We start from the raw sequence: 922,746 nt of genomic DNA, 5'->3' as shown, positions 1-922,746 counted from the left end.
ACCTGTTCAGCGCCCGCCTCGACATGATGATCGACGGCGACCGCAACTCCGTCGAGGAGGTGCAGACCAAGCGGGTGAAGATGGGCCCCGGGAACCTGCACGGAAACGCGTTCACCCTCGAGCGCACCCCGCTGACGAAGGAATCCGAGGCGCAGCGCCTCGCGGACAACAGCGTCGGACGCGTGTGGCACATCAGCAACCCGAACAAGCTGAACCGTCTGGGCAAGCCGGTGGCGTACGCACTCCACCCGGAGGGTCAGCCGATCCTGCTGGCCGACGACGACTCCTCGATCGCGGCCCGGGCGACGTTCGCCACCAAGCACCTCTGGGTCACCCGGTTCGACGAGAAGGAGCGTTACGCGGCAGGGGATTTCGTGAACCAGCACGCGGGCGGCGCCGGACTGCCCAGCTTCGTCGCCGGCGACCGTGATCTGGAGAACGAGGACCTCGTCGTCTGGCACACGTTCGGGCTCACCCACTTCCCGCGACCGGAGGACTGGCCGATCATGCCCGTCGACTACACCGGATTCACGTTGAAGCCCAACGGCTTCTTCGACCGCAACCCCTCTCTCGACGTTCCGCGCACCGTGTCGAAGCACTGCGCGACCGGAGGCGGCAGCTGCCATTCGGACGGGGGATCAGATGTCTGACACCACCACGGGTTCGGGAGCCGGCAAGTTACGCGGATCCATCGGCGTCGTCGGGATCGTCTTCCTCGTCATCGCCGCGGCGGCGCCCCTCACCGCGATCGGCGGCGCTCTGCCCGTCATGATCGCTATCGGCAACGGCGCGGGCGCCCCGACCGCGTATCTCATTGCCGCGCTGGTCCTGCTCGTGTTCAGCGTCGGATACGCGGCCATGAGCAGCCACATGGTCGACACCGGCGCCTTCTATGCTTACGTCGCCAAGGGTCTGGGCGAATCCTGCGGACTCGGGGCCGCCGGCCTCGCGCTGCTGACCTACACCGCCATCCAGGCCGCCGTGTACGGCCTGGCCGCCGCGACGATTCAGGGCCTCGTGGTCCAGTACGGCGGACCCGACCTGCCGTGGTGGATGTGGGCGCTGGTGCTCATCGCTCTCGTGGCGGTGCTCGGATACCGCAGCATCGACCTCGGTGCCAAGGTCCTCGGGGTGCTCCTCGTGCTCGAGATCGGCATCATCCTGGCGCTGTCGTTCGGCGTCCTGGTGCGCGGCGGCGCTGCCGGTATCGACTTCGCGTCCTTCACCCCGACGTCGTTCTTCAGCGGATCCCCCGGTGTCGCATTGATGTTCGCGATCGCGTCGTTCATCGGCTTCGAGGCGACCGCGATCTACGGCGAGGAGGCCCGCAACCCCCGCCGCACGATTCCGATCGCAACGTACGCCGCCGTCATCGTCATCGGACTGGTATATGCGCTGGCGAGCTGGGCCGTGGTGCTCGCGTTCGGCAGCGACAACGTCTCCGCCGCAGCCGCCGCCGACCCTGCCGGGCTGACGTTCGCCGCCGCCGCGCACTTCCTGGGCGGTCCCGCGGCCGACGTCATGGCGATCATGCTCGTCACGAGCCTGTTCGCCGCGCTCCTTGCCTTCCACAACGCCATCTCCCGGTACGTGTTCGCCCTGGCCCGCAAGGGTGCGGCACCGCGCGCACTGTCCCGCACCCACGCCAAACACGGTTCCCCGCATGTCGGCTCGGTCGCCCAGACGATCTCCGCGACGGTGGTCGTGGGGGTGTTCGCACTCGTCGGCGCGGACCCGGTGCTGGAACTGTTCACCTGGATGGCGGGTCTGGCCACCGTGAGCATCCTGGTGCTGATGGTCCTCACCAGCGTCGCGATCATCGCGTTCTTCGCCCGCACCCGGCTGGACACCCGGATCTGGCACACCCGCATCGCTCCCGTCCTGGGTTGCGTGGGTCTGGTGGCAGTCACCGGATTGGTGCTCGACAACTTCACCACGCTGATCGGCGGGTCTGCACTGCTCGCCGACATCCTGCTGGCCGTCATCGCACTGTTCTTCGTCGCCGGACTGGTCGTCGCCCGGGTCACCAGACAGAACCGGGCCGGCGTCGAGCGTGACCGCGAACTCACACCCACGATCTGAGTCCACGATGTTCGAGATCCCGGCCGTGCACGCGGCGATGTTGGTCGGAGCCGTCGGCGCCGTCATGCCGATGTGGCGGGCGCACGGCACCGACTGCAGGGTCCGGATCGCGCACGGCGCGATGGCGGTGTCCATGGTGGCCATGATGATTCCCGGTGCGCCGGCATGGATTCATCTGCTGGAGGGGGGTGTGCTCATCGCCCTCGCCCTGTTCGTCACCGGCGAGACGATGCACCGCCGGACCGCCGTCCCCTGCGCGGTGGATCTCACGGCCATGGGAGTGCTGCTACTGCTCGCTCCGACGGCGGCACCGATGCCCGCGGCGTCGGCTTCGGTGCCGCCTGGCCACCATCACGGCGGCGCCGGAATCTCGACGGGCTGGCTGCCCGTGGTCGTCCTCGTGTGCTGGGCCCTGGTGGCAATGCACCTCTTTCGATCCACCCCACCCCGCGAACGCCGGTCCGGCGTCAGGACCGCGGCGGCGGGATCCGCACTGATGATCCTCGGCATGGCCCCGATGGCCGTCTGACTGCACTCCCCGACAGCAACCTGGAGGAACCGATGAGTTACGCCGATGCCGTCTACGTCCACGGCAAGGTCTTCACCGTCGACGAGGACTTCACGATCACCACCGCCCTCGCGGTGCGTGACGGACTCGTCCACGCGGTGGGCAGCGATGCGGAGATCGAGCCGCTGATCGGACCGGACACCGTGGTCACCGACCTGGGCGGGAAGACGATCCTCCCGGGAATCAACGATTCGCACCTGCACGCGATCGCCTACGGGCTCGACACCCCGCCGCTGTCCCTCGACGTGTCGTTCCCGACGGTCCGGTCGATCGCCGACGTCCGCGAACTCGTGCGTGAGGCCGCCGCAGCGGCCGAGGACGGTGCGTGGATCATCGGAACCGGCTGGGACGACGGCTATCTCGACGAGTGTCTCGCCGAAGACGGACGGACACCGACCCGCTGGGACCTCGACGAGGTGTCGCCGAACAATCCCGTGTTCCTGCAGGACTTCTCGCGGCACACGTCGTGGGTGAACAGCGCGGCGATGGCGCTCGCCGGGGTGGACGAAACGACCCCGTTGCCGCCCGGCAGCCGCATGCCGGTCGGCGAGGACGGCGTGCTGACCGGCATCGTCATGGAGGGTGCGCAGGCACTCGTCCAGCGTGTGCTTCCGGCCCTCACCCGGGAGCGCCGGGAGGAGGCACTTCGCTCGGCGATCTCGATCCTGCAGAGCGAGGGGATCACCAGTTTCACCGATCCGGCGATCGGACCCGGCGGCGAGGCCCTCGCCGGCGGGGCGATGGGCGCCGAGGGTCTCGCGGTGTATGCCGACCTCGCCCGCCGCGACGAGCTCGGTGCGCGCGTCAACCTTCTCCTCCTGCCCACCGGAATGTCCGGATCGGCTGACGATTTCGGGCGGAACCTCACCGAGATCGAGGTTCCGGAAACGGTGGACCCACGGATGTTCCGGGTTCTCGGGGTCAAGGTGTTCGCCGACGGCATCCCGCCGAGCAAGACGGCGTGGATGCACGAGGAGTACGTCGGCGGCGGCTGCGGCTCCCTCTGCGTCGGCGGCGACACCGACGAACGTCAGGTGTTCGAGGTGACCGAGATGGTCCGCATCGGCCACGAGGCCGGCTACCAGATCGGGGTGCACGTCACCGGTGACCGTGCCATCGACACCGTCGCCGACGCGATCATCGCCGCGCAGAATGCGCACCCCCGAGAGGATGCCCGGCACTACCTGATCCACGGCGACTTCATCAGCGAAGCCACCCTGAAGCGTCTGGCCGAGAACGGCATCGGCGTCAATATGAACCCGACGATCAAGTGGACGATCGCCGACCTGGAGGTCGGGGTTGTCGGAACCGAACGTGCCGCCTACGAATGGCCCTATCGCAGCGCCGTCGAATCCGGGGTGCACTTGATGAGCAGTTCCGATGCGCCGGTCACACCGCCCGATTGGCGCCAGGGCATCTCGACGATGATCCTGCGCGAGAGCAAGGCCAGCGGCGCGGTGAGCGGACCCGACCAGCGCATCGGCCTCGCCGACGCCGTCCGCACCTACACGATCAACGCGGCCTGGCAGGACTTCGCCGAAGACTGGAAGGGATCGCTCGAGGTCGGCAAGGTGGCCGACCTGTGCATCCTCGACGGCGACCTCGAGACCGCCGACCCGCACGACATCCCGGCAATGCAGGTCGTCTCCACCGTGCTGGGTGGGAAGGTCGTGTTCCAGCGCGTCACAGAGAGTGTCGCGTAAGCCCGGTACCGATACGTCGGAACAGCCGGTTCGCCGCTTGGTCGGCGAACCGGCTGTTGGGCGTCTACCCGATCCGCCGGTTCACTGAGCCCATGCCGCCTCCGCGATCCAGTACTCGCTTCCGTCGGCGCTGATTCCGCGGTGCCATTCGGTGGTCCGTCTCAGGTTCGGCTCGACGCGCGCGGTGGCCGCGTCGGCTCCGTCCGGTCCGTCCTCCCGCACCTGCCAGTGCACCCAGTTCACTTCGTTGCCGTCCTCGTCGTGCACGAAGAGGTCGACGTGATGCCAGCCGTAGCGGTGGGTGTCGGCGTAACAGGTCAGGAATGTCCTGTGATGATGCGAGTAGTCCACGAGGTACCTCCGGCCGCGGTGGTGTTTCCCACCACGCTAGAACCGGATCGTGCCCAACGGAATCCAAGAAACCTTTACCTGCGCGAGGTCCCGCTTCTCAGTGGTTCGGATCGGCAGGCAACGTGAACGTGAAGACCGCTCCGTGTGGATCGTTCTCACGCGCGGTGAGGGTCCCGCCCTGGCGGGTGATGATGCGGTGGCTCAACGCGAGCCCGATTCCGTGACCCGTGGACTTCGAGGTGAACGCGCCGTCGAAGATTCGGCCGTCAGGGATGTGCGAGAGACCCTTGCCGTGGTCTTCGACGCTCACGACGCCCTCCGTCTCGGTGATGTCGGTGCGTACCGTCACGATGCGGTCGGCTGCCGGCCATTCCGACATCTCGTCGATCGCGTTGAAACACAGGTTCAGGATGACCTGCCCGGTGAGCACACGCTCGCACACAACGGCAACCGTGTCGTGCGCACGGAGGTACTCGACGTGAACGCCCTTCTGCCGCGCCCGGATGTCGATGAAGTACGCGCATTCGTCCACGATGTCGTTGAGATCGACGATCTGCTGGGACTCCTCGAGTTGCGTCACGTACTCACGCAGACTCCGGACGATCTGATTGGCCCGGTCGATCTGCTTACGCGCCTCCTTCAGGCCCCAGCTCACCTCGTCGTGATCGCTCCGGCCGTCGTCGAGGCGGCTCTGCGTTCCGGCGATGAAATTGGTGGCGGCCGCGAGCGGCTGGGCCAACTCGTGGGCGATGGCCATCGCCATGTCGCCCATCGCGTTGTAGCGGGCCAGGTAGTTGAGGTACTGCGAATCCCGTTCGTGCTCCTGCTCGGTGCGGACGTGTTCGGTGACGTCGTGGAAGAGCAGCAGGTGGCCGCTCAGATCGTTCTCGATACCGATGTGCTGGCAGCTCCCCGCATGCCACCGGCGCTCCTCGGCGGTCAGTTCCACCTCGTAGCGCAGACTCTGGGAACCCCCGTCGACGGTCGTGAGTTCCAACGCGCGGCGCACGCTCTCCCGTGACTGCCCCGCCCGGCAGAACTCCGTGAAGCGTTCGCCGACGAGAGATGCCACCGGAACCTTCAGGAGCTGCGACGCCGCCTCGCTCGCATATGTGATTCGGCTGTCGTCGTCCAGGACGAGGATTCCTTCGGCCATGTTCCGCAGGAAGGCGGCCAGGCGGGCCTCGGTACGGGTGAGATCGGCCTCGGTGCGGGTGAGGTCGCGACGCATCGACGTTTCCTGCTCGATGTCGCGGAACTGCACCATCACCACGGTCCGGGCGCTCAACTCGACCCGTATCGCGATCGCCTCCGTCAGGACTTCTCGCCCGCTCTTCGCGCGGTACGCCCATTCGATGACCGCCGCCCCGTTGTCGACGGCCTCCTGCAGCCACCGCCGTCCCACCGACCGGCGGTACCGCTTCGCCGGGGAACTCATATCGGGCGCCTTGAGCGGTTTGAGCTCTTCGACCGTGAATTCGAGCAGTTCCGACGCAGCCCTGTTCGCCCAGAGGATGTCCTTGGTCGCCGCATCGTGGACCAGGACGCAGTAGCGAAGGGACTCGACGAGTCGTTCGTAGTCGGACGGCGCGAGATCGGACAATGCGGCCTCCTTCGGCTCATCTCGAGTCTACTGAGCGGACGGACCACGGACACGATAGGGAAATCCTTTACTCCGAGACGACATCTCTGCATGTCCGCGGGAGGAAGCACCGATTGAGTGATGCCCACCACCGCAATAGCCTGACTTCGACACGAAACACGCCACACCCCTTCCTTCTTCGCGTCGATCGGAGTATTTGATGACCAACGCACCGACCCTCGAAACGACGGACGCCGCCGCGAACGGGACGCTGTCGTTCGAGGACGTTCTCGAGCACGTCGCATTGCGGCGGGAAGAGTTCGCGCGCCAGAAGTTCGTGCCTCGCGACATGATCGACGAGTTCAAGCAGATCGGCATCTACCGGGCGGCGACACCCCGCCAATTCGGCGGCGACGCACTGCCCCCGAGCGAGTTTCTGCGGATGATCGAACGAATCTCCGCGGTGGACGCGTCGGCGGGCTGGGTCGCCAGCTTCGGCTCCGCGCTCGTGTACCTGGCGGCACTGCCACTCGCGACGCAGGCGGAGTTGTACAAGGACAGCCCCGACCTCGTCTTCGCCGGCGGGCTGTTCCCGGTGCAACCCGCCGAGCAGGTTCCCGGCGGTCTGAAGATCACCGGGCAGTGGAAATTCGCCAGCGGATGCAAGGGCGCCGACATCCTCGGCGTCGGGATTCGCGGCGGCGACTCCACCGCGGGGAAGCCGCGCACCGCCCTGCTGTGGCCGAAGGACGTCGAGATCGTCGAGAACTGGGACGTGGTCGGACTGTCGGGCACCGGAAGCCACGAACTGAAGGTCGACGGCGTCGTCGTACCCGAGGACTGGACGTTCATCCGGGGCGGAACCCCCACTGTCGACGAACCCCTGTACCGGTATCCCTCCATCGCCTACGCCGCCCAGGTTCTGGCCGTCGTCAATCTCGGTGTGGGGCGCGCCGCGCTCGACTATGCGATCAAGGTGGGTGCGGGACGCACGGGAATCACCGGGGCGCCCAAGCTCGCCGATCGCGCCTACTATCGCATCGACCTGGCCAAGGCGGAGGCGACACTGAGATCGGCCCGCGCCTTCTTCTACGAGGTCACCGACGAGGCGTACGCCACGGTGGTCGCCGGCGATCCCGTCCCGGACAAGCTTGCGGCACTTCTCCGCCTGTCCTCGACGCACGTGGCCAAGGCCGGCGCTTCCGCCGTGCACACCGCGTTCCAGTTGTCGGGCACCGGCGCGATCTACGACGGCAACGCGATGCAGCGGTACATGCGCGAGGCCCTGGTCCCGCCGCAGCACGCCTTCCTCGGCGACGGCATCTACGACAGCGCCGGTGCGGTGCTGATGGACATCCCGCCGTTCCCCGGCTTCATCTGACCACCCGTTCGAATCGAGGAGATCATCGTGAGTGACACCAAGACCGCACCGCTGCGAGTGCTGTTCTGCATCGGCATCAACCAGAACTTCTTCGACCTCCCGACCGGCCAGGGCGGGCTGGTGTGGAAGGCGTTCTCCGGGATGATGGATGCGGTGGCCGAGACACCCGGCGTCCGCGTGATCGGGGACATCGACGACGACAGCCACATGGTCGGACCGTCGGACGGCTGGCCCTGGACGTGCTACATCCTCGCCGACGTCGACACCCAGGAGACCGTCAAGGCGGTCTGCAACCTCTTCCGCACCACCCAGGTCGGCGAGTACACGTTGTGGCGATACGCGAAGATCGAGGCCCGCATCGGCCGTGCGCTCACCGTCCGCGAAGACGTCGACCTCGGCGTGTGAGCGGAATGCACTCCGCGGCCGCAGTCGAGCGCATCGAGAGCCGCGAGGCCGTTCACCGCGTGATGTGTCGGTACATGGAACTGTGCGATGTTCCCTCCGTCCAGTTTTCGGTCGAGGAACTCGCCTCGCTGTTCACGTCCGACGCGGTGTGGGAAGGCATCGGCGCCGAGTACGCACGTAAGTTCGGCAGGCGTCGGGGCCGGCCGGAGATCGTCGGAATGCTCGCCGCGTACCTTCCACCGAACTCCCATTTCCGGGCAAATGTGCATGTGCTCGGCAGTGAGCAGATCGAGGTGGACGGCCCCGCGGCGCAGGGGCGGTGGATCATGCAGCAGCTGTCGCGATACGAGGACGGATCGGCCGAACTGCTCGTCGCCCGCATCACCGCCGACTGTGAACTCGTCGACGGTACCGCCCGAATCAAGCACTTCACGACCGAGAAGCTGTTCGTCACTCGCCTCGACGAGGCGACACGACTGCTCGAATCGAATTGAAAGAGAACGTGATGACCACTTCGCTGGATCCCACCACCCCGGACACCACATTCGCGGACACCAACTTCGCGGACCTCGTCACGGACGACCGCGTGGACGGATCGCTGTACACCGATCCCGACATGTTCGAGGCGGAGCTCGAGAGGATCTTCTACCGCACGTGGGTATGGGTTGCCCACGAGAGCGAGATCCCCGAGGCGGGAAGCTACAAGATGGCGACCATCGGCCGGCAACCGGTGATCGTCAACCGCGACCGCAAGGGGAGCTTCAATGTCCTGCTGAACCGGTGCCGCCACCGCGGAGCCAGCGTCTGCGAGGTCCCCAAGGGCAAGGCGAACGGGTTCACCTGCCCGTATCACAGCTGGTCGTATGCCCTCGACGGTCGTCTGCGGGGAATCCCGTACCCCGACGGCTACGACGAGGACCTCGACAAGAAGGACCTCCCCCTGCAGAGCCTGCGGGTGGAGTCGTACGCCGGGATGATCTTCGCCAGCTTCAACCCCGACGTCGAACCCCTCGACGACTTCCTCGGCGACGCGAAGGCATGGATCGACCTGTTCATGAAGCAGGGCGCCGGGTACCCCATCAAGACGCAGGGCGAACACTGCTTCCGCTTCCGCGGGAACTGGAAGATCCAGTTGGAGAACACCACCGACGGATACCACTTCCCGATCGTGCACCGGTCCTGGATGTCCTCCGTCGACGCCGAGACGGCCGACATGCTCTCCTTCATGACCGATGACAACGCCGTGACCCACGCGCTCGGGAACGGCCACAGCGTCGCCATCATGGTCCCGGAACACGTCGACCTGGACTACGACGACGGCACAGAGAAGATTCAGGCCCGTTTCGACCACATCGTCGAAGAACTGTCGAAGACGATGCCCGCCGACAAGGTCCGCCGCATCGTCCGATCCATGCACGGCGCCGGGTTCAACCTCAACATCTTCCCCAACGTCGCGATGTCGATGTCGTTCTTCCGGGTACTGCGCCCGATCTCCGTCGACGAGACCGAGATCCGGCACATCGCCCTCGGCATGGACGGCGGACCCGAGATCGTCAACCGCGAACGCCTCCGCATTCACGAACATTTCCAGGGCCCGTTCGGGTTCGGCAGCCCCGACGATTCCGAGGCCTGGGACCGGGTTCAACGCGGGTCCCGCGGCGCACCCGGAATGCCGATCATGGTGAACCGCGGTCTCAATCGTGAAGCGCTCGACAGAGACGGACACCGCACCTCGCACGTCACCGACGAGACCGGCATGCGCGAGGCCTACGCAATGTGGAAGAGGATGATGACCGATGAGCACTGATCTGATGACCGCCCAACTCGCCGACACCCAGGTACTGCAGGCGATCGAACTCATCTGGCACGAGGCGGCCCTCCTCGACGCCAAGGACTACCAGGCGTGGGACGCCCTCTGGACCGACGCAGGCCGGTACGTCATTCCCATCGATCCGGACACCGACGACTTCGACGGATCGCTGAACATGGTCAACGACGACACTCGCATGCGGCGCATGCGTATCGAACGCCTGACCTCCGGCTACTCGATGTCCGCGCTCGCCGCCGCCCGGACGGTCCGCACCGTCTCGCGCTTCACGGTCGAGGAACGGACCGAGGAGTCGATCACGGTGAGGTCCGCACAGATCCTCGTGGGGTTCAAGCGCGACGATCAGCAGACACTCGCCGCCGACGTCACGCACCGCATTCGCTACACCGAGAGCGGGCCACGGTTGGACCTCAAGGTCATCCGGCTCGTCAACTCGCAGGCCGCGGTCAACGCCTCCGGCTACCTGCTCTGACGAGCACCTTCCGAACGATATCGACCGAACAGGAGCTCGACGTGGATTCTGTCGCAGTAGTCACCGGCGGCGGACGCGGCCTCGGTGCCGCGATCGCACACCAATTGCACGACCGCGGATACCGCGTCGCGGTCGCGGACATCGACAGCGGTGCCGCGAAAGAGACCGCGGCGGAGCTGGATCCGGACGGCAACTCGGCCATCGGCGTGGAGCTGGACGTTCGGAAGAGGACGAGTTTCGAAGCCGTACGCGACCGGGTGATCCAGGAATGGGGTGGCATCGACGTCCTCGTCAACAACGCCGGCCGATCGCAGACGGGCTCGCTGATGGACATCGCGCCGCAGGAATTCTCCGACATCGTCGAGATCAATCTCAACGGCGCCTTTCTCGGCTGCCAGGTCTTCGGAAGCTACTTCGCCGAAAGGCGATACGGCAGAATCGTCAACATCGCGTCGCTGGCGGGACAGAACGGCGGCACGGCGACCGGCGCGCACTACGCCGCGGCCAAGGGCGGCGTCGGCACACTGACCAAGGTTTTCGCACGCGAACTCGCCCCGTCGGGTGTCACGGTCAACGCGGTCTCCCCCGGGCCGCTGGATCTGCCGGTCGTGCGTGAGACGGTGCCCGCGGACAAGCTGGCCGCCATCCTCACGACCATTCCGGTGGGCACCCTGGGCTCGCCCGACTTCATTGCCGAGACCGTTGCCCTGCTCGCATCGCCGACGGCCGCGTCGGTCACGGGGGCCTGCTGGGACGTCAACGGCGGCCTGTACATGCGGTAACCCGTCCGCGCGACGAGAAGGATCATCATGAGCTTGTTCACTGTCACGGTTGCGGACATTGTCGAGGAAACGCCTGATATCAAGTCGTTCCGGCTGGTTCGGACAGACGGGTCACCGTTCGACCCGTACCCTGCCGGCGCCCACATCGACATCCTCGGTCCCACCGAGGTCCTCACCCAGTACTCGCTGTGCAGTCCGCCGCACGAGTCCGACTCGTACGTGGTCGCCGTCAAACGCGAGACCGGCCCGCGCGGTGGATCGGCCGCCTTGCACGATCGTGTGACGATCGGCAGTGAGTTGCAGATCAGCCGGCCGCGCACACTGCTCACGCTCGCCGAGTGCGCCGATCGGCACATCCTCGTCGCGGCGGGGATCGGCCTGACCCCGATGCTGAGTCTGGCGTTCGCGTTGCATCGGCGGGGACAGCAGTTCGACCTGCACTACTTCGCGCGGACGAGGGCGCAGGCCGCGTTCGCCGACCTGCTGGAGAGTGCGGATTTCCGCCGGGACGTGCACCTGCACTTCGGCCTGACCAGGGACGACCAGCTCTCCGCCCTCGAGAAGATCCTGGCGGACGCGTCGGCCGCGACCCACGTCTACACCTGCGGCCCCGAGGGTTTCATGGATCGGGTGCGCGGACTGGCGGAACCCGCGGTCGGTGAGGACGCGGTCCATTTCGAACACTTCGAGGCGGCGACACCTGTCGCGACCGGGTCGGACACGGCGTTCGAGTTGGAACTCGATACGGGCGAGGTGTTCGACGTGCCTGCCGGAAAATCCATCGCGGACGTACTCGAAGAGAACGACATCGAGATCGACACGTCGTGCCGGGAAGGTATCTGCGGCACGTGCGTCCTGGATGTGCTGGAGGGCGAACCCGACCACCGCGACAATTGCCTCACCAAGAGTGAGAGAAGGGCGGGAGACAGAATTGCCGCGTGTGTGTCGCGCGCGAAATCCGGGCGGCTCGTCGTCGAACTTCCCTGAGAATCCGAATCATTTCAGGTCACGGCAATTCCGGCCTGCAGAATGTCGCGAACGAGAACCGCGATGCTCTCTGCTCCGGTCTTTTCCTTGATACGGGTGCGATGCACGTCGACCGTCTTCACGCTGATCCCCAACTCCTTGGCGATGTTCTTGCTCGGCAATCCGTCGAGGACGAGTGCGAGAATTTCCTTTTCCCGCACCGTCAGCGTGTCTATCCGGCCCTGCAATTCCGTCCTGTTGCGTCGCTCGCCGAATCGTTGACGCGCGACCCGGAGCGCATCCTGAATCACGTCGAGCATGTGCTGCGGATCGTAGGGCTTCTCGATGAACGTCAGCGCACCCCTCTGCAGCGCCCGCACCGACATCTTGATGTCACCGTGTGCCGACACGAAGATGATCGGGATCGGGGATTCGTCGGCGAGGAGTGCCTCCTGGAGTTGGAATCCGCCGACTTCCGGCATCCGGACATCCAGCACGAGGCAGGCCGGGATGTCGCGGCGGTACTCGTCCAGGAACGACTGCACCGAGAAGTAGTACTCCGACGTGATGTTGACCGAATCGAGTAGCCACGCAAGCGATGCGCACAACTCCTCGTCGTCGTCGACGATGTAAACCCGTGTTTCCTGCTGATCCATCGAATCCCGCCTCGCACAAATGGCCTGTTACCACGTCCAGTGAACACCGACCGTATCGGAAGCGATAGGCAACTGAAGAAATCCCCTACCCGGGTACGCGACTTACTACACGAAAGTAGCGTCGCCGCCACTGTTCTCACGCAGGCGATTCGTCCTATTCTTCTCTGGGGAACGCGGCGCAACGCGAAGACACGACTTCCTGTTCCAACTCATGGAGACTGAAAATGCCCGAACTCACGACCATGCAATCGAGCTTCCGCACCGCCATGGCGAACCTGCCCGCTGCGGTCAACATCGTGACGACCGATGGCCCTGCCGGACGCTGCGGAATGACGGTCACCGCCGTCTGCTCGGTCACCGACTCCCCGCCCACCGCCCTGGTGTGCGTGAATCAGAACAGTGCGATGCACAGCGTATTCCGGAAGAACGGCCGAGTCGGCATCAACGTTCTCTCCGGCGACGACGAAGAGCTGGCCATGCATTTTGCGGGCGCAACGAAAGTCGCGATGGCGGATCGCTTCCACTGGGACATCTGGGAGGAAGACACCGGAGACGGTGTTCCGATCCTGCGCGCCGCTCACGTGGTTCTCGCCGGCCGGATCGCGGACAGCAAGACCGTGGGATCACATTCGGTGATGTTCATCGAACTGGACCGCGTGCAGACCCGCGAACACGGCGACAGCCTCGTCTACTTCCAACGCAAGTTCCACCGTTTGTCGGTTCCGGTCGAGTCCCCCGACTGGCTGTTCTACGACGAATGGTCCGACCCGATCACCGTGACGCCCGCTCTCGTTCCCGCCGCAGCCGGAGGTAAATAGCCATGGTCACCTCGTCACCGCCCGAACAAGTCCCACCGAATTCCGACCTGCAGGCGCTCGCAGACACGCGTGCCGCCTTGACCTTTCGTCTCAGCGCCCTGGTCCTCGCACTGTTCCTGCCCCTGCCGATCCTCGGTGGGTTCACCTCGCTGCTGGACGGCGTCGTCTTCAGCGGTGTCACCGTGGCGTGGCTCTACGCGGTCGCGCAATTCGTCGTCGCCATCGTCGTGGCCCGGTACTACATGGCGCGGGCAGCCGAACTCGACTCCCGGTCCGCCTCGCGGGCGAAAGGATAACCGCCATGAACCTCGTCTCTGCATCGCTCTTCGCGGCCCTCGTCGCGGTCACCCTGATGATCACCGCGTGGGCGTCCAAGAGGAACAAGTCCGCCGCCGATCACTACGTCGCGGGCGGCAGCCTCACCGGCAGGCAGAACGGTGTCGCCATTGCAGGCGACTTCATCTCCGCTGCCTCGTTTCTCGGTGTCACCGGCGCGATCGCCCTGACCGGCTTCAACGGCTTCTATCTCGCGGTCTTCGTGCCCGTGGCGTTCGTCCTCGCGATGCTGCTGATCGCCGAGCCCCTGCGCAACCTCGGCCGCTTCACCCTGGCGGATGTGCTCGCCACCCGCTTCCCCGGCAAGGATGTGCGGTCGATGATGGCCGTCAGCACCGTCGTGATCAGCGTGGTCTATCTCGTGTCGCAGCTGGTCGGTGCTGCACTTCTGGTGTCGTTGCTGTTCGACCTCGACTACGCCGTGGCCGTGTTGATCATCGGGACACTCACCACCGCGTACACCCTGGTGGGTGGAATGCTCGCCACCAGCTGGATCCAGATTATCAAGACCGGTCTCCTCATGGTCTGCGCCGTGGTGCTGTTCGTTCTCGTGCTGGTGCGGTTCGATTTCAATCCCTTCGGCCCGTTCAGCACGGCGCTGGCCGAGTTCGGGCAATCGTTCGTCGCGCCGCAGCGCACGTCCGGTGCGGCGTCGTTCGATCAGTTGTCGCAGACCGTCGGACTGGTCCTCGGCGTGCTCGGCCTGCCGCACGTGATGATCCGATTCCTCACCGTCCCGGACGCGAAGCAGGCGAGAACGTCCGCCTACACGGCGATCTGGATCTTCTTCGCCTTCTACCTGCTGGTTCCCGTGCTCGGTTACGGCGCCGCCAAGCTGGTCGGTGTCGAGGTGATCAAGTCCGAGAATCGCGGCGGCAACCTCGCGGTCGCGCAGCTCGCCGAGACGGTCGGCGGCGGAGTCCTGCTGGCGTTCGTCGCGGCCGTCGCGTTCGTGACCATTCTGGCCGCACTGTCCGGCCTGGTGATCGCCACCTCGGGTGCGATCGCACACGACCTGTACGGGCAGGTGATCAGGAACGGATCGGTGTCGGCGAAGGCTCAGCACCGCGCGGCCCGGGTCGCGACGGTGGCGACCTGCGTCATCGGTGTCGCCATCGCCTTCGCGGCGCAGAAGCAGAACGTCGCGTTCCTCGCGTCCCTGGGCATGTCCATCGCAGCGTGCGCGAACCTGCCTGCACTGCTGCTGACCATGTACTGGAAGCGGATGACGGCGCGCGCCGTCATCTCCGGCATCGTGGTCGGGCTCGTCCTGTCGGTCACCGTCATCCTGCTCAGCCCGGTGGTGCAGGGACCGGACTCCATCCTCGGATTCTCGAACCCGGCACTCGCCGTGGCACCCCTCTCGCTGGCGGTGTCCGTCATCGTCGCGCTGGTGTCGGCGCCGTCCGGGGAGACGAAAGCACGAGCCGATCGCCTCTTCTCGGTGATGCGCACCCGAGCGCTCACCGGGCAGACCGAGGCGACGAACGACGACACGATGGTGGCGATGCAATGACGACGGAACTACGGTCACCGAGCCCACTCCGGGACCTGGTCGAGCAGCTGGCGACGGGCGGGACAACGCCGATCGACGTGGCGGAGACGGCACTCGCGCGGATCGCAGACCTGGATCCGGAAATCCACGCCTGGGCTCACCTCGATGCCGACGCGGTGCGGTCCGCGGCCGCCCGGATCCAGGACGGCGGCCGGGGCGGCGCGCTCTGGGGCGTGCCCGTCGGCGTCAAGGATCTCATCGACGTCGCCGGTGTGCCGACGCGCTGTGGCAGTGGACTGCGGAGCACGGAACCGGCGACGACGGACGCCGACTGTGTGGCCCGTGCGCGCGCACTCGGCGCGCTCCCGTTCGGCAAGACCGTGACCACCGAGTTCGGGTATTTCACGCCCGGCCCGACCCGCAATCCCCGCGCCCTGGGTCACACCCCCGGCGGGTCGTCGAGCGGCTCGGCGGCAGCGGTGGCCGCGGGTATGGTGCCGCTGGCCTTCGGCACGCAGACCGCGGGATCGCTGACGAGGCCGGCGTCGTTCTGCGGAGTCGCGGGTTTCGTCACCGCCCACGGCGAACTCCCCACCGACGGCATCACCGGATTGAGTCCCAGTCTCGACACCGTCGGGCTGCTGGCACGAACCGTGCCCGATCTCCACTTCGCGTGGACAGCGCTGCGCGACGGCGCACGGGCACCCGTTCTCGAGCCGGTCGCGCCGCGCCGGCTCCGCCTGTGGAGTGGGTTCGAGCTCGGCGAGGTGTCCCGGGAGATGACGTCGGCGCTCAGAACGACCGCCGATTCCGCCGAGTCGGCGGGCGTTCGGTGCCGTGACGTCGATGCCGCCGCGACAATCGTGGCGCTGACGGAACACCACCACACGGTGATGGCGTACGAGGCGGCCAGGGAACGCGCCGCAGAGGCCGCGCAGACCGACAAGATCAGCGCACCCCTCGCCGAACTGTTCGCCGCAGGGGCAGCGACCACCGAGTCGGACTACCGCGCCGCCCTCGCCGGAATCCGCGAGACCCGGCAGTGGCTGCTCGCGGCGTTGGACGAGGACGAAGCAGTCCTCGGGCCCGCGGCTCTCGGCGCCGCTCCACCCGGCCACCACGCGACAGGGACGCCTGTATTGAGCCGACCGTGGCAGGCCATGGGCCTGCCGGTGGTCACCATCCCCGGGAAGCGTGACAGCGCAGGGCTTCCCCTCGGATTGCAACTGATCGGACGTCCCGGCGGCGAGCAACGTCTGTTCGAGACAGCCGCGTGGCTGGAATCCGTGCTCTGACAACGACAGACGGGCGTCAGTTGACGAAGATCGACGGTTGGCGATGCTTCCACGGCGCCGCCTGCTCCAACTGCGCGGCCACCTGCAGTAGCAGATCCTCTCTGCCGGTGGCCGCGACGAGGTGGATCCCAATGGGGAGGCCCTCCCGGCTCAGCGCGAGCGGCAGGCTGATCGCGGGATTCCCGGACACGTTGAACGGTGCGGTGAACGGCCCGAACTCGAAGATGCGGCGTAGCCACGAGCGCACGCTGTGCCGGGGATCGTCGTAGTCGAGGGTGCGGTGCGGCACCGGAAGCCAGGCGACGGTGGGTGTCACCAGCAGATCGAATCGGGTGAAGAACAGTCCGATGGACCGGGTCACCCGGTGCTGCGCGTCGAGTGCTGCCGCGACGTCGAGCGCGGTGAACGCCTGGGTCTCCCGCAGCACCGTCCGCGAGACCGCCTCGAGCAGAGCGGGATCGGGTCTGCGTGGAGCGCGGAGGATCGCCGCGCCGGCGGCGATCGCAGTGAGGGTCGACGCCTCGACGACGTCCTCCGCGTCGAATTGCGGGCTGTCCTCGGTCATGGTGTGGCCGATCCATTCGAGGATCGTGCCGGCGGCGACCGTCGCCGCCGATACCTGCATGTCGACGGAACTCCCGCCCCACGGCTCGGTGGTCAGGGCCACCCGCAGACGGCCGGGATCGGCGTGCACCGCGTCGGCGTAAAGGCCGGACGGCGCCGGGGCGGCGTACTTTTCACCGACCGGCGGGGCGGCAACGGCGTCCAGCAGGTGGGCCGTGTCGCGGACCGTTCGGGTGAGGGCGAACTCGTAGATGTGCCCGAACCCGGCCTCGCCGACCAGTGGGCCGCAGGGGATTCGGCCGCGGCCCGGTTTCAGGCCGACGAGCCCGCAGCACGAGGCCGGCACCCGGAGCGAACCGGCGCCGTCGTTGCCGTGCGCCAGCGGAACCGCCCCGGCGGCGACGAGTGCAGCGGAGCCGCCGCTCGACCCGCCGGTGCCGCGATCGAGCGCCCACGGATTGCGTGTCGGCCCGTACCTCCGCGGTTCCGTCGCGAAGTTCAGCCCGAACTCCGGCGCTGTCGTCTGCCCCAGGGCCACCAGTCCGGCAGACCGGAACCTCGACATGAGTTCGTGATCCACCCCGGCGACCGCGCCGCGGATGCTGCGGCTGCCGAGTGTGAACGGCATGCCTTTCGCGAACGGGCCACTGTCCTTGATGAGGAACGGCACCCCTGCCAGTGGACCGTCGGACCGGTGATCGAGAGCCGGGTCGAACAGCGGCAGGGTCAGTGCGCCGAGGTCGGCATCGGCCCGCGCGATCGCCGCGCGCGCAACGGATTCGACCTCCGTTGCCGTCACCTCACCCGACCGGATCAGCTCACTCAGACCGACGGCGTCGAGCTTGGTGTACTCGTGCAGTTCCAGCGGTCCACTCCTCAGGTCGCGACGATCGTTCCAGTCTGACCGGGAGGGCGGTGCTGCGCGAGCGAATTTCTGCCACCGTCACGCGGTGATCGACAGCAGTTCCTGTTCGCGGAAGGCTCGCGGCGACACCCCGTACGTCTCCTTGAACAGCCGCGAGAAATGCGAGGAGTTGACGAGGCCGTATCGGGCACAGACGGTTCCGATGCTGTCACCACGGAATCGGACGTCCTTGAGATCGCGGCGGCACTTCTCGAGCCTGCGATGCCGGATCCATCCGGCCACCGTGTGTCCGTCCGCCTCGAACATCTTCTGCAGGTGCCGCGTCGACACGTGGTGATGGGACGCCACCGTGGCGGTGTCGAGCGTGGGGTCGTGCAGCTGTGCGTCGATGAACGACTTCACACGCAGCAGCAGCGATGCGCCGGGCGCGATCGCGTCGGCGGGCGCCTCCGATTGCACCGCGGCACTGAGCAGGTCGAGCACGGCGTCCTCGACGAGGGGGGTCGTCGGCATGGTGCCGGTCACGACGGAGTGATGGAGGTTCGTCAGGAAGGGTGAGACGAGAGCGCCCATGCCGGTGCTGCCGTGGATGCGGCGCGCCGACACGGTGCCCAGTTCCCGCGAGGCGATGCGCAGTAGTTCGCGGGGAAACATCAGCACGAACATGCTGAAGTCACCCGCGAAGTGCAGGTCGTACGGCTTACTGGTGTCGTAGACGGCGAAGTCGCCGGGCCCGAGCACGGCCTCTCGATCGTCCTGGACGATGACGCCGCTGCCCGACAGTTGCAGGCCCACCTTCACCAGGCCGGGGTCGGACCGCTTGATCGACGTGCGGGTCCGGCGCACGTCGATCGCGTGTCCCCCGACCTCGCTGAGTTGCAGCCCGCCGAGCGCGGTGGTGCGCAGGGTCCCGGTGAAGTGTCCCGGTCCGTCCTCCGCCGTGGACACCACGGCGAGTGGGACGAACGCTGTGGAGACGGCCTGACGCCAGTGCTCGAACTGCCCGTCGTCACGCGCGGGCCCACCACCGAGACGCACCTTCGATCACCTCACAGAGCGGAGCGGTTGTCGATCAGTCGACGTGCCTTACCGAGTGAGCGTTCGAGGTCGCCGGGAGCGACGACATCGACCTTCACGCTCACGCCGATCCTATTCTTCACCAGCTTCTGCAGTTCACCCGCGGCCCGCGCGTGGTCGTCGATCGCGGAGTCCGGGCGCGATTCCACCCGCACGGTCAGCTCGTCCATGCGGCCCGGGCGGTCCAGGATGCACTGGAACTGCGGGGCCAGCGCCGGCACCGCCAGGATCAGTTCCTCGATCTGGGTGGGGAACAGATTCACTCCGCGCAGGATGATCATGTCGTCGGTGCGTCCGGTGACCTTCTGCATCCGCCGCACCGACCGCGCCGTCCCCGGCAGCAGCCGGGTGAGGTCGCGGGTGCGGTACCGGATGATCGGCATGGCCTCCTTGGTCAGGGACGTGAAGACGAGCTCGCCCTCCTCACCGTCGGGCAGCACCTCCCCGGTGACCGGGTCGATGATCTCCGGGTAGAAGTGGTCCTCCCAGATGTGCAGGCCGTCCTTCGTCTCGACGCATTCCATCGCGACACCCGGGCCCATCACCTCGGACAGGCCGTAGATGTCGACGGCGTCCATGTTCAGCTGCTTCTCGAGTTCGGTGCGCATCTCCTCGGTCCACGGCTCCGCACCGAACACACCGGTCCGCAGCGACGTCTTCGACGGATCCATGCCCTTCTTGATCATCGCGTCGACGATCGTGAGCATGTACGACGGGGTCACCATGATCGCGTCCGGCTCGAAGTCCTCGATCAGCTGGATCTGGCGGTCCGTCATGCCGCCGGACATCGGGATCACCGTGCAGCCCAGCCGCTCGGCACCGTAGTGCGCGCCGAGACCACCGGTGAACAGGCCGTACCCGTACGCGACGTGCACCTTGTCCGTCGGCTTCACCCCACCCGCCCGCAGGCTCCGCGCGACCAGGTCGGCCCAGTTGTTCAGGTCGCCGGTGGTGTACCCGACGACCGTCGGTCGCCCGGTGGTCCCGGACGACGCGTGGATGCGCGAGACCTTCTCCTGCGGCACCGCGAACATCCCGAACGGGTAGTTCGCCCGCAGGTCAGCCTTCGCCGTGAACGGGAACTTCGCCAGATCCGACAGGTCCTTCAGGTCGCTCGGGTGCACACCGGCGTCGTCGAACGCCTTCCGATAATGCGGAACGTTGGTGTACGCGTGGAGAAGTGACCACTGCAGGCGTTCGAGTTGCAGCGATGAGATCCGGTCGCGCGTGGCGAACTCGATGTCCTGCGAGGGGGTGGCGATACTGGTCATTCTAGTCTCCGGGGTGTGCGGGCTGGGTATGGTCAGGCGTCGAAATCGACGGTCACGTCGTCGCTGACCGGGAAGGTCTGGCACGTGAGCACGAAGCCGGAGTCGACCTCGTAGTCCTCGAGCGCGTAGTTGCGGCGCATGTCCACGTCACCGCACGTGATCTTGGCGCGGCACGTTCCGCAGACGCCGCCCTTGCAGGCGAACGGAAGGTCCGAGCGGTACTTCTCGGCGGCATCGAGGATCGACTCGTCCCGCGGCAACGTCGCGGTGGTCGAGCGACCGTCCAGGACGAGGGTCACCTCGCTGCTCGGCCCGGTGACACCGGGTTCGCGGTGGGTTTCCATCGGCGGGGGGACGTCGTCGACGAAGAACAGTTCGTGGTGCACGCGGCTCTTGTCGATCTGCAGCTCACCGAGAACCGTCTCGGCGTCGGTGACCATCCCGAACGGGCCGCAGAGCCAGAAGTGGTCGATGTCGGCGAGCGGCACGATGGACGTGAAGAGGGCACGCAACCGGTCGGCGTCGAGTCGCCCGGTGAACAGCTCGACCTCGCGGGGTTCGCGGGACAGCACGTGCACCACGTCGAAACGCGACCCGTACGTGTCCTTGAGGTCGGCGATCTCCTCGGCGAACATCACCGAGCGGGTGCGCCGGTTGCCGTACAGGAGAACGACTTCGGCCTCGGGATTCGCGAGCATCGATGCAGCGATCGACAGCATCGGCGTGATGCCCGAGCCGGCGGCGATCAGCACGTGGCGACCGCCGGCCGCCGGGTCGGCGACGAACGTTCCGCTCGGGCCCTGCACCTCGATCCGGTCGCCGGGGCGGACGTCGCGCACGAGCCACGTCGAGAACAGACCGTCGGACACCTCGCGCACACCGACCCGCGGCGCGGAACCGGCAGGCGCGCAGATCGAGTACGAGCGCCGGTGTTCGACGCCGTCGATCGTCCGCCGCAGCGTGAGCGACTGTCCGGGACCGAACGCGAACTCGTCGGCGAGCTCGGCCGGAACGTCGAACGTGACCGCGACCGCGTCGTCGCACAGGGATTCGACGTCGGCGACGGTCAGGGTGTGGAATGCCCTGTTGCGCAACGCCGCACCGGGTTTCGGGGAGATCGCTGTGGTCATGGTCAGATTTCCTTCACGTGATCGAAGGGTTCGAGGCAGTCGAGGCACCGGTAGAGCGCCTTGCACAGCGTCGCCCCGAATTCCGAGTCGAGCCGGGTGTTCGCCGAGTGACACTTGGGGCATGCCACGGCTCGCGGCTTGACGATGAGCGTCAACGGCACCGGACCCGAGGTGCGTCGCGGCGCGGGACCGGGTGTCGAGTAGCCGTTCTCGCGGAGCTTGCGCCTGCCGTTCTCGCTGATCCAGTCCGTGCTCCACGGCGGCGACAGGACGGTCCGGACCTCGACGCTGCCGAACCCCGCGTCCTGCAGGGTGTGCTCGATGTCGTCCCGCATGGTGGCCATGGCGGGGCAACCGGAATAGGTGGGGGTGATGGTCACGACCACCGAGCCGTCGGCGAGTTCCTCGACGTCGCGCAGGACACCGAGATCGGCGAGCGTGAGCATCGGCATCTCGGGGTCGAGGACCGATTCGGCGAGGCGGCGGGCGTCGCTGCGCACTGCCGTGGTCATGTCACCACACCCCTTCGGGATGTGCGCGGGCCACGCTCTGCATCTCGGCGAGCAGCAGTCCGAGCGTCTCGGTGTGCAGCCCCTGCCGGCCTGCCCGGCCGCCGACGGTGCCGACGGTCCGGCCGGTCGGTGCGGTGAGCTCGGCGGCATGCAGCACCTGCTCGAGCACGGAATCGAACTCCTCGCGCACGTCCCGCGGGTCGACCCCCACACCCACCTGTGCGAGCGCGAGCTCCTCGGTGGTCGGGGCGAACAGTTCCTCGACGTACGGCCACACCCGGGCGAGGGCGTCGACCATCCGCGACTTCGACTCCTCCGTGCCGCAGCCGAGCGTCACAACCCAGCGGGCCGCGTAGTCGCGGTGGTAGGTGAGTTCCTTGACGCCCTTCACCGCGACCGCGGCGAGCACCGGATCCCGGGACGTGCGGAGACGATCGAACAGCGCGAGACGCCACGTCGAGAACACCAGCAGTCGCGTGATCGACTGGGCGAAGTCGCCGTTGTCGAGTTCGGCCAGCCGGGTGTTGCGGAACCGGTTCTCGTCCCGGAAGAACGCGAGCGCGTCCTCGGCGGGAATCGGGCTCGTGTCCGAGATGAACGGCACGACCGACGCATCCGCCGCGGCCGCACGGGCGAGCAGCAGTCGCGCCTGACCGAGCAGGTCGAGTCCGACATTCGCGAGCGCGACCTCCTCCTCGAGTTCCGGTGCGCGCGTGCTCCACTCGGCGAGACGCTGCGAGCTGATCAGCGCATCGTCACCGAGCATCAGGCAGTAGCCGGCCAGCGCGGAGAGGTCGACGTCCTCCGGAACCGTGGTGTCGACGCCGGCGAGCGGGTCGTCGAAGCTGGTGCCGAACGCCCACTGGCCGTGGCTGTCTTCGTCGACGAGGCCTTCGTAAGCATTGTCGTGGTCGGTCATCGTCAGCCTCACATGTGGGGAACGTTGTCGGGGATCTCGTAGAACGTGGGGTGCCGGTACACCTTGTCGCCGCTGGGCGCGAAGTAGGGATCCTTCTCCGACGGGCTGGACGCCACGATCGAACTGGACCGCACCACCCAGATGCTCACGCCCTCGTTGCGGCGGGTGTAGACGTCCCGGGCGTGCCGGACGGCCATCTCGTCGTCCGCGGCGTGCAGGGATCCGACGTGGACGTGGTTGAGTCCGCGCTTGCCGCGCAGGAACACCTCGTACAGGGGCCAGTCCGCGCGCACTGCATTGTCGTCCGTGCTCATCGTGCGTTCTCCTTGCTGCTCTCGCGGCGGGCGAAGGCAGTCGCGGCCTCCCGCACCCACGCCCCGTTCTCGTGTGCTGCCCGCCGGTTGGCGACGCGCTCGACGCTCGACGCGCCGTTGCCCTTGATCACCTGCATGAACTCGCTCCAGTCGGGCTCACCGAAGTCGTGAGCGCCGCGCTCGGCGTTCCACTTCAGGTCCGGATCCGGGAACGTCACGCCGAGCACCTCGGCCTGCGGGATGGACATGTCGACGAACCGCTGACGGAGTTCGTCGTTGGTGTGCCGCTTGATGCGCCACTTCATGGACTGCTCGGAATTGGGCGACTGATCGTCCGGCGGTCCGAACATCATCAGCGCCGGCCACCACCAGCGGTTCACCGACTCCTGCACCATCTCGCGCTGGGCGTCGGTGCCGCGCATCATCGTCATCAGCAGTTCGAAGCCCTGACGCTGGTGGAACGACTCCTCCTTGCACACCCGGATCATCGCCCGCGCGTACGGCCCGAAGGAGCTGCGGCACAACGGGACCTGGTTGCAGATCGCGGCGCCGTCGACGAGCCAGCCGATCACGCCGACATCGGCGTAGGTGAGCGTCGGATAGTTGAAGATCGACGAGTACTTCTGCTTGCCTTCGATCAGCTTCTCGGTGAGGTCGGCGCGATCGGCGCCGAGCGTCTCGGCCGCCGAGTACAGATACAGGCCGTGCCCGGCCTCGTCCTGGACCTTCGCCATGAGGATGGCCTTGCGACGCAGCGACGGCGCGCGGGTGAGCCAGTTGCCCTCCGGCTGCATGCCGATGATCTCCGAATGCGCGTGCTGCGCGATCTGCCGGATCAGCGTCTTGCGGTAGCCGTCGGGCATCCAGTCCCTCGGCTCGACCCTCTGGTCGGCTGCGATGGTGTCATCGAAGAGCTCTTGCAGCTCATCGGGAGCGTGTGACGTGGTCATATGTCCTACCTCTATTACCGAATGATCGGTTGGTATCAAGTATGCATGTCAGCCCCCGCCCACACAAGGGCGGGAGCCGAATTACGTCAGTGGCCTTCGAAGGTCGGCGCGCGCTTGGCGAGGAACGCGTCGACCGCGCTGCGGTGATCCTTCGACCGGCCGAGCTGCTCCGCGGCCTCGCGCTCCCGCTCGAGCGCCTCCGACAGCCCGCTCGACGCCGCCGAGACCAGCGCCTTGACCTGCGCATACGCGGCCGTCGGGCCGTCCGCGAGCTTCCGCGCCAGCGCGGCGGCCGCGTCCCCGAGTTCGGCGTCGGGCACCACCCGGTGCACCAGGCCCCAGTCCAGCGCCTGCGCCGCCGTGAACCGGTCGCCGAGCATCATCAGCCCGGTCGCCCGGCTCGCTCCGAGCGCCTGCACCAGGGTGTGACTCAGCCCGGAGTCACCGGCCAGCGCGATCCCCGTGAACGCCGTGGCGAACTTGGCGCCCTCCCCGGCGATCCGGATGTCGGCGGCCAGGGCGATGCCCAGCCCCGCCCCGACACAGGCACCGCCGACTGCGACGACGACCGGGACGCGAACCCCGGCCAGCGCCCGGACCAGCGGGTTGTAGTGCTCGGCGACGGTGTCCATCGCGTGCGCGGCGTCCGCCTCGAGCCCGGCGACGTGCTCGGCCAGGTCCTGGCCGACACAAAAGTTCTTCCCCTCCGCCTGCAGCAGCAGGGCACGCACGCTGTCGTCGGCGGCGACCTTCTCCACCGCCGCCAGCAACTGTTCCTTCACCGCACGGTCCAGGGCGTTGGACGCGCCTGCGCGGCGCAGGGTGATGGTGGCCAGTCCCGCATCCACGGAAAGTCCGACCACGTCGTCAGTGCTCATGAGAATGTGCCTCCTGCTGGTTGTGGTGTGCGTGGCCCGTCAGGACCAGGTGAAGAACCCCTGGCCCGTCTTCCGGCCGAGTTCCCCGTTGGCGACCTTCTCGCGCAGCAGCGCGGGCGGTGCGAACCGGTCGCCGAGCGTCTTCGCGAGGTGCTCGGCGATCGCGAGCCGGACGTCCAGTCCGACCAGATCGGTGGACCGCAGCGGCCCCATCGGGTGGCGGTAGCCCAGTTCCATGGCCCGGTCGATGGACTCGGCCTCGGCGACGCCTTCCTCGAGCATCCGGATCGCCTCGAGCCCGAGGCACACGCCGAGTCGGCTGGTCGCGAAGCCCGGGGAATCGTTGACCAGCACCTCGGTCTTGCCGAGCTGGGCGACCCATTCCCGGACCCGGTCGACGGCACCGGCGTCGGTTGCGGGGGCGCGGACGATCTCGACGAGCGTCGACGCCGGAACCGGATTGAAGAAGTGCATGCCGATCAGCCGCGCCGGGTCGTTCAGCGCCGCCCCGAGGCCGGCGATGGAGATCGAGCTGGTGTTGCTGGCGATCACCGTCGACGGGTCGACCGTCTTCTCGACGAGCGAGAGCACGGACAGCTTGAGGTCCACCAGTTCGGGCACCGCCTCGACCACCAGATCCAGGGCCGGCGGAAGCGCATCGGGGGCGGCCACCGTCGACACCCGTGCGAGGATCGTCGCGGGATCGACGTCGCCGAGTTTGCCGCGTTCGTGCGCGCGGTCGAGTCCGTCGGACACCCGCTTCAGGGCCGCCTGCCGGTCGCCGCTCTCGGCGATGGTGACCGTGGATCCGAGGGTGGCGAAGACCTGCGCGATGCCCGCGCCCATCCGGCCGCCGCCGACCACGCCGACGTTCTTCGGTGCTGTGCTCGTCATCTCTTCTTCTCCAGAAACGCGGTCATGCGGTCGTGTTTGTCGCGGCTCTCGAACAGCACCGCCTGGGCGATGTCGTCGGCGAACGGGTGCGAGCCCGGTGCGTCGACGATCATCTTCGTGAGCTTGAGCGCCAGCGGCGCCGAACGTGTGATGCGGTCGATGACCTTGTGCGCAGCATCGATGTGCTCGCCGGGTGCGACGACACTCATGACGAGCCCGCTGCGCAGCGCGTCCTGCGCGTCGAGGTTCCGGCCGCCGAGGAGGACCTGCTTGGCGACGGACTTGCCGACCAGTTCCGGCAACCGGTAACTGGCCCCGGCCGCGGCCATGATGCCCAGCCCCGGCTCCGGATTCCCGAAGACCGCGGTCTCGGTGGCGATGCGGATGTCGCAGGCGTAGGACAGTTCGGCGCCGCCGCCGAGCGCGTACCCGCTCACCGCGGCCACGGTGGGCAGCGGCAGCTTCGCGATACGGTCGAACAGGTTGCGGTTGATGCCGGCGAACGCCTCGTCGCGGCCGCGCTCGCGCAGTTCGGCGATGTCGGCGCCGCCGGCGAAGTGGTCGCCCTCGCCGGTCAGCAGCATCGGCTTCGGCGTCGCCTCCAGCGACGCGCACACCTCGTGCAGTTCGGCGATCATCTCCGCGTTGATCGCATTGCGCTGCGCGGGACGGTGCAGCGTGACCACCATGCGGTCGTCGCGGTCCTCGATCTTCAGTGTGTTCACGGCGCCTCGATCAGCATCGCGACGCCCTGGCCGACGCCCACGCACAGCGTGGCCAGTCCGCGGCGGGCGCCTTCGCGTTCCATCCGGCCGAGCAGCGTCAGCAGGATGCGCGCACCCGAGCAGCCCAGTGGGTGGCCGAGTGCGATCGCGCCACCGTCCGCGTTGACGATCGACTCGTCGAGCTTCAACTGCCGGATCACACCGAGCGACTGCGCCGCGAAGGCCTCGTTGAGTTCGGCGGCGCCGAGGTCGGAGATCGACCAGTTGGCGCGGGCGAGGGCCTTGCGGGTGGCCGGGACCGGGCCCAGACCCATGACGTTGGGGGCGATGCCCGCGCTGGCGCTGGTGACGATGCGGCCGCGGACGGTCAGGCCGTACTTCTCCACCGCCGCCTCGCTCGCGACGACCAGGGCCGCGGCGCCGTCCGAGAGCGACGACGACGAGCCGGCGGTCACGATGCCGTCCTTGCGGAACACCGGTTTCAGCGAACCCAGCTTCTCCAGCGTGGTTCCCCGCCGCGGGGTTTCGTCGGCGGTCAGCTCACCGTCGCGCACCGGCACGGGCACGATCTCGCGCTCGAACCGGCCGGCGTCGACCGCCGCGATCGCCCGCTCCTGGCTGCGGAGCGCGAAGGCGTCGCTCTCGGCGCGGGTGATGCCCTCGAGCGCGGCGACCTCCTCGGCCGTCTCGCCCATCGACAGCGTCACCTTGCGGACGTCCGGTCCTGCCCCGGCCGGAACGTCGCGGTCGGCGGCGGTGAACCGCGGGTTCGTGAAGCGCCAGCCCAGCGAGGTGTCGGCCACCTCTCCCGGGCGTGCCCACGGGGTGCCGGGCTTGGCCATCACCCAGGGTGCGCGGGTCATCGATTCGACGCCGCCGGCGATCACGATGTCGGCCTCGCCGCTGCGGATGGTGTGCGCGGCCGACGCGACGGCGGTCAGACCGCTCGCGCACAGCCGGTTCACCGTGTAGCCGGGAACGCTGTCGGGCAGGCCCGCGAGCAGCACGGCCATGCGGGCGACGTCGCGGTTGTCCTCGCCGGCCTGGTTGGCGGCACCGAGGATCACCTCGTCGACGGCGTCGCCCGGGATCCCGGCCCGGCGGGCGGCCTCGGCCACGACGAGACCGGCAAGGTCGTCGGGGCGCACTCCTGCGAGCGCTCCGCCGTACCGACCCTGCGGGGTACGGGCTCCGTCCACCAGAAACACTTCGGCCACAGTCTTCTCCTTCACGGGGGTGCCGTCTATTAATAACCGAATCTTCGGTCGGTACGCAAGAGGAGGTGGCGCACGAAAAGTTGCGATCCTCCCTTGACAACCAGCGGCAGAAGCGACGATTCTGTTAACCGACCGAACGTACGGTGAAATGGAGTTGTCGTGAGCAAGTTACTGGAAAGCTACGCCGCCGGACGCTGGTACACCGCGCCGGACGAGGGAACCCCGCTGCTGAGCGCGGTCGACGGCTCCGAGGTGGCGCGCATCTCCGCGACCGGACTCGACCTCGGCGAGATGGTGACCTACGCCCGCGAGGTGGGCGGACCGGCGCTCGCGAAGCTGACCTTCCACGAGCGCGCCGCCGCCCTCAAGACGCTCGCCCTCACCCTCATGGCCGGCAAGGACGAGTTCTACGCCCTCTCCACGGCCACCGGCGCCACCAAGCGCGACTCCGGCGTCGACATCGACGGCGGCTTCGGCACCCTCCTCAGCTACGCCAGCAAGGCCAGGCGGGAACTCCCCAACGACACCGTCTACCTCGACGGCGCGCTCGAGCAGCTGGGCAAGAAGGGAACGTTCCTCGGCCAGCACGTCTACACCTCCCGCCGCGGCGTGGCCGTCCAGATCAACGCGTTCAACTTCCCGGTGTGGGGCTTCCTCGAGAAGCTCGCCCCCGCGTTCATCGCCGGCGTCCCGTCGATCGTCAAGCCCGCGAGCCAGTCGGCCTACCTCACCGAGCTCGTGTTCCGTCGCATCATCGAGTCCGGGCTGCTGCCCGAGGGTTCGGTCCAGCTGCTGTCGGGGAGCGCGCGCGGGCTGCTCGACCACCTCGGCGGGCAGGACTCCGTGGCATTCACCGGATCCGCCGACACCGCGGCCACCCTGCGGGCGCATCCGAACGTCGTCGGTGAGGGGGTCCACTTCAACGCCGAGGCCGACTCGCTCAACGCATCGATCCTCGGCTCCGACGTCGAACCCGGCAGCGAAGAATTCGACCTCTACGTCAAACAGCTCGTCACCGAGATGACGGTGAAGGCCGGCCAGAAGTGCACCGCCATCCGGCGCGCCCTCGTGCCGTCCGCGTTGATGGACGACGTCATCGCTGCGGCAAAGGCCCAGCTGTCCCGTGTCGTGGTCGGCGACCCCGACGCCGAAGGCGTCACGATGGGCGCCCTCGCCAGCCTCGAGCAGCGCGACGAGGTCCTGAAATCGCTGCGCGGCCTGACCAAGTCGGCGCAGATCGTGGTCGGCGACCCGGAGAACTTCGAGGTCGTCGGCGCCGACAAGGCGACCGGCGCATTCCTGCCGCCGATCCTGCTGCGTTCCGACGACAAGGACGCCACCGAACCCCACGACATCGAGGCCTTCGGTCCCGTCAGCACCGTCATCGGATACGACAGCACCGACGAGGTCGTCGAACTCGCCGCCCGCGGCAAGGGCAGCCTCGTCGCCTCCCTCGTCACCCGCGATTCCGCACTCGCCCGCGACATCGTGCTCGGCCTCGCCCCGTTCCACGGCCGCGTCCTCGTCCTCAACCGCGACGACGCGAAGGAATCCACCGGCCACGGTTCACCCCTGCCCGTCCTCGTGCACGGCGGTCCCGGACGCGCAGGCGGCGGCGAGGAACTCGGCGGCATCCGCGGCATCCTGCACCACATGCAGCGCACCGCGGTCCAGGCCACCCCGGACATCCTGACCGCGGTCGGGAACAAGTGGGTCACCGGTTCGCAGCGCAATGACGACGGCATTCACCCGTTCCGGAAGAACCTCGCGCAGTTGCGGATCGGCGACACCATCGTCGGCGGCCCCCGCCAGGTCACCCTCGCCGACATCGACCACTTCGCCGAGTTCACCGGCGACACGTTCTACGCCCACACCGACCCCGAGGCCGCGGCCGCCAACCCGCTGTTCGGCGGCATCGTGGCCCACGGGTACCTCGTCGTCTCCCTCGCCGCCGGCCTGTTCGTCGAACCGAATCCCGGTCCCGTCCTCGCCAACTTCGGCGTCGACAACCTCCGGTTCCTCACCCCCGTCAAGGCCGACGACAGCCTCACCGTCACGCTGACCGCGAAGCTCATCACCCCGCGCAGCAGTGCGGACTACGGTGAAGTCCGTTGGGATGCAGTCGTCGTCAACCAGGACGGCGATCCCGTCGCAACGTACGACGTTCTCACCCTCGTCGCCAAAGGAGAAAACGCATGAGCTTCAAGGTCGCCGTCTGCTACGGCCACCCCGATGACCCCGAGGCGTTCGACGCCTACTACCGCGACACCCACATGCCGTTGGCCCGCAAAGTCCCCGGACTGTCCGACTTCACCTGGGGCAAGTGCAGCGCCCTCGACGGCGGGCAGCCGCCGTACTACGCGGTGGCGAGCCTCGTGTTCCCCGACGCCGACACCATGAAGTCCGGGTTGCAGTCCGAGGAGATGAAGCAGGCGGGCAAGGACGTCCGCAACTTCGCCACCGGCGGCGTCACCATGTACGTCCAAGAAGAAGAATCCGTCTACAACCAGTAGGAGAACCATGACTGTCGACGCATCCGCGGAATGCGGTGTCGCGCGGAAGATGTTCGAGGCCGACAATGCGTCCCAAGCGCTCGGCATCGAGATCCTCGAGCTCAGCCCCGGTCACGCGGTCGCGTCGATGGTCGTGGGTGAGACCATGGTCAACGGCCACGGCATCACCCACGGCGGGTTCGTGTTCACCCTCGCCGACACCGCCTTCGCGATGGCGTGCAACGGGTACGACGCTCCCGCCGTCGCCGCCCGCGCCGACATCCGGTTCCTGACTGCCACCCGCCTCGGCGACACCCTCGTCGCCGAGGCCGTGGAGCGGGCCCGCTACGGGCGCAACGGCATCTACGACGTCACCGTCCGGCGCGGCGACGACGTCATCGCGGAGTTCCGCGGAGACAGTCGTGCGCAGCCGCGCCCGTGAGTACTTATTAACCGCGGGACGTTAACAAGTACTCACGGGGTTCGCTGTCGGCGACGAGAGGTCGGGACCGTATGCGATCACGGCCGGGCCCGACCAGGCCCTGTGGCTGACGCTCGTCCACGCCGGACGGATCGCCCGCCTCACCGTCGGCGGCGAAGTCGCCACGTATCCGCTCGACACCGCGGAGTGCGGGCCCACGATCATCACGTCGGGCCCGGACGACGCCCTGTGGTTCACGCTCAACCAGGCGAACGCAATCGGACGTATCGACGTCGACGGCAACATCGTGGTGCATTCTCTGTCCACTCCCGCCGCCGGACCGGTGGGGATCACCCGCGGGACCGACGACGCGCTGCGGTTCGTCGAGATCGGCGCCGGGCAGATCGGCCGGATCTCCGTCCACGGCCGGATCGACGAGTTCGCACTCCCGGACCGCTCGGCCCGACCTCACGCCATCATCGCCGACCCCGACGGCAGTTGCTGGTTCATCGAATGGGGCGCAAACCGCATCGGGCACATCGGCTCGGGCGGCGCCATCACCGAATACGACTTGCCGACAACGTCTTCGGAACCACACGGGATCGCCGTGGGGCCGGACGGTGCGGTCTGGGTGGCGCTGGAGATCGGACGTGTTGCGCGCCTCGCGCCCGTGAGTACTTGTTAACCTGGATCCACCGATAGGGGCGGGTCGGGTGATGGGTTCGGTTGTGGCCGTTGATGGGCTGTCAGGGGTGTGGGTGATCGCCCGACCGATGTGTCGGGTTGTTCCACTGGGTCTTTCGGGTCGGGGCCGGGGGTGGCCGGGCGGATTAGGTGACCTGGGGTCTTCGATGTCGGGTGTGGGTGAAGAGTTGGTTCCATTCGGATTCCCAGGGCCAGCGCCGCGGCAGGTGCAGGGTGAGGCGGCGGGCCGAGGACGCGATCCGCGCCGGGACCGAGATCAGGGTCCGGCGGATGGTGGCGGTCGTCGCCTTGGCCAGGCGGGCCCCGGTGAGGGTGGCGGCGGCGCGGGTGAGATTGAACGCCATCACCGCAAGCACCAGCCAGGCACTGTTGGCGGCGAACCGCCCCGACGGCAGGTGCGCGAGCGCGGAGTTCTTCAGGTCGGCGTGGACCTGCTCGATGATCGCGTGCCCGCGGTGGATCTTGTCCGCGGCCACGGTGTCCAGGACGGCGGGGTCGGTGGTGGTGAAGAACGCGTGGAACCGCCAGGCGTCGAACAACGTGCCCTGACCATCGGTGTGTTCCCGCAGGTCGGGGATGCGGCGCACCACCAACCGGCCCGGTGTCCGCTCGGAGGCGAGGCGGGTGAACGCGGTGAAGTCGATCTCGGCGACCTCGGCGCGGGAGATCCACCGGCCGGCCTGTTCGTCGTAGACGGCGTCGGTGTATTCGATCGGGGTCCACGCATCCTCGTCGATGGCGGCGATCGCCGCCTTCACCGTCGCGGTCATCCGCACCGTGACCGAGACGTCGGCGCCGGAGCGCAGTGCCGCGGACACGGTCGGGTGCCCGTAGAAGGCCGAGTCGGCCCGCACCAGCACAGACCCCGGTGACAGCTGCGGGCGCAGGCGGCCGAGTGTGGCGAGGGCGTCGCTGACCATCCGGGATGCCCCGCGTGGGGATCCGCAGCCGCCGCGGCGCAGGCGTTGGCCGACGATCACCGGTGCCCGCCCGTCGGTGGTGGCGGTGGCGATCAGCGCGTTCAACCCCCGGACCCCCGTATATCCGTAGCCCGAACCCTGCTTGGCGTGCCCGTGCACCTCGACGATGGTGTCGTCGAGGTCGACGAGGATCCGCCCACCTGATTCGGGCCCACCGACCAGCGGTGTTCGTTCGGCCAGGCCTTGCAGGAATCGGGCGGCGACGGCGTCGAGTTGGCGGACGTGCCCGAAGGAGAACGTCCGCAGGAAGGAGCCCAGCGTCGACGGGGCGTACGGGCGGTCGAATACCGTGGGCATGGCGCCGTGCCGCAGTAGCGCCATGTCGTCGATGCTGTCGGCGCCGGCGACCATGCCCGCTACCAGTGCGGTCACCTTCCGGCCCGCGTGTGCGCCCTTGTCGGTGGGCAGCGTCAGATGCTCGTCTGCCAGGTCATCGAGGCCGCAGTCCTGAGCCAACCCCAGGACCGGGACCAGTCCGGCCGCGGCGAGGAGATTGCGGTCGTCGAACGCCGAGGCCGTCACCGGGTGGGTGTGGGATAGTTGCACCCTAGAGATGCCCTTCGTGTCGATCGAACTGGTTCTGTGAGAAGTCCAATTCTTTCAGCACGCAAGGGCATCTCGCCGTTTCGACTCACCTACCCCGACACCACATCGGTGGATCCAGGGTTAACCGCCCGCGGTTAACAAGTACTCACGGGTCAGGTGACGGGGGCCGCGTGCTTTCCGCGCTCGGACGCGGCAGCGGCGTCGCGCGCCGCCCGCTCGGTGGCGGCCGACTCGATGGCGATCGCGTGATCCACCGCGTGCGGCGCGATGCCCAGGTTGTCCAGCGTGTCCCACAGACTCGACAGGGCAGTCTTCGGGTCGAGGTAGTACTCCGACTCGCGGACGCGCCAGAACGTCCAGCCGCACCGTTTGAGTTCCTGCTCGCGTTCGAGGTCCGCGATCCGCTGTTCCGGGGTGGTCGAGAACGCGTCGCCGTCGCATTCGACGGCGAGTCTCATGGTGCCGCCGGTGACGACAAGGTCGATACGCCGATTATTCACCTCGACTTGGGAATTGACGTGATAGCCGCGTTCGGCGATGTCGTTGAACACCCGCTGCTCGAGCAGATTGTCGAACGGCGGGATCCGGACGTCGCGGTCGACATCCTGCGGCATGGGATCCGCCGGTGCCGGCGACGTCGACATCATGTAGCTGAGCAGGGAGTTACGCAGGTCGGCCCGCTTCAGTTCGTCGACGGTGACGGAGTGGAACAGCCACAGCTGATCCTGCGCCCGTGAGGCCGCGACGTTGAACCGTCGCTTGTACTGGTTCGCCGTCAACGGTGCGAAGTTCTGCTCGGGTCCCACGACCATCGACAGGAAGACGACGCTCCGTTCGTCGCCCTGGAAGTCGGGCGGCGTCCCGACCCGCAGTCGCCGCTGCTCCCACTGTTCGATGCCGATGCGTTTGACGAGCTCGGTCCGGATGGCGTCGACCTGGGACTGCCCCTGCAGCACGACGATTCCGAACGTCTTCCCGTCGTAGCGGGGGTCGACGAGGCATTCGATGAGCTGGTCGACGAGGGCGGCGGCCTCGACGTGGTTGGTCAGCGTCGAGTCCTTGCCCGACACGGTGGCGTCGGATACGTACGTATGTTTCAGCGGCGGAAGCCGGTCCGCGCCGAACTGCCGCACCGGGATCAGCGGCAGTTCGCCGTAGAACTGGGTGCTGGACCAGTTGATGATCTCGGGCATCGAGCGGAAGTGCTCGCGGAGCCGGACCACCTGCCCGAAGCTCGTGCGCAGGATCGAGAACAGGCTCGACCGCGGCGTGAGCGTGGCCTGGACGTACTCGGGAAGGTCCGGCAGGTAGGCGTCCAGCCGGGTGAATACGTCGTCGAGGGTGCCGGTGGTGGGGATGTCGGCGGGTGCGCACTGCTTGTCGTCGCCGACGACGATCACCCGCGGCGCCAGCCACAGCAGGAACAGGTTGGTGATGTCGGCCTGGCTCGCCTCGTCGACGATGACGACGTCGAAGCTGCCCGGCACGGGCGGGATGGACGCGAGCACCTGTTGCAGCGGCATCACCCACGCGGGGACGGCGCCCTGTGCCTCGCCCATCGCGGATCGTGCCGCGCTGCGGTACTTCTCGGCGTACTTCCCGGCACCTGCCCCGATGCTCGAGATGTGCTCGCGGTACGTCTGCAGGGCCCGGACCTGATCCGCCGTCAGATGTTCGAGGCAGTCGCGCCAGGCGGTGGCCGCCGCGAGCCGCGCCGTCAGGTGCGCGAGGTCCGCGTCGACGGCGTTGAGTTCGGCTTCCAGTTCCTGTTCGCGACCGGCACGGTGCTGCTCGGTGACCCATTGGCGGGCACGGCGCCACGCCCAGGCCTCCGCCATCTGCCAGCTCATCTCGTCCCACTCGGTGAGCGCCGCCGTCCTGCGCACCAATTCGTACAGTGCCGGGGCGACGGGTGAGAGTTTGTCGGACAGTTCGTCGAAGAGCCGCTGATCCTGCTGCTCGACGCGGGCGATCGCGTAGCGGCCGAGGGCATCCGAGAGTGCCGCGTTGTCGGCCTGATCGAGCGCCGCAACCAGGGCGGTGCCTTCCGGCGACGGTCCCGCGTCGACCTCGGTGGAGACGGCCGAGACGATGGCGTCGAGTTCCGCACGGGCACTGTCCACATCGGCGCGGGTGGTGATCGCCTCTGCGGCCCCGGCCACCGCGACGGCGTCCGCGAGGCTACGGATCCGCGGGGCGTTCGGGGACAGCGCGAACAGTTCGCGGGCCAGCGCGTCGCGGGCGACGAGCAGGGCGCGCACCCGGGCGACCCGGCCGACGATCATGTTGAGGCTGTCGACCTGGACGGCACGGGAACCGTTCATGTCCACCGGAATCCGAAGATCTGCCAGCAGGGTGGCGGCGGTCTGCGCCGCGTCGTGGGCGCGCAGGTGCTCGGTCACGAGCCGAACCGTGGCGGCGGTCGTGGCCGGTGCCCCGTCGACGGTGGCGTCGAGGCCGAGTTCCTCGACGGCCTTCTGTTCCTCGCTGCGACGGAAGCGCGCCTTCCACTCGACGGCGCCGGATTCCATCGCGACGGCGAGTGCACCCACCGCCTGCAGGGCGGGTCGGGTCATGACGGCGCACTTGACGTCGTGCGCACCGATGTAGCGGTCGGCGGCAGCGGCCGCCTCGACGATCGCGGGCAGAGCGTCCAGACGACCCCACAGGTGCGTCGCCCGGCCGGAGAGGACCGTGTCGGCGAGGCTCTGGAACTGACCGTCCAGGTCGAGGACGTCGTGAGCCCGGGCCTGCAGTTCCTTGCAGTGCCGGCGAACGGTGTACGCGGTCTCGGGGTCGACGCCACCGAGGACCTCGAGCAGATGCGCCGACTGCGGGGTGTCGATGGGGACGCTGGTCGAGGCCCGCGAGCAGAGCCGTTCGAGTTCGGCGCGGTTGGGCAGCAGGGGGTCGAGTGCGGGAAGCGTCTGCCGGGAGCGTTGCGCCCGCTCGGGGGACGCCGTCACGCACAGCCGGCGTAGCGTCTCGACCTCGGTGCCGGTGAGGGGCGGCTGCTCGGACAGCAGCGGACCGGGAAGCCACTCGAAAGCGTCCTGCAGGCCCATGACCTTGCGGACGATGGTGGCGGCGGTGCCCTCGTAACCGTCCGCGACGGCGTCGTGGAGGTAGGTCTCGGACTCGCGCAGCGCCTTCACCTGCTCGAGCACGACGGCCCGCTTCTGCACGGCCTCGTCCCGCTGCGCACGGAGGTCGGCGATCTTCTGGCCCTCGCTGTGCGGGTTGAACGACGACTTCCGTTCGGCGATCGTCGCGACGCTGCGGGTGAGCTCGTCGGAGCCGCCGCGGGACAGGTCGGTGATGGAGACGCACAGTTCCTGCATCTCGGGCGGGAGCTTGTCCCTCAGCACCCGGAGCGCCTGCGCCTTCTCGCTCGTGACGAGTACCCGCTGACCGCGCGCGAGCAGCGCCGACACCAGGTTGGCGATCGTGTGGGTCTTGCCCGTGCCGGGCGGGCCCTCGACCACCACTCCGCTGTCGCCGCCGAGCCGCTCGATGATCTGCGACTGCTCGGCGTTGGCCGGAAGCGGGAAGAGGGGGTCTTCGGCGAGCGTCGACGAGGTGGCGGCGCCGGTGCGCTCGAACCACGACAGCCGGTCTGCCGGTTCGATTGCCTCGACCAGCTGCGCCAGTCCCAGCGGAACGGTCGCGCCGTCGCGGTCGAGGTGGGAGATCATCTGCTCGTAATACTCGACCAGGGCGAACGCGCTGCGCTTCCGCAGCACCAGGGCCGGCGACAGTGTGAGGGTGCCGTCGGCGTCGGCGTCGGGCGGCCGGACGCCGTCCCGCACCGTGACGGGGGTCATCAGCGATTTCGGCGCCCACTCCGCGAGCAGTGTGCGCACGCCGTCGCTCAGCGGCGACGCGGCGGTGTCCTGCAGTTGTTTCTGCAGCGGCATCGCGTGCGCGCTGTCGTAGACGTCCAGTCCGGTGAACAGCTGGGAGTCCTCGAGCCGGGGCTGGGAGCCGGCGATCAGCCGCACCAGCAGGTCGCCGGTGCGGGGGTCGCGGTGGATGCTCGCGGACTGGGTGACCAGGTGGGTCTGGACGCCGCCGTCCGGACCGGCGCCCGCCAGGGTCAGCAGACCGGACGCGAGAACGAGTTCGATCGACTCGGGTCGGGCGTTCAGTTCCTGCAGCATCCGCTGCAACGACTGGTACAGATCGGCGTGCGGGCGACGCTCCCGGTCCGCCTTGGCCCACGCCTGCCAGCGCGGGACGTAGGCGTCGAAAGCCTGCCGGACGTCGTACGCGCGGCGCACGTCGTATTCCTCGTCGGAGTCCTCGGCGTAGGCGTCGGACGCGTTCAGTTCGAGATCGGAACGCGAACTGTCGGAGCGGGCCGACGCGTCCACCCAGCCGGCAAGGACCGTGGGCAGTTCCGGTGGATCCTCGACGCCGATGAGGGGCACGCGCAGGACGATGTCACCCTGCGCGGCGGCGGAATCGAGTTGGATCGTGCGGCCGTCCTGATGCAGCCATTCGGCCTGTTCGTGCTGGTCGACGCGGAGAACCGGCTTCGTGCGAGCCCTGACGATCTCACGCAGGAACTGCAGCAGGCGCTGGACGCGGCCTGCGAGCTCGGCGTCGTTTTCGGGACTCGACAATGTAAACCTCTGCGAATTCTCGGTGATCACGTGCGCTTGCCCCCGCCGTGCACACTATCGGGTCGAGGGGGTGAAGTTCGAGGCGTCGTCCCCTGGCAGAGTGACTGGACGGTCGCTCGAGGTGCCGATCGGACGCCAATCGGTACCGACCGGTCTCTACTATTCATCCATGAGGGAATCCCGTATCGCGATGATCGCGGCGGTGATCGCGACGGTCGCATCGACGGCGTTGGGAGGTGGTTCCGTGTCGGCTGCGGCTCCGGCGCCGGGAGCCCGGGTCACGGCCTCGTCCGACGGGTTCGCGCTCGACGGGCAGCCGTGGTGGCCGACCGGGTTCAACGCCTACCAGCTGGCCACCAACTGGTCGGTGAACTGGGGGTGCGGCGCCATGGTCGACCTCGACGCCTACTTCTCCTCGCTGCCGCCGCATTCGCTGACCCGGTTCGACCTCTTCCAGGCGCTCGCGATCAACCGGTTCACCGGACAATTGGACTTCGGGCCGATGGACGCCGTATTCGCTGCGGCCGAGGCACACGACCAGATGCTGATCCCGGTCCTCGCACCTCAGGACGGGGCGTGCGAGGACGGAGTGTTCAAGGGCAGGCAGTGGTATGTGGACGGCTGGAAGTCGATGACACCGGGCGCTCCCCGCACGCTGATGAGCTTCCAGGACTGGACGCGCACGGCGGTCGACCGGTTCAAGGGTTCGCCGTCGCTCGCGGCGTGGGAACTCGTCGGGGAGCCGGAGACCAGTACGTGCACGGACGCCGACTGCTCGTGGTGGACGCGCTCGTGCGAGCCGGGCGCGGCGCAGGTGCTGCGCGATTTCTTCGACGCCGCGAGCGCCGAGGTGCGCGCCCGTGATCCGCGCACCCTGATCACGGCGGGATTCACCGGTGGTGGCCAGTGCGGAACCCAGGGCGACGAGTACCAATTCGTCTCGGCCTCACCGTACGTCGACGTCGTGCAGTACCACGACTACGGTGCCGACGGCGTTCCACTGCCCGGCGATCAGTGGAACGGCCTCGCCCGGCGCCTCGATCAGGCTGCGGCACTGGGCAAACCGCTCCTGGTCGGCGAGATCGGCGAACTCGCCGGATCGTGCGCCACCCTCACGGACCGGGCGACGCACATCGCCGCCAAGCTCCAGGGGCAGCGGGATGCGGGTGCCGCGGGGGCGCTCCTGTGGGCGTTCGTGCCCGACCCCCGGCCCGCCGACTGCACGTACGACATCGGTCCCACCGACCCCCTGTGGGACGTGGTGGAGCAGTTCGGCAGCTGGAGGCCGGGCACCGCGCCCGCCGACACATAGGTGTGGATCGTCAAGCCCAGGAGACGGATTCCTCCGGGTCGAGTCTGGGCAGCCGGTCGAACCACGGGTTCTCGCCCGGGTGGCCGATGTTGACGACGAGGGTCGAGTGCCACTGTCCGTCGGGGAAGAACTCCTTGTCGAGCCCGTCGGCGTCGAATCCGGCCATCGGTCCGGCCGCCAGACCCAGCGACCGCACGGCGAGGATGAAGTAGCCGGCCTGGAGGGCGGCGTTGAAGTCCCCGGTCTGCTTGCGCATCGGCTCGTTCGCCTCGAACACGTCGCGGAGTTCGGGACGGAACGGCAGCAGCGCCGGGATGTGATCGTGGAAACGTGGGTCGACCGCGAGGACGGCGACGGCAGGCGCCGACGCGGTCTTCGCCTTGTTCCCCTCGTTCATGTGCTCCACCAGACGAGCGCGGCCCTCGTCGGTGCGCACGAACAGGACCCGGAGCGGCTGCGTGTTGGCCGCCGTGGGCGCCCAGCGCGCGAGTTCCCAGATCTGCGCGAGTTCCTCGTCGCTCACCGGAGTCGGAGCGAAGCTGTTGGCGGTGCGCGCCTCTGTGTAGAGCAGCGCCCGTGCTGCCTCGTCGAGCCCTGTACCTGCAGTGATTGCGTGAGTCATCGACTCCCTTTCTGCTTGTTACTTCGAAAATACTAGTTGCAGGGTCGATGCTAGCACCGTTGCTAGGGTGGAGGCATGGCTGACGACGGCGAAGTGACGCACGAACCCCGTGCCTGCGACGCGGCACTCGCACGCGCCTTCACGTTTCTCGGCAAGCGCTGGAACGGCGTGATCCTGGGCGTGCTGATGGAGGGACCGTCCACGTTCTCGGAGTTACGCCGCGGAGTGGGCGGAATCAGCGATTCGGTGCTGTCCGACCGGCTCGCCGAACTGGCCTCGGCCGGTCTCGTGCTGCGCTCGGTGGAGGAGGGCCCACCGGTCTCGGTCGCGTACGAACTCACGCCGGCGGGCCGGGCGCTCCTGCCGTCCCTGAACGCCCTGACGGCCTGGGCACGCGAGAATCTGCCCGCCTAGCCGGATTCAGGCGACGAAGACGCGGACGGTCAGCGTCCGCCGCGTCGCAGGGTCACGCGATAGGTGTAGTGCTCGGGCAGGAAGTAGCTGACCGCCAACTCGACGGTCCGTCCCTCCGAATCGGAATAGAGGCGGTCCACCCGCAGCATCGAATGACCCTCGGGGCAGCCGAGTTCGCGGGCCACGTCCGCGGGGGCGGGTGCGACCGTGATCGATTGCGCCGCCTCCACGATGGGGCTCCGCAGGTGCGGCTCCAGCAGACCGATGATCGTGTACGCGCTGACGGCGCCCTCGGACATCTCGGGCGCGTCGACGACGAGCCGGGCGATCTCGTCGGGAAGGTACACGGTGGTCAGCACGAACGGGGTGTCGTCGTGGCGTCGCCGGAACACGACCGTGTGGACGAGGTCGGTGTCGAGGCGGAGCCTGCTCGCCGCCTCGATGTCGACCCGGCGGCGCAGGGGGGAGACCACCTCCATGGTGGTGTCCGTGGACAGATTCATCAGATCCTCGATCGACCCCAGCTGACGCAGGTATCGGCCGTCGGACTCCGCTGCGAACGTCCCCCGGCCCGGGACCCGGTAGACGATGCCCTCGGCTACCAGGTCCTGGAATGCGCGTCGCACGGTCTGCCGGCTCACGCCGTGCTGTTCCGCGAGCTCGAATTCGGTGGGGAGCTTGATGCCACCGCGGTACTTGCCCGCGGCTATGTGTTCACGGAGCTGCTTCGACACCAGCTGGTACGCCGGCTCCGTCTCTCGTTCTCGTTCCCTACCGTTCATCGCGCACCGATCCTACGTGCAGGTCGCCGGACTACAGACCGCCCCGCGACACGAGTTGCGAGACGATGACGTTGCGCTGGATCTCGTTGGTGCCCTCGCCGACGATCATCAGCGGGGCGTCGCGGAAGTACCGCTCGACGTCGTACTCGGTGGAATAACCGTAGCCACCGTGGATCCGGACCGCGTTGAGCGCGATGTCCATCGCCACCTCGGACGCGTACAGCTTGGCCATCCCGGCCTCCATGTCACACCGGTCGCCGCTGTCGTACTGCTCGGCCGCGTGCCAGGTCAACTGCCGGGCGGCCGTCAACTTGGTCGCCATGTCCGCGAGATAGTTGCCGATCGACTGGTGCTTCCAGATCGGCTTCCCGAAACTCTCCCGCTGCTGCGCATACGCGAGGGAATCCTCGAGCGCCGCCGTCGCCACACCGAGGGCCCGGCAGGCCACCTGGATGCGTCCGGTCTCGAGGCCCTTCATCATCTGCGCGAACCCCTTGCCCGGGGTGCCGCCCAGGACCGCGTCCGACGAGATCCGGTAGTTGTCGAACGACAACTCACAGGTCTCGACGCCCTTGTAGCCGAGCTTGGGCAGATCCCGCGACACCGTCAGACCGGGACCGTGCTCGACCAGGACGATCGAGATGCCCTTGTGCTTGGGGCTCGCCTGCGGGTCGGTCTTGCACAGCAGCGCGATCAGGCCGGACCGCCGCGCGTTGGAGATCCACGTCTTCGAACCGGTGATCACCAGGTCGTCGCCGTCGGTCTTGGCATTGGTGGACATCGCCTGCAGATCCGACCCGCCGCCGGGCTCGGTCAACGCCATCGTGGCCCGGATCTCACCGGTCGCCATCTTCGGCAGGTACCGCTGCTTCTGCTCCTCGGTGCCGTACAGCGACAGCAGCTTCGCGACGACGGTGTGCCCGCCCATCGCCCCGGCCAGGCTCATCCACCCCCGGGCCAGTTCCTGGGTCACCTGCGCGTAACAGGGCATCGACACCGGCGATCCGCCGTACTCCTCCGGAACCGCCAGACCGTAGATCCCGATCTGCTTCATCTGCTCGATCCACTTCTCGGGGTACTCGTTGGCGTGTTCCACCGCCTGCACCGTCGGCTTCACGTCGCGGTCGATGAAGGCGCGCACCGTCTCGACCAGGTACGCCTCTTCCTCGTTCAGCTTGCCCATCACTCCACCTCGCACTCGCACAACATTTGTACGGCCATAATCCGATAATGTCTTCCTAAAGTCAACGATCGGTCTTGACATGATGGCTGCGCCGCTGCCAGCATCAGCAGCGCAGCCCTACCGGGCTGGCCGTACATATCAGCCCGACCCGGGCTCCCGGACGCTAGGAATGAAGCATCGTGCAGAACCTCACCCGCAGGCGCGCCGTTCTGGTGGCCCCCGGATCCGACCAACGCAAGGCCGTCAAGGCGCTCCGGTCGACCGCCGACGAGGTGGTCCTCGACCTCGAGGACGCCGTCGCCTCGGCCAGGAAGGCCGACGCCCGCGACCTCGTGCGCCGTCTCGTGCGCGAGTCCGACGGCTCCCGGGCCGTCTCGGTCCGCATCAACGCGCTGACCACGCCGTGGGCCGAGGACGACCTCGCCCTGTGCGCTTCCCTCGGCGACGCACTCACGAGCATCGTGGTTCCCAAGGTGGAGACAGCGCAGGATCTGGCGCACGCCGATCGGGCTCTCGCCGGTACCGACATCGGGTTGCAGGCTCTCGTCGAAACTCCGGTCGGGGTGCAGAACATCGGCGACATCACCCGGGCCGTCGCCCGGCTCGAGTCCGTCGTCATCGGCTACGCCGATCTCGGGGCGGCCCTCGGTCGTTCCCGCTCCGCCCTTCCCGAGCACTGGCTCGCCGTCCAGGACGGCGTCCTCGTCGCCGCCCGCGCCGCGGGCATCCAGGCGATCGACGGACCGTTCCTCGGTATCGCCGACGACGGCGCCTTCCGTCACTCGGCCGCATGGACGAGCGCGCTCGGGTTCGACGGGAAATGGGTCATCCATCCCGCCCAGGTCGATTCGGCTGCGTCGGCCTTCACCCCCACCGACTCCGCCGTCGAGGACGCACGCCGCGTGATCGACGCACTCGCCGCCGCCGAGGCCGCGGGCAGCGGGGCGGCGCAACTCGACGGGCAGATGCTCGACGAGGCCGTCGCGGTGGCCGCACGACGGGTCCTCGCCCAGGTAGGTGCACAGTGACGATCACGCAGACGTACGTCGGTGGACCGTACTTCGACGAACTCGAGGTGGGGCAGGTGTTCGACACCGCTCCCGCCGTCACCCTCACCAGCGGCCTCGCCGCCGCCCATCAAGCCATCCTCGGCGACCGTCTGCGGCTGCCCCTCGACGCGCACCTGTCCCGGGCCGTCACCGGATCCGGGGACGCCGTGGCGAATCCCGGCCTCGTCTGCGACGTGGCCATCGGACAGTCCACGCTCGCCACGCACCACGTGAAGGCCAACCTGTTCTACCGCGGCCTCCGCTTCCACCACTTCCCCCATCTCGGCGACACCCTGTACACCCGCACCGAAGTGGTGGGTCTGCGCGAGAATTCGGCGAAGCCCGGACGCAAACCCACCGGGCTGGCGGCACTGCGGATGACGTCGACGGATCAGGACGGCCGCACCGTCCTCGACTTCTACCGCTGCGCCATGCTCCCGCTGAGCGAGAGCCCCGACGAGGACCGCGTCCGCAAGTCCGACGACCTGTCCGCGATCGGTCCGCAGACGGAGCAGTCCTTCGCCGCACCCGAGGGCTGGGACCTCGACCGCTACCGCGACAAGGTTCCCGGACAGCACTTCTCGACCGACCTCGCCGGCGCGGTCCTGCGGAGCAGCGGCGACGTGGTCTCGAGCGCCCCCGAACTGGCGCGCCTCACCCTCAACATCGCGGCCACCCATCACGACGAGCGGGTCGGCGCGGACGGACGGCTCGTCTACGGCGGGCACACCATCGGCATCGCTCTCGGGCAGGCCACGCGCGCCCTGCCCAACCTCGTCACGGTCCTGGGCTGGAAGTCCTGCGACCACACCGGTCCCGTTCACGAGGGTGACACCCTCACCAGCGAACTCGAGATCGAGAGCGCCGAGGCGTTGCCCGACGGTGGCGGCGTTCTGCATCTGCGTTCACTCGTGTTCGCGCACAACGCCGCAGCGTCCGACGTTCCCGTCCTCGACTGGCGTTTCACCGCCCTCATGGCCTGACCTCCACCATCAAGGAGCTTCTCTCGTGACTGCCCACACTCCCCTTGCCGGACTTCGGATCGTCGAGGTCTCCAGCTTCATCGCGTCCCCCCTGTGCGGGCTGACACTGTCTCAGCTGGGGGCCGAGGTGATCCGGGTCGATCCCATCGGCGGCGCCGCCTGCTACAAACGCTGGCCGGTCACGAGTGACGGCGAGAGCATCTACTGGGCCGGCCTCAACCGCGGCAAGCGGTCCGTGGCCGTCGACATGCGCAGTCCCGAGGGGCAGCAGCTCGTACAGCAACTGGTCGCGGCCCCCGGTGCGGGTGGCGGAATTCTCGTCACCAACGCCGGTGGCCGTGACTGGCTCGATCACGACGCGCTCAGGGCGCTGCGCTCCGACGTCATCACCCTCGAAGTCCTCGGTGGCTCCGACGGTTCCCCCGCCGTCGACTACACCGTCAATGCGGGGCTCGGCTTCCCGTCCATCACCGGTCCCACCGATCACGCCGGCGTCGTCAACCACGTCCTGCCGGCGTGGGACGTGGTGTGTGGGCTGTACGCCGCGCTGGCCGTCGCCGCCGCCGTCCGGCACCGCGACGCCACCGGCGAGGGCACCCACATCCGCCTGCCGCTCGAGGACGTCGCGCTGGCCACCGCCGGCACCCTCGGCTACCTCACCGAAATCCAGATCAACGGCACCAGCAGGCCGGCGACCGGAAACTCCGTCTACGGCACGTACGGAACGGATTTCACCACCAGCGACGGCGAACGGTTCATGATCGTCGCTCTCACCCCGCGGCACTTTCGTGACCTGGTCGCCGTCACCGGAACCACGACCGCCGTGGAGGCACTCGCCACCGCACTCGACGTCGACTTCGCGCGCGACACCGATCGCTTCACCCACCGCGACGTCCTCACCGCCCTGTTCGCCCGCTGGTTCCGCGAACACACCGCGGCCGAAGTGGCGGAGGCACTCTCGAAGACGTCCGTCCTCGCCGAGCGCTACCGCACCTTCGAGGAGGTCGTGAAATCCGGGGAACTCGAGAACAACCCGATGTTCACCCCCCTCGACCAGCCGCGGATCGGCACCTACCTCGCCTCCGGGCATCCCGCATCGTTCGACGGCCACCACGCCACCGTGGCGCCCGCCTCCGCGGTCGGCGACGACACCGGGAGGGTGCTCCGGGACCTCCTCGGCAGCTCCGACTCCGACATCGCCAAACTCCTCGACAGCGGCATCGTCGGCGGGAAGTAAGCGTCGAGCAGACCGGGGCCTCGGCGCCCCGGTCTGCTGCGAATTCGGCTACACGGCGGCAGTGGTGGTGACCGCCGGACGGGGTACCGATTGGGTGTGGAGGTAGTCGAACAACTGGCGTAGTCCGAACGACCAGTCCGGCAAGAACGCGGTGTCGCCGACCTCGTTGATCAGTGAACCGAGATGTTTACTGCTGATGGTGACGACGTCGCCGGCCTTGTGCGTGAAGCCTTGCCCTAGCAGGTCGCGATCAACGGTCGGAGCGAAAAGGGTTCCTGTGTAGAGAGCGAAACCGTCGGGGTACTGATGGTGGTCACCGGTGGTGGCCGAGACCAGTTCCTCGAACGGGCGGCTGGGTCACCTTCGCGTCGCGGAGGCACCGCTCGACACTCGCCCGAGTCGCCACCAGCTCGAGCAGCTGGTCATGAATCGGCCGGGCCGTCCCCGATGTGGACGTGGGTGATCCGTGCCAGTGCTCCTCGCCGGGCGGGGTGTAGATGGTCTGGCCGGGGGGTGGCGCGAATCACGGTTCCGTCGCGGGTGCCGATCAGCGCGACACCATCGGTGATGTGGAGGGTTTGACCGCTCTCGTGGGAGTGCCAGGCGGTACGGGCACCGGGCGCGAACCGGACGCTGGCGACGACCATCCGCTGGCCCGGCTCCTGCGGGGTGGCGATCGGGTCGACCCACACGTCGCCGGTGAACTGCTCCGGAGGATTTTTACCTGTCGGGTTCTGGGCTAGACGGTATGAGGGCCTACGTTGTGGGGCCGAGGGCCTCGTTCTGCAAAGCCTCGTGGGTTGCCAGGTGAAAAATCACTGCTGGTAGAGCCACATTTGCAGGTCAGGAGGCCCCCGGTGAGAGTTCAGCGTACGAGTGTCGGCTTGGATGTGCACGCGTTGTCGGTCGTAGCGTGCGGGATCGACGAAGATACTGGCGAAGTGTTCAGAAGGCGGCTGAGTCCCGACTACGGCGAGGTCCTTGCCTGGCTACGAACGCTCCCGAGTCCGGTGAAGGTGGTGTACGAGGCTGGCCCGACAGGGTTCGGGCTGTGTCGGGCACTGACCGCGGCCGCTGTGGAGTGCGTGGTGGTGGCCCCGTCGAAGCTACAACGCCCTGCCGGAGACCGGATCAAGACCGATGCCCGTGACGCCCTGCATCTGGCTCGACTCCTGCGGTTGGGTGAGATCGTCGAAGTGAGCGTGCCCTCGGTGGAACAGGAAGCGGCCCGTGATCTCGTCCGCGCCCGTGAGGACGCCCGGGGGGACTTGATGCGGTGCCGGCATCGGTTGTCGAAACTACTGCTGCGGCAGGGCCTCGTCTATTCCGGTGGGGCGGCGTGGACCGCTGCTCACGACGTATGGCTGCGCGGACAAAGTTTCGACCAACCGGCACTTCAAGCGGCGTTCGACTCGGACTACGAGGCGATGATTTTGACACTCGCACGCCGTGACCGCCTGGATGCCGCGATCGCAGACATGGCCGAGGACAGCCCCTACACGCCGATGGTGCGCAGGCTCGGATGTCTACGAGGGGTGTCCACGCTGACTGCGTTCGGCCTCGCGGTCGAGATCGGGGACTGGCAACGATTCACCGGCAACACCATCGGCGCCTACGTCGGTCTCGTGCCCAGCGAGTACTCATCCGGGACCTCCCGCTCGCAGGGATCGATTACCAAGACCGGCAACGGCCACGCCCGGCGGTTACTGGTCGAGGCGGCCTGGCATCACCGCAAGACCTACCGCAACCCCGGCCAAGTAATGCACCGCCGCTGGGAGAAGGCGTCTCCCGCGGCGCGAGCACGCGGGCACGCAGGCAACCACCGACTCCACCACAAATGGGAACAGTTCACCGCCCGCAAAAAGCGTCCGGTGGTTGCAAATGTCGCCGTCGCGCGCGAGCTCGCCGGATGGTGCTGGTCCCTCGCCACGATCGACGACTGACTCTCAGTTCCCATAATCTGGTCGACGAGGCAACGGTGGCGAGACCGGCAGCGTGAGGAACGACCTGCGATACAGCTATGAGCAGCAACAGAATCCGAGAACCCACTGTTGCGACGCCCGACACTAGAGCAGCAGCACCGTTCCTGCCGAACAATCGTCCTGCGGTATCCAACCCGCGCATATCAGTCTGACCACGTGTCGCGAATATCGACATGCCGACCCCACTGCTGACACCGATCGTCGACCGAAACGGAGGCGGCCCCGGAAACCGAGGTTCCCGGGGCCGCCTCCACCTGCCACTTGACAAGACACGACCACATATCAGCTGTTTCATAGATTCGTCTCCTTCGGCGCAGCGGCCTGAGTCTTCTGTGGGTCGGTGTCTTCCTGTTGTTGTGCGGTGGCGGCCCAGCTCGCCAGGAGACTGAGTCGTTCCTGGCTCGCTGAAGCGGGTTCGGCGGTGTAGATGAGGAACGAGAGTCCGGGTTCGGCGGTCAGCTCCATGCCCTCGTAGGACAAGGTCAACTCGCCTACGACATGGTGTTGGAAGTTTTTGGTGCCCGAGCCGTGGCGGCGTACGTTGTGCGCGCCCCACCGGGTGCGGAACGCGTCACTGCGTGTGGAGAGCTCACCGATGAGATCGTGCAGTTGCTTATCGCGGGGGTCACGGCCAGCCTCGGTCCGGAGGATCGACACGGTGATGTCGGCGGCGGCTTCCCAGTCGGGGTAGAACTCCTTGGCGCGCTCGTCGAGGAAGCAGAACCGCGCGAGATTGCCCTGCCCCGTCCCGTCGAAGACGCGATCGTAGAACGCGCGACCCAGCGCGTTGGTGGCAAGGATGTCCATTCGGCCATTGCGTACGAACGCGGGCCCGTGAGTGATCACATCCAGTGCCCGCGTGAGGCTCTCCCTGGCTACCCACCTCTTCGGGTTGCGCTTACGCACCGGTTGGGCGGCACCGCCCGCGACGCGGGCCAAGTCGAAGAGGTGCTCGCGTTCGGCGTCGTCCAGTTGCAGTGCTCGCGCGACCGCTTCGAGGACGGAGTCGGAGACCCCGGCAAGGTTGCCGCGTTCGATCTTGGCGTAGTACTCGATGCTCACATCGGCGAGCATCGCGACTTCACTGCGTCTCAGTCCCGCCACACGCCGCTGCCCGGAGACGGTCAGACCTGCCTGCTCGGGGGTGAGGTTCGCGCGGCGGGACATGAGGAACTCTCGTGCTTCACTCCTGTTGTCCACGCTCCAAACGTTATGCCGACGCAGCCACGCAGGGGATGCTCTGGTGGTACACCCCTCATCAGAGACTCCCTCCGGGGACGTTTTGAAGCTGTCATAGAACTTGCAGAGATTCCCCGATGGTGACGATGGCGCCGAAACCACACTTCGCCTGACTTTTCATGGCGTCGATCAGTCTTTGGCGGTCGATGGCGTCTGTTCGCGTCCCTGCCGACCGTCGGCATCGGTGCTTTCCTCACCGATCGCGACGCAGCACAACGGCATGAAGTCGAAAGCAGTGCATGCGAGGAGTCGCAGCAGCAAACGAACTGAACAACGACGAGGCATCCCAGGATGCCGGATGAGAGGAAAGATGATGACATCTGAGAACACGGGTACTGGCTGGACCGGTGGACAGAACGCGTTCGGCGATTTCGCCCCCGGACTCGTCCACTACACCGACAAGGTGCTGTTCGACGAGGTATGGGAACGGTCCGGTCTGTCCAAGCGGGACCGCAGCCTGCTCACCGTCGCCGCACTCACCGCGACGGGTAAGACAGATCAGCTCACCTTCCATCTCGACTACGCCCGCCGCAACGGTGTCACCGAGGACGAGCTGAAGGAAGCGATCCTGCATTTGGCGTTCTACACCGGATGGCCCAACGGCATGAGCGCGATGACCGTCGCCAAGACATCTTCACCAAGGAGAACTGACCATGTACGGAGCCGTCATCCACGCCACTGGGGACGTCCGCTACGAACAGCGCGAGGACCCACAGATTCTCGCTCCGACCGACGCGATCATCCGTCTGGCCGCCTCCTGCGTGTGTGGGTCGGACCTGTGGGACTACCGCGGCATCAACCCCGTCGCCCAACCCACCCCGATGGGCCACGAATACGTCGGCGTCGTCGAACAGATCGGTGACGACGTCAACAACGTCAAGGTCGGTGACTTCGTCGTCGGATCGTTCTTCGCCTCCGACAACACCTGCGAGATCTGTCAGGCCGGTTACCAGTCCCGCTGCGAGCACGTCGAGTTCGCCGGCGCCGGTGGCGCGCAGGCGCATCTGCTGCGGGTCCCTCTCGCCGACGGAACCCTCGTCGCCACTCCCGGCATCCCCGACCCGGATCTAGTCCCGTCGTTGCTGGCCGCCTCCGACGTGCTCGGCACCGGCTGGTACGGCGCCGTCGCTGCCGAGGCCGGCCCCGGTAAGACTGTGGCTGTTGTTGGTGACGGCGCAGTGGGCTTGCTCGCCGTTCTTGCCGCCAAGCAACTCGGCGCCGACCGGATCATCGCCATGTCCCGCCACGAGCCTCGCCAACGCCTTGCCCTGGAGTTCGGTGCCACCGACATCGTCACCGAACGCGGCGACGAGGGCGTGGCCAAGATCAAGGAACTCACCGGCGGACTCGGCGCGCACTCCGTGATCGAAGCGGTCGGGACGCAGGAAGCGATGATGCAGGCCATCCGATCGACCCGCCCCGGTGGGCATCTCGGTTTCGTCGGCGTCTCACATGGCGTGAACCTGCCCGGCGAGGAACTGTTCTACGCCGAAATCCACCTGCACGGCGGTCCCGCCCCGGTGCGCCGGTTCCTTCCCGACCTGATCGACCGGATCTGGCGACGCGAGATCGACCCGGGCAAGGTCTTTGATCTCACCCTCCCGCTGAGCGAGGTCGCCGACGGATACAAGGCCATGGACGAGCGCCGCGCCATCAAGGTCCTCCTCCAACCCTGAGAGCCTCTTCCACGGCCGAGTTGTCGCTTCCCGTCCTTGGCACGGGCGGGAGGGAAGGCGTCTGATCCAACAGTGAGGCAGGCAGGCTGGAAGCCCTACCGCTGTCGGCTTTCCGCAATCCGCGCTTCCGCGATCGCGGTCATGACGCGCTCAGTCATCTCCGGCCACGGTGGTCGCCGTAGCACCGCGATGGTGCCGATCACCGCCGCCGCGAATCCTGTGCATACCCCGATCAACGCGTGCAGGCTGGTGTCGACGGCCGGGATCCACGCGGTATTTTCTGCGCTGACGGAGTAGATGCCGACCGGACGCTCGGGCCGTGAGCCCCACCCTTTACGTGAAACGGTGACAATCACGGTGCCGTTACTCGCCTCGTATGGCTCGCCGAAGACCAGCAAATCGAGTCCTCCTGTCGGGGGTCGTCGGTCCCACTGTGCCCGACGGAACGTCTTTATGTGACCGATCCCGACCATGTTCACGTGGTGGTTACCCAAATCCCCACCGCGGGCATCTACCGTGAGACACGCACGTCATTCGGTATCGCCGACGATCCCGGCCCCTCCCTCGCCGAGCACCTACCTGTGGAGCAGCCATGGAATTCCTGGCCATCATCGTCGCCCTGACCACCGCCATCCTCATCGTTCCCGGCGCCTATCTCCTCCTGTGCGCTGTGATACTCGTCGAACGATGTCGATGCGAAGCCGACCACGACCGGTAGTGGCCACCGCCGTCTCAGTCTCGGGCGTACACCTCCACTCCCCCGACAAACGTCGATTGGACGCCGATTTTCGAGATCTGGTCGTGCGGCACATCCAGCGGATCCTCGTCCAGCACCACGAAGTCGGCGAGCCGGCCCGCGGCGAGTGTGCCCTTGCGGTCTTCCTCGCCGGTGGCAACCGCTGATCCTGCCGTGTAGATCGCGAGGGCCTCGGCCGGCGAGACTCGTTGCGATGCCCCGACGAGGGCACCGTCCCACCCGGTTCGAGTGACCATGCTCTGCATCGCCAGGAGGGGTTCGACTGCCCCACAGGGGAAGTCGGAGGACCCCGCCACGGTGACTCCGGCATCGAGGAACGCCCGGTGTGCAAACATCCGCTCTACCCGTTGCTCGCCGTACCAGTCGATGAGATGGCCGCCATGCTGATGGACGTAGTTGCCGAAGGGGACCGCGATCGCGGAAAGCTCGTGCATGCGTCGCAAGATGTCCTCGTCCACCACACTGCAGTGTTCGATGCGGTGCCGCAGTCCGGGTCGCGGCATTTGCTTTTGCGCGGTTTCGAATTCGTCGAGGACGAGCCGGATGGCGCGGTCACCGTTGGCGTGGACGCAGACTCGGTTGCCGTCACCGTGCACCTTCTGGACCACCTCCGCGAGCTCCTCACGGGTGAGCACCTGGATGCCGTGATGCCCGGTGTCGTGGTCCGGTTCTTCCAGCAGGAGGGTTCGCCCGCCGACAGCGCCGTCGACGAGCGCCTTCACCCCGACAAAGCGCAGGTGGTCGTCGCCGAAACCCGAGCGTAGGCCGAGCCGGTGTACTGAGTCGTAGTGCTCGGCGGCGAGAAGGAATCCGACACGCATCGTCAGCAGGCCCTGCTCGCGAGCCGCCTCGAACAGACGAATATCGGCGGGCCCGGCAAAGGCGTCGCAGACCGAAGTCAAGCCTGCTGCGTGCCAGCGCCGAATCACGTTCCCCAGCGCTGTTATCCGTTCGTCGAGTCCCAACTCGGGTACGACCGTCCTCCCGTCCACATCGCCCTGGGCGTAGGCGAAATCGGTGAGAGCGCGCTCATAGAGAATGCCGTTGAGCCGACCAGTTCCGTCTCGTCCGAAGTCACCTCCGCTGGGCGGTTCCGAGTTGTCGGTGATGCCCCCCGCGGCGAGTGCTGCGGAGTTGACCACTCCCCAATGACAGGCGACATGGAGGACGATCGTGGGAACGTTCCCGGTGACGGTGTCCAGGTCCCAGCGGGTCAGAACGCGACCTTCGGGCATCTTTGCGTCGTCGTAGCCCACCGCGCGAACCCAGCCCTGTGCAGGATCGCCCTTGGCCGCGGCACCGACTTTGTCGAGTAGCTGCGTGAGCGTGGATGCCTGCGAGGGTGACACGTCGAGCTTCAGTTCGTTGTCGGCGGCCATCGCGAGGTGCAGGTGTGCGTCGTGAAATCCGGGTGAGATCACGGCGTCTCCCCGGTCGTCGATCCAGGCGGTGGGGAATTGTCGGAGCAGATCGTTGGTGTCGCCGAGCGCGACGATGCGGTCACCGATCATCGCGATCGCGTCGGCGGATTCCGCAGCGGAGGTGAGGATTCGACGTCCGCGAACGATGCGCGGTTGTTCCGGTGTGTCCATGAGATAGTCCTCGAGTCGTGGTGATGTTGGGGGTGTTCAGTCGACTTCGGCAGCGACGTGACGGTCGGCCGAGACGTTGAGGCTGATATCTGCGGGCTCCGATTGAGGGGCGGGCCGAGTTCGCGTTCGCCGGGCGAGCATGACCACACACGCCAAGGTGAGCAAGGTGAGGGCCACGTGGTACCCCGCCACCATGGCGATGCCGCTGCCGGCGAGGAGCCACTGAGCGATGAACGGCACCATTCCGCCGATCAACGTTGCAGACAACTGGTAAGCCAAAGAGATACCGGTATAGCGGATCCGGGCGTCGAACGCTTGCGCGAGGAAGCTGGCCAACACCGCAAAGTACGCCGGACTCGTCAGAGCACCGAGGGCGAGGCCGACGTAGATCAGACCAATCTCACCTGTGCTGACCAGCGCATAAACAAGCGGGGTCAAGATCACCGTGGCGACCAGCGCCGTCACCATGATTCGCGTCCCCCCGAAGCGATCCGCCAGGAGTGCGCCGATCGGTTGGACGAAGAACTGCACGACCGTTGCCAGCAGCAAGGCCGACAAGATCGTCGATCGGCTGACACCCAGGTCCGTGGTCGTCCACGCAACCATGAACGTGCCCATGAAATAGGCCCCGCCGACACCGATCGCCGCGGCTCCGATTCCGAGAAGGAGAGGGGCGGGAGCGGTTCGGATGGTTTCGAGTGCCGGCGCCTCGGAAATCTCCCCGTGTTCTTTCGCCGCAAGGAATTCCGGTGATTCCTCCACACCGATTCGAATGATCAACCCGACCAGAAGCAGTACCGCCGAGAAGAGGAAGGGGATCCGCCAGCCCCAGGCGGCGAAATCGTCAGCCGGGAGTGTGCTGACCCCCAGAAAGGCCAGGGTCGCCAAGATGTTGCCGACGGGCGATCCCTGTTGCGCGAAGGCGCCGAACAGCATCCGTCGGCCGGGCGGCGCGTGCTCGGCGGCGATCAGCACCGCACCACCCCACTCGCCGCCCAACGCGAGTCCTTGAACCATCCGGAGCAGGATGAGCAGAACGGGGGCGGCGAGGCCGATCGATGCATAGCCGGGCAAGAGTCCGATGGCCGTACTGGAAAGACCCATCAGGACGAGGGTGGTGATCAGCGTCTTCTTCCGGCCGATCCGATCGCCGAGATGGCCGAAGATCACACCCCCGAGGGGACGAGCCAGAAAACCCGACCAGAACGTCGCGAACGAGGCGAGCAGTCCCACGGTCGGCGATGCCGACGGGAAGAACACAGGCCCGAAAGCGAGTGCGGCTGCGGTACCGAAGATGAAGAAGTCGTACCACTCCACCGTGGTGCCGATCAGCGCGCCGAAGCCTGCTCTCCGCGCCCCTCGAAGGTTCGGGACGGCCTCGGAACCCGGGCCGGGTTTAGCGTTCATGCCTTCTCCTCGAAAGATCCGGAGCCATGAGCCGGCTCACAATCATCTGCGTGGAGATAAGTGTGAAGAGTGCTGCTATAACCGTCCAATATCCATTTCGCAGCAGCCCGATGCCTAGGAGGCATGGTGGAGATTCGTGTACTTCGATATTTCCTCGCCGTCGTCGACCATGGGTCGGTTACGGCGGCCGCCCGGGCGGTGCGAGTGGCGCAACCCTCGCTCTCCCGGCAACTCCACAATTTGCAGCAGAAGCTGGGTGTCGAGTTGTTTCGGCGCGGACCGGGCGCTTTGCGTCTGAGCGTCGCGGGCGAACGCTTCCTGCCACTCGCCCGCGACCTCGTGGCGCGGGCCGACCAGGCGAGCTCGGTACTCCGGCACCTCGCCCGCGGCGACGACATTCCGCTGACGATCGCAGCGCCGGCGACCACCATCGCCGACGTCCTCGGACCGTATCTCGCGGGCCGATACCTGCGGTCAGGCCTGAACGACATCATCGAGCGGGATACCCGCACCGTGTACGACGTGGTCCAGCGCGGAGATGCCGACATCGGGATCTCGACGTTCCCACCGCCCGGGTCGATGGAGACCCGGGTAATCGGCCGCGCCCCGGTGTGCGCGCTGACGGCACCCGAACATCCCCTGGCCGGACGGACCCACGTCTTCCTGGCCGACCTCGTTCGAGAGTCGCTCATCCTGATGCAGCGCAACAACGCCGCCCGACTCGCATTCGACACCGCAACCGCCGGCCAAGGCCTCGCCTACGTCGACCCCCGGGTCGTGTCGGTGACGTCTGTGGCCAGAGCACTCGCCGCATCGGGCCAGGGGGTTGCCGTACTGACCGACCAATCCCTCTTCAACCTCGTCCGTGTGCCGATCCGGATCCCCGAGGGCATTCTCGCCGTCACCCTCTATGCGGGCTGGGAGCCCGACCACTTCGCCGCGCCGGCAGTGTCGGCCCTCGTCGATTCGATCTCCGACTACCACCGAAACGTCCTGACGCCGACGGCGGAGATCACCATTACCGACCCGCTGCACACTCCCGACCGACAGTGACACCGGCGCTCACTGCGTGAGGAAGTCGGCGAGAGCCTGCGCCACGAGGTCGGGCTCGTCCTCGGTGAGAAAGTGCCCGGCTTCGGGAACGAACGTTGTTCGCGCCCCGGGGATGCGGCTCGCGAGATCGTCGGCGAACGAACGGTTCAGCCATTCGTCGTCCGCGCCCCACACGATCTGCACCGGCACCTTCACCGTGCCGAGTTCCTCGACGACCTCGGCGGTGTCGCGTTCGTCGAAATAGTGGACCTGGTCGAGGTAACGCTGCTGTCCGGTGGGGCCCGCGAAGGGACCGAGGTAGGCCTCCGCGACGGACGACGGCAGCCGACGACGCGTCGCGGTGTCGAGGTGCGCCTCGATGATGCGCTGGAAGATGTGCGTCGGCATCGTGCGGTACACGTCGAGGTTGCGTTGCATGTGCTGCGCTACCGGCGTCACCCACGGCGAGAGCACGGCCGCGTCGAGGAGGGCGATGCGCCGGACCGGGACTCCCTCGACGAGGTGCGCCCGGAGTACCGCCGCCGCACCGATGTCGTGGCCTACCAGCACAGGCCGGTCGAGTCCCCAGTGCTCGAGCAGCCGGGCGAGCACGCGAGCGTGCGTGCGGATCGCCACCGGCTCGCCGGGAACCGCGGGCGAGTCACCGTAGCCCGGGAGGTCCCAGACGTACACCGTGTTCTGCTCGGCGAGGCGGGGAATCACCGCGCGCCACAGATACGAGGACGAGGGTGTGCCGTGCACCAGGACGACGGGCGGGCCGTCGCCGAAGACTCCGGCCGCGACGGTGGCGCCGTCCACCGTCACCCGGTCGGGAAGGTGCCACCGGCCGGTGTCGGCCGTGTTGGAGATCTGCTGTCGAGTCATGATCATCCTCCGAGACGTAATGGTTAAACTGGTCCGGTAACCATTACGCTAGACGGAGGATGTAAGTGCTGCAACTGACTTTCACCGATTACACCTTCGGGGCATCGGTGGCGACGGCGCTCGTCCTCACCGCCCCGGAGGTGCTCGTCGCGACCGGTGACGCCCTCACCGACGGCGAGTCGCTGCACGCTTTCCTCACCGAGCACGGCATCGCCCCCGGAGACCGGCCTGCGACCGGCACCGATCTGGACGACGTCCGTGCGTTGCGGACACGCGTGCGCGACGTCGTGGCCGCGCCGAACGAGGAGGCGATCGTCGACGGAGCCAACCAACTCCTGCGCGTGGCCCGCACCGTCCCCTTCCTCGCGCGCCACGACGGCACATGGACGTGGCACCTCGAGACCGCACCCGAGTCGACTCTCGCCGACGACCTGGCCGTCGTCATCGGAACGGGCCTGCTCGGAACCGTGGCTTCACTGGGACCGAGCCGGTTCCGGTCGTGCGAATCCCCTTCGTGCAGCGGAATTTTCGTCGACACCAGCCGGGCGGGCCGGCGCCGGTTCTGCATGCCCCAGGTGTGCGGAAACCGCGTCAACGTGGCGAACTTTCGCGCCCGTCGTCGACGCGAACAGCAGGATCATCCCGGAACCGGCCCCGCAGACGCCGGGTGAGCACGTAACTCGGCGGCCACGGGTCCGGTGGGAGACGCTGGGAGCCGCTCAGACTCGGGCCGCCGGAGACGCGGCGAATCCGGCGCTGGGCGCGAACCGTGCGAGCACGTCCTCGGCCGGTTCCCCGGCCGCCGCGGCGATGAACGCGAGAACGTCCTCCCTGGTGTCGATACCGATCAGGGTGTCGGGTTCGGAGAGGAACCCGAACAGGGCCGCGGCGACGGGTTCGCTCACGGTTGCCGCCGGGAACAGCAATTCGGCGTGGACCGCGTACTTCGGGTCGCCGAGGAACAGCCGGGTGACCTCGGCGGCCGCGTGACCCCGTGTGTTCCAGTGCTTCTCGAACTGCTCGGACAGCCAGTCGGCGGTGAACTCGCCCTCGTGCCCGCGGACCGCCTCGACGAGCGCGGCCACCTGCACGGCGGTGTTCTGGGCCCCCTGTCCGGCGAGGGGATCGAACGCGATCGCGGTGTCACCGATCGCCGCGACCACGTGGCCGCTCGTGGTCGTTCCGACCGCGCGGCGCACCGTCGGGGTGACCGCCCCTGTCAGCCACGAGTGCGGGTCGGACTCGATGACCTGCAACCGCTCGATCTCGGGGGCGTCGTGCGGGAAGTAGTCGCGGTAGAAGTCGACGACGGTCTGCCGCGCGGAGTGCACGTCGGTGACCGCGGCGAACCGCTCCTCCCACGGGCTGCCCGGTTTCGCGAAGCCGAGGAAAACTCCACGTGGCACCGGCGTCCTTGTGCAGGTACGGGCCGAGCCAGGCCTCACCGAAATCGGTGTGCAGGTTGAAGAGATTGTGCGCGCCGCCCGCATCGGACCGGTAGCCGAAGGTGTCGGGGCCGTGTCCCAGGCCCTGCAACGTCACCAGCAGCAGTCGGCGCTGCGGTTCGCTGTACACGGTCCGTTCGGTGTCCACCGGGAACAGCGTGGACAGCCCGCCCTTTCCGGTCGCCACGAGCGTCAGATCGTGGTCGGCGGCGATCGCGTCGAGGTCGTCGAGGTTCACCGCCCGGACCTCGAAGCGGCCGCCGCGATCCAGGAACCGGCCGAGCCGGTCGTCGGCCCGCAGTCGCACGTCGACGCCCTGCGCGACGTACCGGAAGTCGGGGTCGAACTCGAGGACGTCGGCGCGGGTGTCACCCTCTCCCGTGTGCAGACGGGTGCTCATCCCGGTCGAGTGCGGACCGTCGGCGTAGAGGTCCTCGATGATGCGGGCGTCGGCCTCGCGGGACTTGCCGAAGTAGACGGCGGTGCCGGTGGCCGGGACGTCGTTGCGCAGGGCGTCGCGGTCGCGGTCACTGTAGAGGGTGACGGCGAAACCGGCGTCGACGAGGCCGAGCGCGGCGGTGGTGCCGGCCAGTCCGGCTCCGACGACGGCGGCGGTGCGGGGTGTGCTCATGGGTTCTCCCGGTGGTTGTGGTGGTCGTTCAGGTGTTCGTGTACGCGCGGTAGCGGTCGGTCCGCGTCGAGAGGTCGCCGCCGAGTCGGTACCGCGCCCCTCGGTGGTCGGTGGGAAGCAGATCGCCCTTCCCGAACAGCTTGTGGCGCAGGGTTCCGTCGGTGTAACCGGTCGGGTAGGCACCGCGGGCCTGCAGCGCCGGCACGACATGGGTGACGACGTCCTCGAACGATCCCGGCGTGATCGCGTACGCCAGGTTGAACCCGTCGACGTCGGTGTCGGCCACCCACTCCTGCAACTGCGTCGCAACGGTCTCGCCGGAGCCGACGAACCGCGGCCCGAGACCGCCGATGCTCGCCCACTCCGCGATGTCGCGGACGGTCCACTCGCGGCCGTCGTCGGCGGCCTCCTGGAATGCGGCCACGGCCGACTGGATGGCGTTGCTCTCGACGTTTCCGATCGGGTCGTCGAGGTCGTACCGCGACAGGTCGATCCCCATCCAGCCGGAGGTGAACACCAGGGCGCCCTCGAGGTCCGCGTATCGCCGGTACTCCTCCTGCTTCGCGGCCGCGGCCTCGTCGGTGCTGTCCGTGATGACGGTGGCCAGCGCGTAGATCCGCGCCGAATACGGGTCGCGGCCGGCGTCGACGAGGCCCGCCGGATCCGTGCGACGGTGTCCTTCAGCACCCGCTTCGACGGCGGCCCCACGAAGATCGCCTCGGCGTTCTCGGCGGCGAACCGCACACCGCGCGGCGACGCCCCCGCCTGGTAGATGACCGGCGACCGCTGCGGCGACGGTTCCGACAGGTGGATGCCCGGAACCGTGAAATGCGTTCCGCGGTGGCCGATGTGGTGCACCTTCTCCGGATCGACGTACACGCCGCGCTCGGTGTCGCGCACGACGGCGTCGTCCTCCCACGAGCCTTCCCACAGCTTGTAGAGCACCTCGAGGTACTCGTCGGCATGGTCGTACCGGGTGTCGTGGTCGAGTTGATCGGCGTCACCGAAGTTCCGGGCCGCGGACGGCAGGTAACCCGTCACGACGTTCCACCCGATCCGTCCCCGGGTGAGGTGGTCGAGGGTGGAGAGTCGGCGCGCGAACGGATACGGATGCTCGAATCCCGTCCCCGTGGTGACGCCGAAGCCGAGGTGCTCGGTGACCGCTGCCATGGCCGAGACCAGCAGCAACGGATCCGCGACCGGGATCTGGGCGCCCTGCCGCAGCGCGGCCTCATCGGTTCCGCCGTAGACGTCGTAGGTGCCGAGCACGTCCGCGATGAACAGGCCGTCGAACAGCCCGCGTTCGAGGAGCCGGGCGAGGTCGGTCCAGTAGCCGAGGTCGGTGTAGCGGTGCGACTGGTCCGCCGGGTGCCGCCACAGTCCCGGCGACTGGTGGGCGACGCAGTTCATGTCGAAGGCGTTGAAACGGATCTGCCGGGTCATGCCGGTGCGCCCGCGTCACGCACGCTCTGCCGCTGCCCGGCGCTCCAGGCGTACGGCAACGGATCACCGTTCAGGACGTACGCCCCCACCGACTGCTGCTTGTAGATCAGAGGGTTGTGCGCCGAAATCGTGCGTGCATTGCGCCAGTGCCGGTCGAGACCGAGTTCCGACGAGGTGACGGACGCACCCCCCACCTCGAACAACTGCGCGGTCGCGTCGAGGACGAGGCCGATCACCACGGACTGCGCGCGGGCTGCAGCCGCCTCGGCGCGGTCCAGGAGTTCAGGGTCCTCACCGCCGGCGTCGAGCAGGTGGTCGAGTTCGTCGGCGACGGCGAGCACGGTCGCGCGGGCGCCGTACGCGGCGGCGGACAGCTTGCCGATCACCTGCTGCACGAGCGGGTCGTGCCGGGGCAGGTCGGCGGCGACGTGGGTGAACGTGCGGGTACGGGCACGAACCCACTCCGCCGTGTCCGCCTCCGCACGACGGGCGATCCCGGCGAGGACGGCCAATTGCACGAGTTGTAGGTAGGACGTCGCGTAGGTGCGGCCGGGCGCACCGTATCCGGGCCCGAGGATCCGGCCCTCGGGCACCACGACACCCGAGAATGTGGTCGTACCGCTCGCGGTGAGCCGCTGTCCGAAACCGTCCCAGTCGTCGGTCTGTGTCACGCCCGGAGCGTCGGCGTCCACCAGCACCGACACCCGCTCGCCGTCGCGGTCGGCCGCGACGAGGATGTGATCGGCGTAGAGACTGCCCGTGCTGTAGTACTTCACGCCGTCCAGGACCCAGGTGCCGTCGTCGCGGCGGCGCAGCGTCGTCTGGTACCGGTCGGCGGCTCCCACACCGGGTTCGGTGATGGCGTTGCCGACCAGTGTTCCCTCCGCCGCCGCGCGCAGCCACCGCTCACGGGCGTCGGTCGGCTCGGCGAGACGCTGGTCCTCGACGAAGCTCCAGTGCACCCGAAGCGCTTGCGGCAAATTCGATTCCGCGGCAGCCAGATCGATCAGCAGACCGAACAGCTGTCGGACCGACGCACCGAACCCGCCGAACTCGACCGGGACGCGCAGGGCACCGAACCGCGCGTCGCGAAGCAGACCCACCTCGTCGAACGGCAACCTGCGATCCCGTTCCCGGCCCAGCGCGCCCTCGGCGATCCGGTCGAAGATCGGATGGAACCGATCTTCGAGTTCGCGGTCGGTCACTGCCTCGGCCTCGATCGTTGAACTGCTCACTGCCCTGCTCCTCGGTGCGTCGACGATGTCGACACCACGATGAAACGGACCGCGTGGGGGCACTACTTACGATCGCACAGAGTCGAACGCGCCCACGGTCGCGGCACGTAGACCAGGATGGGGCCCAGCCCTCCCCCGCAACCGACTTCTTGTTGCAGATGCCGCGAAAAGCGGGAGCGGAAGCTGCCTGGAGCGGCGTGTGCGCCGCATTCTGCGAATAGCGCAGGCCCAGCCACCTGCCTCACAGGCCGAATGACGTTGGCAGTACTCGTTATCGGGCGCGACAAGCGTCTCTTCTCACTTGCAGTTGCCAAGTAAGAGCGATCAATACTCGGCGTGAGCCGAGAATCCGGCGGCCAGAGGCGGATCACTATTTGTATGAGGTTTGAGTCTCGATAGTGCCCACAGCGCGTTGAGCCTGGCGCCATGGACGGCAACGTGAGGCCACACTCCTCACGCCGGGTTGATGTGGAGACGACTTGTGTCGCTCGCAGACCACGCTGCAAATGATGGATATTTGATGGCTTTTTCGTCTTGATTGAGGCATGGATCACAGCAAGACTGGCAGCATGAGTAAGAGCGATGCTTCACAGGCACGGGGTGCCCGGTCGTTCCCCTCGAGGGGACGGCGCCGACAGAGCCACCTCGATCGGTCGCGGCACACGCGTTGACCGGTTAACCGGGCGTCACCGACGCCCTTTCACACATGCCACGGCTGGTCCGGAACCGCCGATGTCACAAGATCTTTCGCTTGCAATCACATGCCACCCTCGGCACATGCGGGGGGTGACGACGAACTCGACGTATGGAGTCCTGACATGGATATGTTGCTCGCCGGTGAATGGCGCGGCGCCGCAGACGACCGCACGGAGACCGTCCGGTCACCGTTCGACGGTCATGCGGTGGATACGGTTCCGGTCGCCACAGCCGCCGACGCCGCCGCGGCCCTCGATCGCGCCGAGATCGGCGCACGAGTGTTGCGGTCGATGCCCGCGCACGAACGAGCCGCCGTTCTGATGCGTGCCGCGGATCTGGCCGATCAGCGCGCCGAGGACATCGCGCAGACCATCAGTGCGGAGACCGGCAAGCCGATCAGTGAAGCCCGCGGTGAGGCCGGCCGCTCGGGCAGCATCATCCGGCTGGCAGCCTTCGAGGGCAGCCAGCTCTACGGCTCGTCGTTGCCGCTCGACGCCAACCCCGGAACCGGGCTCGAGAAGATCGGCTTCACCCTGCGCCAGCCCTGCGGCATCGTCGTGGCGATCACCCCGTTCAACTACCCGGCACTGCTGGTGTTGCACAAGATCGCTCCCGCACTCGCCGCGGGTAATGCGGTGGTGCTCAAACCGGCCCGCACCACCCCGCTGACCGCACTGAAGCTGGCCGAGTGCTTCGTCGACGCCGGCCTCGCACCCGAGACGCTGTCGGTGCTGACCGGGCCGGGCTCCGTGCTCGGTGACGTCCTGGTCACCGACCCCCGGGTGCGCAAGGTGTCCTTCACCGGTTCCACGCAGACCGGCACCCGTCTGGCCTCCATCGCGGGAATCAAGAAGCTGTCCTTGGAGCTGGGCGCGTCCTGCCCGGTGATCGTGCTCCCCGACGCCGACATCGAACTCGCCGCCTCGGCGGTCGCTGCCGGCGGGTACATCAACGCGGGCCAGGTCTGCATCAGCGTGCAACGCGTGATCGTCGATGAACGCGTGGAGGCGGACTTCCTCGACGCCCTCGTCCCGAAGGTCGAAGACATCGTCGTCGGCGATCCCGCGAACGCCGACACCAAGCTCGGTTCGTTGATCTCGGAAACCGAAGCGACACGGGTGCATTCGGCCATCGCCGAGGCTGCCCTGGCCGGCGCGAAGGTCCTCACCGGCGGTGACCGGGACGGCGCCGTCGTCTCCCCGACCGTCGTTGCCGGCGTCGACCCGACCTCCCCCTTCAGCCGCGACGAGTTGTTCGGCCCCGCGGTCGCCGTCTCCTCCGCCCCCGACATCGAATCCGCGATCGCCCTCGCCAACGACAACGAGTACGGCCTCGGCGCCGGACTGTTCACTTCCGACGTCAGCGCGACGACTCGGGCGATGCGGCAGATCGACGCCGGCAACATCCACATCAACTGGACTCCGCTCTGGCGGGCCGACCTGATGCCGTACGGCGGTCTCAAGGGCAGCGGCATCGGCAAGGAAGGTGTCCGGTCCGCGGTCGAGGAAATGACCGAGGAGAAGACCATCATCCTGCACGGCCGACCCTGGTAACCGGTTCCCGCTCACTCACATTCGTGGCACTCACAGAAAACGACGACATGACACCACTGAGCACACACAAGACAGTTCGGCTGACCACGGCCCAGGCGGTCGTGAAATACCTCGCCGCGCAATACTCGGTCGCCGACGGCGACCGGCGCCGCCTGATCCCCGCCGCACTCGGCATCTTCGGTCACGGCAACGTCGCAGGCCTCGGACAGGCCCTCGACGAACTGTCCGACGACCTGCCTTTCATCCAGGGTCGGCACGAGCAGTACCTCGCGCACATCGCCACGGCCTATGCCAAGGCCAGCCGCCGCCGCGCCACCCTCGCCGTGACCGCGTCCATCGGACCGGGTGCGCTGAACCTGGTCACCGCTGCCGGGTTGGCGACGATCAACCGGCTTCCGTTGCTGCTGCTGCCCGGTGACACCTACGCCACCCGCCATCAGGGGCCGGTGCTCCAGCAACTCGAGCATGCCAGCGAAGCCGACCTCACCGTCAACGACACCTTCCGTCCGGTCGCCCGGTTCTTCGACCGCATCACCCGCCCGGAACAATTGCTGACCGCGCTCCCCCAGGCCATGCGGGTGCTGACCAGCCCCACCGACACCGGCGCCGTCGTACTCTCGTTGCCGCAGGACATCCAGTCCCACGCCTTCGACTTCCCGGTCGAGTTCTTCGAACCCCGCGACTGGAAGATCCGCCGCCCGCTGCCCGACCCCGCGGAGGTCGACGCGGTCGCCGCCCAGATCCGCGAGGCGGCGCGTCCGGTGATCATTGCCGGTGGCGGCGTGCACTACTCCGACGCCACCGCGGCACTGGAGGAGCTCGCCGAGCAGGCCGGTATCCCCGTCGTCGAATCGTTCGGCGGCAAGGGCGCGGTCAGCCGCGACGAGTGGTGGCAGCTCGGCGGTGTCGGACTCGAGGGCAACTTCGCCTCCAACATCCTGGTCAAGCAGGCCGACCTCGTGCTCAGCGTCGGGACCCGGCTGACCGACTTCGTCACCGGATCGCAGTCGATCTTCGAGAACGAGAACGTCCGGTTCGCGTCCCTCAACGTCGTCGACGGCGACACCCGCAAGCAGGGGGCCACCGGAATCCTCGCCGACGCCCGCCTCGGACTCGAGGCCTTGACCGCCGCGCTCGCCGGGCACACCACCAGCACGGCCTGGCAGGACACCGCGCGGACGGCGAAGGCGGACTGGGCCCCGATCCGGGCGGCCGCTCTCGACCCCGACACCGCGTTCGTCCCCGCCGAGCACCCGCACGCCCCGGTCACCGGTGCCGTGCTCACCCAGCCCCAGCTGATCGGGCTGCTGCAGGAACACGCCCGCGACGGCGACACGATCATTGCCGCGGCCGGTGGGCCGCCCGGCGACCTGCAGAAGGTGTGGGACGCGACCGGGAACCGGCACTGCCACCTCGAATTCGGGTTCTCCTGCATGGGGTACGAGATTCCCGCCGCGATGGGTGTGCGCCTCGCCGAGGGCAACCAGGGCCAGCGAATCGTCACCTTCATCGGCGACGGCACGTTCCTGATGGCACCCACCGAGCTGGTCACCGCCGCCCAGGAGGGCCTGGACGTGACCATCGTGGTGTCCGAGAACCACGGCTACCAGGTCATCCACCGGTTGCAGATGAACCGCAACGGCCGCGAATTCGGCAACGAGTTCCGCTACCGCACCGACGGTGACATCATCGCCGAGACCGGCGAGAAGGCGCGCCTCGAGGGCGACTACCTGAGGGTCGACCTGCGGCAGATCGCCGAAGGACTGGGCGCACGGGCCATCCGCGCCACCACCGCCGCCGAGTTGAGTACCGCCCTCGACGAGACCCGGACCGCGTCCGGCCCGGTCGTGATCGTGGTGCCGACGGTGCCGCACGTGGACCTGCCCGGCGGGGACGTGTGGTGGGACGTCGCACCCGCCGAGGTGTCCGATCAGGAATGGGTGCAGACCCTGCGCGCAGACTACGACAACGCCGTGGGACGGCAGAGGTGGTTCGGATGAGCAACAGTCCACTCGACAAGGGCACTCTCCGTCAGCGGTTGGCCGACGGCGAGACCACCGTCGGCACCTTCGTCGGCATGGCGTCCTCGACCGCAGCCGAGGTGTGCGCCGCCGCCGGCGCCGACTGGATCCTGATCGACCTCGAACACGGGTCCGGATCCGAGGACGTATTGCGCGACGGCATCCTCGCCGCCGGCAGTTACGGCATTCCGACCGTCGTGCGGATCGAATCCGGTGAACGGATCCGGATCGGCCGGGCCCTCGACCAGGGCGCGGCCGGGATCATGGTCCCGCGGCTGGACAAGCCCGACCAGGTCGCCGACGCGGTCACGCACCTGGCGTACCCGCCGCACGGAGACCGCGGGGTCGCCACCTACAACCGCTCCTGCCGGTGGGGCATGGACCGCTCTCCGCTGCTGACGGACGAGCAGTCCGCACTGGGCGTCATCCAGATCGAAACCCTCGCCGCCCTCGACTCGGTCGACGAGATCGCCGCGCAGGACGGGGTCGACGTGCTCTTCGTCGGACCGTTGGACCTGTCCTTCGCCCTCGGAGTGCCCCTGCAGTTCGACAGCCCGGTGTTCACCGCCGCGCTCGGCCGGGTCCTCGAGGCCGCCCACCAGCACGGCAAGACGGCAGGCATTCTCGCCGCGAACGCAGCGCTGGCCGCCGGCTACGTCGAACTGGGATTCCGCTTCGTGGCCGTCGGCTCCGACTCGACCATGCTCGCCGCCGCCCTGACCGAGGCCTTCGCCACGGCTCGGCCCGAGCAGACCGCCTAGCCCACCCGGGCAGAACCATCTAGCCCACTGGGGCAGAACCGAAAGAGGTAACACCGTGAGCACGACCGCACGCACCGTGGGAGTCGGCCTGATCAGCGTCGGCTGGATGGGACAGCTGCATTCGCGCGCCTACCGCGACGTCCCGATCGTCTACCCCGAACTCGGGATCACCCCGAAGCTCGTGATCGCCGCCGACACCGCACCCAGCCGCGTCGAATTCGCGCAGAACGTCCTCGGTTTCGCCGAGGGCACCACCGACTACCGTGAGGTCCTCGCGCACCCCGACGTCGAGGTCGTGTCCATCTGCGCGCCGAACTTCCTGCACGCCGAAATCGGAATCGCCGCGGCGAAGGCCGGCAAGCACTTCTGGATCGAAAAGCCGGTCGGGCGTAGCTATTCCGAGACCGCCGCGATCGAGGACGCCGCGACCGAGGCCGGAGTCATCACGTCGATCGGTTACAACTACCGGCACGCCCCCGCCGTCGAGCACGCCCGCACGCTGATCGCCGACGGTCGGCTCGGCCGCATCACCAACGTGCGCGCCTCCTTCTTCTCCGGCTACGCCAACGAGCCCAATGGTGCGTTGTCGTGGCGGTTCGACCGTGAGCTCGCCGGCTCCGGTGTGCTGGCGGACCTGTTCAGCCACGCCAGCGACCTGTGCCAGTACGTGGTCGGCCCGATCGCGGAGATCAATGCGCTCACCAGCACCGTCTACACCGAACGCCCGAAGCTGGAGATGGGATCGGGCACCCACTTCGCGGTCATCGAGAACGGGGACATGGGGCCGGTGGAGAACGAGGACTACGCCGCGGCGCTGGTGCGATTCGGATCCGAGGGCCCGGGATCGGGTGCGGTGGGCACCATCGAGGCGTCCCGGGTGATCGTGGGCCCCGAGTGCGGTTACCAGATCGAGGTTTACGGCACCGAAGGGTCCGTCAAGTGGGACTTCGAGCGGATGAACGAGCTGAAGGTGTGCCTGGGCCGCGCGAACGCCGAACAGGGCTACACCACGGTCAACGCCAGCCCGAAGCACGGCGACTACTCCCGCTTCCAGCCCGGCCCCGGCAATGCCCTCGGGTTCGACGACCTCAAGACCATCGAGGCCAAGAAGTTCCTTCTCGCGGTATCCGGTGGACCGCAAGAGAATTCGAACGTTCACGACGCCGTGTCGGCGGCCGCGATCGTCACCGCCGCTGAGGTGTCCGCCGCGAGCGGGCAATGGCAGAAACTCGACGAAATCGCCGGTACCACCGCCTCCCGCACGGCCTGACCGGTTCCCCGCCCACGACCTTTCGACACTGCAAGGATGCTGATGCCAACCACGACTTCGACCCAACTGTTCGTCGCGCTCGGCCCACTCGACCGGGAGCTCGTCGACCCGTATCTGGAGGCGCATCAGCAACTGATCCTCGACCCTACCGAGGAGCAGTTGGCTGTGGCCGAGGCGGCGATCGTGCGGGCGGCGTTTACCGTCGACGCCGCGCTGCTCGACCGCATGCCGGCGCTGAAGGTGCTCGCCCGCACCGGTGTCGGAACCGACCTCGTCGATGTGGAGGAAGCCGGACGCCGCGGAATCCCGGTGGTGATCACACCGGGCAGTAACACCGTGTCGGTCGCCGAAGGGGTGTTCGCGCACTTGCTGTCACTGGTCAAGAGACTTCCCACTCTGACCGGTCTGGTCCGGGGCGGGCGGTGGAACGACCGGGGTGCGGTCACGGTCGGTGACCTCGAAGGCGCCACCCTCGGCGTCGTCGGATTCGGGCGGATCGGCCGCAAGGTCGCCCAGATCGCCGAGGCGTTCGACCTACAGGTGCGGGCGTACGATCCGTTCGCCGAGATCCCCGAGGCGTACCGGTGTGCCACCGTGGACGAGGTCCTCCGCTCCAGCGACTTCGTCACCCTGCATGCGCCGCTGACCGCCGAGAACCACCACCTGATCAACGAGTCCCGGTTGGCCCGGATGCGACCGGGGTCGATCCTGGTCAACTGCAGTCGCGGCGCGCTGATCGACCTCGACGCCGCGCACGCGGCGATGCAGTCCGGGCACCTCGCCGGGCTCGGTCTCGACGTGTTCGATCCCGAACCGCCCGCGTATCACCCGGTGTTCGACCACGCCAATACCGTGTTGAGCCCGCACCTGATGGGGTTCACACAGCGGGCGATGGCATTGACGATCCGCGCCGCGGTCGAGGGCGCGATGGCCGTCCTCGACGGCCGCGATCCGGCCGCGGTGGCAGCGTCGTGAGCATTCGGGTGGGGGTGATCGGTGTCGGCGTGATGGGCGCCGATCACGCCCGGACCCTCGCTCGGTCGGTGTCGGGTGCGCAGGTGACGGTGGTGACCGATTACGACGCGGCCCGTGCGGACGCGGTCGCGCTGGAGGTGTCGGCGCGCACCGTCGCGACGGCGACAGAGTTGATCACCGCCCCGGACGTCGATGCGGTGGTGATCGCCTCCCACGACTCCGCCCACGCCGAGCAGGTGGCGCTGTGTCTCGATCACCGCAGGCCGGTGCTGTGCGAGAAGCCGCTGGCCCCGACGCTCGCCGAATGCGTCGACCTGGTCAGCCGCGAAGAGGCTCTGGCACTGGCGAATCCGCTCGTGTCGGTGGGCTTCATGCGACGGTTCCACGCCCCTTACCAGGCCATGGTGCAGGAGATTCGGTCCGGTTCCGTCGGAGCCCCGCTGCTGGTGCGTGCGTCCCACCGCAATGTGACGTCGTATCCGGGTGGCGACTCGGCAAGCACCGTCACCAATTCTGCGATCCATGAAATCGACATCACCCGTTGGCTTCTCGGGTCCGAGATCGTCGAACTCAGCTGGCATGCGCCGAAGCCCACCTCGCTGGACACCTCACGTCACGACCCGCAGATACTGATGCTGCGCACCGCCGACGGTGTGCTGACGGTGGTCGATGTGTTCGTCAATGCCCGATACGGCTACGACGTGCGCTGCGAAGTGGTCGGCGAAACCGGTGCGGTGAGTCTGGCACCGAGCCACGTTCTGACGGTCGACTCGTCGCTGCGTTCGGCGGCGACGTACCCGGAGGATTGGCGGCCGCTGTTCGCCGATGCCTACCGGCGCCAACTGCAGGCGTGGGTCGACGCCCTCACTGCCGAGGTGCCGTCCCCGCTCGCGTCGGCCCGTGACGGGTTGCGGGCCACGCAGGTGGCCGCGGCCCTGATCGACTCGATGAACAACGACGGTGCCACCATCAAGGTCGACTACCACTGATCGTGTTGTGGTCCCCTCTGTGATGCATCCCCCGAGCGACGCACCACCACTACATACATCTGCGTTCTACGATCGAGACGACCACTGAAGGGTACGAGGCATGAACAGCTCACCGGGGCCGGAACTTCTGGCCGCATGTTGGACTTCAGCCGGAGACGTGATGCCGGCGCGAGGGTCGGACCGTAGTCCGGTCCCGATCCGGGAGCGGATCGAAGCCGTCGCAGGAACCGGCTACACCGGCTTCGGTTTGACCCGGCCCGACCTCGTCGCCGCGCGCGAGACGATCGGCCTCGGCGAAGTCGCGAAAATGTTTGCCGACAACGGCATCACTCACGTGCAGTTGGAGTGGATCACGAACTGGTGGACCACCGGCGAGGCCCGCAAACTCTCGGACGAGGTCCGCCGGGACCTGTTCGAGGCCGCCCCCGTTCTCGGGGTCGACAACATCAAGGTCGGCGCCGACGACGATGGCGTCCCGGTCTCCCGGGACGTGCTGTGCGAGCAGTTCGACGCCCTGGCTTCCGACGGTGCCGCGGCAGGGGTGAAGATCGCGTTCGAGAACACACCGTTCTCGCACCACGTCAAGACCACCGAACAGGCTGCTCAGTTCGTCAAGGACGTCGACAATCCCAACGGCGGGCTCATCCTCGACATCTGGCATGCATTCCGGGGTGGGACGGATTACGACGTCCTCCCGGAGATCATTCCGTCGCGTTTCGTCTTCGGAGTCGAACTCGACGACGGCTGGACTGTTGTGCGGGGAACGGATCTGGAGGACACCTTCGACAACCGAGTTCCCTGCGGTGAGGGCGAATTCGACGTTCCGAAGTTCATCAACGCGGTTCGCCGCATCGGCTTCGACGGGCCGTGGGGTGTCGAGCACATGTCGCAGGAATCCCGGCAGCTGCCCGTCGCCGATGCCCTCATACGGGCGCGGGACGGGGTCCTGCAGTGCTTCGCGGTCGCCGACCGGGCCGCGAATCGGGACGACACCTGATCGCACCGGATCTTCACCACCCGTGACCCGCGTCGTTCTTCGGCGCGGGTCACGGGCGCGGAAGGACGATTCACCGCAAACCCTGTGCCGCCCAGCAGGATCGAGTGATCCTGGCAGACCGTGGCAGGATCGCCGCGCGAACACGAACCACCTTTTCGCGCAAAACGAAACCACCTCGAGGTGAAAATGATGGGAATACCGTATTGATTGAGGCGTACGTCACAGCAAGACTAGCAAGAGCACACGGACAACATCCGCTGACGCATTCGCGTCGCTTGCTGGAGAACCCGGCCCCGACGCGGACTGGCCGTGTGCAGCACCGACCCACCGGCACCAACGCCGGCCGGGACAGATCGAAAGGAATCCAGTGGCCACCCTGTTGAACGGGAAAGTCGTTCTGATCAGCGGAGGGACGCAAGGTGTCGGCGCCGGCGTCGTGCGGGCCGCAGCCCGCGAAGGCGCCCGCGTGGTCTTCACCGGGCGCCGCGCCGAAGCCGGCAAAGCGTTGGCCGCCGAGCTCGACGCATCCGGTGCGCAGGTGCGGTTCCTTCAGGCCGACATCACCGACCCGGTCGAAGCCCGCGAGACGGTGACCCGGACCATCGAGGAATTCGGCCGCATCGACGCACTGTGCAACGCGGCCGGCCTGACCACCCGCGGCACTCTCCTCGACACCACACCCGAGTTGTTCGACCAGCACATGGCGGTCAATCTGCGGGCCCCGTTCTTCACCATGCAGGCCGCAGTGGCGGACATGGTCGAACGCAAGGAGCCCGGGACGATCGTCAACATCCTCTCCATCGCGCAGCACGGCGGGCAGTCCTACCTGGCCCCGTACGTGGCGGCGAAGGCGGGGCTCGCGGGACTGACCCGCAACGCGGCCTACGCACACCGCTTCGACCGGATCCGGATCAACGGCCTCAACATCGGGTGGACCGAGACCGAAGGCGAGACCGCGATTCAGCAACGCTTCCACGGCGCCGATGACAACTGGGCCGCCGAAGCAGCCGCGAAGGTACCGATGGGCAAGCTCGGCCAGGTCGACGAGATCGCCGACATGGTGGTGTTCCTGCTCTCGGATCGCAGCGGCGTCGTCACCGGCTCGGTGATCGACTGGGACCAGACCGTCATTGGAGGACAAGACTGATGGGATCGACAATCGGCGTGATCGGCCTCGGCCGGATCGGCGCATTCCACACTGACACCCTCGCGCAGCTGCCCGGGGTGGACGGCCTCGTCGTCACCGACGAGCGCCCCGACGCCACCGCCGCCGTGGCCGCCAAGTTCGGCGCCAAAGCGGTCGATGACGCCGCCGCCGTCTTCGCCGCAGGCGTCGACGGGGTCGTGATCGCCGCGGCCACCCCGGCGCATGCGCCCCTGATCCTGGCGGCCGTCGAGGCCGGGATCCCCGTGTTCTGCGAGAAGCCCGTCGCGTTCACCGCCGACGAGAGCTACCAGGTCGTCGAGCGCCTGAAGACGACGACGGTGCCGGTACAGATCGGGTACAACCGGCGGTTCGATCCCGCATTCGTAGCGGCACGCAACGCCGTCGTCGGCGGGGAGCTCGGCTGGCTGCACACGGTCCGCTCGACCACCCTCGACCCGGCACCGCCACCGGCGGAGTACGTGGCCGCCTCGGGCGGGATCTTCCGCGACTGCAGCGTCCACGACTTCGACATCGTCCGCTGGGTCGTGGGCCAGGAAGTCGCCGAGGTGTATGCCGCCGGCACCAACCAGGGCGATTCGATCTTCGCCGACTGCGGCGACGTCGACACCGCAACCACCACACTGACTTTCGAGGGCGGCGCCCTCGGCGTCGTCTCCAACACCCGCTACAACGCCCGCGGCTACGACTGCAGGCTCGAGGTCCACGGCTCCCAGGACAGCGTCGTCGCCGGCTGGGACGCCAGCGCGCCGGTTCGCAACCTCGAACCCGGCATCGCGTTCCCCGACGGTCCGCCGCACCGGTTCTTCATGGACCGTTTCACCGCCGCCTACCGCGCCGAACTCGGCGCGTTCCTCGAGGTGATCGCCGGCACCGCACCCTCGCCGTGCACCGCCGCCGACGCCCTCGAGGTGGCCTGGATCGCCGAGGCGGCCGCTCTTTCCCTTTCCCAGCACCGACCCGTACAGATGAGTGAGGTTCGACGATGATTCGTATTGCAGGAGCGCCTATTTCGTGGGGTGTGTGCGAGGTCCCGGGCTGGGGTCACCAACTCGGCCCCGAGCGAGTGCTGTCGGAGATGCGCGACGCGGGTCTCGAGGCCGCCGAGATCGGTCCCGACGGATTCCTCCCCGCCGACCCGCAGGAACTGGCGGCGACGCTGGCCTCCTACGACCTGAAGGCGGTCGGCGGCTTCACCCCGGTGCTGCTGCACGACTCCGGTCACGACCCGGTTCCGGACATCACCGGCACCCTGGCCGCGTTCACGGCCGCCGGCGCCGAGGTGCTGGTACTGGCCGCGATCACCGGCACCGACGGCTACGACTCGCGTCCCGACCTCGACGACGCCGGCTGGAAAACCCTGTTGTCGAATCTGGACCGGCTGCACGACGTCGCCGCCGAACAGGGCATCCGCGCCGTGCTGCACCCGCACGTGGGCACCATGATCGAGAAGAACAGCGAGGTCCAGCGGGTCCTCGACGGCTCCTCGATTCCGCTGTGCCTGGACACCGGGCATCTGCTCATCGGCGGCACCGATCCCCTCGAGTTGGCGCGCGCCGCCGCGGACCGGATCACCCACACGCACCTGAAGGACGTCGACGCCGAGTTCGCCGCCCGCGTACAGGCCGGTGAGCTGAGCTACACGCAGGCCGTCGCCCAGGGCATGTACACCCCGCTCGGCACCGGTGACGTCGATGTCGCAGGCGTGGTCCGTCACCTCGTCGCGTCCGGTTTCGACGGCTGGTTCACGCTCGAGCAGGACACCATCCTCGCCGGCGAGCCCGAGGGCGAGGGACCGGTCGCGGACGTCAAGACCAGCGCCGCGTTTCTGCGGAGTCTGCAGCTGTGACCGAGCTGCGCATCGGCGTCCTCGGCGCCTCCCGGATCGCGGAGCCGGCGATCGTGAAGCCCGCCCAGATCCTGGGGCATCGGCTGGTTGCGGTCGCCGCCCGCGACCGCGGCCGCGCAGAGGCCTTCGCGCAGACGCACGGGGTCGAACGGGTCCTCGACTCGTACGCGGATCTGATCGCGGACCCCGAGGTCGACGTGGTGTACAACCCGCTCGCCAACGCCTTCCACGCCGAGTGGAATCTGAAGGCGATCGAGGCGGGCAAGGCGGTCCTGACCGAAAAGCCGTTCGCTCGCAACGCCGCCGAAGCGGAGCTGGTGCGGAACGCCGCACGCGAGCGGAATGTGCCGATCATGGAAGGGTTCCACTACCTGTTCCACCCGATCACCGGGCGGATGTTCGCCCTTCTCGGGGACGGCACCCTCGGAACGCTGCAGCGTGTCGAGGTGATCATGCGGATGCCCGAACCCAAGCCGGACGATCCGCGGTGGAGCTTCGACCTCGCGGGCGGCGCGGTGATGGACCTCGGCTGCTACGGCCTGCACGTGCACCGGCAGTTGGGCCGGTTCGCCGGCGGCGAACCCACTGTCGTTGCGGCCCGCGCCGTCGAACGCACCACAGGAGTCGACGAATCCATGGATATCGACCTCGTATTCCCCAACGGCGCAACGGGTTCGAGCATCAACTCGATGAACTCGGAACGATTCGAGATGACCCTGCGCCTGGTCGGCGATCGGGGCGAGGCCTTCGCGCACGATTACGCGCTGCAGTCCGGCGACGACCGGATCACCATCACCACCGACGCCGGGACCACGGTCGAACGCCTCGGAACCCGCTCGACGTACACCTACCAGCTCGACGTATTCGCTCAGCACCTCGCCGACGGGACCGCGTTCCCGATCGACGTCGCCGACGCGGTCACCACGATGGAGCTCATCGACTCCACGTACCGCGCCGCCGGCCTACCCGTGCGGTAACGCCACATTCACCCCGCCGGGCCGCGAGAACCGACTTCCACCGTCCGGCCCGGCGGGGGTTCCACCCACACCCCTCACCGTTTCCCCCTCGCTGCTCCTCCATGCCTGCATGGTTGCGGCTTCCGAAAGGCCAAGCACATGGATACACACGACGGCCGGTCCGTCCCGTTCACAGGCAAGCGCACTCGCCGGGTGACCACCCTGGCGTTGGGCATCACCACGGCAGTGCTCCTCGCGGGATGCTCGAGCACGGGCGGCAATCCCGAGGCATCCGGCAATGGCATGGCCTCGGGCACCGCGGACACCCCCCGCGCGACCATTGCGATGATCACACACGAGGTTCCTGGCGACACCTTCTGGGACCTGATCCGCAAGGGCGCCGAAACCGCGGCCGCGAAAGACAACATCGAACTGCGCTACTCCTCGGACCCTGAAGCACCGAACCAGGCCAACCTCGTGCAGAGCGCCCTCGACAGCCAGGTCGACGGTATCGCCCTCACCCTTGCCAAGCCGGACGCGATGACACCTGTGGTTCGGGCGGCCGTCGATGCAGGTACCCCGGTCGTCGCCTTCAACTCCGGTTTCGACCAGTACCAGGCCCAGGGTGTGGCCCAGTACTTCGGTCAGGACGAGAAGCTCGCCGGCATCGCGGCGGGGCAGCGTCTGACCGCTGACGGTGCCAAGAAGGCTTTGTGTGTCATCCAGGAGCAGGGCCAGGTCGCGCTCGAAGCACGCTGCGCCGGCGTGATCGAGGGGTTCAAGGGACAGACCGAGATCCTCAACGTCAACAGCAAGGACCTGCCGTCGGTCGAGGCGACGATCACCGCAAAACTGCAGCAGGATCCCGCGATCGATCACGTCGTCGCGCTGGGCGCGCCGATCGCTCTGACGGCAGTTCAATCCGTCACCAACGCCGCCAGCTCCGCGAAGATCGTCACCTTCGACACCAATGCAGCCCTCGTGGATGCGATCGAGGCCGGGGACGTGCAGTGGGCTGTGGATCAGCAGCCGTTCCTGCAGGGGTACCTCGCCGTGGACTCGCTGTGGCTGTACCTGAACAACCGCAACACCATCGGAGGTGGCGCGCCGACGCTGACCGGCCCCGCCTTCATCGACCAGTCCAACATCGACTCGATCGCCGAGTACGCCAAGGCCGGAACCCGCTGAGCACGGTGCCCGGCACACCGTTGCGTGTGCCGGGCACCGTCGGCGTAACGGAAGGAAAGTCATGTCCACACAGCAAGATCTGGACCTTGCCAGTCACAAGGTCGTCCACGACGAGAGGGTGAAGGAGCAGAAACGCCTGCAGCGTCTGCTGGTCCGCCCGGAGATCGGGTCCCTGTTCGGGGCGATCGCCATCTTCGTCTTCTTCATGGTCGTCGCACCCCCGTTCCGCAGCCCCGAAGCGTTGGCCACGGTGCTCTACGCCTCCTCCACGATCGGGATCATGGCGTGCGCGGTGGCGCTGTTGATGATCGGCGGCGAATTCGACCTCTCCGCCGGTGTCGCGGTCACCACCAGTTCCCTCGCGGCGTCGATGATCGCCTACAACCTGCACCTGAACCTGTGGGCCGGCGCCGCCCTCGCCCTGGTGGTGTCGCTGGCGGTCGGGTTCTTCAACGGGTACCTGGTGATGAAGACGAAGATCCCCAGCTTCCTGATCACGCTGAGCTCGTTCCTGATGCTCACCGGCATCAACCTGGCGGTCACCAAACTGATCACCGGGCAGGTCGCCACCCCCAGCGTGTCCGACATGGCCGGGTTCGACTCGGCGAAGAAGGTGTTCGCGTCCTCCTTCGAGGTCGGCGGGGTGTCGGTGCGGATCACCGTGCTCTGGTGGCTGCTGTTCACCGCGATCGCCACCTGGGTGCTGTTCAAGACCCGGATCGGGAACTGGATCTTCGCCGTCGGCGGCAACCAGGACTCCGCCCGCGCCATCGGTGTGCCGGTCACCAAGGTCAAGATCGGGTTGTTCATGACCGTCGGGTTCGCTGCCTGGTTCGTCGGCATGCACCTGCTGTTCTCGTTCAACACCGTCCAGTCCGGGCAGGGCATCGGCAACGAGTTCCTCTACATCATCGCCGCGGTCATCGGCGGCTGCCTGCTCACCGGCGGCTACGGCACCGCGATCGGCGCCGCGATCGGCGCGTTCATCTTCGGCATGACGAACCAGGGCATCGTCTACGCCGGCTGGAACCCGGACTGGTTCAAGTTCTTCCTCGGCGCGATGCTGCTGTTCGCGGTCATCGCCAACAATGCCTTCCGCAACTACGCCGCCAAGAGGTGACCGCATGAGTACCATCGAACAGATGCCCGTCGATACCGAACCCGGGGACGGCGGCAAGATCCCGCTGATCGAGCTCAAACACGTCGGCAAGCAGTACGGCAACATCATCGCCCTGCAGGACATCAACCTGCGGGTGCGGGCCGGGGAGGTCACCGGTGTCCTCGGCGACAACGGGGCCGGCAAGTCCACCCTGATCAAGATCATCGCCGGGCTGCACCAGCAGAGTGAGGGCGAGTTGCTCGTCGACGGCGAGGCCCTCACCTTCGGCTCCCCGAAGGAGGCCCTGTCCAAGGGCATCGCCACCGTCTACCAGGACCTGGCGGTGGTGTCGCTGATGCCGGTGTGGCGCAACTTCTTCCTCGGTCAGGAACTGCGGAAGGGACCGCTGAAGTCCCTCGACGCGAACGGGATGCGCGCCACCACGATGTCGGAGTTGTCGAAGATGGGCATCGAACTGCCCGACGTCGACGCCCCCATCGGCTCGCTGTCCGGTGGGCAACGCCAGTGCGTGGCGATCGCCCGGGCGATCTTCTTCGGCGCCCGCGTCCTGATCCTCGACGAGCCCACCGCCGCCCTGGGTGTCAAGCAGTCCGGGATGGTGCTGCGCTACATCTCCGCCGCCAAGGAACAGGGCTTCGGGGTCGTGTTCATCACCCACAACCCGCACCACGCCTACATGGTCGGCGACCACTTCGTCCTCCTCAACCGCGGACGCCAGAAACTGGACTGCACCTTCGACGAGATCAGCCTCGAAGAACTCACCCAGCAAATGGCAGGCGGCGACGAACTCGAAGCACTCACCCACGAACTGCGGCGCTGAACTCACGGATCCCAACCACACGACTGCACCGCCCCGGAATTCCGGGGCGGTGCAGTCGTGCGCCGATACTCCAGAACCACACCCTCAGGGCATGTTGTAGGGAGTGATGATCCGGATCGGTGACATCGCCGTGGTCACGTTCGATAGCCCGCCGCGCCCCTGAATCAGCATGCGGCAGGCCAGGTTCGCGTCCGACCGAAGATCGTGATCGAGGACCGCCGAGATCTTCTTGTCGCGAAGCAGTTGCTTGTTGTCCTGGTCGAGGTCGTGGCCGATGAACACGCGGTAGCTCCGGCCGAGCTTCTCGAAGGCACGCACGGTCGCCGTGTTGCCGCCGCCGATCGAATAGACCGCCTCGATCTCGGGGTTGCGTTCGAGGGCCTCGAGGACGAGGTGCTCGACGGTGGTGTCGAGGCCCTCACTTTCGGAGATGTCGATCAATGTGCGCTGAGATCCGATACCCCCGACGCTCCCCGAGCGGCGCAGCGCGCCGCGAAAACCCATCTCGCGCTCCTCTTCTCCACGAAACGCGTTGCTGCTCAGCGTGACCAGCACACTGGCCGAGGTGTCGTACAGCCATTGCTCGAGCAGATACGCGGCGGTCTCACCGGCGGCCCGGTTCTCGATACCGACGTAGCCGACCCGACTGCTGCTCGGCACGTCGGTGGCGTAGGTGACGACGGGGATCCCCGCCTCGGTGAGGCGGTCGATGGCGTCGGAGACCTCGGTGGTGTCGGGGGCCTTGACGATGACGCCCTGAGATGGCTGTTTGACGAGTTTGTCGAGTACCTCAACCATGGCAGGTACCGAGCCGGTCTCTCGAAAGTGGAATCGGGTACGAACCACGGCAGGTGCGAGTGAGGGTAGCTCGGCTTCCACCGCCTCGCGGAACGCTCCGGAAAATCGCGCCGGGGCCTGCATCACGACATCGAAGAGGTACTTTCGCCCCGCCAACCGCAGCTGGGATTGCTGTTTGTCGAGGTCGATGATCGCCTGCGCGACTTCTGCGCGGGTGCCTTCCCGAACCCCGGGTCGGTTGTGAAGCACGCGGTCGACCGTCGCCTCGCTGAGGCCCGCCTGCTGGGCGATCTCTCGAACCTTGTAACGACTGTGCGCCACAACTTCTCCCTTGAGGTGAAAATGATGGACAATGCCTGTTGATTGAGGCGCGTGTCACAGCAAGACTAACAGGGGCAAACGAAATACGCTCCCGGCAACCGGCTCGTGATCGACACGGCTTGCCGCGACCGGTGCCACTCAATGACCGTTGTTCCGCACTCCCCGGCTTCACGCTCACGGCTCGCACCGACCTCAACTCTGGAAATCCGCACGCACACTTCGGTGCCCGAACAGGGCACCGCGGAAAGGCTTTCACATGACCACGCCAGCGCACCAGAATCCCGAACGCCACCAGGTCGTGGTGATCGGCTCGGGATTCGGAGGGCTGTTCGCCACGCAAGGTCTGAAACGCGCCGATGTCGATGTGACGGTCATCGACCGCTCCACCACCCACCTTTTTCAGCCGCTGCTCTACCAGGTGGCGACGGGAATCCTGTCCGAGGGAGAGATCGCGCCGTCGACTCGGACGGTGCTGAAGGACCAGGACAATGCAAGGGTGCTGCTCGGATCGGTGATCGACATCGACCTCGCCGCCCGCACGGTCACCTCACAGTGCGACGATACGACGACCGTCACCCGCTACGACAGCTTGATCGTGTCCGCCGGCGCGCAGCAGTCGTACTTCGGCAACGACCACTTCGCTGAGCACGCACCCGGCCTCAAAACCGTCGACGACGCCCTCGAAGTTCGAGGCCGCATCCTGCATGCCTTCGAGAAGGCCGAGCTGACCGACGACCCGATCGAACGCATCCGTCAGCTCACCTTCGTTGTCGTCGGCGCCGGACCCACCGGGGTGGAGTTGGCCGGTCAGATCGCCGAGCTCGCGCACCGCACCCTCGACGGAACATTCCGATCGATCTCCCCCAAGGCGGCACGAATCGTGCTGCTCGATGCCGCACCGCAAGTGCTGCCGCCCTTCGGGGCCAAGCTCGGCAGTGCGGCGGCCCGCACCCTGCAGAGCAAGGGCGTCGAGGTCGAACTCGGATCGATCGTCACCGACGTCGACGCCCATGGTTTGACCATCAAGGATGCCGACGGAAATACGCGGCGAATCGAGGCGGCGTGCAAGGTGTGGTCTGCCGGAGTGGCGGCCAGCCCCCTGGCGAAACAGCTTGCCGAGCAGACCGGAGCACCACTCGACCGCGCCGGCCGCATCGGTGTCGGTGCCGATCTGACCCTGCCGGGACAGCCGAACGTCTTCGTCATCGGCGACATGATGAGCCGCGACCAACTTCCCGGTGTGGCCCAGACCGCCATCCAGGGTGGACGGTACGCCGCCGATCACATCGCCCGGGAAGTCGGTGAGACTTCTCCTCCGTCGGAGCGAGCACCCTTTCGCTACCGGGACAAGGGCAGTATGGCCACGGTCTGCCGTTTCAGTGCCGTCGCGCAGGTTGGACGGTTCGAGTTCAGTGGATTCGTCGCGTGGCTGCTCTGGCTCGCCGTCCACCTGGTCTACATCGTCGGCTTCCGCAGCCGCATCGTCACTCTGTTGTCCTGGACATCATCGTTCCTCGGTCGCGGCCGCGGCCAGCTGACCACGTCCGAACAGCAAATCCGCGCCCGCTCCGCCGTGACCGGCCAACACATCCAGTTCGGCAACCCCTTCCTGGCGCACAGGACAACTGGTGTCCAGAACCCGTCCAGCGGCACAACCGCGCGCGAAGCCGAACCGGCGATCCGCGCCTCCTAGACGGCAGCCCAACCCCGTTGTCCCCCAGTCGATCGGAAGACCCATGACAGAGAAACTTGGTGACGCCCTCATCGACTTCGCCCTGCGGTGGGCCCCGTTCGGCGGCCCGAACGACGACGACCTCCTCGTCGAATTCGGCATGACCTCGCGCACCTACTACAACCGACTCGCACGCGCGCTGCGGGTGCGGCCGCCCGCTGAGGTCGGAGAAGACATCCATCGCGCACTCCTGGCTCTGTGCTACCGCCCGCACACCACCTCGTACGAGTCCGAGCCCTCCCACATGACCTAGTCACAAGCTCCACGCATGAAAGGTTCACCGATGTCTGACGTCATCTCTCATTGGTTCGACAACAAGAGTTTCACCGGTACGAGCGGCAACACGGCCCCGGTCACCAACCCGGCGACCGGTGCCGTGACCGGTCAGGTCGCCCTGGCCAGCGTCGAGGACGCCCGCGCCGTCATCGACGCCGCCGCGGCCGCGTTCCCCGCCTGGCGCGACACCTCCCTCGCCAAGCGTTCCTCCATCGTGTTCAAGTTCCGGGAACTGCTCAACGCCCGCAAGGGCGAGTTGGCGGAGATCATCACCGCCGAGCACGGCAAGGTCGTCTCCGACGCACTCGGTGAGGTCTCCCGCGGCCAGGAAGTCGTCGAATTCGCCTGCGGCATGCCCCACCTGCTCAAGGGCGGCATGACCGAAAACGCCTCCACCAACATCGACGTCTCCTCCATCCGCCAACCCGTCGGCCCGGTCGGGATCATCTCCCCGTTCAACTTCCCCGCCATGGTCCCGATGTGGTTCTTCCCCATCGCCATCGCCGCCGGCAACACCGTCGTGTTGAAGCCGTCCGAGAAGGACCCGACCGCCGCGATCTGGATGGCCGAACTCTGGGCCGAAGCCGGACTCCCGGCCGGGGTGTTCAACGTCCTGCAGGGCGACAAGACCGCCGTCGACGAACTCCTCACCAACCCCGCCATCAAGGCCATCTCCTTCGTCGGCTCCACCCCCATCGCCCAGTACGTGTACGCCACCGGCACCGCCCACGGCAAACGCGTCCAGGCACTCGGCGGGGCGAAGAACCACGCCATCGTCCTCCCGGACGCCGACCTCGACCTCGCCGCCGACGCCATGGTCAACGCCGGCTTCGGCTCCGCCGGCGAACGCTGCATGGCCATCTCCGCCCTGGTCGCGGTCGGCGACATCGCCGACGAACTGGTCGCCAAGATCAAAGAGCGCACCGACACCCTCGAGATCGGCGACGGCACCCAGGACTCCGACATGGGACCGCTGGTGACGAAGGTGCACCGCGACAAGGTCGCCTCCTACATCGACGCCGGCGAACAGGACGGCGCCACCATCGTCGTCGACGGGCGCACCGTGCAGGCGAATGGCGGTGCGGACGGGTTCTGGCTCGGACCGACCCTGATCGACCACGTCACCACGGACATGAGTGTGTACACCGACGAAATCTTCGGACCCGTCCTGTCCGTGATCCGGGTCGAGTCCTACGACGAGGCCCTGGAACTGGTGAACGCCAGCCAGTTCGGCAACGGCACCGCCATCTTCACCAACGACGGCGGCGCCGCGCGCCGGTTCCAGAACGAGGTCGAGGTCGGCATGGTCGGCATCAACGTCCCCATCCCCGTCCCCATGGCCTACTACAGCTTCGGGGGCTGGAAGAACTCCCTGTTCGGCGACAGCCACGCGCACGGCACCGAAGGTGTGCACTTCTTCACCCGCGGCAAGGTCGTCACCACCCGCTGGCTCGACCCCAGCCACGGCGGCCTCAACCTCGGATTCCCCCAGAACAACTGACCTCCGGCGCCAGCCGGCACCCCGGCAAAGACTCGGCAAATGATCCCCCGGTTCGATACAAGAGTCTCTGCTTCAGCAGAATTCGCATCTCCTGTCATGGAGTGCAACGAGGAGAAGTTTCATGTTGACCGACTCTGGCCGCGAAACCCACGCCACATCCAGTCCCACTCGCAGCAACCGCCCCTCCAAGCGTCTCGGCCTCATCGCATTCATCGCAACGTTCGGCGGCCTGCTCTTCGGATACGACACCGGTGTCATCAACGGTGCCCTCGAACCACTCGAGGAAGACCTCGGGCTCACCGCGCTCACCGAGGGCTTCGTGGTCAGCATTCTCATCTTCGGCGCGGCATTCGGAGCACTGATCGGCGGCCGACTCTCCGACCGATACGGCCGTCGCCACAACATTTTGCTGCTCTCGGTCGTTTTCATGACGGGAACTCTCGGCTGCGTCCTCGCGCCGACATGGGAGGTACTGGCAGCCTTCCGCTTCGTCCTCGGCCTCGCCGTCGGTGGTGCATCAGCAACCGTCCCGGTGTATTTGGCCGAGATGTCCCCCGCGGAGCGACGCGGCAGCATCGTCTCGCGCAACGAGTTCATGATCGTGTCCGGTCAATTCCTCGCATTTGTCATCAATGCCGTCATCTTCAACCTCTGGGGGGAGCACGATTCGGTCTGGCGGTACATGCTGCTGGTCGCTGTGGCCCCGGCGATAGTGCTACTCCTCGGCATGCTTCGAATGCCCGAAAGCCCGCGGTGGCTGATCTCGCAGGGTCGTCACGACGACGCACTCATGGTCCTGAAGCAGGTCCGCACCCCCGAAGCCGCGCATGCCGAAATGGCGGAGGTCGAAGCCCTCGCCGAGGAAGAAGAACTCACCCAGGTCGGCGGCCCAATCGACCTGTCCGTGAAGTGGATACGACGCTTGATGCTGATCGGGATCGGACTCGGGGTATTCCAGCAGTTCACCGGCATCAACTCGGTGATGTACTACGGAACCCAGCTGCTCGCCGATGCTGGATTCTCCTCGAGCGCCGCCATCGTCGCGAACACCCTCAACGGTCTCGTCAGCGTACTCGGCATCACCATCGCGCTGAAGGTAATGAACAAAGTCAACCGACGCACCATGCTGTTCGTCGGTTTCGCTCTCATCACCATCTTCCACCTGCTCATCGGTCTCTCCGCAGTGCTGCTACCGGATGGCCCCGTCAAGGCGTATTGCATCCTCGTATTCGTCGTCCTGTTCGTGTTCTCCATGCAAGGCACAATCGGACCCCTCGCGTGGTTGATGCTCGCGGAAATCTTCCCGCTCAAGATCCGCAGCTTCGCCATCGGCGTCTGCATCTTCGTCCTCTGGATCGCCAACGCCCTGGTGGCGCTGTTCTTCCCTCCAGTCGTCGCAGCGATCGGCATCGCGATGACCTTCTTCATCTTCGCCGGCCTCGGCCTTCTCGCACTGATCTTCACCACCCAGGTGCCTGAAACCCGCGGACGTTCCCTCGAGGAGCTCGAAGACCATTTCCGCGAGAAGTACTCCTGATCACGCGTCTTACGAGAAGGACCCGATCATGACGGTGTCGGCCAGCGACTGATCCTGCACGCGCCCGTACCCGTCTCGGCCGTCGAGAACGAGTGACATGACGTCGGTCCACAGAGACCGCGCCGTTGCACACCCTCATGTGGTCGAACGAAGATGGAACGGTGATCATCGAACGCAGCTCGGTCGTCGGCGCACCGATCGGACAGGTGTGGGCCAGGGTCGTCGACCCGGAGGGGATCAACGACGAAATGCGTCCGTGGATGACGATGAGCATCCCGCGGGGTCGGGAGTCGATCACGATCGACACGGTCCCGGTCGGTGAACCGCTCGGGCGGGCGTGGCTGCGGTTGTTCGGGCTCGTCCCGTTCGACTACGACGATCTGACCATCGCCGAACTCGAACCGTACCGGCGGTTTCACGAGAAGTCGACGATGCTCAGCATGCGCCGGTGGGAGCACGAGCGGACGCTGCGGCCCTTCGATGACGGGAGCACCGGCGTCCACGACCGGATCACGTTCGAGCCGCGGCTTCCGCTGGTGCCGTTGACGCCGGTGCTCGCCCGCGTCCTCGGCGCGTTCTTCGCGCACCGGCATCGCCGTCTGGTGCGGCACTTCACCTGACGGCCGCGTCCAATGTCACACCGGTGCAGTTAGACTGAACCAATGCGACATTGGGCGCGGCCAACGAGTCAGTGCGCCGTGTACCCACCGTCGACGACGAGTTCGGTGCCGGTGGTGAAGCCGGATTCGTCCGAGGCGAGGTAGAGCACCCCGTACGCGATCTCGTCGGGCTCCCCCTGCCGCGGGAGGGGGTTGCCGGAGACGAGTTGACGGTAGTACTCCTCCGGTCCGATGGCGCTGCCCTCGGCCGACCGCTGGCTCATCGCCGTCCGCATCGACCCGGGGTGGATCGAGTTGACACGAATGCCGTGCGGACCGTACGTGACGGCGTCGGCCTTGCTGAGAAGTCGCACAGCACCTTTCGACGCGTGATACAGCGGTACGTTGGAGCCTCCGGTCAGCCCGTGGATCGACGAGAAGTTCACGATGCTGCCCTTCGTCCGGCCGATCATGTGCGGCACGACGTGCTTGGTCGTGAGCCAGACGCCCTTGACGTTGACGTCGAAGACCTGGTCGAACTCGGCGACCGACGCCTCGTGCGACGGCGCGGGCCTGCCGATGATGCCGGCACAGTTGACCAGGACGTCGGGGACGCCGACGGTCTCCACCACCGCTGCGACTGCCTCGGCGACGCTGGCCTCGTCGGTGACGTCGACGGCGAACGACGTGATCGACCCCGACTCCCATGGGGCAGCCGGCACTGTGAGGTCGAGGGCCGCGACGACCGCCCCCTCGCATGCGAGCATCCGCGCGGTCGCGCCGCCCAGATCACCGTTCGCCCCCGTGACGACGGCGACCTTCCCTGCCACACGACCCGTCATGACCTACCTCCCACTGCTGCGACGGCCCACGGGCCGATCATCGGAATCCACTCGGTGATGTCGTACGACGCGACGTACCCATGCGTCCGGAACGGGTCGCCCTCGACGACGTCGACGACGTCCTGCTTGCCCGCGGCCTCGTAGATCATCGCCGCACCGGGGTCTTCGCCTGCCGCGAACGGACCGGACCCGAGGATCAGTCCGCGGTCGGCGGCCGCCTGCAGGTAACTCTTGTGTTCGGGGCGGTGCTCGTCCCGGCCGGCCGTGTCACCGGTGTATGCGTAGCGGACGAGGAAGAACGGCATGTCAGACCTCTTCCAGAACGGTCGGCTCGACGGATTCGCTGCGCAGCGACGCGAGGATCTCGGCGTCCCGGCCGATGGTGTATCCGAAGACGAGGGCGGGACCGATGTTGGCGCCGTAACCCGGGTAGCCGCCGCCGAAGATGCTGACGGCCGCGGAACCGGCCGCGAACAGACCGGGGATCGGCTGGTTGTCGTCGTCGAGTACCTGGCTGTGCCGGTCGACGGCCAGGCCGGAATAGGCTCCGAGGTCTCCCATCTCGATCTTCGCGGCGTAGTACGGTCCCTTGTCGAGCGGCTCGAGGTTCGGGTTGGGCTGGTGTTCCATGTCGCCCTTGAAGTGGTGGAACCAGTTGGATCCGCGATTGAACTTCGGGTCCTCCCCCTTCGCGGCCCCAGCGTTGAACTCGGAGAGGGTCTTCGTCAGCCCGGCGGCGTCGACACCGATCTCGCGGGCGAGGTCCTCGACCGTGCCGGCCTTGTGGAGGAAGCCGGTCTTCTTGAAATAGCCCTGCGGGATCGGCCACGGCTTGGCGTACCCGATTCCGTACTTGTTCATGGCCTTCGAGTCGGCGATGATGTAGCCGAACGTCTCGTCCTGGCCTGCGTTCTCCTGAATCATCGCCATGCCGAAGTCGTGGTACGAGCTCGACTCGTTGGCGAAACGTTCGCCCTTGCGGTTCACCGCGATCAGTCCGGGGAGCCCGAACGCCCGCAGGTGCGGGAAGATCCGTCTCTGCCCGCGCAGACCGGTGAACACCGTCACCGGGGCCCAGGCGGCCGGCTCGTGGACGTCGGTGTCGACGTGCCCGCCGAGCGGCGCGGCCAGGCGCACGTTGTCGCCGTCGTGCCCGACCGTGGGAGTGAAGTGATTGTCGCCGTGCGGATCATGATCCCAGTACTCCGCCCGCAGCGCCGGATCCGAGGAGTATCCGCCGGCGGCGATGACGACGCCGAGCCGCGCCTCGACCGTTCCCGCGTGCACGCCCCCGAGTACCGCCCCGGTGACGACCCCGTTCTCCGACTGCAGAATCTTCGTCACCGGCGTCTCGGTCCACATCCGGATGCCGAGCTTCGCGGCGGACGACACCATCCGCACCATGAGCGAATTGCCGTTGGTCCGGTCGAACGATCGACGGCAGAGCACCGTCTCGAACCACGTCTTGAGGAGCTTCTTCGACACGTACACAAACGATTTCAACGACTGATTGGCGTGCAGGAACTGTGCGATGTCGGGTCCGACCTCCGGCATGTACCCGAATACGGTGTAGGTGTCGAGGTAGGGACGCAACCGCAGCCGGTTCTCGCCGAGCGTGCGCGCGTCGACGACCTTGCCCGAGATCGCGCGTCCCGACGGCTTCGCGCCCGGCGCATCCATCTGGTAGTCCGGAGCCATTTCCGGATAGACGAATTCGACGTCGGTGTCGCGCTCGAGCCAGTCGATCGCCTCGGGGACCTCGTCGAGGAACGTGTCGACCATCTCGGCCTTGTAGCAGTCCTTGGCGAGTGCGCGGATGTAGGTTTCGATCTCCAGGCGGGTGTCACCCTGCGCGACGCCCTGCTTGTTGCCCGGCACCCACGCCCAGCCGCCCGAGATCGCGGTGGTCCCGCCGAGCCACTGCGACTTCTCGGCGACGATGACGCTGTGCCCCTCGCTCGCCGCCTTGAGTGCGGCGGCCATGCCTGCGGCCCCGGATCCGATGACCAACAGGTCGCATTTGACAGTTTTCGAGCTCATGTTTGAACCTTCCCTGGAGAGTCGGCACACGATCGGACATGTACTGGTGTGCAGTACCTTTCGGCTCACGCTGTGCGATCGGTGACAGTGTGTTCGTGACAATCACTCTGACCGACCTGCGACCGGAGTCACAGCGCGACTCCAATGGATGGAAAAGGATTCTGTCAGGGCCGCGATCCGCGCGTCATCGCCCGGGTGATGCCGCGGGACGCCGTCGTCAGCGCCGCGACCACCGACTGAGGGTTGGCCTGATCGTGCGGTATGACGACGGACAGGGCGGCGATCACCCTGCCGCCGTCGGTGTCCCGCACGGGCACAGCGACTCCCGTCGCTCCCGGGGTGATGAGACCGGCGGCCACCGCGAAGTGCTGGTGCCGGACCTCGGCGAGCAGACGTCGCATCTGCTCCGGGTCGGTGACGGTGGCATCGGTGTAGCGCTCGAGCGGCTGCGCCAGCAACTGGTCCTGCACGTCGCGGGAGGCGTTCGCCATCAGGACCAGGCCGGACGAGCAGGCATGCACCGGAAGACGTCCGGCGATCTTGGTGACGTTGACGACGGACCCACGCGTGGAGAGCCGTTCGACGAACAGCACCTCGTTGCCGTCGAGGATGCCCAGCTGGGTGTGCTGCTTGATCGCGGCGTTCACGTCCTCCATGAACGGCATCGCGGCCTCGCGCAGGCTCAGGGTGTGCGAACCGCGGGACCCGAGTTCCCACATCCGCACGCCGATGCTGATGCGGGTGTCGTTGCGTTCGAGGAGGCGGTACTTCACGAGTTCCCCGACGATGCGGTGCGCCGTCGCGACGGGGAGGTCGGACCGACGTGCGATATCGGACACCGACAGGGACGGTGTGTCCGCGTCGAAGGAGGACAAGACCCTCACGACGCGGGCAGTGACCGATTCTCCAGTCGGTGTCCGTGACATCGTCCTATTGTCCTCCGGCTACTCCTGCGGGGTCGACGTACGTCCGAGTTCGGCCAGCGGTACCCGGTACGTCTCGCGGGCAGTGAAGGCGGCGACGGACGAGACCAGCATGCAGAGCGCCGTGAACACCGCGACGGGGACCCACGCGTTCACCCCGGTGCCCAGCAGCGCCCAGCCGATCGCCGGGGCGAAGCCGGCGATGAGGAAGCCGATCTGCGTACCGACCGCGAAGCCGGAGTAGCGCACGGGCGCGGCGAACATCTCGGTGAAGAAGCTGGGCCAGAGGCCGTTCACCATCGAATAGAACAGCGTCATCGTGAGCAGCGCGGCGAGGAAGATCAGTGGAATGGAGCCGACCGAGATGGCCCAGAAGTACCCGAAGATCGTCACGGCGCACCCGAGGGCACCGGTGATCCAGACCGGTCGGCGTCCGACGCGGTCCGACAGCTTGGCGAGCAGCGGGATCGCGACGATGGACCCCGCGATCGACACGGACGACGCCCACAGCATCGTGGTGCGGTCGATGCCGACGTCGGGTCCGGTGGCGTAGGCGAGCCCGAAGACCGTGAACACCGTCTGCCCGACCGCGAACAGCGAACACAGAGCGATCCGCAGGACGTCCCGCCACTGGGTGGTCACGACGGTGACGACGGGCAGCTTCTGCACTTCCGCGTGCTCGCGCGACTCCTCGAACACCGGGGTCTCGTCGAGCTTGGTGCGCACGAAGTAGGCCACCACGAGCATGACCGCGCTGCACCAGAACGGAATTCGCCAGCCCCAGCTGTCGAGTTGTTCTTTCGGCAGCGCGGCCACGGGGATGAAGACGAGGGTCGCGAGGACCATCCCGGCGGCATATCCGGTCATGGTGAAACTGGTGAAGAACGCCCGCCGCCCCTCGGGTGAGTGCTCGAGCGTGAGGGTGCTGGCGCCGGCGGCCTCACCGCCCGCGGAGAATCCCTGCGCGAGCCGGCACAGGACGAGGAGGATCGGGGCCGCGATGCCGATCTGCTCGTACGTGGGCAGGAATCCGATCGCGAGACTGGACAGGCCCATGATGAGCAGGGTCAGCAGCAGAATCTTCTTGCGTCCCAGCTTGTCTCCGAAGTGGCCGAGGACGATGCCGCCGACGGGCCTGGCCACGTAGCCGACGCCGAACGTCGCGAGCGCGGCGACCGTGCCGATCGCGTCGTTGCCTGCCGGGAAGAAGGTGTGCCCGAAGACGAGGGCGGCGGCGGATCCGTAGATGAAGAAGTCGTAGTACTCGAGCGCACTTCCGAGGAAGGACGCGAGCGCCGCCTTCTTCGGCGTCTTCGTGACCTCCGTGGGTGTCGCGGTCGTCGGGCTGTCGTGCGTGACGGCGGATACGTTCATCGACTCTCCTGCGATCGGGCCTGGCGTGGTGTGACACAACGTGCCAATCACGGCTACGCGTGCACAACGTCACATCCATCCATTGGAAAGCCGGCCTCGCGCCCCGGACGAACGGGACGGTCGTTGCGTCAGATCGAACGAGCGTCCCGTTCGTCCTGCAACGGCAACGGCTACGGATGCGCCGGGGACAACTCCCAGCCGGTGCTCATGTCGCGGGCGAGGTCGGGCACCCGCCGCAGCACCCGCTGGCTCTCGACGAAGTCGCGGAACGGGATGGCGAGCAGAGCCCGCAACTCTCCCGGACGTCCTTCGGCGAGCCGCTGGTAGGACGACGCGATGTCACTGACGATGTACTGCCAGCGCGGTTCGCGATCGGCCCAGTTGAAGCCGGGCATGGGCGTGCGGAGCCGGTAGGTCGAGCCGTTCACGTCGCCGTCGACCGACATCGGCGCAACCTGTCCCGGTGCGCGCGAACCGGGAACTGACGGTTGCGCCGCCAGGGTCGTTGCGTACGTGAGCGCGCGGCCGACGCCGTCGCGGGCCGCCGCGGTGACGTCCCACTGATCGGCGATGATCTGATTCTGCTCCCGCGACGCCATCCGGAACAGCGCGTCCACATACCCTTCGGGTGTGCCGGAGAAGATGCCGTTCCAGGCAATCTCGGCGTTCTCGTCGAGCAGTCCGGCGGCGGCCATCTCCTCGACAGCGGTCCGGCCCTCGTTCAGGTACGCCTCGTGCATCGGCACCATGTCGAAGTAGATGTGCTTCTGCATCATCAGCAGGCGCTTCTGGTACCAGTCCATGTCCTCGGCTGTCATCGCCGGGCCGAGGGTCGCGAGCGTTCTCGGGTCCGCGGGCAGGAGCGTCATCGCTCCGCCGGGCAACCCCCGGACCGTGGACGCGACGGCGTTGCCCAGGGCGTGGACGGCGTCGACTCCGAGCACGGTGCGGCCGAGGTCGAGGTCCCAGAAGCCGGCGGCAAACGAACCCCCCGCCAGCCCGGCCATCCCGGACCAGTAGAGCTCGGTGCGCTGAAGTTGGTACCGGCCGTAATTCTCGTAGACCCGGTCGACCACCGCAGCGTTGGCGATCAGCCCCGCGTTCGGATCCCACGCCGCCAGGTCGATGCCGGACGCCTCGGATCCTCGAGCGAGCCAATACTGTTGCAGAAGAGCGGAATAGCGTGTAGCAGCGACGCCGTCGGAGCGGGCGGCCGCGAGCGCGGCACCGAGAACGGCGGAGTCGGTGGGCAACCGGGGGTCGAGTCCGCCGATCGATTCCGCCGCCGCGTTCGCCGGCGTGATGTCGAGCAGGCCCTCGTAACCGGCGGCGTGCGCGACGATCGGCGGCGGCGCCGCGAGCCCGACGATCCCGAGCAGCGCGGCGAGCACCGCGCGGATCGTGGTGTTGCGGACCCACGGCGATTGGCAGTGCACAGCACCGGGCATGTCAGGTATTTAACAACATATATGTGATGGCGTCCGGGGTTTGCCGGGATTGCTGCCGGCACACGCAGTCCAGGTCAGCGCACGTGAGTGGCAAAGCGTGCGCCCGGACTCCGCGCCACTCACATGGGCGGGGTACCGAGTTGGCCCAGGACGGCCGAGAGGATGGTGTGCGCGCTGCCGATGACGGACTCGATCGGCTGCGGGTTCTCCGACAGCACCCATTGCTGGGCAATCATCAGGACGGCTCCCACCAGGCCGGTCGCGAGGGTGCGCAGGTGGAAGTCGGGGAATGCGGCCCGGTCGACGGCCGGACCGATGACGACGAGGACGGAGTCCACGAACGACAGGGTGACGCGTCGGTACGCGTGGTCGACCTCCGGACCGACGCCGAGAACCTCCTGGAATGCGATCCGCGGGATCCGCGGGTCGTCGGCGACGGTTCGGAAGAACGCGGTCAGTGCACCGCGAACCCGCGCGTCGAGATCGGCGCCGCCGTCTCCCGCGCCGCGCAGGACGCTGTCCCGCAGGCGGTCGGTCACGCTCGCGTACGCCGCCAGGAGCAGGGCCTCGCTGTCGTCGAAGGACTCGTAGAAGTAGCGCTTGGTGAGCCCGGCGGTCGCGCAGATCTTCTCCACCGTCGCGGACCGGTATCCGCTGGTCCCGAACACTTCGACGGCCGCGTCGACGAGGCGCACGCGCCGCTCTTCCTGACGCTGGCGCGGACCCGCACCGCGGTAGGTGCGGCCCGTTGCGTCGAGCTTGGGCGAACTCACGCCCCCATATTGACACCGCACAGTTCCAGATACAAACTGACACCGAACGGTGCCAGATCACACGCCAGGAGATCCCATGCCCACGCTCAGGAACAAAGTCGCGCTCGTCACCGGGGCCGCGCGTGGCATCGGTGCAGAGACGTCTCGCGCCCTCGCCCGCAAGGGCGTCAAACTGGTTCTGATCGATCTGGACGCCGAACCGCTGAAGGCGCTCGCCGCCGAACTCGGCGACGACGTCGCGATCGCCGCGGCCGCCGACGTGTGCGATCTGGCCGCCGTGCAAAAGGCCGTCGACGCCGGCATCGCGAAGTTCGGCGGCATCGACCTCGTACTCGCGAACGCCGGCATCGCCAGTTTCGGCTCGGTCCTGCACGTCGATCCGGCCACGTTCAAGCGGGTCATCGACATCAACATTCTCGGCGTCTTCCACACCGTCCGCGCTGCACTGCCCTCCGTGATCGAACGCAAGGGCTACATCCTCGTCGTCTCTTCGCTCGCCGCGTTCGCGCCCGTGGCCGGTCTGGCCGCCTACAACGCGAGCAAGGCCGGAATCGAACATTTCGCCAACGCCCTGCGTCTCGAAGTCGCACACCACGGCGTCACCGTGGGCTCCGCGCACATGTCGTGGATCGACACACCGCTCGTCCAGGACGCGAAAGCCGACCTCACCGCGTTCAACCAATTTCTCGCCACTCTGCCGGGACCGCTCGGCAAGACGACGTCGGTGGGCTCGTGCGTCGACGCGTTCGTGGTCGCCCTGACCAAGCGGAAGCGCCGGGTCTACGTGCCCCGGTGGGTCGGAATCTTCGCCTGGCTGAAGGCGGTGGTGACGTCGCGGATCGGGGATCGCACGCTACTACCCCCGGTCCCCCGGATCCTTCCGCTGATGGACGAGGAAGCCGCGAAGCTCGGCCGGTCCACCAGCGCACGTAATGTCGCTCTCGGCGACGTCGCCGTAGACCCGAAGTAACCACCCGTCCCCGCCAGCGAGAGAGTGTTCATGTCACACACCGATAGCGCCGTCGAAACCACCGGCGCGAAGGCTCCCGTCGAACACGTCGACGTGCTGATCATCGGGGCCGGACTGTCCGGGATCGGTGCGGCGTACCACCTGCAGGACAACTTCCCCCGACGGACCTACGCCATCCTGGAGAGCCGCGAATCGATCGGCGGCACCTGGGACCTGTTCCGCTACCCCGGTATTCGCTCGGACTCGGACATGCACACCCTCGGGTACCGGTTCAAGCCGTGGACGGGTGAGAAGTCCATCGCCGACGGGCCGTCGATCCTCGAGTACGTCAAGGCCACGGCGGCCGAGCACGGCATCGACCGGAACATCCGGTTCCAGCACAGGGTCGTTCGCGCCGAGTGGTCGACACCCGACGCCCAGTGGACGATCGACGCCGAGCGCTCCGATACCGGTGAAACGGTCCGGTTCACCGCGAACTTCCTGATGTCCTGCAGCGGTTACTACCGCTACGACGAGGGCTACACCCCCGAGTTCCCCGGGATCGACCGGTTCGCCGGGCAGGTTGTGCACCCGCAGAAGTGGCCGGAGGACCTCGACTACGCGGGTAAGCGTGTCGTCATCATCGGCAGCGGCGCCACCGCGGTGACGCTGGCGCCGTCGATGGCCGCCGACGCCGCACACGTGACCATGTTGCAGCGGTCGCCCACCTACATCATCTCGATGCCGGCGAAGGACAAGCTGGCCAACAAGTTGCGGCGCCACCTGCCCGCCAAGCTCGCCTACGCGCTGACTCGGCTGAAGAACGCCTCGGTCGCGACCGCGATCTATCAACTGTGCCAGCGCTATCCGGAATTCATGAAGGGGCGCATCCGGCAGATGCAGGAGAAGTGGCTGCCGCAGGGCTACGACATCGACACCCACTTCACGCCCCGGTACAACCCGTGGGATCAGCGACTGTGCCTCGTGCCCAACGGGGACCTGTTCCGTTCCATCCGGAACGACGAGGTGTCGATCGTGACCGATCACATCGACACCTTCACCGAGACCGGGATCACGCTGAAGTCCGGGGAGGAGCTGCACGCCGACGTCGTCGTCACTGCGACCGGCCTGAACCTGCTCGCGTTCGGCGGAACGACGCTCGCCGTCGACGGCCACGACATCGACCTCACCGACACCATGGCGTACAAGGGAATGATGCTCAGCGGGGTGCCCAACTTCGCGTTCGTCATCGGGTACACCAACGCGTCGTGGACGCTGAAGGCAGACCTGGTGTGCGAGTACGTCTGCCGTCTCCTCGCGCACATGGACGCGAACGGGTTCACGCAGTGCGCCCCGGAGCGCGACAGCTCGGTCGAGGAGGAGCCGTTCCTCGACTTCGCCGCCGGCTACGTGCTGCGGTCGGTGGAGTCGTTCCCGAAGCAGGGGTCGGAAGCGCCGTGGCGGCTGCGGATGAACTACTTCCGCGACCTGGTGACCTTGCGGCACGGCAAGATCGTGGACGACGCGATGGCGTTCCGCCAGTGAGTACTTGTTAACCGCCCGTGGTTAACAAGTACTCACGGGCCCGGAGGGCACTCACTCTCGCGTAGCGCCCTGCCCTCCTGCACGTACTGCTCGTACTTCTCGGCGTTCTTGTCGGAGGCCCGCGTATCGCGCGGCGGCAATTGCAGTTCGACCTCGGCCGGCATGCCGGCCTGCAGTTCCCGTCCGCGTTCGAGTTCGGCATCCAGTTCTGCGCCGAAGAGCAACGCCAGGTTGGTGATCCAGAGCCAGAGCAGGAACACGATCACGCCGGCCAGGGAGCCGTACGTCTTGTTGTAGCTGCCGAAGTTGGCGACGTACAGGCCGAACAGGACCGACGCGAGAATCCACGTCACGATGGCGAGGAACGCGCCGGCGCTGATCCAGCGGAACTTCGGTTGCTTCACGTTGGGCGTGACATAGTACAGGATGGCCACGGCTACCACGACGACGCCGAGGACGAACGGCCAGCGCGCGATGTTCCAGACGGTCAGGGCGGTGTCGCCGAATCCGATCGCGTCACCCACCGAGCACGCGACGGGACCGCTCAGGGCGAGCATCGCCGCAGCAGCGGCCACCAGAACCAGACCGACGATGGTGACGGCCAGCATCAGGGGCCGGAGCTTCCACACCGGACGCCCTTCCTCGACCTCGTACATGCGGTTCATGGCGCGTCCGAACGCCCCGATGTAGCCGGACGCCGACCACACCGCACCCAGCAGGCCGAGGACGAGGGCCATGCCCGCGGTCGGAGCCGCGACCAGTTGCGCGATGGGGTCACGCAACGTGTCCACGGCGGAGGACGGCCCGAGGTCGTCGACCATCTGCAGTACCGCATCGGTGGTGCGTTGCCCCTGACCGAACACCCCCAGCAGCGAGACCAGTGCCAGCAGCGCCGGGAACAGCGAGAGGACCGCGTAGTACGTCAGTGCGGCGGCCAGGTCGGTGCACTGATCGCGCGTGAACTCGTGCGCCGTCTTCCTGATGACGTACCACCAGGACGGTTTCGTCAGGTCCGCAGGCGAATCCGGCTTACTCGGATCGTCGGGGTCCGGTTCGGCGTGCTGATCGTCGTTCATCGGTCACGCCTACCCGGAACGCAGGTCGGGGAAACTGCGGCCTTATTCGCGGTCGGTGCCTGCGGTGAAGTTCGCGACGACCTCTGCCGCGATCTCCCGAAGTTTGACGTTGCGATTCTGCGAGTACGAGGCGAGCTTGTCGAAAGCGGTGTCGGCGTCGCACTGGAAGGCGGCCATGGTCAGCCCGACAGCTTGGCTGAGGGTTGTTCGCGTATCCAGCGCTTTGCGCAGTTGTTCCGTTTCGAGCTCACTGTCCGTGACCAAAGTTTCGCGAAGCCATGACATTTCGAGATGAACACGCACCCGCGCGACGAGTTCGCTCGGCTGAAAGGGCTTGACGATGTAGTCGTCGGCTCCGTGGTTCAGCCCGTCGATGGTCGACTCCGTTCCCGCGCGGGCCGTGAGCAGAATGACCGGCAGCCGTGCCGTCGACTGCTCCGATCGCAGCTCTCGGAGGAAGTCGATGCCGTCGCGACCGGGAAGCATGATGTCGCTGAGCACGAGATGCGGCGTGCGGGCGGCGACGTATTTCAGCGCGGACTCCGCGTCGGCGACGGCGTCGACGTCCCAGCCCTGCGCTCGCAGCAGTCGGGTGAGGTACGCCCGCAGGTCCGGGTGGTCTTCGACGACCAGGATGCGGCGGCGGTCCGCTCCGGATGCGTGCGATGCCGCGGCTTCGGCGGACGGTTCGCGCTGGTCGACGTCGCCGGAGGACGTCATCGCACCGATGGGTCGGTCGTGTGTGCGCGGGGTCACACCGTCCGGCGCCGGGATCCGCGGTACGCGGACGGTGAAGGTGCTGCCCCGGCCCGGTGCACTGTCGAGATCGACGGAACCGCCGAGCGCCGCGGCGAGATCGGCGACCAGGGAAAGCCCGATGCCGACGCCGCCACTGCCCGGCCCGCCCGCCTCGACGCGATGGAACCTGTGGAATACGCGTTCGCGTTCTTCGGCGGGAATTCCCACACCCGTGTCGGTCACGCTCAGCACCAGCCGGTCGGCGTCCTGACGGAGCGCGACGGACACGGATCCGGACCGGGTGTACTTGACCGCGTTCGACACGAGGTTCAGCACGATCTTCACCCACATCTCGCGGTCCAATTCGACCGGACCCGAGCCCTCGTCGATATCTGCCCGCAGTGCGAGGCCGGCCTGCACGGCGGCGGAATCGAACATGCTCACGCAGTCGGCCGTCAACCGGCCGACATCGGTCGGCTCCGCGCGGGGCCGAAGCTGACCGGCTTCCGCCTTGGACAGATCGAGCAGGTCGTCGACGAGCTGTTGCAGCCGGACCGCCGCCCGGTAGGCGGCCGCGATCGCGTCGCGCTGATCAGCGGGCGATTCATCGCCGGTCGGCTCGCGCAGTGTCTCGAGGGGTCCGAGCAACAGGGTCAGCGGGGTACGGAACTCGTGACTGACGTTCTGGAAGAACCGCGTCTTCGCCGCGTCGAGCTCCGCCAACGCAGCGGCGCGGTCCCGTTCGAATTCGTAGGCCAGAGCGTCCGAGATCAGGGTCGACACCTTCGCCGTGACCAACTCGGCGAAGCCCCGATACGCGTCGTCGAACGCGCGATACGGACTGATCCCGAGCACCAGCACGCCCACCGGCTCCGCGTGACCCGTCACGATCAACGGGCACAGCCGCACCTCCGTCACCGCCTTGGTCGCCACCGGCTGGGTGACGTCGGTCGCCGGGATCCGGGCGGGCCTGAACTCGCCGTCGTCGTCCACCCCGGCGGCACCGACGAGCACGAGGTCCTCGGCAGCGTCGTCCCCGGGACCGCCGACGACCTCGCGGCGGAGATAGATCGCCGCCAGCGGGACGTCTTGTCCGCTGGCGCCGAGTACCCGCACGACCGCACGGCAGGCATCGACCAGCGGATCGTCGCCGCCCGCGGTGGATACCGTGCCCAGTTGCCGCAGAGTCTCCAGTCGACGCTCCCCGAGCACGCTCGCGGTCACGTCGGTCGTCGCCACGAAGACCCCGGCGACGTTCCCGTCCTCGTCCTGCACCGGACTGTAGGAGAACGTCCAGTACGTCTCCTCGAGGTACCCGTGCCGCAGCATGTACAGCGGCTGATTCTCCGTGTAGGTGGATGCGCCGCCCGCCATCACCTGCTCGGCGAGCGGTCCCACCTCGTCCCAGATCTCCGCCCAGCACTGCGCCCCGGGTTCACCGATCGCGGCCGGGTACTTGGCGCCGAGGACCCGGGTGTACGCCTCGTTGAAGATCTGCACGAGCTCAGGCCCCCACCAGAGCAACATCGGGACCTCGGAGGGCAGCACGGTTCGCACTGCCGCCCGCAACTCGACAGACCACGTCTCGACGGGCCCCAGCGGCGTGGCCGCCCAATCGGTGCGGCGTAGCCGCTCCCGCGTCTCGCCCGGCCCGGCGAACAACCGTTCCGCCGGCCAGGAATTACCGAAACCCGAGCCAGTCACATCCATGGACCTTTCCGCCCACTGCCGGTCGCCCGGACCCTTCCAGTTGTCAACAGGGAAATGATGGCCCAGCACCGCGTCCGACCGCCACTTCTCGTATTCCGACATTCGGAAGCGAAGTTGGAAACGAGTGACCTGTCCGCCACGGTAGGTGAGTCGTGAGCCACATCACAGCCCACCTCTGAGGAAGAGCAGGTCCAGCGCATGCAATTCGACCTACGCGAACGCATCGACAGCAGCCCGATGACGCGTTACCAATGGGGCGCCATCGCCATCTGCGGTCTACTCAACGTGCTCGACGGCTTCGACGTCCTCGTCATGGCGTTCACCGCACAGTCGGTGTCGCAGGAGTGGGATCTGTCCGGGTCGGTCGTCGGCCTCCTGCTCAGCGCCGGACTGTTCGGCATGGCCGCGGGGTCGCTGTTCCTGGCGCCGTGGGCTGACACCATCGGCCGCCGCGCCATGATCCTGCTGTGCCTGGCACTCGCGTCGACGGGCATGCTGCTGTCCGCGGTCAGCCAGAACGCGATGCAACTCGGACTGCTCCGCGCCCTCACCGGCGTCGGCATCGGCGGAATCCTCGCCAGCAGCAACGTCATCGCCAGTGAGTACGCGTCGAACCGCTGGCGCGGGCTCGCGGTGAGCCTCAATTCCACCGGTTACGCCGTCGGCGCCACCCTCGGCGGAATCATTGCCGTCGTCCTGCAGAACTCGCTCGGCTGGCGCTCGGTGTTCCTGTTCGGCGGACTGTGCACGGCGGCGATCATCCCCGTCGTCTACGCCCGGCTCCCGGAATCGATCGACTTCCTGCTCGTCCGGCGACCGGCCAACGCCCTCGACCGGATCAACGCGTTCGCCCAGCGGGCCGGTCAGCCGCGACTCGACGAGCTGCCCGCACCGCGTGCCGCCGGCACCGCCGACGCCGGTTTCGCGATGCGCGTCCTGCTGTCCCCGCAGCGACGCCGCAGCACACTCCTGGTGTGGTTCGCGTTCTTCATGGCGATGTTCGGGTTCTACTTCGTCACCAGTTGGACCCCGAAACTGCTGGTCGAGGCGGGCATGTCCGCGAACCAGGGCGTCACCGGCGGAGTGCTCCTCAACCTCGGCGGCGTCTTCGGCGCCACCCTGCTCGGGGCGCTGTCCGCACGCTTCGCCCTGAAGCGCGTGCTCATCGCCTACATGGCGATCGCGGGTGTGCTGCTCGTCGTCTTCGTCCCTGCCACCGCGTCCATCGTCATCGCGTTCGGACTCGGCGCCCTGATCGGCGTCTTCGCCAACGGCTGCATCGCCGGGCTGTACGCGCTCACGCCGTCGGTCTACTCGCCTGCCGTCCGGGCCACCGGCGTCGGCTGGGGAATCGGCATCGGCCGCGTCGGCGCCATCGCGTCGCCGATCGTCGCGGGCGCCCTACTCGACCGCGACTGGTCGCCCACCCAGCTGTACATCCTCGTGGCCGCGTCCTTCGTTCTCGCCGGACTCGCCGTGTCGCGGTTGCGTTTCGAGAAGACCGGCGTGGTCGCCACCGCGGACGCACCGCTGACCACCCACTGAGGCGGCTCCGCCGCCCGTGAGTGGTTAACGAGTGCAGAGACTCGTCAACCACTCACGGGCCCGGAGGGCCTAGATCCCGACCTTCGACAGGATCGCCGTCATCGCCGCCCGGACGCCGGTGGACAGGGTGGGCTCCGCGACGGGCGCGAAGAACGGTGAGTGGTTCACCGGCACAGGCATTCCGCTCTCGAGCGTGTCGGTGGTGTGACCGCCGAACATCCAGAACACCGACGGCACGCCGATCACCTCGGCGAGCAGGCCGAAGTCTTCCGAACCCATCATCGGCGACGACGGCGTGACGTTGTTCTCGCCCAGCACCTTCCGCAGCTCGGCGACGAGATCGGCGGTGGCGTCGGGATCGTTGTAGTTGCGCGGGAACGTGTACAGCTCCTCGATCAGCGGCTTCGGTGCCCCGGACGCGTCGGCCTCGGCGTAGATGATGCGGCGCAGCGCGGCGTTGACCTGCTCACGGACCTCGGGGTCGAGGGTGCGCACGTTGATCGTGAACTCGGCCCGGTCCGCGATGATGTTCTCCTTCAGCCCGGCATGGAACGTCGCGACCGTGACGACCGCCGGCTTCAGGGGGTGCACTTCGCGGGACACGATGGTCTGGATTCGGTTGATCATGTTGACGCCCTGGATGATCGGGTCGATCGAATCCTGGGGCTGGGAGCCGTGTGAGCCCTGGCCGTAGACGGTGACCTTCAACGAATCGGCCATGGCCATCGCGTCGCCACTCGTGACGTGCACGGTGCCGGCCAGCATCGGCCCGACGTGCTGCCCGAAGACGATTTCCGGCTTGGGTGCCCGATCCCACAGGCCGTCCTCGATCATCGCCCTGGCGCCGGCCGCCGTTTCCTCGCCCGGTTGGAAGAGGAACACGATCGTTCCGGCCCAGGCCTCCCGCGCACCGGCGAGCAATTCGGCGACGGTGAGCAGGGTGGCGACGTGCGTGTCGTGACCGCAGCCGTGCATCACGGGCACCTCGGTGCCGTCGTCGAGGTGTCCGGTGGCCGTGCTGGCGTAGTCGACGCCGGTGTCCTCCGCGATCGGCAGCCCATCCGAATCGGCGCGGAACGCCACCGTGGGGCCCTCGCCGTTGGTCAGGACACCGACCACTCCGGTGCCGCCGCAGACGAACGTGTCGATCCCCAGGGCGACGAGGGAACTCTGGATCAGCTCGGCGGTCTTGTGTTCCTGCATCGACAGTTCCGGGTTCGCATGCAGGTGGCGGTAGAGGTCGTGCATCTTCGTCCGCAGCTCGTCGGTGAGCGCGATCGGCAGGTCGGTCATGGAGCCTACTTTCGAATCAGGTGAAGGTGACGTATCTCCGCGCATCGATTCTTACTCGATGGTCGCGAGCGCGGCAGGGCTCTGGTCGTTCTTGTTCCTGAGGAACCAGGCGAGGACCGCCGTCACGATCACCGCGATGGCGGTGGACGACAGCGCGAGGCTCGGCATCGCCGGAACCACGACGAACGTGATGATCGCGGCCACCAGCAGCGCGACCACCGTGGCCCGGGGCTGCTTCATCGACACGATCGCCTGCACGAGGACCGCCCCCAGGACCGAGGGAAGGATGTAGGAACGGGTGACGGTCACGATGTCGGCGGGAATCACACTGATCAGCCAGGTGCCGAGCAGCCCGACGAACACGGCCAGGGACACGAGGTGCACCATCGCGGCACCGCAGATCGCCAGGACCGCAGCCAGTTCGGCCCGCTTGGATCCGGGTTTGGCTCCGATGTTCGTCTGCGCGATCAGCGCGGCGGGCAACAGCTTGTTCGCGATGTTGCCGATCATGAACGCCTGGTACATCGCGGCCGGACCGAGGATGGGGAAATAGGTCAGGGGTTCGACCAGCCAGATGATGAAGAAGGTCCCGGCCACCGCGGCAAACGCGGTCCACAACTGGCCCGCCGTGACGTCCACCTCACCCGAGAACACCAGGTACAGAGGCGCACCGATCGACAGGAGCAACCCGGCGATCATCGTGATACGACCCCAGCGGGATGTCGTCTTGTCGAATTCGGCGAGTTCACGCGCGCCGGTGGACACTGTTACGGCTTCGTCGGTAGTCATCGAAAAGTCCTTTCCGTGCGAGTCGTGAATCAGGAGGTGACCAGGTAGGTGACGGTGAGGGCGACGAGGATCGAAATGCCCAGTCCCCATTCGCGGAGCCAGCTCTTGCCGAACGTGCGGGCGACGAAGAGGCAGATCCCCATCGCGACTGCGGAGGCGGCGAACGCGACGATGTGGTAGCTGGACTTCGTCAGTTCCTGAAAGCCCAGCGATGCGAACGCGCCGATCAGAGCGGCTGAGGGGACGACCGCCATCAACGCCGGATTCACCGTGCGGATCTTCGCGTCGCCCCGCTTGAGCAGTGGAGTGAGGATGAGCGCGGACAGCATCCACATCACGCCGCCGATGCTCATGGCGAAGAAGGCGACGACGAACACGTTCTGGGTGTACGTGTCGGCGCCGAGTTTCGCGCCCATGGAGTCGGCGGCGATGCTGGCCGCGGACACGTCGTACGCGGCGGAGCCGATCAAGCCGATGCGGGCCAGCACCGCGGGCGTGCCGAAGAGAGCGAGGAGGGCGATCGCGACGAGGCAGACCGCCAGGGACGGTCCGATCGCCGAGACGGCGCCGGAGCGGAACGAGACTTTCATGTCTTCCGGCGACATGTCCGCGACGGGTGCCACCTTGCGGACCGCGGTCATGTAGATCGCCGACTGCACGACGATGACGACGAAGATGCCGGCAACGGCCACCCAGAGAACAGGTGAGTTGGCGACAGCCATGATGTTCGTGGATGTCCCACTAGCAGTCACATTCATGGATCTCCCAGGGAGAGTGAGTAACCGGTGAACCGATTGCTCGAGCGATGTGAGGGTGATCCGGTGGATCACCTCGGCTGACACCCGCTCTGTTCCGTAACCTGAGAGTTTGGAGACACACTCGTGGGAGTGGTCATCGTGCCCCGTCGGTGAGCGTGCCGTTACAGGCGACACGCTGCTCTCCAGAGTTCCCGACCCTGACTGTCCTGGTGCCTGAGAGTTTGTGGGTACTTGCTCCTTCGGCGCCCGGGACGCGGTCCCGGAACTCTCCAGCCAGGTTCATAGGGAGAAACCATCGAGATGGTTCCGAATCGAACTGACTCGGGACGTACTGTTCCGCAGACGTATTACGAAAGCATGACTTCACCGTTCCGGCGTGTTAACTCGACAGTTCCTGGTCGGAAATCGCCAGTGCGCGTTCGCATGCCGAACACCCCATGTGAGTGGCAAAGCGTGCGCCAGCACACTTTGCCACTCACATGGGGGTCAGACGTGGACGTGGAGCGGTTTGCCGGCCACCGCCATCAGCGCCTCACCGAGCGCCTCGCCCTGTGTGGGGTGGGCGTGGACGAACTTCGCCGCCTGCGCGGCGTCGACCTGGAAGTTGTAGAGCAGCTGCGCCTCACCGATCAGCTCGCCGACTCGGTCGCCGACCATGTGCACGCCGACGACCACCCCGGTCGGCGCCACCACGAGCTTGACCGCCCCCGACGTCTTCAGGATCTGGCTCTTGCCGTTACCGGCGAGGTCGTAGGTGACGGTCTCGACCTTGTCGCCGAACTTCTCCCGGGCCGCGGTCTCGGTCAACCCGACGGACGCGACCTCGGGGTGGGAGTAGGTGACCCGCGGAATGCCGGTCTCGTCGATGGGGTCGGGGCGCTGCCCGGCGATCTCCTCGGCCACGAAGATGCCCTGCTGGAAGCCGCGGTGGGCCAGTTGGAGACCGGGGACGATGTCGCCGACCGCGAAGACGTTCGGGACCGTGGTGCGCAGTCGGTCACTGGTCACCACGAAGCCTTTGTCGAGCATCACACCGGTCTCCTCGTACCCCATGGATGCGGTGTTGGGTCCTCGCCCCACCGCGACCAGCACGACGTCGGCGTCGAGCACGTCGCCGGAGTCGAGCGTGACGGACACTGCATTCTCGTCCTGCGTCACCTCGGTCACCCGCACACCTGTCTTCGCGGTGATCTTGCGACGACGGAATGCGCGCTCGAGGTACTTGGAGATCGTCTCGTCCTCGTTCGGCACCAGCCGCGGCATCGCCTCGACGATCGTCACGGACGCACCGAACGACGACCAGACACTGGCGAATTCGACGCCGATGACACCGCCGCCCAGGATGATCGCCTTCTCGGGGACCGAGGGCAGCACGAGCGCCTGATCACTGGTGACGACCCGGCCGCCGATGCTGATGCCGGGCAGCGTCTTCGGCGACGACCCCGTTGCCAGGACGACGGCGCCGCCCGTGATCAACTCGCCGTCGACCTCCACTCCGTTGGGTCCGACCAACCGTCCACGGCCGTTGACGACGGTGATGCCGTACGCGTCGATGAGGCCCTGCAGTCCCTTGTGCAGTCGGGTGACGATGGTGTTCTTGTAGCTCAGCACCTTCTCGAGGTCGACACCGCCGAACGTGACGTCGACACCGAACTGCGAGGCGGTGCGGGCACTGTCCGCGACCTCGGCGGAGTGCAGCAGCGCCTTCGTCGGAATGCACCCCTGATGCAGGCACGTGCCGCCGAGTTCGTTCTCCTCGATGAGAATGACCGAACGGCCCAGTTCGGCCGAGCGGATGGCGGCCGCGTAGCCGCCGGAACCGCCGCCGAGGATGACGACATCTGCAGATCGGGTGGACATGGGAACTCCTTGCTGGAACGGACGAGAAAGGGGATTCAGTGAACGGCGTTCGCGGCGACGGCCTCCGCGTGCAGGCGGCCGGCCCGGTAGGAGGAGCGCACGAGCGGACCGGACAGGACGCCGAGGAATCCGATCTCACGGGCGATCTCGTCGAGCATGACGAACTCCTCCGGTTTCGCCCACCGCTCCACCGGGTGGTGCCGGGCCGACGGCCGCAGATACTGCGTGATCGTGATCAACTGGCAGCCGGCGGTGTGGAGGTCCCGAAGTGCCTCGATCACCTCGTCGGTGGTCTCCCCCATCCCGAGGATGAGGTTCGACTTGGTGATCAGGCCGTCCTCCCGAGCCCGCGCGATCACCTCGAGGGAACGCTCGTAGGTGAACGCAGGCCGGATACGACGGAATATCCGGGGAACGGTCTCCACATTGTGCGCCAGTACTTCCGGGCGGGTGCCGAACACCTCGCGTAGCTGCGCGGCGTCGGCAGTGAAATCGGGGATCAGCAGTTCGACGCCGGTACCCGGGCACAAGTCGTGAATTTGCCGCACCGTCTCGGCGTACAGCCAGGCGCCGCCGTCCGGCAGATCATCGCGGGCCACGCCCGTGACGGTGGCGTATCGAAGGCCCATGGTCTGTACCGACTCCGCGACCCTCCTGGGCTCTCCCCGATCGAGTGCGGCGGGACGGCCGGTGTCGATCTGGCAGAAGTCGCACCGCCGGGTGCACTGGCTTCCGCCGATGAGGAACGTCGCCTCACGGTCCTCCCAGCATTCGAAGATGTTGGGACACCCGGCCTCCTGGCACACGGTGTGCAGGTTCTCGCGTTCGACGAGGGCTGCGAGTTCCCGGTATTCGGGGCCCGTCCGCATCTGCACCTTCATCCACGACGGTTTGCGTTCGACCGGGGTCTTTGCGTTGCGGACTTCGAGGCGGAGCAGTCGGCGGCCGTCAGGGACTGCAGTCATGTGAACTCCTAGGACCGGTCGAAACCGGTCGGTATGCGACGTCGGGCCCGCGCGGTGGACAGCGCGGCACCGGGAAGGGTGAGCGGGGAGAGCGAGCACACATCGACAACCGTTGCGGCTGCAAGCATCTGGGCTCTGGTCGCCCGGCGTGTGCGGTCACGTCGGAGCGAAGATGCATCGAGGATGCCAAACGACGTGGACTTTTGGCAAGACCGTCGGTCCGAGGAGACAAACCCGGGGCTCCTGTGTACTGTTTGGCCAATCACAACTGAAGACGCCGTTGACGCGCAGCGGGAGAACCTCCGTCTCGGAGGCGCCGTAGGAGCAACTTCCTCCCCGGGAATCTCTCAGGCCCCAGTACCGCAGCGCAGAGGCAACTCTGGAGAAAGCGTCGGCCGTACGGCCGGAACTTACCGAAGGTGAAGAGCACGCCGCAGTTGCGGTGCGCCCAAACTCTCAGGTTTCAGGACAGAGCGGGGAGGTGCCCCCTTGTCGATGTCCGGTGCGGTCCGGACTCAACGAAACCGGAGTCACCTCGTGCCAGCAGAAACCCGCACCGCCACTCATGGCGTGCCCCTCACCAGCGACTTTCCCTCGCGCCACATCGGCCCGGACGCCGACGCGTCCCGGCGCATGCTCGGCACCCTCGGCTACGACACCCTGGCGAACCTGATCGACAGCGCGGTGCCGGAGCAGATCCGAAGCTCACAGCCCCTGAGTCTGCCCGCGGGGCGGTCCGAGCAGCAGGTGCTCGCCGATCTGCGGGCCCTGTCGGAGCGCAACGAGACCCGCGTCCAGATGATCGGTCTCGGATACTCCGACACCGTCACGCCCGCGGTGTTGCGGCGGAACATCCTGGAGTCCCCGGCCTGGTACACGGCCTACACCCCGTACCAGCCGGAGATCTCCCAGGGCCGGCTGGAGGCGCTGCTGACGTTCCAGACCGTCATCGAGGATCTCACCGCGCTTCCCCTGGCCGGCGCCTCGCTGCTCGACGAGGCAACCGCCGTGATGGAGGCGGTGCTGCTGATGCGGCGCGCGAACAAGCCGAAGGCCGCCACCAACCGCGTCGTCCTCGACGCGGACTGCCTGCCGCAGACCCTGGCCGTCGTCCGGGGACGAGCGAAGGCGGTGGGCATCGAGGTGGTGGTCGCGGACCTGTCCGGGGAACTGCCCGACGGTGACATGTTCGGGGTGGTCTTCCAGGCGCCCGGGGCGAGCGGCGCGGTGCGCGACCTGGCTGCGATGATCGCCGCGGCGAAGGCGCGTGGTGCGTTGACCACCGTCGCGGCGGATCTGCTGTCGCTGACGATCCTGACGCCGCCCGGCGAGCAGGGCGCAGACATCGCGGTCGGGTCGGCGCAGCGTTTCGGTGTGCCCCTGTTCTTCGGCGGACCGCACGCCGGCTACATGGCCGTGCGCGGCGGACTCGAGCGCATGCTGCCCGGCCGCCTCGTCGGAGTATCCGTCGACGTCGACGGGAAGACCGCCTACCGGCTGGCGCTGCAGACCCGCGAACAGCACATCCGGCGTGACAAGGCAACCAGCAACATCTGCACGGCGCAGGCATTGCTCGCCAACGTCGCCGCGATGTACGCCGCATACCACGGCCCGGAAGGGTTGCGCGCCATCGCGAACCAGGTGCACGCCCACGCGACGACCATCGCCGGCAGCCTCCGCGCCGCCGGTCACACGATCGTCCACGACACCTTCTTCGACACGGTTCTCGTGCGGGTCCCGGCGGGCGCCGAGACGATCGTGGCACTCGCCGATCGCGACGGGATCAACCTCCGTCTCGTCGACGCCGACCACGTCGCGATCGCCTGCGACGAGTGCACGACCGACGACATCGTGCGGCGGGTGGTCGCCGTGTTCGGCGCACTGCCGACGACCGTCGCGGTGCCCGAACTGCCGTCGGCACTTGCCCGGACGTCGGACTACCTGCAGCACGGCGTGTTCCACAGTCACCGGTCCGAGACGGCGATGCTGCGCTTCCTGCGCACCCTGTCGGACAAGGACCTCGCGCTCGACCGCACCATGATCCCGCTCGGATCGTGCACCATGAAACTGAACTCCGCCGTCGAGATGGAGCCGATCAGCTGGCCCGGCTTCGCGTCCATCCACCCGTACGCCCCGGCTGCACAGACGGCCGGCTACCTCGAACTCGTGGCCGACCTGGAACGGTGGCTCGGTGAGATCACCGGCTACGACCGGGTGTCGTTGCAGCCCAATGCCGGATCACAGGGTGAGCTGGCCGGTCTGCTCGCGATCCACGGCTATCACGAGTCCCGCGGCGAACTCGGCCGCAACGTCTGCCTCATCCCCCAATCCGCGCACGGAACCAACGCCGCGTCCGCGGTTCTCGCGGGCATGAAGGTCGTCGTCGTCGCGACCGCGGAGAACGGCAACATCGACTTGGGCGACCTGCGCGCGAAGATCGCGGCACACGAGGGTGCGGTGGCCGCCATCATGCTGACCTACCCGTCCACGCACGGCGTGTACGAGAACGACGTGCGGACGGTCTGCGATCTGGTGCACGAGGCCGGCGGGCAGGTGTACGTCGACGGCGCGAACCTCAATGCGCTGGTCGGTCTCGCGCAACCCGGCAAGTTCGGCGGCGACGTCTCACACCTGAACCTGCACAAGACGTTCTGCATCCCGCACGGCGGCGGCGGACCCGGTGTCGGGCCCGTCGCGGTGCGCGAGCATCTGGCGCCCTTCCTGCCGGGAAATCCGCTGGGCGGCGACGACCTCGGCACCCCGGTATCGGCGGCCAACTACGGATCGGCGGGCATCCTGCCCATCACCTGGGCCTATCTCGCACTGATGGGGCCGGACGGGCTGACGAGCGCCACCGAAACCGCGGTGCTCGCAGCCAATTACGTTGCCAGGTCACTGGACCCGCACTTCCCCGTGCTCTACACCGGACCGTCCGGCCTGGTGGCGCACGAGTGCATCCTCGACCTCCGGCCCGTCACCAAGGCGACCGGAGTCACCGCCGAGGACGTCGCAAAGAGGCTGATCGACTACGGCTTCCATGCACCCACCCTGTCGTTCCCCGTCAACGGCACGCTGATGGTGGAGCCGACCGAGTCCGAGGACCTGGCCGAACTCGACCGCTTCATCGAGGCGATGGTCTCCATCCGCCGCGAGATCGACCTGGTCGGTGACGGCGTGTGGCCACTCGAACGCAGCCCACTGCGACAGGCCCCGCACACCGCCGAACAGGTGACCGCCGACAACTGGGACCTGCCCTACCCGCGCCACCTCGCCGCCTACCCCGTCGCGTCGCTCCGCGCCGCCAAGTACTGGCCCCCGGTGCGCCGCATCGACGGCGTCCACGGCGACCGCAACCTCGTCTGCTCGTGCCCGGCGCCCGAGGCCTTCGAGAACACCACCGACATTGACACTTCGGCCATCGCCGAGACCCCCGAGGAGGCCTTCGCATGACCCTCACCACGACGCCCACCTCCCCGCTGCTCGGCGAGCACGGCGCCCTCGGCGCCCATTTCACCGATTTCGCCGGCTGGCAGATGCCGCTGAAGTACGACAGCGAACTCGCCGAACACCACGCAGTCCGGACCGCGGCGGGGCTGTTCGACCTCTCGCACATGGGCGAGATCGCCGTCACCGGACCCGAGTCCGGAGCGGTCCTGGATTACGCTCTGGCCGGCGAACTCTCGAAGATCGGTGTCGGCAGGGCCAAGTACTCCCTCCTGTGCAATGCGGACGGCGGAGTCATCGACGATCTCGTCGTCTACCGTCTCGCCAACGAGCATTTCCTCGTGGTCGCCAATGCGGCCAACGCGCCGACGGTGCACCGCGAACTGGCGGCACGCGTCGAGGGCTTCTCCGCGAACGTCGACGATCAATCCTCGGAGACCGCGCTGATCGCGGTGCAGGGCCCGGCCGCCCAGGACATCGTGCAGTCCCTGGTTCCCGCTCAGCAGGTCGAGGCGGTGGCGGAATTGAAGTACTACGCCGTCACGCGCGCGGTGGTCGCCGGCATCGACGTCCTCCTCGCCCGCACCGGGTACACCGGGGAGGACGGCTTCGAACTCTATGTTCCCAACGACCAGTCCGTGCAGTTGTGGCGCGCACTGCTCGACGCCACCACGGCCCGCGGGGGCGTCCCCGCCGGCCTCGCCTGCCGCGACACCCTCCGCCTCGAGGCCGGAATGGCGTTGTACGGCCACGAACTGACCCTCGACACGAATCCGTACGAGGCCGGGCTCGGCAAGGTGGTCCGGCTGAACAAGGACTTCGTCGGCCGCGATGCCCTGCAGACGTTGTCGGATCAGGCGCCGCAGCGGGTGCTGGTCGGCCTCGCGGGTACCGGCCGCCGGGCCGCCCGCGCCGACTACACCGTGTTGGACGCGGCCGGCGAGTCGGCGGTCGGCACCATCACGTCCGGGGCGTTGTCTCCGACGCTCGGCCATCCGATCGCGCTGGCGTTCGTGGACGTCGCGTTCCGCGAACCCGGTACCGAACTGACGGTGGACATTCGAGGCAAGAAGGAACCGTTCGTGGTCACCCCGTCGCCGTTCTACCGCCGCTCCTGAACCGTTCCCACTCAGCCCTGGAAGAGGTACCGCCATGTCTTCAGCAGCTTTCCCCGACGACCGCAGCTACACCGACGACCACGAGTGGGTCCTGATCGAGCCGGGCGCCACGCTCCCCGACGAGCCGGTCCGCGTCGGCATCACGTCGGTCGCCGTCAACTCGCTCGGCGAGCTCGTCTTCGTCGACCTGCCGGAGGTCGGGTCGACCATCGTCGCCGGTGAATCGTGTGGCGAGGTCGAATCCACGAAGACCGTGTCCGAGCTGTACCCACCGGTGAGCGGCCGGGTCACGCTGATCAACACCGCCGCCGTCGACGACCCGGGACTGGTCACCTCCGACCCCTACGGCGAGGGCTGGCTGTTCGCCGTCCAGCCGTCCGCCGCCGGCGAGCTCCTCACCGCGGCCGAGTACGCCGAGAAGAACGGCGTGCAGGCATGAGCGTCCTGAACCGCGACCTCGCGGATTTCGATCCGGACGTCGCCGCACTGATCGGCAAGGAGCTGGGGCGCCAGCGCACCGGCCTCGAGATGATCGCGTCGGAGAACCACGCACCCCTTTCGGTGATGCAGGCGCAGGGGTCCGTGCTCACCAACAAATACGCCGAGGGCTACCCCGGCAGGCGCTACTACGGCGGCTGCGAGCACGTCGACACCATCGAGCAGCTCGCCATCGACCGCGTCAAGGCACTGTTCGCCGCCGAATACGCCAACGTGCAACCGCATTCCGGTGCCACCGCGAATGCCTCGGTGATGCACGCGCTGATCAAACCCGGCGACACGATCCTCGGACTGTCCCTCGCCGACGGCGGTCACCTCACGCACGGCATGCGCCTCAACTTCTCCGGCAAGCTCTACAACGTCGCCGCCTACGGGGTGTCCGAGCAGGACTACCTCATCGACATGGACGAGGTGGCGAAGGCGGCGCGCGAGCACCGGCCACAACTGATCATCGCCGGCTGGTCGGCCTACCCGCGGCACCTGGACTTCGCCCGCTTCCGGGAAATCGCCGACGAGGTCGGCGCGTACCTGATGGTCGACATGGCTCACTTCGCGGGCCTGGTCGCCACCGGATTCCACCCGTCCCCCGTCCCGCACGCGCATGTCGTCACGTCGACGACGCACAAGACGCTCGGCGGACCCCGCGGCGGCATCATCCTGACCAACGACGCGGCCATCGCGAAGAAGATCAACTCCGCGGTGTTCCCCGGCCAGCAGGGCGGTCCGCTGGAACACGTGATCGCGGGCAAGGCAACGGCGTTCAAGATGGCGGCCGAACCCGAGTTCGCGGAGCGTCAGGAACGCTGCCTCGACGGCGCGAAGGTACTCGCCGAACGGCTCAGCCGACCCGACGTCAAGGAGTCCGGAATCAGCGTCCTCACCGGCGGCACGGACGTGCACCTCGTCCTCGTCGACCTGCGGGATGCCGCGATCGACGGGCAGCAGGCCGAGGACCGCCTCGACGCGATCGGAATCACCGTCAACCGCAACGCCGTTCCGTTCGATCCGCGGCCGCCGATGGTGACGTCCGGACTACGCATCGGCACCCCGGCACTCGCCGCCCGCGGCTTCGGCCGGGACGACTTCGCGACGGTCGCCGACCTGATCGCGCAGGCCCTCGTCGCGCCCGCCGACGCGGACACGTCCGGGTCGGCCGCCCAGGTCCGGGCACTCGCGGACAAGTACCCCCTCTATCCGGGTCTGTAAGTCGTGACGATCAGTGTGTTCGACCTGTTCTCGGTCGGTATCGGACCCTCGAGTTCGCATACGGTCGGGCCGATGCGGGCGGCGGGCACGTTCGTCGACGACCTCGACACACTCGGCCTCCTCGGGGACGTCGCCGGTGTCCGTGTCGATCTGTACGGATCGCTCGCGGCCACCGGCGCCGGGCACGGCACCATGTCGGCGATCCTCCTCGGCCTCGAGGGATATCGGCCGGAGACCATCGCCACCGAGGAGATGGAGACGCGGCTCGACGAGGTGCGGGCGAGTCGGCGGATCCGCCTCGACGGTGTAGTGGACATTCCGCTCGCCGAAGACGAGATGGTGCTGCACCCGTTGACGGTCCTGGACTTTCACCCCAACGGCATGACCCTCACCGCCACCGGCGTGCACGGCCGCAAACTGCATGCGCAGACGTACTTCTCGATCGGCGGCGGATTCGTCGTCACCGGCGCCGAACCGGAAGTCTCGGTCGGCGCAAGCTCGAATTCGCTGTCGTTCGGGTCCGCGCGCGAACTGCTCGACCTCAGCGAGCATTACGGTCTCTCGATCAGCGAGATCATGCTCGAGCACGAACGCACCCTCCGGCCCGAGCCGGAGGTCCGGGCGCGGCTACTGCACATCCGTGACGTGATGGTCGAGTGTCAGCAGCGCGGAATCGGCCGGGACGGGTACCTGCCCGGCAGTCTGCGGGTGCGCCGACGCGCCCGCGGCTGGTACGAGCGGCTGAACGTGGAGGATCCGGGTCGTGATCCCGCGTTTGCGGAGGACTGGGTGAACCTGGTGGCCCTCGCCGTCAACGAGGAGAATGCGTCCGGCGGACGGATCGTCACCGCCCCCACCAACGGCGCGGCCGGCATCATCCCGGCGGTGTTGCACTACGCGCTGCACTACACCCCCGCCGGGAAGGCGGATCCGGACGGCACGTCGGTGCGATTCCTGTTGGCGGCAGGCGCAATCGGATCCCTGTACAAGGAGCGGGCGTCGATCTCCGGGGCCGAGGTGGGCTGTCAGGGCGAGGTCGGGTCCGCGGCGTCCATGGCCGCCGCCGGACTCGCCGAGATCCTCGGCGGCACCCCCGAGCAGGTGGAGAACTCGGCGGAGATCGCGATGGAACACAGCCTCGGTCTCACGTGTGATCCCATCGGCGGCCTCGTGCAGATCCCGTGCATCGAGCGCAACGCCATCTCGGCGGGCAAGGCGATCAACGCCGCCCGGATGGCGCTGCGCGGCGACGGCACCCACCGTGTCAGTCTGGATCAGGTGATCGAGACGATGCGGGCCACCGGCGCCGACATGAGCTCGAAGTACAAGGAGACCTCCACCGGCGGTCTCGCCGTGAACGTGTCGGTCAACCTGGTCGAATGCTGACGTAAGTCTTTCGCGGACCAGGGGACGGGCGCGGTGCCGGGGATCCGATCGGGATCCCCGGCGCCGCGGTCACGCATGTGCGGGTTGCAACAGACCGATCCGGTCGAATCGCTCCGCACGGTCGGAGAGTCGTTGGGTGGTGTCGGCCGCATCGAGGACCGACAGCTCGCGGTGGAGCACCGCACCCACCCGGGTGCAGAACGCCGTGGATTCGTCTGCCGCATCGGGGAATTCGGGGATCACCTCGTCCACGATGCCGCTGGCGAGGAGATCGGACGACCGGATTCCCTGCCGGGCGGCCATGTCCGGAGCGTGCGCGATGTCGTGGTGCAGGATCGCGCTCGCGCCTTCGGGGGGCAGGGGTGACAGCCAGCCGTGCTGGGCCGCGAGCACCCGATCGGCCGGGATCAACGCGAGCGCGCCGCCGCCGGTGCCCTGCCCGAGCAGCAGGGAGATGGTGGGGACGTCGAGCGAGACCATGTCGGCGATGCAGCGCGCGATCTCGCCGGCGAGACCGCCTTCCTCCGCCTCCTTCGACAACGCCGCTCCCGCGGTGTCGATGACCGTCACCAACGGCAGGTTCAGTTCCGCCGCCAGCCGCATCCCCCGGCGTGCCTCCCGCAGCGCCCCCGGGCCGAGTGGCGACCGCGTGGTCTGCCCACGACGGTCCTGGCCGAGCAGGACGCACGGCATGTCACCGAACCGGACGAGGGCGAGGATGAGTCCCGGGTCGACCTCGCCCTGACCGGTTCCGTTGAGCGGAAGGACATCCGACGCGGAGTGGAACATCACCTCACGCACACCGGGCCGGTCCTCGCGGCGCGAGGCAACCACCGAATCCCACGCGGGGACGTCCGGCAGACTCGCGAGCACGGGGGTTTCGGCGAGCGGCGACCGGCAGGCACGGCTGGAGGTGATGATGCGCAGCGCGCGGTCGACGATCTCGGCGAGCTGGTCCGGTGGCCGCACCGCGTCGATGAGTCCGTGCGCGTGCAGATTCTCGGCGGTCTGGACACCCGCCGGGAACGGTGACTCGTACAGCGCCTCGAACACGCGCGGTCCGAGGAAGCCGACGAGCGCTCCCGGTTCCGCGATGGTGACGTGACCCAGCGATCCCCAGGACGCGAACACTCCGCCGGTCGTGGGGCTCCGGAGGTAGACGAGATACGGCAGATGGGCCTCCTTGTGTTTGATCACCGCCGCCGTGATCTTGACCATCTGCAGGAACGCGGTCGTCCCTTCCTGCATTCGCGTGCCACCCGACGTGGGCAGGGCGAGCAGCGGAAGGCGTTCGCGCGTGGCGCGGCGGATCGCGGCGACCAGACGCTCGCCCGCGGCCACACCGATGGAGCCGCCGAGAAAACCGAATTCGCAGACGAGGATTGCCGTTCGGCGGCCGCGGATGGTGGCCACCCCGGTCAGAACCGCCTCGTCGAGGCCGGTCTTCTCCTGTGCGCGAAGAAGTTCGTCGGCGTACTCGGTGTCCGCCGCGACCTGGATCGGGGGCGTGTCCCACGACTCCCAGGTGCCGGCGTCGACCACGAGGTCGAGCAGTTCGGGTGCGGTCAGGCGGGTCATCGGACCGACTCCCGCAGCAGCCATTCGGACACGGTGTCGTTGTCCGCGCCGAGCACCGGTGGTGCGGTGTGCTGGGTGCGGGTGACCTCGGTGCCGTCCGGTTCGAAGAACCGCAGCGGCGGGCCGGGCAGCGTGATGTTGCCGAGGGTGCGGTGGTCGACGTCGATCAGCAGCCCCTGGGACTTGGTCTGCTCCCATTCGTAGACTTCGGAGATCGTCCGGACGCGTCCCGCGGGCACCCCGATGCGGTCGAGTTCGACGAGAAGTTCGTCGCTGGTGTACGCACCGAACGCGTCCTCCACCAGTTCCAGGACCTGCTTGTGGTTCTCGACGCGCTCCGGGTTCGTGGCCATTCCGGGGGTGTCCGGATCGAGGTGGAAGCCCGCGCAGAACCTCTTCCACAGTCCCTCACTGCCGACCGAGATCTGGACGGCGCCGTCGGCGGTGCGAAACAGCCCGTACGGCGAGATCGACGGATGGTGGTTGCCCTGCGCCTCCCCGACCTCACCGGCGACGGTCCACTTCGTCCCCTGGAAGGCGTGCACCCCGACGACGCCGGCCAGCAACGACGTGCGCACGACGCGACCCCGACCGGTGCGCTCCCGTTCCTGCAGGGCGGCGACGACGCCGAACGCCCCGTACATGCCGGCGAGCAGATCCGCGATGGGCACGCCGACGCGCTGCACGTCGTCGGGATTGGGTCCCGTCAGCGACATCAGTCCGGCCTCGCCCTGCGCGATCTGGTCGTACCCCGCGCGTCCGCCCTCGGGTCCGTCGTGACCGAAACCGCTGATGGACAGGACCACCAGGCGCGGGTTCAGCTCCGCGAGACGTTCGGTGGTGAATCCCAGGCGGTCGAGGACGCCGGTGCGGAAGTTCTCCATGAGGACGTCGGCGCGCCGGACCAGGGCTTCGAGGGTGGCCCGTCCGTCGTCGGCCTTGAGGTCGAGGGTGATCGACTTCTTGTTCCGATTGGCGGACAGGAAGTACGTCGATTCCCGCTCCGCGTCAGCCGGGTTCACGAAGGGCGGCCCCCACCCGCGGGTGTCGTCGCCGCCGTGCGGGGTTTCGATCTTGATGACGTCCGCGCCGAGGTCGCCGAGCATCATCGCCGCGTGCGGGCCCGCGAGTGCGCGGGTCAGATCGACGACGACCAATCCTTGCAGCGGGCCTGTGCGCTCCATCGTTTTCGTGGACATGTGAAACCACCGTTACTTCCTGGCGAGAGCCGCGAGAGCTGGACTGTTGGTGCAGTGACCTAGTGGACTAGCCAATTAAATGAAACATCTGATCCGGCCGATGTCAAGAGTCGAAAATCGACGTGCCGGGGCGGGCGGCGGGCCGGGCGCCTACCCGTCGACCGTCAGAGCCAGCCGGGTACGACCAGAATCGCCCAGGCCGCGAGTGGACCGATGGCGACGACGAGCGCGCTGTACTCGAGGATCTGCTTGTAGAAGCGGTCTCGATCGACGTTCTGCGCGTTCGCGAGGACCAGCGCTCCGTTGGTCGAGAACGGGCTGACGTCCACGATGGTCGAGGAGATGGCGAGGGCGACGATGACTCCCACCGCGCCCACCTCACCGGCGAGAAGGAACGGGACTGCGAGCGGAATGGTCGCTCCCAGAATTGCCGTGGACGACGCGAACGCGGAGACGATGGCCCCGATGTAGCAGAGGAGAAGGGCGACGAGGAGAGGCATGCCCAGGCTTGCGACCGCGTTTCCGACGTACTCGACGGTGCCCGCCTCCTGCAGGACTCCCACGAAGGTGAGGACACCACCGATGAGCAGCACCGTCGACCAGCTGATCTGCGCGATCGCGCCCTTCTGCGCCTTCGGCGAGGCGAGCGCCAGGATGACGGCCACCGTCATCGAGATGAATCCCACGTCCAGGTCGAGGATCAGCGAGAACACGGCGAGCGCGGCGAGACCGACCAGAGTGAGCGCCTGATCGAATGTGACACGAGGCTCGGGCGAGCCGGCCAGGGTCTGCGTCGGGCGCACCTTGGTCGCCGTGGCCCCTCCCGACCGGGAGTCGCCTCCGGTCGCGGGCGCTCCTCCGCCCGAACCACCGGCGCCGCTTCCTCCGATGTCCTCGGCGGCGTCGTCGTGGACGCTGCGCCCGATCAGGTCCCGTCCACCCAGGAAGACGAACAGCAACACCCCGATCGCGGCATTGAACAGGAGGCTTCCGAGGAACAGCGTGAGCGGGCTGTTGGTCAATCCCGCCTTGGTCGCGATGTCGTTGACCGTGACGCCGTAGATGCTGATCGGCGAGAATCCGCCCGCCTGGGCCCCGTGCACGACCATCATGCCCATGAGCAGGGCGTTGATCTTGTACCGGGCAGCGAAGCCGAGAGCGATCGGCGCGACGATCGCGACGGCGGCGGGGCCGAGCGCACCGATCGAGGTGAGCACCGCGGTGATCCCGAACATCACCCAGGGGATCAGCGCGACACGACCGCGGACCAGCCGGACCGCCCCGCGGACCATGAGGTCGACGGTCCCGTTGTTCTGGGCGATCGCGAACAGGTAGGTGATGCCGACCAGCGTGAGAAACAGGCTGCTGGGGAATCCGGCGATGATGTCGTCGCTGCTCATGTGCAGTGACAGAGTTCCGACGAAGAATGCGGCAACGAAGCCGAGTGCGCCCATGTTCACGGGCAGCACGGTCGCCGCCAGGAACATGACGGCGAGCGCAAGTATGGGGATCAACTCGGTCGACATGAAAGTCTCCGGTTCTGTGGCAGTGGCATCTGGTCTCGACCGCCGCCGGCGAGCAAATTGACTCAGTGGCAGATTGGCCTAGCCACTTCATAAAAGCAGTGTCGTGGATCACTGTCAATAGGAACTATGGGTGCGGTTACATGCCTATGCGAGATACCGTGGAGTAGTTTCAGTGGAATGGAGAGTGGGTGGCCCAGTGGCTGAGCAACTGCGTCCGGTAGCACGACCGCGGCTATACGAGGTGATCGTCGAACAGCTCTGCGCCCATATCGCCGACCACGAGATGACGCCGGGCGACCGCCTCCCCGCCGAGCGTGAACTCGCAGCTCAACTCGGTGTGAGTCGCGCTTCCCTGAGTCAGGCGCTCGTCGCCCTCGAGGTGCAGGGTGTGGTGTCGGTCCGGCACGGCGACGGTGCCGTGCTCGTCCGTCGCCCCATCGAGGAACGAGCCGTCAAGGCGCTGCGCGAACACGCAGACCGTCTCCCCGAGGTGATCGAGGCCCGCGAGGCACTCGAGGTCAAACTTGCCGGGCTCGCCGCCGAGCGCCGGACCGACGCGGAGATGGCGGCGATCGATTCCGCCCTCGCGACGATGGAAACCGAGATCGCCGCGGGAGATCGCGGCGTCGTCGGCGACGAGCAGTTCCACGAGGCCATCACCGTCGCCGCGCACTCGTCACTGCTGGCCAAGCTGATGCACGAGATTTCCGGGCTGATCCGGGAGACCCGGATCGAATCCCTCTCCCAGGCCGAACGCCCGCGGGCCTCGCTCGAAGGGCACCGGCGCATTGCGACGGCGATTCGAGACCAGGACTCCGCGGGCGCTTCCCGTGCGATGGCCGATCACATCCGGATGGTGTCCGACGTCGCGCTGCTGCGCGAGGGCGGGTAACCGGGTCTACCCGCCGACCACCGACTGCGGCCGATGGGCAGCGAGGATCTCGTCGGTGTCGGCGCCCAGTACCGGCGGCGCGGACGTCAGGTGCGGGCGTTCGCCTGCGAAACTGACCGGAAACGCGATCTGCTGCAGGCTGCCGAGCGTCGGGTGGTCGACAGTGCCGATCATTCCGAGTGCCGCAGTGTGCGGGTCGGCGTAGATCTCGTCGAGGTGCCGGATCGGTGACACGGGCACGGCGTGCGCGGTGAGCGTGTCGCACCATTGCTCGACGGTGCCCGATGCGAAGGCCGCCGACAGTTCCCGGTCGAGATCGCCGCGATTCGCCACGCGGTCACGGTTGCGCGCGAATCGCGGGTCGACCGTCAGATCTTCGCGTGCGATCGCCGAGCACAGGCTCCCCCACTGGCTGTCGTTGCCCACCGCGACGACGAAGTATCCGTCGCTCGCGGGAAACGCTTGATAGGGAGCGAGATTCGGATGACCGGATCCCAGTGCGCCGGGACGCTCGCCGGTCGCGAAGTAATTGGTCGCCCAGTTCACATGCAGGGCGAGCTGGCACTCGAACAGCGACGTCGTCACGTACTGCCCTCGGCCGGTCCTCGACCGTTCCACGAGGGCGGCGAGCACGCCGATCAGCCCGAAGAGCGCCGCCCCCAGATCGCCCATCGCGAATCCGGCCTTCATCGGCGCCCCGCCCGGCTCACCGGTGAGTGACATCAGTCCGCCTGCGGCCTGCGCGATCATGTCGTAGCCCGGTTCGTCGCGCAGCGGACCCTGCTCCCCGAACGCGGAGATGTGCAGCACGACCAGATGCGGGTACCGCTCGGACAGCGTCCGGTAGTCGAAGATCCGCTGTAATCCACTGCCGGGCTTGAAGTTCTCGACGACGACGTCGGTCTCCTCCAAAATTCGGTGGATGACGTCTTGTCCCTCTTCCGATTTGAGGTCGACGGTCACCGACTTCTTGCCCCGGTTGATCGCGAGGTAGTACGTAGCGTCGGGGCCGACGAACGGCGGCCCCCACGACCGTGTCGGATCGCCGCCGTCGGGGTGTTCGACCTTGGTGACGTCGGCGCCGAGGTCCGCGAGCGACATGGTGGCGTACGGTCCGGCGAGGATCTTGGAGAGGTCCAGCACCCGGACACCCGCGAGGGGCGCCGGTCCGGTGTGGGTGGTGTTCACAGGAGAGCTCCTGTCGCAGAGTCGGATCGGGGTGCGGCGGCCTGCGCGGCGTCCGCGGTGACGTCGGTACCGTCGACGACGGCCGCGAGATGGTGGAGGGCAGCCCCCGGGAGGTGGCCGGTGTCGCCGGACAGGTAGGCGTTCGCGACGAGCAGCGACCGGTAGCCGCTGCCCGAGGTGATCGCGAAGTCGGCGAGGTCGTAGAGCAGGGTGGCCATCGCCGCGCGGGCAAGTTCGTTCGCGTAGCGTGCGCATCCGGCCTGCGCGGTGTCGTCGTCGCCGGCGACCAGCAGATCGCCTTCCTCGACGAGGTCGTCCCAGCGTCGACGGAGAACGTCGGCGCCGGCGCCGCAGTCGGGTCCCCATCCGGCGAGGATGCCGCGCATCGTTTCGGCCAGCCGGCGATGCGCACCGAGCTTGCGCATGCACCGCAGCACGTCCAGGGCGATGACGTTGCTCGACCCCTCCCAGATCGATCCCAGGTGGGCGTCGCGGACCAGCCGGGCGTGGGCCCATTCCTCGATGTAACCGTTGCCGCCCCGAACCTCCATGGCCTCGCCGGTGACCACCCGCGCCCGCTTGCAGATGTAGTGCTTCGCGAGCGGGGTGAGGACCCGGATCAGGGCACGCGCGGAGTCGTCGCCGCCGTCGGCGGCCTGCAGGCACTGCGCGCTGTACGCGACCAGGGCGAGCGCCGCCTCGGCGTCGAGCGCGAGCGGCAGCAGGGTGGCGCGCATCAGGGGCTGGTCGAACAGGGCCTTGCCGAACACGACCCGCTCCCGGGTGTGGTCGACGGCGTCGCGCACGGCTCGTCGCATCAGGGCGCTCGACCGCATCGCGTTCGACAACCGCGACGTGTTCACCATCTCGGCCATCTGCCGGAACCCGCGGTCGAGTTCGCCCACCTGCAGGGCGTACGCGCCGGTCAGCGACACCTCGCCGCTGGGCATCGATCGGGTGCCGAGCTTGTCCTTCAACCTGTCGATCGTGAAGCTGTTGCGCTCGCCGTTCGCCAGAACCTTGGGCACCATGAACATTCCGACGCCGCGGGTGGACTGGTCGTCGCCGCCGGGGAACCGGGCCAGGGTCACGATGACGTCGGCATCGGGATTGGACGCGAACCATTTTTTCCCGGTGAGCCGCCACGCGTCGCCGTCACGCTCGGCCCGGGTCTCCGTGCGGGCGATGTCGGTGCCGGCCTGAGGTTCGGTCATGAACATCGCGCCGGTCATCGCGCCCTCGGGGTCCGTCGACGTCAGCGCGTCGATCCACGGTCCGAACACGTCCGGGTCACCGAACATGCGCAGTGTGCGGGCGGCGGCATCGGTCATCGACACGGGGCACGCCAGCCCGAACTCGGCCTGCACGAACACGTACGACGCGAGGTACTTCACGAGGTGCGGCGGGACTGCGTCCCAGCCGTGCAGGCCGCCGCGGTGCGACAGTGCGGACAGTCCGTATTCGCTGTATGCGGCGCGGCACAGTTCCTGGTAGGAGGGGTGATACGCGATCCGGTCGATGCGTTCGCCGTCCCGGTCGAACTGCTGCAGCACCGGCGGATTCTTGTCGGCGGTGGCGGCGAGGGCGTCGAGTCGCCCGTCTGCGTCGGCGCCCAGCCGGTCGAGCAGGGTGTTCAGCCTGTCCCGGTCGGACGCTGTGGTCCACCGGTCGACGACGGCACGCAGGGCGGGATCGGTGTGTGCGAAATTCATGAGTGTGCAACATCTTTCCGGGTCGAGGTGTGTTCGGGACGGGGCTCGGCGTCGGTCCGGCCCGAGCGGGCTTTCCCGCGGCGGAGCAGCAGGGTCATGCAGGCGAGCGAGAGCACGACATAGCTGAGCCCGAGAGCGACGACCGGCCAGATCGAGTCGGTGTGGGTGAGCAGGAACTGGCAGAGCATCGGGGCTGTTCCGGCGAAGATCGCCGTCGACAGCTGATACGACAGCGAGATTCCGGTGTAACGGACGTTGGTCGGGAAGACCTGGGCGAGGATGCCGGCGAGCGCGGCGTAGTACATCGCGTGCGGCGCCGTGGCCAGCACCATGCCGAGCATGGCCAGGGGCACCGACCCCGTCTGGACGAGGAGGAACATCACCGGCAGCAACACGAGTTCGGGCAGCAGCATCCACCGGACCGCCCGCGACGGATCGATCTTCGTGGCCAGCACGGCGCCGAACGGCTGCACGAGCACCTGCGCGACGAGCGCGATCGTGATCACGAGCAGGAAGTCCCCGCGGTCGAATCCGAGATCGGCGGTGGCCCAGGCGAGTGCGAACGTGGTCTTCACATAGGTGATGGCGACACCCGCGACCACGGCACCGACGCCGAGGACGAGTTCGACGGGGTGCGAGCGCAGCACCTCGACGAGCGGCATCCGGGTGCGCTCCTGGGCGACGACGGCCTTCTTCATCTCCGGTGTCTCCGAGATCCGCAACCGGATGTACAGCGCGACGACGACGAGGGCGGCGGACGCGAGGAACGGCAGACGCCAGCCCCAGGACTCGAACACGCTGTCCGACAACAGCGTCAGTGCCAGGAACGCCAGGGTTGCGAGCAGATTGCCGACGGGCGATCCCTGCTGCGCGAATGCGCCGTACAGCACCTTCTTGTTCGGTGGTGCGAATTCGGTGGCGATGAGCACCGCGCCACCCCATTCGCCGCCCATGGCGATGCCCTGGACCACGCGGAGCGCGACGAGCAGTATGGGCGCCCAGATCCCGATCTGCGAGTAGGTGGGCAGACAGCCGACGCCGACCGTGCCGACCCCCATCAGAATCAGCGTGATGATCACGGCGTTCTTGCGTCCGAACTTGTCGCCGAAGTGACCGAACACGATCCCGCCGAGCGGGCGGGCCACGAACCCGATCGCGAACGTCGCGAAGGCGGCGAGGGTGCCCACCGCGGGCGAGGCGTCGGGGAAGAACAGCCGACCCAGCACGAGCGCGGAGGCGGTGCCGTAGATGTAGAAGTCGAACCACTCGATGGTGGTGCCGACGAAGGCGGTGACACCCGCCTTGCGGGCCTGCCGGGTGCTGTTTTCGGGTGGTGCGGCGTCGCGGCCGGGATTCGGATTCACGGTTCTCCCTGACTTTCGTGCTCGGAGGCATCACACCGAGGTGCGGGTGAGGTGTGAATCACTATGCTCGCGAATCCGTGTAGAGTCCAAGACTTAATTCAGCTTGTTTAGGTGATCCAGACACATAGTCGCGAGGAGGGGTCGTGGAACTCCGTCACCTGCACGCCTTTCTCGCGGTCGCGGAAGAACTGCACTTCGGGCGGGCCGCCGAGCGTCTCCACGTGGCGCAATCCCCGCTCAGCCAGACCGTGCGGGCCCTCGAACGCGAACTGGGCACCGACCTGTTCGTCCGCACCACCCGCTCCGTCCGGCTCACGGCCGCGGGCGAGGCGCTGGTGGGGCCGGCCCGGACCATCGAGGCGCAGGTCGGGATCGTGCGGGGCATCGCGCAGGCGGCGGCCGCCGGGGAGACCGGCCGCGTGACCGTCGGCTTCGGCGGCGCAGGCGGCTACACCGTGCTGTCCGTCCTCGCCCGCTCCCTCGCCGACGCCTACCCCGGCATCGAACTGGACCTCCGCCCGCAGATGTACTCCGGTGAGGTGCTCGACGCCCTCACCCGCGGAACCCTCGACATGGGCATCGTGGGACTGCCGGTCCCGCGGGGATTCGCCACCCACACCGTGCGCAAAGAGGCCCTGATGGTCGCAGTCCCGGCCGGGCACCGTCTCATCGACGCAGGTGCCGTCGTGCCGCAGGAACTGGCGAGCGAACGCTTCGTGATCTACCCCGCCGAACACGGATCCGTCGTCCGCGACGCCACGCTTGCACTGTGCGCGGCAGCAGGATTCGCCCCCGTCGTCGCGCACGAGGCGCCCGACCCGTATAGCCTCCTCGCGATGGTCGGCGCCGGGGTCGGAGTGGCCGTCGTGGTGGATTCGACGGCGCACCTCACCATGGACGGTGTCGAATACCTGCCCATCGCCGGCGACGCCCCCACCCTCCCCATCGCCATGGCCTGGCAGGACACCAACCCTTCGCCCGCAGTGCAGACGGTCACCCGGGTACTGCGCGACGTGATCGGGGATGTCGGGTAGCTGCGGCCGCCACCCCGCAGGGGTCGTTCAAGGCCTGCGGCCGTGGAAGGTGCGGCGCAGGTCGCTCACCCAGGCGTCGGGGTTCTCCCAGGGGATGAAGTGGCCGCCGTGGTCGTGGGCGTTGACGTTGACGTGGTTGAACCACTCGGCCTGCGGGCCGGTCTCGAACGCCCGGACACGCTCGTCGGCGGTGTGGATGCCGGGCGGGTTCTCGTATGTGACGAAGGTGAGGCCGACCGGGGCCTGCACGACCGGGGTGCGGTCGTGGGCGGGAGCCCAGGGGTAGCGGTTGGCGTTGGCGCAATAACGCATCGACGTGGCGATGGAGTTGTTCACCCAGTAGATCGTGGCGTGAGTGAGCAGGTCGTCCCTGGTGAAGACGGACTCGACGTCGCCGCCGTTGTCGCTCCAGGCGTTCCAGCGCTCCAGCGCTCCAGCAGCCAGGCGAGCAGTCCCGCGGGTGAGTCGCTCAGCCCGTGGGCCAGGGTGGCACCATCGAGCATGTGTACGGCGAGGTGGGACGCCGAGCGGTGGTCCAGCTCGATGATGCGGGCACGGACATCTGCGGGCTGGTCGTCGGCGAGGGGCCGATTCCGGGCGAAGTCCCAGGCGCGTGGGCCGGTGAAGAAGTCGAGCGGCAGCCCGGAGCCGATGTGGATGCCATACAGTTCGTCGGCGTACTTGTGGCCGAGCTGGCTGGAGACGATCCCGCCGATGTCGCAGCCCCCGGCAGCGTACTTCTCGTATCCCAGGGTCTCGGTCATCAGGGTGTGCCAGAGGTCGGAGACCTTCCAGAAGTTGACGTCCGAAAAGCCTGTGAGCGCGCCTGGGAAACCGAAGCCGGGCAGGGACGGCACGATGACATCGAACGCGTCGGCGGGGTCACCACCGAACGCGGCCGGGTCGGCGAGCGGGTCGATCACCTTCGACCAGTGCCAGAACGTCCACGGCCAGCCGTGGGTGAGGATCAACGGGATCGGGCGCGGGCCGAGGCCGGGCTTGCGCATGAAGTGCACCGGAACACCGGCGACGCTCACCTGGTAGTGCTCGTAGGCGTTGATGGCGGCCTCGGCCTCGCGCCAGTCGTAGCCGTCCCGCCAGTAGGCAACCAGCTCACGGAGATAACCGTCCGGGACACCGTAGAACCAGTCCCCGTTCCCCTCGTCCAGCGGCGGACGAGTCAGTGTGAGACGGGCGCGCAGGTCATCGAGGACCTCGTCGGACACATGGATCGGCGTGGGCTCCAGGGGAAAGGCGTGCGGGATGGTCACGGCTGCTTCCTTACTCGGTGAGAGACACGGTGCCGCCGGCCTGATGGCCGTGACTCGACCACCTTGACACCGGCGGGCGTGACATGCACCAGCACCGCCCGGCCGCCTCGCTCGACCCGGGGCGGCCTCTCATATTTGTGGAGAGCGGTGGTGTGGACCTCGACGATGCGCTCGCCGTTCCGACAAGCGGCGAGAACGAGGCCATCCCGCGGGATCCATCAGGGCGGTGTCGCACTCACGCGACCGGCATCTCTGCCTGTGCGTCATGGAAGGCTCGCTCGAGCTCAGCCGAGATCCGACCGCGGGAGGACACTTCGTGACCCGCCCCGATCGCCCACTCACGAATCTCCCTGGACGTCTTCTTCGCCGGAGCCGCACTCACCACTGACCTCTTCACCGGCAGCTTCACCGCGACCATCTTCTTCACGGCAGCCTTCTTCACGACTGTCTTCTTCTCAGCCGCCTTCGTCGCCGGCGCCTTTTTCGTCTGAGCCTTCGTCGCCTGAGCCTTCGTCGCCTGAGCGTCATGGAAGGCTCGCTCGAGCTCAGCCGGAATCCGACCACGGGAGGACACTTCGTGACCCGCCCCGATCGCCCACTCACGAATCTCCCTGGACGTCTTCTTCGCCGGAGCCGCACTCACCACTGACCTCTTCACCGGCGGCTTCACCGCGACCATCTTCTTCACGGCCTTCTTCTCCAAAGCCGCCTTCTCCGCGACTATCTTCTTCCCACCCTTCTTCTTCGCCGGATCCTTGCTCGCCGCCACCCTCTTGGCCGGAGCCGCCGCGGCCGTGTTCTTCGCGGCCGGCGTCTTCGCGGCCGTCTTCTTCGCGGGCGTCGTCTTCTTCGCGGCCGTCTTCTTCGCGGGCGTCGTCTTCGCGGGCGTCGTCTTCACAGCTGTCGTCTTCGCAGCCGTCTTCTTCACCCGCGCCGGCTCAACCTGAACCTTCTTCGCCTGAGCCTCGTCGAAAGCGAGCTCGATCTCGGCCGGAATCCTTCCGCGGGAGGACACTTCGCGACCCTCCCTGATCGCCCACTCACGAATCTCTCGCGTCGTCTTCTTCGCCGGAGCCTTGCTCGCCGCCACCCTCTTGGCCGGAGCCGCCGCCGCGGTCGTGTTCTTCGCAGCCGGCGTCTTCGCGGCCGTCGTCTTCGCGGCCGTCTTCTTCGCGGCCGTCTTCTTCGCAGCCGTCGTCTTCGCAGCCGTCTTCTTCACCGGCGCCGGCTCAACCTGAACCTTCTTCGCCTGAGCCTCGTCGAAAGCGTGCTCGATCTCGGCCGGAATCCTTCCACGGGAAGACACTTCGCGACCCTCCCTGATCGCCCACTCACGAATCTCTCGCGTCGTCTTCTTCGCCGGAGCCTTGCTCGCCGCCGCCCTCTTGACCGGAGCCGCCGCGGTCGTGTTCTTCGCAGCTGGCTTCTTCGCAGCCGTCTTCTTCGCGGCCGTCGTCTTCTTCGCAGCCGTCTTCTTCACCGGCGTCGGCTCAACCTGAACCTTCTTCGCCTGAGCCTCGTCGAAAGCGTGCACGATCTCGGCCGGAATCCTTCCGCGGGAAGACACTTCGCGACCCTCCCTGATCGCCCACTCACGAATCGCCTTGGTCGTCTTCTTCGGCAAACCTTCAAAACCCCTCGGTGATACCGCCATGTTGTCTCCTTCTTCGCCGGGCAATCGTCGAATGCACACAGTAACGGCTGCATCCCCTTCGTAATGAGGACGCTCACCCGAACAGACATTTCGACCTCGCACCAAGCAACATTTCAGGACCAGCGGGACTCACCCTGACAAGACGATTCCCGCGGTCCGAGACCGTGCGGCGGATCCAAGACACCCGCTCTGTAACGCTCGTCTCCAGTTGGCGTCCGACCGCTTCCAGGACCCTATTCCGGTTGCGGATCCGCGCGGTCCGCTTCGGCCTGCAGCCCTGGCCTCGTCCATCCGCTGAACCTGCGCAGCAGTGCCGCAGATTTCGCGACCACGAACGTGTTGCCGGCAGCCGAGTTCGGCGGCGATCACCGACACGGGTGTGAGCTCATCGGTCTTGCCGTCGCGCTCCAGCACTCACAGAACCTGACCCTCTTTGGTCCGCAACGGCTCCTCGACGACCGTCTCACGTTCCGCATCAGCCATAGGCTGGTGCGAAACGGTGGCGAACTGCCCAATGGTCGCGAACACCACACCAGTGCTGCGTACGGCACACCCGAGCTCGCCAGGTAGCCACACTTCGGTCGTTGCTTAGCCCTCCGGACGCGACGACTCCGGGACCAGCTCAGCGGAATCGCTACGAGGGCGATGCTGCCCTGCCTGGGCCAGGTGGCAGGCACGGGGTCCCCGGCAGTCTTCTTGGTTTTCGGATGTTCTCTCGGTCGTGCGCGACGAGACAGGTCGAGGTGGTTACGCTCGCATGATGGCTGCAATCCCCGATTCCACAGTGAGCACGAATACCGCCGTGGCTGGCCTCGAGAGCACCTTCGCCGACGAGCTGGGCGCCTTGACGGTGCCGTGGCAGGGTGCTCCTGCGCCTGACCCCACGTTGCTCGTGCTGAACGAGCAACTCGCGGCGTCGCTGCGGTTGGACGTCCAGGCACTGCGACGAGAGGACGGGGTCGGCGTCCTGTCCGGATCGACGGCACCGGCCGGGGCCAAGCCGGTGGCGATGGCGTATGCGGGCCACCAGTTCGGCGGATACGCACCGCTCCTCGGGGACGGTCGGGCGTTGCTGCTCGGCGAACTGACGAACAGTGATGGGCAACGGGTGGATCTGCATCTCAAGGGCTCGGGGCGCACGCCGTTCTCCCGGGGCGGCGACGGGTTCGCGGTGGTCGGCCCGATGCTGCGCGAATATCTGGTCAGCGAGGCCATGTACGCCCTCGGCATCCCCACTACGCGCGCGCTGTCGGTGGTCACGACGGGTCAGCACGTCCACCGACACGGTGCCGAGCCCGGTGCCGTGCTCGCTCGGGTCGCGGCCAGTCACCTGCGGGTGGGCACCTTTGAATACGCGGTGCGGCAGGGTGAGGTGTTGCAGCCGCTCGCCGATTACGCGATCGCCCGCCACTACCCGGAGCTGACCGAACTGCCGGCGGACGGTGACGGTAGTCGCTACCTGGCATTCTTCGAGGCGGTGGTGGAGGCGCAGGCGTCACTGGTGGCGAAATGGATGCTCACCGGTTTCGTGCATGGGGTGATGAACACCGACAACACGACCGTTTCGGGTGAGACCATCGACTACGGTCCGTGCGCGTTCCTCGACGCGTTCGACCCGGCCGCGGTGTTCAGTTCGATCGACCACGGCGGCCGCTATGCGTTCGGCAACCAGCCTGCTGTCCTGAAGTGGAATCTCGCGCGCTTCGCGGAAACTCTACTGACACTGATCGGTTCCACCCCGGATGACGCGATTGCCGCGGTGTCGGCAGTCCTCGATACCTTCGACGAGCGTTACGACGCCCACTATGCGGCCGGTATGGCGGCAAAGCTCGGGTTGGCCGGCAAAGCCATCGATCGGGCATTGGTCGACGACCTGCTGACGCTGCTGGAGGAATCCAGTATGGACTGGACGGGCAGCTTCCGTGCTCTCGCGGACGAGCTACGCGGCAATTCGACGCCTCTCGACGGTCTCGTACCGCGCGAGCGCATCGGGCCGTGGTTGGAACGCTGGCGCGGCGCACTGACGAAACATGGGCGCGGGGCAGCGGAGACCGCGGACGCGATGGACTGCGTCAACCCGCTGTACATCCCGCGCAATCATCAGCTCGATGCCGCTTTGCGCGCCGCGACCGACGGGGAGCTCGCTCCGTTCGAGAAACTATTGGAGGTCGTCACGCATCCGTTCGACCGCCGCGACGAGTGGTCCGACTACACCACACCCGCCCCACCGTCGTTCAGCAAGACCTTCCAAACCTTCTGCGGTACTTGACTTCCGGCCCGGAAACAGGGTGACGCCGGGTTCACGGTTCTTCCCGTCCCACGCCCATCCCTGGATGCGCAACGAAGGGTCCGGTGCCAGGCAGCACAAAGGGCACCCGACCACGCCGCGCGAGTCGGCTGGCGGCGGCGCGCCACCATTCGCGTCAAGGCGTGGGTAATCGGACGCTGTTTCGGGTAAGCGGACGTCGGTAGACCCCTCAGCGGCAACACGCCGTCCTGAACTTCCACCCGATATAGAGGCCTCATGAACGCCATCACCGCCCTCCCCCTGGCCATACTGCGCGTGCAGTACACGATCGTGCGCTACCCGCTCCATCTGATCGACGACCAGGTCATCGCACACCTGGCACCCGCGGCACCGGCCCGGCGGCTGTACCGGGGCAGCCTCAACCTGCTCGATTGTGCCGTCGGCACCGTTCTGGGTGACCAGGACCGTGCCCATCGTGGTGCCGACACCGAGCCCCGCATCACCCCGGTCTCCGGCAACGCAGCCGACACGGATGACGCCAGCGCATCGGATATCGCCGCCGCTGGCGCCGTGGCCGCCCCTCGGTCGGCGACCGTCGAGAACGCCGAGTTGAACGAGAAGGCAGCCCACCAACTCGACACCGATTCGCTCGCCGAGCACCTCGAAGACATCGAGGCGCAAGAACAAGTCGAGCACTCCGCGACCACCGACCCGGCGACCACCACCGTCATCACCCAACTCGCGGACGCCGCGAGCACCGAACCCGACACGACACTGACCGGAGAACTGGCCGACCGCGTAGCCGAACTCGCCCGCGCCGACACCCCACCACCGGGCGCCGGAACTACCCAGACCGGCAAACGCCACTGACGACCGCGCGATCACCGCAGCAACGTCCGCACATCATCGAGGGCCAAGGCCTGACGGAGACCAGTTCTGCACCGGCCCAGGCTCTGGTGATGGGCGTCCTCGCCGCCGCCCTCTCGGCAACCACATCGTCTTCGGGTCGACCGGATGCGTACCCGACGCTCGACTGCCTACTCGCAAGCTTCGGCCGCTCACCGAGACGTGCGCACCTGTCCGGACCCAGGACGACGAAACCGATACTCGGACATAAAGTCTCGAGTCGACTAACTCACACGGCATACCGACCAGGAAGCGCTCCTCCGAAGCGTGTCGCAACACCCCGCGCAGATCTAGCGGGCAGACCCGCCGTCGAAACAGTCGACCAGGACGGTCATATGTCCCACGGAACTTGTCCGATGGCCTGCCGGCCAAATGAGCTCCGCGGGCAGGCCGAGGGGTTTGCATAGCCCGGATCCGGGCCTGCCGGACCTGCGTCTCGAGGTGCTCGAAGGAAGTCGCGGACAGCCTTCTGTTCGGTCAATACATACGTACGTATGGTCAGGTGACTATGCCAACCGCACCCGCACAGGCACGGATTCCCACGACCGCAGCGTGTTGTTGAGGTGCCGCCGCACCGGTCCGGCGACCTCCAGTGATTCGACCCGGGATGCCAGTGCCGTCAGCAGCGCCTCCGATTCGAGCCGGGCGACGTGCTGGCCGACGCACTGGTGGAGTCCCATCCCGTACCCCACGTGCCCGGACGGGTTGCGGCCCAGATCGAACGCGTCCGGGTTGTCCCACCTGCGGGGGTCGCGGTTCGCGGCGCCGAGGAACATCAGGATCTTCTTCCCGTCCGGGATGATCGTGCCGCCGATCTCGGTGTCGCTGGTGGCGGTTCGGAAGAACGTCTGGACCGGCGACTCCCATCGGACCGCCTCGTCGAACGCCGTCCGGGCCAGCGTGCGGTTCTCTCGCAGCCTCGCCCACTGTTCCGGATGCGTCGCGAACGCGTAGAGCACGGCCGCGAGGCCGTTGACCGTGGTGTCGACCCCCGCCGTCAGCAGGGACCGCACGACGAGCGGCGCCTGCTCGTACGTGATGTCGCCGCGGTCCGCCGCCGCCCAGATCTGCGCGCCGAAGCCGTCACCGGTGAGCGCGTCGCGGGCGCATTGCGCGTTGACCCAGCCCATCAGTTCGGCCACCCGCGGTGCCCCATTCTCCACCAGGCTGTTGACCGGACCGAACGCGTTGAACGCGTGATCGCCGTACGGCAGAAGGTTCTCGCGTCCGGCGTCGGAAATGCCGACGGCATCCGGAAAGACCCGCAGCGGGAACGCGGCGGCGAGGTCGGTGACCGCATCGAATTCCGTTGCATTCGACAGCAACTGGTCGACGAGGATCTCCGCGTCCCGAATCCAGGACGCTCTGAGCTTCTGCAGCGCACGAGGACCCAGAATCTTGCTCAGCACCGCTCGTGGAGCGTCGTGGTGCGGCGGGTCGGCCTCGAGCAGGACGCTCGGCGGACGCCACGGGGTCTCGTCCCGGAAGTTGCTCAGCCCGACCCCGGCGGCGGATTGGAACGACTGCCAGTCGGTCAGCGCGGCGTGGACCTGCTCGTAGCGGCCCAGCGCGAAGACGTCGTATCGCCGCAGGTACACGACGGGGCCTGCGTCCCGCAGGTCGGCCTGGAACGGTAGCGGGTCCTGCAGGACGTCGAGGGCGAACGGGTCGGCGTCGCTGACGGGCAACGCGCGGGCGGGGGCGAACATCGTCACGGTGAATCCCTTCGAGTGGGTCGGTCAGAGGTCGAGCACGAGACGGTCGGAGCAGGACCGGGAAACGCAGATGAGCATGCAGTCGCCGACGGACCGCTCGTCGTCGTCGAGGACGGAATCGCGGTGGTCGGGGGCTCCGGCGAGGACGGTGGTCTCACAGGTCCCGCACGTGCCCTCGCGGCACGAGGACAGGACGTTGACCCCGGCCGCCTGCACGGCGTCGAGGACGCTGGCCCCGGGTGTCACCGTCACCGCGAGGCCGGAGCGTGCGAGTTCGACCTCGAACGGTTCGTCGCGCAGCGGCGCGCCGCGGTCCTTCGCGACGAAGCGTTCGGTCCTCAGCCTGCCGACGGGCCAGTCCGCGCAACAGTTTTCGACGGCCGCGAGCAGCGGTCCGGGTCCGCAGACGTAGACCTTCGCATCGGTCGCGGCGGCCGCGGCGAGATGCGCCGGCAGGTCGAGGTGGCCCTGCTCGTCCCGAGGCACGACGGACACTCGGTCACCGTAAGCGGCGAGTTCGTCCCGGAACGCCATGGACGTGCGGGTGCGGCCACCGTACAGAAGCTGCCAGTCGATGCCCATCAGTTCCGCCTGGCGAACCATCGGCAGCAGCGGGGTGATCCCGATACCGCCGGCGACGAACAGGTACCTCGGCGCGGGGACGAGCGGGAAGTTGTTGCGCGGTCCGCCGACCCCGACGAGATCCCCCTCCGCGAGTGCGTCGTGGACGAACGACGACCCGCCCCGGCCGGCGGGTTCCCGCAGCACCCCCACGCGGTAGCTGTACGCGTCCCACCGGTCGCCGCACAGCGAGTACTGCCGCGTCAGTCCATTGGGTAGCAGCAGGTCGATGTGAGCTCCCGGGGCCCAGTCCGGCAGTCGCCGCCCGTCGGGATGCCGCAGGGTCAGTGCGACAACACCTTCCGCGACAAGCTCTTTGGCCGCAACGCGTAGCGCTGCGTCGGCTGGCGTACCGGAAGAAACCGGGTTTTGTGGCATCTCGACTCCTCGATCTCGCGTTTGTTCGAGGATCTTCCGAGCCGGGGGTGAGCCGCCAGATCATTTTCAATAGTTGAAAGTCGAGATGTAACGGGGGTCACTCAACTGGGCAGGGGCGGTCCGCCCGCTCGCTCGAGTCCGTCGAGAATCAGATCGAGCCCGTATTCGTACTCGTCACCGAAGTCGTATCCGGGCGCCATGGCGTGCTGCGTCACGAACTCGGTGAGGTGGGGGTACTCGCCGGCAGGGACGCTGCCGAGTATCGATTCCGCCACGTCGGTGAGCTCGTCGGAGGAGCCGAACGGCAGGCTCGTCTCCTGCATCGCGAACCCGTAGACATAGCTGTCCAGGGCCGAAAATGCATGCGCGGCAAGCGCGATGGAGAATCCCGCTGCTCGCAGAATCCCCAGCACCGCGTCGTGGTGCCGGAGCGTCGCGGGGCCGGGGGTCGCCCGCGATTCCATCAGGACGGTGGCCCAGCGGTGCCGTGCGAGCACCTCCCGTGCGGAGATCGCCCGCCGTCGCATCGCGGACCTCCAGTCGGGACCGTGCGGCGGCAGGTCGATCTCGCCGAAGACGACGTCCACCATGCCGTCGAGGAGGTCGTCCTTGTTCTTCACGTGGCGGTACAGCGACATCGCCTCCACCCCGAGCGTCTGCGCGATCCGGCGCATCGTGAGCGCCTCGACGCCGCTGTCGTCGGCGAGTGCGACGGCGGCGCGCAGGACGCGCTCCCTGGTCAGGGGAACTCGGGGTTCCACCGTCGGGTCGGTCGCGGCCGTCATCGCACGTTCTCCACCAGTGCAGTTTACGTTGTAAGTCTTGACTTACAACGTAAGCTTACATCGTAAGTAAGTCGCTTCCAGAATCGGAGTCCGAGCATGGAGACACCATGAAGGCCGTCGTCCAGGACGTCTACGGTCCGCCCGAAATCCTCGAACTGCGGGACGTCGGGATGCCGGTTCCCGCCGACGACGAGGTCCTCGTCCGAGTACACGCGGCGGGTGTCGACCGCGGCGTCGCACACCTCGTGACCGGGCTCCCGTATCCGTTACGCCTCGCGGGCTACGGGATCCGCCGGCCCAAGGCCGCCGTTCCCGGGATGGATCTGGCCGGGCGCGTCGAAGCGGTCGGCCGCGCGGTCACGGGATTCCGTCCCGGCGACGACGTGTTCGGCATCGGCGCCGGGACGTTCGCGGAGTACGCGTGCGCACCCGCGGCCAAACTCGCGCACAAGCCTGCCGGTCTGACGTTCGTGCAGGCCGCGGCGATCGCGATCTCCGGGCTGACGGCGCTGCAGGCCGTGCGCGACCACGGCAGGGTCACGGCGGGGCAGGCGGTGCTGATCATCGGCGCGTCCGGCGGAGTCGGCACGTTCGCCGTGCAGGTGGCCAAGGCGTACGGAGCCGAAGTCACGGGCGTGTGCAGCACCGCGAAGGTCGACCTGGTCCGGTCGGTCGGGGCCGACCACGTCGTCGACTACACCCGCGAAGACTTCACCCGCCTCGGGCGGCGCTACGACGTCGTTCTCGACATCGGCGGCAACTCGTCCCTCTCCCGCCTGCGCCGGGTCCTCACACCGCGCGGCAGACTCGTCATCGTCGGTGGCGAAACCGACGGGCGGTGGCTCGGGGGAACCGATCGCCAGATCCGCGCACTCGCGTTGTCCCCGTTCGTGAGTCAAACACTGTGCGTGTTCGTCTCGAAGGAGGACGGTAAGGATCTGCTCGTTCTCCGCGACCTCGTCGAGTCCGGCGACCTCACGCCCGCAATCGACCGGACGTACTCGTTGAGCGAGGCCGCCACGGCACTCCGACGCCTCGTCGACGGTCAGGTTCGCGGAAAGCTCGTGATCGCCGTGACTGCGGACTGAACTGTCAGGTGTGTGCCCTTCGGCTGATGTCTTTGTCGACGGCGGTCGCGATGTCGTGGACGAGCCGGGAGTGCCAGAGTTTGTGTGCCTCGAGGTCCGCGGTGAGCGCGTGGCAGTCCGGGCATTCCCGGGGGCTGGGTTGCGAAGTGCTTTCCATGATGCTGCGCTTTCTGGGAGAAGTGGTTCCGATTCCACCGTGGCACGGGCGGGGCGGATAGTCCACCGCGCACAGCGTCCCAGACATTGGTCAGCCGCCCGCGCAATTGCGTCGGATTCCGGCAAATCCGTGGGCGTCTGCCACCCGGGCTCGCCTCATGTCGGTGCCGCCGCCATCACGCGGGTGATGCCCTTCGCGGCCGCCTGCAGCGCGGGGATCTGCGCGTACGCTTTCTCGTCGTTCGGCACGATGACCGACAGCGCGGCGACCACCCTGCCGCTGCCGTCCCGCACCGGAACCGCGACGCCCGTGGTGTCCGCGTAGAGGTGGCCGGCGCAGAGGATGTAGCCGTGCCGCCGCACGTCGGCCAGCACTCCCCGCAGCTGTCGTGCGGTGCGGATCGTCTTGTCGGTGTACACCTTCAACGGCTCGCTCAGGATGCGCTCCTGAAGCTCCGACGGGCCGTGCGCGAGCAGGACCAGCCCGGACGACGACACATGGAGCGGCATCCGGCCCGCGATGCGCGTGTAGTTGACCACGGCCCCCGGTGCGGTGAGCCGCTCGATGAACAACACCTCGTCACCTTCGAGGACACCGAGCTGAGTGTGCTGCCCGACGACGGCGTGCAGGTCTTCCATGAACGGCATCGCCGCTTCCCTGAGCCCGAGGGTCGGGGACGCCCGCGACGCGACCTCCCACAGGCGGACCCCGATCCGCACCTTCCGGTCCTCACGCTCGAGCCAGCCGCAGCCCACCAGTTCGTCGATCAACCGCGACGTCGTGGAGATGTGGAGACCGGACCGTCGCGCGATCTCGGACACCGTGAGCAGCGAATCGTCCGAACGGAACGATTCGACTATCCGCACCGCCCGGGCCAGGACGGACTCGCCGGTGTGCACACGCGCCATGCCTTCAGTGTGCACACCGGCGAGGCGCTCAGCGCAGGTCGCGTCGCCGGAACGCCGCCACACCCACCACGATCAGCACCACCGTGATCAGGAGCAGCCACACGATCGGTGTCGCCTCGAACTGCCCGCCCGGCAGCTTCGGGGCGTGGCTGAACGGCTCCAGATTCAGCACCGTCTGCGGGAACTGCGCGATCGACCCGACCATGAAGATCAGGAGGAACGCGACGAGCACGCCCCACGCCACCGGCGTGAACCTCGGGACGACACCGAACAGGAGGACCGTCACTCCGGCGAGCATCCAGATCGCGGGAAGCTGCACGAGCGCCGTCCCGATCACGTCGGGTAGGGCTCCCCCCACGTCGCCGATGGATGCACCGTACGTGAGTCCGGCGGCCACTCCGGCCACGATCATCGCGACCGCAGGTCCGAACAACGCGAACAGGATGTGGCTCGACGCCCACCGGACGCGGCCGACGGAACCGGCCGTCACGGGTTCGAGGCGCTGGGCATTCTCCTCGGAGTACAGCCGCAGCGACGCGGAGATCGCGTAGGCCGCGGCGGCGATCGCGAGCATGGTGAACGCGTAGCCGATGAACGATTCCTCCAGCGACTGCGACCCGCCCATCCGCGTGATGATGTCCCGGATCGTCTGGCTGTCGCCGACCTGGCCACCGATCCCCTTCGCGGCGCTGCCGATGAGCAGGCCGTAGAGTCCGAGCCCGGCGGTCCAGGCCGCGAGCGTGCCACGGTGCATCCGCCACGCCAGTCCCAGAGTTCCGGCGAGCGCCGGCGACGCATCGGTGGGACCGGGGCGTTCGGCGATCAGACCGGCACCCACATCGCGTCGGCGCAGGAGAGCGTATGCCGCCCAGGTGAGGACGACTGCCGTGACGAGGCTGGGAACGACGACCCACCAGCGTTCGTCGGCGTACGGACGGATCTGCAGGTCCCAGCCGAGCGGTGAGAACCACGACAGGGTGCCGGACCCGGCATCACCGACCGCGCGCAGCGCGAACGCGACCCCGAGCACCGTCAACGCGACACCGCGCGCGACGCGGGCGCCGGTACTCACCTGCGCCGCAACGGCTGCGACCGCCGTGAACACCAGACCGGAGCAGGCCAGCGACGTCCCGAACGCGACCGATCCACCCACCGGAAGGTCGCGGGCGAGCAGCGCTGCCGCACAGAGAATTCCGGTGACGACGGAGGCGCCGCCGGCGAGGAGCAGCGCCGCGGTCAGGCCCGAATACCGTCCGACGGAGGTGGAGTCGAGAAGCTCCGCCCGGCCGGTCTCCTCCTCGGCTCGGGTGTGCCGGATGACCGTCAGGATCACCACCAGCCCGATCAGCGTGTAGTAGATGCCGGCCTTCCAGACACCCACCGACCCGAGGCTGGAGTTGAAGATCGGCCCGTACATGGCGATCTGCGCGGGGCTGGCCGCCGTGGTGGCCGCGAACTCCGCCAGCTGGGCGTCGGAGGTGTAGATGTCGGCGATGCTCGCGACGTACAGCGCCGGCGCGAACGCGAAGATCAGGATCCACAGTGGCAGCGCGATCCGATCCCGGCGCAGGAACAACCGCAGAAAGTGCAGCGTCCCCTTGAAATCCGAGGATGATACCGGCGCCGGCTCCACGGGCCGGTACCGGGACACCGTTGCGGTACTCATGCCCGCACCTTCTCCACCGTGTCGGACGACGTCGTCGTGCCGTCGTCGATCTCGTAGTGCCGCAGGAAGAGTTCTTCGAGGGTCGGCGGCTGACTGACGAGGCTGCGAACCCCGGTGTCGCCGAGCACCCGGATGAGCTCGCCGAGATGTTCGCTGTCCACCTGGCAGTGCAGCGTCGACCCGTCGAACTGGATGTCCGCCACGCCGTCGATGCGGCTCAGATCACCGGGATCGCCGAGCAGTTCAGCGGTGATCGACGTACGACTGAGATGCCGCATCGACGCCAGTGTCCCGGATTCGACCGTGCGTCCCGACCGAATGATGGTGACCCGCTCGCACAGCGCCTCCACCTCGGACAGGATGTGACTGGACAGCAGCACCGTCACACCCCGCTCGCGGGCCTCGGCGACGCATTCACGGAATACCTGTTCCATCAACGGATCCAGGCCCGATGTCGGTTCGTCGAGCAGCAGCAGGCGAGCCTCGGACGAGAACGCCGACACCAATGCCACCTTCTGACGATTGCCCTTCGAATACGCCCGCCCCTTCTTCCTCGGGTCGAGGCCGAAGCGCTCGATCAGATCCTGCTTGCGGGTCTCGTGCAGTCCGCCGCGCATCCGCGCGAGGAGGTCGATGGTCTCGCCGCCGGACAGCGACGGCCACAGCGTCACGTCGCCGGGGACGTACGCCATGTCGAGATGCAGGGCCACGGCGTCGCGCCAGGGATCGCGGCCGAACACGGTGGCCTCACCGCTGTCGGAGTGCAGGCTGCCGAGGAGGACGCGGATGGTGGTGGATTTGCCGGCGCCGTTCGGCCCGAGGAACCCGTGCACCTCCCCCTCGCCGACCTCGAGGTCGAGTCCGTCCAACGCCCGGGTTCGTCCGAACGTCTTCACCAGGTTGCGCACTTCGATGATCGCACTCATAACTGCTCCTAGTTCGGGGAGTCGGTATGTTCTGCGGGAGCCGCGCCCGCCTGCGCGGCGCCGTCTTCGGTGGCCAGATATGCCTCGAGCGTCGACGAATCCGGCAGCAGGCCCTCGGTGTACATCTCGAGGGCGGGCAGCGTGACGTCGGTGGCGAGGTCGCGGATGGCCGTGGCGTAGTCGAGCGGAGCTTCCTTGTCGGCGCGCATCTGCAGGTAGAGCAGCATCGCGCCCACGTTGTAGAGAGTGAGGTAGCGCGCCCGCGCCTTCGGGTTGCGACTGGGCCGGACACGTCCGGCTGCCACTCCCAGCGCGAGATACTGCTCGGTGTCTTCCACCATGTGCTCGAAGAGGGATTCGCCGAGACCTCCGCCCGCCTGGAAACTCCGCACGATGTACGCGACGAGCGGGGCGTACTGCTCGATCTCGGCGAGGGCGTGCATTGTGCCCGCCGGCCCGGGGGTCGAAATCGCCTCCGCCTTCTGCTCCCGGATGATCCGCAGGACGTGCTCGTCGCATTCGGCGCGCAGCCCGTCCTTGGAACCGAAATGGTGGATCACCAGACCGGGTGACACTCCGGCTGCGGTGGCGATCGCCCGCACTCCGGTACTGAAGCCGTGATTGCCGAACACCGTGATGGCCGCGTCGCGCACTCGGGCGCGAGTGGTCATATCGGGTTGCGGGACCTCGGAACCGGCACTGGTTGAACGCATGTTTAATACGCTAAACGCGCGTTCAACCGCGCGCAAGGGGTGAGGGCGTCAAGATTTCGTCAAGGCGGGAAGTCCCGGCTCGACCGGGTGCCCGGTGAACACGACGCTCGGTCGGGGATACCGGTTGCGGGCGCAGGCCTCGTCCAGCGCCTCGTCGACGATCTCCCGCAGATCGACACCGTCGACGCCCTGCAGGACCAGTTCCGTCAGGATCACGCCGTAATCGCGCCGGACCTGTTCCATCAGCCCGATCGCTTCGTCGATCGCACCGGAACCGGCAGTGCAGCGGAAACCGATCAGCCGCAGCTGCGGTTGTTCCATCACCGCACGCAGCGCGTCTTCGATCCCCTGGCCGAGCACCGAAAGGTCGAGCACGATGTTCTGGCGTGGCTGCTCGTGTACGAACGGGTGGGGAAGGTGAAGCGTCATCGGAACCTCCTCGGGGATTCAGTTCCAGATCTACCCCCACCAGGCGAGGTCGCGGCCGTTCTTGACGGCACTATGACTCCGGTGGCCGCAATCCTGACGCGGTGTTGGCGCCGCGAGGGTCGCCTTCCCTATGCCGTTGCCTTCTCGACCGCGTCGCGAGTGAGACCGGCCAGCTTTTCGACATTCTCGGTGGTAGCCGGATAGCCGGCCGAGGTCACCCCGATGACGTACTCGCCTGCGAGCGCGCCGTACCCGATGTGCGTGTCGGCTCCCTGAGTCACGGAGCCGGCGAATGCCTTGTCGCCGACGTCGGCCGGCGCCGGTAGCGGTACGAACCCCTGGACGGTTTCGCTGTTGCCGATCGCTTGCTCGAATGCGCTCGCAGCTGCGTCGGCGCTGGGATACTGATCGACGGAGACGGTTACCCTTCTGCCGTCGCCCCCTTCGTAGATCACCATTCTCGTCGCGTCGGGGGAACCGGACGCAGTGGAGTTCTCACTCGTCGCCGTCTGTTGCTCTATCTCCGGAAAGTACTTCTGTACGACGTCCAACCCCACCAGAACCTCCTGAGGCAGCAGGTTCGTCCCGGATGTCGTCGCGTCCTGCTGCGATTCGGCGCCAGACTGCGTGTCCTGCCGCCCACACGCACCGGCGAACACGACTCCGGCCAGGATGATCGCGAGGATGGCGAGCGGTGCGCTACTGCCGGTCCTTCGCACGCGGTATCGCTCCGTCGGCTGCATCATGATCGATACCCCCTCTTGCTCGGGACAATGCCTCATCGTGTGGCCGGACCATGAGCTGACCGACCAGAGCTCACATGGCACCAATTCTCTCCGCTCCGAAAGCCCTTGGCAATCGTCGCGCTTCGTTCGGCCGTGCTCGAGTGCCAATTTCCCGATGATGCGCTGAGGTCATTGCCGAATACGACTGCGTGAGTGGCGGTCCAGTTCGCACGACCTGTAACAGATCCTGTCCCGCTTCCGAAATGGAATGGGGGGCGACGGACGTCTCAATTCTCGTGGTAACGAAGGAATGGAGCGCTCATGAATAAGCAGCTGGGACGACGGGTCTGTGCCGCGGCACTCACCGCTGTCGGACTGGGAACCGCTGTGGCGACCGGAGGAGGCGCTGTCGCAAGCGCTCAGCCCGCGCCACCGACATCGACGACCATGACGTGCTCGAGCGCGAATCCCCTCGTCTGGGCACCGCCGTTCACGTGGACCATCAACGCCGCGTCTGGGGAGTCGCTGCGACCGGGTGGATCCGCACTGGAGCCGGCAATTCTGCTGAGTGGCGGCAATGAACTGCCGACGCCGCCGGGTGGTCTCATCCCGAGCATCGGAGTCAACTGGTACGGCACGCGGGTGTCGGTCGACTGGCACAACACGACAACCGGCGCGACCGGACACAGCGTCAGCGACGAGGCTGCCTGGCAGCAGAAGCCTGGAATCCCGATCAACCGCACCTGGACGGGAACCGGAACGGTGTCATTCACCGTGACCGTCCAGACCGGCGCGGGATGGTGGTTCGTCAATTCTCAGAATGCCGTCTGCCAGGGAACGATCTCCGTCGTACCCGGACGGTGACTCGGGACCTCGGCTACGGTCAGGCCGGAGGCCTTGGGTCATTCGCCTCGGCGAGTTCGGCAAGCCTGTCGACAGAGGCCTGAAGCCTGTCCGACGTGGTGGCCCGGGCGCGCTCGAGGCGCTTCTCGTCGGTCAATCGCGACCAATCGTAGGTATGCGTGACGCGGACGCGCGCCTCGTCGACTCGGTCGAGTTCCCAGCGCCACAGATGACCCGGCGGTTGTTGGCCCTGCACCGAGGGCAGCCAGGCGATCAGGCGCTCCTCCTCGAACTCCACGACGTGGTTGTCGCGGATGCCGCCGTTGGTGAGCGTCATGGTGAACACGTCACCGGCGGCGCGTACCCGCTGGCCGGCGGCGGCCTCGGCCAGGTTGTCGTTGCCATCCCAACGCGGCTGTTGCGACGGGTCGGCAATCAGTTCGAAAACCGTCCGCGCCGGGGCGGCGATAATGCGGCCGGCGGTCACGACGGTGGGAATCCCGTTCTCCTCGGTCATAACTCGATCAAACCATGATGTGTCGGCAGAACTGCGCGACCGGCCGATGTCTGGATCGCGGATCCGGAGTCGAGCCCGTATGTTCTGAACAAATGTCCACCGAGGGATGGTGACCGTGACAACTGGAACACAGATCGACGAGGCACGCGATGCTCCCGCTCGCCCGTTCGAGCCCGACGACCGTTGGGTTCCGGTCGATCGGAGATGGTTCGGCCTGGACCGTGCCACGATCGCCCCAGCGCTGATCGTCCTCGCTGTCGCGTCGGTGATGGCACTGATTCTGCCGGCAATCAATCGGGCGGTGCCCTACGAAGACACGGTCGCCGCCGGTGACGTGCTCGAGGTCAACGGCGATGTCACCTTCAGCCCGGCCACCGGGTGGGGCATCACATCGGGAGTGCGGGTCGGCGACAGGCCGGTCTCGGGCGACTACCCCGACACCGCCACCGTCGTCGACGGCGACGTGGTGTTCTCCGTCCACACCGGCGAGTTCGACGGCGACGCCGAAGCCTTGCTCGCCCAGATCGCCGACACCACCGACGCCCTGCACGGCGCGCAGGGCTTTCACGTGACCGGGAGCCCCGAGACGATCGTCACCGACACCGGTGACCGGGGAGTGATCGCCGGGTTCTCCGGCACGCACTCCGACGGCGTGATTGCGGCCTTCGTCCTCGACGGCCGTGGGGTGGAAGTGGTGGCCACCGGCCCGGCCGAGGTCTCCGGCGACACCACCGTCACCATTGCCCGCATGATCACCAGCATCGGCCACCGCACCGGGGAGGGCTCGTGACCACACCGCGACTCGACGACCTCGACGCGGAGCGCGTCGCAGCCATCGACAACTCCGGGTGGGGAAAGTCGTTCACCTTCTTCCAGCCCCGCAACCTCGCGTTCTGGGCGTATCTGCTGCTCGTCGTCACGGGCCTGTTCTCCTTCGCCTCGATGCTGGCCGGTCAGTACGCCGCGTACGGGCAGGCGATCGTGGTGGCGGTGGTGCTGTTCGCCGTCTACGGTGCGATCTTCTGGTGGTTCACCCACCACATCGACCGTTACGCCCGCCAGCCCGCCGCGCTGGTCGTCGTGGCGTTCCTGTGGGGTGGCTTCGCCGCCACCTGGACCATGGCCGCGCACGCCAACGATGCGGTGCGCGCGTTGTACGCCAAGGCATTCGGCCAGGCCTGGGCGCTGGACTGGGGCGCGGGACTGGCGGCGCCGTTCGACGAGGAGATCGCGAAAGGCGTCGGGTTGCTCCTGCTGATCTCGTTGGCACCTCGCCTGATCCGTACCGCCTTCGACGGGTTCATCCTGGGCGCGTTCATCGGCCTGGGATTCCAAATCGTCGAAGACGTCGCGTACGCCCTGGGATCTGCGGGCTCGCAGTTCGGCGCCAATCAGGTCGAGTCGGCGATGTCGACGGTATGGATGCGGATGGCCACCGGTGTCAGCGCACACATTCTCTACAGCGCCGTCTTCTGCGCCGGGCTCGTCTATCTCGTCGGCCGGCCGGCCGAACGTCGCAAGGTCGGGCGGGGACTCGCGTTGATGGCAACCGCGATGCTGTTGCACGGGGTGTGGGACTCCATGGGTGCGCTCGTGCGAGGGCACACGGCGCTGCTCTTCGTGCTGATGCTCGCCGTCATCGTCATCGCCCTCGGAGTCGCCGTCAAGGTCTTCGCGATGACGGTCCCCACCGAACGACGGTTCTTGCGCGCGATCATGGCACCCGAAGTCGCCCGGGGCGGGCTGACCGCCGCCGAACTCGAGGCGATGTGCGGCGACCGCAAGGCGCGAAAGGCGTTCCGCAAGGCGGGAGTCGGACGAGCGAAGCGGACCCGCGCCGTACATATCCTCGACGCCGCCGACGAACTCGCCGACGCACTTGCCGCCGCCCGCGGCGCGGACACCGGCCGTGTCGCGTTTGCCCGGTCCGAACTCGCCCGCATCCGGGACGGCGCTCCGCCGCCTTCGAGGGACGCCGCCCTGACAAGGTGAGCGCACCAGTCGCGTACATATCGGGACAATCCGGACAACCGAGGAAAGGGCACATCCATGCGCAATTTTCGACGTACGGCAGTGGCGGGGACCATGATCGCGGGGCTGATGACTGCGGGGGCGGCAACGGCGTCCGCCGCCCCGTTCGGCTCTCTCGGCGACGGACCCGACCTCGTGATCACGCAGGCGAACGCCGAGGGTGTCAACGCGTGCGCCGTGCGTGTCACCAACGAGGGTGACGGGACCGCCACCGGAGTCACGGTCCACACTCCGCTCGTCTACGAGAGCCGGAACCTCGGCACGCTCGCCCCCGGCGAATCGAAGATCGCCGAATACTTCGATTGCGGATTCTCGGAGCGCATCTTCTACTTCGCGACGACGAGCGGCGAGACGAACTGGTCCGACAACTTCCTGTACATCGAACTCTGAGCGCCGGGGACGCCGGGAGCGCGGGCTCACAGCCTGGTCAGCTCCCGGAAACCATGGAACCAGGCGCCGCCCGCGGACTGGGAGCGTTCATGGCCCAGAACGCCACCGCCGTCGCGGAACCCGCGCAGTCGACGTCACCGTAAGTCGTGTCCCCTGAGTCCGGGGTCTCCCCGTAACCTGCCACCATCCTGGTCGAGCCCGGCGGCACAACCCCCTACGGTCCCGCCGCCGCAACCGTCAACTCCCAGCAGGTCGCCACCATCCACAGGTCAACTACCCCCTCGAGCCCGACGACGGAGTGATCTCCCACCCACTCGATCCGGTCTTTCACGTCTTTGGGGCGGTCGACGATGTTGGCCATTCCGGCTCTTGCGCTGGCCGACCTTCCGACTGGGTCGGCGCACCGTCGACGAAATGCTTGTCCAGACAATACGGCAAATGCCTTCTTCGATCGGTGGAGTAAGACCCCGTTCAGGGCGAGATTCGGGAACTATTCCGGATGCTGTCCAGGAAGCCGCTGAGGACGTTACGCAACGCCGCGGCGTCCGGTCACCGCGATTGTTCGTGACGCGGCGTTCCGTGACCGAGATACTGCGAGGAATCGGTGACTGTTCACTCAAAGGCTCCGATCAAGCGCGATATCCTTGGAGGACTCTGCAGAGGTGATTGAGGTGGCAGGGACGTTCCGGTGTTACGTGATGAATAAGCCGACGGAGTGAGCCATGCCGCCGGCTGAAAACGATCCGTTATCGACCCAACGCGACGAACTGCACGCCGTCGATACGGAGCTTCGAGACGCCGGATTCGACGACCCCCGAGAGATCGGCCGCGGCGGGTTCGGTGTCGTGTTCCGGTGCCGGCAGCGTTCCCTCGATCGCACGATTGCCGTGAAGGTCATGACCTCAGAGCTGGACGACGAGAACCGCGCCCGGTTTTTCCGGGAGCAGCGGGCGATGGGACGACTCACCGGCAACCCCAACATCGTAAACGTGCTGCAGGTGGGCACCACGGGAAGTGGGCGGCCGTACCTGGTGATGCAATTCCATGCCCAGGGCTCACTTCAAGCATGGATTAGCCGTCAGGGTTCACTTCCACTGGACGAAGCTCTCCGGATCGGGATACGTATCGCCGGAGCATTGGAGAGCGCCCATCGGCTCGGGATCATTCACCGCGACGTCAAACCTGCGAACATCCTGCTCACCGACTATGCCGAGCCCGCCTTAACCGATTTCGGAATCGCACACATACCTGGCGGATTCACCACCACCAAGCGTGTCATCACCGGATCGCCCGCCTTCACCGCACCTGAAGTGCTGCGGGGGGACGAGCCGAGCGCGGCGTCCGACATCTACGGTCTCGGCGCCACCGTATTCTGCGCCCTCACTGGTCATGCCGCCTTCGAACGTCGCAGCGGAGAGAACGTGATCGCTCAGTTTCTGCGGGTCACGACCGAACCGGTCCCCGACCCACGGATCGCCGGAATCCCCGATGACGTCAGCACCGTTATCGAACGTGCAATGGCTGCCGAGCCACACCAACGCCAGCCCACTGCTGCTGCGTTCGGTGACGAACTCAGGGGCATCCAGGCACGCTACGGATTTCCGATGGATGTGATGGCGGTCCGCGTCGAACCGGGAGGCGGGTCCGCCGGGTCGCACGCCGGCACGAGAGGGTATCGATCGCACTCCGTACCCCGTGTCGGCAAGTCCGCACAGGGTGATCTTCCTCTGGAGTTGACCAGCTTCGTCGGTCGTCGTCACGAACTCGCCCAGGCCCGACGACTGCTCGGGGTGTCGCGCCTTGTCACCCTCACCGGCATCGGTGGGGTCGGCAAGACTCGGCTGGCGCTGCGTGTGGCGGCGAAGGTACAGGCAGCGTTCACTGACGGTGTGCGGATCGTCAAGCTCGGCGCCGTCGAGGACGACTCCCTCGTCGTGGTCGTCGTCGCATCCGAACTCGGGCTACGCAATCAGACGGCGCGACCGCTCATCGCGATTCTGCAGGAGTTTCTAGGCTCGCAGAAGCTTCTTCTGGTGCTCGATAATTGTGAGCAAGTGCTGGAGAAAACGGCAGAAGTTGTCGACCAACTTCTGCACTTCTGCCCCAATCTCTACATCCTCGCCACCAGCCGCGAGCCACTGGGAATCAGCGGGGAAGCCGTTCTGCGCGTGCCACCACTCAGCGTCCCCAGCGACAGCCGCCCGACGACACCGGAAGGCCTTCCCCAGTTCGACGCCGTAAGGTTGTTCGCCGACCGGGCCGCTGCTGCCGTCCCCACCTTCGCTCTGACCGAAGCCAACACGAGCACGATCGCGCAGATCTGCCGGCAGCTGGACGGTCTGCCCCTGCCGATCGAGTTGGCGGCCGCACGATTGCGGGCGATGTCCCCCGAGCAGATTCGGGATCGGCTGAGGGACCGCTACGAAGTGTTGTCCCGCGGGCACTGGGCCGGACCGCCGAGACAGAGAACGATGCGATTGTGTATCGACTGGAGCTACGAGCTGTGCTCACCGCAGGAACGACTCGTGTGGTCCCGGTTGTCGGTGTTCGCGGGTCACTTCGAACTCACCGCGGCAGAGACTATCTGCGGCCGCGACATCTCGTCCGACGAGTTCTTGGACACGCTTACCTCTCTGGTGGACAAGTCGATCCTGATCCGGGAAGAGATCGGCCGGGATGTGCGATTCCGGATACTCGAGATCCTGCGCGTCTACGGCAAAGAGAAGGCGCAGGCGTCCGGCGAACTTCAGCAACTGCGCCGTGAGCATCGAGAATGGTGTCGGCAGCTGTCCGCTGGCGCGGCCGCCGATTGGATCAGCCCCCGTCAACTCGAGTGGATCACGCAACTGACCCGTGAGCAGTCGAACCTACGTGAGGCAATGGAGTTTTCCGTGGGCGATGCCCCCGAAAAAGGTCTCGATATCGCCTCTTCTCTATTCGCGTTCTGGTTCTCCCACAGCCTGTTCAACGAGGGCAGATACTGGCTCGGACGTCTACTGGCGTGCGAGGCAGGGCAGCATCCCGCCACCAGGATCAAAGCGCTCTACGCTGCGAGCTCGCTTGCCGCGGTACAGCGAGACTTCGACACTGCGTCGACCCTGATGGAGGAGGCACGCTCGCTGGCCGAGGAAACGACAAACCCCGTTGTCCACATTTTCCTCTCCCGCGCCGAAGGCGTGGTCGGAGTCTACAAGGGCGACCTCACTCCTGCGTGCGCCGAACTCGAAATGGCGCGCGCCGCATTGCCCACCGATCATGATCTCACGCAACATGTTTGGATCCTCGTGATGCTAGGTGTGGGTTACGATCTGCTCGGAGAGTCGAATCAGGCGATCGCGTGTTTCAACGATGCTCTTTCCATTACGGAAGCTCACGACGAGACCATGTACCGGTCGTACACACTGTGGGCGATGGGCGTGGCCATCATGCGCCGAGGCGAGTTGGAACGGGCGAGCAGGCTTCTGAAAGAAGCGTTGGTGCTGATTCGACGTGTGGACGACCGCTTGGCCGCGGCGGTGTGCCTCGAGGCGCTCGCGTGGACAGCGGGCGAGGAGCGACAGTTTCAACGATCCGCCACACTTTTGGGCGCCGCGGCGAACTTCGCGCATTCCGTCGGGAGTAGCCCGCTGCTGTTCACCGCCCTCAACGAGCAGCACGATCGATGTGTGACCGACGCCTCCCGCGAACTCGGCTCCAGCACCTTCAGCGCAGCTCGAAGCAAGGGAAGCCAGTTCGACACGGATGGCGCAATCACCTACGCGCTCGAGGGGGAGGCGGTGGAGTCCTCGCAACGACCGCACTCGTCGCAATCCGGCCAGCCGTCTGTCCGGTTGACCAACCGTGAACGCGAAGTCGCTGCGCTCGTCGCCGAAGGGCTAACCAATCGTCAGATCGCGACCAGACTGACCATATCGCCGCGGACCGCACAGGGTCATGTGGAACACCTCCTCACCAAACTCGGATTCAACACCCGCGCCCAGATCGCGGCATGGTTCGTAACCGAGAACGCGTGAGCGTGATGTAACGGTGAAGGTTCGGTCTCCGCCCTGGGGGAACGAACAGTGCTCACCGGCTGGCGGCTCAGTAATCAGCTTTCCCCCGGACGATCCGAGACCTGTCGAAGGCTCCCTGATCGACTTCCATCAGGCGCGCTGAACAGTACCGGAGCAGGAATGAACGCGTCGTGCTGGCGATCTGTTGGCGATCCCAACTCGCATCCAGGTGACGCGTTCATCTGCTCAGGCGAATGAATAGCTCTAGCGTGCCGTCAAGGCACTAAGCTGACCTCGGCAGCCGGTTCCTCGGATACGTCAGCCTGTTGTAGCCCTGCAGGTGCCCGGTCAGGATATGCGACCTCACCAATGACTGCGCGATCCAGTTTCGCCTCCAGGCCTTCATCGACTCGCCCGTCACGCAGCCCGATGGTCTTCTCGACCACGAAGACCACGAGAAGCGCCGACGCGAGACCGAGCACCAGGAAAACGATAACTCCGTACACTTGATGTCCGATGTTGATCGAGGCGTGCTGGAAGGCGTACTCACCCTGCGCAATTCCAAAGTAGCCACCCTGCTTGACGCCACCTGCCAACACCGCGGCCATCAAAGCGCTGTAGATTCCCGGGCCCAGCGTAAGTGGTACAACTTTGACGTCGTCCAGCCGGAGCCTGATCATCAGCTTGTAACCGCCGAGCAGGATAAAGGGCGCAAACACGGCGGTCAGACCTGCCTGCCAGGGCTTGACGACGTCGATCAGCCCCGACACCGAGATCCAGCCGGCCACCGGTGACACCAAGAAGAAGTACGGGTGTTTCGCTATCTTCCAGACCAGCAGGCCGCCGATCGCCGAGGCCGCGAAGGCCATCATGAGATTCGTGACAATCAGCCCCATGCCGCTCTCGTTGAGGGTGATCCCGAAGTATCCGGATCCGGGTACCAGGTAACCGTTGGTAAGCGCATAGCCGCAGATTCCGGCAAGGAAGAGGACCATTCCGACCACGACATACAACATGTTGTGCGGGATCGCAGGCTCGGTCGCGGTGCCGTCGAAAACACCCACCCTTGGCCTGGCTCGCCACACCAATACGAGCGCCCAACACCCAAGCAATATATAGAAGAATGCACCGCCGAAGTCGTGGGTACCGGCGTTGGACAGCGGCCCGACAGAGCCGTAGACCAGGTACCCAGCGACCGGGATGACTACAGCCCCGAAGAGTAATGCGATCAACGCCAAGGAACTTGTTTTGACCCGTTCGATCACAGACCCGGCCAACAGCGCCGCGAAGAAGGCGGCGAAGAGAATGAAGAGCGCGTAGAAGGCCTGGAAGGAGTCAGCATTCGGCACGACCGCTGGGTCGAGATCCTGGGGTAGGGTGTTGATGCCCGTTCCTCCGAGCCACCACGACTTGATCGCCTGGCCGAGCGGATTCGCAACACCGAAAGCCTGGTTGAACTGCGTGACCCAGATCGCGAATCCGATCAGTGACATACCCGCCGCAGCAACGAATGCGGCGACAAGCTTTTGCGTCAACGTGTGCATCACGTTTCCTGCGCGACTGAGGCCGGCGTCGAATAGAAGTATCCCGGCTATGGCCAGCAAGATGGCGATCAGCCCGATAATGTAGACCACCGTCGGAAACTGCGCCGCCATAGAAACTTGATCAAGGTACATTGGCATCCTTCTACCTGAGAGTGGAGTGGTAAGACGCGGTTGCCTCGTGATTCCATAAGAGATTCCTTGCCAAAGGAACCATCTATACGAATCAGGCCAGCCCCTGTACGGCGTGCCGCCGTCAAATTCCTCACGATGTGTGAGACGTTTCTGAGTCTGTTCCCCCACCGGATGCGCGGTGACCTTAAGTGCAAAGATTGCCGCGCAACTTCGTTTGATCTTTGATAGAGCGATTTTTCGAGTGAGTTTCGTCGTCGAGCCTAAAGATCTGTTTCGATGACGACTGCGGAGTTCATGCCGCGCTCCCACTGGTTCGCCGGATGGTGCTCACCATCGGGTAACGACCAGTTTCTGATCGGTGAAGAAATCCAACGGCGCAGCACCACACACATGCGAATCACCGTAGAACGAGGCACCGTACCCGCCCATCGTCACATTCGCCGGCGGCGCCGGAAACGCATTGACACCCACATTGCCGGCCCGGATACCCCGCTCGAACTCCGCCGCCACCGCACCAGAGCTGGTGAACACCGCTGCAGCGTTACCGAACTCGGTGTCATTCGACAACGCGATCGCCTCCGCGAGCGTATCCACCCGATGCACATTGATCACCGGACCGAACAACTCCCGACCCTCCACCCCGTGCCGCGGATCCAGATCGGCCACGACGGTCGGCCCGATGAAATAGCCGTTCTCCGACCCCACCCCACCCACCGGCTTCACGTTCCGACCATCGAGAACGAACGTCGCACCCAGATCCTCCGCCTCCCCCAGCGCCGCCAGGATCCGCACCTTGCTCTCGGCGCTGACGACCGGGCCCATCGTCACACCCTCGTCCATACCGTCACCGACCACCAACTGATCGGCCAACGCCACCACCCGGTCCATCAGATCGCCGTAGACATCACCAACCACCACCACCCGACTCCCCGCCAGGCACCGCTGACCCGCCATCCCATAGGACGAGGACACGATCCCGGCCGCCGCCCTATCGAGATCCGCATCCGCGGCCACCACGATCGGATTCTTCGCACCACCATTGGCCTGCACCCGCTTCCCGGCCGCTGCCGCCGCCCCGTAGATCGCCCGCGCCGTCGGCGACGACGTGATGCACGAGACCGCCACCACCGACGGGTGGGCGATCAGGTGCTTGACCACATCCGCCCGGCCGTGCACCAAGTTCAGCACCCCATCCGGCAGACCCGCCTGCTGCAGCAACCGAATCGCCGCGGTGGACGCGAGCGGATCCTGCTCGGACGCCTTGATGATCAACGCATTACCCGTGACCAGAGCCCACGCCGAGAACTGCACCGTGTTCATCACCGGGAAGTTCGACGGCGTCACCGCCACACACACCCCCAACGGCTCCCGCACCCGCCGCGCATCCACACCAGTGGTGACGTTCACGGCGTCGCTGTGATACAGCATCGGAGCGGCAATCGCCGTCTCCAAGAAATCGACCGCCCGCCCCACCTCACCGCGCGCCTCATCCAACGTCTTACCCTGATCGATCGTGATCGTGCGCGCCAACGACTCGACATTGTCCTCGAGGATCACCTTCATCCGATACAAAAACCGCACCCGCTCCGACAACGGCCGCGAACCCCAGTCGGCGAAGGCACGAGACGCAGCCACCACGGCCGCCTCCGCATCCTCGATCGTCGCCGGCACCAACTCCGTAATCACCCGCCCCGTCGCAGGATTGAACACATCGATCGCATCCACTCCCGACCCCGGCACCCACCGACCACCAATCAAACACGCAGCCGTCAAATCCACATCGGCGATTATCACTATTCAAACCCTCACTACTCGAAAATCGTTGGTAGGTGCCGCCGATGACCGCGCCCGGCAAGACCGACACATGCGGGTCCTCGGTCAGACGTGGGCGGATACGACCCCGCACCGGCGCCACCGACGACCATGGAGCCATATGTGCCCGTGGTCTACGACAGATCGACGACGACTGTCTTGAGCTCGAGATATTCGTCGAGACTCTCCTTGCAGGTCTCCCGACCCAACCCCGACTGCTTGTGCCCACCGAACGGCAACGCCGCATCCACCGTCTGATAGCAGTTCACCCACACCTGACCCGCTTCGATTCCCGCGGCAACGCGGTGCGCGCGGCCGAGGTCCCGGGTCCACACCCCCGCACCGAGTCCGTAGTGCGAATCGTTCGCCAGCGCCAGCACCTCGTCCTCGGTGTCGAACGGCACAATCGTCAGAACCGGACCGAAGATTTCCTCCCGCATGACTTTCGAGTCCGAGCCGACGTTCGCCAAGACGGTGGGCTCGACGAAATAGCCTTCGCTCCCCCACGCAGAGCCCCCGGTGACGATCTCGGCTCCCTCGCTGCGGGCGAGTTCGATGAAACCGAGCACCCGGTCCCGGTGCTCCGCGGAAATCAGCGGACCCATCTGCGACGCCGCATCCAAGCCGCGGCCCAACCGGATGCTGTCAGCCGCCTCGACCAGCCCGTTGACCACATCCTGGAACACTGAACGGTGCGCGTACAGACGCGACCCGGCGACACAACTCTCACCCTGGCAGGCGAAGATCGCCAGCGCGGCCGACGGAATCGCCTTCCCCAGATCGGCGTCGCCGAAGATGATATTCGGTGACTTCCCGCCCAGCTCGAGGGAGACGCGCTTGAGGTTGCCCGTGGCCGCCTTGATGATCGCCTTCCCTGTCGGACCCGAGCCGGTGAAACTGATCTTGTTCACGTCCGGGTGCTCGACCAAGGCGGCCCCCACCGTCTCTCCGTAACCGGTGACATAGTTGAAGACGCCCTCGGGGAAACCGGCCTCCAGCACCAACTCCCCCAGCAGTGCGATCGACAGCGGAGTCTGCTCGGCCGGCTTGACAACCACCGTATTTCCCGTCGCGAGCGCCGGCGCAATCTTCTTGACCGCCATCATCAACGGCAGATTCCACGGCACGATGCACCCCACCACACCGAGGGGCTCGCGTAGCGTGTACGAGTGATAGGGGCCGCCAAAGTTCGTCGGAAACGACACCGGGATCGTGTCCCCGGTGATCTTGGTCGGCCATCCCGCGTAATACCGCAACACATCGACCGAGAACGCCACATCGACGTATCTGGCCTCGCCGATCGTCATCCCCGCATCCAGCGACTCCAACTCTGCGAACTCCTGCGCACGGTCCTCGATCAGATCCGCCAGCTTCCACAGCAGTCGGCCACGTTCCTGCGGAGTCAGCCGGCGCCACGGTCCGCGGAATGCTGCGCACGCAGCCGAGACCGCGCGGTCGACATCCTGGGCGTTAGCGGCCGGGACAAGAGCGACGACCTCCCCGGTCGCGGGATCCTCCACCGCGATCGTTTCGGCAGTGGACGCGTCGACCCACTCGAAGCCGATCAGCATCCTCTCGGCCTTCTTGATGTTCGTCCTCAGTTCTTCACTGAGCAGCGTTGTGGACATGGTTCCATCCTCATCTTCATCGCATTAACAGGTTTTCGGCACTCTCACAACGGAAGGTGCCGCCCTGGGCCGCCACACAGCCTGGCCAGATCATGTGGCGGCCCGCATCTGGGAGCTCGAGGCGCGGGAAAACTCAGGCGTTCTGCAGTGCCTGCACCGCGGTAAAGTTCTTCATCAGTGGGAACACCTCACGCCCCATCCGCTTGATGTCCTCCACGTAGTCCGGGAAGATCAGCATGAATCCAGCGACGTCGAGTTCGGCCCACTCGTCGAGCTGGCGCGCGATACTCTCCGGGGAACCGGTGATGAAATCCGTCGAAAACTGCACAAATCCCTTGGCGTCGACCCCGGCGAGGATCTCTGAGGTGCCGCCCTTGGCGGAATCGGTGGATGCCTGCCCGATCATGTACTCCATCACGCCCCGATCCGGGCTGTCGATGTAGCTCTGCAGTTTTGCTTCCGCTTCCTCGTCGGTGTCAGCGAGGACAACACCCAGTGCCACAAACGGCCGGATGGTCCGCCCCGCGTTCTCCATCTGCTCGTTGAACCTGCCCACGACCTCCTCGAGGGCGTCCACGCCTCCCCAGGCCAGGCGGAACGAGTAGTCGGCGTACTTCGTGGTGAATGCAATGGCGTCGTCCGAGGCGCCGGCACACACGATGTTCACGTGATTGTCTGGCTTCGGGCCCATCCGCAGATCGTCATACTGGAAGTGCTTGCCCTTGAAGTTCGAGACGCCGTTCTCCCAGAGCTCGCGCACCACCTGGCAGTACTCACCCGCGTACTCCCAGCGGTAGTTGTTGTACTCATAGCCGGGCCACACATTCATGACCTCGAGCTCACGGGGGTGCCAGCCGCCGGGAACGATGTTGAGTGAGAAACGCCCGTCGCTGATCTGGTCGATCGTCACCGCCATCCGCGCCGCGATCGCCGGATGGATCGCCAGAATATTCACGGAGCCAATCAGCTTCATCGTCGTCGTGTCCCGGGCAAGGGCAGCCATCTGTGTCATCGACTCCAGTGCGTCGTCCCAAAACCCCGTCGTACCACCGTGCCCGCGCAGCGCCGACAACGACAGGGCAAAGGAGAACCCGTTTTCCTCACCCGCCTGGATGATCTCCCTCATGTGCGAGTACGTCGGCGAGTACTGTGGAGCAGCCTCAGAAATGATGTAACCATTCCGAGCACTGGGAATGAAAATACCGAACTCCATCGCAGGTGTTCCTCTCTTTAGCGACCCGCCTTCTCACGGATCGGTCGAATAATGCGCGGAGCCTCTGATTCGAGGGCAATCCGACTAGGACAAGACTTCGGATTCGGGCGTCCTGGGCAGGACGGTGTCAGTAGGGGCTGGGAGCTGTTGTCGCCGTCATGTCTGCGCCGTGGTCGTCGCAGAACCCTGTAGGAAGCATGATCAGCTTCAGCGTGCAGTTTGGGCACCGTGCTGACTTCGACGGCGGCCCTCATTCGGCGCGGGCGCTTCGTGTGCTTGTGCAGATTTTGTCTGTTCCGGTCGAGCGGTCTCACCGATGACTTCGGGGAAGAGTTGTGCCTCGGTCGACGACTTGTCGGTCGCACGGCCCGACATTTTCTCAGCGCGGTTCTACCGCTGGTTCCGTGGTCGGATCGCGAGGGCGTCGATCTCGACGCGGCAGTCGCCGGCGATGCCGACGACGAGCGTCGTGCGCGCCGGGTACGGGCCTTCGCCGACGACCTCGGTGTACGCGGTCCAGAACTCCTTGCGATACGAATCGTCGGCCAGGTAACACGTCGTCTTCACCACGTCCCCGAGCGTGCAGCCGACAGTCTCGAGGATCCCCTGGATCTCCTCCAGCGCGAGCTTCGTCTCGTTCGCGATGGTGTCGGCCTCCGGCTTACGCGCCAGCGTCTCCAGATCCAGCGCCATCTCGCCGCAGAACACGTAGTCCTTGGTCGCCACACCCGGATTCATTCCGAATCGAGGGTAGGGAAGGTTGCCCGGGTTGAGGTATTCCGCCATGAGTACTCCTTCCGTGAGGGCTTCGTCGATCACTGCGCAGCCGCGAGGGTGGAGTCGAGCTTGCGCACCTCGGGCATGACCTCGGCCGCGAACAACTCGAGGGAACGATCCACCTCGTCATGTGCCACACCGGGAAAGCCCATCTGCAGCAACCAATTCTGAATGCCATGCGATCTGGTCAGCCGCATCATCTTCTCGGTCACACTCGCCGCCGAGCCGATCATCAGGTGATCGCGCTCCATCAGCAGATCGAACGGATCCATCTCTTTGAACCGCGGATCTTCCGGATCCTCGTCGGCGTCGAGCCACACCCCGATGCCACGGACCCGGCATACGAACTCGAAGAACTCCACCACACTCGCCTCGGTGACCCGACGCGCCTGCTCATCGGTCTCGGCGACGTAGCACAGTCGCAGCACCCCGACATCCTCCCCCAGGTCCGGCGTCGCGCCGGTGACAGCCGCCTTCTCCGCCCGAAAGAGGTCGAGCAGATTGCGCAGCACCTGACCGGTCGGATACCAGGTAATCGGCTTGAGACCCTTCTGCGCCGCACCACGGAACCCCTCCACCGACTCGGTCACCGCGAACAGCGGCGGCATCGGCTGTTGGAACGGCTGCGGCGTCATCCCGAACGCCTTCAGATAGCCCTGCTCGTCGACCCAGCCCTCCGGCATCGGCGCCCCCGGCGAGTGAATGAACTTCGTCCGCGGCTCCGGGAACGTGTACCGCTCTCCCGACCAACTGAACAGATCCTCCGTCCAGATCCTGCGGACGATCTCCAGGTTCTCCTCGAAGATCGCCCGGCTGTTGTCCGAACCATTCCACCGATTCGCTGCAGGATTGAGGTTCATCACCTCGATCGGCAGGATCCCGCGACCGAACGCCACATCCAACCGGCCCTCGCTGAAATGATCAAGCAACGCAAGATCCTCCGCCACCCGCAACGGATGCCACAACGTCAACGACACCGCAGCCATCCCGAACCGGATCCGGTTCGTCCGAGCGGCCAGATCCGTCGCCAACATGATCGGATTCGGGCTCGCATCCGTCCCATCTGTGTCGAAATGATGCTCACCCAACCAAATCCGGTCAAACCCCAACTCGTCCGCCGTCACGGCATGACGCCGCGTCGCCTCCAGCACCTCATGCCAGGACAACTCGCCCGAACGATTCGTCAACGCATACAGCAGATCGATTTTCATTTCACTCCAAAGTTCATTGGTTCTCGCCCATATTTCGGACAAGGACCGCATTGCTGTCCAAGCCCGTACCCGAAGGCCGACCTTGGGGGTACAACCGTTCAGGTGATGCCCATCACATGAGAATCGCTGCAGCCACGCCTCGGTGCCAGCGGGAAATTACCTATTCGCTACCTATTGGCCGTACCCACGTACTACGTAGGTGGGCATGTGAGAGTGGGTGCCGTGGTATGCCCAGGTCGCCGGAAGCCGAGTGCTTTGACTGCTGGCTGGTTCAACGACTCGATGGGAAGCCCGGGCGGACCCTCGGGGCCACTCTCACGTCCTGCGCGGCCGGCTGACAACCCGCGCACCGGCACTTCGGACCAGCCACTTAGGTCACACACGGTGCGGACATGGTGCCGCTGTCAGCGCGTCGATTGGGATCACCAAAGACGCGCACTCGCCGTGCGGACGGTCCGTTCTCGGATCAGCCCCAGCTCGGACGAGAAGGTGGCTCAGCGGCCGGGTTTCTGTTCGTGGACCCACGCGGCAAGTTGCGTACGCGAGGTGAAGCCGAGTTTGACGAGGGAGTGCTCGACGTGACCTTCGACGGTGCGTTGGGAAATTACAAGCCGGTCGGCAATTGCCCTGTTACTCAGTCCTTCGGCGACCAGTTCAGCCACTTGTTGCTCGCGTCGGGTGAGGCTGAGGGCCTCGCCACTCGTCGCGGGCACCTCGGCCCGCGTTTCTTCACCCAAGGCGTAGGCAACCGCCTCGTCCGCGCTCAGTGCTGCGCCTCGATTCATTGCGGCCTCAAATGCTCTTTCACCGAGAGAGGTTCGAGCGTGCTGCCGCGACTTCTCGTGCAAAGTGGCAGTGTTTGTCAGAGCGGGTGCGCGACCACCGGTAGCGCTGAACAGTACGTCCGCAGCGCCCAGCAGCACCGTGGACCGTTCCGGCCTCTGTTCGACGTCGGTCCACGCAAATTGCTCGAGCGCCCAGGCGTAGCTCAGCTGACTTCCCACCATCCGGGACAACCGCAGACCATCCTCGAGGAGCGCGGTTCCACGCTCACGTTCTCCGTGCTGCCACATCGCGAAACCATAGTCACACAACGCCATTGCTCGCCATATTCTTTCCTCCCGCGACTCGGTAAGCGCGATGAGCTCCTCGTAGCTCTCTGTAGCTCGCTGGATGTCGCCGGTCATCTCGAAGGCGAGCGCCAGCCAGACCAGTGCCGGCACCAGCTGGTTGAGATCGCCTTCGGGACGGAAGACGTTGATCGCGTTCTCGAGGCTGGCGATACCTGTCCGAAGCTCTCCGTTGGAAACGGCGAGGCACCCCTCCGCGAAGGCGACCAACGCATCGAGGTCGGCATCCCCAACCCGGGCAGCCAGCAGTCGTGCCTGGTCCGTCGATACGGTGCCGGCGGCAACGTCGCCCTGCAACGCGGCCAGCATGCTGCTGGTGCACAAAGCCTCGATCCGGTCGAAGGGTTGCTGACCTTCCCGACTTGTGAGTGCACGATCGAGCCAGTGACGGCCTTCGCTGAACAATCCTCGCACGAACCAGAATTGATACATCGCGGTGACGATGCGCATGCCCGCTTCTGCCTCGCCGTCTTCGCTGAGGCAGAACTCCATGGCGTCGCGCAGATTCGGCTGCTCACGCTCCAGTCTGGCGATCCACTCCACCTGCAGCGGACCGATCCATTCGGTCTTCGCGCGGAGCACGAGTTGCTCGTACCAATCTCTATGCCTTTTTCGAAGCTCCCAGTATCCGCCGGCTTCGTATAATTTCTCTCGTCCGTATTCACGAATCGTGTCCAGCAGTCGATACCGCACCACCGACCCGACCTCTTCGCGGATCAAGACCGACTTATCGATCAGAGACGTGAGCAGATCGAGTAACTCTCCGTCAGGCGGGTCCGCGGCGAGGACCCCCTCGGCGGCGTCGAGCTCAAAACCGCCGGCGAACACCGCCAGCCGAGCCCATAACCACTGTTCCTGCGACGAGCACAGGTCATAGCTCCAGTCGATGCACAACCTCAAGGTCTGCTGCCTCGTCGGTGTTCCTCTGCCGCCTAGGGTGAGAAGTCGGAGTCTGTCGCCGAGGCGCTCCCTTATCTGCTCGACCGACATCGCCCGCAATCGTGCCGCCGCCAGTTCGATCGGCAAGGGCAGGCCTTCCAGACGCCGGCAGATTTCAGCCACCGCGCCCATGTTGTCCTCGGTGAGCCTGAAACCCGGCACTGCGGCGCCCGCACGCTGCTCGAACAGGGTCACCGCGTCATATCGGGAAATCTCGCGTAGCGTCGCCGTCGATCGCGTCAGCTCCGGCAGCGACAGCGGGGGTACTCGAACCACTACCTCCCCACGAATGTCGAGAGACGCACGGCTCGTGGCGAGGATGTGGACACCCGGGCACGTCCGCAGTACGACCTGTGCAACACCTGCAACTGCCTCGATTAGATGCTCGCAATTGTCCAGGACTAACAGGATCCGTTTTTCCGCCAGCTGTTCGGTGAGCACAGTCATGGGCGGCCGGACGGAGTGATCCTGTAAACCCAGCGCACCCGACACAGCCTGTCCGAGCAGGTCCCCGTCGTGTAGTTCACCCAGTTCGACGAACCAGACACCGTCGTCGTATGTCCTACGCGAAACGTCGCCGATCCGCAGGGCGAGCCGGGTCTTGCCCACGCCGCCGGCGCCGATGAGAGTTACCAGCCGCGATCCGGACAGCAGCTGGCGGGTGTCTGCCAGCTCGTGCCGACGGCCGACGAAGCTGGTCAGGTCCAGTGGAAGATTTCCGGATTTGCCTCGCCTCGACTTGGCATGCACGCCGATGTCCGCGGGGGGCTCACTTTCGGGCATGGTCGCATCCAATATCGAACCGGCACATTACGCAGGAGGCTGATTTGACGGGCGCGTCCGATGCGCCGAGCCGATCGGCCAATCCGAAAGAAGTCGGCCGTACAGTCATGCGCCACCTCTTGACAAATCGTGCCCGCTATACGATGTACGTTCTACAGCCTGGTGACGGCGAGTTCAACTCCCCTGGCCCGCTCGACTGCGGGCGTCACCGCGGTGATGGCCAGTCCCGCGAGATTCACGCTTCGACCCGGTCGTCGGATGCGGCGAGGGAGTTCCCTCGTGAACGGATTATCCGTTCCGATTCCAACGGTCGGCCAGCCGGGCTGTTGCTCAGCCGAAGGCGGTGATACCTCGCTCCCTCACGGGTGTCGCCGGGCACAGGTCGGGGAGGTCGTGGCCCATCCGGTCCCGTTTGGTCTGTAGGTAACCGAGATTGTGGTTGTTCGGCCGCGGCAGTAGGGGAACACGTGCTGCGACCTCGATGCCTGCATCCTGCAGACAGGTCACCTTCTGCGGATTGTTCGTCAGCAATCGCACCGACCCGATACCCAGATCTCGCACGATCTGCGCAGCCGTCCCGTAGTGCCGGGCATCAATCGGCAGACCGAGATCCAGATTTGCGTCGACGGTGTCCCGGCCGAAGTCCTGCAGACTGTAGGCCTGCAGCTTCGCCGCCAGTCCGATGCCGCGCCCTTCGTGCCCACGCAGGTAGATCACGACACCGCGGCCTTCACATCTGATCCGCTCCATCGCTTCGGTCAGTTGCGGCCCACAATCGCAGCGACACGATCCGAAGACGTCACCGGTCAGGCACTCCGAATGCACTCGTGTCAGCACCGGGGCGGCATCGGAGATGTCGCCGTGCACCAGCGCGATGTGCTCGGTGCCGTCGGTTTCCACGCGATATCCGAAGGCAGTGAAGTCGCCGTGCCGTGTCGGCAGCCGGGTCGCGGCGACCCTCTCCACGAGCAACTCGTGCCGGCGCCGGTATCCCACCACACTGTCGATGGAGATCATCGCCAGACCGTGGGTGTCAGCGAAGTCCCGCAGCTCAGGAGCCCGTTTCATGGTGCCGTCGTCGTTGACGACCTCCACCAGCACACCCGCCGGAGCCAACCCCGCCATCGTGGCCAGATCCACTGCGGCCTCGGTATGGCCGCGCCGCACCAACACCCCGCCCTCGCTGTAGCGAAGCGGGAAGACGTGACCGGGCCGCGTCAGATCCGACGGCACCGAACCCGCACCGGCAAGCACCCGAGCAGTCCGTGCACGATCGGCCGCAGAGATCCCCGTGCTCACACCGTCGGCCGCGTCCACTGACACCGTGTACGCCGTGCGCATCCGGTCCTGGTTGTGCGGGGTCATCAACGGAATGTCCAGCCGGTCGAGCATCTGAGGCGCCATCGGCACACAGATCACCCCACTGGAATACCGAATGGTGAACGCCATCAGCTCCGGTGTGGCCTTCTCCGCGGCGAAGATGATGTCACCTTCGTTCTCCCGGTCCTCGTCGTCGACCACCACGACCGCCTTACCGGCCGCGATGTCGGCGATTGCCCGCTCCACACTGTCCAGACGGACTCTGTCGCTCATGGGAGTGCTCCTGCCTTCTCAATGGGAGGTGCGGGACGCTCTGGGAAGGGCGTCCCGCACCCGTCAATCTCTTTCCAGAATGAGTGCGTTTGCCATGCCGCCCGCCTCGCATACCGTCTGCAACCCGCGTCGCTGGTCGGCGTCTTCCATCGCATGCAGCATCGTCGTCAGCAACCGGCAACCAGTCGCTCCGAGCGGATGACCGAGGGCGATCGCTCCCCCTCGCGGATTCAGGCGGTCGATGTCGACCTCGAGATCCGACTGCCACGCCAGCGGCACGGAGGCGAAGGCCTCGTTGACCTCGAAGTGATCGATCTGATCGATCGCCAGGCTGGTCCGGGCCAGGATCTCCCGTGTCGCCGCGATCGGCGCCGTCAGCATCATCAACGGATCGTCACCGCAGGCGTAGAAGGACCGGAGTCGGGCCCGGGGACGCCAGCCCATTCGCCTGGCCGCCCGTTCGCTGGCGATCAGCACCGCGCTGGCGCCGTCGGTCAATTGGGACGAGTTCGCCGGCGTGACGTGCCATCGCAATTCCGGGAACCGTTCGGCGTACTCCTCGGTGCGGAAGGACGGTGTCAGCGCCCCGATCGAGTCGAGGGTGGTACCGGGACGAATGGTCTCGTCCCGGTTCACCGTCTCCTCCGTGGCCGGCACGCGAATGGGCACGATCTCGCGCGCGAAAGCGTTGGCGGAGTCCGCCCGCGCCGCGAGTTGATGTGAACGCGCGGCGAACTCGTCGAGTTGTTTCCGGTCGAGATTCCACCGGTGCGCGATGAGTTCGGCTGCGACACCCTGGGGTAGCAGTCCCGGAGCGTACCGCTCGTTCACCGAGGGACCGTAGATGTCAGCACCCTGACGATTCGATCCCATCGGCACACGGCTCATCGACTCGACGCCGGCCGCGATCACGATGTCGTAGGACCCCGCCATCACGCCTTGCGCCGCAAACTGCAACGCCTGCTGACCGGAGCCGCACTTGCGCTCGATGGTCACGGACGGCACCTGCTCCGGCAGCCCCGCCGCCAGCCACGCCATCCGCCCGATGTTGCCGGACTGCTCGGAGGACTGCGTGACACACCCGACCAGTAGATCGTCGACCTCGCCGGGATCCACCGCCGTTCGCTCCACCAGCGCGGAAACCACCTGCGCCAGCAGCTCGACCGGATGAACACCGGCCAGTGCGCCAGCCGGGCGGGCTCGGCCCATCGGCGACCGGACCGCGTCGATGACGACCGCGGAGTTCATGCCGCGCTCCCACTGGTTCGCCGCATGGTGCTCACCATCGGGTAACGACCAGTTTCTGATCGGTGAAGAAATCCAACGGCGCAGCACCACACACATGCGAATCACCGTAGAACGAGGCACCGTACCCGCCCATCGTCACATTCGCCGGCGGCGCCGGAAACGCATTGACACCCACATTGCCGGCCCGGATACCCCGCTCGAACTCCGCCGCCACCGCACCAGAGCTGGTGAACACCGCTGCAGCGTTACCGAACTCGGTGTCATTCGACAACGCGATCGCCTCCGCCAGCGTATCCACCCGATGCACATTGATCACCGGACCGAACAACTCCCGACCCTCCACCCCGTGCCGCGGATCCAGATCGGCCACGACGGTCGGCCCGATGAAATAGCCGTTCTCCGACCCCACCCCACCCACCGGCTTCACGTTCCGACCATCGAGAACGAACGTCGCACCCAGATCCTCCGCCTCCCCCAGCGCCGCCAGGATCCGCACCTTGCTCTCGGCGCTGACGACCGGGCCCATCGTCACACCCTCGTCCATACCGTCACCGACCACCAACTGATCGGCCAACGCCACCACCCGGTCCATCAGATCGCCGTAGACATCACCAACCACCACCACCCGACTCCCCGCCAGGCACCGCTGACCCGCCATCCCATAGGACGAGGACACGATCCCGGCCGCCGCCCTATCGAGATCCGCATCCGCGGCCACCACGATCGGATTCTTCGCACCACCATTGGCCTGCACCCGCTTCCCGGCCGCTGCCGCCGCCCCGTAGATCGCCCGCGCCGTCGGCGACGACGTGATGCACGAGACCGCCACCACCGACGGGTGGGCGATCAGGTGCTTGACCACATCCGCCCGGCCGTGCACCAAGTTCAGCACCCCATCCGGCAGACCCGCCTGCTGCAGCAACCGAATCGCCGCGGTGGACGCGAGCGGATCCTGCTCGGACGCCTTGATGATCAAGGTATTACCCGTGACCAGAGCCCACGCCGAGAACTGCACCGTGTTCATCACCGGGAAGTTCGACGGCGTCACCGCCACACACACCCCCAACGGCTCCCGCACCCGCCGCGCATCCACACCAGTGGTGACGTTCACGGCGTCGCTGTGATACAGCATCGGAGCGGCAATCGCCGTCTCCAAGAAATCGACCGCCCGCCCCACCTCACCGCGCGCCTCATCCAACGTCTTACCCTGATCGATCGTGATCGTGCGCGCCAACGACTCGACACTGTCCTCGAGGATCACCTTCATCCGATACAAAAACCGCACCCGCTCCGACAACGGCCGCGAACCCCAGTCGGCGAAGGCACGAGACGCAGCCACCACGGCCGCCTCCGCATCCTCGATCGTCGCCGGCACCAACTCCGTAATCACCCGCCCCGTCGCAGGATTGAACACATCGATCGCATCCACTCCCGACCCCGGCACCCACCGACCACCAATCAAACACGCAGCCATCAAATCCACATCGGCGATTGTCACTATTCAAACCCTCACTACTCGAAAATCGTTGGTAGGTGCCGCCGACTCGACGAACACGTATGGACGGTTCGGCCCCGAGAAGCCGATGAGTTGCTATGACGTCGGCGTCAGTGTTCGGTCGACACCGTAGGTAACACCGAGTTCGCCGCCCACATCGTGGGCTTTGAGGCGCGGAAGCACCTCGGAGGCGAGCAGTTCGAAGTTTCGGGATGACACTTCGGGCGCCATGCCGCCGAAGGACGGTGCGATCAGGACCCCGCCCGCGTCCAGTCGATCGACATACTCGAGAATCCGGTCGACGACCTGATCCGGCGTTCCCCACACCTGGAGATCGGCGAGGAAGTCACAGAAGCCGTCGACTCCGTGCTTCTCGATGTTGCGGCTCAGCCCGGCGTAGTACTCGTAGCCTTCAATTTTCGCGAAGCCGACGTTGTCGAATTCGTAATGCTCGACGGTCGACTCGGCGTAGCGCCGGAGGTACACATCGCGCATCTGCCGGGCCTCGGCTTCTGTCTCTCCTACTCCGACGAAGACGCAGATGATCGGCTTTGCCGGCTCCTCGCCGTTGATCTCGAGGTAACGGGCACGGTAGTCGCGCATCTCGGCTTCGGCTTTGTCCCAAGGCTTCTGCGCGATGACCATCAGCCCGACCTGCAGGCTTGCCATGAGGTCGATTGATTGCGGAGACACCGCCGATGCGAAGGTGCGACCGCGGAACGACGCATACGGCGCGGGGCGCAGGTCCATGGCCGGCTGTTTGTACAGTTCGCCGTCGGCTTCGATGACGCCGGACTCGAGACCGTTCAGGATCGCTTCGGCATACTCCGCGAAGAGCCTGCGGGACTTGCCCATCTCCACCCGGAAGCCGTCGAACTCTACCCGGCCGAGCCCTCGGCCGATGCCGAGCATCGAGCGGCCACCCGAGAGATGGTCGAGCAGGATGAAGTTCTCGGCGGTCCGAACCGGGTCCTGCCAGGGAAGGACGGACACCATCGTCCCCAGTTTGACCGTGGATGTCTTGGCCGCAAGCCACGAGAGGAACTGCGGGACATCGGGTGTCATGCCGTAGGCAGTGAAGTGATGTTCTGGCGTCCATACCGAATCGAAGCCGGCGGACTCTGCCCGCAGCGCGAGATCCAGCTCGTTGCGGTAGGTCTCCGCGTCCGAGACGTTTCCGTCGATGTTCTGAAATACGAGAGTGATGCCGGTGTGCATCTCTCCTCCTTCGTCGAGTAGTGCAATCGGTCCTACCGACCGGTTGGTACGTAGTGTAGCGGCCGAAACCTCGGGGCGCCAGAGGCAAATCGCCGTCGAATCAGCTGATTCGTGGGACCGCGCCCGGAATCACCCAGCGGGTCTGCCGCACAGCAGATCGGCGGCCTTCTCACCGATCATCACGGTCGCAGCATTCGTGTTACACGAGACGATGCTCGGCATGACTGACGCATCTGCGACGCGCAACCCGTCGACGCCGCGCACCCGAAGGTGCGGATCGACCACCGCCGTCGCGTCAGTGCCCATGCGACAGGTTCCCGAAAGGTGAAAGAAGCTGCTGACACTGTCGTGGATCGCCTTCTCCAACTCCGGGCGGTCGAGGCGAAGTAGTGCGGAGGCGTCGGAAGTGCCACCCCATGCGTCGAATGCGCTCGTCTCGGCGAGTGTGTTCACCACCTCGATTCCGGCGATGAGCTGTTCGATGTCGTATGGGTCGCTGAGGTATTTCGGATCGATCAGCAGCGGCGCTTCCGGGTCGGAAGACGCCATGCGAATGCTTCCGCGGCTTCGCGGGCGCATGTGCCCGATCCCGAAGGTGTAACTGTTCTCGGCTGGCCGTTGCCACGGCGTGTGGTAGTCGACCTGGATCTGCACGATTTGCAGCTCCGGCCGGGTTTGAGACGGGTTCGTCTTCGCGAACAGCGTCGACTCGGCGTAGTTGCCACTCGGTGGGGGCAGCTGTCGATCCGCGCGCATCCGGACTCCCGCCAGCAAGATGTGGTCCTGCAGGTTCAGGCCGACCTCCGGCGACTCGATCACCGGTTGCACGCCGACCGACTCGAGGTCTCGGACCGGTCCGACGCCCGAATGCAGCAGCAGCCGCACGGAATCGACTGCACCGGCGCACAAGACAACGTCGCCGGCCGCCGCGGACCGGATCGAGTGACCGTCCCAGGTGTACTCCACCCCGCGACAGCGATCGCCCACGATGACGAGGCGTCGACAGATCGCCCCGGTGCGAACTGTCAGATTTGTCCGGCCGCGAGCCGGCCTGAGGTAGGCGCTCGCGGTGCTCTGTCGCCTGTTCCCGCTGATCAGCAGCTCATGGCACGCTGCCCCGAGTAACTCGCCACTGTTGAGGTCTGCTGCGACAGCGTGCTGCGCCTGCCGCGCGGCCTCGACGTGGGCGAGTGACAACGGGTGGGGCGAGTCGATCGGCCGCGGCGCCAGTGGTCCGCCCCGACCCCGGAATCGGGGGTCGCCGTCGGGGACGTCCTCGGAGCGCATGAAGTAGGGCAACACCGAGTCGTAGTCCCAACCCTCAGCGCCCTCCGCGGCCCACGAGTCGTAGTCGACTCGGTGTCCCCGCAGGTGCGCCATGACGTTGATCGAGCCCGAGCCGCCCAGGACCTTGCCGCGGGTCGCGGGGACCGTCCGCCCGAGAGCCTTCTGCGGAACGGTCGCGTAGTTCCAATCCAGCTCGCTGCCAGCCAAACTCGGCCAGGCACCTGGGTTCTCGATTTCTGGTCGTCGCTCGGAGCCGCCGGCCTCCAGGAGCAGGACACGGACCTCGGGATCCTCGGTGAGTCGCGCAGCAATGATGCACCCGGCGGTTCCGCCGCCGACGACGATGTAGTCGTAGGTGTCCACGATGCTCTACCGCCCGACCCCGACCGGCTGCACCGCGCCCGCCGTCACGGTATTCGCGTTCGGAACGTCACCGAGTAGTTCTGCTGGCATGATCGAATCCTCAATGTCGTACGGATAGAGTGGTTCTCATCGTTCTCGAGAACGGACACCGATCTCGGATATCTCGGGGAACGACCGCCCGGAGTCACTGATTCAGGCTGGAGCGCGTCCGGTGAGTGAGGCTTCTCGACAACAGAGGAACGCCTTCCAGCCAGGAAGCGTGCCGCCGGCTCAACAGATAAACGAAGTTCGTCTGCGCTTACATACTAACCGGGCGGTACGTAACGTTGTGAGATGACGTTACCGCACTACACGTCAGGGGGTCAAGAGATCGCGACGATACCGCTGGGACCGCGGTTCACCCGGATGCCGCGAACCCGCTGCGTCACGGTAGGCGCTAAACGAGCACGGCCTCCACGAAGGGGCATTCGTGGAGGCCGGGTGGTCGAAGAGTGCAGCTCAGGCGTCCGCCGGTCGCTCGATCAGTCCGTCGATGAGGATGTCGGCGTAGATGGTGCCGATTTCGCGGGGGGTTACCGAGCCCTTCAGGTCCAGCCAGACGTGTGTCCACGCCCCCATGCCGATGATCCCGAATGCCACCAGTCGTGCCGGGCCCTTCTGTCGGAACACACCCTCCTGCATGCCGCGCTCGATCACGTCGACGAAGAAGCGCTCGAACTCGTCACGCTTCTGCTGGATCTCGGCGAAGACATCAGTGGGCAAGAACTTCCGTTCCTGCATGAACACCGTGATCTCCGCCTTGTAGATCGACATCGGTTCGAGTAAAGCCTCGGTGATCAGTCGTCGCAGGATCTGATCCGGACTCTGTTCCTTGTCCGCCATGACGCTGCGCGCACGCCCGAGCTGATAGTTGATGAACTCGTCGTGCACCCGGTAGAGCAGGTCTTCTTTGCTCTGAAAATGGTGATAAAAGGCGCCCTTGGTCAGCTCCGCCGCATCGACGATGCTCTGGACAGACGTTGCCGCGTATCCGTTCCGCTCGAAAAGTTCGACCGCGTTCTCGAGCAGGGCACGCCGAGCTCCCTCGGGGTCGCGGACCCTACGGCCACTCGTCTTGCCACTCGAAACCTTCGGCCTCGCCACGAAACTTCCTCCCTGGCTGTTCAGCCCGCCGTCCATCTCGAACACTCTGTCCGGAGCGGGTAGGCGCGATGCTACGGCACGTCCAGTACACCCACGGCTCGTCGGCGTACCGATCAAGTATACATTCGTACCAGTCGGCATGCTATGCGCGCCCGGCCAACCTATGGAGAGGCTTCGGGGCCGGGGAGATCCCGAAGGATCTGGACTGCCGTCATCGCGGTGGGCCAGCCGGAGTAGAACGCGAGGTGAGTGGCGACTTCCACGAGTTCTTCGACTGTGAGGCCGTTGTCCAGTGCCCTCCGCAGATGGAAGGGCAGCTGCTCGGAGCGGTAGAGCGCGATCAAGGCAGCGACGGTGATGAGGCTTCGGTCTCGAGGTGTCAGTTCACGACGTTCCCAGATGTCGCCGAACAAGGTGTCGTCGGTGAGTTCGGCCAGCTTCGGAGCGAACGAACCGAGTGCCCGTCGGGCGGGGCCGGGCATATCGGGCATAATTGTTCCTTCGAGGTACTTGGGGCCGCGGTGTCGCCGGGTGTCCCGTGTTCATCTACGCCGGCGCAGTGCGCAGTGCGTTCGTCAGCGAGGCACCTTCCCTGGACAGCCAGGTGCTGACCGTGTCCGTGAGGTGGTCGAGTTCGGAGTCCACGACGTAGAGACTCCGAGTGGGCACGACGGCACCCAGTTCGACCAGCAGCGGTCGGAGGTGGACCTCGCCGGCCATGGCATGGTGTGGGGCACCGCCCACCATCACGGGCACCGCTACGACGCCGTCGAGTGAGACGAAGCCGAAACGGTCGAAGAAGGATTTGAGCAGGCCCGTGTAGGTCGCCTTGTAGGTCGGCGAGACCACGATGAGGGTGTCGACTCCGCTGACGAGCTCCATGTCCCGTTGCACCGTCGCGGAGTCGGGGTCCAGAACGTCCCCGCCGTGCATCGCCAGATCGACGACAGGACCGACCCTGCCTCCGACCGCATCGGCAACTTGACGGCCTACCTCCAGTGCGACGGTTGCCGTCCGCGATGCCGGCCGCGGGTTTCCGACCAGAACGCCGACTGTGATGTCGCTGTGCGCCATGGACTCTCCTCGATTGATCGTCAGCGAGTATCGGTTCATACCTGCGATCCGACGGCCGTGAAGAATTCCCGGCGTGCATAGGCCAACGCATGGCAATCCTCGCGCACTCCCCCGTCGACCACGGCACCGACCACGATCGTGTGATCGCCGGCCTCGACCATCTGCTCGACCCGGCACACTGCGAACGCCGCGGTGTTCTCCGCGAGCACCGGCCCGCCCAGTCCTCCGTCCGGGGCCGACCATGCATGTCCGTCGAACTTCGAGTCCGACTTGACCGCGAAGGCCAGCGCGACGCTCTCGTGGCCGTCGGCGATGTAGTTGACGGTGAAGGATCCCGACGAACGCACCGCCTGCAGGGTGTTCGACCCGTGGTCGAGGCATGCGAGGACGAGCGGGGGATCCAGCGAGACAGAGCACACCGCGGACATCGTCAGACCCTGGTGCCTGCCGTCGTCACCGGTGGCAGTGACGACTGTGGCGGGGCCTGGTGCATACGCCATGATGTCTTTGAACTTGCCCAAGTCGATCATTGTTCGTTTCTCCTAGCTCGATCGGGATGACGTGGTGCGGCCCGCGGCGCGAATCGCGTCCTGGACACCGGGGTTGTACGCACTGGCTGCCTGAGCCCAGGACTCGAATCCCACCGTCACGTCGAAGGAATTCTCGGCGGCGAGATTCACGGCTTGTTTCATGTCGCGAGCGAGCGACGGCTGCAGATCAGCGACCGAATGTGCGAGAGTCAAAGCTTCTCCGAGCGGGTCATCGGCGTAGACGTCTGCGAGTCCCTCGTCATGGGCCTGCACGCCGTCGAGTGTCCGGCCGAGGAGAACCGTGCGTAGTGCACGTCCCCGCCCCAGCTTCTGCGTCAGGAAATAGGTGCATCCGCCTCCCGGATGCAAGCCCATTTTCGCAAAGGTGGCGCCGAATCTGGCGTTCGGCCCCGCGATGGTGATGTCGCATGCCAACGCGAGATTCAACCCAGCACCGATCGCGTGACCGTTGACGGCGGAAACCGTGGGGTATGGGAGCTCCCGCAGCCACAGGAAGCTCTCGTAGTACGACAGTTGACGGGCCCGCATGCTCGACGGGGTCGCGCCGTTCACGCCGAAGATCGCCATGAGATCCGCCCCGGCACAGAAGGAGGTCCCGGATCCGGTCACCACCAGGCACCGCGTTTCAGTGTCGGTGGACAGCTGGTCCGCCGCTTCGAGTAGCTCGAGGCGCATGGCGGGGCCGATGGCGTTCCGCTTCTCCGGGTCGTCGAGTACGAGAACCCGGATGCCGTCGTCGTGGCGCTCGATGCGGATTTTATCGAATTCTGTCATTTCCCAGTCCTTCTGCGAGGTTCCGGTCGACACCGATGAACGTGGTCCGACCGTCGGCGTTCGTTACCGACTCAGGCTGCGTCGGGACGTACCGCGACGGCTTCGATCTGAACACGCAGGTTCGAGGCGATACCGAGGACGAACGTCGACCGTGCCGGGTATGGTCCCTCACCGAAAGCGCCCTTGTACGCATCGAGGAACTCGAAGCGATGTGCCTCGTCCTGCAGGTAGCAGGTGGTCTTGACGACGTCTCGCAGTGTGAGGCCTGCGTCCGCCAAGATCGTGGCGACGTTCTCGAGGCAGATCCGGGTCTCGTCGGCGATCGATTCCGCCTCCTTACGTCTCGCCATGGTCTCGGGGTCGATCGCCAGGCCCGCGGCATAGACGAACACGTCGGTCGCGGTACCGGACGACAGCCCCTGCGGGCTGAAATCTCCCAGGTCGGTTGGATTCAAGTAGTCGATCATTTCGACCTCGTCTTTCGTTTGTACGGTCTGGTTGCAGTCATCACGCATTGCGTAAATCGACGGTCCGGGTCTCACCGAGTGCGCTGACAGAAAGCGCGGCCACGATGCACAGCGCGGAGATCATCACGGAAACCGCGATGCTGCCCGGGCCTCCCGGCGCGATGAAGGTTGCAGCGAGGAGCGGGCCGAGGCCGCCACCGATCATGCCGGCAAATTGGTAGCACAGGGATACGCCCGTGTAGCGGGACGCCGTCGGGAACAGCTCCGCGAGCAGTGCGGGGACCGGGCCGTTCGCCGCCGCGTTGAGCACGGTCATGCTGATGACATACGAGAGCAGGATCAGTGGGAAGCTTCCCGACGTCACCAATGGGAACATCGCGAACGCGTGGATCGCCGTGAGCAGGGCTGCGGTGACGTAGACCGGTCGCCGGCCGTATCGGTCGGAGAGCCACGCGAACAACGGGACAGTGAGAAGCATGCCCGCCGTACCGATCATCATCGCGTTGAGCAGCGTCTGGCGCGGGATCCCGAAGTCCTTGTGCGCGTAAGTCACCAGCAGTGACGTCGCCACTGCGTACGCCATGAACGGTCCAGCGTAGACGCCGATTCCGAGCAGCACGCGACCCCGGCGTTCCCGAAGTAGCGCGAACAGCGGCGCGCGGCGCGGCTCCTCTTCGTTACGCTCCTTCTTCTCGGCCAGCAGGACGGGACTCTCGCGTACGCCGACCCGGATGTACATGCCGATTCCGACGAGGACGACCGTCACGAGGAAGGGTAGACGCCAACCCCAGGACAGGAACTGGTCCTCGGAGAGCCCGCCCAGCGCCGCGAACGCAACGAAGGACAGCAGGAGTCCGGCCGAGGCTCCCATCTGGGTTGCGCTGCCGTAGAAGCCGCGGGACTTCGTGTTCGCATGTTCGACAGCCATCAAGACGGCGCCGCCCCATTCACCGCCGACGGCGATTCCCTGTATGAGACGGAGGGCCACGAGCAGGGTCGGGGCGAGCACGCCGATCTTGTCGGGTGTCGGCAGCAATCCGATCGATACGGTTGCCACCCCCATGATGCTCAGGGTCCAGATGAGCGAGGATTTCCTGCCGAACCGGTCGCCGAAGTGGCCGAAGATGATTCCACCGAGCGGGCGGGCGAGGTATCCGACGGCGAGCGTGCCGAACGAGGCGATGAGCGCCACGGCCGGCGACGATCCCGCGAAGAACACCGGGGCGAACACCAGGCTTGCCGCGGTCGCGTAGATGAGGAAGTCGTAGTACTCGATCGTGCTGCCGATCGCGCTGGCGATATAGACGCGGCGCCGTTGGCGAACAAGATCGTCGTTGGGCCTGTCCGTAGTTGCCCTTGGGGAGGAAGTGCCGTCAAGAGTGCTCATTGCGGTCTCCGGATTCGGGGCGGGGGGTGGATCGCTGGTGATCACATCGGCCCGCTGAGTGGGGGCTATTTCGGGAGAATGATGTCGAGTGGCCGGTTGTAGAGGATGTCCTCGACCACGTCGTGTGGGATCGGGAGTGGCATGTCGAGTTCCGAGATCGCCAGGAACTGATCGGCGGACTCTTTCGGGCAGAATGACGGGAAGTCGGAGCCGAACACAAGGCGGTCGGTGACATGGCCCTCGATGGCGAGTCGGAGCCCGTTGTAGAGCTGCCAGGTCTTCACCGGTAGCGTCGATACGTCGGCGAAGACGTTGCGGTTCTTCATCATCAGCTCGACCGTCTCGTTCATCCACGGCTTCCCGAAGTGGGCAACGAGGATGTTCATATCCCGGAACTCGCGGGCGACCTTGTCCAGAAACATGGGGTACGCGTATTCGTTGCACCCGTCGGGCGCGAACACGCTCGCCTGGTGGAACATGAGGAAGATGCCGAGATCAGCGGCAGCGCGATAGACCTCGTAGGCCTCGTCGCAGTGCGGATGGAAACCCTGATACGGCGGTGAGAGTTTCACCCCGTGAAGGCCGTATTCGCGTACGGCGCGGCGGAGTTCGTCCGCCGCGCCGGGCTGGGTCGGGTCGACGCTGCCGACCCCGATCGCCCGTTCCCGGTTGGCGTCGAGGTACTCGCCGACATAGTCGTTCGGCACCTTCATTCCGATCCGGGCAACCTGCAGGCCGAGGACCAGGAACCTCTCGACACCGGACGCCGCCATCACCCGGGTGTGCTCGGCGAGGTCCGCGCGGCCGAAGCCTGGCCGCCCGACGAGCTCGGTTCCTCGGTCGGTCCATACCGGGCCCAGATGTTCGGGTAAGTAGATGTGTGTGTGCCAGTCGGTGAACGGACGGTCGGGCATCGCGGCTACCCCTGTCTCTTCGGCCGGAGCGCGACGGCGTCGATCTCGACGCGGCAGTCGCCGGCGATGCCGACGACGAGCGTCGTGCGCGCCGGGTACGGGCCTTCGCCGAAGACCTCGGTGTACGCGGTCCAGAACTCCTTGCGATACGAATCGTCGGCCAGGTAACACGTCGTCTTCACCACGTCCCCGAGCGTGCAGCCGACAGTCTCGAGGATCCCCTGGATCTCCTCCAGCGCTACCTTCGTCTCGTTCGCGATGGTGTCGGCCTCCGGCTTACGCGCCAGCGTCTCCAGATCCAGCGCCATCCCGCCGCAGAACACGTAGTCCTTGGTCGCCACACCCGGATTCATTCCGAATCGAGGGTAGGGAAGGTTGCCTGGGTTGAGGTATTCCGTCATGAGTATTCCTTCTGTGGGATCCGGTGGATCAGTTCGCGGCGACAGCCGTAGAATCGAGCGTGCGGAGTTCCGGCATGCACTCGCTGGCGAAGAGTTTCAGCGATCTGTCGATGTCGTCGTGTGCGATGCCCGGCACGCCCATCTGCAACAGCCAGTTCTGGATGCCGTGCGACTTCGTCATCCGCGTCATCTTCTCGAGCACGGTGTCCGGCGAACCGATGAAGAGGTGATCACGATCGAACATGAGATCCCAGGGGGCCATCGCCTTGTACTTGGGATCGTTCGGGTCCTCGTCGGCGTCGAGGAAGACCCCGATACCGCGAACCCGGCAGATAAGTTCGAAGAACTCCACCACCGCCGGCTCAGCGATGCGACGCGCCTCCTCGTCCGTGTCCGCGACGTATGCCATGCGCAGCACGGCCACATCCTCACCGAGTGCCGGGGTGACGCCGGTGACCTTGGCCCGCTCGTCGCGGTAGAGCTCGCAGAGGTTGTGGAGAATCCGACCGGTGGGGTACCAGGTGATCGGCTTCATACCTTTCTGAGCGGCGCGCCGGAAGCCCTCGACAGTCTCGGTGACCGCGAACAGCGGCGGCATCGGCTGCTGGTACGGCTGCGGAGTGATCCCGAACGCTTGAAGCATGCCGTCATCGCCGACCCAGCCTTCCGGATCGGGCGCACCGGGCGAGTGGATGAACTTCGTCCCCGGCTCCGGGAATGTGTAGCGCGGCCCCTTCCAACGGAACTGGCGGTCGGTCCAGATCCCCTTCACGATCGCGAGGTTTTCGTCGAAGATCCCGTAACTGTTCTCGCTGCCGTTCCAGCGGTTTGCCTCGGGATTGAGATTCATCACCTCGATCGGCAGAATTCCCCGACCGAACGCCACATCGAGGCGACCGTCACTGAAGTGGTCCAGGATGGCGAGATCCTCCGCCACCCTCAGCGGATGCCACAGGGTCAGCGATACCGCCGCCATCCCGAACCGGATGCGGCTCGTCCGAGCGGCCAGATCCGTCGCCAGCATGATCGGATTCGGGCTCGCATCGGTCCCGTCGACATCGAAGTGATGCTCCCCCAACCAAATACGGTCATATCCGAGCTCGTCCGCCATCACGGCATGTCGCCGCGTCGCCTCCAGCACCTCATGCCAGGACAACTCGCCCGAACGATTCGTCAACGCATACAGCAAATCCAGTTTCATACTTCACTCCAAGTCTCTGTGGCCGAACGCCGCTTCCCGACGAGAACGACCGTCGTTTCTTCAACCGGTTTTCGAGGGCCGACATCACACCGCACCCTTCCGTGACGACCATCACACGAGGGTCCCTGCGGACCAGCCCCGATGCCAGCGGGAAACTACCTATCCACTACCTGTGCACTACGTATCTGCCATGACCGCCTTCAGCCATGACTGCGACCTCCGCAGCACGGCAATACCTGTCCCGTGACATATGCCGCCTGGTCGGAGCCCAACCAAGCGACGGCTTCGGCGATATCGATGGGCCTGCCCGGGCGTTGCAGCGGAATGCGCGAGATGATGCGGTCACGCACCCTCGCGGGTACCGCGTCGGTCATGTCGGTGGCGATGAAGCCCGGTGCCACGGCGTTGACGCGCAAGCGCGGCGCGTGGCTCAACGCCAGTGACCGGGTCAGGCCGACTACGCCGCCCTTGGAGATGGCGTAGTTGAACTGGCCGACGTTGCCGAGGTATGCGCGTGAGCTGATATTGACCACCGCGCCACCATCGACGATCTCGTCGGCCAGTTCGGACGTCAACTCGAAGGTCGCGCCCAGGTTGATTCGATTGACGAGTCGGAAGTTCGGTTCGGTCATGTCGCCGATCAGAGCATCGCGCGTGATACCGGCATTGTTCACCAGCAAGGTCGGCTGCCCCTCTTCGGACCGTATTGCGGAGCGAATCTGCGCACGGCCCTCCGGATCGGCGATGTCGGCCTTCACTGGCGTGGCATCAATCGATGCTGCGCTGTCCCCGACCGTCGGATCCACGTCTACCAGGACCAGGCGGTAGCCGTCCTTCGTCAGGCGCCGGGCAATTTCGAAGCCGATACCCCGGGCCGCGCCTGTGACCACTGCAATCTTCATGGCAGAGCTGCTCCTAAATGTTCGTCGCCGAGTACGAAGGCTTGACCGTTGGCCCCGCGAGTGGCGACGAGGAGATCCACCGCGTCGGCAACCGACTTCGGTTCCACATCGTCGGCCACGGCGACGACCGTCGAGTAGCCGTTGTGTTTTCGGCGCTCGAGCGCGAGTGCGCGTGCACCGCTGAGTAGGCCGGCTGCGACAGCCGCGTCCAGCGGTTCGGTTCGTCCCAGCAGTGCGGCCGAGCGCACGACGTAGACCACTGCACCACCTGCCGCGACTGTCTCCCGGGTCATGTCGAACGCCTGAGCCAGTTCGTCCTCGGTCTCCGCCCATACACGAAGACCGGTCCGTGCGACGAATACGAGACCGTCACGGGGGTCTTTTCCCGCAGGGCCGGCGCCGGTCAACACCTCATTGAGTTGCGGGTCGTCCGCGCGGACCCTCATACCTTCGCCTCCCGCTTCACCAATGCCACCACTTCTCCTTCTTGTACGACGACATCGTGCTGGTTGAGAACCTGCACGTGCTGGACCATGACGCCACGGTCGGGTTTCGACGTGGGAGTCAGCTCCACGACCTCGTTGGCCGCGCGGATCGTGTCGCCGATGAGCACCGGACGCACGAAGCGCCAGCGACGGATCTCGGCGAACGCCACCAGGGTGTCGTCGAAGATTCCGAGCCGGCCCCGAAGGCCTGTCACGATCGACAGAACGAGCGCTCCGTGAGCGATCCGTTCGCCGAACTGACTCTCGCGCATAGTTTGCGCATCAGTGTGCAGCGTATGAAAATCACCGGACACTCCGGCGAAGTTGACCACGTCCGCCTCCGTCACAGTGCGACGCGGAGTCTCGAACGTCATTCCGATTTCCACGTCGTCGAACCACAGTCCGGCCATGGGACACCTTTCGAGAATTCATTTGCGGAACTCCGACTCGAAGCAGTTTGCCGAGCGGCTACCGTTCACGGAAACTTAGTACCGCCCGGTCGGTACGTCAAGCGTCAAGATGCACTCACGTGGCAGATCTCGGTACCTGCACCGAATTAGCCACCAGCATTGCGTATACCGCCCACTTTTGCCATAGTGCGTAATCAAGACATGCGGCGGTCAACATCGACCAACATTCCAACCGGTTTGCAGACGGACATGCAGGCACCGGGACCCAACGTCGACGCAACACCCGAAACCGACTCAGCCACAACCGAAGGGATTCTCCAATGAGAGATCCGCGACTGGTTCCGCCCATCGCGTCGGACCCACACGACATGGACGACTTACGCGCCGAAGTCCGGCAATTCGTCGACGCTCAGTTCGCTGATGGGCGCATCACTCCGCGGATCGACAGCTGGCTCACCGGCTGGCACGAGGACTTCTCGCGCGCACTCGCCGACCGGGGATGGGTCGGCATGACGATCCCAATCGAGTACGGTGGCCGCGGTTGCAGCCACCTCGAACGTTTCGTCGTCACCGAGGAACTCCTCGCTGCAGGCGCCCCGGTCGCCGCGCACTGGATCGCCGACCGCCAGATTGCACCGTCACTCCTTTTGTACGGCAACGAATTTCAAAAACGGAAGTATCTACCCGAGATCGCCCGTGGCGAGTGCTACTTCGCCATCGGCATGAGTGAACCCGACTCCGGATCCGACCTCGCCAGCGTCCGCACCAAAGCCAGCCGCGTCGACGACGGCTGGGTCCTCAGCGGCACCAAGGTCTGGACGTCCGGCGCCCACCATGCCCACGCATTCATCTGCCTCGCCCGCACGACCCCCGTCGACCCCGCACATCGGCACGACGGACTGAGCCAGTTCATCGTCGATCTGCGGTCCCCGCGCGTCGACATCCGACCCATCGTCTCGATGCACGGTGGGCACCATTTCAACGAAGTCATCCTCAACGACGTCTTCGTCGCCGACGACATGGTCTTCGGCACCATCGGCAGCGGCTGGCAGCAGGTCACCTCGGAACTGAGCTTCGAACGCAGCGGACCCGAACGCTTCCTGTCCACATTTCCTCTCCTCGCCGACACCGCCGAACAGATGCGGACAGGGGCAGTACCCCGACACCCCGACCTAGGCCGGTATCTCGCCCGAACAATGGGGCTGCACCAGATGTCCACCGCGGTCGCCGGAGCCCTCGGACGCCACGAACCCGCCGACGTCGCCGCGGCCGTCGTCAAAGTCCTCGGAACCACCACCGAAGGCGACATCGCCGATTTTGCCGACGTCATCACCGGTGACGCCGGTCCGACCCCCCGCCGCTACCGGGCAATGATCGATGACGCCGCCGCCCAACGCCCCGGATTCACCCTTCGTGGCGGCACCAACGAAGTTCTGCGCGGCGTGATCGCGCGGGGATTGGGAATGCGCTGATGACGACACCAACCACTGTCGACCCCGATCTTGTGGCAATGATGTCTGCGGTCTTCGTCGCTTACCGCGACCAGAAGGAACCTGACGCCGGTACCGCTACGTGGGACCCAATCCTCTGGTCCCACCTCACCGATCTCGGCCTAACCCGCCTCACCGGATCAGAGGAATCCGGCGGCAGCGGAGCCGGATGGCTCGAAGCCGCGGAACTGCTCCGCGCCGCGACAGCCAACGGCGTCCGAATCCCGCTGGCCGAACACGACCTGCTCGCCGGCTGGCTGCTCGATACCGCCGCGCTTCCCGCAGACGACGCCCGCCGCACCGTCTGCCTGCTCGATCACACCGGAACTGCCCACCGGGTGCCCTGGGCCGCCCAATCCGACAAGATCGTCACGGTCTGGCGCGACACCCACACGTACGTTGTCGCCGACATCGAGACGAACATGCTCACCATCACGCCTGACGCCAACATCGCCGGCGAACCCAGGGACACCGTCACCATCGACAGCGCCCACTCGGGCACTCCGGTAGCTGACGCGGTCGTCGACCAACTACTCCTGCGCGGCGCACTGATCCGAGCCGTGCAGACGAGCGCCGCCCTCGACCGCATCCTCGACCTCTCAATCACGCACACCACCGAACGCACCCAGTTCGGGCGACCGCTCGCGAAGTTTCAGGCCATACAAAACCTCGTCGCCGATATCGCCGCCGAAGCCGCACTCGCCCGGGCCGCCACCGAAGCCGCCCTGAACGAAGCCGTCCGCACCGACTGGTCCGCACCGAACCTCGACGTCCTTGTCGCCGTTGCCCGTTCCTGCGCCGGGCACGCCGCCTCCATCGTCGTCCGTAATGCCCACCAGGTGCACGGAGCGATCGGCACCACCCGCGAGCACCGCCTGCACGAGTTCACCCAACCTGCCCTCGCGTGGCGCTCCGAGTTCGGCTCCCTCCACCACTGGGACGACATGCTCACAACCGCGTCCATCACGGCAGGCCGACAGAACCTGTGGTCCGTTGTCACCGCATGAGCTCTGGGCGTGTGTGGCCGATGAATCAACGAGGGTGCAATGACACACTTTATTATGCAAGGAATTACGGCAGTCTTCCGCGTTCTCGCGCACACTCTCGCTCCCGCGCGGGAGCTCGAGTTCTGGGCTGAGATGACGAGTCCGGCGTCCTCGCCTGAGCCCAGCAGACCGGTCCACGCCCTTGACAGAATCGACATGAGAAACGCCGGCGGATACACAACGGGAGACGCACGATGAGTTGCGGTCAAGACCTACCTCGCGAAGCGCGCGAACTCATCACCCTCGCTCGGATGTGGATTCCCTACGGAGGAGTTCCTGCAGAGCTGGTCTTCCAGACTTTCGGAATCGCCGAGCACCAGTTCGTCGACAGGCTATGGGCGGCAGTCCAGGATGCGCGCTGCGACCCACACCTCGTCCGTGCGCTTTCGTCCGTCTATCCGCGCCGTCGGTCACCCTGGGCAGCACCCACAACGCGCGGTAGCTCACCGGTCTGAGCAGCAGACACCGCCCCACATACTGCCGATCCGCACTATTCGAGGCAACTGCAGCACCACGGGGTGCTTTGTCCACACGTTCTGCTCATCTCCACTAGCTGTTTCGACAAGACCGGGAGACGGGAGTGTTGCGCAGGTGGTTCTCGACTGCATCCGGCGATTTTCCGCCCGCTCGGTCAGGAGGTACGAACCATGCGTCGGCGTTGGGGCTATCGATAAGGGGGCTCGGACTTGGTGGGGTTCTCGGCCGCGGCGACGAACCCGAAGCGGTACAACGTGCCTTTCGCCAGGAACTGCAACCCGTGGGCTCGTCGGCATTCGTCCTGTTGGCATTCGCGCATGTGGCGGAAAGCGTGGTTGTGCTGTAGAACTACAAACAGCGAGACCGGTTTGTGACATGAACCACATCTAAACGTTACTTTGCGACACCACTACACAGACATGAACAACAGTTCCGGGGGGAGCGGATCCGCGCAGATGGATCCGGGTTCGGGAACGGTAAGGACACCACATGCTGTTGCCGATGGCACCGACCGATTCACTGTTTCTTCTCGGCGAGTCCCGCGAGCATCCGATGCACGTCGGCGGCCTGGCAGTGTTCACGCCACCCGAGGGGGCGTCGGCGGCCGATGTTCGTGCGATGTTCGATGCCGCGCTGGTCGGTGACCAGGTGGCGGCGCCGTTCCGCAAGCGGGCCCGCCGTTCGGTGACGTCACTCGGCCAGTGGGGCTGGGACACCCTCCCGCACCACGAGGTCGACCTGGAACATCACGTGCGCCGGGACGCCCTGCCTCAGCCGGGCGGGATGGCCGAACTGATGACCCTGGTGTCGAGGCTGCACGGCACCCTGCTCGACCGCAGCCGCCCCTTGTGGGAGATGCACCTGATCGAGGGACTCGCCGACGGCCGCTACGCGATCTACACCAAGATCCACCACGCGCTCGCCGACGGCGCATCCGCGATGAGGCTTCTCCGCGACAGCATGAGCGAGGACCCCCACCGCCGGAACATGCCCACCCCCTGGCAACCCCGCAACCCGCTGTCGGCCGTCCCGGACGTGGGCGTCGCGGTTTCGGGAGGGCTCGGCTCGGCACTGCCCGCGATGGCGTGGGACGCTGCCCGCGCCGCGGTCGGCGAGGTGGCCGGACTGCTGCCCGCAGCGGTCGGCACCGTGGATCGTGCCCTGCACGGCAAGGGTGGTGCGGTGTCGCTGACCGCACCGCATACCCTGTTCAACGTGCCGATCAGCGGAGCCCGGCACGTCGCCGCCCGGTCCTTCCCCCTCGAACGGATCCGCCTGCTGGCCAAGCACGCCGACGCCACCATCAACGACATCGTGCTCACGATGTGCGCGGGCACCCTCCGGGCCTACCTGCACACCCGCGACGCGTTGCCGGACAATCCCCTGATCGCGATGGTCCCCGTCTCCCTCCGCGCACCGAACACCGGGGCCGGCGGCAACCGGGTGGGAGTGCTCATGTGCAACCTGGCCACCCACCTCCCCGACCCCGCGCACCGCCTCGAGACCGTGCGCAACTGCATGAACGAGGGCAAGGCCGCCCTCCAGGCGATGAGTCCCGCCCAGGTGCTCGCGATGAGCGCTCTCGGCGCCGCCCCACTCGGAGTCGAGATGTTCCTCGGCCGGCGCGGCCCGCTGCGGCCCCCGTTCAACGTCGTCATCTCCAATGTTGCCGGCCCCCGAACCCCGTTGTACTGGAACGGGGCCCGACTCGAATCCCTCTACCCGCTCTCCATCCCCACCACCGGGCAGGCACTCAACATCACCTGCACCAGCAGCGACGACCAGATCGTCTTCGGCCTCACCGGCTGCCGCCGCACCGTCCCGGATCTGCACCCCATGCTCGATCAGCTCGACGCCGAACTCGATCTCCTCGAAACCGCTGTCGGACTGTGAGTCGGTAGGACATCTGCAGGGTCACACCGTCACCGTGCTCGCGGCGGCCACGCGCACCTGAAACTCGAGACGCGCCACGGCCTCCCGGGCAGAGTCGAGGGCCTGCTCGGCGGTGTCCCCGACGGCGCGGGCGTACGCGACACGCGAATCGGACGACTCCAGGACGGTGACCGCGCCGCCCGGGCGGACCAGGAGTTGCACGTCGGTCACGCCGTCGACCTTCCGGGCGTCGTCGACACCGCCCACGTCGACGAGGACGCCCGCGACCGGTGCGGCGGCGAACCAGATCGCGGAACAGCGGCCCGGCCGCTCCTCGGCGAGGACGGCCCGGATCCCGGGTAGGACCTTCTCCCCGACGGTCTGCCGCACGACGCATTCGGCGAGGTCCACACCGGTGGCATCGAGTGCCAGGGACGGAATCTCGTCGCCGCCCATCCGCACATGGGTTTCGATCACCCTGGGGCCGGTTGGGGTGAGCACGATCTCGGTGTGGGTTGCACCGAACTCCACGCCGACGGCGTCGAGCACCCTCGTCACGTACGTATGGATCCGTTCTTCCTGTTCCGCGGAGAGGGCGGCCGGTGCCACGTGCCCGAGTTCGACGAAGTTGGCGGGGTCGGAGAACTTGCGGGTGACGGCGACGATCTGGTGTTCGCCGCATTCCGACAGGGCCTCCACACTGAATTGCGGGCCCTCGTGGAACTGCTCCACCAGCACGCCGCTGTCGGTCAGTCCGTCGAAGTCGCCCCCGGCGCGCGCGAACGCCGCGACCAGTGCGCTGTGCTCCCGAACGATGGCCACCCCGGCACTGCCCGCGCCGCACACGGGTTTGACGACGCAGGGTAATCCGTGTTCGGACGCGAAGGCGCGCAACGCATCCACATCGGCGACGACCGCGGAGGCGGTGGCGTCGACACCCGACTCGCGAAGCGCGGCCCGCATGGCGTTCTTGTCGTGAACGGACGTCACCGTGCGGCGCGAGTGGGTGGCAAGGCCGAGGGCCTCCCCGATCGAGGCGCAGCGGTCCTGGTCGCGTTCGCCGAATGTGGCGATCCGGGTGAACGGCTGCTGCGCATGTGCGGCGGCGGCCAGCGCGATCCATTCCTCGTCCGGCGCATCGTGACGCACGGCGATGACCCGCGCATGCTCCGTCAGGCGGCGAAGCTTGGCGACGAATTCCAGTCGGCAGATCACCGAGGTCTGTGTGCCGGGGAGGGCGTCACGGACCCGGCCCGGGAGGTCGCGGCCGCTGCCGACGACGAGGACGTGTTCGGTCATTTCTTCACCTCGAGTGTCGAGAAGGGAGACAGTGCAGGAAGGTCGACGGCCGGGAGTTCCTTCGTTCGTGCGCGTTCCGCGAGACTGCGATGCGCCGCCGTCCGGGAGACCAGTGCCGCGGCCCCGAACGTCCCGGCCAGGACGGGCCAGGCCAGGATCCCGGCAGGCAACAGGACGACGACCAGAATTGTGGGGCCGAGCACCTTCTGGCCGGTCATGCCGAGGCTGAACGCGCCGAGGTAGCGGGCGACGGCCAGCTGCGGGGACAGCTCGGCCGACAGCTCCCAGGCGGCCACGGAGTGGATGTTCTCGGCGATCGACAGCGCCACGACTGCAACGACAACGGCGGCGATCGCCACTGTGGTGGCGGCCATCTGGCCGATCGCGAGTGCACCGCAGCAGAAGGCCATCAGTCCCCCGGTCCACGTCAGGAGCCGCACCGCCGCGGCCGCGCCCTCCGCGAACCGGGCGACGTAGACCTGCAGGACCACCGTGAGCACGGTGTTGACCGCCATGAGCACCGGCACCCACGCGAGCGGCACCGACGTGTACTCGATGACCCAGATCGGGAGCAGAACGATCAGCACGGTGTCGTACAGCGACAGGACACCGTTGCCGACGGTGAAGACCATGAACCACCGGTCGCGGAACGGTGAGCGCACCCCGGTTTCGGTCTGCTCGGGACCGTCGGGGCGAGGCGTGCGTTGCACGACCGTTCCCGTCCTCCGGAGTACGAGCCGCACGGCGAACGCGATGACCACGAAGGAGATTCCGTTGCCCAGGAACAGCGCCGTGAACGCGGCGGGGGTGCCGGTCACGAACACGACACCCGCCAGCAGGAACCCCGCGGTGAGACCGACGTTGCGGATGGCGCGGATCGTGGCCATCGTCCGGGTCCGGTCGCGGCCACCGATCACCGCCGTCACCACCGCCTGCTGGATCGGGCTGCTCGCCCGGTCGGCCGCGGTGAGCAGCACGGTGAGCACGAGGTAGGCGGTGAAATCGGGTACGAGCGCGAAGCATCCGTAGCCGATGCCGCGCACCAGCAGGAGTGCCACGTAGAACCGGCCGGGCCCCACCCGGTCGGCCAGCCTGCCCAGGGGTACCGGGGCGAGCAGCGCGAGCGCACCCGCGATCGTCGTCGCGAGGGCGATCTGGTTCGCGCTGAGGCCGACCACGCCGATGAAGTACAGAGCGAAGGACGCGAAGAACATCCCGGTGCCCAGCGAGTCGATGCCTGCGCCGACGGCGAGCGTGCGACCGGCCGGGCTGTCGGGGAGCAGCGCATCACCGAGCCGCCGGAGGCGGGTGTTCACGGGATGCTCCCCGGCGTCAGGAACGCGTGCACGAGATCGGCGGACCGCTGTACGTGGGTGGGTGTCGCCGCCTCGGGCGCCGGTCGCCGCAGGTGGTTCCAGGAGTACCGGCGGGCCGCGTTGACGAGTAGTTCGGTGGCCCTGGACGACTCGGCCGCGGCGGACTGCGCGACCAGCGCTGCCGCGATGAGGAGTCGGCTCATCCGGTCGACCAGAACACACCCGGCGGCGGCGACGGTCGCGGGGTCTGCACCGACCCATTCGTGGCGGGTGGTGCCCAGGGCTCCGAGCGCGTCGTCCACCATCTGCCAGGCCGCGAGCAACCTCCCCTGGGGAGCCACTCCGAGAAGCTCCCTGGCCCGATGGGCCGCCGCGTCGAAGTGTTCGCGAATCGTCAGCAGTTCCAACGCGTGGGTGGTCAGGGTCCAGCAGTCGGCCCGGGCGGTGCCGCTCCCGTCGGCGCGGACGGTGTCCGCTGCAACCGAGTACGCGATGCAGCGCCGGGCCACCCTCCGTGCGCGACCGTGCGACAGCTGCGGAAGGGCGTGCCAGGCCCGGACGGCCATCACGTCGACCACCCGGTCGGCGATCTCCTCGCGCCGCGCATTCGCCCACGCGCTGCCGTCGAGCAGGTCTGCCGCGCTCGCGAATCCGGTGACGGCGCCCTCCAGGATTCCGAGGCCCGCGGCGTCCCACACCGCGGCGACATGATCAGGGGCCGAGGGAAGCGAACGGGCGCTCATGCGAACTCCAGCCAGTGGCGGTAGGCGGGCTCCCGCCCGCGGACCACGTCGTGGAACACGTCGCGCAGCTGCTTGGTGATCGGGCCGCACCCACCCGCCGCCACCGGTCGGTCGTCGACGGACGCCACCGGGACGACTTCGGCGGCCGTGCCGGTGAGGAACGCCTCGTCGGCGACGTAGAGCTCGCTGCGGGTCAGGCTCTGCTCCCTGACCGTGATCCCCAGGTCGCGGGCGAGTGTGATCACGGTGTCCCGGGTCAGACCGGGCAGGATGTTGTCGCCGACCGGCGGCGTGATCAGCTCACCGTCGCGGACGGCAAAGATGTTCGCGGCGGAGGCTTCGGCGACGTGCCCGGTGGAGGTGAGCATCAGTGCGTCGTCGTATCCGGCGCGCAGCGCGCCGACCTTGGCCAGTGCCGAATTGACATAGGCACCGGTCGCTTTGGCCAACGGCGGGACCGCGTGCACTCCGTTGCGCTGCCAACTGCTGACGACGAGGCGGCAGCCCTCTTGGTCCGCGGTTTCGCCGAGGTAGGAACCCCACGGCCAGGCCGCGACGGCGACCCGGGCAGTGTCCAACGCGGGCGCGACACCCATCGAGCCGTAGCCGAGGTAGACGATCGGTCGCAGGTAGCCGGAGTCCAGGCCGGTGCGGCGCAGCAGTTCGAGCGAGATCTCGGTGAGCTCGTCCACCGACCACCCGGGGTCCAGCAGGTATACCCGCGCCGAGTCGTGCAGCCGACGCAGGTGGTCGCGCAGCCGGAACACGGCCGGACCTCGGTCCGTCGCGTAGGCCCGGATGCCCTCGTAGACACCCCATCCGTAGTGCAGACTCGGTGTCAACACGTGGACCTGCGCCTGGTCCCAGGCAACGAATTCACCGTCCATCCAGACGGTACTGGTCGGGATCAGTTCCATTGTTCTGCTTTCGGTTCGGTGGCGGCAGGCCGCCGGGAAGGGACAGGGAGTGCCGGTGCGCCGACCAGATCCAGCCGCCGCTCGATGCTGCGCGATTGCAGCGTCAGAGCCTCTCGATACTTGTCGGCGCCTTCGCCTCGGAAGGCGAACCAGCCCCAGCGGGGTCGCAGTCGGCATCCGCGGGCGATCTTGGCCTCGTAGGCGGCGAGGCCGTAGTGGACGCGACGGATGCCGTGCTCCACCGCCCACCGCGCCGTCTCGTGGTAGGTCAGCGTCAGGTAGCAGCCACGAACACCCGGGGCGAATCCGGCAGTCCTGGCGAACAACGTGTCGGGGGTGCGGAGGTAGAGCACGAAACCCATGAGCCGACCGTCGAGTTCGGCGCGGAGCACCACACAGGAGTCGCCCAATTCCTCACGGACGGCGTCGAAATCGCGTCGGACGCGGTCCTCGCCACCGGGTAGCCCGTACTTGGCCCGGTGAGCGACCTGGAGGGCGACGACCTCGTCGTCGATCGCCGCGGGACCCCAACGGACCACTGTGCGCAGACCGGCCTCGGTGTAGTCCGCGACCTCCTTGCGGAGCCGGACGCGACGACGCTTGCTCAGGCTCGCGACGTATTCCGCCCAGCTGTGTCCGCTCAGGTCCTGCACACCCTCGGCGCCCAGCAAGGCCGCCGTGTACCCGGCGCGGGTCGCGGAACCGTCCACGCCCTCGGCCTCCGCCTCTCCGACGTACAGCAATGCTTCACTGCGGCAGCCGAGTTCGTCACCGGCCTGATGGAGCAGGTCGGGCAGGGCCGCCATGACCGCGCGGCGCTGATCGTCGGAACGGCCGGGCGCGTGCGCGACACCGTGGTGGTTTCCGAACGTGGCGAGCGCCATCGACGGGTACTGATCCTCGCGGGCACCGGGCAGTGCCTCGGTCAGCTCGGCCCAGCGCAGCCGATCGGGGTGATCGAGCAACTCCGGTTCGGCCATCGGTCCTGCGGTTCCCGCCAGCCGGGGCGGGTCGTAGAAGAGCAGGCCCCCGGGCCGGGCCGTGAACAGCAGCGGCGCGACCGCGACGGTGCGGCCGCCCGCACGCACCTCGAGGTAGCGCACCTCGTGCAGGTCGGTGCGTTCGGTGAACCGCCACCACCGCGCGTCCTCCCAGATGATGTCCGGGTCGGCGATGCCCGCGAAGTCGGCGGCGGTGGGGCGGGCGCCGCGGGGCAGGACGTGGCCGGTGATCCCGTCCACATGGGTGGCGGTCATGCTGCGTCCTCGCTTTCGGCACGGTCCCAATCGAATCCGGCGCTCACCTGTTCCGCGGTGGCGATCAGCCGATGTCCCAGCGCCGTGAAGTCGGGGTCGGTCACCACCCAGTAGGCCAGGAAGTCCGCCGACTTGCGGTCGCGGTACCGGGCAGGGGTCCACTCGTCCCCGACGTGGGTGTTCAGCGTGAAGTCGTGCACGCCCGGCGGTGCGTCCGGCAGTCGCAGCACCCGGCCCTGGCGCGGCGGCACGCCGTAGAACGCCGCGTGCGGGGCGGCCGCCACTCGGTCCCGGACCGCGTCCAGGTCGGTCGGCAGCCCGCATTCCACCCGTGCCCAGAGATGCCGGGGGTCGATGCCCAGGACATGGCGCAGCATCGTCGGTATCGGCCCGCCGCCGATCCGTGCGGCCACTTCACAGAGCACGATGTCGCCGCCGGCGGTGACGAAGAACTCGGCGTGCACGCAGACGGTGGGCGGTGAGACGAGTGCATCGACGAGCCGCCAGGTCTCGTCCACGAGGCGCGCGCAGACCGGATCGGTGGTGTCGACCGACCGGGAGCCGAACGGGGCGTCGGTCCAGTGCTCGAGGCATCCTTGGCCGGTGTAGCGGGACGCGACGGCGGCCACGGGGGCTCCGGCCACGCGGAAGGCGTCCACATGATGCACCGCTCCCTCGACGAACTTCTCGACCTCGTACGGTGTCGCCGTGACGATGTCGGCGAGTCCGGTCGCCTGTGCCGGCGAGTCGAGCACGTACACGCCGGTGGAGCCGGAACCACTACGCGGTTTGACGACGACGCGGCCCGGATTCTCAACCATGAAGTCGACGATGTCCGCCGGGTGGCGCACCGGCGCGAAGGTCGGGACGAGAAGCCCCGCGGCCTGCGCCAATTCCTTCATCAGGATCTTGTCGCGGTAGGCGCCTGCCGTGGCGGAGTCCAGGCCGGGCAGGCCGAGTTCGCCGCGCAGTCTGGCGGCCCGTTCCACGTCGACCTCGGCCAGGGCGAACACAGCTTTCGGCCGGTGCCGTCCGGCGAGTTCCCGAGCGGCGCCGAGCACAGCGTCGTCGTCGTGATAGTCGGTGACCGTGACGATCTCGGCGAATCCCTCACCCGGGTCCGTTCCGGCGGCGCAAACCGCCACCAGCCGTCCACGTTTCTCCGGCAGCCACTGGGCGAAGGGCAACCCGGCGGCGCGCGGGCTGATCAGTACGAGAATCATCGAGAAGTTTCCTTCCTGGTCGCGGCGAATCCATCGAAGTTCGGTGCCACCGTCGCGAAGACTTCCGCGGTCCGGGCGTCCAGCGGTATGCCCCGCGCCCGCCGTTCGCGCTCGTGGGCGCGTTGCGGATCGCCCGGGGCCACCACCGGCGACCCGGTGGCGGATGTTGCCCCGCGGACGGTGCCCAGGAGGTCTGCCAACCCGGCCGCGAATTGCGTATGCCCACTGAATGCTCCGGGGTCCAGAGCGAGGATGAAGTGGCCGACCCCTCGGCTTCGACCGGGCGTTCCCTCACCGACTTGCTCGAGCTGCCAGTCGGGCGGCGACCCGGTCAACACGGCGCCCAGCAGAGTGACCGCCATTGCCAGGCCCTGTCCCTTGTATCCGCCGAGTGGTGACAGGGCGTAGGCCTCGTCGGGTTCCGCGGTGGGCCGCCCAGCACGGTCGGTGGCCCAGCCGCTGTTCAGTGGTCGTCCCTCGGCCCGGCGGTGCTTCACCTCGCCGAAACACACCTGGCTGGTGGCCATGTCGAGGGCGAGCCCGTCGTCCCCCGTACCCGCGGCCACGCTGATCGGGTTGGTGCCGAACAGCGGCTCGACCCCGCCGTACGGGGCCACCCGGGAGGCGGCGGACGTGACTGCGATACCGATCATCCCCTGCCCGGCCAGGTGCCGCGTGTAGACCGACGCCGCGCCGAAGTGGTTGGAATTGCGCACGCCCACCGCCGCGACGCCGAAAGCCTTGGCCCGGTCGGCTGCCAGGCGGGCGGCGGCGAGTCCGGCGAGCACGCCGAGTGCGCCGTCCGCATCCAGCAGCAGTCCGGCCCCACGGTCCCGGACCACGGTCGGACACGCCGCTGCATTCGCGACGCCCGTCGCGAGTTCGTCCAGGTATTGCGGCAGCAACCGCAGACCGTGGGTGTCGATGCCGCGCAAGGAGGTGTCGACGAGCGCGGCGGCCACCAGATCGGCGTCGTCCTCCGGCACTCCCGCCTCGACGAGTGCGATCGCGGCAAGCCAGCGGGCCTCCTGCTCGTCGAACAGCGAGTTGTTCGGCTGTGTCGGGTGGATCATGAAGCACTCCAATGCATGAAGACGTGTCGGCCGATGCCCGGGATGTCGAACTCCGGGCCCAGAATCCGGAAGCCCTGCTTGACGTAGAAGCCGGCGGCGGACGTGCGGGCGTTGCACCAGACCGCGCCTGCACCGGCCAGTACGGCGTTCGTGAGGACGGTGCGCAGAAGTGTTGTCCCGGCACCGGTACCGCGAACCTCCTCGAGGGTGGCCATACCTCGGAGGCGCCAACCGCGGCCGGGGAGAAGGCCTGGCACGGCGTGCGTTTCGGGTGGATCCTCGTGGTACAGCGAGGCCACGCCGACCGGACGTCCCGCGACGAGTGTGGCGAAGTGCCGGGTGCCGACGTGCGCGTCCTCGGGGTAGGCGCAGGTCTCGGGTGGTTGACCGGGCCGGAGCACCGTGTGGCGGATCGGCCGCACGTCGGCAGCGGATACCGGCCGAACATGCCAGCCGTGCGCGGTCGGATCGGGGAGGTAGCCGGAACCGGGACGATCTGGGAGGGTGACGCGGCCGGCGCCGTCGAGTGTCAGCCCGTGGCCGGTGTTCACCGCGAGGAGGTCGACTGCGTCGACATCCAGGTGGTCGGCCAGTCCCCCGAGGTGGGCGGTGGCCGACACCCCGGCCGCGGATTCGGGCATGCAGCCGAGCATGGTGATCAGGCCGCGTTCACGGGCCCGGCGCAGCAGCGCGAGGGACGGGGTGATGCCCCCGGCCTTCATCGGCTTGACGTTGATGCCGTCGAACGCGTCGGTGCAGGCGTCCAGATCACGCGGTGATGCGATGCTCTCGTCCGCGATCACCGGGATCGGGCTGCGCTCCTTCAGGATCCGGGCCTCTAGCCACGCCGAGCGCGGAAACGGCTGCTCGATCAACTGCACGCCGAGTTCCTGCAGGCCGGGCAGGACGGGGAGCAGTCGGGACAGCTCCCAGCCGCAGTTGCCGTCCACGGAGAACGGCGCGTTCGTATGGCAGCGGAGTTCCTTGACGACGGTGAGGTCGCCCGGATCGGCGAGCTTGATCTTGTACGCCGACCACCCGGGACGTTCGCGGAGTTTGTGGACCATCATCTCGGTCTCGTCGAGCCCGATACTGAAGCTGGAACGCAACTCCCGCGGTCGTTCCAGCCCGAGGGCCTGCCACAGCGGCACACCGAGCAGCCGTGCCCGCAGATCGTGCACCGCGGTGTCGAGGGCGGCCAGGACGAACGGCGAATCGGGCAACTCGGCGGACAACGCTCGCCACACCGCGACCGGGTCGTCGGGACCGAGGTCGATCAGCAACGGCGCAATCCGCCGCAGATCCGCGTGCATCCGGTCCAGGTCCGAATTGTAGTGGTCCGTCATGAACGCGGATGCCTCGCCGAATCCGGCCAGACCGTCCTGCTCCACCTCGACCACCAGTCCCCGCTGCACCGGAATCGCCTCTCGCGCAGAGCGCCACAGATGCCGTTGCGTCAAGCTGATCTCGTGCGCGGTGACCTTCACGCGTTGCCTCCGGCGCCGAAGAATTCGCGGTCACGCGGGCCGTGCGGGCGGAGGTCGTCCCACCACTGCGCGTGCTCGTCGTATTTCGCGAAGAACGGCTTGCCGACCAGGTCCGCCTGGCGTGCCTGCAGGAACCGCAGCGCGAACGCCCGTCCGCCGTCGAGATCGACGACGCCGTCGACCACGACCTTCCCCGGGGACGCCGACATCACCGGACCCCGCGCGGTCCGCCCGAGTCCGGAGACACGTTGCAGCGCTTCGCGGTAGATGTCGACCGCTCGCGCCAGTGGTAGACCGAAGTACGGTCGGGCACCGGTGTCCCGCTCGACGAACATGTAGTACGGCACGACCCGGTTGCGGACCTGTGCCTGCCAGAGGTCGGCCCACGTGCGCGGGTCGTCGTTGACGTGACGCACCACCGGGGCCTGAGCGCGGAGCACCGCGCCGGTCGACGCCAGCCGGGCCAGCGCCGTCCGGGCGGCATCGGTTTGCAGTTCCGCGACGTGCGACAGGTGCAGCATCATCGCGACGTGCTTGCCGGCGGCGGTCAGCCGCTCGAGCAGCCGCAGCAGGTCGTCGGCTTCCGGCCCGGCCAACAGCCGGTACGGCCAGAACGAGACGGCCTTCGTGCCGATCCGGATCGTCTCGACGTGTTCCCGCCCCGGTTCGAGCAGCGGCTCCAGATACGAGGCCAGCAACTCGGTCCGCATCACCAGCGGGTCGCCGCCGGTCAACAGCACGTCGGTGATGCCGGGGTGCAGGTCGAGGTACCGGGTCATCGCCTCCGGCCCGGACATGGCCATCTTCAGGTCCGGGGTGTCCACGAACTGGGCCCAGCGGAAGCAGTAGCCGCAATAACTGTGGCAGGTCTGCCCCTGGCGGGGGAACACCAGCAGGGTCTCGGAGTACTTGTGCTGCATGCCCGAACCGTCGATGTCGTCGTGCTGCGGAACGTTCATGCTCAGCTGGTCACCCGGGTGCGGGTTCAGTGCGGCCCGGACCGTGTCGACCGCCTGCCGGACGGTGCCCCGATCTCCCTGCGCCACGGCCTGCTCGATCAGCGCGAAGTGCTCGGGCTCGAGCATGTCGCGGTGTGGGAAGGTCAGCCGGTAGATCGGGTCGTCCGGCGCACGGCCCCAGTCGATCAGCTCGTCGATGACGTAGCTGCTGACCTTGAACGGCAGCACCTGGGACACCACGTGGGCCTCGTGCCCCAGGACCGGGTCGCCGGTTCGCTCGGCGACGAGCTTGCGGAGCCGGTCGCCGCTGATCGATCGCGGAGCGAGGGCCGCGCGGGTGTCGAGATCGAGCAGGGTCATTTGTCCGTCACCGCCAGACCCCAGTCGAAGTCGACGTCGCCCAGAACATTCATGTCCGACATCAGCGAGTACAGACCGCTGTAGTCGCGCACGAGCCGCGAACCGGATTTCTCGGCGCGCACGTCGGCGAGCATCTTCTCCCATCCGGTGACCTTCTCGATCCGGAAGATCGCTTCCCACGTCGAGTAGTCCGTGGCGACGAACGCCTCCAGCCCGGCGACCAGCATGTCCAGGAAGAAGCGGCGTTTGACGGGGTCCAGCACCTCGTACACCAGCTTCGCCATCTCGTCGGAAATCGATGCGTGGCAGTACTCGTCCCGGTTGTGCAGCTTTGCGGTGGTGGAATTGACCACCTGGATGTCGTGATCGTCGGCCAGCAGATCGAGATACGCGTTGATCGAGATCTCGGAGACCGTGGCGAAGGCCAGCGTGGTCAGGCTGCGCTGCCAGCGTTCGGCGGCATGGGCCCGCAGCCGACGGTGCGTCCGCGAGGTGTGCGATTCGGGTAAGGCGCTGTCGGGGAACAGGTTCTCCCGTTTACGTCTGGTCAGCGCGCTCGCGTTGATGTGCATCAGGGTGTGGTACTGCTCGTCGACCATGGCCTGGGCGAGGGCGATGTCCATGTCCTGGCCGCCGAGACCCGGGAATTCGCCGTCCATGACGAGTGCGAACGCCGGGTTGGCGACGCGCTGCTCGGCGAGCACCGTGTGCCGGTTGTACGCGATCCAGGCCCAGCTCAGCAGCCGCGACCGCAACGGGTCGGGCATCGCCTGCCACGTCGGATGGTCGCGGAACGGCACGATTGCCTCGGGGTAGTCGGCCCGGCCGGCGTCGAACAACTCGTCGAGGTCGGGCTCGTCACGCTTCACCGTCGACCGTCGGTGCCAGTTGCCGGCGAGGCGGCTGATGACGGCGTTCTCGGCTTCGTCGGCGGGGTCGAACGACGGCAGTCCGGGAAGGTGCACCAGCCCGTCGTCCTCCGAGCACTGCAGGTTGAATTCGTCGATGATCATGCGCGAGTCCGGTCGCCGGCCCAGAACCGAGTGAGGTGACGGGCGCGGTCGGCGTACTCCGAACGCGCGTGCAGCATGCGCTGGTTGTCCCAGATGAGCAGTGCGTTCTCGGGGATCAGCACGCGGGTGCGCAGTTCGTGGAACAGGTCGCTGACGCGATGCGCCAACCTGCGACCGGCCCGGCCGAGCGGCAGCCGAAAGTCGTCGACGTCGGAGTCGTGGTGCGGGTCGTAGTCGGCCGCGGTGAGCAGGTTGTAGCTGAAGCGCAGGGCGGTGCGGCCGGTGTCGTCCGCGCCCAGCATCGTGGTGCGTACACCCCCGTCCGGGCCCGGGAAGGTCAGTTCGGCGTCCGTCATCAGGGTGAGCTCGGCCGGTTCCAGGGCGTCGACGAGCCGCCGGATGTCGAGAAGATCGGTGTGGCCGCCGCCGCAGCGCGCCTGCCGGTGGCAGAACAGCGCCAGGTACGCCGGGCTGGGATTCCAGCCCGGGGCCTCGGTGTGCGCCAGAATCGTGTTCGCGCTCTGCGAGTACGCCCGATGATCGTTGCCGGGACGGTACGTCACCTCGTGAGTGAGGAGCCCGTTGTACTGCGGGACCAGATCACCCAGCGAGACAACCACTTCCGCCGCGGCGGCGCGGTCGGGCACGTCGTGGACGACGACGTAGCCGTCCTCCCCCAGCCGGGACCGGTCGAGACGACCTTCCACCGTTTTCCCACCTGCAGGGGCAGAAACCACATGACAATTCGGCGACATCCATTCCTCCATTCCGAAAACCCGACTGGGATACGCACCCCGTGATGCCGGTCGGTCGAGACCGGGATCGTCGTGATCGGTTTCAAGAATGTGGCCGTGCCGCCACGCACACCAGGCACCCTAGGGGAGCCAAAACGTCACCCGGACAGAACTGCCGGGGCTGTAACAACATCTTCAGGTGGCCGCACCGACTGATCACCCACCGCCGAGGCCGACCACTCCGATCATCAAGGGCAGGAAGACGATGATCAGAATCGCGCCGACGATGTCGAAGGTGATACCGCTTCGGATCATCGTGGTGATCCGGACGGCTCCGGAGCCGTAGACCACGGCGTTCTGCGGCGTCGAGACCGGCAGCATGAAGCCGAACGATGCGGCGAACGTGGCCGCGAGCGCAGGCACGAAGGGGTTGACGCCGGCCGCCACCGCCACCGGGATCACGATCGGCACCACGACCGCCGCCGATGCCGTGTTGCTCGTCGTCTCCGACACGGCGATGGCCAACAGCACCGCGAAGATCGTGATGGCGACGACGCTCGTCAGGCCCAGCGAGTCCGCGACGGATGTGCCGATCGTCTCGGCGAGTCCGGTGTCGGCGAGCAGTGCGCCGAAGATGATGCCGCTGCCGAACAGCACGATCGTGCCCCAGTCGATCTCTGCTGCGTCCCGCCAGGTCAGCGTGAATTCCCGATTCTCCCAGTCGGTCGGCAGAAGGTAGAGCAACGCCGCCCCGAAGACCGCGACCATGCCCTCGTCGAGTCGGTCGCTGATCGTGGCGTAGAGGTCCGAGTCGTTGCCGGCGATCACCGCGACGACGCCGGGCAGGATCCACAGCGTCACCGTGACTCCGAACGCGATGAGCGTGTTCTTCTCGGCACGCGACAGCGGACCCATTTCTGCGCGCTGTTCCGCCAGGTAGTCGGCGACGCCTTCGATGCGCCGGATCTCGGGCTTGTTGAGGCGCAGGAGGATGATGGCGAGCGCGATGAACATCAGCAGGCAGATCGGGATGGCCATCACCATCCACTGCCCGAAGCTGATCCGCTCCCCGGTGGCCTCCTCGATGAGCCCGCGTCCGATGAGGTTGGGTGGGCTCCCCACCGGCGTCAGCAAGCCGCCCACGCTGGCGCTGTACGCGAGCATCAGCATGATCGCGGCCCCCACCCGTAGGCGCAGCGGGTCGAAGTCCGGGGCGACGACGCCGCGGTGCTGCATGACCTTCGCGATGACGCCGAGAATTCCCAGTGCCGTGGGCAGCAGCATGGCCACGGTCGCGGTGTTCGATACGAACGCCGAGAGCCCGCACGTGATCGCGCCGAACGCGACGATCACGCCGGTGGTGGACTGGCCGACACGCGGCAGGGTCAGGATCCGAAACGCGAACCGCCGCGCCACGCCGTGCTTGAGCATCGCCTGGGCGAGGATGAACGCTCCGATGAACGTGAAGATCGTCGACGACCCGAACGCGGCGAGGACCTCGTCGGCCGGCGCCACCCCCAGAAATACGACGATCGCCACCCCGAGCAGCCCGGCGATCGGGATCGGCACCGCCTCGGTCACCCACAGCACGATGACGCCGAGCAGTACGCCGGCCAACGTCTGCTGGTTGGGCGGTATGTCGATCGGCAGGGCGAGGAAGCCGATCGTGATCAGCGGCGCGAGAAACAGCCCGATCGTGCGGCGGCCCTTCTCGAACCGCTCCTCGGCGGGTGAGAGCTGCTGTTCGCCGAGGCTGCGATAGGTGGTGTGCCCGAGCAGCGCCTTGTCGACGTCGGTGCGGTCGCCGTGGTTCTCGGCTGTCATGGTCCCTCCCCTGCGACACGGATCGGTACGGGAGTAGTACCCAGCAACGAACGTCCTAGTCGTTGCGACAGCATGTTTTCTCGCGGATGGGCACGAACGACGCCTAGGCCGTCACCTTGTTTCTGGGAACGATCAGCACCGGCACCGGTGCGTGACGCAGGATCTTCGAGGCTGCCGAGCCGAGGAATACGTGGGCCGCGGGTCCGGCTGCGCCCGACCCGAGCGCCAGCATGTCGCCGGCTTCCCAGGAGACGGCCTCCACCGCTTCGCGCCAGTCGTGGCCGCTGCCGACCACGACGTCTACGTCGGGTACCGGGATTCGGGCGCGAACTACGTTGAGCTGCTTGATGATGTCGTCGCGCGTCCGGCGCGCCCACTGTTGGACCACGAGGTCCTCCGTCGATCGCTCGATTGCGCCACCGAACATCGTCATCGGCCGCACCGTGAACGACACGATCCGCAGTTGCACCGGCCACTGCCTGGCCAGTTCGGCGGTGGCAGCAACGAGCCCGTTGACATCGGCCTCGCCTCCGTATGCGACGGTGATCCGGCGGATCGACTCGGGCACCGGCGGGTAGCCGCGCGGAGCGATCGCGACGGGCACCGCCGCGGTATGGACCAGCCGTTCGGTGACGCTGCCCAGCGTCACCCTGCCCAGCAACCCGGACGACGACGACCCGACCACGACGAAACGCGCGTCGTGGTCGGCAACGAGTTCGATCAAACCTGTTGGAATGGAATCGGATTGGTAGACGAGGCGGGGAATGTCCAGGCCCCCGGGCAGCTGGCCGACCACCCTGTCCAGTGCGTGCGAAGCCTGCTCGGTGACGTAGCCCAGGTATTCGCGTTCGATGGGGTCGTCTTTCGCAGGCCACGGCCGTTCCACGATCGCCGCGGCCACAACCTTGTCGCCGGTCCAGCGTGATATCTGCACCGCCAGGTTGAGGGGCGCGGTCCCCTGACGGCTCGAGCTGAAGCCGGCGATGATCGTCATCGGGGGGATCCCTCTGCGGCGACCGGGGTGACGACGACGTGTGTCACCGGCACAGAGTGCTCGGCGCGGGCGCGGTCCACGACGTCGAAGCGGTGCCACACCGACTCTTCGGGTGGCAGTGTCGAGATGACGATCTGATCCGGACGGAACGAGTCGACGGCCGCGGCCAGGGCCCGCAGCGGCCGGTAGTCGCCCAACTCACCGTCGGCTTCGAGGTTCTCCGCGCGGAGGGTCGCCAGCGTGTCGTCCAGCCGTTGCTGTGCGACCTCTCGGGTGGCTTCCGCGACGTCGAGTGGACCGTGGGTGGCGGCAGTTCCAGTCTCGATCGGGCTGGCCGGCACGACCACGAAGTAGGTGGCATCCCGATCCGCGTCGATGCGACGAAGCTCGTCGAGCATTTCCTTGGACTGGACGGTCTGGTTCGCCAGCACCAGCACACGGTGAGGTCGTGTCGTCGCCGCGACGCCTTCCACGACCGGCCGCCGACCCACGAACCACTTGTTGGCGAGGAACAGCAGGATGACGACTGCCCACGACACCAGACTCAACACCAGTTGCGACCGCACGTCGTCTTGCAGGCCCATCTGCACCAGGATCGCCACGATCGCGGCCGCGGTGATGATCGACAACACCGGGAACAGCCACATCTTGACCCGTAGCTCCGAGTCCGGGGTGCGGTACCGCAACACGATCTGGGAGACGGCGATGAGCAGGTACACGAACAGGATGACCGCACCGCTGGAGTTCAGCAGGAAGACGAAGACGGTGTCGGGTGAGACTGCCGCGGCGATGACACACAGAAAACCGACCACCGAGGAGGCGAGAATCGCGATGGCAGGCACCCCGCGACGGGTCACCCGGACCAGCTGCGCGGGCGCCTCCCGGCGAGCAGCGAGCACGAACAACATGCGGGATGCGGTGTACATGCCCGAGTTGAGACAGCTCAGCACCGCCGTCAACACCACGGCGTTCATGATGTGGTCGGCGTACGGAATACCCATTTCGGTGAACGCGGCGACGAAGGGGGACGCGGCCGCATCCTCGTCGTTCCACGGCAGGATCGTCGCCAGCAGGAACGTCGAGCCGACGAAGAACACGGCGATTCGCACGATCACCGAGTTGGCGGCCTTGGTCACCGCCCGCTCCGGATCCGACGACTCCGCAGCGGCGATCGTCGCGATTTCGGCGCCGACCATGGAAAAGATCACCGTGACCACACCGACGGTAATGGCCATGGCGCCGAACGGAAGGAACCCGTCATGGCTCCACAGGTTGGAGAAATCGAGTGATTTGGACGGCCACAAGCCGAGCACGAACAATGTGCCCAGCCCGATGAACACCACGATCGCGGCCACCTTGATCCCGGCGAACCAGAATTCGAACTCGCCGAAGGACGAGACGGAGAACAGATTCGTCGCCGTCATCAAGATCATCAGAACCAACGCCGCCAACCACAGCGGGACGTCGATCCAGTACTGGATGATCGTCGCACCGGCGATCGCCTCGAAACCGACGACGATCACCCAGAAGTACCAGTACAACCAGCCCACGGAGAAGCCGGCCCAGTTGCCCAACGCGGCGCGGGCATAATCGGCGAACGATCCGGTCGACGGATTGGCCACCGCCATCTCGGCCAGCATCCGCATGACCATGATGATCAGGACCCCGGCAAGCCCATAGGTAATGAAGGCCCCCGGCCCGGTGTCGCCGATGACCACACCCGAGCCGACGAACAGGCCCGCGCCGATCACCCCGCCGATCGCAATCATCGTCAGCTGCCGCTGGCTCAGCGCCTTCTTCAATGTGGGTGTTGCGCTCATGACGTCCCTCCGATACTCGACGCACCGGCTACTCGCTCTCTTGGCGAGACCGGCTGTCGGATTCCGTGGGATGTACTCGGCTGGGCACGCGACCAGAGGGAATGAGCCGCAAGGCTTACGTCTCAATCGTAAGCCGCACCGTCCGTCCACCGAGCGGGATCGGGCAGCTGGATCCGGTGCGCGCTGCGCGTGAGTGCGCCGGAACTTCCGCCCCGGGCAGGCGACAGCGCCCCCCGAAGTGCGCACAATAGAAGGGTGCAACCGGCGCGCCCTCTCCACGGAACGAGGTAGAGCGGCCGCAGAAGGAGTTCACGATGAATTCGAAGAAGACCGTGGCGGCAGCCGTGATCGCCGGTGCGCTGGGCTTCAGCGCACTTGGGCTCGGCACCGGCACGGCAAATGCTGATCCACGGCCACCGCCGATTCCCGGTATCTCGGTACCCGACGTGGTTCCACCGCCCGGACAGCTGGGGCAGCTGCCGTTCATCCCACCGCCGGGCCAGTTGGGACAGCTTCCGTTCGTGCCGCCCCCCGGCCACTGGGACAAGCCGTGGAAATGGCTTCGTTGAGCCGAGTCGGGTGTGCGCGGGCTTGACCAACTCAGACCGACTTGCCGCGCAGTCGATCAGCGGGCGAGGGCCTAATGGCGCGTCGTGGTGCCGTCCGCGTGGTTTCAGCCTGCCGTGCAGGGTGAGTACGTCGAGGTGGGCGCTGATCTCCATGACGGCGGACAGCCGGTGCTCGGGTGGCGTTCGTCGAGTTGCCGCCTTCGGTGAGTCCTTCGCATCGATTTCGCCACGTGGTAGGCCGTGGTCGCGCCGGCTGCGATGTGCTCACACGCTTCGTCGAGCCGCTCACGGTGGTGGTGGAGAAGTTCGTCGACTCGATCGCGGGTGCTGGCGGTGACGGGGGCCGTGAGAAGGCAGCAGTGCGGTGTCGGGAGACCTCGAACGAGTTCGAGGGAGCGGAGATAGGAACGCAACGGATTCGGTTCGGGTGCCCACTCGAAACCGATCGACGGCGTGATCCGCGGCAGAATATGGTCACCCGAGAACAGAATTCGGGTGTCGGTGTGTCGGAAGACGACGTGCCCTCGGGTGTGTCCCGGGGTGGCGATCACCTCGAGCGCCCCGTTGCGTGACGGAATCACGTCACCGTGGTCAGGCCAGCCGTCCGGTCGGCCGTGGGCGATGTCGGCCCCTTCCCCGGCTTCCTCATTTCGGGCGATACGCTCAGCGAGTTTTGTTGCCCCGCACCGTGTGAGCAACCGCGGATGATTCGGAAACCGTCCCACATCGGTCAGGAAACTGTCGATACTGTGGCTCTCTTCTCGGCCCGCGAACAGTGTGCAGCCCTGCGTCGTCCGCCACGCGAATGCCTGCGAGTAGTGATCTCCGTGGTGGTGTGTTGCCAGGCAGACCGTGATGTCGTCGAGTCGGTGGCCGAGTTGCCGTAGCGCGGCGCTATGGCCTGCTCGGTTTCCGGGCCGACCCAGCCGGGATCGATGACGAGCAGGCCGTCGGCACCCTCGAGCGCGTAGTAATTGACCGCAACCGGCCCGTCCAAGGGGAGGGGCAGGGGAATGCGGTGTACGCCCGGGGCGACGAATTGAGCACCGGGTTCGGTCCAGTCCTGCGGTTGCTGCATGGTGGGCACCGTGGTTGTCTCCTGTGGAACGTGGCCGGTTCGTTATGTCAGGCGTCGGCGAGGTGCTTGGTGAAGAACTCCGTCAGCTTTACCAACGCGGGGTGATGTACTCGTCCTTGTCGTAGAGGTCGACGTGGGTCGCGCCCTCGATCGTGAAGAGCTCGGCGGTCTCGCCGGCGTTCTTCACGGCCCGCTGGCTGTCGGGCAGTGTGACCGCTTGCGTGCCTGCGATCATCAGCAGCGGCCGTGGCGCGATCTTGGCGGCGTCGGCAAAGGAGTCGAACTGGTCGAGTTGGTCAGCGCTGCGCGCCACCCACTTGTTGGTCGCGCGCGGGTGATGGCCGCGTGGAGTTTTGTAGTAGTCGAAGAACTCCCGAACGGGACCGGGGGTGGAATCGTCGACAGAGTCCGGCAGCGCGTCCACGAGGGTCGCGGCCTTGCCTGCCGCTTCCTCGCTGCGCAGGCGGCCGGCCTGCTCGACCATCTTCGCGAAGCCGTCGGGGTCGCCGCCTCGGAAGAAGCCCGGCACGTCGGTTCCGCTGACGGCGGCCACGGCCTTCATCCGGTGGTCCGTCTGCGCGGCGTAGGGGGCGTAGCAGCCCGACCCGCAGATGCCGAGTATGCCGATCCGTTCGGGATCGACGTCGTCGCGGGTGGTCAGGTACGACACGGCGTTGCGGAAGTCCTCGGCCCGCTGAAACGGGTCTTCAAGGCCGTGTGGTTCGCCCTCGCTCTCACCCTGGTAGGCCGCGTCGAACGTCAGAGTGATGAAGCCCTCTTCCGTGAGGCGCGGGGCGTAAAGCGCCGGCGACTGCTCCTTCACCGCGGTCGTCTGGTGCCCAACCACAATGGCAGGTAGCCGTGCCGAGGTCGGGTGGTCGGGGGTGTAGAGGTGTCCTGCAAGCATCATGCCGCTGCTCGGGAACCGCACATCGGTCTTCATGGATTCGTTCTCCTTCGGCGAGTTGGATGTGGGTGCTCACTCGGTGTGAGTGTTACCCCTCTGATGGATGTGCGGAATCGGATGGGGAATCTTCTGGCCCGTGGGAATGCCGTCCAGGGTGTCGGTATTCCCGGAGACGATCTCGACGAGATACCCGTCGGGATCGGCGACCATGCAGATGTTCACGGCGCCCAGACTCAGCGGCTCGACCGCCAGGTCGAACCCGGCGTCGCGAATCTCCTTGCGGGCGGCGTCGATATCGTCGACATTCACCACCAGCGGAGCCCACCCGGGTGAGGCGGAAGGAACGGGCATGACGTCGCCGTGCAGGAGTACGAGACCCCTTGTTCCCGTTGCATCTTCGAGTAATGCCTCGGTCACGTCCGGATCGGCGAACTCGAGCCGTACCGCTTCCTTCAGGCCGAAGACGCTATAGAACGCGAGGGATCGATCGAGGTCGCTGACGACGAGTTTGAAATTGGTGATCTGTGCGCGCATGTGAGCACCTCCGTGTGAGTGACAAGTCCGATAGAGGGAGATGGGATGGGGTGTGGCGCCACCGCGCCGGGCACCCCATCCCATTTTCAGAGTGCCGTGGCGTCAGCCGGGCTTCTTGGCTGTAGTTCGCCGCTGCCGAGTGGCCTCGACGTCGACGTGGAGGCCCTCGGGGTCGAAGTGCGGGTCGCCGGTGATCACGACGCCGAAGTCGCGTTCGGCACCGGCGATGGTGACGTAGCCGTCGCGGACGTCGAGTTTGACGCGTTCGGGGTCGCGCTCGAGCGGGTCACCCCACCCACCGCCGCCGTTGGTCAGGTATCGCCAGGTCGCTCCGGGTTTCGTGGTCCAGATCGGGGTCTGCCCGAAGTAGAAATAGGAGCCGTCCACGTCGGGGACCTGCGTCTGCGGGTTCAGTGTGCCGGCGACGGCGACGGAATCGGTGTAGACGGAGTCGTCGGAGTCGACCAGGATGCCGGTGCCGCTGGTCGGCGCTCCGTCCTGGCCGAAGATCCACACTCCGCCGAGGGCGCCATCATGGCCGCCGTGCACGCCGATTCCGCTGGGCCGGCGGAACCGCAGCGGCATCGTCTGGTGCTGGGCCGCCTGGGTGTACTGGATGTCGCGGGCGATCGCGGCGCCGCCTCGGTTCAGGCCGGCTCCGGCCGTGTCGGGGATGTATTCGCGGCGCATGATCCGCAGCGGGAAGTCGACTTCGAGTGACTCGGTGGAGGGCGACATGATGTTGAGCAGGTAGTTGCAGGAGCAGCTGTCGCCGTCCCCCACCTGCGATGCACCCCAGGGTCCGTTCTCCCCTCCGGCCATCGCCGAGCAGAACCAGGGTGTGCCGTCCGGTCCGACGCCGTTGGCGTTGTGGACGTTGGTCGAGCCGAAGTCGCCGCCGATCGCGTTGGCACCCAGCACCGGCTCCAGCGCCCGGAGGAGCACCGTGAAGATCACCGCCTCGATTTCCCAGTAGCAGAAGATCGCACCGTCGGGCGGCAGGGCGCTGGTGATCGTTCCCGGGGGGATGACGAGGTCGATGTCCCGGAAGGTGCCGGAGGTGAAATCGCTGCCCGGTGCGAGCAGCATCTTCAATCCGACGCCGATCGCGGACTTGGCGTCGAGTGCGCCGGCGTTGATGGAGGTGCGGGCCTGCCTCGAGGAGCCACTGAAGTCGACTTCGACCTTCGTCCCGCGTTTGCGCAGCGCTACCTTGATCACGTACTCCTCGTCGGCGTCGACGCCGTCGGCGTCCACGGACCCAGCGCCCTCGTAGTCTCCGTCGGGGATCGAGGCGATGGCGTGGCGCATGCTCTCCGCGGAGGCGTCGCAGGCGTAGCGCAGGCTGCCGAGATAGGCCTCGATGCCGTAGCGTTCGATGGTTTCGTGGATCAGCTGCTCCCCCAACGTGCAGCAGCCCTGAATGGTCTTGAAGTCCGGCAGCAGGAGCTCGGGCATGCGCACGTTGTCGAAGATCATCGAGAACGTCTCCCGCACCGGTTCGCCCGCGTGATACAGCAGGCGCGGGCTGATCACGAGGCCGTTCTCGTAGACGTTGCGTTTGGTGCCGGAGAACCCTCCGGGTACGTCGCCGCCGATGTCGAGCTGGTGGGCGCGCAGCACCATGAACCCGGCGATCTTCTCGTCGTGGAACACCGGCCGGATGAAGCAGACGTCGTTCGGGTGGTTACCCATTCGGTACACGTCGTTGCAGATCAGCAGGTCCCCGGGTACGAGCCGCTCGGGTCCGTACTCCTCGACTGCCACCCGCACACCGTCGGACATGGTGCCGAGGAACACGGACAGGCCGCTGGTGACCGCGCTCATCGTGTAATCCTGCTCCGGCGGGGCACAGATGCAGGCTGCGAAGTCGTACGACAGCGCGATGATCGGAGAGAAGGCGCGGTGCAGGAGGCCAGTGACGACGTGCTGCACCGAGTAGCTCAGCCGGTTGGAGAGCACGGTCGCCGTGAAGCGGTCGCAGTCGTAGAGTTCCCGGAATTGCGCGTCGGTGAGGTCACGGAGCAGGATGTCGGCGCCGGCGACCGGGGCAGGGATCGTGGTGGTCATGGTTACTTCTCCTCGGAAACGCCGGTGCTGTCGGTTGCCCGGGTAATGACGATCTCGCCGACAGTGCCCACACGGGCCGTCTGGCCGGGCAGGACGAACGTGGTCGACAGTGGCTCCCGGATCACGGCGGGGCCGTCGATGACGTCATCGAGCATGAGAGCGTCGCGTTCGTATTCGGCCGCGGTGATGTCGTTCTCCTCGAGGTAACGCAGGCTGATCGTGCCGACCGGCTGGAGTCTCTCGCCCGCCGGGCGTCGGAGCGGTCGGGCGTATTCGACCTTGGTGGTCGGAACGATGGCGGTCAGACGGTAGGTAACCCCCTGAACCGGCATGCCCTCGAAGCGATTGCCCGAGCGCTTTTCGTAGCCGTCGTGGAAGTTGGCGATCATCTGCCCGACCGTCTCGGCGGTGATCGGACCGCCGGGGACCTCGATGAACGGGGTCTCCCACACCTGTCCCATCAGTTGACCGTCGAAAGTCCGGACGAACGTGACTCGGTCGGCGTCGTCGCCGAGCGTGCGCCGCATCGACGCTTCCATATCGGAGTAGATGCCGTTGATCTCGTCGGCGGCGTCCGGCGTCAGGACCAGGTACGAGGTGCGGCTGTCGGCGTGCACCTGATCGGCGCTGACCAGCCCGAGCGCCGAGAACAAGCCTGGGTGGGGTGGAACGATGACGCTCTTGAGATTGATCATGTCGAGCAGTGCCGGCAACATCATCGACCCCGCGGCGCCGAATGAAATCATCGCGTAGTCGCGAGGGTCGACTCCGTTCTTGACGACGACGTCGAAGACACCTTCGGCGACGTTGTTGACCGCCATCTTGTAGGCGAACCGGACCCGTTCGGCCAGACTTGCCTGAGTATCGAGTCGCTCGAACGCTTTTCGGGCCAACTCCGGGTCCAGTCGAGAGCGACCGGCCGCGAATCGCTTCGGGTCGAGGATGCCGATCATCAGGAAAGTGTCGGTGGTAGTCGGCTGCTCGCCGCCGCGCCCGTAGCACGCAGGTCCGGGATCGGCGCCTGCGCTTTCCGGTCCGACCTTCAGCTCGCCGGTCGGGGTGATGCTGACGATGCTGCCGCCGCCTGCCCCGACACTGATGATCTCGTTCGACAGCGTATTGACGATCAGGTCGTGCTCGAGCTCGAAAGTCGTATTGACGAAAGGGGTTCCGCCGGTGACGACGCTCATGTCGCTGGACGTACCGCCGATGTCGACGCACAGCAGGTTGGGTTCGTCGATCATCGCACCGAGGTGCGCGCACGCCACCGTTCCGGCGGCAGGCCCCGAGAAGACGATGCGCGAGGGCCGCTCCATCGCTACATCGACAGGCGCCAGAGTTGCTGCGCAGTCGGCGAAGTTGAGGTCACCGGTAAACCCGAGCTCGCTGAGACCGGCTTCGAGTCGCTTCGAATAGGGGCCGTAGATCTTCTTGCACAGCACGTCGACGACCGTCGTCGACGCGCGCGGGTACTCGCGCGCTAGCGGGGAAACCTCGCTCGAGATGGAACAGGCGACGTCGCCGACCTCCTCCCGCACGAGTTCACGCAACCGCCTCTCGTGGCGGCCGTCGACGTACGAGTTGAGCAGGCAGATCGCGACGCCCTCGACCTTGCAGCGGGCGAGCACCTTCAGCTCTTCGCGGGCCTGCTCCTCGTCCAGCTCGATCACGATCGAACCATCTGCGCCGATCCGCTCGCGGATTCCGCGGCGGAGATAGCGCGGAACGATCGGCGCGGTTGCGTCGCCGAAGCTGCGACGCCAGGTCGGATCGGTGTTCCCTTCGGCCGGCCGCCAGCCGCGCGCCATGTCGAGGATGTCCCGATGGCCCTCGGTGGTCAGGAAAGCGATCTTCGGTATCCGCCGAGTGATGATCGCGTTCAGACCGTGGGTGCTCGCATGGTTGAACACCGCCGCCGACTCGACACCGACCTCGGCCGCACCTTCGAGCACACCCTGGTAACTCTCGACGACGTTGGTGGCTACCTTGGTCGTCTCGATCCGGCCGTCCTTGATGGAGACGATGTCGGTGAAGGTACCGCCGACGTCGACCCCGATCATTTCCTTCATCTTTGCCACAGTCTTGCCCTTCACTGGGGCCACTCCTGCTCGTCAACCGTGGGAACACGGTCTGCATGACGCAGGGCAGCCTTTGGTCGTAGTCGAGGAGATTGACGCTCTCGCTGTCCGAACTCGATTCCGGTTCAAATCCGATCTGCCAGCAGTTCGATCGGTCCCAGTTTCGGCCCGGGGTTCCGGGCGACCGAATGCAGGCAGTGCGCGCACTTGACGACGTCGAACCAACCTCCCTCGGAGAGAAGCGGGTACGCCTGCAGCGCGCTTGCTCCGCATTGCGGGCAGTTTCCGTCAACGGGCGCTCGCTGCACCGACAGTGTCGGCTCACTCGGACGCGGATGCGCGATCGTCATCTGTTGCTCCTTTGCTGTCTTGTGCCGAATTTCGGCCAGATCCGGACTGGAATCCGGAGGCCGATTCGTGGCCATGTGTTGTGACGGTTCACGAGCGTTCGCCGGGGCCGCCCCGATCTCGACGGGGTGCACTCACTGTGGGACTCGGACTGGGGATCTAATCATCCATCGAAATTCCATCTCAGCGTCCTTGCAGCGAACTTGGCCTCTGAGGCATGTCCGGCTGGGTACGGATACGTTGGATTAATCTAACCGCTGCTCGAAAAAAACTATAACATAGCTCACACTCGCCGCAAGGGCTGATTCCTCACCGATCGGACGTCTACGGCAGCAAACTCCACCAGCGGGGGTATTCTGTTGGTGATTAGAATTCAGCTGCGCGGCTCGACGGCGGGTCGTGTGGGGCGATGTGGCAGATGCAGCACGAATCCGGAACCCTAGGCAGACGGGCGCAGAGGACTATGACTCAGACCAACACGAACGGATCGGCGCGCACTTCGAGGCTCTCGAAGTCGGCGGCGACGCGGCGGCGCGTGATAGAGGCAGCTGCCCGGGTGCTGGTGGAGCAGGGCTATGCGGGTACCCGACTCTCGGACATCGCCACCGAGGCGGGGCTGCAGGCGGGGAGCCTCTACTACTACTTCGAGTCCAAGGAGAACCTGGTCGAGGAGGTCCTGCGCTACGGTGTGCAGTTCACGCACACCCATGTGCGGGTGGCTGTCGAACAGCTGCCCGAGACAGCGACGCCGGGAGAACGCCTCTCGACCGCAGTCAGCGGATTCCTGGAAGCGACGCTCGAACTCGGCGACATGTCACCTGCGCACGTACGGACCTACCAGCAACTCCCGCCGGAGATACAGGAACGTCTGCGGCCCATGCGCCGGGCGTTCGGACGCTTCTGGGAGGAATTGATCGATGCGGCGATCGCGGCCGGAGATGTCCGGGACGATATCGATCCGTTGATCCTGCGTCTGTTCATCATCAATTCGCTCGAGCGGGTCGCCGAGTGGCCGCTCAAGACCCGGCGTTCCCCTCGCGATCTGTCGGACCTGATGCAGACCCTGATCTTCGATGGAGTCGGTCAGGGAGACCGTCATCGACGCAAGTAGGCCGTAGGAGGAGCTCCTTTACCCTCCACCACAACATATTCGGGGACGCCCGGCGACGCTGGAATTCCACTTGCGCCGGCAACCGTCACGTTCACGGGCACCAGTTCGCTGATCTCGTGCCACCGGTAGCCCATGACGGTACTCACCACTCGTGCGACGGTCGGACCGAGCGCGGATTGGACTGCGCGACGACCGCGGTAGTTCGATCTGCCGGCGACGTGACCGCGGACGATGTCCGTGCCGCGCCGGACCTGGCCACGCAATCGGGTCCCCCGCCACTCTTCGCCCCGGGCGGCCATGAATCACCTCACCTGAGGGTTGATCAGAAATCTAAGAGCGGTTAGACTATAGATCCTAACCGCTGTTAGAAGTTCGGAGCTGCTCCCGCAGTCATGGGAGGTCCAGTCCAGTTATCGATGCCGGGAAAAATTGATCTGCTCTTCGATTCCCGCTACATGGCGGGCCCGGGCCCCGAGGTTCCACCTCCGGTCAGCAGACATTCGTCCGATCGCTGCACTGACCGAGGTCGAGAGAAATGCGCATCGAACCGGTCGAAGCACAGGCAATTGAACGCCAGAGGAGTGCCGTCGAGTGAGTACAGTCAACAGTTGTGGCCGACCCGAGGTCGTCGTTGCCGGCGATCTGCGTGTACCGAGGCCGGACGCCCTCCTGATCGGTGGGGAGTGGCGCCCGTCGATCGGGGGTGAGGTGTCGAAAATCGTGTCGCCTGTGACCGAGTCGACCGTGGCAGAGGTCGCGATGCCGTCGGTCGAGGATGCCGACGCAGCGACTGCCGCGGCGGCGGAGGCTTGTCGCGGCGACTGGCCCCGGTGGTCGATTGCGCGGCGCAAAGAGGTGTGCGCCCGCTTCTGCTCGCGAGTCGAGGAGCGTCTCGACGAGATCGGTGAGGTCTGGGCGGTGGAGGCCGGCATTGCTGTGCGCTGGAGCCGCACCCTGCACCGCTTCGCGGCGAAGGCCGCGTGGCGTACCGCGCTCGAATCCGTCGAGCAGGCCCTGGCTCCGGAAGTGCGGCAGACATCGGTCGGACAGGTGCGGATCGAGCACGGGCCGGTCGGCCCCGTTCTCGCGGTGCTCCCCTACAACGGTCCGCTGGCGACCATCGGTTCGAAGGTTATCCCGGCACTGCTGGCCGGCACCGCGGTTATCGTCAAAGCGGCACCGGAGTCCGCGCTGATAATGCGGATCGTGTCGGAGTGTGCGCTCGATGCCGGCTTTCCGCCGGGCGTGTTCAGCATCCTGGCCGCCGACACCGAGGTCTCGCGGCATCTGGTGCGGGACCCGAGGATCGAGCTGATCTCCTTCACCGGGGGACCGCGGGCGGCGTCGGACATCCTGTGTCAGAGTGCGGAACGTCTGCCGCGCACCGTCTTCGAGCTCGGCGGCAAGTCTCCCGCCGTACTGCTCGAGGATGTCGACCTCGATCAGGCGATGCGATCCCTGGTTGCGGGAGCGATGAGTGGTTCGGGGCAGGTGTGTGCGACGTTGTCGCGGATCCTCGTTCCGGTGTCGCGGCACGACGAGGTCGTCGATGCACTCGCCGGCTCGTACCGCGCCTTGCGGATCGGCGACCCCCGCTCCCCCGACACCGATCACGGTCCGCTCGCCAACCAGGCGGCCTACGACCGCACAACGGGTTTCGTGGCAACGGCACGGCAGGAGGGTGCGGAGGTGGCGTGTGGTGGCCGCCGGCCCGAGGGCTTCGAAACAGGCTGGTTCTACGAGCCGACACTGCTTGTGGGGGCAGGGGAGAACGACTCCGTGGTCCAGGAAGAGGTATTCGGACCAGTCACCGTCGTCCAGCCCTACACGGACGTCGATGACGCGGTCCGAATCGCGAACGGGACGGACTACGGCCTGGCGGCGAGCGTGTACACGCGAGACCGCGAGCACGGCCTCGCCGTCGCGCGCCGAATCCGGGCAGGATCGGTTGCTCTCAACACTTTTGGGCCGACGATGGCTGCACCGTTCGGCGGCGTGAAGCGTTCCGGATGGGGCCGAGAATGCGGGCCCGAAGGAATCCTGGAGTTCACCGAAACCAAACAGATCCTGATGGGCTGACAGTACAGACGAGAAGCCGCGAGCAGCACCCGATGCTCTCGCAGGCAATACGAAAGGACAAGACATGGCTGATCAAGTGGCACTGGTGACCGGCGGAGCGAGCGGAATGGGACGAGCCACGGTGGCTCGGTTCCTCGACCGTGGATTCAGCGTCGTCATCGCCGACCTCAATCAGGACGTGGCAGAGAAGGCGATCGCGGAGATCGCGGAGCAGGGCGCGGGCGACCGCGTGACGTTCGTGCGCACCGATGTCAGCGCGGAAACCGACTTCGAGGAGGCCGTGGCGAAGACCGTCGAGACGTTCGGTCGCTTCGATGCCCTTGTGAACGCGGCCGGTGTCGGCGGAGCGTTCGGCCCGCTCACCGATATCGACGTCGAGGACTGGGATTACACGTTCGATGTCCTGCTGCGCAGCGTCTTCCTCGGCATCAAGCATGCGGGCCGGGTCATGCGGGCGCAGGGGACCGGCGGGTCCATCGTCAACTTCGGGTCGGTGGCCGCGCACGCCGGTGGGCTGGGGGTCCAGCCCTACTCGGTTGCCAAGGCCGCGGTTCTCCATCTGACACGGGTAGCCTCGGTCGAGTTCGCGGCCGATCGGATCCGGATCAACGCGGTGTCCCCGGGGATCATCCAGACACCGCTGATCGGCCTCGATGAAAAGGACCTGGCTCCGGTCCTCGGGACGGTCCAACCTCTCCCCTACGCCGGTGAGCCAGATTTCGTCGCCGGTGTCGTCTCGTTCCTGGCCAGCGACGACGCTCGCTTCATCACCGGCGAGAACATCACTGTCGACGGTGGAATGGTCGCTGCAGGACCGCAACTGGGCGACATGGTCAACAACAACCCGGCATTGCGCGGTCTCGTCGGTGTGAACCGGGGCAGCACTGGTGAGCGGTCGACGATCCGGCGCAAGGTCGAAGTGTCGGCCGGTGCCGTGGACGGCGCACGATGAGCGTTCCCACTGTCGCAACACCGGACGAGCGGCGGGCGGCGCTCGAACGAGCGTTCGCGCCGTGGCAAACGCGGACCTTCGACGAGCAGTTCGATCATGCCGTCGCAAAGTACGCGTCGCGTCCCTACGTGATCAGTGGGGACCGGGTCTTCACCTACGCCGATGTCCAAAGCCGTGCGCGCCGCTTTGCGGACGGATTGGCAGCCTTGGGGGTTCGCCCCGGTGACCACGTCGGTCTGATCATGGCCAACTATCCCGAGTACGCGCCGATCAAGCTGGCGATCGCCCGGGTGGGCGCCGTCGCCGTGCCGCTGAACTACCTGTACCGCACGCAGGAACTCGGGTACGTACTCGCGCAGTCGTGCTGCCGGGTGCTGATCACGATGACCTCGTTCCGGGACATGGACTACCAGTCGATGCTCGACGACCTCGCGCCCGGCTGGGAGCGCGACGGGAAGACAGCGCTGGGTGACCTCGAGTTCGTGATCACGTTCGCGCCGGACGGCGCGAACGAACGGCGCGAGGGCGCGCTCGATCTGACAGATCTGGAACGGATCGGCGCCGAATCCCCCGGCTCGGCACCCGGCGGTCTGCGGCGGCCCGACGACCCATCCGACATTCTCTACACCTCGGGTACCACCGGGCAGCCGAAGGGCGTGATGCTCAGCCACGACGGCCTCCACCGCGCCGCCTACGGCTCACTGCACTGTCGCGCGCTCCCCGACGGAAACCGGGTCGTCTTCGCGCTGCCCTGCTACCACCTGTTCGCCTACGGCCAGGCGGTACTCGCGTCGGTCTTCGTCGGCGGCGCAATGCTCCCCCAACCGAAGTTCGATCCCCTCGAGTACTTCACGGCCATCGAACGGCACCGCGTCACCGATGTTCTCGCGGTACCCACGATGAGCGTCGCCCTTGTCGAGCACCCAGAGCGGAACCGATTCGACCTCTCGTCGTTGCGGATGATGCTGTCCGCGGCGGCGGTGGCTCCGACCTGGCTGTGGCAGCGGATTCGGGACGAACTCGGCGTCGCCGAACTCGTCACCGCCTACGGCATGACCGAGATGAGCGGGACGATGACCATGACACGTCCCGAGGACCCGTTCGACGCAATCACCTCAACCGTCGGCCGCCCCTTGCCGAGCGGTGCTGCAGGACTGTCGCGGATGAACGGGGTGATCGCCGAGTACCGGGTGATCGACCCCGTAACGGGCAACGAGGTTCCCCGTGAAGAGGTCGGTGAACTCATCGCACGGGGCCCCACGACGATGAAGAGATACTGGAACCGGCCCGAGGACACCGCGGCCATGCTGCGCGATGGATGGATGCATTCCGGCGACCTCGTGCGCTTCCAGGCGGACGGCTCGATGGTCATCGCCGGGCGGACGAAGGATCTCATCAAGACCGGCGGAGAGTTGGTCATGCCCAAGGAGGTCGAGGACTTCCTCACCGGCCGGCCCGGCGTCAGTCAGGCGTACGTGGTCGGGATCCCCGACGAACGCTGGGGGGAGGTCGTCGGTGCCTTCATCGTCCCGGAGCCGAACGCGACAGTGAGTGTCGAGGACCTGAGTGCGGTGTGCCGGGCCGAACTCTCCCGCTTCAAAGTGCCCCGGCACATCTTTCTGATGGACTCCGGCCAGATCCCGCAGACCCCGACCGGCAAAGTGCAGAAATTCAAACTCGTTCCGACGGCCCAGCGGCTGATCGGTTCACACACCCCGCTCGGTATCACCGCTTCGAGCATCACCCAAGGAGAATGACGTGACCACCCTACGGACCCCGCTCTGCGACCTGCTCAACATCGACGTGCCGATCATGCAGGCCGGCATGGGCTTGATCGCCTACGCCGACCTCGCCGCCGCCGCTGCGAACGCCGGCGGGCTCGGCTGCCTCGGCGGCATCGACATGTCCGTCGCAGAGGTCGACAGCAACATCAAACGGTTCCGCGAACTGAGCGACAAGCCATTGGCCCTCGACCTCGGATTCCCCGAGAACGCGCCCTCCGCGCGAACCGACGTCGCACTGCCGAACCCGCTGCCCCAGCCCATCCGGCAACTCCGCGCCGAACTCGAGGAGATGGGAATCGCGGTCCGCGACGACGTCCCGGACCAGGCCATCAGCCGCGATGACAACCTCGAGAAGCTCGACATCGCCCTGGACCAGGGAGTCGAGATCATCGTATGCGGCCTCGGCACCCCCGTCGACGTCGTCGAGAAGTGCCACTCTCGGGGAGCGACGGTGATGAGCATCGTCGGCACCGCACGCGCCGCCCGGAAGGTGATCAACAACGGCACTGACGTGGTGATCATCCAGGGCACCGAGGGCGGTGGTCACTCCGGTGACGTCGGTACCCTCGTCCTGCTCGCCGAGGTACTCGACTTCGCCACCGTCCCCGTGGTCGCTGCCGGAGGCATCGCGACCGGATCGCAGATTGCCGGGGCCCTCGTCACCGGCGCCGACGGCGTGTGGATCGGAACCCGGTTCATCGCGACCGCCGAAGCGGGATGCCAGGACGTCTACAAGGAAGCTGTCGTCGAGGCTGGACCGAACTCGACGCTGCGCACCCCCCGATTCGACGGACTCCACGTCCGCCAGCTCCGTAACCGATTCACGGACGTCTGGGACGGACACGAGAACGAGATGCAGCCCTACCCCGTGCAGCGGATGCTCACCATCCCGATCCGCGACGCCGCGGCGAAGAACTCGGTGAAAAGCCACATGAACCTCGCCGCTGGGCAGGCCGTCGGACTGATCAACGACCTGCCCAGCGCCGGCGACGTCGTCCGACGCCTCACCGAGGACACCGTCACCGCACTCGAGCTCGCTGCCAAACGCATCCACACCTCCAACTGAGTTGAATTCGCGAAACCACCGATCCATCACTGAATTCGACGTCCCGGTCATTGAGGCCGGGCCGGACGATCTGTCGACGACGAAAGGACTCATGCCATGCCCGGTCTGTATTTCGAGGAGTTCGAACCCGGTGCGGTCATCGATCACCCGACCCGCCGCACTGTCACCGAGACCGACAACCTGCTGTTCAGCACGATGACGTTGAACCTGGCGCCGCTGCATCTCGATGCCGAGTACAGCAAGAACTCCATGTGGGGACAGCGGCTGGTCAACAGCCTGTTCATCCTCGGGCTGGTTTCCGGTATCTCCGTCCCGGAGACCACACAAGGAACCACACTCGGCAATCTGGGCTTCGAGGAAATCAAATTCCCCAAGCCCGTCTTCCACGGGGACACGATCCACGTGCGCACCGAGATCGTCGGCAAGCGGGAATCGAAGAGCCGCAACGATGCCGGGATCGTCTTCTTCCGCCACTTCGGCATCAACCAGCGCGACGAGATCGTCTGCGACGCATGCCGAACCGGCCTGATGTTCAAGCGGTCCGCGGTCGACACCGTTGCCGTCGCCGGCGCCTGAACCGCCGGCAGCAGAAGGACACGATGATGCGAGGCTTCGGAGTATTCGGGGCCAGTGACGAGCCGGCCTGGATTCCGGGCGCGCCAGCCCGCGACCGCAGTCGCCTGCTCACCGCGATGGGCACCTGGGGTTACGCACGAATCGAGGACCTGCACCGGGCATCGATCGACGATCCCGACTGGTTCTGGCGGGCCGTCGTCGACGATCTCGACATCACGTTCGACACCCCCTTCGACACCATACGGGACGTCACCGCCGGAATACCGTTCCCGCGGTGGTTCACCGGCGGCCGGATCAACGCCGCGACCCTGTGCGCCCATCGGCACGCCCACGGACCGCACGCGAACAAGCCGGCCGTCGTCTACGAGGGCGACGCAGGGCAACACCGGTCATTGACCTACGCCGAACTCGACACCGAGGTCCGCCGCTTCGCCGCGAACCTCACCGCCCTCGGTGTCGGACGGGGCGATCGGGTGGTGCTGTTCCTCCCGGTCACCCCGGAAGCGACGGTCGCGTTCCTGGCATGCGCGATGATCGGCGCCATCTCGGTGCCGGCCTTCACCGGATACGGGGCCGACGCACTCGCCGCCGCGTGCGGGACTCGGGAGCGGCCGTCGTCGTCACCGCCGACGGCACGACCCGCCGGGGAAAGACGATGCCGCTCAAACAGACCCTCGACGAGGCTCTGAACTCCGGTGCAGCGGTCGACCATGTCGTCGTGGTCCGTCACCTCGCGCACGGTGTGGACATGCGCAAGGGCCGCGACGTGTACTGGGACGAACTCGATCCGACCCCGGCGCCGGTGGGGACGGCACCGACGGAGTCGAACGATCCACTGACGATCGTCTACACCTCCGGGACCACCGGCAAACCCAAGGGCATCGTGCACTCCCACGCCGGACTGCTGGTCAAACGGCCGTCGACTTCGGCTACGGGTTCGACATCCACTCCGACGACGTCATCGCCTGGATCGCCGACATGGGGTGGGCACTGGGCCCACTTCTGATCCTCGGCGGCCTCCAACACGGCGCCACCATCGTGATGACCGAAGGCGTGCCCGACTATCCGACCGCGAACCGGTTGTGGGCCATCGCCGGCCGGGTTCAACGGCCCGCTGCTGGGGATGGACGTGGCGGTGTTCGACCCTGACGGGCGGCCGGTCACCGGCGAGGTCGGAGAACTCACCGTCCTCAACCATCAAGGTATCCGGCCGTCGCGTCGGACCGGCGGAGATCGAGGCCGCGCTGCTGAAGGACCGCACCATCGCCGAGGCTGCCGCGATCGGCGCTCCCGATCCACAGCGCGGCCAACATGTCGTCGCCTTCGTCGTGCTCCGCGCCGATGCGGTCGACCACGAGCACCTCACCGCCACCGCGGTACAGAACGTCGGGCGGTCCTTCGCACCGGTCCTGCAATGTGGTTCCGACGTTGCCGAAGACCAAGAACGGCAGGATCATGCGCTGCGCCATCCGATCCCGGTACCTCGGCCAGCAACAGGGCGATCTGTCGTCACTGGACCCGGCCACCCCCATCGACAGCATTCCCGTCATGCAGACCTAGAGGTTCGGCCGCCATCCGCAGCGGTGGTGCCGACTACGCTGAACACGAGAGGAACACTTTTCATGAATCCCTACCGGAGCATGCTCTTCGTACCCGGTCACAAGCCGTCGTGGGCCGAGAAGGCTGTCGCCGCCGGAGCCGATGCGATCATTCTCGATCTGGAGGGCTCCGTCCCCGCCGCCGACAAGGACGAGGCACGGCAGACGGTCCGCGAGACGATCGACCGCCTGCGCGCGCAGAATGTCCGCGCCGACATCTGGGTTCGGCCCAACAGCGTCGACAGTGGCCTGTTCGGCGCTGACATCGAACGGGTTCTCGGGCCCGGTCTGGCCGGACTGTTTCTTCCGAAAGTCTTTGACGCCAAGGAGATCGTGCAGATCGATGCCGTGGTCTCACACGTCGAGAAACGCGAGGGGCTCGATTCGGGTTCGGTGGGCCTGATCGTCAGTTTCGAGACCGCGGTCTCGATGGCGCACTGCGAAGACCTCGCCGTGGCGAACCCTCGTGTGTCGAGCCTGCTGGGGGCCACCGGCCCCAACGCCGACGTCGGACGCGAACTGGGGTTCGAGTTCACCCCTGAGGGACTGGAGACCCTGTATCTGCGCAGCCGCATCATTCTGGCAGCACGCGCAGCGGGACTGCATCACCCGGTCTGCGGCGTGTGGCAGGACATGAAGGACTTGGACGGGTTCCGGCGTTTCGCCGAGGACAACCGCCGGCTCGGCTACAAGGGCATCGTCCTCATCCACCCCTCGCACGTGGAGATCGCAAACGAGGTCTTCACACCCTCACCGGAGAAGGTCGACTTCTACCGGCGGATGATCGCCGCTTTCGAAGATGCGGAGGCCCGGGGCAGCGCCGCGGTCGACTTCGAGGGCCAGCACATCGACCTGGCCCACGCGAAGACGGCCCGCAGTGTCATCGACCTCGCCGAGGCCATCGGCGTCGGCTGAGCCACCCGCGTGGTACCTCCCCCAGCATTCGTCGGGGATCCCGGCGAACGCTGGGGGAGGGCGGCCTCGAAGCATCGTCAGATCGTGGTGTATCCACCGTCGATCACGAATTCCTGACCGGTGATATACGACGACTCGTCACTCGCGAGGAAAAGCACGAGTTCGGCGACCTCCTCCGGCCGACCGACCCGCCCCAACGGCACCGCCGCGAGAAGCTGCGGCAGCACCTCCTCGTCCGAGACCAGGTAGTCACTCTGCGGGGTGTGAATGATCCCGGGGTGCACCGAGTTGACCCGGATGTTGCGCTTGGCCAGATCAGCTGCGGCACTCTTGGTCAGCAATCGGTTGGCGCCCTTGGACGCCGAGTAACCTGGGTGAAGCTTCGGCCACACGATCATGCCGGCGATCGAGGACATGTTGACGATCGATCCTCCACCCTGGGCCTCGAGGTGCGGCAGAACGGTTTGAATCCCGTAGAACTGGCCGTAGACGTTCAGCTCCATCAGGCGCTTGAAGTCATCGATTGTCGCCTCCTCCCAGGTTTTGGGAGTCCCCGGGAGGCCCGCGTTGTTCACCAGGATGTTCAGCTTGCCGTACGTGTCGATTGTATTCTGGACGACGGCATTCCAGTGTTCGGGTTTCGTGACATCCAATTCGATGCCGATCGCCGAGCCGCCCTGATCGGTGATCCGGGTCGCGACCTCCACCGCGAGGTCCTTTCGAATATCCGTGACGACGACGCTGGCCCCCTCCCGCGCGAACACGTGCGCGTCGGCAGCACCCATGCCCGATGCCGCGCCGGTGATCAGTGCGACCTTGTCTCTCAACCTGTCCACGATCGAAACCCTTTCGCTAGTTCAATTGTCATGGGTAACTTCAGATGACCCTTTTCGCCCTGAGCCCGGCCAGATCGTCCTCGGTCAATCCGGCCAGCTCGATCAACACCTCATCGGTATCGGCTCCGAGCAGATGCGCTGAACGCCCCACACTGACGTCGGCATCGGACATGTGGATGGGCACTCCCCCGGCGACAGCATCGAGTGTGCCGGCCGTTGGGTGCACGAGCGGTTCCAGAACTCTCCTGTCGAACAACGCCTGATCCGCGAGTACCTCGACCGCCGTGCGAACCGGTACGCACGGAACGGACCGCCGTGCTCCCAACTCGGCGATCACGTCATCCGTGCTGTGCTGCGATGTCCAGTCCTCGATGATCACGTTCAATCCATCAGCGTTGACCGCGCGGGGACCGCGGCCCGCAAATCGCGGGTCGTCCATGAGCTCCGGCTGTCCGATCGCGTCGAAGATCGCAGCCATCCACGCATCGGAAGCTGCGGCGATCGACACGTGGCCGTCACGCGTGCGATAGATACCGAACGGCGCCAGACGGTTGTGATGATTTCCCGAGCGCGCTTCGAAACCGTTGCGCTGTAACACATCGGAGTGCTCGAACGGCAAGAGCGCACTCATGCACTCCAGCATCGACACCGTCACATGCTGGCCTTCGCCGGTGACCCGACGTTGCAGCAACGCCGATTGCACTCCGATAACCGCGTAGAGCGGGGCCAACATGTCGGATATGGGCAGTCCGAATCGCATCGGCGGGCCATCACTGCACCCGGTGGTATCCATGACTCCGCTCAATGCCTGAACGGTGATGTCCATCGCCTTGACACCGGGGTAATAGCTCGGCCGCCCCAGGCCACTGAGCGAGCAGTAGATCAATCTCGGGTTGATGGCGCGCAATGTGTCATAGTCGACCTCCAGTCGTTCGACCACTCCCTCGCTCAAGTTCTCGAACACGATGTCGGCATGTTCGGTCATCTTGTAGAAGATCTCGCGCCCCTCCGCAGATTTGAGGTCGAGTTCGACAGACTTCTTTCCACGGGCTCGGGACAATATCGACAGAGAAATGTCGTCGTCTCCCACGGTGCCGAAATGAAGCCCGCCATCGGAGTTCGAGAACGGGGGATTGAAGCGCGCAATATCACTCCCTCCGGGAGATTCGATCTTGATGACTTCGGCCCCCATCGCAGCCAACAGCAGAGTCCCGTACGGCCCTGCCAGCGCCACGGTGAGGTCCAGGACTCGGAGGCCCTCGAGGGGGCGGCGTTGTGCCGCAACGTTGTCAGGCAATGTCTGCTCCAGTGTTGACGCTCTGTCTGGTCGTGAGGAGTGAATCGGCCAGGTCAGTGGAGATACCGAAGGACTTCAGCTCCACGTATTCGTCGAAACCTTCAGGCCCGGCCTCCCGGCCGATCCCGCTGCATTTGAAGCCCCCGATAGGTGCCCCGAATCCGGCCACCTTCCCATTCACCTCGACTGTCCCCGTCCGGATACGCCGCGCCACCTTCAGTGCGTGTTCGGCGTCGGCGGAGAACACCGAACCGTTGAGACCGTACGTCGAATTGTTGGCTATGGCGATCGCCTGATCCTCGTCCTGCGCGGTCAGCACGGACAGCACCGGGCCGAAAATCTCCTCCTGCGCGATGGTCATCTCGGGGTCGACGTCACTGAAGACCGTCGGCTCGACAAACCATCCATGGTCGAGCCCCGACGGCCGGCCACCGCCCACGACGAGCTTGGCTCCTTGGTGACGACCGGACTCGATATACCGCTCGACCCGCTCGCGCTGCCGTGCACTGACCAGCGGGCCGATCTGGGTATCGGGGTCGGCGGGATCGCCGACGGGCATGTCCGCGATCATCGCGGTGAGTCGGTCGAGCAAGTCCGCCTTGCGGTTCGGCGAGACGACGAGTCGAGTTTTGTTGTTGCACGCCTGACCGTTGTAGCGGAGCGAGAGCGCGCGAACCGAATCGATCACCACATCCAGATCGGCGTCGTCGAGAACCAGTGCTGCCGACTTCCCACCGAGTTCCAGACTGACCCGCCGCAGGTCCCTGCCGCAGATCTCGGCGATGCGGCGGCCGGCCCCGGTCGAGCCGGTGAAGGAGACCTTGTCGACGCCTGGGTGGCTGACCAGATACTCGCTTGCGCTGCGCTCTGCAGGGACGATGTCCACCACCCCGTGCGGCAGCCCGGCCAGGTCGAGCGCCTCGGCAAGCACGTACGAATCGAGCGGCGCCTCCGGTGACGGCTTCAGTACCGCCGTGCAACCGGAGATCAGAGCAGGCGCAAGTTTCAATACGGCGATGACCAATGGCGAGTTCCACGGCACCACGGCAGCGACCACACCGACAGGCTCTCGGGTCACCAACGCGTCAGCCGCAGCGCCGCGGCGCACCTCGCTCCACGGATGGTCGGCGGCCAAGGTCAGGAACGTGTCGAGCAGCGCAGTCGCTCCCGGCGCCTGCATGGCTCGCGATTGGGTGATCGTGCACCCCATCTCCTCGGTGATCAAGTCTGCCAACAGATCATGGCGCTCGAGGAGGGCATCACGTAGCCGCTCGACCACTTCCAGTCGCCCGGCCAGGGGCAGGTGGGGCCACGGTCCATTGTCGAATGCCTCTCGTGCCGCAGCGACCGCTCGGTCCATATCGACATCGTTGCCCGACGGCACCTCCGCGACGACACGTTCGGTGAACGGCGAGATCACCGTGAGAGTGTCCGAGGACGCCGGATCGACCCACCGGCCGCCGATGTAGAGCCTCTGGTAATTGCCTTGCCACGTCATTGCAGTTTCCTTTGCGACCGATAGTCGATGGGATTTCGGGTCGGGCCGACGACGCACTAGTGGTCGTGGAGAATCACTCCGCGGATGATTTTGCCGTCGATCATGTCCTGGTAACCCTGGTTGACGTCTTCGAGGCGATACGTCTTCGTGCGCAATTCGTCGAGTTTCAGCTTGCCCGCGTCATACAGGCGCAACAGCTTGACGATGTCGTAGTGAGGGTTGAGTGTTCCGAACATTGATCCTTTGATGGTCTTCTCGTACTTGGTCAACACCGCACCCGAGACGTGGATCGTAAGTTCCTCTGGCGCACCGAGGCCTGTCACAACGACGGTTCCGCCCTTGCCGACGATATCGAAGGCATCCTGAATCACCCTCTCGTGGACCACACCGACCGTCACCAGAGCTTGATCCGCTCCCTGACCCCAGGTGAGTTCGTTCACCTTTTCGGCTGCCTCCTCGGGGGTGGCGAACGCGTGGGTCGCGCCGAACTCGAGAGCGATCTTCCGCTTGAGCTCTACTGGGTCGACCACCACCAGGTACTTGGCACCGGCGTACGCCGCACCCTGCACCGCATTGATGCCGATGCCACCGATGCCGTACACGACGACAGTGTCGCCGACGCGTACCGAACCGGCCGAGGTCGCCGTGCCCCACCCGGTCGGGACTCCGCAACCCACCAGCACAGCCGACTCCAGGGGAAGCCAGTCGTCGATCTTGACAACCGACTGCTGCATCACTGTTGCGTACCGCGAGAAGGTGCCGAGCATGGCGATACTGCCGTAGGCACGGCCGTCGTCGTCGTGGTATCGGAACTCACCGTCGGGGAAGGTTCCGTCCATGGAATGAGCGCCCCAGTCGCACAGACTCGTGCGGCCGGTGGCGCAGTACCGGCAGGCGCCGCACGCGGGCATGAAGCTGCACACCACATGATCACCAGGTTTGACGCGCGTGACACCGGGCCCGACGGACTCGACGATGCCGGCACCCTCGTGTCCGACGACAATCGGCTTGCGACCGGCGAGGATAGGCGGTTTACCGTCCTTGACCCCGTCGATCATGTGGAAATCAGAATGGCAGAGACCGGATGCGACGAACTTGATCTGGACCTCGCCCTGGCCAGGATCCATGACATTCAGTGTTCGTAGTTCGAACTCGGTGCTGCCCTGATCGACAACTGCGGCGAGCGTCTTCTTCATGGACTCTTCCTTCGGTACTTCATGTTTCGACAGTCCCCACTGCTGGGGACGCCGGAAGGCGGGGTGAGTGGACCGGGGTGATCAGGACTACGTGCGCTCGGCCGCGATGTAGATGTAGACCATCGTCGCAACCTTGCCGCTGCGGTTGCGCCAGGCATGGCGAGTGCCGCGTTGGACGACACAGGTTCCCGGAGTGATCCGCCGCTCCTCTCCGTCGTCGAGTTCCAGGTACAGCTCACCTTCGAGGCAGATTCCGTAGTCGATGCTGTCGGTGACATGCATCCCGGGATCGTCGCTTTCGAACACGCCGCCGATTCCGCCCGGCTGCGCTTCCTCGGCCTTGGCCAGCGCGTCCGCATCACCCGTGGGCGCTTCAGGCGGGAATTGGACGATCATGAATCGCGAACCGCCGGGCTTGGGGAAGAACGGCTCGAATTCCGGTGCCGGGTTGTCGCCCGCACCGACTCGCGGGATACCCGCGGGCGTGCCCCACATGTTGAGAAAGTCGATGTCCAGCACGGTCTCCAGCTCGACTGGCCCCTCCGATTCGAAGACAGATTTTCCATCGGCGGTGCGATCGGTCACGATTCGCTTGAATTCAAAGGTCACGCTGATTCTCCTTGCTTCCCGAAGAGGCACTCGGCACGCAAACGGGGTGCTGATCGATCCACTCCGCTTGCCGGCTTCGAGACATCCGAGGCGGATGGCTCCGATCACATCAACCCGAGACTGTGGCCCAGCACACGGTGACGTGGTAATTTTCTAACACCGTTCAGAAATTAAGGCAAGGCTTTCGGCGAAACCTACACACTCCACCCGCGGCGATGAGACGGTCCGGCGCCGGGTATCAAGACCGAACCGGAGCCGGTGATTCCACGGGATGGAGGTGCAACGATGGTCACCACCCGGGGGCAGCGACAGAAATACTGAGCGTCAAACAATTCGACGACAATGGCGACGTTGAAGTCGCGCAATGCTCGACTGCGACCCGCGAGTGCCCTCGCGGAAGTCGTGGTGCTCGGCGGCCAATTCGCCTACCGCCGTTGTGGTCGCGTCGGGTGTGCTCGGACGTTGACCAACCCAGACAAACGTGAGGACGATCTTCCCCCGGGACTGGTTGCTGCGCAGTCGATCAGCGGCCTTCTTGGCCTGATCGAACGAAAGAACACTGTCGACGGCGGGACGAACCCGTCCGTCTGCCACAGCGGGGACGACGTCGGGCGTCAGGGCCGGAATCATAGGGGCCGGGTTCCCCCGCCCCGGCTGAACCCGAACGACTGACGAGTCTGCCCTAAACGCGGCGTGGTGGGGGCGATCGGAGAAGGTCTGTCCACCGTGGCGCCCTGCTCGCGGGCTCGGACGTGCCTGACCGGTGGTGCGGAGGCCGGTCCCCGCTAGCCTCGCGGCGACCTATGCGTTCGTGGCGAAGATCGGGCTGGTGGAGACGAACGGGCTGAACTCCATCCGGCGCGTCCTCCATTCGCCGTCTCGCCGGACGAATTCCAACGCATAGCCACCCGACAGCAGTTGGTTGACGCCGTCGTCGGTGAGCCGGAAGTAGAAGACGTCGGTCTTCGCGGTCGCGGTGTCACCGTCGATGTCGATTACCGGATTGGTGATGTGGTGGTGGCATTTGGGCACCTGATCCCATACCTTGTGCACCAGTGCGCGGATTCCGTCGATCCCGTGGCCCTCACCTCGGGGTAGTACATAGTCCGCGTCGTCGGACCAGATGCTCATGAACGTCTCTTCGTCCTGCTTGTCGATGCCGTGGCAGTACTTCGACATCAACATCTTGATTTCTTCGATGTCGATCACCCACTGGATTTTCTCCTGCGGGGTACCTGCTTGTTCCTTCATGTCGTTCCTTCTCTTTGGATTCGTCGGTTCGGGTAACTGCACACAACACCAACCTGCGCAATCAAGCTAGACGGAGGTGGGCACGACGACGAGCGCCCACACGATGAGCGGAGCGAAGAGCACGACGATTCCACAGTAGGCAAGCAGTTTTCGCTGGAATCGAATCTTGTCCTCGACTTCTGCATTCGCGAGAATCATGACTCCGTGCAGGGAGAAGGGACTCACGTCGACAACAGTCGCCGAGAAGACGATTGCGGCGACGAAGCCCAGGACGCCCACCTCACCGCCGAGAAGCAACGGCATCGCGAGCGGCAAGGCGATGCCGATCGTCGCCGTCGACGACGCGAACGCCGACATGATGCCGACCGCGTAGCAGAGGATCAACGCAGTGAACAGTGGAGCTACTGCCACGGATACAGTGTTGCCCAGGAAGTCCAACGTTCCATTCTGAGTCAGAACCGCCATGTAGGTGAGCATTCCGCAGACGAGGACAACCGCCGGCCACGCCACGTTTTCCACGATCTTCGGGTGTGACTTGGGCGCCATCAGCAGCAAGGCGGCACTCACACAGATTGCACTGACACCGATGTCGATTCCGAACCCGACCGAACCCATGGCAAGGAAGAAGATTCCGGTCAGGGTCGCGCCCTGGTAGCGGTCCAGGCGGGGACGCGCGGGTGCTGTCTCGACGGCAGTGCCGGTCGTGCTCCGACTCAACACTGCGGTCGACACACCCGAGCCGTCGGATGCGGGGGACGAAGGTCTCCCCACCCCGATCCCGCCGATCGGTCCATCCGGCGCTGTTACGTCGTCGCCGCGGCGTCCGCCGCGAATGAGGTCACGACCGAAGACCAGGAAGAGCACCACACCGATCGCCAGATTCAGCACGAACGGCACCAGGAAGATGAAGCCCGGATTTGTCGGGAGGCCAGCGGATTTCATGATGCCGGTGACGAGCGCGCCATACAGATTGATCGGAGAGAATACACAGGCCAGCCCCCCGTGAGTGATCATCATGCCCATCAGGAAGGGGTTGATGCGGTTTCTGGCGGCAAGGGGCATCGCGATCGGGGCGAGCATTTCCACCGCCAGGACGGCCCCCATCGACATGAGCAGACCGGATAGTGCGAACAGCATCCACACGATGGCCCAGCGTCTGCCGCGGACGAGGTGCAGACATCTGTCCATGATGTAGTCGAGGGTGCCGTTTGCCTTCGCGATGGCAAACAGGAGGGTGATGCCGCCGACGATGAGGAAGGTTCCCGCGGGGAAGGCGTCGACGACGTCCTCGATAGGGATGTCGGAAACCCAGGCGCCCACGATGAATGCCGCGGCGAACGCGAGGATGCCCATGTTGACCGGCGTGACGGTGGCGACCGTGAAGATCGCCGCCAGGACGAGAACGGAAATTGCGTAGGTCATACCCAGTCCTTCCAGGACCATGTGGTGGAGCACCAAACACGCATCAAGGAATCATGTTCTGCAGCGGGGATTCTCGGTGGAGACATGCGTGTTTCGGCAGGCCCGCGGACACGGTGCCGGCGCTCCGCTTCGCGCCTCGCTGCCGCCGAATCGTGCCGGCGCCGGCTACCGTGAAACCAGGGCCTTGGCCAGCTCGACGCCGCCGTTGGCGTCGTCCCAGATCACGGCCGCCAGTTCGTCCCCGGTTGGAAAGTTGCCCTGAGATGCGAGCCCGTCGCCCTTGGCGATGATCTGCTCCTTGGTCATGGGGTGTTGCGCCGTGCCGACGCTGTCGACCACTGTCGCCGACCTGGTGCTGCCGTCGGTGAAGCGCATGCGCACGCCGGTCGCGAAGTGCTGTGGGTAGTACTTCTCCTCGAGGTCGGGATCGACCTCGAACCGGACCTTGCCGGCGATACGCAGGATGCGTTCATCGTCGAGGAAGTCCTCGCCATAGGCGTCGTATCGGGTGGGTCCGTAGGCGAGCGTGGCGCCGACGATGTACGGGCAGCTGTACTGTGCCGTCATCGTGGACTCGGCCTTGGTCATGTGCTGGTCGGCGATGAGCTGGGGCCCGGTGACGAGAACCTCCTCGATGCTGTCGGTGGAGGCGCTGAAGTCGTCGGTCACCTCCCGCAAGGCGTCGATCGTCGAGTGGAACAGCCGGCAGCACGAATATGGCTTGAAGCTGATCACGTGAATCTGCAGCTTTTCGTCCGGCGTGACGTCGCGTAGTGGTCCGCCGAAGCTGGCGGCGGCGCCGTAGGTTCCCTCGACCGACAGTTGCGGTGCCGTCACATCGGGCAGCATCGCGAAGTCTGCTGCGAGTACACCGTTGCGGGCGCCCAGTCCGGCGTGCACGCGTTTGACCTCGCCCCCGGTCGGCTCGACCGAGAACTGCATCGAGCCACTGGCTTGGGAGAGGGCATGCCCCCAGGCGGTCACGAGGACGCCCGGATCGACGGGCTGCTTGTTCCGGTACGCCCGAAGGCTCAACACCGCCGCCGCAGCACCGAACGATCCGAATACGGAGGTGGGGTGGAATCCGCGGTGAACCGTCTCCAACCCGCCGGCAGTCGTGCCGATCAGCGCCATGGCTTCGTAGCCGGCGGCGACTGCGCGGAACAGTTCCGACTGCGACGCGTTCGTCTCCGCGGCGACGGCAAGCGCTGCCGGAATGATCACGCAACCCGGGTGGCTCGTCGTCACGTCATGCGTGTCGTCGAGTTCGTAGCTGTGCCCCGCGGTGCCGTGGACCAGAGCAGCGGTGGACGCCTCGGTGGTCCAGTCACCGCCGAGCACGACACTGTTCCCGGTTCCTGCAAACCTGCGCGACCACTCGGCGATCTGCTGGGCCGCGGGACGAGTGCTCCCCCACAGCGAGACGACGAAACTGTCGAGCGAAAGCCGCCGGACCGCTTCGACGTCCTCTGCGGTCAATGACGAGTTCGCCACGTGGGCGACGTGATCCGCCAGTCGCGCTGTGAGACCGGCGAATCCGGACTCATCCTTGCTCTTGTTCATTACTCTCTCTCACTACTACGCCTCCGAGACGAAGAATTGGCTGGTGCGGCGTCGTCACTTGTAACCGCCTTCGACCTTGCCGAGCCGTTGCCAGTCGTCCGGGTCGTGCAACACCCAGATCTCGGCCTGCAGGCTCGCACTGATCTGCTTGATCCGCTGGATGGATTGCACGGTCTGAATCGCATTGACGTCCACCGGGCACGGGCATTCCGATTCCAGACCGGAGCGGAGATGGACCGAGTCGCCGGTGATCAGGAACGACCGCGACGGGAGCTTGACCAATAGACTGACCTCGCCGGGGGTATGCCCCGGGGTCTGGTAGATGACGAGGCTCCCGTCGCCGAACAGGTCGTAGTCCTCACGCAGCGGATTCCACTTGAACGACCGTGTCAGCTCGAGATCCTGCGTCCGGTAGAAGCCGCGGTAGGGCGGGTCCGGCCAGAATGCGTAGCGCAGATCCACTTCCGACATGTAGAACTCGGCGTCCGGGAAGAGGTACATGCCTCCGGTGTGGTCGAAGTGGGAGTGGGAGATGACGACGTGAGTGATGTCGGAGAGCTCGAACCCGCACTTCTGGATCTGCAGTTCCAGGGTGTTCTCCGGCGGGCAGTCGAGGGCGAACACATCGACCAGGTCGCCGTACACCGAGCGGGGGTCGTTCCACGCCTCCGGGGCCAGGCCGGTGTCGAAGAGGACCAGGCCGCGATCGTGCTCGATGAGGAAAGTCGGAATCGGGACCGAGAGCGGTCCGTGGTGGCCCATGGTGATCAAGCCACTGTCGAGGGTGATGGATGCTCCGGCCAGGGGCCAGAGTCGATTTGCCGTCATGGACATAACCTTTCGAGGTTGCGGGACAAGGGAGTGGGCGACGGCCATGTCAGCCGAGGGTGTCGGCGACCTCCGCGGAGATGCCGTAGGACTTCAGCTCGACGAACGCGTCGAATCCTTCGAGGCCGGCCTCGCGGCCGATACCGCTGTGTTTGAATCCACCGAACGGGGCGTGGAAGCCGGCGCTGTTCCCGTTGATCTCGACGGTGCCAGTCTGGATCCGGCGGGCGACCGCGAGTGCGTGGTCGGGATCCGCGCCGTAGACGGCACCGCTGAGCCCGTACGCCGAGTCGTTCGCGACGGCGATCGCCTCTTCTTCGTCGTCGACGACGAGCACGCCCACGACCGGACCGAAAATTTCCTCCTGCGCGATCTTCATGTCGGGGGTGACGTTGGTGAACAGCGTCGGTTCGACGAACATGCCGCGCTGGAACTCGGCGGTCCTGCCACCGCCGACGACGACGGTTGCGCCTTCCTCCCGACCCGCGGTGATGTAGCCTTCGACGCGCTCGCGATGTTGCAGACTCACCAGGGGGCCGATCTCCGTCGACTCGCCGAAGGGATCACCCACCCGGAGATCCTCGACCATTGCCGCCAACCGGTCGGTCAGGTCCTTCACACGACGCCGCGACACGATGATCCGCGTCTTGTTCGTGCATGCCTGACCGTTATAGCGGAACGACTGCGTCCGGAGGGACTGCACCGCACCATCGAGGTCGGCGTCGTCGAGGACGATCGCGGCGGACTTCCCGCCCAGTTCGAGTGTGTAGCGCCGGAGGTCGTTGCCACACAACGACGCTATGCGTCGACCGGCGACAGTCGAACCGGTGAACGACACCTTGTTCACGCCGGGGTGGGTGACGAGGTATTCACTCTCCGCCCGGTCTGCGGTGACGATGTTCACCACGCCGGCCGGGAAGCCCGCGGCCTGAACCATTTCCGCGAGAAGGTAGGAGCTCAGCGGAGCCTCGGGGGACGGCTTCAGGATGACAGTGCAGCCCGCCAGTAGGGCGGGAACGAGCTTGAGCATCGCGACCGACAGTGGTGCGTTCCACGGGACAACTGCCGCGACCACTCCGATCGGCACGCGGGTGACGAGCGCGTTGCCGGTGTTCGAGCGGCGCACGGTCCGCCACGGGTACTGCTCGACGAGCTCGAGGTTGGTATCGATCAACGCAATGGCGGCGCCGGACTGGGATGCGACCGTCTGCGTGATCGGACAGCCCATCTCTTCCGTGATCAACGCCGCGATCGATTCACGATTCTCGGTGATCGCTTTGCCGAATCTGCGGACCACATCCATCCGCTCCGACAGGCTCATGCGCGGCCACGGACCGCTGTCGAACGCCTCGCGCGCAGCACCTACCGCGCGGTCGACGTCCGCCCGCGAACCGGCGGGAATCCGAGCGAGCGCCTGTTCCGTAAACGGCGACACGACCCCAATAGTGTCATCGGTGGCGGGTTCGACCCACTCCCCACCGATGAACAAGCTCGTGTAGTTGCCCTGCCACACCATGAGGAAACTCCTGCCAATTCTTGGATTGAAGACGAATGCACTATCCGCCACGCGGCCTGGCAGCCCGGCAAGGCGACCGACCACACCGTCCGAGAGACGACGAGACGGTGCAACCATCACTCGCCGCCACGTCTTGCCACCCACCGACGATGAGGAAGTGCCCGGGCTTCGCTTGCCGCACTGTGATTCACCTTCAGCCGTCGGAGACTTTCGCACGGCGATCAGGTTCAACTCACAGACCCGATCTGTTGTGACCTACGCCTCCACAACTATCGAACGGCTGATCACGACAGTCAATTGGCAATTCGGCAAGGTCACTTCGCGGGCGTCGAAGTGTGCAGCTCAGAGCATGGCTCCCCGACGCTGCGGCGGACATCTACTCTGCGGACGTCTGCGGGACCTGTCTGACCAGGCACCCGAGGAAAGCGGCGACCGTCGGGGCACCCAACGTCCGCGTCGTCGTGGCGACATTGATGCGCCGCACCGCCCAACTCTCGTCGAGCGGCCGCACCAGCATCTCGGAGTCTGCTGCCTGGGTAGCCATTCTCTGCGGGACGACCGTGGCTCCCAGGCCTGCCCGGACCATGCCGAGCGCCACCTCACCCGTGCGCACCACATGTCGGAGATCGCGGGCTTCTGCTCCGTGAGCCTGGAAAATCATCACCGTCGTGTGTGTTGCGATCAGCCCCTCGGTGGCAAGTTCGCCGAATCTCACGGAACTCCGATGTGCGAGACGGTGTTCTCGTGGCAGTACGGCTACGAGAGGCTCGCTGCCGAGGAGTTCCATCTCGGCGGCGGCGCACTGCGGTTCGCCGACGCTGGCGAACACACCGATATCGCAGTCCCCGGCTTCGATCTGGCGAATCACTTCGCTGTTGTCCACCTCGCGCAGCGACAGCTCGACGAACGGACGCTCGTTGATGAACATTCGGACCGCTGGCGCCAGGAGATCGATGATCACCGAGTGCGCCGCGGCGACCACCAGCCGATCCTCCACCTGCGCGGTGAGGGTGGTCAGTTCCGAGTGCAGATCGTCGAAGTCGGCGAGCATTTTCTGCGCGTATCGGACCAGGACCGCACCCGCCTCGGTTGGCGCCACGCCCGTTCGTGCCCGGTGCAGGAGGGGGAGGCCGAACATGGCTTCGAGAGCCTGAATTCGCTTCGTGGCTGTCGACGGGGCGATATGCTCCCGCGCTGCAGCGAGCCCTATCTGACGTTCTTCGACGGCCGAAAGAAAGAGCCTCAGGCTGAAAAGGTCGACCTGCCACTGCATGGTTGGAGCATAATACCGATCAGTCGGATCACCCGGTCCACGTCGCGCACGCTCGGGAAACCCCCGGTTCGCTCAGGACGAATTCACGCGTCGGACTCGTCGTGCGGGCGGTCGAGCAGCTGCTTGACCAGTGCGCGCGCCGCGGGGCTCGGGCCTCGCCCGTGTGCGGTGGCGAGGTGGATCCTGCGCACCGCCCACGGCTCGGCGAATTCCATCACCGCCACACGGCTCGTCATTTCGTGGCTGAGCAGGCACTCCGGCTGAACAGTGACACCCATACCCGCCTGTACGAGACTGATCGCGACTTCTCCGCTCCGTACGGAGTGCTTGGAATCGAATTGCTCGCCCAGCCGGTTCGCCGCGGCCCGGAACGCGGGGACCATCGCGCGTGCCGCGAACAGGTTTTCGGGCAGCAGTTCCTGAAACGTCACAGCCGACTGCTCGGTGAGCCGGTGGCCCAGCGGCACCACAGCGACCAGCCGGTCTCGCCGGTAGGGCGTGACGTCGACGCCGTCGAGATCGAGTTCGTGTGCGGCGGCGAATACCCCGAGGTCCGCTTCGCCGCGCGCGACTTGTTGAACGATCTCGGCGTTCTCGGTCTCGCGCACGGCCAGGTCGACGAGTGGGTATTCACGGGTGTACTCGCCCAGCTCTCGCGCCAGGAACGGAACGATGATCGATCGGGCCGAGACGATCGTCAGGTCCCCCTGCACGCCTTCGGTCAACGACGCTATCTCTGATCGCATCTCCTCGAGGCTGCCGAAGATCGAGCGAACGTGTCGTTCGAGGACCGCACCGGCGGGGCTGGGGACCACCCCCTTGGGGCCACGATCGAGAAGCTTGATGCCGGCGATGTCCTCCAAGACCTGGATGCGCTTGGTTGCCGTGGATGCGGCGATGTTCTCCCTGATCGCGGCCAGTCCGATCTGCTGCTCTTCGATCGCGGAAAGAAACAGTCGCAACGTGAACAGATCGACCTGTCGAATCAGATGAAGTCTGTTGAACATAGCCATACCGCCCTCACGATCTTCGAAACGCGCACTCGGCCACGCCAATCGAGCCGTGCCTTCGCGGCCGGGACCGCAAGCGACAACTTCTGGAACAGGGTTGACGTGGCCTAGCTCACTCCCTAGTGTTCCAGATCATACCATCGTAGTTACGAATGCCATGTTCATATATATGAACATGGACAGTTCTCATTCGAAGCAAGAGAAGAGGCTCGACCAGTGACCCATCCACCGGAATCGCTCCACAACGCCCCCAATCCGCCCCGTCGGAAGCCCAAGAACGTCGGTCCCGCAGTAGTAGTCGGCACAGCGCTCGAGCTGTTCGACTTCTACCTCTACGCATCGATGGCCGCGCTGGTGTTCGGCCCGCTCTTCTTTCCCTCGGAGAACTCCACGGTCAGCACTCTCGCCGCGTTCTCCACATTCGCGGTCGGGTTCCTGGCCCGCCCGCTCGGTGGAATCGTGTTCGGCATCCTCGGCGACAAGATCGGTCGCAAGGCCGTTCTGTCGTTCAATCTCCTGCTGATGGGTCTGGCCAGCGGCTGCATCGGCCTGATCCCGTCGTACGAGACGATCGGGATTGCCGCACCCGTGCTGCTGGTTCTGTTCCGCATCGTCCAGGGACTCGGTGCCGGCGCCGAATTCGGCAGCGCGATCGCGATGTCCTACGAGCACGCCGACGCGAAGTCGCGCGGACGGCAGGGCGCGTGGCCGGCTATGGGAGTGAGCGTCGGCCTTCTAGCGTCGTCTCTGGCGGTCGCCGCTGTGACGAGCCTCGACAAAGCTGACCTCTACAGCTGGGGCTGGCGGATCCCGTTCCTGGCCAGCTTCGTCCTCGTTGCTCTGGGCTACTGGATGCGGCGGAACCTGCCCGAGACCCCCGACTTCGAAAAGGTCGCGGCCCAAGCTCAGACCCGCAAGAAGGCGCAGCCGTTCCGTAACCTGCTGAAGAACCACTGGCGTGGTTTGACCGTCGTCGCCGTGTCCACCATCGGCCTCAATGGCATCAGCTACATCTTCAAGACGTTCTCGCTGTCCTATCTCTCCGAGTTCCGCGACGTCGCCGCCAACGTCGGCGCGTTCGGCATCAGCCTGGCCAGTGCCGTCGCGCTCGTGACCATCCCCATAGCCGGACGGCTCTGCGACAGCGCCGGGACACGCCGGATCATGCTGATCGGCGCCGGGTGTGTGGCTGGGCTGGCGTTCCCCTTCTTCTGGCTCCTGAACACCGACCGGCCGGTCTACATCTGGCTCGCACTCATCCTCACCGTCGGCATCGTCCAGCCCACCCTGCTCGCGGCTTCCGGGTCCTTCCTCGCCCGGCAGTTCCCACCCGAAGTCCGCGCCTCGGGCCTCGGCGCCGGACGGGAAGTCAGCGGTGCCCTCGCCGGTGGCCTCGCTCCGCTTGCGGCACTGACCATGGTCACCCTCTCCCCGACCCACTCCACCTGGGGCGTCTCCCTGATCTTCATCGTCGGCGCGATACTCATCGCGGGCGCTGCACTCGGTGACCAGTGCCGCACCATCAGCATCAGCAATCACACCAGTGCCGCCGAAAGCGCTCCGGCCGCCCGGTGACTCGGCTGGGGCACTGCCCGGCGTGGCAGTGCCCCAGCCACCTGTAGTCTGAGTCGATCGGTGATCGAGAAGAGGGAGAGCCACGTGCCGCCGGTCCCTGGTGAGGCGAAAGAGCATCGCACGGTCTCGCGTGTCATGACGATCCTCGAGCTCGTTTCCCGGAGCGCGAACGGGATGTCGCTCGCCCAGCTCGCCGCGGCGCTGGACGCCCCCCGGTCGTCGGTGCACTACATCGTTAAGGGCTTGGTCGCCACCGGATACCTCACCGAGAACGGTGCCTACACTCTCGGCCCCGCCGTCGGCACACTCCTCGCGGCGCACACCCCTCAGATGGACCGGGTAGCGCGGGAGAGCATGGAATCGCTGCACAGCCGCTTCGACGAGACGGTGACGCTCTGCGTGCGAATCGGGGAATCCGTCGTGAACATCGACATCATCGAGTCGACGCAGCCGATTCGGTTCTCGCCCGCACTCCACGTCCGGCGCCCGCTCTTCCCGTCGACCGCAGGCAAATGCTTCCTGGCCTACAGCGATCAGCGTTTCCGCGACACCTATCTCGACACCCACATCGAGGAGCCCGAGAAGCGCCGACGGGCACACGAGGAACTCGGGCGCATCACCCGTGACGGAATCGCGTTCGCGAGTAAAGAGGTGACACCCGACCTCGGCGGCGTGGCCGCCCCGGTCTTCCACGGCGAGAAGCACGTTGCGGTCCTGACCGTCGCCGGGCCGCGAACACGGATCGACCTCCGACTCGAGGAGATCGCCGACGCCGCGATCACCGAGGCACGCCACGTCGCAGAGCGCCTGACGGCACAGTAGCGGCGGAAGCCTAGGTCGCAGCACCCGATTTCGGCTGCGACCCCGCGTCGTCGCCGTGTCCGAACATCCGCAGGTCGACGGCGCGCCGGGCGTTCCCGACCGCGGAAACGGTGACCGAACCGACCACTCCCACTCGGTCGAACACCAGCCCCGTGCCGACCGAGATGCCGTGCTGCTCGGAGCGGTCCAGTGCAGCCAGTCCGAGTTCGAGACCTTCCGGCAGACGCGCCAGCGCAAGAGTCACATCGGCATTGATGTACTCCAATCCCGCACTGCCCAAATTACTTACGACATTCGCGGCATCCGCGACACTCGCGGCCATCTGGAACGCGGTCAGCGGTTCGCCCTCGACCACCGGGATCGCAAACTGCCAGATCTGCTTGCGATCACCGTTCTGCGGTGCGTCGGCAGGCGGTGTCCAGCCTGCACTCTCGCTGTAGTACAGCCTTTCGGCGCCGCCCGCGGACCGCCGGCAGTCCTCGTGGGGCGGCTGCGGGCTGTTGCCCGAAGCCCATACGCTCCCCTCCGGTGTCGAGGTGGGACTCAGATACAGCGCGCTGGCCCGTGCGACCGCTTCCCCGTCCTGGGTCAGCACCGCGTCGACGAGGCACAGGCGGCGTCCTTCGCGAACAACGGTGGTGGACGTGACGGACGGCTTCATCCCCGCGGGACGGAAGAGGTCGAGCGTCCACCGAACCGGTTGGAGGTCCTGACGCCCGAGCGCCTCCACCGCCCTCTCGGCGGCACGAGCAAGAGCCCCGCTGACGGCCATACCACGCATGTGCTCACTGCCCCAGCCACTTCCGGCGGGCGATTGGGGCAAGTATTCCTCGGACTGCACATCGCGACCGGGCGCCAAGCGAAAGAAGGCGGACGTCATCCTCGATTCTCCTCTTCTTCGTTTTCGAATCGGAACGATCTCATCGCATATTACGGACCGTGACAGTGTCACGACGAAAGGGATCTACAGAAGCGCCGGCTCCCACTGTCGGCCGTCGATGACGAGTGCCTTTGACGGCGGAATCCGATACCACGACGGACTTTCCGATACGGCAGAGGCAATGACGACGCGGCGTGCTTCATGAGTCACGCGCTTCTCCCTACCGTGGCCGGTTCCGCACATAGAACTCTTTCGCAGATTATCCTCGGTGCGAAACCGCGTCAATTTCGTATTTTCGAATCATCTAGTTCCCGGGAGCGAAGCGTCTTTTTTCCATTTTACGAACTGGCGATTTCTTCCAGAGAAACCGCAGTTCACAGTTGACGCCAAGTCATTCCACGGCGTACATGTTGCGTATGCCACAAACGGAATTGCGCGTTTTCGACAAGCTCTATATCGGTGGTGAATGGGTCGACCCCATCGACGGCGTCATCGTCGAGAGTATCGACCCAGCATCGGGAAAGCCGTGGGCGGCGGTCGCGATGGGGGGTGCGGGTGACATCGACCGTGCTGTCTCGGCAGCGGCCGAGGCGTTCGCCGGCCCGTGGCGCCGCACCCCCGGTCACGAGCGCGCAGCGTTACTGCGACGGTTCGCCCAGCTTTTCGAGGAAGCGATTCCCGAATTGGTGGAACTCGAGTCCCACGATACGGGCGCCCTGAAGTCCGACCTGCGCGGGAGTCTGGCTGCACAAGTGCAGTGGTACTACTGGTTCGCCTCGCTCGCCGACAAGACCCAAGGTCGCACGATACCGATGGACGACACGGTGCACGCCTTCACCACCATGGTGCCGATCGGTGTGGTGGGTGCAATCGTGCCCTGGAACGCGCCGTTGCTGACCACGTGCATGAAGATCGGTCCTGCCCTCGCTGCAGGTTGTACGGTCGTCGTCAAGCCTGCCGAACAGACTCCGGTGTCCGCACTCGTCCTGGCGCAACTCGCGGAGAAGGCGGGGTTTCCACCGGGTGTCCTCAACGTCGTCCCCGGTTACGGGCGCACGGCCGGTGCGCGCCTGGTCGCTCACCCCGACGTCGGCAAGGTCTCGTTCACCGGCTCGACCGACACCGGCCGGCGGATGGTGGTCGACGGCACCGACAACCTCAAGCGATTCACCTTCGAGCTGGGCGGCAAGGCGCCGCACATCATCTTCGGCGACGCCGACGTCGATCAGGCGCTCAATGCGGCCACCGCCTCGGCGTGGCGGTTGTGCGGGCAGAGCTGCGCGCTCGGGTCGAGGGTGCTGGTAGAGCGATCGATATACGACCGTGCCGTGGACACCTTCCGCACCCGAGCCGCCCAGGTACGTGTCGGCATTCCGGCCGACGAGACCGCACGCATGGGACCCCAGGCGCACGAAGAGCAACTCAACAAAACCCTGTCGTACGTGAAGATCGGCCGGGACGACGGCGCCGAACTGGTCGCCGGAGGCGAACGGATCCTCACCGACGAACTGGCACCCGGTTACTTCGTTCAGCCGACCGTTTTCGCCAACGTCTCCAACGACATGCGGGTGGCGCGTGAAGAGATTTTCGGCCCGGTGGTGGCACTGATCCCGTTCGACGACGAAGAAGAGGCCATCGCCATCGCCAATGACACCGCGTACGGGCTGACCGCGGGACTGTGGACGGGCAATATCGGTCGCGCGCATCGGGTCTCGAACCAGATCGAAGCCGGATCGGTATGGGTCAACACCTACTCGTTCGTGCGGTGGTCACTTCCCTACGGCGGCTTCAAGGCCAGCGGTTGGGGCCGGGAGAACGGCATCGACGCCCTCACCCCGTACATGGAGACCCGTACGACGGTCATCGGCCTCACCGCGCAATTCCCAAACTATTTCGAGAACACGGAGGATTGATCGCGATGCGTGCAATTGCCTTTCCGGGCGACGACACCACTGCCATCAGAGAGTTCGACGACCCTGTACCGGGGCCCGGCGAGGTCGTCGTCCGGGTCCGAGCCTCGGGCATGTGCGGAAGCGACCTCCTGTTCCGTCGGGGCGCGATAGCTGTCGGAACCGACATCATCCAGGGCCACGAACCGTGCGGGGACGTCCACGCCGTCGGTGACGGTGTGACGCCGATGATGGCGCGCGTCGGCGATCGAGTGATGATCCATCACTATTGGGGCTGCGATGCGTGTCCCGCCTGCCGCTCCGGCTGGCCGCAGATGTGCGAGCGCGAACCATCGAAGGTCATGGGAATCTCCGCGAACGGTGGGCACGCCCCATTCCTCAAAGTGCCTGCCCGCACTCTCCTGCCGCTTCCGGACACCTTGAGCTACAAGGCCGGGGCAGCGATCGGGTGCGGAACCGGCACGGCGTGGGGTGGCCTGCAACGGCTCGGCAATGTCGCAGGGGAAACGATCGTGGTATTCGGCCAAGGCCCCGTCGGTCTGTCGGGCACGATGCTCGCGTCGGCGCTGGGTGCGACGGTAATTGCCGTGGACATCGATGACAACCGCCTACAGCGCGCCAAGAGTTTCGGTGCGGCCTCGACTGTGAATTCGCGGTCCTCAAATGTGGTCGAAGCGATCGCCGACATGACGGGTGGACGCGGCGCACCGCTGATTCTGGAGACTTCCGGAAAAGCCAACGACGATGCTCTCGCAGTACTCGCTCCCTGGGGCCGCGCATGCTTCCTCGGCCTGCCCGGGCATATCGAGTTCGACGTGCAGGCTCACTACAAGAAGCAATGGACGTTGATGACGTCGTGGACGATGTCCACGATCGAGCAATTGCGGTGCGCCGAGTTCATCGCCGCACGGAATCTCCCCATCGACGACATCTACACCCACACCTGGTCCCTGGATCAGGGTGTGGAGGCGTACGAATGGTTCGCGCAGCAGAGCGACGGCAAGGGTGTCTTCGAGTTCTAGCGTTCAGATCGCCCGGCCGCCGGAGTGCCCTCGGCAGTGGCGCTGACCATTCACTGATCCATCCCGAACGGGTAACGGGGCGGACGCGCGTCGCGCATCCGCCCCTACCCGTCGGTTCAGGAATCGAAGACCACGACTCCACGCAGATTGCGGCCGGCCTTCATGTCGTCGAAGCCGACGCTGATGTCGTCGAGGGAGTAGCGGGTGGTCACCAGCTCGTCGAGCCGAAGCTGCCCGCGCTGATACATCTGCAGCTGTGCCGGGATGTCCGCGGTGGGGCAGCTGGCCCCGAACAGGGAGCCCTGCAGCCGCTTCTGGTACAGGACGAGCTCGTGCAGGTTGATGTCACCGTCTTTCACCGCGATATCACCGAGCCCGACCGCCACACACGTACCGGCCTTGCGGACGGACTGCAGACCCTGCCCCACATGACGTCCGCTGGTGACGCCGACGGTGACGATGGTGGCGTCGGCGCCCTGACCGTTGGTCATCGACCGGGCCACCTCGGTGGCCTCCTCGATGTCGGCGACGGCATGGGTGGCCCCGAGCTTCAACGCCGATTCGCGTTTGAACTCGACCGGGTCGACGGCGATGACGGCGCCCGCACCGGCGTGTGCGGCACCCTGGACGGCATTGATCCCGATCCCGCCGATGCCCATCACGATGACGACGTGCCCCGGCCTGACCTGTGCGGAGTTGACCGCCGCACCCCAGCCGGTCCCCACGCTGCACCCGGTCAGGCATGCGACGTCCAGTGGGATCGAGGGGTCGATCTTGATCGCCGATGCCGTCGAGACGGTCACGTATTCGCAGAATGTTCCCAGACCGGCGAGCTGTCCGACCGGTGCACCGTCGAGGGACAGTCTGAACGAGCTCGGATCGTCGAAGCGGGCACCGGTGGCGAGGAAGCGGCCGAGATCGCACAGGTTCTGATGACCGGTGGCGCACCATCGGCAGCGACCGCACACCGGGAGGAAGGAAAAGACCACGTGGTCGCCCTCGGCGAAGCCTGTGGTGCCCGGTCCCACTGCCTCGACGACCCCCGAGCCTTCGTGGCCACCCGCAATCGGGAGGATCCCCGGTTGCTGGTCACCGGTCGCGAAGTGGTCGTCGGAGTGACAGAGGCCGGTGGCGGCCATCTTGACCCGGATTTCCCCAGGCCGGGGATCATCGACCTCGAGCTCGACCACCTCGTACGTGCCCGGCGACTGCCGCAGCACAGCGCCCCTGGTCAGCATGAGCGCGCCGCCCGCGTGCTGGAATCGGACACCGCCTTGCCCGCATCGACGCGATCATTCGGTGTTCTCATAGTGCATCCACTCCTTTTGGTGACGATCCCGCTGGTGAGCGCCGGTGATCACCGGCGTACGTTCGATGACCCCGACTGGCAGACTGCGCACAGTGTCGACCATTGCCGAACCTTTGCCGTTTGTCTTCGTGCGCGGATAGTCGCCGCAGCACGGGAAGAAATACTGTCTCCATGAATGGTGTCACTGTTCAGTCGAATTCGTCAATGGCGGAATAGAATTGATGAAATGGATCGATGGAATTCGATCCGTTCGAATCGACACTTCACGTTTCTTCAATTGGAACCGACACAGGTGAGCAATAGACTCGAGGCGGTCGATTGGAGTCGAAATATGAAGAAATCCCGTGGCCCGCTCGCGGGCGTCAAGATCGTGGAACTGGGTGGAGTCGGACCGGTTCCGTTCTGCTGCATGCTTCTGTCCGACCTGGGTGCGGACATCATCCGAATCGACCGGCCACCCGGCTACGACGGCGGCGCGCCGGTAGATCCACGTTTCAACCTTCTCAATCGCGGTCGCCGCAGTGCTGCAATGGATTTGAAGAACAACGCGGCAGTCGGGGCGGTCCTCGACCTCGTGCGTCGAGCCGATGTGCTGGTGGAGGGCTTTCGGCCCGGTGTGGCGGAGAAGCTGGGAATCGGCCCGGACGACTGTCTCGCCGCGAATCCCGCGCTGGTGTACGGGCGGATGACGGGATGGGGTCAGGACGGACCGCTGGCCCAGTCCGCGGGGCACGACGCCAACTACATCTCACTGACCGGCGTCCTTCATGCCATCGGCGCCAAGGATGGGCCACCGACGTTGCCGCTGAATCTCGTCGGCGATTTCGGCGGCGGCTCACTGTATCTGGCACTGGGAGTGGTTTCGGCTCTGCTCGAGAGCCGGCTGTCCGGACGCGGCCAGGTGATCGATGCAGCGATGGTGGACGGGTCGGCGTCGCTGATGGCCCTGTTCTACGGCCTTCACGCCGCCGGATACTGGCGCGACGAGCGCGGAACCAACCGACTCGATTCGGGCGCACCCTGGTACCACGTGTACGAATCCTCGGACGGACGCTGGCTCAGCGTCGCCTGTAACGAAACCCGATTCTGGCGCAACACTCTTCGCCTCCTCGGACTGAGCGAATCCGACATGCCCGACCAGCACGACCGGACCCGCTGGCCGGAGATACAGGAACGGTTCGCCGCGGTGTTCCGGACCCGCACCCGCGACGAATGGTGCGCCCTCGCCGAAGGGGAGGACGCGTGCTGGGCGCCGGTGTTGTCGCTGACCGAGGCGCCGCAGCACAAGCATCTCGTTGCGCGCGGCACGTTCACAGAGGTCGACGGCGTGGTGCAGCCGGCACCGGCGCCGCGGTTCAGCCGCACTCCGGGCGCGATCCAGGGCCCGCCCGACGCGCCCGGACAGCACACCGACGACGTTCTCGGCGACTGGGGTTTCACGGCCGAACAACTCGCTGCGCTCCGCGCGGCGGGCGCAATCACCTGACCCCCTCGGCTGCGCCTCACAACAGGATTCGCACTCGCCGAATCGTTGATTCGAAAAGAATCACTAGGTTCGGCAACCGCGCAGTTCTAACATTTATTCAAGCGGTGCAACCGAAATACGGGCACCATTCCTTCCGATCTGGAGAGAAGAATATGAATTCGAACTTCCTCGACGAATCCCAGGCAGCCTGGCTCGACGTCGTGAACGATTTCATGGACAACGAAATCACCGTCGAGTATGTCCGGCACTGCGACGAGAACCGGCTCTACCCGTACGAGGCGTACGAGAAGATCGCCAAGCAGGGCTGGCTCGGCATCCTGTTCCCCGAGGAGATGGGCGGCTCCGGCGGCGATATCTTCGACTACTCGCTGATGGCAGAGGGTCTCGGCAAGTTCGGATTCGACTTCGCGTGCTCGGTGCTCGTTCCGACCTTCACCGCCATGAACATCCTGAAGTTCGGCACCAAGGAGCAGCAGGACCGCTACGTCAAGCCGTTCATCGACGGTGACATTCGCTTTTCGGTCTCGATCTCCGAGCCCGACGCCGGTTCGGACGCCGCGAACACCAAGACCCGCGCTCGCCGTGACGAGAACGGCGACTGGGTGATTACGGGCTCCAAGCTCTGGTGCTCAGGTGCAGCGGCCGACAACACGGTCATCGCGATGCTGGTTCGCACCGACACCTCCGACAAGCACAAGGGTCTGTCGGTGCTGCTGATCCCGAATGACACCCCGGGACTCGTCATCAACAAGCTGCCGACCCTGTCGCGGCACGCGACCGGCACCACCGAGATCTTCCTCGACGAGGTCCGGGTTCCCGGCGACGCGCTGCTGGGCGAAGAGGGCCAGGGCTGGAAGGTCATCACCGACCACCTCGAACTGGAGCGTTGCGCCGTCGCAGCCGCTTACACCGGCAACGCGCAGGAGGCGGTCAACAACGCCAACCGGTATGCGCACCAGCGCACTCAGTTCGGCAAGCCGATCCGTGAGTTCCAGGTCCTCAAGCACATGCTGGCGGAGAACCAGACCCGCGTCGACGCTGCTCGTCTGCTCTGCTACCGGGCCGCCGCGATCAAAGCCGAGGGCACCCCCGCCGCCCGCGAGACCTCGATGGCCAAGCTGTACGCGTCGGAGACCCTCAAGCAGTGTGCGCTCGACGGCATGCAGATTCTGGGCGGCTACGCCAACCTGCCCGAGGGCGACATGGAGCGCTACCTGCGCGAGTCGATCCAGTGCACGATCGGCGGCGGCACTTCGCAGATCCAGCGCACGATCATCGCCAAGTCGATGAAGCTGACCAACGCCTGAGTCTCCCCCGATCACCCTTCACGTCCCAAGGAAGCAGCGATGACAACGACGAATCCCGTAACCATCAACAACCGCATCGACATGCCGCTCGACGAGATCGAGGTCGGCACGGTGTTTCGCAGCGGCGGTCGCACCATCACCGAGACCGACGTGGTCAACTACTGCGCGCTGACCGGGAACTGGATCGAGATCCACTCGAACGTCCACTACGCGGCCCAGACCCGTTTCGGTGAGCGCCTGGTACAGGGGTCGCTGACCTACTCCATCATGACCGGCCTGATCACCTTCGGTCCGCCGATCCAGGCGAACTACGGGATCAACAACCTTCGGTATCTCACGCCGGTGCACATCAACGACACCATCTACGTCACCGCCGAGGTCCTCGCGAAGAAGGACAAGGACGACAAATACGGCGTCATCACGCTGCTGATGAAGGCGCTCAACCAGAACGGCGACGTGTGCCAGAAGAGCGAGTGGAGCCTGTTGATGCTGCGCAAGCGCGAGGATCTGGAGGCCCTGGTCGGCGCATCGCTGCCCACCGAGCGCGCCAAGAACTAACTATGTCGTCGAAGCCCGGCGCAGCGATCGTCGGCATGGGCGATGCGTACGCATCGCGATGCAAGGCGCCGGGCTGACGTCGACTATCACCGCCGCGTCGCAGACGATCGCCGCAGGCACGGTGGTGAACGTGCTCTGCCTGCACGGCGATGCGACGGAGTCGGCATTGTCGTGGACACAATCGGCCGGGAGCGGGACGATCTACTCGTACAGCACGATCATGCGTGGACCGACGCCGGTCTGGACCACGATCGTGCCGTACGCGGTCGGCTTCGTGAAGATGGACGACGGCGACACCTTGTTCGCACAGATCGACGGCGAACCCGACGCCATCGCGATCGGAAAACCGATCACGACGCGTTTCGTACAACGTGGGGAGCAGAAACTCCCCGTATTCACCATGACGGACCACCAGTAGGAGCAGTGACATGACCGGACCATTGGAGGGTGTGCGCATCCTGGACCTGACATCGAACTTCATGGGCCCGTATGCGTCGCTCCTGCTCGCCGACATGGGCGCAGACGTCTGGAAGATCGAGTCACGGGCCGGCGATACGACTCGCGGTGTCGGCCCGTCCCGCAACCCCGGAATGAGCGCGATCTTCCTGCACCTCAACCGCAACAAGCGCAGCCTCGTCCTCGATCTCAAGTCCGCCGGCGGCAGCGCCGCACTCGAGCGGATGATCGGTTCCGCCGACGTGCTGCTGTACAGCTTGCGGCCACAAGCGATGGCCAGGCTGGGGTTGAGCTACGAGGACGCCCGCGCGATCAATCCGCGGATCATCTACTGCGGCTGTTACGGGTTCGGCCAGAACGGCCCCTACGCCGACCGGCCGGCATACGACGACCTGATCCAGGCAGCGGTCGGCATGCCGGTACTCCAGAGCCGCAAGGCAGGTCCGCCGACCTATGTGGCCACCGCCATCGCAGACCGCGTCGTCGGCATGGCCGCGAGCACGGCCGTGTCGATGGCACTGTTCCGGCGCGAGAAGACAGGTGTCGGTCAGGAAGTCCAGGTACCGATGTTCGAGACGTTCGCGCATTTCGTCATGGGCGACCACCTGTACGGGCACACGTTCGATCCGCCGATCGGCGATTGGGGGTACGGCCGGATGATGAACCCGGACCGCCGCCCGTATCGGACGCTCGACGGCGGCTACCTCGGGGTGAACGTCTACGTCGACAAGCATTGGCAGCGCTTCTTCGAAATCTCCGGACACCCGGAGATGGTCGAGGACCCGCGTTTCGCCGACATCAACGGACGGACCCACAACATCGGAATCCTGTACGAGTTCCTGGGGCAGGTGTTCGAAACGAAGACGACCGCCGAATGGATGAAGCTCCTGACCGAAGCGGATATTCCGGTCATCGAGATGAACACCCCGGAATCGTTGCTGGACGATCCACACATGAGGGAGGTCGGCTTCTTCGTCGACCAGGACCACCCCTCGGAAGGCCCGCTGAAGACGATGGCGATTCCGCAACAGTGGAGCGAGAGTCAGCCGGACCTGCGGTACCCGGCGCCGCGCCTCGGCGAACATTCGGTGCAGTTGCTCACCGAAGCCGGTTTCGATCGCGGTGAAATAGACGAGATGCTGAATTCCGGCGCCACGTACACACCCGAAGTGCGCGCCGCACATTCGGCCGGCTGACCACCAAGGAGGAAGACGATGCAGCGTGATCTGCCGTTATCGGGAGTTGTCGTGGTCGAGCTGGGCGACAGTGCCTCGGCACCGTTCAGCGGGAAGATCCTCGCGGAACTCGGCGCCGAGGTGTGGAAGGTGGAGCGTCCGACGGGCGACTCCGCCCGCGGCTGGGGGCCGAGCACATGGAAGGGCAGCGGCGCCGCGTTCCATGCGCTCAATCGCGGTAAGCGTTGCATCAGCATCGACATCAAGGATCGAGATCAGCTGAAGACGCTGCACACGCTGATCGCCGAACGTGCGGACGTCTTCATCCACAACCTCCGGCCGGGTTCCAGCGCGAAATACGGGCTGGACGCCGACAGCCTCCGGGTAACCAAGCCGGAGTTGATCTATTGCGAGATCGGCGCGTTCGGACATGTGGGTCCGCTGAACACACTCCCCGGATACGACCCGCTGATGCAGGCATTCTCCGGAATCATGAGCATCACGGGCGAGGAGGGACAGCCCCCGGTGCGGGCAGGGGTGTCCATAATCGACTTCGGGTCCGCGATGTGGGCGGTGATCGGCATCCTGTCGGCGCTGCACCGCCGTCAGGTGAAACACGCCGGTGCGACGGTCAACGCGTCGCTCCTCGAGACCGCCATGGCGTGGATGTCGATCGGCGTGGCGAACTACAACACCGACGGCGAACCCGGTGGCAGGCATGGGTCGGGTGTCGCTTTCATCGTCCCGCACCGCGCGTACTCGACCAGCGACGGCGATCTGATCGTCAGTTGCGCCAACGACCCGCTGTTTGCTCGCCTCTGCGCCGCACTCGGACATCCGGAATGGTCGACCGACGATCGGTTCGCCACCAACGCTGGGCGGTTGCAGAACCGGGCCGAGATCGACCGGCTGATCGGTGAGCAACTGGCGAAGGAAACACGTGCCCACTGGCAGGAACTGCTGCAGGGCGCCGGCATCCCGGCGGCACCGATCCAGACCACCGCCGAAGTCGTCGCCCACGAGCACACCCATGCGCTCGGCATCATCGGCACGCCGTCGGACGACGAGATCGGACTCGTCGGTCTGCCCCTGTCGTTCGACGGCCGCCGCCCACCACCCCTGCATGCGGCCCGCGACATCGGGGCGGACAACGACCAACTTCCCGAAGTGCTGAAGATCAGACCCTGACGTTGGTGCCCGCCTGGTATTCCGACAGCTCGATGAGATTTCCGTCCGGATCGCGGATGTACACACTCGTCATCAGCCCTCGAGCGCCGTGGCGCTGAACAGGACCTACCTCCACCGGAACGCCCCTGTCGGACAGCTCGCGGACAACCGCGTCGATGGACTCTTCGACCTGTCTTGGCTCACTTCTCGGTGAGGAATGACGTTCCAATCTCTTGACCTGGCACTTCTCGTGTCTACGGCGGCGGTTTCACGCACTAACGGCGCCGGTCTACCCTCGTCGGGTGACGTTCATCAGGCGGGTCCGGACGAAGTCCGGGGCCACAGCGGTGCAGGTCGCCCGCTATGTCAACGGCCGGCAGGAGATCGTCAAGCACATCGGGTCAGCGCACACCGATGTCGAGCTCGGGATGCTTCTCGAGCGGGCCCGAGCGTGGATCGAGCCCGATCAACAGGCCCTCGACCTGGGCGTCACCCCGCAAACACCGGCGGCGAGCGTCCTGGCGGCGGGCCAGGGCGTGTTGTTGCCAGCCGCGGATGACCGGCCGGTCGTCGATGCGCCGGGGCGGACCGCGTCGACGGGGTCGGTGGTACTGCGGCAGATCCTCGAAAGTCTCTACGACCAGCTCGGTTTCGGAGTGCTCGGCGACGAGGTGTTCCGGGATCTAGTGATCGCCCGAATCGTCGAGCCCGGCTCGAAACTCGACGCCGCCAGGGTGGTTCGTGACCTCGGGAAGGCCCCGGCGAGCTACGCCACGATCAAGCGGCACCTGCGGTGGATCGTCGACCGCGACTACCGGGACCAGATCGCGACGAAATGTTTCGAGCATGCCGCCGAAACAGGTGGCCTGTCCCTGATCCTCTACGACGTCACGACCTTGTATTTCGAGGCGGAGAAGGAAGACGAGCTCCGCAAGGTCGGCTACTCGAAAGAACGCCGCGTCGATCCGCAGATCGTGGTCGGTCTGCTCGTCGACCGGACCGGATTCCCCTTGGAAGTCGGATGTTTCGAGGGGAACAAGGCCGAAACCCACACCATCGTCCCGATCATCCGGCAGTTCCAGACCCGCCACGACATCACCGGGGTCGAGATGGTCGTCGCCGCCGACGCCGGGATGCTCTCCGCCGGTAACTTGAAGGACCTCGACGACGCCGGCCTGAAGTTCATCGTCGGCTCCCGCGTCACCAAAGCACCCATCGATCTGTCGAACCATTTCCATTGGAAAGGAGACGTTTTCGTCGACGGACAAGTCATCGACACCGTCACGCCGCGGCATGCGAAGAGCACCGTCAACAACATCCGTCACCGCACCGAACCGGTCTGGGATCCGGCCAGGCACCCGAAGTCGTGGCGGGCGGTCTGGCAGTACTCGAAACGCCGCGCGGTCCGCGACAACCAGACCTTGAACGCCCAGGAAACCCGAGCCCGCGAGGTCGTCGACGGGGCGAAAGCCCCGAAATCGACCCGGTTCGTCAAGACCACCGGCAAGGGACGCAGCCTCGACACCGCATCGATCGAGCGGGCCCGGTCGCTGATCGGGTTGAAAGGCTATGTCACCAACATCCCCGCCACCCTGATGGAACCCGGCGAGGTGATCGGCAAGTATCACGACCTCTGGCACGTCGAGCAGTCGTTCCGCATGTCGAAAACTGACCTGAGAGCCAGGCCGATCTTCCACCGCACCCGCGACGCGATCGAAGCGCACCTGACCATCGTGTTCGCCGCCCTGGCGGTGTCCTACCTGGCCCAACACCGCAGCGGACTAGCGATCGGCAACGTCCTCAAACGACTCCGACCTCTCCGCTCGGCCACCATCGCGATCAACGGCACCCGACACACATTCCCACCCGAACTCGACCCCGACACCCGCGACCTCATCGACAAGATCACCGGACCCGGACTCACGCACTAACGAAATGAGCCAACTCAGGTTCGACGATCAGACAGACATCGGCGCTACCGGGTTGCGCGTGCCGAGCGTTGGGCGTCACCGCGCTCGGTTGCTGGTGCAGATTGATCTTGCTGCGGCCGAACAGCAATGCCCGGCGATCGTCGCCGTACCGGTGTTCGGACATCCCAAGCACCGTCGAGTAGAACTCGACGGTGGTGTCGATGTAGGCAACAGTCAGCACGAAATGGTCGATATGCGCGACATGCATCTGAATCGTCTGTTCCCGTCTCGAACAAACCTACCGCTCAGTTCATTTGCGCCCGAGCACCGATCGGCGCCCGCACTGAGAATTTTCTGCAGAATTGTTCCGAAAGTCAAAGATGCGGAAGCTAACCCGAGGTAAGCCTCACGCTATGGATCGTAACTTCAACTCCCCCTTGCATTTCTGTGTGCGTTAGCCCACTCTTGACACTTACGCGACATTGCCGAATATTCACCTGTGGCTGAACTCTTCTCGTGCAGGCGAGAATCATTGTTCAGAAAAGAAAATTCCCAAAGGCCGAACGCACGCCGCGAAGCCAGGAAAGCACTGAGAACCATGAATCTCGCATCACACGTCGATCGTGACGATTGGCGACCACAGGCGCGTTGCCGTGGCATGGACATCGCCGTCTTCTATACCGATCGCGAAGACAATCGCACATGTTCACGCCGTCAGGAGCAGCAAGCGAAGGCGATCTGCCGCCAATGCCCGGTGATCAGCGAATGCCGCACAAGCGCGATTCATTTCGGAGAGCAACACGGAATCTGGGGCGGCCTGAACCCGAACGAGCTTCGCGCCGCGCGCAAGTGGAGTCGATGGCAAAGATAGCCAATCAATTGTCGCGGTCATGGGGGTGCTGGTGGCCCCTCCCACGTCGGCTTCGAGATACGTAAGATCAGGCCAGCGGGCACACTCGATCGGCTCGCCGAATCGAATTCGTCGGATCACTCGGCCCTCATCCGACATCGGCAGACGTCGCATTACCCGTCCCGACGTTCCGGTCGGGGCATCCATCATTTCTTGCCGCCATCACAATGCGGTGGGACCAGGAGGACAAGAATGGTCACGAACCACGAATCCCATTACATCGGCGGCGAGAACCGGGCCGCCCACTCCGCCGAGACAATCTCCGTCATCAATCCGTCGACGGAGGAAGTCTTTGCCTCCATCGTCGACGGTGATTCCTCCGATATCGACGCGGCCGTGCAGGCCGCCGACGCCGCCGGGGTCACGTGGGCCGCCACCCCTCCGTCCGAGCGAGCCGCTTCCCTGCGCCGCCTGGCCGACACCTATGAAGGCCGTATCGACGAGATCGCTGCGCTGGTGACGCGGCAGAACGGCACCCCGATCAGCGTGTCCCGGGCGATGCAGCAGCAAGTTCCGCTGTACTACCGGTATTTCGCGTCGCTCGCCGACACCCTCGTCGAAGAGGAGCCACTGGAAACGTCCATCGGTGACGCGCTCCTGCAGCGTCGGCCGGTCGGCGTGGTGGGGGCTATCACCCCCTGGAACGGCCCCCAGCCCCTGCTCGCGTGGAAGATCGGACCGGCACTCGCGGCAGGATGCACCGCCGTGATCAAGCCGGCACCAGAAACTTCGCTCGATGCTTTTCTCTTCGCGGAAATCGCCACCGAAGCGGGTATCCCCGCCGGCGTCGTCAACGTCGTCACGGGAGGCCGCGAGACCGGCAGCGCCCTCGTCGAGCATCCGCTGGTCCGCAAGATCGCCTTCACCGGCTCCACCGTCGCCGGCAAGGCCATCGCCGAGACCTGCGGCAGGGACCTCAAGCGGGTAACGCTCGAACTGGGCGGCAAGTCGGCCGCCATCCTGCTCGAGGACGTCGATCTCGACGCCTTCAAGCCGTTCGTGGCAACCGCGTGCTCACCGAACACCGGCCAGATTTGCCGGTCCCTGACCCGGGTGCTCGCACCCCGGTCGCGGTACGACGAAGTAGTCGACGCTGTCAGTGCCGCGATGAGCGAGATCCCGATCGGCGATCCCACCGATCCCGCCAACCTGTTCGGCCCCCTGGTGTCCGAACGGCAGCGAGATCGGGTCGAGTCTTACCTGGAGCTGGGACAACGTGAAGGAGCGAAGGTCGTCGTCGGCGGGGGCCGATCCACGGCGAACGACCGGGGTTTCCACATCGAGCCGACCGTCTTCCGTGACGTCACCAACGACATGCGCATCGCCCGTGAAGAGATCTTCGGCCCGGTCCTCGTCGTCATCGCCTACGAGAACGAGGACGAGGCCATCGCCATCGCCAACGACTCCGAGTACGGCCTCGGCGGCGGCGTCTTCTCTCCGGACCGCGAGCACGCCACCGCCGTCGCACGGCGCATCGTGACCGGCACGATCGGTGTCAACAGCGCGTCATTCCCCACGGAGGCTCCATTCGGCGGTGTCAAGAACAGCGGCATGGGCCGAGAACTCGGGCCCAGCAGCCTCGAACCGTACCTGGAGCTCAAAACGATCTTCCGCAGCGCCTGACAGCCGGATCCCGGAGAAGGGGGCACCCCCGCGAAGGACGAACAGTGCGAAAAACGTCATGACAGGCTCGAAGTGACCGAAAGACGCCACCGGTAGGCGGCATGTGATGCACCGCGAGGCACTCGTTCGCGCTGCGCTGCGAGGGCTGAAGCCCGGACGGCCCCTCCAGGATCCTGCCCGTCTGCTTCGTGTGGCAGTCGGCATGATCGTCGCGGCGATCGGTGGCTACTTCCTGCACGACTTCGAAGAGAAGGTCCTGATCTGTGTCGGTGCGTTCCTCGGGGGCATCGCATCCTTGATGCCACACAACCGCTCACGTCTGGGAGCAGCCGTCCTCACCGGAACAGCCGAGATCTTCGCCGCGGCCGCCGGGATCCTCTTACACGGGCTGTGGTGGCTATCCTCCCCGTTCTCTTCATCGGCTTGGTCACGGCCGGGATCCTGCGTGTAGTGGCGCTGAGCATCAGCATGCGGTTTCTCGTGGTCACGATCATCTTCGTCGCCTTCGCCGAGATCACCCCGTCCCTGCCGGTCGGTGCCCGTGAGCTCGCACTGTTCGCGGTCGGCGTCGCGATCATGCCCATGGCACAACTGCTCCCGCCGTACGAGCCACGCCATGCGGTGCAACGCCGCGCCGTCGCATCGCTCTACGACGCCTTGGCCTCCGGGGGGCCCTACGGTCCGGCGCTACTGGCCGCCGACCGAAGCCTTGCCCTGCTTCGCGGGCGCCGCCACCGCGAGATCGACCACCTCACCGAACTCGTCGAGCGTGGGGAGGAAATAGCCCAGTTGCTCGCGGCTGTGAACAATCGGGACGACGATGTGGCCGCCCCCTGGCGAGCAGCTGTGTCCGAGCATCTGCACGCGATCGGAGGCGCCATCCGGCGCCGCCGACCCGAACTTCTCCCGTCGGACCTGGCAGTGACACCCGGGCAGGACCGACTGCAGGGCAGGCTGATCGACGCGATCACGACCGCGGCGCGGACCACCGCCGGCGCCCCTGCCCCCGTCCCGTCGGACGAGCGTCGACCGCCGACCTCGCGGGAACTCGTCCGTGCCGAATTGCATCCGGCGTCACCGATCGTCCATCATGCGTTGCGGCTCGCGGTCACCGGTGTCATCGGTCAAGTGATCGGCGTCGCGATCGGCGCCTGGGTCGGCACTCAGGTGTTGCTCCACGGACACGGCTTCTGGGTTGTCGTCGCTGTGGTGCTGATCCTGTTCCCCGACTACGGAGAGACTTTTGCGCGCGGCATCGGCCGTACCGTCGGTACGCTCGCCGGCGCCGCCGTCGGTCTTGCGTTGTCGTTCCTCCCGCCGGATCCGATACTGCACACCGTCACGCTCATCACGCTGTTCACGCGCACTCGCAGGGCACGCTGATGCTGCGCAAACTGATCCACGACCGGATCGACCCCAATCCCGCTCTCCGTCAGCAGGTCGTCGGGGCGTTCTTAACGGGCGGCAACGTCCTCACCGCCCGCGGCCGCACGGTCTGCGGCGACATCCAGAACATCTCGGTGTGCACGCAGCAGAGTGAATCGGGCTGTGTCGTAGCCTATTCACCGCGGTGGCCGATCCCAAGGTGATGCTTACTGTCAATCTCCTAGTCTGGGCGATCGCGACCCCGATCATGGGGCCTGCTCAGTGATGGGCGCCATAAGAGGCGACTGTTGCTCGGGGACTGGCAACCGTGGTCGCCGGGTCGATCGTCGCCGCGGCGGCACCCAATTTCACCGTGTTCCTGGTCGGACGTGCGTTGCAGGGATTGACCCATGGGATCGTCCCGGTGACGATCGCCCGGGCGCGCCGGTACCTGAGAGACAAGAACATGCGGTATGGCATCTCGAGCGAGTCGGTGACCGTCGCGAACGGCCTCGGGGACGGGTACCCGTTGACCGGGATCCTCGGCGACCTTCTCGGTCTCCGCTTCGCCTTATGGTTCGCCGCCCTGTTCACCCGCCTCACCCTCGACGCGCCGGCCTGCGCGGCGGTATCCGTCGCGCTTGTCACCAACCGCGTGACAGCACCGCGGCCCCGAGGGCACTGGACCGTGAACCGTTGCGGCAACCGTGGGAGCACGAGAGACTTAGGTACCACCACGCCCATCCCACGCACACCGGTCTGCGGATCGTGACCGTTGACGGAGGTCGCGATGGCCAACTGGCGGTGCCTGTGCCGCGGGCAGACGGAAACGCTCCGATCAACGCGCTCGGACGGTCGTGCAGGCACCGACTCTGGACACATGCCCGAGCCGGGGCTGAACCACACCCACCGAGCGTGGCACTCGAGTCGATACGGTTCGAGCCACCAGCATCAGAAGGCGGCCTGATCGGCATCCGTCAAATACAATGATCGCCAACACGATCGGTGCACACCGGCGAGAACTCTTGGCGCGTGACTTCCGAAAAAGATTCGAGACCGTTGCGAAATCCGGCAGTCCAGGACCCCGGCATATGGATGCCGATCAATGAAGGGTGAGCCCTCCGGTAGGGCTGAGTACCGCGCCCGTCAAATACCTCGACTCGTCGGACGCCAGAAAGCTCACCACGTCACCGATATCCGGAGGTGAAGCGATACCGAACGGCGCCTTCTCGACAATCTTCTCGTACTGCCGACGATGCGCCACGGAGACGGCGTCATCGTGATCGAACGCAGCCTGCCACGACGGTGTGTCCCGGACGACGGTCACGCACACGCAGTTGACTCGGATCTTGTCTCTGGAGAGTTCCTTCGACAACAGTTTGCTCACCTGAATCAACGCAGCCGAGAATGCTGCGATGCCCGTCTGCCCCGGCGTCGGTGCACGTCCGCCCTCAGAGGTAACGAATACCACCGACCCACCGTTCTCCCGCAGGTACGGCACCGACGCCTGCACCACCGCTAGCTTTCCGAGCAAAGCTTGACCTGCGAAATTCGTGACCCGTTCCAGATCGATGCCTGCGAACGGCCCTCGGACCTTCGGATCACGCGCCTGCTCGTCAAACCCGCCGGCATTGGGCACGACAATGTCGATACGACCACACTGCTCGACGACGGATTGGGCCAACGTCCGCATATCGCTGGTTGACCCGACGTCCCCGGATTGGAAGTGCGCATTGCCGCCTGCCGCGCGGATCTCGTCGACCACGTAGGCAGCTCGCTCTTCGCTGCGCCCGTTGACGACCACAGTCGCTCCGCGAGCGCCCAATCTGGTGGCAATACCGCGCCCGATCCCGCCGGACCCGCCGGTGACGATCGCGACTTTCCCTTTGAGGTCCGACACCACCCGCTCACTCATCGGGCACTCACCACATCACGCTGTCCGAGCTCGTCGGTCACCGCACCGGATGCGAGGAGCGTGCCGATTTCGCCTTCACTCACTCCGGCCTCACGCAAGAGCTGGACCGAGTGCTCTCCGAGTCGTGGCGCCGGATGGCGGACCGCCGGGGCACAGGAGCTCCATGTCTGCGGGATGCCGAATGAATTGATCCTGCCTTCGGACGGATGTTCTTCGACAAACGAGAAGCCGGTCTGCCGCAGGTGAGGATCATCGAGTGCCCCTGCGGGAGTGTTCGTCTCGATCGCCGGGACATCCGCAGCCGCCAGATCGGCCAGCCATTCGTCCGCCGGACGTGTTGTAAAGATGTCCGACAGAAGACGCAGCAACTCCGGCATGTTCTCGGCGCGGGCGTGCACGTCGGCGAATTTCGGATGGTCGGCCAAGTCTGGACGACCCGCGACCTGAAAGAAGCTCCGCCAGTGCTTGTCGATGTAAATGCTGACAGCGACGTACCGCCCGTCCTTCGTCCGGTACGGACGACGGTCCGGATTCATCGTCCGCGCATAGCCCCAGTCGCCAATCGGCGGATCGAAAGAGTGCCCCCACAGGTGGTCCCCGAGAACCAACTGCGCGAACGTCTCGAACATCGGAACCTGGACTTCTTGCCCAACGCCCGTGACGTTGCGGTGATAGAGCGCAGCACAGACAGCCATCGCGGTAGATATGCCGACCACCCGGTCTGCGATCGGTGTGGCGACGAACTCCGGGCTACCAACCTTCCGGTTCTGCAGTGCAGCCATTCCCGACGCCGCCTGAATCAGGTCGTCATACGCAGGGCGGTCCGCATATGGTCCACTCTGACCGAATCCCACGGCGCCGGCATAGACGATCCGTGGATTGACCTCGCGAACATCGTCGTAGGAGAACCCGAGCGAACGCATTGCTTTCGGACGCATGCTGTACAAGAACACGTCAGCGCCGGCGATCATCCGGCGAAGCACCGACGCCCCACCCTCCGATTTCAAATCGAGCACGATCGACCGCTTGTTACGATTCAAGTGCAGAAAGTTCGAACTCATCCCCACATTCCGCGCCGGACCGACCTGGCGGATCGTGTCCCCACAGCCGGATTCGACTTTCCACACGTCGGCACCCATGTCCGCCAGGTGCAAAGACGCGAACGGCCCCATCACGTTCGACGTGAGATCGAGGACCCTGACGCCGTCGAGCGGACCGGAGACGGTCATGACACCCTCCGATACATGGTGACGACGCACGCGCCCCCCAGCCCGATATTGTGCTGTAGGCCGATCCGTGCATCGTCGACCTGCCGCTTTCCTGCCGTGCCGCGCAGGTGCCAGACGAGCTCGGCACACTGCGCAAGCCCGGTCGCACCGAGCGGATGACCCTTGGACATCAACCCACCGGAGGGATTCACCACATACTTACCTCCGTAAGTGTTGTCCCCGTTCAGAATGAGCTTCTCCGCAGTACCTTCGGCGCACAGGCCCAGGCCTTCGTAGCTGATGACTTCGTTCGGCGTGAAGCAGTCGTGCAACTCGACGACGTCGACGTCCTCAGGGCCGACGCCGGCCGACTCGTACACTTCTGCCGCCGCACGGCGCGTCATGTCGGCGCCGACCAGGTTGATCAGGTCAACCGAACTGGCCTCGGTGTCGGTGGTCATCGACTGCCCGATTATTTCGACACCCCCCGTAAGTCCGTGTCGTTGGGCGAAAGCCTTGCTGACCACGATCGCAGCTGCCGCTCCGCAAGTGGGTGGGCATGCCATGAAGCGGGTCAGATACGGGAACAGGGTCGGCGCTTCCATCACCTGATTTACGGTCAGAGGCTTGGTGAACAGCGCATACGGGTTGTTACCCGCGTGGGTACGCGACTTGACCGCAACTCGCGCAAAGATGTCCGGATTCGCACCGTACCGCTCGATGTACTCCCACCCGGCCGCGCCGAATGCCTGGATCGCACGTGGGGCATCGGTCGGCAGCTCCGGATGCAGCTCCACCCGACGCTCGTGAATCCAGCCCACCGGAGACGTCCGATCGGGGAACGCGCTGCCGAGGGCGCCCGGTGTCATCTCCTCGAATCCGAACGCCAGCGCGCACTCCACGATCCCGGTCTCGACTGCCTGGCGGGCGAGCATGAGCGCGGACGAACCGGACGCGCAGTAGTTGTTCAAGTTGTACACGGGAATGCCGGACATCCCGACCGAATACACCGCGCGCTGACCACACGTGCTGTCGCCGTACACATAGCCGGCGAACGCCTGCTGTACCAGGGAGTAGTCAATTCCCGCGTCGGCGAGGGCCCCGCGGATCGCCTCCGCAGCCATTACCTCGTACGGGTCGTTTGCGCCGGGCTTGGCGAATTTCACCATGTTGACGCCGACAACTTGCGCTTTGTCACTCATCTCGGGATCTCCGAACTCTTGTCGATTGTGCAGTACGAAATCGAACCGATCAGTGCATCAAGTGCAGATCGGGCTCGGCGACCTCGAACTCGATGCGCAGCAGGGCCTGGCACATCGTCTTGCCGGTGAAGTCGGCGCGCAGGCTACGTGTGGCTCCGCCGCCGAGTGCATTGCGCAGAACGAAATTCATCGCTTCCAGGGTGTGCACCTCGTAGCGGTTCACCTCGCCCTTGACCATTCCGCCGAAGAACTCCTTGACCACGTCGGCGGTCAGGTATTCCAGGATCAGCGGGTAAAAACGCTTCTCCTTGGCTATGACAGCGATATTGCAGATGTCGCCCTTGTCGCCGGAGCGGGCGTAGGCGATGTCGTTCAAATGGATACGGCTCATGTCGTCACAGTTCCCTAGTCTCGACGGTCTGCGAGATCTCCTCGCGCGGAATCAAAGTCGGCCAAAGTGCGAAAACCTCGCGCGGCGGCGGAGTGTTGAGCTGACCGGTCGATCCGATCGGGCCGGTGCCCATCAGCATCACGCATTCGCGAGCTACCTTCGCTGCCTCTGCACGCTCGGCGCACTTGGCCGCGACGCGAATGCGGACCTCATTGATGTCCGGGTCCGGAGCGGGTGACGCCGACCAGTGGCACGAGTTGACGCCGATCATGTCGAACCGGACTTCCTCGGCATCGAGGTTTACCATCTGCAGACGCTTCTTGATGATCTCGATCGACCGCTCGGCCTTTTCGACGGCGTCCGGCCAGGTCACTGACGACTCGGCCTCGCCGATGAAGCCGTCCATGTAGGCGATGCCCGCTTTGAGAGCGTCCGGACGTGGCTTGCCCTTCGCGCCCCATACCTTGACACGGTCCTTGGCGACCTCGTCCATCTCGACGTTGGTGAAATCCGTGATCACCTCAGGCATCAGGTAGTTACCCGGGTCGTGCACTTCGTACAGGAGGTGCTCGGTCAGGGTGACCTGGTTGACGACGCCGCCGGTGCCGTCCACCTTGGTGATGAACAGTTCACCGTTCTCGTTGACCTCGGCGATCGGGTAACCGATATTCCAGGGCTCGGGAACCTCGCGCCACAGGCTCGAGATCCCGCCGCTGCACGCCGCGCCGCACTCGATCAGATGTCCGGCGAGGATGCCGATCGCGAGGTTGTCCCACTCGTCCCACTTCCAGCCGAATTCGTGGACGAGCGGGGCCAGAATAGCCGCGTCGTCGGTGGCTCGATCGGAGATGATGATGTCGCAGCCCGCTTCGAGCGCCTCCACGTAACCGTATGCGCCGGAGTAGACATACGATCCCACGATCTTGTCGCGCACTCGGCCGAGATCCGCGTCGCCGTTGTCGAGGTTGGTGAACTGGACTCCGTTGTCGAGAAGCTCCTCGACCTTGGCCTGAACATCGTTGGTGGTGACGATACCCACCTTCAGCTTGGTGATCCCGAGTTCCTTCGCGGTGGTAAGGATCGTGTCAGCACAGGCCTGCGGATTGGCAGCACCCGCGTTGGTCAAGATCTTGATGCCCTTTTCCAGACAAATCGGCAGCACACCACGGACCACAGCCCGGATCGACGGGACATAGCCGCGCGACGCATCCTTGCGCTGCATCTTCTGCAGGGAGGGGATGGTCGGCTCGCCCAGGAAGTCATATGCGAGGTACTGCACGTCACCGTGCTTGGCAATCTCGATCGCGGGGTCCAGATTGTCGCCCCAGAATCCACTTCCAGATCCGATCCGAATCTTCTTCATACTGTGTCCTCTTCCATTGCTGAATGTGTCGTCTCGCGAGGGCCGCGGCCCGGCTCCGCCGAGAAGCTCGTTGAGCTCGGCGTCATCCCGGCCGACGGGCCCGGCCGCACACTGGACCGGCGGTGACTCGCGGTCGTCCTTCATGTGAGGGTCGTCGCAGCATCTCCGGGGGTGTTCCTCGCGATAGCCGGGACTCTGCCTGACCGAGGACCTCGACCCATTCTGCTGTCGACTTGGCGGCGAGCACCTTGTGTCCGAGCTTATGACTCACCCAATCGCCGATCAATTGACTTCTGACGAAGTTCGAATTCAAGTTTTCCGAAGGACCCTCTGATTGCCGTGGACCGAATTCGAACTTCGAGATTTTTCAGTCGATTCGATGCTGCCTCTGATGTTTCATAAGTGTGAGCCGAGTTACATGCCGGCTTGCAGTCATTCTCCCGACATGAAAGCAACACATGCCCACTTCGCTCACCCCCAGCGCGTCAGCCTCTCGCGGCCCCGGTCTGGTGTTGGCCCTGTGTTTCGCCACCATTCTCGCCGACGGATACGACCTGATCGTCTTCGGTGCAACTCTGCCCTCGCTCATGCACCAGTGGGGGCTGGAAAAATCTGCACTGGCGGACGTTCACAGCATGACTCTGTGCGGCCTGATGGTCGGCTTCCTCGTCGCCGGCACTCTCGCCGACCGCATCGGGCGGCGCGCCGTGATCTTGGCCGGTGTCACCTGGTTCTCATTGTTGTGCCTGGTGTGTGCGTTCGCGCCCAGCTTCACGGTCTTCGGAATCGGCCGCGTTCTCTCCGGCGTCGGACTCGGTGCGGTCGTCCCCGCCGCGGTAGCCCTGGCCAGTGAGTTCGCAACCGCCCGGCGCAAGCAGCTGTTCAATGGAATCACCCTTACCGGATACCCGATCGGCGGTGTCCTCGCCACGGTCGCCGCGCTGATCGTGCTTCCCGGTGCGGATGCGCTCGCGAAATCCACGCCACCGTCCGAGCAGTGGCGGCTCCTGTATTTGCTTGGCGGTGCGCTGATCGTCCTCGTCCCGATCCTGTATTTCGCGCTCCCCGAATCGCCGAGCCTCCTCGCTGCGCGTGGCCGCGACGAGGAAGCACGCGAGGTCGCCAACCGGTTCGGCATCGAACTCACTGCGACAGAAGCCCGTCCAGCAGATCAGGCGAAGGGCGGCATACGACTGCTCCTGTCGCGTCGATACCTGTTTGCCACGGCAATCTTTACGGCGGTGATGTTCTGCTGCCAGATTCTCGTCTACGGCCCGAACACCTGGCTGCCGAGTATGACCAAGGAATTGGGTTTCGGTGGAACACAAGGAATTCTGGCGCTGATGATGCTGCAGTTCGGTGCGGTCGTCGGCACGATCGTGGGCGCCCTGCTCGTGGACCGGGGTGGTGCCACGCAAACCATAATCCCGTACTTTCTCCTCGGAGCCATCGCTCTGCTGGCGCTCGCGTTCGGTACCGAACTCGGTGCGGCCGGCCTCTTCGTCGCCGCTTTCGCAGCGGGCGTCGGAACCGTTGGCACCAGCACGCTCATGTACGGTGTGATCGCTGCACACTATCCGACAGCAATTCGGGCATCCGCAATCGGATTCTGCCTGGGCATCGGCCGAATCGGTGCGATTCTCGGCCCTCAGATCGGCGCGCTGTTCGCGACGCCACGCGCAGGACTCCTCGCATTCATGGTCCCCTCTCTCGTCGGTGCCGGACTGATTCTCGTCCTCGCCCTGAGCACGCGGAATCGACCGGTGAACGACAGCGCCCAGGGCGAAGACCTGGTCGACAGCCGGGCATGAGGAGTGCTGGTCAGATCTGTTCACGCTGAGGCTCTTGATTTCAGCGATCGAAGAAGGAAATCGGGTGGGCTGCGTACCGGTCTTCGCTGACATTCACCAAAATCCACTGAGCGCCATGAACCACTACTGGCATCGCATTGTTCGACACACCGAGAAACGAAGGTCAGGTATCCATGATGTCGACTGAGTTCGCTGATCCCCTCCGCACGCTTTACCTGGATTGGGTCGCCCGCATGCAGGCCGACCCAGAGATGTCGGTGCAGATCATGCGGGACATGCAGGAGGGGTGGCACACCGTCGCAACCGAACCGAAGGGAGTCAGCTACGAGTCGGTCGACATCGACGGACTCTCCGCAGTGTGGAGCATTCCGGCGGACGCCGATCCGACAACGGTCGTCCTCTACTTCCACGGCGGGGGTTTCGTCACCGGATCCGCCCACTCGCATCGGAAGATGGCCGGTCACCTCGCACGAGAAATCGGTTCTCGCGTCCTGCTCGTCGACTATCGACGCGCACCGGAGCACGCCTATCCCGCTCAGGTCGACGATGGGGTCACGGCGTTTCGGTGGTTGATCGATCAGGGCTTCGCGCCGAACCGGATTGTCAGTGCGGGTGACTCTGCAGGCGGCACACTCGCCCTCGCTCTCGTCGTGAGTCTCCGAACCCGGGGCCTACCGACCCCCGGAGCAGTGGTGACCTTCTCTCCCGGACTCGACTGGGACGGCGAGTGGATGGTCAACGAAGAGAACGACATACTCGCGAGCAAGGCCATCATCGTGGCGATGGGCTCACTCGCCTTCGGTGATCGCAACACCAAGGACCCGCTCTGCAACCCGACGTACGCCGATCTCGTTGGATTTCCCCCCGTGTACCTGTCGGCGGGCGGGCACGAGAATCTGCTCGGCGGCATACGGAAATTTGTCGAGGCGGCCGATGCCGCGGGCGTCGAGGTGACGCTCGACGTCGCTCCGAGCAGACAGCATGTTCACACGTTCGCGGTGGGCAATGACCCCGAGGCCGACCGGACAATCACCGAATCCGCCGCCTGGGCCCGCGAGCGGTTGGGCTGACGGCCGACGCCTTGTCTGTGTTCGGTCACTTCACACTCACACCCAGGAAGAAGAGCGAAAGATGAAGCACCAGGCACGACGTGTTGTCACCGGCCACGATTCGGACGGCCGCTCGGTCGTCCTTTCCGATTCGATCGTCGACGCGTTCGAAGCGTCCCCTGCCGCATTCGCGACACGGCTGTGGGCCACCGACACGTTTCCGTCCGACAATACGGATCCGTGGGACGGAGCGGAGTTGATCGAGACGTTCTCGACCGCAGACGGAACCGCCTTCTACATTGTGGACTGGGCTCCGAACAGTGAGTTCCCGTTCCATCGAACCCAGAGCCTCGACTGCGGCGTCGTGATGAGCGGTCAACTCGAAGCAGTGATGGATGGCGGAGACGTCGCCGTGTTGACCACCGGCGACAGCATCGTTCAGCGCGGGACTATGCACGTCTGGCGCAACTCCACCGACCAGTGGGCACGTACGGTGTTCGTTCTGGTCGGGACCTCACCGGTGACCGCCGGCGGACAAACCCTCGAACCCAACATGTAACCCTAATCGTGCGTCCGCTCCACAACCCAGGCCGCGACCTGGGTCCGGGAGGTGAAACCCAGTTTCGCCAGGATGTGCTCCACATGTCCTTGCGCGGTGCGGGGTGAGATCACGAGGCGGTCGGCGATGGCCTGATTGGTCAGGCCTTCGGCGATCAGATCGGCGACCTGGCGTTCCCGCTTGGTCAGTCGCGTCGACGCGTCGGCGTCTCGTGTGGTGGTGCCGGACTGTTGCTCGTGGAGGGCGTACGCGATTGCCGCATCGAAGCCGAGCTGTTCACCTTTGCGGTGGGCCGCTCCGAATGCTTTGTCCCCGATCTCCTTCCGGGTTTCATTTTCGCAGTCCTGATGGTAGACAAGCAGATTGGAATGTATGATCACAGCGCTGCCCACCGACCGCGCCAGCCCTTCCGCGGCTCCCATCAGCACTGCGGCCCGAGTCGGGTCGCGCCGCTCGGAGGCGATCCAGGCCAGCGCCTCGAGTCCGGCCGCGACGACGCGGGGACTGCGCACCTGCCGCGTCAGCTCCAGGGATTGTTCGAGGAGCCGGACCGAACGATCGGCATCCCCCTGTCGCCACATGGCGATGCCCAGAGCCCACAGCGAGTGGGACCGATACATTTTCTCGCCGTATCGTTCCGTGATCGAGAGTGCACGTTCGTGGCATTCGATCGCCTGGTCCGTCAGGCCGGACAGGCCGTAGGCCACACCCAACGGGTACAGGATGCTGACTTCGAGTGTGCGATCCTTGCGTGCGGTGAACTCGGCGAGTGCGGTTTCCAGTTGCGAGCATGCTCGCGCGAGATCCCCTCTGTAGAGGGCCAGCATGCCGTCGGAACAGTCGACGTAAGCACGCATCACGGGGTCGCTCGTGTGCGCGGTGAGAGTCCGCGCCTCCTCGACGAGCGCTGTTCCGGCCTCGAGGTCGCCCTGAGCGAAGGTCATCACGCTGCAGCCGTAGATCGCCTTGATCGAATCCAAGGTGGGTGGGCCACTGCGGCGGGCGAGCAGTTGGTCGAGCCAGCGCCGCCCCTCGTTGTAGAGACCCTGAGAGCTCCAGAACAAGAACAGCGCGGCCGCGGTGCGCAGGCCGGCGGCGGGATCGTCCTCGGCGCTGAATTCGAGGGCCTCCCGCAGATTCGGCTGTTCCCGCTTCAGGCGGGCGATCCAGTCGAGCTGGCGGGCACTGATCCACTCGGCCTCCGCATCCAGCGCCAACGCCTCGTACCAGTCCCGGTGCCGCCGACGCAAAGACACCGCCTCACCGGTCTGCTCGAGTTTCTCGAAGCCGTACTCGCGGAGAGTCTCGAGCATCCGGAACCGCACCACCGACCCGTGCTCCTCCCGGATCAGGATCGACTTCTCCACCAAGGACGTCAACGTGTCCAACAACTCGTCCGGGTCGAGGCCCTCGCCGCACACCCGCTCCGCGGCGTCGAGTTCGAAGCTCCCCGCGAACACCGCCACCCGACCCCACACCAGTTGTTCACCGGCGGAGCACAACTCGAAACTCCAGTCGATACACAGCCGCAGTGTCTGCTGCCGCGTCGGCGCACCCCGGCTGCCACGGGTCAGCAGGGTGTAGCGGTCGGTCAGCCGGCCGAGGATCTGCTCGGGTGACATCGCCCGCAACCGCGCCGCCGCCAACTCGATCGGCAGCGGCAACCCGTCGAGCCGGTGGCAGATCCCCACCACCGTCGCCGCGTTGCCCTCGGTGAGCGCGAACCCCGGAACGGCAGCATTGGCGCGTTCGGTAAACAACGTCACCGCATCGTATTTGGGTAACCCACGCACGGAAGGCCGCCGTTCCGGATCGGGGGCAGCCAGCGGCGGGACCCGCAGCACCGCCTCCCCGCCGATGACCAAGGGTTCCCGGCTGGTGGCCAGAATCCGCAACCGCGGACACACCCGCAGCAAGGGACCGACGAGTTCCGCGACCGCGTCCACCACCTGCTCGCAGTTGTCGAGAACCAACAGCACCTCACGCGGGGCGAGGAACTCGATCAGGACCTCCCGCAGCGGCCTCGCCGAGTGATCCCGCACCCCCACGGCGCCGGCCACCGCATCGACCAGTGACGACGCGTCACGCAGTTCACCCAACTCGACCAGCCGCACACCGTCGGCGTACTCGCGCTGCACGGCGGACGCGACCCGCATCGCCAGCCGCGTCTTCCCGACACCCCCGATCCCGGTCAACGTCACCAGCCTCGACCCGGCCAGCAGGTTCTTCGCCTCGGTGAGCTCGTGTCGGCGGCCGACGAAACTGGTCAATTCCAGAGGGAGACTTCCCGTCGCGCCCAGCGTGGAGTGCGCCGGCGAGCCTCGTCCGCTGCGCGAGGTCGATGGCTTTCGGTTCACCTGCACATCGGGTTCGGCACGGAGCGCCATCTCGTCGACCGGAAAGCCGTGGGCGCGTTGCAGACCTCGCAGCTGTTCCCCGAAGTCGGCGGCGGTGGGCGGGCGCGCACCGGGCTCGCGGGACATCGCCCGCGCAATCGCGTCGGACACATCGTCCGGGATCCCGTGCTCACGCAGATCGGGCACCTCCTGCGTGGTGATCCGCAGAAACTGCGCCACCACCTGCTCACCGCTGCGACGCTCGAACGCGGCATGCCCGGTCAACGCACTGAACAGGGTCGCGCCCAGGCCGTAGACATCGGCCGCCGGACTCGGCGGATCACCGCCGAGCACCTCCGGCGCGGTATACGCCGGCGACCCGGTGACCGCACCGGTGGCCGTCTCGAAACCCCCGCTGACGTGCGCGATACCGAAATCCGCCAACTCCGGCTCCCCGTACTCGGAAAGCAGAATATTCGCCGGTTTGACGTCCCGGTGCAGAATCCCGAGCCGATGCGCCGACTCCACCGCACCGGCCATCTTCACTCCCACCCGCAGAACCTGCGCCAGCGCGAGCGGACCGCCCTCCCGGACCCGGGCCTCCAACGAATCCTGCGGGTGATACGGCATCACGATGTACGGAAGGCCGCTGTCGGTGGCGCCGACCTGCAAAATGTTGACGATATTCGGGTGCCCGGTCAGCCGGCCCATCGCCTGCTGCTCCCGGAAGAATCGGGCCCGGTTCTCCTCGTCGAGGTCGACGGTGAGCACCTTAACCGCCACCGTGCGATCCAGTTCCGACTGGGTGCAGCGGTAGACCACGCCGAAACCCCCGCGGCCGACCTCCTGAACGTCAGCGAAACCAGATCCACCGAGTTCGGCAGCCGGCGACGGCGGGTACCGCTGCGTGTCGAGCGGATCACCTTCACCCATCGGACGGTCTACTCACCCCGTCGGCTCGTGGTTCCGGCGCATTGGTCCCGACGGCGCGACCAGCGCGGATACAACCGTGGACTCACCTCTCGACGGCGTCTTCTCGAGGATATCGCTGTCGGTGATCGGTGCGGGCGATCCTTGCCGCAGCCGGTGTGAGTCTCCCCATTTAGTCAATTAGATTGATCAATTTGGTTGTACGCTTTGCGCATGATCACCGAACAGGCCACCGCGCAGGTCCTGCGGGAAGCGCTGCGCCCGATCTGGCGACAGCTCACCGCAGGCAGGACGATCTCCGTCGGCAAAATAGGCGTGCTCGCGTACCTGTCGAAGCACGGCCCTACGTCCGCTTCGACCCTCGCGACGGCCGAGAAGATCAGTCCCCAGGCGATCGCCAACGCGGTGCGCGAACTCGAAAGTCTCGGCTTGGTTGCGCGGACACCCGATGAGCAGGATCGACGCCGGATCTGGATCGAGCTCACCGATGCCGGCCGGGAGAGGCTGGCGCAGGAGCGGTCGAAAGGCCTGGACTGGCTGGAACAGGCCATCGCGGAGCGGCTGACGGCCGAGGAGAAGAAGACTCTCGACTCCGTCGTCCCGATTCTGCACAAGTTGGTGGACGATGCCCCATTCGACTGAGTCCACCACGCGACCCCGGTTACTGCCGGCCCTGGCGTATGCCGCCCTGACGACCGCGATCGTCAGTTCACTCGGCATGCTGCTGGTGCCCACGATCTCCCACGACATGCACGTCGAGGTGAGCACCGGCCAGTGGATGCTCACCGTCAACCTCCTGGTCGGGGCGGTCGCAACACCGATCATGGGCCGGCTGAGCGACGGCCCCCACAAGAAGCGCCTGCTCCTGTGCTCCCTGACCACGATCCTCGTCGGTTCGATCGTCGCCGCCGCCGCTCCCAACTTCGCCGTCTTCCTGATCGGCCGCGCGTTGCAGGGACTCACCTACGGAATCGTTCCGGTGACGATCGCCCTGGCCCGCCGCTACCTCCCCGAGAACCAGGCCCGGATCGGCATTTCCAGCCTGTCGGTGACGGTGACGACGGGCCTGGGACTCGGATACCCGCTGACCGGCATCCTCGCCGACCTCCTCGGGTTCCGATTCGCCTTCTGGTTCGCGGCGCTGTTCCTGATCACCACCATCCTCGTCGTCTGGCGTGTCGTTCCCGCAGGTCCCGACGAGCAGGCACCGCGCAACACACTCGACGTCCCGGGCGCACTGCTGGTCGGCACCGGACTCGCGTCCCTACTCGTCGCCGTCAGCGAAGGCTCCCGGTGGGGCTGGGGCTCACCGTGGACCATCGGCTTCTTCGCCGGGGCGGCGACACTGCTGACGGCGTGGTCCCTCGTCGAACTGCGCACCCCCTACCCGCTGATCAACCTGCGGGTACTGCGCAACGGTGACGTGCTGGTCGCGAACAGCACCGCGATCGGCCTCGGCGCCGCGATGTACATCGGACTCTCGATCGGCAGCCTCATCGCCCAGGCGCCCGCCTCCACCGGATACGGCATCGCGCTGCCCCTGTTCTGGGCCGGATTCGTGATGCTTCCCCTGTCGGTGGCCAGTTTCGGCGCGAACCGACTCGTCCGCGCGGTCTCGCACCGGATCCGCATGAGGACTCTGCTGCTCATCGGCGCGGGCCTCGTGACGGCCTCGAGCGCACTGCTCTGGGTCGCCCACAACGCGCTGTGGGAAATCCTGATCGGAATGCTGGGGTTCGGGGCAGGAATGGGCATGACGTATGCGGCGATGCCGGCCCTGATCGCCCGCAGCGTCGCCGACACCGAACTCGGTAGCGCAGTGAGCTTCAACCAGGTGCTGCGCACTGTCGGTGGTTCGTTCGGCAGCGCCCTCGCGGGCGCGGTGCTCGCGGCGAATCTGGCACCGGACCTACTTCCCACCGAAAGCGGGATCAGGCTCGCTCTCGCCGTGGGTGCCATCGGATGCGCGATCGTCTTCGCCGCATTGCTCGTCAACTACGTGAAGTCCCGCCTACCGGCGCCGGAGCGACGAACGGAGGGAATCGGGGCCACCTCCGTTCGCTGGCCGTGAAGCAGATACGCACCGCCGAGAGTTCGGCGAATTCAGTTGATGCCCTTCGCCCACCATCCGGATGGCGGGGATGCCGCAAGCTCCCAGCGTGGCGCATAGTGCTCTAGGAATATCTGCCCCACCAGTTCCCCGCGGCTGCGCACCCCGGTCTTGTCGAAGATCGACTTCATGTGGTCTTGAATTGTGTAGACGGATAACGACATTGCGTGCGCCATCTCCCTTGTCGATCGCCCTTGGACGCACAGCGCAGTGAGATGGCATTCGCGTTGGGACAGTCCGTAGGCCATGGCAATGACGGGCGCGATCTCATGCGGCGTCGCGGGTTGGATGATGACGGCGGTGCGTCCGTCTTCGACGCCGGAAAGCCTGGTCCCGTACAGCAACAGCCAGGCGCCGGATCGCGTGCGTACCCGCGAGCGCGCGGCAAGTTCCAGCGGATCGGTGCCCGGTTCGATCGCCCGCGCCCGGGCCGCGATGGCCTGCACGACCTTCGATTCGAACGGCGTCGACGGCGCCGGGACCTCGACAATTTCGTCGATCCAGCGTTCCGCGGCGGGTGAGACCGATTCCGGGTTGCCGACGGCGTCGAAGACCACCACGCCGGGGCCGTAGTCCACGGTCGTCACGGCGGCCTCGACCTCGTGGAGCATCGAACGTCGCAGACCGGTCGCGAGCGCGGGCGCCAGCGCGGCGATTGCGCGGACGTGCTCGGCGGTGTACCACGGCGCGCCCGCATCGCGCAGGAATGCCGCTGCACCCCAATAGACCCCGTCCGACACCAGGGAGACCCGCAGCTCGTCGCCGATTCCGTACGCCTCGTGCGAACGGTGCCGTGCACTGCGGGACAAATCTCCGTGGGTATCCAGACTGAGTGCACCCGCCAGGCGGCCACTGTGCGCAAGAAACGCCCACTTGTCGACGTCCTCGACCTCGTATTCGTAGTGCGCCAACCAGGATCCGGAACACCCGACGTTCCGGTTGACGCTGCCGGTGAACAGGATGGTGCCCGGGTCGACGGTGTGCCAGCAGCAGCGGTCATGTGGGATCACCGTGCGCAGGGCCTCGCTCATTCGCGCGCTGTACCCCACCCAGTCCAGCTGGTCGGCGGCGGCACGCGAAATTTGATCGCGGACGTGTGGCAGCAAGCTCTCCGCCATGTCCGAAGTGTATCGCAGCAGGTCAGGGCTGCCTACCCCAGAAATCTGGGTGGATTCCCCAGGATTCAGGGATATGACGCAGAACCGACAACGACGACGCTGGTTTCATGACGATGACAGCCCATACCTCCGCCGAAACCGACCACGACCTGCCTAACCCGGAGCCGATCATGCAGTTGGCGTCCGGGTTCATGGCCGCCAAGCACCTCTTCGCCGCCAGCGAACTCGGTTTGTTCGAGGCGTTGGGCGAGGGCCCCACCGACCTGCATGGCCTGGCCGCCCGCACCGGGCTTACTGCCCGAGCCACCCGGATCAGCGCCGACGCCATGGTCGCGCTGGGTATGCTCGAACGCCGAGGCGAACACTATGCCAATACCGAGACGGCGGCCGCGTTCCTCGCCGGCGGATCGCCCGCCGACCTGCGTCCGCTGCTGCGGTTCTGGGACAAGATCAGCTTCCCGGCGTGGGAAGACCTGGCCGACGCACTCGCCCGCGGGCCGAAACGCCAGATCTTCGACCTCGACGCCGCCCTGCAACCCATCGCCTCGATCGGTATCGAGGCGTTTTCGGCCGGCCCCTCGCTCGCCCTGCCGGACACGGTCGATCTGTCCGGCAGTCATCGACTCCTCGACATCGGCGGCGGCACCGGCTCCTGGTCCATCGCGGTGGCGCGCCACTGCCCGCAACTGACCGCGACCGTGTTCGAGTTGCCTGCGGTTGCCCAGACCGCGCAGGACCGCATCACGTCGGTCGGGCTGGAGGGGCGAGTCGACGTATGCGCCGGCGACGCGATGGCCGACCCGCTGCCCGCCGGATACGACGCCTTCCTGGTCGCGAACCTGGTGCATTACTGGTCGCCCGAGCAGAATCGTGCGCTGCTACAACGCATTCGCGATGTCGCCGCACCCGGCGCCACGCTGCTGATTGCCGACTTCTGGACCGACCCCACCCACACCCAGCCGGTCGCGGCCGCCCTGATGGCGGGCGAATTCGCGGTCCACCTCGAACACGGCGACGTCTACAGCGTCGGAGAAGGCATCGCCTGGCTGCAGGACACTGGCTGGCGCTACCGCGACCATCGCCCGCTCACCGGCCCGATGAGCGTCATTGTCGCCGAAACCGCATGACACAAGACAACACCCAAGGAGCACACGATGAGCGAGCATCAAGTCGCAATCGTCGGTGCCGGCACCTCCGGGGTCGCGGCGGCGGTGGCCCTCGCCGACCGTGGCATCAACCCGTTGCTGATCGACCGAGCCGACCAAGTCGGTTCGTCGTGGCACTCTCGTTATGACCGGCTGCGACTGAACACCGGCAGGCAGTTCTCCCACCTGCCGAACCGCCCCTACCCCAAGGGCACACCGACCTTTCCCACGCGGGAACAGGTGATCGAGCATCTCGCGCGGCACGCACGTGCGGACGGGATCGAGTTGCGCCTGGGCTGCCCGGTGGAACGGCTCGACCTGACGGACGGGCACTGGCGGTTGACCACCGCTGCCGGTTCGGTCGACGCTGCCGAGGTGGTGGTCGCGACCGGCTTCGATCATGAGCCCTTCGTCCCGGACTGGCCCGGACGCGGGGTCTGGCGGGGCGCACTGGTTCATTCCTCGCAGTACCGGAATCCCTCGCAGTACAACGGGAAACGGGTCCTCGTGGTGGGAGCGGGCTGCTCGGGCATGGAAATTGCCTACGACCTCGCCACCGGAGGCGCGGCAAAGGTCTGGCTTTCGGCTCGCACGCCGCCGAACATCATGCTCCGCCAGGGACCTGGTGGCATACCGGGAGACTTCATCGCGACGCCGCTCTACCATGCCCCGGTCCCTATCGCGGACGCAATCGCTCGGTTCGGCAGGGAGAGGAGCATCGGCGACCTGCGCGAGTTCGGATTACCGATCCCCGACGAGGGGATCTTCGCCCGCAGCGCCCGCCTCGGCGTGGCACCGGCGATCGTCGACAAGGAGCTCATCGCCGCGATCCGAGAGAGGTCCATCGAGGTCGTTCGCGGAGTCGAGTCACTCGACGCGGACAGCGTGTGGCTGGTGGACGGTGTGCGAATCGACCCGGAGGCAATGGTCTGCGCGACGGGGTTCCGCCAGGAACTCGAAAAGCTGGTCGGGCACCTCGGCGTACTGGACGAGCGAGGTTGGCCGCACGCCACCGGTGAAAAGCCGGCCGCCGAGAGGTTGCGTTTCATCGGGTTCGTGCCCAGGCCGTCGCAGATCGGGTTCGCGGCGAAGCAGGCTCGCCGCGCGGCCCGAGCGATCGCGCGGGAACTGCGGTGAGCGTCGGCGGTAGGATTCTCCCACCCTGCCTCGGCGCTCGAACAATGGCGGGTCTGCGCGGAGATGGCCGACCGGTCAGATCGAACCGTGAAGTCGCGTCCGCCGACCCCGATGTCGGAGCCGGCGGACGCGCGTATCAGTCGGGGCTAGGCACCTTCGACGATGGCGGCCATTCCCTGCCCGCCACCGATGCACATCGTGAGAAGCGCCTTCCCGCCGCCACGTCGCCGCAATTCATGCAGCGCGGTGGTCGTCATTCGGGCGCCGGTCGCGCCGATCGGGTGTCCGAGCGAGATCCCGGACCCGTTGACGTTCAGGCGGTCCCGGTCGTCGAATCCCCACTCCTTCAGGACGCCGAGCACCTGGCACGCGAATGCCTCGTTCAGCTCGATCAGCGTGAAGTCGTCGAAGCTCGCACCCGTCCTGCTGAACAGCTTGGACGTGGCCGCGACCGGGCCGAGTCCCATCAGCGCCGGTTCGCACCCGGCGGCGGACCACCCGGTGAGGAAACCCATCGGCTCCAGCCCGAGTTCGTCGAGCTGATCTTCGGCGACGACGAGCATCGACGACGCGGCGTCGTTCTGCTGACTCGCATTGCCCGCGGTGACGACACCGTCCGGGAGGGCACTGCGCAGCCGCGCCAGGGTCTCCGGCGTGGTTTCGGGCCGGATGCCCTCGTCCCGCGCCACGACGGAGACGTTGCCCTTGCGGTCGGTGATCTTCACCTCGATCACCTCGTCGTCGAACTTTCCTGCCTCCCAGGCGGCGTGGGCCTTGGCGTGGCTCTCGGCGGCGAACGCGTCCGACTCCTCACGGCCGATTCCACACCGTGTTGCGACGTTCTCGGCGGTCTCGATCATGCCGCTGATCTTCCCGAACCGCCATTCCGGCTGGGAGCGTTCCCGACCGCGATCGAGGCGGTCGTACAGGTTCAGCGATCCGGCGCGAGTGCCCCAGCGGGCCCCGGTGGTGTAGTGCTCGATGTTGCTCATCGACTCGACACCGCCCGCGAGCACGACGTCGGCTGCGCCGGTCTGCACCATCATCGACGCGGTCACGAGGGCCTGCAGGCCCGTGCCGCACCGGCGGTCGGTCTGGAGTCCGGCGACGCGGATCGGCAGTCCTGCCTCGAGCGCCGCCCACCGTCCGATGCACGGGGCCTCGGAGCTGGCGTACGACTGCCCCATCACGACGTCCTCGATGAGGATCGGATCGATCCCGGACCGCGCCACGGTCTCTTTGATGACGGTGGCGGCCAACGTCTCTGCCGGGACGTCGCGCAGTGCGCCGCCGAAACGGCCGACCGCGGTGCGGACGGGGGCGACCAGTGCTGCTCTTCGCATTGTTTTTCCTTGTGTCTCAGGCAACCAGGACGCGGACGGTTTCGGCGACGCACGCCGGCTTGTCCGCACCCTCGATCTCGATGGTGTATTTGACGACTACCTGCGCGCCCTGCTTCGTGTGCTCGAACGACACGATCTCGCCACCGGCCCGCACCTTCGCCCCGACCTTCACCGGCTGCGGGAAGCGCACCTTGTTGAGACCGTAGTTGATCACGAGCTTCACGCCGTCGACGCGCATGAGGTCGGCGCCGAGCTTCGGCAGCAGCGACAGCGTGAGGTAGCCGTGGGCGATGGGGGCGCCGAACGGGCCCTGGGCGGCCCGTTCGGGATCGACGTGGATCCACTGATGGTCGCCGGTGGCGTCGGCGAACACGTTCACGCGTTCCTGCGTGATCTCGAGCCAGTCGCTGTGGCCGAGATGTTCGCCGACTGCGGATTCGACGTCGTCGATTCCCTGGAATACGCGCATGACACTCTTTTCGGGTCGGCCCGGTACCGGGCGAAGTGGAAACGGCTAGAGGTTGACGTTCTCGAACACGGCCGCGATGCCCTGCCCACCGCCGATGCACATCGTCTCGATGCCGTAGCGGTCCTGGCGGCGGTCCAGTTCGCGGAGCAGGTTGGCCAGGATGCGACCGCCGGTGGCGCCGACGGGGTGACCGAGGGAGATGCCGGATCCGTTGACGTTGAACCGTTCTCGCATGTCGGACTCGTCGAACTTCCACTCCCGCGCGCACGCCAGGACCTGCGCTGCGAACGCCTCGTTGATCTCGAGGAGATCGATGTCGTTGAGGGTGAGCTTCGCCCGGGTGAGAGCCTTGTCCACGGCCGGGACCGGGCCGATGCCCATCCGGTTCGGCTCCACGCCGGCGACGCCCCAGCTGACGAGCCGGGCGAACGGGCGCAGGCCCAGACGTTCCGCGTTCTCGGGGGTGGTCACGATCGCGGCGGCGGCCGCGTCGTTCTGACCGCACGCGTTCCCCGCGGTCACGGTCGCCTCCGGATCGACGCGTGATCGGATGGGCCGCAACGCCGACAACGACTCGGCCGTGACGTCGCGGCGCGGGTGTTCGTCGGTGGTCACGACGACGTCAGCCTTGCCGCGCTTGCCCGGCACGGTCACCGGGATCGTCTCGGCGTCGAACAGGCCGCCGTCCTGGGCGCGGATCGCACGCGCATGAGATTCGGCGGCGTACGCGTCCTGCTCCTCGCGGCTGATCGAATACTCCCGGCGCAGGTTCTCCGCGGTCTCGATCATGCCGCCCTCGACGGGGAAGTTCACGCCACCGGAGTTGGTGCGGGGCTTGGCCAAGCGGTCGTGGAACTCCACCGAGGCGCCCTTGACGCCCCAGCGCATACCGGTGCTGTAGAACTCGGTCTGGCTCATCGACTCGGCGCCGCCCGCGATCACCAGATCGCTCATCCCGGTCTGTACCTGCATGGCCGCGTAGATCACCGCTTGGAGCCCGGAGCCGCAGCGGCGGTCGAGCTGGATGCCGGGCACGGTGACGTCGAGGCCGGCGTCGAGCGCAGCGATCCGGCCGATGGCCGCCGCCTCGCCGTTGGCGTAGCCCTGACCGAAGATGACGTCGTCGATGTCGTCGGACGTGAGCGACGTCCGTTCGATCAGACCCTTCAACACCGTCGACGCGAGGGTGGTGACGGGGATGTCGCGGTACATGCCGCCGAATCCCCCGACGGGGGTGCGGACGGGTTCGCAGATCACTGCTTCGTACATGGGTTCAGAGCGCTTTCTTGGCTTCGCGGACGAGGCCGCCGCCGATGATCAGGCGCTGGATCTCGCTGGTGCCCTCGTACAGACGCAGCAGGCGGACCTCACGGTAGATCCGTTCCACCGGAACGTCTCTCATGTATCCGGTGCCACCGTGCACCTGCACCGCGAGGTCGGCGACCTTGCCGGCCATCTCCGTGCAGTACAGCTTCGCCACGGACGGGGCGATACGGCGGTCCTCACCGCTGACGTACTTCTGCGCCGCGTCCCGCACGAGCGCGCGGCCCGCGGACACGCCCACCTGCTGATCGGCGAGCATGGCCTGCACCAGCTGGAAGTCACCGATCGGGGTGCCGCCCTGCTTCGTGACCGCCGCGAAGGCGACGGACTCGTCGAGCGCACGCTGCGCGCTGCCGACGGCGAGGGCGGCGATGTGCACGCGGCCCCGGGCGAGCGACGTCATGGCGGCGCGGTAGCCGGCCTCTTCACTGCCGCCGACCAGAGCGGATTCGGGGACGGTGACGTCGTCGAACGCGACCTCCGCCGTCCAAGCGCCCTCCTGGCCCATCTTCTTGTCCTTCGGACCGACCACGACACCGGCGGTGTCGGCGGGAACGAGGAACACCGCGATGCCGGTGCCGGTCTCGTCGGCGGGACGGGTGCGGGCGAACACCACGAACAGATCGGCCAACGGTGCGTTGGTGATGAACCGCTTGGTGCCGTTGATCGTCCACTTGCCGTCCTTCAGGACGGCGCGGGTGGTCAGGCCCGCCGGGTTCGACCCGGCCTCCGGCTCGGTCAGCGCGAACGACGCGACCACGTCACCGGACGCGATGCGCTCGAGCCATTCCGACTTCTGTTCGTCCGTACCGAAATTCACCAGCACCTGGCCGGCGATCCCGTTGTTGGTGCCGAACATCGACCGCAGCGCCAGGCTCGTGTACCCGAACTCCATGGCCAGTTCCACGTCCTGTGTGAGGTCGAGTCCGAGCCCGCCCCACTGCTGCGGGATGGCGTACCCGAACAGACCCATGTCCGCCGCCTTGCGGCGAATGTCGTCCGGAATCAGATCCTTTTCCGCGATTTCGTTTTCCCTGGGAATTACTTCCTTCTGAATAAAGGTTCTCGTCTGCGCGAGAATGTCCTGGAAGTCTTCGTCACTCACTTCGCGTTCAGCCATGAAGGTGAATATCCAGCAACCCGGCCTCGCTGTCAAGCGAGTGCCGCGAACGAGAACGCGCAGCGCAGACGGCATTTACGACCCATAGGAAGAGGGAAACTGTCGGTTTCCTACAGCGTCTTTGACCACGGCGGGGCGAGGCACTTCAATAGGTGTCAGTGTCCGGAGGAATTGTCCGGGCATATTCACGAACAATGAAATTTCCCGGCGAGATGGAACTCGATATTCGACATGGTTGGCAGACCTGAGGACGCACTCCTCTACAAGGGCTACACCGTCGATCCGCACGAATTGGAACAGCTGTTGCTGTCACGACGAGGCATTCTCGACGTCGTGGTGGTCGGCCGCTCCGTTCCCGGGGTCGGGGAGATGCCCGTCGCTTTCGTGGTGGCAGAAGCCACGGCGCGCATCACCGCCGAGGAACTGATCGAGTTCGTGGCGGCCACGGTGCCGCCGTACAAGAAGGTGCGCGAGGTGGTCTTCGTCGACGAGTTGCCCCTGTCCCCACGGGGTGCGGTCCTGCGGTCCGCGTTGCGCGACCGTCTGAACGACGTGCACGCCGAGCAGAGTACGGAGAAATGATGAATACGGGACAGGTGGAACGATGACACGACTGGCGCAGACCGCCGGGCTCACGGACACCCAAGGCGAGATCGTCTCGGCGGTACGCGAGTTCGTGGACAAGGCGATCATTCCGCAGGCGCAGGAGCTCGAGCATTCCGACACGTACCCGACGGCCATCGTCGAGCAGATGAAGGAGATGGGCCTGTTCGGGCTCACGATCCCCGAGGAGTACGGCGGCATCGGGGAATCCCTCCTCACCTACGCACTGTGCGTCGAGGAGATCGCGCGGGGCTGGATGAGCGTGTCCGGGGTGATCAACACCCATTTCATCGTGGCGCACATGATCGCCAATCACGGCACACCCGAACAGAAGGCTCACTACCTGCCGCGCATGGCGACGGGTGAGCTGCGCGGCGCGTTCTCGATGTCCGAACCCGAACTGGGTTCCGACGTCGCCGCCATCCGGACCAAGGCGGCCCGGGCAGCGGACGGCAACTACGTGATCGACGGCCAGAAGATGTGGCTGACGAACGGCGGGTCGTCGACGCTGGTGGCGGTGCTGGTCCGCACCGAGGAGGGTGCGGCGAAGCCGCACGACAACCTCACGGCGTTCCTCATCGAGAAGCCGGCAGGGTTCGGTGAGGTGCTGCCCGGGCTCACGATCCCCGGGAAGCTCGAGAAGATGGGCTACAAGGGCATCGACACCACCGAGATGGTGTTCAGCGGCTACCGGGCCGCGGCCGACACGATCCTCGGCGGCGACCCGGGCCGCGGCTTCCGGCAGATGATGGACGGCGTCGAGGTCGGCCGCGTCAACGTCGCCGCCCGCGCGTGCGGGATCGCCCAGCGCGCGTTCGAACTCGGCGTGAAGTATGCGAAGGCACGGGAGACGTTCGGGTCGCCGATCGCCGAACACCAGGCCATCGCCTTCCGGATCGCGGAGATGGCGACCAAGGTCGAGGCGGCACACCTGATGATGGTCAATGCCGCGCGGCTCAAGGACTCCGGCGAACGCAACGACGTCGCCGCCGGGATGGCCAAGTACCTGGCGAGCGAGTTCTGCTCGGAGGTCACGCAGGACAGCTTCCGGATCCACGGCGGCTACGGCTATTCCAAGGAATACGAGATCGAACGCCTCATGCGGGAGGCACCGTTCCTCCTCATCGGCGAGGGAACCAGCGACATTCAGAAACAGATCATCAGCCGCGGGCTGCTGCGTTCGTACAACTGAGGAAGGAAGAATCAATGACACTTCTCGAGGGACGGGTCGCCGTCGTCACGGGCGCGGCCCAGGGCATCGGTTTCGAGATGGCCCGGAAGTTCGCGAGTGAGGGCGCGTCCGTCGTCCTCGGCGACATGCACGCCGAGAACGTCAAGGCCGCCGCCGGAAAGCTGGAGGCCGACGGCTTCCAGGCCGTCGCCGTCGCCTGCGACGTGACCGATCCGGATCAGATGCAGAACCTCGGAAAGACGGCGCTCGACGCGTTCGGCGCGATGGACGTGTGGGTCAACAACGCCGGCATCACCCGCGACGCGACGCTGCGCAAGATGTCGCTCGCCGATTTCCGCTCCGTCATCGACGTGCACCTGCAGGGCGCGTGGCTGGGCACCCAGATCGCGTCGATCGCGATGCGGGAGGCAGGCAAGGGTTCGATCGTGAACATCTCGTCGATCTCGGGCAAGGTCGGCATGGTCGGGCAGACCAACTACAGCGCCGCGAAGGCCGGCATGGTGGGCCTCACGAAGGCGGCCGCGAAGGAGGTCGCCCACCTCGGGGTCCGGGTCAACGCGATCCAGCCCGGCGTGGTGAACACCGACATGATCCGTGCCCTGCGCGCCGACATCATCGAGGCGAAGCTCAAGGAGGTCCCGATGGGTCGCGGTGCCGAGCCCGAGGAGATCGCCAACGTCGCGCTGTTCCTCGCGTCCGATCTGTCCAGCTACATGACGGGCACCGTCCTCGAAGTCACCGGCGGACGTCACATCTGACAACCGGCGGCCCGACAGTCGCACGCAGTAGTCTGCACTGGTGGAGTCGCGTCACGTCGAGTATTTTCTCGCCACCGTCGACAACGACGGCCTCGCGCTCGCGGCCGAGGCCCTGGGCGTCACCAAGCCGTCGTTGTCGAAGGGGCTGCGCAATCTCGAGCGTGACCTCGGCGTCGAGCTGTTCCACCGCGTGGGCCGCGGCCTGGTGCTCAGCGCGGCGGGAAAGGCCTTCGTCGGTCCCGCGCGGAAGATCGTGCGAGACCTGGTGGCCGCCGAGAGCTCACTCGTCGACGTCTCGGGACTGCCGCGCGGCCGGCTCGACATCTGCGCGTCGGCGCACGTCGCGGAAGGCCCCGTCACGGAACTGATCGGGTCTTTCCGCAAGCAGTATCCCGGCGTGGTCGTCCGGCTCGCCGACCTGCGACCGGTCGACGTCATCGCGTCGCTCATCCGGGACGGGCACTGCGAGATCGCCTTCAGTCACTTCCCTTTCGCTGCAGGAGGATTGACGACCCGCGCCCTCGGAATTCACGAGTACTGGCTGGTGGTTCCGCACGACGCCGAGATCGCCTGGCGGGATCCGTTCCCCCTCGCCGACCTTCCGGATATTCCCGTGGTGGGGCTGCCCAAGGAATCTTCGTCGCGCACCGTCATCGAGAAGGCGCTGCAGGCCGCGGGGAGCCGGACGATCATGTCGGCCGTCGTCGAGCAACGGGAAGCCGTCGGCGCGTTCGTCGTCGAGGGCGTGGGAATGTCGTTCATGGAACGCACCCTCGCGGAACGGGCCGCGGTCGGCGGCGCGCGGATCTGCACCCTCGACCCGCCGATCACCGCCCCGTACGGGGTGATCTACGACGAAGCCCGGCTGTCTCCGGCCGGACGCGCGTTCCTCGACACGCTCGAGCCGTGATCCTCGTCGAGCGCGGCGATGAACGCCGCCGCGGCCGGCGGAAGCGGATCGGGTCGATGGACGAGGCCGATGGTGCGCACCTCCGGCGGTGCGAGCGAGCGCACCACGACCCCCGGCAGTTCCTGTTCGGCGACACGCCGCGGGAGTAGGGTCGCCCCCGCGCCCTGGACGACCAGTTCCCACATCGATTGACGATGCGCACACTCGACGGCGATGTTGTCCACCGGCAGTCGTGGACGTGACCCGATCTCGACGATCATCGGAATGTCGGCGAGCAGGCCGACGGGCACCGGATCGGGTAGCTCGATCGCCAGATCCGCGTGCAGCGCGAGCACGATCTCCTGTTCCCCCACCATCCTGAACTCGAGCCCCTGGTGGTCGACGAGCAGTTCGGTGAGCCCGAGGTCGCACTCACCCGAGCGGACCGCGCGGCCCACCCCGTCGGGAACGTCCGCCGACACCGTGGCCAGGACCACGCGCGGGTACTGCCGATGGAACCGGCCGACGATCCGCGGAAGCGGATCGGCGGCAAGGGAATTGAGAACCGCGATCGTGAGCGTGCCGGACCGCAGTTCGGCGACGTCGTGCACGACGGCCCGCGCCCGCTCCACATCGGCGAGAACCTGCCGCGCCGCATGCGCGAACGACGTGCCCGCGGGGGTGATCCGCAGCTTCCGTCCTCCACGATCGAACAGTTCGACACCCAGATCGCGTTCGAGAGTCCGGATCGCCTGCGACAGCGACGGCTGCGCGATGAACAGCGCCCGCGCGGCCTCGGTGATGCTGCCGTGATCGGCCACGGCGACGAGGTACTCTGCGTCCCGGATGTCCACCAGCCGAGTTTAGCGGCCACGCAGTTCACCGAGGCCACGGCCGGCCGTCGAGTGTCTCGGCCTGGACGACCTGACGCCCGTTCAGGCGGAGCCGGTTCCAATCGTCGATGTCGTGATTGACGCACACCGTCGTATTCGGTTGGCTGCGCAGCAACTTCAACTTCTTCAGCGATTCGATCGCATCGGCGGTGTCGGAGTCGGCCGGCATGCCGACGCAACAGCTGATGCTGTCCTGGATCTACGCGACGTCGCCGGACAAGACCATCGTGCCCCTGTCCGGCAGGCGGAGCTGCAGCCCGAGTGAGCCGCGTCACGGACGATGTACAAAGCACGGTGCATCACATGCGTTTTATATATTCTGTACTATGCACTCATAGGCAGTGGCGCGATCGGTCACAGAACCACTCGGAGGTAACAGATGACGCCGACTACCGGTGTTCAGGCATTGAAAGAACTCATCGAGCCGGAACGCCTGCTGATCGACGGTTCCTGGGTGCCCGCGGTCGAGGGCGCGTCGTTCCCCGCGATCGATCCCGGTACCGGAGAACAGGTGGCCCGGATCGCCGAAGGCTCCGAAGCCGACGTCGACGCCGCGGTGGCCGCCGCCCGCCGCTCCTTCGACGAGGCTCGGTGGCTGCGGTTGTCGGGCCAGCAACGGTCGGTGATCCTGTGGCGCATCGCCGAGACGCTGGAGAATCGGGCCGATCAGCTCGCCGCACTGGAGAGCATGGACGCGGGCATGCCGGTCTCGCAGGCGCGCCTGATGGTCGGCGAGGCGGTCAATCAGTTCCGGTACTTCGCCGGCTGGGCCGACAAGGTCGAGGGCAAGAGCGTCGAGATCGGGCCCGCCGAAATGCGTTTCCAGGGATACACCCGCAAGGAAGCGGTCGGGGTGGCCGCACTGATCGTGCCGTGGAACGCACCGATCGTCGCGATCGCGCAGAAACTGGCCCCCGCGCTCGCCGCCGGGTGCTCGTGTGTGCTCAAACCCTCCGAAGAGGCGTCACTCACCGCGCTGGCCGTCGGCCGACTGGTCCTCGACGCGGGACTGCCGCCCGGCGTCGTCAACGTCGTCACCGGCTTCGGGCCCCGGGTCGGCGCTCCGCTCGCCGCGCACCCCGGCGTCGACAAGGTGAGCTTCACCGGGTCGACCCAGGTCGGCAGGCAGATCGTGCAGGCCGCCGCAGGCAACCTCAAGAAGGTCTCACTCGAACTCGGTGGCAAGTCGGCTATGATCGTGCTGCCGGACGCCGACCTCGACATCGTGATCCCCGGCGTCGGGATCGGGATCTTCTGGAACTCCGGCCAGATCTGCACGTCCGGCTCCCGGCTGTTCGTCCATCGCGACATCGCCGACGAGGTGGCCGACGGGGTCGCCGAGTTCAGCCGAAACCTGAAAGTCGGTTACGGCGCCGACCCGGACGCCGACCTGGGGCCCCTCATCTCGCAGCGCCACCTCGACCGGGTGAACGGCTACGTCGAGAGCGGGATCGCGGCCGGCGCCCGGGTCGTGGCCGGCGGCAAGCGAATCGGCGACCGGGGCTACTTCTACGAGCCGACCGTGGTGGTCGACGCCGACCCCTCGATGGCGATGATCCGCGAAGAGATCTTCGGCCCGGTGCTCGGCGTCATGACGTTCACCGACATCGACGCAGCCGTCGCCGCCGCCAACGACACCGAGTACGGCCTCGCCGGCAGCGTCTGGACGCGGGACGTCGCCCGCGCCCACTCGATCGCTCATCGGCTGCGGGCGAGCCGGATCGGCATCAACGTCCACCGAGCGGGCGGGGTGCAGATGCCCGTCGGCGGTTACAAGCAGTCCGGCTGGGGCCGCGAAAACGGTGCCGAGGCCCTCGCCGAATACCTCGAGACGAAGTCCGTGGTCACCCGACTCTCCGACTGAGACCAGTACATCCCATCCACCGACCCCAAGGAGAAGCATGAGAACCCGCGGCGCAGTCATCCGGCAGATCCCCGGCGAACTCGAGGTCATCGACCTCGAACTGGAGGATCCCCGCGACGACGAGGTGCAGGTCAAGCTCGTCGCGAGCGGCATGTGCCACTCCGACGACCACCACGTCACCGGGGACATCCCGGTCGGCATGTACCCGTTCGCCCTCGGCCACGAGGGCGCCGGCATCGTCACGAAGGCCTCCCCCAACTACAAGGGCATCGAGGTCGGCGACCACGTCGTCTTCTCCGCGATCCCGTCCTGCGGCCACTGCCGCTGGTGTTCGAGCAACCTGCAGAGCCTGTGCAATCTCGCCGCCGGCATCCTTGCCGGCCCGCGTTGGACGGACGGCACGTTCCGGGTGCACACCACGGACGGGACGCCGGTCGGTCAGATGTGCGGCATCTCGACCTTCCTCGAGACCACCACGGTCTCCATCAACTCGGTCGTCAAGATCGACAAGGACATCCCCCTCGACAAGGCCTGCCTCGTCGGATGCGGGGTGAGCACCGGCTGGGGATCGGCCGTCAACCTCGGCAACGTCGAACCCGGGCACACCGTCATCGTCATGGGCATCGGCGGACTCGGCTCCGCCGCACTGCAGGGCGCCCGGCACGCCGGCGCCTCGCACGTCATCGCCGTCGACCCGGTCGCGTTCAAACGGGACAGCGCGAAGACGTTCGGTGCGACCCACGCCGTCGCGACCATCGAAGAGGCGGCCGAACTCGCCAAACAGTCCACCAACGGCCAGGGTGCGGACGCCCTCGTCATCACCGTCGGCGTGCTCGAACCAGAACACGTCGCCCAGGCACTCGCCGCGGTCCGCAAGGCGGGCACCGTCGTCGTCACCGCCGTCGGCGAACACTCCCGAGTCGGTCTGCCCATCCCGATCGCCGACCTGACGCTGTCCCAGAAGCGGCTGCAGGGATGCGTCTTCGGCTCCACCAACGGCACCTGGGACGTCAACCGGCTGCTGAACATGTACAAGGCCGGCCAGCTCAACCTCGACGACATGATCACCCGTACCTACCGTCTCGACGACATCAACCAAGGATACCGAGACCTGAAGGACGGCAAGAACATCCGCGGCGTCATCCTGTTCGACTGAGTGGACGACCGCTCGACAGCGAAGGACCGCCCGGGAGGATCCCGGGCGGTCCTTCGGCTACTCGGGAGCGACGAGTGGGCGGGTTTCCACCCTCGACGCCTCGGTCTCGACAGCACGGGTGACGCGCATGAGGGCCGTCGCCACGACCGCCGCCAGGGCGAGGGGCACGACGACTGCAAGGTACATCGCGCGCGGTGTCATCACGCTCAGTGCGTAACCCGCGATGATCGGCGACAGAATGGCTCCACCGCGCGCGACGCCCATCATCGCGCCGTATCCCTTGGCGCGTGCGAGCACGGGGTATACCGCGGTCGAGGTCGAGGTGTACCCGGACATGGCGGCGTAGGTGCCGCCACCGAGCAACCCGGCCATCGCCAGTGCGAACGGACCCTGGAGCGTGACCGCGAAACCCGCGATGGCCACGGCAGACACGACGGAGGTGACGAGCGCGATCCGCGCCCCGGGGAATCGCAACCCGAATGCGCCGAACAAGCATCCCCCGACGACCGCACCGAAGCTGATCATGATCCCGGCGAGAGCGCCGCTGCCCGCGTCACCACTGGCGTTCTTGATGAGCTGTGGCGTCCAGGTGCTGACGAAGTAGTACCCGGCGGTGAGCATCGAGTACCCGAACGCCAGGAGCACGGTGCGAGATCGCAGTTCCCTGCCGAGCAGACGGGTCGCGTCCCGCGGTGCGGCGACTGCCGGATCGGGCTGCTCCTTCGCGCCTTTCCGCGCGAGGAAGTCCTCCGATTCCCGGAGGAACGCGGCAGTCACGACGAACGACAGGACCCCCAGCGCCGAGCCGATCCAGAACATGCCCTGCCATGCCCCGCCGGCCAGGGAGACGAGGCCCGCGCCGGCGAAGCCGGCGAGCGTCGTGCCGAGCGGGTAGCCGATCATGACCAGTCCGAGCGCCACACTTCGCCGATTGGGCGGGACAACCTCCTGACACAGGACGATGATGACGACGCTGATGGTCCCGATCGCGATGCCGGTGACGAACCGGGTCACGAGGAGCGCCTCGAAACCGGTCGAGAGCGCCGACGCCGCCAGCCCGACCGTGTTGGCGGCAAGGCCGGCCAACAGGACGCGCCGTCGGCCGATGACATCCGCGAAACGGGCGAAGCCGATCGCGCCCACCGCCATGCCGGCCAGCGCGGCGCTGATCAGATACCCCTTCTGCGGATTGGTAGCGAAACCGTCCGGTAGGTGCGGCATCGCGAAACCCATGACGAGGACGTCATAGCCGTCCAGCATGTTCAAGAACATGCAGAAGAGAACGGTGGCAATCTGATACGGGCGCAATCCCGCCTGCGCCGTCCCATTCTTCATACCGGTCATCAGGTCCCTCTCACTCGACTCGCCGACGTGTCCGCGCGCATGTCCGGTAGGAACCACCGACCCGCCGCGGCGCATGCGATCTGGATCACAGTGACAGCAATATATGATGTGTTGTGGATTATGTCCATATGGTCACGGTTTCCAGCGGTGGCTCGAGCATCGACTCATGGGACGGGGGAACGCCGCACGACAGCGGCCGGCAGATCGGCTCAGCCGGGCGCCGCGGTCGCCGGGCGGGGCGCGAATGGTACATTATGTCGAGTCTCTGAATCCGGGAAGGTGCGACCGACGATGGCCCTGAATGACAGATCAAGGCGACAGCAACTTCCAGAGGAAGTTGCCTCGTACGTACGCGAGATGATCATTTCCGGCGAGGTGCGTGCAGGCGATTTCCTCCGCATCGAGCGGATCGCCGAAGCCGTGGGAGTCAGCACGACGCCCGTGCGAGAGGGACTCCTTGCGCTCCGGAGCGAAGGCTTCGTCGAGATGGTTCCCCGGCGCGGCTTCGTCGTGGCCCCGTTCACGAAGCAGGACGTGCGCGACCTCTTCTGGGCTCAGGCGCAACTGGCCGGTGAACTGGCCGCCCGGGCCGCGAAGAACATCACACCCCAGCAGATCGCCGAGCTCGAGGGAATCCTCCAGCAGCACCAGGACGCCATCACCAAGGGCGACACCGACCGTATCGCCTCCCTCGGTCACGCATTCCACCGCAAGATCAATCTGACCGCGGACTCTCCGCGCCTTGCCCGTCTCCTGGGCTCCGTCGTCGCGAATCTTCCGAACCGCTTCTACGCCACCATCGAGGGCCACATCACCACCACGCAAGAGGAGCATCCCGTCCTGCTCGAGGCCCTGCGGAAGCGTGCGGGCAAGCGAGCGAAGGCTCTCATGGAATCGCACATCCTGGACGGCGCAGATCACCTGATCGAGGAACTCGAGCAGCGCGGTCTGTGGGATGCCGACGACGAGGCGAACGCGGGCTGATTCGAAGCCTGCCGCGCCCGTCTCTTTTGTCAGCGCCGGGCGCGCTGCACAGTTTCCGAGGGTAGGAATCCGAACCGCGCTCGATACTGCTGAGCGAAGCGGCCGGGATGGAAGAACCCCCACCGCGCGGCGACGTCGGTGACAGATCCCGGTGCGCCGCAGATGAGTTCGCGATGCACCCGGTCGAGCCGGACGCCGCGCAGGTACGCGGTCGGTGACATTCCCACCACCTCCCGGAAACCCGCCTGCAGCGCGCGCTCGCTGACTCCGGCCATCGTCGCGAGATCGGCGGTGGTGATCTCGTCCTCCGGATGCCGGTCGACGTAGTCCACGACCTCGCGAATCTTGGATCGCCGGGTGTGGGCGGGCTTTCCGTGCAACTCCGGGGTGAGCTGACTCGGCACGGTCATCAGCAGTTGAGTCATGAGGGCCGACTCGAGCTCGTGACAGGCCGCCGGAATCGTGGAGATGCCGTCCGGCCTGGAGAGCTCGGCATAGAGGAAACCGGCAGTCGCGACGAGCGCCTGCCCCGCGCTGGACGTCAGGTCGAATGTCAGGTCGAACCGGATCTCCTCCCCGATCGGGCGTCCGGCCAACTTCGCTGCATGTGCTTCGAGCGGATCCTTCGGCAATTTGATGTGGTACTGCCAGGAATCCGCGCTCCACTGCACCAGCACGGGCGCCTGCGGACCGAACGCCACACCGGCTTCGCCGGCGACGAAGCTTCGCCGCACGCCACTCTGCTCCACGGTGCTCTCACCCGTCACCGGCAGATTGACGTGGTAACAGAGCCGCATCGGCGGCCCGGTCAGGGTCGCAGCGGCTCCGTACGACATCCGGCCGATCGTCAACCGCGGCGCAGGAGCGAGATCGAGTCGGAAATCGAGTTCTCGGCTGTTCGGAACGTGGACGTCGTGGCCCGCAAACGTCTCCGCGACCTGCGCGTGTGCGGTATCGAGATCCGCCGTGCGGAAGCTGAGCTGCCGGTCTGCGCCGGCGTGTCGGCGATGCACGCGCTGTTACCTCCTCCGACCGTCGTAGCCCGACGGCCTCGAACGGCTCGACTACGGATAATACATCATATTCACGAGTTTGTGCAGGTCGCGCGCGTATGCCGACTTTCTTTGTGCGGAAAGTGGACGTCGGCCTTCGCTAGAAGGATTGTGACGCACATCCCATCGAACCTACCGTCGTGACGACCAGCGCATCCGCGTTGTGGCCGCCCCCGAACACATGGAGCTGTGCCCACCATGACCGAAGATCGCGACACCCCAACGACATTGGTTCTCGAACGAACCCCCGTAGACGGCAACTGCCCACGATGCGGCGCCGAGGAACTCCGCCGCTACCCCGTGGTGTCCGAGGGCGGCTGGTTCCAGGTCCTCAAATGTCAGAACTGCCTGCTGTCCCTGGACCGGTCACCGTGGTCCCGGCTCGGGCCGATCCAACTTCTCACCGACCTGCTCTAACGAAGGATTCCACGATGATTGCAGTCGATGTCGGCGGCACGTTCACCGACGTTGTCGCACTACGCGACGGACAGATCAAGACCGCGAAGGTCACCACCGACTACGCCGAGGTGTTCGGGCCGGTCCTCGAGGGTGCCGCGGCGCTCGGCGTGGAGGACGCCAGTGTGTTCAACCACGCGAGCACTCACGGCCTGAACGCGGTGATCACTCGGCGGCTGCCCAAGATCGGTTTTCTCACGACCGAGGGGCACCGCGACATCCTCGACATGGGCCGGGTGTGGCGTCCGGCGCACGCCATCCTGGACTCGCGCTGGCGGCGAAGCTTCGGTGACGCCGCGCGGCCGCTGGTTCAGCGGTACCTGCGGCGCGGCATCCATGAGAGGATCACCGCCGACGGCGGCGTGCTCTTCGAGCTGGACGAAGCCCAGGCCCGCACCGAACTGGAAGTGCTCCGAAGCTGCGGCGTCACCGGTGTCGCCATCTGCCTGATCAACGCCTACGTGAACCAGGCGCACGAGGTACGTCTCCGCGAGCTGGTCCGCGAGGTTCTCGGCGACGTACCCTGCTCGATCTCCAGCGAGGTCTCCCCGCTCGCCAAGGAGTACGCCCGGGCGTCGACCACGGTGATCGACACGCTGATGAAGATCATCTACACCGACTACACGGCCAAATTGGAGAAGGGCCTCGCCGACCTCGGGTTCAGTGGTGAGCTCAACTTCGCCGACTGCGCGGCCACCCTCGTTCCGTCCGGTCGCGCGATGGAACTGCCCTTCCGCATCGTCTTCTCCGGTCCTGCTGCCGGCACCGTCGGGTGTGCCCACTTCGGCGGGCTGATCGGCGAGAACAACCTGCTCTGCGCGGACGTCGGCGGCACGTCCATCGACATCAGTGTGGTCACGGCGGGTGAGCCGTTCGTCAACACCAGCTTCGAACTCGAGCACGACCTCGTCGTGAACGCACTGGCGAACGACATCTCCAGTATCGGTGCCGGCGGCGGCAGCATCGTCGCGATCGGGCCTGCGGGCGAAATTCAGGTCGGCCCGGACAGCGCAGGATCCTCCCCCGGTCCCGCCTGCTACGGACGCGGCGGCACCCAGCCGACCACCACCGACACCTGCCTGATGATCGGGATCATCGATCCCGCCCGGTTCGCCGGCGGCGCGGTGAACCTCGATCCGGCACTGTCCCTGCAGGCGTTCGAGAATCTCGATTCGGAATTCACGCTGGCGCAGAAGGTCCGATACGCCTACGAAATGGCCGTCAACAACATGGCGGAGGGCGTGTTCAACGTCGCGATCAAGAACGGTGTGGACCCCCGCGACTACAGCCTCGTCGCTTTCGGCGCGGCCGGCCCGATGCTGTTGCCCGCGGTGCTCGACACGGTGCATTGCAAGCAGGTGATCGTGCCACCGAATCCGGGCCTGTTCTCGGCGTTGGGCCTGCTGTCCGCGGACCAGGTGTTCACTGCCAATCGCAGCGCCTACATGCTGCTCACGCCCGAGGCCGCCCCGGCGATCGACACGTTGTTCGGCGAGATGGAATCGCAACTGCGCGAAGGGCTCGACGAGGGTACCGGTGTGACGTTCCACCGCAGCATGGACGCCCACCTCGCCGGGCAGAGCTGGGAGACACCGTTCGTCCCGGTTCCGGACGGCGTCATCGACGCCGACGCGATGACCACCATGGTCCAGTCCTTCCACGACACCTACGAGAACCGGTCGGGCAACCGATTCGAATCGATGCCCGTCGAGGGCGTGACGTTCCGGGTCCGGGCGGTCCTCGACACCCCGAAGGTCGCCTACCCCGAGGTCCCGCAGCGCGGCGACGCCCCGCTGAAACCGGTCCGGACGACGGTCCTGCGCTACCTCGGCGACATCGACGCCGACGGCGAAGGAGCACAGACCGCCGACGTGTACGACCGCGACACACTGTGCGCCGGAGACGTAGTGGACGGCCCGGCGATCGTCGACGAAGGCCTGTCGACGACGCACATCGGCGCCACCCAGCGGGCGACCGTCGGCCGCTACGGCGAACTGATCATCCGGAGGAAGTGAACCCATGACCACTCTCGATACGTCCGCGGCAAATGCAGCCGACCAGGCTCGGCTGCGTGACATCTCGGACTCCCAGTTCACCGATGCCTACGGCTGCGACCGCTTCACGGCGGCAGTGATTCTCAATCGGCTGCGGTACGCGGTGGAACACATGTCCACCGGATTCATGCGTGAAGCCTTCTCCCCGATCATCCGCGACTGGTACGACTTCGCGTGCACCATCAGCGGTCCGCCCGATCACAACTATCCGATGGCCGTCGTCAGCAACAGCCTCGTGGTCTTCCTCGGCACACTCGGCGACGCCGTGCGCAACACGGTCGAGGAGTTCGGACCCGAAAACCTGTCCCCGGGTGACGTACTCATCTGCAACGACCCCTACCGGGGCGGAACCCACGTCAACGACGTCTGTTTCATCCGCCCGGTCTTCGTCGACGGCACGATCGTCTCGTTCGTGAACATGCGCGCCCACCAACTCGACATGGGCGGCACCGTGCCGGGCGGATTCTCCGCCACGAAGGCGAACGTGTACGAGAACGGTCTCGTCATCCCGCCGATGCTGCTGTGGTCCAAGGACGAACCGGTGCGCTCGACGTTCAGTTTGATCTTCGACAACACGCGGTGGGGCGGGATGCTGCTGCCCGACTTCAAGAGCATCTACCAGCAGCTGAAGCTGGGCGAGCAGCTCGTGCTCGAGAACATCGCACGCTACGGTCTCGACGCCTATCTGGGAACGCTGACCTACGCCTGCGACACGTCGGCGGAACGTATGCGCGACGCGATCGCACTCGTGCCGGACGGCGACTACGAGGGATCGGCTGTGATCGACGCCGACGGTGTCGACGACAGCATCGACTACACGGTCAAGGTGACCCTGCGCAAACGTGGCCGGGACATCGAGGTGGACCTGTCGGGCACCTCTCCGCAAGCACGCACCTGCATCAACTGCGGTGTGCTCGACACCAAGACTGCCGTCGGCGTCGCTCTGACGATGCTGTTGGACCCCGAGGTTCCGTTCACGTCCGGGACCTGGCGCAACATCGACCTCGCCACCCCGCCGGGCACGCTGGTCTCGTCGCTGCCACCCGACGGCGGAATCATGATGTTCTGGGAAGCATCCGGCGCGGTCGTGTCCGCAGTCTTCGATGCGCTCAATCCGGCACTCGGCGAGAAGGGTGTGGCGGGCGACTACGGTTCCACCAACACCCACAACGCCTCCGGCGTGACCGCCGACGGAACGCCGTGGACCAGTGCCACCCAGTGCGGCGGTGAGCACGGCCCCTGGGGTGCCACGAAAGAGGGCGACGGTGACAGCTACACCGTCCTGTTCTTCCTCAACAATCTCGACCCCGCCACCGAAACCATCGAGCACGATTCCCCCGTCGTGATGCTCCGCAAGGAACATGCGATCGACACCGGCGGTCCCGGCACGTTCCGCGGGGGCGCGGCCAACCTCAAGGACACGCTCTGGCTGAGCGAGGGCAACCACTACCTGTCGCCGTTCCGCACGAAGGTCCCGAGTGGAGTCGGCGCCAACGGAGGCGAACCGGGGCCGAACGGCGCCATCTGGATCTTCCCGCCGGAGGACGACGCGGTCGATCGGCCGCGGATGATCGGCACGTCCCCCGAGGTCTACAGCGACAGCGTCCCTGTCGCCGGGGTGCTCGACCCCGAGACGAAGGCCCTGGATCCGGACGCCGGCGTCTACCACTACTTCGCCAGTCAGCAAGTGTGGCAGACGAAGACCGGGTCCATCCTGCGGTGCCTCACCAACGGCGGCGGCGGTTGGGGCGACCCGTACGTCCGCGAGCCCGAACGTGTGCTGGCCGATGTCCGCAACGAGTACGTCAGCGTGGCGGGCGCGGCTCGGGACTACGGCGTCGTCGTGATCGGCGACCCACGGTCCGATCCCGAGGGACTGCGCATCGATGTGGAGGCCACGGCGGCGCTCCGAAACCGGCCGAGCTGAGTGCGCGCGGACGGAGTAGTCGCTCTACCTGATACGAGGAGGAAGAAGACAATGCAGGGAATCACGTTTCCGGGGGATGGCCGAGTCGTTCTCAAGGAGTTCCCGGCACCCCAACCGGGGCCGGGAGAAGTAGTCGTCCGGATGCGGGCGTCCGGGATGTGCGGAAGCGATCTCCATTTCTACCGGGGCGCAGTGTCTTTCGGAGGGAGCGCCGACACCATCCAGGGTCACGAGCCCTGCGGTGACGTCCACGCTGTCGGGGAGGGGGTGGCGCCCGACACGGCTTCCGTCGGCGACCGCGTCATGATCCACCATTACTGGGGTTGCGACGTGTGCGAGCAGTGTCGCTCCGGTTGGCCGCAGATGTGCGACCGCGGGAACGCCCAGACGATGAGCATCACCACCCACGGCGGTCACGCGCCGTACGCTGTCGTGCCTGCCAGGACTCTCCTGCCGCTTCCCGACGGCCTCAGCTACAAGGCGGGTGCCGCGATCGGCTGCGGCACCGGGACGGCGTGGGGAGGTCTCATGCGGCTGGGCGACGTCGGCGGTAAAACGCTGGTCATCTTCGGGCAGGGCCCGGTCGGACTGTCCGGGACCATGCTCGCCTCGGCACTCGGAGCCCGGGTCATCGCGGTGGACGTCAACAATTCGAGACTGGAACGCGCACGCACGTTCGGCGCGAGTGAGGTCGTCAACTCGGCCGAGGCGGACCTGTCCACGACGATCGCCGATCTCGCCGGCCGGCGGGGCGTGGAGCTGATCCTGGAAACCTCCGGAGTAGCCGGCGCCGACGCGCTGAGCATCCTCGGCAAGTGGGGACGGGCCTGCTTCATCGGACTCCCCGGGGAGGTGCACTTCCGGACCGAGGAACAGTACAAGAAGCAGTGGACGATCATGACGTCCTGGACGATGTCCACGATCCAGCAGCGGCGCTGCGCCGAGTTCGTCGTCGAGCACGGACTCCCGATCGACGACCTCTACACCCACAGCTGGTCGCTGGACCAGGCCGCCGAGGCGTACGAGTGGTTCGACAAGCAATCCGACGGTAAGGGCGTCTTCGAATTCTGACGCCCGCTCAAGTCACCGAATCAACGACATCCCTCGGCCGGACCGGCCGACCACTACCGTTTCGGCCCGCGGCCGGACGGGAGGAGAACGAATGCTGACACAAGACGAAAAACCGCTTGCAGTAACGGATTTCATCCAAGGGTCGAAGAAAAACCTGATCGGCGGCAAGTGGATCGAGGCGGCATCCGGCCGGCAGATCGACACCGTCAACCCGGCGACGGGGCAGGTGCTCTGCCGTATCGCCGGGGGTGACGCGACGGATGTCGACCGTGCCGTCTCGGCGGCCCGCCAAGCCTTCGAGGGCGAATGGAGTCGATGGACGCCGCATCAGCGCCGCAAGCTGATACTGAAGATCCACGACATCGTCCTCGATCACTTCGACGAACTGGCGCTGATCGAGACGCTGGACATGGGGGCGCCGCTGTCGCGGACCACAGGCCTGGCCGAGTGGACCTCGCAGGTTCTGCAATTCTTCGCTTCTCAGTGCGATGCCGCGACCGTGGCGACACCCCCGAACTCGCTTCCCGGGGACTTCCTCACGCTGAAGTCGCTCGCCCCCGTCGGCGTGGTCGGTGGGATCATCCCCTGGAACGGCCCCCTGATCGGCCTGTGGTGGATTTTCGGCCCGGCACTCGCCACCGGGTGCACCGCCGTTCTCAAGCCTGCCGAGGATGCCTCACTGTCGGTGCTGCGAGTTGCCGAGCTGATGATGGAAGCCGGTGTGCCCGACGGTGTGATCAACGTCGTGACAGGATATGGCGCCGATGCGGGCCAGGCTCTGGCGGAACATCGGGACGTCGACCGGATCGCCTTTACCGGATCGATCGGCACCGCGCAGACCATCGTCCGCGCGTCGGCAGGCAACCTCAAGCGCCTGCAACTGGAGCTGGGCGGCAAGTCGCCCGACATCGTCTTCGCCGATGCCGATCTGGACAAGGCCGTGCCCGGCGCCGCCATGGGTGTGTTCACCAACAGCGGCCAGGTCTGCGTTGCAGGCACGCGGATCTTCGTTCAACGTTCGATCCACGACGAGTTCGTCGAGCGCATGACCGAGTTCACGAAGACCATCCGCGTGGGAGACGGGCTCGACCCGAATACCCAGTTGGGGCCATTGATTTCAGAGCGACAACTCGAACGGGTCATGCATTACATCGACCTCGGCGGCGGCGAAGGTGCGCAGCTGGCGAGCGGTGGCAACCGCCTCGGCGGCGAACTCGCATCGGGTTACTTCGTCGAGCCGACCGTCTTCGCCGGCGCGTCCAACGACATGACCATCGCCAGAGAGGAGATCTTCGGGCCGGTCGCCTCGGTGATCCCGTTCGACGACATGGACGACGCGCTGCAACTCGCGAACGACACACCGTTCGGGCTCGCGGGCGGTGTGTGGACCCGCAGCCTGTCCACCGCGCACAAGGTCTCGCAGAACATCAAGGCCGGAACGATCTGGGTCAACTGCTACGGCGTCCTCGACCCGGCCATCGGCTTCGGCGGCACCAAGATGAGCGGTTACGGCTGGAAGGGAGCCCGCGAACACGTGGAGGGTTACCTGTACCCGAAGGCCGTCTACATCAATCTCGACTAGGAGAACCCCTGAGCGCCGCCCGGATTTCGGTCCGGGCGGCGCTCACTGCTTTTGTCCGTGGTGGGTGGCGAGTTCGCCGGCTTCTTCGAGGGTCGCGGCCCAGGTGGCGAGGAGTGTGAGGCCGTCGGCGGCGGGACTGTCCTTCGGTGCGGTGTACACGAGGAGGATGAGGCCGGGATGCGCAGGGAACTCCATCGCCTCGAAGTTCAGCTCGAGGCTTCCGACGGCAGGATGGCGGACCTTCTTGTACCCGGTTCGGTGGAACCGGACGTTGTGTGCCGCCCACCGGGCCCGAAAAACCTCACTGCGGGTGGATAGTTCGCCGATCAGCTCGATGAGTTGTTTGTCGTGGGGGTTGCGGCCGGCCTCGGCACGAAGCATCGCGGCGATGTCGTCGGCGGCGCGGTCCCAGTCGACGTAGAAGTCGCGCGCGGCCGGGTCGAGGTAGACGAACCGGGCGTTGTTCGCCGGCCGACGCGGGTCGGCGAGCACCGGCGCATAGAGCGCGCGGGCCAACCGGTTGGCGGCGAGCATGTCGTGGCGGGCGTTGCGTACCCAGGCGGGTGCGTCGGTGATCGCGTCGAGGACCAGCTGCACGCCGGCCGTGACCCCCGAGGTCTTCGAGCGGCGCTGCCGGACTGGTCCAGGTTCGGCGGCCCGGGCGAGGTCGAACAGGTGTGTGCGCTCGGCCTCGTCCAATTGCAGTGCGCGGGCGAGGCCGTCCAGAACGCTGTCGGAGGCGCCGGCGAGGTTGCCGCGTTCCATCCGCACGTAGTAGTCGATGCTGACGCCGGCGAGCAGGGCCACTTCCTCTCGGCGCAGCCCGGGAACCCGCCGGTTGCCGCCGTATGCGGGCAATCCGGCCTGTTCGGGGTTGATCCGCGCCCTCCGGGACGTGAGGAACTCCCGCACCTGTGCTCGCTGGTCGTCCATGAGTTCCACGGTATGCGGACCGGCACGGCGGAGGGAGGTACTGCGGTTACCCGGAAGAGCAGTGACTCCCGCGAGTGCCCTATCGCGCGTTTACTCGAATTGTGACCACCTCGCACGACCGACCGCCGGTCGCGGCACCGCCGCGGCGATCCTGGCGACAGCCCTGATCGGTCACCGCTGACGAACGCCGCGCACGGGTGCGGAATCGAGTACGACGAACCCCTGGAAGAGAGTTGGACATGGCGATCACCGAAGCTGCCCGGAACAATCATGCCGAGTTGTTTCCGGGACACGTCTCGACATTTCTGGAGACGGATCCGGAGCTCATCGAGGTGTTCGACAACTTCGCGTTCGACGAGGTGCGGCAGTACGGCGGCCTGAACACCCGTACGCGTTTGATGGTGCAACTCGCCTCGATGATCGCGAGCCAGGCACTTGCCGAGTACCGGGTCATGCTGGGCGCAGCCCTCACCGTCGGAGTGAGCCCTGCCGACGCCAAGGAGGTTGTGTATCAGGCGGTCCCGTACGTCGGCATGTCGAAAGTCTTCGACTTTCTCCACGCGACGAACGACGTGCTCACCGAGCGTGGCATCAGCCTCCCCCTGGAAGGCCGAGCGACGACGACGGCCGAGGACCGGTTGGCGAAGGGTCTCGCCAAGCAGAAGGAGATCGTCGGCGCAGACGCCGTTGACGGGATGTGCGATGCCGCAGCACCGGACGAGCTCCACATCCAGCGCTACCTGTCGGCGAACTGCTTCGGTGACTACGTCACGCGCAGTGGTCTGGACACGCCGACCCGTGAGTTGCTCACGTTCGCGATGCTGGTCTCCCTCGGTGGTTGCGAACCGCAGGTCAAGGGGCACACGATGGCGAATCTCCGCGTCGGGAACACCCGGGCCGACCTACTCGCCGTCCTCACCCACCTGCTGCCGTTCATCGGCTACCCGCGCACGCTCAACGCCCTGCGGGTGCTGAACGAGTCCGCACCCGCCGCCGACCCTTCGACGCAGTCATGACGGAACGCACCTGGTTGATCACTGGCGTCAGCAGTGGCTTCGGCCGCCACCTCACCGAGCAACTGCTCGAGCGCGGCGACCGTGTGGTCGGCACCATCCGCCGACCGGAGTCCGTCGACGACCTGACCAGCCGGCATCCGGACCTGTTCCGGGCCGAGGTGCTCGACGTCCGTGACACCCCGGCATTGCGCGCAGCCGTGACGCGAATTGTCGCGGACTTCGGCAGGATCGACGTGGCGGTGAGCAACGCCGGATACGGCCTGTTCGGGGCCGCGGAAGAACTCACCGACGAACAGATCGACGACATGATCGCCACCAACCTCACCGGGTCCATCCAGTTCATCCGTGCCGTGCTCCCGCACATGCGGGCTGCCGGCGGAGGCCGGATCGTCCAGCTCTCGACGTACGGCGGACAGGTCGCGTTCCCCGGCAACTCGATGTACCACGCCACCAAGTGGGGAATCGAAGGCTTCGTGGAATCGGTGGCGCAGGAGGTGGCGCCATTCGGCATCGGCATGACGCTCGTCGAACCCGGTGGCGCGCGCACCGAGTTCCGCTACCGCGGCGCCCAGATCGCCGAACCGATTCCGGAGTACGACGCGACACCCGCGCACAACTTCCGGACGATGCTCGACCCCGCCGCCGGCCTGGCGCCCGGAGACCCGGCACGAATGGCCGCGCGCATCATCGAAAGCGTGGATGCGGAACCGGCACCGCTGCGCCTCATGCTCGGCTCGCAGGCACTCGAGTCCACCCTCGCGGTACTCCGCAAATGCGTCGCCGACTTCGAAGCCCAAACCGAACTCGGCGCCTCCACCGACTTCCCTCCGGAAGCCGACTGACGACTGCATCCATGAACGGCGCGCCCCCAGGTGCTGCTGAAACAACTGACAGTCACCACGACCGAAGAATCGAGAGACACATACTTATGAGCAAGGTCATTCTGGTCACCGGCGCAGGCCGAGGGCTCGGCACCGACATCGCCCGCACGGCCCTCGCGGCGGGCCATCAGGTCATCGCCACCGGCCGTCGCCCCGAAAAAGTGCAGGAACTGCTGGGTGAGAGCGACAACCTGCTGGCCGCCGCCCTGGACATCACCAACCCCGCCGACGCGGAAGCCGTGGTCGCCGCCGCGGTGGAGCGGTTCGGCCGGATCGACGTGCTGATCAACAACGCCGCCACCTTTCAAGCCGGCTACTTCGAGGAAATCTCCGACGCCGCGATGCGTGCGCAGGTGGAGACGAACCTGTTCGGCCCCATGAACGTCACCCGCGCCGTCCTTCCCCAGATGCGCAAGCAGCGGTCGGGGCACATCATGACCGTCTCGTCACTGGCTGGGATCATCGGCCAGGAATTCTGCGTCGCCTACGCCACCACGAAGTTCGGTGTCGAGGGCTGGATGGAGTCGCTGAGCTTCGACCTCGAACCGTTCGGCATCAGGACCACGATCGTCGAGCCCGGGTTCTTCCGCACCGAACTCCTCGAAGAGGCGTCCACCACCTGGGCCGACCAGTCGATCGACGACTACGCCGAGCGCACCACCCAGACCAAGGCGGCCTGGCAGTCGATGAACGGGCAGCAGACCGGCGACCCGCTCAAGCTCGCCCAGGCACTGGTCAAGGTGGCAGAGCTGGATGAGCCGCCGCTGCGGTTCGTCGCCGGCTCCGACGCGATCCCCGCCGTCATCGACAAGGGACGTCAGATCAGCGATCAGGCCGAGGCCTCCCGCGAACTCGGCTTCGACCTCGACATCACCAAGTAGAGAGAAACACGATGGAGTTCATCACCCCCGTCCCCACGGGCAAAGGCCCGGCCGAGTCGTTCACCGGCGACGTCTGGTTCGACGTCATCTATGCCGGGAAGGAACCGTCCCGGGCGCGCACGAACATGGTTCGTTTCTCGCCGGGGGCCCGCACGTTCTGGCATCACCACGTCCTCGGGCAGACCCTGCACGTCGTGAGCGGGACCGCGCTCGTCGGCACCCGCGACGGTGTCGTCTTCGCAGCCCAGCCCGGGGAGACCGTCACCTGCCCTGCCGGTGAAGAGCACTGGCACGGCGCCACCGACGACCGGTTCATGGAACACCTGGCCATCTGGGAAGGCGACGGGTCCAGCACGCCGGAGACGACCTGGCTCGAGGAGGTCACCGACGAGCAATACCACGCGCCGCGCACCCGCCGTTCCTGACAACCGTGCCCGACTCGTTCCCGGAGGAGAGACCACACATGACTGACACGATGCGTGCCCTCGTCGGCGGAATCGGCCCGGAATGGGTCCTCGGGGAGGTCCCCGCCCCACAACGCCGACATCCCGATGCTCGCCGAGGCCGATCCCACCCACGGTGGTCACGGCAAGGAGTTCATCGCCAGGTTCGAGTACGCCGGCGAGGTTGCCGCACTCGGCGAGGGCGTGGATACCTGGCAGGTCGGTGACCCGGTGATGGGGTCGATCCCGTCGGCATTCGCCGAGTACGTGGTCGCCGACCACCGGTTCGTCCTGCCCCGCCCGGAGGGACTCGCCCCGGAGATCGCCTGTGCGCTGCCGACCGGCCTGCTGACCGAGCACGGTGCGCTCACCACCGCCGGGTTCACGGCCGGGCAGAGCGTGCTGATCACCGGTGCGTCGACGTCGTGCTCGACCACATCGCCGGGCAAACCTTCGCCCAGTGCCTGCCCGCCACCGCCGAGGACGGTCACGTGGTCAACATCGGACGCCTCGACGGCGCCGAGTCGACGATCAACCTCGACCATCTGTCCTACCGTCACCTCACCGTCCACGGCGTGTCCTTCGGATTCACCCGCGACTGGGAGATGGCCGGCATCATCGCCGGCCTCCTGCCCGACGTCATCCCGGCCGTCGCGCGTGGTGAGATCCGACCCGTGATCGACCAAGCCGTGGAGCTCACGCAGGTCCAGAGAGTTGCCGATCGGCTCCGCTCCGGTGAAGCGGTCGGCAAGATCGTCCTCACCCTCGCCTCGGCGTGAGGACGCCGGCCGGTTCCCCGTCGCGACGGTGACGCCTACCTTCCTGTTAGTTGCGTGACCGCGGACGTCCGGAGGCGCTGATGGGTGACAGTGGCAGTGCCGGAGGGTTCGATCGCAGGTATCCGAACGCGGAACGTCGTGCCGGCCTGAGTCGACTCGATACTCGCCTGACCGTGATGCGCGTCGACGATCGACGAGACGATTGCCAGCCCGAGGCCGGTGCTGTCGGTCTCGCGGGACCGGGCCTTGTCGCCCCGAACGAAACGCTGAAACAGAGTCTTCAGCAGATCCGGCGCGATTCCAGGCCCGTTGTCGGTGATCGTCAATTCGGCCGTCACCACATCCCTGTCGTAGCGAGAGGAAGTGAAGTACAGAACTTACGTGGGTGCTGCATCCAGATAGGTTGTAACAACCAGGATCAGGAAGACAATCGCGAAGATGATCGCCCGCTTCCGGGTGATCAGCGGTTACGCCTTGGAGGCGGTGGCGCGGTCGTCGAGTGCGCTCACGCTCCGGGAGGTTGCCCTGCCGTACATGGAGGACCTGCGGTCGTCGTGCGGGCCCCGACAAGTTCCGCATGTGCGTGCCGTACTCGATGCATCCGATGGACGCACGTGGTCGACACGATGATTCACGACGTGCTGTACCTGGACAAGGTGGACGACGTCGTCGCCTCCCTGCTCCTGCCGCTGACACCGGACACCTGCCCCTTCCCGGCGGCCGGGTCTGTTCCTACTGTGGATCCATGGACATCGCCAAGGACGTCAAAGAGTTCTTGATGACCCGGCGGGCGAGGATCACCCCGGAGCAAGTGGGCCTGCCACCCGGCCGGCGACGCCGGGTGCCGGGCCTGCGGCGTGAGGAGGTCGCCCAGTTGGCCGGGGTCAGCATCGAGTACTACACCCAGATCGAACGCGGGAACGTCGCCGGAGTCTCCGACGACGTCCTATACGCCGTCGCCCGCGCACTGCGACTCTCCGAGGAAGAAACGGCGCACCTGTTCGACCTCGTGCGGGCCGCCGGCACCTCGACGGGCGCCGCGCGGTCTCCGCGGGCCGACCGGAAGATCCCCGACGGCGTGCAGGCGCTGATCGACGGCATGGTCGACTCGCCGGCGGTCGTGCTGAACGGGCACCTCGACATCGTTGCCGCCAATCCGCTCGGACGCACGCTGTACGCGCCGGTCTTCGCGGGGGCGACGGGAGTGCCGAACCTCGTCCGATTCATCTTCTTCGACCCGCACGCCGACGACGTGTTCCCGGAGTGGAATACCGCGGCAGACGACGCCGTGGCCCTGCTGCGAGTGGAGGCCGCACACTCGCCCCACTCCGCCGTCGTCACCGGGCTCGTGGGCGAACTCGCCGCTCGGAGCGAGGAATTCCGCACCCGCTGGGACGCCCACAACGTGAAGGCGCATCGGCACGGCGTCAAACAGTTCCGGCATCCGGAGGTCGGTGACCTGTCTCTGACCTACAACGTATTCGACATCACCGGCGCGGACGGACTGTCCCTCGTCGGTTACACCGCGGAACCGCAGTCGACGTCCGAGCAGGCTCTGCGACTGCTCGCGATCGTGACCGCAACCGATACACCCTCCACGGCAACCGAATAGGGCGCTACCGGTCCTGCCAGGTGACGACCTCGTCGAGCGTCGCGCGTGCCGTCCGGTAGCTGTTCGCCGGGTGGTCGAGGTCGGCGTAGCCGAAGGAGATCCCGACGAGGATTTTGCGGTCGTCCGAGATGCCGAAATGCTCACGGATGAAGGGAGACTGGCTCGCAAGGGCGGCCTGCGGGATCGTGGCGATCCCCAGGCTCCGCGCCGCCAGCAAGAGGGTGCCGAGGTAGAGGCCGGAATCCACCGCGCCGTACACGCCCTGCTCGGCGTCGGTCGTGATGATCGCGACGTGCGGAGCGCCGAACAGGCGGAAGTTCTCGAACGACTGGCGTGCGGACGCGGCGCGGTCACCGCGTTCGACTCCCACGGCCTGGTACAGCTGCCACCCGCTCGCCCGGCGCCGGTCGCGGTAGACCCCGCGGTACTCCGCAGGCGGATCGAATTCGAAGGCGGCACCGTGTTGCTGCGCGTACTCCGCGAGACCGTCGCGGAATCGCTCGGTTGCCGCACCGCTGGTCACGATGACCTGCCAGGGCTGCGTGTTGCACCACGACGCGGACCGCTGCGCCAGCGTGAACATGCGCTCGATGAGCGGGCGCGGAACCTCGCGCGGCTCGAACGCGCGGCAACTCCACCGTGTCGACAGCAGGTTCTCGAGCACGGTGGATGCATCGTCGACGGGACTCACCGCGATTCTTTCGGTCGATACATCGGCAGACATCGATTACTCACCCATCGTCGTTCGGATACGGAACACGTGCCCCCGGTCGGGGCACGATCAGGCTCAGGGTTCGACGAACAGAACGTCCGCCTGCACCAGGTCGTCGATCTGCTCGGCGGAGTACACCTCCGCGGCGACGTCGCGGCTGTCGGCGCCGACCCGCGGCGCGGTGCCCGCCCGATCGGGGCGTTCGCCCGCGAAGCGCCACGGCGGGCGGATGAGCGCCAGTCCGTCCTGCTGCCGTTCGACCAATTCGAGCCATTCCACCTGCTCGTGCTCGACGAATCCGGTCATCGACAGCACTGGGGCGAACGGCACGTCCGCAGCGGAAAGGGCGTCCTCCCAGTGCTGCAGCGACTGCTGCTCGAACTCGGCTTCGACGATCTTGGCCAGCTCGTGGTAGTTCGACTCCCGGGGGCGGTATTCGGCGAAGCGGGGATCCTCGGTGAGATCCATCCGGTTCATCGCCGTGCACAGCGAGCGCCAGAATTTCTGCGAGGACGACAGGTGGACCGCCAGATACTCGCCGGTGGCGGTCTTGACGCAGAAGTTCTGCGCCTGCGGATGCCTACTCTGCCTGCTCGGATCGTATCCCAGTTCGAAGGACTGCGTGATCCCATCGGTCGCCAGAACGCTGACGGCCTCCATGATCGACGTCTCCACATGTTGCGGTGAGCCGGTGCGCAGCCGTCCGACCAGCGCCGCGAGGACGCCCGTCGCCGTACTCAGTCCGGTGATCAGATCCGCGCTCAGCCCGCCGGCCAGCTGGGGCCGGGCGTCGTCACCGAACAGGGAGTAGAGACCGCCGAACGCATGCCCGATCGTGTCGTAGGCGGGGCGGCTCGCCAGCGGACCACCCGAGCCGAACCCGGTCACCGACCCGTAGACGAGGTCGGATCGCAGCGCACGGCACTCGTCCGGTCCGAGGCCCATCGCCGCCAGCTTGCCCGGCCGCAGGTTCTCGAGGACCACGTCGAAGTGCGGCACGAGGGCCTTGACCAGCGCGACGCCTTCGGGACGCTTCAGGTCGATCGACAGGCTCCGCTTTCCGGTGTTGTATTGGCGGAAGTAGGGGCTGCCGTCGTTCTGGTGGCGACGGAAGTCCTCCCCCACGACGGGCTTCTCCACCTTCACGACCTCTGCGCCGAGAGCGCACAGGATCGACGTGGCGAACGGAAGGGCGATGTAACCCCCGATCTCCAGGATGCGGATCCCGTCGAGCGGCTTGTGCTGCATGGGTGTGCCTCCGTGAGTTCAAGTAACAATATAATACATTATCTGTGGATCGCGTTCTGTCAAGGCGAGACCCACCTCACCCTGCCGGCCGCGGCATTCTCGCGGGAGTCCCTGGCTACAGGGGTACCAGCAGCCTCTCCTCCTAGCGCCGAACCGCCTCGACCTCGAATCACGGAGATCGCCGACAGCAGGAGATGACGACATGGCATGGCACAGCGACCAACTCGACCCTGCACCCGGCCAACGACCCCGCGACGAACGCCGCAGTCGAGACGGCGTACAAGGCCAAGTACTGCAGCCAGCCCGCCGCGATGGATCCGATGGTCGCGAACACCGCCGCCGAAACGACTGTCCGCCTCGACGCCGCCGGATAGGATTGCGGACGCCGAGGAGGATCCATGATGGTCAGGCAAGCACGCAGCACCCACCGTGAGGTCTCGCCGCTCGAGTTGTTTTTCGACCTGGTGTTCGTGCTGGCGATCGGTCAGCTCACGCACCATCTCGTCGACCACCTGACCTGGCACGGCGCCGCCGAAACCCTCGTGGCACTCGTCGCGGTGTGCGGGGTCTGGGCGTTCACCACGTTCGAGGTCACCCTCCTCGACATCGAACGCACGGCCACCCGGGCCGTGACGATCACGGTGATGGGCCTCGGCCTGTTCATGAACGCCGGCATCGGGCACGCCTTCGACGAAAGCCCTTGGCTCTTCGTCGTTCCCATGCTGCTGGCGCTGATCGGCCCCGCCGTCTACGCGGCGGCCACCGCCCCGACGCCCAGCCTCCGCACGCACTTCCTGCATGTACTGATCTGGTTCGCGGTCTCGGCGCCGTTCTGGGTGGCCGGCGCAGCACTCGACCCGAAGTGGCGACTGTGGCTGTGGGCGGTGGCCGCGCTCGTCGACCTCGTCGGCACCTGGAGCGCGCACCCGCTGCCGGGCGGACGCACACAGACGCAGCAACTTCCGTTCGATGCGGAGCACATGCTCGAGCGGATGCGACTGTTCCTCATCATCCTGCTGGGCGAGACGGTCCTCACCCTGGGACGCGTGATTGCCGCCCATCATTCCGATGCACTGACGCTTGCGCTGGCGGCGGGGTGCTTCGTCGCGCTCGTCTGCCTGTGGGCCGTCTACTTCGGGCGCGCCGAACAACTCGTGGAAAGTCATATCGCCGCCACAGAGAACCCCATCCGAGCCGTGCACATCGGGATCAACGTGATCTACGGCGTCGTCACCGGACTCGTCATGTTCGCCGCGGGCAGCGAGTTGGTGCTCGCCCATGCCGGCGACGACCGGGCGGGGGTCGGCGGCGTTCTGATGCTCGCAGGTCCGGCGATCTACCTGCTCTCGCACGCAATCTACTTCCGGCTCACCACCCACACCGGCTGGGTTCCGCGCGCCGTCGGCGCCGCCGTGCTCGGATCGGCCGCCGTCGCGGCGTACTGGCTGCCGTCCTACGCCGTCGTCCTCGCACTGGTCCTCATACTCCTCGCGGTGGCCGTGACCCTCACCCGGGACGCGTCACCGAGCGAATCCTGAACGCCGTTGCCCTCCTTCACGAATTCCATGAAGGCTGATGCGCCGAGCTGTCGGTGGCGATCCAGCTGGACAGCAGGCGGAGAGCCTCCTCGGAGGAGGAACCCGGCGACGCGGTGAATCCGTACAGGGTGAGACCGGCCGCGCTGGCCACCTCGAGCGCTTCGAAACGCAGCGTCAGGTCACCGACGACCGGATGATGGAACCGCTTCGTTCCGCGCCGGTGCGCCTTGATGTCGTGAGCCGCCCAGCGAGTGCGGAACTCGTCGCTGCGGGTAGCGAGCTCGCCGACGAGACCGGTGACCGCCGCCGAGTACGGCGACCGCGCCGCCTCCACCCGCAGCATCGCGACGGCGTCGTCGGCCGCGTTGGTCCAGTCGGGGAATGTTTCGTCGGCGCGGCGGTCGAGGAAGATGAACCGGGCCAGGTTGGGCGCGCCGTCCACGCGGTCGTACACGTCGGCGTACAGCGCGCGACCGAGCGCATTGGCGCCCACGATGTCGAGAAGACCGTTCTGCACGACGGCGGGGGCCGTGATCATCGCATCGACGAGCGCTTGGACCGGCTCCGGCATCTCGACGCGCGCCTTGGCGGGCTTACGCCTGCGGGGCTTCGTGGCCGCGGCGCGGGCAAGGGTGAACAGATGCTTCGTCTCCTCGTCGTCGAGTCGCAGCGCGGTCGCGATGGCGTCCAGCACCTCGTCGGACACGCCCGCGACACCACCCCGTTCGATCTGTACGTAATACTCGGCGCTCACTCCGGCGAGCAGTGCGACCTCCTCGCGACGTAACCCGGCGACCCGACGTCGGCCGCCGGCGGGCAGGCCCACCTGGTCGGGCGTGATGCGTGCGCGACGGGTCGTCAGGAAGTCCTTGATCTCCTTGGCGATCTCCATACCTGCAGCCTAGGGACCTCCGACAGCCCGAGGGAGAGGCTGCCGGTACCCCCGATAACCGGCCTCTGGTACAGCCCCGCGCGTCGCAGCAGAGTGATGAGTGCGGGTCGAGGACATCGTCCACGACGCAATGAGATTCAGACCGCCGGGTTCCGGCGGAGACGAAGGGAGATCAATTCATGGCCACCGAGAGGATCGAGACCGTCAGCGTCAAGACCCCGTACTGGGACATCGCGGCGGACATCTACTACCCGCCCGGATTCGACGAGACGAAGAAGTACCCGGCCATCATCAGCGCGCACCCCATCGGCAGCTGCAAGGAGCAGACGTCCGGCAACGTGTACGGCACCGCCCTCGCCGACGCCGGCTACGTCGTCATCGCATTCGACGCCAGCTACCAGGGCGCCAGCGGCGGCGAACCCCGATTCATCGAAGACCCGGCGCAACGAGTCGAGGACTTCGGCTTCGTCGTCGACCACCTCGTCACCCTCCCCTACGTCGACGCCGACCGGATCGGCGTGCTCGGCATCTGCGGCGGCGGCGGATACTCCATCGCCGCCGCGAAGACCGACCGACGCATCAAGGTCGTCGGCAGCGTCGTCGGCGTCAACTTCGGCCACCTCCTGCACGAGGCGTTCAGTGCATACGACCCGATCGCAACATTGGACGCGATCGCGGCGCAGCGCACCGCCGAGGCCCGCGGCGCCGAACCGAACGTCGATAACCTGCTGCCGCCCACCGTGGACGCGGCGGCCGGGACGGGACTCGACGTCGTCGAGGCCACCGACTACTACAAGACACCCCGCGGGGAGAAGCCGAACGGCGCCACCCGCAGCCTGATCTCACGACGAGCAGCGGGATACGGGTGGGACGCCTTCACCCACGCCGAAGTACTCCTCACCCAGCCGCTGTGCGTCGTCGTCGGCGACAAGCCCGGTGCGTTCGGTTCCTACCGTGACGGCCTCGAGATCTACCGCCGCGCCCGCTCCGAGAAGAAGCAACTCGTGGTGGCCGAAGGCTTCTCGCACTACGACCTGTACGACCAGCCCGAGCCCGTCACGATCGCCCTCGACGCCCTGATCCCGTTCTACGACACCAACCTCTGACCACCCGCGACAACACCCCATCAGAAGGAGACACACCAATGGACAGCATCACTTTCCCCAACGGCCCGATCGCCATGGCCGGCAACCTGTTTCTGCCCGACAACTTCGATCCGCAGAACAGCTACGCCGCCGTCGTCACCGTGCACCCGGGCGGCGGTGTGAAGGAGCAGACCGCGGGCCTGTACGCCGCGAAGCTCGCCGAGGAAGGCTTCGTGGCACTGGCCTACGACGCCTCGTTCCAGGGCGAGAGCGGCGGCGACCCACACCACCTCGAGGACCCGGCAGCGCGAGTCGAGGACGTCCGCGCGGCCGTCGACTTCCTGCAGAGCCTGGACTACGTGGACGCCGAGCGAATCGGTGTTCTCGGTGTCTGCGCCGGCGGTGGGTACGCCGTGAACGCGGCCCTGACCGACTACCGGATCAAGGCTGTCACCACCGTCAGCGCCGTGAACATCGGCACCTCGTTCCGACGCGGCTGGTACGGAACCGACTCCGACGCGGCCGCGGTGCCCACACTGCAGGCAGTCGCGCAGCAGCGGACCGCCGAGGCCCAGGGCGCCGACCCGGCATACATCCCGTACGTTCCGGAACAGCCGGACGAGAGCACTCCGCGCGACCTGGTCGAGGCGCACGACTACTACCTCACCCCGCGTGCGCAGCACCCGAACGCGAAGAACAAGCAGCTGTTCACCAAGAGCATCTCGCGGATCTTCACGTTCGACGCGTTCCACCTGGTCGAGGACATGTTCACGGCACCGTTGCTGATCGTCGCGGGCAGTGAAGCCGGTTCGCTGTGGATGTCCACCGAACTGCACAGCCGGGTGCGCAGCCCCAAGAAGCTGGTGGTCGTCGACGGCGGCGCCCACATGGACTTCTACGACGTGCCGAAGTACGTCGACCACGCCGTGGCCGAGGCGACCCCGTTCTTCCGGGAGAACCTCGCAGCTCGCCCAGTCGAGAACTGACACCACGACCGAAGCCCCGCATCCTGCCGGATGCGGGGCTCTTCGGTCGATCCGCTCAGGCGTGGGCCATGACTGCTTCGGCCTGCGCGATGATGCCCTCGGCGGTCTTCACGTGGGCGATGTCGATGTGCTGGCCCTCGAAATCGACGGCCGCGCTACCGGCGGCCTCGGCGACCTTGAATGCCTCGATCATGCGGCGGTAGAAGTCGACCTGCTCGGGGGACGGCGTGAACACGTCGTTGGCGATGGCGATGTGCGACGGGTGGATGCACACCATGCCGCGGTAGCCGAGCTGCTTGTTGTCCAGACAGAACTGCCGGGCACCGTCGAGGTCCTTGATGTCCTGCCACACGCCGGCGACGGGGTGGTGCAGGCCGGCCGCGCGGGCTGCGAGGACGATGCGGCTCCGCAGGTACAGCGTCTCCAGGCCGGCCGGGGTGAATTCGAAACCCAGCTCGCGGCCCACGTCCGCGCTCGGTCCGGTGGCACCCAGCAGGCTGGAGATGCGAGGGGTGGCTGCGGCAATCTCTTCGCAATGCGCCATCGAGACCGCGGTCTCGTAGCTCACGATAAGTCCCACGCTGCCCGCCTCGAGCCCCTGCCGGGCCTCGATGTGCGACACCACCGCGTCGATCCGCACGAGTTCCTCGGCGTCGAAGACCTTGGGCAGGAACAGTCCGGTCAGCCCGGGCCGGATCACCGCTTCGAGGTCACTGCCCTGGATCCCGGTCACGAACGCATTGGGCCGAACCCACACGTCGGCGCGAACACCCTCGGCGTGCAAACGGTCGATGGTGGCGGCGGTGACGCCACGCGCCTCGTCCTTGTCCGCGACGGGAACCGAGTCTTCCAGGTCGAGGATCAGGGCGTCGGCGCCGGAGGCCAGACCCTTGTCGGCCCAGGAAGGCTTGTGGCCCGGCACGAACAGCATGGAACGGTACGGATTCATGAACACTCCTCAGTGATATGCGAATTCGAAAGAATCAGGACTCGTCGGCGTAGAGGACGCCGGACGCGAGCAGCTCGTCGATCTTCTCGGCGGGGAGCACCTCGCCCGCGACCGATCGGGTGTCGGCGCCGACCTTGGGAGCACGGTCACCGCGGTCCGGGCGCTCGCCGTCGAACGTCCACGGCGGCCGGATCAGGGCCAGGCCGTCGGGTTGCCACTCGACCAGCTTCAGGTGCTCGACCTGCTCGTGCTCGAGGTAGCCGGTCATCGACAGGACGGGCGCGAACGGCACGTCGGCCTCGGTGAGGACCTTCTCCCAGTGGTCCTTCGACTGCTTGGCGAACTCCGCCTCGACGATCGGCACCAGCTCGAAGTAGTTCGACTCCCGCGGGCGGTACTCGGCGAACCGGGGGTCCTCGGCCAGGTCCATGCGGTCCATCGCGCGACACAGCGACTGCCAGAACTTCTGCGACGAGGACAGGTGGACCGCCAGGTACTCGCCGGTCGACGTCGGGACGCAGAAGTTCTGCGCCTGCGGATGGCGGCTCGTGCGGGCCGGATTGTCGCCGAGTTCGAAGGACTGCGTGATGCCGTCGATGGTCAGCGCGCTGACGGCCTCCATGATCGACGTCTCCATCCGCTGCGGCTGCCCCGTCTTCAGCCGCCCGACGAGGGCCGCGAGGACGCCGGTTGCGGTGCTCAGACCGGTGACGAGGTCCGCGCTCAGGCCACCGGCCAGCTGCGGGTGGTCTCCGTCGCTGAACAGCGAGTACAGACCGCCGAAGGCGTGGCCGATCGTGTCGTAGGCGGGACGGTTGGCCAGCGGACCACCGGGGCCGAATCCGGTGACGGACCCGTACACGATGTCGGGGCGCAGGGCGCGGCAGTCCTCGGGGCCGAGTCCCATGGCCGCGACCTTGCCTGGGCGCAGGTTCTCGAGCACCACGTCGAAGTGCGGCACCAGCGCCTTGACCAGCGCGACGCCCTCCTCCGACTTCAGGTCGACCGACAGACTGCGCTTGCCGGTGTTGTACTGCCGGAAGTAGGGGCTGGCGTCGTTCTGATGGCGCCGGAAATCTTCACCGACCACAGGGCGTTCGACTTTGACCACTTCGGCGCCGAGTGCGCACAGCATCGACGTCCCGAACGGGAGCGCGATATATCCCCCGATCTCGAGGATCCGAATACCGTCGAGCGGCTTGTGCTGCATGTTGCCTCGCCTTCGTCTCTACAAAATATTATATATCGTTTACAGTGAGGTCAAGCCCCTTCCGATCCGGGGTACCCCGCCGAGACGACTCCCAGTCGGGGCGATCACGGCAGGCACTTCCGCGGAGCTATGCAACATTATATACTTTGCATGGTGTAGCTCACACATCGAGCAGAAGGCTCCGCCCACCAGGCCGGACACTTCGGTCCCGCCTGCGATCCGGACCACTTCCACCCCTTATCGACCAGCGAAGGAGCGGCACCATGAGCGTGCAGACAGAAATTTGGCAGGGACGGTACGACAAGCTGTTCATCGGCGGACGGTGGGTACAGCCGGCCTCCGAGCGCACGTTCGACGTGATCTCGCCGGCCACCGAGGAGCTCGTCGCGCGCGTCCCGGAAGGCGTCGAAGAAGACATCGACGCCGCGGTGAACGCGGCACGCGAGGCGTTCGACAAGGGGCCCTGGCCTCGGATGTCGCTCGAGGAGCGCATCACGGTCCTGCGGAAGCTCAGCGCGGAACTCGCCGCGCGCGAGGCCGACGCCGCCAGACTCGTCAGCGCCGAGATGGGTTGCCCGATCACCCTGTCCACGAAGATGCAGTCCATCGGCCCCCGGATGCTTCTCGACGCCTTCCTCGACATCGCACCCGCCTACCCGTGGGCCGACACCCGCACGTCGGCATCGGGCAGCGCGCTGGTGACCCGCGAACCGGTCGGGGTCGTCGCAGGCATCGTGCCGTGGAACGCCCCGCTGCTCATCACCATGATCAAGCTCGCGCCGGCACTGCTCGCGGGCTGCACCATGGTCATCAAACCCTCCCCCGAGACCCCGCTCGACGCCTACCTGCTCGCCGACATTCTCGACAAGATCGGCCTCCCTGCCGGCGTCGTGAACATCGTCCCCGCGCAGCGCGAGGCCAGCGAATACCTCGTGCGCCACCGCGGCATCGACAAGGTGTCCTTTACCGGATCGACAGCCGCGGGCCGTCGGATCGCCTCACTCTGTGGTCAGGACCTGCGCCGCGTGACCCTCGAACTGGGAGGCAAGTCCGCCGCGGTCCTGCTCGACGACGCCGACCTCGAGGCCGCAGTCGCCGCGATCCGTGCGGTCTCGCTGCGCAACAGCGGCCAGGTGTGCAGCAACAAGACCCGGATCGTGGTGGCGCGCTCGCGGCGCGACGAACTCCACGACCGGCTGATTGACCTCATCAAGTCGATGCCCGTTGGCGACCCGTTCGACCCCGCCACCGAAATCGGCCCGATGGTCAGCGCCAATCAGCGGTCCCGAGTCGAGGGCTACATCGACGACGCGAAGGGATCCGGGGCCTCCCTGCTGGTGGGCGGCGGACGCCCCCACGGTCTCGACCGCGGCTGGTACGTCGAGCCCACGATCTTCACCGACGTCGACCCTGCCGCGAAGATTGCCCAGGAGGAGATCTTCGGCCCGGTACTCACGGTGCACACATTCGACACCGAGGCCGAGGCGATCGACATCGCCAACAATTCGGAGTACGGCCTCAACGGATCGGTGTTCGCCGCCGACCCGGAGCACGCACTGGCGGTGGCCCGCCACATCCGAACCGGCACAATCGAAGTCAACGGAAACCCGGCGGGCTTCAGCGCCCCGATGGGCGGTTTCAAGAACAGCGGCATCGGCCGCGAGGCGGGCCTCGAGGGCTTCGACGCCTACGTCGAGCTCAAGTCCTACGGAATCCCGGGCGGCCTGCTCGGTTCGCTTTCCTGACCCCCAACACCGCAAAGGACACACCCATGGGCAACATTCCCCCCGTCGAAGAAGCCGTCGCCCGGCTCGTCACCGACCTGACCTTCGACACCATCCCCGCCGACGCCCTCGCCGGCGCCCGCCGCCTCATGCAGGACCAACTCGCCCTCCAAATCGCAAGCGCCTCACTGCCCTGGAGCCAGGCACTGCTCGCACTCACCCGCGCCGCGCACGTCCCCGGCAAATCACACATCGCCGCCACAGGCGACCAGATGAGCGCCGCCGACGCCGCCTTCGTCAACGCCTCCTTCGGCCACGGCTTCGAATACGACGACGCCCACCGCGCCAGCTCCTCACACCCCGGCAGCTGCGTCGTCTCCACCGCACTCGCCGTCGGCGAAGAACTCGGCGCCACCATGGCCGAGGTCATCACCGGCATCGTCGCCGGCTACGAGGTCTACACCCGCATCGGCAACCTCGCCGCACCCCAACTCCTCGAACGCGGCTTCCACCCCCACGGACTGCTGTCGAACTTCGGCGCCGCCGCCGTCACCGCCAAGATGCGCGGCTTCGACACCGAAACCACCGTCCACGCCCTCGCCATCGCCCTCAGCCACGCCTCCGGCACCACCGAATACACCTCCTCCGGCGGCTCCATCAAACGCATCCACTCCGGCATCGGCACCCGCAACGGCATCCGCGCCGCCGACATGGCCGCCGCCGGCATCACCGGCCCCACCACCTTCCTCACCGGCGGCAAAGGCTTCTACCGCACCTTCGTCGGCCGCCCCGTCGCCGACGACGCCGCCACCACCTTCGGCCCCGACAAGACCTTCGAGATCACCCGCATCTGGATCAAGCCCTATTGCTGCTGCGGCATCAACCACGCCTACATCGACGGCGCCCGCCAACTCACCACCCGCGCCGCCGACATCGACTCCGTCGTGCTCGGCATCCAGACCGGCGGCGACGTCGTCATCGGCAACAAAAACGCCAACGCCTACGCACCGAAGATCATCGAGCACCTGCAATACAGCCTGCCGTTCCAGTTCTCGCTGTCGTTGCTCGGCAAGGGCAACGGCTTCCGCACCCACCACGCCTACCTGGCCGGACGGCTCGACCTCGGTCCCGGCAGCGACGTCGCCGCCCTCGCCCAGAAGGTCAAGATCGAGGTCACACCCGAACTCGACACCGCCTACCCCGGCCGCTGGGTCGGCGACATCACCGTCACCTACACCGACGGCACCACCGAACACCTGTTCGTCGACAACCCCACCGGCACCGCCGAAAACCCGATGCCGCAGGAGGACCTCGACGCGAAGTTCCGCGACGTGACCTCGGCATCGCTGGGCACCGAGCGCGGCGACACCCTGCTCCACGCCATCCAGCACGGCGACCCCGACCAACCCGCCTCCGACTTCACAGCCCTGCTGAAGGTCTGATTCCCTCCGGCCGCCGGCCCCCACCGGGCCGGCGGCCGATGACGAGAAGGAGAGCTGATGGACGCCCAGACCACAGCCCGGCCGATCCCCGTCGAGTTCACAGGATCCGGTGGGGTCCGCCTTGTGGGTGATCGGTGGGAGACCGACGATCGGCTGACCGATTCGACAGAGGGGACCGTTCTTCTCCTCCACGGCGGCGGCCAGACCAGGCACTCGTGGGATCGCACGGCGGCGCGACTGGCCGAGCGCGGCTGGCGCGCGGTCACTCTCGACGCACGGGGGCACGGTGACAGCGAATGGGCATCTGAGTATTCGGCCGAGCTTTTCGCGGCCGACCTCCAAGCGGTACTCACCGAACTCGGCGGCCGTGTCGTCGTCGTAGGAGCCTCGCTGGGCGGCCGGACGGGCATCGTCGTCGCGGGCGAACGCCCCCGTTCCCTCGCCGGGTTGGTGCTGGTCGACATCACGCATCGGATCGACCGCACCGGCCAGCGGAGGGTCCGCGACTTTCTGGGCGCGGCGCCCAACGGGTTCGCCTCGCTCGACGACGCGTCCGCGGCCATCGACGCCTTCCGCGGCACGCCACCCCGCCGTCGTCGCAGCGACGGGTTACGAAAGAACCTGCGTCTCAGAGGTGACGGTCGCTGGTACTGGCACTGGGATCCGGCCTTCGTCGGCTATGCGGACAACCGTGGCAATTCCGACGAGCGGTGGCTCGCGGACCTGGCCGTCCGGATTACGGTTCCTACCTTGATAGTTCACGGAACGAGGTCGGAGATCGTCTCGCGGGAGGCGGTCGACGAGATGCTCGACCTGGTGCCGAATTCCGAGGCCGTCGAAGTGGACGCGGGGCACATGATCGCCGGCGACGACAACGAGGCGTTCGCCCTGCACCTCGAAGGTTTCCTCGAACGGGCTCTTCCACCGCACTGAACCCTGCCGCCGGTGTTTGGCAGTGCGGGTGCCCCGCATCCGAGTGGGGGCTCGGATGCGGGGCGTCTATGGGGGATGGAGTTATGTTGCGGCGCTGGGCCGGTCAGGCCGCCGCGGGGCCGGCCCGCCGGTTGTGTGAGGGCAGCGGCCCACGGAAGGGGTCGACACTCGGCGGTGGAATGAACCAGGGGTGCCGGTCGGGGCCGATCTGGACCTCCCACCCGTCGTGGTGAATGATCCGGTGGTGGGCACCGCAGAGTAGGACGAGGTTGTCCATGTCGGTGAGGCCACCGTTGACCCAGTGCACGCAATGGTGGCCCTCGCACCAGACTGGTGGCGCCCCGCAGCCGGGGAACGCGCATCCTCCGTCGCGTACGGCCAGCGCTCGGCGTTGCTTGCGGGTGGCCGTCCGGCTGGTGATGCCGACGTCGAGGGGAGCGCCGTGGTCGTCGAGGATCACCGTGCTCACCTGAGCATCACACGACAGATGCCGGGCAGCGGTGATCGTCAACGGTCCCATCCACGCCGCCCACGCGACGCCCGTTTCCGCCAGCACCACCGCCCAGTCCTCCGGGGAAGTGGGCCGGTCGCCACCGGTTGGGCCAGCGGGGCCGGCGTGCATGTCGGTGCCATCCGTTCCGGCTGCCCCGCCCACGCGGTCCTCGCCGCGGGTGTCGACAAGGTCCCGTGCCCGCACCTGCACGCTGATGTGCGGGCGTTCGCTGGCCTCGGTGCCGTTCAGTCCGGACGCGAGGTAGCGGCGCAGCAGTTCGGTGAAGGCGTCGGCTCGCCGCCGTCCGGGGGCGCGCGCGTCCCGGGTCCCGTCCGCGGCCGGTCGTGGTGCGGCGAGCTTCGACAACGCGGTCAACAGCATTTCTCCGGTTACCGCATCCAGATCACCTTTGACCGAGACCCGTCCGTTCAACATCTTCGACGCGTGCAGTTCATTGCGGTCGAGATCCTCGCTCGCGGGGTACTCGTCGCTTTCGAAGATCCGCTCCACCTTCGCGATACCTTCCCGGATCAGGTCTGTGCGGGCGTGTGGTCCGTCTGCTGCGGCCAGTAAGGCGTCCAGCACCGGACCCATTGCGTTCAGCGGCATTCCCTTCGGGGGTCGTTCACAGAACCGCAGAATCAGCCCTGCGTGATCCGCGGAGATCTCGCAGCCGTAGAACTTTGCGGCAATCGCTGGCTGCGACCGGAGCCCTCGCGCCAGGTTCACGATCCGTCCAGCCGCCCCCGGTTCGAGCATCGTGTGCGCCACGAGCCACGCCTTCGCGTTGAGATGGCCCAGGATGTCGACCCGGCAGCGCGCATCCACCGCGTCCATCAGCTTCACCCGTACCGCCTCGAGGCGAGCGATTTCCGAGGACACCGTCAGCACCGTCTCGAGCAACTGATCCTCGGACAACCGCCACGTCTCCCCCACCGCCGGATCATCGTCCGGCACCGCCCCCTGAGTTCCCTCCCCGTCACCCATGCATGAAGACTACTTCGAACATCAATTCGAAGTCAATGGGAATTCACGTAATCATACTGTGCCGAAACGTATTCGACGCGGAGCAGGTCGCCCGGCCTCGGGCTCGCCTGCGCCGGAGTGTCCAGATAGTTGGACACTGCCACCCCGGCTCCCGGGTTTACGTTCGGCGTGGCGAACTCGCCGACACTAGGAACCACGGAGGTTGCATTGAGAACTCGGAACCCGCCGGCGACTACGCGAATACGTACGACCGTACTGGCGATCGGCCTTGCTGCGACCGTGTCCGTCGGCGCTGTGGCCACCCCCGCAGCCGGCGCGGCTCCGGCGGACAATGCGGAGAGGTCGAGCTACCTCCTGGTCGGTGGCACAGGCTCGTCGAACATCGGGGTGTTGCGCGAATCCGGCGGTCGACTGACTCCCGTCGGGCAGCCCGTGTCCACCGATACCGGCACGCTGTCGATCGTGGTCACACCGAATGGCCGGTTCGCGTATGTCGCACATACTGTCTCGGGAACACTGCAGGGATTCCGCGTCGGCGACGACGGCACACTCGAGCGCCTCGAGGACGCCCGCCTCGCTCCCGGCCGGCCGATCGTGGGTGCAGTCGTGAGCCCGGACGGGAGGTGGCTCTTCGCCACCGTCGGCTCGACGACCAACGACGTGCAGACGTATGCCATCGCGCCGTCCGGAGCTTTGACACTCGTCGATTCGGTAACCATCCCCGGCGCGACGAGTGGCCTGTCCATTCCGGTGGTGTCGCCGGACAGCCGATTCCTGTTCGCCCCGAGCTTCATCGGGGCGACGATGGACTCCTACGCGATCGGATCCGACGGCAGGCTGACACCGACCGGCTCGCAGGTGCCGACCGGTGATCGTCCGGCGCTGCCGTCGGTGACGCCCAACGGCAAGTTCCTGTACATCACCAACGAGGGGACCAACGACGTCTCCGGCTACCGTATCGCGCCCGACGGTGCACTGACCCCGATCGGGCGCTTCCCGACGAAGGCGATTCCGCACGGTATGGCCATCACACCGGACGGCAGGTATCTCTACCTTCCCCAGACCGGCGGTCAAAGTGTGAACGGATTCGAGATCCGAGACGACGGCGCCTTGGTACCCGTGCCCGGCGCCGACGCACCCAGCGCACCGGGCCACTTCCCCGGCCGCGTCGTGCTGAGTCCGGATGCCCTGCGGCTCTACGTCATCGACACGCTGACGACGACCGGCACCGCGAAGGTGTTCACCTACCTGGTGAAGCCGGGCGGGGCGCTCGAGGCCACGGCCGAACCACCGGCCGACACGGGTGTGACGTTCTCCGACGGCGCCACCGGAGTGTTCGCATCCGTCGATCCTGCGTGAACCACCCACCCATCCCGCACTACTGAATGAAATTCGAAAGGACATCGACATGGGACTACTGGACGGCAAGGTCGTCTTCATCACCGGCGCCGCACGCGGGCAGGGGCGAGCGCACGCGGTGACCGCGGCGAAAGAAGGAGCCGATGTCATCATCACCGACATCTGCTCACCCATCGACGGGATTCGATACGCGCTGGCGAGCAAGGAGGATCTCGACAAGACACAGGCTCTCGTCGAGAAGGAAGGCCGACGGGCGGTCAGTGCCGTCGCCGACGTCCGTGATCAGGCCGCGCTCGACGCGGCAGTCGCTCTCGGGCTCGACGCCTTCGGCCGGCTCGACGCGGTCATCGCCAACGCCGGACTGTGGGATCTCGGGCCCAAGTCCTGGGAGATCACCGAGCAGATGTGGACGACGGTCACCGACGTGGTGCTCGGCGGCACCTTCCGGACGATCAAGGCCACCGCGCCGCATCTCGTCGAGCAGCGTGGCGGTGCGGTCGTATGTATTGCGTCGGTGGGCGGCCTGGAGGCTACGGCCGGATACACCCACTACATCACGGCCAAGCACGGCGTCCTCGGCCTGATGAAGAACACCGCTCTGGAGATCGCGGAGTACAACGTGCGGTGCAACGCCGTCTGCCCCGGCGCGGTGGACACGAAGATCTGGGACAACCCGATGGGCCACCAACTGTTCGTCGCCCCCGGCGAGACGGCCAACCGCGACGTGGCGATAGCCGCGACGTACGGTTATGCGCCGCTGGCCGGCCGGCCCGCGCTTCCGCCCAACGCCACCAGCAATGCCGCATGCTGGCTGCTGTCCGACTACGCCGAGCACATCACCGGTGTGGCCCTGCCGGTCGACGCGGGGCACCTCCTGCTCCCCGGCGTGAACTTCGCGCCGCAGACCGAGGGGCCGGAAGCCGATCGCTACCGTTCACCGGCCCAGTCGCCCGACGATCTGTGATGGCCTGACGACACCGGCCCCGACCGCTGCACGCGGCCGGGGCCGGTGTCTGTGCGTCCGACCCTTGCCCGAAGAGGACGCATATATTATATTGTGTTCTCGCTCACATGTGGTGCGAGTCTGTTCCCATCGCACCTGGCCAGAAGGTGGTGTCGGAGTGCCCGGTAGCTCAGCGCATTCCATGGTCGACGCTCGGCCGGAAATCGCGTCGTCGTGGATGCGTTCGCAATTGTCGGGTCTCGACTGCGATACGACGCCGAAGCTGGACAGGATCGACGTCGCCTCGGACGGATGCCTCCGACGCGCCGCGGCGCCCGTTCTGGATCGCGTCTGCCGCGAGTTCGACGGTGCACCATTAGTGTTCGTTCTCGCCGACCACGACGCCAGGATCCTGGATATCCGGCACGCCAGTCCGGCCGTCCGCGACGCTGTCGACTGGATGGGCATCGAGCCCGGCATCCGGCTGGCCGAGGACGAGGTGGGAACCAATGCGGTGGGCACCGTCCTGGAAGCCCGGCAACCGCTGCTCGTCCACGGCCCCGAACACTTCATGTCCGCGTTCCACGATTTCAGCTGCTTCGGCCAGCCGATCATTCATCCGATCACGCGAAGACTCGAAGGCGTTCTCGATGTCGGAGGCGGCGCAGGCGAGGATCACCGGTACTTCGCGCCGATCGCCCAGCGGTTGGTCGGGGAGATCGAGGATCGGCTGGCGCTGAGCACCCCCGTCGCGCAACGAAATCTGCTGGCGGCCTTTCATTCTGCGGCACGGCGAAAGGAACGGCCGGTGATGGTGCTCGGCGAGGGAATGGTGCTCGCGACCCCGGCGGCCCTCGACCTCCTCGATCCCGCCGACCATGCGGCCGTCCGAGCCAGCGCCGACACCGCTCGCACAACGGCCGTCACCAATCGCCTGACGCTCGAATCCGGGCGCGAAGTGGAGTTCACCTGCACTCCGGTCGACGGCGGGAACGGCGTCCTGGTCGATTTCGCCACGGCGAGAACGAGTCCGAAGCCGCAACCACGAACATCGGTCGAGGAATGGCCGCTCCTCGTCTTCGGAGAATCCGGCACCGGCCGGACGACCGAAGCGGTGCGTGCGGCCGGACCGGGCGGGGCGATCGTCGACGCCGCGGACGTCGTGCACACGGGTGAGCAGGCCTGGGCCGTCGGACTCGGCCGGCAGCTCGAGCAGGATGGTGCCGTCGTGATCATCGAGAACGTCGACTTCCTCACCGACTCGATGGCCACTCTGGTTGCCCGCCTCATCCGGGGCACGCGGCGACACGTCGTTCTGACCTCGACGAGTGCGGATGACGACGCGGCGATCCACCCCTCCCTGGTGGGGCTCTGCGCCGCACGACGTGAACTCGCTCCGCTCCGCCGGCGCCGCCACGAGATCCCCGGGCTGGCACGTCGGATGCTGGCGGAGGAAGCCGTGACGTCCGACCTGCGCCTCACCTCGACGACGCTGCAGGTCCTGGCAGCACATCCGTGGCCGGGCAACCTCGCCGAACTCCGGCGGGTGGTCCACGCCCTGGCCCGGACCCGCTCGGCCGGAGACATCATTCCGACCGACCTTCCCGCACCGTACCGGGAAGTCGGCACACCCCTGTCACCCATTCGACATGCCGAACGGGAAGTGATCGTCGCGGCGATCGAAGCGGCAGGCGGCAACAAGCTCAAGGCCGCGCAGTCACTCGGGGTGAGCCGGTCGACTCTCTACAACCGGCTCCGGGTTCTCAAGATCGCCTGACCTCTCCGGTTCTACATCCGGCCCAGCCGTGCCAGTCGCTCCTGGGTCGGCGAACCGTCCTCGGCGGAGTTGAGCACCAATTGCTGCTCGGGCGCACCGGAGTAGCGGAATATCTCCCAGTCGAGAGTCAGTTCACCGACGACCGGGTGATTGAGCACCTTGACGCCGAAGTCCTGGCGCGCCACGTTTCTCGCCGCCCACCATTGTCCGAACTGACGATCGGCGATCGTGAGTTCGCCGACGAGCGCGGACAGGGCCGGATCGGCCGGATTGATGGCCGCCTCGCGGCGCAGGATCGCCACACAGGACCGCGCGACCGCCGTCCAGTCGGCGAACAGCTCCCGCATCCGAGGGTCGGTGAAGATGAGCCGCACATAGTTCAGCTCGTGCGGAGCCATCGCATCGAAGTCGGCATACACCTTGGTGGCCAACGGGTTCCAGGCCAAGATATCGGTCCGAGGACCCAGGACGATGGCCGGGGTGTCGGTGAGCTGGTCCAGTAACCGCCGCACCTGCGGGCGTACCCGGCTGCCGCCGGTGCGCAACTGCGCCGCCGGACGGGGCGTGGACCGGTGGGTGGCGTGGTCGGCCAGATTGTCGAGGTACTCGGATTGGTCCGAGTCGAGTTGCAGCGCTCGCACCAGCGCGGCGAGCACCTGCTCGGACGGGACGAGCCGCCCCTGCTCGATCCGGGTGTAGTAGTCGGTGCTGATCGCCGCGAGCTGCGCCACCTCCTCGCGCCGCAGCCCGCTCACCCGGCGGCGCTGGTCGAGGTCGGGTAGGCCGACGTCGGACGGCGACAGCTCGCTGCGGCGGGTTTTGAGGAACGCGCCGAGCTCACGTAGATGGGGTGCCTGATGTACCGGACTGGGCATGAAACCAGGGTAGGGCCGGGGCGCGGATTTATCCTGGGAAAGATCGTTCCCAGGATAAATGTCTCCCTTCCCCGGTTTCCCCGGAACTCCGAGACTAGGTGTCGAGCGATCCGGAATGCGGATCGGAATTCTCGAAACACCACGGAGGCACCATGACCACCAAATCCGATGTTCGGTTCACCAGCAGCGGCTTTCAGCTCGCCGGCCACCTCTACACTCCGGCCGAGGTCGACGGGTGGCTGCCCGCGATCGTCGTCGGACATCCCATGACCGGTGTCAAGGAGCAGACCGCGGCACTGTACGCGCAGCGCCTCGCCGATCAGGGTTTCATCACCCTGGCATTCGATGCCGCCTACCAGGGTGAGAGCGAGGGCGAGCCGCGCGGACTGGAGGATCCGTTCCAGCGCGCGGACGACTTCCGGAACGCGGTGACCTACCTGAGCACACGCGACGACGTGGACCCGGAGCGGATCGGCGTCCTCGGCATCTGCGCCTCGGGCGGCTACGTTCCGTTCGCCGCGCAGACCGACCACCGGATGAAGGCGGTCGCCACCGTCAGCGGCGCGGACGCCACCTGCTTCTTCCGCGTGCCGGACCCCGAGGCGTTCGCGAAGCTGGTCGATCAGGCAGGCGCCGCGCGGACCGCGGAGGCAAAGGGCGAGGAGATCCCCATGGTTCCGGTGCTGCCGGACTCGGTGGACGCGTCGACGCCGAAGGCCGTCGCGGAGTTCTTCGATTACTACAAGACTCCGCGTGCACAGCACCCGCGGTCGATCGGGAAGTTCGCGCTGCGCAGCGTCGACCAGCTCGACCAGTTCGACGCCTATGCCGGTGTCGCGAAGATCGCGCCCAGGCCGCTGTTGATGATCGCGGGAACCGAGGCCGAGACCAAGGGCTTCAGTGAGGGCGCGGTGGCGGCCGGCGGCGAGACCGCCGAGCTGTTCGAGATCGACGGCGCCACCCACGTCGACCTGTACGACGTCGACCAGTACGTCTCGCAGGCGGCGGACAAGCTGACCGAATTCTTCACGAAGAACCTGGCCGGATAGCCGGATCGGCTGCCGGTCGGGTGTGACCGTGCCCCCGCCCCCGACTGGGGGCACGGTCACGTTCGCGCCTATGGCGTCTTCACCAGCACCGGTCCGTCTGCCACGACCGTGCCGGTGTCCACCGACGGCAGTACGGACGGTGTCAGGCTGCCGTCGGGCCGGACGTCGAACGTATGCACCTTCGACGTGACCGTGGTGGTCAGGACGTCAGCCGCGTAGAGATGCCGCTCGTCGTCACTGAGAAGTACCCGGCCGGGACCCGTCCCCGGCGGTCCCGGATAGGGGGAGCCGGGAAGGGGAGTCAATGCTCCGTCCGCGCCGATCGAGAATCCCGAGACCCGACCGCCGGCGACCTCGGGAATGTACAGACGACGCCCGTCGCCGGTGATCTCTGCGCCATGCGGCATACCGCCCGTCGAATACGGGGATCCGGGCGTGGACGTCATCCGGCCGTCGGGTCCGATCGAGTAACCCGACACATTGCTTCCCTGCTCGTTACTCACGTAGATGAAGCGGTTGTCCGGTGTGGTGCCCGGGTTGACCGGGAGCACCCCGCCGGGTACCGGCGACCCGAGGGCCGTGAGCGCACCACCCGGCCCGATGGCAAAGCTCGAGATTGAACCGTCCACGGCGCTGACGAAACGGAGGTAGCGGCCGTTCGGATCGACCGTGACCATGGGGATCGCACTCGTGCCTGCGACGATGGTCGACGCGATCGGCGTCAGTGCACCGGATGCAGCGACCGAATACGAGGAGATGTGCCCGGGTAGACCTCCCACCGCGACGAACAGCAGACTGCCGTCCGGTGACAGTACCGAGGTGACCGGTACACCGTCGGTCACGACGTCCGCCCCCGGAATCGGGTGCAACGCTCCCCGGTCGTCGATCCGGCAACCCGTGACCTTCCGTGCACCCGCCTGCGTGACATAGACGATTCGACCGCGTGGCGCGACGGCCAACGAGAGGACACCCGCGCCGACCGGGAACGGCGACCCGTCCACCTGTCGCAGCCCGCCATCCGGCTCCATGCTCATCACCGCGACATTCCCGCTCGCGGTACCACCCACCAGGAGGAACTGCGGAACCATGGCAGGCGCGGCCGTTGCCGCAGGAACCTCCGATCCCACGCTCAGCAGAAGTGTTGCAAGAACGACCGCTGACGTCCTGTGTCTTCCGATTGCCGTCATCGACTTCCCTTCCCGCACGCCGCGGTACTCGTGAGCTGTCACGAAGTCGGATCTTTCTGCCACCGAGCATGTTCCGGAACGCGCTCTCCGACCACTCGCGATCGTACGAAGAACACATGCGCGGAACTGTCCAAGAATCTGCACACCTGTGTCCGGTCGCGTCAATCATCCTTTGGATGTACCGGAATACGACCGATGGCAGATTCCGTACGCCACGACGGCAATCACACTGGAGCGCAGTATGGCGACCGTCACCTCCATCCGACCGCATGATCCACATCGGGATCCCACCCATTTCAGGAAGCCGCAGATGACACTCGACACGACCAGCACCTCCGTCTCACCGGTGGTGCGCAGATGAAGACGCGAGGGGCAGTTCTGCTCGAGGTCCCGGGACGATACGAGATTGTCGACCTCGAACTCGACGAGCTGCGCCAGAACGAGATTCGTGTCCGGATGGTCGCCGCCGGCCTCTGCCATTCGGACGACCACTTCGCCACCGGCGACCAGATGCCCGGCATCCTTCCCATCGCCGGCGGTCACGAAGGTGCAGGCATCGTGGAGGCCGTCGGCCCCCACACGCCCGGCTACGAGGTCGGCGACCACGTCGTCTTCTCCTTCCTGCCGGTATGCGGCCGATGCAAGTGGTGCGCCCGGGGACTGCAGAATCTCTGCGATCTGGGCGCTCTTCTGACCACGGGCTGCCGTTTCGACGACCCCGGTTCGTATCGCCTCTCCCGGGGCGGCAAGCCGGTCGGTCAGCTCGCCGGACTCGGCACGTTCTGCGAACGCATCATCGTTTCGACCGCGTCGGCGGTGAAGATCGACAAGGCAGTCCCCCTCGAGGTGGCGTGCCTCACCGGGTGCGGCGTCGGAACGGGCTGGGGTGCCGCGGTCAACTCGGCCGACGTCCGGGTCGGCGACGTGGTCATCGTGGTCGGGATCGGCGGTATCGGGATCAACGCCGTCCAGGGTGCCGCTCACGCCGGTGCCAGTGCCGTCGTCGCGGTCGATCCTGTTGCGTTCAAACGAGACACCGCCCTGAAATTCGGTGCCACGCAGGCAGTCGCGACGATCGAGGAAGCGAACGCGATCACAGCCCCGCTGACCAACGGCCAGGGCGCCGACTCGGCGATCGTCACCGTGGGAGTGATCACCGGGAAGATCGTCGGCGAGGCACTCGCTGCGGTCCGCAAGGGCGGCACGTGTGTTCCGGTCGGAATCGGCGACACCTTCTCCAAGGACGGAGACATCAATCTGCACGACCTCACGCTGAGCCAGAAGCGGCTGCAGGGTTCGCTCTTCGGTGCGAGTCGGCCGACGTCCGACATTCCCGCGCAACTCGAGCTCTACCGGCAGGGGAACCTGCTGCTCGACGAACTCGTGACGAACCGCTACACGCTCGACGAGATCAATCAGGGATACGAGGACATGAAGGCGGGCAGAAACATTCGGGGGATAGTTGTCTTCGATCACGAATGACCGCTTCACGACACTCGACAGCACGCCGATTCCAGGAGCCCTCATGACATGCGACCACGACCACCATTTCATCAACGGCCGACGGGAGCGCGCCCACTCGGCGGACCGCATCCCGGTGATCAATCCGGCCACCGAGGAGCAGTTCGCGTCCATCGCTGACGGCGACGCGTCCGACGTCGACGCCGCGGTGACCGCGGCTGCAGTGGCCGGCGAGAAGTGGGCAGCGCGCACGCCGGCCGAGCGCGCAGGCTACCTGCGAAGTCTGGCCGATGCCTTCGAAGCGCGCAGCGACGAGATGTCGGCTCTGGTCACGCGTCAGAACGGAACGCCGATCAGCATCTCCCGCGCCATGCAGAGCCAGGTTCCGGTCGCCTACCGGTACTTCGCGTCGTTGGCCGACGATCTCGAAACCGAGACACTGGTCGAGACCGCCAGTGGCGACGCGGTGCTGCGCCGCGACCCCGTCGGCGTGGTGGGCGCCATCACGCCGTGGAACGGGCCGCAACCGTTGATCGCCTGGAAATTGGGTCCGGCGTTGGCCGCCGGCTGTACCGCGGTGATCAAGCCCGCACCGGAGACCTCCCTGGATGCCCTCGTCTTCGCCGAGATCCTCGATGCCGCCGGCATTCCGGAGGGCGTGGTCAACATCGTCACCGGTGGCCGCGAAACTGGTGCTGCCCTCGTTTCCCACCCGGGCGTGCACAAGGTGGCATTCACCGGTTCGACAGTCGCGGGCAAGGCGATCGCGGCCGAATGCGGCAAGCAACTCAAGCACGTCACGCTCGAACTCGGCGGCAAGTCGGCGGGAATCCTGCTCGACGACGTCGACCTGGACGCGTTCAGACCACTCACGATGTCCGCGTGCGCGCCGAACACCGGCCAGACGTGCCGAGCGTTGACCAGAGTGCTGGCGCCTTCGTCTCGGTACGACGAGATCGTCGAGATGCTCAGCGCCACATTGAGCGCCATTCCGCAGGGTGATCCGACGGATCCGGCCAACTTCTTCGGACCACTCGTGAACGCGACGCAACGTGACCGAGTCGAGTCGTACATCGAACTCGGCCGCAGCGAAGGCGCCGAGGTCGTCATCGGCGGTGGGCGTCCCGCGAAGCTCGATCGCGGTTACTACGTGGAGCCGACGATCTTCCGTAATGTCACGAACGACATGCGCGTTGCTCGTGAGGAGATCTTCGGGCCGGTGCTCGTCGTGATGCCGTACGACACGATCGACGAGGCGATCGCCATCGCAAACGACTCCGACTACGGATTGGGCGGCGGCGTGTTCTCACCCGATCGAGATCGGGCAACCGAGGTTGCACGCCGGATCGTGACCGGCAGCGTCGGGGTGAACACGTCGACTCTCCCGATCGAGACGCCGTTCGGAGGTCTGAAGAACAGCGGTATCGGACGCGAACTGGGTCCCCAGAGCCTGGACGCCTATCTGGAATACAAGACCATCTTCCGCAGCAGGTGACGCGGAGACGGTGATCGAACCGGTTCCCGGGGCCGGTTCGTTCCGGGACCCGACATCATCGTCTCAGCCAATAAGCCACGGCTTCAGCACGATTCGACGCATTGAGCTTACGCAGGATGTGGGTGATGTGGGTCTTGACGGTCCCCTCGGAGATCGACAGCTTTCGTGCAATCGATCGATTGGCATCGCCTGCCGCCATGAGCTCGATGACGTCCACCTCACGGCTAGACAGCACGGGGTGGCGTGGGTCGCTCATCGTGATCTGGGGCGGTGCAGCGATCTTCACGTTACTCACCAACCGGGTCATCCCTTCGCTGAGCGAGGCCAGTCCCTCCAGAACCGAGACTCGTGCCAACGTGTGACTCAACCCCTCTGCATAGAGGTTGAGCACCGCACGGTCGGTGGCGTCGACGTCGCGAGCCGGATAGTGACTGTCGGCGTGGACGAGACCGATGACCTTGCCGTGCGAACGCAACGGAGCCACGATGTACGACGTGCACCCGGACATCGAGACCAGTTGCCGATTCACCCGGGGATTGTTCTGAACGTCGAACACCAGCCCGGAGCGGGCTCGATCGACCACGTCCGACTCGATGATGGAGCCGTCGAGTTTCGGTGGATCCTGGCGGCCGGCCGCAACCATGTCCCGGGCCAGTCGGGGGTCCCGCTCGATGAACATCGAATGCAGGTTCCACGTCGCATCACCGATGGTGGAGACGAGCGCGCGATCGAACCCGATGGTGCACGCCTCGGCCGCGGCTCGAGACAGAAGCTCGTTCGCGGTCGACACGACCTGTAAGCGGCCGAGTGCCCGGCGTATCCGCCGCATGGTTTCGACACCGTCTGCGACGCGGGCGTCCTCGACCCGCGACTCCAGGTCGCGGATACGGCCGAGGAAGCCGGTCAGCTCGGCGAGACGAGGCGGCGTGGGGCCCGCCGCGGGCCGATTCATTTCAACCACCACGCAGTCCCACACATGCGCCAGGAGCCGCTTCGCGGACGACACGTGCGCGCACTCGGCGACGGAGATGCTGCACTCCAGGGCGTCGCCGGCAGCGATTCCCAGTTCGCGAATCTGCGCGGTGACGTCTGCGTCGAGCTCCACGTCACTGCGTCGTGTATCAGGGGAAGTCATACTCATCGGCACCACTCCAAGACGGGGCCTACATCATATACAAATATGATGCGTGACACACCCCGGGTTTGCCGAATGCCCGGCGCGCAGTCCGCGCGCCCGGCACTCGTTCGCCGATCAGGCTATTGCTCTCCGGGATACGGCGATTTCAGGGCTGGATACCCATCTCCGGGCCGATGTACTCCCGAACTCGAACGGCCTTACCGTCACGCGCCTCGACGATTTGCACGAGGTGCAACTTGACCTCCTGGCCGCCCATCTCCAGTTCGACGGACGCCTCGTTGAAGAAGCCCTTTTCGGTGAACGTGATGCCCTCGGGGCGGAAGTCCGGCACGGGCCCGTCGCCGGCGCGTTCGTACACGGCGGCGACGGCCTCGGACACCGAGACCCACTTGTCGTCGGCGCTGTGCCACACGGGGCAGTCCTCGACGCAGATCTCGAGGAACAGGTCGATGTTCGCCAAGGCCTTGACCCAGTTCTCCGAGAGTTCGATGGTTGCCTGGTCTGGGGTGCTGCTCATCTGTGGTCGGACCTTCCTGTCGGTTTCGCTGCAGGTGATCTGCGTCACCCATGCTGCCCGCGCGTGAACCGATCGAGTGTCCAGATATCTGGACACTGCTCCAAAGCCGGGATCGTCCATAAGTCGTAGTGGGAATCCGACCGCAGGCAGATGTAGGCGCACTACGCCATTCGCCACACTGGCTCGACCGATATGACACAGATCACCGAAACGATCTGTCCACCTCCGCCTCGTTGCGGTCGACACCCTTATCCGAATCGACACAGGAGTCCCATGACTACGGCAACAGTGGCGGCCGAGCCGAGCCGAGTAACGCTACGCGGCCGCCTGGGCCGCTTCGACCAGGCGTATCTGGTCCTCGGCATCACCGTGCTACTCGCACTGGTCGGCGGCGCGACAACGACGAACTTCCTGACTACCGGAAACCTCACCAGCATCCTGAGTCTGTCCGCAGCGTTCGGCATCCTCGCCGTCGGCGAGGCGATCGTGATCCTGGGCAAGGGTTTGGACCTGTCCGTAGCGGGGATCGGTCTCGGCTGCGCGCAGGCCACGTTGGCACTGATGAGCACGGGTATGCCCGAGTGGCAGGCCATCGGGCTGATGGTCGGCCTTGCTGTGGTCATCGGCCTCGTCAACGGCGTGATCATCGCCTTCCTCAACGTGCCCGCACTGTTCGTGACGCTCGCGACCGGCATGCTGGTGATCGGCGGTATCGACATTCTCGTCCTCACCCAGAACGTCTACAGCGTTCCCGGATCGTCGCTACTCGCGGCGATCGGCGGCGGTTCGGCGCTCGGGGTCCCGCGTCCCGTGATCATCGCGGGATCGGCCTTCCTGGTCGCCTGGCTGTTCATTTCGTACACGTCCCCGGGACGCCTGATCCGCGCCATGGGGGACAACTTCGACACCGCCCGAGCGTCGGGCGCCCCGGTCCGGCCGCTGCAGATCCTCACCTACGTGATCTCGGCACTGCTCGCCGCTGTGGCCGGCTACGTCACCGTGTCCATTCAGGGAAGCGTGCAGACAACCATCACATCCTTCGATCCGATCCTGTTCACCGCCCTCACGGTGGTCGTGATCGGCGGCGTGTCGCTGTCCGGCGGCCGGGGAACCATCCTCGGTGTCCTCGCCGGTGCGATCTTCGTCGGAATCCTCAACAACCTGTTGGTACTTCACGGGCTGAGCACCGCCGTCCAGGACCTCATCCGGGGAGCGGTACTCATCTCGGCGATCGCGTTCGACGCATGGCTGCACCCGCGGAACGAGGAGACCGAGAAATCCGGCGAACTATGACACCCCCTCGGAAAACCATCACTCACACAGGCTCTTCCGGCCACCAGAAGGAATCGAGAACCATGAAGACGATGAAGAAGATCGCCGCGTGCATCATGGCGGTGGCGGCCACCGTCGCCGTCGCGGGGTGCACGGTCAACAGTGGTACTGCCGCCACTCAGTCCGAGGGAGGCGAAAAGGCGTTCGGTACCAACGTCGAACTGCTCCCGGCGCGACAGACGGCACTCGACGCGATGCAGGGCAAGAAGATCGCCTTCGTGCCGATTCTCTACAAGGGTTACCAGTTGACCGAGAACTGGGGCACGACGATGCAGCGTACGTTCGACAACCTGGGAGCGGAGTTCACGGTCTACGACTCGAACTTCAGTAGCGACCGAATGCTCAGCACCATCAACGATCTGATCGCCCGCAAGGCGGCCGACGTGTTGATCCTCCAGAACCAGGATCAGGGCCTACTCGACAGCGTCATCGACCAGGCGGCGAAGGCGGGCATCTACACGGTGGTGCTCAACATGATGTCCAACCGGCTCGGAGACGCCTTCGTCGGAGTCGACGTCTACGGTGCCGCGAAGTCGATCGCGGGCCGTGCCGTCGAGGACTGCGAAAAGCGCAACGCCCCCAAAACGATCTCGATCATCGATGGTCCCGGCAACGACCCGGCATCGATCCTCTGGAATCAGGGCATCAAGGACGCGGTGGAGCCGCTGGGCTACAAGGTTCTCGTCAACCACTCGCAGTTCCAGAACGCGCAAGCGCAGGCGGCCGCCGAATCGGTGCTCCAGCAGCAGGGCGAGCTGTGTGGCTTCATGGTGACGTTCGACCTCAACTCGATCACCGTCGGGCAGACGGTCAAGGCCGCGGAGTCGCGGGGACAGGTGCAGCCCGGATCGATCGGCGTCTACACCCTCGATGCGGACAGCAACTGGTGCGACGCACTGAGGCAGGGACTGGTGACCGCGTCAGCGGCCTACGACGTCCAGGGCATAGGTGCCGCGGGCGCCGCGGCGGCCCAGAACCTGATCTTCGACGGCGCACAGCCCGGTGCCACCAACTCGGTCGCCTACGTCTCGAGCACAGTGGTCGACAGAACCAACGTCGACCAGACCACGATCGCCTGCTACACGAGCCAGTAGGGACCGATATCTGATGACAACGACGACTACTTTGCGCCGCAGCGGCTTCGGTCCGCTTCGCCGCGGCATCGATGCCTTCCCCCTGACCGGGGGCCGGCGGTCCGATCGCATCGCGCGGTTCCGCACGATCTCCGACCTGTTCGAGAAGCGGTGGATGGAGGGCGCCGTCCCACTCGTGCTGGCACTCGCGCTGTGCGCGTATGTCCTGGCAACGACGAACGTCGGCGCCGCCAACGCGCCGCTCATCCTCAACGAGGTGTCCGAGTACGGCCTGCTCGCACTCGGCCTGACGCTCGTCCTCGTCGGCGGCGGCATCGACCTGTCGGTCGGATCGATGGTGGGCGTCTGCGCGCTCGGCGCCATGGTCGCCGACCGGGTCTGGATGTGGCCGACCGCGGTCGTCGTCCCGGCGGCGATCGTGCTCGGGGCGTTACTCGGGTCGGTTAACGGGTACCTCATCGCCTATCGGCGGATGCGTCCGTTCATCACCACCCTCGTCACACTCATCGCGTTCGGCGGGGCGGCATCTGCACTGCAGAACGCCTACAGCACCAAGATCGGCATCGGCAAGCAGTCGCTCGTATGGGACTTCTTCAGCAACGGCACGATCATCGGGATACCCACCGAGTGGTTCCTCTTCGCGGTTGCACTGATCGTCGCGCACCTGGCACTGACGCGCTCACGTTGGGGCTGGTGGGTGACGGCGACCGGGTCCGACCGGCGCTCGGCGCGTCGTAACGGCATTCCGGTTACCGCCGTGACCTTCTGGACGTATGTCCTGTCCGGCGCGTTGGCCGGCACCGCTGCGATCCTGACGTCGGCACGACTCAGTCGTACCGATCCCAACATCGGAAGGGGTTGGGAGATCATCGTGCTGACCGCGGTCGTCCTCGGTGGGGTGAGCCTGAAGGGCGGGCGTGGTTCGGTACTCCGTGCGGCGGTCGGCGTCGTCGTGGTTGCCATCATCCAGCAGGCCACTGTCGCCGAGGGCGCCCAGGGGTCCTACTACACGGTTATTCTCGCGGCCGTGCTGCTGGTGTTCACGATCCTCGATCTGCAGTGGGGGAAGTACCGGCAGCGGGCGGTCGAGAAGCTGAAGATCGACCCGGCCCGCCTGTCCCTCGGCCCGCTCGTCGACGTCAACGAACCGGGCACCGTCTGGTCGCTGAACCGGCGGCTCACCGACGCGCCGCCGGTCGGCCTCGGCAAGATCCGGGGAGCAGAGGACTGCGCGGTCGACTCGGACGGCAACGTGTACTGCGGTGACCAGCGCGGCTGGGTGTGGCGGTTCCGCGGCATCGACGACACCGAGGGCGAGATCTTCTCCCGCACAGGCGGATTCCCGTGCGGACACGTCTGGGATGCGGAAGGGCGCCTCGTCGTCGCTGTGGGCGGCATGGGTATCTACCGCATCGGGAACGACGGTGAACCCGAGCTCGTCGCCAACAAGGTCACGCGCAGTCCCCTGTCGCTGATCGATGATTCGGGCCTGCGCGCCATCGATGATCTCGACGTCGCTCCGGATGGCTCGATCTACGCGTCCGACTTCTCCACGCGGACAAACACGGCCGACTTCCTGCTCGAGCTCGTCGAGTTCCGGCCGAACGGCCGGGTCATCCGCGTCACTCCCGACGGGAAGACCGAGGTGGTCGTGTCCAACTACGTCTTCCCCAACGGCATCTGCACCGCCCACGACGGCGAATCGATCCTCATCGCGAGTACCGGCCTGTGTCGCGTCGATCGGCTCTGGATCTCCGGACCGAAGACGGGACAACTCGAACCGGTACTTGAGAACCTGCCCGGCTACCCGGACAACATCAACCGGTCGTCGGACGGAAACTACTGGATGCCGTTGTGCGCGATGCGCACCCAGATGTCCGATCTTCTCGGGAAGTACCCCGCGGTCCGCCGCCGGATGACCCGCGAGGTGTCCGTGGACAACTGGGTGGTGTCGCAGCTCAACGTCTCGTGCGTGATCAAGTTCAGCGACCGCGGCGAGATCCTGTCGGTGCTCTGGGACGAATCGATGGAGAACTATCCGATGGTCACCGCGGCGAAGGAACGCGACGGTGCGCTCTACCTGTGCGGCGTCAGCAACAACCGTATCGGCCGGCTGGAACTCGACCCGAGTGAAGTCGGCACCATCGATCCCTCGGCAGTGCCGGGGACCGCTCGCACGCGCACTCCCGAGGAGGTAGCCCGATGAGTTCGACCCTGAGCACCCTCAGAGAATGGATCAACCCGAATCGGGGCAGGCACCGCACCGTGCCGCCGATGGACACCGGGCTGCGCCCCAATCTCCGGCTGGACGAGGCAACGGAACTCTTGCCTCCCGGGCGGTACGAGCCCGACGACGTGGTGATCACCCCGTCCGGCGCTGCGGCTTTCAGCAGTGGCAACGTCGTGTTCGACTGCCACGACGGTGAGGTCGGCCTCCGCGCAGAGTTCTCCGGCAGGGTTGCGGCCCTCGCGGCCGTCGGCGACGCGGTCGTCGCCGCGGTCGAGGGTCGCGGGCTCTGTGCGATCTCACCGTCCGGTGCGGTCGCGGAGATCTGCACGGACCGGTCGGTCACCTCGTGCGTGACCGCGCTGACGGGGACTCCCGACGGCGCCCTGCTCGTGGCCGTCGGCTCGACCGCCGGGCAGTCCGCGGAGTGGGCACGTGCCCTGGTCACCGGCGACAGGTCCGGACAGATCGTGCAGGTGGACGGAGACCGGGCGCGGGTAGTTGCCGAAGGCCTGGCATGGCCGTCGGGGATCGGCATGGCCTCCGACCGCGACGTGCTCGTGTCCATCAGTCTGGAGCACCGTGTCGAACTGCGCGAACTCGCGGCGCTCGGCGACCGGGGGCGCACCGTGACGGCGAACCTCCCGATCTACCCCGGTCGGGTGAGCGTCGCCGACGACGGCTACTGGTTCGCCGCGCCGTATGTACGCAACCGGGTCACCGAGATGCTGCTCGACGAACCCGAGGTGCTCGCCGAGATGATCGGCACGATCAGCCGCGACGAATGGTTCGTCCCGCGCCTGCACAGTGAGGATCCCTTCACCGAGACGATGCAGATGGGACAGCTGCGGGTGCTCGGGGTCGTGAAGAGCTGGGCGCCTGCCCGCTCCTGCGGGCTGGTGTTTCGCATGGACCGCACGGGTCGGGTCGTCGAGAGCGCTCATGCCCGCGTCGACAGCAGCCGTCACGGCGTCACCGGTGTCGCCGTCCGGAACGGACAAGTGATCGCCGCGGCGCGCGGGCACGGAAATCTGCTGAAACTACAAGCCCACAACAGATGAGGATGGCAACGATGTCAGAGGTAGCGAGTGGCTCATCCGCCGCACCGGTGATCCGGTTGACGAACGTCGGCAAGAGCTACAAGGGAACCCACGCGCTCGCCGGAGTCGACTTCGATGTCCGCCCGGGCGAGGTCCACGCCGTACTGGGCGAGAACGGTGCCGGGAAGTCGACGATGGTGAAGATCATCTCGGGCGCGGTGGCGCACGACACCGGCACTCTGGAGATCTCCGGGCGGGCACGAACGTTCGCGACACCGCGCGAATCGGTGGAAGCCGGTGTGGCGATGGTCTACCAGGAAGGGTCGCTAGTCGAGTCGATGACGGTCGCCCAGAATCTGTTCATGGGCGACGAGAAAGTGTTCAACAACCTCGGGCACCTCAACGTCATTGCCCGAGAACTACTCGAATCGCACAACTTCCACATCCGACCCGACGTGGCAGCCGGTTCACTCGGGGTAGGCCAAAAGCAGATGGTGGAGATTGCCCGCGCGGTCCATCGAAATGCGAACCTGGTGATCCTCGACGAACCGACCGCATCGGTGACACCCGAGGAACGGCTGCAGTTGTTCATGTCGATGCAGAGTCTCGCGCGGCGCGGGATCGGCGTCATCTTCATCACCCACATTCTCGACGAGGCATTCGAGCAGGCCGATCGCATCACCGTCCTGCGTGACGGCGTAGTCCAGGGGACCCTGACGAAACCGGAGTTCACCCACGACCGGGTGGTCAAGATGATGGTGGGCCGCAACGTCGAGATGGGACGCGTGTCGCCGGGCCGCACACCGGAACCGACGCCGACGCTGCAGGTCGAGGACCTGACACTACTGCCCGCTGTGCGCAACATGGCGTTCTCCGCCTATGCGGGTGAGATCGTAGGCCTCTACGGGCTGGTCGGTGCGGGGCGCAGCGAGGTCGCCATGATCATCAGCGGCATCACGAAGCGTCGTCGCCTCCGCGGTGGCACGGTGCAACTCAACGGAAAACCGGTCCGCTTCCGAACACCGCGGCACGCGCGGCGAGCCGGCATCGTCTACATCACCGAAGATCGCAAAGCCTCCGGCTTCTTCAGCCATCTGACAATCGCGGACAACATCTATCTCGGCCACCTGTGCAGCGCGCTCCGCCTGCCGTTCCTGTTCCGCCCCCGCGTCCGGAAGACGGTGGCGCAGCGGTTCGTCCACCAGTTCGAGGTCCGCACCCTCGCGCCCGAAAAGGCCACCCTCGAGGAGTTGAGCGGCGGAAACCAGCAGAAGGTCGTACTCGCCAAGGGGTTGACCCGCAAGCCGCTGGTCGCGATAATCGACGAGCCCACCCGCGGTGTGGATCTGGGCACGATTCCGGAAATTCACGCGATGATTCGCGCTCTCGCCGACGACGGAGTCGCGGTGGTGGTCATCTCGTCCTACCTGCCCGAGATCCAGTCGCTGTCCGATCGGGTCCTGGTCGCACGCGCGGGCAGCATCGCAGCCGAGTTCTCGCCTGAGGAAGCCGACGAGGAGAGCCTCATGTTCGCGGCGGTGCACTGACGCGCGGCGGTGCACTGACGCGCGGCGCCGCGACCTACGTCACGACACGCGCTCGATGAGATTCACCTTGACGTGGTCCGGTCGTGTGAGGGTGCGGTCGGGCACGAGCTCGACGACCGCTTTGACGCCCAGCGCCGACCGGACCCGCTGCTCGATCGACGACCGCAGGTCGTCCTGCTGCTCGGTACCGAGTCCGTCGGAATACTCCACGACCAGCATGAGCGGCTTCTGCGTCGAATGCCCCTCGAAGTCGACGCGGATCCGCATCTCGCCAGTGGTGGCCGGCGCCAGCTCCGAGACCAATTGCTTGACCGCGGAAGGAAAGAGGTTGATGCCGCGCACGATCAGCATGTCGTCGGTCCGGCCGACGCACCGCACCTTGTACCCGGTACGGCCACATGCGCAGTCGGTGCCGGTGACCACCACGTGGTCGCGGGTGCGGAACCGCAGCAGGGGTGACGCCTGCCTGCGGAGCGCCGTGTACACCAACTCGCCCCGCGCGCCGGCCACGGGCGCGACGATCTCGTCGGTCTCCGGATCGATCAGCTCGGCCACCATCAGGTCCGGGGAGAGGAAGTGCATCCCGTCGCCGGCCTCGCACTCGCCCCAGTAGATGCAGGCGATATCGGTGCCGCCCAGCATCTCCCGTGACGTGGCGCCCCACAACGACTCGAGCTTGCCGCGGACCGCGGGCAGACCGCCACCGGGCTCGCCGCCCACACTGATGGCGCGCACACCCAGATCCCGGGCACGCAGGCCGAGGATCGTCGGTGCCTGCTCGGCCAGATACGCCAGGAAGTTCGGCGTGCCGATCAGCGCATCGGGCCGCTGGTCCGCCTGCACACGCAGGAGTCGCTCCGCGCCCGCCTCCGCGCCGATCGGAATGTCGACGATGCCCATGTACTGTGCCATCTGCACGACGGGGATCCCGCCGACGAAGCCCTTGCTCATCCCGAACCCGTGCAGCAACCGGTCGCCGGGTCGAAAACCGTTGGCGTACAGGGCCCGCGCCCCGAGCTCGGACCAGACGTCGATGTCGCGGCGCGTCAACCCGACGTAGGACGGGCTGCCGGTGGTGCCCGACGACGCCTGGATCTGCACGATGTCGGCGGCCTCGGCCGCGACATGGTTGCCCAGCGGCGGCGTGGCCGCCAGGCTGTCCCGCAGTTCCTGCTTCTCGGTGAACGGCAGGCCCGCGAGGTCCTCCACCGTCCGCACCCGGGTGACGTCGACGGAATGCTCGGCGAACTTCGCCTTGTAGAAGTCGCTGCGGGCGGCGAGGTAGTCGAGTTGCTCGCGCAGCCGCCGGTTCTGCAGATCCGCAGCGTCGCCGGGCGCGAGCGACTCGACCGCGCTCCAGTGCCGTGCCGAATGGGGAACAGCCATGGTGCGATCCCTCTTCCTACTCGAATTCAGACCTGATGGCGTCGGTGTGCGCGCCGAGAGCGGGCACCGCGCCGCTGCGCACCGGCCAGCCTTCGGCCACCGCGGGCGGCAGCAGCGCCGGCACGGGGCCGGACGGGGTACCCACCTCGCGCCACCGTCCGCGCTCGACAAGCTGCGGGTGCTCGGTCAGGTCGCGCACGCTGTTGAGCCGGGCGTTGCCGATCCCCGCGGCGTCCGCCGTCTTCTGGATCTCCGCCAGCGTGTGCTCCGCGCACCACGCCCCCACGACCGCGTCCAGTTCGTCCCGCGCCTCGACGCGATTGTCGTTGTGCGCGTATCGCGGTTCGTCGGCGAGCTCCGGTCGGCCGATCATCTCGGCGAGACGTCGCCACTCGCGGTCGTTGGTCGTCCCGAGCACCGCGGTCTGGTCGTCGGAGGTTGGGTACGCGCCGTAGGGCGCGATCATCGGTGAGCCCATGCCGACCGGCACGGGCTCGGTACCGGCGTGGATCACCTGATTGAGGGCGAACCCCATCATCTCGGCGACGGTGTCGAGCATGGCGATCGGGATGACCGCTCCCCGCCCGGTCCGTTCCCGGTCGTAGAGCGCGGCCAGCACCGCGGAGTACGCGTACAGCGCCGTGCCGACGTCGGCCACCGGGATGCCCGGCTTGGCCGGATGTCCCGGTGCGCCGGTGATGCTGCAGGATCCGCCCTCCGCCTGGATGAGCAGGTCGTACGCCCGCTTGTGGTCGAGGGGACCACCCTTCCCATAGCCGGAGATGTCGACCACGATCAGTCGCGGGAAGTCACGCGAGAGGTCCCGGGTACCGATCCCCAGCCGGTCGAGCGCGCCGGGCGCGAGGTTGCTGACCACGACGTCGGCGGTGGCGAGGATGTTCCGGAAGGTCCCCATGTCGGCTGCGGACTTGAGGTCCAGCGCCGCCGACTCCTTGCCGTGGTTCAGCCACGTGAAGTGTGCGGACATCCCGCCGACCACGGAGTCGTACGCGCGCGTCGAGTCGCCGAAGCCCGGGGCCTCCACCTTGATCACGCGGGCCCCGAGGTCCGCGAGGTGACGCGTGCAGAGCGGCGCCGAGATCGCCTGCTCCAGCCCGACCACGGTGATGCCGGCGAGCGGCCCCTGCGTTTCCTGTTCGGTTCCGGTCACGAGAACTTCGGCTCCCGCTTCTCGCGGTGCGAGGACACACCCTCGACCACGTCGGGACCGCCGAAGCCGTAGAACTCCAGCCCCAGCGACGCGTCGAAGATCGGCATCGCCTGCCGGTACCAGCCGTTGAGGGCCATCTTGGTGCCCTGGATGCCGGCACGGGAGCCGGCGGCCAGCTTCCGCGCGATCTCCATCGCCCGGTCCTGCACCTGGTCGTCGTCGACGCACAGCGAGACCATGCCGATCCGCTCCGCCTCCTCGCCGGTGAGCACCTCGTTGGTGAGCAGGTGGTACTTGGCCTTCGCCATGCTCGTCAGCAGCGGCCAGCAGATGGCTGCGTGGTCGCCGGCTGCGACACCCAGCCGGACGTGGCCGTCGACGATCTTGGTGCGGCGGCCCGCGACGGAAATGTCGGCCAGCAGAGCGGCCACCAGGCCAGCACCGGCAGCCGGTCCGTTGATCGCAGAAATGATCGGCTGCGGGACCTCGATGATGTTGCGCACCAGGTCGCGTGCCTCACGCATCACCCGGGTCCGCGACGAGTAGTCGCCGATCATGGCCTCGACGAGATCGAAGCTGCCTCCTGCCGAGAACGCCCGCTCACCGGCGCCGCGAATGACCACGGCGCGAACCGACTGGTCGAGACCGATCACCGGCCAGATGTCGGCCAGCTCGCGGTGCGCGTCCGGGCCCACCGCGTTGAGGTTCGGCCCGTCCAGCATGATGCGGAGAATGCCTTCTTCCGGGCGGTCTACCTTCACGGACGTGAAGTCCTCGTAGCTGGTCACTGTGCTTCCTTCCTGGAAATTCTCGGGTCGATCGGTGCGCCGGCGGTTCGTCAGTCGCCGAGACCCCACCGCGACGCGACGTCCGTGGTCGCGACGGTGCCCACCCGCGGGATCTCGGGTTCGCGAGCGGGTGTGCCGCTGAAACGCGGCGCGGGCATCGGATGCAGGACACCGCCGACGGTCCGGTACACGCCGCGCTGGGTGTTGTGGGGATCCACCGCGGCCTCGTCGAACGTGAGCACCGGGGTGACGCAGGCATCGGTACCCGCGAACACCTTCTCCCATTCGTCACGGGTGCGGCACTCGACCGCGTCGCCGATGAGCTTGCGCAGATGCGGCCACGCGGCGCGATCGTTCTGGTCGGGCCAGTCGGCGGTATCGACGCCGAGCCGTGACGTGAACTCGCGGTAGAAGTCGGGTTCGAGCGCGCCGACGGCGATGTAGCCGCCTTCCGCGCACCGGTAGGTGTCGTAGAACGGTGCCCCGGAGTCGAGGAAGTTCGTCCCCGGATCGTCCGAGTAGAGGCCCGCGGCGCGCAGGCCCTGCAGCTTGGCGGTCAGTGCCGCGACACCGTCGACCATCGCGGCGTCGATCACCTGCCCCCGCCCCGTGCGGGCGGCGGAGACCAGGGCGCACGCAATGCCGTACGCGCCCATGGCTCCGCCTGCCGCGTAGTCACCGAGGAGGTTGATCGGCGGGCGCGGCGCACTGTCGGACCGTGCCATGGCGTGCAACGCGCCGGACTGCGCGACGTAGTTGATGTCGTGTCCGGCGTCCCGCGAACGGGGCCCCGTCTGTCCGTAGCCGGTCAGCCGCACGTAGACGAGGCGCTCGTTGCGTGCCATCACCTCGTCCGGGCCGAGCCCGAGGCGTTCGGTCACGCCGGGCCGGTATCCCTCGATGAAGATGTCCGCGGCTTCGGCCAGGCGCAGCACACTCTCGCGTCCGGCCGGGTCCTTGAGGTCGACGGCCACCGCGTCGACGCCCCGGTTGACCACGTCGACTTCCTCGGTCAGACCGTCCGTCTGGCTGAGGGCGCGGGCCGTCCGGTTCGGTGGCCGCACCACCCGCACCACGTCGGCTCCCATGTCGGCGAGCAGCATCGAGACGTACGGCACCGGGCCCATTCCCGCGAGCACCAGTGCCCGGACTCCAGCCAGCGGACCGGTCATCGTCACACTCCTTCGTCGGTGGGGCTCAGTACGACCGCGGCAGGCCGAGAACCTGCTGCGAGACGTAGTTGCGCACCATCTCCTGCGAGAACGGCGCGTTGCGCAGGAGTCGCACCTCCCGCCACAGCCGCTCGATGTGGTACTCCTTCGCGTACGCGTAGCCGCCCAGCGTCGAGAACACCCGGTCGCACGCTTCGAAGCCGGCCTCGGCGCCGAGGTACTTCGCTGCCGCGGCCTCGTGCCCGCACTCCTGCTTGTCGTCGAAGAGTTTCGCGGCGTGCATCGCCATGCGCTCGGCGGCCTCGAGACGGATCCACGAGTCCGCGAGCGGGTGAGCGACGGCCTGGTTCTGGCCGATCGGGCGATCGAACACCACCCGGTTCTTGGCGTACTCGGTGCCGATCTCGAGGGCCGCGCGGCCGAGGCCGATGCCCTCCATCGCGACGACGATGCGTTCGGGGTTGAGTCCGTCGATGATGTAGTAGAAGCCCTTGTCGACCTCGCCGACCACGTCCTCGTCGGCCACGAACAGGTTGTCGATGAACAGTTCGTTGGTGTCGATGGCCGCGCGGCCGAGCTTGTCGATCTCGCGGATCGTGACGTGCTTGGGGTCGAGTTCGGCGAAGAAGATCGTCATCCCGTGCAGCGGCTTGTCGTCGCGCCGCGGCGCCGTGCGGGCCAGCAGCAGGATGCGGTGCGCGTTCTGCGCGTTGGTGATGAACACCTTCTGGCCGTTGATGACCCAGCCGCCGTCGACCTTGGTCGCCTTGGTCTTGATGCGGGACGTGTCGACACCGGCGGTCGGCTCGGTGATGCCGAACGCGGTGAGCATCTCACCCGAGGCCAGCTTGGGGAGATACTTCTTCTTCATCTCCTCCGAGCCGTACCGGACGATCGGCGCCGGCGGGAAGACGTAGAAGTGGATCGCCGAGCCACCGCTCATGCCTCCGCCGGAGGACGCGATCTCGCCCATCATCACGGCGGCCTCCTGCAGGCCCAGGCCGATCCCGCCGTACTCCTCCGGGATCATCGCGCCGAGCCAGCCCCCGTCCGCGAAGGCCTTGATGAAATCCCACGGGTATTCGTGCTTGTTGTCCTTGTCGAGCCAGTAGTTGTTGTCGAACTTCCGCGCCAGCTCGCGAGTCGCCTTGCGGACGATCTCGATGTTGCTTTCGGTGTCGAAATCTGCCATCTCAGTACTCCTAGTCTTCGCCCGCGTACACGGGAATGTCCTCGAGCGGCGTCGCCGGGTCGAGCGACGACATGTCGCCGATCGGGGCACCGATGAACCGCGACCGGATGGCGCGGCGCATGATCTTTCCGTTCTTCGTCTTCGGCAGCGTCGGCACCGCATAGACCTCGGGCGCAAAGGATTTGCCCGCGTTCGCCAACGCTGTCGCCTGCAGGTCGTCGTTGTCGACGCCGTCGGCGCGCAGAACCGCGAACGCCACCGCGCGCTGACCGCGCATCTCGTCGGGCACGCCGATCACCGCGACCTCCGTGATCCGGTTGTCACGCAGCAGGGCCGCCTCTATCTCGGCCGGCCCCACGCGGCGCCCGGAAAGCTTGATCGTGTCGTCCGAGCGGCCGTGGATCCGCCACATGCCGGCAGCATCGACGCTCGCGAGGTCGCCATGCACCCAGACCCCGTCCCATCGACTCCAGTAGGTGTCCAGGTAGCGGTCCCGGTCCTGCCAGAACGCGTGCGTCATCCCGGGGAACGTGTTGAGCACCGCGAGTTCGCCGATCTGGCCGACGACGGGCTTGCCGTCCTCGTCGAGGACGGCCGCATCGACGCCGGGCAACGGGCCGGTGAACGCCGCCGGTGCGGCGGGAAGGAACGGGTAGCCGACGAGGATGCCGCCACCGACCTCGGTGCCGCCGCTGTAGTTGACGATCGCGCGCTCTCGCCCGCCGACCTCGTCGAACAGCCAGAACCAGGTCGGCTCGTCCCAGGCCTCGCCGGTGGAGACGAACGTCTTCAGGGTCGGCATCGCCGAAGCGCTGCCGTCGCCCGCCGCCTTGAGTGCGCGTGCCGCCGTCGGCGCGATGCCCTGCACGGTCACGCCGTTACGGTTCACGATCTCCCACATACGATTCGGTGTGGGATGGGTGGGCAGGCCCTCGATCATCACGATGGTCGCGCCGAGCTGCAGCGGGCCGGTCATGAGCATCGGGCCCACGAGCCAACCGAGGTCGGTGATCCAGGAGACCACGTCGTCGGCGTGCACGTCGAAGCCGTAGGCGAAGTCGACCGCGGTCTTGGCCGCGAAACCGCCGTGCGAGTGCACGATTCCCTTCGGCCTGCCCGTGGTGCCGGACGTGTAGACGATGGCCAGCGGGTCGTTCGACTCGGTCTCCGCGGTCGGCACCGGCTCCGGATCGGCTGCCAGTTCGTCGTAGTAGACGTCGCGGCCTTCCCGCATCGGCACGTCGGTTCCCAGGTGCCGGATCACCACGACGGAACGCACCGACGGCGCCTGCGCCAGTGCGGCGTCCGCGGTCGCCTTCATCGCGACGACCTTGTCGCGGCGCGTCGTGCCGTCGGCGGTCACCAGGAGGACGGCGTCCGAATCCTGCAGACGCGTGGCCAGGGCGTCGGGCGCATATCCACTGAACGTGGGCACCGCGACCGCGCCGATCATCGCGATCGCGAGGAACGCCACGGCGGCCTCGGGCACGACCGGCATGAACAGCACCACCCGGTCGCCGCGGCGCACTCCCAGGCCCGCGAGGTGCGCCGCGAATCGGCTCACCTCCGCCGCGAGCTCCGCGAAGGTCAGCGTGCGCCGCTGTCCCCCGTCACCCTCGTAGACCACCGCGGTCTTGCCGGCGAGGTCACCGCGGGCGTGCCGGAGGGCCGCCAGTTCGGCGACGTTGATCCGGCCGCCCGGGAACCATCTCGGGAATTCCTTGCCCTCGGACTCGTCGAGAACCCGGTCGAACGGCACCGAGAACTCGACGTCGAGGTCGGTGAGCGCCTCGCGCCAGAACCACTCGGGATCGGCGACGGCGCGGCGGCCCAGCTCGGTGACGGCGGCGGCGTCGTCGCCGAAGCCCCAGCTCTTCATCGCTGCGAGCAGCCTCGCGCGCTCGCGCACCGCTGGGCCGGGAACCCAGGCCATCTCCTCGGGCTGGCTACTGATGCCCATTTCCGTGTTCTCCTCGTCTGGGGCGGTCGATCGTCCGGTCGGGATGTGCGATCAGGCCTGCGCGTCGGCCGACTTCTTGAGCATCAGGCCGACGCGGGTGGCGTCGCACACGATCTCGTCGCGCTGGTTGATGCCGTAGTGGCGGAAGGTGACGATGCCGGAGTCGTTGCGGCTCTTCGACTCCCGGGCCGACACGATCTCGGTGCGCACATGGATGGTGTCACCGTGGAACACCGGCTTGGGGAACTTGATCGAGTCGAAGCCGAGGTTGCCGAGGGTGGTCCCGTACGTGGTGTCGTGCATCGAGATACCGGCAACAAGGCCGAGGAGGAACAGGCTGTTCACCAGACGCTGCCCGTGGATGGAGTCCTTGCTGTACTCCGCATCCAGGTGGAGCGGCGCCATGTTCAGGGTCATCGTGCTGAACAGGACGTTGTCGGTTTCGGTCACGGTGCGGCGCACCTCGTGATCGATCACCATTCCCGGTGCGAATTCCTCGAAGTACAGACCCGGCATGTGACGTCCCTTTCTCTCGAGCGACGACGAGTGCTCTCGGTCGCTGCAGTTCGTAGCCTCACTCTAAGTGAAATATATTATGCATGCAAGGACGGGATGTTTAGTGCTTGATGTATTGCGCAACCTCCGCCACGCGTGAATAGTATATGATGCATAACACACAGCGTTGATGGTGTGATCTCGACGACAAGACTGAAGGGCACCCTTACGTGAACAACACCGAAGAACACCTCATAACCGACCCCGTGCCCACGAAAGCCCCTCGGTCCGAACCGGAAACCGAACCCAGCAAGCTGACCGCGTGGGGCATCACGGGAATGCTCGTGGTGCTGTACCTCATGAACGCGTCCGACAAGGCCGTGTTCGGCCTCATCGCTCAACCGCTCAGCGAGGACCTCGGGCTCAGCGCGTCACAGATCGGCTTCACCGGCAGCATGTTCTTCCTCGCCTTCAGCTTCGGCGGCTTCTTCGCGGGACCGATCAACAAGGTTCTCGCGCTCCGGTGGTCCATCGCGATCATCGCCGTGCTGTGGGGCGTCGTCATGCTGCCGCTCGTCGTGTGGTCGACATTCGCGGTGCTGCTCGCGAGCCGGATGCTCCTCGGGCTCACCGAGGGGCCCACATCCGGTTTGCTGCACACCGCCGCCTACTCCTGGCATGCGCCCGCCAAGCGGGGGCTCCCGAGCGCGCTCATTATCAGTGGAAGCATGCTGGCCAAGATGGCCGTCGTCCCGATTCTCGCGCTCGTGGTGGCCGAGTACGGGTGGCGCGCAGCAATCATCGTGCTCAGTTGCGCGACCGCGTTCTGGTGCGTCCCGTGGCTGCTGACCTGGCGGCCGGGACCGTATGTCGTTGGCGGGAAGCACACGTCGACGGAAGACACCGACAGCGAGCCGGCGGTCGCTTGGCGGCGTCTGCTCACGTCGAGGACCTTCGTGTCCGCCGTTCTCGTCGCGATGAGCGCCTACGCGCTCATGACCGTCGTGCTCACCTGGCTGCCGTCGTACTTCGAGCAGGGTTTGGGATATTCACGGCTCGAGTCGGGCACCCTGTTCGCTGCGCCGAGCTTCGTCGGGCTCGCGACGCTCGTCGGCGGCTCCTGGCTGAGCGACCGCGGGATCAGCCGCGGCCTGTCGATCCGCCTCGTCCGAGTGGTCGTGCCGTGCGTCGGCGTCATCGTCGCCGGTGTGTTGCTGCTGAGCCTGCCGGCCCTCGGATCTCCGCTCCTTGCGGTCTGCGCGGTGTCGGTGGCGTACGGGCTGGTTGTCGCGGTGTTCCCGCTGCTCAATGCCGCGGTGATCGCGACCTGCCCGCCGCGCCAGACAGCAGGCGTCATCGGCGCCTTCTTCGCGATCCAGGCAATCGGCGGGATCATCGGACCGTGGGCGATGGGGATCGTCGTCGACGCCTCGGCGACGAAGATCGACGGGTACCAGGCGTCGTTCCAATGCCTGGGCATCGTGGGTGCCGTCGTCGCGGTTCTCGCACTGATTCTCGCCGACCCGGCGCGGGATCGCGAACTCCTCCGCGTCACCCGCTGACCCACAGCGATCCGCTGCGAGTCTCCAATTTGTGCCCAGCACTTCTGGCAACCGTCAGAAGTGCTGGGCACAGACGTCTGCCATCCGGTCGGCGATGCTTCGGTCCGGTTGCCCCTTCTCGCCATTCAATATATTATGTTTTTAGTGCCCACATCGGCACGACATACCTCGTCGACGATCGGAGCGTGTTCTGTGAGAACATCGCACGCCGCACCGGATGGCGATGTCACCCCTGAGGAATGGCGCCTGCGTGCGCGGTGCCGTGGCATGGACATCGCCGTCTTCTATCTCGACGACGACAACCCGAAGGCCCAACCTCAGCGCGAGCGCACCGCGAAGAACATTTGCCGGCGGTGCCCGGTGATCACTGAATGCCGTCAGTACGCCATCCATTTCGGCGAACAACACGGAGTGTGGGGCGGATTGACTCCGCGGGAACTCGGCGCTGCCAGAAAATGGAGCCGCTGGCAGAGGAAGCCGGGGTAGGGCTCCACGAGTGCCTACACAGAACCGCGCCGCCCTCGCCAGTCTTAGGCAAGGGCGGCGCAGTGGTTCGGATCCGATCAGCCGACGGTGTTGGGCTGCAATCGGTTCAGGATCGTCGAGATGTCGTCGACGTTCTCGAGGTCGTACACGGCCTCGATGACGGCGTCCGCGTCCGCGTCGCTCACTGCTCCGTCGACGTTGTGGCGGAATTTGGCGATCAGTTCGTCGTCGGTCATGTAGGTGGCCGGGTCGGGGGACGGACTGCCCTTGGGGTAGCCGCGTTCGCCGGAGAACTGGGTGCCGCGCGCGTGGACCTCGATGCGCGATCGGCGTGCGGCCGGGTTGCTCGCCAGTTCCGCGGTGTAGTCGGGGTGTTCCTGAAACGTCGTCTTCGTGGTGAGCTCGAGGACGGACGGATCGAGCACCGCTTCCGGCGTCTGCCAGTCCTTGCCCGGGGGAATCCGGTGGGCGGCGAGGGCAAGGCCGTGGGTCATGCTGAACTGCGCGTCGCGCGGATTGCGGATGGTCTCGTTGACCCACACCGGCTGCATCACGAAGCTCTCGCCCCAGGCATTGATGGCCTCGATCTCGTCGGGCTTGATGTCGTTGACCTCGATGATCTCGGTGAGGGCGTCGAACAGCGCGTGCATGACCCGGCAGTGGGGATACGGCTTGAACGACTGGAACGGGGTGAAGGTCCACTCCGTGCCCAGACCCGCGGTGATCGGCGCCGGCTCCCAGCGTGAGGTCCCGATGAATCGGGAGAAGCCGTACTCGCGGTCGTCGAGCATCTGGCGGTCACCGGTGTGCCCGAGTTCGGCCAGGCTCGCTGCCGTCACGGCCGACAGGGCCATGCCCCCGGCGAGCTGGTATTTGATCGTCGTCGACGGCGCGTGCATCATCCATGCCCGCTGGGTGTTGGTCGGAATCGTCGAGCCCATGATCCCGAGCGCATCGGCCAGCGTGTCGTTGCCGAACCCCTTGACCACGCCGATCGCGGCCGCCGCACCGAACAGTGTGCTGCTGTAGCCGATGACCTTCGGGATGGTGACCACACCGTCTTTGATGTCGCGTAGATAGTCGGTGGCCTTGCCGATGCGGTACGACATCTCGTGCGCCACTGCGATCGACGTGAGCAGCCGTTCGCCCGAGGAGTGCAGAGCTTCTGCCGTCGCCAACGCACCGGGCACGACGTAGGGCGTCACGTGACCGGGCGGCAGTACCGCGTCCTGGTCGAGCGCGTTGACCAACTCGGCGTTGGCGAACGCCGCACCGGGTACCGACGTCTTCGTGCCCGTCCCGATGATCGACGCCGAGCCACCCGACCCGCCGAGGAACCGGCCGTACTCGATGCCCCGGCGCGCGCCCGCGTCGCCGAGCGACGCCACCGCGCAGCCCAGGGTATCCAGCAGAATCCGCTTGGACTCGGCAACCACGTCACCCGGGAGTAATCGTCCCTCGGCGCCGGCGGCGAAATCTGCGAGTTCTTCGACAATTGTTGGCATCAGATTCTTCCTCTTGTTGCTGTGTTGGTGGTGGTGACGTCGGTTCGGTCACACGGGCCACTGAATGTGCTTGACTTCGAAGAACTCACGGAATCCCTCTTCGCCGCCTTCGCGGCCGATTCCGCTGTGTCCGGGTCCGCCCCACGGGGCGTCTCCGCGCATTCCGCCACCGCCGTTGATGGTGACGGTGCCCGAGCGAAGGCGGCGAGCGAACGCAAGTGCGTCGGCGGTGGGACCCCACACGTTGGCGTTGAGGGCGTACTTGACTCCGTTGGCCATGCGGACGGCCTCGTCCAGGTCGGTGTAGGGCATCACCACTCCGACGGGCGCGAAGAGTTCCTCCTGCGCGATCTCCGCGTCGTTCGAGATGCCGGTCACCAGAGTCGGTTCGAGGAAGAAGCCGTCATCGAGGCCCGGCGGCCGGCCCCCACCGACAGGAACCTCGGCGCCCGCCTCTCGGGCGCGCGCCAGGAATCCCTCCACATTTGCACGATGCTCCCCGGTGATCAGCGGTCCCAGGACGGTGTCGGGCCGATGCGGGTCGCCGACCGTGAGGCCACCGAGGAACTTGCCCGACCTCTCGACGTACTCGTCGAAATCGGCCTGAGGCACCAGGGTTCGTGTCGTCGCCCCGCACGCTTGGCCGCTGTTGCGGGTGAAGCGCAACGCGGACGCGGGCACCGCCGTCTCGATGTCGGTGCCGGGCAGCACGATGTTGGGTGATTTGCCGCCGAGCTCGAGGACGACCTTCTTCAGCGTCGGGGCCGCCAAGGTGAGGATCTTGCTGCCGACCGCGGCGGAACCGGTGAACGTCACCAGGTCGACCTCCGGGGCACCGACCACCTGGGCGGTCACACTCGGCGGGCCGAAGACCAGGTTGACCGCGCCCGGCGGGAATCCCGCCTCCTCGATCAACCGCATGATCGCGAACGTCAGCAACACGGCCCTCGGCGAGGTCACCAGGACGGTCGAGCAGCCCGACGCCAGGGCGGGGCCGAGCTTGTACGCACACATCATGACCGGGACGTTGTAGGCGACGACCGCGGCCACCACACCGGCCGGGTCCCGCACCAGCATGCTGCTCGAGACGACCGGGTCGTGATGCAGCGGAAGGGGCTGCTCGTACCCGTCCCGCGGCCCCCGGGCCGCCGCGTCGGCGAACCATCGGAAGAACCTGACGGGCAGATCGACATGCAAGGCCGCCGCGCTGCTGACCGGTGTGCCGATCTCGGTGGCGGCGAGGTCGATGATCTTCTCCCGGTCCCGCTCGAGCAGATCCGCCAGCCGGTGCAGCAAGGCACCACGCTCACCAGGCCCGAGACGGCTCCACTCGCCGTCGTCGAACGCCCGCCGGGCAGCGGACACCGCTGCGGCGACCTGCGCCGGGCTCGCCGCCGGTGTGACGGCCAGTTCCCGGCCGGTCGTCGGGTCGATCGACCGGATCGCCTCCCCCTCACCCGCGATCCGGCGCCCGTCGATGTGGCACTCGGCCTCGACAATCAGTGCGGACATGACAATGAACCTCTGCCTCTCGATCGTGCACGGCGCCCTTCCCGGCACAAGGCCGGGCCAGGACCACCATACTCAATATATTATGTTCACAAGTGGAACTTCCGGTGTTACCCCGCCATGTATCCGCCATCGACGACGAACGAGCCGCCGGTCGCATAGCCGGCGCGATCGGAGAGGAGCCAGCACGCCATCTCCGCGATGTCGTCGGGTCGCGCGAGTGCGCCGAAGGGAATCCGGGACATGATGGTGGATCCGCTGCGGCGCTTGGCATCCTTCATCAAATCGGTGTCGGTATAACCCGGGCACACCGCGTTGATCCGGATGGTCGGCGCGTATTCGATTGCCGCAGTCTTGGTCAGGCCGACGACGCCGTGTTTGGCCGCCGCGTACCCCGCTGTGGTTTTGAATCCGGTGAGACCCGCGAGTGATGCGGTATTCACGATGACGCCCCCACCCTGCGTCACCATCTGCTTCAACTCAGCACGCATACAGAGCCACACGCCCTTGAGGTTCACTGCGATGGCCCGGTCGAATGCTTCCTCGTCCCAATCCGCAACGGATCGACCACCCTGACCGATCTGCCCGCCACTCACTCCCGCATTGTTGAACGCGCCGTCCAGGCTGCCGTAGTGGTCGACGGCCGCGGCGACCATCGCATCCACCGACGCTCCGACCGTGAGGTCGGCGGGAAGCGCGATCGCCTCACCGCCCGCCGCGCGCACAAGGTCAGCCGTCGCCGCGACGCCCTCCTCGGACACATCGGTCGCCGCAACCCGTGCGCCTTCCTTCGCGGCCAACAGCGACGTCGCGCGCCCGATGCCTCCCGCCGCGCCGGTGACGAGTACTACTTTCCCGTCGAGTAATCCTGACATTTTCCGTCCTTCTTCCGAGTAGATGCGTTGATGCCTATCCGACGCGTGAGGCCGGCCAGTCGCGGGCCGGCGAACGCCATGCGGGCCAGTTGTCGTCGGGCTCGGGACGCGTCACCGACACGTGGTGAAAGCAGTCCTGGCACTTCACGACCATGCGGGGGCCGAGGTGGTTGGCGACGGGATAGCGAGCGAGACTCGTTGCGCCGCATGACGGACATTCGCCGTCTACGGTGGTGCGTTCGACGTAGACCCGGTCGGTCTCGGGACGGGGAAACAGGAGCCGGTCGACTGCCATGGGGATGCCTTTCTCAGAGATTCCAGTTGCGGGGGGTGGCCACCGGCACGCTCCAGCGCCCCTGGCCGCGGTCGGCGGTCAGCTGCGCTCGTCGTGCCGATGTGGCGGCCTCGTCGACGTCACCGTTCGCGATCACGACCCCGTGGGCGTCGGCCGCGAACTCGGGGCTGACAAGTCCGCTACGGACGTCCTGCAGCACCTTTCCGGGAATGCGGGCCAGGGGGTCACCCCAGCCGCCGCCACCGCCGATGACGAAGCGGAGCGCATCGCCGGCTTTCAGGACGAGTCCGGAGAACTTGCCGGTCTGGTAGCGCGCCCCGCGCCCGAACTCACCGTTGTCCGGGTCCGGCCGACCCTGATCGTCGAACATGCCGAACAGGGGCTCGGCGCCACGCAGGTCGAGTGGATCACCGTGTTCGGCAAGGTCGAAGTTCTCGATGTACCAGCCGTAGGCCGGCGAGCCGGCGCCACCTCCGTTCGAGCCGGGAGCGCCGCAGCGGACCCGGTCGGCGGTGATGGTGACCATCGTGTCGGACTCGGCGAAGATCGAGTAGACCGAGCCGAGACCGCCGCGGAATTCTCCGGCTCCGGCGGTGTCGATCACCATCTCGTGTTGGACGATGACCAGGGGGCTCTCGATCTCGACATGTTCCTGCACCGACGTCCGGCAGTTGCCGATCGGAATCACGCAGAAGGAGACACCGTCGTCCTTCCACGTGCCGCCCCAGCCGCCACCGGCGAGCGCGAAGGCACCCCATGGTGTGCCTTCGTGGCCCGGGCGGGTATCGATACCGCCGAGGCTGACGACGACGGCAGTGCCTGTGTCACAGGCGAATGCCTCGTCCATCGCCTGGCTCAGGGCCTGCGTGACGACATTGATCCCCCGGGCGCCGATATCTGCGTGGTTGGAGCAACTCGACGGCGGCAGGACCTGCACCACGCTGCCGGACGGCAGCAGAGTCTCGATCGGGCGCAGCGTGCCACTGTTGACCGGTGTCGACGGGTCGACCATCAGCTTGACCGCCTCGATGCAGCGTGAGGCCTCGCACCAGGCGGTGCCACAGTTGCCGAGGGGCTGCCGACCCGAACCGGAGAAGTCGATCTCCATGGAATCTCCGCGCACCTTCACGGTCACGTTGACCGGAATCGGCTCGTCGGAGACGCCGTCCTCGTCGAGGAAGTCCTCGGCGGTGTAATCGCCGTCCGGAATACTCGCGATACCTCGCCGCATGCTGGCCTCGGTGGCCTCGATGGCGAAGCGGCCGGCCGCACGCACCTTCGCCAGGCCCCCGCGGGCGATCAGATCCTGCAGCTGGCGCTCGCCGACCACCAGGCAGCCGTGCAGGGCCCGCAGGTCCCCGAGCACGAGCTGCGGCACCCGGTTGTTCTCGAGGATGAAGTTGAACAGCGGGCGAACCGGAACGTCGTTCGCGTACAGCAACGTCGGCGGCAGCTTCAGCTGCTCCTCGAAGTGCGTCTGGGTGCCGTTGGAGAAGCCGCCCGGGATCGCACCACCGAGATCGACGAGGTGGGACGTCGAATGCAACAGGAACTCCACGCGGCCATCGACGAATACGGGCCGGAGCAGGTTGACGTCGGACTGGTGGATGGTGCCGCGCCACGGGTCGTTGACGAAGATGACGTCACCGGGCTGCATGCTGTCGATGTCCCACTCGTCCATCACGAAGTTCGCAATGTGCGGGGCGGTGAACGCGTGCTGCATGCAGCCCTCCCACAGCGCGACGGTTTCCCAGCCGTCGTCGGTGCGCATGTGAATGGCGCTGGTGCAGTCCAGGATGTCGCGGCAGACCGGGGAGAAGGCGCTGCGCATCAGCGAGTCCAGCATCTCCCGGGCGACCTCGGTGAGGCCGTAGCGGAGGATGTCGAGTTCGACATCGACCGCGGGGCCGGTGTCGGGGGTGGTGATCGTCATGGTCTGCTCCTCAGCTCTGGGGCTCGATGATGAGATTCAGGTCGCCGTCCACGTAGGCCGTCCGGCCCGGAAGGACGAGGGTTGTCGCGAACTTCTCGGCGACGAGGGCGGGGCCCTGCACCCGCTCGAAGGGTTGGAGACGCTCCCGAACGTAGATGGACACCTCGACCTGCTCGGTCGTGCCCGGCAAGGTGAGCTCCGTCGTGCGGAGGAATGCCTCGCCGTCCTCGGGGGTGAGGTCGGTCTTGTGCTGCTCGCGCGGGATGATCGCCGTCACCTCGACCGTCGAGATCACGACAGGAATCTCGGTCGCCGCGAAACCGTATGATTCCCGGTAGAAGTCGTGGAACTGCGGCACCAGATCGGTCACACCGTCGGCAGTGAGAGCGCCGGAATGGATAGGCATGCGGTTGTCCCACGTCTGGCCGCGATACATCGCGAAAACGGCCCGCTCGAAGCGGATGCGACCCACGTCGGCGCCCTGGCTGTCGAGTTCGCCGCGGATGCGGTCCTGCAGTGCGACGAAGGCGGCCTCGATCGCATCGGCGCTCGCGGGTGCGAGCGGGCTCATGATCGACTGCGCCCGGGTGACCATCAGGTCACTGCGGAGCAGCCCCATGGCCGAGAACTGGCCGGGGTTGCGAGGCACGATCACCTTGTCCAGGCCCAGGATCTGCCCGACGCGGTCGGCGAGCATCGGGCCGGCCGACCCCGACGGCTGCAGGGCGAACTCGCGGACATCGAGTCCCCGGTAGACCGAGATCGTGCGGACCTTCGCGGCGATGTCCTCACACGCGACCTCGTAGGCGGCCGAGGCGAGCTCGAGGGCCGACATGCCGAACTGCTCCCCGGTCTTCCGGAGCGCATCGAGCGACGCATCGACGTCGAGCCGAATGGAACCGTTGGCGAACAGGTCCGGCTGGAGGACCCCGAGAGCCGCGCACGCATCGGTGAGCGTGGGCTCGACGCCACCGCGCCGGTAACACACGGGACCGGGATTCGAACCGGCCGAAGCCGGACCGACCGCCACATTGCCGAGCGTGCTGGGCCGGATCAGGCTACCGGCACCCGAGCCGACGCTCTCCACGTCGACCAGCGGCATGGTCAGCGTGAGACCGGTTTCCAGCGTCCACAGATCGGTGAGCGGCGTCTTGCCGTGCACGATCGCCGCCACGTCCGTGCTCGTCCCGCCGACGTCGATGGTGAGCAGGTTCGGCGAACTGCTCTCGTTGGCGAGCTTGACGCTGCCGCTCACGCCACCGACCGGGCCGGAGACCAGCTGGAACACCGGAGCGCGGCCGGCGTCGGCGAATGTCGCGACACCGCCGTTCATCATCATGATCCACAGCGTCCCAGCGTAATTGCGCTCGGACAGCTGGCTCATAAGCCGGTCGAGGTAGCCGACGACGGCCGGGCCCACGTACGCGTCGAGGGCGACGGTCGTGGTGCGCTCGTGTTCCTTGGTCACCGGGTAGAGCGCGGAGGTCTGAATGTAGGCTTCCGGCAACTCTTCTGCGACGATCTCGGCCGCCCGCTGCTCGTGGTCGGGGTTGATGTAGGAGTTCATCAAACACACCGCCACCGACTTCGCGCCCTGGCTCGCGAGGGAGCGTGCAGCGTCGCGGACGGCGTTCTCGTCCAACGGCAACAGCTCGGACCCGTCGTACCGCAGTCGCTCCGGAACGCCGAAGCGCGATTCACGCTGCACGATCGGCCGCTCCTGGTGCGGCCGAAGCCAGGTGGGATCGTAGAACCGGTCACCGAATTCGCGGTGCATGCGACCGATGTCGAGCAGATCCCGGTGACCGCGTGTCGCGATCAGACCGGTGCGCTCGCCGGTGCGGCTGAGCAGGGCGTTGATGCCCACCGTGTGCCCGTGCACGATCTCGGCAACGTCCGGAACCTCGACACCGATCGCCTCGATGCTCAGCAGTACTCCCTCCTCCTGCTGGAGGGTCGACAGCACCTTGCCGTCTCGGGTCTCACCCGTCTTGCGGTTGAGCGCAATGATGTCGGTGAAGGTGCCACCGACATCGATGCCGACAATCCAGTCGGCTGCCCGCTCACTCTGCGTCATATCTCGGCCTCCGTGCTGTGTACTTCAGTGACATGCGCAGTGCATCTGCGCCACGTTTGTGTTGCACGTCACTCTTCCGCACGGAGGGTGCGGGAACATCTGACGAAGGTCGTAGATCCGTACGACCTTCAGCCGACGTCAGCGTTACGTCGTAGTGCGCGTGACGTCGGAATTGCGCAGCCAGATCGACACGGCCTCGGCCCGGTTGGCTGCGCCGAGTTTGCGCAGGATACGGGTGATGTGGGTCTTCACGGTTCCCTCGGAGATGACCAGCCTGCGGGCGATCTTGCCGTTGGAGTCGCCGTCCGCCATGAGTCGTACGATCTGCACCTCGCGGCGGGTGAGCACGGAATCGTCGTCGCGACCGAGCGCGACGGACTTCGCTACCCCGGGGCCGGGTGCCTTGGTCCAGCGTCCGAGGCCGTCCAGTTGGGTACGTACCACCGAAAGCCCCTCGAGCACACTGACTCTCGCCAGGTTTTGACTCATCGCTTCGGCGAACGTCGACAGCAGCGCTTGATCGACACTGGTGAGATTGCGTTGCTGGTGATAGCAATCTCCGTGCACCAGCCCGACGACGTCACCGTCGACCATCAGCGGCGCAATGCCGTACGACGAGGATCTGGTGATCTCGGCCAGCGGGCGGTTGACGCGAGGGTTGTCCTGCACCTCGTGGACAAGCGTTGCGCGAGCACCGACCACGGTGTCGTTCTCGACGAGCATGCGGTCGAGAACCGGCGGATTCTCCCGGCCCACCGCCACGATCTCCTCCGCCCAGCGAGGGTCGCGGACGACGTGCATCGAATGCAACCGCCACGAGCCGTCCACCGTCGACAGCAGGGCGCGATCGAAACCGAGGCTGCATACCGCCTCGGGAGCCCGGGCCAGCAGCGCGTCGACGGTCTGCACGTCGCCGACCTGTGCCAACGCCGACTGAACCTTCGCGAGAATCTCCGCGTGGTCGGCCAGCCCCAACTGCGCCACCGCGGCCTCCGCCTCGCGTATTCGGCCGAGAATCGCCATCAAGGGCGTCAGAACATCGGACGACGGGTCGTGTTGGCCGATCGCACGCGTCATCTCGGCGGTCACGAGGTCCCACAGCCAGCCAAGCGCCTGACTGTGGGACTGTGCGCCGGCCGGCTGCGGACCGCTCAGGTCGCGGTCGAGCAGCACACTCACGTCGTGGGTGAGGTCGGCGATCGCATTGTGCAGCGCCGAGGCGTCCTGCCGGATCGACGTGTTGCGCATACCGCACTCCCATGAAGTCGCTGGCCTACGCACCATGCTAGGCATCCTGGTGAGCCACGTCACGACCGCACGACCTGCGGCGGGCTAGCGGCGCTGCGGCTCCAGCACCTCCGGGACCTCCGACGGTGCGGTCGCGTCACGCGTCACCCGACGGGATTGGTCGAACAGCCCGCCGACGACCACCAGAACCGCGCACCCGATGATCAGGAGCGATACGCCCCACGTCGAGTGGCTGGGCGACATGGTCACCATCGTCAGCGCAAGGATCGGGGCCAGGCCCCCTGCTGCGGCGCCGCTGACCTCCCGGCCGGTGCCGATGCCCGAGGCGCGGACCTCCGTGGGGAACTGCCGTGCCATGTACGGGCTTGCCGCCACCATGATCATCGGTGCCAGGACACCTGTGGTCACGACCATGACACCCCAGATGAGCGGGGAGCGACCGGTGTCGAACAGCCAGAAGGCAGGGAAGGCCATCAGTGCGACCCCGATCGCCGCGCCGATCATGACCTTGCGGGTGTCCACACGGTCGGACAGGCGCCCGATCAGCGGACACGCGATGATCGCCGCGATGCTCGCGAACGTCACCCCGAGGGCGCCGACATTCTTCGCCACACCCTGAAACTCCGTGAGGTAGGACAGTGAGAACGTCTTGAAGGTGTAGGAGAGGGCGGAATACCCGCCGTACACGGCCGCAACCACGAGAAGGCCCCGCCAGTTGCCGCGCACCAGGTCACGCAGAACCTGGAAGCCCTTACGTTGCCGCGCCTCGGTCGCCACCTTCTCGAATTCCTCCGATTCGGGCATCGCGCGGCGAATCCAGTAGCCCACGATCACGATCGCAAAGCTCGCGATGAACGGCACCCGCCATCCCCACGTGTAGAGGGCTTCGTCGTCGAGGCTGGTGACCGCGGCAACAGCGAGTGACGCCGCAAGCAGGCCGATCTGCGCCCCCATCACCGGGTAGGCGCCGTACCGGCCCCTGGTCTTCTCGTCGGCATGCTCGTACGCCACCGTGATTGCGCTGCCCAGTTCGGCACTCGCGCCGAAGCCCTGCAGGATCCGCAGAATGATCAGCAGCGCCGGTGCCGCCACGCCGATCGCGGCATACGACGGCACGAGCCCGATGAGCCCGGACGCGATTCCCATGATCAGCAGGCTGATCGACAGCACCGCCTTGCGCCCGATGCGGTCACCCAGGATTCCGAAGAGGATGCCCCCGAAGGGCCGGGCCAGGAATCCGACCGCGAACGTGGAAAACGCCGCGAGGGTGCTGACCGACGAATTCGCCGACGGGAAGAACACCTTGCCGAAGACGAGCGCCGCCATCGACGCGTAGAGGTAGAAGTCGAACCACTCCAGCGACGTTCCGATGATGACTGCCGCGCCGACCTTTTTCCCGCGCTCGTGGGATCCCCGCCGAACGGATACCTCGCGTTTCTTCGCCACGCGTCAAGTCCTCTCTGATGGTCAGCTTGTCGCGTGAATCTATTATGCATAATCTTTAAAATCAAGTGACGAGGGTCATGGGTGGCGAGTGAGTGAGATGCGCGCCACCCCTCCGGCTGCGGGCGAACACACGGGGAGGGCGGTCGGCACGAACGGTGTCGTTCGAGCCCCTGAGGAATGGCTAGGCCGACTCGGCGCTTTCGCGCTCGGCGGCCGCCAGCACGGCCCCGACGACCAGATCGTAGATCGTCCGACGATCGATGCCAGTCAGCTCCGTGATGTGGGCACGGGCCGTCGGGTACTCACCGTCGGGAAGATGGGCGTAGATGCGCGTCCATGACGCGGCGTCCTTCGCCTGGATCTCGGGGTCCAGGGTGGCGAGTACGGCGACCTGCCCGGCGAGCCCGAGCGTGGCGTCGGCAAATGCCCGGTAGTACCGGACCGTGGCTTCGCGTGACAGGCCCGACCGCGCGAACGTCTCGAGGATCAGCTCGACCATTCGGCGCTCTGCCGGACCGCCCGTCGTGCGGGCGAACGTCAGCGCCGCGATGGCAGGAGAGCGGACCGCGGTCACCCAGATCCGATCGGCGATGCGCCGCAACGTGTCCTGCCAGTGCTCGTCTTCGGGCACCTCTCCGATCTCCGCAAGCTCGACCGCGGTCGCGTGGTCGTAGACGGCCAGTAGTAACTCGTCCTTGTCGCGGAACAGCCGGTACAGCGTCGTCGCATCGACCTTCAGTTCCTCGCCGAGGCGACGCATCGTCAGCCCCGCGGCGCCGTCGCGCTGAGCGAGTTCGAACGCGGCCTTCACCGCGGCTTCCTGCTGCAGCCCCTTGCGTTCGCGCCGCGTCGCCCGCCCCGGCGTTGTGGCGCGAGCGGTGTCCTTCGCCATCCTGCTCCCCTCGATCCCTCGACCGATCCACCGTAGCAAAACAGCACCTGCACACCGCGCTACCCACAAAGTTGTCAACAGCGTTGACAACGCCGTTGCAGCAGAGTTTAGTGGTCGTCGCCACAGCACTACTTCAAGGAGTTCGCATGACGGAATCGCGGGTCGCGACAGCGACTGACGAACCACAGTTGACGCCGCGACTGACACTTCCGTCAGTGGTGGCGTTCGGGTTGTCCTACATGGCACCCAGCCTGGTCATGATCATCTTCGGCGTCATCGCGGTCGTCAGTGCCGGCACGGCGCCCACGGCGTTCCTGGTCGCGACCGGGGCGATGCTGCTCACCGCACTGAGCTACGCACGGCTGGCGCGCATCTACCCGGTCTCGGGTTCGGCGTACTTCTATGCGCGCCGCAACCTCGGGTCGGCGGCCGGGTTCCTGGTCGGTTGGGCGATCCTGTTGGACTACCTGTTCTTGCCGATGGTCGCGTGGCTGGCGCAGTCGATCCTGCTCAACGCACAGTTCCCGTCGGTTCCGATCTGGCTGTGGATGTTGATCAACGCCGGCTTGACGACGGCGATCAACGTCATCGGGATCGCACTCGCCGATCGCCTCAACCGGCTGCTGCTCGCCGTCTCCACCTTCTTGGTACTGCTCTTCTTCGCGTACTGCATCAAGTTCCTCGTCGGCAGTCCCGTCGCCTCCTACACCGAGCCGTTCTGGAACTCCAACAGCACGGTCGCCGGCATCTCCGCGGCAGCGGCGATCGCGGCATACTCGTTTCTCGGTTTCGACGCGGTAACCACACTCGCCGAGGAGACCAAGGACGCCGCGCGAAACATCCCGCGGGCCATCATCTGGATCGTCTCGATCGGCGGCGTCATCTTCTTCGCCGTGGCATATGTCATGCAGCTCGTCCACCCCGGCGACATCTTCGACGATGCGCAGGCCGCGTCGTACGCGATGTCGGTGCAGGTCGGTGGTCAGTTCTTCGCAGATTGGACCAACCTCGCCGGAATCATCGCCGGATCGGCATCCTGCCTCGCCGTCCAGCTCAGCTCGAGCCGTCTACTGTTCATCATGGGCCGCGACGGCGTGCTTCCCCGCCGATTGTTCGGAAAGCTCAACGGCCGCACCCAGACTCCCGTGTTCTGCGTGCTCGTCACGGGCAGCATGTGCTTCCTCGGTATGAACATGCCGCTCGAGACCGCGACGGGATTCATCAACTTCGGCGCGTTCACGGCCTTCACCGCAGTCAACCTCTGCGTCATCGTGTACTACCTGCGAAACTACGCCACACGGCAGTTGAGTCCAGTCCGCTTCGTGGTCTTGCCGCTCGTCGGCGCCGCGGTGACGCTGTACATGATCACCCAGCTCAGCGAGCATGCACTGATCTCCGGAATCTCCTGGTTGGCAATCGGAATCGTCTACCTCGTCTGGCTCACACGCGGCTTCCGCCGGCCGACACCCGAAATGAGCTTTACCCACGAGCAGGCGGTCATTGTCGCCGCCGGACAGAGCAGCGAGGCAGTGAAATGATCGATACCAAGTCGTTTGTCAGCCTTGCTGATTGGCAGAGCCCACCGGCCAACCGGTACACCTTCGGCCGAATGCGGCAAGTCGTGCCGACCGCACGGGTCGCTGCCGGATCGGAGCCACTGCGACTCACCGACGGCGACCCGCTCGATCTCGACCTCCCCGTCGGCACCGAGACCCTCCGTTCGGTGCTCGACCGCACCTACACCGACGGGTTCATGGTTCTTCACAACGGCACCGTGCGCGCCGAGTTGTATCCCGGAGACCTCGAACCCGGCCGGACGCACATGCTGTTCTCGGTCAGCAAATCAATCGTCGGAACCGTTGCCGCGAACTTGATCGCATCCGGTCTGCTGGACCCCGACGCAGCGCTCACCGAGTACATTCCGGAGCTCGCGAACTCCGGCTACGCGGGTGCCACCGTGCGCCACATCCTCGACATGCGTTCCGGCATCCGATTCTCCGAAGAATACCTGGAACCGGGCGCCGAGGTGCGGTTCCTCGATCAGGCCGTGGGCTGGATTCCGCAGGTCGACGATTGGGTGCCGCAGTCGCTCTACCAGTTCCTTCCGATGCTGAAAGCGGCTCGCCCCCACGGCGGCCCTTTCGAATACCGATCGTGCGAAACGGATGTACTCGGCTGGGTATGCGAACGCGCCGCCGCCGATCGTATGCCGGCACTGCTGTCGCGGCTCGTGTGGTCGAAGTTCGCCGCCGACGACATGGACGCCGGGGTCGACCGTGCCGGAGCCGTTTTCGCGGACGGTGGCCTCGCCGCGACGCTCCGGGACGTTGCGCGATTCGGTGAGATGATCCGCCGCGGCGGACGCCTCGGCACCGAACAGGTCGTGCCGCTGCACTGGATCGATGATTCCCTGCGTGGCGCGCCGGATTCGCATGAGGCATATTCTCATTCGCCGACCGGAACACCGTTCCCGGGCGGAATGTACCGCAATCAGTTCTGGATTCCCCACCCCGACCGGCGTGTGTTGTTGTGTCTGGGCATCTACGGTCAGTACATCTACATCGACATCGACCGGGGCGTCGTCGTCGTGAAGCTGTCATCCTGCCCGACACCGGTGAACGACGAACTGGACAACGCCGCATTCGCCGCGGCCGAGGCCGTCGCCGCAGCGTTGACCTGAACGGTCACAGGATCAGGGCGGGCGGAGACCCCGATCCACGGCCGCGGTGGCCGCGCACGTCCGCCTGTCCAACGGACGGGATTCGGTAAACACGCCTCGCCGTACGACTGAACAGAGCCGTCCTCTCCGAGGCAGAGAAGGCTCCCGTAACGGACTTGAGCGCATTCCACAGGGGAACGAATCCGCACGATCGAGCATCCGGTGGAAAGTTACTCTCCATCATGCAGCGGTGAGCACCAAACGCCTCCACCGCGGTTTCGACGTATGGGCGCCAGATCTCTGCCAGTTCATCAGAACCGGCCTTGCTCTCCCGACTTTCGAGGCCGAAACCCCAGAAGGGCAGGCCTAGACCACCGATCTTGCAGACGACGTTCGGACGTCGTGCAAGATCATGCAGGGAGTCTCTCCAGCATCGAAAGATTGCGTTGCTCTCCTCAGCGTTCGTTTCCATGGCTATCGCCAACCCCAGATGGTTCAGGACCATCGTCGTCTCCGGAACGGAGTCCGCCAATCTGCTCAGCTCTGGGAGCTGATGGTGGAGGACCGCGGCGTCGAAAGTGAGTTCTCGTTTCCCGAGCTCGCGCAGACCTGACACGAGCCCCGGGCGGCGGATGAGTCCGCTCGGGGGACGGTGCGTGATGTACCGGTAAGGCGCCTCAGACGGGTGGTCGATGAGTATCTGACGGACCCCACGGAAGCGGTCGGGTGCGGTCGAGAGCGCGAGATCGAGGAACTCTCCCACGGACTCGCCGACGGTGAGGTCTGCGTAGCCCACAATCGCGGCCGAGACTCGGCAGTGTCCGTAACCGCCGGTGTCACTCATCGCGGCCACGCCGTTGGCGAACTCGACCTCACCAATCGCGCGCAACTGCGCCGGACCGTAGGTGCGTGCCATCGCCTGGGTTTCGACGTACACCGAGGAGGCGATGTTGTGCCCCGCCGAGGCATCCGCCAGATAGTCCTCGAACATGTAGCGCCCGGTCGGGCGGTCGAAGAGGTGGTGGTGCGAGTCGACGATCTCGAGGTCGGGATCGAGAATCGGTTCACTCGTCCTGCCGTTGTGTTCGGTCATAGCGGTTCCCTTCCTGCTGCGCAGACCTAGGTCAGCTCGTCGGGATCGCTGCATCATTCTCTTGTTCGAGGACGGTCGTGAGCGTCGCTATCGCCGTCACGGCATTGGGCCATCCTGCGTAGAACGCGAGATGTGTGATGATTTCGACGAGTTCATCTTGCTGTACGCCATTGTCCAATGCCCGCGAAAAATGCCCCGGCATTTGGTTTTCCCGGCAGAGGGCGACCAGCGCAGCCACGGTTATCAGACTGCGGTCGCGTGGGGACAACCCAGGTCGCTCCCAGACGTCACCGAACAGCACCTCGTCGGTCAGCGATGCCAGCTTCGGCGCGAGAGTGCCGAACATCCTCTGCGCACGACTGACAGTTGCATCTTCGGTATCTTCGGACATCGGTCTCCTTCGAGGATGGGACGGAACCGCAATTCGCGAGCACGCACTGTGTACATATCGCGCTTTGGCCGTGCTCCGCACTAGAGGTACGTGCAGTTCGGACGTCACGGCGGTCGCCTTCGCACCGCACGTTCGACAAGTCGGCGCGTGCGCCGTCGTCGCCGGCACGGAGAAACTCTATCTGCATTCTACATTGCGTTGCATTATATATTGAGCACAACGCGATGTTCCCCACGAGCGCGGTCCTGGGACTGCCCGGCGCGGCCGACGGTTTCCGGCCGAGTAGCCGGTCCAACCCAGACACCGTCCATCCACCGGTCGTCAGTTCCGTCGACCAACGAAATCAATGAGAAACGGAGACGTTGTGGCACCTGAAGCAACGACCACACCGATCGCCGCTGGCGACGTAACGGTTACCCGTCGCAGCGCTGCCGGCGTGATCGAACTCAGCAGGCCCGAGAAGTTCAATGCGCTGAGCCGGGCAGCCTTCGAAACCATTCGTGCGGCAATTGACGAGTTCGAGCAGCCCGACTCCGGCGTCCGGTCTGTGCTGATCACCGCGCAGGGAAGACACTTCAGCACCGGGGGCGATCTCGCAGAAGCAAAAGTGATGATGCGAGACCCGACACTGCTCGACGACTTCCTTCTACTGGTCCACGAGACCTTACAGCGACTGGAGAACAGCCCACTGCCCGTGATCGCATCGTGCCGGGGCCTCGCTCTCGCGGGCGGGCTCGAGCTGGCACTGTGCTGCGATGTGGTCTTCGCCGCAAGTGACGCTCGTTTCGGCGATCAGCACGTGCAATACGGGCTAGTGCCGGCCTGGGGTGGAACCCAGCGTCTTCCGCGACTCATCGGCCTCAGCCGGGCACTCGACCTGATGTATTCAGGCCGGTGGATCGACGCCGAAACCGCGTTGCGCTGGGGGATCGTCAACTACGTGGTAGACCCCGAGCGATTGGACGAAGAAGCGACGCAGTACTGCAGCGCCTTGGCTTCCCGGAGCCGGCCCGGGTTGGCAGCCATGAAACGGCTTGGCCGGGGCGCGCTGCACAACACCCTGAACCTTGGTCTGCGCCTCGAGCGCGAGACAGTTGTCGAGGCCATGGCCGGAGGGGACCCGGCGGAAGGCATCGCCGCCTTTGAGGCGCGGCGGCATCCGCACTTCACAGATTGAGGTCCCCGACCGAATGGACGGATCGGGCAGGGGCGGTGCGATGGCACTGCCCGATTCCCGAATCCGGCCGATTCAACGCCTGGGGCGAGCGAGTAAAGTCGTTCTCCGTCCACACACGCTCGACCCGCGTGCGGGGACTCTACCGGAGCGTTCGGGTAGCTCTCTTCAGAATGTTCCTGCGGATTCAGGTCCAGAGGTGATCAGTCGATGCCGGCGCGTGGCGAGTCGATGATCGAGCGGGTCGTGCGCGTGCTCGAAGCGTTCAAGGACGCCGGTGGTTCCCTGACCGCGTCGGAGATCGCACGCCAGGCGGACATTCCGATCCCGTCGGCGCATCGTATCGTCACGGAACTCGTCGGCCTCGGGATCCTCGACCGCGACGCCGACCGCCGGGTCCGAATCGGAATGCGGTTGTGGGAGATCGTGACCAGATCGTCAGGCGTCCTCACACTCCGCGAGATCGCGCTCCCCTACATGGAAGACCTGCGAGACGTAGTCAACGCGCCTACCCTGCTGTCGATACTCGATCGCAACGACGTCATCAACGTCGACACCCTGTCGTCGCGGCAGCCGAGTGCCACGAACGTGACGCAACCCGGAGTTCGCCTACCCGCGTTGACGTCGTCTCCCGGCATGGTTCTCGTCGCCTTCGCGCCGCCGGACGTGCGGGAGCGAATCCTCCAGGAGGCCAAGGTCACTCGCTTCACCGAGCACACCGTGGTCGACCGCACTGAACTTGCACGGATCGTGTACGAGACCCGCCGAGTTGGGTATGTCGTCGCACGGCAATGGATCTCGCCCGACGCCACCGGAATCGCCGTGCCGATACTCTCCGACGACGGTACCGCGCTCGCCGCGCTGTCCGTCACGACGCCGTTCGGTGTGGGCGTGCCGTCCGATCTGCTGCCGGCACTGCACACGACCGCCCGCGGCATCTCCCGGGCGTTCCTTGCAGGCAGCGGGCACACCAACCCCCGGTTGACCCTGCTGATGCAGCAGATCCGGCACGCCACCGACCCCACATGAGCTGCCCCACTCTTCCACGGTGTTGAGACCGGTCTCACTAATTGTTTCTCGTTGACCGAGAAAGCTACTTCCGCCCGCTTCGGCGGTGAGCGAATCTCGACCTGACAGAAAACGGAATGAGAGCGGAGACCTCTGATGCGAAACGCAGCGGACGAGGCGAGACACGTGACCGGCCTCGAGGTCGAGGTCGGCGCAGGACGGACGCCCGAGTAGATGACCAGGTACGAGATCCAGAATTCAGAAGATCCGATGAGCACCCTGTGCCGCATGGCGGTGCAGACCGGCTACACGGATCTCCCGGAGGACGTCGTCCGCCACGCAAAGCACACCCTGCTGGACTGCATGGCCGTGATGATCGGCGGCTCGGGCATGGACGGCATCCCGGCGATCGTGGAGATGGTCAAGGACAAGGGCGGAACACCACAGTCCGTCTTACCGTTCTATGGCGGCCGAGTCCCGGCGACGGAGGCGGCGCTGGCGATCGGGCCGATGCCTCGCGCCATGGACTGCGGCGATCTTCACGAAGAAGCGGGTCACATCAGTGAATACGTCGTTGCGTGCCTGCTCGCGGCAACCGGCCTGCGGCCGAACGTCACCGGAGAGGAGTTTCTCACGGCGTTGGTAGTCGGCCAGGAGACTCTCATTCGCGTGGGGTCCGCCTACAAGCTCATCAGCTCGGCCGTGAAGTCCAATGACTGTGGCGGCCACTACATTTTCGGGGCTGTCGCCGCGGTCGGGAAGCTCCTCGGCTTCTCCCAGGAACAGTTGGAGAATGCCCAGGGGATCGCACGCACGATGACCCAGCCCCACACGATGGCGATCTACGCACCCGCCACCCTGATGGTCCGCGTGCACCACGGTCTGGTCTGCCAATCCGCGATCACCGCCTGCCTACTCGCAGAAAAGGGCATCACCGGACCGCGTCAGGAGGTGCTGACGGGAGCCAACGGATACCTGCGCACGGCGCGCTGGCAGACGGATCCCGATGCACTCACTCGCGATCTGGGCGAGCGCTGGGAAATGATGCAGATCATCACCAAGGGCTACAGCGCCTGCTACTTCTCGCACTCGTCGATCGACGGAATCCTGGAACAGATGCGCACACACGATTTCGCTGCCGGCGACATCGCCGAGATTCACATCGATGTCTCCACCTCGGGCTGGCGCGCCGTGTGCGAACCGACCGACAAGAAGTGGCATCCGCAGACGGTTCCGGAATGCCAGTTCAGCCTGCCGTATGCCGTCGCAACCGCCGCGATCGACAAAAAGGTCTTCTTGCAGTCGTACGCGGCCGAAGCCCGGCAACGCCAGGACGTCCGAGAACTGATGTCGACGATCTCGGCCACCGAGGACCCGTCCGTGTCGGATTGGGGAGCCCGGCTCACGACCACGCTGCGAGACGGCCGCAAGATCGTGACCGAGCACGTGTACGTCAAGGGGCACCCGGAGAACCCGTTCAGTGAGCAGGACTTCATCGACAAGTTCCGGATGTGCGTCCCGTTCTCGGTGCTGCCGCTCAGCGAGCAGGTGGTCGAGGCGATGGTCGACGACATCCTTGCGCTGGAGAAGGCCGACGACGTGGTCGCGGCGCTGCTTCTCCCACTGACCCCGGCGCCCTGAGCGCCCGGTGCGCTTTCCTGACCCCCAACACCGCAAAGGACACACCCATGGGCACCCTCCCACCCGTCGAAGAAGCCGCCGCCCGGCTCGTCACCGACCTGACCTTCGACACCATCCCCGCCGACGCCCTCGCCGGCGCCCGCCGCCTCATGCAGGACCAACTCGCCCTGCAAATCGGAAGCGCCTCACTGCCCTGGAGCCAGGCACTGCTCGACCTGACCCGCGCCGCGCACGTCCCCGGCAAATCACACGTCGCCGCCACAGGCGACCAGATGAGCGCCGCCGACGCCGCCTTCGTCAACGCCTCCTTCGGCCACGGCTTCGAATACGACGACGCCCACCGCGCCAGCTCCTCACACCCCGGCAGCTGCGTCGTCTCCACCGCCCTCGCCGTCGGCGAAGAACTCGGCGCCACCATGGCCGAGGTCATCACCGGCATCGTCGTCGGCTACGAGGTCTACACCCGCATCGGCAACCTCGCCGCACCCCAACTCCTCGAACGCGGCTTCCACCCCCACGGACTGCTGTCGAACTTCGGCGCCGCCGCCGTCACCGCCAAGATGCGCGGCTTCGACACCGAGACCACCGTCCACGCCCTCGCCATCGCCCTCAGCCACGCCTCCGGCACCACCGAATACACCTCCTCCGGCGGCTCCATCAAACGCATCCACTCCGGTATCGGCACCCGCAACGGCATCCGTGCCGCCGACATGGCCGCCGCGGGCATCACCGGTCCCACCACCTTCCTCACCGGCGGGAAGGGCTTCTACCGCACGTTCGTCGGCCGCCCGGTCGCCGACGACGACGCCGCCACCTTCGGCCTCGACCAGCCGTTCGAGATCACCCGCATCTGGATCAAGCCGTACTGCTGCTGCGGCATCAACCACGCCTACATCGACGGCGCCCGCCAACTCGCGGCCCGGGCCGCCGACGTCGACTCGGTGTTGCTCGGCATCCAGACCGGCGGCGACGTCGTCATCGGCAACAAGAACGCCAACGCCTACGCACCGAAGATCATCGAGCACCTGCAGTACAGCCTGCCGTTCCAGTTCTCGCTGTCGTTGCTCGGCAAGGGAAACGGCTTCCGCACTCACAACGCCTACCTGGCCGGGCGGCTCGACCTCGGTCCCGGCAGCGACGTCGCCACCCTCGCCCAGAAGGTCAAGATCGAGGTCACACCCGAACTCGACACCGCCTACCCCGGCCGCTGGGTCGGCGACATCACCGTCACCTACACCGACGGCACCAGCGAACACCTGTTCGTCGACAACCCCACCGGCACCGCCGAAAACCCGATGCCGCAGGAGGACCTCGACGCGAAATTCCGCGACGTGACCTCGGCATCGCTGGGCACCGAGCGCGGCGACACCCTGCTCCACGCCATCCAGCACGGCGACCTCGACCAACCCGCCTCCGACTTCGCAGCCCTGCTGAAGGTCTGATTCCCTCCCACCGAGGACGGGCCCATAGCCAGAGGTCACGAGGAAAACTTCCCCAGGAATTACAGCTAGGACACTTCAACACTTCGAGCGAGAGGGACCCGATGAGCGGGACCAAGGATTGGCCGACGCGGACGGGTATGCGCCCGTATCAGCTTGCGACGGTGCTCTTTTGCATGTTCTTGAATATGCTGGACGGCTACGACGTTCTCGTGATGGGTTTTGCGATGCCGCACCTGCCCGAGGGTTTCGCCACCAACCCTCAGAAGGGTTACCTGATCAGCGCGGCACTCGCGGGAATGGCGGTGGGCGCGATCGGCCTCGCCCGTTTCGCGGACGTCTTCGGCCGGCGGCGCGTCCTGCTGGCCGGCCTCGCCACCAACACCCTCGGGTTGGCCGGGTCGGCACTCTCGATCAACTTCGAGACACTCCTCGCCACTCGCTTCGTCACGGGCATCGCGATCGGCACCATCAGCGTCGTCATCATCGTCCTCTGCCAGGAGGCCGCCCCGACCAATCGCCGCAGTGTGGCGGTCGGAATGGTCATGATCGGGTACCCGCTCGGCACGTTGCTGGCCGGCTTCGCCGGTGCCGGGCTCATCGCCCTGGCGGGTGGGGCTTGGCAGGGCATGTTCTGGATCGGCGCCGGGCTGGGGATTGTGTCGTTCATCGTGACCGTCGCTTTCCTCCGCGAATCCCCCGAATTCCTCGCACGCAAGAATGCACCTCGAACAGGTAACCGCGTGGCGGCTGAGCCCGAGGTCCCGACCCCTCTCCTCGGTCGGAATCTGCGAGCGCGCACACTCCTGCTGGTGTTCGGCTACTCGATGCTCACCGCGGGCTACTACTTCGTGAGCACCTGGACGCCGCAGCTCATCAAGGCGACCAGCGGGGACGCGGGCAGTGGCGCCTTGGCAGGCATCATGATCGGCGTCGGTTCGGTTGTTGGAGCATGCCTTTTCGGTGCGTTCGGTCTGCGGTTCCCGGGTGCGCGGATCGCGTTCGCAACCTCCCTTGTGTCCGCTGTGGCGATTGCAGCCTTCGCGGTCACGCTTCAGGGTCCGTTCGCGTTGGCGATGGCCGCGCTGCTCGGCGGTGGCATCTTCGCGGGCCTTTCGGGATACACCTCCGCCTCGACTGAGGTGTACCCGGTGCTCGCGCGGGCCAAGGGGTACGGCGCGATGATGGGCATCGGGCGTGCTGGCGCGATCCTCTCGCCCATCGTCGCGGGATACGCGCTCAGCGTGATGACGCCGCGTGCGATGTACCTGGCGGTCATCGTGCCCCTCCTACTCGCAGCCCTCGTGGCAGTCCCCCTCATGCGCGTCACCCGCGCCGTCGAAGCCGACGCATCTCACGTGGATGCCCACCCCCTCGCAGTTGCAGAGTAGGAGGCCGCGCTCAGGTGGCGGTCCTTCGCTGCAGCCAGATCCTGTGAGCCGGCACGGTGTTCGTCGTCGGCGCGTGGGTGCCGGCGACAGACGACAGGCCGGGGCTGGGACCGTCGTCGAGCGGGACCGCACGTTGAGCATGCCAACGCATGGATGGCGGTGTCGCAGCGTGACATTCCGGATACGAGTTCGTCAGGGACGGAACTGCTTTCACTTCGTCGAATATTTCAGCGGAAGATGCTTCGACGAATCCGGATACACACCGCCGAACCGAAAATCCGGCACCACCGGATCCCAGGTGGTCCGGGCGCGGCTCGATCAGCACGCCCGGATCACACGTACTCCTCACCCGATTCCAGCCGGTAGCCACCGAGCATCCCGTTCAGTCTTCTTCAGTCGCAGTGTTCTGGACCACCTCGAACCAGGTGGAGTCCATCGGGCCGGCCTCGAGACCCACGAGCTCTTCACGAGTCGAACGGAAGGCTTCGTCATGATGCCAGGCCGACCAGTCTTCTCTCGATTCCCAGACGCCGACGATGGCGCGCTCGAGTGGCTCGTCGACCCCTTTGAGAAGCTGCGCAGATATCCACCCGGGCTTTTCACGCGCCGCAGTGACCCGCTCATGCATTGCGCGGTCCCATTGGTCGGCTCCCTCCTCGCGAAGCACAACGCGAGTGACGATTGTCATCATCTTGGCTCTCCTTTCCGGCCCTTCTCAGAATGAACCCGTGGGTCGACAAACTCCACGAATGCGGCAGCATGCCGTCGCGACGACGTGAAAGAGGCAGCACCGCGGGATCCCGCAGCGTCGATCAGTGCCGCTGGTCCGCAGGATTGTCGCCGTCCAACACCGTCCCTGCGGCGAGTTGCCGCCGGAGGAGGTTGAGCGCCGCATGCTGGAGGAGGAGTACGGCCTCGACGTTCGTCCCGAGGATGCGTGCCACCTCGACGGCGGGGAGGCGGTGCGCGAGCCGGAGTCGCAGCACCGTCCGGTGGCGGTCGGGGAGGGAGTCCATCAGGGCCGCGGCCCCGGCTGCCTCCTCGTCGTCGAGGGTCACGACAGGCCTTTCTCTCGGATCGCACCACTGTCGCTGACCCGACGTCCCAGGGGGAAGGGACCGGCGTCCCGATCGTCCGGGATCCCGCCGACCCGGGTCCGCCGTCCTGCCCGACGCTTTACGCTGAACGGCATGACCGCTCTTCGCGCGGAGTGGATCAGAATCTGGCGCAACCCGGCAGACACCCTTGCCACCGTGGCGTTCAATGCCGTCCTGATGATCGGGGCCTGGTTCCTGCTGCCCAGGAACTGGTTGTTCGAGTGGACCGGACCGTCGGGTTTCGCGCTGGCCCTCGCCGGCTGGATGTACGCCGACGTCACCGCCACCAACGTTCTGGCACCGGACCGCGAGCGCGTCCTCGCCGCACTCGACGACCGGGACGCGCTGGGTGCGTTACTCGCCGCGAAGGCGGTGGCACTGTGGATGCTGATCGCCCCGATCTGCGCGACCATCGCGATCGTCGTGGGTTTCGCCGAGCAGGACTGGCTGTACACCGCGGTGGTGGTGGTCGCGGTGGCGCTGTGCCCGTTCGGCGCACTCGCCGGGTCGAGTCTGGTCGGGGTGTACTTCCCCTACCACCAGCGGTCCCTGCGGTGGCGGTGGGAGCAACGCGACCGGTGGCGCACGGTCGTCGTCCGGTGGCTGATCCTGCTGGTGGTGCCGTACGGGGTGTTCCCCGCGTTCTCGGTCGCGATCGCCGTCGTCCCGGTGGTGCTGTGGCGGCTCGTGCGACCGGCCGACGTGCACACGCGGATCGGCACCGCGGACTTCGCACTGTGCGTCGCCCTCGCCGTCGTCATCTCCGCGCTGATGTGGGGGGCGGCGCGTCGAATCGCTTTGTCGCGCATACAACGCGACGAACCGTTATCGGCCTACCTGCGCGACCGGGACAGGGGCTGAGCCGGATCCGATGCAGTGTCCTCCACGACGGCGGCGCCGCGCGCCAGGGCCACCGCGGCCAAGATGACGGCGACCAGGGCGATGACGAGGACGGCGGTCACCTTCCGGTCTGCATCCAGGTACTCGCCGAGCACCACGAAACCGAGCAGCGACGCCACGAGGGGTTCCATCACCGTGGTCGCGGGGAGCGACGCCTGCAGCGCTCCAACCTGAAAGGCCGACTGCTGAAGCGTGACCGCGGCGGCTCCCACGACGACGAGGGCGTACAACTCGATCGAGGTGAACAGCGGTCTCGGCCCCTCACCGGCGAGGTGCACCACGCCCTTCGTCAGTACCGCTGCCACACCGAACAACGCACCACCCGCCAGGCCGAGCAGCAGTGCGCGGCGCGACCGGCTGCCCGACCGCGCACCCAGCAGGCACGCGAGGACGAAGGGCAGCCCGATCAGGCAGATCACGATCCAGTGCCGGGTCTCCGCGCGCTCGACGCCCGGTCGTGGGTCGCCGACCACGACGAGGACCGCGATCGCCGCGGTGAGGGCGGAGGCCCACAGCCAGTCGGCGCGGGTGACCGTCCGCCCGGAGAACCGGGCACCCAGCGGCAACGCGAACAGCAGCGACAGCACGAGCAGCGGTTGCACCAGCAGCAGCGACCCCAGGCCCAGGGCGGCCGCCTGCAGCGCGTACCCGCCGATCCCGACGACTGTGCCGACCCACCACACCGGTTGACGCACCAGCGTCGTGATCGGTCCGAGTACGCCGACGTTCTGGTCCGGGATCTGCGCAGCACTGCGGTGACGGACCACCGTCCCGACGGCGATGCACAGCGCGGCACCCACTGCGAACACCACGGCGAGCACGGAGTCGGTCACAGTCATTCACTGTAAGTGCAGAATGTCCGGTTCGCCCGGTGACGTGAGTGCCGATGCGCACCCCCGCACACATCGCCACTCACGTGCGCAGGTGAGTGGGAAAGCGTGCCGGGGCACACGATGCCACTCACGTCAGGAGAGATGCTTCGGCTGGGGGGTCGCCTTGTGGAATCGGTCCGATCCGACCTCGTCCTGGCTCGCCTCCGGTGGGCATTCGGCGCTGTATTTGCCGGCGTGTTCGACCGAGACGATGACGGACTTCGACGTGGGACAGTTGCTGCCGACGGCCGTGGAATCGAGCGGGACGAGCGGGTTGGTCTCCGGGTAGTAGGCGGCGGCCGAACCCCGGGGCGTGTCGTATTCGACGATCCGGAAATCGTGGGCGCAGCGGACCCGGTCGTCGCCTGCCCAGTGGGTGAAGAGGTCGACCATGTCACCGTCGTCGAATCCGAGGGACGCGATGTCGTCGCGGTGCAGGAAGATCACGCGGCGACCTCCCTCGATTCCGCGGTAGCGGTCGCTGAGCCCGTAGATCGTGGTGTTGAACTGGTCGTGGCTGCGGATCGTCTGCAGGATCACGTGCCCCGGAGGCACCTGCAGCACCTCGATCGGGGACACCGCGAATTCGGCGCGCCCCGAGTGGGTGGGGAACGTGCGGGAATCGCGCGGCGGGTGCGGCAGGACGAACCCGCCCGGCCGGCGGACGTTCACCTCGTAGCCTTCACACCCGGGCACCACCCGCGAGATGTGCAGGCGGATGTTCGCGTAATCGTCCCGCATCTTCTTCCACTCGAGACCGTAGCGGTCGCCGATCGTGGCCTCCGCGATGCGCGTGACGATTCCGACCTCCGAATCGAGGTGCGGGCTGGCCGGTTTCAACGGTCCCCGGGACGCGTGGACCGAGCACGTCGAGTCCTCGACCGAGATGAACTGCGGCCCGCCGGCCTGGACGTCCTGCTCGGTGCGGCCTTTCGTCGGCAGGATCAGGGCGGTGTCACCGCACACGAGATGCGAGCGGTTGATCTTCGTCGAGACGTGGACGGTCATCCGGGTCTTGCGCAGTGCGGCCGCGGTGACGTCGGTGTCCGGGGCGGCCTGGACGAAGTTGCCGCCCAGCCCGAGGAAGAAGTGCGCCTTGCCGTCGCGCATCGCGCGGATGGAATCGACGGTGTCGTAGCCGTTCTCGCGGGGCGGATCGAAGTCGAACTCCTTCGCGAGCGCGTCCAGGAAGTGTCGCGGCGGACGCTCCCAGATTCCCATCGTGCGGTCGCCCTGCACGTTCGAGTGCCCGCGCACCGGCAGCAGCCCGGCACCGGGTTTGCCGATGTTTCCCTGGGCGAGAGCGATATTGGTGACTTCCTTGATGATCGCCACCGAGTTGTGGTGCTGGGTGAGGCCCATCGCCCAGCAGAAGACGGTGGCGTCGGACTCCCGCAGGAGCCGGGCCGCGTCGGTGATCTGCTCCCGCGACAGCCCGGTCGTGCGGGTGACGACGTCCCAGTCGATGTCGGTAACGTGCTGCTTCCACAGCTCGAATCCGATCGTGTGCTGTTCGATGAACTCGTGGTCGAGGGCATCCCATTCGACGAGCAATGAGCCGAACGCCTGGAGCAGCGCGAGATCGCCGTTCAGTGCGATGGGCAGATGCATGTCGGACAGGTCGGTGCCGGGACCCACCATGCCGCGGGGCGTCTGCGGATTCTTGAAGTTGACCAGGCCCGCCTCGCGGAGCGGGTTGATCGAGAGGATCTTCGCGCCGTTCTGCTTGGCCTTCTCCAGCGCCGACAGCATTCGCGGATGGTTGGTCCCCGGATTCTGGCCCTGCAGGACAATGAGCTTCGCCTGATAGACGTCGTCCATCGTGACGCTGGCCTTGCCGATGCCGATCGACTCCTGCAGCGCGATGCTGGTCGATTCGTGGCACATGTTGGAACAGTCGGGCAGATTGTTCGTCCCGAACGCGCGGACGAACAGCTGGTACGCGAACGCGGCCTCGTTGGACGCCCGGCCGGACGTGTAGAAGATCGCCTCGTCCGGACGGTCCAGGGCGTTCAGCTGATTGCCGATCAGGGCGAATGCCTCGTCCCATTCGATGGGTTCGTAGTGCGTACCGCCGGGCCGCTTCACCATCGGATGCGTGATCCGGCCCTGCTGCCCCAGCCAGTGCTCGCTGTGGCAGTCGAGTTCGGCGATACTGTGGCGGGCGAAGAATTCGGGTGTTGCGCGGTCGCGGGTGGCTTCTTCCGCCACCGCCTTGGCGCCGTTCTCACAGAACTCCGCGGCGTGGCGGTGACCCGGGTCGGGATCGGGCCACGCGCAGCTCATGCAATCGAACCCCTCGGCCTGGTTCAACTGCAGCAACGTCTCGGCCGTACGAACCACGCCCATGTGCTCGAGCGCGCGCTTCATCGACACCGCGACAGCGGTCGGACCGGCCGCGTGGTCCTTCGGCGGCCCGACCTCGAGATCGGCCTCGTCGTAATCGCGTTCCTCGTCCTTGTGTCGCATCGTTCAGCCTTTCGTCAGGACGACCTCCCCACCAGCCGACCGAGATAGTCGATGACGTCGTCGGTCGCGGTGGCCGCGGCGGTGAGCGCGACGTAACCGTCGGGGCGCACCACCACCAGCGTGCCACCGTGTGCCCCGTATGCGCTGCGTGCCAAACCGCGGTCGTCGACCACGTCCACGCCGGGACCGCGGGAATCGCCCACTACCACGTACTTCACGTCGTCGGGCGCGTCTTCGGCCAGGGTCTGCATGGTGTGCCGGGATCCGCCACCGAACCCGAGAATCGTGAAGTGTGTGCCCCGGAAGACGTCGAACAGTCGCAGCGGCGTGCCGTCCGGGCTCAGGCACGGCGCGTCGGGTGCCCGGTCTCCCGCGCGCACACCTGTCGTCACGTCCCCGTCCCGAGACAGTGAACTCCACGGGTAGCCCAGACCGAGTTGCTGACCGTCTTCGGTCACCGCGCCCGCAAACCCCTCGGAGTCCTCGCGTCCGAGGTTCGCGGCCACCTTCTGCAGCCCCGCACTGCTCACCCCGAGCGTCCAGCGCGCGAGCGGCAACCGTTCCTCCTCGTACGTGTCGAGGAGCGACGGGTCCGCGGAGCCGGCCAGGACGAGAGCGAGTTTCCACCCCAGGTTGTAGGCGTCCTGGATTCCCGTGTTCATCCCGAGCCCACCGGCAGGCGGATGAACGTGGGCCGCGTCCCCGGCCAGGAACACCCGACCGTCGCGGAAGCGGTCCACCATCCGCACGTTCACATGCCAGGTGGACAGCCACGTCGGGTCGGACAATCGCACGCCCGGGCCGCAGGCGATGTCGTCGAGAACGCGCTGGAAGTACTCGAGCGACGGTTCGGGCAGGTTGCCCTCCTCGTCGAAGTCCGCGAACGGCACTCCCTGGAACTGCCAGGAGTTGATTCCGCGGAACGGGCACAGTGCGACGAACCCCTGCTCGGGGTGCGTCCACTGGTACCAGTGATCGGGGACCAGGCCTTCGACGGACACGTCGCCGAGGAGCATGCCCTCGATGCCGCCCGTTCCCTCGAACGACACCCCGAGCGCCTTGCGCACCGTGCTGCGCCCGCCGTCGCAGCCGACGAGGTAGCGCGCCATGACTGTCCCGCCACCGGCGAGTCGTACGGTCACCTTGTCGGTGGTCTGCTCGAACCCCACCACCTCGACACCGCGCTCCACGTCGATCCCGAACTCCGACAGCCTTTCTCGCAGGATCTGCTCGGTCCGCCACTGCGGGATCATCAGCCCGCCGTCGTAGGGCCGATCGGGGGTGGGACTCAGGTCCGCGTGCGGGTCGCTGTCGCGCACCACCTGGCCGCGCACCGCGACCCGGCTGGGCAGATGCCGGAACCCGGCTTCGACGATTTCGTCGACGATGCCGAGATCGTCCATCACCTCCTGGCTGCGCGCGGTCAATCCTTTTCCCCGCGAACCCGCGAACGGCTCGGGCGACCTGTCGAGGATCCGCACCTCGACGCCACGTCGCGCGAGTTCCAGCGCGAGCGTGAGCCCGGTCGGACCGGCACCGGCCACCACTGCCTCGGTAGGGCTCATGGCGTCATCGTATTCGCGACGGCACCGATCCGGCGGGAAAGTCGCTGCACAATCGTCGACGAAGGACCCCCGCGCGCAGTAATCCTCTCGCTCAGAAGTTTCCGCGGGCGGCCTGTTCGCGTTCGATGGCTTCGAAGAGGGCTTTGAAGTTGCCGATGCCGAAGCCGAGGGAGCCGTGGCGTTCGATGAGTTCGAAGAACACGGTGGGGCGGTCGACGAGGGGTTTGGTGAAGATCTGCAGCAGGTAGCCGTCCTCGTCGCGGTCGACGAGGATGCCGCGTTTCTGCAGTTCGGCGATCGGGGCGCGGACGTTGCCGATCCGGGCCCGCAGTTCGGGGTCCTCGTAGTAGGAGTCGGGGGTGGCCAGGAATTCGACGCCCTCGGCGGTGAGCTGGTCGACGGCGGTGAGGATGTCGTTGGTGGCCAGGGCCAGGTGCTGGGCGCCGGGGCCCTGGTAGAAGTCGAGGTATTCGTCGATCTGCGACCGCTTCTTCGCGATGGCGGGTTCGTTGAGGGGGAACTTGACCCGGTGGTTGCCGTTGGAGACGACCTTGCTCATCAGCGCGGAGTAGTCGGTGGCGATGTCCTCGCCGACGAACTCGGCCATGTTCGTAAAGCCCATGACCCGGTTGTAGAAGTCGACCCAGTGGTCCATCTTGCCGAGTTCGACGTTGCCGACGACGTGGTCGAGGGCCTGGAACAGGCGCTTGGGGGCCCCGTCGCGTTTGGTGTGGCCGGAGGTGCGGGCGGTGTAGCCGGGCAGGTAGGGGCCGGTGTAGTTGGTGCGGTCGACGAGGGTGTGGCGGGTGTCGCCGTAGGTGGCGATCGCGGCGAGGCGGACGGTGCCGTGCTCGTCGGTCACCTCGTGCGGTTCGTCGAGGACGGTGGCGCCCTGGGCGCGGGCGTGGGCGATGCACTTGTCGACGTCGGGGACGGCGAGGGCGATGTCGACGACGCCGTCGCCGTGGGTGCGGTGGTGCTCGATCAGCGGGCTGGCCGGGTCGACGGCACCCTGGATGACGAAGCGGACGGCCCCGGATTCGAGGACGAAACTGTGGTGGTCGCGGTTGCCGGTGGTGGGTCCGGAGTAGGCGACGAGGGTCATCCCGAACGCGGACTGGAAGTAGTGGGCGGTCTGGGTGGCGTTGCCGACCACCCAGACGACGGCGTCCCAGCCGCTGACCGGGAACGGGTCGCGGGTGCCGTCGTATTCGACCAGCCCGACCAGCTGCTCGAGCTGGCCGAGGTCGAGACCTGCCAGGCGTTCCTTGTCGGTGAGAGTCTGCTCGATCGTCATCGCTGTCTTCCTGGTTCGAGGGACGGGGGCGTGGCCTGTTGCCTGGGTCACTACGAAAACCCACACCGTCCACATAGGCAACCGAGCCAGCAGAAGCTAGCCGAAGTGCCACCTTCGGCGGCTCCGGTACCAGTTTTCTTATACAGTCGGACTAGTTGAATCCGTTCGGAAAGGTCTGGCCATGAAGGACGCAGTGCAGTTGGACGAGCTCGACTTCGCCCTTCTCGACGCCATGCACGACGACCCGAAGGCCGGCGTGCTGGAGCTGTCGCGCCGGATCAAGGTCGCGCGGGCCACCGTCCAGGCGCGGGTGCGCAAACTCGAGGAGTCGGGCGTGATCGCCGGGTACGAGCCGCGACTCGACATCGCGGCCGCGGGGTTCGACGTGCAGGCATTCGTCACGCTGGAGACGGCGCAGGGCGCACTCGACTCCGTGACGTCGGAGCTGGAGTCGATTCCCGGCGTGCTCGAGGCCTTCGCGACCACCGGTTCCGGCGACATCCTGTGCCGCATCGCGGCCGGCTCCCACCTGGGGCTGCAGCAGACGCTGATCGATCTGAACAAGTCGAGTGTCGTCGCCCGGTCCACCAGCGTGATGGTGCTGTCGGTGATCGTCCCGTACCGGTCGATGCCGCTCCTGCGGACCCTCGACCGGCCGCGCTCGGCGAAGGCCCCGGCCTATCGCACAGCCCCCACGGAACCGGATTAGCAACGCGATCATCTGTTCTGATGCACAAACTGAATAGAAAATCCTGGAACTTCTTTCTCGGTGATGTTCATCGTGGCTATGTGCTGCCCGGCCGGTTGCGGCGCACGAGTGGCGGCCGACACAGTGATCGCCGTAACAGCGCGGGCACCGGCCGGGAACACGGCCGGGTCGCCCCGAGCCCCGGCAGTCGAGAAACCGAGAGAAGCCATGAAGAATCTGCTCACCCGATTCGAAGAGAAGGCCCCCGAGATCGTCTTCGAGTGGCACGACACGGAGACCTCCGCACGCGGATGGACGGTGATCAACTCGCTGCGTGGCGGCGCTGCCGGCGGCGGAACCCGGATGCGTCGCGGTCTCGATCGGCGCGAGGTGGAATCGCTCGCGAAGACCATGGAGGTCAAGTTCACCGTCTCCGGTCCGGCCATCGGCGGCGCTAAGTCGGGCATCGATTTCGATCCGACCGACCCGCGCAAGGACGAGGTGCTGCGGCGCTGGTTCAAGGCCGTGACCCCGCTCCTCAAGGCGTACTACGGCACCGGCGGCGACCTGAACGTCGACGAGATGGCCGAGGTCGTGCCGATCACCGAGAGCTACGGCCTGTGGCACCCGCAGGAGGGCGTCGTCAACGGACACTTCGCGGCCAGCGACCGTGAGCGGGTGCAGCGGGTGGGACAGCTGCGTCTGGGTGTCGCGAAGGTCGTCGAGGATGCGCGGTTCACTCCCGATCCGCAGGCGAAGTACACGGTGTCGGATCTGATCACCGGCTGGGGTGTCGCCGAATCGGTGCGGCACTACTACCGGGTCTACGGCGGCGAACTGGCCGGCAAGCGGGTGATCATGCAGGGCTGGGGCAACGTCGGCGCCGCCGCCGCGTACTACCTGGCGCAGTCGGGTGCCCGGATCGTCGGAATCCTCGACCGCAACGGTGGGCTGACGAACACCGACGGCTACGACTTCGAGCAGATCCGCGCACTGTTCCTGGCCAAGGAAGGCAACGAACTGCGCGCAGCGGGCATGGTGCCGTTCGAGGAGATCAACGAGACGATCTGGAGTTCCGGCGCCGAGATCTTCCTCCCCTGCGCCGCATCACGTCTCGTGACACGCGACCAGGTGGACCGGCTGATCGCGGGCGGCCTCGAGGTGGTGGCGAGCGGCGCCAACGTGCCGTTCGCGGACGACGAGATCTTCTACGGCCCCACTTACGAGTACGCCGACAAGAGCGTCGCCGTCGTCCCCGACTTCATCGCCAACTGCGGTATGGCCCGGGCGTTCGCGCTGCTGATGGAAGGCGACATCGAGGTGTCGGACGAGGCGATCTTCGGTGACGTGTCCGCTACCGTCGCGACTGCCCTCGAGCGTTGCTTCGCGCGTTCGTCGCAGCCGACCGGAATCGCCGGTACCGCGTTCGAGATCGCACTCGATCAGCTCGTCTGACGGCACGGGAGACTCCATGAACACAGTTCACGACCCACCGGCACCCACCAAGGGCCTTCAGCAGGCGATGAAACCGCGGCAGCTGGTGATGATGAGCCTGGGCGGCGCGATCGGCGCCGGACTGTTCGTCGGCTCCGGTGCGGGCATCGCCGTCGCCGGGCCCGCCGTGCTCGTGTCCTTCCTCATCGCCGGATTCCTCGTCGTCCTCGTGATGCGGATGATGGGCGAGATGGTGGCGGCCGACCCGGACAGCGGCGCGTTCTCCGTCCACGCCGAGAACGCGATGGGCCCGGTCGCCGGCCGGACGATCGGCTGGCTGTACTGGGTGCAGGTCGTCATCGTGGTGGCCGCGGAAGCGACCGCGGCGGCGGCGATCACCGCCGCCTCCATACCCGCAGTGCCGCAATGGGTGGCGGCCCTGGCGTACATGAGCGTGCTGACCGCCGTGAACCTGGCGGGTGTCTCCCGTTTCGGTGAGTTCGAATTCTGGTTCGCCGCACTGAAGATCGTGGCGATCGTCGCGTTCCTGGCGGTCGGTTCCGCGATGATCCTCGGCTGGATTCCCACCTTCGACGCGCCGGGCCTGTCGAACCTCACCGGCCACGGCGGGTTCGCCCCCAACGGTGTCACCGGCATCGCGGCCGGCCTGCTGATCGTGGTCTTCGCGTTCGGCGGCACCGAGGTGATGGCCATCGCCGCCGCCGAGACGTCGGACCCGCGGCGCAACGTGAGCCGGGCGGTGCGGTCCATCGTGTGGCGGATCCTGGTGTTCTACGTCGGTTCCGTCCTGATCATGGTGACGGTGCTGCCGTGGGCCGCCGACGAACTCGCGACGGGACCGTTCGTCGCGGTCCTGAACGCCGCGCACGTTCCCGGCGCCGGTGCCGTGATGACCGTCGTCGTGGTCATCGCATTGCTGTCGTCGCTGAACGCCATGCTGTTCAGTGGTTCCCGGATGATCTACTCGCTGTCCGAGCGTGGGGCGGCGGCGAAGGTGTTCGGCCGGGTGTCGGGCAACGGCGTTCCCCGCGTGGCGGTGCTGGCGTCGGTAACGTTCGGGTTCGTCACCGTCGTCCTCAACTATCTGGCCCCGGATCGTGTTCTCCCGCTGCTGCTCAACGCGGTCGGCTCGACGATCCTGGTGCTGTGGACGTTCGTCACCGTCTCGCAGATCGTGTTGCGGCGGCGCGCCGAGAAGGCGGGTCGCACGGATCTGCCGCTGAAGATGTGGGGCTTCCCGTATCTGTCGTATGTCGCTCTCGCGCTGCTGGCCGCGGTCGCGGTGCTGGCGTTGTTCGACGACGCGGCGCGCAACCAGCTGTTCGCGACGCTCACGTTCACGTGTGCGATCACACTGGCCTGCTGGGTGCTCGGACGCCGGCAACGCGGTGCGGCCGCCGACACCGCACCGGAGAAGACGCCCGAGACCGTCGGCTGAGACGACACCGCGGTCTCACGGATGTCGAGGGGTCATCCGTGAGGCCGCGACAGTCTCCCGCTCAGCGGACACATTCCGCTCGCCGAACGTTCCCGCGGCCTACCGTCGACCGCACAGAACGAAGGGCCGGGAATGACCACACATCCAGACGTTTTCGCTCCGGCCACGCTGGGCCCCGTCACGTTACGCAATCGGATCGTCAAGTCGGCCACGTTCGAGGGCCGCACCCCCGACGCGCTGGTAACCGACGAACTGATCGAGTTCCACCGCCGGCCCGCGGCGGGTGGGGTCGGGATGTCGACGGTGGCCTACTGCGCCGTGGCGCCGGAGGGTCGCACCGAACGCGGGCAGTTGTGGATGCGCCCGGACGCCGTGCCCGGACTGCGCAGACTCACCGACGCCATCCACGCCGAGGGTGCGGCCGCGAGCGCCCAGCTCGGGCACGCCGGACCCGTCGCAAACGAGAAGTCCACCGGACTGCCGGCGCTCGCACCGTCGCGGTCGTTCAACCCGCTCAGCATGCGGATGATCCGCAGCGCCACCACCGCCGACATCGCCAGGATCACCGCCGCCCACGGCACCGCGGCACGGCTCGCGGTCGATTCCGGCTTCGACGCCGTCGAGATCCATTTCGGCCACAACTACTTCGCCAGTGCGTTTCTCAGCCCGAAGCTGAACCGCCGCACCGATTCCTACGGCGGATCACTGGAGAACCGGGCCCGGGTGGTGCGGGACGTCGCCCGGACCGTGCGCGACGCCGTCGGCGGCCGGGTCGCGATCCTCGCCAAACTCAACATGGACGACGGTGTACCCGGCGGCTTCTGGCTCGACGAGGCCATCCAGGTGGCCAGGCTACTCGAGCACGACGGCAGCGTCGATGCCCTCGAACTCACCATGGGCAGTTCGCTTCTCAACCCGATGTACCTGTTCACGGGCGACGCACCGGTGCGCGAGTTCGCGGCCGCCATGCCACAGCCGGTCCGGCTCGGCGTCCAATTGGCCGGGAAGTCGATGATCCGCGCCTACCCGTACCGCGACCTGTTCATGCTCGAGCACGCACGCCAGATCCGCGCGGCGGTGACGTTGCCGCTCGTCCTGCTCGGCGGGGTCACCGACCGGGCGGGCATGGACACCGCCATGGCCGAGGGCTTCGAATTCGTCGCCATGGCCCGGGCGCTGCTGCGCGAACCCGACCTCGTGAACCGCATCCGGGCCGAGTCCCGCACCCAGTCGTTGTGCATCCACTGCAACAAGTGCATGCCCACCATCTTCAGCGGGGCGCGCTGCGTGCTCGTCGAGTGATTCGCCGCATGGTCGGTTTGCTCACACGTGGAGCGCGATGAGGGATCCGATGCCGACGACGGCGCCGAAGATCAGTGGGATGCAGATGATGTCGATGAAGATCCCGGTGCCGATCATCTTGATCATCGGCACGTACCCCGATCCGTAGACGATGGCGTTCGGTGGTGTCGAGACCGGGAGCATGGCTCCGGCGTTCGCGCCGAACACGCCGGCCATGGCCGGGATGATCGGGTCGACCCCGATGGCCAGGGCGATCGGAATGATGATCGGGACGACGATGCCGACGCTGGCCGTGTTGCTGGTGGTTTCGGAGATGACCAGCCCCATGACGATGGCGATCAGGGCAAGCACCCAGGAACTCTGCACACCCGTGGCCCGGGCGATGGTCGTGCCAAGGGTTTCGGCCAGGCCGGTCGCGTTCATCATGGTGCCGATGGTCAGGCCCGCGCCGACGAGGAGAACCGTGCCCCAGTCGATCTTGGCGGCCTCGGTCCACGTGAGGGTGGATTCACCGCTCCCGTTTCCGCGGGGCAGAAAGGACAACAGGCCGGCTGTGAGAACCACGACCGATCCCTCGTTGAGGTGGTCGGTGAAGGCGGTGACGATCGGGCTGGTGATACCGAAAGTGGTGACCAGAGAAGGCAACACCCACAGGACAACCGTGACGAGGAAGATCACCAGAACGTTGCGTTCGCCGCGGTTCATGGGGCCGAGATCTGCGTAGTGGGCGCGGAAGTAGTCCTGCCCACCTCGGATGTGCTTCACCTCGGGTCGGTTGACGAGGATCAGCGCCACCCACATGACCGCACCCATCACGAGGAGGTACGGGGCCGACATGGAGATCCAGTCGAACAGTTCGACCTTGTAGCCGGTCATTCGCTCGATCGTGCCGCGGCCGATGACATTGGCGATGCCGGTGATCGGGGTGAGGACCGACCCGATGCTCGCGCCGTAGGCGATGGAAAGCATCAACAGGCAGGAGAACTTGGTGCGGTTGGTCTTGATGCCCGGGTTCTGCTCCTGAATGAGGTCGCCGATCGTCTTGACCACGCCGATACCGATGGGAAGCAGCATCGCGGCGGTGGCGGACGACGACACGAACATCGAGAGGATGCAGGCCACGACACCGAACGCCGCCGCGGTGCGGTACGTGCTGTTGCCGATACCCGGGAACGAGAGCACCTTGAGGGCGAATCGTCGGTCCAGTCCGTGCACCGTCATTGCGCGAGCCAGAATGAAGGCACCGATCACCAGGAACACGGTCGCGGACCCGAAGGATCCGTACACCTCCTGGGGCGTACCGACGCCGAGGACGACGAGTAGGGCGATGCCGATCAGCGCGGTCACCGGGATCGGGACGGGTTCCGTGATCCACAGCAGGACCACGACGGTGAGGACCGCGAGCATGGCCTGCTGGGGATTCGGCATGTCGATCGGCAACACGAGGATGCCGATGAGCAGGGGCAGCGCGGCGATCAGACCGAACCGTCCCCGGATGTAGTCGAAGCGTTCCTCTCCTGCGAGTTTCGGTGGCTGCTCCGTCACGGTGGTCAATGTGCTCATGACGCGGTCCCTGCAAGCTGAGGAATGGAGGGCAGGTCTTCATCCGCTACGGCGCGGTTGTGCCATCCGCGAACAGCGCTCGCGGCGATATCCTTCGCCTCGCCGAGGTAGTCGTCGGCGGTGACGAGTTGTGCGGGCAGCAGTTCGGCGACTCCGGCCTCCGCCGCGACCTCGCGCAGGGTGTCGGCGAGCACGCGATGCGTGGTCCGGGCGCGGGTGGCGGCCGTGTAGAGCAGATCGTGGGCGCGTTCGCGGCCCATCGCTTCGGCGAGCTGGATCATCTGCGCCTCGGCCATGACCAATCCGCCGTCCAGGTCGAGGTTCGCACGCATCCTGTCGGCGTCGACCCGCATGCCCCGGACGATGACCAGCGCTTCGGACAGTGCGCTGCCGGCGAGGACCCCGAGCTGCGGGATCACCTGCCACTCGATCTGCCACTCGCCGGCGCTGCGTTCGTGGCCCGCTTCCTGGATGCGGCTCAGCGACGACAGCAGCGCTCCGGCGGTCTGGGACAGTCCGATGATCGCCTCGGAGGAGATCGGATTGACCTTCTGCGGCATCGTCGACGACGCACCGCGGTGGCTGTTGTAGGGCTCGAAGACCTCGCCGATCTCCGTGCGGGAGAGGTCGACGATGTTGCGGGCGAGCTTCGCGCACGTCGCCGCGACAGTTGCGCAGAGCCAGCCGTATTCGGCGATACCGTCACGGTCGACGTGCCACGGGATGTCGGTGTCGTGCAGGCCGAGCAGCTCGGCGACGCGGGTCCGGACGTCCGCGGACTTCGCCCCGAGCGCTGCGGACGTGCCACCGGCCCCGAACAGGGAGATCACGGCGATGCGCGGCACCGCCTGCTGGAGACGCTCGCGGTGGCGGGTGAACTGACCCAGCAGCGTCGCGAGCGTGGCGCCGAACGTGGTCGGCACCGCCTGCTGGGCGTGGGTCCGGCCGGGCATCACGGTGCCGGCGTGGGCTTCCACCTGGACCGCGAGCGCATCGCCGAGTTCGCCGAGCTGCCGGTCGAGCGCGGCCAGCGATCGAGCGAGCTGCAGGGCGAGCCCAGTATCCATGATGTCCTGCGTGGTCGCACCGTAGTGCACGCGACCGTTCGGTCCCTCCGGCAGCGCCCCGGAGATCTGTCGCACCAGCCCGAGGATCGGGTAGCCGACGTTCTTCGACGTCTCCCACAGGGAATCGCGGTCGATGTTGTCGATCCGAGCCGCTGCCGCGATCGCCGCAGCGTCGTCCGCCGAGATGACCGCGTGCTCACCCTGCGCGATGGCGAGGGCCCGCTCGGTGGCCAGCCAGCTCTCGATGCAGCTGTCGGCGGAAAAGACGTCGAGTTGAGTCTCGTCCCCTGCCAGGTGAGTGAGGAGGGAGAACGGGTTTCTTGACTGAATGGACACGAAGGGCCTTTCGCTCACGTAGTGGATCACCCACATCTGCGACTGTGACTCACGCCATGTGGAATCGGTTCCACAACACTGTGGCGCAAGCCACTGGTTTCTGTCAAGAGAGGTCGATTCCCCGCCGGCCGCCGCCGCCCTCGACGGCTTTACCTGCGGTTACGTTGGGTATGGTGGGTCTGTGCCCAAACTTCAGGACGTCGCCGCGCTGGCCAAGGTGGGGGTGGGTACCGCCTCACGCGCGATGAGCGGGCGCGGCTACGTGGACCCCGACACCCGCAAGAGAATCCTCGAGGCGGCCGATGCGTTGGGCTACCGGCCGAACAAGGTCGCCCAGGCACTGCGGGAGAACAAGACGCGCGTCGTCGGATTGCTGCTACCCGATATCTCGAACGAGTTCTACACCGACAGCGCCGCCGTGCTGCAATCGGTTCTGTTCGAGGCCGGATTCCAACTCGTCGTCAGCGCCAGCGGCAACGATCCCGAATCCGAGGAACGCGGACTGCGCTCACTGCTCGATCACCGCGTCGACGGAATCATCCACGTCCCCGTCGACGCTCGACGCACACTGCCGACCGGCGTGCCGATCGTGCAACTCAACCGTCACTCGGTCCCGCTACAGACCGACGCAGTCGTCAGTGACGACGAATACGGCATCGAAGCGATCACCGAACTGGCCCTCCAGTCCGGCCACACCGATCTCACACTCGTCATCGGCGGGGCCGACCACAGCACGACCGCCGACCGTATGCGCGGCTTCCGCAACGCCGTCGACCGCGCGGGAATACCGGAGGCGCCCAACGGAACTGCCGGTCACCGCTTCCGCATCCTCGAGGGCGACTTCACCTCGGAATGGGGTCGGAACGCGGTGCACGCGATCGCCGACGACCTACCCGGTGCCGTCATCGCCGCCAGTAGCCGAATTGCGCTGGGCGTTCTGCACGCCTGCTCCGACCTCGGCCTGTCGGTGCCCGGCGACCTGTCCGTCGCGGCACACGGCAATCCCGAATGGTACGAGGTGTTTCCACCCGGAATCACGTCCTACGCCCCTCCCCTGGCAGAGATGGGGCAGGAGGCGGCGGTGAAGATTCTCGCCAAGATGGAGTCCGAAGCCGGGGACGGCGCGCCGACCATGACGAGAATGAGGGGGAAAGTCCACCAACGTCATTCGATCGGTGGCAGCATCCCCCCGCCCTCCGCCTGACGGCTGACGATCACCAGCTCGTCTGCGCCAGAACCGCATCCAGCGCCGCGTAGCTCTCGTTCATGCCGCCCTCCATGCCGGACTGCAGCATGCCGTCGCGCTCTTCGGGGGTGTGGAACTGGCTGACCACGGACAGCTTGGTGCGTCCGTCCCCGAGGTCGGTGTAGGTGTTGTTCTCGATGATGACGTGGCCGGGCATGCCGTCCCACTCGAACGTGTACACGAGGCGCTCTTCCGGGGTGATCTCCCGGAATCTGCCCTCGAATCCGTGGGTTTCGCCGTCCGAATGTTCGACGAAGCGCCAGTGCCCGCCGCGCTCGAATTCCCAGCGTTCGAGGTCGAGTTCGTTTCCGCGGCCCCACCACTGGGCGAGCAGTTCCGGTCTAGTGAATGCGGCCCACACGCGGTCGCGGGGGGCGTTGAAGATGCGTTCGACGTGGATCTCCCGCTCCGTCGGCGTCGAGAGGGTCGCGGTCGTGGGAGTCTGCGAGGTGCTCATGACGTGCCTTCCGTTCGATTGAGGAATTCGTCCAGACGGTCCAGGCGCCCTTCGAGCGACAGCTGGTAGTCGCGGATCCAGGCCACCTCACGCTCGAGGGAGTTGGTCCCCAACATGCAGTACCGCACCCGGCCACGCTTCTCGGTCACGACCATCCCGGCCTCTTCGAGCAGTCGCACATGCTTCTTGATGCCGGTGAGCGTCATCTCGAAGAGTTCGGCCAGGTCACTGATCGAGCAGGCGCCCTCGCCGAGCCGACGGAGGATCCCACGTCGCGTGGGGTCTGCCAGTGCGGCGAACGTAGCGTCGAGAGCCGAATACTGAACCATCGAGTTCAGTGTTGCATGCGTGTGGTGCTCCGTCAACGGTTTTCGGTACGGATCGATAACGAATCCGGACGACCGCCTGTCGCAGCGGTGGGCGTCTCGCGAGCGCCGTTAGCGTCGGACCCGTCGGGGCACTTCCGCGGCCGGAGGGAGCGGGAATGGGAACACGCGTCTTTCCTCGCAGCCCGACGATCGCGGTCGCGCTGGCGGTGTGCGCCACCGTGGCCGTCGCGGCGGTGCTCGGGACCGTCGACCCGTGGCTGCCAAAGATCGGACTGTTCGCCGGCGGCGCCGATCTGCACGTCTACCGTGACGGCGGCTGGCGCGTTCTACATGGCCTGCCGCTCTACGGCGGGCCCGTCGTACTGGGTTTGCTCTACACGTACACGCCCTTCTCCGCGCTGGCATTCGTGCTTCTCGAACGGATACCCGGCGCGTTCGTGGACGACCTGTGGATGGTCGTCAACCTGGGCGTGCTGGCGGGGTGCATCCTCCTGTGCTGGCGCATCCTCGGGTACCGGATCACGCCGTACCTGTTGCTGGTCACGGCGCTGACGACGGTGACGTGCACGTTCGTCGAACCGGTGCGGACGACGCTGTTCTACGGTCAGATCAACCTGGTGCTGATGCTGTGGGTGCTGTGGGACTTCTCCCGGCCGGAGCGCAGCATCCTGCGCGGGGTGGGGATCGGGCTGGGCGCCGCGATCAAACTGACCCCCGCCTTCTTCGTCATCCTGCTCCTCGCCCTGCGGCAGTGGCGGGCCGCCGCGGTCGCGACATCCGTCTTCGCGGGCACGGTGGCGTTGGCGTGGGTGGTCGTTCCCCGCGACTCGTCCCGGTACTGGACCAGCACGTTCTTCGACTCGACGCGCATCGCCGACGACGCGCATCCGTCCAATCAATCGCTGCGGGGAACACTCACCCGACTCACGGACGGGCAGGCGCCGCCGTGGCTGTGGCTGATTCTCGCGGGTGCCGTCGCCGTCGTCGGCCTCGTCGTATCGGTGCGCCTGTACGACCGGGACGAGCGACTGCTGTCGGTCGTGCTCGGCGGGCTCACCGCGGCGGTGGTGTCGCCGTATTCCTGGAGCCATCACTGGGTGTGGCTGGTGCCGCTGATGGTTTTCGTAATGCACCGCGCGGTCTCGGGAAACGGACGCTGGTGGTTCGCGTGCGCCGCATTATTCGTCTCGACGGCGGCGTGGCCGTACTGGTGGGGTCCGAACTTCGCCGTCGTCGGACTGTTCCTGTACCCACCGTCGTGGCCGGTCGCGTTCCTTCTGCAGAACATCTACGTGCTCGTGTACGTCCCGGTCCTCGCCGCGGCGATCCGGATGGTCACCCGACGCACGCAGACTCGGCCGATTCTGAGGTCGGTCGTGACCGACCCGCCGGCACCGGATGAGGCCGCTCTGCTCTGCTACCGCGAGTCTGCGTGAGCAGCACCAATCCGGACCTTGTAGCAAATTGCTACAAGTGGTCGGTGGTTGCGCGGTATCGAGGAGGAATCATGAAGAACGTCGCCGACAAAGTGACCAGATTCTCGTCGGAGCTCGTCGATGCCGCGGCGACCGAAGGTGAGCGGGAGAATCGCTCCGCTCGCCAACAGCTCGAACACTGGGCCCGCGTGGGCCGCGAGGTGTCGAATCAGCGTCACGTGGCACGTCGCCGCGTCGCCGCGTCGAGGCCGCTCTCACCGGACGAGTACCGTTGAGCGAGCTGACCGTCGAGGAAGGCGCGGTGTTCAACGCCGAGATCTCGGTGGCGCTCGAAGAATCGTTGGCCTCGGGTAATCACGTTGCCGAACGCGCAGGTCGGGGCTGTCAACGGTCGCGCAGGGCCGCGTCGTCAAGTACCTGCCTGACGGTGCGCAGATTCTTCTGTGAGGCGTCTCGATCTCCTCGTCGGGCCCGACGGCGCCGGCAAGACGACCTTCGCTGAACAGCGCCTTGCACCGCTCCTACCCGGAAGTGCGTTCGTCAATGCCGACGTGATCGCAAGGACCGGTGGCCGGGCAGCGCCGAAGAACACACTTACGAGGCCGCGCAGATCGCGGCAACCATCCGCGACATGCTGATCGAGCGTGGCGAGTCGTTCATCGCCGAGACAGCCTTCTCGCATCCATCGAAACTCGAACTGATCGACCGGGCGCGACGTGCCGGATATGTCGTGGTGCTCCACGTGATCCTCGTTCCGGGCGAGTTGTCGGTAGCCCGTGTCGTCGAACGGGTGGCCGAGGGCGGGCACTCGGTCCCCGAGGACAAAGTCCGCAAACGATTCGAGCGGCTGTGGCCGCTGGTGGCCGAAGCGATCGACCGCTCCGACCATGCGACCGTCTACGACAACACCGCTCCGGACGTCACGCGAATCGTCGCACGGTACGTCGACGGACACGAGGCCGGTGAAATCACTTGGCCTGCCTGGACTCCGGCGGACCTGACCACGCGACCTCCTCGGTCGTAATCGTGCGGTCTCGGTCGATGTCGAGGACGGCGGGGCCGGTCAACTCATAGACGTGCCCGACGCGATCTGCAAAATCCTGGAGTAGGGCGGCGATGACGCGGGCCACGTCGGTAGCGACGATGGGCGAGGTCCCATCGGTACCGAACGGCAAAGCCAGAACGCCACGGTCGGCGACCGAATGGCTCGCGATGAGGGTGAACAGCGAACTATCCAGAAAGACCGTCGATCTGACATGGACGACGGGCCGACCGGACCAGTTCAGGATGCGCTCGGCGAGCCAGTGCAGTCGTTGATGCCGGGACTCCTCTGTGCTGGTCGATGTCGTCTGCGACACCGTTTTCTGCGACATCTTCACCAACTCCTCTGGATCGCCCCGCTCGTCGGCACTCGGGCAGGCAACTGCGGTGGCTTCCAGATAATCCGTGGAGACAGTCATGTTGAAGAACATCCGCGTGACGCGCACCAACGCCGCAGCAACGTCGCCGGGGCACGTCAGATCGCCGGCGACGATCTCTGCTCCCAACTCCCGTAGGGCTTCGGCACGACCGTCATCGCGATGAACCGTCGCCCGCCCCGGCGCGCCACTATGCAGGAGTAACTCGGCGACCAGTCTGCTGATGCTGACGTGTCCACTGCCCACACCGGTTATCCGGAACAGCGGGCGGTCATTCGTCGACCTCACTCCTACGACGTTGCGACAAGACGGCGCACCGTGGCAGCTCCGCGAGTCGGCGTGAGCGGCAGAGTGCCGGCTCAGGCCTACTTCTCCAGTGCCTCATCGATGAGCTTCCGCTGTTCCTCGGCGTGGCGTTTGCTCGACCCCGTCGCCGGGGCGGCAGAGGCCGCGCGAGACACGAGGCGGATGCGCCGCGAGCCGATGGTCCCGAGCTCGCTGAGGAGGAACGTCCAGGCGCCCTGGTTTCTCGGCTCTTCCTGCACCCATACCAGTTCGGCGTTGGGGTAAGAGTTGACAGCATCAGCCAGCTCCGCTTCGGGCAGCGGGTAGAACTGTTCGATTCGCACCAGCGCGATCTGCGGATCCGGGGACTTGGCGAGCCTGTTGAGCAACTCGTAGTACAGCTTCCCCGACGCCAACAGCACGCGGCGAACGTCGGTCTTGTCGATCGCCCGCTGATCATCGATGACAGGTTCGAACGTGCCGCCGGTGAAATCGGACAGGGCACTGGTCGCGCCACGCATGCGCAACATCGACTTCGGGGTGAACACGATGAGCGGCTTGCGTGGGCGAGCGTAGGCCTGGCGCCGGAGGAGGTGGAAATACGATGCTGGGGTCGACGGTTGCGCCACCGTCATATTGTTCTCCGCGCAGAGCTGCAGGAAGCGTTCGATGCGCGCCGACGAATGATCCGGTCCGCTGCCCTCGTAGCCGTGCGGCAGGAGCAGAACCAGAGAGGACTGCTGTCCCCATTTCTGGTCGGCCGAGCTGATGAACTCGTCGATAATGATCTGAGCGCCATTCGCAAAGTCGCCGAACTGTGCCTCCCACAGCACCAGCGCGTCGGATCGTTCCACCGAATAGCCGTACTCGAATCCCATCACGGCGTACTCACTGAGCAGCGAATCGTATATCCAGATCCGTCCCTGTTCTTCGGCAATGTCGGTGAGCGGGAGCCATTCCCGACCATTGTCACGGTCGTGAAGCACCGCATGGCGTTGGACGAACGTGCCCCGGCGACTGTCCTGACCGGTCAGCCGGACTGGGGTACCCTCCACCAACAGCGAACCAAAGGCCAGGAGTTCGGCAAAGGCCCAATCGATGTCCCCGCCGCGGCTCATCTCCACTCGCTTGTCGAGCAGCTGTTGCAACTTCGGGTGGACGGTGAAGCCGGAAGGCCGGCGGTCGAAGGCATCCCCCACGAGTGCGATCACGTCGGGACTCACCGCGGTGGCGTTGGAACTCTTCCGTGCGTCGGGCTCGTGGGCAAGCATCCTCTCCAGCACGTCGACCGGATGCGTCGAGGAGTCCGGCACCAGGCCGCTCTGTTCGGCATGGGTCTCGGCGAATGCGCTCTCGAGCCGCCCGCGGAAGTCCGCATTGGCCTGCTCGTACTCGTCGACGGTGATGTCACCACGACCGACCAGCGCCTCTGTGTAGAGGGTCCGGACACTGCGCTTGGCCTCGATGCGGTCGTACATCTGCGGCTGCGTCATCGACGGATCGTCGGCCTCGTTGTGACCACGGCGGCGGTAGCAGATGAGGTCGATGACCACCTCGCGGTGGAAGCGCTGGCGGTAGGCGAAAGCGAGCTCCGCGACCCGCACGACTGCCTCGGGATCGTCTCCGTTGACGTGGAAGATCGGCGCCTGGATCGCCTTGGCGACGTCCGTCGAGTAAACGGAGCTCCGGGCCTCACCCGGCAGGGTCGTAAAGCCCACCTGGTTGTTGATGTTGATTCGGATCGTGCCGCCCGTGCGGTAGCCGCGCAACTGCGACATCTGCATGGTCTCTCCGACGACACCCTGGCCGGCCATCGCCGCGTCGCCATGGATGATGATCGGCAACGTGCGGAATGTACCGGCAGGCCCCAGGTCCTGCCGGGCACGCACGATGCCCTCCAGCACGCCGTCGACCGCGTCGAGATGGGATGGATTCGCCCCCACGTAGACCGGGATTCTTTCGCCGTCCGCGCCGGTGAAGATTCCTTCGGTGCCAAGGTGGTACTTCACGTCCCCCGAGCCGTCGGAGTTGTCCGAGACATCCGTGCCCTCGAATTCATGGAACACCTGACCGTAGGTCTTTCCTGCGATGTTGGTGAGCACGCTGAGCCGTCCCCGGTGCGCCATCGCGATGGCCACACCGTCGAGAGCACTGTCGGCCGCCGCGTGCATGATCGCGTCCAACAATGGGATCGTCGACTCGCCCCCTTCGAGACTGAAGCGCGTCTGGCCGATGTATTTGGTCTGGAGGAACGTCTCGAAGGCTTCCGCCTCGTTGAGCTTGCCCAGGATTCGCATCTGCTCGTCGTGGGTCGGTTTCGTGTAGGGCAGCTCGACCCTGCCCTGGATCCACGCGCGTTGCTCCGGATCCTGGATATGCATGTACTCGATGCCGACGGTGCGGCAGTAGGCGTCACGCAGAACACCGACGATGTCGCGGAGCTTCATCTGCCGCTGGTCGCCACCGAAGTCACCGGTGATGAATTCCCGGTCCAGGTCCCAGAACGTGAGCCCGTGACTGGCCACATCCAGATCGGGGTGGGACCGCTGGGCGTACTCGAGAGGGTCGATGTCGGCAATGAGATGCCCGCGGGTACGGTACGCCTCGATGAGCTGCTGCACGCGCGCTGTCTTGTCCACCGCGCTCGCCGGATCCACCCTGATGTCGGGTGCCCAACGAATCGGCTCGTATGGAATTCGCAGGGCCTCGAAGATCTCTTCGTAGAAGCCGGACTGCCCGGTGAGGAGTTCGTGGACTCGCCTGAGGAATTCCCCCGACGCCGCACCCTGGATGACCCGGTGATCGTATGTGCTCGTCAGGGTGATCGTCTTGCTGATGGCGAGATCGGCCAGGGTCTGTTCGCTGGCCCCCTGGAACTCGGCCGGATATTCCAGAGCGCCCGCACCGATGACACACCCCTGGCCTTCCATCAGCCGGGTGATCGAATGTTCCGTCCCGATTCCGCCGGGGTTGGTCAGCGACAGTGTCGTCCCGGCGAAATCCTCGACGGTCAGCGCGTTGGCTCGCGACTTGAGGATGAGAGTCTCATACGCCGACAGGAATTCACCGAAGCTCATCTCGTCTGCCCGCTTGATGTTCGGGACGACGAGAAATCGAGATCCATCGGGTTTCGTGACATCGACTGCGATTCCGAGGTTCAGGTGGTCCGGCGTCACAGTGAACGGCTTGCCGTCCACTTCGGCGTAGGACACGATCTGGCTCGGAAAATCCGTGAGGGCCTTGACGAGCGCCCAGCCGATCAGATGGGTGATACTGACCTTGCCGCCGCGCGCCCGCGCCATGTGAATATTGATGACGATGCGATTGTCGATCATGAGCTTCGCCGGGATCGTGCGGACACTCGTTGCCGTCGGAATACTCAAGCTGGCGGTCATATTGGTGACCAGAGCCCTGGCCATCCCGCGAATCGCGGTCCCAGTAGATCCACCCTCGGCCGGTTCGGTCGGCACCTCGAGGATCGCGGCCACCGGCTTCTGCTTCAGTTTCGGCGGGATCGACGTCGGCCGCGCAACCTGCGGCGGGCTGCCGGCTATCGATTCGGCCGCCGCGTCGGTCGTAGCACTTGGTCCGGTCATGTTGATAGACACAGCCATTCTCCTACTTCGCTTCTGCCGGCTCTCGTCTTCCAGTGTAAGACCTTTATGTACCCATAGGTCAAAAACTCGATGTGCGATGCGCCACTCAGCTCGACGACGGCATCCCGCTCCCGGGGCGGACTACAAATCAGCGTTTCAGGCTGCGCGGCATACAGTTCGGTCTCTACGTGCCACTTTTCGTGCTGCTGCTGGTGCGCGTGACGGCACGGTATCGAGCGTAGTACTGGTTCACGGTGAGCCCGAATTCGGTGAAGATGTCTGAGGCACTGGGACCACCGAAGGGTTCCCACGCTCGGTGGAATTGCATGATCGCCCGGTGATATCGGTCCGTCCGCGCATTCCGTCTCGTGCGCGCCCGTTGAATTGTCATATCTCGGTTGTGAATTCTCGCTAGTCGGTGACGCCTTCTGCACGAGCAGCGGCGGCGACTGCCTCCGCGACAGCGGGGGCGACGCGAGGATCGAGCGGGCTGGGAACGATCTTGTCTACAGCCAGCTCGTCACCGACGACCGAGAGGATTGCCTCGGCGGCGGCGAGCTTCATACCTTCGGTGATCCGGCGGGCACCGGCGTCCAGCGCGCCACGGAACACGCCGGGGAAGGCAAGCACATTGTTGATCTGGTTCGGGAAATCGCTGCGCCCGGTGGCCACGATCGCCGCATGCTTGCGGGCGATGTCGGGGTGGATCTCCGGGTCCGGGTTCGACAACGCGAATACGATGGAATCCTTCGCCATGGTGGCGATCAGTTCCTCCGGCACGGTGCCCGCGGACACCCCGAGGAACACATCCGCCCCGTCGAGGGCTTCGGCGGTGCCGCCGCGGCGGCCGGCCGGGTTGGTGCGCGCGGCCAGGTCGACCTTGATCTCGCCCAGGTCCTGCCGATCCTTGGAGACGATGCCCTTCGAGTCCAGCACGGTCACGTCGGCGATCCCGGCGGCGAGCAGGATGTTCGCGCAGGCGACTCCGGCGGCGCCGGCCCCGGAGATGACCACCCGCAGCGAGGCGATGTCGCGGTCCTGGACCTTGACCGCACCCTTGAGGGCGGCGAGGACGACGATGGCGGTCCCGTGCTGGTCGTCGTGCATGACCGGGCAGTCCAACGCCTCGATGACGCGCTTTTCGATCTCGAAGCAGCGCGGCGCGGAGATGTCCTCCAGGTTGACCGCACCGAAGCTCGGGCGCAGCCGGATCAGGGTTTCGACGATCTCGTCGGGATCCTTGGTGTCCAGGACCAGCGGGATCGAGTTCAGGCCCGCGAAGTTCTTGAACAGGGCGGACTTGCCCTCCATCACGGGAAGGGACGCGCGCGGGCCGATGTCCCCGAGGCCGAGCACCGCGGAGCCGTCGGAGACGACGACCACCAGGCGGCTGGTCCAGGTGTACCGGTCGGCGAGGGTTTCGTCGGCGGCGATGGCGCGGGAAACCTGTGCGACGCCGGGTGTGTAGGCAATGGACAGGGCGCGCTGCGTATCGAGGGCGGTCGTGGTCTCGACGGAGAGCTTCCCCCCGATGTGGCCGGCGAAGATCTCCTCCTCGGTCAGCTCGACCTTCCGCGGTGCAGTGCGCTCGGACACGACAGTCATTCTGTACTCAGTTCCCTTCGCTATCGACGATCCGCGTCAGCGTGTCGCCGGAATTGATCGATCAGGCAGAGCTGTTGTAAGGCGTTATTTCTCGATCAGGGCGTCGCCGGGGTCTGCGGCGGTGCGGGGTGTCAGCGGCTCGAGGGGGTGGCCGACGGCGATCGCGCCGAGCGGGTGCCAGTCCGCGGGGAGATCGAGAATATCGCGCACGACGTCGGCGGCGAAGATCGTCGATCCGATCCAGCAGCTCCCGATTTCCTTGGTGGCCAACGACACCAGCAGCCCCTGCACCGCCGCACCGACCGCGACGGTGAACATCGTCGACTCCGCCGCCCGCCGACGTTGGTCGGGATAGGTGTGGGCGCCGTCCGGAACGCAGAACGGGATGATCACCTCCGGTGCGTCGACCAGGATGTTCCCCCGCGCCACCCGCGCCTCGACGGTCTCCGCGCGCAGACCGTCGGAGGTGAGGTCGCTGCGCCACTGCTCAGCCATCCGAGACAGCAATACGTCGCGGACAGCCCGGGTGCGCACCCACACGAACCGCACCGGCCGGGTGTGGTGCGGCGCAGGAGCGGTGAGAGCCTGCGCGATCGACGCCCGGACCGCACCGGGATCGACCGGATCGTCCGAGAACCGACGGACCGAGCGGCGCAACAGCAGCGCCTCCGAACGCCCCAGCTCGACCGATTCGGCGGTGCCGAGCCAGAACATATCCTCAGCGTCAGAACGATTCAGGTCCTGCGCCCGCGAACCGTCGTCGACCAGCTCCAGGCCACGCACCACGGCGACCGGCACCCCGCCGAGCTTGCCCTTGACCAGGTCACCCGCCGCGGCGATCTCGTCGGCGACCGCCACCTCGGTCACGACCAGCTCATTGCCCTGGCTGTCACGCGACCCGGCGTACCTGTGCAGCACCGGAACACCGGCCGCGCCGATAGCGGCGTCGATCTGCCCGTTGCGCCACGCCCGCCCCATGGTGTCGGTGACCACCACCGCTACCGTGACACCGAGCCTGGCCTTTACGGCATCGCGGAGTGCGCGGGCACTGGCATCCGGATCCTTCGGCAGCAGAGCCAGTTCGGAGCCCTCCACATTCGACCCGTCGATACCGGACGCCGCTTGCACGATCCCGAGCCGGTTCTCGGTGATCAGGGTCCGCCCCTTGCGGGCGACGATGCGGACGGCTTCCTGCTCGACCAGCCGCCACCGGGCCGCATCCCGTTCCTCGGGATCGGTGGGCGAGGACACGATGCGGCCCTCGACCTTCGAGAACACCTTGCTGGTGACCACCAGGACGTCCCCGTCGCGCAGCCACGGCGCCGCCGAAATGATCGCCCCGGCCAGGTCGTCGCCGGGCCGGAACTCCGGCAGACCGGTGACAGGGCGGATCTCGAGCGCACGGCCGGGCGCGTGATCGGATTGTCGCGCAATTTCACTCACAGAAGCACCCCTACCAAGTCGAGTGCGGCACGAACCATGTCCGCGGTCGTGCCAGGGTCGGTCATGATCAGCGGGACTTCCCGCACATCCACGCCCGGCACCTCGGCGGAATCGGTGTCGTGAATCAGCCAGCCGTCGAGGATCCCGGTCCCGCTCCGCGCCCCGTACCAGCGCCCGATCGCCTCGGCTGACGTCTCGACACCGATCACGTCGAGACATTCGTCAGCCATGCCGCGCAACGGTTTTCCACCGATGATCGGGGAGATCCCGACCACCTTTGCCGGGGTGGTCCGCAACGCACCCCGAATCCCGGGGACCGCGAGGATCGCGCCGACGCTGACCACCGGATTGGACGGCGCCAGCAACACGATGTCGGCGTCCTCGATCGCCTCGACGACACCCGGTGCCGGTGTCGCCCGCTCGGCACCGATGTGCGCGAAACTGTGTGTCGGCACCTTCGCGCGGTGGCTAACCCACCACTCCTGGAAGTGGATTGTCCGCTGCTCACCGGCCTCGGGATCGGTGATGACGACATGAGTCTCGCTACGATCGTCGGTGACCGGCAGCAGGGTCACACCCGGCTGCCAGCGGTTGCACAGCGTCTCCGTGACCGCCGACAAAGGATGCCCCGTGCGCAACATCTGCGAACGGATCAGGTGTGTGGCGATGTCCCGGTCGCCGAGCCCGAACCAGTCCGGTTTCGCGCCGTAGGCAGCGAGTTCCTCCTTGGCGTTCCAGGATTCACCCACGTGACCCCAGCCGCGCTCGGGGTCGATGCCCCCACCGAGGGTGTACATGCAGGTGTCCAGGTCCGGGCAGATCCGCAGACCGTGCAACCACACATCGTCGCCGACGTTGACCACGGCAGTGACGCGATGGCCCGAATCCGCACCGAGAAGCCTCCGCACCCCTTGCAGGAACCGGGCCCCACCCACCCCGCCGACCAACACGGTTACGTTCACTCAGACCTCGGCTGGGGTGCTTGCAGTAACGGTGGTGTGGTTCTTCTCGGACTTGTTCGCCGCCAGCGCGACGCAGCACAGAAGTGCGGCGAACACCCCGATCCCGGAGAGAGCAGAGAAGATGACGATCGGAGGCCGGCCGGCGAGCACACCGCCCAGAATCGGTCCACAGACACCACCGATCCGGCCCACGCCGGAAACGAATCCAAGAACGCTGGTGCGGATATCGACGGGGAAGTAGGTGGCCACGTAACCGAAGACGATCGGCTGCGTTCCGCCCGTCCCCGCCCCGGTGAGGAACAGAAAAACGTAGAGGACGGGCGACGGCAGGTGTACCGCAAGGGTCATGACGGCAACCGCGCCGACTGTGAATGCCGCAAGAACTGCGCGACGTTCTCCGAACTTGTCCGCAATCCAGGAGCCTCCGGACGCACCGGTGGCAGCACCGATACTGAAGATCACCAAGAAGACCAATGCAGATCCGAGGGAGTAACCGCTGGCCTTCATGATCTGCGGCAACCAGGTGAGCAGTCCGTACCACTGAATCTGGCCACAGAAGGTCAGTGCGGTGAACACTGCCAGGGCACCCCATCCGGTGGGTCCGAGATTCTTGAAGACGTCGCGCAAGGTGCGGCGGGTGGCCCCGCCGTCCGAACGCAGAGCGTGCGGGGCGGGTACCCACCGCCGGAGTTTCACCGCGGCGACCGGCACCACGGTCAGCAGGGGAAAAGCGCCCCCGACGAAGAAGACGCCGCGCCAGCCCAGCACGTCGAGGAAAGCCAGAGCGGTGAGAGCGGCAAGGACGCCGCCTATGGGTATGCCGGCCAGGATCACGCCGTTGAGGAAATTCTTCCGGTCCGCCGGTGCGACGCTCATCGTCACCGCGACCGCGGTGGGCACCACCCCACCGAGGCCGAACCCTGCGATCAACCGGGCGACACCGAGCAGTTCGGCGGTGGGCGCCACTGCGCACAGCATCATGCCGACGGAGAACCAGGTCACGGAGAGTAGGAACAATCGTCGGACACCGTATCGGTCGGCGAGCACGCCTGCTGCGATGGATCCGATACCCATCCCCATGATCGCCGTACTGGCGATCACGCCGACCTGCGCGGTCGTGAGACCCCAATCAGCGTAGAGGAGCAGTTTCGGCGTCGCGGCACCGAAGATGGCGAGGTCGTAGCCGTCGGCGGCTATCGCAAAAAATGCGAGCATTGCGACGCTGACGTATGCGGGAAGGCTGAATCGATTGTTCATGTGTCTCCTCGATAGGGGAGGGAGCCGCTGGGATGCGGAGATCGGGTCTGAATACTGATGGAGGCAGGCCGAATCGGGGCCGCGTCCGCGGTCGAGCGTCAATGACGCTGAGCCGATCCGCTCGTAGATCGTGTGCGCCGGTTATGCCCGGACAGTGGCGAAGGGCCGCCGAGACGGCTCCGACTCGAAGGGGTGCCCCAGACTGCGCAGGACGCCACTCAGGGTCGCACCGGGCCGTCTCACGGCGGCGTCCAGCAGGTCGTCGATATCGTCCACGTCTCGACGTAGGGACTCGATGTTCGAGTCCAGCGTCTCCACTGCGCCGGAATCCAGATGCGCCAACCGTGAACGCCTTCCGAATTTCGGAGCCAGGTCGACGCCCTCGCGGGCTGTCAGGAGACTCGTGCCCTCACGTCGCCAGTCCGCGACGAACGTACGCTCGTGTCGCGCAGCCACCTTCAGCGCGACGTCCAGGTCCTCGCTGCGCAGGCTCGGAAGATCGGCGGGCATTCCCGCGAGCCGGCAGCGCGGCCACAACTCGCGGGCGCGGCGTCCGCCCTCACACAGAGCGGCGTTCATCCCGCCCGTGTCCGGCGCCACCAGCGCAGCGACTTCAGGCGACCCCACGTGGGCGGCGTCCTGAATCCGGTCGACGACTACAAGGACAGCCTCCACCTGCGAGGACGCCAGAACCGCGGAGACCGTATCTCGGAACATGGCACGCACGACCGCTTGCCGGGCCTCCGGCCGGAGCAGGAGCCGGGATTTCGCGGACGTGATGTCCCGCTGGGGAATGACGGCCACCCAGGACCCGCGGGACCCCCGCCCCAGGGATGCGCCGCGTGCCGCACTCACTGGGCGACCATCCCCACACTGAGTGGCAGCACGGTCCTCACCTGGTCGTCGAATCGTTGGGCCGCAGCGGAGCGTTCGGCGTCGACATCCTCGTAGGTGGTGGTGCGCTGCCGGGCCGGCCGGCCCGCCGCGCCGGCCATGTGGGTGATGTCTGCGATGGTCTTCATCGACCCATTGGTCGAACCGGCCATCCTGCTGATGGTCTCTTCCATCAGGGTGCCGCCGAGGTCGTTGACCCCGCCGCGGAGTAGTTCCACACATTCGTCCGAACCGAGCTTGACCCAAGAGCACTGGATGTTGTCGATTAGACCGTGCAACATCAGCCGCGCCATCGCGTGGACTGCGCGGTTGTCCCGTCGGGTCGGGCCCGGCCTTGCCAGCCCTGCAAGGTAGATGGGCGAGCTCTGGTGCACGAACGGCAGCGGGACGAACTCCGTGAAGCCGCCTGTCTCCTTCTGGATGTCGAGCAGGACGCGGAAGTGGCCGACCCAATGCCGGGGCTCGTCCACGTGGCCGTACATCATCGTGGCGGTGGTGCGGATTCCAAGCTCGTGCGCGGTCTTGACGACCCGAATCCATTCGGCCGCGGGGAGTTTGCCTTTGGTCAGCACCCACCGAACCTCGTCGTCCAGGATCTCGGCGGCGGTGCCCGGCACGGAGTCGAGCCCGGCTGTGCGTGCCTCGGTGAGCCATTCGGCCACCGAGATGCCCATGCGCGAGGCTCCGCTCACGATCTCCATGGGCGAGAACGCGTGGAGGTGGATCTGCGGGCTCCGGCGTTTCGTTTCGGCCGCCAGGTCCAGATGGATGGTGCTGGGCAGGCCCGGGTCGATACCGCCCTGCATGCAGATCTCGGTGGCGCCGACATCCCAGGCCTGGGCGACCCGCTCCCCCACCTCGGGGATGGAGAGCCGGTACGCATCGGCATCGCTTGCGCGTTGCGCGAACGCACAGAAACGACAGCCGGTGTAGCAGACGTTGCTGAAGTTCAGGTTCCGGTTGACGACGTACGTCACCGCGTCGCCCACTGTCGACTGCCGAACCTGATCTGCCAACACGCACAGGGCATCCAGATCTGGGCCCTCGCAATGAATGAGCGCCAGGGCCTCGGCGTCACTGAGACCGGCGGGATTCCGCTCGGCCGCACGCAAAGCGGCGAGTACCTCGCTGCCCAGACGAGGAGGGGCGCCTGCCCCCGCACGTGCTGTCATTTCCTCACCGAGCACGGTCCAGTCACCGAAGGCGTTCGCGAAGTCACTGCGGGTATCCGTCCGGCGCCCTTCCGTATCGATCTCGAGGTGCAGATCGGTTCTGCCACTGGACTCGCCAGGCGCGGCATCCTGCCACGGTCGACCCTCCGGCAGCACATCGGCGGCCAGCCCGGTCTCCAGGTCGGCGAGCGCCAGCAGGTGCGGCCGGACGCGGGCGTCCACCCACCGCTCCCCCGCGAGGACGTATTGCGGCTGGACGGCGAGGCGCTCCCGGAGCTCGAAACCGGCGGCAGCACTCAGGTCACGGAGTCGCTCGATCTCCGGCCAGGGCCGCTCGGGGTTCACGTGGTCGGGGGTCAGTGGCGACACCCCACCCCAGTCGTCGACCCCGGCCGCCAGCAGCCGGCGCAGTTCGTCGGGCTCCGACAGGTTGGGCGGGGCCTGGATACGCATCGAGGGTCCGAACAAAATACGGGCCACTGCGATCGTGGCCAGGTACTCGTCGAGGTCTGCGTCGTCCGCCGACCGCATCGCGGTGTCCGGCTTCGCGCGAAAATTCTGGACGATCACCTCTTGGACGGCGCCGTACTGCCTTGCGATCCGGCGGATCTGGAGGATGGACTCCACGCGGTCGGCGTGCGACTCGCCGATCCCGACCAGGATTCCGGTCGTGAAGGGAATGTTGGTGCGGGACGCATCCTCGATGCACGCCAGGCGAACAGCGGGATTCTTGTCCGGGGAACCGTAGTGGCAACCCCCGGGTTCCGCCCACAGCGAGCGTGCAGTGGATTCGAGCATCAGACCCATGGAACCGGCCACCGGCTTGAGGCGCTGGAGTTCCGCCCAGGACATTATTCCCGGGTTCAGATGCGGCACCAGACCGGTCTCCTCGAGCACCAGCACCGCCATGGCTCGTACGTAGGACAGTGTGTCGGCGTAGCCGCGCGACTCCAGCCACTCGCGGGCGGCGTCCCATCGGTCCTCGGGCCGATCACCCAGCGTGAAAAGCGCTTCCTTGCAGCCCATCCGGGCGCCTTCGCGGGCAATCTCCAGCACCTGGTCGGGCGACAGGAAGGGTTCGTCGACCCGTCCCGGCGTCGTCGCGAAGGTGCAGTAGTGGCACCGGTCGCGGCACAGACGGGTGAGCGGGATGAACACTTTCCGGCTGTAGGTCACCACCCCGGGGCGTCCGGCGTCGAACAGGCCTGCCGACCGGACGGCCGCGGCGGCCTCGCACAGTCGGTCGAGGTCGCCGCCTCGCGCACTCAGGAGTGCCTCGGCTTCACCGGCGTCGATCGTCTTGGCGGAACTCACCCGCGCAAGTGCGCGGCTCAGACTCGTCATCTGCTCGCTCCGATCCCTAAGCCCATCGACCGCGCAATGAAGTCGAGCTGGACCGAGGGAGGTCCCGCGACGACACGGGCGATGATCCCGTCGGAGTGGTGCATCGGCAGGGCATGGTCACGCACGTAGCCGTAGGCACCCTGGATCTGCATCGCCAGCGCGGAGGACTCGGCGTAGAGCTGGCCGGAGAGAAATTTCGCCATGGTGCTCTCCACCTCGCACGGGAGGCCCGCGTCGAAGAGGTCGGCCGAACGACGTACGGCGCACCGGGCCGCGTCGAGCCTGACGAACATCTCGGCGAGGGGCAATGTCACTCCCTGGTAGCTCGAGAGCGCCTTGCCGAACTGCTCGCGTTCGTTGGCATACTGGATCGTCAGGTCGAGCACCGCGGCCACGCTGCCGAGGAAACCGGAGCTGATCATGATCCGCTCGAGCACCAGACGTTCCTTGAGGATCTGCCACCCTTCACCCGGCTCACCCAGCACCGCCGTCGCCGGGAGGGCGACGTCCCGCAGGAAGACCTCGTAGATGCCGCTGATGTTCCGCCCGAGCGCGGGCATACGGCGAACCTCGACACCCGGATGGTCGACCGGCACGAGAAAAACGCCGAGCTGGTCGCGCTTGCGGCCACCCCCGCCCACTCGGGCGACGAGTTCCATCACCGCACCGGGGAGACCCGCGCCCTCGCAATAGGTTTTCTGCCCGTTGAGGACCCACCCGTCGCCGATCTTCTCGGCGCGCGTCGCAACGCTTGCGGCGTCCGAGCCCACGTCCGGTTCGCTGACGGCGATCGACAGGCGCGCCTCACCGGCCAGCACCGGTGCACCGTACGTCTGTTGCTGTTCGGGTGTGCCCCAACGGTGGATGTCGCGCAGCCCGCTGAGGTTGAGGTTGAACAGGGCCACGAGGTCGGAGCTTGTGCGGCCGATCTCTTCGCAGAGCGTGATCAGCAGGCCGGCCGTCTCCTCGACGACCTCGCCGCCGGTCACCACGTCGTACCAGCCGAGGCCGGCGATCTCGCGGAACAGCTGTTCGGGATAGGACCCCGCCTCGTCCCAGATGCGCACGTCGTGCGCGGGGGCGTGCCGGGCCAGGAATCCTCGGGCAGCGGTACGGAGGTGCGTCTGCTCTTCGGTCTGAGTGTGGATGCTGGTGGTCATGACTGCCTTTCGAGGGTGGTCGGTAGGGGGCCCGCTTCCGAGACGGAGAGGCCTGCTTTGAGATCGCGCAACAAGGCGGGCGGAAGAACCGCGAGCCGGGCGACCATCTCGCGCGCGGTCCCGTCGAGTGAAGCCTCGGGAACGACGTCCACCAGGCCGAGCCTGGCGAGGTCGTCGGCGCCGTAGCGCTCATTCAGGGCCAGAAGCCGCAGCGCCCGCGCCGGGCCGACGACGGCCTCGAGCCTGCGCACCGTGCTGTCGGGTGGCGGGAACCCGAGTGGGAGCTCGGGGAATCGGAACGAAGCGGCCGGCGCGGCCAGGGTGATGTCCGCAGCCGCGGCGATGGCCCACCCGGCACCGACCGCGGCACCCTGCACCGCGACCACGGCGGCCGGGTAGCCGCCCATCAGGTCGAGACTCTCCTCGATCAGCCGGCGCCGGAGTCCCGGGCGGCCGATCGCGGTGCCGTCGTCCGAACGCACGTCGGCACCTGCGCAGAACGCCGCCCCCTCCGCGCGCACGAGAAGGACATCGGCGCCCGCGCGTTTTCCCTCGGCAAGCCGGGCGACGAACGCCTGCAGCAGGGGCACGTCGAGGGCGTTGCGCGCCTCCGGACGATTGAGCGTCAGCACGACCAGACCGTCGTGGTGCTCGGCAGGGCACAGGTCCCGAACGCCTTCCACGTCCACGCTCATCGAAGCTCCGGCAGGACCTGGGAGGTGAGCAGCTCGACCGCCTCGCGGGGGTCGGGGCCGACCGGGGCCCCGATGTAGGCCTCGGTGAACCCGGCGCCCTCCGCGTATTCGAGCAGCTCGGCGAGAGCCTCGATGCAGTCGCCGGGGGTGCCGGAGACGACGAGCTGGTCGGCGACTTCCTGCGGGAGGAGGTCGGCGGCCGCGTCGACGCCGTCACCGGCTTTGAGTGCCGCTCGGGTGGCGGCGTAGTCGGAGGGTTCGAAGCCCACCCGGTGCAGGTTTTCCGGGGGCTGCTGGCTCACGATGAGTGTGGCCTGTCGTCGCGCGGCCGCGCGGGCGCTGTCCCGGTCCGCCGACACGGACAGGTTGACGCCGTAGATACGGGTGAACTCCTCCCGACTGCTGCGCTCGCGTCCGCGATCCAGGGAGTCGAGATTGCTCACCGCCTCGAACTGGTCGCTGCGGAAGGCCGCGAGACTGTGGGCCGGGAAGTTGCTGGCGCAGATGACGCCGTCGGCGATCTCGCCGGCCATCTCCAGCACCAGCGGTCCGGCGCCGGCGACGATCACGCGTACGTCGGGCTTGCTTGTCCAGGAGAACGACGCCCGACCGTCCTCACGCAATCCGAGGGCCGCGCAGGTCTGCGGGTAGTCACCCATCCGGATCGTTTCACCCTGCCAGAGCAGTCGGCACATCGTGATGAACTCGGCTACGTATTTCGTCGGGTTCTGTCGCGACATGAGCGCGCTCACCAGCCCACCCCCGGTGCCGATTCCCATGCTGACCCGGCGCCCTTCGGGCATGAATTCCGCGAGGGTGGCCATGCTCGACGCCATCTCGAGGGGGTTGCGGCCGAAGGGGAAGGTCACCGCCGTACCGACGCCCATGCCGGTGCGGGCAGCGATGGCGCCGAGGAGGACGGCGACGCCCCGGGACTGGAGTTGGTCGCTGAGCCAGACGGTCTCGAAACTCCGGGCGGCGATCTCGGCCACTTCCACCATCTGTGGCCCGTCAGCCCATCCGTGGAGCTGGATGCCTTTGATCATAGGACTTCTTTTCATGATGATGAACTCGAATCACTATATGGAACAGAGTAGGGACAGAGGGCGGCCACGGTCAAGAGCCGGCCGACGCCTTTTTCGGGGGCCGCGCCGGTCAGGGTCGGGCGTAGTCCGGAGTGACCATGAGCGTGCTCCGGATCTCCGAGATGAGCGGCCCGTCGCTTTCCGTGCGAGCCTTCAGCGCAAGCCACCGCGGATCGGCTTTGAACCGGGCCCAGTGAGCCGTCGCAGCCTCCGCATCGGGAAAGGCCACGAGGTAGACGATCCGATCACGGTTGCCGACCTCGTGCCAGAAACCCTCGACCTGCAGCCCGAGTTCCGTGAACAGGGCCAGGGTCTCGTCGGCGAACCTGCGGTGCAGCTCCTCGGCGCGGCCCGGTAGCGCAATGTACTCACGCAGCTCGTGAATCATGAACAACCCCATTCACGGCGAGACCGGAGCGCGTCTTGTAGCGCCGATTGACGTTGATGAGAACGGCGGTCAGCGGTTCGAGCTGCCGAGCCACCCGCAGTACTCCTCCGTCGATGCCCGGCCGACCGGTGATCGCGACGGCCAGGCGAGCCACCTCGTCCTTGGCGGACCGATCGTCTCCGCACACGAGCACATCCTCGGGAAGGAGGCCTTCGTGCTCCCAGAGGTTGATCGCCGACAGGTGGTGAAAGGCCGCCACGACGGTGGCATCGGGCACGAGGTCGCGCAGCTGCTCGGCAGCGCTGCCTTCTTCGACGTCCAGACCGTAGGCCCCGGACTTGTCGAAGCCGAGCGGGTTCACGCAGCTGACGACGAGCTTGCCCGCGAAGGTGGGCGCCAGTTCCGAGACCAGCTCACGATGGCCGTCGTATGGGACGACCAGCAGAATGATGGAACAGTCGGCGGCAGCCGTCGCGTTGTCGGCGGCGGTGACCACGGCGCCGTCGCCGGCGTGTCTGCGCACCTCGGCGGCCGCCTGCTCCGCACGTTCGGCCGATCGCGATCCGATGACGACGGGCCAGCCGGCCGCCGCAAACCGGTAGGCGAGCCCCTTACCCTGGGGCCCGGTGCCGCCGACGACGGCGATTTTGTTGCTGATCATCTGTGTCTCCTACAAACAGTGGACGGGTATACCTCGGGCGCGTGGCACTCGGAGGTGGGCGGCCGGCCATCGAGGGTCGACTCGGAGCGGCAGGCCCCGGGTGGGGCCTGCCGCATGAAAAGAAGAGTGCGGTTCGGTCAGCCGCGTTCGGCGTCGAAGTCGGCTGACCCCAACGGTGTCGGGAAATCCTCGGGGATGCGGCCGCCGATATGGGAGCTGATCTCCCGTGAAGCCGTCACGAGGTAGTCGGCGATCCCGGCCACGCCCTCGGCCGTGAGGTCGTCACCGATACCCAATAGGGCAATGAACAGGCATGGCTCCCCGTCTCGGTCGAACACCGGGACTCCCGCGACGTTCAGTTCCGGCCGGTATTCGCCGTAGACCGCCCCGTAACCCTGTGCCCGGAGTTTCTCGAGCTCATCGGCGGAATACTCGACAAGCTCCGGGCGACCCCGGCTCGGCCATGCGGCCGCGAGTCGGCTGATCAACGGAGTGTCTCGGGCGAATCGCGCGCCGACCTCGATGGTGACCTTGACGGCCTTGCGGCTCTCGATCTTCGCGATCGCCGTGAAGTGTCCGTCCGGCATCGGCTGGATCGCCAGACATGCCAGCTCGGTCCGCTCGGCCAACCACTCCATGTACGTCCGCGACGCGGCGACCGCCGACGTTCGCGCGATCGCAGCGACCCCGAACTCCACGAGCAGCGGGCCGAGGTTGTACCGACGGGTCTCCTGGTCGTACACGACGAGGCCCTCGACCACCATGGTCCTGAGCAGGACCGACGCCGTGCTCTTGGCCAGGGCGCACCGCTTGGCCAGCTCGGTGAGCGTCGCCCCGGAGGACTGTTGAACCAGTGTCTCCAGCACGCGGGTGGCGCGTGAGACGGCGGGCACCAACTGCTCGCTGGATTGCTCGCCCCGCTCGTCGGTCGCGCCGCCCGGGACCTCTGCCTTCGTCAAGGGTTCCTACCTTCGTCGTGTCGTTGCTGTCAGCCGACCGTAGCCGCCTGCCCCAGCAGTTCGGCGAAGTGGAACAGCGTGCCGTCGGGATCGCGGGCGAAGAGCAGTCGCCAGCCGTTGACTCCGTCCGGACCCATGATGGTCTGCGGCGAGTGCAGGAACTCGACACCGTCGTCGGCCAGCCGTGCGTATTCGGCGTCGATGTCGTCGGTCAGGATCGAGAAGCGGCACAGGCCGGGGTGGACGAGGTCGGTCTGTGCTCGCCCCTCGGAGCGTGCATCCCGCCACTCGATGAGGTCCAGCATGGCCTCGTCCGGGGAGTCGTTCAGGCGCAGGTGCGCGAAGCGGAGCTTGCTGGCCCCCTCGACCATGAATGCCCGCGCGAGGTTGCTGTCCTCGACCTCTTTGTCCTGCGCTACCGCGAAACCAACTTTCCGGTAGAAGTCGATCGATTTGTCCATGTCGGTCACATTGATGCCGACGTGCCAGAATTTACGCATAGCTTCGTCTTTCCACTTGTTCGTCTTTTCGGATTCCCAACTCACGTTGGGGGCGACACCAGTTCACGGCGACGAATCTTTCCGGTCTCGGTGCGCGGCAACGTGGCGACTGCCTCTATCTCTCGTGGTCGTGCGTGCGGTCCGACCGCTGCGGTGACGAGTTCGCGGAGCTGTGTCGCGATCTTCTCGGTGAGCTCGCCGGTGGCGAGGTGCACGAACGCCTTGACCTGTTGCCCCATCTCCCGGTCGGGCAGCCCCACGGCCGCCGCGTCCAGGACCTGGGGGTGGCACTTGAGGGCCTCTTCGATCTCCGCGGGGCCGATTCGATAACCGCGGCTCTTGATCACGTCGTCGGCGCGGCCGAGGTACTCCAATCGTCGTCCATGGGAGAGCCGCGCCAGGTCGCCTGTCCGGTGCCACCCTCCAGAGGGAGGTACCACTCGAGCGGACGAGCCGTCCCAATGACCGAGAAGGGCAACCGGATCCGGAAGTCCCAGCGCGATCTCACCGACCTCGCCGGGCGCGACGCGGGTGCCCGCGTCATCCAGCAGCGCGATGCGGTGCCCGGGATACGGAGCGCCCATGGTTTCGTCGTCGACGGACCCGAGTACGGCGGAGTCCCCGATGAGGGCGTTCGCCTCGGTCTGGCCGTAGGCCTTGTTGACGGCGTCGCTGAGATGGTGCCTCGCCCAGCTGAGCTCCGTCGCACCGGCGGGCTCTCCTCCGGTCACGACCGCGCGGAGGCGGCGCGGAGCCGATTCCCCGTGCTCGGCGAACATCCGCAGCACCGACGCCGGCAGGAACGCGGTCGTCACACCGAGACGGGTCATCATGTCCAAGGTGGCGCCGGGGTCGAAGCGTTGCGGCCGGTGCGCCACGACGGGAACGCCGAACGACCACGGAACCAGCAGGCCGAGCATCAGGCCGCCGATCCAACCCCAGTCCGCGGTGCCGAAGTACACGTCGCCCGGCCTGAACAGCTCGAAGGCGTAATCGACGCCGGCATGTCCGAGCAGGGCACGGTGTGCGTGGACGATGCCCTTGGCCGGACCACTGGTGCCGGACGTGTACATCAGCAGGGCAGGCTCCGAGGACCGCCCGGGCGCCGGGGCCAGTGGGTCGACCCGGCCGGCCAGGTCCCCGAGCCGTGGGCCACGGGAACCGTCCACCGTGAGCACATCGACGTCGTGCAGGGAGCACTCCGTCGACTCCAGACGGTCGAGGCCCGGACCGTCCGTGACCAGCACAGTCGCGCCCGAATCGACGAGGCGGTGCGCCACCGAGGTACCGGTGAGCAGTCGGGGGACGGGCACGAGCACGGCGCCGGCGACCAGCACCCCGAAGACGACCTCGGCTGCCTCCACCGAAGGGTCGAGGTAGAGGACCACGCGGTCACCGGGATTGATTCCCCGGGAACGGAGGACAGCCGCAATGCGCACAGCGGCACGCTGAATCTGACCGAACGTCACCTCCTCGGGCGCGTTGATTCCCCCGCGCAGCACGGCCACGGCGCCGGGGTCGCGGGAGAAGAGGGCGTCCTCGGTGATCGTGTAGTCCGCCGCGGGTTGCCAGTCGTGGGTGTGGCGAGCATCGATCAGCCGACTTACCCGTGGTCGGGATGACCCGGAGATCAATCCAGGCGTGCCCATATGCTCTTCTCCTTGGTGAAGCTCTCGATTGCGGCCTGGCCGAGGTCGCTGCCGTAGCCGCTCTGCCCGAAACCTCGGTACGGCGACGCGGGGTTGAGCACCCCCCAGCTGTTGATCCACACGTTGCCGGCGTCGAGGGTCTGCGCGAACCGCAGTGCGCGGCCCACGTCGCGGGTGAAGACGCCCGCGGCCAGCCCGTAGACGGTGTCGTTGGCGAGGGTGATCGCCTCCTCTTCCCCTTCGAACGGCAGCACCGACAGCACAGGCCCGAAGATTTCCTCCCGGGCGATGCGCATGTCCGCGGTGACTCCGGCGAAGAGCGTCGGGCGGTAGTAGAAGCCCTGCTCTGCCGCACCGTTCGCCGACTGGCCTCCACCGCTGATCAGCTTGGCGCCGTCCTCCGTCCCGGAGACGACGTACGAGTGCACCGACTCGCGCTGCTCGGCACTGATCAAGGGGCCGATCTCCGTGTCGGGGTCGAGAGGGTCGCCCACTCGGGCGGCCTCGACGCGCTTCTGGACGAGTTCGATCACCTCGTCGTAGATGGGCCGCTCGACGAGCAGCCGACTCGGCGCAGTGCATGTCTGACCCTGGTTGCTGTACATCGCCTGGAAAACCAGCGCGGCCAATGCTTTCGGGGACGAGTCACCGAAGGCCACGAGCGCCGACTTGCCACCCAGCTCCAACGAGGCCGTGATCAGACGGTCGGCTGCCATCCGGCCGATCTGCTGCCCGACCTCGGTCGAGCCGGTGAACGTGACCTTGCCGATCAGGGGGTGCTGCACCAAGGCGTTGCCCGTCACCGAGCCGCGACCGGGCAGGACGTTGACCAGCCCCGGCGGCAGACCTGCCTCGAGGGCGAGTTCGCCGAGTGCCACGGGCACGAGCGGTGCGAGCTGCGCGGGCTTCAGGACGATGGCGTTGCCCATCGCGAGAGCCGGGGCGATCTTCCAGACAGCCTGTACTGCAGGAAAATTCCACGGAGTGATCGCACCGACCACACCGATCGGCTCACGCACGGTGTAGTTGAGGAAACGACCGGGCGCCGGCGTCGTGCGACCTTCGATCTTGGTCACGAGGCCCGCGAAGTACTCGAGTGTCTCGACCATGATCGGCAGGTCGATCCCGAGCGACTCGCGGATCGGCTTACCCATGTCGCGGCTCTGCAGCTGGGCGAGCTCCGTTTTGTGTTGCTCGATTAGCGCGGCGTAGCGGAACATCAGGCGGGTCCGCTGGGCCGGACGCATGCGCTGCCACGCCTTGGCCGCGACCCTCGCAGCCTCGACGGCGCGCGCGACGTCCTGAGGCGTGGCCTCGGCGACGCTGGCCAGGTACGACCCATCGGCCGGGTTGATCGAGTCGAACGTCGCCCCGGTCGACGATGCACTCAGTTGGTCACCGATGACGAGGGGAACTGATGAGGTGAGTGCCTGCACGATTCTCGTCCTTTCTTCCGCCCGGCCCTCAGGCCAGGTTGTGTGCGGTGGGGAGGACGGCATCGGCGAGTTCCGCGAGCTCGTCCATGGTTGCCTCGAGCGTGTCGTGCTCGAAGGACGTGTCGCAGATGAAGTGGGTGACGCCGAGGTCTCCGTACGCTTCGATCGTCTCGGCGTTGTACGGCGCCTTCCGCAAAGGCCTTGCGGTGAGGGTGATCTCGTCCATATCACGACCGGCTTCTTCGACGTACTGCCGCAGGGTGGCCAGGTAGCCGGCGTATTCCTCCGGCCCGATCGCGAGCGGGTGCCAGCCGTCGCCGATGGCGGCGATGCGGCGCAGGGAGGCCGTGCTGTAGCCGGCGAACCAGACAGGGATCGTGCCCCGCACCGGCTTGGGATACATCTTGAAGTCGTGGAGCTGGTAGAAGTCGCCGTCGAAGTCGACCTCGTCTTCCTGCCACATGTGCCGCATCGCGTTGACCATCTCCGTGGTCCGCTTGCCGCGGTCCTTGAATGGCGCTCCCAACAGCTCGAACTGTTCTTTCATCCAGCCCACGCCGATGGCGACCGACAGTCGGCCTTGCGACATCACGTCGATGCTGACCAGCGTCTTGGCGGTCTGGACGAGCGGGCGCCACGGGAGGATCAGGCAGGAGGTGCCCAACTCGATCTGCTCGGTTGCTGCCGCCGCCCACGTCAACGACGTGAGGCAGTCGAGGTACGGCGTGGCGGGGTCCCACAGGAATTTGCCGTCGGCGGTGTACGGGTACGGCGTCTCGACTCGGGTCGGCAGCGCGACGTGATCAGTCATCCAGAGGGAGTCGAAGCCGATCTTCTCAGCGAACCGCGACACCTTCGCGATCGCCTCGGGCCCTGCCCACGGTCCCGCTCCGGGGATCCTGATTCCGACCTTCATTGGTGGTTCCTTTCGCCGTGTTCTGTGGTCATCGGACGATCCTCTCGGCCCTCAGGGCCGCGATCCGGTCGTCCTCGTAGCCGAGATCGCTGAGAATCTCGGTTGTGTGCTCGCCCAGCGACGTCGGTGGGCGATGCACGTGGCCCGGGGTGCCCGAGAGCTTGACCGGGAGACCCGGGACCCGCATCGGTCCAAGTTCCTCGTGGGCAATGTCGACGACGAGGTCCAGGGCCTGGATCTGGGGGTGTGTGACGGCCTCGTCGTACGCGAGGACCGGGGCGCAGATGATGTCGTGGGCCGAGAGCTGGGCGACCACGTCGTCGCGGTCGCGGGCAGCGAACCAGGGCTCGAAGGCGGTGTCGAGCGCTTCGCGGTTTTCCAACCTGGACGGGGCGTCTGCAAAGCGCGGATCGTCGAGAAGCGCCTCGGCGCCCATCGCCCGGGTCAGCTTGACGAAGTGGCGGTCGTTGAAAGCGACCAGGTGTACCGCACCGCCGTCCCGGGTCGTATAGGCGTTGTACGGCGCGTAGAAGTTGCTGCCGTTGCCCACCTTGCCCTGGATGTAGTCGGCGAGGAGGTACTGACCCAGCCACGGGGTCTGCAGATGGAACAGCGCACCCACCAGGGATATCGAGCCTGTCTGCCCCTCCCCGGTGCGCTGTTTCGCGAAGAGGGCGACGAGGGCGGCGATCGCGACGAGGTAGCCCGCCGCGCTGTCGGCGACGGGCGGCCCGGCCTTGAGCGCAGTCCCCGAGCGCTCGCCGGTCGCCTCCATCAGGCCGGTGAGCGCCTGGGCGACGGGGTCCATCGCGGGACGACCCGCGAGGGGGCCGCTCTCGCCGTATCCGCTGACATTGAGGCAGATCAGGTGGGGGTGCCGTTCGCGAAGCTCCGCGGCGGTCAGCCCGAATCGCTCTCGAACCGCAGGCAACATGTTCTCGATCAGCACATCCGCGGTCGAGCAGAGATCGTGGAACAGCTCGCGACCCGCCGCCGTACGAAGGTCGAGCGCGAGGGCGCGCTTGTTCCGGTTCACGCCGGAATAGACACCACTCATGCCGTCTCGTCCCGGTCCGAATGTCCGTGACTCGTCGCCTCCGATCGGCTCGACCTTGACGACGTCGGCGCCGAAGTCGGCGAGCAGCGACGCACCCAAGGGGCCGGCCACCATCGTCGCGGCGTCGATCACCCGGATGCCCGAGAGCGCCTCGATTTTTCCGGTGAACCCCATCACTAGCTCCGTTCATTATCCTGAACTGACATCATTATTTGGAACACCACGGACGTTACGAGCAGCTTCGCTCGCTGTCAATAGGGAAAATCGCCGCCCACCTCGGAGAGACCGTCGATGCGCCGAACGTGGCCCTACCGGCAGCGCCAGGCTCCGGTGATGATCAGGATGAGTTTCATGATGAACACCGTTGAGCCGAAGAAGGTTGCGCCCCAACGATTCTGCACCCCATTTCCGCCGGGACGATGCCCGCACCGTTTCGACGCGAACTGTTGGGCGGAGTTATGCGTCGGTGTTCTCCACGACCCAGGCCGCGATCTGCGCCCGAGAGGTGAAACCCAGTTTCGCCAGGATGTGCTCGACATGGCCTTGCGCGGTGCGCGGCGAGATCACCAGGCGATCGGCGATGGCCTGGTTGGTCAGGCCTTCTGCGACGAGGTCGGCGACCTGGCGTTCCCGCTTGGTCAGTCGCGTCGACGCGTCGGTGCCCGGCGCGGAGGTGCCGGGCGGATGTTCGTGGAGGGCATAGGCGATCGCCGCGTCGAAGCCGAGCTGTTCACCTTTGCGGTGCGCCGCTCCAAATACCTTTTCCCCAAGCCTACTTCGAGACTTCTTCTCACATTCGTCATGGTAGACAAGAAGATCGGAGTAGATCACCACATCGCTTCCCACCGACCGCGCCAGCCCCGCTGCGGCTCCCAGCAGAACCGCCGCCCTCGGTTCGTCGCGCCGTCCGCAGGCGATCCAGGCGAGGGCCTCGAGGCCGGCTGCGGCGACGCGTGGGCCGTGCACCTGCCGGGTCAGTTCCAACGACTGCTCGAGCACTCGGACCGCGCGATCGGTGTCACCCTGACGCCACGCGGCGATGCCCAGAGCCCACGACGAGTGCGACCGGTACATCTTCTCGCCGTGCTGCTCCGTGATCGCGAGAACACGCTCGAGGTGTTCGATCGCCGGGTCCGTCGAGCCGCGGAGTCCGTACGCCAACCCCAACGGGTACAGGGCTGCTACTTCGAGCAATAGATCTCCGCGCTCGCCGAACACCGCGAGCGCGGTTTCGAGGTGCGAGGTCGCGCTCGCCAGCTCACCGCTGTAGAGGGCGAGCATGCCGGCGGAATAGGCGATGAGAGCACGCATCATGGGGTCGCTCGTGTGCGCGACGAGCGCACGACCCTCCGCCACGAGCGCAGCTCCGGCCTCGAGGTCACCCTGCACATCGGCCATCATGCCGGCGCGTTGGAGTGCCTTGATCCACTCGACGGTCGGTGGGCCGCTCTGGCGGGCGAGCAGCTGACCGAGCCAGCGCCGCCCCTCGTTGTAGGATCCCTGGGAGCCCCAGAACAAGAACAATGCGGTGGCGGTACGCAGGCCGGCAGCGGGATCGTCGGCCAGACTGAATTCGAGGGCCTCCCGCAGATTCGGCTGCTCCCGCTTCAGCCTGGTGATCCAGTCGAGCTGGTGGGCGCTGATCCACTCGGCCTCCGCGGCCAGCGCCAGCCCCTCGTACCAGTCCCGGTGCAGTCGGCGCACGGACAGGAACTCGCCTGCCTGTTGCAGCTTCTCGCAGCCGTACTCGCGGAGGGTCTCGAGCATCCGGAACCGCACCACCGCACCGGATTCCTCGCGAATCAGGATCGACTTCTCCACCAACGACGTCAACGTGTCCAGCAGCTCGTCCGGCGCGAGGCCGTCACCGCACACCTGCTCTGCCGCATCGAGTTCGAAGCTTCCCGCGAACACCGAAACCCTGCCCCACACCAGTTGCTCACCGGCGCTGCACAACTCGAAACTCCAGTCGACGGACAACCGCAACGTCTGCTGCCGCGTCGGCGCACCACGGCTTCCGCGGGTCAGCAACGCATAGCGGTCGGTGAGCCGCTGCAGGATCTGCTCGGGCGACATCGCACGCAACCGGGCGGCCGCCAACTCGATCGGCAACGGCAGCCCGTCGAGCCGGCGGCAGATCCCCGCCACCGCCGCCGCGTTCTCCTCGGTGAGGACGAAGCCGGGAACCGCGGCAGCGGCGCGTTCGGCGAACAACGACACCGCATCGTATTTGGTCAACCCCCGCAGGGACGGCCGCCGGTCGGGATCGGGCACCGCCAGCGGCGGAACCCGCAGCAGCGCCTCCCCGCCGATGCCGAGAGGTTCGCGGCTGGTGGCGAGAATCCGCAGCCCCGGACAGGTGTGCAACAGAACGCCGGCGAGTTCCGCCACGGCATCCACCAGGTGTTCGCAGTTGTCGAGCACCAGCAGCAGTTCCTGGACCGCGAGGTGCTCGACGAGGACCTCACGCAGCGGCCTCCCCGAGTCGTCCCGCAACCCCACTGCGGCGGCCACCGTGTCGACCAGCGACGACTCGTCGTGCAGTTCACCCAACTCGACCAGGCGCACCCCGTCGGCATATTCGCGCCGCACAGCCGACGCGACCCGCATCGCCAGGCGCGTCTTGCCGACACCGCCGATCCCCGTCAACGTCGCCAGTCGCGATCCGGCGAGCAGGTTCTTCGCCTCGGTGAGTTCGTGCCGCCGGCCGACGAAACTGGTCAGTTCCAGAGGGAGCCTTCCCGTCGCAACCGGCGTGGAGGGTGCCGGCGACCGGGGCAGTCGCGATACCGAGTGTGCCTGGTCGCGTCCCGAACCCCGTGCGGTATGGAGGGCCATCTCGTCGACCGGAAAGCCGTGATCGAGTTGGAGCCGGCGCAGTTCCTCCCCGAATTCGGCGGCCGTGGCCGGGCGCGCGCCGGGCGTCCGGGACATCGCGCGGGCGATCGTGTCGGCCACGTCGTCGGGGATTCCGTGCTCGCGCAGGTCGGGCACGGGTTGGGTGGTGATCCGGAGAAACTGCGCGACAACCTGCTCACTGTCGCGACGTTCGAACGCGGCATGAGCGGTCAAAGCACTGAACAAGGTGGCGCCGAGGCCGTAGACATCCGCAGCCGGGCTCGGTGGATCGCCCTCGAGGACCTCCGGCGCGGTGTAGGCCGGCGATCCGGTGACGGCACCGGTGGCGGTTCGGAAGCCGCCGGTGATGTGCGCGATGCCGAAGTCGGTCAACGCCGGTTCGCCGTAGTCGGTGAGCAGAATGTTCCCGGGTTTGATGTCCCGATGCAGGATGCCGAGCCGGTGCGCGGTCTCCACCGCGCCGGCGATCTTCACCCCGAGCCGCAGCACATTCTCCAGCGGCAGCGGACCGCCGCGACGGATCCGCACATCGAGCGAATCCTGCGGGTGATCCTGCATGACGATGTAGGGACGGCCGCTGCCGGTGGCACCGACCTGCAGGACGCCCACGATGTTCGGGTGGCCGGTCAGTCGGCCCATCGCCCGCTGTTCCCGGAAGAACCGGGCCCGGTTCTCCTCGTCGAGGTCGACGGTGAGCACCTTCACCGCCACCGTGCGATCCAATTCCGACTGGGTGCAGCGGTAGACCACACCGAAGCCGCCGCGCCCGATCTCCTGGGCGTCGTCGAAACCAGCCTCGCTCAGCTCCGAAGCGACAGCGGGAACGACGTACCGTTGCGTGTCGCGCGGATCACCTTCACCCATCGGACGGACTACTCACCCCGCCGGCTCATGGTTCCCCGCACACTGGTCACCGACGGCGCGACCAGCGCGAATCACCCGTGGACTCACCTCTCGATAGCGTGCATCCAAGGATATAGCCGCAGGACGTGCGTGCGGCGGCATGCCGGATTCCCTCTCGCACCGGTCAGGGGCGCGGTGCTTGACAGCGTCCGAGCACCCTCTCTATGTTTTGTTCCAAATATCGTATTGAGTTCATTATCTTGAACGAATGTAGCGGAACGGCTCGCCGAGAGGGACCGGACATGATTCTCCTGGGGTATCGCGATCACAACGTTCACGAACTGGTGTGCCACGAGATCGCCAAGCGGGCGCGCTACTACGACCGTCTGGGGATCGACGTGGAGGCGGTGCCCGGCTCGGAGCACCCGGAGGCAGAGTTGTCCGCGGGACTGGGCGGCTCGCTCGTCGAAGCACTTCGGGGGCAACGCCACTGGAAGGTTGCGCTCGTCCACACTCTTCACCCGTTGTTCTGGATCTGGGAACGAAGGGGAGGGACACAGCCGGCCGGGCCGACCGTCCTGGCCGCGCACCCCGAAGGATCGATCGTGTGGGCTTTCACCCAGCGGTTGCTGACCAGCTGGGCCGGGAACGAAACCCCGTCGGTACGGCATTTCCCCGGAGGAATCGCAGGTGATCGACAGAGACTGGAGGCACTCCGGTCCGGTGCAGCCGACGCGGCTGTTCTGGGCTCCGCTTTTGCGCCCAGCGCCTTGTCACGGCTCGGGCTCACCGAGTCGTTGTTCTTCGGCGCCGCCCTGAGGTTCCCCACTGCCGGTATCGCAGTCGACCTGCAGAGAACGAGCCTGGACCACCCCTCGGTACGGAAGGTCGTTGCCGCACAGACGGCAGCAATCGGTGACGTCGAGAACCGAACTCCCGTGGCACTCGATGCCGTGGCGTCGCTGCTGCACGACAGCAGCCGGGCGGATGCGCAGCGGATGTTGTCGGACTACCTGTCCCCTCGGTACGGCCCCGATCCACAAGATGTTCGAGCCGCCGGTGCGGATGCGTGTGATTGGTTGACAGGCGTACTACCCACGGGTGGGCACACCACCCCAGACTTCTACGAGGCGATTCGGTGACTACTTCTCGACGTGAACAACTGGTCGTACACGCAGTGCCCGGGACCCATGGCACAACGGTCACCGCGCGAGGGCACGAGCTGACGATCGACGAAGCCCCGCGCTATGGCGGGCACGACTCCGGCGCAAACCCGGTCGAGCACCTGCTTGCCGGCATTGCCGCTGCCTCCCTGGTGGTGCTCCGACTGCTCGGCGAGGTCGCAATAGCCGAGTCTGCCGCGCTCACAGTGTCCGCGAGCTTGAACGTCGATCGCGTGATGGGAGCCGACGACGGCCCCGTCATCGAACTGATTCGCCTGGACTGGGAAGTGGCGAACGCGGCGCACGCCGAGCGGTTGCGTGCCGCCCTTCCCCACCTCGCAAGCCGTCGCCCAGGACAGGCACTGATCGATGCCGCGTCCACCTGTGCGGAAGAGGTGTCCGTCCGCGAATCGACAGCTGCCTGCGTGTAGCGCTCTTCGGCTGCCGCACCGGCCGCGGTAGCAGTTTCCGGGGCGAGTCACTGCACGGCGCGACGCGAAGGGGCAAGGATCAACAGGATGGATTTCACCGCGATCACCCCCACGAAGATCGTCACAGCGGCGAGTAGCGCCGTGGTGACGGCACGCCAGGCAGGCGGGTGCAGGAGGTGAAGCCAGATGATGGCGAGGGCGGCGACACTCGCCAGGGGAAAGGTGAACGACCAGAAACCGTGCGAGAACGGGAGAGCGCGATAGCGCGGCAGCAAGGGCACCTGGACCATCACCATGAATGCCGCAATTGCTGTCAGCGATCCGAACAGAGCGTCGGGTCGGCCGTTCGAGATGGCCAGCCATGCGGCAGCGCCGACTGCCGGCGGAGCGATCATGATGACGAGCGTCGGGACAAGGGGCGCGGGCATGGCGGGGCGCAATGCGAGCCGGAGAAACAGAAGCATGGAAATCACCACCCAGAAGAACAGGCCGATCGCGAAGCTTGCGATAGCGAGCCAGTCGAGACCGGCCTGGGCGGCGGTGAGTGCGCCGACGAGGCCGGCTGCGCTGATGGGAAGGTAGTAGCCGCCGTGCACGGACTCGAGTGCCATTTCTCCGCTCATCCAGAAGCTCATCATCCACGCCCCGAAGATGGCTGCGGCCGTGATGGCGGTCAGGGTCAGCGCCGTACCGGCGACGGGAAACGTGCGGTGCAGGTTTGCACCCAGCAGCATTGCGGAGAGCGGAAGCAGCGCCGCGAGCGGACCGTGCGCGAAGTGAGTGAGTTGGTGCGAGAAACCAAGGGCGACGCGCCGGTCGCGGTGCGCGTGCGCAGCCGCCATCACGATCCAGGCGAGCGCGGCGACCAGCCAGAACGCCTGTGTGAGGGCGAATGGAGTTCCGAGCGCGACCGTCGCGATCGACCAGACCTGGGCAAGGCCTGCCAGACCCAGCGGGATCGCGAGGGAGTTCAGTGGGAAATGGGTGCGCGCGCGTGGCTCGCGGGCAACGCTCCTGGAGTGGGCTGCCATTGAATGCCTTCCTGGCTGGGCGGAGATTCTCGGACCACAGACCGCTCCGAGTTATTGACTCCTGGGTCTAATACGCTGGCGGCTACCATATTGGTTATCGACCTTGAGGTCAAATATGGTTGCGGGTTAATCTACTCCGGTGGCTAGACCGATGCTCTTCAGTACCGATGTGGCGGTTGACAAGGCGATGGACCTGTTCTGGCTCCAGGGATACGCCGCGACGACTCCCCAGGAACTCGCCGGCGAAATGGGAATCGGCAAGGGCAGTCTCTACAACACTTTCGGGAGCAAGCACGCCTTGTTTCTCCGAGCGCTTCGGCGCTACAGCGAAATGCGACTCGAATACCTCGCCGACCTGTTCGCCGCGCCCGGCCCGATGAGGCCCCGCCTCGGGGTGGCAATGACTGCCCTCGCCGGGGTCGGCGAGCACCGGCGAGGGTGCGTCATGGTCAATGCCGCGGCAGAACTCGGCACTACCGACGACGAGGTGAATCGCATCGCGGACGAACTGTTCACTCAGATCGAGGGAGTCTTCGAGCGCGCAATCGAGCACGGACAGGAGTCCGGGGAATTCGACAAGAACCGGCGTGCCGACATCGCAGCTCGTCAAATGCTGGCCTCGGTGATCGGCCTCAGCGTGCTCGTGAAGTCGGGTGGCCAACCGGAGATCTGCGCCACCGTCGTCGAGGGGTGCGTCGACGGGCTGTGACCGTCGCGACCCCTACCCGGCGCCCGGTGCTCGTCGAATCTGAGACACAGCACCAGCCGGAGGCGGTCGTGCCGCAGCCTTTCCGTACCCCGTGACCCGCGGTCAGGAATACCCTGGCAAGTGCACGCCCCTTCACACCTGGATCCGCCCGCCCGGAATCGACCCGCCATGAACGATCGCCCGCCGAGTGATTCGACGGTCGCGTCTGGGCCGCCCACCGAACTGGGTCAGGACACCCAGCTGCCACCGTCGACGACGACGTCGGGCGCCGAACCGGTGTTCGTCGTGGAAAGCGGCGTCGAACGCCTCGTCGCGGATTGGGAGTCTTCCGGTTCGCCCGCCGAGCTCACCGAGTATCTCCCCGACACCTCCGCGATCAGGCGGGCCGCGCTGGTCGAGCTGATCAAGGTGGACCTCGAGTACCGGTGGCTGCGGTCGGGCCACCCGAAGCGCATCGCCGACTACTGCCTCGAATTCCCGGAGCTGCTCGCCGAACCACTGCCACCGGAACTCGTCTATCTGGAGTACCGGGTCCGCCGTCAGAGTGGCGCCAACGTCGATCCCGGTGAGTACGTCGCCGAATACCCGCAGCAGGCAGCCCGGTTCGAGACTCTTCTCGAACACGATCGCCGTATGGACCGGCGGACCATCACTGCGGAACTCGGCCCGGGCGACGACCTCGACGTCGGTGAGCGCCTCGACGATTTCGATCTGATGATGGAGCTGGGTCACGGCGCGTTCGCGCGGGTGTTCCTCGCCCGGCAGCGTTCGATGCAGCGTTGGGTGGCGCTGAAGATCTCCCGGAACATCGGCAACGAGCCGCAGACCCTCGCGCAGCTCGACCACCCGTACATCGTCCGCGTCTACGACCAGCGGGTGCTCGAGGACCGCCGGCTGCGGGTGCTGTTCATGGAGTACGTCCCGGGTGGCACGCTCCTCGACGTGGTGCGGCTGGTCCGCAAGACACCGCCGGAGCAGCGGACCGGGCAGCTGCTGCTCGATTCGGTGGACCGCGTCCTCGCGGAGAGAGGCGAGATCCGGCCGGAGTATTCGAGTGTGCGGGACGAGATCGCCGCGCTGTCGTGGCCGGAGACGGTGGCATGGATCGGGCTGCGGCTCGCCGACGCGCTCGACTACGCCCGGGCGCACGGCGTCCTGCACCGCGACATCAAACCGGCGAACGTGCTGCTGGGACTCGAAGGCATCCCCAAGCTCGCCGACTTCAACGTCAGTTCGAGCGACCGCGTCGAGAATCGCGGCGCCGGCGGATTCATCGGCGGCTCCGTCGCCTACATGTCGCCCGAACAGCTCGAGGTGATCGACCCGAGCACCCACAGGACCGCCTCCGACCTCGACACCCGCAGCGACATCTTCGCGTTGGGCGTCATGCTGTGGGAACTGCTGACCGGGGCTCGGCCCTTCCCGGACGACGACGGAACCGCGTCACCGCCGTCACCTCGGGTACTGCTCGAGTCCCGACGCCGGGGAGTGGACCCGGAGCGATCCGCGCTCCCCGAGGACTGCCCGGCCGCGCTGCGGCGCATCCTGGTGAAGTCGCTCGCACCCGACCGGGACAATCGGTGGTCGAGTGGCCGGAAGCTGACACGGCAGTTCGCGCTGTGCCTCGACCCGCACGCCCGCGACCTCGTCGACCCCGCGCCGGGAAGCGTGCGGTCCACGATGTGGCGGTGGGCGCTTCCCATCGTGATCGCCGCCGTCGGCATCCCGAACCTGGTGGCAGCCGGATACAACTACTACTACAACAAGGTGCTGATCATCGCGACGCTGCCTGTCGAGGCGCAGGAGGATCTCGAATTCGTGCATCTGGTGATCGGCGGGATCGCGTTCCCGCTGGGCGCAGTGCTCATCGTCTACTGGTGTCGACTCTCGCTGACGGTGCCGCGCGGTCTCCGCAACGGCAGAACCTACAGTTCCGAGGTGCTGGAGAAGGCGCGCGCCACGACGCTCGGGCTCGGCCACCGCGCGGTGGTGGTCAGCTTCGGTTTGTGGGTCGTCGCCGGCGTCGCCTATCCGGTCGCCCTGGAGATCACCGCAGGCGGGATTCCGTTGCGCGCGTACACGCAACTCCTCGCGTCCCTCGCCGTGTGCGGGGCGGTCGCGCTCGCCTACCCGTTCTTCATCCTCACGTTCTACGCGGTGCGGTGCCTCTGCCCGATCCTGCTGTCGCACGGCGAGTTGCGTGGAAGCGACGGACGCAACATCCGGGCCCTCGGCCGGAGCATGCCGCGGTACCTCGCCGTTGCCGCGGCCGTCCCGTTGATCGGGGTCGCCGGGCTCAGCTTCGTCGGCGGAAGCACCGGCGATGCCGTGAACGCGACGGTGCGCGCGCTGTGCCTGGGCGGCATCTTCGCGTTCATCGCCGTGTATCAGTTGTTCCGGCGGATCGAGAGCGATCTGCGCGCGCTCGAGAGGGTCGTGTGGCTGGAGGTGCCGGGATCGCCGACCAGGCGACGCCGGTGAGAGCGCAAAAAGAAGGCCCCTGGCGCTGCCGGGTCGGGGTCCGACAGCGCCATGGGCTCAACTGGTATTTCTCTCGAAGCCCCCTCGGCGTTACACCCTTTTTGTCGCACTCCCGGCGAGACCGCCCATCGTCATGTCGTAGAGGACGGTGGCCAGCTCGTTCCGCCGGTCACGAAGGTCGCGGCGGAGATATTCGAGACTCACCTCCCGGTAGCTGACGGTGAGCACCAGCAGCAGCGCGTCGAGGTCCACACCCGGTCCGATCGCGGACGGGTTCACCGTCACATACGTACGGAGGAGGTCGCGGGACCGCTCCTCGATCCGGACGGAACGGTGAGCCGACAGGGTCAGGTGCGGGGCGTCGTTGAGCAACGACGTGAGGATGTCGCGATAGCGGTCGAGGACCGCGAGAAGCTGGACCTGCAGGGCAGCGTCCTTCAGGAATGTCCCCTGCGCGACGGCCTCCTCGAGATTGGCCCCGAGGGAGGCAGTGGTGTCCTCCATGATCTGGTCGATCAGCACCACGATGATCTCGTCCTTGTTTGCGAAGTACTGGTACACCGACCCCTTCGAGATGCCCGCGGCTTCCGCGATCGCGTTCGTGCTGCAGCCGGTGTATCCCTTGGTCCGTAAAACCTGACCAGTTGCCGACAGGATGCGCGCGACCGTCTCCTGCGAACGCTGCTGAGAAGGGTTTTTCCGCTGGCCAGTGGCCATTCGCTCAGCCTCCACGATCTGTTCCGCAATGCGACTTGTACCGGTCCGATTCGGTGGAGTGAACTGTAACTCACAGCCCTCCGAGCGGGGGCTGACGCACCCAGACGCCCCTTTCTCGACTACCGAATCGAGTGCACCGCAATGACAGAAACCCAGTCCCGGGAGTCGGCGCCCGGCCTCTCCGACTTCACGCCGCCGCGGCGGTTCGACATGGACTCGGAGTGGGGTCGCCGCTCGATGCGGACGCTGTCGCGGTTCGTGCACGGCGACCCGACGCCCACCGCGGCGGAGCGGGAACTCCACGCCCGCGCGGTGGTCAGTCAGGACGAGATCGGTGCCGCACTGGCGCGGGCCGTCCTCGTCGACAAGACCGTCACGATGGCCCAGTTCTCTCAGGCACTCTCCGACGGCATCGGCAGCGTGCCCGACGCCGCGCCGCCCCTGGTCGCGTTCTTCGACGCAGTGGACCGCCGGCCGTCGTGGGTCGACGACCGCCGCCTCGAGCACGGGGCCGCCGTCTGCCTCCGCAGCGGCATGACCGGCCTCGACCTGCTCGCGACCGGTTCCCTCATGAACGGCTACCGCAGCGCCGCCACCTCCCGCCAACTCGTGGCCACCGGCAGGCTCGTCGGGGACGGCGCCGGTCAGCGCGTGGCCGAGACCGTGCGGTGGTGGTACGAGTGCGTCCTGCCCGGCGGCATGGACCGCGACCGCCGGGGCTGGCAGTTGTCCGTGCACGTCCGGTTGATGCACGCGTTCGTCAACCTGAGCCTGCTGCAGGACGAAAGCTGGGACGTGTCCGACTGGGGCATGCCGATCAACCAGTCGGATCAGGCCGGGACGCTCGCCCTGTTCTCGACGACGTTCCTCGTCGGACTCCGGTCGCTGGGCGTGTGGGTCTCCGCCGACGAGGGCCGCGACGTCATGCATCTGTGGCGGTACATCGGCTGGCTGATGGGCATCGACGAGCACTGGCTGGTCGACGACGAGAACACCGGACGCCGCAACATGTGCCAGATCGGGATGTTCGCCCCGGGCCCCGACGAGAACTCCAGAGTGCTGGCCGACTCACTGCAGAAGTCGTGGGCCACGTTCCACTACCCGCATGCAGAGCCCCTGCGACGCCGGCTCAACCGCCAGCGTCTGCTCAGCATCCAGCGGATGTTCTCCGGCAAGCGCGGCATGCAGGAACTCGGATTGCCGGTCGTGCCCGCCTGGTTCGTTCCCCTGGCCCTGGCGGGGAACGGCACATTGCACGGTGCGGCGCGAGTGAGTCCGGCAGTCCGGGACCGCGTCGGCCGACGCTCCCGGCGACGAGTCGAGGCGTGGCTCGCTGCCAACGAGACGTCGTCGCGGGCTCAGCGGCGCTCGTAGATGCCGCGGACGTACGCCGCCTGCCCGGCATGCTGCAGATCGTCGGAGACGACGCTGATCAACCGGACGCCGAGAGTGACTGGCGGATCCCAGTTCTCGTCGACGATCCGGTCGAGGTCGTCCGTCCCGATCGACTGGACGTAATCGACGGTGCGGTCGTGCACCGCGTCGTGATACTCCCGCAGGAGGTCGGCCCCGGTCCGTACCTTCGCCACCTCGTCCGCGGAGTGCCCGTAACCGATGTCGGCAACCGGGAACGGCAGGTCGAGGCGCTCCACCCACCCGCCGGACGTCCACACCTGCTCGGTGCCCGCGACACCGGCGACGTGGTCGTCCTGCACGCGCGTCAGATGCCAGATCAGCCAGGCGATGGTGTTCGCCTTCGCGTCCACCCGAAACGTGAGGGCGTCGGCGGGGAGATCGGCCAGCGTGGAATGCACGGTCTCTTGAATGCGATCGAAGGCGTCGGTCAACAGCGCACTATGGTCCACGATCCTCCTTTCGTCGTGTTCACCTCACGTTCCACTATGACGCCACTCGGGCTCACAGAACCGGCATCTCCGAACCTTCCGGAAAAGAGTTCGCTCTACGGGGAGCGGAGTCGGCTGTCTCGATCCGGCGGCGAGCCAGGATTCGCGCGGCACGATCAGTGTCGATGTCCTCGCTCTCGGCGAGAGAGTAGACCTCGGCAAGCGTGTCTCCGATGCCTCGGGTGCGTGCTCCGACCGTCTCCTCGCTCCAGCCGAGGACCTCTCGGCCTACCAAGTGAAATGCGCCGCCGGCGTTGGTAACGAAGTCGGGCGCGTACGTGACATCGCGCTTGTGGAGGATTTCTGCCGCCGCGTCGTCGGCAAGGACGTTGTTCGCGGCGCCGACCACTGCGGACGCGGGCAGTTCACAGGCGACCGCGCTGTCGAGCACTCCGCCCATCGCGCAGGGCGCGAAGATGTCACAGGGCGTGGTCAGAACGTCATCGATCCCGACAATGGCGTGACCGAGTTGCCGAGCCCAGGCCAACCGCTCGGAGTCGGTGTCCGCGACGAGGAGGCGCGCCCCGGCCTGTGACGCGAGGTCGGCCACCCCGCTGCCGACCGCGCCAAGGCCCTGAACAAGCACGGTGAGACCGTCGAGCGTCCCGAGTCCTCGGTGCACGGCCGTCGCCTTCATTGCCTCGAAGACACCCAACGACGTGTTGAATGCACTGGAACCGGCTCCGCCACGCGCGGCGGAGCGGCCGAAGACGAACTCGGTTGTGTCGTTGATGATGTCCATGTCCGACGAGTTGGTATTGACGTCGGGGCCTGTCCAGTAGTTGCCGGCGAGTTTATCGATGTTCTCGGCGTGCAGGGTCAGGATTCGTTTCCAAGTGTCCTGGTCGATCTCACTGCGTGGAGCCGGGAGAGCAATGACCGACTTGCCACCGCCCATCGGGAGGTTGCTGACGGCCATTTTCACAGTCATTGCACCCGCAAGTCTGCCGGCATCGTCGAGCGCCTCACCGAAGGATGCGTACTGTGCCGCGCGGGTGCCACCCGCGGCAGGTCCGAGTCGGGTCGAGTCCAAGCGGATGATGAAGGACACTCCGGTTTCCCGGTCGTGCCGCGTCACTGTCAGTTCGCCGTCCCAGCACAATGTCTTGTCGAGTCTCATAGTGTCCTGTCTTTCGAAAATGTTGCTTCGCCTGAAGTGCACAGTCACGGGAGCGAGCGGTCGTCCTGACCAAACGTTCTCCGATCGCCACTGCCGTCACTCATTCAGTGAGGATTCACCAAATGCTGTCCCGCGAAATCCACTGCGGTCCATGCCATTGCGATGGCGCCGTCGAGAACGCCTCTGTCGGCTGCCGGGCCGATGCAGGCGTCGGCGAATTCGGGTTGGTGGTTGACCGCGGGATGGCAGTCCAGGCCGAGCATGGGGTGAATGGTGGGCACGGCGTGAGAGACGTTGCCCATGTCGGTCGCTGCACCCACCATTCCGTCCGGTAGATCAGGAAAGCTGCGACCGAGGGCTTCTGCGTTGGCGCGGTATCGCGCAAGCAGGGTGGCGTCCGGACGCAAGTCCGCGTAGTCGGGTCCGCTGGGCGTGATCGACATGGCACATCCGGTGGCCACCGCCCCAGCCTCGAAGCAGGCCTTCACCCGCGTAGTGAGCGCGGCGAGTGCCTCCGCGGTATCGGAGCGGACGATCCAGCGTCCGGCAGCAGTATCGGGGATCACGTTGACGGCGGTGCCGGCATCGGTGACGATGCCCTGAATTCGGTCGGTTCCGCGAGTTTGTTGTCGCAGTTGACCTATCGCTACCTGCGCGATGAGCATCGCGTCGGCAGCGTTGACCCCCAGTTCGGGGTAGGCCCCGGCATGGGCGGGCTTGCCTTTGTACGCAACTTCGAACTGGGAAACAGCCGTGCCGGGCATCGCCGCCATCTCGACGGCGGCGGGGTGGACCATCATCGCCGCGTGGAGCCCGTCGAAGGCACCGCGTTCGAGCATGAGGATCTTCCCGCCGCCGCCCTCTTCGGCAGGGGTGCCGAGGAGCGTGACGGTCAACCCCACGTCGTCGACGAGGTCGGCCAGGCCGAGGGCGGCACCGACGCCGGCTGCGGCGATGATGTTGTGTCCGCATGCGTGCCCGATCTCGGGGAGGGCGTCGTACTCGGCGCAAATTCCGACGTGCACCGGACCCGATCCGATCGTGGCGCGCACCGCCGTGGGTAGGTCGTAGCAGCCGTGCTGCACCTCGAATCCCCCGCCGCGGAGTTCGTCGGCGACCCACTCACTGGCTCGGTATTCTTCGAATCCCAATTCAGGGTTCGCGTGGATGCGGTGAGACAACTTCAGAAGCGCCCCTTCGTACCGTCGAATCCTCTCCTCGACAGCAGCTTTCGCTCCGACGGCAGCCGGCGTCATGAGGGCGTGGACACCGTTGCGGGGGCAGTGTGGATCGTTGCGGGCCGGGTCGCGGCGTCATACGCGGCTCGGGCGCCGGTCGCGCCCATGCCGCTGTCGCCCGCGGGCTCATAGAGCCTCTCCGGGCCACCGCCCTGCCACTGATTGATCCAGGTCACCCCGGCAGGGATGCCTGCGGCTGCGGCGGCATGGTCGGGGTTGTGCGTGTAGACGGTGGCCCCGAGCGCGAAGCGTGACGAACTCGCGCGCTCGAGCCCCTCCTCGAATGAGGAGACGACAACGACCGGGGCGATGGGGCCGAACGTTTCCTCGGTCATCACCAGCATGGAGTCGTCGACGTCGGTGAGCACAGTGGCCGGGTAGAAGAACCCCTTCCGCTTCGGGACTACGCCGCCGGTGTGCACGCGAGCCCCACGCTCGACGGCATCGGTCACGTGCCGATGGACGATATCGCGCTGGCGTGCATCGACCAACGGCCCCAGCACGGTTTCGGCGTCGTGGCCGTCACCGAGGGCATAGGTGGATGCAGCCTCGACCAGGGCGTCGACGAACGCCTCGGCGATGTCCTGGTGGACATAAATGCGTTCCATGGACGTGCAGATCTGTCCGGTGTTGACGAACGCGCCGAAGGCGATCGCGGCGGCGGTTGCGACCGGATCGACCCCGGAGTCGACGACGACTGGGTCCTTGCCGCCGAGTTCGAGGATCGACCGGCACAATCGCCCACCGGTTCCAGCGCCGATCCGGCGTCCGGCCTCGACGGACCCCGTGAAGTGCACCAGCCGGATCTGGTCGTGCTCGACCAGCGGTGCCCCCGCCCGGGCGTCACCGAGGACGAGGTTGACCACGCCTGGAGGCAACGTCGACAACTCGAACAACCGGGCGGTGGAGAGTGGTGAGCGTTCGGACGGCTTGACCACGACGGTGTTGCCTGACGCGAGTAGCGGCCCGAGAGCACCCAGCACCATCGGCACGGGGAAGTTCCACGGGGTGATGACGGCGGTGGCGCCGAGCGGATGACGCAGGATCGTCGTTCCGCCGCCGTCCGCGCCGGGGAGGGTTTCGACGAAGGGATAGGTCAGGGCCTCTTCGACCGCGGTCCGAAACCCTTGGACACCACCGTCGATGAAGGACCTACCGAGGGCGACAGGCTTCCCCATTTCCTGACATTCGAGCTCCGCGAGTTCCTCGGCATGATCAGCGATCTGCACGGCCCACCTGGTCAGATGTTCCACGCGTTCGGCGACCGGCAGCTCCGCCCACCCGGGCTGCGCCTCCACTGCCGCATCGACGGCGCGGTCCACATCGTCGGGCGATCCGCCGGGGTAGCGTGCGATCACGTCTTCGGTGGCGGGGTTCACCAGATCATGCAGCGTCGAACTCTGGGAGTCCTCCCATTTTCCACCGATCAAGTTCTGCAAGGTCTTCATACGAAAGTGTTGCCTTCCCTGTGATGTGGAGTTCAGCGGATACGGTCGGCCATGAGCTCGCCGACCATGATCGCCGTCAGATTGGTGTTGGCCCGCGGGACGGACGGGAATATCGACGCGTCGACCACCCGCAGCCTGTCGACTCCGAGGACCCGACACGACGGGTCGACCACGGTGTCCGCGTTCCCGGCTGCACCCATCCGGCAGGTACTGGTGGCGTGCTGAACATCGCTCACGGTTGCGAGCAAGTGGTCGTCGAGCTCGCTGTCACTGTCGAGCACCGAGAACAAGGCCCTGTTCTCGGCCTCGAGCGGCCCATGGGTGATGGCGGCGACCGCCGGGTCACGAGCGAGTTCGACCAGGTCGCGTATCCCGTCGCGCAAACGGGACAGGTCCCGCTCGTCGGAGAGCATCCGAGAGTGAATCTGAGGTTGATCCGCCGGGTCGGCCGAGGTCAGCGTCAACACCCCGCGCGAGTACGCCTGATTCACCCAGACGCCGAACGCACCTGCCAACGCGCGCATATCAGGATTGGCCATGGCAACGACATTCTGATTCTGCGACACGCACATCATGTCGCCGGCGGGGGCGCCGGGCTCGCTGGTGTAGCGGACGCAGACGTTGGTGTGCCGGTCGTCCGGGCTTTGGATCCCTGCCTCGTCGATCAAAGGAATCGACACCACCGCCATCGGATGGTCTTGCAGACCTCGCCCGACCGGAAGGTCCTGGCGCACCTCGATCCCCAACGAGCGCAGATGTCCGGACGGACCGATTCCGGAGCGCATGAGAATCGCCGGAGAGTGGACCGCGCCGGCGCTGAGTACTACGTCGTCGGCGTGCTCGGTCACCACCGTTCCGTCGACGATGATCCGGACGCCGACCGCGCGGCTTCCGGAGAAGATCACCTGGTCGACCAGGGCATCGCCACGGATCGTCAGGTTCGAGGATTCGCGAGCGGCCTCGAGGTAGGCGTCGTTGACCGACACACGCCGGCCGGACCGTGAGTTGATCGGGTACGGCGAGACACCCATGGCGTGGGGTGCATTCACGTCCGCGGCCCAAGCATGACCGGCCGACAGGGCAGCCCTGCACAGCGCGGCATCAACGGATCCCCAGTTCTCCTGGGGCATGCGGTAAATCGGGGTCGGCCCGCCTCGGCCGTGATAGGCCTCGTCACCGTACTCCTCGTCATCCTCGAGCTTGGCGAAGTACGGCAGGACGTCGTCGGGCCCCCAACCCAGGCAACCCCAGCTGACCCAATCGTCGAAGTCCTCCATCGGGGGACGGATCGCGATCTGTCCATTGATCGATGAGCTGCCGCCGACCCCTCTGCCTCGCCAGTAGGGCGCAGGCGCTTGCTTCTCGGTCCGTGCCGCATCGAGCCCCATCCACACCAGATTTTCGGTCGCCGTCGGGTCGAGCAATGCCCTGATCGGGTTGGGTGACCGCCACGCCTGGTGCATCTGCGCCGAGCGATAGTCCGGTCCGGCCTCGAGGAGCAGGACCCGCTTGCCTTTCTCTGCGGAGCGGACCGCGAGCGCGGCCCCCGCCGAACCCGCACCCACCACGATGACGTCCCAGCCTGTCTCGGTCACAACAAACCTCCGTAACGAGTTGCGCGAATGAGGTCTCCGGAATCACCCGGGTCCTGCCGAGTATGATTCTGTAGACAGAGAGTTCAGTCAATAGTGAATATTCATTTTTTTCTGACCGAATGGAGGTGGCGGTGTCCGTCGACGGCAGCGACAGCGGAGAGAAGGTTTCCCTCATCGAGGACTTCGGTGTGCATATCGGCGGTGCGATGGGATGGCCCCCCATGGCGGGTCGAGCCGCGGGCGTGCTGATGCTCAGCGAGGCTCCGATGACAATGGCGCAACTGCAGGATGCGCTCGATGCGAGCAAGGGATCGGTATCCGAGACAACCCGGTTGCTCATCACCACCGGCACCGTGGAACGATTCAAAGAACCGGGAAGTCGCCAGTTCGTCTACCGATGGCGCGACGACGCCTGGATCGGATGCCTACAGCACCAGCTCGAGCAGACCACCGAACTGCTGGCGCTGGCGGAGAGTGCCCGAACCCGCGGAAAAAACCTCCCACCCGAACAGCGCGCCCGCTTCGACGAAATGCACGCGTACTACAGCTTCATGGTCAGCCGACTCGAGTCGCTCCTTGCGGAGTACACGGAAGGATTCAACGCCGCGCGACCATGACCCCTCGGTCTCATTCGGTACGTCTGGACACGAGAGCGAGTCTACGAATCCGACCCTCCCCGGAGTAGTTCGAGCTCGAACCACAGTTCGGCCCGGGTGGCGGGCGCGTCCAGCGAGACACCCAGAAGGTTCTCGATTCGATCGAGACGTCGCCTCAAGGTGTGCCGGTGAATTCCGAGGTCCTTGGCCGCGGGGTCGGTTTGACCGTTGTGAGTCAGCCATGAACGCAGGGTTCGACAGAGGCTTCCCTCCCCTCCCGCGTTTCCGGCATCCTGCAATACCGAGAGATGGTTCTCCGCATAGGACCGCGCCCGGTACCTGTCGAGGTACGAGGCGAGGCCCTCGCCTCCGAGTTGAGCGAAGTGCAGTGCCCCCTCGTTGCGCTGTGCGGCTTCGTCCGCCGCCTGCCTGCTTTCCCGGCGGGCGCGGGCGAACTCGTCCCACCACGCGTTCTCCGAGATTCCCAGCCGGAGGTCGGAAACGGTGACGAGCCTCGAAACCGACTCTTCGACTGAGGCTTCGGAGACCACCACCAGCAGGTGGCCTTCGACCCGGCCGAATATGGCTGCCCCGCTCGGTCCGGTGTCGAGGACCGCGATCGCGCTGTTCAACGCACTCTGCGAACCCACCGCTGTGACCACCTTGACCGGTTCGGAGGGAAATCCGCCCCATAGATCCTGGGAAACCTCCCGGGTCGCCGCCATCTGACCGGCGATCAGGAGTCGAAGGGCTGCGGCTCGCGCGCGTGCGAGTGCCCGCTGGGTCTCGTCGGTTCTGCGCACGAACAACGTCAGGAGGGAGGCCGCCACCGTCACGACACCGTGGTCCAGCGATCCGACCACGCCCTGACGTCCCGCGACGAGATACCCGAGCACTCTGCCATCCACGGCCGCCAGTGGTTGAGAGATGATGTCCTCGCCGCCCTCGGAAGAGAATACGACTTCGCCCGGGCGTGCGATGCGTTGCGGTGCAGTGCGGTTCACGGCTCCGCGCACAGTGCGGTGCGAGCCGTGCACGACGTGTCCTGCCGCGTCGAGCAACGCGGCCCAGCCCCCGATGAGTTCTGCCGTGCGCCGCACAAGGGTCCTCGCACCGTCTGCGGCCAGCGTCGCGTGAATCAGCCGGCGCTGCTGCTGATGCGTGCGCTGCAATCGGGCGTGATCGTCGGACGAGAGCGCTTGCGATACAGCCTTTTCCAAGACGATGAACGGAACAGCGAGGGGCACTTCCACTAACGGGAGCTGTTCGGCGCGGGCCGCCGCGACAAATGCGTCCGGGACGGTGTCGAAGCGCAGTCCGACGCCGAACCCCACGGCCGCGACACCCGCCGCAACCAGTCGCCGCACCCGCTCCTCAACGGCCTCGGCGTCGGCGGGTAGCGACACCCCGGTGGTGAGAAGGAGTTCACCCCCGCTGAGGAATGCTGTGGGATCTTCCAGTTCGGAGACGTGTGCCCAGCTCAGCTCGCGTTCGAGATGCTCCTCGCCGGCCCGGACGGTCAGGTTGAACGCTTGGGTGTCGCAGAGCTGGCGGACTGTGATCGGCATGCACCCAGTGTGCCATTCTGGCGCATCGGTTGACCCCTCCTGCCCAGTTTGGCCACTGTTGGTTGTCGGCCCTCGCCGGAACACTTGCTGAAGACATCGACCGGAGATGCGTGAAAGCCGAGCCCACTGGATCGGCCGTCATCGTCGGGTTCCTCAACGCCTATGGGAGCATTCATGACCGACTTCACCTATCGACTCGCCCAGAAGAGGCACCTCGCCACCACGCTTCCCGGGCCGCGTTCCGCCGAGATCGCAGCCCGGCGCAGGAACTTCGTCGCCGCAGGTGTCGGTTCCTCGGTGCCCGTCTACGCAGTCGACGCGGACGGTGGAGTCATCGTCGACGCGGACGGCAACTCCCTGATCGATCTCGGCGCCGGGATCGCCGTGACCAGCGTCGGCGCATCGAACCCCGCTGTAGCGGCCGCGGTGGCCGAGCAGGCGCAACGCTTCACCCACACCTGTTTCATGGTGACCCCCTACGAGGGGTACGTGCGGGTCGCCGAAGAACTCGCCGCGCTGACCCCGGGAGACCATGAGAAGCGTTCGGTGCTGTTCAACTCCGGCGCGGAGGCTGTCGAGAACGCAATCAAGATCGCTCGACTGGCGACCGGCCGGACAGCAGTGGTCGCATTCGACCACGCTTATCACGGCAGAACCAACCTCACGATGGCACTCACGGCAAAGTCGATGCCGTACAAGGCGCACTTCGGTCCGTTCGCGCCCGAGGTGTACCGCATGCCCGCGTCCTACCCGTACCGCGACGAGTCCGGCCTCACAGGCGAGCAGGCGGCGCTCCGGGCGATCACGCAGATCGAGAAGCAGATCGGCGCCGACTCGGTGGCCGCGATCATCTACGAGCCCATCCAGGGTGAGGGCGGTTTCATCGTGCCTGCACCGGGATTCCTTCCCACCCTGGTCGCCTGGGCGAAGGACAACGGCGTCCTCTTCATCGCCGACGAGGTGCAGACCGGCTTCGCGCGGACCGGCGCATGGTTCGCGAGCGAGCACGAAGGCGTGGTTCCCGACCTCATCACCCTGGCGAAGGGGATCGCGGGCGGCATGCCCCTGGCGGCGGTCACCGGCCGCGCCGACCTCATGGACTCGGTCCACGCCGGAGGGCTCGGCGGAACCTACGGCGGAAACCCGGTGGCCTGCGCGGCCGCGCTCGCCACCATCGACACGATGCGCGAGTGGGACCTACCGGCACGCGCGCGCCAGATCGAGAATTCCGTGAAACCGCGCCTCGAAGCATTCGCGAAAGGGGTCGGAGTCATCGGAGAGGTGCGCGGTCGCGGCGCCATGCTGGCCATCGAGATGGTCCGGCCCGGCACCACCGAACCCGACCCGGAACTGACCAAAGCGGTTGCTGCCGAGGCATTGTCACAGGGAGTCATCATTCTCACCTGCGGCACGTACGGGAACGTCATCCGCTTGCTGCCGCCCCTGGTCATCAGCGACGACCTACTCGACGAGGCCCTCACCGTCCTCGAAGACGCGATTCGCACGCACGCGCGTCGCTGATCCCGACGCGCGGCCAACGACCACCTCGACACCTGAAGGAAACACACATGACCGACACCCAGACCCTTCTGGCCGCACTTCCGACCGACCTGTGGATCGGTGGCGAGCAGGTGCCGGCTACCGGCGGCAAGACGTTCCCGGTCCGCAATCCCGCAACCGGCGAGGTACTGATCGAGGTGGCCGACGCGAGCCCGGAGGACGGCCTGCGGGCGCTCGACGCCGCCGCGCAGGCGCAGTCCCGATGGGCATCGACGCCGGCTCGCGAGCGTTCCGAGATTCTTCGCCGGGCCTGGGAACTGGTCATCGAGCGCCGGGACGACTTCGCGCTGCTGATGACCCTCGAGATGGGCAAGCCTCTCACCGAGAGCTACGGAGAGGTGACGTACGGCGGTGAATTCTTGCGCTGGTTCTCCGAGGAAGCAGTGCGGATCAACGGCCGCTACACGCAGTCACCGTCGGGCAACGGCCGGATTCTGGTCACGAAGGAACCGGTAGGCCCCACGCTGGCGATCACGCCGTGGAACTTTCCTCTTGCGATGGGCACCCGGAAGATCGCACCGGCATTCGCGGCCGGGTGCACGATGGTGGTGAAGCCCGCCGCCGAGACACCGCTGACGATGCTGCTGCTCGGCGAGGTCTTCCGGCAGGCGGGCCTTCCGGCGGGTGTGCTCTCCATCCTGCCGACCTCGAGTTCGTCCAAGCTCACCGCTCCGCTGTTCGACGATCACCGACTTCGGAAGGTCACCTTCACCGGCTCCACCGGTGTGGGAAAGATCCTGCTGCAGCAGTCCGCCACGCGTGTGTTGCGGACGTCGATGGAATTGGGCGGCAACGCGCCGTTCGTCGTGTTCGCCGATGCCGATATCGACGAGGCGGTCGAGGGCGCGATGGCCGCGAAGATGCGCAACACCGGTGAGGCGTGCACAGCCGCCAACCGGATCCACGTCGACAACGCGGTACGAGCCGAGTTCGTCGAGAAGCTGACCGCTCGGATGAAGGCACTGAAGGTCGGGCCCGGGGACCTCGACGGCACACAGGTGGGGCCGCTGATCACCGAGAAGCAGCGGTCGAGTGTTGCAGAGTTGGTGACGGACGCCGTGGACAAGGGCGCCGTCGTCACCACCGGTGGCTGCAACGCCGCCGGCGAAGGCTATTTCTACGAGCCGACGGTGTTGGCCGACGTGCCGGCCGACGCGCGGATTCTGAAGGAAGAGGTCTTCGGGCCGGTCGCAGCCGTCATCGGGTTCGACGGCGAGGACGAAGGAGTCGCCGCGGCCAACGACACCGAATTCGGTCTGGCTGCGTACATCTACACCGAAAACCTCGACCGGGCGCTGAGGGTGTCCAGCGCACTCGAGTCCGGGATGGTCGGCGTCAACCGGGGCATCATCTCCGATGTCGCGGCACCGTTCGGAGGAGTGAAGGAATCCGGGCTCGGCCGTGAGAGCGGTAGCGAAGGTATCGAGGAATACCTCGAGATCAAGTACATCGCACTCCGCTAGCCGGGCAACCCACAACGTCACACGCACCGGCACTTCGATGATGAGGACACGACGATGACTATCCAGACCGATTCCACGGTCGACTATTCACCCACGGCATCAGGACATCCACAGGTCACGTTCGAGCACACCGCCGCCGGCATGGCGGCGGTGGTGGGGTGGCCCGGGACCGAACCCCTGCTGGTCGATGTCTGTGCGATGTTCGAAAGCTTCGGTCTCCGCACCGCAGCGCATCGCCAGGTTTCCGCAGACGGCGCCGAGGGCACCGGATCGGTGCACGAGTTCGCTTTCGCAGGATCTTCCTTCTCCACCCCGGTCCTGGATCACATCGCGGCGGCGTTCGAGGCAGGTTCGGCCGGCCGGTGGAGAATCGATCAGTACGCCCGCCTCGTCGCGACAGCGGGAATCGACTGGCGTGAGGCAGTACTCGTCCGTGCGATGTGCCGCTTTCTCCGGCAGACGCAACTCGGATTCTCCGAGACCTATCTTGCCGACTCGCTGGCGAGCAATCCCGATTTCGTCCGCGCCCTGGTCACGCTCTTCCGGGCACGGCTCGACCCCGCTCGGACCGGCGATCCCGAGAGGGCGAACGCCGCCCTGACCGACCTGGTCGACAGTGCGACCACCCTCGATGAGGACAGGATCCGACGAGCCCTCCAGGCGTTCGTCCTGGCAGTCGTGCGCACCAACTGGTTCCAGCGCGACGCGCAGGGACAGCCGAAGCCCTACCTCTCCTTCAAGATCGATTCCGGACGGTTGGCCACGCGGGGGCGAGTGGTTCCCTTTCGTGAAATCTTCGTTCACTCCGACGAAGTGGAAGGGATCCACGTCCGAAGCGGCGCTGTGGCACGCGGTGGTTTGCGCTGGTCGAACCGCAGCGAGGATTTCCGGACCGAAGTGCTGGGTCTGATGAAGACTCAGTCGGTGAAGAACGCTCCTATCGTCCCGATGGGAGCCAAGGGTGCCTTCGTCGTTCGTTCGGCCGACACCCCGGCGCGGGCGGGATACGCGACCTTCATCCGCGGGCTCCTCGACATCACCGACAACATCGTCGACGGGGCCGTCGTCCATCCGGCCGACACCCTGTGCCTCGACGGCGAGGACGCGTACCTCGTCGTCGCCGCGGACAAGGGCACCGCCACCTTCTCGGATCTGGCGAACGGCATTGCGGCGGAGTACAACTTCTGGCTCGGTGACGCGTTCGCGTCGGGCGGCTCGGCTGGATACGACCACAAGGCGATGGGCATCACCGCGCGCGGAGCGTGGCTGTCCGTCGAAAGGCACTTCCAGGAGGCAGGCCACGATATCGACACCGCCGAGTTCTCCGTCGTCGGTATCGGCGACATGTCCGGTGACGTGTTCGGCAACGGGATGCTGCTGTCGCGGAACATCAGGCTCGTCGGTGCGTTCGACCACCGGCACATCTTCCTCGATCCCGACCCCGATGCCGCCGTGTCGTACCGCGAGCGCGAGCGCCTCTTCGGACTGCCGACGTCGTCCTGGACGGACTACGACCGCGAGAAGATCTCGACCGGTGGTGGTGTGTGGTCTCGGTCGGCGAAATCGATCACCCTGTCACCACAGGTGCAGGCGTGCCTCGGCATCGAGTCCTCATCGCTCGACCCCGACGAGCTGATCCAGGCGTTGCTGCGCGCACCGGTCGACCTGCTCTGGAACGGCGGCATCGGCACCTATGTCAGAGCCGCGAGCGAGACCGACGTCGATGCTCAGGATCCGGCCAACGATCGCGTACGAGTGTCGGCAGGGGAACTCCGGTGCGCGGTCATAGGCGAAGGCGGCAACCTCGGGTTGACGCAGCAGGCCAGAATCGACTACGCGGGTGACGGCGGACGGATCAACGCAGACTTCATCGACAACGCGGCGGGAGTCGCCACCTCGGACTTCGAAGTGAACATCAAGATCGCGCTCGACGCGGCAGTGCGAGCGGGCAGCCTCTCGCCGGGACGACGGGCGTCCCTGCTGGCGCAGGTCGCCGACGACGTCGCCTCGCGGGTACTCGACGACAGCGCGAGCCAGATCCTGGCCATCAGCCTTGCCTCCGCGCAAGCCCGCCATCTCCTCGACAGGCACGTCCGGTTGATCGGCAACCTCGAAAAGGTCGGCGGAATCAATCCACGCACCGAGGGACTGCCGTCCCCCGCGGAATTGAAGCGCCGCGCGACCTCCGGGCACGGACTCACCCGACCGGAGATCGCGATTCTCCTCGCACAGTCGAAGAATTTGGTCTCGCAGGAACTGCTCGCCTCCACCGTGCCGGACGACGAAGTATTCGCTGCGCGCCTCACCGAATATTTTCCGGACGCCATCACCGAGAACGTGGCCGCTCAGATCGCCGCCCATCCCCTGCGGCGGGAGATCATCGCGACGTCGATCGCCGACGAGCTGATCAACCGCGTGGGCCCGGGAGCCATCTTCTGGCTACAGGAGCGCTTCGGAATCACCACATCGGAGGTCGCTTCGGCATACGCTGCCGTGAGCGCGATCTACGAGCTGGATGCGCTGTGGGAACGGGCACTCGAGGGTCCGGGCACCGGCATCGAACGCCCGGAGTCACTGCTCGACACCAGCTGGCTGATCGAACACGCCGTCTCGTGGCTGTTGCGCCGACGACGTGGAATCGTGGTGCCGGAGAGGGAGATAGACCGGTTCGCTGATTCGGTCCGCAAGCTCGTCGAACTCCCCCGGGGCGAACGTCCGCTCGATGCAGATCTTCCCGGTGCGCTCCAATTCGCGGACACCGCAGACTCACTGGGAATCTCGGTGGAGCGGGTGGCCGAAGTGCATCACGAACTCGGGCAGCGACTCGGTATCGGCTGGGTAGTCGACGCATTGTCGGATCGCACGGGTTCCACCCACTGGGATGTGCTGGCCGCGGCGGCGGTGCACGACGACCTGTCCGACCTGCACCATGCGCTGACAGTCCGGGTGCTGGGTGACGACGGCACCGGGACGGGGAACGCAGTCGCTGCGTGGTGCGAGGCCCATTCTCACGATCTGCATCGCTTCGAACTCGTCGTGGATGCGGTTCGCGGGGACGGCGAGGTCGACCTGGCGAAGACCTGCGCCGTCACCGCCGCACTGCGCGCTCTCGACAACTGAACGAATTCGGCTGGCGGATCCGCGACACGCGGATCCGCCGGCCGCTCTGCATTCCCACGAATCCAGGAGCCGATCACGACGGTTGCCTGTGGTGAACGTGGATACTGCGGACCCTCCGAGACGCGATCCCGGGGCCCCGGAGGACATCCGACGAACAATGGAAGTGGGACAAAGTGAAATCGAGTAACACCATCGATACCTGGACGGACGAGTCGGCGAGTGGTGGGCGAAGCCAGGAATTGCCGTACACCGTGGCACGATCCTGGTTCCTGATCTCCGGAGCATCCGACCTGCCGCAGTCGCTGGGATCCGGCTCCGACGTCGATATCCTCGACCTGGAAGACGCCGTACCTCCCGGCAAGAAGCTCGCCGCACGCACCGAGGTCGTGAACGCGCTTCACCATCGACGCGCGTGGGTCCGTATCAACGACGTCACGACCGAGTTCTGGAAGGACGACGTAGCGGCGCTCCGTGATTCACCAGGTCTTCTCGGCGTCATGCTGGCCAAGACCGACTCGGCGAACGATGTCGACAAGGTTGCCGAAGGGCTTCGTGCCACCACACCGGTCATTGCCTTCATCGAGTCCGCCGCGGGTCTCGAAGCTGCAGGAACGATCGCCGCACACCCGCGGGTGGGTCGGCTGGCCTTCGGAAGCGGAGACTTCCGCATGGACGTCGGAGCCGGCACCGACCGTAACGCTTTGACGTACGCGCGTTCTCGGCTGGTCGTGGTGAGCCGCGCGGCGGGCCTGCCCGCTCCGATCGACGGGCCGACGGTGCCCGATGATCAGATCCTCGCCGTCGACGAAACCGAGTACGCGGCCGGTCTGGGTATGACCGGCCGCATGTGCTTACACGCGTCACATGCCACCACGATCAACACGGCCCTCAGTCCGACCGGCCGGGAGATCGAGGAGGCGAAGGAATTGATCACTCTGCTCGGACCCGATGGAGCGAACGCACGAAAGGGAAGCGATCTGCCTCGGCTCGCCAGGGCCCGTCGAGTTCTCGACCGAGCGCGGATATTCGGACTGGATGCCCTCGCATCCGAGCTGCACTGAACCACTGCGTGCTTCGCCGGACATCATCAGCGCACAGGGGAAGAACGCTGTGAGTGGCCGATCTCGCTGACGGGCCGACGGAACAGTCGGCCCGTCAGCGGAGCGTCACGGAGCGGGCCGACTCGGGTATTCGCACACGATGAGGGCGAGCAGCAACTCGGCGCGCACGTACGCCGAGGTCAATGAGCACTCGAGAATGCGCTCGATTCGAGCCACTCGGGTGCGCAGAGTATGGCGATGAATACCCAGGACCGCGGCGGCGGATTCGTTGTGACCATTCGCTTCGAGGAGCGCCCGAAGGGTCGGCAGCAGGGCGGTACGGTTGACGCGGTCGTAGTCGTCCACACGCCCGAGTGTCGACTCGCCCACCACTCGTAGTACCTCACGACACGGCGTCGACACCAAGAGCTCGCCGCCCGCGATCTCCCCGAAATCCAGTACGGCAGCTCCGTCCGACGCGGCGGCCGCAGCAACGTGTGCCTGCCGCGAGGCATTCGCCACCTCAGCGGCAGGCTGCGTTGTGCTCAACCCGACACGCAACCGTGAGCGAATCGGAGGGGGCAGGTCTGCGAGCAACTCTCTACACCTGTCGACGTCGGTGTCTCCGCTGAGTATCACGGTAATCCGGGAGGCATTCTCGTAAAGGAAAAGTGGCCGACCGGAACTCTCGAGTTCGTGGGTGAGGACGGTTCTCACGAACACGAGGTCGGCTGTCGAAAGACCACCGGCATGAACACCGAGAACGCGAACCGAACCATCGATACCGCTGATCGTGATCGGCATCCATCCCGGGTTCACCGCGGTGGTTCCTTCACGATCTACGTGCCTTGCCGCCCATATGGAGCACGTCGGCGAGGGGCTCGCCGGCCCGGAGACGGTCAAGGGTTTCCGGTTCGGCAGCGTCGGACGCGAGGGCCAGGTCGACGACATCCGCCGCACCGTCCGGGGTCAGGACCAGGACACCGTTGTCGTCGGCGAGGACGATGTCACCAGGATTGACGGAAACACCGCCGACCATGACCGGCACGTTGATCGCGCTGTTGCCGCCGTCATGCCTCTTGGTGGTGAGAATCGAGGTGCCGCGAGCAAACACCGGCAGACCGCCCTGTCGCAGTTCGACGATGTCGGTTACCACTCCGTCGACGACGATTCCCACCGCGCCGGCCGACAGTGCCGCGCAGGAGGTGACCGCTCCGACCGAGGCGTGAACCGCGTCGCCCCCCATGTCGACGACCAGCACATCGCCCGGCGTCAGGGCACTCAATGCGTGATTCATCGCCACCGCATCCGCATCCGCAATGCGCGCAGTCATTGCGCGTCCCACCACACGCACATTGGCGAGAAGAGAGCGGATGGCCGGATCGACGAACCCGTCTTCGAGGTAGTGGCCGATGGTCGGAAAGCTGACCCGGCGGAGATTGGCCAGCAGCGCCGCCTCGACGGGCGGCACCTGCGGCGAAGTGGACGTTCGAGGTAGAGACATCATGCGCCTTCCGGGATCGAGTGTTCAGCGAGGACGGCGACGCATTCGATCTCCAAGGCGATGCCGAAAATATTGACGCACACGGTGGTTCGGGCGGGCAGGTCGCTCCCGAAGAACTCTGAATAGACCGCGTTGTACTGCTCCAACTGCCCAGGATCGGTGAGGTAGGTGTTCACCTTGACCACGTTCTGCAGGGAAGATCCGGCCTCACGCAGTGTCGCTTCCAGATTGGCCAGAGTCTGACGAACCTTGTCGTCGAAGGCGGCCGGCTGATCGCTGAGGTCCGAGATGGCGGGGAGCTGACCCGAGGTGAAGACGAACCCGTTGGCCACCACTGCGTGAGAGAACGGTCCGACCGGACGCACGTCGCCGGACACTACGCCTATGCGGCGCATCAGACCCGGACCCGCTCAGGATCCGCCTCCGGGAGAGAGTTCTCTGCCGGCGCTTCGTCGGCCGAGTCGAGGCTGTTTCGCAGCGTTTCCGTCAACAGCAGCAGAGCAACGATGGAGACTGCCGCGGATCCGATCATGTACCAGGCCACGGAGGATCCCGAGCCAGTGGCGCTCAGCAGCGCCGTCGTGATGGCGGGGGTTGCGGCACTCCCCAGTAGTCCGGACAGCATGTACGCGATGGACAGACCCGAGTACCGGACCCGGGGCCCGAACAGCTCGGCCAAGAATGTGGCGATGGGGCCGTAGTTGGCCGAGAAGGCGGTCATCATCATGATATAGGCGAGGATCACCATCGGGACGGACTTGGTATCCATCATCCAGAACATGGGGAAGGCGACGACGGCCTCGGCGACTATGCCGCCGATGATCACGGGTTTGCGCCCGATGCGGTCGGACAGTGCGCCGAACGCCGGAATCATGAACAGCCCTGTAGCACACGCAATCAGGACGGCCAGCAGCATGGTGTCGCTGGAGAAGCCGAGCTGCTGCTTGCCGTAGGTGAGTCCGAAGGCCACCATGATGTTGAACGCGGTGCCGGTGGACAACGTGGCAATACCGCCCAGCAGAACCTGCTTCCAGTACTTGCGCATGAGAACCACGAAGGGAATCTTGGCTTTCGCGCCGGCTTCCTTGACCGCTTGGAACGACGGTGTCTCTTCCAGAGTCAAGCGGATGTAGAGGCCGACGGCCACCAGTAGAGCGCTCGCCAGGAACGGAATACGCCAACCCCAGGTGAGAAGAAACTCCTCCGGCGTGTTTGCGGCAATGATCAGGAAGACCAGGTTGGCGATCAATGTTCCGCCGGGAACGCCGACCTGGACCAATGAGCCGTAGAATCCACGTTTCGTCTTGGGCGAGTGTTCGACCACCATCAGAACCGCGCCGCCCCATTCGCCGCCGAGCGCGAGGCCCTGAATGACGCGAAGAGTCAACAGCAGGATCGGGGCCATGATGCCGATCGCCGAATAGGTGGGTAGCAGTCCGATCGCGAAGGTTGCCGCGCCCATGGTGATCAGGGAGATCAGCAACATGGACTTACGGCCCAACTTGTCGCCGAAGTGGCCGAACAGCGCGGCACCGACGATCCGGGCGACATACGCTGCGGCAAACGTGCCGAAGGCCAACATGGTTCCGACGAGCGCGTCGAAGCTCGGGAAGAAGATCTTGTTGAAGACCAGGGCCGAGGCCGTGGCGAAGACGAAGAGGTCGTACCACTCGACGGTTGTGCCGATAACACTGGCCGTGGCGATTTTACGCATCTTGCTCTTGATATCGTGCGACGCCTGGCCGCCGACTGCAGATTGAGCCATGGGTTCTCCAAAGAACGGCTGGGAAAGAGTGACGGGTAGCTGACCACTCCCGATGACATCAACTATCCGCTGTGACAGGAGACACGTTCAATAGGGAAACACACACTGTTTACCCCTTTCCGGTGGGCAGATTCCCACCTCCCGGTCAAGCTCGGTGCGGCCGCAGCAAATTGAGCCTGCGTTGCCGCAATACCGTGATCCGGGAGCCGTTCTCGCAGAGAACGACTGGCCGCCTCGCGCCCTGGCGTTCCCAGGTGTGAAGCGATGTGACGATCGTGACATCTACTGGAAACATCTGTCCGCACGCACAGCCGGGACTCGAACCGAAGCGCCGATGCCCCGGTTGCCGCGAGGTGCGCGTGCGGAGTTGGGGCACCGGTGGGCACGGGTCGGAGCATCGAACACCGGTGCGTCTACTGCCGACCCGCGAGCACCCGCACTTGGTGCCGGACAGCGAACCAGCCGGCGATCAGTGCCGGGATCACGACGACAACCGACGCGACCGTGTACGTTCCGACCGGATAGTCGAGCGCCATGAGAACCAGGACCGCCGCCACGAACACCAGCGTCGCGTACGACGAGTAGGGGGCGAACGGCATTCTGAACGCCGGGCGTTCCGCCACTCCCCGAGTCGCCCAACGGTGCAGCTTCATCTGGCACAGCACGATCACCGCCCACGTCGTCAGTGTGCCGAGCGAGGACACGTTGATTGCGATCTCGAATGCGTGGTCGGGGACGACGTAGTTCAGGCCCACCCCGATCAGCGTCACCGTCGCGGTGAGGAGAATTCCACCGTAGGGGACGCCGGAGCTGCTCATGCGGGCGGTGAACCGTGGTGCCGTCCCGCTCATCGCCATCGACCGCAGGACTCTGCCCGTCGAGTACAGACCGGCATTCAGACTGGACAGCGCCGCGGTCAGCACCACGAAGTTCATGACGTTGCCGGCGCCGGGTATGCCCAGCTGGGTGAAGAACGTGACGAACGGGCTCTGTGTCGGGCTGTAGTCGGTGTACGGCAGCAACAGGACGAGAAGCAGCACGGCGCCGACATAGAACACCATGATCCGGACGATCACGCTGTTGATCGCACGGGGCATGATCTTCGCGGGGTTCGGAGTCTCTCCCGCCGCGATGCCGACCAGTTCGATGCCGGAGTAGGCGAACGTGACACCGACGATCACGATGACCAGGGGAAGCATGCCGTTCGGGAGCCATCCACCGTTGTCCGAGATGAGCGTGAAACCGGTCTGGTGACCGTCGACGGGGAAGCGGAGTGCGACGACGATCCCGCCGATCACCAGGAACGAGACGAGTGCAACGACCTTGATGATCGCGAACCAGAACTCGAGCTCCCCGAAGACCTTGACGGACAACAGGTTGACGAACAGGACGATCGCCAACGCACCCAACGCGAGCACCCACTGCGGAACCGACGTGAAGAAATGCCAGTAGTGGACGTAGATCGCGGCGGCGGTGACGTCGACGATCGAGGTGATCGCCCACAGCATCCAGTACATCCACCCGGCGACGAAGGCCATCTTCTCGCCGTAGAACTCCCGGGCATACGACACGAAGGATCCGGACGTCGGGCGATGAAGTACCAGCTCACCCATCGCACGCAGCATCAGAAAGGCGAAGAAACCGGTGACCGCGTACACGATTACCAGGGCGGGCCCGGCTGAGGCGAGGCGGCCGCCGGCGCCCAGAAACAGACCCGTTCCGATCGCGCCGCCGATCGCGATCATCCGGATCTGCCTGGTTTTGAGATCCTTCTTGTAGTCGTCGTCGCCCTCGTGGGACAGGCGTGCCGAGGAGTCCGACGGAATGTGTACCGCGGGCGATTCGGGTGAATGGCTCGTACTCACAGTGCTCTCCTAGTCCAGTCGAACAGGTTTGATCGAGTCGAAAAGGTCGCCGGGGCCGGGATTCGACGGCGGCGTGGTGCCTCCGAACTGATTCATGACCCCCCACACCGCGTTGAGGCCGGTGGTGACGGCGCCTTCCGCCCATCCACCGGTGAAGGAAATGTCGTCACCGGCGAGGTAGATTCCCCTGTGCCCGGGCTCGAAGTCCGACTGTTCGAAGTGTGTGAACAACCGCTCCTGGTAGCGGTAGTGCCCGGGCAGGTTGTCGCTGAAGGCGCCCATGAAATGGGGATCCGCCTCCCACGAGACGGTGACCGGTTCGCCGATGATGTGCGAGGCGATGTCGACACCGGGGTAGATCTGGGCGAGTGAGTGGAGCATCATCTTCACGCGCTCGTCGGCGTCGAGCGGCATCCACTTGAGGGAGTCGTCGTTCCAGGTGTACGACAGGCAGATCAATGCCGGCTTGTCCGGTCCGTCGTCGAGCAGATAGGTGCCGCGGGTGATGCGGTCGGTCAGAGTCGTGCTCATGACGTCGCGACCCGTCTCGGGATCGACGTCCTTCCAGAACGGGCGATCCACCATCACGAACGTCTTCGAGGCCTGCATGTAATGGCTACGTTCGATTGCCATCCACAGCTTCTGGCTGAACAGCTCTTCACTGCACTCGATGTGGGCCGACAGCAGCCACGACTGACAGGTGACGACGGCCGCGTCGTACGACTCTTCGTTGCCCCACCGATCCGTGATCGCGATCCGGCCGGGACCGCTGGGCGTGTGGTCGCGCCTGATCCGCTGTACCCCGGACCGGGGCGAGCCGCTGTGGAGGGAGGCGAGAGTCGTTCCGACCGGCCAGTGGACGAGGTCTGCGGGAGCGTGATTCCACAGTCCGTGTGGTACCTGGTCGGCGCCGCCCAGGATGCGCTGCTGGTTCGCGTCCGCGTCGACGTAGACGACGCGCATGACCTCGAGCATCGAGTCCGGGAAGTTGGTATCCCATCCGCCGGTGCCGAACCCGACCTGACCGAACGCCTCTCGATACTCGAAAGGGAGCGCGGAGAACGCTTTCGACGATTCCAGGTATCCGTAGAAGGACATGCCGTCGAAGGCGGGCACCAGCTCGTTCCAGATGCGTTTGATCTTCTTCAGGTCGCGGTCTCGGATTGCGGTCTGCATCTCCGTGAACGCGGCTCGCTCCTCGAGGCAGTCACTCCATGCCGCGGAGACGTCGTGGAAGAACTCGGGCAGCTCGTCCGGGGTGTGGGCGTAGTGCGCCGTGCCGCCCAACTCGACGACCGTGCTCGAACTCGCGTCGGTCAACGGGTTGGGGAACGGTGCGGTGTTCAACCCGAGCAGATCGACGTAGTGGAAGAACGTCTGCCCCGACACCGGGAACCGCATCCCGCCGAGATCGGCGACCGGTCCCCCGTCGGTCCCGAATCTCTTGCCTCGCATCCGTCCGCCGATCTCCGCGGACTCGTAGATCACCGGATGGAGGCCCATCTTCATGAGCTCGTACGCCGCGATGAGCCCGGCCATGCCGGCGCCGACGACGGCGACCTTGCGACCGTATGCCTCGCTCGGCACGGAGCCGATTCCGGCGGGGTGACGAACGTACTCGTCGTAGGGAAACGGGAAATCGGGGATCAGCATCGTGATCGGGGCAGAGGAAGACACACTACTCCTTCAGGGTGGTTCGGTTCGGAAGATGTTTCTCGTCAGTACAAGTCGAGTCGGCGCGAGCGCAGGTACGGATTGTCCACTCTGGCGCCGCGAATCGTTTCGCTCGTGATGTCGGCGAAGATGAGTTTCGCCCCACCCTCGGTCTGCGCCGCGATGAACCCGTCCGGCGCGACGATGCAACTGCGGCCGGCGAACCCGGCGCCGCACTGATTGGCGTACGCGATCGCCACCGTGTTCTCGAGTGCGCGCGCCGGCACGAGCAGGCCTGGCACGGCGGCGGCGTCGAATGTCGAAGAGACTCGGGTGGGTACCGCCGTGGGTACGAGCACCAGGTCGGCCCCTCCGACGGCGAGGGCGCGCACGTACTCCGGGAACTCGACGTCGTAGCAGATCCCCAGTGCGACTGTGAGATCACCGAAACGAACGATGCGCGACAGTTCCGTGCCCGCGGTGAAGAACTGCTCCTCCGTGCCGAAGAGGTGTGACTTACGGTAGTGGAGCACCTGTGTGCCGTCACTCCCGAACAGGGTGGCGGTGATGAACCGTCCGGAATCGGCCTGTTCGACGGTAGAGGCGACGACGGCGATGCCACTACGCTCGGCCAGTTGCGAGACCGCCTGCCGCACAGGCGCACCGTCGAGGTGGTGAATCCTGGCCGGCGCGTATCCCGTGGGAAACAGTTCCGGGGTGACGAGGATGTCGGCGCCCCCGTCGGCCGCATCCCCGGCCGCGGCGGTGAGGATGTCGAGATTCGCGTCGATGTGCCCAACCGCGGACGTTGCTTGGAGGACGGCAATGCGCACTGGGAGACTCCGGAATTGTCGTGGGAACTTGGCGAATTCAAGTCTGCTGGTGAACTGCGCCACATCCAATGACAGCGGTCAACGAAAACGCGGGGCAGAAATGGGCGAAAGCACATCGATTCGGGAACTTTCCTGGTGCTCGCCCGATCCGCTGTACACAATGGGTTCGGATGGTCCACGATTGTCACCCCGGGCACTTGCCTCTTCACGACTTCGCCGCAACACGGGCCGACCACGTCTCAGAACCGGTGCCCGGGGGCTCGCGTTCGGTCCGGCAGCGCATTTGTGCGTTAGTACAGTAGGAACGGAGAACGGTGGCGATGACCAACCGACAAGACACTCAGCGGTGGCACACTCTGGTGTCACGGCAGAGTGAGAACCTGGGCGCGTTGGTCGAACAGTTCATGAAGCGGCTGCTCGATGCCGGCGAGTACCGCGATGCCGGGCTCCGTGAGGCCGAACTCCGCGCCACCAGCAGTGACGTGTTCGCGCTGATGCTTCGTGCTCTCGTCGACCCCACACAGGTCGGAGTGGTCGAGCGCCTGGCCTCCCGCCTCGGCAGGCGCAGAGCACGCGACGGCATCCCTCTGGAGTCGATGCTCACGGCCATCCGACTCGACTTCCCGATTCTGTGGTCGGGACTGCTGTCGACGGCCGGCCGGAGTGAAGCGCACGTGCTCGCCGCGCACGCCGAGGAGGTGTGGAACGTCGTCGACACCTTCGCCCGCTTCGCTCAGGCCGCGTACCTGGCGGAACAGGACCAGCTGATCCGCGAACGGCAAGACCTCCAGCGCCAGCAGATCAGTCTTCTGTTCGACGCTGTCGGCCAGTTCGAGGTCAACCATGTGCAGATCGCCCGGGCTCTCGGCGTCTCGGTGTCGTCGTTCTATCGCGTCGTGGCAGTACCCAGCGAGTCGGCGGTGACGCTGCGGCACAACATCGACAAGGCACATTTCTCCGAACGGGTCTTCACGCACGAGCAGGGGCGCCACCTCATCGCATTCTGGCAGATTCCCGCCACCTCACCCATGGTGGTGACGCCCCGCGAACTGGCGCTACTCGACCGGGTTCGAGCCGCGGTGGCGCCGATCGCCCGGGCGATCGCCGACATTCCCCTGGCAGCGCTCGCCGCGAGCAGAATGGTCGATCAGCTCCGCCCGGACGAGGAACGCGTGACCGATCTGAAGGCCTCGTGGCCGATGCTGGCGAAGAAGTATCTCGCCGAGATCGGCTGCGATCTCGGTCAATACGTTCTGGTTCCCCTACGCGAGGCAACCGAGCGGGAGAACGAGCGGCTCCTGGAGACGATGGTGGCGTATCTGCACACCGGCAGCCTGCTGGGAACGGCCGCGACCATCTACTGCCATCGGAATACCGTACTGAACCGGCTTCACAGAATCGAGGAGCTGACCGGGCTCGACATCACGAAACCGGCCGATGCGGCGCTCGCCATGGTCGCGCTTGCGTCGCAGCAGAACTGAATCAACCGCGCCGGCTGTGCCGGCGCGGTTGATTCGGATTCCGACTACGAGGTCCGGTCGAGTTCTCCGACCGCGAGACGGGCGACCACCTCGGTCAACAGGTCCACACCGGCGCACACATCGTCGTCGGTCGTGAATTCGTGCTCGTTGTGCGAGATTCCGTCGACGCTCGGCACGAACAGCATCACCGTCGGCACGACATCCTTCATGTTCACCGAATCGTGTCCGGCGACCGTCATGATCTGCCGATACGTCAGCCCCAGGTCCTCCGCGGCGGCCATCGAGAGCTTCACACCCTCGGGTTGATAGCCCGCCACTCCCCAGGAATGCGCGGTGGCCTTCTCGATGCGCACCTGAGCGCGGGCTTCGATCTCGGCGAACCGGGCCATCAGCCGCTCGTTGGCGAGATCGACGACCGATTCGATGGGCGATCGCAGGTCGAGATGCATCCGCACTTCCCGGGCGATGACGACCGGGGAATTGGGCTCGATGGTCATCTGGCTGACGGAGGTGTGCAGTGGCGCGGTCGCGAAATCCTCGGCCAGCTCACGCGCCGCGACCACCAGCAGGGAGGCCCCGAGGAGCGCGTCCTGCCTATCGGGCATCGTCGCCGACCCGGTATGGGCCTGATCGCCGTGGACCACCAGTTCGTACTTCTGGGCCGCCCACGTGGAGTCGACCACGCCGATGGTGATTCCGTCGTTCTCGAGATTTCGGCCCTGCTCGATGTGGATCTCGGCGTAGGCGGCGGCCTGCGGACCCGTACCCGACCCCAGGCAGCCGATACCGGACAGTGCCTCCGCGACCGAGACTCCGTCGCGATCGGTGGTCGACAACGCCTGTTCCACATCGATTTTGCCGGTGTAGACGGAACTGCCCATCATGCTCGGCTTGAACCGGCAGCCTTCCTCGTTGAACCAGTTGACCACCGCGAGGTTGTACTTCGGCGCGAGGTTGCCCTCCCGCCACTGCTGTGCGACGCGCTGAGCGGCGTGCGCCGAGGCGAGCACCCCGTACGCACCGTCGTAGCGGCCACCGAGCGGCTGACTGTCCAGATGCGAGCCCGTCACAACGTAGGGGGCGCCGGGATGGATTTCCAGCAGACCGAACTGGTTGCCTGCACGGTCGTATTCGACACGGAATCCTCGGGCGACCAGCCATTCGGCGAGCCAGGCCCGCTGTGCTCCGTCGGCTTCGGTGGCGGCCTGCCGGTCGACGCCACCGCCCGGGGTCGCACCGAACTGTGACAACTGCTGGAAGTCCGTGACCACGGAACGGTCCAAATCGGTCTTGCTGGCGGTGGTCATGTGGATTCCTCCCGGGAGTGGATCTGCGTCCGCCGGCCCCGGCGTCCGGGTAGCGGAGTCAACATCGTGTGCGACTGCGGATGTATCAATACAAGCACGTCCAGGGCTGATTTCGGGATGACGAACCTCAACCGGTTCGCCCAGAATCGTTGTGCATTCCCACAGGCAGAGCATTCGCGGGGTGAACGGGCCGTGTGCGGCGGATTCGCTCAGTCGTGACACGTATGCCCACCCACCCGGCTCGGGTGGGTGGGCATACGTACGTCTTCGACCGGCGGGCTACCGGTCCGGTTCCTCCGGAAGCGCGGCCACCGCCTCGGCGAACATGCGGAACGGGGCGTGGATGGACAGCTCGGAGATCCACGCGGCGTGCGGTGTGATGACCAGATTCGGTGTGGAGGAGAGTACGTGACCGTCGACGGGCGGTTCGGTCGCGAGCACGTCGACCGCGGCACCCGACAGGTGACCGGAGAGCAACGCGGCATCGAGGGCCCCTTCGTCGACGATTCCGCCGCGAGACACGTTGACCAGATAGCTGTCCCGCCGCATGGACCGCAGCGCCTGCGCGTCCAGCCGCCCCCGGGTCTCGTCGCTCAGCGGCACGTGCACGGTCAGAACGTCGCTGGTGGTGATCAGCTCGTTCCAGCTCACCTGGGTGTAGTCCGGGAAGTCGTCGCCGATCGGCCGGCGCGAATGTATCTGCACACGCATGCCGAGCGCATGTGCGCGGTGTGCCACCGCACGCCCGATCGCACCGAAACCCCAGATCCCCAGTGTTGCACCACGTACGAAACGGGGGCGGGGGGTGCCCACGGTCCAGCCGCCGAGGTGAACCGATCGGTCGAGGCGGTGCGTCTGGCGGAGAAGCCCGAGGACGAGGGCCGTGGTGTGGTCGGCGACCTCGTCGGTGCAGTAGTCCGGAGTGTTCGTGACGGTGATACCGCGGCGGCGTGCCTCCTCGAGGTCGAGGTGATCGGTACCGGCGGACGTCGCGGCGAGCAGCCGCAGATTCGGGACCCGATCCAGGTCCTCCGGCCCGACCTGAGCGGTCTCCGGATTCACCGCCATGGCGATGACGTCGTCACCGCGAGGTAGGTGCGGTAACACGTCGAGCATCCAGAGGTCCGGCAGCAGTGCGGGATCGGCGATGAGCGTACCGACCCCGTCCACGACCACGGCGCGGCGTTTGGTGTTTGGTGTCATCTCAGGACCGGTAGTCCGGGGCAATGCGATCGACCAGACGCAGCAACGCAGTCCAGGCGAGGTCCCAGTTGTCGCTGTTGTCGTGGTCATCGGTTTCGCCGACACGGTTTTCGTTGTTCAGCTGTCGAGCGGTGTGCTCGCAGACCTCCGGCGACGGAACGATCAGTTCCTGGCCGGTGGACTGTGCGGCGACCTGCATCTCGCAGGCACGCTCGAGGTAGAACATCCGCAGGAAAGTGCGGCGCGCGCTGTCTCCCACCGTCAGGAGGCCGTGGTTGCGGAGGATCATCGCGTTCTTGTCACCGAGGTCCGCAACGAGTCGGACCTTCTCCGCATCGTTCAGCGCGACACCCTCGTAGTCGTGGTACGCGATCCGGTTGTAGAACTCCATCGACGTCTGGTTGACGGGCTGAAGGCCGTTCTTCTGAGCTGCCACCGCACAACCGTTGCGGGAGTGGGTGTGAAGCACGCAGTGCGCATCGGGCCGGGCGGCGTGGATGGCACTGTGAATGACGAACCCGGCCGGGTTGACCCGGTACTCCGACGGGGTGACCAGCTCGCCGTCGAGACCCACCTCGACGAGGTTCGACGCGGTGATCTCCTCGAACAAGAGTCCGTACGGATTGATCAGGAATCGAGGTTCGTCGCCCGGAAGTCGTTGTGAAATATGGCTGAAGATGAGATCGGTCATCCGGAAGTGCGCGACGAGGCGGTATACGGCTGCCAACTCGACGCGCAGGTCCCATTCGCTCTGCTCCTGCGTCGCGGCCGGGACGGGCGCGGGAATCTGCTGCTCTGCTGTGCTCATGACGACTGTTCCTTCTGTGGGTCGAGAGTGAATGTCAGTGCTTGAGGCCGTCTTCGACAACACTCCATCGTGGTGCGAGAACACCACCGACAAGCGCGATCGCACCGATGGCCACGAGAATGATCGCTGCGGGCCAGAGGTGGTCGCCGGTGACGGTCAGCACGGCGGTCGCGATCAGCGGGACGCATCCGGAGACCAGTCCGGCGATGTTCGACGAGACGGCCACGCCGCTGTACCGCACCTTCGCGGGAAACAGACTGGTGAGTACGGCACCGCTGACGGCGTACGGATAGGACACGGCCGCAACGCCCACACTCATCCCGAGCACGACGAGTACGGGGTGCGCGGTGCCGATCGCCCAGAAGATCGGGAACGCGAGGATCATCGTGGCGACGGCACCGCCGATCACGACGCGGCACGAACCGAATCGCGAACCCCATCGTCCGCCGGAGATGATGACGGGAATCTCGATGACCGCCGCGATGACGGTCGCCAGAAGGAGCATCGACGCTTCCAGGCCGAGAACCCGCTTGCCATAGCTGATGATGAACGTCGTGATCAGGTAGAAGCCGCCCGCGCCGATGAGCATCACGGAAGCACCGACGAGCAGCTGCCGCCACGCCCCGACGAACACCTGGCGCAGGGGCGCCTCCGCAACGGCGTCATCCTCCTGCAAGGCCTCGAATTCGGGGGACTCCTCGAGTTGACGCCGGATCAGGATGGACACTCCCAGCAGGGGCAGGGCCAGCAGGAACGGGATGCGCCAGCCCCAGGAATCGAAGACGTCCTCCGACAACAGGGCGGAGGTCAGGAAGAAGGCACCCGAGGACAGGATCGTGCCGACTGGGGATCCGAGCTGCGGGATGGACGCATACTTCGCCCGTTCCTCCGGTGAGGCGTTCTCGGCCGCAATCGTGACGGCACCGCTCCACTCACCTCCGACGGCGAGTCCTTGAAGCACGCGCAGCACGATGAGTGCGATCGGCGCGATGACACCGATCGAGTAGTAGTTGGGCAGCATGCCGATCAGCACGGTGGCGACCCCGATACCGACGATGGTGGTCATCAAGATCTTCTTGCGACCGACGCGGTCGCCGAGCCATCCGAACAGCAGCCCACCCACCGGGCGCGCAACGAATCCGACCGCCAGCGTGCCGAACGAGGCGAGCGTCGCCGTCAGCGCGTTGTCGGAGACGAAGTACTGCACGTTGAACACCAGCGCGGCGGCGGTGGTGAACAGAAAGAAGTCGTACCACTCCATCGCCGTTCCCACGAATGCGGCGAAAGCCACGCGCCGGGACGTGTCTCGTGGGATCGGGGTCGTGGGGCCGACCTGTCGGGTTGCCGAGGGGCTCATGGTGGTGCTCCGAATGTCGCGGGTGAAGGGCAGGTCGTCCAATTGGCGTGTGTTCAATCAAACCCCACCCGGCAGCGGGAGGAAATCGCAATCTGCCTCGAGGAAGGGCAGGATTATTGTGTATGTGCATAATGTGACGGCGAAGGAGCAACGATGCCGGCGCGCTGTCCCAGGCGATTCACCCACCGCGACAAGAGCCGATGAACGAATCTCCAACGACGTGTTACCCCGATGCTCACAGTGGAGATCTCGACGAAACCTGACCGCAAACTCGGGTGAAAGGACGTTGCCGTGAGAAACCTCGCCAAGCGGAAGCAGGAGACACTGGCTCGTTGGCGTGAACTGATCGTCGGAACCATGCGCAACACGGACGACCTGGCCACCGCGTTCCTCGACAGACTCGAATCCGTCGAGGCATACCAGTCCGGGCTGGTCGACCGGGACGGTCTGCGCGATTCCGCTCGCGAGTCGATTCGGTTGATACTCGAAGCCGTCACCGCAGGCGCGACGACGACTCAGCTCAGCTCGTTGCCCTCCGACCTGGGTCGCCTGCGCGCGCGGCAGGGGATACCCGTCGAAGATCTGGTGACGGCGGTCCGGCTCGACTTCGGCATCATCTGGTCTGCTCTGCTGTGGCGCGCGAACTCGGCAGACATGGCCGTTCTCGCGTTGCACGTCGACAGCCTGTGGAACGTGGTCGACGACTATGCGCGCGCCGTCCACCAGAGTTACCTCGAGGAGAAGGCCGCGATGGCCGCATTCACCCGGGACGAGCAGCAAACGTACCTGGCGGAACTGTTCGGGCCTGCAGGCCTCGTCCCCAGCAAGATCGAACAGATCGCCCGGGCGTTGAAGGTCGACGCCGACGCCACGTTCCGGGTCGTCGTCGTCGATCCTGAAGCGTCCCAGGCGGTGCACAGGATCGCGAACACTCTCGCGGCCGGTGGCGAACAACTCTTCGTGCTGAATCAGTCTGGCCGCGTGGTGGTTCTGTGGCCGGCCCCGCGGACACCCACCCGGGGGCTCGAGACACAGCACCGCCAACTGCAGGACGTGGCCGGCGGCATGGTCGCGGCGGTGTCCGGCCTGGCCGCGGTGCCGGCGGCCGCGAACACCGCCCACGAGATCTTCCGGACGATCCGCCCCGACGAACACGGCCTGACGACGCTGACGGACGCATGGGCCCGGGTCACCAAGGGCCGGCTCGACGATCAGACCGATTTCTCGGCCCACCTGCTGTCCGGCCTCGCCCCGATCACCGACGAGGAACGCGAACGCATCCTCGAGACCGTGCGCGCCTACCTCGCGACGGGAAGCGTCACCGACACCGCGGCGCAATTGTTCTGCCACCGCAACACCGTGCTCAACCGCCTCGGCCGATTCGAGAAGCTGACGAGCCTGAACGTCACCGTCCCCGATCAGGCAGCGCTGGCGCTACTCGCGTTGGCGTGACGCGCTCACGTACGACTCGAATCCAATTCCGGCTCCGCACGGACGTTCTCGTCGGGCTCCGGCGCCGATGCGAGCTTGCTCGGCCACCAGATCTTCTGCCCGATGTCGACGGTGAGGGCAGGCACCAGGAGCGACCGCACCAGGAGAGCGTCGAGGAGCACGCCGAACGCCACGATGAAGGCGATCTGCGCGAGGAAGATCAGCGGGATGACGGCGAGCGCCGAGAAGGTCGCCGCCAGAACCACTCCCGCCGACGTGATCACGCCACCGGTGACGGTCAGGCCGCGCAGTGCCCCGCGGCGGGTGCCGATGCGCCGGGCCTCTTCCCGGACCCGGGTCATGAGGAAGATGTTGTAGTCGATTCCGAGGGCGACGAGGAACACGAACGCGAACAGCGGGACGACGGGATCGGCACCCGGGAATCCGAAGATGTGCTCGAAGACCAGGGACGAGATGCCCAACGTCGCAGCGAATGACAACACCACCGTTCCCATCAGCAACAGCGGCGCGAGGAGCGACCGCAGCAGCACGCACAGGATCGCGAACACCACGAGGATCACGACGGGGATGATCAGCGTGCGGTCACGCGTCGACGTGGTCTTGGTGTCGAGGTCCGTGGCGGTGGTGCCGCCGACCAGGGCGTCGGCGCCGTCGATCGGATGGACGGCCTCACGCAGGCGGACGATGGTGTCCTCGGCCGCGAGGGAATCGGCCGGATCGGTCAGGGTGGCTTCGATCGCCACCCGGCCGTCCACCACCAGCGGGGCCTGCGTGCCGGGGGTGGACAGCACGGTGATGTCGCCGACTCCGTCGACCCGGGCAGCGTCGACTACCGCCTCGCGGGAGCCCTCGTTCGCGATGATCACTGCCGGCGAACCGGAGCCGGCGTCGAAGTGGTCGCCGAGAATCTGCTGGCCCGCAACGGAATCGACGTCGAGGAGGAACGTCTCCGACTCGGCGACACCACTTGCCTCGAACTGGGGCATCAGGAGCGCGAAGAGCACCAGCACCAGGCTGGACGCCACCCAGAATCGGCGTGGATGCGCACCGATCCGTGCCGCGAGTGCGGCCCAGAACTTGTGGTCTGCGGCCTCGTCCTTCTCTGCGTGCCGTGCGTCGAATGCGGGCCTCCTCGGCCAGTACGCCGTCCGGCCGAGGAGCACGAGCACCGCGGGGAGGTACGTCATGGACGCGACGAACGACGCCGCGATGCCGATGGCCGCCACCGGTCCGAGACCGCGGTTGGAGTTGAGATCGGACAGCAGCAGGCAGAGCACGCCGGCGATCACCGTGCCCGCGGACGCGGCGACGGGTTCGAGCGTCGCCCGCCACGCCGTCCGCATGGCGCGGTATTTGTCCTGCTCGATCCGCAGTTCCTCGCGGTAGCGGGACACGAGCAGCAGTGCGTAGTCGGTCGCGGCACCGAATACCAGGATGAACAGGATTCCCTGACTCTGACCGTTCAGCGCGATCACGCCGGCGTCGGCGAGCAGGTACACGAGGAGACTCGACAGTCCCAGCGCAAAGACCGCGGAGGTGATCACCGCAAACGGGAGGATCGGACTGCGGTAGACGACAATGAGGATGAGGATGACCACGACACCCGCGACCAGGAGCAGCAGTCCGTCGATTCCGGCGAACGCCGCGGACAGATCCGCTACCTGACCGGCGGGCCCGGTGACGAGGACGGTGAGACCGTCCGGTGCGGCGCCGAGCGCGTCCCGGAGTTCCGTGACACTGTCACCGACCTCGCCGGCGCTGTCGACGGGCACGAACATCTGCAGCGCCCGGCCGTCGGCGGACGGGATCGGCGGTGACACCTCGTCACCGAATCCCTCCGAACCGGCGAAGGAGTTCGCGGTGCCGGCGAGGAACTCGGTGTCGGCGGCGGTGATCCCCGACGTCCGTTCGGCGACGACGATCGCCGGCACGAACTGCGTGTCGGTGAACCCCTTCTGCAGCGCGGACACCTCGGTGGCCTCGGCCGACGCGGGTAGGAACGACGTGCTGTCGTTCTGCTGGACCGCGGACAGTTTGCCGGCGAACGGGCCACCGAAACCGCCGACGGCCAGCCAGAGAATCACCAGCACGGCTGGCAGAATCCACCGCAGGCGACGAACCGGGCGTGGGCGGGCAGTTGTGGTCACGTGCTCTCCAATGCTGGCGGTGCGTTCGACGACCGGATGTCCGGATTGCGATGTTCCTATTTTGTTCAGCCTGCTGAGCAAATTGCAAATGGAGGCGAAGAAATGACGAGCGACGGCATGGACCAGTGGCCCACCGGACGTCTACTGTCCACGGCTGCGCGGCTGGTCGAGCACTCGTGGGAGGCCATCCTCCGGTCGCAGCACATGACCCATGCGGGTCTCATCTGCCTGCACACGATCGCCGACCGGCCGGCCTCGCAGCGGGACATCGCGAAGGCCTCACGGGTGACGGACCAGACCATCAGCCGCACCATCGACCGCCTCGAACGAGCCGGGTACGTCACCCGGGAAACCGACCCGCTCGACGAGCGGCGCAAGCGGGTCGCGATCACCGAGTCGGGGCGCGCGATCTACCGCCACCTGCTGACCCTCGAGAAGGAGGATGCGGCCCTCACCGCCGCGGTCGGCGACGTGGGGCCGCTGCGCGAACAGCTCCTCCTCCTCGTCCGGTCGCTCGGACTTCCGCCCCGGGACGAGACCGAGAACTGATCACACATTCGCCGGCAGGGCGATGACGACCTCCTGCTCGTTTCCCGGCAGATAGTGCACCGTCACCACCCGACCCACCTGGACGTGCCCGACGCTGCGCGGCGGCAGGAACTTCTCGACGCGGGTGGTGAACGTCGTGCCGTCGGGCCGGGTGACCGCGAGCCCGAGTTCGACCTTCGAATTCCCGTTGCGGATCTCGCCGGGCACACTGAGCGACTGCACCACCGCCTGCGCGGGGATGCCGCGCGCCGCGATGTCGAGCTTGCCCGGGGTGGTGATTCCCTGCCGAATCAGGGATCGGTTCAACGCGTCCTGCGCCGTCGACACGTCTCCCGAGCGGTCGATCTCGACCTTGTCGGTGCGGTCCGGAAGGTAGCGGACGGGGAGGACGACACCCGGACGGAGTAGCGCCAACTCCGTCAGGGGCACGATCATCCGGGCGTGTGATTCGAACATCGTGCCGTCGGCGCCCTCGACGCCGAGATCGATCCGCACTTCCGGTTGATCGTTGAGCGTCATGCCCGTCTGACGCACCGACCGCACGGTCCCGATTCCGACCGCTCCGTGCCGGAACGCGGCACTGTTCCGCCCCGTGAACGCTGCCAGCACACTGTCGCCGGTGACGGCGAAACAGACCACGACGATGCTGACCGCGACGATCGGCCAGATCATCTGCGGGCCGACCCACGACAGCGCGTCGATTCCGTAGTTCGTCCGGCCCCGACCGTCGAGGCCGTACCACAGGTAGTAGCCCACCGACCCGGCGAGAAACACCAGGGCGGCGGTACGCACGATCTTCTTCACGATAAGTCCCTTCCGTACCTGAACTGCGTGGAAGAACATGGGGGACGCGCGCGAACTCGACTGCCGCGACTCCGCGCGCGTCCCGGGTGGGCCGGCTCAGCCGCCCACGACGGTCGAGCATGCGAACGTGATGTCGAACTTCGACGAACTCGGCGCGGTCGGGTTGCTCATGTCGGGCGCCCCGACGCCTTCACCGGTGATCGTGTAGGTGTCGCCGTCCTTCACCACTGTCGCGGAGCCGCCGGGCATTCCCTGCCCGAAGCCGAGGGCGTACGGGAGGCCGTTCGACCCGCCCTTGCTGCCCGCGATCCCGACCGCCTGCACGGTGTCGGTGCCGGTGATCGTCGCGGAGACCGCCAGGTCGCCGTACGTCGCGTTGGCGGTGTCCGCCAGCGCCAACGCCAACGTGTCGCCCTGCTTGGCGCAGGTCGCGTCGAAGTCGGCGTCCAGAGCCTTGCCGTCGACCGCGGCCGAGGACGCGCCTGCCGGGCTCGCCACGTCCGAGGCCGCCGGGGACTGTTCGGAACTTCCATCACCGGAGCTGCTGTCACTGGTGTCGCTGCAGCCCGAGACGAGCAGGGCGACAGCGGCCGCCGCCACGATGCCGGCGGTGTAGACGCGCTTCTGAGTCCGAACGATCTTGGTCATGATCCGTCCTTCACATTTCGTGAGGGCGCTCGGCGCCCGTCGTCGATTCGGCTCGCGGACTGGAGCCGATGTGAGAAAGGTAGGAACGTCTCGCGCCCTACCGATCCCAGATTTGTCGGCACGTCGACGCGGCATCCCTGCGGTAACCTGCTCGAATGCGGACGGGATCGAGGAGCTCAGCGGCTGCTCGGCGACCACGCGCCATGGTGCTCGACGAGGTGTGGCGTGAGCTGGATGGCGTCGAACCGCTCAGTGGGCCGGACGGCGGACCGCTGAGCCGCACCGTGAAATTGATCCTCGATCCGCTGGTCATCCGTCCGGTGCAGAACCCGCTGTGTGCCGGTCCGATCGTCACGGCCGACGGTGCCCGGTTGCTCGCTACCCGGGTGCACGCCTCCGCCGACGTGCTCCGCGCCGCCGCTGCCTGGTTCACGCTGCTCAAACGAGTTCGCCGGGCGCTGCGCATCACGGACGGCAACCCCCAGGATCTGTACTTCCAACGGTGTTTCGAACTCGCGACCGGTTATGGCGCACCCGACCCGCTCCGAGACGAATCCGTCGCCGAGGACACGCTCCGCGACATGCACGAATTCGCTGCCGGCCGCACCACGCAGGCGCTGAAGGCCCACGTCACCGATCCGGCGCGGGCCCGGCAACTGAACGCCCTGATCGACGTCGCGTGGGGGCGGCGACCGCTGTCGGGCGCGGCAACCGGCGACCACGCCCACACAATCGACGTGGTCCTGGACGCCTGCCCCGGCGCGCGACTCGAGCGGGACGGTGACGACGGACGGCAGGCACTCGACACCCTGATCGCCGGGCACGCGGGGACTCACCACGGGATTGCGCTCTGGACCACCGAGGTCTCGGCCCACCGGCTCGGCTTGACGGGCCATCCGGTGCCCGGGCCGCCGCGGCTGGGGGCGTCGGCATCGACCTCGACACTCGGACTCCCATTCGACCGGTCCGTCTACGAACGCGTCTTCACGGTTCTCCGCGCGTCGACCGACCGCGCGGAGCTGCCGCCGATCCACGAACTGGTCACCACCGAGATCGCCCGAAGTTGCTCACCCTGGTCGCTTCTCGACGAATCCCTGCGGGTCGCGGCGACGACGGGCGCCGCACTGGCGACCGGTCTGCGTCCGATCGGAACGGCATCCCCTCCTTCGGCTGCGGACACGACCGCCGTCCGGGTGATCAACGGCCGCTGGCAACGGGAGGCGTACGTCCTGCAGGCGCGCCGCCTCACGGTGAGCGCCGACGCCGCGTCGCTGCCCGAAGCGAATCCACTGACGGCCGTCGCCGCCGAACTCCGCGAGCCGTGGCGACCCTACCTCCGCCGTCTGTGGGTCCGACTCCACGGCCGCGACGTACGCGAGTTCTCCGTCCACGAACCCGACGAACTCTGGGACCTCCTCGACGGCGTGGCGCGATCGGTCATCCTCGACCATCGCATGCGGGTCAAGCAGGCGCTCAGCGCAATTCCGCTCGCAGATGCGGCGGATGCTCCCGAATCGAGGGCGAGTTGACTACCGGCACGGTGCGGATCGAGCACACGCCCGACGGGATCTGGATCATCACCCCCGACGACGCACCCAGCGTCCTGGACGACGCCGCGGGTATCGACGTGGCAGTGCTGGAAGTCGTCGGCGGACACCTGTCGTGGAGTGTGCTCGCCGAACACCCGGTCCCGGTCGCGGTGCTCGACGACGTCGCCTCGGCGCAGAACTGGGTGTGGGCCGTGTTCGGCGAGGAGGTGGCGCTCGCCGTGGCGTCCGGGTCCGGGCGCGACGTCACGGTTTCCCCGGCGCGACCTCGGATGGCCGACAGTGCACGGCGACTCGCGTACGCGCACTGGGCGGCGCGGTGGTGGCCCACCTCGACGATCGACGCCGTCCCGCCGCTCGACGAGGGGTTGTTGAACGGCGAGATGGCCACGCTCGTCGCGGAATGCGATCTACTCGTCGACGGGGACGACGCCCACGTACCAACCGGCCCGGCGCCCGCCGACCGCCCCGGACGGGCAGACGACTACGCCCTCGCGGCCGGCACCGCGACCGCGACGCTGCCGAGCACACTCGTCCTGGCGCGGGGTATCACCGGATCCGACTGGCGCCGGTACCCACCCGGACTCGTCGACGCGTCCGAGCGGGCGGTGTCGTGGGAGGTGGTGCGCGCCGCCGGGGACACGACCGTACGGGTGAGTGTCGTTGCGGCACCCGGTCTCTCCGAACCAGTGCCGGAACACGTACGCCCCCGGGCGCTGGTCGGCACCGCATCGGGCACCGTCGATGTCGCGCTGCAGCTGTCGGGGGACGTCTGGTTCGGCGAGTCGGCCGCACCGCAGGGCTCGGAATCTGGGGTGTCCGTGGACGTGCATCTGCCCGGGTTCGGCGTGAACGGTCACGCCGATGGTGGAGGTCCGGAGGTCCGGGAGCGGGTTCGGGCCCTGGTCCGCCGGCGGCTACGCCGGGCTGCGGAGACGGCACCGGACGACGCGCCGGACGCGCCGTTGCTCGCCGAGATAGCGGCGGCCGCCTCGGATTCGGACTTCTGACGTGGGAGATCAGATTGCGCGGGACCTCCTCGCGGCCGGCGCGGCAGCGTACTCCCGCGGAGAGGTCGCCGAGGCACTCCGGACATTCGAGCGGGTCGCCCGCTCGACCACCGGCGACGTTCGGACGAGCGCGATCATCAACGCGGCCAGCATGTCCGACGAACTGGGCGATCATGCGAGGGCCGTCGACCTCTACCGGGAAGCCCTCGCGGTGATGCCGGCCGACGCGATCCGGATGCGTCCCGCCGCGTTGGTCAACCTGTCGCAGGCATTGCAGCACATCGGCGACCTCGACGGCGCGCAGGACGCGCTCGAGCAGGCGCGGGAACTGCTCGCAACGGCCGACGATCGGGGCGACCTGCGGGTCGCGTGCCTGCTGTCACTGACCGCGGTCGCGATGCACCGGCAGCAGTGGGCGGACGCCGCCGACATCGCCACCGAGTCCCTCGACGCGGCAGTGCGTTTCGCCCCAGGGCTGGCCGGACACCCATTGATGAACCTCGCCGCCATCCACTTCGAGACCGGGCGTTTCGATCTCTCCGACGATTTCGCCGGGCAGGCGCTCGACGCGTTCGAGACCGCGGGCGACGTCAACGCGGTCGCCGAAACGCAGCAGAACCTGGGCATCATGCACGCCCGCTCGGGGCGACCCGAAAACGCGGAACCACTGCTGCTGTCGAGCCAGACGTATTTCGAGCGCGCCGGGATCGGCCACCGGGCGGGGATCGGATCGAAGGTGCTGGCGTTTCTCGCCGAAGGCCGGGGCGACACCGAACGCGCGACGGAACTCTATCGCGGCAGCCTCGACTACTTCCGGAGTTCCGGAGCGGTACTCGACGTCGCGGACGTCGAGACTCGCCTCGCCACTGTCGCCTTCGCCGAAGGGCGGTTCGACGAGGGAGAGAGACTGCTCGCTGCCGCGTTCGACACGTACCACGGGCTGGGGCTCGGGCTGCACTGTGCGCAGGTCGACTTCTGGCACGCAGCCTTGCTCGAATCCGCGCTCGCGGCCTCCGGCACCCCCGACAGCGCGGTGCGGGCACGTGCTATCGCGCTCGCGGTGCCCGCGGCGATCGCCATCGACGCCGTGCGGTCCACGCTGCCGAACGGGCGTCAGCGCGAGCAGTGGAACCGTGAGATCGCCGATCCGGCGATGCAATTGGCGTTCCGGCTCGCCTACGCCTCGGGTGACGCGCGCCTGGTGGCCGATCTCGTCGAAACGCAGTGCGCGGGGACGACGGTGGACGTCGGCCGGGCCGGGCACAGCACCCCGGCGCGGCTCCCCCTGCAGTTGCCCGACCTTCCCCCGGCCGGCGCGGCCGGCACCGACGGCTCGTTCCTGCTCGGCGCCGCACTGGCGGGAGTCGCGGCCGGCGCCGGCCTGCCGGTACCGCTTCCGCCGAGGCTGGCCGTGACATCGGAAGGACGGATTGCGCTAGGCACCTCAATCGAAGTCGCCGAGGAACGCTATGGGCGCGAGGTCCGCGACAGCCGGGTGGTGCCTGCGTGGTGACCGGTAGCCGATCGGCGTGCGTTCGGACGGGTTTCTCGTTCGGCGGTGTGAGCGTCGTCGTCGACTGTGACCGGGGAGAAGCGTCGGCGCGCCCAAGCACCGCGCGGTCGCTCGCGTTGGCGGATCGCCCACGCCTCGATCCCACCGCGGTACGCGGGGCCGGTGAAGTCCGCCAGGAAAATATCGCGACGGAATGTCGAGAACCCGCGCGTCGCTCCGTCCCCGAAGTGAACACGGCCACAATGGGCCGCACCACACCAAGGAGAACATGATGGCCAAGTACCTGCTGCTCAAGCATTACCGCGGCGCGCCGGCATCGGTCAACGACGCGCCCATGGACCAGTGGACGCCGGAGGAGATCTCGGCCCACGTGCAGTACATGAACGACTTCGCCGCCCGGCTCGAGGGCACCGGCGAGTTCGTCGACAGTCAGGCACTCTCCCCGGAGGGCACGTTCGTCCGCTACGACGGCGAGGGGCGACCACCCGTCACCGACGGCCCGTTCGCCGAGACCAAGGACCTGATCGCCGGCTGGATGGTGATCGACGTCGAAACCCACCAGCGGGCGCTCGAACTGGCCGGCGAACTGTCCGCGGCCCCGGGCGCGGGTGGGAAACCGATCCACGAGTGGCTCGAGCTGCGTCCCTTCCTGTCCGAGCCGCCCACGGTGACCGAGTGAACGAGTCGCTGCTGCGAGAACTGGTACCCGCGGTGATCGGTGCCCTCGTCCGCCGCGGAGCCGACTTCGCGGCGGCCGAGGACGCTGTGCAGGAAGCCCTGGTCGAGGCTGTGCGCGTGTGGCCGGACGACCCGCCGCGGGACCCCAAAGGCTGGCTGGTCACCGTGGCCTGGCGCAAGTTCCTCGACGCCACCCGCGCCGAGACCTCCCGTCGAAACCGCGAGGTGCTCGTCGAGGCAGAACCCGTACCCGGCCCGGGCGAGGCGGTGGACGACACGCTCCAGCTGTATTTTCTGTGCGCGCACCCGTCCCTGACACCGGCCTCGGCCGTCGCGCTCACGCTGCGCGCCGTCGGCGGCCTGACCACGCGGCAGATCGCGCAGGCCTACCTCGTGCCCGAGTCGACCATGGCCCAGCGGATCAGCAGGGCCAAACGGACCGTCTCGAGCGTCCGGTTCGACCAGCACGGCGACGTCGCCACGGTGCTGCGCGTGCTCTACCTCGTCTTCAACGAGGGCTACTCCGGTGACGTCGATCTCGCCGTCGAGGCGATCCGCCTCACCCGCCAGCTGGCGGCCAAGACCAAGCACGAGGAGGTCGCGGGCCTGCTCGCGCTGATGCTGCTGCACCACGCCCGGCGCCCGGCACGGACCGCCCCCGACGGCAGGCTCGTGCCCCTCGCCGACCAGGACCGCAGCCTGTGGAACACCCGCCTGATATCCGAGGGCGTCGACGTGCTCCAGGCCGCGCTCGCCCGGGACCGGCTGGGGGAGTTCCAAGCCCAGGCGGCCATCGCCGCGCTCCACGCCGACGCCCAGAAGGCAGAGGAGACCGACTGGGTGCAGATCGTCGAGTGGTATGACGAGCTGGTGCGTCTCACCGACAGCCCGGTGGCCCGCCTCAACCGGGCCGTCGCGGTCGGCGAGGCCGACGGTCCGAGGGCCGGTCTCGCCGCCCTTGCGGGGCTCGACCCCTCCCTGCCCCGCCACGCGGCCGTCGCGGCGTACCTACACGAGCGCGACGGTGACCCCGTGACCGCAGCACGGCTCTACGCCGAAGCCGCCCGATCGGCGCACAGCCTCCCCGAACGCGACCACCTCACGCGACAGGCCGCACGGCTCAACGCACAGCTGCGCAGTTGAGCGGCGATCATCAGTGGGCGTCGTGGAAAGCCTGCTCGATTTCGGTGGGGATGCGGCCCCGGGAGGACAGCTCGTATCCCTGCTCGATCGCCCAAGCCCGGACCTTCTTCGTTTCTCCCTGCGGCCGCTTCGTAGCAGTGGGGTCGACCGGCCGGTACTCGACGCCGTCGACGGCGTAACCATTGCAGGACCCACCTCATACAGTCGACCGGGCACAACCGGCCACTCGTTGGACTGCCCGCTGTCTGAATCCGGGCTAGCCCGATTCGGTGAATCGGGGCTCGATCACCAGGGCAATGGTCGCAGCCACGACGCTGCCGCTCAGGACTCCGGCAAGCGCGGTAGCCCACCGCTGTCCAACCGAAGCATCGGTGGAGGTCAGTGCGCTTACCAGCATTGCTGCCGACCCAGCCAATGCCAGGGTGACGGTCGAGCGCAGAAACTGGCTGGCGCCGTTCTGGAATCGCAGAAGCGCCGGGGGGATCAGTACGTTCGAAACAATGAGCAGCGCAATACCGACGTAGAGCAAAGCATTCATTGGTTTCCTCTCACGGGGCGGTGGACGGTGAGGGGCGAGCTCCTAGCTTGCCGAAGACCGGTGCCGTCCACCGACGTGACGGGTAGTCGACGCGTCCTGGTTGCTCAGGCGCATGTGTCCTGGCCTCCTTCCAGAAGTGTCGCTGTGCAAGCGCGCGGATATCGAGATTCCGGCAAGGGCACCGGGAGAGAAGAAGTGGCGCGCGCCGCCACGTCATATATCCGCGGGTCTGCGTTCGGGTTTACTCCCGCCAACTTCACCCACTCTTCCATTGATGCCCCAGGCACAACGCTGGTACTCCCTACCAAAATTTGCCAACTAATTGAGCAAACATCGCCGATGCCCTCATGAAAGGGACATGCGTGAGCTGGGGCAATCAGCGCTCATGTCGTGAAAACATCTGCCCCGCTGTCGTTCCCGAAGTGCCGTTCAACGACATTGCGGCCCTTGCACTTCTCGTCTTCGGGGCCGACAGGCCGACCATCATCGCCGTCCTTGCGGGCAGGTGTGCTTCCGGTCGTCCGCTTCGGCGATGACCGCCTCGATCCCGCGGGCGCAGGTGCGCCGGGGTCCAATGGTTGCTCGTGGCACCGGTCGCGCTCACCGCGTTCATCGCCGAGCAGATCTTATCCGTGATCGATTGTGCTACAACATATTCTCCTGCTGCCGTGCGGACCCTTGATGCGTACCTCGCAGGCCCGGACGGCCGTTCTGGGCGTTCGACGTCAGTTCCGCTATGCCCGGCTGACACGTCTCGTGAAGCTGCTGGGTGCGTCTCGCACGATCCGGCACAGTTGGCGTGCCTCGGACTTGCCCCGACGGATCCGCAAGCCTGTTCGGGCGTTCCCAACTCGGCCACCGCTGATCGGCTACAAACCCTCCATCTCGACGACCCGCAATGCAAGCGCTACATCCAAGCGCAGAATCGGATCCGTCGTGAAAGGCCCGACGATGCTCTCCAACTTACCGATCCGGTAACGCAACGTGTTGTAGTGGAAATGCAGGACGCGTGCAGTCTCGGCGACATTGCAGTTGGTGTCCAGGAGTGCCTGCAGTGTCTGGCGGAGATCGATCGCTTCGTCGGCGTCGCCGGCCAGCGAACCGAGGACCTCGGTGGCGAAGGCTTGGAGTTCAGCGCTGTCGTCGACCAGGGAGAGCAGCCTGTGGACGCCCAGGCCGTCGAAGTGGGCGACAGCACCGTTCCCGTGCATGCGCCGCCCCACCGTCACAGCCTTCCGCGCCTGGTCGTACGCCTGCGGGATGCCGGCCACCGAGTCGATGACGCGACTTACTCCGGTGCAGAACGAATGCCGGCCGCCTCCACGGTCCCCGGTGACAGCAGCGATCAATTCCTCGATCACAGTTTTGGCATCACTGCCGCCCACCGGCATCAACGCCACCACTTCATGACTGAAGCCAACTACCGGTGCGAACCGATCTCTGCGACGGACCACCTGCTGCCAGGCAGCGGTGAACCGCTGTTGCGGCATTCGCCCGGCAACCGGCCGGGGTGTCGGCCGGCCGGCCGTCGCCGGATCGGCGTCCGGGTCGAGTTCGGCGACGACGACCACCATGCGGCGGTTCACGTCCCATTCGAGCTGCGCGCAATGTTCCGTGATCTGGGCGGTCGTCCCTGCCGTGCCGTTGAGAACATCGCGCAGGAAGTCGCCGCGAAATTTGGATTCGACGGCCGACACCGCGAGCTGCTTGGTGACCGCCAACGCGACAACGGTTGCGGCGCGCTCGAGCGCTTGCACGGTGACCGGGCCGAGTCCGCCGTCTGCCACGAAGGCGACGATGAGGCCATGGTCGATGCCGCCGGCGACAACCGGCGCGACGGCGATCTGACCTGCCTCGGTGTCCGGTGCCGGCTGCAGGCCGTGGTGTAGGCGCTCGGTACGAAGCCGGCCGGACGGGTCGAACAGCGGCAACCCGTGCAGCGCCTGCAGGTTGGGAGTCGCACCAGCTGTCGCCTGCACTCGCCCGTCGGGCGTGCAGATGAGGACCGCGGCGTCGAACAGCGCCGCGACCTCGTCCGCAATCTGCGGCAGATCCCCGCCCTCGAGGACGATCTTGGTCAAGGCACGGTGCATGCGGTCCGCAACGTCCAGTGCCCACGCCTGACGATCGACGAGGTGGGTAAACACCTCGGACATCACCTCGTCGAACCCAATCTCCCGCGGGATGAGGAACAGCGGAAACCCGAGACGGTCGGACGCCTCGAGCATAGCGGCGGGAAGCTCGTCGAGGTACCGGCCTTCCTTCACACCGAGTGCGGCCGCGCCGCGCCGGGCGAGACCTTCGATGAGCTCGACCAGCGCGGCGGGGTCGAACGGCTGGCCCGAGTCGGCATGCCGCAGCGGGAATCCGGTGGTGATCAACAGTTCGTTCGGCTTGACCCACGGCAGTATGTCCGGCACCTCGATGACGTTGACCCGCAGGACGATCTGCTCCAGGCCGCCAGCCCCCGCGATCAGCTTCGAGCCGGTCAGGCTAGGCAGGGTCAGCAGCTCCCGAACCGTCAACTCGTACCCGACAGGTGTTGGCAAATCATGTGCCTGTGGTCGCTCTCCGTTGGCAACATCTTCCATATACCAACCGTACGCCGACGACGATACAGCGCCGCGTCACCAGCACGGCTCAGCCCGGGAGGAGCGAGGGCGGAAGCACACGCTCCACCCACTTCGTTGCCTGCTCGTACGCGTGGGCGAGTTGGAGAACGGCCCGGTCTGCGCCGTGTCGTCCAATGATCTGGATTCCCATGGGAAGCCCGCGGTCATCGAAACCGACCGGCATCGCAGCAACCGGAAGACTCGCCATCGTCCACGGTGCGACGGTCTCCATCCACCGGTGATAGGTATCCATCGGCCGGCCCGCGATCGTCGTGGGCCAGTGTGTGGCCTTGTCGAACGGAAACACCTGCGCACTGGGCGCGAGGATGTAGTCATAGGTTTCGAACATCTTCGTGACCGCCGCCTGCCAGTCGTTACGTGCCGCCGCAGCCCTGGTGAGGTCGAGCGCGGAGAGAGCGATTCCGTGCTCCATCTCCCACACGAACTCGGGCTTCATCTGCGCGCGTGTCTGCGGGTCGTTGTAAAGGTCGACCAAGCCGAGTTGCGCCCACCAGCGCCACCTCAGAAACAGCTGCCAAATGTCCTCGGGCTTGTAGTCGGGGAGCACCGCCTCGACGCGGCAACCGATGTTCCCGAACGCCTCGAATGCGGACTCGCACAGTTCGAGGACTCCGGGTTCCGTTGCCAGGTACCCGCCCCAGTCCCCTACCCATGCGATCCGAGTCCCGCTGAAGTCACGGTCAAGGCTCCGGGTGAATATCTCGGGGTCCTCGTCGATGCCCAGCGGGGCGTTGGCGTCGGGACCCGCCATCGTGGACAGCAGGTGCGTCACATCAGCCACCGACCGCCCCATCGGACCGACAACCGCGCCCTGCGCGATGAATCCGGTCTCGGGGATGCGCCCCCACGACGGGCGAAAGCCCACAACATTATTGAAGGCCGGCGGATTGCGCAGGGACCCCATGTAGTCACTACCGTCGGCGACCGGAACCATCCGCAACGCCAGGGCCGCAGCAGCGCCGCCGCTGCTTCCACCGGCGGTGCGGGAGGTGTCGTACGGTGTCGCCGTCGTGCCCCAGACCGGGTTGTACGTTTGCGATCCGAGTCCGAACTCGGGGGTGTTGGTCTTGCCGATGATGATGGCACCGGCTGCCCTGATCCGGGTGACGAACATTTCGTCCGCGTCGGCGATCCGGTCGGCAAAGATCGGCGATCCGGAGCTGAACGGTAGTCCCTTGACCGCGGACAGGTCCTTGACGGCGTGCGGGAACCCGTGCATCCAGCCGAGGTAGTGCCCGTCGGCCAATTGGCGGTCCCGCTCGCGCGCCTCGGCCAGCAACTGGTCCCGGTCACGCAGGGCGACGATGGCGTTGACACTGCGATTGTGCAATTCGATGTGGTCGAGATAGGCGGTCATGACGTCGATGCACGACACCTGGCGACTCTTGATCACACTACTGAGCGTCAGCGCGTCACACATGACGAGCTCTCCGTATTCGCGCGGCGGGAACGAGGGTTCCGTGCGAGGGCCGGAATCGCCGACGGTGACGGGGTCGATGACGTGTGACATGGGTGAACCTCTCCGCGTTTCAATAACGAATACCGGCGAACCGCCGACGTGCATGGACTCCGACCGCAGCATCGTTCACGATCGGCGGTTGGTGTAGTCGAGGTTGGGTCGCGGCCCGGTTGCCGGGCCGCGACGCAACCTCACTCACGGTGTGAGCACGAACTATTGGCCGAGGTCGACGATGGCGGCAACGGGGCCGCCGCCCTCAGGACCCTGGTGTGCTGCCGACACCGACACGAACACCGCCGGGTCCCCCGTCACCGACGACGCGACACCGCCCACGCAGGACTTGATCTGGCGGTGCCAGTGCACATCCGAGTCATCGAGCATCGCGTTGCGGCGGCCGCGGACCGTCCCGTCCTGGCTTGCTTCACACTTGAGGAAGACGTTGACGAGCCGGCCGTCCAGGTCGCTCGTGTGGGGCCGCTCGGGCAGCTCGAGTCCGGCGTCCCGGATCGCCGCCCAGATGCCGTCCTGGTCGAGCGGGTCCTTCATCACGCTGTGCCCGATCCGGTAGCGACCGCCGACACCACGCGCATTGCCGACGACGACGACCTGGGCCCTGTCCAACTCGACCCCCGACGAACAGGATGCCACCGACGAGAAGAGGTCCCGGCGGTGCATGACATCGGCATCGCCGGGCATGTCGATCTCGCCCAGCGCGACGGCAATTCCCAGTGCCGTAACGCCGTTGGACAGGTCCATCGACTCGTGGGTGTGCTCGGTCCACACCGTCTCGCCGCGGCTCTTGGCGTCGCGGATGGTGTGGATCGTCAGCAACGGCGTCTTCGTCTGCACGTAGTGCACGTCGGCCGGGTCGCTGATGCCGGCATTGGCCATCGCCATCTTCACCGCCGCGGCCACCTTCGTGATCATCGGCGTGCGACCGATGTCCTCGGGCAGCAGCTGCTCACTCATCGCGACACCGACGGTCAGCCGCGGCTCGTCGGTCTTCGCCGCCTTCCCGGCTGGCACAGTCGCGAAGATCGTTGCGTGCGGGCTGATCACACCGTCGGTCCCGCCGGACCAGACGATGGGCACCTCGGCGACCTCGTCGGCGCTGCGGCTGCCCTTCGCCGAGAGGACCTCACGAAAGGCTCGGTCCGCGATGATGCGCGTGTAGTCGTTGACACCGCCGTTGCCCTCGGTCTTGCCGATGACAGCGACGACACGGTCCGCGTCGAGCACGCCGTCGTCGATGAGCTTGGCCAGCTCGCCGGCGTCGGAAACGCTGTGCAGCGGAACCTTGCGGACCTCGATTGCGTCAGGCATTGACATCTCCTCTATGTGGGGCGTACGGGGTAGGAAAATCAGGCGGTGACGATCGTTCGGCTGGCGGCGCGTCCATGGTGAACACGGTGCGGGACGTGGCGACCACCCCGCCCGATCCCAACGAATCGGCATGCGGGTCGTGACCTCGGCGACCACCGCCAGAAGTCACCACCGACTGTGCGGATCTGCGGGAACCCGATCAGAACTCTCACGCCGCCCACGCTATGAGGGCGACCACCTGTGGGCACTGGCAATATTTGCCTAAACCAGAGCTGCCATTGGGCAGATCTGACTCGCCATCATCACCGAAGTCTCGTGGCCGCACCTCGCGCACCCCGCCACCCGATCCACAGGCACGGCATGTTCCGGGATTCCAACCGCGGCGACGTAAGCGGCCACACCTGGCGACTGGACCTGCACCGCATCCCCACCGACCCACCACTACTGCAGGTCCTCGCCGACTCCCGCCACTGGGATCCGTGGTTCTCCCCACCGGAAACCGGACCTGACACACGACCTTCCGCGAGACGGGACTCCCGATGGATGCGTACGGGGGACGCCTCCGCTTCCATTCCCTATGAGGGTTTTCGGGGCGGTGGGTGTCACGGTCGTCACACCGCACCTCCGGCGACTACCCCGGGCGGTGCGGGTGGAGTGCCGCACTGACCTGCAATGCTGCAGATTCGGTGACCATTGATAGCCCCACCCAATCTATGGAATAGGTCTCATAGATTGGACCTATTCCAATGTGCTGGATAACCTCGTCGCTGTCGGCTTCCCCGTATCCACGAATAGAGGTTTCAATGGCCCTGATCAACACGCAGATCAAGCCCTTCGCCGCGAACGCCTTCAAGGACGGCGCGTTCATCACCGTGTCCGCGGACGACATCAAGGACAAGTGGGCGGTCTTCTACTTCTACCCGGCCGACTTCACCTTCGTGTGCCCGACGGAACTCGGCGACCTCGCCGACCACCACGAGGAACTGCAGCGCCTCGGCGTCGAGGTCTTCTCGGTGTCCACCGACACGCACTTCACGCACAAGGCATGGCACGGATCTTCCGACACCATCGGCAAGATCAAGTACGCCATGATCGGTGACCCGACCCAGGAGATCAGCAAGAACTTCGAGGTCCTCCGCGAGAACGAGGGACTGGCCGACCGCGGCACCTTCCTCGTCGACCCCGACGGTGTCATCCAGTTCACCGAGGTCACCGCAGAAGGCATCGGGCGCAACGCCGCTGAGCTGGTTCGCAAGGTCAAGGCCGCTCAGTACGTCCGGTCGCACCCGGGCGAGGTCTGCCCGGCCAAGTGGGAAGAGGGCGAAGAGACTCTCGCCCCGTCGCTGGATCTCGTCGGCAAGATCTGACGCAGCGCAGTCGTACCGCAGGCACGGGCTCAGGTTTCCTGAGCCCGTGCGGGCGGTTCCCGGTGCTCAGCTCCCGTGGGGGCAATCGGTGTCGCACCAACACCTTCCGGACCACCTGAACCCAAATTTCCGGTTTCCGATCCCTTGTCCTCCCGATCGATGGAGTAGATCCTCATGCTCGAAGCCTCGCTTGCCGGCCAACTGAAGTCCCTGCTCGAAAAGCTGACCCTGCCGATCGAGCTCGTGTCCTCACTCGACGACGGACCCAAGTCGGTCGAACTCGCCGAACTGCTCACCCAGATCGCGGCGATGTCGGAGAAGATCACCTACGAACGCCGCGACGACGACACGCGACGCCCGTCGTTCGCGGTTCGCCGCAGCGGCACCGACATCGAGGTCCGCTTCGCCGGCATCCCTCTCGGCCACGAGTTCACCTCGCTCGCACTCGCTTTGCTCCAGGTCGGCGGCCACCCGTCGAAGGAGGCCCCCGAACTGCTCGAGCAGGTCCGCGACCTCGACGGCGACTTCCACTTCGAGACCTACTTCTCGCTGTCCTGCCAGAACTGCCCGGACGTGGTGCAGGCGCTGAATCTGATGTGCGTGCTCAATCCGCGCATCAGCCACGTCGCGATCGACGGTGCCCTGTTCCAGGACGAGGTCGACGGCCGCCAGATCATGGCTGTCCCGACGGTCTTTCTCAACGGCGAGCTCTTCGGCTCCGGCCGGATGAGCCTGGAGGAAATCGCCGGCAAGCTCGACGTCGGCGCCGCTGACCGCGCCGCCACCGCGATCGCCCAGAAGGATCCCTTCGACGTGCTCGTCGTCGGAGGCGGCCCGTCCGGCGCCGCGGCCGCGGTGTACGCCGCGCGCAAGGGAATTCGCACCGGAATCGCCGCGCAGCGCTTCGGCGGCCAGGTACTCGACACCATGGCGATCGAGAACTTCATCTCCGTTCCCTACACCGAGGGCCCCCAGTTCGGGTCGGCGCTCGAGAATCACGTCCGTCAGTACGGCGTCGACATCATGAACACGCAGCGGGCCGCGAAGCTCGTGCCGGCAGCCACCGAGAACGGTCTCGTCGAGATCGAACTGGAAAGCGGTGCTTCGCTTCTCGCGCGCACCGTCATCCTGTCGACGGGTGCCCGGTGGCGTTCGATGGACGTGCCCGGCGAGGACACGTACCGGAACAAGGGTGTGACCTACTGCCCGCACTGCGACGGACCGCTGTTCAAGGGCAAGCGCGTCGCCGTGATCGGTGGCGGTAACTCCGGAGTCGAGGCCGCAATCGATCTCGCAGGAATCGTCGAGCACGTCACGCTCGTCGAGTTCGACTCGGAGCTCCGCGCCGACGAGGTGCTGCAGCGCAAGCTGCGCAGCCTCTCGAACGCCGACATCCTCCTGAGCACGCTCACGACGGAGGTCCTCGGGGACGGAAACAAGGTCACCGGCCTGACCTACCAGGACCGCACGACCGACACGTCGCACACACTCGACATCGAGGGTGTCTTCGTCCAGATCGGCCTCCTGCCCAACACCGAGTGGCTGGCCGGGACGGTCGAGTTGTCCGATCGCGGCGAGATCGCAATCGACGACCGCGGCCAGACGTCGGTGCCCGGCGTGTTCGCTGCCGGCGACTGCACGACGGTGCCGTACAAGCAGATCGTCATCGCCGCCGGTGCCGGAGCAACCGCAGCGCTGAGCGCATTCGACCGGCTCATCCGAACGGGTGCACCGGCCGAGGACGCCGCTGCAGCAACGGTCGGCTAGCCGACCCGATTCCGAAAGCCGTGCCTGCATGCAGGCACGGCTTTCGGCGTCGACAGGCCCGGGTGGCCAGCACCCACCCCACCGTTCCGGCGGGTAGGGGATGCTGGGACGGTGCCGACTCACCCATGTTCCCCGCCGACCGCGATCGTGCGGATGGCCGACGCCGGCGACCTGTACACGTCGTGGCGGTGGATCCACGACTCCCACCCCGGCGGTGTCGGCGTCGCACCAGCCGCGCAGGTGGACGCGACCGTCGCCGCGCTGGCCCGGGCGCTGCCCGACCTCACCGATCCGCAGGGTCTGCACCACGCTCTGACGGCGGGCGGTTTCTCCGGTTACGAGTCGGAGCATGATCTGGCCCAGCTCCTTTCACGCACGTTCCTTCCGTTCGGCCTCGCACAGCAATTGCACGAGTTGTTCACCCGCGGCGTGCGCCCCCACCTGCGGATCCAACCGTCGCCCCGCGTCGCGCAGGTGCCGTGGGAACTGATCGCACCCGACGCCGGGCTGCGTCTCGTCGACATCGCCGATGTCAGCCTGCTGGCGCCGCTCAGCATCGTCCACTCACCCGCCCGGCCGGTCCGCACCTGGGCGCACACCCGGCAACTCCCCGTCGTCGCGGTGCTCGACCCGCGGGTGCCGGGCTTCCGTGCGGATTCGGCGCTCGGCTCGGTCCTGGGGCGGATGCCCGCGGACTGTCCGCTGTCGCGGCGGGTCGCGAGCTACGCCGGCGAAGGCCGGCTGCTTCCCGACGTGAACGAACCGACGGATTGCTTCCGCCGCGAGGACGTCGACCGGGAGTGGCTCGGCACGGCGTTGCGTGAGGGTGCGGGCCGGCTGGTGTACGTCGGGCACGTCACCGCGGCGGCACCCGACTCCGGGCAGAGCGAGCACGCCGAACTCCACCTCGCCTGCGCCGCGGACTCCGTCGGGTTCGCGGAGCCGACCCGTGCCCACCGGCCGTTGTCCGCGAAGGACCTCCTGCTGGGAACACACACGCTCACGGCCGAACCGACCCGTGGCGCGGACCTGTGGCCGATCCCGAGCCGGGTGGCGTTGATCGCCTGCGAGAGCGGTGGCGACCTGCGGTTCAGCGAGGCGCTCGGACTGGTCTCCGCGATGATCGCCGGCGGGGCGGAGCTCGTCACCGCCAGTCGCTGGGCGTTGCCCACCGACCTCGCGTTCCAGCGCATCGCCGGGACGGCACCACACGCGCGTCCGCTGCAGGACGCAATCTGCTCGATCGACGCGGCGCACGACGTGCCCGACGCGGTCGGAGCGCTCTGCGACTGGCAACGCGACCGAGTGGCCACGTGGCGGGACGAGCGGACGATCGAGCACTCCCCGGTGCTGTGGGCGGCGTTCGTGACGATCTCCACGTCCTGATCCGAGGCGGCCGTCCGTTCCCCACATCGTGTCGGCCGGTCGTTGTACCGTCGTTCCTGTCGGTTCCGGCACGAAGAAGGAGCATGTCCCATGACCTCTCGTCTCAACCCCTACATCAGCTTCAACGGCGACGCTCGGCAGGCAATGGAGTTCTACAAGGACGTCTTCGGTGGCACTCTCGCGTTGAACACGTTCGGTGAGTACGGTGCGCCGGACGGCGAGGGCGCCGACAAGATCATGCACGCCATGCTCGAGTCGGACAACGGTTTCACTCTGATGGGTGCAGACACCCCGCCCGGGATGGAACACAACCCGGGAACCAACATCGCGGTGAGCCTGAGCGGAGACGACGGCGACCTACTCCGCGGCTACTGGGCCAAGCTCGCTGACGGCGGATCCGTGTCCGTGCCCCTGGAGAAGCAGATGTGGGGAGACGAATTCGGCGCCTGTACAGACAAGTTCGGTATTTCATGGATGGTCAACATCGCCGGCACACCGGGCTGACCGGAGCGCCGGGTAGTCCTCCAGATCGATATCGGTGGCGAAGGCGTCGGTCAGCTTCATCATCAGGCCGAACAGGAACGTGGACTTGAACATCCAGTTGCGCAGCCTGATTCGAGTAGCCGACTTCGGCGCGAGAAACGGGCCGGCGCTGCCCTTCCGGGCGATCCTCGCGTACCTCAGCATCTGCTCGGTGTAGCGTCCGAACGCCACGCGGTGGTCGCCGTCGGCGGCGGCGAGCTCACCCGCCAGGACGTACGCACCGACGAGGGCGAGTCCGGTCCCGAAGCCGCCCAGCGTGTTTCCGTACGCCGCATCGCCGACCAGCGCCACACGGCCGGCGGTGTAGGTGTCGGTCTCGACCCTCGCGATCGAGTCGAGGTGGAAGTCGGGTGCGTCGTCCAGGTGCGCGAGTAGTCCGGGCACGCGCCACCCCGCATCGGCGTACGCGGTGGTCAGCATTCGTTTCTGCTGGGCGGTGTCGCCGCGGTCGTACTCGATCCGGTCGGAGGCGAAGACGAACAATTCCGGAGCCTTCGGTCCACCGACGACGGCCATCCGTCCCGGCTCGTTGTACATCAGTCCCGTCCCGCGTTCCCTGTCCGGCGTGACGTCACTCGCCGAACCCGTGGTCCCGACGACGGCGTAGTAGTACCCGAGGAATCGGACGAACTCGTCTTCCGGCCCGAACCGGTGGCGGCGGACGGCCGAGTGGATGCCGTCGGCCCCGAACACCAGGTCGAACCGGCGTGCGTCCGCTTTCTCGAACGTGACCTCGACGCCCGACTCCGTGTCGACCAGTGCGGTGACGGAATCACCGAAGATGTACTCGCACGAGTCCGCGGTGCGTCGGTAGAGGATCTCGGTGAGATCGCCCCGCAGGATCTCGACGTCGCCGCCGACGAATTCGCCCGGGATGGTCGCCAAGTGCTTGTCGCGTTCGTCGACGATCAGGAGGTCGGTCTTTCCGGTCTGCCTGCCCCGCACGTCCTCGAGAATTCCCATCCTCTCCAACACTTTTCGGTGAACCTCCCCCTTGAAGTCGACGGCCTGGCCGCCGAGCCGAAGGTCCGGTGCCCGTTCGACGACGGTGACGGCGTATCCGCACCGGCTGAGCCAGAACGCCAGAGCAGGCCCGGCGATGCTTGCACCCGAGATCAGGACGGTTCTGTTCGGCATGGAAGCCTCCACGAAGTAATTGTGTCTGATGGATACAATTCAGTGTATGGTAGACACTATTCCGGATCAAGAGTCGTCCGGAGGAGTGCAGATGGTCACCCAGCCCCGTACCGCCGAGCTGCTGTGGGGATCGTCGGAGCGGCCGAAGCGGGGACCGAAACCTGCGTTGAGCCTCGAGCAGATCGTCGCCACCGCGATCTCGATGGCGGACGCCGAGGGCCTCGCGACGCTGTCGATGCAACGCCTCGCGGAGGACCTCGGGTTCACCAAGATGTCCCTCTACCGCTACACCCCCGGCAAGGCCGAGTTGACCGCCCTCATGCTCGATGCCGCTCTCGGACCCGCGCCCGACCTGTCCGAGATCGACGGCGGCTGGCGCGCCGCACTCCACGAGTGGGCTCTCCGGATGTGGGCGGGCCTCCGGCGGCATCCGTGGGTGGTGGACGTCGCGGTCGGTCCGCGAGTGTTGGGCCCGAACGAACTGGACTGGCTCGAAACCGGCCTCGAGGCACTGCGCGACACGGCACTCACCGGTGGGGAACGCCTGGACGCGGTGGTCCTGATCACCGGCCACGTGCGCAGCCTCGCCCAGCAGGCGACGGCACCCGGCGCCGAAACCGACACACCCGAGCAGTCCCTGAACGCGATCATGACGGGGATCCTCGCCGACCACGCCGACCGCTACCCCCAGGTGACGGCCGCGTTCGCGTCGGCCAGTTCCACTTCCGGGCAGGATGACGCGCTGGAGTTCGGCCTGGCCCGGATCTTCGACGGTCTCGCCGCCCTCGTCGCGGCCCGCGCCGACTAGCAGGGCACGGGGCCCTCAGCTCGCCTGCGGTTTCAGGTCGCCGTAGTAGGTGTGCGCCTTGCCCGCGAGAAGCCACAGAGGCGCCGACGCGTCGTCGTCGGACAGGTAGCCCTTGTCACGACCGTCCGCCAGGTACTGGGAGCGCACCCATTCCTCCATCGCCTCGTTCGACTGGTCGGGCAGTCCGTAGATCTGCGCGACGGCGCGGTGGAGTTGGTCGTCGTCGACGGTCATGCCCTGTGGCTGCTTTCGCAGGTTCAGCGCCTTGTCCGTCTCCCCCGCTCGATGCAGGTGAACGATGTGGAAGGCCATTTCGCACACGAACGGCTGGTTTCGATTCACGATGCTCCTCTCCGTTCGTCACCCTCGATCGTCCCGCCCGAGTTCGTCCGGCGCCAGTGCGAGCTATCGCCCGGTCCGCGCTCCCCGCCCGTGCTTGCGGTGTTCGGAGCCGAATGACGCGTTGCCACGACGGATCTCGGTGGTGCTCGTGTGACGCCGGCGGCGAATCAACGCGCGCAGTGTGGCCGCGTTCTGGTAGCCCACAGCGGACGCGATCGTGTCGACGCTCTGCGGCGTCGTGCGCAGCAGGAATGTCGCCTGGTCGAGTCGGATCTCCTGAACGAACTCCACCGGCGACATACCCAGCACTGCGGCGGTGGTGCGTTGCAGCGTTCGTTCACTCACCCCGATCGCGTGTGCGACCGCGTTGATCGGCAACGGCTCCGAGAGGTGGTCGCGAATCCACCGTTCGAAGGCGGTCATCGTCGTATCGGCGGTGGCGAGCAGGGACGGCACCGCGAAGATCGCCTGTGAGGGCCGATCGCCGATCAGGAGGTACCGCGCGACGAGATCTGCCAGCGCCGGGCTGTGCTGCTGGACGATCGCCAGCGCGAGATCGATGTGCGCGAACGCCGCCCCGGCCGTCGTCACCCGGTCGTCGTGGATGAGGGTGCGCCGCTCGTCGAGGTCGACGCGGGCATAACGGGCGCGGAACGCCGGCCCGAGCCACCAACTCGTCGTCGCGGTCAATCCGTCGAGCACCCCGGCCTCGGCGAGGAAGAACGTGCCGCTGCACGCCGCGGCGAGGGCGGCGCCGGAACTGCGACCCTCCGCGACCCAGTCGAGGGCGGGATGCCCGCGCACCACGTCGACGATCCGATCCGGCGTCTTCACCCCGACGGCTGGCATGACGAGGACGTCGGGAGGGTCGGTGATCTCCGTCAGCGGGGTGGTGGCCAGCACGAGTCCGTGACCGGTGCGGACCGACGGTCCGACAGCGACGGGAATGACGGTGAACGCCTGGTCGCCCGCCTCCGCGTTCTCGCGCAGGGCATCGGCCGTCGCCAGGACGTCGAGTATGACGCTCAGACCCGAATCGAACATGCCGTCCACGGCGAGCACCGCGACTCTCATGACGGAAACGGTAACAAAGGTGGCGCTTCCGCCGCCCCGTGTGCCGCTCGACGCCCATAGCGTCAGGGTTGAACGAAGTCGGACATCGACCGAAGAGGAGACATCATGACGATCGACAGAGGAATCCTAGCACTGCTCGAGGCAAAGCCGGGCAAGGGCGGAGAACTGGCCGCGTTCCTGGAGCAGGGGCGCGCCCTGGCGGCGGAAGAACAAGGCACCGTCACCTGGTACGCGTTCAAAGTCAGCGACACGACGTACGGCATCTTCGACACGTTCGAGAACGAGGAAGGCAGGCAGGCGCACCTGACCGGAGCCATCCCCCAGGCACTGGGCACGGTCGGCCCCGAACTACTCGCCAAGGACCCCGACATTCGCCCCGTCGACGTCATCGCCCTCAAGTAGGGCCGCTCCCCGTCGAGCACGGTTTACCTTGATCCCCCGTCGGGCACCCGAACACGGACATAGACCGACGAGAGGTTTGGTTCCCAGTGCGAGCAGTCACGTGGCAAGGCAAACGAAAGGTCAGCGTCGATACCGTCGCCGATCCGAAGATCGAACACCCGACCGACGCCATCATCAGGGTCACGACCACGAACATCTGCGGTTCCGATCTGCACCTGTACGAAACTCTCGGTCCGTTCATGGGACAGGGGGACATTCTGGGCCACGAACCGATGGGGATCGTCGAAGAAGTCGGGGCGGAGGCGGGCAACCTGAAGGTCGGCGACCGCGTGGTGATCCCGTTCCAGATCTCGTGCGGCGACTGTTTCATGTGCAACATGCAGCTGTACACGCAGTGTGAGACGACGCAGGTTCGCGAGCAGGGCATGGGGGCGGCGTTGTTCGGTTTCTCCAAGCTCTACGGCGAGGTGCCGGGAGGACAAGCCGAGTACCTGCGCGTCCCGCAGGCCCAGTTCACCCACATCACAGTTCCCGAGGGCCCGCCGGATTCCCGCTTCGTCTATCTCTCCGACGTGCTGCCGACGGCGTGGCAGTCGGTCGAGTACGCCGCCATCCCCGAGGGCGGGTCGGTGACCGTGCTCGGCCTCGGCCCGATCGGAGACATGGCGGCGCGCATCGCCCACCACAAGGGTGCACGAGTCATCGCGGTCGACAACGTTCCCGAACGCCTTGCTCGCGCCAAGGCCCGGGGCATCGAAACCCTGGACCTGGACGAGCACGGCGGCGATCTCGCCGACGTCATCCGCGATGCGACCGACGGTCGCGGCACCGACTCCGTGATCGACGCGGTCGGCATGGAGGCGCACGGTTCACCGATCGGCAAGCTCGCCCAGCAGATCGTCGGGTACCTTCCCGATGCGGTCGCAGCGCCGCTCATGCAGAAGGCGGGTGTCGACCGTCTCGGCGCGCTGTATTCGGCGATCGACATCGTCCGCCGCGGAGGAACCATTTCCATCATCGGCGTCTACGGCGGCATGGCCGACCCGATTCCCATGCTCACCTTGTTCGACAAGCAGATTCAGCTGCGCATGGGCCAGGCCAACATCAAGAAGTGGGTCGACGACATCATGCCGCTGCTCGGCGACGACGACCCGCTCGGCGTCGACACCTTCGCCACCCACGAACTCCCCCTCGAACAGGCACCCCACGCCTACGAGATCTTCCAGAAGAAGCAGGACGGGGCGGTCAAGATCCAGCTCAAACCCTGAACAACGCAGGCGCCCAGCCGTATCGACGCAAGCCCGGATGCGAAGGCGGACACCGCCAGCGGGTACACCGATCGACAGCGCAGAGTGACTGAGAGAGAAAGCATTCGGCGATGCCCTCAGCCACCCGCAACTACGTCAGCGCGCCGACCCGACGTCGATCGGCACACGAGGTGCCGAACGGTGATCACCGACGATGGTTATCGCGCATTCCACTCGCGTACCGAGAAGTGAACGAACGACGGTGGGCTCGTCGATACTCTTCTCGTCGCCGCTCTGTTCGTCGAGGGAACCGTCCTCTTCGGGAACTCCGACGGCTGCCTTCGGTTCGCGCGTAGCCAACCAGCACAAGATTGCCCCGAAGCACACCACGGCGGTTCCCACCCAGAACGTGAGGCCGAGTGCCGTGGCCAACATCAACGATGAGAATGCGGCTGACAGTACGGGCGTGAAATACGAGGCAGCGGCGAGCAATGTCATGTTTCCGCGAAGGATTCCGACATTCCACAGCGCATAGCCGAAGCCGATCGCGCACGCCGCCACCAACGTGGCCGCGATTGCGGTGAAGCTGAGGTGCATGGGTTCGCGACCCGAAAGGAGGTACATGCACCAGAACGACACGGCCGTCAGCACGAAGAACGGAGTGATGCCGTTGTTCCCGTTTGCGAACATCTTGGTGACGGTGCAGTACCCCGCCCAGATCAGTGCGCCGGCGAACGCGAGAGCGTAGCTCAGGGGATTCGAGCGCACGTTGTCGACAGTGCCTGTGATGTCCAGTCCGGCGTCACCGCCGAGTACGACTGCAATGCCGACTACCGACAATGCGATGCCGGGCAGTATCAGGCGCGACGCCTTCTGTCCCGCGAACACGATCGCAAACACCACCGTCAGGCTGGGCCACAGATAGTTCACGATTCCGACTTCGATTGCCTGCCTTGGAGTGTCCGCCAATCCGATGGCAAGGGCGAAGCACACCTCGTACGCGGCAAACATCACGGCACCTGTGACGAGATACGCCCGGCTGAAGTCTTTGAACTTGGGCCATCCCACAGTCACCGACAACAGCATCGCACAGCACGAGTAGATCATCGCAGCGCCGCCGATCGCGCCCAGGCTATCGGTGACGAGACGGATCATTCCGACCATCGAACTCCACAACACAATCGCCAACAGCCCCGCCGCGGTGGCACTTCGGCTCGACTTGGTCGCTCTCACAACAACACTCCTCCTTTGCCGTGCTCGCAAAACTCTCGGTGAGATCGTCACTCGTACCGGTTCGATCGGGATGCGCCGAGTTCGGGCGCCGTCGCCAGTCGCCGGAAGGTGAACCACTACTGCAACCGACGATGCGGTTGCAATCGACGGTGAATGACACTGCCGCTTACAGTGCGGTAACACGAATGTAATCTGTGATCACATGAGGGACAAGGCCTTCGTCGAGTGAGACATACCACTGTCGGGGTACGGAAAGCTCAGACTGATTGCACTCGCGCAGATTTCAACACTCGCGCGCCCGAAGAGCGCGAAACTTCCTTCGGGCCCTTGTTCTTTCAGGTTCTCGATCTCATGCGGGATCGACACTGAGACCCGGTGACACGTACTGCGCAGCGGCCACCACCCGTTCGACCGGACGAACCTCAGTGGCAGGGCTCGGCACCCGTGAACTCGGTCGGGAAAAAGTGATGAACATCGGTGACGTGGTCACGTAGCCGGCGGCAGGCGTCACCGGGCAGGACCTGTAGGCGGGCGAGAGCCACCGGATCGGCGTCGTCCCCGTCGACGATCTCGACCGGTCCACGGGCCGACGGCACGCACCATGCACGAACGCTGCGGACAGCCGAGCGTGCGCGTGTAGGTCGAGCCCATTTCGATCTCCTCGGAATTTGATATATCAGTCCAAGACTACAGGGCTATCAGCATCACGCAAACGCGAGGCCGATCACAACTTCCCACTTGTGTGATCTGTGATCACACTTTATTCTGAATTGAGCGGGTATGACCGGCATCACTGTCAGCCCAGAGAACGACGCGTCCGAACTGCGAGTTTTGCACAGAACCTTGCACGGCCGGATGGCGCGTCCCGAATCACGAACTTGCCACGAACTCGCCCCCAACTTCCGGCGAGAGACAAGGCCCCAGTGAAGGAGATATCGAAGTGCGAGATGTAGTTGTAGTCGGCGCCGGCCTGGCCGGCCTGTCGGCGGGCTGGCGTTTGCGTCACTGGGACACGCTTGTGTTGGAGTCCGATGAGCGCGTCGGTGGACGTATCCGTTCCGAACGTCGCGGATCGTATTGGCTGAACTGGGGTGGCCACGTGTTCGCCGGTCCCGGATCGTCCACTGAAGCCCTGCTCAACGAGGCCGGGGTGATGTCGGTCGACATTCCCGGGTCGCTGCAGGCCCTTTCGATGAACGGGAAGTTCCTTCGCAAGGGACACATCGCCACTTACCCGTTCCGGATCCCGATGTCACTCTCGGCACGCGTCGCGACCATGCGCGCCGGCATGAAGGTCGTTGCGGGCGTCGGCAAGTACACCGGAGTGGTACGCAAGCGCGCCGGTGAGTCCGGCGCCATGCGCCAGCAGCGGATCTACGACTTCGCGAACGACGAATCCTTCCTCGACTTCGTCGGGGACTTGCCGGAGGACGCGGCTGCGCTGTTCAAGACCACTGTCACCCGGTCGGCTGGAAACATGGACCAGATCTCGGCGGGCGCAGGCATCGGATACTTCAGCCTGGTGCTCGGCTTCGGGCAGGGTCTCAGCCGCGGCATCGTCGGCGGGCCGTCCACCCTCACCGAAGCCCTCGCCGCGTCGCTGGGCGAGCGCGTTCAGTTGGGTGCCGCGGTGCAGGAGGTCGTGCACAAGAAGGACTCGGTGCTCGTTCGCTACCGCCAGGACGGACGCGACCACGAAGTCGAGGCGCGAACGGTCGTACTGGCCACGACCGCGGACGTGTCCCACCGGGTCGGTGTCGATCTGCCGCAGGATCTGCGCGACGCACTTTCTCAGATCAAGTACGGCCCCCACGTCAGCTCGGCGTTTCTCACCGACGAAACGACGAAGCGTCCGTGGGACGACATCTACGCCATCGCTGCCCCCAAGCGTTCGTTCGCCATCGCGCTCAATCAGGCAAGTATCGTCCGCGGCACCGAGTCGGTCCGGCAGCCCGGCGGCAGCTTCATGACATTCTCGCCCGCCGCTCTCGGCAGTGCACTGCTCGACAAGAGCGACGACGAAGTGGTGAACACCCACCTCGCCGACCTCGAACAGATCCTCGGGCCCGGGTTCTCCGACACGGTCGTGGAGGCAAAAGCCGCCCGGTGGAAGAACGCGTCACCATACAGCTTCCCCGGTCGCGCAAAGCTTCAGCCCACGTTGACACGCGGAGCCGGTCGAGTCTTCCTGGCCGGCGACTATCTCGGAACGCTCTACACGGAAACCTCGATCACCTCAGGGTTCTCCGCTGCTCAGGAGGTCACCAGCGTGCTCGCCACCCATCGTCAGACTCGTCGACCTGATGGGCTCACCGTGCACGCCGCCAGCGCCTGACCTTCCCAACACCAGAACATTCCTCAACGATCCAGGAGTCATTTTCATGTCCAAGCAACTCAGCGGTGTCCTCACAGCATTGACCACCCCGTTCGACGCCGACGAACTCATCGATGTGGACAAGCTGAAGCTCGTGGTGGACCGCTCGATCAAGGCCGGCGTCGACGGAGTCGTCGCGGCAGGATCGACCGGTGAGGTCGGGGCTCTGTCGTCGGACGAGCGCCTGCGACTCGTCGACACCGTCATCGAGCACACCGACGGCCGGGTGCCCGTCATCGCCCAGACCGGTGCCACGACGACCGCAGAGGCCATCCGGCTCTCCCGCGCCGCCGAAAAGTCCGGCGCCGACGTGCTCATGCTGATCACACCGTTCTACGAGCCGCTCTCGACCGAAGAGACGGTGGCGTACATCAAGGACGTCGCGTCCGCAGTCGAGTTGCCGATCATGCTGTACAACATCCCCGCGGTCACGGGTGTGAACCTCGACCCCAGCACTGTCCGCTCGCTGGCCGAAGACGTCGACAACATTCGGTACATCAAGGACTCGAGCGCGAACTGGGAACAGGCACTGCAGCTGATTCACCACCACAGCGACGTGATCGGCACCTTCATCGGCTGGGACTCCTACATCTACAGCGCTCTCGTCGAGGGCGCCGCCGGAGTCATGGCCGGTGCCGCCAACGTCGTCCCGGAGCAGATCGTCGCAGTGAACCGGCTCATCGCCGACGGCGACCTGCACGGCGCACTCGCCAAATGGCGCGACCTGTACCCGGTGATCGACGCGATGATCTCCGTTCCCTTCATCTCTGCCGTCAAGGCAGGTCTCGCTCTGCAGGGCGAACCGGTAGGAGCGCCCCGCCGGCCCACCGCAGAACTGCCCGCAGCGCAGATCGAGCAGATCGGACGGGCGCTGAAGACCCTCGCAGAGCGGACAGCGTAGATCATGGCGGGCCTCGACTGGGCCGAGATACTCACCAGAGTGGCGGACGCCATCTGGGGGCCGATGGCCTACGTCGTCCTCGGTCTCGGGGTGGCGTACACCGTCGCCACCAGAGGCATTCAGTTCCGACGCATCCCGGACATGATCCGGCAGCTGAGGGAAACCAGCGAAGGCGAAGGAGGACTGTCCTCCTTTCAAGCACTGGTACTCGCGCTCGCCAGCCGTGTGGGAGTCGGAAGCATCGCGGGTGTCGCAACGGCAGTCGGCGGTGGTGGACCGGGAGCCCTGCTGTGGATGGCCGTGACGGGTCTGGTCGGTTGTACCGTCGGTTATGCCGAGGCAACTCTCGCGCAGGTGTTCAAACGTCAGGTGGAGGACGAGGACCGGAAGAAGGCCAACGAAGACATCGGCGGCATGCCGTACTACATCAAGTACGGACTGAAGCTTCCCAAGATCGCAGGGCTCGTTGCGTTTCTCGGACTCGTCGGCTACGGCTTTCTGTTCCCCGGATTTCAGGTCAGCACCATTGCCTCGAGCGCGCAGCTGGCATTCGGAACACCGACCTGGGTGCCGGCAGCGTTGATCACCGCCCTGATCGCTCTGGTGATCCTCGGAGGCACCACCCGAATCGTCAAGGTCACACAGACTCTCGTACCGATTCTCGCAATCGGATACCTGACGCTGGCGATGGCGGTGATCGCCGCGAACATCGAAAATGTGCCGGATGCGATCAAACTCATCGTGAACTCGGCGTTCGGTATCGACCCTGTGCTGGGCGGCATCGCAGGCGCTGCAGTCGCATGGGGCGTGCGCCGGGCAGTCTTCGCATCAGCGAACGGAATCGGCGAGGCGACATTCGCCGCCGCGGCGGCGCGGACGTCGCACCCCGGCAAGCAGGGCCTCGTCCAGACGTTCAGCATCTACATCGACGTTCTGCTGATCTGCATGGCGACCGGGCTGATGATGGTGGTGTCCGGCCAGTACAACGTCTCCGATGGTTCGGGCGGTTACCTCGTACAGAACCTTCCGGGCATGGAGGCCGGTCCGAACTGGGTCCAGAAGGCCATCGACACACTGGTTCCCGGATGGGGCGCAGCGTTCATCGCAGTTGCCGTGTTCCTGTTCGGCTTCACCTGCCTCATCGTGTACTACTACGTGGCCAACTCGAATCTGTTGTTCCTGCTGAACGGGCGGAAGGGGCCGGTATCCAAGCTGGTCCTCAAACTCGGCACGCTCGTGATCGTGTTCGTGGGTTCCATTGTGAACGCAGGCCTCGTCTGGGCAATCGGCGATATCGGGCTGGGGCTCATCGCCTGGATCAACCTCATGTGCCTGGTATTGCTCTTCCCGCTCGTCCGCCGGGTGTACCGCGACTACGAACAACAGAAGAAACAGGGACTCGACCCCACCTTCGATCCGACATCTCTCGGCATCGAAGGAGCCGAGTTCTGGGAATCGAACACCGTCACCGGACACAGCGTCTCTCGTTGAGGCGTATCCGCTACTCCCCAGTCGATCTTGGAGGTTCATCCAGATGCCCAACACCACTCTCACCGGACAGGTCGCCGTCAGCCGAGCACCTGGTGGTTCATTGAACGTCCGGGACGACCTGCCACCGACCCAGCACTACATCGCAGGAGCGTTCGACGCCGTCGACCACTCCGGCCCCCGCACCGACGTCGTCGACCCGAGTACCGAACAGGTCATCGCCGCGGTACCCCAGGGGACCGCCGCCGATGTCGACCGCGCAGTCGCAGCCGCGGTCGCGGCCAAGGACAGCTGGGCCAGGCTTGTTCCCAAGGAACGCTCCACTCTGCTTCACCGCATCGCGGACAGAATCGAGCGGAACTCCGAGGTGCTCGCACGGCTCGAATCTGCCAATACTGGAAAGCCTTTCGAAGTTTCGAACGACGACGTCGCCGGTACCGTCGACACCTTCCGGTTCATGGCGGGCGCACTGCGGGCGACCACGTCGATGGCCGCCGGAGACTACGCAGAGAACCACCTGTCCGTCATCCTGCGAGAACCGCTCGGTGTGGTCGGCGTCGTGACCCCCTGGAACTATCCACTGCTGATGGCGGCGTGGAAGATCGCTCCGATCCTCGCGGCCGGAAACACGGTGGTGATCAAGCCGTCCGAACAGACCCCTCTGACAACACTGAAATTCGCCGAACTCGTCGGTGACCTGCTTCCTGCGGGCGTGCTCAATGTGGTGTCCGGACTCGGAGCGACCGTGGGAGCACGGCTGACCGAGCATCCCGACATCGATATGATCGCCCTGACCGGATCCGTCGGCAGCGGCAAAGCCGTCGCACGTGGGGCCGCAGACACGCTCAAGCGCGTCCATCTCGAACTGGGCGGCAAAGCACCCGTAGTGATCTTCGCCGACGCCGACCTCGACGACGCCGCGGTTTCGCTGCGTGCGGCGAGCTACTGGAACTCGGGCCAGGAATGCGGTGCAGCATGCCGGATCCTCGTGCACGAGTCGGTCGCCGAGGCGTTTACCCGGAAGCTGGTCGAACAGGTGAGCACGTTCGTGGTCGGCGAGCCAGGAGCAGGTGACACCGTGGAAATCGGCCCTCTGGTGTCGAAGGCGCACTTCGAGCGGGTCACCGCGTATCTAGAACGTGCTGCGCAGCAGGGAATCACCGCCGCAATCGGTGGAGCTGCACTGGACGGACCCGGTTACTTCGTTGCACCGACCGTGCTCGTCGGTGTACCCGACGGCGCCGAATGCGCTCGCGAAGAGATCTTCGGGCCCGTGGTCACCGTCGAGACCTTCACCGACGAGGACGAGGCGATCCGCCGCGCGAACGACGTCCCGTTCGGTCTCTCGGCGTCGGTCTGGACCGAGAACGCCCGGCGCAGTCACGAAGTCGCCGCGCGGATCGACGCCGGAACGGTGTGGGTCAACTCCCATCTCGTGCTGGCCAACGAAGTTCCGTGGGGTGGGTTCAAAGGATCCGGTTACGGACGCGACCTGTCGATCTACGCCCTCGACGACTACTCCCGCACCAAACACGTCATGCACAACCACGGTCGATAAATTCACACTGCGGCTCGTCCGTGCCCCCGCAGAAGGACTCGACTCTGTTCTCTGCGGGGGCCGGTAGCTGCAATCGCGTGTCCGGCATCGTCCACCGGGAGAACGCCGACGGCATTGCCCGCTCAGACAATCCGGACAAGATCGGAGTCGTCATGAAGACAACCGCTCTGACCACATACCTCTACGCACCCTCGGCCGATCTGTGGGATTGGCAGTTGAGCGCCAACTGCCGGAGCATGGGAACCGATCTGTTCTTCTCCCCCGAGGGCGAGACGCGGGAGGCCCGCAGATACCGGGAAAACTTCGCCACCCGGATCTGCCAGACCTGCCCGGTCCTCGAGCAATGCCGCACTCACGCGCAAACGGTGCGCGAGCCGTTCGGGATATGGGGTGGCACCACGGAGTCCGAGCGCCGGTGCGGGAGCGACGCCAGGCCTGGATCGGTGGCGGCGGACGCCGCAACGGGTGGGCGCACAACCCGCCCCGCCGCACGGCGCCTGACGGTATCGGGCAGCCACCCGGGGCCGGGAAGACGTACCCGGCAAGCGTCGTCACCGTCGACGGTCCGATGACGTCCCTGCGCGAACAGAACTGCACTCCCTGACTCGGGGGCATCACACCCATCCGCTCGATCGCCGCGCTCTGATACGCCGTGGTGACGGCACAGCGCTGGACGACGACGCTGCCGTCGCGCTCACCCAAGCGCATTCCCCCAGCCCACAAGGGTCCGGACCGGTCGGCACTAACGCGGCCGGCGGCCTGAATTCGCCGACGCCGGGCCGTCGAGACTTGCGTCCGTGTAATTTGACAACCTCTTGCGTGATCTGTGATCACAAATTAGGCTGAGACGTGGCTCACAGCAGAGGGCCAGGTACATCAGCCGCGAGCCGCCACCTTCGGGTTCGCCGCACTGGTTCGGCTATACGAAGATCCCGATTCGCTTCGCGACGCTGCGGGGAACGCCCCGGCTCCGAACGGTCGAGTTCGACACCCTCCTGCCGCACCGACCTCCGTATCACCGTCAACTAGGAGCGCGATATGACAACAAACCCGTTGGACGACGCACCGCTGTCCAGATTCCACAAAAAGCTCGCGGTGTTCTCATCGGGAGGGCCGTTCCTCGACGGTTTCGTCCTGTCCATCATCGGGGTTGCCATGGCGCAGTTCGCCGATCAGTGGGGTTTGTCATCGATCGAGCAGGGACTTGTCGGGGCATCGTCGCTGGTAGGAATCCTGCTTGGTGCCTACGCCGGAGGATGGCTCACCGACAAGTTCGGGCGTGAAATTCTGTTCACGATCGACTTGATCGCCATCATCGTGTTCTCGGTGGCGCAGTTCTTCGTTCAGGACGTGGTCTGGTTGATCATCCTGCGTCTGCTGATCGGGATGGCTGTCGGCGCGGACTACCCGATCGCAACTTCGCTCCTGACCGAGTTCACGCCACGTAAATACCGCGGCCCGTTCCTCGGCGCATTCGTTGCCATGTGGTTCGTCGGAGCGGCAGCTGCATACGTGGTCGGCGAGGTCCTCGCTCGAACCGGACATGAGGATGCTTGGCGCTGGATGCTCGCCAGCGCGGCGGTACCGGCAATTCTGATCGTCGTCGCTCGAGTCGGCACGCCCGAGTCCCCCCGCTGGCTCATCAGCAAGGGAAGGAACGACGAGGCGAACGAGGTGCTGCGCAAGGTCTTCGGACCAGGAGTCAGCATCGCCGACTTGCCCCAGGAAGAGGACTCGAACGTCAGCGTCAAGGATCTGCTGCGATCGGGCTACGGAAAGCGGATGGCCTTCATTACCCTGTTCTGGACATGCTCGATCGTCCCGTTGTTCGCCGTCTATGCATTCGCCCCGACCATTCTTGCTGCACTCGAACTCGAAGGCGATGCCGCGCACTTCGGGTCAGCGGTGATCACGATCCTGTTCCTGGTCGGCTGCGTCGTCGCACTGCTGCTGGTGAACCGAATGGGCAGGCGGCCGCTTCTCATCCACAGCTTCCTGTGGTCCGGTATCGCGCTGCTCATCCTCGGACTCTTCCCCGGGGCGCCGAGCATGATCATCATGGCCCTGTTCGCCGTGTACGCAGTGGTCATCGGCGGCAGCCAGATCTTGCAGTGGGTGTACCCGAACGAGCTGTTCCCCACCGAGATTCGCGGTTCCGCGGTCGGTATGGCATCGTCGCTCAGCCGTATCGGCGCAGCAATCGGCACCTTCCTGGTGCCCCTGTCGCTCACCGGTATCGGGATCGGACCCACCATGCTGATCGCTGCGGCCATCACCCTGATCGGCGCAGTCCTGTCGCAGTTCATGGCACCCGAGACCAGGGGAATGTCCCTCACCGAGTGCGCCGCCCTGACCACCACACGCTCAGCCCTGCCTACCCCTTCCGTGGTCTAGACCGCGGAACACCCTGAGCAGCACCGCAGTGGTGTGGACCGCACGACACATGTGCAGCCCACACCACTGCGGTGATTCTCGTTCATCGAGGTGTCCCACGGAGGCTACAGAGCGGTCGTCTGCGCTGCCAGGAGCGCTTTGATACGGTCCGTCGCGTCGACGAGGGAAGCGTCGTTCACCGCTGCGGCGGCCGCAACGTCGTTCTTGCTCGCGGCGGCGACGAGGTCCCGCTGATACCTCCACAGCGAGTCGTCCACGGCCGTGTCCAGAGTTCCATTTGCGCCGACAATCTTGTAAGCGCGGCAGTGGACCCATAGAGTGCGAATCGTCTGCAAAAGAACAGGATTCGCCGCGGCGGCATACAGAATCGTCAGCATGGCCTCGTCGTGGTCGAGGTAGGCGACGACACGTCCTTCGTCGATGGCCGCGCGCATCAAGTCGTATTCGGCCTGCATCTTCTCGCAGTCATCGGGGGTGATCCGCTGCGCGCCCAGCTGCGCTGCCTCGATTTCGAGGAGACGGCGGACGTCGTAGACGTGGATCAGCTCCGCGAGTGTCAGGCCCTTCACGACTGCCCCTTTGTGCGGGACGCGTTCCGCCAGCCCGGCCTCCTCGAGACGTCTGATCGCCTCTCGCACCGGCAGGACACTGGTTCCCACTTGCTCGGCGATGTCCCGCACACGCAGGCGGTACCCGGCCGGCAACTCGCCGTTGACGACCGCTTCGCGGAGCGTGAAGTAGACCTGATCGCTCAGCAGCGTCGGCTCGGCGAGCTTGGATGTGACCACAGATCACATCTTAGCTGGCGAGGTGACGACGCCGGCCCCCAGAGGGGCGAGGCAGTCAACTCGTCACGGCAGCGTCGATCCCGAGGTTCCGCCACCGCGGAGGTCGCGATCGACGCCCACGTGTCCACACTCACGTGCGCAAAACGGATAGCCCTCCGTGCGAACAGCGCGCTGACCAGGACAGATAGCAACAGAATCCGCGGCTACTCCCGGCGCATAGCGGATTGCTCCTTCCAGTGACGCCCCTCACACTTGTAACCAAGGAACCCTGATATTCAGCGATCAGCTGTCGCAGGTCTTGCGTACTTCCCGGCCGCAGTGAGGTGGCCGCCTGAACGAGGAGCAGTCAAGAATGACCCGTACCCTTCCCCCTGGCGTTTCCGACGAGCGATTCGACGCAGCGCTCCAGCGCTTCCGCGACGTCGTGGGTGACAAGTGGGTCCTGTCGACCGCCGACGAACTCGAAGCGTTCCGCGACCCGTACCCGGTCGGCGCTGCCGAGGCCAATATGCCGTCGGCCGTCGTCTCACCGGAGTCGACCGAGCAGGTACAGGACATCGTCCGGATCGCCAACGAGTACGGCATCCCCCTCTCCCCGGTCTCGACCGGAAAGAACAACGGTTACGGCGGCGCCGCCCCGAGGCTGTCGGGTTCGGTGATCGTCAAGACCGGCGAGCGGATGAACAGAATCCTCGAGGTGAACGAGAAGTACGGTTACGCACTGCTCGAACCCGGGGTCACCTACTTCGACCTGTACGAGTACCTCCAGAGCCACGATTCCGGCCTGATGCTCGACTGTCCCGATCTGGGATGGGGCAGCGTCGTCGGAAATGCCCTGGACCGCGGGGTCGGATACACCCCGTACGGCGATCACTTCATGTGGCAGACGGGTCTGGAAGTGGTTCTGCCGCAGGGCGATGTGATGCGCACCGGCATGGGCGCACTCCCCGGCAGCGACGCGTGGCAACTGTTCCCCTACGGGTTCGGCCCCTTCCCGGACGGCATGTTCACCCAGTCCAATCTCGGGATCGTCACCAAGATGGGGATCGCCCTGATGCAGCGGCCGCCCGCGTCGCAGTCGTTCCTGATCACGTTCGACAAGGAGGAGGATCTGGAGCAGATCGTCGACATCATGCTTCCGCTACGCATCAATATGGCTCCGCTGCAGAATGTTCCGGTGCTGCGCAACATCTTCATGGACGCGGCCGCGGTGTCGAAGCGCACCGAGTGGTTCGACGGCGAGGGGCCGATGCCGGCCGAGGCGGTCGAGAGGATGAAGAAGGATCTCGATCTCGGATTCTGGAACTTCTACGGCACCCTGTACGGACCTCCGCCGCTGATCGAGATGTACTACGGGATGATCAAGGAGGCGTTCGGCAAGATTCCCGGCGCCCGTTTCTTCACACACGAGGAACGCGACGATCGCGGTGGGCATGTGTTGCAGGACAGGCACAAGATCAACAACGGCATCCCCAGCCTGGACGAACTGCAACTGCTCGACTGGGTGCCCAACGGCGGGCACATCGGGTTTTCCCCGGTGTCGGCGCCGGACGGCCGTGAGGCGATGAAACAGTTCGAGATGGTCCGCGCTCGCGCCGACGAATACGCCAAGGACTACGCGGCGCAATTCATCATCGGACTCCGCGAGATGCACCACGTGTGCCTGTTCATCTACGACACGGCGATCCCCGACGCTCGTGAGGACATCCTGCAGATGACGAAGGTCCTCGTCCGGGAGGCCGCCGAGGCCGGTTACGGCGAATACCGCACCCACAACGCCCTGATGGACGACGTAATGGCGACGTTCGACTGGGGTGACGGTGCGCTGCTGAAGTTCCACGAGAAGATCAAGGATGCCCTCGACCCCAACGGCATCATCGCGCCCGGCAAGTCCGGTGTGTGGCCGCAGCGGTTCCGTGGCCAGAACCTCTGACGCCCCATACGACTCAGTGCGCGGGCGTCTCGGCCAGGGCGATCCGGCAGCGGCTGAGGTAGCCGCGGAACGCTTCGCGCTGACGAACACTCATGTCGGCGAGCATCTGTTCCTCCAGCCCGCAGATGCTCGTGTCGTACTCGGCGAGAAGGTCCAGAGCCTCCGCGGTGAGGCTGGTGAGCATGCGGCGGCGATTGGCGGGGTCGACGCGCCGGGTCACCAGTCCGCGGCGCTCGAGCGCGGAGAGCATCTCGCCCATCGTCTGCGCGGTGACGAAGGAATTTCGTGCCAGCTCGGCGGACGACAACCCGTCACGCCGGCGCAGGACGGTCAGCGCCGTGTACTGCAGTGCGGTGATGCCCATCGGCCGCAGCAGGGCATCCATGTGGGATCGGATCGCCAGTTCGACCTGCTTGATCGCGTACAGCAGGGTCGGCGAGGCGTCGTGCGGGTACTCCCCGTCGAGCGGTGTCTCGTCGATCTCGTCCGGAAGGTCCGCCGTCATCGTCCACTTCTCCCCGCGCCTCGGGCTGGAGGCCCACGAGCTCGGACCTCAGGTTTCCTGACTATCTTAGGTCGCCCGAGCCGGGTTCGACCGCAACGACAAACACAAGGAACCCTGCCGAATACTGTCGGCAGGTCACACGAATCGAAGGCAGCGACATGACCGTCACCGACGACACCGTCCTCATTACCCGACCGCAGATCGGGCCACGTCAGCTGTTCATCGACGGGCAGTGGCGCGAGGCCGGCGCCGGGGAACGATTCGAGATCGTCGACCCCTCCACCGGGAAACCCGTCACCACCGTCGTCGAGGCGGACGCGGACGATGTCGACTCCGCCGTCCGCGCCGCACGTGCCGCGTTCGACGACGGCCGCTGGTCGGTACTGCCCGGCCGCGAACGTGCCCGGATCCTGCTCCGCGTCGCTGCGCTCGTCCGGGAACGGGCCGACGAGATCGTCGCCGTCGAGAGCGTCGACGTCGGCAAGCCCGTCTCGCTGTGCCGTCCGATCGACGTGGTGACCACCGCCGAACAGTACGAGTACTGCGCCGCGCTCGCGCAGACCGCGGGCGGATCGAACCGGGAGACGCCCCTCGCCGCCCACGCCTACACTCGCCGCGAACCACTCGGTGTCGTCGGCGCGATCACCCCGTTCAACTTCCCGCTCATTCTCAGTACGTCGAAGATCGCACCCGCCCTGGCCGCCGGGAACACCGTGGTCCACAAGCCCGCCGAGGACACCCCGCTGAGTGCCCTGCTGATGGCGGAGATCCTCACCGAGGCAGGGGTTCCCGCGGGTGTGGTCAACGTGGTCACCGGCAAGGGGTCGACCGTCGGCGAAGCCCTTCTGCAGCACAAGGGGATCGACAAGATCGCGTTCACCGGATCGACGGCCGTCGGCAGGCACGCCGCGGCCGTCGCCGGCGAGACCCTCATACCCGTCACCATGGAACTCGGCGGCAACGCCGCGCACATCGTCTTCGAGGACGCCGACGTCGAGAAGGCGATCGGCGCGATCATCAAGGGCTTCGTGTTCAACACCGGACAGTTCTGCATGGGCGGGCCGCGGCTGCTCGTGGCCCGGCCGCTCTACGAGACGGTGCTCGGCATCCTCGGCCAGGCCGTTCCCGTTGTGCCCGTGGGCGACCCGTTCGACCCGGCCACCGTCGTCGGACCGATGGCCGGGGACAAGCACGTCCGGAAGGTCGAGGAGTACGTGCAGATCGCCCGCGCCGACGGTGGCCGCATCGTCGCCGGTGGCGAACGCCTGGACCTGAACGGCGGCTACTACTACACGCCGACCGTCATCGCCGACCTGCCCAACAACTCCCGCGTCGTGCAGGAGGAAATCTTCGGGCCGGTACTCACCGTCCAACCGTTCGACACCGAGGACGAGGCGATCGCGCTGGCCAACAGCACCGAATACGGGCTCGCGTCGGGCCTGCAGACGGTCGATGTCGCTCGGGCGCACCGCGTCGCGGCCCGCCTGCAGGCCGGCATCGTGTGGGTCAACGACTGGGCGATGCTCGACCCCGCCGTCCCGTTCGGCGGCGTCAAGAACTCCGGATTCGGCCGCGAATACGGCCCGGAAGCCCTCGACTCGTACTCCAAGGTCAAGTCCGTCGTCATCTCCCTCGCCTAGCGCGCACCCACCACTCAGGAGCATCCATGACCACCAGCACCACAGCCGCCGTCGTCGAAACCGGCGGAGCGAAGTTCACCGTGTCCACCGTCGACCTCGACGAACCACGCCCCGACGAGATCCTCGTTCGCCTCGTCGCCGCGGGCCTGTGCCACACCGACCTCGGAGTGGCCTCGGGCGCGTTGCCGTTTCCACTGCCCGGCGTGCTCGGGCACGAGGGAGCCGGCATCGTCGAAAAGGTCGGCGGCGGCGTGACGACGGTCGACGTCGGAGATCACGTCCTCCTGTCGTTCAGCTCGTGCGGCTCGTGCGGAAACTGCCGCGACGGGCACCCCGCGTACTGCGCAACGTGGTTGCCGCTCAACCTGATCGGGGGCGGGCGTGCCGACGGCACCAGCCCCGTCAGCCGCGGCGGAGAGCCGATCGGTGGCCATTTCTTCGGGCAGTCGTCGTTCGCCCGGCACGCCGTCGTCGACGCACGCAGTGCGATCAAGGTCGATCCGGACGCCCCACTCGACGTGCTGGCGCCGCTCGGGTGCGGTGTGCAGACCGGAGTCGGGGCGGTGTGGAACGTGCTGAAGCCCCGCCCGGGGCAGACCGTACTCGTCACGGGGGCGGGCGCCGTCGGGTTGTCGGCGGTGATGGCCGCGGCTCTGACCCCGGCGTCGAAGGTGATCGTCGTCGACCGTGTTCCGGCGCGGCTCGATCTCGCTCGCGAACTCGGCGCGACACACGTGATCAACGCTGCCGAGGTCGACACCGCCGAGGAACTCGCGAAGATCATTCCCGGTGGCGTCGACGGTGCGGTCGAGACCACCGGCAACGTCGGGGTGCTGCGGACCGCGATCGACGCGCTCGCACCTCGCGGCACGGCCGTCATCGTCGGTGCACCGGCCTTCGGGACCGAGGTGCCGGTCGACGTCAACGCCATGATCCCGGGTCGCACCATCGTGGGTCTCACGCTCGGCGACAGCGAAACCCAGACCCTCATCCCCGTGCTCGTCGACCTCGTCAAGTCGGGCAGGCTGCCGATCGACCGCCTCGTCACGCACTACAGTTTCGACGACATCAACACCGCTGTCGCGGACATGACCAGCGGTGCGTCGATCAAACCGGTCCTCCGGTTCTGATCAGCGCGAAGTAATAGAACGCAGAGCCGCAGAGGGGCTTTCGCCGAACATCTCGCGGTACTGCCCCGCGAAGCGACCCAGGTGGTTGAAACCCCACCGGTACGCGATTTCGGCGACGCCTGCCGTCTCGGGGTCGGCCGCCAGCAGGTCGCCCCGGACCTTCCGCAGGCGGAGGTCACGCAGATAGCGCATCGGGGTGGTGTGCAACGACGTCTGGAAGCCGTGCTGCAGCGCCCGCAGACTCACTCCGACCGCGCCGGCGATCTCGAGGGCGGTCAACGGCTCGTCCGCGTGCGCCTCGATGTACTGCTTGGCGTGCTCGACCACCGCCGGGCAGGCGGGGGCGACGGTCGCCGCCAACTGCTCGCTGTAGTCGTGCCGCGACGCCAGGAGCAGCGACACGATCACGCTCTGCGTCAGCGGCGCCAGCAGTAGCGGGTGACGGAAGAGGGCGTCGGTGTCGCGCAGTTGCACCGACAGGGCCTGCATCACGGACCACCACTGCTGCCCGTGCCCGGTGGTGATGTCCAGCGCGAGGTCGAAGGCGATCGGATTGCGGATCGGACGTCCGAGGAGCAGTGCGAGTTGCTCCTCGACGGCGCGGCGTTCGATCTTCATCCCCAGGATCCGCCGGGTCTCCTGCCCCCAGCCCTGGAGCACCGATCCGCGGTCCGCGCGGTACACGGCGGCGCACGATGGGGTCGCGATGATCCGGTCGGCGCCCGAACTCGTCTTCAACCGGCCGCTCACCGGCACATTGACCTGATACCAGTCCTGGAGTTCGCCGGTCTCGATCTCGACCTCGGTGTCGTAGGACAGCCAGCCCATCGTGACGGGGCCCAACTCGGCGGCGTCGAGGTGTATGCCGAAGCTCTGCTGATCACCGAGAACTTCCACGGAGTGCGGGTAGAACAGTCGCCCACCCACGTGGCGCGCCTCTTCGACGTCTCGGCTGACGAGAGAGACAGACGCTGGGCCGCCGACAGAGGTGGACATTCCACAATGAGACCAGAGTCACATCACGATTGCAAGGTTTCCTTATCTTGAAATCTGTCAAGGACAGTTCTGAAACTGCCCGGTCGGGCAGTACCCCCACCAGCCGGTCCAGGGGCATACTTGGCCGGCTCGGGGGTTTCCGCAGACGATACGGAGAAACTGATGCTCGACCGGCTGTACGCCGCTGTCCTCGCCGTTGCCGGCCTCGGCTACGGGGGATACATCCTCCTCGACGAGCTGACCGGAGGCTCGGACACACCCGGCGAGGACGACCATCACCTCCGCCGAGAATCCTCCGAGCACGTGTCCACGGCATAACGTCTCCGTGGAGCGTCGTCAGGGGAACAGACCCCGCGCCTCGTGCGCCTCCGCTACCTGCCCCACACCGATGACGTGGGCACCGCGCCGCAGCGTCAGGAATTTCGAGGTACGACACGACCACCCCGCCTGCGTTCGCCAGGATGTCGGGCACCACGGTGACGCCGTTGCTCTGCAGGATGGCGTCGGCCTGGGGTGACGTCGGCCCGTTGGCGCCTTCGACGATCATGCGGGCGCGGACATCGGCGGCATTGTCCGCGGTCAGGACACCGTCCATCGCGGCGGGCACGAGAACGTCCACGTCGAGGCCGAGTAGTTCCCGGTTGCAGGGAGCGACCGGCTCACTGGTCGACGGTGAGGCCCTTCGCTTCGAGCACCTGAGCGAGATTGCTGACCTGGATCGGGGTCTCACCCTTCTTGTACCGCTCGATGTAGGTGGCCTCGGCGGCGTCGCGCTCGCGGGAAGCGTCGATGGCGAATTGGACCTCGTCACGTCGCACGACGACGACACCGTCGCAGTCACCCTTGATCACGTCGCCGGGATAGATGATCTGACCGCCGAACACCAACGGCTGATTGACCGGACCGAGGGATTCCTTCACCGTTCCCTCGATGCACACGTGCTTGGAGAAGACGGGAAAACCGAGTTCGCGGATCTCCCGGCTGTCCCGCACCCCGCCGTCCGTGACCAGTGCGCTGATGCCCCGGGCCACGCACGCATTGGCCAGCACGTCGCCGAACTGCCCCGCGGGCTGGTCGCCGGAGGACACGACGAGCACGTCACCGGGTTGCGCGTAGCTGATGGCAACCTGAAGCATGATGTTGTCGCGCGGATGACAGACGACCGTGAAGGCCGTTCCACAGAACGACATGTCGCGATCGATGGGCTTGATCCCCGAATCCAGTGCGCCCTTGCGGCCCTGGGCTTCGTGGATGGTGGCGGCCGAGTAGGCGCCGAGTCGGTCGATCGCGGCCTTGTCGGCGCGATCGATCTTGGTAGTGACGTGAACCATGGTGTCTCCGTGGGTCGTGTGATGGACGGGTGGGTCAGCTGAGCGACGCGACGGCCTTCTCGACGGCGGCGGCCGCGTTCCGCAGAACGTCCTCGGACGTGGCGAACGAGACCCGGAAATACGACTGGGCGCCGTATGCGGAACCCTGGATGGTGGCCACCGAGGCGTGGTCGAGGAGGAAGAGCACCACGTCCTGGTCGTTCTCGAGCAGGGTGCCGTCGGGAGTCCGCTTGCCGACGAGACCCGAGCATCCGACGAACAGGTAGAACGCACCCTGCGGCAGTACGGGCTCCAGTCCGTCTATACGGGAGAACAATTCGAAGATGACGTCCCGCCGTGCGCGATAGCTCGCGACGGACGTGGTGACGAAACTCTGATCGCCGGTGAGCGCCTCGGCCGCGGCGGCCTGACTGATCGATGACGGGCAGGAGGAACTCTGCGACTGCAGCTTGTTGATCGCGGCGATCAGGCCCTTGTTCCCGACGCCGTACCCCAGACGCCAGCCGGTCATCGCGTAGGCCTTCGACACACCGTTGGTCACCAGGATCCGATCGCGGAGATGCGGTGCGGTCGACAACAGGTTCGGCACGGGTGCGTCGGTGAAGACGATCTCGTCGTAGATCTCGTCGCACAGCACGTTCACGTGCGGGTTCCGGTCGAGGACCGTTGCCAGCTCCGCCAGTTCCTGCTCGCTGTACACCGCACCCGTCGGATTCGACGGCGCGTTGAGGATCACCCATTTCGTCGCGGGAGTGATGGCGGCGGCGAGCTTTTCCGCCGTGAGCAGGAACCGGTCGGACTCCGGGCAGTCGACGACGACGGGTGTCCCGCCGTGGACGGTCACCATGTCGGGGTACGACACCCAGTACGGCGCGGGCACGATTACCTCGGTGCCCTCCTCCACCGTCGCCATCAGTGCCAGGAAGATGACCTGCTTGGCGCCTCCGCCGACGGTGATCTCGTTGTCCGCGAATTCGACACCGGTCCGGTCGAGCATCCGCTTCGAGATCGCCTCCCGCAGTGCGGGAATTCCGTTCACGGGCGTGTACTTGGTGAGACCGGAGTCCATCGCGGCGACGGCCGCCGCCTTGATGTGATCCGGCGTGTCGAAATCGGGCTCTCCGACGGTCAGGTCGAGGATCTCACGCCCCGACGCCCGGAGCTCGCGAACCCGTTGCGCAGCTGCCACACTCGGTGACTCACGCATCTGGTCGACTCGTGCTGCTGGGACGAAGGTGGACATTGTTCCTCCTGGTAGAGGGCATGGGAACGAAAGGAAGCCGGGAAGTCGGGTGGTACCTTCCCACCCAGGCTAGCGGGGGTGCATCACGCCTGTACAAGACCGATTACTTGTCGGGTGATAGCCGTTCGGCATGGCTGTATTCAGAACGCCAGCAACACCTTCGCGGACGTGGACGCGTCCTTCGCGACGGCGAACGCCTCGAGGCCGTCTGCGATGCCGAACTCGTGACTGATCACCGGTTCGACGTTCAGGCTGCCGTCCGCCAGAGCGGCAAGGACCGAGTCGATCTCGTCGTTGAATCGGAAGGAACCGACGAGTTCGAGCTCCCGCGTGATGACGAGGGAGAGCGGTGCGGGCTGAAGACCCGTGGGGAGCAATCCGAGCATGACGACTCGGCCGCCGCGCGTCGCGCCCCGAATGGCCGACTCGAGCCCGAAGCGGTTACCGGAGCACTCGACGACGATGTCGGCGTCGACGGCCGCGATGCTCTCGGAGTCGGCGGCGTCCAGTGTCCGGTCGGCGCCGAGCGCCCGTGCGACCGTCCGGGGATATTCGTGCACGTCGACAGCGGTGATCTCCCGCGCGCCGGCCCGGCGCAGGACGGCCACCACGAGGGCACCGATGGGTCCGCATCCGACGACGAGAGCGCTCTTCCCCGACACGTCACCGGCGCGGGCCACGGCATGCCACGCGACGGCGGCGGGCTCCGCGACGGCAGCGGTGCGCAGCGGCAGGTCCGGCGGCAGCGGCCGCAGCATTCGGGACGGCAGAACCGCATACTTCGCGAATGCCCCTTCGGTGTGGGGGAATTGCGCTGCACTGCCGAGGTACGTACATCCGGGCGAGAGGTTCGGACGATCCTCGGGGAACCTGGCGCCGCGACCTCCGGGGGTGGCGGGATGCACGGCTACGTGTTCACCCGCCGCGGGCCCGCTGCCATCCGCCGCGGCCTGCACCACCGTTCCCACCACTTCGTGGCCGAGCAGCATGGGCGCCTTCAGAATCGACTCACCCGCCGCCCCGTGCGTCCAGTAGTGCAGGTCGGATCCGCAGATCCCGCCGTATGCGATCTCGACGACCGTCTCGGACGATTCGGGCCGGCGCAGCGGCACCGATTCGATGCGCAGGTCTCCCGCGGCGTGCGCCACCACCCCGAGGGTTTCGGCGGGCAGCGGAGCGCCGGACTCGCGCTGTGCAGTGTTCACCGCGGGTCTCGATCGTTGCGCCGGACGAAGTCGAGTCCACCCGGCACCTGAAATGTGGGCATGATTTCGATCAGGCCGAGATTGACGTGGCGCGGGGCGTCGATCGCGAACTCGATCGTGTCGGCGATGTCCTTGGTCGTGATGGATTCGAAGCCTTCGTAGTACGTCTCCCACGCCTCCTTCATCGCCTCCGGCGACCCGCCCAGGTTGCGCCCGAAGATCTCGGTTTCGACTCTGCCCGGGCAGATCTCGGTCACACGGATGCGCTTGCCGATGGTGTCGTTGCGCAGTTGTCGCGAGATCTGGTGCACCGCGGCCTTCGTGGCGTGGTAGGCGGTGTGGCCGTAGAAGTTGTACAGGCCGGCGATGGAGCTGATGTTGACGATGTGGCCGAGGTCCCGCTCCACCATTCCCGGCATCAGCAGCCGGCACAGGTGCAGCACCGCACGGAGATTGACGTCCACCATGGCGTCGACCGAGTCCGCCGAGGCGTCCAGGATGTTGCCGGTGGCCGATACTCCCGCGTTGTTGATCAGCACGTCGATCTCGAGCCCCTCGACGGCGGCGCTCAGTACGTCGATGTCTGTGATGTCGACGGCGAGCGGGATCATTCCCGTCGTGGCCGCGACCTCGTCGAGCCGTTCCTTGTTGCGGGCCACACCGTAGACGGTCAGTCCGCGCTTGGTCAGGATCTCGGTGACCGCGGCGCCCATTCCGGTGTTGGCGCCGGTGACGAGTGCCGTCCGGTAGTCGTTGAATGGCATAACGCTCCCTTGCCTTGCTGGTGGTGAAAGTTGGTACAGCCCGATGGTCTTCGAGTGGTCAGGAGACCACCGGGCCGAGTCTGGGTCCGTCAGAGCGTGTCGCGGAGAGGCACGTGCGCCCGGTCGGTGATGGTGCTGACGGCGATGAGGGTTCCCACCGCGGTGACGACGGCATAGACCGCGGGAACGTAGATTCCGAACTGAGGAATCAGCCACGTCATGAGCAGGGGTGCCGTGCCGCCGAAGACCGCCGAGGAGATGTTGTAGCCAAGCCCGTACGCCGAGTACCGGACCCGGGTGGGGAAGAGTTCCACGATGAGGATGTGGATGACGGCGGTGTGACCGGCGAAGATCACCGCCATGATGCATGCGCCGAGCACCGCGAGCACGAAATTGCCGGTCGCGATCAGCGCGTAACAGGGGATGGCGCCGATGGCCATGGCGATCGCGGCGCCGGCGATGACCTTCTTTCGTCCGACGCGGTCCGAGAGAGCACCCATGAACGGAATGGCGACGCAGATCGCCACGAGACTCGCCGCGGTCACGAGCAGGGCGGTGCCGGTCGAGAAGCCGATGTTGTCGCCCTTGAGGAACGTCGGCATGTAGGAGAAGAGCACGTAGTAGCCGGAGCCGTTCATCAGCGGGATGAACAGCGCGAGCAGCATCGCCTTGCGATGCTCGGGGGTCGCGAACGCTTCCTTCAACGGGTTGCGGGACAGTCCGCCTTCCGCCTTGAGCTTCTCGAAGTTCGGGGTGTCGCTGATCGCCCGCCGGATGTACCAGCCGATGATGCCCATCGGGATCGCGACGAGGAACGGCACACGCCAGGCCCAGCTGGCCGGACCGCCGCCGTTGATGGCGGCCTCGTTGAGCCACGGTGACATCGCGAACGCCACCAGCGTGCCCGTGAGCAGCGCCAGGAAGGACGCGATCTGGGCGTAGCTGGTGATGAGTCCGCGCTTGCCCTCCGGTGAGTGCTCGGCGAGGAAGGTCATGGCTCCCGCCGCCTCGCCGCCCACGGAGAATCCCTGCAGGATGCGCAGGAGGATCAGCAACGCGGGTGCGGCGACGCCGATCGCGGCGTAGGTCGGGAGAATGCCGATTCCCGCGGTGGCGACGCTGATCAGCATGATGACGAAGACGAGCATCTTCTGCCTGCCGATCCTGTCGCCCAGGATGCCGCAGACGACCGCGCCGAGAGGTCGCACGAAGAACGAGATCGCGTAACCGGCGAAGACGAGCATCAGCGCGTCACTCGACTTGGAGACGTCGAAGAAGACTATGGCCAGGCCGGTCGCCATGAAGGCGAAGATGCCGTTGTCGTAGAGCTCGACGAAGATGCCCACGCAGCCTGCGAGAACGACTTTGCGTAGCTGGCGGGGTTGCACCTCGTGTTCGGCCGTGTGCCCGGCCGTGTCGGGTGAGATCGCGTTGGTCATGCTGACTCCATCTGGGGTACCGAGCTGTGCTGGGCAAATGTCGTTTCTGTGTGAAGGGGGATCCGAAGACTGGCGAACGCGTTCGCCACGCGGGAGCGAAGAAGATCGATCGAGCGTCGTTGTGTCCGGTACGCGTCCACGGCTTCGGGGACGGTCACCTTCCGGAACCGGACCTCCTGGCCGGGTCGGGCCTGGCCGAGCTGGGACAGAGCGGTGGCGGTCACGACCGCGAGCACCGGGTATCCGGCGGTCACCCCTCGTCCACGATGCAGAACGAGGATCTCGTCGCCGGCCGGAACCTCGACCGCACCGATCGGAACCCCGCGGGAGAGCACCTCAGTCGACCGATCCCGCCGGGGAACGGGGCTGCCCGGATCGGTCGGCGTGAGGCGGAGACCGATGTGATTCGAGTTGTCGCCGATGACGAAGGGGGTCTCGAACAATCGGGCGGAGGTCGAGCCGAATTCGTGGACGTCCGGACCATCCGTCACGTCGATGGACCAGCATCCGGTGAAGGCCGCGGGCCGGGCGCCGAGCCGGAACAGCGGCATCCGGAAATGCGGGTGGTCGATCGGCGGTCCGTCGACGTCGATGGCGACGGACTCGCCGACCGTCAGTTGCCGGCCGAAACCGAGAACCGAGTCGGGGGCGCAGCTACCGAGCAGGTAGGGCGCGTCGATCGTTCCGTGCACGGCGAGGTAGACCCTGAGTCCGTCGCGGATTCCGCGGACGGTGAGTTCTTCGCCCGCGGTCCACACGAACGGCTCCCACTGGGGGCGGGTGACACCCCCGACCCGTACCTCCGCCGGTGCACCGGTCACCGCGACGAGCAGGTCGATGCTCGCGACGGCGCCGAAGTCCATGGCGACCACCTCGAGCAGGGGTGCCGTGCGCGGGCTCCCGACCAGTGCGTTCGCCACGTCGGCGCTGTACTGGTCCGAGGCTCCGCCAGTCATCTGGCCGAACCGGGACGCCCGGAGCCGGCCGAGGTCCTGGATCGAGGTCAGGCCGGGGGTCGTGACGGTGATCGATTCAGCCATGACGAACCCCCTCGTACGTCGACCACTCGGCCGCGGTGATCGGAACGAAGAGGAACGTGTCGCCGGGCCGGAAGTCGGACAGTGGGTCCGTCGCCGGATCGACGATGGTCAGCGGTGTCCGACCGATCACCGGCCAGCCTCCCGGCGCGGGACGCGCGGAGACGACAGCCTGCCTGCCCGCGACTGCGACCGCGCCTGCCGGTACGTGCGGCCGCGGAATCGTGCGGCGGGGGACGGGTCGCGGGAAGGCGGGACCGTCCAGCATCGGGGCGCCGCCCGGGGAACCGAAGCAGCGCATGGTCAGTGGGCCTGCGCCGTGCAGCCGGATCACCTCGGCGGGTGAGAGTTCGAGGTGTGCTGCCACGTCGTCGAGGTCGGGGCCGAATTCTCCCCCGTAGACGACCGGGATCTCGAACTGCCGCGGGCCACGCGTCGCGGCATCCGCTGGGAGCTCGATCAGTCGTTCGACGTGCGCACGAATGGCGTCGTGGGTGGTTGCGCCACAATCGAATTCAACCAGCAACGCGTCGTACGTGGGAATGATGCCGGTGACCGCGACGTCGTCGCCGCGTGCGGCGAGTGCGGCGGCAACCGTGTGGACCACCTGCCAGCGCTCCTCGGCATCCGGGGACAGCGACGTCAGACGTACCGCGGAGTCTCCGCAATCCGAGAGGACGAACTCCCGGCGCGGCCGGATGCACGTCACGCCGGACACGACGCGGACTCCTTCTCTTCCTTGGCTGCTTCCTTGGCCGCGAGGACCTCCGTCACCGGGGCGATGACGACGCCCGCACACAGAAGCGCCTCCCGGATCGCTCGCGCGTTGCGTACGGCGTCGGCGCCGTCACCGTGCAGCAGCACCGTGTCGGCCTCGATCGGGATGCGTGTGCCGTCGACGGCCTCGACCACGCCCTCGCTCACCATCTGCACCGTGCGCGCCACCAGCGCATCCTGGTCGTGAATCACGGCACCGGGCTCGGACCGCGGCACCAGGGTGCCGTCCGAGCGGTACGCGCGGTCGACGATGGCGACGATCGCGACGCGAATCCCACGCTCACGGGCATGGTCGGCGAGTTCACCGTCCTGGGCGAGCACGATCAGCCGCGGGTCGAACGCCTCCATCGCGTCGACGACGGCGCGTGCGTAATCCTCCCGCGTGGCGACGAGGTTTCCCAACCGGCCGTGCGGTGCGATGTGCGCGAGCGTCGTGCCGTGCGCTGTCGCGAAGGCGTGCAGCGCACCGATTTGGTACAGAACGTCCGTGCGGACCTCCTCCGCGGTGAGGTCCATCGCGCGCCGGCCGAACCCTGCCAGATCGGGGAAGCTGGGGTGCGCGCCGATACCGATTCCACGGGCGACGCATCCTCGGACCGTCGCGTCCATGGTCCTGGGGTCACCGGCATGGAATCCGCACGCGACGTTGGCGGACGTCAGCACGTCGAGCAGCGCGTCGTCGTCGCCCATCGTCCATGCGCCGAAGCTCTCGCCGAGGTCGGCGACGAGATCGATCTTGACAGTCACGGTGCCTCCCATGGGGACCTGCAGTGGAACCGCTGGTGCAGTTCCTGTGAACTTTCGATGTAAACGGACGCTACGCAGGATCCGGTTCGGGCGGTTAATACCTGTTTTACGTGAGGCGATAACGAACGTCTATGGTGTTTGAACAGCGGCGATGCAAAAAGGGAAGAACAGCGCCTCGCACTTGGCTACAGCGGTGTTTCCGCCCGGCAACCTTGTCGAAACCGCGGCGTGCTTGCGTCGCCGCATCGTCAGAAAGGCAGATCGCTCGTGGATACCCGACGCTTGTTCTCATTCGTCCGCATCGTCGACGCCGGAAGCATCACGCGGGCGGCGGACATTCTGCACATCGCCCAGCCGGCCCTCAGCCAGCAGATGACGGCGCTGGAGACCCACTTCGGTCAGCAGCTGCTGATCCGCAGCAAGCAGGGAGTCGAACCCACCGATGCGGGCCGCGCGCTGTACCGGCACGCGCAGGTGATCCTGCGGCAGGTGGAGAGCGCTCAAGCGGAGGTGAGCGTCGTCGGGCGTGAACTGGCGGGCGGTGTCTCCGTCGGCCTCGCGCCGTACAGCACCGTGAGTTCCATCGCGCTGCCGCTGCTCACCGCGGTGCGGTCGCGGTACCCCAGCATCCTGCTGCACATCAACGAGAACTTCGGCGGCGTGCTGAGCGAGGCCATGATGACGGGGCGTATGGACATGGCGCTGCTCTACGACGCCGGGCCGATCAAGGGCGTCAACTTCGAGCGACTTCTCACTGAGGAGCTGATGGTCGTCGCGCCGGCAGGCACCGGCCTGCCCGGTGACACCGGAACGGCCGTCGCCATCAAGGACCTCGTCGACCTGCCGCTGCTGCTGCCGGGCCCGATGCACACGATCCGCAAGGTGGTGGAGCAGGCCTACGAACACGCCTTCGAGCACGCGCGGGTGGTCGGCGAAGTGGAATCGGTGACCCTGATGGCGCAGGCGGTCCGAAATGGCCTGGGCGCGACAGTATTACCGTACTCTGTGGCACGCCGCATCATGAATGTGGAGAATCTGGAACTTCGCCGGATCGAACCGTCGATCGAAGTCCAGGTCTCCCTCGGAACACCCGCCAATCAGCCACTCTCGGGACCGGCCGAGGCGGTACGCGAGGTGCTGCGCAGTGTCGTCGCCAACTACATCAGGACCAGTTCGGAAGCCGAACGCGGACCTCAGTAGCCCCTGGTCGGATCGATCGGAGCCAGCAAAGGCGTTCCGGCAGCGAAACGTTCGACGTTGGACGCGACGTGGTCGGCAAGCAGCCTTGTCAGCCCGGTCGCGGGATTCGCGACGTGCGGCGTGATGACGGCGTTCGGCAGCGTCCAGAGCGGGTGTCCGTCGGGAAGGGGCTCGGGATCGGTGACGTCGAGTGCGGCCCCGCCGATCGATCCGGCCTTCAGCGCGTCGACGAGGCCCGCGGTGTCGATGAGGGAGCCGCGCGCCACGTTGACGATCCACGCCGTCGATGTCATCTGTGCGAGCGCGTCCTTGTCGACGATCTGCGCGGTCGCCGCCGTCGCCGGTGCGGCGATCACGAAATGATCTGCTCTGGACCAGATTTCCGATGTCCGATCGGACGGCAGCGTCTCGACGGCACCTGGGACGGGGGTTCCCGAGCGAGTCACGGCGAGCACGTGCGCCCCGAACGCGGTGAGCAGCGGGATCATCGCGCGACCGATGCCGCCGCACCCGACGATGGCGACCGTCGCCCCGCGCAGGGTACCCACCTGCGGGTCGAATTCGGCCTTCCGCCACGACGTCGCGCGCACCTGCTCGGTGAGGGCACGGACTCCGGCCAGGAGCAGCAGCACTCCGTGCTCCGCGACGTTGGCGGCGTAGGCGCCGGCCGCGGACGTCCAGGTCCGATCGGAGTCGACGATCCCCGCGGAGATCCACGGCTCCACACCCGCCGAGGGGAGCTGCACCCAGCGCACGGAGTCCGGCAACCGCGCCGGGAATGTGTCGGGACCCTGCGCCCACACCACGGCTTCGGCGTCCTCGAGCGGAGCGAGTACGCCTCCGCCCCGCTCGATCCCGCGCATCAGGGCGGCGTCCGGATTCGGTCCGAGGTGGATACGAGGCGTTGCGGTATTCGGCATCATGGTCTTTCGAGTCGGTCGGGAGGGGATCACACTACGGCGGTCAGGCCGCCGTCGACGTACAGGATCTGGCCGTTGACGAAGTCCGACGCCGGCGAGGAGAGGAAGAGCAGTGCGCCCACGAGTTCCTCGGTGCGCCCCCACCGCCCGGCGGGCGTGCGTTTGGTCAGCCACGCACTGAAGTCGGCATCGTTCACGAGCGCCTCGGTGAGCTGGGTGTCGAAGTAGCCGGGTGCGATCGCGTTGGCCTGCAGTCCCAATGGTGCCCAGTCGGCGCACATTCCGCGTGTGAGCATCTTCAGTCCGCCCTTGCTCGCGGCGTACGGGGCGATGCCCGCCCGGCCCAGTTCACTCTGGACGGAACAGATGTTCACGATCTTCCCGTGCCCGCGCCGGACCATCGCCCGAGCGAACTCGCGGCCGACGAAGAAGGCGCTGCTCAGGTTGGTGTCGAGTACGCGACGGAAGTCGTCGTCGCCGAACTCGAGCAGTGGGCTGCGGTGCTGGACGCCGGTGTTGTTCACGACGATCTCGACGGGACCTATCTCGTCCTCGACCCGCTGCGCGGCCGCGGCGACCTCCTCGGGAGCGGTGACGTCGAAGGCGCAGGTGTGGACTGTCGCACCGGTGGCGCGGACGATCTCGTCGCGGCTGCGTGCGAGGGCCTCGGCGTCGCGGCCGTTGAGCACGACCTCCGCACCCGCCTCGGCGAGTCCGTTGGCGAGTGCGAAACCGATTCCCCGACTCGACCCTGTGACGAGCGCGATCTTGCCCTCGACATCGAAATTCCCGTGCGCACTCACTGTGTGGCGACCTTTCGTTCTTCGTGCAGGTACTCGACGGCGGCCCGTGCGATCATCTCGGGTGCCGGAGCGACGTCCAGGACCACTCCGAACTCGTCGGCGCCGAGCGGCTCGAGGGCCGCGAACTGGGAATCGAGCAGGGCAGGCGGCATGAAGTGCCCGCTGCGCGCCTGCATCCGGCCGTGGATGACCTCCCGATCTCCCGTGAGGTGGACGAACAGCACCGGGGCGGAGACGTCGCGGAGGATGTCCCGATAGCTCCGCCGTAGCGCCGAGCACGCCACCACGCCGCGGCGCCCCTGATCGGACAGCTCCTGCAGCCGATCACGGACGACTGCGAGCCACGGCGCCCGGTCGTCGTCGGTCAGCGGGATACCGGCGGCCATCTTCTCGACGTTCGACGGCGGATGCAGATCGTCGGCGTCGAGGAACCGGTGGCCGGTCAGTTCGGAAAGTTGCTGCGCGACGGTCGTCTTCCCGCAGCCGGTCACCCCCATCACCACGATGTGGGGTCGCTGATCGCCACTCATGAATTGTTCCTGTCCGCCGGTGGGGAGAGATGCAGTTCGAACATGCCCGACCGGACGACAGCTTGGCAATGGCGGAGGGGATACCGGTTGACGTTGCCGTCATAGCGAAGCGCGAGGGATGCCGGTGTTACCGGCTCACGAGTTTGACCGCCGCGGCCTCGATGGTCTCCTCGGAGAGCAGGACCTCGAGTGCGGCGTCGCCGAGGGGGATGAAGCTGTCGTCGCTCGTCACGCGTGCGAGCGCCCCGGTGAAGCCGTCGTCGACCAGCGCGGCGACCACACCTTCGGACACTCCCCCCGACTGGCGGGTCTCGTCGACGACGAGGACCCGGCCGGTGGCGTTCGCTTCCCGGACGATGTCGTGCACGGGCAGCGGTGCGAGCCAGCGCATATCCACTACGCGCGCAGCGATGTGCGCCTGTTCGAGCCGGCGTGCGACGCGCAGGCTCATGCGCACCCCGTTGCCGAACGTGACGATGGTCAGGTCGGTGCCGTCACCGTACGTGCGGGCGGAGCCGATCGGCACGTGGTTCTCGGTCCGCTTCGCCGGATCCGGATACGGTGCCAGCCACTGCTCGTCACCGTCCTCGTAGAGATCTCGGGTGTGGTACAGCGCAATCGGCTCCAGATACACACACAGTGCCCCCGCGGTGCGGGCGGCCGCGGCGCACGTGTGCATCATGGCGGCGGCGTCGTCGGGGCGTGCCGGGGAGGCCACGACGATGCCGGGGATGTCGCGCAGCGCGGCGACGGCGTTGTCGTTGTGGAAATGCCCGCCGAATCCCTTCTGATACCCGTATCCCGCGACCCGCACCACCATCGGGTTGCGGTACTGACGGTCGGAGAAGAACTGCAACGTCGCGCCCTCCCCGCGGATCTGGTCGGCGGCATTGTGCAGGTAGGCCAGGTACTGGATTTCCGGGATGGGCAACAGGCCGGACACCCCCGCGCCCAGCGCGAGCCCGAGGATCGCCTGCTCGTCGAGGAGGGTGTCGAAGACGCGCGCCGACCCCGCCTTCTTCATCAGGCCGCGGGTCACCCCGTAGACACCGCCCTTGCGGGCGACGTCCTCACCGAACACCAGCGCCTCCGGGTATCGGGCCAGCACGTCGAGCAGGGCGCGGTTGATCGCGAGACCGGTGGTGAGCGAACCTTCCTCCTCGGGAAGCGGGGATCCGACGAGCTGCGCGCGACGGTCCGGGTCGACGCGCTCCGGCACGGCCGCGGCGGCCTGGTCGGCACTGTCGGTGAGTGGCCTCATCACCGCGGCGGGGCTGTCCAGTTGGGGTAGCTCGCCGACCTGCTCGGCCAATCGGAGAACCTCGGCGCGCTTGGTCTCGTAGAGGTCGAGGATGTCGGTGGGGCTCAGGTGCCCTCGCTCGACCAGCAGTTTCGCCGTGCACAGCACCGGGTCGCGATCGAAGTCGGCGGCGATCTCCGCGGATGTCCGGTAAGCGGCCTCCACATCGGAGCCGGCGTGACCCATCAACCGGACGGTGCGCAGGCGCAGGAACGCCGGCTTCCGGTGCCTGCGAACCCAGTCGGCAGCGTGCTTCGCCGTTGCGTACGCCGCCGGCAGGTCGGAGCCGTCCGCCTCGAAGTACTCGAGTCCTGCCCGGTCACCGAAGTTCGCGGCGATCCAGCCCTTCGGGGTCTTGGTGCTGATCCCGATCCCGTTGTCCTCGCACACCAGCAGCAGCGGCAACGGCAACCCCTGGTAGGAGGCGTGCACCGCGGTGTTGATGGCACCGACGGCGGTGGAGTGGTTCGCGGACGCGTCCCCGAAGCTGCACACGGCGACCGCGTCGGCCGGCCACGGCGAATCGACGTGCAACTTCTCCGACCGGGCGATGGAGAAGGCGACACCGACAGCTCGTGGGAGATGCGAAGCGATGGTGGAGGTTTGGGGAATGATGTTGAGGTCGTGCCGGCCGAACACCTTGTGCCTGCCACCCGATATCGGCTCCTCCGTCGCGGCCACGAGCCCGAGGAGGATGTCGCGCAGTGGATCACTGCCATCCACCTGCTGCGCCCGCGCCAGGAAGAAACCACCGGAACGGTAGTGCAGCAGAGCGGGATCGGTGGGTCGCAGCGCGGCCGCGACGGCGGCGTTGCTCTCGTGCCCGGAAGAGCCGATCGTGTAGAAACCCTGGCCTCGCGACCGCAGCCAGCGGGCCGCCAGATCGAGATGCCTGCTGCCGACCTGGGCGTCGAAGAGGTCCAGAGCGCCCTGCACCGACAACGGGGACGGCGGCTGGATCGGATCCTCCGGACCGACGCCGGGGCGGCTCTCCCCGGGGACCAGCCCCGACACGACAGAGGTGAAGTAATCGTCGATCTGTTCGGCCATTCCTAGATCATCCTGTGGCGCCGATCAGCGGGCAAGAGTCGCAGGATCAGAGTCTCGATGCCTCACCGTAAGGTCGACTGTTCCTCGCGCCGGGCCGTGACCGTCACCACGACGAATACTGCGGCCGCGGGTGCCCAGGCGGGCCCCGAAGGCGGCAGGCAATCCCCGGACCTGCTCTTTTACATCATTAAGCAGAACTTGCCCTGAGGGTCACCAGGTCGGTCGCTCCAGCGCTGTCAGTCGCCCGCCCGGTCGTGCATGGTTGATGCATCGGTGACCACGCGCAAGTTACGGGAAGGGATCACGGTGGATAATTCGAGACGTTCAGAGCGCCGCCACGGTGACGTACCGACCCCAATCGTGCGTGGTCACCGTTTCCACGAAGGAGTCGACGACCACCGGTATCAGCGGGTTGCTGGGGTTCCGACGGTGAACCAACGCGACCGTGCGACGCGCCCAGGGAGAGTGCAGCGGCACGATGGACACAGTCGGGTGATCGAGGATTCCCAGTGCGGGGACGATTGCCACTCCGAGTCCGGCACCGACGAATTCCGTGACGAGATCGTAGTATTCGGTTCTGAGATTCAGCTCGGGGACGAATCCCATATCCGCACAGATGCGGTACATCGTCAGCTCACCGGCAGTGCCGGCGCCGCTCGAGATCCACTGCAACGTGCTGGCACGCTCGATGTCCGTCGCCTCATGAATCCCCTCGTCGGAGGGGCTCAGGAATACCAGATCCTCTACGATCAACGGCTTTTCGACTACCGCATCGGACCATCGCTGCTGCAGCGCCGCGTACTCGTAGGTGAACGCGATGTCGAGTTCGCCGGATTCGATCATGGGCACGGTGTCCTTCGGCTCCCCGATCCGAAGGGACACCTCCACTGCCGGATGAGTCTCACGCAAGTTCGACAACGCCGACGGCAGAATGCGTGCACCCGCGGTCGGAAAGCATCCGACGCGGAGACGACCGGTACGGCCGGTGGCGATCCCCCGCACGTCGGCGTCGAGTTCGTACAGCTCGGCCAGAACTCCCCGAGCGCGCTCGGTCAGCATTCTCGCCATCTCGGTGATCTTGACGCCACGCGCCTCACGATCGAAAAGGCACATACCGGATGCTCTTTCGAGCGCCTCCATTTGCTGCGACACCGCCGAGGCCGTGTATCCGAGCTCGCGAGCCGCCGCCGCGAACGATCCGGTCTCGGTCACCACTTCGAGTGTCCGCAGATGAACTGGGTTGAGCATGTCGCGTCATCCTTCGAGTCGAGAACAGACGTCCACGATATCGCCGTCGGCCGGAACCGGTCGACGGTCAAACCCTACGCAGCACAGGAGCACACCGATCATGACCGACCTACTCTCGCAGATCGACGACTGGGGTCCCGAGAAGGTGGTGGTCGTGTCCGACCGCCGCTCGGGCATGAAGGGCGTGCTCGTCATCGACAACACGGCCCGGGGAATCGGTAAGGGCGGAACGCGGATGAGCCCTACCGTCACCGTCGGCGAGATCGCACGCCTCGCACGGGTGATGACGTGGAAATGGGCAGGCGTCGACATGTTCCACGGCGGTGCGAAGGCGGGAATCGCCGGCGATCCGCACGCAGCGAACAAGGAAGAGATCCTCCGGGCCTTTGCCCGCAAGCTTTCCAACGAAGTACCACGCGAGTACGTCCTCGGGCTCGACATGGGACTCACCGAGAACGACGCGGCCATTTTTCAGGACGAACTCGGCGACCGCGGCGCGGCGGTCGGCAGCCCGCACGAACTCGGCGGTGTTCCCTACGATCAACTCGGTGTGACCGGCTTCGGTGTCGCCGAGTCCGCTCAGGTCGCCGCGGAACGCCGGGGCATCGACCTCGGCAACGCACGGATCTCCATCCAAGGCTTCGGCGCGGTAGGTTCCGCCGCGGCCGAACGCTTCGCCGCGTTCGGATCCACGATCGTGGCCGTGTCGACGTCGGTGGGCGCCCTTCACGACCCGAATGGCCTCGACGTCGCTCTGCTGCTGAAACTGAAAGCTGATTTCGGTGACCACCTGGTCGAGCACTACCCGGGCGCGACCGTCCTGCCCGCAGGGCGTGAGATCTTCGTCGACTGCGACGTCCTGGTCCCTGCCGCGTTGCAGGACGTCATCGACGAACAGTCGGCCCGCGAGGTCAAGGCCACGCTGGTCGTCGAAGGCGCCAACCTGCCCGCCAGCCCGCAGGCACTGAAGGTGTTTGCGCGCAACGACGTACTGGTCGTTCCGGACTTCGTCGCCAACGCCGGAGGAATCGTGGCGGCCGGTGTCGCCATGGAGGCCCGCTACTCCCCGTTCCGCCCGGAGGGGACGGCCGTACTCGACCTCGTCTCCCAGCGCCTCCGGGCCAACACCAGCGAAGTCCTCGACGAGGTCGCGGCGCACGGCGCCCTGCCACACGACGCCGCTCGTCGCATCGCCCAGTCGCGGGTGCGTGCCGCAATGGTGGCGCGAGGTCAGATCCGCGCGAACGCATAACAGGGACACCGATCGGAGCATGAGAAGTATGACCGTAATCCCCACCTGGCAGCTGAGGGCGCGATTCGCGGCTGCTCTGTCCTCGATGTACGGCCGTGAGGTACCGGCCTACGCCACACTCGTCGACGTGTGCGAGGACATCAACACCGCCGTCGTCGCCGGCCGCGACGACGCGGAGCGGCTCGGCGACATCGGCCGGGTGACGGCCGAGAGACACGGCGCGATCCGCGTGGGCACTCCCCGGGAACTCCGTGCGGTCGGCACGATCTTCGCCGGTTTCGGTATGCACCCCGTCGGGTTCTACGACCTGCGCGACGCAGCGCGGAGCGCAGTTCCGGTCGTGTCGACGGCCTTCCGGCCGATCGACGCCGACGAACTCGCACGCAACCCGTTTCGGGTGTTCACGTCGATGCTCGCGGTCGACGATCGCCGCTTCTTCTCCGAAGACCTGCAGAGCCGGCTCGAGACGTTCCTCGGCCGACGCACACTGTTCGGCGAGGAACTACTCACGCTGGCCGAGCGTGCCATCGCCGAACGCGGTCTTCCCTCCGCCGAGGCCGATACGTTCGTCCACTTGGCGACCTCCGCATTCGAGTTGTCGTCCGAGCCGACCGATCGTGCGTGGTACGCCGAACTGGAGCAGGTCTCGGCCGTCGCCGCCGACATCGGCGGAGTCACCCGAACCCACATCAATCACCTGACCCCGCGCGTCCTGGACATCGACGAGCTCTACACCCGGATGCAGCGACGCGGCCTGAAGATGATCGACCAGATCCAGGGCCCGCCGAGATGGACCGGCCCCGACGTTCTGCTCCGGCAAACCTCGTTCCGGGCCCTCGCGGAGCCCCGCAAGTACCGTGAATCGAACGGGGAAGTCGTCGACGGCACGCTGCGGGTGCGCTTCGGTGAGGTCGAGTCGCGCGGAATCGCGCTCACTCCCCGCGGCCGGGAACGGTACGACGCGCTCATGGCGGAGACGGATGCCGCCGCACGCAACGGTTCGTCGTGGCAGGACGCCGGCCGGTCGGTGTGGGACGCCTCCGACTTCCCCACCACGGAAACAGGTCTCGAGGAGGAGGCGCTCGCGTATTTCACGTACCGCGTGGGCGACGTGCACTCCCCCTCCGGGGTGGCGGATCGCGATCCGGCCGCACTGGTTCGGTCGGGAACGCTGGTGGCCACTCCGATCGTGTACGAGGACTTCCTTCCGCGCAGCGCGGCCGGGATCTTCCAGTCGAACCTGTCCGGCAACGGCACGAAAGACAGCACGAACACCGGCGCCGACTACACCATCGACTGGTTCGCAGGCGCTCTCGGACGGGAAGTGCACACCCCCGAGGCGCTGTATCGCGCGCAGCAGGACGCCTCGCTGCGAGAAAGTCTGACGCAGCTCGGAATTGAACAGGGTGTCAACTCCCGCTAGTGGCGAGGCGACTCCTTCACGTCTGACCGAATGTTCGAACACATGCCGTTCGGCGTCACACGTGCGGAGTCACGGGATGGCAACATATCTGGTCGGCAGGTAGTGGATGCGCTCGACGGCACCACTACCTGCCGGGACAGACGCACTGCACATTCGAGAGGGCTTGTGATCATGACCAATTCCCCCGCCGGCGAATACCCGCTGGTGCGTGCTCGATGAGCACGACGAGGACCGGTGTCGCCGTGATAGGTACCGGCACCATGGGCTCCGCAATCATGTGGAGACTGTCGGAGCGCGGTGTTCCTGTCGTGGGTCTCGAGCAGTTCACTCCCGGGCACGATCGTGGCTCCGGGCACGGCGAGTCGCGCATCTTCCGGACTGCATATCATGAAGATCCCGCGTATGTCCCTATGCTCCGAGCCGCACTCCGTGGGTGGAGGGAACTCGGTGAGCAGATCGGCGAACCCGTCCTGACGATGACCGGGGGCCTCAGCATCGGCCCCTCGACCGGCGTGATCGTGGGTGGCTCCCTCGAAGCAGCCCAGGTGCATGCCCTCACCCAGGAGATTCTCGACCCGGCCGAGTTCGGTACCCGGTTTCCTGCTCAGCGTTTACGGGAGGGAGATACGGCCCTGTGGGAGAGGGACGCCGGCGTGATAAGGCCGGAGTTGGCGATCACCGGTGCCGTGCGCCGTGCGTGCGAACTGGGGGCCTCTGTGCGTACCGGGAGCCGCGTCCAGGGTATCGAGGACGGTCCCGGTGACACGGTGCTCGTGCGGCTCGAGGACGAGGTCATTCGAGCCGACCACGTCGTGGTCGCGGCCGGCGCCTGGATTCCGGGCCTTCTCCCTGCCGCCCAGTTCCCCTTGACCGTGGAGCGCAAGATCCTCGCATGGTTCCCGGCCGACGATCCGACGCAGTTCGGGCCGGACCGGTTCCCGGTATTTCTGAGGGACAGTCCGGAAGGGAGGTGGTACGGCTTCCCCAGCATGGACGGCGAGACGGTCAAGATCGCGCTCCATCTCGGCGGGCGCGAGACCGACCCTGACGAGTTGGATCGTGTGGTCCACGACGAGGACACCGCTCCGTTGCGGGACCTCGTTCGTCGCTATCTGCCTGGATTGCGTTCGCGCCCGGTGCGGGCGGCGGTGTGTATGTACACGAACACACCCGACGGGCATTTCGTCATCGGAAATCCACCCGCATACAGGAACGTGACGGTCGTTTCCGCGTGCTCTGGTCACGGTTTCAAATTTGCACCGGTGATCGGGGAGATCGCCGCCGATCTCAGTTGCGGATCGACCCCTGAATTCCCCTTGGAGTTGTTCGACGTCAACCGATTCGCGGAGTGACACACCGGTACGGTGTTCGCGCGGTTCCGAATCGAGGGGGAGGGCCGTCGGCCCTCCCCCTCGCCGGTTAGGCGGAGAAGTACTCCGGGGGTGCCGTCGAATCGAGTGCCAGTGCCACAGCCGCACGCGCGGCGACGGGACCTACCAGGTTTCCCGTCCCGTTGTACGCACCGATGGCGATGACGCCGGGAAGAACCTCGGAGCAGAGGGGACGGCCGTCGGTGGTGTAACTCACGGACGCACCCCATCTCCGAACGACGTCGACGGGCTTGCCCGCCATACGTTCCGCTACTCGTTCGATGTAGCCCTGGACGTCCGGAGTTGGTGAAGTGTCGAATGTCCACTCGGTGTCGACGAAACGGTCTCGCCCGCCGCCGACGAACAGGCGCCCATCCTTCGCTTGCTGGGCGTAGTCGTATCCCCAGCGTCCGTACACAGGACACGGCAGGCGCTCGGGCAGCCCCGGCGCCGTCCCGAGCATTTGCAGGCGTGCCGTCCGGACCCGCCCCTGCAAGTCCGGGAGGACTTGTTCGAGTTTGCCGTCCACCGCGACAATGACGACAGGTGCACTGACCGAACCGTGTTCTGTTGTCACCCTTCCACTCTTCACGGAGGTGACTGCCGAGTACTCGTACAGGCCGGCCCGGCCCCGAAGGAGTGACGCCAGCCCCAGAGCTCGGCGAGAGGGGTTCATGGCCGCGTCGTCGGGCAGAAACAGGCCGCGCCCGAGCTCGCCGTCGTATTCTTCGACAGCGATGTCGTTGTCACGCAGCACCTTTGCCAGTGCTGCGCAATCCGCGAGTTCCGCGACACGGTCGGCGGCCTCGGCGTCGTCGGCAGGTTCGCCGGGCAATCCCGCGAGGCGAATGGAGCCCGTCCGCGCGATGACCTCCGGACCCAGCATCTCGGCAAGCCGGTCCAACTCGAGAAGAGTTGCACGATAGAGATCGACCGACGACGTCCCCCAGGTCGAGAGGGACGAGTGGAGGAACGTCGCCGGGCCGCCCAGGAGGAAGCCGCCGTTGCGCCCCGCCGCGCCGGCCGCGACCCGCCCGGCGTCGACGCCGACAACCTGCAGCCCACGTTCGACCAGGGCGCCGATCGCCGCGAGACCCGACCCGCCGAGGCCGACGACACACACGTCGGCCGTGACGTTCTTTTCCAACACCGGAAGACCGTTCCACGACGCGACCACCGGGTCGTCGTCCCACGCGCTCACCGAGTCCCACTGGGTGTCGGATCGAAGATTCGTCATCGCATTTCCCTATCGTTCAGCTCGCGACGTTCCGATGTCCGAGGAGGTTGCCGCCTAGCGCGAAGCCACGACCGACAAGTCTATGTGGCATCGCGGGCGTCGAGATAGTCACAGTTGACCTTTCCAGCGGGGCAACGGTCGCTGCCGGGACCGGTGTCACGAAATGTTGTGGCGGTGTCGCTCGTCGAACCGGTGGATCTCGTCGATGACGGTCTCGACGATGCGTGGCCCGGCACCACTGACGGAGGTCGCGACCGCGAGTACGCCGACCGCACCGGGTTTGTCGGCCGGGTGGGGTGTCCAGGCGGGGACCACGCCGCAGTCGACCGTCACGCCGGGCGCCGGCTCTACCCCGCGCCCGTCAGGCGTGCCCGACATTCGCCGGGCGGCGCCGAGCGCAGTACGGGTCGCGGATTCGAGCAGTTCCGCGGCGGCACCGTCGGTCCGGGAGCAGCACATCAGATTTCCGGCGTCGTCGACCACGCTGACGGCGACAGCGGCGTCGAATGTCGCGGCATGGCGTCGAGCGAGATCGAGGGCGAGTTGCGCACGTGATGCGGTGAGTGTCATGGCGTTCTCCGGTGATAGATCGCGGACGATGCGGCTCAGCTCACCTTCTTGATCAGGTCGGCGAGCTCGGCCAGTTCGACGGCGTCGAGGTCGGTCAACGGCGCACGGACGGGGCCGGCGGGCCGGTCGATCACCTTCATGCCGGCCTTGATGATGCTGACCGCATACCCCTGCTTCTTGTTACGCAGGTTGCAGTACGGGATCACGAACTCGTTGAGCGCGTTGATGACGAACGCGTTGTCTCCGCTGCGGAGCGCGTTGTAGAAGTCGATCGCGAACTTCGGCACGAAGTTGTAGATGGCCGAGGAGTAAGTGGTGACGCCCAGCGCGAGATACGGCAGTGCGAACATTTCGGCGGTGGGCAGTCCGCCGACGTAGGTCAGCCGGTCGCCGAGACTCGCGTAGATGCGCGTCATCTGCTCGATGTTGCCGACACCGTCCTTGAAACCGACCAGGTTCGGGCAGCTGTCCGCGAGCTCCGCGACGGCGGCCTCGGTGTAGACGGCGTTGGCGCGACTGTAGATCGTCACACCGAGAGTGGTTGCGGCACACACCTCTTTGACGTGGGCGACGAGGCCGTCCTGGCTCGCCTCCGTGAGATACGGGGGCAGCAGCAGGATGCCGTGCGCGCCGACGCTCTCCGCCGACCGGGCCATCTGCACGGCGGTGGCCGTGCCGTACCCGGCGGGCGCGATCACCGGAAGACCGTCGGGTGCCTCCTGCACCGCTGCCCGGACCACCTGCTCCACCTCCGGCGGGGTGAGTGAGAAGAACTCGCCCGTGCCACCTGCGGCGAACAACCCGGAGGCGTCGAACTGCCCGAGCCAGCCGATGTTCCCGCGGTACGCGGCCTCGTCGAACGAGTGGTCATTCTTGAAATGGGTGATCGGGAACGACAACAGACCGGAGCCGAGCTTGTGGGCGATCTCGTGGGGGGACGCAGTGGCCATGGGTTTCGTTCTCCTCGTTCGCAATCGCGTCACTGTCGGTGCGCGCTGTGTCCACAAGGCTAGGAGCGACAACCATTCAAGTCCAACACTAGTTCTGGATCTATTGATACCCAAAAGGTATTGCGCTCCCTGGAGGAACGGGACGCTCGTTCGATCTGACGCAACGAGCATCCCGTTCGTTCAGGAGAGGTCGAGTGCGGCGCGGACGATGCTGTCGGTGTCGATGCCGTGATAGCGGTAGACGTCGTCGAGGGAACCGACCTGCCCGAACCGGCTGACACCGAGCGCGGCCCCGGGAACGTGGTTGATCCCGGTCAGGAACGCGAGGGTGTGCGGGTGCCCGTCGAGGACGGTCACCATCGGCGCCGCCCGATCCGCGGGGAACACCTGGTCCAGGATCCAGGACGGGCCGTCAGCGAGGCCGCGGCGGGCCTGCACCGCCTCGAACAGCAACCCGGGACTGGTCACACACACCACGTCGGCGGCGATGCCCTGCTCGGCCAACCGGTCCGCGGCGGTGAGGGTTTCGGTGATCACCGCACCCATGCCGACCAGGGTGACCGCCGGTGTGTCGGTGCGGCGCAGCGTGTACGCGCCGGCGACGACCTGCCGGCGGCGGCGTTCCCGGGCGGCGGGGTCCGAGGGGACCGCGGCGAGGGTCTGATCGACCGGGCGGGTCGAGAGCCGCAGATACGACGAGGAGCCGTCCGGGCGGCCCAGCCGGCCGATGCTGTCGAGCAGCGTCCACTCGACGTCGATCGCGAACGCCGGCTCGTAGCTGACGCACCCGGGCTGCTCGAGGCCGATCGACGGGGTCTTGATCGACTGATGCGCCCCACCCTCCGCGGCCAGGGTCACCCCGGACGGGGTGCCGACCAGGATCGACTGCCCACCCGCGTAGATGCCGTAGGACCAGGGTTCGAGGGCGCGTTCGACGAACGGGTCGTACATCACCCCGATCGGGAACAGCGGCTGCCCCCACCGACTCCAGGTGGCACCGAGCTCACCCATCAACCCGACCAGGTTGGTTTCGGCGATGCCGAGTTCCATGTGCTGCCCGGTGGGCTTTTCCCGCCAGTGCATGATCGTTTCGGCGTCGTCGTCGAACCAGTTACGTCGCTCGTTCGGTGACCACACCCCGACCTTGTTGAGCCACCCGGCCAGGTTCGTGGTGGAGGACACGTCCGGGCTGACCGTGACCACCCGTTTCGCCGCCTCGGGGGCCTGGCGGGACAGGTCGAGCAGTGCCCGGCCGAGGGCGGCCTGGGTGGTGGATGTCCCCGACGGGGTGCGGCCGATGTCGGCCGGCACCGGCGGCGGGGTTGCCAGTTCGACGGGCTCGCGGGTGAGCCATTCGGCGGAGGCGGCGCAGACGCGGCCTGCGGTGCTGTCGGTGTCGAACCGGGCCCACGGGTGCGCCGGGTCCATGCCCAACTCCGCGGCCAGCTGCTCGTACTGCTCCACCGTCAGCAACGACGAATGATTCTGCGGATGCCCCTGCGTCGGCAGGCCGCGGCCCTTGATGGTGTAGGCGATGATCACCGTCGGGCGGGTGTCGTCGATCCGCGCGTACGCCGCCCGCAGGGCGTCGAGGTCGTGGCCACCGAGGTTGCGGATCGCTTTGAGGAGGGTGTCGTCGTCCAACTCGGCGATCAGCGACGCGATCGCCGCGGCGTCGGGGCCGTCCCCGGGCAACCGGTCCCGGACCTGCGCGGCGTCACAGCGCAGCAGCCGCTGGTATTCGGGGTTGGGCATGTCCAGGATCCGGGTCCGCAGCGCCGGCCCACCGGTCCGGGTGAACAGCGACTCGAGCAGGGTCCCGAACTTCACGGTGAGCACCTGCCACCCGGCGGCCGAGAACATCGCCTCGAGCCGGCCGGCGGCGATGTTGGGCACCACCCGGTCCAGGGACTGCCGGTTCAGGTCCACGATCCACACGATCTCACCGAGCTCGGACACGGAGGTGTCGAGGATCGCCTCCCACACCGCGCCCTCGTCCAGCTCGGCGTCCCCGACCAGCGAATACTGCCGACCCGTGCCCGCCGACCCGATCTGGGTGTTCACGTAGCGGCGGGCGATGGCACCCCAGATCGGGGCCGTCGCACCGATCCCCACCGACCCGGTCGAATAGTCCACCGGATCGGGGTCTTTCGACCGACTGGGGTAGGACTGCAGGCCACCGAACTCCCGCAACGTCGTCAGATACTTCTCGTCCAGCTCCCCGAGCAGGTAGTTGATGCCGTGCAGCACCGGGGAGGCATGCGGTTTCACCGACACCCGATCCCCCGGCCGCAACTGCTCGAACCACAGCGACGTCATGATCGACACCATCGACGCGCACGACGCCTGATGACCACCGACCTTCAACCCCGACGGGTTCGGGCGAACCCGGTTGGCGTGGTGGATCATCGACGTCGCCAACCACAACACACGCTGCTCGATCTCCACGAGCGCTTCCGGGGTGGCCGCGCGCGGGGTGAGCTGCGCCGTGTGGTCGTCGATCGTGCGGGCGTCGTTCATCGTTTCGTCCTTGCCTGTGAGTTCCTGGCACCGAATCCGATCCTCCTCGGCCCAGTTCGTGAGCGAGGCGGATCGGCGGTGACGGGCAGGCGGACCTGTTGGGAACCGACCTCACCGCATCTTCGAGGTCTCGTGTGCAGATCTCTCACAACAGTCGAACATCGGAACGCACTTTGAGCAATACCGAGCGGCGAGTTTGAGCATACTGCGCATATTCGGAGCAGCCGCCGTGGTCGGCGGTTGGCAAAATGCCCAGCACGACCGCCGCCGTTACCCTCCGGCGCTACCCTGACCTGGAGGCCACGCACACTGACCCAGGGGGAGAGCTTGACCACCACACCAGACCGCGTTCGCACGGCGTTTCCGGAGATCAGCTCGCGTGCGTGGGAGCACCCGGCGGATCGGGCGGCGCTCGTCACCCTGCGCACCTTGAAGGGATTCGACACCGTCTTCCGGACCATCTCGGGTCTGCTGCAGGAGCGCCAGCACCGGCTGATGTACCTCGCCACCTCGGTGCGCGTCGACGAACGGCAGTTCAGCGATCTCCACGACCTCCGCAGCGACTGCGTGCGCATCCTGGGCGCCGACGAGACACCTGAGTTGTTCGTGCTGCAGACCCCGATCATGAATGCCTTCACCATCGGCATGGACCGGCCGTTCATCGTGGTCACCACCGGGCTGCTGGACGTGATGAATTACGAGGAGCAGCGCTTCATCATCGGCCACGAACTCGGGCACGCGCTGTCCGGGCACGCGGTGTATCGCACGATCCTCATGCATCTGATGCGCTTGGCCGGGACCATCGGCTGGATTCCGATCGGCGGGTGGGCGCTGCGGGCGATCATCGCCGCGCTCATGGAATGGCAGCGCAAATCGGAACTGTCCGGCGACCGTGCCGGATTGCTGTGCGGGCAGGACGTTCACACCGCCCTCCGTGTGCAGCTGAAGCTGGCAGGCGGTTCCCGGGTCAGCGAGATCGACACCGACGCCTTCCTGGCGCAGGCCGCCGAGTACGACGCCAGCGGCGACCTGCGCGACGGAGTCCTCAAGCTCCTCAACATCGAACTGCTGTCCCACCCGTTCTCGGTGCTGCGCGCCGCCGAGCTGAAGAAGTGGGTGGACAGCGGCGCCTACGCAGCGATCCTGCGCGGGGAATACCCGCGCCGCAGCGAGGACGACGACGCCAAGATCAGCGAAGAATTCCGCAAGGCCGCGAAATCGTACAAACAGAATTTCGATACCTCGAACGACCCGCTGATCCGCATGCTCCGTGAGATCGGCAGCGGACTGGGCACGACCGTGGACGCCGTCGGAAACGGCGTCGGCGACGTCGCGGCGGACATCAAGGAGCGGTTCACGCACTGGCGCAGGAATTCCGACGGCAAGAAGGATTCGGACGACGACAGCTGATATGTGGTCGTGTCTTGTCAAGTGGCAGGTGGAGGCGGCCCCGGGAACCTCGGTTTCCGGGGCCGCCTCCGTTTCGGTCGACGATCGGTGTCAGCAGTGGGGTCGGCATGTCGATATTCGCGACACGTGGTCAGACTGATATGCGCGGGTTGGATACCGCAGGACGATTGTTCGGCAGGAACGGTGCTGCTGCTCTAGTGTCGGGCGTCGCAACAGTGGGTTCTCGGATTCTGTTGCTGCTCATAGCTGTATCGCAGGTCGTTCCTCACGCTGCCGGTCTCGCCACCGTTGCCTCGTCGACCAGATTATGGGAACTGAGAGTCAGTCGTCGATCGTGGCGAGGGACCAGCACCATCCGGCGAGCTCGCGCGCGACGGCGACATTTGCAACCACCGGACGCTTTTTGCGGGCGGTGAACTGTTCCCATTTGTGGTGGAGTCGGTGGTTGCCTGCGTGCCCTCGTGCTCGCGCCGCGGGAGACGCCTTCTCCCAGCGGCGGTGCATTACTTGGCCGGGGTTGCGGTAGGTCTTGCGGTGATGCCAGGCCGCCTCGACCAATAACCGCCGGGCGTGGCCGTTGCCGGTCTTGGTAATCGATCCCTGCGCGCGGGAGGCCCCGGATGAGTACTCGCTGGGCACGAGACCGACGTAGGCGCCGATGGTGTTGCCGGTGAATCGTTGCCAGTCCCCGATCTCGACCGCGAGGCCGAACGCAGTCAGCGTGGACACCCCTCGTAGACATCCGAGCCTGCGCACCATCGGCGTGTAGGGGCTGTCCTCGGCCATGTCTGCGATCGCGGCATCCAGGCGGTCACGGCGTGCGAGTGTCAAAATCATCGCCTCGTAGTCCGAGTCGAACGCCGCTTGAAGTGCCGGTTGGTCGAAACTTTGTCCGCGCAGCCATACGTCGTGAGCAGCGGTCCACGCCGCCCCACCGGAATAGACGAGGCCCTGCCGCAGCAGTAGTTTCGACAACCGATGCCGGCACCGCATCAAGTCCCCCGGGCGTCCTCACGGGCGCGGACGAGATCACGGGCCGCTTCCTGTTCCACCGAGGGCACGCTCACTTCGACGATCTCACCCAACCGCAGGAGTCGAGCCAGATGCAGGGCGTCACGGGCATCGGTCTTGATCCGGTCTCCGGCAGGGCGTTGTAGCTTCGACGGGGCCACCACCACGCACTCCACAGCGGCCGCGGTCAGTGCCCGACACAGCCCGAACCCTGTCGGGCCAGCCTCGTACACCACCTTCACCGGACTCGGGAGCGTTCGTAGCCAGGCAAGGACCTCGCCGTAGTCGGGACTCAGCCGCCTTCTGAACACTTCGCCAGTATCTTCGTCGATCCCGCACGCTACGACCGACAACGCGTGCACATCCAAGCCGACACTCGTACGCTGAACTCTCACCGGGGGCCTCCTGACCTGCAAATGTGGCTCTACCAGCAGTGATTTTTCACCTGGCAACCCACGAGGCTTTGCAGAACGAGGCCCTCGGCCCCACAACGCAGGCCCTCATACCGTCTAGCCCGGAATCGACCAGAGGTCGGGCGCGGTTTCGCGCGCCCGACCTCTCCGGTCAGTCGGCCATCGCCTCGGCCAGCTCCTCGACCTCCTGGATGACGGGTTCGGGCACCCGCACCGGTCCGGGGGTGTAGGTGACCGACCGCAGCCTGCCGGTGAATCGGAAGGTTCCGCGGCGTTCCCGCAGATCCCACACGACGGGTCCGCGGGCGTCGACTCCCACCGAGATCCCGGTCCACGGCGCCATGCCGACCAGCTGGAACTGGTCGTCGAGGGTGGCCACGTCGGTGCTGACCCCGGCCGAGTCGGTGAGGGCGACGGTGAAGTTCCACCGGACGGATTCGGTGGCCTCCGCCCGGACCTGCACGCCCACCACATCCGCGCCGAGGGGCGCGGAGGTGTGCGCGACGCGGCCGTAGCTGTTGACCGCGAACACGATCCGGCCGTCCTCGACATAGAGCACGTATCCGCCGTGAGGGTCACCGTGGGCGACGAGCACCCCTTCGTCGCCTGCGGCGATCGCGTGGGTGGCGACGTCGATGGTGAAGTCGCGGTACTGGATCAGCACACTGGACCGATAGCGTTCCAGCGTCGGCGTGCCCGCGAGGATCTTCACCGGCTCCGCGAGTCGGCGCTCGTCGGGCCGCCGCTGCACGGCCTTGCGGTCGTTGAGGATCGGGAACACAGTGTTGTGCCACGCCGCCTGATCCCAGGCCTCGGCGAGTTCCCGCACCTTCTCGGGAAAGAGATGCGCAACGTCCGTGGTTTCGGCGGGGTCGGATTCGACGTCGAACAGCTGCCACTGCGGATCGTCGACCCGAGTCGGATCCGTGTGCAGCGACAGCAGTTTCCAGCCGTCCCGGTAGAACCCGCGGTGACCGCCGAACTCGGCGTACTGCTCCGTGTGGGGGGTGGGTTGCGCGGCGTCCCGCAGGACGTCGGCGATGCTGACACCGTCACGCTCCTGGGCGGGAAGCCCGTTGCGGTGGCTCGGAGTCTCGAGTCCGGCGAGATCCAGGAGCGTCGGGGTGATGTCGGTGACGTAGGAGTAGTGCTTGCGCAGTCCGGTGTCGCCGTCGGCGCGCCCGAGTCCGGCCGGCCAGGACAGCAGGAACGGCACCCGGACACCACCGGCGAACGTCTGCCCCTTGTAGAACCGGAACGGGGTGTTCGACGCCTGCCCCCAGCCGCGCGGGTAGTGGACGCCGATCTTCTCCGAGCCGATCAGTTCCTCGTCGTGCGGAACGTCGCGCACCCAGTCCGACGGGACCGGTCCGTGCACGAATTGGCTGAAGTACGAACGTGTTCCCGCCGCGCCACCCTCGGCGGTGCCACCGTTGTCGGACGTGAACACGATGATCGTGTTGTCGGTCTCGCCGAGTTCGTCGAGGGTGTCGAGCACCCGGCCCACGCTCTGGTCGATGCTGTCGACCATCGCGGCGTAGACCTCCTGGTACCGGGCGAACCGCAGCTGCTCCTCTTCGGTGAGCTCGTCCCACGGCGGGGCGTCGTAGCCGGGTTCGGTGTTGCGTTCGGCCATCTGGGTTCCGGGCGGAAAGAACCCCACCTCGAGCTGTGCGTCGAAGCGGCTGCGCCGCACTGCGTCCCAGCCCTCGGTGTAGCGGCCGCGGTACTTGGCGAGGTCTTCGGACTTGGCCTGGTGCGGTCCGTGCATCGCGATGTGCGAGAAGTAGAGGAAGAACGGCTTGTCGGCGTCATGGGCGCGCAGGCTCTTGATGCGGGCGACGGCCTTGTCCGTGATGTCGTCGGTGACGTAGTAGTCCGACGGATACTCCTCGACGTCGACCACGGAGTTGTCGGAGATCAGCTCGTTCGGGTAGTAGAACGAATTCAACCCTTCGAGCGAGCCGTAGTAGCTGTCGAATCCACGCTGCAGGGGCCAGGAATCGCGGGTGCGACCCGGCGCGAGGTTGGTATCGCGCGCGAGATGCCATTTGCCCACCGCGTGCGTGGCATAGCCGTTCGCGCGCAGAATCTCGGCGAGGCTGAGCGCGTCGTCGGCGAGTTCCATCCGCAGCCCGGGGAAGCCGGGGTCGAAGTTGGCGACGCTGCCGTAGCCGGCGCGGTGCGGGTTCAGGCCGGTGAGCAGCGCCGCGCGGGCCGGTGAGCAGACCGAGGTGGTGTGATAGTTCGACAGCCGGTAGCCGCTGTCGGCGAGCCGGTTCAGGTTGGGGGTGTCGATCTCGGAGCCGAACGGCCCGATGTCCGAGTAGCCCATGTCGTCGATGAGGATGACCACGATGTTCGGCGCGCCGGCGGGGGCTTTCGTCTCCGGCTTCCACCACGGCGTCGACTCCGCACTCGTCCGCCCGATGTGTCCGCCGAATCCGTCGTACCCTCGCGCGCCCGGAGGGATCTGCTGTTCGCCGGAACCCTGCCCGTTCCCGTTCGCTGTCGAATCCGTCACAATCACAATCCCTTTCACTATCCGAGGTATGTTTCCCCAGAGAATCGGAGAAATATTTCCCCGTGCAATCCGGGAAATACTACGGTCGCCCACGAGCCCGTCGAGTAGTTAGAATCATGCAGATTTCAACCACTGTGCGAACTTGGTCGGGCATCCGAGCCGGTGCTAGCTTCGATCCCATGAGCACCCCGACCAGCTGCGACCGCGTCTCCATGCGGTGTCGCTGCCGTAGCTGAACGTCCCCTCACGCCTCTCGTCGTCCGGACAACTCGTTCCGGGGTGTTCACGGGTCCCGCGTATCCCCTGCCCTTCCACTTCCCTTCGGGTGACTCTTAGGACACAGCAATGTCTTCTCGTTTCCGCACGTCGACCGCGCACCCGCGCCGCGGCCTTCTCGTGTCGGCGGTCGTCGCCGCCCTCGTGGTGCTGGCCACCGGGTGCACCTCGGCGGTCGGCCTGCAGCGGTCGGGTACGGAATCGTTGCTCCAACCGGGAGAGAACGTGCCCACGGGCGGGACGGCGCGGATCGGGGTCGGTGCTGACCTGATCCCCGCGACGTTCCTGTCGCTGGGAAACAACCCGACCAACGGTGGGGTCTCGGCCAACGTCTTCGACACTCTGGTCCAGTACCCGCACGGCAGCCTCGAGCCCGAGCCGCGGCTGGCCACGTCGTGGCAGCTGTCGGACGACGGACGTCGGCTGGAGTTGGCGCTGCGCGACGATGTCCGCTTCCACAACGGCAAGGAATTCACGTCGAGGGACGTCGAATTCACGTTGCGGACCTACACCGATCCCAGTTGGAACGCGCAGTTCCGGCGCACCGCGGCGACGATCGCCGCATTCGACACCAGCGACCCTCACCGCATCGTGCTCACCCTGTCGCAGCCGACCGGGAACATCTTCGACCTCCTGGCGGTCGCGCCCATCCTGGACGGCGACACCGTCGACGGACTGAAGGAGGGGCGGGTGTTCAACGGCACCGGTCCGTTCACCTTCGTCTCCTGGCAGCCGAAGGTCGCGCTGTCGCTGGCCCGCAACGCCGACTATTGGGGCGAGCCGCCCCACCTGGACGGAGTGACGTTCACCGTCGTCTCCGACGATCAGGCGCTGGTGACCAAATTGCGGACCGGCCAGATCGACGCCGCCTACGATCTGCCCTCCCTCGATGCCGAACTCGCCGTGTCCCGTGGCGGATTCCGCTCCCACGTGCTCGAGGGGGCGGAGTCCGATCAGTACATCGGGATCAACGTCTCCGCACCGCCACTGACCGACGTCCGGGTCCGGCAGGCGATCGCGTACGCGATCGACCGGGACCGCATCCTCGCCGACGTGTACCGGGGCAAGGGTTACGCCTCCAGCCTGCCGTGGCCGCGGACCTCGCCCGCCTACGACGAACAGACCGCGAACACCTACGGCCGGGACGTGGAACGGGCCCGCGCACTCGTCGCCCAGATCGGTGACGTCCCGACCATCCCGCTGAACTACCCCGCCGACCGCACCTCCCGGATCATCGCGGAGATCATCCAGGCGAACCTTCGCGACGTGGGCATCGACGTCGACCTGATCCCCACCGACGCAGCCCAGATGACCAGCCTGCTGGTGGCCGGCCAGTTCCCGGGGCTGTGGGTGACCCAGCACGGTTTCGGGCAGATGACCCCGTCCACCCTGGCCGTGGCCGCCTTCCCGTTCAACGCGGTGAAGAACGCCTCCAACTTCCTCGACCCGGAGTATCAGGCGCATGCGGTGTCGGCCTGGCAACAGCAGGACCCCACGTCCCCCGCGGCGATCGACGCCTACCGCGCGCTGAACGCCGACCTGCTGGAGTCGCTGTTTCTGGTGGAGATCGGGGTGGTGCAGACCGAGGTCGTGGTGTCCACCGATCTCGGCGGGTTCGACTGGTCCCGCACCAACGATCCCCGCTTCGACTCCACGTACCTGCTGCGCACCTGATCCGACGACCGCCCGCACACCCACCGACACAGGACTCGACATCATGGTGACCTATCTGGCCAGGCGGCTCCCGTCGGCCGTCCTCGTACTCTTCCTCGCCTCACTCCTCATCTTCGCGATCCTCCGCCTGGTTCCCGGCAGCCCGGAGGAGACGCTCGCCGGGGCGGACGCCTCACCGGAACAGTTGGCGGCCGTGCGTGCCGATCTCGGTCTCGACCGGCCGCTGGTGGCGCAGTACCTGTCCTGGCTCGGTTCGCTGTTCCGCTTCGACCTCGGCAAGTCCTACATCGTCGGAGGGTCGATCGGTGACCTGATCGCCTACGGTGCCCAGAACACGGTCGTGCTGGCAGCGTCCGCCCTGCTGATCGCGGTGGTGTTCGCGCTCGTCGTCAGCACCGCTTCGGTGATCTTCCGCAATCGGGTACTCGATGCCGTTGTGACGGTGAACAACTCGATCGCGGCGGCGCTGCCCATCTTCATCACCGGGACGCTGCTGGTGCTCGTGTTCGGGATCCTGTGGCCGATCCTGCCGTCGGGCGGGACCCCACCGGACGGGTTCCTGACCCGGCCCGACCTCGCCGCGCAGTATCTGATCCTCCCGGCGATCACCCTGGCGATCCCGGCGGGCGCCGCCCTGACCCGATTCCTGGTGGAGGCCTTGCATACCGAGCTGCGGCAACCGTATGTCGTGACGGCACAGTCGATCGGCGTCGGCCGTCGCCGCATCGTGCTGGCGCACGCGCTGCCGAACGCGCTGCCGTCGGTGGTGACCGTGCTCGGACTGACGGTGGGCGGGCTGCTCGGCGGGGCCGTGCTCGTGGAATCGATCTTCGTCTGGCCCGGACTGGGGCTACTCACCGAGGAGGCGATCAACAGCCGTGACTATCCGCTCGTGCAGGTGTTGCTGGTCCTCTCCGTCGCGGTGTTCGTGGTGTTGCAGCTGCTCACCGACGTCGCGCACGCCTGGCTGGATCCCCGTATCCGATTGGGAGGACAGGCATGAGTGAGCTGGTCGATCGTGATCTGACGGCCCCGGAAGCATCGCTCCCCGGCGGCCCGGCGGACCTCCGGCCCGGCCTCGTCCCGGAGACCCCGGCGGATCGGGATCCACGCCGCAGCACGGAACCGTTGCGGCGCAGCCTGACGCATGGCCGAGGTCTGGCCGGCGCGGTGCTCGTCGGGATCGTCGTGCTGCTCGGGGCGCTCGCCCCGGTGCTGGCTCCGTTCGCGCCGGACGAGCAGTTGGACGCGTCGTTCCTCCTCGGCCCGAGTTCCACACACTGGCTGGGCACCGACGACGTGAACCGCGACGTGCTGTCCCGGGTGTTGTTCGGGATCCGCGCCGACCTGGTGATCGTGTTCGTCGCGGTGCCCGCCGGCGCGATACTCGGATCACTGATCGGTCTGGTGGCCGCCATCCGGGGTTACACCGATGTCGTCGCGCAGCGGGTGTTCGACGTGATCCTCGCGTTCCCGGCACTCGTTCTGGCGATCGCTCTGACCGCCGTGCTCGGACCCGGAGTCCGCGCGATCGTGCTGGTGATCGTCCTCGCCGAGATCCCCGTGTTCGGCAGGCTCATACGTACGTCTGTATTGAGGGTGCGCGAACTTCCCTACGTCGAGGCTGCCGTGGTCTCGGGTGCGAGTACCGGCTGGGTTCTCCGCAAGCATGTTCTGCCGAATTCGATCGAGCCACTCGGCGTTCAACTGGCACTGTCGATGTCGGTCGCCGTGTTCATCGAGGGCGCGATGAGCTTCCTCGGCATCGGTGTGGTTCCACCGACTCCGTCGCTCGGCTCCATCCTCAGCGACGGGAACCGCTATCTCGAGACCAACCCGCTGTTCGCGGTCGGCCCCCTGGTGGTCGTCTCCCTGCTGACCCTCGGCTTCCTGCTGATCTCCCAGGCGTTCGCGCACGCCCGGCGCCTGTAGAAAGGACCACCCTCGTGACCGCAGCATCCACCACTCCCGCCCTCGAGGTGACGGACTTGCAGGTGGCGTTCAGCCATCCGCGCCCGGCTGTCCGGAGCATCGGTCTCCGCGTGAACCGGGGCGAGATCGTCGCGCTCGTCGGCGAATCCGGATCCGGCAAGTCGATCACTGCCCGCGCCGCGATGGGACTGCTCCCGCACACCGCAATCGCGACCGGCTCCGTGAAGGTCGACGGCGTCGAGGTGCTCGGCGCCTCCGAACGCGAACTCGAGGCCATCCGCGGCGGACGGGTCGCGATGGTCTTCCAGGAGCCGCAGACGGCGCTCAATCCTGTCCGCACGGTCGGCTGGCTGATCGGTGAGGCCCTGCGTGCCCACGGCCACTCGGGCCGGAAGCAATTGCGCGATCGTGCGATCGAACTGCTGACCCTGGTGGAGATCCCCGAACCGGACAAGCGCGTCGACTACTTCCCGCACCAACTCTCCGGCGGCCAGAAGCAGCGTGTCGTCATCGCCCTGGCACTGGCCAACGACCCTGTCCTGCTCCTGGCCGACGAGCCCACCACGGCGCTCGACGTCACGGTGCAAGCCGAGATCCTCGCGCTGCTCCGCCGGCTGCGGGACCGCACGAATGCCGGCATCCTGCTGATCACCCACAACCTGGGTGTCGTCGCCGATATCGCCGACAGCGTGGTGGTACTCCAATTCGGCGAGGTCGTCGAACGCGGTGAGGTCACCGAGATCTTCGCTCGACCCGAGCACGGGTACACCCTCCACCTGCTGGACTCGGTCCTGCGGCTGCCGCAGCCGACCGACGTTGCAGAACCGGTCGCCGAGGTCGCCGACCCGACCACCCCGGTCCTGCACGTCGACACCGTGTCGGTCGTCTACCCGGGCCGGCGCGGTCAGGCCGCGTTCCGCGCGCTCGACAGCGTCTCGCTCGAGCTTGCCGCGGGTGAAGTGCTCGGCGTGGTCGGTGAATCCGGTTCGGGAAAGACCACTTTGGGTCGCACGATCGCCGGATTGATTGCACCGGCGACCGGGACGATCCGCGTGGACGGCCGAGATGTCGCCGCCACCCGCGGATCCGCGCTTCGAGCACTGCGTCGTCGGCTGGCGTTCGTGCCGCAGGATCCCGCCGCCTCACTCGATCCCCGCTTCACGCTCGAGGAGAGCATCGCCGAGCCCCTCGACATCCACCGGATCGGCACCCGCGCCGAGCGGCGCAAGAAGGTAGTCGACCTGCTGGATGCGGTAAGGCTGCCGGGGTCCTTCGCCACGCGGCTCCCGTCCGAGCTGTCCGGCGGGCAGCGCCAACGGGTCGCGTTGGCCCGGGCCCTCGTGCTCGAGCCCACCGTGCTGATCGCCGACGAACCGACCAGCGCCCTGGACGTCTCCGTGCAGTCCGACGTGCTCGAACTGTTCGCCACCCTCCAGCGGGAGCTCGGCTTCGCGGCCGTGTTCATCAGCCACGACCTCGCCGTGGTCGAGCGGGTGTCCACCACCGTCGCCGTGCTGCGGGCCGGACAGCTGGTCGAGACCGGGCCCGCCACGCGAGTGCTGACCCACCCTCAGCACGACTACACCCGGCGGCTCGTGGCCGCTCTGCCCATACCGGACCCCGTGGCGCAGCGTGCCCGGCGACAAGCGACGGCAACGTTGTGACCTGCATCGCCGAAAACCAGGTGCAGAACGTGATCTGCGCTATGAAAGCGGCGACTTTTACACGGGCGTAAGAAATCCAGGACAAGCTTTGCGAAGGCTTGTCCACCGGCGGTCGCCGGCAGCGGCAGGCGCTGGTGAATGTGCTCCTGCCCACGTGTGACCGTCCAGAAAGCTGTACCACTGTGCTCCAGCTCATCTCGATACTCGGCTTTCTCCGGAGGGTCGGCTCCACAGCTCTGCCGTCGGTGCGCGCTTCGCTGCTTCGCTTCGCGGGGTACCTGGTGCCGATCGCACAGACGGCGGTCACCGCGGGGGCGGCGTGGTGGGTGTCGGTCGAGGTGGCCGGTCACGAGCAGCCGCTGCTGGCCCCGCTGGCGGCGGTGGTGTGCCTGAGCGTCGCGCGGGGTGCCCGCAGTCGCCGGGCCGGCGAGCTGATCGCGGGTGTCACCATCGGAACGATCGTCTCGGACGTCGTCGTGCGGTACATCGGCAACGGACCGTGGCAGATCTGCCTCGTGGTGGCGGTGGCGATGTCGTGTGCGGTGCTCCTCGACGGTGGTTCGGTGATCGTCCTGCAGGCGGGTTCGTCGGCGGCGCTGGTCGCGGCCATGGCATCCGCCACCGCCGCGCACCCGTTCGACCGGGTCGTGGACGCCTTGATCGGGGGCGCGCTCAGCCTGGTGGCGCTGTCCGTGTTGCCCACCGACCCCGTGCGACGGACGCGGCGGTGCGCCGCCGCCGTGCTGGACAGCGTCGCCGCAGCCCTCCGGCAGACGTCGAATGGCCTGGCCGCCGGTGATGTGTCCGCACTGGAGGATGCTCTTGCACTTGCCCGTTCGACGCAGTCGACCATCGACAGCATGCGCGTCGAACTCCGCTCCGGCTCCGAGGTGGCCCGCATCTCCCCGATCCACTGGCGGGGACGACGCCGCATCGGCCGGCTCGCATCGATCGCCGACCCGATCGACAACGCCGCACGCAACACCCGGGTTCTGGTGCGGCGGGCCCTGATCGCCACGTACGACGGCGAGCGAGTGGACCCGCAGCTGGCGGACGCCGTCTCCGATCTGGCGCACCTCGCCGACCGGATGCGGCTGATGATTCTCGCGACTCCCGCGAAGAAGCCCAACGAAATCCAGATCAGCGACGAACTCGAACGATTCGCGCGCTCACTGCCGCAGCAGGAGATCTCGGCGGGATTCTCCGCGGCAGTCGTCTCCGCGCAGGTCCGATCCATCGTCATCGACTTCTTCGAAGTGTGCGGCATCCCCCGCGCCGTCTGCAGGCCGATGCTGCCCCGTCCCGCCCACTACGCGGGCGCCGCGTAGCCCGGCGAGCTCAGGGCATCTCGAGCCGGCACTGTTCCGGCGCGCGAGAGTTGTCGATGACGCAGAACCGGTTGCCCTCGGTATCCTCCAGCACCACGAAGTCCGATTCCTCGGGGTACCGGTCCCACGGCACCCGCCGCGCACCGAGACCGACGAGCCGTTCGATCTCCGCGGCCTGATCCTCGCTGTCGCGGGCGTGCAGGTCGAGGTGCAGCCGAGGTTCGGGTTCCGCGTCGTGTTCACTCTGCTGGATCGCCAGCAGTGGCCGGCCGTCGGGCAGCGTCAGGTTGGTGAAGTCGTTGTCGCCGACGGGCGGGAGCGCAGTCAATCCGAGTGCCTCGGTCCAGAACCTGGTTGCACGCCCGATGTCGCGCGCCCCGATCACGGTCGTTCCCAAGATGAGCATGAACCGAATTTATCCGCTCCGCCGGGCGGGGGTGGACGATGTGGGTGTGGAATTCGACGACCCGGTGTTGCGTCCCCTGGCCGAACGCTTGTGCGGCATCGACGGCGTCGTCGGCGTCACCCTCGGCGGCAGCCGCGCCCGAGGGACACACACGCCGGAATCCGATTACGACCTCGGGGTCTACTACCGCGGTGCCCTCGACACCGACGGACTGACCCACCTCGCGGAGGAATGCGCCGGCGCCGGGGCATCGGCGACGCGGACGGGTGAGTGGGGACCGTGGGTCGACGGCGGGGCGTGGCTGTCCATCGACGGCCGGGCGGTGGATTGGCTGTACCGCGACCTCGACCGGGTGACCGCGGTGTGGCAGGACACCCAGCAGGGTGTGTACGGGTTTCACGCCCAGACCGGTCACCCGTTCGGGTTCGCGGACTTCGCCTACGCGGGCGAACTCGCGTCGGCGGTGATCCTCGCCGATCCGTCCGGACGTATCGCTGCTCTTCACGCCGACATGCAGCACTACCCGGACCCCCTGCGCGAAGCCCTGGTGCGGCGACTGTGGGAGGCGGACTTCGTCACCGTGCTGGCCCGCAAGGCGATCCCGCGTGCCGATGCGACGTATGTGGCGGGTTGCCTGTTCCGCGCGGTGTGCCTGTGCGCGCACGCGCTCCACGCGCATGCCCGGCGCTGGGTGATCAACGAGAAGGGGGCTGTGACCGCCGCCGGTGCCCTGCCGAACGCACCCACCGACTTCACCGCTCGCGCTCACGCCGTTCTCGGCCGGCTCGGAACGACACCCGACGAACTGACCGCCGCCGTCACCCTGGCCGAACAACTCGTCGACGACACCTGGAACGCCTGTCCCCTGACGTGACCGCGCGACCCCTCAGCCGCTCTCCCCGAACCGCCCGCGGGCCTCGACCGGAATCAGCGGCTTCTCCGCCCGCGCCTTGATCTGCTGGACCGCCCACGTATTGCCGTCGGGATCGGCGAATCCGAAGAAAGTTCCCCCGTCACGCTCGTCGAACACGGTGATCTCGCTGACCTCGACACCTCGATCGAGCAACTCCTGGCGGGCCGCGGCGGCGTCGGCGACCACCAACTGCAGTCCCCTCATCGACCCCGGCGCCATCTCCGTCTGCGATGGGAGATCACCGATCACGATCGAACAACCCGAACCGGTAGGGGTCAGCTGAACGACGTGCATGTGCTCGTTGGCCGTGTCATGGTCGAGATGGAAGCCGAGCTTGTCGCGGTAGAACGCGACCGATCGATCGATGTCACTGACGGGCAGAACGACCACTTCGAGTGTCCAGTCCATGATGCGAGTTCCTCCGTTTAGGCGAGGAGCAAGATTGCTCCGCATCAGATGGTGGCGCATCGATGGCGTCGCTGCCGTTGATCCGCCGAGAAACCGTCGGCGATCCCGCGGATGATGTGGATTCTTCGGTTACAGCCAGTGCTGGCGCTTGAAGACACGGAACAGGGTCACCGAGGTGGCAAGCATCAATACCAGGGCAAGCGGGTAGCCGACGGTCCAGTGAAGTTCGGGCATGTGGTCGAAGTTCATCCCGTTCCTCGCTCTGTTGTTGCCCGACCAGGGTCGCGTGAACGGTGAGAGCGGTTTCGAGGTGCGCTCGGAACGAATCGGCCTTCTCGACCAGGCGCAGGGAATGGTCGAGTACGTCATGCAGGTGGCGTTGAAGTTCCAGGTCGACGTTGTATTTGTCGGATCCGCGTTGAAGGGCTTCGAGGATGTCGACGAGCGGATGTGTGGCACGTTGGAACGCGATCACCTCTCGGGAGAGTTCGTAAATTCTGCGGGCGACCGCTTCCTTGCCGGTGAACAGTTGGTCTTCGATCTCGTCGAGGTCGTTTTCCAGCCCCGCGGCGACCGGCAGGTATTCGTCGACGAACTGGTCCAAGATCGCGTACAGAACCGCCTCCGGACCCAGTTTCAGCAGGTGTGGAGATCGTTCGAGCCGGTGGCGCACGCGGCTGAGGTCAGGGGATTCAGCGTGGCGGATGGTCACCACGAAGTCCGGGCCGATACAGCCCGATCCAGGCCATACCGCCGCGCTCCCGCAGGGTCTCGTAGGTGCAGTCGAGGCTCTCGGGGTTGTCGGTACGCCTCCCGTCGACGTACACGGCGTTGTCAACGATCGTCATGTCAACCACATCCCTGACTGCGGGCGGCAACTATTGCTTGCGCCGAGGGCACATCTCATTCCACCACCGAGCGGAGCAAACGTGGCGTCAGTCTTGCGGATTCCTGCGGCATGAAAACGTCAAGATCAGGACGAAGAGATCATCGAGGCAGAGCCCTGCCCCGCCGGCGGTCCATCAGTCGCTCGTCCGGTAGAGACGCCAGAACCACCACGTCGCCCCAGCCAGACACAGTCCTCCCGAACCGAAGGCCCCCACCGCGAGGAGCATGGTTCCGAACGCACTCAACGCGATAAGGCCCGCCAACTGCAGGACAACGGAGAACTGCATACCGCGACTATCGATCACCTTGGTAGTCGACGCAAGCCGCCCTCTGCCGCTTCAGGTCGCGAAGGGAGTCCGCGCGCTTCATCGTGGGCGCATATGGATCTCGCGAAGAATGCGACGGGCCTCTTCTCACGCGCCCGCCGGCGGTCGACGCTGATCTGGTCAGTTTCACGACATTGTCTGAAGGGAAGTCTTTGTCATGGGTGATCTCCTGATCGCAGTCCTGCTCCTGGGATCGTTCATCGGGGCCACATTGATGATCCGCTACATCAATACCCGCACCGCCCGGCCCGCCACCGCCCGGCAACGCACGCGGGTGACTGCTGCGGACGAGAAGTTCTCCCGGGAGAGCCGCTCAGCCCGTCTGTGATCTGCGCCGCCGTCCACCGCCGCCGGCGTGTCAGGACTCGATGCGAATCCGTCAAGATGACATCAAGGCCCTATGATTCGCCGGTCGCTGTCCCGACTCTGATCGTGTGAGACATGCAGTCATGATCGGCCACCGAGGTGTGGCGTCGTCGCAGGCCCGTTCTCGACGCGGCGAAGGGAGAGGGAAACTTTCCGTTGCAACGGGTTTGGCAGGGCTTTCCCTCGATGCGATGGCCTCGGTGTCCTATGGGCCCGAGGCCATCGTCCTGGTACTTGCGGTGGCCGGAGGATCCGGGCTCGGGTTCACCGTCCCGGTCACCGTCGCCATCGCCGCGCTCCTCGCCGTGCTGGTCGCGTCATACCGTCAAGTGATCGCCGCCTTCCCCAACGGAGGCGGCGCCTACGCAGTAGCCCGGAGCCGACTGGGGCGGCGAGCGAGTCTGACCGCAGCGGCGTCGTTAATCGTCGACTACGTCCTCAACGTCGCGGTATCGATCGCCGCCGGTGTCGCGGCTCTGACTTCGGCGTTCCCCGCTCTGCTCCCGTACACCGTCTGGATCGCACTGACAATCCTGGTCGGCATCACCGCCTTGAATCTCCGGGGAATCGCCGATTCCGCTCGCGCGTTCATGGTTCCGACAGTCGTCTTCGTCGCAAGTATCTTCACCGTGATCGTTGCGGGGCTGCTGCGTTCGGAACCGGCCCGCACCATCGGGGAGGGCGCCGTCGGGTCCAATGCCCAGACGATCGGAATTCTTCTGCTACTCAAAGCTTTTTCGAGCGGTTGTGCCGCGCTGACGGGCGTGGAGGCGATCGCCAACGCGGTCCCGAGTTTCAAGAAACCCGGGGTGGTGAATGCCCAGCGAGCCGAGGTTGCACTCGGTCTGCTCCTCGGAACGATGCTTCTCGGGCTGGCCGTGCTGATCGAGAAGTTCTCCCTCACCCCCGTGGAGGGCACCACCGTCCTCTCGCAGCTCACCGCGGCCTCACTCGGTGACGACGCCGGGTACTACATCGTCCAATTCGCGACGGTGGTCCTGCTGGCCCTCGCGGCGAACACCTCGTACGGTGGGCTGCCGACGCTGATGCGCGTCCTCGCCGACGACAATGTTCTGCCACACCGATTCGCCCGGCGCGCTTCTCGGGACGTGTATCGGTACGGTGTGCTCGCGCTGGGCCTTGCCGCCGGGGTGCTGCTGATCGGATCCGGCGGGAACATGAATGCGCTGGTTCCGCTGTTCGCCATCGGCGTGTTCGTCGGATTCACCCTGGCGCAGCTCGGGATGGTGCGGCACTGGCTCGCCGTGCGCACACGCGGGTGGAGATGGCGGGGCGCCCTCAACGGGGCGGGGGCGGTCCTGACCGGGGTAGCGGCGCTGGTGACGACGGCAATGAAATTCGGGGAGGGCGCCTGGCTGATCGTCGTGGCCCTACCGCTGCTGGTGGCCGGCATGGAACGGGTACGCGCGGCCTACGAACACCTCGGTGACCGGCTCACCGTCGGCCCGCAGCCCATCGACCCGCGCGTCATCGGAGCGCGGCCGACGGTGTTGGTGCCGGTGTCCGGGGTGACCGAGCTCAGCCGGATGGCGTTGTCCGCGGCCGTGACCATGACGGCCCGACCGGCCGCGATTCGCGTGTGCCTGCCAGGAGAATCCACCGCCCACTTCACCCGGCAGTGGCAGGACCGGTACCCCCACACCGAACTGATCCTGATCGAGGACACCGACAACTCGGTCGGACTGTCGCTGGCCCGGTATGTCCGCACCCACTACCCCGACCAGACCACCTTCGTCGTGCTGGCCACCATCGAACCCACCACGAGCTGGCACCGGTTGTTGCCCACTCACCGGGCCGGCGAGATCGCGCACGCACTGCGCAAACACAGCAACGCGATGGTGTGCCAGGTCGCGTGTCGCATCGACCCGGCGCACCGAGATCCGCGCCTGCGCGCATGACGAGCGGCCGCGGGGTCGGCCCGTACGTATGGATATCGCGAAGAATTCATCGGACGGTGGCCGTCGACGGCGCGGAAGGCGCACCCTGATGTGGTGCGAGAAATGCACTACGCCAACTGTTTTCCACCACGATTGGCCCCTGATCCGTCTTCGGCTCGAGGTTCGAAAGGTCATCGCATGTTGCTTCCCATGTCGCCGCTGGATTCGATGTTTCTGCTCGGAGAGTCTCGTGAGCATCCGATGCATGTAGGTGGCGTGCAGGTTTTCCAGCCCCCGGAGGGGGCCGATGCGCGGGATATGCGAGCGCTGCTCGACGCCGCTCTCACCGACACCGATCAGGACGTGGCCTCGAGACTGGGTAGACGGGCCAGGCGATCGTGGACCTCGCTGGGTCAGTGGGGCTGGGAATCGGACACGCGCATCGATCTCGGGCATCACGTCCGCCACGACGCCCTGCCCGAGCCCGGAGAGGAAGCGCAATTGCTGGCGCTGTGCTCTCGTCTGCACAGCACCCCGCTCGATCGCAGCCGACCGCTGTGGGAGATCCACCTGATCGAGGGATTGCGCGACGGACGGTACGCGACCTACACCAAAATCCACCACGCCGTCGCGGACGGCGTCAGCGCGATGACGATGTTGCGCCGCGCACTCAGCGAGGACCCGGACGAGCGCGGCATGCGCGCGCCGTGGCAGCACTCGCGCCCGCGGCACCCGGGCCCTCTGGTCGATGCGGTCGAGGCGGTCGATCTGCCGAGGGCTGCCATCCACGCCGCCCGCAGCACGGTCGGCGAGTTCGCCGGACTCGTCCCCGCCCTGGCCTGCACTCTCACCCGAGCGGCGCGTGAGCAGGGTGGGCCACTCTCGCTCGCTGCCCCCAAGACCATGTTCAACGTACCGATTTCCGGATCACGCCAGTTCGCGGCCCAGAGCTGGCCTCTCGAGCGGTTGCGCCTGGTCGCGAAGCTCGCCGACGCCACCATCAACGATGTGGTGCTGGCCATGTCAGCGGGGGCGTTGCGCAGCTACCTCCTCGAGCAGGACGCGCTGCCTGCGGAACCACTGGTCGCGATGGTGCCGGTCTCGCTACGCGACGAGAAGCAGGCCGCCACCGGCGAGCGCGGCGGCAACGACGTCGGGGTGTTGATGTGCAACCTCGGAACCCATCTCCCCGAGCCTGCGGATCGGCTGGACACCGTGCGCACCTGCATGCGCGAAGGCAAACAGGCGATGGCGGCGATGAGCGGTGCACAGATCCTGGCGATGAGCGCACTCGGCGCGGGTCCTGCCGGGGCGAGCATCGTGTTCGGGCACAACTCGCGGCTACGTCCCCCGTTCAACCTGATCATCTCGAACGTTCCCGGCCCGCGCCACCCCCTGTACTGGAACGGAGCGCGCCTCGACGGGCTGTACCCGCTGTCGATCCCGGTCGACGGACAAGGACTCAACATCACGTGCACCAGCAACGACGACACCATCTCCTTCGGAATCACCGGGTGCCGCCGTGCCGTGCCGCAACTGCACACGCTGACGACCCACCTGGGTGACGCCTTACGCGCACTCGAACACGCTGCTGGAATCTGATGTCTCGGAACACACTCCAGTGCAGTCGGATTCGCAGTACGCCAAGACAACGGAACTGTCAATTGACGAAGATCTCGGGCCGGGACACTGCTGGACATTTGAGCCGAAGTGGCTACCAGCCGCGCAGCCGGTCCGGGTTGACGCGGACGAGCGTCGAGTAGTCGGTCCGGAACTTGTCGGGCGTGTAGTCCAGACCGGCCATGTCCTCCCGGTACTTCTCGACGTAGGTCTCCCACTCCTCCGTCGAGGGACCGTCAGCGTCGACGTGAGCTTTCCCGGTGAACACCGACACGTCACCACCCTTCGCGCTGCTGTTGAAATTGAGCGCGACCTGCGGATCCTTGCCGATGTTCGTCAGCTTGGCGGTGCCCGGTCGACTGAAGATCAGGAACTCGGTGCCCGACCAGCTGAACCACACCGGTGTCGGAACCGGCGTGTCGTTGCGACCGACGGTCGTCAACCACACGATGGCCTCGCGTGCCAGCCGGTCGGCGACGGATTCGGTGATCGCGGACGCTGAAAGAGTCATTGCGTTCTCCTGTGTCGTTTCCGATGATCCACCGGTATCAACCGCCTCATCGCGCGCAATCTTCCCAACCCTCGGTTCGACGCGGACCGAAGCTCCACTCAACCGTGCGTATGCAGCGACTTCCCCGACAACGCCAGCATCGCTTCGCCCAGTGCTTCGTTCTGGGTGGGGTGCGCGTGGACGAACGGTGCGACGTCGGTGGGCAGGGCCTCCCAGGCGACGGTCAGTTGGGCCTCGCCGATCAACTCGCCGACGCGGTCGCCGACCATGTGCACACCCACCACAGGGCCGGTGTCGCCGGCTCGGACGACCTTGATCCCACCTGAGGTCTTCAGGATCTGGCTCTTACCGTTGCCTGCGAGGTCGTAGACCACAGTGGTGGCGTCGCCGTACCGTTCGCGGGCGGCATCTTCGGTGAGTCCGACGGACGCGACCTCCGGGTGCGAGTACGTCACACGCGGAACGAGATGCTCGGCCACGGGAGCAGGATCGAGGCCGGCGATCTCTTCGGCGACGAAGATGCCGTGCTGAAAGCCGCGGTGCGCCAGTTGAAGTCCGGCCACGATGTCCCCGACCGCATATACACCGTCGACGTGGGTGCGCAGCCGCTCGTCGGTGACGACGAACCCGCGGTCCAGGGTGATGCCGTGTTCGGCGAATCCGGCGTCACCGGTGCGCGGCCCACGCCCCACCGCCACGAGCAGGATCTCGGCCTCGAGGGTGTCGCCGTCGCCGAGTTCCACGAGAACACCGTCCGCGGTTTCCTTTGCCGCCGCGACCGTCACGCCCGTGCGGGCGGCGATACCGCGCTTGCGGAATGCGCGTTCGAGTTGCTTCGAGCACCACGGATCCTCCGCCGCGACCAGGCGAGGGAGCGCCTCGATCACTATCACCTCCGCGCCGAACGACGCCCAGACGCTGGCGAACTCGACGCCGATCACACCACCGCCGAGAACGATGGCCATCTTCGGGACGAACCCGAGGTTCAGGGCTCCGTCGCTGGTGACGATGCGCTCACCGAGCTCGATGGACGGCACTGTCCGGGCGTAGGAGCCGGTCGCGAGCACCACGGACGTCCCGGTGTAGCGGGTGCCGCTCACCTCGATCGTCCTGTCTCCGAGATACTTTCCGTGCCCGTTCACGACGCCGATCTTGTGATGGGCGACCAGACCCTGCAGTCCCTTGTGCAATCGGTCGATCGTGCCGTCCTTGTAGTGGTGCACCGCCTCGATGTCGATGCCGTCGAACGTCGTTCGTACGCCGAAGGCGGCACCGGTTCGCGTGGTGTCGGCGACCTCGGCGGAATGGAGCAGCGCTTTGGTCGGGATGCAGCCCCGGTGCAGGCAGGTTCCGCCGATCTTGTCCGCCTCGATCAGCGTGACCGACAGGCCGAGCTGCGCGGCCCGGAAGGCGCAGGCGTAACCGCCGGAGCCGCCGCCGAGGATGAGGACATCACTGTGCGTGTCGGTCATCTACAGCCTCCCCAGCACGGTGATCGGATTCTCGATGTAGTCGGCGAACAATCTGAGGAACCCGCCCGCGACGCCGCCGTCGCACACCCGGTGGTCGAAGCTCAGCGACACCTGGGTGACCTTCCGAACGGCCAACTGCCCGTCCATGACCCACGGTTTGTCGATGATGCGGCCGACCCCGAGGATCGCGGCCTCGGGATGGTTGATGATCGGGGTCGAGCCGTCCACACCGAAGACGCCGTAGTTGTTGAGGGTGAATGTGCCACCGGTCAGCCGTGCCGGCGGAAGGGTCCCCTCGCGGGCGAGCGCGGTCGTTTCCTGCAGTTGCCGTGCGAGTTCGACAGTGGTGAGCGTGTCGGCGTTCTCGATCACCGGGACGACGAGCCCGCGCGGTGTCTGCGCCGCGATGCCGAGGTGGACGTGACCGTATCGAACGATCTCGTTGCGTGCGGTGTCGACGGTCGAGTTCAGTTCCGGGTACTGCTTCAGCGCGGCGAGGGCCAGGCGGCCGAGCAGCGCCATCAGGCTCACGCCGGAGTCGGCGTCGAGCGCGGCGTTGATTGCCCGGCGGGCGGCGAGGAGATCGGTGGCGTCCACGTCCACCCAGGTTGTCGCGTCCGGGATTTCGCGGCGGCTCGTCGACAGCTTGTCGGCGACCGCTTTCCGCAGCCCCCTGATCGGAATCCGCTGCGCGTCGGCCGTCTCGGGTGGCGTGGTGAGTGCCCGCTCGACGTCGGCGCGGTTGATCACACCGCCGGGACCGCTCCCGCACAGCCTCGACAGATCGAGACCGTTCTGGCGCGCGAGGTTGCGGATCACCGGCGAGATGACCCGCACGCCGCCCGTGGACCTCGGCGAAGGCGTGACATCGGGACGGCGCACACGCCGCCGTCGCACACGTGTGTCTTCGCTGGTGCCGTACCCGATGAGGACGTTGCCCGAGCCGGCTCGTTCTTCCTCCCGGTACTGCTCGTGTGCGGCGGGTGTTCCGCTGACGGTGATCAGCGGGGTGCCCACCTGCAGCGTCGAGCCTTCGTCGCCGTGCAGGGAAATCACCGTGCCCTCGAACGGAATCGGCACCTCGACCGCGGCTTTCGCGGTTTCGACCTCCACGACCACCTGGTCGATGGTGACGGTGTCGCCGACCCGGACTTTCCATTCGGCGATGTCTGCCTCGGTCAGTCCCTCGCCGAGGTCGGGGAGCAGGAACACCTGATCGCTCATGCGGTCACCGCCCAGCGGGTGTCGGCGTAGTCGTTCCACTGCAACCGGTCGACGCTGTCGAGGACGCGGTCGACGCTCGGCAGGTGGAGGCGTTCGAGTTTCGGCGCCGGGTACGGGATGTCGAATCCGCTGACCCGCAGCACCGGCGCGTGCAGGTGATGGAAGCAGCGTTCCTGGACGCGGGCGGCGATCTCGGCGCCGACGCCGGCGAATCCCTGTGCCTCCTGAATGACGATGCAGCGGCCGGTCTTGCGGACCGACGCCATGACGGTCTCGTCGTCGAACGGCACGATCGACCGCAGGTCGATCACCTCGATGTCGTGACCCTCCTTCGCGGCGGCTTCGGCGGATTCGAGTGCGACGGTCACCGACGGCCCGTACGCGACGATGGTCGCGTCCCGGCCGGGACGCCGGACGGCGGCCCGCCCGATCGGCGCGCCCACCGCGAGGTCGACGTCGGCGCGGGAGAAGTACAGGCGTTTCGGTTCGAGGAAGATCACCGGGTCCGGGTCGTCGATCGCCTCGCGCAGCAGGGTGTAGGCGTCCTCGACGGTGGCCGGGGCGACGACTTTCAGACCGGGAGTGTGGGCGTAGTAGCCCTCGCTGGAATCGCAGTGGTGCTCGACCCCACCGATGCCTCCGGCGAACGGGATCCGGATGACGATCGGCACGGACAGCGCGCCCTTGGTGCGGTTCCGGATCTTCGCGACGTGGGAGACGATCTGCTCGAACGCCGGGTAGGCGAACGCGTCGAACTGCATTTCGACGACCGGCTTGAACCCGGCCATCGCCATGCCGATCGCGAAGCCGATGATGCCGGATTCGGCGAGCGGGGTGTCGAAGCACCGGTCGTCGCCGAAGTCGCGGGTCAGGCCGTCGGTGACGCGGAAGACGCCGCCGAGGGTGCCGACGTCCTCGCCGAAGACGACGACGTTCTCGTCGGCGGTGAGGGCGTCGCGCAGCGCGGTGTTCAGGGCCTGGGCCAGGGTGAGCACGGGCATGGTGTCAGTTCTCCTCGGACTCGGCGGCCAACTCGGCCTGGACCTGTGCTTGCTGCTCGCGAAGCTGCGGGGTGGGTTCGGCGAAGACGTACCGGAACAGGTCCATCGGGTCGCCGGCTCGGTCGACGTTCATGCCGGCACGCAGTTCGGCGGCGGCAACTTCCGCGTCGGCGGTCAGCGCGTCGGCGGCCGCGTCGTCGAGCAGGCCCTTCCCGCGCAGGTACTTCTCCAGCCGGGCCAGTGGGTCGCGTCCGAGCCACTGCTCCACCTCGGACGAGTCGCGGTAGCGGGTGGCGTCGTCGGCGTTGGTGTGCGCGTCGATCCGGTAGGTGTGGGCTTCGACGATGACCGGGCCGTTACCGGCACGGACGAATCTCGCGGCCTCGTCCATCACGGCGAGCATGGCCACGGGGTCGTTGCCGTCCACCTGCTCGGAGCCGATTCCGTAGCCGACGCCCTTGTGCGCCAGGCTGGGTGCGGCGCTCTGCCAGGCGAGGGGCACGCTGATCGCGAATCCGTTGTTCTGCACCAGGAACACCACCGGGGCCTTGAACACGGCGGCGAAGTTGAGGGCCTCGTGGAAGTCGCCCTCGCTGGTCGCGCCGTCGCCGCAGAACGCCAGGGCGACGGTATCGTTTCCCTTGCGGTGTTCGCCGTAGGCGACACCGGTCGCGTGCAGCAACTGGGTGGCCAGCGGGGTGCACTGCGGTGCGCTGCGGTGGGCGGCGGGGTCGTAGCCGCAGTGCCAGTCGCCGGCGAGCATGCTGAGGATCTGTACCGGGTCGATGCCGCGGGCGGCGAGGGCCACCGAGTCGCGATAGGTGGGGAACATCCAGTCGCCGGGGTGCAGGCTCATCGCCGCCGCGATCTGGCAGGCCTCCTGACCACGCGACGACGGATAGACAGCCAGCCGGCCCTGCTTGGTCAGAGCTGTCGCCTGCTGATCGAAGCGCCTGCCCAGCACCATGTTCCGGTACATCTCCACCAGACGGTCGTCCGCCGGGCGCGGATACCGGGCCTCGCTCTCGGTCAGCTCGCCGGCCGCGTCCAGATACTGCACCGCACGCTCGGCGGGAAGGAACTTCCGATACGGCCTCGCCACCGGCGGCTCTACGAGCGTCACGACTACCTCCAGATGCATTGTGTTCGTCAATGCTCGCAACGGAACGACCAATAGACAACGACAAGGGAGAATCAGAGACAAACGGTCTAGAATCAGCTCATCGGGAGCAGAATGTCTCACCGGAGTGTGAGCGACCACAGCAGGGATGGACAGATGGCCGGCGACACAACCGACACGTACGAACTCGACGCGATCGATCGACGCATCATCAAGGAACTCGTCGCCGACAGCCGCATCTCGATGCGAGCGCTGGCGGAGAAGGCGCACATCTCCCGCGCGCACGCCTACGTCCGCATCGAGCGGTTGCAGGAGGCGGGAATCATCGAAGGCTTCACCACCCGGATCTCGCACTCCAAGGCGGGACTCGGCTCGTCCGCCTTCATCGCCCTCTCGATCCGGCAGGACTCGTGGCGGGGCATCTCCACCCAGCTCCGGACACTGCCCTTCGTCGAGCACTTCTCGCTGCTGGGCGGCGATTTCGACGTTCTCGTCCTGGTGCGCGCACCGGACAACAGCGCACTGCGCCATGTCGTCCTCGAACGGTTGCAGAGCCTCGAAGGGGTGCAGTCGACCAAGACGTGGCTGATCTTCGAGGAAGACAACGGGCCGGGACCGGAATGGGTTCGTTGACGGGGCGGATAGGATTCCGGCATGCGCAGCGACCTGATGAAGAACGCGGAACGCAGTGGTTAACCGGGCACCTTCGTGCTACAGAATCCCCGAATGCTCAAGGTGGACTTGGCCGGAACCAGCGGCCACTTCTTTGCCCGGCAGGGGTCGATGGTCGCCTACCAGGGTGACGTCGACTTCGCCTACCAGGGCAGCGGCGGCGTCGGGAAGTTCTTCAAGAAGGCGCTGACCGGCGAGGGCATGTCGCTGATGAAGGTGTCCGGCAGCGGCGACGTGTTCCTCGCCCGCGACGCCGACGAGATCTTCCTGCTCGAACTCGAGGACGAGTCGGTGACCGTCAGCGGTTCCAACGTTCTCGCATTCGACAGTTCGCTGAGCTGGGACATCAACCGCGTCGAAGGCGCGTCCATGCTCAGCGGCGGACTGTTCAACACCACGTTCACCGGCCGCGGCGTCCTCGCGGTCACCATCTACGGCACCCCCGTCGTCCTGAACGTGGACACCCCCACCTACGTCGACATGCAGAGCGCGGTGCTGTGGTCGACCGGCCTGAATTCGACGATCCGCAAGACCGCGAAGATGGCCGCCGCGATCGGCCGAGGTTCCGGTGAGGCCTATCAGCTGTGCCTCACCGGAAACGGCATCGTCGTCGTCCAGGCGTCGGAGGGGCACCCGGTTCCCAAACCGTGAGGGGTCTGCCGACTCAGCCTTGGTGAGGAGCGTTGAACCGTTCAGGCTGCGCAATCCTCAGATCCGGCGCATCACCGATACCACCTTGCCCAGGACGACTGCGTCGTCGCCGTCAATCGCGGTATAGGCGGGATTGCGGGGCTCGAGGAAGACGTGGCCATCGCGGCGCCGCAGCACCTTCACAGTGGCCTCGCCATCAATCATCGCGGCGACGATCTCGCCGGAATGGGCTTCGTCCTGGCGGCGCACCACAACGACATCGCCATCGCAGATCGCGGCGTCAATCATCGACTCGCCGCGCACACGCAACCCGAACACGGTGCCGGAGCCGACGAGCTCGCGAGGGAGCGTCAGCATCTCATCGGCGTGCTCCTCCGCGAGGATCGGTGCGCCGGCAGCGATGTCGCCGACTACCGGTACCGTCACATTGTTGTCGGACGAGCCTCCGTGCTTCGCCTCGGACAGGAACGGGCGCACGTCCAACTGCCGAGCCATGGCCGTGCCCCTGCGGAGAAAGCCCTTTTCCTCGAGGCTCTTCAGATGCGTGGACACCGACGACGTCGACCGCAGGCCCACCGCGTCCCCGATCTGTCGGGTGCTCGGCGGGCATCCGTGTGCAGCCACCCAGTCCCGGATCGTTGCCAGAATCCGCTGCTGGCGAGGTGGCAGGGTGGAGGCGTCGAGGCCGCCGAACATGTCGAGATCGTCGTAATCGGTCACCGAAGAATGGTAGGGGGTGACGACAGCCCCCTCGAGCACGGCGTAAGGCCGGTCGATGCGTGGTGCACCTGCCGGATCGTTCGAAAACCCGGCGGCACCTCCCGAGGAGATGCCGCCGACGGAAACCTCGACCTCGCGGGGAGCCCCCTTTCGCTCACCCTGCCCGGGTGCGGGCGAGAGCGCCGACCGCGACGTCGACGATCAGGAACGCGAGGAGGCTGAGGCCGAGCAGCGGAACGAACCAGCCGACGAGGACGACGCAGGCGACTCCGGCCACGGCTGCGGCCGGGTGGATTCGGCGCCAGGTTCCCCGCATCGGCGGCCTCCCCACTGCCCGCGCGGTGCCGCGGGTGGGCCGGCGCCGCCACCACAGGAGGTAGCCGCGGACGATGACCGCGAGCAGTGCCACCGCGAGGGCGGCCAGGACCAACTGGTTGAGCAGGCCGAACAGCAACCCCATGTGCAGGGCGATGCCCCAGGAGGTCAGCTTCGCGGCGAGCGGCCAGTCACCGAATCGCGACACGTCCGTCACCGTGCCCGTGGCCCCGTCGACCGCGATCGAGTCGGTCGAGAACTGCCACGGTTCGCGGGTCTGGGTGACCGTGAACGCGGTGCCCGCGTCGGCGGGAACGGTCGCCTCGACAGCACCGGTGACACCGCCCCGCCGAGCCACGTCGAGGACGGTGTCGAGTTCGCCCACGGTGCTGTCGACGATTCCCGGATCCGGCGCGGGAATGTGCCCTGCGCCGTGCACGCCGTGATCGCCCGATGCGGTGGCGCCGGAAGCGGGCGCCGAATCCAGCGTCTTGTCGATCTTGGGGGTGGTCCAGCTCAGGGCGGTACGGAGTTCGTCGACGTTCTCGCCCGCGTACCGCGACCACGTCAGACCCGTGGCCGAGAGGAACACCAGGCCGACCGCGATCCAGATACCGACCACCCCGTGCCAGCTCAGGGTGCGGTTGCGTCCGCGGCTCGACCGGTCGAGCGTCCACAGCCTGGCGGCCTCCGCGTTGCGGGCCCGGGTGGTGCGGTAGCGCTGCACCCACAGGTACACGCCACCGAGCGCGATCACCCACAGCCACGACGCGGCGAGCTCGCTGTAGATGCGGCCGAGCTCGCCCAGGTGCAGATGCCGGTGCAACTGCGAAATCCAGGTCCGCATCGGCAGCGCCCCACTGCTGCCGTACACCACCAGCTCACCCACCGACCGCGCGGTGTCGGGATCGACGAAGACCGCGAGGCGTTCGGACTCCCCCAGGCTGGGGTCGGTGAACATCACCTGGGTCGTGTCACCCGAATCGGTCGCCGGGCGCACGGCGGCGACGGCGAGATCCGGGCGAACCTGCTGCGCGGCCCGCACCTGTTCGGACATCGGCAGGTCCGGGCCGGTCGAATCGACGTGCAGGTAGTCGCGGTAGACGAGCTGCTCGACGGATGGTGCGAGGGCGTAGAGGCCGCCGCTGACAGCGGCGATCACCAGGAACGGGGCCACCAGGATCCCCGCGTAGAAGTGCAGGCGCAGGATCAGTGGCCGGAAACTGCGCGGCGGCGAGGAGTCTTTCGACGCAGGGTCGGGCGCGACCGGTGTGTCGCGTTCGAGTTCAGGGATGGACATGACGATCTCGCTTCGAATCGGGTGAGACGGGCACCCAGCGCCCTCGAGGCCGCACACTGCGGGGTGCGCTGGGCACCTCGAGGTCACAGGTCGGGGATGCGCCGACTCAGGAAGGGATCGGCACCGTGACTCACCGGGGAGTCTGCTGGTGCCGTGAGAACACGCCGAACCGACGACCACACGTCTGACGTGTGTGCCGGGAAGGCGGTGAGGAAGGATTCGACTAGACGAGAGCGGGTGGTCCGCGGGTGCCGGCGCCCGCGGCGACCAGCAGCCACAACGAGAGCTTCGCGCGGTAGACCGGGGTCGCCGTCCAGGTGCCGGTGTCGACCTGCAACGGGGCCAGGACGGCGAGAACGATGCGCGACAACGCCGCCAGCGCCCTCAGGCAGGCACGTTCGGCGGACCGGACCAGCACCGCCGCCACCGCGATCGCGGCGAGGTGCGCGGCGATCATCGGGGTGGAGAGCCCGAGGCCGTGGGAATGGTCAGCGGCCAATGCCAGCGTGGTGTGGCCGATCAGCTGCCCGGCTGCGAGCACCGACAGCACGAACAACCATTCGCGGGTGGCCACCCGAACCGCGGCGACCGAAGCGCCGACTGCGGCGCATGCCGCGAGAAGCAGCACCACCGAGCCATCGCTCGGGGGCATTCCGCCTCCACCGATGCCGTGCGCGGCGATGCTGACCGCGCCGGACAGTGAACCCACGAAGGAGCCGCGCACCCGCGCGACCACCTCCAACCGTGAATTCACCCCGCGAGGGTACCGCCTCCGATGCTCACCGCGGGACCCGGCCGCGGTGGGCGAAGCGGGTCAGGCGGTAGTCCCGGCCGCCGGGCGCAGTCGCGCGAGGACGTCCGTCAATGTGACGACACCGGTCAATTGACCGTTGTCGGTGACGATGGCGAGATGGCTGCGGGTCTCGCGCATGGTGTGCAGTGCCTCGTACACGGCGGCGTCCGCGTCGAGGGTCAGCACAGGGCGCATGAGGTCGGCGGCCGTCACTGCGGCGCCGGCTCGCAGGCTGTCCCGGGCGTGGACCACACCCTTGATCCCGTCCTCGTCACGCACGAGCAGCCGGAGGTGGCCGCTTCGATCGGCGGCCGCCTTGATCGCCGCCGCAGTCGCATCGGTGGCGACACTGCTCGGGGTGGTGTTCGGCCGCACCATGTCTCGCACGGCGAGCGATTGGAGTTTCAGGGCGCTGGTCAGTTGGCCGTGGTACCGCTCGTCGAGCGTGCCGACGAGCGCCGAGTGCTCGACGAGGTGACGCAGCGCGTCGGGATCCTGCCCGGCCCCGACCTGGTCGACCGGTTCCACGCCGAACCTTCGCAGACACCGGTTCGCCATCCGGTTCAGCACCGACAGCAGCGGGCGGGTGGCCCACATGAACCCGCGCATCGGGATCGCCAGCAGGGTCGCCGATTTCTCCGGGTGCGCGATCGCCCACGACTTCGGTGCCATCTCACCGACGACGAGATGCAGGAACGTGACGATGATCAGGGCGAGGATGAATCCGAGCACGTCCGCCAGCCACAGCGGGGCACCCCACCCCTCGAAGGCCGGGGTGAGCCAGTGATGCACGGCCGGCTTCGTGACGGCACCGAGCGCAAGGGTGCAGACCGTGATACCCAGCTGGGATCCCGCCAGCAGCACGGACAACTCGGATGCGCTGCGCAGAGCCGCGCGGGCCGCCCTGCTGGTGGGGGCGGCGTCCTCGAGCCGGTGGCGACGGGCAGCGATCAACGCGAACTCGATCGCCACGAAGAACGCGCTGGCCGCGATCAACCCGACGGTGACGAGCACGATGACCCACGAACTACTCATCGGTCGAGTCACTCTCCAGGATGCGGAGCCTCACGAACAGCGAGGACGGGACGTGCTTGTCGATTGCCCGCACCTCGGCGGCGAGGCTGCGGACGGGTAGGTCGACGTTGTTGATCAGATCGGACGGGTCCGGGTTCAACCGGATCGCGACGACGTCACCGACGACGGGGAGACCGCCGAACCCGGCGATGACGGCACCCGCAAGCGTCTCGAAGTCACCGGGCGGGAGGTCGTGTCCGAGGATGCGCTCCACCTCGTCGATGTGCAGATCGCCGGGCATCGTCCAACCTTCGGACGCCGACCCCGTCACCGAGGCGTCGCCGTCGGGATCGTGTTCGTCGGCGATCTCACCGACGAGTTCCTCCGCGAGGTCCTCGACCGTGATGACACCCGCGAAACCGCCGTACTCGTCGACGACGAGGGCCATCTCGTCCCGGGCAGCTGTCAGCTGTTCCAGCACGTCGGGCAGAGGCAGGGACGTCGGCACGACCACGGCCGTACGGGCCCAGGACGCGGCCGTCCCGTCGGCCTGGTCGCCGAGCAGGTCGTGGAGGTGGATGACGCCGAGCAGATCGTCGGAGGAACTCCCGACCACGGGGTAACGGGTGTGTCCCGCGCCCATCTTCTCGAGAACACTGCCCAGGGAATCGGTGGCCCGGACGGTGTCGACGTGGGCACGCGGAATCATGGCGTGCCCGGCCGTGCGGGTGGGGAAGTCGAGGATCCGGTCGAGCAGGGTCGACAGTTCCCGCGGCAGCTCACCGGCGTCGCGGGATTCGGCGACGATGTGTTCGAGGTCGCGCGCGGTGGCCGAGTGTTCGACGTCGTGGACCGGCTCGATCCGCAGCGCGCGCAGCAGTAGGTTCGACGACTGGTCGAACAGCCAGATCAACCAGCCGAAGAGTTTCAGGTAGACCGTGGTCGACAGCGCGAGCCACCGGGCCACCGGTTCGGGCCGGGCGATCGCCAGGTTCTTCGGGAAGAGCTCACCGAAGAGCATCTGGACGAAGGTGGAGAACAGGACGGCGAGGACGGCGCCGGCGCCGATCCCGACCGCGGTGGGGATGCCGACGCCGCCGAGGAGCTCACCGAGGCCGCGGCCGATCAGGGGTTCGGCGACGTAACCGACGAGCAGGCCGGTGACGGTGATGCCCAGCTGCGCGCCGGAGAGCATGAACGAGGTGTGGCGAGTGACGCCGAGGGCCCGGGCGGCGCCCACGTCTCCCGCCTCGGCCCGGGCTTTGAGCCGCGAGCGATCGACCGACATGTACGCGAATTCCTGGGCGACGAAGTAGCCGGTCAGGGCGGTGATCAGTAGAACGACGAGGACGCCGAAGCCGATGCTCAGGACGGTCACCATGGATTCACCCGCGCCCTGCGTCCGGGACTGCGGTGATCATTCTGGGGCGGGCTGGGTCTTCGGGGGCGCGAAGCGCTGGTCATGGCTCTCTCTGCAGTCGGGGTACGAATCACCCATAGTAAAGGACTCTTTACTCTTGCCGCCGACGGGATGTGACGCCACAGGAAAGTGTTACAGCCGGATTTCCGGATTGGGGCCGCGGTGAGGGTTACGAAACCTGAGCTTGTTCCGCGCGTGACCATTCGGAAATCACCGAACCGTGTACTTGTTTCAGGTCGGCGGAGTACGCAGTGCACGTTTCCCAGTCGGAGCGAACGGACATCGAAGTCTACGCCCGAGCCGTCGCCCCCCAGCATCTCATCAGCGCGTTCAGGCCCTTCGGGCGCCTCCGCCCCACGAACACCCAGGAGTCCCCTGTGACCGACATCGAGACCACCATCGCCGAGAACATCCAGAAGTCACTCGGCGAGATTCCCCACCCGGTGCTGCCGAAGGGCAGCAACATCTACGGGTCGACGAAGATCTTCCCCGACTACAAGGCCGAGGACGGCGAGTCCTACTTCACGCTGGTGCACGGCATCGCGCACGAATCCTCCGTCAGCTTCGTCGCCGTCCTGCAGGCAACCCGCGCACTGCGCAAAGGTTTCGAGTCCGCGATCTATTTCTACGGCCCCGGCGCTCTCAACTGCCTTGCAACACGCGGTTTTCCGACCACCGGCGACAACGGCTTCCCGGGCGAGCAGAACATCAACGACGCACTCGCGACGTTCATCGCCGAAGGTGGGACCGTCTTCGCGTGCCGCTTCGGCCTCGCGCTGCACGGCGGAAGGGAAGAGGACCTGATCGAGGGCGTCGTGCCCGCACATCCCCTCGATGTGCAGGACGCCATCATCCATTACTCCCGCAAGGGCGCCATCATCAACTCCACATACATGGTCTGAGGTGTGAACCATGAGCGATCTCTCGACACGAGTTGACGTAGCAGTACGTGGGATTCGGTCACTGAACGTCCCGGTGACCCGGACTTCCGGCGCCGGCCCCAGCGACGACGGCCATGTGCTGATCGGCGGGATCGGCGGCGCCATCCCCATCCGGTCCGACAGCCCGTACGAAGTCAGCGGAAACCGCCTGCTGATGAACGGCACCGACATGGGAGTGGAGATCGAGCCGGTACGCCGGCCCCGGTTCTACGACCTGGACACCGTCGACGGCATCTCCTACGAGAAGATCGCCCGGCTGCACGGGACGAACGTCCTCGCCACGACCGTGGTCCAGACCTGCATTCGATACGACCCGGCACAGCGGTGCCGGTTCTGCTCGATCGAGGCATCACTGCAGTCCGGCTCGACCATCGCGGTGAAGAAGCCCGAACAACTCGCCGAGGTCGCCGAAGCCGCCGTGCGCCTCGACGGCGTCACCCAGATGATCATGACCACGGGCACGTCGGCGGCCAAGGATCGCGGTGCCCGTCACCTGGCGCGATGCGTCGCGGCCGTCAAGGCAGTGGCCCCGGACCTCGCCATCCAGGTGCAGTGCGAACCGCCCGGCGATCTCGGGACCATCACGGATCTCCGGGACGCGGGGGCCGATTCCATCGGCATCCACGTGGAGTCCTTGGACGACGAGGTTCGGCGGCGCTGGATGCCCGGCAAGGCGACGGTTCCGCTGGACGAGTACCGGGCGGCGTGGCGCGAGGCGGTACGGGTCTTCGGACGGAATCAGGTGTCGACGTACCTGCTGGTCGGTCTCGGTGAGGATCCCGACGAATTGGTCTCGGGCGCAGCCGAACTGATCGACATGGGTGTCTACCCGTTCGTCGTCCCGTTCCGGCCGCTCGCCGGCACACTGGCCGTCGAGGAGGGGGCGCAGGCGCCGTCGCCCGCCCTGCTCGCCGACGTCACCTCGCGGGTGGCGAAGGAATTGCAGGCGGGCGGCATGCGCGGCGCCGACCAGAAGGCGGGCTGCGCCGCGTGCGGGGCCTGCAGCGTCCTTCAGAATGCCGGAGGCTGACATGTGGGACCTGCCGACCGCCGAGAGCACTCCTTCCGACTTCGCCGTCCTCACCGGGCCGTCGATTCAGGAGTCGCAGCGGAACTTCCTCGTGCAACCCGCCACCGGTCGCGTGATGACCGAGGCGTACCGACGACTGCGGCGTGAGACGTTCGTCGTGGAACAGGGACTGTTCACCGCCAGCGACCGGGACGATGTCGACGACGATCCCCGGACCGTGGTGCTCGTGGCGATCAGCACCACCGGCGAGGTGCTCGGCGGTGTTCGCCTCGCACCGATGACGGACGGCACCGACCTCGGCTGGTGGGCGGGAAGCCGCCTCGTGGTGGGTCGAAACGTCCGGAACAGCAGGGGAATCGGGAAGGCACTCGTGCGCGCCGCCTGCGCCCACGCCGAATCCCGCGGTGTGTTGCGGTTCGACGCCACCGTACAGAGCCAGAACGAAACGATGTTCGCTCACCTGGGCTGGACGCGGATGGGCGTCGTCACGGTAGCGGGCGCGCCACACGTGCACATGACGTGGCCGATCGATCGAGTCGAGCGTCTGGTCCAGAGCACGAAGTCGTGTCTGGCCGACACATTGGCACCCTTCGGCGTGCACGGTGAAGCGCTCGGCGGCAGCGGGTTCCGCGGCGACGACGGCGCACCCGTACCGGGCAGCGACCTGATCGCGGCGTGTGACGCCATCCTGCCGTCCATGGTTCAGCGTGATCCCGAGTGGGCCGGTTGGTGCGCCGCCCTCGTCAATCTCAACGATCTGTCGGCGATGGGTGCCGTCCCGGTCGGAATGCTCGACTCGGTCGGCGCCCCGAACACGTCGATCCTGTCGAAGGTGATCCGTGGGCTCAGTCGGGCTGCGGAGGCGTGGAACGTACCGGTACTGGGCGGCCACACCCAACTCGGTGTTCCCGCGGCGCTGTCGGTGACGGCGCTCGGGCGCACCGCGGATCCGGTGCCCGCGGGTGGTGGCCGGGTCGGCGACGAGCTCACGCTCACGGCAGATCTCGACGGGCAGTGGCGGCCGGGATATACCGGACAACAGTGGGATTCGACGTCTCATCGCAGCTCGGACGCACTGCGGGACATGGCCTCGTTCGTCGCCCGCACCCGCCCCGCCGCGGCGAAGGACATCAGCATGGCGGGGATCGCCGGCACCACCGGAATGCTCGCCGAGGCGAGTGGACTCGGCGCCGTCCTCGACGTCGCATCGGTCCCGCGACCGCGCGGGACGACGGCGGGCGACTGGATGACGTGCTTTCCCGGGTTCGCGATGGTCACTGCCGATCGGCGGGGTAGCGCGGTGGCGCCCGCCGGACCGGCCACCTCGGCTGCCTGCGGGGAACTGACATACGAGCCGGGGGTCAGCCTTCGCTGGCCCGACGGCGTAACGACACGCGTGGTGCAATCCACGGTCACAGGATTGGGAAGAGCATGACTGACATCGGAATCTCCGTTGCGGCAGCAGAGTTCGGCCGCGACATGGAACAGGCGTACCGCACAATCGGTGAATTGATCGGGCAGGCGCGGGCGGCCGGGAGTTCGCTACTCGTGCTTCCGGAGGCCTGCCTGGGCGGCTACCTGCCCAGCCTGGGCGGAGGCGACGAAAGCGAGGAGCAGCGGCAGCGTCGGCTCCGCAGCCTCCCGCCCGCACTGGAATTGGACGGGCCCGAGATCCGGCGGGTCGTCGACATGGCCGGCGACCTGGTGATCACCCTCGGATTCTGCGAGGCCGACGGTGCCGACCGGTACAACGCCGCGGTGACGCTGCACGGCGACGGAGTACTCGGCTCGTACCGCAAGGTGCACCAGCCGCTGGGGGAGAACCTCTGCTACCGCGCCGGCGACAAGTACGAGGCATTCGACACACCGGTCGGACGGATGGGCATGCAGATCTGTTACGACAAGGCCTTTCCCGAGGCCGCGAGGACGCTCGCCCTCGACGGCGCGGAGATCATCACGTCGCTGTCGGCGTGGCCCACCGCCCGCACCAACCGGGTCGACAATCCCGAAGACGACCGGTGGAAGCAGAGATTCGACATCTACGACCGCGCGCGGGCCACGGAGAACCAAGTGGTCTGGGTGGCGTCGAATCAGGCGGGGACGTTCGGTTCGCTCCGGTTCGTGTGCAGCGCGAAGATCGTCGGCCCCGGCGGCGACATCCTCGCCACCACAGGCGTGGAACCCGGCCTCGCCTCGGCCACACTGGATGTGCAGGCCGAACTGGACGCGATTCGCAGCGGCGGGATGTACAACCTCCGCGACCGCCGGCCGGAACTGTACGGAGACGTCGTCGCGGACAACCGGGTGAGCGGCACCCGGCTCGACGCGACGGCCCGACCGTCGTTCCTCCGCACCACGACAGCCGAACTGGAGCCCGTCGATGCCTGAGATGACGTTCACGGTGCGGTGGCCGGACGGAAACACCCAGTCCTGCTACTCCCCGTCGCTGGTCATGCACGACCACCTGGTGGCCGGGGAGGACTACACGGTCGCCGATTTCCTCACCCGCACGACGACGGCGCTCACCGAGGCCAGTGAGCGGGTTCGTGCCAAGTTCGGGATGTACTGCACGTCCGCGTCCGAGCAGATGCAGGAACTCGAACGCGCCGGCCGCACCCTCGACCCCCAATCCCTCGTCCGGGTCCTCGAGATGAACCCGGCTTCACTCCCCGGAGAGTCGTGATGACCGAACAACACACAGTCGTCGTGATCGGCGGCGGCCAGGCCGGTCTGTCGATCAGCTGGCATCTGGTGCAGCGTGGAATCGACCACGTGGTGCTCGAACGAGACTCGATCGCCCACGAGTGGCGCGACAGTCGCTGGGACAGCTTCACTCTCGTCACCCCGAACTGGCAGTGCACCCTTCCGGGATACAGCTACTCGGGCGGGGATCCGGACGGGTTCATGAACCGCGAGCAGACCTACCAGTTCGTGCGCGGGTACGCCGACACCTTCGATCCTCCTGTGCGCGAAGGGGTCACGGTGGTCTCGGTGCGGCAGTCGGGTTCCGGAGGGTTCGACGTGGACACGACGGAAGGTCCGATGCGCGCCGACCACGTCGTGGTCGCGGTCGGCGGGTATCACACACCGGTCGTGCCCCGGTTCGCCGAACGGCTGCCCACCGGCATCACCCAAGTGCACTCGTCGCAGTACCGGAGCGCCGGCGACCTGCCCGCGGGCGAGGTTCTGGTGGTCGGCAACGGCCAGTCCGGCGCCCAGATCGCGGAGGATCTTCATCTCGCGGGCCGCACCGTCCACCTCGTCACCGGTGGGGCTCCGCGGGTCGCGCGGTTCTACCGCGGACGGGACTGCGTGGCCTGGCTGCACGACATGGGCACCTACGACGTCTCGATCGCCGATCACCCGGGCGGTCTGGGCAAACGCGAGAACACCAACCACTACGTCACCGGCCGGGACGGTGGCCGCGACATCGACCTCCGGGCCTTCGCGCTCGCAGGAATGCGTCTGTACGGGCGGCTGCTCGACGTCGTGGACGGAACCCTGCGGTTCGCGCCCACGCTGGAGTCGTCGCTCGATGCCGCCGACGCCGTCAGCGAGAGCATCAAGGATTCCATCGACGCGTACATCGACCGCGCGGGCATCGATGCGCCGCGCGAGGAACGGTACGTGCCGGTCTGGCGTCCCGAACGTGAGGTCACCGAGTTGGAACTGTCGACGTCGGGCATCACGTCGGTGGTGTGGTCCATCGGTTTCCGGACCGACTACCGGTGGCTCCGCGCGGGCGTGTTCGACGGTGAGGGCCATCCCACCCACAACCGCGGCGTCACCGCGGTGCCCGGGCTGTACTTCCTCGGCCTTCCGTGGCAGCACACGTGGGGTTCGGGACGGTTCGCGGGAGTCGCGCGGGACGCGGAGTACCTGGCGGACCGCATCGAACTGGAAGCGGGTGTGTTGCCGGCGACGGCAACACTAGCCTGACGCCTATGGTGACGACACGGTTGGCAGCGTTGGCGGGGCACTTCGGCCGCGACATCGATCGCGCGCTCCTGAAGTTGCAGGCGCTGATCGAGAGTGCGACGAACGACGGGGTGGACCTGCTCGTCCTGCCCGACGCCTGCCTCGGCGGCTACATCTCGGACCTCCGGCGGCCGGACACGGAGGAACTCCCGCCCGCGCTCGCCGCGGACAGCCCGGAACTGCAGGCCGTCGCGAAGATGGCGGGCGGCATGACGGTCTGCATCGGGTACACGGAACTGTGCGACGGGGTGCGATACAACGCCGCCACCTGCGTGACCGGCGACGGTGTGCTGGGTAGTCACCGCAAGGTGCATCAGCCGGCCGGGGAATCCCTGGCGTACGCCGCGGGTGACTCTTTCGCCGCCTTCGACACACCGGTGGGCCGGATCGGGATGCTGATCGACTACGACAAGACGTTCCCGGAATCGGCCCGCACCCTCGCGCTCGACGGCGCGCGGATCATCGCCGCGTTGTCCGCGTGGCCGGCCAGCATCACGGACCGGGCGGCGCGCATGACGCAGGACAGGCAATCACGCCTGTTCGACCTGTACGACTCGGCGCGGGCCGCGGAGAACCAGGTGGTCCTCGTGTCGTCCAACCAGACCGGAATCCAGGGTGGACTGCGGTTCCTCGGTCAGGCCAAGGTGGTGGGCCCGGGCGGCGACGTGCTCGCGAGAACGGGGACGAAGGGCGGCCTCGCCGTCGCCGAACTCGACGTCGACTACGAGGTGAACCGGGCAAGGAAGGTGCTGCGGCACCTGGAGGAGCGCCGCATCGACACCTACCGGAGCCTGCTGGACCGAGGAGAATACTGACGTGCGGATCGCGCTTCTGACCTATTCGACCAAACCGCGAGGCGGAGTCGTGCACACGCTGGCGTTGGCCGAGGCCCTCGCACGGCAGGGCTCGGACGTGACGGTCTGGACCCTGGGCAGGCACGGCGACGCCGCATTCTTCCGTCCGGTCGACCCGACAGTCACCGTGCAGGTGGTGCCGTTCGCACACGTCGACGACGAGACCGTCGGTGAACGGATCCTCCGATCCATCGAGACGATGCGCGCCGCCTTCACAGCGGAGGCCTACGACATCGTCCACGCGCAGGACTGCATCAGTGCCAACGCCGTCGGGCGGTGCGTGCGAACCATCCACCACCTCGACCAGTTCACGACGCCCGCGCTGGCCGCCTGCCACGAGCGCGCAATCGTGGATCCGTACGCGCGAATCTGCGTATCCGCGGCCGTCGCCGCGGAGGTCTCCGCCGGGTGGGGTCTCGACTGCGCCGTCATCCCGAACGGCGTGGACGCCGCCCGATTCGAGGAAGCCCGCGAGGACACCGAGCGCCGCCGCAGGTGGGCCGATGTATTGGGCGAGTACGTGTTGGCGGTCGGCGGTATCGAACCGCGCAAGGGCAGCATCGACCTGGTGGAGTCGTTCGCACTGCTCGTGAAGGAGCAACCGGACCTGCGGCTGGTGTTCGCCGGCGGCGAGACCCTGTTCGACTACCGGGGGTACCGGGACGAGTTCGACCGACGGGCCGCAGAGCTGGGTGTGACACCGACGATTCTCGGAACGATCGACGACGCCGAACTCCCCGCACTGGTGGCCCAGGCGCGCTCCTTCGCCTTCCTCTCCACCAAGGAAGGATTCGGGCTGGCCGCGATGGAAGCCCTGGCGGCGGGCGTTCCCGTCGTCGCACGCGACCTGCCGGTCCTGCGGGAGGTCTTCCGGGGGACGGTCCGGTACGCGTCCACCCACGAGGAGATGGCACGCGCCCTGACGGAACCTGCCGACGGCGCCTCCCTCGACGAGGGGCGCGCCTTCGCTCGCTCACATCGATGGGACGACGTCGCGCAGAAACATCTCGAGTTCTACCGGGAGGTCGCGGCGCACCGCTGACTCAGTCGGCGCTCTTGATGGTCTTCATCGTGATCAACGAGGTGACCCGCGACACCGCCGGGAGCCCGCTGAGCTTGGTGGCCATGAAGTTCTCGTACGTCGCGAGGTCGCGAACCGCCACCCGGATGAAGTAGTCGGGGATCCCGAACAGCCTCCGGCATTCGATCACCTCGTCGAAGGCGGCGACCCGGGACTCGAACTGCTCGATGGTCGCCTGGTCGTTCACACCGATCTCGGCGGTGACGATCACCTGGAAACCCCGATCGAGCGCTTCCTGGCTGACGATGGCCCGGTAGCCGGTGATGACTCCGTCCGCCTCGAGCTTCTTGACCCTGCGCAGGCACGGGGAGGGAGTCAGACCCACTAGATCCGCCAATTCCGTGTTGGTCAGACTGGAGTCATTCCGCAGGTGGTCCAGAATTGCGTGATCGATGTCATCCATTGAACTATTATTGCGCAGAGTGCGGAGAATGGGCATTTGCTCGCAATCGCGCACCTGGATAGTTGCTATAGATTTGCGTGGTGATCGATCCAGCAACCCTCTCGACGACCGCAGTCGTCGACTCCGGCCCCCGGCAGCCCGAGTGGCGTCGCGCCCTGCAGGCGTCCCTCCCCGTCGGAATCGGGCTGGTCCCCCTGGGGATCGCCCTCGGGGTGCTCGTCGTCCAGCAGGGGTTCAACCCGTGGTGGGCGATGGTCTTCACCTCGCTGATCTACGCCGGTTCCCTCGAATTCATCGCGGTCGGCATGGTGGCCGCAATGACGCCGCTCCCGTACATCGCACTGACCGCGCTGCTGGTGAATTTCCGGCACGTGTTCTACGCCTTGAGTTTTCCGCTCGACAGGGTGAAGGGCCGGCTCGCCCGCTTCTACAGCATGTTCGCGCTGACCGACGAGGCCTACGCCATGACGGTCACCGGCGACCGGAAGTCGATGTCCGGCCGGGTCATCGTGTACTCGCAGTTATATCTCCACGCGTACTGGATCGGTGGAGCGATGCTCGGAGCGACCGCGGCGCAATGGATCCCGGAGAACATCGTCGGTCTCGACTTCGCGCTGACCGCACTGTTCGTCGTGCTGTCCATCGAGGCCATCCGCGCCCAGAGCGGTTTCGCGGTTCCTTCGATGGCTGTGATGTGCGCGCTGATCGCGCGACTCGTCGACCCCGGACACATGCTGCCGATAGCGATGGGCGCCTTCGTGAGCCTGCTCGTCGTCCGCTATTTCCTCGCCCGGCGAAAGGTGCGCACCGATGCCTGACCCCGGTTACATCCTCGCGGCCATCGCGATCATGGCGCTCGTCACGTTCGCCCTGCGCGCCGTCCCCTTCGTGATCGTCATGCCGCTCCGCTCGTCCGCGCTCGTCGGCTATCTGGGTGTCTACCTGCCGGCCGGGATCATGCTGATCCTGGTGGCGTACTCCCTGAAGAACGTCTCCGTCACCGCCCCGTCGCACGGGATCCCCGAACTGATCGCGGTGGGTGCGACGGCCGCGGTGCACCTGTGGCGCAAGAATGCGGTGCTCTCGATCGTCGTCGGGACCGGGCTGTATGTCGTCCTGATGAACTGGGCATTCGCCTGAGCCCGGCGCGCCTCACGTTTACGATGCAACCACACGGGTAGGCAGGAACCACAAGACAGTCGGCCGTTTCTCGGGAAGGACGCACTGATGAGCGAACAAGATGCACGTTCGGTGACGGGTATTCGGGACAAGGACTACAACCTGATTTGGTTCGTCGAAGCGTCACTGAGCAACGCTCTGCGTCTCGAGGGTTACATTTCGGACGCCGACATGGACGGCGACGCCGAGTTGGCCGACTTCTTCCGCCGCGCCCAAGCCGTGAGCCGGAAGGGTGGCGATCTGGGCAAGGCCATGCTGGCCGCCCGCCTGAAGAAGGAGCAGTAGGCCTCCGCCCCGACTGACCCGGATCGAAACTCAACTGCTCTGCGTCGGCCAGGGACCGCCGCGGACAGGCCTACCCGCGGCGGTCCGCTTTTCGTTGTCGCGGAACCGCGGCTCGTAGTGATGGAAGAACACCTTGCCGACCAGGTCGCGTCGGCTGTGCACGCCGGTCTTGTCGAAGATGCTCTTCAGATGTTGCTGCACGGTCTGAGCCGACACGTGTAGTTCGGCGGAGATCTGCGAAGTCGACGCCCCTTGCAACACCATCGACGTGACCTCCTTCTCGCGCTCGGTCAGCCCGTACGCCGACATCAGCAGCGGATACAGACGGCTCGGATGCGCCGGCTCCACGATCACCGCGATCCGCCGCCTGCCCGTCGATGTCAGGCATGCCCCGTGCAGCACCAACCACGCCCCCGACCGCGACAGCACCCGCGAGATGGCCACGTCGCCCAGCCGGTCGCGGTCTTCCACGCACCGCAACACACGACCGGCGAGAGTGATCACCGCAGCCGGCAACTCCCCCCGATCCCAGTCCCCGCCCGGCAGATCCACCATCCACCGGTCGACCCCGGGCGTCGCCGATTCGATGTTCCAGTTCTCGTCGAGGACGAGTAGACCCGGCGAATCGGCATACTCCGGTTCCTCGGCCTGCCCGCACAGCAGTGCACGGCGGGCACCGCCCGCGAGGACCGGCGCGATCTCCTGCACGAACGACTTCTCGGTTTCCGAGAACATCGGCATCCCCTCGTCGCGATAGAGGCTCAGCGCTCCCCAGGTTTCTCCCGAGCGCGTGCGTAACCGCGCAATCAACTCCTGGTCACCGCCGAGGGTCCGGTTCCTCCGCCAGCGCGGACTTCCCGACGGATCACCGTGCGCGGCTTCGTGCAACGTGGAAATCCCTTCGGCGGACCGCATTACGTCGGGGACGGACTGAACGTCGTCCTCGTAGTACTCGGCGGCCAGCCATTCCCCGGGAAATTCGTCCATGCCGAAGTGATAGTGACTGGTCATCAGCATGGACACGGGGTCGAGGGTGAACCAGCACGGCGTCCAGTAGTACGGGACGACACCGGCGACGACATCCGACGCGTCCCGCCACAGCGACACCAGGCCGCGGGGTGCGGCGCACAATCGTGCGACCTTGTCTGCCGCGCACTGCACGGAATCCACGCTCACGAGTCAAGCGTACGAGCGCGGATCGGCGCCGGAAATACCAGAATTGTGGAATGGTGCGCCCGCTCCACCGCTCCTAGCGTCGGTGACAGGTTCCACTCCGCGACGGCCCCGACGAGCGAAAGGCAATCCCATGCGTATCAACAGAATCCGACGCGACCTCACGGTACTCGGCGACGAACTGGAAGTACCGGGGATCGGGCACCTACCGGTGAACGCATACGTTCTCCACGCCGCCGAACCCGTCGTCGTCGACACCGGACTCAGCCTGCCCGGACGCGGCTTCATGGACGCCCTGGGATCGGTGCTCGACCCCGCGGACGTCGAGTGGATCTGGCTGACACATCCGGACCGCGATCACACCGGCGCGCTGTTCGACCTACTCGACGCGGCGCCGCGCGCCCGCCTGATCACGACGTTCGCGGGCGTAGGCATCATGTCCTGCGCACGGCCCGTCCCGATGGACCGGGTCTACCTGCTCAATCCGGGTCAATCCCTCGACGTCGGCGATCGGACACTGACGGCGCTGCGGCCCCCGCTGTTCGACAATCCCAGCACCGTCGGCTTCTACGACGACCGCAGCGAGGCCTGCTTCTCGTCGGATTGTTTCGGGGCGCCGATGGAGACCGCCGAACTCGCCACCGCCAACGACGTCGGGTACTCGGCACCCAGCACCGTCCGTGCCGCGCAGCACCTGTGGGCCACCGTCGACAGTCCCTGGGTGCACCTGGTGGACGAGACGAAGTTCCTGCGCACCGTCGCCGCGCTCCGAGCACTCGCCCCGCGATGGATCCTCAGCACCCACCTCCCCCCGGCGGACGGACGCACCGCCGAGTTTCTGGACATGCTCGCCGAGGCACCGAAGGCAGACCCCTTCATCGGGCCCGACCAGGCCGCACTCGAGCAGATGCTGGCCGGATTCGAGCCGGTCGGGTGAGGTCGAGGGCAAAAGAAAGCCGCCGACACCAAACGGTGCCGGCGGCCTCTGCGACGGTGCCGTCATATCGCCTCTCGGCAAGTGGTCGCTCTCGGCGACAATTTTAATGTGGTACCCGGGGTATGTCCGACACCGTCGACGGGTTCAACTGTACCGCCCTCGGAGATATTCCGCCCCTTCCGGCGTCACACGTCGCGGTCAGCCGTCGGATGCGCGATCGCGAGCAGCGCCGGCGCACCTCGGCCCGGCCAGGTGCCCTCCAGGGTGTGCGAGCCGAGGTCCGCGACCCGATCCGGATCGATCACCCGGAACACCCGGATGCCGATCGCGGCCGTCGTGATGACGGTGGTCGTTCCCTCATTCGCACAGGTCACGGCACCGACGACCGGCACGGTCGAGCCCGGTGAGCCGCTACCCGACACCCTGGTGGTCACCTCTCGGCGCTCGCCGGGTGTGGCGAACTCGAGTTCCGCCTCGGTCCCTCCCGTCAGGATGGCCGTCGCGAGCGCACTTGCGTACACGGGGTCGGCGCAGGCGTCGTAGACCCAGCGCTCACCCAGCACGGAATGTTGCATCGTGGTGATCAACGACGCCTCCGCGCCGGCCATCGGGGCACCGCGATAGGTCACCGGCACCTGCACGACCTGCCCGTCCGCCGTCCGGACCAGGTGGGTTTCGATGCCGACCTCCCCGGCGGGATCGTCGAACCGGTACGCCCCGACGACTTCCAGGGACGACGCGTCGGCGGACCCGATCCAGGACTGGCGAGGAACCCAGTCACCGAGCATCTCGGCCTTGGACGGACACAGTTGAGCGTGATGGATGAGAGCCACCCGGCCGACGGTACCGCGTCACCCGGCAACCGGCGCCGCATCGAGATCGGCGGCGTAGACGGTCATCCAGTGCGGATGCAGCCGGTAGTAGACCACGTCGTTGTCCCAGTCGAAGAAATCTTCGCCGTAGAAGCTCTTGAAGTAGGCGAGCAGGTCCGGCCAGTCCGCGGCCGGCTCGCCGTCCTGGGGGTTGAGGATCTCCACCGTGCCGTGCGTGAAGACGCCCAGGTCCTCACCGCGCATGTGCGCGGCGCTGACGGCAGGCCGGGCGGCGAGGTGGCGGGCCTTGGCGGCGCCGCGCGCCGTGCCGAAGTGCCACTTCCCGTGCAGGAAGTGCCCGTCCACACCACTGATCCGCGGTTCGCCCTTGGCCGTGACGGTGGACAGGGCGAGGGTGCACATGCCGGTGACGATCCGGGTGAGCTGCTCTGCGGTGACTGTGCTCTCGGTGGTGATGATCGAACGCAGATGTGCGGTGGAGCGGGACAGGGAGGCGTCGAGGAGGGTCTGGAGCTCTTCGAGCTCTTCTCGTGTTTCGCGCATGGAGGTCCTTGTCTGTATCTGTGTCGATCCAGGGGCGTCGACCGGTGGAATCATGCTCGCACCGAGACCCTGACATCCTGTGTCAGGAATGGGGTTTCTCGACTCAGCTCGTGGACTTGTTCCCCAGTGCGGACATTCCGGCATCGAAACTCTCCAGTGCCGCGCCGACCGCCGCCGCGACGGTGACCTCGAAGATCTGATCCTCGGTCGGTCCGGCGGCGAGGAGCCGGCGGATGTCGGTGTCGGTGATCGTGTACGAGGCGTCGCGGACCGTCGCGGCGTACGTCTGCCACGGTTCGGGAAGCGGGTCGCCCGCCGCGGCGGCGATGCGCAGAGCCGGGTCGGTGGTGGCGGGCCGATCCAGCACCGAATGGCGGAGGTTGACCACGACATCACCACTGTCGTCGGGTTTCTCGCCATCGGCGAGCAGGAACCCGGGAAAGCGGTAGCCGAATCGGTGCAGGGAGCGGGTGCCGCTGTGCAACTGGCCTTCTCGGAGAGTGAAGCCGAACGCGTTGGCCAGGCGGTTGACGATGTTCCACACCAGGTTGACACGCAATGCCTCCAGAAGCGCCTGTTCGGGCAGGTCGGCAACTCCGGCGATGTCGGCGCGGTCCGGCGTGCGGGTTGTCCTGTCGAGGAACTCGCGGACGGCGGCCAGTTGGGGCCGTGCCGACGCGGGATTGTCCGGGTCGATCTCGCCGTGGCCGGCGATTCGGGTGAGCTCGGCGTGCGTGTCGATGCAGAACGGGCAGCGGTGCAACTGCGCGGTGCACATCGCGAGATACTCCCGTTCCGCGGCGGTCCAGTACGACTGCCCGCGCATCGCGTCGGCGGTGAGCTCCAACAGCGGACGGGTGAGGAAGCCCGGCCGGTACAGCAGGAGCTTCACGATATCGGGGCTGTCCACACGCGACACGGTGGAAGTGAGCGTGAGGAACAACTTGGTGCGTCGGGTGTGGCCGTGGTCGAGAATCGACAGTCTCATCGGGGCTCCGTCAGGTCGAGTTCGAGCAGACGTCGGGCGAGGAATCGCCGGTCTGCGGGATTGCCGGCGAGTTCGTGTGCCCGCCGGTAGGCGATTGCCGCCTCGGTGGTCCGGCCGAGGCGGCGCAGCAGGTCGGCTCGTGCCGCGTGCAGCAGGTGGTAGCGGTCGATTCCGTCGATGCCGTCGATCAGTGCCAGTCCGTCCTCCGGACCGGACGCCATGGCTATGGCGACGGCGTGGTTCAACGCCACCACCGGCGACGGATCGACCTCGAGCAACTGGGCGTAGAGGGCGGCGATCCCCGGCCAGTCCGTGTGATCAGCCGAAGCGGCCTGAGAGTGCACAGCGGCGATCGCGGCCTGCAGTTGGTACGGACCCGGTCTTCCGAGGCGTAGTGCCCGATCCAATACGCCGATCGCTTCGATGATTTCGGCGCGATCCCAGCGTGAGCGGTCGTGATCCGACAGCAGCACCACATCACCGGCGGAGTCGTAGCGGGCGGCGCGGCGCGAGTGTTGCAGCAGCAACAACGCGACCAGTCCGAGCGCTTCCGGTTCGTCGGGCACGAGTGTGGCGAGGAGCTTGGCGAGCCTGATCGCTTCCTCGCACAGCCTGCTCTGTTCGAGCTGCTCGGGGGAGGCGGTGTAACCCTGGGTGAAAATCAGGTACACGACCGCCAGGACCCCGGTAATCCGATCGGACAGCTGGTGATCGGTGGGGACCTCCAGACTGATGCCGGCATCGCGGATCTTGCGTTTCGCCCGCACCAAGCGCTGCGCCAGAGCCGGCTCCCCGATCAGAAACATGCGGGCGATCTGCCCGGCGGTCAGCCCGGCCACGGCCTGCAAGGTCAGGGCGACCCGCGCGTCCTCCGCCAGAGCGGGGTGGCAGCACGCGAAGATCAGGCTCAGCCGCTCGTCACCCAGGCGCAGCAGGCTTTCCTCCCCGATGTCTGTCATCGCCGTCACCACCCTGGACTGTTCACCCACTTGGGCGAGCTTCTCTCGGCCCAGCCGGGCCCGCCGCAGCCGGTCGATCGCGCTGTTGCGGGCCGCCGTGAGCAGCCAGGCGACAGGGTCGTTCGGTACCGTGTCGCCCCACTTGCGCATTGCCAGTGCAGAGGCATCCTGCAGGGCGTCCTCGGCGAGTTCGAAGTCGCCGAGCACGTGGATCAGGGCTGCGAGCATCCGGGCCCGGTGCTCCTGGTAGACCTGCTGCAGCCCGGGCTCGGCGTTCATTCGCCGTCGGCCGTCACATTCGCCGGACGGTGGTCGAGGCCCGGCACGCTGACGATGGGCCGCACCTCGATCGTGCCCTGCTCGGCCAACGGGCACAGGGCCGCCAGCTCCAGTGCTTCGTCCAGATTGCGGCAGTCGAGGACGTATGCGCCGCCGAGGTGTTCGTGGGTTTCAGCGAACGGGCCGTCGGTGATCAGTGTCCGACCGTCCCGAACGCTGACCGTGGTGGCGGTGTGTTCCGGCTGCAGTGGGTGCCCGGAGACGAAGACGCCGCGGCGACGGCACTCGTCGGCGAAGGCGTTCACCCGGGCCAGCGCCTCGGCGAAACCCGGATCACCCGGTTCGGGCCGCTCACAGTTGTAGATCAGCAGCATGTACTGCACAGGTCCTCCTCTCACCCGTATCAATTTCGGCTGTAGAGAATGACGAACAGACCAACCCTATCTCGACGTTTTCGGCCACATCGATTTTGGCGTCGACACCTTCGGTGGCCCCTTGTCCGGTGAAGAATCACAGGAAGGATCGTCCCGGCCCGCGCTCGCAGCGCGCGTTCACGTCATCGGTCAGGAGGAGGGGTCGGGCTGCGTCAGCGTCGCGGTCAGGCCCGCGAGCAGGATGTCGACTCCACGTTCGAGTTCGGCGGCGCCGTCGTAGGACGCCAGCACCGGTGCCAGGCCCCGGAGAAGGGGGAACTCGCCGATCGGCAGGCGGTGAAGGCCGAGGCGCAGAAGGTCGTCGGACTCGTCGGGACGCTCGACGAGTTCCTGCAGCTCGTTGAGGACGTGGCCGTAGAGGAAGCCGAACAACGCCCGATAGACGTGCAAGGCATCGGCGTCGGTGAAACCCGCCTTGGTGAGCAGGGTCAGGATGTTCTCGAGGGGACGCAGGGTGCCGAGTGGCCTGAGCCCGAGCGGCGTCGACAGCGGCCGGGTGACCAGTAGCGGTACCACCTGAGGATGGGCGAGTGCCAACCGGCGGAAACCCCGCGCGACCTCCCGTAGCTGGGTGGCCCAGTCGCCATCGTCGGTATCGACCTCGAGTTCTTCGAGGACGAGCTCGGCGACCCCGTCGAGCAGTGCGGCCTTGTTCGGGGCGTGGCGGTACAGCGTCATCGGGTCGCGGCCGAGTGCTTTACCGAGGCGGCGCATGGACAGCCCGTCGATTCCGTCTCGGTCGATGATCTCGAGCGCGCAGCCGAGTATCCGCTCACGGGTGATCGGGCCACCGTCGGAGTGGATCGAACGACGCTCGGGCACCTTCGCCATCACGACACCTTCCCTCCCTCCTACTGTAGGCCTAAACCGTAGATCTACAGTGTTGACAGGTGGCGAAATGCGGCGTTGACTTAGTAAGTGCAACGTGGGCCGTAGGAGGCCTCATGATGGTCCGAGATCGTCGGAGTCGCAGGCGTGTTGAACTCCGGTATCGACGCACATCTGCCACCTCCCTGCGTCCGCGCCGGCCGGGACCCAAGAGATGAGAAGCATCGCCATGAGCATCGGGAAGAAGATCCGGCACAAGGCTGAAACCGCTGAAGGCGCCGCCAAGAAGACCGTCGGGAAGGCGCTCGGAAACGAGCGCATGGAGGCCGAGGGACGCTCACAGGAAGCCAAGGGCAAGATGAAGCAAGCCGGCGACCAGGCCAAGCAGGCAGGGCAGAAGATCAAGAGCATTTTCAAACACTGACCCGCACTGCACACCTGCCCGACAACTCAACCCCGTCCCGAAATCAGGCCGTCATCATGATCATTCTCGGAATCATCCTCGCCATAATCGGCTTGGTCGTCAGCATCCCAGTGCTCCTGTACATCGGGATAGCGCTCATCATCATCGGAGTGGTCCTCGAGGTCATGGGCATGGCCGGGCACGCGGTCGCGGGCCGACGCCACTACTACTGACGCACAGCCGATCCGGGGTGGTTCCGGAGTCTGGAGTCGACCATGGCGATATCCGACATCAAGGAATACGCGCACCTCACCGCAGAGGACGTCGAGGCGCTCAGTGCCGAACTCGACGCCATCAGGCGGGACATCACCGATTCACTCGGCGAGCGCGACGCCACCTACATCCACCGAACGATCGCCTTCCAGCGCGCGCTGGATGCCGCTGCGCGGCTGGTGATCCACGCAAGCCGGGCGCGAGCCGGGTGGGTCCTCGGGACCACGGCTCTCGCGGTGGCCAAGAGCGTGGAGAACATGGAGATCGGGCACAACGTGTCCCACGGCCAGTGGGACTGGATGAACGACCCGGAAATCCACTCCAGCAGCTGGGAATGGGACATGGCGGGCCTGTCGTCCCAGTGGCAGTACTCCCACAACTATCGCCACCACGTGTTCAGCAACGTGGTCGGGATGGACGACGACCTCGGATTCGGGGTCATCCGCATCACCCGCGACCAGCCGTGGAAGCCGGACAATCTGCTGCAACCGCTGCGGAACCTGTTGTTGGCGGCCACGTTCGAATGGGGAATCGCTCTGCATGGGCTGTATTCCGAGCAGGAGCGCGCCGGCACCGCCGCCGAGAAATCTGCCCACACAAGAGCCCTGCTCGGCAAGATCGTTCGGCAGACAGGCAAGGACTACGTGCTCTTTCCCGCCCTCAGCGGGCGTCGGTGGCGGCGGACGCTGAAGGCGAACCTCGCCGCCAACCTGCTGCGAAACCTGTGGGCCTATGTCGTGATCTTCTGCGGACACTTCCCGGACGGCGCCGAGAAGTTCACACCCGCGGAACTGGAGAACGAGACCCGGGCGGAATGGTATCTACGCCAGATGCTCGGCACTGCCAACTTCCGAGCCGGCGCCGTACTGGCATTCCTCAGCGGCAACCTCTGCTACCAGATCGAGCACCACCTGTTCCCCGACCTCCCCAGCAATCGATACCCGGAAATCGCGACGCGGGTCCGCGCACTGTGTGAGAAGTTCGATCTGCCTTACACCACCGGTTCGCTTGCCAAGCAATACTTTTTGACCCTGCGCACCATCCACAAGCTGGCACTCCCGGACAGGTTCCTGTCCGCGACCGCCGATGATGCTCCCGAGACCGCGTCCGAACTGAAATTCCGCACAGCCTCCACCACGCCCGCCGACGGTGGCACCGGGCGTCGCGCGGGTCTCCGCACCGCGCTGCGCGCGGACCAGCGTTGAGCTCTCGACGAATGCGTGCGCCCTGCCCTTCGCCCTCGTACGGGAAGAAGAGGTCGGCGTCCATGGACCGGCATCACGCGTGCATCCGCCAATCCCAGTCCGATGCGGAGGGTGCGACCTGCTGGAGTTCGAACCTGTGCTGAGACATCCTGCTCGCCTCTTTCGTGAGAAACGGTGTTCGCTCGACGGGAGGTCGTGGCGATCGATGGGCCATTCGTTCTGTGAAGGGACTGTAAATACGGCCATTAGGTCCAGCGATGCTTCCGATCTCATTCTGAGGCCTTGAACAGCAAAGATAGGAGCAATACGGGCCAAATGGCGGCACCGAATACGGGTGGATGTCAACGCGGAGACTTGACCAAAGCGTACATATCAGAGAATATGGCCGTACAAATGTTGTGCGAGTGCGAGGTGGAGTGATGGGCAAGCTGAACGAGGAAGAGGCGTACCTGGTCGAGACGGTGCGCGCCTTCATCGACCGCGACGTGAAGCCGACGGTGCAGGCGGTGGAACACGCCAACGAGTACCCCGAGAAGTGGATCGAGCAGATGAAGCAGATCGGGATCTACGGTCTGGCGGTCCCGGAGGAGTACGGCGGATCGCCGGTGTCGATGCCCTGTTACGCGCAGGTGACCCAGGAACTGGCCCGTGGGTGGATGAGCCTGGCCGGGGCGATGGGCGGGCACACCGTCGTCGCGAAGCTGCTGTCGCTGTACGGCACCGAGGAGCAGAAGCAGCGGTACCTGCCGAAGATGGCGACCGGCGAGATCCGGGCCACGATGGCGCTGACCGAGCCCGGCGGCGGGTCGGATCTGCAGGCGATGTCCACCAACGCCAAGACCGACGGCGACGACCTGGTGATCACCGGTTCGAAGACGTGGATCTCCAACGCGCGGCGGTCCGGCCTGATCGCGCTGCTGTGCAAGACCGACCCGCAGGCGAGCCCCAAGCACAAGGGCATCTCGATCGTCCTGGTCGAGCACGGTCCCGGTCTGACGGTGTCGCGGGATCTGCCCAAGCTCGGCTACAAGGGCGTCGAGACCTGTGAGTTGTCGTTCGACAACTACCGGATCTCGTCGGACGCGGTCCTGGGCGGCACCCCGGGCAAGGGGTTCGCGCAGATGATGAAGGGCCTCGAGACCGGACGCATCCAGGTGGCCTGCCGGGCCCTCGGTGTGGCGACGGCGGCGCTCGAGGATTCCCTCGCGTATGCGCAGCAGCGGGAGAGTTTCGGGAAGCCGATCTGGAAGCACCAGTCGATCGGCAACTATCTCGCGGACATGGCGACCAAGTTGACGGCCGCCCGGCAGTTGACCTGGCACGCGGCCGAGCAGTACGACAGCGGCGACCGGTGTGACATGGAGGCCGGGATGGCCAAGCTGTACGCGTCCGAGGTGGCGATGGACATCGCGCTCAACGCGGTCCGGATCCACGGTGGCTACGGTTATTCCACCGAGTACGACGTCGAGCGGTACTTCCGCGACGCCCCGCTGATGATCGTCGGCGAGGGCACCAACGAGATCCAGCGCAACGTCATCGTCTCGCAACTCGTATCGCGCGGCGGGCTCTGATTCGAGCGACTAGTTGTCCGGCTTCCAGTGAGCGGACGGCCACTCACCGCGCTCGACGGCGTCACGCATCTGGCGGACGAGCAGATCGGCGACCGCGTGGACGGCAGGCGGGATCCGGGGGGCGCTCGGCAACGCGAGCACGACGGTGCGCTCGACCGCCGGGGAATGGAGCGGCGCCGCACTGAGCAGGCCGCTGGCGACATCACCGGCAACGGCGATGCCCGGCAGGATCGTCCAGCCGTGACCAGCTCGCACGAGTCTCTTCTGGATGCTCACCTCGTTGGTCTCGACGACGATGTTCAGGCCGATGTCGAGTCTCGCGCACGCCTCCGCTACCAATGTCCGAATTCCGTGGGGCGCACTGGGCATCACGACCGGGTGGCTCGCGACTTCCTCGAGGGTGACCGGTCGTCCGGTGTCGAGCCCGCCGTCGGGCGGGGCCACCGCCCAGAGGTTTTCGGCGAGCAGTGCTCGCACGTTGAGCGACGATGTGGATTTCAGGTTGTAGAGCAGGCCGAGGTCGATGTCACCGGCATCGAGCCACTGCCGCACGTGTCCTGCGTAGCCGGACACTATTCGCAGCCGGACGGCGGGATGCTCCTGCAATACGGCCGCGACGAGTCGTTCGGCGAGCAGTTCGGAGGTGGAGGAAAGAAGTCCGACCGTCACGATCCCCTGCAGCACCCCCGGATTCGGGCGGATCTCGGCCCGCGCCCGCTCGAGTTCGGACAGCACCCTCCGGGCGCGCTCGAGCATGAGCCGGCCGGACTCCGTCAACTCCATTCCCGCACGGCTGCGTTCGAACAGTGGAACACCCAGTTCCTGTTCGAGCGTGTGAATTTGGCGTGTCACCGCTGGCTGAACCAAGTGGAGAAGTTCGGCTGCGCGGGTCACGCTCCCGGCGTCCGCCACCGCAACGAGCGCAGTCAACTGCTTGACGTCCACCGGACGACCCACCTTCCCGAGCTACCCGCCGTCCCACACCATCAGCAAGCGATATGCAAGAGCGACATCGATCACAACGAAGAATAGCAATGGTCAGGCAGACGATGAAGTGCGCCTCAACCCAACTCGTGAGCGAATTCTCACGGTTCGGCGAGGAAGCCGATCGCCGCGGCCCCCGCGACAGCGTGCGCTTCCTCGAAGTACGCGTGCCGTGCGCCCGGCAGCAAGAGCATGCGGGAGTTCGGGATCCGCTCGGCGAGCAGGGGAGCGTTCTCGACCGAGGACAGAAGGTCGTCGGTCCCGTGCAGGACGAGGGTCGGCGCACTGATCGACGGCAGCGCATCCCACGCGTCATGACCGTTGCTGGCCCGCAGGTGGGCGAGCTTGGCGTGCGCGGGCATGTCCGGGTCCCCGAGGGTGTTGTAGGGACCGGGATTTCGACCGAGCCACTCCCGCGTGTACATCAACTCCAGCAGGGCGTGGCGCGACCGGCCGGGATCGGATTGCGCCAGGCTCGCTCGGACTTCGCGGCTGCGCTCCACCGCGTGCGTTCCGCCGGGCGAGGTGCAGCCGAGGATCAGGGCGCGGACACGCTCCGGGTGACGCGCGGCGACCCATTGCGCCACCCGGCCTCCCATGGACGTGCCGTAGACGTGCGCCCTCTCGAGGTCGAGGGAGTCCAGCACGCAGATCACATCGTCGGCGAACAGTACTGTGCTGTAATCGGTCTCGGGCTTGTCACTTGCTCCGGTTCCGCGGTAGTCCACCGTGATGGTGCGGAAGTGCGTGTCGAAGTCCGCGCGGACGCGGTCCCACCAGTGGTGATTGTTGGCCTGACCGGCGAGTAGCAGCAGCGGGGGTCCGCCGCCGCTGACCTGGTACGCGATACGCGTTCCGTCGGACGCCACTGCATGGGGCACTTCCGTCCCTCAGACCGTGTCTGCCGTGTGCAGCTCGGAGATCGCGCGGTCGGTGTAGCCGAGCTCGCCCAGGATGGCATCGGTGTGCGCGCCCAGAGCCGGAACCGGATCGAATCGAGGTTCCACACCACTGAGGTTCGCGGGCGGCAGCAATGCCCGAACCGGGCCGCCCGGGGTAGCCACCTCACGCCAACGGTCACGTCCGGCCAGGGACGGGTGGGACAGAAAGTCCGATACGGTGCGCAGCCTGCCGTTGGCGATCGACACCTTGTCGAGCAGGGCGAGGGCGTCGTCCGTGCTGAGCAGACGCGTCCGCTCGGAGATCAGAGCATTGCATTCCTCACGGTGCGCCACCCGCGCGGAGTTGCGGCAGAAGCGCGGGTCGGTGGAGATCGACTCGTCGCCGAGCACCTCGGCGCAGAACGCGGACCATTCGCGGTCGTTCTGGATCGACAGCAGGACCGTGCCGTCGGCGGTCGGGAACGGGCCGTACGGGGCGATCGTCGCGTGTTCCGCTCCGACCCGGCTCGGCTGCCGGCCACCGTATTCGGTGTAGTAGGCGGGAGATCCCATCCATTCGCCGAGCGCCTCGAACAGAGCGACCTCCACAGCGCGGGCGGTGCCGGTGGTTGCACGCGTGTACAGCGCGGACAGGATCCCGCTGTAGGCGTACATACCGGCCGCGATGTCGGCGATCGACACACCGACCTTGGACGGGCAGTCGTCGGGGCCGGTCAGCGACATCAGACCGGATTCGCCCTGGACGAGCATGTCGTAGGCTTTGCGATCCGACCAGGGCCCGGTGTTGCCGTAACCGGACACGTCGCACGGAATCAGCGCGGGGTACCGCTGCTGGAGCGACTGGGCGTCGAGGTTCATCCTGGCTGCCGCGCCGGGCGCCAGGTTCTGCACGAAGACATCCGCTGTGGACAAGAGCTTTTCGAGGATGTCGCGGCCCTCGTCGGACTTCAGATCCAACGTCAGAGACTCCTTGGAACGGTTGAGCCAGACGAAGTAACTCGATTCACCGTGCACGGTCTCGTCGTAACGCCGCGCGAAGTCGCCGGCGTCGGGACGTTCCACTTTGATGACGCGGGCACCGAGGTCGGCCAGCTGCCGGGTCGCGAAGGGTGCAGCAACTGCTTGTTCGATACTCACAACGGTGATCCCCGCGAGCGGTAGGGCGGTCTGCGATGCCATGGAGCCAGCCTTCCTCGAAATGTACGGCCATTTTGCCTCTATGTAGCGACCACCGTCAATCGGGTGGATGACAGGTTTTACACGTACTTGAGGTTGTCGGCCGTCCCCGGCCGCCTTCTAGCCGTGGTGGCGGCGGTACGCCTCGACCGCCCCCGGATGGCGAGGGACGCCGGCCGTCTGGATCAGTGATCGGGCGTCGAGAAACTGCGCGCCGACGGTATCGGGGGGAATCAGATCCTGGGCTCGATCGATGAGAAGGTCGACGAGGGCACCGGCCACGGCGTCGGGCAGCTGCGGCGAGGCGACGAGCAGACTGGGAACCCCCACCGTCGCGGTCTCGGCGGTGTCACCGTACGTCCGGGCAGGAACCGAAACCGGTTCGTACATGGGCCCATAGATCCTGCGCATCTCGGCGTACTCGACGGACAGGTCGAGTAGCCGGATCCCCCCGTCCGGACCGTGCCCCGGCCGCGGCATCGCCGCCGGGGTGGGCACGCCACCGGCCCACAGCGCGGCGGCGACCGTACCGTCGCGCAGGGAGTCGAGGACGGTGGTGAGTGACACCGGGCGCACCGTCACGTCGTCGACGGTCAGTCCGCTCGCCTCGAGGACCCGCCTTCCGGTCTGTGCGGTTCCGGAACCCGGGGAGCCGAGACTGATCGTCTGACCGCGAAGATCTCTCATCGAGCGAATGGGTGAGTGTGCGGGCACCGCGCACTGGAGATAGTTCTCGTACACCCGGCCGATGGCCAGCATCTTAGTGGCCGACTCGACGGCGGAGTCGGCCAGCGTCAGCCCGATGAGTACCTCACCCGACGCCAGCAGCGACAGGTTCTCCAGGGAACCGGTGGTGTAACGCACCGTCAACCGGAGATCCCCACCCGAGGCGGGCGGGACGTCCGCAAGCAACTCGGCGAACTCGGCCTGGAAACCGTCGCGCTCCCCGGACGCGATTTCATATGTCCCCGTGGGCTGGGTACGTGCGCATCCCGACAGTGCGACCGCTGCGGCCACACCGCCGATGAACTGTCGCCGGCTAATCATCGTCCAGCTTCTCCACGTGCGGTTCGAGCCACAAGCGTACGCGCAGTCCGCCGGCGGGGGCCTCGTCGATGACAAGACGGCCGCCGTAGGCTGCGGTGACGACCTCGACGATGGACAGGCCGAGTCCCGTTCCGGCCTGGTCGCTGGCTCGGAAGAAGCGGCCGGTGAGCTTGTCGCGCAGCTCTTCCGGAACTCCCGGACCGTCGTCTGCCACCCACACGCACACCGGAGAGCGGTCCTGTGACGGCTCCACGACGACTCCGATCTCGATGGTCGGGTGTGGGCCTGCGTACCGGGAGGCGTTGTCGATCAGCACATCGAGCACCTGGGACAGATCGTTCTCGGCGATCGCGACCGGAACACGGTCGACGTCGGGGGCTGCGACCGTGACCAGACGCGCACCACGTTCGCGGGCCGTCACCGACCAGAAGTCGACCCGGTCGGCTACCACCGACAGTGCGTCGCAGGCCGCCTCGGACCGATCGGCCCCGAATCGCGGTGTCTCGGCCGAGGCGAGCGAGAGAAGGCTGTCGAGAATGGTCTGCAAGCGTTTGGCCTCCTCGGTCACGCTGTGATAATCCTCGCGCGCACTGTCCGGTACACCGTCGTCCAGAAGGTCGAGGCGAAATTGCAACGCCGCAAGCGGGTTCCGCAGTTGATGGGCGGTGTCGGCGATCAGGCGCTGTTGCGCGTCCGCTGCCCGCAGCACAGCCGAGGACATCACGTCGAACGAATGCGCGAGGCGACGCACCTCGGGAGGCCCGCCTGCCGCCGTGGCCGGCAGCACCGACTGCGGCGGCGCGGAAGTCTGCGGCATCCCCGTGTCGGGCATCCGGCGGATGAGTTGCACGATCCCCTTGGACAGGTTCGCCAGCGGTCCGAGCACCCACCGGCTCAAGGCGATCGCGAGGACACCGAACGCGACCAGTGCCAGCACGGCGCCGGCCGCGATCACCGCCCATTGCCGGAGGATGTCGGAGCGGGCCTCGGCGGTCGAGGCACGCAGCACGATGGTGCCGTTCACCTGAGCGCCCGACCCCACCGGCTTGACGAACAGGGCCTCGTCGTCGCTCCACGGGAACAGCCGGTCGACGGTGGACACGCGCTCGTTGCGCAGTCCGCTGCGAATCGCGGCGTCGATTCCGGGTTCGTCGCCGTCGAGGCCCACGCCGAGGGTGGGTACACCCCGCGTGGAGACCACCAGCACGCCCTCGCCGTACACGTCGTCGTACGCCTCGACCTCCCCCGCGATCCTGGCGGGGTCGCCGGTCCTGACGTACTCCTCGGCGAGGACGGCGAACCGTTGGATGTCTCCCTCGCGGCCGAGTGTGAACGCCTGCGTCCGCGAGTCCGCAGTCGCGAGCGCGAGGGGAATGGCGAAACTCGCGACCGCACAGGATCCGAGTATCGCGAGAATCAGCAGTAACCGTCGGCGCATGTCGATTCGACCCCGAGGTCAGCACACCCACCGGTAGCCGAAACCACGGATGGTGCTGATCAACCCGGGCTGGTCCAGTTTGGCGCGCAGAGTGCCGATGTGGACGTCGAGCGAACGCGAAACCGCCACGAACGCGTCCCCCCAGACCCGATCCATCAATTGCTGACGGCTGACAGCAGCCCCCGGGTTCTCGAGCAGGATCTCGAGAAGGGAGAACTCCTTCGACGTCAGGTCCACCTCGGTGCCCGCCACGGTGACGGTGCGGGAATCGAGGTCGACGCGGACGTCTCCGGTGACCACTTCTCGTGGTGCGCCGCCTTCGACAGCCATACTTCGCCGGCGCACCACTTCGATGCGAGCGAAGAGCTCCGACATCCGCGCCGGCTTGACCAGGTAGTCGTCTGCACCGCCGCGCAGGCCGCGCACCACCGAACGTTCGTCGTCGCGGGCGGTCAGGATGATGACGGGGACGGCGCTGACCTGGCGCAACTGACGCAGCACCTCGAGCCCGTCGCGGTCCGGTAACCCCAGATCGAGCAGGACGAAGTCCACCTCGCCGTGGTGCAGCAACAGTTCGGACCCGAACTTCATCCGCACAGGCTGGTGCGCCTGCCGGGTCAGTCCCGCAACGAGTGCGTTGCCGACGCCGTCGTCGTCTTCGACCACCGCGATGCGCATAACCGGCATTGTCCCCCGGCCGCGGTGCGCCGGGGGAACAATGCCGGGGGACGAGGGATCAGACACGCTCGAGTCGGCGGTCGTCGCGGTCTTCCTCGCGTCCGTCGCGGATCGGATTCTCCGTCTCGGGATCGAGGGTGGTGCCGCCCTTGCCCTTGGCCATGAACAGCGCGGCGACCAGGGTCAGTGCCGAGCACCCGACGACGTAGTAGAAGAACACGGATTCATGTCCGGCCTGCTTGAGAGCGAGCGCGAGAGGCTCGGCCGTGCCACTGAACAGGGCGGCGGTGATCGCGTGCGGCAGGCCGACACCGAGCGCGCGGACCTTCGTCGGGAACAGCTCCGCCTTGACGATCGCGCTCAGCGCGCTGTAGGCGGTCACGATGACCAGTCCGGTCATCATCAGGCCGAACGCGACGAACGCATTGGTGGTGTTGCCGAGAACGGTCAGGATCGGGACGGTCAGCACGGTCGAGCCGACACCGAAGAACAACATGACCTTGCGGCGACCGATGCGGTCGGAGATCAGTCCGGCCACGGGCTGCAACAGCATGTAGATGAACAGTGCGGCGAAGTTGATCCACGCCACCGTTTCCGGGGCGATCCCCGAGGTGTTGATCATGTACTTCTGCAGGTACGTGGTGTACGTGTAGAACGCGACGGTGCCGCCGATCGCGAGGCCGAACACCATCGCGAGTTGCTTCGGGTACTGCAGCAGCAGTCGCAGGGTGCCGCGCTTGGCCGACGGCTTCGTGCCGGATGCCTTCTCGGCAGCGATCTGGGCCGCTTCCTCCTTGTACTGATCCGACTCGTCCATCCCACGACGGAAGAGCATCACGGTCACGGCGGCGACAGCGCCGATCACGAACGGAATGCGCCAACCCCAGGCCTGCATCTCGTCGATGGTCAGAAGCTGCAGCAGGATGATCTGGACACCGAGCGCCGCGAGCTGACCCAGAATGATCGACACGTACTGGAAGCTCGAGTAGAAGCCGCGTCGACCCGGCGTCGCGACCTCGGAGAGATACGTGGCGCTGGAGGCGAATTCGCCTCCCACGGAGAGTCCCTGGATCAGTCGCGCCATCACCAGCAGCGCCGGCGCGAGCATGCCGATCGCCTCGAAACTCGGTGTCGCAGCGATGATCAGCGATCCCGCGGCCATCATCAGCACCGACAACGTCAGAGCGTTCTTGCGCCCGTACCGGTCCGCATATCGGCCCAGGATGTACCCACCGATCGGGCGCATCAGGAATCCGACCGCGAAAACCAGTGCGGTGGAGAGAAGCTGGGCAGTCGTGCTGCTCTGCGGGAAGAAGGACGCCGCGAAGAACACGCTGAACGCTGCATAGACGAACCAGTCGTACCACTCGACGAGGTTGCCGATGCAGCCGCGAACCACGTTCGCAACAACCCGCCTCTCGCCGGTCGACGACGCTGGGTTCGAAGTCGTGTGTCGCATGATGTTCCTTCCTCAACTGCTGTGATGATGCATAGTCACTGACACCAATGTGGTCGCCGCCACAGCGAGAGGGAAGGGATGAGCCGCTTTCCTTACATTCGCTTTAGACGGCACTGCTGCGGGTCGCTCGGACCGCGGCCGAGGGCGAATCTCATCGACATCGGCTATGCGACCGTGCCAGGCACGTTGTCGCCGACGTCAGCGCAGAGGGCTGCCGGTATCGGAAGCCGAACTCATGGCCAGCGGGGGCGCGGGCGGCACAAATTCCGGTGTTCGGCGGATGAAGTCGGAGATGCGGCGCCACATTTCCGGAGGGTTCGAGTACATCGGAAAATGTCCACTGTCCGTAATTTCGGCGACCTCCACACCATGGGTAGCCAGGTGTTCCAAATAGGACAACGATGCGTTCTGCTGTCCATACATGAACATCTTGGGCGCGGGTATCGCCAGGAAGCGGTTCATCAGATCGCCCTGGTCGGAGAGTTTCACCATCGACTCGAAGATTCCACGCACGGCAGCGGCCCGGACCTTGTGCCGCAGACTGGCGGAATACAGAGCGCTCGAGAAGTACCGCGAATTCCAGGCTCGGTCGATGAATCCGGCCAAGAAGCCTTCTGGGTCGTCGTTGGGATGGTTGATGATCTGGCGACTGAGAAAACAGTCCTCGGGTGCCACGTTCCCTTCGATGTCGATGAAGGAGGCGATCCGGTCGGGGTGTTCGTCACCCAGGATCAGTGCCGTCAGACCGCCCATCGAATGCCCGATGACGTGAAAACGGTCGATCTCGAGTTCGTCCAGCACCCGTAGCGCCGCGGCAACGAGAAACGGAATGGAAATTCGTGAAAGGTCGGCGCAGTCGGTTTCACCGCAACCTGGAGCGTCGTAGGCGAGAATCGGATGCTCGGTGAGTTCCGCCCTCTGCATCACGTCTGCATAGTCTTCTTTTGTGGAGCCGAACCCGTGAAGGAAGACCAGAGGGACCCCGGTTCCCTCACGGAACATCGCCGAGATCTCGACTTGGACGCCGTCGATTACGAGCGGTAGTCGAAACTTGTTCATTCTCTTCAATTCTGTCACGCGGAATGTCTCCTGCTATCGGTATTCAGTGGGAGTACGCACTCTGACGGCCCGACATCGCCGGAACGTGGATGCCACGCTTCGGCACCATTTCGACGAGATCCCTGCGCCTGAAGCAAACGCTCGGCATTCGCCGCCCAGGTTGTTGCCGCGCCGGCCCTGCCTGCGCGGCCACTCGTTCAACTACTCGATCCCGGCTGCGCGCCGTGACCGGTCGTCCCACTTGGGGTCGACGCCCGCCGTGTGCGGTCCGTGTCCCTTGCGATACACCATGAGGGTCCGTTCGAAGGTGATGACGATGGTGCCGTCCTGGTTGTAGCCGATAGTGCGCACGGTGACGATGCCGATGTCCTTGTGGGACGAGGACTCTCGTTTGGTAAGGACCTCCGATTGGGAGTAGATGGTGTCGCCCTCGAACACCGGATTCGGCAGGCGCACCCGGTCCCAACCGAGGTTGGCGTGCACGTGCTGGGAGATGTCGGTGACGCTCTGCCCGGTGACGAGGGCAAGGGTGAAGGTGGAGTCGACGAGCGGCTTACCCCACGTCGTCTGACTCGAATAGTGCGCGTCGAAGTGGATCGGCGCCGTGTTCTGGGTGAGAAGCGTCATCCACGAGTTGTCGACCGGCAGCACCGTGCGGCCGAGTGGGTGCCGGTACACGTCTCCGATCTCGAAGTCTTCGAAGTAGCGGCCGGGCCAGCCGGTGACCGGGGGCGCCGACTGCTCGACCTGGGTTTCGCTGCTGCTCAAGGTAGTTCTCCTTCGGTAGTTCGTCGCCGACGACGCGACCCGGCCGACGGCGGAGGGAAGAGTGTGTGTTCAGGACCTGACCGCTGCGTACTCGCCGAGCCACGTCAGGATGCTGTCGGTGTGTTCCCCCAGACCGGGTACGGGGCGCATCTCGTGTTCGGCGCCCATCACCGTCACCGGGGGGAGTAGTCCTTCGAGCGGTCCGACGGGGGATTCGAATTGTGCCCACCGGGAGCGTGCCACGAGCTGCGGGTGCTCGGCGAACTCGTCCATCGTGCGCTGCCGGGCATACGCGATCTTCGCCGCTTCCAACCTGTCGACGAGGTCCGCGCCGGTGAGGCCTGCGGCAACGTCGTCGATGACGCCATCGAGGTCGGCGCGGTGCGCGACCCGGTCGGCGTTGGTGACGAACCGCGGATCGTCGATCAGCTCCGGCGCCTGCAGCACGACACGACAGAACACGTCCCATTCGCGTTCGTTCTGCAAACCCAGGTTGACGACCTCCCCGTCCGCCGCAGTGAACGGTCCGTACGGCGCGATGGTCGCGTGGCTCGCTCCCGTCCGCTTCGGCGCCGATCCGCCGTATCGGGCGTAGTAGTCGGCGTACCCCATCCACTCGCCGAGCGCCTCGAGCATCGAGATCTCGAGGTTGGCGCCCCGGCCGGTCCGCCCACGATCGAGCAAGGCGGTGAGGATCCCCGAGTAGGCGTACATGCCGGCGCAGATGTCCGCGATGGACAGTCCGACCTTCGAGGGCTCGTCCTCGGTTCCGGTGATCGACACCAGTCCGGCCTCGCATTGGATCAGCAGGTCGTAGGCCTTGCGTGCCTCGTAGGGGCCGCCGCGGCCGTATCCGGAGATATCGCACGTGATCAGGTTCGGGTGGGTATCCCGCAAGCGCTCGGCCCCGATGCCGAGGCGTCCGGCAGCGCCGGGTGCCAGGTTCTGGACGAGGACGTCGGCGCGGTCGACGAGTTGGTGCAGGATCCGGTTGCCCTCCTCCGAGCGAACGTCGAGCTCGATGCTCTCCTTCCCGCGGTTCGTCCACACGAAATGGCTCGCCATCCCCTGGACCGTTCGGTCGTATCCGCGTGCGAGATCTCCGACACCGGGGCGTTCGATCTTGATTACCCGAGCACCGAGGTCGGCGAGGTGCCGGGTCGCGAACGGTGCCGCGATCGCCTGTTCGAGCGAGACCACCACGACACCCTCCAATGGGCGATGCACAGGGTGGGGAGCAAAATCCGAACGCTCGGTACTCACGTCATTCTCCTTGCCGGGTCGGTCGTGTCAGTGCTGTTTCACTGTCGCGCCCCTGCGTGTGTTTGTGAAATGCCGATATCCGCCGATCCTCATACGTTCCGCGTATAAGCTCAGGCAGTGAACTTGCAGGAGTTGCGATGGTTCGTCGCCCTCACCGAATCGGAGAACATCACCGCTGTCGCCGCGGAGATGCACGTCACGCAACCGACGTTGTCGCGGGCCATAGCCCGGCTGGAGACGGGGTTCGGGGTGCGGTTGTTCGACCGGCGGCACAATCGGCTCCATCTCAACCGGTACGGCGAGATTCTTCGCGCACATGCGTTGCGCGCATTGAGCGAAGTGGATTCCGCGCACAACCGGATCAGCACCCTGGCAGATCCGAACGAGGGCACCGTCTCCCTCTGCTTCCTGCACAGCCTCGGCGAGTGGCTCGTGCCGGAACTGATCAGCAGGTATCGCGCCGAACATCCCAAGGTGAGATTCGAACTACGCGGTGCTGCAGCAGATTCGGTTGCCGACGACATCCGGGTCGGCCGGTCCGATCTCGGTTTCGTAGCCCCCGAGCCCTCCGTCGACGACCTCGTGTGGACACCAGTGGCCACCGAACCGGTTCGCTTGCTCGTTCCTGTCCGTCACCGGCTGGCTCGCCGCAAAACGGTGAGTTTCGCCGAGGTCGCCGAAGACGATTTCGTGGCTCTCACGCCGGAGTACGGGCTGCGCCAGCTCACCGACCGTCTCGCCCGAGCTGCCGGCTTCGCCCCGCGAATCGCGTTCTCGGTCACCGAGGTCGGCACGATGCGCGCCATGATCGCGGCCGGAGTGGGCGTGGGAGTTGTGCCTGCTCCATCTGCGGCCGCGGACCCTCCCGACGGAACTACACTGATCGAATTGCGTGATCGCGATGCGTGGCGAACGATCGGCATGATCCAGGCCGATCGGCCCCTCACCTCCTCGGTCGCCGAAGGCTTTCACAGGTTCGTCCTCGAGACGCTCGTCGAGAACACCACGGGACCCGCCGGGCCTCCTCGACGCGGGTGATCGTGCCGGCCGTCCAGCTCTCAGTCGAAGACACCCCCGGCGCCGGGGGTCAGCGCAGGACGAACGGGTTTCCGGTCGGTGCTCCGATGTTGATCCACACGCTCTTGGTTTCGAGGTACTCGTCGATTGCCTCGGCACCGTTTTCCCGGCCGATACCGGAGTCCTTCACCCCGCCGAACGGCAGCATGAAGCTGACCGCGCGGTAGGTGTTGACCCAGACCGTCCCGGACTCGATCGCCTCCGCCATGCGGAACGCGCGGGGCAGGTCGGTGGTCCAGACACCGGCACCGAGACCGTACTTCGAGTCGTTGGCAATGGCGATCGCCTCGTCTTCGGTGTCGAACGGGATCACCGCCAGCACCGGGCCGAAGACTTCCTCTTGCGCCAACCGGGATTGATTGCTCACCCCGGTGAACACTGTCGGCTGTACGAACCACCCATCGGTTCCGGTGCCGGTGGCCACGCCGCCCCCGAGCGCGAGTTGTGCACCCTCGGCGGTGGCGATGTCGATGTACTCGAGCACCTTCTTGTGCTGGTCACGAGTCGTGATCGGACCGACCTGGGTGTCGGGGGACATCGGGTCACCGATGCGCGCTGTGGAGGCAAGCGCGACCAGCTTGGCGACGACCTCGTCGTGCACGGATCGCTGCACCAGAAGCCGGCTTCCGGCAATGCAGGTCTGACCGGACGCGGCGAAAATTCCCGAGACCGCGCCGTTGACCGCGGCGTCGAGATCGGCGTCGGCAAAGACGATGTTCGGTGACTTGCCGCCGAGTTCGAGCGAAACCCGCTTGAGACCGCGCGCCGCCGCGGCCCCGATGTGCCGCCCGGTCGCGTCCGAGCCGGTGAAGCCGACCTTGCGCACCAGGGGGTGGTCGACCAGCGGCCCTCCCACGTCGGGCCCGAATCCGGTGACCACGTTGACCACTCCCGCCGGCAGGCCTGCCTGTTCGAGGATACGAACGAATTCGAGGGTGGAGGCGGAGGTGTATTCGGAGGGCTTGACGACCACCGAACAGCCAGCGGCCAACGCGGGTGCCAGCTTCCAGGTGAGCAACAGCAGCGGCGAGTTCCACGGGGTGACGATTCCGACGACCCCGATCGGCTCGCGCCGGGTGTAGGTGAAGTATCCCGGCTTGTCGACGGGAACGACGCGGCCTTCGATCTTGTCGGCGAGACCACCGTAGTACCGGTACCACTGCGCGAGATACCGGCACTGGCCGAGCATTTCGCTGTAGAGCTTGCCGTTGTCCCGGACCTCGGTGCGGGCGAGGAGTTCGGCGTTCTCCTCGAGCGCGTCGGCGACGCGCTGCAGGATCAGACCGCGGGCGCTGGGACTCATCGTCGCCCACGACCCGGTGGTCATGGCACGGTGCGCGACCTGGACGGCGTCCTCGACGTCCTCGGCCTGCCCGCGCGCGATCTGCGCCCACGGCCGGCCGGTGAAGGGGTTGTCGGTCTCGAAGTACGTCTCGTCAGCGGACGGGCGCTGCTGCCCGCCGATGTGGAGCAGGTATTTCTGCATGGCAGGGTTCTCTCTCGGTTCGGCGTCGGCCATCAGAACGTGTCGAGGCCGAGCGCGGCGCGGAACTTGTTTTTCACCGCCGTGCCGTCGCGGGGCGGAAGGGCGCGCGGCGGCTCGGTCTGCTCGATGAACACCTGAACGAAGGTCGTACCCTCGCGGGCGGTGACGATCTGTGCGACACGGTCGACGTCGGCGATGTCGCGGACCCGTTCGGTGCGGGCAATGCCGAACGACGACGCGATGCCCGCCAGATCGGCTCCGAGACTGGAGTGGCTGCGCTGCATGCCCGTTTCGCCGAAGTGCCCGTTGTCGAGGACGACGATGGTGAGGTTCTTCGGGGCCTTGACCGCGACCGATCCGAGCGCGCCGATTCCCATGAGCTGTTCCCCGTCACCGGTGATGACGACCACGGACTCGGCCGGACGAGCGAGAGCGAGGCCCAAGCCGGTGGGTACGGCGGCACCCATGGCGCCCCATAGATAGAAGTTGCGGTCGCGCTCCCCTGCGGCGAAGACGTCATAGGACGGGGAGCCGAGACCGGTGACGACCAGTGCCTCCGGCGCCCGGTCGAGCAGTGTCGCGACGAACTCGCGTCGGTCGAGGCGTTCGCCGGCGAGGGTTCCGATGGTCGAGTTGCTGACGTTCACTTGCGCTCCCACTTCTTGCGTCCGATGAGCCGCTGACCCAGGAGCACTGCGACGCGCTCACCAGCGAGAAAAGCCTGATCGAAGGCGGCGGAGACGACCTCGCCGACCTGATCGGGGTCGTCGACCCGGAAAACTGTGATGCCCATGAGTTCGAGGGCCTGCTGCGTGGTCGAACCCATGGGGATCTGCCACGGGTTGAACTCGGCGTACTCACCACGCATGGTCACCAGCGTGAGGAACGGAAACTTGCACATCTCCAGCAGGGAGAACATGTTGACGCAGTTACCGACTCCGCTGCTCTGCATGAGCAGGACCGCGCGCTGCCCGCCGAGCCAGGCGCCGCTGACAACGCCGACGCCCTCTTCCTCGGTGGTCAGCACGACGTCTTCGATGCCGGGGTCGGCGATCGCGGCTTGGATCGCGTACGAGTGGCCGGCGTCCGGTACGTACGCGATCTGCTGGACATCTCCTTCGCGCAGAACGTCGAAGACGGACTTCTGCCAGCCGGGTGCGCTGACTGTGGAATTCATGGGTGCTCCGATTCATGACGATGGACGCTCCCAAAGATCATGAAACAACATGGTGGCGGTGTGGTAATAGAATTTCGTGATACTGCTATCAAAGGTTTTGTTTGCGCGGGAAGGACCCACCGGACAGGCCTTGGTCATCTACGTTCGCGACGGCATCGCTCAGCCCGGACGTGTTCCCGGCGTTCGCACAGGGGTGGGCAACGCGCACCCTAGGGTGTCTGTCGAACCGCGTGTCCGGAAGGCAGTGTTGTTGTGGCCAAGGAATACTCGACCACAACCACCAAGGACTCCGCATGTTTCGCCACACCGCCCTTCGCGCCGGCCTGATGTTCGCCGCGGTCGCATTCTCTGTCACCGGCGCAGCCGGAATCGCGCACGCCATGCCCGCCTCGTCGGGGGCGGCTGATGTCGCAGCGGTCTCACAGTCGGACCGCGATGCCCGCGACCGGGATCGGCGCGATCGTTTCGACGACGACGAGCAGGCCATGCTCTGCGAGGGTCAGGCCATCGTCGACCGGCCCAGCTGCTCGTCCTTGCCGTACTGATTCGCATCGATCGGGCGGTGCTCGCCGGCGCCGCTGCCGCGTTCAGTGCGGCAGAGGCGGGTGAACCGATGCCGCAGCCGCGTATCGTCTGCTGCAAGGTAACCCCGCACCCGATGGCTTCGCCCATCGGTCCGCCTACTGCGCGGGGTCTGACGATGCTCGAGCATGCCTCACCCCAGACGCTCACGGTCTTCGTCGACGACGAGCCTGTCTCCGCAGACTCCGTCTGGCACCCGGGTGACACCGTGACCACCGCCCTCTCCTGGCTCGACGAGCAGCAGCTTCCCGCCGAGCTCCGATCACTGGCCGAGGAGGGCGAGATCGGGCCGAACGGTGTCGGCCGAGGAGTCTTCTACGTCGACAGGTACCCGGGGTTCTCCCCTCAGCCCGTGCTGTCCGTGAGCGGAGTGGTCGCGACGATCGAGGTCGTCGCGAACCTCGAACTGCACACCGACCACGGCTGGAAACTGTTGTCCGACACCGTGCAGATGTGGGACGTGCCCGACACGGGCACGTGGCGCATGCCGAATCGGCAGTACTCGACGCCCGGCACGTCCGGCGACCTTCGATTCATCGAACAACACGAGTTCGTCGAGCGGTACGGCGTCACCACACCGACCTTCCGTCGCGATTCCCGATACTTCCGGGTGGCTCTCGTTCGTCGGGTTGGCTCGATCATTCCTCACCCGACAGGTGGAGGGTTCGTGAAGCGCTCGGACCAGCGGACCCCTGGATGCTCCGCGAGCAGTGCCCGGCGCTGACGTTCCGTCATCCCACCCCAGATGCCGAATTCGACTCGGTTGTCGAGTGCGTACGCACCGCATTCCGTCAGCACCGGACAGTGCCTGCAGAGGGCGGCGGCCTCCCTCTCGAAGATCGAGCACAGGTCGGGGCAGTGGGAATGTGGGTACATTCCGGTGAAATGAGTGAAAGATCCAGTTGCGAAGAGTTTTTCGCGACGCATCGGCTCCGGTGGCGAGGTGCGATCGAGGATTGCACCGATTACAGATTAACTGCACTCCGTGCCGATCGCGCGCCGAAGATCGGCACGGCCGTTGTGGGTGCAGACTGGATCCATGGTGTCGACGCAGCGCGAGCGGGAAGACAAGTACGAGGTGGGGCTCGAGTTCGTCCTGCCGGATCTCGAGGACGTGTTGCCTGCCGAGGGACGGATCGAACAGGGCACGGTGAATCTGAACAGCGTCTACTACGACACGGATGACCGCGATCTGCTCCGTCAGAAGATCACGTTCCGCCGCCGGACCGGGGACGCCGATGTGGGATGGCAGTTGAAGGTCCCCGCAGACAAAGCACGCACCGAGATTCGCGTGCCTCCAGGCGAGAGTGATGCGGTTCCCGACGAGTTGGCGACCCTGATTGCGGGTGTCGCACTGGGCAAACCCGTGCACCCGGTGGCGACGCTGAAAACCGTGAGACGCACGCAGCGACTCCTCGACCGGGACGACCGTCTGCTGGCGGAAGTGGCCGACGACCGCGTGCGCGGCGCCGTCGCCGGTGACCGCGCTGTCCTCAGCGAGTGGCGGGAGGTGGAGGTCGAGCTCGGCGACGCCGGGGACGAGAAACTGCTCGGGAAGATCGGCAAACGCCTCACCCGCCGTGGTGCGCAGCCGTCCCCGTATCCGTCGAAGCTCAGCCGTGTGCTCACCGCCGCGCACCTCGCGGTCGACGGCTGGGACACGACGCGAACGACAGTGGAAGCGGTGCTCGTCGACTATCTGGATTCCCAAGTCCAGGCGATCGTGGCAGGCGACGTGTGGTTGCGGCGTGGGCTGGACCCTGTCCACCCCACCCGCGTGGGGATCCGACGTTTCCGCAGCACGCTGCGGGTGTTCCGGCGCCTGTTCGAGCCGGCCGCGCGGGCAGAACTCGACGCGGAACTCTCGTGGTACGCGGGACTGCTGGGGGAGGTGCGGGATCGGCAGGTGCAACGCGCACGCTTCGCGGACGCGCTCGCCGCCCTGCCTTCGGAACTCGTGTTGGGCCCGGTTTCCGCGCGCATCGAGAACGATCTGCTCGCCGAGCAACTCCGTCGTACGAAGGAAGTGATGGAAGCCCTCGACGGTGACCGCTACCGCGCGCTGCTGGCCACCCTGGCGCGGTGGCGCACCACGCCGCCGCTGACCGCCGCGGCGGGCGACGATCCCCGGGTTATCGAAAAGTCGGTGCGGAAAGCCGAACGCAAGGCGCTCACACGCGTCGCCGCCGCGGCTGCCGGCGACGACGACGCGGCCCTGCACCGCGCGCGGAAGGCCGCCAAGCGTGCCCGGTACGCGGCCGAACTGGCCGCACCGATTCTCGGGAAGAAAACTGCACAGAAGAAGGCGGCACGGTTCAAGAAGATGCAGCGCGTTCTCGGCGAGCACCAGGACAGCGTCGTCGCCGCGGAGACGCTCCGGACGCTCGGTGCCCGCGCCGGCACGACACCGGGCGAGAACGGTTTCACGTTCGGCCTGTTGTACGGCCTGGAATTGCAGAATGCGCGACAGGCCCGGGAGGACGCCGCCGGGCTCGCGGCGGGCGAGTAGTCGGGGTCAGCCGGCCGGAATCGGCGCGAGGTACCGCAGCGTCGGGGGCGGACCCGCACCGCAATCGACGAACCACACGCCCCCTTTCGCGGTCGCCCCTGAGGGCGGGGCGTCCGGTGCGCCGCGCGACCGCGCGAACTCGGCCAGCGCGTTGAGGATCTCCCCGTGGGTGCAGAAGGCTGCCCCGTCGGCTTCGGGTCCGTGTAATAGGGCGAACAGTTCGTCGGGCGGTGCGTCCGGTGCCAGCAGTGGGTGATCGGCGACACGCAGACCGACCGCCTCGGCGAGCGGCAGAAGGGTCTGGCGACAGCGGGTGGTGGGACTCGAGAACAGTGTCGCGATCTCGATGCCGCGCAGCGCCGCGACAAGGCCGTGGGCCTGGTCGTGCCCGAGCGGGCTCAGCGGACGGTCGGCGTCGGGGCCGTCCCATTTCTTCTTCTCGCCTGCATGGGCGTGCCGGACCAGGACGAACATTCTCACCTTCTCCCGGCGTAGGGATAGTCGTTGAAGACTCCCACGCGAGACGACAATTGGCCACCACGGCTTCTCGACAGTCAGGTGCGGCGGGACGAGCGGATCCCGTAGATCACGGCCCCGACACCGAGGACGATCACACCCGAGATCACCGAGGCACGAGGAAGGAACGCGGCGAGAACGAGACATCCGGCGGCGCCGACGACGGCCACCAGCCGCGGCCACGGTTTCGCGGACAAGGTCCAGGCCGACGCGTTGGCGATCAGGTAGTAGACCAGCACCGCGAACGAGGAGAACCCGATGACGCCGCGCAGATCCGCTGTCGCGGCGAGAATCGCCACCACCGCACCGACCGCCAACTCCGCCCGATAGGGCACCGCGAACCGGGGGTGGACGGCGCCGAGCAGACGTGGCAGGTGACCGTCCCGTGCCATCGCGAACGTGGTCCGCGAAACCCCGAGGATCAGGGCCAGCAGCGAGCCGAGCGCCGCGATCACCGCGGCGACCCGGACCGCCGGCTCGAGGCCCCCGAACCCCACGGCGGCGACGGCCTGCGCGAGTGGATCCGTCGCTGCAGCGAGTGCGTCGGCGCCGAGAGCGTTCAATACGGCGATCGCGACGCACAGGTACACGACGAGTGTGATCGCCAGGGCGATGGGGATCGCCCGGGAGATGGTCCGGGCCGGGTCCTTCACCTCCTCGCCGAGCGTGGCGATCCGGGCGTACCCGGCGAACGCGAAGAACAGGAGGCCTGCGGCCTGGAGGACTCCGGCCACGCCGTGCCCGGAGGTGATCGCGAGCCCGTCGAAGCCGGTGTCGGAACCGGTCAGGCACACGACGACGACCACTGCGAGGACGGCGAGTACCGCGAACACGATGCTCCGGGTGACCAGCGCGGACTTCTGCACGCCCAGGTAGTTCACCGCCGTGATGGCGGCGACCGCGACGACCGCGACGACGTGCTCGCGGCCGGGCCAGGCATAGGCGCCGACGGTCAGGGCCATCGCGGCACACGAGGCGGTCTTGCCGACCACGAATCCCCAGCCCGCGAGATACCCGAAAAACGGTCCCAGGCGTTCACGGCCGTAGACATAGGTGCCACCCGATTGCGGGTACAGCGCGGCGAGCCGAGCCGAGGAATCGGCATTGCAGTACGCGATCACCGCGGCCACTGCCAACCCCACGAGCAGGGCGCCACCGGCGGCGGACGCGGCAGGCCCCAGCGCGGCGAAGATCCCCGCCCCGATCATCGACCCGAGGCCGATCATCACCGAGTCGAACACCCCCAACCGGCGGCGCAACTGTGGCCTCGCGGGCGGGTGCACGTCGTTGCCTTCCGAAACCTCGTCACCGGCCATGCGTGGCAGTTTCCCTTCGGACGTGCGGATGTCGGGCAGTCCAACGCTAGCGTTCGCCGGGGACCCACACGTGAACCCTTCGGGACCAAGCAGTTTCGGCACGGCGACAGGATCGCCGGCCACGGCCAGGGTTGCGACGGTCGGGGCGCGGCTGGTGCGGGCATCGCACTCGAAACACCGATAACCGCCCGAAGGGGGTGATTTCCGCCAACGGGTCGGACCATAATTGTTTCATCGGGAAAACGGATACACCGAAATCATTTCCAACCCGAGAATCATCGACCGGTGAGAAGCCGGGCGACAATCGAATCAAAGGTGACATCAGATGAACACGTTCGCATTGCGCACGGCGGTTACGTCGGCTGCGATCGCCGCCTTTTTTGCGCTCGGTTCAGGCGTCGCAGCGGCGGCACCGGCATTTCATGGAGACCCGAACACACCTGGCACACAACTCCACGTCCACAACGACCCCAATACCCCCATGGACAACAACAGTTACCAGTGCGGGGCGATCGGCGTCGGGGGCGCGGGAGTCGGATCGAACCCTCCCGGAGGAAGCGGGCAACTGAACGGCGTCTTCTTCGGCAGCGGCCCGGTTCAGGGTGGTTGCATCGGAAATGACGGGTCGGTGCACTTCCCGTCCGGACGTGCCGAGTAGTACGGCCTGATCCGCGCCCCGGCCGTCCGCTGCGTTGCACCCTGATTCGACATCTGTCAATATCGACGCATGTCGAATCAGGAGTTGTCGGACGGTGGTGCGTGTTGCTCGCCGCTCGCGCGTGAACCACTCACCGAGGACTGGGCCGGGGATCTGGCCCGGATGTTCAAGGCCCTCGGCGATCCGGTGCGCCTGCGCCTGCTGAGCCTGATCGCCAGCCACGCCGGCGGTGAAGCCTGCGTCTGCGACATCTCCGAGTCGTTCGACCTGTCGCAGCCGACGATCTCGCACCACCTGAAAGTGCTCCGCGCCGCCGGCCTGCTCGACTGCGAGCGTCGCGGCACCTGGGTGTATTACTGGGTGATCCCGTCGGCGCTGCAGCAGCTGTCCGCTGTACTGCTGACCGAGAGCGGCCCCGCCGTGCCGTCCCCCGCGTGCGCCGAGGCGCAGGCATGAGCGGGGCAACCACAACCACTACCGGGCACCCCGCCGTCGTCGGCAAACTCTCCACCCTCGACCGGTTCCTGCCGGTGTGGATCGGCGTCGCCATGGTCGGCGGACTGCTCCTCGGCCGGATGATTCCCGGGCTCGGGGACGCCCTGAGCGCCGTCGAGATCGACGGCATCTCGTTGCCGATCGCCCTCGGCCTGCTGATCATGATGTACCCGGTGCTCGCCAAGGTTCGCTACGACCGGCTCGAAGCCGTCACCGGCGACCGCAGGTTGCTCATCGGCTCGTTGGTACTGAACTGGGTGCTCGGTCCGGCGCTGATGTTCGCCCTGGCCTGGCTGCTGCTGCCGGATCTGCCGGAGTACCGCACCGGTCTGATCATCGTCGGCCTGGCCCGCTGCATCGCCATGGTCATCATCTGGAACGACCTCGCCTGCGGCGACCGGGAGGCCGCCGCCGTGCTGGTCGCGATCAATTCGGTGTTCCAGGTGATCATGTTCGCGGTGCTCGGCTGGTTCTACCTGTCCGTGCTGCCCGGGTGGCTCGGCCTCGAGCAGACCACCATCGACACCTCGCCGTGGCAGATCGCGAAGTCGGTGCTCATCTTCCTGGGCATCCCGTTGCTCGCCGGCTACCTGACCCGCCGATTCGGTGAGAAGGCCAAGGGCCGCACCTGGTACGAGAGCAACTTCCTCCCGAGGATCGGACCCTGGGCGCTGTACGGGTTGCTGTTCACGATCGTGATTCTCTTCGCCCTGCAGGGTGACCAGATCACCTCCCAGCCGTGGGACGTCGTCCGGATCGCGATCCCCCTGCTGGCGTATTTCGCGATCATGTGGGGCGGCGGCTACGCCCTCGGCGCGGCCATGGGTCTGGGTTACGAGCGCACCACCACCCTGGCGTTCACCGCCGCGGGCAACAACTTCGAACTCGCCATCGCCGTGGCCATCGCCACCTACGGCGCCACCTCCGGGCAGGCCCTGGCCGGTGTCGTCGGACCGCTGATCGAGGTCCCCGTCCTCGTCGGACTGGTCTACGTGTCGCTCGCGCTGCGTTCCCGGTTCCACGCGTCCGCCACGAAAGGTTCGCTCCCATGACCAGGCCCAGCGTGTTGTTCGTCTGCGTCCACAACGCCGGCCGCTCCCAGATGGCTGCCGGATTCCTCTCCCACCTCGCTGGTGATCGGATCGAGGTCCGCTCCGCCGGGTCCGCGCCGGCCGAGACCGTCAACGCTGCCGCCGTGGAGGCCATGGCCGAGGTCGGGATCGACATCTCCGACCAAACCCCGAAGATCCTCACCTCCGACGCCGTCGACACCTCCGACGTGGTCATCACCATGGGCTGCGGCGACGCCTGCCCCGTCTTCCCCGGGGTCAGCTACCGGGACTGGGCGCTCGACGATCCGGCAGGCAAGGGCGTCGACGCGGTTCGTCCGATCCGCGACGAGATCAAGGCGCGAGTCGAAGCCCTGATCGCCGAGCTGGTCCCCGCCAGCGCCTGAGACGCGAACCGGCACCGGGCCGCCGGTCGAGTGACTAGGGTCGATCCGTATGACCACACTCAACGTCGCCGGACGGGTCGGCGCCACGGTCCTTGCGACCGTCGCGATCTCCGGCTTCCTCGCGTCGGGAACGGCGGCGGCCGCGCCGAGCACGGTGCCGTTCCAGGTCGACCCCGTCATCCCGCTCGTCGAACTGCCCACGCCCCACCTTGCCGCGACTGTCGGCGACCAACCGGGCGTCGCCGTGTTGCACGTGCGCCGCACGCCGGGGGACGGAAACCCGCACTCCGCGGTCGTCCACTGGGTGAGTCTCGGCACGGGTGCGTCCGGTTCCGCGTCGTTCCCGACGCTGGATGCTCAAGCCGTCACCATTCGTCCGGGCTCGGGTCAGGTCGTCGCATTCGTCGACCCGCAGGCGATCGGCACACCGGGCTTCGGCACGTTCTTCGTTCCCTGACACCCGGGTGACGGTCAGATCGCGGTCTCCTGCGCCGACAGTGCCATCCACGTGCCGTTCTGCTTGACGAACACGTCGGTGAAGCGTTCACGGGCCAGCACATTGCCCGACTCGGTGAGGGTGTTGACGCCGTGGATCACGGCGGTGTCGCCGACGATATCGACGGACTGCTCGGTGGCATTCATCGTGAACGTCACCGGAACGATGCTCGCGATCTCCTCGTCACGACCGAGCAGTGTTCCCTCACTCGTGATGTGCTTGAAATCGGGGCTCAGGATCGATTCGATCGTGTCACGGTCGCCGGCGGTGATGGCCGTCAGCCACCTCGCTTCCTGAGCGAGAACCGCGTCCTGCTCCTCGGTGGCGCTGACCGATGCGGTCGGCGACATCGACGCCGACACCGTCTCACTCGTGTCGCCGCCGCATCCGGCCAGTCCACCGAATACCAGCACCGCAACGACGACGCCGATCGCATTTCGTGTCGCACCGACGTTCATACCGACTCCAGGTGGCCGCGGGTTTCGGTCTCTCACAACAGTGACATACGACGCGCCGCCCGCGGCCGAAAACTACGGAGCCCCGCCCCGTACTACAGGCCCCTCCCCGGATTCAGGATTCCCGTCGGGTCGAATGCCTCCTTGACCCGGGCCATCAGCTCACGTTCGGTGGCACCCACCATCGCCTCCATGTGCGGCTCCTTGAGCACTCCGATTCCGTGCTCGCCGCTGATCGATCCGCCCAGAGCCAGGCACTCGACCACCATTTCGTCGAACGACTGCAGCGCCCGTGCGGACTGCTCGCTGTCGGACGCGTCGAACACGATGGTCGGGTGCAGGTTGCCGTCCGCGGCATGGCCGAACGTGCCGATCGTCAGGTCGTAGCGCGTCGCGATGCCCTCGATGGCCTGCAGCATCTCGGGTAGCCGGTGCACCGGGACGGACAGGTCGTCGAGCAGCGTGGAGCCCCGCCGCTCCAACGCGGTCAGTGCCACACGGCGCGCCTGCATGAACGCTTCGCCCTCCACCGGGTCGTCGGTGTCGTACACCTCGGTGGCGCCGGCGTCGGCACAGGCCTGCGCGCAGATCCGGGCTTCGGCGGTGGAATCCCTTCCATCGCATTGGATCAGCAGGAGCGCCCCGGCGGACTCGTCGAGGCCCATGTGCGTCATGTCGTTGACGGCGGCGATGGTCGTGCGGTCCATCAGTTCCGCCAGACACGGCTCGGCGACCTGCCGGATCGCGAGCACCGCCTCGATAGCCTGCGCGGTCTCGGGGAAGCTGGCGACCACCGTCGCGGCGGCGGTGGGCGCCGCCCGCAACCGCATGGTCGCTTCCACGATCACCGCGAGGGTTCCCTCGGATCCGACGAGCAGTTGCGTAAGATTCAGCCCTGCAACATTTTTGCGCGTCGCCGCGCCCGTGTGGATGATCCGTCCGTCCGCGAGCACAGCTTTGATGCGGGCCACGTGATCGCCGGTGACGCCGTACTTGGCGCAGCAGGTGCCCCCCGCGTTGGTTGCGAGGTTGCCGCCGATGCTCGAGATGGCCCGGCTGCCCGGGTCCGGCACATACCAGAGCCCGTGCTCGGCGGCCGCCGCCGCCAGGTCGCCGTTGATCACGCCGGGCTGCACAGTTGCGGTCCGTGCGGCCGGATCGATGTCGAGGACGGCGTTCATCTTCTCCATGCTCAACACGATGCACCCGTCGAGCGCGTTCGCGGCTCCGGCGAGACCGGTGCCGGCGCCGCGGGTGACGACCGGAACACCGTGCCGGTGAGCAATTTTCAGTGCTGCCACGACATCGTCCGTGTCGCGTGCACGGACCAGCGCGAGCGGCATTCCCGCCGCGGTCAGCAGCGATTGGTCGCGCCGGTAGGCGAGCATCAGGTCGGGTTCGGTGACGACGGCGTCGCCGAGGGCGGCTGTCAGTTCGGAGACGGGGGTCAGTACGTCGAGACTCATGGAACCATCCATCCGAGTACGGGGGTCGATTGCAGGTAGATGATGATCGTGAGGAACGCGAGCAGTCCCAGGCTCCACCCGACGAGTTTGCGCAGAATGGCCCCCTCACTGCCGGGAAGTCCCACCGCTGCGACGGCCACCGAAAGGTTCTGCGGCGACAGCATCTTGCCGAGCACGCCTGCCGAGGAGTTGGCGGACGCCATCAGCACCGGATCGAGCCCGGCCTGCTGTGCCGCGGTCATCTGCATGACGCCGAACAACGAGTTGGACGACGTGTCGGAACCGGTGATGGCGACGCCGATCCACCCGATCACGGGGGACAGGATCGCGAACAACCCGCCGGTGGAGGCCAGCGCCATTCCGAGACTGCCCGTCTGACCGGACAGGTTCATCACGAACGCCAGCGCCAGGACCGCAGTCACGGTGACGATGGTCCACCGCAGTTGCACGAGAGTGTCCCAGTACGCGCGGAGCGCCTCCCGGATCCCGATGCCGTAGATCACAGTGGTCACGACCGCCGACAAGAGCAGAAGTGTGCCCGTCGCCCGCAGATGGTCGAGCTTGAACGTCTGTGCGCCGACGGCGTTTCCGTCCGGATCGACAATGTCGAGTCCGGGCCACGCGAAGGCGACGGTGCCGACATCGGCGAGCCAGGACTTCACGACCGGCACCTGAGCGAGGGAGAAGATCGCGATGATCGTCACGTAGGGGGCGAGCGCATAGACGGCGCGGCGCCCGCGCCCGTAGTGGTCGAAACGACCGGGTGACGTGGATGCCGTCGTGTCGGCTCCCGATCCCGTCGTGATGCCGACCCCGATACCGGCGCCCACGGGGGCCCGGCCGCCGTCGCGTGCCGGCACGTCGGGGGTGGCCGCCAAGGTCTCGGCGGGACTCCAGAATTTCAGCATGCCGAGCACGGCGATCACGGTGACGATTGCTGCGACCACGTCCGTCAACTCGACCGTGAAGTAGTTGGCCGTGAGAAACTGTGCGAACCCGAAGACGAGTCCGGCGACCAGCGCGACCGGCCACGTCTGGCGGACGCCGCGGCGGCCGTCGACCAGGAAGACCATCACCAGCGGGATGATGGCGGCGATGAACGGGGTCTGACGTCCCGCCATGGCGGACAGGTCGTCGAGCGGCAACCCGGTCACCCCGGCGAGCGCCAGGATCGGCGCACCGAGCGCGCCGAACGCGACCGGCGCCGTGTTCGCGAGGAGCGAGGTGCACGCGGCTTTGAGCGGTTTCATGCCCGCAGCCAGCAACATCGCCGCCGAGATCGCGACGGGAGCGCCGAAGCCGGCGAGTGACTCGAGGAGAGCGCCGAAGCAGAAGGCGATCAGGATGGCCAGAATGCGCTGGTCATCGGAGATCGACCGAATCACCCGGCCCAGTTCCTCGAACCAGCCACTGACGACGGTCAGCTTGTAGACGAAGAGGGCGTTGACGAGGATCCAGAGAATCGGAAACAGCCCGTAGAAAGCGCCTTCCGCGGTAGCACTCGCCGCCTGTCCGATGGGCATCTGCCAGCCGACGATCGCCGCGCAGACCGCGAGGGCGAGTGCGATCAGGGCTGCCCGGTGCGCTTTCCACCGGAACACTCCCAGCATCACGAACATCGCCAGGAGCGGCACCGCCGCGATGACTGCCGACCATCCCAGCGACCCTCCGATCGGGTCCAGTGTCTGTTGATACATCGAGATCTCCTCTGTGATTGCCGCCACTCCGCTCACCGATTGTCAGACAAGTACTCACGACTGTCAAGAACGCATGTGCGTCGTCGTGGGAAGATCGGGTAGTTCATCCACGAGTGGAGGAGATCGACATGGCGGGACGGGTCTCGGCGCTCTCGATAGTCGACGCGCTGGCTGTGGAGCTGCGTCAACGACTGTTTTCCGGCGAACTCACCCACGACGACGCGCTGACCGAGGCCGAAGTTGCCCGCAGCTACGAAGTGGCCCGACCGACCGCGAAAGCGGCCATCGAGAAGCTGGTGGGCGAGGGATTGCTGCAGCGCAGCACCCACAAGACCGCACGCGTGCCGAACCTCGGGCCCGATGACGTCCGCGACATCTACCGAACCCGCGAACATCTCGAAGCCGCCGTGCTGCGCGAACTGTCGAAGACCCGCATCGTTCCCGACGAGGCCGTGGACGCCAATGCGGAGATCTCGGCGATGACCGACGCCACCCCGCTCGCGATCGTCGAACCGGACATGCGGTTCCACACGGCGCTGGTCACCGCGATGGGCAGCCCACGGACCAGCCGCGCCTTCCGGGCGCTGGTGTCCGAAGTGCGGCTGTGCATGGTCCAGGTTCAGGGCAAGCATCTATTGACAAACCAGAGCATCGCCGCCGAGCATCAGCAGATACTCGATGCCATCGCAGCCGGCGACGGGGACGCGGCCGCGGAGATACTCACCAGCCACCTCAGCCGGGCGCGGGAACGCCTGGCCGCGGCCCTCGGTGGCATTCCCGGCCCCGAGGCCGAGCTGACCGAACCGTGAGCGCACCCCAGGCGGCGGTGCTCCGAACCTGACCGCGTGGGGAGCCGACTCCGCTACCGCTCGATCACCGACACCGAGTCGTCGAGGTTGACGACGTAGGCGGTGTGGCTGGTCGGGTCCACGGCCACACCCTGCGGACCGCTCCCGACCGGGACGGTGTCGGTGACGGTGCGGGTCTCGGTGTCGATCACGGACACCGAACGGTCATCCAAATTGGTGACGTACACGGTGCGCGCCGACGGGTCGACTGTCGCCCCGTAGGGCTGCTTCCCGACCTGGAGGGTGTCTGTGACGGTGAGGGTTTCGGGATCGATCACCGACACTGCCCCGCCCGGTCCCGTCGTCGCGACGTACAGCGCATGGGTCGACGGATCGACGCCCATTCCCCCGGGCCGGTTCCCGACCTCGACGGTGGCGGAGACGGTGCGGGTCCCGGTGTCGATGACGGACACCGAACCGTCTTCGACGTTGGCGACATAGAGGGTGTGGGTCGACGGATCCACCTCGATGCCCTGGGGCACGGCACCGACCGGGATGGTGGCCGTGTCGGTCCGCGATCCGATGTCGATCACCGACACCGCGCCCTCGCCCAGACTCGTCACATACGCCGTGTGGGTGGACGGATCGACCGCCACCCCGGCCGGGGCCCGGCCCACCTCGATGGCGCTGATGCCGCCGTCGGCGTCGATCATCGACAGCAAGTCGTCGCGACTGCTGGTGACGTATGCGGTGCCGGTGGACGGGTCGACCGTCACATCGAGCAGTGGTCCCTCACCGACATTCACCGTGGCGGTGACTGTGGGTGTCCCCAACGGGGCATCGTCGACGGTGGAGTCGCTCCGCGATTGCCCGCATGCCGCAACGGTGAAAAGGATCGCGGCCACGGCAATCCAGGCTGCTCGCCTGCGTGGCCTGTGAACGCCGACCATTCCGTCCACGACTTCTCCCGTCGACTACGGATCTCCCGTAGTCGCCATTCTCTCACCGCCAGCCGTGCGGAATGTCCGAGTTGTGCCGAACGGCAGCCTCGTCGAAGCGAGGAGGGAACTCAGGCCGCTCCTGCTTGGTCGATGCTCATGCCACGGGTTTCACGAGCACCGAACATGACGGGGCCGAGGCACACGAGGAAGATCGCACAGATCAGCCAGAACGGTGCACTCGCCCCCAGCGTCGTCTGTATGAAGGGGATCGATGCGACGACGAGGACTCCACCGAAGCACCTGCTCGCGGATTCCACGAATCCGGCGGCGGTTCCCCGCGCATGGGTGGGGAATTGCTCGGAAGTGAACAGTTTGGTGAAGGGAACCAAACCCGTGCAGAAGAACGCGCTGACAATCCCGCATGTGACAGCGAGTGCAATGTTCTGAGACAGTGCGAGCGCGCTGAATCCGAAGATCGCGCCGACGCTGTAGAGGAGGAAGGTCTTCTTGCGGCCGAGCCTGTCGGCGAACTGTCCCACCGCGATCGCCCCCACCGCGCCGGCAATGATGATTCCAATGGTGGTGACCAACGCTCCCCGGGGTGTCATCCCCATATCCGCGTACATGACCGAGGCGTAGACCAAAAGCACATAGGCGCCCGCGCTTGCACCGGCGCAGATCAGCAGGCACAGCATGAATCTCCCGAGAAGTGGCCGGCGAAACAGATCGGCTGTCCCGCTTCCTCGTTCGGCGCCCGCCTCGTATTCGACCCGTACGACGGCGGCGATCTCCGGGTGCACGAGCTCGTTCTCGTGCCTGTACCCGGCCTCGCGTTCCAGCTGCTCGACCAGTGCCCGCGCCTCGTCTGCGCGACCCTTCAACAACAGCCACCGAGGACTTTCGGGCAGATTCCGATAGATCAGCGGCACCGCGAGGATCGGCAGGCCACCGAGGAGGAACAGGATGCGCCAGGCCAGATCGACCGGCAGATGACCGACCATGACGAGGGCCGCCGCCTGCGGGACCAGATAGCTCAGCGCGAGCACCGCAGACGCCGCCGCGATCATTCTGGCGCGGGATCGGGTACCGAGCAGTTCGGAGAGCATGAGGTACGGAATGGGGAAGACCGCACCCAATGCGAGCCCGCCGAGAACACGCATCGCCATGATCCACCCGACATCCGCTGATACTGCGCACAGCGCCGAGAACAGCGAGAACAGCGAAACACCCCACAGTAGAACACTTTTACGGCCGTACCGGTCGATGACGCGGCCGGCGAGGGCTGCGCCCACGATGATGCCGCCGGTGGACGCGATCCCGAGCTGGGCGGTTCCCTGAGCCGTCAGGCCCCAGGGCTCCTTGACGAGCAACAAAATCGGCCCGATGACCCCCGTTTCGAACCCTTCGGCGACCCAGATGACGGTCACGAGAATAGTTGTCAGCAGAGCTGTCCGCGTCATCGGCAGCCGGTCGAGACGCGACAGCAGGTTGGCAGTCACCATGACTTCTGGCGCCGCAGTGGTCTTGTCCATGACGAACCTCCTTGGGTGTATTCGGGGTCGACGAAGTTCGCGACCGGCCCCGGTCGAAAGACGCGGATTTGGGCGCAGATTCAGCGATGGGTCAGTCGGTGCCGAGGATCATCACCATGTATGCGGACATGACCATTCCTCCGGCTTGCACGAGACAGGTACGCGCATCCGGGACCTGGCGTGCGTCGCATTCGCCGCGCAGCTGGCGGACGGCTTCGATCATCAGCTGCATTCCGAACTGACCGGAATGATTGAAGGAGAGCCCTCCCCCGGAGGTGTTGAGCGGAAACGTCCCGCCGGGGGCAATTCGCCCGCCACCGACGAATGTGCCGGCACCACCTGGTTCACAGAACCCGAGTCCTTCGAGCGCGACGAGCACGTTGATGGTGAATGCGTCGTAGATCTGGACGACGTCGATGTCCTGGCGGTCGAGCCGCGCCATCGCCAGCGCGTCGTCGGCGATCTCGCGTAGCGCTCCGTTGTCGAGCCAGTCCTCGCTGCCGAGCGGCGTCATGTGATGTCGGTAGGTGTCACCGAAACCTCGAATCGATACCGGTTTCTGCGCCAGATCGGCGGCCCGTCCCGCGCTCGTCAAGATCATGGCTCCGGCACCGTCGTTGATCTGGCAGATGTCGAGCTTGCGGAGTGGGTCGGCGATGACCGGTGACGCGAGATAGTCCTCCATGGTCAACGGTTCCCTGCGTGCCGCGTTCGGATTGAGCTGCGCCCACCGGCGAGCGGCGAGGGCTACCTCTCCGAGCTGCTCTGGCACGCAGCCGAATCGGCTCGAGTACAGCTGGGCCAGCATGGCGTAGTACCCGACCGGATTGAGCATTCCGTACGGCGTCGCGAACTGGCCCATCGGTGACCGCGGGTCCTGGACGATGCCGCCCCGCGCGCGACTCTTGTCCAGATGCTGGGTGCTGCCATAGGTGACGAGGGCGACCTCGCACAGGCCTGCCTCGATTGCCGCCATCGCGTGGAGCAGGTGGGTGATGTTGGACTGCCCGCCGACCACCGTGTTGTCGACGTACCGTGGGTGGATGTCCAGGTACTCGGACACGAGCAGTGCGTTCGCGCGGTCGTCCCAGTGAGCGAAGACCCCGTCGATGTCGGCCGGGGCGAGCCCGGCCTCGACCATCGCCAGGCGGGCGGCCCGGCATTGCAGCGACAGCGCCGTGGCACCGGCAGGCGCCTTGCCCAGACCGGTCTCGCCGACCCCGACGACGGCGTACCGTCCCGCTAGTGCTGCGTTGTCCGCCATCTCTCAGTCCGCCCGCAGGTGGGCGGCGATGATCTTGGCGCGGACGTCCTTCTTCAGGACCTTGCCGACGGCGCTGCGCGGCAACGACTCCCAGAACTCGACCTGCTTGGGTGTCTTCATGCTTCCGAACCGGTTGCGGCACATCTCGATTATGTTCTCGGCGGTCGCCTCGGACTCCGACTTCAGTTCGATCACCGCGGTGAGCCGCTCACCCCAGTCCTCGTCGGGCACGCCGACGACCGCGCAATCCTGCACGGCGGGATGCGACCAGATCAGCTGCTCGATCTCGCTGGGGTAAATGTTGAAACCGCCGGAGATCACCACGTCTTTCGTCCGGTCGACGACATAGAGGTATCCGCTCTCGTCGAAGACCCCGATGTCTCCAGTGTGGTGCCAGCCGAAGCGGTGGGCTTCGGCATTTGCCTCGGGGTTGTCGAGGTACCCGGGACAGACCAGCTCACCTCGGGCGACGACCTCCCCGCGCTCACCGGCCGGGACGAAGTTGCCGGCCTCATCCATCAGCGCCACCTCACAAGCCCCGGTCGGCCGGCCCGCCGACGCGAGGTGCTTCACACCCGCGGAATCGTCGCGGAGGTAGTGATCCTGCCTGGACAGGCACGTGATCACACCCGGTGCCTCGGACTGACCGTAGAACTGGACGAAGACCTGACCCCACAGCTTCAGTCCTTCTTCGAGTTTGTCGACGGACATGGGTGCGGCGCCGTAGATGACGTACTCGAGGGAGGAACAATCGCGTGTTCGGGCGTCGGGATGCGCCAGGATCCGGTAGATCATTGTCGGCGGCAGGAACAGGTGCGTGACGTGCTCCCGCTCGATCAGTTCGAGGACCGTCGCGGGATCGGTCGACGGCGCGATCACGTTTCGGGTGCCGAAGGCCGAGAGTCCCATTGCCGTCGCTCCCGCAGCGTGGGTCAGCGGTGCAACCACCAGGTGCACCGGCTCCTTCGCTGGTGCGGTGAACTGGTTGGCGATCCGGTAGGCGGCGAGCAGACAGCGGTGGCTCTGCATGATGGCCTTCGGGCGGCCGGTGGTGCCGCCGGAGGACTTGATCAGCGCAATGTCGTCGAGGTCTCGTCGGGTGTTGCAGGTCTGTCCGCTGTGCTCCCGCTTCCAGGCCTCGGTGCTGAGCCCGGGCGCGGTGTGCTCACCGAACGCGATGCAGGCGGTGAGCGTGGGTACTTCGGACCGGATCCGGTCGATGTGGGGAAGGTACTACTCGTGGTACACCAACGCCGACACCCCCGTGAATCGCATGAACCAGATCAGGTCCTCGATCTGGTCGCGGGCGTTGAGCGGCACATAGGTGGCGCCCGCACGCAGGATGCCGAGCATCGCCACGAAGCCGTCGGGATGGTTGGGGGACAGAATTCCGATCCTGCTGCTCGCCAGCCCTTCCCGGGTCAGTCCGTGCGCGATCGCGTGTGACGCGACCACGACGTCCCGGTAGCTGAGCCGCACTGTGTCGGACTGCAGAAACGTTCGCTCCGGGTACCGGGCGGCACCGGCGTCGAAGTAGTCGGTGATCATCGGTCGTCCACCTCTGTCAGAGTGAATTGGGGAAGGGTCGTCTCAGGGCTGATCCGTTCGAAACGCACTTCGACGCGGGCACCGACGCGGATGCGATCGATCGGACAGTCCACGATGTTGGTCAGCAGGCGCACTCCCTCGTCGAGGTCGATGACGGCCACGGCATAGGGAACCTTGTCCGCCATCGACGGATTGGCGGGAATCCGGCAGACCGTGAAGGTGTAGATGCTCCCCTCGCCCGCCGATTCCACCCATTCGAGGTTCTCGGAGAGGCAGGCGGTACAGAAAGCGCGGGGGTAGAACTGGTGACGCCCGCAATTCTCGCAGCGCTGGACCACCAAGTGTTCCTCCCGGGCAGCCTCCCAGTACCCCGCGGTCTCGGCGGTGGGCCGGGGTTCCGGCCGTAGTGTGGTGTCAGCCATTGGCCCGCAGTTCGATTCCGGGGGCCACCAGGCGCACGTTGTGCGTGCTCTGCATCCGCCCAAGGCCGGCCACCAGCTCCACGATCGACTGCTCGACGCGGAAGCTGTCCTCGACCGGGACGAGTGCGTCGATCTTCTGGTCGCCGTACATGTACCGCAGGATCATCTCGTCAGGCGACAGGTGTCCGTACCGCCTGCGCAGTTCCGGCAGGATCGGGTCGAGTTGCGGCGGTGTCTCGGATATGTCGCGCGACCCGTTGTTCATCACGAGGTCCTTGACGTTGTCGTCGACGGGCAGCGGCAGCGCACCGAAGTATCCGCACACATACTTCTTCACCTCGTCCGGAACCACGGCGTAACGCTCGGCGTTCAGGACGTTCATGACGGCCTGGGCGGCGACGATGGCGGGGAACGGCGTAGCCATGACCGGCGAACCCAATTCCTCGCGGACACGTCCGATCTCCTCGATCACCGCAGGAAGTTTGTCGGCAATTCCGGCGGCCTTCAGCTGAGCCTCGAGATTCGTCATGGCGCCACCGGCGTACTGCGTCTGGTAATTGGCGGGATCGTACTCCGCGGGAACTCCGACGGGGTAGTCCAGTTGCGCGGCGAGCTTGCCCAGGTAGTCCCCGACCTCGTCGAGTGACCGGTCGTCGACGTCGACATCGAACCCCAGGGCGCGCAGATCCCGGGCCATCATCTGAGCCGACGGCAACGAGTTGCCGTTGGCCAGCGGATCGACGGCGGTCAGGATTTGATCCGCTCCGTACACGGCCGCCTCGAGCGCGACCTGCGGACCCATCGCGGTCAAACAGTGCGTGTTCAGCTCCAACCGGGTCTCGCCGATCGCCGCCCGCAGCGCCGGTACCAGCGTCCGGGTCCGTTCGACGGTCAGGCTGCCGCCCGCGTCGGCAAGGGAAATCGTGTCCACGCCGAACCTGTCGATGACCTCCCGTGCCTGCCGGACGTAGAAATCGTCGTCGTAACCCGGTGCGAGGTTGAACACGAGAGCGATCGTGACCTTCGCGCCGAGCCGCTTCGCGATGCGGATCCCGGGTGCCACGTTGTCCCACGAGTGCAGGGAGTCGAGGACCGCGAAGTCACGGATGCCATTGACGAACATCCGCTCGACGAACAGCTCGTTGATGTCGTCCGGTTGCGGGTAGAAGCCGTGAAGCAGGTTGCTGCGGACGGCCGCGCGGAGTGGAGCGGTCGTGATCCGGTCAGCGAGCAGCCGCACTCGTTCGAAGGGGTCCTGATTGAGGAACAGAACTCCCGCGTCGAAGCCGACCATCGCGATGGCCTCGACGGCACCGAATCCCGCGTCGGCGATCCGCCTCGTGATGGGCAGCATGTGTTCGGTGCGCATCCGGGTCGCCCACAGGCACTGATGCGCATCCCGGAGTGTGCCGTCGGTGAGGGCGATCGTCCGGCGGCTACCCGTCCGGGCGAAGTCGGCCTCGACGAGGTGACGAAGGTTGGTGAGCACGGTGATTCACCCTTCCTGTTGCAGATGGATGCGGAGACCGGGCGCGGACACGGTCAGCGTGGCGTAGCGACCGGCGCGCTCGAGCAATCCCCGGGTGAGGCTTTCGTAGGGTGTCGACGCTTCGTAGGGCTGCACGTCCACTCTCCGCGGGACGGTCGCGACCGTGACTCCGGCTATCCACGCGAGCAAAACGTCCTCATCGGCAGCAAGATCCGCTTCGATTGTCGGGGAGTCGGATTCGGACGTCAGCACAGAGCCGACCCGCGCCTGGAGGTCGGCGCGTTGGTCACCGTCCACCGTGCCGTACACGCCCTGCAGCAACCTGCGAAGAACCGGACGGAGGGTCTCGTATCTCTGTTCCCCACCGAAGTGGCACATCGCCTGTTCGGCTACCGCCCGGGCGAAGGGGGCCACCATCGGCGGTGCGCCCATGTCACGGCGCACGGCCGCGCATTCGGCGGCAAACTCGTGCAGGTCGGCCCACTGTCCGCGCTCACGCAGGGTGCTCCGGAAATCGGCCGCCACCTCACCCGGCAGCTGATGGACATACGTCGCCAGATCGAATGGCCACGGGGTTGCCGCGGGCAAGCCTTCCTGATCGGCGATCCCGGCGAGGATCGCATCGGCGGACTGCAGAGCGTCGAGGTCGGGCAGATCCTGAACGTCGTCGCGTCGCAGGACGCGGATCAAGGACGGCAGCGACGGAAGGGAGCCGCCGTTGGCGACCGAGGGCAGTGCGGTGTCGATGCCGCGGACGCCGAGCCGGCCGGCTTCGAGGGCCACGACGGTCCCGAGTGCGGTGTGGCATCGGGTGTGGAGGTCGAGGGGAGTGTCACCGAGCGCCGACACCAATGCAGGGACGAGGGTGTGCGCCCGGTCCGGTGTCAGGACTCCGCTCTCGTCTCGCAGCATGACTCGGTCGGCGCCGGCAGCGGCGAGCGATGCGGCGCGCTCCGCATAGGTTTCGTCGGACACTCCGTCGTCGGCTGTATAGGGAAGCGCGGCAATGGCGGTCAGTCCCACGGTGGTGGCAGATTCCAGCGCGGCCTTGAGACGGACCGGATCCAGCAGCGGATCCAGCAGGACCACTTGCCGCAGGCCCGCTGCGGCCAGTGCCGTCAGCCAGCGGTCGATCGCCGTGGGTCCGAGGACGTCGGCACCCGGCCGCCCATGCCCGGTCAGCAGGTTGACGGTGGCCCGCAGCGGAACCGGGCCGTAGTGTCGATGGGCGAGTTCCACCCGCTGCAGCGGGTGTTCGCCGCGGGCCATGCATTCGTCCAGGACTGCCGGGCTCAGCACCTCGACCGCCGCGAGGCCACTGGACGACAGCGCGGCGGCGGGGGCGAGGACCATCCGATTATCCAATGCACCCGCCCATACCGCGGCCTGGCCGTCGGTCAGGCTGGTGTCGGTGAAGGTGAGCCGGTGGCTGCTCATGCCGATGCTCCTGCCTCTGTGAGGGACTGACGAAGGAAGGTGTCCTCGACCCATCGGGTGGTGACCGCTCCCGCGGCGAAGTCGGGGTGCGCGAGCACCGAGTGGTGGAACGGCGCGGTGGTCATCGGACCGTTGACCGTCAACTCGGACAGGGCCGTGCTCATCTTCTCGATCGCCTCGGCTCGGGTGGGGGCGTGCACGATGATCTTCGCGAGAAGTGAGTCGTAGTACGGCGACACCGTGTATCCCGAGTAGCAGTGGGTGTCGACCCGAACGCCCGGCCCGCTCGGTGGTACCCACTCCTCGACCAACCCGGGACTGGGGAAGAAGCCGCGATCGGGGTCTTCGGCGTTGATGCGGCACTCGATCGCATGACCGTCCAGGACCACCTCGTCCTGCGTGAAAGACAGCGGCAGCCCGGATGCGATACGGATCTGCTCGGCCACCAGGTCGCGCCCACTGATCATTTCGGTGACGGGATGCTCGACCTGGATGCGGGTGTTCATCTCCAGGAAGTAGTAGCTGTTGTCTCGGTCGTCGACCACGAACTCGACGGTGCCCGCACCGACGTAGTCCACGTTCCGGGCGAGACGAACCGCGCTCTCGCCCATGGCTGCCCGCTCGTTCGTCCCGAGCACGGGCGAGGGTGCCTCCTCGATCAGCTTCTGATGCCGCCGCTGCGTCGAACACTCTCGCTCACCGAGGTGGACGACGTTGCCGAACTGATCACCGATGACCTGGATCTCGATGTGCCGTGCGCGTTCGATGAACTTCTCGACGTACAGGGTGGGATCGCCGAACGCCGATTGCGCCTCCGACGACGCGGACCTGAACAGTTCCGGAAGTTCCGCCGCCGAGCCCACGACCCGCATGCCGCGGCCCCCGCCGCCCGCGGTCGCCTTGATCAGCACTGGAAACCCGATCTCCGTGGCAATCGCCAGAGCCTCGTCCGGATCGGACACCGCCCCCGAGCCGGGCACGCAGGGAACCCCGGCCTCCGATGCCAGGCCCACCGCCGTGATCTTGTCGCCCATGCTGTCGATCGACTCGGGTGTCGGGCCGATGAAGATCAGGCCGGCGTCACCGCAGGCACGGGCGAACGACGCTCGTTCGGACAGGAATCCGTAGCCGGGATGGACCGCGTCACAACGGGTCTGCTTCGCCGCCCGGATCAGCAGGTCCGCGCGGAGGTAGCTGTGGGTCGGCTGCGGCGGGCCGAGGACGACGACCTCGTCGGCCATCCGCGCGGCCAGGCTGTCGACGTCCGCGTCGGAGACCCCCACCACGGTCTCGATGCCGAGGTGACGGCACGCCCGGATGATGCGGACCGCGATCTCGCCGCGATTGGCGACGAATACTCTCCGGATGTCGTGCCGAACGACTGGGATGTCGCCGGTCATGCTGCGGCCTCCGGCTCGGTGGGATCGACGATCATCAGGATCTGCTCGTGCTCGACGGCCTGACCGTGCTCGACGAGGATCGAATGAACCCGGCCCGCTGCCGGCGCCGGGACCGAGTTGAACATTTTCATCACCTCGATCAGGCAGAGTGTCGCGGAGGCGTCGATCTGCTGGCCCTCTTCCACGAACGGCGGCTGGGTCGGTGCCGGTGTGCGGTAGAACGTGCCCGGCATGGGTGCCCGGATGGCGATCATCTGATCCGGGACTTCGGAGGGTGCCGGGCTGCTGCTCGCGGTGACCGTGGCGGCCGGCGCGGTCGACGGCGTCGGCACGGCCGGGGCCGCGGTGGAGGTCGTCGGCGCGAGAGCTTCGACCGGCAGCGCACTCACCGGCGCGGCCCCAGGCTTGCGCGCCTGCAGGACGACGTCGCCGATCCGGAGGTCCAGCGAATCGAGATGCTCTGCGGTGTCCAGTAGTTCAAGAATGCGTCGGACGTCTGCGTGTTGGAGATTCATGGTCTGCTCCTCGTAAGTGGCTTTCGCGATGAGGTGTTCGGTCAGGCGCGCATGGTGCGTGCGGTCGTGCCGAGCTGTGCGGGCAGGATTCGGTATGCCTGACGTACCCATTCGCACAGCATCGGACGGGTGTCGCGGGGGTCGATGACGTCCTGGATTCCAAACCTTTCCGCGGTTCGGAACGGGTTCTCCACGGGTTGGAACCGCGCGTAGAGTTCGGCCCGGAGCGCGTCCGGGTCATCACTTTCGGCCAGGGTGCGTCGGTAGGCGGCCTCGACGCCGCCCTCGATGGGGATCGATCCCCAGTGCGCCGTCGGCCAGGCTAGACGCCGATTGATACTGCCACCGCCTATCGGGCCGTAGGCGGCGCCGGCCAGTCCGTAGGCCCGACGCACGAACAGCGAGAGCCAGGGCACGCGAGCCTGCTCCAGGGCCATGGCCGTCCTGATGCCCTTGCGGAGGGTGCCCTTCTGCTCGGCGTCGCGGCCGACAAACGTGCCGGGCTGGTCGATCAGGTTCACCACCGGCAGGTGGAATGTGTCGGCCATGTCGACGAACCTGGTGATCTTCTCGGCGGAATCGACGGTCAACGATCCGCCGAGCCACATCGGATCGTTCGCGAGGACCGCCACGGTGTGACCGTCGAGACGGGCGAGCATCGTGATCTGAGACTGTCCGAAATACCGTCCGATCTCGAACAGGCTCCCGTCGTCGAAGACCGAGGCCAGCAGCTTGCGCATGTCGTACGAGTACTGCTTGATCTCCGGGATCGTCGTGGACAGGGCCTCGTCACGACGATCCACCGGATCGGCGCAGGCCCTCACCGGGGAGAGCTCGTGAACGCTCGACGGAAGGTACGACAGGAATCGGACGACGTCGTCGAGTGCCTCGAATTCGTCGGCCGCCTCGTTGTCGACCACACCCGATGCACGCGCGTGCACACCCGAGCCGCCGAGCTCGGCGTTGGTGACGTCCTCGCCCACCGCCTTCTTCACGACTGCGGGTCCACCCGCAAACAGGTAGGAACCCTCGGCCGTCATGATCGACAGGTGACTTGCGCATACCCGGACCGCGCCGAGGCCTGCGGCTGCGCCGAGCGCGACTCCGACGACGGGAACTGTGGCCAGCAACTCCACCATCGGCCAGAGCGGGTATCCGGGAATCTTGGTGGCAGACATCTGCTCGAGAAGGTTGACGCTGCCGCCGGCGGTCTCGACGAGCCGGATCACCGGCCAACGGTACGTCAACGCCAGTCGCTCTACGTACTGCCATTTTTCGGGGTTGGTCGCTTCCGACGATCCCCCTCGGACGGTGAAGTCCTCGGCGACGACGATGACGTCCCGACCGTCGATCTTCGCCTGCCCGCACACGACATTCGACGGCTCGACCGAGATCAGCTGCCCTCGTTCGTCGTAGCGGGCTGATCCGGTCATCATGCCGATCTCGCGCCACGTTCCTTCGTCGACGAGCCGTTCGATGCGTTCGCGCGCCGTCAGTCGGCCGCGCGCGTGTTGGCGCTCGATCTTGTCCGGGCCGCCCATCGCCAGAGCGAACTCACGGCGCTTGGCGATCTCCGCTTCGAACCACGGCCGGCCGGTGCTGTCCGCTGCGCTGGTGCCGACGGTCAGGACCGGGGCCACCGCTCCGGATTCGATCTGGGTCATGACGAGTATTCCTTCTGTCAGGGATGGCGGTCAGCGAAGCGCCGCGGCCGGCAGTACGTCCGCGAGGTGGGCGCGCACGTGGTGGGTGGAGCGGGCCACGAGGACCCCTGCGTCGGCGAGCGCTGCGCACTTTTCCTGCACGGTGGCGCCGTCGGCGCTGCGCGGCGCGTGACCGAACGGCAGAGTCGTCGGGAGGGAATCGCCGGCGCGCCCGGCCACCATCGCGATGACCGGCACGTCGATTCGGCCGTCCGCCACCGCGACTGCCAGGTCGACTTCCTGGCCGCCGGACGGTTCGCCGAACACCACCACAGCACGGGTGTTCGGGTCGCTTGCGGCGAGTTCGACGCCTTCGGTGAGGGTGGTTCCGACCGCGGGCGTGCCGCCGATGGACATCTGCACGCTGGTTCCCCATCCCCAGTTGCGCATCAGCATCGCCAGTTCGGAGGCCATGCCGCCGCTGCGAGAGACGATGCCGACCGAGCCGGGCGCGAACCGTTGCCACGGTTCGTTGCCGCCGGGGCAGCCGATTCGGCCCACGCCGGGGACGACGACGCCTTGGGAGTTCGGTCCGATGACGTGGCAGTGGTGCTCTCGCGCGACCTCGAGCGCCCGGAGCCAGCGATGCTGCGGGATGTTCTCCGAGCTGACCACGATCAGTTCGATGCCCGCCTGTGCGGCTTCTACTACCGCATCCGCGGCGGCGTGCGGCGGCGCGTAGCTCATCGCGACCCGGGAGTCTGTCGCCGCAACTGCTTCCGCGACGGTGTCGAAGACCGGCACGCCGTGCACCGCGGAACCACCCTTGCCGGGGGTGACACCGGCGGCCACGTCGACACCCGAATCGAGCATCCACCGGGTTTCCAGCTGCCCTTGCCTACCGGTGATGCCTTGCACGAGAAGACCCGAACGGGCTTCGAGAAGTTCACGAATCATCGGACGAGCCCTTCCAGTTCCTGCGATGACTGCTCCATCGCGGTCAGCAGTAGGTCGCATGCGTCTTCGAGCGAGGCTGCGCGATCCAGGACGAGAGCTCCGGGCAGACGCCGGCGGAGGACGGCGTGCGCCTCCGCTTCGTGCGGGCCGGCCAGCCGGACGACGGTCGGCACCCGTGTCGAGTCGAATCCGGCCCGATCCGCGGCAGCAGCGAACTCCACCGCCACGTCACGGGCATCGGCGAGACTCAGCACTGCGCCGCCGAACAGCACCCCGCGAAGCCCGGGGACGGAGAGCGCCGAACTGAACAGAGTCTGCAGCTTCGCGCTACCGGCACCCGGTGAGGCGTCGAGGTAGCACGCGGGACGGATACCGAGGTCGGTCAGGTAGTCCAGGGCGAGAAGCCCCGCACCGCCGCCGGTGATCATGCAGGCGACGTCGCCGTCCAACTCGAAGAACTTGATGCCCGCCCTGTTCGGTTCGGCGGCGTCGGCCTCGCGGACCGCCAGCTCGCGCGGGGTGGGCGCGCGGTCCACGACGGGGTCGGGTTCGACCAGTCCCGACGGGCGGAGTGTCTGCGCGTCGGGATGACCGTGAGGGTCGAACTCGACCGCCACACCGACGGCGACCAGTCGCTGACCGTCCCAGCGGAACGGGTTGACCTCGACGAGGACGGCCTCCGCGTCGCAGAAGGCGGTCCACAGGACCTGCAGGGTACTGTTCAGCGCGGTCCGCAGCCCGGGATCGTTCACGGCGGCCCGGTCCAGCAGGTCGGTGACCATCGGGTCGTTGATGCCTCGGGAAAGTCCGACCGTCACGGCTGCCGCCTCGTGCGCGTCGAATCCGATACCTCCGGTGGCGCTCACCCGCACGACGGCCCCGCGTGCGTTCTCGTCCAATGCGATGGAGAGGTAGCACTCGTCACCTTCTATGTACTCGTCCACCACCGCGGGCGCACCGCTCCGAAGGGTTGCGGCGACGGCGGAGGACAGCTCGTCCCGGGACCTGCAGATGTGCACGAGGCCGGCGAGGCCCTTGCCGCTGCCGGCGACGTCGGGCTTCACAACCCACGGCGGGCCGAACGCCGGCCCGTCCGGTGCAAGCTCGTGCTCATCCGTCACGACGACCAACTCGGGCGTCGTCAGGCCGACCCTGCGCAGCCATGGCATTGCGGCGCTCTCAGTGGCGCGGGGCATCGCGTCTCCTTCGTTTGGGGCCCTCCCCGGGCCTCTCGATTCGTTTCCCAGTGTGATCCGGGTAACTGATTCAAGGAAGTGAGCGCGAGCGACCGGGGTGATTGCCATCGTCGATCACTCGGGTCTAGGGTCGCGGCATGAGGTCGGAGCAGATGCGCTATCTGGAGGCGGCGATCCGCCTCGGTTCGCTGCGCAAGGCTGCTCAGGAGGTGGGCATCGGGCAGCCGACTCTCAGCCAGCAGATCCGGCGACTCGAGGAGGACCTCAACGTCGTCCTCTTGATCCGTCGCGCCAACGGGGTTCTTCCCAGCGCGGAGGCCCGGATTCTGCTACCGCACATTCGACAGGTGTTGCAGGCCGATCGCGCTCTCCGCGAGGAGGCGGGGCTGATCAATGGGCTGCGCAGCGGCAGCGTGCGCCTGGGTGCAGTCACCACGGCCAGCCAGATACTTTTACCGAGAGTGGTTCCGCTCTATCGGAACTCGTTCCCCAACGTGCGATTCTCGGTGTGGGAGTCCGGCTCCCAGGGTGTGCGCGACAGTGTCACGAACGGCGAACTCGACCTCGGGCTCGTCGTGAGGGCCAACGACCCGGCCTCCGACGCAAGCCTCACCGCAACCGATCTGATCTCCGACGAGGTCGTGTTGTGCGTATCCCGGCGACATCCTCTGGCCGGGAAGTCGACAGTGGGAATTCAGGACCTCGCCGGCCAGTCCTGGGTGGTGTCCGCGCACGGTTTCGCCCTGCGGGAGTTGGTGGACACCGCGTTCGCACCGCCGGCACAGGACATCGTCTACGAAACGACGAACCCGCACACCAGCCTGCTCATGGTCGCGGCCCGCGTGGGTATCGCCATGTTGCCCCGGCATACGCTCCGCGACCACTGCGCCGACGAAGTTGTCACTCCTGCAACGGATTGGGAGCCGCCTCAGCTGACCGTCTGCATGATCAGGCGGTCGGACACTCAGCCGGCACCGGCGGTGCGCAAGCTCATCCAGGCATTGCGCGAGGTCAGCGCGGACTGGTCCCGCGACCACCCGATCGTCAGGTAAGTGATCGCGCCGCTGCTCTCGCCTGATCACCCCTCACTCTGCGATTCCACAACCCACGCCGCGATCTGTGCACGTGAATTGAACCCCAGCTTCGTCAGGAGATGTTCCACGTGCCCCTGTGCGGTGCGGGGCGAGATCACCAGCCGAGCGGCGATCTCCTTGTTGGTCAGTCCCTCGGCGACGAGTGCGGCAACCTCACGCTCCCGCTTCGTCGGCGTGGGCGACGGACCGCCGGACGTCGGCGAGGGCGAAACCTGCTCGCCCAGTGCGTAGGCGACGGCTGCGTCGAAACCGAGCGCCGCACCCTTTCGGTGGGCCGCGGCGAAAGCCTGCTCACTCATCGCCTCGCGGGTCCGGCGTTCGCACTCGTCCTGGTACACGCTCAGGCCGGGCACCAGGACCGTCGAACTGCCCACTGACCGCGTGAACTCGTCTGCGGCGCCCAACAATACGACCGATCGCTCCATGTTCCGCTCCTCGGCGGCGATCCACGCGAGTGACCGCAGGCACACGCTGGCACTGAGTCGGTCGTTCACCCGGCGGTCGATCTGGAGCGCCTGCCCGAGGAGCCGGACCGCCCGTGCTCTGTCCCCGAGCCGCCACACCGCAACGGCCAGCGCCCACAACGAATACGACCGATACACCGATTCGCCGTGCGCCTCGGTGATCGCGAGGACGCGCTCATGGCATTCGATGGCTCGTTCGGTGTCGTTCAAGAGGTCGTGCGTCATGCCGAGCCCCACGACGGCGGCGACCTCGTGGAGGTCGTTGCGTGCCGCGAACCCCTGGACGGCCTCCTCGAGGTGTACGCGCGCGTCGGGAAGGCGCCCCGCGAACAGCGCCGCGTATCCGACCGCGTGTTCGGCGTGCGCGCGGACCACCGGATCGGTCGTCTGTGCGGCGACCGCCTGCGCCTCTTCGGCCAGTGTGTCCGATACCGGTATGTCGCCCTGCACGCCTGCCAGCACGCTGCCGGCGTAGAGCGCCTTGGCGCGATCGACCGAGGGCTCGGCCGGCTGCCCGGGCAGGAGGCGGCCGAGCCAGCGTCGTCCCTCTCTGAACAAACCCCGGGACAGCCAGAACGGGTACATGGCGGCTGCGATCCGAAGTCCGGATTCGGGACTGTCGGACACGCAGAAATCCAGCGCCTCGCGGATATTCGGTTGTTCCCGGCCCAGACGGGCGATCAACTCAAGCTGCCGGGAACTGATCCATTCGGATTCCGCCTCGACGGCCAACCGCTCGCACCAGTCACGGTGCCGACGGCGAAGCTCGGTGTAGTCGCCACTCTCCTGCGCCTTTTCCCGCCCGTAGGCGCGGACGGTCTCGAGCATCCGGAACCGCACCGCGGTACCCGACTCTTCCCGCGTCAGGATCGACTTGTCGACGAGGAACGTCACCGTGTCGAGAAGGTCCTCGGCATCGTCACTGCCGCAGACCTGTTCCGCAGCCTCGAGTTCGAAACTGCCCGCGAACACCGACAGCTGCGCCCACATCCGTTGTTCCGCAGGGGTACACAGGTCGTAACTCCAGTCGATGCACATCCGCAACGTCTGTTGCCGCGACGGCGCGTCCCTGCTGCCACGAGTGAGCAGCAGGTAGCGGTCGGTGAGGCGTTGCAGGATCTGGTCGGGCGTCATCGCGCGAAGTCGGGCGGCTGCCAGCTCGATCGGTAGGGGCAACCCGTCCAGCCGCTGACATATTCGGGCGATGGTGACCTTGTTGTCCTCGGTGAGCTCGAATCCCGGGACGGCGGCGGCGCCGCGTTCCGCGAACAGGGTGACCGCATCGTTGCGGGGCAGCCCTTTCGGCAGGTGATCGGGATCCGGGACGGGCAGTGGGGGGATCAGGAGCGTGGATTCCCCGCCGATCCCGAGCGGTTCGCGACTCGTCGCGAGAATCCGCAACCGAGGGCATGCGCGTAGCAGGGTTTCTGCGAGCTTCGCCGCAGCGGCCACCACCTGCTCACAGTTGTCCAGCACGAGCAACAGCTCACGCGGGACAAGGAACTCGACGAGCACCTCGTGCGAGGGGCGCGCCGATTGGTCGCGCAATCCCAGCGCGGCCGCCACTACCCCCGCCAGTAGCGAATCATCGAACAGCTCAGCCAGTTCCACCAGTGTCACACCGTCGGAGAAGTTCCGTTGCACTTTGGTGGCGGCACGCAGAGCAAGCCGGGTCTTGCCCACCCCGCCGATTCCGGTCAACGTCACCAGCCGGGCCGTCGACAACAAGTTCGTCGCCTCGGCCAGCTCCGTGCGGCGATCGACGAAGCTGGTCAGCTCCAGCGGAAGTCCACCCGTTCGGCCCGAATCCGCCGGTGACCAGGAGTGCCGGACCGAGGCTCCGCCCTGCACCGCGGCCGGTTCCGCATGCATGGCCATCTCGTCGACCGGGAACCCGTGATGACGTTGGGACTCACGGAGTTGCCGACCCAGTTCCACGGCGGAGGGCCGGACCCCAGGTTCGGCAGACATGGCACGTTCGACGATCGCGCTGACGTCCTCGGAAATGCCGTGCACGCGCGGGTCCGGAACCGGCTCGGCCGTGATTCGCAGGAACTGTGCCATCAGTTGCTCACCGCTGCGTCGTTCGAAGGCCGCATGACCGGTGAACGCAGCGAACAGGGTAGCGCCGAGCCCGTAGACGTCGGCGGCAGGAGTCGGGGGCTCGCCGGCCACCACCTCGGGGGCGGTGAACGCCGGCGAACCCGTCACGATGCCGGACGCGGTTTCGAACCCGCCGGCGATGTGGGCGATACCGAAATCCGTCAGCGCCGGCTCGCCGTAGTCGGTGATCAGGATGTTCCCTGGCTTGACGTCGCGATGAAGGATCCCGAGGCGGTGCGCCGTCTCGAGGGCGCCGCCCATCTTCACCCCGAGTCGCAGCGCTTCGTCGGGCGGGAGCGGTCCGTGGCGCCGGATCCGCTCGTCGAGAGAACCCTGAGCGTGGTACGGCATCACGATGAAGGGCCGACCGTTCGCGGTGACACCGGCGTGGAGAACAGTGACGATGTTGGGGTGACCCGTCAACCGGCCCGCCGCATGCTGTTCTCGCAGGAACCGTGCCCGGTTCTCCTCGTCGAGGTCCGCAGTGAGGACCTTGACCGCCACGGTGCGATCGAGCGCAGCCTGGGTGCACCGGTACACGACCCCGAATCCGCCGCGGCCGATCTCCTCGGCGTCCTCGAATCCGGCCGCCGCCAACTCCGCCGTGACCGAACCGGACACGTCGCGTTGCGTCGCGAACGGATCGACGTCCGTCATCGACTACATCGATTCATCCCGCTCGAGGCACTGCCGACGAATGCCACACTGCTCACCTCTCGACGATGTACCCCAGGATATCGCCGCACGACCCGTTTCGGATGATTTGTGCCGGTCACCGTTCCGCTTCCGGGGTCTCAGTGCGGCGCCGACAATGGCCCTACGATCGCTTGACCGCCCAGCATCGGGAACAGCGCGATCGCGGAGACGGCGATCCCCGCAGCGCCGGCAACGACGCCCAGCAAGGCTCGCAAGGATGCGGCCTCGTCATCGGCCACCGAGGACCGCGACGTGGCGATGGCGCCGCAGAGGACCGCCGCCACGCCCAGGAAGAAACCGAGTCCGACCACCCAGAACGAACCGACAGAGAGCGCCCCCAGGATGATCGACACGGCGGGTAACCGTGAACCATGCCGCTTCGCTTTCTCGTCGCTGTCGGCGGAGGAGGAGCACACGCCGTTGTCGGCTGGTGAGCTGCGGGGAACGGTGGCGGTCATGATCCTCCTTCGGGCGGCTGACGAGTCGGCGGGCACATGTCCCTCCTCACGACCGAAGCGTTCTCCGGGACTCCTGACAGGCGCATCCCAAGCGTTCGAGTTGGATGCGCCTTCAGGTTGTTGCGCCGCACATCGGCAATCGAGGGCGAGGACCACGTCGACTATCGGATCCACCCGGAGGCTGTCGGCCTCAGACGACGAATCCGCCCGGCCCCATTATCCCGGTTTGAATCCACTTCTCGAGATCTTCCCGTGCGGATTCGTCAACGAACTCGAAGCGGACCCCGCCGGTGGTCTTCGGGTTCGTGTACCACGCAAATGTGGTTCCATCGGCGTTCAAAACCTCGCCATCCACTTCTACCCCGGAATCAACATATCGTTTCTTGTTTTCGTCGATTTCCGGGTCCCACATGCCGATGTGGTGCACGCCTTCCCCGTGACCAGCGGAATAGACTCCGTCGCCCTTGGCTTCGAGCAACTCCATATAGGGGGGTCCCTGTCGGGAATATGTCGCTCGCAGGTCGAACTCATGTTCATCGGGATCGACTAGCCTGTTGAGGTGAATTTCAGTCGGCTCATGGAAGGTAAGACCGAAGAGCTGACCGTACAGCTTGATTGCATTGTCGATGTCCCCGACGAGAATTCCGTAGTGATAGACGTTCGGTGATTCCATTGCATTCCTTTCGAGACGTGCGAGATAACTGGACGGCGGCATGGTGGCGTGATACTTGTCTGCCCCTAATTCTTCTTCCTGATCTCATCCACTTCGATGAGCCCATCTGGAGGCGAAATTCGGGCATTTTTACTCGTCGTTTTCGGACGCGTTGTCCGGAGCCAGGAGTTGGTGCGGTCGACAAGTCCGACTATTCCATCTGGGAAAAACAGCACAACCAGGATGAACAGGAATCCGAGAACGAAGAGCGGTTCGGACACAGTGCGGCTCGCCCATTCAGGTAGGCCGTCGAGGACACCAGATGTAGAAAGCTCGGGCAGCCTCAAAGTGAGGATTCCGTATACGAGGCCACCGATCGCTGCACCCCAGATCCGGCCGCGCCCGCCCAACACCACCATGACAATCAATGCGAGACTGAAATGCACTGAGGCGCTGGACGGATTGGCGCCACGCGCAACCAAGAGATAAATTGCTCCGCCTGCCGCCGCAATCACGCCGCCGAAAGCATATGCAACCAGCTTGTAGCTGTACGAGAACAACCCAAGGCTTTCGACCCGATCCTCGTTCTCCCGGATCGCTTGCCACACCTGGCCACACCGAGACCGCGTCGCCATCCACGCCAGAAGGTAAGCGACCACTGCGAATGCAAGCGATAGCCAGTAAAGCCAGCGAACATCGCGGGCGCTCGCGAGCAGATCGGGGATCTGCTCGAAGGCGACAGGTAGGCCCTCCTCGCCGCCGAAAATCCCCACAGGGTCGACCAGGAGCAAAATGTAGTAGGCCTCGCCGAACGCCAGTGTGACCATCGTGAAGGCGACTGCCTTCACGCGAAGGGCGATCGCTCCCAACGCCGTATTGACCAGACCGGACAGCAGGATGGCAAGCGCCGCGGCGGAGAAATAACCCAGGCCTGCGTGCATCAGTAGGTTGGTTGTGTAAATACCCAGGGCGAAAACCAGGGCATGACCAGCACTCAGCAGGCCCGTGTATCCGAATACGACGTCGAAAGATATCGCCACACCAGCGAACACCAGGCCGATCGACAAGATGAGCAGAGAACCAGAACTCGATAATTGTCCGGGAAGAAGAATCGGAACCGGAACATTCACCATCGGTAGGGCAGCCAAAACGAGAATGGCGGCGAGACTCACTCGCGCCCCGACGGAAATCCGTTTCGGGTGCATTTTTCCCGGATCCCGGTCGACGGGCAATTGTGTCCGGGTACTGGATATCGAAGTCATGCGGATGCAACCCTTCCGAGCAAGCCCTGTGGGCGCAGTAACAGCACAGCCGCAAGCAGACCGACGACCGCGATATCGCCCAGTCCGGTGCTTAGGTAGAAGTTCACGATTTGCTGAGTAAACGCGACGAGAGCGGCAGCGATGGCGGTGCCGCCCACAGATCCGAGTCCGCCGATGATTACCACGATGAAGGCGAAGATCAACAAATTCGGACCGAGAGCAGGAGTGACACCGGTGAAGTAGACCGCGCCCAGTGCGCCACCCAGGCAGGCCAAGGCTGCGCCCAGTACGAACACGAAGGTAAAGCTCCGCGCGACATCAATTCCCAGCGCCTGAACCATCTGCCTGTTCTCGACACCTGCGCGGATGATCAACCCATACTTGCTCTTCTTCATGAAGAACAGCAAGCTCACCAGCACCAAGCCTGATAGGCCGAAGATAAGGATTCTACTGTTGGGGATGCGTCCACCGAGGATAACTGTGACGTCGGTGAACCAGGCCGGCTGGGCGATCGTTTGCGGGGAGTACGAAAATATACCGCCGATGATCCCCTCCATGACGAATGCGAGACCCAACGTGATAAGGATCTGCGTGAGGTGGTCACCATAGTTGCGCGCTATCAGCGTCCGCTCGACGAAGTATCCGAGAACGCATCCGAATACGACCGCGACAACTGTGGCGACAGCGAAACGTGCAGCGAGGGATTCTATCCAGTTGAACCGGTCCATGACGACCCAGGCCGCATATCCGCCCGCCCCAAAGATGGCAGCATGCGCGACATTCAAGACGTCCATCAGGCCGAATATCAGGGAAAGTCCGGAGGAGAGGAGGAAATACAGGCCCGCGAGTCCGAGGCTCGTAGCAGTGAGGACGATAAGAGTCGTCATTGTGCAGACCCCTTTTCGGTCCCGACCGTGTGGCTGTCGCGGGACGACGGCGCGACACCGAGGTAGCGCTGCGTGAGATCCGCATCGGCGGCCAAATCCGCCATCGAACCGGTGAATACGACTGCGCCATGGTCCAGCACGATCGCATCGGTGGCCAGGCGCTGCGCGACTCGGATGTTCTGGTCGACCAGCAGGATTGTGGTGGCGCTGGCGGCCTTTGCCAGAGCGTCGACTACCTGGCCGACCACGATGGGCGCCAATCCCTTGCTCGGCTCGTCGATGAGGAGCAAGCGGTTCGGGTTCAGGATGGCGCGTGCGATTGCCACCATCTGCTGTTGGCCTCCGGACAGCGCTCCCGCCCGCTGAGCGCTCCTGCGCAGCAAGTCTGGAAACAATTCGTGAACGAGATCCAGTCGTTGGGTCGCCTCCGGTGTCCGAGCGGCCAATCGAAGATTCTCGGCGACAGTTAACGTGCCGAATACCTCGCGGTCCTCGGGCACGTATCCGATACCTCGGCGGACCAGGTGGTGGGTCGGCACGCCCAAAGTCTCTTCACCGTAGAGCCTGATGCTCCCGCTGCCCTCGAGCAAACCGAGAATTGTCATCAAAGTTGTTGTCTTTCCCGCACCGTTGCGACCGAGCAGCGCGGTGACACGACGAGGACGTACCTCGAATGACACGCCTTCCAGCACATGTGCTTCGCCGCGGTGCACCTGAAGGTCTCGCACGGACAGGGCCGCGTCGCCGGCGGACATCAGAACTCCGGCCCGAGGTAGGCGGCTTGGACCCGCGCATCGGACATCACTTCGTCCGGCTCGTCGCACAGGAGAAGACGGCCATCCTGCATGACGGCAATACGATCTGACGCGTCGAGAACCAGATCCATTCGATGCTCGACCATCACCACCGTACGGCCCGAATCGTGCACCGCCCGTACGACATCGATCAGCGAGTGGACATCCTCGGCGGAGACGCCGGCCGTCGGTTCGTCCAAGAGCAAGACGCGCGGGCGCCCGCACAACGCGAGGGCTATCTCGAGCTTCCGCTTGTCTCCGTACGGCAGGTCGGAAACGATGTTCCCGCCCATGTCGTGCAGACCGACCTCTTCGAGGTGCTCTCGCGCACGCTCCGTGGCTCGATCGTGGGCCGATGGCCTGCCCCAAAGGTTCATGCTCCCGCCCAGCGCAGCCTGGGCCGCCAACCGCGCGTTCTCGAGGACCGTCAATCCAGCGAACAGGCTCGACGTCTGGAACGTCCGTCCCAAGCCCCGCCGGACACGGTGTGCGGCTCCCATCTTGGTGATGTCCTGACCATCGAAGTGGACCGCACCCGATGAGGGGCGGTATACCCCTGACAGGAGATTCATCAGCGTGCTCTTGCCTGCCCCGTTCGGCCCGATAACGGTGAGAAACTCGCCACGCCGGACACGGAGTCCGACATCACTCACGATGGCGAATCCGCCTACACTCCAAGATAAATCAACTGTCTCGAGCACGTGCTCCGTCGCTGGTCCCAGTGCCTGCGATGCCTGCCCCGTTCGGGCAGGTGCTGCGGAATATTTCATGGTTTCGCTGCCTCGCTACCGACGTTTCCTACGGTGTGGGCAACCAATTCGCCATCGCTGTCACGGAGGGAGACGAGGTACATATCCTGAAGTAGGGCGTGGTCGCCTGGGCGGATTGTCATAGGTCCTTTCGGTGCGTCGAATGACCACCCGTCAAGTGAGTCGATCATGCCTTCGACGTCGTCAGGACCCGCAGTGGAGATTGCGTGCACGATCTGCTGAGCAGCAACGAAGCCGTCGTGGGTGGACAGGTCGGCATCAGGTACTCGCTCAGTCAGGCATTCGTTCATTTCGCCGCCTGGTGCGCCAGGGTAATAGTGCGTCACGAAGTTGATCTTCTCGGCGGCATCACCGTAGATCGACCAGTGCGACTTCTCGACCAGCACGCTCGCCACCGTGGTCGTGTCCAAGATCCCTTGTTGCGACATCGCTTGCCACATGGACGGAGCCCCATCGCCGTAATACACAACAATCAGAAGATCGGGCTTCAACTCGCTGATTCGCCGCGCGTAGGGGGTGAACTCATTCGTATCCAAAGGCACCAGCACTTTCTCTACTTCAGATCCACTCGATTCGAGGATGCCGGTGATCGTAGAGGCGTACTGCTGTCCGAATGCGTAGTCCTGGGCAAGCACTACCGTCTTGTTGTTGGTCTTCTCGAGCACGCTGCTCAGCGCAGCCGCTTCCTGATACGCCTGTCGCGAGGCGCGGAAAGTGTTGGCGTTCAGCCCGGTGACGTCATCGATTCCCGCGGCACCGGAGATGTAAAGGAGATTCTGTTGCTCGGCGAAGTGTCCAAGCTGGATCGCGGCGGCGGACGATGTGGTACCGGTGAGGATGTTTATCCCGTCACCGACCATCCTGGTGGCCGCAGCGAGTGTCTGCTCCGGATCGCCGCCGTCGTCGGCGTAGACGAATTCGACTGGCTTGCCGTCGACTTCGTTGGTTCCGCCGGTAATGCAGTACAGGCCGGCCTCCAGCCCGTCCTTGATCATGTTTCCGTAGGTACCGAACGATCCGGTAAGCGACGTTGTCACGCCAACTCGTACCGCATCTCCTGATGCGCCGGAACTTGTCGAGCTGCAGGCGACCAACCCGACCGACGCCAGCAACGCTGCAGACAGTACACACGCGCCTCGCCGCGCACTCCGTAAGATCAACACAATTTGCCCCTTCAGGAAGATTCTCGTTGCACGAAAATGCCGGCATCTGCGGAATGCGACTGGCCGAAATCGCTCAATGCTGCGTCAGATGTGGTCAATCTCGCTGTCTTCGACCACATTCGGATTGGTTCGCCGCGGCCACGGGAGATTCAAAGTTCATAGACTCGAAACGCATTCCGATTATCAGAATGTCGCGCTGGATGACTGAAGTCAAGGTTTTCAGAGAGTTTCGCCGTACAGGTCCATGTCGTCCCACCCTGGCACAATTCAGGGGTGCGCAGCACAGCCTTTGCCCTGGCTCCGAAAGCCCCGGCCCTGCATGCGAAATAGCGGAGGCCGGGCACCGAAACTGTTGCAGGAAAGTCGTATTTCCCACCGTGATGCCCGACCCTACGCCCACAGGTGGAGGCAAGGTGGGCACACCGGACTGCTTTTCAGACGAGGAGGTTCCAACCCTTCCTACCCGACATGCACACCTCATAGGCCACGGGGTCGATAGTCTGGTATATCCCGACAGCGGTTTGGCCGTCATCACGTGTGACACGGCAGAGATGCTCGTCGAGGCCGCGGATGCCGATCCTGGTCTCCGGTCGGCTCAGGTCGTACGTTTCTCCCTCGGTCAGGTCAGGGCCGTCATAGCCGCCCTGGTGGATATCGCGATCCGGTGTGCCACCGTACATTCCGCATCGCAGATAGACCGTCTGCTGGCCTACTCGCTCGTAGTGGAGTTGCACTTGCTTGCCGTTGTCGAACTCGTAGTCGACGACGGCTTCGACGAAGATGTCCGTGTCGGGCTCGAACCGGAGCCGGCGGGTGGGTTTGAAAACTCGTGTCGAACCCGATGTCGAGTCGCCGAACGGGTAGAACAGCCGGTCTCCCCATAGCGCCCAGTCCGGAAATGCCACGAACGCGTTGCCGTTCGTCCCTACGTGCAGGCGACCTCCCAGGGACAACTCCGGCCCCCCGACACCGCGGCCGGTGCCCCAGTGACGATCCCTCGTTCCTGCAGCATTTGGACCCAACGTAGTTCGCTCGCCCTCGATCTCGACCCAGCCCGTCACCGATCCGAAGCATTCGAATCCGCTTGTGACATCGTTGCGGCGGCCAGCCGGAAAGCCGTGCGCTGAGTCCGACAACGGCTCGCGAAAGACCTGCCGGGTGGTGTCGTGGAACGTCAGATCGTAGCTGACCCCCCACTCGTTCGGCTCGAGGACGTAACGCCACTCCCGCAGACCGCGAACAATAGTGGGGACGATCGGTCCCACACGCAGGTCGGTGCGATCCGCGCCGATCGAGCGGAAACTCCGGACGGTGGTGTGTCGGCCTTTCGAGTTGACGATCGCGTAGGCCTCGGCCCGGTCGAGGTTCGGATAGAGGCTGCCGCCCGTGGCAATCAGTAACTCGCCGGTGTCGTCGTGGATCACCACCCAGTGGCGCTCATACGCCCGAGGGTCCCCTGTCCACATGACCCGCACGGGATCCGGGGTCTGGTGGACGAAATAGTCATCGATCGGTGACAGCGGAAACTGTTCGGCCAAGTGCTTGTCGCCGGAGATCGATTCTGGTGATAATGCGTTCAAGTTTTCTCGCCTTTCTGGCTTTCAGGTGGGATCGGTAGCAACCCGCCACTGCAGGTAATGTCCGATCTCGGCCCGGCGCTGTCGACACTCGGGGTCTCTGGGAATGGTGGAGATGAGCTGAGCCAACGATCCTCGTAGCTCCTCGTTTCGCGCGGCGACGGCGGTGAAGTCGGTCGGGACAGGTGCCTCCGCCTCGACCCCGGCGTTCAGGAGTTCGCTGAGCCGAGCGTTGTCGTCCAGGAGGAACGGCAATGCTGTGGCCCATGACGTGGCGACCCGCTTGATCAGTCGGCGCGCGTTGCTCAGCAATTCGGATGTCTCGGCCGGAAGCGAATGGGATTCGTCAGCGAGATCGAGAAGCCGATCAACTCCGGACAATTGCTCCTGAATGGTCGGTCTCATCGAAGATCCTCCTTGACTACGAAATCGAGTAATGTCGAAAGCACTCGGCGGGTGGGGCGAAATGGCTCGTCACTGCGGCCATCGAGAAACGATCGCAGACCGCTGACCTGCATCACCGCGGTCTTGAAGGTCGAGAAGGCCTGCCACCACCGAAGGCTGGTGCGGTCGACCTCGAATCCTGTGGCGCCCTCGTAGTGCGCGATCAGGTCGTCGGCATCCCACGCTCCGTCGATCAGGTGCTCCCCCCTGCGCAGCGGCTGCGTCACCCAGCCAAGGTCCTCGAGCGGATCGCCGAGATGAGCCAACTCCCAATCGAGCAGAGCGGTAATCCGATCACCGTCCAGCAGAATGTTGCCGGGTTTGAAATCGGCGTGGACCAGAACAGTGCGAGCCGGTTCGGGTGCTGACGCTCGCAGTCCCGCAGTCGCAAAATCCAACTCGGGCAACGGCTCCAGCTGGTTCTGACGGAGAACCTTCTCCCAGGCGTCGAGTTCGGCAGGCGCACCGAGCTGGCCGGAACCATCGAGTACGGCTGACAATCCGAGTGCCTGCCAATCGGTGCTGTGGACTTGCGCCAGCAGTTCGCAGAAGCTTTCGGCAAGGGCCCGCCGCTGAGTGATCGTGCGTTGCGAGTCCGAAAGCACCCGGTAATCGCAGTCCCCTGGGCACCGCTGCATGATGAGCGAGGGCCGACCGAGCCATCGCCCGTCGGCGTCCAGCCAGCGAGCACCCGGGGTTGGCAGATCGCTGTTCTCCAGCATGCCGAGCAACGCGAACTCCACGTTGCGGTCTGTATCGACCAAACCTCCGTCCGGGTCGCTGCGCAGGATCAAGGGCTCGCGATGCTCGGTGCCTTTGCGGTCGGTCACCAGGTCGAACACCCAATTGTCCCGGGACCTACCGACACCGATGCGGTTCAGGCCTACTACTCGCGCACCGACCCCATCCAGTTGGTCGGACAGGAATCTGGTGAGACGGTCGTCGATTTCGGATGGTGGTGTCATCGTTGTTGTCCGTTCTGTTCATAAAGGCTCGATCGGTGCTGAGGCGCCGCTATCGCGATCATGGCCTCGGCGCGTTCGCGCAGGGTCCGTCCTCTGAGATCGACGACGCCGAACTCGGTGGCCACAAAGTCGATGCTCGTCCGCGGCGTCGTGACGGTCGGGGGCTGCAGCTGTCGAACGATCCGGGAGGTTCGTCCGCTGTTTGCCGTCGCAGCGAGCGCGACGATCGATGCCCCGCCGGGCGAGCGCTGAGCGGCCCGCAGGAAGTCTGCTTGCCCACCGGTGGCTCCCAGATATCTGCTATCGATCTCTTCGGCATTGACTTGGCCGGTGAGGTCTACCTGCAATGCCGAGTTCACTGCGAATAGTCGCGGGATCGACGCTACGGCTGCCGGACCGATTACCTCGGCGACCGGCCGTACCCACGCGTTCGACGTGGCGATGTGCTCGTACAGTTCCTCTGAGCCTGCGGCTTCGCTGATGATGACCGAACCGGGCTCTCCGCAGAGTGATCCGGCGCGATGCAGATCCAGCAGCCAGTCACCGGCAAGGGTCGATCGAACACGCAGTCCGCGGCGTGCGGTCAGCGCTTTCCCGATCGCTGAGGGAACCGCGCCGATGCCGAGTTGGATGGTCCCGCCGTCAGGGATCAGTGGCAGGATATGTCTGGCGATTCCGTGGTGACTATCATCCAATGCTGGTGTCGGCACAATCGGAAGAGGCCGGGACGTGTGGATGACGGCATCGAACGTGGAGGCCGGAAGTGTAGGCGCGGAAGTGGTCGGCATCGCGGCATTGACCTCGGCCACGACGGTTCGTGCTTTCGCGATCAGTTCATAGGTGTAATCCATCGCCATTCCCAAGCCGTAGCATCCCTGCGAATCAGCGGGGGACACTTGCATCACGAGCACGAGGTTGCTCTGGGCACGCAAAGGCAAGAGGCGTGGCAGGTCGTCGAAATTGCACGGGATTACCTCGGCATTGCCCGCAGCCGCAAGCTTGCCGAGCGGCCCCATCGCGCCGAAGGACACCAGCGGACGCTGCGGCGCAGATCCTGTGAGCGCATCACTGTGGCTGAGTCCGACGAAAATCTCGACGTCGAGCGGACAGGCCGCGAGTAGCTGATTGAGCAGTGGGGTCGGTTCCCCGACGCCTTGTGCCACCACAACCAGGTCTCCAGGCTGCACGAGATCGGCAGGCCAGTTGCTGTTCACAGGACCGCCACGGGCGTCACCGGAGTTCCGGTCGAACCGACGAGGGGGATCGGAGCGAACAGTAGGAAGAACGTCGAACGGCCGAGTACGGACAGCGCCTCCCCGAGTTCCGCGAGATTCAGGTTCTCGATCAGCGGCACGCCGAACTGGTGGAGGAGCACCAGGTGTGCCGGAAAGCCGGGTTCCGCCGATTGCTGTTCGACCGCATAATTGTCCGCACCCACCAGCGCCACGTCGCGGCTGGCGAGCCAGCGGGCGGCCTCTTCGGTGATGCCGGGTTCGTCCGCGAAGTAGCTGTCGCTCGACCCCTTCGACTCCCACCATCCGGTCCGGACCAAGACAGCGTCTCCCGGCTCAACCGACACGCCGGCTTCCGAGATGCCACGCTTGAGGTCTTCCGGGCCGACCGCGGTCTGCGGGGCGAGCGGTTCACCGGATGCGCGTACCAAGTCGACGAGAATGCCACGGGTGGCGACAGGTGCGAGCTTCTCGGCGCCGCACCGCTGTGCGCCCTGCGTACTTCTGGTGAGGGCAGACGAATGCCCATTGTAGAGTTCGTCCCCCGACCACGCATGGGACAGCGCGTCGACGTGAGTACCACTGTGCGTCGCGAATTGCACTGTGTCCTCGGCGAATTTGAACCCTCCCGGTGTGCGTGCGCCGAGCGCGTAATCGCCGGCGTCGCGGTTCATGAATCGCGCCGGCTGATGCCGGTGGCCCGGCGCAGGTGTCTTCGGGCCGAGAGGTTGAGCCAGTGACAGCGTCTGTCCGGTGGTGACCAAGCCCGCGGCTCTGCGCGTGACACCGGTTGTGACAAGGTTGAGCGCACCGGCCTCGTCGTCGGCGCCCCATCATCCCCAGTTGTTGGTCATGCGTATCTCCGATCCTGTGTCAGTTGTGCCTCCACCAGTGCCGCCGCCTGTTCGCGTAGACCTCGACGCACCAGTTTTCCGGTGACCGTCCGCGGGAGGTCCGCGACGATGGACACGATCTGCGGCACCTTGTAACCAGCAACACGAGCCTTGCAGTGTCGTAGGAGCTCCTCCGGCGTGACCGAGGTGGATCGCACCACCACGAAGGCCACCGCCACTTCGTCGAGTGACGGATGAGTCGCACCCACCACGAGAGCTTCGCTCACATCAGGGTGATCCACGAGGAAGTTCTCGATCTCAGCTGGAGAAACATTGATGCCCGAGGTCTTGATCATGTCACTTACACGATCGACGAAGGAGAATGTTCCGTCCGAATTCCGGACGAGTCGGTCGCCGGTACGGAACCAGCCATCGACGGTGAACGCGTCGGCGTCAGCGTTCTCGTCGCCCAGGTAGCCGGAGGTGACCCTGCCGCGGACCTGCGCCTCGCCTGCTTGGCCCGCCGGTAGCTCCTCGCCGGTACGTGCATCAATGATCCGTACGTCCACACCAGGAAGTGTGGAACCTTGGGAGGTCAGTCGGCGCGACAAGGGCAATCGACGGTCGGTGACACAGCAATTCCCGTAGGTCTCGGTCGAACCGTACACATTGCAGATCTCGCTGATACCGAGTTCGATTGCAGCCCGTTCGACTGTCGCCGGCGAGCCAATCGTCACTCCGGTGCAGAGGGAGCGAATCCCGCGTATCTGCTCTGCCGTCTCGCCGGCGAGCGAAGCGATCATTGTCGGCAGCAAGTAGGCGGCTGTGACCGACTCCCGGGCCATCAACTCTGCCGCGTCCCGAGCCGAGAACCGCTCCTGCAGGACTAAACACGCTCGGTGGGTCATGGTTGCCATCAATGCATTTGCGCAACCGTAGCTCCAGAACAAGGGGGATCCCAACCAGACCCGGTCATCGTCGGCGAGACCCATCCGCTCGCCGATGTGGAAGCCGTTCACGATCAAATCCCGGTGGCACAGGGGCACCGCCTTGGGTGCCCTCGTCGAACCGGACGTGTAGAGGACGAATGCAGGCTCACCGGACCGGCCCGCTGGTTCGATCACGGTCTGATCGCCCGAGGCGTTGTCGAGAAAATCCGGCCAGGATTCGGCGGCGTGCGGGATGTCGTCACCGATGACGACAATCCTGCGCAGCTTCGGGAACCGCGCGCTGCCGATTGGACGAGCGCCGTCGACCTCAGGCACCAAGGACCGAAGCTCGCCGAGCAAGTCCGCGTTGCGAACACGGTCCTGAATCACCAGCACGGACGCTCCCGATGCGATCAGGAGGTGGTCGAGATCATGCGCCTTCACCCAAGTGTTGAACGCATCGATGCGCGCACCGCACTTCATCGCCCCTAGTGCAGCGGGTATCCATTCGGGGACGTTGGAAGCGAGCAGCGCCACGATGTCGCCTCGTCCCACGCCGAGAGCAGCAAACGCACGAGACGCACGCTCGACGGAATCCGCCAGCTCGGCGTACGTCTGGCGGAGCGATCCGACGACCAGTGCCTCCGCTTCAGGCGATTCGGTAGCGCACGCTGCGAGTAGCGCAGGCAGGCTCGCCGCTGCGGGTGGGTCAGCCATGGTTCTTCGAGTCGTGATGGCACATAGCGATCTATCTCCTTATCGGGCGGGCTCTACTCAGCGCTCCGAGCTCGCGACGGTGAACCGGCAACCCTCAAGCTCTCGATTTCTCGAAACTGATTTCCTGTATTCGAATGTTAGCGATTCACGCGCGGCGGCGTCAAGGGTCCGGAGAGGTGGGCGTCTTCGGGCCGCCCGGGGCCGTCCGGCGCCGGTGTTCGCGAATCGCCCCTGCCGGGTCGAACTCGGCGCGACGGCGCGACAAGCGAAGCGGGAGAATTCAATTGAATGCGAGCTCGGTCCAGGCCAGTCGAACCGGCCTACCCCGCGACGGCAGTGCCGCGCGAGGCAGACCGCACCGGCGTCAAGTCTGCCGACTTGCCTCATCGTGACTGTCCGGCCGATACGAGATTTTTCTTGACAAGGCCGCGGCCTGGTGACACATTTCAAAGCTAGGAAAACAGTTCCGAATTTAGGAAACATGCGCAGGGGTCGTATTCCGCTCCCAGAGGGCGACGCTCGCCGCTGCGCTTCACCGATCCTGGATTCCTCGAGGCTGAGAAGGAGAAAAAAACGTGACGATCAAGCTTCGCAACGCACGGCTGATCGACGGTACGGGTGCAGAGCCGTATCTAGCCGAAATCGTGATCGAAGGGCAGCGGATCGCAAGTGTCGCTGCCGAGGGGACCGGCGACGGGCAGGACTCCGATGCCACAGTCATCGACGTCGGCGGCGCGACGGTCATGCCGGGACTGATCGATGCTCACTCGCATCCGAGCTTCCTTCCCGAGATCGACCTTGCCAAAATGGGCGATCTGCCGGTCGAGGAACACACGTTGCTCACTGCTCGCAACGCACGGCTGATGCTGGATCAGGGGTTCACCAGCATGCTGTGCGCCGCGTCGGCAAAGCCGCGACTGGACCTCGTTGTCCGGAACGAAATCAACGCGGGCAACCTGATCGGACCGCGCATGCTGGTCGCATCCCCCGAGCTGACCGTCACCGGAGGAGTCGGCGATGTCCGGCTACCGCACATGCATCGGCAATCCGTCGAGCACGTCTGCGACGGTGTGGATCAATTCCGCCAGACGACTCGGTGGTACATGCGTGAGGGCGTCGACCATATGAAGCTCGACATCTCTGGTGACGAGTTCATCCCGTACGCCAAAGGTCGCGTGACCACAATGACCGACGAGGAGGTCGCCGCCACGTGCCAGGTGGCCCACGCTCGCGGAAAACGCGTGGCGGCACACGCCCGAAGTGCGGAATCGGTGAAGATGTGCGTCCGCCACGGCATCGAGATCATCTTCCATGCAGATTTCACCGACGAGGAAGGTCTCGACCTGGTGGCCGAGAACAAGGACAAACACTTCGTAGCCCCGGCCTTCGGCTTCCTCCACACGTCGAGGTACGAGGCCGGCGACTGGGGGCTCACCCCGGAAGTCACTGCTTCGATGGGTCTCGACGAACAGCTGGAGAGCCTGATCGCGAACATGATCGAGCTCAAGAAGCGAGGAGTTCGAGTGTTGCCCGGCGGCGACTACTTCGTGCCCTGGAACCCGATGGGCAACAACGCCCGGGACCTGGAGCATTTCGTCAACTTCCTCGAGTTCAGCCCGATGGAGGCCATCGAGTCCGCGACCCGCCTCGGTGGCGAGCTGATGCTTCAACCGGACGATCTGGGCTGCATCAAGGCAGGCTACCTCGCTGACCTGCTGGTTCTCGATGGCGACCCATTGAAGGACATCGCGATCCTGCAGAATCAGTCGACCTTCACCGGCATCATGAAGGATGGCGTCTGGCACAAGGAACCACCGCTCTCTCGCAGCGGTGACGTCGAGAAATGGTCGATCAGCGGGTCCGTGACCGGCGCCCCCGAACCGGTTCTTCGGTAGGGGGTAAGGGAATGATCGAGGTGAATGGTCGCCAGCAGGATGTGGTGCTGGCCAACATGACCACTGTGACGACGGCCAGTTTTCGAGAACGAGTCGAGGTGGCGGCAGCCGCCGGTTTCGATGCGCTGGGCATCAGCCTGGACACGTACCGTCGGGTCGTCGCGGAGGAGATGAGCCCGAAGGAACTCCAGGCCGTCGTGGTCGACCACGGTCTGGAGATCGTCGAGCTCGAAGCAGTATTCGGATTTGCCGTTCCCACGGCCGAGACCGGCGTGCCGTTCGGCGGTGGGCTCGCCTACACCAGCCCTGATGACCTGAACGACTTTTGGGCCATGGCCGAGCTTTTCGGCGCACGGCACCTGCAAGCTGTCGGGGCATTCGACCGAACGGATCTGGAACCCGACGTCGTGGAGCGATTCGCATCGCTTTGCGACCGTGCAGCCGACTTCGGGCTGCAGATCGCTCTCGAGTTCGTGCCCACAACCAATATTCCGGACGCCGGCACGGCTCTCTCGATCATCGAGCAGTCCGGCCGGGACAATGCCGGCCTTTGCGTCGATTCGTGGCACCACACGCGGGGAGCCAACGACCTGGAGATGCTGCGGTCGATTCCGTCTCGACGAGTCACGATGATCCAGATCAACGACGGTCCGAAGGATCCCGCCGATCCTGATTTCCTGGTGGAGACCCTTCACCATCGGGCGGTGCCGGGCGCCGGTGACTTCGACCTCGACGGTTTCGTCGACGCCGTGACCGAGGGTGGTGTGACCGCGCCGGTGTCTGTCGAGGTGATTTCGGACGACCTTGCCCGACTCGAACCAGCCGAGGCAGCACGCCGTTGCTACGAGGGCGCGATCGAAGCGCTGGCAAGAAAATAGGTTGTGCGCTGTCTCTGAGCGGTTGATGCCGCCTGCCCCAGGGCCGTGCGGAACAGACCGGGCAGCCTTCTCGCTCGGAGTGGGTAGTCGCACGACATACCGATCATGGCGCCCGTTCGCGCGTGCCGGGCCAGGCTGAACTCAGGGCATGCGTCGCCGGGTCCACGGGGGCATACCTGCGTGGGAAATGCGGGTAGTGCAGCACGTAGATCACCGCCGTCGCACTCACCACGCAATTGCGAGCCTTGTCGGCATGAACAGCACACCGCCACCGAAACAGCTCACGCACCACCAGCACTCCCGCACGCCGTGGCCGGCCGAGGAAGGTGTGGAAGCGATAGAGGACGAGGTGGCCGCACCGGCAGGCCGGCCTCCGGTTGCCTCGTTCGATTCGCTCGAAATGCACATGGCTCCTTGCTATTCGGAGCGGAATCATCCAGGAGCGCTAGGTCGGTGAGCCGGAGGTCTACGGACCTCCGGCTCATCGGCATGCGGTGCCACATGGCGCCGATGTGGGTGCCACGAAAGCAATGAGGGTTGACATGGCGTCCCCGAGCGGCGAGAATTTTCGATGTTAGGAATTCGATTTCGGATTTACGAATCTTGTCGCCCGGTCTGCTTCCGGAGGGGAGCAGTGCCGCCAGCAAGACGCGGTCGACCAGGACGCGGAGCGAGTGTTGACCGCCATCGCGGACACCCCTTCCCCCGTCGGCAGAAAAGGACGTCATGAACGGTACAAACCCGCCGGATATCGGTGCATCAGCGCACGTGCTGACGCCTGTGCGGATACTCGACGAGAACGGAATGCTGCTCGGGGAGCCGCCGCAGATCGAGCCGGAGCGCCTGCGCGCGATGCTGCGACTGATGATGCTTGGACGCCGCCTGGACCAGAAGGCAATTTCCTTGCAGCGCAGAGGGAAACTCGGTACCTACCCGCCCCTGTCCGGGCAGGAGGCCGCCGCGGTCGGCACGGCATACGCGATGGATGCCGAAGTAGACCACTTCGTGCCTCAGTACCGTGAACAACTCACGATGCTGCATTGGGGGTTGCCGCTGTCTACCTATCTTCTGCAGCGGATGGGGCACCCCGCAGGCTCGGCCCTGCCGTCCCACGGCCGGTTGTGGCCGCAGCAGGTCGCGCTCGGCGCTCACCTGCCTCATGCGGTCGGGCTCGCATGGGGAATGCGACTGCAGGGCAAGCCGGGCGTGGTACTGACCCAGTTCGGCGACGGCGCCTCCAACGAGGGCGACTTTCACGAGGCGTGCAATATCGCAGGCGTCAAAGGTGCGCCGCTCGTCATGGTGTGCCAGAACAATGGCTGGGCCATCTCGATCCCGTGGCATGAGCAGTCGGCCGCAGAGTCCGTGGCGTCGCGCGCAGCAGGATACGGTTTTCCGGGGATCGCAGTCGACGGTAATGACGTGCTCGCGGTCTACACAGCCGTCGCGGATGCGCGGGCCCGCGCCGAGGCCGGCGACGGCCCGACACTGATCGAGGCGCGATGCCATCGGCTCGGCGCCCATTCGACAGCCGACGACCCCAAGCGCTACCGCCCCGCAGACTTCGACGAGCAGGCAAGCAAGGTTGATCCGATCCACCGGTTCCGGTCCTACCTCGTCGGCCTCGGACAGTGGGATGACACCGCTGACGCGGACACGATCGCGTGGTGCGACGACCAGATTGTCACGGCAGTTGCCGAGTTCGATGCCACTCCGCCGCCCGACCCCGGGCAGATGCTGCAGCACCTCTACGCGGAGCCCGACATGCGACTACGTCGCCAGCAGGAGGAACTGCGTACGAGTATCGAGGAGAACCGATGACTGGCATGAACATGGTGGAAGCGGTGCGCAGCACGCTCGAGGCAGAGATGCGCCGCGACGAACGCGTCGTCCTGCTCGGCGAAGACGTCGGGAAGTCGGGCGGCGTCTTCCGGGCGACGGACCGGTTGCAGACGGAGTTCGGGGCCGACCGCGTCTTCGACATGCCGACCAGTGAGGCTGGGATAATCGGTGCCGCTGTCGGGCTCGCCGGCTCGGGCCTGGTGCCCGTCGTCGAGATGCAGTTTCTCGGCTTCACTCAGCAGGGGTTCCATCAGCTCGGCAATCAGCTCGCCCGGATGCGCTATCGCACAAACGGTGCTCTGACAATGCCGGTGACCATTCGCGCGCCCTTCGGAGGTGGCGTACGCACCCCAGAACTGCATTCCGACGCCTTCGAAGCGCTCTTTGCCCACAACCCCGGGATGCGGTTGGTAGCCCCCGCGACGGCGGCGGACATGAAGGGGTTGCTGGCCACAGCAATTCGGGACCCGGATCCGATCTTCGTTCTCGAGCCGCTCCGTGGCTACCGGCTTGTGCGGGACGACGTTCCCGACGGTGACCACCTCGTCCCGTTCGGTCAGGCGCGCATCGCGCGGGAGGGGACCGACGTCACCGTCATCGCGTGGAGCGCGATGGTCCAGGTCGCTATGGAGGCCGCGACTGCTGCCGCTGAGCAGGGTATCGATGTGCAAGTCATCGACCTGCGCTCACTTGTCCCGCTCGATTGCGACACCATACGTGAGGCTGTGGCGCGCACCGGCCGAGCGATCGTAGTTCAGGAGGCTCCCTACACCGGCGGGTTTGCTGGTGAGGTCGCCGCTACCGTCGCCGAAGAGGCTTTTCTGCATCTCGAAGCCCCGGTCACCCGCGTCGGCGGATATGACATCCCGTTTCCCATGCCCCAGCTCGAGGATCACTACATCCCCGACGCGCGGCGAATCTTGCGCGCGATCCGCGCGGCCGTCCACTTCTGAGGATCGATAAATGTCTTACACCTTCCACTTGCCCGACATCGGCGAAGGCATCGCAGAGGCGGAGATCATCCGATGGCTCGTCGGCCCCGGAGATCAGGTCGTCGAGGACCAGCCCGTCGCCGAGATCGAAACCGATAAAGCGCTGGTAGAAATGCCCTCCCCGACGACCGGCCAGGTCGCCGAGCTCTGTGCACCAGAGGGCGCCATGGTCCAGGTCGGAGAACGTCTCATCGTCATCGCCGATGGCGCGGCCCCCACGCCGGCTGAGCCGGCGCAGGCCAGTGACGGCGGAGCAGCGGCGACGCCGGCCGGCTCGGCCCATCACACTCCCCTGAATGCAAACGGATCCGGTGCGCAGAAGCGGCCACTGGCAACACCGGCGACCCGGCGGCTCGCCAGGGAGCTCGGCGTGAGCCTCGACGGCCTGGTGGGCACAGGGCCCGGAGGACGCATCACCGACGACGACGTTCGCGCTGCCGTTCATGGAGCGTCGCAGGCCAAGTCCAGCCCCGCTGGGGCGGCGACTGCGGCAGCCACCGAGCGCTCACTTCCGGAGTCCGGGTCCCACCAACCGGTCGGTCTCACAGAAGACCAGCGAATACCGGTCCGGGGGCTGCGCCGGCGTACGGCGGAGGCGATGGTCCGGGCACTCCGTGACATCCCGCACACTGTCGCGATGCACCACGCGGATGTGGGAGATCTACTCGCCCTTCGCAAGTCGCTGCTGCCCAGAGCCGAGGCCAAGGGAATCGGCCTCACCCTGACCCCGTTCCTGGTGAAGGCCACGGCGCTCGCGCTGGTCCAGTTCCCGATGGCCAACGCCAGTTTCGATGACGCGGCCCAGGAAATCATCGTGCGGGCACGGCGAAATGTCGGATTTGCCGTCAATACCCCTGACGGACTCGTCATTCCGGTGGTAAAAGACGCCGATCGGAAGCCGCTGTTGGCCATCGCCCGCGAGGTGGAGGCCCTCACCGCCGCAGCACGGACCCGAACGGTGGCGATCGAGCAGATGCAGGAGGGCACATTCACCATCAGTAATCACGGGCCGCTCGGCGGGAACTTCGGTACGCCCATCATCCGCGCACCCGAGGGCGGCATCCTGGGCTTCGGGCGCGCTACGCCGCAGGCCGTCGTCCGTGACGGCGAAATTGTCGCACGAACGTTGCTACCGATCTCGTACTCCGCCGACCACAGGCTGGTCGACGGCGACGTCGTGATCGGCTTCTGCCAGGCACTGATCACGCTGCTAGAGGCGCCGGTGCAGCTTCTCGTCGAGGAAGGATGACATGGTTGTAGGAGAGATGGCCGAGCCGGTCGAGGTGCTGGTGGTGGGTGGCGGCCCCGGCGGGTACACAGCCGCCGCCCGCGCCGCGGAGCTGGGCAAAGAGGTTCTGCTCGTCGAGCGGAGCGATCTCGGTGGGGTGTGTCTGAATGTCGGATGCATCCCCTCGAAGGTCTTCACTACCGCCGCGCACGACCTTGCCCGTAGCGCACGACTTCCCGTCCAGGGACCACAGCTGCAGCCCAGAATCGACCTTTCCGGTCTGCAGGTCTGGCGAAAGCAGGTCGTCGACCGGCTGGTTGGGGGCGTCAGCGCCACCCTGGGCCGGGTGCGAGTGGTGTCCGGCACCGCGTTCTTTCTCGATGAGCACCGGATATCGGTCGAGAGCGGTGATCACGTCCAGCACTTTCGGTTCGAGCAGGCGATCCTCGCTACCGGCTCCCAGCCGGTGGAGCTCGCTGCTCTGCCCGTCGATGGGACCCGGGTGTTCGACTCGACGGGAGTGCTCGCCTTCGACGAAGTGCCGCCCTCGCTCGTGGTTGTGGGAGGCGGTTACGTCGGGATGGAACTGGGCATGGCGTTCGCCCATTTCGGCACTCGTGTCACGGTTGTCGAGGCCACCGACAGGTTGCTTGCGGGATTCGATCCCGACCTGGTGCAGGTGGTCACCGCGCGGGCGGGCGAGCTGGGGATCGACATCCGCCTCGGCACAACCGCCGTCGGGGTCCAGGCCGATAACTTGCTGGTCCGCACGGACGGCACAGACGATCAGGTGCCCGCGCACGCGATCCTGGTCGCCGTTGGCCGCGGCCCGGTCACCGACGACCTGCAGCTCGACAGGCTGGGACTCACAGTGACTGCGACCGGACACGTCCCCGTGGACGAGCAAGGCAGGACCGCGCTGCCCCACGTCTACGCCATCGGGGACATCACCCACGGACCCGCGCTCGCCCACAAGGCGATGGCCGAGGGAGTCGTGGCCGCCGAGGCGATCTCCGGGCTGCCGAGTGCCATTGACGCGCAGGTGCCGCTCATCGCGTTCACCGACCCTGAAATCGCGGCCGTGGGGCTGACGGCGGAGCAGGCCGAGGAGCAAGGGTACGAGGTGGTAGTGGGCCGTAGCTCGTTCGCCACCTCCGGGCGGGCTGTGGTGCTGGGCGAGGCGGACGGGATGGTGAAGATCGTCGTCGACGCGGAGACGGACGTGGTGCTCGGGGTGCACATGGTCGGCCCCAGCGCCTGCGATCTCATCGCCCAGGCCGCAGTCGCGGTCGAGACCGCGTGCCGCACCGAAGATTTGGCGGCCATCATCCACCCACATCCGTCTCTGGTGGAGACGGTGCATGCGGCCGCAGTGGCCGCGCGCCGTCGCGCTGCACGCAGGAGAAACCGATGAACACCACCGATACGCCGCTGCCCGCGTCGATTTCCGAGATCCTCCAGGACACCGCACGACAACGCCGCTCGCAGCCCGCCGTCATCGACGAACGGGGAGAGCTCAGCCACGGTCAGCTCGCGGAGTCCGTGGCGGCGACCGCGGCTGGGCTGCGCGCGATCGGAGTCGGCCCGGGAACCCGGGTCGGCCTGTTGTGCACGAACCGCAGAGAGTGGCTCGTTGCCACCTATGCCGCAATAACGGTCGGAGCCACCGTGGCGGCCTTCGCGACCTGGTCGCGGCGGTGGGATCTCGATCATTTGCTCACACACTCGCGCTGCGAGGTTCTCATCACAGTAGATGGCTTCGGCCAGACCGATCTGATGCCCACGATCCGCGAACTCGTCCCCGAAGCGTGGAGTGCCGCCGGGCCGGGTTGGCGTTCCGCGGCCTACCCCGCACTGCGTGGTGTGGTGATCATCGGAGACCGGGCCCCCCAGGGAGCGTGCGCGTTCCGAGACCTGGGCGAACATCGTCGCGGCAGCGCCGTCCCCAGCGTCGAAATCGACCCCGATGGCACGGCTCTGGTTCTCTACACGTCGGGTTCGACATCGAGGCCCAAAGCCGTCCGGCTCGGACAGCGCGATGCCATCGACCATGCTCGCGAGGTCGCCGAGCGGATGGGGATCGCATCCGAGGACCGAATCGCGGTGCCCGTCCCGCTCTTCTGGAGCTACGGCGGAGCCAACGCACTGATGGTCGCTCTCGTCACCGGTTGCACGATCGTCCTCCAGGAGACCTTCGATGCGGGCAGAGTCCTCGAGCAGATCGAGCGGCACCAGTGCACTGCCATCTACACGTTGCCCTCCATCACCCGTAGCCTGCTGGCGTACCCTGAGTTCTCCCGCGCCCGCACCGCGAGTCTGCAACGGGGGATGACGATCGGCCCGGACGCCGATGTCCGTGCCGCTGCAGAAGAACTCGGTGTGACCGACATCTGCAACGCATACGGGTCGACGGAAATGTACGGCGGCGCCACAGTCACTCCGCATGACTGGCCACTCGAAATGAAGTGCTCGACCCAGGGGCCACCGCTGCCTGGAAACCTGGTGTCGATCATCGATCCGGAGACTGGCGCCGAACTGCCCGCCGGGAAGGTCGGCGAGATCACAGTGTCCGGCTTCGTCTCATCCGGCTATCTCGACCAGCCGGATGAGTCCGCCGCTGCGTTCACCGAAGACGGCGCCTTTCGCACCGGTGACCTCGGGCACCTCGACGACGACGGCAGGCTGCACTTCGCCGGCCGCGCTTCGGAAATGATCCGGACCGGGGGCATCAACGTCTCCCCGCTCGAGGTGGAGGACTTCTTGCTCACTCACGAGGCGGTCTTGGAGGCGGCGGTCGTGGGAGTCGACGACAGCGACAAAGATCAGGTTTCCATCGGCTTCGTCCGCGTGGATGGCTCGGCCGTCGCAGACGAGGCCGCGCTGGTGGACTACTGCCGCCATCACATCGCCTCCTACAAAGTTCCTGGCCGAATCGTGATGAGGCATAACGAGTTACCTCGAACTTTGACGGGGAAGCTCATTCGAAACGCTTTGCTCGACGAAGCCAAGGAAGTGTGGGCGTCGTCCAATAACACAAAGGAGTACACAGAGTGAAGAACACCGATGTCGAGGCGGAGACCTCGCGGCTCGACGAACGAAAGATTCGCGAGGCTGTGGCGGTGGCCAACGTGCCGACCTTGCTGATGGTGTTGTTCCAGATGACAGGGGAGCAGCGTTGGTTGGCCGAGCCCTACCTGCCGACCCCTGTACGGGGGCTCGGTGACAACGACACAGCCGGGCTCGAACAGCCGCTCCAGGAGGAGATTCGACGCGCCGCGGCAGAGGCGATCCTGAATTGGGGCAGGAGCGGTTCCCTCGCGGTTGCGCAACTGTCACCCGATCAGCTGATCGAGATGTTGCGTGTCTCGGTCGGGGAGCACGTGCCTGACAAGTATGCCGACATGGCCTCCCACGAATTGAAGGTCGGCTCGGGCGAGACGATCGCGGCTCCCGCGATGGTCCCGCCGCCAGGCTTCGACGCCATCATCATCGGCGCCGGCGCGTCGGGCCTCTGCGCCGCCTACCGGCTGGGCGAAATGGGCATTTCCTACACCGTGCTCGAGCGGAACGACGAAGTCGGCGGAACGTGGTTGGAGAACCGCTACCCGGGATGCGGCGTCGACACTCCGAGTCACCTGTACTCGTTCTCGTTCGCGCGGCACGACTGGTCCCGCTGGTTCGCCTCACGGGACGAGTTGCACGGCTACTTCCAACAGATTGCCGACCGGTTCGGAATCCGCCCGAACATCAGATTCGGCGTCGAGGTCGAGGGGGCCACCTGGGATGACGACACCCGGCGGTGGACACTGGATCTGATCGACCAGGACGGTCACCGATCGACCACCACTGCAGCGTTCGTGATCAGCGCAGTCGGCGCCTTCAACAAGCCGAAGATCCCCGCGATCCCGGGCACCGATTCGTTCACCGGGCCCGTGGTCCACACGGCGCGGTGGCCCGAGGACCTGGACATCGCAGGCCGGCGGGTAGGAGTGATCGGAAACGGGGCGAGCGCGATGCAGCTGGTTCCCGCGATCGCCGATGCCGCCGAGTCGGTCACGGTATTCCAGCGGTCGCCGCAGTGGGCCGCCCCGTTCGAAAAGTTCAAGGTCGATGTTCCGGAGCCGATCCGCTACCTCATGTCCGAGGTCCCTCTGTACCGGTCGTGGTATCGGCTCCGACTGACCTGGATCTTCAACGACCGCGGCCACGACGGATTGCAGAGAGATGTTCAATGGCCGCACCAGCATCGGTCGATCAATGCGATGAACGACGGCCACCGCCGGTTCCTCACCCGGTATCTGGTCAAGGAACTCGACGGGAACTTGGAGATGCTCGGCGATGTGTTGCCGACCTATCCGCCCTTCGGAAAGCGAATGCTGCTCGACAACCGCTGGTTCGCCACCCTGACCCGCGACGACGTCCACTTGCAGACGACACCGATCGCCGAGATCCAGGATCAGTGCGTCCGCACCACGGACGGCCTCACACATCCAGTCGACGTCCTGGTGTTCGCAACGGGCTTCGATGTCGTCAGATTCCTCGCTCCCATGCGGATCACGGGCCGCAGCGGCCGCACACTCGAGGCGGCCTGGGACGGTGACGACGCGCGTGCCTACCTCGGCGTCACGGTTCCGGACTTCCCCAACTTTTTCACCCTGTACGGTCCCAACACCCAGTTCGGCCACGGCGGAAGCCTCATCTCCATGATGGAGCTCCAGATGAATTACATCGCCGATCTGATGAACCAGATGATCACCAAGGACCTGGACTCCGTGGAGTGCAGCCAGGACGTCTATGACGACTACAACCGCAGAGTGGACGACGCGCACTCTCGGATGGTGTGGTCCCACCCCGGGATGGACGTCTACTACCGCAACTCCAAGGGGCGGGTCGTGGTCAACAACCCGTTCAAGGTGGTCGACTTCTGGGACATGATCCGCCGAGCCGATCTGGGCGACTTCCGGACCACCGAACGCGCCTCAGGAGACATGGGATGAAGATTGCAGGTTGCTCCGCAGTGATCAGCGGGGGAGCGTCGGGCCTGGGCGCGGCTGCCGCTCGCCGGTTGGCCCGGGCAGGCGCGAGCGTGGTGCTACTCGACCTTCCCCGTGCGGAGGAGGCAGGCGCGGCGCTCGTCGCCGAGTTGGGTGGCGGCGCCGTTTTCGTACCCGGCGACGTGACGAATTGGGACGACGTGGGCGTTGCCATGCAGACGGCACGGGAACGTGCTCCGCTGCGGATCGCGGTGGCCGCCGCGGGAATTGCGACCAGCGGGAGTCTTGTGGGCCCGCGCAGCGACAGGGGAGAGCTGTTCGCGCAGACGGTGGCTGTGAATCTCGGCGGAACCTACGCCCTCCTCGCGCAAGCTGCTTCCACGATGAGTGAGCATGCGCAGACCGACGGAGACCGCGGAGTGGTGGTCTGCACTGCTTCGATCGCCGCATACGAGGGGCAGGTTGGGCAAGTGGCCTACGCGGCCTCCAAGAGCGGAGTTGCAGGAATGACGCTGCCGGCCGCGAGGGAGCTCGCCCGGCACCAGATCCGTGTCGTCACCATTGCCCCCGGTTTGTTCGAAACTCCGATGTTCGCAGGAGTCGCGGACGAGGTGCGCGCCTCGGTGGGTGCGCAGGTTCCACACCCCAGTCGGCTCGGCAATCCCGATGAGTATGCAGGTCTCGTGCAGCACGTGATCGAGAATTCGATGCTCAATGGTGAGGTGATCCGACTCGACGGCGCGATCAGAATGGGGCCGCGATGAGCACGCTTCGACATCGACCCGCTGATCCATTCTTTCGAGATATCGAATTCAAATCCGTTATTATGTAGCAAGTGAACGATTGAGTGTTGGGAGTTCAAGTATGGGTCCGTTGGCGGGGATCAGTGTGGTCGAGTTTGCGGGCATCGGACCGACGCCCTTCGTCGCTCTGTTGCTCAGCGACTTGGGAGCTGATGTGATCACCATCGACCGGGTACCTTCCGCGGACGGCGGTACACCAGACGACTTGGTCCGAATGACCACCGGGGGGCTCGGCCGGGGGCGCCGCTCCGTGGCCGTCGACCTCAAGTCCCCCGGTGGCATCGACACGGTGCTCGAACTGCTGAAGAACGCGGACGGACTGATCGAGGGGTACCGGCCTGGAGTGATGGAACGCCTGGGCTTGGGCCCGGAGGTGTGCCTGGCGCAGAATCCGCGCCTCGTCTTCGGGAGAATGACTGGATGGGGCCAGGACGGCGCCCTGGCCCAACGTGCCGGTCACGACCTGAACTACATTGCGGTCGCCGGCGTGCTCCACCACATCGGCGACCGTGATCAGGCGCCCACGGTGCCGTTGAACCTCATCGGCGACTTCGGCGGTGGAGGCCTGCTCCTCGCATTCGGTATGGTCGCAGCGATGCTCGAAGCGAGGAACTCGGGGCGGGGCCAGGTGGTGGATGCGTCGATGGCCGAGGGCTCGGCGCTGCTGATGACAATGATGTACGAGCTGTCCGGGCGTGGCATGTGGGACCACGACAGGGAGTCGAACATGAACGACGGCGGCGCCCACTTCTACAGCGTGTACGCCACATCCGACGACAAGTATGTGGCGGTGGCCGCCATGGAACCGAAGTTCTATGCAAACCTGATCTCGGCGCTCGGGCTCGACGGCCGCGATCTGCCCGATCAATGGGACCGCAGTCAGTGGCCGGCGCTACGCGAAGTGTTCGCAGAGGTCTTCCGGACGCGGACCCGCGACGCGTGGACGGCCCTGCTGGAGGACACCGACTCGTGTGTCACTCCGGTCCTGTCCATGCTGGAAGCGCCCAGTCATCGTCACAACGTGTCGCGGAATGCGTTCATCACGGTTGACGACATCACCCAGCCGGCCCCGGCTCCCCGATTCAGTCGCACGCCCACACAGGTGCGGCGCGGCGTGGCGGAACCTGGACAACACTCTGTGGAAGTGCTCCGCGAAGCGGGTATCGATGAAGCAAGGATCGACGCACTGCTCGCTTCCGGCTCGATCGCGTCAACGGCTCAGGAGGTAAAGGCATGAACCCGGATCGATTCTTGAGGACGTTCGATGTCCTCGACGCACTCGCCGATGCACCTGACGGGTTGCGGCTCACCGAGATCAGCCAGGCGGTCGGTGCGCCGGTCAGCAGCACCCACAACCTGCTGCAGACGATGCTCGCATCCGAAATTATCGCGGCCACCGACGATCTCCGCTACACGGTCGGCCCGCGAGCTGTTCGAATCGGTATCAAGATCATGAATTCGCTCGAAGTACGCACGCTCGGACGGCGTCATCTCGAACGTCTTGCCAAGACGTTGGGCAACGACGTGTACCTGGCGGTGCGGGTCGGCGACCGGATCGTGTACGTGGATCGATTTCGCGGGACGCAGCCCGTGTCGGTCAACATCCGGATCGGTGATTCCCTGGCGCTGCATGCGACCGCGGTCGGAAAACTGTATGCCGCATATGAGGACGACTTGCGCGCACGGGTGCTTGCGCGTCCCCAACGTCGATTGACATCCACGACGATCACCGAACCGGAATTACTGGAAGCCGAGTTCGATCGGATCCGGCAGCGTGGACTCTCTGTCAGCCGCGAGGAGGGCTATCCGGGAATCTTTGGAATCGCCGTTCCGGTTCGCGACGCTGCGGGGACGATGGCGGCTGCGATCCACGTGTCTGCACTCAGCGCAGGCCTCGACACCGACCGGGAAGACGAGCTGATCGAGCAGACCCAGCGGACCGCTGCGGACATCCAAGACGATCTCGGCGTCCACGATCTCGCCGAGCTGGTTTCGCCTGATGCTGCCGCCCCCGGAAGCGGGCCTGCCAGTGCAACTGCCACGAAGTCTGCTGCAAAAGCGGCGCGGCGTTGAAACATGCGGGCACCCAAGGACACCGACATTCCGGAGGCACATCGAATAGACCCGCAGATGCGTCGACAGCTGGCGACGCTGCGTGATTCTCTCGGACCACGCGGTTTCCTGAGCGTTGCCGACCTGAAGGAAAGGCGTCGGCTGTACGACCGGCTGGGCATGAGCGTCACGGCCCCAACCGAGCAGCCGGAAGTCGTCCGGAGCGACGTCGTTCTGGATTCGGGTTCGACGGTTCGGGCGCGGATCTACCAACCTGCCGAAGACCGCTGCGAGGGCGGACTGCTCTACATCCATGGCGGCGGAATGGTCATGGGCAGCATCGAGGCCGAGGACGCATATGCGGCACGACTCGCCTCGGGCACCGGGGCCACCACGATCTCCATCGATTACCGGTTGGCCCCGGAGCACCCCTACCCGGCTGCAATCGACGATTGCACGGCAGCACTGACCTGGTTGATGGGTTCGGGCCACACACTGGGGATCGACCCGGACAGAGTTGCCGTCTACGGCGTCAGCGGCGGTGGAGGGCTCGCAGCGGCGCTCGCCCTCCGTTGGCGCCACCGCAGGGACCCGCCCATCGCGCTACTCGCACTGGCGGCGCCCATGCTCGACGACCGCACCGGCGAGCAAGGCACTCAGCCGGCGCTCGGCGTCTGGGACAGTGAACACAACATCGAAGCGTGGCGTCATATCCTCGGTGATACGGCTGGAGGGACCGAGGTCCCCGCCGACGCCGCCGCGTCGCGCGCAACGGATCTGACAGGCATGCCGCCGACCTTCCTCGACGTCGGCTCGCTCGATCTCTTTCTCCCCGAAAACCTGCGGTTCGCACAGGGATTGGCGACAGCAGGGGTATCCCTCGAGCTGCACGTCCACCCCGGCGCGTACCACGGTTTCGACCAGTTGGCTCCCGGGGCGGAGCGCACCCGTCAGGCATGGGCGCGACGAATCGAGGCGCTGCGCCGCGCCCTTCGGCGCGATCCGACCTTGCCCTGACATCGCACCACACCCGCCCGCCTCTTTCTCTTGTCAGGTGGGTGGACGAGCGATACCATCACAATTACCAAAACTGGAAAACCATTTCGAAAGTAGGAAATCTTGAAGGTCCAGCGAATTGCCGTGATCGGCGCAGGGCCCGCCGGGCTGAGTGCAGCCAAACACCTCATCGGGCGGGGCTTCGACGTCACCGTCTACGAGAAGGGGTCCGAGGTCGGTGGGCTGTGGGTATATGAGAACGACAACGGGATCGGCGCGGCATATCAGTCGCTGCGGATCAATTCCGAAGCGAGAGACACCGGTTACCGCGACTTTCCGATACCCGCGGAGGCATCCCTTTTCCCCACTCACTATGAGATGAGGGCTTACTTCAACGCCTATGCTGACCACTTCGGTTTGCGGTCGCACATCGTTTTCAACACGGCGGTCGACAGCGTCGAGCCCGCAGCAGAAGCACCCGGCACCCCGCGCTGGACGCTGAAACTGAACGATGGCACGGAATCCGAATTCGACCGTGTGGTGGTAGCGAACGGACACCAGTCGATCCCGAGCCACCCCCCGTTCGCAGCCGACTTCACAGGCGATTACCTGCATTCACGTGACTACCGGGTCCCGGATCGGTTCGCCGGGAAGAAGGTCCTCGTGGTCGGGACCGGAAACAGCGGCCTGGACATCGCTGCGGATGTCTGCATTGTGACGGACCGGACGGTGCTGGCCGCCCGGTCTCCCGTTCTGATCATGCCTCGGATGATGTTCGGTGCTCCGTTGTCGCGTTTTCTGGCGAAGGTGGAGCGCCCCTGGCTACCTTGGCCGCTGGCACGCCGGGTCAGAGAACTCGTCACGCTGGTCGCGCACGGGCGGATGGAGCAATGGGGCTTCACGACACCGAAAACACGGACGCACCCGGCGAGTCACCCCACCGTGATGTCCCATATCGCTTGGAACCGAATCGCCGTCCGTCCCGGAACACGCAGCGCTGAAGGGACTACCGTTCGATTCGACGATGGAACGGAAGAGGATTTCGACGCCGTGATCGCCGCGACCGGATACCAGTTCGACATCCCGTTCCTCAGTAGCGATGTGTCGCCGATCAACGGAGGACGCATCGACCTGTACCGAAGGGCCGTGTCCCCACGCTGGCCTGGCCTCTACTTCGTCGGTCTGTTCGATGTCAGCGGCGGCGCCAATATCCGGATGATCGACATCCAGAGTCGTTGGCTCGCCGCTGTCCTCGCCGGAGACGTCGATCTTCCCGACGAGGCCGCCATGCGGCGGGCGATCGCGGAAGAACACGAGCAGATGGCTCGGCTGTATCCGTCCGGGCGGCGATACGGACTCGAACTGGACCCCCGTGAGTACGGTCTCGCCGTTCGTGAAGACCTCGCGAAAGCGAAGGAGAAGGCCGCGGCATCGTCGGCTCCGATCCCGCAACCCGTGCCGGCGGAAGCGATCGGCCGGTAGGAACCAGATGAGCCACCCCGTAGTAGCCGTCAATCACGTGAGCGTGCCAGCTCGTGAACTGGGTGAATCAGTGCGCTTCTATAAAGACTTTCTGCATCTCGAGCAGGTCCCGTCCCCCACATTCGCAGTTCCGACCGCGTGGTTCTTGATCGGTGACAGGACCCTTCATGTATACGAGTACGGGGGGACGACGGACGCAAGCTACATTCATCACTTTGCGCTGGAGGTACGCGATTTCATGGGTTTGTACGACCACGCGACGAACCTGGGAATCAAAGAAGAAGGATTTCTCGGCACGATATACGAGCTTCCCGATGGTGGGGTCCAGATGTATGTGCGAGATCCGGCGGACAACCTCATTGAATTGGTTTGCCGTGACCGGTCGACCGTGGAGCGTGGCCGAATTCCCGAGTACAAAGTACTTGCCGACACCATCCCACAAGAACCAGCGTCAGATGGCGCGAGCATATTCAATTACCACTTGCAATGAATGACACGCATTACCTGGCGGTCCCGTCGTCCGATCCAATTGTCGAGAGTCTCGTCTCACGCAGGCGACGCAGTTGGAATCCGCCGACCGATCGGCAAACTGTGGTCTCTCTCGAGACGTTCTGAACGAAAGGGTCAACCGATGCAGGTCTTCAAAGCTCTCGCCCAAGGGCTGATCGACCATGGGGTCGAGACATTGTTCGGTCTGATGGGCGACGGCAACCTCTACATGGCGAACCACTACTCCTCGATCCCTGGAGCCACATACATCGCATCGGCGCACGAAGCCGGCGCCGTGTTGATGGCCAACGGCTACGCCAGCGTTTCAGGAGAGGTCGGCGTGGCTACCGTCACCCACGGTCCAGGATTGGCCAACGCCCTTCCGCCGTTGATCGACAGCGTGCGGAGCCGCATGCCGATTGTGTTGATCTGCGGTGACACCGCAGACGGTGACCGAAACACTCTGCAAGACATCGCGCAAAGAGAACTGGTTCTTCCGACAGGCGCCGGTTTCGAACAGGTACAGCGCCCCGAGACCGCTGTTCAGAATTTACGCGAGGCCTTGCGGCGAGCCACCGCAGAACGCAGACCAATAGTACTCAACGTACCGGCGGACTACATGTGGAAAGAGGTTGACTACCAACATGATCCGCTGAAGCCTGCGGACCGGAACACCACACTGGACCCTGACGAGATGGACCAAGCGGTCGGCATTGTTGCTGCCGCCGAGCGACCGATTGTCCTGGCCGGCCGCGGAGCGGCGACGCCGAGCGCTCGGGCAGCCATCCGCCGGCTTGCCGAGCGACTCGGCGCGCCGGTGGCAACCACCTTGCGAGGAAAGTCGCTATTCTTGACGGACCCAGGGGCTCTGGGAGTATTCGGCACACTCTCCACCTCCGCCGCTCTGGACCAGATCGGCAAGAGCGATTGCGTCATCGCGTTCGGTGCGAGCCTGAATTCCTGGACCACGGATTCAGGCGCCCTCCTGAGCGGCAAGCGAGTCGTGCATTGCGATACCGATCCACAGGCGATCGCGCGACACATCGATGTCGATGCTGCTGTGCTGGGCGACGCTGCGACGATCGCGCACGCGATCATCGGGTACCTCGATGAGGCGGAGGTCCCTACCCGCCGGTTTCGGGAAGACTGGATCGAGAAGTCTGCCGATGTCGAGGACTACTGCATCCCAACGTCTCCCGCTTCTCTCGAGGGGAGTATCCCATTCCACGAGACCGTGCGAGCAATCGACCGATTGATACCCGAGGACCGAGTGGTCGTAGTTGATGCCGGTCGCTTCATGTTTGCAGGGTATAAGCTGCTACACGTTCCCGACCCCCATTCACTGGTGCATACCTGCAACTTCGGTGCCATCGGCCTGGGCATGGGGAACGCGATTGGAGCCGCGCTCGCCGCGCAGGGCCGGCCCGTATTCCTCGTCTGCGGAGACGGCGGCTTCATGCTCGGTGGAATCACTGAATTCGTCAGTGCCGTACAGAACGGGATCGACTTGATTGTCATGGTTCTGAACGACTCGTCGTACGGTGCCGAGCACATTCAGTTTCGTAACCGGGACATGGATCCCTCCCGGACACTGTTCCAGTGGCCGGATCTCTCGGCGCTTGCAATTGCCCTCGGGGGCGAGGGCGTCACAATGCGAGTTCCGGACGATCTCACAACGGTGGAGAAAGCAATTGTCAATCGCACACGACCGCTCCTGATCGAGGTCAAGCTCGACCCCGACGACGTGCCCACCGAGTGATGGGTGAACGCCGGTCGATGCTCGACACATTGCGAGTGTCCTACCGAAGTACATTGCGCTGCTGATGCTCTGGGAGCAGGACGCCCGCGCGGACGTGACCTGCAGCTCCCTGTCGCGGCTCACCGAATCGCTCCACAGCTCCAACACCCCTACAGGAGAGAAGTAACCATGAAGATCGTCTACACCGCCGAAGCCCTCGCCACCGGAGAAGGACGCAAGGGCCACGCCCGCACGTCCGACGGCCGGCTCGACCTGAACCTCGCGATCCCCACGGAGATGGGTGGGTCCGGCGACGGCACCAACCCCGAGCAGCTGTTCGCCGCCGGATACGCGGCGTGCTTCCACTCCGCACTCCAGCTGATCGGCCGTCAGGCGAAGGCGAACGTCGCCGACTCGGCCGTCGGCGCCCGCGTCGGCATCGGCGCCACGGGCGGCGGCGACTTCGGTCTCGCCGTCACCCTCGAGGTCTCCCTCCCCCACCTGCCCCGCGCCGAGGCGCTCGAACTGACCGAGAAGGCACACCAGGTGTGCCCCTACTCCAACGCCACCCGCGGCAACATCGACGTCACCCTCGAGGTCACCGAAGACTGAGAAACTCGCGCGCTTCGGCGTGCCGACGTTTACCACCGGGGCCATCTCGGGCCCTCCTTGCGTGGAGTACTGCGCCGCGCATGGTCATGAGTGGTGAGTTCGTCTCTCGGGGTCAGGGTTCTGCTGGTGTGTGTGTTCGACGAGCCAGGTGGCGATCTGTGTTCGCGAGGTGTAGCCGAGTTTGGACAGGATGTTTTCGACGTGGCCCTGTGCGGTCCGCTGCGAAATGACTAGTTTTGCGGCGATCGCCCTGTTGGTCAGTCCCTCGGCGACGAGCTCGGCGACTTGTCGTTCACGTCGGCTCAGGGTGTCGGCTTCGGGAGACCTCTTCGCGGGTACGGGTTGTTCATCGAAGGCGTACCTGACCGCCTCGTCGACGCTGAACGCGCTGCCGTGCTGGTACTTCTCTTCGAACTGTCGGCTACCGAGTCCGTGGCGTGCCTGTTGTTCGCAGTCGCTGTGGTAGCTCAAACCGGCGAGATAGTTGGCCATCGTTCCGCCGACGTCCCGCCAGATTGCGGCGGCGGCTCCGAGAAGTACTGCGGCACAGCCGGGGTTGTGGTCGGCTTCGATCCATGCCAGGACTTCCAGGCTGCAGCCGATGCCAAACGAGTCGTCAGCACGAGTCGACAGTCGGAATCCCTCCTCGATGACCGCTCGCGCCATGCTGGGATCGCCATCGCACCACCACGCCCAGGCCCCAATCATCGCGGACCGTCCGCAGTACACGACGTCGCCGAGCGTCCCGGCTAGGGCCAGCATCTCCTCGTGGCGGGCACGCGCCTCCGACGCGTCGCCGAGCGACATGTAGGCAACGCCTTCGCCCAACAGGCTCCCGACGTGAAAGAAGACGGCACCCTCCTCAGTTTCCTCTGCAGCGCCGATCGACTCCTCGAAATGTGCCACGGCGGATACGGAGTCTCCGTTGTAGAGAGCGAACAATCCTTGGACGAATCCCCGGAGCGCACGCATCGAGGTGTCGCCGGGGCGGTCCTCTCGGGAATCGGCGCGGGCCAGCAGGCCCGCACCTTCCGCCACGTCTCCCTGCACTCCCGCCAGGACACTGACCAGATACTGGGCTTTGGCCAGATCCGCGCCGGATTCGTCGTCCGCGGCGGCGAGGACCCGGTCGAGCCACATCCGACCCTCCCGGAGGTATCCGCGGGAGAACCAGAACGGGAACAACCCGACCGTCATGCGCAGTGCGGCGTCGGCACCGCCCGATTCGGATAGGCAGAATTGCAGGGCAGCACGAAGATTCGGCTGTTCCCTTTCGAGACGACGGAGCCAGTGCAGCTGACGAGGACTGATGCTGTCGGTAGCGGCACGCATGATCAGCTCCTGGTACCAGTCCTGAAAGCGTCTGCGCAGATTGGGGTATTCGTCCATGGGCTGCAGTTTTTCCTGGCCATACTCCTTCAAGATATCCAACATTCGGTACCGGACCACGTCGCCGGCCTCTTCACGGATGAGGATTGATTTGTCGACGAGTGCGGCCACGACGTCGAGGAGATCGCCGCCCCGATCACCGTCGCCGCAGATAGCTTCGGCGGCGTCGAGTTCGAAGCTGCAGGCGAACACCGTCAACCGCGCCCACAGACGCTGCTCCTGCGGGGTGCACAGCTCGTAGCTCCAGTCGATGGACCACCGCAATGTCTTCTGCCGGGCGGGTGCGGCACGGCTGCCGCCGGTGAGCAGGCGGTATCGATCGGTCAAGCGGTCGTGGATCTGCTGCACGGACATGACTCGCAGCCGAGCTGCGGCCAATTCGATGGGCAATGGCAAACCGTCCAGGCGAGCGCAGATCTGCGCGACCGCCATCTGGTTCTCGTCGGTGAGTTCGAACGTGGGAACGGCGGCGACGGCCCGTTGCAGAAACAACGCCACCGATTCGTAGCTGGGCAACCCGCGAGGCGACGACACATGGTCTGGGTTGGGGGTCTGCATCGGCGGAACTCGCGTCACCGCTTCCCCCCTGACCCTCAGCGGCTCCCGGCTAGTCGCCAGGATGCGCACCCCCGGGCAGGTCCGCAACACCGTGTCCGCCAGTGCCGCCACCGCCTCGAGCAGGTGCTCACAGTTATCGAGCACCAGCAACACATCCTTGTCGGCGAGGTAGTCGGTCAGCAGGACCAATGGTGCTTCCACCGTTTGATTCCTCAGGCCGAGGACGTCCGAGACGACACCGGTCACCAGTTCCGGATCGGACAGCTCACTGAGCTCGATCAGCCACACCCCGTCGGTGAACGCCCGCTGCGATTCGGTGGCGACTCGCAGCGCGAGCCGGGTCTTCCCGACGCCCCCGATCCCGGTCAACGTCACCAGACGGGACCCGGACAGCATCTTCTTCGCCTCGGCCACCTCCTGGCGGCGGCCGACGAAACTGGTCAGCTCCACCGGTAGGTTGGTCCGGCCTCGGCCCCGGCCCGGTATCGAATGACGCGAGCGATGGGATTCGTCGTTCATGGATCCTTCACTGACCTCGGTGGGCACTGGAACGTCGTCAGCCCGGGGAACGCGACGACGCGTGGAGACCCGGAGCTATTCGCCGAAACCGGACGTGGCGGTCCTGCGGGCTGCGGGCTGCGGGCAATGCTTTGCGCCGACAACTCGCTGACGTCGCTGGGACGTAGTAGGTACAAACGCTACGCCCTCAGTCGGTCAGACGACGAGCGTGATGCGGCGCCCCAGATGGCGGTCGTACTCGTGGTGAGCAGCCTCGATCTCCGAAAACGTGAACGTCGTCGACTCGGGCAGGGTGAGCTCACCGTCGGTGACGAGTTCGGCGAGCGCGTGCAGCATCGCGCCGGACTCATGAGTGATCACCAGCGTCGCGTTGTCCGTCGACACGCTGTGAGGCGGGCTTCCCGGGACAACGGTCACGTAGTGCCCTCCGGGCCGTAACGCGGCGGACAGATCGATTCCGGCGGTGTCGATCACTCCGTCGACGCGGGAGACCGGCAGTGAGCCGATATGTACTTCCTCGGCGACACCGGTCGGCAACCATTCCACCTGCTCGGCCCGCCGGACCAATGCGTGCGCGCGGTGCCCGCGGAGATGGAGAAGCTGCAGTGCGATACGTCCGACCGCGCCGGCGGCGCCGGAGACGAGCACGTCGGATCCCTGAGTCAACTGCAGAGCATCCACGGCCTGCAGCGCTGTCAAGCCGGGTAGGGGCAACTGGGCAAGGAGGGCCGGGTCGACGTCTTCAGGGGCATGGGCAAGGGACGTTTCCGGGATGCAGACGAACTCCGACCATGTCCCGTTTCCGGTGACGGCCGACGTCGAGGCACCAATTACCCGAGCGCCGGGCAGAAATCGCTCAGCATTCGGGCCCGTCGCCTTGACGGTGCCCACCAGGTCGTACCCGAGCGTGAACGGCGCACTTCCCTGAGGTGTGATCACCCCGCTCCGAATTTTCACGTCCGCGGGATTGATCGCCGATGCTTCGAGGGCGATGAGTACTTCACCCTCGCCCGGACTGGGGACTGGAACATCACGCACCTGGAGCACCTCGATGTATCCAGGAGACTCGAACTGAACAGCGAACATGGTTCATACCTTTCGTGTGTGAGACGACGACTATCTCGGGCTGTGGCGGAGCGATCGACACGTCTCGGTTTTCGTTTGTGTGTGGGACGGTGCGGTGCCCGGACGAGGAGAGAACGCACGGCTGGCCGCGCAAGCCGCGGGCGACCGGGGTGGCTCGCAGTGAGCCACCCGGTCGCCGGCGGCAGAACGTGGGCAGGTGCACACGTTCCGACTACGGTCGGCTATCGAAGCGACCGCAAGCCCACGCGAATCTCTTCCGCCAGGAGCTGTGGCTGTTCCCAGGCCGCGAAGTGCCCGCCCTTGTCGAGCTTGTTGTAGTGGACGAGGTTGGGATACGCCTTCTCTGTCCAACTGCGCGGTGCCTGATAGAGCTCGTCGGGAAAGACGCTCACGGCAACCGGGATGGAGACGCCCCTCGTGGCGAGGAACGCCGGCGACGTGAGTTCCCAGTAGAGGCGAGCTGCAGACACCGCGGTGTTCGTCAGCCAGAACAGCGTGATGTTGTCGAGGACGTCGTCTCGCGTCAGGCCTTCGGGCTCTCCGGCGAAGGCCCGGGAGATCAGCTCCAAACTCTTCGCGTCGTGATCGAGCATGAACGTTGCCAGTCCGACGGGGGAATCCGCCAATCCGGTCAGTGTCTGTGGGCGCGACCCCATCTCCACGGCGTAGCCGATGTGCTGGTAGAAGAATGCCAGCTGGTCGCAGGCGGCCTTTTCGTCGTCGGAGAGATCGGACGGCAGTGGGTTGCCGGTGCGGAGCGCCTGGTCGATCTCGGGTGGAACCACGGAAGCCATGTTGGTGTGAATGCCGACCAGTTCCGGCGGCGCCTGTAGAGCCATCAGTTCCGTGACGATCGCACCCCAGTCGCCGCCTTGGGCCGCGTACCGCGTGTATCCGAGGCGCTTCATCAGCTCGACCCAGGCTCGTGCGATGCGGTCGAGGCCCCAACCGGTGGTGGTCGGTTTGCCCGAGAACCCGTAGCCGGGCCCCGACGGAATCACCAGGTGGAAAGCATCCGATGCGTCACCACCATGAGCGGTGGGATCGGTCAGCGGTTCGATGATCTTCAGCTGCTCGATGATCGATCCGGGCCACCCGTGCGTGACGATGAGCGGCAACGCATCCTCGTGCTTCGAGCGAACGTGAATGAAGTGAATGTCGAGCCCATCGATCTCTGTGATGAATTGCGGCAGAGCGTTCAGCTTCGCCTCGACCTTGCGCCAGTCATAATCTGACGCCCAGTACTGCGCGAGTGCCTGACTCGTCGCGAGTTGCACCCCCTGCGAGTGATCGGCGACGGTCTCCTTATCGGGCCAACGTGTGGCCGCGATGCGCTGGCGCAGAGCCTCGAGTTCGGCCTCAGGGAACTCGACCGTGAACGGCCGGATCGCGATCTCGGATGTGACAGACATGTGGGGTTCCTTGCTGTGTTGACTGGTGGTCGAGAATGGCTATTGGGTGGATTGGTGCCTCTGGCTCATCGAGTCTGTGTTCACACACGCGGTGAACAGATCAGAGGACGAGGTAGCGATGAGCGGAGAAAAGATCATCGTGGCGGGACCCCAGGCTGTCGCGGTGGCACTCACGTGCAATCACCCGGGCCCCGAGACGATATGCGACCTCTGGCGTTGCGGGGGCGTTAGGTGGGCAGCTCCGTCCCGGCCTGCTCGGCGACCATGTAGGCGGCGTACCAGTCGGGCCAGTTCTCGTCGTACTGTCCGCCGGTGCGCTTCTCGTGTTCACCGTGGGCGATGGCCGCGCGGAAGAGCGCATCCTTTAGGCCGCGGTGGGAGCTGAATACTGTTGCGGCGGCGTCGATGCGACCGGGCAGCCGGGTGGTGACCTCCTGCAGCTTCCAGGTGTTGCCGTCGGGATCCTGGAAGGTGGCGTACGAGTTGTAGGTGGAATGGTCGGGGTCCGGTCCGGGGAGCGCGCCGTGCGCGGTGTAGTGGAAGATGTCGCTGACATCGATTCCGGCGGCGGTCAGCTGTCGGTGGGCGGCGCCGATGTCGGAGACGATCAGGAAGGCTACGGCGGAGCCGGGTGCGGCGGTGGTCAGGCCGGTGCCGAAGTGGATCGAGGTGTCGGCGCCCGTCGGGGTGAACTGGACGACGCCGGAGCCGGGCGGTGTGAAGTCGTGTCGCCAGCCGAGTTTCGTGTAGAACTCGGTGGCACGGTCCATGTCGGAGACGGGAAGGACGAGCACCTCGAGTTTCATGTCGACGGTCGTGACCGTCGCGGTGGTGGTCGCCTCGGTGGTGCGGGTTTCGGTCATGCTCATGACTCCTTCTGGGGGATTTCTCTGGTGGGTGGTGACTGTGAGGTAGGAGATGGGGGAGTACTGACGTTCGTCGGCTCCCCTGGGGCGATCGTCGGTGCGACTGCCTACGTTGGGGTGCTGGTGGGGTGTGGGTTGTTTCGGTGGAGGTGTGTGCTGTTCATGCCGATAAGACTCGCAATTGCGCGGCGCGTGGGACGGCGGTGATCTACGTGCTTCACTACCCGCATTTCCTACGCAGGTATGTCCCCGGTGTGCACAAGCCAACGGACGGAACGGTCGGTATAGCGTGCGACTACGCCCTCCGCGGGAGAAGGCTGACCGGTTGGTTCGGTAGGGCACTGCGGCAGGCGGCATCAACCGATCAGAGACCGGACCGCGCCACGGGAATCAGACCAGGTGTCACTACAGAGCGGGGAGCACTGTCCGAACTACGACTTTCGGGAGTCGATGCTCTCTTCGCGGGCAATCCAGGCGGCAAGCTGCGCGCGGGTTCGATGCCCGGTCTTCGTGAGGATACGGTCTACGTGTCCTTCTGCGGTACGGGGCGAGATGACCAACCTTTCCGCGATCTCCTTGTTGGTGAGTCCCTCCGCCACCAGCTTTCCCACTTCCTTCTCGCGAGGTGTGAGCTTCACCTTCGCTGCTGGAGTGGCCGGCGTCGGCGGCTTGGACGTGCGCTTGTGCAACGCGAATTCGATCGACGCGAGGTGTTCGAGGCCTTCACCTGCCCGAGATTCCTTCTCGAACGCAGTGTCCCCCAGCAGCTGGCGGGCGCGTTGTTCGTATCGAGTCCGTGTCCGGACCAACGTTTCGCTTCCGAAGAGCGGAGAGCTCCCCATTTCGCTGCACAGCGTCCGCCCGATCCCCAGCAGACGTGCGGATCGAACAGGGTTTCCTTCCTCGATCGCGATCCACGCGAGAATCTCAGTGCATACGGACACGCCCAACCAGTCGCTCAATGACTGCTTCAGTTCGATCGCTTCTTTCAACGAGTCCGATGCGCGCGCGAACTCGCGCTGGGTCCACAGGGCAAGTCCACGCGACCACAGCGCCCAGGACGTCGCAAATCGCTCCCCCAGCGACTTGCCCAGGGCGATGGTTTCGTCCGCCGAGGCAATGGATTGTTCCAAGTTTCCGGACAGGCAGTGCACGAAGGCCAGTTGAGCGCCACCCAGCAATGTCAGGGAATTGACATCACCCGACTCGGCGTGATGTTTCATGGCGGCATTGAGAAGCTCCAACGCTATGTCGAGATTTCCGTCGATCTCCTCTACCGTGCCCCGGAACTGAAGCGCAAACGCCTGGGCGGTTCGATCACCGATCGATTCCGCAACGGCGCTGCATTCCAGCAAGTATCGCTTGGCGGTGGCGTTGTCGCCTTGAATCATTGCGTACCAGCCGATCACCCAGAGCGCTTTCGCCCTCTCGCTACTCGGATCCTGGTCGGCCTCCAAGGCTCGGGACAGCCAGTACCGCCCGTCTCGCAGCAGGCCACTCGCGTTCCAGAAGAACCACAGCGAACCCGCCATCCGGAGACCCGTTCGGGCCTCCCCGGGCGTGGATAGGCAGTATTCGAGCGCCGAGCGCAGATTCGCCCGCTCGTGCCGCAGTCGACGGTTCCATTCCAGCTGGCCTGATGCATGGGACTGGCTCTCGCTGCGTTCGGACAAATGCAGGAAATAGTCTCGATGCTTTCTGCGACACGTGTCCTCGTCGCCTTGCTCGGCAAGTCTCTCGACCGCGTAGTCCTTGATGCTTTCCAGCAGTTTGTATCGAACTGTCGATCCGGATTGGACGGTGGAAACGACCGATTTTTCGACCAGAGTGGAGATTATCTCGAGAGCGTCCGGAACAGTTTTCGGATCAGTGCACACGCTCTCGACGGCGTCGAAATCGAAACCGCCTGCGAAGACGGACAGCCGGGCCCACAGGGCTTGTTCTTCCGGCGAGCACAGATCGAAGCTCCAATCGATGGCGCCACGCAGCGTTTGATGCCGTACCGGTCCGCCACGGTTTCCTCGCGTCAACAGATCGAACAATGCGCCCTCCCGCGACAGGACGCGGTCGAGCGGAATGGACCTGATCCGGACAGCTGCGAGTTCGATGGCCAGAGGGATGCCGTCCAGCCGCCGGCAAAGACGGGCAACCCCCAGGCGGCTCTCGTCGTCGAGGGTGTATCCGGGGACGACGGATGCAGCGCGTTGCTCGAAAAGATCGACCGCCTCGGAATGAAAACCTTTGCCTTCTCGTCCCTCAGCAAGCTGAGAATCGTCCAGAACCGACAAGGGAGGTACCTCGAACACGGCCTCACCCAGCACACCGAGAGGTTCCCGACTTGTTGCGAGGATCTGCACGCGGTCCGCCCGGCGAACAATCTCGGCGGCGACGCTTCCACATGCCTCGATCAAGTGCTCGCAGTTGTCCAGGACAATGAGCGCATGTCTTCCACCGAGGAATTCGAATAGGTAGTGAGTACCGCCGGGATCCAATCCGTCCCGAATGTCGAGCGCCTCGGTAATCGCGCTGACGACAAGGTCAGGACTGGAAATCGCGGCGAGATCGACAAACCAGACGCCGTCGGCGTAAGTTCTGCGCACTTCCGAGGCGACGCGGCATGCCAGCCGGGTTTTCCCTACCCCACCAAATCCGGTGAGCGTCACTATCCGAGAATCCGACAGACGCGCCTTGACGGCGGCTACTTCATGTCGGCGTCCGACGAAACTTGTCACTTCGCGAAAGAACTCGTGTGCATGGGAGACGAGTTGGTGACCCGCAGCCATCGCGTTCTCCTCTGGTTGCTCGTCTCCTGGTTCGGCGTGCAGTGCCATCTCGTCGACGGGAAAACCATGGAGGCGTTGAGATGCTCGGAGTTGCTGACCGAGTTCCGTGGCGGAGGGGCGGCTCGCCGGGGTGCCGGACATGGCACGTTCGATGATCGTGCTGACGTCCTCGGGGACACCGTGCTTGCGTGGGTCCGGACCAGGCTCGGCGGCGATCCTCAGGAACTGGGCAACCACCTGCTCCCCGCTGCGGCGTTCGAAGGCAGCGTGACCGGTCATCGCAGCGAACAGCGTGGCACCGAGGCCGTACACGTCGGCAGCAGCACTCGGGGGTTCGCCGGTCACCACCTCGGGGGCGGTGAACGCCGGCGAACCCGTCACGACGCCGGCGGTGGTTTCGAACCCGCCGGCGATTCGGGCTATGCCGAAATCTGACAGTGCCGGCTCGCCGTAGTCGGTGAGCAGGATGTTCCCGGGCTTGACGTCGCGGTGCAGGATCCCGAGGCGGTGGGCGGTCTCGAGGGCACCGGCCATTTTCACCCCGAGTCGCAGCGCTTCGTCGAGCGGGAGCGGTCCGTGGCGGCGTATCCGCGTGTCGAGTGAGTCCTGGGCGTGATACGGCATGACGATGTATGGCCGACCGTTATCGGTGACACCCACATGGAGCACATTGACCACATTGGGGTGTCCGGTCAGCCTGCCCGCCGCGCGCTGCTCGCGGATGAAGCGTTCCCGGTTCTGCTCGTCGAGGTCGGCGGTGAGGACCTTGATTGCCACGGTGCGATCGAGCGCCGCCTGGGTGCAGCGGTAGACGACGCCGAAACCACCGCGGCCGATCTCTCGAGCGTCCTCGAATCCGGCAGCCGCCAGCTCCGCCGTGAGCGAACCCGACGCGTCGCGTTGCGTCGCGAAGGGATCGATGTCAGTCATCGACTACATCGATTCTTACGGCCCGAGCCACTGTCGAAGGAAATACACCACTGCTGGCCTCTCGAGGATGTACCAAGGATATCGCCGACTACGCCCACTCGGGGCGGGGTTCTCTCGGGATTCCCTTCAAGGGGCGACGAAGCCTCCGACTCCGCGGAACGCCGACTGCATCACCACCCGCAAAGTTTGTGTTACGCACAACTAAACACCCGCCCACTTGTTCCCGGGGCCTCGCGCTCTCGTGCGCGTCCGGCGGGGGTCACTCGGGCGAAACTTTTCCTGCCCGAAGCGAGTAGCCCCGCACGTCGGCGGGTACCCGGCATCCACGCTGCCCCGGGCTCGACGGCCCCGAGTGGCAGCCAGGCCCCCTGACCGGTCCCCCTCGGCTGGGAGGCCGTCCGCCGCTCGTGGCCGGGGACGCCCCCCTCTTCCTCGGCCGCGGGCGGCTCCTCGTGCGCCTGCACGTGGTGCGGTCACGACGGGCGGCGATGTGCCGGCGGATGGGGCGAGTGCCGTCCGAAGCACGTGTAACAACCTCGCCGACAACAGAAGTGGAACATTCCGGCACTACCGGATACGGTCCGGGGCGTCAGATTTTCGCCGGACTCCAGTCGGGCGCCTCGACGAGGGCGACCTGCTTCAGGAGGTTCGCCGCCCGGCCGACGCCTTCGAGGGAATTGACGAGTGCGTCCTCGTGCTCGATGTTGAGGGTGCCGTCGTATCCGACCGCGCGAAGGTTGTAGACGAAATCCGCCCAGAACGTGGCGCCGTCCGGGTGGCCGAGACCGAGGGTGACGTAGTTCCAGGCCCGCCCCAGCGGATCGGTCAGGGGCCCGGTGTCGAGGAGTCCGTCGCGCTGCGCGGTCCAGGCGTTGATGCGAATGTCCTTCGCGTGCACGTGGAAGATCGACGTTCCGAGGGCGCGAATGACGGTGGGGATGTCGGCGCCCATCCACATCAGGTGGGACGGGTCCAGGTTCGCGCCCACCACGTCGGCGCCCGCGCTCTCGATCAGCCGGAGCATCGCCGAAGCGCTGTGCACGAGTTGGCCTCCGCACGCTTCGACGGCGAGCTTGACGTTGTGGTCCCGGGCGAAGGCGGCGAGTTCCTTCCAGTAGGGGATTGCGACCTCGTTCCACTGGTAGGCGAGGACGTCGAGGTTCTCCGGCGGCCACGCCGTGGTGATCCAGTTGGGGTTCGTGTCACCCTTCGCGCCCGGCAGTCCGGACATGAGGACGACGGTCGGGACGTCGAGTGCGCTCGCGAGTTCGACGGTCTTGCGGATGACGGCGTCGTGCGCCTTTCCCGAGACCGGATGCAGTTGGTTGCCGTTGGCGTTCAGGGCGCTCAGTGTCAGACCCCGGGTGGAGATCTTCTCGGCGAACTCGGCGCGGGCGTCCGCGGACGAGACGAGTGCGTCGAGGTCGGCGTGCGGCGCCTCCGACCAGTTTCCCGTTGCGACCTCGACCGAGTTCAAGCCGTGTTCCTGCGCGAGGTCGAGTGCTGTCTCGAAGGGCAGATGGCTGACCGAGTCGGTGATCAGTCCTATTTCCATGCCTGTTCTCCCTCACACTCGGCGTCCTACAACTAGTACGTTCTAGTCCTCCTATTTGTCAAGACATTCTCAGCTGTGACTGTGCAGTGGTGTTCCCGCGAGAGCGAGGTGTGCCTCGCCGAGCGCTTCGGCCTGGGTGGGGTGCGCGTGCACGAGGGTGGCGACCTCGTCGGGGTAGGCACCCCAGTTGACGATCAGTTGGGCCTCGCCGATCAGTTCGCCCACGCGTTCCCCGACCATGTGGATACCGACGACCGGTCCCTCCGTCGCTCCGGCCCGCACCAGTTTGACGCCGCCGCCGGTTCCGAGGATCTGACTCTTGCCGTTGCCTGCGAGGTCGTAGACGACGGTGGCGACGTCTCCGTGCCGTTCGCGGGCCTGGTCTTCGGTGAGCCCGACCGACGCGACCTCGGGGTTGGAGTACGTCACCCGGGGGATGCCGCTGTCCTCGATCGAGGTCGGGCTCAGGCCTGCGATTGTTTCCGCGACGAAGATGCCCTGCTGGAAGCCGCGATGCGCGAGTTGTGGTCCGGCGACGATGTCACCGACCGCGTACACGTCCGGCTGTGAGGTGCGCAGCGAGTCGTCGACCGTGACGAAACCGCGGGAGTCGAGTGCGACGGAGTTCTCGGTGAGTCCGATGCCTGCGGTCCGGGGTCCGCGGCCGACCGCGACGAGGAGCAGGTCCGCCTCCATCGTGTCGCCCGACTCCACGGTGACGCTGACCGTGCTCTCGTCCTGGACCGCTTTCGCGAATCGGGTGCCGGTCATGATGGTGATGCCGCGTTTGCGGAGGGCCCGGGTTAGTTGCTTCGAGGACCACTCGTCCTCGGCGGCGACGAGCCGGGGCAGCGCTTCGACGATCGTGACGGCCGCGCCCAACGATGCCCAGATACTGGCGAACTCGACCCCGATCACGCCGCCGCCGAGTACGACGACGCGCTTCGGGAGCTCGGGAAACGTCAGTGCTTCGTCGCTCGTGAGGATTCGGCCGCCGATCTCGAGTCCGGGCAGGCTCCGGACCTGCGACCCGGTCGCCAGGACCAGCGAGGCGCCGGTGATCGTGCGGTCGCCCACGTGGACGGTGCGGCCCCCGCCGTAGCGGCCGGTGCCGTGCACCACCTCGATCTTGTGGCTGCGAACCAGCCCCTGCAGACCCTTGTAGAGGCGTTCGACCGTCGCGTTCTTGTAGGCGTGGACACCACCGAGGTCGATCCCGTCCAGCGTCGCACCGATCCCGAGGGCCGACGCGTGCGTGACGGTGTCGGCGACCTCCGCGGCGTGCACGAGCGCCTTGGTGGGGATGCACCCTCGGTGCAGGCAGGTGCCGCCGACCTTGTCCTCTTCGATCAGGGTGACGGTCTTGCCCAGTTGCGCGGCGCGGAAGGCACAGGCGTACCCGCCGGATCCACCGCCGAGAATCAGAACGTCCGGTTGGTCGGACATGGGAGAACTCCCTCGGTCGGGCACGCCATGGGACGTGCAGCAAAGGTCGAGTGGACTGGTTTCAGCTCAGTGCGATCAGGGTCAACGGGTCCGACAGGATCTGCCCGATGGCCGCGAGGAATTTCGATCCCTGCTCGCCGTCGACCAATCGATGGTCGAACGACAGGCTCAGCGTGGTGACCGACCGCAACGCGATCTCTCCCTGGTATTCCCACGGCTGCCTGCGGATCGCCCCGAAGCACAGGATCGCCGCCTCGCCGGGGTTGAGGATGGGTGTGCCCGCGTCGATACCGAAGACACCGACATTGGTGATCGTGATCGTGCCGTCGGCCAGATCGGCGGGCCCGGTCTTGCCCTCCTTCGCCGTGGTCGTCAGGTCCGACAGGGCGATCGCGAGGTTGCGCAGACCGAGGGTGTGGGCGTTCTTGATATTCGGCACCATCAGCCCGCGCGGGGTTGCGGCCGCGATGCCGAGATTCACGGAGCGTTTGAGGACGATCTCCTGGGCGTCCTCGTCCCAGGACGAATTCAGGGTCGGGTTGGTGCGCAGCGCCACGAGTAACGCCTTGGCCACCAACGTCAGTGGGGTCAGCCGCACGTCGGTGAAGTGTTTCGTTTCGCGCAGCTGATCCAGTAGTTCGAGCGTCGGGGTGACGTCCACCGTGACGAACTCGGTGACGTGCGGGGCGGTGAATGCGCTCCGGACCATCGCTGCGGCAGTGTGTTTGCGGACGCCCTTGATCGGGATGCGTTCCTCGTCGGCGTCCGGCGGGACGGCAACCGGCGACGTCGTCACCGGGGTTGCGGTGCGGTGGCGCTCGAGGTCGTCCCTGGTGACTTCACCGTGCACCCCGGTTGCGTCCACTTCGGTGAGGTCGACTCCGTGTTGTTTCGCGGCGAAGCGCACTGGCGGAGAGGCCAACGGCCGCAACGGAGCCGGGGCAGCTGTGATCCCGGTTTCCGCCACCGGACGCCGCTGCCGGCGTCGGCTGGACGAGTCCTCGGCCACGCCGTAGCCGACCAGGACCGGCGTCCGCTCGGCGGGGGCTGCGGGCGCGCTCGGCTCGGGTGCGTTCGCCGGGTCCTCGCCGGCGACGGCGACGTCGATGAACGGGCTGCCGACGTCGACGGTCGTCCCTTCCTCGGCGCGCAACGCGACGACCGTTCCGGCGTAGGGCGAGGGCAACTCCACGGAGGCCTTCGCCGTCTCGACCTCGGCGATGATCTGGTTGAGCGTCACGGTGTCGCCGACCTTCACCAGCCAGGTCAGCAGTTCGGCGTCGGTGAGGCCCTCGCCGAGGTCGGGCAGCAGGAACGTCTTGACAGTGGGCATGGGAAACTCCTGGTCCTACGCGGTGAAGGTGCGGTCGACGGCGTCGAGGATGCGGTCGACGTCCGGCAGGAAATGCTCTTCGAGTTTCGCCGGCGGATACGGGACGGTGAAGCCGCCGACGCGGGCCACCGGTGCTTCTAGGTGATAGAAGCAGCGCTCGCTGATGCGGGCAGCGATTTCGGCACCGATCCCGAGGAACACGGGTGCCTCGTGCGTGACGACCAGGCGTCCGGTGCGCTGCACGGACGCGGCCACGGTGTCGACGTCGAGCGGGGAGAGCGACCGCAGATCGATCACCTCGATCGACCGACCCTCGCCCGCGGCGACTTTCGCGGCCTGGAGCGCCGTCGTCACGAGCGGTCCGTACGCGACGACGGTGGCGTCGGTGCCCGGGGCGACCACCCGGGCCTTGTGCAGGGGGCTCGCCTCGGCAGCCGGGTCGATCTGCCCCTTTTCCCAGTAGCGGCGCTTGGGTTCGAAGAACAGCACCGGATCATCGGATGCGATGGCCTGCTGAATCATTGTCTGCGCATCGGCGGCATTGCTGCAGGTCACCACGCGAAGACCCGCGGTCGCGGCGGAATACCCCTCCGGCGACTCGGAGTGATGCTCGATCGCGCCGATGCCGCCGCCGTACGGGACGCGGATGGTGATCGGCATCTTCACGTTGCCGCTCGTGCGGTAGTGCAGTTTGGCGACCTGCGAGACGATCTGGTCGAAGCCGGGGTAGATGAACCCGTCGAACTGGATCTCGCACACCGGCCGGTATCCGCGCATCGCGAGACCGACTGCGGTGCCGATGATCCCGGATTCAGCGAGCGGGGTGTCGATGACACGGTTGGGACCGAAGTCCTTCTGCAGTCCATCGGTGATGCGGAAGACGCCGCCGAGTTTGCCGATGTCCTCTCCCATGAGCACGACCTTCGGGTCGTTCTCGAGGGCGCGGCGCAGGCCGGCGTTCAGCGCCTTGCCGAGCGGGAGCGTGGTCGGGACGGCCGCGGAGATCGCTGTGCTCATGCGTCGGTTCCTTCGAAACTGTCGAGGTAGGCGGCAAACTGGCGCCGCTCTTCGTCGACGAGGGGATGGGGTTCGGCGTACACGTTGTCGAACAAGGACATCGGCTCGGGTTCGACGGTCTCGAGGCAGCCGCGGCGCAACGCCGCTGCGGTGTCGTCGGCGCGCTGCTGCACGGCGGCGAGGTAGTCGTCGTCGATCGCGCCTGCCGAGTCGAGAAGGGCGCGGATGCGGTCGAGGGGATCCTTGCGTTTCCATTCCTCGTCGAGCGCGGCCGGCCGGTACCGGGACGGGTCGTCGGACGTGGTGTGCGGGCCCATCCGGTAGGTGACCGCCTCGATCAGGGTGGGTCCGCTGCCTTCCCGTGCCCGTTCGAGCGCGGCCCGGGTCACGGCGATCACGGCGAGGACGTCGTTGCCGTCGACCCGCACGCTGGGAACACCGAAGCCCCGGCCCCGCGCGGCGATACTCACCCGCGATTGCAGACTGACCGGTTCGGAGATCGCCCACTGGTTGTTCTGGCAGAAGAACACCACGGGCGCGTTGAAGCTCGCGGCGAACCCGAAGGCCTCGGAGATATCGCCCTGACTGGTGGCGCCGTCGCCGAAGTAGGTGATCGCGGCGCCGTCGGAGCCGTCGAACTGCATGCCCATCGCATACCCGGTGGCGTGCAGCGCCTGCGCGCCGACGATGATCGCGGGGGTCGTCATGTTGTATTCGAACGGGTTCCAACCCGAGTGCGTCGACCCTCGCCAGAACCTGAGCATGTGGGTGGGATCGACGTCGCGGCAGTACGCGACGCCGTGTTCGCGGTAGCTGGCGAAGACGAAGTCGTCCGGAGCGAGGGCGCGCGCCGACCCGACCTGCGCCGCTTCCTGCCCCAGCAGCGGAGCCCACAGACCCAGTTCGCCCTGACGCTGCAGCGCGGTCGCCTCCGCGTCGATCCGCCGCACCACGACCAGATCTTCGTACAGCGCGCGCACCGCCGGTATGTCGACATCGTCGAGGTACCGGGAGTAGTCCGGATGATCCACTCGCGCACCGGCTTCGGTGACCAGCTGCACTACATCGTCATTGTCGAACACGAAAACCTCCGAAAGAGATGTCACGGGAGAGCCGGCCGCCCGCGGGTGACCGCTTCGGTCAGAATGTTGCATTCACACAATCATCAGGATTCATCATGCGCAAGTGGTGTCTACCAAAATGAGCAGAATGCTCAACTATCGAGCTACGAACTCTGGAATACTGCGCTACATGACGAAACTCGATCGGACCGACGCCCGACTGCTGCTCGCCCTGTGCGACGCGCCTCGCGCCACCGGGGTGCAATTGGCGTCCCTACTGGGAATGGCACGGAATACCGTGCAAGCAAGGATGTCTCGCTGGGAAGAGCACCGCGTGCTCGCACCCGTCGACCGCTGCGTGTCACCCCGCGACCTGGGATACCCCCTGCAGGCGTTCGTCACCGCGGTGGTCGACCAGCATCGCCTCGAGGATGTCATCGAACACCTGCGGGACATCGCCGAGGTCGTGGAGGTCGTCGGCATCTCCGGTGCGGCGGACCTGCACATCGGCGTGGTCGCAGTCGATGCAGACGATCTGTACCGGGTCGCCGGTCTCATCCTCGCCGTGCCCGGGATCGAGCGCACCACGGTGTCCGTCGCGATGCGCGACGCCATCCCGTACCGAACCCGTCCACTACTGGAGCGGATCGCCGAGGAGCAATGACGAAGGCGCGGCCCACAGTTGGGCCGCGCCTTCGCGAGTTCACCGGCTCGCGGCGACAACACTCCCGCTGATGTCTTCGTCGCTGCGAGTGGGACTTACCCGCGATCTGAGCACGAGAACCAGCACCACGGCGACGAGCATGACCGCCCCGACGACCCACAGGCCTGCGCGTGAGTTCCCGGTGGCGTCGAACAGCCACCCCGTGACGTACGGGGCGCCGAAACCGCTCATGTTGCCCACGGAGTTGACGACGGCGATACCTGCGGCGGCACCCGCGCCGGTCAGGAACGTGCTGGGCAGGTACCAGAACACCGGCAGGGCGCAGAACACACCGACCGCATTGACGGTGACCGCGATCATCGTCGTGAGCGGCGACTGCATGTACAGGGCCACCGGAATGGAGACGGCTCCGATCAGGGTGGGGACGGCGACGTGCCAGATCCGCTCACCGGTCCGGTCGGAGTGCCTGCTCCACAACACCATTGCGACGGCACCGACCGCGAACGGGACCGCAACGATCAACCCGGTGGTGAACAGCGAGAAGTCGGTGTCGAACGTCTTCTTGAAACCGACGACGATGCTGGGCAGGAAGAAGCTGAGCGAGTACAACCCGTAGGTGATTCCGAAGTAGACGAGCCCCAGCATCCACACGCGCGAATCTGTCAGCGCCCGGCGCACCGACCCGCTGATATGGGAACCGGATTCGGATGCCTCGGATTCGAGTTCGCGAGTGAGCCACACCTTTTCGTCCTCGTCCAACCATGTGGCCTGCGAGGGCCGGTCCGTCAGGTAGAACCAGGTGACCACCGCGAGCACGACGGCGGGGATCCCTTCGAGCAGGAACATGACACGCCAGCCGGACAATCCGAACAGCCCGTCCCAGTATTGAATGATGGCGCTCGACAGCGGGGCTCCGAGCGCCGACGAGACGGGGAGCGCGAGAAGGAACAGACCCATCAGCCGGACCCGATAGGCACGGGGAAACCACAGCGTGAGGTACAGCAGGACGCCGGGAAAGAATCCCGCCTCGGCGATACCGAGCAGCATCCGCAGCGTGTACAGCGAGCCGGCATTGGGCACGAAGGCCATCGCCGCCGCGATGATTCCCCACGTGAGCATGATCCGGGCGATCCACCGGCGTGCCCCGAACCTGTGCAGCGCGAGATTGCTCGGCACCTCGAACAGGAGATACCCGATGAAGAAGAGCCCGGAGGCCAGACCGAACATGGTCTCGGTGAGCCCGAGTTCCTCGCTCATGGTCAGCTTCGCCAGCCCGATATTCGTGCGGTCGAGGTAGTTGACGAAGTAGGCCAGGCCGAGGAACGGAATCAGCCGCCGAGCGACCTTCCGGACCACCCTCGCCTCGATCTCGGGTTTCTGCAGTACAGACGACATGAATGACTCGGCTTCCTGAAGAGTGGGCGCCCGACCGGGCAATGTGATGCAGACCACTGTATGAGCCGGATCGCGTGGAAACCATGGAGAAATCACCCACACCGCGACAGGATCAATGGAGAGAATCACCGCCTTCGGCGACCAGGGTGTGCATCACGCCGTCGAGGCGTCGGAGTCGCCGCGTCCGACGAGCCCGTGCAGGAGTGAGTCGACGAGGAGCTCGGGTAGCTCCGGGTCGAGAGGTTCGCGGGTGAGCACGACCTTGAAGTGCATTGGGGCGACCAGCATTTCGATGGCGAGTCGGACATCGGTGGTCTCGGGCAGCTCACCCCGTCCGATTGCTCGCTTCACGATCTCACTCGACCGCGCGAAGCGCGTCTCCCAGTACCGGTTGCGCGCCTCGGTGGCGGCGGGGTCGTCGCCGGAGGCAGCCAGTGCCCTGTCGAAGGCAGAGCCGACCGGGCTGGTCAGGTAAGTCACGAGCCGACCGGCGTAGGCGATCAGATCGTTGCGAAGCGATCCGGTGTCGGGCACCTGGCCCCATTCTTCTGCTTCCTCGAGCAGCGCCTCGATCATCAGGTTCTCGCGCGTGCCCCACCGACGGTAGATGGATGTCTCGTGCACGCCCGCCCGGGACGCGACATCCGCGACCGCCATGCCCTCCATGCCGTGCTCGTGCAGCGCGTCGAGAGCGGCATCGAGGACTGCGCGGCGGACTCGAGCGGAACGGCCACCGGGTCGACGCTGGGCTCCTTGATCACTCATGACCCCACCTTAACGCAAGACCCTTGCGTTTATCACGTGACTCAGCTCATACTGTTAATGCAAGTTTCTGGACTTAAGAAGGTGGGTAGTCATGACATCGCAAACCAGTGCGGAGATCACCGAGCGCAGCGAGACGGCGGACGGAATGCGCATCGACTGGGACGTACCCGTACCGATGGCGGACGGCACGATCCTGCGGGCCGACGTCTTCCGGCCCGACGACGAGGGCCGACACCCGGTGCTGATGACTCTCGGGCCGTACGGCAAAGGCTTGGCGTTCCAAGAGGGATTCGGGCCGATGTGGCAGCAGCTGATCAGCGCGTATCCGGAGGCAGCGGCCGGGTCGAGCAACCGCTACCAGGTGTGGGAGACCGTCGATCCGGAGAAGTGGGTTCCGGACGGATACATCTGCATTCGGGTCGATTCCCGCGGCGCCGGCCGCTCGCCCGGACTGTTGGACATGCTCAGCGAGCAGGAGGCCCGCGACTACTACGAGGCCATCGAATGGGCCGGCACCCGAGACTGGTCGAACGGCCGGGTGGGACTGCTCGGGATCTCCTATTACGCGGCCAACCAGTGGCTCGTGGCGGCACTGCGTCCGCCGCATCTGACGGCGATCTGCCCGTGGGAGGGCTTCACCGACTTCTACCGAGACCTGAACCGGCACGGTGGCATCCTGACCCGGTTCGGCCAGGCGTGGCAGGAGCACCAGATCTTCACCGTCCAGCACGGGGCCGGGGAGCGGGGCCGACGCAATCCCAACACCGGTGAGTTGGTCGCCGGACCGCCGACACTGACCGACGACGAACTCGTCGCGAACCGGGTCGACTCGATCGGGGAGGGGAAGCGCCGGGAGCTGCTCGACGAATTCGCGCAGGCCCGCACCCCGGACCTGACGCGGATCGAGGTCCCGGTGCTGTCGGCGGCGAATTGGGCGCACCGGTTGCACACCCGCGGCAATTTCGACGCCTACGCCCAGGTGTCCTCTTCACAGAAGTGGCTGGAGGTGCACGGTCACGAGCACTACGCGGAGTTCTACACCGACTACGGCGTCGACCTGCAGAAGCGATTCTTCGGCCACTTCCTCAAAGGCGAGGCGACCGGCTGGGGAGACCAGCCCCCGGTTCGACTGAACGTGCGCCACCTCGACGGCTCGTTCGAGGGCCGCGACGAACAGGAATGGCCGCTGGCCCGCACGCAGTGGACGCGGTTCCACCTCGACGCCGCGTCCGGAGCGATGAGCCCGACCGAACCACCGGCCGAGGGCACCGCCGAGTTTGCGGCGCTGGGGCCCGGTGTCGACTTCTGGACCGCGCCGCTGACCGGGCCGTTGGAGATCACCGGACCGGCCTCCGCCCGCGTACGTCTGGCGTCCTCGACCACCGACGCCGACCTGATCGTCACCCTGCGCGTGCAGGACCCCGACGGGAACGAGATCTCGCTGGTGGACGCGATCGATCCCCACGGTGCGCTCGGCGTGGGCTGGCTGCGCGCATCCCACCGCGAGCTGGACGAGGAGGCCAGTCTGCCGTACCGCCCGTGGCACCGGCATACGAGCAAGCAGCCGCTGACGCCGGGCGAGGCCGTCGATCTGGAGGTCGAGATCTGGCCTACTTCCATCGTCGTGCCCACCGGCTACCGGCTCGGCGTCACCCTCGCCGGCCGCGACTTCGACATGCCCGGCGACGGACCGTGGCCGGTGATCTACGGCATCGAGATGCGCGGCAACGGATTGACCCCGCACGACGATCCGGACGACCGGCCCGCCGGCATCTTCGACGGCACCACCACAGTGCACACCGGCCGGGACGCCGGCACCTCCCTGCTCCTTCCCGTGATCCCGCAGTAAGGGCCCGAAATCATGCGACGAATCATCGATCTGTCCGTGTCATTGCAGGCAGGTATTCCCTCCGACCCACCCGGTCATCGACCCGAGATCGACTACCTGGACCACGAACACACACGTGGTGATCTGCTGCAGTTCTTTCCCGGCGCTCGGGTCGACAACCTTCCCGACGGGGAAGGGTGGGCCATCGAGCGCGTCCAGCTGTCCACCCACAACGGCACCCACCTCGACGCCCCCTACCACTACGCGTCCACCATGGACGGCGGCCAGCGGGCCATCACCATCGACGAAGTCCCGCTCGAGTGGTGCTTCGGGCGCGGCGTCAAACTCGACTTCCGGCACTTCGACGACGGCTACGTCGTCACCACCGCGGACATCGACCGCGAACTGGACCGGATCGGACACACCCTCTCCCCGTTCGACATCGTCCTGGTCAACACGAGCGCCGGCGCCCGCTACGGCCACGACGACTACGTGAACACCGGCTGCGGCATGGGCCGCGAGGCGACACTGCACCTGCTGCGCCAGGGCGTGCGGGTCACCGGCACCGATGCGTGGGGTTGGGACGCACCGTTCGTTTACACCGCCCAGCGGTACGCCGAGACCCAGGACGCCGGCATCATCTGGGAGGGCCACCGTGCCGGCCGCGAAATCGGGTACTGCCACATCGAAAAGCTCGGCAATCTCGAGTCGATCCCGTCCTCGGGTTTCCAGGTGGCGTGCTTCCCCGTGAAGATTCACAAGGCCTCGGCCGGATGGACCCGCGCCGTGGCCATCTTCGACGAGGAGCCGGCATGAGAATCGGTTCCCTGGTCGTCGACGGTGTCCAGCGCTACGGCATCGTCGACGGTGACCACATCACGCTGCTGGCGGAATCCGCCGACGTCTTCGGCGTGCTCGCCGCCGACGACCCGAAGGCGGCCCTGACCGGTCACCGGCTGCCCTGGGATCCGACCACCGAACTGGCGGTGCCGGTTCCGGTCGGCAGCATCCGTGACTTCATCACCTTCGAACAGCACACCGCCGGTTCGCTGCGCGCGGTCACCGGAGCCGGCGCGATCCCGGACGCCTGGTACGAGGCACCCGCCTTCTACTTCACCAACCCACATGCGGCGATCGGCTCGGGCGCAACGGTGCCGATGCCGCCGGGCTGCGAGGTACTCGACTTCGAGCTGGAAGTCGCCGTCGTGATCGGCGCAGCCGGTTACAACCTGACCGTGGATGAAGCCTTCGATCACGTTGCCGGGTTCACCATCCTCAACGACTGGTCCGCCCGCGACCTGCAGGGCCGGGAGATGCGTGTCGGGCTCGGACCGGCCAAGGGCAAGGACACTGCCACCACCCTCGGACCGGTGCTGGTCACCGTGGACGAGTTCGTCGACCACGAGGTCGATGGTCGCTTCGACCTGAACATGGACGTCTTCGTCAACGGCACCCGCATCGGCGGCGACACCCTGGCGAACATGGCGTGGACCTTCGCCGAGTTGATCGCCTATGCCAGCCGCGGCACCTGGGTGCGGCCCGGTGACGTACTCGGATCCGGAACCTGCGGGGGCGGCTGCCTCGCCGAACTGTGGGGATGGCGTGGAAATCGACAACCACCGCCGCTGCGCATCGGTGACACCGTCAGCATGACCGTGGAAGGCATCGGCAACATCCACAACACCGTGATCGCCGGACCACCACTCCACGAGGTTCCACCAGCGCGCCGCCGGCCCTCTGTCAGTGCGTCGTTCGGCGACGACCGCCGCGGAGAGGCTGCTCGGCTGTGAGCCGTGGGCTTCTCGCCGCCCGCTGATGGGCGGCGAGAGGCCGAATCAGAGAGTAAGGGCAGGCTATGCTCACCCCATGGAGAATTCCGACTCTCCCTCCCCGCGGCTCGGCGAAGGGCTGTCCCTGCGCCGGATGCCTGCCCACTGGATGCTCGGGCGACTCGGCAAACGCGTCATGAGGCCGGGCGGACTCGGCCCGTCCCGGCGCATGATCGACACACTCGGCATCAGCGCGGACGACGACGTCGTGGAGATGTGGCCCGGTCTGGGACAAACCACCGCACTGGCGCTCACCGGCGAACCTCACTCGCAGCCTTCCTCGGCCGCGCCCTCGCACACCCCACCGTGCTGCCACGACTCGCCGACATCTGGCGGACCTTCCACCGTTACCGCGACCACCTGGGCGCCATCACCCTCGTCGCCGAACGAACAGAAGGAAGCTAGACGGACTACTCGAAGATTTTCCCGGGGTTCATGATTCCGCGCGGGTCGAGGGCGTTCTTCACCGCTCGATGCATGCCCAGGACGACCGGATCGAGTTCTTGGGCGAGGCCGTCCATCTTCAGGAGACCGACGCCGTGCTCGCCGGTGACCGTGCCGCCGAGTTCCAGTGCCGCGTCGATGATGTCCGCGAAGGCGGCCTGTGCCCGGGCGCGAGCCGCCTCGTCGTCGCGGGGTGTGATGAGCAGCGGGTGCAGGTTTCCGTCACCGGCGTGTGCGATGTTGGCGATGGTGGTCTCGTGGGCGATGCCGATCTGTTCGATACGCGCAAGCATTTCGGGGACGGCCCGTTTCGGCACGCACACATCTTCGGTGAGCACCGGTCCGAGTCGCTCCATCGCGGGGTAGGCCAGACGACGCGCAGCGAACAACGCGTCCGCCTCCTCCTGGTCGGTGGAGACGGCCGACCACGTGGCTCCGGCTTCGTCGAAGCACGACAGCATCTTTTCCGCTTCCTGGTCGCCGACGACTCCCGCGGTGTCGATGCGGCCGAGCAGAACGACGTTCGCCTCCACGGACAGGCCCATCTTCTTCCAGGCGTCGACGGCGATGAGGCACTGCTTGTCCACCAGTTCGAGCGCCGACGGGGTGAGCCCCGCCGCGGCCACCGCGCTGACGGCCCGGCCCGCGTCGACTATGGAGTCGAAGTAGCCGGCCACCGTGCGCTGCGGGTCCTGGAGTGGGCGCAACTTGACGGTGATTTCGGTGATGACGCCGAGCGTTCCCTCGGAGCCGACCATGAGGCCCGCCAGATCGTAACCGGCCACACCCTTGGCGGTCTTGCGTCCGAGGCGCACGAGGTCACCGGTGCCGGTGACGATCTGCATGCCGAACACGTAGTCACGGGTGACGCCGTACTTGACGCAGCACAGTCCGCCCGCGTTGGTGGCGACGTTCCCTCCGATCGTCGACCACGGTGAACTGGCCGGATCCGGGGGATACCAGAGTCCGTGTTCGGCGCACGCGGCGCGGAGATCGTCGTTCACCACGCCGGGCTCGACGACGGCGTACCGCTCGAGCGGATCGATCTCCTTGATCGCGTTCATGCCCTCGAGCGCGAGGACGACGCAGCCGTCGGTCGCGTTGGCTCCGCCGGACAGGCCCGTGCCGGCACCCCGCGTGACGACGGCGGTGTCGTGGTCGAGGCAGGCGCGCACGACCGCCTGGACTTCGAGGGCCGTTCGGGGCCTGACGACCGCGACCGGGGCGGCGTACGGCGCCCACTCCGCTTCGTCGTGCTGGTACTTGGCGACAACGTCGGGGTCGCGCACGACGCGATCCGCGGGAAGGGCTGCCAAGAGCGCATCGATCAACATGACGAAAACCGGTCCTTTGCGGGCGAGAAGGTGATGTCTCGAATCTAGCTGTGATCTGGATCTCGGCCAATGTAGATTTCATCTATCAAATCCAGTTGCCCATGGATGGAGGCACCAGTGAGTACTGCCGATCGCGGCTGGATGGAACTGCTGCTCGACGACGCACCGATCGACGAACTCGATGCCCTCCGGCGCACGTTGATCGAGGAATCCGGCGCGTCCGACCGGGCCGCGGTCGAACGCGAAGCCAACGCTGCGCTCCGGCTCCGGGCGCAGCTCGACCAGCGCCAACAGCGCAGTAGGGAGTTGGCGGCGCTCAACGACATCGCCGTCCGTTTGACGACGGTTCGCGACGACCGGGTGTTGCTGCAGGAAGTGGTCGATCAGGCGCGGCAACTGCTCGGCGTGGATCTCGCCTACATGGGATCGGTCTACGACGAGGAATTCGTCATCGAGGTCACCAGCGGGGCCTTGACCCCGAACCTCGTCGGAATCCGACTGTCCCTGGACGAAGGACTCGTGGGCCTGATCGTCCGCAGGTCCGCGCCGGAGTGGACGCCCGACTACCAGAGCGAACCGGCGTTCCGGCACATCACCGGAGCCGACAGTGCGGCGCGGTCGGAGAACATGCGCGGCCTGCTCGGGGTGCCCCTGCGCGTCGCCGATCGCGTCATCGGCGCACTGTTCGCGTGCAAGCGTCAGGAACGGGCCTTCACCGAATCCGAGATCGCGCTGTTGTCGGCACTGGCAGCCCATGCGGCGATCGCGATCGAGAACGTGCGCTCGTTGGAACGTGAGCGAGACACCGTCGCACGGCTCGAATCGGCGAACACCGAATTGTCGCAGCGCACAATCGAGCTCGAACAGATATTGCAATGGGATCGGACCCTGACTCAGGTGGTGCTGCTCGGCGCGGGGGTGCAGCGGCTGGTCCAGGAGGTCGCTCAGCTCTCCCGGCAACCGGCCTATTTCGTGCAGGACGAATCCGCGTTACCCGTCGACCTGATACCGCACGCCGACGACGTGTCCGCGGCGGTCGGTGAACTACGCGCGGGCGGGAAGGACCACGTCGAACGCGGCGAGGTGATCGCGCAGCGCGTCGCGGCGGCCGGCGAGATGCTCGGCGCACTCCTGTCCGTGGGAGCCGGGCAGCCGACCACGCGTCTGCTGCTCGAACGCGCGGCACCCGCGATCGCACTGTCGCTCGCCGAGGAACGTGCCGCGGGGGAGGCGACGCGGCGCGCACGGGATGCGTTTCTCGTCGACCTGCTGACCCATCCCGCCGCCACCGCACAGGACGAGCGCCGCCAACTGCGGTTGGCCGGGCTGAACCCCGACACGACGTACTGCATTGCCGTGGCGATCACCACGGGCCAGAACACGTCGGTCCGCACCGCTCTCGGGACGTTGCCCTTCCCTTCGGGAACCGTTGCAGCGGAACACGGTTCACGGGCGCTGGCAGTCGTGCCCGCCAAGGATTCCGCCTCTGTCCGGGGGGTGTTCACCGCCGGACGGCTCGACGCGACGATCGGCATCGCGGAGCCCGCACGCGGTGCGAAGGCGCTCGCCGACGCGTACGTCGAAGCCCAGCAGACCGTCGACGTGCTCGACACATTGGGTCGCGCGGGCGAGGTCTCGTCCGCGCGCGGTCTGGGCATCTACCGGATCCTGCTGAGCCACCTGGCCCGCGAGCACCTCGACGAACTGACCGAGGCCCAACTGGGGCCGCTGATGACGGAGCAGGCCAAACGCGGAGTGCCACTGCTGGAAACACTGTCGGAGTATCTGGCTCACGGCCGCCACCATGCGGCGACCGCGTCGAGTCTCGGCGTGCACGTCAACACCCTCTACCAGCGTCTCGACGCGATCGATCGCCTCCTCGGCCCGGACTGGCGTAACCCCGACAAGGCTCTCGATCTGCAGGTGCTGATGCGGTTGCGCAGAACCGCGGAACTTCTCGGCACTCGCACTCGGTGACCCGGTTCAGGCGCTGATGCCGCCGGTGAGGATGGCCGCGAGTTCCGCGTAGGCGTGCGCGTCGTCGAGTCCGGTGCTGTCACGGACCCCGCGCTGCTGGATGCGGACCATCATGGTGGCGGCGAGGTCGGCGGCGAACGCGGCGTGCACGTCGCGGAAGTCCCCGCCGGCGACACCTTCGGTGATCAACTCCTGGACCCGCGCGGCGGCGAACTGGGTGTTCCGTTCGTACACCTCCCGGGCCGGCGGGAAGGCGTCGAGGTCGGCCATGAACTGGTCGGATGCGGCGGAGAGGGCGTTGCCCACGGCCGACAGATAGGCGGTGATCCGCGCACGGGCCCCGGTGATCGGCTCGATGTGGGACTCGACGTCCTCGGTCGCGCGGCGGAAGAAGTGCACCGTGGCGGCCCGGACCAGCTGTTCTTTGCTGCCGGCGAGGGTGTACAGCGTCGACTTCGAACAGCGCAGCCGGTTCGCGATCTCGTCGAGCGTCAGGTGGGCGAACCCCTCGACCAGGATGAGGTCGACGAGGGCGTCGAAGAGCTGGGTGCGCCGTCGGGTGGCGAAACCGGTTCGGGTGGGCTGCTCCATGACAGAAATAGTACTGGGCGATGCCTTGCAGTACTATTTCGCAATCAGTACCCTGGGGCGTAATCCAGTACTGTTTTCCGTAGCCTTCTCGAGGAGAAACCGTGGCCGTCGATCGCTTGCTGCCTACTGACGAAGCCCGTGACCTGATCCAGCTCACGCGGGACGTCGCCGACAAGGTCCTGACGCCGATCGTCGACGAGCACGAGAAGGCGGAGACCTACCCCGAAGGGGTGTTCGCCACCCTCGGCGAGGCCGGACTGCTGAGCCTGCCGTACCCGGAGGAGTGGGGCGGCGGCGCACAACCCTACGAGGTGTACCTGCAGGTGCTCGAGGAGATCGCCGCCCGCTGGGCCTCCGTCGCGGTGGCGGTCAGCGTCCACAGCCTCGCCTGCCACCCGCTGATGGCGTTCGGAACCGACGAGCAGAAGCAGCAGTGGCTCCCGGAGATGCTGGGCGGCAACACCGTCGGCGCCTACAGCCTGTCCGAGCCGCAGGCCGGGTCCGACGCCGCCGCACTGACCTGCAAGGCCACCGCGACCGACGGCGGGTACGTCGTCAACGGCGCAAAGGCATGGATCACCCACGGCGGCATCGCCGATTTCTACAACCTCTTCGCCCGCACCGGTGAGGGATCGAAGGGAATCTCCTGCTTCCTGGTCCCGAAGGGCACCGAAGGACTGACGTTCGGCAAGTCCGAGGAGAAGATGGGCCTGCACGCCGTGCCGACGACGTCCGCGCACTACGACGACGCCTTCGTGCCCGCGGAACGACGGATCGGCGCAGAGGGTCAGGGTCTGCAGATCGCTTTCAGCGCACTCGATTCCGGCCGACTGGGCATCGCCGCGGTCGCCGTCGGTCTCGCGCAGGCCGCCCTCGACGAGGCCGTCGCCTACGCACAGGAGCGGACCGCGTTCGGGAAGAAGATCATCGACCACCAGGGCCTCGGCTTCCTGCTCGCCGACATGGCCGCCGCCGTCGACTCCGCGCGCGCCACCTACATCGACGCGGCCCGCCGCCGCGACGCCGGCCTGCCGTACTCGCGAAACGCGTCCGTCGCCAAGCTCGTTGCCACCGACGCCGCCATGAAGGTCACCACCGACGCCGTCCAGGTGCTCGGCGGCTACGGCTACACCCGCGACTTCCGCGTCGAGCGGTACATGCGGGAAGCGAAGATCACGCAGATCTTCGAGGGCACCAACCAGATTCAGCGCCTGGTCATCAGCCGCACCCTCGCCGCGAACTGACGCACCCACTACCCGAGAAAGGCTCTTCGCCTCATGCCCACCTCCGTGATCGTCGCCGGCGCCCGTACCCCGATCGGCCGTCTGCAGGGTTCTCTCGCCGGATTCTCCGGCGCCGACCTCGGCGCCATTGCCATCGAGGCGGCGCTCGGCAAGGCCGGTGTCGCCCCGGACCGGGTGCAGTACGTCATCATGGGGCAGGTCCTCACCGCAGGCGCCGGGCAGATGCCCGCCCGTCAGGCCGCCGCGAAGGCCGGCATCCCGATGAGCACCCCGTCGCTGAACATCAACAAGGTGTGCCTGTCCGGGGTCGAGTCGATCATCCTCGCCGATCAGTTCATCCGGTCCGGCGCGTTCGACGTGATCGTCGCCGGCGGCATGGAGTCGATGAGCCAGGCACCGCACCTGCTGCCCGGTTCACGCAGCGGTTTCAAGTACGGCGACGTCACCCTCGTCGACCACATGGCCCTCGACGGTCTGCACGACGCATTCACCGATCAGCCGATGGGGCTGCTCACCGAGGCCGGCAATGACAGGGACGTCATCGCCCGCGAAGACCAGGACGCGTTCGCTGCTCGCTCCCACCAGTTGGCCGCCAAGGCCTGGGACAACGGGGTCTTCGACGACGAGGTCGTCCCGGTCGAGATCCCCGCCCGCAAGGGTGAGAGCACCTGGCTGCGCCGCGACGAGGGCATCCGCCCCGACACCACCGCCGAGACCCTGGCGCGGTTGCGCGGCGCGTTCCGGGACGGCGGCACCGTCACCGCGGGGAACGCGTCGACGATCAACGACGGCGCCGCCGCCGTGGTCGTGATGAGCAAGGAGCGCGCCGAGGCCGAGGGACTGACCTGGCTGGCCGAGATCGGCGAGCACGGCATGGTCGCCGGACCGGATTCGGGTCTGCAGCTCCAGCCGTCCGGCGCCATCGCGAAAGCCTGTGACGCGGCAGGTATCTCGGCCTCGGAGCTGGATCTGATCGAGATCAACGAGGCGTTCGCCGCGGTCGGGATCGCCTCCACCCGCGAACTGGGTGTCGACCCCGACCGGGTCAACGTCAACGGCGGTGCCATCGCCCTGGGTCATCCGATCGGCATGTCCGGCGCCCGCATCACCCTGCACCTCGCGCTCGAACTGCAGCGCCGCGGCGGCGGCACCGGCGCCGTCGCCCTCTGCGGCGGCGGCGGACAGGGCGACGCCCTGATCCTGCGCGTCCCCTGACTCCCCCTTTCCTATCACTGCCGCAACCACATTCGAGGAGAACTTTGTGAAGATCGATGGAGCCGTCGCTGTCGTCACCGGCGGAGCATCCGGGCTCGGGAACGCCACCGCCCGTGCCCTGCACGAGCGCGGCGCCCAGGTCGTGCTGCTCGACCTCCCGTCGTCCGACGGGGAAGTGGCCGCCAAGGAGATCGGGAAGGGCGCCTACTTCACGGCCGCCGACGTCACCTCCGCCGGTGACGTCACGTCCGCGATCGACTTCGCCGCGTCGCTCGGCGACCTCCGCGTGCTGGTCAACTGCGCGGGAATCGCCACGCCCGGCAAGGTTCTCGGCAAGGCGGGCGCCCTTCCCCTCGCGGACTTCGAACGCGTCGTCCGTATCAACCTCGTCGGCACCTTCAACGTCCTGCGCCTCGCCGCGGAGAAGATCGCCCAGACCGAACCCGTCGACGGGGAACGCGGCGTCATCATCGACACCGCCTCCGTCGCCGCGTTCGACGGCCAGATCGGCCAGCCCGCCTACGCGGCATCCAAGGGCGGCGTCGCGGCGATGACACTGCCGATCGCCCGCGAACTGGCCCGCCACCTCATCCGCGTCGTCACCATCGCACCCGGAATCTTCGAAACGCCCATGATGGCCGGGCTCCCCGAGGAGGCGCAGAAGTCCCTCGGACAGCAGGTGCCGCACCCCTCCCGGCTCGGCAAGGCCACCGAATACGCCGCCCTCGCCGCGCACATCATCGACAACGCCATGCTCAACGGCGAAACCATCCGCCTCGACGGAGCCATCCGCATGGGTCCCAGGTAGGCGACCGGCGGTTGCTGCCGGCGGCACCGAGTCAGCGGGTGATCTGATCGGGCAGTGTGCGGGTGATGATCTGCCGAGCCTCGGTGAGGATCGAGCCGACCACCTCCTCGCAGCTGCCGATGTCGTCGATCAGGCCCTGGGCCTGACCGGCCCACCACATGCCGCCTTCGACGTCACCGTTGCCGTACACGTGCTCGCGGCCGCGGGCGCCGCTGGCCAAATGGGCGATGTCGTCGAAGGTCGCACCCGGTTCGCGGGAGAGGGTCGCGATTTCTTCGGAGACCGAGTTGCGGGCAACGCGGGCGGAGTTGTGGAACTCGCGGAAGACGATGACGGTGTCGCGTTCGGTGTTATCGACGATCTGTTGTTTGACGTTGTGGTGGATGGGCGCCTCGGTGGTTGCCATGAAACGGGTGCCCATGTTGACCGCGGATGCGCCGAGCGCGAGGGCGGCGACGAGTCCGGCGCCGGTGGCGATTCCGCCGCTGGCGATGATCGGGATCGACAGTGCCCGGGCCGCGGCGGGGATCAGCACGAGCCCGGGGACGTCGTCCTCGCCGGGGTGCCCGGCGCACTCGAAGCCGTCGATGCTGACGGCGTCGACCCCGAGTTGCTGCGCTTTGAGGGCGTGCCTCACCGAGACCGCCTTGTGGATCACCTTCACACCGGCGGCCCTGAACGCGGGGAGGTGCGGCCCAGGGTTGCCGCCTGCGGTTTCGACAATCCGGATGCCGCTGTCGACGATGGCGTCGCGGTATTCGTCGTAGGGCACCGGCTGGATGGTCGGCAGGATCGTCAGATTGACCCCGAACGGCTTGTCGGTGAGGTCGCGGCAGCGGGCGATCTCCTTGACCAATGCCTCGGGGGTGGGCTGGGTGAGGGCGGTGAGGAATCCGAGTGCCCCGGCGTTGGCCACGGCGCTGATCAGATCTGCGGTGCCGACGGCGGTCATGCCGCCGCACACGATGGGGTGCTCGATCCCGAAGGTCTCGGTGAAGGTGTTGGTGAACATGTGCTTTCCTAGCTGTTGCGTTGTCGGTCAGGAAGGGAGTTTGAACGCACGGATTGCGTTGTCGCGCAGGAATGCTGTGCGGATCGGCTCGTCGAGTTCGAGTTTGTCCAACCCCGCGAGGCAGTCGGGTGCCGGCCAGGCGGGGTGGTTGGAACCGAACAGCACCTTGTGCCGGCCGTGCCCGCGAAGGTAGTCGACAATCTCCGCCGGATAACGGGACGTCTTGTACGCGGAGGTATCGATGTAGACGTTCGGGTACTTCGTGGCCAGCGAAATCGCTTCACCTGTCCACGGCACGCCGATGTGACCGGCGATGATCCGTAGTTCGGGGAATTCGAGTGCCACGCGATCGAGATACGGAATCGGACGCCCGGGTTCGGAGGGGCACAGCGGGCCGGTGTGGCCGATCTGAGTGCAGAAGGCGATGTCGAGGTCGCAGCACGCCGCGTACAGCGGGTAGTACCGGCGGTCGTCCGGCGGCAGGTCCCACAGCCACGGCAGGATCCGCAGTGCGCAGGCGCCGAATTCCTCGACAGACCGGCGCAGTTCCCGGACTGCTTCCATCGGCTGGTGGAGGTTGACCGAGGCGACCATGACGAAACGGTCCGGGTGCCGTTTGACGATGTCCCCGACCTCCACGTTGCTGATCAGCGGTCCCGTGGGGCCGTGCCAGGCGCTGAGCAGGCCCAGGTCGACGCCGGCTTCGTCCATGCGGTCGAGCGTCCACGACACCGGCGGTTCGGCATCGGGGATGGTTCCCTTCGACCAGCGTCGCAGGGAGTCCAGGAACGGCATGTCGAGCCATCGCCGGGTCGGGTGTTGCATCCAGGAATCGATCGTGTCGGTCATCATATTGACTCTCGAAGTGCTTTCTTCTCAAGCGGTTTCGGAAACCGGACGGGACGCTCGGCTGACGTCCCCGGTTCCGATCTCTTCCATGTCGCGGTGCCGAGTTTCGGGCAGGGCGAGCGCGCAGGCGAAGCTGAGGAGGCCGAAGCCGGCGAGCATCCACCCGACCGCGGTGCTGCCGTATCGGGAGGTCAGTTCCGCGGCGAGCATGGGTGCGGTACCGCCGCCGATGACTCCGGCGATGGCGTAGGCCATGCCCGCGCCGGTGTAGCGGTATTCGGTGTGGAACATCTCCGGCAGCAGTGCCCCGGCAGGCCCGTAGGAGACGCCCATGATGACCAGGGCGAGGGCCAGGCCGGCGAGGAACGCGAGCGGGGAGCCGGTGTCGAGGAGGGGGAAGAGCACCAGCCCGCCGGGGATCGCCACGAGGCAGGAGGCGAGCACCATCTTGCGGCGGCCGATTCGGTCGGAGTAGATGGCGGACAGGATGATCGCGGCACAGAAGACGGTGGCGGCGATCAGGCCGAGGGAGAGCACTGTGGTGCGGCTGAGACCAAGGGTGGCGGTGCCGTACGACGTGAGGTACGCGGTGCCGATGTAGAAGAACGCGAACATCATCGCCAAGGATCCGGCGGCGACGAGCAACTCGCGGGGCTGGCTCTTGAAGACTCCGAGGAGCGGCCCCGCACCGGCGCGGCGGGCCCGGGTGGCCTGCCGGGCGAACATCGGGGTCTCCTCCACCTTCAGCCGGACATAGAGGCCGATCAGCACGAGGAGGGCGCTGGCGATGAAGGGAATCCGCCAGCCGTAGTCGAGGAACGCCTGCGAGGTCTCGCCGACGAAGAGGTTGACCGCAAGGAAGGTGCCGTTGGACAACGCGAAGGCCAGTGAGGGCCCCAGTTGCGGGAACACCGCGTACAGGCCCCGTTTGCCGGTGGGGGCGTATTCGGTGGCCAGCAGGGTTGCCCCGGCCCATTCACCGCCGACGGCGAGGCCCTGCGCGATCCGAAGCGCGATCAGGGCAAGTGGTGCGGCCACGCCGATCGTGCCGGCGCCGGGCAGGAGTCCGATGAGGACGGTGCTGATCCCCATCAGCAGCAGTGTGCTGACCAGGGTCTTCTTGCGGCCGATCCGATCACCGAAATGGCCGAAGATCGCGGCGCCGAGGGGGCGGGCGACGAACGCGACGGCGAACGTGGCGAAGGAGGCGACGGTGCCGGCGGCCGTACCGAGGGCGGGGAAGAAGACCTTCGGGAAGACCAGTGCCGCCGCGGTGCCGTAGATGAAGAAGTCGTAGAACTCGATGGTGGTGCCGGTGCAGCTTGCTATGGCGACGCGACGCATCGGGGTGGTCGGTGGGTTGTTCACCGGATCGACGGTTCGGGACATCTGAGATCTCCTGCTCGGTGGGCCCGTCCGCCCGCTGGCGGAGGACTGCGTACGACGAGCAGTGTGAGCGCCGTTACACCCAGCGCAACACCCTCCTAAGTGGGTTGCCTACCGGGACAGCTACTTTCGGGGGTACGGTCCGTGCCGTGCCGTGCCCGCATCGCGGCAGGGTCAGCGGAGGAAACCGCGCTCGCGGGCTGCGAGGATCGCCTGCACACGGTTGGTCGCGTGCAGTTTGCGCATGGCGCTCTTGAGGTAGGACTTCACCGTGTTGGGCAGCAAGCCGAGGGCCTCGGCGACCTCGCGGTTGCTCAGACCCCGCGCCACGTGTTCGAGCACGTCGATCTCGCGGGGCCGGAGCAAGGTCGGTGGATCCTGGGATCCGGCCGGCGTCGGGACGGGTGCGAACCGGTTCCCGACGGCCTCGACCCGGGCGCGCAGGGTGTCGTCCTCGATCTGGCCGGCCAGGTCCGTCAGTTCCTGGGCGATATCGTGCAGGTCGGCTCGGCTGAGCACCATCCGGTCGGAATCGGTGTTGTTTCGCATCAAGCTCAGCCGCCGCCGTACCTCGTCCTCGACCGCGATGTCGCGCTCCAGCCGACGGACCAGCGGTGTGAAGCTGTCGAACCAGCGGTCGCCCAAGCGCACGTGGGTTCGGGCCGCCAGGTAGACGAGGATCCGGGGTACACGGTCGACGATGATCGGAAGCGCGGCCAGGGTCTCGATCGCCTCCGGTCGCACGGCGTGGTCGTAGACGTGGGTGATGCCCTGCGCCGAGAAATAGTCGGCCACCGACACCGGGCGCGCGAGCATCAGTGCCTTGCCGCCGAGTCCCTCGCCGTTGCGAACGATCAGGTTCACCGCCGAGCGAGTGCGGACCCCGGTCAGGTCGGTGATCTCCATCGCCGCTGCCCCGTGATGCACCGGCCCACCGAACACCATGTCCATACCGGCGTGCTTGCGGAGAGTTTCCAGCGAGCGCGCGAGGATGCGCCGTTCGATCGGCGTATCGGTTTCGAATGACATGGTCACGTCGGCCTCCAACTAAACATCTGATGCCGAGGCTAGTGAGTGTCGTCACACCGTGGCAACGTCGTACCCACGAAGGTGGGTACGACATTCCCCGACCTACCTTCGGGGGTCCCGCTCCGTTCGTTTCACAGGTCACATTCCTCCCAGAACGGAGGAACACACATGAACACCAGGCTGAGTCATAGCGTCGGTCCGACCGAGCGGGCGCTGCTGGAGATGACGATCGGCGACAACTTCGACCGGACCGCCGCGAGATTTCCCGAGCGCGAGGCTGTGGTCGACGTTCCCACGGGCCGGCGGTGGACGTACGCCGGCCTCCGCGCCGACGTCGATGCGCTGGCTTCTGCCCTGCTCGAAGAGGGGATCGTCCCCGGAGACAGGGTTGCGATCTGGGCCCCGAACTGTCCTGAATGGGTGCTGGTGCAGTTCGCCGCGGCGAAGGTGGGTGCCATCCTGGTGACCCTCAATCCCGCATACCGCTCCCACGAACTCGAGTACGTCCTCACCCAGTCTGGGATCCGGCTGGTGTTCGCGGTCCCGTCGTTCAAGACCTCCGACTACGAGGCGATGGTCACGGAGGTTTCGCCCCGCTGCCCGGGCCTCGATCGGGTGATAATTTTCGGCAGCGACGAGTGGGATTCATTGCTGATCCGCGGAGATCAGGCCTCATCGGAACGGCTCACCGCAGTGCAGGCGGGCCTGTCACCGGACGACCCGATCAACATCCAGTACACGTCGGGGACCACCGGTTTCCCGAAGGGCGTCACTCTCTCGCACCGCAACATCCTCAACAACGGGTTCTTCGTCGGCGAGTTGCTCGGCTACACCGAGCAGGACCGGATCTGCGTGCCGGTGCCGTTCTACCACTGCTTCGGCATGGTCATGGGCAACCTCGGGGCCAGCACGCACGGCGCGTGTGTCGTCATTCCGTCACCGTCGTTCGACCCGGTCGCCACGCTGACAGCCTGTGCGCACGAGCAGTGCACCTCGGTGTACGGGGTTCCGACGATGTTCATCAGCATGCTCGATGTCCCGAATTTCGCGTCCTACGACCTGTCGTCGGTCCGCACCGGCGCGATGGCGGGCTCACCGTGCCCGGTGGAGATCATGAAGCAGGTCACCCAGTGGGTACCGGAGGTGGCAATCGCCTACGGAATGACCGAGACATCCCCTGCCTCCACACAGACCTGGGTGGACGACTCCCTGGACCGCCGGGTGTCCACCGTCGGCCGCGCCCACCCCCACGTGGAGGTCAAGGTCGTCGATCCTGCAACCGGCGAGACCGTGCCACGGGGGCGGTCCGGTGAATGTGTATCCGGGGCTACTCGGTGATGCTCGGTTACTGGAACGAACCCGAGAGGACCACCAAGGCCATCGACGCCGACGGCTGGATCCACAGCGGCGACCTCGCGGTCATGGACGAGGACGGGTTCGTCGCCATCACCGGGCGCATCAAGGACATGGTGATCCGCGGCGGGGAGAACATCTACCCGCGGGAGATCGAGGAGTTCCTCTATACCCATCCCGACATCCTGGACGCGCAGGTGATCGGGGTACCCGACACCAAGTACGGGGAAGAGCTGATGGTCTGGCTGCGGCTGCGCGAGGGAGCCGAGAAGATCGACGCGTCGAGCCTGCGGGAGTTCTGTAAGGGCAGAATCGCGCATTTCAAGGTCCCGCGCTACGTGCACTGCGTCGACCAGTTCCCCATGACCGTCAGCGGCAAGGTCCGCAAGGTGGAGATGCGGGAACAAGCCCTTCAGATCCTCGGGCTGTAGGCCCGAACACGCCCATACTCGAACCACATTCACGACAATCTGTACGGAGGAATTTGCATGAGCTGGACAATCGAACGGCGTGGTCGCGTCGCCGTGGTGACGATGAACACCAACCCGGTCAACGCGCAGAACCGCGCATTCTTCGCCGACCTGCACGACGCGTTCGACCGACTCGAACGCGACCACCCGCAGTCCCCGGTGGTGCTGACCGGGACTGGTACCCGATTCTCGGCCGGACTCGATCTCGGAGAACACTTTCCGCTCTTCGCCGGGGACACCGAGGCGGTCGCGTCCTGGTTCCAGGACTACCGGGCGACGAACATGCGGCTGTTCACCTATCCGCGGCCGACGGTGGCCGCGGTGAACGGGCACGCGTTCGCCGGGGGCCTGATCACCGCCGCCGTGTGTGATCGCCGCGTCGCCGTCCCCGACGGCGCCCGATTCGGGATCAACGAGGTGCCGATCGGAATCCCGATGCCCGCGGTGTATCTGCGGATGCTGGCCTACGCCTGGGGAGAACCCGTGGCGTCGCGCACCTGCTTGCAGGGCGAGATCTTCACCTCGGACGAGGCGTACTCCATGGGCATCGTGCACGAACTGGTGCCGGCGGAGGAACTACTCGATCGGGCCGTCGCCATCGCCGAGTCGACCCCCGAGGACTGCATCGAGAACTACGCCTACACCAAGCGGGCCCTGCAGGCCGCAGCCCTGCGCGACATCGCGGACCTCTCCGACCCACTGGACCGGAACGAGCTGGCCGCAGGCATGACGAGCGAGCCGTCCCGGCGCGCCCACCGCCGGTACTGGGAACAGCTCAAGGGCCGCCCCGCGGAGTGGTGAGCGGGGTGGACAGCGGCGTGGATGAACGGTTGCCGGACTGGGTGATCTGGCGGCAGCGGCCGTTTCCCGATGCCAACCTGCTGCTGATCGACGGGCGGGAACCGGCGCTCGTCGACAGCGGCTTCGTCGGGCACGCGCAGCGGACAGCCGAATGGGTGCGCGCGCACAGCGGCAACCTCACCCGGGTCGTGAACACGCACTGGCACGCCGACCACGTCGGCGGCAACGGTCTACTGCAGGCGGGGGGCGCCGGCATCGCGGCCGGCGCCCCGGACGCCGACGCCATCGCCCGACGTGACCCGGGCTGCTGTGCAGCGGAGTACCTCGACCAGCCGGTTGCCCCCTATACCGTCGACGAGCCGCTCGACGACGGGCAACTACTCCGGCTCGGTGACGCCGACTGGGAGGTCCTCCACACGCCGGGCCACACTCCCGGCCACGTGGCGTTGTGGCAACCCGAGGAGCGACTACTGGTGGTCGGAGATGCGCTGTCCGACTACGACGTCGGCTGGGTCAACCTCGCCCTCGACGGGCCTGACGCCGCGACTACCGCTGTCGCCTCGCTGCAACGACTGGCCGACCTCGAGCCGCGGGTTCTGTTACCCGCCCACGGCCCGATTCCCGCCGAACCCACCGCCGCATTCGCTGCCGCACTGCGTCGCGGCCGGCGTCTCGTCGACGACCCGGACGGCGCAATATGGTACGGCGCCCGGCGAATATTCGCCTTCGCGTTGATGATTCGCGGCGGCATCTCCGCCGACGAGGTCGAGTCCTACCTGCTCGCGCGTGCGTGGCTCGTCGACGCGGCCGCGCTGCTGCGCAGGACACCCGAAACCCTGGCCGCCGAACTGATCGACACCATGATCCGCAGCGGCGCCGTCGTGGTTCGGGACAACCGACTTCACGCGGCCGCCGAATACAGCCCGGTCATGCCGGAAACGCTGCAGGCTCCGTTCCCTCGGGCCTGGCCGGCGCCGGCAGGCCGGCGAGGCCTGTGAACATACCGCTGTCGCCGAGGCTATCCGGCCACGCGCTCGAACAGCAGCACTACACCGATCACGATCATCGCCGCCCCCGACACCCAGGTCACCACCCGCGCCGCGGCTGGCCGTGCCCGCAGCACCACCCGCGCACCAGTCCCCACCCCCGTGTAGACGACCGCGCAGCTGGCCGTGTGCACCAAACCCAACAGCACAATCTGCAGCGCGAGCGGCCACCGCGCGCCCGCGTCGGTGAACTGCGGCAGCAGCGCCAGAAACAGCAGAAACACCTTCGGGTTCAGTCCACTGATTCCCAGTCCTTTGACCGCCTGCCGAACCCACGATTCCGACGCCTGTTCCGCCCCTGCCTGCGGCAGCGCCACGGGGTTTGCGAGCATCGCGATCCCGAGCCACACCAGGTACGCCGCCCCGACCGCCGTCAACGCAGTCAGTACCAACGGCGAGCGGGCCACCAACGACGCGACGCCGGCGGCCACCACCACAGTCATCGCCACATGGCCCGTCAACAGTCCACCCACCGCGGGCACCACGGTGCGATGCCGCAGCCCCGCCGCGATCGCGTACGCCCAATCCGCCCCCGGGGTCAGCACGAACAGAAAAGACACCGCCCAGAACGCAGCAACGGTACCGATCGCCATGATCTCACTCATCCTTCACACTCTCGGAACACCAGAACGCCCGGCGGTCCCGATAAGAAAGATTAGAAAGAACGGGGGAGAAAACGTTGCCAAAGATTCCCTGAACACCACCGCGGTGGGGGAAAATCTTCCACATGGATAACGTAGACAGGAAAATTCTTGCCGAGCTCCAGCAAGATGGTCGACTCACCCTCACCGAACTCGCCGATCGAGTCCGACTCAGCATCTCGCCCTGCCACCGCCGTCTGCGCGCACTGGAGAGCTCCGGCGCGATCAGCGGTTACCGCGCACAACTCGACGCCCGCGCACTGGGCCTCACCTTCGAGGCGCTCGTCTTCGTCACCATGCGTGCCGCCGACCGCGACACCATCGAGGAATTCGAACAGGCCGTCGCCGCCATTCCCCATGTCCTGCAGGCTCAACGATTGTTCGGCGACCCCGACTACCTCCTGCGGGTCATCACCCGCGACCTACCCGACTTCCAGACGCTTTACGACGAAAGCCTCGCCACCCTCCCCGGCGTCCAGCGCCTCAGCTCCACCCTCGTCATGAAGAGCGTGGCCGACAATCGACCCTTGCCTCTATGAGGGATCGATCAGCTTCAGCGAATCACGCGGACAGGGCTGATCGAACCCGACCCCATGGCTACCGCGTGATCGTCGGGAGCATCGGCCGGGACCGGTCAGCGACCTTCAGTTTCGAGTTGATCGAGGATCCAGGCGGCGGCGTACGGACTGGAGCGCAGGCTGGAGTGGTCGACCGCGGGCGCGTCCGGGTAAGCCTCTTCGAACAGCGTGTTCGTCACTCCGGGCTCGGTGATGAACGAGCACGTCCCGGCGGGTGTCGCGATCTCGTCGTTCGCAGTGGCCAGCACGGAATAGCTGACACCGGGTTGTGTGATCGGCCCGTCGCCGAACACCGTCGTGTGCACTTCCGAGCCGGGTGCCAGTTGCAGGGCGACCGCCAGCTCCGATGAGGCGTGCCCGAGCAGCGGCGACAGAAACGGCAGCGCCTGCAGCGCCTGCACCGGGGTGATGGGCGGATTGTGGATGCCGAACGTGGCGAGGAAGCCGGTACCGTCGCAGTCCCGTCCCTCCGGTGCCAGGAAGACAGCATGCGTCACGTCTTGCGCACCGCCGAGCACCTTCAGGTAGTAATTCGACACGACCGTGCCGGCCGAATGCGCGACGAGGTCGACGGTATCCGCACCCGTCGCGTCCTTCACCGAAGTGACGAACGTCGCGAGCTGGGCTGCCTCGTCGGGAATGTTTCCGGCCCAGCGTCTTCCGTCGACGACACCACCCTGGAACACCAGGGTGCAGGTACCTGATTCGCGCAACGCTGACGTGACCGTCGACCACTGGTCCGCGGTATCGGACGTAGTGCCGTCCGCGCCTGGCAGCACGATCACCGGGCGTGGATTCGCGGCGCTGAGACTGCAGTCGATCAGCGGAGTCACCACCTCGCCCACAGGCAGCACGACCGGATCCACGGATCCCGTGGATGGCGCCGCCTGCGCGGCCCCTCCCGCAGTCACAACGAATCCGACCACCACTGCAATGAGAACACTCGTGCGTCGCCCACCCATGTTTCGAAGCCTCCCCACCTCGTATTTCACGCCCAGATGGTAACCCGAACCCACGGGCATCTCGGGTGTGTTCAGTCCGGCACAGCCAGCAGGATTCGCGAGCGGGTGCCGCGGTCGACAAGGTCGTGAGCACGCGCGGCCTGATCGAGGGGGACGGGTTCATCGATGGTGATCGACAGGGCACCGTCCGCCGCGGCGGCGGTCAGATCGGTGGCGGCCTGCTGTTTGGCTTCGGCCGGAAAATCGTCACTACCCAGCAAGCGAATGGTGATGTTGTCGAACAGCATCGGTCAGAACGGGAGACTGGGCCTGCCCTCGCCGGTGCCGTAGGCGGCGATCACGGTCGCGCCGCCCCACCGGGCCAGTTGTGTGGCCATCGATCCGACGCCGCCGAGCACACCGTGCACCAGGACCGTGCGGCCGCGGATCGGGCCGTCGCCGAAGACCCGGGTTCCGCCCTTCCATCGAAGGACGGAACCCGTTGCAGCCGAAGCCTAGAAGCTGGTGCGACCAGCGTCGACGAGTTGTGCGAGTAGTGGTGCCGGGGTCCACGTTCGACCGTGTACGTTCTCGAAGTCGCGGATCTTCTGCAGGGTGACGTCCAGACCGAGGGATTCGGCGTAGTACATCGGCCCGCCGCGGAAGGCGGGGAATCCGTATCCGTCGACGTAGACGACGTCGATGTCGGAGGCGCGTTGGGCGATTCCTTCACCGAGCAGTGTGGCGCCTTCGTTGACGAGGGCCAGTACGCAGCGGTCGATGATTTCCTCGTCGGTGATCGTGCGGCGTTCGATGCCGTCCTCGGCGGCGCAGGTGCGGATGATCTCGTCGACGGCGAGGTCCGGAACCGGTGTGCGGCTGCCCTTCTCATACCGGTAGTAGCCTGCTCCGCTCTTCTGCCCGAACCGTCCGTTCTCGCAGAGGGTGTCGGCGACCCGCGAATACCGGACGTCTTTCGGGCGGGTCGGGGCCAGTCGCTTGCGCGCAGCCCAGGCGATGTCGAGGCCGGCCAGGTCCGACATCGCGCACGGTCCCATGGCGAACCCGAACTGGTGCAGGGCCGTGTCGATCTGCTGCGGAGTCGCACCCTCTTCGAGGAGGAATTCGGCTTCGCGCCGATAAGGGGTGAGCATGCGGTTGCCGATGAAACCCTCACACACCTGCGACAGCACCGGGATCTTCCCGATCTGCTGCGCGAGCGTCAGGCCGGTGGCGACGACGTCGTCGGCGGTGGCTTCCCCGCGGACGACCTCGACGAGTTTCATGATGTTGGCGGGGCTGAAGAAGTGCAGACCGATCACATCGGACGGACGGCTGGTGGCACGTGCGATCTCGTCGAGGTCCAGTCGGGACGTGTTCGACGCGAGGATCGCCCCCGGCTTGCAGACGGCGTCGAGTTTGCCGAACACCTCCTTCTTCACGGTCATGTCCTCGAAGACGGCTTCGACGACGAGGTCGGCCTCGGCGGCGGCGTCGAGATCGAGGTTCGGTTCGATCAACGCGATGCGGTCGCGTGCCTGCGTCTCGGTGAGTTTGCCTTTGGTGGTGGATGATTCGTAGGTCTTGCGCACCAGGGCCGTTCCTCGGGTCAGGGCGTCCTGGTTCTGTTCGATCAGCGTGACCGGGAGTCCGCCGTTTGCGAACGCCATGGCGATCCCGCTGCCCATGGTGCCGGCGCCGATGACCGCCACCCGGGAGATCGGCCGTGCGGACGCGGCGGGAACGCCGGACAGTTTGGGGGCGGTCTTCTCCGCGAAGAACACGTGCCGCAGGGCCGCGGATTCCGGGCCCCGGAGCAGGCCGAGGAAGGCGGCCCGCTCGAAGGCGAGCCCGGCGGCGGTAGGAAGCCGGGTCGCGGTCTCGACGGCGTCGATGGCGGTGAGCTGGGCCAGGCCGTTGCGGGTGCTGGGCCGCACCGTACGGCGGGCGGCGTCGAAGTCGACACCTGTTGTGTCGGCGGGCGGCAGACTGTCGACCGCCGGTCCCGAGGTACCGGTGTCGATCTGGGTGCGGAGAAAGTCGACGGCGGCGCCGAGCGGGTCGCCGTCGAAGCAGTCGTCGGCGATACCGAGTTCGGCGGCCCGGGTGCCGAACACCGGCGTGCCCTGCTGGATCATCCGCAGCGCGGCCGCGGCGCCGATCAACCGGGGCAGACGTTGGGTGCCGCCGCCGCCGGGAATCAGGCCCACGTTCACCTCGGGCAGGCCGAGTTTCGCGTCCCGGTGTGTGATGCGGTAGTGGCAGGCGAGAGCGAGTTCGAGTCCACCGCCGAGGGCGTCACCGTGGATGGCGGCGATCACCGGTTTCGGTGAGTGGGTAATGGTGGTGAGGACGTCCGGCAGGGTGGGGTCGGCGGTCGCTGCGGGGGTGCCGAATTGGCGCAGGTCGGCGCCACCGCAGAATCCCTTGCCCTCGCCGACGATGATGACGGCGCGTATGTGGTCGTCGGCGGCGGCACGGGCGACAGCGGAGGCGAGTCCGGCGCGAACGGTGTCCCCGAGGCCGTTGACGGGTGGGTTGGCGAGGCGGATGACGGCGACTCCGTCGCGTACCTCGTACCGCACTGTCGGTGATGGCTGGTGTTGCTGGGACGTGCTCATGGACCCTTTTCCTCGGATGCTGATTGCGGGTGTCGCGGTCTTCTCCGATATCGCCTCTCCGTCGTGTCCGATTCCGCGGCGCCCTGGTGTTCCGATTTGGAACAACCGGATGTCCCCTCGCTGACCGATCCTGGAAGCACCCACCACACGCCGCACCCGGCGTACCGAGGCTCGCCGGCCGCGTGAGCTGACGATCAGTTCGATTTTCAGGAGACAACCGTGACCGCCACCGTGACCAGTGATCCGACAGTGCAGTTGGACGACGACGACTTCCGCGACATCCTGGCCCACACCCGGACTTTCGTGCGCAACGTCGTTGTCCCGCGTGAGCAAGAGATCGACGAGACGGACGCGATCCCCGCCGAGATCCGGACCGCGGCCAAGGACATGGGCCTGTTCGGGTTCGCCATCCCCCAGCAGTGGGGCGGCCTCGGCATGAACCTGGTGCAGGACGTCGAACTCGCGATGGAGTTGGGGTACACCACCCTCGCGCTGCGGTCGATGTTCGGGACCAATAATGGCATCGCCGGTCAGGTACTGGTCAGCTACGGCACCGAGGAACAGAAGACGACCTGGCTCGAGGGTATTGCGTCGGGTGAGGTCGTTGCCTCGTTCGCCCTCACCGAGGCCGGCGCCGGCTCCAACCCGGCCGGCCTGCGCACGAAGGCGGTACGCGACGGCGACGACTGGCTGATCACCGGGGAGAAACGCTTCATCACCAACGCCCTGATCGCGAACCTGTTCGTCGTGTTCGCCCGTACCCGGTCCGCCGACAGCGACGGCCCCGGCATCGCCGTGTTCCTGGTGCCGTCCGACACCCCCGGCGTCCAGGTGGGGAGCAAGGACCGCAAAATGGGGCACGCCGGATCGACCACGGCGACCGTGCACTTCGACGGCGTGCGGGTGCCGTCGTCGGCGCTGGTCGGTGGCAGTGAGGATGTCGGCTACCGCGCCGCGATGACGTCGCTGGCCCGCGGCCGGGTGCACGTCGCGGCGCTGGCGGTCGGGCAGGCGCAGCGTGCGCTCGACGAGTCGGTGGCCTACGCGGCGACCGCGACCCAGGGCGGCACCGCGATCGGGGACTTCCAGTTGGTCCAGGCGATGCTCGCCGACCAGCAGACCGGCGTCATGGCCGGGCGGGCCCTGGTGCGTGACGCCGCCCGCTCCTGGGTCGAGGACACCGACCGGCGCCTCGCCCCGTCCATCGCGAAGCTGTATTGCACCGAGATGGTCGGCAAGGTCGCCGACCTCGCGGTGCAGATCCACGGCGGCAGCGGGTACATGCGCGAGGTCGCGGTCGAGCGGATCTACCGCGACGTCCGACTACTTTGCCTGTACGAGGGCACCAGTGAGATCCAGCGCCTGATCATCGGCGGCGGGCTGGTCAAGCAGGCCCGCAACACCGCAGGCGGGCAACGATGAGCAACCAGCTACCCGGTCTACTGCCCCTCGACGGAATCACCGTCGTCAGCTTCGAGCAGGCCGTCGCCGCCCCGATCGCCACCCGGCACCTGGCCGATCTGGGTGCCCGTGTCATCAAGGTCGAACGCATCGGTGAGGGCGATTTCGCCCGCAACTACGACAGCGCCGTGCACGGAATTGCCTCGCATTTCGTCTGGCTCAACCGCGGCAAGGAATCGGTGACCGTCGACCTGAAAGCGGCCGAGGGCGTCTCGGTCATCCGCAAACTCGTCGGCCGGGCAGACGTCGTCGTCCAGAACCTCGCACCCGACGCCATGGACCGGCTCGGTCTGGGCGCGGAGGTACTCCGCCGGGATCGTCCCGAGCTGATCGTGGTCAACATGACCGGCTACGGCACCGACGGGCCACTGAAGGACCGCAAAGCCTACGACATGCTCGTCCAAGCCGAGACCGGGCTGTGCTCGATCACCGGCACCCCCGAGACCGCCACGAAGACCGGTGTCCCCGCTTCGGATATCGCCGCCGGCATGTATGCCCTCACCGCCGTGCAGGCGGCGCTGTTCCGCCGCGAGCGGACCGGCGTCGGCGCCGTTGTGAATGTGTCGATGTTCGATGCCACCGTCGAATGGCTCGGTCACCCGATGTACTTGCAGATGTACCAGGACACGCAGGTGCAACGGATGGGACTGAGCCACGCCTCGATCTCGCCCTACGACGCCTATCCGACCATCGATGGCCGGATACTCATCGGCGTGCAGAACGACCGCGGCTGGCGGGCCCTGGTCACCGACGTGTTCGACCGCCCCGACCTCGCCGAGCACCCGAAGTTCGCGACCAACATCCTCCGGGTCAGGCACCGAGCCGCGACCGACGCGGTCGTCGCCGAACACACCCGCCGGTTCGACACCGGAGAACTCGACAAAAGGCTCGCCGCAGCAGGGGTGCCCGCCGCACGGTTGAACGACATGCGTGATCTCATCGACCACCCGCAGCTGTCCGAGCGCGACCGGTGGCGTCGGATCGACACCGAGTCCGGCCAGGTCCGGGCCGTATTGCCACCGATGACGTTCACCGACGTCGAACTGCCCATGGGACCGGTCCCAGCCCTGGGGAAGCACACCGACGCCGTGCTCGCCGAACTCGGCCTCACCGACGCCGCGATCGCCGGACTGCGTACCGGAGGGACCGTCGGGTAGATGCCTCACTTCTCCCGATAAACCGTCAATGTTTCATTTCGGAACAACCGCGCATACTTGTACTGACCAACAATGTGATGCGGAACACTGTTGTATCGGATAAGGGGAGCACATGGCTCAGCGCGCCGGTGGAGGCAAATCCGGTCGTGTAGCCGGTCCACTCGATCAGGAGCGGATCCGACGAGCGAAAGAGGAGCTGCTCGCCAAAGGATTACTGGACTCGGATACCTTGCACTCCGGAGTCCGGGAAGTCATCGATCGCAGCTGGCGCCGTTGTATCGGTGAGGAAGTGCAGTCCGTCCAGCCGCCGTACCGGGGGAGTCTGGTCACCAATTCCGCTCTCGAGGAGGCTGCGGAGCCCGTGCTGGCGCGCTTGGCGGATCACCTGGCCGACGTCCGTGTCGCGATGTTCCTCAGTGACAGCAGCGGCAACATCCTCAGCCGCAAGGCCAGCGAACCGCGCCAGCGCTCTCGCCTCGACAGTGCCTACGCTGCCGAGGGGTTCGACTTCTCGGAGCGCACCATCGGTACCAACGGGATGGGCACCTCTCTCGCCGAGAGACGTCCGCTGGTGATCCAGGGTAACGAGCACTTCAGCGAGCGATTGGCCGCGTTCTCCTGCGCCGGGGCCCCGGTCTTCGAGCCCTTCACCGGTCGTCTGCTGGGGACGTTCTCACTCGCCGCCAACACCGAGGACGCGTCCCCTCTGATGGGGGCGATCACTGTCGACGTCGGGCGGCAGATCGAGAGCAACCTCGCCGCGACACTCGAAATGCACGATCATGCCCTGGTCCGGTCCTACCTCTACGCGAATCGGAACAAGCGCGATCAGGTCATCGTGATCAACGAGCAGACCATGTTCGCCAACACCGCCGGCCTGTCCCATCTGGGTCCTGGCACGCACGCCATGCTGTGGCACTACCTGAACGACAACGCACCCACCCGGGACAAGTGCCGGATGCCGATACCGCTGCAGTCCGAGTGGCACGAGGCCGAGGTGGAGATGATCGACCGTGGGTCCGGATCGAGCCCCACCTACATGATTCGAGTGCTGCCCGAACAGGACAATGGCCTGCGACTGGACCGGGGTGAGTCCGTAACTGCGCATCGCCGGTCGCCCAGGGCGAAGCGATCACCCCGACCGCCGGTGCATCCGGTGCCCGCGGTCGACGAGCAGCTGTCCCAGGTGGCTCGGCACCGTGAATGCCTTGCACTCGACGGAGGCCCGGGTACCGGGAAGCTGCACACGGCCACTGCGTTCCTGCGCACGCACTTCGCGGCGCAGGATCCCCACGTGGTCGATGTCGCGACACTCTTGCCGGACGAGGGGCCGCAGTGGTTCGTCGCAGCTTCTGCCGCCCTCGAATCGGGACGTCCGGTGATCGTGCAGCACCTGCAAGACCTCACCCCACTGCAGGTGAATCGGGTCAAGGCGCTCATGCGTCCCGCGGAATCGCACGTTCCGGTTGTCGTCACCGTCGATGGGGACAGCGCCCCCGCGCACGTCAGCTCCCTGATCAGTCAGATGGCCACCACCGTGGCGTTGCCCGACCTCCGAGACATGGGCGAACACATTCCCGGCCTGATCGATGCGGCCTTGTCGGAACTGGAGGGTTCTGAGCAGTCGACGAAATTCTCCTCCGAGGCGCAGCAATTGCTGATTCGCTGGAGCTGGCCCGGAAACCTCGCCGAACTGCGCCGGACCGTAGAGCAACTCGTCCGCCGTATGCCCGGCCGGGTGATCCAGATTGCCGACCTGCCGGCTCAGATTCAGGGGGCGGGGTCCGGCCGTCGGCTGTCCATGATCGAAACCTCCGAACGCGAGACGATTCTGCGGGCTCTGCAACAGTTCTCGGGCAATCGCAGCAAGGCCGCGGAGGCATTGGGAATCGGCCGGACCACGCTGTATCGAAAGATGCAGGCTCACAACATCGAAGTGTGAGCCTGCATCCTCTCGTCACGTCAGGCTCGGGCGCTGAGTTTCTCGGTCACCACGGGGATGACCTTGTCGGCCAGGTACTGGATGCGCGCCGATCCGGATTCGACGGACTCGCCGGGCAGTTGGGCCCAATAGTGGAAGTCGCGGATCTGGGGATAGGTGGTGGCCAGTGACACCAGTTCGTCGACCGCCATCGAGGCGTCCATCAACCGGTAGGCGCCGGCGTCGAGGATGGACTGGGTGTCGGGGAATTGTGATGGCTGATTCGGGCCCTCGAACGATCCCCACTCGATGTATTTGTTGAGTTGGTATCGGGCGTGCTCGCCCACCTGCGACCAGACCCGCTCGGGATCGTCGGCGACGATCGCCCACTGACTCGCGTAGATCCGCGCACCGGCAGTGCTTCCGCCATGGCGTTCGACGGCGTCCAGGTAGACCTGGCAGTGGTCGTTCGACAGGGTGATCAGGCCGTCGCCGAGTCGGGCGGCCCGATCGATACCCGGCACGGACTGGCCTCCGATCAGCAGCCGCGGCGACACTTCCGGCAGGGGTGTCACCGGAACTCCGGGCAGCGAGAAGCGCTTGCCGTCGAAGGGTTCTCCGCTGCCGCTCCAGGCCCGTCGGATCACGGCGATGGCATCTTCGAGGAGGCTCGGGCGTTGCTTGACGGTGCGCCCGAAGGCAGCGAACTCCATTGCGCGGTAGCCCAGTCCGACGCCGAGCTCGAACCGATTGCCGGTCAGCAGCGACAGCGCCGCGGCGTCCTCGGCGAGGCGCACCGGCTCGTGCAGACCCGCGACGACGATGTTGGTGCCGATCCGCATCGTCGACGTCCGTGCGCCGATCGTTGCGGCGACCGTCAGCGGGGAGGAGGCGTAGTCGTCGTCGGCGAAGTGGTGTTCGCTCAGCCACGCGGAGGTGAATCCGAGTTGCTCCGCCCAGACCACCTGGTTGATGGATTCGCGGTAGAGACTGCCGAGCGGCTGCCGCCACTGGGCCGGGTTTCGGAAGTCGTACCAGAGGCCGAACGTCGGGACGTGAGAGGAGGTCATGAGGTGCTCCACAACGGTGGGGAGGGGTGACGGGAAGTGCGGATCAGACGAAGAGCATGCCGCCGTCGATGAGGGCGGACTGGCCGGTCATGTAGTTCGAGTCGGGTCCGGCGAGGTAGGACACGAAGCCTGCGACGTCCTCGCCTCTGGAGACTCGTCCGAGGGTGATGCCGGCGGCCATGGCCTTCATGGATTCGCCCTCGCCGACGTTGTTGATGGCGCCGAGGTCGCGGTCGACCTCCACCCACATGTTGGTGTCGACGATGCCGGGACAGTATGCGTTCACGGTGATACCGTGCTCGGCCCATTCCTGCGCCGCTGCCTGGGTGAGGGCGCGTACACCGAACTTGGACGAGCTGTAGACGCCCAGCAGGGGGAAGCCCTTGTGGCCGGCGATCGAGGACGCGCCGATGATCTTGCCGCCGGTGCCCTGCTTGATCATCTGCCGCGCCGCCTCGGTGTAGCAGAGGAAGACGCCGCGGCCGTTGACGGCGTGAACCCGGTCGTACTCCTCCGGGGTGACGTCGAGGAGCGCTTTGGTCTGCGCGATGCCCGCGTTGGCGACGAAGACGTCGAGGGAACCGAGCTGATCGGCAGTGTCGACGACCAATTGCCGGACCGAATCATGATCCGACACATCGCCGGTCAGGGCAGCCGATCGTCTACCGAGGGCTTCGATGCCCTTGCGGGTGACGTCGAGCTCGTCTTTCATCGAGGGCAGGTCCGAGACGGCGACGTCGTGGCCGTCCTGGGCGAGGCGCAGGGCGATGGCCTTCCCGATGCCGCGGGCGGCACCGGTTACATGTGCAACTGTCATTGTCATTCTCCTGTAGTGAAAGTGAGTGGGATCAGAGGGTGGGATCGACGAGCAGCTTCATCTTCTGGCCGGCGCGGAGCGCTTCGAACCCCTGCTCGATGACACCGCTGAGGGGCACGGTGTCGACCCATCCGGTCGTGTCGTAGTGGCCCCGGGCCATGAGGTCGATGACGGCCCGGTAGTCGTCGCCGGTGTAGCAGATCGTTCCCTGGATGCGACGCTCGCGCAGAACGAGGTTGATCAGCGGAGTGGGCAGTGGCTTGTCGTAGATCGCCACGCTGATCAGGGGTCGGCGTTCGCCGACGCACTCGAGCGCCGAGGTGACCGCCGGGGCGACCCCTGCGGCGTCGAATGCGGCGTCGACACCGTCACCGTTGGTGCGGTCGGCGATGAGTGCGGACACGTCCTGGCTCGTCGGGTCGAGTGTCCGCGCGCCGAGCGCCTCGATCGACGCGCGACGGGTCGGTGAGGGCTCGACCACGTCGATCTCGGTCAAACCCATACCCCGCAGCGCGAACCAGAGACCGATGCCGATGGGGCCGGCGCCGTAGATCAGCGCACTACACTGGTCGCCCACCTCACCGAGGACGGCGGCGTGGTACGCGACGGCCATCGGTTCGACGAGTGCGCCCATCTCCAGCGGGATGCTCTCGGGAAGGGCGTGCACCTGGTTGCGGGGGACGACGGTGTACTCGGCCATGCCGCCGTCCGCCATGAGGCCGTGGAAACCCACCGACGTGCACAGGTTGTAGCGACCGGACTTGCAGGGGCGGCACTCACCGCAGCGGTAGACCGGCTCGATGGCGACGTGGTCGCCCTCGTGCACATCCGTGACACCTCTGCCGACGTCGGTGACGACACCGGAGAACTCGTGCCCGATGACGAGGGGCATGGCCTTGCCGGTGAGCGGGTGCGGGTCGGACGGCGGGATGAAGATCGGCCCGTCGTAGTACTCGTGGAGGTCGGTTCCGCAGATTCCGTTGCGGCTGACCCGCACCTTGACCTGCCCGTCTCCGGGTGTCGGCTCGGGAACGTCTTCGATCTCGAGCTTCTTGTTGCCGTAGTAGACGGCAGCGCGCATGACTACTCCTGGTGTCGCAGTGGTGGGGTCGGCCGCTCAGACGATGCGGACGAGTTTCTTGTTGGCGAACTCGTCGAGGCCGAAGCGGCCGAGTTCGCGTCCGATTCCGGAGTTCTTGACGCCACCGAACGGCAGATCCGGGGCACTTCGGATGGTGGTGTTGACACCGACCATGCCGACGTCGAGCCGGTTGGCGACGTAGTCGGCTTCGTTCTCGTCGCGGGTGAACACCGCGCTGCCGAGCCCGTACGGTGAGTCGTTGGCCAACTCGATGGCCGCGTCCACCGACTCGACCTTGTGCAACACGGCGACCGGGCCGAACAACTCCTCGTGGTACGCGCGCATCGCCGGGGTGACACCGGAGAGCACCGTGGCCGGGTAGTAGGCGCCGGGGCCGTCCGGGACCTCACCGCCGAGGTGGACGACGGCGCCCTTGGCGATCGCGTCGTCGACCAGGGCGGTCAGGTCGGCACGGGCGGCGACGGACGCCATCGGCCCGAGACGGGTGTCTTCACTCATCGGGTCCCCGGCCCGCCATTGCGCGGCCTGTTCGACGAACGCCGGGACGAACTGGTCCCACACCGAGGCCTCGATGATCATCCGCTTCGACGACGTGCAGGCCTGGCCCGCGTTCCAGAACCGGCCGGCGACCGCAGCGGAGACGGCCTTGTCCACGTCTGCGCCGGGCAGGACGATCAACGGGTCGGAACCGCCCAGCTCGAGCACGCACTTCTTGAGGTGGCGTCCGGCATGCGCGCCTACTGCGCTGCCGGCTCGTTCGGATCCGGTCAGCGACACACCCTGCAGGTGAGGGTCGGCGATCATCGTCGCGACCTGATCGGTGGTGGCGAACACGTTCTGGTAGATCGCGGCCGGTGCTCCGGCCGCGTCGATGATCTCGGCGATCCGCAGGGCCTGCTGCGGGCAGGAGCCGGCATGCTTGATCAGAATCGTGTTGCCCAACAGCAGGTTCGGCGCGACGAATCGGGCGACCTGATAGTAGGGGAAGTTCCACGGCATCACACCCAGCAGAGGCCCGATCGGCGCGGTACGCACCAGTGCCCGCCCGGCGCCGGCGATGTCGAGTTCCTCGTCGGCGAGCAGTGCCGGCCCGGCGGTGGCGTAGTAGTCGTAGATCGAGGCCGACAGCTCCACCTCCGCCTCCGCCTGTGCGATCGGCTTGCCCATCTCGAGGGTCATCAGCTTGGCCAGTTCGGTGGCGTGCTGTCGGTGTAGCTCGGCGACCTTCGCGAGCACCGCCGCGCGGTCGGCCAGATCGACCTCACGCCACAGCCGGTAGGCGTCGGCGGCTCGTACGAGCGCCTGATCGGCGTCGGCGTCCGACATCGTGGTGAACTCACGCACCACGGTGCCGGTGGTGGGGTCGACTGTTGCGTACTTCGTCATTCCTCGTCCTTCGTTGCAGATCGAATCCGGCCTCGCAGGGTGTGTCAGATCGCCGGCTCGAGGACGTCGTCATTGGTGGTGTAACTCGGGTATCCGGCCGACGATTCGGATGCGAGGGTCGAGCGGTATTCCTTGAGTCCGCCCAGGTAGAACAGGACCGTGCGCTTCTTGCCCGGGATGTTGGCGCCGAAGATCCAACCGGCAGCCTTCGAGAACAGGGTCTGATTGGCGATGTCCGTGCAGGTCTGCGTCCATTCGGCTTCGGTGTCGGGCTTGACGTCGATCCAGCCCGCGTCGGTCGCCGAGACGTGGCGGACGGCGTCGCCGATCCATTCGACCTGAGTCTCGATCGACGGCGGGAGGTTCGTGAACGGACCGTTGGGGCCGAGGATCATGAACATGTTGGGGAACCCTGCGGTGGTCATGCCGAGGTAGCTCGTCGGCCCGTCGCTCCAGTGTTCCTTCAGGGTTTCACCCCCGCGGCCGCGGATGTCGACGCGCACGTAATTTCCGTCGACGGCGTCGAATCCCGTGGCACACACGAGGACATCGAGTTCGTGGAGGGTGCCGTCCTCGGTGACGATGCCCTTCTCCGTCACCTTCGCGATCGGGTTCTCCTTGACGTTCACCAGTGTGACGTTGGGGCGGTTGAAGGTTTCGTAGTATCCCGAATCGCACAGCGGACGCCGCGCGTACAGGTCGGTGGGCGTGAGCTTGCGGGCGGTCTCCGGGTCCTTGACGATCTCGGCGATCTTGCGGCGGATGAACTTTGCCGCCTCTTCGTTCGCGTCCTCGTCGGTGGCGATGTCGCCGAACGTCTCGAACATGAACCGGAACCCGCCGCCCTCGTTCCACGCCTTCTCGTAGACGGCTTCGCGCTCCGCTTCATCGATGCTGAAGGTCTCCACCGTGCTCTCCACGAAACCCATGGCGGTGCTCGAGTTGTGGACCTGGTCCCAGATGGCGTCGAAGTTGTCGCGGTGATGCTGAATCTGTTCCGGGGTGAGCTCGCGGTTACCGGCGGGAACGCTGTACTGCGGGGTGCGCTGGAAGGACGTCAGGTGCGCAACGATCGGGGCGCTGGCGGTGATCACCTGGTTGCCGGTCGATCCGTTGCCGATGACACCGACCCGCTTGCCGGTCAGGTCCAGGTCCTCGGGCCACGCGCCGGTATGCACCAGGCGGCCCTCGAACGTCTCGATGCCCGGGAAGCTGGGCATGTTCGTCGCGGACAGCAGTCCGAGGCCGGTGACCAGGAACCGGCACCGGTACGTGACGCCGCGGTCGGTCCGCACGGTCCAGGTGCCCGAGAGCTCGTCGAATTCGGCGTCGGTCATGCCGGTTTCGAGCTGAATACTCTCACGCAGGCTGTACCGGTCGACGACGCCGTTGAGGTACTCGAGGATCTCGGGCTGGGTCACGAACTTCGTCTTCCACGGGGTCTGCTCGTACAGGTCGCGGTCGAACGAGTACTGGTAGACGAAGCCCTCGGAGTCCGAGAGCGCTCCGGGATACTTGTTCCAGTACCAGGTTCCACCGACTCCGCCGGCCTTGTCGATGGCGACGGCGTCGAGGCCCAACTCGTTGCGCAGCTTGTACAGCATGTAGATCCCGCCGAATCCGGCTCCGACGACGAGGGCGTCGAGCTCGTGGATCTGATCGTGAGCGGCTGCATCCATGGCACATGTTCCTTCGGTCTCGCGTGGTGTGGCGTGCGCCACTTGCTTGGGACCATCATGGAAGGGAACACAGGTGCCGTAGTTGTTCCAATCTGAAACAACGGCCGAACATATGCTGTGACCTGCGCCGATGCGTGAGTTGTGCGCTCGAGTTCCTCGCCGGCCCGATACTCGCGGTCGACGGGGGTGAACCGGTTGCGGTGCAGCCGGATTAGGAATCGAAGGGGATCTGCAAGAGCCCCCGCACCGGCTGTGATCGGACGGCTGATCCCGCAAAGGGCGAGCGGTCAGAGTCCTTCTGATGCATGCAGTCCGCGCGTCGCGGCCTCGCGGAAGACCCGTCCGCTTCGTTCTAGGACGGGCACGTCTGAGCAATGAAGGACGCCGGGATGGACGGCCATTCGGGCTGCCAGCGGCCGTGGCGTTGATCGTCGGCGATTTCGGTGAGGAGTCCGGTGACGGGTTCGCCCCCGTCCGCCACCAGGCGCGGCAGTCCGTATTCGGCGCAGTCGGCGGCAACGGGAATGAGGACCTGTTTCGCGTCCGCGACCCTTCCCGCGACTGCCAGGCACCGGGCGAGCAGCATCCTGGCCTCGAGGAGGGCCCGCGGTCGCCGCGCAGTTTCGAGTGCCCGTACCACCGCCTCCACACGGGCACAGGCTTGGTCGTAGGCGTGTGCGGTCAAGAGCAGCCGGATCTGGGAATCTTCGTCGATCTCAGTCGTCCGAGTGCGGATCTCGGCCGACTGGCGTTCTGGTGTCGATCGCTCTGTCCGAGTGCGGAATTCGCTGCCCAGCTCCACTCCGCAGCGAATCCGTTCGTTGTCGATCCGCGCGGCGAGCCGCGGCAGTGACAACTTTCGGGCGGTGTCGGCGCCGTCGTCCAGCCGCCGCACGGCCGCGGGCATGTCCCCACGCAGGGCCTTGATCCGGGCGCCGGTGCCATAACTCGCGAGCATGAAATCGACGACACCGCCCTCGGCGCCGAGGCGGTAACTGGCATCGAGCAGTCGCTCGGCCTCATCGATCGTGCCCTGCTGGTACAGCAGGTCACCGAGCAGGGCACCGGACAGCTGTGCCGCATACGAGTGGACTCCGACCGAGGCAACGGCGAGGTCCCTGGCGGCGCGGAAGTGGCCCTCGGCGGCGGTGATGTCGAGGAGTTCATTGGCGGCGATGCCGGCGAAACAGTGCCCGATCATCCCGAAGTGTGGACCGCGGGTCTGCTGGTGGTAGCGCCGCGCCCAGTTCTGCCGGCGACGGGCGGCGTCGAACTCGAAGCTGCAGATGTCCGCGAAGGAGGTCACGTCGGCCGCCGCGGCGACGACGAAGGGCGGCAGGGTGTCCGGTCGTTTCAGACATTCGCGGACCTGCTCGCCGGGCTCGTCGATGACGTCGGCGTGGCACCGTCCGACGTCGGCGATGACGGCTGCCTCCACCCGCAGATCGATCGCCTGCGCCTCGGTCAGAGTGTGGTGTTGAAGGGCGGCCCCGACCCGCGTCAGGGCGGCCTGCATCGGCTCGAGTCGGTGCAGCAGGACGTTGGCCCATGCCACGATCATCTGGAGCCGGGCCCGGTTCTGTGCGAGCGATGCGGGCAGTTTCGCGACCAGAGCGAGGACCGTGCCCATCTTCGAACTTTCGATCAAGCTCATCGCGTGCGACTCGATCAGGTCCACGGCACGGTCGTCGTCGCCGGCGGCCAGTGCGTGATCGACCGCCTCGCCGAGAGCGTGGTGGTCGGCGAACCAGTCCGACGCTTTTCGGTGCAACCGTACGAGCTGCTCGGGTGCGTCGCGCTCGAGCCGGCGTCGGAGAAACTCGGCGAACAGATGGTGATAACGGAACCAGTCGCGGTCGTCGTCGAGGCTGCGCAGGAACAGATCCCGCTCTTCGACCTCCTCGAGCAGCGCCTGTCCGCGGGTCGTGTCTGCAAGGAGTTCTGCGAGCTCGCCGCAGATTCGTTCCGGAACCGAAGTGGCCATCAGGAAGTCGAGAAGTTCAGGTTCGAGTGCGTTCAGCACATTCTCGGCCAGGAACTCGCCGATGGCGTGATGTCGGCCGGACAGGTGGGCGATCAATTCTCCCGCTCCGGGTCTGCCGCGGAGCGACAGGGACGCGAGCTGCAGTGCCGCGACCCATCCGTCGGTGGAGCGAGTCAGTGCCACGAGCTCGGAGTCGGCCAGTGCGAGTCCGTTCACGTCGACGAGAAAGCGGGTGGATTCGTCGAGATCGAACCGCAGGTCCGCGGCGGTGACCTCGACCAGTTCGTCGCGAACCTTCATTCGACCGAGCGGCAGTCCGGATCGGGTCCGGCTGGTGACGATGAGCTGTAGGTGGTGGCAGCCGTTGTCGAGCAGGTAGCCCAGGGCGGCGAGGGTCGCGGAATCGGTAATCCGGTGCCAGTCGTCGATCACAACCGCCACCGGCAGGCCCCGATCGTGGACCTCGTTGACCAGTGAGGTCAGCACGTAGCGGTCGGCGTCGTCGCCGCGGTCCTCGAGTACCTGACCGAGATCGTGACCCAGAGTGGGCTGCACACGCCGGATCGCCTCGATCAGATGCGCGAGAAACCACACGAGGTTGTTGTCGTCGTTGTCGACGGAGAGCCACGCCACTACCGTGCCTCCGGCGACGAGCACCTCGCGCCACTGGGCCGCGAGGGTGGACTTGCCGTACCCGGCGGGCGCATGGATGAGCACCAGCCGACGCCGCCTCGCTGCCCGCAAGACGTCGAGCAGCCGTGCCCGGGGCACCAGGGCCTTCGGTGCGGTGGGTGGCCGGAACTTCGTTGCCGGAGTCGGCGGCGCAAGCCGCGTCCGTTGTGTGCCTGCGAGAGGCTCGGCCGGCACGGGCACCGATTTCGGCGAGTCCACGTGCACATCTGCTGGACCGCGGAGCGGCGGGTCCTCGTCGGCGTGCGCTCCGGCCCGGGTCCGAGTGTCGCGCAGCTCGTCCGCGAACTCCGCCGCCGTGTATGGCCGAGCCGCGGGGTCGGTGGCCATGGCGTGTCCGATCACCGCCGTCACCGCATCGGGGATGGCCGGATCCCGCAGATCCGGCACCGGCTCGGTGGTGATCCGCACAAACTGGGCGACGAGTTGTTCGCCGCTGCGGCGTTCGAACGCGGCGTGCCCGGTAAGCGCGCAGAACAAGCTCGCGCCCAGGCTGTAGATGTCCGATACCGGGGTGGGGCTCTGCCCTGCGAGGACCTCGGGAGCGGTGAACGCGGGCGAAGCGGTGATCACACCGGTACCGGTCTCGAAGCCCCCTGGAATTCGGGCGATCCCGAAATCCGCCAATTGCGCGTCGCCGTATTCGGTCAGCAAGATGTTCGCCGGTTTCACGTCGCGGTGCACCACCCCGGCCTGGTGAGCCGTCTCGAGCGCCCCGGCCAACGCGATCCCCATGTTCACCGTATCGGCCCAGTTCAGGGGACCGGTGCGGCGGATCGTAGCGTCGAGCGAGCCGTACCGGTGATACGGCATCACGAGGTACGGTCGGCCCGCCGGGGTGGTGCCCACCTGCAGAACGGTGACGATGTGAGGGTGCCCGGACAGTCGGCCCATCGCCCGCTGCTCGCGCAGGAACCGCTCCAGATCCTCTGGCGCCGGGTCCGCGGCAAGTACCTTGACCGCCACCGTGCGGTCCAAATGCGGTTGACGGCATCGGTAGACGACACCGAACCCTCCGCGGCCGATTTCGTCGAGCCCGGTGAATCCGGCGGCCTCCAGCTCTGCCGTGATGTCCCCGGCGTTGTCGCGCTGGGTGGCAAGCGGATCGAATTCGGTCATCGCACGCCCCATCCCGGTCGGCGTCACCACACCGGTGGCCGGCTCGAGTCGTCCCGTCGTCGGCGGGCAGTGATCCCAGAGTATCCCTGCAACTGATGCCAGGGGTACCGACCGCGGTGGGTGTTCCGCCCGCCCGCTATTCGGCGAGGAACTCGGCTACGAGCTTGCTGAACCGGGTTGAATGCTCAATTTGCACCCAGTGACCGCAGCGCCCGAATACGTGCAGTTGCGAGTTCGTGATGAGTTCGAGCAGTCGGAGCGAGTTCGAGAGGGGAATGACCTGGTCGTCGCGTCCGTGAACGATGAGGGTTTCGTTCTCCAAGCCTGCGATCAAGTTTTCGTCGACGGCCATCTCGTCGACGCCCTGCTGCCGGGGGGCGGGGAACATCGCACTGAATGCCTCCTGCACGCCGGGGCGGGTTGCGGCAGCGAGTCGGAGTTCGGCGAGTTCGTCGCTGACCAGAGTGCGGTCGTAGGCGAAGACATCGAGCAACTTGCGCATGGCCGGTAGCGAGGGTTCGAAGCCCCAGACGGCGTCGAGTCCGTCGGTGATCTCGAAGGGCACCCCGACACTGCCCATCAACACGAGGCGGTCGACACGTTCGGGGTGCTCGGTCGCGATGCGCAGGGCGAGTGAGCCCCCGAAACTGTTGCCGACGATAGAAACTCTGTCGAGTCCGAGGGCGTCGAGGAAGCCGATGAGATGGTCGGTCCACGTGGCGGAGTTGTATTCGACTCCGTCAGGGCGTTCGGTATATCCGAATCCGAGGATGTCGGGGGCGATGACCCGGAAGCTCTTGGCGAGTGCAGGGATCGTGGTCCGCCAGTTCGCCCACGCGGTGACTCCTGGGCCGGATCCGTGGATCAGAACGACCGGTGCGCCTTGGCCCTGGTCGTGGTAGTTCGTCGCGATTCCGTTGACCACGACGGTATCGGCGATTTCTGGGCTGTGTTCGACTGATGTAGTCATGTTGTTTCTGCTTCCCGTGCGAAGGGTGGTTGGGGTGTTGACGGGACTAGGGGCCGCGGCAGCGAGGGTGCCGCCGGGGACGGGTCAGGTGACGACGGTGAGGAAGTCTTGGTCGAGTTCGCGGTGGGTGAAGTTGATGCCGCGGGCGGCCTGGTCCATGGTCCAGGTGATGGTGCGGAAGTCCTTGCCGGTCCGGTATCCCCCAGAGAAGACCTCGTTGCGGTTGCCCGCCGGGTCGAAGAAGTAGATCGTTTCTCCGCGCGTGATGCCGTGCCGGGCGGGTCCGAAGTCGATCGGGACGTCGTGCATCGAGAAGATGTCTCCGGCGTGGAGGAGGGCTGACCAGTCGGCGATGTGGTACGCGAAGTGGTGCAGTTTGCCGTTCTCGCCCTGTACGAAGGCGATGTCGTGGGGTTGTTCGCCGCAGAACATCCAGGACGCCACGAGTTCGGTGTTGTCCTCGCCGCCTACGAGTCGTTCCGCCGGCCGGAAGTCGAGCACCTCGGAGAAGAAGCGCTCGAGGAGAACCGGGTCTTCGGTGGTGATCAGGGTGTGATCGAGGCGGGGTACCCCGACGCCGCGGATTCCGTCGCGCGGCCACGGGTCCGGGTTCCACAATCCGGTGGCGGTGCCCACGTATTCGATGTCGCTGTAGAGCTCCAAGGTGTGTTCGGACGGCAGCGTGATCCGCAAGCCGTCGCCGACGGATTGGTTGTCGCCTTTGCTCATTCGCTCATAGGAGGCGCCGAACGCGCGGACGCGTTGCTCAATGTCGGCGAGTGACGCTTCATCGGAGACTTTGTAGCCCAGTTTGACCAATCCGACGCCGCCCTCGGTGAGGACGACCGAGTGGTGATCGGCCTCGTCCCAGGACTTGAGGTAGACGGTGCCGTCCTCTTCGTGGACGGCGTCCATGCCGAGGGTCTCGATGTAGTGCTTCTTGGATTCGGCTAGATCGGTCACATTGATGTGGACGTAGCCCAGTCGCATGACGGACATGATGGGGACCTTTCCTAGTGTTTCGTCGAGTTAGGGGTGGGGTGTGGCTGCGTCCTACGCGGCCGGGTCCCGCCGAGTCCGGCCAGAACGTTCTCGAGGCGGTCCCGCGGTCCGAGTTCGAAGATCACGTCGGACTTCGGAGTTGCTCTGCACGGCAGGAACTTCTTTGCATCGGGTGCGGTGTCGTTGTCGGCGCCGTCGATGACGGGCGCACTGACCTGGGCGACGTAGGTGATCTGCCCTTCGAGCAACGTCGCCCGGCAGGCTCCGCATCCGCCGCGCCGGCACTTGTATCGAGTGCGGTAGCCCTGACGGCGCAGAGCGTCGACGATGGTTTCGTGTGCTCGAACGCCGATGCGGAGCTGGTTCGGCAGGACAGTGACGACATGGTCGTCGTCGAGGCTCATGGCGCCGCTTTCGCCACTCTGGGGATTCTCCACTGGGCCCTCCTGAACTGGTTCCGTGCTGGTAGTTGTCGCGCCGCGCCGACCGGCGTCAGGTGCGGTCGGCGGGGATCATCAGATGGCGGCGGGGACGGCACGGCTGCGTTCTGCCGCGATCGTCAGCGCTACGTCGATGATCATGTCCTCCTGGCCGCCGACGTATCCGGCCTCGCCGACCCGGGCGAGGATTTCGTGTGCAGGAACCCCGTATCGGCCGGCCGCGGCTTCGGCGTGGAACAGGAACGAGTTGTATACCCCGTATTTGCCTTGGATAATCGAATTACGGTCGGCCACTGGGAGTCTGGGTATGAACGGCCGTGCGATATCCTCGGCGACCGCAAGGATCGCGTCGGTGTCGACGCCGGTCGGCACACCGAGCCGCTCGAAGGCGGTCACCAGTATTTCCGTCGGCGAGTTTCCGGCACCGGCACCGAGCGCGCACAGTGTTCCGTCGATCTGCCGGGCACCGGCGTGGTATCCGGCGATCGAGTTGGCGATTCCGAGTGACAAATTCTGGTGGGCGTGCACCCCGACCTGGGCGTCGTCCCCGAGTTCGGTCACCAGCGCCGCCACACGATCGGCGATACCGTCCGGCAATAGTGCGCCGGCGGAATCGACGACGTAGACGCACTGGCATCCCGCGTCGGCCATGATGCGTCCCTGCTGGGCAAGGTTCCCCGGTGTGGTGCGGTGCGAGAGCATGAGGAAGCCGACGGTTTCCATGCCGAGATCGCGGGCCGCACCGAAGTGCTGAATGGATACGTCGGCTTCGGTGCAGTGCGTGGCGATGCGGGCGACCGAAGCGCCGGCATCGCGGGCGGCGAGCAGGTCGGCGACGGTCCCGAGTCCGGGCAGCAGCAGGACGGCGATGCGCGCCCGGACCGCGGTCTCGGCGGCGGTCCGGATCAGGGAGAGTTCGTCGGTTCCGCTGAAGCCGTAGTTGAAGGTCGATCCGGACAGGCCGTCACCGTGGGTGACCTCGATGATCTCGATGCCGGCCGCATCGAGACCGGAGACGACGTCACGGACCTGCGCGGTGGTGAACTGATGTTTGACGGCGTGGCTGCCGTCGCGCAACGTGGTGTCAGTGAGGCGGACGGGTACGTTCATCGGATGGCGACCTTTTCGGAGGTATTGCGTGCGGCGGCGACGAGTTCTCCCACGCGCACCGCTGCGGCGGTCATGATGTCGAGGTTGCCGGCCCAGTCGGGCAGGTAGTCACCGTTGCCGCGCACTTCGAGGAAAGCAGCGACCCTGGCGTGGCCCTGCCACTCGGGGCGCGGATCATCGAACTGGGGATCGGCCTTGAGCTGGTACCCGGGGACGTATTGCTGCACGTCGGCGACCATCCGGTGGATCGACTCGGTGATGGCGTGCCGGTCTGCGTCGGGGGAGATGGCGCAGAACACGGTGTCGCGCATGATCATCGGCGGCTCGACCGGATTGAGGATGATGATCGCCTTGCCCCGCTGCGCGCCACCGACAGTTTCGATGGCGTGCGAGGTGGTTTCGGTGAACTCGTCGATGTTCGCGCGAGTGCCCGGCCCGGCGGATCTCGACGAAATCGACGCGACGATCTCGGCGTAAGGCACGTCGGCGATTCGTGAGACGGCGTGCACGATGGGGATGGTGGCCTGGCCGCCGCAGGTGATCATGTTGAGGTTCGTCGCCTCGAGGTTCGCGCCGAGGTTGACCGCCGGGCACAGGAACGGGCCGACGGCTGCGGGGGTGAGGTCGATCGCGGTGATGCCGGCCTCGGCGTATCGGGGAGCGTTGACCAGGTGCGCGGCGGCGGAGGTGGCTTCGAAGACCAGGTCGGGTCGGTCGGGTTGGTCGAGTAACCAGTCGATGCCGCCGGCGCTGGCCTCGACACCGAGGCTTCGGGCGCGGGTCAGGCCGTCCGAGGCGGGGTCGACCCCGATCATGTATCGCACGTCGATTCCGGTGGTGCGCTGTAGTTTGACGAGCAGATCGGTGCCGATGTTTCCTGGGCCGACGATGGCTGCGATGGTCATGCAGTCTCCTGGGGTGCGAAATGTGCGGTGACGGAGCCGATTCCGTCGAAGGTGGCGGTGACCGACTGGCCCGGGGTAACCGCCACCGCGGCGGTGAGGGATCCGGGCATGATCACCGATCCCGCGTCGAGGGTGATGCCGAGTGGTCCCACCGTGTTCGCGAGCCACACCAGTGCGTTGATCGGTGACCCGAGAACGGCGCCGCCGGCGCCGGTTCCGACGACCTCGCCGCCCTGGTGCACGATGCATCCGGTCAGCCGCAGGTCGCATCGGTCGAGGTAGGCGGGGGTGGATCCGAGGACGACACCCGCGGACGAGGCGTTGTCGGCGATCGTGTCAGCGAGGGTGATCTTCCAGTCCGCAATACGCGAATCGATGATCTCCAGCGCCGGGAGGACGTAGTCGATGGCACTGATCGCGTCGGCGACGGTGACCCCGGGTCCGGTCAGAGGTCTCTCGAGAACGAACGCGATCTCGGGTTCGACCTTCGGGCTGATGAAGGTGCTGGTGTCGATCGGAAGGGTCTCGAGGTGGAACATGTCCGCGAACAAGTGGCCGTAATCGGGTTGATCGACACCGAGCTGGCGTTGCATCACCGTCGAGGTCAGACCGACTTTGTGGCCGCGGATCACCCGTCCCTCGGCGGTCCACTGCGCAACCTGCCGAAGCTGGATGTCATAGGCCGCTGCGACGGTCAACCCGGGATATGTGTCCGTCAGCGGTGGGATGGGACTGCGGTCACTGTGGGCCGCGATGAGCGACTTCGCGGCCTGCGACAGATCCTCGTCGGTCATGTGAGCACCTCGTTCAGTGTTCGTGGTGGGCGCGGTGGGTGTGCCCGATGCGGTGTAGGAGGGTGGTGGGCCTTCTCGTCACGGGACACACAGCCCGTGCCCGGACGAGAAGACCCTGGTTGGGCGACGATCGGTAATTGGGCCTCGATCGTCGCCCGTGCCGCCGGTGTGTTCCGGGACTACTTGCGGCTGAAGTAGGACACGTCGTCATTGCCGATGAGGTCCGGGACAGTCCAGCCGTCGAGGTCGTACTCGCTCATGAACTGCTCTGCCAGGCCCTTCATGCCCGACACCACGCCGGTCGCCTGCGCACCGAACAGCAACTCCGCCTTGACGTTCTCGTGGTTTCCGGAGTAGTTGCGTTCGTACAGTTCGTGGCGACCGCCGAACTCGCTGCCGATCGAATCCCACAGTGCCTTCATGACCTTCACACGGTCTACTGCCGGGATTCCGTCCGAGCCGCGCACGTACTTGTCGAGGTACGGACGGATCTCGGTCGACTTGAAGTCGGCCGCCGAGGACGGGAGGTAGATCAGCCCGGAGGCGACGTCCTGTTCGATGATCTCCTTGATCCGGGGGTAGCCCTGCATCATGAACATCCGGTAGGTCAGGCCGTATTCGAGCTTGGGGATGACGGTGTCGCCGATCCACTGCTCTGGGTCGCGCGCCATCGATTCGGTCAGCGACCAGAACAGGTTCCGCCACCCGATGACCTCGCCGACGCGGGTCTGCACGCCGCGGAAGCCGCCGGCACCCGTGCAGTCGAGGGCCTTCATCAGCAGCCCGGCGATGAAGTCGAGCTTGACCGCGAGCCGGGTGCAGCCCTGCAGCATCGCGCGCGGGAGGAAGCCGGACTGCGGGAAGAAGGTGTTGATCTTGTCGACGGCCCCGTACATGAAGACGTTCTCCCAGGGCACCAGTACCTTGTCGAAGACGAGGATGGCGTCGTTCTCATCGAACCGGCTCGACAGCGGGTAGTCGAACGGTGTTCCGGTGATCGCGGCGTTCTGCGCGTAGGACGCGCGGGAGATCAACTTCACCCCGGGTGCCCCCATGGGCACCGTGCAGATCAGCGAGAATTCCTTCTTCTTGATCGGGAGGCCGTAGTGGGCGATGAAGTTGTAATTGGTGATCGCCGACCCGGTGGCGACGACCTTGGCGCCGGAGACGATCAGGCCTGAGTCGGTTTCCTTCTCCACCTTCATGAACACATCGCCCACCTCATCCGGCGGGAGTTGCCGATCGACCGGGGGATTGACGATGGCGTGGTTCCAGTACAGGACCTTCTCCTGAGACTCGCGGTACCAGCGCTCGGCGTTGGCCTGGAACGGCGAGTACAGCTCCTTGTTGGCGTGCAGCGTCCCGAGGAACGAGGCCTTGTAATCGGGAGAGCGGCCCATCCAGCCGTAGGTCATCCGCGCCCAGGTGGCGATCGCGTCGCGGTCGGCGAGCACGTCTTCGGTGGTTTTGGCGGTACGGAAGAAGGGCATCGTCACGCCGCCGTTACCGGTGTCGGTCGGACAGGTGAGAGTGTCGACGTGCTCACCGGTGTGCAGGTTGTCGTACAACCGGGCGATCATGCGCACCGAGTTGCGAAATGCCGGGTGGTTGGTGTGGTCCTTGACCCGCTCGCCGTGCAACCAGATCTCGCGGTCGTCCGTGATCGACTCGATGTACTCGTCGCCGGTCATCGGCCGCGTGGCATAGGTCTGTGGTTGGTTGACGGGTGCGTCCGCCGCCGGATTGACTTGGGTCGGGTCGGTGGAGGCCACGTCAGTGACAGGGGCAGTGGTGGTCATGGTGTTCCCTTCGATATGTCCGAGCTGTGAGGCAGAGAGTTGTGCGGATTACGCCGGCTGCCCCGCCATCAGGTGAAGTGGTGTGAAGGAGGTGGTCGCGTCGAACCAGCCGCTGTGCGGGTCGTCCATCGACCCGTTCCACGCGGAGCCGGCAGAGGGGTCGCCGAGGCCATGGAACTTGCTGCGGTAGAACAGCAGTGGGTCGTCATTGCTGGTGGTCACGTCGACGATCTCACCGATGAAGATGATGTGATCACCGCCGTCGTACTGGGCCCATGGTGTGCAGGACAAGGTGGTGGCCGCCCCGCAGAGCAAGGGGGCGGTCGGCCCGTCAGCCCACACCGGGCCGGGTACTTGCGGACGTCCGGCGAAGTGCATCGCGGTGTCCACCTGATCGGCGCCCAGGATGTTCACCGCGAACGGCGCGTCGCTCAGGAACCCGCACGCCTTCGACTTGCGGGTGAGCGTCACCTGGCACAGCGCGGGTTCGAGCGATACCGAGGTAAATGCCGTGACCGTCGCGCCGTGGGGCTCACCGTCGGCATTTCTGCAGGTAATGACGGTGACACCGCTGGCGAACTGCCCGAAAATGTCACGTAGTGTGCGTGCGTCCATGCGTGGCCACCTGCTTTCGTTCGCTTGGCCGAGTCGACTCGACTTCGGGGTACGAACCCAAGGTATGACTGGGGTCACAGGGCTGGCGATCCACTCAACGAAGGGGCTATCCACTCAACGCAACGAAGAAATCGCGGACCCGGTCAGGCTTTCCTGGTGATATAACTCACTAGAAGCGACGTTGTCATACGCGGCATCATCCTGCGCCGCGCTGGAGAGGTTGGTACGACTCTCGTGGAGAACACTGGCGATACCCCACCCTTCGAGGACTGGCACCACGTCCACGAAGCGGTCGCCGATGCGTACTTCCCGCATGTAATGAGGCCACTGGCTGCCGGAGCCAAACCCCATGCGTCACTGGGAAGCGTCGATCTCGGATCATGTCGCATCACGCACATGGCGCTCGGCGGTGAGGTCACCGTGGTGTCGGAACACCCCGGCGCCTACGGCATCAACATCCCGGTCAGCGGCGAGATGAAGTCGGTGATCGAGCGCACCGAAGTCGTCTCCGCTGTAGGGCAGGCCACCGCGTGCCCACCGAATGTCCGCACGGTCATCCCGCACTGGAACGCGGAATGCCGCCTGATCGGCTTCAAGATCGACCAAGACTATTTGCGACGCGAAATGGACCGCATTCTGGACCGCCCCGGACGACAACTACCCCTGCAACTCGACCTCCGCAGCGACACCGCACAGAGCTGGCTGAAATTCCTGCGTTCGACCTACGACCAGATCGCGTCCAACGACAACCTGTTACGCAACAACTTGATGCTCGACCAATTGTCCGGGGCCATCACGACAGGTTTCGTCCTCGCAGCGGTGCCCGACGAGGAACCTGGCCGGTTCACCGACCGCCCCCGCGTCGTAAAGCGGGTTCTCACAGCGATTCACGATGATCCCGCCCGCGCATGGACACCAGGAGACATGGCCGAGATAGCGGGGGTCAGCGTGCGACGACTGCAACAGGCCTTCCGCGAGTACGTCGGGATGACGCCTTTCGCCTACCTGCACGACGTCAGGCTCGAATGCGCACACACGGACCTGGTCGTTTCCACACCGCCAACGACTGTCCTGGACATAATATTCCGTTGGGGGATAACCCATCCGGGGCGCTTCGCGGCAGAGTACCGCCGCAAGTACGGGGTACCCCCCTCTCAGACCCTCACGAACTGAGCACGGACCACAGCAGCCGGACGAGAGTGATACCGGTTGCGGCATTGCACTTTCCGGGTCGGCGTGGCATCACAGGGAGGGGCGACCCCTCGACGCCCCACCAGTGCGCGAACGAGGAACGTCCGTAACGGATCGCGCGTGCACGGATTCGAGCGGTCGACGCTCACCGCGGCGGAATCGACGGCTGTGCTTTCGCCGGTCCCCTTCAGTCATGCCACCCCACACACCGTACGGTTCGCCCGACACGAGCGCATAATCGCGGCACTGCGCGAGCACGGGGCAGGGCTGACAAATCTGCCGCGCCTGCGTTTCACGCCGGTTGCGGGCGTGGCCGCGTTCATCGTCAGGCGAGAAGAACACTGCGAGTTCGGCGCCGCGGCACGCGGCACGCGTCCACCAGTCACCGGAGTGGAGTGCCGCGTCGATCTCCCGCCCACGCGGAACCACCGCGTTCCGCACGAACGCCCGGGTGTGGTCCAGGACGTCGCGACAGTCGTCGTCGTCCAGCTGGGTGCTCGGATCACGGGTCACGATGGCGGTCACGCTTGTCTCCTGAAAATCGAAATATGGACTGCGGCCTGTGGTGGGTGCTTCCAGGATCGGTCAGCTACCCAGGTGTCGTGGTGTTCCAAAGCGGAACACAGGTGGGTTGGAACATGCTCTTACGTTTGATCCACACGCCGTGGCGGCCATCACAATGCCGCCCATCGGCTACCGAGGGTCACACAGCTCTCGGGCCACGCCCTGCCACCACCGAGTCTGTTTCAGGAGAAACACATGACAACTGCACCATCGTCGCCGCCCACGATGACGCCCCGTCGTGCGGCGACGGCCGCGCTCCTCGGCAGCGCACTGGAGTACTACGACTTCTTCGTGTACGGCGCCGCAGCCGCTCTGGTCTTCAACGTGCTGTTCTTTCCCCCCGGCAACCCCGCCGTCGCGCTCATCGCATCATTCGCGACATTCGCTGTGGGGTACGTGGCCCGACCTGTCGGCGCGGTGGTGATGGGACACTTCGGCGATCGACTCGGCCGTAAACGCGTCATGCTGGCCACAGTCGTGATGATGGGCGTCGCATCCTTTGCCATCGGGTGTCTTCCGACATACGAACAGGTGGGCCTATTCGCCCCGGTACTCCTGGTCGCCCTCCGCGTCGTTCAAGGATTCTCCGCGGGAGCGGAATCGGCGGGAGCGTCGACCTTGACCGTGGAACATTCCCCGGTCGGGCGCCGGGGATTCTTCACCAGTTTCGTCATGGTCGGCTACGCCGTCGGCTGCTCACTTGCCACCGTCGTGTTTCTCCCGGTCGCGATGCTGCCCCACGACGCGCTGTACACCTGGGGCTGGAGAATTCCCTTCTGGCTCAGCGCCGTAGTCGTAGTCATCACCTACTACGTGCGAAGCCATCTGGACGAAACTCCGGCGTTCACCGAAGCAAAAGAGGGAAGCCGGGTCCGGAAGCGCCCGCTGAACGACGTGATCAAGCATCACTGGCGCGACGTGATCCGGGTCGCCGGAGCATCCTTGATGGCGTCGATGCAAACCTTGTTCGCCGTGTTCAGCCTCTCGTACGCCACGTCGGTCGGGGTGGATCGGGGCGCCATGCTCGCCATCATCTCCGGGGCAATAGCGTTGTCGATCTTCGGGATCCCCGCAGCCGGCTACCTCTCCGACGTCATCGGCCGGAAGCGGACGATGCTGATCGGCGCTGCCGGCTGTGCGCTCACGGTCTTCGCGTACCTGTGGTCGATCTCGACAACGAATGTCTGGCTGATCGCGATCTTCGCGTTCGTCAACATGTCACTGTTCTTCAGTTGCTACAACGGCGTGTGGACGTCGTTCTTCGCCGAGCAATTCCCTGCGCCCGTTCGCTTCACGGGTATGGCCGTCAGCAACCAGATCGGTAACCTCCTTGCAGGATTCGCTCCGTTGATCGCGGCCCTGCTTCTCGGCTCGGGTCCGTCGGGCTGGCTTCCGGTTGCAATGTTCGGCGCGATTGCCACCGGAATCGCTGCGCTCGCGGTTATCGGAATGCGTGAGACGTCGAAGACTCCCGCAGAATTGCTCGGCGGTCCGAGAAGTGCAGAAATGCTGGACCGACTGCACTCCGAAGACCGCGAGCGATCCGCAGCCGCCACGACGATTTAGTCCTTCGAGGACAATGCACAGACCCCGGACACATTGTCTGGGGTCTGTTAAGTCATGGCGCCGCTTCGCCCCGAGATCACGGTCCGGGGGCGATCATTCGTTCGTCGGCATCAATTTTCAGGACCCGCATCTTGCGGTACAGGGTGGTGCGGCCGATACCGAGAATCTTGGCGGCGCGAGCCTTGTTGCCGTCGGCTTCGCGCAGGGCGCCCTCGATCGTCTCGCGCTCTGCCTGCTCGTAGCGGCTCAGCGACGACCAGGCCGTCTGCCGCATGGGGGCGGGCAGGTCCTTGGTCTGAATGAGGCCGCTGCGAACCGGGTACGGGAAGGCGGTGAGGAGCCGGCTCAGCTCGGCGACGTTGCCGGGCCAACGCCAGGCCAGCAGACACTGGAGCGCGGCGGGGGAGAAGCGTAGTGCCGGCGCGCCTGGGAAGAGCTCGGCAGCGACCGCGCGCACGATGTCGGGCAGCTCGTCGCGCAGTTCTGTGAGGGCGGGGACGCGTACCACCGGCGGATCGGCGTCTGCTCCGTCTTCGTCTGCATCGCCGGCGCGTTCGGTGAGGATGACACGGGCACCCGCGGGGGCTCCCGGGCGCGAGAGCCTCGCGAAGGCGCCGAGACGCGCACGCAGGTCGTCGGACAGATCATCTCCTCCCACCACGACGACGCCGCGGCCTTCCCGCAACGCGGCTTCCCCGCCGGCCCAGATCGCGTCATCCGCAGCGAGATCGCGGGCGGCGACGACCGCGGGCTCTTGGCTGGTGTGCTGGCGCAGCCATCTCGAGGCCTGGTGGCGTTTGCCGGTGCCGGGGCCGCCGACGACGCGGATGAGCCCCTCGACGTCTGCGGAAGCGGTGAGCTGCCGTTGCACGTCGCTGTACGGAGTCGGCCGAGTCCGGTGGGACGCCACGCCGTCCACCGCAACGCCACCGGCGGGTGCGGCCGCACTGTCCTGGCTGTGGGCGATGGTCACCTGTCCGGCTGCGGCCTGCGACGTGAACTCCAGCGCGAAGATCGCGTCCTGGCCGGCGCGGCCGAGGCGCCGGACCATCGCCTCGGCTCCGAGTGTGGGCAACTCGACCTGAAGTTCGTCCTGATCCCAGCGGTGGCGGCGTAGCTTTTCCCACAGGTCGGCGTGGGACTCCGCGTCGAAGTGGGCGAGGGCGGGCAGATCCGTCATCACCGTTTCCGAATTCATGACCAGGACCGGGTGCCGGGACGACCGGAACAGGCGGTAGGTGCGCGCCAGCTCGAGGTCCCGGGAGTCGGCCATCAGCTCGAGCGCTTCGGCGATCTGATGTCCGGCCTGCCGCACCATCGCGACCATCAACGGGCTGGCGACGTCGATGTGGGAGGCGATGGAGAGTGAACCCACGATCCGCCCGGTGATGGGGTGCTTGATGGGAGCGCCCGCGCACGCCAGTTGAGCGAGGGCATCGTTGAAATGCTCGGTGCCTCGGACGAATACGATCCCACGTGACTCGATGGGGGTGCCCAGCCCGTTGGTGCCCAGGGACTGTTCGGAGAAGTCGAAACCTTCCACCGCGTTGGCCTGATCCAGTGCCCGCTCGTCCTGAGTGTCGACGATACGGCGCGAAACGATGCGACCGTCCTCGTCGGCGAGGAAGAGGGTCATCCGTGAGTCGGTGAGGTTGGTCTGCCACTGGTCCAGGATCCGGCCGGCGGCACGCAGGATGGCGCTGTCGGGGTCGATCTCCCCCAGAATGTGGGGTCCGACCCCGGGATCGACACGATGTGAGACCGAGCGGCGCCAGCTCTGCTCGATCTCCTCGGCGACGAGGGACGCGGGAACGGAAGCCCGGACCAGCCCCTGCGTGATCAGCAGTTCGCGGGCACTCCGGACCTCGTCCTCGCGGCGTGACTTTTCCATCACCATCCCAGTGTCAAGCAGTCAGGACGATGCGTCCAGCAATGCCCCCGGCGGTGAGGTCGTCCAGGGCCCGGGAGACCTCTGCCGCGGACAGCGACCGTTCGACGACCGGGATGTTGGGCAGCTTTCCACTTCGCGCGATCCGCACCAGGTCCTGCAGCTGGGCGAGAGTACCGACGAAGCTGCCCTCGATGTGGATCATGCGCAGGGCCAGCAGTGCGGTCGGGATGGTGACTTCGCCGCCGAAGAGTCCGACCTGGACCATGTGCCCCGCCTTGGCCAGGACCTCGAACGCCGACGTGGCAGTGACGCCGTTGTTGACGAAGTCGACGACGGCGCTCGCCGGTCCGCCGACCGCGCGTCGGATGTCCTTGGCGCCGCTGCCGGGCCCGGAGAGGACTGTGCTCGAGGCGCCCATGTTCCGGGCCAGGGCGAGGTTCCCCTCGGCGACATCGACCGCGCAGATGTTGCGGTGACCCCGGGCGCGGAGCAACGCGACGGCGGTGAGCCCGAGACCTCCCGCGCCGAACAGGACGACCGGCTCATCCGGTTCGAGGGGAAGGATCCTGTCGACGGCGCTGTAGGCGGTCAGACCCGAACAGGCCAGGGTGGCAGCCCAACTCGGGTCGATGCCCTCGATGTCGACGAGGTACTTCTCGTCGGGGACGAGAATGTATTCGGCGTAGCCACCGTGGCGGGCAACACCGAGATTTCTTCCTGCAGCACAACGGTTGTCGCTACCTTCGCGGCAGTGGCGGCATTCGCCGCAGCCGATCCACGGGTAGATCAGCCGCACGTCGCCCGGGCGAACGGATTCGACGTCGTCACCGACCCGTTCGACGATGCCGACGACCTCGTGGCCGAGCACCATCGGGTACTCGATGCCGCGGTCTTTCATATTCATCATTCCGCGGCTGCCGAGGTCGTATCCACCCGCACGCAGGTGGGTGTCGGTGTGGCAGACGCCGGCCCGCGTCACTTTCAACAGGACCGTCCGGCCTTCGGGGCTCGGGGTCGGGATATCCAGGTCATGGATCGTGCTGTCGTCGGGAAGGACGGCGAATGCATGCATCGGGGGACTACCTCGTTCGGGGTGGGCTGTCAGGTGTCCCCTCATCATGTGCAGATATTCGAGGCCCACTGTGTTTCACATCGGAACACAGGGGGGTCGAAACATCCTTCTACGTTTGATCCAGGAGCCGTGGCGGCCATCACATCGGGGCGGCCGCGGCAGGGACACAGAACACGGACGAGGCATCAATCCCTGGTCCGAAATCGAACCAAAGGCAACCATGACCACCAACATCTCCGAACAGTTCAGCGTCACTTCCGCCGATGCCGAGGGCCGGGACGTGCTGCGCGACCTCTACGCCGATTGGTCCCAGATCATGGCGGCGACGCCGGACCTGACCATGCGCCTGTTCCGTTCCATGTTCGACGAGTGGCACCAGCCGACCGTCGAGCCGGAGGGCGTGACGTACCGCGAGGACGCCGTCGGCGGAGTCCCGGGCATCTGGTGCCTACCGGAGGCAGCGGACACGTCCGAGGTGCTCCTGTACACACACGGCGGCGGATTCGCCGTCGGGTCGGCGTCCAGCCACCGCAAGCTCGCCGCCCACGTCGCGAAGGCCCTCGGCGCCGTCAGCTTCGTGGTGGACTACCGCCGGGCCCCCGAGTTCCAGCACCCGGCGCAGGTCGAGGACGGGGTGGCCGCGTTCGATGCGCTCGTCGCCTCCGGCATCGCCCCGCACAACATCACCACCATCGGTGATTCGGCGGGCGGCAACCTCGCCATCGCCATCGCCCTGGCCCTGAAGGAACAGGGCAAGCGGGGCCCTGGCGGGGTCGTCGCCTTCTCCCCGTGGCTCGACATGGAGAACAAGGGCGAAACCCTCGTCACCAACAACGACACCGACGCGCTGATCACCCCGGAACTGCTCGAGGGCATGATCGCCGGCGTCCTCGGGGGCATCGTCGACCCGAAGACACCGCTGGCGAACCCGCTGCACGCCGACTTCACCGGTTTCCCGCGGCTGTACGTCACGGCCGGCAGCGTCGAGTCGCTCCTCGACAACGCCACCCGTCTGGAGGAGCGCGCCACAGCAGCCGGTGTGGATGTCACCCTGTCCATCGGGGAGGGCCAGCAGCACGTCTACCCGTTCCTGGCCGGACGGTCCGCCCTCGTAGCCGAGGAGTTCGAGAAGCTCGCCGCCTGGTACCGCAAGTAACTACCTCGGCCCCTTCATCTTTCACCGCTTCCTTCCCTGCATCAGAACGACACAGGAGTTCGCCATGACTTCCCAGACCACACCCCGCATCGTCGACGCCGTCGTCATCGGCGCCGGGTTCGGCGGCATCTACGCCGTCCACAAGCTGCACAACGAACTCGGCCTCACCACAGTGGGTTTCGACAAGGCAGACGGTCCCGGCGGCACCTGGTACTGGAACCGCTACCCGGGCGCCCTCTCCGACACCGAGAGTCACGTCTACCGTTTCTCCTTCGACTCCGACCTGCTGCAGGACGGCACGTGGAAGCACACGTACATCACCCAGCCCGAGATCCTCGAGAACCTCGAGGGCGTCGTCGACCGTTTCGACCTGCGCCGCCACTTCCGCTTCGGCACCGAGGTCACCTCTGCCGTCTACCTCGACGACGAGGCACTGTGGGAGGTCACCACCGACTCCGGCGCCGTCTACCGGGCCACCTATGTCGTCAACGCCGTCGGACTGCTCTCCGCCATCAATCTCCCGAACCTGCCCGGTCTGGACGCCTTCGAGGGCGAAACCATCCACACCGCCGCCTGGCCCGAGGGCAAGGACCTCGCGGGCCGCCGCGTCGGCGTCATCGGCACCGGTTCCACCGGCCAGCAGGTCATCACGGCCCTGGCGCCGGAGGTCGAGCACCTGACCGTGTTCGTCCGGACCCCGCAGTACTCCGTCCCGGTCGGGAAGCGCCCCGTGACCACACAGCAGATCGACGCGGTCAAGGCCGATTACGACCGGATCTGGACACAGGTCAAGGATTCGTCGGTGGCCTTCGGCTTCGAGGAGAGCACCGTACCGGCGATGAGCGTCTCGGAGGAGGAGCGCCGCCGCATCTTCGAGGAAGCCTGGCAGCACGGCGGCGGTTTCCGCTTCATGTTCGCCACCTTCGGTGACATCGCCACCGACGAGGAAGCCAACGAGGCCGCAGCGTCCTTCATTCGTTCCAAGATCGCCGAGGTCATCGAGGACCCGGAGACGGCCCGCAAGCTGACGCCGACCGGCTTGTTCGCCCGCCGCCCGCTGTGCGACGACGGCTATTTCCAGGTCTTCAACCGGCCGAACGTGGAAGCCGTCGCCATCAGGGAGAACCCGATCCGCGAGGTCACCGCCAAGGGTGTGGTGACCGAGGACGGCGTCCTGCACGAACTGGATGTGCTCATCTTCGCCACCGGGTTCGACGCCGTCGACGGCAACTACCGGCGCATGGAGATCCGCGGTCGGGGCGGCCTGAACATCAACGATCACTGGGACGGGCAGCCGACCAGCTACCTCGGCATCTCCACGGCGAACTTCCCCAACTGGTTCATGGTCCTCGGACCCAACGGTCCGTTCACGAACCTGCCGCCGAGCATCGAGACGCAGGTCGAGTGGATCAGTGACACGATCGACTACGCCGAACGCAACGGACTGCGGGCGATCGAACCCACGCCGGAGGCCGAGGCCGAATGGACCGAGACATGCACCGAGATCGCCAACATGACGGTGTTCACCAAGGTCGACTCGTGGATCTTCGGCGCGAACGTCCCGGGCAAGAAGCCCAGCGTCCTGTTCTACCTGGGCGGGCTGGGCAACTACCGTGCCGTCCTGGCCGACGTCACCGCCGACGGATACCGCGGCTTCGAGTCGGCCGAGACGATCGCGGCCTGACACCCCTCATCACCACACAGGAGAACCCCATGGGTGTCTACACCACCATCGACCCGGTCACCGGGGAAGAGAACGCGCAGTACCCGGAGATCTCGGATGCGGAGCTGGACGCTCTCATCGGACACAGCACGGCCGCCTACCGCTCCTGGCGCACCACACCGCTGGAGCGGCGCCGCATCGTCCTCACCCGGGCCGCCGAGATCCACCGCGAGCAGGCCGACGAGCTGGCCAAGCTTCTCACCCTGGAAATGGGCAAGCCGATCGCCCAGGCCAGGGGTGAGGTGCAGTTGGTCGCCTCGATCTACCAGTACTACGCCGACCATGTCGAGGAGTACATGGCGGACGAGCCTCTCGACATCACAGGGTCCGGCACGGCCGTCGTCCGCACGGAGCCGATCGGCCCGCTCGTCGGGGTGATGCCGTGGAACTACCCCTACTACCAGGTGGCTCGTTTCGCGGCGCCGAACATTGCCCTCGGCAACACGATCATCGTCAAGCACGCGCGGAACTGCCCGCAGTCAGCCCTCGCCATCGAACGGGTCCTGACCGAGGCGGGGTTGCCCGCGGGTGTGTACCGCAATGCCTTCATTTCCTCGGTGCAGGTCGCGAATGCCGTTGCGGATCCGCGTGTCCAGGGTGTGTCGCTGACCGGATCCGAGAAGGCCGGGTCGGCTGTCGGCGAGGTCGCGGGCCGGCACATGAAGAAGTGCGTGCTGGAACTCGGCGGCTCGGACCCGTTCATCGTGCTCGACGACGCCGATGTGGACGCGGCGGCTGCCGCTGCCGTCGTCGGGCGGCTCGGCAACGGCGGGCAGGCGTGCACCGCGTCGAAGCGGTTCCTCGTCGATGAACGTGTGTACGAGGAGTTCGTCGGGAAATTCGTCGACGGGATGGCCGGCTGGCAGCCCGGCGACCCGACCAGCCCCGACACGAAGCTCGGGCCGATGGCATCGAACGCGGGTGTCGAGGAACTGGACAAGCTTGTCCAAGAGGCGATCTCCCGTGGGGCCGACGTCCTGTTGGGCGGTCACCGGCCGGACGGGGTCGGCGCCTACTACCCGCCCACCGTGCTGGCAGGTGTCACGCGTGAGATGCGCGCGTTCAGCGAGGAGCTGTTCGGCCCGGTGGCGGTCGTGCACCGCGTCGGATCGATCGACGAGGCAATCGACCTGGCCAACGACTCCCCATTCGGCCTCTCGTCCAGCGTGTTCACCTCGGACCCGGACAAGGCCGACCGCGTGGCCGAGGAACTCGAGACCGGCATGGTCTGGATCAACGGCACCAGCAAGAGTTCCCCGGACCTGCCGTTCGGCGGTGTCAAGGGGTCCGGCGTCGGCCGCGAGCTGGCCCGATATGGGTTCAACGAGTTCGCCAACAAGAAGCTGGTACGAAACCCATAGGTACAGAGATAGTTACACCACCGGGTGTCACCGCCCGGTGGTGTAGCGCAAACCCTTCTCCGACAAGCTGATGAGGAATACCCACATGACCACAGATCGCTATCAGCGCGGCCTCGACCGCATGATGGAGCTCGTCTCCCCCGAGCACACCAATACCTTCGACCATGTCAAGCTCGTCGAGTCGTACCAGAGTCTGGACGCGGATCTGTCCGACTACATCGTCTCCTTCGCCTTCGGAGACATCTACTCCCGGACCGGCCTGACCCAGCAGGAGCAGACGATGGTGACCATCTCCACACTGGTCGCCCTGGGCACCGAGCCCCAGTTGAAGTTGCACATCAACACCGGCTTCAACGTGGGCCTGACCAAGGAGAAGATCGTCGGTGCTCTGATCCACTGCATCCCCTATGTCGGGTTCCCGCGCGTGCTCAACGGCCTGACCCTCGTCAAGCAGGTCATGGCAGAGCGGGGTCTCGTCCCGGAGTTTCCCACGGTCTGAGCCGAATTGCCATGCCGGTCCGGCATTCTCTTCCACACCTGCTCGCTCACACACTCGAGGAACGCTCATGCACTTGGTAATTGGACTCGGACCCATCGGCGGAAACATCGGCGCACATCTCGCCCAGCTGGGGCAGGAGGTGTACGGCTACGACTTCAACGCGGAACGCGTCCGCGAGTGGTCGGACGAGACCCAGTCACCGGCCGGAAGCGACCTCGCGGCACTCGACTGGCCGTCCATTGACAGCGTCCACGTCGCGGTGCGGCTGGCCGAACAGGTGTCGTCCGTGTTCGCGGCGCTCCAGGACCACACCGCGCGGCCGCTGACCGTCTTCGTCCACACCACGCTGGCACCGGAAGATGCCCGGAAGATCATGTCTTCGGCCCCGGACAACTGGCGCGTCTTCGAGGCCCCCGTGTCCGGCGGCCCCCAGGGTGCCCGTCAAGGCTCGATGACCATCTTCCTCGCCGGACCCGACGCCACCCCCGCCGAGGACCGGCTGCTGGCCGACATCTCCGGCCGCGTGTTCAGCATGGAGTCCTACGGTCAGCCGGCCCTGGTGAAGCTCCTCAACAATGCGCTGGCCACCTACAATCTGGCCGCCACCGCGCGGATGCTCACTCTCGCCGAGCATCTCGGCACGCCCGCCAAGGGCCTTTTCGACGTGATCGCCGTGTCAACCGGACAAAGCTGGATGAGTGACAACCTCGTCGACGTCCAGTACGACCTGCTGCTCAAGGACGTCGGACTGCTCCGCGGCGAAATCGGTGCACTGCCCGCCGGAGGCCTCGACGACGACGTCGAGCAGGCCATCCTTCAGGCGCGTGCGCTGCTGAGTATCGACTAGGTTGCGCCCCCGGGAAGAGATTCTTCACCGTCGCCCACCGCCACGACGGGTTCCAGCCCGATGCGCTCCGCGAATTCGATTCCGCTGCGGACATCATTGATCGGGGCACACGGCAACCGTGCCTCGGTGACGATGTCGAACCATTCGGACGCGGGCTTGGCGGCCAGAAGTTCCTGCAGGATGGGGCGCAGTGTCGCACGGTTGTGGCTGCGGTCCGGCGGTGTCGCAAACGCGTCTGGCCCGGCCGTCCCGACGACGCGGCCCCGCACGAGTAGAGCCGCCACGGCGACCGCGGCAATCCACAGAGTGGCAACGATATACGGCGTCACGTCGGCCAGGCGGTCCGCCACGTCGGCGACGATGTTGGGAAACCCTGCCCGATCGAATACCCATCCGACTGCTGCTGCCGCGGCGAGTACGGCCGCGGTTACCCGGACGGGCTGGTAGATACGGGTCCGCGCGAGCACGATGAGCGGCGGCAGCACGACAGCGACGACGGCGAGTTGCATCAGCTCGATACCGATATTGAAACCCAGCAGGCTGACTGCGAGTTGCCCACCGGTGAGATCGAGTTCGGTGAGCGTCGCCGAGAACGCGAGACCGTGGACGAGACCGAACATCCCCGCTATCAACGCTTCACGACCGACGAAGATCGGCACGATTGCGTGAACGGCAGCGACGAGAATGCTGATCGCAATGAGGACCTCGACGGGCTGCTGCGGAACCGGAAAGCCGATCGTGCCCAACGCGAGGGTGACCGAGTGGCCGACGGTGAACGCCAGCGTGATCGCAGCTATCTTGCGCACCGCCACTACAGGCCGCGCTGGACCACCCCATCGCCGGGCGGCGACGAGCAACGGAGCGGGTAGCAACAACGTGAGCAGGAACAGCTGGTGATCCGTTCCCTCCCGGATATGGGTGATACCGAGCGAGACCATACTGACGAATCCCTGCCAGGCGCTTCCGTCGTCGAGGCGCACTGTCAGTGGCGTGATGTCTCCGGTGACGGAGTCCACTCCGACAGTGCCGATCTCTCGCGGGGAATCTATTGTTCCCGTGGACCAGTCGGATCGTACGGTGACCATGACGACATGGGTGACCACGCGATGGATCACCGCGTCGTAGCCGAGATCGAACGAGCGTTCATCGGCGCCGGCAGGTGGAACAAGATGCGCCGTCGTCGTGACCGTGTCATAGATTCCGGTACCGAGGTCCTCCGACGAGCCCACGGTGAGTTCGTCGAACGTGACCGCCCACGGCCGGCCATCCAGCGCAGTCGGCGCGAAATGGTCCTCCAGATAGTCCAGCAGTTCGCTCGAGTGCGCGTCGACGTCGCTCTGGCTGCCGGATCCGAGGTCGATCCCGCTTGCGGCCTCCAGGTCGCTCAGTGGAATCGTCAGTGCGGCATCGATTTCCGCCGCGTGAACGTCGAGCTCGATGGTGGTGGTCGGAAGAACGTGAGCCTGTGCGGTACCACCGATCAGCCACAGTCCGATCGATGAGAGCACCACCATCAACCCCGCAACCGACTTGCACAGCCGAGGGATGATCACTCCTGCGTTCCGCCGTAGTCCGTCGTCCGATCACGCCACACCGAGTGCGGGTGGTTCCCGGACAGCACGATGCCGTGCTGCATCGAGAACTCGATCCAGACCGACGGTCCGTCGATCCGCACGTAGTCGTTCTGCTCGGTCACGCCGGTGCTACCCGAGTACGAGACATAGGTCTGGCCCAGCTCGCGTTCATACTTCGCCAAGATGGTGGTCGCGTCCGCGTCGTCGATGTCGTCGACGTAAGTGGCGATCGCGGCCATGACGAGTTGCTTCTGTTCCGGAGTGAACGTCGAGACCTGCACGCCTTCCTTGGTCGTCGGGAATGCCCAGTCGTTACCCGGCTTGAGCACCAGGTCGCTGTACACGGAATCGAGTTTCGCTGTGGCCAACTCCTCGGTGGACAGTCCTGCGAGCAGCGCCGCAAACGAAGACTGCTCGTTGGCGAGAGGGGAATTGGACGTGCCGTTCTGCTCGAACGTGCCGAACGGTTCGACCCCGCGGAACGACGGGGTGGCACCGACGAGCGCGCCGTCGACGTAGGTGTTCGCGAACGCCAAATGGTGGCCACCGAACTGCAATTCCCACGTCCCGGAATCGGACGGGGTGCCGAGGAAGGCGATGTAGTAGTTACCACGGCCGTAGTCGGTTCCGCCGCCGCTGGCCGCGAGGTAGTCATCCGCGTTGAGCAGCTGTTGGATCTCGTCGTACCCGTCGCCCGCCGCCGAGCCGGTGACCGCCTGCAACAGGGTGTCGAGCGCGGCGATCTGAGTGTCGTCGAGCTCGCTCAGTTGCAGGCCGATCCGCCCCTGACCGCCCCGGAGCAGTGCCTGCGGCAGATTCGACCACTTCTGCGCATTCTCGAGCGAATACTCCTGTTGCAGTGACGCTTTCTGAGCGTCGGTCAGAGTAGCCGCGAATGCCTCGGCGCTTGCGACGACGCTGCCCGCGTCGGCGGTGGCCATAGTCGCTGCGACAGAACCCGAAGCGGAGGTGGGTGCCGGGGTGGTGGTGTCGCTGTCGGTCCCGCACGCTACGAGTGAGAGTCCGAGAAGCATCGTCATCGAGGACGCGACGATCAACTTCTTCGGCGAGGTGACACGGGAGTTCTGAGTTCGCATGGAAGGAGCGTAAGTAGACAGAATCCGGTCGACCCGTGAAGTCGCTGGCACTTTCCTGTGAACCGCCGGACGTTCACATCAACTGCATGCATGTTCCTATATGAACAATATGAGTTGGATTTATGTAAGTGGAGTCACTTCACTGGGTGCATGACCAGCACACCCGCGAGTTCCGATATCGACCTCTTCGCCGACGAGATCCTGATCGACCCCTATCCGACGTACGCCGAACTCCGCGATCTCGGCGCGGTGGTGCATCTGCCCGCCAACGGCGTCTACGCTCTGACCCGGTACGACGCCATCCGCGACGCTCTGGCCGACCCGGGCACGTTCTCGTCCCGGACGATCGGCTTCAACTCCATGGTCAACGAGGCACTGCAAGGCACGTCCCTGGCCTCCGACCCGCCGATCCACACCGACTTGCGCGCGACGCTCACCGAGAACCTCTCCCCACGGGCGCTGCGGGGAATCAGGGACCAGATCCAGACCAAGGCCGATGCGCTGGTCGCGGACCTGGTCGACAGGGGATCGTTCGAGGCCATCGATGCGCTGGCCCGCGCCCTTCCGCTCGAGGTCGTCGCAAACTTGATCGGCTTCACCGGCGAGGTGCGCAACAACATGCTGCGCTGGGGACAGGCCGCGATGGAGGTCATCGGCCCGATGAACCAGCGGACTGCGGAGAACTTCCCGATCGCCGGCGAACTCTACGGTTGGTGCACCGGGGTGCGGGCCGAGGATCTGGCGCCGGGATCGGTCGGTCGCGGCATCTTCGATGCCGAGGATCGGGGCGCCATTCCTCCCGGCACCGCCGGCCACATCATCCACCAGTACCTGGGCGCGGGAGTGGACACCACGATCGCCGCGCTCGGCAACATCGTCGCGCTCTTCTCTGCCTTCCCCGACCAATTCGATCTGGTCCGAAGGGATTCCGCCCTGGTTCCCGCAGCCTTCAACGAGATACTCCGATATTGGGCGCCGGTACATGCCTGGGGGCGCCTCGTCACCCGGGACGTCATCATCGACGGCACCGTGGTGCCGGCCGGATCCCAGGTGGCGATCCTCTTCGGTGCGGGCAACCGCGACACGCGGCACTACGAGAACCCGGACGACTTTCTGGTCGAACGGAACCCGGTCGACCATCTCTCCTTCGGCTACGGCCCGCACGGCTGCGCAGGCCAGGGCCTGGCCCGCTTGGAAGCCCACGCCGTCATCGGGGCACTCGCCGTCCACGCACAGCGTCTGGTGGCCGCCGAGCCGGTTCGGTTGCCCAGCAACATCACCCGCTCCATCGACACACTCGAGATCCTGAAGGTGGTCCCGGCATGAGAATCGTGGTCGACCGGCCTCGGTGTGAGGGCCACGGACTGTGCGAAGAGATCGCTCCCGATCTGATGCACCTCGACGACGAGGGCGAACTGATCCTCGACGTCGAAGAACTCCCCGAGGGGAGCCCTGAACTTGCTGACGCCGGCGCCGCTGTCCGGGTTTGCCCCGTGGCCGCACTCAGACTCGCATGAAACTCACCGAAGCCCCCCGGCGAATTCTGGTCGTCGGCAACGGGATCGCCGGCCAGACCGCGTGTGACAGCCTCCGTGCCGCAGGTTTCGACGGCGACCTCACCGTCGTGGGCGACGAACCCCGGGCGGCGTACTCGCGACCCGCGCTTTCCAAGACGCTCCTGGTCGACGGCGGTTCGCACGAACTGGCGCCGCCCACGCACGAGGCCACCGAAGTGCTCGGGGTGGCGGCAGTCGGCCTCGACGTCGAGTCCCGCCGCGTGTGTCTCGACGACGGTTCGGACCTGCCCTACGACGGACTGGTGATCGCCACCGGTTCCAGGGCCCGGCGTCTGGGTGGCGACGGCAGCGTTGAGCTGACCCTGCGCACCCTGGACGATGCCCTGGTTCTCCGGGAACGGCTGGCAGCCCGGCCGTCGGTGGTGGTCGTCGGAGCCGGTCCGCTGGGCATGGAGATCGCGTCCGCTGCCCTGTCGGCGGGATGCCGGGTCACGCTGGTGGCCGACGGCCGGCCGATGCTGTCGCATCTGGGGCCCTGCCTGTCCGACGCGTTCACCGCGGCCGCGGTCGCCCGGGGACTCACCATCGTCGCCGGCGCGGCCGCCGGGATCGACGATGCGCGTGGGGTGGTCCTGCGGGACGGATCACGGGTCGCGGCCGACCTGCTCGTCAGTGCGATCGGCGACATCCCCAACACGGAGTGGCTGGCCACCAGTGGACTGATGACCGGCGGCCGCCTCGAAGCGGACTCGCGGGGACGAATCGGGCCCGGCATCGTCGCGGCCGGGGACGTCGCGGCCGTCCCGACGCGGACGGGAGTACGCCGGATTCCGCTGTGGAGCAGCGCCATCGAACAGGCCAAGGTCGCTGCCCTCGCACTACTGACCGGCGACGAGGCGCCGGAACTCGACTTCGATCCGTACTTCTGGACCGAGCAGTTCGGGTTGAACCTCAAGGCCACCGGTCATCTGCCGGCCGCCGGTGAACCGAAGTTCCTCCTCGGCGACAGCCCGCACGGACCGTCGGTGATGCGCTGGACTCACGACGACGGCCACGGTGTCGCGGTCGCCGTCAACCACCGGATCCCGATCCCGAGACTGCGGCGCATGGCCTCGGCCGGAGCATGACGCCGACGGTTCGGGAGGAGGACGCGTAACTTCGTGTGGATGAACCAACCCGGGGATCATTCGAGTGATCTCGGCCTGGAGCGGCTCGCCTCGGTCAACCTCAATCTGCTGGTGCCGCTGCTGGCGCTCCTCGAGGAGGGATCGGTCACCCGCGCCGCGGCCCGGGTGGGCATGTCCCAGCCCGCGATGAGTCATGCCCTGGGACGGATGCGCCGAATGATCGGTGACGACCTGGTGACGCGGCAGGGCAGCGGGCTGGTGCTCACCCCGCGCGCCCTGGAACTCATCGCGCCACTGCGTGACGTGCTGCGGCAGACCGCCCAGGTGGTCAACTTTCCGGGCTTCGACCCGGCCCACGACAGCCGTACCATCACGGTGGCGATGACCACCAGCACCGCATTCGTCGTCGGGCCCGCTTTGGCGCGACTGATCGCGGAGCGGGCACCGAATGCGACCCTCCGGGTGCGCAACTTCGTCGAGCCTCAGGCAAGCGACTTCACCGACGACGGGGTGGACGTCGTACTCCTGTCCGAGGCGTTCGCGTCGCCGCACCCGCGTGAGCGGCTGTACGAGAACCGCTGGGTGGTGATCGCCCATCCGGACAGCGATCCCGAGGCGTCTGCACTGGACCTGCTCACCTCGGTGCCCCACGTCACGTACGACTCCCGGCACCGGGTGGCGCCGTATGCAGCGTTGGACGCGCACGGCGTGCAGTACCGGATCGGACAACTCGTCGCCGACCACCTGCTCATCCCGCATCTGGTGGCGACGGCCGGTGGGGTTGCGGTGCACACCCTGCGGGTCGCTGTCGCGATGCGCGAACGGGTGGACCTCCGGATCGAGGAGTTCCCGCTGCCGATCTCACCGTTGAGGGTCGACATGGTGTGGAACCCGCGTCTGGCAGATGCGGCGTTCATCGGCTGGTTGCGGGAGATCCTCGTCGAAGCGACGACTTTCGAGGCTCAGTTGTCCGACGCGAGCAGGTGGCACCAGGAGTCGGCGAGTTCGTCGAGGCAGACCTCGCGGGGAATCCGCCAGCCGACCGAGAAGTAGCGGCGCGAGAGGTACTCGAGCTGGCCGAAGGCGAGCACGCACCGGACCTGGCGACGGTCCGGCGGGAAGCGCTTCGCCCGGTCCAGCCCGTCGGTCATCTGACCGACCGCGTCCTCGAACCACTGCTCGGTCTTGGCCGCGACGTCCGGCTCGTGTGCGGCCTGGAAGGACGCGGTGAGGTAGGGCTTGATCTCGTCCCATTGCGAGAACTTGCGGTCCAGCCACTCCCGGATCAGGTCGCGCGAGCCGGACGCGACCACCGCGGTCAGCGTCGGGTCGTCGGCCGTGGTGAGGATCGCGTCGACCTTCGTCAGCAGCGCGCTCATCACCTCGGCCTTCGACGAGAAGTGCAGGTAGAAGGTGGTCCGGGTCGAGCCTGCGGCGGTGGCGATGTCGTCGATCGTGGTCGCGGAGTAGCCCTTCCCGCCGAACAGCTCGAGCGCCTTCGCGAGGAAGAGCTCGTAGGTCATCTGCTTCTGAGCGGCACGGAGCGACATGGCCCGGATTCTATCCGCAGTACAGCCACGAATCCCTCCGACAAGTCACCTGCCTACTAATTCACTCACTTGACAGTATGTAATGTTAATCCCTACCGTGATGCGCAGCACGTCATGCAGACATGACGCTCACGAAAGGAAGTGCCGATGACTGGCACCCAGACCGCCGAGAACAACACCGTCAACACCGTCCTCGGCCCCGTATCCGCCGGCGATCTGGGGATCGTCTCGGTTCACGAGGCACTGCTTTCCGTGGTTCCCGGCGCGGAGCATGCGTTCGACATCGCCATGGACCGCGCCGAGATCTTCGAGATCCTGGCGGCGAAGGTGACGGATTTCCGGAACCACGGCGGACGGACGATCGTCGACAGCACCGGCATGTTCCACGGTCGCGACGTGAGGCTGTACGAGGCACTCTCCCGCTCGACCGGCGTGCACATCGTCGCGTCGACGGGCATGGGCCCCGAAGAGATGCTCGGCGGCTATTTCCTGACGCCGCAGACCAACCCGCCCACACCGTGGCCCGCAGAGAAGTTCGCCGACCTCTTCACCAAGGAGATCACCGAGGGCATGGTGATCCCGCGTGTCGAGCGACGGGGCGCCGCGGGTCTGGTGACCACCACCGCGACCCGCGAAGGCATGACACCCACCGACGAGAGCCTGTTCCGTGGCGCTGCCCGGGCCGCACTGCAGACCGGAGTCGCAGTCTCCCTCCGCTACGGGAAGGACGCGGCGGCTGACCTCGAGATCGTCGTGGACGAAAAGCTGCCGGCCCATCGCGTCGTCGTCGGCGGGCTCGACCGCAAGGATGCGGTCGCCGACGGCGCACCGCTCGAGATCGCCCGCCGCGGCGCGTACGTCGCCCTGGACCACGTGGGCTCGGAAGGCGGTTCCCACATCACCGACGACGAGCGCGCCGCCGTGGTGCGCGAACTGGTCGAGGCCGGCCACGGAAACCGAATCCTGCTCTCGAGCAATGCGATCGGAGTGGCCAAGGGTCAGCCCGAGTGCGCCGTGCCGTTCAGCTACATCCTGTCGACGTTCGTGCCCCTCCTCACCGCGCGGGGGCTCGGCGACACGGACGTCCAGCGCATCCTCGTGGACAACCCCCGCGAACTGCTGTCGGTGCGCTGACCGCGCGAAATCCACCATCGAAGTGTCGTCTTTCCCGAAGAGGAGTGTTGTGTCGAGAGTCAATACAGTCCTGGGGCCGATCCCGACCGAAGAGTTGGGCATCGTCGCCATCCACGAGCACATCGGGTACGGCATGCCCGGCTCCGAGTTGGACACGAGGTGGTGGAAAACCCCCGAGGAGCGGTACGCGGAGACCGTCCCGAAGCTGCGCACGTTCCACGAGTACGGGGGCGGGACCTTCGTCGACGTCACCGGAATCTGCAACGGTCGTGACGTCGACTACTACAAGTCGCTGTCCGCGAAGACCGGCGTCCACATCGTCGCCTGCACCGGATTCGTCGGCGGCGACACCGCCCTGCCGTTCTTCGAGCGGGCGAGCGTGGACTACCTGACCCGGCAGTTCGTTCACGAGATCACCGTCGGCATCGGGAACACCGGCAGCCGCGCCGGCGTCATCAAGGTCGGGGTGAGCCGCGGTGGCCGAATGACGGAGCTGGACAAGCGAATCTACCGCGCCGCGGCCCGCGCCGCCCTGAGCACCGGTGTGCCGATCCTGACCCATCTGGCGATCGACGCCGAGAACGCCATCGCCATCTTCCACGACGAGGGCCTCCCGCTGGACCGCGTGCTGTTCGGACATGTCGACGACGGCGTGAACGCCGAGAAGACGCGCGACACCTGGATCGCCGAGCAGGGCGGTCGCGTCGGCTTCGACACGTTCGGGTACGAGACCGAACTCGAGGATCCGCCGTTCTGGGCCCGCCCCCGCAAGGAGCGCCTGGACCACTTCCTCCGGTTCCTCGGTGCCGGCCACCTGGACAGGGCGCTCGCCGGCGTCGATGCCAACTGCAGTCCGCTCGGGTGGCCGGGAGTCAAGGGCCACACCGTGAACTACCTCTTCGAGGACCTCATCCCCGACCTGCGGGAGGCCGGGATCGACGAGGCCACGATCACCCAGCTGTTCGTCGAGAACCCCGCCGACTTCTTGACCATCCAGAACTGACAAGGACGAGAACCATGCAACCAACAGAGCTGAAGAACCTGAACATCGCCATCGTCGGCGCAGGGTATGCCGGCGCTGCGGCGGCCAAGGCCCTGAGCCTGCTCGGCGCCGACGTCACCGTGTACGAGCAGGCCACCGCGGTTCGGGAGGTCGGCGCCGGCATCGGTCTGCGTCCGTCCACCATGGACCGCTTCCGCAGGTGGGGGATCTTCGACGCGATCGCGAACGTCAGCTCGCCGAGTGACTACTTCGAGATCCTCACCGCCACTGATGATCCGATCATGAAGGAGACGTGGCCGGGCATCGACGACTACGCCGAGGCGACCAAGACCCACCTGATCCACCGCGGGGACTTCATCGACGCTCTCCTGGGCGTGCTCCCCGAGGGCATGGTGCACCTCGGTCACAAGCTCGAGTCCGTCGAGGACCGGGGCGACCGCTCCGTCCTCACCTTCGCCAACGCCGAGACCGTCGAAGCCGATCTGGTCATCGGCGCCGACGGCATCAAATCGGTGGTGCGGCAACAGCTTTTCAGCGACAAGGGCCCGGTGTTCTCCGGGGAGCACGCCTACCGCGCGGTGATCTCCGTCGACGACGCCCACGGCATGGTCGTCGACGACAACCTCCGGATGTACATCGGCAGGGGCACGAAGGTGTACCTGCTGCCGTTGCGCCACCGGGGCCAGGTGTCCTTCGACATCACCGCGCTGTGCCCGGACGGTACCTGGGCGCCGCAGATCACGAAGGACGACATCGTGGCAACCGTCGAGGGCTTCGACGAGCGGATCGTGAACATCGCCCGCGGCCTCGACCTGGACACCGTGAGCATTCGAGCGGTCTACGACATCGACCCGGTCGAGCGGTGGCACTCCGACTCGGTCGTCCTCGTCGGCGACGCAGCGCACTCGATGCTGCACCACCAGGGGCAGGGTGCGAACTCGGCGATCCTGGACGCCGGCGCGCTCGCCGACGCCCTGCAGGAGGCCGACTCCGTCAAGGACGCGCTGGCGTCGTACCAGGCGACCCGCAAGCCGGTGACGGACGAGCTGCAGCGCATCTCGCGTCAGGGGTGGACCGAGGACGAGGTCGACGACGTCTTCCCCGGTCAGAAGCCCGCCGCTCAGCAGCCCGCCACAAAGTAGAAACGAGGTCACCGACATGCCGTTGCACCCCCAGATCGCCCAGGTGATCGCCAACCTGCCCGCCCCGCCCGAGGGCCCACTCGACCCGGCGGCCATGCGCGCCGGCGAGGAAGCACGCGTCGCGCCCGTGGAGGAGCGCCTGCCGCTCCACGCGGTCGAGGACACCACCGCAGGGGACGTGCCGGTCCGGATCTACACGCCGGTCGACGCCGACTCGTACGGACTGCTGGTGTACTTCCACGGCGGGGCGTTCTTCCTCGGAAGCCTCGACACCCACGACCATGTCGCGCGGTCCCTGGCGAAGGAGACCGGGCTGAAGGTCGTCTCCGTCGGGTACCGCCGGGCGCCCGAGGCTGCGTTCCCGGCCGGCCTCCAGGATTGTCTCAGGGTGGTGCGGTGGGTCGCCGAGAACGGCGGGGCCCTGAAGTGGGACGGCTCGACGCTCGCGCTGGCCGGCGACAGTTCGGGCGGCACCTTCGTCGCCGCCGTCGCCGCGATGGCACACGACGAGGGTTTCGATCGCATCACCCACCAGATCCTGTTCTACCCGTCGCTGGACCTGGACTTCGACATCGACCGCTACGCCTCGCTGCGGGAGAACGCCGAAGGGTACGGCGTGGAGACCGCGGGACTGAAGCCCTTCAATGCCTTCTATGTCGACAGCGGCGCGGATCCGGCAGACCCGCTGGTCTCCCCGATCAAGCGCGAGGATCTGACCGGACTGCCCCCGGCGCTGATCGTCACCGCCGAGTTCGACCCCATGCGCGACGAGGGCGAACTCTACGGCGCGCGGCTGAACGAGGCCGGAGTGCACGCGAAGGTCAGTCGCCGTGCCGGAGCCAACCACGGGTTCGTCCAGAACTTCTCCTGGATCCCGGAGTACCAGAAGGTGTTCGAGGAGACGGCCGAGTTCCTTCATTCCGCTCCGGGGAAGTGACATGACGCAGGACGTGAAGATTCACCCACTCGTTTCGCCCTGGGGCCGATTCGGTCTCTACAGCTTCTTCATCGACGCACCCGAGCCGGCGATCGTCGACACCGGAATCGCATCGTCGCCCGCCGAGGGAATGGCCCCCGCGCTCGAGACTCTCGGGCGCCGCATCGAGGACGTCCGCTGGATCCTGTTGACCCACGGCCACATCGACCACCTCGGCGGGGCGCACGCCCTGTGTGAACTGACCGGCAGGCGTGCCCAGGTGGTGATCCACGAGGCCGACGCGCACCTGTTGCGATCGCGGCAGGCGCACGTGGACGAATACGTGGCGGTGCGTGGGCAGTATCTGAACGACCCGCAGGGCGCCGCGAAGCAGACGGCGACGGCGCAGACGGTCATCTCCGGGGAGATGGAGCCGTCCATCGCGGTCCGGGGCGGCGAGACCTTGTCCCTCGGTGGCGATGTCACCGTCTCGGTGCATTCCATCCCGGGCCACACCGCCGGATCGGTGGCCTATGTGGTGAACGGCCAGAACTCCGTGTTCGTCGGCGACGCCGTGCAGGTCCACGGCGCCGCGAACGGCTTTCCCGGTTACGAGGATCCGGTCGCCTACCGGTCGAGCGTGCAGTACCTGCGCGACGAGATCCGTCCGCAGCACCTGTATCTGGGGCATCCGTACCGCCGGGCGGACGGGGTGGCCTACGGGGTCGAACTCGACAGCGAGCAGGCTCGGCAGGCCCTCCAGGAGAGCTTGGACATCCAGTCACGGGTCAGCGACGCGGCCCATCGGTATCTGCAGGACGGCCTGCAGGTAACGCACTCGGCGTACTCGCCGTTCGCCCGGGTGGCGGAGGAACTCGGCTACGAGGGGGACCCGGCACTCGAACCGTCCCCGTTCTTCACGACGCTGCACGGCTACCACACGCAGTTCAACCAGAAGCTCTGACAGAGAAAGAGAGTCGCGCACTCATGACGGATTTTCGAACTCTTGACGCGGGTGGGCAGAAGATCGCCGTCCGCAAGGACCTCCGGGTGCCGATGCGGGACGGTGTCACGCTCGTCGCCGACTCGTACTCCGGTGTGGAGGACAAACCCCGGCCCGCGCTGGTCGCCCTGAGCCCGTACGGCAAGGAGTTGCAGGCCCTCGCCCTCACCACGCCGCCGCAGCGGCGCCCCAGCCCGATGTGGGACGGCTGCATCGAGGCGGGCGACATCGCACGCGTCGTCGAAGAGGACTACGTCCACGTGATCGGCGACCTCCGCGGTTCCGGCGCCTCCGAGGGCGAGCACATCGGCAACTACAACGCCGGCGGTGTCTCACTGGGCCAGGACGCGTACGACTTCATCGAATGGGTTGCCGAGCAGCCGTGGTGCGACGGCAACGTCGGGATGATCGGCATCTCCTACTTCGGGTCGATGCAGGTGCTCGCCGCCGCGGAGCGCCCGCCGCATCTGAAGGCGATCTTCGTCAGCGGCGGGCACTACGACTTCTACGAGACCACCTACCACGGCGGCCTCATGTGGTTCATGCCGCGCGCCGCCCGCGAGGGCCGCGGCGGCGACTCCGGCTGGGCTTTCACCGACAACGTCAAGTCCCGCATGCTCGAGACGTACTCCCCGGAGGAGATCACGAAGCGCGTCGCCGAGCGCCTCGCGGATCCGGATGTCGCTGCCTGGCCGAACCTGGTCCACGTGCTGAACTACCCGAAGCATCACGAGGCCTGGTTCGACATCGTGACGAACGACCTGGACGGGGACTGGTACGAAGAGCGCAACCCCGTCACCCTGGCTCCGAACATCGACATCCCCGTCTATCTGCAGATCGACCAGGGTCGCGGCTGGACGGTCGACGGCACGATCGAACTCTTCGACCGGCTGAGCGGCCCGAAGAAGCTGGACATCGGCCCGTACCCGCCCATGCAGTCGCGCCCCTTCATCGAGGAGCACGACAAGATGTTCCGGTGGTACGACTACTGGATCAAGGGCATCGACAACGGGATCATGGACGAGCCCGCGGTGAACGTCTTCGTCGAGGGCTCGCGTGAGCGGGTGACCGGCAGCCAGTGGCCACCGAAGGACGTGGAGTACCGGTCGCTGTACCTGCGCCCGCGCGGCACGCTGTCCACGGAGCCCGAGCGGATGGGTGCGGAATACGCCGCACCGGACGGTTTCTACCAGGCGCCGCTCACGGTCACCGACACGGTGTCGATGCTGCGCTGGAGCACCGAGCCGTTCGAGGAGCCCACGGAATTGATCGGCACCGGCGCCGCGCACATCTTCGCCGAGATCGACCAGGACGACACGAACTTCATTCTGCGTCTGTGGGATTCCGCCCCCGACGGCAGGCGCCAGCTGATCACGTCCGGGTACCTCAAGGCCTCGCACCGCGAGCTCGACGAGCGCACCACCGAGGGCAACCCGTACCACCCGCATACCCGCGCGGTGCCGGTCGAGCCCGGGACGATCGACGAGTATGTGCTGCGCCTCTACCCGTTTGCCGCGACGTTCCGGCCGGGACACCGTCTGACGGTGGAGCTCTCGAACGACGAACCGCTGGCCGACGCGCACAACGCACTGCTGCCGCCCGATGCCTTCCACCTGCCGGTCGGCCGCCCGGTCACCCACAAGATCTACCGGGACGCCGCGCACCGGTCCCGCCTCGTGCTGCCGTTCACGACCCACAAGGCGACGTAAACGTTCCGGTGGCGGCGCGGGGGTGGTACTGGCGGTCCGCCTGCGGATCGGTCACGATCGACGGGTGGACCGCACCGCCAGACTCGCCCTCGCCGTCGACCGGCAGGGCGGACGATGCCTGTGGTGCGGTCGTCGTTTCGGACCGTTGATTCCGCCGACCACCGAACACCTCGTGCCACGACTCAAGGGCGGTCCCAGCATCGCGGCCAACGAGGCCGCCGCATGCCCGCGGTGCAACGCGGACCGCGGCCACACCGGTCCTGTCGACTGGCTCGCGCAGTGCCGGAGCCGACACGGTTGGGCTCCGCAGGCGAGCCTGCTCGCGACGCTCCTGAACGCGTTGGACGTCGAACTCGACAATGTGGGTGGACATCGCCGCGCGAAGCGGTACCTGTCCGGCCAACTGCGGCGCTGCCGGAGCGGTCAGTGATCACCGCAAGAGCGTGATGGCGGCCTGTGTGGCCCCGACCGGGGCCGGGCACTCTCCAGTATGGGATCGAACGCAGGCCGCCCCACCAGCTCGACGGCCGCAGCTCTCGGCGGCCGGCTGATGCAAATGGTCGGTGACCGCGACGCCGCCCGGTTCTCGTTCGAGATATCCCGAGTGTGCGCCGAGCCGCACCCCGCCGGACAGCGGCCGGCATACGGCGATGTGCTGGCCTGGGTTGTCGATGCCATCGTCGGCGTGGTCATCGCGCGCCTCGGCGCCGCAGGCCCAGGGGAGAGGTTCATCCTCGACCTCCGCTTCACGGACGGCGGATACGTCGACGTCGACACCTTGCCCGCATCGGCGCGCTGGGTGCTGCGGACGGTGTCGGCCGTCCTCGCCGAGGATCACGCGGAAGTGGAGCGGTCGCTCACCGCCGCCGAGCGCGAGTTCGACGTGACCATGCGCGCGGAAACACTGGCCGACGCGCTCATCTGGCTCGACTTCGTTCTCGGAGTCGACCTTCCCGACCCGCCCGACGTCACCACCGAATAGCGAAATCCCGGGTCGGGGGAGGCGGTTCCCGCGGGGGTCGCCCGTGAGTCAGTCCTGTGCCCCTGCCGGGGTGCCGGGCAGCTCGTGTGCGGTCAGGAGCAAGTGGTCGAACCGGGCGCGAAACGACTCGGGCAGGGTCGCCTCGGCGGCGAGGGCGGCGACGAAACGCTCGGCGAGGGTGTGAAGTTTGGTGTTGGTCTCCTGGGAGCGCCAGGTGAGGATGCCGAAGGCGCGTTCCGAGGAGATGCCGTAGACGAGCATGAGCGCGCCCTTGGCCTGCTCGATCACCGCCCGCGATTGTTCGAGTGCGGCGACGGCCTCGGTGATCGCCGCGTTGAACTCGCGGAGGTCGGTTTCCAACGTTTCGGTGACGTCGATGTAATACCCGGATGTGCCGATGACCTGGCCGTCCTCGTCGAGCATTCGATCGCCGACCACGATGACGTGGTGGATGCGGCGTTCGGTGTCGATGATGCGGTGCTTGCTGCTGAACGGCTCGGCGGCGTGGATCATCCTGTCGAAGAGCGCAGCGACCTGCGCGTGGTCGTCCGGATGCTTGTGGGAGAGTAAAAGTTCGGTGGTTGGGGTGATCTCGCCTGGTCGGTAGCCGTGCATCCGGGCGACAGGGTCGGACCATTCCCAGCGCTGGCCGTCGAGGTAGAAGCGGAAACTTCCGCCCTGTGGGGGTGCGTTCGAGCCGAGTAGCTCTTCACTGTCCACAACGACACCCACGGCCCTGCGTCCTCAACCATCCGCGCCTTGCAACCACTGCCACAGTATGCCGCGCACTCACATCGGAGTGCGCGGAAATCACGTTCATGGCATGACGGGCCACGCAGTCCGGGGCCGACGACCCCGCACTGCCTCTTTCCGGTCAGTTCGGACCTTGGGTGTGCTTGCCCTCCGTCGGCGTAGTAACGGCCGCCGGTTCCGTCGTCGTCGGAGTGCGGCCCGCAGCTTCCTCCAGTGACACTCCGTTGGTCGGGGCACTCGTGTCGGTGCTGCGGTGGGTAGCCTTCTTCGCCAGTTCCCCGACCTTGTGCTGTACCTGCGGCGCCTTGTCCTTCACGGTCTCCGTCGCCTCGCTCACCTTCTCCTGCACGGTGGGGTTGTGCCAGAGTTCGAGGGACTGATGCCTCATCTTCTCGTAGGTCTGTCGGCCCGACCGAGTGCCCAGGACGAACCCCGCGGCCGCGCCCGCTGCGAAGATCAACACTTTCTGCATGACATCTCCTGATTGTTGTGTGGCACGAGCGGCCGGCCGAATCGTCGTCCGAACGCCCTCCCTGCACAGCTTGCCCCCAGCTGCCGAGCCCAAACCACCGGTCCGGGTCGTCTGTCCCGCCCATTACTAACTCAGACCTCATCTGCACGTAACCTACGGTTGCGTAACTTGCCCTACCGTAAGGTTATGGCGATTTCGGATGTCAAGATGTACACCCACCTCACCGAGGCGGATGTCGAAGCTCTCGGGATCGAGTTCGACACGATCCGACGCGACATCGAAGCCTCTCGCGGGGAGAGCGATGCCCGGTACATCAGAAACGCGATCCGGCTGCAGCGGTCACTCGAAATCGGCGGGCGTGCACTCCTGTTCGCGAGTTTGTTCCCGCCGGCATGGCTTGCGGGCACCTCGATGCTCGGCACCGCCAAGATCATCGAGAACATGGAACTGGGACACAACGTGTTGCATGGTCAATGGGATTGGATGAACGATCCGGAGATCCACTCGTCGTACTGGGAGTGGGACATCGCCGGCCTGTCCGAGCATTGGAAGCAGACCCACAACTACGTTCACCACAAGTACACGAATGTGCTGGGGATGGATGACGACGTGGGTTACGGCATGCTGCGGGTCACTCGCGATCAGCGGTGGACACCGTTGAGCGTCGGCAACCCTGTCTACAACCTGTTGCTGCAACTGTTCTTCGAGTACGGCGTCGCCCTCCAGCACCTCGAGCTCGGCAAGGTGGTTGCGGGCGGTGTCGATCGTGGGGAGTTCGAGCGCAGGTGCCGCGAGGTGCTCGAGAAGGTCGGCCGCCAGGTGCGCAAGGACTACGTCATCTACCCGGTGCTCACCGGTCCGGCGTTCCTGACGACCTTCACCGCGAACCTGACGGCGAACATGATCCGCAACGTGTGGACGAACGCCGTGATCTTCTGCGGTCATTTCCCCGACGGTGCCGAGAAGTTCACAACGAAGGACCTCGAAACCGAGACACGAGGCCAGTGGTACCTGCGGCAGATGCTGGGTAGCGCGAATTTCGAGGCCGGCCCGGTCATGGAGTTCATGAGTGGCAACCTCTGCTACCAGATCGAGCATCACCTGTTCCCGGACCTGCCGAGCAACCGCCTGCGCGAGATCTCCGTGCGGGTGCAGGCGCTGGCCCAGAAGTACGACCTCCCCTACACCACGGGTTCGATGCCGTCGCAGTACTTCGAGTCGTGGCGGACCATCGCCAAGCTGGCGCTGCCGAACAAGTTTCTCAGGGCAACCGCCGACGACGCGCCCGAGACGGCGTCGGAGCGCAAGTTCACCGACCCGCGGCCGCAGATCGATCCGGTCACGGGCAAGCGCCGTGGACTGCTGACAGCGCTACGCGCACGGGCGGGAATCTGATATCGCCGGGGTGGGGCAGGTGCCGGGTCTCATCTGCGTTCGGTGATCCGCTGCGCGATCACACTCAACCGGGTGTTGGTTTCCTGAGAGAGTCGGGTGAGCAGGTCGAACGCACGGATCGCGTCGATGTCGAATCGCTCCATCAGCATTCCCTTCGCCTGCCCGATGACGTCGCGTGAGGCGACCGCTGATCGCAGCTGCTCTTCGGTGCGTGCAGCGGTGAGGGCCAACGCGGCGTGGGCGGCGAGTACCTCACCCGCCACTTCCTCGTTGGGACCGAACGCGTGCGGAGAGAACGCAAACAGGTTGAGTGCGCCCATCTTTCCTTCGGAGGTATACAGCTGAAAGGACATCGAACTGAGAAGTCCCACGTCGACAGCGGCCGCAGCGAACTGCGGCCATCGCGGTTCCGAGCGAAGGTCCTCGCTTCGCACCATGAGATGGTTGAGCGCCGCAGCCACACACGGTCCCTGCCCGAGTTGTTGCTGAGCGTGGTCGAGTTTTCTGAGCAGCTCGGATGTCGGCGCGACGGTCTCGAATTTCTTGCCACCGGAGACGAGCAGAATGCCCGCACACGTTTCGTGCGGCATCAGTTCGACAACTGCGGCGGTGACAGCGCGCAGACGTTCGTCGAGGGTGCGTGGGCCGGAGAGACTGCGGGCAAATTCGGCCATGGTGCGACTGAGGTCCCCGGCGCCGGAATCGCTCATTACCGCTCCTCGGTTCGATCGAAAGGATGGCTGTAGGAGAGTGCCCAGTCGGCACCCGTCCACCCACCCCACCATAGGCACCGCAGAGCCGGTCCACACCCCCACCGGCCCGTGGGCGGTTCACGCGGGCCACACTCGACACGGGCCGTGTTAGCGAACGGCGCGGTGGGGTACAGCGTAGGGACGACACTGTGCCCGCCGATCAGTTGCGATGGGCGACGTGCACGTCCCGACCCAACTGTGAGGTATCCATGTCGACCGATGCGATCGTGCTGTTGAAGAACGACCACAAGGAGATCCGGAAGCTGTTCCGCGACTTCCGCGGTGCCGGGCCGAACGCCCGCGTGGAAAAGGGTCGCATCGTCGACGAGATCATCGAAGCCCTCACGGTGCACACCTACATCGAGAACGAGGGCATGTACCCGGAGGTGCGTGACCTCGCCCCCGACCTCGAGGACGACATCCTCGAATCCTACGAAGAGCACCACGTCGCGGACGTGCTAGTCGTCGAACTGGCAGCGATGAAACCCGACGACGAGCGCTTCGACGCGAAGACCACCGTGCTGATCGAGAGCGTCGAGCACCACATCGAAGAAGAAGAGCAGGAGTGGTTCCCCAAGGTCCGAGAAGAGCTGGGGCGCAAACAACTCCGGGAGATGGGTGCGCGGATGCTGGAACTGAGGGACAAGGCACCCAGATCCCCCGCCCAGCCGTCGGCCCTGAAGAAAACGGTCGACGCGGTGATCAAATAGCGACGACCGCGTCGAGGCTGCGGATCATCGGCGACCACGGCCCCGCCGTGTAGTAGGCGATCAGATCAGCGTCGCCCGTTGGCTGCCGTCTCGTTGCGACGCTTCGCCTTTTCCGCTTCGGCCAATTTCTCCACCCGTTCGGCGCGAGCGCGTTTGCCGGCTGCCTCGTCCTGTTTGTCCGCGGCGTCCTTCAGTTGGGCCTTGGCCGGCGCTGCCGCCGCCTTCTCCGCTTCCCGGAGTCTGGTCTGCTCGGCACGGTGCTCGGCCTCCGCAGCCTGAGTGCGCTGGGCGGCAAGCTGGTCGGCGTTCTTCTTCGCGACCTGTTTGCGTTGCAGGGCGTCCCGTTCGGCGGCGTGTTTGCGCTCGTCCTCACGCCGGCGTGCCTGTTCGACGTCGCGCTGCTTCGCCTCGCGCGCTGCCGCCTGCTCGTCGTGGACCTGCTTGCGCTTGGCTTCCAGTGCGGTGTCGGCCTCGGCCTCGGTGCGTGCCGCCTCCTCTTCGAGTTGCGCCGCCCGGGCCAGTGCGTCGCTGCGCTCGGTGAGTGCGTTGCCGCGTCTCTCGGTGTCACGGTCGCCGAGTGCACTACCGACGGCGCCGTCGAGCACGCCGAGGGTGCGCTCGTACATCAGCCGGGCCGGGGATTCGGTGGCCAGCCGGGACATCAGCTGGTCTTCGACGAGTTGCAGGGGAATACGCAGGATCGTGTACTGCAACCGCAAGAGCGTGATGGGGACGGTGAGGATGTTCATGGAATCTCCGATGATTCGTGGGGAGTGGATCAGGACAGGCCGGCGTCGCCGGTGAGGCCCTCGGCGGCGCGCCGCACTCGTTCTGCCTCGTCGCGGGCGGCGGTTGCGTCACGGACCGCCCGCCGGTGTTCGTCGGTAGCGTCGACGGCTTCTTCGGCGGCGGCGGCCGTCTTCGATCGCTCGAGGGTCTCGGCCCGGGCCGCTTCGTCGCGGGCGTCGGCCGCCGCGCGGGACTGCTCCTGCGCGACCTGTCGGTGCTGTTGTTGCTCCGCGGCCCGGTGCTCTGCGTCCTGCCGGTTCCGGGCAGCTTCTTCGGCGGCCGCGGTCTCGGCACCGATCGCAGCGCGCTCCTCGGCACTCTCGCGACGCACCTGGCCGAGTTCCGCTGCGGCCTGCGAGGTTTCCGCCCGCGCCACGGCCTCGGCATTGTTCGCCTCTTTGCGTTGCTGCGCCTGCGCCTGTTGCAGCTGTCCTTCGGTGGCCAGCGAGTCGTTGCCGGTCACGGCTCCGGCCACTTCCTTCACCTTGCCCTTGACCGAGTCGAGGAGACCCTTGCGCGCTTGTCCGGACGTGTTCTGATCGTTCATGAGAATGTTCTCCTGGTATTCGGGCGGGCGACGGTACCGCCACCCGCATGTTCGGTGGCTAGATGATGCCGACTACTTCCTGCGCGATGGCGGTGCGGTGTGCGCCGGCCGGACGCCTGGTGGCGTCATCGACGCCGGCCCTGCGGCGGGCGAACCGTGAGATTCCGAGCAGCCCGCGCGATGTGGTGGTCGGTTTGCCGGCGCGGCGTTCGAGGTGGTTACCGAGTCGGGACAGTACGGTGGCCACGAAGGGAAGAGCGAGAACGATCATCTTCCATCGCCGCAGCAGACGGCTGACGAGAATCAACATGGGAAGAACCTTTCTTAACGAGCAGTCAAGCTGCGGCGCAGCGCAACCCGGGCACCGACCACGGTGAGCAGCCCGAGGGTCGCAACCGAGAGTGATGTCGTCGCGGCCACGGCACCCGACAACATGGTGAGCGCCGCGAGGTCGAGGACACGTCGGACGCCGGGCAGTTCGACCAGGGAGGGGTGCGCCCCGGCCGGGACGGAAGGACGGGTATCGACGCTGCTCGGCGATGGACTCGAGTGGTCAATATGGTTGAGGGAGAATGTGTCTGACAAGATTTGGCCCAACTATCGGCGACACCGAGCCCGCTGATCGGGTGCGGAGGCGTGTCGCAGATTCGATCGACAAACGAACGTAACGCGGCGAGAGTTAGACGCCGGTATGCCGATCGGTGTCCGTGTAGTGCTCGCGGCTGCCGGACTTCGCAATGCCCCGGCTGACGATGTAGGCGATCGTCAGAATGACGATGTAGAACCAGGCGCGGTCCGCCCGGAAATAGTCCTCGTGCCCATCGGTCGTCTGCACCAGATACGAGGCGATGAGGACTCCGATGACTGCGGCGATGTAGACGAAGAACTCGGTGGTCTTGAACGCGGCCTTCGTCTCGGTGCTGCGGCGCGGATCGAGCTGAGCGCGCGGGCCGGAAGTGACGGCTCCGCGGGTGGTGTGGGCGGCAGGATTAGTGGAGGTCATGGATGACTCCTTCAATGGGGTGCCCGGCTTTGCAGATTCGGGTCACCACGTACGTCTCCTCGAATGAGGTGGACGTTGGTGAGCGCGACCCTCTGCTGGAGCGAACCCATACGCCGCAAGTATACCCATTAGTAACTACAGCGCAATTCTACAGCGTAGGCACAGACGGCACATTTCCCCAGTTACGCTGCCTCGCTTACGAACTCGACGATCATGACGGTGCGCAGGCATTCCGACGAGGGCCTCGACATCACCATCGGCGTTGTCGAGACCCTCGTACAGACCGTTTACTTCACAACCGGGTCACCCACGGTCACGTCACACCTGGCGCTCCCAAACCCGGTGGGACTTCATCAGTGCTGTGATGCCGTCGAACAGTGCGGACGCGTCGTCGGCGATCAGAATGCCCGGGGCCTCGGCCGGGATCCCGGCCGCTTCGAGGAGACCACGGCCGGCGGCCCATCCCCCGATCGCCTTGCAGTGCCGGAACGCTTCCGCCAGCAATACGTGCACCCGAGGGTCCGACGCCGGCGCTGCGACGAGAATGGCGTCGAACTCCACCGACCGCATCGTGAGGAACGTCCGGGACACCGGCACGGCGCCCTTGCCCGACCCCAATTCACCGCCGTGCGGTCCGATGACGAGCGGCACCATGCCGTTCTTGCCGATCATCTCGACCGCGTCCGCCACCTCGGACAGATCCGAGTCGTCGTCGGCGACGATGCCGATGATCCGGCCGTCCAGCGGCCACTCGGCACCGACCTGCGACAGCGCGGGACTGGGTGTGGGCGCCGCGTCGTAGGCGACGGTCGGCGCGGGCGACGGGAGGCCGAGACCCGCGGCCACCTGCTCGCACAGACCGGGGTCGATGTTCGCGACGACCTCGAGTGCGCGCTCCTTGATCACCTGCTCGTAGCACTTGCCCAGCTCGAACGTGTAGGCCTCTGCGACGTGCGCCTGCTCGACCGGGCTGAGGCTGGCGTAGAACAGTCGTGCCTGTGAGAAGTGGTCGTCGAAGCTGGCGGGGGCGGCGCGCAGTTTCGTCGACTCCGGCATCGGCACCGGCACCTCGACGAACGCCGTGTCCGCACTGGCCAGGAACGGGCAGCCGGCGTCGAGGGAATTGGGACGGTACGGCGCGACACCCAGGTGGACTCCCGTCTGGTGCATGCCGTCGCGCAACATGTCGTTGACCTCGGCGTGGGGCCGATTGATCGGTATCTGCCCGAAGTTGGGCCCACCGAGCCGGCTGATCTGGGTGTCGAGGTAGGAGAACAACCGCGCCTGTAGAAGCGGGTCGTCGGTGACGTCGATTCCGGGAACGAGGTGCCCGGGATGGAACGCCACCTGCTCGGTCTCGGCGAAGAAGTTCGTCGGATTCGCGTCGAGAGTCATCAGCCCGATCGGCTGGACGGGGGCTAATTCCTCGGGCACCATCTTAGTCGGGTCGAGCAGGTCGATGCCCTCGAACGTCTGGTCCGGGGTGTCCGGGAACGCCTGGATGCCCAGTTCCCATTCCGGGTACGCGCCGGACTCGATCGCGTCGGCGAGATCGCGGCGGTGGTAGTCGGGGTCCATGCCGTTGACGATCTGCGCTTCTTCCCACACCAGTGAGTGCACACCGAGTTTCGGCTTCCAGTGAAATTTCACAAGCGAGCTCTCGCCCGCCGCGTTCACCATTCGAAAGGTGTTGACGCCGAAGCCTTCCATCATTCGGTACGAACGGGGGATGCCACGATCGGACATGTTCCACAGCGTATGTGCGGTGGCTTCGGTGTGCAGAGACACGAAGTCCCAGAAGGTGTCGTGCGCGCTCTGCGCCTGCGGAATCTCGCGATCCGGGTGCGGCTTGGCGGCGTGAACGACGTCGGGAAACTTGATGCCGTCCTGGATGAAGAAGACCGGAATGTTGTTTCCCACCAGGTCGAAAGTGCCTTCGCCGGTGTAGAACTTGGTTGCGAACCCGCGGGTGTCGCGGACGGCGTCGGCCGACCCTCGGGAGCCGAGCACGGTGGAGAACCGGACGAAGACCGGTGTCTCGACATCCTTGCCGAGGAACGCCGCCTTGCTGATCGGTTCGGCGGAACCGTATCCGCGGAAGACGCCGTGGGCGGCCGCACCGCGCGCGTGCACCACCCGCTCCGGGATCCGCTCGTGATCGAAGTGCGTGATCTTCTCACGGAGATGGTGATCCTGGAGCAGGGTCGGACCCCGGGTTCCCGCCTTCAGCGAGTGATCGGTGTCGTACAGCCGCGCGCCCTGCGCCGTGGTGAGGTGCTCACCCTGCTGGCCGCGGGCCGTGTCCGGACCGTCGACGGGTTGCCCGGTTGCGGTCCCCAGCGCGGGAGCCCGCTGATCGGGCTTGGGAGGCAACGGCTCGGTGGGTTCCGTGGGCTCGGCGAGCGTCGGGGTACCGGAACCGGGAGTTCCGGGAATGGGCGGGTTCTTCTTGGGCACGGCGTAGCTCCTCGCTGAAAATCCGTGGGATCGGCGCCGCATCGTTGCTGTACGGTCCGCTCTTCTCGGAGTGCCCAAACGGTCGCACAACGAATCAGGGTGGGCGCAGCACCAAAACAATGCCCCGATCGAAAGACGCGGTTTCGCATTCGCGTCCCAGGGCATAGCTACAACAGATGTCAAACACACACGAGTAGGAATCCGGCGTTCTGCTGCGTCGGGAAGGAGTGATCATGGGTACCGAACCAGGCACGCAGTTGCACGAGGAACCACAGTCCGAGCGTGGCCCCCAGGGCTCACGAGACGCGGGCCCGGACCAGGCCGGAGCAGGCCAGACGGACCGCAAGCCGGGGTCTCTGGATCAGGAAGAAGTCACCTCCTCCGGGGAACCGGGCACGAACCCTGCGCCCGCCGGCGGCTCGCTGCCTCCCGGCGACGCGGAGCCGGCGATACCGCCATACGACGGCCGGACCACTAGCACGAAGGAAGGACGCCCCGAGCACGACGCCGAGACCGAGGGCAGCGACTCCGGAGTGGGACCCGCGCATCAAGGAGGCGTCGGCAAGGCCGAAGACAAGAAGTGATTGCCGCCGGACGCAGCGACACCTCTTCTTGGTCTCTCGCGCAGGCGAACTGGTGTTCCTAGGACCTTTTCGGCTCGTACCGCATCGCCACCGCACCCGAGCTGAACTCCGACCGGCTCACGAGCTTCAAGTCGACATGCTTCGACAGCCCCGCGAACAACGTCGGCCCGTGGCCCGCGAGCCTGGGCTGCACCACGAACTCGTACTCATCGATTAATCCCAGCTCCGTCAACGCCAGCGGGAGCTTCACACCGCCCACGAACAGTCCCTTGCCGGACTCCCGCTTGAGCTGCCGGACGGCCGTGTCCAGATCCCCGCGCACGAGTTCGGCGTTCCAATCGACCCGCTCCAGGGTGCTCGACACGACGTACTTCTTTGCCACGTTTATCGTCTGGGCGAAGGGTTCCATCCACTCGGGTCTCGCTCCCGGCGGCGCCGGCGGCCGCCACGCCTCTTCCATCATTTCGTAAGTCACCCTGCCGAAGAGAAGCGCATCGGCCTGGGTGAGGTTCCCGACGTGGTGACGATGCAAGTCTTCGTCCGCGGGGATTGCACGATGATCGCAGCACCCGTCCAATGTGACGTTGATGGAGTACCGAAGGGGTCGCATTTGGCAAGAGTACGAGGTACACGGGGGAGGTGTCGCTCGAATAGCGGGTGACGGGACGCGACGCGGTGGTTCGGCTCCTTACCCCGGGGAGGGGGACGACACGGGGTAAGGAGCCGCGCTTCGGGGTCATCTCACAGTGAGGTGGTCACCGGTGCTGTGAAGCCGAACCGCTCGAAGAGCTCGGGTCCGGATGCGCTTGCCCCGAAGTGTTCGAGGCTGACGATTTCGCCTGCATCGCCGACGAATTCTCGCCACGGGGTGGTGAAGATGATGTGGTCGGGTTCGCCGTTCTCACCCTCGGCAAGTATGTAACCGCACGTGCGGTGCCTTCTGCGGAGCCGTGAACGGTGCGGTCCCAGGTCGGTACGTTCTGCCGGGTCAGGGCGAGGCCGGCGGGGCGATCGCTGTTCGTGAGGATGGTTCACCACGCGACGGCAGTTTCGTTGGCGTCGGCGGGACGGACGACGTCGAGAGGAACGACGGCTCACCGGCAGGTTGGTGTTGTTCGACTCGGCGAGATCAGCTGAGCCGAACCATAGTTCAGGAAGTTCGGGGGGCCAGCACCGAAAGAACCGTCCCGGATGCCTTGCGGGTCGCCATGCCGGTCGCATCGTCCCAGCCGGCCGGGAGCGTACGGGTGCTCAGGCGGCCGAGAAGGACAGCCCGTGCGGCGGGCAGAGCGGCAACATTCTCTCGGTCGCTGCCGATGTTCGTGTCGTCCTCGATGGAAATATGGTTGTCGTTCCACATCCATCAGCATCGCGAGACGGTCCAGGTCAACAGGGCCATGTTCGATGCCGCTCAGAAGCGAGTGCTGTGCGCCGACCACACCAAGTTCGATCAACGCGCACTCCACGCGATGGCACCGTTGTCCGATTTCGACACGGTCATCGTCGACGCGAAACCGCCTCGCCGCCACTAGCGGCCTTCACGGTCCCGCGCTGAATCGCCCTCGGCCCCAGCAACGTTGGGTGCAGATGCCGCCCAACCAGCAGCTCGGGCGACACCTGCACTCCACCCCTCGCGTGAATCGACTCGTGTGCCCGAGACGTCCGCGTCGTCATGTGACCACCATGACGGAGCAGACGTTACCAGAAAACGGGCCAATTGGTTTGTTTAGTTTCCAAGGGCAGAAGTGCGCTGACCGATGGATCACTGGGGCACGAGATGGCACCGGACGGCGTCCACGCTGTCCTGGGCGTGTCCTGGGAACCGGACACCGGCGTGAATGACCGCCGCGGGATCGCCGAGCCACGAGCGCCGCCGCCGTCGGGCACGCGGACCAGCCCGACCGACCGACAAGGACAAGCCGTTCGAGCGCAGCGGCGGGAGCGGGGGAGGGCAGGGCGGGTCATCGAAACGCCGTCATGTGGTCTTGCGCTCGCGAAGAAGGCGGTCAACCACGACCGGGCCGAAGCCCGTCGGCGTGGGGCGAAGACACGTGCCCAGGAGGTAAGCGACGTGTATCGCTGCGGCGCCGGCCGACGCCGGGACACCGCAGCGATATCGTCGTGATTTGTTACGGCAACGTTGTGGCGCTGGTGGACTCGTCGATGTCGAAGAGTTCGCCGATCAGACCGCCGAGGAACCGCCGGTGTTGCGACGATATTTCGGCCGCCGCTGCTTCGTCCCGGGCCGCGCACAGTGTGATCAGGTTGTCGTGGTGTTCGATGGCGTCCTGCCAGCCGCGGAGGCTGGAGAACTTGCGGTAGTAGATCCGGTGGATCTGCGGGTGCACCTGGTGCATGAGCCGCTTGAGCAGCGGGTTACCGGCGGCGTCGACGATGACGCCGTGGAACGTGTCGTCCGCGGCGAGGGCGGCTCCGATGTTGTCGGTCTTGATCGCCTGCGCGAGGTCGTCGTTGGCGGTGCGCATCACGTCGATCATGTCGTCGGTGAGGTTGGGCACCCCCGTTTTCACGGCCAGTTGGTCCAAGACCTCCATCACGGCCAGCGTTGCCTCGACATCGGCCCGGTTCAGCGGGGTGATCCGGGTGAAGGCGGCGGGTTTGGCCTCGACGAGTCCGGTGTCGATCAGCCGGGTCAGAGCCTCGCGCACCGGGGTGCGGCTCAGACCGAGATGTTCGGCCAGCTCGCTGTCCTTGACCTTGGATCCGGGCGCGAGCTCACCGGTGACGATCGCGTCGCAGATCCGCTCGAACGCGACGTCGCTCATGCGGGGGCGCTCCACCGGATTATCACGCAACATACTGGATACTGTACTCTGCACGCCGCACGCTCCCGGGGTCCGCGTGTGCGAGTGCCAGGCGCCTTGTCGCGAGGATACCGAGAGCGCCTTCGTCGACCGTCCATCGTCCGGGCCTCGACTACCCATCCGCGCTGCGTCGCCCGGCGAGGACCTTGCCGCCGAGTTCGTCGCCAGGCTCGCCCCCGGCCGCAGCAGGTACGGAGCTGGGCGTTGCGGCGGATCGACCGGCCTTCGCCTCGGCTTTCTCTTCGGACTTGTCGATCACCGACGCGGCCAGGGAGTTTCCGACGACGTTGACCGCGGTGCGGGCCATGTCGGCGATGAAGTCCACCCCCAGCAGGAGTGCGACGGCTTCGGCAGGGAGGCCGATGGTGTTACCTGCGGCGATGAGCACCACGATCGAGGCGGAGGCAACGCCTGCCATGCCCTTGGACAAGATGACCAGCACGCCGACCATCAGCAGCAGGGTCGGGATCGAAGTGTCGACGCCGTAGGCGTTGGCGAGGAAGACCAGGGCCACAGCCTGGTAGAGGACGGAGCCGTCGGTGTTGAACGAGTAGCCGAGCGGCACGACGAACGAGGTCGTCGAGCGGCTGACGCCGAGCCCCTCGAGCTTGAGTAGAAGCGGTGCGAGCACTGCCTCGGAGCTGCGCGTGACGAAGGCCAGTCCGACGAGATTTCCGATTGCTTTGAGCATGGTGACGTACTCGACGCGGAAGATCGCGGCAATGATCGGAAAGATGATGCCGAGGATGATCGCCATACCGACGTAGACGACGGCGAGGAAGCCGAGCAGGCTCGACAGGTTCCCGAATCCGTAGTGCGCGACGTCGTAGCTGATGAAGCCCAGGACGCCGAGGGGGGCGAGGCGGATGACGTATCCGACCACCTTGAACATCGCGCTGGCGAGTGAGTCGAGCACGGACGTCATCGGCTTGGACTGCTCACCGATCGCAGCGAGTGCGACGCCGACGAACCCGGCGAACACGATCACTGCCAGCAGGTTCCCCTCCGCGAAGGCGGCGAAGACGTTCTTCGGAACAGCATGCAGGAGCAATTCGTGGAAGTCGATGCCCTGCTCGAGGGTCTCGACTGAGGCTCCGTCGGCGCCCGCGACGGGGGCGCCGGAACCGATGTCGAGCAACTTCGCCAGCGCGACCGCCATCAGCAGGATGATCGTGGTGACGACCTCGAAGTACAGGATCGCCTTGGCGGCCATGCGGCCGACCTTCTTCGCCGAATCCATGCGCGCGATTCCGAGCACGATGAGCGGGAAGACCAATGGGACGACGATCATCTGAACCAGGTTGAGGAACACGTCGCCGGCCAGTTTCAGTTGCTCGCCGACGGCGGGGGCGAACGTGCCGATGAGTGCGCCGACGCCGACGGCGATCAGTGATTGCACTCCGATCGGAAGCTTCCAGAATTTCCACCACTTGCGTGGTGTGCGAGACGCATCGGCGTCTTCGGGTGCTGTCGCGTCGTCGGCAGGGATGGCGGGGGATGTCGTCATTCAACAGCTCCGATATATTGGATGTGGTGTACTGTTCGACAACAGTGATCGACGTCATAGTCCCTGTCAAGTAGAACGGCGAAATAGGTGTTGGTGGAAAAGTTGAGCGGCAGCGATGTGCGGATCGAGCACGACTCGATCGGAGATCTGGCGGTACCGGCGCGGGCCTACTACGGCGTTCACACCGCACGGGCGATCGAGAATTTCGCGATCACCGGGTCCACCATCGGTCAGTACCCGGAATTGGTCGCGGCGTTGGCGACGGTCAAACAGGCTGCCTGCCTGGCCAACCGGGACCTGGGCCTCCTCGATACGCGGCGGGCCGATGCGATTGTGGCCGCGTGCACGGAGATTCGCGCCGGGGCGCTGCTCGACCAGTTTCCGATCGATCCGATCCAGGGCGGGGCGGGCACCTCGTCGAACATGAACGCCAACGAGGTCATCGCGAACCGCGCACTCGAAATCCTGGGGTACGGGCGCGGCACCTACACCGAGCTCGACCCCCTCACCCACGTGAACCTGGGGCAATCCACCAACGATGTGTATCCGACCGCAATCAAGCTCGCGCTGGTCGAGCATCTCCGACTGTTGATCGCGTCGCTCGGTCGGCTCGCGGAGTCGTTCGAGCGCAAGTCGATCGAATTCGACGACATCATCAAGATGGGTCGCACCCAGCTGCAGGACGCGGTACCGATGACACTCGGTCAGGAGTTCGCCGCCTACTCGATCATGCTCAACGAGGACTGCGCCCGGCTCTCCGAGGGAGCGCTTCTGCTGCTGGAATCCAACCTCGGCGGCACCGCCATCGGCACCGGGATCAACGGCCATCCCGAGTACTCCGCGCTCGCCTGCAACTACCTGCGCGAGCTGACCGGTGAACCGGTCGTCCCGGCCGGCAATCTGATCGAGGCAACCCAGGACTGCGGGGCATTCGTGCAGGTCTCCGGCATCCTCAAACGTGTCGCCGTGAAATTGTCCAAGACATGCAACGATCTGCGGCTCACCTCCTCCGGGCCTACCGCCGGGCTCGGTGAGATCAATCTCCCTCCAGCCCAAGCTGGTTCGTCGATCATGCCCGGCAAGGTCAACCCGGTCATCCCCGAAATGGTCAACCAGGTCGCGTTCGAGGTGATCGGCAACGATCTGACCGTCACGATGGCCGCCGAGGGTGGACAGCTCCAGCTCAACGCCTTCGAACCCGTTATCGTCTACAGCCTGCTGCGCTCGACGACACACCTCGCCGCGGCCTCGGACACCCTGGCTGTGAAGTGCATCGACGGGATCACCGCCAACCGTAACCACCTCGAGCAGGGTGTTCGGCGCTCGATCGGCATCGTCACCGCGCTCTCGCCGTTCATCGGATATACCGCCAGCGCGGATATCGCCAAGAGGGCCCTCGCAACCGGCACCTATGTCGGTGACCTCGCCGTCGAGGACGGTCTGCTCACCCGCGCGCAGGTCGACGACATCCTGTCCCCCCGTAGACTTGCCGGCCTGCTCACCGCCCCGACCGTGGACCGCGAATTCTCCGCACTCGACCATTCCACCGGTGTCGCCGCGCACTGATCGACCGCATCACATCCCGCACCTCGGATACAGGACGCCGCAGTCTTCGCCCGAGGAGAAGTACCCATCGAGAGGAAACGAGAATCGGATGACGCTCACATCGACGGCACACTCCGTCGCAGTCCCTGCGACACATGCGCGCTCCTGGCTTCTGGTCGCGGGCTCACGTCCGGACGAGTTCGCCGCCGCCGCGAACTCGGCGGCAGACGCGGTGATCTTCGATCTCGAGGACGGTGTTGTTCCGTCCTCGAAAACGCAAGCCCGCGAGGACGTCGCACGTTTCCTCGCCGGTGGTGGCACCGGGTGGGTGCGCATCAACAGCGTCACCACCGCGGACTGGTCCGCTGACCTCGACGCGATTCGGGGGCTACCGGGATTGAGTGGCGTCATGCTCGCCAAGACCGAATCCGCGGACCAGGTCGATCGCACCGCTGCCGAGCTGCCGCACACCCCGATTCTCGCCTTGGTCGAATCGGCGCGTGGCGTCGAATTCGCATTCGACATCGCCTCGGCCGACGCCACGACCCGGATCGCATTCGGTACCGGCGACTTCCGACGGGACACCGATGCGGGCGCCGAGCCCGACGCCCTGGCCTACGCACGTGGACGACTCGTGGTCGCGAGCCGAGCCGCCGGCATCCCCGGTCCTGTCGACGGCCCCTGCTTGACAGGCGAACCCGAACTGTCCGAGGCCTTGGCCGTCACCAGGTCGATGGGCATGACCGGCAAGCTGTGCATGCACAGTGGTCACACAGGGATCGTCAATCGTGAACTGTCCCCGCTACACAGCGACGTGACATGGGCTGCCGAAGTCATCGCACAACTCGGCGCCAACGGCGAGAACATCGCCGACGGCAGTGATCGCCCCAAACTCGCCCGCGCCCTGCGGATCACCCACCTAGCCGACATCTTCTCGGGTTCCGCCTGATCACACAACCAACCGAATCCGTCGTCGGACAACGGTCGGTGAGTGCACGGACACCGACGACGCACAAAGACTCGATTCCCACCGCTATCGCCGCACCCCGGGGTCACAATTCAGATGCCGCTGGCGGTTACACACGACGCGGCGAAGTCGCACCAGCCCCACCGACCAGATTTCACTGATGACTGGCGGACTCCGGGCACGACGGCATGCCGGCTCGGCAACAGGGATCGTCCTGTCGCAGAGTCGGCATGGTGTGCGTTGCCCCGGGTCAGGATGCTCGGGGCCGGGCCCGGTTGTGCGCCGGTATCGGTTTCCGTTCCCAGTCGACTTGCCGTGGTGGGATGAACGTGGGGTGCCGGTCGGCTCCCATTTCCATTTCCCAGTCACTGTGGTGGAGCAATCGGTGGTGGAATCCGCAGAGCAGTACCAGGTTGCCCATGTCGGATGGCCCACCTGCGGACCAGTGAACGATGTGATGGCCTTCGCACCAGGACGGCGGCGCACCACACCCAGGGAACGCACACCCTCGATCTCTCGCCACCAACGCTTTTCGCTGCCGCTTGGTGACCGTTCGGGTAGATACGCCCAGGTCGAGTGGTGCACCCTTGTCGTCGAGCACGATCGGCGTGTAGATCGAGTCGCAGCTGAGGAGCCGGGCTGCTGTGAGGCTCAGCGGCCCCATCCACTCGGTCCACGCCACTCCGTCGACGGCGAAAAGCGACTCGCCAGCGGCGGAGGCATCGCGCTGTTGTCGCGCGCTGCAGTCAGTGTGGTCGGCGAGATCCTTGACGTTCACGTGGAGTGAGACGTGTGGCCGTTCGCCACCTTCTTCGCCGGCTATCCCGGAGTCGAGGTAGCGGCGAAGGAGTTCGGTCAACCCGTCGGCCCGTCGCCGTCCGGGCGTGCGGCCATCCTTGGTCCCGTCCTGCGCAGGTCGCGGCTTGGACAGTCCGGAGAGCGCCGAGAGCAGCATTTCGCCGGTGACGGCGTCCAGGTCGCCTTTGACGGCGACGCGGCCGTTGAGTGTCTTGGAGGCGTGGAACTCGTTGAGGTCGGTGTCTTCGCTGGGCGGCGGATCGTCGGATTCGAAGGCGCGTTCCAGTCTGGCGATGACGGCGCGCACCGCGTCCGTGTTGGCGGTGGGACCGGTTGCGGCGAACAGCAACGCATTTCGGCAGTCATCCATCGCTTCGAGCGGCATCCCCTTGGGCGGCCTCTCGCAGAACTTCATGATGAGCGCCGCATGCTCCGCCGAAATGTTGGTGTCGAAGTACTCTTCCGCGACCTCCGGCTGCTGACGCAACCCTCGGCCCAACATCACGATTCGCCCCGCCGCACCCACCTCGAGCAGTGTCTTGGAGGCCAACCACATTTTCGCGTTCGGAAACCCCAGCACATCAACCTTGCAGCGATGATCGACGGCACCGACGAGCCTGACACGCAACGCCTCGAGTCGCTGAATCTCCTCCGAGATACGAACGACCGAGTCGAGCAACTCGGCCTCGGCCAGACGCCACGCATCACCGACCGCGGTTGCCAGAATCTCGTCCGACAACGCCCCCTGGATATCTCCCCCGAGCCCCATACACAGATCTTAGTTCGCACACATGTTCGAGTCAATGGTCGATTCGAACCACCGTCATCGGGTTGCCGATCAGGAGGGAGGCGCACACCGCAACATCGCGGCCAACGACCGAGTGTGCCTGCGCCACAGCCTCACCGGGGCGTGGTCCATCGCGCCACGTAGGTCCGCCCCGGTCCCAGATCGCGCGAGACGCACGAATTCGCAAGAGGGCGGGAAACGGTCGTCGCCTCCGCAAGGAGGCGGCGCTCCGGTTGTAGCTAGCTGCCGAACCCGCTGAAGAGGCTGAGCAGATCCCCCAGACCGAGGTTGGCGCTTCCGCCGCCGCCCGGAGCCGGAGCCCCGGTCAGGGTCAGCTGCGCGACAGGACCGAGCGTGACATACGGGTTGGTGCTCGCACCCTCCTTGCACTGCGTGATCACCGCATAGGTGCCCGCCGGCAACTCGATAGAGGTATCCGTGGCCTCACCGCCAGTGAAACCGGCGTACTTGATCGCGTCGACACGGTTGGTCTTGTCGAAGACCGGCGCGCCGAAGGGGAAGATCTGCGCCTCACGATGATTGAGCGCCTCGGTAGTCGCGATTCTCAGCGGGCTCGGCACGCGGTATCCCCGATTCAGTATGCGGGTTGCGATCCGTTCGGTGGAGTCATCTGTGGCCTCTATGCTCGCGATCATCACCAGCCGCGTCGCCGCCGCCGTATCCGATTCATCCACGAGTTGGTGGAAGTACCGGAGCTCTGCGTTCGGGACCAAACGCCGAGGCGTGCTGCCCCTCACCGATGCGTGCCCGTTGCGCGCTCGGCGAGGTAGCCCTCGTCGGCAGCGACGTACAGGGCGCCGCCCGGATCATGCTGCGCCCGGAACAGATCGAGGTGAGCACCGACGGTGTCGGCGTCTCCGGGACGGTCGTCGACGTCGAGTATCTCGGCGGAGATGCTCGTGGGTATCCGCCTCGACACCGAGGGCGGCGTAGTTCCCGAGCGAGTCACCGTACGCCGCTTCGGTGCCGGAAATCTCGCACCCGGTGACCGGGTCGGCATCCGGGTCCTCGGTAGAGCAGTGGCATACGAACCATGACGTAACGCGACACCGGCCGCAGCAGCAACTAGCCCCGCGCCATGTCGACGAACTTGGACAGGTGAAGCTGGTGCGCCACAGTGATTGTCGCGGTCGGACCGTTACGGTGCTTGCCGAGGATGAGGTCGGCCTCGCCGCCGCGGGGGTCGTCGCGTTCGGTCGCGTCGGGGCGATAGAGAAGGATCACCATGTCGGCGTCCTGCTCCAGCGATCCCGACTCGCGAAGGTCGGCGACCTGGGGGCGCTTGTCCTGCCGCTGCTCGGGACCACGGTTCAGCTGGCAGATCGCGACCACGGGAACCTCGAGTTCCTTCGCCAAAAGCTTGAGGCTACGTGAGAACTCGGAGACTTCCTGCTGACGTGACTCGACCTTCTTACCGGAGCTCATCAGCTGCAGGTAGTCGATCACGATGAGCTTGATGTCGTGTTTCTGCTTGAGCCGCCGTGCTTTTGCGCGGATCTCCATCATCGTGAGGTTGGGGGAGTCGTCGATGAACAGCGGCGCCTCACTGATTTCGCTCATACGGCGAGCGAGCTTCGTCCAATCGTCGTCGGTCATCTTGCCGGAGCGCATGTCGCCGAGCTTGATCTTCGCCTCCGCCGACAGCAGACGCATGACGATCTCGGTCTTGCTCATCTCGAGCGAGAACATGACGCTGGCCATACCGTGCTTCACGGAGCAGGAGCGCAGGAAGTCCATGCCGAGGGTGGAGTTGTGGGTCGGCACCATAGAACGGCCCGCGAGGTACAAATGGTCGGCGTTGTCGACTTCGACGCACCGCACGGGGACACTCTCGACCTTGCGTACGTCGGTGATGAAACGAGAACCTGAACGAACGGTAGCGCTGCTCGCGCGACGTTCCTTGTGGAGCAGAGCCTTCCGCGGAAGTCCGAAAACCTCGTCATCGGTTGCGAACGTAAGGGTGTAGGCAGTCGACGACGCCTCCGTACGACCGTGCACCTTCTTGGTGCTCATCTGGCAGCGGTAGCCGAGGCTGACGATCAGCTCCTGCGCGTCGCGCACCAAACGCTCACTCGTAACGGAGAACTGCACGGAGCCACCAGCCGTCACAGTGCCGTCCGTGTCCAGCAAACCGGCGAGCACCCAGCGGCGCTGCAGCTCAGATCCACGCAGGTACTGGATGGGAATGTGCTTGTTACCCAACACCCCGAGGGTCCGCAGTCGCGCCTGGAGAGTGCCCACCTCGTTTCGGCACTTCTGGCAGAGCCTCATGCCGATCGAAGGCCCGCCGCAATGTTCACAGGTTGGAGCCGGCACTGGATCCGACATGAAACGCGCCTTGCCACCGCAAGACTGCCCACAGGTACGCACCTGGCTCGTGAACGGCACGAAGGATTCGCCGCACACCACGCAGCCGCGGGGAGCGATCGGAGCTTCAGGCGCCAACTGCAAGCTGTATCGCAATTTCGCAGTCGTCGACGGAACCGCAACCAAACCTTCCGCCTCGATCAGCATGATGATCTCGGGGTCGGCGCACGTGATATGAGCAGCCGCCGAAGTGCCGTCACCGAGCCACGCTCCGAGCGTGTACGGAGGCACGAGCAGGTCCTGTGCAGGCAACTCGAGCGGTTTCGCATTGGTGACCGAATGATTCACGTGCGAATCCGCGGTAGCGCAGCGAAGTGTGGCGGCGATTTCGGCTGTCGTACGCACCTCAGCGAACGTGCCCTGGTTCTTGTATCGGTTGTAGCCGGTGGCGGCCTGCTGCGCCGACCGCCGAGATGCCCGCGTCTCCGTCAACCACTGATGCTGCTCGTCGGCGACGAGGACGGTGCCGTCCGAGAATTCCACCTCGTAGCAGGGCCTGCCGACCATGACGTCGGTGGCGGCGACGACGCGGGTGGGCTTGCCGTCGGCGTCGATGAGGTGATCGCCGACCTGGACGTCACCCATAGTGGTCCAGCCGGTGGGCGTGGCGAGGGGAGTGTCGAGGGCGAGCGCCTTGCCCACACCGGGTCGGGCCGCGACGATGATCATCTGGCCCGGGTGGAGGCCATTGGTGATCTCGTCGAGTTCGACGAAGCCGGTGGGCACACCGAGGGAGATGCCGCCGCGGCTGGCGATGGAGTCGATCTCGTCCATCGTGGGCTGCAGGAGCTCTTCGAGGGGGACGAAGTCTTCGGTGGTGCGGCGTTCGGTGACCTCGAAGATCTCGGCCTGCGCGCGGTCGACGACCTCGGCGACGTCCTGACCGTCGGCGCCGGTGTAGCCGTACTGGACGATGCGGGTGCCGGCGTCGACGAGGCGACGGAGGATGGCTTTCTCCGCCACGATCTCGGCGTAGTAGCCGGCGTTGGCGGCGGTGGGCACGGTCTGGGTGAGCGTCACCAGATACGGCGCTCCGCCGATGCGTCGGAGCTCGCCGCGACGATCCAGCTCCGCAGACACCGTCACCGGGTCGGCGGGCTCACCGCGGCTGTAGAGGTCCAGGATCACGTCGTACACCGACTGATGCGCGGGACGGTAGAAGTCGCCGGGACGGAGCACCTCGAGCACGTCCGCGATGGCGTCCTTGCTGAGGAGCATGCCGCCGAGGACCGACTGCTCCGCCGCCATGTCCTGAGGTGGCTGCCGGCCGAACTCTTCGCCGGGCTCCGCGTCCGGCGGACCCGGGTATTCGGAACGGCCCCGATCGTCTACTACAGCCACTCGACCGACCTTCCCCATCACTGTTGCGCCACCCCGGAAAATGCTTCCCGGTGTTGGTGCCCCGAACTCTTTGTACTCGCCCCTACCGACAACCTTCGCAGGCTGTTCGCGGCAGCCGGCGTCGTGATCGCGAGACACGCCGGGACGACGTTAGGGATTAGCTACCCGGTGTTCAAACCAGCCTGTGTACACAGTTGGGGACGAATTGTGGAAACTGCTGGGTACGTTTGTTAACCCCATGGGGATAACCTGAGGATAAGTGCATATCACAATCCCAAAGACCCAGATCAGAGCCGTTTTTTGGTTTCTCACCACTGTGGATGAAAACCCGTTCGGCGTGTCTTTCGCGTTGACGACTCGGGCGTGTTGAGTTGGTCGCCCCTGCGTGGCAATATGATTCACCTCACAGATCGTCGGCGGGGCGGCTAACTTCCAGACACAGCTGGAAGCCGCTCTTCTGCGTGCTTCAGACCGCTGAAAACGGGCTCGAGAGGGCGGCTGCGGGCCGGAATCGACAAGCACAGACCCCCCACACGCCGAGGCGTCCGGGGGGCCTGTGAGTAAACGAGTCGACTAGGCGCCGACGACGTTCAGGTGGAACTTCGCAACCACGTCGGGGTGCAGGTTCACGACGATGGCGTGCTTGCCGGTCGCCTTGATGTGAGCCTTCGGCAGCTCCAGGCTGCGCTTGTCGACGACGGGTCCACCGGCGGCCTTGATGGCAGCGGCGACGTCGGCGGCGGTAACCGAACCGAAGAGCTTGCCCGAGTCACCGGCGGTCTTGACCGACAGCGAGACGCTCTCGAGACCCTCGATGGCGTCCTTGAGCTCCTTGGCGTGGTCGAGTCCACGCACGGCGCGGGCTTCCTGCGCACGACGGATGCCCTCGACCTGCTTCTCGGCGCCACGGGTGGCGACGATGGCCAGGCCGCGGGGCAGCAGGTAGTTGCGGCCGTAGCCGTCCTTGACCTCGACGGTGTCGCCAGGCGCACCGAGGTTGTCCACGTCAGCGGTGAGGATGAGCTTCATGTCTTTCCTCCCTTTCCTTAGCGAGCCACGGTGGCGTAAGGCAGCAACGCCACCTCACGTGAGTTCTTGACGGCAATGGCAACGTCGCGCTGGTGCTGGACGCAGTTGCCGGTGACACGGCGCGCGCGGATCTTGCCGCGGTCGCTGACGTACTTACGCAGAAGCGTCGTGTCCTTGTAGTTGATCTGCGTGTTCTTCTCTTTGCAGAAGATGCAGATCTTCTTCTTCATTACCTTGTCGCGCAAGGGCGGCTTCGGCATTAGTTTGCTCTTTTCTGGATGTTCCGATCAGGTACGGATCAGAACGGGGGTTCGTCGCTCCCGCCACCAGAGCCTCCGAAGGAGCCGGACGCCTGCGGCGCACTGCCCCACGGATCATCTCCGCCGGTGTTGGATTGCGGACGTCCGCCGCCCGATCCGCCGGAGGAACCGAAGCCACCGCCGCTGCCGCCACCACGGTTGGCCTTGTTGACCTTGGCCGTGGCGTACCTCAGCGAGGGGCCGATCTCGTCGACCTCGAGCTCGACGACAGTGCGCTTTTCACCTTCACGAGTTTCGTAGGAGCGCTGCTTGAGCCGGCCGCTCACGATCACTCGCGAGCCACGGGTCAAGCTCTCCGCGACGTTCTCGGCTGCCTCGCGCCAGATGTTGCAACGCAGAAACAGCGCTTCGCCGTCTTTCCATTCATTGGTCTGACGGTCGAAGGTGCGGGGCGTGGACGCGACAGTGAAGTTCGCGACCGCGGCACCCGCGGGGGTGAATCGGAGCTCCGGATCAGCCGTCAAGTTTCCGATGACGGTGATGACGGTGTCGCCTGCCATATGGTTCCTCCTGCAGAATGTGGAGTTCGGTTGGGCACGAGCCTAGGGCTGGTGACCGACAGAAATCACTTGTTGTGGCGCAGAACCTTCGTACGCAGCACCGACTCGTTCAGACCGAGCTGACGGTCGAGCTCTGCGACGGTGGCGGGAGTAGCGCTGATGTCGATCACCGCGTAGATGCCTTCGCTGTGCTTCAGGATCTCGTAGGCGAGACGACGCTTACCCCAGACATCGACCTTGTCGATCTTGCCGCCGTCCTGGCGAACAACATTGAGGAACGTATCCAGCGAAGGAGCAACAGTGCGCTCGTCCAGGCTGGGGTCAAGGATGACCATCAATTCGTAATGACGCATAAGACCTCATCACCTCCTATGGACTAGTGAAAACGGCCACGGACTGTCCGTGGCAGGAGGGTCGTTGCGTCAGCAACCTTTGCAGGTTACACGACGAGCCCCTGACCAGCGAAATCAGGACAGCCGGTGTGATCCCGGGAACCGCGGGGTACGCCGACACGATGGCAGAAGAGAAGAAATTCCGACAGGGCGACGAGGTGGAGTGGAAGACCCACGGCACCACCACGTCGGGGACGGTCGAGGAGAAGATCACCGAGGACACCGAGGCGGCGGGCCGTACGGTGCGGGCCTCCGAGGACAACCCGCAGTACCGCGTCGTCAGCGACAAGAGCGGGCGGGATGCCGTGCACAAACCCGACGCCCTGCGCCGGGCGAGCGACTGACCTCCGCACCCGCGGCGTTTCCGCTTCGCACGCGGAGGCCCGCGCACCCTAATGTGGATTCATGCATATCGGAGCTCGGCAGCGGTCGCCGATCACGGCGCTCGTCGTCGGGTTGGCGGGTCTCTCCATGCTCGCCGGCTACCTCCAGAAGGCGCGGTGCGCCGGGGCTCCGTTCGACGGCGCCGGGCGAAGCCTGATCTTCGACCGCATCAAGGACACGCAGGTCTGCTACTCCGACATCCAGTTCCTTTGGCTCGGACGCGACGTCAACCTGCACGTCTTCCCGTACGTCACCGGGGGGATCAACGCCGACGGCATCCTCACCGGCGGCACCGTGGAGTACCCGGTGCTGAGCGGTGTGCTGATGTGGCTCGGCGGTATCGGTTCACACACCGACGCCGACTTCCTGCTGCACTCGGCGCTGATCCTCGCCCCGTTCGGACTGCTCACCGCGTGGATGCTGGGACGCCTGGCCGGCTGGTGGGCGCTGCTGTGGTCGGCCACTCCGCCGCTTGTGCTGTACGCCTTCCACAACTGGGAACTGCCGGTGGTCGCGACGTCGGTGGCCGCGATCTTCGTCATGACGCTCGAACGCATCCCCCTCCGCGCCCGGGCCGTCCTCGCTGCGGTGCTCCTCGCCGTCGGCTTCTGCCTGAAGGTGTATCCGGGTGCGTTCGTCTTGCCGCTGATCGCCTACGTCCTCACGCAGAACGGCACCGCGGGGCGGCGCTACGACGTGCGCGGCGCGGTGATGGTCGCGGTGGCCGCGATCACCACCGTCGTGGCGGTGAACCTGCCGTTCGCCCTCATCTCCTACAGCGGATGGCGGGCGTCGTTCACGTTCCAGGAGAACCGTCAGGCCGATCTCACCACCAACTCCATCTGGTACTGGGGCCTGCGACCGCTGTTCGGGCCGGTCGCCGACGACGTCCCACTCCCCGCGTACGACCAGACGGTGAGCCTGCTGTCCCCGCTCCTCGTGTGCGCCGCGTTCGCGATCGCCCTGCGGCTCGGCTGGTCGCGGTTCCAACGCGACGGCGCCTACCCGTGGATCGCCGTCAGCGCCGCCATGCTCTGCGGATTCCTGCTGCTGCACAAGGTGCATTCCCCGCAGTACACGTTGTGGCTCATCCCGTTCTTCGTCCTGCTGCGCGTCCCGTGGGGGCTCGTCGCCGCGTACCTCGTGGCCGACCTGTCGATGGGGATCGGCGTCTTCAAATACTTCGGTGCGCTCGCCGCCCAGACGGACGCGTCGACGTTCGAGGTTCTGGTGAAGTTCGGGGTGTGGGGCCGCGCGGGTCTGCTGGTGGTGCTGTTCTTCGTGTTCCTGCGCGCCGCCCAACGGCATCCGCCCGTCCGCGGGCGCACCGGTCCCGAGTCCGGCAGGCGGCCGGTGTCGAAGTCTCCCGAGCCGGTGCGATGAGCGAATCCTGGTTCGCGCACCCCACGCTGACCGGGCGGCACGTACGACTCGAACCGCTGGGCGAGGACCACGTCGACGGCCTGGTGGACGCCGTCGACGACCCCCACATCTTCCATTGGACGTCCGCCGCGATCGCCGACCGCGACGACGCGGTGGCGTTCGTCCGCAGCGCCGACGAGGATCCGGCCCGCCTCGCGTACGCGCAGATCGACGTCACCACCGAGAGGATCGTCGGCTCGACGTCGCTGTATCTGATCGATCCGAAGAACCGCAGCCTCGCGATCGGGCACACCTGGTTGTCCCGTTCCGCGCAGGGCACGCTCATCAATCCGGAGGCGAAACTGCTGTTGCTGCGGCGGGCGTTCGAAGACCTCGGCGCGGTCCGCGTCGAATGGCACACCGACGAACGGAACGCCCACTCCCGCGGCGCCATCGCGAAGCTGGGGGCCGAGTTCGAGGGAATCCTGCGCAAGCACCGACGTCGCCGCGACGGGACCTGGCGCAACACCGCTCTGTTCTCGATGATCGACGAGGAGTGGCCGCGCATCTGCCCTCGACTCGAGGCGCGAGTCGAGGGCTGACACGGTCGGGTCACGTCACGTCACGTCACGCGACGGGTGCGGTGGCCGTCACTCTCTTCACGAACTCGATGACCGCCGAGCGCATTTCGGCGCTGCGCGGAACCGCCCCGGACATCCAGAACGCGCCGTGGATCAGACCGTCGAAGCGGATCGCCTCGGTGTCGACCCCGGCCTGCCGCAGCGACTCGGCGTACGCCTCCGCCTCGTCGCGGGCCACCTCGTTCTCGGTGGTGAGCACGAGGGCCGGCGGCAGCCCCTCGAGTGAGGCCGCGCGGCTCGGTACCGCGTGCGGGTGTTCCGCGTCCTCGGGGGAGGACAGGTAGTTGCCCCAGAACCAGTCGAGGTCCCCGGCGCCGATCACGTACCCCTCGGCGAACTCCTGCCGGGACGGGAAGTCGGCGTTCGGGTCGATCACCGGGTAGATCAGCACCTGCCCCCGCAGGCGCGGTCCGCCCTCGTCCCGGGCGCGCAGCGCGGTGACGGTGGCCAGGTTGCCGCCGGCGCTGTCGCCCATGACGACGACGTTGCCAGGGTCACCGCCGTAGCTTCCGACGTTGTCGGCCACCCACTGCAGGGCGGCGGACGCGTCGTCGGCGGCGGCCGGGAACCGGTGTTCCGGTGCGCGGCGGTAGGTCGCGGCGACGACGATCGCGCCGGCGCCGTTCGCGACCGCCCGCGCGGGTTCGTCGATGACGTCGAGGTCACCGGCGACGAACCCGCCGCCGTGGAAGTACAGGACCACGGGGTGCGGCGCCCGGCCCTCCGGCACGTAGACCCGCAGCGCGATCTGTGCTCCGCCGCTCTCGTAGTGCGCTTCTTCCACCCGGGCGACGGGTTCGGGCGGCGCCTGCAGTCCGGTGAACGTCGCCACGACCGCCCGCACCTCCTCCACGGTGCTGTGTTCGAAAGCCTTCAGCCCCTGCGCCTGTAGTCCGGCGATCAGTTCTGCTGCGTGTGCGTCGAGTGCCATGTCGGTCTCCTTTATCGCGGGGTTCGGGGGTCAGGACACGGTGGAGGCCACGCGGGCATCTGCCCGGGTGAGCGCGAAACCGGAGTAGCCGCCGGCCACCACCTCGTCGCACGTCGCCCGGTAGGTGGGCGCTCCGCCGAGGTAGACCATGCAGGCGCGGGGCTTGCCGGGAATGTTCGCGCCCATGTACCACGAGTTCGTCTCCGGCAGCAGGGTCTGATTGGCGATGTCGTTGGTCAAAGCACCCCAATCGCTTTCGGCCTGCGCGGTGGGCTCGATGACGTCGAGGTCGCGGCCGTCCAGGTAGTCGATCGCGTCGGTCGCGAAGTCGACGTGGTCCTCGATGGCGAGGGGCATGTTGTAGAGCACCGACGGCGACTGCGGTCCGGTGATGAGAAACAGGTTCGGGAACTCGTTGACCATGATGCCGAGGTAGGTCTTGGGTCCGTGCTCCCACTTCTCGGCCAACGGCAGCCCACCCCGACCGCGGATGTCCATGGCCATGAGCGGACCGGTCATCGCGTCGAATCCGGTTGCGAGCACGATGGTGTCGACCTCGTAGACGCGGTCGCCTACCCGGACTCCGCTCGGCGTGATCTCGTCGATCGGCGTGGTCTTCACGTCGACGACGCTCACCGAGTCGCGGTTGAACGCCTCGTAGTAGTTGGTCTCGAGCGGGGGACGCTTGGTGCCGTACGCGTAGCCCGTCGGCGCCAGCGTCGCGGCCTTCTCAGGGTCCTGCACGCGCTCGTGGATCCGGTCGCGGATGTAGTCGGCGATCGTGTCGTTGGCCGCCTTGTCGAACAGGATGTCCTGGTAGGAGTCGATGAACAACCGGAACCCGCCGGCGTTCCAGCGCTCGTCGAACGTGCGGCGGCGCTCCTCGGCGTCGACGGCGAGCGCGGACGGCTGCACCTGAGTGAACGGCACGCCGAGGAAGTGGTTGCGGGCCGCGGTCCGCACGTCCGCGTAGTTACTCTTGATGTCCGCCACTTCGTTCGGGTCGATCGGGCCGTTGCCGAGGGGGGTCGCGAAGTTGGGGGTGCGCTGGAAGACCACCAGTTCGGCGGCGTCCTCGGCGATGAACGGGATGGCCTGGATGCCGCTGGCCCCGGTCCCGATCACGGCCACCCTCTTGCCGGTGAAGTCGGCGCCCTCACGCGGCCAGTTGCCGGTGAGCAGCACCTCCCCGCGGAAGTTGTCGATTCCGCCGAACTCCGGCGTCTTCGGCACGGACAGGTTGCCTGCCCCCGAGATGAAGTACCGGCTGCGCACGACGGCGCCGTCGTCGGTGCGGACCACCCACACCGAGTCCTCGTCGTCCCAGTGCACGCCGACCACCCGGGTGTCGAACGTGATGTCCTTACGCAGGTCGAAGCGGTCGGCGACATGTTCGAGGTAGCGCAGGATCTCCGGCTGTCCGGCGAACCTCTCACTCCACCGCCATTCCTGCTGCAGGTCCTCGTCGAACGAGTACGAATAGTGGACGCTCTCGATGTCGCAGCGGGCTCCCGGATAGCGATTCCAGAACCAGGTGCCGCCCACGTCCGAGCCGGCCTCGAACACCCGCGTCGACAGCTTCATCGTGTCGCGCAACTTGCGCAGCGCGTAGAGGCCGGCGAATCCGGCACCCACGACGACGACATCGACGTCGGCGGAAGAAATGGTCTTTGACATGGCGTTGAGCTCCTCGGGACGATGGGTTCCGGCTGGAGTCGAGCGGGCAACCGGGGTATGCCAATGACAATGACCCACGTCACATCACCCCCACACCGGGTAAATCACCCCCTCGGTTACCTGTGTTGTCCGTCACAACCAGTGGGGGTAGGTTCGTGCCACCTGGCCAACCGGAACGGGAGAGATCCACTGACTCGCTCGAGAGAACTCACGAGGTCGATGACCAGCTTCGTCGGCCGCCGCCGCGAGATCGAGGAAGCCCGCGCACGACTGCAACAGTCCCGGCTCGTGTCGCTGCTCGGTGCCGGCGGCGTCGGCAAGACGCGGCTGGCCGAGGAACTCGCGGTCCGCTCCGCGCGCGCCTTCCGCGACTCCGTCCGGTGGATCGACCTCGCGCCCGTCCGCGATCCCGACGCTCTGCCCTCCGCGGCCGCGGCCGCCCTCGGCGTCACCGACCAGTCGAGCCGCGCCGTGATGGACAAGGTGATCGACCACCTGCAGTCCCGGCACCTGCTGATCGTCCTCGACAACTGCGAGCACCTACTGTCCGCCGCAAGCGAATTCGTGAGCACCGTCCTCGCCTCCGCGCCGGAGGTCCGGATCCTCACCACGAGTCGCGAACCGCTCGGGATCGCAGGCGAATTCACGTACCTCCTCCCGCCGCTGAGCACTCCGGGTGACATCGAGGACTGCCGCGCCGCGGACATCGCCCCGTTCGAATCGGTGTCGTTGCTCGTGGAGCGTGCGCAGGGCGTCGTCGCCGACTTCCGGCTCACCGACGCGAACGCCCCCGCCGTCGCCCAGTTGTGCAATCAGCTCGACGGGATCCCGCTCGCCATCGAACTGGCCGCGGCCCGGCTGCGGTCGCTGTCCGCGTCTCAGCTCGTCGAACGCCTCGACCAGCGTTTCGCACTCCTCACCGGCGGCGACCGGGCGGCGATGCCCCGCCAGCAGACGCTGCGCGCCCTCATCGACTGGAGTTACGAACTGTGCTCGGACACCGAGCGGCTGCTGTGGTCCCGGCTCGCCGTGTTCCCCGGAAGCTTCGATCTCGAAGCCGCGGAGGCGATCAGTGGATTCGGTGCGCTGTCGGACTCGCCGGTCGTCGACGTCCTCGATCGGCTGGTCGGAAAATGTCTTGTCACCGTGGACCGTTCGACCGAGCGACTCCGCTACTCGCAGCTGATGACGGTGCGTGAGTACGGGCACGAGCTCCTCGAGCGCAGCGGGGAGCACGACGAGCTGTACCGTCGACATCTCGAACACTATTCGGAGCGCGCCCGCCGGTCGTCGCTCGACTGGTGCGGGCCAGGACAATCCGAGATCCTCGCGGGACTGCGGATCGACCACCCCAACCTCGTTGCCGCCCTGGACTGGGCGTTGCACGACGACTCACAGCGGGCCGCGGCCGCGGAACTGGCCGTCGCCTTGCGATACCACTGGATCGCAGGCGGCAACCTGTCCGACGGACGGATCCGGCTCGAGCGGATACTGCTGCGGCTTACCGAACCCACCCGGGAGCGGGGCGACGTGCTGTGGGTGACCGCCTGGACCGCGCTGATCCAGGGCGACCGCGACGCCGCACGCGAACACCTCGACGAGTGCACGACGATCGCGACCGCGCTCGGTGACGAACGTCTGCGGGCGCACGCCGATCACTGGGCGGCGATCCACGCCGTGTTCTCCGGCCACCCCGACGACGCCATCCGGCTGTTCCGTGATGCCATCGCCGTCCACCGCGCTGTCGGCGACACGGCCTCGGTGCTGACCGCGTCGTTCGAGATGGGGATGGCGCAGACCTACGACGGCCGACTCGACGACGCCCTCGAGACGTGCCGCGACGTGATCGCGGTGGCGGACGTGCACGGCGAGAAATGGAACAAGGCCTACGCCCTGTGGGTTTCGAGCGTCGCGTACTTCCATCTGGGCCGGGGCGACGACGCCGTCGACGCCGCCCAGCAGGCGCTGCGGATCCAGCGTGACTTCAAGGACAAGATCTGCACGGCCCTGTCGATCGAGGTGCTGTCGTGGGTGGCCACGTCGAGCGGAGACGCCAACGCGGCGGCGAGACTGTGCGGCGCCGCGAAGGGCGTGTGGCATCGGCTCGGCACGTCCGTCGCGGCGTTCGGCCCGCACATCACCGACGACTCCCTGTCGTCCGAGCGCGACGCCGCCCGCATGGTCGGAGCCGACGAGTTCGCCCAGCTCGCAGCGCCCGCGGTCCGGCTCACCATCGAGGAGGCCGTCGACCTCGCACTGGGAACCCCCACCGAGCACCGGGCACCACCCCGCGCCGAGGCGTCGCCGCTCACCAAACGGGAACAGGAGATCGCCGACCTGCTCGCCCAGGGACTCAGCAATCGGCAGATAGCCGAGGCGTTGGTGATCTCGCGGCGCACCGTCGACGGACACGTCGAGCACATCTTCGACAAGCTGGCCGTCAGCTCCCGCACCCAGGTGGCGGCGTGGGTCGCAGCCCGGGCGCATCCACCCGTCGTGGAGACCGGCCGATAGCCGGACCGTAACCGCCGGCCGCGCGAAACGCACTGCACAGTCGGGAATCTCGACGGTCTATACTCCACCTCGTCGCCCACGGTCGTGGGCTCCACCAGCGGGGAGGCAACGCATGACGTCGCAGCAGCAGGACACCTCGGCGGACTACTGCGGGCCGCTGGCACCGCCGCCCGCGAGCAGTCTGCCGCTCGCCATTCTTGCGATTATCGCGTTCCTGCCGTTCGGCATCGTCGCGCTGCTGCGCTCGCTCACCGTCCACCGACTGTGGGAGCGGGGCGAGTACGACCTTTCGGTGCGCGCCGCCGCCGACGCCCGCCAGTGGTCGATCCGCGCCATCGCCCTCGGCCTGTCGATCGCGGTGTTCGCGGTCGGGGCGACGCTGGTGCTGTCGAAGAACTAACCGGTCGACGGCGAAACGCTGTGAGCGGGAGCCGCTTCTACCGGCGGCCGCGGCCGTAGCCAGGCGGGCAGCCACCGCGGCTGCGCATCGGGCGCCTGATCGAGCACGCCGCCCGCCGGATCGTCGATGAAGCCGTACCGCACCAGGTCCTCGCCGGGCCGGTAGATCTGGCGGATGATCAGCGCGCAGATGACCACGACCGCGACGTCGCGGACCACCACCGCGCCGGTGAACCACTGCTCGGGGAGCCCCTTGTTGGACACGCCGAGGTAGTAGAACATCCGCGGCACCCACACCAGCGCGTCGATCGTCATCCAGGCCAGCAGGATCCGCCGGTGCGGGAACGCGAGCACGGCCAGAGGCACCAGCCACAGCGAATACTGCGGGCTCCACACCTTGTTGGTGAGGAGGAAACCCGCGACCAGCAGGAAACACAGTTGGGTCAGCCGCGGGCGTCTCGGCGCCGTCAGCGCGATGTACCCGATCCCGACGCACACGAGGGCGAACAGCAGGAACGACACCGCGTTGAGCACGGTGGGTGCCTCACCGGCCGACAGGATGCCGTCGAATCCGGTCCAGCCGGTGAACGACGAGATGACGTTGTAGACGGAGTCCGGGTCGGCGCCGCGTTCGGAGTTGAGCCGGAAGAATTCGGCCCAGCCCCGTGGGAACAGCAGGGCGATCGGCAGATTGACCGCCAGCCACGCGCCGATACCGGTCAGCGCCGTCACCGACCACTCACGAACCCTGCCCGTGCGCAGGCACAGCACCAGCAGAGGTCCGAGGAGCAGCAGCGGATACAGCTTGGCGGCACCACCGAGGCCGAGCAGGATTCCAGCGAGCACCGGCCGTTTCCGCGACCACGCCAGCAGCCCACCCGCAGCGAAAGCCGTTGCGAGGGGATCGAAATTCGTGAACGCGTGGACGATCACCAGCGGGGACCCGGCGATCAGTGCTGCGTCCCAGACGCGGCGTCCGGCCAGAAGCGCACTCGCCCAGACGGTGACCAGCCACGCCAGCGCCAGACCGAGCGCGACGACGTTGAAATAGATCGCGACCTGCAGCGCACCGGGCAGCCAGTGCACCGCGTCCCAGGACTTCGCGATCGTCATCGCGCCGTACTGGTAGAGCCCGGAGATCACCGGGTACTCCATGTAGCGGCGCTGGAGCCGGCCGTTGCCGGCGTCCTCCTCCCACCACTTCTTGTAGGGGAACGCGCCCTCGTTCAACCGTTCCGCCCCGTACAGGGGCACTGTGTCCGAGTAGCACATGGCGACGTACTGCCGGCTGCCACTCCAGTCGAGCCCGAGCGCGCCGTTCTCGCCGACCGGCGCCTGCTGGATGCACGGCGCCTTCGCGAACCAGCCGAGCGCGAGAAACACGATCGCCAGCAACAGAATGGCGCGCATCGGCGTGAAGAACCGGCTGCGCCCGACGACGGCGTGCCGACCGACCGGACCGCCGATCACCCCGGAGAGGTCGGCGGTCAGCGGGTCGGTGCGCCCCGGAAGGTCCCGCCAGTCCGCGGAACGCCGATCCTTCGCCAGAGGCGCGGGCGAGACGAATCCCGTCTCGCCCGCGTCTCGGACGGCGTGCGCGTCAGGGTTGTCGGCCACTCCGCGAGGCTACCGTTCGCCGTTAACGGGCCGGAACCTGCTGCTGGCCGTTGCCGTTACCGGCGTTCGGCGGCGTCGTCGTCTCCGGTTCCGCCGGAACCGCCGGGGCCGCCGTCGTGGGCCTCGGTGCCAGACCCGGAATCGGAATGGTGATGCCGGGCAGGATCTCCACCGGCGACGGCGTCACGACCACCGGCGGCACGAGCTCCGTCGGCAGCTGGAACGTGCTCGTCGGAGGCGCCGACGTCTTGGTCGGGGCCGGCGCCGAATAGGCCGGGATACCCGACTGGCCACCGATCGCACCCGGCTTCGGGAACTTCTCGACGTCGGTGCCCTCGAGGGCACCGTCCATCGTGTCCTTCCAGATGTCGGACGGCAGACCGGAACCGTAGATCATGGCGCCGCTGCTGTTCTCCAGCGCCTGACCGTCCGTGGTGCCCACCCAGACCGCCGTGGACAGCGACGGGGTGTACCCGACCATCCACGCGTCCTTGTTCTTGCCGGTGTCACCGAGCTGCGCGGTACCGGTCTTGGCCGCCGACGGGCGTCCGCCCGCCAGGTTGTGGCCCCGCGAGTACCCGGCGATGGGTTCCATCGCCGACGTCACGTTGTCGGCGACGTCCTTGTCGATGCGGTCCTCACCGGTGTCACCGCCGCGGTCGAGGAGCACCGTTCCGTCCGCGCTGACGACCTTCTGCACGAAGTGCGGGGCGTGGTACGTACCCGAGGCGGCCAGCGTCGCGTACGACGACGCCATGTCGAGGACCCGCGACTGGTACTGGCCGAGCACGATGCCGTTGTTCGGACCACTACCGTCCGGCTCGGTCAGCGACGGTCCGACGCCGGGGATCTCCTTCGGGATGCCCGCCTTGTGGGCCATTTCGGCGATCGCCTGCGGTCCACCGTCGAGTTCGAGTTCCTGACGGTAGAAGCTGGTGTTCAGCGAACGCTTCAGCGCCTCGGCGATGGTGCAGGTGCCGCAGCCCTCGCCCTCGACGTTGCTGATGGTGATGCCGTTGACCGTGAGCTCCGAGCTGTCGTACATCTGCGACAGCGGGATGCCCTGGTCGAGGGCCGCGGCGAGCCCGAACACCTTGAACGACGAACCGGTCTGCAGTCCGGCGTTCGCGAAGTCGTAACCGCCACCGTCCTCGCCGCCGTAGTACGCCCGCACCGCGCCGGTCTTCGGATCGACCGACACGACACCGGTGCGCAGGTTCTCCGGCTCACCCTCCATGTTCGAGCGGGCCGAATCCACCGCCGCCGCCTGGGCGACCGGGTCGATCGTCGTGGTGATCTCGAGGCCCTCGGTGTTGAGCAGCTGCTCGCTGATTCCCGCCTCCCCCAGCTCCCGCAGAACCTGGTTCTTGATCAGGCCCTCCGGTCCGGAGTCCTGGTTGCCGTTGTCGACCTGCGCGATCGGCACGTACGGCGGGTACTGCATCACCGACCGGGCCGACTGCTCGAGCGTTCCCGCCGACACCATGCCGTCGAGCACGTAGTTCCAGCGCGCCTGCGCACCCTCCGGGTTGGTCTCCGGATCGAGCAGCGACGGCAGCTGGATCGACGACGCCAGCACCGCACTCTCCTCGACCGTCAACTGGTCGACGGGCTTGTTGAAATACGCCTTCGACGCGGCCGCGATGCCGTACGCACCACGCCCGAAGTAGATGGTGTTCAGGTACGCGGCGAGGATGTCGTCCTTGGACCACTCGCGGGCCATCTTCGACGAGATGACGAGTTCCTTCATCTTTCGCGTCAGCGAACGTTCGGAACCGACCATCGTCTTCTTCACGTACTGCTGCGTGATGGTCGAGCCACCGCCGGCGCTGTCCTTGCCCAGGACGTTGTCGCGGGCGGCGCGCGCGAATCCACCGATCGAGAAGCCGGGGTTCGAGTAGAAGTCCCGGTCCTCGGCAGCGAGCACCGCGTCACGGGTGTGCTTCGGGATCTGGTCGAGCGTCACCTCGGTGCGGTTGCCCTCCGGCGGCACGACCTTGCTGAGCACCGACGTTCCGTCGGACGCGTAGATCGTGGCCACCTGGTTGGTCTTGAGGTCGCCGGGGCGCGGGACGTCCTGGACGACGTATGCCGCCATGAACAGCAGGATCGGGATGATCATGCCCAGCGCGACGCACGCGTACGCCGTCCGGCGCACGATCTTCCACCGCGACTTCTTCACAGCCGTCTTCTTTCCACCCTTCGGCGGTTCGCCACCGCGGCCGCCGCCGGTCTTGCGACCGTTCGACGGCGGAGGTCCCGGCGGGCGCCCACCGGGACCCGACTGGTTACGCGCAACCGGGGGCGCGCCCGCGGGACGGCCGGGCGGCGGGCCCGGACGACGCGGCGGGGGACCCGGCGGACGGCCACCACCCTGCGGCGGCGGACCGGGACGACGAGGCGGCGGGCCCGGGGGACGGCCACCGCCCTGCGGGGGCGGAGGCGGCATCCGACGCGGCGGCGAGCCGCCCGATCGGCCCGGCGGGGGCCCACCCGCAGGCTGTCCGCCGCGGGGTGGTGGACCTCCGGGGCGTCCCTGTGGCGGGGGGCCACTCGGTCGTCTCGGTCCGTTCGGTCGATCACCCGGGGCGTTGCTGCGGGGGGAACTCACGTACAAATCTCCAGTGGTTGTGGACCGGCTTCAGTCCTGCGTTACGTCTGTGGGCACTCTTCTGCCCGCGTCCGTGTTCGGGCGTGTCTACTCGCTCGCGGTACGACGGCTCGGAGGCCGCGGCCGTGGCGACGAACGCCTGGGCCGTTTCGGTTCGGGCACGGTACCGAGAACATAGGACTGGACCAAATGGTTCCAGCTGCATGTCCGGCACACCTCGACCACGTGAACCGAGAATTCCTCCTGAGTGGACGCGAGACGCACCAACTCCTCGGCCGTACGAGCCGAACCCGACACCGGGCCCAACTTGTCACCGAAGACCCAGGAGACCAGAGTCAACTGCTCCTTACGGCAGATCGGGCACACCACATCACTGCCCTTGCCGTGGAACTTTGCGGCACGAAGCAGGTAGGGGCTGGCGTCACACACCTCCGTGACACCCGTCCTGCCCGAGTAGACCTCGGCCAGGAGTGACCGGCGCTGAAGCGCATAGTCCACCACCTGCCGCTGTATCCGCACGGAGACCAGAGTACGTGCGTCGCGTCCGGAGAGAAGGGGTCGGTCGAGTGACGCTGGTCAAACACGGTCGCCGCACTACGATGCCGGTGTGGCCTCAGGACCGTCCTCGCAGACTCGCGCACGCGACCTCGATCGGGTCAACGCATGCAGCCAGCTCGACGCCGCCTACGCCGACGGGCAGCTCGGCGCCGACGAGTACCACGACAGGACGGCCCAGGCCATGTCGGCGAAGACCCTCGCCGAACTGAACCTGCTGATCAGCGATCTGCAACTGCCGTCGTCGATCACCACACAGGCACCTGTCCGGACAGCGGGATCACCCCGCCGGGCGCTGCGGATCGCGGTCGCGTGCGGGGCGGTGATCGCGGTCGGCGCGATCGGTCTGGCACTCACCGAGCAGGACGGCCCGGACCCCGTCACCCCACCGGTCCCGGTGCAGGTCGAGAAGCCACTGGCCCGGCCGGAGGTCGAGGTGCCCGCGGTCGAGCCGATCATCGTGGGGCAGGCGCAGCCCCTCACCCAGGATGGGATCCACGCCCTCTTCGAGCAGTACCGGCAGAAGTTCGGCGACCTCACCGTCCACGAACTGGGGTTGTACGACGAGTACGCGATCCTGTCGCGGACGTCCCCGGACGCGCCCGACAAGGTCGACCGGTACGACTTCCGCGGCGGGTTCAAGACGTCGGGCACTCGCACGCAGCGTCTCCCCGGAACCCGGGAGGTCGACCTTGCGCAGGTAAATGTGCCGGCACTGGTCGCACTCATCGCCGACGCACCCCGGCTGGTCGGAGTCCCGGAAGGCACCATCGGGCACGTTCTCCTCGCCGACGGCGGCAAGGGACCGACGATCAACGTGTACGTCTACGACAAGGAACAGACCGGCGGGGGATACCTGCGGGCGACGCTCGGCGGGGACGTGTGGCAGGTGAACCCCGCGAGGTAGGCGTCCGGGCTCTAAGATCCTCCCGTGGCCAGCCGATACCCACCGAACACGCGGGCACGCGACGTCGATCGAGCCAACACGTCCGCACTGCTCGACGCCGCGTTCGGCGACGGCCAGATCAACGAGGCGGAACATCGCGCGATGTCCGACCTCGCCGCGGAGGCTCGCACCCTCGCCGACCTCGAGGTCCTGGTCAGTGACCTGCAACGACCCGCCGACGCACCACCGGACGCACGTCCGCCGCGCGACACCGCCAAGCACTGGTTCCCGGCCGCCGTCGCCGTCGCCGCAGTGATGGCAGCCGTCGGCGCCTTCATGCTCGTCGACAGCGACGACGTTCAGGCCACCGTGACCCCCGCCGCGCAGCAGGTCGATTTCGATTCCGTCCAACCGCTGGTCGTCCCCACACCGAATCCCGTCACACCCGAGGGCATGAAGGTGTTCCTCGATCGGTACCGCGCCAAGTTCGGCGATCTGATCGTCGACGACCTCACCCTCTACGAGGGCGGCCACGCCAGCCTCGAACGCGCGCTGCCCCTCGAACCGAACCGGATGGTGAGCTACGACTACCGCGGCGGGTTCACACCGGCGGGAACCCCGACCACTCGGAAAGTCGACACCCCCGTGTTCGACCTGTCGACGCTGAACCTCGACAAGATCGGCGGAACAGTCGTGGGTGCCCCGGTGAGCCTCAATGTCCCCGACGGAGAAGTCAGCCACATCTCGTTCGAGGCCGACGACGACGGCCCCACGGTGTCGATCTACGTCACCAACGAGTTCAGCGAGAGCGGACACATGGAACTCGACCCGTCCGGTGCACCACTGAGCGTCTACCCCTTCGGCCGATAGGACGCAGATGCCCAGGACCACAATCGCGGGTATCCGCGCCCGCGACTCCGACCGCGCCGACGCCTGCGGGATGCTCGACGCCGCGCTCGCCGACGGGCAACTGTCCGCGGAGGAACACACCTCCCGCACCTCCACGGCGATGCGGGCGAAGACGTTCGACGAACTCGACCGCCTCATCGGGGACCTCCAGATCCCCAGCCGGCTCTCCGCCAGCCCCGTCGTGTCCCCGCGACGCCGCCGATCGTCGCGGCGGTGGGTGTACGCCGCGGTCCTCGTCGTCGCCGCGGCCGCGGTGGGCGGTATCGCCGGAGCCGTCGCGAACAGCGACCTCGGCCCGTCGAAGTTGGGTCCGAACCTGACCACCGGCGCCGGCCTGCACTTCTTCCTCGACGAGTACCGCGCCGAGTACGGCGACACCGTCGCCGACGAACTCGGCCTCTACCCGGCCCACGCCGTCTTCGACCGGCCGTCCGCCGGCAACGCGCTGCAGTCCGACTCCTACCTCTACGACGGCGAATTCGACGACTGGGGCAGCTCGTCCACCCGCTCCGACGACGAGAAGTCCTTCGACCTCGGCACCGTCGACCAGGTCGCGATCGCGGGACTGCTCGCCGGGGCACCCGAAACCCTGCGCGTCCCCGACGGCGCGGTGGAGATCGTGTCCTTCCGGTACGAACCCGGGTCCGACGACGGACCGCCGACCATCTCCATCCACGTGAAGAACGCCGCCGGTCACACCGGACACATGGTCGTCGGATTCGACGGCGAACCGTTCGACATCTACCCCTACGAGGGCTGAGCGTCCGGGGTTCGTTGCCCTGCTGGGGCTGGCAGTCGCCGTCGGGTGCTGTCGGCCGCCGGTTGGTCGCCCAATGTGACATTCGTTCAGTCAGACGGCACCGGTGTGACATTCGGCGACGAGGCCAGACGCCCGGCCTCAGTTAACAACCTGTGACGGCTTGTCCCATGTATCGAGCGGGCGTATCGTCCTATATATCGGTGCGATATAGTTTTGAATCGCATCACACGGTTAGGTCGGGCGACTCAGGGGGTGGACGTGCTCGAATTGGCAATTCTCGGGCTGCTCCACGAGTCACCCATGCACGGATACGAGCTCCGCAAACGGTTGACGGGACTGCTGGGTGCATTTCGCGCCTTTTCGTACGGTTCCCTCTACCCGACGCTTCGACGCATGCAGGCAGACGGTTTGATCGCCGAGGACGCAGGTCCTCCGGGGACCGTCAAGCGTCGTGCCCGCCGCGTCTATCAGCTCACGCCGATCGGCAAGGAGCGGTTCAAGGAACTGGTCGCCGACACGGGTCCGCAGAACTACACCGATGACGGATTCGGCGTTCATCTCGCCTTCTTCAGCCGCACTCCCGCCGAGGCGCGGATGCGGATTCTCGAAGGCAGACGACGCCAGGTCGAGGAGCGCCGCGAGGCGCTTCGCGACGCGATCGGAAGAGCGAGCGGCACGCTGGATCGCTACACCAAGCAACTCCACCAGCTCGGACTCGAATCCAGTGAGCGTGAAGTGCGCTGGCTCAACGAGCTGATCGCCGCCGAGCAATCGACAGCAACACCAAAGAAAAAAGGAGAACCCGACCATGGGTGAGAACAGCACCGCGGTGCGCGTGGCCATTGTGGGCGTGGGGAACTGTGCCTCGTCCTTGGTTCAGGGCGTGCAGTACTACAAGGACGCCGACGAGACGGCGACCGTTCCCGGCCTCATGCACGTCAAGTTCGGCAAGTACCACGTGCGCGACGTCCAGTTCGTCGCCGCGTTCGACGTCGACGCCAAGAAGGTCGGATTCGACCTGTCCGAGGCCATCTTCGCCAGCGAGAACAACACCATCAAGATCGCCGACGTCCCGCCGGCCGACGTTCCGGTGTTGCGCGGCCCCACCCTCGACGGCATCGGCAAGTACTACGCCGAGACCATCGAGATCTCCGAGGCCGAGCCCGTCGACGTCGTCAAGGCTCTGAAGGACGCCAAGGTCGACGTGCTGGTCTCGTACCTGCCCGTGGGTTCCGAGGACGCCGACAAGTTCTACGCCCAGTGCGCCATCGACGCGGGTGTCGCATTCGTCAACGCCCTGCCCGTGTTCATCGCTTCCGACCCGGAGTGGGCCGCGAAGTTCAAGGACGCCGGCGTCCCGATCGTCGGTGACGACATCAAGTCGCAGGTCGGCGCCACCATCACCCACCGCGTGATGGCGAAGCTCTTCGAGGACCGCGGCGTGCAGCTCGACCGCACCATGCAGCTCAACGTCGGCGGCAACATGGACTTCAAGAACATGCTCGAGCGTGATCGCCTGGAGTCGAAGAAGATCTCCAAGACGCAGGCCGTGACGTCGAACCTGACCCGCGACCTCGGTCCGGGCAACGTGCACATCGGCCCGTCGGATCACGTCGGCTGGCTCGACGACCGCAAGTGGGCGTACGTCCGCCTCGAGGGTCGCGCCTTCGGTGACGTTCCGCTGAACCTCGAGTACAAGCTCGAGGTCTGGGACTCCCCGAACTCGGCCGGCATCATCATCGACGCCGTCCGCGCAGCCAAGATCGCCAAGGACCGCGGCATCGGCGGACCCGTCTACCCGGCGTCCGCGTACCTGATGAAGTCCCCGCCGGTCCAGATGGCGGACGACAAGGCTCGCACCGAGCTCGAGGCGTTCATCATCGACGCGTAGTTCACCGCGCAGAAGTAAGTACGGGGCGAATGCACCTTTCGTCGTCTTCACGGCGACGAAAGGTGCATTCGCCTTTGTGTTCGATTTCTTGTCAGACCCTCCCTCTACGGTGACACCCAGGATTCATCGAGGGAGGCGTGATGTCCGACAACACTTTCGATCGAGAGATCGACGACGCCTGGACCGAACTCCAGGACCGTCTGACCGGGTACGTGCACGCTATGGAGGACGACGACGAACTGGTGCTGCAGTCGCAGTACGACAGCGTCGACGACGGCCTCGTCGAGACCGCCGCGTGCGTGCGGTTCTTCGCCTGGGCCGGCGACAAGGTGCGGTGCGAGGTGCCGTCCAACCGCTTCCTCCACCCGGCGCGGGCGCTCACCGCCGAGGAGCACGAGAGGCTGATCGAGCTCGGCTGGAATCGGCCCGACCTGTGCGAGCACGTCGACGAGGGCAACGGTTCCGCGTCGTACTACCTCGACGCCGACCGAGAGGACGCCCACCTGCTGGCGTCGATGACGGTCACCGTGTTCCGGGAGATCTGGGACCTTCTGCATCCCTCGTTCCTGAAGGCGATCACCGGTGGCCGGGCGGAGACCCCGGAGTTCGGTACTGCTGATGTCCCGGCCCAGCTGCGTGACGGCGCCGGGTTGCGCGACCGTGTCGATGCCGCGGTCGAATCCATGCTCGAGCAGGCACCGGGCAAGGACGCGGACGGCGACATCCTCGTGTGGGTCGGCGACCTCCCCACGTACGTTCGGGTGATCGAGGAGGATGCCCGCGTCGAGGTGTTCGCCCGCGTGGTCCACACGATCAGCGATCGCACGCGCACCGCAGAGGCGCTCGCCGACCTCAATCGGCAGTGGCCCGACATCAAGTTCCTGCTCATCGTCGACAACGTGGTCGCCGTCATGCGCGTCGACGGGTCACCGTTCGTCGCCGATCATCTGGTGTCGGTGTTCCGGATGTTCGAGCATTTCGTGGATACCGTCGACGACGCGTTCGCCGAAAAGCTCGGCGGCAAACTCAATTCCACACCCGGTGCCACGTCCTCGTACGCCGAGCACGAATGCGAGGACGAGTTCCCCGCCGCCCTCGTGACCCTGATCCACCTCGACTCCGAGAGCGGGCTCGACCCGGACGACGTCGCGGAGATCTGCGGACGCGACCGCGACACCATCCTCGAGTTCCTCCGGCTCTGCTCCGAGCAGGAGATCGAGTGGCGCCACAACGCGGAACTCGCCCGCGAGGAGGAGCCCGAAGAGGCCGACATGTGCGAGGACGAGGCGAGAGCCTGGGCCAAGACGACGGAAAGTCTCCGCGCCGCGCTGCGGGTTGTGGTGCTGCCGAACCGGACTCCGCCGCGCGGCGGGTTTCAGAACCTCGGCTAACCCGGCAGCGGGATGATGACGCCCGGCAGGATTTCGATCTGGGTCGGCGCCGGGACGGGTGCGGGCACCGGCGGGACGGGCGGGACCGGGACGGCCGGTGGCGGAACCTCGACGGGTGCGGGAGTGGGGGCACCGGGCGGCGGGACAACCCCGCTGGTGCCGGTTCCCGCTCCGTCGCCGCTGGTTTGACCGGTCCACGTGGGCACACCGGCTTGGCCGCCGATCGGGTCGGGCCACGGGAAGTCTTCCCAATCGGTGTCTTCGAGCGCGCCGTCCATCGTGTCTTTCCAGATGTCGGACGGCAGACCCGAACCGTAGATCAGGCCGCCCCAGCTGTTGTTGATGGCGGTGGCGTCGGCCTTGCCGATCCACACCGCCGTCGCCAGCGACGGCGTGTACCCGACCATCCAGGCGTCCTTGTTCTCACCGGTGTCGCCGAGCTGCGCCGTGCCGGTCTTCGCCGCGGACGGGCGTCCACCCGCCAGAGCATGACCCCGCGAGTAGGAGGCGATCGGCATCAGTGCCTGACTGATGTTGTCGGCCACCGCGGCATCGAGCCGGCGCTCACCCGGGCTGGGCGCACGGTCCAGGAGCACGACGCCGTCGGCGGTCACGACCCGCTGCACGAAATACGGCTGGTGGTAGATGCCCGACGCCGCGAGCGTCGCGTACGCGGACGCCATGTCGATCGGCCGCGACAGGTACTGGCCGAGGACGATGCCACCCTCGGGTTCGCCGCCGTTCTCGCTGAGCGTCTTACCCTGCACCCCGGGAATGAACTCCGGGATCCCCGCCTTGTGGGCGGCGTCGGCGATGGCCTGCGGACCGTTGTCCAGCGACATCATCAGCCGGTAGAAGCTCGTGTTCAGCGACCGCTTCGTCGCCTCGGCGATGGTGCACGTGCCGCAGGACTCGCCCTCGACGTTGCCGATCTGCACGCTGCCGACGGTCAGCGGTGCACTGCTGAAGCGGGCGGAGAGCGGGATGCCCTGCTCCAGCGCCGCCGCCAGACCGAACACCTTGAACGACGACCCCGTCTGCAACGGCGCCTGCGCGTAGTCGAAGCCGGCGCCGTCCTCGCCGCCGTAATACGCGCGCACACCTCCGGTGCGGGGGTCGATGGACACGACCGCGGTCCGCAACCCGGGATCCTCACCTTCGAGGTTGTCGTGGACTGCCTCGATCGCGGACTCCTGCGCCCGCGGGTCGATCGTGGTGGTGATCTGCAGCCCCTCGGTGTTGAGGGTCTGCTCGGAGATCCCCGCATCCGACAACTCGCGCAGCACCTGGTTGCGGATCAGGCCGTCGGGGCCGGGCGCGGAGTTGGCGTCGGTGGGCCGGTTGGACGGGGCGGTGACCGGGAACTCCGCCGCACTGCGGTCCTGCTGACTGAGCACACCCATCGCGACCATGCCGTCGAGAACGTAGTTCCAGCGCGCCTGCAACTGGTCGAGGTTGGCCTCGGGGTCGAGATAGGACGGGCTCTGGATCACGGACGCGAGCACGGCGCCCTCGGCCACCGACAGGTCGCCGACCGGCTTGTCGAAGTAGGCGCGCGACGCCGCCTCGATGCCGTACGCGCCGCGCCCGAAATAGATGGTGTTCAGGTAGGCGGCGAGGATCTCGTCCTTCGACCATTCGCGGGCCATCTTGGTGGAGATCACGAGTTCCCGCATCTTGCGGTACACGTTGCGGTCTGCGCCGACCAGCACGTTCTTGACGTACTGCTGCGTGATCGTCGACCCGCCACCCGCGCTTTCCTTGCCGAGGACGTTGTCGCGGGCGGCACGCATGAACCCGGTGACGGAGAAGCCGGGGTTGGAGTAGAAGTTGCGGTCCTCCGCCGACAGGACGGCGTCGCGGACGTGCTGGGGGATGGCGTCGAGCGCGATCTCGGTGCGGTTGCCCTCCGGCGGGATGACCTTGGTCAGTTCGGTGGTGCCGTCGGCGGCGAAGACGGTGGCCACCTGGTTGGTCTTCATGTCCGACGGGCGCGGGACCTCGGCGCGGACGTAACTGACCAGGAACACGACGAGCGGGATGACCAGCAGCAATGCGATCACGACCAGGCTCACCCGGCGGACCGTGCGCCACCGTGCGCGCTTGTTCTTCTCGTCCGGTGATGGAGTGGGTATGTCAGCCGAATCGTCGTCTACGGGCGGTGTGCCCCCCGATTCGGAGGCATGATTGCCCGTCGCGTCGTTGCCAGAACTCACTTCCACACTCCCGGTCAGTTATCCGGTCACGGAGGATCATCGCACCCACCCGTACGTATGTTATGTGAATGGCCCCGAGTGTGACGCGCGCCGCGCTAACGCTCAGCAAATATACATACCGACCGTACTGTTTCAGCGCACCCGATTCCGGGCGGCGATCGCCAGCCCCGACAGCACCAGGCATCCGAGCAACACCAGCGCGGGAGTGACGCCGGGGTCGCCGCGGACGACCTCGACGACCGCGGCGACGAACGCCATCACCGTGAAGAACCCGAGGACGCCGATCAGAACCTCGAGCCGCTGCCGCTTCGCCACCGGATGCATGGTGCTAACTCTTCACGCCGCCGGCCGTCAGGCCCGACACGATGCGACGCTGGAACAGCAACACCATGATCACCAGCGGAATGGTGACGATCGTGCCCGCCGCCATGATCGCCGCGTACGGCACGACGTGCGGGTCGTTGCCGGAGAACCGGGCGATCGCGACCGTGACCGGTTCGGTGGCGTCGCTGGAGAGCTGGCTGGCGAGCAGGTACTCGTTGACGGTCGCGATGAACGCGAGGATGGCGGTGGTGAACAGGGCGGGCGCCGCGAGCGGCAACATCACCAGACGGAACGCCTGACCGCGGCTGGCGCCGTCGATCCGGGCCGCCTCCTCGAGCTCCCAGGGGAGTTCCTTGAAGAACGACGTCAGCGTGTAGATGGTGAGCGGCAGCACGAACGAGATGTTCGGGATGATCATCGCCTGGTAGGTGCCGATCCAGCCGATGTTCGTGAACAGCTGGAACAGCGGGGTGACGAGGGCGACGACGGGGAACATCGACGCGCCGAGCACGATGCCGACCACCACGTACTTGAACCGGAACTCGATGCGGGCGAGCGCGTAGGCGGTGAAGATGCCCACGGCGAGGGCGACGACGGTGGTGATTCCGCCGATGATCATGCTGTTGACGACAGCCCGGGTGAAGTTGTTGCCGCTGCTCGTCGACAGCGCGTTCTGGAAGTTCTCGAGCGTGAGATGCGTGGGCCAGGGTGTGGTGTCGAACGTGTAGTCGGGGTCGCGGAACGCCGTCACCATCATCCAGTAGAACGGTGCCAGCCCCCAGACGAGGATGATCGCGACACCGATGTAGATGCGGGAGTTCTTGAAAGCGAACCGCTTCGGACGGTTGCGGGGAACGGGCCTGCTCGGGAGTTCGAGCTCCGGGGCGCGATGGGTCACGGCTTCGGCCCCTTTCGCTGGGCTTCCTGAGTCTCGACGGCGTTGGCGCCGAGGAATTTCACGAGGACGAATGCCACCGCGAAGATCAGCAGGAACGTAATGGTGGAGAGTGCGGACGCACTGTTGAACCCTTGCCGCACCTGGTCGACGACGAGAATCGACACCGTCGTGGTGGCCGGGTTGCCGCCGGTCAGGATGGCGGGCAGGTCGTACATGCGCAGGGCGTCCATCGTGCGGAACAGGATCGCGACCATCAGCGCCGGCTTCACCAGCGGGAGCGTGATCTGCCGGAACCGCTGCCAGGCGGAGGCGCCGTCTACCCGCGCCGCCTCGTACACGTCCTGCGGAATCATCTGCAGTCCGGCGAGGATGAGCAGGGCCATGAAGGGGGTGGTCTTCCAGACATCCGAGATGATCACCGCGAATCGCGCGGGCCACGCGTCCGATGTCCACAGGATCTCGGTACCGAGGAGTCGGTTGGCGATGCCGTCGTAGGCGAAGATGAAGTACCAGAGCTTGGCGGTGACCGCGGTCGGGATGGCCCACGGGATCAGGACCGCCGCACGCAGCAGGGCGCGGCCCTTGAACGTCTTGCCCATGATGATCGCCATCCACAGGCCGATCGCGACCTCGAGGCCCACCGTGACGACGGTGAAGAATGCGGTGTTCCCGACGGCCGACCAGAACTGGGAGCCGAGCGTGCCGGGCGGGCACGCCACGGCCACCCCGCTCGGGGAGGTGCACTGCTGCAGAATCCAGTGCGTGTAGTTGGTGAACCCGGCCCAGCCGCCCTCGACGAACATGCCGGTCGTCGGATCGAGTCCGGCGTCCTTCTGGAACGACATCACCACTGCCCGGATCACCGGGTAGCCGATGACGACTGCCAGCACGGCGAGCGTCGGCACGACGAACAGCCACGCGCGGCGACTGCTCAGCCCAAAGCGTCGCCCGTCCTCGCTCTTCTCACGCGAACCGCGGCCGGGGTCGGAATCCCCGGCCGCGGGACGGGCCGGCGCCCCACTGGTGGTCCCAGTCGGAACGGCCATGTTCACTCCTGTGCTCTACGAGCCTGCGGACTGGATGCCGGACTGCATGTCCGTGATCGCCTGATCCACCGACTTCTCACCCTTGATGGCAGCGTAGGCGTTGTCCTGCACGGCCTTCGACACAGCGGGGTAGAACGGCGTGACCGGACGGGGAACGGCGTTCTCGATCGACACCTTCAGCGTCGGCATGAACGGGTAGGCCGCGATGATCTCCGGGTCGTCGTACAGTGCGGCGCGGACCGGCGGCAGCGAGCCCATCGCGATGATCCGCTGCGCCTGCTCACCCTGCAGGAAGGTGAGGAAGTCGCGGGCCGTCGCCTTGTTTTCGGAGTACGCGCTGATGGCGGCGTTGTAGCCACCGAGCGTCGAGGCGCCGATGCCGTCCTTGCCGGGCAGCGGGGCGACCGCGAACTTGCCCTTGACCGCGGACGAATCCTTGTCGGCCGTGCCGTACACGTACGGCCAGTTGCGCAGGAACAGCGCCTTGCCGTCCTCGAACGCCTTCTGGCTCTCGGGCTCCTTGAACGTGGTGTCCTGGGCCGGGATGTCGCCGTTCTTGAAGTTGTCGACCAGCACCTGCAGGCCGGCGCGGGCCTCGGGGCTGTCGACGGTCGGCGTCTTGCCGTCCTCGCCGACGAACGAGCCGCCGTACGCGTTGATGACCTCGGCGGTGTTCACCGTCAGGCCCTCGTACGGTGCGAACTGACCGGCGTAGCAGTCGATGTTGTTGGTCTTCGCGACCTCGCACGCGGCGGCCAGCTCGGCCCACGTCTTCGGTGCGGCGGGCAGCAGGTCGCTGCGGTAGTACAGCAGGCCGCCGTTGGTGTTCTTCGGCGCCGCGTACTGGGTGCCGTTGTAGGTGGCGCTGTCGACCGTGGCGGGGAGGATTCCGGTGTTGTCCACCGCGAACTCGCCGGTCAGCGGCTGCAGCCAGCCCTTGGCCGCGAACTCCGCGGTCCAGGGCACGTCGAGTGCGACGACGTCGTAGTCGGACTGCTTGGCCTGCAGGTGCTGGACCAGGTCGTCATGCGCCTGATCGGCGTCGTTCGACTGCTCCTTGAACGTCACCTGCTCGTCCGGGTGCTCGGCGTTCCACGCGTCGATGATCTGGCGGACGACACCGGTCTCGGTGGTGTCCTTGCCCTCGACGTACGTGATGGGTCCGCGACCGTCGAGGTTCTCCGACGTGGAGTCGCTGCCGCTGTCGCTCGAGCAAGCGGTGAGCGTGACCAGCGAGGCAGCGGTGGCAAACACCGCGGCGCGCCGGACCGCTCTCGAAATCTGAACCATGGAGTCTCCCCGTAGGTAGATGTGGATGAACCCGTTACCGGCACGACGGAACTCGCGGCACCGGCGCGGTGTCGGAACATACTGTGGCATGGAACACCGCAGAAGTCCGGCATTACCCCCGACCTGAATCGGTCAGGAACCGCCCCGGCCGCCGCCGGGTCAGCTCAGCCGGTAGCCCTCGGACGCCGAGAACAGGTGCACCTGGGACGGGTCGACGTGCAGTTTCACCAGGTCACCCTTGCGGGGCGGGTTCCGCCAGTCGGCGCGGGCCACCAACTGCTGTGTCTCCCCGTTGACGGTGCTGCGGCCGTAGATGTAGGCGTCGGATCCGAGTTCCTCCACCACCGCGACCTCCATCGGGATGCCGGTCGTCGACAGTTCCAGGTGTTCGGGGCGGATCCCGACGACGACCTGACGCTCGTCGCTGTCCGCGCGCAGCTGCCGGGGCAGCGGAATGGTCGCGTCGCCGAGGACGACACCGTCGGCGGTGATCGGCAGCGTGAAGAGGTTCATCGACGGCGACCCCATGAAGCCGGCGACGAACACGTTGGCGGGCCTGTTGTAGAGGTCGCGCGGCGACGCGCACTGCTGCAGCACCCCGTCCTTCAGCACCGCCACCCGGTCGCCCATGGTCATGGCCTCGACCTGGTCGTGTGTCACGTACACCATCGTCGTCTCGAGGCGGCGCTGCAGCTGCGCGATCTGGGTGCGCGTCTGCACGCGGAGCTTGGCGTCGAGGTTGGACAGCGGCTCGTCCATCAGAAACACCTGCGGCTGCCGGACGATGGCGCGACCCATCGCGACGCGCTGCCGCTGACCGCCGGACAGCGCCTTCGGCTTGCGGTCCAGATACGGCTCGAGGTCGAGGAGTTTCGCCGTCTCCTCGACGCGCGTGCGGATGTCGTCCTTCGCGGCGCCGGCGAGCTTGAGCGCGAACCCCATGTTCTCGGCCACCGACATGTGCGGGTACAGCGCATAGTTCTGGAATACCATCGCGATGTCGCGTTCCTTGGGTTCCTGGGTGGTGACGTCGCGGTCACCGATGAGGATCCGGCCGCTGTGGACGTCCTCGAGCCCGGCCAGCATCCGCAGCGACGTCGACTTGCCGCAGCCGGACGGGCCGACGAGGACCAGGAACTCACCGTCCTCGATCTTCAGGTCGAGCGTGTCGACGGCAGGTTTGTCCGAGCCGGGGAACAGGCAGGTGGCACCGTCATAGGTCACTGTGGCCATGAACGTCGAAGTCCCTTCTACCCGGCGCCGCGCACAGGTGCGTGAGAATGTACCTGTTGACGCACTTTCTCACTCACCTGCGGGTCGGTGGATGATCGGCTCGCGCAACCGCCGTCAGACCTCGTCGCGAAGCCACCGATGACACTTCGGCCGAATTCCCCTCGGTCCGAAACATGTTGGCGGCATTCATGTACAGGTTTCTCCACAGGTGGGGATGAACGCCTCTGTGGATCGGGCGTGAATGCCGCGTGAACACCACGAGTCGCGGGTGTGACCGTAACGAGACCGCCTGCCGCAGGGGCGCTTCGCGCCCGTGCGTGGTTGAGGAGTATCTGCACTCGTCAAGCGCGCACGGGTGGCGGAGCCGCACAACGGCTCCTGGAGTAACCGGGAGAGCGCCGCGGATTCGGGGGCGGGCGGGGAGCAGCCGCAACCGGCAGCGACAGCGTCGTGGGACGCGAAGAACGACATGTCCGAGATCTCGCTCGAGAATGTCGCCCTGATCGACCCCGTACTCGTCGGGCAGATGGGGCCGTCACGACGCGACGGCGTCCGCCAGACCGACTACCGGGTGTGGATGTAGGCGGCTCCGCCGCCCGTGCGCGGTTAAGGAGTGTCAGGACTCGTCAACCACGCACGGGGGCTAGCCTGCCTGGGTGAGTTCCGACAAGATGCTGACCCGCATCGGTGGGCTCCTCCGACAGGCGGAATCCACCGACAACCCGCACGAGGGCGAGGCCTTCATGGCCGCCGCGCAGCGGCTCGCCACCGCCTCATCGATCGACCTCGCCGTGGCGCGCGCACACGCCGCGGGCAGGGAGAAGCGGGCCACCCCCACGCAACGCCTGATCACGATCGGTGAACCGGGCAAGAAGGGTCTGCGGACGTACGCGCAGCTGTTTCTTGTGATCGCCGCCGCCAACGACGTCCAGTGCGACATCGCCCAGACGTCGGCCGTCATCTACGCGTACGGATTCGCCGGCGACATCGACGTCTGCGAGGCCCTGTACGCGAGCCTGCTGATCCAGATGGTCCGGGCGTCCGACGGCTACATCAAGTCGGGTGAGTACCGCAGCGAGACGACGCTGCGGACGCAGGTCGAGAAGCGCGGGCGCCGCCGGGTCGCGACACGGGTGCGACGGCCCGTCGCCGGCGTCACCGCCCGGTTGAACTTCCAGCTTGCCTACGCCGCGCGGATCGGGCAGCGCCTCGCCGACGCCAAGAAGGAGGCCGAGGACCGGGCGGTGTCCGTGCCGGAGTCGTCGGCGGAGACGGCACTGGTCCTGCGCGACAAGCAACTCGAGTTGAAGGACTACTACTCGGAGAACTCGCAGGCCCGCGGCACATGGCGGGGAGGGCGCGCGTCCGCCGGGCACTCGTCGAGTGCCCGCCGGGCCGGCGACCGCGCCGCCCGGACCGCACGACTGAGCAACTCACCCGAACTGTCGACCGCCCGCAAGCAGATCCCGTCGTGAAGCGGCCCCGCGACACTCAGCGGACCGCCGTGTACGACGCGGAAGCCCTCGTGCGCACCATGTTCGACCGCGCCGACGAGCGTGGACTGCGCGTCGTCGACGTTCTGGGATCGCAGGTGACGCTGCCGGTGGAACGCAAGTTCGCGTCGATCGATTCGGTGCAGGACTACGTGGACCGGGTGCTCGCCCTGAATTGGGTGCGGTCGACGTGGACGCGGGCAGCCACCCCGATTCACGTCCGCGCGCGGTCGGGCAACAAGGCCGCGCACTACGAAAGCGATTGCGCGACAATCGCGGTACCCGAGCACAGGAACGGCAACGCCTGGGCCTTCCGCGAACTGGTGGTGCTCCACGAAGTCGCCCACCACCTCGATCCGTCCGACCCCGAATACCCGACGGTCGCGCCGCACGGACCGGAGTACGTGGACCGCTACCTCACCCTGGTCGGGGAGATCATCGGCCCCGAGGCGGCATTCGTCCTGCGGACCATGCTCCTCGCGGGCGGGGTCCGGCTGAACTGACGACCTCAGGCCCGGGATCGCAGCCTGACGAAACGGATCTCACGGCCCGCCGCCCGGAAGTCGGACGCGCTGCCGTCGACGTCGAAGCCCATGCCCCGGGCGATCCGCATTCCGAGTTTCGGATGCTCCGCCGCGTAGTGCGCCATGAAGTCCGCACCGGTCTCCGGATCGAGGAATTCGGCTGTCACAGGCAGTCGCCGACGGCCCACCTGGATGTTCGCGTGCGGCTGCGCCCGCAGGTTCCGGTACCAATCGGACTTGGGTCCGAACCCGGCGGCCAGCACGTACCCGTCGCCGACGGCGTCGTGGTTGACCACCTCGAGCACGACCTGCCGCCGGGCGCCGGTCTTGCGTCCGACGTGTTCGAGAAGCAGGAATCGACCGCCGAGCAGCGACCCGAGATGGAAGCGGTAGAGGTAGATGGGCGCGCGATAGAACGCCCGCCGGATGCCGGTGGGCGGGTCAGGCCTCTGCGTGACCTTCACACACCCAGTCTTCCACGTCCGCCGCGTGGCCGGGTGGTGATGCGGCCGCGTCCGTTTCGGAAACGATGGGCGGAAGGTGCCGGAAGTACACGGCGTCGACGACGGCGACCAGCAGCGCGATCGCGGCGGCGACCCATCCGACGACGTGCACGCTGGTGGTGAAGGCCTCGCGGGCGGAGTCGAGCAGCGCGGCGCCATCGGGCCCGAGTTGTGCCGCCGAAGTCGCGGCGCCGGCGAGGCTTTCGCGTGCCCCGTCGGCAAGGTCGTCGGGAACATCCGGGGCGATCGACAGCTGGGTGCGGTACACGAGCGCGCCGAGGCTACCCACCACGGCGAGCCCGATGGCGTACCCGAACTCGGCGCTCGTCTCGGACATGGCGGCAGCCGAACCGGCTTTGGCACTGGGCACCGAACCCACGACGATCCCGGTACCGAGCGTGACCAGCGGTCCGCAACCGAGGTTCATGACGGCCAGGCCCGCGATGATCGCGACCAGTCCACCGTCTGCGTCCGCGAGCGTGTAGAGGAAGCAACCCGCCGCGGCGACCAGCATGCCGCCGGAGATCGCGAACACCGGCCGGATGTGTTGCGCGAGTATCGGGGCTCCGCCGAAACTGACGATCGCCGCGAGCGCCGCCGGTAGCATCGCGAATCCCGCCTGCAGCGGCGTGAGACCGGCGACGAGTTGCAGGAACTGCGCGGTGAAGAACATCAGCGAGCCGATGACGGTCACGAGCATCATGCTGATCACGACGGTCGTGAACGCCCGGTTGCGGAAGAGACTCAGATCGACGAGCGGGTCGTCCAGGCGTTGCTGCCTGCGCACGAAGACCCACCCGAACGCGACGCCCACGACCACGGCGAGACCGGATGTCGCGGCCCAGCCGTGGGTTGCGAACTCCTTCAGCCCGAACACCGCGGGCAGGATGGCGGCGAGCGACAGGGCGACACTGGTCAGGTCGACGCGACCCGCGGCCGGATCGCGTTCCTCGGGAAGCAGAATCGGCCCGAGGACGAGCAGCAGGACCATCGCCGGCACGCCGAGGAGGAACACCGAACCCCACCAGAAGTGCTCGAGCATGAAACCGCCGACGACGGGTCCGGCGGCGGCACCGCCCATGAACCCGATCATCCACAGCCCGATCGCCACCGACCGTTGCCGGGCGTCGCGGAACATCGTGCTGATCAGGCCGAGAGTCGACGGCGCCAGCGTGGCACCGGCGATGCCGAGCAGCGCGCGTGCGGCGATGAGCATCTCCGGGCTCGTGGAAAAGGCGGCAACCACCGACGCGGCCGCGAACCCCGCGCCGCCGAGAAGCAGCAGGGTGCGGCGCCCGATCCGGTCACCGAGCGTGCCTGCGGTCAGCATGAAGCCGACGAGCAGGAATCCGTAGATGTCCATGATCCACAACTGCTCGGTGGCACTGGCGTCGAGATCCCGACTCAGGCTGGGCAGGGCGAGCAGCAGCACGAACACGTCGATGGACACGAGCAGGGAGGCGAGGCCGAGGACCGCGAGACCGGCCCATTCGCGAGTGCCTGCGGTGGCGGTCCGGGTTGGTGAGGGATCGGTCGATTCGCTCATGAGAGCCACCGTAACCAGGCGTGGTCCTAAAACACAACCACTTAGTCGTGATTTGGTACTATCAGGTATGGCGTCCCGACGTACCTACGGCTCCTACGACGACGGCTGCGCCGCCGCCCACGCACTCGACCTGGTCGGGGAGCGGTGGTCGCTGATCGTGGTCCGCGAACTGATGCTCGGGCCCAAGCGCTTCACCGACCTCCGCACTGGCGTACTGGGCGCGAGCGCCAATGTGCTGTCGCAACGACTGCGCGACCTCGAGGACGCGGGCGTCGTCCGCCGGGTCACCCTCGGACCTCCGACGCGGGCCCAGGTCTACGAACTGACCGAATGGGGGCTCGAACTCGAGCCGGTGCTCCGGGCGCTGGGACGCTGGGGAGTGCGCTCGCCCACCATGCCGCACGGCGCGCAGGTCAGCAACGAGACCACCGTGCTGTCGATGCGGACCATGCTGGAGGACACCCCGCTCGGCGACGTGCAGGTGCGCCTCGAACTTCGTCTCGGGAGGGGAGACGTCATCCGAATCGACACCACCGACGGTCTCGTCATCGAGCGCGGCGCCGCCACCGATCCCGATGCGGTGGTGACCACCGAATCCACTGTCTTCACGTCCATGGCGTTCTACGGCCGCGACCTGGACGAGGCCGTAGACGCCGGCGACGCCACCGTCGACGGCGACCGGGCAGCGGTACGGCGCTTCCTCGACCTGCTGCCCGAGTTGACCTGAGCCACAACACTCGTCCGATCCGCGGGCCCAGCGCATCGTGCCTGGATCCACGTCGACGCCGCTCGCTTCACCGGTGTTCGCCCGCACTGCCCCGAACTTCGCAAAGAAGAGCAGGTCGCAGGCCTTTCAACTCGTCCAGCGGAATGTCGGGCGCCATCAGGTCGGCGGCGAGGCGCGTGTGCACCTCGACGGGAATCACCTCGTCCGCGTGCGGACACCCAGCCGGCGGACACAGCCCTCATGGTCGAACGAACCTCTCCTCGGGTTCGGAGGTGAATTCATGCTGTGCCCGGGTCACGGCCGCAGTAGCCGCACTCGGCGCGGGCGAGCAATATGGTTCAGGGAGGGACTTGCACGCACGGGCCCTGCACGCAGGGTCTCCGCACTCATCCGAGGAGCCACGAATGACTCGTCCAGTTCGCATCGGTGTCCAACTTCAGCCGCAGCACGCGCCCGACTACGGGATGATCCGCGACGCGGTGCTGCGGGCCGAGGACGCCGGCGTCGACATCGTCTTCAACTGGGATCACTTCTATCCGCTGTACGGCGACCCGGCCGGCGCGCACTTCGAGTGCTGGACGATGCTCGGGGCGTTCGCCGAGCAGACGGAACGGGTGGAGATCGGCGCCCTCGTCACGTGCGCCGGCTACCGGAATCCGGACCTCCTCGCCGACATGGCCCGGACCGTCGACCACATCAGCGGCGGACGGCTGATCCTGGGCATCGGCTCGGGCTGGTTCGAGCGCGACTACGACGAGTACGGCTACGAATTCGGCACCGCGGGGTCGCGGCTGAACCTGCTCGCCGAATACCTTCCGCGGATCACCGCCCGGTTCGGCAAGCTGGAACCCGCACCCACCCGGCACATTCCGATCCTCATCGGCGGTGGCGGCGAGAAGAAGACGCTGCCGCTGGTCGGCCAATACGGCGATATCTGGCACAGCTTCAGCGACATGGACACGTACAAACGCAAGTCGGGGATCCTCGCCGGGTACGCACGGGATGCCGGGCGCAGCCCCGACAGCATCCAGCACTCCACGTCGTGGCCGGGTGTCGACGACGCGGCAGCCCACGTCGACGCCGGCGTCACCCTCTTCACCGTGGGTGTGGGCGGTCCGGACTACGACCTCGGCACCCTGAAGGAGGCCATCGCCTGGCGGGACGAAAACACCCCGCCTCCGCTGTCGGGCCTGGCCTAGGTGCTTCGCACCCGTGCGTGGTTAACGAGTCTCTGCACTCGTCAACCACGCACGGGCGGCGGAGCCGCCTACAGCCGCTCGAGGACCATCGCCATGCCCTGTCCGCCTCCGACGCACATGGTTTCGAGGCCGAACTGCTTGTCGTGGGTGGTCAGGTTGTTCAGCAGGGTCGCGGTGATGCGGGCACCGGTCATGCCGAACGGGTGGCCGAGGGCGATCGCGCCACCGGAGACGTTCAGCTTGTCCTCGTCGATGTTCAGCTCCCGCGCCGACCCGATCACCTGCACCGCGAACGCCTCGTTGATCTCGACGAGGTCGATGTCGGAGATGCCCAGTCCCGCGATCGCCAGGGCACGCTTGGACGCCTCGATCGGGCCCAGCCCCATGATCTCCGGCGACAAACCGGACACCCCGGTGGACACGATCCGGGCCAGCGGGGTCAGCCCCAGCTCCTTGGCCTTGGTGTCGGACATGATCACCAGGGCGGCGGCGCCGTCGTTGAGCGGGCACGCGTTGCCGGCGGTGACGGTGCCGTCCGGACGGAACACCGGCCTCAGCTGGCTGACGGCCTCGTAGGTGGTGCCCGCGCGGGGGCCGTCGTCGGTGGACACGACGGTGCCGTCGGGCAGGGTCACCGGGGTGATCTCCCGCTCGAAGAAGCCCGCGTTGATGGCCGCCTCGGCGCGGTTCTGTGAGCGCACCGCCCACCGGTCCTGCTCTTCGCGGGTGATGCCGGTGATCTGCGCGACGTTCTCGGCGGTCTGGCCCATCGCGATGTAGGTGTCGGGGACCAGCCCCTCCTGCCGCGGGTCGACCCACTGCTGGCCGCCCTGGGCGAGCTTCTCGGTGCGGGTCTGCGCGTCGGCGTACAGCGGATTCTGGGTGTCGGGCAGCGAGTCGGAGTTGCCCGCGGTGAACCGGGAGACGGTCTCGACGCCGGCGGAGATGAAGACGTCGCCCTCACCGGCCTTGATCGCGTGCAGAGCCATGCGGGTGGTCTGCAGCGACGACGAACAGTACCGGGTGATGGTGGTGCCGGGGATGAAGTCGTAGCCGAGCTGGACCGCGACGTTGCGGCCCATGTTGAAGCCCTGCTCGCCGCCGGGCAGGCCGCAGCCCAGGATGAGGTCGTTGATGTCGGTGGGGTCGAGTGCGGGCACCTTGTCGAGTGCCGCCTGGACCATCTGCGCGGCGAGGTCGTCGGGGCGCATGCCCTTGAGCGATCCCTTCATGGCGCGACCGATCGGGGAACGGGCGATGGAGACGATGACGGCCTCGGGCATGAGTAACTCCTACCGATTGACGTGGTGGACGGCAGTCGGTGCGGACCTGCAGCCCCTCAGTTCTAAGCATGTGCTTATTTTCTAAGCGTTTGCATATATTGACCACGCCCGCGGCGCGGTGTCAACCCCCGGACGGTCGCGATTGTGCTCAACCGACAACGAACCGCCCGAACTCGAGCCCCCGAGGCCGTTTCTTGCACGAAAACCCGTCGATAGTGTTGTGGATCACACCACAACGAAAGGGCGGACGAAATCGTGTCGCACATCGGCTATTTCGCTTGGAACCTCGCCACAAAGCGTTCGGACGCGCCGTGCCTGCGCGATGACCGACTCGAACTGACGTACCGGCAGTTCGCGCACCGGGTCGATGCCTTCGCCGCGCAGCTGTCCGAGAACGGTGTCGGACGTGGCGACGTCGTCGCGATCATGCTGCCGAACCGGGCGGAACTGCTCATCGCCCTGATGGCTGCCTGGCGAATCGGTGCGGCCGCGACGCCGGTCAATCCCACTTTCACCGCGAGCGAGGCGGACTATCAGATCGACGACGCCACAGCGGTTCTCGTCGTCAATGAGGGACCCGACGCACCGACCGGCGGTCGTCCGGCGATCGCCGTCGACGACATGGCCACCATCCCCGATCCCGCCTGGGAACCGGGCATCACCGCCGGCGGAGACGACCTCGCCCTGCTGATCTACACGTCCGGGTCGACCGGTCGCCCCAAGGGCGTCATGCTCACCCACGACAACCTGCAGTTCATGAGCGTGTCGATGGTGCAGCACTTCTCGTTGACCGCCGACGACCACTGCCTCCTGATCCTGCCGCTGTTCCATGTCAACGCGATCTGCGTCAGCTTCCTGGCCCCGATACTCGCCGGCGGCCAGTTGAGCGTCACCGGACGTTTCTCGCCGGCGCGGTTCTTCGGCGACGTCGCCCGCCTGCGCCCGACGTACTTCTCCGCGGTACCGACCATCTACGCCCTTCTGGTCTCGCAGGACACCGTCGGCGACACCTCCTCGCTGCGCTTCGCGGTCTGCGGGGCCGCCCCGATCTCGAAGGAACTCCTCGACCGCGCCGAACAGCGTTTCGGACTCGTCATCGTCGAGGGCTACGGGCTGACCGAGGGCACGTGCGCGTCCGCGTGCAATCCGCCTGCCGGTGTTCGCAAACCGGGCACCGTCGGCCCCGCGCTGCCGGGTCAGACCATCGCGATCGTCGACGAGTCCGGGACACCGGTCCCGGCGGGGACGGTCGGCGAGGTGGTGATCCGGGGCGCGAACGTGATGCGCGGTTACCTCGGCCGCCCCGAGGAAACGGAACGCACCGTCGTCGACGGCTGGTTGCACACCGGCGACGTCGGCCGACTCGACGAGGACGGCTACCTCACCCTCGTCGACCGCATCAAGGACATGATCATCCGCGGCGGGGAGAACATTTACCCCAAGGAGATCGAGAACGCCCTCGCCACGCACAACGACGTCCTCGAGGCAGCCGTGATCGGAGCCCCGCACGACGTGTACGGCGAGGTGCCGGTCGCGTACGTGGTCACGTACCCGGACACCACCGTCACCCACGACGTCCTGGCCGAGCACCTGACAAGCCGACTCACGAAAGTCAAACTGCCGGTGGACATTCACATCGTCGACGCGCTGCCCCGCAACCCCGTCGGCAAGATCGACAAGCCGGGACTGCGGAGCCGGCATCGGCCTGCCGCCGTCAGCTGATCCAGTAGAACTCCACACCTCGGGACGCACCCGAGGCGATGCCCCCTACCCTCAGGAGCCTCCCATGGGATTCAAGACCGGGAACTTCCCCGAAGTCGACCCCGCCACCTTCCTCGACCTTCCGTTCCGCGACCGCCTGCGCGCCATGTCGACCCATTGGGTCGACTACGGCTTCGGAACCCCGAAGATGGTGCACACCATCTACATTCTGAAACTGCTCGTCCTCTACCTCGGTATCGGGCTGTCGCTCGCGACGTTCACGTCCGGCCTGAACGTCCTCGACGTCGGCGCCTGGTGGAACCAGCCGATCGTCTACCAGAAGCTGATCCTGTGGACAGTCCTGCTCGAATCGGTGGGTCTCGCCGGTTCGTGGGGTCCGCTCGCCGGTCACTTCAAGCCGATGACCGGCGGCATCCTGTACTGGCTGCGCCCCGGGACCATCAGGCTCCCACCGTGGCCAGGGAAGGTGCCGTTCACCTCGGGCGACACCCGCACCGTCGGCGACGTCCTGATCTACGCGGCGTTACTGCTCAACATCATTGTGGCGCTGATACTTCCGGGAGTACACACGTCGTCGATCGACGCGGCCATCACCGACAACTCCGGACTCGTCCGCCCCGCCGTGCTGTTTCCCCTCATCGCGCTGCTGGTGCTGATCGGTCTGCGCGACAAGGTCATCTTCATCGCGGCCCGCAGCGAGCAGTACCTGCCCGCGATCGTCTTCTTCGGGGTTCTGCCGTTCGTCGACATGATCATCGCGCTGAAGCTGCTGATCGTCTCGGTGTGGGTCGGGGCGGGCGTCTCCAAGCTCGGCCACCACTTCTCGATGGTGGTGCCGCCGATGCTGTCCAACACCCCGTGGATGCCGTTCAAGAAGATCAAGCGCGCCCACTACCGCAACTTCCCCGAGGACCTGCGGCCGTCGATCGTCGCCGGTGGTGTCGCCCACGTACTCGGGACGGTCGTGGAAGTGGTGACCCCGCTGGTGCTGCTGTTCTCCACCAATCGCACGCTGACCCTGCTCGCGGTTGCGTTGATGGTGGCGTTCCACCTGTTCATCCTGTCCACGTTCCCGCTGGCGGTGCCGCTCGAGTGGAACCTGCTGTTCGCCTACGCGTCGATCTTCCTGTTCCTCGGATTCCCCGCCTGGGACGGGTACGGCGTCGCCGACATGTCCTCGGTGTGGCTGACCGCGGTGATCGTCGCCGCCCTGGTGTTCTTCCCGATCCTCGGCAACCTGCGCCCCGACCTCGTCTCGTTCCTGCCGTCGATGCGTCAGTACGCCGGCAACTGGGCGTCCGCCACCTGGGCCTTCGCACCGGGCGCCGAGGAGAAGCTCGACGAGCACATCATCCGTCCCACCAAGAACACGCGCACCCAGCTGCTGGCCACCTACCCGCCCGAGGTCGCGGACGTGGTGATGCACCAGTTGCTCGGCTGGCGGTCGATGCACAGCCAGGGGCGGGCGTTGTTCTCGCTGATGATGCGCCACCTCGGCGACGACATCGACACCTACTCGCTGCGCGAGGCCGAGTTCAGCTGCAACTCGCTGGTGGCCTTCAACTTCGGTGACGGCCATCTGCACAACGAGTTCCTGATCGCCGCACTCCAGCGGCGCTGCAACTTCGCGCCCGGCGAGTTCGTCGTCGCCTGGATCGAATCGCAGCCCATCCACAAGGGCACTCAGCAGTACAAGGTGATCGACGCGGCTCTCGGTGTCATCGAGCGGGGAACGTACAAGGTGTCCGACGCGATCGACGAGCAGCCGTGGCTGCCGAACGGTCCCATTCCGTTCGACGTGCAGTGGACACTGGAACGTGACGGCTCGAACGTGCGAACGCGGGAGGCGAAGATGCAGGAGACTGATCTGGTGGTGCGGCCGTGACCACGGCAGTCGTCGTCGGCAGCGGGCCCAACGGGCTCGCTGCCGCGGTCCACCTCGCCCGGCACGGCGTCGACGTCCAGGTCCTCGAGGCCGCCGACACCATCGGCGGCGGCACCCGCTCCGGCGAACTCACCGTCCCCGGCCTGCTGCACGACGAGTGCTCGGCGTTCCACCCGATGGGCGCCGGATCGCCGTACCTGCAGACCCTCGACCTCGGCCGGTACGGCTTGACGTGGAAGTGGCCGGAGATCGACTGCGCGCACCCCCTCGACTCCGGTGAGGCGGGGTTGCTGCACCGGTCGGTCGCGGCCACCGCCGCCGGACTCGGCGAGGACGGCGGGCGCTGGCAGCGCATGTTCGGCGGACTCGCCGACGGCTTCGACGACCTCGCCGCCGACCTGATGCGTCCGATCGCGAACGTGCCCCGGCACCCGCTGAAGCTCGCGAGCTTCGGGCCCCGAGCCCTCCTGCCTGCCGCCGTCACGGCCCGCTGGTGGCGCACCGACAAGGCCCGCGCACTGTTCGGCGGTGCCGCCGCGCACGCGTACTACCGGCTCGACCGGCCCGCCACCTCCGCGGTCGGCATGATGATCATCGCCGCCGGTCACCGATACGGGTGGCCGGTCGCCGAGGGCGGATCGCAGTCGATCACCGGTGCACTGGCGGCCATGCTCACCGACCGGGGTGGCAAGATCACGACCGGTGTCCACGTCCGCGAGTGGAACGAACTCCCGACCGCCGACGTCGTCCTGCTGGACGTCGCGCCGTCCGCCGCGCTCGGCATCCTGGGCGCTCGCCTGCCCGACCGGGTGGCCCGCGCGTACCGGCGGTTCAAGCACGCGCCCGCCGCGTTCAAGGTCGACTTCGCGATCGAGGGCGGGGTGCCCTGGGCCGATCCCGAATGCGGACGCGCCGGGACCGTCCACCTGGGTGGCACTTTCGCCGAGATCGCGGCCGCCGAACGCGACGTCGCATCCGGACGGATGCCGCAGCGGCCGTTCGTCCTCGTCGGCCAGCAGTACCTCGCCGACCCCGGACGATCGAACGGCGATCTGCATCCGCTGTACGCGTACGCCCATGTCCCGCACGGCTACACGGGAGACGCGACGGAGGCGATCACCGCGCAGATCGAACGATTCGCGCCCGGGTTCCGGGACCGCATCGTCGCCACGGTCAGCAGCGGACCGGCGCGCCTGGCCGCGTCGAATCCCAATTACATCGGCGGTGACATCATCGGCGGCGCCAACACCGAGACTCAGGTGGTGCTGCGGCCGCGCATCGCCCTCGACCCGTACAGCACCGGGATCCCCGGCACGTACCTGTGCTCGGCATCGACGCCGCCCGGCGCCGGCGCACACGGCATGTGTGGGTACAACGCGGCGCAATCCGCCCTGCGCTTTCTGCGAAAGGGCGGAGGGGACGTGCTGTGAGCAGTCCCGCACCCGGCGACCGCGGCGCCGGTGCCAGGCGTCGCATGGCGCGGGTGCCCGCGATGGCGGAGGCCGAGGTCCTCGACATCGTCGCAGGCATCGCCCGGAAACTCGATGCGCGGCAGGCGGAGATCACCCGCACGATGAGCGCGCTGCTCGCGCACGAGATCGACCAACTCGACGAAGACCCGCAACTCGTCGAACTGCTCGAGGCCAGCGTGAACGGCAACGTCTCGACGATCGTGCACGTCCTCGCCAACGACATTCCCGTCGATCACCTGCAGCCCACCACGGCCGCCGTGGAGTACGCGCTGCGGCTGGCGCAACGCGACGTGTCGTCGAACTCGCTGGTCCGCGCGTACCACATGGGCCAGGACGACCTGATCAAGATCTGCTACGACGAGGTCAGCTCCCTCCAATTGTCCGGACCGCTGACCCTCGCTGTGCTCAAACACATTTCGGAGGTCGTGTACAGCTACATCGACTGGATCACGCTGTACGTGTTCGACGCCTACGAGCAGGAACGACGGCGATGGCTGGGTGCCCGCGGCAACGTCCACTCGTCGACCATCCACACCCTCCTCACCGGAACGGGCAACGACGGGTCCGCATTCGAGGCCGAGACGCACTACCGGCTCGAGCAGACGCACGTCGCGATGATCCTGTGGTCCACCGGTCCCGACACCGAGGCGAGCCTCAACACCCTCGACCACTACGTGCGGGACCTTGCCCGCCACCTCGCCACCGACTCCGCACCCATCGTCACCGCCATCGACCGCCGAACACTGTGGGCCTGGCTCCCTTTCGGTCGCCGGAAACCCGTCCTCGACACCACCGAACTCGCCGCGGCCCTGCCCGCGAACCCGGGAATCCGGACCGCGATCGGACTGCCCGCGACCGGGGTCGCGGGCTTCCGGCGATCGCACGAGCAGGCCCGCGCCGCCTACTCGGTCGCCACCGTGCCCAACACCCCGGCCCGGCCGATCGTCGGCTTCGGCGACCGCGGTGTAGCCGTCGTCTCGCTCCTCGCCGAGAACCTGGACTCCACCCGTGCCTGGGTGTGGGAGGTACTCGGCCCACTCGCGGAGAACACCGACCAGGCCGCGACACTGCGGACCACGCTCAGCACCTACTTCGCGACCGGCGAAAGCCACCTCCACACCGCCCAGCAGATGAACCTGCACCGCAACACCGTCAAATACCGCATCACCAAGGCACTCGGCGACCCCGCCACCGGCACGCACAGCAAGCTGGATCTCGCTCTCGCCCTGCAGGTGTGCGAGTTCCTGGGTCCGACGGTGCTGAAGTAGGCGCTTCGCGCCTGTGCGTGGTTGACGAGTCTCTGGACTCCTTAACCACGCACGGGCGGCGGAGCCGCGAGTTTGTCGCCGATCACGCGTAGGCCTTCGGGGAAGGCGCCGGGGTTGGTGCCGGAGTAGTTGAGTCGGATGAATGGCCCGGCGGGTTCGGCGGGGAACCACTCGGCGCCGGGGGCGATGAGCACTCCTGCCGCTTCGCAGTCGCGGACGAGTTGTCCGAGGTTGGTTTCGTCGGGCAGACGTACCCACAGGTTCAATCCGCCTTTGGGCACGCTGGTGAGGTGGGCGCGGGGGACGTGCTCGCGCAGGCTGGTGACGAGCAGGTCGCGGCGTGCTCGGAGTTGTTGCCGGAGATTGCGCAGGTGGGTCTGCCACCCGGGCTGGGTGACGACGTCCAGTGCCGCGGCCTGGAGGAGTCCGCTGACGTACATCGAGGAGGCTCCGCGGTCGGCGAGTATGCGTTCCCGGGCCGGACCGCGGGCGATGACGGCGGCGACGCGTATGGACGGCGACACGCTCTTGGTCAGCGAGCGAAGGTAGACCACATGGCCGGCGTCGTCGTGCGCGGCGACGGGGTTGGAGTTGGTGTCGATTCCGAAATCGTGGGCCCAGTCGTCTTCGACGAGGAAGGCCCCGTTCGCCCGTACTACCTCTAATATGTTTTCGGCCAACGTGTTCGACCATTGTACGCCGGTGGGGTTGGCGTAGTTCGGTTGCGCGTAGAACACACGGGCGCCGGTCTCCTCGAAGGCGCGGGCCAGCTCGTCCGGGTCGGGGCCGTCAGGTCCGCTGGGGACGGGGACGACGCGCACTCCGGCCTGGGCCGCGGCCAGGATCGCGCCCCAGTACGTGGGCGACTCCGTCAGCAACGGTTGCCCGAAGGGGACCAGGGCCCGGAAGACGGAGCTGAGCCCGCTCTGACTTCCGGGCAATACGATGACGTCGCTCGCTGTGGGCAGAGTGACGCCGACCGGTGTCGAGCCGCCGAGCTCGTGGGCGAACCACGATTGCAGTTCCGGCAGACCCGCTGCGGGAGAGGGCGACAGCGCGGCGTCGCTGCGGGCTGCTCGGGTCAGCGCCGACCGGACCAGGCGCTCCGGTAGGAGTTCCCGATCCGGATAGCCCGCGTGCAACGCGATCGCATCGTTGGGTGCTCGGCGCATCGGAGTCGACAGCGAAGGCAGGCGGCTCGGCGGGGATCGCAGAGCCGCGGTCTGCCATCCGTAGTCGAGCGGCCGCGCCGTCCGAACGGCGCGAACGAACGTCCCGACGCCGGGCCTGCTCTCGATCAGTCCCTGCGCGGTGAGGGTGCGCAGGGCCTTCTGCACGGTGACCGGACTTGCCGCGTATTCGGCGACCAGTGAGCGGGTCGACGGGAGCCGCGCCCCGGGTGGCGCCTGGGCGATCCACTTGCCCAGTGCGGCGACGATGCGCGCACTGCTATCGTTGACCATGACGGTAGATAGTAGCGCTACTCAAATTCACGCACCAGTGTTATCGCATTCTCGTGCCGGTCTCCGGTGGGGCCTGCTCGGGGTGGCGGCGTTCTCGTTCACGGTGCCGTTCACTCGGGTGGCGGTGGGCGGATTGTCGCCGCTGTTCATCGGCTCGGGCCGGGCCGTGATCGCGGCGGTGCTCGCAGCGGCGGCCCTGACGCTGACCCGGCAGCGCCTGCCGCAGCGTGCGCAGTGGATGCGACTCGCCGTGGTGGCGGCGGGAATAGTCTTCGGCTTCCCGCTTCTCACGTCCTTCGCCCTGACGACTGCGTCCGCCAGCCACGGTGCCGTCGTCATCGCGCTGCTGCCGGCGGCGACAGCAGTCACGGCTGTCCTCCGGGGCAAAGAGCGTCCACCGCTGTCGTTCTGGATCATGGCGGGGGTGGGTGCCCTGGCGTCCGTCCTGTTCGCATCCATGCAGGGCGGCGGGGTTGGTCAGTTGCACTGGTCGGACCTGCTGCTGTTCGGAGCCGTCGTGGCCGCCGCCGTCGGATACGCCGAGGGCGGCCTCCTCGCCCGCGAGCTCGGCGCATGGCAGACGGTGTCCTGGGCCCTGGTGCTCTCCGCGCCGCTGATGATCGCCCTGACCGTCATCTCGGCGGTCCGGCAGCCGCCGACCGCCTCACCGATCGAGTGGGCGGCGTTCGCGTACCTGGGCGTGGTGAGCATGTTCCTCGGCTTCTTCGCCTGGTATCGCGGGCTCGCGATCGGGCCGATGGCGCAGGTCAGCCAGGTCCAACTGGTCCAACCCGTGTTCACCATTTGCTGGGCGGCCCTGCTGCTGCGTGAACAGCTCACCTGGGCCACCGTCCTCGGCGGAGTAGCCGTCGTCGTCTGTGCAGGGACCGCGGTCCGAGCCCGAGGGCGCTCCGCACCCGTGCGCGGTTGAGGAGTCCAGAGACTCGTCAACCGCGCACGGGCGGCGGAGCCGCCTACGCCCGGCTGAGGATCGCCTGCAGGTCGGCGGACGGGGAGAGAGTGCCGTATTCGTGGGTCCGGTCGGGGCCGAGGCGGGCGTCGATGAATGCATCGGCGACGGCGGCGGGCGAGAACCGGGTCAGCAGCGACGCCTGAAGCGCGAGGGCCATCGATTCGACGACGGTGCGGGCACGCAACTGGGCGGACGCAGCGTCGAGTCCGGCGAGTTCGCCGAGTTGACGACGGACCCGGTCGAGGTGGTTGTCCAGCAGCGCGTTGCTGCCGCGGGCCAGGTTCACCTCGGCGTCGAACGCGGCGACGCTGTCGGGTTCGCGGGTCATCGCGCGCAGGACGTCGAGGGCGATGACGTTGCCCGACCCCTCCCACACGGCCATGACGGGCTGCTCCCGGTAGCGGCGGGCGAGCGGGAAGTCCTCGGTGTACCCGTTGCCGCCCAGGCATTCCAGCGCCTCGTAGGCGTGGTGCGGGCCGCGCTTGCAGATCCAGTACTTCGCGACCGCGGTCGCCAATCGGCGGAAGCTGCGTTCCTGCTCGTTCGCGTCCTCGTCGTGTGCCCGGGCGAGGCGCAGCGCGGTGACGGTGGCCGCCTCCGACTCCAGCGCCAGGTCGGCCAGCACCGACGTCATGGCCGGCTGATCGGCCAGGACCTTCCCGAACGCCGAGCGGTGCCGGGCGTGCCACACCGCCTCGGCGACGGACTGCCGCATGCCCGACGTGCTGCCGAGCACGCAGTCGAGGCGGGTGCGCGCGACCATTTCGATGATGGTGCGGACGCCGCGTCCCGGTTCGCCGACCATGACGCCGACGGTGCCGTCGAGTTCGATCTCGGACGACGCGTTGGACTTGTTGCCCAGCTTGTTCTTCAGCCGCTGGATGCGGAAGACGTTGCGAGTGCCGTCCGGGAGGATGCGCGGCAGCAGGAAGCACGAGAGACCCTCGCCGCCCGCACCTTCCGCCTGTGCGAGCACGAGGAACGCGTCGGACATCGGCGCGGAGCAGAACCACTTGTGCCCGGTGAGCAGGTAGTCGGCGCCGGGACCGCCGCGTCCGGCGGGTGTCGCGACGGTGGTGTTGGCCCGCACGTCCGAGCCGCCCTGCTTCTCCGTCATGGACATCCCGAAGATCGCGGACGCCTTGCCGGGTGCATCGAGTTCGGGAGTGTAGCTGCGGGACAGCGCGCGCGGCTTCCAGATCGCGGCGACGTCGGGTTGCAGGTCGAGGGAGGGGATGACGGCGTTGGTCATCGAGATCGGGCAGGAGTGTCCGGGTTCGATCTGCGCGAACATCATGAATGCCGCTGCGCGCGCGACGTTCGCGCCCGGCTTCGGGTCGGCCCACGCCGACGTGTGCGCCCCGTGCGCGACGGCGGCGGAGATGATCCGGTGGTAGGCCGGGTGGTATTCGACCTCGTCGATCCGGTTGCCCCAGCGGTCGAACGTCTTCAGTTCGGGGATGATCGTGTTGGCCAGTTCGGCGTCGTGCTGGAACGTGGCGCTGCCGACGAGTGCGCCGATATCGGTGAGTTCGCCGGTGGCCCAGCCGGCGTCGTGGCGGCGCACGCCCTCGGCCAGCACCGTGTCGAGGGTGAACTCGTTGACGTCGGCGCGGGGCACCGACTGGTTGAGCACGGTGTGCGTCCGGTGGGGTGCGGGATGGGTGACGTTCGTTTCGGAAAAAGTAGTCATGACACTGTCTTTCGTGAGTCAGCTCGCGGAGCGGATCAGGTGCTTCTGGATCTTGCCGGTGGGGGTGCGGGGCAACACGGTGGCGAACACGTAGTCGCGGGGAATCTTGTAGCGCGCCAGCTTGTCCGACAGGTAGTCGCGGATGTCGTCGGCACCCACGACGTCCGGTTCGCGCCACACGACGTGCGCGACGACCGTCTCGCCCCACTCGGGGTGCGGCCGGCCCACCACCGCGACGTCCACGACGTCGGGATGGCCGGAGATGGCGTCCTCCACTTCCTTGGAATAGACGTTCTCGCCGCCGGTGATGATCATGTCTTTCGCCCGGTCGACGATGAAGAGGTAGCCGTCGTCGTCCTGGCGTGCGAGATCGCCTGTGCGGTACCAGCCTCCGTCGGCGAACACGGCCGCGGTGGCGGCGGGATCGTCGAGGTAACCCTGCATCACGGTCTCGGTGCGCAGCCAGATCTCGCCGATCTCCCCGGCGGGCACGTCGACGCCGTCGGGGCCGGCCAGGCGCATGTCGACGCCGGCGAGCGCCGCCCGGCCGATCGAGCCGGCCTTCGCGAGCTGTTCCTCCGGATAGAGGACGGCCCCGACGGGACCCGTCTCCGTCATCCCGTACACCTGGTAGAAGCGGGTGGTCCGGTACGACTCGACGAGCCGGCGCGCCACGTCGGCTCCGATCGGCCCGCCGCCGTAGAGCCAGGCCCGGACGCTGGACAGGTCGTAGTCGGCGAAGTCCGGTACCGCATTCAGTGCCGTGGTGTAGATGACCGGCGGTCCGAAGCACAGCGTGATGCGTTGCTGCTGTACCGCTTCCAGGAAGTGGACGGGGTGGTACTCGCGGACGAGGACGACGGTGCCGCCCATGTAGAGCGTCGCCATCAGCCAGTTGTTGAGCGGCGACGCGTGCCAGATCGGGACGGCCATCAGCAGTCGCTCGTCGCGGGTGATCGACAGGCCGAGGGCCGCCGTGGTCGCCACGAGCACGACGTTGCGGTGGCTGTGCACGCAACCCTTGGGCGCGCCGGTGGTGCCGGAGGTGTAGAGGATTTCCGCGGGGTCGTTCTCGTCCGGCTCGATGCCGTCGATGCCGTCCAGGTCCGCGATCGCGTCGTCGAAGCAGGTGCGGCCCTCCACGGCGGTGTCGGTGGACAGCAGCTGCACCGGCGTCTCGAGTCGCTCGATGACGGGTGCGAGTTCGCCGTCGAAGACGCAGACCTTCACCTGCGCGTGCCGCAGGACGTAGTCGACCTCGGGTGCCTGCATCTTGTGGTTGACCGGCACCACCACCGCGCCGAGGCGCCAGGCCCCGAGCATCGCGTAGACGAAACCGGGGGTGTTGAAACACATGAGGGCGACGCGGTCGCCGCGCCCGACACCCAGTTGTCGCAGCAGGGCGGCGGCGCGGCGGCTACCGTCCTGCACGGAACCATACGTATGGTCGCGACCCTGGAAATGGAGAAACGCCTTGTCGGGCGCCTTCCGGACGTTGCTGTCGAATACGCGAACGATGTTCATCGCGCTCCTTGGAGAAGAGGGGTTCAGTCGATGGAGGTGTTGCGGACGGTCTCGGGGATCTGCAGATTCGCGAAGATGACGGCGACGGCCTCCTCCAGCGAGTAGCCGAAGCTCTCGCCGGTGGCGGTCTTCTGGATCACCAGGCCGAAGATCGCCGACCAGAACGCCTTCGATTCCACGTCGATGCCGGCGCGTAGTTGCCAGCCGGTGCGCATCAGGGTGCGGATCAGCGCGTCCTCGCCCGAGGAGTGCAGTGTGCGGAGGGTGTCGGTGATGAGGTCGCGCAGTTCGCTGCGGCGTCCCGTCATCAGCATCGCCGACGTGAAGAGTTCGACGCTGGGCGCGCCGGGCCCGAGCAGGGAGCCGACGAGTTTCTCCGTGTAGTCGCCGACGGTCTCCGCGGTGGCCGCGTCGTCCTCGGCCCGCTTGCCGGCGCGCAGCACGGCACCGCACGCGACCTCGACGAAGAGTCGCTCCTTGGAACCGTAGTAGTAGGTGACCTGGTTGGGGTGGGCCCCGGCGGCGGCGCAGATCTGCGTGATCGGGACACCCGCGCCGTGCTCGAGAAAGAGTTCCGTGGCGGCGGCGAGCAGGGCGTCGCGGGTCTGACGACCGGACTCCCGGGTGGCTCGCGCTGCTCGTCCCGTCTGCGGCACCATGACTGCACTCCTAGTTGTTTGTAAGGCAAACAATAACTTGACTTTGTTTGTATGGCAAACAAGGGGAGTGACGGGCGTCGCCCCGGACGTCCTCCGACCCCGGAAATCCCGACTTCCAGGGTTACGCTGCTCACCATGTTTTCTTCCGTCGGAGCGAAGATCCGCGTGGTGGTGGCGCTACTGCTCACCGTCCTGCTGGCGTTGACCCTGTCGTCGTGTTCGAGTGACGGGGAGACGTCCGGGGCGGCACCGCAGGATCTGTGTTCGCCACCCGGCGTCGGCGCGGCCACCGCGGCCCCGACCAACCTGGCCGCCGCAGGCGCCGCGGCCGAAGACCGCTACACGACGCCGTCGACCACCCCGATCGACCAGATCGACGCGTCGAAACTGAACCTCATCACCCCCGGCGTGCTCACCGTCGGCACGCTGTCCGACGCGCCGCCGAGCATCTGCGTGAACTCGGATAACCAGTTCACCGGCTACGACAACGAACTACTGAAGGCCGTCGCCGACAAGCTGGGCCTGCGCGTCGACTTCGTCGGCACCGAGTTCGCCGGCCTGCTCGCCCAGGTGGCCGGCCGCCGCTTCGACGTCGGATCCTCGTCCATCACGACGACGGACGAGCGCCGCAACACCGTCGGCTTCACCAACGGCTACGACTTCGGCTACTTCTCCCTCGTCGTTCCCAACGGCGGTCCGATCCAAGGCTTCGACGACCTCACCGCGACGACCCGCATCGGCGTCGTCCAGGGCACCGTCCAGGACGACTACGTCGTGAACACGCTGAAGCTGAACCCGGTGAAGTTCCCCGACTACGCCACCGCCTACGCGAACCTGAAGTCCGGGCAGATCGACGCCTGGGTGGCGCCGTCGCAGCAGGCCGAGGGTGCCATCGCGCCGGGCGATCCCACGTCGATCGTCGAGAACACCTTCAGCGTCAACAACTTCGTGGGCTGGGCCGTCAACAAGGAGAACCAGCCGCTCATCGACGCCCTCAACTCCGGGCTCGACGCCGTCATCGCCGACGGCACCTGGGCCCAGCTGTACTCCGACTGGGTGCCCCGCGAACTGCCCGAGGGCTGGAAACCCGGCAGCAAGGCGGCACCGGCGCCCGACCTGCCCGACTTCGCCGCGCTCGCCGCCCAGAACGCGCAGGACACGACCGAAACCCCGGTCGCGGAACCCAAGTCGACACTCCAGCAGCTGAAGGACACGTTCTTCGACTGGGACCTCTACACGCGGGCGTTCCCCGATCTGCTCAAGACCGGTCTGCCGAACACGCTGATCCTGGCGCTGGCGTCGGGCATCGTCGGCACCGTCCTCGGCATGCTGCTCGCGATGGCCGGGATCTCCCGCACCCGCTGGCTCCGCTGGCCCGCCCGCGTCTACACGGACGTGTTCCGCGGCCTGCCCGCCGTCGTCATCATCCTCATCGTCGGCCTCGGCGCCGGCCCCATCGTCAAGGGACTCACCGGCAACAACCCCTACTGGCTCGGTGCGGCCGCACTGTCACTGCTCGCGTCCGCCTATATCGGCGAGATCTTCCGGTCCGGCATCCAGAGCGTCGAACCCGGACAGCTCGAGGCGTCCCGGGCGCTCGGCTTCAGCTACCGGAAGTCGATGACGCTGGTCGTCGTCCCGCAGGGTGTGCGACGGGTGCTGCCCGCGCTGATGAACCAGTTCATCTCCCTGATCAAGGACTCGTCGCTGATCTACTTCCTCGGCCTGCTCGTCAGCCAGCGGGAACTGTTCGCCGTCGGCCGCGACCTCAACGCCCAGACCGGCAACCTGTCGCCGCTCGTCGCCGCCGGCCTGTTCTACCTGGCGATGACGATTCCGCTGACGCACCTCGTCAACTACATCGACAACCGTCTGCGCACCGGCCGCGCCGACACGTCCGGCACGCTCGACCCGGTGGAACAGTCCATCGTCGTGGAAAGGGGATAAGGCGATGGCCGTCTCTCTCACTGGCACCGACCTGCATCTCGCGTTCGGCACCAACAAGGTGCTCCGCGGTGTCGACCTCCACGTCGACGCCGGCGACACCGTCACCGTGATCGGACCGTCCGGCTCCGGAAAGTCCACGCTGCTGCGGGTCCTCAACCGGCTGCACGAACCCGATCAGGGCGACGTCCTCCTCGACGGAAAGTCGGTGCTGAAGGACAACCCGGACAAGCTGCGGCAGCGCATCGGCATGGTGTTCCAGCACTTCAACCTGTTCCCGCACAAGACGGTCGTCGACAACATCGCCCTCGGGCCCCGCAAGCTCAAGGGGATGTCCAAGGACGAGGCGCGGTCGCTGGCCCTCGAGCAACTCGAACTCGTCGGACTCGCCAACAAGGCCGACTCCCGGCCCGGCAACCTGTCGGGCGGGCAGCAGCAGCGCGTCGCGATCGCCCGCGCCCTCGCGATGAAACCCGAGGTGATGTTCTTCGACGAGGCCACCTCGGCGCTCGACCCCGAACTGGTGAAGGGCGTCCTCGCGCTGATGGCCGACCTCGCCAAGGGCGGCATGACGATGGTCGTCGTCACCCACGAGATGGGCTTCGCCCGCGAGGTGTCCGACACGGTGCTGTTCATGGACCACGGCGCCGTCGTCGAGACCGGGAAGCCGGACCAGTTGTTCGACAAGCCCGAAACCGAACGGCTGCAGCAGTTCCTGTCCCAGGTGCTGTAGGCCGCTCCGCGGCCCGTGCGCGGTTGACGAGTCCAGAGACTCCTTGACCACGCACGGGCGCGAAGCGCCTACCGCGTCATCGCCCGGATCCGCCTGGCCGCCACGGAGATCAGCGCCAGGGTGGGCTCGGTGGCGACCTCCGACTCGATCTCCGTCAGCAGTGCACGCGCACGGGCGAGCCGGGCGGCGTTGTGCTGTTCCCACTGGTCGACCTTGTCGGCCGCGTCCTCGCCGGGTTCGCTGACGGACAGCGCGTCGAGGGTGATGGCGCGCAGCGAGCTGTACAGGTCGTCGCGCAGGGCGAGCCGTGCGAGTGCGTGCCACCGGTCCAGCCGGGGGAGCGCCGTCACGGCGGTCAGTGCGGTGTTGATGTGCAGGTGCGCGGACAGCGCGAAGTACAGTTCGGCGACGTCCTCGGGCCGGTGCTGCGAGATCTCCGCGATGTCCACGATGTCGAGGAGGCAGTACGTGTGCAGCAGGTCCGCGACGTCCGCGGCGAGGCCGGCGTCCGCCCCGCGCGACGTGAGGGCCTCGGTGCGCCGCTCCACCGCCGTGATCTCGTCGCCCCGCAACCATTCCCGCACGCGTGGCCCGAGGTCGCGGACGACCGGCCGGTAGCGGGCGATGGTGGCCTCCAGCGGCAACGGTTGCGGCCGATGGGTGGTCAGCCACCGCGACGCGCGGTCGATCAGTCGCTGGGTCTGCACCGTCAGTGCGTTCGTGCCCGCCGTCGGCGTCGTGTCGGCTGTCGCCCGGATCCGCTCGAAAGTCGCTCCGAGGTCGAAGATCTCGGTGACCGCGGTGAAGGCGTTCACCGCCTCCGCGGAGTCGGCGCCCGTTTCCTCCCGCAGCCGGAACGCGTACGTCATCCCCGCGCGGTCGACCATGTCGTTGACGACCGACGTCGTGACGATCTCCCGGCGCAGCGGGTGCGCGGCGACCGTGTGCGCGAACTCCCGGCCGAGCCGCGGCGGGAAGTAGTTGTGCAGCCGGCCGGCGTACACCCCGTTGTCGGGGAGGCTGGTGCCCGACACCTCGCTCTTGATGAAACGCTTGACCTGCGCGGTGAGCTGCGCCAGCTCCGGGCTCGTCAGCCCCTTCTGCTCACGTTCGAGTGCCCCGAACTGGGCGGACGTCGGGAGCACGTCGATCGCGCGGTCCACGTGCCCGCGCCGTTCCAGGTCGTCGACCATGCGGGAGTGGAAGCTGACGAGTGTGCCCGCCTGCGCCCGGTTCAGGCTCATCATCTCGTTCTGGCTGCGGTTGTCGGCGAGGACGAGCCTGCTGACGTCGTCGGTCATGTCGGACAGCAGCTCTCGCCGGTCCTGCGCGGTGAGGGTGTTGTCGGCGGTGGCGCCCGCCAGCGCGATCTTGATGTTGACCTCGTGGTCCGAGCAGTCGACGCCGGCCGAGTTGTCGAGCGCGTCGGTGTTGACGCGACCACCGTTGCGCGCGTACTCGATTCGCCCGAGTTGGGTCAGCCCGAGGTTGCCGCCTTCGCCGACCACCCGGGCGCGTAGCGCAGGCGCATCGAGCCGGACCGCGTCGTTCGACTTGTCGCCGACGTCTGCATGGCTCTCCGTCGTCGCCTTGACGTACGTGCCGACTCCGCCGTTCCAGAGCAGGTCCGCGGACGCACCGAGGACGGCACGCACGAGTTCGACGGTGGTGAGGACGCGATCGTCCTCGATCCCGAGAACGCGCCGGGCCTGCGGTGTCAGCCGGACCGACTTCGCCGACCGGTCGACGATCATGGCACCGTCGCTGAGGACCGCCGTGTCGTAGTCCTTCCAACTCGACCTGCCGACCGCGAAGAGCCGTGCCCGCTCGTCCCACGACCGCCGCGGGTCGGGATCGGGGTCGATGAAGACGTGCCGGTGGTCGAACGCCGCGGTCAGGCGGATGTGGGGGCTGAGCAGCATCCCGTTTCCGAAGACGTCACCGCTCATGTCGCCGATGCCGACGACGGTGAAGTCGTCGGTGCGGGTGTCGACGCCCATCTCGCGGAAGTGCTGCATGACGCTTTCCCACGCGCCGCGGGCGGTGATACCCATCGCCTTGTGGTCGTATCCGACGGAACCGCCGGACGCGAATCCGTCGCCGAGCCAGTACCCGCGCTCCAACGCGATCGCGTTGGCGACATCCGAGAATGCCGCCGTCCCTTTGTCAGCGGCGACCACGAGGTAGGTGTCGTCGCCGTCGCGGCGGACGATGCCCTCCGGCGCGATCACCTGCCGGGTGGTGATGTCGAGGTTGTCCGTCATATCGAGGAGGCTCGAGATGAACTCGCGGTAGCAGGAGATGCCCGCCGACGCCGTCGCCTCCCGGTCGGCGGCGGCGTCACCGGTCGGCACGGGCGGGTTCTTGACGACGAAGCCGCCCTTCGCTCCCGCCGGGACGATGACGGCGTTCTTGACCGCCTGCGCCTTGACGAGTCCGAGGATCTCGGTGCGGAAGTCGTCGCGACGATCCGACCACCGGATGCCGCCGCGGGCGACGTCGTCGAATCGCAGGTGCACGCCCTCCACCCGCGGCGAGTACACGTAGGCCTCGTATTTCGGCCGGGGCAGCGGCAATTCGTCGATCGATGCGGAGTCGAACTTGAACGCGAGAGCTCGCGCGGGCCGACGGTCGCCGGCGTAGTACGTCGTGCGGGTGGTGGCGCGGATCAGGGACAGCAGTGCCCGCAGGATCCGGTCGGCGTCGATTCCCGCGACGGCGTCGACCGCGTCCACGATGCGGCCCTCGAGTGCGTCCTCCGCGGCGGCGTCGCGTTCGATGCCCGGGTCGAGCCGAAGAGCGTGGAACTCGACGAGGAGTTGCGTGATTGCACTGTTGCTCAGCAGGACTCGTTCGACGTTGCTGCGGCTGTACGGGAGCCCGGCCTGGCGCAGGTAGGCGGCGTATGCGCGGAGGACGGTCACCTGACGCCAGCCGAGCCCGGCGTGCAGGACGAGCGCGTTGAACCCGTCGACCTCGGTCTCACCCGTCCACGCCGCCCGGAACGCGTCCGCGATCCGGCTGTCGCGGGTCACACCGTGACCGTCCGTCACGGCGACCAGATCGACGGTGAGGTCGTAGATCCAGGCGCGGTGCCCGTCGGGGCGGGTCAGCGCGGCCGGCCGTTCGTCGAGCGCGTTGACTCCCAGGCTGGACAGGATCGGCAGAACCTCGTTGAGCGGTGCGGGTTTCCCGACCGCGTAGATCTTGAGGTTCTCGTACGGCGCGGACGCCTCGGTGGTGGTGAACGTCAGCGCCACACTGTCGACGTCGAGACGCTCCACCTCGGCGACGTCGCGGATCGCCTGTGCCGGATCGGTTTCGGTGGCGTAGCTGATCGGCAGCGCGGACGCGTAGTGGCGCGCGACCGCGGTGCCCTGACGGTGCGGTTCCGCGAGCAGCGTGCTGCGCCACAGCTCGTGGGACCAGGGTGTGTCGAGTTCCGTGCCGATGCTGTTCATGACGATGGGGTGATCTCCTGTAGTGGGATCGGTGCGAAGCCGATCACGCAGTGGTGAAGCGAATCAGTTGGCCTGGTCGAGCCTGGGCGATCCGGTCGATGTCCTCGTCCACGACGACGCCGATGACGGGATAGCCGCCCGAGATGGGATGGTCCGCCAGGAAGACGACGGGCTGCCCGCTCGGCGGAACCTGGATGGAGCCGAGCGCGACACCTTCGGTCGGGAGCTCGGCCTCGGACGTCCGCACCAGCGCGGGCGCGTCGCCGTGCCGGTTGAGGCGCGCCCCGATGCGATCGGTGTCCGGGGAGACGGCCCACACCCCCGCGGTCAGCGCGTCGGGGTTGGTGAACCAGTCGTCGCGGGGGCCGCCGACGACGCGGACCGGCAGCGTTCCCGCGTCCATCGGGGGAACGGGAGCGACGTCGACGTTCGGGAAGCTTATCGGCGCGGTGCCGACGGGTAGAATGTCGTTGGGTTTCAACGCTTCCGGTCCGATTCCGGAGAGGGTGTCGGTGCTGCGGGAGCCGAGCACGTCCGGCACCGCGACGCCCCCTCGGACGCCGACGTAGCTGCGCAGGCCGACCTGCGCGTACTGCAGGCGCAGCGTCTGTCCCGGCTGCATCACGATGACGCTCGCGTGGCCCATCGGGATTCCGTCGAGCAGCGCCGTGGCGGGTGCACCGGTGACGGCGACGATGGTCACCTCCCGCGCGCGGAGGGCGAGGCCGCCCATCAACACCTCGATGCACGCGCGGTTCTCGTCGTTTCCGACCAGCCGGTTGGCCAGCTTCGCGGACCCGCGGTCGGCGGCGCCGGACACGCCCACACCCGAACTGAGGTAGCCGGGGCGGCCGAGATCCTGGATCAGGCTGAGCGGACCCGTTTCGAGTACTTCGAGTTCACTCACAGTGTTTCCTCGTCGACGAATCGGACGCGGCGCCCCGGCTGCAGCAGCGCCGGAGGGTTCGCGTCGAGGTTCCACATCGGGGAGTCCGTGGTTCCGATGATCTGCCATCCACCGGGTGAGGACCGCGGATACACCGCGCCGTAACCGCCGGCGAGGGCCACGGACCCGGCGGGCACCACGGTGCGGGACTGGGCCCGTCGCGGCACGGTCAGCCGGTCGTCGCCGCAACTCAGGTAGGCGAAACCCGGTGCGAATCCGATGAATACACAACGCCAGGTGGCGGCGGTGTGGGCCGCGATCACGTCCTCGCGACTCATCCGCAGATGGTCGGCGACGTCGGCGAGATCGGCGCCGTCGTAGCGGACCGGGATCGTGACCGGCTCGGATTCGGATGCGCGGCTGTCCTCGTGCACCTCGAGTCCGTCGGTCATCGTCCGCAGCGCACGGCGCACCTCGTCGAGATCGGTGCGCGGTGTCGTGGTGACGAGCACCGTCCGCGCCGCGGGAAGCACGTCCTCCACACCCGGAAGCGGGGTGCGGCGGAGGCGTTCGGTCAGCGACACGACGAGGGGTTCCGACTCCAGTTCGACGAGGAGGGCCCGGGTGCCCGCCGGAAGGATCCGGGTGCCGGTGCTCGCGGTGGTCATGTGAAGGATCCGAGCGTGACGTCGGCACTCTCCAGGGCGTGCCGGACCTGGCGGGCGGTGTGGACGGATCCGGCCGAATCGCCGTGCACGCAGATGCTGTGCACCGACACCGCGACGTCGTCGCCGTCGATCGACTCCACCGTTCCGCTGGACACCATGCGCACGGCCTGGGCGGCGGCGACGTCGGGATCGTCGATGACGGCGCCGGTCACCGAGCGCGGAGTCAACGTGCCCGCGGCGGTGTAGCGGCGGTCGGCGAAACCCTCGGCGACGAAATCGATGCCGTGGGTTTCGGCGGCACGCTGCAACTGCGAGCCGGGTGGGCCCATCAGCGCGAGCGGTTCGGTGAACCGGTCGATGGCCGACGCGATCGCCTCGGCCCGCTCGTAGTCGAGCGCAGCGGAATTGTAGAGCGCACCATGCGGTTTGACGTACGACACGCGGGACCCGGCGGCGCGCGCGAACCCGGCGAGCGCGCCGATCTGATACAGCGTCTCGTCGCGCAGATCCGCCAGCGACACCGCGAGTTCACGGCGGCCGAATCCGGCCAGATCCCGGAAACCCACGTGCGCACCGATCGCGACGTTGCGCTCGGCCGCGCCCTCGCAGGCCCGGCGGATGATCATCGGATCCCCCGCGTGAAATCCGCACGCGATGTTCGCGCTGGTGACGATGTCGAGGAGGGCGTCGTCGTCCGCCAGGGTCCACTGCCCGAAGCCCTCACCGAGGTCGCAGTTCAGATCAACGCGCATCGGGAACCTCCAGGACGTACTCGCTGTCCGGGGTGTCGGTGATCAGCATGTACCCGGGCGCATGGGTGATCGCGAACGGCAACCGGGACGCCATCACCGCCGCCTGCGGGGTGACCCCGCAGGCCCAGAACTTCGGCACGTCCCCGGGCTCGAAGTTCACCGGATCGCCGAAGTCGGGGGCCGCGACATTGGCGATGCCGAGTTCCGCGGGATCACCGATGTGCACGGGTCCACCGTGGACGGCGGGCATCCGCGCGGAGATCGCCGCCGCGAGCGAGACCTGATGTTCGGGAACGGGCCGCATCGACACCACCATCGGTCCGCTCATCCGGCCTGCGGGCCTGCATTCACGGTTGGTCACGAACATCGGGACGTTGCTGCCCTGCTCGACGTGCCGGAGCGGCACCCCGGCAGCGGCCACCGGATGCTCGAACGTGAAGCTGCACCCGATGTGGAAGGCCACGAGGTCGTCCCGCCACAGCGCCGACACGTCCGCGGTCTCGTCGGCCAGTTCGCCGTCCTTCCACACGCGGTACAGCGGCAGGTCCGTGGTGATGTCGGCGCCGGGGGCGAGCATCGTCTCCCGGGAGCCCACGTCGCCGACGTCGAGGACGGGGCACGGCTTGGGGTTCCGCTGCGTGAACAGCAGAACGTCGTAGGCCCAGTCCTGCGGAACGGCGATGAGGTTCGTCTGCGCGAATCCGGGCGCCAGACCGGCGGTCGGGGTGACAGTGCCCGAACGGAACGCGGAGCGGAGGTCGGTCGGTGAGTCAGTCAAGTTGGATCCCGCGGGTCTCGGGGAGGAAGAACAGGGCGAAGACGGCGATGGCGTAACCGAGCGCACCGAAGATCATCGCGCCGCCGATACCCAGCTGGGTGGCCGCCAGGAAACCGACGACCGCGGGGAACACGGCACCGACCGCGCGGCCGAAGTTGTAGGTGAAGCCTTGGCCCGTGCCGCGGGACTGCGTCGGGTACAGCTCGGACAGGAACGATCCGAATCCGCTGAAGATCGCCGACGTGCAGAAGCCGAGGGGGAAGCCCAGGATCAGGATCAATGTGTTCGCGCCCTCGGGCACCTGGGTGTAGCCGACCATGAAGATCGCCGACAGGAACGCGAACAGCTGCATGGTCCGCTTGCGGCCCAGCTTGTCGGTGAGGATGCCGCCGCTGACGTAACCGAGGAACGCACCCGAGATCAGGATGGCGAGGTAGCCGCCGGTGCCGACGACGTCGAGTCCGCGCGAGGTCTTCAGGAATGTGGGCAGCCAGGACGCCAGCGTGTAGTAGCCGCCCTGCACACCGGTTGCGAGCAGCGACGCGAGCACGGTGGTGCGGAGCAGTCCGCCGCGGAAGATGGCGGCGAACGAGCCCGTCTGCTTGCCCACGGACTCGCGGCGCTCCGTGACGACCTCGGGGTCCTTCAGATTCCGGCGAACCCAGATGATGAGGAAGGCGGGCAGCACACCGGTGAAGAACAGCACGCGCCACGCGACGTCGGGATCGAACAGCTGGAAGACGACCGTGTAGACGATCACCGCCAGCGCCCAGCCCACCGCCCACGCGCTCTGGACGAACGCCACGGCCCGGCCCCGGTACTCGGCCCGGGCGTATTCGGCCACGAGAATCGCACCCGCCGCCCACTCGCCGCCGAAGCCGAGGCCCTGGAAGGCGCGGAAGACGAGCAGCGTCTCGAAGTTCTGCGCGAAGCCGCACAGCACCGTGAAGATCGTGTACGTCGCGACCGTGACCTGCAGGGTGCGGACCCGGCCGATCTTGTCGACGAGGATGCCGGCGAGGGCACCGCCGAGCGCGGACACGACCAGCGTCACCGTCGTCAGCAGACCAGCCTGTCCGGTGGTGAGGCCGAAGTAGGCGGCGATGGCCGCGAGGCCGAGCGGGAGGACCTGGAAGTCGTAGGAGTCGAGTCCGTACCCGCCGAACGCGCCGATGAAGGCTCTCTTTCCCTTCGGCCCGAGGGTGCGGAACCAGTCGAAGGGGCGCGCCTGCGCGACCTCGGTCTGTGTATCTGTGGTCATGGCACCTCGCCTGAAGAAGGGATGTAACTGCCTGAAGAAGCGGTGTAACTCCCATCACGGTACAAATCGTTCAACGATCCTGCAATACCCTGAGGGGATCGTTTAACATGGAAGTCATCGCGGAACCGAGCTCACAACTATGATTGCGGTCGAGATCGAAACCTGAGGAGTGGACTTGACCAGCTCGAATGCCCTTCGCGGCGATGCGCATTCCCGCCTGGCCGCTCACCGCGGCCTGCTCGAACGCACCAGCAGGACCACCCGGGTAGCCGGCATTCTGCGGGATGCGATCATCGACGGAACGTTCCGACCTGGGGCGCGACTCTCCGAACCCGACATCTGCGCGGCCCTCGACGTCTCCCGCAACACCGTGCGCGAGGCGTTCCAGATCCTCATCGAAGACCGGCTTGTCGCGCACGAACTCAACCGCGGCGTCTTCGTCCGCGTGCCCACCGCCGAGGACATCACCGAGCTGTACATCTGCCGGCGCGTCGTCGAATGCGCGGGTGTCAACGGCTTCGACCCCGCCACCGGCGACCTGTCCCGCGTCGCCGAAGCCCTCGACCTGGCCGACGAACGGCACGCCGTCGAGGACTGGACCGGAGTCGGCACCGCCGACATCCACTTCCACAGCGCCCTCGCCAGCCTCAACAACAGCAATCGCATCGACGAACTGATGCGCAGCGTGTGGAACGAGGCGCGGCTCGTCTTCCACGTCATGGACGACGCCCACCGATTCCACGGCCCGTACCTCACCCGCAATCACGAGATCTACGACGCGCTGAAGGCCGGCAACACCGAAGCCGCAGGTCAGCTACTCAAGACCTACCTCGAAGACGCCGAGGCGCAGATCCTGGGGGCGTACCGCCCCGTGAGCGGTTGACGAGTCCAGAGACTCGTCAACCACGCACGGGCGCGAAGCGCGAGAGCTGCGGTGAGGCTGCGAGGACACGCCTGACCCACGATGCTGCGGCGGTGACCTGCGCCTGATCGATGCCGGTGTCCACATCATGACTGTGAAAATGCGCGACCAGCTCCTCGGTCGCGAGATTGCCGTGTGCGCCCGGCGCGAACGGGCACCCGCCGTATCCGCCGACCGCGCTGTCGAAGTGTGCGATCCCCAGATGTCGTGCCGCTTGCAGGGCGGTGGTGAGTGCTTGGCCGTCGGCGTTGTGCAGGTGCAATCCGATGGTGATGTCGGGCAGTGCTTCGCGCACGGCGCCGACCGCGGTGAGCACGTGCTCGGTGGTGGCGGTGCCCAGGGTGTCGGCCAGCCCCAGGGCGCGTATCCCCATGGCTGCGAACTGTTCGGCGACTTCTACCAGACGTGTGGGTGAGACGATTCCCTCGAACGGGCAGACGAATGCGGTGGATATCCCGCCGAGGAACCGTTGCTCCGGGTAGCCGGCCACCGCCTGGGACAGGTCCTCGAGGGCCTGCGCAGCGGACTTGCCGGCGTTCGCTTGGCTGTGTGCGGAACTGGCCGATGCCGCGATGTGCACGACGGCGACTCCGGCGGCCACTGCACGGTGGACCCCGGTGGCGTTCAGTGCCAACGCGCTGACCTGTGTGGTGGCGCGGTAAGGCTGCAACCTGGCGATGAGTGCGTCGGCGTCAGCCATCTGAGGAACGCGGGTGGGCGAGACGAAGGACACGGCTTCGATCTGCCGGACTCCGGCTGCCACCAGCGCGTCGGCGATGGTGAGTTTGTCGTCGGTGGCGACGAGGACGTTCTCGTCCTGTAGACCGTCGCGCAGGACGACGTCGGTGATGGTGACGGGCATGCGAGAACCTTCTCGAGAGGGCCGGGGGTCAGAGCGAGGTGGGAACGACGATCAGGGCCCAGGCCACCAGCGGGGCGAGGAGCACGACCAGGCCGCAGTAGGCCAGGACGCTGCGTTGGAACCGTTGACGGTCTTCGACATCGGCCTCGGCCACCACGATGGATCCGTTCGTGGCGAAGGGACTGACGTCGACGACGGTGGAGGCGAAGGCCAGCGCGATGATGAATCCCAGCGCGCCGAGTTCCCCGGCGGCGAGCATGGGGGCGGCCAGCGGCAGCGCGATTCCCAGCGTGCCGATCGAGGAGCCGACCGCGGAGATGATCGCGGCGGCGTACAGCAGGATCAGCGCGGCGGCGAGAGGGGAGCCGAGGTGGGTGGCGGCGTCGCCGAGGAAGTCGAGGGTGCCGTTTTGTTTGAGCACCGTCATGTAGGTGAGCATGCCGCAAACCAGCACGACGGCCGGCCACGCCACCTTGTCTTCGATCCGGGGCATCTTCTTCGGGGCCATCAGCAGCAGAACCGTGCTGATGCAGATCGAGCTGACTCCGACGTCGACGTTGAAGGCCACCGAACCTACTGCCAGGAGCAGGATTCCGATGAGCGTCGCGACCCGTTCCCGGTTGAACGGGGTGCGGCCGATGACATCGACGTCGGGCAGGACGGCGGTCGCGGAGGCGGTGCCGGATCCCGGGCTGGGATGGGGGCGGGTCGGTGCGGCTGCGCCGGCGCCGGTGATCTCGTCACGGTCTTCGGGCAGCTCGTGGATCAGGTCGCGGCCGTAGATCGCGAACAGTACGGCGAGGAACAGGGTGTTCAGTGCGAAGGGAACGATGAACAGCAGCAGCGGATTCGCCTCGTACCCGGCGGATTTGATCAATCCGTTGACGAAGGCACCGTAGATCGTGATGGGCGAGAACGCGCAGCCCAGAGCGCCGTGGTTGATGGCCATGCCCATCAGCAGGGGGTTGATCTTCTTTTTCCCGGCCAGCCGCATCGCGATGGGGGCGAGCATGCCTGCCGCCATCGGCGATCCCAGTGCCATCAGCGCGCCGGAGAGCAGGAACATCATCCACACCAGCGCCCAGCGCCGTCCGTGGACCAGGCGTAGGGCCGATTCGACGATGATGTTGATGGTGCCGTTGGCCTTGGCGATGGCGAACAGCAAGGTGATGCCGGCGACGATCAGGAAGATGTCACCGGGAAATGCGTCGACGATGTCGTCGATCGGGATCCCCGACACCCATCCGCCGACGAGGAAGGCGCCGGCGAAGGCGAGGATGCCCATGTTGATCGGCACCTTGGTGGCGATGGTGAAGATCAGCACGAGGGCGAGGATGGAGATGGCGTAGACCATGGGACCGTGTTCTTTCCGTGCGGGGCAAACGGGAAAGGTGCGGCTGCACCAGGGAGCAGAGGGGCGACGGATGCCCGCGGGTCAGATGACGCCTGCTGTGCGCAGTGCGTTCAGACGGTCGGGCGTCAGGCCCAGCATCCGGCCCAGTACCGGCTCGGTGTCGGCACCGAGATCGGGACCCAGCCATCCGACTTTCGTTGCCTGGCCGTCGAACTGAGGTACCACGCCGGGGAAGCGCACCTCCTCGGATGAGCCGTCTTCGACGTCGACCTTGAACGGCTGGATCATCCCGCGGGCCAGATAGTGCTCGTCGGAGACGATGCGGGCAGCGTCGTAGACGTCGCTGGCCGGGACACCGGCGTCGGACAGTGCGGTGACCACGTCTCTCGTGGATCTGGTCGTCGTCCATGCCACGATCGCCTCGTCGAGATCGTCTTCCCGTAGGTAGCGTTTGGTGCCGTCGACCAGGTCGGGATCACTGGCCAGGTCCGGGCGGCCGACGGCGTTCATCAGCCTTGCGAAGACCCCGCTGGCGTTCCCGGCGATCAGAACCGAGCCGTCGGCACACGGGTAGGAGCCGCTGGGCACCACACCGGGAAGATTGCCGGCGGTTCGCTCGCGCACCATGGCATAAGCGTCGTAGTCAGCGGTCAGCGACTCCATCGCCATGAAGACCGATTCGTAGAGTGCGACATCGGCGACCTTGGGCCGCGGGTGGTCGCCGCCGCGGGCTTTGGCCAGAAGCATCATCAACGCGCTGACCGCGCCGTAGAGACCGGCGAGGGTGTCGCCCAGCGGTGCTGCCGGACGCACCGGCTCACGGTCGGGATAGCCGGTTACATAGCGCAATCCACCGAACGCCTCAGCGACGCCACCGAAGCCGGCGCGCTGCGCATAGGGGCCGTTCTGGCCGTAGCCGGAGATCCGGACCAGGACAAGGTCAGTGTTCGCTGCCTGCAACTGGTCGGGGCCGATGTTCCAGCGTTCGAGCGTGCCGGGGCGAAAGTTCTCGATCACGACATCGACCTTGGCGGCCAGGTCGAGCACCAGCTGCTGCCCCTCGGCGCTCTTCAAATCGAGCGTCACCGATCGTTTGTTGCGGGCGATGGTGCGATACATCATCGAGGTGGTGCCCCTGCTGCGACGCCAACCGCGCAGCTCGTCACCACCGTCGGGACGTTCGATCTTGATGACCTCGGCGCCGAAATCAGCCAGCAGCCGAGTCGCGAAGGGCGCTGCGATGAAGTTGCCCAGTTCCAGGACAGTGATGCCGTCGAGCGGACCTGTGGTGGCGTTGTTCATGACGCTCCGATTCCTGTCGGCGATGCGATCAACCTTCGTGATGACCCATTATTTGGGTCACTACGGCCCGAATAATGGGGCAACCATAGTGCTCCGGGTCACAGGGCGCAACGATGCATGCCGGCCGGCGCAGGTCGAGATGACAAGAAGAAGACGCACCCGCCGCGGCAAGGCGTCGCCGGGGTCAGGAGTCGAGAAGTGACTTTTCGATGCGATGAGCGGCGTCGATGGCCGAGGGACCGAGGCGGGGTCCGGGATCGTCACCGAGCCGGTGCAACGGGCCCGACACGCACACCGACGCGACGATCTCGCCGTGTATTCGTACCGGTGCACTGACCGAGCCGAGGCCGGGAACCCGCTCGGAGAGCGTCTGCCACCAGCCGCGGCGTCGCGCGACGGGGTCGTTGTCGAAATCTCCGGCCAGCACGTGACCGCTCGACCCTTCCGCCAGTGGAAATGTGGTGCCGACCGGCATGGTGGCCCGCAGTTCGTTCGACGATTCGACACTGGCGGCACACAAGCGCAGGTCACCGCGCCGGACCCACAATTGCGAGGACTCACCGGTGCTGTCGCTCAGCTCCCGAAGCACCGGCATGGCGATATCGGTCATCCCCGCCGCAGTGAAGCGATACCCGAGCCAGTATCGGCCCTCGGCATCTCGACGCAGGTAGCCATAGTGGGCGAGCTCGGCCACGAGACGTTGGGTGGTCGACTTCGACAAACCGACAGTGCGCGCAAGTTCGCTGGTGATCATCGGTCGTAACTCGACGGCGTCGATGATGGCGAACGCGCGCGACAAGACACCGACCGTCTTGCGCTGCTCGTCCGCCATGGCCCGATTCTCCCCACGAAACCACGCCCGCGAACTGCATGGTGTTGCCGCCTGTGTCAAACGATCCTAGCTTCGAGCACCAGCGACACTACGGACAACTGGTCCGGCCACCTCCCCGAGCTCGGCGGCGGCGGTGCCGATGCTTCACTCGCCCGATCACCGCCCGCCCCTACACGTCACCCGACCCACGCACAGGCGCGAAGCGCCCGTAGAAGCCCTCGATGTGCTCCCGCACCAGACCGGCGGCCTCGGCGCCGTGGCCGTCACGGAGGGCCGCGACGATGCCGCGGTGCTCGCAGCGGAGGTGGGTCGCGACCGCAGGCCAGTCGTCGAGGAGCGGAACGGCCTGCATGACGTAGCCGTGGATGGAGTCGCGGAGCGAGACCATCATCGCCTCGACGAGGACGTTGCCCGCGAGTCCGGCCATCGCGACGTGCAGGTCGGCGTCGAGCCGATGGAACGCCTCCGGGGAGAGGTCCTCGTCGTCCATCGCGTCGAGCAGGGTGTCGATGGCCGAGAAGTCGAGGTCGCAGGCCTGCCCGGCGGCTTCCTGCACCGCCCACGATTCGAGCAGCGTGCGCGTCTGGACGACGTCGCGGATCGGCAGCGTGCGCGTTGCCATGTGCAGTCGGAGGGCCGCGCCGATGGACGCGGCCGGGTCGGCGGCCACGATCGCGCCTGCGTCCGGTCCGGACCCGACGGCCGTGCGGACGATGCCCATCGCCTCGAGCACGCGCATGGCCTCGCGGACGGACGAGCGTCCGACCCCCAGTTCCTCCGCGAGCGCGCGCTCGGCGGGCAGACGACCGCCGACAGTGAGTTTGCCTGCCGCCAGATCCTGCTCGATGCGGTGCAGGACGACCTCGTGTGTGCGCACGAGCGAAGTTTACCTGGTGTGGTCTGACCACAGTGCGCTACTGTGGTCAGACCACAGCCCAGCCCGGTTGGAGTACCCGATGAAAATCGCCCTGTTCGCCACGTGCCTGGCGGATGCCCTGTTCCCCGAATCCGCCACGTCGACGGTCCGCCTGCTCGAGCGGCTCGGCCACGAGGTCGTGTTCCCGCAGAAGCAGACATGCTGCGGGCAGATGCACGTCAACACCGGCTACCAGGCCGAGGCGCTGCCGCTCGTGCGTCACCACGTGGAAGCGTTCGAGAGCGGACCGTCCTGGGACGTCGCGGTGGCGCCGTCCGGTTCCTGCGTCGGATCCGTCCGGCACCAGCACGCGATGGTCGCCCGCCGGTACGGCGACGAATCGCTCGCGACGCGCGCCGAGGACGTCGCGTCCCGGACGTACGAACTGTCGGAACTGCTCGTCGACGTCCTCGGCGTCACCGACGTCGGCGCCTACTACCCGCACCGGGTGACGTACCACCCGACGTGCCACTCGCTGCGGATGCTGCGCGTCGCCGACAAGCCGCTGCAACTGCTACGCGCGGTGCGGGGAATGACGCTGATCGAGCTCCCCGCGGCCGAATCCTGTTGCGGTTTCGGCGGAACGTTCGCGCTGAAGAACTCCGAGACATCGACCGCGATGCTCGCCGACAAGATGGGCAACGTCCTGAGCACGGGCGCCGAGGTGTGCAGCGCCGGCGACTCGTCCTGCCTGATGCACATCGGCGGCGGACTGTCCCGGCTGCGCAGCGGCGTCCGCACCGTCCACCTCGCCGAGATCCTGGCGAGCACCGAGAAGATCGGGAGCAACGCATGACCACGTTCCTCGGCTCACCCACCTTCCACGCGGGCACCGGAAACATCCGGGGCACAGAATCTTTCCCCGACGCGGCGCGGAAATCACTCGCCGACACCCAGTTGCGCGCCAATCTCGGCGCGGCCACCACCACCATCCGCAACAAGCGCATCGCCGCGGTCGCCGAGGTCGCCGACTGGGAGGAACTGCGCCGGGCAGGCAGCGCCCTGAAGGCGGACGTGATGGCGCGGCTCCCCGAACTGCTCGTGCAGTTCGAGGAGAACGTCACCGCCCGCGGCGGCACCGTCCACTGGGCACGCGACTCGGAGGAGGCGAACCGGATCATCACCGACCTCGTCCGGGCCACCGGCTCCGACGAGGTCGTGAAGGTCAAGTCGATGGCCACCCAGGAGACGGGCCTCAACGAGCACCTCGAGGAGAACGGGATCGCGGCGATCGAGACGGACCTCGCCGAACTCATCGTCCAACTCGGCGAGGACAAGCCGAGCCACATCCTCGTTCCCGCCATCCACCGCAACCGCGCCGAGATCCGCGAGATCTTCCTGAAGTCGATGCCCGGCATCGACAAGGACATCACCGACGACCCGCGGGCGCTGGCGATGGCCGCGCGGGCACACCTTCGGCGAAAGTTCCTCTCCGCCAAGGTGGCGGTCAGCGGCGCGAACTTCGGGGTCGCGGAAACCGGGACCCTCGCGGTGGTGGAGTCGGAGGGCAACGGGCGGATGTGCCTCACCCTCCCCGACACCCTCATCACCCTCATGGGCATCGAGAAACTGGTCCCGACGTTCACCGACCTCGAGGTGTTCATGCAACTGCTACCGCGGTCGTCCACCGCCGAGCGGATGAACCCGTACACCTCGATGTGGACCGGGGTGCATCCCGGCGACGGCCCGCAGAACTTCCACGTCGTCCTCCTCGACAACGGTCGCACCAACGTCCTCGCGGACGAGGTCGGACGGTCCGCTCTCCACTGCATCCGCTGCAGTGCCTGCCTGAACGTGTGCCCCGTGTACGAGCGGGCAGGCGGTCACGCGTACGGGTCGGTGTATCCGGGCCCGATCGGCGCGATCCTCAGCCCGCAACTCACCGGGACCACCGGTCACGACGACCCCAACGCGTCGCTGCCGTTCGCCTCGACGCTGTGCGGCGCCTGCTTCGACGCCTGCCCGGTGCGCATCGACATCCCCAGCATTCTCGTGCACCTGCGCGCGGAACAGGTCGATTCCGAGCGGCACGGACTTCCGGGCGGCCAGGACCTCGCGATGAAGGCCGCGGGCTTCGTGATGGGCTCGGAGAAGCGGTTCGCCGCCGCCGAGACGGCGTCCAAGGTCGGCCGGGTACTGGCCGGCAAGAAGGGACGCATCACGTCGCTGCCGTACCCGGGGTCGAAATGGACCGCGAGCCGCGACCTCCCCTCCCTGCCGAAGGAGACCTTCCGACAATGGTGGGCCCGCACTCACGAGGACACGACACGATGACCGCACGCGAAGAGATCCTGTCCCGGATCCGGTCGGCGCTCGCCGAAGCGCCTGCCCCCGAACCCGTTCCCCGCGACTACCACCGGCAACCCGCGTCCGGCCCCGGGGACGTCGAGTTCTTCGCCCACACCGTCGACGACTACCGCGCGCAGGTCCATCGCGCCGACGAGAGCACCGTTGCCGAGATCGTCACCGGGCTGATCGCGGAGGGTGCGCGCGCCGTCGTCCCACCGGACCTGCCGGAGGCGTGGCGGCCGAGACGTGACGTCGTCGTCGACGGGGCTCCCGCCGAACTGTCGACGCTCGAACTCGACGCGCTCGACGTGGTCGTCACCGGTTGCACCCTCGGGATCGCCGCCACGGGGACGATCGTGCTCGACGGCGGCGCCGGGCAGGGGCGGCGGGCGCTGACCCTCGTCCCGGATCACCACATCTGCATCGTCCGCACCGATCAGATCGTCGACACCGTGCCGCAGGCCTTCCAGACCCTCGACGCGACCAAGCCGCTGACGTTCATCAGCGGTCCCAGCGCCACCAGCGACATCGAACTCAACCGCGTCGAGGGCGTCCACGGCCCCCGGACGCTGGACGTCGTCATAGTGCGCTGACGCGCCTGTGCGTGGCTTACGAGTCCAGAGACTCGTCAACCACTCACGGGGCGCGGAGCGCCCTTGTGGCGCGGACGATCTCCGCGCCGCCGAACATCACGTCGTCGTTGTGCCCGGCCCCGGCCAGCACGACGGTTTCCACCGAGCCGAGCGCCGCATCGGCAACGCGTCGACTCTGCTCCGGTGGGACGACGACGTCGGCCGTGCCGTAGACCACGGTGGTGGGCACGTCGATGCGTGCGACGTACTCCGCGACGGGGAACCTGTCGCGCAGCAGCAGCCGGACAGGCAGGAACGGGTAGTGATGCCGGCCGACGGCGGCGAGGTCGACGAACGGCGACCGGAGCAACAGGCCCGCAGGTGGATGCTCGGTGGCGAGTTCGGTGACGACGCCGGTGCCGAGGCTTTCCCCGAAGTAGAGCAGCCGCTCCGGCGGCACGCGACGCTCGTCGACGAGGTGCCGGCGGGCCGCCCGGACGTCGAGTGCCAGTCCGTCCTCGCTGGGGTGACCGGGATTCCCGCCGAACCCGCGGTAGTCGAAGAGCAGCGTGGCGAAACCGGCGGCGGCGAGGTCCGACGCCAGCCGCGCCCGGTCGGCCCTGTTGCCGGCGTTCCCGGGGGCCACGAGGACGGTCATCAGCGGGTCCCCGCTCGCGGGTGGGACGTACCAGGCGCCGAGTTCGAGGCCGTCCGACGTGGTCAGCGTGACGTCCTCGGCCCCGGCGATCAGTCGGTCGGCGGGCGGCACCGGGGACGTGTCGGGGTAATAGATCAGTCGTCGCTGCAACACCCACACGGCGGCGATCAGCACGGCGACAACCAGGAGCGCAACGATCCCGACACGGATCATTGCCGAATCGGGGTTCCGGCCCACTCCAGCAGCTCGGCCACGGGCAGGGTGTTGATCACGTCCGTCGGTTCGACTCCGCGTTCGGCGGCGCGCTCGCAGGCATAGCCCTGCCAGGCGAGCTGACCGGTGGTGTGCGCGTCGGTGTCGATGGAGAACTTGCAGCCGCTGCTCAGTGCGAGGTCGATCAGCCGTCCCGGCGGGTCGCGCCGCTCGGGGCGGGAGTTGATCTCGACCGCGGTGCCGTACTCGCGGCACGCGTCGAACACCCGTTCCGCGTCGAACTTCGATTCGGGCCGCGGTCCTCGTGCACCCTCGACGAGCCGGCCGGTGCAGTGCCCGAGGACGTCGACGTGCGGGGACTTCACGGCCTGCAGCATCCGCTTGGTCGTCGTCGCGCGATCGGTGTCCAGGTGCGAGTGCACGCTGGCCACCACGATGTCCAGGTCGGCGAGCAGGTCGTCGTCCTGGTCGAGGGTGCCGTCGACCAGGATGTCTACCTCGATGCCGGTGAGCACGCGGAACGGCGCGAGTTCCGCGTTCAGTTCGGCGACGACGCTCAGCTGGGAGAGCAGCTGCTCCGACGACATCCCGTTCGCGACCGTCAGCCGCGGCGAATGGTCGGTGATCGCGCAGTACTCGTGGCCTAGGGCGGCCGCGCGACGCATCATCTCCCGGATCGGGCACCGGCCGTCCGACCAGTCGGAATGGGTGTGCAGGTCGCCGCGGAGCGCGTCGAGCAGTTCGGTCCCGCCGAGGCCGATCGGCTCGGCCGCATTCCGGAGGTATGTCAGGTACAGCGGCACCGACTCGGCGCACTCACGGATGATCGCGGCGGCCTCGGACCCGATGTCCGGCGGCGACACCCAGCCCCGCTCCTCCAGATCGGCCAGTTCGTCCTCGTCCGCGTACGTCAGCACGTCGGCCGCCCGCCGGAATGCGGCGATCCTCGGTGCCTCGTCACGCGAGCGCTCGAGCCAGAACGCAATTTCCCGCAGCGCTTCGACGGGGTCCATCTTTCAATGGTGCACGGCTGCCGGGCTGCTGGCTAGAAGCAATTTCTGCCAGAACTTAGGGTCACCTCGTTGTCCGCACGTTCACACACACGTTCCCTTCGTCTCGCTTACGACTTCTACGGTGCCGGAGTTGTCCACATTCGAATCGGGAGCCACGGTGAGCTTGAAACCCCTCGCACTGTTCGTCAAACACGACGGAGTGTCCTCGCGCGCATCCGTCACCTGTCAGTACAAGTGCGGAAACGCGTGCTCCCACGACGTGCCCAACACTTCGCCCGGCGAGTACTTCCGGGACATCGCCCGAACCGCCCTGTCGCGGCGCGGGATGCTGCGCGGGACGGGGATGGCCGTCCTCGCCGTCGGCGCGGGCAGTGCGCTGGCGGCCTGCTCGGACGACTCCGGCACCGGGAGCGTCTCCGGCACGGGTGGGTCGGACGGCGGCGCGCCCGCCGGAACGAACTTCGGCGCCGTCGCCCCCAACACCGAGGACACCCTCGTCGTCCCCGACGGATACGAACAGGCCGTGGTGATCCGCTGGGGCGACCCGGTGCTGCCCGGGGCTCCCGCGTTCGACTTCGACAACCAGACCGCCCAGGCGCAGGCGCAGCAGTTCGGCTTCAACAACGACTTCGCCGGACTCCTGCCGGTCGAGGGGCAGCCGAACACCTTCCTGCTGGTGGTCAACCACGAGTACACCACCGAGCCGTTCATGTTCACGGGCTACGACGCCGAGAACCCGTCGCCGGAGCAGTTCCAGACCGCGCTCGCCGCCCACGGGCTGTCGGTGGTGCAGGTGAAGGGCGAATCCGCCTCGGGCACGCTCACTCCCGAGTTCGGACCGTACAACCGGCGCATCACGGCGACCACGGAATTCGTCGTCACCGGCCCCGCCGCGGGCAGCGACTTCCTGAAGACGTCCGCCGACCCGACGGGCACGAAGGTGCTCGGCACCTTGAACAACTGTTCGGGTGGCGTCACACCGTGGGGCACGGTGCTGTCGGGGGAAGAGAACTTCAACCAGTACTTCGCGAACGCCGAACTGGTCACCGACCCCGTCGTCGCCGCACGGCTGAAGCGGTACGGCGTGGAAGGTGCTGCATCCGAGCGCAAGTGGGAACGGTTCGACAAGCGTTTCGACCTCGCCCAGGAACCGAACGAGGTCAACCGCTTCGGCTACGTCGTCGAAGTCGATCCGTGGGACGCGACGTCGGCGCCCGTCAAGCACACGGCACTGGGCCGGTTCAAGCACGAGGCCGCCACCATCCACGTCACCGACGACGGCACCGTCGTGGCGTACAGCGGCGACGACGAACGCTTCGACTACATGTACAAGTTCGTCTCCAGCCGCAAGGCGATGGACGGCAGCAGCCAGGCGGCCGTGCGCCACAACATGACGCTGCTCGACGCGGGCACCCTGTACGTCGCGAAGTTCAGCGGCAATTCGGCGGACCAGATCGACGGGTCGGGCACGCTGCCGTCGAGTGGGACGTTCGACGGCACCGGAGAGTGGATCCCGCTGCTCCGCACCGGTGAGGACGGCAAGGGGGAGTCGCTCGTCGACGGCATGAGCGCCGAAGAGGTGGCGGTGTTCACCCGTCAGGCCGGCGACAAGGTCGGTGCCACCAAGATGGACCGTCCCGAGGACTTCGAACCGAGCCCGACGACCGGCAAGGTGTACGTGGCGCTGACCAACAACACCAAGCGCGGCGTCGACGGTGCCGCGGCGGCCGACGAGGCCAACCCGCGGAACAACAACAAGAACGGTCAGGTCCTCGAACTCACCGATGACCACGCCGGCACCGCGTTCACGTGGAACCTGCTGCTCGTGTGCGGTGACCCGAAGGAGGCCGACACCTACTTCGGCGGGTTCGACAAGGAGAGCGTCAGCCCGATCTCCTGCCCCGACAACCTGGCGTTCGATCCGCACGGCAACCTGTGGATCTCCACCGACGGCAACGCGCTGAAGTCCAACGACGGCCTGTTCAGCGTCGTCCTCGACGGCCCGAACCGTGGGGAGACCAAGCAGTTCCTCACCGTGCCCAAGGGCGCCGAGACGTGCGGTCCGATCGTCGGCGAGGAACGGGTCACGGTGTGTGTGCAGCACCCGGGTGAACTGGACGACGCGAGCGCCGACAACCCGGCGTCGCACTGGCCCGACGGCGGCGACGCTCAGCCGCGTCCGGCCGTCGTGGCGGTGTGGAAGTCGGGCGGCCGGATCGGCGTCTGAGCACGTGAGTGGCAAAGTGTGCCCCGGCACGCTTTGCCACTCACGTGACGGGGGCGGGCGGGCGCCCGAGCAGCGACTCGAACATCGCGCCGCCCGCGAGGAACCCGTACCGGTCGTAGAACTCGAACATCGCGGACAACCGCGCGCGACCGTCGTCCGTCAGGTCCCGCCCGTGCCGCGACATCCACTCGTCGACGGACACCTGCTTCACCGACACCGGCCCACCCGCCCGGTCGCACAGTTCCCGGACGCTGAGGGCTTCCGGTCCGCCGAGTTCGTAGGTGGCGCCGTGGTGGATGTCCGGGCCCTCCGACAGCACTCGCGCAGCCACCCCCGCGACGTCCGCGAGCCGGACGAACGAGAACGTCGCGTCGGGACTGTAGGGCAGTTCGACGGTCGTGGCCGAGCCGTCCAGCACCGCCCCGAAATTCTCCGCGTAGGCGCAGGGCTGCAGAACGGTCCACCGGAACCCGCCGAACGTCCTGAGCACGTCCTCGCACCGCGCCTTGTCGACATGGTGGGGCATGAGCGGGGTGTACGGCCAGGCCACGGAGTGGTAGACGACGTGCTCGACCCCCGCGGACACGGCCGCCGCCAGCGCGTTTCGCAGCAGCGCCGGCTCGTCGGGGTGCACGTTGGGGGCGATGAAGTACACGCCCCGGCAACCCGACAGCGCCTCGTCCAGTCCCGCGCCCGTTTCGAGGTCGACGGCGAAGTCGCCGGGACGCCGGGCGGTGTGCACCACCCGGCGTACGTCGGCGAGCCCCTCGAGCGCCGCGACGACGGCGGTTCCGGTCTTCCCCGCGGCGCCGAGGACTGCGATCTCGGCGCCGCGGGAGGGTGACTCGGTCATCGGATCACCGGTCGATGAAGTCGAATTCGGCGAACTTCGCACCGCCGGAGAGGCGTTCGTACCCGGGACCGCGGTCGAAGAACGGCTCGTCCAGTCCGCGGTCGTTGCGCATCTGCTCGCGCAACGCCTCGGTGGCGTCGACGTCCGCGACCGGTTCCCCGGTCGACGACGCGAGCACCACACCGTAGTCGACGCGCGCACCCTCGGCGGACACCTTGCCCCACAGCACGTCCCGGACGACTTCCTCCACCGGCCGGTCGAGCGGGTCGCCCCAGCCGCCGCCACCGGTGGTGCGGATGCGCACCACTTCGCCGGCCTTGATCGGTTCGGCGTCGGTCAGCGCGTCGAACTCGCGCTCGTTCGGGCCGCCCGGGTCGAGGACCACCGAGAAGGGCCGTCCGGCCTTGCCGCCCTTGACTCCCCAGCAGGAGAGGATCGAGCGGTCGGCGATGGACATGAAGTTCGCGTCCTTGAGCATCCGGATGTGCTTTTCGTAGCCGAGGCCGCCGCGGTACCGTCCGGCGCCGCCGGAATCCTTCGCCAGGCCCAGCTTCTCGACGATGAACGGGAACCGGCTCTCGGTGAACTCGGTCGGCAGGTTCCGCGAGTCGGGAACGACGTGGATGGTGTCCTCACCGTCCGCGTAGTGCCTGCCACCGGAACCGCCGCCGAGCACCTCGCGCATCAGGTACGAGTGCCCGTCGAAGTCCTCGCCGTACACACCCGTGTAGCGGATGGTTTCCTGGTCGGCGGGCATGTTCCCGTCGACGGCCTTCGCGACGACGCCGGCGAGCACACCGAGCAGACGCAGGATCACGAACGTCCGGGCGTTGGTGGGCGCCGGGAAGATCGGGGTGATCAGCGTGCCCTTCTCCGGGAACTTCATCTCGATCAACGGCACGACACCCTCGTTGACGTCGAGTTCCGCCATCCGCTCGGGACTGTCGGCGAGGTTGCGCAGGATCGGCGCGAGCCACTTGATGAGGAAGTTGCCGTCGGCGTAGTCACCGCAGTGGTTGATGGGACCCTTGGCCTGCGGTCCGGTGCCGTTGAAGTCGAGGATGAGGCGTTCGCCGCCCTCGTCCTCCGGGCCGGTCTTGGTGAGCGTGATCCGCTGCCGGTGCAGCATGGGCTCGTCGACGCCGTCGTGTTCGGCGTAGTCCTCCCACGTGTACTCGCCCTTCGGGATCTTGCTGAGGATCTCCCGCCGGTACGTCTCGGTGGTCGCGTCCATCATCGCGTCGAAGCACGCCTCCACGGTGTCGCAGCCGTACCGCTCGAACAGCTCGGTGAGGCGGCGGGCGCCCATGAGGCACGCCGAGCACTCGGCGTCGAGGTCGGCGGCCAGCGCGTCGGGCATCCGCGAGTTGCGGGTCATGATCCGCAGCGCGGCCTCGTTGGGCACACCCTGATCCCACAGCTTGATCGGCGGGACCATGAGGCCCTCCTCGTACACCGTGGTCGCGCCCGAGGGCATCGATCCCGGGCAGCAGCCGCCGATGTCGTCGTGGTGGCCGAACGCCTGCACGAACGCGACGACGGACGGTTCCGCGTCGCCCGGCCGGGTGGCGAACACCGGGACGGTGACGCAGAGGTCGGGGAGGTGGCCGATGCCGCCTTCGGACAGGTAGACGTCGTTGTGGAAGTAGACGTCGCCGGGCTTCATCGTGTCGAGCGGGAAGTCCCGCGCCACCGGGTGCACCAGCGCCGAATACGAACGGCCCGTGAGCTTCCGGAGGTTACGGTCGTGGATGCCGGCGCGGAAGTCGTGCGCGTCGCGGATCATGGGGGAGCGGGAGGTCCGCGAGATCGACGTCTCGACCTCCATCTCGACGCTGGCGAGGTAGCCGGCGACGATCTCCACCAGCACCGGGTCGGGCGTCGTGCCGTCGACCGGTGTCAGCCGGTAGGGCTTGGCCGCCTGCACTGCAACGGGTTCGGTGGTGACGGTCATCGGTTCGCTCCGTTCGAGTCGGCGATCTTGGTGATGCGGATGTTGCCGAAGGTGTCGATCCGCGCCTGGAAACCGGGGTGCACGGGGATGGTCGAGCTGAATTCCTCGATCACCGCCGGACCCTCGAGGACGTCGCCCGCGCCGAGCCGGGCCCGGTCGTAGACCTGGGTGGTGACCCACTCGTCGAAGTACGCCGGACGGGTGCCGGTCACCGCGGACTCGGCCCCGGTCCCCGCCGCGATCTCGTTCAGCGTCGGGCGTTTGATCGGTCCGATGCCGCTGACGCGCAGGTTGACCCACTCGACGTGCTGGTGCGGGTCGCCGCGGAAGTCGTAGCCGTACAGCTCCTGGTGTGCCTGGTGGAATCGCTCCGCGGCCTCGTCCATCAGCTCCTGGGTGACGGGACCCTCACCGACCGGCACCCGGACCTCGAAGGCCTGGCCGAGGTAGCGGAGGTCAGCCGAGCGCGCGTACTTGCGCTCCGACTCCCCGAAGCCCTCGTCGGCGAGTGCGCGTTCCGCCTCGGCGGCGAGCGCGTCCAGCCCCGACTGCAGTTCCTCGATCTCCAGCCGGTCGTGCCTGCAGACGTGGGTCTGCACGTAGTCGTTGCGGACGTCGACGGTGAGCAGCCCGAACGCGGACACGTTGCCCGGGTTCAGCGGGACGAGGACGTCCTTGAGCCCGAGGATGTCGACGAGCCGGCAGGCGAGCAGCGAACCGGATCCGCCGAACGTGACCAGGGTGAAGTCGCGGACGTCGAGACCGCGCTTGACCGTGATCTGCCGCAGCGCGTTGGCCTGGTTCCACGCCGACACCTCGAGGATGCCGGTGGCGCAGGCCTCGAAGCCGAGCTTCAGCTGGTGCGCGAGCTGCTCGACGCCCTTGCGGGCCAGTTCGGTGTCGAGGGGGATCTCGCCGCCGAGCAGGTGGGGTGGGATGCGGCCGAGCAGCACGTGAGCGTCGGTGATCGTCGGCTCGCTGCCGCCCTTGCCGTAGCAGAGGGGGCCGGGGTCGGCGCCCGCCGACTGCGGTCCGACGCGGAGCGTGCCCTCGGGGGTCTGCCAGGCGATGGAGCCGCCGCCGGCGCCGACGGTGACGACGTCGATCATCGGGATCTTCGACGGGTACGCCCCGACCCGACCCTCGGTGGTGAGCGCGGGCTCACCACGGACCACGACGGTGACGTCGGTCGACGTTCCGCCGCCGTCGCACGTGAGGACCTGCTCGACACCCGCGACGCTCGCGATGAGCGCCGCACCGAGTGCGCCTGCCGCCGGGCCGGACAGCACCGTCGTGATCGGCTGGTGCACGACCTCCTTGGCGGAGAGCACGCCGCCGTTCGACTTCATCACGTAGAACGGGATGTCGCGGGCCTCGCCCTCGTCGGACGAGAATTCGCGCAGCCGGTTGGCGATGTTGTTCACGTAGTTGCGGATGTTCGGCTTCACGGCCGCGTCGACCAGCGTGGTGATGGACCGCTCGTATTCGCGGTACTCGCGCAGCACCTGGCTGGAAATGCTCACCGTGGCCTCGGGGTATTCCTCGAGGAGGATGTCGCGCACGCGCGTCTCGTGGCTCGGGTTGGCGTAGGAGTGCATGAGGCACACGCCGATGGTGCGGATGCCGCGGTCGGCGAAGAAGCGGGCGGCCGTGCGGACGTCGTCCTCCACGAGGGGGCGGATCTCGCTGCCGTCGAACGCCAGCCGGCCGCCGATGGTGCGGACGCGGTCGGCGGGAACGATGCGGTCGGGCTTGACCCAGAAGTAGGAGTTGCCGTAGCCGTCGGGGACGGACTGGCGGGCGATCTCGAGCACGTGCTCGTAGCCCTCGGTGGTGATGAACCCGAGGTTCTCGACCTTGCCTTCGAGGAGCTTGTTGGTGGCGACGGTGGTGCCGTGGCTGACGGCGCCGATCGCGTCGCCGGTCTCGCCGAGCTTGGCGAGCACCTTCTCGATTCCGGTGAGGAATCCCTGCGCCGGGTCGGCAGGCGTCGAGGGTGTCTTGGTGGTGACGACGGCTCCGGACTCCTCGTCCACAGCCACGACGTCGGTGAATGTTCCGCCGGTGTCGATACCGACCCGAATCTTTCTGGATTCCACGATTCCTCCTGGGCTCGTCTCGCGTACAGCAATTGCACCGCTTCCGCCGCCCCGTTTCTTTGTCACATATCGCCGAACTCACCGGTCCTCGTTCGGCGCTGCCCGCGACCGGGTGCCCCGCACAGACGACAGCACCCCGAACCGGACGGTTCGGGGTGCTGTGTGACGAGGTGTTCGCGGCGCTACTTCGTGCAGGTGCCCCGCACGAGGATTCCGCCGACGAGAACACCGGCGAGGGCGATACCCGCGCCCAGTGCGGCCGACGCGAGAACGGTTGTCGTGGAGGTTCCCTCGGGTACCCGCACCCGCGCGGCGGCGGCCGCGGGAACCGGGGCTGCCGCCGCGACACCGGCGACCGCAGGCGCCTCGCCCGCCGCCGCGGCGACCTCGGCCGGTGGGATGCCGTTGGCGATCACGCCGTCGATGCCCTTGAAGAACACCCCGGCCATCTTCTTCGCGACACCGGTGATCATCCGCTGCCCGACGCCGCCGACCATGCCGCCGACGACGGCGTCCGCGTCGTAGCTGAGCAGGGTGCCGCCGTCGCGTTCCTCGAGCCGCACCGTCACGTCGGCCTTGACGGTGCCGGGGGCGCCGGCTCCCGATGCCGTCATCACGAACGATTGGGGCCGATTCTGCTGCGACAGAATCACTTCGCCGTCATAGGTGCCCTTGATGGACGCGACACCCGCGGTGATGGACAACTTGTAATGGTTGTCGCTGAGCTGCTCGAGGGACTGCACCCCGGGGATGGTCGCCGCGAGGACCCGTCCGTCCTGCAGGTTGTCGTACACGGCCTCCGGTGGGGCCGTCAGTAGGGCGGTGCCGGCGATTCTCATTCGTTCTCCTTGGTCTGTGACGACGCGTGTGCGAGGCGAAGCTCGAACAACTCTGAAGGGGATATCGGCATGGAAGTGATCGGGATGCCTTCCGCGTCCTCGATCGCCGCCGCGATGACGGCCGACGTCGGGATCACGCCCGCCTCGCCAGCGCCCTTCATCCCGAGGGGATTGAGCCCGGACGGGGTGACGGTGTGGTCCATCTCGAGCGAGTCGGGCATCTCGGTGACGAACGGCATCAGGAAATCCATGTACGACGCGTTGAGCATCTGGCCGTGCTCGTCGTAGACGATCTTCTCGTACAGCGCGCCACCGACACCCTGCGCGACGGCGCCCATGACCTGGCCCTCGACGATCCGCGGGTTGATGACGTTGCCGCAGTCGTGGATCACGGCGTACCGCCGCACGTGGATCTCCGCCGTCACGGGATCGGTTTCGACGATCGCCGCGTGCACGCCGGACGCGAACGTCGACGTCGGGGGCGAGTAGTAGCCGGTGGCCTCGAGCCCGGGCTGTTCGCCCTCCCGGACCGGCGGAATCGTCATGTCCGTATCGGCTTTCGCGAATCCGGTGGCCTGCCTCGACGCGTCGTCGAACGCGTAGCGCAGCGGGTTCGACAGCACGGCGACCACACCCAGCGAGATGGACGTGCCCTCGGCGCCGGGCACCGTACCGATCTTGCACACGTGCCCACCACGAAGTTCCAGTTCGGCGGGATCGAGATTCAGCGCCTCACCGGCGATCGTGCGGGCCTTCTCCGCCACCATCCGCGCGGCCACGTGGAACGCCGAACCCGACATCACCGCGCCACGGGACGCGAACGTGCCGACGGCATAGCCGAATCGGCGGGTGTCGCCGGTGACGATCTCCACGTCGGTGACCGGCACGCCGAGGTCGTCCGCGACGATCTGCGCGAACGCCGTCTGGTGTCCCTGCCCCTGGGTGGTCAGACCCGTTGCGGCCTTGACCTTCCCGGACGTTTCGACGAGGACGTGGGCACCCTCGTACGGGCCCGGTCCGGTGCCTTCCACGTAGGCTCCGATCCCGATGCCCACGGCCCGGCCCTCGGCCTTCGCCTGCTTCTTGTACTCGGCGAACCCGTCCCAGTCGATGAGCTTCTTGAGCTTGTCGATCCCGGCCTGGTAGTTGCCGGTGTCGTAGATCAGGGGGCGACCGTCCTGGAACGTGAGGTGGAAGTCGTACGGCATCTCCTCGGGCCGGATGAAGTTGTGTTCGCGGACCTCGATGACGTCCTTGCCGAGATATTTCGCGATCGCGTCCATCGCCCGTTCCATCGCGAACACGGCCTGCGGGCGGCCCGCCCCGCGGTAGGGCGTGACGATGACGGTGTTCGTGTACAGCGAATACGCGTCCACCCGGAACGACTTCGGCTTGTACGGCCCGAGCACCTGCGTCGAGGTGTTCAGCATGACGATGATGCCGTACGGGAGGTAGGCGCCGTTGTCGTGCCAGAACGTGAAGTCGAACGCGAGGAGTGTGCCGTCGTCGTCGAATCCGACCGTCACTTCCTGGATCTGGCCGCGCTCGTGCGCGCTCGACACGAAGTGCTCACGCCGGTCCTCGACCCACTTGACCTCGCTCGAGATGCCCGCCGTCCCGAGCCGCCGTGCGGCCCAGGTGACCATGACCTCCTCCGGCCACGGGTGGACGATCTTGACGCCGAAGCCGCCGCCGACGTCGGGCGCGATGCAGTGGACCTTGTTGTGCGCCATCTTGAGTCGGGCCGCGATCGCCGCGCGGGCCGACGTCGACGTCTGCGTGGACGTCCAGAACGTGAGCGCCTGCTCGTCGGTGTCCCAGCGCGCGTAGACGCCCTTGCCCTCCATCGGCATCGACGCCGACCGCTCGATCTCGAGGTTCAGGGTCAGCCGGTGCGGTGCGTTCGCCAGTTCCGCGTCCACGTCGCCGAACCCGTGCTGCAGGTGCGCCGCGACGTTGTCGGGGACGTCCGCGTGCACGGCGTTGTCCGCCTGCCGCGCCACGTCGATGCCCACGACCGGTGGGAGCATCTCGTACGTGACATCGATCTTGGCGCACGCGTCCTCGGCGATGTACCGATTGTCGGCGACCACCATTGCGATCGCCTCGCCGACATGGTTCACCTCGTCCTTGGCGAGCGGATACCCGTTGCGCGGCGCGGTGATCGCCGGATGTGGGATGAGGAGGGGGAGGTTCTCCGCCATTTCCGGGGAGTCGTCCGCGAGGTCGTCGTACGTGTAGATCGCGTGCACACCGGGCAGATCGAGCGCCGCATCGATGTCGATCCCCGTGATGCGGGCATGCGCGTGCGGTGATCGGACGAACGCGGCGATGAGCGCGTTGTGGCCCAGGTCGTCGAGGTAGCGGCCGTTGCCGGACAGGAGCCGGGCGTCCTCCGTGCGGGGAATCGGCTTGCCGAACAACTTCTCCGCCGCTGCGGGCGCGTCGGCGCCCTTGGTCCGCGCGGGCTCGGTGCGGGGTTTCGTGACGCTCATGCTCGCCCTGCCCTTCCACCGACGGGGTTGGTCGTGCCGCGGACCTTCGGGTCGAGTGAGGCCCGTGCCGACTCGTCGTCCTTGCCGAGCGGGAATTCGCCCGAACGCTCGCGCTTGATCTCCGCGGCGCGCAGCACGGCCGCCCGGATGTTCTGGTAGCCGGTGCACCGGCAGAGGTTGCCCGCGATCGCGTCGGTGGCCTCCTCGCGGGTGGGCGAGTCGTTCTCCTCGAGGAATGCGGCGATGGTCGTCACGAAGCCGGGAGTGCAGAATCCGCACTGCAGGCCGTGGCAGTCGATGAACGCCTGCTGCACCGGATGCAGCGTGCCGTCGGGTTCGACGAGTCCCTCGACGGTGGTGATCTCCCGGCCCTCGAGGCTCGCCGCGAGCACCAGGCACGACCGCACCGGTTTCCCGTCGAGCAGCACGGTGCATGCGCCGCAGACCCCGTGCTCGCACCCGACGTGTGTGCCCGTCTGGCGCAGATGATGCCGGATCGCGTCGGATGCGAGCGTGCGCGACGGGAGCACCACCGTCTGCGTCACCGCGTTGAGCGTGAACGTCACCGCGACGTGCTGTTCGCCCGTGTCCTCCTGCAGTTCGGCGAGTTGCTCGTCGATGCTGCGCGTTGCCTTTGCCATGGTCACCTTCCTCCCGCCGACGCGTGCACGGCGGCACCGTCGAGCACTGCATCCTGCGCGGCCGCGAACCCGACCCGGGCGGTCAGCGCCGCCACCAGCTGCGACCGGTACCGCGCCGTGGCGTGGATGTCGGGTTCGGTGTCGATCCGCTCCCGCGCGAACTCGGACAGATTCCGCCACAACGGGTCCCGGTCGTCCGTCGCGGACGCACCCCGCAGTACGTCCGTGTAGTCGACGACCTCACCGAGTTCGCCGGCCGACACGTACGTCATCCGGGCCTCCGCGACCGCGCCGCCCTCGACCCGCACCTGCGCCGCGACCCCGACGAGTGCGTAGTCGCCGTGTCTGCGGGCGATCTCGTCGATCGCCGTCCCGACACCGGGCTCGGCGGCCGGGACGGTGACGCTCGTGGCGATCTCGTCCGGCTCGAGCGTCGTTTCGAGCGGCCCGGCGAACAGGTCGGTCGAGCGGATTTCCCGGACCCCGCGCACGGAACGCACGGTGACCGAGCCACCGAGCAGCGCGAGCACGGCCGGCATCTCGGCGGACGGGTCGGCGTGAACGACCGAGCCCACCGTCGTGCCGCGGTTGCGGATGGTCGGGTGTGCGACGAGACGCAGCCCGCGGCCGATCAGCGGCTGCACCTGGGCGGCGCCGCGGTCGGATTCGAGCACCGAATGGGTGGTCAGTGCGTCGAACGTGACACCGAGCTCGCGTGACGACGACACCGCGTCCAGCCGGGGGATCGATCCGATGTCGACGAGATGCGCCGGCGCGGCCAGCCGCATCGAGAGCAACGGGATCAGCGACTGCCCGCCCGCGAGCACCTTTCCCTCGTGAGCCACGTCCGCGAGGATCTGACAGGCCTCGTCGATCGACCGAGGTCGGTGATAAGTCAGTGGCGACGGTTTCATTCCTCAGATCCTGCCCGTATCGTACGCTCGACGTTTCGTGAACTAGTGACAAAACTCACGTGCTGACGATGGCAGATCACGTGAGCTGGCCGACCCGATCCGGGGCCGTTCCGTCGTCCGCGGTCGGCTTCGGGTGGTGTCGGCCGGTGCCGGTGTCGTCGGTGTCCTTCGGGGCGATGACCCGGCACAGGTGGTACATCCCGATCACGACGATCGTGCCGAGCGCGATGCCGCTGAGGGAGAAGCTGTCCGTGAACGTCAGCTCCGTGTCACCGATCGCGATGATCAGGCCGGCGGCGATGGGCATCAGGTTGAGCGGGTTGCCGAAGTCGACGCCGTTCTCCTTCCAGATCTTCGCGCCGAGCAGGCCGATGATCCCGTAGAGCACCACCGTGATTCCGCCGAGCACGCCGCCCGGGGTCGCGGAGATGACGGCACCGAACTTGGGGGAGAAGCCCAGCAGCATCGCGATGACGCCCGCCGCGGCGTATGCGGCCGTGGAGTACACCTTCGTCGCGGCCATGACGCCGATGTTCTCGGCGTACGTCGTCGTGGGGGATCCGCCGACGCTGGTCGCGATGGTGGTGGCCAGGCCGTCGCCGATCAGGGCGCGTCCCATCATCGGGTCGAGGTCGGTCTTGGTGATCTCGGCGACGGCCTTGACGTGTCCGGCGTTCTCCGCGATCAGGGCGATCACACCGGGCAGTACGAGGACGATGAACGTGAGACTGAACGACGGCGCGTGGATGCCCACGATGCCGTTCGCCTCGTCGGAGAACGGCGGAAGCCCGATCCACGACGCCGAGGAGACGCCGTCCCAGTTGACCCGGAAGTGCTCGGTGACCCCGCCGGCGACCGGGTCGTACGACGTGATCATGCCGGTCGTCAGGTCGAGCACCCACGACAGCACGTATCCGAACAGCAGCGTCAGGAAGATCGCGACCCGTCCGAGGAATCCGCGGAGCGCGACGCTCGCCACCACCAGCACGACCATCACCGTCAACGCGACCCACTGGTCCTGCGGCCAGTACGTGCCTGCCACGACCGGGGCCAGGTTGAACCCGATCAGCATCACGACGGCGCCGGTGACCACGGGCGGCAGGATCTTGAACACCACCCCGCCGCCGAGGAAGTGGATCAGCACGCCGATCCCGGCGAGCACGAGACCCGACACCAGGATCGCCCCCGTCACCTGCGCCGAGGTGCCGCCCTGGGCGCGGATGGCGGCGATGCCGCCGACGAACGCGGCCGACGTCCCCAGGTAGCTGGGGATCCGGCCCTTGACGACCAGCAGGAAGAACAGGGTGCAGAACCCCGACATCATCACGGCCAGTTGAGGATTGAGACCCATGATGATCGGGAAGACGAACGTGGCCCCGAACATCGAGACCACGTGCTGCCCGCCGAGCCCGATCGTGCGACCCCAGGTCAGCCGTTCGCTCGGGGCGACGACCTCCCCGGGCGCGATGGTCTTGCCATCTCCGTGCAGTGTCCAGATAGGCATAGGGTGACCTTTCAGACAGGTGACGGTGCAGGGGTGCCGGCGGCCAGCTCCGATGATGTGCCGCATGTCACAGTTGCACCTCGATAGGAGGGAAACGTTATTACAGCGTCAGCCACCCGGCGTGAGAAGAATCTGCCAGTGCGTGCCCGGCGAAATTGGCAACTTTAGGAATTGATGCCGCGCATCGCCATGATCTTGAGGGCGAGAGACAGGTCGAGCCGCAATTCGGGGTGGTCGGTGAACGACCCGAGCATCTTCTCCAGCTTCACCACCCGGTACCGCAGGGTGTTGTAGTGAAAGTGCAGTTGACGTGCGGTTTCGGCGATGTTGATGTTGGTGGCGAGCAGCACCTCGAGGGTGCGCCGCATGTCCTGCGCCTCGGCTGTGTCGGCGGTCAGTTCGCGGAGGGTCTCGGTGGCGAACGACTCGAGTTCGCGGTCGTCCTCGACGAGGCTCAGCAGCCGGTAGACGCCGAGGTCGTCGAAATGCGTCACAGCCCAGGCACCGGTGATCTGCCGTCCCACCTTCAGCGCGGTCCGGGCCTGGCCGTAGAGGGCCGGGATCCCGTCCACCGAGTCCGTCGGCCGGGACACCCCCACCCCGAAGGGCCTGCGCCCGCCGCCGCCGTCGCCGCGCACGTAGGCGACGAGTTCATGGACGAGGTTCATCGTGTCGGTGCCGACACCCATCAGGATCACCGTCTCCGTCGCCAGCGCGGTGACGGCGGCGCCCGTGTCACGGCCCGCGACGGCGCTCGTGAATGCCCGCGCCTGCCGCTCGACGAGGGGCATCCGGGTGGGCATCGACGGCTCGTCCTCGCCGACCGGATCGGGTTCGATCACCACGACGACCACGGGACGGTCCAGGTCCCAGCCGAACGTCTTGGCGTGCGCGACGACGTGCTCGTGTTCGCCGCCGCGGCCGAGCAGCAGGTCCCGCACGAAGTTCGCGCGGTGTTTCTCCTCGACCGAGGACACGATCAGTTCGCGGGCGACCACCAGGGCGCACACCGCCGCCGCCTGCTCGACGAGATACAGGTCTTCGCTGCGCAGCGGGTGCCCGGTGCTGAAGTGCACCAGCCGCCCGTGATCGATGCCGTTGGCCGAAATCGCTGAGACCGCGATGAACTCGTCGCCCAGCCGGTGCAGTCCGAGACCGCCTTCCGTCGAATCGGTGCGGACCCGCCCGGTGGAGTCGAGCGCCGCGCTCGACGCCAGCCGGTTCAGCTCGGACTCGTCGCCTGCCCGGCACAACTGACGTCCGTCGGGTGTCGTGATCAGCACGGCCCCGCCCAGTTCACCCGCAACCGCGACAGCGAGTTCGGCGAATCCTCCGCCGGCCATCACGACGTCGACGAGCACTCTCCGCAGCCGGTCCGCCTCGAACACGGCGTCGACCTGCCGGGCCGACAACTCCGCGAGAGCACCGGACAGCGGGTGGACCTGCGAATACAGGTCTGAGACCACGACGACGGGAAGCCCGAGTTCGTCGGCCGCATCGGACATCTCGGCCGGCAGCGTCGCGGTGGGGTCGTCGAGTCGGATGGCGAGCCCGGAGACGCCTCGCCTGTCGAGCCGGGCCAGGAACGCGTCGATCGGCTCGGCCAGCCGGCCGAGAACCGCGGGCGTGGTGATCAGCAACTGTCCGGCCCGGAGCCACGGTCCGATGTCCGGCACCGCCATCACGGCGACGTTCGACACCTCGCGGGACGTGCCGGTCTCGCCGGCGACCAGGGTCGGGGAGACGAGGAGATCGGACAGCAGCAGGTCGGCGAACGATTGCGGCGCAACGCCCGGACCAGGCCCGTCGCCGGTGTCGGCGGCTGCGCGGAACCCGGGAGCGGAACTACCGACATCCCTCGCCGTCACTGCAACACCCTGCTCACCTGATCCGATACTCGCCCCGGATGGCGCGAAAGTGTGACCTTAAGTCGCGACCCGAATACCCGTCAAACGATGGTCACGCGGTGCACTCGAGCGGACGGCCGGTCCCGGCCGGCGCATCACGGTGGATCGGACCGCTCAGCTGCTGGAGCTCGAGCCCGGTGGTGCCCCGGGTCGTCTTCATCATCTCGGCGAGGATCGACACCGCGGTCTCCTCGGGAGTGCGGGCGCCCAGGTCGAGGCCGATCGGTGAATGCAGCCGCGCCAACTCGGGCGCGGTCGTCCCCTGTTCGCGCAGCAAGGCGACCCGGCGCTCGTGCGTGGCCCGGCTGCCCATCGCGCCGATGTACGCGGCGTCCGATCGCAGGGCGAGCCCGAGCAGCGGAATGTCGAACTTCTCGTCGTGGGTGAGCACCGCGAGCACCGTCCGGCGGTCGACCGGCGCGGTCTCGAGGAACCGGTGCGGCCACATCACGACGACGTCGTCGGCGTCCGGGAACCGGGCCCGCGTCGCGAACACGGCGCGGGCGTCGATCACCGTGACGTGGTAGCCGGCGAACGCGCCCAGCGTGCACATGGCCGCCGCGAAGTCGATGGCCCCGAAGATGTACATCCGCGGTGGGGGCGCGAAGATCTCGACCATGCACACCGTCTCGGACTGCAGCTGATACACCAGCGACTCACCGGCTTCGAGTCGGCGGCGGACACTCTCGACGTCGGTCTCGGGCAGGTCGAGGTCGCCCGCCTGCCGGCCCCCGGTGATCACGCAGCGCCGGGTCCGTGATCCGTCGCCGGTCTCCGTCACGACGGCAATCGACTCACCGCCGCGGATGCGCCGCGCCACCTGCGCGAAGTCCGGGAAGTCGTGGTGCCCGATGCGCTGCACGAACACCTCGATGGTGCCGCCGCACGTCAGACCGACACCGATCGCGTCGTCGTCCGCCACGCAGAACACTTCCGTCCGGCTGCGCCCGTCGGCCAGCACGTCCCGCGCCGTCTCGTACAGCGCGCTCTCGACGCACCCACCGGACACGCTTCCGAGCACCTCACCGGATTCCGACACGGCCATCGCCGCGCCCGGTGCCCGCGGGGACGACTTCCAGGTGCGCACCACCGTGGCGAGGGCGAAATTTTCGCCGCGGCCGAACCACGATTCCAGGCCCGTCAGGATGTCGCGCATCGTCTCGTCCTCCTCGGGTTTCTTCGGTAGCTCACGCTAACCGGCGGCGGCAGCCCGTCGCGGCACACAATGCGCCGAAATCCCCAGCGGCCGCTTGTGCATTCTCGCCATCGCTATCGTTCCGCAGGTCCGCAATTCTCGGACGGTCCCCCTTCCTTCACAGAGAACCGAGGATCCACCATGAACCAGTTGCTCAGCGGGATCCGGGTCCTCGACCTCACGCGGGCCCTCGCCGGACCGCTGTGCACGGCACTGCTGTCCGATTTCGGCGCCGACATCATCAAGGTCGAGACCCGTTCCGGTGGCGACAGTTCCCGGCAGTGGCCGCCGTTCGACGGCAGCGACAGCCTGTACTTCGCGTCCGTCAACCGCGGCAAACGCTCCGTCGCGCTCGACATGCGCAGCGAGCAGGGCCGGAAACTGCTGCGCCGCATCGCCGTCGGCGTGGATGTCATCGTGGAGAACTTCCGCCCCGGCGTCCTCGCGGACATGGGACTCGACCAGGAGTCGCTCGCCGAGGACAACCCCGGAGTGATCGTCATGAGTGTCAGCGGTTTCGGACCGACCGGCCCCGAGCAGTTCTCGCCGGGACTCGATCAGGTCGCGCAGGGCATGTCGGGTCTGATGTCGGTGACCGGCGCAGGCGACCACACCCCGATGCGCGTCGGCATCCCGATCATCGATACGGTGTCCGGTATCTATGCGGCGCTGGGCATCACGGCGGCGCTCGTGTCCCGGGGCCGTGACGGCGCCGGTCATCACGTGCAGACGTCCCTGCTCGAATCGGCCCTGTCGATCATGTCGTTCCAGGCGCAGAACTACCTGAGCACCGGCCGCGTCGCGGAGCCGAACGGCAACACGCACCCCACCATCACGCCGTACGGCACATTCGACACCGCTGATTTCCCCATCATCATCGCGACCGGCTCGGACCGGCACTGGGAGTCGCTGTGCGAGGTTCTCGGGGATCCCGCACTCGCCGACCGGCCCGAATACCGCACCGGCCAATCACGACTCGCGCACCGGGATCGGCTCACCAAGGAACTTCTCGACCTGCTGTCGGTGCGGCCGGCCGCCGACTGGGTGACGCTCATTCGCGCGGCGGGTATCCCGTGCGGTCCCGTTCACACGATCGATCAGGCCTTCGCCGACCCGCAGGTGCAGGCGCTGAAGATGGTGCAACCGGTGGCCACGCCGGACGGCGGGGAGGTGCCGCTGGTCCGGGGTCCGTTCTGGGTGGACGACGAGACCCTGCCGATCCGGAATGCGCCGCCGATGGTGCTGGGACAGGACACGGCCGAGGTGCTCGGTGAATTCGGGCTGAGCGACCAAGACATCGAGGGGCTGCGGCGAGACCTGGTGATCTGACGCCCGCGTCGGCCGTGGCCCCCTCACAACCGGGCGGCCACGGCCAGCGCCACGTGCTCACACCACGGCCGCGCGACGACCTGCACGCCGATCGGCAACCCGGACTTCGTGTTTCCCACCGGAACGACGACGGACGGCAGACCCGTGACGCTGATCGCGCGGCAACTCGCCAGGGCCTGCGCCCAGGTGAGTGACTGCCCACCGACGTCGAACAGTTCTTCGCCGAGCGGCGGCGCCGGGATCGAGGCGACGGGAAGGACGAGGACGTCCCCCATCTCGCCGAGCAACCGGTGGACGAGGTCCGACCGCTGCGCCCACAGTCGCTCGACCACTTGCCGATCCACGTCCCGCACGCCGGAGAGCATGGTGGCGATGTTCGCCCCGAAGTCGGTGCCGAGTTCCTCGATGTCGGTGTGGGTTTCGACCGACCGCAACGTCCCGAACAGGTCATTCCCCTCCGCCAGCGCCCCGCCCTCGTACGGGCGGGCACCGAGCCGTCGGGCAGCACCTGCAACGGCCGCGACGATCTCGTCGCCGACGGGCACGGTCCCGTCACCGGGCGCCCACGTGATGTCGAGGCGCGCGAGGTCCACCGAACCCGGGTCCGTCCAGCGATACTGCCGGGACGAGAGCACCCGCAGCACCAGCGCCGCGTCGTCGAGGGTCCGTGCCATCGGACCGATCGTCTGCAGTGTGCCGTGCATGGTCGCCGGATTGGTCAGCAGGTGATCGCCCGACGGGACACCGGGATACTGCCCGTCGGGGTCCACCCGGCCGATCGTCGGGCGCACGGAGCGCAGTCCCGTGCAGTGGGCAGGCCAGCGGACCGAGCCGCCGAAGTCGGTGCCGAGACCGACGACACTCATCCCGGACGCGACCGCCGCCGCCTCACCGCCGCTCGAACCGCCGGGGGAGCGGGGGACGCCGCCGGGCCGGAGGGGGTTCACGGTGTACCCGAACAGGTCGTTGTGCGTGAGGCCGCTGGCCCCGAACTCCGGGGTGTTCGTCTTCCCGACGAGAATCGCGCCGGCCGCCCTCATCGCGGCCACCGCGGGTGCGTCGACAGAAGGCACGTTGTGCTCGAGCGCCCGCGACCCCGCCGTCGTCCGGACACCCGCGGTCGCGATCAGGTCCTTCACCGTGAACGGGACCCCGGCCAGCGGACCGACGTCCTCCCCTCGGCCGATCCGGGTGTCGAGGTCGTCGGCGGCCCGGATCGCCTGATCCTCGGCGACGGTGACGAGAGCATTCAGCTCCGGATTCCGAGCCTTGATGTGCGCCAGGTGGTCGTCGAGCACCTGGCTCGCGGACACCTCCCGGTTCGTCACCGCGCGGGCGATCGTCTGCGCGTCCGAGCCGACCCAGCTGCCGTCGTTACCCCACACATGTCCTCCTCGGCTCGTGTGCTCAGGGGTCGACGCTAGAGGTCCCCGAACCCGCCGCACACGGCCATGGTGCACAGGAATCCGCCGCCCGAGCTGTGAAGAGTTGATACTTCGCCGCGCTACGGGCTCTGGGAGGATCAGGTGATGCTCTCGCCCTGGGTCCGCCTCGCCGCCGCGCTGTTCGCGGTCAGCTGGGGTGCCAACCAGTTCGCCCCGATGCAGCTCGTCTACCGCGAACATCTCGGTCTCGGGAATGGTTCGTTCACCGCAATGCTCGCGTCGTATGTCGTCGGGCTCGTACCCGCCCTGCTGTACTTCGGGCGCGTGTCCGACCGGTTCGGCCGGCGCGCGGTGATCCGCCCGATGATCCCCGTCGGCATCGTCTCCTCCCTCGTCCTCATCGCGGGCGCCGCCGTCCCCGACCTGCTCTACCTGGGCCGGGTGCTGGCCGGACTGGCCTCCGGCATGGCGTTCGGCGCCGGAACCGCCTGGATGAAGGAACTCAGCTCCACCGCGCCCTCCGGGGCGGGTGCGCGCCGCGCCGCCATGTCGTTGTCCGCGGGATTCGGTTGCGGAGCCCTGTTCGCCGGCGTAATCGCGCAGTGGCTGCCCGCCCCCGAACTACTCCCGTACCTCGTGCACATCGCGTTGATGGTCGGCGCCCTGGCGCTGGTGTGGGCGGTGCCCGACGAGCGGATCCGTTCGACCGACCTCACCGCGACACCCCTGTCGGTGCTGGCGACGCCCCAGTTCCGGTTGGGCATCGCGCCCTGGGCACCGTGGGTGTTCGGTGTGGCGACCGTGTCGTTCGCGACCCTTCCGCCGCTCGTCTCCGAGTCGCTGCGCTCCACGTCGGTGGCGTTCACCGGGCTGGTGGCGGCACTGACCCTGATCACCGGGGCGGTGATCCAGCCGTGGGCCAAACGGTGGCCGCAGCAGGACGACGCCGTCACCGGGATCCGGATCGGCATCACCCTCGGGGTGCTGGGCTTCGGCGCCGCGACCGTGGTCGCGTATACGGACGGTGCGCTGTCCGTCGCCGCGATCGTCGTCGCGGCCTTCCTCCTCGGATCTTGCTACGGCATCCTGCTCGGCTGCGGTCTCGCGTCCGTCGAAAGACTGGCGCCGGCCGACGAACTCGCGCAGACCGTGGCGGTGTTCTACTGCCTGATCTACGTCGGCTTCGCCGTCCCGTTCGTCATTTCACTTCTTGCCCCGCACCTCGGCTACGCCACCTGCTTCGCGGGGTCGGCGCTGCTGATGCTGCTGTCCGTGGCAGTGGGCCGGAAGGTGAAGGACCGGCACCTCACCCGCACGTGAGCGGCAAAGCGTGTCCGGGCACGCTTTGCCGCTCACGTGGGGGTTACCGTCCGGTCGCGCCGCACTCGCCGCACGCGGGCACCAGCGCCTCACTGCGCAACTGCGGCGCACCGGCCCGCGACCGCACCGGGAGCAGCGGCGGCCACGGCCAGTGCTGGCCGAGGCGGCCCCGCGCACGCAGGAAGCCGAGGCCGAGCACGAGCCCGAAGATCAGGTGCCCGATCAGCGACAGCGTGATCGTGGTCGGCGTGAGCGGAAACATGTCGTGCTGTCCGCGTGGCGACAGGGCGACCGTTCCGATGAGCCCGGCCCATACCGGGAACACCGCGAAGGTGACGAACGCGAGGAGGACGACGCGGCGTGACCGATGTTGGAGGCCGAGCGCGAGGGCGATGAGGAAGAACGCGATTCCGATGCCGCCGCCGTCGCCGAGGTAGCGCCACAGGTACCCGACGATCGCGCCGGTCCGGGTGTCGGTTCCCGAGTGGAGCCACGTCCCCATCTTCGGAATGAAGTCGCCCCACATCCCGAGCAGATACACGGTGTCGAGGCGGAAGACGTCGTAGGCCAGACACGCGAACATCCCCCAGCCGAGGCCATGGCCGACGATGCGGTCGATCGGGTGCGGAGCGAACACGCACAACACGGCGAGGGTGGCGGCGAGCGGAATGATGACCAGCGCACCGGTGGCGTTCATCGGCACGACGCCGAACACCTGCGCCGAGATCGCGAGCAGCGGCAGGGACGCAAGCAGCAGGTACAGGCCGATCCGGGCAAAGGCCCAGTGGTGACGGACCGGCTTCGGGACGGATTCGGCGGCGGGCATGGCCGCGCCCGGCGGATCATGTTCGTGGACGTCGGGGACGGTGGTGCCGAGGATGCGGGGCATGCGACGGGTTCCTTTCGATCGCGGGACTACTCTCTCCGAGTGGTCGGTTTTCGAGATTCCCAGCGTCCGTCGAGTGCCCGGCCTGCGAATAGTCCCCCGAGGGGTGGTGATAGCCACCCCTGCACGCACCGTGTGCGCTCTTTCGCCCGGGTCGCCCCGCTCAGTAGGCGCGCCCGAAGATCACCCGCTTGCCGTACGCCGACGCCGCGCCGCATCGCACGCACACACCTGTCTCCGGTTCGCCGCCCAGGGGAACGCACCGCGGGGTCGCAGCGGTCAGGGACTTGATCTCCTCCTCGCACGTGGAACTCCCGCAGTGCAGTGCCAGTCCCCACCCGGTCGACACCGCATCCGCGAAGGCCTCCCAGTTGTCGACGGTTCGAGTGTGGCTGTCGCGGAACGCGGTCGCACGAGCGAGCAGAAAGGCCTGAAAGTCGTCCAGGACCCCCGGCATGGTCTCGGGCAGGGAGTCGATCGGCACGGCCTGCTTGCCGTCGCCGAGTCTTCTCACCATCATCACGGTGCCGGCCTCCAGATCCCGCGGACCGAGTTCGAGCCGGATCGGAACGCCGCGCATCTCCCACTCGTTGTACTTGAACCCCGGGGTGAGCTGCGGGCGGGCATCGACATGGGCACGCACTCCTGCCGACCGCAGGCGGCGGGCCAGGTCGTCGGCCGCGTCCTCGACGGCAACGTTGCCGCCACGGGTGATCGGCACGATCACCACCTGGTGGGGCGCCAACCGCGGCGGGAACACCAGGCCCTTGTCGTCCCCGTGAGTCATGACGATGCCACCGATCATCCGGGTGCTCATTCCCCAGGACGTGGTGTGACACAACTCTTCCCGATCCGCCTCGCCGGTATAGCGGATATCGAACGCCGACGCGAAGTTGGTGCCCATGTAATGCGAGGTGCCGGACTGCAGCGCACGGCCGTCACGCATCATCCCCTCGATCGTGTAGGTCGCCACCGCACCGGCGAACCGTTCTCCCGGCGTCTTCTCACCCGGGACCACCGGCATCGCGGCCAGCTCACGCGCCACCTCGTGATAAATGTCGAGCGCCAGCATCGTCTCGCGGCGGGCGGCCGCCTCGTCGGCATGCGCGGTGTGGCCCTCCTGCCACAGAAATTCCGTGGTGCGAAGAAACATTCGAGGCCGTAGCTCCCACCGCACCACGTTCGCCCACTGGTTCAGCAGCAGCGGCAGGTCGCGGTGCGAACTGATCCATTTGGCCATCATCTCGCCGATGATCGTCTCCGACGTCGGCCGCACCACCAGCGGCTCTTCGAGCATCTTCCCGCCGGCATGGGTGACCACCGCCAGTTCCGGAGAGAACCCTTCGACATGTTCCGCTTCCCGCCCGAGGTAGCTTTCCGGAATCAGCAACGGGAAGTACGCATTCTCGTGACCGGTGTCCTTGATGCGGCGGTCCAACTCGGACTGCAACAGCTCCCACAGCCGGTACCCGTACGGTCGGATCACCATGGTGCCCTTGGCCGGACCCCGGTCCACGAGGCCCGCCTTGAAGACCACCTCGTTGTACCAGGCAGCGAAGTCCTCACTCTGGGCTGTCACACCACGCTCATCCCGTGCCATGCCCACACAGACTACTCGGGAGGAGCTGACAATTTCTCCGACTGCGTCGCCGGCGCGGCATCGTTGATGGCCACGGCCGGCGGCACGACCTCCGGTCCGATTCCGGCTGCAGGGGCACGGTCAGGTGGTGCTGTCCTCGAATCCGCCTGTGCGGGTGCTCCGTATCAGCAGGTTCAACTCGGCGCCGGCCGTGCAGGCGCGGGAGATGTCCACCACCCCGTCTCGTCGGAGTTCGGCGGTGATGCGGGAGAAGCGGTTGATGGCGTCCGCAGTGCGTTCCTGCCATACGACCACCTGGTCGTCGCCTCCGGTGTCGAGATCGAGGATGGCCCCGACGAGCGCATGATGGCGTTCGGCGAGGTCGTCGCGCACTGTCGCGGCCGCCATCGCATCCCACCAGGTGGTCGTGACGTGGTGTTCGAGGCGGCCGGTCAACCAGGTCAGTCCGAGGACGGAGTCCGTTCGGGCATGGATGGCCGCGGCAGCCTCGACGGAGCAGCCGCCATGTCGGGCGGTCTCGATCAGGTCGAGGACCTCGCCGAGGAATCGCAGTCTCTCGGTGGTCTCGGCGATCGTGGTCGGGTGGGGACGGTGTGCCACCAACTCGCGAACGCTGGGACGGTACCGGTCGATCTCCGCCTCGACGTTCAGTGGGGCGGGGCGGCGGCGCAGAATCCACGAGGCGGTGTGCTCGATGAAGTGCTGGAGAGCGCGGAGGAGGTTCCAGCGTTCGGCCTGCGTGACGTCGGTGCGCTGTTCGGCGTCCGACCACAGTTCGTCGATGTCGAACACGGCCCGGACAACTGCGTAGGCCCGGGCCACTGCCGGGGTTGTGACGCCGAGGCGTTCGTCGAGTTGATAGATCAGGCCGGGGCCTACGTGGTTGATCAGGTCGTCGGCGATCTTCGTCGCCACGATCTCGCGGGCCAGGCGGTGGCCGCGGATCTCCTCCTCGGAGAGTTGTTCGCGGATCCGAGGCGGGAAGTATGCCGACAGGGCCGACGCGAAGACCGGTTCGTCCGGAACGGATGAATTGAGCAGGTCCTGCTGAACCACGTTCTTCGACTGAGCGAGGAGGATGGCGATCTCGGGTCGTGTCAGCCCGAGACCGGCCTGCGTCCGCGACACCAGCTCTTTCTTTGTCGGCAGAACCTCGGTGGCCCGGTTGATGCCGTTGTTGTGTTCGAGGTTGTCGATGAGCCGCTCGTGACGGTTCAGTAGCTGCGGGGCCTGAGAGGAGGCGAGACTGATTGCCAGCGTTTGACTCTCGCTGTTGCAGAGTACTGCGTCGGCAACGTCCGGGCGTGACGCGGAGAGTAGGGCGTTGCGCTCGTCATGGTTGATTCGCCCGCTGCGCACGGCGCCGTCGAGAGCAATCTTGAGATTGACCTCGAGGTCTGACGTGGCGACGCCGGCGGCGTTGTCGATGAAGTCGGCATTGATCCGACCCCCTCCGAGCGCGTATTCGATGCGTGCCCGCTGCGTCAGCCCGAGGTTGCCGCCTTCTCCGATCACGGCGCAGCGCAGTTGGGCCGCGTCCACTCGCACCGAATCGTTGACCGGATCGGCTGCATCGGCGTGGGTTTCGGTCGACGCTTTGACGTACGTGCCGATTCCGCCGTTCCACAACAGATCGACGCGGGCCGACAGGATGGCCTTGATCAGGTCGTTCGGTGAGATCAGATTCTGCTGCACGCCCAGGAGTTTCTGGGCCTCGGGCGAGAGCGAGATCCGCTTGGCGGTGCGCGGCCAGATGCCGGCACCGGCGGACAGGGTGTTGCGGTCGTAGTGATCCCAGGTGGTTCCGGGGAGTGTGAATAGGCGCTGACGTTCGGCGAACGCGCGGGCAGGGTCGGGGTCGGGGTCGATGAAGATGTGCCGGTGGGCGAAGGCGGCGACCAGCTTGATCGACTCGGACAGCAGCATTCCGTTGCCGAAGACGTCACCGGACATGTCGCCGACGCCGACGACGGTGAAGAGGTCGGTTTCGACGTCTACGTCGAGTTCGTCGAGGTGCCTGCGCACCGAGACCCAGGCGCCGCGGGCGGTGATGCCCATGGCTTTGTGGTCGTATCCGCTCGAGCCGCCGGAGGCGAATGCATCTCCGAGCCAGTAGCCGGCGTCGAGGGCGATGTTGTTGGCTAGGTCCGAAAACGAGGCCGTTCCTTTGTCGGCGGCCACGACGAGGTAGGTGTCGGGGCCGTCGTGGGTGACGGTGCGCTGCGGTGCGATGGTGTGACCGTCGACGATGTTGTCGGTGACATCGAGAAGTCCCCTGATGAACGTCGTATATGCCTCTGCGGGGGTGATGTTCGGATTCTTGCGGACGAATGCGCCCTTGGCGCCGACGGGAACGATCGGGGAGTTCTTGACCGTCTGGGTTTTCATCAAGCCCAGCACTTCGGTGCGGTAGTCCTCGGGGCGGTCGGAGAATCGCAGCCCGCCACGCGCGACGGCGCCGCTGCGCAGGTGGATTCCCTCGACGTCGTTGGCGTAGACGTAGATCTCGCGGTAGGGAACAACCGGCCCGGTCAGCGCGAGTCTGCTCGAGTCGAGCGTGAAGGAGGCGTACGGCTTCGCCGTGCCCGTGGCATCGGTCTGGTACCAGTTCGTGCGCAGGCACGCGGTGACGAACGACTCCAGCGACCGCATGATCCGGTCTTCGTCCAAGGTCGTTGCGGCATCCAGGTGTTCACGCACGGCCGAAACAGTCTCCGCGACAGCCGTATCTCGGTCGTCGAGGTCGGGATCGAACCGCGCACCGAAGTAGTGCACGAGAGACTCGGCGAACTCGGTGTGCCGCAGCAGGGTGTCGATGACGTAGCTCTCGGACAGGCCGAGCCCCGCTTGACGGACGAATCGGCTTGCCGCACGGATGAGAACGATCGCCCTCCAGGACAAGCCGGCGGCGACGATCAACTTGGCGAAGTCGTCGATTTCGAAGCCGTGGAGCGTCTGCGCCTCGAAGGCTTCCGACACCCGGCTCAGTGACCGGCGTCGTGACACTCTCGGTGCCTGGAACGTGAATTTGTGGAGTGCGGCCGCGGTGGACATGCCGGGAGGCAGCGGCAGGGTGTCTCGGTCCGCGACGCGCAATCCGAAGTGCTCGAAGAGATGTGCGACGTCGGCGAGGAGAGGTGTGCCGTTCGGCCAGAGGATGACGGCTTCGGCGGTGTTGCCTCCGGTCGTGTCGGACAGAAAGATCATCCGCGGCGTTCCCGATCGGTCGCTGCTGGTGAGCAGTAGTCGGCCGATTGCCTCGCCGACGTCCACAGCCAGGGGTGATTCGAGTTGATCTGCCATTGTGGCGCCGTTGCCCATCGCAGTGTCCTTCCCAAGTCTCGGTGCAGCAAGTGTGCGTGTCCGTCGCCGAAACCGGGTTAGCCGGGAGGGCCATGATCGGTCGTCGAAATGTACAGCTCGGCCATGTCCTGCTGGGCGACTTCGCCCATACAGTCTCGGTAAACCGACTGGAGGACACGACATGACTGCTGTGCACACACCCGTCGGCGGACCGCAGCTCGAGCAGGTACGCCGCATCGTCACCGAGGTACCCGGACCCCGCTCCCGGGAACTGGCAGCCCGCCGTAGTGCCGCCCTCCCCGCAGGCTTGACCAGCGGCGCGAACATCTACACCGCGGCCGCCGGTGGCGGAGTCCTCGTCGACGTCGACGGCAACTCGTTCATCGACTTCGGTAGCGGTATCGCCGTGACCACCGTCGGCAACGCTGCACCGCGTGTGGTCGAGCGGGCTTCCCGCCAGCTGGCGAAGTACACGCACACCTGTTTCCTCGCCACCCCGTACGAGCCGTACATCGAGGTGGCCGAGGCGCTCAACCGGCTCACCCCCGGTGATCACGAGAAGCGCACGGCGCTGTTCAACACCGGCAGCGAGGCGGTGGAGAACGCCGTCAAGTACGCGCGGGCGGCCACCGGCCGGCCCGCGGTCGTCACCTTCGACCACGCCTTCCACGGGCGCACGCTGATGACCATGACGATGACGGCGAAGAACCAGCCGTACAAGAGCACCTTCGGTCCCTTCGCACCCGAGGTGTACCGCGCACCGATGGCCTACCCCTACCGGTGGCCGAGCGGCGCCGAGAACGCGGCCGACGAAGCGTTCGCCCAGTTCGAGATGCTGGTGGATTCGCAGATCGGCGCCGACGCCGTGGCCTGCGTCGTGGTCGAACCCATTCAGGGCGAGGGCGGATTCATCGTCCCCGCCGACGGTTTCCTGCGCCGCATCGCCGACTTCTGCCGGGACCGCGGAATCCTGTTCGTCGCCGACGAGGTGCAGGCCGGCATCGCCCGCACCGGCAACTGGTTCGCCTCCGAGCACGAAGGCATCGTGCCGGACCTGATCGTGACCGCGAAGGGGCTGGCCGGCGGTATGCCGCTCGCCGCGGTCACCGGGCGCGCCGACATCATGGACACCGCGCACGCCGGCGGCATCGGCGGCACCTACAGCGGCAACCCCGCCGCCTGCGAGGCCGCTCTCGGTGTCTTCGACACCATCGAAGAGGAGAACCTGCTCGCGCGGGCGCAGGCCATCGGCGACCTCATGTTCCGCGAACTGCGCGACATCGCCGCCCACACCGACATCATCGGCGATGTCCGGGGTCGCGGTGCCATGGTGGCGATCGAACTCGTCCAGCCCGGCACGAAGACCCCCAATCGCGAGGCCGTCGCCGAGATCAACCGCTTCTGCCTCGCCCACGGTCTGCTCACCCTGACCGCGGGCACCTTCGGCAACGTCCTGCGTTTCCTTCCCCCACTGTCGATCTCGGACGAACTCCTCATGGAAGGCTTCTCGGTCCTTCGGGAAGCCTTCGCCGCTCTGTAGTACCCCACACCCGAAGAAGGACGACCCTCTCATGACCACACCCGCGCAACTGCACCATCTCGTCGACGGACAATGGCTCGACGGCGCCGGCGATACCGTCGTCAGCACCAGTCCGGCCGAGCCGGACGTCGTCGTTGCCCAGGGACGACTGGCAGACACCGCGGCACTCGACGGGGCCGTCACGGCGGCCCGACGGGTCAGGCGAGAGTGGGCGCGCACTCCCGCGCACGAGCGGGGCGCGATCCTCGTGCGTGCCGCGGGAATCGTGGAGAGCGCAGCCCAGGACTGGGGCACCGAACTCGCCCGCGAAGAAGGCAAGACCAAACCCGAAGGCATAGGCGAAGTACTGCGCGCGGCCCAGATCCTGCGCTACTACGGCAACGACGCCGACCGCGACGCAGGCGAGGTCTTCTCCTCGCCGCGCCGCGGTGAACGCATCCTGGTCACCCGCAAACCCATTGGCGTGGTCGGTGTGATCACGCCCTTCAACTTCCCGATCGCCATCCCGGCGTGGAAGATCGCCCCGGCCCTGACCTACGGCAACACCGTGGTCTGGAAGCCGGCCGGCACCGTTCCGCTCCTGGCGATGCGCCTGGCGCAGGCCCTCACCGACGCGGGCCTGCCTGACGGCGTGCTGAACCTGGTGATCGGTGACCGGACCGTCGGCAACGGTCTCGTCGAGCACCCCGGCATCGACGCGATCACGTTCACCGGCTCCACCGGTGTCGGCCGTAGGATCGCCGCGGCCGGTGCCGCCCGCGGTGTTCCGGTGCAGGCGGAGATGGGCGGAAAGAACGCGGCGGTCGTCCTCGGCGACGCCGACCTCGAGCTGGCCGCCGAGCAGGTGATGTTCGGTGCCTTCCGCTCGACGGGGCAGAAGTGCACCGCGACCTCTCGGCTGATCGTCACCGACGACATCGCCGAGGACTTCCTCGCCGAACTCGGCAAGCGCGCCGACGCACTGAACGTCGGTAACCCCGTTCAGGACGGCACGGAGATGGGACCGGTGGTCGACGCCGCCGCCCGCGCCTCGATCCGGGCGGGCATCGATCGCGCGATCGAGCAGGGGGCGCTGCCCGTCGCCGGCGGCCACGAATACTCCGAGGGCGCCTTGGCAACAGGGTATTTCGTGCCGCCGACCATCCTCGAGCTGCCGTCGCAATTGCCTGATGTCTGGCGTGACGAACTGTTCGGCCCGGTACTGGCGGCCCGGCGAGTAGGCAGCGCCGGCGAAGCTTTCGCCCTGGCGAACGACAGCGAATTCGGTCTCTCTGCCGCCATCTTCACCCAGGACCTCACGCGCACCCTCGATGCCATCGACGACATCGATGTCGGCATCCTGCACATCAACTCCGAATCCGCCGGCGCCGACCCCCACGTGCCGTTCGGCGGCGCGAAGAAGAGCGGATACGGTCCGAAGGAGCAGGGCCGCTCGGCGCGGGAGTTCTTCACCCACACCACCACGGTGTACCTGCGCGGCGGACAGTCGACGATATGAGCCCCGGCGCACTCGACGGCACGGTCATCGAACCGGTCATGCTCGAGGACGTTCTCCCGGACGGCGGCAGCCACGGAAGCGGCCCGCTGATCGCCGTCGTGGCGCCCCTGAACTTTCCCGGCCTGACGACCGAGACCCGGGACCTCATCGTGCGCTTCACCGGCTCGGCGCTGGCCACGCTGGTGGAGCTGGGAGCCCGGGTCAACGTCATCGACATCTCCCGGGACGCCCCGTTCACCATCGACGAGGAGACCGACGGGGTGATGCTGCTCGGTGGGGGAGATGTCGACCCCACCCTCTACGGGCACACCGGGTTCGTCGACAATCTCTACGGGGTCGACCGCGGAACCGACGAACGCACACTCGCCGCGATCGATCTCGGGCTCGAGTTCGGGGCGCCGATGCTCGGCATCTGCCGCGGCTCCCAGATGATCAACCTCGCCTGCGGTGGAACGCTGATCCCGGATCTGGGGGAGAACAACCCCCACCGGGGCGGTGACGGGGAGCCGATGTTCCTCGACGACCCGGTCGTCGTGGTCGAAGATTCACGCCTCGCGCAGATCCTGTCACGATCGCGGGTGATCGTCCGCAACGGGCATCACCAGGCGGTCGGCGAGGTCGGCGAGGGACTGAGGGTGACAGCCCGCGGTGTGGACGGTGTCGTCGAGGCAGTCGAGCACGAGAGCACATGGATCGTGGGTGTGCAGTGGCATCCGGAGGACACCGACGGGTCGGAGGAGGACCGGAGGGCCCTGTTCGGCGCGTTCGTCGAGCATTCAACGGCGCATGCTGCGGCGAAACGCGGACAACGGACCACACCCGCGGTGTAAGGAAGTCCAGTACAACTGGATCCCTGGTAGGGGCCGGGCGAGCTCGATCAGCACGCCCGGCCCTCACGCCGCCCCGACCTACCGAACGTGCCGTGCAGCACTAGTTTTCATCCAGGAGGAGTTCTACTCCGCGTCCCGAAGCGGCACCAGCGACCAGGGAGTTGCCCGCACCGGCACCGCTTCGCCCGACCGGGCCACGGAAGCGACCTTGGAACCGGTGATGTACTCCGGATCGTTACCCACGATGACCCGTCCGTCAGCATTGACGAGGACCAGACCGGACCCCGCGCGACGAAGTTGCGGCCACAGCCTCGATTCGATACTCGACACGGGGACATCGGCGCCGGCAACACCGAGGAAGGTTCCGTCGCCGAGCCTGACCGGAACAGCGAAGGTGCACACGTACAGGTCGACACCGGTGTAATCGAGATATGGCCCATAGACCCACTTCTCGTTCCGATCCCGCGGTATCACGAACCATTCCATGTCGGAATAGTCGTAGTAGTACTCGCTACGGGGATTGAGGTCGAGGACCAGCCGCTGCGAATCGGGACGGTCGCCCCCGTCGGCGCGCCACCATTCGAGGTAATGCTGCCGATCGGCGAGGCTGCCGTCGGCCATGACGACTCCTGCGCCGTTGAACAGCGGCCCGCGTGATTCGAGTTCGCCGACCACGCTGCCCTTGAGCGACTCGAGGTCGGTGGACCGCGGTGTCGTTCCGTCGGCCTGCAACCTGGCCCACAACTCGGTCAACGCATCGCCGATCGAGGCGAGGGAACCGTAGATCACCTCGACGAGGTCCGTCGTCGCTTCCGCGACCGAGTCGACGGCTGCCTGCGGCCGAGAGTCATCGACAGGACTCATTCGTTCCTCAGCTCCATACGTAATTTGATCAGGCGGCGAACGTGGGCAACGCTGTGCGATTCTGCCAGTTCCCGTGCCAGATCGGGATTCTCGGCTTCGATCGCATCCACCAGAGCGTGGTGGGTGCCGGCTTCCTCGGCTGGATCGACCGCTACCTGCGGAAGCCAGATCATTGCCGACAACTCAGCTTGCAGGCTGACCTCGGTTCGGGTCAACCGCGACGACTGCGAGCTCACGGCGACCTCGATGTGGAAGCGGCTGTCGGCGCGTCGGCACTCGAAAGGGTCGGCGGTCTCCCGCATCCTGGTCACCAGCGCCCGCAACCGGGTCACATCGGCGGCCAGGCTGCGGCGGGCCGCCAGGGCGGCGGCTGCGCCGGAGACCGCGAAGTGTTCGTCGCCGATGTCCCGCAGTTCCTCCACGCTCAGCTGCTGCAGCCTGGTCAGCGAATTGCTCTGGACGACGTCGGCCGACGCCTTGACGAAACTGCCACCGCCGCGCCCACGCTTGGTGTACACCAGCCCCTCGTTGCGGAGCACCGCCAGCGCCTCACGCAGGGTCACCGTGGAAACCCCGAGTTGGCCGGCGAGGTCCAGTTCTGGCGGCAGCTGCTCGCCGTCGACCATCACGCCGAGCCCGATAGCTGCGGAAATGCGCTGGACGACCGCATCGGTCCGGGGGCCGCCGCCATCGAGCGGGGCGAGAACAGCGCCGAGCGCAGTCAAGCCTCCGAGCTGGTCGATCGGCACCGGTACCCCCTGAGGTCGTAGAGCTACACAAGATCGTAACGCTGACACCTTGAACTATGAACTATCACTGTATATGTTTAAGCGACGGATGTGACCGGCCCCACAAACCGGACATTCGATTCTCACGGCCCCGCGGTACCTCCCGACGAAAGAACGAGACCCGTGTCCCAGATACCTCTTCAGCGTCCTGACGACGCCATTTCCGACGACGACGCCCAACTGGCCGCTCTCGGCTTCGAGTCCGAGTTCAAACGAGACATGAGCCTGTGGGCGAACTTCTCCCTCGGTTTCACCTACCTGTCCCCTGTTGTCGGTATCTACACCGTCTTCGCGATCGCGCTGGTCGCTGCCGGACCTCCGATGATCTGGAGCCTGCTGATCGCCGGTGTCGGCCAGTTCCTCGTAGCCCTGGTTTTCAGCGAGGTCGTCGCACAGTTCCCGGTCGCCGGTGGCGTGTACCCCTGGGCCCGCCGCTTGTGGGGCCGAAAGTGGGCGTGGATGACGGGGTGGGTGTACCTCTTCGCCCTGCTCGCCACGATCGCCGGCGTCGCCTACGGCGCGGGCCCGTTCGTCGCCACCGTGGTCGGGTTCACCCCCTCGGTGACCACCACCATCGCCTGCGCTCTCGCGGTGCTGATCCTGGCCACGGTCATCAACTTCGGCGGCACAAAGGTCCTGGGCTATGCCGCGATCTTCGGTTTCGGGGCCGAGTTGCTCGGCGCACTCGTCGTCGGAATCTGGTTGCTGGTCGCCGAGCGTCATCACGGACTGGGAGTTCTCTTCGACAGTTTCGGGGCGCAGGGCTCGCACAGCTTCCTGTATGCGTTCCTCGCCGCCAGCCTGATCGGTGTCTTCCAGTACTACGGTTTCGAGGCCTGCGGCGACGTCGCCGAGGAAGTCAAGAATCCCGGCATCCAGATCCCGAAGTCCATGCGCCGCACCATCTACATCGGCGGCGCCGCGGCAACCTTCGTGTGCCTGAGCCTGATTCTGTCGGTCGTCGACTTCGGTGCCGTCATCAGCGGCGAAGACCCTGATCCGGTCGCGACCGTCCTCAGCGACGCGTTCGGTCCGGTGGGCTCGAAGATCGTCATCGTCGTCGTGCTGATCTCGTTCGTCTCCTGTGCCCTGAGCCTGCAGGCGGCGGCGAGCCGACTGATCTACTCCTATGCCCGTGACGGAATGATCGTCGGCAGCCGACTCTGGTCGAAGTTCGACCACCACCGCGCCGTCCCGCCGTACGCGCTGCTGTTCGCCGCCGTCGTCCCCGGAATCTTGATCATCGGGTCGGCCGTGTCCACCGACGCCCTGACCAAGCTGATCAGCTTCGGCGCCATCGGCATCTACATCGCCTTCCAGATGGTGGTCTTCGCCGCGCTGCGTGCCCGCGTCAAGGGCTGGATCCCGAACGGGAAATACCAGCTCGGAAAGTGGGCGATGCCGATCAACATCGGCGCACTGGTCTACGGCGTCGCCGCCATCGTCAACATCAGCTGGCCGCGCACCCCTGACGCCGTCTGGTACGACAACTACATCGTCGCCCTGCTGTGCGCCGCGGTCATCGGATCCGGCCTGCTCTACATGGCACTCGCCCGCTCCCACAGCAACGGGACCGCACCCTTCGGCGACGCGATCCCCCAGCGCCCCAACCCCACCCACGCGGCTTCTGTCGAACCGCAGCCCGAACCCGCAGGAGCAACCGATGTCCACTGATCAACTGACCCAGGCGCCGTTTCTGAACCTGGCCGATCCCACCTTCTCGGTGCAATCCGATGCCGTCCGCCAGGCGCGCGAGGCCAGCTGGTACGCCCACACCAGCTACGGACTCGCCGTCCTGCGGTACGACGAGGTCGGCAAGCTGATGAAAGACCGTCGCCTGCGGCAGGGAAGCTGGGCATGGCCGGCGCACAACGGAGTCCACGACGGGCCGTTCGCGCACTGGTGGACGAGCGCGCTGCTCAACCTCGAAGGCGACGACCACCATCGCCTGCGTCGACTGATGAACCCCGCCTTCTCGCCGAAACTGATCGGTGGCCTGGTCCCCAGGTTCCAAGCCCTCGCGAACGAGCTGATCGACGGGTTCTACGACCGCGGCCGATGCGACTTCGCCTCCGAGTTCGCCGAACCGTACGCAGCCCGCGTCATCGCGATCATGCTCGGTATCCCCGAGGGGGAATGGAAGAAGATCGCCGCGTGGTCCAACGACATCGGCCTGGCCTTGGGCGTCACACTGAAGCAGGACCTCGCCAAGGTCGAGGCCGCGCTCGAAGGGCTCTACGAGTATGCCGACGAACTGATCGCCGACCGGCGCAAGAATCCGGGAGACGACTTCGTCAGCCGGCTCGTTCTGGCCGAACGTGACGGTGAACATCTCAGCCACGACGAGCTGCGCGTGTCGCTGGTCCTGCTGATCTTCGGCGGGATGGACACCACCCGCAACCAGCTGGGCCTGGCCCTGCAAACGTTCATGAAGTATCCCGACCAGTGGACGCTGCTCGGGGAACGCCCCGAACTGGGCAAGGCGGCGGTGGAAGAGGTCATGCGCGTCAACCCGACCGTCACGTGGGTGACACGCGAAGCACTCGAGGACTTCGAGTACCAGGGCGTCGAGATCAAGGCCGGCACCACCATCCACCTGTTGTCCGAATCAGCCGGCACCGACCCGCGGGTGATCGACGGTGAGCCCTTCGATCTGACTGCTCAGCGACCGCCGCACTTCGGTTTCGGTGGCGGCGCACATCACTGCCTCGGACACTTCGTCGCCCGCAGCGACATGAGCGAAGCCCTTCCACTCCTCGCCCAGCGGTTGAAGAACCCGACCATCGACGGCATCGCCACCTGGCTGCCGCTCAGCGGCAACACCGGCCCGATCTTCCTGCCGATCGCGTTCGAACGCGGTTGACACCCAACACCATCAGTACTTTATCGGTAAGAGAGGTAATAGAAATGGACGTTCGCGTCGACTACGGAATGTGCCAGGACCACGGACAGTGCGCCATCGCGTCACCCAGGGTCTTCCAGATGGATGACGACGGCAAGCTCGTCTACGACAAGCATCCGGAGGATTCCCAACGCGACGAGGTAGAGGAAGCAGCCGACGTCTGCCCCGTCCAAGCGATCTTCCTCGACGAGAGCTGAACCGATGCCTTCGCACGTTGTCATCGTCGGTGGATCGATGGGCGGTCTCCGCGCAGCCGAACAGCTGATCGCCAACAAATTCGACGGAATCATCACCATCGTCGGCGACGAACAGCACATGCCGTACAACCGCCCGCCCCTGTCGAAGGACGTGCTCGCCGCCGAACGCGACGAACAGAACTCCACCCTCGACCACTGGCACTCCTCGGTCGCCTTCCGCCAACGTAAGAGCATCGCGGATGTGCAATGGAAACTCGGAACACCCGCGGTGTCGAGTGACCTCGACTCCAAGACTGTCACCCTCGCCGACGGCGAGGTACTGCACTACGACGGGTTGGTCGTGGCGACCGGCCTGCGCCCCCGGCGCCTGGACCTGCCGGGACCGAAGTCCGGCCGGCATGTCATTCGTACCCTCGACGACGCCATCGGGTTACGCGGGGAACTCGAGCCGGGAAACCGGGTCGTTGTCGTCGGCGGCGGATTCATCGGATGCGAAACCGCTTCCACCGCAAGCACACTCGGGTGCGAGGTGAACATCGTCGAGCCGCTGGCCGTCCCGATGATCCGGCCCCTCGGCGAGGAATTCGGCAACGCACTACGGCGAGTGCATGAAGCATTCGGCGTGCACGTCCACACCGGGGTATCCGTCGAACGGGCGGTCGCCAGCGGCGATGATTCCGGCCGGCTGTCCGCAGTGATCCTGTCCGATGGCACCCGACTCGACGCCGACGTGCTGATCGAATCGGTCGGCTCCCACCCCAACGTCGAATGGCTCGACGGTAACGGCCTCGACCTCGGAAACGGTGTCCTGTGCGACAACCACCTGCGCGTCGAATCGCGGCCCGACGTCGTCGCAGTCGGCGACATCGCCCGGTTCCCCGATCCGGCCACCGGGAACATCCCGCGCCGAATCGAACACTGGTGCATCCCCACCGATACCGCCAAGCGAGCCGCGGTCTCGCTGATCCACCACCTGAACGGTGCCGGCGAGGACACCACCGTGTTCTCACCGCTGCCGTCGTTCTGGAGTGATCAGTTCGGGCTACGACTGCAGGGCTACGGCTCACCGGGCGACGCCGACCACGTCTCGGTACTCGAGGGGGACCTGTCGAACCCGATCGACGACGACCCGTCCGCACTGGACGGCACCGTCGTCGGTTACTACCGCGGGAGTCAGCTGGTCGGGGTCGTCATGATCTCGCCCGCACCCGCGTCGGCCCGGAAATACCGCGACGCCATCGAAACCTCGCGCGCCGCAGTCCTCACTTCTTGACCCCGCGACCTACCCACACCACAAGGAGATATCCGATGACCTCATTGGATCAGCACCGGGAACTCAATTCTTCGGATGCCCGTATCGCAGACATCCAGAACCAAATCGACTCCACCGGAGTCGAATACATCTACTACCAGGTCGTGACCCTCACCGGGCGAACCGTCGCCAAGGTCGTCCCCGCCCGGCACCTTCGCCGCAACCTCGTCAAGGGCGTGCAGTTCCACCGCACCGCCATGGTCGATCTGCACACCGACCGCACCGGACAGCTGCTCGGAGGTGGTGTCGACGCGGCCGAGTTCACCGCCATCCCCGACCTGGACACCTTCGCGGTGCTTCCCTGGGACACCACGGTCGCGCGGTTCTTCTGCACCACCTACGAGCCCGACCACATCCCTGACATCGGTGGCGAATACCTCGCCACCGACACGCGCAGCACACTCATTCGGGCACACAGCCAGTTCAAGGCCGACACCGGCCTCGAACTCAAGAGCGGCTGCGAACCCGAGATGAGCTGGCTCGGCGCGAGCATGGACGTCAAGGTCCGCCCGGGTGGCAGCGCCGCATACCAGACCGCGAACCTCGAGCTGATGCGCCCGATCTACCAAAAGGTCATGACCTACGCCCACGCCCTCGGATTCGACATGATCGAAGGAGACTACGAAGACCCCGGGCAGCTCGAACTGAACTGGCAATTCGACCGCTGCACCGCCACCGCCGATCGCCTGATCACCTACCGGCAAATTTGCCACCAGGTCGCCAAGGAGCACGGTGTCATCGCCAGCTTCATGCCCAAGCCCGTTACCGGCTCCATGGGCAACGGCTGCCACCACAACGTCAGCCTGTGGGACGGCGACGAGAACGTCCTCGAAGAGCCGGGCCGCCGCGAACTCCACCTGAGCAAGATCGGCCAGCACGCGCTCGGCGGCATGCTCGACCACGCACCCGGATCGATCGCGATCATGGCCTCGACAGTCAACTCCTACAAGCGATTCTGGGACGGCGGACAATTCGCCCCCACCGCCGTCAACTGGGGTATGGACAACAAGACGTGCACTGTCCGACTCTCCGCCGTCGGACGTCTCGAGTACAAGATCCCCGACGCCAGCGTCAACCCCTACCTCTCCCACACCGTGCTGCTCGCCGCGATCAAACACGGCATCGACAACGCCACCGATCCCGGGGATCCGCAGATCGGCAGCAGCTACGGCGACGACACCTACGAGACGTTGCCGCTGACCCTCGGGGACGCGGTGCAGGCCTTCAACGACAACACCGTCATTCGCGGCAGTCTTGCCCCCGAGCTCGCCGACCAGTACTCGGCTCTGAAATTCGACGAATGGGCCCGCGCATGCGGCGCCGTGACCGACTTCGACCGCGACATGTACCTGGAGTTCCTGTGAGCAACGAACTGAAACTGATCTGCGTCGACCTGCCCGCACCGCCGCTGTTCGACAAGGCGGCCCCCGACGGAACGCGGGTCGGATACGAGCCCTCCGCGGCCGAACTCGTTGCCGATGTCCTCGGCAAGACCGTCCGCTGGGTCGTGACGTCCTGGAGCGACATGGTTCCCGCCGTGCAGGATGGCCGCGGTGACGCCATCTGGTGCGGTCAGGGCATCACCCCTTCGCGCGCGGAACTGGTCGACTTCACCCGCCCCTACGCAATCTTCGACGAATCGGTTCTCGTCCTCGCGGACAGCGGAATCAACGCCGCGGACGACCTGAGGGGCAAGCGGGTCGGCGCCATCGTCGGCAGCACGAACCTCGCACTCGCGGAGACCTTCGACGGCGTGACGACGGTGCCGTTCGACGGTGCTACCGACGACGTCCTCGGCGACATGGTGCAGGCACTGCGCGATGGAGAAATTGACGCCGTGGTCGACGACGATGTCGCCATCGTGCCGCTCGGGGAGCAGTCCGACCTGGCCGTCGCCTTCACCGTTGCCACCCGGAACCGGTGGGGTGTCTCGGTCGCGAAGGGCAACGACACCCTCCGCATCAGCATGGACGCAGCCTTGAACAAGGTCATCGCCGACGGATCCCTCGAGGCCGAGTGGAAGCGGTGGATGCCGGACCTGCCCTTCCCCCTCACCGCCGATGAGTGAGACCGACGGCCAGGGCCGGCCACTGATCGCCGTACCCGGCATCCGCGCCGCCTCGATCAGCGGTCTGCGACGCTCCGGAACCGTGGCTGCCGACAAGATCCTCGAAGCCATCTTCCGGGCCGGGGGAGAACCGGTCATCGTGCCGCCCGGACCGGGCAACGTCGCGCGCCGGCTGACGATCTTCGACGGCATCGTTCTGCCCGGCGGCGCCGACCTGGACCCCGCTACCTACGGGGCCGAACGTGACTCCCGCACGGAGGCATCGGACCCCGTGCAGGACGAGTTCGACCTGAATACGGCGCGGGCGGTGATCGACCTGGGACTGCCCTTCCTCGCGATCTGCCGCGGCATGCAGGTCGTCAACGTGGCGCTCGGCGGCACCCTGGTGCAGCACGTTCCCGACAGCCACATCCGGCACCGCGAATGTATGCACCCCGTCCGGATGGAATCCGGCTCCGCGGTCGCACAGGCGATGGGCGGCCGCGTGTTCGAGGTCTCCTCGTACCATCACCAAGCCGTCGACCGACTCGGCGCGGGACTGCGGGTGGCCGGCCGTGCCGGGGACGGGTGCGTCGAGGTGCTCGAGCACGACAGCTCCCCGATGCTCGGCGTGCAGTGGCACCCCGAGGACGACGCGGACACCGCACCGCACCAGCAAGCACTGTTCGACGCCACGGTCGAGCGCGCTCGGCTCGCCCGGGCGCGACGCGACGAACTCGGGCGGGACCTCGTCCGAACGAAGGAGTACTGACATGACCGCAACCGTGCCCAGCGAGGTGGACCGCCTGCTCGAGACAGCTCGGCGACTGTCACCCCGGAACGATGTCTTCATCGACGGCACATTCGTTCCCGCCCTCGCAGGCAGGCGCTTCGACTGCATCTCACCCCGCGACGGCCGGGTACTGACCACCATCGCCGAAGGCGACCGCGAAGACATCGACCGCGCCGTCCAGTCCGCTCGCGCCGCTTTCGAAGACGGTCGCTGGGCCAAGCAGCATCCCCGTGAACGCCGCCGGGTGCTACAGGCCCTCGCGCGGCTGATCGAGGAGCATGCCGACGAGCTCGCTCTTCTCGAAGCCTTGGACATGGGCAAACCCGTCGGGGATGCTCGGGCAGTCGACGTGCGAGTAACGGTGCAGTGCTTCGACTTCTATGCCGAGGCCATCGACAAGCGCTACGACGAGGTGGCGCCGACCGACGACACCACCTTCGCGACCATCACCCGCGAGCCGTACGGTGTGGTCGCGGCGATTGTGCCGTGGAACTTTCCGCTGATGCTCGCGGCCTGGAAACTCGCCCCCGCCCTCGCGGTCGGCAACAGCGTAGTTCTCAAGCCGGCGGAGGCGTCCTCGTTGACAGCGCTGAAGCTCGCAGAACTCGCCGCGGAGGCCGGCCTGCCCGCCGGTGTCCTCAACGTGGTTCCGGGGTTCGGTGCCACCGCAGGCGCCGCACTGGGACTTCACAACGACGTCGATGCCATCACCTTCACCGGATCGGGCCCGGTCGGGCGGACTCTGCTTCGCGCCTCCGCCGATTCCAACTTGAAGGAGGTCTCGCTCGAGCTCGGCGGGAAGAGCGCTCAGCTCGTCCTCGCGGACGCCACCGGACTCGAGAGCATCGCAACATCCGTCGCGAGTGGCATCTTCTTCAACCAGGGTGAAGTCTGTTCGGCCGGTTCGCGTCTGGTGGTGCACCGTTCACGCAAGGATGAACTCGTGGAACACCTGCTGCGGGCCACTGCCAGGATGAAGGTCGGTGACCCCCTCGATCCGGACACTTCCGTCGGCGCGCTCGTGGAGGAGAAACACTTGAACCGCGTCGTCGGCTACATCGCAGCGGCAACCGACGAAGGTGCAACCACCCTCGCCGGTGGCTCGCAGGCACGGATCGACTCTGGCGGGTACTTCGTGGAACCGACGATCTTCGACGACGTCACCCCGGAGATGACGATCGCCCAGGAGGAGGTCTTCGGCCCCGTACTGTCCATTCTCACGTTCGACGACATCGACGAGGGCGTGCGGATCGCCAACGGCACCCACTACGGTCTCGCCGCCGCGGTGTGGACCGACAGTCTGTCGAACGCCCACCTCGTCGCGCGTGCCCTGCGCGCGGGAACGGTGTGGGTCAACAACTACGACGGTAGCGATATCACCGTGCCGTTCGGCGGGTACAAGCAGTCCGGGTTCGGAGCGCACGACAAGTCGCTCCATGCGCTCGAGAAGTACACCACGCTCAAGAGCACCTGGATGAAGCTGTAAAGGGACCCTTTCCGGTAGCGGGAAGGGTCCCTTGCGAACTCGGATTCAGGGCGCCTCCTGGATCGTGCCGAGCAATTCCCGTGCCTTGACCGCGATCCACAGCTCGGCGCGGACATGGGCGGAGTTGATGTCTCGGCCCGTCAGCTCCACTACTTTGTTCAGACGGTTACGCATGGTGTGGCGATGAATGCCGAGCGTCGCTGCTGCAACTTCCGTCTGCCCGTTGTGTTCGAGAAACGCGGTCAGTGTGGCAACCAAACTGCTTGATGCAGGATGGGTCGCGTCGTATACATCCAACGCGCCGAGCATCGATTGCTCCAACGTGTGTAGTTCCTCAGCGCTTTGGCTGCCGAGCAGGAGGGAGAAGGTTCCGAGGTCCGCGAAGTTGACGAGCTGCCCCGTCCGTGACCGGCCGGCTCGCATCGCTGCGGTCGCCTGCCTGACACTGAGCGCGGCAGCAACGATCGGAGCGGGCAAACCGAGGCCGCCTCCGAGCGTCCGCTGTAGTTGAGCGCTAACCTGTTGTTGTAGTTGCGATCCGATCTCCAAGGAGCGTTCGGCTGGGACGATGATCGTGAGCTCGTTCGCTGTTGGGGTCATGAGGTACGGAGTTGCATGCCCGGCGAGTGCCGCCGCGGTCTGCCGCTCGGCGGCCAGGAGGGGCCCGACATTCGTGAGCACGATTGCGGCGATGCGAGAGTCGGCGTCGAAACCGAAGTACCTGAGCAAGCTCACATCGAGATCGTCGCCGAGGCTGAGTAGTGCCTGGGTCACGGCTGCACGCAGGCGCTGCTCCGTATCAACCACTTTGGCAGGTTTGCCCAATTCGATCGAGACCAGCGACACCGCGTGAGCGACCAACAGGCGATCCGAGGACGGGAGGGGCTCAGTCGAGCTGACTGCGAGGTAACCGTGTTGTTCCTGGGCCGCCGAGACGCTCTGAATCGTGCAGTACCCTTCGTCGTCGGCGACGACCTTGCTGGTCTGGCGCCGACCAGACCGCGAGCGAGCCGAATCCGCCATCCGACGGGCAAGGCGAATGACGCGCGCCGAGTCCGGTCCGTGGACGGCGAGGACGCGGTCGTCGGTGTCGATCACGGCAACGGTCGACGAGAGGGCCCGGCCGAGCGCCGAGATCACTGCGGGAATTCCGCCACGCAGTGTTGCTCGGGCGAAGTTCTCCTGTTGGTCGACGACGCGCTGAACGCCGCGGACCTGGTCGGCTGTCAGTTCGTCGATGACCGCGCGGGTGATGGCAATGAATGGCGTCGACGCGGGTACTGCAAGAATCGGTAGACCCAATTCGTCGCCTGCGCTTCGGATGCCGTCGGGGACTCGATCGAAGGTGGTGCCGGTGTCGAACGCGAGCGCGACGGTACCCGCTTGCACGAGCCCGGCGACGTACTCGAACTGTTCGTCTGCTTCGGTTCCGATTTGGAGTCCGGTCGTCATGACCAGTTCGCCGCCGGCGAGCCACGGCGTCGGGTCGGCGAGTTCGATGGCGTGGGCCCAGTCGATCACACGGTCGGCGCCCTCGAGGCCCGCGACGATCGAAAGGCCGAGGTCACGGCGCTGAGTCAGTCTGCGAACGGTGATCGCCACGGTGACACTCTCCCGCCTACCAGGAAACGAGCAATACCCGGCCCCCTGCTCGCCGTCATTCTATGCGCTGGGAATGTGGCGGACTCAGGCGGATTCACGGGCGAGCGGTGAACTCGCCCAGGCGGCTCGGGCGATCACAGCCGGTGTCCTGGGTGTCGGTGTTCCCACGCTGCCGCTAGTCCGGTGTCAGACATTCGAGGCTGAGGTGGATCTCTGTGATCACCGCCGGCGAGCGGAGCGATGTGCGCAGGATGTCCTCGATTTTCTTGATCCGGTAGCGCACGGTGTTCGGGTGGAGGGCGCACTGTGTGGCCGTCGCGGAGACGTCGAGGTCGTTCGCGAAGTACTGGCGTAGGAAGTCCAGAAGGTCTGGATGTTCGTCGATGAGGGGTGCCAACTGGTGGGCCGCTTTACGTGAGGTGGGTGCGGTGGCGCGGCCCGCTAACAGCCAGTCGCTGATTCCGACATCCTCGAATCGCGTGGCGGTGGAGCCGCTGCGGGTCGCTGCCCGCCGTGCGCACTGTGCATCACGGACCCGTTCTCGACCGGTGCGAAGGTCGGTGAAGGGTCCGCTGAACCCGCAGGCCACTCCGTCTTGGAGGTTTTGGATCCACGTGTCGACTGAGCTGCTGGTGGCCGGCACGATCCCGAGCAGTTCGCGGTCGACCTGCGCCAGGAGCAGCGGCAGGCGCGAGTCGTGGGCAAGGTCCACTACATCCTGTTCGAGAGCGTCGAGCAGGGTATCCGAGCGGAGTGTCCATCGGCCGTCGTCGTAGGTATTCGCTGCGGTCAATGACACCATGCGCAGGTCTGCTTGCCTGCCGAACCGCAGCATTTCCAGTCGGTCGATGACGGAGTCGAGATCGGGTATCTCGCCGGAAGCGAGGGTCCGAACGAGAGCGGCTCGTATGGCCCGGTTCTCGGTGGTGGCGCGGTATCGCGAGCGTTCGATCGTATTGAGCAATCGCAGCGCCACCTCGACTGCGGGAGCGGCCAATGGGTCGGGTACTTCGTGGCGTTTGGAGGCAACTGCGAACCAGTAGTTCTGGCCGCCGGGGGCGATCGAGTAGGCACTGACGGCCCATCGACCTACCCGGAATCGTAATCGGCCGGTACGTCCTCTCAACTGAGCGCGGATCAGATGCAGAGGTGCCTCGCCTGCAGATGCGACAACGTCTCCTACCTCGCTGTAGAGCACGACGCTGCTGCGCAGTAGTGCAGCCAGGCGCGCGACGAGGTCTGCTTCGGGGGCGGGAGATGCCATCGCTTCGAGCAGATGATTCTGCATTTGCAGGGTCCGTCGGAGCAGCATCGAGTCCGTCGTCTTCGCCGCTGCCGCCACTCGGGACACGACGTCCATGAACCGCACCTGGGCGGGTACGGAGATCACTGCGAAGTGGTGACGGTTCGCTTCGTCGATGAGGGCGCGCGGCACGGTGTCGGTGACTACTCCCACGCCGTAGCCGAGAGCAGAGACGCCGGCATCGACCAGTTCGCGGACAAGTTGACGCTGGGCGAGGGACGCCTTCTCCTGCCCAACGAAGCGAGTCCCGGTCGTGAGCATCAGGGTGCGGGGTTCCAACCACCGGGCCGGCGCCTCGATCTCGATGGGGTGCGCGCTGACGAGCTGCACGTTCGGGTCGCCGTCGCTCTCGAGAGTCAAGCCGAGGTCCTGTTCGAGCAGCAGGTCGACCAGGCGGAAATACTCAGTTTCCACGTTCGAAACACCTCACCCGAAGATGTTAACAAGTCCAAAGAATAGGGAACAAGATTTCGTTTTCTCCAATTGTTTGCGCTGTTTGCCTGGGCAGATACTGGGCGAACCCGAACGCAGGAGTATGACCGTGATCACACCCCCCGAACGCAATCTTCGAGTCGCCGTCGACGTCGGCGGTACCTTCACCGACGTCTGCATCTTCGACTCACGAGCGTCGACCACCCGCGTGGCCAAGGTCCCGTCGACACCGCACGACCCCATGGAGGCCGTCGTCGAGGGTGTCCGCAGCGCCGGAATCGACCTGGCTGACGTCGCCCTCTTCTCCCACGGAACGACGGTCGCGACCAATGCGCTCATCACCAGGAACTTCCCACAAGCAGCACTGGTCACGACCCGCGGGTTCCGAGACGTCCTCGAGATTCGAGACGGGACGAAGGACGAACTGTGGGACGCCTACTCCGATGTGGGTACCCCTTACATCCGTCGTCGCGACCGGTACGAGGTCACCGAACGGATCGACTATGCGGGCGAGATCATCACCCCGCTCGACGAAGCCGGCGCGCGCGAAGTTGCGCGGCTGCTGCGCCGCAAGCAGATCCAGACCGTTGCGATCTGCTTTCTGAACTCATACGTCAACTCCGCCCATGAGCTGCGCATGCGGGCAATCCTCGAAGAGGAACTTCCCGGCGTCAGCGTCTCCACCTCCAGCGAAATCCTCCCAGAGATCTTCGAGTACGACCGTGCCTCGACGACTGTCGCCAACGCCGTGCTCGCCCCCTTGGTCAGCGGCTATGTCAACCGGCTCGAGGAACAACTCCGGGCAGACGGATACGACGGCGACCTGCTGCTCCTACACTCCGGCGGGGGCTCGATGACGCCGGCGATGGTTGAGCGTTATCCCGTCCGACTGGCTGCGTCGGGCATCGCGGCCGGGGCCATCGCTGTCGCGGACATCGCCAACCGATGTGGATACCCCAATGCCATCGGCCTCGACATGGGCGGAACCAGCACCGATATCTCTCTCGTCTACGACGGCGAGATCCGGACGACGAAGCAGTGGCAGGTCGAGTACGGTTTCCCGATCTCGTTCCCGAGCATCGAAGTGCTGACCATCGGTGCAGGCGGCGGGTCACTCGCCTGGATCGACGAAGCCGGCTCGCTGCGCAACGGTCCGACCTCCGCCGGTGCGGACCCCGGACCTGCCTGCTACGGGTGGGGCGGTGTCGAACCGACCAACACCGACGCCAATCTCGCGCTCGGCCGCCTCGGCTCGTCGTTGATCGGCGGCGGGCTGAACCTCGATGTCGATGCCGCCGAGAAGGCAATCCGCCGCGTCATCGCCGACCGGCTCGAACTCGACACCGACACTGCCGCCAGCAACATCATCCAAGTTGCCAACGCCAACATGGCCGACGCGGTGCGACTGTTGTCGATCCGCCGCGGCTACGACCCCCGCGACTTCGTCCTCGTCGTCTGTGGCGGTGCCGGTGCCCTGCACGGAGCGGCCCTGGCCAAGGAACTGAACATCCCCACCGTCGTCGTGCCCCCACACCCGGGAATCACCTCAGCGCAGGGTTGTCTGCTCGTCGACATCCGCCACGACCTGTCCGCGATGTTCCAGGGACTCGTCGCCGACATCGACACGGCGGCGCTCGAGCGCGAGTTCGTCCGACTCGAACGTGAAGGACTCGAGCGGCTCGAGCACGAAGGTGTACCCGCCGACAGGATGGTGCTCGACCGGAGCATCAGCATGCGCTACTCCGGGCAGTGGCGATCGTTGACCGTCTCGGCAGGTACCGGCGCAGGATTCCTGACCGAGGCTGTCGAACGGTTCCACGAGGAGCATGAGCGGGATTACTCGTTCCGGCGGGACGACACGCCCGTCGAGATCTACCAGATCGGACTCCGCGCGATCGGCACCACACCGAAGCCGCAGTTCCCCCAGGCGAGCGTGCCGTCCACTGAAATGCCTGCCGCCACCGGACACCGGTCTGTCTACTTCGACGAACTCGGCCGGCGAGTCGCGGCTCCGGTGTACAACCGCGACGATCTGCGTTTCGGCACCGAGATCGAGGGGCCCGCGATCATCTCACAGCTGGATTCCACCACCGTAGTGCCGCCGGGAACGACGGCCGTGATCGACGAGTGGGACAACATTCGCATCAACATCCTGCAGGAGACCAAGTGACCACCTCATCGACGCTCGACCGCACGCTCGACCCCGTGACATTCGAGGTACTCAAGAACGCCTTCGTCACGTCCGTCGACTTGATGTCCGAGCAGATCCTCCGCACGTGCTACTCGTTCGTCATCTACTCCCGCGACTTCTCCTCCGCGCTGTGCGACGCCGACGGCAACACCGTGATGCAGGGCAGCCAGGACATCGCCGTCCACGTGGGCACGCTGCACTTCCAATGCAAGGCAGTCATCGAGGAGTTCGGCGAAGACATCAACCCGGGCGATGTCTTCGCGATCAACGACCCGTACCGCGGCGGAACCCACCTCAACGACGTCAGCTTCATCAGGCCCATCTTCGCCGACGGCACGCTGATCGCCTTCGCGCAGAACAAGGGTCACTGGGCCGACATCGGCGGGAGCGTACCCGGATCATTCGACGTGACAGCCACCGAACACTTCGCCGAGGGGCTGCGCATTACGCCGGTACGGCTGTGGCACGAAGGCCGGTTCCTCGCCGATGTCGCGAAACTGCTCGTCGCGAACACCAGGTCGCCGGAGATCAGCATGGGCGACCTGCACGCCCAGGCAGAAGCCACGGGAGTCTGCGAACGCGAGCTCCACCGACTGGTCGACAAGTACGGTCGCGAAACCGTCACCGCCGCCATGCAAGAGGTTCAGGACTACGTCGAACGCATTGTGCGTCAACGCGTCGCGGCCCTACCCGACGGCACCTGGACCACCGAGGACTACCTCGACTCCGATCCCGCCAAACCGGAAGGCCTGGTGCCGATCCGGGTATCGTTGACCATCAAGGGTGATCAACTCAGCTACGACCTGAGCGGCAGCGCCCCCGCGGTCGCCAGCTTCCTCAACTGCGGATACGGCACGGCCTTCTCCGGGATCGTCGCAGGAACCAAGACATTCTTCCCCGATGTTCCACTCAACTCGGGTCTCTACAATGCCATCACCACAGAGCTGGGCCCGGAAGGCACCGTGGTCAACGCAGGGTGGCCGCATGCGGTGACCGGATTCTGTTCCGGGCCTTACGAGAAGATCATGAACGCCATCTTCGAGCTGTGGTCGAAAATCGTTCCCGAGCGGGCCATCGCCTGCTCGTTCAACCTCGAATACCTGCTTATCGGCGGACGGGATGCCCGGGACGCTCAGCACCCGTTCTTCATGTGGTACGACTGGATGGCCGGTGGGTGGGGAGGACGGAGCACCAAAGATGGTGCGACCGCGACGGCCCCGGTCTTCGGCGTCGGGTTGGCTGTGCAGCCCTGCGAAGGTCAGGAACGGCTCACGCCGGTCCTGACCAGCGAGCACGCCATTATCACCGATTCCGGCGGTCCGGGTACCCACCGCGGAGGGTGCGGGCTCACCAAGGGCGGCGTCCTGACGGACTGTGACAACACGGTGATGTCGTACTGCTGCGACCGCGCCCGATCGCTGACATGGGGAATCGAGGGCGGACTCCCCTCCATTCCACACGGCGTCTGGCTCAACCGGGGCACACCGGACGAACAGTTCCTCGGCTCCGTCTTCTCCAATGTCACAATCCAGGCCGGTGACTCGTTCGAACGTCCCTCCGCGGGCGGCGGCGGATACGGCGACCCACTCGACAGAGATCCCACCGAAGTTGTCGAGGACGTCATCGACGGCTATGTCTCCCTCGAGCGTGCCGCACTCGACTACGGAGTCGTCATCGATGCGATCGACCCGGAGATCGACCATTTCGTCGTGAACGACGGAAAGACGAGACAGCTTCGTCAGAGCATTCGCGAATCGCGCCGCGGGTGGCTCACCACCGACCCCGAAGAAGTTGCCGAGCGCTACCGTAACGGCGAACTCGACATGCTCGATCTCGTCCGCAGATACGGCGTCATCGTCGACTGGGGAACGGGTGAACTCCTCCCCACCACCACAACCCAGTTCCGTTCCCTCCTCCAGACTCGCGCAGCGCAGCACTGGACCTGAACCGCAACCTTGGCGAGGTCTTCCGCACCTCGCCAAGGTTGCGATCCCACCGGGCAGCCCCCGCTTACCACTGCATCAGCCGACCCAGACCACTATGTTTTCGGGCCCATCGTCGACAGATAGCGTTTCTATCCAACGGAATCGGACCCGTACGGGGAGGCAAGAACAAGCGCTCTCAACTACGTGTCCGGCCGGTGCGCGATCAGAAGGCCATCGCGTCGGTCCCACGTGCCTCCCCACAACATCGAGTCGCACCGCCCCTGCATCGCCTGACCACTCGCTCTCACAGAGAGAATCACCATGTCCGAACGCGACATCGCCACCCCGACCCCTGACTGCAGTCCCACCGCCGACGAATTCGCAATCCCCGAATCCCAACGCGCGCCCCGATGGTCGCTGACCATGGCGTGGTGGGCGATGTTCAGCGCGATGTTCTGGCTCTACATCGCATCCGCATCATCCGACGCCGTGGGAGTGCCGAACACCCTTGCCGGAATGGCCCTGACGATCGCCACCTACGGAATAGTCAACAGAATCCTGTCCCGGTACGCAGCCCGAACGGGACTCTCGGTAGAGTCGCTCTCCCGCAGAATGTTTGGTTCCATCGGATCTATCCTCGCCCCCTTGGTGTTCGCGGCAACCGCTCTGTATTACGGCGTGTTCGAAGGATCGATCGTCGCCGTAGCACTGCAGGACTATTTCGGCGGCGACCTACGCATCTGGTATCTCGTGTGCGTCATCTACATGATTCCACTCGTCCTCGGCGGAGTTGCGACCTGGCTGGACAAGATCAACGGTATCCTTCTGCCCTTCTACGTTATCGGGCTGATTGCGGTGATCGCCGCGGCGACCATCAAACAGGGCTACCCCCACGGATGGCTCGACTCCGCACCGACAACCGGGCCGCTGCCAGGGTGGCTGACCTCGTATCTGATCTACATGGGTGTCTGGGTCATGATGATGTACACCTTCGACTACGCGCGCCTCGCCAAACCTCGAGACGCGAAGTTTCATGGCACGGTCACCTTCGGCTGGGTCTTCTACCTCTTCACCTTCGGCGTGAACGGCCTGATCGGCATCTACATCCTCGATTGCTGGGGAATCGCAGGCAGTGAAAGCGGCGTTGTCAAGGCCGTCATCAACTCTCTCGGGTTCGCCGGCGTAGTTCTGATTCTCATCTCACAGACCCGCATCAATACCGCCAATTACTACCTCGCTTCGAGCAACCTCCAAGTCCTCGCCGACCGCTCTCTGGGAATAGCCTCGCCGAGGGCGGTATGGGTTATCGCAGCCGGGATACTCGCCTACCTGTTCATGCTCACCGATGTCCTCAGCTATCTACTGAAAGCCCTTGCATGGCAGGGTGTATTGGTCACCGCCTGGGTGGCGATAGCCCTGGTGCACATCGCGCTTCACCGTCCTGGCGGTAAGGCGACAACTGGCAACGGGGTCGGGGCAGGAGCTTTGGCATGGCTCGTTGCCTCCGCGATCGGCATCGCCGCGACGGTGCAAACCACGTACCCGGTACTTGCCCAGCTGGCACCGATAGTCACGGTGGTATTCGCGGCGAGCTTGTATTGGTTGTCGTGTTCCCGGCTGGTCCGAACCCCGATTCGACAGGCGGAAGGAGTCACAACGAACGACCGCAACCACCCAACTCCTGAAGAAGCGCAGACCGTCTGATCCACGATCCGCGGCGCGGTCCGTGTATCCCTACGTGGGGTAGGGATACACGGGTAGGCGTAATCCGAGTCATCCGACGACGAGCGGGAGTTTCGTCGCCAACTCGCCCAGTTCGGCCTTTTCCGCGTCGGTCGGGGACCGCCTCCCGGTGCCGACGAGCAGTGCGTCCTTGTCGGAGAACGAGGCGGGGAACGCGATCCCGGCGATTTGCTCCAGCATGTCGCGGGAACGGGCGAGGCCCTCTGCGGGTGGTTCCGCGGCGCCTGGGAGGTGGGCGATCAGGTCGAGGTGGTGCAGCGTCGACTCCAAGACGTAGGCGGAGAGGTAGTCGCCTGCGATGAGGACCTCGTCGCGGGTCGGTTCCGTGTCGGCGGGGGTCACGAGGGTGATCAGGACGTCCTGCGCGTCGATGATCAGGTGGCACACCAGATCCCGCACGAGCCACCCGGTGCAGCCGGACGGCTGTGCGAAGTCCTCGTCCCGGAGTTCGGCGACCGCCGTGCGCAACGCCGACCACGAGCGTGAGAAAAGATCCACATCCGCACGGTAGTGCGGGCGTACCGTCGATGTCATGACCGAGGACAACCAGGTTGCGCCGTGGGATGACATCTACCGAGGCGACGCGCAGGAATTTACGGGACCGGTGCCGTGGAACATCGGCGAGCCGCAGCCCGAGATCGCCGGGCTGATCGCGGAGGGCAAGTTCCGCAGCGACGTGTTGGACGCGGGCTGCGGACATGCCGAGACGTCCCTCCACCTGGCGGCGCAGGGGTACACGGTGGTCGGCCTGGACCTGTCGCCGACGGCCATTGCGGTGGCCCAGGCCGCGGTCGCCGATCGCGGACTGACGACGGCGACGTATCAGGTGGCGGACATCAGTTCGTTCACGGGTTTCGACGGCCGGTTCTCCACGATCGTCGACAGCACCCTGTTCCACTCCCTTCCCGTCGACCGGCGGCGCGACTACCTGCACGCCGTCGCCCGGGCGGCGGCGCCCGGCGCGTCCTACTACATCCTGGTGTTCGCGAAGGGCGCCTTCCCCGAGGGGGAAGGACCGAACCCGGTGACCGACGACGAGCTGCGCGAAGCCGTCGCCGAGTACTGGACCATCGACGAGATTCGCCCGGCCTTCATCCACGCGCTGCTCGGCCCGGAGCAGGCCGCGAGCCGGGAGCACGACGAGAAGGGCCGGGCCATGCTGCCGGCGTGGCTGTTGTCGGCTCACCGCGACTGAGTTACGGACGTAGGAGGAATTCTCCGGCGAGTCGGATGGCTTCGCGTGTGCTGTACCCGGGATGGTCCGCGACGATGAAGTGGCGGCCGATCGCGAGCCCGAACATCAGGGTGCTGCGCGCCTCGATCTCGTCGGGGTCGGTGACGAAGGTGCCAAACATTCTCCGCAGGAAGTCCATCCGCTCGTTGTCGATGCGCTGGAGGCGCGTCGCGACGGACCGGTCGTGGTGGGCCCAGGCCCGGATCGCGAGGTCGATCCGTTGAAAGTCCTCCGAGTAGGTCAGTTGCCCCACGCGCCGGATTCTGTCGGCGGGGGTGCCGCCTTCGGCATCGGCTTGGGCGATGACGGCTTTGGTGCAGCGGCGTTCCCACTCGTCGAGCATCTCGGTGAGCAACGCGGGACGGCCGTCGAAGTAGCCGTAGAACCCGCCCTTCGTCACGCCGAGCTCGGCGGCGAGTGTTTCGACGCGGACGGCGTCGGGCCCTCCTCGTGCGAGGGCGTCGAGGCCCGCCTCTATCCAGCGGGTTCGTGTCGTGCGGGCGACGGCGGGAATCGGGCCACCTCCATTGATCGCGTCCGATTTGTACGGTACCGTATAGATCAAATATACGGTGCCGTATAGATCGGGGACGACAGTGCCACGAATAGCAGAGGCCACCTACATCGAGCAGCCCTGGCGCATCCACGAATTCACGAGTGACTTCGATGTCGAGGACGTATGGTCGTTCCGCACTCCCGGAGCCGGGCCCGACGACTTCCCGACGATGCTCGCAGCGATGCGAGCCGCGGGCGGACCCGCGAAGCAGCCCCGGCTGGTGAGGTTCTTGTTCGCCGTTCGATGGAAGCTCGGGGCACTCTTCGGCTGGGACAATCCCTCGACCGGTGTCGGCGAGCGGGTTGCCTCGCTCCGCGACCGCCTGCCCAGCGATCTCCGCGCCGCTCCGCGCGGCCCGGACGACGAAGGCATGCCCCTCACAGCGGTGTACGAACTCGACACGGAGGCCGCCCGCGAGCTGGCGAACAAGACCGTGCACACCGTCATGCATCTCGGCTGGGCGAGCGGAGCGAACGGCGACTACGAGCTGCAGATGACCGTCCTCGTCAAGCCCAACGGATGGTTCGGGCGGCTCTACATGACCGCCATCGCGCCCTTCCGGTACCTCATCGTCTACCCGGCCCTGACCCGGCAATGGGAACGAGCCTGGCGCGACCGCCGTGCGGAGGCGAAGTAGGGAGACATTCGGCCTCAGCGGCTCACCGCGGTTTCGCGCTCGACGCGCGACAGCTTCTCGGGATTGCGCACGATGTAGAGGCCGGTGATCATGCCGTCGTCCATCCGCACCGCCACGACGTCGTCGATCTCCCCGTCGAGCCGGACGATCAGAGCCGGGCAGCCATTCATCTGCACCGGCTCGACCGACACCTCGCCGTCGATACGGGGCAGGCCGGCCGCCAGGAGGCGACCCACCTTGTCGGCTCCCACGATGGGTCGCAGCACAGCCTGCTTGACGCCGCCACCGTCACCCAAGAGGACGACGTCCGGTGCGAGCAGGTCGAGCAGGCTTTGCAGATCGCCCGTCTCGAGTGCCCGTTGGAACGCCTCGAGTGCGTCTCGGGACTCGGCTGGGGATACGACGCCGCGCGGTCGGCGGGCCGCGACATGCGCCCGCGCCCGGTGCGCGATCTGACGGACTGCGTCCGGGCTCTTGCCGACGGCGTCCGCGATCTCGCCGTACTCCAGAGCGAACACCTCACGCAGCACGAACACCGCCCGCTCGGTCGGCGCAAGCGTCTCCAGCACCAGCAGCATCGCCATCGAGACGCTGTCGGCCAACTCGACATCCTCGGCAACATCGGGCGCGGTCAGCAGCGGCTCGGGCAACCAGGGGCCGACGTAGGACTCCTTGCGCCTGCTGAGTGTGCGCAGCCGGACGAGCGCCTGGCGGGTGGTGATCCGGACCAGGTACGCACGCTGATTGCGCACCGTGTCGAGATCGACGCCCGCCCACCGCAGCCAGGTCTCCTGGAGGATGTCTTCGGCGTCGGCGGCCGAGCCGAGCATCTCGTAGGCGACGGTGAACAGCAGGTTGCGGTGGGCGACGAACGCCTCGGTGGCGGGGTCCGAACGGTCGTCCTGGCTCCCGCCGCGATCTGCGGGCGTGGTCTGCGACGTGCCGGCCATGGGTGGCTCCTCTTCACTCTCGACGGTGTCACACACCAGACACCGGGCCCCGCCGTTTTGTGACACCCGAACCGCAGCCGACCGGTGTTGCCCGCTGCCAAATTACGTGACTTCGAGGCAGCGGCGTGAGCGTTTGTCACAAGGATCGGGTCTCCGGCATCTCATGTTCGTCCGGCAACACACAACAACACGAGTGAGGACGAAGTCATGGACCCCCGATTCAACCTGTTCGACAACGAGATCGCCCTGAAGTTCGGCAAGAGGTTCGCCAACGCTGCCCTGGTGATCGACCAATCGTCGCTGCCGAAGGCCACCCAGCACCTGGTCGAGATCCGGGCCAGCCAGATCAACGGCTGCGGCTTCTGCACCGACATGCACACCAAGGACGCCACGGCTGCCGGCGAGACCCAGGTCCGGCTCAACCTCGTCGCAGCCTGGCGCGAGGCCACCGTGTTCACCGAGCCCGAGCGGGCCGCGCTGGCGCTCAGCGAGGAAGGTACCCGGCTCGCGGACGCCCACCACGGAGTGTCCGACGAGACGTGGGCCCAGGTGCGCAAGCACTACGACGACGACCAGATCGCCGCACTGGTTTCCCTGGTCGCCCTCATCAACGCCGCCAACCGGATCAACGTGATCGTGCGCAACCCGGCAGGTTCCTACGAGCCCGGCATGTTCGCCAGTATGACGAGCTGACCGGCACACAACGGCCCGGTGAAGGATCGCCGACCGATCGGCGATCCTCGACCGGACGAGCCGACCAACTATCGCTGTTCCTGATAGGAGACGACCAGAGCCGAGTACGTTCGTGGCATGGGTGACGAGGCAATCGACCCCGAAGTGGCATATGAAGCCCTTTCCGCCGGCGCGCGCCTCGCCCTGCTGCGAAACCCCGAAGGCATCATGCCGCCGCAGTTCATCGGGCAGGTGATGACCGTATGCGGGCAGGAGTGCGTCGCAGGGATCAGTGGTGGAGCTGATTCGGTACCGCAAATGGCGGTACTCCAAGGACCACTTTCCGAATACCTCTCCCAGTGCAGGTGTGTGCTGGACGCCTGGTGGATCTCTTTGACGCCGCAACTCCGGGCGGGCATCCGATGCCGCGAAGCGGTACCCGAATCGTTGACACTGCAATTACCCAAACACACGCCGTGGACCGCGGTGTCCACTCCGTGTTCTCACCTGTTGGTGCGTGACTATCTCGAATTGCAGGCAACGGGACTCGAACTGATGTAGCCGCAGGCGGGAAGATCGCGCGGTCAGTCTGGGATTTTCTTACCTGCAATCATGTCCGGTTCGTAGTCGTCGTGACGGCGAAGCCAACTCATGAAGGGGTCGTCGCCGCGGCGGGGTTGTGGTTCCCAGTCCTCCTGGCGGCCGCGGGCGGTGAGATCGAGCCAGTGGTAGGTGCCGAGGAGAATGTCGGTGGAGCGCGCGTAGCCGGAGTAGGTGTGGAAGATGCGCTCACCCTGACGGAGGAAAGCACTGACACCGTGCTCTTCGCCGCACCAGTCCTTCCAGGCGGGATCCATCCGCTCGAGCTCTGCCAGGTCCTTGTAGTTGTATTCGACCGGTGCGACCGACGCGTCGAGAGTGACGTGGAAGTCGTAGTTGAAGTTGCTGCCGTGCGAGGAGTACCAGGGGAAGGTCCAGCCCATGCGCCGGCGGTACTGCTCCAGTTTGTGCAGCGGTGCGCGCGACACAGCCGCGAACGAGGTGTCCCGGGCGTAGAGGTGATCGAGGGGGCCCACATTGTCCATCGTGAACGAGCAGGACGGGCACCCTTCGTCGGCGTCGGGTTCGAACATGAAGTGGTAGATCAGGAGTTGACTGCGGCCGCCGAACAGGTCCACGAATCCGGCCCTGCCACTGGGGCCGTCGAATGCGTAGTTCTCGGTGATTTCGACCATCGGTAGCGCGCGCCTGGCGGCGTTGACCCGGTCGCGGTGGCGGGTCAGCTCCTTCTCCTGTGCGAGTAGCTCGCGCCGCGCGACGAGCCATTCCTCGCGGGTAGTGACCTGTGGATCGGACGCTGTCATCGTTCGTCTCCTCTCGAAGGGCTAGGCCCTATTCGAAGTGTGCCGGCCTACATCCATAGCTTTGCGGCATCCGATACCAAGGACTGTGCCGGGCGATCTCACCACACGCCGAACACCTTATGCGCCGCGGCTCGTTCACAACCAGTTTGTTTCCGACAAACGTGTGCACGATGAGCGACTTCGAGTGGCTCGCGTCCACCAGGCCGGTGAATACGAAGTCGTACATGGTCAGCAGCCGTCCACAACATTGACAGGACAATCTTTCGAGGTGGTACTCGTCGCCGGCCAGCATGCCCGGCCTCAGGTCCAGGAGCCGCTCCATCTTTGCGATATCGACTTCATCCGATTTCGTCGACTTGGTTTCATCGTCGAGTTCCGCCCGACTCGGCCCCGAACGCTCGAATTCCTCACGGGACAACGAAACAACGCTGTTGTAGTCAGCCATTTCTTCACTCCCACTTCCCAGACATCGGCCCCCTGTTCAACAAGACCGGTTGGTTCTGATCCTTCTCGGCGGCCCCGGGAATGTCACTGGTGGTTCGCTTCTCTAAACGAAACCACCGCGGCCACGTCAGGAGCTCGTGAGGATGACGAGTTGCCGGGTCGCCCGGGTCATGGCGACGTAGCGGTCGACGGCTCCTTCGATCCCCGTGCCGAAGGTGTCCGGGTCGACGAGGACGACCAGGTCGAATTCGAGCCCTTTCGACAGTTCCGGGGTCAGCGACCGGACTCGGGACGTGGCCCGGAACGTCGGATCGCCGATGACGCAGGCGATTCCGTCGGAGTTCGATTCGAGCCAGGTGTCGATGATCGAGGCCAGATCCGACGCGGGTCCGTGTACGACGGGAATGTCGTTGCTGCGGATGGAGGTCGGCACGTTGGCGTCCGGGAGCACGGCGCGGATGACCGGCTCGGCTTCTGCCATGACCTCTTCCGGGGTTCGGTAGTTGACGGTCAGAGAGGCCAGTTCGATCCGGTCGAGCCCGACACGCTCGAGCCGTTCCCGCCACGACTCCGTGAACCCGTGCCGGGCCTGGGCGCGGTCACCGACGATCGTGAAGCTCCGGGACGGGCAGCGCAGCAACAACATCTGCCACTCGGCGTCGGTCAGCTCCTGTGCTTCGTCGACGACGATGTGCGCGAACGTGCGGTCGAGCAGGTCGGGGTCGTTGCTGGACAGCGCGGCTTCGTCGACCAGCATCTCCTGCAGGTCCTTCTGCCGCAGCTGCGTCATCAAACTCTCACCGTCGTCGTAGGCGTCGGACGCGATCAGGTCGTCGATGACCTTGGACCGCTGCTCGCGTTCGGCGGCGACGGCGGCGTGGTGGCGACGCCGGCGTCGTGATTCCTCCGGGTCGCCGAGCCGCTGCCGTGCCGCGTCCAGGAGCGGCAGGTCGGACACCGTCCAGCGCTGGGCGTCCGGGCGTTGCAGCTTCCGAACGTCGTCGGGGCTGAGCCAGGGCGCGCACTTGCGCAGGTAGGCGGGTACCGACCACAGGTCTGCTACGAGGTCGGCCGCCTCGATCAGGGTCCACGTGTTGTCGAGGATCGTGCGCAAATCGCCGTTCTGCTGCAACGACTTCCGGAGCTGAACTGCCGGAACGTCACCGTCGTACTTGTCGATCAGGATCGTGAGCAGCAGTTCCCAGATCTGCTCGCGCGCCTCGTTGTGCGGGGTACCGGGTTCCGGCGCTTCGAAAGCCTCGGCCCAGTCGTCGGCGCTCAGCCAGATGTCGGACCACTCGGTCGCGACCGTCATGCCCTCGGTGGGCGGCTCCTCGTAGAACCTGACGGCCGCGTCGATCGCCTTCACCAGATCCGCGGACGACTTCAGGCGGGCCACGTCCGGGTCGGTTTCGACGTTCGCGGTGGCGCCCTCGGCGACGAGGTCCCGCAGGGTGCAGAGCTGCACGCCCTCCTCGCCGAGGCTGGGCAGGACATCGGCGACGTAGGCCAGGTAGGGCTCGTGCGGACCGACGAACAGCACGCCGTGACGGAGTCGGGGGTCGGAGTAGAGCAGGTACGCGGCGCGGTGCAGCGCGACGACGGTTTTGCCCGTACCCGGGCCGCCGTCGACGACGAGGGCGCCACGCGATCCTGCGCGGATGATGGCGTCCTGGTCGGCCTGGATGGTGCCGAGCACGTCCCGCATCCGGGCCGACCGGTTGCTGCCCAGGCTGGCGATGAACGCGGACTGGTCGTCGAGGGCGGCGTTGTCTGCGAACCCGTCCGGGGTGAACACCTCGTCCCAGTAGTCGCTGACCCGGCCGCGGGTCCAGCGGTACCGGCGGCGGCGTTCCAGACCCATCGGATTGCCGTGGGTCGCACCGAAGAACGGCTCGGCCACGGGGGAGCGCCAGTCGACGAGCAGCTGATTGCCCGCACGGTCCATGAGGCCGAGTCGTCCCACGTACACGGGCTCGGGGTTGTCTGCGCTGACGAAGTGTCCGAGGCACAGGTCCAACCCGTAGCGGCGCAGGGCACGCAGTTCGGCGTTCAGCCGGTGGACCATCATGTCCCGCTCCATCGCCTCCTGGCCCAGCCGGCGAGGTGCCTTGCGCTCGACGTCGATCCGGTGGGACAGGTCGGCGATCGACTGCTCGAGGCTTTCCGCGATGGCCGCGAAGTGTTGCTCGTCGTCGGCGATCAGCGTCGGGTCGGCCTTGGGCGCGAGGTGGTCGGGAAGGTCGAACGCGCTGGTAGTCAATGGGGTCATGTCATCAGCTCCGATCTGAGGTTCGGACGATCGTGTCGAGCAGCAGCGTCGCGGCGACCGTTGCACCGTCGGTGCGGATCGTGCCCGCCACGGCGGCCGCGCGTGCTCCGGTCTCGGGGGTCAGGGCCGCCGTGAGCGCAGGGCCAGGTCTGCCCAGCCACGCGCCGGCGTGCACGACGTCGCGGTCCGGCGGCTCCTGCCACGGGTCGAGGGTCGGTTGGTGTCGAGCGCCTCATCGAACAGCGCATCGCACACTCGCACCTCCGCGCCGAGTGCCTTCAACTGCACCACGAGTCCCACCAACGGTTCGACATCCCCACGCGACCCATACGTCGACAACAACACACGCAATTCGCGACTCCCATTTCCGCAGGTTCTGGCTTCGGCCGGTAATTGTGCGGCACCACCCGGCCCTTGCCGCAAGCCCCCCGGTGCGCTATAAATTGAAAGTGGAAAGGGGTTGGTACCCTCTCCGCTTCCTCGTCCGATTCGGACAAGTCCCGACATCGTCGGCGCGTCGTAGATCGAATACGTTCGCACACCATCGGGCTCACTGATCGCGGAAACGCCGACCGGCCACGGCAGTTGGCGGGATAGACTTCTCGGCACACGCCGCTGGTACGCCCTGGCCTGACGTCTGCCCGTTCGGGCGCAGCCCCCGCCGGGCGCGCCGTGGTGCGGCGCGCGAATCATGTTGTTTCCCAACACTGTGCGACAGGAGCGTCGGGATCATGAGCGTGGAACGAGAGAACAAGAAGACGAACGCGACGGGATCGAGAAGGCGCACCCGGACGTGTTCAACATTCTGCTGCAGCTCCTCGACGACGGCCGCGTCACCGATGCGCAGGGCCGCACCGTCGACTTCGAGAACACGATCGTGATCCTCACCAGCAACATCGGCTCCGACCTGATCCTCGACGGCACCCGCCGGCTGCTGAAGGCGCAGGACATCGGGTTGGACGTGACCACCGCGGCCGAGGACTACCTCGCCGAGGAAGGGTACGAGCCCGAGTTCGGTGTCGGGAGCGCCGCAGGTGACGGCTCGACACCTCCTGCGGAGGGGTAGACATTGCACGTTCCTCTCCCGACCTCCGCCATCCCGAGAGTGGCCGCCGCGGTGGTGGTCGGTATCGCGGCGGGCTTCGTCGGCGGCCTGGTGATCACAGCCGCGTTGGGGGCTCTCGTCGGTATCGCCGCCGCTGCCGCCGTGTTCGTCGTATCCGGTTGGGCGGTGTTGTGGCCGATGGATGCGGCAGCGACTCGCCGCAACGTGGGACGCGAGGATTTTCGTCCGATAGTCGACGAACTGGTCGTGGTGACAGCGGCTTCAGGAGGTCTCGGAGGAATCATCGCACTGCAGGTGGCGGGTGGATCGTCGGCGGGAACCGCGCACGCCGCCGTGGCCCTGATCGGGGTATTCCTGGCGTGGGCTTCCCTGCACCTGATGTATGCGGCCCGATATGCCTTTCTGTACTACGAGGGATCAGGTCATGAAAAGTCGACGGGTGGTATCGATTTCAACTCCACCTCCCCGCCCGCGTTTCGCGACTTCTTCTACTTCAGTTACAACCTCGGGATGACCTACCAGGTATCCGATACCGGCGTCTCGAGTTCGGAGATTCGGGCGGTGGCGCTCCGGCACTGCCTGTTGTCCTACGTTTTCGGTGCAGTCATCCTCGCGACGACGATCAACCTGGTTGCCGGAATCCTCACCAGGTGAGGATCCTGTCCGGATCCGACTGCCCGCAAGGCCGCACGAGTAGGGCCGCCGCACTGGGACTCGCACTGCAACTGTTCCTGCCGTTCGCGCTGGGACAAATCGTCCGCCGACTGGTCGGCGACTGGGTGGCACGACATGGATCCGCATCGAGGTACGTCGGCCGCGAATCGGTCGTGCTCGTCGTGTATTCGGCATTCTCGGCGGGCGAACGTGACGGAGTGTGACACTCGGTCCCGTCCACCGCGTTACTGCAACTGGTGTTGCTGTCCATGATGCTCGTGACGGCCGTGCTCTGGCTCACGCGATTCACCGCAGACCTGCTGCGGTTCGAACGTGCAGACGTGCCGGCCATCCAGTTCTGTGGAACGAAGAAGGCGCTCGTGACCGGGCCGCCGATGGCGGCGGTCCTGTTCGCCGGGCAGCCCGTCGGGCAGATCATCCTGCCGCTGATGGTGTTTCATCAGGTCCAGCTCCCGATGTGCGCTTGGCTGGCGAATCGATATCGGCAACGTGTCGCGTGATGCCTGCGCTCTGACCACGGACGCAGATTTCGGGGCTCGAGAGAACCGCGCATCCAGCGTGTTCCCCGGTGTTAATGTTGATCTACTCGGCCACACCGAAAGGTGCACCTCGATGAGAAGATTCACTCGAAAAGTCGGTGGAACCATCGTGGCGCTGACGCTTACCGCTGCCGCATTCGTCGTGTCACCGCCACCGGTGTACGGATTCGCCGAGGATATTTGCTACACCGAGGACGGTGCCCCACCGCACAACTGCGCTCCGCTGCCCCCCGAATGTCTACTCGACGATCCCAACTCGCCGATCTGCGGCGCCGAGGCGTTCCTCCGCTACGGGTTCACGTTGCGCCGCCCGCTCGGCGGACGCAGTCTCGTGCACTCGGACTCGACGTACATCATCGCCCGCACCGTCGGTTTCTCCGAGCAGGATGCCTACTGGATCGCGGCGTACGACGAAGCGACCGACCTCGGCACGTTCGCCCCCCGCGACATCTTCGGCCGACTCGTCCCCGACGCCGGTGCGCTGACCACCAAGGACATCAGCGGACTGGTCCGCACCCACTTCGCCACCGGCGGGTTCCTCTTCCACTTCCTGCCCACGTTGCGCGGGCCGGCGGATCCCCTGCCCAACGGGCTGCGCCCCGACGTCGACGATCCCCGGCACGAGATCATGCTCACGCACCTGAGGAATTGGGCCATGGCCGGGCCGGGAAGCGACGCGCCGCTGTGCACGGGAGGTTTCACAAACCTCTCGGAGAACGGCGACTATGCCACGGGTGCAACATGTTACGGAGACGCGAATCCCGTGCAGATCAACGGCACGTACAGCCTGGAGACCCCAGCCGCCATCCCGTTCACGAACATGACCGGGCAGCAGGTCATCTCCGACACGGTCCTGTCGTCACAATTCGACTCCTGGGTCGGTGACAACTCCTGGAATGCGCGGACCGGCATCTACATTCACGCGCTCGGTGATCGCATCTCGCACCATGTCTGCACCGACGCCGGCACGATCACGCCGCCGGGACCGGCCGGGCCGGATTTCGGGATCGATCTGAACCAGCCCACCTGCGACCAGGGCCCCCATGCAGTCCGCCACGAATACGAGACGGGTGTGGATTTCGCCGGACTGGCCCCGGAGGACCGAACCACCGAGGCGGCCCTGTCGATGGTGTACGACGAACTCGTCGCCTTCGCGCGGGTGCGGGGAACCCTCGACGAGCGCGCCACGACGCCGGCGACCAAGAGTGCTCTCCTGGCCGACGGCCTCGTACCGGCGCTCGAGATCCGGGAGCCGGTCGAGCGGTTGAACGCCGTCACCGACGTCGGCTGCCGAGTCGGCGTTCCCGCGTTCCCCGGAAATCCGGCGTGCCGCGATTGATCGCGCCCGCCTGCAGTCAGCTGCCGAAGGGGGATGCGCTGTTGGAGTACCGCGCGAAGTCGCCCTGCGCCCCGCTGTAGACGTTGAGGTCGACGTCGCCGTTGACGCCGGCGATGCGACCGGTGCTGGTGTACTGCCAGAACGTCCAGTTGCTCCAGCCGCCCGGGAGGGGTCCGGGCGTGTTCTGACCGTTGTAGTCGGCGATCCACAGCGGGTAGCCGGCGAACTCGTTCGTGTTCGCCATCGCCGTCCGCCAGAAGTTCGGGTACGTGTAGATGATCGGCTGACGTCCGGTGAGCGATTGGACCGTGTTGAGGTAGCGGTGCGTCCAGTCGATCAGGGCCGCGGGCGGAAGCCCACCCGAATGCTCGATGTCGAGGACCGGGGGCATGTCACCCGGACCGTTGATGCCCAGCACCACCGTCGAGTAGAACGCGGCCTGCGCTTCCGGCGACTGGGTGGGGTCTGCGTAGTGGTAGGCGCCCCGGGCGACGCCGGCCACCCGCATGGCGAGGCAGTCCTGGACGAAGAACGGGTTGACGTAGTTGAGACTCTCGGTGGCCTTGACCATCGCGAAGTCGTGGCCGGCGTTGCGGACGGCGAACCAGTCGATCGGTGACCCGCCCGGGTGTTGCCACGAGGCCACGTCCGGACCTCTGACCGGTTCGGCGGCGGCATGCCCCGGCACCGCGGCCGCGAGTGCACCGGCGAGCAGTAGTGGTGCGATCTTGGAGAACCTTCGGACCTTCACCCCGATAGCCATGCGCCCGACAGTAGCGCCTACTTCGGGCGAGTTCTGGTCAACCGCGGGGGTTGCCGGCTTGCGCGACCACAAAACCAGCCCCTCGGTCTGTTTTGTCCAAAAATTTGACCATCGCAGTAGGTTATGCCACTCTTCCCTAGTCAGATCCATAGGTTACCCAAACCTAACTTGAGTTTTCCCGTAGTCGGTCCCCGGAGCACGAGTCGTCACCCGCTGCTCCCAGCAGATAAGAGAACGACCCTTGGAACCGGCAGAATTCGCGGCTGGTAGCCCCGCCCGCATCGACACGAGTGTCAGCGACCACGATTCGCGACCCTTCGCGCTGACCGCCGCTCAGCGCGGTATCTGGTTTGCCCAGCACCTCATGGGCGACGTGCCGATCACGATCGCGCAGTACGTCGACATCGAGGGCGAACTGGACGTCGACGCCCTTCGCCGGGCCGGTCAGGCCGCTGCCCGCGAGATCGGTAGCGGCATGCTCCGCATCGTCGAGATCGACGGCGCACCGCTCCAGATGGTCGACTTCACCCTCGACGACGGGGTGGAGCATCACGACTTCCGGGCCGAACCGAACCCCCACGCCGCCGCCCTGCACTGGATGCGCGCCGACTACGCCGCACCGCTCGACCTGCTCTCGGACCGGCTGATCCGGGGCGCCACGCTGCAGATCGGCGAGAACCACCACCTCTGGTACTGCCGCATCCACCACATCGCGCTCGACGGCTACGGCGCGATGAAGTTCATGAACCGCGCCGCCGAGTTGTACACGGCCGAGGTCCGGGGCGTGGAGCCGACGGCATCGGTGGCGGGCGACCTCCGGGACGTCTCGGCCGCCGAGGACGTGTACCGCGGTTCCTCCCGGTTCCGCACCGACCGCGACTACTGGGCGAACCGCTCCCGGGACCTTCCCGCCCCGACCGGCCTCGCGGGCCGCAGCGCCCCGGCGCGGGCCCGGTCGCGGTGGCACGGCGGCCCGGTGCCCACCGACATCGCCCGGTCCGTGGACCGGGCGGTCGAGCGCCTCGACTCCGCCTTCGCCGCTGTCGCCGTCGCCGCGACCGCCGCGTTCGTCGCCCGGATGACGGGTTCCGACGACGTCGTTCTCAGCCTGCCCGTGTCGGCCCGCACCAACGCCGTCCTGCGCCGATCGGGCGGCATGGTGTCCAACGTGGTGCCGCTGCGGGTGTCGATCACCCCCGGCACGACGGTCGGCGCGCTGGTCTCCGCCGTCCAGCTCGAGCTCACCGGCGCGCTGCGCCACCAGCGCTTCCGCAGCGAGGACATCCGGCGCGACGCCGGTGCCGCCCGGGATCAGCGGGGCTTCTTCGGGCCCGCGATCAACATCATGAACTTCCACTCCGAGATCACCCTCGGCGAACTCACCGGACAGTTCCACGTGCTGTCGACCGGACCGGTCGAGGACCTCTCCGTCAACCTCTACCCGAGTGTGGCGGGAAGCTCGTCGCGCATCGATTTCGAGGCGAACCCCGCCCTGTACGGGGAGGGGGAGCTCGCCGAACACCACGCACGTTTCCTCGACCTGCTCGCCCGGTTCGCCGACGCGGACCCGGACGCTCGCGTCGCCGCCCTGGACGTGCTGACGGCGGACGAGCACGCACAACTCGTGCCTGCCGCCGGCCCGGTGGCCCCCGCCCCGATGCTGCTGGCCGAGCTGTTCGAATCGGGTGTCCGGGCAAATCCGGACGGCACGGCACTGATCCTCGACGGCACCACGATCGGCTACCGCGAACTCGACGAGCGCAGCACCGCGCTCGCACGACTGCTGCTGACCCGCGGCGTGGGCCCCGGCGATTTCGTGGCGGTGTCGTTCACCCGGTCCGTCGACTCCGTCGTGGCGGTGTGGGCCGCGGCGAAGTCGGGTGCGGCCTTCGTCCCCGTCGACCCGGCCTACCCGGCCGAGCGCATCGCCCACATGCTGTCCGATTCCGGAGTCACCCTCGGACTGACGGCAACCGCCCACCGTGACCTGCGCCCGGGTACCGCCGTCGAATGGCTCGCCCTCGACGACCCCGCGCTCGCGTCGGCGTGCGCGGAACTGTCAGTCACGCCGGTGACGGACGCCGATCGGCCGGCCCGGCTGACGCCCCACCATCCGGCGTACGTGATCTACACGTCCGGTTCGACGGGCACGCCGAAGGGCGTGGTGGTGACGCACACCGGCCTGGCCACGTTCGCCGCGCCGGCCCGGCCCGAGCTCGGCGTGACCCGCCACTCGCGGGTGCTGCGCTTCTCGTCGTCGAGTTTCGACGCGTCCGTGTTCGAAATGGTGCAGGCGTTCAGCGCGGGCGCGGCGATGGTGATCGCACCTCCCGACGTCTACGGCGGCGACGACCTCGCGGCCCTGCTCCGTTCTCAGCGGGTCACCCACATCATCAGTGCACCCGCGGTGCTGGGAACGGTGGATGCCGCCGGCCTCGACTCGCTCGAGGCCGTGGTCGTCGGCGGCGACGTGTGCCCGCCGGATCTCGTCGAGCGCTTCGGCAGCCGCTGCCGCCTCTACAACAGCTACGGTCCCACCGAATCGACGATCGTCATCACCATGACGGGTCCGCAGACCGACCCCGCGGCGATCACCATCGGCGGTCCGATGCAGGGCGCACGCGCACTGGTCCTGGACCGCTGGCTGCGGCCGGTGCCGCGCGGAGTGACGGGGGAGCTGTATCTCGGCGGCCCCGGGCTCGCCGAGGGATATCACGGCCGGTCGGGTCTGACGGCGTCGCGATTCGTCGCCGATCCGTTCGCCGCGGCCACGGGCGACCGCCTGTACCGCACCGGCGACCTCGTGCGGTGGAGCCGCGGCGAGAGCCCCGTCCTCGAGTACGTGGGGCGCAGCGACTTCCAGGTGCAACTGCACGGACTGCGGATCGAACTCGGTGAGATCGATGCGGTGCTGTCGGCGCACGAGTCGGTGGACTTCGCGGTGTCCGCCGTGCACGAACGTGAGGGCGGCACCTCGGTGCTGGTGTCGTACGTGCGGATCCGGCCTGATCACCGTTTCGATCCCGTCGCGCTGGCCGCGTTCGCCGGTGAGTTCCTCCCGGCGCACATGGTGCCGTCGCTGACGATGCCGCTCGAGACGATCCCGCTGACGCCCGCGGGCAAGGTGGATCGCAGTGCACTGCCCACCCCTGAGTTCGGCACCACCGCAACGCCGTTCCGCGCGCCGTCGACGCCGATCGAGCAGATCGTCGCCGACGCGGTGGCGGAGGTGCTGCACGTCGACGCGGTCGGCGTCGACGACTCCTTCTTCGCTCTCGGCGGCGACAGCATCGTCGCGATCCAGCTGGTGTCCCGGGCGAAGGCCGCCGGCGTGGTGTTCACCCCGCGGGACGTGTTCGAGCGCAAGACCGTTGCCGGGCTCGCCGAGGTCGCGGTCGACCTGGCCGCGGCGCAGGAGCTGCGCCTGCCCGAACTGCCCGGCGGGGGAGTGGGCGCCCTGCCGCTCACACCGATCGGTCGTGACGTCCTCGGTCGCAGCCACGGGGACCGCGCCCGCCTCGACACCTTCTACCAGGCCGTGACCCTGACGGCGCCCGCCGACGTCGACCTGCCGCGGCTGCACCGGACCGTCGCCGCGATCCTCGACCACCACGACGCGTTGCGCTCCCGCCTCTCGGCAGACGGCCGGGAACTGGTGGTCGAGCCCGCCGGGTCCGTGCGTGCCGACGATGTCGTCACATACGTACGTACCGATTGCGTTCCCGCAACCGAACAATTCGACGCCCTCCTCGACACCGAATGCCGGGCCGCTGCGGGCCGCCTCGACACGGCCGCCGGCACGATGCTGCAGCTGGTGTGGGTCGACCCCGCCGACGCTCCCGGAACACTCCTGGTGATGGCCCATCACCTGGTGGTCGACGGAGTGTCGTGGCGGATCCTCGTGCCCGACTTCGCCACCGCCTGGGCGCAGGTGGCCGCCGACCGCGCCCCCGAACTTCCGCCGGTCGCGACGTCCGCTCGCCGCTGGGCGCACGCCCTCGCCGAGACGGCGGGCACCGACTCGGTGACGGCCGAACTCGACGTCTGGCGGTCCATCCTCGACGGCCCGGTTCCGGCACTCGGTTCCCGTTCGCTCGATCCTGCCGTCGACACGGGCGCGACCACCGGGCGGGTGTCCGCCGAGATCGGACCCGACGTCACCGCCGACCTCCTCACGACTCTGCCGACCGCGTTCCGCGGGGGCGCCACCGACGGCCTGGTGACGGCGCTCGGTCTCGCCTTCGCCGCGTGGCGCGGCGACCGCACACTGCTGTTGTCCCTCGAGGGCCACGGCCGCGACGAGTCCCTCGTGCCCGGCGCCGACCTGTCGCGCACCGTCGGCTGGTTCACCACCGCCTACCCGGCCCGGATCGCACTGGACGCGCTCGACGTCGCGGACGCACTGGCAGGCGGACCCGAGGCCGGGCGGGCCGTGAAGGTGGTCAAGGAGCAGCTGCGTCGTATTCCGGGGAACGGCACCGGTTTCGGACTGCTGCGTCATCTCCGCGACGACAGCGGCGTAATCCTGAATGCGATGCCCTCTCCGCAGGTCAGCTTCAACTATCTCGGACGCGTCGGCGCCGGCGACCTCCCGGACGCGGTGCGCGAGAACGGCTGGATTCCCGCAGCCACCCGGGTCGACCTCAATGCGTTCAGCGGCGCGGGACTGTCGACCGCCTTCGTCCTCGACATCAATGCCGCGGTCGGCGACGACGGCCGGCTGACCGCCACGTTCGACTTCCCGTCCGGAGTGCTGACCGCGCCCGAGGTCGAGCGGTTGGCGGACCTGTGGCGGACGGCGCTCGAGGGCCTCGCCTCGCACGTGCGCGGCTCGGGCCCGGCTGGGCTGACTCCGTCCGACGTTCCGCTGGTGTCCGTGGGCCAGGACCGGATCGAGCTGTGGGAGAACAGCTACGGACGGCTCGACGACATCTGGTCGTTGTCGCCGCTGCAGTCGGGTCTGCTGTTCCACGCCGGCCTCTCCGCCGGCGCGGTGGACGTGTACACGTCGCAGATCCTGCTGGATCTCGGTGGCGACGTCGACGCGAGCCGGTTGCACCGCGCAGCGCAACGCCTGCTGGAGCGGCACGCGGCTCTGCGGACCGCGTTCGTCTACGACACCGACGGCGTCCCCGCGCAGCTCGTCCTCGATTCGGTGACCGTGCCGTGGCGCGAGATCCACCTGCAGGGGGAGGCGGGCGGGCTGGACGAACTCGTCGCCGCCGAGCGCGCGACGCGGTTCGACATGTCGGCACCGCCGCTCCTGCGGTTCGTGCTGGCACACTCCGGCGACCGGACGTCGCTGGTGATCACCAACCACCACATCCTGTTCGACGGATGGTCGATGCCGCTGTTCGTCAAGGATTTCCTGCTGCTGTACGCGTCGGACGCACCGATCGCGGCGCCCGCGCGCCCCTACCGCCGATACCTGGCGTGGCTCGCCCAACAGGACCGCGCCGGCGCGCTCGACGACTGGGCGGCCGCCTTCGACGGCTCCACCGAACCGACCGTCCTCGCCCCGCAGCACACCGGCCACGGCTCGGCTCCCCGGGACGTCGACGTCCCGGTCACGGCGGAACTGGCCGGACAGCTCACCCGGATCGCCCGTGAGCACGGCGTCACCGTCAACACGGTGATCCAGGCCGCGTGGGGACTCCTGCTGTGCGGCTTGCTGTCCCGTGACGACGTGGTGTTCGGCGCCACCGTGTCCGGACGTCCAGCCGATCTGCCCGGCGTCGAGGAGACGCTCGGGCTGTTCATCAACACCGTTCCCGTCCGCGTACGCCTCGATGCGGACGAACCCGTCTCGTCCCTCCTCCGCCGGCTGCAGGACGAACAGGTGCGTCTGCTCGACCGGCACCAAGTCGGGCTCACGGAGATCCAGTCGGTCGCCGGGCCGGGCAGTGTGTTCGACACGCTCACCGTGTTCGAGTCGTATCCCGTCGACCGCGCGGCCCTCGACCCGGACACCGACATCGCCGGCCTGCGGGTCCGCGGTATCGACGTCACCGACGCCACCCACTACCCACTCGCGCTCGTCACGGTGCTCGAACCGGATCTGCACCTCACGCTGGAGTATTCGGCCGACACGTTCGGCGAGAACGACGCCCGTCGGATCTCGGATCGATTCGCGCGGGTGCTGACGGCGATGACCCGGACGCACACCCCGGTCGGTGCCGTCGATCTACTCGGGGACACCGAACGCGCCCTCACCCTGCAGGCGTGGAATGCGACCGATCATACGGTCGACGCCGTCACTCTCGTCGATCTCCTCGACGCCGCCGCGCTCCGCACACCCGACACGGTGGCGGTGACGTTCGAACGGGAATCGCTGTCGTACGCCGAGTTCGAGGCCCGGGCGAACGCCCTTGCGCGCCACCTGATCTCGCAGGGGGTGGGCCCCGAATCCATCGTGGCCGTCACGCTGCGCCGGTCACTCGATCAGTTCGTCGCCCTCCACGCCGTCGTCCGCGCGGGCGGGGCCTACCTCCCCGTCGACCCTGACCATCCGCAGGCCCGCATCGCCCACGTACTCGGCAACGCCCGCCCCGCACTGGTGCTCGTGACCGCCGCCGACACACGGGTCGTCCCCGACGGCCTGCGCACGGTGCGCGTGGACCGGCTCGACCTGTCCACCGTCGCGACGTCACCGCTGTCCGACGCGGAGCGTCTCACCCCGCTGCGCGCCGACCACCCCGCCTACGTGATCTACACGTCGGGTTCGACGGGACGCCCCAAGGGCGTGGCGGTGTCGCACGCCGCCATCGTCAACCGTCTGCTGTGGATGCAGGACAGCTACCCCCTCGACGCGCGGGACGTGGTGCTCCACAAGACCCCGGCCACGTTCGACGTGTCCGTGTGGGAACTGTTCTGGCCGTTGACGACCGGCGCGCGGACGGTGATCGCCGAACACGGCGGGCACCGGGACCCGCACTACCTGTCCCGGCTGATCCACGACGAGGGTGTCACGACGCTGCACTTCGTCCCCTCCATGCTCGACGTGTTCCTCGAGCACGCCGACACCGCGCGCTGCACCAGCGTGCGGCAGGTCTTCGCCAGCGGTGAGGCACTCCCGCGGACCACCGTCACGCGCTTCCACCGGCAACTCGGTGCCGCCCTGCACAACCTGTACGGTCCCACCGAGGCCGCGGTGGACGTGACGTTCCACCGCACCGAGGCGTCGGCGACCGGTCCGGTGCCGATCGGCGCGCCCGTGTGGAACACCCGCGTGTACGTCCTCGACTCCCGGCTCCGCCCGGTGCCCGTCGGTGTTCCCGGCGAGCTGTATCTGGCCGGCACCCAGCTCGCCCGAGGATACGTGGGACGCCCCGACCTGACGTCCGACCGGTTCGTCGCCGACCCGTTGTCGGCCGACGGCGCCCGCCTGTACCGGACCGGCGACCTGGTGCGCTGGACGGACGGCGGGGAGCTGGAATATCTGGGCCGCACCGACTTCCAGGTGAAGCTGCGCGGGCAGCGACTCGAACTCGGCGAGATCGAGGCCGTGCTCCTGAACCATCCCGACGTGGCCCAGGTGGCCGTGCTGGTGCGCGGGGACGGGCCGGCCGAACGCCTCGTCGGCTACGTCGCTCTCCGGTCCGGAAGCACCGCGGACCCCGACCGGCTCTCCGCTCACGCGGCCGCGGAGTTGCCCTCCTACATGGTGCCGTCGGCGTTCGTCCTCCTCGACGCGCTGCTGCTGGGGCCCAACGGCAAGCTCGATCGCCGGGCACTGCCCGAGCCCGCGTTCGCGACCGCCGCGTTCGAGGCGCCGGCGACCGCCGCGGAGATCGCCGTCGCCCGGATCTTCGCCGACGTCCTCGGCGTCGCGGAGGTCGGCGCGACCGACAACTACTTCGACCTCGGCGGCAACTCGCTGACCGCGACGCGGGCCGTCGCCCGGATCAACGCCGAACTGGGCTCCGCGCTCGGGGTTCGGGAGTTGTTCGACGCCCCCACCGTCCGCGCTCTCGCGGCGGCGTCGACCACGGACCCCGCCGGGCACAGCCACCCCGCCCTCGTCGCCGCCCGCCGCCCGTCGCGGCTGCCGTTGTCGCCGGCGCAGTTCCGGATGTGGTTCCTCAACCGGTTCGACACCACGTCCGGCGCCTATAACATCGCCGCCGCGCTGCGGCTGACCGGACAACTCGAGGTCGGCGCGCTCGCCGCGGCCGTCGGCGACGTGATCGCGCGTCACGAGGTTCTGCGGACCGTCTACCCCGACTCCGCCGACGGACCGCACCAGGTGGTGCTCGACGCGACCACCGTCGACCTCGCACCCGTCCCCACCACGGAGCAGCACCTTCCGGCCGCCGTCGAAGACCTCGTGACCCGTGGCTTCGACGTGACGACGAACGTCCCGCTGCGCATAGCCCTGCTCGGGGTCGCACCGGACGAGCACGTGCTGGTTCTGGTCACCCACCACATCAGCGCCGACGGCTGGTCGATGGGGCCATTGGCGCGGGACGTCATGTCCGCGTATGTCGCCCGCGCGGCGGGAGCCGCACCCGAGCAGCCACCACTGCCCGTCCAGTACGCCGACTACGCCCTGTGGAAACTCGACGTCCTCGGCGACGAGGCCGACGCCGGATCGCTCGCCGCCCGGCAGATCGACTACTGGACGCACACTCTCGCCGGGCTGCCGGAGCGGATCGAACTCCCCACCGACCGTCCCCGACCGCAGGTCGCATCGCATCGCGGCGCAACCGTCGACTTCGCCCTCGACCCCGAGACCTACGGCGCGGTCACCGCACTCGCCCGCTCCGTTCGCGCGACCCCGTTCATGGTGCTGCACACCGCCCTGTCCGTGCTGCTGTCCCGGCTGTCCGGCAGCGCCGACGTCGCCGTCGGCACCCCGGTGAGCGGTCGCGGGGAGGCGGCGCTCGACGACGTGGTCGGCATGTTCGTCAACACCCTGGTCCTGCGCACACAGGTCGACCCGGCGCGAACGTTCCGCTCGCTCGTCGAACAGACCCGCGACACCGACCTCGCCGCCTACGCGCACGCCGACATCCCGTTCGAGCGTCTGGTGGAGATCGCGAACCCGGACCGCTCGACCGCCCATCACCCGCTGTTCCAGGTGGTGCTGTCGATCGACGACGTCGCGCCGCCGCGCATCGACCTCCCCGGACTGGCCGTCGCGGCACTCCCGCTCGACGAGGCCGTCGCCAAGTTCGACCTGCACCTGTCGGTGACGGAGAAGCCGGGCGGGTCGGGCGCCCAGGGCAGGTGGACGTTCGCCACCGATCTGTTCGACCGCACGACCGTCGAGGCGTTCGGGCGCAGGTTCGTCCGGATCCTCGCCGCCGCGGTGTCGGACCCCGCACTCGCCGTCGGTGACGTCGCACTGCTCGACGACACCGAACGCGCCGCCCTCACCACGCGCACCGGCCTGCGGCACTCCGGACGGCGCACGCTCCCGGAGATCCTCGACCACGCGGCTGCGGCAGGCGGCACGGCGCTGGTCACGGACGACGGCGAACTGTCCTACGCGGACCTGGACGCCCGCTCGAACCGGCTCGCCCGGGTTCTTCTCGCGCGGGGAGCCGGACCCGAAACGGTGGTCGCGGTGGCGCTGTCCCGCTCCGCACTGTCCGTGACCGCGGTCTGGGCAGTGGCCAAAACCGGCGCCGCGTTCGTGCCCGTCGATCCGGACTACCCCGCGGACCGCATCGAACACCTGCTGACCGATTCGCGCGCGGTCCTCGGCCTGACCGACTCCCGGTTCGCGGCGACCCTGCCCGGAACCACCGACTGGCTGTTCCTCGACGACCCGGAACTGGGTGCAGGCGCGTCCGCCGATCCGGTCACCGACGCCGACCGGACCTTGCCGCTCCGCGCCGAACACCCCGCCTACCTGATCTACACGTCGGGTTCGACGGGAATCCCCAAGGGCGTCACCGTCACCCACGCCGGTCTCGACGCATTCGCCGCCGAGCAGGTGGAACGGTACGCGCTCGACAATCGGAGCCGGACACTGCATTTCGCGTCACCCAGTTTCGACGCATCCATTCTCGAATTGCTGATGGCGTTCGCGGCAGGCGCGACGCTCGTGACCGTGCCCACCGGCGTGTACGGCGGGGAGGACCTCGGCTCACGGATCCGCGACCGGCGGGTGACCCACGCCTTCGTCACCCCGGCCGCGCTCGCGACCCTCGACCCGAAGTCGCTGCCGGAACTCGGCACCGTGGTGGTGGGCGGCGACGCCTGCGATTCGGCACTGGTCGCGAGGTGGGCGCCCGGGCGACGGATGTTCAACGCGTACGGGCCCACCGAGTCGACGATCATGGCGACGCTGTCGGGACCGATGACGGCGGGCGAGCCGGTGCGGATCGGTGCTCCGATCCGGGGAACCACTGCCCTGGTCCTGGATTCGCGGCTGCATCCGGTGCCCGACGGCGTCGTGGGTGAACTGTATCTGGCGGGGCCCGCGCTGGCGCGCGGCTACCACGACCGTCCCGCGCTCACCGCCGAACGTTTCGTCGCGAACCCGTACGCCCCCGGGCGCCTCTACCGCACCGGCGATCTGGTGCGGTACACCCCGAAAGGTGAACTGGAGTACCTCGGCCGCGCCGACTTCCAGGTAAAGATTCGCGGATTCCGCATCGAACTCGGCGAAATCGACGCCGTCCTCTCGTCGCACCCGAGCGTCGAGTTCGCCGTCACGGCCGCGCTGCCCGTCCGGGGCGACGCGACCACTCTGGTGGCCTACGTGCTTCCCGCCGGTGAATGCGCCGTCGACCCGGCCGAGGTGACCGCCCACACCGCCCGCCTCCTGCCCGGACACATGGTGCCGTCCACCGTGATGGTGCTCGACCGGGTTCCGCTGACTCCGGCAGGCAAGGTGGATCGCAAGGCCCTGCCCGAACCGGTCTTCGCGGTCCGCGAGTACGTGGCCCCGCGCACCGACACCGAACGGCTGGTCGCGGCCGCCTACACCGACGTGCTCGGCGCCCAGACCGTGGGAGCCGAGGACGATTTCTTCGACCTCGGCGGCAACTCGCTGAGTGCCACTCGAGTGATCGGCCGGGTCAACGAGTCGGCAGGCACGTCGCTGGCCGTGCGGGTGATCTTCGAGGCACCCGGCGTCGCGGACCTCGCCGCGGTGGTCGACGCCGCCGAGCGCGGGGACCGTCCGGTGCTGGCAGGCATCGTACGACCGGAACGTATTCCGCTGTCCGCGGCGCAGTCCCGGATGTGGATCCTCAACCGCTACGACCCCGAGTCGGTGGCGTACAACATCCCGCTCGTGCTGCGGCTGTCCGGCGACCTCGACACGGCCGCCCTCGGCGCGGCACTGCGCGACGTCCTGGAGCGCCACGAGGCGCTGCGGACGGTGTATCCCGAGTCGGCAGACGGCCCGTACCAGCGGATCGTTCCCCTCTACGACCTCGCGGTGGACCTCGAACCGCGCCGGGTGGACGACGAAGACCAGCTGTTCGCACTGCTGACCGCCGAGCTGTCCACCGGCTTCGACGTCACAGCGGCGGTTCCGTTGCGCAGCCACGTCTTCCGACTGTCGCCGGACGAACACGTCCTCGTCGTGGTGGTGCACCACATCAGCGCGGACGGCGCGTCGATGGGGCCGCTCGCCCGCGACCTGATGCTGGCGTACACCGCCCGCGCCGGTCACCGGGAGCCGGATTGGACACCGCTCGCCGTCCAGTACGCCGACTACAGTGTCTGGCAGCGGCAGCTTCTCGGCGTCGAGTCCGAAACCCACAGTGTCGCAGCGCGTCAGGCCGCATACTGGCGTCAACAGTTGCGCGGGGCCCCGGAGTTGCTCGAACTTCCCACCGACCGGCGGCGGCCGGCCGTGGCGTCGCTGCGCGGGGAGGTCGCGACGTTCCGCCTGGACAGCGCACTCGTCGAGCAGGCCACCGCATTCGGACGCAGCCACGGCGCCACCCTGTTCATGGTGGTGCACGCGGCCCTCGCCACCCTCCTCGCACGCCTTGCCGCGACCACGGACGTGGTGGTGGGCACTCCCGTCGCCGGCCGCGGCGAGCAGGCGCTCGACGACCTGGTGGGCATGTTCGTGGGGACCCTCGCGCTGCGGACCCACATCGATCCGGCGTCGTCGTTCGCGGAGGTGCTGGGGCATGTCCGGGAGACCGATCTCGCGGCGTACGGCAACGCGGATCTGCCGTTCGAGCGGTTGATCGATCTTCTGCAACCGGCTCGCTCCCAGGCGTATTCGCCGATCTTCCAGGTGGCGTTGTCGCTCGAGGACCAGACCGTGGACCAGCTCGCACTGCCCGGGTTGTCGGTGTCGGCGATGGATCTCGGTGTGGTGCCCGCGAAGTTCGATCTGCAGTTGACCCTCCGCGCCGACAGCGACGGAATGGCGGCGACGTGGATTTTCGCCACCGATCTCTTCGACCGCGACACGATCGACTCGGTCTCCCTCCGTTTCGAACGGATCCTGCGGAACGCGATCACCGAACCGGGTCGCGCGGTCGGCGATCTCGATCTGCTGGACGCCACCGAACGCGCCGGACTGATCGCGCGGCCCGAGCCATCTGCCGTGGTCGCGCGCACGTTGCCCGACATCTTCACGAGCGGAGCCGGACAGGGCGGGATCGCACTCGTCTCGGAGGAGGGTGAACTCTCCTACGCGGACCTCGACGCGCAGTCGAACCAGTTGGCGCGCGTACTCATCGCGCACGGCGTCGGACCGGAAAAAATGGTCGCGCTGGCACTTCCGCGGACGGCGCGGGCCGTCCTCGCCGTATGGGCCGTGACCAAAACGGGCGCCGCGTTCGTGCCCGTCGATCCGAGCTACCCGCGCGAACGCATCGAGCACATGCTCTTCGACTCCGGTGCGACGCTGGGGTTGACCGACACCGCCACCGCTGCGGTGCTGCCGGCCGCCACCGAATGGCTGGTGCTGGACGACGCCGCACTCGTCACGTCGGCCGCACCGGTCACCGACCGCGACCGCGTCACGCCGCTGCGCCTGGCACACCCGGCGTACCTGATCTACACGTCCGGCTCCACCGGAACACCCAAGGGTGTCACGGTCACCCACACGGGGCTGAGCGCTTTCACCGCGGAGGCACGCCCGGAACTGGCCACCACCCCGCGGTCCCGCGTGCTCCGGTTGTCGTCCGCGAGTTTCGACGCCTCCGTCTTCGAGATGATCCAGGCGTTCAGCGCCGGTGCCACCCTCGTGATCGCACCGCCGTCCGTGCTGGGCGGCGAAGACCTCACCGCCCTGCTCCGCGACCAGCGCGTCACCCACGTGATCACCGCCCCGGCCGCACTGAGCACCGTCGATGCCAATGCACTCGACGACCTGCGCACCGTCGTCGTCGGAGGTGAGGTGTGCCCGCCGCAACTGGTCGAACAGTTCTCCCCGGGGCGCCGCTTCTTCAACAGCTACGGACCCACCGAAACCACCATCGTCGTCACCATCGGGGAACCGCTCACCCCGGGCGCCGACATCACCATCGGCAGCTCGCTCGACGGCGCGCAGGAACTCGTCCTCGACTCCCGGCTGCGGCCCGTGCCGCGCGGTGTCACGGGTGAGCTGTATCTGTCCGGCACCGGGCTCGCCCGCGGTTACCGCGCCCGGCTCGGCCTGACGTCGGAACGGTTCGTCGCCAATCCTCATGGACCCCAGGGGTCCCGGATGTACCGGACCGGGGACCTGGTGCGGCTGCGGTCCGACGGGCAGCTCACCTATGTGGGCCGCGCCGACTCCCAGGTGAAGCTGCGGGGTCTGCGCCTCGAACTCGGCGAGGTCGAGGCCGCCCTGTCCCGGCACGGCGACGTGGTGGCCGCGGCAGCCTCCGTCCACCACCACCCTCGGCTCGGCGATCAACTCGTCGGCTACGTCGTGCCCGCGCCGGGGACCAGCCCCGACGTCTCCGACATCCTGGCGGCGGCGGCCGAACTTCTGCCCCGCGCGCTCGTGCCGGCAACCGTCACACTGCTCGACGCCATTCCGGTCACCCCCGCCGGGAAGATCGACCGCACGGCGCTACCCGCCCCGACGTTCACGGCGCGGACGGTGTTCCGAGCGCCTGCGACCGCGTCCGAACTGGTTGTCGCGCAGGTCTTCACGGATATCCTCGACGTCGAACGGGTGGGGGCCGACGACAGCTTCTTCGAGATCGGCGGCAATTCCCTGTCCGCCACGCAGGTGATCGCCCGCCTGCGCGCGGCCACGGGCACGTCCCTGTCCGTGCGGTCTCTGTTCGACGCACCCACCGTCGCCGCGCTGGCCGCCGCCGTGGACACCGCCGGGCAGTCCGACCGTCCGGTGCTCGAGGCACGCCCGAGACCGGATCGGATTCCGCTGTCCCCGGCGCAGGCGCGGGTGTGGTTCCTCAACCGTTTCGACCCGGCGTCCGCCGTCGACAACCTGCCGCTCGGTCTGCGTCTGGCCGGGTCGCTCGATGTCTCCGCTCTGCGGTCAGCGCTCGGCGACGTCCTCGAACGGCACGAGGCGCTGCGCACGATCTATCCCGACTCACCCACCGGCCCGCATCAGGTCCTGCTCTGCACCGAAACGGCGCTCCCGGACCTGACCGTGCTCGAGGTGAGCGAGAGCGAGGCGCTGCAGCGAGCCGTGGAATTCGCGAGCACGGGATTCGACCTCACCGTGGAAACCCCCCTGCGCGCCGGACTGTTCGCCGTGTCCGAGAACGAACATTTTCTCGTCGTCGTGGTCCATCACATCGCCGCCGACGGATTCTCGCTCGCGCCGCTGGCCCGCGACGTGATGGTCGCGTACACCGCACGCGCGCAACAGGACGAGCCCGCGTGGTCGCCGCTCCCGGTCCAGTACGCCGACTACAGCCTGTGGCACCGCGAACTGCTCAGCAACGAGGACGACCCCACGTCGCTCGTGTCCCGCCAAACCGACTACTGGGTGCGCACTCTCGCCGATCTGCCGGACGAACTCACGCTGCCCACCGACCGGCCGCGCCCGCGGCGACAGTCGCACCGCGGCACGGAACTGGTGTTCGCCGTCGACGCCCACACCCACGGGTTGCTGCGTGAACTCGCGGCCGCCCGCGACGCCAGCCTGTTCATGACCGTGCACGCCGCCTACGCACTGTTCCTGAGCCGGTTGTCGAACACTGCGGACATCGCAGTCGGGACTCCGGTCGCCGGTCGCGGCGAGCCGGCCCTCGACGAGCTCGTGGGCATGTTCGTCAACACCCTGGTCCTGCGGACCCACGTCGACGCGAACGCCACGTTCGGGGAGCTGGTGGAGCGCACCCGCGAAGCCGACCTGGGTGCGTTCTCGCACGCCGACGTGCCGTTCGAGCGGCTGGTGGAAGTACTCGATCCGGTCCGCTCCCAGGGGCGTCACCCGCTGTTCCAGGTGGCGCTGTCCTTCCACAATCTCGCCCCCGCCACGTTCGACCTGCCGGGACTCGAGGTCTCGACCGTCCCGGCCGAGCTGCAGACAGCCGAATTCGATCTGCATCTGACCCTCACCGAACAGGCTGAGGGCGGTATCCACGCGTCGTTCACCTACTCCACCGACCTGTTCGACGCCTCCACCGTTGCCACGTTCGCCGAACAGTTCACACGCATCCTGCGGGCCGTGGCCGCCGACCCGTCCACGGCGGTCGGGGATGTGGCGTTGCTCGATTCGGGCCAGTACGACGAGCTGGTCGATATTCGCAACCGGACCGCACATCCGCTGCCCGAGGCCCGGCTGCTCGACGCCTTCGCGGATCAGGTTCGGCGGACCCCGGACGCGACGGCGGTCGTCTTCGAGGGCGAATCGCTGACCTACCGGGAGTTCGCGAACCGGGTGAACCGGCTGGCCCGGGTCCTGACCGCCGAGGGCGTGGGACCGGAGTCGTTGGTGGCGTTGGCCATGCGCCGCTCCCTCGACCTCGTCGTCGGCATGTATGCCGTCCTGACCGCCGGCGGCGGCTACGTCCCCGTGGACCCGGACCATCCCGCCGACCGCATCGGCTACATCCTCGACGCCGCCGACCCGATCTGCGTCCTGACCACATCCCGGGACGCCTTCACGAGCGACAGGTCCGTCATCCTTCTCGACACCCTCGACGTCGATGACGTTTCCTCGGCACCGCTGACGAATCCGACGGTGTACCCGGATGGGGTCGCCTACGTGATCTTCACGTCCGGTTCCACCGGCAAACCCAAGGGCGTCGCCGTCACCCACCGCGCCATCGTGAACCAGATCGCCTGGATGCGTGCCGAATACGCACTCGACGCATCGGATGTGTACCTGCAGAAGACCGCGACGACATTCGACGTGTCGCTGTGGGGCTACTTCCTGCCCCTGGCCGCCGGCGCCACCCTCGTGGTCGCGGCACCCGACGGGCACCGCGACCCGCAGTACCTCGCCGGGTTGATCGATGAATACGGCGTCACCGCAACCGACTTCGTCCCGTCCATGCTGTCCGTGTTCGCGGGGTCCGTGGATCCACAGCAGATCGCGTCCCTGCAGCACGTGTTCGTGATCGGGGAGGCCCTGCCCGCCGCCACCGTCCACGACTTCGCCCGGATCTCCCCGGCCCGGATCCACAACCTCTACGGACCCACCGAAGCCGCCGTCTCCATCACCTGCGCCGACGTCACCGACACCCCCCAGGGCGGCGCCGTCACCATCGGCACACCCGAATGGAACAGCCGCGTCTACGTCCTCGACTCCCGCCTGCACCCCGTCCCCACCGGAGTCCCCGGCGAGCTCTACCTCGCCGGCGTCCAACTGGCCCGCGGCTACCACGGCCGCGTCGACCTCACCGCCGACCGCTTCGTCGCCGACCCGTATTCGAATACGGGCGAGCGCATGTACCGCACCGGCGACCTCGTCCGCTGGACCACCACCGGCCAACTCGACTACATCGGCCGCACCGACTTCCAGGTCAAATTCCGCGGCCAACGCATCGAACTCGGCGAAATCGAAACCGCCCTCCTCACCCACACCCAGGTGTCGCAGGCCGCGGTACTCGTCGTCCCCACCACCACCGGCGACCACCTCGTCGGCTACCTCGTCCCCGCATCGGGCGCGAACCTCGACACCGCGGACATCAGGGCACACCTCGCACAGGCACTGCCCACCTACATGCTCCCCGAAACCCTCCTCGTCCTCGACAGCTTCCCCCTCGGCACCTCCGGCAAACTCGACCGCAAAGCCCTCCCCGCACCCACATTCGAAACCCGCACCTTCCGGGCACCATCGACCGACACCGAAACCACCGTCGCCCAGATCTTCGCCGACGTCCTCCGCCTCGACCGCATCGGCCTCGACGACGACTTCTTCGCACTCGGCGGCAACTCCCTCATCGCCACCCAGGTCGCCGCCCGACTCGGCCGCGCCCTCGACACCCGAATCCCCGTCCGCGAACTCTTCGAAGCCACCACCGTCGAAGCACTCGCAGCACGTGTCGCCGTCCTCGCCGGTACGGGTGGCGGGACGGCACTCGTGGCCGCACCGCGACCCGAGCGAATCCCGCTGTCGCCGGCGCAGAACCGGATGTGGTTCCTGAACCGCTTCGATCCCGAGTCGGCCGCATACAACCTTCCGCTCGCGATCCGGCTGACCGGATCCCTGAACGTCGCGGCCCTCCACACCGCCGTCCACGACGTGCTGGAGCGTCACGAGTCGCTGCGTACCGTGTTCCCGGACATCGAGGACGGCCCCGTGCAGGTGATCCTGCCCGCAGACCGAGTCGACCTCGATCTCACCCCGGTCGACGTGACCACCGACGAACTTCCCGACGAGGTTCGCCGCACCCTGCACGGTGGCTTCGACGTGACCGCGGGAATCCCCATCCGGGGAAGGCTTCTGCGCACCGCCGTCGACGAGTACGTCCTCGTCATCGTGGTGCACCACATCAGCGGCGACGCCGTGTCCATGGGCCCGCTCGCCCGCGACGTCATGGTCGCCTACACCGCCCGGAGTGCGGGCCGTACCCCGGATTGGTCTCCGCTGCCGATGCAGTACGCCGATTTCGCGATCTGGCAGCATGCGGCACTCGGCTCCGAGACCGACTCCGAATCCCTGTCCGCACAGCAGATCCGGTACTGGACCGAGACGCTGTCCGGGCTTCCGGACCTGTTGGAGCTGCCCACCGATCGGCCGCGCCCGGCCGTGCCGTCGCAGCGCGGCGACACCGTGCGCTTCGATATTCCTGCGGCGACCGCCGTGGCACTCGAGCAGGCTGCCCGCGATCACGGCGCATCCGTGTTCATGGTGCTGCACTCGGCGCTCGCCGTCGTGCTGTCGCGGTTGTCGTCGACGTCCGACATCGCCGTCGGCACACCGGTCGGTGGACGCGGTGAGCAGCACCTGGACGACCTGGTCGGGATGTTCGTCAACACCCTGGTTCTGCGTACCCACGTCGCGGCGCACGAGAGCTTCACCGAACTGTTGACGCGGGTCCGGGACACCGACCTCGGCGCGTACGGTCACGCGGACATTCCGTTCGAGCGGCTCGTCGACGTCCTCGCCCCTGCCCGCACGCAGGCCCACACACCCCTGTTCCAGGTGGCGCTGTCATTCGAGCATCGGGGCGTCACGCGCTTCGAATTGCCGGGCGTGACCGTGGAACCCGTTCCGTTCGAGACGGACACCGCTCAGTTCGACCTCGCGTTGGTCCTCTCCGAAGGCGATTCGCCTGCCGGGTTGTCGGGTGCGCTGCGCTTCGCCACCGACCTCTTCGACCGCGAGACCGCGGAGGATTTCGCCCGGCGATTCGTCCGCGTCCTGGACGCCGCGGTGGCCGACTCGGGTGCGATCGTCGGCGACATCGACCTCCTGGACCCGGCCGAGTGGGCGGCGGCCCGCGTGCGGGGTGTGCCGTCGGCGCCGCCGGCCACCCTCGCGGGCCTGATCGACGCCGCCGTCCGGACCGATCCGAATGCGTCCGCGCTGTACTGGAGCGGCCGGGAGTACACGTACCGCGAGGCTGACGAGTGGTCCACGCGGCTGGCGCGGGTGCTGCTCGAGCACGGTGTGGGGCCGGAAACGTTCGTGGCCCTGGCTCTGCCGCGTTCGCTCGACTCCGTGCTGGCGGTGTGGGCGGTCGCCAAGACCGGTGCCGCGTACGTGCCGGTGGATCCGACGTACCCGGCGGATCGCATCGCGCACATCCTCACCGACTCGGGCGCCGCTCTCGGTGTCACGCTGTCCGGTGAGCGGGCGGCGTTGCCGGACACCGTCGCCTGGCTGACCCTCGACACCGCCGACGTCACCGCCCGGCATGCGTCCGCGAGCGCCGACCCGATCACCGACGCGGACCGGATCCGTCCCGTCCGCGTCGAGAATCCGGCGTACATGATCTACACGTCCGGCTCGACGGGTCTGCCCAAGGGTGTCGTGGTCACCCACGGCGGCATCGCGAACCTCGCGGCCGAGCGTCGCGAGCACTACCGCATCGACGCGTCGTCCCGGTTCCTGCACAAGGCGTCGCCGAGCTTCGACATGGCCGTCGGCGAGATGGTGTCGGCGCTGAGCGCCGCCGCCACCTTGGTGATCACACCGACCGAGGTCGTGGGCGGCGACGAACTGTCCGGCCTCCTGGACCGTCAGCAGGTCACCCATGCGCTGATCACCCCGGCGGTGCTGGCCACGATGGATCCCGGCGGACACCCGCAGTTGCGGGTGCTCGGGGTCGGCGGCGAGGCCTGCACCCCCGAACTGGTGGCCCGCTGGCAACCCGGACGCACCATGCTCAACGGCTACGGCCCCACCGAGGCCACCGACATCTCCACCGTCGGCGACCTCCTCGCCGGTGCACCCGTCACCATCGGACACCCGGTCCGCGGCTTCGACATCATGGTCCTCGACACCCGCCTGCGCCCCGTCCCCGCCGGAGTCCCCGGCGAACTGTACGTCGCGGGACCGGCACTCGCCCGCGGCTACCACTCCCGGCACGGCCTCACCGCCGAACGATTCGTCGCCAACCCCTACGGCGCACCCGGCGACCGCATGTACCGCACCGGCGACGTCGTCCGCTGGACCGGAACGCACGGACTCGAGTACTTCGGTCGCGGCGACAGCCAGGTGAAGATCCGGGGCAACCGGATCGAGCTGGGGGAGATCGAGTCGGCGGCGACCCGGCACGACACGGTGGGTCAGGCCGCCGTCGTCGTCCACGACACCCCGTCGGGTCAGCGCCTCGCGGCCTACCTCGTGCCTGCTCCCGGTCACGCACTCGACACGGACACGATCTGCCGCCACCTCGAGGACACTCTGCCGGCGCCGATGATCCCGGATGCCTACGTGGTGATCGAGTCGCTGCCGGTGACGGTGAACGGGAAGCTCGACCGAGGAGCACTGCCCGAACCTGTATTCGTCGCAGCATCCGCACGGTTCCGGGCACCGGTCACCGACACCGAGAAGGTCCTGGCGGCCGTGTTCGCGGAACTTCTCGGCGCCCCGACGGTCGGTGTGGACGATTCGTTCTTCGGCCTGGGTGGCGACAGCATCGCGTCGATCCAGCTGGCGTCGAGGGCGAAGGCGCACGGCCTGATCATCTCGCCGCGGGACGTGTTCGAGCACAAGACCGTTGCCGGTCTCGCACAGGTCGCGGCCAGGGCCACCGACACCGAACCCGTCGTGCTGGAGGAACTCCCGGGCGGCGGAGTCGGCACGCTGCCGCTCACCCCCGTGATGCGTCTGGTCACCGAACGCGGCGGCACTCTCGACCGCTACTCGCAGTCGGTCGCACTGGAGTTGCCGGCGGGCATCGACCGGTCAGGTCTGCTCGCGACCCTGTCTGCCGTGATCGATCACCACGACATCCTGCGTGCCCGCCTCGTCGGCGACGACACCCTCGAGGTGGCACCGGCAGGCGCCGTCGACGTCGCCTCCCTCGTGCACCGGATCGACTGGGATCCGCGGACCGATCCGACCGAACCGGCACGGCGGGAACTCGATTCGGCACTCGACCGCCTCGACCCGCGGGCCGGTGTCATGCTGCAATGCGTCTGGCTCGATCCGGTGGGCGCACCCGGGCGCACCGGCCGTCTGATCGTCGCCGCCCATCATCTCGTGGTCGACGGCGTGTCCTGGCGCATCCTGATTCCGGATCTGATCGCCGCGTGGGCGCAGATCTCGTCTGGTGGGGCCGCGACTCTCCCGCCGGTCGGCACGTCGATGCGCCGGTGGGCGCACGCCCTCACCGAGGACGCGCACACCCCGGAACGGGTTGCGGAACTGCCGCTGTGGCAGAGGGTTCTCGACGGTCCGGACCCGACGCTCGGGTCCCGGCCGTTCGACCCCGCCGTCGACGTCCTGGCCACGGTCGACCACGTGCGCGTCGAACTCGACGCGTCGGTGACGCGATCGCTCGTGACGTCCGTTCCGGCTGCCTTCCGGGGCGGCGTTGGCGACGGGCTGATCGCCGCGTTCACCCTGGCCGTGAGCGCCTGGCGGCGTCGCCGGGGGATCGGCGAGCCGTCGCTGCTCCTCCAACTGGAGGGCCACGGACGCGAGGAGCAGGCGGCGCCCGGCGCCGACCTCTCCCGCACGGTCGGATGGTTCACCAGCGTGTATCCGGTTCGTCTCGACCTCGGCGGAATCGACGTCGACGCCGCCCTCGCGGGGACGGCCGACACCTCCCGCGCCGTCAAGGCCGTCAAGGAAGAACTGCTCGCGGTGCCCGCCCGCGGGCTGGGCTACGGACTGCTGCGCCATCTCAATTCCGGGACCGCCGCGGCGCTGCAGGAACTCCCGACCCCCCAGGTCAGCTTCAACTACCTGGGCCGGGTATCCGAGGCGGACATTCCGGAGGAGTTCGCGCACCTGGGCTGGACGCCCGCCACCGACATCGACGACCTCCGGGGCGTCGGCAACGACGACATGCCCGCTGCCGCCGTTCTCGACGTCAATGCGATCGTCACCGGCGTCGACGGCGAATCCCGGCTGGCGGCCACGTTCTCGTATCCCCGGGAACTGCTGTCGGCTGCGGACGTCCGGGAACTGGCGGACCTGTGGACGAGCGCGCTCACCGCAGTCGCGGCGCACGTGGACAGCGGGACAGCGGGCGGGCTCACCCCGTCGGACGTGCCCCTCGTCCTGGTGGGGCAGCGGGACCTCGAACTGTGGGAAGAGCAGTACACGGCACTGTCCGACGTCTGGTCGCTGTCGCCGTTGCAGCACGGACTCGCGTTCCACGCGCAGCTCGCTCAGGACACGGTGGACGTCTACACGACGCAGACGGTGCTCGAACTCGGCGGCGTCGTGGACGCCGATCGGATGCGTGCGGCGATCTCCGCGTTGCTCGACCGGCACGCGAACCTGCGCACCGCGTTCGTCGGCGCGACCACGGGTGAGCTCGTGCAGGTGGTGCTCGACAGCGTGGAGATTCCCTGGAGCACCGTCGATCTCGGGGCCATGGACGAGTCCGCCCGAGTGGCGGCGCGGGACGAGGCGCTCGCCGCCGACCGCGAACGCCGATTCGACCTCGCGTCGCCCCCGCTCCTGCGGTTCACGCTGATCGACGACGGCGGCGGCCACCACGCCCTCGCCGTGACCCTGCACCACATCCTCGTCGACGGCTGGTCCATGCCGCTGCTGCTGAAGGAACTCCTCGTCCTGTACGCCACTCGGGGTGACGTGTCCGTCCTGCCGCGGGTGCCGTCGTACCGCGCGTTCCTGTCGTGGCTGGCGTCGCGCGACCGGGCAGCCTCCCGGGAAGTGTGGGCCGAGGCGCTCGCCGGCGTCGAGCAGCCGACCCTCGTCGCCTCCGACGGTCCCGGACTACCTGGGCCCGCAACGGTGGCGGCGGTGGATGCGGATGCCGGACCCGGCCTGTCCGCGCAGCTCACCGCGCTCGGCGCGGAACTGGGTGTCACGCTCAACACGCTCGTCCAGACGGCGTGGGGAATCCTGCTGTCCCGCATGCTCGGCCGCGACGACATCGTGTTCGGGGCGACGGTATCGGGCCGCCCGTCGGAACTCGAGGGCGTCGAGTCGATGGTCGGCCTGTTCATCAACACCCTGCCCGTGCGGGTACGCGTCGACCCGGACGAGTCCGCGGCCGGCCTCCTGATCCGCGTGCAGCGCGAACAGGCGACTCTGCTCGATCATCATTACCTCGGCCTGAGCGACGTGCAGCAGACCGCCGGCAGCGGCGCCCTGTTCGACACGCTGACGGTGTTCGAGTCGTATCCCGTGGATGCCGCCGCGCTGGCCGAGGTGACGTCGATCGACGGCATGACCGTCCTCGGTGTGTCCGGCGAGGAAGCCACCCATTACCCGCTCACCCTCACGGTGTTCGCCGACGACGGATTGCGGTTCACGCTGAGGTATCGAACCGACGCGTTCGACGCGACCTACGTGACCGCGCTCCGCGCACGGCTGCTGAAGGTTCTCGCCGCGCTGGTGGCCGACCCCGCCGCACCGATCGGTGGCATCGAGATCCTCGATCCCGACGAGCGCGCGGCACTCGCTCCCGTCCGTGGTCTGCCGACCGCGGCGCCGGCCACGCTCGCCGGGATCATCGACGCCGCCGCGAGTACCGCCCCGGACCGGGTCGCGCTGTCCTGGAAGGGTCGCGACTGGACGTACCACGAGGCCGACGCCTGGTCGAACCGTCTGGCCCGGCTGCTGCTCGCGCAGGGCGTGGGACCCGAGGCGTTCGTCGCCGTGGCGTTGTCGCGGTCGGTGGAATCGGTGCTGTCGGTGTGGGCAGTGGCCAAGACGGGAGCCGCGTATCTCCCCGTCGACCCGACCTACCCGACGGACCGCATCGACCACATGTTGTTCGACTCGGGCGCCCACATCGGCATCACCGCCGCCGGCGATCGGGATGCCCTGCCGGACAGCGTGTCCTGGCTCGTTCTCGACGAACTCGCGGACGCACTCGATGCCGCCCGGGCCACCCCGGTGACCGATGCGGAACGCGCGCGTCCCGTGCGCGTCGAGAACCCGGCGTACATGATCTACACGTCCGGCTCCACCGGGCGACCCAAGGGTGTTGTCGTCACCCACGGCGGGCTGGCGAACCTCGCAGCCGAACGTCGCGAGCACTACCGCGTCGACGCGTCGTCCCGGTTCCTGCACAACACGTCGCCCAGCTTCGACATGGCGGTGGGCGACATGATGTCCGCCCTTTCCGCCGCAGCGACTCTGGTGATCACCCCACCGAGCGTGATCGGCGGGGAGGAACTGGCGGCCTTCGTCCGCGGCGAGCACGTGACGCATGCGTTGATCACCCCGGCGATGCTGTCGTCGATCGACCCTGCGGGGCTGGAGGAGCTGCGCGTCCTCGGTGTCGGCGGCGAGGCCTGCACCCCCGAACTGGTGGCCCGCTGGCAACCCGGACGCACCATGCTCAACGGCTACGGCCCCACCGAGGCCACCGACATCTCCACCGTCGGCGACCTCACCGCCGGTGCACCCGTCACCATCGGGCACCCGGTCCGCGGCTTCGACATCATGGTCCTCGACACCCGCCTGCGCCCCGTCCCCGCCGGAGTCCCCGGCGAACTGTATGTCGCGGGACCGGCACTCGCCCGCGGCTACCACTCCCGGCACGGCCTCACCGCCGAACGATTCGTCGCCAACCCCTACGGCGCACCCGGCGACCGCATGTACCGCACCGGCGACGTCGTCCGCTGGACCGGAACGGGAGAGCTCGAATACAGCGGCCGCTCGGATCATCAGGTCAAGATCCGCGGCTACCGCATCGAACTCGGTGAGATCGACGCCGCTGTGCTGGAACACCCCGACGTCGACTACGTGATCACGCTCGGCCGCCGCGGCCCGTCCGGCGACACCGTGCTCGTGTCGTACGTGGTGCCCGCCGCGGGATCTGCCCCGGACCCCGCGCGGGTGCGCGCGTTCGTGTCGGAGTTCCTGCCGACGCACATGGTGCCGTCGGCGGTGGTGTGCATCGATTCCGTCCCGCTCACCCCCACCGGGAAGCTCGACGCCGATGCGCTGCCGCGCCCCGATTTCGTTGCCGCCGAATACCGTCGGCCGGCCGAGGGGAACGAGAACACGGTCGCGTCGGTCTTCGCCGAAGTCCTCGGCGTCGACCGGGTCGGCGCCGACGACAACTTCTTCGACCTCGGTGGCACGTCGCTGTCGGCGATGCGGGCGGTGAGCCGTCTGCGGGCGAGCAGCGACGTGACCGTGTCGCTGCAGTGGCTGATGACCGAGCCGACACCCGCCGCGATCGCCGCGCGCATGGACGCGGCCGACGGCGACACCGGGGACACCGCCCTCGACGTGGTCTTCCCGATCCGCACGGGCGGTGCCGGTATGCCGATGTTCTGGATCCACCCGATCAGCGGACTGTCCTGGTGTTACACGGGATTCGCCGAACACATCGACGAAAACCGGCCCGTCTTCGGCATCCAGACTCCGGCCGTCACCGGGGAAGAGCTGCCCGGCTCGATCGAGGAACTCGCCGCCCGGTACATCGCCGAGGTGCGGAGGATCCAGCCGGACGGTCCCTACGATCTGGCCGGCTGGTCGATCGGCGGCGTCGTCGCCCACGCGATGGCGGTGCAACTGCAGCAGGCGGGGGATTCGGTCGGTTCACTGGTGATGCTCGACAGCTTCGCGGAAAGGCAGCAACCGCAGGACACCGGTGAGGCGACGGTGCCCGCGGAGGGTGCGGACACGGTGGCCGCGTTGTCGGCCCTGAGCCCCGAGCACGTGCACCGCCTGACCGCGGCCGCGCACCACAACGCCGGCCTCATGCGCGACTACCGGCCCGGATTGTTCGACGGCGACGTGCTGTTCTTCACGGCGGCGCACGACGATCCGACGCTGCGGCGCGCGGTCGGCACCTGGCGTCCCTGGGTGAACGGACGGATCACGAATCACCCTGTGGAATCGAACCATTGGCAGATCACCGAACCCGCCGCGGTCCGGGTGATCGGCCCACTGCTCGCCGAATACCTCACCCACGGCGTGCATCACGCTTCGAGAATGGAGATCGACCGATGAGACTGTTCACCGCGGGGGTGGCCACCGTCGCCGCGTTGCTCGGCCTGCCCGGGCCCGTGGCGACGGCCGAGCCCGCCGACGGCGGTGCGGTGGTGGCGCCGAGCACGTCCGGCAGCCTCGACCGGATCGAGAAGGTCGACGACCGCCGCTGGAACGTCTTCGTGTACTCGCCGTCGATGAACGAGGTCGTGGAACTGCAGGTGCTGCGCCCCGCCGACACCAGCGTCCCGCGTCCCACGCTGTATCTGCTGAACGGAGCGGGTGCCGGTGAGGACGGCGCCAACTGGATTCGGCAGACCGACATCGTCGACTTCTTCGCCGACAAGAACGCCAACGTCGTGATCCCCGTCGGCGGCTACATCAGCTATTACACCGACTGGCGCAGCGACGATCCCGTCCTCGGACGGAACAAATGGCAGACGTTCCTCACCGAGGAACTGCCGCCGGTGCTGGACACCGCGCTCGGCGCCAACGGGGTGAACGCGATCGGCGGGCTGTCGATGTCGGCCGGTTCGGTGATCGACCTCGCGGTCCAGGCGCCGGGCCTGTACCGGGGTGTCGCGTCGTACAGCGGTTGCGCGATGACCAGTGATCCGATCGGGCAGAACCTCGTCCGGCTGGTGGTCGAGGTGGTGGGCGGCGGCGACACCGAGAACATGTGGGGTCCCACCGACGACCCGGCCTGGGCGGCACACGACCCCTACGTCAACGCGGACAAGCTCCGCGGGCTCGAGCTGTACATCTCCAACGCGAGTGGACTGCCCGGACCGTACGAATCCCTCGGCGCCGTCCGTCCCGCCGGGGCGCCGCCGCTCCCGGACCAGATCGTGATCGGCGGCGTCATCGAGGCGGCGACGAACTACTGCACGCACCGGCTGGTGGACCGGCTCGACACCCTCGGCATCCCCGCGACCGTCGACTTCCGGGACACCGGCACACATTCGTGGGGGTACTGGCAGGACGCCCTGCATGAATCGTGGCCCGTCCTCGCCCGAGCCCTCGATATGTGAGCTCGGGCGCAGGCGGACGTCACTTCGTGACGAACGCCGCCTGCCGACGGGCCTCGCCGCGCGCAGCCCGTCCCGGGGCCGTCGACGCGTTGATCGCGAGCACCGACAGCAGCTCGTACGCGACGTGCGCTGCCGCGATGCCGGTGATCTCGGCGTGGTCGTATGCGGGCGCGACCTCCACGATGTCGGCGCCGACCACGTTCAGGCCGACGAGTCCGCGCAGCGTGTTCAACAACTCGCGGGACGTCATGCCGCCGGCCTCGGGTGTTCCGGTGCCCGGCGCGTGCGCGGGATCGAGGACGTCGATGTCCACGGACACGTAGACCGGACCGCCGTCGAGCCGTCGACGCATCCGTTCGACGATGCTGGCAACGCCGTCCACCTCGTAGTCGTCGGAGCGGATGACCTGGAAGCCGAGAACGGCGTCGTCCTCGAGGTCCTTCTTGCTGTACAGCGGGCCGCGGATGCCGATGTGCTGCGAACGCTCCAGGTCGATCAGCCCCTCCTCGCTGGCCCGCCGGAACGGGGTGCCATGCGTGTAGGGGGCGCCGAAGTAGGTGTCCCACGTGTCCAGGTGCGCGTCGAAGTGCAGCACGGCGATGGGACCGTGGTCGCGGGCGAGGGAACGCAGGATCGGCAGGGCGATGGTGTGGTCGCCGCCGAGCGTCAGCACGGTCGAGCCGTCCTTGCGCAGGTCGGTGACGGCGCCGTCGACCGTGGCCAGGGCTTCCTGGATGTCGAACGGGTTGACGCCGATGTCACCGAAGTCGGCGACCTGCTGCGCCGCGAAGGGGTGCACGTCGAGTGCGGGGTTGTACGGACGCAGGAGCTTCGACGAGGCGCGGATGTGGCCGGGGCCGAAGCGTGCGCCGGGACGGTAGCTCACGCCGGAGTCGAACGGGACGCCCATCACCGTGACGTCGGCGCGGGACACCTCGTCGAGCCGGGGGAGGCGGGCGAAAGTGCTGGGCTCGGCGTAGCGCGGGGTGCGGGTCGCGTCGACGGGGCCCTGGATGCGGGTCGCGTCGATTGGGCCCTGGATGTCGTCTGTACTCATCGGAATCCTTCGGTGTGTGCCGGAGACGTGGCGTCGTCGTATCGTTTCCTTGGAACGCATTCTTGTCAACACTTGTTTCCTATACGAGACACAACGAAGGATCAATGCATGGCGAACGAGCTCGCAACCGAAGGTGCGTCGGGCGTCGACGCGCCCCGGATCGGACCCCGGCTCAAGGCCGCCCGGCAGGCCCAGCGCCTGACCCTCGACGAACTGGCCGCGAGCTGCGGCATCACCAAGGGCTACCTGTCGAAGATTGAACGGGACCACGCGAGCGCGTCCGTCGCCACGTTGGTGCGCATCTGCGCCGCCCTGAACATTCCCGTCGGGTCCCTGTTCGAGAGCTCCGCCGCAGGTGAGGTGGTACGCGCCGACAACTACCCGCCGATCAGCTTCGGCGGCGAGCGCATGGCCGAGTTCCTGCTGACACCGTTCGGCGAGCGCCGCATCCAGTCGCTCCTGAGCCGGATCGAGCCCGGCGGCGGGAGTGGCTCGGAAACGTACGAACTACCGGTCGACGTCGCCTTCGTCTACGTCGTCTCGGGCCGGATCTGCATTTCCTTCAACGGTCCGGGGGCCGGGGAGGACGTGACGCTCGCGACCGGGGACGCGTTCACCTTCTCTCCCCAGTTGCCGCACAGCTTCCGCGCACTCGGCGACGACACCACGACCGTTCTGTGGATTCTGGCCCCCGCACTACCGGACGACGTCCGGCCCACCTCCCGCTAGGAAACCGTCAAGCGGTTTAGGAAACATGTGTTGACAGTCACGGCTCGCCCGTTCATTGTTGTCCACATCACTCCACCGCTCAGGAGCTCAACGTTGGATATCACCAAGATTTCTCCGCGCCCGCCGGGACTGGCAGGCGCACTCCGCGCCCGCAAATCGGTCGACGCGATCGTGGCGCGCAACGACCAGGAACCCGGTCACGGCCTCAAGCGGTCGATGGGCCTGGTGCACCTCACCGCACTGAGCATCGGTGCGTCGCTGGGAACGGGCATCTTCGTCATCCTCGGCGAGGCGACGCCCAAGGCCGGCCCCGCCGTCGTCCTCGCCTTCGTGCTCGCGGCGTTCACCGCACTCTTCTCCGCCCTCTCCTACGCGGAACTCGCAGGCAGCATCCCCGTCTCCGGTAGCTCGTACTCGTACACCTACGCGACGATGGGCGAACTCTTCGCATGGATCTGCGGCTGGTGCCTGATGCTCGAGTACGGCGTCTCGGTCGCGGCCGTCGCCGTCGGCTGGGGCGAGTACATCAACGAACTGCTCCACGGCATGTTCGGCATCGCGCTACCCGCCGCGATCAGCGAATCACCGGGAGCGGGCGGCATCGTCAACGTGCCCGCCATCGTCATCGTGCTCGTCGCGGTGGCACTGCTGACCCGGGGAGCGTCCGAGAGCGCCCTGGTGAACACGGTCATGGTCGCACTGAAGATCCTCGTGCTCGTGTTCTTCTGCGCTGTCGCGTTCACCGCGTTCCGCGCCGGAAACTTCACGCCGTTCATCCCCCTCGGTGCGGCAGGCGTGACGGCCGCGGCCTCCCAGGTGTTCTTCGCCTACATCGGGTTCGACGCCGCCTCGACCGCAGGCGACGAAGCGAAGAACGCGAAGCGCGACCTTCCCCGCGCCATCATCCTCTCGCTCCTGATCGTCACGATCCTCTACTGCCTGGTCGCGATCGCGGCTGTCGGCGCGATGCCCTGGCAGGACATCGCGGGCGAGGGCGCCGCACTCGCGACCATCCTGAATGCCGCCACCACCAGCACCTGGCCCGCCATCCTCCTGTCGGCCGGCGCGGTGATCGCCATCGCCAGCGTCGTCCTCGCCGTCATGTACGGGCAGACCCGGATCCTGTATGCGATGTCGCTCGACGGTCTCGTGCCGCGGGTCTTCTCCCGCGTCAACCCGCGCACCCGGGTGCCCGTCGTCAACATCGTGGTCGTCGGCGGTGTCGTCTCCGCGCTCGCGGGGTTCGTGCCGCTGGGCGAACTGGCCGACGCGACGAGCATCGGCTCGCTGTTCGCGTTCATGCTCGTCAACATCGCCGTGATCATCCTGCGCCGCCGCCACCCCGACCTGCACCGCAGCTTCCGGACCCCGCTGTTCCCGCTGATGCCGGTCCTCGGCGTCGTGTTCTGCGCGCTGCTGCTGTTCGGCCTCGGCGTCTCGACCTGGGTGGCGTTCGCTCTGTGGATGGCAGTCGGGCTCGCGATCTACTTCGCGTACGGCGTCCGCAAGTCCGAACTCCGCAACAGCCCGGAAAGGGTGACGGCACCATGAGGGCAGCACTGTTCCAAGGCCCCGAACTCTCCTTCGACGTCGCGGCGAACCTCTCCGCCATCGCGTCCGCCGCGCAGACGGCGGCGGCTTCCGGGGCGTCCATCCTCGTCTGCCCGGAGATGGCGGCCACCGGCTACAACATCGGATCCCTCATCGCTGCGCGGGCCGAACCCGCCGACGGACCGATTGCGGCACGGATCGCGGAGATCGCGCGCGAATCCGGAATCGCCGTCGTCTACGGATACCCCGAGGCGGACGCGGGGGTCGTCTACAACAGCGTGCAGGTGTTCGACCCGTCCGGGACGTCACTCGCGAACTACCGGAAGACGCACCTGTTCGGTGAGCTCGACCGCTCGCACTTCGCCGCCGGCGACGAACTGGTGGTCCAGTTCGACCACGCCGGAATCCGGTGCGGACTCCTGATCTGCTACGACGTCGAGTTCCCCGAAACCGTTCGCGCGCACGCCGACCGGGGAACCCAGTGGCTCGTCGTCCCCACCGGCCTGATGAGCCCGTACGAATTCATCGCTGAGAGTGTCGTCCCGACCCGGGCGTACGAGAGTCAGCTGTTCGTCACGTACGTCAACAGGTGCGGCACCGAAGCCGACCTCGACTACTGCGGATCCAGTTGCGCGATCGCGCCCGACGGCACCGAACTCGCCCGCGCCGGCCGCCACGAGGAGGTCGCGATCGTCGACCTCGAACTCGACGTCCTCCACCGATCCCGCCGTGAAAACACCCATCTCGACGACCGACGCGTCGACCTCTACCCCTTCATGCAGGAGAAGACTTCATGACGATCCCCGTCACTCCGGACAGCACCGCCGCGGACACCGATCCCAAGCCGCTCACCATGTTCGGCCCCGACTTCCCGTTCGCCTACGACGACTACATCGCGCACCACTCGGGCCTCGGCGCGGTGCCCGCCGACCGCCACGGCACCGAGGTGGCAGTCATCGGCGGCGGACTGTCGGGAATGGTCACGGCGTACGAGCTGATGAAGCTCGGCCTCAAACCGATTGTCTACGAAGCCGATCAGATCGGTGGCCGGATGCGGTCGCAGCCGTTCGACGGCCACCCGGACGTGGTCGCCGAGATGGGCGCGATGCGGTTCCCACCGTCGTCGACCACCCTGTTCCACTACCTCGACGCCATGGGACTGCGGACCGAGGCGTTCCCGAACCCGCTCGCCGACAGCACCCCCAGCACGGTCATCGACCTCAAGGGCGAAAGCTACTACGCGCAGCACCTCGACGACCTGCCGCCCGTGTTCCGGGAGGTGTCGGATGCGTGGCAGCGCACACTCGAGGATCACGCCGAGCTGATTCCGCTGCAGCAGGCGATCCGCGACCGCGACACCGCCGAACTCAAGCGCATCTGGAACGACCTGGTGGTCCGGCTGGACGATCAGACGTTCTACGGCTTCCTCGCCTCGTCGAAGCACTTCGCGTCGTTCCGGCATCGGGAAGTGTTCGGGCAGGTCGGTTTCGGCACGGGCGGCTGGGACACCGACTTCCCCAACTCGATCCTCGAGATCCTGCGCGTCGTCATCACCGCCGCCGACGACCACCACCGCGGCATCGTCGGCGGGTCGCAGCAGCTGCCCCTGCGCCTGTGGACCGACACTCCGTCGGGGATGGCGCACTGGCCGGACGGCACGTCGGTGCGCGCACTGAACGGCGGAAGCACCCGTCCCCGCGTCACGGAGGTCCGGAGGACCGCACCGCACCAGGTGACGGTCACCGACTCGTCCGGTGAGATCCGCACCTACCCCGCCGCCGTCTTCACGGCGCAGAGCTGGATGCTGCTCAACAACATTCACTGCGACGACGACCTGTTCCCGATCGACCACTGGACCGCGATCGAACGCACCCACTACATGGGGTCGACGAAGGTGTTCGCCCTCGTGGATCGTCCGTTCTGGAAGGACAAGGATTCGGTCACCGGCCGCGACCTCGTCAGCATGACCCTGACGGACCGGATGAGCCGCGGCACCTACCTCCTCGACCACGGTGACGACAAGCCCGGCCTGATCTGCCTGTCCTACACGTGGTCCGACGATTCGCTCAAGCTTCTGCCGCTCGACGCGACGGAGCGGATGAACCTCATGATCAAATCGCTCGAGGAGATCTACCCGGGGGTGGACTTCCGCAGTCACATCATCTCGACTCCGGTCACGCTGTCCTGGGAGACCGAACGCGACTTCATGGGTGCGTTCAAGGCCAACCTCCCCGGCCACTACCGCTACCAGGAACGGCTGTTCAGCCATTTCGTCCAGGACGAACTCGACCCACGGCATCGCGGCATCTTCCTGGCCGGCGACGACATCTCGTGGACCGCGGGCTGGGCGGAGGGTGCCGTGCAGACCGCACTCAACGCCGTCTGGGGAGTGATGCACCACCTGGGCGGCGCCACCCCCGCCGACAACCCCGGCCCGGGCGACAGGTATGCCGAGCTCGGCCCGATCCGCTTGTGCGACTAGTGCCTTCGGCCTGTGAGTACTTATTAACGTCCCGCGGTTAATAAGTACTCACGGGCGCGTCAGCCCAACCAGTCCAGGACCGCGGCGGCCGTCCACGACTGCTGCATGCTGCCGAGGGGCTGACCGGTGAACGGTTCGTAGTATTCGGCGAAGCTGCCGTCGCTCGCCTGCCGCAGCCCCTCGGACCGCAGCAGGTGCGCGCGCTCGGCCCACCCGCGCCGGGCGAACGCCCAGGAGAACAGCCACGTCATCACCGGCCACACCGGACCGCGCCAGTACTCGCGCGGGCGGAAGTCGCCCGACACCGGCGACGTCGACGGCGGCACGGCGTACCGGAGGTCGGGGTGACCGCAGAATTTCGGTCCCTCGAACGTGCGGAGCAGGGCCCGTTCGGCGTCCCGGCTCAGGCCGCCACACAGCAGGGGCGAGAACATGGCGAGGGTTTCGGTGGAAATCCACCGGCCGCTGCGCAGATCGAAATCGCGTGCCGCCCCGGACCGTTCGTCGGTGGTCGTGAGGACGCCCTGCCGGAACCGGGCCGCCCACCCGTGCAGCTCCCGGACGTCGGAGTTCGGCATCGAGTGTTCCTCGCCGATGGTCGCGAGCACCTCGCACGCCATCGAGAACACGGCGCTGACGAACACGTCCTCCACCGCGAAGCTCATGGCGGTGGCCAGTTCCTCGTCGTCGTAG

At 66.6% G+C, this 922,746-nt stretch carries 778 protein-coding genes, 20 pseudogenes and 3 riboswitches (2 of these 801 running past the window's edge); of the genes and pseudogenes, 352 read left to right on the top strand and 446 right to left on the bottom strand.

The window, feature by feature from the left end; all coding sequences use genetic code 11:
• The 4 genes in view from WKC72_RS08750 to WKC72_RS08735 are tightly spaced (at most 32 nt apart) and all read left to right on the top strand, a layout consistent with a single transcriptional unit that may run on beyond the window.
• Positions 1-650 carry the end of a primary-amine oxidase gene (locus tag WKC72_RS08750; RefSeq protein WP_268789355.1) on the top strand. Its footprint begins 1,309 nt before the window's first position, so only the last 650 of its 1,959 coding nucleotides appear in the window; the start codon falls outside the window, past its left edge; it ends in the stop codon at positions 648-650.
• Positions 643-2,082, top strand: coding sequence for an APC family permease (locus WKC72_RS08745; protein WP_037231135.1), 1,440 nt, complete (start codon positions 643-645; stop codon positions 2,080-2,082). Before WKC72_RS08750 ends, WKC72_RS08745 begins: the two co-directional genes overlap by 8 nt.
• A gap of 7 nt (positions 2,083-2,089) precedes the next feature.
• Positions 2,090-2,611, top strand: coding sequence for a hypothetical protein (locus WKC72_RS08740; RefSeq protein WP_370182325.1), 522 nt, complete (start codon positions 2,090-2,092; stop codon positions 2,609-2,611).
• A 32-nt stretch (positions 2,612-2,643) separates the two neighbouring features.
• A complete protein-coding gene (locus tag WKC72_RS08735) occupies positions 2,644-4,353 on the top strand; it encodes an amidohydrolase (RefSeq protein WP_370182324.1) in 1,710 nt (569 codons plus the stop codon).
• Between the two features lie 81 nt (positions 4,354-4,434).
• Here WKC72_RS08735 and WKC72_RS08730 read toward each other — a convergent pair whose 3' ends face one another.
• Together WKC72_RS08730 and WKC72_RS08725 are read right to left on the bottom strand one after the other, a co-directional pair.
• A complete protein-coding gene (locus tag WKC72_RS08730) occupies positions 4,435-4,704 on the bottom strand; it encodes a hypothetical protein (RefSeq protein WP_128641156.1) in 270 nt (89 codons plus the stop codon).
• A gap of 97 nt (positions 4,705-4,801) precedes the next feature.
• Entirely contained in the window at positions 4,802-6,307 is a 1,506-nt protein-coding gene (locus WKC72_RS08725) for an ATP-binding protein (RefSeq protein ID WP_370182323.1), read from the bottom strand.
• Between the two features lie 199 nt (positions 6,308-6,506).
• Between WKC72_RS08725 and WKC72_RS08720 the strand changes: the two genes are divergently transcribed.
• From WKC72_RS08720 to WKC72_RS08690, 7 genes are read left to right on the top strand one after another with little or no spacing between them, the layout of a single operon-like run.
• Positions 6,507-7,667 carry an acyl-CoA dehydrogenase family protein gene (locus WKC72_RS08720; RefSeq protein ID WP_037231118.1) on the top strand — a complete coding sequence of 387 codons (1,161 nt, stop codon included), beginning with the start codon at positions 6,507-6,509 and terminating at the stop codon, positions 7,665-7,667.
• A 27-nt stretch (positions 7,668-7,694) separates the two neighbouring features.
• Positions 7,695-8,072 carry a hypothetical protein gene (locus WKC72_RS08715; protein ID WP_037231115.1) on the top strand — a complete coding sequence of 126 codons (378 nt, stop codon included), beginning with the start codon at positions 7,695-7,697 and terminating at the stop codon, positions 8,070-8,072.
• A gap of 5 nt (positions 8,073-8,077) precedes the next feature.
• Positions 8,078-8,566 carry a nuclear transport factor 2 family protein gene (locus tag WKC72_RS08710; protein WP_037231366.1) on the top strand — a complete coding sequence of 163 codons (489 nt, stop codon included), beginning with the start codon at positions 8,078-8,080 and terminating at the stop codon, positions 8,564-8,566.
• An 11-nt stretch (positions 8,567-8,577) separates the two neighbouring features.
• Entirely contained in the window at positions 8,578-9,879 is a 1,302-nt protein-coding gene (locus WKC72_RS08705; protein WP_370182322.1) for a Rieske 2Fe-2S domain-containing protein, read from the top strand.
• On the top strand, positions 9,869-10,372 hold the full coding sequence (locus WKC72_RS08700; protein WP_370182321.1) for an aromatic-ring-hydroxylating dioxygenase subunit beta: 504 nt from the start codon (positions 9,869-9,871) through the stop codon (positions 10,370-10,372). Before WKC72_RS08705 ends, WKC72_RS08700 begins: the two co-directional genes overlap by 11 nt.
• Before the next feature lie 41 nt (positions 10,373-10,413).
• A complete protein-coding gene (locus tag WKC72_RS08695) occupies positions 10,414-11,154 on the top strand; it encodes an SDR family NAD(P)-dependent oxidoreductase (RefSeq protein ID WP_370182320.1) in 741 nt (246 codons plus the stop codon).
• 27 nt (positions 11,155-11,181) lie between these two features.
• Positions 11,182-12,141, top strand: coding sequence for a 2Fe-2S iron-sulfur cluster-binding protein (locus WKC72_RS08690; RefSeq protein ID WP_370182319.1), 960 nt, complete (start codon positions 11,182-11,184; stop codon positions 12,139-12,141).
• 14 nt (positions 12,142-12,155) lie between these two features.
• Here WKC72_RS08690 and WKC72_RS08685 read toward each other — a convergent pair whose 3' ends face one another.
• Positions 12,156-12,776: a response regulator transcription factor gene (locus tag WKC72_RS08685; RefSeq protein ID WP_037231106.1), complete on the bottom strand. Its 621-nt coding sequence runs from the start codon at positions 12,774-12,776 to the stop codon at positions 12,156-12,158.
• A 224-nt stretch (positions 12,777-13,000) separates the two neighbouring features.
• Between WKC72_RS08685 and WKC72_RS08680 the strand changes: the two genes are divergently transcribed.
• Genes WKC72_RS08680 through WKC72_RS08665 form a run of 4 tightly spaced genes read left to right on the top strand, consistent with a single transcriptional unit; the run spans position 13,001 to position 16,720 of the window.
• Positions 13,001-13,594, top strand: a complete 594-nt coding sequence (locus tag WKC72_RS08680; RefSeq protein WP_370182318.1) for a flavin reductase — start codon at positions 13,001-13,003, stop codon at positions 13,592-13,594.
• A gap of 2 nt (positions 13,595-13,596) precedes the next feature.
• Positions 13,597-13,890, top strand: coding sequence for a DUF485 domain-containing protein (locus WKC72_RS08675; RefSeq protein ID WP_370182317.1), 294 nt, complete (start codon positions 13,597-13,599; stop codon positions 13,888-13,890).
• A gap of 5 nt (positions 13,891-13,895) precedes the next feature.
• Positions 13,896-15,446, top strand: a complete 1,551-nt coding sequence (locus tag WKC72_RS08670; protein ID WP_128641149.1) for a cation acetate symporter — start codon at positions 13,896-13,898, stop codon at positions 15,444-15,446.
• The gene (locus WKC72_RS08665) at positions 15,443-16,720 is read left to right on the top strand and encodes an amidase (protein ID WP_370182316.1); all 1,278 of its coding nucleotides are present in this window, start codon (positions 15,443-15,445) and stop codon (positions 16,718-16,720) included. The genes WKC72_RS08670 and WKC72_RS08665 overlap by 4 nt, the downstream gene beginning before the upstream one ends.
• 16 nt (positions 16,721-16,736) lie before the next feature.
• On the opposite strand, the gene WKC72_RS08660 is transcribed toward WKC72_RS08665, so the two are convergent.
• The 12 genes from WKC72_RS08660 to WKC72_RS08605 all read right to left on the bottom strand — a co-directional run bounded on the left by WKC72_RS08660 (position 16,737) and on the right by WKC72_RS08605 (position 28,036).
• The gene (locus tag WKC72_RS08660; protein WP_370182315.1) at positions 16,737-18,083 is read right to left on the bottom strand and encodes an amidase; all 1,347 of its coding nucleotides are present in this window, start codon (positions 18,081-18,083) and stop codon (positions 16,737-16,739) included.
• A gap of 144 nt (positions 18,084-18,227) precedes the next feature.
• Positions 18,228-19,187 carry a helix-turn-helix domain-containing protein gene (locus WKC72_RS08655; protein WP_037231092.1) on the bottom strand — a complete coding sequence of 320 codons (960 nt, stop codon included), beginning with the start codon at positions 19,185-19,187 and terminating at the stop codon, positions 18,228-18,230.
• 11 nt (positions 19,188-19,198) lie between these two features.
• A complete protein-coding gene (gene paaK, locus WKC72_RS08650) occupies positions 19,199-20,497 on the bottom strand; it encodes a phenylacetate--CoA ligase PaaK (protein ID WP_037231089.1) in 1,299 nt (432 codons plus the stop codon).
• A 32-nt stretch (positions 20,498-20,529) separates the two neighbouring features.
• Positions 20,530-21,627, bottom strand: coding sequence for a 1,2-phenylacetyl-CoA epoxidase subunit PaaE (gene paaE, locus WKC72_RS08645; protein ID WP_037231087.1), 1,098 nt, complete (start codon positions 21,625-21,627; stop codon positions 20,530-20,532).
• Positions 21,628-21,629: 2 nt separating this feature from the next.
• Positions 21,630-22,139, bottom strand: a complete 510-nt coding sequence (gene paaD / locus WKC72_RS08640; RefSeq protein ID WP_370182314.1) for a 1,2-phenylacetyl-CoA epoxidase subunit PaaD — start codon at positions 22,137-22,139, stop codon at positions 21,630-21,632.
• Between the two features lies 1 nt (position 22,140).
• A complete protein-coding gene (gene paaC, locus WKC72_RS08635; protein WP_037231363.1) occupies positions 22,141-23,058 on the bottom strand; it encodes a 1,2-phenylacetyl-CoA epoxidase subunit PaaC in 918 nt (305 codons plus the stop codon).
• A gap of 8 nt (positions 23,059-23,066) precedes the next feature.
• The gene (paaB, locus tag WKC72_RS08630) at positions 23,067-23,372 is read right to left on the bottom strand and encodes a 1,2-phenylacetyl-CoA epoxidase subunit PaaB (RefSeq protein WP_009475635.1); all 306 of its coding nucleotides are present in this window, start codon (positions 23,370-23,372) and stop codon (positions 23,067-23,069) included.
• A complete protein-coding gene (gene paaA / locus WKC72_RS08625) occupies positions 23,369-24,322 on the bottom strand; it encodes a 1,2-phenylacetyl-CoA epoxidase subunit PaaA (protein WP_268789339.1) in 954 nt (317 codons plus the stop codon). Before paaA ends, paaB begins: the two co-directional genes overlap by 4 nt.
• An 86-nt stretch (positions 24,323-24,408) precedes the next feature.
• Positions 24,409-25,200: an enoyl-CoA hydratase-related protein gene (locus tag WKC72_RS08620; protein WP_370182313.1), complete on the bottom strand. Its 792-nt coding sequence runs from the start codon at positions 25,198-25,200 to the stop codon at positions 24,409-24,411.
• Between the two features lie 39 nt (positions 25,201-25,239).
• Complete coding sequence (locus WKC72_RS08615; protein ID WP_370182312.1) at positions 25,240-26,094, bottom strand: 3-hydroxyacyl-CoA dehydrogenase family protein; 855 nt, start codon at positions 26,092-26,094, stop codon at positions 25,240-25,242.
• Positions 26,091-26,819, bottom strand: a complete 729-nt coding sequence (locus WKC72_RS08610) for an enoyl-CoA hydratase/isomerase family protein (RefSeq protein WP_037231078.1) — start codon at positions 26,817-26,819, stop codon at positions 26,091-26,093. Before WKC72_RS08610 ends, WKC72_RS08615 begins: the two co-directional genes overlap by 4 nt.
• Positions 26,816-28,036: an acetyl-CoA C-acyltransferase gene (locus WKC72_RS08605; protein WP_370182311.1), complete on the bottom strand. Its 1,221-nt coding sequence runs from the start codon at positions 28,034-28,036 to the stop codon at positions 26,816-26,818. The genes WKC72_RS08610 and WKC72_RS08605 overlap by 4 nt, the downstream gene beginning before the upstream one ends.
• A 159-nt stretch (positions 28,037-28,195) precedes the next feature.
• On the opposite strand from WKC72_RS08605, the gene paaZ reads away from it, so the two are divergent.
• The 4 genes from paaZ to WKC72_RS08585 all read left to right on the top strand — a co-directional run bounded on the left by paaZ (position 28,196) and on the right by WKC72_RS08585 (position 31,634).
• The gene (gene paaZ / locus WKC72_RS08600; protein WP_370182310.1) at positions 28,196-30,235 is read left to right on the top strand and encodes a phenylacetic acid degradation bifunctional protein PaaZ; all 2,040 of its coding nucleotides are present in this window, start codon (positions 28,196-28,198) and stop codon (positions 30,233-30,235) included.
• Positions 30,232-30,549, top strand: coding sequence for an EthD family reductase (locus tag WKC72_RS08595; protein WP_037231074.1), 318 nt, complete (start codon positions 30,232-30,234; stop codon positions 30,547-30,549). Before paaZ ends, WKC72_RS08595 begins: the two co-directional genes overlap by 4 nt.
• Before the next feature lie 7 nt (positions 30,550-30,556).
• Complete coding sequence (gene paaI, locus WKC72_RS08590) at positions 30,557-30,970, top strand: hydroxyphenylacetyl-CoA thioesterase PaaI (protein ID WP_370182309.1); 414 nt, start codon at positions 30,557-30,559, stop codon at positions 30,968-30,970.
• Positions 30,971-31,256: 286 nt separating this feature from the next.
• The gene (locus WKC72_RS08585; protein ID WP_370182308.1) at positions 31,257-31,634 is read left to right on the top strand and encodes a hypothetical protein; all 378 of its coding nucleotides are present in this window, start codon (positions 31,257-31,259) and stop codon (positions 31,632-31,634) included.
• A 145-nt stretch (positions 31,635-31,779) separates the two neighbouring features.
• Here WKC72_RS08585 and WKC72_RS08580 read toward each other — a convergent pair whose 3' ends face one another.
• Together WKC72_RS08580 and WKC72_RS08575 are read right to left on the bottom strand one after the other, a co-directional pair.
• Positions 31,780-33,180, bottom strand: coding sequence for an IS1380-like element ISRop1 family transposase (locus WKC72_RS08580; RefSeq protein ID WP_370180111.1), 1,401 nt, complete (start codon positions 33,178-33,180; stop codon positions 31,780-31,782).
• Between the two features lie 152 nt (positions 33,181-33,332).
• Complete coding sequence (locus WKC72_RS08575) at positions 33,333-37,805, bottom strand: AAA domain-containing protein (RefSeq protein ID WP_370182307.1); 4,473 nt, start codon at positions 37,803-37,805, stop codon at positions 33,333-33,335.
• A gap of 190 nt (positions 37,806-37,995) precedes the next feature.
• On the opposite strand from WKC72_RS08575, the gene WKC72_RS08570 reads away from it, so the two are divergent.
• On the top strand, positions 37,996-39,117 hold the full coding sequence (locus WKC72_RS08570) for a beta-mannosidase (RefSeq protein WP_370184295.1): 1,122 nt from the start codon (positions 37,996-37,998) through the stop codon (positions 39,115-39,117).
• 10 nt (positions 39,118-39,127) lie between these two features.
• Here WKC72_RS08570 and WKC72_RS08565 read toward each other — a convergent pair whose 3' ends face one another.
• Positions 39,128-39,739, bottom strand: a complete 612-nt coding sequence (locus tag WKC72_RS08565; RefSeq protein ID WP_037231071.1) for a malonic semialdehyde reductase — start codon at positions 39,737-39,739, stop codon at positions 39,128-39,130.
• Positions 39,740-39,814: 75 nt separating this feature from the next.
• Between WKC72_RS08565 and WKC72_RS08560 the strand changes: the two genes are divergently transcribed.
• On the top strand, positions 39,815-40,153 hold the full coding sequence (locus WKC72_RS08560; RefSeq protein WP_037231070.1) for a helix-turn-helix domain-containing protein: 339 nt from the start codon (positions 39,815-39,817) through the stop codon (positions 40,151-40,153).
• Between the two features lie 29 nt (positions 40,154-40,182).
• Here the strand turns inward: WKC72_RS08560 and WKC72_RS08555 are convergent, their stop codons facing one another.
• Both WKC72_RS08555 and WKC72_RS08550 read right to left on the bottom strand, forming a co-directional pair.
• On the bottom strand, positions 40,183-40,935 hold the full coding sequence (locus WKC72_RS08555) for a GntR family transcriptional regulator (RefSeq protein WP_037231068.1): 753 nt from the start codon (positions 40,933-40,935) through the stop codon (positions 40,183-40,185).
• A gap of 31 nt (positions 40,936-40,966) precedes the next feature.
• Positions 40,967-42,118 carry an acyl-CoA dehydrogenase family protein gene (locus WKC72_RS08550; protein WP_037231066.1) on the bottom strand — a complete coding sequence of 384 codons (1,152 nt, stop codon included), beginning with the start codon at positions 42,116-42,118 and terminating at the stop codon, positions 40,967-40,969.
• Positions 42,119-42,297: 179 nt separating this feature from the next.
• Between WKC72_RS08550 and WKC72_RS08545 the strand changes: the two genes are divergently transcribed.
• From WKC72_RS08545 to WKC72_RS08535, 3 genes are read left to right on the top strand one after another with little or no spacing between them, the layout of a single operon-like run.
• A complete protein-coding gene (locus tag WKC72_RS08545) occupies positions 42,298-43,146 on the top strand; it encodes a CoA ester lyase (RefSeq protein WP_370182305.1) in 849 nt (282 codons plus the stop codon).
• The gene (locus WKC72_RS08540) at positions 43,143-44,150 is read left to right on the top strand and encodes a MaoC family dehydratase (protein ID WP_370182304.1); all 1,008 of its coding nucleotides are present in this window, start codon (positions 43,143-43,145) and stop codon (positions 44,148-44,150) included. The genes WKC72_RS08545 and WKC72_RS08540 overlap by 4 nt, the downstream gene beginning before the upstream one ends.
• Positions 44,151-44,175: 25 nt before the next feature.
• Complete coding sequence (locus WKC72_RS08535; RefSeq protein WP_370182303.1) at positions 44,176-45,387, top strand: CoA transferase; 1,212 nt, start codon at positions 44,176-44,178, stop codon at positions 45,385-45,387.
• A 422-nt stretch (positions 45,388-45,809) separates the two neighbouring features.
• Here the strand turns inward: WKC72_RS08535 and WKC72_RS08530 are convergent, their stop codons facing one another.
• Positions 45,810-46,079: a hypothetical protein gene (locus WKC72_RS08530; RefSeq protein WP_370182302.1), complete on the bottom strand. Its 270-nt coding sequence runs from the start codon at positions 46,077-46,079 to the stop codon at positions 45,810-45,812.
• Between the two features lie 165 nt (positions 46,080-46,244).
• On the opposite strand from WKC72_RS08530, the gene WKC72_RS08525 reads away from it, so the two are divergent.
• Positions 46,245-47,330 carry an IS110 family transposase gene (locus WKC72_RS08525; RefSeq protein ID WP_200887690.1) on the top strand — a complete coding sequence of 362 codons (1,086 nt, stop codon included), beginning with the start codon at positions 46,245-46,247 and terminating at the stop codon, positions 47,328-47,330.
• Positions 47,331-47,660: 330 nt separating this feature from the next.
• Here WKC72_RS08525 and WKC72_RS08520 read toward each other — a convergent pair whose 3' ends face one another.
• Positions 47,661-48,569 (bottom strand): helix-turn-helix transcriptional regulator, encoded by a 909-nt coding sequence (locus WKC72_RS08520; protein ID WP_370182301.1) that lies wholly within the window; start codon positions 48,567-48,569, stop codon positions 47,661-47,663.
• 259 nt (positions 48,570-48,828) lie between these two features.
• On the opposite strand from WKC72_RS08520, the pseudogene WKC72_RS08515 reads away from it, so the two are divergent.
• Together WKC72_RS08515 and WKC72_RS08510 are read left to right on the top strand one after the other, a co-directional pair.
• Positions 48,829-49,224, top strand: a pseudogene (locus WKC72_RS08515) (carboxymuconolactone decarboxylase family protein); the annotation flags it as partial.
• A gap of 37 nt (positions 49,225-49,261) precedes the next feature.
• Positions 49,262-50,284 carry a zinc-dependent alcohol dehydrogenase family protein gene (locus WKC72_RS08510; protein WP_370182300.1) on the top strand — a complete coding sequence of 341 codons (1,023 nt, stop codon included), beginning with the start codon at positions 49,262-49,264 and terminating at the stop codon, positions 50,282-50,284.
• Positions 50,285-50,379: 95 nt separating this feature from the next.
• On the opposite strand, the gene WKC72_RS08505 is transcribed toward WKC72_RS08510, so the two are convergent.
• On the bottom strand, positions 50,380-50,682 hold the full coding sequence (locus WKC72_RS08505; RefSeq protein ID WP_037237111.1) for a hypothetical protein: 303 nt from the start codon (positions 50,680-50,682) through the stop codon (positions 50,380-50,382).
• A gap of 194 nt (positions 50,683-50,876) precedes the next feature.
• Between WKC72_RS08505 and WKC72_RS08500 the strand changes: the two genes are divergently transcribed.
• Entirely contained in the window at positions 50,877-51,002 is a 126-nt protein-coding gene (locus WKC72_RS08500; RefSeq protein ID WP_268748106.1) for a hypothetical protein, read from the top strand.
• Between the two features lie 14 nt (positions 51,003-51,016).
• Here WKC72_RS08500 and WKC72_RS08495 read toward each other — a convergent pair whose 3' ends face one another.
• Positions 51,017-52,633 carry an amidohydrolase gene (locus WKC72_RS08495; RefSeq protein WP_370182299.1) on the bottom strand — a complete coding sequence of 539 codons (1,617 nt, stop codon included), beginning with the start codon at positions 52,631-52,633 and terminating at the stop codon, positions 51,017-51,019.
• A gap of 36 nt (positions 52,634-52,669) precedes the next feature.
• Positions 52,670-54,040, bottom strand: a complete 1,371-nt coding sequence (locus WKC72_RS08490) for an MFS transporter (protein ID WP_370182298.1) — start codon at positions 54,038-54,040, stop codon at positions 52,670-52,672.
• 123 nt (positions 54,041-54,163) lie between these two features.
• Between WKC72_RS08490 and WKC72_RS08485 the strand changes: the two genes are divergently transcribed.
• On the top strand, positions 54,164-55,093 hold the full coding sequence (locus tag WKC72_RS08485; protein ID WP_255221629.1) for a LysR family transcriptional regulator: 930 nt from the start codon (positions 54,164-54,166) through the stop codon (positions 55,091-55,093).
• Positions 55,094-55,102: 9 nt separating this feature from the next.
• Here the strand turns inward: WKC72_RS08485 and WKC72_RS08480 are convergent, their stop codons facing one another.
• On the bottom strand, positions 55,103-55,957 hold the full coding sequence (locus WKC72_RS08480; protein WP_370182297.1) for an alpha/beta fold hydrolase: 855 nt from the start codon (positions 55,955-55,957) through the stop codon (positions 55,103-55,105).
• A gap of 68 nt (positions 55,958-56,025) precedes the next feature.
• On the opposite strand from WKC72_RS08480, the gene WKC72_RS08475 reads away from it, so the two are divergent.
• Complete coding sequence (locus tag WKC72_RS08475; RefSeq protein WP_370184293.1) at positions 56,026-56,628, top strand: CGNR zinc finger domain-containing protein; 603 nt, start codon at positions 56,026-56,028, stop codon at positions 56,626-56,628.
• Between the two features lie 48 nt (positions 56,629-56,676).
• Here WKC72_RS08475 and WKC72_RS08470 read toward each other — a convergent pair.
• The 3 genes and pseudogenes from WKC72_RS08470 to WKC72_RS08460 all read right to left on the bottom strand — a co-directional run bounded on the left by WKC72_RS08470 (position 56,677) and on the right by WKC72_RS08460 (position 60,711).
• Positions 56,677-58,033, bottom strand: a pseudogene (locus WKC72_RS08470) (styrene monooxygenase/indole monooxygenase family protein).
• 28 nt (positions 58,034-58,061) lie between these two features.
• Positions 58,062-59,476: pseudogene (locus WKC72_RS08465) on the bottom strand (LLM class flavin-dependent oxidoreductase).
• Positions 59,473-60,711 (bottom strand): acyl-CoA dehydrogenase family protein, encoded by a 1,239-nt coding sequence (locus WKC72_RS08460; protein ID WP_370182296.1) that lies wholly within the window; start codon positions 60,709-60,711, stop codon positions 59,473-59,475. Before WKC72_RS08460 ends, WKC72_RS08465 begins: the two are co-directional and overlap by 4 nt.
• A gap of 818 nt (positions 60,712-61,529) precedes the next feature.
• On the opposite strand from WKC72_RS08460, the gene WKC72_RS08455 reads away from it, so the two are divergent.
• The 14 genes from WKC72_RS08455 (at position 61,530) to WKC72_RS08390 (ending at position 77,071) form a co-directional block, all read left to right on the top strand.
• Positions 61,530-62,960, top strand: coding sequence for an aldehyde dehydrogenase family protein (locus WKC72_RS08455; RefSeq protein ID WP_128641076.1), 1,431 nt, complete (start codon positions 61,530-61,532; stop codon positions 62,958-62,960).
• Between the two features lie 23 nt (positions 62,961-62,983).
• On the top strand, positions 62,984-64,960 hold the full coding sequence (iolD, locus tag WKC72_RS08450) for a 3D-(3,5/4)-trihydroxycyclohexane-1,2-dione acylhydrolase (decyclizing) (RefSeq protein ID WP_370182295.1): 1,977 nt from the start codon (positions 62,984-62,986) through the stop codon (positions 64,958-64,960).
• Positions 64,957-65,742 carry an HpcH/HpaI aldolase/citrate lyase family protein gene (locus tag WKC72_RS08445; protein ID WP_370182294.1) on the top strand — a complete coding sequence of 262 codons (786 nt, stop codon included), beginning with the start codon at positions 64,957-64,959 and terminating at the stop codon, positions 65,740-65,742. The genes iolD and WKC72_RS08445 overlap by 4 nt, the downstream gene beginning before the upstream one ends.
• Before the next feature lie 55 nt (positions 65,743-65,797).
• Complete coding sequence (locus WKC72_RS08440) at positions 65,798-67,012, top strand: Gfo/Idh/MocA family protein (RefSeq protein WP_037237084.1); 1,215 nt, start codon at positions 65,798-65,800, stop codon at positions 67,010-67,012.
• A 42-nt stretch (positions 67,013-67,054) separates the two neighbouring features.
• Entirely contained in the window at positions 67,055-67,987 is a 933-nt protein-coding gene (locus WKC72_RS08435) for an NAD(P)-dependent oxidoreductase (RefSeq protein ID WP_370182293.1), read from the top strand.
• Positions 67,984-68,976 carry a Gfo/Idh/MocA family protein gene (locus WKC72_RS08430; RefSeq protein ID WP_370182292.1) on the top strand — a complete coding sequence of 331 codons (993 nt, stop codon included), beginning with the start codon at positions 67,984-67,986 and terminating at the stop codon, positions 68,974-68,976. The genes WKC72_RS08435 and WKC72_RS08430 overlap by 4 nt, the downstream gene beginning before the upstream one ends.
• A gap of 100 nt (positions 68,977-69,076) precedes the next feature.
• Positions 69,077-69,973, top strand: coding sequence for a sugar phosphate isomerase/epimerase family protein (locus tag WKC72_RS08425; RefSeq protein WP_370182291.1), 897 nt, complete (start codon positions 69,077-69,079; stop codon positions 69,971-69,973).
• 367 nt (positions 69,974-70,340) lie between these two features.
• Positions 70,341-71,120: an SDR family oxidoreductase gene (locus WKC72_RS08420; protein WP_037237073.1), complete on the top strand. Its 780-nt coding sequence runs from the start codon at positions 70,341-70,343 to the stop codon at positions 71,118-71,120.
• Positions 71,120-72,127 carry a Gfo/Idh/MocA family oxidoreductase gene (locus tag WKC72_RS08415; RefSeq protein ID WP_370182290.1) on the top strand — a complete coding sequence of 336 codons (1,008 nt, stop codon included), beginning with the start codon at positions 71,120-71,122 and terminating at the stop codon, positions 72,125-72,127. Before WKC72_RS08420 ends, WKC72_RS08415 begins: the two co-directional genes overlap by 1 nt.
• The gene (locus WKC72_RS08410; RefSeq protein ID WP_037237070.1) at positions 72,124-72,987 is read left to right on the top strand and encodes a sugar phosphate isomerase/epimerase; all 864 of its coding nucleotides are present in this window, start codon (positions 72,124-72,126) and stop codon (positions 72,985-72,987) included. The genes WKC72_RS08415 and WKC72_RS08410 overlap by 4 nt, the downstream gene beginning before the upstream one ends.
• Positions 72,984-73,964, top strand: coding sequence for a Gfo/Idh/MocA family protein (locus tag WKC72_RS08405; protein ID WP_370182289.1), 981 nt, complete (start codon positions 72,984-72,986; stop codon positions 73,962-73,964). Before WKC72_RS08410 ends, WKC72_RS08405 begins: the two co-directional genes overlap by 4 nt.
• 138 nt (positions 73,965-74,102) lie before the next feature.
• Positions 74,103-75,131, top strand: coding sequence for a substrate-binding domain-containing protein (locus tag WKC72_RS08400; RefSeq protein ID WP_128641069.1), 1,029 nt, complete (start codon positions 74,103-74,105; stop codon positions 75,129-75,131).
• Between the two features lie 61 nt (positions 75,132-75,192).
• A complete protein-coding gene (locus tag WKC72_RS08395; RefSeq protein WP_370182288.1) occupies positions 75,193-76,251 on the top strand; it encodes an ABC transporter permease in 1,059 nt (352 codons plus the stop codon).
• Positions 76,252-76,255: 4 nt separating this feature from the next.
• Positions 76,256-77,071: an ATP-binding cassette domain-containing protein gene (locus WKC72_RS08390; protein WP_115948502.1), complete on the top strand. Its 816-nt coding sequence runs from the start codon at positions 76,256-76,258 to the stop codon at positions 77,069-77,071.
• Between the two features lie 84 nt (positions 77,072-77,155).
• On the opposite strand, the gene WKC72_RS08385 is transcribed toward WKC72_RS08390, so the two are convergent.
• Entirely contained in the window at positions 77,156-78,190 is a 1,035-nt protein-coding gene (locus WKC72_RS08385) for a LacI family DNA-binding transcriptional regulator (RefSeq protein ID WP_370182287.1), read from the bottom strand.
• 256 nt (positions 78,191-78,446) lie between these two features.
• Between WKC72_RS08385 and WKC72_RS08380 the strand changes: the two genes are divergently transcribed.
• The 5 genes from WKC72_RS08380 (at position 78,447) to WKC72_RS08360 (ending at position 83,856) form a co-directional block, all read left to right on the top strand.
• Positions 78,447-79,883 carry an NAD(P)/FAD-dependent oxidoreductase gene (locus WKC72_RS08380; protein WP_370182286.1) on the top strand — a complete coding sequence of 479 codons (1,437 nt, stop codon included), beginning with the start codon at positions 78,447-78,449 and terminating at the stop codon, positions 79,881-79,883.
• A gap of 43 nt (positions 79,884-79,926) precedes the next feature.
• Complete coding sequence (locus WKC72_RS08375) at positions 79,927-80,175, top strand: hypothetical protein (RefSeq protein ID WP_128970080.1); 249 nt, start codon at positions 79,927-79,929, stop codon at positions 80,173-80,175.
• Positions 80,176-80,205: 30 nt separating this feature from the next.
• Positions 80,206-81,699: a CoA-acylating methylmalonate-semialdehyde dehydrogenase gene (locus WKC72_RS08370; protein ID WP_370182285.1), complete on the top strand. Its 1,494-nt coding sequence runs from the start codon at positions 80,206-80,208 to the stop codon at positions 81,697-81,699.
• Between the two features lie 121 nt (positions 81,700-81,820).
• Positions 81,821-83,236 (top strand): sugar porter family MFS transporter, encoded by a 1,416-nt coding sequence (locus tag WKC72_RS08365; protein ID WP_128970078.1) that lies wholly within the window; start codon positions 81,821-81,823, stop codon positions 83,234-83,236.
• A 161-nt stretch (positions 83,237-83,397) separates the two neighbouring features.
• Positions 83,398-83,856 carry a hypothetical protein gene (locus WKC72_RS08360; protein ID WP_268792264.1) on the top strand — a complete coding sequence of 153 codons (459 nt, stop codon included), beginning with the start codon at positions 83,398-83,400 and terminating at the stop codon, positions 83,854-83,856.
• A 68-nt stretch (positions 83,857-83,924) separates the two neighbouring features.
• Here WKC72_RS08360 and WKC72_RS08355 read toward each other — a convergent pair whose 3' ends face one another.
• The 7 genes from WKC72_RS08355 to WKC72_RS08325 form a co-directional block, all read right to left on the bottom strand.
• The gene (locus tag WKC72_RS08355; protein WP_370182284.1) at positions 83,925-84,677 is read right to left on the bottom strand and encodes an SDR family NAD(P)-dependent oxidoreductase; all 753 of its coding nucleotides are present in this window, start codon (positions 84,675-84,677) and stop codon (positions 83,925-83,927) included.
• Positions 84,674-84,982, bottom strand: coding sequence for a YciI family protein (locus WKC72_RS08350; RefSeq protein ID WP_037239817.1), 309 nt, complete (start codon positions 84,980-84,982; stop codon positions 84,674-84,676). The genes WKC72_RS08355 and WKC72_RS08350 overlap by 4 nt, the downstream gene beginning before the upstream one ends.
• Before the next feature lies 1 nt (position 84,983).
• Positions 84,984-86,717 carry an FAD-dependent oxidoreductase gene (locus WKC72_RS08345; RefSeq protein WP_370182283.1) on the bottom strand — a complete coding sequence of 578 codons (1,734 nt, stop codon included), beginning with the start codon at positions 86,715-86,717 and terminating at the stop codon, positions 84,984-84,986.
• Between the two features lie 164 nt (positions 86,718-86,881).
• Positions 86,882-87,643: an IclR family transcriptional regulator gene (locus WKC72_RS08340; RefSeq protein WP_268789254.1), complete on the bottom strand. Its 762-nt coding sequence runs from the start codon at positions 87,641-87,643 to the stop codon at positions 86,882-86,884.
• 18 nt (positions 87,644-87,661) lie between these two features.
• Complete coding sequence (locus WKC72_RS08335) at positions 87,662-89,014, bottom strand: MFS transporter (protein WP_037239808.1); 1,353 nt, start codon at positions 89,012-89,014, stop codon at positions 87,662-87,664.
• A 170-nt stretch (positions 89,015-89,184) separates the two neighbouring features.
• Positions 89,185-90,462, bottom strand: a complete 1,278-nt coding sequence (locus tag WKC72_RS08330; protein ID WP_370182280.1) for a hypothetical protein — start codon at positions 90,460-90,462, stop codon at positions 89,185-89,187.
• A 119-nt stretch (positions 90,463-90,581) separates the two neighbouring features.
• The gene (locus WKC72_RS08325; protein ID WP_370182279.1) at positions 90,582-91,235 is read right to left on the bottom strand and encodes a TetR/AcrR family transcriptional regulator; all 654 of its coding nucleotides are present in this window, start codon (positions 91,233-91,235) and stop codon (positions 90,582-90,584) included.
• Positions 91,236-91,311: 76 nt separating this feature from the next.
• On the opposite strand from WKC72_RS08325, the gene WKC72_RS08320 reads away from it, so the two are divergent.
• Both WKC72_RS08320 and WKC72_RS08315 read left to right on the top strand, forming a co-directional pair.
• Positions 91,312-92,205: an SDR family oxidoreductase gene (locus tag WKC72_RS08320; RefSeq protein ID WP_128641059.1), complete on the top strand. Its 894-nt coding sequence runs from the start codon at positions 91,312-91,314 to the stop codon at positions 92,203-92,205.
• Positions 92,206-92,235: 30 nt separating this feature from the next.
• Positions 92,236-93,729, top strand: coding sequence for a flavin-containing monooxygenase (locus tag WKC72_RS08315; RefSeq protein WP_370182278.1), 1,494 nt, complete (start codon positions 92,236-92,238; stop codon positions 93,727-93,729).
• Positions 93,730-93,761: 32 nt separating this feature from the next.
• On the opposite strand, the gene WKC72_RS08310 is transcribed toward WKC72_RS08315, so the two are convergent.
• Positions 93,762-94,805 carry a YihY/virulence factor BrkB family protein gene (locus WKC72_RS08310; protein WP_370182277.1) on the bottom strand — a complete coding sequence of 348 codons (1,044 nt, stop codon included), beginning with the start codon at positions 94,803-94,805 and terminating at the stop codon, positions 93,762-93,764.
• A 42-nt stretch (positions 94,806-94,847) separates the two neighbouring features.
• Positions 94,848-97,253: a response regulator gene (locus WKC72_RS08305; protein ID WP_370182276.1), complete on the bottom strand. Its 2,406-nt coding sequence runs from the start codon at positions 97,251-97,253 to the stop codon at positions 94,848-94,850.
• 198 nt (positions 97,254-97,451) lie between these two features.
• Here WKC72_RS08305 and WKC72_RS08300 point away from each other — a divergent pair, with 198 nt between their 5' ends.
• Positions 97,452-98,798, top strand: coding sequence for an MFS transporter (locus tag WKC72_RS08300; RefSeq protein WP_370182275.1), 1,347 nt, complete (start codon positions 97,452-97,454; stop codon positions 98,796-98,798).
• 69 nt (positions 98,799-98,867) lie between these two features.
• Here WKC72_RS08300 and WKC72_RS08295 read toward each other — a convergent pair whose 3' ends face one another.
• From WKC72_RS08295 to lipA, 5 genes are all read right to left on the bottom strand, one after another.
• Complete coding sequence (locus WKC72_RS08295) at positions 98,868-100,091, bottom strand: amidohydrolase (RefSeq protein ID WP_370182273.1); 1,224 nt, start codon at positions 100,089-100,091, stop codon at positions 98,868-98,870.
• Between the two features lie 51 nt (positions 100,092-100,142).
• Positions 100,143-100,880 carry a hypothetical protein gene (locus tag WKC72_RS08290; RefSeq protein ID WP_370182271.1) on the bottom strand — a complete coding sequence of 246 codons (738 nt, stop codon included), beginning with the start codon at positions 100,878-100,880 and terminating at the stop codon, positions 100,143-100,145.
• A gap of 29 nt (positions 100,881-100,909) precedes the next feature.
• Entirely contained in the window at positions 100,910-101,602 is a 693-nt protein-coding gene (locus tag WKC72_RS08285) for a DUF5058 family protein (protein WP_235214634.1), read from the bottom strand.
• A 123-nt stretch (positions 101,603-101,725) separates the two neighbouring features.
• A riboswitch (glycine riboswitch) is annotated at positions 101,726-101,826 on the bottom strand.
• Positions 101,827-101,829: 3 nt separating this feature from the next.
• Positions 101,830-101,921, bottom strand: a riboswitch (glycine riboswitch).
• 203 nt (positions 101,922-102,124) lie between these two features.
• Positions 102,125-103,498, bottom strand: coding sequence for a dihydrolipoyl dehydrogenase (gene lpdA / locus WKC72_RS08280; protein WP_370182270.1), 1,374 nt, complete (start codon positions 103,496-103,498; stop codon positions 102,125-102,127).
• Between the two features lie 35 nt (positions 103,499-103,533).
• Positions 103,534-104,463 (bottom strand): lipoyl synthase, encoded by a 930-nt coding sequence (lipA, locus tag WKC72_RS08275; protein ID WP_370182269.1) that lies wholly within the window; start codon positions 104,461-104,463, stop codon positions 103,534-103,536.
• A 281-nt stretch (positions 104,464-104,744) separates the two neighbouring features.
• Positions 104,745-104,836, top strand: a riboswitch (glycine riboswitch).
• Between the two features lie 197 nt (positions 104,837-105,033).
• Between lipA and gcvP the strand changes: the two genes are divergently transcribed.
• Genes gcvP through WKC72_RS08250 form a run of 5 tightly spaced genes read left to right on the top strand, consistent with a single transcriptional unit; the run spans position 105,034 to position 112,115 of the window.
• A complete protein-coding gene (gene gcvP, locus WKC72_RS08270) occupies positions 105,034-107,913 on the top strand; it encodes an aminomethyl-transferring glycine dehydrogenase (RefSeq protein ID WP_370184290.1) in 2,880 nt (959 codons plus the stop codon).
• Entirely contained in the window at positions 107,910-109,025 is a 1,116-nt protein-coding gene (gene gcvT, locus WKC72_RS08265; protein WP_370182268.1) for a glycine cleavage system aminomethyltransferase GcvT, read from the top strand. The genes gcvP and gcvT overlap by 4 nt, the downstream gene beginning before the upstream one ends.
• Before the next feature lie 34 nt (positions 109,026-109,059).
• A complete protein-coding gene (gcvH, locus tag WKC72_RS08260; RefSeq protein ID WP_037239775.1) occupies positions 109,060-109,464 on the top strand; it encodes a glycine cleavage system protein GcvH in 405 nt (134 codons plus the stop codon).
• Positions 109,461-110,729, top strand: coding sequence for a serine hydroxymethyltransferase (glyA, locus tag WKC72_RS08255; RefSeq protein ID WP_370182267.1), 1,269 nt, complete (start codon positions 109,461-109,463; stop codon positions 110,727-110,729). The genes gcvH and glyA overlap by 4 nt, the downstream gene beginning before the upstream one ends.
• A 3-nt stretch (positions 110,730-110,732) precedes the next feature.
• Positions 110,733-112,115 carry an L-serine ammonia-lyase gene (locus WKC72_RS08250; RefSeq protein WP_370182266.1) on the top strand — a complete coding sequence of 461 codons (1,383 nt, stop codon included), beginning with the start codon at positions 110,733-110,735 and terminating at the stop codon, positions 112,113-112,115.
• A gap of 69 nt (positions 112,116-112,184) precedes the next feature.
• On the opposite strand, the gene WKC72_RS08245 is transcribed toward WKC72_RS08250, so the two are convergent.
• From WKC72_RS08245 to WKC72_RS08235, 3 genes are all read right to left on the bottom strand, one after another.
• Positions 112,185-113,693, bottom strand: a complete 1,509-nt coding sequence (locus tag WKC72_RS08245; RefSeq protein ID WP_370184288.1) for a carboxyl transferase domain-containing protein — start codon at positions 113,691-113,693, stop codon at positions 112,185-112,187.
• Positions 113,690-114,892, bottom strand: coding sequence for a CaiB/BaiF CoA transferase family protein (locus WKC72_RS08240; RefSeq protein WP_370182264.1), 1,203 nt, complete (start codon positions 114,890-114,892; stop codon positions 113,690-113,692). The genes WKC72_RS08245 and WKC72_RS08240 overlap by 4 nt, the downstream gene beginning before the upstream one ends.
• Positions 114,893-115,056: 164 nt before the next feature.
• The gene (locus WKC72_RS08235) at positions 115,057-116,418 is read right to left on the bottom strand and encodes an SLC13 family permease (RefSeq protein ID WP_268789241.1); all 1,362 of its coding nucleotides are present in this window, start codon (positions 116,416-116,418) and stop codon (positions 115,057-115,059) included.
• A 196-nt stretch (positions 116,419-116,614) separates the two neighbouring features.
• On the opposite strand from WKC72_RS08235, the gene WKC72_RS08230 reads away from it, so the two are divergent.
• The gene (locus WKC72_RS08230; RefSeq protein ID WP_037239763.1) at positions 116,615-117,310 is read left to right on the top strand and encodes a FadR/GntR family transcriptional regulator; all 696 of its coding nucleotides are present in this window, start codon (positions 116,615-116,617) and stop codon (positions 117,308-117,310) included.
• A 6-nt stretch (positions 117,311-117,316) separates the two neighbouring features.
• Here the strand turns inward: WKC72_RS08230 and WKC72_RS08225 are convergent, their stop codons facing one another.
• The 3 genes from WKC72_RS08225 to WKC72_RS08215 are packed head-to-tail and all read right to left on the bottom strand — an operon-like array spanning position 117,317 to position 121,574.
• Positions 117,317-118,498, bottom strand: a complete 1,182-nt coding sequence (locus tag WKC72_RS08225; RefSeq protein ID WP_370182263.1) for a CaiB/BaiF CoA transferase family protein — start codon at positions 118,496-118,498, stop codon at positions 117,317-117,319.
• A complete protein-coding gene (locus tag WKC72_RS08220) occupies positions 118,495-120,210 on the bottom strand; it encodes an acyl-CoA dehydrogenase family protein (protein WP_370182262.1) in 1,716 nt (571 codons plus the stop codon). Before WKC72_RS08220 ends, WKC72_RS08225 begins: the two co-directional genes overlap by 4 nt.
• Positions 120,207-121,574, bottom strand: coding sequence for an MFS transporter (locus WKC72_RS08215; RefSeq protein ID WP_370182261.1), 1,368 nt, complete (start codon positions 121,572-121,574; stop codon positions 120,207-120,209). Before WKC72_RS08215 ends, WKC72_RS08220 begins: the two co-directional genes overlap by 4 nt.
• A gap of 143 nt (positions 121,575-121,717) precedes the next feature.
• Between WKC72_RS08215 and WKC72_RS08210 the strand changes: the two genes are divergently transcribed.
• Positions 121,718-122,608 (top strand): LysR family transcriptional regulator, encoded by an 891-nt coding sequence (locus tag WKC72_RS08210; protein ID WP_128641043.1) that lies wholly within the window; start codon positions 121,718-121,720, stop codon positions 122,606-122,608.
• 27 nt (positions 122,609-122,635) lie between these two features.
• Here the strand turns inward: WKC72_RS08210 and WKC72_RS08205 are convergent, their stop codons facing one another.
• The 3 genes from WKC72_RS08205 to WKC72_RS08195 all read right to left on the bottom strand — a co-directional run bounded on the left by WKC72_RS08205 (position 122,636) and on the right by WKC72_RS08195 (position 125,533).
• Positions 122,636-122,944, bottom strand: coding sequence for a hypothetical protein (locus WKC72_RS08205; protein WP_370182259.1), 309 nt, complete (start codon positions 122,942-122,944; stop codon positions 122,636-122,638).
• Positions 122,941-123,879 carry an epoxide hydrolase family protein gene (locus WKC72_RS08200; RefSeq protein ID WP_370182258.1) on the bottom strand — a complete coding sequence of 313 codons (939 nt, stop codon included), beginning with the start codon at positions 123,877-123,879 and terminating at the stop codon, positions 122,941-122,943. The genes WKC72_RS08205 and WKC72_RS08200 overlap by 4 nt, the downstream gene beginning before the upstream one ends.
• Positions 123,880-124,114: 235 nt before the next feature.
• Positions 124,115-125,533 carry a histone-like nucleoid-structuring protein Lsr2 gene (locus tag WKC72_RS08195; RefSeq protein ID WP_370182257.1) on the bottom strand — a complete coding sequence of 473 codons (1,419 nt, stop codon included), beginning with the start codon at positions 125,531-125,533 and terminating at the stop codon, positions 124,115-124,117.
• 757 nt (positions 125,534-126,290) lie between these two features.
• Here WKC72_RS08195 and WKC72_RS08190 point away from each other — a divergent pair.
• The gene (locus WKC72_RS08190; protein WP_128641039.1) at positions 126,291-127,802 is read left to right on the top strand and encodes a YdiU family protein; all 1,512 of its coding nucleotides are present in this window, start codon (positions 126,291-126,293) and stop codon (positions 127,800-127,802) included.
• A 255-nt stretch (positions 127,803-128,057) separates the two neighbouring features.
• Positions 128,058-128,651 (top strand): hypothetical protein, encoded by a 594-nt coding sequence (locus WKC72_RS08185; protein WP_128641038.1) that lies wholly within the window; start codon positions 128,058-128,060, stop codon positions 128,649-128,651.
• Positions 128,652-129,193: 542 nt separating this feature from the next.
• Here WKC72_RS08185 and WKC72_RS08180 read toward each other — a convergent pair.
• The 3 genes from WKC72_RS08180 to WKC72_RS08170 form a co-directional block, all read right to left on the bottom strand.
• Complete coding sequence (locus WKC72_RS08180) at positions 129,194-130,396, bottom strand: cytochrome P450 (RefSeq protein WP_370184286.1); 1,203 nt, start codon at positions 130,394-130,396, stop codon at positions 129,194-129,196.
• A 30-nt stretch (positions 130,397-130,426) separates the two neighbouring features.
• Positions 130,427-131,401 carry a 2Fe-2S iron-sulfur cluster-binding protein gene (locus WKC72_RS08175; RefSeq protein ID WP_370182256.1) on the bottom strand — a complete coding sequence of 325 codons (975 nt, stop codon included), beginning with the start codon at positions 131,399-131,401 and terminating at the stop codon, positions 130,427-130,429.
• Between the two features lie 101 nt (positions 131,402-131,502).
• Positions 131,503-132,186: a TetR/AcrR family transcriptional regulator gene (locus tag WKC72_RS08170; RefSeq protein WP_370182255.1), complete on the bottom strand. Its 684-nt coding sequence runs from the start codon at positions 132,184-132,186 to the stop codon at positions 131,503-131,505.
• A 107-nt stretch (positions 132,187-132,293) separates the two neighbouring features.
• Between WKC72_RS08170 and WKC72_RS08165 the strand changes: the two genes are divergently transcribed.
• Positions 132,294-133,274, top strand: coding sequence for an NAD(P)-dependent alcohol dehydrogenase (locus tag WKC72_RS08165; RefSeq protein ID WP_370182254.1), 981 nt, complete (start codon positions 132,294-132,296; stop codon positions 133,272-133,274).
• Between the two features lie 4 nt (positions 133,275-133,278).
• On the opposite strand, the gene WKC72_RS08160 is transcribed toward WKC72_RS08165, so the two are convergent.
• From WKC72_RS08160 to WKC72_RS08130, 7 genes are all read right to left on the bottom strand, one after another.
• Positions 133,279-133,431, bottom strand: coding sequence for a hypothetical protein (locus tag WKC72_RS08160; protein WP_005256569.1), 153 nt, complete (start codon positions 133,429-133,431; stop codon positions 133,279-133,281).
• A 155-nt stretch (positions 133,432-133,586) separates the two neighbouring features.
• The gene (locus WKC72_RS08155) at positions 133,587-134,339 is read right to left on the bottom strand and encodes an IclR family transcriptional regulator (protein ID WP_037230036.1); all 753 of its coding nucleotides are present in this window, start codon (positions 134,337-134,339) and stop codon (positions 133,587-133,589) included.
• Positions 134,340-134,367: 28 nt separating this feature from the next.
• Entirely contained in the window at positions 134,368-136,005 is a 1,638-nt protein-coding gene (locus tag WKC72_RS08150; protein ID WP_370182253.1) for an ABC transporter permease, read from the bottom strand.
• Positions 136,002-136,931: an ATP-binding cassette domain-containing protein gene (locus tag WKC72_RS08145; protein ID WP_370182252.1), complete on the bottom strand. Its 930-nt coding sequence runs from the start codon at positions 136,929-136,931 to the stop codon at positions 136,002-136,004. Before WKC72_RS08145 ends, WKC72_RS08150 begins: the two co-directional genes overlap by 4 nt.
• 8 nt (positions 136,932-136,939) lie before the next feature.
• A complete protein-coding gene (locus WKC72_RS08140; protein WP_037229822.1) occupies positions 136,940-137,644 on the bottom strand; it encodes a TetR/AcrR family transcriptional regulator in 705 nt (234 codons plus the stop codon).
• A gap of 48 nt (positions 137,645-137,692) precedes the next feature.
• Positions 137,693-138,073: a decarboxylase gene (locus WKC72_RS08135; protein ID WP_128641030.1), complete on the bottom strand. Its 381-nt coding sequence runs from the start codon at positions 138,071-138,073 to the stop codon at positions 137,693-137,695.
• Between the two features lie 128 nt (positions 138,074-138,201).
• Positions 138,202-138,819: a hypothetical protein gene (locus WKC72_RS08130; protein WP_370182251.1), complete on the bottom strand. Its 618-nt coding sequence runs from the start codon at positions 138,817-138,819 to the stop codon at positions 138,202-138,204.
• Positions 138,820-139,119: 300 nt separating this feature from the next.
• On the opposite strand from WKC72_RS08130, the gene WKC72_RS08125 reads away from it, so the two are divergent.
• Positions 139,120-139,662, top strand: coding sequence for a hypothetical protein (locus WKC72_RS08125; RefSeq protein ID WP_011595636.1), 543 nt, complete (start codon positions 139,120-139,122; stop codon positions 139,660-139,662).
• Positions 139,663-139,681: 19 nt separating this feature from the next.
• On the opposite strand, the gene WKC72_RS08120 is transcribed toward WKC72_RS08125, so the two are convergent.
• Positions 139,682-140,158, bottom strand: coding sequence for an SRPBCC family protein (locus WKC72_RS08120; RefSeq protein ID WP_037229828.1), 477 nt, complete (start codon positions 140,156-140,158; stop codon positions 139,682-139,684).
• Between the two features lie 106 nt (positions 140,159-140,264).
• Here WKC72_RS08120 and WKC72_RS08115 point away from each other — a divergent pair, with 106 nt between their 5' ends.
• The 3 genes from WKC72_RS08115 to WKC72_RS08105 are packed head-to-tail and all read left to right on the top strand — an operon-like array spanning position 140,265 to position 142,579.
• The gene (locus WKC72_RS08115) at positions 140,265-140,948 is read left to right on the top strand and encodes a hypothetical protein (RefSeq protein ID WP_128641028.1); all 684 of its coding nucleotides are present in this window, start codon (positions 140,265-140,267) and stop codon (positions 140,946-140,948) included.
• Entirely contained in the window at positions 140,945-142,150 is a 1,206-nt protein-coding gene (locus tag WKC72_RS08110; RefSeq protein WP_370182250.1) for a PrsW family intramembrane metalloprotease, read from the top strand. Before WKC72_RS08115 ends, WKC72_RS08110 begins: the two co-directional genes overlap by 4 nt.
• 57 nt (positions 142,151-142,207) lie before the next feature.
• Positions 142,208-142,579, top strand: coding sequence for a hypothetical protein (locus WKC72_RS08105; protein WP_037229834.1), 372 nt, complete (start codon positions 142,208-142,210; stop codon positions 142,577-142,579).
• A gap of 214 nt (positions 142,580-142,793) precedes the next feature.
• Here WKC72_RS08105 and WKC72_RS08100 read toward each other — a convergent pair whose 3' ends face one another.
• A complete protein-coding gene (locus WKC72_RS08100) occupies positions 142,794-142,940 on the bottom strand; it encodes a hypothetical protein (RefSeq protein ID WP_200887780.1) in 147 nt (48 codons plus the stop codon).
• 361 nt (positions 142,941-143,301) lie between these two features.
• On the opposite strand from WKC72_RS08100, the gene WKC72_RS08095 reads away from it, so the two are divergent.
• Positions 143,302-146,592 (top strand): protein kinase, encoded by a 3,291-nt coding sequence (locus WKC72_RS08095; protein ID WP_370182249.1) that lies wholly within the window; start codon positions 143,302-143,304, stop codon positions 146,590-146,592.
• A gap of 254 nt (positions 146,593-146,846) precedes the next feature.
• Here WKC72_RS08095 and WKC72_RS08090 read toward each other — a convergent pair whose 3' ends face one another.
• The 25 genes from WKC72_RS08090 to WKC72_RS07970 form a co-directional block, all read right to left on the bottom strand.
• Entirely contained in the window at positions 146,847-148,226 is a 1,380-nt protein-coding gene (locus tag WKC72_RS08090; protein WP_370182248.1) for an ammonium transporter, read from the bottom strand.
• Positions 148,227-148,574: 348 nt separating this feature from the next.
• Positions 148,575-149,987 carry an aldehyde dehydrogenase family protein gene (locus tag WKC72_RS08085; protein WP_268748105.1) on the bottom strand — a complete coding sequence of 471 codons (1,413 nt, stop codon included), beginning with the start codon at positions 149,985-149,987 and terminating at the stop codon, positions 148,575-148,577.
• A gap of 206 nt (positions 149,988-150,193) precedes the next feature.
• A complete protein-coding gene (locus tag WKC72_RS08080; RefSeq protein ID WP_268789229.1) occupies positions 150,194-151,687 on the bottom strand; it encodes an aldehyde dehydrogenase in 1,494 nt (497 codons plus the stop codon).
• Between the two features lie 133 nt (positions 151,688-151,820).
• Complete coding sequence (locus WKC72_RS08075; protein WP_268789228.1) at positions 151,821-152,900, bottom strand: LLM class flavin-dependent oxidoreductase; 1,080 nt, start codon at positions 152,898-152,900, stop codon at positions 151,821-151,823.
• A gap of 390 nt (positions 152,901-153,290) precedes the next feature.
• Positions 153,291-153,686, bottom strand: coding sequence for a RidA family protein (locus WKC72_RS08070; protein ID WP_128642315.1), 396 nt, complete (start codon positions 153,684-153,686; stop codon positions 153,291-153,293).
• A 29-nt stretch (positions 153,687-153,715) separates the two neighbouring features.
• A complete protein-coding gene (locus WKC72_RS08065) occupies positions 153,716-154,939 on the bottom strand; it encodes an LLM class flavin-dependent oxidoreductase (protein WP_370182247.1) in 1,224 nt (407 codons plus the stop codon).
• A 443-nt stretch (positions 154,940-155,382) separates the two neighbouring features.
• A complete protein-coding gene (locus WKC72_RS08060) occupies positions 155,383-157,740 on the bottom strand; it encodes a LuxR C-terminal-related transcriptional regulator (RefSeq protein WP_128641021.1) in 2,358 nt (785 codons plus the stop codon).
• A 330-nt stretch (positions 157,741-158,070) separates the two neighbouring features.
• Complete coding sequence (locus tag WKC72_RS08055; protein ID WP_128641020.1) at positions 158,071-159,333, bottom strand: bifunctional 3,4-dihydroxy-2-butanone-4-phosphate synthase/GTP cyclohydrolase II; 1,263 nt, start codon at positions 159,331-159,333, stop codon at positions 158,071-158,073.
• Between the two features lie 63 nt (positions 159,334-159,396).
• Positions 159,397-160,581, bottom strand: coding sequence for a thiolase family protein (locus tag WKC72_RS08050; protein WP_128641019.1), 1,185 nt, complete (start codon positions 160,579-160,581; stop codon positions 159,397-159,399).
• A gap of 31 nt (positions 160,582-160,612) precedes the next feature.
• A complete protein-coding gene (locus tag WKC72_RS08045) occupies positions 160,613-162,055 on the bottom strand; it encodes an aldehyde dehydrogenase family protein (protein WP_370184285.1) in 1,443 nt (480 codons plus the stop codon).
• Between the two features lie 117 nt (positions 162,056-162,172).
• Positions 162,173-163,294 (bottom strand): LLM class flavin-dependent oxidoreductase, encoded by a 1,122-nt coding sequence (locus WKC72_RS08040; RefSeq protein WP_005567537.1) that lies wholly within the window; start codon positions 163,292-163,294, stop codon positions 162,173-162,175.
• 129 nt (positions 163,295-163,423) lie between these two features.
• Positions 163,424-164,944 carry a GMC family oxidoreductase gene (locus WKC72_RS08035; RefSeq protein WP_128641018.1) on the bottom strand — a complete coding sequence of 507 codons (1,521 nt, stop codon included), beginning with the start codon at positions 164,942-164,944 and terminating at the stop codon, positions 163,424-163,426.
• 498 nt (positions 164,945-165,442) lie between these two features.
• Positions 165,443-166,087, bottom strand: coding sequence for a TetR/AcrR family transcriptional regulator (locus WKC72_RS08030; protein ID WP_235214631.1), 645 nt, complete (start codon positions 166,085-166,087; stop codon positions 165,443-165,445).
• Between the two features lie 161 nt (positions 166,088-166,248).
• The gene (locus tag WKC72_RS08025) at positions 166,249-166,578 is read right to left on the bottom strand and encodes a carboxymuconolactone decarboxylase family protein (protein WP_370182246.1); all 330 of its coding nucleotides are present in this window, start codon (positions 166,576-166,578) and stop codon (positions 166,249-166,251) included.
• 55 nt (positions 166,579-166,633) lie between these two features.
• Complete coding sequence (locus WKC72_RS08020) at positions 166,634-167,161, bottom strand: NADPH-dependent FMN reductase (RefSeq protein WP_128642313.1); 528 nt, start codon at positions 167,159-167,161, stop codon at positions 166,634-166,636.
• Between the two features lie 35 nt (positions 167,162-167,196).
• Positions 167,197-167,691, bottom strand: coding sequence for a flavin reductase family protein (locus WKC72_RS08015; protein ID WP_009475734.1), 495 nt, complete (start codon positions 167,689-167,691; stop codon positions 167,197-167,199).
• 12 nt (positions 167,692-167,703) lie between these two features.
• Positions 167,704-168,486: an enoyl-CoA hydratase-related protein gene (locus WKC72_RS08010; protein WP_268789226.1), complete on the bottom strand. Its 783-nt coding sequence runs from the start codon at positions 168,484-168,486 to the stop codon at positions 167,704-167,706.
• Between the two features lie 71 nt (positions 168,487-168,557).
• Positions 168,558-168,941, bottom strand: coding sequence for a RidA family protein (locus WKC72_RS08005; RefSeq protein WP_235214630.1), 384 nt, complete (start codon positions 168,939-168,941; stop codon positions 168,558-168,560).
• 52 nt (positions 168,942-168,993) lie between these two features.
• A complete protein-coding gene (locus tag WKC72_RS08000) occupies positions 168,994-170,340 on the bottom strand; it encodes an MFS transporter (protein WP_128641014.1) in 1,347 nt (448 codons plus the stop codon).
• Between the two features lie 65 nt (positions 170,341-170,405).
• Complete coding sequence (locus tag WKC72_RS07995) at positions 170,406-171,254, bottom strand: amidohydrolase family protein (protein WP_128641013.1); 849 nt, start codon at positions 171,252-171,254, stop codon at positions 170,406-170,408.
• A 5-nt stretch (positions 171,255-171,259) separates the two neighbouring features.
• Positions 171,260-171,655 (bottom strand): RidA family protein, encoded by a 396-nt coding sequence (locus WKC72_RS07990; protein WP_128641012.1) that lies wholly within the window; start codon positions 171,653-171,655, stop codon positions 171,260-171,262.
• A 28-nt stretch (positions 171,656-171,683) separates the two neighbouring features.
• Complete coding sequence (locus WKC72_RS07985) at positions 171,684-172,856, bottom strand: LLM class flavin-dependent oxidoreductase (protein ID WP_128641011.1); 1,173 nt, start codon at positions 172,854-172,856, stop codon at positions 171,684-171,686.
• 200 nt (positions 172,857-173,056) lie between these two features.
• Positions 173,057-173,758 carry an SDR family oxidoreductase gene (locus WKC72_RS07980; RefSeq protein ID WP_009475742.1) on the bottom strand — a complete coding sequence of 234 codons (702 nt, stop codon included), beginning with the start codon at positions 173,756-173,758 and terminating at the stop codon, positions 173,057-173,059.
• Entirely contained in the window at positions 173,755-174,204 is a 450-nt protein-coding gene (locus WKC72_RS07975) for a hypothetical protein (RefSeq protein WP_128641010.1), read from the bottom strand. The genes WKC72_RS07980 and WKC72_RS07975 overlap by 4 nt, the downstream gene beginning before the upstream one ends.
• Complete coding sequence (locus tag WKC72_RS07970) at positions 174,201-174,653, bottom strand: MaoC/PaaZ C-terminal domain-containing protein (protein WP_128641009.1); 453 nt, start codon at positions 174,651-174,653, stop codon at positions 174,201-174,203. Before WKC72_RS07970 ends, WKC72_RS07975 begins: the two co-directional genes overlap by 4 nt.
• 320 nt (positions 174,654-174,973) lie before the next feature.
• On the opposite strand from WKC72_RS07970, the gene WKC72_RS07965 reads away from it, so the two are divergent.
• The 3 genes from WKC72_RS07965 to WKC72_RS07955 all read left to right on the top strand — a co-directional run bounded on the left by WKC72_RS07965 (position 174,974) and on the right by WKC72_RS07955 (position 179,559).
• On the top strand, positions 174,974-176,125 hold the full coding sequence (locus tag WKC72_RS07965; protein ID WP_370182245.1) for an acyl-CoA dehydrogenase family protein: 1,152 nt from the start codon (positions 174,974-174,976) through the stop codon (positions 176,123-176,125).
• On the top strand, positions 176,125-177,150 hold the full coding sequence (locus tag WKC72_RS07960) for an acyl-CoA dehydrogenase family protein (protein ID WP_370182244.1): 1,026 nt from the start codon (positions 176,125-176,127) through the stop codon (positions 177,148-177,150). The genes WKC72_RS07965 and WKC72_RS07960 overlap by 1 nt, the downstream gene beginning before the upstream one ends.
• Positions 177,151-178,155: 1,005 nt before the next feature.
• A complete protein-coding gene (locus WKC72_RS07955; protein ID WP_037229847.1) occupies positions 178,156-179,559 on the top strand; it encodes a wax ester/triacylglycerol synthase family O-acyltransferase in 1,404 nt (467 codons plus the stop codon).
• A gap of 21 nt (positions 179,560-179,580) precedes the next feature.
• On the opposite strand, the gene WKC72_RS07950 is transcribed toward WKC72_RS07955, so the two are convergent.
• The 14 genes from WKC72_RS07950 to WKC72_RS07885 form a co-directional block, all read right to left on the bottom strand.
• Positions 179,581-180,837: an ATP-grasp domain-containing protein gene (locus tag WKC72_RS07950; RefSeq protein WP_370182243.1), complete on the bottom strand. Its 1,257-nt coding sequence runs from the start codon at positions 180,835-180,837 to the stop codon at positions 179,581-179,583.
• Complete coding sequence (locus WKC72_RS07945) at positions 180,834-182,153, bottom strand: MFS transporter (RefSeq protein ID WP_370182242.1); 1,320 nt, start codon at positions 182,151-182,153, stop codon at positions 180,834-180,836. The genes WKC72_RS07950 and WKC72_RS07945 overlap by 4 nt, the downstream gene beginning before the upstream one ends.
• The gene (locus tag WKC72_RS07940; protein ID WP_370182241.1) at positions 182,150-182,896 is read right to left on the bottom strand and encodes a hypothetical protein; all 747 of its coding nucleotides are present in this window, start codon (positions 182,894-182,896) and stop codon (positions 182,150-182,152) included. The genes WKC72_RS07945 and WKC72_RS07940 overlap by 4 nt, the downstream gene beginning before the upstream one ends.
• On the bottom strand, positions 182,893-183,813 hold the full coding sequence (locus WKC72_RS07935) for a branched-chain amino acid transaminase (RefSeq protein WP_128641003.1): 921 nt from the start codon (positions 183,811-183,813) through the stop codon (positions 182,893-182,895). The genes WKC72_RS07940 and WKC72_RS07935 overlap by 4 nt, the downstream gene beginning before the upstream one ends.
• Positions 183,804-185,069, bottom strand: a complete 1,266-nt coding sequence (locus WKC72_RS07930) for a GNAT family N-acetyltransferase (RefSeq protein ID WP_370182240.1) — start codon at positions 185,067-185,069, stop codon at positions 183,804-183,806. Before WKC72_RS07930 ends, WKC72_RS07935 begins: the two co-directional genes overlap by 10 nt.
• Positions 185,066-186,292 carry an acetyl-CoA carboxylase biotin carboxylase subunit family protein gene (locus WKC72_RS07925; protein ID WP_370182239.1) on the bottom strand — a complete coding sequence of 409 codons (1,227 nt, stop codon included), beginning with the start codon at positions 186,290-186,292 and terminating at the stop codon, positions 185,066-185,068. The genes WKC72_RS07930 and WKC72_RS07925 overlap by 4 nt, the downstream gene beginning before the upstream one ends.
• Positions 186,289-187,365 (bottom strand): Ldh family oxidoreductase, encoded by a 1,077-nt coding sequence (locus WKC72_RS07920; protein WP_370182238.1) that lies wholly within the window; start codon positions 187,363-187,365, stop codon positions 186,289-186,291. Before WKC72_RS07920 ends, WKC72_RS07925 begins: the two co-directional genes overlap by 4 nt.
• Positions 187,362-188,852, bottom strand: coding sequence for a GNAT family N-acetyltransferase (locus WKC72_RS07915; protein ID WP_370182237.1), 1,491 nt, complete (start codon positions 188,850-188,852; stop codon positions 187,362-187,364). Before WKC72_RS07915 ends, WKC72_RS07920 begins: the two co-directional genes overlap by 4 nt.
• The gene (locus tag WKC72_RS07910; RefSeq protein ID WP_037229856.1) at positions 188,849-190,171 is read right to left on the bottom strand and encodes a KamA family radical SAM protein; all 1,323 of its coding nucleotides are present in this window, start codon (positions 190,169-190,171) and stop codon (positions 188,849-188,851) included. Before WKC72_RS07910 ends, WKC72_RS07915 begins: the two co-directional genes overlap by 4 nt.
• Positions 190,168-191,184 carry a diiron oxygenase gene (locus tag WKC72_RS07905; RefSeq protein WP_128640997.1) on the bottom strand — a complete coding sequence of 339 codons (1,017 nt, stop codon included), beginning with the start codon at positions 191,182-191,184 and terminating at the stop codon, positions 190,168-190,170. The genes WKC72_RS07910 and WKC72_RS07905 overlap by 4 nt, the downstream gene beginning before the upstream one ends.
• A complete protein-coding gene (locus WKC72_RS07900) occupies positions 191,181-191,939 on the bottom strand; it encodes a TauD/TfdA family dioxygenase (protein ID WP_052032998.1) in 759 nt (252 codons plus the stop codon). The genes WKC72_RS07905 and WKC72_RS07900 overlap by 4 nt, the downstream gene beginning before the upstream one ends.
• A gap of 195 nt (positions 191,940-192,134) precedes the next feature.
• Entirely contained in the window at positions 192,135-193,742 is a 1,608-nt protein-coding gene (locus WKC72_RS07895; protein ID WP_370182236.1) for a DASS family sodium-coupled anion symporter, read from the bottom strand.
• Between the two features lie 103 nt (positions 193,743-193,845).
• Complete coding sequence (locus WKC72_RS07890; RefSeq protein WP_037229861.1) at positions 193,846-194,736, bottom strand: universal stress protein; 891 nt, start codon at positions 194,734-194,736, stop codon at positions 193,846-193,848.
• Positions 194,733-196,556, bottom strand: coding sequence for an amino acid permease (locus WKC72_RS07885; RefSeq protein ID WP_037229862.1), 1,824 nt, complete (start codon positions 196,554-196,556; stop codon positions 194,733-194,735). Before WKC72_RS07885 ends, WKC72_RS07890 begins: the two co-directional genes overlap by 4 nt.
• A 314-nt stretch (positions 196,557-196,870) precedes the next feature.
• Here WKC72_RS07885 and WKC72_RS07880 point away from each other — a divergent pair, with 314 nt between their 5' ends.
• A complete protein-coding gene (locus WKC72_RS07880) occupies positions 196,871-197,125 on the top strand; it encodes a hypothetical protein (protein ID WP_370182235.1) in 255 nt (84 codons plus the stop codon).
• Positions 197,126-197,229: 104 nt separating this feature from the next.
• Here the strand turns inward: WKC72_RS07880 and WKC72_RS07875 are convergent, their stop codons facing one another.
• From WKC72_RS07875 to WKC72_RS07845, 7 genes are all read right to left on the bottom strand, one after another.
• Complete coding sequence (locus tag WKC72_RS07875; protein ID WP_370184284.1) at positions 197,230-197,970, bottom strand: MBL fold metallo-hydrolase; 741 nt, start codon at positions 197,968-197,970, stop codon at positions 197,230-197,232.
• A complete protein-coding gene (locus WKC72_RS07870; protein WP_370182234.1) occupies positions 197,856-198,212 on the bottom strand; it encodes a hypothetical protein in 357 nt (118 codons plus the stop codon). The genes WKC72_RS07875 and WKC72_RS07870 overlap by 115 nt, the downstream gene beginning before the upstream one ends.
• Positions 198,213-198,291: 79 nt before the next feature.
• Positions 198,292-199,146: an alpha/beta hydrolase gene (locus tag WKC72_RS07865; protein ID WP_370182233.1), complete on the bottom strand. Its 855-nt coding sequence runs from the start codon at positions 199,144-199,146 to the stop codon at positions 198,292-198,294.
• Between the two features lie 36 nt (positions 199,147-199,182).
• Complete coding sequence (locus WKC72_RS07860; protein WP_158461310.1) at positions 199,183-199,644, bottom strand: VOC family protein; 462 nt, start codon at positions 199,642-199,644, stop codon at positions 199,183-199,185.
• A gap of 102 nt (positions 199,645-199,746) precedes the next feature.
• A complete protein-coding gene (locus WKC72_RS07855) occupies positions 199,747-201,714 on the bottom strand; it encodes a hydantoinase B/oxoprolinase family protein (protein ID WP_370182232.1) in 1,968 nt (655 codons plus the stop codon).
• 2 nt (positions 201,715-201,716) lie between these two features.
• Positions 201,717-203,807 carry a hydantoinase/oxoprolinase family protein gene (locus tag WKC72_RS07850; protein WP_268789208.1) on the bottom strand — a complete coding sequence of 697 codons (2,091 nt, stop codon included), beginning with the start codon at positions 203,805-203,807 and terminating at the stop codon, positions 201,717-201,719.
• 110 nt (positions 203,808-203,917) lie between these two features.
• Positions 203,918-204,142 carry a hypothetical protein gene (locus WKC72_RS07845; protein ID WP_128970076.1) on the bottom strand — a complete coding sequence of 75 codons (225 nt, stop codon included), beginning with the start codon at positions 204,140-204,142 and terminating at the stop codon, positions 203,918-203,920.
• Between the two features lie 533 nt (positions 204,143-204,675).
• Here WKC72_RS07845 and WKC72_RS07840 point away from each other — a divergent pair.
• From WKC72_RS07840 to WKC72_RS07800, 9 genes and pseudogenes are all read left to right on the top strand, one after another.
• Complete coding sequence (locus WKC72_RS07840; RefSeq protein WP_158461308.1) at positions 204,676-205,251, top strand: TetR/AcrR family transcriptional regulator; 576 nt, start codon at positions 204,676-204,678, stop codon at positions 205,249-205,251.
• Between the two features lie 591 nt (positions 205,252-205,842).
• Positions 205,843-207,330, top strand: a complete 1,488-nt coding sequence (locus WKC72_RS07835; RefSeq protein ID WP_370182231.1) for an aldehyde dehydrogenase family protein — start codon at positions 205,843-205,845, stop codon at positions 207,328-207,330.
• A gap of 64 nt (positions 207,331-207,394) precedes the next feature.
• The gene (locus tag WKC72_RS07830) at positions 207,395-208,282 is read left to right on the top strand and encodes an SDR family NAD(P)-dependent oxidoreductase (RefSeq protein WP_128640987.1); all 888 of its coding nucleotides are present in this window, start codon (positions 207,395-207,397) and stop codon (positions 208,280-208,282) included.
• Positions 208,279-210,039, top strand: a complete 1,761-nt coding sequence (locus WKC72_RS07825) for a class I adenylate-forming enzyme family protein (RefSeq protein WP_370182230.1) — start codon at positions 208,279-208,281, stop codon at positions 210,037-210,039. Before WKC72_RS07830 ends, WKC72_RS07825 begins: the two co-directional genes overlap by 4 nt.
• Position 210,040: 1 nt before the next feature.
• Positions 210,041-211,132: a nitronate monooxygenase family protein gene (locus tag WKC72_RS07820; RefSeq protein WP_128640985.1), complete on the top strand. Its 1,092-nt coding sequence runs from the start codon at positions 210,041-210,043 to the stop codon at positions 211,130-211,132.
• 96 nt (positions 211,133-211,228) lie between these two features.
• Complete coding sequence (locus WKC72_RS07815) at positions 211,229-211,708, top strand: MaoC family dehydratase (protein WP_128640984.1); 480 nt, start codon at positions 211,229-211,231, stop codon at positions 211,706-211,708.
• A pseudogene (locus tag WKC72_RS07810) lies at positions 211,645-212,714 on the top strand (AMP-binding protein). The gene WKC72_RS07815 and the pseudogene WKC72_RS07810 overlap by 64 nt, the downstream one beginning before the upstream one ends.
• Positions 212,692-213,057, top strand: a pseudogene (locus tag WKC72_RS07805) (hypothetical protein); the annotation flags it as partial. The pseudogenes WKC72_RS07810 and WKC72_RS07805, both read left to right, overlap by 23 nt.
• Positions 213,058-213,330: 273 nt before the next feature.
• Positions 213,331-214,221 carry a CoA ester lyase gene (locus WKC72_RS07800; RefSeq protein WP_370184281.1) on the top strand — a complete coding sequence of 297 codons (891 nt, stop codon included), beginning with the start codon at positions 213,331-213,333 and terminating at the stop codon, positions 214,219-214,221.
• Positions 214,222-214,298: 77 nt separating this feature from the next.
• Here WKC72_RS07800 and WKC72_RS07795 read toward each other — a convergent pair whose 3' ends face one another.
• The 13 genes from WKC72_RS07795 to WKC72_RS07735 form a co-directional block, all read right to left on the bottom strand.
• Positions 214,299-215,057 (bottom strand): SDR family NAD(P)-dependent oxidoreductase, encoded by a 759-nt coding sequence (locus WKC72_RS07795; protein ID WP_370182229.1) that lies wholly within the window; start codon positions 215,055-215,057, stop codon positions 214,299-214,301.
• A gap of 40 nt (positions 215,058-215,097) precedes the next feature.
• Complete coding sequence (locus WKC72_RS07790; protein WP_370182228.1) at positions 215,098-216,354, bottom strand: CaiB/BaiF CoA transferase family protein; 1,257 nt, start codon at positions 216,352-216,354, stop codon at positions 215,098-215,100.
• Positions 216,347-217,852: an aldehyde dehydrogenase gene (locus WKC72_RS07785; RefSeq protein WP_370182227.1), complete on the bottom strand. Its 1,506-nt coding sequence runs from the start codon at positions 217,850-217,852 to the stop codon at positions 216,347-216,349. The genes WKC72_RS07790 and WKC72_RS07785 overlap by 8 nt, the downstream gene beginning before the upstream one ends.
• Positions 217,853-217,908: 56 nt before the next feature.
• Positions 217,909-219,048 (bottom strand): NDMA-dependent alcohol dehydrogenase, encoded by a 1,140-nt coding sequence (locus tag WKC72_RS07780; protein WP_128640980.1) that lies wholly within the window; start codon positions 219,046-219,048, stop codon positions 217,909-217,911.
• Positions 219,049-219,135: 87 nt separating this feature from the next.
• Positions 219,136-219,765, bottom strand: coding sequence for a cupin domain-containing protein (locus WKC72_RS07775; protein ID WP_370182226.1), 630 nt, complete (start codon positions 219,763-219,765; stop codon positions 219,136-219,138).
• Between the two features lie 216 nt (positions 219,766-219,981).
• A complete protein-coding gene (locus WKC72_RS07770) occupies positions 219,982-220,287 on the bottom strand; it encodes a zinc-binding dehydrogenase (protein ID WP_370182225.1) in 306 nt (101 codons plus the stop codon).
• A gap of 171 nt (positions 220,288-220,458) precedes the next feature.
• Entirely contained in the window at positions 220,459-220,908 is a 450-nt protein-coding gene (locus WKC72_RS07765; RefSeq protein ID WP_370182224.1) for a nuclear transport factor 2 family protein, read from the bottom strand.
• A 66-nt stretch (positions 220,909-220,974) separates the two neighbouring features.
• Positions 220,975-222,330, bottom strand: coding sequence for an SLC13 family permease (locus WKC72_RS07760; RefSeq protein ID WP_370182223.1), 1,356 nt, complete (start codon positions 222,328-222,330; stop codon positions 220,975-220,977).
• 165 nt (positions 222,331-222,495) lie between these two features.
• Positions 222,496-223,893, bottom strand: a complete 1,398-nt coding sequence (locus tag WKC72_RS07755; RefSeq protein ID WP_370182222.1) for an MmgE/PrpD family protein — start codon at positions 223,891-223,893, stop codon at positions 222,496-222,498.
• A 54-nt stretch (positions 223,894-223,947) separates the two neighbouring features.
• Positions 223,948-224,721: an N-acyl homoserine lactonase family protein gene (locus WKC72_RS07750; RefSeq protein ID WP_235214626.1), complete on the bottom strand. Its 774-nt coding sequence runs from the start codon at positions 224,719-224,721 to the stop codon at positions 223,948-223,950.
• A 49-nt stretch (positions 224,722-224,770) separates the two neighbouring features.
• Positions 224,771-226,237: an aldehyde dehydrogenase gene (locus WKC72_RS07745; RefSeq protein WP_200887779.1), complete on the bottom strand. Its 1,467-nt coding sequence runs from the start codon at positions 226,235-226,237 to the stop codon at positions 224,771-224,773.
• Between the two features lie 376 nt (positions 226,238-226,613).
• A complete protein-coding gene (locus WKC72_RS07740; RefSeq protein ID WP_128640975.1) occupies positions 226,614-227,510 on the bottom strand; it encodes a LysR family transcriptional regulator in 897 nt (298 codons plus the stop codon).
• A gap of 83 nt (positions 227,511-227,593) precedes the next feature.
• On the bottom strand, positions 227,594-228,517 hold the full coding sequence (locus WKC72_RS07735; protein WP_280779698.1) for a LysR family transcriptional regulator: 924 nt from the start codon (positions 228,515-228,517) through the stop codon (positions 227,594-227,596).
• 219 nt (positions 228,518-228,736) lie between these two features.
• Here WKC72_RS07735 and WKC72_RS07730 point away from each other — a divergent pair, with 219 nt between their 5' ends.
• Both WKC72_RS07730 and WKC72_RS07725 read left to right on the top strand, forming a co-directional pair.
• The gene (locus WKC72_RS07730) at positions 228,737-230,095 is read left to right on the top strand and encodes an MFS transporter (RefSeq protein ID WP_128640973.1); all 1,359 of its coding nucleotides are present in this window, start codon (positions 228,737-228,739) and stop codon (positions 230,093-230,095) included.
• A gap of 60 nt (positions 230,096-230,155) precedes the next feature.
• On the top strand, positions 230,156-230,917 hold the full coding sequence (locus WKC72_RS07725) for an IclR family transcriptional regulator (RefSeq protein ID WP_370182221.1): 762 nt from the start codon (positions 230,156-230,158) through the stop codon (positions 230,915-230,917).
• A 10-nt stretch (positions 230,918-230,927) separates the two neighbouring features.
• Here WKC72_RS07725 and WKC72_RS07720 read toward each other — a convergent pair whose 3' ends face one another.
• Complete coding sequence (locus WKC72_RS07720) at positions 230,928-231,797, bottom strand: acyl-CoA thioesterase domain-containing protein (protein WP_370182220.1); 870 nt, start codon at positions 231,795-231,797, stop codon at positions 230,928-230,930.
• Between the two features lie 416 nt (positions 231,798-232,213).
• Between WKC72_RS07720 and WKC72_RS07715 the strand changes: the two genes are divergently transcribed.
• Positions 232,214-233,710, top strand: coding sequence for an aldehyde dehydrogenase (locus tag WKC72_RS07715; protein ID WP_370182219.1), 1,497 nt, complete (start codon positions 232,214-232,216; stop codon positions 233,708-233,710).
• Positions 233,711-233,715: 5 nt separating this feature from the next.
• Positions 233,716-234,729 (top strand): zinc-binding dehydrogenase, encoded by a 1,014-nt coding sequence (locus WKC72_RS07710; RefSeq protein WP_128640970.1) that lies wholly within the window; start codon positions 233,716-233,718, stop codon positions 234,727-234,729.
• A gap of 116 nt (positions 234,730-234,845) precedes the next feature.
• On the opposite strand, the gene WKC72_RS07705 is transcribed toward WKC72_RS07710, so the two are convergent.
• Entirely contained in the window at positions 234,846-235,967 is a 1,122-nt protein-coding gene (locus WKC72_RS07705) for an NDMA-dependent alcohol dehydrogenase (protein WP_268789196.1), read from the bottom strand.
• Between the two features lie 402 nt (positions 235,968-236,369).
• Here WKC72_RS07705 and WKC72_RS07700 point away from each other — a divergent pair, with 402 nt between their 5' ends.
• The 6 genes from WKC72_RS07700 to WKC72_RS07675 all read left to right on the top strand — a co-directional run bounded on the left by WKC72_RS07700 (position 236,370) and on the right by WKC72_RS07675 (position 242,208).
• Positions 236,370-237,524, top strand: a complete 1,155-nt coding sequence (locus WKC72_RS07700; protein WP_370182218.1) for a CaiB/BaiF CoA transferase family protein — start codon at positions 236,370-236,372, stop codon at positions 237,522-237,524.
• A 152-nt stretch (positions 237,525-237,676) separates the two neighbouring features.
• Positions 237,677-238,831 (top strand): acyl-CoA dehydrogenase family protein, encoded by a 1,155-nt coding sequence (locus WKC72_RS07695; RefSeq protein ID WP_128640967.1) that lies wholly within the window; start codon positions 237,677-237,679, stop codon positions 238,829-238,831.
• Between the two features lie 39 nt (positions 238,832-238,870).
• Entirely contained in the window at positions 238,871-239,389 is a 519-nt protein-coding gene (locus tag WKC72_RS07690; RefSeq protein ID WP_128640966.1) for a MaoC/PaaZ C-terminal domain-containing protein, read from the top strand.
• Between the two features lie 58 nt (positions 239,390-239,447).
• Positions 239,448-239,807, top strand: a complete 360-nt coding sequence (locus tag WKC72_RS07685) for a Zn-ribbon domain-containing OB-fold protein (protein ID WP_370182217.1) — start codon at positions 239,448-239,450, stop codon at positions 239,805-239,807.
• 10 nt (positions 239,808-239,817) lie between these two features.
• Complete coding sequence (locus tag WKC72_RS07680) at positions 239,818-241,041, top strand: CaiB/BaiF CoA-transferase family protein (protein WP_268789193.1); 1,224 nt, start codon at positions 239,818-239,820, stop codon at positions 241,039-241,041.
• A gap of 18 nt (positions 241,042-241,059) precedes the next feature.
• Positions 241,060-242,208 carry a CaiB/BaiF CoA-transferase family protein gene (locus tag WKC72_RS07675; protein ID WP_128640964.1) on the top strand — a complete coding sequence of 383 codons (1,149 nt, stop codon included), beginning with the start codon at positions 241,060-241,062 and terminating at the stop codon, positions 242,206-242,208.
• Here WKC72_RS07675 and WKC72_RS07670 read toward each other — a convergent pair.
• Positions 242,198-242,386 (bottom strand): annotated as a pseudogene (locus WKC72_RS07670) (VOC family protein); the annotation flags it as partial. The gene WKC72_RS07675 and the pseudogene WKC72_RS07670 overlap by 11 nt on opposite strands.
• A gap of 103 nt (positions 242,387-242,489) precedes the next feature.
• Here WKC72_RS07670 and WKC72_RS07665 point away from each other — a divergent pair.
• The gene (locus tag WKC72_RS07665) at positions 242,490-244,118 is read left to right on the top strand and encodes an IS1634 family transposase (RefSeq protein ID WP_370180103.1); all 1,629 of its coding nucleotides are present in this window, start codon (positions 242,490-242,492) and stop codon (positions 244,116-244,118) included.
• Here WKC72_RS07665 and WKC72_RS07660 read toward each other — a convergent pair.
• Positions 244,108-244,365 (bottom strand): VOC family protein, encoded by a 258-nt coding sequence (locus tag WKC72_RS07660; RefSeq protein ID WP_370182215.1) that lies wholly within the window; start codon positions 244,363-244,365, stop codon positions 244,108-244,110. The two genes, WKC72_RS07665 and WKC72_RS07660, sit on opposite strands and share 11 nt — an antisense overlap.
• A 231-nt stretch (positions 244,366-244,596) precedes the next feature.
• On the opposite strand from WKC72_RS07660, the gene WKC72_RS07655 reads away from it, so the two are divergent.
• From WKC72_RS07655 to WKC72_RS07630, 6 genes and pseudogenes are all read left to right on the top strand, one after another.
• A complete protein-coding gene (locus WKC72_RS07655; protein WP_235214623.1) occupies positions 244,597-244,968 on the top strand; it encodes a WhiB family transcriptional regulator in 372 nt (123 codons plus the stop codon).
• 231 nt (positions 244,969-245,199) lie between these two features.
• Positions 245,200-246,630, top strand: a complete 1,431-nt coding sequence (locus WKC72_RS07650) for an aldehyde dehydrogenase (protein ID WP_370182214.1) — start codon at positions 245,200-245,202, stop codon at positions 246,628-246,630.
• 106 nt (positions 246,631-246,736) lie between these two features.
• A complete protein-coding gene (locus tag WKC72_RS07645; RefSeq protein WP_128640960.1) occupies positions 246,737-247,081 on the top strand; it encodes a hypothetical protein in 345 nt (114 codons plus the stop codon).
• Positions 247,024-248,013, top strand: a complete 990-nt coding sequence (locus tag WKC72_RS07640; RefSeq protein WP_370182213.1) for an FUSC family protein — start codon at positions 247,024-247,026, stop codon at positions 248,011-248,013. Before WKC72_RS07645 ends, WKC72_RS07640 begins: the two co-directional genes overlap by 58 nt.
• Entirely contained in the window at positions 248,013-248,219 is a 207-nt protein-coding gene (locus WKC72_RS07635) for a DUF3089 domain-containing protein (RefSeq protein WP_370182212.1), read from the top strand. Before WKC72_RS07640 ends, WKC72_RS07635 begins: the two co-directional genes overlap by 1 nt.
• A pseudogene (locus tag WKC72_RS07630) lies at positions 248,219-248,602 on the top strand (MFS transporter); the annotation flags it as partial. The gene WKC72_RS07635 and the pseudogene WKC72_RS07630, both read left to right, overlap by 1 nt.
• 495 nt (positions 248,603-249,097) lie before the next feature.
• On the opposite strand, the gene WKC72_RS07625 reads toward WKC72_RS07630, so the two are convergent.
• Genes WKC72_RS07625 through WKC72_RS07605 form a run of 5 tightly spaced genes read right to left on the bottom strand, consistent with a single transcriptional unit; the run spans position 249,098 to position 254,074 of the window.
• Positions 249,098-249,910: an SDR family NAD(P)-dependent oxidoreductase gene (locus WKC72_RS07625; protein WP_128640957.1), complete on the bottom strand. Its 813-nt coding sequence runs from the start codon at positions 249,908-249,910 to the stop codon at positions 249,098-249,100.
• Entirely contained in the window at positions 249,907-251,139 is a 1,233-nt protein-coding gene (locus WKC72_RS07620; protein ID WP_128640956.1) for a CaiB/BaiF CoA-transferase family protein, read from the bottom strand. The genes WKC72_RS07625 and WKC72_RS07620 overlap by 4 nt, the downstream gene beginning before the upstream one ends.
• On the bottom strand, positions 251,136-252,320 hold the full coding sequence (locus tag WKC72_RS07615) for a lipid-transfer protein (protein WP_128640955.1): 1,185 nt from the start codon (positions 252,318-252,320) through the stop codon (positions 251,136-251,138). The genes WKC72_RS07620 and WKC72_RS07615 overlap by 4 nt, the downstream gene beginning before the upstream one ends.
• A gap of 49 nt (positions 252,321-252,369) precedes the next feature.
• The gene (locus WKC72_RS07610; RefSeq protein ID WP_128640954.1) at positions 252,370-252,711 is read right to left on the bottom strand and encodes a hypothetical protein; all 342 of its coding nucleotides are present in this window, start codon (positions 252,709-252,711) and stop codon (positions 252,370-252,372) included.
• Positions 252,712-252,715: 4 nt separating this feature from the next.
• Positions 252,716-254,074: an acyclic terpene utilization AtuA family protein gene (locus WKC72_RS07605; protein WP_370182211.1), complete on the bottom strand. Its 1,359-nt coding sequence runs from the start codon at positions 254,072-254,074 to the stop codon at positions 252,716-252,718.
• Between the two features lie 458 nt (positions 254,075-254,532).
• Here WKC72_RS07605 and WKC72_RS07600 point away from each other — a divergent pair, with 458 nt between their 5' ends.
• From WKC72_RS07600 to WKC72_RS07590, 3 genes are all read left to right on the top strand, one after another.
• On the top strand, positions 254,533-255,885 hold the full coding sequence (locus WKC72_RS07600) for an MFS transporter (protein WP_370182210.1): 1,353 nt from the start codon (positions 254,533-254,535) through the stop codon (positions 255,883-255,885).
• Positions 255,886-256,118: 233 nt separating this feature from the next.
• Positions 256,119-256,955, top strand: coding sequence for an alpha/beta hydrolase (locus WKC72_RS07595; protein ID WP_268789187.1), 837 nt, complete (start codon positions 256,119-256,121; stop codon positions 256,953-256,955).
• 61 nt (positions 256,956-257,016) lie between these two features.
• Complete coding sequence (locus WKC72_RS07590) at positions 257,017-257,493, top strand: cupin domain-containing protein (RefSeq protein WP_128640951.1); 477 nt, start codon at positions 257,017-257,019, stop codon at positions 257,491-257,493.
• A 2-nt stretch (positions 257,494-257,495) separates the two neighbouring features.
• Here the strand turns inward: WKC72_RS07590 and WKC72_RS07585 are convergent, their stop codons facing one another.
• Positions 257,496-260,762, bottom strand: coding sequence for a protein kinase (locus tag WKC72_RS07585; RefSeq protein ID WP_370182209.1), 3,267 nt, complete (start codon positions 260,760-260,762; stop codon positions 257,496-257,498).
• 210 nt (positions 260,763-260,972) lie between these two features.
• On the opposite strand from WKC72_RS07585, the gene WKC72_RS07580 reads away from it, so the two are divergent.
• Positions 260,973-261,401 carry a MarR family winged helix-turn-helix transcriptional regulator gene (locus WKC72_RS07580; RefSeq protein WP_370182208.1) on the top strand — a complete coding sequence of 143 codons (429 nt, stop codon included), beginning with the start codon at positions 260,973-260,975 and terminating at the stop codon, positions 261,399-261,401.
• Positions 261,385-262,830, top strand: coding sequence for an MFS transporter (locus WKC72_RS07575; RefSeq protein ID WP_370182207.1), 1,446 nt, complete (start codon positions 261,385-261,387; stop codon positions 262,828-262,830). Before WKC72_RS07580 ends, WKC72_RS07575 begins: the two co-directional genes overlap by 17 nt.
• Before the next feature lie 32 nt (positions 262,831-262,862).
• Here WKC72_RS07575 and WKC72_RS07570 read toward each other — a convergent pair whose 3' ends face one another.
• Positions 262,863-263,987 (bottom strand): helix-turn-helix transcriptional regulator, encoded by a 1,125-nt coding sequence (locus WKC72_RS07570; RefSeq protein WP_370182206.1) that lies wholly within the window; start codon positions 263,985-263,987, stop codon positions 262,863-262,865.
• 107 nt (positions 263,988-264,094) lie between these two features.
• Here WKC72_RS07570 and WKC72_RS07565 point away from each other — a divergent pair, with 107 nt between their 5' ends.
• Together WKC72_RS07565 and WKC72_RS07560 are read left to right on the top strand one after the other, a co-directional pair.
• The gene (locus WKC72_RS07565) at positions 264,095-265,114 is read left to right on the top strand and encodes a methyltransferase (RefSeq protein ID WP_370182205.1); all 1,020 of its coding nucleotides are present in this window, start codon (positions 264,095-264,097) and stop codon (positions 265,112-265,114) included.
• 27 nt (positions 265,115-265,141) lie between these two features.
• On the top strand, positions 265,142-266,269 hold the full coding sequence (locus WKC72_RS07560; RefSeq protein ID WP_370182204.1) for a flavin-containing monooxygenase: 1,128 nt from the start codon (positions 265,142-265,144) through the stop codon (positions 266,267-266,269).
• A 146-nt stretch (positions 266,270-266,415) separates the two neighbouring features.
• On the opposite strand, the gene WKC72_RS07555 is transcribed toward WKC72_RS07560, so the two are convergent.
• From WKC72_RS07555 to WKC72_RS07540, 4 genes are read right to left on the bottom strand one after another with little or no spacing between them, the layout of a single operon-like run.
• The gene (locus WKC72_RS07555) at positions 266,416-267,612 is read right to left on the bottom strand and encodes an acetyl-CoA C-acetyltransferase (protein WP_370182203.1); all 1,197 of its coding nucleotides are present in this window, start codon (positions 267,610-267,612) and stop codon (positions 266,416-266,418) included.
• 16 nt (positions 267,613-267,628) lie between these two features.
• Positions 267,629-268,081: a MaoC family dehydratase gene (locus WKC72_RS07550; RefSeq protein WP_037229871.1), complete on the bottom strand. Its 453-nt coding sequence runs from the start codon at positions 268,079-268,081 to the stop codon at positions 267,629-267,631.
• 45 nt (positions 268,082-268,126) lie between these two features.
• Positions 268,127-269,350 carry an acetyl-CoA C-acetyltransferase gene (locus WKC72_RS07545; RefSeq protein ID WP_370182202.1) on the bottom strand — a complete coding sequence of 408 codons (1,224 nt, stop codon included), beginning with the start codon at positions 269,348-269,350 and terminating at the stop codon, positions 268,127-268,129.
• Between the two features lie 4 nt (positions 269,351-269,354).
• Positions 269,355-270,524: an acyl-CoA dehydrogenase family protein gene (locus WKC72_RS07540; RefSeq protein WP_037229873.1), complete on the bottom strand. Its 1,170-nt coding sequence runs from the start codon at positions 270,522-270,524 to the stop codon at positions 269,355-269,357.
• 231 nt (positions 270,525-270,755) lie between these two features.
• Between WKC72_RS07540 and WKC72_RS07535 the strand changes: the two genes are divergently transcribed.
• The 4 genes from WKC72_RS07535 to WKC72_RS07520 are packed head-to-tail and all read left to right on the top strand — an operon-like array spanning position 270,756 to position 273,987.
• Positions 270,756-271,106: a 4-coumarate--CoA ligase gene (locus WKC72_RS07535; protein WP_370182201.1), complete on the top strand. Its 351-nt coding sequence runs from the start codon at positions 270,756-270,758 to the stop codon at positions 271,104-271,106.
• 22 nt (positions 271,107-271,128) lie between these two features.
• On the top strand, positions 271,129-272,319 hold the full coding sequence (locus WKC72_RS07530) for an acyl-CoA dehydrogenase family protein (protein WP_128640944.1): 1,191 nt from the start codon (positions 271,129-271,131) through the stop codon (positions 272,317-272,319).
• Between the two features lie 14 nt (positions 272,320-272,333).
• A complete protein-coding gene (gene fabG, locus WKC72_RS07525) occupies positions 272,334-273,077 on the top strand; it encodes a 3-oxoacyl-ACP reductase FabG (protein ID WP_037229875.1) in 744 nt (247 codons plus the stop codon).
• Between the two features lie 40 nt (positions 273,078-273,117).
• On the top strand, positions 273,118-273,987 hold the full coding sequence (locus tag WKC72_RS07520) for a LysR family transcriptional regulator (RefSeq protein WP_128640943.1): 870 nt from the start codon (positions 273,118-273,120) through the stop codon (positions 273,985-273,987).
• On the opposite strand, the gene WKC72_RS07515 is transcribed toward WKC72_RS07520, so the two are convergent.
• Both WKC72_RS07515 and WKC72_RS07510 read right to left on the bottom strand, forming a co-directional pair.
• On the bottom strand, positions 273,927-274,820 hold the full coding sequence (locus WKC72_RS07515; protein WP_128640942.1) for a LysR family transcriptional regulator: 894 nt from the start codon (positions 274,818-274,820) through the stop codon (positions 273,927-273,929). The two genes, WKC72_RS07520 and WKC72_RS07515, sit on opposite strands and share 61 nt — an antisense overlap.
• Before the next feature lie 25 nt (positions 274,821-274,845).
• Complete coding sequence (locus tag WKC72_RS07510; RefSeq protein ID WP_370182200.1) at positions 274,846-275,028, bottom strand: hypothetical protein; 183 nt, start codon at positions 275,026-275,028, stop codon at positions 274,846-274,848.
• Positions 275,029-275,238: 210 nt separating this feature from the next.
• On the opposite strand from WKC72_RS07510, the gene WKC72_RS07505 reads away from it, so the two are divergent.
• Together WKC72_RS07505 and WKC72_RS07500 are read left to right on the top strand one after the other, a co-directional pair.
• Positions 275,239-276,723, top strand: a complete 1,485-nt coding sequence (locus WKC72_RS07505; protein WP_370182199.1) for an aldehyde dehydrogenase — start codon at positions 275,239-275,241, stop codon at positions 276,721-276,723.
• A 37-nt stretch (positions 276,724-276,760) separates the two neighbouring features.
• Positions 276,761-277,879, top strand: coding sequence for an NDMA-dependent alcohol dehydrogenase (locus WKC72_RS07500; RefSeq protein WP_268789176.1), 1,119 nt, complete (start codon positions 276,761-276,763; stop codon positions 277,877-277,879).
• A gap of 57 nt (positions 277,880-277,936) precedes the next feature.
• Here WKC72_RS07500 and WKC72_RS07495 read toward each other — a convergent pair whose 3' ends face one another.
• Positions 277,937-279,223, bottom strand: coding sequence for an MFS transporter (locus tag WKC72_RS07495; RefSeq protein WP_370182198.1), 1,287 nt, complete (start codon positions 279,221-279,223; stop codon positions 277,937-277,939).
• A 291-nt stretch (positions 279,224-279,514) separates the two neighbouring features.
• Between WKC72_RS07495 and WKC72_RS07490 the strand changes: the two genes are divergently transcribed.
• Positions 279,515-280,207, top strand: coding sequence for a GntR family transcriptional regulator (locus WKC72_RS07490; RefSeq protein WP_081792293.1), 693 nt, complete (start codon positions 279,515-279,517; stop codon positions 280,205-280,207).
• A gap of 29 nt (positions 280,208-280,236) precedes the next feature.
• Here the strand turns inward: WKC72_RS07490 and WKC72_RS07485 are convergent, their stop codons facing one another.
• Positions 280,237-281,220: an AraC family transcriptional regulator gene (locus WKC72_RS07485; RefSeq protein ID WP_037229884.1), complete on the bottom strand. Its 984-nt coding sequence runs from the start codon at positions 281,218-281,220 to the stop codon at positions 280,237-280,239.
• A 237-nt stretch (positions 281,221-281,457) separates the two neighbouring features.
• Between WKC72_RS07485 and WKC72_RS07480 the strand changes: the two genes are divergently transcribed.
• The 5 genes from WKC72_RS07480 (at position 281,458) to WKC72_RS07460 (ending at position 288,349) form a co-directional block, all read left to right on the top strand.
• Positions 281,458-281,676 (top strand): hypothetical protein, encoded by a 219-nt coding sequence (locus WKC72_RS07480; protein WP_052032999.1) that lies wholly within the window; start codon positions 281,458-281,460, stop codon positions 281,674-281,676.
• A gap of 14 nt (positions 281,677-281,690) precedes the next feature.
• A complete protein-coding gene (locus WKC72_RS07475) occupies positions 281,691-283,730 on the top strand; it encodes a hydantoinase/oxoprolinase family protein (protein WP_370182197.1) in 2,040 nt (679 codons plus the stop codon).
• 4 nt (positions 283,731-283,734) lie between these two features.
• A complete protein-coding gene (locus tag WKC72_RS07470) occupies positions 283,735-285,696 on the top strand; it encodes a hydantoinase B/oxoprolinase family protein (protein WP_268789173.1) in 1,962 nt (653 codons plus the stop codon).
• Between the two features lie 51 nt (positions 285,697-285,747).
• On the top strand, positions 285,748-286,767 hold the full coding sequence (locus WKC72_RS07465) for a zinc-binding dehydrogenase (RefSeq protein ID WP_370182196.1): 1,020 nt from the start codon (positions 285,748-285,750) through the stop codon (positions 286,765-286,767).
• Between the two features lie 91 nt (positions 286,768-286,858).
• Entirely contained in the window at positions 286,859-288,349 is a 1,491-nt protein-coding gene (locus tag WKC72_RS07460; protein ID WP_370182195.1) for an aldehyde dehydrogenase, read from the top strand.
• Between the two features lie 42 nt (positions 288,350-288,391).
• Here the strand turns inward: WKC72_RS07460 and WKC72_RS07455 are convergent, their stop codons facing one another.
• The gene (locus WKC72_RS07455; RefSeq protein ID WP_370182194.1) at positions 288,392-289,282 is read right to left on the bottom strand and encodes a helix-turn-helix domain-containing protein; all 891 of its coding nucleotides are present in this window, start codon (positions 289,280-289,282) and stop codon (positions 288,392-288,394) included.
• A 239-nt stretch (positions 289,283-289,521) separates the two neighbouring features.
• Here WKC72_RS07455 and WKC72_RS07450 point away from each other — a divergent pair, with 239 nt between their 5' ends.
• The 4 genes from WKC72_RS07450 (at position 289,522) to WKC72_RS07435 (ending at position 292,485) form a co-directional block, all read left to right on the top strand.
• Positions 289,522-290,298: a carboxymuconolactone decarboxylase family protein gene (locus tag WKC72_RS07450; RefSeq protein ID WP_370182193.1), complete on the top strand. Its 777-nt coding sequence runs from the start codon at positions 289,522-289,524 to the stop codon at positions 290,296-290,298.
• Positions 290,295-291,140, top strand: coding sequence for an SDR family oxidoreductase (locus tag WKC72_RS07445; RefSeq protein ID WP_370182192.1), 846 nt, complete (start codon positions 290,295-290,297; stop codon positions 291,138-291,140). Before WKC72_RS07450 ends, WKC72_RS07445 begins: the two co-directional genes overlap by 4 nt.
• A gap of 86 nt (positions 291,141-291,226) precedes the next feature.
• Positions 291,227-292,060 carry an SDR family oxidoreductase gene (locus WKC72_RS07440; RefSeq protein WP_268789167.1) on the top strand — a complete coding sequence of 278 codons (834 nt, stop codon included), beginning with the start codon at positions 291,227-291,229 and terminating at the stop codon, positions 292,058-292,060.
• 11 nt (positions 292,061-292,071) lie between these two features.
• Positions 292,072-292,485 (top strand): cupin domain-containing protein, encoded by a 414-nt coding sequence (locus tag WKC72_RS07435; RefSeq protein ID WP_037229899.1) that lies wholly within the window; start codon positions 292,072-292,074, stop codon positions 292,483-292,485.
• Positions 292,486-292,643: 158 nt separating this feature from the next.
• Here WKC72_RS07435 and WKC72_RS07430 read toward each other — a convergent pair whose 3' ends face one another.
• On the bottom strand, positions 292,644-292,994 hold the full coding sequence (locus WKC72_RS07430; RefSeq protein WP_370184659.1) for a hypothetical protein: 351 nt from the start codon (positions 292,992-292,994) through the stop codon (positions 292,644-292,646).
• On the opposite strand from WKC72_RS07430, the gene WKC72_RS07425 reads away from it, so the two are divergent.
• On the top strand, positions 292,929-293,282 hold the full coding sequence (locus WKC72_RS07425; RefSeq protein ID WP_370182191.1) for a zinc-binding dehydrogenase: 354 nt from the start codon (positions 292,929-292,931) through the stop codon (positions 293,280-293,282). The genes WKC72_RS07430 and WKC72_RS07425 overlap by 66 nt on opposite strands.
• 35 nt (positions 293,283-293,317) lie before the next feature.
• On the opposite strand, the gene WKC72_RS07420 is transcribed toward WKC72_RS07425, so the two are convergent.
• Positions 293,318-293,620, bottom strand: a complete 303-nt coding sequence (locus WKC72_RS07420) for an ATP-binding protein (RefSeq protein WP_370182190.1) — start codon at positions 293,618-293,620, stop codon at positions 293,318-293,320.
• A 100-nt stretch (positions 293,621-293,720) separates the two neighbouring features.
• Here WKC72_RS07420 and WKC72_RS07415 point away from each other — a divergent pair, with 100 nt between their 5' ends.
• Both WKC72_RS07415 and WKC72_RS07410 read left to right on the top strand, forming a co-directional pair.
• Positions 293,721-293,912 carry a hypothetical protein gene (locus tag WKC72_RS07415; protein ID WP_370182189.1) on the top strand — a complete coding sequence of 64 codons (192 nt, stop codon included), beginning with the start codon at positions 293,721-293,723 and terminating at the stop codon, positions 293,910-293,912.
• Positions 293,913-294,027: 115 nt separating this feature from the next.
• Positions 294,028-294,894, top strand: coding sequence for a helix-turn-helix domain-containing protein (locus WKC72_RS07410; protein WP_268789164.1), 867 nt, complete (start codon positions 294,028-294,030; stop codon positions 294,892-294,894).
• A 4-nt stretch (positions 294,895-294,898) separates the two neighbouring features.
• On the opposite strand, the gene WKC72_RS07405 is transcribed toward WKC72_RS07410, so the two are convergent.
• Positions 294,899-295,618 carry a nitroreductase gene (locus WKC72_RS07405; RefSeq protein ID WP_370182188.1) on the bottom strand — a complete coding sequence of 240 codons (720 nt, stop codon included), beginning with the start codon at positions 295,616-295,618 and terminating at the stop codon, positions 294,899-294,901.
• 63 nt (positions 295,619-295,681) lie between these two features.
• Positions 295,682-296,854: a CaiB/BaiF CoA-transferase family protein gene (locus WKC72_RS07400; RefSeq protein ID WP_128640927.1), complete on the bottom strand. Its 1,173-nt coding sequence runs from the start codon at positions 296,852-296,854 to the stop codon at positions 295,682-295,684.
• Between the two features lie 194 nt (positions 296,855-297,048).
• Between WKC72_RS07400 and WKC72_RS07395 the strand changes: the two genes are divergently transcribed.
• Together WKC72_RS07395 and WKC72_RS07390 are read left to right on the top strand one after the other, a co-directional pair.
• On the top strand, positions 297,049-297,228 hold the full coding sequence (locus tag WKC72_RS07395; RefSeq protein WP_128640926.1) for a DUF2255 family protein: 180 nt from the start codon (positions 297,049-297,051) through the stop codon (positions 297,226-297,228).
• Positions 297,229-297,252: 24 nt separating this feature from the next.
• Complete coding sequence (locus WKC72_RS07390) at positions 297,253-298,392, top strand: low temperature requirement protein A (protein WP_128640925.1); 1,140 nt, start codon at positions 297,253-297,255, stop codon at positions 298,390-298,392.
• A 16-nt stretch (positions 298,393-298,408) separates the two neighbouring features.
• Here WKC72_RS07390 and WKC72_RS07385 read toward each other — a convergent pair whose 3' ends face one another.
• A complete protein-coding gene (locus WKC72_RS07385; RefSeq protein ID WP_128640924.1) occupies positions 298,409-299,284 on the bottom strand; it encodes a helix-turn-helix domain-containing protein in 876 nt (291 codons plus the stop codon).
• 179 nt (positions 299,285-299,463) lie between these two features.
• Between WKC72_RS07385 and WKC72_RS07380 the strand changes: the two genes are divergently transcribed.
• Together WKC72_RS07380 and WKC72_RS07375 are read left to right on the top strand one after the other, a co-directional pair.
• A complete protein-coding gene (locus tag WKC72_RS07380) occupies positions 299,464-300,390 on the top strand; it encodes an alpha/beta hydrolase (protein ID WP_370182186.1) in 927 nt (308 codons plus the stop codon).
• A 38-nt stretch (positions 300,391-300,428) separates the two neighbouring features.
• Positions 300,429-301,355, top strand: a complete 927-nt coding sequence (locus WKC72_RS07375; protein ID WP_128640923.1) for an alpha/beta hydrolase — start codon at positions 300,429-300,431, stop codon at positions 301,353-301,355.
• Positions 301,356-301,410: 55 nt separating this feature from the next.
• Here WKC72_RS07375 and WKC72_RS07370 read toward each other — a convergent pair whose 3' ends face one another.
• Together WKC72_RS07370 and WKC72_RS07365 are read right to left on the bottom strand one after the other, a co-directional pair.
• A complete protein-coding gene (locus tag WKC72_RS07370) occupies positions 301,411-302,304 on the bottom strand; it encodes a CoA ester lyase (protein WP_037230071.1) in 894 nt (297 codons plus the stop codon).
• A gap of 34 nt (positions 302,305-302,338) precedes the next feature.
• The gene (locus WKC72_RS07365) at positions 302,339-303,514 is read right to left on the bottom strand and encodes a CaiB/BaiF CoA transferase family protein (RefSeq protein WP_370182185.1); all 1,176 of its coding nucleotides are present in this window, start codon (positions 303,512-303,514) and stop codon (positions 302,339-302,341) included.
• 263 nt (positions 303,515-303,777) lie between these two features.
• Between WKC72_RS07365 and WKC72_RS07360 the strand changes: the two genes are divergently transcribed.
• From WKC72_RS07360 to WKC72_RS07350, 3 genes are read left to right on the top strand one after another with little or no spacing between them, the layout of a single operon-like run.
• On the top strand, positions 303,778-305,259 hold the full coding sequence (locus WKC72_RS07360) for an aldehyde dehydrogenase (RefSeq protein ID WP_370182184.1): 1,482 nt from the start codon (positions 303,778-303,780) through the stop codon (positions 305,257-305,259).
• 26 nt (positions 305,260-305,285) lie between these two features.
• A complete protein-coding gene (locus tag WKC72_RS07355) occupies positions 305,286-306,680 on the top strand; it encodes an MmgE/PrpD family protein (protein WP_370182183.1) in 1,395 nt (464 codons plus the stop codon).
• A 57-nt stretch (positions 306,681-306,737) separates the two neighbouring features.
• Entirely contained in the window at positions 306,738-307,613 is an 876-nt protein-coding gene (locus tag WKC72_RS07350; protein ID WP_370182182.1) for an alpha/beta fold hydrolase, read from the top strand.
• Positions 307,614-307,716: 103 nt separating this feature from the next.
• On the opposite strand, the gene WKC72_RS07345 is transcribed toward WKC72_RS07350, so the two are convergent.
• The gene (locus tag WKC72_RS07345) at positions 307,717-309,093 is read right to left on the bottom strand and encodes a DUF222 domain-containing protein (protein WP_370182181.1); all 1,377 of its coding nucleotides are present in this window, start codon (positions 309,091-309,093) and stop codon (positions 307,717-307,719) included.
• Between the two features lie 294 nt (positions 309,094-309,387).
• On the opposite strand from WKC72_RS07345, the gene WKC72_RS07340 reads away from it, so the two are divergent.
• From WKC72_RS07340 to WKC72_RS07330, 3 genes are all read left to right on the top strand, one after another.
• Positions 309,388-310,452, top strand: a complete 1,065-nt coding sequence (locus WKC72_RS07340; protein WP_370182180.1) for a lactonase family protein — start codon at positions 309,388-309,390, stop codon at positions 310,450-310,452.
• Positions 310,453-310,501: 49 nt separating this feature from the next.
• Positions 310,502-311,416, top strand: a complete 915-nt coding sequence (locus tag WKC72_RS07335) for a mycofactocin-coupled SDR family oxidoreductase (protein WP_370182179.1) — start codon at positions 310,502-310,504, stop codon at positions 311,414-311,416.
• Positions 311,417-311,573: 157 nt separating this feature from the next.
• Positions 311,574-313,172 carry a sigma-54-dependent Fis family transcriptional regulator gene (locus WKC72_RS07330; protein WP_370182178.1) on the top strand — a complete coding sequence of 533 codons (1,599 nt, stop codon included), beginning with the start codon at positions 311,574-311,576 and terminating at the stop codon, positions 313,170-313,172.
• Between the two features lie 11 nt (positions 313,173-313,183).
• Here the strand turns inward: WKC72_RS07330 and WKC72_RS07325 are convergent, their stop codons facing one another.
• The gene (locus WKC72_RS07325) at positions 313,184-314,047 is read right to left on the bottom strand and encodes a helix-turn-helix domain-containing protein (protein ID WP_268789150.1); all 864 of its coding nucleotides are present in this window, start codon (positions 314,045-314,047) and stop codon (positions 313,184-313,186) included.
• A gap of 152 nt (positions 314,048-314,199) precedes the next feature.
• Here WKC72_RS07325 and WKC72_RS07320 point away from each other — a divergent pair, with 152 nt between their 5' ends.
• Complete coding sequence (locus WKC72_RS07320; protein WP_370182177.1) at positions 314,200-315,096, top strand: alpha/beta hydrolase; 897 nt, start codon at positions 314,200-314,202, stop codon at positions 315,094-315,096.
• Positions 315,097-315,164: 68 nt separating this feature from the next.
• On the opposite strand, the gene WKC72_RS07315 is transcribed toward WKC72_RS07320, so the two are convergent.
• Entirely contained in the window at positions 315,165-316,130 is a 966-nt protein-coding gene (locus WKC72_RS07315; protein WP_370182176.1) for a lactonase family protein, read from the bottom strand.
• 510 nt (positions 316,131-316,640) lie between these two features.
• Here WKC72_RS07315 and WKC72_RS07310 point away from each other — a divergent pair.
• A complete protein-coding gene (locus WKC72_RS07310; RefSeq protein ID WP_370182175.1) occupies positions 316,641-317,765 on the top strand; it encodes an NDMA-dependent alcohol dehydrogenase in 1,125 nt (374 codons plus the stop codon).
• Between the two features lie 43 nt (positions 317,766-317,808).
• A complete protein-coding gene (locus tag WKC72_RS07305; protein WP_370182174.1) occupies positions 317,809-319,239 on the top strand; it encodes an aldehyde dehydrogenase in 1,431 nt (476 codons plus the stop codon).
• A 55-nt stretch (positions 319,240-319,294) separates the two neighbouring features.
• Here WKC72_RS07305 and WKC72_RS07300 read toward each other — a convergent pair whose 3' ends face one another.
• Together WKC72_RS07300 and WKC72_RS07295 are read right to left on the bottom strand one after the other, a co-directional pair.
• Positions 319,295-320,374, bottom strand: a complete 1,080-nt coding sequence (locus tag WKC72_RS07300) for a LuxR C-terminal-related transcriptional regulator (protein WP_370182173.1) — start codon at positions 320,372-320,374, stop codon at positions 319,295-319,297.
• A gap of 148 nt (positions 320,375-320,522) precedes the next feature.
• Positions 320,523-320,894 (bottom strand): nuclear transport factor 2 family protein, encoded by a 372-nt coding sequence (locus tag WKC72_RS07295; protein WP_235214617.1) that lies wholly within the window; start codon positions 320,892-320,894, stop codon positions 320,523-320,525.
• A gap of 273 nt (positions 320,895-321,167) precedes the next feature.
• Between WKC72_RS07295 and WKC72_RS07290 the strand changes: the two genes are divergently transcribed.
• The 5 genes from WKC72_RS07290 to WKC72_RS07270 all read left to right on the top strand — a co-directional run bounded on the left by WKC72_RS07290 (position 321,168) and on the right by WKC72_RS07270 (position 328,134).
• Positions 321,168-322,187 carry an ABC transporter permease gene (locus WKC72_RS07290; protein ID WP_158461304.1) on the top strand — a complete coding sequence of 340 codons (1,020 nt, stop codon included), beginning with the start codon at positions 321,168-321,170 and terminating at the stop codon, positions 322,185-322,187.
• A gap of 62 nt (positions 322,188-322,249) precedes the next feature.
• The gene (locus WKC72_RS07285; RefSeq protein ID WP_370182172.1) at positions 322,250-323,320 is read left to right on the top strand and encodes a sugar ABC transporter substrate-binding protein; all 1,071 of its coding nucleotides are present in this window, start codon (positions 322,250-322,252) and stop codon (positions 323,318-323,320) included.
• A 13-nt stretch (positions 323,321-323,333) separates the two neighbouring features.
• Positions 323,334-325,526 (top strand): ABC transporter permease, encoded by a 2,193-nt coding sequence (locus WKC72_RS07280; protein ID WP_370182171.1) that lies wholly within the window; start codon positions 323,334-323,336, stop codon positions 325,524-325,526.
• The gene (locus tag WKC72_RS07275; RefSeq protein ID WP_128640907.1) at positions 325,523-326,608 is read left to right on the top strand and encodes a hypothetical protein; all 1,086 of its coding nucleotides are present in this window, start codon (positions 325,523-325,525) and stop codon (positions 326,606-326,608) included. The genes WKC72_RS07280 and WKC72_RS07275 overlap by 4 nt, the downstream gene beginning before the upstream one ends.
• A gap of 11 nt (positions 326,609-326,619) precedes the next feature.
• Positions 326,620-328,134: a sugar ABC transporter ATP-binding protein gene (locus tag WKC72_RS07270; protein WP_370182170.1), complete on the top strand. Its 1,515-nt coding sequence runs from the start codon at positions 326,620-326,622 to the stop codon at positions 328,132-328,134.
• A 39-nt stretch (positions 328,135-328,173) separates the two neighbouring features.
• Here WKC72_RS07270 and WKC72_RS07265 read toward each other — a convergent pair whose 3' ends face one another.
• The 7 genes and pseudogenes from WKC72_RS07265 to WKC72_RS07235 form a co-directional block, all read right to left on the bottom strand.
• The gene (locus WKC72_RS07265) at positions 328,174-329,520 is read right to left on the bottom strand and encodes a phenylacetate--CoA ligase family protein (protein ID WP_370182169.1); all 1,347 of its coding nucleotides are present in this window, start codon (positions 329,518-329,520) and stop codon (positions 328,174-328,176) included.
• Positions 329,521-329,536: 16 nt separating this feature from the next.
• The gene (locus WKC72_RS07260) at positions 329,537-330,691 is read right to left on the bottom strand and encodes a CaiB/BaiF CoA transferase family protein (protein ID WP_370182168.1); all 1,155 of its coding nucleotides are present in this window, start codon (positions 330,689-330,691) and stop codon (positions 329,537-329,539) included.
• On the bottom strand, positions 330,688-331,479 hold the full coding sequence (locus WKC72_RS07255; RefSeq protein WP_009475371.1) for an enoyl-CoA hydratase/isomerase family protein: 792 nt from the start codon (positions 331,477-331,479) through the stop codon (positions 330,688-330,690). Before WKC72_RS07255 ends, WKC72_RS07260 begins: the two co-directional genes overlap by 4 nt.
• A 50-nt stretch (positions 331,480-331,529) precedes the next feature.
• Positions 331,530-332,651 carry a CaiB/BaiF CoA-transferase family protein gene (locus tag WKC72_RS07250; RefSeq protein ID WP_037229970.1) on the bottom strand — a complete coding sequence of 374 codons (1,122 nt, stop codon included), beginning with the start codon at positions 332,649-332,651 and terminating at the stop codon, positions 331,530-331,532.
• Between the two features lie 25 nt (positions 332,652-332,676).
• Positions 332,677-333,843, bottom strand: coding sequence for an acyl-CoA dehydrogenase family protein (locus WKC72_RS07245; RefSeq protein WP_005250148.1), 1,167 nt, complete (start codon positions 333,841-333,843; stop codon positions 332,677-332,679).
• Between the two features lie 10 nt (positions 333,844-333,853).
• Complete coding sequence (locus WKC72_RS07240; protein WP_370182167.1) at positions 333,854-335,803, bottom strand: AMP-binding protein; 1,950 nt, start codon at positions 335,801-335,803, stop codon at positions 333,854-333,856.
• Between the two features lie 51 nt (positions 335,804-335,854).
• A pseudogene (locus WKC72_RS07235) lies at positions 335,855-336,346 on the bottom strand (MaoC family dehydratase); the annotation flags it as partial.
• A gap of 218 nt (positions 336,347-336,564) precedes the next feature.
• Between WKC72_RS07235 and WKC72_RS07230 the strand changes: the two are divergent.
• Complete coding sequence (locus WKC72_RS07230) at positions 336,565-337,860, top strand: MFS transporter (protein ID WP_370182166.1); 1,296 nt, start codon at positions 336,565-336,567, stop codon at positions 337,858-337,860.
• Between the two features lie 135 nt (positions 337,861-337,995).
• Positions 337,996-338,346 (top strand): WhiB family transcriptional regulator, encoded by a 351-nt coding sequence (locus WKC72_RS07225; protein ID WP_083849743.1) that lies wholly within the window; start codon positions 337,996-337,998, stop codon positions 338,344-338,346.
• 77 nt (positions 338,347-338,423) lie between these two features.
• Here the strand turns inward: WKC72_RS07225 and WKC72_RS07220 are convergent, their stop codons facing one another.
• The 9 genes from WKC72_RS07220 to WKC72_RS07180 form a co-directional block, all read right to left on the bottom strand.
• Positions 338,424-339,851 (bottom strand): MmgE/PrpD family protein, encoded by a 1,428-nt coding sequence (locus tag WKC72_RS07220; RefSeq protein WP_370182165.1) that lies wholly within the window; start codon positions 339,849-339,851, stop codon positions 338,424-338,426.
• A 48-nt stretch (positions 339,852-339,899) separates the two neighbouring features.
• Positions 339,900-341,363: an aldehyde dehydrogenase family protein gene (locus WKC72_RS07215; protein ID WP_370182164.1), complete on the bottom strand. Its 1,464-nt coding sequence runs from the start codon at positions 341,361-341,363 to the stop codon at positions 339,900-339,902.
• 107 nt (positions 341,364-341,470) lie between these two features.
• Entirely contained in the window at positions 341,471-342,235 is a 765-nt protein-coding gene (locus WKC72_RS07210) for an SDR family NAD(P)-dependent oxidoreductase (RefSeq protein WP_370182163.1), read from the bottom strand.
• 34 nt (positions 342,236-342,269) lie between these two features.
• Complete coding sequence (locus tag WKC72_RS07205; protein WP_370182162.1) at positions 342,270-342,530, bottom strand: hypothetical protein; 261 nt, start codon at positions 342,528-342,530, stop codon at positions 342,270-342,272.
• 13 nt (positions 342,531-342,543) lie between these two features.
• A complete protein-coding gene (locus WKC72_RS07200) occupies positions 342,544-344,463 on the bottom strand; it encodes a hydantoinase B/oxoprolinase family protein (RefSeq protein WP_268789130.1) in 1,920 nt (639 codons plus the stop codon).
• A gap of 10 nt (positions 344,464-344,473) precedes the next feature.
• Positions 344,474-346,540, bottom strand: coding sequence for a hydantoinase/oxoprolinase family protein (locus tag WKC72_RS07195; RefSeq protein WP_370182161.1), 2,067 nt, complete (start codon positions 346,538-346,540; stop codon positions 344,474-344,476).
• A 144-nt stretch (positions 346,541-346,684) separates the two neighbouring features.
• Positions 346,685-347,788: a LuxR C-terminal-related transcriptional regulator gene (locus WKC72_RS07190; protein ID WP_128640897.1), complete on the bottom strand. Its 1,104-nt coding sequence runs from the start codon at positions 347,786-347,788 to the stop codon at positions 346,685-346,687.
• An 84-nt stretch (positions 347,789-347,872) separates the two neighbouring features.
• A complete protein-coding gene (locus tag WKC72_RS07185; protein ID WP_370182160.1) occupies positions 347,873-349,234 on the bottom strand; it encodes an MFS transporter in 1,362 nt (453 codons plus the stop codon).
• 181 nt (positions 349,235-349,415) lie between these two features.
• The gene (locus tag WKC72_RS07180; RefSeq protein WP_370182159.1) at positions 349,416-350,126 is read right to left on the bottom strand and encodes a TetR/AcrR family transcriptional regulator; all 711 of its coding nucleotides are present in this window, start codon (positions 350,124-350,126) and stop codon (positions 349,416-349,418) included.
• 146 nt (positions 350,127-350,272) lie between these two features.
• Between WKC72_RS07180 and WKC72_RS07175 the strand changes: the two genes are divergently transcribed.
• Both WKC72_RS07175 and WKC72_RS07170 read left to right on the top strand, forming a co-directional pair.
• Positions 350,273-351,664: an APC family permease gene (locus WKC72_RS07175; RefSeq protein ID WP_370182158.1), complete on the top strand. Its 1,392-nt coding sequence runs from the start codon at positions 350,273-350,275 to the stop codon at positions 351,662-351,664.
• Positions 351,661-352,806 carry a serine hydrolase domain-containing protein gene (locus WKC72_RS07170; protein WP_370182157.1) on the top strand — a complete coding sequence of 382 codons (1,146 nt, stop codon included), beginning with the start codon at positions 351,661-351,663 and terminating at the stop codon, positions 352,804-352,806. Before WKC72_RS07175 ends, WKC72_RS07170 begins: the two co-directional genes overlap by 4 nt.
• Positions 352,807-352,810: 4 nt before the next feature.
• On the opposite strand, the gene WKC72_RS07165 is transcribed toward WKC72_RS07170, so the two are convergent.
• Both WKC72_RS07165 and WKC72_RS07160 read right to left on the bottom strand, forming a co-directional pair.
• On the bottom strand, positions 352,811-353,776 hold the full coding sequence (locus tag WKC72_RS07165; RefSeq protein WP_370182156.1) for an amidohydrolase: 966 nt from the start codon (positions 353,774-353,776) through the stop codon (positions 352,811-352,813).
• Positions 353,777-353,909: 133 nt separating this feature from the next.
• The gene (locus WKC72_RS07160; protein WP_268789124.1) at positions 353,910-354,269 is read right to left on the bottom strand and encodes a carboxymuconolactone decarboxylase family protein; all 360 of its coding nucleotides are present in this window, start codon (positions 354,267-354,269) and stop codon (positions 353,910-353,912) included.
• 364 nt (positions 354,270-354,633) lie between these two features.
• Between WKC72_RS07160 and WKC72_RS07155 the strand changes: the two genes are divergently transcribed.
• The 5 genes from WKC72_RS07155 to WKC72_RS07135 all read left to right on the top strand — a co-directional run bounded on the left by WKC72_RS07155 (position 354,634) and on the right by WKC72_RS07135 (position 360,922).
• Positions 354,634-355,446 (top strand): enoyl-CoA hydratase/isomerase family protein, encoded by an 813-nt coding sequence (locus WKC72_RS07155; RefSeq protein ID WP_268789123.1) that lies wholly within the window; start codon positions 354,634-354,636, stop codon positions 355,444-355,446.
• A 207-nt stretch (positions 355,447-355,653) separates the two neighbouring features.
• A complete protein-coding gene (locus tag WKC72_RS07150) occupies positions 355,654-356,472 on the top strand; it encodes an IclR family transcriptional regulator (protein WP_370182155.1) in 819 nt (272 codons plus the stop codon).
• 213 nt (positions 356,473-356,685) lie between these two features.
• Positions 356,686-358,092, top strand: coding sequence for an MmgE/PrpD family protein (locus tag WKC72_RS07145; RefSeq protein WP_370182154.1), 1,407 nt, complete (start codon positions 356,686-356,688; stop codon positions 358,090-358,092).
• Positions 358,093-358,139: 47 nt separating this feature from the next.
• Positions 358,140-359,534 (top strand): MmgE/PrpD family protein, encoded by a 1,395-nt coding sequence (locus tag WKC72_RS07140; RefSeq protein WP_370182153.1) that lies wholly within the window; start codon positions 358,140-358,142, stop codon positions 359,532-359,534.
• A gap of 173 nt (positions 359,535-359,707) precedes the next feature.
• The gene (locus WKC72_RS07135; RefSeq protein WP_370182152.1) at positions 359,708-360,922 is read left to right on the top strand and encodes an MFS transporter; all 1,215 of its coding nucleotides are present in this window, start codon (positions 359,708-359,710) and stop codon (positions 360,920-360,922) included.
• A 382-nt stretch (positions 360,923-361,304) separates the two neighbouring features.
• Here the strand turns inward: WKC72_RS07135 and WKC72_RS07130 are convergent, their stop codons facing one another.
• Both WKC72_RS07130 and WKC72_RS07125 read right to left on the bottom strand, forming a co-directional pair.
• The gene (locus WKC72_RS07130; RefSeq protein ID WP_037230022.1) at positions 361,305-361,613 is read right to left on the bottom strand and encodes an antibiotic biosynthesis monooxygenase; all 309 of its coding nucleotides are present in this window, start codon (positions 361,611-361,613) and stop codon (positions 361,305-361,307) included.
• Positions 361,614-361,734: 121 nt separating this feature from the next.
• Positions 361,735-361,980 (bottom strand): sigma factor-like helix-turn-helix DNA-binding protein, encoded by a 246-nt coding sequence (locus WKC72_RS07125; RefSeq protein ID WP_268789117.1) that lies wholly within the window; start codon positions 361,978-361,980, stop codon positions 361,735-361,737.
• A gap of 132 nt (positions 361,981-362,112) precedes the next feature.
• Here WKC72_RS07125 and WKC72_RS07120 point away from each other — a divergent pair, with 132 nt between their 5' ends.
• The gene (locus tag WKC72_RS07120) at positions 362,113-362,880 is read left to right on the top strand and encodes a hypothetical protein (RefSeq protein WP_268789116.1); all 768 of its coding nucleotides are present in this window, start codon (positions 362,113-362,115) and stop codon (positions 362,878-362,880) included.
• On the opposite strand, the gene WKC72_RS07115 is transcribed toward WKC72_RS07120, so the two are convergent.
• From WKC72_RS07115 to hppD, 4 genes are all read right to left on the bottom strand, one after another.
• Positions 362,853-363,758: a DMT family transporter gene (locus WKC72_RS07115; RefSeq protein WP_268789115.1), complete on the bottom strand. Its 906-nt coding sequence runs from the start codon at positions 363,756-363,758 to the stop codon at positions 362,853-362,855. The two genes, WKC72_RS07120 and WKC72_RS07115, sit on opposite strands and share 28 nt — an antisense overlap.
• Positions 363,759-363,884: 126 nt before the next feature.
• Complete coding sequence (locus WKC72_RS07110; protein ID WP_370182151.1) at positions 363,885-366,260, bottom strand: FdhF/YdeP family oxidoreductase; 2,376 nt, start codon at positions 366,258-366,260, stop codon at positions 363,885-363,887.
• A gap of 14 nt (positions 366,261-366,274) precedes the next feature.
• The gene (locus WKC72_RS07105; RefSeq protein ID WP_370182150.1) at positions 366,275-367,825 is read right to left on the bottom strand and encodes an FAD-dependent oxidoreductase; all 1,551 of its coding nucleotides are present in this window, start codon (positions 367,823-367,825) and stop codon (positions 366,275-366,277) included.
• A gap of 91 nt (positions 367,826-367,916) precedes the next feature.
• On the bottom strand, positions 367,917-369,122 hold the full coding sequence (gene hppD / locus WKC72_RS07100; protein ID WP_370181093.1) for a 4-hydroxyphenylpyruvate dioxygenase: 1,206 nt from the start codon (positions 369,120-369,122) through the stop codon (positions 367,917-367,919).
• A gap of 181 nt (positions 369,123-369,303) precedes the next feature.
• Here hppD and WKC72_RS07095 point away from each other — a divergent pair, with 181 nt between their 5' ends.
• The 4 genes from WKC72_RS07095 to WKC72_RS07080 all read left to right on the top strand — a co-directional run bounded on the left by WKC72_RS07095 (position 369,304) and on the right by WKC72_RS07080 (position 374,005).
• The gene (locus WKC72_RS07095; protein WP_009475814.1) at positions 369,304-369,831 is read left to right on the top strand and encodes an Lrp/AsnC family transcriptional regulator; all 528 of its coding nucleotides are present in this window, start codon (positions 369,304-369,306) and stop codon (positions 369,829-369,831) included.
• 207 nt (positions 369,832-370,038) lie between these two features.
• Complete coding sequence (locus WKC72_RS07090) at positions 370,039-371,265, top strand: Glu/Leu/Phe/Val dehydrogenase dimerization domain-containing protein (RefSeq protein WP_009475816.1); 1,227 nt, start codon at positions 370,039-370,041, stop codon at positions 371,263-371,265.
• A 16-nt stretch (positions 371,266-371,281) separates the two neighbouring features.
• The gene (locus WKC72_RS07085; protein WP_037242552.1) at positions 371,282-372,703 is read left to right on the top strand and encodes an amino acid permease; all 1,422 of its coding nucleotides are present in this window, start codon (positions 371,282-371,284) and stop codon (positions 372,701-372,703) included.
• A gap of 132 nt (positions 372,704-372,835) precedes the next feature.
• The gene (locus tag WKC72_RS07080) at positions 372,836-374,005 is read left to right on the top strand and encodes an NADH:flavin oxidoreductase (RefSeq protein WP_370182149.1); all 1,170 of its coding nucleotides are present in this window, start codon (positions 372,836-372,838) and stop codon (positions 374,003-374,005) included.
• 21 nt (positions 374,006-374,026) lie between these two features.
• On the opposite strand, the gene WKC72_RS07075 is transcribed toward WKC72_RS07080, so the two are convergent.
• Both WKC72_RS07075 and WKC72_RS07070 read right to left on the bottom strand, forming a co-directional pair.
• Positions 374,027-375,568, bottom strand: a complete 1,542-nt coding sequence (locus WKC72_RS07075; RefSeq protein WP_370182148.1) for an SLC13 family permease — start codon at positions 375,566-375,568, stop codon at positions 374,027-374,029.
• A complete protein-coding gene (locus WKC72_RS07070; RefSeq protein ID WP_255221762.1) occupies positions 375,565-376,971 on the bottom strand; it encodes an adenylosuccinate lyase family protein in 1,407 nt (468 codons plus the stop codon). The genes WKC72_RS07075 and WKC72_RS07070 overlap by 4 nt, the downstream gene beginning before the upstream one ends.
• Before the next feature lie 181 nt (positions 376,972-377,152).
• Between WKC72_RS07070 and WKC72_RS07065 the strand changes: the two genes are divergently transcribed.
• The gene (locus tag WKC72_RS07065; protein WP_268789107.1) at positions 377,153-378,175 is read left to right on the top strand and encodes a LacI family DNA-binding transcriptional regulator; all 1,023 of its coding nucleotides are present in this window, start codon (positions 377,153-377,155) and stop codon (positions 378,173-378,175) included.
• Between the two features lie 10 nt (positions 378,176-378,185).
• Here the strand turns inward: WKC72_RS07065 and WKC72_RS07060 are convergent, their stop codons facing one another.
• Positions 378,186-378,674 (bottom strand): SRPBCC family protein, encoded by a 489-nt coding sequence (locus tag WKC72_RS07060; protein WP_128640862.1) that lies wholly within the window; start codon positions 378,672-378,674, stop codon positions 378,186-378,188.
• Positions 378,671-379,003: a helix-turn-helix transcriptional regulator gene (locus tag WKC72_RS07055; RefSeq protein WP_268789106.1), complete on the bottom strand. Its 333-nt coding sequence runs from the start codon at positions 379,001-379,003 to the stop codon at positions 378,671-378,673. The genes WKC72_RS07060 and WKC72_RS07055 overlap by 4 nt, the downstream gene beginning before the upstream one ends.
• Positions 379,004-379,158: 155 nt before the next feature.
• Between WKC72_RS07055 and WKC72_RS07050 the strand changes: the two genes are divergently transcribed.
• From WKC72_RS07050 to WKC72_RS07040, 3 genes and pseudogenes are all read left to right on the top strand, one after another.
• Positions 379,159-380,439, top strand: a complete 1,281-nt coding sequence (locus WKC72_RS07050) for a glycosyltransferase 87 family protein (protein WP_370182147.1) — start codon at positions 379,159-379,161, stop codon at positions 380,437-380,439.
• A gap of 71 nt (positions 380,440-380,510) precedes the next feature.
• A pseudogene (locus tag WKC72_RS07045) lies at positions 380,511-380,886 on the top strand (hypothetical protein).
• Positions 380,883-381,463 (top strand): annotated as a pseudogene (locus WKC72_RS07040) (zeta toxin family protein). Before WKC72_RS07045 ends, WKC72_RS07040 begins: the two co-directional pseudogenes overlap by 4 nt.
• On the opposite strand, the gene WKC72_RS07035 reads toward WKC72_RS07040, so the two are convergent.
• The 20 genes from WKC72_RS07035 to WKC72_RS06940 form a co-directional block, all read right to left on the bottom strand.
• Complete coding sequence (locus WKC72_RS07035) at positions 381,408-382,103, bottom strand: hypothetical protein (protein ID WP_370182146.1); 696 nt, start codon at positions 382,101-382,103, stop codon at positions 381,408-381,410. The pseudogene WKC72_RS07040 and the gene WKC72_RS07035 sit on opposite strands and share 56 nt — an antisense overlap.
• Positions 382,104-382,222: 119 nt before the next feature.
• On the bottom strand, positions 382,223-385,738 hold the full coding sequence (locus WKC72_RS07030; protein WP_370182145.1) for a multifunctional oxoglutarate decarboxylase/oxoglutarate dehydrogenase thiamine pyrophosphate-binding subunit/dihydrolipoyllysine-residue succinyltransferase subunit: 3,516 nt from the start codon (positions 385,736-385,738) through the stop codon (positions 382,223-382,225).
• 411 nt (positions 385,739-386,149) lie between these two features.
• A complete protein-coding gene (locus WKC72_RS07025) occupies positions 386,150-387,343 on the bottom strand; it encodes an NADP-dependent malic enzyme (protein ID WP_370182144.1) in 1,194 nt (397 codons plus the stop codon).
• Between the two features lie 84 nt (positions 387,344-387,427).
• Positions 387,428-388,786, bottom strand: a complete 1,359-nt coding sequence (locus WKC72_RS07020) for a coenzyme F420-0:L-glutamate ligase (protein WP_268789101.1) — start codon at positions 388,784-388,786, stop codon at positions 387,428-387,430.
• Positions 388,783-389,748 (bottom strand): 2-phospho-L-lactate transferase, encoded by a 966-nt coding sequence (gene cofD / locus WKC72_RS07015; protein ID WP_128640857.1) that lies wholly within the window; start codon positions 389,746-389,748, stop codon positions 388,783-388,785. Before cofD ends, WKC72_RS07020 begins: the two co-directional genes overlap by 4 nt.
• A complete protein-coding gene (locus tag WKC72_RS07010) occupies positions 389,749-391,005 on the bottom strand; it encodes an MFS transporter (protein ID WP_268789100.1) in 1,257 nt (418 codons plus the stop codon).
• Between the two features lie 141 nt (positions 391,006-391,146).
• A complete protein-coding gene (gene cofC, locus WKC72_RS07005) occupies positions 391,147-391,860 on the bottom strand; it encodes a 2-phospho-L-lactate guanylyltransferase (protein WP_268789099.1) in 714 nt (237 codons plus the stop codon).
• Positions 391,857-394,415: a bifunctional FO biosynthesis protein CofGH gene (locus tag WKC72_RS07000; protein WP_370182143.1), complete on the bottom strand. Its 2,559-nt coding sequence runs from the start codon at positions 394,413-394,415 to the stop codon at positions 391,857-391,859. The genes cofC and WKC72_RS07000 overlap by 4 nt, the downstream gene beginning before the upstream one ends.
• A complete protein-coding gene (locus WKC72_RS06995) occupies positions 394,412-395,575 on the bottom strand; it encodes an acyl-CoA dehydrogenase family protein (protein ID WP_370182142.1) in 1,164 nt (387 codons plus the stop codon). Before WKC72_RS06995 ends, WKC72_RS07000 begins: the two co-directional genes overlap by 4 nt.
• On the bottom strand, positions 395,572-396,270 hold the full coding sequence (locus WKC72_RS06990) for an enoyl-CoA hydratase/isomerase family protein (protein ID WP_268789096.1): 699 nt from the start codon (positions 396,268-396,270) through the stop codon (positions 395,572-395,574). The genes WKC72_RS06995 and WKC72_RS06990 overlap by 4 nt, the downstream gene beginning before the upstream one ends.
• Positions 396,267-397,316, bottom strand: coding sequence for an LLM class flavin-dependent oxidoreductase (locus WKC72_RS06985; protein WP_370182141.1), 1,050 nt, complete (start codon positions 397,314-397,316; stop codon positions 396,267-396,269). The genes WKC72_RS06990 and WKC72_RS06985 overlap by 4 nt, the downstream gene beginning before the upstream one ends.
• A 109-nt stretch (positions 397,317-397,425) precedes the next feature.
• Positions 397,426-397,743 carry an NIPSNAP family protein gene (locus WKC72_RS06980; RefSeq protein WP_128640852.1) on the bottom strand — a complete coding sequence of 106 codons (318 nt, stop codon included), beginning with the start codon at positions 397,741-397,743 and terminating at the stop codon, positions 397,426-397,428.
• Positions 397,724-398,404, bottom strand: coding sequence for an NADPH-dependent F420 reductase (npdG, locus tag WKC72_RS06975; RefSeq protein WP_268789095.1), 681 nt, complete (start codon positions 398,402-398,404; stop codon positions 397,724-397,726). The genes WKC72_RS06980 and npdG overlap by 20 nt, the downstream gene beginning before the upstream one ends.
• Positions 398,405-398,541: 137 nt before the next feature.
• Positions 398,542-399,363 carry an IclR family transcriptional regulator gene (locus WKC72_RS06970; protein WP_128640850.1) on the bottom strand — a complete coding sequence of 274 codons (822 nt, stop codon included), beginning with the start codon at positions 399,361-399,363 and terminating at the stop codon, positions 398,542-398,544.
• Between the two features lie 29 nt (positions 399,364-399,392).
• Complete coding sequence (locus tag WKC72_RS06965) at positions 399,393-399,863, bottom strand: VOC family protein (protein ID WP_128640849.1); 471 nt, start codon at positions 399,861-399,863, stop codon at positions 399,393-399,395.
• Positions 399,864-399,904: 41 nt separating this feature from the next.
• Positions 399,905-401,512 carry an AMP-binding protein gene (locus WKC72_RS06960; RefSeq protein ID WP_268789094.1) on the bottom strand — a complete coding sequence of 536 codons (1,608 nt, stop codon included), beginning with the start codon at positions 401,510-401,512 and terminating at the stop codon, positions 399,905-399,907.
• Positions 401,494-402,948 carry an aldehyde dehydrogenase gene (locus tag WKC72_RS06955; protein WP_370182140.1) on the bottom strand — a complete coding sequence of 485 codons (1,455 nt, stop codon included), beginning with the start codon at positions 402,946-402,948 and terminating at the stop codon, positions 401,494-401,496. Before WKC72_RS06955 ends, WKC72_RS06960 begins: the two co-directional genes overlap by 19 nt.
• Before the next feature lie 28 nt (positions 402,949-402,976).
• On the bottom strand, positions 402,977-403,864 hold the full coding sequence (locus tag WKC72_RS06950; protein ID WP_268789092.1) for an LLM class F420-dependent oxidoreductase: 888 nt from the start codon (positions 403,862-403,864) through the stop codon (positions 402,977-402,979).
• A 28-nt stretch (positions 403,865-403,892) separates the two neighbouring features.
• Positions 403,893-405,095 carry a CaiB/BaiF CoA-transferase family protein gene (locus tag WKC72_RS06945; RefSeq protein ID WP_128640845.1) on the bottom strand — a complete coding sequence of 401 codons (1,203 nt, stop codon included), beginning with the start codon at positions 405,093-405,095 and terminating at the stop codon, positions 403,893-403,895.
• Positions 405,096-405,377: 282 nt separating this feature from the next.
• Positions 405,378-408,644: a protein kinase gene (locus tag WKC72_RS06940; RefSeq protein WP_370182139.1), complete on the bottom strand. Its 3,267-nt coding sequence runs from the start codon at positions 408,642-408,644 to the stop codon at positions 405,378-405,380.
• A 281-nt stretch (positions 408,645-408,925) separates the two neighbouring features.
• Here WKC72_RS06940 and WKC72_RS06935 point away from each other — a divergent pair, with 281 nt between their 5' ends.
• Positions 408,926-409,765 carry a hypothetical protein gene (locus WKC72_RS06935; protein ID WP_370182138.1) on the top strand — a complete coding sequence of 280 codons (840 nt, stop codon included), beginning with the start codon at positions 408,926-408,928 and terminating at the stop codon, positions 409,763-409,765.
• A complete protein-coding gene (locus WKC72_RS06930) occupies positions 409,762-410,217 on the top strand; it encodes an OsmC family protein (RefSeq protein ID WP_370182137.1) in 456 nt (151 codons plus the stop codon). The genes WKC72_RS06935 and WKC72_RS06930 overlap by 4 nt, the downstream gene beginning before the upstream one ends.
• 47 nt (positions 410,218-410,264) lie before the next feature.
• Here WKC72_RS06930 and WKC72_RS06925 read toward each other — a convergent pair whose 3' ends face one another.
• Positions 410,265-411,248 (bottom strand): potassium-tellurite ethidium and proflavin transporter, encoded by a 984-nt coding sequence (locus tag WKC72_RS06925; RefSeq protein ID WP_370182136.1) that lies wholly within the window; start codon positions 411,246-411,248, stop codon positions 410,265-410,267.
• A 169-nt stretch (positions 411,249-411,417) separates the two neighbouring features.
• Between WKC72_RS06925 and WKC72_RS06920 the strand changes: the two genes are divergently transcribed.
• Positions 411,418-411,957 (top strand): TetR/AcrR family transcriptional regulator, encoded by a 540-nt coding sequence (locus WKC72_RS06920; protein ID WP_370182135.1) that lies wholly within the window; start codon positions 411,418-411,420, stop codon positions 411,955-411,957.
• A gap of 168 nt (positions 411,958-412,125) precedes the next feature.
• Positions 412,126-414,438 carry a serine/threonine-protein kinase gene (locus WKC72_RS06915; protein WP_370182134.1) on the top strand — a complete coding sequence of 771 codons (2,313 nt, stop codon included), beginning with the start codon at positions 412,126-412,128 and terminating at the stop codon, positions 414,436-414,438.
• 90 nt (positions 414,439-414,528) lie between these two features.
• On the opposite strand, the gene WKC72_RS06910 is transcribed toward WKC72_RS06915, so the two are convergent.
• A complete protein-coding gene (locus WKC72_RS06910) occupies positions 414,529-415,155 on the bottom strand; it encodes a TetR/AcrR family transcriptional regulator (RefSeq protein ID WP_370182133.1) in 627 nt (208 codons plus the stop codon).
• A gap of 141 nt (positions 415,156-415,296) precedes the next feature.
• On the opposite strand from WKC72_RS06910, the gene WKC72_RS06905 reads away from it, so the two are divergent.
• On the top strand, positions 415,297-416,529 hold the full coding sequence (locus tag WKC72_RS06905) for an oxygenase MpaB family protein (RefSeq protein WP_037242570.1): 1,233 nt from the start codon (positions 415,297-415,299) through the stop codon (positions 416,527-416,529).
• On the opposite strand, the gene WKC72_RS06900 is transcribed toward WKC72_RS06905, so the two are convergent.
• The 5 genes from WKC72_RS06900 to WKC72_RS06880 form a co-directional block, all read right to left on the bottom strand.
• The gene (locus tag WKC72_RS06900) at positions 416,514-417,020 is read right to left on the bottom strand and encodes a DUF664 domain-containing protein (RefSeq protein WP_128640836.1); all 507 of its coding nucleotides are present in this window, start codon (positions 417,018-417,020) and stop codon (positions 416,514-416,516) included. The two genes, WKC72_RS06905 and WKC72_RS06900, sit on opposite strands and share 16 nt — an antisense overlap.
• 52 nt (positions 417,021-417,072) lie before the next feature.
• Positions 417,073-418,179, bottom strand: a complete 1,107-nt coding sequence (locus WKC72_RS06895) for a Glu/Leu/Phe/Val dehydrogenase dimerization domain-containing protein (RefSeq protein WP_370182132.1) — start codon at positions 418,177-418,179, stop codon at positions 417,073-417,075.
• A 104-nt stretch (positions 418,180-418,283) separates the two neighbouring features.
• Positions 418,284-419,435 carry a M20 family metallopeptidase gene (locus WKC72_RS06890; RefSeq protein WP_370182131.1) on the bottom strand — a complete coding sequence of 384 codons (1,152 nt, stop codon included), beginning with the start codon at positions 419,433-419,435 and terminating at the stop codon, positions 418,284-418,286.
• Positions 419,432-420,865, bottom strand: coding sequence for an aldehyde dehydrogenase (locus tag WKC72_RS06885; protein WP_370182130.1), 1,434 nt, complete (start codon positions 420,863-420,865; stop codon positions 419,432-419,434). Before WKC72_RS06885 ends, WKC72_RS06890 begins: the two co-directional genes overlap by 4 nt.
• A gap of 32 nt (positions 420,866-420,897) precedes the next feature.
• Positions 420,898-422,460: a GMC family oxidoreductase gene (locus WKC72_RS06880; RefSeq protein WP_370182129.1), complete on the bottom strand. Its 1,563-nt coding sequence runs from the start codon at positions 422,458-422,460 to the stop codon at positions 420,898-420,900.
• A 131-nt stretch (positions 422,461-422,591) separates the two neighbouring features.
• On the opposite strand from WKC72_RS06880, the gene WKC72_RS06875 reads away from it, so the two are divergent.
• Positions 422,592-423,077, top strand: a complete 486-nt coding sequence (locus tag WKC72_RS06875; protein ID WP_081792755.1) for a GbsR/MarR family transcriptional regulator — start codon at positions 422,592-422,594, stop codon at positions 423,075-423,077.
• A gap of 41 nt (positions 423,078-423,118) precedes the next feature.
• On the opposite strand, the gene WKC72_RS06870 is transcribed toward WKC72_RS06875, so the two are convergent.
• Positions 423,119-424,624: a PucR family transcriptional regulator gene (locus tag WKC72_RS06870; protein ID WP_370182128.1), complete on the bottom strand. Its 1,506-nt coding sequence runs from the start codon at positions 424,622-424,624 to the stop codon at positions 423,119-423,121.
• 174 nt (positions 424,625-424,798) lie between these two features.
• Here WKC72_RS06870 and gabT (WKC72_RS06865) point away from each other — a divergent pair, with 174 nt between their 5' ends.
• From gabT (WKC72_RS06865) to WKC72_RS06850, 4 genes are all read left to right on the top strand, one after another.
• The gene (gabT, locus tag WKC72_RS06865) at positions 424,799-426,145 is read left to right on the top strand and encodes a 4-aminobutyrate--2-oxoglutarate transaminase (protein WP_370182127.1); all 1,347 of its coding nucleotides are present in this window, start codon (positions 424,799-424,801) and stop codon (positions 426,143-426,145) included.
• Between the two features lie 47 nt (positions 426,146-426,192).
• Entirely contained in the window at positions 426,193-427,647 is a 1,455-nt protein-coding gene (locus WKC72_RS06860) for an NAD-dependent succinate-semialdehyde dehydrogenase (protein WP_370182126.1), read from the top strand.
• A 54-nt stretch (positions 427,648-427,701) separates the two neighbouring features.
• Positions 427,702-430,767 (top strand): NAD-glutamate dehydrogenase domain-containing protein, encoded by a 3,066-nt coding sequence (locus WKC72_RS06855; protein ID WP_370182125.1) that lies wholly within the window; start codon positions 427,702-427,704, stop codon positions 430,765-430,767.
• Between the two features lie 173 nt (positions 430,768-430,940).
• A complete protein-coding gene (locus WKC72_RS06850; protein WP_370182124.1) occupies positions 430,941-431,828 on the top strand; it encodes a CoA ester lyase in 888 nt (295 codons plus the stop codon).
• A 105-nt stretch (positions 431,829-431,933) separates the two neighbouring features.
• Here the strand turns inward: WKC72_RS06850 and WKC72_RS06845 are convergent, their stop codons facing one another.
• The 7 genes from WKC72_RS06845 to WKC72_RS06815 all read right to left on the bottom strand — a co-directional run bounded on the left by WKC72_RS06845 (position 431,934) and on the right by WKC72_RS06815 (position 439,427).
• Positions 431,934-432,356, bottom strand: a complete 423-nt coding sequence (locus WKC72_RS06845; protein ID WP_370182123.1) for a helix-turn-helix domain-containing protein — start codon at positions 432,354-432,356, stop codon at positions 431,934-431,936.
• A gap of 283 nt (positions 432,357-432,639) precedes the next feature.
• Positions 432,640-433,314, bottom strand: a complete 675-nt coding sequence (locus tag WKC72_RS06840) for an RraA family protein (protein WP_370182122.1) — start codon at positions 433,312-433,314, stop codon at positions 432,640-432,642.
• Entirely contained in the window at positions 433,311-433,688 is a 378-nt protein-coding gene (locus WKC72_RS06835) for a RidA family protein (protein WP_370182121.1), read from the bottom strand. The genes WKC72_RS06840 and WKC72_RS06835 overlap by 4 nt, the downstream gene beginning before the upstream one ends.
• A gap of 17 nt (positions 433,689-433,705) precedes the next feature.
• On the bottom strand, positions 433,706-435,076 hold the full coding sequence (locus WKC72_RS06830; protein ID WP_370182120.1) for an MFS transporter: 1,371 nt from the start codon (positions 435,074-435,076) through the stop codon (positions 433,706-433,708).
• Positions 435,077-435,489: 413 nt separating this feature from the next.
• Entirely contained in the window at positions 435,490-436,941 is a 1,452-nt protein-coding gene (locus WKC72_RS06825; RefSeq protein WP_370182119.1) for an amino acid permease, read from the bottom strand.
• Positions 436,942-436,950: 9 nt separating this feature from the next.
• A complete protein-coding gene (locus WKC72_RS06820; RefSeq protein WP_370184279.1) occupies positions 436,951-438,594 on the bottom strand; it encodes a flavin monoamine oxidase family protein in 1,644 nt (547 codons plus the stop codon).
• A 65-nt stretch (positions 438,595-438,659) separates the two neighbouring features.
• Positions 438,660-439,427: a nitrilase-related carbon-nitrogen hydrolase gene (locus WKC72_RS06815; protein WP_370182118.1), complete on the bottom strand. Its 768-nt coding sequence runs from the start codon at positions 439,425-439,427 to the stop codon at positions 438,660-438,662.
• A gap of 320 nt (positions 439,428-439,747) precedes the next feature.
• On the opposite strand from WKC72_RS06815, the gene WKC72_RS06810 reads away from it, so the two are divergent.
• Entirely contained in the window at positions 439,748-440,908 is a 1,161-nt protein-coding gene (locus WKC72_RS06810; protein WP_037242602.1) for a CdaR family transcriptional regulator, read from the top strand.
• Positions 440,909-440,952: 44 nt separating this feature from the next.
• On the opposite strand, the gene WKC72_RS06805 is transcribed toward WKC72_RS06810, so the two are convergent.
• The 4 genes from WKC72_RS06805 to WKC72_RS06790 form a co-directional block, all read right to left on the bottom strand.
• Positions 440,953-442,215, bottom strand: coding sequence for a M20 family metallo-hydrolase (locus tag WKC72_RS06805; protein WP_037242605.1), 1,263 nt, complete (start codon positions 442,213-442,215; stop codon positions 440,953-440,955).
• Positions 442,216-442,494: 279 nt separating this feature from the next.
• Positions 442,495-443,418, bottom strand: a complete 924-nt coding sequence (locus WKC72_RS06800; protein WP_370182117.1) for a 2-hydroxyacid dehydrogenase — start codon at positions 443,416-443,418, stop codon at positions 442,495-442,497.
• A 1-nt stretch (position 443,419) separates the two neighbouring features.
• Positions 443,420-444,226 carry a class II aldolase/adducin family protein gene (locus WKC72_RS06795; RefSeq protein WP_052033696.1) on the bottom strand — a complete coding sequence of 269 codons (807 nt, stop codon included), beginning with the start codon at positions 444,224-444,226 and terminating at the stop codon, positions 443,420-443,422.
• Between the two features lie 34 nt (positions 444,227-444,260).
• Positions 444,261-445,583 carry an MFS transporter gene (locus WKC72_RS06790; protein ID WP_370182116.1) on the bottom strand — a complete coding sequence of 441 codons (1,323 nt, stop codon included), beginning with the start codon at positions 445,581-445,583 and terminating at the stop codon, positions 444,261-444,263.
• A 291-nt stretch (positions 445,584-445,874) separates the two neighbouring features.
• Between WKC72_RS06790 and WKC72_RS06785 the strand changes: the two genes are divergently transcribed.
• Entirely contained in the window at positions 445,875-447,035 is a 1,161-nt protein-coding gene (locus WKC72_RS06785; protein WP_037242607.1) for a CdaR family transcriptional regulator, read from the top strand.
• A 5-nt stretch (positions 447,036-447,040) separates the two neighbouring features.
• On the opposite strand, the gene WKC72_RS06780 is transcribed toward WKC72_RS06785, so the two are convergent.
• Positions 447,041-449,182 (bottom strand): MMPL family transporter, encoded by a 2,142-nt coding sequence (locus WKC72_RS06780; RefSeq protein ID WP_370182115.1) that lies wholly within the window; start codon positions 449,180-449,182, stop codon positions 447,041-447,043.
• Positions 449,183-449,284: 102 nt separating this feature from the next.
• Here WKC72_RS06780 and WKC72_RS06775 point away from each other — a divergent pair, with 102 nt between their 5' ends.
• Positions 449,285-449,731 carry a MarR family winged helix-turn-helix transcriptional regulator gene (locus WKC72_RS06775; RefSeq protein ID WP_128640804.1) on the top strand — a complete coding sequence of 149 codons (447 nt, stop codon included), beginning with the start codon at positions 449,285-449,287 and terminating at the stop codon, positions 449,729-449,731.
• Here WKC72_RS06775 and WKC72_RS06770 read toward each other — a convergent pair whose 3' ends face one another.
• Both WKC72_RS06770 and WKC72_RS06765 read right to left on the bottom strand, forming a co-directional pair.
• Positions 449,732-450,535 (bottom strand): hypothetical protein, encoded by an 804-nt coding sequence (locus tag WKC72_RS06770; protein WP_128642291.1) that lies wholly within the window; start codon positions 450,533-450,535, stop codon positions 449,732-449,734. It lies immediately after the preceding gene.
• 96 nt (positions 450,536-450,631) lie between these two features.
• Positions 450,632-451,183, bottom strand: a complete 552-nt coding sequence (locus WKC72_RS06765) for a lipoprotein LpqH (RefSeq protein ID WP_370182114.1) — start codon at positions 451,181-451,183, stop codon at positions 450,632-450,634.
• Positions 451,184-451,386: 203 nt separating this feature from the next.
• Here WKC72_RS06765 and WKC72_RS06760 point away from each other — a divergent pair, with 203 nt between their 5' ends.
• The 5 genes from WKC72_RS06760 (at position 451,387) to WKC72_RS06740 (ending at position 457,074) form a co-directional block, all read left to right on the top strand.
• Positions 451,387-452,712: a hypothetical protein gene (locus WKC72_RS06760; RefSeq protein ID WP_370182113.1), complete on the top strand. Its 1,326-nt coding sequence runs from the start codon at positions 451,387-451,389 to the stop codon at positions 452,710-452,712.
• Positions 452,709-453,740, top strand: a complete 1,032-nt coding sequence (locus WKC72_RS06755) for a hypothetical protein (RefSeq protein ID WP_370182112.1) — start codon at positions 452,709-452,711, stop codon at positions 453,738-453,740. Before WKC72_RS06760 ends, WKC72_RS06755 begins: the two co-directional genes overlap by 4 nt.
• Before the next feature lie 13 nt (positions 453,741-453,753).
• The gene (locus tag WKC72_RS06750) at positions 453,754-455,253 is read left to right on the top strand and encodes a tetratricopeptide repeat protein (RefSeq protein ID WP_370184276.1); all 1,500 of its coding nucleotides are present in this window, start codon (positions 453,754-453,756) and stop codon (positions 455,251-455,253) included.
• A gap of 271 nt (positions 455,254-455,524) precedes the next feature.
• Positions 455,525-455,932: a YciI family protein gene (locus WKC72_RS06745; RefSeq protein WP_128640801.1), complete on the top strand. Its 408-nt coding sequence runs from the start codon at positions 455,525-455,527 to the stop codon at positions 455,930-455,932.
• The gene (locus WKC72_RS06740; RefSeq protein WP_268789052.1) at positions 455,929-457,074 is read left to right on the top strand and encodes an RNA polymerase sigma factor; all 1,146 of its coding nucleotides are present in this window, start codon (positions 455,929-455,931) and stop codon (positions 457,072-457,074) included. Before WKC72_RS06745 ends, WKC72_RS06740 begins: the two co-directional genes overlap by 4 nt.
• A 10-nt stretch (positions 457,075-457,084) precedes the next feature.
• Here WKC72_RS06740 and WKC72_RS06735 read toward each other — a convergent pair.
• The 5 genes and pseudogenes from WKC72_RS06735 to WKC72_RS06715 all read right to left on the bottom strand — a co-directional run.
• A pseudogene (locus WKC72_RS06735) lies at positions 457,085-457,228 on the bottom strand (histone-like nucleoid-structuring protein Lsr2); the annotation flags it as partial.
• Positions 457,229-457,330: 102 nt separating this feature from the next.
• Positions 457,331-457,612: a hypothetical protein gene (locus WKC72_RS06730; RefSeq protein WP_370182111.1), complete on the bottom strand. Its 282-nt coding sequence runs from the start codon at positions 457,610-457,612 to the stop codon at positions 457,331-457,333.
• Between the two features lie 869 nt (positions 457,613-458,481).
• Complete coding sequence (locus WKC72_RS06725) at positions 458,482-460,161, bottom strand: PucR family transcriptional regulator (RefSeq protein ID WP_370182110.1); 1,680 nt, start codon at positions 460,159-460,161, stop codon at positions 458,482-458,484.
• Between the two features lie 91 nt (positions 460,162-460,252).
• On the bottom strand, positions 460,253-461,755 hold the full coding sequence (locus tag WKC72_RS06720; RefSeq protein WP_370182109.1) for an amidase: 1,503 nt from the start codon (positions 461,753-461,755) through the stop codon (positions 460,253-460,255).
• Positions 461,756-461,917: 162 nt separating this feature from the next.
• Positions 461,918-463,027, bottom strand: coding sequence for a ring-opening amidohydrolase (locus WKC72_RS06715; RefSeq protein WP_268789048.1), 1,110 nt, complete (start codon positions 463,025-463,027; stop codon positions 461,918-461,920).
• Between the two features lie 803 nt (positions 463,028-463,830).
• Here WKC72_RS06715 and ahpC point away from each other — a divergent pair.
• The 4 genes from ahpC (at position 463,831) to WKC72_RS06695 (ending at position 468,051) form a co-directional block, all read left to right on the top strand.
• Positions 463,831-464,394, top strand: a complete 564-nt coding sequence (ahpC, locus tag WKC72_RS06710) for an alkyl hydroperoxide reductase subunit C (RefSeq protein WP_005250059.1) — start codon at positions 463,831-463,833, stop codon at positions 464,392-464,394.
• A 174-nt stretch (positions 464,395-464,568) separates the two neighbouring features.
• The gene (ahpF, locus tag WKC72_RS06705) at positions 464,569-466,161 is read left to right on the top strand and encodes an alkyl hydroperoxide reductase subunit F (RefSeq protein WP_370182108.1); all 1,593 of its coding nucleotides are present in this window, start codon (positions 464,569-464,571) and stop codon (positions 466,159-466,161) included.
• 111 nt (positions 466,162-466,272) lie between these two features.
• A complete protein-coding gene (locus WKC72_RS06700) occupies positions 466,273-467,547 on the top strand; it encodes a CHAT domain-containing protein (protein WP_370182107.1) in 1,275 nt (424 codons plus the stop codon).
• A 90-nt stretch (positions 467,548-467,637) separates the two neighbouring features.
• On the top strand, positions 467,638-468,051 hold the full coding sequence (locus WKC72_RS06695; protein ID WP_128640792.1) for a VOC family protein: 414 nt from the start codon (positions 467,638-467,640) through the stop codon (positions 468,049-468,051).
• Here WKC72_RS06695 and WKC72_RS06690 read toward each other — a convergent pair.
• Entirely contained in the window at positions 468,016-469,227 is a 1,212-nt protein-coding gene (locus WKC72_RS06690; protein WP_370182106.1) for an FAD-dependent monooxygenase, read from the bottom strand. The two genes, WKC72_RS06695 and WKC72_RS06690, sit on opposite strands and share 36 nt — an antisense overlap.
• 91 nt (positions 469,228-469,318) lie before the next feature.
• Here WKC72_RS06690 and WKC72_RS06685 point away from each other — a divergent pair, with 91 nt between their 5' ends.
• A complete protein-coding gene (locus WKC72_RS06685; protein WP_128640790.1) occupies positions 469,319-470,035 on the top strand; it encodes a TetR/AcrR family transcriptional regulator in 717 nt (238 codons plus the stop codon).
• A gap of 15 nt (positions 470,036-470,050) precedes the next feature.
• On the opposite strand, the gene WKC72_RS06680 is transcribed toward WKC72_RS06685, so the two are convergent.
• Both WKC72_RS06680 and WKC72_RS06675 read right to left on the bottom strand, forming a co-directional pair.
• Positions 470,051-470,377, bottom strand: a complete 327-nt coding sequence (locus WKC72_RS06680; protein ID WP_037242643.1) for a hypothetical protein — start codon at positions 470,375-470,377, stop codon at positions 470,051-470,053.
• 63 nt (positions 470,378-470,440) lie between these two features.
• On the bottom strand, positions 470,441-471,451 hold the full coding sequence (locus WKC72_RS06675) for a GlxA family transcriptional regulator (RefSeq protein ID WP_370182105.1): 1,011 nt from the start codon (positions 471,449-471,451) through the stop codon (positions 470,441-470,443).
• A 105-nt stretch (positions 471,452-471,556) separates the two neighbouring features.
• Here WKC72_RS06675 and WKC72_RS06670 point away from each other — a divergent pair, with 105 nt between their 5' ends.
• Together WKC72_RS06670 and WKC72_RS06665 are read left to right on the top strand one after the other, a co-directional pair.
• On the top strand, positions 471,557-471,853 hold the full coding sequence (locus WKC72_RS06670) for a putative quinol monooxygenase (RefSeq protein WP_128640787.1): 297 nt from the start codon (positions 471,557-471,559) through the stop codon (positions 471,851-471,853).
• Positions 471,854-471,939: 86 nt separating this feature from the next.
• Positions 471,940-473,121: a zinc-dependent alcohol dehydrogenase gene (locus WKC72_RS06665; protein WP_268789045.1), complete on the top strand. Its 1,182-nt coding sequence runs from the start codon at positions 471,940-471,942 to the stop codon at positions 473,119-473,121.
• A gap of 135 nt (positions 473,122-473,256) precedes the next feature.
• Here the strand turns inward: WKC72_RS06665 and yddG are convergent, their stop codons facing one another.
• Both yddG and WKC72_RS06655 read right to left on the bottom strand, forming a co-directional pair.
• Positions 473,257-474,333: an aromatic amino acid DMT transporter YddG gene (yddG, locus tag WKC72_RS06660; protein WP_128640785.1), complete on the bottom strand. Its 1,077-nt coding sequence runs from the start codon at positions 474,331-474,333 to the stop codon at positions 473,257-473,259.
• A gap of 422 nt (positions 474,334-474,755) precedes the next feature.
• The gene (locus WKC72_RS06655) at positions 474,756-474,929 is read right to left on the bottom strand and encodes a hypothetical protein (protein ID WP_268789044.1); all 174 of its coding nucleotides are present in this window, start codon (positions 474,927-474,929) and stop codon (positions 474,756-474,758) included.
• Between the two features lie 344 nt (positions 474,930-475,273).
• On the opposite strand from WKC72_RS06655, the gene WKC72_RS06650 reads away from it, so the two are divergent.
• The 6 genes from WKC72_RS06650 to WKC72_RS06625 all read left to right on the top strand — a co-directional run bounded on the left by WKC72_RS06650 (position 475,274) and on the right by WKC72_RS06625 (position 483,048).
• Positions 475,274-476,668 carry an NAD(P)/FAD-dependent oxidoreductase gene (locus WKC72_RS06650; protein WP_370182104.1) on the top strand — a complete coding sequence of 465 codons (1,395 nt, stop codon included), beginning with the start codon at positions 475,274-475,276 and terminating at the stop codon, positions 476,666-476,668.
• A gap of 46 nt (positions 476,669-476,714) precedes the next feature.
• Positions 476,715-477,608, top strand: a complete 894-nt coding sequence (locus WKC72_RS06645) for a dihydrodipicolinate synthase family protein (protein ID WP_037242668.1) — start codon at positions 476,715-476,717, stop codon at positions 477,606-477,608.
• A 3-nt stretch (positions 477,609-477,611) separates the two neighbouring features.
• Positions 477,612-479,099: an alanine/glycine:cation symporter family protein gene (locus WKC72_RS06640; protein ID WP_370182103.1), complete on the top strand. Its 1,488-nt coding sequence runs from the start codon at positions 477,612-477,614 to the stop codon at positions 479,097-479,099.
• 43 nt (positions 479,100-479,142) lie between these two features.
• The gene (locus WKC72_RS06635; RefSeq protein ID WP_370182102.1) at positions 479,143-480,654 is read left to right on the top strand and encodes an aminobutyraldehyde dehydrogenase; all 1,512 of its coding nucleotides are present in this window, start codon (positions 479,143-479,145) and stop codon (positions 480,652-480,654) included.
• Positions 480,655-480,806: 152 nt separating this feature from the next.
• On the top strand, positions 480,807-481,226 hold the full coding sequence (locus WKC72_RS06630; protein ID WP_370182101.1) for a WhiB family transcriptional regulator: 420 nt from the start codon (positions 480,807-480,809) through the stop codon (positions 481,224-481,226).
• A gap of 466 nt (positions 481,227-481,692) precedes the next feature.
• Positions 481,693-483,048: an MFS transporter gene (locus WKC72_RS06625; RefSeq protein ID WP_037242672.1), complete on the top strand. Its 1,356-nt coding sequence runs from the start codon at positions 481,693-481,695 to the stop codon at positions 483,046-483,048.
• 104 nt (positions 483,049-483,152) lie between these two features.
• On the opposite strand, the gene WKC72_RS06620 is transcribed toward WKC72_RS06625, so the two are convergent.
• Positions 483,153-483,836 carry a GntR family transcriptional regulator gene (locus WKC72_RS06620; RefSeq protein WP_268789039.1) on the bottom strand — a complete coding sequence of 228 codons (684 nt, stop codon included), beginning with the start codon at positions 483,834-483,836 and terminating at the stop codon, positions 483,153-483,155.
• Between the two features lie 352 nt (positions 483,837-484,188).
• On the opposite strand from WKC72_RS06620, the gene WKC72_RS06615 reads away from it, so the two are divergent.
• Positions 484,189-485,769: an FAD-binding oxidoreductase gene (locus tag WKC72_RS06615; RefSeq protein WP_370182100.1), complete on the top strand. Its 1,581-nt coding sequence runs from the start codon at positions 484,189-484,191 to the stop codon at positions 485,767-485,769.
• 13 nt (positions 485,770-485,782) lie between these two features.
• On the opposite strand, the gene WKC72_RS06610 is transcribed toward WKC72_RS06615, so the two are convergent.
• Positions 485,783-486,274, bottom strand: coding sequence for a MarR family winged helix-turn-helix transcriptional regulator (locus WKC72_RS06610; RefSeq protein ID WP_128640778.1), 492 nt, complete (start codon positions 486,272-486,274; stop codon positions 485,783-485,785).
• 158 nt (positions 486,275-486,432) lie between these two features.
• Here WKC72_RS06610 and WKC72_RS06605 point away from each other — a divergent pair, with 158 nt between their 5' ends.
• Together WKC72_RS06605 and WKC72_RS06600 are read left to right on the top strand one after the other, a co-directional pair.
• Positions 486,433-487,914 (top strand): aldehyde dehydrogenase, encoded by a 1,482-nt coding sequence (locus WKC72_RS06605; RefSeq protein ID WP_370182099.1) that lies wholly within the window; start codon positions 486,433-486,435, stop codon positions 487,912-487,914.
• Between the two features lie 26 nt (positions 487,915-487,940).
• Positions 487,941-489,044, top strand: coding sequence for an NAD(P)-dependent alcohol dehydrogenase (locus WKC72_RS06600; protein ID WP_370182098.1), 1,104 nt, complete (start codon positions 487,941-487,943; stop codon positions 489,042-489,044).
• Here WKC72_RS06600 and WKC72_RS06595 read toward each other — a convergent pair whose 3' ends face one another.
• Positions 489,045-490,040, bottom strand: a complete 996-nt coding sequence (locus WKC72_RS06595) for an AraC family transcriptional regulator (RefSeq protein WP_200887768.1) — start codon at positions 490,038-490,040, stop codon at positions 489,045-489,047. It abuts the gene before it with no gap.
• A 162-nt stretch (positions 490,041-490,202) separates the two neighbouring features.
• On the opposite strand from WKC72_RS06595, the gene WKC72_RS06590 reads away from it, so the two are divergent.
• Positions 490,203-490,358, top strand: a complete 156-nt coding sequence (locus tag WKC72_RS06590) for a hypothetical protein (protein WP_200887767.1) — start codon at positions 490,203-490,205, stop codon at positions 490,356-490,358.
• An 18-nt stretch (positions 490,359-490,376) separates the two neighbouring features.
• On the opposite strand, the pseudogene WKC72_RS06585 reads toward WKC72_RS06590, so the two are convergent.
• The 9 genes and pseudogenes from WKC72_RS06585 to WKC72_RS06545 all read right to left on the bottom strand — a co-directional run.
• Positions 490,377-490,683, bottom strand: a pseudogene (locus WKC72_RS06585) (glutamate dehydrogenase); the annotation flags it as partial.
• Between the two features lie 16 nt (positions 490,684-490,699).
• Entirely contained in the window at positions 490,700-491,371 is a 672-nt protein-coding gene (locus WKC72_RS06580) for a 4-carboxy-4-hydroxy-2-oxoadipate aldolase/oxaloacetate decarboxylase (protein WP_037242687.1), read from the bottom strand.
• Between the two features lie 34 nt (positions 491,372-491,405).
• A complete protein-coding gene (locus WKC72_RS06575) occupies positions 491,406-492,614 on the bottom strand; it encodes an aspartate transaminase (RefSeq protein ID WP_128640776.1) in 1,209 nt (402 codons plus the stop codon).
• 140 nt (positions 492,615-492,754) lie between these two features.
• Positions 492,755-493,819, bottom strand: a complete 1,065-nt coding sequence (locus WKC72_RS06570; RefSeq protein ID WP_370182097.1) for a zinc-binding dehydrogenase — start codon at positions 493,817-493,819, stop codon at positions 492,755-492,757.
• Positions 493,816-494,583 carry an SDR family oxidoreductase gene (locus WKC72_RS06565; RefSeq protein WP_370182096.1) on the bottom strand — a complete coding sequence of 256 codons (768 nt, stop codon included), beginning with the start codon at positions 494,581-494,583 and terminating at the stop codon, positions 493,816-493,818. The genes WKC72_RS06570 and WKC72_RS06565 overlap by 4 nt, the downstream gene beginning before the upstream one ends.
• Before the next feature lie 89 nt (positions 494,584-494,672).
• A complete protein-coding gene (locus WKC72_RS06560) occupies positions 494,673-496,022 on the bottom strand; it encodes an MFS transporter (protein ID WP_370182095.1) in 1,350 nt (449 codons plus the stop codon).
• Positions 496,019-497,062 (bottom strand): biotin-dependent carboxyltransferase family protein, encoded by a 1,044-nt coding sequence (locus WKC72_RS06555; protein ID WP_370182094.1) that lies wholly within the window; start codon positions 497,060-497,062, stop codon positions 496,019-496,021. Before WKC72_RS06555 ends, WKC72_RS06560 begins: the two co-directional genes overlap by 4 nt.
• Complete coding sequence (locus tag WKC72_RS06550) at positions 497,055-497,777, bottom strand: allophanate hydrolase subunit 1 (protein ID WP_128640773.1); 723 nt, start codon at positions 497,775-497,777, stop codon at positions 497,055-497,057. Before WKC72_RS06550 ends, WKC72_RS06555 begins: the two co-directional genes overlap by 8 nt.
• Positions 497,765-498,595 carry a LamB/YcsF family protein gene (locus WKC72_RS06545; RefSeq protein WP_370182093.1) on the bottom strand — a complete coding sequence of 277 codons (831 nt, stop codon included), beginning with the start codon at positions 498,593-498,595 and terminating at the stop codon, positions 497,765-497,767. The genes WKC72_RS06550 and WKC72_RS06545 overlap by 13 nt, the downstream gene beginning before the upstream one ends.
• A 270-nt stretch (positions 498,596-498,865) precedes the next feature.
• Between WKC72_RS06545 and nac the strand changes: the two genes are divergently transcribed.
• Positions 498,866-499,783: a nitrogen assimilation transcriptional regulator NAC gene (gene nac / locus WKC72_RS06540; protein WP_037242704.1), complete on the top strand. Its 918-nt coding sequence runs from the start codon at positions 498,866-498,868 to the stop codon at positions 499,781-499,783.
• Here the strand turns inward: nac and WKC72_RS06535 are convergent.
• From WKC72_RS06535 to WKC72_RS06515, 5 genes are all read right to left on the bottom strand, one after another.
• A complete protein-coding gene (locus WKC72_RS06535) occupies positions 499,777-500,706 on the bottom strand; it encodes a D-isomer specific 2-hydroxyacid dehydrogenase family protein (protein WP_081792716.1) in 930 nt (309 codons plus the stop codon). The genes nac and WKC72_RS06535 overlap by 7 nt on opposite strands.
• Positions 500,707-500,732: 26 nt before the next feature.
• Positions 500,733-501,506 (bottom strand): SDR family oxidoreductase, encoded by a 774-nt coding sequence (locus WKC72_RS06530; protein WP_370182092.1) that lies wholly within the window; start codon positions 501,504-501,506, stop codon positions 500,733-500,735.
• A complete protein-coding gene (locus tag WKC72_RS06525) occupies positions 501,503-502,036 on the bottom strand; it encodes a gluconokinase (protein WP_037242709.1) in 534 nt (177 codons plus the stop codon). Before WKC72_RS06525 ends, WKC72_RS06530 begins: the two co-directional genes overlap by 4 nt.
• A 127-nt stretch (positions 502,037-502,163) precedes the next feature.
• Positions 502,164-504,386 carry a thiamine pyrophosphate-dependent enzyme gene (locus WKC72_RS06520; RefSeq protein WP_370182091.1) on the bottom strand — a complete coding sequence of 741 codons (2,223 nt, stop codon included), beginning with the start codon at positions 504,384-504,386 and terminating at the stop codon, positions 502,164-502,166.
• 324 nt (positions 504,387-504,710) lie between these two features.
• Complete coding sequence (locus tag WKC72_RS06515; protein WP_370182090.1) at positions 504,711-505,634, bottom strand: LysR family transcriptional regulator; 924 nt, start codon at positions 505,632-505,634, stop codon at positions 504,711-504,713.
• 100 nt (positions 505,635-505,734) lie between these two features.
• On the opposite strand from WKC72_RS06515, the gene WKC72_RS06510 reads away from it, so the two are divergent.
• From WKC72_RS06510 to solA, 3 genes are all read left to right on the top strand, one after another.
• Complete coding sequence (locus tag WKC72_RS06510; protein ID WP_370182089.1) at positions 505,735-506,886, top strand: Glu/Leu/Phe/Val dehydrogenase; 1,152 nt, start codon at positions 505,735-505,737, stop codon at positions 506,884-506,886.
• 28 nt (positions 506,887-506,914) lie between these two features.
• A complete protein-coding gene (locus tag WKC72_RS06505; RefSeq protein ID WP_370182088.1) occupies positions 506,915-508,309 on the top strand; it encodes a 2-oxoadipate dioxygenase/decarboxylase family protein in 1,395 nt (464 codons plus the stop codon).
• 215 nt (positions 508,310-508,524) lie between these two features.
• Complete coding sequence (gene solA / locus WKC72_RS06500) at positions 508,525-509,661, top strand: N-methyl-L-tryptophan oxidase (protein ID WP_370182087.1); 1,137 nt, start codon at positions 508,525-508,527, stop codon at positions 509,659-509,661.
• Positions 509,662-509,728: 67 nt separating this feature from the next.
• On the opposite strand, the gene WKC72_RS06495 is transcribed toward solA, so the two are convergent.
• From WKC72_RS06495 to WKC72_RS06480, 4 genes are all read right to left on the bottom strand, one after another.
• A complete protein-coding gene (locus WKC72_RS06495) occupies positions 509,729-510,916 on the bottom strand; it encodes an NAD(P)/FAD-dependent oxidoreductase (RefSeq protein ID WP_370182086.1) in 1,188 nt (395 codons plus the stop codon).
• 156 nt (positions 510,917-511,072) lie between these two features.
• Positions 511,073-511,486: a heme-binding protein gene (locus WKC72_RS06490; protein WP_370182085.1), complete on the bottom strand. Its 414-nt coding sequence runs from the start codon at positions 511,484-511,486 to the stop codon at positions 511,073-511,075.
• A gap of 35 nt (positions 511,487-511,521) precedes the next feature.
• Positions 511,522-512,436, bottom strand: coding sequence for a 5-dehydro-4-deoxyglucarate dehydratase (kdgD, locus tag WKC72_RS06485; protein WP_370182084.1), 915 nt, complete (start codon positions 512,434-512,436; stop codon positions 511,522-511,524).
• 180 nt (positions 512,437-512,616) lie between these two features.
• Complete coding sequence (locus WKC72_RS06480; protein ID WP_370182083.1) at positions 512,617-514,956, bottom strand: pyruvate dehydrogenase; 2,340 nt, start codon at positions 514,954-514,956, stop codon at positions 512,617-512,619.
• Between the two features lie 327 nt (positions 514,957-515,283).
• Here WKC72_RS06480 and WKC72_RS06475 point away from each other — a divergent pair, with 327 nt between their 5' ends.
• Positions 515,284-516,366 (top strand): M48 family metallopeptidase, encoded by a 1,083-nt coding sequence (locus WKC72_RS06475; protein WP_037242753.1) that lies wholly within the window; start codon positions 515,284-515,286, stop codon positions 516,364-516,366.
• Positions 516,367-516,687: 321 nt separating this feature from the next.
• On the opposite strand, the pseudogene WKC72_RS06470 reads toward WKC72_RS06475, so the two are convergent.
• Positions 516,688-517,772: pseudogene (locus tag WKC72_RS06470) on the bottom strand (IS110 family transposase).
• 169 nt (positions 517,773-517,941) lie between these two features.
• A complete protein-coding gene (locus WKC72_RS06465; RefSeq protein ID WP_370182082.1) occupies positions 517,942-520,314 on the bottom strand; it encodes an arylsulfatase in 2,373 nt (790 codons plus the stop codon).
• Positions 520,315-520,659: 345 nt separating this feature from the next.
• On the opposite strand from WKC72_RS06465, the gene WKC72_RS06460 reads away from it, so the two are divergent.
• From WKC72_RS06460 to WKC72_RS06440, 5 genes are all read left to right on the top strand, one after another.
• Positions 520,660-522,264 carry an ABC transporter substrate-binding protein gene (locus WKC72_RS06460; protein ID WP_370182081.1) on the top strand — a complete coding sequence of 535 codons (1,605 nt, stop codon included), beginning with the start codon at positions 520,660-520,662 and terminating at the stop codon, positions 522,262-522,264.
• Between the two features lie 43 nt (positions 522,265-522,307).
• Positions 522,308-523,267, top strand: coding sequence for an ABC transporter permease (locus WKC72_RS06455; protein WP_370182080.1), 960 nt, complete (start codon positions 522,308-522,310; stop codon positions 523,265-523,267).
• Positions 523,264-524,196: an ABC transporter permease gene (locus WKC72_RS06450; protein ID WP_370182078.1), complete on the top strand. Its 933-nt coding sequence runs from the start codon at positions 523,264-523,266 to the stop codon at positions 524,194-524,196. Before WKC72_RS06455 ends, WKC72_RS06450 begins: the two co-directional genes overlap by 4 nt.
• A gap of 14 nt (positions 524,197-524,210) precedes the next feature.
• Positions 524,211-525,860 carry a dipeptide ABC transporter ATP-binding protein gene (locus tag WKC72_RS06445; protein ID WP_370182077.1) on the top strand — a complete coding sequence of 550 codons (1,650 nt, stop codon included), beginning with the start codon at positions 524,211-524,213 and terminating at the stop codon, positions 525,858-525,860.
• Positions 525,861-526,042: 182 nt separating this feature from the next.
• Positions 526,043-527,188: an aromatic acid exporter family protein gene (locus tag WKC72_RS06440; protein ID WP_370182076.1), complete on the top strand. Its 1,146-nt coding sequence runs from the start codon at positions 526,043-526,045 to the stop codon at positions 527,186-527,188.
• A gap of 10 nt (positions 527,189-527,198) precedes the next feature.
• Here the strand turns inward: WKC72_RS06440 and WKC72_RS06435 are convergent, their stop codons facing one another.
• Complete coding sequence (locus WKC72_RS06435) at positions 527,199-527,594, bottom strand: VOC family protein (RefSeq protein WP_009476274.1); 396 nt, start codon at positions 527,592-527,594, stop codon at positions 527,199-527,201.
• Here WKC72_RS06435 and WKC72_RS06430 point away from each other — a divergent pair.
• Positions 527,593-528,468 (top strand): nucleotidyltransferase domain-containing protein, encoded by an 876-nt coding sequence (locus tag WKC72_RS06430; protein ID WP_370182075.1) that lies wholly within the window; start codon positions 527,593-527,595, stop codon positions 528,466-528,468. The genes WKC72_RS06435 and WKC72_RS06430 overlap by 2 nt on opposite strands.
• Before the next feature lie 12 nt (positions 528,469-528,480).
• Here WKC72_RS06430 and WKC72_RS06425 read toward each other — a convergent pair whose 3' ends face one another.
• The 3 genes and pseudogenes from WKC72_RS06425 to WKC72_RS06415 all read right to left on the bottom strand — a co-directional run bounded on the left by WKC72_RS06425 (position 528,481) and on the right by WKC72_RS06415 (position 530,090).
• Positions 528,481-528,915 (bottom strand): VOC family protein, encoded by a 435-nt coding sequence (locus WKC72_RS06425; protein ID WP_128640753.1) that lies wholly within the window; start codon positions 528,913-528,915, stop codon positions 528,481-528,483.
• A gap of 129 nt (positions 528,916-529,044) precedes the next feature.
• Positions 529,045-529,763: pseudogene (locus WKC72_RS06420) on the bottom strand (CorA family divalent cation transporter).
• Positions 529,764-529,937: 174 nt separating this feature from the next.
• Entirely contained in the window at positions 529,938-530,090 is a 153-nt protein-coding gene (locus WKC72_RS06415; protein ID WP_012690108.1) for a hypothetical protein, read from the bottom strand.
• 196 nt (positions 530,091-530,286) lie between these two features.
• Between WKC72_RS06415 and WKC72_RS06410 the strand changes: the two genes are divergently transcribed.
• The 3 genes from WKC72_RS06410 (at position 530,287) to WKC72_RS06400 (ending at position 533,995) form a co-directional block, all read left to right on the top strand.
• Complete coding sequence (locus WKC72_RS06410) at positions 530,287-530,457, top strand: hypothetical protein (RefSeq protein WP_370182074.1); 171 nt, start codon at positions 530,287-530,289, stop codon at positions 530,455-530,457.
• Between the two features lie 121 nt (positions 530,458-530,578).
• A complete protein-coding gene (locus WKC72_RS06405; protein ID WP_370182073.1) occupies positions 530,579-532,414 on the top strand; it encodes an APC family permease in 1,836 nt (611 codons plus the stop codon).
• Between the two features lie 177 nt (positions 532,415-532,591).
• A complete protein-coding gene (locus tag WKC72_RS06400; RefSeq protein ID WP_370182072.1) occupies positions 532,592-533,995 on the top strand; it encodes a wax ester/triacylglycerol synthase family O-acyltransferase in 1,404 nt (467 codons plus the stop codon).
• Between the two features lie 112 nt (positions 533,996-534,107).
• Here WKC72_RS06400 and WKC72_RS06395 read toward each other — a convergent pair whose 3' ends face one another.
• The 5 genes from WKC72_RS06395 to pdhA (WKC72_RS06375) all read right to left on the bottom strand — a co-directional run bounded on the left by WKC72_RS06395 (position 534,108) and on the right by pdhA (WKC72_RS06375) (position 539,362).
• Positions 534,108-534,524 carry a TIGR03667 family PPOX class F420-dependent oxidoreductase gene (locus tag WKC72_RS06395; RefSeq protein ID WP_370182071.1) on the bottom strand — a complete coding sequence of 139 codons (417 nt, stop codon included), beginning with the start codon at positions 534,522-534,524 and terminating at the stop codon, positions 534,108-534,110.
• Between the two features lie 98 nt (positions 534,525-534,622).
• Entirely contained in the window at positions 534,623-535,996 is a 1,374-nt protein-coding gene (gene lpdA / locus WKC72_RS06390) for a dihydrolipoyl dehydrogenase (RefSeq protein WP_370182070.1), read from the bottom strand.
• On the bottom strand, positions 535,997-537,220 hold the full coding sequence (locus WKC72_RS06385; protein ID WP_370182069.1) for a dihydrolipoamide acetyltransferase family protein: 1,224 nt from the start codon (positions 537,218-537,220) through the stop codon (positions 535,997-535,999).
• Entirely contained in the window at positions 537,217-538,221 is a 1,005-nt protein-coding gene (locus WKC72_RS06380; protein WP_370182068.1) for an alpha-ketoacid dehydrogenase subunit beta, read from the bottom strand. The genes WKC72_RS06385 and WKC72_RS06380 overlap by 4 nt, the downstream gene beginning before the upstream one ends.
• Before the next feature lie 4 nt (positions 538,222-538,225).
• Positions 538,226-539,362 (bottom strand): pyruvate dehydrogenase (acetyl-transferring) E1 component subunit alpha, encoded by a 1,137-nt coding sequence (pdhA, locus tag WKC72_RS06375; protein WP_370182067.1) that lies wholly within the window; start codon positions 539,360-539,362, stop codon positions 538,226-538,228.
• Positions 539,363-539,497: 135 nt separating this feature from the next.
• Here pdhA (WKC72_RS06375) and WKC72_RS06370 point away from each other — a divergent pair, with 135 nt between their 5' ends.
• Positions 539,498-539,974 (top strand): Lrp/AsnC family transcriptional regulator, encoded by a 477-nt coding sequence (locus WKC72_RS06370; RefSeq protein WP_037242789.1) that lies wholly within the window; start codon positions 539,498-539,500, stop codon positions 539,972-539,974.
• 93 nt (positions 539,975-540,067) lie between these two features.
• A complete protein-coding gene (locus WKC72_RS06365; RefSeq protein WP_370182066.1) occupies positions 540,068-540,664 on the top strand; it encodes an AIM24 family protein in 597 nt (198 codons plus the stop codon).
• Positions 540,665-540,721: 57 nt separating this feature from the next.
• Here the strand turns inward: WKC72_RS06365 and lexA are convergent, their stop codons facing one another.
• The 5 genes from lexA to WKC72_RS06340 form a co-directional block, all read right to left on the bottom strand.
• Complete coding sequence (lexA, locus tag WKC72_RS06360; protein WP_370182065.1) at positions 540,722-541,384, bottom strand: transcriptional repressor LexA; 663 nt, start codon at positions 541,382-541,384, stop codon at positions 540,722-540,724.
• A 154-nt stretch (positions 541,385-541,538) separates the two neighbouring features.
• Positions 541,539-542,999 (bottom strand): PepSY-associated TM helix domain-containing protein, encoded by a 1,461-nt coding sequence (locus WKC72_RS06355; protein WP_370182064.1) that lies wholly within the window; start codon positions 542,997-542,999, stop codon positions 541,539-541,541.
• Between the two features lie 223 nt (positions 543,000-543,222).
• Entirely contained in the window at positions 543,223-543,753 is a 531-nt protein-coding gene (locus WKC72_RS06350; protein WP_174233804.1) for a hypothetical protein, read from the bottom strand.
• A 60-nt stretch (positions 543,754-543,813) separates the two neighbouring features.
• Positions 543,814-544,827, bottom strand: a complete 1,014-nt coding sequence (locus tag WKC72_RS06345; protein ID WP_370182063.1) for a hemolysin family protein — start codon at positions 544,825-544,827, stop codon at positions 543,814-543,816.
• A complete protein-coding gene (locus WKC72_RS06340) occupies positions 544,820-546,187 on the bottom strand; it encodes a hemolysin family protein (RefSeq protein ID WP_370182062.1) in 1,368 nt (455 codons plus the stop codon). The genes WKC72_RS06345 and WKC72_RS06340 overlap by 8 nt, the downstream gene beginning before the upstream one ends.
• Positions 546,188-546,603: 416 nt before the next feature.
• Here WKC72_RS06340 and WKC72_RS06335 point away from each other — a divergent pair, with 416 nt between their 5' ends.
• From WKC72_RS06335 to WKC72_RS06300, 8 genes are read left to right on the top strand one after another with little or no spacing between them, the layout of a single operon-like run.
• Positions 546,604-547,128, top strand: coding sequence for an MSMEG_0572/Sll0783 family nitrogen starvation response protein (locus WKC72_RS06335; protein ID WP_112300354.1), 525 nt, complete (start codon positions 546,604-546,606; stop codon positions 547,126-547,128).
• 10 nt (positions 547,129-547,138) lie between these two features.
• Entirely contained in the window at positions 547,139-548,197 is a 1,059-nt protein-coding gene (locus WKC72_RS06330) for an MSMEG_0568 family radical SAM protein (protein ID WP_268788964.1), read from the top strand.
• 1 nt (position 548,198) lies between these two features.
• Positions 548,199-549,632, top strand: coding sequence for an MSMEG_0567/sll0787 family protein (locus tag WKC72_RS06325; protein WP_370184274.1), 1,434 nt, complete (start codon positions 548,199-548,201; stop codon positions 549,630-549,632).
• Positions 549,629-550,585, top strand: coding sequence for a carbon-nitrogen hydrolase family protein (locus tag WKC72_RS06320; protein WP_370182061.1), 957 nt, complete (start codon positions 549,629-549,631; stop codon positions 550,583-550,585). Before WKC72_RS06325 ends, WKC72_RS06320 begins: the two co-directional genes overlap by 4 nt.
• Positions 550,578-550,880, top strand: a complete 303-nt coding sequence (locus tag WKC72_RS06315) for an MSMEG_0570 family nitrogen starvation response protein (RefSeq protein WP_037242810.1) — start codon at positions 550,578-550,580, stop codon at positions 550,878-550,880. The genes WKC72_RS06320 and WKC72_RS06315 overlap by 8 nt, the downstream gene beginning before the upstream one ends.
• A complete protein-coding gene (locus WKC72_RS06310) occupies positions 550,880-552,136 on the top strand; it encodes an MSMEG_0569 family flavin-dependent oxidoreductase (RefSeq protein ID WP_112299878.1) in 1,257 nt (418 codons plus the stop codon). The genes WKC72_RS06315 and WKC72_RS06310 overlap by 1 nt, the downstream gene beginning before the upstream one ends.
• Before the next feature lie 5 nt (positions 552,137-552,141).
• Entirely contained in the window at positions 552,142-552,990 is an 849-nt protein-coding gene (locus WKC72_RS06305) for a carbon-nitrogen hydrolase family protein (RefSeq protein ID WP_370182060.1), read from the top strand.
• A gap of 1 nt (position 552,991) precedes the next feature.
• Positions 552,992-554,071: an MSMEG_0565 family glycosyltransferase gene (locus tag WKC72_RS06300; RefSeq protein ID WP_370182059.1), complete on the top strand. Its 1,080-nt coding sequence runs from the start codon at positions 552,992-552,994 to the stop codon at positions 554,069-554,071.
• A 1-nt stretch (position 554,072) separates the two neighbouring features.
• Here WKC72_RS06300 and WKC72_RS06295 read toward each other — a convergent pair whose 3' ends face one another.
• Entirely contained in the window at positions 554,073-554,513 is a 441-nt protein-coding gene (locus tag WKC72_RS06295; RefSeq protein WP_005254660.1) for an Lrp/AsnC family transcriptional regulator, read from the bottom strand.
• A 77-nt stretch (positions 554,514-554,590) separates the two neighbouring features.
• Between WKC72_RS06295 and WKC72_RS06290 the strand changes: the two genes are divergently transcribed.
• The 3 genes from WKC72_RS06290 (at position 554,591) to WKC72_RS06280 (ending at position 555,977) form a co-directional block, all read left to right on the top strand.
• Positions 554,591-555,331: an AzlC family ABC transporter permease gene (locus WKC72_RS06290; RefSeq protein ID WP_112299875.1), complete on the top strand. Its 741-nt coding sequence runs from the start codon at positions 554,591-554,593 to the stop codon at positions 555,329-555,331.
• The gene (locus WKC72_RS06285) at positions 555,324-555,653 is read left to right on the top strand and encodes a branched-chain amino acid transporter permease (RefSeq protein ID WP_370182058.1); all 330 of its coding nucleotides are present in this window, start codon (positions 555,324-555,326) and stop codon (positions 555,651-555,653) included. The genes WKC72_RS06290 and WKC72_RS06285 overlap by 8 nt, the downstream gene beginning before the upstream one ends.
• Positions 555,654-555,740: 87 nt before the next feature.
• Positions 555,741-555,977 (top strand): hypothetical protein, encoded by a 237-nt coding sequence (locus WKC72_RS06280; protein ID WP_037242822.1) that lies wholly within the window; start codon positions 555,741-555,743, stop codon positions 555,975-555,977.
• 30 nt (positions 555,978-556,007) lie between these two features.
• On the opposite strand, the gene WKC72_RS06275 is transcribed toward WKC72_RS06280, so the two are convergent.
• Positions 556,008-557,138, bottom strand: a complete 1,131-nt coding sequence (locus tag WKC72_RS06275) for a helix-turn-helix transcriptional regulator (protein ID WP_112300353.1) — start codon at positions 557,136-557,138, stop codon at positions 556,008-556,010.
• Positions 557,139-557,283: 145 nt separating this feature from the next.
• On the opposite strand from WKC72_RS06275, the gene WKC72_RS06270 reads away from it, so the two are divergent.
• On the top strand, positions 557,284-558,087 hold the full coding sequence (locus WKC72_RS06270; RefSeq protein WP_112299874.1) for an MBL fold metallo-hydrolase: 804 nt from the start codon (positions 557,284-557,286) through the stop codon (positions 558,085-558,087).
• A 185-nt stretch (positions 558,088-558,272) separates the two neighbouring features.
• On the opposite strand, the gene WKC72_RS06265 is transcribed toward WKC72_RS06270, so the two are convergent.
• The 6 genes from WKC72_RS06265 to WKC72_RS06240 all read right to left on the bottom strand — a co-directional run bounded on the left by WKC72_RS06265 (position 558,273) and on the right by WKC72_RS06240 (position 562,954).
• Positions 558,273-558,920: a hypothetical protein gene (locus WKC72_RS06265; protein ID WP_112299873.1), complete on the bottom strand. Its 648-nt coding sequence runs from the start codon at positions 558,918-558,920 to the stop codon at positions 558,273-558,275.
• A gap of 18 nt (positions 558,921-558,938) precedes the next feature.
• The gene (locus WKC72_RS06260; RefSeq protein WP_112299872.1) at positions 558,939-559,463 is read right to left on the bottom strand and encodes a pyridoxamine 5'-phosphate oxidase family protein; all 525 of its coding nucleotides are present in this window, start codon (positions 559,461-559,463) and stop codon (positions 558,939-558,941) included.
• Between the two features lie 103 nt (positions 559,464-559,566).
• Positions 559,567-560,451 carry a hypothetical protein gene (locus tag WKC72_RS06255; RefSeq protein WP_370182057.1) on the bottom strand — a complete coding sequence of 295 codons (885 nt, stop codon included), beginning with the start codon at positions 560,449-560,451 and terminating at the stop codon, positions 559,567-559,569.
• Entirely contained in the window at positions 560,448-561,689 is a 1,242-nt protein-coding gene (locus WKC72_RS06250) for an RNA polymerase sigma factor (RefSeq protein ID WP_370182056.1), read from the bottom strand. Before WKC72_RS06250 ends, WKC72_RS06255 begins: the two co-directional genes overlap by 4 nt.
• The gene (locus WKC72_RS06245; protein WP_235214757.1) at positions 561,686-562,063 is read right to left on the bottom strand and encodes a YciI family protein; all 378 of its coding nucleotides are present in this window, start codon (positions 562,061-562,063) and stop codon (positions 561,686-561,688) included. Before WKC72_RS06245 ends, WKC72_RS06250 begins: the two co-directional genes overlap by 4 nt.
• 189 nt (positions 562,064-562,252) lie before the next feature.
• The gene (locus tag WKC72_RS06240) at positions 562,253-562,954 is read right to left on the bottom strand and encodes a TetR/AcrR family transcriptional regulator C-terminal domain-containing protein (protein WP_037242837.1); all 702 of its coding nucleotides are present in this window, start codon (positions 562,952-562,954) and stop codon (positions 562,253-562,255) included.
• 226 nt (positions 562,955-563,180) lie between these two features.
• On the opposite strand from WKC72_RS06240, the gene WKC72_RS06235 reads away from it, so the two are divergent.
• The 4 genes from WKC72_RS06235 (at position 563,181) to WKC72_RS06220 (ending at position 566,403) form a co-directional block, all read left to right on the top strand.
• Positions 563,181-563,375, top strand: a complete 195-nt coding sequence (locus WKC72_RS06235; protein WP_037242839.1) for a CsbD family protein — start codon at positions 563,181-563,183, stop codon at positions 563,373-563,375.
• Between the two features lie 56 nt (positions 563,376-563,431).
• Positions 563,432-563,587 (top strand): DUF6131 family protein, encoded by a 156-nt coding sequence (locus tag WKC72_RS06230; RefSeq protein ID WP_174233803.1) that lies wholly within the window; start codon positions 563,432-563,434, stop codon positions 563,585-563,587.
• Between the two features lie 42 nt (positions 563,588-563,629).
• Positions 563,630-564,832 carry an acyl-CoA desaturase gene (locus WKC72_RS06225; RefSeq protein ID WP_112299868.1) on the top strand — a complete coding sequence of 401 codons (1,203 nt, stop codon included), beginning with the start codon at positions 563,630-563,632 and terminating at the stop codon, positions 564,830-564,832.
• A gap of 419 nt (positions 564,833-565,251) precedes the next feature.
• Positions 565,252-566,403 (top strand): acyl-CoA dehydrogenase family protein, encoded by a 1,152-nt coding sequence (locus tag WKC72_RS06220; RefSeq protein WP_037231066.1) that lies wholly within the window; start codon positions 565,252-565,254, stop codon positions 566,401-566,403.
• 9 nt (positions 566,404-566,412) lie between these two features.
• Here the strand turns inward: WKC72_RS06220 and WKC72_RS06215 are convergent, their stop codons facing one another.
• From WKC72_RS06215 to WKC72_RS06170, 10 genes are all read right to left on the bottom strand, one after another.
• Positions 566,413-567,348, bottom strand: a complete 936-nt coding sequence (locus WKC72_RS06215) for a LysR substrate-binding domain-containing protein (protein WP_037242845.1) — start codon at positions 567,346-567,348, stop codon at positions 566,413-566,415.
• A 140-nt stretch (positions 567,349-567,488) separates the two neighbouring features.
• Positions 567,489-568,268 carry an alpha/beta fold hydrolase gene (locus tag WKC72_RS06210; protein ID WP_370182055.1) on the bottom strand — a complete coding sequence of 260 codons (780 nt, stop codon included), beginning with the start codon at positions 568,266-568,268 and terminating at the stop codon, positions 567,489-567,491.
• Positions 568,269-568,277: 9 nt separating this feature from the next.
• A complete protein-coding gene (locus WKC72_RS06205) occupies positions 568,278-569,468 on the bottom strand; it encodes a CaiB/BaiF CoA transferase family protein (protein WP_370182054.1) in 1,191 nt (396 codons plus the stop codon).
• 117 nt (positions 569,469-569,585) lie between these two features.
• Complete coding sequence (locus tag WKC72_RS06200) at positions 569,586-570,512, bottom strand: TAXI family TRAP transporter solute-binding subunit (protein WP_370182053.1); 927 nt, start codon at positions 570,510-570,512, stop codon at positions 569,586-569,588.
• Positions 570,505-571,950 (bottom strand): HAMP domain-containing sensor histidine kinase, encoded by a 1,446-nt coding sequence (locus tag WKC72_RS06195; protein ID WP_037242852.1) that lies wholly within the window; start codon positions 571,948-571,950, stop codon positions 570,505-570,507. Before WKC72_RS06195 ends, WKC72_RS06200 begins: the two co-directional genes overlap by 8 nt.
• A gap of 18 nt (positions 571,951-571,968) precedes the next feature.
• Positions 571,969-572,628, bottom strand: a complete 660-nt coding sequence (locus WKC72_RS06190) for a response regulator transcription factor (protein WP_370182052.1) — start codon at positions 572,626-572,628, stop codon at positions 571,969-571,971.
• Between the two features lie 58 nt (positions 572,629-572,686).
• On the bottom strand, positions 572,687-574,087 hold the full coding sequence (locus WKC72_RS06185; RefSeq protein WP_370182051.1) for an MFS transporter: 1,401 nt from the start codon (positions 574,085-574,087) through the stop codon (positions 572,687-572,689).
• 198 nt (positions 574,088-574,285) lie between these two features.
• Positions 574,286-575,164 carry an alpha/beta fold hydrolase gene (locus WKC72_RS06180; protein ID WP_370182050.1) on the bottom strand — a complete coding sequence of 293 codons (879 nt, stop codon included), beginning with the start codon at positions 575,162-575,164 and terminating at the stop codon, positions 574,286-574,288.
• 183 nt (positions 575,165-575,347) lie between these two features.
• Positions 575,348-575,914 (bottom strand): MaoC family dehydratase, encoded by a 567-nt coding sequence (locus tag WKC72_RS06175; RefSeq protein ID WP_037242855.1) that lies wholly within the window; start codon positions 575,912-575,914, stop codon positions 575,348-575,350.
• A 69-nt stretch (positions 575,915-575,983) separates the two neighbouring features.
• Positions 575,984-577,177 (bottom strand): CaiB/BaiF CoA-transferase family protein, encoded by a 1,194-nt coding sequence (locus WKC72_RS06170; RefSeq protein ID WP_268788943.1) that lies wholly within the window; start codon positions 577,175-577,177, stop codon positions 575,984-575,986.
• 117 nt (positions 577,178-577,294) lie between these two features.
• On the opposite strand from WKC72_RS06170, the gene WKC72_RS06165 reads away from it, so the two are divergent.
• The gene (locus WKC72_RS06165) at positions 577,295-578,215 is read left to right on the top strand and encodes a LysR family transcriptional regulator (protein ID WP_052033711.1); all 921 of its coding nucleotides are present in this window, start codon (positions 577,295-577,297) and stop codon (positions 578,213-578,215) included.
• A gap of 49 nt (positions 578,216-578,264) precedes the next feature.
• On the opposite strand, the gene WKC72_RS06160 is transcribed toward WKC72_RS06165, so the two are convergent.
• The 3 genes from WKC72_RS06160 to WKC72_RS06150 are packed head-to-tail and all read right to left on the bottom strand — an operon-like array spanning position 578,265 to position 580,917.
• Complete coding sequence (locus tag WKC72_RS06160; RefSeq protein ID WP_268792257.1) at positions 578,265-579,740, bottom strand: aldehyde dehydrogenase; 1,476 nt, start codon at positions 579,738-579,740, stop codon at positions 578,265-578,267.
• Positions 579,741-579,772: 32 nt separating this feature from the next.
• On the bottom strand, positions 579,773-580,387 hold the full coding sequence (locus WKC72_RS06155; RefSeq protein WP_081792725.1) for a thiamine pyrophosphate-dependent enzyme: 615 nt from the start codon (positions 580,385-580,387) through the stop codon (positions 579,773-579,775).
• Entirely contained in the window at positions 580,384-580,917 is a 534-nt protein-coding gene (locus tag WKC72_RS06150; protein WP_037242860.1) for a thiamine pyrophosphate-binding protein, read from the bottom strand. The genes WKC72_RS06155 and WKC72_RS06150 overlap by 4 nt, the downstream gene beginning before the upstream one ends.
• Before the next feature lie 293 nt (positions 580,918-581,210).
• Between WKC72_RS06150 and WKC72_RS06145 the strand changes: the two genes are divergently transcribed.
• Together WKC72_RS06145 and WKC72_RS06140 are read left to right on the top strand one after the other, a co-directional pair.
• Positions 581,211-581,462, top strand: a complete 252-nt coding sequence (locus WKC72_RS06145) for a hypothetical protein (RefSeq protein ID WP_037242862.1) — start codon at positions 581,211-581,213, stop codon at positions 581,460-581,462.
• Positions 581,463-581,575: 113 nt separating this feature from the next.
• Positions 581,576-582,223 (top strand): hypothetical protein, encoded by a 648-nt coding sequence (locus WKC72_RS06140; protein ID WP_370182049.1) that lies wholly within the window; start codon positions 581,576-581,578, stop codon positions 582,221-582,223.
• Here the strand turns inward: WKC72_RS06140 and WKC72_RS06135 are convergent.
• Positions 582,145-582,333 (bottom strand): annotated as a pseudogene (locus WKC72_RS06135) (WhiB family transcriptional regulator); the annotation flags it as partial. The gene WKC72_RS06140 and the pseudogene WKC72_RS06135 overlap by 79 nt on opposite strands.
• Before the next feature lie 205 nt (positions 582,334-582,538).
• Here WKC72_RS06135 and WKC72_RS06130 point away from each other — a divergent pair.
• Positions 582,539-584,008 carry a CHAD domain-containing protein gene (locus WKC72_RS06130; protein WP_370182048.1) on the top strand — a complete coding sequence of 490 codons (1,470 nt, stop codon included), beginning with the start codon at positions 582,539-582,541 and terminating at the stop codon, positions 584,006-584,008.
• Between the two features lie 6 nt (positions 584,009-584,014).
• Here the strand turns inward: WKC72_RS06130 and WKC72_RS06125 are convergent, their stop codons facing one another.
• Together WKC72_RS06125 and WKC72_RS06120 are read right to left on the bottom strand one after the other, a co-directional pair.
• Entirely contained in the window at positions 584,015-584,482 is a 468-nt protein-coding gene (locus WKC72_RS06125; RefSeq protein WP_128640721.1) for a histidine phosphatase family protein, read from the bottom strand.
• An 80-nt stretch (positions 584,483-584,562) separates the two neighbouring features.
• Entirely contained in the window at positions 584,563-585,840 is a 1,278-nt protein-coding gene (locus WKC72_RS06120; protein ID WP_370182047.1) for an APC family permease, read from the bottom strand.
• A 325-nt stretch (positions 585,841-586,165) separates the two neighbouring features.
• On the opposite strand from WKC72_RS06120, the gene WKC72_RS06115 reads away from it, so the two are divergent.
• From WKC72_RS06115 to WKC72_RS06095, 5 genes are all read left to right on the top strand, one after another.
• The gene (locus WKC72_RS06115; protein ID WP_112299852.1) at positions 586,166-586,498 is read left to right on the top strand and encodes a hypothetical protein; all 333 of its coding nucleotides are present in this window, start codon (positions 586,166-586,168) and stop codon (positions 586,496-586,498) included.
• A gap of 69 nt (positions 586,499-586,567) precedes the next feature.
• Positions 586,568-586,954: a helix-turn-helix transcriptional regulator gene (locus tag WKC72_RS06110; RefSeq protein ID WP_268788938.1), complete on the top strand. Its 387-nt coding sequence runs from the start codon at positions 586,568-586,570 to the stop codon at positions 586,952-586,954.
• On the top strand, positions 586,951-588,045 hold the full coding sequence (gene arsB / locus WKC72_RS06105) for an ACR3 family arsenite efflux transporter (RefSeq protein WP_370182044.1): 1,095 nt from the start codon (positions 586,951-586,953) through the stop codon (positions 588,043-588,045). The genes WKC72_RS06110 and arsB overlap by 4 nt, the downstream gene beginning before the upstream one ends.
• Entirely contained in the window at positions 588,042-588,449 is a 408-nt protein-coding gene (locus tag WKC72_RS06100; RefSeq protein WP_037242878.1) for an arsenate reductase ArsC, read from the top strand. Before arsB ends, WKC72_RS06100 begins: the two co-directional genes overlap by 4 nt.
• A 49-nt stretch (positions 588,450-588,498) precedes the next feature.
• A complete protein-coding gene (locus WKC72_RS06095) occupies positions 588,499-588,906 on the top strand; it encodes a hypothetical protein (protein ID WP_370182043.1) in 408 nt (135 codons plus the stop codon).
• Positions 588,907-588,920: 14 nt separating this feature from the next.
• Here the strand turns inward: WKC72_RS06095 and WKC72_RS06090 are convergent, their stop codons facing one another.
• The 3 genes from WKC72_RS06090 to WKC72_RS06080 all read right to left on the bottom strand — a co-directional run bounded on the left by WKC72_RS06090 (position 588,921) and on the right by WKC72_RS06080 (position 592,563).
• The gene (locus WKC72_RS06090; protein WP_370182042.1) at positions 588,921-589,403 is read right to left on the bottom strand and encodes a nuclear transport factor 2 family protein; all 483 of its coding nucleotides are present in this window, start codon (positions 589,401-589,403) and stop codon (positions 588,921-588,923) included.
• Between the two features lie 92 nt (positions 589,404-589,495).
• Complete coding sequence (locus WKC72_RS06085; protein ID WP_370182041.1) at positions 589,496-590,866, bottom strand: FAD-binding oxidoreductase; 1,371 nt, start codon at positions 590,864-590,866, stop codon at positions 589,496-589,498.
• The gene (locus tag WKC72_RS06080) at positions 590,863-592,563 is read right to left on the bottom strand and encodes an L-lactate permease (protein ID WP_370182040.1); all 1,701 of its coding nucleotides are present in this window, start codon (positions 592,561-592,563) and stop codon (positions 590,863-590,865) included. Before WKC72_RS06080 ends, WKC72_RS06085 begins: the two co-directional genes overlap by 4 nt.
• 128 nt (positions 592,564-592,691) lie before the next feature.
• Here WKC72_RS06080 and WKC72_RS06075 point away from each other — a divergent pair, with 128 nt between their 5' ends.
• Positions 592,692-593,372 carry a GntR family transcriptional regulator gene (locus tag WKC72_RS06075; RefSeq protein WP_112300347.1) on the top strand — a complete coding sequence of 227 codons (681 nt, stop codon included), beginning with the start codon at positions 592,692-592,694 and terminating at the stop codon, positions 593,370-593,372.
• A gap of 53 nt (positions 593,373-593,425) precedes the next feature.
• On the opposite strand, the gene WKC72_RS06070 is transcribed toward WKC72_RS06075, so the two are convergent.
• The 13 genes and pseudogenes from WKC72_RS06070 to WKC72_RS06010 all read right to left on the bottom strand — a co-directional run bounded on the left by WKC72_RS06070 (position 593,426) and on the right by WKC72_RS06010 (position 607,695).
• Complete coding sequence (locus WKC72_RS06070) at positions 593,426-594,184, bottom strand: YncE family protein (protein WP_370182039.1); 759 nt, start codon at positions 594,182-594,184, stop codon at positions 593,426-593,428.
• Between the two features lie 236 nt (positions 594,185-594,420).
• The gene (locus WKC72_RS06065; RefSeq protein WP_255221766.1) at positions 594,421-595,824 is read right to left on the bottom strand and encodes an MFS transporter; all 1,404 of its coding nucleotides are present in this window, start codon (positions 595,822-595,824) and stop codon (positions 594,421-594,423) included.
• A gap of 91 nt (positions 595,825-595,915) precedes the next feature.
• Positions 595,916-597,088, bottom strand: coding sequence for a hypothetical protein (locus WKC72_RS06060; protein WP_370182038.1), 1,173 nt, complete (start codon positions 597,086-597,088; stop codon positions 595,916-595,918).
• 3 nt (positions 597,089-597,091) lie between these two features.
• On the bottom strand, positions 597,092-597,409 hold the full coding sequence (locus tag WKC72_RS06055) for a hypothetical protein (RefSeq protein WP_370184272.1): 318 nt from the start codon (positions 597,407-597,409) through the stop codon (positions 597,092-597,094).
• 126 nt (positions 597,410-597,535) lie between these two features.
• Positions 597,536-598,636, bottom strand: a pseudogene (locus WKC72_RS06050) (class I adenylate-forming enzyme family protein); the annotation flags it as partial.
• Positions 598,633-599,058: a Zn-ribbon domain-containing OB-fold protein gene (locus WKC72_RS06045; RefSeq protein WP_370182037.1), complete on the bottom strand. Its 426-nt coding sequence runs from the start codon at positions 599,056-599,058 to the stop codon at positions 598,633-598,635. The pseudogene WKC72_RS06050 and the gene WKC72_RS06045, both read right to left, overlap by 4 nt.
• On the bottom strand, positions 599,051-600,547 hold the full coding sequence (locus WKC72_RS06040) for a pyruvate carboxylase (RefSeq protein WP_370182036.1): 1,497 nt from the start codon (positions 600,545-600,547) through the stop codon (positions 599,051-599,053). The genes WKC72_RS06045 and WKC72_RS06040 overlap by 8 nt, the downstream gene beginning before the upstream one ends.
• A gap of 6 nt (positions 600,548-600,553) precedes the next feature.
• Positions 600,554-601,984 carry a hypothetical protein gene (locus WKC72_RS06035; RefSeq protein WP_370182035.1) on the bottom strand — a complete coding sequence of 477 codons (1,431 nt, stop codon included), beginning with the start codon at positions 601,982-601,984 and terminating at the stop codon, positions 600,554-600,556.
• Positions 601,981-603,384: an acetyl-CoA carboxylase biotin carboxylase subunit gene (gene accC / locus WKC72_RS06030; protein ID WP_370182034.1), complete on the bottom strand. Its 1,404-nt coding sequence runs from the start codon at positions 603,382-603,384 to the stop codon at positions 601,981-601,983. The genes WKC72_RS06035 and accC overlap by 4 nt, the downstream gene beginning before the upstream one ends.
• Positions 603,381-603,899: a biotin/lipoyl-containing protein gene (locus tag WKC72_RS06025; RefSeq protein ID WP_037242897.1), complete on the bottom strand. Its 519-nt coding sequence runs from the start codon at positions 603,897-603,899 to the stop codon at positions 603,381-603,383. The genes accC and WKC72_RS06025 overlap by 4 nt, the downstream gene beginning before the upstream one ends.
• A 41-nt stretch (positions 603,900-603,940) precedes the next feature.
• Positions 603,941-605,563: an acyl-CoA carboxylase subunit beta gene (locus tag WKC72_RS06020; RefSeq protein WP_370182033.1), complete on the bottom strand. Its 1,623-nt coding sequence runs from the start codon at positions 605,561-605,563 to the stop codon at positions 603,941-603,943.
• 30 nt (positions 605,564-605,593) lie between these two features.
• A complete protein-coding gene (locus WKC72_RS06015; RefSeq protein WP_037242899.1) occupies positions 605,594-606,499 on the bottom strand; it encodes a CoA-binding protein in 906 nt (301 codons plus the stop codon).
• Positions 606,496-607,695, bottom strand: a complete 1,200-nt coding sequence (locus WKC72_RS06010) for an ATP-grasp domain-containing protein (protein WP_370182032.1) — start codon at positions 607,693-607,695, stop codon at positions 606,496-606,498. Before WKC72_RS06010 ends, WKC72_RS06015 begins: the two co-directional genes overlap by 4 nt.
• Before the next feature lie 137 nt (positions 607,696-607,832).
• Between WKC72_RS06010 and WKC72_RS06005 the strand changes: the two genes are divergently transcribed.
• Positions 607,833-608,747, top strand: coding sequence for a LysR family transcriptional regulator (locus WKC72_RS06005; RefSeq protein WP_245973426.1), 915 nt, complete (start codon positions 607,833-607,835; stop codon positions 608,745-608,747).
• Between the two features lie 26 nt (positions 608,748-608,773).
• Here WKC72_RS06005 and WKC72_RS06000 read toward each other — a convergent pair whose 3' ends face one another.
• From WKC72_RS06000 to WKC72_RS05935, 14 genes are all read right to left on the bottom strand, one after another.
• Complete coding sequence (locus WKC72_RS06000; protein ID WP_370182031.1) at positions 608,774-612,013, bottom strand: protein kinase; 3,240 nt, start codon at positions 612,011-612,013, stop codon at positions 608,774-608,776.
• A gap of 137 nt (positions 612,014-612,150) precedes the next feature.
• Positions 612,151-612,510 (bottom strand): hypothetical protein, encoded by a 360-nt coding sequence (locus tag WKC72_RS05995; RefSeq protein WP_235214597.1) that lies wholly within the window; start codon positions 612,508-612,510, stop codon positions 612,151-612,153.
• Between the two features lie 190 nt (positions 612,511-612,700).
• Entirely contained in the window at positions 612,701-613,183 is a 483-nt protein-coding gene (locus WKC72_RS05990; protein ID WP_037242904.1) for a VOC family protein, read from the bottom strand.
• A 65-nt stretch (positions 613,184-613,248) separates the two neighbouring features.
• Positions 613,249-614,424, bottom strand: coding sequence for a branched-chain amino acid ABC transporter permease (locus tag WKC72_RS05985; protein ID WP_370182030.1), 1,176 nt, complete (start codon positions 614,422-614,424; stop codon positions 613,249-613,251).
• On the bottom strand, positions 614,421-615,311 hold the full coding sequence (locus WKC72_RS05980; protein ID WP_370182029.1) for a branched-chain amino acid ABC transporter permease: 891 nt from the start codon (positions 615,309-615,311) through the stop codon (positions 614,421-614,423). The genes WKC72_RS05985 and WKC72_RS05980 overlap by 4 nt, the downstream gene beginning before the upstream one ends.
• A complete protein-coding gene (locus tag WKC72_RS05975; RefSeq protein ID WP_128640714.1) occupies positions 615,308-616,066 on the bottom strand; it encodes an ABC transporter ATP-binding protein in 759 nt (252 codons plus the stop codon). The genes WKC72_RS05980 and WKC72_RS05975 overlap by 4 nt, the downstream gene beginning before the upstream one ends.
• A complete protein-coding gene (locus tag WKC72_RS05970) occupies positions 616,066-616,806 on the bottom strand; it encodes an ABC transporter ATP-binding protein (RefSeq protein WP_037242910.1) in 741 nt (246 codons plus the stop codon). Before WKC72_RS05970 ends, WKC72_RS05975 begins: the two co-directional genes overlap by 1 nt.
• Before the next feature lie 65 nt (positions 616,807-616,871).
• Positions 616,872-617,912: a substrate-binding domain-containing protein gene (locus WKC72_RS05965; protein ID WP_052033716.1), complete on the bottom strand. Its 1,041-nt coding sequence runs from the start codon at positions 617,910-617,912 to the stop codon at positions 616,872-616,874.
• A 560-nt stretch (positions 617,913-618,472) separates the two neighbouring features.
• Positions 618,473-619,618, bottom strand: coding sequence for a hypothetical protein (locus WKC72_RS05960; RefSeq protein ID WP_174484737.1), 1,146 nt, complete (start codon positions 619,616-619,618; stop codon positions 618,473-618,475).
• Between the two features lie 21 nt (positions 619,619-619,639).
• The gene (locus WKC72_RS05955) at positions 619,640-620,020 is read right to left on the bottom strand and encodes a hypothetical protein (protein WP_037242912.1); all 381 of its coding nucleotides are present in this window, start codon (positions 620,018-620,020) and stop codon (positions 619,640-619,642) included.
• Positions 620,017-620,901 (bottom strand): phosphotransferase family protein, encoded by an 885-nt coding sequence (locus WKC72_RS05950; RefSeq protein WP_370182028.1) that lies wholly within the window; start codon positions 620,899-620,901, stop codon positions 620,017-620,019. Before WKC72_RS05950 ends, WKC72_RS05955 begins: the two co-directional genes overlap by 4 nt.
• A gap of 119 nt (positions 620,902-621,020) precedes the next feature.
• The gene (locus tag WKC72_RS05945) at positions 621,021-622,238 is read right to left on the bottom strand and encodes an acetyl-CoA hydrolase/transferase family protein (RefSeq protein ID WP_235214594.1); all 1,218 of its coding nucleotides are present in this window, start codon (positions 622,236-622,238) and stop codon (positions 621,021-621,023) included.
• On the bottom strand, positions 622,235-623,020 hold the full coding sequence (locus WKC72_RS05940) for a cyclase family protein (RefSeq protein WP_370182027.1): 786 nt from the start codon (positions 623,018-623,020) through the stop codon (positions 622,235-622,237). The genes WKC72_RS05945 and WKC72_RS05940 overlap by 4 nt, the downstream gene beginning before the upstream one ends.
• A gap of 86 nt (positions 623,021-623,106) precedes the next feature.
• On the bottom strand, positions 623,107-624,735 hold the full coding sequence (locus WKC72_RS05935; RefSeq protein WP_370182026.1) for a class I adenylate-forming enzyme family protein: 1,629 nt from the start codon (positions 624,733-624,735) through the stop codon (positions 623,107-623,109).
• Between the two features lie 575 nt (positions 624,736-625,310).
• Between WKC72_RS05935 and WKC72_RS05930 the strand changes: the two genes are divergently transcribed.
• The 16 genes from WKC72_RS05930 to WKC72_RS05855 all read left to right on the top strand — a co-directional run bounded on the left by WKC72_RS05930 (position 625,311) and on the right by WKC72_RS05855 (position 644,736).
• Positions 625,311-626,630, top strand: a complete 1,320-nt coding sequence (locus WKC72_RS05930; protein WP_052033717.1) for an amidohydrolase family protein — start codon at positions 625,311-625,313, stop codon at positions 626,628-626,630.
• On the top strand, positions 626,579-627,508 hold the full coding sequence (locus tag WKC72_RS05925; protein WP_081792735.1) for a sugar phosphate isomerase/epimerase family protein: 930 nt from the start codon (positions 626,579-626,581) through the stop codon (positions 627,506-627,508). The genes WKC72_RS05930 and WKC72_RS05925 overlap by 52 nt, the downstream gene beginning before the upstream one ends.
• Before the next feature lie 804 nt (positions 627,509-628,312).
• Positions 628,313-629,329 (top strand): thiamine pyrophosphate-dependent enzyme, encoded by a 1,017-nt coding sequence (locus WKC72_RS05920; protein ID WP_370182025.1) that lies wholly within the window; start codon positions 628,313-628,315, stop codon positions 629,327-629,329.
• On the top strand, positions 629,326-630,303 hold the full coding sequence (locus WKC72_RS05915) for an alpha-ketoacid dehydrogenase subunit beta (RefSeq protein WP_128970067.1): 978 nt from the start codon (positions 629,326-629,328) through the stop codon (positions 630,301-630,303). The genes WKC72_RS05920 and WKC72_RS05915 overlap by 4 nt, the downstream gene beginning before the upstream one ends.
• Positions 630,304-630,313: 10 nt before the next feature.
• On the top strand, positions 630,314-631,591 hold the full coding sequence (locus WKC72_RS05910; RefSeq protein ID WP_370182024.1) for a dihydrolipoamide acetyltransferase family protein: 1,278 nt from the start codon (positions 630,314-630,316) through the stop codon (positions 631,589-631,591).
• A gap of 1 nt (position 631,592) precedes the next feature.
• Entirely contained in the window at positions 631,593-632,984 is a 1,392-nt protein-coding gene (gene lpdA / locus WKC72_RS05905; RefSeq protein WP_370182023.1) for a dihydrolipoyl dehydrogenase, read from the top strand.
• Positions 632,981-634,624, top strand: coding sequence for a class I adenylate-forming enzyme family protein (locus tag WKC72_RS05900; protein WP_370182022.1), 1,644 nt, complete (start codon positions 632,981-632,983; stop codon positions 634,622-634,624). Before lpdA (WKC72_RS05905) ends, WKC72_RS05900 begins: the two co-directional genes overlap by 4 nt.
• Positions 634,621-636,567 carry a flavin-containing monooxygenase gene (locus WKC72_RS05895; RefSeq protein ID WP_370182021.1) on the top strand — a complete coding sequence of 649 codons (1,947 nt, stop codon included), beginning with the start codon at positions 634,621-634,623 and terminating at the stop codon, positions 636,565-636,567. Before WKC72_RS05900 ends, WKC72_RS05895 begins: the two co-directional genes overlap by 4 nt.
• Positions 636,564-637,328 carry an SDR family NAD(P)-dependent oxidoreductase gene (locus tag WKC72_RS05890; RefSeq protein ID WP_037242926.1) on the top strand — a complete coding sequence of 255 codons (765 nt, stop codon included), beginning with the start codon at positions 636,564-636,566 and terminating at the stop codon, positions 637,326-637,328. Before WKC72_RS05895 ends, WKC72_RS05890 begins: the two co-directional genes overlap by 4 nt.
• 100 nt (positions 637,329-637,428) lie before the next feature.
• Positions 637,429-638,604, top strand: coding sequence for a CaiB/BaiF CoA-transferase family protein (locus WKC72_RS05885; protein ID WP_037242928.1), 1,176 nt, complete (start codon positions 637,429-637,431; stop codon positions 638,602-638,604).
• Entirely contained in the window at positions 638,601-639,440 is an 840-nt protein-coding gene (locus WKC72_RS05880) for an IclR family transcriptional regulator (RefSeq protein ID WP_037242930.1), read from the top strand. The genes WKC72_RS05885 and WKC72_RS05880 overlap by 4 nt, the downstream gene beginning before the upstream one ends.
• Before the next feature lie 57 nt (positions 639,441-639,497).
• Positions 639,498-640,436 (top strand): alpha/beta hydrolase fold domain-containing protein, encoded by a 939-nt coding sequence (locus WKC72_RS05875; RefSeq protein WP_037243287.1) that lies wholly within the window; start codon positions 639,498-639,500, stop codon positions 640,434-640,436.
• Positions 640,437-640,538: 102 nt separating this feature from the next.
• Positions 640,539-641,897, top strand: coding sequence for an NAD(P)/FAD-dependent oxidoreductase (locus WKC72_RS05870; RefSeq protein ID WP_158461289.1), 1,359 nt, complete (start codon positions 640,539-640,541; stop codon positions 641,895-641,897).
• 7 nt (positions 641,898-641,904) lie between these two features.
• Complete coding sequence (locus WKC72_RS05865) at positions 641,905-642,387, top strand: VOC family protein (RefSeq protein ID WP_037242934.1); 483 nt, start codon at positions 641,905-641,907, stop codon at positions 642,385-642,387.
• A gap of 141 nt (positions 642,388-642,528) precedes the next feature.
• Positions 642,529-644,145, top strand: a complete 1,617-nt coding sequence (locus WKC72_RS05860; RefSeq protein WP_037242936.1) for a thiamine pyrophosphate-binding protein — start codon at positions 642,529-642,531, stop codon at positions 644,143-644,145.
• A gap of 168 nt (positions 644,146-644,313) precedes the next feature.
• Positions 644,314-644,736 carry an organic hydroperoxide resistance protein gene (locus WKC72_RS05855; protein ID WP_037242938.1) on the top strand — a complete coding sequence of 141 codons (423 nt, stop codon included), beginning with the start codon at positions 644,314-644,316 and terminating at the stop codon, positions 644,734-644,736.
• Between the two features lie 84 nt (positions 644,737-644,820).
• Here WKC72_RS05855 and WKC72_RS05850 read toward each other — a convergent pair whose 3' ends face one another.
• The 10 genes from WKC72_RS05850 to pdhA (WKC72_RS05805) all read right to left on the bottom strand — a co-directional run bounded on the left by WKC72_RS05850 (position 644,821) and on the right by pdhA (WKC72_RS05805) (position 660,712).
• Positions 644,821-647,202: a LuxR C-terminal-related transcriptional regulator gene (locus tag WKC72_RS05850; protein WP_370182020.1), complete on the bottom strand. Its 2,382-nt coding sequence runs from the start codon at positions 647,200-647,202 to the stop codon at positions 644,821-644,823.
• A gap of 195 nt (positions 647,203-647,397) precedes the next feature.
• Complete coding sequence (locus WKC72_RS05845) at positions 647,398-648,288, bottom strand: NADP-dependent oxidoreductase (protein WP_052033722.1); 891 nt, start codon at positions 648,286-648,288, stop codon at positions 647,398-647,400.
• A 221-nt stretch (positions 648,289-648,509) separates the two neighbouring features.
• The gene (locus WKC72_RS05840; RefSeq protein ID WP_081792737.1) at positions 648,510-649,700 is read right to left on the bottom strand and encodes an epoxide hydrolase family protein; all 1,191 of its coding nucleotides are present in this window, start codon (positions 649,698-649,700) and stop codon (positions 648,510-648,512) included.
• Positions 649,701-649,927: 227 nt separating this feature from the next.
• Complete coding sequence (locus WKC72_RS05835; protein ID WP_235214591.1) at positions 649,928-650,563, bottom strand: VOC family protein; 636 nt, start codon at positions 650,561-650,563, stop codon at positions 649,928-649,930.
• Positions 650,564-650,997: 434 nt separating this feature from the next.
• Complete coding sequence (locus WKC72_RS05830) at positions 650,998-654,279, bottom strand: protein kinase (protein ID WP_370182019.1); 3,282 nt, start codon at positions 654,277-654,279, stop codon at positions 650,998-651,000.
• 589 nt (positions 654,280-654,868) lie between these two features.
• Positions 654,869-655,834: a sugar phosphate isomerase/epimerase family protein gene (locus WKC72_RS05825; RefSeq protein ID WP_370182018.1), complete on the bottom strand. Its 966-nt coding sequence runs from the start codon at positions 655,832-655,834 to the stop codon at positions 654,869-654,871.
• A gap of 69 nt (positions 655,835-655,903) precedes the next feature.
• On the bottom strand, positions 655,904-657,280 hold the full coding sequence (gene lpdA, locus WKC72_RS05820) for a dihydrolipoyl dehydrogenase (protein ID WP_037242946.1): 1,377 nt from the start codon (positions 657,278-657,280) through the stop codon (positions 655,904-655,906).
• A gap of 61 nt (positions 657,281-657,341) precedes the next feature.
• The gene (locus tag WKC72_RS05815) at positions 657,342-658,613 is read right to left on the bottom strand and encodes a dihydrolipoamide acetyltransferase family protein (RefSeq protein WP_370182017.1); all 1,272 of its coding nucleotides are present in this window, start codon (positions 658,611-658,613) and stop codon (positions 657,342-657,344) included.
• 15 nt (positions 658,614-658,628) lie between these two features.
• Positions 658,629-659,630: an alpha-ketoacid dehydrogenase subunit beta gene (locus tag WKC72_RS05810; RefSeq protein ID WP_370182016.1), complete on the bottom strand. Its 1,002-nt coding sequence runs from the start codon at positions 659,628-659,630 to the stop codon at positions 658,629-658,631.
• Entirely contained in the window at positions 659,627-660,712 is a 1,086-nt protein-coding gene (gene pdhA, locus WKC72_RS05805) for a pyruvate dehydrogenase (acetyl-transferring) E1 component subunit alpha (RefSeq protein WP_370182015.1), read from the bottom strand. Before pdhA (WKC72_RS05805) ends, WKC72_RS05810 begins: the two co-directional genes overlap by 4 nt.
• A gap of 169 nt (positions 660,713-660,881) precedes the next feature.
• On the opposite strand from pdhA (WKC72_RS05805), the gene WKC72_RS05800 reads away from it, so the two are divergent.
• Positions 660,882-661,355 carry an Lrp/AsnC family transcriptional regulator gene (locus WKC72_RS05800; protein ID WP_370182014.1) on the top strand — a complete coding sequence of 158 codons (474 nt, stop codon included), beginning with the start codon at positions 660,882-660,884 and terminating at the stop codon, positions 661,353-661,355.
• Between the two features lie 39 nt (positions 661,356-661,394).
• On the opposite strand, the gene WKC72_RS05795 is transcribed toward WKC72_RS05800, so the two are convergent.
• Positions 661,395-662,750, bottom strand: a complete 1,356-nt coding sequence (locus WKC72_RS05795; protein WP_370182013.1) for an MFS transporter — start codon at positions 662,748-662,750, stop codon at positions 661,395-661,397.
• A 153-nt stretch (positions 662,751-662,903) separates the two neighbouring features.
• Positions 662,904-663,515: a TetR/AcrR family transcriptional regulator C-terminal ligand-binding domain-containing protein gene (locus tag WKC72_RS05790; RefSeq protein ID WP_370182012.1), complete on the bottom strand. Its 612-nt coding sequence runs from the start codon at positions 663,513-663,515 to the stop codon at positions 662,904-662,906.
• 91 nt (positions 663,516-663,606) lie between these two features.
• On the opposite strand from WKC72_RS05790, the gene WKC72_RS05785 reads away from it, so the two are divergent.
• From WKC72_RS05785 to WKC72_RS05775, 3 genes are read left to right on the top strand one after another with little or no spacing between them, the layout of a single operon-like run.
• The gene (locus tag WKC72_RS05785) at positions 663,607-665,364 is read left to right on the top strand and encodes a CocE/NonD family hydrolase (protein WP_370182011.1); all 1,758 of its coding nucleotides are present in this window, start codon (positions 663,607-663,609) and stop codon (positions 665,362-665,364) included.
• 12 nt (positions 665,365-665,376) lie between these two features.
• Positions 665,377-666,159, top strand: coding sequence for a cyclase family protein (locus WKC72_RS05780; RefSeq protein ID WP_112299823.1), 783 nt, complete (start codon positions 665,377-665,379; stop codon positions 666,157-666,159).
• The gene (locus tag WKC72_RS05775; RefSeq protein WP_112299822.1) at positions 666,156-667,133 is read left to right on the top strand and encodes a fumarylacetoacetate hydrolase family protein; all 978 of its coding nucleotides are present in this window, start codon (positions 666,156-666,158) and stop codon (positions 667,131-667,133) included. The genes WKC72_RS05780 and WKC72_RS05775 overlap by 4 nt, the downstream gene beginning before the upstream one ends.
• Positions 667,134-667,582: 449 nt before the next feature.
• On the opposite strand, the gene WKC72_RS05770 is transcribed toward WKC72_RS05775, so the two are convergent.
• Positions 667,583-668,950 (bottom strand): FAD-binding oxidoreductase, encoded by a 1,368-nt coding sequence (locus WKC72_RS05770; protein WP_370182010.1) that lies wholly within the window; start codon positions 668,948-668,950, stop codon positions 667,583-667,585.
• A gap of 105 nt (positions 668,951-669,055) precedes the next feature.
• Here WKC72_RS05770 and WKC72_RS05765 point away from each other — a divergent pair, with 105 nt between their 5' ends.
• The gene (locus tag WKC72_RS05765) at positions 669,056-670,927 is read left to right on the top strand and encodes a GAF domain-containing protein (protein WP_268788919.1); all 1,872 of its coding nucleotides are present in this window, start codon (positions 669,056-669,058) and stop codon (positions 670,925-670,927) included.
• 6 nt (positions 670,928-670,933) lie between these two features.
• Here WKC72_RS05765 and WKC72_RS05760 read toward each other — a convergent pair whose 3' ends face one another.
• On the bottom strand, positions 670,934-671,518 hold the full coding sequence (locus tag WKC72_RS05760) for a TetR/AcrR family transcriptional regulator (RefSeq protein WP_037242963.1): 585 nt from the start codon (positions 671,516-671,518) through the stop codon (positions 670,934-670,936).
• Between the two features lie 101 nt (positions 671,519-671,619).
• Here WKC72_RS05760 and WKC72_RS05755 point away from each other — a divergent pair, with 101 nt between their 5' ends.
• From WKC72_RS05755 to WKC72_RS05745, 3 genes are read left to right on the top strand one after another with little or no spacing between them, the layout of a single operon-like run.
• Complete coding sequence (locus WKC72_RS05755; RefSeq protein ID WP_370182009.1) at positions 671,620-672,762, top strand: acyl-CoA dehydrogenase family protein; 1,143 nt, start codon at positions 671,620-671,622, stop codon at positions 672,760-672,762.
• 33 nt (positions 672,763-672,795) lie between these two features.
• On the top strand, positions 672,796-673,977 hold the full coding sequence (locus WKC72_RS05750; RefSeq protein WP_370182008.1) for an acetyl-CoA C-acetyltransferase: 1,182 nt from the start codon (positions 672,796-672,798) through the stop codon (positions 673,975-673,977).
• A gap of 46 nt (positions 673,978-674,023) precedes the next feature.
• A complete protein-coding gene (locus tag WKC72_RS05745) occupies positions 674,024-674,785 on the top strand; it encodes an SDR family NAD(P)-dependent oxidoreductase (protein WP_037242969.1) in 762 nt (253 codons plus the stop codon).
• Positions 674,786-674,816: 31 nt separating this feature from the next.
• Here the strand turns inward: WKC72_RS05745 and WKC72_RS05740 are convergent, their stop codons facing one another.
• From WKC72_RS05740 to WKC72_RS05725, 4 genes are all read right to left on the bottom strand, one after another.
• Positions 674,817-675,797 (bottom strand): NAD(P)H-dependent flavin oxidoreductase, encoded by a 981-nt coding sequence (locus tag WKC72_RS05740; RefSeq protein WP_370182007.1) that lies wholly within the window; start codon positions 675,795-675,797, stop codon positions 674,817-674,819.
• 27 nt (positions 675,798-675,824) lie between these two features.
• Entirely contained in the window at positions 675,825-676,646 is an 822-nt protein-coding gene (locus tag WKC72_RS05735) for an amidohydrolase family protein (protein WP_370182006.1), read from the bottom strand.
• Between the two features lie 27 nt (positions 676,647-676,673).
• Positions 676,674-678,035 (bottom strand): MFS transporter, encoded by a 1,362-nt coding sequence (locus WKC72_RS05730; protein ID WP_370182005.1) that lies wholly within the window; start codon positions 678,033-678,035, stop codon positions 676,674-676,676.
• A 171-nt stretch (positions 678,036-678,206) separates the two neighbouring features.
• Positions 678,207-679,061: a response regulator transcription factor gene (locus WKC72_RS05725; protein ID WP_370184270.1), complete on the bottom strand. Its 855-nt coding sequence runs from the start codon at positions 679,059-679,061 to the stop codon at positions 678,207-678,209.
• A 168-nt stretch (positions 679,062-679,229) separates the two neighbouring features.
• On the opposite strand from WKC72_RS05725, the pseudogene WKC72_RS05720 reads away from it, so the two are divergent.
• The 3 genes and pseudogenes from WKC72_RS05720 (at position 679,230) to WKC72_RS05710 (ending at position 682,683) form a co-directional block, all read left to right on the top strand.
• Positions 679,230-680,845 (top strand): annotated as a pseudogene (locus WKC72_RS05720) (AMP-binding protein).
• Between the two features lie 57 nt (positions 680,846-680,902).
• Complete coding sequence (locus WKC72_RS05715) at positions 680,903-681,685, top strand: enoyl-CoA hydratase/isomerase family protein (RefSeq protein WP_037242977.1); 783 nt, start codon at positions 680,903-680,905, stop codon at positions 681,683-681,685.
• Positions 681,686-681,702: 17 nt separating this feature from the next.
• Positions 681,703-682,683, top strand: coding sequence for an MBL fold metallo-hydrolase (locus WKC72_RS05710; protein WP_370182004.1), 981 nt, complete (start codon positions 681,703-681,705; stop codon positions 682,681-682,683).
• Positions 682,684-682,703: 20 nt separating this feature from the next.
• Here WKC72_RS05710 and WKC72_RS05705 read toward each other — a convergent pair whose 3' ends face one another.
• Entirely contained in the window at positions 682,704-683,324 is a 621-nt protein-coding gene (locus WKC72_RS05705; protein ID WP_037243300.1) for a LysE family translocator, read from the bottom strand.
• A gap of 134 nt (positions 683,325-683,458) precedes the next feature.
• On the opposite strand from WKC72_RS05705, the gene WKC72_RS05700 reads away from it, so the two are divergent.
• On the top strand, positions 683,459-683,911 hold the full coding sequence (locus WKC72_RS05700) for an Lrp/AsnC family transcriptional regulator (RefSeq protein WP_370182003.1): 453 nt from the start codon (positions 683,459-683,461) through the stop codon (positions 683,909-683,911).
• A gap of 95 nt (positions 683,912-684,006) precedes the next feature.
• Here the strand turns inward: WKC72_RS05700 and WKC72_RS05695 are convergent, their stop codons facing one another.
• The 3 genes from WKC72_RS05695 to WKC72_RS05685 all read right to left on the bottom strand — a co-directional run bounded on the left by WKC72_RS05695 (position 684,007) and on the right by WKC72_RS05685 (position 687,512).
• The gene (locus tag WKC72_RS05695; RefSeq protein WP_370182002.1) at positions 684,007-684,804 is read right to left on the bottom strand and encodes an esterase/lipase family protein; all 798 of its coding nucleotides are present in this window, start codon (positions 684,802-684,804) and stop codon (positions 684,007-684,009) included.
• Positions 684,805-684,983: 179 nt separating this feature from the next.
• Positions 684,984-685,199 carry a hypothetical protein gene (locus WKC72_RS05690; protein WP_176582585.1) on the bottom strand — a complete coding sequence of 72 codons (216 nt, stop codon included), beginning with the start codon at positions 685,197-685,199 and terminating at the stop codon, positions 684,984-684,986.
• A 207-nt stretch (positions 685,200-685,406) separates the two neighbouring features.
• Positions 685,407-687,512 (bottom strand): 3-hydroxyacyl-CoA dehydrogenase NAD-binding domain-containing protein, encoded by a 2,106-nt coding sequence (locus WKC72_RS05685; RefSeq protein ID WP_112299813.1) that lies wholly within the window; start codon positions 687,510-687,512, stop codon positions 685,407-685,409.
• Between the two features lie 219 nt (positions 687,513-687,731).
• Here WKC72_RS05685 and WKC72_RS05680 point away from each other — a divergent pair, with 219 nt between their 5' ends.
• The 3 genes from WKC72_RS05680 (at position 687,732) to WKC72_RS05670 (ending at position 692,072) form a co-directional block, all read left to right on the top strand.
• Positions 687,732-688,934 carry an acyl-CoA dehydrogenase family protein gene (locus WKC72_RS05680; RefSeq protein ID WP_174233799.1) on the top strand — a complete coding sequence of 401 codons (1,203 nt, stop codon included), beginning with the start codon at positions 687,732-687,734 and terminating at the stop codon, positions 688,932-688,934.
• The gene (locus WKC72_RS05675; RefSeq protein WP_370182001.1) at positions 688,931-690,130 is read left to right on the top strand and encodes a CaiB/BaiF CoA transferase family protein; all 1,200 of its coding nucleotides are present in this window, start codon (positions 688,931-688,933) and stop codon (positions 690,128-690,130) included. The genes WKC72_RS05680 and WKC72_RS05675 overlap by 4 nt, the downstream gene beginning before the upstream one ends.
• A 112-nt stretch (positions 690,131-690,242) precedes the next feature.
• Complete coding sequence (locus WKC72_RS05670) at positions 690,243-692,072, top strand: sigma-54-dependent Fis family transcriptional regulator (RefSeq protein ID WP_370182000.1); 1,830 nt, start codon at positions 690,243-690,245, stop codon at positions 692,070-692,072.
• A gap of 20 nt (positions 692,073-692,092) precedes the next feature.
• On the opposite strand, the gene WKC72_RS05665 is transcribed toward WKC72_RS05670, so the two are convergent.
• The 14 genes from WKC72_RS05665 to WKC72_RS05600 form a co-directional block, all read right to left on the bottom strand.
• The gene (locus tag WKC72_RS05665; RefSeq protein WP_370181999.1) at positions 692,093-693,121 is read right to left on the bottom strand and encodes an LLM class flavin-dependent oxidoreductase; all 1,029 of its coding nucleotides are present in this window, start codon (positions 693,119-693,121) and stop codon (positions 692,093-692,095) included.
• Between the two features lie 43 nt (positions 693,122-693,164).
• Positions 693,165-693,938, bottom strand: coding sequence for an SDR family oxidoreductase (locus WKC72_RS05660; protein ID WP_370181998.1), 774 nt, complete (start codon positions 693,936-693,938; stop codon positions 693,165-693,167).
• 31 nt (positions 693,939-693,969) lie between these two features.
• A complete protein-coding gene (locus tag WKC72_RS05655; RefSeq protein WP_370181997.1) occupies positions 693,970-695,019 on the bottom strand; it encodes a 2,3-butanediol dehydrogenase in 1,050 nt (349 codons plus the stop codon).
• Positions 695,020-695,055: 36 nt separating this feature from the next.
• Positions 695,056-696,426, bottom strand: a complete 1,371-nt coding sequence (locus WKC72_RS05650) for an NAD-dependent succinate-semialdehyde dehydrogenase (protein WP_370181996.1) — start codon at positions 696,424-696,426, stop codon at positions 695,056-695,058.
• A 44-nt stretch (positions 696,427-696,470) separates the two neighbouring features.
• The gene (locus WKC72_RS05645; RefSeq protein ID WP_370181995.1) at positions 696,471-698,105 is read right to left on the bottom strand and encodes a flavin-containing monooxygenase; all 1,635 of its coding nucleotides are present in this window, start codon (positions 698,103-698,105) and stop codon (positions 696,471-696,473) included.
• 352 nt (positions 698,106-698,457) lie between these two features.
• Positions 698,458-701,898 (bottom strand): protein kinase, encoded by a 3,441-nt coding sequence (locus WKC72_RS05640; RefSeq protein ID WP_370181994.1) that lies wholly within the window; start codon positions 701,896-701,898, stop codon positions 698,458-698,460.
• A 136-nt stretch (positions 701,899-702,034) separates the two neighbouring features.
• On the bottom strand, positions 702,035-702,868 hold the full coding sequence (locus WKC72_RS05635) for an alpha/beta fold hydrolase (protein ID WP_370181993.1): 834 nt from the start codon (positions 702,866-702,868) through the stop codon (positions 702,035-702,037).
• An 84-nt stretch (positions 702,869-702,952) separates the two neighbouring features.
• The gene (locus WKC72_RS05630; RefSeq protein ID WP_370181992.1) at positions 702,953-703,867 is read right to left on the bottom strand and encodes a catechol 2,3-dioxygenase; all 915 of its coding nucleotides are present in this window, start codon (positions 703,865-703,867) and stop codon (positions 702,953-702,955) included.
• 14 nt (positions 703,868-703,881) lie between these two features.
• Positions 703,882-704,307, bottom strand: a complete 426-nt coding sequence (locus WKC72_RS05625) for a 2Fe-2S iron-sulfur cluster-binding protein (RefSeq protein WP_370181991.1) — start codon at positions 704,305-704,307, stop codon at positions 703,882-703,884.
• A gap of 78 nt (positions 704,308-704,385) precedes the next feature.
• Positions 704,386-705,420: a 4-hydroxy-2-oxovalerate aldolase gene (dmpG, locus tag WKC72_RS05620; RefSeq protein ID WP_370181990.1), complete on the bottom strand. Its 1,035-nt coding sequence runs from the start codon at positions 705,418-705,420 to the stop codon at positions 704,386-704,388.
• Positions 705,417-706,325: an acetaldehyde dehydrogenase (acetylating) gene (locus WKC72_RS05615; protein ID WP_370181989.1), complete on the bottom strand. Its 909-nt coding sequence runs from the start codon at positions 706,323-706,325 to the stop codon at positions 705,417-705,419. The genes dmpG and WKC72_RS05615 overlap by 4 nt, the downstream gene beginning before the upstream one ends.
• The gene (locus WKC72_RS05610; RefSeq protein ID WP_370181988.1) at positions 706,322-707,119 is read right to left on the bottom strand and encodes a 2-keto-4-pentenoate hydratase; all 798 of its coding nucleotides are present in this window, start codon (positions 707,117-707,119) and stop codon (positions 706,322-706,324) included. Before WKC72_RS05610 ends, WKC72_RS05615 begins: the two co-directional genes overlap by 4 nt.
• Before the next feature lie 179 nt (positions 707,120-707,298).
• The gene (locus tag WKC72_RS05605; RefSeq protein WP_370181987.1) at positions 707,299-708,918 is read right to left on the bottom strand and encodes a 4-hydroxyphenylacetate 3-hydroxylase family protein; all 1,620 of its coding nucleotides are present in this window, start codon (positions 708,916-708,918) and stop codon (positions 707,299-707,301) included.
• 48 nt (positions 708,919-708,966) lie between these two features.
• Positions 708,967-709,533: a flavin reductase family protein gene (locus WKC72_RS05600; protein WP_370181986.1), complete on the bottom strand. Its 567-nt coding sequence runs from the start codon at positions 709,531-709,533 to the stop codon at positions 708,967-708,969.
• A 234-nt stretch (positions 709,534-709,767) separates the two neighbouring features.
• Between WKC72_RS05600 and WKC72_RS05595 the strand changes: the two genes are divergently transcribed.
• Positions 709,768-710,706 carry an AraC family transcriptional regulator gene (locus tag WKC72_RS05595; protein ID WP_370181985.1) on the top strand — a complete coding sequence of 313 codons (939 nt, stop codon included), beginning with the start codon at positions 709,768-709,770 and terminating at the stop codon, positions 710,704-710,706.
• Between the two features lie 69 nt (positions 710,707-710,775).
• Here the strand turns inward: WKC72_RS05595 and WKC72_RS05590 are convergent, their stop codons facing one another.
• Positions 710,776-711,165, bottom strand: a complete 390-nt coding sequence (locus WKC72_RS05590) for a WhiB family transcriptional regulator (protein ID WP_370184269.1) — start codon at positions 711,163-711,165, stop codon at positions 710,776-710,778.
• 318 nt (positions 711,166-711,483) lie between these two features.
• Here WKC72_RS05590 and WKC72_RS05585 point away from each other — a divergent pair, with 318 nt between their 5' ends.
• On the top strand, positions 711,484-712,854 hold the full coding sequence (locus WKC72_RS05585) for an MFS transporter (RefSeq protein WP_370181984.1): 1,371 nt from the start codon (positions 711,484-711,486) through the stop codon (positions 712,852-712,854).
• Between the two features lie 76 nt (positions 712,855-712,930).
• Here the strand turns inward: WKC72_RS05585 and WKC72_RS05580 are convergent, their stop codons facing one another.
• Complete coding sequence (locus WKC72_RS05580) at positions 712,931-714,745, bottom strand: helix-turn-helix domain-containing protein (RefSeq protein WP_370184266.1); 1,815 nt, start codon at positions 714,743-714,745, stop codon at positions 712,931-712,933.
• Between the two features lie 13 nt (positions 714,746-714,758).
• Positions 714,759-715,817, bottom strand: coding sequence for an alcohol dehydrogenase (locus tag WKC72_RS05575; protein WP_370181983.1), 1,059 nt, complete (start codon positions 715,815-715,817; stop codon positions 714,759-714,761).
• A gap of 220 nt (positions 715,818-716,037) precedes the next feature.
• Here WKC72_RS05575 and WKC72_RS05570 point away from each other — a divergent pair, with 220 nt between their 5' ends.
• From WKC72_RS05570 to WKC72_RS05550, 5 genes are all read left to right on the top strand, one after another.
• Positions 716,038-716,973 (top strand): alpha/beta hydrolase, encoded by a 936-nt coding sequence (locus tag WKC72_RS05570; protein WP_370181982.1) that lies wholly within the window; start codon positions 716,038-716,040, stop codon positions 716,971-716,973.
• A gap of 64 nt (positions 716,974-717,037) precedes the next feature.
• The gene (locus WKC72_RS05565; protein ID WP_370181981.1) at positions 717,038-718,657 is read left to right on the top strand and encodes a flavin-containing monooxygenase; all 1,620 of its coding nucleotides are present in this window, start codon (positions 717,038-717,040) and stop codon (positions 718,655-718,657) included.
• A gap of 29 nt (positions 718,658-718,686) precedes the next feature.
• Complete coding sequence (locus WKC72_RS05560; protein ID WP_370181980.1) at positions 718,687-720,057, top strand: NAD-dependent succinate-semialdehyde dehydrogenase; 1,371 nt, start codon at positions 718,687-718,689, stop codon at positions 720,055-720,057.
• Positions 720,058-720,142: 85 nt separating this feature from the next.
• Positions 720,143-720,556 (top strand): carboxymuconolactone decarboxylase family protein, encoded by a 414-nt coding sequence (locus WKC72_RS05555; protein WP_370181979.1) that lies wholly within the window; start codon positions 720,143-720,145, stop codon positions 720,554-720,556.
• 67 nt (positions 720,557-720,623) lie between these two features.
• Complete coding sequence (locus WKC72_RS05550; RefSeq protein ID WP_370181978.1) at positions 720,624-721,403, top strand: NAD(P)-binding domain-containing protein; 780 nt, start codon at positions 720,624-720,626, stop codon at positions 721,401-721,403.
• Here the strand turns inward: WKC72_RS05550 and WKC72_RS05545 are convergent.
• Both WKC72_RS05545 and WKC72_RS05540 read right to left on the bottom strand, forming a co-directional pair.
• A complete protein-coding gene (locus WKC72_RS05545; protein ID WP_370181977.1) occupies positions 721,400-722,956 on the bottom strand; it encodes a HupE/UreJ family protein in 1,557 nt (518 codons plus the stop codon). The genes WKC72_RS05550 and WKC72_RS05545 overlap by 4 nt on opposite strands.
• Positions 722,953-724,074, bottom strand: coding sequence for a DUF3500 domain-containing protein (locus WKC72_RS05540; protein WP_370181976.1), 1,122 nt, complete (start codon positions 724,072-724,074; stop codon positions 722,953-722,955). The genes WKC72_RS05545 and WKC72_RS05540 overlap by 4 nt, the downstream gene beginning before the upstream one ends.
• A gap of 150 nt (positions 724,075-724,224) precedes the next feature.
• Between WKC72_RS05540 and WKC72_RS05535 the strand changes: the two genes are divergently transcribed.
• From WKC72_RS05535 to WKC72_RS05520, 4 genes are read left to right on the top strand one after another with little or no spacing between them, the layout of a single operon-like run.
• Positions 724,225-725,400 carry a cytochrome P450 gene (locus WKC72_RS05535; RefSeq protein WP_370181975.1) on the top strand — a complete coding sequence of 392 codons (1,176 nt, stop codon included), beginning with the start codon at positions 724,225-724,227 and terminating at the stop codon, positions 725,398-725,400.
• On the top strand, positions 725,397-725,591 hold the full coding sequence (locus WKC72_RS05530) for a ferredoxin (protein WP_370181974.1): 195 nt from the start codon (positions 725,397-725,399) through the stop codon (positions 725,589-725,591). Before WKC72_RS05535 ends, WKC72_RS05530 begins: the two co-directional genes overlap by 4 nt.
• Positions 725,588-726,718, top strand: a complete 1,131-nt coding sequence (locus WKC72_RS05525) for an NAD(P)/FAD-dependent oxidoreductase (protein WP_370181973.1) — start codon at positions 725,588-725,590, stop codon at positions 726,716-726,718. The genes WKC72_RS05530 and WKC72_RS05525 overlap by 4 nt, the downstream gene beginning before the upstream one ends.
• Before the next feature lie 39 nt (positions 726,719-726,757).
• A complete protein-coding gene (locus WKC72_RS05520) occupies positions 726,758-727,771 on the top strand; it encodes a LysR family transcriptional regulator (RefSeq protein WP_255221770.1) in 1,014 nt (337 codons plus the stop codon).
• Here WKC72_RS05520 and WKC72_RS05515 read toward each other — a convergent pair.
• Positions 727,681-728,268, bottom strand: coding sequence for a TetR/AcrR family transcriptional regulator (locus WKC72_RS05515; protein ID WP_037243042.1), 588 nt, complete (start codon positions 728,266-728,268; stop codon positions 727,681-727,683). The two genes, WKC72_RS05520 and WKC72_RS05515, sit on opposite strands and share 91 nt — an antisense overlap.
• 147 nt (positions 728,269-728,415) lie before the next feature.
• Here WKC72_RS05515 and WKC72_RS05510 point away from each other — a divergent pair, with 147 nt between their 5' ends.
• From WKC72_RS05510 to WKC72_RS05475, 8 genes are all read left to right on the top strand, one after another.
• Positions 728,416-729,402 carry a phosphotriesterase gene (locus WKC72_RS05510; protein WP_370181972.1) on the top strand — a complete coding sequence of 329 codons (987 nt, stop codon included), beginning with the start codon at positions 728,416-728,418 and terminating at the stop codon, positions 729,400-729,402.
• A 49-nt stretch (positions 729,403-729,451) separates the two neighbouring features.
• Entirely contained in the window at positions 729,452-730,405 is a 954-nt protein-coding gene (locus WKC72_RS05505) for an aryldialkylphosphatase (protein ID WP_128640685.1), read from the top strand.
• Between the two features lie 14 nt (positions 730,406-730,419).
• Positions 730,420-731,547: an FAD-dependent oxidoreductase gene (locus WKC72_RS05500; RefSeq protein WP_370181971.1), complete on the top strand. Its 1,128-nt coding sequence runs from the start codon at positions 730,420-730,422 to the stop codon at positions 731,545-731,547.
• 16 nt (positions 731,548-731,563) lie between these two features.
• Positions 731,564-732,484, top strand: coding sequence for an alpha/beta hydrolase (locus WKC72_RS05495; protein WP_370181970.1), 921 nt, complete (start codon positions 731,564-731,566; stop codon positions 732,482-732,484).
• Between the two features lies 1 nt (position 732,485).
• The gene (locus WKC72_RS05490) at positions 732,486-733,427 is read left to right on the top strand and encodes an MBL fold metallo-hydrolase (protein ID WP_370181969.1); all 942 of its coding nucleotides are present in this window, start codon (positions 732,486-732,488) and stop codon (positions 733,425-733,427) included.
• 23 nt (positions 733,428-733,450) lie between these two features.
• Positions 733,451-735,175 (top strand): CocE/NonD family hydrolase, encoded by a 1,725-nt coding sequence (locus WKC72_RS05485; protein WP_370181968.1) that lies wholly within the window; start codon positions 733,451-733,453, stop codon positions 735,173-735,175.
• Between the two features lie 64 nt (positions 735,176-735,239).
• Entirely contained in the window at positions 735,240-735,605 is a 366-nt protein-coding gene (locus tag WKC72_RS05480; RefSeq protein ID WP_037243331.1) for an HNH endonuclease, read from the top strand.
• A 60-nt stretch (positions 735,606-735,665) separates the two neighbouring features.
• A complete protein-coding gene (locus WKC72_RS05475; RefSeq protein ID WP_037243090.1) occupies positions 735,666-736,157 on the top strand; it encodes a hypothetical protein in 492 nt (163 codons plus the stop codon).
• Positions 736,158-736,205: 48 nt separating this feature from the next.
• On the opposite strand, the gene WKC72_RS05470 is transcribed toward WKC72_RS05475, so the two are convergent.
• Together WKC72_RS05470 and WKC72_RS05465 are read right to left on the bottom strand one after the other, a co-directional pair.
• On the bottom strand, positions 736,206-736,889 hold the full coding sequence (locus tag WKC72_RS05470) for a PAS and ANTAR domain-containing protein (protein WP_037243092.1): 684 nt from the start codon (positions 736,887-736,889) through the stop codon (positions 736,206-736,208).
• A gap of 142 nt (positions 736,890-737,031) precedes the next feature.
• Entirely contained in the window at positions 737,032-737,382 is a 351-nt protein-coding gene (locus WKC72_RS05465) for a YtxH domain-containing protein (protein WP_128640680.1), read from the bottom strand.
• 186 nt (positions 737,383-737,568) lie between these two features.
• On the opposite strand from WKC72_RS05465, the gene WKC72_RS05460 reads away from it, so the two are divergent.
• Complete coding sequence (locus tag WKC72_RS05460) at positions 737,569-738,777, top strand: fatty acid desaturase (protein ID WP_370181967.1); 1,209 nt, start codon at positions 737,569-737,571, stop codon at positions 738,775-738,777.
• Positions 738,778-738,806: 29 nt separating this feature from the next.
• On the opposite strand, the gene WKC72_RS05455 is transcribed toward WKC72_RS05460, so the two are convergent.
• Complete coding sequence (locus WKC72_RS05455) at positions 738,807-739,487, bottom strand: GAF and ANTAR domain-containing protein (protein ID WP_370181966.1); 681 nt, start codon at positions 739,485-739,487, stop codon at positions 738,807-738,809.
• Positions 739,488-739,738: 251 nt separating this feature from the next.
• On the opposite strand from WKC72_RS05455, the gene WKC72_RS05450 reads away from it, so the two are divergent.
• Entirely contained in the window at positions 739,739-740,239 is a 501-nt protein-coding gene (locus WKC72_RS05450; RefSeq protein ID WP_112299783.1) for a hemerythrin domain-containing protein, read from the top strand.
• A 65-nt stretch (positions 740,240-740,304) separates the two neighbouring features.
• Here WKC72_RS05450 and WKC72_RS05445 read toward each other — a convergent pair whose 3' ends face one another.
• The 5 genes from WKC72_RS05445 to WKC72_RS05425 all read right to left on the bottom strand — a co-directional run bounded on the left by WKC72_RS05445 (position 740,305) and on the right by WKC72_RS05425 (position 745,077).
• Complete coding sequence (locus WKC72_RS05445; RefSeq protein WP_370181965.1) at positions 740,305-740,988, bottom strand: IF2 family translation initiation factor; 684 nt, start codon at positions 740,986-740,988, stop codon at positions 740,305-740,307.
• A 29-nt stretch (positions 740,989-741,017) separates the two neighbouring features.
• Positions 741,018-741,575: a CsbD family protein gene (locus WKC72_RS05440; protein ID WP_037243104.1), complete on the bottom strand. Its 558-nt coding sequence runs from the start codon at positions 741,573-741,575 to the stop codon at positions 741,018-741,020.
• Positions 741,576-741,633: 58 nt separating this feature from the next.
• Entirely contained in the window at positions 741,634-741,885 is a 252-nt protein-coding gene (locus WKC72_RS05435; RefSeq protein ID WP_370181963.1) for a hypothetical protein, read from the bottom strand.
• Positions 741,886-742,254: 369 nt separating this feature from the next.
• Complete coding sequence (locus WKC72_RS05430; RefSeq protein ID WP_370181962.1) at positions 742,255-742,578, bottom strand: hypothetical protein; 324 nt, start codon at positions 742,576-742,578, stop codon at positions 742,255-742,257.
• Positions 742,579-742,896: 318 nt separating this feature from the next.
• Positions 742,897-745,077 carry a catalase gene (locus WKC72_RS05425; RefSeq protein WP_370181961.1) on the bottom strand — a complete coding sequence of 727 codons (2,181 nt, stop codon included), beginning with the start codon at positions 745,075-745,077 and terminating at the stop codon, positions 742,897-742,899.
• 191 nt (positions 745,078-745,268) lie between these two features.
• Between WKC72_RS05425 and WKC72_RS05420 the strand changes: the two genes are divergently transcribed.
• Entirely contained in the window at positions 745,269-745,619 is a 351-nt protein-coding gene (locus tag WKC72_RS05420; protein ID WP_370181960.1) for a hypothetical protein, read from the top strand.
• A gap of 58 nt (positions 745,620-745,677) precedes the next feature.
• Here the strand turns inward: WKC72_RS05420 and WKC72_RS05415 are convergent, their stop codons facing one another.
• A complete protein-coding gene (locus WKC72_RS05415; RefSeq protein WP_370181959.1) occupies positions 745,678-746,229 on the bottom strand; it encodes a dihydrofolate reductase family protein in 552 nt (183 codons plus the stop codon).
• A 736-nt stretch (positions 746,230-746,965) separates the two neighbouring features.
• On the opposite strand from WKC72_RS05415, the gene WKC72_RS05410 reads away from it, so the two are divergent.
• A complete protein-coding gene (locus tag WKC72_RS05410) occupies positions 746,966-747,151 on the top strand; it encodes a hypothetical protein (protein ID WP_370181958.1) in 186 nt (61 codons plus the stop codon).
• Positions 747,152-747,748: 597 nt separating this feature from the next.
• Here WKC72_RS05410 and WKC72_RS05405 read toward each other — a convergent pair.
• Together WKC72_RS05405 and WKC72_RS05400 are read right to left on the bottom strand one after the other, a co-directional pair.
• Entirely contained in the window at positions 747,749-748,405 is a 657-nt protein-coding gene (locus WKC72_RS05405) for a GntR family transcriptional regulator (RefSeq protein ID WP_081792753.1), read from the bottom strand.
• A gap of 151 nt (positions 748,406-748,556) precedes the next feature.
• Positions 748,557-749,951, bottom strand: a complete 1,395-nt coding sequence (locus WKC72_RS05400; protein WP_112302430.1) for a dicarboxylate/amino acid:cation symporter — start codon at positions 749,949-749,951, stop codon at positions 748,557-748,559.
• 117 nt (positions 749,952-750,068) lie between these two features.
• Here WKC72_RS05400 and WKC72_RS05395 point away from each other — a divergent pair, with 117 nt between their 5' ends.
• Together WKC72_RS05395 and WKC72_RS05390 are read left to right on the top strand one after the other, a co-directional pair.
• Positions 750,069-751,517 carry an aspartate ammonia-lyase gene (locus WKC72_RS05395; RefSeq protein ID WP_370184264.1) on the top strand — a complete coding sequence of 483 codons (1,449 nt, stop codon included), beginning with the start codon at positions 750,069-750,071 and terminating at the stop codon, positions 751,515-751,517.
• 88 nt (positions 751,518-751,605) lie between these two features.
• Positions 751,606-752,445: a CoA ester lyase gene (locus tag WKC72_RS05390; RefSeq protein ID WP_370181957.1), complete on the top strand. Its 840-nt coding sequence runs from the start codon at positions 751,606-751,608 to the stop codon at positions 752,443-752,445.
• A gap of 268 nt (positions 752,446-752,713) precedes the next feature.
• On the opposite strand, the gene WKC72_RS05385 is transcribed toward WKC72_RS05390, so the two are convergent.
• Together WKC72_RS05385 and WKC72_RS05380 are read right to left on the bottom strand one after the other, a co-directional pair.
• On the bottom strand, positions 752,714-754,030 hold the full coding sequence (locus tag WKC72_RS05385) for a DUF222 domain-containing protein (RefSeq protein WP_370181956.1): 1,317 nt from the start codon (positions 754,028-754,030) through the stop codon (positions 752,714-752,716).
• A 257-nt stretch (positions 754,031-754,287) separates the two neighbouring features.
• A complete protein-coding gene (locus WKC72_RS05380) occupies positions 754,288-754,743 on the bottom strand; it encodes a hypothetical protein (protein ID WP_370181955.1) in 456 nt (151 codons plus the stop codon).
• A 68-nt stretch (positions 754,744-754,811) separates the two neighbouring features.
• On the opposite strand from WKC72_RS05380, the pseudogene WKC72_RS05375 reads away from it, so the two are divergent.
• Positions 754,812-755,106 (top strand): annotated as a pseudogene (locus tag WKC72_RS05375) (TOBE domain-containing protein); the annotation flags it as partial.
• 28 nt (positions 755,107-755,134) lie between these two features.
• On the opposite strand, the gene dnaB reads toward WKC72_RS05375, so the two are convergent.
• The 5 genes from dnaB to rpsF all read right to left on the bottom strand — a co-directional run bounded on the left by dnaB (position 755,135) and on the right by rpsF (position 759,979).
• Entirely contained in the window at positions 755,135-757,777 is a 2,643-nt protein-coding gene (gene dnaB, locus WKC72_RS05370; RefSeq protein WP_370181954.1) for a replicative DNA helicase, read from the bottom strand.
• 573 nt (positions 757,778-758,350) lie between these two features.
• Positions 758,351-758,806 carry a 50S ribosomal protein L9 gene (gene rplI / locus WKC72_RS05365; RefSeq protein ID WP_268788821.1) on the bottom strand — a complete coding sequence of 152 codons (456 nt, stop codon included), beginning with the start codon at positions 758,804-758,806 and terminating at the stop codon, positions 758,351-758,353.
• Between the two features lie 17 nt (positions 758,807-758,823).
• Positions 758,824-759,066 carry a 30S ribosomal protein S18 gene (gene rpsR, locus WKC72_RS05360; RefSeq protein ID WP_005249686.1) on the bottom strand — a complete coding sequence of 81 codons (243 nt, stop codon included), beginning with the start codon at positions 759,064-759,066 and terminating at the stop codon, positions 758,824-758,826.
• A 38-nt stretch (positions 759,067-759,104) separates the two neighbouring features.
• Complete coding sequence (locus WKC72_RS05355; protein ID WP_005249678.1) at positions 759,105-759,626, bottom strand: single-stranded DNA-binding protein; 522 nt, start codon at positions 759,624-759,626, stop codon at positions 759,105-759,107.
• A gap of 65 nt (positions 759,627-759,691) precedes the next feature.
• Positions 759,692-759,979: a 30S ribosomal protein S6 gene (rpsF, locus tag WKC72_RS05350; protein WP_005249677.1), complete on the bottom strand. Its 288-nt coding sequence runs from the start codon at positions 759,977-759,979 to the stop codon at positions 759,692-759,694.
• A 161-nt stretch (positions 759,980-760,140) separates the two neighbouring features.
• Here rpsF and WKC72_RS05345 point away from each other — a divergent pair, with 161 nt between their 5' ends.
• The 3 genes from WKC72_RS05345 (at position 760,141) to WKC72_RS05335 (ending at position 762,366) form a co-directional block, all read left to right on the top strand.
• Complete coding sequence (locus WKC72_RS05345; protein WP_370184262.1) at positions 760,141-760,362, top strand: DUF2945 domain-containing protein; 222 nt, start codon at positions 760,141-760,143, stop codon at positions 760,360-760,362.
• 61 nt (positions 760,363-760,423) lie between these two features.
• Positions 760,424-761,785, top strand: a complete 1,362-nt coding sequence (locus WKC72_RS05340; RefSeq protein ID WP_370181953.1) for a glycosyltransferase family 87 protein — start codon at positions 760,424-760,426, stop codon at positions 761,783-761,785.
• Complete coding sequence (locus WKC72_RS05335; protein ID WP_112302436.1) at positions 761,782-762,366, top strand: GNAT family N-acetyltransferase; 585 nt, start codon at positions 761,782-761,784, stop codon at positions 762,364-762,366. The genes WKC72_RS05340 and WKC72_RS05335 overlap by 4 nt, the downstream gene beginning before the upstream one ends.
• 25 nt (positions 762,367-762,391) lie before the next feature.
• On the opposite strand, the gene WKC72_RS05330 is transcribed toward WKC72_RS05335, so the two are convergent.
• On the bottom strand, positions 762,392-763,336 hold the full coding sequence (locus WKC72_RS05330) for an alpha/beta hydrolase (protein ID WP_370181952.1): 945 nt from the start codon (positions 763,334-763,336) through the stop codon (positions 762,392-762,394).
• Positions 763,337-763,366: 30 nt separating this feature from the next.
• A complete protein-coding gene (locus WKC72_RS05325) occupies positions 763,367-765,013 on the bottom strand; it encodes an NAD(P)/FAD-dependent oxidoreductase (RefSeq protein WP_112302438.1) in 1,647 nt (548 codons plus the stop codon).
• 219 nt (positions 765,014-765,232) lie between these two features.
• Between WKC72_RS05325 and WKC72_RS05320 the strand changes: the two genes are divergently transcribed.
• The gene (locus tag WKC72_RS05320; RefSeq protein ID WP_112302439.1) at positions 765,233-767,527 is read left to right on the top strand and encodes a LuxR C-terminal-related transcriptional regulator; all 2,295 of its coding nucleotides are present in this window, start codon (positions 765,233-765,235) and stop codon (positions 767,525-767,527) included.
• A gap of 112 nt (positions 767,528-767,639) precedes the next feature.
• Positions 767,640-767,927 carry a CD225/dispanin family protein gene (locus tag WKC72_RS05315; RefSeq protein ID WP_268788815.1) on the top strand — a complete coding sequence of 96 codons (288 nt, stop codon included), beginning with the start codon at positions 767,640-767,642 and terminating at the stop codon, positions 767,925-767,927.
• On the opposite strand, the gene WKC72_RS05310 is transcribed toward WKC72_RS05315, so the two are convergent.
• The 3 genes from WKC72_RS05310 to WKC72_RS05300 form a co-directional block, all read right to left on the bottom strand.
• Entirely contained in the window at positions 767,924-769,543 is a 1,620-nt protein-coding gene (locus WKC72_RS05310) for a glycosyltransferase family 87 protein (RefSeq protein ID WP_128640657.1), read from the bottom strand. The genes WKC72_RS05315 and WKC72_RS05310 overlap by 4 nt on opposite strands.
• A gap of 22 nt (positions 769,544-769,565) precedes the next feature.
• Positions 769,566-771,725 (bottom strand): transglycosylase domain-containing protein, encoded by a 2,160-nt coding sequence (locus WKC72_RS05305; RefSeq protein WP_081792754.1) that lies wholly within the window; start codon positions 771,723-771,725, stop codon positions 769,566-769,568.
• Positions 771,726-772,241: 516 nt separating this feature from the next.
• Positions 772,242-772,673, bottom strand: a complete 432-nt coding sequence (locus WKC72_RS05300; RefSeq protein WP_029539769.1) for a DUF5318 domain-containing protein — start codon at positions 772,671-772,673, stop codon at positions 772,242-772,244.
• 88 nt (positions 772,674-772,761) lie between these two features.
• Here WKC72_RS05300 and WKC72_RS05295 point away from each other — a divergent pair, with 88 nt between their 5' ends.
• The 6 genes from WKC72_RS05295 (at position 772,762) to WKC72_RS05270 (ending at position 778,546) form a co-directional block, all read left to right on the top strand.
• Positions 772,762-773,616 (top strand): DUF1707 domain-containing protein, encoded by an 855-nt coding sequence (locus tag WKC72_RS05295; protein WP_370181951.1) that lies wholly within the window; start codon positions 772,762-772,764, stop codon positions 773,614-773,616.
• A 24-nt stretch (positions 773,617-773,640) separates the two neighbouring features.
• A complete protein-coding gene (locus WKC72_RS05290; protein ID WP_370181950.1) occupies positions 773,641-774,465 on the top strand; it encodes a DUF1707 domain-containing protein in 825 nt (274 codons plus the stop codon).
• Between the two features lie 7 nt (positions 774,466-774,472).
• Positions 774,473-775,264 (top strand): DUF1707 domain-containing protein, encoded by a 792-nt coding sequence (locus tag WKC72_RS05285; RefSeq protein WP_370181949.1) that lies wholly within the window; start codon positions 774,473-774,475, stop codon positions 775,262-775,264.
• A 258-nt stretch (positions 775,265-775,522) separates the two neighbouring features.
• A complete protein-coding gene (locus tag WKC72_RS05280; protein WP_037230360.1) occupies positions 775,523-776,080 on the top strand; it encodes a PadR family transcriptional regulator in 558 nt (185 codons plus the stop codon).
• The gene (locus WKC72_RS05275; RefSeq protein ID WP_005264442.1) at positions 776,073-777,155 is read left to right on the top strand and encodes an inositol-3-phosphate synthase; all 1,083 of its coding nucleotides are present in this window, start codon (positions 776,073-776,075) and stop codon (positions 777,153-777,155) included. The genes WKC72_RS05280 and WKC72_RS05275 overlap by 8 nt, the downstream gene beginning before the upstream one ends.
• Before the next feature lie 140 nt (positions 777,156-777,295).
• Positions 777,296-778,546, top strand: coding sequence for a hypothetical protein (locus tag WKC72_RS05270; protein WP_037230111.1), 1,251 nt, complete (start codon positions 777,296-777,298; stop codon positions 778,544-778,546).
• On the opposite strand, the gene WKC72_RS05265 is transcribed toward WKC72_RS05270, so the two are convergent.
• The 6 genes from WKC72_RS05265 to WKC72_RS05240 all read right to left on the bottom strand — a co-directional run bounded on the left by WKC72_RS05265 (position 778,543) and on the right by WKC72_RS05240 (position 785,553).
• Positions 778,543-780,762 (bottom strand): transglycosylase domain-containing protein, encoded by a 2,220-nt coding sequence (locus tag WKC72_RS05265; protein ID WP_037230363.1) that lies wholly within the window; start codon positions 780,760-780,762, stop codon positions 778,543-778,545. The genes WKC72_RS05270 and WKC72_RS05265 overlap by 4 nt on opposite strands.
• 132 nt (positions 780,763-780,894) lie before the next feature.
• Positions 780,895-781,086 carry a hypothetical protein gene (locus WKC72_RS05260; RefSeq protein WP_037230114.1) on the bottom strand — a complete coding sequence of 64 codons (192 nt, stop codon included), beginning with the start codon at positions 781,084-781,086 and terminating at the stop codon, positions 780,895-780,897.
• A gap of 4 nt (positions 781,087-781,090) precedes the next feature.
• Complete coding sequence (locus WKC72_RS05255) at positions 781,091-781,984, bottom strand: carbohydrate ABC transporter permease (RefSeq protein WP_037230115.1); 894 nt, start codon at positions 781,982-781,984, stop codon at positions 781,091-781,093.
• Positions 781,981-783,030 (bottom strand): carbohydrate ABC transporter permease, encoded by a 1,050-nt coding sequence (locus tag WKC72_RS05250; protein WP_370181948.1) that lies wholly within the window; start codon positions 783,028-783,030, stop codon positions 781,981-781,983. The genes WKC72_RS05255 and WKC72_RS05250 overlap by 4 nt, the downstream gene beginning before the upstream one ends.
• Positions 783,031-783,045: 15 nt before the next feature.
• A complete protein-coding gene (locus tag WKC72_RS05245; protein ID WP_005264448.1) occupies positions 783,046-784,320 on the bottom strand; it encodes an ABC transporter substrate-binding protein in 1,275 nt (424 codons plus the stop codon).
• Positions 784,321-784,479: 159 nt separating this feature from the next.
• A complete protein-coding gene (locus tag WKC72_RS05240; protein WP_112302444.1) occupies positions 784,480-785,553 on the bottom strand; it encodes an ABC transporter ATP-binding protein in 1,074 nt (357 codons plus the stop codon).
• A gap of 355 nt (positions 785,554-785,908) precedes the next feature.
• Here WKC72_RS05240 and WKC72_RS05235 point away from each other — a divergent pair, with 355 nt between their 5' ends.
• The 3 genes from WKC72_RS05235 (at position 785,909) to WKC72_RS05225 (ending at position 787,549) form a co-directional block, all read left to right on the top strand.
• A complete protein-coding gene (locus WKC72_RS05235; protein WP_370181946.1) occupies positions 785,909-786,136 on the top strand; it encodes a hypothetical protein in 228 nt (75 codons plus the stop codon).
• Positions 786,137-786,209: 73 nt separating this feature from the next.
• Complete coding sequence (locus tag WKC72_RS05230) at positions 786,210-787,028, top strand: DUF2786 domain-containing protein (protein ID WP_370181945.1); 819 nt, start codon at positions 786,210-786,212, stop codon at positions 787,026-787,028.
• On the top strand, positions 787,025-787,549 hold the full coding sequence (locus tag WKC72_RS05225) for a TIGR04338 family metallohydrolase (RefSeq protein ID WP_037230149.1): 525 nt from the start codon (positions 787,025-787,027) through the stop codon (positions 787,547-787,549). Before WKC72_RS05230 ends, WKC72_RS05225 begins: the two co-directional genes overlap by 4 nt.
• A 5-nt stretch (positions 787,550-787,554) precedes the next feature.
• Here the strand turns inward: WKC72_RS05225 and WKC72_RS05220 are convergent, their stop codons facing one another.
• Positions 787,555-788,034, bottom strand: coding sequence for a nitroreductase family deazaflavin-dependent oxidoreductase (locus WKC72_RS05220; protein WP_370181944.1), 480 nt, complete (start codon positions 788,032-788,034; stop codon positions 787,555-787,557).
• A complete protein-coding gene (locus tag WKC72_RS05215; RefSeq protein WP_370181943.1) occupies positions 788,012-789,619 on the bottom strand; it encodes an MFS transporter in 1,608 nt (535 codons plus the stop codon). Before WKC72_RS05215 ends, WKC72_RS05220 begins: the two co-directional genes overlap by 23 nt.
• A 67-nt stretch (positions 789,620-789,686) precedes the next feature.
• On the opposite strand from WKC72_RS05215, the gene WKC72_RS05210 reads away from it, so the two are divergent.
• Both WKC72_RS05210 and WKC72_RS05205 read left to right on the top strand, forming a co-directional pair.
• On the top strand, positions 789,687-790,346 hold the full coding sequence (locus tag WKC72_RS05210) for a helix-turn-helix domain-containing protein (protein ID WP_037230154.1): 660 nt from the start codon (positions 789,687-789,689) through the stop codon (positions 790,344-790,346).
• Between the two features lie 404 nt (positions 790,347-790,750).
• Positions 790,751-791,545 (top strand): LLM class F420-dependent oxidoreductase, encoded by a 795-nt coding sequence (locus tag WKC72_RS05205; RefSeq protein ID WP_037230156.1) that lies wholly within the window; start codon positions 790,751-790,753, stop codon positions 791,543-791,545.
• Between the two features lie 68 nt (positions 791,546-791,613).
• Here WKC72_RS05205 and WKC72_RS05200 read toward each other — a convergent pair whose 3' ends face one another.
• Positions 791,614-792,828 (bottom strand): acetyl-CoA C-acetyltransferase, encoded by a 1,215-nt coding sequence (locus tag WKC72_RS05200; protein WP_370181942.1) that lies wholly within the window; start codon positions 792,826-792,828, stop codon positions 791,614-791,616.
• A 255-nt stretch (positions 792,829-793,083) separates the two neighbouring features.
• Between WKC72_RS05200 and WKC72_RS05195 the strand changes: the two genes are divergently transcribed.
• From WKC72_RS05195 to WKC72_RS05180, 4 genes are all read left to right on the top strand, one after another.
• Positions 793,084-794,550 (top strand): class I adenylate-forming enzyme family protein, encoded by a 1,467-nt coding sequence (locus WKC72_RS05195; RefSeq protein ID WP_370181941.1) that lies wholly within the window; start codon positions 793,084-793,086, stop codon positions 794,548-794,550.
• 64 nt (positions 794,551-794,614) lie between these two features.
• Positions 794,615-796,435, top strand: a complete 1,821-nt coding sequence (locus WKC72_RS05190; protein WP_370181940.1) for a DUF3556 domain-containing protein — start codon at positions 794,615-794,617, stop codon at positions 796,433-796,435.
• Positions 796,432-797,865: a phytoene desaturase family protein gene (locus WKC72_RS05185; RefSeq protein WP_370181939.1), complete on the top strand. Its 1,434-nt coding sequence runs from the start codon at positions 796,432-796,434 to the stop codon at positions 797,863-797,865. The genes WKC72_RS05190 and WKC72_RS05185 overlap by 4 nt, the downstream gene beginning before the upstream one ends.
• Entirely contained in the window at positions 797,862-799,175 is a 1,314-nt protein-coding gene (locus WKC72_RS05180; protein WP_370181938.1) for a PucR family transcriptional regulator, read from the top strand. The genes WKC72_RS05185 and WKC72_RS05180 overlap by 4 nt, the downstream gene beginning before the upstream one ends.
• A 41-nt stretch (positions 799,176-799,216) precedes the next feature.
• Here the strand turns inward: WKC72_RS05180 and WKC72_RS05175 are convergent, their stop codons facing one another.
• Entirely contained in the window at positions 799,217-800,638 is a 1,422-nt protein-coding gene (locus tag WKC72_RS05175) for a PLP-dependent aminotransferase family protein (protein WP_370181937.1), read from the bottom strand.
• Here WKC72_RS05175 and WKC72_RS05170 point away from each other — a divergent pair.
• Positions 800,637-801,569: a DMT family transporter gene (locus WKC72_RS05170; RefSeq protein ID WP_370181936.1), complete on the top strand. Its 933-nt coding sequence runs from the start codon at positions 800,637-800,639 to the stop codon at positions 801,567-801,569. The genes WKC72_RS05175 and WKC72_RS05170 overlap by 2 nt on opposite strands.
• A 43-nt stretch (positions 801,570-801,612) precedes the next feature.
• Here the strand turns inward: WKC72_RS05170 and WKC72_RS05165 are convergent, their stop codons facing one another.
• The 3 genes from WKC72_RS05165 to WKC72_RS05155 are packed head-to-tail and all read right to left on the bottom strand — an operon-like array spanning position 801,613 to position 805,487.
• Complete coding sequence (locus tag WKC72_RS05165; protein ID WP_370181935.1) at positions 801,613-803,304, bottom strand: acyl-CoA dehydrogenase family protein; 1,692 nt, start codon at positions 803,302-803,304, stop codon at positions 801,613-801,615.
• 18 nt (positions 803,305-803,322) lie between these two features.
• Positions 803,323-804,828 carry a class I adenylate-forming enzyme family protein gene (locus WKC72_RS05160; RefSeq protein WP_370181934.1) on the bottom strand — a complete coding sequence of 502 codons (1,506 nt, stop codon included), beginning with the start codon at positions 804,826-804,828 and terminating at the stop codon, positions 803,323-803,325.
• Positions 804,829-804,851: 23 nt separating this feature from the next.
• Entirely contained in the window at positions 804,852-805,487 is a 636-nt protein-coding gene (locus tag WKC72_RS05155) for a TetR/AcrR family transcriptional regulator C-terminal domain-containing protein (protein ID WP_370181933.1), read from the bottom strand.
• 135 nt (positions 805,488-805,622) lie between these two features.
• Between WKC72_RS05155 and WKC72_RS05150 the strand changes: the two genes are divergently transcribed.
• A complete protein-coding gene (locus WKC72_RS05150) occupies positions 805,623-807,434 on the top strand; it encodes an ABC transporter substrate-binding protein/permease (protein WP_370181932.1) in 1,812 nt (603 codons plus the stop codon).
• Between the two features lie 4 nt (positions 807,435-807,438).
• Positions 807,439-808,164, top strand: coding sequence for an amino acid ABC transporter ATP-binding protein (locus WKC72_RS05145; protein WP_005249317.1), 726 nt, complete (start codon positions 807,439-807,441; stop codon positions 808,162-808,164).
• A gap of 68 nt (positions 808,165-808,232) precedes the next feature.
• Here the strand turns inward: WKC72_RS05145 and WKC72_RS05140 are convergent, their stop codons facing one another.
• Genes WKC72_RS05140 through WKC72_RS05115 form a run of 6 tightly spaced genes read right to left on the bottom strand, consistent with a single transcriptional unit; the run spans position 808,233 to position 815,970 of the window.
• On the bottom strand, positions 808,233-811,625 hold the full coding sequence (locus tag WKC72_RS05140; protein WP_370181931.1) for an NAD-glutamate dehydrogenase domain-containing protein: 3,393 nt from the start codon (positions 811,623-811,625) through the stop codon (positions 808,233-808,235).
• A gap of 43 nt (positions 811,626-811,668) precedes the next feature.
• Positions 811,669-812,532: a biotin-dependent carboxyltransferase family protein gene (locus tag WKC72_RS05135; protein ID WP_112299952.1), complete on the bottom strand. Its 864-nt coding sequence runs from the start codon at positions 812,530-812,532 to the stop codon at positions 811,669-811,671.
• Complete coding sequence (locus WKC72_RS05130; protein WP_370181929.1) at positions 812,529-813,179, bottom strand: allophanate hydrolase subunit 1; 651 nt, start codon at positions 813,177-813,179, stop codon at positions 812,529-812,531. Before WKC72_RS05130 ends, WKC72_RS05135 begins: the two co-directional genes overlap by 4 nt.
• Positions 813,176-813,931 (bottom strand): LamB/YcsF family protein, encoded by a 756-nt coding sequence (locus tag WKC72_RS05125; RefSeq protein ID WP_370181928.1) that lies wholly within the window; start codon positions 813,929-813,931, stop codon positions 813,176-813,178. The genes WKC72_RS05130 and WKC72_RS05125 overlap by 4 nt, the downstream gene beginning before the upstream one ends.
• The gene (locus WKC72_RS05120) at positions 813,921-814,709 is read right to left on the bottom strand and encodes a putative hydro-lyase (protein WP_370181927.1); all 789 of its coding nucleotides are present in this window, start codon (positions 814,707-814,709) and stop codon (positions 813,921-813,923) included. Before WKC72_RS05120 ends, WKC72_RS05125 begins: the two co-directional genes overlap by 11 nt.
• Complete coding sequence (locus WKC72_RS05115; RefSeq protein ID WP_370181926.1) at positions 814,702-815,970, bottom strand: MFS transporter; 1,269 nt, start codon at positions 815,968-815,970, stop codon at positions 814,702-814,704. The genes WKC72_RS05120 and WKC72_RS05115 overlap by 8 nt, the downstream gene beginning before the upstream one ends.
• 169 nt (positions 815,971-816,139) lie before the next feature.
• Between WKC72_RS05115 and WKC72_RS05110 the strand changes: the two genes are divergently transcribed.
• Positions 816,140-816,853: a GntR family transcriptional regulator gene (locus WKC72_RS05110; protein ID WP_037230199.1), complete on the top strand. Its 714-nt coding sequence runs from the start codon at positions 816,140-816,142 to the stop codon at positions 816,851-816,853.
• A 16-nt stretch (positions 816,854-816,869) separates the two neighbouring features.
• Here the strand turns inward: WKC72_RS05110 and WKC72_RS05105 are convergent, their stop codons facing one another.
• From WKC72_RS05105 to WKC72_RS05085, 5 genes are all read right to left on the bottom strand, one after another.
• Positions 816,870-817,754, bottom strand: a complete 885-nt coding sequence (locus WKC72_RS05105; RefSeq protein ID WP_370181924.1) for a hydroxymethylglutaryl-CoA lyase — start codon at positions 817,752-817,754, stop codon at positions 816,870-816,872.
• A 28-nt stretch (positions 817,755-817,782) separates the two neighbouring features.
• Entirely contained in the window at positions 817,783-819,108 is a 1,326-nt protein-coding gene (locus WKC72_RS05100) for an SLC13 family permease (protein ID WP_370181923.1), read from the bottom strand.
• A gap of 81 nt (positions 819,109-819,189) precedes the next feature.
• Positions 819,190-820,410, bottom strand: a complete 1,221-nt coding sequence (locus tag WKC72_RS05095; RefSeq protein WP_370181922.1) for a CaiB/BaiF CoA transferase family protein — start codon at positions 820,408-820,410, stop codon at positions 819,190-819,192.
• Between the two features lie 184 nt (positions 820,411-820,594).
• A complete protein-coding gene (locus tag WKC72_RS05090) occupies positions 820,595-821,242 on the bottom strand; it encodes an IclR family transcriptional regulator (RefSeq protein ID WP_037230209.1) in 648 nt (215 codons plus the stop codon).
• Between the two features lie 169 nt (positions 821,243-821,411).
• Positions 821,412-822,119 (bottom strand): FadR/GntR family transcriptional regulator, encoded by a 708-nt coding sequence (locus WKC72_RS05085; RefSeq protein ID WP_128640634.1) that lies wholly within the window; start codon positions 822,117-822,119, stop codon positions 821,412-821,414.
• 79 nt (positions 822,120-822,198) lie between these two features.
• On the opposite strand from WKC72_RS05085, the gene WKC72_RS05080 reads away from it, so the two are divergent.
• The 3 genes from WKC72_RS05080 to WKC72_RS05070 are packed head-to-tail and all read left to right on the top strand — an operon-like array spanning position 822,199 to position 825,040.
• Positions 822,199-822,954: a (Fe-S)-binding protein gene (locus tag WKC72_RS05080; RefSeq protein WP_112299962.1), complete on the top strand. Its 756-nt coding sequence runs from the start codon at positions 822,199-822,201 to the stop codon at positions 822,952-822,954.
• Entirely contained in the window at positions 822,951-824,432 is a 1,482-nt protein-coding gene (locus WKC72_RS05075; protein WP_370181921.1) for a LutB/LldF family L-lactate oxidation iron-sulfur protein, read from the top strand. Before WKC72_RS05080 ends, WKC72_RS05075 begins: the two co-directional genes overlap by 4 nt.
• Positions 824,429-825,040 (top strand): lactate utilization protein C, encoded by a 612-nt coding sequence (locus WKC72_RS05070; protein WP_370181920.1) that lies wholly within the window; start codon positions 824,429-824,431, stop codon positions 825,038-825,040. Before WKC72_RS05075 ends, WKC72_RS05070 begins: the two co-directional genes overlap by 4 nt.
• A 43-nt stretch (positions 825,041-825,083) precedes the next feature.
• Here WKC72_RS05070 and WKC72_RS05065 read toward each other — a convergent pair whose 3' ends face one another.
• Both WKC72_RS05065 and WKC72_RS05060 read right to left on the bottom strand, forming a co-directional pair.
• Entirely contained in the window at positions 825,084-825,890 is an 807-nt protein-coding gene (locus tag WKC72_RS05065; RefSeq protein ID WP_370181919.1) for an alpha/beta hydrolase, read from the bottom strand.
• Positions 825,887-826,903, bottom strand: a complete 1,017-nt coding sequence (locus WKC72_RS05060; protein WP_037230223.1) for a PHP domain-containing protein — start codon at positions 826,901-826,903, stop codon at positions 825,887-825,889. The genes WKC72_RS05065 and WKC72_RS05060 overlap by 4 nt, the downstream gene beginning before the upstream one ends.
• 157 nt (positions 826,904-827,060) lie before the next feature.
• On the opposite strand from WKC72_RS05060, the gene WKC72_RS05055 reads away from it, so the two are divergent.
• Positions 827,061-829,130, top strand: coding sequence for a PhoX family phosphatase (locus WKC72_RS05055; protein WP_370181918.1), 2,070 nt, complete (start codon positions 827,061-827,063; stop codon positions 829,128-829,130).
• A 40-nt stretch (positions 829,131-829,170) separates the two neighbouring features.
• Here WKC72_RS05055 and WKC72_RS05050 read toward each other — a convergent pair whose 3' ends face one another.
• From WKC72_RS05050 to WKC72_RS05005, 10 genes are all read right to left on the bottom strand, one after another.
• A complete protein-coding gene (locus WKC72_RS05050) occupies positions 829,171-829,983 on the bottom strand; it encodes an NmrA family NAD(P)-binding protein (RefSeq protein ID WP_370181917.1) in 813 nt (270 codons plus the stop codon).
• A 4-nt stretch (positions 829,984-829,987) separates the two neighbouring features.
• A complete protein-coding gene (locus WKC72_RS05045; RefSeq protein WP_037230228.1) occupies positions 829,988-831,937 on the bottom strand; it encodes a hydantoinase B/oxoprolinase family protein in 1,950 nt (649 codons plus the stop codon).
• The gene (locus WKC72_RS05040; RefSeq protein ID WP_370181916.1) at positions 831,934-834,036 is read right to left on the bottom strand and encodes a hydantoinase/oxoprolinase family protein; all 2,103 of its coding nucleotides are present in this window, start codon (positions 834,034-834,036) and stop codon (positions 831,934-831,936) included. The genes WKC72_RS05045 and WKC72_RS05040 overlap by 4 nt, the downstream gene beginning before the upstream one ends.
• A 182-nt stretch (positions 834,037-834,218) precedes the next feature.
• On the bottom strand, positions 834,219-834,875 hold the full coding sequence (locus WKC72_RS05035; RefSeq protein WP_037230233.1) for a carbon monoxide dehydrogenase subunit G: 657 nt from the start codon (positions 834,873-834,875) through the stop codon (positions 834,219-834,221).
• Positions 834,872-837,370, bottom strand: a complete 2,499-nt coding sequence (gene cutA / locus WKC72_RS05030) for an aerobic carbon-monoxide dehydrogenase large subunit (protein ID WP_370181914.1) — start codon at positions 837,368-837,370, stop codon at positions 834,872-834,874. Before cutA ends, WKC72_RS05035 begins: the two co-directional genes overlap by 4 nt.
• On the bottom strand, positions 837,367-838,011 hold the full coding sequence (locus tag WKC72_RS05025; RefSeq protein WP_037230237.1) for a (2Fe-2S)-binding protein: 645 nt from the start codon (positions 838,009-838,011) through the stop codon (positions 837,367-837,369). Before WKC72_RS05025 ends, cutA begins: the two co-directional genes overlap by 4 nt.
• A 2-nt stretch (positions 838,012-838,013) precedes the next feature.
• The gene (locus WKC72_RS05020) at positions 838,014-838,925 is read right to left on the bottom strand and encodes a xanthine dehydrogenase family protein subunit M (RefSeq protein ID WP_370181913.1); all 912 of its coding nucleotides are present in this window, start codon (positions 838,923-838,925) and stop codon (positions 838,014-838,016) included.
• A 76-nt stretch (positions 838,926-839,001) separates the two neighbouring features.
• Complete coding sequence (locus WKC72_RS05015) at positions 839,002-840,429, bottom strand: uracil-xanthine permease family protein (protein WP_037230240.1); 1,428 nt, start codon at positions 840,427-840,429, stop codon at positions 839,002-839,004.
• 164 nt (positions 840,430-840,593) lie between these two features.
• On the bottom strand, positions 840,594-842,297 hold the full coding sequence (locus WKC72_RS05010; protein WP_370181912.1) for a PucR family transcriptional regulator: 1,704 nt from the start codon (positions 842,295-842,297) through the stop codon (positions 840,594-840,596).
• A 91-nt stretch (positions 842,298-842,388) separates the two neighbouring features.
• On the bottom strand, positions 842,389-843,492 hold the full coding sequence (locus tag WKC72_RS05005) for an XdhC family protein (protein WP_370181911.1): 1,104 nt from the start codon (positions 843,490-843,492) through the stop codon (positions 842,389-842,391).
• A 180-nt stretch (positions 843,493-843,672) separates the two neighbouring features.
• Between WKC72_RS05005 and WKC72_RS05000 the strand changes: the two genes are divergently transcribed.
• A complete protein-coding gene (locus WKC72_RS05000) occupies positions 843,673-844,860 on the top strand; it encodes a CaiB/BaiF CoA transferase family protein (RefSeq protein WP_370181910.1) in 1,188 nt (395 codons plus the stop codon).
• Between the two features lie 23 nt (positions 844,861-844,883).
• On the opposite strand, the gene WKC72_RS04995 is transcribed toward WKC72_RS05000, so the two are convergent.
• Positions 844,884-846,245: an amidase gene (locus WKC72_RS04995; RefSeq protein WP_370181908.1), complete on the bottom strand. Its 1,362-nt coding sequence runs from the start codon at positions 846,243-846,245 to the stop codon at positions 844,884-844,886.
• A 144-nt stretch (positions 846,246-846,389) separates the two neighbouring features.
• Here WKC72_RS04995 and WKC72_RS04990 point away from each other — a divergent pair, with 144 nt between their 5' ends.
• Positions 846,390-847,565 carry an MFS transporter gene (locus tag WKC72_RS04990; protein WP_370181907.1) on the top strand — a complete coding sequence of 392 codons (1,176 nt, stop codon included), beginning with the start codon at positions 846,390-846,392 and terminating at the stop codon, positions 847,563-847,565.
• A gap of 43 nt (positions 847,566-847,608) precedes the next feature.
• Here the strand turns inward: WKC72_RS04990 and WKC72_RS04985 are convergent, their stop codons facing one another.
• From WKC72_RS04985 to WKC72_RS04975, 3 genes are all read right to left on the bottom strand, one after another.
• Positions 847,609-848,454: a hypothetical protein gene (locus tag WKC72_RS04985; RefSeq protein ID WP_370181906.1), complete on the bottom strand. Its 846-nt coding sequence runs from the start codon at positions 848,452-848,454 to the stop codon at positions 847,609-847,611.
• Between the two features lie 160 nt (positions 848,455-848,614).
• Positions 848,615-850,051, bottom strand: a complete 1,437-nt coding sequence (gene proS, locus WKC72_RS04980; RefSeq protein WP_370181905.1) for a proline--tRNA ligase — start codon at positions 850,049-850,051, stop codon at positions 848,615-848,617.
• A 120-nt stretch (positions 850,052-850,171) separates the two neighbouring features.
• The gene (locus WKC72_RS04975; protein ID WP_370181904.1) at positions 850,172-853,372 is read right to left on the bottom strand and encodes an NAD-glutamate dehydrogenase domain-containing protein; all 3,201 of its coding nucleotides are present in this window, start codon (positions 853,370-853,372) and stop codon (positions 850,172-850,174) included.
• 163 nt (positions 853,373-853,535) lie between these two features.
• On the opposite strand from WKC72_RS04975, the gene gabT (WKC72_RS04970) reads away from it, so the two are divergent.
• The 3 genes from gabT (WKC72_RS04970) to WKC72_RS04960 are packed head-to-tail and all read left to right on the top strand — an operon-like array spanning position 853,536 to position 857,222.
• A complete protein-coding gene (gene gabT, locus WKC72_RS04970) occupies positions 853,536-854,894 on the top strand; it encodes a 4-aminobutyrate--2-oxoglutarate transaminase (protein ID WP_112299982.1) in 1,359 nt (452 codons plus the stop codon).
• Between the two features lie 31 nt (positions 854,895-854,925).
• Positions 854,926-856,392, top strand: a complete 1,467-nt coding sequence (locus WKC72_RS04965; protein ID WP_370181903.1) for an aldehyde dehydrogenase family protein — start codon at positions 854,926-854,928, stop codon at positions 856,390-856,392.
• Positions 856,389-857,222, top strand: a complete 834-nt coding sequence (locus WKC72_RS04960; RefSeq protein ID WP_370181902.1) for a gamma-glutamyl-gamma-aminobutyrate hydrolase family protein — start codon at positions 856,389-856,391, stop codon at positions 857,220-857,222. Before WKC72_RS04965 ends, WKC72_RS04960 begins: the two co-directional genes overlap by 4 nt.
• A gap of 123 nt (positions 857,223-857,345) precedes the next feature.
• Here the strand turns inward: WKC72_RS04960 and WKC72_RS04955 are convergent, their stop codons facing one another.
• Positions 857,346-858,086 (bottom strand): cache domain-containing protein, encoded by a 741-nt coding sequence (locus tag WKC72_RS04955; RefSeq protein WP_370181901.1) that lies wholly within the window; start codon positions 858,084-858,086, stop codon positions 857,346-857,348.
• Entirely contained in the window at positions 858,083-858,835 is a 753-nt protein-coding gene (locus WKC72_RS04950; protein WP_200887758.1) for a FadR/GntR family transcriptional regulator, read from the bottom strand. The genes WKC72_RS04955 and WKC72_RS04950 overlap by 4 nt, the downstream gene beginning before the upstream one ends.
• Positions 858,836-858,997: 162 nt before the next feature.
• On the opposite strand from WKC72_RS04950, the gene WKC72_RS04945 reads away from it, so the two are divergent.
• From WKC72_RS04945 to WKC72_RS04910, 8 genes are read left to right on the top strand one after another with little or no spacing between them, the layout of a single operon-like run.
• Positions 858,998-860,548: an APC family permease gene (locus WKC72_RS04945; RefSeq protein ID WP_370181900.1), complete on the top strand. Its 1,551-nt coding sequence runs from the start codon at positions 858,998-859,000 to the stop codon at positions 860,546-860,548.
• The gene (locus tag WKC72_RS04940; protein ID WP_370181899.1) at positions 860,538-861,737 is read left to right on the top strand and encodes a cytochrome P450; all 1,200 of its coding nucleotides are present in this window, start codon (positions 860,538-860,540) and stop codon (positions 861,735-861,737) included. Before WKC72_RS04945 ends, WKC72_RS04940 begins: the two co-directional genes overlap by 11 nt.
• A gap of 44 nt (positions 861,738-861,781) precedes the next feature.
• Positions 861,782-861,973: a ferredoxin gene (locus WKC72_RS04935; protein ID WP_037230252.1), complete on the top strand. Its 192-nt coding sequence runs from the start codon at positions 861,782-861,784 to the stop codon at positions 861,971-861,973.
• 4 nt (positions 861,974-861,977) lie between these two features.
• Positions 861,978-863,246: an NAD(P)/FAD-dependent oxidoreductase gene (locus tag WKC72_RS04930; protein ID WP_370181898.1), complete on the top strand. Its 1,269-nt coding sequence runs from the start codon at positions 861,978-861,980 to the stop codon at positions 863,244-863,246.
• Positions 863,247-863,281: 35 nt separating this feature from the next.
• Positions 863,282-864,649, top strand: a complete 1,368-nt coding sequence (locus tag WKC72_RS04925; RefSeq protein WP_370181897.1) for a glutamine synthetase family protein — start codon at positions 863,282-863,284, stop codon at positions 864,647-864,649.
• Entirely contained in the window at positions 864,646-865,353 is a 708-nt protein-coding gene (locus WKC72_RS04920) for an ABC transporter substrate-binding protein (RefSeq protein WP_037230257.1), read from the top strand. Before WKC72_RS04925 ends, WKC72_RS04920 begins: the two co-directional genes overlap by 4 nt.
• Positions 865,346-866,104, top strand: coding sequence for a gamma-glutamyl-gamma-aminobutyrate hydrolase family protein (locus WKC72_RS04915; protein ID WP_052033023.1), 759 nt, complete (start codon positions 865,346-865,348; stop codon positions 866,102-866,104). Before WKC72_RS04920 ends, WKC72_RS04915 begins: the two co-directional genes overlap by 8 nt.
• 1 nt (position 866,105) lies before the next feature.
• Positions 866,106-867,611, top strand: a complete 1,506-nt coding sequence (locus tag WKC72_RS04910; protein WP_370181896.1) for an aldehyde dehydrogenase — start codon at positions 866,106-866,108, stop codon at positions 867,609-867,611.
• A gap of 45 nt (positions 867,612-867,656) precedes the next feature.
• On the opposite strand, the gene WKC72_RS04905 is transcribed toward WKC72_RS04910, so the two are convergent.
• The gene (locus WKC72_RS04905) at positions 867,657-869,213 is read right to left on the bottom strand and encodes a PucR family transcriptional regulator (RefSeq protein WP_370181895.1); all 1,557 of its coding nucleotides are present in this window, start codon (positions 869,211-869,213) and stop codon (positions 867,657-867,659) included.
• 175 nt (positions 869,214-869,388) lie between these two features.
• Positions 869,389-870,930: a PucR family transcriptional regulator gene (locus tag WKC72_RS04900; RefSeq protein ID WP_370181894.1), complete on the bottom strand. Its 1,542-nt coding sequence runs from the start codon at positions 870,928-870,930 to the stop codon at positions 869,389-869,391.
• 121 nt (positions 870,931-871,051) lie between these two features.
• Between WKC72_RS04900 and WKC72_RS04895 the strand changes: the two genes are divergently transcribed.
• From WKC72_RS04895 to WKC72_RS04885, 3 genes are all read left to right on the top strand, one after another.
• A complete protein-coding gene (locus tag WKC72_RS04895) occupies positions 871,052-873,118 on the top strand; it encodes a hydantoinase/oxoprolinase family protein (RefSeq protein WP_370181893.1) in 2,067 nt (688 codons plus the stop codon).
• The gene (locus WKC72_RS04890) at positions 873,115-875,085 is read left to right on the top strand and encodes a hydantoinase B/oxoprolinase family protein (RefSeq protein WP_370181892.1); all 1,971 of its coding nucleotides are present in this window, start codon (positions 873,115-873,117) and stop codon (positions 875,083-875,085) included. Before WKC72_RS04895 ends, WKC72_RS04890 begins: the two co-directional genes overlap by 4 nt.
• A 300-nt stretch (positions 875,086-875,385) precedes the next feature.
• Positions 875,386-876,768: a cytosine permease gene (locus WKC72_RS04885; protein WP_370181890.1), complete on the top strand. Its 1,383-nt coding sequence runs from the start codon at positions 875,386-875,388 to the stop codon at positions 876,766-876,768.
• A gap of 69 nt (positions 876,769-876,837) precedes the next feature.
• Here the strand turns inward: WKC72_RS04885 and WKC72_RS04880 are convergent, their stop codons facing one another.
• Positions 876,838-877,305: a maleylpyruvate isomerase N-terminal domain-containing protein gene (locus WKC72_RS04880; protein WP_268788763.1), complete on the bottom strand. Its 468-nt coding sequence runs from the start codon at positions 877,303-877,305 to the stop codon at positions 876,838-876,840.
• Positions 877,306-877,339: 34 nt separating this feature from the next.
• Between WKC72_RS04880 and WKC72_RS04875 the strand changes: the two genes are divergently transcribed.
• Complete coding sequence (locus tag WKC72_RS04875; RefSeq protein ID WP_370181889.1) at positions 877,340-878,002, top strand: class I SAM-dependent methyltransferase; 663 nt, start codon at positions 877,340-877,342, stop codon at positions 878,000-878,002.
• A gap of 1 nt (position 878,003) precedes the next feature.
• On the opposite strand, the gene WKC72_RS04870 is transcribed toward WKC72_RS04875, so the two are convergent.
• Entirely contained in the window at positions 878,004-878,606 is a 603-nt protein-coding gene (locus WKC72_RS04870) for a TetR/AcrR family transcriptional regulator (protein WP_268788762.1), read from the bottom strand.
• Between the two features lie 31 nt (positions 878,607-878,637).
• Here WKC72_RS04870 and WKC72_RS04865 point away from each other — a divergent pair, with 31 nt between their 5' ends.
• On the top strand, positions 878,638-879,234 hold the full coding sequence (locus WKC72_RS04865; protein WP_037230272.1) for a DUF2867 domain-containing protein: 597 nt from the start codon (positions 878,638-878,640) through the stop codon (positions 879,232-879,234).
• A 14-nt stretch (positions 879,235-879,248) separates the two neighbouring features.
• Here the strand turns inward: WKC72_RS04865 and WKC72_RS04860 are convergent, their stop codons facing one another.
• Positions 879,249-880,184 carry an RNA polymerase sigma-70 factor gene (locus WKC72_RS04860; RefSeq protein WP_112299995.1) on the bottom strand — a complete coding sequence of 312 codons (936 nt, stop codon included), beginning with the start codon at positions 880,182-880,184 and terminating at the stop codon, positions 879,249-879,251.
• 207 nt (positions 880,185-880,391) lie between these two features.
• Here WKC72_RS04860 and WKC72_RS04855 point away from each other — a divergent pair, with 207 nt between their 5' ends.
• Positions 880,392-880,877 carry a carboxymuconolactone decarboxylase family protein gene (locus WKC72_RS04855; protein WP_037230274.1) on the top strand — a complete coding sequence of 162 codons (486 nt, stop codon included), beginning with the start codon at positions 880,392-880,394 and terminating at the stop codon, positions 880,875-880,877.
• Positions 880,878-880,994: 117 nt separating this feature from the next.
• A complete protein-coding gene (locus WKC72_RS04850; RefSeq protein WP_370181888.1) occupies positions 880,995-881,417 on the top strand; it encodes a hypothetical protein in 423 nt (140 codons plus the stop codon).
• A 23-nt stretch (positions 881,418-881,440) separates the two neighbouring features.
• Here WKC72_RS04850 and WKC72_RS04845 read toward each other — a convergent pair whose 3' ends face one another.
• The 4 genes from WKC72_RS04845 to WKC72_RS04830 form a co-directional block, all read right to left on the bottom strand.
• On the bottom strand, positions 881,441-882,220 hold the full coding sequence (locus WKC72_RS04845) for a DUF899 domain-containing protein (protein ID WP_370181886.1): 780 nt from the start codon (positions 882,218-882,220) through the stop codon (positions 881,441-881,443).
• Positions 882,221-882,248: 28 nt separating this feature from the next.
• Positions 882,249-882,665 carry a hypothetical protein gene (locus WKC72_RS04840; protein WP_370181885.1) on the bottom strand — a complete coding sequence of 139 codons (417 nt, stop codon included), beginning with the start codon at positions 882,663-882,665 and terminating at the stop codon, positions 882,249-882,251.
• A 126-nt stretch (positions 882,666-882,791) separates the two neighbouring features.
• Entirely contained in the window at positions 882,792-884,936 is a 2,145-nt protein-coding gene (gene helR / locus WKC72_RS04835; protein WP_370181884.1) for an RNA polymerase recycling motor ATPase HelR, read from the bottom strand.
• Positions 884,937-884,940: 4 nt separating this feature from the next.
• Positions 884,941-885,111, bottom strand: coding sequence for a hypothetical protein (locus WKC72_RS04830; RefSeq protein WP_370181883.1), 171 nt, complete (start codon positions 885,109-885,111; stop codon positions 884,941-884,943).
• A 591-nt stretch (positions 885,112-885,702) separates the two neighbouring features.
• On the opposite strand from WKC72_RS04830, the pseudogene WKC72_RS04825 reads away from it, so the two are divergent.
• The 4 genes and pseudogenes from WKC72_RS04825 to WKC72_RS04810 form a co-directional block, all read left to right on the top strand.
• Positions 885,703-885,954: pseudogene (locus tag WKC72_RS04825) on the top strand (AAA family ATPase); the annotation flags it as partial.
• A gap of 51 nt (positions 885,955-886,005) precedes the next feature.
• Entirely contained in the window at positions 886,006-886,656 is a 651-nt protein-coding gene (locus WKC72_RS04820) for a DUF1345 domain-containing protein (protein WP_112300001.1), read from the top strand.
• Positions 886,653-887,177: pseudogene (locus tag WKC72_RS04815) on the top strand (bile acid:sodium symporter). Before WKC72_RS04820 ends, WKC72_RS04815 begins: the two are co-directional and overlap by 4 nt.
• 112 nt (positions 887,178-887,289) lie before the next feature.
• Positions 887,290-888,555 carry a hypothetical protein gene (locus tag WKC72_RS04810; RefSeq protein WP_037230294.1) on the top strand — a complete coding sequence of 422 codons (1,266 nt, stop codon included), beginning with the start codon at positions 887,290-887,292 and terminating at the stop codon, positions 888,553-888,555.
• A gap of 16 nt (positions 888,556-888,571) precedes the next feature.
• On the opposite strand, the gene WKC72_RS04805 is transcribed toward WKC72_RS04810, so the two are convergent.
• Positions 888,572-889,318 carry a glycoside hydrolase family 25 protein gene (locus WKC72_RS04805; protein WP_037230296.1) on the bottom strand — a complete coding sequence of 249 codons (747 nt, stop codon included), beginning with the start codon at positions 889,316-889,318 and terminating at the stop codon, positions 888,572-888,574.
• Positions 889,319-889,559: 241 nt separating this feature from the next.
• Here WKC72_RS04805 and WKC72_RS04800 point away from each other — a divergent pair, with 241 nt between their 5' ends.
• Positions 889,560-915,224 carry a non-ribosomal peptide synthase/polyketide synthase gene (locus WKC72_RS04800; RefSeq protein ID WP_370181882.1) on the top strand — a complete coding sequence of 8,555 codons (25,665 nt, stop codon included), beginning with the start codon at positions 889,560-889,562 and terminating at the stop codon, positions 915,222-915,224.
• Positions 915,221-916,234 (top strand): alpha/beta hydrolase family protein, encoded by a 1,014-nt coding sequence (locus WKC72_RS04795; RefSeq protein WP_268788753.1) that lies wholly within the window; start codon positions 915,221-915,223, stop codon positions 916,232-916,234. The genes WKC72_RS04800 and WKC72_RS04795 overlap by 4 nt, the downstream gene beginning before the upstream one ends.
• A 19-nt stretch (positions 916,235-916,253) precedes the next feature.
• Here WKC72_RS04795 and speB read toward each other — a convergent pair whose 3' ends face one another.
• Complete coding sequence (gene speB, locus WKC72_RS04790; RefSeq protein WP_037230299.1) at positions 916,254-917,291, bottom strand: agmatinase; 1,038 nt, start codon at positions 917,289-917,291, stop codon at positions 916,254-916,256.
• Positions 917,292-917,399: 108 nt separating this feature from the next.
• On the opposite strand from speB, the gene WKC72_RS04785 reads away from it, so the two are divergent.
• From WKC72_RS04785 to WKC72_RS04770, 4 genes are all read left to right on the top strand, one after another.
• A complete protein-coding gene (locus tag WKC72_RS04785; protein WP_037230300.1) occupies positions 917,400-918,020 on the top strand; it encodes a helix-turn-helix domain-containing protein in 621 nt (206 codons plus the stop codon).
• 93 nt (positions 918,021-918,113) lie between these two features.
• Positions 918,114-919,571, top strand: a complete 1,458-nt coding sequence (locus WKC72_RS04780) for an amino acid permease (RefSeq protein WP_037230301.1) — start codon at positions 918,114-918,116, stop codon at positions 919,569-919,571.
• Entirely contained in the window at positions 919,568-920,368 is an 801-nt protein-coding gene (locus WKC72_RS04775) for a carbon-nitrogen hydrolase family protein (protein WP_037230303.1), read from the top strand. The genes WKC72_RS04780 and WKC72_RS04775 overlap by 4 nt, the downstream gene beginning before the upstream one ends.
• The gene (locus WKC72_RS04770; RefSeq protein ID WP_370181881.1) at positions 920,365-922,053 is read left to right on the top strand and encodes a flavin monoamine oxidase family protein; all 1,689 of its coding nucleotides are present in this window, start codon (positions 920,365-920,367) and stop codon (positions 922,051-922,053) included. Before WKC72_RS04775 ends, WKC72_RS04770 begins: the two co-directional genes overlap by 4 nt.
• Positions 922,054-922,112: 59 nt before the next feature.
• Here WKC72_RS04770 and WKC72_RS04765 read toward each other — a convergent pair whose 3' ends face one another.
• On the bottom strand, positions 922,113-922,746 hold the 3' portion of the coding sequence (locus tag WKC72_RS04765; protein WP_037230412.1) for an amylo-alpha-1,6-glucosidase. The gene runs 704 nt beyond the window's last position; only the last 634 of its 1,338 coding nucleotides appear in the window; its start codon lies beyond the right edge, outside the window; it ends in the stop codon at positions 922,113-922,115.

Origin of the sequence: Rhodococcus wratislaviensis (genome assembly GCF_041228765.1) — a bacterium.
In the GTDB taxonomy this organism is placed as follows: Bacteria; Actinomycetota; Actinomycetes; order Mycobacteriales; family Mycobacteriaceae; genus Rhodococcus_F; species Rhodococcus_F wratislaviensis.
This window is presented reverse-complemented; position numbering and strand designations above follow the sequence as displayed.

What these genes read in the sequence shown, in the direction of transcription:
- WKC72_RS08745 (WP_037231135.1), top strand. Translation starts at nt 643, where the DNA reads ATGTCTGACACCACCACGGGTTCGGGAGCCGGCAAGTTACGCGGATCC.
- WKC72_RS08740 (WP_370182325.1), top strand. Translation starts at nt 2,090, where the DNA reads ATGTTCGAGATCCCGGCCGTGCACGCGGCGATGTTGGTCGGAGCCGTC.
- WKC72_RS08735 (WP_370182324.1), top strand. Translation starts at nt 2,644, where the DNA reads ATGAGTTACGCCGATGCCGTCTACGTCCACGGCAAGGTCTTCACCGTC.
- WKC72_RS08720 (WP_037231118.1), top strand. Translation starts at nt 6,507, where the DNA reads ATGACCAACGCACCGACCCTCGAAACGACGGACGCCGCCGCGAACGGG.
- WKC72_RS08710 (WP_037231366.1), top strand. Translation starts at nt 8,078, where the DNA reads ATGCACTCCGCGGCCGCAGTCGAGCGCATCGAGAGCCGCGAGGCCGTT.
- WKC72_RS08705 (WP_370182322.1), top strand. Translation starts at nt 8,578, where the DNA reads ATGACCACTTCGCTGGATCCCACCACCCCGGACACCACATTCGCGGAC.
- WKC72_RS08700 (WP_370182321.1), top strand. Translation starts at nt 9,869, where the DNA reads ATGAGCACTGATCTGATGACCGCCCAACTCGCCGACACCCAGGTACTG.
- WKC72_RS08690 (WP_370182319.1), top strand. Translation starts at nt 11,182, where the DNA reads ATGAGCTTGTTCACTGTCACGGTTGCGGACATTGTCGAGGAAACGCCT.
- WKC72_RS08685 (WP_037231106.1), bottom strand. Translation starts at nt 12,776, where the DNA reads ATGGATCAGCAGGAAACACGGGTTTACATCGTCGACGACGACGAGGAG.
- WKC72_RS08680 (WP_370182318.1), top strand. Translation starts at nt 13,001, where the DNA reads ATGCCCGAACTCACGACCATGCAATCGAGCTTCCGCACCGCCATGGCG.
- WKC72_RS08675 (WP_370182317.1), top strand. Translation starts at nt 13,597, where the DNA reads ATGGTCACCTCGTCACCGCCCGAACAAGTCCCACCGAATTCCGACCTG.
- WKC72_RS08670 (WP_128641149.1), top strand. Translation starts at nt 13,896, where the DNA reads ATGAACCTCGTCTCTGCATCGCTCTTCGCGGCCCTCGTCGCGGTCACC.
- WKC72_RS08665 (WP_370182316.1), top strand. Translation starts at nt 15,443, where the DNA reads ATGACGACGGAACTACGGTCACCGAGCCCACTCCGGGACCTGGTCGAG.
- paaK (WP_037231089.1), bottom strand. Translation starts at nt 20,497, where the DNA reads ATGACCAGTATCGCCACCCCCTCGCAGGACATCGAGTTCGCCACGCGC.
- paaE (WP_037231087.1), bottom strand. Translation starts at nt 21,627, where the DNA reads ATGACCACAGCGATCTCCCCGAAACCCGGTGCGGCGTTGCGCAACAGG.
- paaD (WP_370182314.1), bottom strand. Translation starts at nt 22,139, where the DNA reads ATGACCACGGCAGTGCGCAGCGACGCCCGCCGCCTCGCCGAATCGGTC.
- paaC (WP_037231363.1), bottom strand. Translation starts at nt 23,058, where the DNA reads ATGACCGACCACGACAATGCTTACGAAGGCCTCGTCGACGAAGACAGC.
- paaB (WP_009475635.1), bottom strand. Translation starts at nt 23,372, where the DNA reads ATGAGCACGGACGACAATGCAGTGCGCGCGGACTGGCCCCTGTACGAG.
- paaA (WP_268789339.1), bottom strand. Translation starts at nt 24,322, where the DNA reads ATGACCACGTCACACGCTCCCGATGAGCTGCAAGAGCTCTTCGATGAC.
- WKC72_RS08620 (WP_370182313.1), bottom strand. Translation starts at nt 25,200, where the DNA reads ATGAGCACTGACGACGTGGTCGGACTTTCCGTGGATGCGGGACTGGCC.
- WKC72_RS08615 (WP_370182312.1), bottom strand. Translation starts at nt 26,094, where the DNA reads ATGACGAGCACAGCACCGAAGAACGTCGGCGTGGTCGGCGGCGGCCGG.
- WKC72_RS08595 (WP_037231074.1), top strand. Translation starts at nt 30,232, where the DNA reads ATGAGCTTCAAGGTCGCCGTCTGCTACGGCCACCCCGATGACCCCGAG.
- paaI (WP_370182309.1), top strand. Translation starts at nt 30,557, where the DNA reads ATGACTGTCGACGCATCCGCGGAATGCGGTGTCGCGCGGAAGATGTTC.
- WKC72_RS08570 (WP_370184295.1), top strand. Translation starts at nt 37,996, where the DNA reads ATGATCGCGGCGGTGATCGCGACGGTCGCATCGACGGCGTTGGGAGGT.
- WKC72_RS08565 (WP_037231071.1), bottom strand. Translation starts at nt 39,739, where the DNA reads ATGACTCACGCAATCACTGCAGGTACAGGGCTCGACGAGGCAGCACGG.
- WKC72_RS08560 (WP_037231070.1), top strand. Translation starts at nt 39,815, where the DNA reads ATGGCTGACGACGGCGAAGTGACGCACGAACCCCGTGCCTGCGACGCG.
- WKC72_RS08555 (WP_037231068.1), bottom strand. Translation starts at nt 40,935, where the DNA reads ATGAACGGTAGGGAACGAGAACGAGAGACGGAGCCGGCGTACCAGCTG.
- WKC72_RS08550 (WP_037231066.1), bottom strand. Translation starts at nt 42,118, where the DNA reads ATGGGCAAGCTGAACGAGGAAGAGGCGTACCTGGTCGAGACGGTGCGC.
- WKC72_RS08510 (WP_370182300.1), top strand. Translation starts at nt 49,262, where the DNA reads ATGTACGGAGCCGTCATCCACGCCACTGGGGACGTCCGCTACGAACAG.
- WKC72_RS08500 (WP_268748106.1), top strand. Translation starts at nt 50,877, where the DNA reads ATGGAATTCCTGGCCATCATCGTCGCCCTGACCACCGCCATCCTCATC.
- WKC72_RS08495 (WP_370182299.1), bottom strand. Translation starts at nt 52,633, where the DNA reads ATGGACACACCGGAACAACCGCGCATCGTTCGCGGACGTCGAATCCTC.
- WKC72_RS08490 (WP_370182298.1), bottom strand. Translation starts at nt 54,040, where the DNA reads ATGAACGCTAAACCCGGCCCGGGTTCCGAGGCCGTCCCGAACCTTCGA.
- WKC72_RS08485 (WP_255221629.1), top strand. Translation starts at nt 54,164, where the DNA reads ATGGTGGAGATTCGTGTACTTCGATATTTCCTCGCCGTCGTCGACCAT.
- WKC72_RS08480 (WP_370182297.1), bottom strand. Translation starts at nt 55,957, where the DNA reads ATGACTCGACAGCAGATCTCCAACACGGCCGACACCGGCCGGTGGCAC.
- WKC72_RS08455 (WP_128641076.1), top strand. Translation starts at nt 61,530, where the DNA reads ATGGATATGTTGCTCGCCGGTGAATGGCGCGGCGCCGCAGACGACCGC.
- WKC72_RS08445 (WP_370182294.1), top strand. Translation starts at nt 64,957, where the DNA reads ATGAGCAACAGTCCACTCGACAAGGGCACTCTCCGTCAGCGGTTGGCC.
- WKC72_RS08435 (WP_370182293.1), top strand. Translation starts at nt 67,055, where the DNA reads ATGCCAACCACGACTTCGACCCAACTGTTCGTCGCGCTCGGCCCACTC.
- WKC72_RS08425 (WP_370182291.1), top strand. Translation starts at nt 69,077, where the DNA reads ATGAACAGCTCACCGGGGCCGGAACTTCTGGCCGCATGTTGGACTTCA.
- WKC72_RS08415 (WP_370182290.1), top strand. Translation starts at nt 71,120, where the DNA reads ATGGGATCGACAATCGGCGTGATCGGCCTCGGCCGGATCGGCGCATTC.
- WKC72_RS08410 (WP_037237070.1), top strand. Translation starts at nt 72,124, where the DNA reads ATGATTCGTATTGCAGGAGCGCCTATTTCGTGGGGTGTGTGCGAGGTC.
- WKC72_RS08400 (WP_128641069.1), top strand. Translation starts at nt 74,103, where the DNA reads ATGGATACACACGACGGCCGGTCCGTCCCGTTCACAGGCAAGCGCACT.
- WKC72_RS08395 (WP_370182288.1), top strand. Translation starts at nt 75,193, where the DNA reads ATGTCCACACAGCAAGATCTGGACCTTGCCAGTCACAAGGTCGTCCAC.
- WKC72_RS08390 (WP_115948502.1), top strand. Translation starts at nt 76,256, where the DNA reads ATGAGTACCATCGAACAGATGCCCGTCGATACCGAACCCGGGGACGGC.
- WKC72_RS08380 (WP_370182286.1), top strand. Translation starts at nt 78,447, where the DNA reads ATGACCACGCCAGCGCACCAGAATCCCGAACGCCACCAGGTCGTGGTG.
- WKC72_RS08375 (WP_128970080.1), top strand. Translation starts at nt 79,927, where the DNA reads ATGACAGAGAAACTTGGTGACGCCCTCATCGACTTCGCCCTGCGGTGG.
- WKC72_RS08370 (WP_370182285.1), top strand. Translation starts at nt 80,206, where the DNA reads ATGTCTGACGTCATCTCTCATTGGTTCGACAACAAGAGTTTCACCGGT.
- WKC72_RS08365 (WP_128970078.1), top strand. Translation starts at nt 81,821, where the DNA reads ATGTTGACCGACTCTGGCCGCGAAACCCACGCCACATCCAGTCCCACT.
- WKC72_RS08355 (WP_370182284.1), bottom strand. Translation starts at nt 84,677, where the DNA reads ATGACGGGTCGTGTGGCAGGGAAGGTCGCCGTCGTCACGGGGGCGAAC.
- WKC72_RS08350 (WP_037239817.1), bottom strand. Translation starts at nt 84,982, where the DNA reads ATGCCGTTCTTCCTCGTCCGCTACGCATACACCGGTGACACGGCCGGC.
- WKC72_RS08345 (WP_370182283.1), bottom strand. Translation starts at nt 86,717, where the DNA reads ATGAGCTCGAAAACTGTCAAATGCGACCTGTTGGTCATCGGATCCGGG.
- WKC72_RS08340 (WP_268789254.1), bottom strand. Translation starts at nt 87,643, where the DNA reads ATGTCACGGACACCGACTGGAGAATCGGTCACTGCCCGCGTCGTGAGG.
- WKC72_RS08335 (WP_037239808.1), bottom strand. Translation starts at nt 89,014, where the DNA reads ATGAACGTATCCGCCGTCACGCACGACAGCCCGACGACCGCGACACCC.
- WKC72_RS08330 (WP_370182280.1), bottom strand. Translation starts at nt 90,462, where the DNA reads ATGCCCGGTGCTGTGCACTGCCAATCGCCGTGGGTCCGCAACACCACG.
- WKC72_RS08320 (WP_128641059.1), top strand. Translation starts at nt 91,312, where the DNA reads ATGCCCACGCTCAGGAACAAAGTCGCGCTCGTCACCGGGGCCGCGCGT.
- WKC72_RS08315 (WP_370182278.1), top strand. Translation starts at nt 92,236, where the DNA reads ATGTCACACACCGATAGCGCCGTCGAAACCACCGGCGCGAAGGCTCCC.
- WKC72_RS08310 (WP_370182277.1), bottom strand. Translation starts at nt 94,805, where the DNA reads ATGAACGACGATCAGCACGCCGAACCGGACCCCGACGATCCGAGTAAG.
- WKC72_RS08305 (WP_370182276.1), bottom strand. Translation starts at nt 97,253, where the DNA reads ATGGATGTGACTGGCTCGGGTTTCGGTAATTCCTGGCCGGCGGAACGG.
- WKC72_RS08300 (WP_370182275.1), top strand. Translation starts at nt 97,452, where the DNA reads ATGCAATTCGACCTACGCGAACGCATCGACAGCAGCCCGATGACGCGT.
- WKC72_RS08295 (WP_370182273.1), bottom strand. Translation starts at nt 100,091, where the DNA reads ATGACCGACCTGCCGATCGCGCTCACCGACGAGCTGCGGACGAAGATG.
- WKC72_RS08290 (WP_370182271.1), bottom strand. Translation starts at nt 100,880, where the DNA reads ATGACTACCGACGAAGCCGTAACAGTGTCCACCGGCGCGCGTGAACTC.
- WKC72_RS08285 (WP_235214634.1), bottom strand. Translation starts at nt 101,602, where the DNA reads ATGGCTGTCGCCAACTCACCTGTTCTCTGGGTGGCCGTTGCCGGCATC.
- lpdA (WP_370182270.1), bottom strand. Translation starts at nt 103,498, where the DNA reads ATGTCCACCCGATCTGCAGATGTCGTCATCCTCGGCGGCGGTTCCGGC.
- lipA (WP_370182269.1), bottom strand. Translation starts at nt 104,463, where the DNA reads ATGACTGCAGTCCCTGACGGCCGCCGACTGCTCCGCCTCGAAGTCCGC.
- gcvT (WP_370182268.1), top strand. Translation starts at nt 107,910, where the DNA reads ATGACCCTCACCACGACGCCCACCTCCCCGCTGCTCGGCGAGCACGGC.
- gcvH (WP_037239775.1), top strand. Translation starts at nt 109,060, where the DNA reads ATGTCTTCAGCAGCTTTCCCCGACGACCGCAGCTACACCGACGACCAC.
- glyA (WP_370182267.1), top strand. Translation starts at nt 109,461, where the DNA reads ATGAGCGTCCTGAACCGCGACCTCGCGGATTTCGATCCGGACGTCGCC.
- WKC72_RS08245 (WP_370184288.1), bottom strand. Translation starts at nt 113,693, where the DNA reads ATGACCCGCCTGACCGCACCCGAACTGCTCGACCTCGTGGTCGACGCC.
- WKC72_RS08240 (WP_370182264.1), bottom strand. Translation starts at nt 114,892, where the DNA reads ATGTCCACGAAAACGATGGAGCGCACAGGCCCGCTGCAAGGATTGGTC.
- WKC72_RS08235 (WP_268789241.1), bottom strand. Translation starts at nt 116,418, where the DNA reads ATGTCGACCGAGTTGATCCCCATACTTGCGCTCGCCGTCATGTTCCTG.
- WKC72_RS08220 (WP_370182262.1), bottom strand. Translation starts at nt 120,210, where the DNA reads ATGAATTTCGCACACACCGATCCCGCCCTGCGTGCCGTCGTCGACCGG.
- WKC72_RS08195 (WP_370182257.1), bottom strand. Translation starts at nt 125,533, where the DNA reads ATGGCGGTATCACCGAGGGGTTTTGAAGGTTTGCCGAAGAAGACGACC.
- WKC72_RS08190 (WP_128641039.1), top strand. Translation starts at nt 126,291, where the DNA reads ATGATGGCTGCAATCCCCGATTCCACAGTGAGCACGAATACCGCCGTG.
- WKC72_RS08185 (WP_128641038.1), top strand. Translation starts at nt 128,058, where the DNA reads ATGAACGCCATCACCGCCCTCCCCCTGGCCATACTGCGCGTGCAGTAC.
- WKC72_RS08180 (WP_370184286.1), bottom strand. Translation starts at nt 130,396, where the DNA reads ATGTTCGCCCCCGCCCGCGCGTTGCCCGTCAGCGACGCCGACCCGTTC.
- WKC72_RS08175 (WP_370182256.1), bottom strand. Translation starts at nt 131,401, where the DNA reads ATGCCACAAAACCCGGTTTCTTCCGGTACGCCAGCCGACGCAGCGCTA.
- WKC72_RS08170 (WP_370182255.1), bottom strand. Translation starts at nt 132,186, where the DNA reads ATGACGGCCGCGACCGACCCGACGGTGGAACCCCGAGTTCCCCTGACC.
- WKC72_RS08165 (WP_370182254.1), top strand. Translation starts at nt 132,294, where the DNA reads ATGAAGGCCGTCGTCCAGGACGTCTACGGTCCGCCCGAAATCCTCGAA.
- WKC72_RS08160 (WP_005256569.1), bottom strand. Translation starts at nt 133,431, where the DNA reads ATGGAAAGCACTTCGCAACCCAGCCCCCGGGAATGCCCGGACTGCCAC.
- WKC72_RS08155 (WP_037230036.1), bottom strand. Translation starts at nt 134,339, where the DNA reads ATGGCGCGTGTGCACACCGGCGAGTCCGTCCTGGCCCGGGCGGTGCGG.
- WKC72_RS08150 (WP_370182253.1), bottom strand. Translation starts at nt 136,005, where the DNA reads ATGAGTACCGCAACGGTGTCCCGGTACCGGCCCGTGGAGCCGGCGCCG.
- WKC72_RS08145 (WP_370182252.1), bottom strand. Translation starts at nt 136,931, where the DNA reads ATGAGTGCGATCATCGAAGTGCGCAACCTGGTGAAGACGTTCGGACGA.
- WKC72_RS08140 (WP_037229822.1), bottom strand. Translation starts at nt 137,644, where the DNA reads ATGCGTTCAACCAGTGCCGGTTCCGAGGTCCCGCAACCCGATATGACC.
- WKC72_RS08135 (WP_128641030.1), bottom strand. Translation starts at nt 138,073, where the DNA reads ATGACGCTTCACCTTCCCCACCCGTTCGTACACGAGCAGCCACGCCAG.
- WKC72_RS08130 (WP_370182251.1), bottom strand. Translation starts at nt 138,819, where the DNA reads ATGATGCAGCCGACGGAGCGATACCGCGTGCGAAGGACCGGCAGTAGC.
- WKC72_RS08125 (WP_011595636.1), top strand. Translation starts at nt 139,120, where the DNA reads ATGAATAAGCAGCTGGGACGACGGGTCTGTGCCGCGGCACTCACCGCT.
- WKC72_RS08120 (WP_037229828.1), bottom strand. Translation starts at nt 140,158, where the DNA reads ATGACCGAGGAGAACGGGATTCCCACCGTCGTGACCGCCGGCCGCATT.
- WKC72_RS08115 (WP_128641028.1), top strand. Translation starts at nt 140,265, where the DNA reads ATGGTGACCGTGACAACTGGAACACAGATCGACGAGGCACGCGATGCT.
- WKC72_RS08105 (WP_037229834.1), top strand. Translation starts at nt 142,208, where the DNA reads ATGCGCAATTTTCGACGTACGGCAGTGGCGGGGACCATGATCGCGGGG.
- WKC72_RS08100 (WP_200887780.1), bottom strand. Translation starts at nt 142,940, where the DNA reads ATGGCCAACATCGTCGACCGCCCCAAAGACGTGAAAGACCGGATCGAG.
- WKC72_RS08095 (WP_370182249.1), top strand. Translation starts at nt 143,302, where the DNA reads ATGCCGCCGGCTGAAAACGATCCGTTATCGACCCAACGCGACGAACTG.
- WKC72_RS08090 (WP_370182248.1), bottom strand. Translation starts at nt 148,226, where the DNA reads ATGGCGGCGCAGTTTCCGACGGTGGTCTACATTATCGGGCTGATCGCC.
- WKC72_RS08080 (WP_268789229.1), bottom strand. Translation starts at nt 151,687, where the DNA reads ATGTCCACAACGCTGCTCAGTGAAGAACTGAGGACGAACATCAAGAAG.
- WKC72_RS08075 (WP_268789228.1), bottom strand. Translation starts at nt 152,900, where the DNA reads ATGGAGTTCGGTATTTTCATTCCCAGTGCTCGGAATGGTTACATCATT.
- WKC72_RS08070 (WP_128642315.1), bottom strand. Translation starts at nt 153,686, where the DNA reads ATGGCGGAATACCTCAACCCGGGCAACCTTCCCTACCCTCGATTCGGA.
- WKC72_RS08065 (WP_370182247.1), bottom strand. Translation starts at nt 154,939, where the DNA reads ATGCGGTCCTTGTCCGAAATATGGGCGAGAACCAATGAACTTTGGAGT.
- WKC72_RS08060 (WP_128641021.1), bottom strand. Translation starts at nt 157,740, where the DNA reads ATGCCCGAAAGTGAGCCCCCCGCGGACATCGGCGTGCATGCCAAGTCG.
- WKC72_RS08055 (WP_128641020.1), bottom strand. Translation starts at nt 159,333, where the DNA reads ATGAGCGACAGAGTCCGTCTGGACAGTGTGGAGCGGGCAATCGCCGAC.
- WKC72_RS08050 (WP_128641019.1), bottom strand. Translation starts at nt 160,581, where the DNA reads ATGAACTCCGCGGTCGTCATCGACGCGGTCCGGTCGCCGATGGGCCGA.
- WKC72_RS08045 (WP_370184285.1), bottom strand. Translation starts at nt 162,055, where the DNA reads ATGGCTGCGTGTTTGATTGGTGGTCGGTGGGTGCCGGGGTCGGGAGTG.
- WKC72_RS08040 (WP_005567537.1), bottom strand. Translation starts at nt 163,294, where the DNA reads ATGCACACCGGCATCACTCTCGTATTTCAGAACATCGACGGAAACGTC.
- WKC72_RS08025 (WP_370182246.1), bottom strand. Translation starts at nt 166,578, where the DNA reads ATGCCCGATATGCCCGGCCCCGCCCGACGGGCACTCGGTTCGTTCGCT.
- WKC72_RS08020 (WP_128642313.1), bottom strand. Translation starts at nt 167,161, where the DNA reads ATGGCGCACAGCGACATCACAGTCGGCGTTCTGGTCGGAAACCCGCGG.
- WKC72_RS08015 (WP_009475734.1), bottom strand. Translation starts at nt 167,691, where the DNA reads ATGATCGACTTGGGCAAGTTCAAAGACATCATGGCGTATGCACCAGGC.
- WKC72_RS08010 (WP_268789226.1), bottom strand. Translation starts at nt 168,486, where the DNA reads ATGACAGAATTCGATAAAATCCGCATCGAGCGCCACGACGACGGCATC.
- WKC72_RS08000 (WP_128641014.1), bottom strand. Translation starts at nt 170,340, where the DNA reads ATGAGCACTCTTGACGGCACTTCCTCCCCAAGGGCAACTACGGACAGG.
- WKC72_RS07995 (WP_128641013.1), bottom strand. Translation starts at nt 171,254, where the DNA reads ATGCCCGACCGTCCGTTCACCGACTGGCACACACACATCTACTTACCC.
- WKC72_RS07990 (WP_128641012.1), bottom strand. Translation starts at nt 171,655, where the DNA reads ATGACGGAATACCTCAACCCAGGCAACCTTCCCTACCCTCGATTCGGA.
- WKC72_RS07985 (WP_128641011.1), bottom strand. Translation starts at nt 172,856, where the DNA reads ATGAAACTGGATTTGCTGTATGCGTTGACGAATCGTTCGGGCGAGTTG.
- WKC72_RS07980 (WP_009475742.1), bottom strand. Translation starts at nt 173,758, where the DNA reads ATGAAGATTGCAGTGGTCACAGGCGCGGCCCGGGGTATCGGCTTCGAA.
- WKC72_RS07975 (WP_128641010.1), bottom strand. Translation starts at nt 174,204, where the DNA reads ATGAGGGTCCGCGCGGACGACCCGCAACTCAATGAGGTGTTGACCGGC.
- WKC72_RS07970 (WP_128641009.1), bottom strand. Translation starts at nt 174,653, where the DNA reads ATGGCCGGACTGTGGTTCGACGACGTGGAAATCGGAATGACGTTCGAG.
- WKC72_RS07965 (WP_370182245.1), top strand. Translation starts at nt 174,974, where the DNA reads ATGAGAGATCCGCGACTGGTTCCGCCCATCGCGTCGGACCCACACGAC.
- WKC72_RS07960 (WP_370182244.1), top strand. Translation starts at nt 176,125, where the DNA reads ATGACGACACCAACCACTGTCGACCCCGATCTTGTGGCAATGATGTCT.
- WKC72_RS07955 (WP_037229847.1), top strand. Translation starts at nt 178,156, where the DNA reads ATGCTGTTGCCGATGGCACCGACCGATTCACTGTTTCTTCTCGGCGAG.
- WKC72_RS07950 (WP_370182243.1), bottom strand. Translation starts at nt 180,837, where the DNA reads ATGACCGAACACGTCCTCGTCGTCGGCAGCGGCCGCGACCTCCCGGGC.
- WKC72_RS07940 (WP_370182241.1), bottom strand. Translation starts at nt 182,896, where the DNA reads ATGAGCGCCCGTTCGCTTCCCTCGGCCCCTGATCATGTCGCCGCGGTG.
- WKC72_RS07935 (WP_128641003.1), bottom strand. Translation starts at nt 183,813, where the DNA reads ATGGAACTGATCCCGACCAGTACCGTCTGGATGGACGGTGAATTCGTT.
- WKC72_RS07930 (WP_370182240.1), bottom strand. Translation starts at nt 185,069, where the DNA reads ATGACCGCCACCCATGTGGACGGGATCACCGGCCACGTCCTGCCCCGC.
- WKC72_RS07925 (WP_370182239.1), bottom strand. Translation starts at nt 186,292, where the DNA reads ATGATTCTCGTACTGATCAGCCCGCGCGCCGCCGGGTTGCCCTTCGCC.
- WKC72_RS07920 (WP_370182238.1), bottom strand. Translation starts at nt 187,365, where the DNA reads ATGATCCACCCGACACAGCCGAACAACTCGCTGTTCGACGAGCAGGAG.
- WKC72_RS07910 (WP_037229856.1), bottom strand. Translation starts at nt 190,171, where the DNA reads ATGACCCTGCTCGATCTCGACACCCGCGCGGCCCTCGCTCCGCGATCG.
- WKC72_RS07905 (WP_128640997.1), bottom strand. Translation starts at nt 191,184, where the DNA reads ATGATCATCGACGAATTCAACCTGCAGTGCTCGGAGGACGACGGGCTG.
- WKC72_RS07900 (WP_052032998.1), bottom strand. Translation starts at nt 191,939, where the DNA reads ATGTCGCCGAATTGTCATGTGGTTTCTGCCCCTGCAGGTGGGAAAACG.
- WKC72_RS07895 (WP_370182236.1), bottom strand. Translation starts at nt 193,742, where the DNA reads ATGACAGCCGAGAACCACGGCGACCGCACCGACGTCGACAAGGCGCTG.
- WKC72_RS07890 (WP_037229861.1), bottom strand. Translation starts at nt 194,736, where the DNA reads ATGACGATCATCGCCGGCTTCAGCTCGAGCCGTCAGGGGACCGCGCCC.
- WKC72_RS07885 (WP_037229862.1), bottom strand. Translation starts at nt 196,556, where the DNA reads ATGAGCGCAACACCCACATTGAAGAAGGCGCTGAGCCAGCGGCAGCTG.
- WKC72_RS07880 (WP_370182235.1), top strand. Translation starts at nt 196,871, where the DNA reads ATGAATTCGAAGAAGACCGTGGCGGCAGCCGTGATCGCCGGTGCGCTG.
- WKC72_RS07865 (WP_370182233.1), bottom strand. Translation starts at nt 199,146, where the DNA reads ATGAAGACCGATGTGCGGTTCCCGAGCAGCGGCATGATGCTTGCAGGA.
- WKC72_RS07860 (WP_158461310.1), bottom strand. Translation starts at nt 199,644, where the DNA reads ATGCGCGCACAGATCACCAATTTCAAACTCGTCGTCAGCGACCTCGAT.
- WKC72_RS07855 (WP_370182232.1), bottom strand. Translation starts at nt 201,714, where the DNA reads ATGACCACCACGATCCCTGCCCCGGTCGCCGGCGCCGACATCCTGCTC.
- WKC72_RS07845 (WP_128970076.1), bottom strand. Translation starts at nt 204,142, where the DNA reads ATGACGATCGCGCATCCGCGTCCGAGTGAGCCGACACTGTCGGTGCAG.
- WKC72_RS07830 (WP_128640987.1), top strand. Translation starts at nt 207,395, where the DNA reads ATGGCTGATCAAGTGGCACTGGTGACCGGCGGAGCGAGCGGAATGGGA.
- WKC72_RS07825 (WP_370182230.1), top strand. Translation starts at nt 208,279, where the DNA reads ATGAGCGTTCCCACTGTCGCAACACCGGACGAGCGGCGGGCGGCGCTC.
- WKC72_RS07815 (WP_128640984.1), top strand. Translation starts at nt 211,229, where the DNA reads ATGCCCGGTCTGTATTTCGAGGAGTTCGAACCCGGTGCGGTCATCGAT.
- WKC72_RS07800 (WP_370184281.1), top strand. Translation starts at nt 213,331, where the DNA reads ATGAATCCCTACCGGAGCATGCTCTTCGTACCCGGTCACAAGCCGTCG.
- WKC72_RS07785 (WP_370182227.1), bottom strand. Translation starts at nt 217,852, where the DNA reads ATGACGTGGCAAGGCAATTACCAGAGGCTCTACATCGGCGGCCGGTGG.
- WKC72_RS07780 (WP_128640980.1), bottom strand. Translation starts at nt 219,048, where the DNA reads ATGAAGAAGACGCTCGCCGCAGTTGTCGATCAGGGCAGCACCGAGTTC.
- WKC72_RS07770 (WP_370182225.1), bottom strand. Translation starts at nt 220,287, where the DNA reads ATGATTCCGGCCCTGACGCCCGACGTCGTCCCCGCTGTGGCAGACGGA.
- WKC72_RS07765 (WP_370182224.1), bottom strand. Translation starts at nt 220,908, where the DNA reads ATGAAGGAACAAGCAGGTACCCCGCAGGAGAAAATCCAGTGGGTGATC.
- WKC72_RS07760 (WP_370182223.1), bottom strand. Translation starts at nt 222,330, where the DNA reads ATGACCTACGCAATTTCCGTTCTCGTCCTGGCGGCGATCTTCACGGTC.
- WKC72_RS07755 (WP_370182222.1), bottom strand. Translation starts at nt 223,893, where the DNA reads ATGAACAAGAGCAAGGATGAGTCCGGATTCGCCGGTCTCACAGCGCGA.
- WKC72_RS07750 (WP_235214626.1), bottom strand. Translation starts at nt 224,721, where the DNA reads ATGACGGCAAATCGACTCTGGCCCCTGGCCGGAGCATCCATCACCCTC.
- WKC72_RS07745 (WP_200887779.1), bottom strand. Translation starts at nt 226,237, where the DNA reads ATGGTGTGGCAGGGCAACTACACGAGCTTGTTCATCGGTGGGGAGTGG.
- WKC72_RS07740 (WP_128640975.1), bottom strand. Translation starts at nt 227,510, where the DNA reads ATGCAGTGGCAGGTCGACCTTTTCAGCCTGAGGCTCTTTCTTTCGGCC.
- WKC72_RS07735 (WP_280779698.1), bottom strand. Translation starts at nt 228,517, where the DNA reads ATGTTCAACAGACTTCATCTGATTCGACAGGTCGATCTGTTCACGTTG.
- WKC72_RS07720 (WP_370182220.1), bottom strand. Translation starts at nt 231,797, where the DNA reads ATGACGTCCGCCTTCTTTCGCTTGGCGCCCGGTCGCGATGTGCAGTCC.
- WKC72_RS07715 (WP_370182219.1), top strand. Translation starts at nt 232,214, where the DNA reads ATGCCACAAACGGAATTGCGCGTTTTCGACAAGCTCTATATCGGTGGT.
- WKC72_RS07710 (WP_128640970.1), top strand. Translation starts at nt 233,716, where the DNA reads ATGCGTGCAATTGCCTTTCCGGGCGACGACACCACTGCCATCAGAGAG.
- WKC72_RS07705 (WP_268789196.1), bottom strand. Translation starts at nt 235,967, where the DNA reads ATGCTGACCAGGGGCGCTGTGCTGCGGCAGTCGCCGGGCACGTACGAG.
- WKC72_RS07700 (WP_370182218.1), top strand. Translation starts at nt 236,370, where the DNA reads ATGAAGAAATCCCGTGGCCCGCTCGCGGGCGTCAAGATCGTGGAACTG.
- WKC72_RS07695 (WP_128640967.1), top strand. Translation starts at nt 237,677, where the DNA reads ATGAATTCGAACTTCCTCGACGAATCCCAGGCAGCCTGGCTCGACGTC.
- WKC72_RS07690 (WP_128640966.1), top strand. Translation starts at nt 238,871, where the DNA reads ATGACAACGACGAATCCCGTAACCATCAACAACCGCATCGACATGCCG.
- WKC72_RS07685 (WP_370182217.1), top strand. Translation starts at nt 239,448, where the DNA reads ATGCAAGGCGCCGGGCTGACGTCGACTATCACCGCCGCGTCGCAGACG.
- WKC72_RS07680 (WP_268789193.1), top strand. Translation starts at nt 239,818, where the DNA reads ATGACCGGACCATTGGAGGGTGTGCGCATCCTGGACCTGACATCGAAC.
- WKC72_RS07675 (WP_128640964.1), top strand. Translation starts at nt 241,060, where the DNA reads ATGCAGCGTGATCTGCCGTTATCGGGAGTTGTCGTGGTCGAGCTGGGC.
- WKC72_RS07660 (WP_370182215.1), bottom strand. Translation starts at nt 244,365, where the DNA reads ATGCATGTCGCGCATATCGACCATTTCGTGCTGACTGTTGCCTACATC.
- WKC72_RS07650 (WP_370182214.1), top strand. Translation starts at nt 245,200, where the DNA reads ATGGTCACGAACCACGAATCCCATTACATCGGCGGCGAGAACCGGGCC.
- WKC72_RS07645 (WP_128640960.1), top strand. Translation starts at nt 246,737, where the DNA reads ATGCACCGCGAGGCACTCGTTCGCGCTGCGCTGCGAGGGCTGAAGCCC.
- WKC72_RS07635 (WP_370182212.1), top strand. Translation starts at nt 248,013, where the DNA reads ATGCTGCGCAAACTGATCCACGACCGGATCGACCCCAATCCCGCTCTC.
- WKC72_RS07625 (WP_128640957.1), bottom strand. Translation starts at nt 249,910, where the DNA reads ATGAGTGAGCGGGTGGTGTCGGACCTCAAAGGGAAAGTCGCGATCGTC.
- WKC72_RS07620 (WP_128640956.1), bottom strand. Translation starts at nt 251,139, where the DNA reads ATGACCGTCTCCGGTCCGCTCGACGGCGTCAGGGTCCTCGATCTCACG.
- WKC72_RS07615 (WP_128640955.1), bottom strand. Translation starts at nt 252,320, where the DNA reads ATGAGTGACAAAGCGCAAGTTGTCGGCGTCAACATGGTGAAATTCGCC.
- WKC72_RS07610 (WP_128640954.1), bottom strand. Translation starts at nt 252,711, where the DNA reads ATGAGCCGTATCCATTTGAACGACATCGCCTACGCCCGCTCCGGCGAC.
- WKC72_RS07605 (WP_370182211.1), bottom strand. Translation starts at nt 254,074, where the DNA reads ATGAAGAAGATTCGGATCGGATCTGGAAGTGGATTCTGGGGCGACAAT.
- WKC72_RS07600 (WP_370182210.1), top strand. Translation starts at nt 254,533, where the DNA reads ATGCCCACTTCGCTCACCCCCAGCGCGTCAGCCTCTCGCGGCCCCGGT.
- WKC72_RS07595 (WP_268789187.1), top strand. Translation starts at nt 256,119, where the DNA reads ATGCAGGCCGACCCAGAGATGTCGGTGCAGATCATGCGGGACATGCAG.
- WKC72_RS07590 (WP_128640951.1), top strand. Translation starts at nt 257,017, where the DNA reads ATGAAGCACCAGGCACGACGTGTTGTCACCGGCCACGATTCGGACGGC.
- WKC72_RS07585 (WP_370182209.1), bottom strand. Translation starts at nt 260,762, where the DNA reads ATGGGTGAAGGTGATCCGCTCGACACGCAGCGGTACCCGCCGTCGCCG.
- WKC72_RS07580 (WP_370182208.1), top strand. Translation starts at nt 260,973, where the DNA reads ATGATCACCGAACAGGCCACCGCGCAGGTCCTGCGGGAAGCGCTGCGC.
- WKC72_RS07575 (WP_370182207.1), top strand. Translation starts at nt 261,385, where the DNA reads ATGCCCCATTCGACTGAGTCCACCACGCGACCCCGGTTACTGCCGGCC.
- WKC72_RS07570 (WP_370182206.1), bottom strand. Translation starts at nt 263,987, where the DNA reads ATGGCGGAGAGCTTGCTGCCACACGTCCGCGATCAAATTTCGCGTGCC.
- WKC72_RS07565 (WP_370182205.1), top strand. Translation starts at nt 264,095, where the DNA reads ATGACGATGACAGCCCATACCTCCGCCGAAACCGACCACGACCTGCCT.
- WKC72_RS07560 (WP_370182204.1), top strand. Translation starts at nt 265,142, where the DNA reads ATGAGCGAGCATCAAGTCGCAATCGTCGGTGCCGGCACCTCCGGGGTC.
- WKC72_RS07555 (WP_370182203.1), bottom strand. Translation starts at nt 267,612, where the DNA reads ATGCGAAGAGCAGCACTGGTCGCCCCCGTCCGCACCGCGGTCGGCCGT.
- WKC72_RS07550 (WP_037229871.1), bottom strand. Translation starts at nt 268,081, where the DNA reads ATGCGCGTATTCCAGGGAATCGACGACGTCGAATCCGCAGTCGGCGAA.
- WKC72_RS07545 (WP_370182202.1), bottom strand. Translation starts at nt 269,350, where the DNA reads ATGTACGAAGCAGTGATCTGCGAACCCGTCCGCACCCCCGTCGGGGGA.
- WKC72_RS07540 (WP_037229873.1), bottom strand. Translation starts at nt 270,524, where the DNA reads ATGGCTGAACGCGAAGTGAGTGACGAAGACTTCCAGGACATTCTCGCG.
- WKC72_RS07535 (WP_370182201.1), top strand. Translation starts at nt 270,756, where the DNA reads ATGGTTGGCAGACCTGAGGACGCACTCCTCTACAAGGGCTACACCGTC.
- WKC72_RS07530 (WP_128640944.1), top strand. Translation starts at nt 271,129, where the DNA reads ATGACACGACTGGCGCAGACCGCCGGGCTCACGGACACCCAAGGCGAG.
- fabG (WP_037229875.1), top strand. Translation starts at nt 272,334, where the DNA reads ATGACACTTCTCGAGGGACGGGTCGCCGTCGTCACGGGCGCGGCCCAG.
- WKC72_RS07510 (WP_370182200.1), bottom strand. Translation starts at nt 275,028, where the DNA reads ATGCCGGCCGACTCCGACACCGCCGATGCGATCGAATCGCTGAAGAAG.
- WKC72_RS07505 (WP_370182199.1), top strand. Translation starts at nt 275,239, where the DNA reads ATGACGCCGACTACCGGTGTTCAGGCATTGAAAGAACTCATCGAGCCG.
- WKC72_RS07500 (WP_268789176.1), top strand. Translation starts at nt 276,761, where the DNA reads ATGAGAACCCGCGGCGCAGTCATCCGGCAGATCCCCGGCGAACTCGAG.
- WKC72_RS07495 (WP_370182198.1), bottom strand. Translation starts at nt 279,223, where the DNA reads ATGACCGGTATGAAGAATGGGACGGCGCAGGCGGGATTGCGCCCGTAT.
- WKC72_RS07490 (WP_081792293.1), top strand. Translation starts at nt 279,515, where the DNA reads ATGGCCCTGAATGACAGATCAAGGCGACAGCAACTTCCAGAGGAAGTT.
- WKC72_RS07480 (WP_052032999.1), top strand. Translation starts at nt 281,458, where the DNA reads ATGACCGAAGATCGCGACACCCCAACGACATTGGTTCTCGAACGAACC.
- WKC72_RS07475 (WP_370182197.1), top strand. Translation starts at nt 281,691, where the DNA reads ATGATTGCAGTCGATGTCGGCGGCACGTTCACCGACGTTGTCGCACTA.
- WKC72_RS07470 (WP_268789173.1), top strand. Translation starts at nt 283,735, where the DNA reads ATGACCACTCTCGATACGTCCGCGGCAAATGCAGCCGACCAGGCTCGG.
- WKC72_RS07465 (WP_370182196.1), top strand. Translation starts at nt 285,748, where the DNA reads ATGCAGGGAATCACGTTTCCGGGGGATGGCCGAGTCGTTCTCAAGGAG.
- WKC72_RS07460 (WP_370182195.1), top strand. Translation starts at nt 286,859, where the DNA reads ATGCTGACACAAGACGAAAAACCGCTTGCAGTAACGGATTTCATCCAA.
- WKC72_RS07455 (WP_370182194.1), bottom strand. Translation starts at nt 289,282, where the DNA reads ATGGACGACCAGCGAGCACAGGTGCGGGAGTTCCTCACGTCCCGGAGG.
- WKC72_RS07450 (WP_370182193.1), top strand. Translation starts at nt 289,522, where the DNA reads ATGGCGATCACCGAAGCTGCCCGGAACAATCATGCCGAGTTGTTTCCG.
- WKC72_RS07445 (WP_370182192.1), top strand. Translation starts at nt 290,295, where the DNA reads ATGACGGAACGCACCTGGTTGATCACTGGCGTCAGCAGTGGCTTCGGC.
- WKC72_RS07440 (WP_268789167.1), top strand. Translation starts at nt 291,227, where the DNA reads ATGAGCAAGGTCATTCTGGTCACCGGCGCAGGCCGAGGGCTCGGCACC.
- WKC72_RS07435 (WP_037229899.1), top strand. Translation starts at nt 292,072, where the DNA reads ATGGAGTTCATCACCCCCGTCCCCACGGGCAAAGGCCCGGCCGAGTCG.
- WKC72_RS07415 (WP_370182189.1), top strand. Translation starts at nt 293,721, where the DNA reads ATGATCGCCCGCTTCCGGGTGATCAGCGGTTACGCCTTGGAGGCGGTG.
- WKC72_RS07410 (WP_268789164.1), top strand. Translation starts at nt 294,028, where the DNA reads ATGGACATCGCCAAGGACGTCAAAGAGTTCTTGATGACCCGGCGGGCG.
- WKC72_RS07405 (WP_370182188.1), bottom strand. Translation starts at nt 295,618, where the DNA reads ATGTCTGCCGATGTATCGACCGAAAGAATCGCGGTGAGTCCCGTCGAC.
- WKC72_RS07400 (WP_128640927.1), bottom strand. Translation starts at nt 296,854, where the DNA reads ATGCAGCACAAGCCGCTCGACGGGATCCGCATCCTGGAGATCGGGGGT.
- WKC72_RS07395 (WP_128640926.1), top strand. Translation starts at nt 297,049, where the DNA reads ATGACGACATGGCATGGCACAGCGACCAACTCGACCCTGCACCCGGCC.
- WKC72_RS07390 (WP_128640925.1), top strand. Translation starts at nt 297,253, where the DNA reads ATGATGGTCAGGCAAGCACGCAGCACCCACCGTGAGGTCTCGCCGCTC.
- WKC72_RS07385 (WP_128640924.1), bottom strand. Translation starts at nt 299,284, where the DNA reads ATGGAGATCGCCAAGGAGATCAAGGACTTCCTGACGACCCGTCGCGCA.
- WKC72_RS07380 (WP_370182186.1), top strand. Translation starts at nt 299,464, where the DNA reads ATGGCCACCGAGAGGATCGAGACCGTCAGCGTCAAGACCCCGTACTGG.
- WKC72_RS07375 (WP_128640923.1), top strand. Translation starts at nt 300,429, where the DNA reads ATGGACAGCATCACTTTCCCCAACGGCCCGATCGCCATGGCCGGCAAC.
- WKC72_RS07370 (WP_037230071.1), bottom strand. Translation starts at nt 302,304, where the DNA reads ATGAATCCGTACCGTTCCATGCTGTTCGTGCCGGGCCACAAGCCTTCC.
- WKC72_RS07365 (WP_370182185.1), bottom strand. Translation starts at nt 303,514, where the DNA reads ATGCAGCACAAGCCGCTCGACGGTATTCGGATCCTCGAGATCGGGGGA.
- WKC72_RS07360 (WP_370182184.1), top strand. Translation starts at nt 303,778, where the DNA reads ATGAGCGTGCAGACAGAAATTTGGCAGGGACGGTACGACAAGCTGTTC.
- WKC72_RS07355 (WP_370182183.1), top strand. Translation starts at nt 305,286, where the DNA reads ATGGGCAACATTCCCCCCGTCGAAGAAGCCGTCGCCCGGCTCGTCACC.
- WKC72_RS07350 (WP_370182182.1), top strand. Translation starts at nt 306,738, where the DNA reads ATGGACGCCCAGACCACAGCCCGGCCGATCCCCGTCGAGTTCACAGGA.
- WKC72_RS07345 (WP_370182181.1), bottom strand. Translation starts at nt 309,093, where the DNA reads ATGGGTGACGGGGAGGGAACTCAGGGGGCGGTGCCGGACGATGATCCG.
- WKC72_RS07335 (WP_370182179.1), top strand. Translation starts at nt 310,502, where the DNA reads ATGGGACTACTGGACGGCAAGGTCGTCTTCATCACCGGCGCCGCACGC.
- WKC72_RS07325 (WP_268789150.1), bottom strand. Translation starts at nt 314,047, where the DNA reads ATGCCCAGTCCGGTACATCAGGCACCCCATCTACGTGAGCTCGGCGCG.
- WKC72_RS07320 (WP_370182177.1), top strand. Translation starts at nt 314,200, where the DNA reads ATGACCACCAAATCCGATGTTCGGTTCACCAGCAGCGGCTTTCAGCTC.
- WKC72_RS07315 (WP_370182176.1), bottom strand. Translation starts at nt 316,130, where the DNA reads ATGAGCATGGAGCCGGATGGCGGGCTGCGACAGGTGGACGGGTCGCCG.
- WKC72_RS07310 (WP_370182175.1), top strand. Translation starts at nt 316,641, where the DNA reads ATGAAGACGCGAGGGGCAGTTCTGCTCGAGGTCCCGGGACGATACGAG.
- WKC72_RS07305 (WP_370182174.1), top strand. Translation starts at nt 317,809, where the DNA reads ATGACATGCGACCACGACCACCATTTCATCAACGGCCGACGGGAGCGC.
- WKC72_RS07300 (WP_370182173.1), bottom strand. Translation starts at nt 320,374, where the DNA reads ATGACTTCCCCTGATACACGACGCAGTGACGTGGAGCTCGACGCAGAC.
- WKC72_RS07295 (WP_235214617.1), bottom strand. Translation starts at nt 320,894, where the DNA reads ATGAGCAGCACCCCAGACCAGGCAACCATCGAACTCTCGGAGAACTGG.
- WKC72_RS07290 (WP_158461304.1), top strand. Translation starts at nt 321,168, where the DNA reads ATGACTACGGCAACAGTGGCGGCCGAGCCGAGCCGAGTAACGCTACGC.
- WKC72_RS07285 (WP_370182172.1), top strand. Translation starts at nt 322,250, where the DNA reads ATGAAGACGATGAAGAAGATCGCCGCGTGCATCATGGCGGTGGCGGCC.
- WKC72_RS07280 (WP_370182171.1), top strand. Translation starts at nt 323,334, where the DNA reads ATGACAACGACGACTACTTTGCGCCGCAGCGGCTTCGGTCCGCTTCGC.
- WKC72_RS07275 (WP_128640907.1), top strand. Translation starts at nt 325,523, where the DNA reads ATGAGTTCGACCCTGAGCACCCTCAGAGAATGGATCAACCCGAATCGG.
- WKC72_RS07270 (WP_370182170.1), top strand. Translation starts at nt 326,620, where the DNA reads ATGTCAGAGGTAGCGAGTGGCTCATCCGCCGCACCGGTGATCCGGTTG.
- WKC72_RS07265 (WP_370182169.1), bottom strand. Translation starts at nt 329,520, where the DNA reads ATGGCTGTTCCCCATTCGGCACGGCACTGGAGCGCGGTCGAGTCGCTC.
- WKC72_RS07250 (WP_037229970.1), bottom strand. Translation starts at nt 332,651, where the DNA reads ATGACCGGTCCGCTGGCTGGAGTCCGGGCACTGGTGCTCGCGGGAATG.
- WKC72_RS07245 (WP_005250148.1), bottom strand. Translation starts at nt 333,843, where the DNA reads ATGGCAGATTTCGACACCGAAAGCAACATCGAGATCGTCCGCAAGGCG.
- WKC72_RS07240 (WP_370182167.1), bottom strand. Translation starts at nt 335,803, where the DNA reads ATGGGCATCAGTAGCCAGCCCGAGGAGATGGCCTGGGTTCCCGGCCCA.
- WKC72_RS07225 (WP_083849743.1), top strand. Translation starts at nt 337,996, where the DNA reads ATGTTTTTAGTGCCCACATCGGCACGACATACCTCGTCGACGATCGGA.
- WKC72_RS07220 (WP_370182165.1), bottom strand. Translation starts at nt 339,851, where the DNA reads ATGCCAACAATTGTCGAAGAACTCGCAGATTTCGCCGCCGGCGCCGAG.
- WKC72_RS07215 (WP_370182164.1), bottom strand. Translation starts at nt 341,363, where the DNA reads ATGTCCGCACTGATTGTCGAGGCCGAGTGCCACATCGACGGGCGCCGG.
- WKC72_RS07210 (WP_370182163.1), bottom strand. Translation starts at nt 342,235, where the DNA reads ATGTCAGGATTACTCGACGGGAAAGTAGTACTCGTCACCGGCGCGGCG.
- WKC72_RS07205 (WP_370182162.1), bottom strand. Translation starts at nt 342,530, where the DNA reads ATGGCAGTCGACCGGCTCCTGTTTCCCCGTCCCGAGACCGACCGGGTC.
- WKC72_RS07200 (WP_268789130.1), bottom strand. Translation starts at nt 344,463, where the DNA reads ATGACGATCACCACCCCCGACACCGGCCCCGCGGTCGATGTCGAACTC.
- WKC72_RS07195 (WP_370182161.1), bottom strand. Translation starts at nt 346,540, where the DNA reads ATGACGCAGAGTGAGCGGGCAGCCGACTGGATTGTCGGCATCGATGTC.
- WKC72_RS07190 (WP_128640897.1), bottom strand. Translation starts at nt 347,788, where the DNA reads ATGCGCAACACGTCGATCCGGCAGGACGCCTCGGCGCTGCACAATGCG.
- WKC72_RS07180 (WP_370182159.1), bottom strand. Translation starts at nt 350,126, where the DNA reads ATGGCGAAGGACACCGCTCGCGCCACAACGCCGGGGCGGGCGACGCGG.
- WKC72_RS07175 (WP_370182158.1), top strand. Translation starts at nt 350,273, where the DNA reads ATGACGGAATCGCGGGTCGCGACAGCGACTGACGAACCACAGTTGACG.
- WKC72_RS07170 (WP_370182157.1), top strand. Translation starts at nt 351,661, where the DNA reads ATGATCGATACCAAGTCGTTTGTCAGCCTTGCTGATTGGCAGAGCCCA.
- WKC72_RS07165 (WP_370182156.1), bottom strand. Translation starts at nt 353,776, where the DNA reads ATGTTCGAGGACTATCTGGCGGATGCCTCGGCGGGGCACAACATCGCC.
- WKC72_RS07160 (WP_268789124.1), bottom strand. Translation starts at nt 354,269, where the DNA reads ATGTCCGAAGATACCGAAGATGCAACTGTCAGTCGTGCGCAGAGGATG.
- WKC72_RS07150 (WP_370182155.1), top strand. Translation starts at nt 355,654, where the DNA reads ATGCCGGCGCGTGGCGAGTCGATGATCGAGCGGGTCGTGCGCGTGCTC.
- WKC72_RS07145 (WP_370182154.1), top strand. Translation starts at nt 356,686, where the DNA reads ATGACCAGGTACGAGATCCAGAATTCAGAAGATCCGATGAGCACCCTG.
- WKC72_RS07140 (WP_370182153.1), top strand. Translation starts at nt 358,140, where the DNA reads ATGGGCACCCTCCCACCCGTCGAAGAAGCCGCCGCCCGGCTCGTCACC.
- WKC72_RS07135 (WP_370182152.1), top strand. Translation starts at nt 359,708, where the DNA reads ATGTTCTTGAATATGCTGGACGGCTACGACGTTCTCGTGATGGGTTTT.
- WKC72_RS07130 (WP_037230022.1), bottom strand. Translation starts at nt 361,613, where the DNA reads ATGATGACAATCGTCACTCGCGTTGTGCTTCGCGAGGAGGGAGCCGAC.
- WKC72_RS07120 (WP_268789116.1), top strand. Translation starts at nt 362,113, where the DNA reads ATGACCGCTCTTCGCGCGGAGTGGATCAGAATCTGGCGCAACCCGGCA.
- WKC72_RS07115 (WP_268789115.1), bottom strand. Translation starts at nt 363,758, where the DNA reads ATGACTGTGACCGACTCCGTGCTCGCCGTGGTGTTCGCAGTGGGTGCC.
- WKC72_RS07110 (WP_370182151.1), bottom strand. Translation starts at nt 366,260, where the DNA reads ATGCGACACAAGGACGAGGAACGCGATTACGACGAGGCCGATCTCGAG.
- WKC72_RS07105 (WP_370182150.1), bottom strand. Translation starts at nt 367,825, where the DNA reads ATGAGCCCTACCGAGGCAGTGGTGGCCGGTGCCGGTCCGACCGGGCTC.
- hppD (WP_370181093.1), bottom strand. Translation starts at nt 369,122, where the DNA reads ATGACGATCGAGCAGACTCTCACCGACAAGGAACGCCTGGCAGGTCTC.
- WKC72_RS07095 (WP_009475814.1), top strand. Translation starts at nt 369,304, where the DNA reads ATGAAGGACGCAGTGCAGTTGGACGAGCTCGACTTCGCCCTTCTCGAC.
- WKC72_RS07090 (WP_009475816.1), top strand. Translation starts at nt 370,039, where the DNA reads ATGAAGAATCTGCTCACCCGATTCGAAGAGAAGGCCCCCGAGATCGTC.
- WKC72_RS07085 (WP_037242552.1), top strand. Translation starts at nt 371,282, where the DNA reads ATGAACACAGTTCACGACCCACCGGCACCCACCAAGGGCCTTCAGCAG.
- WKC72_RS07080 (WP_370182149.1), top strand. Translation starts at nt 372,836, where the DNA reads ATGACCACACATCCAGACGTTTTCGCTCCGGCCACGCTGGGCCCCGTC.
- WKC72_RS07075 (WP_370182148.1), bottom strand. Translation starts at nt 375,568, where the DNA reads ATGAGCACATTGACCACCGTGACGGAGCAGCCACCGAAACTCGCAGGA.
- WKC72_RS07060 (WP_128640862.1), bottom strand. Translation starts at nt 378,674, where the DNA reads ATGAGCACCTCGCAGACTCCCACGACCGCGACCCTCTCGACGCCGACG.
- WKC72_RS07055 (WP_268789106.1), bottom strand. Translation starts at nt 379,003, where the DNA reads ATGGTTCAGTATTCGGCTCTCGACGCTACGTTCGCCGCACTGGCAGAC.
- WKC72_RS07050 (WP_370182147.1), top strand. Translation starts at nt 379,159, where the DNA reads ATGGGAACACGCGTCTTTCCTCGCAGCCCGACGATCGCGGTCGCGCTG.
- WKC72_RS07030 (WP_370182145.1), bottom strand. Translation starts at nt 385,738, where the DNA reads ATGACCGGACCAAGTGCTACGACCGACGCGGCGGCCGAATCGATAGCC.
- WKC72_RS07025 (WP_370182144.1), bottom strand. Translation starts at nt 387,343, where the DNA reads ATGACTGTCGTGTCCGAGCGCACTGCACCGCGGAAGGTCGAGCTGACC.
- WKC72_RS07010 (WP_268789100.1), bottom strand. Translation starts at nt 391,005, where the DNA reads ATGAACAATCGATTCAGCCTTCCCGCATACGTCAGCGTCGCAATGCTC.
- WKC72_RS07000 (WP_370182143.1), bottom strand. Translation starts at nt 394,415, where the DNA reads ATGACGAGTCTGAGCCGCGCACTTGCGCGGGTGAGTTCCGCCAAGACG.
- WKC72_RS06995 (WP_370182142.1), bottom strand. Translation starts at nt 395,575, where the DNA reads ATGACCACCAGCATCCACACTCAGACCGAAGAGCAGACGCACCTCCGT.
- WKC72_RS06990 (WP_268789096.1), bottom strand. Translation starts at nt 396,270, where the DNA reads ATGAGCGTGGACGTGGAAGGCGTTCGGGACCTGTGCCCTGCCGAGCAC.
- WKC72_RS06985 (WP_370182141.1), bottom strand. Translation starts at nt 397,316, where the DNA reads ATGATCAAAGGCATCCAGCTCCACGGATGGGCTGACGGGCCACAGATG.
- WKC72_RS06980 (WP_128640852.1), bottom strand. Translation starts at nt 397,743, where the DNA reads ATGATTCACGAGCTGCGTGAGTACATTGCGCTACCGGGCCGCGCCGAG.
- npdG (WP_268789095.1), bottom strand. Translation starts at nt 398,404, where the DNA reads ATGATCAGCAACAAAATCGCCGTCGTCGGCGGCACCGGGCCCCAGGGT.
- WKC72_RS06965 (WP_128640849.1), bottom strand. Translation starts at nt 399,863, where the DNA reads ATGCGTAAATTCTGGCACGTCGGCATCAATGTGACCGACATGGACAAA.
- WKC72_RS06960 (WP_268789094.1), bottom strand. Translation starts at nt 401,512, where the DNA reads ATGGGCACGCCTGGATTGATCTCCGGGTCATCCCGACCACGGGTAAGT.
- WKC72_RS06950 (WP_268789092.1), bottom strand. Translation starts at nt 403,864, where the DNA reads ATGAAGGTCGGAATCAGGATCCCCGGAGCGGGACCGTGGGCAGGGCCC.
- WKC72_RS06945 (WP_128640845.1), bottom strand. Translation starts at nt 405,095, where the DNA reads ATGGGGTTCACCGGAAAAATCGAGGCGCTCTCGGGCATCCGGGTGATC.
- WKC72_RS06940 (WP_370182139.1), bottom strand. Translation starts at nt 408,644, where the DNA reads ATGGGTGAAGGTGATCCGCGCGACACGCAACGGTACGTCGTTCCCGCT.
- WKC72_RS06935 (WP_370182138.1), top strand. Translation starts at nt 408,926, where the DNA reads ATGATTCTCCTGGGGTATCGCGATCACAACGTTCACGAACTGGTGTGC.
- WKC72_RS06925 (WP_370182136.1), bottom strand. Translation starts at nt 411,248, where the DNA reads ATGGCAGCCCACTCCAGGAGCGTTGCCCGCGAGCCACGCGCGCGCACC.
- WKC72_RS06915 (WP_370182134.1), top strand. Translation starts at nt 412,126, where the DNA reads ATGAACGATCGCCCGCCGAGTGATTCGACGGTCGCGTCTGGGCCGCCC.
- WKC72_RS06910 (WP_370182133.1), bottom strand. Translation starts at nt 415,155, where the DNA reads ATGGCCACTGGCCAGCGGAAAAACCCTTCTCAGCAGCGTTCGCAGGAG.
- WKC72_RS06905 (WP_037242570.1), top strand. Translation starts at nt 415,297, where the DNA reads ATGACAGAAACCCAGTCCCGGGAGTCGGCGCCCGGCCTCTCCGACTTC.
- WKC72_RS06895 (WP_370182132.1), bottom strand. Translation starts at nt 418,179, where the DNA reads ATGAGACTCGACAAGACATTGTGCTGGGACGGCGAACTGACAGTGACG.
- WKC72_RS06890 (WP_370182131.1), bottom strand. Translation starts at nt 419,435, where the DNA reads ATGACGCCGGCTGCCGTCGGAGCGAAAGCTGCTGTCGAGGAGAGGATT.
- WKC72_RS06885 (WP_370182130.1), bottom strand. Translation starts at nt 420,865, where the DNA reads ATGAAGACCTTGCAGAACTTGATCGGTGGAAAATGGGAGGACTCCCAG.
- WKC72_RS06870 (WP_370182128.1), bottom strand. Translation starts at nt 424,624, where the DNA reads ATGCCGATCACAGTCCGCCAGCTCTGCGACACCCAAGCGTTCAACCTG.
- gabT (WP_370182127.1), top strand. Translation starts at nt 424,799, where the DNA reads ATGACCGACTTCACCTATCGACTCGCCCAGAAGAGGCACCTCGCCACC.
- WKC72_RS06860 (WP_370182126.1), top strand. Translation starts at nt 426,193, where the DNA reads ATGACCGACACCCAGACCCTTCTGGCCGCACTTCCGACCGACCTGTGG.
- WKC72_RS06855 (WP_370182125.1), top strand. Translation starts at nt 427,702, where the DNA reads ATGACTATCCAGACCGATTCCACGGTCGACTATTCACCCACGGCATCA.
- WKC72_RS06840 (WP_370182122.1), bottom strand. Translation starts at nt 433,314, where the DNA reads ATGATGTCTCTACCTCGAACGTCCACTTCGCCGCAGGTGCCGCCCGTC.
- WKC72_RS06830 (WP_370182120.1), bottom strand. Translation starts at nt 435,076, where the DNA reads ATGGCTCAATCTGCAGTCGGCGGCCAGGCGTCGCACGATATCAAGAGC.
- WKC72_RS06820 (WP_370184279.1), bottom strand. Translation starts at nt 438,594, where the DNA reads ATGCTGATCCCCGATTTCCCGTTTCCCTACGACGAGTACGTTCGTCAC.
- WKC72_RS06810 (WP_037242602.1), top strand. Translation starts at nt 439,748, where the DNA reads ATGACCAACCGACAAGACACTCAGCGGTGGCACACTCTGGTGTCACGG.
- WKC72_RS06805 (WP_037242605.1), bottom strand. Translation starts at nt 442,215, where the DNA reads ATGACCACCGCCAGCAAGACCGATTTGGACCGTTCCGTGGTCACGGAC.
- WKC72_RS06800 (WP_370182117.1), bottom strand. Translation starts at nt 443,418, where the DNA reads ATGACACCAAACACCAAACGCCGCGCCGTGGTCGTGGACGGGGTCGGT.
- WKC72_RS06795 (WP_052033696.1), bottom strand. Translation starts at nt 444,226, where the DNA reads ATGAGCACAGCAGAGCAGCAGATTCCCGCGCCCGTCCCGGCCGCGACG.
- WKC72_RS06790 (WP_370182116.1), bottom strand. Translation starts at nt 445,583, where the DNA reads ATGAGCCCCTCGGCAACCCGACAGGTCGGCCCCACGACCCCGATCCCA.
- WKC72_RS06775 (WP_128640804.1), top strand. Translation starts at nt 449,285, where the DNA reads ATGACGAGCGACGGCATGGACCAGTGGCCCACCGGACGTCTACTGTCC.
- WKC72_RS06765 (WP_370182114.1), bottom strand. Translation starts at nt 451,183, where the DNA reads ATGACCAAGATCGTTCGGACTCAGAAGCGCGTCTACACCGCCGGCATC.
- WKC72_RS06760 (WP_370182113.1), top strand. Translation starts at nt 451,387, where the DNA reads ATGGTGCTCGACGAGGTGTGGCGTGAGCTGGATGGCGTCGAACCGCTC.
- WKC72_RS06745 (WP_128640801.1), top strand. Translation starts at nt 455,525, where the DNA reads ATGGCCAAGTACCTGCTGCTCAAGCATTACCGCGGCGCGCCGGCATCG.
- WKC72_RS06730 (WP_370182111.1), bottom strand. Translation starts at nt 457,612, where the DNA reads ATGAATGCTTTGCTCTACGTCGGTATTGCGCTGCTCATTGTTTCGAAC.
- WKC72_RS06720 (WP_370182109.1), bottom strand. Translation starts at nt 461,755, where the DNA reads ATGTCACACGTCATCGACCCCGTCACCGTCGGCGATTCCGGCCCTCGC.
- WKC72_RS06715 (WP_268789048.1), bottom strand. Translation starts at nt 463,027, where the DNA reads ATGCCTGACGCAATCGAGGTCCGCAAGGTTCCGCTGCACAGCGTTTCC.
- ahpC (WP_005250059.1), top strand. Translation starts at nt 463,831, where the DNA reads ATGGCCCTGATCAACACGCAGATCAAGCCCTTCGCCGCGAACGCCTTC.
- ahpF (WP_370182108.1), top strand. Translation starts at nt 464,569, where the DNA reads ATGCTCGAAGCCTCGCTTGCCGGCCAACTGAAGTCCCTGCTCGAAAAG.
- WKC72_RS06695 (WP_128640792.1), top strand. Translation starts at nt 467,638, where the DNA reads ATGACCTCTCGTCTCAACCCCTACATCAGCTTCAACGGCGACGCTCGG.
- WKC72_RS06690 (WP_370182106.1), bottom strand. Translation starts at nt 469,227, where the DNA reads ATGCCGAACAGAACCGTCCTGATCTCGGGTGCAAGCATCGCCGGGCCT.
- WKC72_RS06685 (WP_128640790.1), top strand. Translation starts at nt 469,319, where the DNA reads ATGGTCACCCAGCCCCGTACCGCCGAGCTGCTGTGGGGATCGTCGGAG.
- WKC72_RS06675 (WP_370182105.1), bottom strand. Translation starts at nt 471,451, where the DNA reads ATGAGAGTCGCGGTGCTCGCCGTGGACGGCATGTTCGATTCGGGTCTG.
- WKC72_RS06670 (WP_128640787.1), top strand. Translation starts at nt 471,557, where the DNA reads ATGACGATCGACAGAGGAATCCTAGCACTGCTCGAGGCAAAGCCGGGC.
- WKC72_RS06645 (WP_037242668.1), top strand. Translation starts at nt 476,715, where the DNA reads ATGTCCAAGCAACTCAGCGGTGTCCTCACAGCATTGACCACCCCGTTC.
- WKC72_RS06640 (WP_370182103.1), top strand. Translation starts at nt 477,612, where the DNA reads ATGGCGGGCCTCGACTGGGCCGAGATACTCACCAGAGTGGCGGACGCC.
- WKC72_RS06635 (WP_370182102.1), top strand. Translation starts at nt 479,143, where the DNA reads ATGCCCAACACCACTCTCACCGGACAGGTCGCCGTCAGCCGAGCACCT.
- WKC72_RS06630 (WP_370182101.1), top strand. Translation starts at nt 480,807, where the DNA reads ATGAAGACAACCGCTCTGACCACATACCTCTACGCACCCTCGGCCGAT.
- WKC72_RS06625 (WP_037242672.1), top strand. Translation starts at nt 481,693, where the DNA reads ATGACAACAAACCCGTTGGACGACGCACCGCTGTCCAGATTCCACAAA.
- WKC72_RS06615 (WP_370182100.1), top strand. Translation starts at nt 484,189, where the DNA reads ATGACCCGTACCCTTCCCCCTGGCGTTTCCGACGAGCGATTCGACGCA.
- WKC72_RS06610 (WP_128640778.1), bottom strand. Translation starts at nt 486,274, where the DNA reads ATGACGGCGGACCTTCCGGACGAGATCGACGAGACACCGCTCGACGGG.
- WKC72_RS06605 (WP_370182099.1), top strand. Translation starts at nt 486,433, where the DNA reads ATGACCGTCACCGACGACACCGTCCTCATTACCCGACCGCAGATCGGG.
- WKC72_RS06600 (WP_370182098.1), top strand. Translation starts at nt 487,941, where the DNA reads ATGACCACCAGCACCACAGCCGCCGTCGTCGAAACCGGCGGAGCGAAG.
- WKC72_RS06595 (WP_200887768.1), bottom strand. Translation starts at nt 490,040, where the DNA reads ATGTCCACCTCTGTCGGCGGCCCAGCGTCTGTCTCTCTCGTCAGCCGA.
- WKC72_RS06590 (WP_200887767.1), top strand. Translation starts at nt 490,203, where the DNA reads ATGCTCGACCGGCTGTACGCCGCTGTCCTCGCCGTTGCCGGCCTCGGC.
- WKC72_RS06580 (WP_037242687.1), bottom strand. Translation starts at nt 491,371, where the DNA reads ATGGTTCACGTCACTACCAAGATCGATCGCGCCGACAAGGCCGCGATC.
- WKC72_RS06575 (WP_128640776.1), bottom strand. Translation starts at nt 492,614, where the DNA reads ATGTCCACCTTCGTCCCAGCAGCACGAGTCGACCAGATGCGTGAGTCA.
- WKC72_RS06565 (WP_370182096.1), bottom strand. Translation starts at nt 494,583, where the DNA reads ATGCCATTCAACGACTACCGGACGGCACTCGTCACCGGCGCCAACACC.
- WKC72_RS06560 (WP_370182095.1), bottom strand. Translation starts at nt 496,022, where the DNA reads ATGACCAACGCGATCTCACCCGACACGGCCGGGCACACGGCCGAACAC.
- WKC72_RS06555 (WP_370182094.1), bottom strand. Translation starts at nt 497,062, where the DNA reads ATGGCTGAATCGATCACCGTCACGACCCCCGGCCTGACCTCGATCCAG.
- WKC72_RS06545 (WP_370182093.1), bottom strand. Translation starts at nt 498,595, where the DNA reads ATGGGAGGCACCGTGACTGTCAAGATCGATCTCGTCGCCGACCTCGGC.
- WKC72_RS06535 (WP_081792716.1), bottom strand. Translation starts at nt 500,706, where the DNA reads ATGATGCCGAATACCGCAACGCCTCGTATCCACCTCGGACCGAATCCG.
- WKC72_RS06525 (WP_037242709.1), bottom strand. Translation starts at nt 502,036, where the DNA reads ATGAGTGGCGATCAGCGACCCCACATCGTGGTGATGGGGGTGACCGGC.
- WKC72_RS06520 (WP_370182091.1), bottom strand. Translation starts at nt 504,386, where the DNA reads ATGGCCGAACAGATCGACGATTACTTCACCTCTGTCGTGTCGGGGCTG.
- WKC72_RS06515 (WP_370182090.1), bottom strand. Translation starts at nt 505,634, where the DNA reads ATGCTCAACCCAGTTCATCTGCGGACACTCGAAGTGGTGACCGAGACC.
- WKC72_RS06510 (WP_370182089.1), top strand. Translation starts at nt 505,735, where the DNA reads ATGACCGACCTACTCTCGCAGATCGACGACTGGGGTCCCGAGAAGGTG.
- WKC72_RS06505 (WP_370182088.1), top strand. Translation starts at nt 506,915, where the DNA reads ATGACCGTAATCCCCACCTGGCAGCTGAGGGCGCGATTCGCGGCTGCT.
- solA (WP_370182087.1), top strand. Translation starts at nt 508,525, where the DNA reads ATGAGCACGACGAGGACCGGTGTCGCCGTGATAGGTACCGGCACCATG.
- WKC72_RS06495 (WP_370182086.1), bottom strand. Translation starts at nt 510,916, where the DNA reads ATGACGAATCTTCGATCCGACACCCAGTGGGACTCGGTGAGCGCGTGG.
- WKC72_RS06490 (WP_370182085.1), bottom strand. Translation starts at nt 511,486, where the DNA reads ATGACACTCACCGCATCACGTGCGCAACTCGCCCTCGATCTCGCTCGA.
- kdgD (WP_370182084.1), bottom strand. Translation starts at nt 512,436, where the DNA reads ATGGCCACTGCGTCCCCCCACGAGATCGCCCACAAGCTCGGCTCCGGT.
- WKC72_RS06480 (WP_370182083.1), bottom strand. Translation starts at nt 514,956, where the DNA reads ATGAACGACGCCCGCACGATCGACGACCACACGGCGCAGCTCACCCCG.
- WKC72_RS06460 (WP_370182081.1), top strand. Translation starts at nt 520,660, where the DNA reads ATGTCTTCTCGTTTCCGCACGTCGACCGCGCACCCGCGCCGCGGCCTT.
- WKC72_RS06455 (WP_370182080.1), top strand. Translation starts at nt 522,308, where the DNA reads ATGGTGACCTATCTGGCCAGGCGGCTCCCGTCGGCCGTCCTCGTACTC.
- WKC72_RS06450 (WP_370182078.1), top strand. Translation starts at nt 523,264, where the DNA reads ATGAGTGAGCTGGTCGATCGTGATCTGACGGCCCCGGAAGCATCGCTC.
- WKC72_RS06430 (WP_370182075.1), top strand. Translation starts at nt 527,593, where the DNA reads ATGAACCGAATTTATCCGCTCCGCCGGGCGGGGGTGGACGATGTGGGT.
- WKC72_RS06435 (WP_009476274.1), bottom strand. Translation starts at nt 527,594, where the DNA reads ATGCTCATCTTGGGAACGACCGTGATCGGGGCGCGCGACATCGGGCGT.
- WKC72_RS06425 (WP_128640753.1), bottom strand. Translation starts at nt 528,915, where the DNA reads ATGGACTGGACACTCGAAGTGGTCGTTCTGCCCGTCAGTGACATCGAT.
- WKC72_RS06415 (WP_012690108.1), bottom strand. Translation starts at nt 530,090, where the DNA reads ATGCAGTTCTCCGTTGTCCTGCAGTTGGCGGGCCTTATCGCGTTGAGT.
- WKC72_RS06410 (WP_370182074.1), top strand. Translation starts at nt 530,287, where the DNA reads ATGGGTGATCTCCTGATCGCAGTCCTGCTCCTGGGATCGTTCATCGGG.
- WKC72_RS06405 (WP_370182073.1), top strand. Translation starts at nt 530,579, where the DNA reads ATGATCGGCCACCGAGGTGTGGCGTCGTCGCAGGCCCGTTCTCGACGC.
- WKC72_RS06400 (WP_370182072.1), top strand. Translation starts at nt 532,592, where the DNA reads ATGTTGCTTCCCATGTCGCCGCTGGATTCGATGTTTCTGCTCGGAGAG.
- WKC72_RS06395 (WP_370182071.1), bottom strand. Translation starts at nt 534,524, where the DNA reads ATGACTCTTTCAGCGTCCGCGATCACCGAATCCGTCGCCGACCGGCTG.
- lpdA (WP_370182070.1), bottom strand. Translation starts at nt 535,996, where the DNA reads ATGACCGACACGCACAGTGATGTCCTCATCCTCGGCGGCGGCTCCGGC.
- WKC72_RS06385 (WP_370182069.1), bottom strand. Translation starts at nt 537,220, where the DNA reads ATGAGCGATCAGGTGTTCCTGCTCCCCGACCTCGGCGAGGGACTGACC.
- WKC72_RS06380 (WP_370182068.1), bottom strand. Translation starts at nt 538,221, where the DNA reads ATGCCCGTGCTCACCCTGGCCCAGGCCCTGAACACCGCGCTGCGCGAC.
- pdhA (WP_370182067.1), bottom strand. Translation starts at nt 539,362, where the DNA reads ATGCATCTGGAGGTAGTCGTGACGCTCGTAGAGCCGCCGGTGGCGAGG.
- WKC72_RS06370 (WP_037242789.1), top strand. Translation starts at nt 539,498, where the DNA reads ATGGCCGGCGACACAACCGACACGTACGAACTCGACGCGATCGATCGA.
- WKC72_RS06365 (WP_370182066.1), top strand. Translation starts at nt 540,068, where the DNA reads ATGCTCAAGGTGGACTTGGCCGGAACCAGCGGCCACTTCTTTGCCCGG.
- WKC72_RS06355 (WP_370182064.1), bottom strand. Translation starts at nt 542,999, where the DNA reads ATGTCCATCCCTGAACTCGAACGCGACACACCGGTCGCGCCCGACCCT.
- WKC72_RS06345 (WP_370182063.1), bottom strand. Translation starts at nt 544,827, where the DNA reads ATGAGTAGTTCGTGGGTCATCGTGCTCGTCACCGTCGGGTTGATCGCG.
- WKC72_RS06340 (WP_370182062.1), bottom strand. Translation starts at nt 546,187, where the DNA reads ATGGTGACCGTCCTGAGCATCGGCTTCGGCGTCCTCGTCGTTCTACTG.
- WKC72_RS06330 (WP_268788964.1), top strand. Translation starts at nt 547,139, where the DNA reads ATGAGCGATCTCTCGACACGAGTTGACGTAGCAGTACGTGGGATTCGG.
- WKC72_RS06325 (WP_370184274.1), top strand. Translation starts at nt 548,199, where the DNA reads ATGTGGGACCTGCCGACCGCCGAGAGCACTCCTTCCGACTTCGCCGTC.
- WKC72_RS06320 (WP_370182061.1), top strand. Translation starts at nt 549,629, where the DNA reads ATGACTGACATCGGAATCTCCGTTGCGGCAGCAGAGTTCGGCCGCGAC.
- WKC72_RS06315 (WP_037242810.1), top strand. Translation starts at nt 550,578, where the DNA reads ATGCCTGAGATGACGTTCACGGTGCGGTGGCCGGACGGAAACACCCAG.
- WKC72_RS06310 (WP_112299878.1), top strand. Translation starts at nt 550,880, where the DNA reads ATGACCGAACAACACACAGTCGTCGTGATCGGCGGCGGCCAGGCCGGT.
- WKC72_RS06305 (WP_370182060.1), top strand. Translation starts at nt 552,142, where the DNA reads ATGGTGACGACACGGTTGGCAGCGTTGGCGGGGCACTTCGGCCGCGAC.
- WKC72_RS06295 (WP_005254660.1), bottom strand. Translation starts at nt 554,513, where the DNA reads ATGGATGACATCGATCACGCAATTCTGGACCACCTGCGGAATGACTCC.
- WKC72_RS06285 (WP_370182058.1), top strand. Translation starts at nt 555,324, where the DNA reads ATGCCTGACCCCGGTTACATCCTCGCGGCCATCGCGATCATGGCGCTC.
- WKC72_RS06280 (WP_037242822.1), top strand. Translation starts at nt 555,741, where the DNA reads ATGAGCGAACAAGATGCACGTTCGGTGACGGGTATTCGGGACAAGGAC.
- WKC72_RS06270 (WP_112299874.1), top strand. Translation starts at nt 557,284, where the DNA reads ATGCGTATCAACAGAATCCGACGCGACCTCACGGTACTCGGCGACGAA.
- WKC72_RS06260 (WP_112299872.1), bottom strand. Translation starts at nt 559,463, where the DNA reads ATGCGCGAAACACGAGAAGAGCTCGAAGAGCTCCAGACCCTCCTCGAC.
- WKC72_RS06255 (WP_370182057.1), bottom strand. Translation starts at nt 560,451, where the DNA reads ATGAGACTGTCGATTCTCGACCACGGCCACACCCGACGCACCAAGTTG.
- WKC72_RS06250 (WP_370182056.1), bottom strand. Translation starts at nt 561,689, where the DNA reads ATGAACGCCGAGCCCGGGCTGCAGCAGGTCTACCAGGAGCACCGGGCC.
- WKC72_RS06245 (WP_235214757.1), bottom strand. Translation starts at nt 562,063, where the DNA reads ATGCTGCTGATCTACAACTGTGAGCGGCCCGAACCGGGTGATCCGGGT.
- WKC72_RS06240 (WP_037242837.1), bottom strand. Translation starts at nt 562,954, where the DNA reads ATGGCGAAGGTGCCCGAGCGTCGTTCGATCCACTCCGACGGTGGCCCG.
- WKC72_RS06235 (WP_037242839.1), top strand. Translation starts at nt 563,181, where the DNA reads ATGAGCATCGGGAAGAAGATCCGGCACAAGGCTGAAACCGCTGAAGGC.
- WKC72_RS06230 (WP_174233803.1), top strand. Translation starts at nt 563,432, where the DNA reads ATGATCATTCTCGGAATCATCCTCGCCATAATCGGCTTGGTCGTCAGC.
- WKC72_RS06225 (WP_112299868.1), top strand. Translation starts at nt 563,630, where the DNA reads ATGGCGATATCCGACATCAAGGAATACGCGCACCTCACCGCAGAGGAC.
- WKC72_RS06220 (WP_037231066.1), top strand. Translation starts at nt 565,252, where the DNA reads ATGGGCAAGCTGAACGAGGAAGAGGCGTACCTGGTCGAGACGGTGCGC.
- WKC72_RS06205 (WP_370182054.1), bottom strand. Translation starts at nt 569,468, where the DNA reads ATGGCATCGCAGACCGCCCTACCGCTCGCGGGGATCACCGTTGTGAGT.
- WKC72_RS06200 (WP_370182053.1), bottom strand. Translation starts at nt 570,512, where the DNA reads ATGATTAGCCGGCGACAGTTCATCGGCGGTGTGGCCGCAGCGGTCGCA.
- WKC72_RS06195 (WP_037242852.1), bottom strand. Translation starts at nt 571,950, where the DNA reads ATGCGCCGACGGTTACTGCTGATTCTCGCGATACTCGGATCCTGTGCG.
- WKC72_RS06190 (WP_370182052.1), bottom strand. Translation starts at nt 572,628, where the DNA reads ATGCGCATCGCGGTGGTCGAAGACGACGACGGCGTCGGCAACGCACTC.
- WKC72_RS06185 (WP_370182051.1), bottom strand. Translation starts at nt 574,087, where the DNA reads ATGCGACACACGACTTCGAACCCAGCGTCGTCGACCGGCGAGAGGCGG.
- WKC72_RS06160 (WP_268792257.1), bottom strand. Translation starts at nt 579,740, where the DNA reads ATGCAGAAATACCTGCTCCACATCGGCGGGCAGCAGCGCCCGTCCGCT.
- WKC72_RS06150 (WP_037242860.1), bottom strand. Translation starts at nt 580,917, where the DNA reads ATGAATTCCACAGTCAGCGCACCCGGCTGGCAGAAGTCCGTCTTCGAC.
- WKC72_RS06145 (WP_037242862.1), top strand. Translation starts at nt 581,211, where the DNA reads ATGTTTCGCCACACCGCCCTTCGCGCCGGCCTGATGTTCGCCGCGGTC.
- WKC72_RS06140 (WP_370182049.1), top strand. Translation starts at nt 581,576, where the DNA reads ATGGCTTCGCCCATCGGTCCGCCTACTGCGCGGGGTCTGACGATGCTC.
- WKC72_RS06130 (WP_370182048.1), top strand. Translation starts at nt 582,539, where the DNA reads ATGGTGTCGACGCAGCGCGAGCGGGAAGACAAGTACGAGGTGGGGCTC.
- WKC72_RS06125 (WP_128640721.1), bottom strand. Translation starts at nt 584,482, where the DNA reads ATGTTCGTCCTGGTCCGGCACGCCCATGCAGGCGAGAAGAAGAAATGG.
- WKC72_RS06120 (WP_370182047.1), bottom strand. Translation starts at nt 585,840, where the DNA reads ATGGCCGGTGACGAGGTTTCGGAAGGCAACGACGTGCACCCGCCCGCG.
- WKC72_RS06115 (WP_112299852.1), top strand. Translation starts at nt 586,166, where the DNA reads ATGAACACGTTCGCATTGCGCACGGCGGTTACGTCGGCTGCGATCGCC.
- WKC72_RS06110 (WP_268788938.1), top strand. Translation starts at nt 586,568, where the DNA reads ATGTCGAATCAGGAGTTGTCGGACGGTGGTGCGTGTTGCTCGCCGCTC.
- arsB (WP_370182044.1), top strand. Translation starts at nt 586,951, where the DNA reads ATGAGCGGGGCAACCACAACCACTACCGGGCACCCCGCCGTCGTCGGC.
- WKC72_RS06100 (WP_037242878.1), top strand. Translation starts at nt 588,042, where the DNA reads ATGACCAGGCCCAGCGTGTTGTTCGTCTGCGTCCACAACGCCGGCCGC.
- WKC72_RS06095 (WP_370182043.1), top strand. Translation starts at nt 588,499, where the DNA reads ATGACCACACTCAACGTCGCCGGACGGGTCGGCGCCACGGTCCTTGCG.
- WKC72_RS06090 (WP_370182042.1), bottom strand. Translation starts at nt 589,403, where the DNA reads ATGAACGTCGGTGCGACACGAAATGCGATCGGCGTCGTCGTTGCGGTG.
- WKC72_RS06085 (WP_370182041.1), bottom strand. Translation starts at nt 590,866, where the DNA reads ATGAGTCTCGACGTACTGACCCCCGTCTCCGAACTGACAGCCGCCCTC.
- WKC72_RS06080 (WP_370182040.1), bottom strand. Translation starts at nt 592,563, where the DNA reads ATGTATCAACAGACACTGGACCCGATCGGAGGGTCGCTGGGATGGTCG.
- WKC72_RS06075 (WP_112300347.1), top strand. Translation starts at nt 592,692, where the DNA reads ATGGCGGGACGGGTCTCGGCGCTCTCGATAGTCGACGCGCTGGCTGTG.
- WKC72_RS06065 (WP_255221766.1), bottom strand. Translation starts at nt 595,824, where the DNA reads ATGGACAAGACCACTGCGGCGCCAGAAGTCATGGTGACTGCCAACCTG.
- WKC72_RS06060 (WP_370182038.1), bottom strand. Translation starts at nt 597,088, where the DNA reads ATGGCGGACAACGCAGCACTAGCGGGACGGTACGCCGTCGTCGGGGTC.
- WKC72_RS06045 (WP_370182037.1), bottom strand. Translation starts at nt 599,058, where the DNA reads ATGGCTGACACCACACTACGGCCGGAACCCCGGCCCACCGCCGAGACC.
- WKC72_RS06035 (WP_370182035.1), bottom strand. Translation starts at nt 601,984, where the DNA reads ATGAGCAGCCACCGGCTCACCTTCACCGACACCAGCCTGACCGACGGC.
- accC (WP_370182034.1), bottom strand. Translation starts at nt 603,384, where the DNA reads ATGACCGGCGACATCCCAGTCGTTCGGCACGACATCCGGAGAGTATTC.
- WKC72_RS06025 (WP_037242897.1), bottom strand. Translation starts at nt 603,899, where the DNA reads ATGAATCTCCAACACGCAGACGTCCGACGCATTCTTGAACTACTGGAC.
- WKC72_RS06020 (WP_370182033.1), bottom strand. Translation starts at nt 605,563, where the DNA reads ATGACCCAGATCGAATCCGGAGCGGTGGCCCCGGTCCTGACCGTCGGC.
- WKC72_RS06015 (WP_037242899.1), bottom strand. Translation starts at nt 606,499, where the DNA reads ATGATTCGTGAACTTCTCGAAGCCCGTTCGGGTCTTCTCGTGCAAGGC.
- WKC72_RS06010 (WP_370182032.1), bottom strand. Translation starts at nt 607,695, where the DNA reads ATGCCCCGCGCCACTGAGAGCGCCGCAATGCCATGGCTGCGCAGGGTC.
- WKC72_RS06005 (WP_245973426.1), top strand. Translation starts at nt 607,833, where the DNA reads ATGAGGTCGGAGCAGATGCGCTATCTGGAGGCGGCGATCCGCCTCGGT.
- WKC72_RS06000 (WP_370182031.1), bottom strand. Translation starts at nt 612,013, where the DNA reads ATGACGGACGTCGATCCGTTCGCGACGCAACGCGACGTGTCCGGTTCG.
- WKC72_RS05995 (WP_235214597.1), bottom strand. Translation starts at nt 612,510, where the DNA reads ATGACCGCCACCGTTCCCCGCAGCTCACCAGCCGACAACGGCGTGTGC.
- WKC72_RS05990 (WP_037242904.1), bottom strand. Translation starts at nt 613,183, where the DNA reads ATGGAATCACCGAACGTCTATCACTACGGAATTCTCGTCGGGGACATC.
- WKC72_RS05985 (WP_370182030.1), bottom strand. Translation starts at nt 614,424, where the DNA reads ATGACTTCGATATCCAGTACCCGGACACAATTGCCCGTCGACCGGGAT.
- WKC72_RS05980 (WP_370182029.1), bottom strand. Translation starts at nt 615,311, where the DNA reads ATGACGACTCTTATCGTCCTCACTGCTACGAGCCTCGGACTCGCGGGC.
- WKC72_RS05975 (WP_128640714.1), bottom strand. Translation starts at nt 616,066, where the DNA reads ATGTCCGCCGGCGACGCGGCCCTGTCCGTGCGAGACCTTCAGGTGCAC.
- WKC72_RS05955 (WP_037242912.1), bottom strand. Translation starts at nt 620,020, where the DNA reads ATGAGACCGACCATTCAGGAGCAATTGTCCGGAGTTGATCGGCTTCTC.
- WKC72_RS05935 (WP_370182026.1), bottom strand. Translation starts at nt 624,735, where the DNA reads ATGGCTGACCCACCCGCAGCGGCGAGCCTGCCTGCGCTACTCGCAGCG.
- WKC72_RS05925 (WP_081792735.1), top strand. Translation starts at nt 626,579, where the DNA reads ATGGTCGATCAGCGGGTCCGTGACCGGCGCCCCCGAACCGGTTCTTCG.
- WKC72_RS05920 (WP_370182025.1), top strand. Translation starts at nt 628,313, where the DNA reads ATGCTGCTCGGGGAGCCGCCGCAGATCGAGCCGGAGCGCCTGCGCGCG.
- WKC72_RS05915 (WP_128970067.1), top strand. Translation starts at nt 629,326, where the DNA reads ATGACTGGCATGAACATGGTGGAAGCGGTGCGCAGCACGCTCGAGGCA.
- WKC72_RS05910 (WP_370182024.1), top strand. Translation starts at nt 630,314, where the DNA reads ATGTCTTACACCTTCCACTTGCCCGACATCGGCGAAGGCATCGCAGAG.
- lpdA (WP_370182023.1), top strand. Translation starts at nt 631,593, where the DNA reads ATGGTTGTAGGAGAGATGGCCGAGCCGGTCGAGGTGCTGGTGGTGGGT.
- WKC72_RS05900 (WP_370182022.1), top strand. Translation starts at nt 632,981, where the DNA reads ATGAACACCACCGATACGCCGCTGCCCGCGTCGATTTCCGAGATCCTC.
- WKC72_RS05890 (WP_037242926.1), top strand. Translation starts at nt 636,564, where the DNA reads ATGAAGATTGCAGGTTGCTCCGCAGTGATCAGCGGGGGAGCGTCGGGC.
- WKC72_RS05885 (WP_037242928.1), top strand. Translation starts at nt 637,429, where the DNA reads ATGGGTCCGTTGGCGGGGATCAGTGTGGTCGAGTTTGCGGGCATCGGA.
- WKC72_RS05880 (WP_037242930.1), top strand. Translation starts at nt 638,601, where the DNA reads ATGAACCCGGATCGATTCTTGAGGACGTTCGATGTCCTCGACGCACTC.
- WKC72_RS05875 (WP_037243287.1), top strand. Translation starts at nt 639,498, where the DNA reads ATGCGTCGACAGCTGGCGACGCTGCGTGATTCTCTCGGACCACGCGGT.
- WKC72_RS05865 (WP_037242934.1), top strand. Translation starts at nt 641,905, where the DNA reads ATGAGCCACCCCGTAGTAGCCGTCAATCACGTGAGCGTGCCAGCTCGT.
- WKC72_RS05860 (WP_037242936.1), top strand. Translation starts at nt 642,529, where the DNA reads ATGCAGGTCTTCAAAGCTCTCGCCCAAGGGCTGATCGACCATGGGGTC.
- WKC72_RS05855 (WP_037242938.1), top strand. Translation starts at nt 644,314, where the DNA reads ATGAAGATCGTCTACACCGCCGAAGCCCTCGCCACCGGAGAAGGACGC.
- WKC72_RS05850 (WP_370182020.1), bottom strand. Translation starts at nt 647,202, where the DNA reads ATGAACGACGAATCCCATCGCTCGCGTCATTCGATACCGGGCCGGGGC.
- WKC72_RS05845 (WP_052033722.1), bottom strand. Translation starts at nt 648,288, where the DNA reads ATGTTCGCTGTTCAGTTCGAGTCTCCTGGATACATCGAGGTGCTCCAG.
- WKC72_RS05840 (WP_081792737.1), bottom strand. Translation starts at nt 649,700, where the DNA reads ATGTCTGTCACATCCGAGATCGCGATCCGGCCGTTCACGGTCGAGTTC.
- WKC72_RS05835 (WP_235214591.1), bottom strand. Translation starts at nt 650,563, where the DNA reads ATGACCGAAACCCGCACCACCGAGGCGACCACCACCGCGACGGTCACG.
- WKC72_RS05830 (WP_370182019.1), bottom strand. Translation starts at nt 654,279, where the DNA reads ATGACTGACATCGATCCCTTCGCGACGCAACGCGACGCGTCGGGTTCG.
- WKC72_RS05825 (WP_370182018.1), bottom strand. Translation starts at nt 655,834, where the DNA reads ATGGAAATAGGACTGATCACCGACTCGGTCAGCCATCTGCCCTTCGAG.
- lpdA (WP_037242946.1), bottom strand. Translation starts at nt 657,280, where the DNA reads ATGTCCGACCAACCGGACGTTCTGATTCTCGGCGGTGGATCCGGCGGG.
- WKC72_RS05815 (WP_370182017.1), bottom strand. Translation starts at nt 658,613, where the DNA reads ATGCCCACTGTCAAGACGTTCCTGCTGCCCGACCTCGGCGAGGGCCTC.
- WKC72_RS05810 (WP_370182016.1), bottom strand. Translation starts at nt 659,630, where the DNA reads ATGAGCACAGCGATCTCCGCGGCCGTCCCGACCACGCTCCCGCTCGGC.
- WKC72_RS05800 (WP_370182014.1), top strand. Translation starts at nt 660,882, where the DNA reads ATGACGAAACTCGATCGGACCGACGCCCGACTGCTGCTCGCCCTGTGC.
- WKC72_RS05795 (WP_370182013.1), bottom strand. Translation starts at nt 662,750, where the DNA reads ATGTCGTCTGTACTGCAGAAACCCGAGATCGAGGCGAGGGTGGTCCGG.
- WKC72_RS05790 (WP_370182012.1), bottom strand. Translation starts at nt 663,515, where the DNA reads ATGAGTGATCAAGGAGCCCAGCGTCGACCCGGTGGCCGTTCCGCTCGA.
- WKC72_RS05785 (WP_370182011.1), top strand. Translation starts at nt 663,607, where the DNA reads ATGACATCGCAAACCAGTGCGGAGATCACCGAGCGCAGCGAGACGGCG.
- WKC72_RS05780 (WP_112299823.1), top strand. Translation starts at nt 665,377, where the DNA reads ATGCGACGAATCATCGATCTGTCCGTGTCATTGCAGGCAGGTATTCCC.
- WKC72_RS05775 (WP_112299822.1), top strand. Translation starts at nt 666,156, where the DNA reads ATGAGAATCGGTTCCCTGGTCGTCGACGGTGTCCAGCGCTACGGCATC.
- WKC72_RS05770 (WP_370182010.1), bottom strand. Translation starts at nt 668,950, where the DNA reads ATGTTGATCGATGCGCTCTTGGCAGCCCTTCCCGCGGATCGCGTCGTG.
- WKC72_RS05765 (WP_268788919.1), top strand. Translation starts at nt 669,056, where the DNA reads ATGGAGGCACCAGTGAGTACTGCCGATCGCGGCTGGATGGAACTGCTG.
- WKC72_RS05760 (WP_037242963.1), bottom strand. Translation starts at nt 671,518, where the DNA reads ATGGAGCAGCCCACCCGAACCGGTTTCGCCACCCGACGGCGCACCCAG.
- WKC72_RS05750 (WP_370182008.1), top strand. Translation starts at nt 672,796, where the DNA reads ATGCCCACCTCCGTGATCGTCGCCGGCGCCCGTACCCCGATCGGCCGT.
- WKC72_RS05740 (WP_370182007.1), bottom strand. Translation starts at nt 675,797, where the DNA reads ATGTTCACCAACACCTTCACCGAGACCTTCGGGATCGAGCACCCCATC.
- WKC72_RS05735 (WP_370182006.1), bottom strand. Translation starts at nt 676,646, where the DNA reads ATGACCGACACGATCGATTCCTGGATGCAACACCCGACCCGGCGATGG.
- WKC72_RS05730 (WP_370182005.1), bottom strand. Translation starts at nt 678,035, where the DNA reads ATGTCCCGAACCGTCGATCCGGTGAACAACCCACCGACCACCCCGATG.
- WKC72_RS05725 (WP_370184270.1), bottom strand. Translation starts at nt 679,061, where the DNA reads ATGTCATTCGAAACCGATACGCCGATCGAACGGCGCATCCTCGCGCGC.
- WKC72_RS05715 (WP_037242977.1), top strand. Translation starts at nt 680,903, where the DNA reads ATGAGCTGGACAATCGAACGGCGTGGTCGCGTCGCCGTGGTGACGATG.
- WKC72_RS05705 (WP_037243300.1), bottom strand. Translation starts at nt 683,324, where the DNA reads ATGGCGATCGGTACCGTTGCTGCGTTCTGGGCGGTGTCTTTTCTGTTC.
- WKC72_RS05700 (WP_370182003.1), top strand. Translation starts at nt 683,459, where the DNA reads ATGGATAACGTAGACAGGAAAATTCTTGCCGAGCTCCAGCAAGATGGT.
- WKC72_RS05690 (WP_176582585.1), bottom strand. Translation starts at nt 685,199, where the DNA reads ATGCTGTTCGACAACATCACCATTCGCTTGCTGGGTAGTGACGATTTT.
- WKC72_RS05685 (WP_112299813.1), bottom strand. Translation starts at nt 687,512, where the DNA reads ATGAGCACGTCCCAGCAACACCAGCCATCACCGACAGTGCGGTACGAG.
- WKC72_RS05675 (WP_370182001.1), top strand. Translation starts at nt 688,931, where the DNA reads ATGAGCAACCAGCTACCCGGTCTACTGCCCCTCGACGGAATCACCGTC.
- WKC72_RS05670 (WP_370182000.1), top strand. Translation starts at nt 690,243, where the DNA reads ATGGCTCAGCGCGCCGGTGGAGGCAAATCCGGTCGTGTAGCCGGTCCA.
- WKC72_RS05665 (WP_370181999.1), bottom strand. Translation starts at nt 693,121, where the DNA reads ATGACCTCCTCTCACGTCCCGACGTTCGGCCTCTGGTACGACTTCCGA.
- WKC72_RS05660 (WP_370181998.1), bottom strand. Translation starts at nt 693,938, where the DNA reads ATGACAGTTGCACATGTAACCGGTGCCGCCCGCGGCATCGGGAAGGCC.
- WKC72_RS05655 (WP_370181997.1), bottom strand. Translation starts at nt 695,019, where the DNA reads ATGCGCGCTGCCGTCTACTACGGCAACAAGAAGCTCGAGATCGAAGAC.
- WKC72_RS05650 (WP_370181996.1), bottom strand. Translation starts at nt 696,426, where the DNA reads ATGACGAAGTACGCAACAGTCGACCCCACCACCGGCACCGTGGTGCGT.
- WKC72_RS05645 (WP_370181995.1), bottom strand. Translation starts at nt 698,105, where the DNA reads ATGGATGCAGCCGCTCACGATCAGATCCACGAGCTCGACGCCCTCGTC.
- WKC72_RS05640 (WP_370181994.1), bottom strand. Translation starts at nt 701,898, where the DNA reads ATGACCGAATTCGATCCGCTTGCCACCCAGCGCGACAACGCCGGGGAC.
- WKC72_RS05635 (WP_370181993.1), bottom strand. Translation starts at nt 702,868, where the DNA reads ATGACTACATCAGTCGAACACAGCCCAGAAATCGCCGATACCGTCGTG.
- WKC72_RS05630 (WP_370181992.1), bottom strand. Translation starts at nt 703,867, where the DNA reads ATGTCCGTCATGCGACTGGGCTACGTCCACATCAATGTGACCGATCTA.
- dmpG (WP_370181990.1), bottom strand. Translation starts at nt 705,420, where the DNA reads ATGAACGTACCCGTCCGCCTCACTGACACCACGTTGCGCGACGGCAGC.
- WKC72_RS05615 (WP_370181989.1), bottom strand. Translation starts at nt 706,325, where the DNA reads ATGACCATCGCAGCCATCGTCGGCCCAGGAAACATCGGCACCGATCTG.
- WKC72_RS05610 (WP_370181988.1), bottom strand. Translation starts at nt 707,119, where the DNA reads ATGACCGACGAGGATCTGTCGCAGGCCGCGAAGTCGCTCATCGCGGCC.
- WKC72_RS05605 (WP_370181987.1), bottom strand. Translation starts at nt 708,918, where the DNA reads ATGACCACCACTGCCCCTGTCACTGACGTGGCCTCCACCGACCCGACC.
- WKC72_RS05600 (WP_370181986.1), bottom strand. Translation starts at nt 709,533, where the DNA reads ATGGACGCACGCACACTACGTGACATTTTCGGGCAGTTCGCCAGCGGT.
- WKC72_RS05585 (WP_370181984.1), top strand. Translation starts at nt 711,484, where the DNA reads ATGACAACTGCACCATCGTCGCCGCCCACGATGACGCCCCGTCGTGCG.
- WKC72_RS05580 (WP_370184266.1), bottom strand. Translation starts at nt 714,745, where the DNA reads ATGGAAAAGTCACGCCGCGAGGACGAGGTCCGGAGTGCCCGCGAACTG.
- WKC72_RS05575 (WP_370181983.1), bottom strand. Translation starts at nt 715,817, where the DNA reads ATGCATGCATTCGCCGTCCTTCCCGACGACAGCACGATCCATGACCTG.
- WKC72_RS05570 (WP_370181982.1), top strand. Translation starts at nt 716,038, where the DNA reads ATGACCACCAACATCTCCGAACAGTTCAGCGTCACTTCCGCCGATGCC.
- WKC72_RS05565 (WP_370181981.1), top strand. Translation starts at nt 717,038, where the DNA reads ATGACTTCCCAGACCACACCCCGCATCGTCGACGCCGTCGTCATCGGC.
- WKC72_RS05560 (WP_370181980.1), top strand. Translation starts at nt 718,687, where the DNA reads ATGGGTGTCTACACCACCATCGACCCGGTCACCGGGGAAGAGAACGCG.
- WKC72_RS05555 (WP_370181979.1), top strand. Translation starts at nt 720,143, where the DNA reads ATGACCACAGATCGCTATCAGCGCGGCCTCGACCGCATGATGGAGCTC.
- WKC72_RS05550 (WP_370181978.1), top strand. Translation starts at nt 720,624, where the DNA reads ATGCACTTGGTAATTGGACTCGGACCCATCGGCGGAAACATCGGCGCA.
- WKC72_RS05540 (WP_370181976.1), bottom strand. Translation starts at nt 724,074, where the DNA reads ATGCGAACTCAGAACTCCCGTGTCACCTCGCCGAAGAAGTTGATCGTC.
- WKC72_RS05535 (WP_370181975.1), top strand. Translation starts at nt 724,225, where the DNA reads ATGACCAGCACACCCGCGAGTTCCGATATCGACCTCTTCGCCGACGAG.
- WKC72_RS05530 (WP_370181974.1), top strand. Translation starts at nt 725,397, where the DNA reads ATGAGAATCGTGGTCGACCGGCCTCGGTGTGAGGGCCACGGACTGTGC.
- WKC72_RS05525 (WP_370181973.1), top strand. Translation starts at nt 725,588, where the DNA reads ATGAAACTCACCGAAGCCCCCCGGCGAATTCTGGTCGTCGGCAACGGG.
- WKC72_RS05520 (WP_255221770.1), top strand. Translation starts at nt 726,758, where the DNA reads ATGAACCAACCCGGGGATCATTCGAGTGATCTCGGCCTGGAGCGGCTC.
- WKC72_RS05515 (WP_037243042.1), bottom strand. Translation starts at nt 728,268, where the DNA reads ATGTCGCTCCGTGCCGCTCAGAAGCAGATGACCTACGAGCTCTTCCTC.
- WKC72_RS05510 (WP_370181972.1), top strand. Translation starts at nt 728,416, where the DNA reads ATGACTGGCACCCAGACCGCCGAGAACAACACCGTCAACACCGTCCTC.
- WKC72_RS05500 (WP_370181971.1), top strand. Translation starts at nt 730,420, where the DNA reads ATGCAACCAACAGAGCTGAAGAACCTGAACATCGCCATCGTCGGCGCA.
- WKC72_RS05495 (WP_370181970.1), top strand. Translation starts at nt 731,564, where the DNA reads ATGCCGTTGCACCCCCAGATCGCCCAGGTGATCGCCAACCTGCCCGCC.
- WKC72_RS05490 (WP_370181969.1), top strand. Translation starts at nt 732,486, where the DNA reads ATGACGCAGGACGTGAAGATTCACCCACTCGTTTCGCCCTGGGGCCGA.
- WKC72_RS05485 (WP_370181968.1), top strand. Translation starts at nt 733,451, where the DNA reads ATGACGGATTTTCGAACTCTTGACGCGGGTGGGCAGAAGATCGCCGTC.
- WKC72_RS05475 (WP_037243090.1), top strand. Translation starts at nt 735,666, where the DNA reads ATGGGATCGAACGCAGGCCGCCCCACCAGCTCGACGGCCGCAGCTCTC.
- WKC72_RS05465 (WP_128640680.1), bottom strand. Translation starts at nt 737,382, where the DNA reads ATGCAGAAAGTGTTGATCTTCGCAGCGGGCGCGGCCGCGGGGTTCGTC.
- WKC72_RS05460 (WP_370181967.1), top strand. Translation starts at nt 737,569, where the DNA reads ATGGCGATTTCGGATGTCAAGATGTACACCCACCTCACCGAGGCGGAT.
- WKC72_RS05455 (WP_370181966.1), bottom strand. Translation starts at nt 739,487, where the DNA reads ATGAGCGATTCCGGCGCCGGGGACCTCAGTCGCACCATGGCCGAATTT.
- WKC72_RS05450 (WP_112299783.1), top strand. Translation starts at nt 739,739, where the DNA reads ATGTCGACCGATGCGATCGTGCTGTTGAAGAACGACCACAAGGAGATC.
- WKC72_RS05445 (WP_370181965.1), bottom strand. Translation starts at nt 740,988, where the DNA reads ATGAACATCCTCACCGTCCCCATCACGCTCTTGCGGTTGCAGTACACG.
- WKC72_RS05440 (WP_037243104.1), bottom strand. Translation starts at nt 741,575, where the DNA reads ATGAACGATCAGAACACGTCCGGACAAGCGCGCAAGGGTCTCCTCGAC.
- WKC72_RS05435 (WP_370181963.1), bottom strand. Translation starts at nt 741,885, where the DNA reads ATGTTGATTCTCGTCAGCCGTCTGCTGCGGCGATGGAAGATGATCGTT.
- WKC72_RS05430 (WP_370181962.1), bottom strand. Translation starts at nt 742,578, where the DNA reads ATGACCTCCACTAATCCTGCCGCCCACACCACCCGCGGAGCCGTCACT.
- WKC72_RS05425 (WP_370181961.1), bottom strand. Translation starts at nt 745,077, where the DNA reads ATGCGGCGCCGATCCCACGGATTTTCAGCGAGGAGCTACGCCGTGCCC.
- WKC72_RS05420 (WP_370181960.1), top strand. Translation starts at nt 745,269, where the DNA reads ATGGGTACCGAACCAGGCACGCAGTTGCACGAGGAACCACAGTCCGAG.
- WKC72_RS05415 (WP_370181959.1), bottom strand. Translation starts at nt 746,229, where the DNA reads ATGCGACCCCTTCGGTACTCCATCAACGTCACATTGGACGGGTGCTGC.
- WKC72_RS05405 (WP_081792753.1), bottom strand. Translation starts at nt 748,405, where the DNA reads ATGAGCGACGTCGCGTTCGAGCGGATCTGCGACGCGATCGTCACCGGT.
- WKC72_RS05400 (WP_112302430.1), bottom strand. Translation starts at nt 749,951, where the DNA reads ATGACGACATCCCCCGCCATCCCTGCCGACGACGCGACAGCACCCGAA.
- WKC72_RS05390 (WP_370181957.1), top strand. Translation starts at nt 751,606, where the DNA reads ATGACGCTCACATCGACGGCACACTCCGTCGCAGTCCCTGCGACACAT.
- WKC72_RS05385 (WP_370181956.1), bottom strand. Translation starts at nt 754,030, where the DNA reads ATGGGGCTCGGGGGAGATATCCAGGGGGCGTTGTCGGACGAGATTCTG.
- rplI (WP_268788821.1), bottom strand. Translation starts at nt 758,806, where the DNA reads ATGAAGCTCATCCTCACCGCTGACGTGGACAACCTCGGTGCGCCTGGC.
- rpsR (WP_005249686.1), bottom strand. Translation starts at nt 759,066, where the DNA reads ATGCCGAAGCCGCCCTTGCGCGACAAGGTAATGAAGAAGAAGATCTGC.
- WKC72_RS05355 (WP_005249678.1), bottom strand. Translation starts at nt 759,626, where the DNA reads ATGGCAGGCGACACCGTCATCACCGTCATCGGAAACTTGACGGCTGAT.
- rpsF (WP_005249677.1), bottom strand. Translation starts at nt 759,979, where the DNA reads ATGCGTCATTACGAATTGATGGTCATCCTTGACCCCAGCCTGGACGAG.
- WKC72_RS05345 (WP_370184262.1), top strand. Translation starts at nt 760,141, where the DNA reads ATGGCAGAAGAGAAGAAATTCCGACAGGGCGACGAGGTGGAGTGGAAG.
- WKC72_RS05340 (WP_370181953.1), top strand. Translation starts at nt 760,424, where the DNA reads ATGCATATCGGAGCTCGGCAGCGGTCGCCGATCACGGCGCTCGTCGTC.
- WKC72_RS05335 (WP_112302436.1), top strand. Translation starts at nt 761,782, where the DNA reads ATGAGCGAATCCTGGTTCGCGCACCCCACGCTGACCGGGCGGCACGTA.
- WKC72_RS05330 (WP_370181952.1), bottom strand. Translation starts at nt 763,336, where the DNA reads ATGGCACTCGACGCACACGCAGCAGAACTGATCGCCGGACTACAGGCG.
- WKC72_RS05325 (WP_112302438.1), bottom strand. Translation starts at nt 765,013, where the DNA reads ATGTCAAAGACCATTTCTTCCGCCGACGTCGATGTCGTCGTCGTGGGT.
- WKC72_RS05320 (WP_112302439.1), top strand. Translation starts at nt 765,233, where the DNA reads ATGACCAGCTTCGTCGGCCGCCGCCGCGAGATCGAGGAAGCCCGCGCA.
- WKC72_RS05315 (WP_268788815.1), top strand. Translation starts at nt 767,640, where the DNA reads ATGACGTCGCAGCAGCAGGACACCTCGGCGGACTACTGCGGGCCGCTG.
- WKC72_RS05285 (WP_370181949.1), top strand. Translation starts at nt 774,473, where the DNA reads ATGCCCAGGACCACAATCGCGGGTATCCGCGCCCGCGACTCCGACCGC.
- WKC72_RS05275 (WP_005264442.1), top strand. Translation starts at nt 776,073, where the DNA reads ATGGGTGAGAACAGCACCGCGGTGCGCGTGGCCATTGTGGGCGTGGGG.
- WKC72_RS05270 (WP_037230111.1), top strand. Translation starts at nt 777,296, where the DNA reads ATGTCCGACAACACTTTCGATCGAGAGATCGACGACGCCTGGACCGAA.
- WKC72_RS05260 (WP_037230114.1), bottom strand. Translation starts at nt 781,086, where the DNA reads ATGCATCCGGTGGCGAAGCGGCAGCGGCTCGAGGTTCTGATCGGCGTC.
- WKC72_RS05250 (WP_370181948.1), bottom strand. Translation starts at nt 783,030, where the DNA reads ATGGCCGTTCCGACTGGGACCACCAGTGGGGCGCCGGCCCGTCCCGCG.
- WKC72_RS05245 (WP_005264448.1), bottom strand. Translation starts at nt 784,320, where the DNA reads ATGGTTCAGATTTCGAGAGCGGTCCGGCGCGCCGCGGTGTTTGCCACC.
- WKC72_RS05240 (WP_112302444.1), bottom strand. Translation starts at nt 785,553, where the DNA reads ATGGCCACAGTGACCTATGACGGTGCCACCTGCCTGTTCCCCGGCTCG.
- WKC72_RS05215 (WP_370181943.1), bottom strand. Translation starts at nt 789,619, where the DNA reads ATGAGCGAATCGACCGATCCCTCACCAACCCGGACCGCCACCGCAGGC.
- WKC72_RS05210 (WP_037230154.1), top strand. Translation starts at nt 789,687, where the DNA reads ATGGCGTCCCGACGTACCTACGGCTCCTACGACGACGGCTGCGCCGCC.
- WKC72_RS05205 (WP_037230156.1), top strand. Translation starts at nt 790,751, where the DNA reads ATGACTCGTCCAGTTCGCATCGGTGTCCAACTTCAGCCGCAGCACGCG.
- WKC72_RS05200 (WP_370181942.1), bottom strand. Translation starts at nt 792,828, where the DNA reads ATGCCCGAGGCCGTCATCGTCTCCATCGCCCGTTCCCCGATCGGTCGC.
- WKC72_RS05190 (WP_370181940.1), top strand. Translation starts at nt 794,615, where the DNA reads ATGGGATTCAAGACCGGGAACTTCCCCGAAGTCGACCCCGCCACCTTC.
- WKC72_RS05170 (WP_370181936.1), top strand. Translation starts at nt 800,637, where the DNA reads ATGACGGTAGATAGTAGCGCTACTCAAATTCACGCACCAGTGTTATCG.
- WKC72_RS05175 (WP_370181937.1), bottom strand. Translation starts at nt 800,638, where the DNA reads ATGGTCAACGATAGCAGTGCGCGCATCGTCGCCGCACTGGGCAAGTGG.
- WKC72_RS05165 (WP_370181935.1), bottom strand. Translation starts at nt 803,304, where the DNA reads ATGACTACTTTTTCCGAAACGAACGTCACCCATCCCGCACCCCACCGG.
- WKC72_RS05160 (WP_370181934.1), bottom strand. Translation starts at nt 804,828, where the DNA reads ATGAACATCGTTCGCGTATTCGACAGCAACGTCCGGAAGGCGCCCGAC.
- WKC72_RS05155 (WP_370181933.1), bottom strand. Translation starts at nt 805,487, where the DNA reads ATGGTGCCGCAGACGGGACGAGCAGCGCGAGCCACCCGGGAGTCCGGT.
- WKC72_RS05150 (WP_370181932.1), top strand. Translation starts at nt 805,623, where the DNA reads ATGTTTTCTTCCGTCGGAGCGAAGATCCGCGTGGTGGTGGCGCTACTG.
- WKC72_RS05145 (WP_005249317.1), top strand. Translation starts at nt 807,439, where the DNA reads ATGGCCGTCTCTCTCACTGGCACCGACCTGCATCTCGCGTTCGGCACC.
- WKC72_RS05140 (WP_370181931.1), bottom strand. Translation starts at nt 811,625, where the DNA reads ATGAACAGCATCGGCACGGAACTCGACACACCCTGGTCCCACGAGCTG.
- WKC72_RS05130 (WP_370181929.1), bottom strand. Translation starts at nt 813,179, where the DNA reads ATGACCACCGCGAGCACCGGCACCCGGATCCTTCCGGCGGGCACCCGG.
- WKC72_RS05125 (WP_370181928.1), bottom strand. Translation starts at nt 813,931, where the DNA reads ATGCGCGTTGATCTGAACTGCGACCTCGGTGAGGGCTTCGGGCAGTGG.
- WKC72_RS05115 (WP_370181926.1), bottom strand. Translation starts at nt 815,970, where the DNA reads ATGACCACAGATACACAGACCGAGGTCGCGCAGGCGCGCCCCTTCGAC.
- WKC72_RS05105 (WP_370181924.1), bottom strand. Translation starts at nt 817,754, where the DNA reads ATGCCCGTCACCATCACCGACGTCGTCCTGCGCGACGGTCTACAGGAC.
- WKC72_RS05100 (WP_370181923.1), bottom strand. Translation starts at nt 819,108, where the DNA reads ATGGTCTACGCCATCTCCATCCTCGCCCTCGTGCTGATCTTCACCATC.
- WKC72_RS05095 (WP_370181922.1), bottom strand. Translation starts at nt 820,410, where the DNA reads ATGAACAACGCCACCACAGGTCCGCTCGACGGCATCACTGTCCTGGAA.
- WKC72_RS05090 (WP_037230209.1), bottom strand. Translation starts at nt 821,242, where the DNA reads ATGGCGGACGAGCAGCGCAAGACGGTCGGTGTCTTGTCGCGCGCGTTC.
- WKC72_RS05080 (WP_112299962.1), top strand. Translation starts at nt 822,199, where the DNA reads ATGAAAATCGCCCTGTTCGCCACGTGCCTGGCGGATGCCCTGTTCCCC.
- WKC72_RS05075 (WP_370181921.1), top strand. Translation starts at nt 822,951, where the DNA reads ATGACCACGTTCCTCGGCTCACCCACCTTCCACGCGGGCACCGGAAAC.
- WKC72_RS05070 (WP_370181920.1), top strand. Translation starts at nt 824,429, where the DNA reads ATGACCGCACGCGAAGAGATCCTGTCCCGGATCCGGTCGGCGCTCGCC.
- WKC72_RS05065 (WP_370181919.1), bottom strand. Translation starts at nt 825,890, where the DNA reads ATGATCCGTGTCGGGATCGTTGCGCTCCTGGTTGTCGCCGTGCTGATC.
- WKC72_RS05060 (WP_037230223.1), bottom strand. Translation starts at nt 826,903, where the DNA reads ATGGACCCCGTCGAAGCGCTGCGGGAAATTGCGTTCTGGCTCGAGCGC.
- WKC72_RS05050 (WP_370181917.1), bottom strand. Translation starts at nt 829,983, where the DNA reads ATGACCGAGTCACCCTCCCGCGGCGCCGAGATCGCAGTCCTCGGCGCC.
- WKC72_RS05045 (WP_037230228.1), bottom strand. Translation starts at nt 831,937, where the DNA reads ATGACCGTCACCACCGAACCCGTTGCAGTGCAGGCGGCCAAGCCCTAC.
- WKC72_RS05035 (WP_037230233.1), bottom strand. Translation starts at nt 834,875, where the DNA reads ATGAGAATCGCCGGCACCGCCCTACTGACGGCCCCACCGGAGGCCGTG.
- cutA (WP_370181914.1), bottom strand. Translation starts at nt 837,370, where the DNA reads ATGAGCGTCACGAAACCCCGCACCGAGCCCGCGCGGACCAAGGGCGCC.
- WKC72_RS05025 (WP_037230237.1), bottom strand. Translation starts at nt 838,011, where the DNA reads ATGGCAAAGGCAACGCGCAGCATCGACGAGCAACTCGCCGAACTGCAG.
- WKC72_RS05020 (WP_370181913.1), bottom strand. Translation starts at nt 838,925, where the DNA reads ATGAAACCGTCGCCACTGACTTATCACCGACCTCGGTCGATCGACGAG.
- WKC72_RS05015 (WP_037230240.1), bottom strand. Translation starts at nt 840,429, where the DNA reads ATGCCTATCTGGACACTGCACGGAGATGGCAAGACCATCGCGCCCGGG.
- WKC72_RS05005 (WP_370181911.1), bottom strand. Translation starts at nt 843,492, where the DNA reads ATGCGCGACATCCTGACGGGCCTGGAATCGTGGTTCGGCCGCGGCGAA.
- WKC72_RS05000 (WP_370181910.1), top strand. Translation starts at nt 843,673, where the DNA reads ATGAACCAGTTGCTCAGCGGGATCCGGGTCCTCGACCTCACGCGGGCC.
- WKC72_RS04990 (WP_370181907.1), top strand. Translation starts at nt 846,390, where the DNA reads ATGCTCTCGCCCTGGGTCCGCCTCGCCGCCGCGCTGTTCGCGGTCAGC.
- WKC72_RS04985 (WP_370181906.1), bottom strand. Translation starts at nt 848,454, where the DNA reads ATGCCCCGCATCCTCGGCACCACCGTCCCCGACGTCCACGAACATGAT.
- proS (WP_370181905.1), bottom strand. Translation starts at nt 850,051, where the DNA reads ATGGCACGGGATGAGCGTGGTGTGACAGCCCAGAGTGAGGACTTCGCT.
- WKC72_RS04975 (WP_370181904.1), bottom strand. Translation starts at nt 853,372, where the DNA reads ATGGGCAACGGCGCCACAATGGCAGATCAACTCGAATCACCCCTGGCT.
- gabT (WP_112299982.1), top strand. Translation starts at nt 853,536, where the DNA reads ATGACTGCTGTGCACACACCCGTCGGCGGACCGCAGCTCGAGCAGGTA.
- WKC72_RS04965 (WP_370181903.1), top strand. Translation starts at nt 854,926, where the DNA reads ATGACCACACCCGCGCAACTGCACCATCTCGTCGACGGACAATGGCTC.
- WKC72_RS04960 (WP_370181902.1), top strand. Translation starts at nt 856,389, where the DNA reads ATGAGCCCCGGCGCACTCGACGGCACGGTCATCGAACCGGTCATGCTC.
- WKC72_RS04955 (WP_370181901.1), bottom strand. Translation starts at nt 858,086, where the DNA reads ATGAGTCCTGTCGATGACTCTCGGCCGCAGGCAGCCGTCGACTCGGTC.
- WKC72_RS04940 (WP_370181899.1), top strand. Translation starts at nt 860,538, where the DNA reads ATGTCCACTGATCAACTGACCCAGGCGCCGTTTCTGAACCTGGCCGAT.
- WKC72_RS04935 (WP_037230252.1), top strand. Translation starts at nt 861,782, where the DNA reads ATGGACGTTCGCGTCGACTACGGAATGTGCCAGGACCACGGACAGTGC.
- WKC72_RS04930 (WP_370181898.1), top strand. Translation starts at nt 861,978, where the DNA reads ATGCCTTCGCACGTTGTCATCGTCGGTGGATCGATGGGCGGTCTCCGC.
- WKC72_RS04925 (WP_370181897.1), top strand. Translation starts at nt 863,282, where the DNA reads ATGACCTCATTGGATCAGCACCGGGAACTCAATTCTTCGGATGCCCGT.
- WKC72_RS04915 (WP_052033023.1), top strand. Translation starts at nt 865,346, where the DNA reads ATGAGTGAGACCGACGGCCAGGGCCGGCCACTGATCGCCGTACCCGGC.
- WKC72_RS04910 (WP_370181896.1), top strand. Translation starts at nt 866,106, where the DNA reads ATGACCGCAACCGTGCCCAGCGAGGTGGACCGCCTGCTCGAGACAGCT.
- WKC72_RS04895 (WP_370181893.1), top strand. Translation starts at nt 871,052, where the DNA reads ATGACCGTGATCACACCCCCCGAACGCAATCTTCGAGTCGCCGTCGAC.
- WKC72_RS04885 (WP_370181890.1), top strand. Translation starts at nt 875,386, where the DNA reads ATGTCCGAACGCGACATCGCCACCCCGACCCCTGACTGCAGTCCCACC.
- WKC72_RS04875 (WP_370181889.1), top strand. Translation starts at nt 877,340, where the DNA reads ATGACCGAGGACAACCAGGTTGCGCCGTGGGATGACATCTACCGAGGC.
- WKC72_RS04860 (WP_112299995.1), bottom strand. Translation starts at nt 880,184, where the DNA reads ATGGCCGGCACGTCGCAGACCACGCCCGCAGATCGCGGCGGGAGCCAG.
- WKC72_RS04855 (WP_037230274.1), top strand. Translation starts at nt 880,392, where the DNA reads ATGGACCCCCGATTCAACCTGTTCGACAACGAGATCGCCCTGAAGTTC.
- WKC72_RS04850 (WP_370181888.1), top strand. Translation starts at nt 880,995, where the DNA reads ATGGGTGACGAGGCAATCGACCCCGAAGTGGCATATGAAGCCCTTTCC.
- WKC72_RS04845 (WP_370181886.1), bottom strand. Translation starts at nt 882,220, where the DNA reads ATGACAGCGTCCGATCCACAGGTCACTACCCGCGAGGAATGGCTCGTC.
- WKC72_RS04840 (WP_370181885.1), bottom strand. Translation starts at nt 882,665, where the DNA reads ATGGCTGACTACAACAGCGTTGTTTCGTTGTCCCGTGAGGAATTCGAG.
- helR (WP_370181884.1), bottom strand. Translation starts at nt 884,936, where the DNA reads ATGACCCCATTGACTACCAGCGCGTTCGACCTTCCCGACCACCTCGCG.
- WKC72_RS04810 (WP_037230294.1), top strand. Translation starts at nt 887,290, where the DNA reads ATGAGAAGATTCACTCGAAAAGTCGGTGGAACCATCGTGGCGCTGACG.
- WKC72_RS04805 (WP_037230296.1), bottom strand. Translation starts at nt 889,318, where the DNA reads ATGGCTATCGGGGTGAAGGTCCGAAGGTTCTCCAAGATCGCACCACTA.
- WKC72_RS04795 (WP_268788753.1), top strand. Translation starts at nt 915,221, where the DNA reads ATGAGACTGTTCACCGCGGGGGTGGCCACCGTCGCCGCGTTGCTCGGC.
- speB (WP_037230299.1), bottom strand. Translation starts at nt 917,291, where the DNA reads ATGAGTACAGACGACATCCAGGGCCCAATCGACGCGACCCGCATCCAG.
- WKC72_RS04785 (WP_037230300.1), top strand. Translation starts at nt 917,400, where the DNA reads ATGGCGAACGAGCTCGCAACCGAAGGTGCGTCGGGCGTCGACGCGCCC.
- WKC72_RS04775 (WP_037230303.1), top strand. Translation starts at nt 919,568, where the DNA reads ATGAGGGCAGCACTGTTCCAAGGCCCCGAACTCTCCTTCGACGTCGCG.
- WKC72_RS04770 (WP_370181881.1), top strand. Translation starts at nt 920,365, where the DNA reads ATGACGATCCCCGTCACTCCGGACAGCACCGCCGCGGACACCGATCCC.